Genomic DNA, 706,276 nt, shown 5'->3' with positions numbered 1-706,276 from the left:
ATGCGCGCGACGTCGGTCGCATCTTCCGCGTGGCCGGCGCGCTCGAATACGGCATCGTCGGGATCAACGAAGGCATCATCAGCACCGAAGTCGCCCCCTTCGGCGGTGTGAAATCCTCCGGCCTCGGCCGCGAGGGCAGCAAATACGGTATCGAGGACTATATCGAAATCAAATACATCGCCCTCGGCGGTCTCGGCAGCTAAGGCTGTCAAATTCCCTCAGAAGATTCGTCATCCGCGCACTTGTTGCGCGGACCTACCCGCCGCGGCGCCACATCGGCGTCTGGGCGCCGGAATGGGTAGACCCGCGGCACGAGGCCGCGGGCGACAGGATCGGGGTGAGTCGCGCCAGATGTAGCAGCACCCAATGATCGGATTTTTATGGGCAAAATCCGAGACCCGGAATACAAACGCTCGGCAGTGACAAGGACCCCGCCACAGAAGCGGGGCCGGGGAGGTAGACAATGCCGGACAACGCGCAAACGCGCTCTTCTATCAATCGTTTCACGGACAATCAGCGTTGGGCGCGTCTCATCCCCATCGCGATGATCGTCTACATCATCTCCTTCATGGACCGGACCAATATCTCCTATGCCTTTGCCGGCATCGGGCATGAATTCCAAGTCGGTAAGGCGCAGCAAGGGTTCGCCGGCGGCATCTTCTTCCTCGGCTATATGCTATTCCAGATTCCGGGCGGCTGGCTGGCGGAACATTGGTCGGCCCGCAAATTCGTCGCCATCATGATCGTCTGCTGGGGCGCGATGGCCTTTCTTTGCGGCTTCGTCCACAGCTTCGACCAGCTCGTCATCGTCCGCTTCTTTCTCGGCGTCGCCGAGGGCGGCATCTGGCCCGCCGTGCTGGTGTTGATCAGCCATTGGTTCCCGGTGCAGGAACGCGCCCGCGCCTATGCGTTCTGGATGGCCAATCTCGCCATCTCCTCGATCATCACGCAGCCGCTCTCGGGCTGGATCGTCTCCGTCTCCGACTGGCGGACCTTGTTCATGATCGAGGGCCTGCTGCCCTTCATCATCGCCCTGCCGCTCTGGCTGATCTTCATCCGGGACCGGCCGCGCGAGGCGCCTTGGTGCACACCCCGTGAGCGCGACTATATCGAAAGCTCCATCGCGCAGGACCGCCTGCACGAGCCATTGCCCGGCCCCTTCCGGGATATCTTCACCAATGGCACGATCTGGAAACTCGTCGGCGTCTATTTCCTCATCCAGGTCGGCTTCTACGGTCTCAATATGTGGCTGCCGACTTTGTTGAAGTCATTGACGAAGCAAGGCTTCGGCACGGTCGGGCTGATCGCGGCCCTGCCCTATCTGACCGCCATCGTCTTCCTGTTCCTGAACGGCTGGGCGGCCGACCGCAACCGCCGGTACAGCCGGCATGTCTTCTACGCGACCGCGACGGCCGCCATCGCCCTGGTCATTTCCGTCTTCGTCGCCAAAACCAGCGTCGTGCTGTCGATCGTCTTCATCTGCCTCGCGATCGGCGGCGCGCTTGCCTATGACGGCCCCTTCTGGGCGGCGGCATCCCGGGTTCTGCCGGTCGCCTTGGCGGGGGGTGCGCTCGGCTTCATCAACGCCCTCGGCAATCTCGGCGGCTATTTCGGCCCCTTCCTGGGCGGCTATCTGCAGGACCGCACCGGCAGCTTCACGGCCACCGCCATGCTCTTCGCGGGCGCGCTGCTGCTCTCGGGTCTGCTGGTGCTGACGATAAGGTTGCGGGAGAGGCCGGCGGCCAAGGTCGAACCCGGGCTAACCCCCGGACTGCCACCCGGAGGCCGCATTAGCTAGCCCGAGACTGCGAAAGGCCAATATCGCGGCGCCGAGCAAGGCGCCGCGACTGCCAAGCTCAGACCTGACGATCGGCGGCGCCGCGCGCCAGGCCAGCCGCTGCTGTAGCGCCACCCGCAGGGGGGCCAGCAAAACCTCATCCGCTTCGGCCAAGCCACCGCCGATGACGATCACCGCCGGGTCCAGCAGCAGCGTGACGGTGACGAGGCTGATGGCCAGCGCCTGCACCGCCTCATTCCAAATCTTCGCGGCCAACGGGTCACTGTCCAGCCGCATCGCGATATCGGCCGCCGTCAGCGCCTGCTTGCCACCGGCCGCGCGATACCGCCGCGCGATGGAGGCGGCCGAGGCATAGGCTTCCAGACAGCCGAACTGTCCGCAGGCGCAGGCCTCCCCACCCGGATAGACGGGAATATGACCAAGCTCGCAGGCCATCTGGGCCGCGCCGGAAATGGCCTGTCCGCCGGTGACGAGCGCGGCCGCGATCCCGGTCCCGATCATCACCATCGCGGAATCGGCAAAGCCCTTCGCCGCGCCCAATTGCGCTTCGGCCAGACCCGCCGTGCGCACATCATGGCCCGGCAGAACTGGCAGGCCGAGGCTGGCGGTCAGCCGCGGGCCGATGGGAAAATCCCGCCAGCTGAGGTTGGAGGAAAACATGACATGCCCGGTCCGCTCATCCATGCCGGGCGAAATCAACCCGCAGGCAGCGGGCTTCAGTCCCTGCGCCGCCGCTTGCGCCATCATGCCGATGACGAAACGCTCCAGAATCGCGAAAGCATCCTCGCCCTGCGCGCCTTCGGTGGCGATGCTGCCGGCGATCAGCGTGCGGCCGGTCTCATCGATGACAGCACCTTTGAAGCTGGTGCCGCCGACATCGATGCCGAGAACAACCTGATCGGTCATGCCGGGTTGCGGGCAGCCCGGATGAAAGCCGCAATCTCCTCGGTGGAGGTGACAAGCCGGCCGAACGCGTCCGGTCGCATGGCGCGCAGATGGACTTCCGGCACGCCCGTCCGCTCCAGCAGCGCGCGGACATTGCCGGCACGCACGCTGCCGCCGGCGATGACGGCGACGCGGCCAGCCGCCTGCGCCACCAGCGCGGCCAGAACCTCGGCGCCGGCTTCCGCCGTCGGCTTGCCGCCCGAGGTCAGAACCGAGCGGATGCCAAGGCCGAGCAGGGTTTCCAGCGCGGCCTTCAAATCCCGCGTCACGTCGAAAGCCTTGTGGAAGGTCATCGGCGTGCCGCCGCAGGCGGATTTCAGACGCGCCATGGCCCGCGCATCGACCACATTGGCGGCGGTCAGCGCACCGCAGACGAAGCCGATATTCACGCTCGGCGCCTTGGGCAGATCGCGGATCGCCGCGATATCGGCCAGCATCACCTCCACCTCCTCCGAGGAGAAGACGAAATTGCCGCTGCGCGGGCGGATCATGATGCGCACGCCGATGCGCCGAACGCGATTGAGCACCGCCTGAGCAAGCCCGAAACTCGGCGTCAGCCCGCCTTCCGACAGCGCGCTGCACAGCTCGATACGGTCTGCGCCCTCGGCCTCGGCCGCCAAGGCACCCGCCAGATCATCGACGCAGATTTCCACGACAGGCGGCCGCAATCCGCCTGCAAAGCCTGAGCCGCTCATTTTATGGAGCCTGCCGTTAATCCACCGACCACTTTACCCTCGATCAACGCAAACAGAATGATGACGGGGATAGTCGCAATGACCGAGCCTGCAAAGAGGTGGCTCCAATCGACCTGGTACTGGCCGATATAGTTGTTTAGCGCGACGGTCAGCGGCTGGGCGGCTTGCGAGGTCGTCAGCGTCAGGGCGACGATGAACTCGTTCCAGGCGCTGATGAAGGTGAAGATCAGCGCGGTGACGATGCCCGGCAGCGCCAGCGGCAAGGTGATGCGGAACAGCACGCCCAATCGGGTCGATCCGTCGATGGCGGCGGCCTCCTCCAACTCCACCGGAATGCCGGTCACATAGGCATTCAGGATCCAGACGGCGAAGGCCATGTTGAAACCGGCATTGACCAGAATCAGCGCATAGACGCTGTCCAGCATCTGGAAGTCGAGGAATTCGCGGTACAGGCCCACCAGCATGGCAGTCGGCTGGAACATCTGGGTGATCAGCACCAGCAGCATGAAGGCGTTGCGGCCCCGGAAGCGATGGCGCGCGGTGTAATAGGCCGCCGGAATCGCGACCAGCAGCACCAGGATCGTCGCACCGCCCGCGACCTCCAGGCTGACCCGCAGGTTATGGCCGAAGCCGGTGCCCCAGATATCGATGAAACTATGCCAGTTGAAATGCGTCGGCAGATAGTCGCGGTCCAGTAGCTGATTGGACGGCCGCAGCGCCGCGATGATCATTTCCACATAAGGCAGCAGGAAGATGATCGCCGCCAGATAGGCGAGACCCATGAAAATCAGGGTGCGAACGGGGAAGCCGCGCGAGGCGGCGCTTGTGGCGGCCATGTCAGATATCCTCCCGCCGTTTCGCCGTCGCCCGCAGATAGAGCAGCACCACGATCATCACGAGCCCGAAGTTCAGCACCGACATGGCTGCGGATTCGCCGATATAGCTCTGCTTGAGCTGATACATGAAGGTCGTCGTCGTGCTGGTCTGGTGGCCCGGCCCGCCCCGCGTCATTTCCCAGATGATGGGGAAGGAATTGAAGACGTTGATGACGTTGATCAGCAGCGCGACCACGAAGGCGGGGCGCAGCAGCGGCAAAGTGATGGTGCGATAGGTGCGCCAGGCGCCGGCCCCGTCCACGCGCGCCGCCTCGTAGATATCGGTCGGGATGCCTTGAAGCCCGGCCAGCAGCGCATAAGTCGCGAAAGGGATCGAGACGAAGACCGCGACCACCATCATCCAGGCGAAGGCGGTGCCGGGACTGCCCAGCCAATCCGACGCATCGCTGTTGAAGCGGTTGAGATAGCCGATATCGTGCAGGAAGACGTTGATGACGCCGTTATTCGGGTCAAGCGCCCAGCGGAAGACGATCGACGTCATCATCACGGATGCGGCCCAGGGCGCGATCAACGCCCAGCGGGCGACGCGCCGTCCGGGGAATTTCTGGTTGAACAGCTGCGCCATGGCCAGCGAGATCAGCATCGTGGCAGCGACCACGACGATGACCCAGATCACGGTCCGGATCAGGATGCCGCCAAGGTCGGGCTCCTGCCAAAGGTAATGGAAGTTCCGCCAGCCGGCCGAGCCCAGGATGAAGCCATCCGGGCTGATATGCTGGAAGGCCGTGCGGATCATGATGATGACAGGCCAGAGCACGACGACGGCAATCAATGCCATCGCCGGCCCGACCCAGAGCAAAGGCGCGAAGCTGGAAGCCCGCAAGCGGCTGGCCGACACGCTTCTTATTCGCCCTTCTCGGCGGTCGCCTGCAGGCTATCCAGCACACTCTTCGGGTCCGGCCCGATGGCCGTGCCGATCTGTTGCTGGATCTGCGTCTTCACCTGCGCCCAGACGGTATCGCTCGGATATTGAACGGCCTTGGGCAGGGCGGCCATGAAGGGTGCCAGCGCGGGATCGAGCTTTGAGAAGGCGGCCGCCCCCGAGACCGTGCCCGGCAGCAGGTTGTATTCTTCCGAGAAGGCGATCTGGTACTGATCGGCCAGCGCGAAATCGACGAACTTCTTGATCGCTTCCTGCTTGGACCCATCGGTCTTGAAGGCGGCCATGAAGTCGCAGACGCCCAGCGTGCTGTCCAGCGGGCCGGCCTTGCCGGTGATCGGCGCGGTGCCCCAATCGGCGTCCGTCAGCGCGCCGGCCGTCTTGATGATCGGCAGCAGCGTCGTGATGCCATTGACCATGCCGATCTGACCCTGGGCGAACTGCTCCAGAATGGCAGCGCGGTTCTTGGTGCCGGGATTGGGCTCGGTATCGCCGGCCTTGACCAGCTTGGTCATGAATTCCAGCGTCTCGACATTCTGCGGGCTATTGATGGCCCATTTGCCATCCGCCGTCTGATAGCCGCCGCCATTGCCCAGCAGCCAAAGCAAGGTCTCGGCCTGAGCTTCCTCTGGCCCCAGCGGCATGCCGTAGCCGATATGGCCCTTGGCCGTGATCTTGCCGGCATCCGTCATCAGCTCGTCCCAGGTCTTGGGCGCCGCCGCGATGCCGGCCTCGGCGAACAGCTTCTTGTTATAGAACAAGGTGCGCGAGCTGGTGGTGAAGGGCATGCCGTATTGCGCGCCTTCGTAGCTACCGAGCTTAGTGAAGGCCGGCATCAGGTTCGACGGATCGGTCATCACGTCGCTGACCTTGTACAGCAGGCCTTCCTGCGCGTAGTTGGAGAAGTAATCGCCCTCGGTAATGTCCGGATATTGGCGGTTCTGCACCATCGTCTGGATCTTGGTATCGAAATCATTCCAGTTGACGGTCTGCACCTTCACCGTGATCGACGGATTGGCGGCGTGGAAGTCATCGGCGATCTTCTGCCAATAGATCTGGCTGCTATCCTTGGGGCCGGTGCCGTAATCGGCGGCGACCAGGGTCAGCACCGTATCCGCATGGGCCGGCGCGGCCGCAAACAGGCCAAGGGTCAGGGCGAGTGCCGCGGAGATTCCGCCGGCAAGGAAGGTACGACCGGTGACGCGCATTGGGGGCCTTCTCCTGGTTTTTCTCTGGCGGGCCGAACTCTAAGCGCGGCTCCGCGCGGTTGTATAGCTTGGTCGGTTTTGATTTTACATTTGCCCTGACCTGGGCCTCCGTCCGAAGGCCTAGAGCAGTCCCGGCCAGATGGGTTAATCTGGCTGGGGGAAGATGCTCGCAAAACCAATAATCTAGTGTCTGTCAGCTTTTAATAGATAATTCGTCATCCGCGCACTCGTTGCGCGGACCTACCCGCCGCGGCGCCTGGACGGCCGCTTGCCTGCACGCGGGGGTAGATGCGCGGAACAAGTCCGCGCAGGACAGATTTTGGGGCATTTCCAACTAAACCTGACGGACTCCAGCGCGGAATCCGTGAGCCTAGGCAAAAAGGAAAAGCTCCAGGCCAAAACGATCCTTGGCTTGTTGATGCCTCAGCTTCCCTTGAGGGCGGTCTGCTGGATCGTCGTCAGGACGGGCTTAGGATCAGGGCCGATGGCCGTGCCGATGATTTGCTGGATCTGCGTCTTCACCTGCGCCCAGACCGGGTCATTCGGGTATTGCACCGCGTTCGGCAGTGCCTTCACGAAGGGCGCCAGCGTCGCGTCGGTCTTGGCGAGTGCGACGGCGGCCGAGGTCGTGCCCGGCAGTTCCAGATACATATGCACGAAATCGAGCTGGTATTTGTCCTGGAAGGCAAAATCGAGGAACTTCTTGATCGCTTCCTTCTTGGTGCCGTCGGTCTTGAAGGCCGCCACGAAGTCGCAGACGCCCAGCGTCTTGTCGATCGGACCGGTGCGGCCGGCGATGGCGGCGGTGCCGAGATCGCCGGGCTTGAGGACATTGGCGGCAGTGATCATCGGCAGCAGCGCCACTTCGCCGTTCAACATGCCGATCTGGCCTTGGGCGAATTCATTGAACAGGTCGGTGCGGTTCTTGGTGCCGGGATTGGGCTCGGTATCGCCCGCTTTCACCAGCTGGGTCATGAATTGCAGCGTCTGGACATTCTGGTCGCTGTCGATCACCCATTTGCCGTCCGCCGACTGATAGGCGCCGCCATTGCCCAGGAACCACAGCAGCGTCTCGGCCTGCGCTTCCTCGGGGCCCAGCGGCAAGCCGAAACCGATCTTGCCCTTGGCTTCGATCTTGGCCGCGTCCGTCTGGATCTCTTCCCAGGTCTTGGGCGGGTTGGTGATGCCGGCCTCGGCAAAGATCGCCTTGTTATAGAACAGCGCGCGGGCGCTGGTCGTGAAGGGCAGGCCGTATTGCACGCCGCTATAGCTGCCCAGTTCCTTGAAGACCGGCATCAGGTTCGACGGATCGGTGAAGACGTCGCTGACCTTGTACAGCAGGCCTTCCTGCGCGTAGTTCGAGAAATAATCGCCCTCGGTAATGTCCGGATATTGGCGGTTCTGCACCATCGTCTGGATCTTGGTATCGAAATCATTCCAGTTGACGGTCTGCACCTTCACCGTGATCGACGGATTGGCCGCATGGAAGTCGTCCGCAATCCTCTGCCAATAGATCTGGCTCGTATCCTTGGGACCGGTGCCGTAATCGGCAACGACAAGATTGAGCGTGGTGGCAGACGCCGCCGTCGTGAAAACGCCAAGGGCCGCAGCCGCGACGATGCCGGCAACTGCGAGTGAACGATAGGCGATGCGCATGAAAAACCCTTGTGTTGCAGATGGCTGGCGGAAACCGGGGCGGAGTGTAGGCGCGCTCCGCCACGCTTGTATAGCTGCCATGCAACGATTTTTTACGCGCGCCGTCTCCGGCTCCGCCGTCAATGTTGTTGCGTGATCGACTGATACAGTTTCGTAACGCCTGCGGTGATGCCGCCGTCGACCGGCAGAATGACGCCGGTGATGTGAGAGGCATCGTCGGACACCAGAAAAGCGACGGCCGCCGCGACGTCGGCGGGAACGGCAACCTTGCCCAGCGGGTACCAGGCTGTCAGCTCATCGAAGACCTGCGGATTGCCGGCCAGCCTGTCGTCCCAGGCCTTTGTCCTGACGGTACCAGGCGCCACCGCATTCACGCGGACACCACGATCACCGAATTCGACCGCCAGCACGCGCGTCAGATGCATCAAGCCGGCCTTGGCAGCGCTATAGGCCGGATGGCCGTACATGCCGAGACCGTTGACCGAGCCCATATTGACGATCGATCCACCTTGCCTGAGCAAATGATCCTGAAACGCACTAATGCACAGATAAGCGCTATCGAGATTGAGGGTGATATCCTGCCGCCAGGTCGCGTAATTCGTCAGCCGCATATTGGCGCCGAAAGCGCGCCCCGCATTATTGATCAGCGCGCGTACATCGCCGATCGCGAGCGCCTTTTGCGCCGCCGCATTCACCGCCGCCTCATCCGTCACGTCGAGCGCCATGGCATGGGCCGCACCACCGGCAGCGGTGATGGAAGCCGCCCGCGCCTCGGCCCGCGCCCCGTCGATATCGGCACAGATGACGCCCCAGCCGCGTTTGGCCAGAAGATCGGCCGTGGCACCGCCGATATCGCCCCCGGCACCGGTGATGAAGGCCCAGCGTTCAACGCCCATGCGCCGCTCCCAATCTTGAAGTCTATTACACTCGTCGGGCGCACCATGGCCGAGGCCGGCCTGTCCGTATAGGCTCGATGCCTGAGGAGATTTGCTATGGCTCAGGACCTTGTGATTAGGAGTGCGCGCATCATCGATGGCACCGGCGCGCCCTGGTTTCGCGCCGATCTGCGTGTCTCGGCCGGGCGGATCGCTGCCATCGGGCCTGGCCTGCCGACTGACGGCGCCACCGTGCTGGACGGCATCGACCGCTACCTCGCGCCCGGCTTCATCGACGCCCATTGCCATGACGACCTCGCTTTTCTGCGCGAACGCACGCGGCCGGAGAAGGCGCGCCAGGGCGTCACCTCCATCGTCGTCGGCAATTGCAGTTTTTCGCTTTATCCCGCCCCGCCGCATGCGGCGGACCTGCTTCGCGGCCATTTTTCCGGCCTTTTGGGGGAGACCGCGCGGGACGAAGTCTTCGCCGATTTCGAAGGCTACAAGGCGGCTCTGGAAGATCCCGGCATCGCGCTGAACCTCGTCTCCCTCGTCGGCCATGCGGCCCTGCGCCTGGCGGTGATGGGCTATGAGAAGCGCGCGGCAACGCCCGCCGAAATCCGCGCCATGCAGGCGCTGCTGGCGCCGCAGATCCGCGCCGGGGCGGCCGGCCTGTCCCTCGGCCTCGTCTATCCGCCCAGCGCCTTCGCCGAGCCGGCGGAACTGGTCGCGCTGGCCGAAACCGTGCGGGACGAAGGCGGCATCCTCGCCGCCCATGTGCGGAGTTACGAGGCGCATCTGCTCGGCTCGATCGAGGAATTCATCGCGGTGCTGACGGAAGCCCGCGTGCCCGGCCTGCTGTCCCATCTGCAATCCGCCGGGCGGCCGAACTGGGGGCAGATCCCGGCCGCACTCGCGCGGCTGGAACAGGCCCGGGCGGCGGGCGTCGATATCAGCTTCGACATGTATCCCTATCCCGCCGGCAGCAGCTACATGCTGCAGCTTCTGCCGCCCGCCGCCCAGGAAGGCGGCCTTCCGGCCCTGCTCGCCCGTTTGGCGGACCCGGCGCAAAGGGCCGCGCTGCAACACTGGGTCGAGACCGGCAGCGACGACGTGCATATCCAGTCCAAGATATCGCTGATCGGCTGGGGCAATGTGCTGATCTCGGGCGTCGGCAACCCCGCTTTGAAAAGCCTCGAAGGCAGCCGGATGGATGCGGCCGCCGCCAAGCTCGGGATCGCCCCTTTCGACCTTCTCGCCCGTTTCGTGGCGGAGGATGACGGCCAGACCGCCATCGTCATGTTTCAGCTGAGCGAGGATGATCTGCAGGCCGCCTGCTGTCACCGGCTGCATATGGTGGGCTCGGACGGTCTGCCCCGCCCCGGCACCAAGCCGCATCCCCGCGCCTTCGGCACCTTTCCGCGCGTCATCGGGCCGTTGCGGCGCGACCGCGGTTGGTTCACGCTGGAAGACGCGGTGCGCCGCATGACGGCGATCCCGGCACAGCGGTTCAGTCTCGGGCAGCGCGGTCTGCTGCGTCCCGGCATGATCGCCGATATGGTATTGTTCGAGGACGCCGTCACCGATCATGCGAGTTTCGAGGAGCCGGTGCAGGCGCCCTCCGGCATTTCCGATGTCTGGGTCGCGGGTCAGGCGGTGGTCGCGGCAGGCCAGATCACGGGTCGGCTTCCCGGCAAGGTTTTAGGACGAGGATAGGAACGGATAGATGCGTCAGGCTCTGATGATCGACGGTGCCGCCAAAGCAGGCGGCCATTATTCCCATGCTGTGGTCGCCAACGGCTTCGTCTTCGTCTCGGGCCAAGGCCCGGTCGATCCCAAGACGGGCGTGATGCCGGATGATTTCGCCGGTCAAGTGCGGCAGACGCTGACCAATCTGCAGACCATCCTGACGGGCGCGGGCAGCAGCCTGGACGATGTCGTGAAGATCAATTGCTATCTCAGCGACGTCACCCGCTTCAGTGAGTGGAACACGATCTACACCGAATTCTTCCCGGCCGCGCCCCCGGCCCGCACCACGGTCGGCTGTCAGCTCAACGGCATTCAGGTCGAGGTCGATTGCATCGCGGTGCAGTCGCATGAGTGATCTGGCATCGCTCGACACGCCGGTTCCCGTCATCGACCTCGATATCGTCGAGCGGAATCTGGTGCGGATGCAGAATTACGCCAATGCCCATGGCATCGCGCTGCGCCCGCATATCAAGACCCATAAGCTGCCGGCCTTCGCCAAGCGCGCTGTGGAACTTGGCGCCGTCGGCATCACCTGCCAGAAACTGGGTGAGGCTGAGGTCATGGCGGCGGCAGGGCTGGATGACATCCTTATCTCCTATCCGCTGGTCGGCGCGGCAAAGGCGCGGCGCCTGGTCGCATTGACGGCGCTTGCGACGATGCGCGTCGCCATCGACAATCCCGTCGCACTCGCCACGCTGGCCCAGGCCGCCCGCGATGCAAAGGCGCCGATCGGCGTGCTGGTGGAATTCGACAGCGGTCAGAAGCGCACCGGCGTCGTCTCGGTCGCCGAAGCCTTGACCCTTATCGCGCAGGTGAAGGAAACACCGGGCCTGCGCTTCGACGGGTTGATGACCTATCGCAGCACGCCGGCGACCGCCTCCTTCATCCAGGCGGTCAAGGATGCGGGCGTCGACCTGCCCATCGTCTCCGGCGGCGGCACACCGGGCTGGGATCATACACATGAAGTCGCGGGCCTGACCGAAATGCGGGTCGGCACCTATATCTATAACGACCGCATGATGGTCGAGGCCGGCGCGGCGACATTGGATGATTGCGCGCTCCACGTTTTCGCCACCGTCATCAGCAGGCCTGAGGAGAATCGCGCCGTCATCGATTGCGGTTCCAAAACGCTCTCCAGCGACCCCATGCCCGGCGGCAAGATCCCCGGTTTCGGATTGATCCTGGATTATCCGGATGCGATCATCGAGCGCTTGACCGAGGAACACGGCATGGTCGACCTCAGCCAATGCGAAGACAAGCCCAAGATCGGCGACCGCCTGCAGATCCTGCCCAATCATGTCTGTGTTGTAACAAATCTGCACAATGATGTGGTGGTCAGCAGGGGCGGTCTGGTAGAAGGGGTCTGGCCGGTAGCCGCCAGGGGTCTGACAAGATGAATTTGGCGCGATGAGCGAATTGGCAGACAAAACTGACAAGGACGTACCCCGCGCGCTTCACGACATGGGCGGGGTCTCCCGCTATATGTGCGAGGCGATCGATACCGAACCGCATGAGCTGACGGATTTCGACCGTGAGGTCGATGCCGTCCGCCAGCTTCTCGGCGCGAAATCCGTCATGTCTGTCGATGAGTTGCGGCGCGGCATCGAAGCCCTGCCGGAGGCCGATTACCTCCGCCTCGGCTATTATCAACGCTGGCTGCTGTCGATCACCGCGACCTTGCTGCAGAAGGGCGTCTTCACGCAGGCCGAACTGGCCCAGGCGATGAAGGATACCGCATGATGAAGGCGGGGCAGCGCGTGCTTGTGCGCAATGACTGGCCGGAGACGCGCGGCCCCTGCCATATCCGCACACCGCATTATCTGCGCGGGGCCACCGGTACCGTGCTGCGTCATCTGGGTGATTTCCCCAATCCCGAGGATCTCGCCTTCGGCCGCCACGCAAAACATCTCGCCCTCTATCATGTCAGTTTTGATGCCTCATCTCTGTGGGGCGACCGCAAGCCGCAGGCGGAGATTCTGGTGGAACTTTACGAATCCTGGCTGGAGCCGGTGTGATGGAGACCACGCTCGTCGATCATGACCGGCTGCTGTCGGCGCTGCGCGCCCTGCTGACCGCCAAGGGCATCACGACGCCGGCCGAAATCGCCGAGCGGATCAGGATCACCGATACCGCGACGCCGGCGCGCGGTGCGGCGATGGTCGCCAAAGCCTGGATCGATCCGGAATTTCGTACCCTCATGCTGACGGACGGCGCCCGTGCGGCCGAAAGCCTGGGCATCCCCATGCGCGGCATGCCGCCGCTCGGCGTGTTGGAGAATACGCCGAAGCAGCATCACCTCGTCGTCTGCACGCTGTGCAGTTGCTATCCGCGCGCCGTGCTCGGCTATCCGCCCTTCTGGTTCAAATCAAACAGCTATCGCAGCCGCGCCGTGCGCGACCCCCGTGGCTTGCTCGCCGAATGGGGCACGGTTCTGGGCGATGATGTGTCGCTCCGCGTCGTCGATAGCACGGCGGACTATCGCTGGATGGTGCTGCCCATGCGCCCGTCCGGCACCCGCGGCTGGTCGGAAAGCGCGCTCGCTGCTCTGGTGCGCGAAGGCGATATGATCGGCGTTACCACGCCCCAAATCCCGTCAGGTACTCCCGCCCGCACGGAGTGAAAAACCGACATCGACCGTCGCCGCGCCGCTCTGCTGGCCAAGAATGCGGGCGAGCAGCTTGGTCGCGGCAATCTGGCCGATCCGCTGGCGGGGGGAGACGATGGTCGTCAGCGCCGGCTGCATCAGCGCGCCAAGGTTGAGACCATTGAACCCCGCGATCGCGATCCGCTTCGGTACGGCAATGCCTTCACGCTGCGCGCGCAGAATGGCGCCGATGGCCAGATCGTCATTGGCGAAAAAGATCGCGTCCAGAGACTTGTCCAGATCCAGCGCGCGCATCAGCGCGTCCCCGCCCAATTCAGCGCTCGACATCTCATCATGGCTGAAAGGCGGCCGGCAGGGCAGATCATGTCGCTTCAGGCAGCGTTCCAGCCCCTTGAAGCGCTGCATGGCGCGGTAGTCGACCTTCATCCGGCAACCGATGAAGGCGATGTTGCGATAGCCGCGGGCGACAAGATGCTCCCCCATGCTGTCGCCGGCCTTGTAGTGCGACAGGCCGACATTCATGTCGATCGGCTTCGTGCCGTATTCCATCACCTCCACCACCGGCCGGTGCCAGGTTTTCAGCATGGCGCGCGTCCGATCGGTATGGCGCAGGCCGGCAATGATCATCCCGGCCGGGGACCAGCCCAGCAGCGTATTCGCCAGCGCCTGTTCCCGCTCCAGGTCGAATTGCGTATCGCCCAGCAGCAGCTGATAGCCGGCGGCGTTCAGCACATCCTGCGCGCCCTGGATGACCTCCAGAAAGACGATATTGGAGAGCGATGGGACAATGATCGGCACGACACGGCTTTTGGCCGAGGCCAAGGCCCCGGCAACGCGATTGGGCACATAGCCCAGCGCGTCGATCGCCTCCGTCACCTTGTCCCGCAACGTCTCGGACACCGCATCGGGCGTGTTGATGACACGAGAGACGGTGATGGGCGAAACGCCGGCGCGTTCCGCCACATGTTTCAGGGTGATCGTGCTCGGCGGCACCGATTTGGCGGCCATACGGGCGGGCGTCTTAGGCATGCGACGTCATCGTCAATAGGTTGCCCGTCCGCCGGAAACATCGAAGACAGCGCCGGTGCTGAAGGACGCCTCGCGGCTCGCCAGCCAGCAGATCAGCGAGACGGCCTCCTCGATCTCGCCAAAACGGCCCAGCGGTATCTTGGACAGCATGAAGTCGATATGGGTCTGCAACATCTGATCGAAAATCGCGGTGCGGATCGCGGCCGGGGTGACGCAATTGACCCGAATTTCGGTCTTCGCCAACTCCTTGCCGAGCGATTTCGTCAAGCCGATGACAGCCGCCTTCGACGCGCTATAGGCGGAGGCATTCGGGTTGCCTTCCTTGCCGGCGATGGAGGCGATGTTGACGATACGCCCGTAACCACCGGCCTGCATGAAAGGGATCACGGCCTTGTTGCAGTAGAACAGGCCATTGAGGTTGACGTCGATGACGCGTTTCCACTCATCCACCGGATAGTCGGCCAGGGGCGTATTGGGTCCGGTGATCCCGGCGCTGCAGACCAGCATATCGATCCGCCCCAAGGCAGCGGCGGTCGACTGGGCCGCCTGCGCGACCGCTTCGGGGTTCGCGATATCGAGGGCGACGACATGATCGGCGCCGATCTCGGCGGCCGCCGCCTCAAGCCGCGCCGCGTCACGATCCCACAGGCTGACCCGCCCGCCCTCGCGCTTGATACGCGCGGCGATAGCCAGACCGATGCCGGCAGCCCCGCCCGTCACCACACCCACCTGATCGTCGAACCGTCCCGGCACTGCGATTTCGCTCATCCGATCTCTCTCCCTGAACGGCCGATCGGTCGATTGCCGCGATCCGCGCTGTCATTTTGTTTTATTGAGACAAGAGCTTGTCTCATCCCTGTATAGATCAAGCGCCGCAAGGCGCAAACCTGGCGTCTAAGGCGGCAGGATATGGGCAACCCGCGCCAAAGGCGCATCGGTCTCCGCTGGCTCATCGCCGAGGGACCTGTCCAGAAAGGCGAGAGAGGCAGGCCAGGCGACGGCACGCGCCGCATTATTGGCAATAGCGGCGCCGCCCAGGCTGCCAAGATCCGCGAAATCAGGATTATGGGGGGAGGCCGGCATGACCGGCGGCCCGAAGACCGCATGTCCTGCTTTCGGAAAGGCAAACACCGCGACCGGATGGGGGAATTGCGCGGCCTTCAACTGCGCGGCCGCCATGGCAACCATCGGGCAGGACGGCCAGACGACATCCCGCCCGCCGCAAATCATCATGATCGGGCCGTTGATACGCGATAGTTTCATGATGGCGTCGCGGTGTCTTGGCAGGCTGTTCAGCCCCATCGCATAGCGATCGAAGGTGTCGCCGGTTTCGCCACGCTGATAAGGCAAATCCGGCAACGCGCGACCTTGCCATGAAAAACTGGATTCCGGCTTGACCATGCCCCAGGTGCCGAGGCCCTGCCAGACGATGCCGGACGGCACGGCCGCCACCACGGCACGAACCGCCGGGTCATGCGACGCGATCAGCAGCGCTGCCTCCCCGCCGACCGAGGTGCCGAGGATCGCGATCCGTGTCGGATCGATACCCGGCTGCGCCTGCAACCATCGGATCGCCTGCATGAAATATTCGACCGGAATCAGCTGCAGCGTCTCCGGCAGACGGCCGGTGCCGAAATAGGCCAGTTGCAGCGACGCCATGCCGTGCTGCGCGATCAACCTGGCTTCCTGCGTCACGGCTGGGTTCAGCCCGCCTTCGGACCCGCCGAGCACGAGGACGGCCGGCATCGGCGTCTCGCTTTCAGTCGGGCGGAAGAAATTGCCGACCATGCCATCCGCCGTGACGGGCGTTTCAGTGACAGGCCGCTCATCCGCGCAGGCCGAAACCGCCGGCAACATCAGGCCGATGACACAAAGGGCAAGCAGGCGTTTCATCATGACAGGCTCTTAACGGCCGTTTTTATGATGGCAACCTGCACCAACGGGTCGATCCACGCAATAAACCTATCGGACGGGCAAAGGCCATTTGCAGCAGCGCGGCGGAACCGCGGCCTGGACGAGGGACGCCTGGCTTTGTTGTATTGTCTCGCTCATGCGGATCCGCCGAAGGCAGGTGGTTCTTTTTTATAAAAAAGAACCAAAAAATTTTCGATCATTCACGCCTTGTCCCGGCACCGCTGTCAGGCTTCCGCCTTGCCCTGCGCGTCCAGCGCGGCGAAATCCTCGTCGCTGAGATGGATCGAAGCGCCGGCCACATTCTCGGCCAGATGCGCCGTGCTGCCGGTGCCCGGGATCGGCAGCATCACCGGTGAGCGTTTCAGCACCCAGGCCAGCGCCACCTGGCTTGGACCCGTGCCGAGTTTTTCCGCGATTTTGGTGAGAACCGAGCCTGGCTTGGCAAGGCTGCCGGAGGCCAGCGGCGCCCAGGGAATGAAGCCGATACCCTTGGCCTCGCAGTAATCCAGCACAGCCTCGCTTTTGCGGTTCACGAGGTTGTACTGATTTTGCACGGTGACGACCGGGAAATGCTTCTGCGCGGCCTCGATCTGCTCGACCGAAACCTCGCTCAGGCCGACATGACGGATCAGCCCCTCCTTCTGCATGGCCTCGATAACGCCGAACTGCTCCTCCGCCGGTACTTTCGGATCGACCCGATGCAACTGCCACAGATCGATCCGCTCCAGCTTCAGGCGGCGCAGGCTCATCAACACGCATTGGCGCAGGTATTCCGGCCGCCCGACCGGCATCCAGATATCGGGACCATGCCGGGTCAACCCACCCTTGGTGGCGATGGTCATGCCCTTATACGGCGCCAGCACCTCGGCGATCAGATCCTCGCTGACGTAAGGGCCGTAGCTATCGGCGGTATCGATGAAATCGATGCCGAGGTCGCTGAGCATCGCCAGCGTGCGTTTCGCCTCGGGGATATCGGCCGGCTGATCCCAGATGCCGCGGCCGGTGATGCGCATAGCTCCGAAACCGAGGCGGGTGACGGTCAGATCGCCGCCGATCGTGAAATCACCCGCGTCGCGGGCATTGGCCGCTGCCATTTTTTCTCTCCGTGTCTGACGTACCGCTGGAAGATGGGGATGATAGCAGCCGCCGTGAAGCCTATCTCAAGCGAAGCTTGTCCTGACCGGCGTCTGCCCCGCAAATGTCACGCTCACGCCGGCACCGGCCGGCGCGGGCAGGCAACCGGTCCAGGACCCGCAGGTGACGATCTGCCCGGCCTTCAGACCACCGGCCCAGACCGTCCCGACATCGGCCAGCCAAGCAATCAGGCGGATCATATCGCCGCCCGGATTGCCCTTACCCAGCTTCGGCGCCTCGCCCTCGACATCCTGCGTCACGGTGAGATTGGGAAAATCGATAGCCTGCCAGCCTTCGATCGCGTCACCCACGATCAGCGCGCCATTGCCGGTGCTGTCGGCGAGCTTCACCGGGTTTGTGGCCGTCGCGTAATCGCGGATGCGCCATTGCACGATTTCGATGACGGAGTGGCAGCTGCCGATCGCCGCGATCACCTCGGCACGGGAATAGGGCGCGTCACGCGGCGGCAGGTCGGCGGCCAGCATGAAAGCGATTTCGGCCTCGACCAGGCGATCCGAAAAGCGCGCGTCCAGCGCCGTGCCGGACGGCAGAATGCCCGCCGCTGGCAGCGGCGCGCAGGAGGGCGGCGCATCCGGGCCGGGCGCGCCGACCTTCCAACCGCCGATCTCACCCAGGACGGAGGTCACCTCGACCTGAACGGCATAGCCTTCCGCCTCGGTCATCGGCCTCTCCGCCGGACTTAGGTCTATGGCTTCGCTTTTTGCCCTTGCGGCCAGTAACCGCTCCGCCAGGGCCTTGCTCTCATCTGTCATACTGCACCGCAACAAAAGTTTATAAACATTAACTTAGCAGTTTCAAAGGCTTGAGGAAGCCTTCGCAAGTAGATCATCAATTCCGCAACTTTGGAATTGCAATTCATGGTTAGAATAAGGCACCAGGGCGCAATTGAGGCAAAATTGTGTTGGAGCTGCCATGTTCTGGCCCCGATTTGGACGAGCCTTCCGGCAAATAGCGATCCTAGGCGCCCTGGTGATCTTACCGAGTGTCGGCGCCGTCGCGCAGACCCTCGGCTATGGATCGCCGGCCCAAGTCACCATTGATGCCGTCAAGGTCTTCAAAGTGACGTCGGCAGATAACAGCAAGGCCCTGGCCATGCTGGCCGCCCTGTCGGCCGAGGCCGGCATTCCCTTCATAGCCAAGCCTGACGCGCAGCCGGTGATGGTCGCGGTCTCCCTCGCACATCCGCAGGACGTGACCGATCCGGCGCTTTGCATCCGCGCGGGTGTCAGCGTGAACCCGGCCGTCATGTCCGGCCCGCCGATGACCCTGGAACACGGCCTGGTCGGCTGTCCCACGGATACCGCCGGCATTCCCGTGGTTCTGGTACAGGACCCGGCGCTGGCGCCGCCGCCGACCAGCCGTGCAGGGCAATATGATGTCGATGTCACGCTGCACTACCGCCTGATGGAACGGGATCGCGTCAAACTGATCGCCAGCCTGACCGAGCAAGGTCTTGCCTACACCATGGACAGTGCGATCAGCGGCAATAATTTCCTTGCCGCTTTGACGATGGATTTTTGACCACACGATTTATGTTGCATCGACGCGAAAGCCGGTGACAAATTGCTTTTAGTCGAAACCAACTGAAAGGAGGTGATCCAGTGTCTCATTGTGTGATGCCGCAGGGTGTTATGACCTGGATGATCGCCGCCGGAGTTTCCGCGGCCGTCTAATTCCTCGTCCGGCCCCCTCAAGCGGCCGTCAACAATGCTGAAGACCCAGGATGCGCGCGCGTCCTGGGTCTTTTTCTTGAGCAATCATCCAGGTGCTTGTCGGGGCAGCGGTAATTCTCAAAGAGCCTGTTCGATAATGCGCTTCTCGCCGCCGTAGTAGCATTTCCGGACAGGCTCTAGAGTTTGTCTGATTTTAATAGATAATTTGTCATCCGCGCACTTGTTGCGCGGGCTACGCGCCCCGGACCTACCCGCCGCGGCGCCCAGCCGGCCGATTGCTTGCTGCGTCGGGTAGATGCGCGGGTCGGGGTGCGGCCGGCCAGGCCCGCGCACGACAGATTTTTTGGCGTTTCCACCTAAACCTGACGGACTCTAGGCCACCCATCCGAAATGCGGAAAAGCCCAGCCCAGTTCCTGCAGGATCAGCGCATTCATCGCGGGGCTAAGGGTCGACCGCCAATCGCCGACGACGCCTTTCCTGAGAAAGGAACCGTCGGCGCTGTCACCCGCCTGCCTGCCGCCGGTCATCTTGTCGAAACGCGTTGCCTCCAGACAGGCTGCAACGATTTCATCCGTCGCGTCCAATCCGAGAAAGCGAAAAATCGCCGCCATCGGTGGCACCGGATCCTGGTGCAACCGCTCATAAGTCACGATCCGGCAGGATGCCGGGTCGGTCTGGCCAAGGTGAAGCGTCACCTTCATCCCATGATTGATCGATGGCAAAGCCATCCGAATGAAATCGAATTTTGCTTCATCATCCGACTTTTTCTTCTTCTGAAAGAAATGCCAGGCGGAGGTCAACAGATCGCGCGGGTCGCGGATGATCGCAATCAACTTCGCCCGCGGGAAAAGCTGCTTGAGCTCGGGAAAGGCGAAGACGTTTTCGGGTGTCTTCTCGCCATAGGCGAGGCAATCCTTGCCCTCCGCCTGCTGATGCAGGGCGAGCAGCATCGCGGTCGCTGCCAGAAAGCGGCTGTCGCCCGCGCCCGGCAAGGGATAGCCCTTGGTGTGGCTGAAAACTTCCCTGTTCTTGTTCTCCAGGGATTGGCGCCGCTTCGCCATGCTGTCGTCGAAAAGCGGAAAAAAATCCTTGGCGAACAGCCCCTCGCCGCGACAGGAGGCCTGCGGATGCTGGTCGATGATCTGCTGTAGCCAGGTCGTGCCGGATCGCGGCGCACCGCCGACGAAAAAGATCTGCCGCTCGGCCAAGGCCCGCAATTGCGCGTTAAGCTGAAACCAGTCTGTCATGGAAATCCGCCCGGTCGTCACAAGAACGTGACTTTGCCCTAACAACGTCGCTCTGGCTACCGACCAGTCTGGGCAGGCCAGGGCCCAGCGCGTTGACCGGTATCGGCCGCAATCCTATCCTGACGGGGATGATGAATATCGGTGAAGCGGCAGCGGCATCGGGCGTGTCGGCCAAGATGATCCGCTATTATGAGAAAGTGACCCTCATCGCCCCGGCCGGCCGTTCGGCTGCCGGCTATCGGCGCTATGGGGAGATGGACGTGCAGACGCTGCGCTTCCTCAAACGCGCCCGCAACCTGGGTTTTTCCGTGCAACAGATGCGAGACCTGCTGGCGCTGTGGCGGGATGAAAGCCGGTCCAAGCCCGAAGTGCAGAGGCTGGCCTTGTCCCACGCCGCCGCGCTGGAGGCCAAAGCCCGCGAGATCGCGGAGATGAGCGCGGCACTCCGCTCCCTCGCCCATGCCTGCGAAACAAGCGACCGGCCGGGTTGCCCCATCATAGAGGAATTGGCGGACCCGTCAGCTTTTATACCCAGCGAAGCGCTGGCCTGATTTCGCCACAAACCCTGCATCGCCCAGCCTTACGCTTGCCATGCTGCATTGCGATACCACGTCCAGGCGGATGGTCTGACCGCGAAAGGATTGCCAGTGCTGGGTCGAGAATTGCTGCGTCGGGATTTGGGTCGGGTTGGCCTGGGCGTCACCGGTGTCGCCCTGCTGTCTGCCCTGGGCGTCAAGCCGGGGCGCGCCGCGTCTGCGCCACATACGGCGCCCGCGCCCGGTCCTTTCGACGGTTCCTCCGTCCGGCAGCTGGCGCAGAAGATGGCGACCGAACCCTATCAGGCGCCGAATACCTCATTGCCCAGCGCCATCGCGCATATGAATTACGATGATTTCCGCGCCGTCACCTATCGGCCGGATCAGGCGCTGTGGAAGGCCGACAATCTACCCTTCCAGGTCCAGTTCTTTCCGCGCGGCTTTCTGTACCCCGCCAAGGTCGACATGTTCGAGGTGGTGGACGGCAAGGCCGCGCCCGTCCCCTACAGCCCGGATATCTTCACCTATGACAATCCCAAGCTGAAGGTGCCGGATATGCTGGGCTATTCCGGCCTGCGCATCCTCACCCCCATCAATACGCCCAATGTCTTCGACGAATTCTGCGTCTTTCTGGGCGCCAGCTACTTCCGCGCCGTCGCCAAGGGTCAGGTCTACGGCCTGTCCGCGCGCGGGCTGGCCATCGGCACCGGCGACCCGAAGGGCGAGGAATTCGCCCGTTTCAGCGCCTTCTGGCTGGAAAAGCCGACGGCGGGTCAAAACTCCCTCGTCGTCCATGCCCTGCTCGACAGCCAAAGCGTCACGGGCGCGTTCAAATTCACCATCACGCCAGGTGCGGAAACCGTTTTCGATGTCGAAAGCAGTATTTTTCCCCGTGTGGATATCACCGAGCCCGGCATCGCGACGCTCACCGGCATGTTCTATTTCGATGCCAATAATCGTAACAAAGTGAATGACTGGCGGCCGGCGGCCCATGATTCCGAGGGGCTGTCTATGTGGACCGGTTCGGGCACGCAGATCTGGCGGCCCTTGAATGACCCGACAGCCCTGCAATTCAGCGCCTTTTCGGATGCCAATCCGCATGGTTTCGGCCTGATGCAGCGCAAGCGCAGCTTCTTCGATTACCAGGACGTCGCGTTGCAGTATGAGAAGCGGCCCAGCCTGTGGATCGAGCCGATCGGCGATTGGGGCCAAGGTGCCGTTGATTTGGTCGAAATCCCCAGCCCGAATGAGGTCAACGACAATATCGTCAGCTTCTGGCGGCCCAAGGACAAGCTGTCGGCCAAGGGCGAATACAGCTTCACCTACCGCATGCATTGGGGCTGGGATAATCCGCAACCGACGAAACTCGGCCGCATCGTCGATACGCGCATCGGCAATTCCGACGATCACCAGGGGCTGGAAATCGTTCTCGATATTGTCGGCGACGCGGTAAAAACCTTGGCCCCGGACGCGAAGCCGCATGCGCAGGTTTCGACCAGCGCCGGCAAGATCGACGCTGTGGTGGTCGAGCCCAACCTGGCAACGGGCGGCTATCGCATCATGTTCACGCTCAATGCCGGTGACGCCAAGCTGGCCGAACTCAGCTGCATCCTGATGAACGATCAAACGCCGCTCTCCGAAACCTGGCTCTATCGCTGGACACCGTGACGATGACCCAGCCCCGCTTCCTGCCCGCGGAAGCGCCGCTGGCGATGCCGGTGCAGTCCCTGCATCAGGCGCCGCCTCATAGCGGCCGCCCGACCACAGCGCCGCGCGGGCTCTTTCTCCGTCGCCTCTTCGTCATCGGCGGCGCCGTCATCATGACCGCCGGCGGTGGCGCCGAGATGTACAGGGTCTTCAACGGCAATGGGCCAAGCGTCCTCGGTATCCTCATCCTCGTTCTATTCGTCGTGCTGTTCGCCTGGATCGCGCTCTCCTTCATGAGCGCGGTCGGCGGATTTTGCGCGAGCCTCGCGGGCGGCGGTCTCGGGCTCGGCATCGCTAAAACCGGGCCGCTACCCGCACTCCGCGACCGCACGGCGCTGCTGATGCCGACCTATAACGAGGAACCGGCGCGGGTCATGGCCGGGCTGAAGGCGATCCACGGCTCGCTCACGGCCACCGGCCAAAGCGAGCATTTCGACATCTTCATCCTCAGCGACACCACGGACCCCGATGTCTGGATCGCGGAGGAAGCCGCCTTCCTCGCCTTTCGGGCGGAGATCGGGCCTGCCGCCCCGCGCCTGTTCTACCGGCGGCGGGCCAGGAATACCGATCGCAAGGCCGGCAATATCGCGGAATGGGTGCGGCGCTTCGGTGGCGCCTATCCGCAGATGCTGACGCTCGACGCCGATAGCCTGATGGAGGGTGAGACCGTCTTGCGCATGGCCGCCGCCATGGAAGCCCATCCCGGTGTCGGCCTCATCCAGACGCTGCCGGTCATCGCGGGCGGCACATCGCTCTTTGCCCGCATGCAGCAATTCGCCGGGCGCGTTTACGGTCCGGTCATCGCCCAGGGCATCGCCTGGTGGCATGGGTCGGAAGGCAATTACTGGGGCCATAACGCCGTCATCCGCACCCAGGCTTTCGCGGAGCAGGCCGGATTGCCGCACCTCAAGGGACGCAAACCCTTCGGCGGGGCTATTCTGAGCCATGACTTTGTCGAGGCCGCGCTGATGCGGCGCGGCGGCTGGGCCATCCATATGGTCCCGGCCTTGGGCGGCAGTTACGAGGAAAGCCCGCCGTCGCTGACCGATGTCGCCATCCGCGACCGCCGATGGGCGCAGGGCAATCTGCAACATGCGGGCGTGCTGCCGACGCGCGGCCTGCATTGGGTCAGCCGGCTGCATCTGCTGATGGGCATCGGCAGCTATATCACCTCGCCGCTCTGGCTCTGCTTCCTGCTCGTCGGCGTGCTGGTCTCGCTGCAATCCCGCTTCGTGCAGCCGCAATATTTCGGCGCCACCAAGTCGCTGTTTCCGCGCTGGCCGCAGGTCGATCCGGTGCTCGCGAAATGGGTCTTCATCGGCACCATGGCCGTGCTGCTGGCACCAAAGCTCTTTGCCTATATCCTGCTGCTGGTGAACGGGCCGATGCGCCGTGGCTCGGGCGGCGCTCTCCGCGCGCTTCTCAGCCTGCTGCTCGAAACGCTCATCGGCGGGTTGGTCGCCCCTGTCGCCATGCTGATCCAGACGGAAGGCGTGATGCAGATCCTGGCCGGGCGCGACAGCGGCTGGAACGCCCAGCGGCGGGACAGCGATGCCGCACCGCTGCGCCTGGTCTGGCGGCAATATTGGCGCTTCATGGCCTTCGGCATCGGGCTCGCCGTCATCGCCTATGCGGTTTCCCCGGCTTTGTTCCTCTGGATGACGCCGGTTCTGGTCGGCCTCGTGCTGGCCGTGCCGCTGGTCATGCTGACGGCCTCCAGCGGCGTGGGTTTGGCCCTCCAGCGCATGGGCCTTCTGAGCATCCCCGAGGAACGGCAGCCCAATGCCATATTGCGGAGCGCTGCCGGCCTGCGCGCGGCTGAGGCGCCGTCTGTTCCCGGCGCATCCATGCAGGGCGCCATCCGGCATCTATTGGGGGATGCGGCGCTGCTCGCTGCCCATCGCGCCATGCTGCCGCCGGCCCGCCGGCCGGGACAGGACCCGATCGACGTGCCGCTGCTGGTCGGCCTCACCAAAATCGCCGAGGCCGACACGCTGCAAAAGGCGATCGATCAATTGTCGAAACAGGAAACCGCCGCTGTCCTCGGCTCAGCCGATGGGCTGGACCGGTTGCAGGAACTGGCGACGGCTTTTGCGGTGCTCAGTCTAGGTGACGGCTAACGTCCATGGCTTTATGGAGAATGCGGACAACCTCGATGCCGGCGCCAACGAAGCGATAAAATAGAATGTGCGCCTCATAGGAGAAACGATAATACCCAACACGAATGTCCGGGCATGGATGTCCCATATGAGGATGCTCGCTAAGCAATTCCATGCGCTCACCAAGTCGGCGCAAGTAGATTTCAGCTTGGGTAAGTCCCCAGCGGTCGGAGGTGTGATTCCAGATGTCTTCGATATCGCTCTGAGCCTTTGGAGAAAGTCTCAGACGGCCTGTCATGCGGTCGAGGATCGACGATCCTGCTTCCGCGCAATGAATGCTTCAACGTCGAATTCCGTCGCTTGTCCGCTTTCCTCCCCCTCGGTCAAGGCTGCACGCAAAGCCGCCAATTTCGTTTCATGGTCTTCGAGAAGTCTTAGACCTGCGCGCATGACATCAGTCGCGCTTCCGTAACGCCCTTCAGTCACCTGACGTTCCACGAAACTGGTGAAGTGATCACCCAGGCTGACAGATGTAGTTCTGGCCATCGGCGGTTCTCCTCTAAGGCATTTGTACTAAAAATCAGTACATTTGCCAATTTATTTCCTCCGTCGATCAGGGCTTGCGCCGATACACCACCATCGTGTCATAGCGTTTCCACACCGTGTAATCCGCCCCAAGCGCAGCATTCATCGCCGCATAGACGTCGAGATTGCGCGCGGAAGAATTCTGATCGTCCGGGTTGGTGCGGCGGATGATGAACAGCGGCTTCTGCGCCAGAATATGGTTCAGCTCCGCCAACGGATCGATGCCGACCGTATGGGCCAGCAGCTTCGACAACAGAAAGGACGGAAAGACGAATTTCGTCGGCAATGGCTCGCGCAACAGCGCGTAGAGGATGGGCTCGCCGTCGAAGACATAGGCTTCAGACCCCGGCATGGCCGCCAGCGCAGGGTTGAGGTCGGCCGCGACCTCGGCCGGCGTATCGCGCAGCAGGCCGAAGCCCGCGACCGGCGGCCGTCCCATGTCTTCCACCATACGCCGCATATCGGCGGCACTGCGCGATAGCATGGGGATGAGGCTGAGGAGGAAAAGCACCGCCACCGCCCATCGCAGCGCGCGCGACGGACTCCGAAAAAGTGCTGCCAGCATCAGCGCCGTCGTGATGCACAGCACCGGCAGAAGCTGCAGGAAGTAATGGCTGAAATAAAGCCCGCCGGAGGCGACACCCAGAAGGCTGGTGACGAACCATAGGCCGAGGATCAACGGCCCGCGCGGCAGCGCACGATGCGACAGATGCCGCATTTCGCCCAACAGCCAGAGCAACGAAAGATAAAGCGCCGGGAAGATCAGCATCTGCGCGTGGAAGGCGCGGGTCGCGAGATGGCCTGAGACCGGCACCGCGACCCGCCGCATATTGGACAGGATACTGGCGGACAGCATCGCCGGAAGCTCACCGTGAACGGCATAAAGGCCAAGGGTCGCGAGGAAGGGTGCTAAGGCACCGACGCTGAACAGCAGGCCGAGGCGGAGCATATCCCACACACCAAGCGCGCCGCGCCGCAATCGTCCCGGCATGATCAGCATAGCGGCATAAACCGCAAACATATCGAAGACAGCGACGTACTTGACCATGAAGGCAAGGCCGAGCGCCAAGCCGATGGCGATAGACCGGCCTGCCCCGATGCGGCCCACAGGCGTCAGCGCCCATAGCATGCCGAGGAGGGTAAAACTCTCCATGAAGATTTCGGTATTGGCCGCGATCCCATCGTCCGGGATCGTCGTGCCGATCACCAGCAGCCCGGCGATACCGGCAAAAAGCTCCGCCCTGACCGCAGGTTGATCGCGCAAATAATGCCGCGCGATGCGCCAGGTCAGCAACGCCATGGCCACGATCGCACTCGTCCCGGCCAGGCGCATGGACAGGATGCCGCCGCCAAAGATGCGTTGGAAGACAGCGAAGATCGCATAGATGCCGATGGGCTTATTGTCCCAGACGGCGGTATAGGGCAGATGCCCCGCCCGCCATTGCTGGGCCATGATGAAATACAGGCTCTCGTCCCAATCCACCACGCTCATGACGAAAGCGGGCGCGCGGGACAGAAGCGTCACCAGAACCAGCGCAGCCCCGATCAGCCAAGGCAGAAGACGCGGTCCTTGTTCCAGGCGCGCAGAATCGGCAGCGCTCATCCTTTGGCGGCAGCGATGACGCGCGGCGTTATATGGCGGGACGGCCGGGTCATCGCCTCAATCCGCAGCAGCTCATCCAGCACGGGTTCCTCCAGCAAGCCTTCCTCCAGCACAATCTCGCGCACGCCCCGCCCCTCGGCCAGGGCGCGCTTGGCGATGCGCGACGTCACCTCGTAACCCAGCGTCGGCGCCAGGGCCGTCACCAGGCCGATACTGTGATTGACCAGATCCAGGCAATGCTCCCGATTGGCGGTAATGCCGGCAATGCAGCGCAGGGTCAGGCTGTCGATCGCGGCCGTCAGCATGCGCAGCGATGTCATGATGCTATAGGCGATGGTCGGTTCGAAGGCATTCAGCTGCAATTGACCGCCCTCGGCGCACATCGTCACCGTCAGGTCATGCCCGATGACGAGATAGGCGACCTGGCTGACCACTTCCGGGATCACCGGATTGACCTTGCCCGGCATGATGGAAGACCCCGCCTGCCGCGCCGGCAGGTTGATCTCCCCAAAACCCGTGCGCGGACCGCTGGAGAGCAGCCGCAGGTCATTGCAGATCTTGGAGAGTTTCACGGCGATGCGCTTCAGCAGGCCCGAGAACAGGACGAAGGCGCCCATATCCGACGTCGCTTCGATCAGATTGGGCGCGAGCGACAACGGATGGCCGCTGATCGCCGCCAATTCCTCCACCACCAAAGGCGCATAGCGCGGATCGGCATTGATGCCCGTGCCGATGGCGGTCGCGCCCAGATTGACCTCATGGAACAAGGCCGCCACCTCGCCCAGGCGCTGCACGTCTTCCTTCACCGTCACATGGAAGGCGTCGAATTCCTGGCCCAGCGTCATCGGCACCGCATCCTGCAACTGGGTGCGGCCCATCTTCAGGACATCGGCGAATTCCGCGCCCTTCTTCTTCAGCTCCAGCGACAGGTCGCGTAGCGCCCGCTGCAAAGGCTTCACCCCCTCCAGCGTCGCGACCCGCAGCGCGGTCGGATAGGCGTCGTTGGTCGACTGCGCCATGTTGACGTCGTCATTGGGGTGCAGCAGGTCGTAACGCCCGCGCGCATGGCCCGCCAATGTCAAAGCGAGGTTCGCGACAACCTCATTGGCGTTCATATTGGTGGAAGTCCCGGCGCCGCCCTGCACGGCATCGACCACGAATTGGCCGTGATATTCGGTCCCGGTCTTGAGCACCTCGCAGGCGCGCTCGATCATCGCGGCCTTCTCGGGCGGCAGCGCACCCAGCGTCCGGTTGGCCCGCGCCGCTGCCTGTTTGACCATGGCCAGCGCGCGGACCAGATCCGGAAAATGGCCGATCGGCACGCCGGTTATCGGGAAATTCTCGACAGCGCGGAGGGAATGGATGCCCCAATAGGCGGAGGCGGGAACGGCTGCCTCCCCAAGCAGATCATGCTCGGTGCGGGTCTCGACGTCGGAAAGATTGACCTTCCGCGTCGTCGCCAGATGCAGCGTATCGGCGGGGGTGGTGTCATCCAGGGGGGAAAGCTCAGCCGTCATGGTCTTGGCTCGTTATTATGGTTGCGGCCTCACGAAAATGCTTCTCCCCCACCGGTCGTTGAAGCCCTCGCGAAGCTTGGCTGCTCCCCCACTAGGTCTCTGCCGGGCCTATCCGTCAGGCCGTCTTGATTCTCAGCGCATTGACGACCTCGATCGCCACGGTCGCAACGTCCAGAATATAGTCGCGGTCAGCCCCCTCCTCAGGGGTTCCATAGCCGAGATGGATCCCCTTACCGTCCGCGAGGCTGATCGTGTTGATGAGATCCTTGATAAGCGTCTCGCGGGTGTAGCTGACTTCGGCCATCGTTCATCCTCTCTATCCGTTTTGGACCCCGGCACTTTGGACCCCGCAGGCGGCCAAGTCACGTCTCCGTGCGCTCAGGCATGCGCGTTCATCGGCACATGGAAGCCGGGCATCAGCAGGTTGAGGATCATGAGGATCAGCAGCACCGTGATCAGCAGGCCGAAGATACCGCCGAGCAGCCGCAAGGCCGCGACGATGACCAGGATGGCCGCCACCACCAGCACGGCCGACTGCGTCTGACCGTGAATGCCCGCCTGCTCCAACAGGTGCCGCAGGGCGTTCTCAACGATCGCGATCACCGCCATGACGACGCCGACCAGCCGCAGGATGAGGGTAAGCACGAAATTGATCGCGGAATCCATGGGAGGTCCTTATCCGACATGCCTATTAGCTGGCGCCGAGAACGCCCCTGCCAAGTGTCAGCCGGTCTGAGGATCGCTCGCCACGAAACGCGCCCAGCCGTCCGCCCGCAATTGGCAGGCCGGGCAATGGCCGCAGCCATAGCCCCAGGGGTGCAGCCTGCTGCGGTCACCCAGATAGCAGGTATGGGTCTCCCGGTTGATGAGGTTGACCAGCGCGTCACCGCCGAGGTCCGACGCCATATCCCAGGTCGCAGCCTTGTCGATCCACATCAAGGGCGTGTGCAGCACGAAGCGGCGGTCCATACCCAGGTTCAGCGCCAGTTGTAGCGCCTTGATGGTATCGTCCCGACAGTCCGGGTAGCCGGAATAATCGGTCTCGCAGACCCCGGTCACGATATGCTTGATGCCCCGGCGATAGGCGACGGTCGCCGCCATGGTCAGGAACAGCAGATTGCGGCCGGGCACGAAGGTATTGGGCAGCCCGTCCGCCTGCATGGCGATTTCGGTCTCCCGCGTCAGCGCGGTCTCGCTCAGCGTCCCGATGATCCCGGCATCGACCATGTGATCCTGCCCGAGCTTGCCGTCCCAGGCCGGGAAATCCGCGCGCAGCTTCGTCAGGAAGGGCGCGCGCACGTCCAACTCCACCCGATGGCGCTGGCCGTAGTCGAAGCCGATGGTCTCCACGGCCGGAAAGCGGTCAAGCGCCCAGGCAAGGCAGGTCGCGGAATCCTGCCCGCCCGAAAACAGCACCAGAGCCTTGTCGTCCGTCGACGTCACGCCTCACCCTTCTCCCGAATGACATAGGTATAGAAGCGCATAACCCCATCGCTTGTCTCACGATAGAGGCCCTGAACCTCGGACTCGAAGCCCGGAAACAGGTTCGCCGCGCGCTCGAAAACCTTCAGGTAATCGATCATCGGCTGGGCGCGGCCGCCGACGCGCTCGCCCGGCACCACGGTCGCGATGCCCGGCGGATAGACCAGCCAAAGGGTCGCCGCAATGCGCCCGGCGGCCTCGTCCAGCGGCACGTAATCAACATTGTTGCGCACCAGTTCCCGCGTCGCCTCATGCGGATGCAGGACCATTTCGGGCAGATGCTCCGCACGAAACTGCGCCGCCTGCAGGGCGCTGGTGCCGCTCTGCCGATAGAAGGCATGCATCTCGGCGCAAAGGTCGCGCAGGCCGATGCCCGTATAGCGCTGCGGACGGCGGGCGACGAAGCCGGGGAAAACCTCCTCCAGCGGCCGGTTCTCGTCATGCAGCTTCTTGAAGGTGACAAGGTGGGACAGAAGCGTGCCGGCCTTGCTGCTCTCCACGCCCGGCGTCAGCAGGAACAGCAGCGAATTGAGGTCGTTCTTCTCCGGCACGATGCGGTTTTCGCGCAGATATTCGGCGACGACCGGGGCCGGAATGCCGTGATCGGCATACCGATCCTCGGTGCCGTCGCTGAAGCCCGGCGTCAGCACCGTCAGCTTGTTCGGGTCGGTGATGGCCCAGCCTTTTTCCAGATTGGGGAAGCCGTGCCAGAACTCTTCCGGCACCAATTCCCATTGCGCCGGATCGCTGGCCAGCAGATCGGTCTCGGCGTCTTCCCAGCGCATGCCTTCCGACCCCCGCGCGGCCTCCGACGGCTGCACGAAACGCGGCACGAAGGGCTCGAAGAACCAGCGGCGGGTCGGGTCGGTCTCATGCTCGCCATATTCGCGGGCGGCGAGGCGGATCTTCTTGCGCAGTTCGATGCCCAGACGAACGGTATCGTCCCACAGCACTTCGCCCGAGCGGCCCTTCATCATCTGCGCGCCGACATCCAATGACGCGAACAGCGGATAGAAGGGGCTGGTGGAGGCATGCAGCAGAAAGAACTCGTTGAAGCGTTGCGAGGTCACCTGACGGCGCTGCCCGGCAAGGTGGGAATCCTTCACATGGATCTGGCTCGCCTGGGAGAAGCTCGCCAGCTGCTTATGCGAGCTTTGCGTCACGATAATACCGGGATCGTTCGGCCCGAGCTTATCCAGGCCCATGCCGAAGCGACCGCGGAACAGCGGATGGAATTTCATGAAGCCGGCCCAGGCTTCGTCGAACAAAATGTAATCGCACAGATGACCGATGCGGGCGATGATCTCCTCGGCCGAGATGATGGTGCCGTCATAGGTGCATTGTTCGACCACCGCCGCGCGGAAGGGGCGCGGCTTCTGCCAGGCGTCCTTGTCGGCCACCCCAGGGTTATTGCGGATCGCGTCGCGCAGCCGGTCCTCGTCGAGCGCGGCCAGTTGCATCGGCCCGATCATGCCATGCGGGTTGCGCGTGGTTTCGATATAGACCGGCGTGGCACCAGCCAGCAGCAACGCGCCGTGATGCGCGGCCTTATGGTTGTTCCGATCGAACAACACCAGATCGCCCTCGGCGAGCAGCGCGTTGAGCACGATCTTGTTGGAGGCCGAGGTCCCGTTGAGCACGAAATAGGTGCGCTCGGCCCCGAAGATTTTCGCGGCTTCCTGTTCCGCGCGAAGGGCGGGCCCCTCATGGGTCAGCAGGTCGCCGAGTTGCAGCACGGAATTGTCCAGGTCGTCGCGGAACACCGCCTCGCCCAGATGCTCCACGAAAATGCGGCCGATCGGGCTGCGGCGGTAGAAGGCGCCGCCATTATGGCCGGGACAGGTCCAGAGCATATTGCCTTGCTCGGCATAGTCGACCAGCGTCCCGAAAAACGGGGTTTTGAGGCTGTCGGCATATTGCCGCAGACGGGCGACGAGGTTCTTGGCGATGAAGTCCGGCGTCTCCTCGGCCAGGAAGACGAAACCGTCGACATTGTCCAGAACCTCGACCGGGATCTGCTCCAGCGTCTGGCGGCGGACCAGGATGATGATCGGCACGTCCAGACCGCGCTTGCGCACCAGATCGATCAGGCCCGTGGATTTGCCGCCGACGCCCTTCTTGCCCCAATCGACCACGATACAGCCGAGCGCGGAATCCGTGCGGATGACCAGCTCGGCATCCTCCTCCCGCCGCGCGCGCAGGACCGCGTAACCGTCCTGCTCGATCTCGCCCACGATCTGGGTCAGCCGCGCGCCCTCCAGATCGCCCTCGTTGAACGAGGGAACGCAGATGAGAAACTTGAAGCGGCGCGAATATTCCATCCGGATGTCCTCGGGGGGTGCAGGGAGCCGACGCGGCTCGATGGGACTGCCTCCGAGCGCATAGCGCTATCGACCTCAGCCGTGTGACAAATTTCTTTCATTATTAGCGATTTTAAATCGCTATACGATTTGACTGACGCGATGGCAGCGCATATTTCTCGCGCATAAAAGCGGGAAACCCGATTATATGGCGATCACACGACGTAGAATACTTCAGGCCTCGGCGGCCCTGCTGCCGGCCTTGGCGCTGGGGTCCGAAGCGCGGGCCGAGGACCGCGTGCTGAAAGTCGGCTACCAGAAGGCCTCGGTGGCGCTGTCCCTGCTCAAGGCGCAGGGGCTGCTGGAACAGCGGCTCAAGCCGCTCGGCTATGGCGTCAGTTGGGCGATCTTCACCTCCGGCCCGCCGATCCTGGAAGCGCTGAACGATGGCGCGGTGGACCTGGCTTTCACGGGGGAGCCGCCGCCGATCTTCGCCCAGGCCGCCGGCGTGCCGGTGGTCTATGCCGCCGCGACGCAGCCCTCGCCGCGCTCCGTCGCGATCCTGATCGAGCCCGGCAGCGCCGTGCATAAGGTCGCCGATCTGAAGGGAAAGAAGGTCGCGGTCGCCAAAGGCTCCAGCGCGCATTACCTGCTCGTCGCCGCCGTCCGGCATGCAGGTCTCTCGTGGTCCGATATCCAGCCTGTCTATCTCCAGCCGCCGGACGGGCGCATCGCCCTGCAATCGGGCTCGGTCGATGCCTGGGCCGTGTGGGACCCGTTTGAGGCGGCGGCCGAGGTGGCGGGCGCGACAGTTCTGACGGACGGCACCGGGCTGATGCCCAACCGCGCCTTCTATCTGTCCAGCCGGGACTTCGCGACGACCAACGCGCCGGCGCTGAAGGCAGCCATCGGCGCCATTCAGGAGATCGAAGCCTGGGAGCCTGCGCATGTCGACCAGATCGCGTCCGACCTGTCCAAGACCATCGGCGTGCCGCCGGAAATCCTGAAAGTCTGGTTCACCCGGCAGAAATACGGCGTCGAACCCTTGACCCCCGCCATCATCGCTGACCAGCAGGTGATTGCCGATACTTTCGCGAGCCTGCACCTCATTCCGCGCCGGATCGATGTCAGCCAGGCAGTGCTGGCCAGCACCTGATGGCACCAGTGACGAAGATGACAATGGTGAGAAAGACAAGACCGTTATAAGAGACGCCTTATTGGCTTCGGCCAGATAAGGAGAATGGTTATGGCTAAAGCACCCGGTGGAACCCCGAAGGGCAAGACAGCGGCACCCGCGCAGTTCGACATGAACGCCCGCGATCGGAAGCCCGGTGGCGGCGGCAAAGGCCGTCCGGGCGGTCCCGGCCGCGGCCGGGACGAGAAGCGCCCGCCCGTGCATATCATCACGCTGCCGGCCACCACGGTCGATCGTGGCACCGGCTGGGTCATCCAGAAGATCGGCAAGATCGATCAGAATTCCAAGGCCGCCATGGGCGCGGAATACCGCCTGGTCTTCGACGGGCATGATCCGCTGTCCTTCGATTACCTGAGCGCAGCCCGCGACCGCGCCAAGGAAGCCCCGCCCGAGAAGCCGGAGCCTGCGGCCGCACCGGCCGAGGAAGCCGAAGCCGCACCGGCGGAAGACGAAACCCCGGCGGCCGAGCATCCGGCCGGCGACGAGGGCTGATTACAGGCGCAGGCTTAAGCGCGGGTCGCGCTTAAGCCTGGGTGTACTGATTGGGATCGCCTGCCAATCTGGTCTGCCCGGGCTTGAGCCGGGCATTCGTATGTTGGGGCCTGCGATGGGCAGCCGACCGCGCTAGCTTTCTGACGACAAATGTTCATTTCAGAGATAGTTTACGCTGATCCTGCCAACTGACGCTGCAAAACCTGCAGACTGGTCCCGGCCCCCCGCCCATGCAGCAGATGAGCCAACTACATATAAATTCTGCTTAGCGCGCGAGACCGCAACATTGACTATGTTGGGTGGGCTCGCCGCCCATTGACGTGCCCGGTGCTGACTAGCATTCGGCGCACCCAGCAGCAGAATGACTGTATCAGCTTCACGACCCTGGAACGTGTGAACGGTGCCGATACGATCACGGCTCCATTCATGGGCTTTTACGCTGAAAGCTCGCAGCATGTCTGTTTCTTTTTCGATACGACGACGCATCTCTTGCTCGATGACCTTGAATGGCGTGATTATGAATAAGTCTGGATTTTTTACATCGGACGCAGTCAAAGTCTTTAGCATCTGCACGACAGCGTCACCTTCTTCAGGACACCATTTCGTCTCGGCGCTACCATTCACGTCGATCCAGCATGATCGCCCCAAGGCCAAACCGATAGGCCCAGGACGTTTCGGCCCAACCGCTTGGACCATCTGGCCGGCATAGGCGATGGTGTTAGAGACATCGAACATCGGGCTCTGACAACGTCTGTGAACGAGGAGTGGCAGCCCAACCTCTCGATCGCCAATGTCGGTATCAATGGGGGATTTGAAGTGCGACGCACGATCCGCAAGTGTCTGCGTAGAGGCGACGGGCGCAGACCATTCTGCCATGTCGATATTGAAGAACTTACAAATTTCGGTATTCAGCTTCTCGGGCAGTGAAACGACGGGGGGAATCTGCAATGGATCACCCACCATAATGGAGCGTTTAGCGCGCATGATTGCCCCGACGGCTGCCTGAGGAATCGCTTGGCCTGCTTCATCGACTAAGAGCCAGCCGATGCTTTCGGGAGGCAGGTCGCCAAACATTGCACTCACTGAGGCAAATGTTGTTGAAACGGTTGGCACGACCATGAAAAGACTGGACCAAAGTTCGGGGAGTAGCGCGCGGTGGGCGGGCGATTGGAAGGCGCCGGCCGTCATAGCCGACATCAGCAACCCGAGATTGTGCTGTAGGCGGCTAGCTGAGGCATCGATGAACGCCTTGTGCAACATCAATGCAGCAGCGAACAGATCTTCACGCATACGGTGAACGTCATCAGGAAGCCATGGTGCCGTGAGGTGGATGTCTTCATGCTTGCGCTCAAAGAATACCTCATCGATGACACGATCGCCCAACCGATTGCGCGCCGCGGCTGACCTCACGCGCAATTGCGTGACCGCATTCTGCTTCCCGGATATCGCATGGTCCAATCGCTGCAGTTGAGATTGAGCTTTGCCTAACTCTGTCTCGGCGAGTTCTGAAGCACTCTCCGCAACTCCCGCTTGCTTGGCCGATTGCTGCAGGTTTAGCGATAACTCCCCTTGATCAGAGTTCCATTTTTTCCAAACTGTCGTAGAAAATAATCGAGAGAAAAAACCTGGGCGACTCGCAAGATGGCCAACTAGTAAGATCTTATCTTGTTCAAGCTGAGATTTTGTCCGGACTTGGTCCTGACTGCGAGACTCGACAATCAGACGCGCCATTGCGACGGCATCCGTTACGCAAGAATGCCGTCCGTTTAGCTGCTCTAGTTCGACGATAGCGCCCTTAAGCGCTTGGATATCTCGGCGCATTCCCTCGATATTGGCAATTTCGGAGTCTATGGACTTTTTAAGCCTGAGGAATGAGGCCCTTGCCTTACGCCAGGCAGCAGCGGCGTCCACTTCATTGGTGCTGGGCTGTTCATTGGCCACGACGCTGGGCATTACGCGGTCAACGACTTCGCCAGTCCGTGGGTCCTTAATCTCACGCATGACATTCTTGCCGCGAGCGGCCTTCAAGTAGGTAAGAAAGCCGCCATCCTGGTTCCACCAGAACCCTTGCTGGAATGCTCCTCGATTGCGGCTATTACCAAGCGCAGCAGCGATCAATCCCCAGGTTTCGACCGGGTTCGTGGCGGCATTTTCATCCGCTTCAAAAATGTCGCCGCGTTTGGAGTTCGCTATCAGGTTACTGATGGACCTAAAATAAGACATCTGTTCGTGGCGGCCATTCGCTTCCTTCAAGGGCAGCTCTTTGCTGACGTTCTCAACGGCTTTGTTGTTTGAGGATGCGATGACGATTTCATGCCCCTTTAGCGACGAATCCAGTTTGTAGAAGTGAAGGAAAACATTTGAGCCGAACGCCAACCGCTCGCCAGTTGTAGAAAACGCATCCTGCGGTTTGTCGAATCTGGCCATGGCCGTTGCTCGATCAAGAACACACCCGGCGACAATATCCCTGAGAAGTGTGGTCTTTCCGGTTCCTGGTGGCCCATTGACGCCTATGATGCCTGGATTATCACGCAGTTCTGTCCGCGCGGCATTCACAGCGGCTTGTTGCAGCAAAACCAATGGATGACCGCCGGCCGAGGGCCAACGAGCCTGTGGCATAAGCGACGGCGCAACGAATTGCTCGACCGCAGAGGGTGGCGAGAGAACGTCGACTTTCTTGTCGGGTCGCTGAATTCCTATGTAGCGCTGTAAACCGACCCCCGCCTTTCCGGCACCGGTCAACTCCGATGCTTTAGCAAGATCCTCCAGATAGAAGGAATTTAATAGTGACGGCTCAGGTGGTGTCTTGACCTTGAAATAATGGAAGACTTTCACCGCAAATGTTGGAGGCTCGACTAAAGAGTTGGGCACGTCGAACTGTGCCACGAGCCACCGATGCGCCCTATCGACGATATTTATGTCGATAGGCACCGGTTCCCCATCTTTGTCATAACTGCGAACCATTCGATCCAAGGATTCCAAGATATGCTGCTCGACCTTTGGCCAAGCGCCCAGGCTCCCAAGTTTGAGGTCCAGCGCGGGCCTTAGCGCCCATGCAAAGCTAGAAACGGCTATGCCGTTGTCCTTGAGTAGGTATCCGTCCTTGTCGACCAAAAACGAGCCAATGGCTGCCTTTTTGCCATTTGGGCGTGAACGCTCCTCATCCTCGCCAAACACCTTGACCAACTCGTCTGTGGCCTTGTCCAGCGCGATGGCACCGAGAATGATCTCGAAATAAAGCTTGTGGTCTGGCTTACTGCGGGCCTGCGGCCCCCACGGAATGCCGCGCTCCAGCAGAACGATGCGAGATCGGTCACCCGAGGCCATTTCCTCGGGGCGCTTGTATGCTTGGGGGGATAGTGCTTCGAGGGCTGTCCAAGCTGCAAGTATTGCAAAAGCATCGTTCGTTTTGCCCGAAGGTGAAAAGAATGGAAGCGAGCCAAGCACCAAGGGAGGAGTTGGTGTATCCGGCGGCAACCCTGGCCCGCCTCTGTGGCTTGCAAGCTTGGTCAGAGCCTCACCAACTTTCGTCGCCAAAGAACGTGCTTTGATGGTATTGCGAAAAGCGAGCTCTTTGGACAGCTGGCCAAGTTCACTGGCATCGTTACGCGACCGCTCGAAGATAACTTCTAGGTCAAAGACTGATTTTTGTGCATACGGTCTTATCGCCATAGCTTTGCCACTCGATGTCTCAATTGCAAGAACTTTGTCGGGTCCACTTCAAAATGGCAAGCCGTTGCGCATCTCCGGCAATGACAAACAAACAAAGCGCAAAAATCCATTACCGTCGTGTGGACCGACACATCTCAACCAAACTCCCGAGAAGCACCTAGCATCTAAGTGGGGGGAAAGCCGTCCGCTCCCCCCCTCACCCCCTACCCGCAAACCGCGCCGCCGCGCCCAGGATATCGAACAGGTCCAGCAGCCGGGCCACGTAATGGTCATGCACCGCGAAGCCGGCGGCGGTGGGGTCAAAGAACTGCCGTTCCAGCGCATCCACCATCTTGGTCAATCGTTTCTGGTGCAGGCCCAGGCGGCGCTGAACCGGATCGGCAATGATTCCGGCGAAAGCGGCCAGCGACGCCGAGGCCAGCATCAGACCCCCCGTGGTCGTCATCACCAGCCCGGCCGCGGGCGGCGCGATGGGGAAGACCACATACCAGGCGGAGGCCGCCCAGGCGCCGAGCGGAAAGCTGCTGGCCGCCACATGTTGCGAAATCACCCCGGCGAGCGCGGGCCCCAGCGTCACCGCGCCCGGCGTCAGCTTCTGCACGGCCAGCGCCCCGGCGCCGAGATTGAGCAGCCCGGTGGTGATCTCGGCCGCCGCCCCGCGCGTGATGCCGTATTCCGTCATCGCCTCCCGCAGCCTGGCCGCAAAATGCGGGTCCGCCCGATGCCGCCCGATCTCCTGCAATACGCTCTCGATCGTCCCGTCCAGGACAGGGCTTTCCAGAATGGCATCGGTCAGCGCGTTGCGCGCGCTGGTGCGGTGCTTTTGGGACATCGGCAGTTCAAGAAGGACCGTCATGATCCGCCACTCGATCTCCTCCGCCACATCGGTGCGCAGCAGGATGGAGCGGTCCAGCAGCCTCTCCACCCGGCTTGCATGCAGGCGCCGGGCCGCGCGGGCGCCCAGCTGCATGGCGACCTGCGGCATGGCCAGCGTCAGGTTCAGCGGCGCGCGGGCAATATCCCAGCCCACCGCCGCGCGATGCAGCGCGAGCGATCCGGCGAAGGAAAAATTCCGGTCGACGAAGGGACCCACCATCGCGCGCCGGGCCGCGAAATAGCGCCGCGCGCCATCCTCTACGGCAGCGCGGGCGGCGGTCAGGTCCAGCGTCTCAGGTTCAGCCATCCCGGCAGGGTCCCATAAAAAAAGGGCGGCTTGCGCCACCCTTTTCCTAAGCCCGATTTCCCCGCTCGCCGAGGCAATATGGAGAAATTTTAATCCGTTAAGCCTTTGATCGCAAACAGTTGACAGCTGTCAACTTTCTGCAGATTGCCGGCAATCAGGCCTTGGTCGCCGCGTAAGCCGCCATCGCCTCGGTGATCGCCTTTTCCGCCGCCGCACGATCACCCCAGCCAATGACCTTCACCCATTTGCCGGGCTCCAGATCCTTATAGCGGGTGAAGAAATGCTCGATCACCTTGCGGGTGATCTCAGGCAAGGTCGAAAGCTCGGTATGGTCCTTGAACTGCGGATGCACCTTGTCATGCGGCACGCAGACGATCTTCTCGTCCTTGCCGGATTCGTCTTCCATGAACAGCACGCCGATGGGCCGCGCGCGGATCACCGCGCCAGGCACGACCTGCGCCGGGACCAGAACGAGCGCGTCGGCCGGGTCGCCGTCCTCGGACAAGGTACCGGGGATGAAGCCATAGGCCGCCGGATAGGCCATGGGCGTGAACAGGAAGCGATCGACGAAAATGGCGCCGCTGTCCTTGTCGACCTCGTATTTCACGGCCGAACCCTGCGGGATTTCGATCACCACATTGACGTCGCCCGGCGGGGCCTTACCCGTGGGAATCTTGGTCACATCCATGACGGTCTCCGGACTTGTCTCAAGTTTAATAAAGTGCGGCGCACCCTCGTCTATTCGCGCCGGCTTGCCAAGCCGAAACCCCTCAGCTTCCCGACAGATCCCGCTTGGATGTCTCGGCCATGGTCAGGACGGCGATCAGGCTGATGACGGCCGCCGCCGTAATGTAATGGCCGACCCAGGCCAGACCACCCAGCACCACCAGTTTTTGCGCGATATAGGGGGCGAGCGACCCGCCCAGGATGCCGCCCAGACTATAGGCGGCGGAGGCGCCCGAGTAGCGCAGATTGGTCGGGAACAGTTCCGGCAGCAGCGCGCCCATCGGCGCGAAGGTGAAGCCCATCAGCGCGAGCTCGATCACCAAAAAGACCAGCACCAGCGCCGGGTCTCCGCTGCCCAGCAGGGGCGCCACGAGAAAGCCCGAGAATGCGGCGGCGACCGCCGCGGCGATCAGCACAGGGCGGCGGCCGAACCGATCCGCCAGGATAGCCGCGATCGGCGTGGCGATCGCCATGCCCAGGATCGCGATGCACAGCAGGCCCAGGAAGGTCTGGCGCGGGATATGGCCGACCTTGGTGCCGTAGCCCAGCGCGAAGACGGTCGAGATATAGAAAAGCGCGTAGCAGACGACCATGGCGAAGGCGCCCTGCAGCAGCGGCCGCCATTGCCGGGCGATGACGTCGCGCACCGGCAGGCGCACCCGGCCTTGTCGCGCCAGCGTCTTCTGGAAGGCGATCGTCTCCGGCAGGCGGCCACGCACATAAAGGCCGATCGCGACCAGCACCGCACTCGCCAGGAAGGGAATCCGCCAGCCCCAGGCCAGGAACTGCGCGTTCGTCAGCACGCTGAACAACAGGAGAAACAGGCCATTGGAGAGCAGAAACCCGATCGAGGGGCCAAGCTGCGGGAACATGCCGTACCATGCGCGCTTTCCGGCCGGCGCGCTTTCGGTCGCGAGCAAAGCGGCCCCGCCCCATTCGCCGCCGAGGCCAATGCCTTGGCCCAGACGCAGCAGGCAAAGCAGAAGCGGGGCCAGGAAGCCGGCCGTGGCATAGCCCGGCAGCAGCCCGATCAAGGTCGTGGAAATCCCCATCACCAGCATCGACGCGACCAGGGTGGATTTGCGCCCGACGCGGTCGCCGAAATGCCCGAACAGGAAGGCGCCCACGGGCCGCGCCAGGAAAGCGATGCCGAAGGTCAGGAAGGCCGCCAGCTGTTCGGCCTCCGGCACATGGGCCGGAAAGAAGACCGACCCAAGCACCAGGGCCGCCGCCGTGCCGTAGATATAGAAGTCATAGAACTCGACCGTGGTGCCGATCAGGCTGGCGATGACGATGCGCCCGGTCCTGGGTGCGGCCGCCTGATCGCGGCCTGCCCCTGTGATGGCAGACATGAATTCGTTTCTCTCCCTGTATTGCGGACGGTTTTAGCGCGTCGCGCGTCCGGGGAAAGGGGGCATTGGTCAGAGGACGGCTTGCCAAAGCCCCCTGGGGTGAGAGATATCCAGTCTTCTGCGCCTGTAGCTCAACGGTTAGAGCGGGCCGCTCATAACGGCTTGGTTGCGGGTTCGATTCCTGCCAGGCGCAGTGAAGCCGCCATTGCTTGGCGGTTGCCCCTAACCCCGACATTGCCTAGAGCAGCAAGCACGTCCCCGCCCGCATTCGGAGCATCGCCATGGCCGCCTACCAGTATGTCTACGTGATGAAGGATGTGACCAAGGCCTATCCGGGCGGTCGCGAAGTCTTCAAGGGCATCACCCTCTCCTTCCTGCCGGGCGTGAAGATCGGCGTGCTGGGCGTGAACGGCGCCGGTAAGTCGACCCTGCTCAAGATCATGGCGGGGAAAGAAACGGAATTCGGCGGCGAGGCCTGGGCGGCCGAGGGCGTGCGCATCGGCTATCTGGAGCAGGAACCGCAGCTCGACCCGACCAAGACGGTCGGCGAGAACGTGGCCGAAGCCTTCGCCGTGGTGAAGGCGGCGCTGGCCCGCTTCAACGCCATCTCCGAAAAATTCATGGAGCCGATGGAGGAGGAGGAGATGAACGACCTCCTCTCCGAACAGGCGGCTCTGCAGGAAAAGATCGACGCCGGCGACGGCTGGGAGATGGACCGCAAGATCGAGATCGCGCTCGACGCGCTGCGTTGCCCGCCCGCCGATTCCGAGGTGACGAAGCTGTCGGGCGGTGAGCGCCGCCGCGTGGCGCTGTGCCGCCTGCTGCTGGAAAAGCCCGACCTGCTGCTGCTCGACGAACCGACCAACCATCTGGACGCAGAGAGCGTCGCCTGGCTGGAGCATACGCTGCGGGAATTCGCCGGCACCGTGATGATCATCACCCATGATCGCTACTTCCTGGACAATGTGACCAATTGGATCCTGGAAATCGAGCGTGGCCGCGGCTATCCCTTCGAGGGCAACTACTCCTCCTGGCTGGACCAGAAGCGCAAGCGCCTAGCCCAGGAAGAGAAGGAGGAGAGCTCGCGCCAGCGGGCGCTTGCCGCGGAAGCCGAGTGGATCTCCTCCTCGCCCCGTGCCCGCCAGGCCAAAAGCCAGGCGCGTATCAAGCGCTATGAGGAGATGCAGCAGGCAAGCCAGGAGCGCGCCGGCGGTGTCGCCGAAATCGTCATCCCGCCCGGCCCCCGCCTTGGCGGTCTGGTGATCGAGGCGACCGACCTCAAGAAGGGGTTCGGCGAGCGCATGCTGGTCGACGGCCTCAACTTCAAACTGCCGCCGGGCGGCATCGTCGGCGTGATCGGGCCGAACGGCGCCGGCAAGTCCACCTTGTTCCGCATGATCCTGGGGCAGGAAGTGCCGGACGGCGGGACCTTGCGCATCGGCGAGACGGTGAAGCTTGGTTATGTCGACCAGTCGCGCGACAGCCTGGACCCGAACAAGAACGTCTGGGAGGAAATCTCCGGCGGCACCGACGTCATCCATCTCGGCAAGCGCACCATCGCGTCGCGCGCCTATGTCGGTGCCTTCAACTTCAAGGGCTCGGACCAGCAGAAGAAGGTCGGCATCCTGTCGGGCGGCGAGCGCAACCGCGTGCATCTGGCCAAGATGCTGCAGACCGAAGCCAACGTCATCCTGCTCGATGAGCCGACCAACGATCTCGACGTCGATACGCTGCGCGCGCTGGAAGAGGCTTTGGCCGACTATCCCGGCTGCGCCGTTATCATCAGCCATGATCGCTGGTTCCTGGATCGCCTCGCGACCCATATCCTGGCCTTCGAGGGCGACAGCCATGTCGAGTGGTTCGAGGGCAACTTCCAGGACTACGAAGAGGACAAGCGACGTCGACTGGGCGCCCAGGCGACCGAGCCGCATCGCATCAAGTATCGTCCTCTCGCGCGCTAAGCGGCAGGCGGGTCTCGCCGCATCAGGCTGGCCCGTCCTTCCGCTGGAAGGCCTGCAATCTTGACCGAGCCATCGACGCTTCCCCCTCCGGCCGCCGAGGGGTGGAATCCTGCCTGGGTCCTGCGCACCGGGCGTTTGATCATGCGTCCCGTCTCCGGCCGGGACGCGGCCGAGATCGCCGCGCTGAAGGCGGACCCGCGCGAATACGCCATGATGCTGGGCGGCGTGCGCAACCATGAACAGGCGACCGAGGAATTGGCGGCCGATGTCCGCGCCTGGGGCGCGCATGGCATCGGCATGTGGTCGGCGCGGGACCGGGAGAGTGACGAATTCCACGGCATCGCCGGCATCATGCGGCGGCCTGACGGCCGTGGCATGGCGCTGCGCTTCGCCTTCGAGACGGAGGCGCGCGGTAAAGGTCTGGCGCGGGAGGCCGCCATCGCCGCCCTGCATTTCGCCCACGAACGCGCCGGGATCGCCCGCGTCATCGCCGTCGCGCGCGAAACGAATGCGGCCTCCGGCATGCTGCTGGCCAGCATCGGCATGCGCGAGGCGCCGGACCTCGCCTTCACACGCGATGGCTACCGGATGCTGGTCTTCGTCAGCGAACCCAAACTATACAAGGTGGAAAACTGGTATTCGGACAAGGCAGCCTGCGGCAGTGGCTAGACCTGCGGAATAAATCCGACCGAGGAACGAGCCGGGCAAATCCGGTTTTGTGGCCTCTGCCCCTCTATCATAACAGAGTTTCGCGACTTGACCGGCGAAGGGGCGGACGTCCATATCGGCGCTGATCCGGACATGAACCGCTTACCTCACATCCGCCCTGCGGGTGATTCTAGGTGTTTCGACAATGACCCTTCCTTTGATGCCTAAAGCCACTGCCGTCTGGCTGATCGACAAGACCGCTCTGACCTTCGAGCAGGTCGCGGATTTCTGCGGCATGCATCCGCTGGAAGTGCAGGCTATTGCCGATGGTGAAGTCGCCCAGGGCATCATGGGCTATGATCCGGTTGCCAATAGCCAGGTGACGGCGGCCGACATCACCCGGTGCGAGGCCGACCCGAATGCACGTCTGCGCATCCTGGCCTCTGCCGTGCCGGCCACCAAGAAGACACGCGGCGGCCGCTATACGCCGGTCGCCAAGCGCAATGACCGGCCGGACGCCATCGCCTTCCTGCTGCGCAACTATCCGCAATTGTCGGAACTGCAGCTGTCGAAGCTCCTCGGCACGACCAAGGAGACGATCCAGAAGGTGCGGGAGCGCAGCCATTGGAACAGCCCCAATATCAAGCCGCGTGACCCTGTCATCCTGGGCCTGTGCAAGCAGAGCGATCTGAACGAGGCCATCTCTCAGGCGAATGACCGGCTGCTGAAGGAAGGCCGCCAGGTGCCGCCGCCTCCGCCGCCGATGACCGAACACGACGCAGCCTGATCGCCGCGTCGAGGGCCTGACACGAAAAAGGGGCAGGCGATGCGCCTACCCCTGTCTCATGTCTGTGTGGGGATTGTGCCGATCCCGGAACTAGTGGCCTTTATTGGCGGAAAGCCTGGCCATTTCTTCCTTCAGTCGAAGTTTTTCGCGTTTGAGCGTACCGATGGTTTCGCTATCCGGAGCCGGTCGTCTGTCTTCGGATGCCAAGCGCGCTTCCAGGCTGGCATGACGATCTTTGAGGGTATCAATTCGGGCCTGTAGAGACATGGGATCTCCCTTCTAACAAGCACTTAGGGTCATAAGCCCGCCCATCCAGGATGGAACCAGGCGGACCCCCAAACGCTACTGCCATCGCACTGTCATATTCCAGCGGAAACGCACACAATATCGCGATTGCGTCGCTGCAACCGCGAAGGGTATGAGCGACCGAGACCCCATGCTAAGCAGGTTCCATGCTCTCTGATCGTGACACCGTGCTGCGCCGCCTGCATGAGCTTCGGAGCGAGCACCGCGACCTGGATACCGTCATCATTCGGATGACCGATATCGGGGCGCAGGATCTGCTCAACGTCCAGCGCCTCAAGAAGCGCAAGCTTTCCCTGAAGGATGAGATCGCGCGGCTGGAAAGCCGCCTCATCCCCGATAATATCGCGTGACGGATCATCATGACGCTCCACACCCCCGCTTTTCCCAGCCACGAGGCTGAGAAGCTGCCGCCTTTGGTCGGCGTGATCATGGGTAGCCAGTCCGACTGGGTGACCATGCGCAACACGACCGAGACCCTGGCGGCGCTGCACATTCCCTACGAGACGCGGATCGTCTCGGCCCATCGCACCCCGGACCGGCTGGCGGACTACGCCAAGACCGCGCGCGGACGCGGGTTGAAGGTCATTATCGCCGGTGCCGGCGGTGCGGCCCATCTGCCGGGCATGTGCGCCGCCTGGACCATTCTGCCCGTACTCGGCGTGCCGGTGGAAAGCCATGCGCTGAAGGGCATGGATAGCCTGCTCTCCATCGTCCAGATGCCGGGCGGCGTGCCGGTCAGCACCTTCGCCATCGGTCGCGCCGGTGCCATCAACGCGGCCCTGACCGCCGCCGCCATCCTCTCTCTGTCCGATCCGCATCTGGCGGACGCATTGGAATCCTGGCGTGCCGCGCAAAGTGCGGCCGTGGCCCTGGAACCGGTCGAGGAGCCGGCGGCGTGACTTTGACTTTGCGGCCCGGAAGCACCATCGGCATCGTCGGTGGCGGCCAGCTCGGCCGCATGCTGGCCATGGCGGCTGCCCGCCTCGGCTATCGCGCGCATATCCTGACGCAGGAGGCCGACGGCCCGGCGGCGCAGGTCTCCGCCGGGATCACCCTTGGCGGCTATGACGATCCGGCCGCCCTGCGCGCCTTCGCGGCTGCCGTCGATGTCGTGACCTTCGAGTTCGAGAATGTCAGCGCCGAAGGGCTTTCTCTTCTCGCCGACCTCAAGCCTGTCCATCCGTCTCCGAAGATCCTCGGCATCAGCCAGGACCGGGTGCAGGAGAAGACCTTCCTGAACGGGGCCGGCATCGCGACCGCCCCTTGGGCTGAAGTGACGGACGCGGCGAGCCTTGAGGCTGCCATCGCGGCCATCGGCCTGCCGGCGATCCTCAAGACCAGCCGCCTCGGCTATGACGGGCGCGGCCAAGCCCGCGTCTCGACGCCTGAGGAAGCGTTGGCAGCGTTCCATCACCTGGAGCCGAAGCCGCTGGTGCTGGAAGGCCTGGTCAATTTCGCCTGCGAGGTCAGCGTCATCGTGGCACGCGGCGCCGATGGGCAAATGGCGAGTTTCGACACGGTCGAGAACCAGCACAAGAACGGCATCCTCGATCTTACCTTCGCCCCGGCCCGCATCACCGAAGATGCGGCCGCCGGCGCCCAGGCATTGGCTCGGCGCGTCGCGGAAGCGCTCGACCTCGTCGGATTGCTGGCGGTCGAGATGTTCGTCGACCGTGACGGCAGCCTGCGGGTGAATGAGATAGCACCACGGCCGCATAATTCCGGCCATTGGACGATGGACGCCTGCCCGGCCAGCCAGTTCGCGCTGCATATCCGCGCCGTCGCGGGCCTGCCTCTGCCGGAAGCGAGGCGTCATTCGGACGCCGTGATGAAAAACCTCATCGGGCCGGACGACATGGCGCTTTGGCCCCGGATCGTCGCGGCCGACGGCCTCATCCCGCATCATTACGGCAAGGCGGAAGCCCGCGCCGGCCGCAAGATGGGCCATGTGAACCGGCTGTTCCCGAAGGGCAGCCTGCCCGGTCCCTTTGGCATCGACGCGGCCCTGGGCCCCCTGGCCGAGGTCAGCACGCAGCAGGACTGAGCGTCTGAGGGTTGCCGGCCGCTTGGCTCGCACCCTAGATAAGCGCCCCTATCACTCGCGGCCTTTAACCGGAAGATTTGCCATGCCCGCCATCACCCTGCCTGACGGCTCCGTGCGACACTTCGCGGGTCCCGTCACCGGCACTACGGTGGCGGCTGATATCGGACCCGGTCTGGCCCGCGCGGCGCTTGCCATGCGCGTCGACGGCAAGATCCTGGATCTGGCGCGCGAAATCGATTCCGATGTGAACCTCGCCTTCATCACCCGCCGCGACCCCGAAGCGCTGGAGATGATCCGCCACGATACGGCGCATGTCCTGGCCGAGGCCGTGCAGGCGCTTTATCCCGGCACGCAGGTGACGATCGGCCCGTCCATCGAAAACGGCTTCTATTACGATTTCGCCCGCAACGAGCCCTTCACGCTGGAAGATCTGCCCAAGATCGAAGCGAAGATGAAGGAAATCATTGCCGCCAACGCGCCCTTTACCCGCGAAGTTTGGGACCGGGACGACGCCATCGCCTTCTTCCGGGAGAAGGGCGAGCGCTACAAGGCCGAGCTGATCCAGGACCTGCCGGTGACGGAGACCATCACCTTCTACAAGCAGGGCGACTGGATCGACCTTTGCCGAGGCCCGCATATGCGCGGCACCGGCGATGTCGGCACCGCCTTCAAGCTGACCAAGGTGGCCGGTGCCTATTGGCGCGGCGATCATCGCAACGCCATGCTCAGCCGTATCTACGGCACCGCCTGGCGCGACCAGAAAGAGCTCGACGCCTATCTGAAGATGCTGGAAGAGGCGGAGCGTCGGGACCATCGCCGCATCGGCCGCGCCATGGACCTTTTCCATATGCAATCCGAGGCCCAGGGCTCCGTCTTCTGGCATTCCAAGGGCTGGCGCCTGTATCGGACGCTGGAAGACTATATGCGCCGCCGCCTGGACGCGAACGGCTATGCCGAGGTGAAGACGCCGCAGTTGGTCGATCGTGTCCTGTGGGAGCGGTCGGGCCATTGGGAGAAGTATCGCCAGAACATGTTCGTGGCGACGGTGGATGAAGAGCCCGACGTCACGCTGGCGCTGAAGCCGATGAATTGCCCCTGCCATGTGCAGATCTTCAACCAGGGCCTGCGGTCTTACCGCGAGCTGCCGATGCGCATGGCGGAGTTCGGCGCCTGCCACCGCTACGAGCCCTCGGGCGCGCTGCACGGCATCATGCGCGTGCGCGCCTTCACTCAGGACGATGCGCATATTTTCTGCACGGAAGACCAGATCGGGTCGGAGACAGTGCGCTTCGTGACGCTGCTGTCCTCGATCTACCGCGACCTCGGCTTCGAGGAATTCCGCGTGAAATTCTCGGACCGGCCGGACTCGCGCGCCGGCAGCGACGACCAGTGGGACCGGGCCGAGAAGGCGCTGCACGAAGCCTGCCGCGAGGCTGGCATCGCCTATGAGGACAATCCCGGCGAAGGCGCCTTCTATGGCCCCAAGCTGGAATTCGTGCTGCGCGACGCCATCGGCCGGGACTGGCAATGCGGCACCCTGCAGGTGGACTATATCCTGCCGGAACGTCTGGACGCCGAATTCATCGGCGAAGACGGCGCGAAACACCGCCCTGTCATGCTGCACCGGGCCATCCTGGGCAGTTTCGAACGCTTCCTGGGTATCCTGATCGAGCAATATGCCGGCCGCTTCCCGCTTTGGCTGGCGCCGGTGCAGGTTGTGGTCGCGCCGATCGTCTCGGACGCCAATGACTATGCCGAGGAAGTCGCCGCCCTGCTGCGGGCGCGCGGATTGTCGGTGCAGACCGACCTGCGCAATGAGAAGATCAACGCCAAGGTGCGCGAGCATAGCCTGGCGCATGTGCCGGTGATCGCCGTCGTCGGCCGCCGCGAGGCGGAGCTGGAACAGGTCAGCCTGCGCCGCCTGGGTGACGACAAACAGGCGGTAATGGGCCTGATGGAGGCGGTCGACCTGCTGGGTACCGAGGCTCTGCCGCCGGACCTGCGCACCGTCGCGCCTAAGGCCGCATAACCCCCGACCCAGATCTGGACAAAGCTGGCTTGATCACGGCGCCTCTTGCGAAGAGGCGCCGTGATCATTGATATATGCCGCGTCTGGGTGGATGTGATTGCATCCCGCCGTGCGGAGCGCTATCCGTTCCACCCTATCAACATTGCCGACACGTCCTACACATCGACAGGAGAGCTCCATCCCTAGGCCACCCCAAGCGCCCACACCGCCGCGCAACGACGGCCCGCGTGTGAACGAAGAAATCCGCTCGGCTCAGGTCCGCCTTATCGACCAGGACGGCGAGATGATCGGCGTGATGAGCGCCCGCGATGCCATGCAGCGCGCGTTTCAGGTTGGTCTCGACCTGCTGGAAATCAGCCCGAACGCTGAACCGCCGGTCGTGAAGATCCTGGATTTCGGCAAGTTCAAATACGAACAACAAAAGAAGAAGAACGAAGCCAAGAAGCGCCAGAAGGTCGTCGAGATCAAAGAGGTCAAGGTTCGGCCGAATATCGACGAGAACGACTACCAGGTGAAGCTTCGCGCCATGAAGTCCTTCATCGGGGAGGGCGACAAGGTGAAGGTCACCCTTCGGTTCCGTGGTCGTGAAATGGCGCATCAGGATATCGGCGTGCGCGTACTCGAACGTATCCGCGGGGATATGGACGAGGAAAGCAAGGTCGAGCAGATGCCAAAGATGGAAAACCGTCAGATGGTCATGGTGCTGACCCCGCGCTGAGCGCGGCCAGCATCCGACTGATTTCAGGCCCGGCCAGATCTTGATGGTGATCTTGATCTTGACGTCTGGCCCTGATCTTGAATGGATCGACCCCGATTATCCGATCGGGGTCGACTATGTCTGAATTTTCCTTCGATATCGCCAGCCTGCGTGCCGCTTATCTGAGCGGCAGCCTGACGCCTGCGCAGGTTATGGCCGAAGTTCTGCGGCGCATCGCTGCCATCGACGATCCCGCGATTTGGATTTCCCGGCCCGCCGACAAGGTGCTGATGGCCGAGGCCGAGGCGCTGACCGCGCGCGCGGACGAGATCGCAAAGCTGCCGCTTTACGGCATCCCCTTCTCGGTCAAGGACAATATCGACGTCGCGGGCCAGCCCACGACCGCCGCCTGCCCGGCCTTCGAATATCATCCCTCGGCCTCGGCGACGGTCGTCGCCAAGCTGGTTGCGGCCGGCGCCATCGTCATCGGCAAGACCAATCTGGACCAGTTCGCGACCGGGCTGGTCGGTGTCCGCTCGCCCTACGGCATTCCCCGCAATAGCTTCGACCCCAAAATGGTGCCGGGCGGATCAAGCTCGGGCTCCGCCGTTTCCGTCGCCGGCGGGCTGGTGAGCTTCGCGCTCGGCACCGATACGGCCGGGTCCGGCCGGGTGCCGGCGGCCTTCAACAATCTCGTCGGGGTAAAACCCACGCGAGGACTGATCAGCAATAGCGGCATGGTGCCGGCCTGCCGGTCGATCGACTGCGTCTCCATCTTCGCGCTGACGGTGCCGGACGCGCTGGCGGTGCTGGATGTGGCGGGCGGGTTCGACGCGACTGACGCCTATTCGGTGGCGGCGCCAGCCGGCTTCTCCGCGACGCTGCGGGCCGCCCCCGGCACCTTCACCTTCGCCGTGCCGCATCAGGCCGAGCTGGAATTTTTCGGTGACGAAGCGGCCCGAGCGCTCTTCGCCGAAGCCGTCGCCCGTGCGGAAGCCCTTGGCGGGACGCGCATGGAGATCGATTTCGCGCCTTGGGTGGAGACGGCTAACCTTCTCTACGGTCCCTGGACGGCCGAGCGCACGGCCGCCGTCGGCCCGCTGCTGGCAGTGGAACCCGATGTGCTGCACCCGGTCACACGGCAGATCGTCGAAGTCGGGCTGAAGCCCACGGCGGTCGAGATTTTCCAGGCGCAATACCGGTTGCAGGAGTTGCGGCAGGTCATCGCACCGCTGTGGCAGACGGCGGACTTTCTTCTCGTGCCGACCACCGGCACGGCTTTCAGCCTCGCCGATCTGGAGGCAGCCCCCGTCGCCCGCAATACCGACCTCGGCTATTACACCAACTTCACCAACCTGCTCGACCTCTCGGCGATCGCGGTGCCCAGCGGCTTCAAGCCGAACGGGTTTCCGGCCGGCGTGACGCTGATCGGCCCAGCCTGGCATGACGCGAAGCTCGCTGCCGTGGCGCACAGCCTGCACCGGGCCATGTGCGGGACCATGGGTGCCACCGGCTTTCCGCAGCCGGAGACGACCGCTGTTCCGGCCGTCATCAGCCAGCCGGAGATCGAGATCGCGGTCTTCGGCGCGCATCTGACCGGCCAGCCGCTCAACCCCCAGCTACGCGGGTTCGGGGGCAAGTTTCAGCGGACCTGCCGCACCGCCGATCGCTACCGCATGGTGGCGATCCCGGGCCGGATTCTGCGCCCCGGTCTGATCGATATCGGCGACGCGGGGCAGGTGATCGAGGGTGAAATCTGGTCCTTGCCCAGCGCGTCGCTCGCTGCCTTCCTGGCGACCATCACGCCGCCCCTCGGACTCGGCACGGTGCGTCTGGCGGAAGGGCAGTCGTCGCTCGGCTTCATCTGCGAAGGCGGCGTTCTGACCGACGGCGCCGCCGATGTCAGTGCCTTCGGCCACTGGCCCGCCTATCTGCAATCGCTCGCGACATAGCAGCCCTGACCGGGCGTCCCTGACCGGGCGTCCTGCAAAGGCCGAGTGACAGCCCTGCCAGCGCCAAGTCCTGTCAAACTGACTGAAAGCTTGACCGGGACGAGGCAGCGCGCCATTTACGGCAGTACCGACGACAATAAGAGGAATATTACCGATCTATGTCAAAAGAGGACATGATCGAGTTCAGCGGTATGGTTGCGGAGCTTCTGCCCAACGCCATGTTCCGCGTGAAACTCGACAATGACCACGTGATTCTGGCTCATACCAGCGGCAAGATGCGTAAGAACCGTATCCGCGTGCTCGCCGGCGATCGCGTCAATGTTGAAATGACGCCTTACGACCTCACCAAGGGTCGCATCACCTTCCGGTTCAAGTAATAAGAACCTCGGCTAATCGCGGCCTGGTTCTGGCCTCTGCCAGTCCCCGCCGCCTTGAACTCCTTGCCCAGCTTGGTCTGACGCCTGATCTTATTCGCACCCCCGATGTCGATGAGACACCGGTTCGGGGCGAGTTGCCGCGCGTCTATGCCAAGCGCATCGCGCAGGCCAAGGCCCTCGCCGTTGCCGGATCTCTGCCCGACAATCTGATCCTGGCTGCCGATACCGTGGTTTCGGTCGGTCGCCGCATCCTGCCCAAAGCGGAAACGGAAGAGCAGGCAAGGCAATGCCTGGGTTTTCTCTCCGGCCGGCGGCATCGGGTTCTGACGGCGGTCGTTCTCGCCGAGGACGGGAAGCTGCGGGAGAAGCTGGTCGAGACGGTGGTGATCTTCGCTCGCCTCTCCAAGCCTGACATCGACGCCTATATCGCAAGCGGGGAATGGCGCGGCAAAGCCGGCGGCTATGCCATTCAAGGCAAGGCCGCGCGGTTCATCCGCTATATCGCGGGCAGCTATTCCGGCGTGGTCGGCCTGCCGCTGCATGAGACGGCCCAGCTGCTGGGGCTTTGAACTTTTCTGTCTGATTATCTTTCGTCATCCGCGTGACAAGCACGGGGACGGCTGTTGCCAGCGAAATACCATAAAAAGTATGGCATTTTGCCATCGATCGGTATTCAGATAGCGCTGCTGATCAGCAGGAGCCGTCCATGCCCAAAGTGACCATGTCGCTCACCGATCGCGATGTCGCCAATACCGACAATCTGCGGCAGGCTTTGGACGCCCGCAGCAACGCACATGCCGTGAGCATTGCCCTCTCGCTGACAAGCTTTCTCGTCGGTCAGCTCCAGCAGGGACATGAACTCTGCCTTCGTTTGCCCAACGGTGAACTCCAAAGAGTGGTGATGACCGAACTGGCGGCTGTGGGAAGCGTTAACGTTTAACGTTTGCGCGGCCTCGGTATTCTCGGTCATACTGAATACGAAATGACGAGGCTGTCCCGTTATGTCCGGCGCGGAAAGCGACTGGGGCCAATCCCCAGGCTCGACGGAGCCGACCGTCGATAACGACAGTCCTCTCGATTGGGGAATTTCGCCCGGCGCGTCTCAACCAAGTGTTGTCACGCCATCAAGGCCAGAAACTGGACCGCGATTCAGCCGACGCGGCCAGAGTTTTGATTTGTGACCGGGATGCCAGACGATGACGACAACAGTCCCGGTGCCTCGACCCCCCATGTTGAACCATTGCTGGTCATTTATGGCGGCCCGCAGAATTTCTGGGGCGATGCGGTATCCGTCGCCAAAATCAATCACACAAATCGGCTTTTCGATTTTCTCGGCATGCTGACTATCGCGGTGCTGATCGGCGCGACCTGCGCCCTGACAACGGTGCTTGCGATTTTGGCGCCGAACGACCGAGGATTTTTGGTCTGGGCCATCGCCATCGTCAGCTGGATTCTAGCAATCGGCCTCGGCGGCTTCGCTGCTTTCCAGATCCGCGTCACATCGGGTGGAATTCATGTTTCCGGTGGGGCAGTCCGGCAACCTACCCGCCCAGGCGCCCAGGCGGCTTCGCCCGCGCAACAGGTGCGCGGGCGAGGTCGAGAGTAAGTCGTCAGTCGGTCTTAGTAGCGATAGAGGTCGTGCTTGAAGGGGCCGTTGACGCTGCCGGCACCGATGTAGTCGGCCTGCTTCTGGCTCAGCTTGGTCAGCGCGGCGCCGACCTTGGCCAGATGCAGGGCAGCAACCTTCTCGTCCAGCACCTTCGGCAGGGTATAGACCTGCTTCTCATACTGGCCCGGCTTCGCCATCCACAGTTCCAGCTGCGCCAGGACCTGGTTGGTGAAGGACGCGGACATCACGAAGCTCGGGTGACCCGTGGCATTGCCGAGGTTCACGAGACGGCCTTCGCTGAGCAGGATCAGGCGCTTGCCGTCCGGGAAGATGACCTCATCGACCTGCGGCTTCACATTGTCCCATTGCAGATTGCGCAGCGCGTCGATCTGAATCTCAGAGTCGAAATGGCCGATATTGCAGACGATGGCGCGGTGCTTCATCGCCCGCATATGCTCGATCGTGATGACGTCGACATTGCCGGTCGCGGTCACGAAAATATCACCGCGCGGGGCGGCGTCTTCCATGGTCACGACCTCATAGCCTTCCATCGCCGCCTGCAGGGCGCAGATGGGATCGGCTTCCGTCACCAGCACGCGGCAACCGCCGTTGCGGAGCGACGCGGAAGAACCCTTGCCGACATCGCCGAAGCCGGCGACGACCGCGACCTTGCCGGCCATCATCACGTCCGTGCCCCGGCGGATGGCGTCGACCAGGCTTTCACGGCAGCCATAGAGGTTGTCGAATTTCGACTTGGTGACGCTGTCGTTCACGTTGATGGCGGGGACCAGCAGCTTGCCGGCCTTGGCCATTTCCCAGAGGCGATGCACGCCCGTCGTCGTTTCCTCGGAAATGCCACGCACATCGGCCAGCATTTCAGGGTATTTGTCGTGCATCAGCACCGTGAGATCGCCGCCATCATCCAGGATCATGTTCGGCGTCCAGCCGTCCGGGCCGCGCACCGTCTGCTCGATGCACCACCAGAACTCTTCCTCGTTCATGCCCTTCCAGGCGAAGACCGGAATGCCGGCGGCGGCGACGCCGGCGGCGGCATGGTCCTGGGTCGAGAAGATGTTGCAGGAGGACCAGCGCACGGTCGCACCCAGAACCACCAGCGTCTCGATGAGAACGGCGGTCTGAATGGTCATGTGCAGACAGCCGGCGATGCGGGCACCGGCGAGCGGCTTGCTCGCCCCATATTCCGCGCGCAGGGCCATCAGGCCGGGCATTTCATCCTCGGCCATCGAGATTTCCTTGCGGCCCCAATCGGCGAGGCTGAAATCACGGACCTTGTAATCGGCGGCCGGGGAGGTGATGGCAGTATCTGGCATAGGTGTTCGTTCCGTTCGATCTCTGAAAGCGGAATAGCCGAGTGCCCGCCTGAGGGAAAGTTTTTCCAAGCAGGGCCGGCAGGCGCGGGCGTCACATCCGATGCCTGATCCGGCCCGTACTAAGCCAAGCTTGCCGCGGCAGGATCGCGGGAAGCCTGAGGAGACCGCTAGGTTATGATCCGATCGCTGCTGACCGGGCGCCGCTTCGCGCCGCTGTTCTGGTGCCAGTTCTTCGCCGCCTTCAATGACAATTTCCTGAAGAACGCGCTGCTGTTCCTCATTCTATGGGGTGCGATCGGCGCGGGCATCCATGGCGGGGAACCGCCGCATGCAGCCAATGTGCTGATCACTTTGGCGGGGGCGATCTTCATTTTGCCCTTCTTCCTGCTCTCGGCCATCGGCGGCGAAATGGCCGACCGCTACGACAAGGCGCTGCTGTGCCAGCGGATCAAGCTGGTCGAAATCGCCGTCGCCGTCCTCGCGGTCCTGGGCTTCCTGGTGCAGAGCGTGCCGATTTTGTTCATCGCCCTTTTCGCCTTCGGCACCTTGAGCGCGCTGTTCGGCCCGGTGAAATACGGCATCCTGCCGGACCATCTGCCATCCGAAGCCCTGCCGACCGCCAATGCCCTGGTCGAAGGGGCGACCTTCCTCGCCATTATCGGCGGCACGGCGGCCGGTGGCTTCGCCTCTGCCTTGCCCCATGGCCGGCTGATCCTGGCCGGCACCGTTCTAATCTTCGCGGTGCTGAGCTGGCTGGCCGCACGGCAAATTCCGCCGACCGGCGAGTCCGCACCGAGCCTCAGCATCCAGCGCAATATCTTCGCCTCGACCTTCTCCCTCGTCAGGGATCTGAAAGGCGACCGGCGCATCTGGTGGGTGGCGCTGGCGAATTCCTGGTTCTGGCTGGTCGGCGCCATCGCCCTCGGCCTGCTGCCTGGCCTGATCAAGCAATCGCTCGGCGGCGACCGGGAGACGGCGACGCTCGCCCTGCTGCTGTTCTGCTTCGGCATCGCCGCCGGGTCGCTGCTGGCCGCGCGCCTGACGGGCGGCCGCGTGAAGCTGATGCCCTCGGTCATTGGGACGGCACTGGTCGGCATCTTCATGCTCGACCTATGGCGCGTCACCCATAGCGCGGCAGGCCAGCGTGACTTGACCACCCATGTCTTCATCGATCTGCTTCTGATCTCGATCTCCGGCGGGTTGCTGGCCGTGCCGACCTTCGCGGCCCTTCAGGCCTGGGCCAAGCCCGACCATCGCGCGCGCATCGTGGCCGGCGCGAATGTCGTGGGCGCGGGCGCCATGGCGATCGGCGCTATATTGACGGCGGCCCTGCTCGGGGCGGGGCTTGGCGTATCGCTTATCTACGGCCTGCTCGGCATTGCCTGTCTGACGGTCGCGGCCTGGATGATGGCGACCCAACCGAAACAACAAAATCATGGGGAAGCCACGATGGACATGACCATTTTCGAGGCGACGGCCCAGGCCGCGCGCAAACATGGCCGCAACAGCCTGGCGGCGGAAGACGCGACCTCGGGCAGCATCACCTATAAGCGTCTGCTGCTCGGTGCCGCCATTCTGGGCCGCAAGCTGGCGCCGCTCTCCGCCGCGCGGGAGGCGGTGGGCGTGCTGATGCCCAATGCCAATGCGACCATGGCGCTGGTGCTGGGCCTGGTCTCCTCCGGCCGGGTGCCGACCATGCTGAACTTCACGGCGGGGGCGGCCAATCTGCTGCATGCCTGCCGCGCCGCGAAGGTCCGCACCATCATCACCTCGCGCGTCTTCATCCAGAAGGGCGAGCTGGAAAAGCTGATCGAAGGACTGGAGGCGTCACCGGACGGCGAGCGCTTGCGCATCGTCTATCTGGAAGACATCCGCAAGCAGATCACGACCGTCGACAAGCTGCGCGGCATCCTGCAGGCCAGCCGGCCGATGGCGAAGGGTCGCGCCGACGATACGGCCGCGATCGTCTTCACCTCGGGCTCGGAAGGCGTGCCGAAGGGGGTCGCCATCAGCCACCGCAATATGCTGGCCAATATCGCCCAGGTCGCCGCGCGGATCGATTTCGATACCTCGGACAGGATCTTCAACGTCCTGCCGATGTTCCATTCCTTCGGCCTGACGGCCGGGCTGGTACTGCCGCTGTTCTACGGCCTGCGGGTGTTCCAATACCCCTCGCCGCTGCATTACAAGACGATCCCGGAGCTGATCCGCAAAAGCGGGGCGACGGCACTGATCGGCACCGATACCTTCCTGGCAGGCTACGGCCGCCAGGCGAAACCGGATGATTTCCGCACGCTGCGCTATGTCGTGGCCGGGGCCGAGCCGGTGAAGGCCGCGACCCGTGCGCTGTATCAGGAGAAATTCGGCATCGCGCTGCTGGAAGGCTATGGCGTGACCGAGACCGGTCCCGTTCTGGCGCTGAACACCCCGGCCTTCAGCCGCATCGGCACGGTGGGTCAGATGCTGCCGGGGATCGAGCTGCGGCTGGACCCTGTGCCCGGCATCGCCGAAGGCGGGCGGCTGGTGGTGCGCGGCCCCAATATCATGCTCGGCTATCTGCGGGTGGACGCGCCGGGGATGATCGAACCGCTGGTCGAGGGCTGGCACGATACCGGCGATATCGTAACGATCGACGCGGAGGGGTTCATCACCATCAAGGGCCGTGCGAAGCGCTTCGCAAAACTGGGCGGCGAGATGATCTCTCTACAGGCGATCGATTTGCTGGCGGCCGAGCTTTGGCCGGATGCGGTATCGGTCGCCGCCGCCATTCCCGACGCGCGCAAGGGCGAGAAGGTCATTCTGTTCACGGAACAGACGGATGCCGAGCGCGGCCGCTTCCTGGCTTTCGCACGCGCCCAAGGCGCGACGGAACTGATGGTGCCGGCGGAAATCCGCGTGATCCCCGCCGTGCCGATCCTCGGGTCCGGCAAGGTCGATTTTGCCGGGGTTCAGCGCCTGGCGCTGAGCAGTGTCGCCAGCGGCCAGGCGGCTTGAGGCGTTTTGCCCTTTACCGGTCGCCTGCCCCCGTTGAGGCGCCGCGCTGGGTAGGTCCGCGCAACAAGTGCGCGGATGACGTTTTTAATTGACGGCGGTTGAGCCTAAAGGCTCTCGATCGCCGCCGCGATGGACAGGACATCGCCGTCCTCGCCGCGCGGTCCGATGATCTGCAAGCCGACCGGCAGGCCGGACGGCAGGATTTCGGAGCGGATGATGGCGGCCGGCGCCTGCGCGAGATTGACCGGGTAGCTGAAGCCCGCCCATTCCGTCCAACGCGCCAGGCCGGACCCCAGCGGCACTTCCTCGCCCGCCGTGAAGGGCAGGACCGAGCAAGCGGGGGAAATGATGGCGTCAAACCCGTCCAACAGCATATCGAAACCGGCGCCGAAAGCCGCCCGGCGGCCATGCGCCTTGATGAGATCGACGGCGCTATAGGTCGCCCCCTGCGCCGCGATCTGACGCAGGCCGGGATCGACATTGGCCATATCGGCCTCGGACAGCGCCGAGAGACGCGCCGCCGCACCCGCGAACCAATGGCGATGGAAGAGGTCGAGCAGATTCTCCTCCGCCGGCAGGTCGACGGGGACAAGCTCCACGCCTGCCGCTTCCAGGCGTGCCAGCGCACGGTCGAAAGCCTCGGCGATCTCAGGATCGACAGTGCCGGAGGGCGGCGTGCGCCAGACACCGAAGACGAGGCCGTTCAGGTCCGTGGGCGTAGCGCCATCGGCCGGCGAGAAAGACAGCGGATTCTGGAACCAGTCGCGCAGATCCCGACCGGACATGGCCTGCAGCATAAGCTGCGCGTCGGCGACGGTCCGGGTCATCGGTCCGATATGGGCGACGGTGCCGAAGGCGCTGGCCGGATAGGCCGGCACGCGGCTGAAGGTCGGCTTATGGCCGACGATACCGGTGAAGGCGGCAGGCACACGGATGGAGCCGCCGCCGTCGGTGCCGATATGCAGCGCGCCGGCGCCGGTTGCGGCCGCAACGGCCGCGCCACCCGAGGAGCCGCCCGGTGTCAGATCAGGGTTCCAGGGATTGCGGGTAATGCCGGTCAGCGGACCATCGGTCAGCGCCTTCCAGCCGAATTCCGGGGTCGTCGTCAGGCCCAGGAAAACCGCGCCGGCCTGGCGCAGCAGGGCTACCGACGGCGCATCGACCGTCGAGGTCACGCCCGGCGAGCGCGACCCATACTGGGCCAAGCTGTCCTTAACGTAGACGATGTCTTTGATGGTGGTGGGAACGCCGTCCAGCGGACCGATGGGATTGCCGTTGCGCCAGCGCGTCTCGGACAAGGTCGCAGCCGCAAGCGCCGCGTCATGGTCGATACGCACGAAGGCATTGAAGCGGTCCTGCACCACCTCGGCCCGTGCCAGGGTCGCGCGCGTGACCTCGACCGGGGAAAGCTCGCCTTTTCCGTAAAGATCAACGAGTTCAGTGGCGCTCAGACGACAAAGCGCGTCGGCATCATCCAGAGGGGTCGCCGGCAGAGGAGGCTGGGCCATACGGTGCTATCTTTCTTTCGGTCCAAGCACCTGACCCCGCCTCGCTGCCAGACGAGCGTCAGGTATTCATCGCGTCGAAGAAGTCCTGGTTCGTCTTGCTGTATTTCAGCTTGTCGAGCAGGAATTCCATACCGTCCGTCGAACCCATCGGGTTGAGGATACGGCGCAGCACCCACATCTTGGACAAGGTCGCGCGCTCCACCAAGAGCTCTTCTTTGCGAGTGCCCGATTTAGTGATGTCGATGGCCGGGAAAGTGCGCTTGTCGGAGATCTTGCGGTCGAGGATGATTTCCGAATTGCCAGTGCCCTTGAACTCTTCAAAGATCACTTCGTCCATGCGGCTGCCGGTATCGATCAGCGCGGTCGCGATGATGGTCAGGCTGCCGCCTTCCTCGATATTGCGGGCCGCACCGAAGAAGCGCTTCGGGCGTTGCAAGGCGTTGCTGTCGACACCGCCGGTCAGCACCTTGCCCGAGCTGGGCACGACCGCGTTATAGGCGCGGGCCAGACGGGTGATGCTGTCGAGCAGGATGACCACGTCCCGCTTGTGCTCAACCAGGCGCTTGGCCTTTTCGATCACCATTTCCGTCACCTGAACATGGCGGGTCGCCGGCTCGTCGAAGGTTGAGCTGATAACCTCACCCTTCACGCTGCGGGCCATGTCGGTCACTTCCTCGGGCCGCTCATCGATCAACAGAACGATTAGGAAGACTTCCGGGTGATTATGCGAAATCGCGGTCGCGATGCTTTGCAGCATCACGGTCTTGCCGGTGCGGGGCGGGGCGACGATCAGCGCGCGCTGGCCCTTGCCGATGGGGGAGATGAGGTCGATGACGCGCGGCGTATAATCCTTCGCCGCCCCTTTGACGGGAGAGGGCGGTAGCTCCATCTCCATCTTCAGGCGGTCGTTCGGATAAAGCGGCGTCAGATTGTCGAAATTGGTGCGATGGCGCACCGCTTCGGGCGCCTCGTAATTGATCGTATTAATTTTATACATGGCGAAATAGCGTTCGCCGTCCTTGGGCGCCCGGATCTGACCTTCGACCGAATCGCCGGTGCGCAGGCCGAAGCGGCGCACCTGATGCGGGCTGACATAGATGTCATCGGGACCGGGCAGATAGTTCGACTGCGGGCTGCGCAGGAAGCCGAACCCGTCGGGCAGGATTTCCAGCGTCCCCTCGCCATGAATAGCCTGATCATTCTCTGCCAGGCTTTTGAGAATGGCGAACATCATCTCCTGCTTGCGCAAGGACGATGCGTTCTCGATCTGAAGAGACTCAGCAAGGCTGAGCAGATCGGTGGGGCTTTTGGCTTTAAGCTCGGCGAGATGCATAGGAACGCCTTCGGGGGATCAAATCGGCCGGGATTTTATGGCCTACAAGCGACGGGACGTGCTTGATGGGTTGATTGGACGGATATGATCAGGGAGGCGGCTGAAGCCGGTGATGGACACCGCCGCTCTGAGGCTGGAAGGACTCCAACCACTCATATAGGTTTCAACTGGCCCGTCACGCGTCACAAGTCAAGACCCAGAATGCGCGGGAATAAGGGGCTCGCGCGAAAAAGAGCAGCCCTGCCCTAGACGCCAATTGCGGTCGCCCTGCTCGGCCTGATATTCTGTCAGTCGCTCGGCAAGATTAAAAAATCGCAAACAACTGCCGAACCTAAGCCCGTCAGCGGGCAAATCTGTCAAAGGATTATCCTGTCACAAGACAGGGCAAGTAAAACGAGCGGAAACAACAAACGCTCAAGGGAGAGACAAAAGATGGACCAGATGGCTCCGAACAGCCTGCTACAGGCTCCGCCTTTCGCAAAGCGTTATGAAAACTTCATCGGCGGCAAATGGGTGGCACCCGTCGGCGGCCGCTATTTCGAAAACACATCCTCCATCAACGGCCGCGTCATCTGCGAGGTTCCCCGCTCGGACAAGGACGATATCGAACTCGCCCTCGATGCCGCCCATGCGGCGAAGGATGCCTGGGGCCGCACCCCGGCCGCCGACCGCGCGCTGGTCCTGCTGCGCATCGCGCAAGTGATGGAAGACAATCTGGAAAAGCTGGCTTTGGCGGAAGCCTGGGACAATGGCAAACCCATCCGCGAAACGACCGCCGCCGATATTCCGCTCGCCATCGACCATTTCCGTTATTTCGCGAGCTGCGTGCGCGCCCAGGAAGGCTCGCTCAGCGAAATCGACCATCACACCATCGCCTATCATTTCCATGAGCCGCTCGGCGTCGTCGGCCAGATCATTCCCTGGAACTTCCCGATCCTGATGGCCTGCTGGAAGCTGGCGCCGGCGATCGCCGCCGGGAACTGCGTGGTTCTGAAGCCGGCCGAACAGACGCCCGCCAGCATTCTGGTCCTGGCTGACCTGATCGCCGACCTGCTGCCGCCCGGGGTGCTGAACATCGTCAACGGTTTCGGCCTGGAAGCCGGCAAGCCGCTGGCATCCAGCACCCGCATCGCCAAGATCGCCTTCACCGGCGAGACGACGACCGGTCGCCTGATCATGCAATATGCCAGTCAGAACCTGATCCCGGTGACGCTGGAACTGGGCGGCAAATCGCCCAACATCTTCTTCGCCGATGTGGCGGCCGAGGATGACGACTTCCTCGACAAGGCGCTTGAGGGCTTCACCATGTTCGCCCTGAACCAGGGTGAGGTCTGCACCTGCCCCAGCCGGGCGCTGATCCAGGAATCGGTCTATGACCGCTTCATGGAACGCGCGATCAAGCGGGTGGAGGCAATCCGCCAGGGCAATCCGCTGGACCCTTCCACCATGATCGGCGCCCAGGCCTCGTCCGAACAGCTGGAGAAGATCCTCAGCTATTTCGATATCGGCCGTCAGGAAGGGGCGAAGGTGCTGACCGGTGGTGAGCGCAACGTGCTGGAGGGCGATCTGAAGGACGGCTTCTACATCAAGCCGACGATCCTGCAGGGCCATAACAAAATGCGCGTCTTCCAGGAGGAAATCTTCGGGCCGGTCGTTTCCGTCACGACCTTCAAGACCGAGGCGGAAGCGATGGAAATGGCCAATGACACGCTCTACGGCCTTGGTGCCGGTGTCTGGACCCGCGACGGCAGCCGCGCCTATCGCTTCGGCCGTGGCATACAGGCCGGCCGCGTCTGGACCAATTGCTATCATGCCTATCCGGCCCATGCCGCCTTCGGCGGCTATAAGCAGTCCGGCATCGGTCGCGAGACGCATAAGATGATGCTGGATCACTACCAGCAGACCAAGAACCTTCTGGTCAGCTATAGCCCGAAGGCGCTTGGGTTCTTCTGAGCCAGCCTAGCATTGTCATCCGCGCACTCGTTGCGCGGACCTACCCGCTGCGGTGGCAAGACAGCCTTCGACGCCGTAGCGGGACCTACCCCAGCGGGTAGACCCGCGGAACAAGTCCGCGGGCGACATTCTGAATTTGTCGTCCCCGGACCTGCCTCAGAACGGTTTCACGATCACCATGATGACGACGATGACCATCAGAACGGTCGGCACTTCATTGGCAATCCGATAGAATTTCTCCGAGCGCCGATTGCGGTCGTTGAGAAAATCCTTGCGCCATTTTGATGTCGCACCGTGAAAACCGGTGAGCCCGAGAACGCAGATCAGCTTCACATACCACCAGCCCGTGCTCCAGACGACAACGCCGGGCGTCATCAGCAGGATGATGCCGAAGACCCAGGTCGCGATCATCGCCGGCGTCATGATCTGCTTCAGCAGGCGCCGTTCCATGATCTTGAAACGCTCGCTTTCCGCCGATCCGATAGGCACCTGGCAGTGATAGACATAGAGGCGCGGCAGATAGAAGGTCGCTGCCATCCAGGCGATGAGGCTGATAACGTGAAAGGCCTTGATCCAGGGATAGAGGCTGATCAACAGCATTACGCGAGCCCTAGTTTCAGCCCGAGCAGCGCCGGCAATTGCGCCATGTCCTTGAAAATGCCGGCGCCTTCCACGACGAGTTCTGTCCCCGACCCATGCGGCGAAAAGCCGAGGCAGGTCATGCCGGCGGCCTTAGCGGCGCGCGAGCCAGGCACCGAATCCTCGATCACGACGCAGCGTTCGGGCGGCACACCGGCGGCGGCAGCGGCGGCCAGGAACAGATGCGGATCCGGCTTGCCGTTGAGGCCGATCTTGATCATGTCCTCGGCACTATGCTGACGGTCGCCGACCAGATGCTTCATGCCGTTGCGGCCGAACTTGACCGCCATTTCGGCATGGCTGGAATTGGAGGCGACGCGCCAGGCCATGCCGGCTTCGGTCAACTGCTCCAGCGCCTGGGCGGCGCCGGGAATGGCACCGACCTCCTCGCTCAGCGCCTTGACCATGGCAGCCGAGAAACGGGGCGCGAAATCGACCGGCACCGGGCGACCGATCGCCTCCTCCGTCCGGCGGATGATGTCGCGGAGCGAGGTGCCCAGAAAGGCCGTCTCACATTCTTCCGGCGTGATCATCCAGCCGAGCCCGTTCAGCTCCCGCGAGAGGACGATGCTGGCCAGACCCTCGCTGTCGATCAGCACGCCGTCACAGTCGAAAATCACCAGGTCGATCGGCTGATCGCGTAAGGCCAGAACTTCAGAAGCCGTCATCATGCGCGTGTCGCCGTCCTTGTCAGGTCATAGCCGGAAGCGGGTTTGCCGGCCTGGGCATAGGGGCAGTTGCCATGGGTCGTCGGGCATAGTCGGCCGGCAGCGCTGCTGCAGAGTCCAGGCCCCACGGCCAGCGCCCGGCGCGCCACCCCGGCCAGCGCCGCGATGAAGCCCGGATCGTCATTCTGCACCGGCGCCCGGAAATAGCCGGGGACGCCGTGCTTGGCCGCGAGGTCACGGTATTCGATATCGAGCTCGACCAGGGTTTCCGAATGGTCGGAGACGAAAGCGACCGGCACCACGACCAGCGCCACACCGTCACGCCCGGCTTCGATCACCGCGTCATCCGTGCTCGGCGTCAGCCATTGCTGCGGCGTCGCGCGGGACTGGTAGCAGACGAGGCTGTCGATCCCCGGGTCAGAGAGGCGGCGCTGGATGCCGGCCGCATAGGCCTCGATCTGGAACTGATAGGGGTCGCCGCGATCGACGATGACCTGCGGCAGGCCATGGGCCGAAAACAACACCCTGAGCGGCGTGCCAGGGGGCAGGACGGCCCTGGCGGCATCAATCGTCCCTTGGACGAGCTGCGCCGCATTGGCCAGCACAGCCTCGTCCTCGAACCAGCAGCAAAGCGTCGTGGTTTTGACCGCGAGACCGCCCTTGGCCGCTTCTTCCCGCCAGGCGGTCAGAGAACTACCTGTGGTTGTGCTGGAATATTGCGCATAAAGCGGCAGGAGAAGAATTTCCTCCGGTTGCCAGGCCTTGACGGCCGCCACGGCGGCATCGCTGAACGGATGCCAGTAGCGCATGGCGATGAAGCATTTCATGTCCCAATCCTGGGAGAGATCCGCTTCCAGCGCGTCTGCCTGACGCTCGGTCAAAGGCAGTAGCGGCGAACCGCCCCCCATCAGCCGATAATTCTCCTGCGCCACCGGCACCCGCTTATGGGCGATATAGCGGGCCAGAAACGGGCGGATGAAGGGCGGCACGCGCAGGATGGCCGGGTCCTTGAACAGGTTCATCAGGAAAGGCCTGACTGCCTCCTGATTATCCGGCCCGCCGAGATTGAAGAGCACGACCGCAACCCGCGGCCGAGCCGGCTGTACCGACGCATCGGTCTGACGGGTTGCAATCTGATCCACTCACTGACCTCGAATAAAATCGACCAAGGCTGCCACATGATCGGGGGGCGTCGGCGGCATGACGCCATGGCCAAGATTGAAAACGAAGGGGCGACCCTTCATGGCGTCTAGGATAGCACGCGCCTCCTGTTCCATCACCTGACCCCCGCTTAGAAGAGCAAAGGGATCAAGGTTGCCCTGCAGCCCGACCGTCTGCGGCACCAACTGCCTGACAAGATTGAGGTCCGCCGCCGTATCGACCCCCACGGTATTGACCCCTGTCTTTTCCGCATAGGCTGCGACCATGGTGCCGGCGAGACGCGGAAAGCCGATGATCGGAATGGTAGGGTGATGCTGCCTGATGCCAGCCACGATCCGCGCTGTCGGCTGGATGACATGTTTCTCGAAACCTGACGGCGACAGCAGGCCGGCCCAGCTGTCGAACAGCATGACGGCTTCGGCGCCGGCCGCGATCTGGGCCAGCAGATAGGCGATGCTGGCCTCGGTGATCCGCTCGATGAGTGCGTCGAACAGGTCCGGATCGGTGGCGGCCATCTTCCGCGTCTCTGCGAAATCCTTCGAGCCGCCGCCCTCGACCATATAGCAGGCGACCGTAAAGGGTGCCCCAACGAAGCCGATCAGGGCTGTCTCAGGGTGGTCGGCTGCCAGCCGAGAACGGGTGAGGCGGATGGTTTCCAGCACCGGCTCCACCTTCTCCAGGAATCCCTGAACCTGCAGGTTTCGCATTTCATCCACAGTCCGGAGCGGCGGCAGGCGCGGGCCATGGCCTTCATCGAAACGCAGGTCCCGGCCCATAGCCCAGGGCAGGATCAGGATGTCGCTGAAGAGAATTGCGCCGTCCATGCCGAAACGGCGGATCGGCTGGAGCGTGGCTGTCGAGGCGCGTGTCGGGTCCAGACAAAAACTAACGAAATCAGTAGTTTGTGACCGGAGTTCGCGATACTCCGGGAGGTATCTTCCGGCCTGTCGCATGAGCCAAATAGGTGGGGGCCAGGTGGTTTTCCCCAGAAATGCGTCCAAAAGTCTTTTCACGGTTATCCCCAAAGAAGCCCTGACACCCTACTACGTCAGTATAGAATTTTAAGAAGGATGGGGTGGTAGATGGGGGGTGGAAAAGCGGGGTACCCGGTTCGCCCAGATTTTCTCCCCAGAGTTTTCCACAGGCTTGGGGGTGATTAGACTGCTGATTCTTCTCAAGACTCTGTGACGACTCAGTTACAGATCGGTTAGGGTCGTACACATCTTCACATGTACGCTGGAAACGGCATCTATCCCCGCTCGGCACCGGCCCAAGCCGGATGGCTCTCCCTTATCCCCACTTATCCCGTTATGATCACGAGATGTCCACGCATCGATTGAACCTCCATCTTGTCTCGGACGCGACCGGCGAAACGCTGAACGCCATCGCCCGCGCGACGACCGTACAGTTCGAGCATCTGACGATCGTCCCGCATCGCTGGAGCCTGATCCGGACGCGGTTTCAGTTGCATCGGGTGCTGGACGGATTGCAGGCGGAGCCGGGTCCGGTTCTGTCCAGCCTGGTCGATCGCGCCTTGCGCAGCGAATTGGATATGGCCTGCGACCGGTTAGGCGTGCCGATCGTGCATGTGCTGGATCAGGTCATGACCATGCTGCAGGACCATTTGGGCGAGCAGGCCTCCGCCCGGCCGGGGCGGCAATATATTCTGGACGCCGACTATTTCCGGCGCATCGACGCCATCCATTATGTCCTGGCGCATGATGATGGGCAGGCCCAGGCGGGGATCGCCGAGGCCGACGTCATTCTGGTCGGCGTCTCGCGCTCCTCCAAAACGCCGACCTCCTTCTATCTCGCCAATCGCGGCATCAAGGCCGGCAATATTCCGCTGGTGCCGGGCATTGCTGTGCCGGAATCGCTGGACAAGCCGAATTGCCCCGTGGTTGGCCTGACGCTCGACCCGCAATCGCTGATCGATATCCGCCGCCATCGGCTGCGCATGCTGGGCACCCATAACGCGGTCGGCCAGGCGCCGGACCGGGGCGATTACACCGATCTGGAAGCCGTGACGGCCGAGCTGTTATGGGCCAAGCGCCTTTGCACCAGCCGTGGCTGGCCGGTGATCGACGTCAGCCGCCGGTCGATCGAGGAGACGGCCGCGACGATCATCCAGCTGATGGATGCCTGGACCGAGCGCCGCCTTAAGGCGGAAGCCGAGCGGAAGGCGAATAACGCTGGGGTGACCCCATCCGCCGGCCCTTGAGTTGATGGCCCCTTCCCCACCAGATGGACTAAGGCCAAAACCGAAATTCCATTGTATGAGCCAATCCCTGGCCTTTGTACGGACCGACCATGCTTTCCAGTCGCGCTAAATACGCTCTCCGCGCCATCCTGATCCTTGTGGAGGAAGCGGAGGCTGATCGTTGGACCAGTGCGCAGACCATCGCGGAGCGCAGCAATACCCCCCGCAAGTTTCTGGAGGCGATCCTGGTGCAGCTACGCGACCAGGGTTTCATTCAAAGCCGCCGCGGTCCCGTGGGCGGTCACAAGCTGTTGCTGCCCCCCGAGCAGATCTCGGTCGCCGACGTCATGCGCATCATCGACGGGCCGATTGCGCTGACACCCTGCGCCAGCCGGACGAGATTCGCCGTCTGCAAGGACTGCAAGGACATCGAGACCTGTCAGCTGACGGATCTGATGAGACGGGTGCGCGACGCGGCGGCAGCGGTGCTGGAGGGTTGCACCCTCGCCGATCTGGCCCGCATGCCGGAGGCCGGAGCCGTGTTTTCTCTCTGAAACTTGCGTTGTGATGTTATTTTCTACTTGACCAATAGGAAATAGATCATGGCATAGTGGGGGCATGGAAACGCATGTCAGCCCCCAGCCTGTGAGCCATCCGGCGGAAAAGTCTCTGCCGCAGAACGCGCATCACCTTGCCGTGATGACACATGCGGAGTTTGCCGGCTCGGGAACGGTGTTTTCAAAAGGACTGATCTCGAAATCATACGGGTTCCGTGTCCCCGCGACCGGAAAAACCCTGCGACGAGGGCCGAAAAGAAACCCCCTTTCATTCAGGAAATCAGGATGACCCAACAAACCATCGCCATTGTCGGCGCCGGCTTCAGCGGTACCCTGCTCGCCCTTCATTTGATGCGGCAATGTTCCCCCGATACCCGCATCGTTCTTATCGAGCGCAACGAGCATTTCGGCCGCGGTGCGGCTTATTCCACTGGCAATTCCTCCCATCTTCTCAATGTTCCGGCGGCGAAGATGAGCGCCTTTCAGGCGCGGCCCTCCGATTTCCTCGATTGGCTGAAGACCCGCTCGTCAGAGGAATTGGGCGGATTGCAGCCGCTGGCCACGACCTTCGTGCCGCGTGCCATTTTCGGCCGCTATATCAGCGATCTTCTTGAAACCGAGATGAAGTCGACCCTCCATTGCGGGCAGCTTGAACTGCTGCGCGCGAGCGTGCGGGATATTGCGCCGCGTGGTGGCGGTCTGGTCCTGACGCTGGGCGACGGTGAGGCTTTGCAGGTGGACCGCGCGGTGCTGGCGGTGGGCAATTTCCCGCCTTCCCCGCCGCCGGTCGCCGATTCCAGCTTCTATGATACCGACAGCTATCGGTCTGACCCCTGGGCGCCGGATCTGCTGGCCAATCTGGACCCGCAAGCGCCGCTTCTGCTGATCGGCACCGGGCTGACGACGGTCGATACCGTGGTCTCGCTGCTCGATCAGGAGCATCGCGGGCCGATCATCGCCCTCTCCCGCCGGGGCCTGCTGCCGCAGAACCATCTTTTGGGGCCGGTCAAAACCGCTTTGCCGGAAACAGAGGAATTCCCGACGCGCCTGACCAGTCTGGCGCGGTTCCTGCGCGACCGCAGCCGCCGCGCGCGTGAGGCTGGCGGGTCCTGGCAGGCGGTGATCGACGAATTGCGGCCGCTGACGACCGAAATCTGGCAGGCCATGCCGCGTGAGGATCGCCTGCGCTTCCTGCGCCATCTGCGGCCCTGGTGGGATACGCATCGCCATCGCATTTCCGGGCCCGTCGCCGCGCGGATCGCCGAAGCCCAGCGCACCGGCCAGTTGCGCATCCAGGCCGGCCGTATCCGCACCTATGCCGTGACACCGACCGGTGACGTGGATGTTACCTATCGGCCGCGCTTCAAGGATCATCTGGAAACCTTGTCGGTCGGCCGTGTCATCAATTGTTCCGGACCTGAAAGCGATTTCGGCCGTATCCGCGATCCGCTGGTCCGCCGGTTGCTGGATCAGGGCATGGTGCGTCCCGATTCTCTGTCGCTCGGCCTCGATATCACCCGCACCTGCGCTCTTCTGGGCCGCGACGGCGGTATTTCCCGCCGGCTTTTCGCGGTCGGCCCGGTGACGAAGGGGGCATTCTGGGAGATGACGGCGGTGCCCGATATCCGCCAGCAGGCGGAATATCTGGCCGGCCAATTGGCTGCCCTGGTCAAGCCGGCGGCGGTCGCGGCCCAGGCGTCCGACGCCACCTGGTCCATCTGACCGCTGGTGGGTTGCGCATGGGCGCGGATCACGGCTTCCTAAGCGCGCGATACAGCTTAAGGCAGGGATCAGGGTCATGGCGCATCTGGGATTTGTGGGCACGGGGACTTTGGCGGATGCGGTGATCCGCGGGCTGCAGACGACGGCGGCAGCCGAGCATCGCTATCACCTCTCGCCAAGGTCGGAGAGCCGGTCAAAGGCGCTGGTCGAAGCCTTTCCGCAGAATACGGTGCGGGAGGAGAGCAATGCGGCGGTGGTCGAAAAAAGCGATATCGTCCTCATCGGCGTGCTGCCCAAGCAGATCGCCGATCTCGGCGCCTTGCCCTTCCGTGCCGATCAGATCGTGGTGAGCTTCCTGGCCGGCGTGCCGGTGGCGGTTCTGCGCCAGCATGTCGCGCCCGCAACCCGCGTTGTGCGCATGATCCCGCTTCCGGGCGTCGAATTCTGCAAGGGGCCGATTCTGATGACGCCCGCCGATGCCGCGGTCGAAGACCTGTTCGGTGCGGTCGGCGAACTTGTGATCCCGGCGCAGGAATCCGATCTCGATACGATCAGCATGGCGACGGGGCTGATGTCAGCGCATTTCCAGCTACAGAATACGGTGATCGACTGGCTGAAGAGCCGCGATATCGCCGACGGCGTGGCGACACCCTTCGTGCGCGCGCTCTATTCGGGTCTGGCTGAATTGGCGCTGGCGGCCGAGCGCAAGGGCGAAGGCCTGCCGCCGCAGAATTACGAGACGCCGGGCGGGTTGAATGAAACGGTCCGCGCCTATTTCAATCGTGTCGGCTGGTTCGATGAGATGACAAAGGCGATGGATGTGGTCGAGGCCCATCGCAAAACCTTGATGAAGAAAAGCTGAGTTCGGGTGGCGTGTTTTACACCGGCGTGTTTTACACTGGCGGGTAGATCCCCGGGACAAGCCCGGGGACGACGCTGTTATTGATGGCTCATCCTATTCCTCGTCATCCGCGCACTTGTTGCGCGGACCTACCCGATGAGGCGCCCAGACGGCCGCTTGCCTATACAAACGGGTAGATGCGCGGCATGAAGCCGCGCACGACGGATTTGGGGGCGTTTCAACTAAACCTGACGGCCCTAAACTTCCAGCAACGCCTTGATGACCCCGGTCTCGGGCCGCGCCCAGACCGGAATGGCGTCTGCGCCCTCGGCCATCGTCGCGCGATGGCTGGCGAGCACGGATGTCGGCACCAGCCCCGCCGCGATGGCCCGCATGACTTCGGCGAAATCATCCGGCAGCGCATTGCGGCTGGCGATGAGCGTCGTCTCCCGCTTGTGGAATTCCGGGTCCGGGAAGGCGATATCGGCTGCCACGATGCTCAGCAGCACATAGCGGCCGCCATGGCCGAGATAGAAAAGCCCGGCATTCATGGACGGCGGATGGCCGGTGGCGTCGATCACCACGTCGAAGAATTCGCCTTCGGTGATCGCTTCGAACTTCGCCTTCGCCTCTGGCCCGGCCTTGACGGTATGGGCAGCGCCCAATTCCCGCTGCGCGAAATCCAGTCGGTCCTGCCGCAGGTCCATGACCGTGACCTCGGCCCCGCGCGCACAGGCAAAGATCGTCGCGGCAATGCCGATGGGTCCCGCGCCCACGACCAGCACGCGATCGTCTGACCGTACGGCGCCACGGCGAATGCCATGCGCGCCGATCGCCAGAAACTCCACCATCGCCGCCTGATCGAGCGTCAGTTCAGGGGCCGCGATGACGTTCTGCGCCGGGACCGCGATATACTCGGTCATGCCGCCGTCCTGATGTACGCCGAGCACGCTGACGCGGCGGCAGCAATTGGTCAGCCCGCGCTGGCAGGCGCGGCATTGGCCGCAGCTGAGATAAGGGATGACCACGGCCGTGGTGCCGGCGGTCAGGCCCGACCCCGCCGGTGCCGCCACGATCTCGGCGCCCAGTTCGTGGCCCATGATACGCGGATAGCTGAGATAAGGCTGGGTGCCGCCGAGGATATGATAGTCCGTGCCGCAGATGCCGACACGGCGGACACGCAGCAGCACATCCCCCGCGCCCACCTTGGGCGCCTCGCGCTCAATCAGGCGAAGCTTGCCGGGTTCGGGGCAGAGGAGTGCTTTCATGACTTGCTTCCAGGCGGCAAGGCCGGAACCGAAAACGCTGTCCGCCCCGACCTTGTTATTTGATCCGGCAACGAAGGCCGTCGAGGCCGGCGATCAGATCGACCAGCCGCCGTCGATGATCTGCGTCGTGCCGGTGGTGTAGCTGCTCTCGTCGGAAGCCAGATAGAGCGCGAGATATGCGATTTCCGCGGTCGATCCCAGGCGGCCCATCGGCTGGCGCCGCACGAAGCCGGCGCGGGCATCGTCCTCGGAGATCTGTCCGGCATCGGCCTGCGCCTTGATCCGATCATTGAGCGAGGGCGACTGCACGGTGCCGGGGCAGATCGCGTTGCAGCGGATGCCCTTCGTCACGTAATCGGCGGCGACGGATTTCGTGAGACCGATGACGGCGGCTTTGGACGCGCCATAGGCGGCACGATTGGGCGCACCTTTCTCGGACGACGCGATGGAGGCCATGTTGACGATCGAGCCACGGCCGGCGTCGAGCATCGCCGGCAGGAAGGCGCGGATCATCCGATACATGGCGGTGACATTGAGGTCGAAGGAGAACTGCCAGGCTTTTTCGTCGCAATCGAGAATGGAGCCCTGATGCACATAGCCCGCGCAATTGAACAGGATATCGACGGTGCCGGCCTCTGCCGCCGCCTTCTGCACGGCCTCGGGTGACAGCACGTCGAGCACCATGGTGCGGGCGCCCTGCAGCGTCTCAAGCGCGGCGGCATTGATATCGCTGGCGATAACCTCGGCACCTTCGCGTAGGAACAGCTCTGCCGTGGTGCGGCCGATGCCCTGTCCGGCCGCCGTGATGAAGGCGCGCTTTCCCTGAAGTCTCATACTGCATCTCTCCAGAATCCGGCTTGGATGTCTGTGATTGTCTATCGTTCTTGAGTCCTGAAGGACCAATGGCCGGACCACTCAAACTGTTGTAGTAGTTCGTCAAAGACCTGCCAAGCGGAACCAAATAGGAAAAAGAATGGCGCTCGAAGCCATCCAGAAGGGCCGGCTCTACAGCCAGATTGCCGACAGGCTATGCGAACTGATCCGTGCGGGCGATTACCCACCGGGCAGTTTCCTGCCCTCCGAACGCGAATTGGCGGCGGCCCTTGAGGTCAGCCGTTCCTCCGTTCGCGAGGCTTTGATCGCATTGGAGGTATTGGGCGTCGTCGATGTGCGTGTCGGCGCCGGCATGGAGGTGCTGCGCGTGCCTGACGCCGCGGCGACGCGCGATCTCATGGCGCAGCTCGTGCGCATCAATTTCTCGGAGCCCGATCCGGAACTGCCGGTGGTGCTGGATCTTTCGGCAGAGATTCCGCCCTTCGCTTTGCTGCAGGCGCGAAGACTGGTTGAGCCGGAAACGGCGGCGCTGGCCGCCCGCCATGCGACGCCCGCACAGATCGACAATCTGCGCACCGCTTTCGCACGCAACCAGCGCGACAATCGCGAAGGATCGCGTACCAATCCCGGTGATCGCCAATTCCATATCGCGATCGCCCAGGCGAGCGGCAATCCGGCCTACGAGATGCTGATTACGCTTCTGCTCGGCCACCGCTACAGCCCGCTGTTTCAGCATTTGCAGCGTCTCTATACGCCCGAAAATATGGCGTTGCGGTCCGAGCGCGAGCATGAGGCGGTTTTACAGGCGATCATCGGCCGCGATGCGGATCAGGCACGGGCGCGTATGGCAGCACATCTCGAGTCCGTTATCGCAATATTCGCGCGTGAATAGGCCTGTGCTTAATCCCTTGCCAGCCGGCGCCGCGCGGTCTCTTTCTACCGCGCCCGTTGCCAAGGAGCCTGCCTGATGTCCGCTTCCGCTCTCGATCGCGCCCTTGCTGGTTTGCCGCAACGCTATGCAGGGCCGGGCGGTGCGGTCGCCGTGTTGAAGGATGGCGCGGTTCTGGCCCGTCATGCCTGGGGCTGGGCGGATGCCGAGCGGCGTATCCCCTTCACGCCGCAGACCATCAGCCTGATCTGTTCCATCTCCAAACAGTTCACCTGCGCTGTCCTGCTCGACCAGTTCCCTGATCCGACCGTGATGGACAGCGATCTGCATCGCCGCCTGCCGCTGCTGGAGGGCGAACGCCCTGGCATCCTCGACCTCGCCCATAACCAGTCGGGCCTGCGCGATTATTGGGCGGTCGCGATGCTGTATGGCGCGCCGGTCGAAGGCCTGTTCACGGGGCAGGATGCCGAGCGCATCATCAGCCGCACGCGGTCACTGCATTTCAGCCCGGGCACGCGCTATTCCTACGTCAATCAGAATTTCCGCCTGCTGTCGGATATCATCGAAGCCCGTACCGGTGAGGATTTCGCCAGCCTGCTGCGTCGGCGCATCTTCGATCGCGCCGGCATGCCTTATGCGCTGCTCAATGCCGATACGTCCTGGGTCGCGGGCGGCACGGTCGGGTATGAGGGCAGCGTCGCCGAAGGCTTTCGCCCGGCAGTGAACCGCATCCAATGGACCGGTGACGCCGGTATCGGCGCGTCACTGGACGATATGATCGCCTGGGAGACGCATATCGACGCGACGCGGGATGACCCGGCGGCGCTGTATAGCCGTCTGGCCGCACCCGTCACCTTCCGCGACGGCGCCCCGGCGTCCTATGGGTTCGGCCTGGCCCGTACGCAATTCCTCGGCCGGGACGCGACCTGCCACGGCGGCGCCCTACGCGGGTTCCGCAGCTTCCGCGCCCATGTCCCGAGCGAGCGGATCTCCGTCGTCACGCTCTTTAACCATATGGGCGATCCGCGCGGTCCGGTGGTCGATATCCTGGCGGCGCTGCTGGGCGAGACGGCAGATGCGCCCGCGATCAGCGCCGATACGCAGCGCTTTGTCGGGACCTATCTGGAACCGGAGACCGGAATAGCGACGCGGATCGCGGCGGCCGGTGACGGCCGGCTGCGTCTCGATTTCGGCCATGGCGCCGAGATGCTGTCGCCGGTCAGCGCGGATGAATTCGCCTCCGCCTCCGTTCGTCTGACGCGGGCCGATGGCGCGCTGAGGATGGCGCGGACGGGCGAAAACCTGTTCACGACCCTGACGCCCCATGATGGCGCGCCTGCGACCGATATCGAAGGCGTTTTCCGGTCGGATGAATTGGGCGCGGAGATCACCTGCATCGCCGCCGGCGGCACGCTGTACGGCGCCTTCTCGGGCTTCCTGGGCCAAGGTGCCATGCAGCTTCTGGAACCTTTCGGGCCGGATTGCTGGCTGCTGCCTTGCCCGCGCGCGCTGGACTATAGCCCGCCGGGCGACTGGACCCTGCGCTTCACGCGCGACGCCGCCGGCCGGGTGGACGGCGTCACCCTCGGCTGCTGGCTGGCGCGGCGCATCCCCTATCGCCGCGTCGCCTGAGCGATGCGCCATCAGCTCAGCCTGGAACAGCTTCGCATCTTCGTCGCGGCCGCCGAGCGTCAGCATATGACGCGGGCGGCGGAGGCGCTGAATCTGGCGCAATCGGCGGTCAGCGGTGCGATCGCCAATCTGGAGCAGCGCTATGGCACGAAACTGTTCCATCGCGTCGGGCGCGGCATCGCGCTGACGGAAGCGGGCGGGCTGTTCCTGCCCGAGGCGCAGGCGGTACTGGCCCGCGCGGAACGGGCGGAGCTGGTCCTGTCGGAACTGGGCGATCTGAAGCGCGGCACGCTGACGGTGCAGGCGAGCCAGACCATCGCGAGCTATTGGCTGCCGCGCTTCCTGGTTCAATTCCGGCAGGCGCATCCTGGCGTGGAGATCAAACTCTCCATCGGCAATACCGCGCAGGTGGCTGCGGCCGTGCATGAGGGCACGGCGGAATTGGGCTTCATCGAAGGGGCGATCAACGATCCGGCGCTGATTGCGGAGGAGGTGGCGCGCGACCAGCTGGTGACCCTCGTCTCGCCCAATCACCCCTGGCTGAGTGCCGAGAGCCTGACGCTGGATCAGCTGGCGGATGGCCCCTGGGTCTTGCGGGAGCAGGGGTCCGGCACGCGCTCGGCTTTCGAGGCTGCCATGAGCAGTTTCGGCATCTTTTCAGGATCGTTGAAGGTGTTGCTGGAACTGCCGTCGAACGAAGCGGTGCGCGCGGCGGTGGAGGCCGGGCTGGGGGCAACCGCGCTGTCCGCCTCCGTGGCCGCGCCGAGCCTTGAGGCCGGGTTGCTGCAGACGGTCGACCTGAAATTGCCGGACCGGCCCTTCTATGTATTGCGCCGGACGGAACGTTATTTGAGCCGCGCGGCGGAAGCGCTGATCACGATCATCGACGGCACGGCAAGGCGCAGTCTGCCGTAAGGTGCCATCCCTTTGCATTGACGGCATCGAGGCATCGGCTCAAATTGAGTGCATGATCGTAATGGAATCACAAAGACATCAGGTCGAAAGCGCCGATAATGCTACTCAGCGCTTGTTCAACCTTGCAATTTTCCCAGTGTCAGCAGGGGCCGTTGGCGCCGAGCTTGTGACTGTCGCCACGATGGTCCTGCGTTTCGACCATGCGAATACAGCTGGGCTTTGGGCGGGTATCGCTTGCGCAGCCGCAGCTCTCGTTTTTCAGATTGCCACGCGAAAGAGCTAGTGACCTCCCGAATGCTGGTCCCACAGGGTCTTGGTGACGCCGACTGGGGGATCGTGGATCTTTTATCCATCGGGATCGGCGTCCTCGTCCTTATGGTTTTTCTGGCCACACGAAAAAAATGCCGAACCATGCAGGGCGTCACGGCTCTGCTCGCGTCCGGCATTTCTCTTGGCCCCTTACTGCTTATCCTGGCCGACCCTTTTGCCCAGTTGTTGGGTTTTCGCGGCCTGCTTGAGGCTGCACTGGCGCAAGGCCGCGTCACCCTCTGGTGGGCGGCCGCCGTTGCTACGCTTTATGTCGTTCGGGGCCTGTTCTAGCTCTCTCCCCGGTTGCCGCCCAAAGACTGATGGTTAGGGCCGAATCAGCGGCACATGCGGCGCGGCGTCTTCGGACAGATCGCCGGTCAAGCGCGGATCGGGCGATAGTTCGACCTGGAAAGCGAAAGGCGTGAAGCCTGAGCTTTTGTAAAAGGCGACGGCTGCCGGATGGTCGAAGGTGCAAGTATGCACCCAGAAACGCGCGATCTGCTGCGACCAGGCGCGCTCGATCGCCACATTCATCATTGTCCGGCCCAGTTTTTGTCCCGTGAGCCCTGGTGCGAGGCCGAAGAACGCCAGTTCGCAGACGCCCGCCTCCCGGAAATCGAGTTCAAGAATACCGACATCGCGATTTGCCTGCCTGAGCACCAGGATATCGACACGCGGATCGTTCAGGATCTCTGCCAGCTCAGTGTCCGGCATGACCAGCCTGGAACACCAAAGCCAGGCCTCGCCGACCGTGCGGAACAAAGCGCGATAGGCCGCGAGGTCCGAGCGGTCGAGTGCCACCAGATGCAGATCGGGCGGGAATGGCGGCGCTGCCTGCAGTGCAGGGCGCGCCAGCATTTCCAGACAGGTCACGACATTGGCGATCTGGCCCGGCGGGACAGAGGAATAGCCCAGCGGCAGGGCGGTATTGCTATCCATGAGATCGGTCAGGTCCTGAAAGGTGATTGGCCAGGTTGGGTTTTGGCCTATTTTCCCTGGAAAGCGGGTTTCCGCTTCTCGGTAAAGGCGGCCATGCCTTCCTTCTGATCTTCCGTCGCGAAGGCTGCATGGAAGATGCGGCGCTCCTGCCTTATGCCTTGCGCCAGCGGCGTCTCATAAGCCGCATTGACCAGTTCCTTCGCCAGCTGAACGGCGACCGGCGGCAGCGTCGCGATTTTGGCGGCGACCGCACGCGCTTCGTCCAAAAGCTTGTCGGCCGGCACGACGCGGCTGACGAGACCGGCGCGCTCAGCCTCTTCAGCGCCGATCATGCGGGCGGTGAGGATCATTTCCATGGCCTTCGCCTTGCCGACCGCGCGCGGCAGGCGCTGCGTGCCACCCGCGCCGGGCGGAATGCCCAGCGTGATTTCCGGCTGGGAGAAGCGCGCGGTATCAGCGGCCAGGATGATGTCGCACATCATCGCAAGCTCGCACCCGCCGCCGAGCGCATAGCCGGCGACGGCGGCGATGACCGGCTTGCGGCATCGCGTGACCACCTCCCAGTTGCGGGTGATGAAATCCTCCGCGACCGCTTCGGCGAAGGTTTTGGTCGCCATGTCCTTGATATCGGCGCCGGCGGCGAAAGCCTTGTCCGATCCGGTCAGGATGATGGCATGGATGCTGCGATCGGCGTCCAGCGCCGGGATGACGGCCGATAGCTCGTCCATCATCTGACCGTTCAGCGCATTGAGCGCGGCCGGGCGATTGAGGCGAATGGTCGCGTAACCATCCTCCCGCTCCAGGATAAGGCAGGTCAGCTCCATTGCGAGGTCCATGCGTCCGGTCCTTTCCATCTTTATCGCCGACAGCGCGCCGTTTTTACCCTTTTTCCCACATGGCGCTTGGTTGACACGCCGATGGTCGAGGGGCAGCCTGCCGGTTCTATGTTCGGACTTTAAGCCATCTGGTAAAAATGGCGAAGCCGGGCGAGACGAGACGAAGGGATAGAGTGATGGCCAACAACGATAATGAGAATGGGCCGAAGCGCCTGCGCAGCCGCCGTTGGTTCGACAATCCTCATGATCCCGGCATGACCGCGCTCTATCTGGAGCGCTATATGAATTTCGGCCTGACGCGGGCCGAGCTGCAATCCGACAAGCCGATCATCGGTATCGCGCAGACGGGGTCCGATCTGTCCCCCTGCAACCGTCACCATCTCGACCTCGCCCATCGCGTGCGCGACGGCATCCGCGAAGCGGGCGGTGTGCCGCTGGAATTTCCCTGCCACCCCATTCAGGAAACCGGCAAGCGGCCGACCGCCGCGCTGGACCGCAACCTCGCCTATCTCAGCCTGGTCGAAGTGCTGCACGGCTATCCGCTGGACGGCGTGGTGCTGACGGCCGGCTGCGACAAGACGACCCCCGCTTTGCTGATGGGCGCGGCGACGGTGAATATCCCCTCGATCGTGCTCTCCGGCGGGCCGATGCTGGACGGCTGGTTCAAGGGCAAGCTCGCCGGTTCCGGCACCGTCGTCTGGCATGCACGAAAACTCTATGCCGAAGGCGAGATCGGCTACGAGGAATATATGGAGATGGTCTCGGCCTCCGCGCCCTCCATCGGCCATTGCAATACGATGGGTACGGCGAGTTCGATGAACGCGCTGGCCGAAGCGCTCGGCATGTCCCTGCCGGGCTGTGCCGCCATTCCCGCCCCTTATCGGGAGCGCGGGCAGATTTCCTACGAGACCGGGCGGCGGATCGTGCAGATGGTGCATGAAAACCTGCGCCCGTCCGACATCATGACCAAGACGGCCTTCGACAATGCGGTGGTGGCGGCGGCGGCGCTGGGCGCCTCGTCCAATTGCCCGATCAGCATGATCGCCATCGCCCGCCATATGGGCGTCGATCACAGTCTGGAAGACTGGCAGCGCCTGGGGCCGGAGATTCCGCTGCTGGTCGATATGCAGCCGGCGGGCCGTTTCCTGGGCGAATCCTTCCATCGCGCCGGCGGCGTGCCGGCGGTGATGAAGGAACTGCTGGCCAAGGGGAAGATCGACGGTTCGGCGCTGACCGTCACCGGCAAGTCGATCGCCGAAAATCTGGCCGGGACCGAGGACGGCGACCGTGAGGTGATCCGCGCCTATGACGCGCCGCTGAAGGATCATGCCGGCTATGTCGTGCTGTCCGGCAATATCTTCGAGACCGCCGTCATGAAGACCAGCGTTATCGACGCGGAATTCCGCAGCCGTTTCCTGAGCAACCCCGACCATCCCAATGTCTTCCTCGGCAAGGCCGTGATCTTCGAAGGGCCGGAAGATTATCATGAGCGGATCGAGGACCCGGATCTGGGCGTCGATGAGGATACCGTCCTCATCATCCGCAATGTCGGCCCGGTCGGCTATCCGGGCAGCGCCGAGGTCGTGAACATGCAGCCGCCGGCCGTGCTGCTGAAGCGCGGCGTCAATGCCCTGCCGACGATGGGTGACGGCCGCCAGTCCGGGACGTCCGGCAGTCCGTCGATCCTCAATATTTCCCCGGAAGCGGCCGTCGGCGGCAACCTGGCGCTGTTGAAGAACGGCGACCGCATCAGCATCGACCTCAATGCCCGTCGCGTCGATGTGCTGATTTCGGACGAGGAAATGGCGACGCGCCGCGCGGCCTATACGCCGCCGGTGCTCGACAACAAGACGCCCTGGGAAGAGATCTATCGCAGCATGGTCGGCCAGATGGGGACCGGCGCCTGTCTGGAGCCGGCGACGCAATATCTGAACGTCCTGGAAACCCGCGGCGAGTCGCGCAACAATCATTAGGCGCGGCCGAGGCTATCGTTGAATTCGGCCATGCATTGGCCTAAATTGATCGTCTATCCGGCACGCCCGTAGGCGGGTTTCTATATTCAAGCCCCTGGACCCACCGGTTCAGGGGCTTTATCGTTTCGAATATGATCCGTTCTGTAGTGATGATCGATGGCGGCCATCTGCGTGTGCTCGCCCGGAAAAACAAGCGGATCTACGATCCCGTCTTCATCGAAAAATTGGCCCATGCCTGCGCCGATCCGACGCAGGAAGCGCTTCTCAGAATCCTGTACTATGATTGTGCGCCCTATGTCGGGCAGGCCCGTTTGCCCGTCTCCGGTGCCATGGTGCAGTTTACGGGCTCAGGCGACTGGCTGAGGGATCTCGCCCGCCGCGACCTGTTTGCGGTTCGCGAGGGCGTGCTGAAATTCAGAGGGTTCAAGCCCAAGCGTGTTCCAATCTCTCCCGCCGCGCTGTCGGATGATGACTTCAGGCCCGACTTCGAGCAAAAGGGCGTCGATATGCGCATCGGTCTCGACATCGCGACCTATTCCGATGAGCGTCTGACGGACCGGATCATTCTGATCACCGGGGACACGGATTGTATCCCTGCCATGAAGCACGGACGAAAGTCAGGGATACAGATGGTTTTGATCAGCCTTCCCGGCCAGCGGCTGGCCCCGGAACTCTTTGAGCATGCCGATTTCAAGCGGACGATAGCCTGGCCGGTGTGATCTGATCGTGTCTCCGCTTTTTTTGCTGATCCTCGTCACCAGCCTGCTGCGCCTTCTGCTCGGGTCGCTCATGGGTCTCGGGATTGACGAGACCTATATGGTGGCGGCCAGCCACCATCTTGAACTCTCCTATTTCGATCATCCGCCGATCGCCTGGTGGCTGACCCATGCCGCGATGTGGGTCACAGGGTCGGATGCGCCGGTCGTCGCGCGGCTGCCCTTCATCCTGCTGTTCGCGCTCTCGACCTGGCTGATGGCCCGGATCACGACGGCATTGTTTCACGATAAACAGGCCGGGTTCTGGGCTGCGCTGCTGATGAACTTGTCGCCGGTCTATGGGCTGACGGCAGGCGGCTGGGTGCTGCCGGACGGGCCGCTGGACTGCGCGTTGCTCGGCTTTCTGTGGTTCTCGCTTCGTGCCACTGCCGTGATTCCCGGCGGCGGGCGCTGGGGGAACTGGCTGGGCGCCGGTCTTTGCGCCGGTCTTGCGATGCTGTCGAAATACAATGGCGCGCTGGTTTTGATTGGCCTGCCGCTATTCCTGGTGACCGCGCCCAAGGCGCGCGTCTGGCTGATGCGCCCGCAGCCCTGGATCGCCGGTCTGCTCGCCGTGCTGTTTTTCCTGCCGGTGGTGATCTGGAACCAGCAGCACCACTGGGCGTCTTTCGCATTCCAAGGCGACCGGGCCGGCGGCTTGCGCTTTCAGCCCTTCGCGCCTTTCGGGGTCTGGGCGGGCGAGGCCTTGTTCGTGTTGCCCTGGATCTGGGTGCCGCTGATCCTGCTGTGGCTGCGCGCCTTGCGGCGCGGGCCGTCCGAACCGCGCGGCTGGCTGCTGGCTCTTTTCGCCGCGACGCCGGTTCTGCTGTTCGCCGTCGTCTCCATCTGGTCCTCCCGCCATATTCTGTACCACTGGTCGGCGCCCGGCACGTTGATGCTGTTTCCGCTGCTGGGTGCCGAGGTCGCGCGCAGATTGCAGGCGGGTGCGCCGAGATTGCGCCGCGTCATTCTGGGCACGGTTGCGCTCGTCCTCGTCGCGCTTGCGCTGGTCGGGACCGAGATGCGCTTCAACTGGCTGACGGCCGCCTTCGGTCCCGGCATTCTGGGCAAAGGTACCGATGTCGCGGGCGGCGTGGATTGGAACGACCTTGCCCCCCAACTCGCCGCGCGCGGGCTGCTGAGCACGCCCAATCTCGTTGTTGCCGTCACCCGCTGGAACGATGCCGGGAAGGTTGACTACGCATTGGGCGGCCGCTTTCCGGTGACGGTGCTGGCGGACGATACGCGCGAATACGGCATCGTGGCACCGGCCGACCATTTCCTTGGCCGACCGATGCTGCTGCTGACGCCGGACAATCACCAGTCCTATATCCTCGCGCGCTTCGCGCCGCTTTTTGACAAGTTGATGGTTCTACCGCCCGTGACATTGCGTTTCGGCGGTTATCCTTTCATGACCCTGTCCGTGTTGGCCGGAACGGGCTTTCGCGGCCTGTCGCCGGCGGATGTAAAATAAGGCAACACGATATCGTTGACGTGCAGTTGGTCGTTGCTGGTATGGGCAATGACGCCTAATCCTTCGCCTGAGACGGAGCATGACGTGGATACCGATATGGCAGAGCTGCCGAACAAGACGAACAAACCTTCCCGCGCCGAAGCCGAAGAGGCTGTCCGCGTCTTGCTGCGCTGGGCCGGCGATGATCCGACGCGCGAAGGATTGCTGGATACGCCGGGCCGCGTCACCCGCGCCTATGAGCAGTATTTCGGCGGTTACGACATCGACCCTTACGCCGTTCTGAACCGCACTTTCTCGGAAACGGAAGGCTATGACGAGATCGTGCTGCTGCGCGACATCCGTTTCGAGAGCTGCTGCGAGCATCACATGGCGCCGATCATCGGCCGTGCCCATGTCGCCTATCTGCCGCGCAACCGCGTCGTCGGCATCAGCAAGCTGGCCCGTGTTGTCGACGCCTATGCGCGCCGGCTGCAGATTCAGGAAAAGATGACGTCGCAGATCGCCAATACGCTGGACGAAGTCTTGCAGCCGCATGGTGTTGCCGTCGTGATCGAAGCGACGCATCAATGCATGACGACGCGCGGTGTTCATCGCCCCGGCACCAGCCTGGTGACGAGCCGCATGCTAGGCGCTTTCCGCGACAATCCGACGACGCGACGCGAGCTTCTGGCGATCCTGCAGCGTCCGGGTATCGGCGCTGCCGCCGAAGGTTAGTCCGACGTCAGCAGGCGCGCCCGGCTATGGCGCGCCTCAGCCCTCGTTCCGCGCCGCCGCGGCGCGCTGAAGCTTTTCGAAAATTGATGGGTCACTCTGACCGGCGGTGAGGTCGAGGGCGCTTTTACCCTCGGCATCGGTCAGTGTCGGGTCGGCCCCCGCTTCCAGCAATAGATCGATCATCGCCAGCCGGCCGAACATGGTGGCGAACATCAGCGGCGTGCGGCCCATATTGTTCGGCGCATCGACATCGGCCCCGGCGGCAATCAACTGCCGCGCAATCTCGGCCTCATCCTTGAAGGCGACCCCGGCCAGAGCGGTCGCACCCTTACCGTCCCTGGCATCGACGGCGGCGCCGGATTTGAGCAGAAGGGCGACGGCCTCGGCCTGGCCGTTATAGGAGGCGAGGATGATCGGCGGAAAACCACGCGCATCCGGCCGGTTGGGGTCGGCGCCCTGACGCAGAAACTCGGCCAGCAATTCCAGTTGGCCGTCCCGCGCCGCACCGTAATACAGCAGCTCCACCTGATCAGGCGTGAGGGTGGTGGGGCCCTTGGGCGTCTGTCCAGACGGGTCGCTCATGGATCTGCTGCTCCTGCAGTCGGGACGGGGTGGAGATTGCTTTCCCCGATTTCCAGAATTTCGACGCGATCCCCGACCGCGATCTGACCGACGCCGTCCGGGATCAGGTTCTGTCCGAACATGACACCGCCTGGCGCCCGCCGCATACGGCCGAGCGTCTTCAACGGCTCTGTCTTGTCCGGTCGTTCCCCGGTTTCCTGATCGACCGTCGTCACGATACAGCGCGAGCAGGGTTTGACGATGCGGAAGGTGACGCTGCCGATGCGAATGCGGCGCCAGCGGTCCTCCTCCCAGGCGGTGCTGCCGCTGATCACGATATTCGGACGAAACCGCGCCATAGGAATGCTGTGCGCCATGGCGGCATTCAAAGCATCGAGCGAGGCGGTATTGGCGAGAAGGACCGGAAAGCCGTCATTGAAGGCCGTGCGATCGTCCGGTCGGCTGTAATCGGGATCGACCGAGCGCACGGACGTATCCGCGAGATAGACCAGCCCGCAGGGAATGCCGAGCGCCGCACTCAGCCAATCGGCCGCCGTCTCCCCGGCGTCGAGCGCCGGTACCTCATCCCGCCAGACGGTCACGTGCCGGTGCTGCGCCCCGGCAGCGGGGACGGTGATCGCCAGATCGTCGCGCGCGCCGGTACTGAGGCGAAGCCCGTCATCGGTCGCCTTCGCCCGGATGCGCGCCATGGCCGGGATCTCCCGCTGGGTCAGAAAGCGCCCATCGGGCTTCACGACCATCCAGCGACGATCGCGCAGCAACCCCCAGGGCTCGACCTCGGTCGCGCGAACGGAGCCGCCCTGCAGGGCTTTGACCGGATAGACGCAGATATCCGCGACGACCACGTCGCTCGTCATGGTTTCACCTGACGTCAGGGGGCGAGTTCGGGCACGCGGTCATAGATCGCCTGTGTCAGCGCCTCCCGCCGGGCGAGAAGGCTGCGGTACCAGGCAATGCGCGCGGCCACGCCATAGGCGTCCATGCGCGTCTGAGCGACGGATTTGCGTGCGGCGTTGCCGATAGTGGCGCCAAGGCCCGGGGCGGTCACCAGCCGGATGATCTTCTCGTACAGATCGGACTCGCTGCGGAAGATCAGACCGGTCACCCCATCCTCGATGGAATTCTCATAGACCGTGGGACTGGCGAGCGGCACCACGCGCGCCGAGGCAGCTTCGATGAATTTGAGGTCCGACTTGGCGCGGTTGAAGGCGCTGTCCAGCAGCGGGATGAAACTGATCTCGGACTGGGCCAGCAGGCCCATATAGGTGCGATGATCGCAGATCGGGGTGAAGGTCTTGTACGGCGTCTCCAGCGCATCGAAGAAGGCCTGATCGTGGACGACCTGGAAACGAAGCTCCGGTCCCAGCACCGATGCCGCCGCATTGAGCGTCGCCATGTAAGGCTGCCAGTCTACGGTGCGATTGATGGCGCCGAAGAACAGGGTCACGGCTTCCGGGGTCGCAAAATTCGCGATCGGCGGCAATTCGGAGATGCCGTTGAGGAAGACGGCGACTTCGGGATTCTGCTGGCGCAGCGCTTCGGCCAGGATTTCGGTACTGGTCTGCACGGCATGGGCGGCACGGAAATTCATCAAACTGGGGTCGCGCAGCTCGGGCATGAAATCCGGCAGGTCGTCGAATTCCGTGACCACCAGAAAACCCTTCTGCATCAGGTGGCGGAAGACCTTGGCGCCCTCCTCGCCCAGTAGAAGCGGGCGATGCAGGATGCAGACGGCCGGCTGATGCTCGTTCGGGGCAGGGAAGCTGTCGATGTCACCGATCTGCACGGAGATGGAGGGGTCTGTCTTCAAAGCCCGCAGCGGATAGACGACGCGGATATCGCTGACGGCGCCGAAGGGCTTCAGCATGGTCGACCGAACGGCGATGGGCTGCGTCGGGGATTTGCGGGCCCGCCAGACGAATTGGACCGGCGCGCTGCGCGACAGGAACGTGTCCCGCGACAGGCCCATGGCGGGCAGCACGTCTTTCAACAGATCCGCCGCCGCTTCCGCGCCCTTATTGTCGAAGATGCGCGGTGTCACGTCGCAGGCTTGCAACCCGGTGGCGACGAGCGCCTTCTCCATCGTGGCGAGCGTGAACCAGCGCAGATGCGTGCGGTCCAATACGCCCTGGTCCTCGTAATCGAACGAACCGTTGATCAGTCGCAGCGGCACGCTCCAATGCGCGGCATTGGGCACGCAGATGACCATGACGCCGCGCGGGCTGAGAAGGGCTGCATGTTCGCGCATGACCCGCCAGGGGTCGCGCAGATGTTCCAGCACATCGCCATAGACAATGCAGTCGTAGCCGCCCGGCACTTCGAACGGCAGGGGATCGCGTTCGATATCGATACAGGCGACTTCGTTGAGGCGGCCGGCCGCCACCTTGACGGCCTCGGGCATGAAATCGATGCCAAGCACGCGGGCGCGCGGATTGCGCAGCCGATAGGCAGCCCCCAAAGCGCCCTTGTGGCAACCGATATCCAGCACGACGTCAGCGTCGAGAGGGATGCGGTCAAGCAGGTCTGGATTATAGACGTCCGGGTAATCGGGAGCGGACGTCAGATTGCGCGATAGGCCCAAGTCTATCCTCCCGTGGTTGAGGCAAATTGCTCAACCCTTTTTCCGTCAAGATCATGAACCGCTTATGTTGCAGTGCATGATAAACCTGCATAGGTGCTTCGCCGCGAGCCACATTTGCAGCATCCGATACGGCGCGCAAATTTTGGCACCGTCACAATGCCAGGAGGCGTCATGAGCGCCCACCCCCCATACTCTGCCAGTTCATCAGGTTTCCATAAAACAAAAGTGACAGCTATTCCCGGGGACGGTATCGGCCCCGAGGTCATGGGGGCCGTTCAGCGCATCCTGGCCAAGGCCGGCGCCGAGATTGAATGGGAAGAGGCGGAAGCGGGTGCGGAAGTCTTCAAGCGCGGTATTGCCACCGGCGCCCCGCAGGAGACGCTTGATTCCATCGCCCGCACCGGCATCGTGCTGAAAGGCCCGCTGGAAACCCCGGTCGGCTACGGCGAGAAATCCGCCAACGTGACCTTGCGCAAGTTCTTCGAGCTTTACGGCAATATTCGCCCGGTGCGCGAATTGCCCGGCATCAGGACCCCCTTCTCCGGCCGGGGGATCGACATGGTCATCGTGCGCGAGAATGTCGAGGATCTCTATACCGGCATCGAGCATATGCAGACGGCGGGTGCCGCGCAGTGCCTGAAACTCATTACGGAACCGGGGTCGGAGCGTATCCTGCGGCTGGCGGCGGCGCTGACGCTGGCGGAGGGGCGGAAAAAGCTCACCTGCGCCACCAAGGCCAATATCATGAAATTCACTGAAGGCATGATGAAGCGCGTCTTCGAGCGCATCATGCCGGAATACCCCGAGCTTGAACCCGCCCATATGATCATCGACAATTGCGCGCATCAGATGGTCATCGCGCCTGAACAGTTCGATGTCGTCGTTGCGACCAATATGAATGGCGACATCATTTCCGACCTGGCGGCCGGTCTGGTCGGCGGCCTGGGCGTGGCGCCTTCCTCCAATATCGGCGATCACGCGGCGATGTTCGAGGCAGTGCATGGATCGGCGCCGCAGATCGCGGGCCGCGACCTTGCCAATCCCAATGCCCTGCTGCTCTCCGCCATCATGATGCTGCGCCATATCGGCGATTTCACAGCGGCCGAAAAGGTCGAGCAGGCTTTGCTCGTCACCCTTGAGGAGGGCCGGAATCTGACCGGCGATATCGCGCCCAAGGGGACTGGCGTCGGGACCAAGGCCTATACCGATCAGCTGATCGCCAATCTGGGCCGCAGCAGCGGTTATGCGTCTCGGGCCTATCGGCCGCTGACCTTGCCAGTCTGGCCGGAGGGCGTCTGGCATCACCCGCCGCAGGACCGGCAGGTGATGGGCGTCGATATCTTTATCGAGACCGGGGCGGAGCCGCCGGCTTTGGCGGCGTCCCTGCAATCGGCCGCCGAGGGCAGCGGGTTGACGCTGAAGATGATCGAGAACCGGGGCGTGCAGGTCTGGCCGGCGCATTCCGGCAAGCCCTTCCTGGTCGATCTGTTCCGCTGCCGCTTCATGCTGGATGCGCCGCGCGAGACTGCGGATGGTGCCATCGCCCAGTTGCTGGCAGCTGTCGGCGCGCGCCATCACTGGATGCATGTCGAGAAGCTGCAGCGTTTCGACGGCAAGGACGGCTATACGAAGGCCCAGGGCGAGACCTGACGCTCGCGTCGCCTGCGCTGTCCCTTCACTGTCGCCCGCGGGCTCGTCCCGCGGGTCTACCCGCCAGGGCGCTATGACAGCGTTTGGGCGCCAGGCCGGGTAGGTGCGCGCAACGCGTGCGCGCATGACGATTGCTTAGAGTTTGTCTGATTTTAACTGAAGCTTGTCCCTAATATCGTCATGCCCGGCCCCAGAGCCGGGCATCCATTCGTTGGGGCGCCCAAGGACTGGATGACCGGGTCAAGCCCGGCCATGACGGGGCAAGGGGTCGTTTCCACCTAAACCTGACAGACTCTAAGGGCGCGTGCGCGCATGACAGCGTTTGGGGCGATTCAAGCGTGGCGCGTGGACGATCGTTCCATGCGCACGCGGCGGAGGTCAGTCGGTTCCGTCCAGACCCGGCGGGTTACGGCGCGGGCCATCCAGATCCCGACCATGCGATACTGTCCGTCGATCAGGGCGCGGACCCGGCGCATTTCATAGGATGAGCCTTCATAGGCGGTGAGCCGCGGCTGGGCCGGCGCCGTCAGCCTGGCGACGAAGCCTTCGACCGCCGCGCCGGGCTGACGCACGACGGAGGCGTAGCGCGCGTTCCAACCGCCGATATGGACGCGCGCATAGCCGCCCAGGCGGGCCGGGCGCAGACTCAGCCCGAGGCGCGGGTCACCCGCGATCTGGCTGAGAAGGACCGGATCGCGCAGCGAGCCATAGAGGAAGATCAGCATAGTGCCGACGCCTCTGATCTAGACAGATATCGAGACGGTCAGTGACCGGAGGCGGCTTGCTCGAAATCCGGGGCTTCGATGCCCGAGGCTTCCAGCTGCGTCACCAGATCCGCCTTCAGGCGTGCCAGCCCGTCCTCGGTCTTCGCTTCCGCGCGCGCGACGAGAACCGATTGCGTATTGGAGGCCCGCAGCAGCCACCAGCCGTCAGCGGTCTTCACGCGCACGCCGTCAGTGTCGGACACCGAGGCGCCGGCGTCCTTCAGCCGTGCCGCCACTTCGCTGATGACCGTGAATTTGCGGACGTCATCGCAATCGAAGCGCAGTTCCGGCGTGTTGATGACCTTGGGCAGAGCCGCATGCATCTCGGCGAGGCTGAGCGGCGACCGCGCGACGATGCCCAGAAGGCGGACAGCCGCGTAGAGCGCATCGTCGAAGCCGAACCACTTGTCAGCGAAGAAGACATGGCCGGACATTTCGGCGGCCAGCGGCGAGCCGGTCTCGGCCATTTTCGCCTTGATGAGGCTATGGCCCGTCTTCCACATCAGCGGCTGGCCACCGGCTGCCGCGATCTCGTCGAACAGAACCTGGCTTGCCTTGACGTCGGAGATGATGATCGCGCCCGGACGGTCGCGCAGCACGTCACGCGCGAAGACGGCCAGCATCTGGTCGCCGAAAAAGACATTGCCGTCGCCGTCGACGGCGCCGATGCGATCGGCGTCGCCGTCAAACGCGATGCCGATATCGGCCTTGCTGCCCTTCACCGCCGCGATAAGCGCTTCAAGGTTCTTCGGCACGGTCGGGTCAGGGTGATGGTTCGGGAAATGGCCGTCGATATCGCCGAACAGGATCTGATGCTCACCCGGCAGATGGCGGACCAGCTTCTGCAGCACCTCGCCGGCGGCGCCATTGCCATTGTCCCAGACGATCTTGAGCTTCTGGTCGCCGCCGTCCCAGTCTTTGACGATGCGCGCGACATAGTCGTCGGACAGATCTACGGTCTCAGCATGGCCCTGGCCCTCGGCGACGACGTCGCCGGCCGCGGCCAGACGGCCGAGTTCCAGAATATCCTGACCGAAGAAGGGCTTCTTGCCGATCATCATCTTGAAGCCGTTATATTCGGGCGGATTGTGGCTGCCCGTGACCATGATCGCGCCGTCAGTGCCGCGGGTGAAGGCGGCGAAATAGAGCAGCGGCGTCGGACCAAGCCCGACGCGCAGCACATGGACGCCCGAAGCCTTGATCCCGTCGACCAGCGCTTTCTCAAGCTGCGGCGAATGGGTGCGGCCGTCATAGCCCACCGCGACCGTCGACCCACCCTTGCGCGCGATCATGCTGCCGAAGGTGCGGCCGATGGCGAAGCCATCCGCCTCGGTCAAGGTCTTACCGACGACCCCGCGAATATCGTATTCGCGGAGCGACGTCGGGTTGAAGGCGTGGGAGAATGACATCGAGCGTCCTTGAGCCAGTTAGCCAGTATATTTCTTGAGGAAGGCCCGCACTTCGGGCGCGAGATCCGGCCGCGCGAGGCTGAAGGCGATCTGCGCTTCCAGGAAGCCGACCTTGTCGCCGCAATCAAAGCGTTCGCCCTCGAAGCGAAGACCATGGAAGGGAGAATGACCGATCATTTTAGCCATGGCGTCGGTCAGCTGCACTTCATTGCCGGCGCCGCGCTCCATCTTCGTCAGATGGCCGATGACTTCGGGCAGGAGCACATAGCGGCCGATGATGGAGAGATTGGAGGGCGCCACTTCCGGCTTGGGCTTCTCGACAAGACCCGTCACTTCGACAAGTTTGCCGTCATCCTGGCCGGTTTTGAGAATACCGTAACGGTTGGTCTGGTCGCGCGGCACTTCGACCACGGCGACGACACTGCCTTCGGTCTCCTTATAGGCCTGGGCGAGCTGCGTCATGCAGGGCGTCTGCGACAAGACCAGATCATCCGGCAGCAGGATGGCGAAGGGATCGTCGCCGATGAAGGTGCGGGCGCACCAGATGGCGTGGCCCAGACCCATCGGCTCCTGCTGGCGGACGGTGCTGATCGAGCCCGGCTGCAGACGGTCACGATGAAGCTGCTCCAGCGCTTCCAGCTTGCCGCGCTCGCGCAGCGTCGCTTCGAGTTCGTAGGAAACATCGAAATGATCGATGAGCGCTGTCTTGCCGCGGCCGGACACCATGCAGAACTGTTCGATGCCCGCGGCGCGGGCTTCGTCGACCGCGTATTGGATGAGCGGACGGTCGACGACGGTCAGCATTTCCTTGGGCATGGACTTGGTCGCTGGCAGGAAGCGCGTGCCAAGACCGGCAACGGGAAGTACCGCTTTTTTCAACGGTTTGGCAGACATCGGATACCCCTAAGCGAGAGAGTTTAGGACCAAAGTAGGACGCGATACCAAACGAGAAAGCAACCGCTCAGCCCGTGCAAAACGATGACTTTTCTCGCAATAACGGCTGATCGACTGAAATTTAGGACGTGTTTACTAAATCCCAAGTCTTGGGTCTGACGATTTCGGGCTGATCCAGCGCAAAATCGTCACACCAAGGCTCTTAATTCCGAGACCGATTCAGACCTTGGCTCGGACTGGCCCAAGGTCATCCGGCTTTAGCGGCGCGAATTCGCGTCGGCCGCGGCCACGGCGCTGATATTGATAATAGCGCGTGCGGTCGCTGTCGGCACGAGAATGTGTATCGGTTTGGCCATGCCGAGCAGCAGCGGGCCGACCTGCAGGCCGTCGCCTGACGCCTTGATCAGATTGAAGGCGATGTTGGCGGCGTCGAGCGTCGGGAAGACCAGAAGATTGGCCGTGCCCGTGAGGGTACTGCCGCTGATGGCGCTGGCGCGGGTGGCTTCCGCGAGCGCTGCATCGGCCTGCATTTCGCCGTCGACTTCCAGATCCGGCAGCCGTTCCCGGATCAGGGCCAGAGCGCGACGCATCTTGCGGGCCGATTCCGAATTGCTCGACCCGAAGGAGGAGTGGGAGAGCAGCGCGACCTTGGGCGTGATGCCGAAGGCGGAGACGGCCTCGGCCGCAAGCTCCGTCATCTCGGCGATCTGCTCGGTCGTCGGATCCACATTCATATGCGTGTCGCAGAAGAACAGCGCGCCTTCCTGCAGAATGACGGCCGTCATGGCGTAGATGCGCGACGCACTGGCGCGGCGGGGAATGATGGGCAGCGCATATTGCAGATGCCGCCACCAATCGCCGTAGCCGCCGCAAATGGCGCCGTCGGCCACACCTTCCGAGACCATGAGCGATGCGCAGACGGTGGAATGGCTGCGGACGAGGATTTCGGCCGCGTCGGGCCGCACGCCGCGCCGTCCGGCGACCGCCTTGTATTTCGCCAGGAGCGGGGCGAAGACCTCAGTATCGATCGCGGGATCGTAGATGGTGACGGCGCTGTTGAGATCGAGGCGCAGGCCCATCTCACGCACCTTGCGTTCGATGGCGGGGCGCGACCCGAGCAGGATCGGCCTGGCAATGCCGTCATCGACCACGGTCTGCACCGCGCGCAGCACGCGCTCATCCTCACCCGCGCCATAGACGATGCTGCGCAGGTTTTGCTGGGCGGCGGCGAAGACCGGGCGCATGAGCTGGCCGGAGCGATAGGTGAAGCGCTCCAACTCGCGCTTATATTGACCGAAATCCGTGATCGGGAAGCGCGCCACGCCGCTGGCATGGGCCGCGCGGGCGACGGCCGGGGCAATTTCCAGGATCAGCCGGGGATCGAAGGGTTTGGGGATGATATAGTCCGGCCCGAAAATCGGCGCGGACCCGCCATAGGCCGCGACCACCGTCTCGCTCGCTTCGATGCGGGCAAGGCCGGCGAGCGCTTCCACCGCCGCCTGCTTCATCTCCTCATTGATGGTCGTCGCCCCGCAATCGAGCGCGCCGCGGAAGATGAAGGGAAAGCAGAGGACATTATTGACCTGGTTCGCATAATCGCTGCGTCCGGTTCCCATGATCGCGTCCGGCCGCACTTCCCGCACGATTTCGGGTAGGATTTCGGGCTCGGGATTGGCGAGCGCCATGATCACCGGGCGCGGGGCGAGCTTGCTCAGCCATTCGCGCTTGAGCACGCGCGGAGCGGAGAGGCCGAGGAAAAGATCCGCGCCCTCCAGCACATCTTCCAGCGTGCGGGCTGCGATGTCCTTGGCGTAGCGCGCGAGATTGGGGCCCATGTTATTGCGGCCGCGATGCACGACGCCTTCGATATCGGTGAGGAAGACGTTTTCTTCGCGAAGCCCCATGGTGACGAGCAGATCGATACAGGCGAGTGCCGCCGCACCCGCGCCCGAGGTCACGACCTTGATCTCGGAAAGCTGCTTGCCCTGCAGCACGAGGCCGTTGGTGACGGCGGCGGCGACCGTGATGGCGGTGCCGTGCTGATCGTCATGGAAAACCGGGATATTCATCCGCGCGCGGAGATCGGCTTCGATCTTGAAGCATTCCGGCGCCTTGATGTCTTCGAGATTTATGGCGCCGAAGGTCGGCTCCAGCGCGGCGACGATGTCGCAGAAGCGGTCGGGGTCGGCGGCATCGACCTCGATATCGAAGACGTCGATGCCGGCGAATTTCTTGAAAAGGACCGCCTTGCCTTCCATCACCGGCTTGGAGGCGAGCGCGCCGATATTGCCCAGGCCCAGCACGGCGCTGCCGTTGGAGATGACGCCGACCAGATTGCCGCGCGCGGTATAGAGTTTGGCGTCATCCGGGTCGGCGGCGATGGCCTGACAGGCGGCGGCGACGCCGGGGGAATAGGCGAGTGCCAGATCGCGCTGGGTTGCCATGCGCTTGGTCGGCTCGATGGCGAGCTTACCTGGACGCGGATAGCGGTGGTAGTCGAGCGCGGCTTTGCGGAGATTATCGTCCATTGCTTCCCCCTGATGCGCCTTTTTAGCGCCGGTCTTGGGAGGCTATAAGACCAAGATGAGAGGGCCGATGCAACGGCAGTTCCCGGACAAATGTCCGGGAATCAAAGGCTTAAATTTTAGAGAGAAAAAGTATGGTGCGGTCGAGAAGACTCGAACTTCCACGGGGTTGCCCCCACAAGCACCTCAAGCTTGCGCGTCTACCATTCCGCCACGACCGCATCGTGGGTGCCGGGATATAGCCAATGATTGAGACGGCAGCAATCGACGATTTGCCATCTGATGCACGCATAGATGTGGCATCAGATGCGCGTGTGCTGTGGGAGATCGCGGAAGGGCTGACCGCCTATCCGGATGCTTTGGCCCGCATGGAGGCTTCGGTACGGGCCATTCGTGCGGGTGAGCAGTCTGAGCAGGTCTGGTTTGTGGAGCATCCGCCGCTTTACACGGCCGGCAGCTCGGCCCGGCCCGAGGATCTGCAGCAACCGGATCGTTTTCCGACTTTCCCGGCCGGGCGCGGTGGCCAATGGACCTATCACGGTCCCGGCCAGCGGGTGGCCTATGTCATGCTCGACCTGGACCGCCCGCACGGCATCGTCCCGGCCCGCGATCTGCGCGCCTATGTTCAGGGGCTGGAGGAATGGCTGATCCGGACGCTGGATCGCTTCAATATCCGCGGCGAGCGACGGCCGGGCCGTGTCGGCATCTGGATCGCGGACAAGGCCGCCGGCACCGAGGCCAAGATCGGGGCCATCGGCGTGCGCGTGACGCGCTGGGTGACCTGGCATGGCATATCCCTCAATCTGGAACCGCAGCTTGACCACTTCGAAGGCATTGTTCCTTGCGGCATCCGCGAGTATGGGGTGACAAGCCTTCATGCGCTCGGGATAATCGTCAGCATGGCCGAACTTGATGCGGCCCTGGCGGCGAGTTGGATGGAAGTCTTCGGCAGTCCGCTGAAAAGGGGCTGACGAGGGTGCCTCGGCTGTTTTAAGCGGGGCGGAACTTTGAGCGTCTTCGGAAGAAGACGGGTGCTGAGGTTACGGCGAGGGCCGGCCTGTGCCCGTCGCATTGATGGGAACCTGGGATGGCCTCGGCGGCCGAGCAACTTGCGGCAAATTTGAATTTCGGAACCTTTTCGAAGGCAACCGAACTCAAGAAGCGGATTTGGTTCACCCTCGGGGCGTTGATCGTCTTCCGCCTGGGCACCTATATCCCGGTTCCTGGTGTCGATCCGGCGGTCATGAGCCAGCTCATGACCCAGAACGGCGGCGGCATCCTGGGCATGTTCGACATGTTCTCGGGTGGCGCGCTCGGTCGTATGACCGTCTTCGCGCTGAACATCATGCCTTATATCTCTGCCAGCATCATCATTCAGCTGATGTCTTCCGCCATTCCGACGCTGGAAGCGATGAAGAAGGAAGGCGAGAGCGGCCGGCGCCGCCTGAACCAATATACCCGCTACCTCACCGCCATCATCGCGATCTTCCAAAGCTACGGCATCGCGGTCGGGCTGGAGAGCATGCGCGGCAGCATCGGTGCGGCCGTGGTCGACCCCGGCATGTTCTTCCGCTTCACCTGCGTCGTCACGCTGGTCGGCGGTACCATGTTCCTGATGTGGATCGGCGAGCAGATCACCGCGCGGGGCATCGGCAACGGCTCCTCGCTCATCATCTTCGCGGGTATCGTCGCGAACCTGCCGAGCGCGCTGGTTCACCTGCTTGAACTCGGCAAAACCGGCGCGCTGTCGCCGATCTTCGTGCTGGCCTTCATCATCGGCGCCATCGTCATCATCGGCTTCGTGGTGTTCATGGAGCGCGCGCAGCGCCGCATCATCATCCAATATCCGAAACGCCAGGTCGGCCAACGAGTCTATGGTGGCGAATCGAGCCATATGCCGCTGAAGATCAATACGGCCGGCGTCATTCCGCCGATTTTCGCGAGCTCCATCCTGCTGATCCCGGCGACCGTCATCGGCTTCGCCCATGCCGGCGGAAAAGGCCCGGCCTGGCTGCAATGGCTGGCGGGTTCCCTCGCCCACGGTCAGCCGGTCTATATGATCCTCTATGCCGCGATGATCATCTTCTTCTCCTATTTCTATACGGCGGTGGTGTTTAACCCCGAGGAGACGGCGACCAATCTGAAGAAGCAGGGCGGTTTCATCCCGGGCATCCGTCCGGGCAGCAACACGGCATCCTATTTCGACCGTATCCTGACCCGCCTGACGACCGTCGGTGCGCTGTACCTCGTCGTCGTCTGCCTGGTGCCGGAATGGCTCATCGGCCATTTCAGCCTGCCCTTCTATTTTGGCGGGACAAGCCTGCTGATTATTGTCTCCGTCACTATGGACACGGTGACCCAAATCCAGTCCCATCTGATCGCGCATCAATATGAAGGCCTGATCAAAAGGGGCCGTGGGCGCGGGAGGGGCCGATGAATATCATTCTTCTGGGGCCGCCGGGGGCCGGCAAAGGCACCCAGGCCAAGGGGTTGCAGAGCCGTCACGGCATTGCCCAGATTTCGACCGGCGACATGCTGCGGTCCGAAGTCGCGGCCGGCACCGATATCGGCCTGCGCGCCAAGGAGATCATGGATCAAGGTGGCCTCGTCTCCGACGATATCATCGTCGCCATGCTGGCCACTCGCATCGAAAAGCCCGACTGCGCCCATGGCTTCATTCTGGACGGCTTTCCGCGCACCGTGCCCCAGGCCGAGGCGCTGGACGTGATGCTGGCGAAGCGCGGCACGCCGATCACAGCCGTGATCGAGCTGCGCGTGAATGACGAGGTGCTGATCGAGCGCATCGCCGGTCGCTTCTCCTGCGCGAATTGCGGGGCGAGCTACCATGACGAGTTCAAGCACCCGAAGCTTGAAGGCACCTGTGATATCTGTGGCGCGCATGACTTCATCCGCCGCCCGGACGACAAGCGGGAAGTCGTAACAGCCCGGCTTGAGGCGTACAACCGCCAGACCGCGCCGCTGCTGCCCTATTACACGGCGCAGGACCGTCTGGTCGTCGTCGACGGTCTCGCTGAGATTGACGAGGTTGCTGGCAAGATCGAGACCGCTTTGGAGACCCTGTCCCAGCACAGAGTCTCCCATGTGCTCACGCAAAGTTGATCTACAGCGGTTGACTCGCAGTTAGGGGCGGCGCTATTCCGCTCCTCCACCGATCGAGGGCAGGGGTCCTGGTCGGTACTTTTTCTCGGCCATATCCGGGACGACCAGCTGAACGCCCGAGCGTTCGGCGCTTGAGGAGTGTGAAGCGTGGCGCGTATTGCCGGGGTGAACATCCCGACCAACAAGCGGGTGGTCATCAGTCTGCGTTATATTTACGGCATTGGTCCGACCAACGCCGTGCAAATTTGCGAGCGGTTGGGCATTGCCGCCGACCGTCGTGTGAACCAGCTGTCTGACGACGAAGTTCTCCGCATCCGTGAGCTGATCGACCGGGAATTCCGGGTCGAGGGCGATCTGCGGCGTGAAGTGTCGATGAACATCAAGCGTCTGATGGATCTCGGTTGCTATCGCGGTCTGCGTCATCGTCGTGGCCTCCCGGTTCGTGGCCAGCGCACCCACACCAATGCCCGCACCCGCAAGGGCAAGGCCGTGGCGATCGCCGGTAAGAAGAAGGTGACCCGCTAAGGGGTTTACCCCCAGCGTTTCACCTTGCGTTGGAAATTTTTGCGACGCTTTGGCCGCCCGGTTATGCCGCGGCGGCCACGTCATCAGTGACAGGATTGATCTATGGCGAAGCCCGCCGCTTCTTCTCGCCCGCGTAAAAAAGAGCGCAAGAACATCAGCTCCGGCGTGGCGCATGTTGCCGCGACCTTCAACAACACCGTGGTGACCATCACCGACGCGCAGGGCAATACCATTGCCTGGTCTTCGGCTGGCGCCCAGGGTTTCAAGGGTAGCCGCAAGTCCACCCCGTACGCGGCGCAGATGGCGGCGGAAGACGCGGGCCGCAAGGCGCGTGACCACGGCATGGAAACCCTCGAGATCGAGGTGAGCGGCCCCGGTTCCGGCCGCGAGAGCGCGCTGCGTGCCCTGCAGACCGTTGGCTTCTCGGTCAGCTCCATCCGGGACACCACGGCTGTTCCGCATAATGGTTGCCGCCCGCGCAAGCGCCGCCGCGTCTGACGGATCGTAAGCCGTCCTGTTGCCGGACAATACCGGCCCTCTCCGTCTGATGTGGTGAGGGCCCGGCGCCCGGCTTGTTCTTTTATGAGGCGAACGTGGTATTGCAGAGAAATTGGGAATCGCTGATCAAACCCGAGAAGCTCGAAGTCGAGCCGGGTAACGATCCCTCCTGCGTGGCCACCGTTGTGGCGGAGCCGCTGGAGCGTGGCTTTGGCATGACGCTCGGCAACGCTATCCGCCGCGTCCTGCTGTCTTCCTTGCAGGGTGCCGCTGTAACGGCCGTGCAGATCGACGGCGTGCTGCATGAATTCAGCACGGTCCCCGGCGTCCGCGAGGACGTGACCGACATCGTGCTGAACGTGAAGCAGCTTGCGCTGCGTATGCATGGCGAAGGCCCGAAGCGTATGATGCTGTCGGCCACCGGCCCCGGCGAAGTGCGCGCCGAGCAGATTCAGGCCGGCCATGACATCGAGATCATGAACCCCGACCTCGTCATCTGCACGCTGGACGAAGGCGTGAAGCTTGGCATGGAGTTCACGGTCAATATCGGCAAGGGCTATGTCGCGGCCTCCGCGAACCGTCCGGAAGATGCGCCGATCGGTCTGATCCCGGTCGATTCCATCTACTCGCCGGTGCGGCGCGTGTCCTACAAGGTGGAGCCGACCCGCGTGGGTCAGGTCACCGACTATGACAAGCTGCTGCTGACGGTCGAGACCAACGGCGCCGTGACCCCGGAAGATTCCGTGGCGCTCGCCGCCCGCATCCTGCAGGACCAGCTTCAGCTGTTCATCAACTTCGATGAGCCGCAGCAGCTTCGCCTGGAAGAGCAGCAGGACGACCTGCCGTTCAACCGCAACCTGCTCCGTAAGGTCGATGAGCTCGAACTCTCCGTCCGTAGCGCCAACTGCCTGAAGAACGACAATATCGTCTATATCGGCGATCTCGTTCAGAAGAGTGAGCAGGAGATGCTGCGTACGCCGAACTTCGGCCGCAAGTCGCTGAACGAAATTAAAGAAGTGCTGACCGCTATGGGTCTCGCGCTGGGCATGAACGTCCAGGGCTGGCCGCCTGAGAATATCGAAGACCTCGCCCGCCGGCTCGAAGAGCCGTTCTGACGCACGGCTTCCCCCTAACCGCGTTTTGACAATCAGCACGCACAGGTCAAAGGACTGAAACCATGCGTCACGGCGTTTCTGGGCGAAAGCTCAGCGTTACCTCTACCCATCGCGCAGCCATGTTCCGCAACATGGCGGTTGCACTGATCAAGCACGAGCAGATCACCACGACCCTGCCCAAGGCGAAGGAGCTGCGGCCGGTCGCCGAGAAGCTCGTGACCCTCGGCAAGCGCGGCGATCTGCATGCGCGCCGTCAGGCCTATGCCCAGCTGCGCGACGACACCATCGTCACGAAGCTGTTCGAGGCGCTGGCCGATCGTTACAAGGCCCGCGCCGGTGGTTACACCCGCGTGCTGAAGGCCGGCATCCGCTACGGCGATGCCGCTCCGATGGCGATCATCGAATTCGTTGATCGTGACCCTTCCGCCAAGGGCCAGGACAGCGGCCCGAAGCCGGACGTCGCGACCGACGGCGAAGGTTTCGGCGGCGAGGAATAATCCTCACCCGACCAGATCAGGTTGTGAAAAGGGGGTAGGCCGAGAGGCCTGCCCCCTTTGTCTTTGCCGCCCTAGATTATTGTTTTTGCGAGCATCTTCACCCGACCAGATGATTCCTTCTGTCCGGGATCTGCTTTAGCGTTTGTCTGATTTTAACTGAAGCTTGTCCCTAATATCGTCATGCCCGGCCCCAGAGCCGGGCATCCATTCGTTGGGGCGCCCAAGGACTGGATGACCGGGTCAAGCCCGGCCATGACGGGGCAAGGGGTCGTTTCCACCTAAACCTGACGGACTCTAGCCCTATGGGCAGCGAACAATCGGATCTTGCCATGTCCCTCGACAGACGTCGCTTCGTTCAAACTGCGGGATTGGCAGGCTTGGCGGCGCTGACGCCCGGTCTGGCATCGGCCGAGACCGATACCGCTTTCCCGGCGGGGTTCATCTGGGGCGCGGCAACGGCCGCCTATCAGGTAGAAGGCGCCTGGAATCTGGACGGCAAGGGCGAGTCGATCTGGGATCGCTTTACGCACAAGCCCGGCCATATCAAGAACGGCGATACCGGTGACGTCGCATGCGACAGCTATCATCGCTACCCGGAAGATATTGCGCTTGCGCGCCGGATGAACATGAAGAGCTATCGCCTGTCCCTGTCTTGGCCGCGCATCCAGCCGGACGGACAGGGCGCTGTAAACCAGAAGGGGCTCGATTTTTACAGCCGGCTGATCGACGCATTGCTGGAAGCGGGCATTCGCCCCTTTCCCACGCTCTATCACTGGGATCTGCCGCAGGCTTTGCAGGATAAGGGTGGCTGGCCCAACCGGGATATGGCCGACCGGCTTGCGGATTATGCGACGATCGTCGTGCGCGCGCTTGGGGACCGGGTTCAGGAATGGACCGTGCTGAACGAGCCCAAGACGTTCACGCAATGCGGCTATTGGTATGGTATCCACGCGCCGGGCCTTCGGGATCCGAAGGCATTCTTGCGGGCGACCCACACGGCCAATCTCGCGGTCGGTCAGGCCTATCGCGCCATCAAGGCCGCCCGACCGAATCTTCTGGTCGGCAATGCGATCGATGTCGGGCCTGTCTATGCAGCCAGCCAAGCCCAAGCCGATATCGCGGCGGCCGAGCGGTGGCACAAATTCGCCAATCTCTGGTTCATTCTGCCGGCCCTGACGGGCCATTATCCGGCGGGCGTCCTGCCTGAGGCAGAACAGCTTGCCTTGCTCAACTGGCAGAACGGCGATGAGACGCGTTTGCTGGCCGATCTCGATGTGATCGGCTTGAACTACTATTCGCCTTGGACCGTCGCGGACGCGCCGGGCGGTAACGGCATACCCGGCCTGAATACCAATGCCGAATGGGCGACCGTGCGCGGTGGTGGGGACGGGAAGACGGCCAATGGTTGGGACATCTATCCGCCCGGCTTCTACGATATCCTGACCCAGATGGCCGGTGTGACGGGACAGCGGCCGATCGAGATTACCGAGAACGGTGCGGCCTATAACATGGCGCCGGACGCGCAAGGCGAGGTGAAGGATGCGCCGCGCATCGCCTATATCCGCGCGCATCTGCTGGAACTCCGTCGCGCCATGCAAGCCGGCGTGCCGGTGCGTGGCTATCACTGCTGGAGCCTTCTGGACAATTTCGAATGGGCCGAGGGCTATTCTCAGCGCTTCGGACTGATCTATGTCGATTTCGCGGGCGACCGCCGGCGGACGCTCAAAGACTCGGGCGCTTGGTACGCGAAAGTTGCGGCCCAGAACCGGGTCATATGAGGTAGAGAAGGCGTAACGGTGGGGTGCCGCTGTGGCGCCGTGCCAACACAGCCAGTCTCAGCCAGTCTTAGCATCAAGGATAGTCTGTGGCCCGATCCCCGGTTCCGTCCGGCGACCTATTCGGCGCCGATCCGCCTTCATCCAGCGCCTCGTTCCGCCAGGGCCGTGCGGCGCGCGCCAAGCTGCGACCGCTCGCGGATCGGCTGCGCCCGACCACATTGGGCGAGGTCACCGGCCAGGATCACCTGTTGGGGTCCTCCGGCACGCTGATGCGCATGCTGGAGCTTGGGTCCCTCACCTCTCTCATTCTCTGGGGACCGCCGGGCGTCGGCAAGACGACGATTGCCCGTCTCATCGCCGAACAGGCTGGGCTTTTCTTTTCCCAGATATCCGCCGTCTTCTCAGGTGTGGCGGATCTCAAACGCGTCTTCGAGGAAGCGGCGCGGCGCAATCGCACCGGCGAGGGCACGCTGCTTTTCGTGGATGAAATCCACCGCTTCAACCGCGCCCAGCAGGATGCGTTTCTGCCCGTGGTCGAGGAAGGGATCGTGACGCTGATCGGCGCGACGACCGAGAATCCGTCCTTCGCGCTGAACGGCGCCCTGCTGTCCCGCTGCCAGGTTCTGGTCCTGAAGCGATTGGACGAGGCCGCCCTTGGCCAATTGCTGGAGCGTGCGGAGGCCGAAATCGGCCGCAGGCTGCCGCTGACCGCCGAGGCGCGGGCGACGCTGGCCGCCATGTCGGACGGCGACGGACGCTATCTGCTCAATATGGCCGAGCAGCTTTTTTCGCTGCCCGACGAGACCGAGGCGCTGGATGCGACGGCGCTCGCGGACCTGCTGTCGAAGCGCGCGGCGCTGTACGACAAGGACCGCGAGGAGCATTACAACCTCATCTCGGCCCTGCATAAGTCGCTGCGCGGTTCGGACCCCGATGCCGCGCTGTATTGGTTCGCGCGCATGTTGGAAGGCGGCGAGGACCCGCGCTACATCGCCCGCCGCCTGCTGCGTTTCGCGGCCGAGGATATCGGCATGGCCGATCCGCAGGCGCTGCTGGTGACGGAGACGGCCTGGACGACCTATGAGCGGCTGGGCAGTCCGGAAGGTGAGTTGGCCTTGGCGCAGGCGGTGGTCTATCTCGGCACCGCGCCGAAATCGAATGCGGTCTATGCGGCTTTCGGCGCGGCCAAGCGCGCGGCGAAGGCGACAGGCAGCCTGATGCCGCCGGCCCATATCCTGAATGCGCCGACCAAGCTGATGCAGGAGCTGGGCTATGGCGACGGCTATGCCTATGACCATGGGCAGGATGAGGCCTTTTCGGGCCAGAACTACTTTCCGGATGGAATGGCGCGTGAGGAATTCTATCAGCCGGTCGAGCGCGGCTTCGAGCGTGAGATCGGCAAGCGTCTGGATTATTGGGCCAAGCTGCGCCTGCAGCGTCAGCGGGAGCGTGGCGAATGAGTGGTGTTGAAGATCGTGTCGTTTCGGATGACGAGGCCGATATCCGGCTGGACCGCTGGTTCCGCCGGCATTTCCCCGGCCTGACCCAGGGGGCCATCGAAAAGCTCTGCCGCACCGGCCAGATCCGGGTCGCGGGCAAGCGGGTCGAGGCATCGACGCGGCTGCAGCCGGGCCAGGGCGTGCGCATTCCGCCGCCCGTGCAGGCCGCCGCCGACCAGGACGCGCCGCGGCCCATGCCGGTCGCCGACGCGCGCCAGGTCAAGGAGATGGAGCGCATGGTGCTCTATCGCGACGATGAGGTGATTTTGGTGAACAAGCCGCCAGGCCTCGCGACCCAGGGCGGCCCCGGCATCACCAAGCATCTGGACGGCATGCTGGACGGGTTGCGCTACGGCGGCACCCATCGGCCGCGCCTGGTGCATCGGCTGGACCGTGACACATCGGGCATTCTTCTTCTCGCCCGCTCGCCGGGGATCGCGGCGAAACTGGCGGCTGCCTTCCGCACGCGGAAAGTGGAGAAGACCTATTGGGCCGTCGTGCTGGGCCTGCCGGTGCCGATGGAGGGCCGGATCGATCAGGCTTTGACGCGCGTGCAGGGAATAGGCGGCGCGCGCAGCGCCATCGCCCATCCGAAAGACCCCGACGCCCAGAAGGCGGTCACGGAATACGAGACGCTGGACCATGCCGGCCGCAAGTTCAGCTGGCTCGGCCTTTATCCGCATACGGGCCGCACCCATCAGCTACGCGTCCATTGCGCCGCCATCGGCCATTCGATCCTGGGTGACATCCCCTATGGCGGGGAATCGGATATGGAGACGATGCTGGGGCGGCTGCATCTGCATGCCCGCAAGCTGCATTTCCCCCATCCGGCGGGCGGCACCTTGACCGTGTCGGCGCCCCTGACCGCGCATATGGAAGAGACGTTCAAGCAGCTCGGCTTCGTCAATCCGGCGCCCGAGCCGCCCCGCCGCGTCAAGGGCTAAGAGCCGTCAGATTTTAGAGTCCGTCAGGTTTAGTTGGAAACGCCACTAAATCTGTCGTGCGCGGGCCCCGACCCGCGCATCTACCCGGCGGAGCAAGCAAGCAATCGGCCGGCTGGGCGCCGCGGTGGGTAGGTCCGCGCAACAAGTGCGCGGATGACAAATTATCTATTAAAACCTGACAGAATCTAGCCGCCGGGAACGACGATCCGGTCGGCGGGCAAGGGGCCGCCGGTCAGCGCGGCGACGATGCATTCGGCGGCATCCACCGCCATCTGCGTCATCGAACCCGCCGAGACCCCACCGATATGCGGCGTCAGCAGCACGCGCGGGTGGGTGCGGAAGGGATGATCGGGGCGCGGCGGCTCAGGCTCCGTCACGTCAAGCGCCGCACCGGCGATATGGCCGGACTCGATCGCCGCCAGCAAAGCCGTCTCATCGATCAGACCGCCACGGGCGGTATTGATGATGAGCGCGCCCTTTGGCATGCGGGCGAGTGCGGCGGCGTCGATCATGCCACGCGTCTCGGGCGTCAGCGCGGTGTGCAGGGAGATGATGTCGCTGGTTGCCAGCAGTCGCTCCAGGCTTTCCTCGCGCCTTGCGTGTTCGTAGACCTCCGGCGCCGTCTGGCGGGATGTGGCGGCGATCTTCATGCCGAAGGCCGAAGCCAGGCGGGCGGTGTGCTGGCCGATCGCGCCCATGCCGACGAGGCCGAGACGCGCCCCATAGGCGTCACCAACCCACATATCGCCGGCGCGCCATTTCCCGGCGGCGAGCTGGGTCTGAATGCTGGGCAGTTGTTTGAGGAGTGCCAGGATGACGGCGATCGTATGCTCGGCGACCGCGCGGGCATTGGCGCCGGGGGTGCGGGTCACGAGGAGGCGGCGCGCGCGGGCGGCATCGAGATCGATTTCATCCGTTCCGGCGCCATGGCGGGCAATGATGCGGAGATAGGGCGAGGCCTCCATCACGAGAGCCGTGATAGCGCCCTGGCGGGCGATGATGCCGGCGGCCCCGATGGCCTTGGCCTTTGCCGCGACATCCTCAGGCTTGGGAAAGGCCTGCATGAAATGAACGTCCAGTCCCGCGCTTTCCAGAAGAGCCAGACCCTCCTTTGCCAAAAGCGGAGAGGTCACCAGCACGGTCAAGGCGCCCATTCGCTATCGCCTGTCCTTCTGCTCGCGTTCGCGTTCGAAATGCCGATAGTATTTGCCGGTGACGAGGTCGGTCTGCACGACGACCGCGACATCGGTCGTGTTGAACTGCGGATCGACGACGGCACCGTCACCCACGAAACCGCCGAGGCGCAGATAGCCCTTGATCAGCGGCGGCAGGCTGACGAGGACCTGTCGCCCGTCGATCTCGGCCGGGTCCATGCGCCGCATATCGATATAGCGTTCCGGCAGCGCCTTCATGCGGATATCGGCCGGCGCCAGATGATTGGCATGGAGATAGGTGAGCTCCGCCGCGAGCGCATCGACGTCATTGCCCGGCAGGCTGGCGCAGCCGAACATCAGATCGATATTATGCGTGAAGACATAGGCCGCGATGCCGCGCCACAGCAGCTGCATGGCGGCCCGTCCCCGATAGGCAGCGTCGACGCAGGACCGGCCCAGTTCCAGCACGCGGCCGGGGAAGCGTTCGATAAGGGAGATGTCGTATTCATCCGCCGAATAGAAACGGCCGATGGTTTCCGCCGCTTCCCGGCGGATAAGGCGATAGGTGCCGACGACGGCGTCCGGCCCGTCACCCAGATCATGATCGACGACGAGGAGATGATCGGCGACGGCATCGTAGCGGTCACTGTCGCGACCGGTGCGGGCTGCGGTCTCGTCCGGATGGGCGCCGAGTTCTTCGTAGAAGACGCGATAGCGCAGCGCCTGGGCGGCATCCAGCTCATCGGCCGTGCGGGCAATACGGAGGCCGAGATTGCCGGCCCGCAACTCACCGATACCTTCCTCGCGGTCGAGGCTGGGCAATGGTGGCTCGATCACGCTCACTTAGTGCCCACGATCGGCCCCAGGGCCGTTTGCGAGACGCGGCGGCGACTCGGTGTCGGTCGTAGGTCGGCCTTGCCGACGTTTCGCGGGCGTCGGTGTTTCGGCGGCCGTCGCCTGCTCGGGCAAGCGGCGTCCGAACAATTCAAGCCGGTGCGAGACGAGGTCGAAACCGAGGCGCTTGGCGATGCCGCGAATGGCATCTTCCAGCTCGGCATCGATGAATTCGATGACGCGGCCGGTATCGACATCGACCAGATGGTGATGGGGGCCGGGCGTCGTCGGCTCATAGCGCGCTCGCCCGCCGCCGAAATCATGGCGTTCGAGAATGCCATTCTCCTCGAACAGCCGCACCGTCCGATAGACGGTCGCGATCGACATGCGATCGTCGAGGGCGACAGCCCGCCGATACACTTCTTCTACGTCCGGGTGGTCCTCCGCCTCGGAAAGAACACTGGCGATGACGCGGCGCTGCCCCGTCATTTTCAGGCCTTTTTCGATGCACAGGCGCTCGATGCGCGACATCATCGTTGGTTTCCGGTTCTATCCCCGCCGTTCCGGGCGTTACGGTCCTAGGCGTTCAGCCTGGCATCCTGCCAAGCCTACCGCCTTCGGGGACCGTTATAGGAGGAGCCGCCAGAGGAGGCAAAGCTCAGCTGTAACGAAAGTGCAGTTAGCCGCCCCGGGCGCTGCGTCCCGCAGCCTTCACGGGCGCCCCGCGCGGCTTGGTGCCAAGACCGATTTTCTTGGCGAGCGACGAACGCTGCCGGGCATAATTCGGGGCGACCATCGGGTAGTCGGGCGGCAGGCCCCAGCGCTCGCGATACTGTTCCGGCTCCAGATTGTAAGCCGTCTTCAGATGGCGCTTCAGCATCTTCAGCTTTTTGCCGTCTTCCAGGCAGATGATGTAGTCGCCGAACACGCTCTTTTTGATCGGAACGGCCGGCTGCGGCTTTTCGACCACTTCGGGCTGCGCGCCGACATTGGACAGGGTGCGGAAAACTTCCTGGATCAGCGCGGGCAGAGCCTCGGGCGCGACCGTATTATGGGACACATGGGCGGACACGATTTGAGCGGTCCAGCCAAGGACGCTTAGATTGGCGGCATCGTCAGACATTCATCTCTCTCCTGGCCGGATTATAAGGCAAGCACGCAACCTGTGCTAAATATTTCCAATATATGCGACCGTATAGGTAGAATTCGAACAATCCAGCGATGTCATGCCGCTTGGCTTTTATATCGTGCATCGCCGATTCCTCTCCTCTCTACATCTAAAAGCCTAATCCGGGCAACAAGGTTAACAGGTCCTCAAGTAAAGCGGCATCATGACATCAAATACATGTGGGGCGGCATTTCTTGACGTGACCGCCGAAACCTGTCCGATGACCTTTGTCAGAACAAGATTGATGCTCGAACGGCTTGCCGAGGGCGCGCTTCTTCGTGTGCGTCTGCGGGGGCCGGAGCCTCGGGACAGTGTGCCACGCATGGCCGAAACCCAAGGTCATGTCATCGTCGAACGCATCCTGGATGAAGACCCGGATATTCTCGAAATCATCATCCGGCGCGGGCCGAAAGCCTGATCTTGGCGGATTTTCCGGAAAAGCGCGTCGCTGTCATTCTGCCGCCACGCGAAGGCTTCGGTCCGCAATCGGCCGGCGCCGTGGCATTGCTGCAGGCGCGGTTGGCGAAGCCCGACGCGGCGCATGCGTCCGGCTTCGCGGTGACGATTGTGGGCGCGCCGCAAAAGGGGGAGATCTTTCCCTTGCCCTTTCTGCCGGCTGATGAAAGTTGGTCGCTCTGGGGTTCGGATGCGCGCTATGCGGCGGCCGTCACCCGCGTGCTGCGCCGCCTGAAACCCGACCTTATCGAAGTCCATAACCGGCCCGATCTGGCCCGCCGCCTTGCCGCGAGCTTTGCGCCGCGCCGCATCGCTTTATTTCTGCATAACGATCCGCGTTCCATGCGCGGCGCCAAACACGCGGCGGCGCGGGCGGCGCTGTCGCGCAAACTTGGTGCTGTCGTCTGCGTCTCTCGCTTTCTGGCCGATGCCTGGATGGAGGGTATCGCCATAAAAACCGTGTTGGCGCCCCGCGTGCTGCCGAATTCCCTCGACCTCAGCGCTTTGCCGTCGCCGCTACCGCCCGCCGAGCGGGACAAGGTCATCGTCTTCGCCGGCCGCGTCGTCGCCGATAAGGGGGCGGATAGTTTCGTGCGAGCCTGCGCGCAGGCTTTGCCCCAGCTTCCGGGCTGGCAAGCGATCATGATCGGCGCCGATCGCTTTCGCGCCGACAGTCCGGAAACGCCTTTCACCGAGCGGTTGCGACCGGAAGCGGAGGCAGCCGGGATCGCGCTTCTGGGCTATCGCGATCACGCAACGGTGATGGCCGCGTTGAGCCGCGCCGCGATCGCCGTCTTGCCCAGTCGCTGGCCGGAACCCTTCGGCCTGGCAGCGCTGGAGGCCCTGGCCAATGGCGCTGCCTTGCTGGCATCACATCGGGGGGGATTGGCCGAATTGGCGGCTGGCGCCTCTGTGGCGATCGACCCCGATGATGTATCGGGTGTCGCGGCGGCGCTGGTCTCTGTGGCACGCGACCCGGAACGGCGCGCTGCTTTATCGCAGGCAGGTCTGGACAGAGCGCTTCGCTACGATCTGCCGGAGGCCCGCCGCCGGCTCGACGCATTGAGAATGGAATTGCTGACCTCGTGATGCCGCTCAGTCTTCTTTTGCAACGCGCGGCCCTGGTCGCGGTGCTGCTCGTCACGCCTTCGCTGCTCAACGCGCGGGCGCTGGCCGATATCTTCTTCTCCGTCACAGCCATCCTGTTCTTGATCCAATCCGGGCGCACGCGGCAATGGGCCTGGCTGCGTCAGGGCTGGGTGCCCTTCGCCGGCGCCTGGTGGGTTTGGGAGATGATCTGTTCCTTGCCCTTGTCAGGGCCCTTCCATGGCACTTGGCCGAATTTCGTCCAGGCGCTGGTCATGGTGCGATACGGGGTTTTCGCGGCGGCGCTGGAGAATTGGGTGCTGCGCGACCCGCGACCGCGCGTCTGGCTGCGCTGGGTGGTACAAGCCGTCACCGCCTATATCTGCGCCGGTGTCCTCTACCAATATGTCATGGGCAAGAATTTCTACGGCTATGGCCGTTGGGCCGATGGCGAGCTGACCGGGCCTTTCTACAAGCCGCGCGCCGCCCCCGAACTGGTGCGCATCCTGTTCCCCGCGCTGCTGCCGCCGGTCATGACCCTGATTTCCCGGAAATCCTTCTGGTATCGCGCGGCCGGCGTTCTGCTGGCCGCCCTCGGCATCGCCTGCATGGTGCTGATCAGCCAGCGCATGCCCGTGCTGCTGACCATTCTGGGCCTCGCCGTTTCGGCGCTGTTCCTGCCCAAGCTGCGGCCGGTCGCGATCGGGCTTGTCATCGTCGGCGGCCTGGTCATCGCCGCCTCGCCCGTCATCTCACCCCAGACCTATTACCGGCTGGTCGAGAAATTCTCGATGCAGATGGATCATTTCCGGTCCAGCCCCTACGGGCTGCTGCTGCGCCGCGCGGATGAGATGACCGAGCAGGCGCCGATCTTCGGGCGCGGCTTCAATGGGTTCCGCGACGGTTGCCCGGATATGCGCTACTGGGTCGGCTGGACGCATCAGCCTGGCGATATCGGCGGCGGCCTGCCGACCTGCAAACAGCATCCGCATAATTTCTACCTGCAGGCGAGCACGGATGGCGGCTATCCCGGGCTGATCCTGTTCTCGCTGATGGTCATCGCCTGGCTGCGGGCGATGGCGCGCGGGTTGTGGCGAAAGCCGGACGCCGTGCGGGTCGGGCTATTCGCGGCGGCTTTCATTCATCTCTGGCCGATCGCGTCGACCAGTGCCTTCCTCAGCCTGCCGGTCAGCGGCTATTTCTTTGTCGTCCTCGGCTGGGGCCTCGCGGAAGCGCGATGGCGCGAGTCCTAGTGTGCAGCCAAAGCAGAGCCGGACCCTCGCCCTCAGGAAAGACCGGACCTATATAGTCCTGTATAGATTTTCGTTCTTGCCTTCGTGACCCGGAGTATTCCCATGCCCGATACCGTCGTCGAAACAATCGCCACGGCCGTCCCGACCCTGGTTCCCGTGACCGTCCTCACCGGCTATCTGGGCGCGGGCAAGACCACGCTGCTGAACCGCATCCTGACCGAGAATCACGGCAAGAAATACGCCGTGATCGTCAATGAATTTGGTGAGCTTGGCGTGGATAACGACCTTGTCGTCGATGCCGACGAGGAAGTCTTCGAGATGAATAACGGCTGCATCTGCTGCACCGTGCGCGGCGATCTGATCCGCATTCTGGCCGGGCTGATGAAGCGCCGCACCAAGTTCGACGGCATCATCATCGAGACGACCGGCCTCGCGAACCCCGCCCCCGTGGCGCAGACCTTCTTCGTCGATGAAGGCGTGAAGGCGAAGGCGCGGCTGGACGCGATCGTGACCGTGGTCGACGCCCTGAACCTGCCCGCGCGCCTGGCCGACAGCGCTGAAGCCGCCGCCCAGATCGCCTTCGCCGATGTCATCCTGCTGAACAAGATCGACCTGGTCAGCACCGCCGAGCTGGTCGCGGTTGAGGGGCGTATTCGCGCCATCAACGCAATTGCCCCGATCATCCGCTCGGAAAAGTCCGGCGTCGCGATCGAGGCCGTGATGGGCCGCAATGCCTTCGACCTCAACCGTATCCTGGCGCTCGACCCCGACTTCCTCGACAGCGACGAGCATGAGCATAACGAGGAGATCAGCAGCATGAGCTTTACGGTCTCCCGCCCCATCGACCCGCAGAAGTTCAACGGCTGGATCGGCGCGCTGCTCAATGCCAAGGGCGCGGATCTGCTGCGGACCAAGGGCATTCTGGACTATACCGGTGAAGATCGCCGCTTCGCCTTCCAGGCCGTGCATATGATCGCCGACGGCGATTTCATCGGTCCCTGGAAAGAAGGCGAAAAGCGCCAGAGCCGCATCGTCTTTATCGGCCGTGACCTTAACCGTCCGCAGCTGCGCCGCGGCTTCGAATCCTGCCAGGTGGATTGATCAGCCTTATGTCATCTGCTCAATCCCCGACCCGCGAAAACCTGGTCGAGACGCGCGGCTTCCATCGTGCCCTTGATGCCTATGTCGTGCAGATCGCCTTCGATCGCGGCGGCGCTTTCGTCTCCTTCGGGCTGGGAGACGGGTCCGTCCATTTCGCGCCGGTCACCGACGCGGAAGCCGCATGGACCAGCGCCCTGGTGCATGAGGGTGCCGTGCTGGGCCTGGCCGCGGACGTCCTGCCCGGTGCCGTCATCACCGGCGGGGACGACGGCGATTTCCGCCGCGTGAAGCCGGACGGCGAGGCGGTGACGCTCGCTGACCTCGGCTCCAAATGGGTGGACCATGTGGCGACCTTCGCCCCCGGCCGTGGCCGCGACAAGGATGTGCCGATCCTGGCCTGCACGGCGGGTAAGCAGGTTCACCTGTTCGACGCGCGGGGCCAGAAGCTGAAGGTGCTGGAGCATCCCTCCACCGTCACCGGCATCAGCTTCGACAATCGCGGCAAGCGGATCGCGGCTTCGCATTACAGCGGCGCCAGCCTGTGGTTCGTCGCCGCCAAGACCGATGCGCCGCGCCGGCTGGAATGGAAGGGCAGCCATATCGGCGTCGCCCTTCACCCGGACGGCGAATCCGTCGTCACCAGCATGCAGGAGAATGCGCTGCACGGCTGGCGGCTGACCGATAGCCAGCACATGCGCATGAGCGGCTATCCGACCAAGCCGGAATCGATCTCCTTCTCGCGCTCCGGCCGCTGGCTGGCCTCGTCCGGCGCCGATACGATTGTGGTCTGGCCCTTCTTCGGCGGTGGCCCGATGGGCAAGCCGCCGGTGGAACTGGGGGGTGGTGCGAATGTTATCGTCAGCCGCGTGCTGTTCAATCCGCGCTCGGACATGGTGGCGGCCGGTTTCGCCGATGGCCGCGTGGTGCTGGCCGATATCGAATCCCAGCGCATCCTGCCCGTCGCGGCGCCAGGCAATGGCGCGGTGACGGCGCTGGCCTGGAATGACAGCGGCAGCCATCTCGCCTTCGGCACCGAGCATGGCTATGCCGGCGTGGTCGATCTCTCGAAGCGCTGATTGAGCGTCGTGCGCGGACTTGTTCCGCGCATCTACCCGTCTGTGCAGGCAAGCGGCTGTTTGGGCGCCGGAACGGGTAGACCCGCGGCATGCAGCCGCGGGCGACACAAAAAGGTAGCTCCTAAACGGCCCCCTTCTCCCGCCGGAATTCCGGCTTCAGGGTGCGGTAGAGGCTGCGGTAGGCCTCCAGCCTTGGCTGATAGGCGTCGCGCAGATCGGCGTCCGGCGCGATGGTTTCGACGATCGCGGGTTGGGTCGAAACCAGCCCATCACCCGCCGCCATGCGGCCGAGCCGCGCGGCCCCGAAAGCCGCACCATGGGCGCCGTCGGCAAAGCGGTTGAGCGTGAGGCCCGTGGCCGAGGCGATGATGCGGGCCCAGAACCGGCTGCGGGCGCCGCCGCCGATGAACCCGGCCTCGCCCACCGAAATGCCGGCCGAATTCAGCGCCGCGACACCATCGGCGAGGCTGAAGGCGACACCCTCCAACACCGCCTGGATCATCGCCGCGCGATTGCTGTCCGGCGTCAGGCCGAAAAGCACGCCGCGTGCCCAGGGATCGTTATGCGGGCTGCGCTCCCCGGTCAGGTAAGGCAGGAACAGGATCGGACTGGGACCGGTGAACCCCGCCTCGACCTCTTCCAAAAGGGCCGCGATATCCGAGGCCGCGCCAAGCCGGGCCATGGTCGCGAGCGCGCTGGCGCCATTGAGCACGGCGGCCATGGCACTCCACCGGCCGGGCAGGCAGTGGCAGAAGCTATGGACCACCTGCGCCGGGGCCGGCCGGTAGTCATCGGTCGCGACGAAGACCTGGCCGGAGGTGCCGAGCGCCACGAAGCTGCTGCCATTCTCGACCACGCCGATGCCGAGGCCGCCCGCGAGCGTATCCCCTGCCCCGCCCGCGACCACGGTGCCAGGCGACATGCGGAAGCGATGTGCGATCTCCGGTCGCAGCGTGCCGGTATCGGCCGGGCTTTCGACGACCGGCGGCAGCAGGGCCGCGTCCAGCCCGATGCGACGGATGGCAGCGTCGCTCCACCCACGTTGCGCCTCGTCCAGCAGCCAGGTGCCGGCGGCGTCCGTGACGTCGGTCACGTAATTGCCGGTCAGATGCAGGCGAACGTAATCCTTGGGCAGCAGCAGGCGGCGCGCGCGCCCGAGCACTTCAGGCTCATGCTTCTGCAGCCAGAGAATTTTGGGCGCGGTGAGACCCGCCATGGCCGGGACGCCGAGCATGCGGGCAAGGTCCTCGCCCTCGGCCTGCAACGCCTCCGCCTCCGCCTCAGCGCGACCGTCATTCCACAGCATGGCGGGACGAACCGGCCTGTCTTCGGCATCCAGCAGGCAAAGCCCATGCATCTGGCCGCTGAGGCCGATACCGCGCACGCGGCCCATGAGGTCCGGATGACCGGCAGCGAGCTGATCCAGCACGGCTTCCACGGCTTGCCACCAACTGTCCGGCTCCTGTTCGGAAGCATGGGGCATGGGATGCTTGGGCGCCGGCACGGGGATGGAGACAGAGGCGAGAACGGCCTCCCGCTCGTCAACGATAATGGCTTTGACGGCAGAGGTGCCGAGATCGATGCCCAGGTAGCAAGTCATGGGGTGAAGCCTCGTCCGCGTCCGATGATGCCCGTACCGAACTTGTCTCGTAGCCGGTTCAGCGCCTGCTGGCGAGCGACCCGCCGCTCGGAATCGGGGTCGGCGAGATCGACCGGGTCCGCGTCCTGCACGGCGCGCAGCGGCTGCGCGCCGAGGCCGAGCAGGCGAAAGGCCGTGCCGTCGATTTCCCGCGCGAGAAGAGAGCGGCCGGCCGCGTAGAGCAGATCCGGCAAGGCGGTCGGCACCGCGAGGCGCAGGCTGCGGGTGCGCAGCTTATGCTCGCTGGTCTTGAGCTTCAGCGTGATGCCGCCGGCCGCGAATTCTTCCCGGCGCAGCCGCCGGGCCAGCTTTTCGGCGATCTGCCACAGGATCCTCTCCAGCTCCGGCAGGGTCCGGATATCCGTGTCGAAGGTCGTCTCGGCGCTGATCGATTTCGTTTCCCGCACCGGCTCGACGCGGCGGTCATCCTCGCCCCGCGCACGGCGGCAGAGCGCCGGGCCGTCCGGCCCGAGCAGGCGATAGGCGGTCGCGACGTCGAGCGCCTGAAGCTGGGCCAGGCGCGTGAAACCGATACCCGTCAGCCGGGTCGTCGCGGCGGGGCCGATGCCGGGCAGAAGACTGACCGGCTCGTTCGCGAGAAGCTGTGCGGCCTCCGCGCCGATGACCGAGAAGCCGCGCGGCTTGTCGCGCTCGGCGGCGAGTTTCGCCAGCAGCCGGTTATGAGAAAGCCCGATCGAGATGGTGACGCCGATCTCGGCCTCCACCCGGCGGGCGAGGCGGGCCAGCATGACGGCCGGCGGCGCGCGATGCAGGGCTTCGGTGCCGGCGAGGTCGAGTGCCGCTTCGTCGATCGACAGCGGCTGCACCAGCGGGGTCATATCCGCCATCAGCGCGCGGATGCGGCGGGATTCATGAACGTATTTCGCCATTTCCGGCCTCATGACGACGGCGTCCGGGCAGAGTTTCAGCGCCTTGAACATGGGCATGGCCGAGCGCACGCCCGAAAGCCGCGCGATATAGCAGGCCGTGCTGACGACGCCGCGATGGGCGCCACCGATGATCAGCGGGCGGCTGGCAAGGTCCGGATGATCGCGCTTCTCGACGCTCGCATAGAAAGCGTCGCAATCGATATGGGCGATGGTGAGGGTGAAAAGTTCGGGATGGCTGATCAGGCGCCGCGATCCGCAGGCCTTGCAGATGCGGTGCGGTTCTTCGCTGATGGCGTCGCAGGATCGGCACAGGGTGGGCATGGCGCGGTCGGCTCCGTATGCGCCAATCTAGCCGGCCTGGCCCCGCGATGCCAGAAAGTCAGACGCCAGACAGTCAGACCGCGGCGAGCGCGGGGATTGTGGCCAATGCGCGGGCATCCAGCAGGCTGTCCGGCAGCAGGCTGCGGAAGGCGGCGGCCAGTTCCTGCAACAGCGGTTCGACGGCAGAGGTTTTCCGCCAGACCAGCGCGATGCGGCGGCTGGGATTGGCACCCTCGAAAGCCAGAAGATGCACCGGCCGCGCATGCGGCGCGGCCATGCCGTGGGCGGCCAGCGCCGGGATCAGCGTCATGCCGATGCCGGCCATGACCATCTGGCGCAAAGTCTCAAGGCTGGTCGCGCGGAAGCCCGTGGTTTCGCGCGAGCCCGAGGTATCGCAGACGGCCAGCGCCTGATCGCGCAGGCAATGGCCGTCTTCCAGAAGGAGCAGATTATAGTTGGCGAGTTCGGCGATGCGGATGGTCTGCCGCGCCGCCAGATCATGATTGTTCGGCACGGCGAGCAGAAAGGGCTCTTCGAACAAAAGCTCGCTCTGCAACTGCGCGTCATGCACCGGCAAGGCGAGGATGACAGCGTCGAGCTTGCCGCTTTGCAGGCGTTCCAGCAGCGGGTCGCTTTTCTCCTCCGTCAGGAACAGTTCCAGATGCGGGAAGCGCTGTTTGATGCCGGACATGACATGCGGCAGCAGATAGGGGCCGAGCGTCGGGAAAATGCCGAGGCGCAGCACGCCGGATTCCGGCGCGCTCATGCGCTTGGCCGCATCCTTGATAGCGGCGGCCTCATTCAGAATACGTCGCGCGCGGGCCGTGATATCCTGCCCCGCAGGTGTCAGCATGACATTGCGGGGTGACCGCTCAATCAAGGTGACGCCGAGTTCGTCTTCCAGCTTGCGGATCTGGGTCGAGAGCGTGGGCTGGCTGACCAGGCAAAGCTCCGCCGCCCGGCGGAAATTCCGCTGGTCGGCGAGCGCGACCAGATATTGCAGGTCGCGGAGGTTCATCGATCTCTCAAACCGTCATCCGCGCACGTGTTGCGCGGACCGACCCATCGCGGCGCCCGGACGGTTAGACCCGCGGGACGAGCCCGCGGGCGACGATTTAGGATAGCCGCTCAAGCGGCCTTCGCTTCTTCCGTCTCGGGAACCGAGGAGCGGATCAGGTAATCGAAGGCCGAGAGCGAGGCCTTGGCGCCCTCCCCGGCTGCGATGATGATCTGCTTGTACGGAATCGTTGTGCAATCACCAGCCGCGAAGACGCCGGGCAGAGAGGTCTGGCCGTGCCCGTCGATGACGATTTCACCGCGCGGCGACAGGTCAAGCGTACCCTTCAGCCAGTCCGTATTCGGCAGCAGGCCGATCTGGACGAAGATGCCTTCCAACTCGATCGTGTGATGCTCACCGGTCACGCGATTTTCATAGACGAGGCCTGAAACCTTCTGGCCGTCGCCCTTCACTTCCGTGCTGCGGGCGGAGACGAGAACGGTGACGTTCGGCAGGCTGTGCAGCTTGCGCTGCAGCACGGCATCCGCGCGCAGCTTGGTGTCGAATTCGATCAGCGTGACATGCTTCACGATGCCGGCGAGGTCGATGGCGGCCTCGACACCGGAATTGCCGCCACCGATGACCGCGACGCGCTTGCCCTTGAACAGCGGGCCGTCGCAATGCGGGCAATAGGCGACGCCCTTGTTGCGATAGATGTCCTCGCCGGGCACGCCCATCTGGCGCCAGCGCGCACCGGTCGACAGAATGACGGTCCTGGCTTTCAGCACCGCGCCGCTTTCCATATGGACGGCGAAGTGATCGCCCTCGCGGTTCAGCTCGGCCGCCTTCTGAAGGTTCATGATCTTGACGTCATTCTCACGCACATGCGTCTCAAGCGCCTGGGCGAGTTTCGGACCTTCGGTATGCGGGACGGAGATGAAATTCTCGATCCCCATCGTGTCCATGACCTGACCGCCGAAACGCTCGGCCGCGACACCGGTGCGGATGCCCTTGCGCGCGGCATAGACGGCGGCCGCCGCCCCGGCGGGACCGCCACCGACGATCAGCACCTCGAACGGCGCTTCGGCGGAGAGCTTCTTCGCTTCACGGCCGGCGGCACCGGTGTCGAGCTTGGCGACGATCTCTTCCACGCCCATGCGGCCCTGGCCGAAAACCTGGCCGTTCAGGAAGATGGTCGGCACGGACATGACCTGACGCGCATCGACTTCCTGCTGGAACAGCGCGCCGTCGATCGCCGTATGGCGGATCTTCGGGTTTAGCACCGCCATCAGGTTCAGCGCCTGCACCACATCCGGGCAGTTCTGGCAGGAGAGGGAGAAATAGGTCTCGAAGGTGAAATCGCCGTCGAGGTCTTTGACCTGCGCGATCATCGCCGTCTCAAGCTTGGACGGATGGCCGCCGACCTGGAGGAGGGCGAGGACGAGGGAGGTGAATTCATGCCCCATGGGCAGGCCCGCGAAGCGCAGGCCGATATCCTGTCCCGGTGTCGTCAGCGCGAAAGACGGAGCGCGCTCGCCATCATCATGGGATTCGGACAAGGAAATTTTGGAGGAGGCTTCCTGCAATTCATGCAGAAGCTCCATCATGTCGCGGGATTTGGGGCTGTCGTTGACGGAAGCCTTGATCTGGATGGGACGGACAACCCGCTCCAGATAGGCCTTGAGCTGTGTCTTCAGATTGGCATCCAGCACGGGATGAACTCCGACGGCTAAAGGAGAGGGCAAGGCAAATCAGGGAAGGCGCCGCCCGCTCTCGAAGGAACAGGCGGCGATCGTCAGATGAGGCTAGCCTCAGATCTTGCCGACGAGGTCGAGCGAGGGGGCGAGCGTCAGTTCGCCCTCTTCCCACTTCGCGGGGCAGACTTCGCCCGGATGGGCTGCGACATACTGGGCGGCCTTGATCTTGCGGAGGAGTTCCTTCGCATTGCGGCCAATGCCCTCGGCGGTGATTTCCACGGACTGCACGATACCGTCCGGATCGACGATGAAGGTCGCGCGGTCGGCAAGGCCCATGCCTTCACGCATCACGCCGAAGTTGTTGGTGACGGCGCCGGAGGGGTCGCCCAGCATGGTGTACTGGATCTTGCCGATGGTGTCGGACGTGTCGTGCCAAGCCTTGTGAACGAAATGCGTGTCGGTGGAAACGGAGTAGACCTCGACGTCCATCTTACGCAGTTCTTCGTAATGATCGGCGACATCGCCGAGTTCGGTCGGGCAGACGAAGGTGAAGTCGGCCGGGTAGAAGAAAAACACGGCCCAGCTGCCGAGGACGTCCTGCTCGGAGACCTCGATGAACTTGCCCTGCTTATAGGCCTGGGTCGTGAAGGGCTTAATTTTGGAATTAACGTTGATCGACATGCGCTTTCCTTCTGGCTCAGTGCGAGTACCGCCGTGAAGGAGCATACTGCGATGCACCATATCTACCAAATAGATAAATACGTGTGGATTGATAGATTTTATCTATCATTCGCTGCGATGCAGCACAGATGATTTGCTAAATTATTGATAGAATTCAGAAATCCCTGAAGGATGCGAAAGCGATTCTGGACGGCTTCGCGTCTTCAGGTCATTGTGACAGGACGAAGACAAGGGCCAGAGCAGCACCCGACGCCTGCCTGGCACGTCATAATTCACGCAAAACCGATCATAAAAAACGGGGGGAGCCGATGAGCAAGCAATCCAAGCACCAGGACGAGCGTGCGGCACCTGAGACGGAGAAGGCGAGTAAGCTTCCCGGCAAGGTCTATGCGCGAGAGCTGGAACGGCTTCACGTCGAACTCGTCAAACTCCAGCAATGGGTCGTGCATCATAAGCTGAAAGTCTGCATCGTCTTTGAAGGCCGGGATGCCGCCGGCAAGGGCGGCACCATCAAGGCGCTGACGGAACGGGTCAGCCCCCGCGTGTTTCGGGTCGTCGCCCTTCCCGCGCCGACCGAGCGCGAGAAGACACAGATGTATGTGCAGCGCTATTTGCCTCACCTGCCGGCCGGTGGTGAGGTCGTGATCTTCGATCGCAGCTGGTACAATCGGGCCGGTGTCGAGCGCGTCATGGGGTTCTGCAGCGAAGACGTCTCCAAGCGCTTTCTGGAGACCCTGCCCGGCATGGAAAAATCCATGATCGAATCCGGCATCATCCTGATCAAATACTGGCTGGAGGTCGGTGAGGCGGAGCAGGAGCGGCGGCTTAAGGCCCGGATCAGCGACGGTCGCAAAACCTGGAAACTGTCACCGATGGACCTGAAGTCCTATGCGCATTGGTACGATTACTCGCGCGCCAGGGACGATATGTTTGCCGCGACCGATACGCCCTGGGCGCCTTGGTTCGTTGTCCGGTCCGATGACAAGAAACGCGGGCGGCTGAACACCATCTCGCATCTCCTGCGGCATATCCCTTACGAGGAATTGCCGCAATCGAAGGTCGAATTGCCGGACCGGCAGAAGCCGCACGGCTATGTCGACCCGGACTATCCGTTCAAGTTTATCGCGGAGCAGACCTATCCGGTCGAATAGGCCCGCTCCGCGAAATCTTGGTTAGCGCCGCTCGACCTGGGAGACGTCGCGGATGGCGCCGCGCGACGCGCTGGTCGTCATGGCCGCATAGGCCCGCAGCGCGGGGGAAACCACGCGCTGCCGGTTTTCCGGCTTCCAGCCGGCAGCGCCTTTGGCCTCCATCGCGATGCGGCGCAGGCCCAGTTCCTCATCCGTCAGCGCCACGCGCAGGATGCGGTTGGGGATATCGATCTCGATGATATCGCCGTTCTGCACCAGACCGACGGCACCGCCCTCGGCCGCTTCCGGAGACATATGGCCGATGGAAAGCCCCGCCGTGCCGCCGGAGAAGCGACCGTCGGTGATGAGCGCGCAAGCCTTGCCGAGGCCCTTCGACTTCAGATAGCTGGTGGGGTACAGCATCTCCTGCATGCCCGGCCCGCCCTTGGGGCCTTCGTAGCGGATCAGCACGACCTCGCCGGCCTTGACCTCGTCACCCAGAATGCCGGCGACCGCGTCATCCTGGCTTTCGAAGATATGGGCGGGACCCGAGAAGACGAGGTTTGAAGCGTCAACCCCGGCGGTCTTCACGATCGCCCCTTCTATGGCGATATTGCCGAAGAGCACGGCCAGACCGCCATCCTTGCTGAAGGCGTTCTCGATATTGCGGATCACGCCCTTCTCACGGTCGGTGTCCAGTTCCGCGAAGCGGCGTTCCTGGCTGAAGGCTTCCACCGTGCGCACGCCGCCGGGGGCCGCGCGATAAAGCACGCCGGCCGTGCTGTCCGGGTCCGCACCCACAACATCCCACTGCGCCAGCGCGGCACCCATGGTCGCGCTATGGACTGTCGGCAGGTCCGTATGGATGAGGCCCGCGCGGCTCAGCTCGGACAGCAGCGCCATGATGCCGCCAGCGCGATGCACATCCTCCATATGGACGCTCATCACCGAAGGCGAGACCTTGCAGAGGTTGGGCACGCGGCGCGACAACCGGTCGATATCGGCCATGGTGAAGGGGATTTCGGCTTCCTGCGCTGCGGCGAGCAGATGCAAGACCGTATTGGTCGAGCCGCCCATGGCGATATCGAGCGACATCGCATTCTCGAAAGCCTGGAAGCTCGCGATATTGCGCGGCAGGGCCGAAGCGTCATCCTGCTCGTACCAGCGGCGGGCGAGATCGACGATGGTCCAGCCGGCTTCCACAAACAGCTTGCGGCGATCGGCATGGGTCGCGAGCAGGCTGCCATTGCCGGGCAGCGACAGGCCCAGCGCTTCCGTCAGGCAGTTCATGGAATTGGCCGTGAACATGCCGGAGCAGGAGCCGCAGGTGGGGCAAGCCGAGCGTTCCTGCACTTCGGCATCGGCGTCCGACACATGCGGATCGGCGGCGGCGACCATGGCGGTGATGAGGTCGGCGCGCTTCTCGACCGCCGCACCGCCGGTGCCGTCAGCCTTGATCTTGCCGGCTTCCATGGGGCCGCCGGAGACGAAGATCGCCGGGATATTCAGCCGCATCGCGGCCATCAGCATGCCGGGCGTGATCTTGTCGCAGTTGGAGATGCAGACCAGCGCATCGGCGCAATGGGCCTGAACCATGTATTCCACCGCGTCGGCGATCAACTCCCGCGAGGGCAAGCTGTAGAGCATGCCGGCATGGCCCATGGCGATGCCGTCATCGACCGCGATGGTGTTGAATTCCTTGGCGACACCACCGGCCTTCTGCACTTCCCCGGCGACGAGCTGGCCGAGATCCTTGAGATGGACATGGCCGGGTACGAACTGCGTGAAGGAATTGGCAATGGCGATAATCGGCTTGCCGAAATCGCCGTCGCCCATACCCGTCGCGCGCCACAGCGCACGGGCGCCGGCCATGTTGCGGCCATGGGTGGAGGTGCGAGAGCGATAGGCGGGCATAGCGCAATCCTTAACTGCTGCGGCGTCACATTGCCATTCGTGACTAAAATACGCCCTTCGGCATTATTTTGCGACCCATCTGGCCTGCCGTCTTGGAATTTCTGGTCTCTGCTCAGAGCTTGAGACGCTGCCGCGCGTTCAAGGCCGCAGGCTCACCTCTTCGTCCTCAAGTGAAAAGCCGACCTTCAGCGTCACCTGATAATAGGCGACCTTGCCGTCCTCCACCTGTCCGCGCGTCTCGATGACTTCGAACCAGCGGATATGGCGGATGGTCTTGGATGCCTTGGCGATGGCGGATTGAATGGCGTCTTCGACGCTGGCGGGCGAGGAGCCGACGACTTCGATCAGCCTGTACACATGGTCGGTCATGGGATTTCTCCGGTTGTTGTCTCGCAGCGTCATGTTGGTGGCGCCGGCGAAAGCTCAAGCACCGGATGGCCGGCTTTACCGCCCCTGCCCTCTCGTTCCATCATCGGCAAAAGCAGAAAGGGAGGCGGGCCTTGCATCAGGAAGAACTGGTTTTCGTTGGTATTTGCGATCTGGCCGGGCTGGTGCGCGGCAAGGCCTTCCCGGCGGTCGAGCTGGAGCAGCGCCTGGCGCAGGGCATGGGCATGACCGGCTCCAACATCATGATTTCAGCCTTCGGCAGCATCCTTTCCTCCCCCTTCGGCACGGTCGGCGATCTGGTGATGAAGCCTGACCCTTCGACCGGCGTGTTGGTGCCTTTCGACGGCGCGGCGGCGGAGCGCTTCTATATCGCCGATCTGCAGGCGCTGGACGGCGCGCCCTGGTCCTGCTGCCCGCGTGATTTCCTGCGCCGTGGCCTCGCGGCCCTGGAGGCGGAGACCGGCTTGCAGCTGAAAGGCGCCTTCGAGCAGGAATTCGTGCATCTCGGGATCGAGGACCGGCCGGGCGATGCCTATTCGCTCAGTTCCTTCCGCCGTCAGGGCATATTCGGTGAGAGCGTGGTCGGCGCATTGCGCGCGGCGGGCATAACCCCGGACAGTTTCCTGCCGGAATATGCGCCCCGCCAGTTCGAGGTGACGGTGAAGCCGACCTTCGGCATGCGGATCGCCGATGAGGCCGTCATTACCCGCGAAATCCTGCGCGCGGTCGCCGAGCGCAGCGGCCATCGCGTGACCTTGGCCCCTGTGATGGCGCCGGACGGCGTCGGCAGCGGCACGCATATCCATTTCAGTCTGTGGAACCAGGACGGCAGGCCCGTCTCCCGCGATCCGTCCGCCCCCTACGGCATCTCCCCGCGCATGGCGCCGTTCCTGGCCGGCGTGCTGCATCATCTGCCGGCGCTGACGGCGGTGACTACGCCCTCCGTCGCGTCGTACTATCGGTTGCAGCCCAATCGCTGGGCGCCGGTCTGGGCTTTCCTGGGCGTTCAGGATCGCGGCGCCGCGTTGCGGGTGGCGCCCATTTTCCCGGGTGCCGAGGATAAGGCCGACAGCCAGTTCAATATCGAGTTCCGGGTCGGCGACGCCAGCGCCTGCCCCTATATGGCGCTCGGCGCCATTGTTCATGCCGGTCTCGACGGTATCAGGCAGAATATGACACTGCCGGCCGAGCGCTCAGACTTCTGGCAGATGTCGGAAGCCGCGCGGGCGGAAGCGGGTATCCGCACCCTGCCCCGCTCGCTGGACGAAGCCTTGGATCTGCTGGAAGCGACCACGGCAGCGAAGGACTGGTTCGGCGAAACGCTGCTTTCCGCCTATCTCGAATTCAAACGATCCGAGATCCATGCGCTGGATGAGCTGGAACCGTCCGATATCTGCGACCGCTATGCAGCGATTTATTGAGGATAAAGCGTGATGAAAGACTTCCAGCTGAGCCGCAATGTGCCGGTGGTGGCGGATGAGACCGCGCTGCTGCTCATCGATGCGCAGAATTACACCATGCCGGGCGGCGGCGAGTATATCGGTCTCGACCCCGCCGAGATCGAGCGCAAATACGGCTATTTCTTCCGGGAGATGGAAAGCCGGGGCATCCCGAATATGCAGCGCCTGCAAAGGGCCTGCCGGACGGCGGGTATCGAGGTCCTGTACACGGTCATCGAAAGCCTGACGCAGGATGGCCGCGATATGGGGCTGGACTACAAGATCAGCGGGTTGTTTTGCCCCAAAGGCTCCCGCGACGCGCAGGTGCTGGATGCGCTGAAGCCGGGGCCGGATGAGATCATCATTCCGAAAACCTCATCCTCGGTCTTCATCTCGACCAATATCGATTATGTGCTGCGCAATCTGGGTATTCGTTACCTGATCATCGTCGGTGCCTTGACCGATCAATGCGTCGATTCCGCCGTGCGCGACGCCTGCGACCTCGGCTATCTGGTGACTTTGCCGACGGATGCCTGCGTCACGCAAAGCCCGCTGCGGCATGAGACGTCGCTCGCGAATAACAAAGGCTATTGCCGTCAGGTGACGACGGCTGCCCTGGTCGCGGAGATCGCGGCTTTGGCCGGCGCCTGAATGATGGGCGATCCGGACGGTTTGAGAGGTTAGAGGCCATTGGGTTTAGTTGGAAACGCCACTAAATCTGTCGTGCGCGGGCCTAGCCGGCCGCACCCCGACCCGCGCATCTACCCGGCGGAGCAAGCAATCGGCCGGCTGGGCGCCGCGGCGGGTAGGTCCGCGCAACAAGTGCGCGGATGACAAATTATCTATTAAAACCTGACAGACTCTAGAGTCCGCGGGGTTTAGCTGGCCCCCAATCCGTCGCCCGCGGCCCTGTGCCGCGGGTCTACCCGTTTTGGCGCCCAGACGGCCGCTTGCCTGCACGCAAGGGTGGGTCCCCGGAACAAGTCCGGGGATGACCAATTATCTATCGAAGCCTGACGGAGGTTAGCCGACGCCGAGAAGCTCGACGTCAAAGATCAGCGAGGCGTTCGGCGGGATGACGCCGCCGGCGCCGCGTGCGCCATAGCCGTGCTGGGGCGCCAGGAACAAAGTGCGCCGGCCGCCGATGCGCATCGATGCGACACCGAGATCCCAGCCTGAAATCACCTGCTGCACGCCGAGCGTGAACTGGAAGGGCTGGCCGCGATCGCGCGAGCTGTCGAACTTCTTGCCCGGCGCACCGTCATTATCCAGCCAGCCCGTGTAATGGACCGTGACTTTCTGGCCCTGGGTCGGTTGCGCGCCATCCCCCACGACATCGTCGCGGTAGCGCAGGCCCGGATGCAGGGTCATGAATTCGTCTGCCATAGTCGAAACTCCATGCTGGCGGCGGCGGCAGCAGTTGCCGCAGCGCCTGGTTAGGGTAGTGCGCCAGCCGTGCCAGACAATCGGCTTCGGTGGAAGGGAGACTTGCGCAGACGGACCGCGCGGGGGACGAGTAGCGCTCCGGCATCGTTTCCGCCATGCTCACCCCGACCGCACCAGGGCAGTCCGAGGCCAGATCGCCAAAGCGCGCTGTCTTGTAGAGCAGGCAGGTCAGTCTACCTCCACACAATCCCGCTTGGCCCCTGGCTCTGCGCGGGATCGTCATAACGAGAAGGATGGATGGCATGAAAACGACTGGTTCGGCTGTTTGGGAAGGCGGCATCAAGGACGGCAAAGGCGCGATCTCAACCAAAAGCGGTGCCCTCACCGCCTATCCTTACGGCTTCGCAAGCCGCTTCGAAGGCAAGCCCGGCACCAATCCGGAAGAGCTGATCGGGGCGGCCCATTCCGGCTGCTTCACCATGGCGCTGTCGCTTATTCTGGGCGACGCGCAGCTGAAGGCGACCCATATGGAAACCACAGCCGAGGTCACGCTCGACAAGGACGGCGACGGATTTTCCATCACCGCCGTGCATCTGACCCTGCGTGCGACGGTTCCCGGTGCGACAGCGGAGAAGTTCACGGAACTGACCAATATGGCAAAGGCCGGCTGCCCGGTTTCGAAACTGCTGAAGGCTGAGATTACGCTGGACGCCCAGCTGGTCGACTGAGTTTTCAAGATAAAACGAGACGGGGACGAACCGGCCCCGTCTCGTTTTATGCTTGGCGCGAAAGACTAGAGCGTTTCCTGTTCGCTTACGCTCACAGATGCCGCTTTAGATTATTGTTTTTGCGAGCATCTTCACCCGGCCAGATGAGTCCATCTGACCGGGATCTGCTCTAGAGTCTGTCAGGTTTTAATAGATAATTTGTCATCCGCGCACTTGTTGCGCGGACTGCGCGCCCCGGACCTACCCGCCGCGGCGCCCAGCCGGCCGATTGCTTGCTTCGTCGGGTAGATGCGCGGGTCGGGGTGCGGCCGGCCAGGCCCGCGCACGACAGATTTTTTGGCGTTTCCAACTAAACCTGACGGACTCTAATTGCCAGCGGCGGTGCCGCTGGTCTTGCCCATGCCGGTACCCGTGCCGGGCTGAGCACCCGGCGGATTGGCCGTCTGTGCCGACATGGAATCGGGGCTCACTTTCCGGACATTGTCGTTCTGCCCCGAGGGCGGCGTCATGGTGCTGGACGGCCCGCTCATCATCATCGTCCCGCTTGGCTTCGCCGACTGGCTACCGGCGGGAACGCCAACAGTTGCCGGCGCATTGGACCCTGGCGTGGCACTTTGTGCCAATGCGCCGGTGGCGGCTAGCGGCGACAGCAGAAGCGCCGAGGAAAGAGCGATATAAGCGATATTGCGCATGGTTTATCCCAATCTGGATTTGCCCGGCCGCGTCGGTGCGGTTGGGCTCTATCAAGACTTGGGACAAGCCCAGGCGATTACTGCTCAATTATCGTTGACGTCAAAACAGGACGCCTCAACTTCCCTTGACCATCTAACGTGATCCAAGGGCAATTCTGCTTTGCAATTTCATTGAACGGGCAGGTTGACGAAGCTCAGGCAGACCGGTGTGCCGATCGCATATTGTGCCGATCTCAGCGAGAGGTCGCCGGTTTCGATGTCTATGTCATAGACCGCAAGATTATCGCTGTTCTGGGTGGCGACGATCAGGAAACGGCCTGTGGGGTCGATCGCGAAATCGCGCGGCGCTTCGCCGCAAGCGCTGACCCAGCCGAGCACGCTCAACCGGCCGAGCCCGTCGCGCAGATCAATGCAGCAGATCGAATCATGGCCGCGATTGGAGGCGAAGGCGAACCGGCCGCTGGGGTGAATATGGAGTGCAGCCGCGCTACTGTCGCCGTCCCAATCCGTGGGCAGGATCGAGAGACCGCCCATCGGCTCGATCCGGTCGCCGGCCATGCGGTAGGAGGCGACGGTATTCGACAGTTCATGGATGACGAGAAACCCCGCACCATCGGGCGTGAAGGCGAGATGGCGCGGAAAGCTGCCGGGATCGGCCGCGATGGACAGATTGGCGGTCTTTTCGATCCCGTCATCCGTCAGCCGATAGCGCATGAGACGATCGAGCCCGGCATCGCAGACGATGACATGCTGTCCGTCCGGCGTCGGCAAGGCCTGATGCAGATGCGGCCCCTCCTGCCGCTCAGGGTTCACGCTGCCACCCTCATGCTGGATCAGCGTGACATCCGATGTCGGCAGACGGTCAGCATCCAGCCGAATAGTGGCAAACCGGCCCGTGAAGTAATTGGAGACGAAAAGCCGCCGCTCCGCTTCGTCCAGACTGACATGGCAAGGCCAGCTGCCATAGCTCGGCGCCGAGGCGAGCCTGGTCAGGCTGCGCTTTTCGATGTCGAGGGCGAAACAGTCGATCGCGGAATCATCCTCCTCAGCGACTTCCCGCACGCTGTAGAGCCGCTGGCCGTCTTTTGAAATGGTCAGCCAGGTGGGGTTGTCGACGCCGCGGAAAACCGGACCATCGCTGATGCTGCCTGTCCGGCTGTCGAAGCCGAGCAGATGGATGCCCAGCCCTTTGCCCACCACATGCGGCAAGGTGGAGGTATAGGTCCCGACCACCAGAAGCATGTCGGCGTCATCCTGGCTCATCATTTTCTCCCAGCAACAGTTTTGCGTCTTGGACGGGGACAGGCTTCTAGCTTTTCTCAAGCTCGGCGTAGAGATCATCCTTTGGGTCGAAGCCGAGCCAGCGCTCCGCTTCCTCTACGCTCCAACCCTTGTTCTGGTTGCGCGAATTGCCGTTCACAAGAATGGCGGGACCCGGCCAGGCGGCAGGATCCGCCGTCAGGCTTTTTTCGATGAGCTGCGTGAAATCCCGGTTGGATAGCCACATGGCGCGGAACCAGCGCAGCGCGGTGGTGCTCGCCGCATCCATCTCTCCCTCGGCCGCCACACCGCCGGGCGTGCCGGAGAAGTTGACGTCCCGCGCCTTGTTGTCACCACGCAGCACCCAGCCGATCCGGATGGTGACGGTGGTGAGCCGGCCAGCGGAGTCCGCGGCCAGGAGCGCCATACAGCGCTCCCCCATCAATTTGGAGGCCGCATAGCCGGTGGAATCGACCATCTCATGCCCATTGCTCCAATGCGTGCCCGGTGCGGGCGGCAAGGTGGTGGTGAGCAGGCCGGGACCAATCCGGTCAGCAAGCGGAGGGTCCTTATATCCGCCCATGACATGGTTGGAGGATAGAAAAACCATCCGTTTTACGCCGTGGCGCAGCGCTGCGAGGCCCAGCGCCTGGATCATGTCGAAGGAGATGGCGGCTTCTTCCCAGGTCGCTTCCGGCACGGGATTGGCGGCGGCGCAATGCAGCAGACCCTCGACCCCCGCCATGGCATCATCCCAGGCCGGGTCGAACCGGCTGAGATCAGCGCGGATCAAGGTCAGTTTCGCCTGGGCGGCGGGGGAGAATTGCGGCGCCTCGTCACCGAAGACGGTGCCGATAATGCGCTTGCACCAGGGCGCAGCGCCCAGAGCTTCGACGGCCTTGCCACCCAGATTGCCGCCGGCCCCTGTCACCATGACCGAGCCTGGCTTGGCGAATTGGCTTTGACCGTTCATGCGCATTCCTCCGCCTCCGATCCGGCTGGCGCCGTTGGAGGGTCCTCGACTGTTTCCCGTCGGACTGGTCTGCGGGTCTTCTGCCCGACTTCGGTCCAAGCCCGTATTGAGTTTAGGGGCAGACCCCCACTTGGCAAGGGGTAAGGCTGCCACCCGCTCAAGGAAACGTAAGATGCCATATCAACTAAATAGGGGAGGTCGGCGCTTCTCGCGATGCCGTGCGGCGTGACGCGACGCAATTGCCTTGCTAGGATGGGCGATCATTCTTTGCTTGAGACCCTCATGACCCCAATCAAGCGGCCAAGCTCGCTGGCAGATGTCGTGCTCGATCATCTGCGCTATGACATCGTCTCCGGTCAGTTTCGTCTGGGTGAGCTGCTGTCTGAGCGGGTCCTGGCGGAGCGCTTTGGCGTTTCCAAATCGCCGGTCCGGGAAGCTTTGGCGCAGCTACGCCTGGAAGGCCTGGTACGGATCGTGCCGCAGCGCGGCGCCTTCGTATTCACCTTGTCCTCAGCGGGCGTTCGGCAGCTTTGCGAATTCCGGCGCACTTTGGAGAGTACGTCCTTCTGCCTCGCTTTCGCGCGCGACCCTGTTCTGCTGGCCAGCACTTTGCGGGACTGCGTGGCGGAGATGGAACAGGCGCGCGCTGCGGGCGAGGAACGCCGTTACCTCGATCTCGATTCCGCCTATCACAAGGCGATCTTTGATCTCTGTGGCAATAGCTATATCGCCGAGGCCTATGCGCTGAATGCGGGCAAGATTGCGGCCCTTCGCACGCATCTGTCCGCGAAGCCGTGCCATACCGACAAGTCCTTTGCCGAGCACGGGCAGATGGCGGCCGCCGTCGCGGCGGGGGACCTTGCTGCGGCGCTCGCGATTTTGGATCTGCATATCGGGCGCAGCGAAACGACCTATGAAGCCGGTGTCGCCGATATTGGGCGGGCCGATGGAGTGAGGCCGGTGAGGGCTGGGCCGGTGGCCGCCTTGCCCAAGCCTGCGCGACGTCGGCGGCCAGAGAGCGTCATCTAGCTTGATCAGCGAGCTTGGTCAGCCGGGCGGCATGGCCGCCAAAGCAAGGGCAATCCTCGCCACGCAGTCTTTGAGCGCTTCCAGAATCGTATGGTCCTGTCCGGCCTCGAAGCGATAACGCGGCATGCTGACGCTGATACAGCCCGCCGCCTTTCCATCGGCGCCGGTAATCGCCGCGCCGAAGCAGCATATATCCAGCTCATTCTCCTGAAGGTCGAGCGCATAGCCGCGCGATCTTGTCGCCGAAATCTCGGCGCCGATATCCGGCCAGGCGGTTTTTGTATGCGGGGTATAGGCAAGAGGCTGTGGGCCTTGCAGCAGCTTTTCCAACGCCGCCACCGGCAGGCTTGCCAGAAACGCCTTGCCGACGGAACTGGAATGCAGCGAAACGCGCGTGCCGATGCGGGAGGCCATGCGCACGACGTGCCGGCTTTCGAGCTTGTCGATATAGACCATCTCCGCGCCGCTCGGCACCGCGAGATGAACCGTCTCATCCGTGCTGTCGCGCAACGCGACCAGGAAGGGTTGCGCGATACGGCGCAGGTCCGATCCGTCCCAGGCCAGGAAGGCGAGGCTGATGAGCCGCGGGCCAAGGGTGAAGGCGCCGGACGCATTGTCCGCGACGATCATGCCCTCGGCCGCCAGAACCGCGAGGAGCCGATGAACGGTCGGGCGGGGAAAGCCGGTCAGCCGGCAAAGATCTCCGAGTTTTGCCGGACCTTTGGCGTCGGCCACCGCTTGCAGCAGCCGCATCGTTTTGGCGATGACGGCTGTGCCGGGCACGTCCGGGGATAGTTTTGCGGGGTCAGGGATGGCGGTCATGGCTTTGCCGCTAAGCGACGAGATAGCCGCCGTCAACGGGCAGGATGACACCGGTGATGAAGGCGGCCGCCGGGCTGCACAGGAAGGTGACGGCCTCTGCCACATCCTGCGGTCTTCCCCAGCGGCCGAGCGGCGTGCGATCCAGAATGGGTTTCGCGCGTGCCGGGTCATCCTGCAGCGCCTGGGTCAAGGGTGTTGCGATCCAGCCCGGTGCGACGGCATTGACGCGAATGCCTTCCGGCGCATAGGCGATGGCGAGCGACTTGGTCAGCTGCGCGACGCCGCCCTTGCTGGCGGCATAGCCCGGCACCAGGCCGCCGCCGAAGAAGCTGAGCATGGAAGCCGTGTTGACGATACACCCTTGCCGCTGGCCGAGTTTGGGCCGCGCGGCAGCGCAAAGCCGCATGGTGCCGAACAGATTGACGTTCAGAACCTGTTCGAAGACTTCCGGCCGATGCTCATCGCCGCGTTTGATGATGCCAGCGCAATTGATGAGGATGTCGATATCCGGTACTTTATCGACAAAAGCCTCGACAGCGGCGGCATCCGTCACATCCAGCGCATAGGCCGTGACATGCGGCGCGATATCGGCCTGCATCTCACCCAATCCAGCCGCGTAGACTGTCGCGCCGAGAGAAGCGAGATGGCCGGCGATGCCGGCACCGATGCCCGAGGTGGCACCCGTGACGATGGCGGTCTTGCCCTTGAGCAGGTCAGGAAGAAAAGTCATCGCAGCCCCGTCCTTGTTCAATGCGCTCAAGCCAAGGTCAGCGAATGAACTGATCGACGTAATCGGCGCCGAGGCCGACCTTGTCGAAATGCGCGCGGCACATGTCTATCTTGGTGAAGACGTCTTCATAGCCGACATTCTTGCCCCAGGGATCGACGTAATACATGCAGCCATTGACCTGGAAATAGGTGATCATCTCGGTGACGCCTTCATCGACGACCAGCGTATGCGTCTCGCCCGGCGGCTCGAAGGCGTAGGAGCCTTCGCTCGCGATCCAATCATGTTCCAGATAGCGCCAGCTGCCCTTGAGCACGAAGGCATGGACCGGGCCGGGGTGGCGATGGCGGCTCAAGACGCCGGATTTGCGCACGCGCAGCAGGTTCATCCAATAGCCGGCCGAGCGGTTGAGGCAGAGCGGGCGGAACCAGACGTTTTCGGCCTGCGGCACCCAAAGCCGCTCATCGGTCGGGATGGCGGGGGCGACGACAAGATCCGGAATCATCTCCATGGGCTGCGGCTTTTGATAGGGCATGCGCCGCAAGGTCTCGGCGTCGAGCGTTTCCGCGCGGGGGTCGGTCGCAGCGTCCATGACGGGGTCTCCCAGGTCGTCTCGTAAATCGATTGTCCATATTATGGACTTTTTGTCCGCATTATGGATTGTCGATGGACGACCCTTTTTTGTCAATCTGACAGGACGCAAGCCCTTGGGAGGATCTGGCGGTCAAGGTCGGTGGCGGCCTAGCCTGGATGGTTCAGCGGTCCAGAGATGGCGTCTGCTCGTCCCGACCCGTGGTGAAGCCCATTTCTGCGCGAAGGGTCTTTATCTCGTCTTCGTTTTGCATGCCGGATCGAAATGACATGTCCCTTAACAGGTCATGGCAAAGTGTCTGGTTATACCGGATGATGTCGGGATCGTTGAAACTTGCTGTGGGGGCATGCGTCATCCTCGTCTTCAAGAGATAGTACAGGGTCCGAAGTTCCCCCTCGACATAATCATGACGTCCGCCATATCCGAGCCGGATAAGGCGGATCGTGTGCTCCACATGTTCGAAACCGAAGCCTTTGAACCTTGTGTCCAGAAGACCGCCGAACAGGATCGCTTCGCGCGAGAAGGCGCTGCACTGGCCGGAGACATCAAGGCTGAGGATAGGGTCTTCTGCGCTGCCCGATCCGCTGATGAAACTATGCTCGAACCAATGGCCGGCAAGGTTCACATGGCCGTATCGACGCGCGCCGTCGATCCAAAGCTTTTCCCAGCCATCGTCCTGCGGTCCGGTATTGTCTTCGAGAATGATGATGTGATCGCATTTCTTGACATGGGCCAGCCAGAAAAGCGCACGGTTCTTGTTCCAGGCCATGCCGCGAGTTTCACCGGTGACGAAGGGAATCCGGTGGTGCTGCAAAGCGTCGCGGGTGTCGTCCATTGATCCATCATCTGCGACGATGAGATGCGCCAGGGTCCCGGTATGCTGCGCGATGGCCTTCAGCGTATCGAACAGAACCGCCTGGCGATTATAGGTGACGACACCAATACCAATTGTCTGAGACATGGCGAAAAGATTCCGGGGCGCTTGTACAAGGCCGCAGCAGGCCAGGGAGAGTCGAGTGGAAATCAGTAACCGTCATCTCGTCAATTGGTCTTAACGAGTTTGGCATAATATGCGGCCGGACCGTGAATACAATCGTTCCGCAAGGACCAAGGTCAGACCTCGCCTGAGACAGTGGCAGGCTTTTCAATTTCGTCCAGCCTTCCGTCCCGGATCAATAGAAAGCGATTGGCGACCTGCGCGATGAAGTGCCGATCGTGAGAGACCATGAGGCAGGCGGCCTCGGCCTTGGTCAGCTCCGCTTCCAGCGCCTCCTGACCTGCGATGTCGAGATGATTGGTCGGTTCGTCGAGCAGGAAAAGGTTCGGCTGTTCCAGGCGCAGGATGAGCATGGCAAGCCGGGCGCGCTGTCCGCCCGATAGTTGAGCCAAGGTCTGTCCCTGCTTGTCCAAGGGAAAGCCGGCCCCGGCGAGCAGCGCGCGGATGGGTTGATCGCCCATCAGGAAACGGTCGCGGATGGCATGATGCAGCACCTCATCCGCGCGGAGATGACTGAGCGTCTGGTCGCAGATGCCGGGAATGACAGAGGCGGCACAGGTGATGCCCGGCACGGCCTCTCCCCTGATCGCCGCCGTTATCCGCGTCAGGAGGCAGGATTTGCCGGCGCCGTTCGGCCCCAGCAGCACGATGCGGTCACCGGGCGCGATCCATAACTTCCCTGTCCGGAACAGGCGCCGTCCGTCCGGCGCGCTGATGACGGCATTGTCGAAAGCGAGCAGGAATTTCACCCGTGCTTCGCTGTCGCTGAGGCGGATCAGCCCGGATCGCGCTGCCTGATGCGCAGGACGCGCGGCCGCTTCGATCCGCTCCGCACGGTCCTTCAATTGTTTTGTTTTGACCGTCAGCAGGTCGGAGCCGGAATTGATGCCGATATTGCGCAGCTTGGCGGCCTGTCGGCGGAGTTGCGCCGCCTGCCGGAGATCCGTCTCGAAACGCCGGGCTGTCGCCTCGTCCCTATTGTCCAAACTGGCGCGCGCGGCGGTATAGTTTTGCGCGAAATCCAGGGACGCATCGGCGCGCAAGAAGAGCGTACGGTTGCTGACGCTATCCAGAAAAGCGCGGTCATGGCTGGCGATGATCAGGGCCTTGTCTTTCGGCAGGCGCAGGATCCAAGCCTGCAACTGGCTGATCCGCTCGAAATCGAGATGATTGGTCGGCTCATCCAGCAATAGGATGTCGGGGTCACCCACCCAGGTGCGGGCGAGCAAAACCATGCGCTGCCAGCCCCCGCTGAGCTGACCCAAAGGCAGCTGCCAGAAGGCGGGCGGCACGCCGATATCCTCCAACGCCACCGCAGCGCGCCAGGAGTCCCATTCCCGCGTTTCCGCCGGCAGGTTTCCGATCACGACATCTTCGACGCTTCGCGCCAGCCAATCGCTGTCGGGCGTCTGCGGCATGAGGGCGAGGCCCAGACTGCGCGCGTAATGGCAGGTGCCGCTGGAAGGCTGCCGCTTGTCGGCCAGCAATTGCAGAAGCGTCGATTTGCCCTGGCCGTTGCCGGCGACAAGGCCCAGGCGGTCGCCTTTGTGCAGCGTCAGGCTGAGATTGGAGAAGATCGGCAAGCCGAGCGTGATGCCGATGGCATCGAGGGTGATCAGGGACATTCTATCGTCTTTCTCGGTCCCCGGCGGATGCGCGATCCGCGCGAAGGGACGAAGGCTCAAGGGAATGAGCTGACAGACGATGAGGACGCGGAAGTATAGGCCTACTTCGGAGCGGCTCGCCTGATCAGCCCTGCAAACGCATCTGCAGGGCGAAAACGGGACCGCGCTTATGGTAATGATAGAACTGCATCACGCGACCCTCCCTTTGGCTGGAATTCATAACGTCGTTTTTATAGCGGACGGATCGCAGCGGGCGCAAGATTAACTGCCCGCGAGCATATCCTCCCGCGCGCGGGTTGCCAGCACATCGGCGCGTTCGTTCATGACATCCCCGGCGTGGCCGCGCACCCAACGCCAGTCGATCTCATGCCGCTTGGCGGCATCCAGAATGCGGCGCCAGAGGTCCATATTGGCGACCGGGTCGCCCGCCGCGTTGCGCCAGTTCTTGCGCACCCAGCCGGCATGCCAGCGGGTGATGCCATTGCGCAGATATTCGCTGTCGGTGTTGAGGACGATCGTGCAGGGCCGGGTCAAAGCTTCCAGCGCTTCGGCCGCCGCCGTCAATTCCATCCGGTTATTGGTGGTGGTGCGGTCCCCGCCCGATAATTCTTTCTCGGCCCCGCCGAAGCGCAGGATGGCGGCCCAGCCGCCCGGGCCGGGATTGGGCTTGCAGCCGCCATCGGTCCAGATCTCGACGACCTGGCGCGGCTTCGGGGCTTCCGTCTCCGTCTCGTCCGACCCCCTGTTATCCGACATAGGCGGAGATCCCTTTGGCATGGCTATGGAAGCGCAGCTTGCGCAGATATTCGACCGGGTCCTTCGGTGTCACCAGGGCGCCTTCCGGGACATGGAGCCAGTCATACAGGCGGGTGAGCAGGAAGCGCAGCGCCGAGCCCTGCGCCAGAACCGGCAGGGCCTCGATCTCAGCCTCCGTGAGTGGGCGAACCGCTTGATAGGCGGCGATCAGCGCCCTGCCCTTCGTCACGTTGAAGGCGCCGTCGATCTCGAAACACCAGGCGTTGAGGCAGATGGCGAGGTCATAGGCGAGGATATCGGTCGCGGCGAAATAGAAATCGATGAGGCCCGAAATCTGCCCGTCGAGAAAAAAGACGTTGTCGGGGAACAGATCGGCATGGATCTGCCCGCGCGGCAGGTCGCGCGGCCAGGCCGCGAGCAGATGGTCCAAGGTCGCCGTCAGTTCCGCGCCGAGACCGGGTGTGACGTCATCGGCGCGGCTGAGGCTACGCTCCAGCAGCGGGCGCCAACCGGCGGGGCCGAGCGCATTGATCCGCTCGGGCGCGTAGCTGGCGCCGGCGGCATGGAGTTGGGCGAGCGCCTGGCCGAGCGGCGCGCAATGCGCCTGCTGGACGCGGCGCGGCCAGACGCCGGGCAGGAAGGTGGTGACGGCAGCGTGGCGGTCAGCGAGCAGCCGCAGGGCCGAGCCGTCCCGCGCCACTACGGGAAGCGGGCAATTCACGCCCTGGGTCGACAGATGCTGCATCAGGCCGAGGAACCAGGGCAGATCGTCCGGGTTCACGCGCTTCTCATAAAGGGTCAGGATGAAGTCGCCGGTCGTGGTGCGCAGCATGTAATTGCTGTTCTCCACGCCTTCGGCGATGCCGCGAAAGGCCACGACCTCCCCGATATCATAGGCGGCGAGGAAGGCGCGCAGCGCGTCATCGGTGACTTCGGTATAGACGGCCATGCACACTCACCCAGGAAAGACGCCTTTTCCTAGGGATCTCCGCCGTCCAAGGCCAGAGGCAAACGTTCCGGAATGCTCAGACGGCATTGGGGCGCCGGCCAAACGGGCGCTTTGCCTGCGGAGGCGGTAGACCCGCGGCATGAAGCCGCGGGCGACGCGTTTAGTTTAGGCTAGGTTTTTAGATCAGGCAGCCTTGTTCTGGCGCGGACGACGGCCGGAGCCGGACCGCTTGCCACGGCGCTTCGGACGATCCTGTGCCGCACCCGGATTGGCCGGGTTGTGGCCGGGATTGTAAGCGCGGGGCGCACGCGGCGCGCGCGGCACCTCGACCTCGATCACATCCGGCACGCCGGACTGGTCGTTCGCCGCCATGGGCGCTGCGACCTTCATGATGACGCCGGTCAGGCGCTGAATGTCCTTCAGGAAACCGCGCTCGCTGGGATCGCAGAAGGCGAAGGCAATGCCCGAGGCGCCGGCACGCGCGGTGCGGCCGATGCGGTGGACATAGCTTTCCGGCTCGTTCGGCAGTTCGAAGTTCACGACATGGGTGATGCCGGTGACATGGATGCCGCGGGCGGCCAGATCGGTCGCGACCAGCACGCGGGACTCGCCGCCCTTGAAGCGGTCCAGAATGCGCGTGCGGGCGTTCTGGCTTTTGTTGCCGTGGATGGCATCGGCGTTGATGCCGGAGGCCGCGAGGTGCTCGGCGACCTTATCCGCACCGCGCTTGGTGCGCGTGAAGACGATGACGCGGGCGAGCTCGGGGTCACGCAGCAGCGTCACCAGCAGGCGCTTCTTGGCCGGGGCATCGGTGAAATAGACATGCTGATCGATCTTGTCGGGCGTCGCCGTCTCGGCCTTTACCTGGACCGTCACCGGATCGCGCAGCAGGCTGCTTGCCAGCTGGCCGATTTCCTTCGGCATGGTGGCGGAGAAGAGCATGGACTGGCGCTTCTGCGGCAGGCGCGACAGGATCGTGCGGATGTCCTTGATGAAGCCGAGGTCGAGCATCTGATCGCCTTCGTCGAGGACGAAATGGCTGACCTGTTCGAGCAGCAGTTCCTGCGTGTTCATCAGGTCGAGCAGGCGGCCCGGCGTGCCGATGACGATATCGGTGCCCCGGCGCATGCGCTCCACCTGCGGCGAACGGCCGACGCCGCCGAGAATGACCACGGTGCGGATGCCGGTGCCGTGGGAGAACTTCTTGATGCTCTCATTGATCTGCAACGCCAGTTCACGCGTCGGCGCCAGGATCAGCGCGCGGGTGCAGAAGGGGCGGACGCGGCGCGGATCGGCCAGCAGATGCTGGATGACGGGGAGCGCGAAGGCGCCCGTCTTGCCGGTGCCGGTCTGGGCGAGGCCGAGCAGATCGCGGCCGGCCAGCAGCTGGGGAATGGCGCGGGCCTGAATAGGCGTCGGCGCCGAGAAATTCTGGCTCGCGAGCGCGGCCAGGATCTGTTCGTTAAGGCCGAGGCCCACGAAAGTGTCGTTCGTCGTCTTAGGAGTGTCGGTCACAATAGTCTCCACGCCGCCCTGGAGGTCTTGTCCAGGCGGTTCGTGTTCAAGCTCCCCGCGCGACGCGGAGTGGAACAGGTTTGAAGAGGATTGCTCAGAAAAGGATGACCCGGATGCGCCCAGTGTAAGAGGGCTGCAGAAACAGCTGGATCACCGTTCGCGCATCTCACGAACAATCATGGCTGGCTGCTACCGCAGCGCAGCACAAATATCAACGACAAACTGCCGTAGCAGGGAAGGGATGCCGTCAGAGCTTAGCTTCTCATCGGCTATGCGCGGCCGATTAGACGATGCCGGCAACGCCGATGAGGAGAAGAATAAGGCCGAGCAGAGAGCCAAGCCAGATGAGCGAGCGGATCATCGGCACGCCGGTGACATAAAGCGGCCAGTAGATGACGCGGCTCCAGAAATACAGATTGGCGCCGATGACGGTTAGCGCCGAATGGCGATGCAGAACCGCACCGGCCAGCACCAGGGCCGCAAAAAAGGGAAATGTTTCCCTGAAATTGTTGAAAGCGCGGATGACGCGCCCGCCGATGCCCTGGATGGGTTTCTGGTCGTCGCGCGCACTGCCGCCGAATGCGACACCGCGCGTCAGCGTCACGGCAAAGCCGGTTGCCAGACATTGCAACAGGCCGATGACGACGGACCAAAGCAGCAGGGACATCTCAATCGTCATGCCTGGATTCCTATGCTCGGGCGTGAGAGCGGCGTAAAACGGTCGGCGCTCCCGGAAGATGGGGAGCGGGTGGCGGCACCGCCACGCGGCAAGGGATCACGCATGCGCTTTTCCGACAAATGGCCTCTGAAATCGGGTTTCGCGTCGCGGGCCTTGCTGGTGATGGCGGCGGCGGCGATCGCTTTTCTGCCGATCGTCATCGTGCGTGCGGCGGAAGACCCCAATATTCTGTGGAAGATCGTCAACGGCAAATGCGTCGTCGATCAGAAAAGCTTCGGCCATCCGGCCCCCTGCGCGCGCGTCGACTTAGGCGGCGGCTATGCGATCCTGAAGGATATCGTGGGGGAGACGCAGTATCTTCTGATCCCGACGACGCGGATCACGGGGATAGAAAGTCCGGCGCTGCTGCAGCCCGGCACGCCCAATTATTTCGCCCAGGCCTGGTCGCAGACCCCGCTGATCGCCGCGCGTCTGGGGCATTTCCTGCCGCGGGTCGATCTCAGCCTCGCTATCAATTCGGTGCATGGACGGACGCAGCTGCAGCTCCATATCCATATGGATTGCATCAGTGAAGCGACCCAGGCGGCGCTGATGCGGCATATGAATGAGATCACCCCAGCCTGGACAAGCTTCCCCGAACCGCTGCACGGCCATCCCTATCAGGTCATGCGCATCATGGGAGAAAGCCTGGGCGCGACCAGCCCCTTCCAATTGCTGGCGGATGGCCTGCCCGGGGCATCCGGCCAGATGGGCGCCTATACCTTGGTACTGGTGGGGGCAGAGTTTCCTGCGGCCGGACCCGGCTTCATCCTGCTGGCGGGCAAGGCCGATCTGGCCAGGGCCGATTTCGGCAGCGGCGAGGATCTGCAGGACCATCAATGCGCGCTCGGTCATTTGCCTTAAGCATTTTGCATTCGCTTCGAGCGCATTATAACCTTCCAGCTTGATTTGGTTTCGGGCTGCCGTCCTGGGGAAAGAGCCGCTTTTGGATTCGATACCCGCCTTGTCCTTGCCTGACCGGCCGGAGCTTTCCGAAGCGGCGCGCGCAGCGGTCGACGGGCTGTGGTATCGCGCGGTTTATCCCGATATCGCCTCGGCCGGCGTCGATCCCGTGGACCATTATCTGACGACCGGCTGGCGTGAGGGGCGTTGGCCCAATCTTGCCTTCGATCCGGAGTTCTATCGGTCCCATTGCCCGGCGGTACCGGACGGCGATCCGCTTTTGCACTATGTGGAGCAAGGGGAGAGCGCCGGGCACCGGCCGATCGCCTGGTTCGATCCGGTCTGGTATCGCGCGGCGCAAGAGGTGCCGGATGGGCAGGCCTGTCTCGCCCATTATCTGGCCGGCCGTCGCAGCGGGCAATTGAGCCCAAACCGCAATTTCGACCCGCTATTCTATGCGGCGCAGAATCAGGATGTGGCGGCGACCGGGCTCGATCTTTTCGAGCATTACCTGGGCTGCGGCCGTCAGGAAGGCCGCCTGCCGCGGGATGAGCGGGCGATCGTGCGGGACAGCGGGCTGGTCGACCCCAATTACTATTATATCAATGGCCCCGACGTGCATCAGGCCGGGCTTGATGCCGTGGATCATTACGCGGTCTCGGGCTGGCGGGAACACCGCCGCCCTAACCCCTATTTCGACGGTGTCTGGTACCGCCAGCGCTACAATCCGCCGGATGATATCAGCCCCCTTTGTCATTACGTGCTGGAGGGCGAGGCCAAGGGCCATCGACCCAGCCTCTATTTCGATCCGGGCTGGTATCGCCGCGCCTATGGTCTGGGGGCCGAGCAGATCGCGCTTACCCACTACCTCGAACATCGCGCGACGCGGCGCTTCAGCCCGCTGCCGATTTTCGACATCGATTTTTATGTCGCGACCTATGCCGATCAACTGGGCCGGGCGCGGGATATTTTCGCCCATTACCTGGCGATCGGGGCGATGCGCGACCTGAACCCCGCCCCCTGGTTCAAGGCAGCGGAGTATCGCGAGCACCATATGAACGGCCGGCCGCCGCCGCCTGCCGCGACCGGGGAAGTGGCCCGCAACCCGCTGCTGCATTTCCTCTGCAGCTTTATCCTGGCCGCTGATCACTGAGCGCGCTTTGCCGCAGGGGCGAGCGATGCTAGAGCCCGCCCGTCATGACCCAATCCGCCGCACTCTCTCGCCCTGATCCGGAAACGGCGCCCGACGCCGAAAGCCCCATCGTGATGGCCCTGCCGAAGGGCCGCATTCTGGGCGAGTGTGTGCCGATCTTCTCCCATATGGGCATCACCCTGCCGCAAGACCTGGTGGATGAAAGCGGGCGGCGCCTGCGCTTTCCGACCAGCCATCCCGGGCTTGATATCGCGCGCGTGCGGTCCTTCGACGTCGCGACCTTCGTCGCCTTCGGCGCGGCCGAGATCGGTATCTGCGGCGCCGATGTGCTGATGGAATTCGACTATGCGGAAATCTATGCGCCGCTCGATCTTGGCATCGGGCGCTGCCGGGTCTCGGTCGCGGAGCCTGCCGAGACGGCGGGCAAGGATGACCCTTCCCGCTGGTCGCGCGTTCGCGTGGCGTCGAAATATCCCAATATCGCCCGCAAGCATTATGCGGCGCGCGGCATCCATGCCGAGGTCGTGCATCTGAGCGGGGCGATGGAACTGGCGCCTAAGCTCGGCCTGTCCCGGCTCATCGTCGATCTGGTCCAGACCGGATCGACGCTGAAGGCAAACGGATTGGTGGAGACGGAGGTCATCGCTTCGGTCTCCAGCCGGTTGATCGTCAATCGCACGGCGCTGAAAACAAGGCCCGAGGTGATCGGCGCCTGGATCGCGCGGTTCCGCCAGGCAGTTGAACGGCAGGCGGTCGAGCGTCAGGCGGCGGAAAAGGGGCAGGCGTGATGCGGCGGCTTTCGACGCAGGACGAAGGTTTTGCCGCGTCTTTCGCTGGCCTGCTGGACCAGGCGCGGGAAACGACGGAGACCGTCGGCCCGCAGGTGACGGCGATCATCGACGCGGTGCGTGCGCGGGGTGACGCGGCTGTATGCGACTACACGTCCCGGTTCGACCGCGTGACCATGACGGCGGACCGGCTGGCGGTGACGCCGGCCGAGATTGCGGCGGCCAAGGCTGAGATTGCGCCGGCGTTGATGGCGGCGCTGGATCTGGCGGCGACGCGGATCGAGGCCTTTCATCGCGCGCAGCGGCCGCAGGATCTGGTGATGACGGATGCGGCCGGCTACCGGCTCGGCATGCGCTGGTCGGCGCTGGATGCGGTCGGGCTTTACGTGCCGGGCGGCAAGGCGGCCTATCCGTCCTCCGTCCTGATGAATGCGATCCCGGCCAAGGTCGCGGGCGTCGGGCGGATTGCGATCTGCGTGCCAGCGCCGGACGGCGTGCTGAACCCGCTGGTGCTGGCAGCGGCCGAGCGCGCGGGGGTGACCGAAATCTATCGTGTCGGTGGGGCGCAGGCGATTGCCGCGCTCGCCTATGGCACAGCGACGATCCCGCCGGTGGACCGGATCGTCGGTCCCGGCAATGCCTATGTGGCGGAAGCGAAGCGGCAGGTTTTCGGGCGGGTCGGCATCGACGGTATTGCCGGTCCTTCGGAAGTCGTGGTCGTGGCGGATGCCGAGAACGACCCGACGCATGTGGCGCTGGACCTGCTGGCCCAGGCCGAGCATGACGAATCCTCGCAGAGCATCCTGATCACCGATGACGCGGCTTTCGCGGATGCCGTGGCGCAGGCCGTGGCGGATGCGCTGAAAACCCTGCCGCGCGCCGCGATCGCCCAGGCGAGCTGGGACAAGCATGGCGCCATTCTGCTGGTCGCCGACTGGTCGGAGGCAGCGGATTTGGTGAACCGTCTTGCGCCGGAACATCTGCAGGTGATGATGGCGGAGCCGCAGGGTTTCTTCGCCCAGGTGCGTCATGCCGGCGCTGTCTTCCTTGGCCGTTTCGTGCCGGAAGCGGTGGGGGATTACGTGGCGGGCCCGAACCATGTTCTGCCGACCGGGCGCACGGCGCGTTTCGCCTCCGGCCTCTCGGTCTTCGACTTCATCAAGCGCACGACCTGGGTCGAGGGTGACGCGGCCGCGCTGGCGCAGGTCGGTCCGGCGGCGGTGCGTCTGGCTGAGACGGAAGGGTTGACAGCGCATGCGCAATCCATCGCTATCCGTCTGGACACAAAAAACATATTGTAACGAAAAGCTAATCTTAATCGGAATCACTGTCCGACTTAAGATTGGCTTCAGTAGTCCCGTTTAAAGATCTTCCATCAGCGCGTGGAGGGATCATGTCGGGGACGATTTCAACGGCGATTACGCGAAGCGTAACGCTGACCACCAGTCCAACGACGGTCACCGCCGCCGGCTCGGTCGTGACGACATCGGGTGATGCGATCATCGGGCCGGCCGGCACTGTACCGGTGTCAGGTTGGTCAATCGTTAACGCAGGTACGATCACCGCATCGGGCCCCGGTGCGAACGGGATTGATCTTGCGGCGGCGGGGAGCATCGCCAATAGCGGCGTGATTGCCGGGTACAATAACGGCATCACTGTCACCGGGGGTAAGGCCTCCGTCACCAATAGCGGGACGATCGATTCAAGCCCGACCAAGATCGTCCCAGGCTCGCCCAACAATCTTTATGACGGCATCTATTTCGGCGCCGGCGGCAGCGTTACCAATCTGAACGCCGGCACGATCTATGGCGGTATCGGCGGCATCGATATCGCGGGCGGCCTCGGCACCGTCAATAATTCCGGCCTGATCGAAACGACGACGCTGCAGGGCAATGGCGTCGCGCTGGAAAGCGGCGGCACCGTCATCAATACCGGCACGACCGGCATCTATGGCGATTTCTCGGGCGTTTCCGTCTACGGCGCGGCGGGTATCGTCACCAATAGCGCTGTCATCGATGCTCTCGGCTTGAACGGTTACGGCATCTATCTCGCCGCCGGCGGCACGGTGACGAATACGGCCAGCGGATCGGTCATCGGGTCCTATGACGGTATCGTCGCGGCGGGGGCGACCGCGACCGTCAGCAATGCCGGCTATGTCTATGGCAGCGATGTCGGCGTCTATCTTCTGGCGGGTGGCCGCATCACCAATCTCAGCGGCGCGGCCATCGTCTCGACCGAGCTCGGCGTCATGGTCAATGGCGGCGGCACGGTGATCAATGCCGGAACCATCGACGCCGGCGCGGCGGGCACGGCCGTCAGCTTCGCGGACGGGCGCGCGAATAATCTGACGGTCCAAAGCGGTGGCGTTTTCATCGGCGACGTCATCGGCGGCGGCGGCGGCAGCGTGCTGGAACTCGGGGCCGAAGCGTCCGGCACGACCGGAACCTTGAGCGGGATCGGCGGCCAGATCACCGCTTTCGGCACCATCGCCTTCGATGCCGGCGATGCCTGGCAGCTGGCCGGAAGCTTTGCCGGTTTCGGTGGTGAAACCATCACCGGGTTTGCGGCCGCCGACAGTATTCTGCTCAGCGGTGTGACCGGTGTCACCGCCAGCGTCAGCGGATCGAACCTGACCTTGACCAGCGGCGGGGTCTCGGAAGTGCTGACCTTCACCGCCCATGGTGCGGGCACGCTGCATGTGCAGACCGTGGGAGCCAATACCACCGTGACGCTGCTGCCCTGTTTCGTTGCCGGCACGGGGATCGCGACCCCGTATGGTGAAGTCGCGGTCGAGGCATTGCGGGTCGGCGATGCGGTGCTGACCGTCTCGGGGGAGGTTCTGCCCGTCACCTGGACCGGCGCGGCGCTGGTCGATTGCGACCGGCATGGCAACCCGGCGGCCGTTTTGCCGGTCAGGATCGACGCACATGCCTTCGGCCCCGGGATGCCGGATAAGGATCTTTTTCTGTCGCCCGATCATGCCGTGCTGGCGGAAGGCGTGTTGATTCCGATCAAATATCTGCTCAACGGGCTGACCGTGACGCAGCCTGGGCGGGCGGAGGTGCGCTATCATCATATCGAGCTGGCGCATCACGATGTGGTTCTGGCGCATGGCCTGCCTGCGGAAACCTATCTCGATATCGGCGACCGTGCGGCGCTGGGCCTTGGCCGCACCGAATGGTCCGACGTGGATGCGGTGCCGCGCGATGTGCAGTTCCTGCGCGACGCCCTGGCCTTTGCCCCCATCCGCGTGACAGGGACCAAGGTCGATCGGGTGCGCGGGATTTTGACCGACCGGGCGAGGGCGCAGCAGCTGACACGCGCGGCGTAAGGATTGCCTCACAGGCGATAGGACGTTCAAGCTCCCTCCCACGATCTTTGGCGAGGGGGCGGGGATGGCGAGCGAAGGCATAGCAGCCGAAGCGGTGGGTTTGGAGGCAAGGCGCGTCGGCCGGGCAGGGCGGCTGATGCTTCGGCGTCCGCAGGCCTTGAATGCCCTCGACCTCGCCATGATCCGGGCGCTGCATGCGCAGCTGCGGCTATGGCAGGATGATCCGGAGATCGAGATCGTTATTCTGGAAGGCGAGGGCCGCGCGTTTTGTGCCGGGGGCGATGTCCGCCGCGTGCGCGCCGAGGTTCTGGCCGGTGATTTTGAGGCGGCAGAGACATTCTTCGCCGAGGAATATGCGTTGAACGCTGCCATCGCGCATTTTCCGAAACCCTATCTCAGCCTGATGCACGGCGCCTGCATGGGGGGCGGTTTGGGGATTTCCGTCCATGGGTCCGATCGCATCGTGACGGAGACGGCGGTTTTCGCCATGCCTGAGACGGCGATCGGTTTCGCCCCTGACGTCGGCGCGAGCTATTTTCTGCCGCGCCTGGCGGGCGCGCTCGGCTTCTATCTCGGCCTGACCGGGGCAAGGCTGACCGGTGCCGATGCGGTGCATGCGGGGCTAGGCACCGCCTTCGTGCCGTCCGAGCGTCTGGCTGAACTCGGCGATGCGCTGGTCCGTGACGGTCGGGCGGCGATCGCGCATTTCAGCGCGCCGTTGCCGGCCTATTCCCTGGCACCCGTCCTGTCCGCCATCGACCAGAGTTTTTCGGCCGAGAGCTTGCCCGACATCCTGGCGCGATTGGAGGCGATGGACAGCGATTGGGCGCGGGCGACGCTTGCTGAGTTGCGTCGTCATTCGCCGTCGGCTTTGTGCTGGAGCCTGACGTCACTGAAAGCGGGCGCGCGGATGGATCTGGACAGCGCGCTTGCCGCCGAACTGCGTCTGGCGCAGCGCCTGATGCGCCTGCCGGAATTCGCGGAAGGCGTGCGCGCCATGCTGGTCGATAAGGACCGCAAGCCCCGATGGCAGCCGGCGAGGCTGGAGGATGTCGATCCACGCATGATCCGGGATCTGTTTCGTCCTTAACGGCAATGACCGGTATGAAGCAGCATGCGTGAGGACAACCGCCCGGACCCGGATGCTTTGGCGGCCGCCCTGACGACCGAGGGCCGGGCGAGCTTGCGCATTTTCCTCGGCGCCGCGCCCGGCGTCGGCAAGACCTGGGAAATGCTCGCGGCCGGACGGCAGCGGGCGCGCGAAGGCGTCGATGTACTGATCGGCGTGGTCGAGACCCATGGCAGGGCCGAGACCGAGGCGCAGATCGGCGATCTTCCCATCCTGCCGCCCAAGCTGATGCCCTATCGCGATCAGGCGCTGGCGGAATTTGATCTGGAAGGGGCCATCGCCCGGCGCCCGGCGCTGATCCTGATTGACGAACTGGCCCATACCAATGCGCCGGGCAGCCGGCACGCCAAACGGTGGGAGGATGTGGCCGAGCTGCTGGAAGCGGGCATCCCGGTCTGGGCGACGCTGAACGTGCAGCATCTGGAAAGCCTGAACGATGACGTGGCCCGCATCACCGGCGTGCGCGTGACGGAGACGCTGCCCGATCAGGTGTTGGAACTGGCGGGCGAGATCGAGCTGATCGACATCACGCCCGCGGAGCTGCGCAAACGCCTGACCGAGGGCAGGATCTACCGGCCGGAGACGGCGCGGCGGGCGCTGAATGCCTTTTTCCGGGAAGGCAATCTGACGGCTTTGCGCGAGATTGCCTTGCGGCGGGTGGCGCAGCATGTCGATGCCGATGTGCGCGGCTATATGCGGCTCAATGCCATCAAGGGGCCTTGGCCGGCGAGCGAGCGCATTCTGGCGCTGATCGGGGCCGATGCCTCGGCCGAGGCGGTGGTCAGGCGCGCGAAGCAATTGGCCGATGCGCTGCACGCGCCCTGGATTGCCCTGCATGTCGAGCGGCCGAAAGACGGGCTGTCGGGGCTTCTGAAATCCCAGGGCCCGAAGGCGCTGGCCGCAACGCTCGGCGCGGAGGTCGAGACCCAGGCCGGGCGCGATGTCGTATCCATTGCGCTGGAGATTGCAGCCCGGCGCAATGTGACGCAGATCGTGATCGGTGCAGCGCGGCCGCGGCGCTTTCGCCATCTGGCAAGACGGTTTTGGGCGCGCGCGACGCTCGCGGAACAGCTTCTGCGGCAAGGCAGCGACGTCAACCTGCTGGTTGTGCCGTCGACGGCCGAACGCTCGCCGCGCCGGTTTTGGCCCAGGCTGCCGCGCGCGCCGCTGCCTTGGATCGCCGGTATCGGGGTGATCGCCCTGGTGGTCGGGATCGGCGAATTGTCGCAGCCTTGGCTGAACCATGAAGCGCTGGGCATGGTGTTTCTGGCGGCCGTCATGGCGGTGGCGGCCTTCTACGGTCTGGCCATCGGCCTTTTCGCGGCGGCACTTGGCTTCCTGAGCTGGAATTTCTTTTTCCTGCCGCCGCTCTATCAACTCACCATCAACGACCCGCGCGATGTGGTGGCGCTGGTCGTCTTCGGCATCGTGGCCAGCTCCACCGGTCTGCTCGCCGGTCGCGTGCGGGCCGAAGCGCTGGCGGCGCAGGGGCGGATCGAGGGTCTGCGCCGCATCGGTCTGTTCAGCCGCCGGCTGGGCGAGCCCGCGACCGAGGACGAGCTGATGGTCGAGATCGCGCAGCAGGCGGCGGCCCTGGCCCCGGAAGCGGCGGTGCTGACCGATACGCCGGCTGGCCTTACCGTGCGGGCCTTGCGGCCCGAGGGCAGCCCAGCCCTGGACGAGAGCAGCCTGGCCGCCGCGCGCTGGACCTTGGCCCGGCAGGAGGAAGCCGGTTCAGGGACCGCGACCTTGCCCTCCGCCCCCTGGCGCTTTCTGCCCATCCGCACCAGCCGTGGCACCGTCGGTGTGCTCGGCTTCCGCCCGCCCGCCGCTGGGCTGCTCTCGACACCCAGCCTGCAGGCTGTCCTGGCTTTGGCGGATCAGGCGGCGGTGGCATTGGAGCGCGTGCGTCTGGCGGCGGAGGCCGCGCGGGGCGAGGCCTTGTCCGAAACCCAGGCGCTGCGCACGGCTTTGCTCAATTCCCTGTCGCATGATCTGCGCACGCCGCTGACCGGCATCCGTGGTTCCGCCGAAACCCTGCGGGCCAGTTGGGAGAGGCTGTCCGAGCCGACGCGGCAGGATCTGCTGGCCAGCATCGAGGAGGATGTCGGCCGGATGACGCGCTTCCTCAGCAATATCATGGACCTGACAAGGCTGGAGGGCGGGGATATCACGCCGCGTCTGACGGGCTTGGACCTCGCGCCGCTGATCGATGCCGTGTGCAGCCGGGTGCCCGGCGCCTTGCATATGGCGGTGAGCGTGTCAGAGGGTCTTGCCTGCCGGGCCGATCGCAGCCTGTTGGAACAGGCGCTGACCAATATTCTGGAAAACGCGGTCAAGTATTCGCCCGAGGGCGCGGGCATCCGTCTGCTGGCGCTGGAAGAGAAGGGGCGGGTGATCATCACCCTGGCGGATGAGGGCATCGGCATTCCGCCCGAGGATCTCGCTCAGGTCTTCGACAGTTTCTATCGTGCGAAACATGGCGACCGGGTCGCCCCCGGCACCGGCCTTGGCCTGGCCATCGCGCGGGGTTTTGTCCAGGCCATGGGCGGCACGATCTCCGCCCTCAGCCCGCGTCCCGACCTGCCGCGGGATGGGTTGCCGGGCACGGTCATCACCATCAGCCTGCCGCTTGCGGAAGAGATAGACCGATGACCGGCGCCCGCATTCTTGTCATCGACGATGAAAAGCAGATCCATCGCTTTCTGGTGCCCGCGCTGGAAGCATCCGGCTATGAGGTTGAGCAGGCAATGACGGGCGGCGAGGGGCTGCGTCTGGCCGCCAGCCGCGCGCCCGATCTGATCCTGCTCGACCTCGGTCTGCCCGACGAGGACGGGCAGAAGCTGCTGCAACGTCTGCGTGCTTTCAGTGCCATACCCGTCATCATCCTATCCGCGCGCGATCAGGAAGCGCAGAAGATCATGGCGCTGGACAATGGCGCCGATGATTACGTCGAAAAACCTTTCGGCATCGGCGAGTTGCTGGCGCGGATCCGCGCCGGGTTGCGACATCGCCGGATGCAGGACGGGCTTGATCCGGTTCTGCGGGCGGGCGCGCTGACGCTCGACCTGGACAAGCGCGAGCTGCGCGAGAATGGGGCTTTGCTGTCGCTGTCAAAGCGCGAATTCGCGCTGCTGGAAATCCTCATGCGCAATCTGGGTCGTGTCGTCACCCACCGGCAATTGCTGACGGCGGTCTGGGGACCGGCCCATGCCGAGGATCTGCAATATCTGCGCGTCTATATCTGGCATCTGCGCCAGAAGCTGGCGCCCGAGACGATGGCGCTGCTGATCAATGAGCCGGGTGTGGGCTACCGGCTGCTGGCAGAGGCGCCGCCGGTTGCCGCGACCGCGTCGCATCATCCAGGCTGAGCACGGTATGGGCATTGCTGAGGCTGGTCGCGAGCGTATTGATCGCCCCGGTGCGCAGCGCACCCAGAATACCGGCGGCCTTGGTGCTTTCGCTGGCGATGGCCACGACATTGGGGATGCGCCGCAATTCCGAGGTCGTCAGGCCCATGATGCGTCCATGCAGCGGCCGGCCCGAGGGCTGGCCCTGAATATCGAAGAAATCATAGCCCATCATATCACCGATGGTGCCGGCGAGGCGGGCTTCCGTCACCTCCTGCGGCGTGAACCAGCCCATGCGGACCATATTGCTGTCCTCGCTGAGGTCGCCCACACCGATGATGGCGATATCGGCCCGGCGGGCGCGATCCAGCGTTTGCCGTACGGTATCGTTCTGCAGCAGAACGTCCCGGATGGCCGGCGTCTCAACCAAAGCCGGCGCATAGAGCGTTTCGCTTTCGCCCCCGAAACGGGCAGCGAGACGGCGGCAGATATGGTCTGAATTCATGATCTCCCCCGCCCGCAGCGATCCGCCGATGGCCGAGACGAAGGTGACGGAGCGCTGGTTGGGGGGCGTGACGACACCATCCGCGACCGCCCCGACATTGCGGCCCATGCCGACGGCGACGATCATGCCGTCGCGGAGCACGCGGGTGAGATGGGCGGCGACGAGGCTGGCGACCGCCTGACGCTGCGTCTCCTGATCGCGATGGTCGACCGCGACGATCAGCCGGTCGATGCCGAAGCGGCGGATGAATTCCTTCTCGATCTCCCCGGCGACGCCGGGATGGGGCCGCACACGGATTTCGACGATGCCTTCCTCCCGCGCGCGTTTCAGCAGGCGCCCGATCTTGGCGCGTGACATGCCGAAGCGCTGCGACAGCTCCTCCTGCGTCACCTGGTCAGCGTAATAGAGCGCCGCAATCTCGGTCATGACGTCGAGCTCGGCATCCTTTTCGTCGGGACGCTGCAGCATGGGCCAGGATCGCCTTTGTGGATCGGACATCTGATTTTCGTTTTCGTTATTATTGTTGGGGCAAGTTGCGTGAAAGCGCAATCGCCCTCGCTTAGGAGGGTCGTTCCCCGGATGCGGGTCTTATCGCCGGCGGGCGGTATCGCAGGTGGGAGCGGGTAGATCGCCGGACCAAGTCCGGGGATCTACCCGTGCAGGTTAGGTCGCGATTCTTACGGAATAAGGATGGTCTTGATGGAGTTGTCACCCTTCTTCATCAGGTCGAAGCCGGTCTTGAAATCCTTCAGCGGCAGCTTGTGGGTGACGACGCCCTCGAAGGGCAGGCGGCCGTCGGTGAGCGCGGCGATGGTGAAGGGATAGCAATAGGGGCCGAGATGGGCGCCGTAGATATCCAGATGCTTGCGGTCGCCGATGATGCTCCAATCCGCCGTCACTTCCTCGCCGAAGACGCTGAATTCGACGAAGCGGCCGAGCTTGCGGATCATATTGAGGCCCTGGCGGACGCTGGCCGGATGACCGGTCGCCTCGATATAGACATCGCAACCGTAACCGCCGGTCATTTTCTTGACCTCGGCGACGACATCGACCTCAAGCGGGTTCATCACGATATCGGCGCCGAACTTCTTGGCGAGCGCCAGACGATCGGCCTTGGTGTCGAGGACGATGAGCTTGGTCGGGTTCTTGAGACGCGCGGTGCCGACCATGCCGAGGCCGAGCGTGCCGGCGCCGGCCAGCACGACGATATCGTCCAACTCGATCTTGGCGCGGTTCACGGCATGGACCGAGCAGGCGAAGGGTTCGATCAGGGCGGCCGCTTCGAGAGAGAGTTCTTCCGGCACGTGATAGGTGCGGCTGGTCTTCGGGAAGCGCATATAGCGGGCCATGGCGCCGTTGACGTTGTTCTGGAAACCGTAAAGGTCATGAACCTCGCACATCCAGTATTCGCCGCGCTGGCAATAGCGGCATTTGTCGCAAGGCACGATCTGTTCCGAGATCAGGCGGTCGCCGAGCTTGAAGCGGCCTTCGCGCTCGATATTGGCGCCGATTTCAACCGCGCGGCCGATGAATTCATGGCCCGGGATCATCGGCTGCTTGACGTATTTCGGCTGGCCCTTGTCGTCACCCCAGAAGGAGGGCGCGCCCTGGAAGCATTTGATGTCGCCGGCACAGATGCCGACGGCCTCGACCTCGATGATGATGTCATCGGGTCCGGCGCGGGGAACCTCGACCTGTTCGAAACGATAGTCGCCGGGCGCGTAGGCGACGACGGCGTCCATCATGGCGGGGAGATCGTTAGGCAGAGTGATGCTGCTCATATCTTGCTGTCCCTCAAATTCGCGGCGCCCTTCCATCGGGCGTGCGACGTTCTTTTTACTTAGCGGCCGAGTACCGTCAGACCGAGCGAATGCGCGGGCTTCCCGAGCAGGCGGTCCAATTCGCCATCCAGCCGGGTGAGGGTGATCGAAGCGCCCATCATTTCCAGCGAGGTGAAGTAATTGCCGACGAACCGATGGCGCGGCGTGATGCCCCGGCTGCGCAGCATCTCGTCGACATGATTATAGAGCAGGTAAAGCTCCATGATCGGCGTGGCGCCGAGACCGGAGATGAGGACGGCGACATCCTCGCCCTTGCCGAAGGCCTTGTCTTCCAGAATACGGTCGAGCATGAGACCGGCCATCTCGCTGGCCGGCTTGATGGGCATGACGGCGACGCCCGGCTCACCATGATGGCCGATGCCGACTTCCATCATGCCCGGCGCGATGGTGAAATTGGGCTTGCCGGCGGCGGGAATGGTGCAGGCGGAGAGGCCGATGCCGACGCTGCCCGTGGCATCGATCGTCTTCTGCGCGACGGCGATGACGTCGTCCAGGCTGCCACTTTCGTCGGCCAATGCGCCGGCCGTCTTCCACATCATGATTTCGCCGGCGACGCCGCGACGCTTGCTGGCATCTTCCTTGGACGCGGAGGCGACATCGTCATTGGCGACGACCGTGCGGACCGTAACACCGTCCTTGGCAGCGAGCTTGATCGCCATCTTCACGTTCATATTGTCGCCGGCATAATTGCCGTAAAGGCAGGCGACGCCGGCGCCGGTATCGGCAACCTTGAAGGCCTCGTGAAAGCTTTTGGCGGTGGGCGAGGCGAAGATTTCGCCGCAGGCGACGGTATCGCACAGGCCGGGGCCGACGAAGCCGAGGAAGGCGGGCTCATGGCCGGAGCCGCCGCCGGTGACGATGCCGACCTTGCCGGGGCCACGCTGTTGCGTCGCGCGCAGCACGCGCGGATGCGCGGTCGGCGACAGCAGCTCAGGAAATGCTTTGAGAACGCCGGCGATCGTTTCGTCGGCGACCATCTCGGGATCATTGATGATGCGGTTCACGCCCGATCACCTGCGCATTGTACCATGGCGGTCATATGTCGATAACCTCCCCCTTAGATTTATGCATTTATTGCGCGGGAGTTTCTTCCGAGCCTGCGCAATTGTCAATGCTTGAACACAATCGCTCGGTCATCGCGCCGGTGATGTGAGCGATGTCCGGCGGCATTTTCGCTTCAGGGCGGCGATTTTTCACCGCCGCGCCGGTTGCTTGGGCAAGAAACCGGTGAAAGAGGGCTTTTGAGCGTCTTTGCAGGCTGAGCGATTGAGCGGTGCATGAGAAATTCTGCACCGCAACAATCCGCGCGAGGGCGGGCTTGTCAGTCTTTGCAGAAGGCCAGGATATAGTTGATCGACAGATCGCGACTTTCCACCCAGCGCTGTCGCCAAGGATTGAAGCTCATACCGGCGCTGGCAACCGTCCTGAGCCCGGCTTGCCCAGCCATGCTGCTCAGGGCTTTGGGTGCGATGAATTGCTGCCAGCTATGCGTGCCGGCAGGGAGGAGGCGCGCGATATACTCGGCCCCGATCTTCGCGGTGAGCAGAGACCTGATCGTGCGGTTGAGCGTGGAGACGAAGAGCATCCCACCCGGGGCCAAGGCTTGCGCCAGAAGGTGCATGAAAGCCTGGGGTTCGGGGATATGTTCGATGACTTCCAGAGCTGTGACGACGGGGAAGCGATGCCCTTCGCCGAGCACATCCTCCAATCGCCCGAGACGGTAGCGGAGAGGAAGATTTTGCCCCTCGGCATGCGTTTCCGCCGCACGAATGGCGGCAGGTGCCGCATCGAGCCCCAGAACGGAAAATCCTTTCTTGGCCAGCGCTTCCGACAGAAGCCCGGCGCCGCAGCCGATATCGAGCATGTCCGCCGATGGTATGCCGGCGAAATGCCGCTTTGTCTGCGCCTCCACCCAATCCGCGCGCAGCGGGTTCATTTGATGCAGCGGCGCCATCGGACCCTTCGGCGCCCACCATTCTTCGGCCAGCGCGTCGAAGCGGGCGATTTCGGCGTCTGAAAGAGTTCCGTCCTGCATCATTGCCCCTGAGCTATAGCGCGGCTATGTGTTCCGGCCGCACGGAGGCCTGCTTGTCGGCCTCGGCGCAGTCATAAAGCCTCGGCCGCCGCGCGCCTATTCCCCGTGACGACCAGAGAGGCGAAGCTTGGAATGCGATCCCGCATGGGATTGCTTTGGAAAGGTATCATGGCCCGGATTGTCATGAAGTTCGGCGGCACCTCCGTCGCCGATCTCGATCGTATTCGTAATGTCGCTGAGCGCGTCCGCCGTGAGGTCGAGGCCGGGAATGAGGTAGCGGTCGTGGTCTCGGCCATGTCCGGCACCACCAATCAGTTGGTTGGCTGGTGCCAGAGCCTCTCGCCCCTGCATGACGCGCGGGAATATGACGCCGTGGTTTCGACCGGCGAGCAGATTACCGCCGGCCTGGTCGCGATTGCGTTGCAGAATCTCGGCATCGAGGCGCGGTCCTGGGCCGGCTGGCAGGTGCCGTTTCATACCGATGGCGCCCATGGCAAGGCCCGGATCGAGCGGATCGAGGGCAGCGAATTGGTGCGGCGTATGGGTCTGGGTCAGGTCGCGGTCGTCACCGGCTTCCAGGGCATCGGCCCGGATAACCGCATCACCACGCTCGGCCGGGGTGGGTCGGACACCTCGGCGGTGGCGCTGGCGGCAGCCCTGAAGGCCGATCGTTGCGACATCTATACGGATGTCGATGGCATCTATACGACCGACCCGCGTATGGTGCCCAAAGCACGGAAGCTTGAACGCATTTCCTTCGAAGAAATGCTGGAGCTGGCTTCGGTCGGTGCGAAAGTATTGCAGACGCGTAGCGTCGAATTGGCGATGAAGGAACGCGTGCGCGTTCAGGTCCTGTCCAGCTTCCAGGACCTGCCCGGCACGCTTGTCGTGGATGAGGATGAGATCGTGGAAAAGGAAATCGTGTCCGGAATCGCCTATTCGCGCGATGAGGCAAAGCTCACCGTGCGGCGGGTGCCGGACCGGCCGGGTGTGGCGGCGGCGGTCTTCACCACGCTCGCGGACGAGAATGTGAATGTCGATATGATCGTCCAGAATATTTCCGAGGAGGGCATGACCGACATGACCTTCACCGTCGGCAAGACCGATCTGGCGCGCGCCCAGGCGGCACTGGCGCAGAAGCGGGTCGATATCGGCTACGCGGATTTGCTGGCCGATACCAATGTCGCCAAGATCAGCGTCGTGGGTGTCGGCATGCGCAGCCATGCCGGTATCGCCAGCACGATGTTCAAGGCGCTGGCCGAGAAGGGGATCAATATCCAGGTGATTTCGACCAGCGAAATCAAGGTGAGCATCCTGATCGCCTCGGACTATACCGAGCTTGCGGTGCGGTCCCTTCACACGGCCTATGGCCTCGATGCAGCTTGATCTGGAGCGTAATGCCGTGACGGCGACCGAGAGCCTGGACCGCGCGGTTTCGCCGCAATTGGACGCCTTGTGGAGCCGGGGAACGGCCTTCCTCGGCAGCCGCTACGCCATCATGGGCGGGGCGATGAGCTGGGTGAGCGAACGCCATCTGGTGGCGGCGATTTCGAATGCCGGCGGTTTCGGCGTGATCGCCTGCGGCTCGATGTCGCCGGCTTTGCTGGAGGCCGAGATCGCGGGCACCCAGGCGCTGACGAAACAGCCCTTCGGCGTCAATCTGATCACCATGCATCCGGCATTGGATGAGCTGATCGCGGTCTGCCTGCGGGCCGGCGTCGGCCATATCGTGCTGGCCGGCGGTGTGCCCTCGGGCGCGGCTGTCCGAGCCGTGAAGGATGGCGGCGCCAAGCTTGTCTGCTTCGCGCCGGCCTTGGTTCTGGCCAAGCGCCTGGTGCGCTCGGGCGCGGATGCGCTGGTCATCGAAGGCTCGGAAGCCGGCGGGCATATCGGCCCCGTCTCGCTGATGGTGCTGGCGCAGGAAATTCTGCCCGTGATGCGCGACGTGCCGGTTTTCGTGGCCGGCGGTCTGGGGCGCGGCGACGCGATCCTGGGCCTGCTGGAAATGGGCGCGGCCGGCGCGCAGCTGGGCACGCTTTTCGCGGCGACCAGCGAGAGCATTGCCCATGCCAATTTCAAAAAGGCGTTTTTCCGCGCCAATGCGCGGGATGCGCTGCCCTCCGTCCAGCTGGACGAGCGCTTTCCGGTCATTCCCGTGCGCGGGCTGACCAATGCCGGCACGAAGCGCTTTTTGCAGGTGCAGGCTGAAACCCTGCAGCGCTTCCAGGCGAATGAAGTGAGCCGGGAGGAAGGTCAGCTTTCGATCGAGCATTTCTGGGCCGGCGCGCTGCGGCGTGCGGTGATCGAGGGGGATGTGGACGAGGGGTCTGTCATGGCCGGCCAGTCGGTGGGTATGGTGCGCGAGGAACGGCCCGTGGCGGCCGTCATCGCCCAGCTGCTCGACGAGGCCGAAGCGATGCTGGTAAGTCGTGGACCAGCCCGCCCCGCGCTCTGATACTGCGCCCTGGACGCCCAGGCGGCTCTTCGCAAGTCTGCGGGAGCGCCTGGCCCTTGGGAATACGCCGCTTCCCAAGCTGATCGAACTCGTCGCCGGTGAATTGGCGACGGAGGTCTGCTCGCTTTACGTGATGCGGACCGGCGAGGTTCTTGAACTCATCGCGACCTGCGGACTGGAACTGGAAGCCGTCGGCCGCACGCGCCTGCGGCTGGGCGAAGGCATCGTCGGGCTGGTGGCGGCCATGGGCAGTGCGCTGAACCTGGCCGATGCCCGTGAACACCCGGCCTTCGCCCAGCGGCCCGAGACCGGGGAGGCGGCCTTCGCGTCCCTGCTTGCCATTCCCGTCCGCCGCTCGGGCCATATCATCGGCGTGCTGACGGTGCAGAATCGTGCGCCGCGCCGCTTCTCCGATATCGAACAGGAATCGCTGGAAACGGTTGCCATGCTGTTGGCGGAGATGCTGACGGCGGCCGGTGCCGTGGAAGTGCGGGACGAAGGCTTCGGCGCGACCTTGCCCAGGCGGTTCGATGGGCTGGCGCTGGCCTCCGGCATCGTCATGGGACCGATCGTGCGGGCCGAGCAGCGCTTCGCGCATCGCCAGGTTCTGGCGGCCGATCCTGCGGTGGAACAGCAGCGCCTGGTGACGGCCAGCGAGCAGATGCGCCACGGGTTGGAGGAGCTTATTCGCGGTACCTCGGCCTCCATGACCGACGATGCGTCGAGCGATATCATCGCGGCCTATCGTATGATCGCGGCCGATGCCGGCTGGCTGAAGCGTGTCTCCTCCATGATCGAGGGCGGGTTTTCGGCCGAGGCTGCAGTGATCCGCGTGCTGGGGGAGCTGCGCGAGAAGATGCGGCGGATCCCCGACCCTTATCTGCGCGAGCGGTTGGTCGATATCGAGGATCTGGGCAATCGCCTGGTCGCCCAGCTGCATCGCCTGGACCCGTGTGGGCAGCCGCGCCCTATCGTGGATGTGCAGGAGATGGCAGGGGCGATTCTGGTCGCCCGGCGTCTGGGCCCGGCCGAGCTGCTGGATTGGCATGCGCGCGGTATCGCCGGAATCGTCATCGAAGAAGGCAGTGCGGCCGGGCATGCGGCCATTCTGGCGCGGTCTCTCGGGCTGCCGGCGCTGTCGGACGCCCGCGGTGTCGTCGATGCCTGCCAGGACGGCGACGAAGGTATTCTGGATACCGAGGACGGGATTTTCATCCTCCGCCCCGGCGATGAGGTGCGCCAGGCCTATGCCAGCGCGATCACGCTGGAACGGGCGCAGGCGGCGCAATCCCTCGCGCTTCGTGATCAGCCGGCGGTGACGGCGGACGGTGTCAGCCTATCGCTAATGATCAATCTCGGCCTGCCGTTGGAATTGCCGCAGCTTGAAGCGACCGGTGCTGCCGGTATCGGCCTGTATCGCACCGAAATTGCGCTCCTGGCACAGCACAGGCCGGAATCGCCGCTGGCCGACCACGCCGCCGAGGAAGGTTTTCTGGCGAGCGAAAAGCTCATGGGCCGGCAGATCGCGGAATATACGCGGGTGCTAGATCGTGCGGCCGGGCGCCCGGTTCTGTTCCGCACCCTCGATCTGGGCGGCGATAAGCTGCTGCCGACCGCCAATCTGCCGGAGAGCGAAAATCCGGCCATGGGATGGCGCTCGCTGCGCATCGGGCTTGACCGGCCGATGATCCTGCGGCGCCAGCTGCGCGCCATGCTGTCGGCGGCGCAGGGCCGGGATCTGTCGATCATGTTTCCGATGGTCGCGACGATCGGGGAATTTCGCGCGGCGCGCGGCCTGCTGGAGGCCGAGGTGGCGCGGCTTGAGCACAGGCCGGCGCGTCTGCAGGTCGGCACCATGCTGGAAGTGCCGGCGCTGCTGTGGCAGCTGCCGCAGCTGATGAAAGAGGTCGATTTCGTCTCGGTCGGATCGAACGATCTGATGCAGTTTCTGTTCGCGGCCGATCGCGGCACGCCTAATCTGGCCGGTCGCTACGACCTGATTTCACCGCCGGTGCTGGATTTGCTGGATTCCGTCGTGCGCCACGCGGAGGCGGAGGGCGTCTGGCTGTCCTTCTGCGGCGAGGCGGCCGGGCGGCCGTTGGAGGCGCTGATCCTGGTCGCCCTTGGGTTCCATTCGCTGTCGATGTCGCCGGCTTCGCTGCTGCGCGTGAAGACGCTGCTGCGCAAGGTCGATCTGGCCGGCTTCCGCAAGGTGCTGAGCGCCATCCGCAGCCATAACCCGCTGGCGGCGAGCCTGCGCGACCCGCTCAGCAGCTGGGCGCGGGAACACGGATTGCCGGTTTGATCCGGCCGTCGCGACCTTAACCTTACCGAAGGATCAGCTGTCGGAGCGGGGCAGCCAGGGCAGGACGCCGATATCGATCCCTTCCTCGGCCAGCGCTTCCGCCTCGGTCGCCGTGGCCTCCCCGTAAATGCCGTGGGGGTCGGTCTCACCGTAATGGATGCGGCGGGCTTCCTCGGCGAATTCGGCGCCCACATAGTCACAGCTGCGTTCGACTTCCGACCTGAGCCGTTGCAGCAGCGCGCGGACATTGTCCGGCAGGCCGTTTTCGGCAATGGCGGCGGCGGTGGGACCTGTGGCGGCCACCGGCAGGCTGTCCCGATTATCGGCGCGAGGCGGCTCGATCTTGGGCGCGGTCGTTTCGAATTTCTTCGTGCCGCGACCGAGCGATGGCGCCATCAGCGCCCTTGTGACCTCGGTGCTGTTGCAGCCGGGGCAGTTGACGAAACCGGCTTTGGCCTGATCGTCGAAGGACGCGCTGTCTTTGAACCAGCCGTCGAAGGCATGGCCCTGATGGCATTGAAGCTGATAGTGGATCATTGAAACCGCGACTATTTCTGCATGAGAAGGGTGATAAGACCTTCCAACTGCTCGAAGGTTTTATACTGAAGCTGCAGGCTGCCGCCGCGACCGCGGGCGGTGATGGAGACGGCAAGGCCGAGCCGTTCCTCCAATTCCCGCTCGATCAACCTTGTATCCGGGTCCTTGGGTGGCGCCTCGCGACGCTTGGGCGCGCCGTCTTCGCCTTGGCCCTGGCGGCTGGTCAGCGCCTCGGTCTGACGCACATTCAGACCCTGGGCGATGACGGCGAGCGCTGCCTTCGCCGGATCAGGGTGTGTCAGCAGCGCGCGCGCATGGCCGGCGCTGATGGTGCCGCGACGAAGTTCGACCTGAACGGCCGAGGGCAGTTTGAGCAGGCGGACCGTATTGGCGATATGGCTGCGCGACTTGCCGACGCTATCGGCGACCCGTTCCTGCGTCAGCGAAAACTCCTCCATCAAGCGGCGATAGCCTTCGCCTTCGTCGATGGGGTTGAGGTCTTCGCGCTGCAGGTTTTCGACCAGGGCAGCCGCCATGGCGGCCGTGTCTTCCAATTCGCGGACCAGAGCCGGGATTTCATGCAAGCCGGCCTGCTGCGACGCGCGCCACCGCCGCTCCCCCGCGATGATCTGGAAATGACCACGATTTTTGGGATCGGGCCGGGCCAAAATCGGCTGCAGGACGCCCTGTTCCCGAATGGAGGCGGCCAGTGCCGCCAATTCCGACGGGTCCAACTGCGTGCGCGGCTGAAAGGGGCCGGGGGTTAGCAGATCGAGCGCGATATGCTGGATGACGGCAGAGCGCGGACCGGTATTGCTATCCTCACCCAGCAGGGCCGCGAGGCCACGGCCCAGTCTGGGGCCAGCGTCACGCGCGCTCACGCCGCGCGATCCGTGGGCAGCCCGAGGCGATCCACAAGCTCGGCCGCGAGGCGGATATAGGCCTGGGCGCCGGGGGAGCGGAAGTCATAGAGCATGACCGGCTTGCCGTGGCTGGGCGCTTCGGAAATGCGGATATTTCGGGGAATCACAGTCTCATACACTTTCTTACCGAAGAAGCTGCGGACGTCATCCGCCACCAGATCCGAGAGATTGTTCCGGCGGTCATACATCGTCAGCACAATGCCATGGAGCGAGAGGCCAGGGTTCAGCCTGCGCCGCACGGCCTCGATAGTCTGGGTGATCTGAGTGATGCCCTCAAGCGCAAAAAATTCACACTGCAAAGGCACGATCACGTCATTGGCGGCCAGCAAGCCGTTGAGGGTGAGCAGACCGAGGCTGGGCGGGCAGTCGATGATGACGAAATGATGCCGCGCCCGATCCGGCCAGGCTTCCAAAGCGTCGCGCAGCCGGGTCTCCCGCCGTTCGACGGAGACCAATTCCAGCTCGGCGGCCGACAGATCGGGGTCGGCCGGCAGGATGGACAGGCCCGGCACGATGGTCTCGCGGACCGCATCGGCAACCGGCGTGCCTTCCACCAGAACGGAATAGGTGCCGGTGCCGCGGGCATTGCGCGGCAGGCCGAAGCCGGTCGAGGCATTGCCTTGCGGGTCGAGGTCGATCAGCAGCACGGCATAGCCGGTTGCGGCCAGGGCCGTCGCCAGATTGATCGCTGTCGTGGTCTTGCCGACACCGCCCTTTTGATTGGCGATAGCGAGAACGCGGGTCGATGACGGGGGCGGCGCTAGCTTGCGGTCAGCGAGATCGGCCGAGACCAGTTTGCGGTCTGAATCGATCATCGCGCGCAGGCGGGAGGAGGCGCTCATGCAATCTGCCTCTTGGGATGAAGGTCGCGGATCAGGAGAAGCCGCGCCTGGGGGGCGGTGCGGCTGGGGATGCTGTCGATATGCATGGACCAGGCCTCCTCGGCCTCCTGCAATTCGGCCTCCGCGCGCTCGCCTTTCGGGAAAAGGCAAATTCCGCCGGGGGCGAGCAGCGGGTAGGCGAGAGCGAGAAGCTTCGGCAAAGGGGCGAGGGCGCGGGCCGTGATCAGCGCGCTTGGCGGGATGGTCAGGGCCTCGATACGCGCGGCATGAATGGTGACGGGTGCGCCGGTCAGGCCAGCCGCCTCACGCAGGAAGGCGGCTTTCCGCAGGTCCGATTCCACAAGGTCGAAATGAATGCCGGAGGCCAAGGCCAGGACGATGCCGGGCAGCCCACCGCCGGAACCCAGATCGATAGCGCCATCGATACCCTCGGGTATCAGGGGCAGAAGCTGCAGTGAATCCTCGATATGACGCTCCCGAATGGCGGAGACGTCCTGCGCGCTGATGAGCCGGATGGTCGGATTCCATTTGGCGAGCAAGGCGGCATAGAGGTCCAGGCGCTGCCGGATATCGCTCGACAGCGCGGGGCCAAGGGCAGTCGTCACGATGTCATGCCCCTATTGTTTCACGTGAAACGCCCGCATCGAGCTTGCGCAGCCCGGCCAGGATAATGGCGAGGCCGGCCGGCGTCATGCCCGGAATGCGAGCGGCAGCCCCGAGCGAGCGGGGGCGATGCTGGGTGAGCTTGTCACGGAGTTCGGCCGAGAGACCACCGAGACCGGCGATGTCCAGCCGTTCCGGCAGCGTGATGTCTTCCTGGCGTTTGAAGCTGCGAATCTCGGCCTCCTGCCGGTCCAGATAGGCGGCGTAGCGGGCTTCAGTTTCCAGCGTATCATAGACCCTTGGCGCCAATCCGGCGAGGACCGGAAAGGCGGCTTTCAGTTGCTCGGCCGCGAGATCGCGCAAGGATAGCACCTCATAGACGCTGCGCGGACGCCCATCGGCGCGCACATTCAGCCCAAGCCCGGCGAGATGGGCCGGCGTGTGGATTTCCGCCCTTGCCGTGTTGCGGGCATCGCCCAGCGCATCACGGAAGGCCGCGAAGGCCGTCGCGCGGGCCGTGCCGACGCAGCCCCAGGCAATGCCCTTATCCGTCAGCCGCAGATCGGCATTATCGGCGCGCAGCGAGAGGCGATATTCCGAGCGCGAGGTGAACATCCGATAAGGTTCGGTGACGCCATGGGTGATGAGGTCGTCGATGAGGACGCCGATATAGCCCTCTGACCGATCGACCTGAACCGGCGTGCCGTCACCCGCGCGGCGCGCCGCATTGATGCCGGCGATGATGCCCTGGGCACCCGCTTCCTCATACCCCGTCGTGCCGTTGATCTGCCCGGCCAGGAAAAGCCCGCGCACGAGCTTCAACTCCAGATCAGGTCCCAAGGCGCGGGGGTCGACGAAATCATATTCGATCGCATAGCCGTGGCGGATGACGCGGGCGTTTTCCAGACCGGGAATGGTCTTGAGGATCGCATCCTGTACGGCGGCCGGCAGGCTGGTCGAAATGCCGTTGGGATAGACCAGGTCGCCGCCCGGATGCTCCGGCAGGCCTTCGGGCTCCAGAAAGATCTGGTGGCGGTCGCGGTCGGGGAAGCGATGGATCTTGTCCTCGATCGACGGGCAATAGCGCGGCCCACGGCCGGAGAGGTGACCGCCATAGACGGCCGATTCGTGGATATGCGCGCGGATCAGATCATGGGTCGCTCCTGTCGTGCCGGTGATGCGGCAACTGATCAGCCGATTGCCGATGCTGTGCGTCAGGGTGCTGAAGGGCTCCGGCACCCGCTCGCTCTCATCCTCGGCGAGGCTCTCCCAATCGATGCTGGCGCGATCGAGGCGCGGCGGCGTGCCGGTCTTGAGGCGCGAGACCGGCAGGCCGAGCCCGCGCAGCTTCTGCGCCAGGGGCAATGCCGGCGCTTCGCCGATACGCCCGCCGGAGGATTTCTGGGCGCCGATATGAATGGTGCCGTTGAGGAAGGTGCCGGTGGTGATGACGACGGCACCGCAGGCATAGCGATGCCCGGCAGCGTCGATCACGGCTGAGACCGCGCCCTGGGCGTCCTGTTCGATATCGGCGGCCTCGCCGGCGATGATCGTGAGGCCAGGCTGCGCCGCCAGAATTTCCTGCATGGCGATGCGATAGAGATGCCGGTCCATCTGCGCGCGGGGCCCACGCACGGCCGGACCCTTGCTGCGGTTGAGCAGCTTGAAATGAATGCCGGCCAGATCGGCTGCCCTGCCCATGACACCGTCGAGCGCGTCGATTTCACGCACCAGATGGCCCTTGCCGATGCCGCCGATGGCCGGATTGCAGGACAGCGCGCCGATGGTCTCGATACGATGGGTCAGCAGCAGCGTCCGCGCGCCCATGCGGGCTGAGGCCGCCGCCGCTTCGCAGCCGGCATGACCGCCACCGACGACCACGACGTCAAATCGGCCGGTCGCGTCGGAAGGTTGGCGCGGCGGCGCGGCCGCTGCGATGGCTGACAAGGGGACAGAAAATTCGTTCATGGCGCGGTCATACAGCCGCGCTCGTCCGCCCGCTACTTTCCGATACAGAAATCAGCAAAGATCCGGTCGAGCAGCGCTTCGACGCCGATCTTGCCGGTGATGCCGCCGAGGGCCGAGAGCGCGAGGCGCATCTCCTCCGCCCGCAATTCGGGCTCCGGCTCAGCAATCGCAAGACAAAGATGCCGGTGTGCCTGCTGCAGATGCGCGCGGTGCCGCTGGCGGGTCAGCGGCGGCGGACCGGATTGTGCGGTGGCCGTGCGCGCGAAAGCGTGGAGCCGCTCGTGCAGCGCGGGCATGCCGGTGCCGTCGATCACGCTGACGGCGAGGTCGGTGCCAGGCGGGATCGGGCCCAGATCGGCCTTGGTCGCGATGACCAGGGTGGGGACTTGCCCGGCCGCGTCACGGACCGTTGGTGCGGTGTCGCTGGCCTCGACGCTGACGAGCGACAGAACGAGATCGGCCTGGCTAGCGCGCGCCCGCGCCCGGCGCACGCCCTCGGCCTCGACAGGGTCCTCGGTCTCGCGCAGCCCGGCAGTGTCGATGAGCGTGACCGGCGCGTCGCCGAGCACAAGATGGACTTCCAGGGCATCGCGGGTGGTGCCGGCGATGGGCGAGACGATGGCGACATCGCGCCCAGCGAGCGCATTCATGAGCGTCGATTTGCCGGCATTCGGTGCGCCCTGGATCACGAAGACCAGACCGTCCCGCATCTTCTCGCCGCGCTGGCCGTCGTTCAGATGCGCCCCGATCTCCTGCGTCAGGCGCGTGATTTCGCCGGTCAATATGGCCTCGACCTCAGGCGGCAGGGCCTCATCCGGGAAGTCGATCAGCGCTTCCTGATGGGCGAGCGTTCCGGCCACACGGTCGGACCAGTCTTCATAGACGCGGCCGAGCGCGCCCTCCATCTGGCGCAGCGCCTGACGCCGCTGGCCGGCGGTCTCGGCCGCGACCAGATCGCCGATCGCTTCCGCCTGGACCAGATCCATCCGCCCGTTGAGGAAGGCGCGGCGGCTGAATTCCCCCGGCTCGGCCATGCGCAGGCCGAGCGCCATCAGCGCCTCGACCACGCCGTCCAGGACGGCCCGCCCGCCATGCAGATGCAGTTCAGCGACGTCCTCGCCGGTATAGGAATGGGGGGCGGGCGACCAGATGACGACCGCCTCATCCAATACGTCACCCGCCGCGTCTCTGAGCCGGCGAAGGCTCGCTTTACGCGGTTGCGGGCAGCGGCCAGCCAAGGCCAGGACGGCAGGCCCGGTCGCTGGCCCGCTCAACCGCAACGTGGAAATGGCAGCCCGGCCGAGGGCCGTCATCGGCGCGAAGATCGTATCCTCATCCATCGCGGGGACCGGCTCTGCTGTTTTGCCGGATCAGGCCGAGCGGCCGTCAGGCAGACGCAGATCCTCCGCGCGGCCGCCTTTCAGAAGATGCTCCGCGATGATGCGGTCAACATCCTCGCGCGTCTCGATTTTGTACCAGGTGCCGGCGGGATAGATGACGAGGCAAGGCCCGTCCTCGCAACGGTCCAGACAGCCGGCCATATTGACGCGGGCATGCGGCACGCCGGCCTCCTTGACGCGCGCCTTCATATAGTCGCGCAAAGCTTCCGATCCACGCGCCGCGCAGGAGCCGCGCTTATGGCCGTCGGGGCGGCGGTTGCAGCAGACAAAGATATGCGCGTCGAAATAAAGGGCAGGATCGATCGCACTATGCTGTTCCGGCTCATTCGTCACAAGATCGATCCTTTTTAAGTTGACTGAGCAACTCATTGGTGCCGGAACTCAGCGTGTAGCACCTTGCCGGCTTGGCCAGGACGCGCAGATCCGACTGCCCTTGACCAGTCGGTCAGTTTTGCAGCACGGCGCGACAGGCGTCCAGCATTCAGCGGGGCAGGTCAACCACGATGCTTGACAATTGCCGGCCCCGGGGCTTGCCATGCGGCACCACCTTGTTCAGGCGCCGCTTTGCCGCAACTTTCTTTGCATACCCCTATCGGGCCTGTCACCGTCTCCGCCGAGCAGGAGATGATTGTCGCGGTCGATTGGGGTTGGGGCCGCGATCAGGAGCCGACGCCGGTTCTGACCGAGGCCCGAGCCTGGCTGCAAGATTATTTCGACCACCAGATCCGGCCCATGACCCTGCCGCTTGACCCATACGGCACGCCCTACCGCCGCGCCGTATGGACGGCGATCGCGGGCATCCCGCCCGGCGAGACCTGGACCTATGCCAAGGTTGCCGCGACCGCGGGCGGTTCGCCGCGGTCCATCGGCACGGCCATGGCTCATAACCCGATCCCGCTCCTCATTCCCTGCCATCGCGTTGTCGGCAGCGGCGCCAATGGTCGCTTCACAATCGGCGGCTATAGTGGCGGCGAGGGGCCGGAGACAAAGCGTTTTCTGCTCGACCTGGAGGCGCAAGCCGCCCCACGACCCGGCCTGCAACAAAGGATCACGCTATGAGCCATGCTATCCGGGTGCAGGCGACGGGCGGCCCCGAGGTCCTCGGCTGGGAACAGGTGCCGACGCCCGAACCCGGTCCGGGCCAGGTGCTGATCCATCACGCGGCGATCGGTGTGAATTTCATCGATCTCTATTTCCGCAGCGGCCTTTATAAGACGCCGCTGCCCATGACCCCGGGCATGGAAGCCTCCGGCACTGTCCTGCGGCTGGGCGCCGGCGTCACCGATTTCGCCGAGGGCGACCGCGTCGCCTATGTCTCCATGCCCCTCGGCGCCTATGCCGAAAAGCGCGTCATGCCGGCCGACCGGCTGGTGAAACTGCCGGAAACGATCAGCTTCGAGACCGCCGCCGGGATGATGATGCGCGGGCTGACCGCCCAGTTTCTCCTGCACCGGACCTATAAGGTCAGCCCGGGGGAGACCATTTTGGTCTATGCCGCCGCCGGCGGCGTCGGTCTGGTCATGTGCCAATGGGCCAAGCATATCGGCGCCATCGTCATCGGCGTCGTCTCCAGCGCCGAAAAGGCAGCGATCGCGCGCGCCCATGGCGCGGATCACGTCTTGCTGGCCGATGAGGATATTCCCGCACGGGTCAGGGACATCACCCAAGGTGCGATGGTACCGGTCGTCTATGACAGCGTCGGCCGCGACAGTTTTGCCGCCAGCCTGGATTGTCTGGCGCCGCTTGGCATGATGGTGAGCTTCGGCAATGCCTCCGGCGCCGTGCCGCCGGTCGATATCAGCCAATTGGCCGCCAAAGGCAGCCTGTTCCTGACGCGGCCGAGCCTGGTCACTTATACGGCCAAGCGCGCCGCCCTGCTGGCCGGAACGGAAGACCTGTTCGATGTCGTGCAAAAAGGTCTGGTCAAGATCGAAGTCGACCAGACCTTCGCGCTCAAGGACGCGGCCGAGGCCCATCGCGCCTTGGAATCGCGTAAGACCACCGGCAGCACGATTCTGAAGCCCTGATCCGGGCGGCAGACCGGTGCCGGCGCTTAGCCTGAACCATCAGGCCGTGAGCAGCGGATCAAGACCGCCCTGGCGATCCAGCGCCACCAGATCGTCGCAGCCGCCGATATGCTTCCCGTCGATGAAGATCTGCGGCACCGAGGTACGACCGGTGCGGGTGCGGGATTCCGCGCGCTGGGGCGTGCCGTTCGGTGCGTCGATCTCCTTATAGGCGACGCCCTTGCTGTCGAGCAGCGCCTTGGCGCGCGTGCAATAGGGGCAGTAGGGCTGGGTGTAGATTTCAATCTGAGCCATGCTCATCTCCATGCGTTCGGGGGTGAGATTTGCCGCGACGGTCAGCCTCTGCAAGGGCATGGCCGGTCTGCCGATCCTCCCTCTGGCGCGGATCAGGCACGCGCGCGGCCACCAGCACATCCACGGAACCGGCACCGGCGGCCTGCAGGATGGCAGCGCAGGCATTGAGCGTGGCGCCCGAGGTCATGACGTCATCGACCAGCAGGATTTTTCTATCCCGCAGGCGGTCGATCATGGCCGGGCGCAGGGCGAAGGCGCCGGCCAATGTCCGCTGCCGGGCCGCCGCCGATAGCGTGCCGAGCGGCGCCGTCACCCGGTGGCGGATCAAGGCGTCGACGGCGCAGGGCTTGCCGGCCCGCTTCGCCACATCGCGGGCGAGGAGGGCCGCCTGATTGTAGCGGCGCGCGGCAAGCCGCCGGCGATGCAGCGGCACCGGCAGAATGATATCGGCGTCCGTCAGCATCGGGCCGGCGGCGCGTGCCATCAGACGCCCGAGCAGAGGCGCGAGTTCGGTCCGGTCGGCGTGCTTGAAAGGCAGGATCAGGCGCTGGGCGGCCTCGTCATACAGGAAGGCAGCGCGCCCATGACGGAAGGTCGGTGGCCGCGCGATACAGCTTGGGCAGATGTTTGCCGCACCCGCTGCGTTCGACAAAGCGAAGGGCAGACCGCAGCGCAGGCAATAGGGGGCCGTGATGAAGGTGAGCCCGGCGAAACAGCCGGCGCAGAGCCCCGTCTGACCTTGGACCAGACTGCCGCAGGCAGGACAGCGCGGCGGCATCAACCCGTCCAGGACCAGGCTTGTCGCTCGCCGCAAGCTTTTGCCCAGTTCGCGTCGCAGATCCCGCATTTTGTCCCTCATCGGGCGAGATTACGATTCGATTATGTATCAAATCTACCGCAAACGAAAACGCCCCGCAGAGGATCCCGCGGGGCGTTTCGGTGAAAGCCGGGATTCTCAGCTTTAGGAATGAAGATCCTCGGTCCCGGGCGCCGTCTTCGGCGGCGGCACCAGATAGAGCAGCGCCGGCTCGAAGACGAAGGTCGCGATCAGCGTGCAGGCGAGGCTCAGCAGCAGCAGCAGGCCCATGCTGGCCGTTCCCGGATGGTGGGAGAAGGCGAGGGAGCCGAAGGCCGTGCTGGTGGTCAGCGCCGAGAACAGGATCGCGCGCGCGGTGGGGGAGGCGAGGAAGCTGCGCTCCCCCGCGCGCCAGTTCATGACGAAGTAGAGGTTGAAGGACACGCCCACGCCCTGCAGCAGCGGCAGCGCGATGATATTCGCGAAGTTCAGCGGCAGCGGCAGCAGCACGATGACCAGCACCGTGATCAGGGAGGAGAGGACCAGCGGCGCCATGATCAGAGCGACGTGCAGCGGGCGGCGCAGGAACAGGAACAGGATGACGGCAATGGCGATCAGCGCCAGGACGGCCGCTTCCCGGAAGGCGTCGATGATGGTCGTGGCGCTGGCGATGACGGTCACGGCCGAGCCACCCGCATTGGGGGCGACCGCCGTCACCTGATGCACGAAGGCGCGCAGGCCCGCGCTGTTCATGGCCGTGGTCTTGGGCAGAACCTGGATACGCACCTGACCGTCCGGCGTCAGCCAATCGACCGTCAGATCATGCGGCAGGCTGGCGAGCGTCACCGGCTGCGCGGAAAGCGACTTCTGCAGATTGCCGAGCTGCATCGGCAGGAATTCCGTCAGCGCGGCATTGGCCGCCATCAGCTGGGCATCCGTCTGGGTGCTGAGCTTGGTAAGGTCGGCATCGATCGCCAGCAGCGGGCTGTCGGCCGCCAGCTTGGGCTTGGCGGCGGTGATGGCGCGCTGCGTCGCCCCGATCGCGATGCGGATATCGCCGGGCGTGACGGGGGAGGCCGGGCCGGGCGACAGGGTTGGCGCCAGCAGTTCCTCGGTATCCGCGATCGCATCCAGCTTGGGCTGCTGGTCATCCGGCACGAAGCTCGACAGCGAGATCGCATGATCGACCAGCGGCAGCTTGGAGAGCTTGTCGGCGAGCGCAGCGGCGGCGGTCGGCGAGGGTGCCAGGACGTCGATGCTGTAGGGGTCGGTGACCGGGTTATCGAGCAGGCTGCGCAGCGTCTGCATCGCTTCCGAATGCGGGTCCTGCGTATCCAGCGGGTCGCTGTCGAAATTGATGAACGGGATCAGAACAAGGCCGGCGATGCCGATGGCCGTGAAGATGCCGACGACCATGCGCCGCTTCTGCCACAGGATCATATCGGCTCGGGCCAGGCTGCTGAAACCGATCTCGCCTTGCTCCGCCGGCAGGCGGAAGAGCGTGATCAGCGCCGGCAGGAAGGTGATGGTGCAGGCGAAGGCGATGAGCATGCCGACGCCCGCGATCAGCCCCAGTTCGGCGACGCCCGCGAAGCTGGTCGGCACGAAGGCGAAGAAGCCGGCGGCGATGGCGACGGCTGCCAGCAGCACCGAATTGCCGGCCTTGCGCAGCGTCTGTTCCATCGCATGCTCGGTGCTCGGCGACAGCCGCCGCTCATCGCGGTAGCGCACGGCGATCTGGATCGCGAAATCGACGGCCAGGCCCACGAACAGCACGGCGAAGGCGACCGAGATCAGGTTCAGCGTGCCGATGGCGATGGCCGCGAACAGCGTCGTCATCAGCAGGCCCAGGACGAGGGTCAGCAGGATGGCGAAAATATAGCGGATGCGACGGACGGCGAGCACCAGCCAGAGGATGATGAGGACGACGGAGATCACCGTATCGGTGACGATGCCTTGGGTGAGGGAGGCGAATTGCTGGTCGGCGAGCGCGATCTGGCCGGTGATGCGGAAGGTCGCACGGCCGCTGGCGATGGTCGGCAGCTTCGTGGCGATCGCGCGCAGCGCGTCGGTCGCAACCGCGCCCGGCTCGATGGCACCGTAATCCTGCACGGGCTGGAGCAGCACGAAGCGATTGGCACCGGCCCGGTCGCTGAGCGAGCCGCCGAGCAGCTTCTGCCAGGAGACGGGTTCGGGATGGCCGTCGGCCGAGGCTTTCAGCCCCTTATCGAATCCGTCGAGCGCGGTCTTATAGCCGGTGAGATCGACCTGGCCCTGGGCAGCGCCCTGGCCGATGAGGCCGATCGCCGTCAGCAATCCGCGCATCGACGGGTCGGCCGCCAGCTGGCCGATAAAGGGCTGCGCCTGCACCAGACTGTTGAGCAGTTTCTGCAGCTCACCCTGGTCGAGGAACAGCAGGCCTTCTGTCTTAAAGAATTCAAGATTGTCGGGCCGGCGGACGGTGCGAAAATGGGCCTTGTCGGCGCCAGCGGCGGCCGCGATGGCATTCGCCGTCTGATCGGCTTCCTCGGGCGTCTTGGCGGTGATGACGCCGACCAGCAGATCGTCGAATTGTGGGAAGGCCTTATTCAGCAAAGCCTGGGATTGCCGCCAGGGCAGGTTGGGCGAGAAGAGATCATCCGTATTGGTATCGACGCCGAGATGGCGCGGCGTATAGAGAATACTGCCGATTGCCAGGATGATACCCGCCAAAACCACCCAAAGGGCGTGGCGGCTGCTTAGGCGAGCAATAGCCGCCAGCTTTGTCTGAACCCACATCGACCTTTGTCTGTCCTTATTCCAAATCTGGGCGTCCAGGACGCCTTATTCGCTTACCGGATAGTCCGGGCGCGGTGAAGCGCGGCAGATTGGCGAAGCCTAACCCGCCGTCTGAAAACCTAGTCCCTCGGTAAGGGCAAGGCATCACAAAGGTGGGAGTGTTGCGCCGGCCCGATCGCGGTTGGCAGGGGCGCCAAAGCCGCTGATAATCCCGCTCAAAGCTTTCGATTGGTTACAGGAGATGGGGCGATGACGGCGAGCGGCAGCAAGGAAGCGATCAGGATCGTCGGGGTCGTCGGCGCGGGCCAGATGGGCAATGGCATTGCCCATGTCGCGGCCTTGAGCGGTTTGGAGGTCGTGCTGACCGACCTGCGGGCCGAAGCGCTGACCCAGGCCCTGGCGACCATCGGCAAGAATCTTGACCGTCAGGTCCAGAAGGGCGCGGTGACGGAGGCCGACCGCATGGCGGCGCTGGGCCGGATCAGGACGACGGCGGAGACCAGCGCGCTCGGCCCATGCGACATCGTCATCGAGGCGGCGACGGAGCGGGAGGAGATCAAGACCACGATCCTCAAGGGCCTGATCCCGCATCTGAAGCCGGACGCGATCATCGCGACCAATACCTCCTCCATCTCCATCACCCGGCTGGCCGCGGTGACGGATCGGCCGCACCAGGTCATCGGCATGCATTTCATGAATCCGGTGCCGGTGATGAAACTGGTCGAGGTCATTCGCGGCATCGCGACGGATGACGCGACCTTCGGCGCCGTGCAGCAGCTTGCCGAGCGCATGGGCAAGATAGTGGCCCTGGCCGAGGATTACCCCGCCTTCATCGTCAACCGCATCCTGGTCCCCATGATCAATGAGGCTGCCTTCGCGCTGATGGAGGGCGTGGGTTCCGTCGCGGCCATCGATACCGCCATGAAGCTCGGCACCAATCAGCCGATGGGACCGCTGGAACTGGGCGATTTCATCGGCCTCGATACCTGTCTCGCCATCATGCGCGTGCTGCAGGGGGGTATGGGCGACAGCAAATACCGGCCTTGCCCGCTGCTGGTAAAATATGTCGAAGCCGGTTGGCTGGGCCGCAAAACGAAGCGCGGCTTTTACGACTATCGCGGCGAGACGCCGCTCGCGACGCGCTGAACGGCCGCTGTCGCCCGCGCAGATCCCGGTAAGATGGACTCATCTGTCCGGGTGAAGATGCTCGCAAAAACAATAACCTAGAGCGGCAGCTGTGAGCGTAAGCGAACAGGAAACGCTCTGGGCGTCGGCCGTCAGATCAGAGCCCGACCGCGGCATAGAGACCGTCCAGCGCCGGGATGGCGTTGACCAGCTGCGGCTTGAACAGGATGGCCGCGATGATGATCACGATGACGATCAGCAGAATAAGCCAGATGCGCCCGCGGGTGCTGCGGTGCTTGCGGGCGGCGGGGTAATATTCGGTCTCCCCGAAGGAGAGTTCATGCGACAGCCGCCGCTCTTCCGAATCCGGACGGTCCGTCTCGTCGAAGGCCGGTTCGAGATCGGCCAGAAGCGCGCGGGTGGAGCCAATCGGTTCGGCAGCCTGTGCGGCGGCGGGGGCAGGCGGTGATGCCGGTGGCGGCGCCAGCGTATCGGCCAGGCGTGCCGTATCCGGCGGCAGCATCACCGCGGCAGTCGGTGCGACCGCAGGCGCTGGCATCGCAGGCATCGCAGGCGGCGTTGCCGGCGGATTGGCCGCGACGTCGGGTTGCGCCAAGGTCGTGGGAATCGGGACCGGCATGGGCATGGGGGCCGGTGCGGCGGACGTGTCGCTTGGCGAGGCCGGCCTCACGACCGTCCACTGATAGCCGCAGCGGTTGCATCGCACCTCGCGCGGCTGTGGTCCGAACAGGCTTTCCGGTGCCTCATAGGCAGCGGAACACTCACGACATACCAGTCGCATCTGCGGCTTTACCCTTGTGTTGGATCGAACCAACCCATTGTTTAAGCCTCGGATTGTGGCCAAGAGCGGCGCCGCGTGCAATCCTCTGTCTGACGTCGCGTGATCCACACCCGAAACTATTCTGCATGTTTGGAAGAGAATCGCCGTTTTGCCTGAACCCCACTGCCTCGGCGGGCGGTCCGTTTGCCTCGGTCAGCCGACCGCATGGCTTGTGATGGCGCATGCGCGTCGAATTCAGGTTAGATTGTCGCCATGCCCTCGACCGATGAGCATCCATGATCCGTCTTGAAGCGGTGAGCCTGCGCTATGGGGCCGGACGCGCGGCCCAGGCAGAGGTGCTGCACGACCTCAGCTTTCATGTGCCGGAGGGCGGGTTTCGCTGGCTGACCGGCCCTTCGGGCGCCGGCAAGACCAGCCTGATGCGCATGATCTATCTGGCGGTGCGCCCGTCGCGCGGGCGGATGATCATTCAGGGCAAGGATATCGGCCGCGCCGAGCGGCGCCAATTGCCGCGCCTGCGCCGGCGGATCGGCGTCGTGTTTCAGGATTTCCGTCTGCTGCCGCATCTGACGGCCTTTGACAATGTGGCGCTGCCGCTGCGCATCGCCGGCCGGCCGGAGGGCCAGATCCGGGCAGATGTCATGGAAATGTTGCGATGGGTGGGTCTGGCCGCGAAGATCGATTCCCATCCCTACGAGCTTTCGGGCGGCGAGCAGCAGCGCGTCGCCATTGCGCGCGCCGTCATCAATCGCCCCGCCATGCTGCTGGCGGACGAGCCGACGGGCAATCTGGACGATGCCCAGGCCGAACGGCTGATGCAGCTGTTCCAGGAACTCAACCGTCTGGGCACGACGGCGATCGTCGCGACGCATAACCAATCCCTGATGGCGCGCTATCCGGCGCGGACCTTGAGCCTCGATTCCGGACATCTGGTTCAGGATGAGTGACAGTCCACGCCCGCCGATGAGCGGACCGCGCGCGCCGACATCGCCGCCGCCTGTAGCGCCGCGCAACCCGCCGCCGTCGCGACGGCGCGGCAAGGCGGCCGGCCGGCTGCGTCCCGTCGGCTTCGACGATCTCGGGCTGAAACGCGCGCTGTCCGATCGTCTGCTGCCGTTCCTGGTCGCCGCGATGGCTTTCCTGGCGGCGCTGGCCTTAGCCGGCGCCCTGGCGACCGCCATGCTGGCCCAGCACTGGCAGCAGGGGGCGGAGGCCGAGCTGACCATTCAGGTGCCGACGCCGGATGACCCGGCAGCCAGCGGCCATGGCGCGCGGTTGGCGGCGGTCATGGCGATCCTGCGGGCGGAACCCGGCGTCCTGGCCGCCAAACCGATGAGCAGCGACGATCTGGCCAAGCTCCTCAAGCCCTGGCTGGGCGACGCCGGCACCACCCTCGCACTGCCGCTGCCGGCGGTGATCGCTGTGACACTCACGCCCGGCAGCGTCTTGCCGGACGACCTGTCGGCCAAGCTCGCGGCCGCCGCACCCGATACCGCGACGGAAAGCGCGGATGTCTGGGCCGCCCGCCTCTCGGCGCTGGCGCGCAGCCTGCAGGCCTGTGCCGCCGTCATGCTGCTTCTGGTTGTGGGCGTGGCCATTGCGGTCGTCACCGTCGCGACCCGTGCGGGCCTGTCCGCGCGGCGCGATGCGATCGAGATCGTGCATGGGCTGGGCGCGACCGACGCCTATATTGCCGGCCGCTTCGCGCGCCGCGCCATGCGGCTGGCGGCGGCCGGCGGGGTCGGCGGTGCGCTGGCCGCACTGCCTGTTCTGCTTTGGCTCGCCTATCTCGCGGCACCTTTCGCACAGGGGAATGCCGCCGTCACCGATCAGACACCGCTGATCGCTCTGCCGCTGCCGCTTTGGATTGCTTTGCCGGCTTTGCCGCTGGCGGCGGCGGCCATCGGCTATGTCACCGCCGAAGGCACCGTCCGCCGATGGCTCAGACGCCTGCCGTAACGCCGCGCCGACGCCGGCGCACGCCGCGGCAAAAATCGGACGCGGCCCGCCAGAGGTCCGGACGCCTGCCGCCGAGCCGGATCGGCGCGCGCATCGCGGCGCTGACCGCGATGCTGGCGTTGACCGCCTGGTGCGGCGGTTTTCTGTGGTTTCTGCTCAATACCTATATGCCCTCCGTACCGCCGCCGCGGGCGGACGGCATCGTCGTGCTGACGGGCGGCGAGGATCGCCTGGCGACGGCCTTTCAGATGCTGAACGAAGGACGAGCGGACCAGTTGCTGATCTCGGGCGTGCCGGCCAGCGTGTCGCTGCGCGATATGGAGCGGTCGGCGCATCTCGCCCGGCCGCCGGCGGCGTCGCATATCACGCTCGGCCATCAGGCGCAGACCACGGTCGGCAATGCCGACGAGACATCGGGCTGGGTGCAGGCCCACCATATCCAGACATTGATCGTGGTCACGGCGGGCTATCACATGCCGCGCGCCATGCTGGAATTGTCACGCTCCATGCCGGATGTGGTGCTTTACCCCATGCGGGTGCAGCCGACCGCGATTTACGACGGCTCTCGGCCGCATGTATGGCGGCTGCTGGTCTCTGAATACACGAAATGGCTGCTGGCCGAGCTGCGCTTCGCGCGGCTCGCCAGCTTTCTCCGAGGGATACACGACGCATGAAGCGCCTGTGGCTGACGGTCACGTCCTTGTCGTTCAATATCGGCTTCGTCGCCGTCACCACCTTCTACAGCCTCTGGGGCTATCTCTATCTCGTCACCGGGCGGGAAAAGCAGATCACCCGGTTGGGCCGTGCCTGGGCGCTGGTGCTGATCCGCCTTCTACGCCTGTGCTGCGGTATCCGCGTGCGGGTCTCCGGGCTTGAACACCTGCCTTTAGAAGGGCCGGCGCTGATCGCCTCCATCCATCAATCGGCCTTCGATACGGCCGTCTGGATGCTGCTGCCGAAGCCCGCCTATGTCCTCAAGCAGGAATTGCTGAAGGTGCCGGTCTTCGGCCGCCTGATGAAACCCTCGGGCATGATCGCGGTCGACCGCCGCGCCGGTTCGCGCGCCATCCGCGATCTCATCCGCGACGGTCAGGCCGCGCGCGACGACGGGCGCCAGGTGGTGATCTTTCCGCAAGGCACGCGCGCCGGACCCGGCGAGCCGCGCGTCATTCAGCCGGGTGTCGCGGCGCTGGCCGGGGCTATGGGCGTGCCGGTGATCCCGGTCGCCACCAATTCAGGCGCGCATTGGGGCCGCAATGCCTTCACCAAGCGGCCGGGGGTGATCGACATCGTCATCGGGGCGCCGCTGCCGGCCGGTTTGAACCGGGCCGGTCTGGTTTCCGCCCTGGATGAGGCCTGGACGCAGCTTGAGGCAAGAATCCACAACCCTGTGGATAAGACTGTGGGCGAGCCGGTCTCGGTCTTCGCCTCACGGTCGAAGGAGTTTCCGTAACTCTACAATATATCTGGATTCTTATTGTCCCCACTCTCCTGCGGACCCTGTCTTGGAGTCCTGGGGATTATCTTGGGATAACCTTTGTGCGGTGGCGTGTTTTACGATTGCCGCTTTCCCCCGCCTCGGTCTTGCCGCATTGTCCGCCCGATGCTGATGCATGCGAGTTGTGCCGCGCGAGACGGGTTGGGGATTGTGCTGACCGGCGAGCCCGGTTCCGGCAAATCCGACCTGCTTTTGCGTTTGCTCGACCGGGGGTTCGATCTGGTGGCGGATGATCAGGTGGCGATCGGGGAGGACGGCATGGCAAGGCCGCCCGAAACTCTGGCGGGGTTGATCGAGGTCAGAGGCCTCGGCATCATGCGGTTTCCTTTTGTCGAAAGCGCCCGTCCGGTCCTGGTTGCGCAGCTGGCGCATCGCACGCCGCCGCGCTTGCCTGAACCGCGACGCGACCCTGTGCTGGACCTGCCGGCGATCGCGATCGACCCGCGCCCGGCCAATGCCGCCCAGCTGCTGACCCTGGCCTTCGACACCGTCACCGGGCGCGCCAGGCAACAGACCGGCGCCTTTACCGGTGCCTTCGCGTGACGACGCCGGCTCCGCAGCGACGCATCGTTTTGGTGACAGGCCTGTCCGGCGCCGGCAAATCCTCCATCCTCCATACGCTGGAAGACCTGGGTTACGAGACGGTCGATAATCCGCCTTTCTCGCTGCTCGATGAACTGCTTTCGCGAACCGACAGAGCGCTCGCCATCGGTCTCGACGCCCGCACGCGCGGTTTTGAGGCCAGTGCCGTGCTGGCCGCGATCGAGCGCTTCAAGGCCGAAACCGAGATCACGCCGGAAATGGTTTTCGCGACCGCGGATGATGCGGTGCTCCTCCGCCGTTATACCGAGACGCGGCGCCGCCATCCTCTGGCGCCGCAGGGCCAGGTGCGGGACGGGATCGCCGCCGAGCGTGCGCTGATCGACGCCTTGCAGGCCGCAGCCGACCTTGTCCTCGATACCTCGACTTTACCGCTGCCAGTATTGCGGCAGAGGATTGGCCAGCGTTTCGGCCTGTCCCAGGACGAGGGCCTGTCTCTGACCTTGATTTCGTTCGCTTATCGGGCCGGTTTACCGGCCGAGGCCGATCTTGTCTTCGACGCCCGCTTCCTGCGCAATCCACACTACGATCAGACGCTGAGGCCGCGCACTGGATTGGATGCGGAAGTTTGCGCATATGTGGCGCAAGATCCGGACTATGCTGCGTTCCAGGACCTCATCCGATCGATGGTCTTGCTTTTGCTGCCGCGTTTCGTGCAGGAAGGTAAGAAATATGTCACCGTCGCGATCGGATGTTCTGGTGGACGTCATCGCTCCGTTTTTCTGATCGAAACATTGGCTAAGTTGTTACGGGAAGCGGGTTGGCAAGCGATGGTTGTGCATCGAGAGCTTGATCGGTCTGACCGTGAAAAAGGTATGACGGGTTCGGTCGCTGCATGAACCCTCGTCTGGCCATGGGAGGCCACTGAACTCATTATGATCGGTCTTGTGCTCGTTACTCACGGCCATCTCGCCGAAGAGTTGCGGTCGGCAATGGAGCATGTCGTTGGACCCCAATGCGGGGTGGAGACGGTGTGCATCGGTCCCGATGACAACATGGAGGATCGGCGGCGCGACATTCAGCGCTCGATCGACCGTGTCGATTCCGGGGACGGTGTGGTTTTGCTCACCGACATGTTCGGCGGCACGCCCAGCAATCTGGCGATCTCGCTCATGGATTCGCGAGAGGTCGAGGTGATCGCCGGCGTCAATCTGCCGATGCTGGTCAAGCTCGCGAAGGTGCGCGGTCAGCAGACGCTGCAGAGCGCCGTCACCTGTGCCCAGGAAGCCGGACGCAAATACATCGCCTGCGCCTCCCAGGTCTTGCAGGGCGTGCGCGGAAGCTGCGGGTGATCAATCGGCGTCCGTGTTTCAGCCCGGATGACGCGATGGGGGGCGGTTCGGCCCTGTCCCGCCACATTCTCATCGTCAATAAGCGCGGGCTGCATGCGCGTGCGGCGGCCAAGCTGGTGACGCTGGCCGAGCAGTTCGGGGCGGAAATCAACCTCGCCAAGGATGGCCAGACGGTTTCCGCGCGGTCGATCATGGGTTTGATGATGCTCGGCGCCGGCATCGGGTCGAAGGTGACCGTGACGGTCGAAGGCTGGGACGCCAAGGAAGCGCTCGACGCGGTTGCCGCTCTGATCGAAGCCGGCTTCCATGAGGAAGACTGAGCAAAAGGCGGCACCCAGGCCGCGCGCGGCCAGAGACCTCGGGACCGACACGGAAGTCTTGCCCGAGCGGCTGTTCACGGGCCTGCCCATCGTCTCCGGCATTGCCGTCGGCCCCGCCTATCTTTTTGAAGATCAGAGCCCGGTTCTGACCTCGGTCGCGATCGAGGCGGACGCCGTCGACGGTGAACTCGACCGGTTCGATGGCGCGATCAAAAAATCCCGCCGCCAGCTGACGAAGCTCCGCAGCCAGCTCGCGATGCTGCCGGCCGAGGGCGCGGCCGAGCTGGAACCGCTGCTTGACGCTTATATGCAGATGATCGGGCCGTCGCGCCTGCTGCGGGGCGTGCGGAAGCGCATCGAAAGCCTGTCAGCGGCCGAGACCGCGGTGCATGACGAGGTCGAGGATCTGGCGGCGACCATTCTGGCCATGCCCGACCGCGACCGCGCCGGCCTGAAGCGGCGGGCCGAGGAAATCCGCGAAATCGGGCGGCGGCTGATCCGCAACCTGACCGAGACGCCGTTTCAGAGCTTCGCCAAGCTCGCGCAAGGCACCATCCTCGTCATCGATACGCTGCGCCCGGCTGACGCGGCATTGCTCAGCCCCGCCCGATTGGCGGGTGTCGTGACCGAGGAGGGCGGCACGGACGGCCATACTGCCGTCATGTTGCGCGCCTTGGGCATTCCGTCGATCCTGGGCGCCGAGGGTGTCACCGACGTCATCCGCAGCGGCGCGCTGCTGGTGCTGGACGGTGGTGCCGGCACCGTCACGCTCAATCCTGGCCCTGCTACCATGGCCGCCGCCAAGCGGTCTTCGGCCAATTTCGCGCGCGAACGGCAGAAGCTGGCCCAGCTGCGCCGTCTGGCTGCCGAAACCACGGACGGGCAGGCTGTGGAATTGCTCGCCAATCTGGAAGTGCCGCTGGAACTGCCGCTGATCGCCCAGGCCGGCGTCGAGGGTATCGGGCTTTTCCGCAGCGAATTCATGTTCATGAACCGGGCAGAGCTGCCCGACGAGGATGAGCAGACGGAGGTTTACGGTCAGGCCGTCGAGGCCATGGAGGGCGATCCCGTCACCATCCGCGTGCTCGACTGGGGTGGCGAGAAAGAGATCGAGGCGCTGCAGAATAGCGGCTTCACGACCGAGATTTCCGGCATCAACCCGGCCCTTGGCCTACGCGGCATCCGCATGCTGCTGCGCAATCCGGAGCTTCTGGAGACGCAGCTGGCGGCGATTCTGCGCGCGGGCGCGCGGGGGCCGGTGAATATCCTGCTGCCGATGGTGACGTCGATCGATGAGGTTCGCGCCACGCGGGACATTCTGCACAAGGTCGTCCGCCGTCTGAAACGCCGGGGGGAGGAATTGCCGGCGCGGATGCCGCCGCTCGGCATTATGATCGAGACGCCGGCGGCAGCCCTTTCGGCCGATGCCTTGGCCCTGGAAGCCGATTTCTTCGCCATCGGCACCAATGACCTGACGATGTATGCGATGGCGGCCGATCGTGGCGATATCGAAGTCGCGAAGCTCTATGACCCCTTGCATCCGGGGCTGTTGCGGCTGGTTCAATTCACGGTCGAGGCCAGCCTGCGCCTGCGCAAGCCGGTTTCGGTCTGCGGCGAGATGGCGGCCAATCCGAAGCTGACACCGCTGTTGCTGGGCCTTGGTCTGCGCGCGCTCAGCATGAACGCGAGTGCCGTGCCGAAGGTGAAGCTTGTGGTCCGCAGCGTCTCGATCGCCGATTGCGCCAGGCTTGCGCGGCGAGTGATGGAACAGACCGAACCCGCTGAGATCCGCGCGCTGGTCGAGGAATTCGCGGAGAAGTCGCTCTGACTTCCGTCTGACCCTCTGGCCGCCGCATCGCGGGTCTGATCTGCACCTGGGTCAGCATACCAGATCGGCAATCGCTATTCTGTCACATCGCTGGACTCTGACCGGTCCTTCCTTTATGTCGCCCCCCTCTATCGGAACGCGGGAGAGGACGGGAAACCGCCCTCGGATGAACCGCGGTCCTTGTTCGCGTTTAAACAGGAACGAGGGTTATGGCGAAAAAAATCGTCGGCTACGTTAAGCTGCAGATCCCGGCCGGTAAGGCCAATCCGTCTCCGCCGGTGGGCCCCGCCCTCGGTCAGCGCGGCTTGAACATCATGCAGTTCTGCAAGGAATTCAATGCGTTGACGCAAGGTATGGAGCCGGGCATGCCGGTTCCGGTGGTCATCACCGCCTTCGCAGACCGTACCTTTACGTTCATCACCAAGACCCCGCCGAACACCTACTTCCTGATGAAGGCTGCGAACATCAAGAAGGGTTCGCCGACCGTGGGCAAGGGCGCGACCGTCGGCCGGGTAACGATGACCCAGCTGCGCGAAATCGCCGCTCAGAAGATGATCCACATGAACGCCAACGATGTTGATGGCGCCGTGCGCATGCTGGCAGGCTCTGCCCGCTCCATGGGCCTCTCGGTTGTGGAGGGCTGATCCAATGGCCAAGAACAAGCGCCTTGCGGCTGGCTACGCCACCTTCGACCGCAACAAGGTCTATTCGCTCGCCGAAGCCATCAAGCTGGTGAAGGGCAATGCCCGCGCCAAGTTTGACGAGACGGTTGAGTTCTCGATGAACCTCGGCATCGATCCGCGTCACGCCGACCAGATGGTCCGTGGCCTGATCAGCCTGCCGAACGGCACCGGCAAGGTGCTGCGCGTCGGCGTCTTCGCCCGTGGCGCGAAGGCCGAGGAAGCGCTGGCCGCTGGTGCCGACGTGGTCGGCGCCGAAGACCTGGCCGAAAAGGTTCAGGCCGGCGAGATCGCGTTCGACCGCTGCATCGCGACCCCGGACATGATGGCCCTGGTCGGTCGTCTCGGTAAGATCCTTGGTCCGCGTGGCCTGATGCCGAACCCCAAGCTCGGCACCGTCACCATGGACGTGAAGGGCGCCGTTTCCGCCGCCAAGGCTGGCCAGGTTGAGTTCCGCGCCGAAAAGGCCGGTATCATCCATGCCGGTATCGGCAAGGCGAGCTTCGACGAGGACAAGCTGGTGGAGAATATCCGCGCGCTGACCGACGCGGTGACCAAGGCCAAGCCGACGGGTGCCAAGGGCACCTATCTGCAGAAGGCCGCGCTGAGCTCGTCTCAGGGCCCGGGCATCCGCGTCGATGTCTCGACCCTGCTGGCCTCGGCCGCGCAGTAAGCATTTCGAATTCGCCCTGCGGTTTCGACCGTGGGGCGCTAGGAGAGGGGGACCTCTCCGAACCTGTCCGAGACCAGACGTGAGCCGACAAGGGTCGGTGCTTAAACGGCCAGCAGGCCGGCGGTTGGAAGACGGGGAAGCCAGCGATTACGAGGCGCCACTCTGCGGAGTGCGCTGACTGAACTTTGGCGGTTCCGGCTTTAAAAGGACAGGCGAACCGGGCGTTTGGGGTGTGTGAACGCCTCTCTCGCCCATGGGAAACCCGGCGGCGATAGAATTGTCGTCGCCAAGGTGGCGGAGTTGAACTTGGACCGTACGGAGAAGCAAGAGTTCGTTGCTTCGCTCGCGTCTGTGTTCGCAGAGACGTCCATGGTGGTCGTGACCCGTAATAACGGGTTGACGGTTGCCGATGTGACCGATCTGCGTCGCAAGATGCGGGCCGAAGGGGTGAGCTTCAAGGTTGCTAAGAACCGTCTGGCCAGCCTCGCCCTGGAAGGTACCCAATTCGACGGCATTAAGCCGATGCTGAAGGGTCCGACCGCGCTTGCGTGGTCGAAGGATCCTGTGGCAGCGGCGAAGGTGGCTGTTGAGTTCGCCAAGACCAACGAGAAGTTCGTCGTTATCGGCGGGTCCCTTGGCGCTCAGACGCTTGATGCGTCTGGCGTTAAGGCCCTGGCCGAACTTCCGTCGCTCGACACACTGCGTGCGCGTTTCCTGGGGATGCTCAATACCCCGGCGACACGGATCGCAGCCGTTGTTCAGGCGCCGGCCGGCAACCTCGCGCGGGTCTTTGGTGCCTATTCCAGGAAGGACGAGGCGGCCTGATTTCTGGCTGTGCCTGACTTTCATGGATGTGATGCCGGGAAGGTCCCGGCTTGCATTGAACCGATCAAAGTTATTATAATAGGATTTTGACAATGGCTGACCTTTCCCGTCTGGTGGAAGAGCTTTCGAGCCTTACCGTTATGGAAGCCGCTGAGCTTTCGAAGCTTCTCGAAGAGAAGTGGGGCGTTTCCGCCGCTGCCCCCGTTGCCGCCGCCGCTGCCGCTCCGGCCGCCGCCGCTGCCCCGGTCGAAGAGCAGACCGAATTCACCGTCATCCTCGCCAAGGTTGGCGAGAAGAAGATCAACGTTATTAAGGAAGTCCGCACGATCACCGGGCTCGGCCTGAAGGAAGCGAAGGACCTCGTTGAGGGCGCTCCGAAGCCGGTCAAGGAAGGCGTGAACAAGGACGAAGCCGAGAAGATCAAGAAGGTCCTCGAGGAGAATGGCGCTTCTGTCGAGATCAAGTGATCTTGACCATCCTGGGCTTCCGGGCCCGGGATGGGATTGACGAGCCGCGAACGGGGTGGGGATCAGCTTGATCTCCACCCTTTCCGTGGTTGCGGGGTAGAGTTGTCGTGCCTGTGACGCTGGGTGCGCGTCAAAACCTGTAGAACAGGTCCGGGCGATCTTCGGATGGCCGGTTTGGACTTGGGACTGAGCTTCACCGCCCGATGGGGGGAAGCGGGATGGACGGGTCGGCCTCGCCTGGGCGGCGGCTGACCATACTGAGACCGGCCGGCATGGTTTCGGCGCGGTGGTACAATCGAGGGCTAAGGGCAAGCGATGAACGCTATTTCAGGTGGCTCGAACCAATCCTTCACTGGGCGGAAGCGCATTCGCAAGAGCTTCGGACGCATCCCGGAAGTGGCGCCGATGCCAAACCTGATCGATGTGCAGCGGGCCAGCTACGAGGCTTTCCTTCAGATGAACGTCGTGCCGGACAGCCGGACGCAGACGGGTCTGCAGGAAGTCTTCAAGTCCGTCTTCCCGATCGATGATTTCGCCGGCCGCGGTCGGCTTGAATTCGTCTACTACGAGCTTGAAGAGCCGAAGTATGACGTTGAGGAATGCATTCAGCGCGGCATGACCTTTGCCGCGCCGCTTAAGGTTGTTCTCCGTCTCATCGTCTGGGACGTGGATGAGGACACCGGCGCCCGCTCGATCCGCGACATCAAGGAACAGCCGGTCTATATGGGCGATCTGCCGCTCATGACCGATAACGGTACCTTCGTGATCAACGGCACCGAGCGCGTCATCGTCAGCCAGATGCACCGGTCCCCGGGCGTGTTCTTCGATCACGACAAGGGCAAGACGCATTCCAGCGGCAAGTTCCTGTTCACCGCGCGCGTCATCCCCTATCGCGGTTCCTGGCTCGATTTCGAATTCGACAGCAAGGACCTCGTCTACGTCCGCATCGACCGCAAGCGTAAGCTGCCGGTGACGACGTTGCTGTACGCGCTCGACAGCCTGGAGACGGGCAAGCTGCGCGAAGCCCGCGCGGCCAAGGGCGAGTCCGTCGATATCGGCGAGATCCGCGGCATGGGTCCCGAGGAGATCCTGTCCTCCTTCTACGGTCAGGTCATCTACAGCCAGACGTCGAAGGGCTGGGCCCGTCCGTTCGAGCCCGAAGCCTTCCGCGGCATGAAGCTGTTCGAGAATCTGGTCGATGCCGAGACCGGCGAGATCGTCGCCAAGCCCGACGAGAAGATGACGACGCGCCTGACGCGCCGCATCGCCGAGAAGACCAAGACCGTCCTCTCGACCCGTCTCGACATGATCGGCCGCTTCATGGCGATCGATCTCGTCAATGAGAATACCGGTGAAATCTTCGTCGAAGCCGGCGAGGAACTGACCGAAGCCCGTCTGACGGCGTTGGAAGAGGCCGGCATCACCGAGTTGCCGACGCTCGCCATCGACCAGGCGAAGGGTCCGTGGATTCGCAATACGCTGGCCGTCGACAAGAACACCAATCGCGACGACGCGCTGATCGACATCTATCGCGTCATGCGCCCCGGCGAGCCGCCGACCAGCGAGACGGCGGAAGCGCTGTTCCGTGGCCTGTTCTTCGACATGGATCGCTACGATCTCTCGGCCGTCGGCCGCGTGAAGATGAATATGCGCCTGAACGTTCAGGCCGAGGACACGGTCCGTGTGCTGCGCAAGGCGGATATCCTGCGCACCGTGCAGATCCTGTGCGAACTCAAGGACGGCCGTGGCTCGATCGACGACATCGACAATCTCGGCAATCGCCGCGTGCGTTCGGTCGGCGAGTTGATGGAGAACCAGTATCGCGTCGGTCTGCTCCGCATGGAGCGGGCCATCCGCGAGCGCATGGGCTCGGTCGATATCGACACCGTCATGCCGCATGACCTGATCAATGCGAAGCCGGCCGCCGCCGCCGTGCGTGAATTCTTCGGCTCCTCGCAGCTCAGCCAGTTCATGGATCAGACCAACCCGCTGTCGGAAGTGACGCATAAGCGTCGTCTCTCGGCGCTTGGGCCGGGCGGTCTGACCCGTGAGCGCGCCGGCTTCGAAGTCCGCGACGTGCATCCGACCCATTACGGCCGTATCTGCCCGATTGAGACGCCGGAAGGCCCGAACATCGGTCTGATCAACAGCCTCGCCACCTACGCCAAGGTGAATAAATACGGCTTCATCGAGACGCCGTATCGCCTGGTCGAGGACGGCGAAGTGAAGGAAGGCTGGAAGTATCTTTCCGCCATGGAAGAAGAGAAGCTGATCGTCGCCCAGGCCGATGTGCCCTTGGAGGGCAACCGCTTCTCGGAAGAGCTGGTCTCCGTCCGTCATCAGGGCGATTTCCGCCTGGTGCCGCCGGATCAGGTGACGGCCGTCGACGTGTCGCCGCGTCAGCTGGTCTCGGTCGCCGCCGCGCTCATCCCCTTCCTTGAGAACGATGACGCGAACCGCGCGCTCATGGGTTCCAACATGCAGCGTCAGGCCGTGCCGCTGATCCGCGCCGATGCGCCGCTGGTCGGCACCGGCATGGAAGCCGCCGTCGCTCGCGACTCGGGTGCGACCATCGTCGCGCGCCGCGCCGGCGTCATCGACCAGATCGACGGTGCCCGTATCGTTGTCCGTGCCTCCTCCAGCGAAGCCGGCTCGGGCGGCGTGGATATCTACCGTCTGCGCAAGTTCATGCGTTCCAACCAGTCGACCTGCATCAACCAGCGCCCGCTGGTTCGCGTGGGCGACCGCGTGCAGGCCGGCGACATCATCGCCGACGGCCCGTCGACGGAACTGGGCGAATTGGCGCTCGGCCGCAACGTCCTTTGCGCCTTCATGCCGTGGAACGGCTATAACTTCGAAGATAGCATCCTGATTTCCGAGCGTATCGCGCGGGATGACGTCTTTACCTCGATCCATCTCGAGGAATTCGAAGTCATGGCCCGCGACACCAAGCTGGGCCAGGAAGAAATCACCCGCGACATTCCGAATGTGGGTGAAGAAGCGCTGCGCAACCTCGACGAAGCCGGCATCGTCTATGTCGGCGCCGAAGTGCATCCGGGCGATATCCTCGTCGGCAAGGTGACGCCGAAGGGCGAAAGCCCGATGACGCCGGAAGAGAAGCTGCTGCGCGCCATCTTCGGCGAAAAGGCGTCCGACGTTCGCGATACCTCGCTGCGTCTGCCGCCCGGCGTTTCCGGCACCATCGTCGATGTCCGCGTCTTCAGCCGTCGTGGCGTCGACAAGGATGAGCGTTCGATGGCGATCGAGCGCGCCGAGATCGAGCGTCTGGCGAAGGATCGCGATGACGAGAAGGCCATTCAGGAGCGGTCCTTCCTGAACCGCCTGAAGGAGCAGATTCTGGGCCAGAAGGCTTCGGGCGGTTTCAAGGCCATCAAGGCCGGCACCGAGATCACCGAGGAAGTCCTGGCCGAGCATCCGCGTGGCACGATGCGCCACATGGGCGTGCAGGACGATGCGGTGATGGCCGAGATCGAGCTCATCAAGCGTGAGTTCGATGCCTCCGTCGTTCGTCTGCAGCAGCGTTTCGAGAACAAGGTCGACAAGCTGCAGCGCGGTGACGAGCTGCTGCCCGGCGTCATGAAGATGGTCAAGGTCTTCGTCGCGGTGAAGCGCAAGCTGCAGCCGGGCGATAAGATGGCCGGTCGCCATGGCAATAAGGGTGTGGTGTCGCGCGTGACGCCGATCGAGGACATGCCGTTCCTGGAAGACGGCACGCATGTCGATCTCGTGCTCAACCCGCTCGGCGTGCCGTCGCGTATGAATGTCGGTCAGATTCTGGAAACCCATCTGGGCTGGGCCTGTGCCGCGCTCGGTAAGCAGGTCGGCGAGCTGGTCGAGGAATATCGTCGCACCGGCGCCGGTCAGCTGGAACTGCATGATTATCTGAAGGACATCTACGGCGAGAAGGTCCATCGCGACATCATCGCCAACATGACTTCGGCGGAGCTGATCGAACTCGGCACCAACCTCAAAAAGGGCATCCCCATCGCGACCCCGGTCTTCGATGGCGCTCGTATGGCCGATATCGAAGGCATGCTGACCAAGGCCGGTCTTAACACCTCCGGCCAGGTGACGCTGACGGATGGCCGCACCGGCGAGCCCTTCGAGCGTAAGGTGACGGTCGGCTATATCTACATGCTGAAGCTGCATCACTTGGTCGATGACAAGATCCATGCGCGTTCGATCGGGCCGTACAGCCTTGTGACCCAGCAGCCGCTGGGCGGTAAGGCGCAGTTCGGTGGTCAGCGCTTCGGTGAAATGGAAGTCTGGGCGCTTGAGGCTTACGGCGCCGCCTATACGCTGCAGGAAATGCTGACGGTGAAGTCCGATGACGTGTCGGGCCGCACCAAGGTCTATGAAGCCATCGTGCGCGAGCAGGACAACTTCGAGGCCGGCATTCCGGAAAGCTTCAACGTGCTGGTGAAGGAGCTGAAGTCCCTGGGTCTGAACGTGGACCTGGACAATCAGCCGGCGTGACCGTTTGAATCGGAAGCGGGGCAACCCGCTTCCGGCCTGACGGTTTGAGACGAATACAACGCGTTCGATAAATCCCTGACCCCGCCGCGGCCTTGGCCAGAGCGGGGAAGGGTTTGAAGGTGAAGCCCGCATGAACGAGCTTATGAAAATCCTGGGTCAAACCGGTCAGCCGATGACCTTTGACCAGATCCAGATCAAGATTGCCTCCCCCGAGCAGGTGCGCAGCTGGTCCTACGGCGAGATCAAGAAGCCGGAGACCATCAACTACCGCACCTTCAAGCCGGAGCGGGACGGGCTGTTCTGTGCCCGTATCTTCGGGCCGATCAAGGACTATGAGTGCCTCTGCGGCAAGTACAAGCGCATGAAGTTCCGCGGCATCATCTGCGAGAAGTGTGGCGTTGAAGTCACCCTCGCGAAGGTGCGGCGTGAGCGCATGGGCCATATCGAACTGGCCTCGCCCGTCGCCCATATCTGGTTCCTGAAGTCCTTGCCGTCGCGCATCGGCCTGATGGTCGATACGACGCTGAAGGACCTCGAAAAGGTTCTCTATTTCGAGAACTATATCGTGCTGGAACCGGGCCTGACGGACCTCAAGCTGCATCAGCTGCTGACCGAGGACCAGCTGTTCTCGAAGCAGGATGAATTCGGCGAGGACGGTTTCCGCGCCGGCATCGGCGCCGAGGCGATCAAGCACATCCTGGCGAATATCGATCTCGACGCCGAGAAGACGCGCATGCGTCTGGAGCTGAAGGCGACGACGAGCGAGGCCAAGCGCAAGAAGCTGGTGAAGCGTCTGAAGCTGGTCGAGGCTTTTGCCGAATCCGGTTCGCAGCCGAGCTGGATGATCCTGGACGTGGTGCCGGTCATTCCGCCGGAACTGCGCCCGCTGGTGCCGCTGGACGGTGGCCGCTTCGCGACCTCCGACCTGAACGACCTGTATCGTCGCGTCATCAACCGTAACAACCGCCTCAAGCGTCTGATCGAGCTGCGTGCGCCGGACATCATCGTCCGCAACGAAAAGCGCATGCTGCAGGAATCGGTCGATGCGCTGTTCGACAACGGCCGTCGCGGTCGCGCCATCACCGGCGCCAACAAGCGTCCGCTGAAGTCGCTCTCCGATATGCTCAAGGGCAAGCAGGGTCGGTTCCGTCAGAACCTGCTCGGCAAGCGCGTCGATTATTCCGGTCGTTCGGTCATCGTCGTGGGTCCCGAGTTGAAGCTGCACCAGTGCGGCCTGCCGAAGAAGATGGCGCTGGAGCTGTTCAAACCCTTCATCTACGCCAAGCTTGAGAAATATGGCCACGCGACCACCATCAAGGCCGCGAAGCGGATGGTGGAAAAAGAGCGTCCGGAAGTTTGGGATATCCTGGAAGAGGTTATCCGCGAGCATCCCGTCATGCTTAACCGCGCGCCGACGCTGCATCGTCTGGGCATTCAGGCTTTCGAGCCCGTGCTTATCGAAGGCAAGGCCATCCAGCTGCATCCGCTCGTCTGCACCGCCTTCAACGCGGATTTCGACGGCGATCAGATGGCGGTCCATGTGCCGCTCAGCATCGAGGCTCAGCTTGAGGCCCGCGTGCTCATGATGTCGACCAACAACATCCTGAGCCCCGCGAACGGCAAGCCGATCATCGTGCCGAGCCAGGACATCGTCCTCGGCCTGTACTATCTCTCGCTGGAAACGCCGGAATACCGCGCGACCGACGAGAAGGACACGCCGGCTTTCGGCACCATCGGCGAGCTGGAACACGCGCTGGCCGCCAAGCGCATCAAGATGCACGACAAGATCCGTGCGCGCATGCAGGTGATGGAAGCCGACGGCCAGGTCGTCCGCAAGGTGATCGTCACCTCGCCGGGCCGCATGCTGCTCGGCCAGATCCTGCCGCTGCATCCGAACGTGCCCTTCGCGCTGCTCAACAAGCAGCTGACGAAGAAGAACGTCTCGGACGTCATCGATGCCGTCTACCGTCATTGCGGCCAGAAGGAATGCGTGATCTTCGCAGATCGCATGATGGGCCTTGGCTTCTCCAACGCGGCGAAGGCCGGTCTGTCCTTCGGCAAGGATGACCTGATCATCCCAGCCTCGAAGGGCGAGCTGATCGGCAAGACCCAGGGCGAAGTGAAGGAGTTCGAGCAGCAGTATCAGGACGGTCTGATCACCGCCGGCGAACGCTACAACAAGGTGGTTGACGCCTGGTCGCGCTGCACGGACGCCGTTGCGGCTGCGATGATGAAGGAGATCTCTAAGCAGGAGATCGGGACGCCCACGAACTCGGTCTGGATGATGAGCCATTCCGGCGCGCGTGGGTCGCCGGCCCAGATGCGTCAGCTCGCCGGTATGCGCGGCCTCATGGCGAAGCCCTCGGGCGAGATCATCGAGCAGCCGATCATCGCGAACTTCAAGGAGGGCCTGTCGGTTCTCGAATACTTCAACTCCACCCACGGCGCCCGTAAGGGTCTCGCGGATACGGCGCTGAAGACCGCGAACTCGGGCTATCTCACCCGTCGTCTGGTGGACGTGGCGCAGGACAGCATCATCTTCCAGGAAGATTGCGGTACCGAGAAGGGCCTGACGGTCCGCGCCGTGATGGATGGCGGTGAGGTTGTCTCCTCGCTGTCCGAGCGCACCCTGGGCCGCACCACGGCCGAGGACATCATCGACCCGGCCTCGGGCAAGATTCTCCTCAAGAACAATGTTCTGATCGAGGAAGTCGAGGCCGAGATGATCGAGAAGGCCGGTGTCGAGGCGGTGAAGATCCGCTCGGTGCTGACCTGCGAGGCGCCGATCGGCTGCTGCGGCCATTGCTATGGCCGTGACCTTGCCCGTGGCACGCCGGTCAATGCCGGTGAGGCTGTCGGCGTTATCGCCGCCCAGTCCATCGGTGAGCCTGGCACGCAGCTGACGATGCGCACCTTCCATATCGGTGGCGCGGCGCAGCGTGGTGCCGAGCAGTCGAGCGTTGAAGCGAGCCATGACGGCACCGTCGTGATCCGCAACCGCAACGTGGTTGTGAACTCCTCCGGCGTTCCCGTCGTCATGAGCCGTAACTGCGAAATCGTGCTGACCGACGGCAATGGCCGCGAGCGTGCGCGTTTCCGCGTGCCTTACGGTGCGCGCCTGCTGACCGACGACAACCAGACGGTCGCACGCACGCAGAAGCTGGCCGAATGGGACCCCTACACCCTGCCGATCATCACCGAACGTGCGGGTATCATCGAGTTCGCCGATGTGATGGAGGGTGTCACCCTCGTCGAGCGGATGGACGAAGTGACGGGCCTCACCTCCAAGGTCATCGTCGATTACAAGCAGGCCACGAAGGCCGTCGATCTGCGTCCCCGCCTTCTGCTGAAGGACACCAAGGGCGATGTGGTGAAGCTGCCGAACGGTGCGGAAGCGCGCTACTTCCTCTCGCCGGACTCGATCCTGTCGATCGAGAATGGCGCGACGGTCGCGGCCGGTGACGTGGTGGCGCGTATCCCGCGCGAAGGCAGCAAGACGCGTGACATCACCGGCGGTCTGCCGCGCGTGGCCGAGCTGTTCGAGGCGCGTCGTCCGAAGGATCACGCGATCATCGCGGAGATCGACGGTCGCGTGGAATTCGGCAAGGATTACAAGGCGAAGCGCCGCATCATCGTGAAGAACGACGAGACCGGCGAAGAGACCGAGTATCTGGTGCCGAAGGGCAAGCACGTCTCGGTGCAGGAAGGTGACTTCGTGCGTCTGGGCGATCCGCTGGTCGACGGTCCGCGCGTGCCGCATGACATCCTGCGCGTGCTGGGTGTCGAGGCGCTGTCGGATTACCTCGTCAACGAAATCCAGGACGTCTATCGACTGCAGGGCGTGAAGATCAACGACAAGCACATCGAGGTGATCGTTCGCCAGATGCTGCAGAAGGTCGAGATCACCGATCCGGGTGACACCACCTTCCTGATCGGCGAGCAGATCGATCGCACCGAGTTCGATATCGAGAACGACAAGCGCATGAATGCCGGTGAGCGTGTGGCTGTTGGCATGCCTGTGCTTCAGGGCATCACCAAGGCCAGCTTGCAGACGCATAGCTTCATCAGCGCCGCCTCCTTCCAGGAGACCACGCGCGTGCTGACCGAAGCGGCGACCGCAGGCAAGATGGATCAGCTGCAGGGCCTGAAGGAGAACGTCATCGTTGGACGTCTTATCCCGGCGGGCACCGGCAGCGTCATGAACCGTCTGCGCCAGGTGGCGTCCGGCGAGACCAAGGGTCGCACACTGCGTCGTGAAGTGACGCAGCTGGAAAGCCCTGACGTCGCGGCCGAATAACCAACGCTATCGTGATCGGCCGAGGCTGGGCGGATATTATCCGCGCCCAGCCTCGGCTACCTCATAGAGGTTATTCTAGATTTAACCCGCAGCGAGTCGACGGGCCGTGTGAAACGAGGCATTGTCCCCTTTCCCGAAACCGGCGGGGTGGTGGATCTTTCACGCAAGCCCGTGTGACTGCGCCACTACGACACCGAGCCGCACGGAACGTTAGAAGAGTGGCATCCCTTCACACGCGCACAGATACCGAGAATATGAATCGGAGCTACCCGGAGGGTGACAGACCGGAGAGTGCTTCCCGTATCGGGAGTGACCTCCGCGCGGCCCGTGAACGTCTTGGATGGGAGATCGACGCGGTCGCCGAGGCCTTGCGCCTTAAGCCCGCGTTTATCCGCGCCATCGAACAAGGCGATATTCGTAATCTGCCCGGCACCGCTTACGCGGTCGGCTTTGTCCGTACCTATGCGACGGCGCTGGGGCTTGATCCCAATGAGGCGATCCGCCGCTTCCGCGCCGAGCGTGAGGATGTGAACCGCAAGACCGAGCTGGATTTCCCGGCGCCTGTCCCCTCCCGCGGGATGCCGGCCGGCGCCCTCGTTCTGGTCGGCGCGATCATCGCCATCGGCGGTTATGTCGCCTGGTATCATTATTCCGGGCGTAGCAGCAGCACGACGGAAACGGTCGATGCGGTGCCCGCGCATCTGGAGCCGCTGGCCCCGCCGCCGGCGCCCAAGATCGCGAGCGTGACACCGCCCCCGGCAGCGACGGCGCCCGTGCCATTGCCGGCCGCCGCTGGTCCGCTGGTCGCGTCCACCTTGCCGCAGGAGCCGGATGTCTCGCCGTCATCGGCCGCCGCCGCCGTGCCGCCGCCCTTGCCGACTCTGCCGGCGCCGAGCACGAATATGACGGTCGCCGCCGTGACGCCGCCCACCGTGCAGGCAACGGATGGTGCGGCTTCCGGCACCGCGACGGCGGCGCCGGGCTTGATCGATGCCGGCATGGTCATCCAGGCGACGGCCGATGCCTGGATCGAGATCAAGAACAGCCAAGGCAAGGTCGTCTATCAGGCTGTTATGCACCCGGGTGACAGCTACAAGGTGCCTGACCAGCCGCAGCTGACGCTGACGACCGGCAATGCCGCCGGCACGCAGGTGATGCTGGCCGGCAATGTCATCGGGCCGCTGAAGGGCCATGTGTTGCATAATATTCCGCTTGATGCCGATGGTTTGAAGGCGGCAAGCGGGCAGTCATCCGGCGTTGTCCCGCCGGCCGTCCCGGCAGCGGCGCCCGCACCCACGGCACAATGACGGCGTTCGAGTCCTGGCCGAACCGTGCCAGGAACAGGAGCAAGTGATGAACTATCGCGCGTATCAGCAGATTATCCGGCGGAAGTCGCGTCAGATCAGCGTCGGCTCCGTGAAAGTCGGCGGTGACGCCCCGATCAGCACCCAGACCATGACCAATACGCTGACGACCGATGTGGACGGCACCGTCGCGCAGATCCGCTTGGCCGAGAAGGCCGGCGTCGATATCGTCCGGGTCTCCTGCCCCGATCAGGAGAGCACCAAGGCGCTGAAGGAGATCGTGCGCCAGGCCAATGTGCCGATCGTCGCCGATATCCATTTCCATTACCGCCGCGCGATCGAAGCGGCCGAGGCAGGGGCTGCCTGTCTGCGCATCAATCCGGGCAATATCGGCAGCGCCGAACGCGTGCGTGAAGTGGTCAAGGCCGCGCGCGACCATGGCTGCTCCATCCGCATCGGCGTCAATGCCGGCAGCCTGGAGAAGCACCTGCTTGAGAAATACGGCGAGCCCAACCCGGACGCGCTGGTGGAAAGCGCGCTGGAACACGCCAAGATCCTGCAGGACCATGATTTTCACGAGTTCAAGATCAGCGTGAAGGCGTCGGACGTCTTTCTGGCGGTTGCGGCCTATCAGCAGCTGGCGGAGGTCTGCGACCATCCGCTGCATATCGGCGTCACCGAAGCGGGCGGATTGCGCACCGGCACGGTGAAATCCTCGATCGGCCTCGGTTCCCTGCTTTGGGCCGGTATCGGCGACACCATGCGCGTCTCGCTCTCGGCCGAGCCTGAGGAAGAGGTGCGGGTCGCCTGGGAGATTCTGAAATCCCTCGGCCTGCGTCATCGCGGGGTGCGCATCATTTCCTGCCCGTCCTGTGCGCGGCAGGGCTTTGATGTCATCCGCACGGTGCAGGCGCTGGAAGAGCGGCTGGAACATATCGAGACGCCGCTGACGCTGTCGATCATCGGCTGCGTGGTCAACGGGCCGGGCGAGGCGTTGATGACCGATCTGGGTATCACCGGCGGCGGCGCCGGCCGTCACATGGTCTATAGCGCCGGCCGCCAGGACCATACGATCGAGAAGGAATCCATGATCGACCATGTCGTCGATCTGGTGGAACAGCGCGCCGAGGCTATCCGCCACGCCGAAGCCAAGGCCCTGGCCGAGGCCGCGCCGGCGGGCGCTGCGCCGGCCGAAGCGGCGGAATAGACGCGGCATAAGCGGCTCGCGCCTGCTACCCGCTTCCCGCATAGGGGAGCGGGTTTTCGTTTGCTACAAAGAAACAAGAATAGTCAGCCAAGGCACCATCATTCGTGTCCAGCCTTCAGCCTGTCCGCGGTACCCGTGATCTCATCGGCGACGATCAGCGCCGCTATCGCCATGTGACCGATACGGCGCGCCATGTATCGGGCCTTTACGGGTTCGAGGAATGGCAGACGCCGATCTTCGAGGATACCGGCGTCTTCTCTCGCACGCTGGGGGAGACCTCGGACGTCGTGACCAAGGAGATGTACACCTTCACCGATCGCGGTGGTGACAGCGTGACGTTGCGCCCGGAGGGCACGGCCGCCGTCTGCCGCGCGCTGGTCAGCAACGGTCTGACGCAGTCGCTGCCGCTGAAGGTCTTCTATGCGGGACCGATGTTCCGCTACGAGCGGCCGCAAAAGGGCCGCTACCGGCAGTTCCACCAGATCGGCATCGAGCTGATCGGCCCGGCCGAGCCTTTGGCGGATGCGGAAGTCATTGCCTGCGGCTGGCAGATTTTGACCGCCCTCGGCATCGCCGAGAGCGTGACGCTTGAGATCAATACGCTGGGCGATACCGACAGCCGGACGGCCTATCGCGCGGCTTTGGTCGCTTATTTCACCCGCTATGCGACATCGCTGTCCGAGGACAGCAAGGCGCGGTTGGAGCGTAACCCGCTGCGCATCCTGGACAGCAAGGACGAGGGCGACCGCAAAATCGTCGCCGATGCGCCGACGATCGCCGCGCATCTGACGCCGCTCGCGGCCGGCTTCTACGATTCCGTGCGCAATTCCCTGACCGCGCTGGGTATCCCCTTCGTCGAGAATCCGCGCATCGTGCGGGGTTTGGACTACTACAACCACACCGCCTTTGAATTCGTGACGACGCAACTGGGTGCGCAGGGCACGGTGATGGGCGGCGGCCGCTATGACGGTCTTGTCCGCCAGATGGGCGGGCCGGAAACCCCGGCTGTCGGCTGGGCCGCCGGTATCGAGCGTCTGGCCATGCTTATTGCGGAACCGCAGGGCGAGGCAGCCCCGATTGCCGTGATCCCGGCGGGCGATGACGCCGAGGCGGCGGCCTTCGGCATCGTTCAGCAGCTGCGCCAGGGCGGTATCCGCGCCGATATCGGCTATAAGGGCAATCTGCGCCGCCGCATGGAACGCGCGAACAAGGCCGGCGCCCGTGCGGCCATCATTCTGGGGTCCGAGGAAGCGGCGCGCGGCGTGGCGCAGCTCAAGGATCTTGTCTCCGGCACGCAAAGCGAAGTCTCCCTCGACGCGCTGTTGGAGGCCGTTCGCGCCTTGCCGGCAGGAACACCCGCGTGAGTCTTGAGTCCAAGTTCGACGATATTCTGGCAAGATCGGAGGAGTTGCGGGATCTTCTGGCCTCCGGCGTGACGGGGACGGCATTCGTCCGCGCCTCCCGCGAATTGTCCGAGCTTGATCAGGTCGTCGGCCTGATCTCCGAACTCCGCGCGACCGAGCAGAATCTCAGCGAAGCGACCGCGCTTCTGGCCGATCCGGAAATGAAGGAACTGGCCGAGGCTGAGGCCTATGCGCTGAAGACGCGCATTCCGGCGCTGGAACACGAGATTCAGCTCGCACTGCTGCCGAAGGATGAGGCGGACGAGCGTTCGGCGATCCTGGAAGTGCGGCCGGCGGCCGGCGGCGATGAGGCCGGGCTTTTCGCCTCCCAGCTTTTCGGCATGTATCAGCGCTATGCCGAAGCCCAGGGCTGGCGCTTCGAGGTGATGGAATATGGCGAGACCGAGCTTGGCGGCCTTAAGGAAGGCATTGCCAGCATCACCGGCCGCAATGTCTTCGCGCGATTGAAGTTCGAATCGGGCGTGCATCGCGTGCAGCGCGTGCCGGAAACCGAAAACCAGGGCCGCATCCATACCTCCACCGTCACCGTCGCGGTGCTGCCGGAAGCGGAGGAGGTCGATGTCGAGATCAACGAGACGGATCTGCGCATCGACGTCTATCGCGCCTCGGGCGCGGGCGGTCAGCATGTGAATAAGACGGAAAGTGCGGTCCGCATCACGCATATCCCGACCGGTATCGTCGTCGCGATGCAGGAAGAGAAAAGCCAGCACAAGAACCGCGCCAAGGCGATGAAGATCCTGCGCGCGCGCATGTATGAGCGTGAGCGCGCAAGCCTGCACGCGACGCGCGCGGCCGATCGCAAGTCCCAGGTCGGCACCGGCGACCGTAGCGAGCGCATTCGCACCTATAACTTCCCGCAAGGGCGGGTGACGGATCATCGCATCAATCTCACCCTGTACAAGATCGACCGGGTGATGATGGGTGAGATGGATGAGGTGATTTCCGCCCTCGCGGCCGAGGATCAGGCGGCGCGTCTGGCGAGCTTCGCCTCCGCCGCATAATGATCGATCTCGACGCCAGCTTGCGCGCAGCGACGGGCCGGCTGGCGGAGGCCGGGATCGAGGGGCCGAACCGTGAGGCCCGCATCCTGCTGATGCATGCGATCAGCGCCGACCAGACAGGGTTGCTGCGCCGTCGCGGCGGCGAGCTGACCTCTGAGGAAGGTGCAGCCTTCCAGTCCATGATCGACCGCCGCGCAGGGCGCGAACCGGCGGCCACGATCATCGGGCATCGGGAATTCTGGAGCCTCGATTTTCTCGTGACCGCCGATACGCTGATCCCGCGCCCGGATTCGGAAACTGTGATCGAGACGGCGCTGGACTACCGGCGGGACCGGCCGCCGGCGCGCATTCTCGATCTCGGCACCGGCACGGGTTGCCTGCTGCTGGCGGCGCTGTCGGAATTCCCGGACGCCTGGGGGTTGGGGGTCGACCTGTCGCCGCGGGCCGCGGACGTGGCACAGACGAATGCCGCGCGGCTGGGTCTGGCCGGGCGTGCCACCATCATGGTCGGCCGCTGGACGGATGCGCTGAACGGCCGTTTTGACCTTATCCTGTCCAATCCGCCCTATATCCCGCATGGCGATATCCCCGGATTGATGCCGGAGGTCGAAAAATTCGAGCCGCATCTGGCACTGGACGGCGGCGCGGACGGGCTGGACCCTTATCGCCTGCTGTTCCGCGACCTGCCGCAGCGTCTGATGCCGGGAGGTCTGGCGCTGTTCGAATTCGGGATCGGCCAGGGGCCAGCGCTGACGGCGCTGGCCGAGAGTGTTTCTCTCAAGGTTCTCGACCTGCGGCGCGATCTTGCCGGGCAGGAGCGAGTCTTGGCTGTATCCCATCTATAAAAAAACGGTTGGCTTCCCGTTTCGCGCGGGCTAGCGTGCCGCCTGCAAGGTGAGGGTGTCTTGGACGCCTGACCTGCACCGTTCTCCGGTGCTGTCGCTCGGGGCTTATCCCGAAGCCAAGCCGTGGAACCCCAAAGTCCGAAGCGTGCGACTGGCTGCCGATAGACCCTCGTGAGTTTCACGAGCTTGGCCAGCCTGCTAACAGGAAAGCGACTTGTCCTAGTAATGAACATCAAACGTATGCGTGGTCGCGGCCATCGTGGGAACGGTCCCAATGGTGGCGGAGGTGGTGGTAATGGCGGTGGCGGGACACGTCACCCTAGCTCCGGCGGCTCCAACAGCATTCCGCTGAATCGTAACCATGTCTTCGACAGCAACGGCCCCGATCTTCGCATTCGTGGCACGGCGCAGCAGCTGTTCGAGAAGTATCTCCAGCTCGGCCGGGATGCGACCAGCGCGGGTGACCGGGTGATGGGCGAGGGCTATTTCCAGCACGCCGAGCATTACTTCCGCATCGTCAGCGCCATGAACCAGGCGGCAGCGCAGCATCAGCAGCAGCCGGCGCACCAGAACAATCAGAACCGCCGCAACAGCAATGATGACGGTTCGGTGGGCGAAGAATTCGAGGGCGGCCAAGGCCGGGACGAATCCGATGACGGCCGTCCGGCCATGGAAGCGCGGGAAATCCCGATCGCTGTCGCCGCACCGGAAGCCTGAGGCGAGCGTTAGCCTCTCAGGCTGGGAAGGATAAGAAATCCGGGTTCGTCCGGTGGGGGCGCGATCTCTTCCTCGATCGCTTCCACCTGGGCGAAGCGCGGCCCGCGCCGGCAGGCCCGTGCCAATTCCTCGACCGCATCCGCCGTTCCGCTGATCAGCGCCTCGACAGATCCGTCCGCCCGATTGCGGACCCATCCGTCGATGCCGAGCGTATTCGCCTGCTCGGCCATCCAGGCGCGATAGCCAACCCCATGCACTCTGCCGGAAATCATCAGTCGCTTGCTGCTCACGCATCCCTCCGCGAGAGTTGGAAGTAGCGGCCGGCGGCTATGACGTCCCGTGCGGCGAACGCCCGGCGGTCGGCAGCTTCGTCATCCTGCCCCCAGCGCTCCTCCTGAAACAACTCGTCCAATGTGGAGAGGCGATAGGCTTCCGCGGCGGCGAGCTTGCCGTCGACCATGGCCAGGCCAAGAACCAGGCTGCCCAGGACCGGCACGATGACGCCCAGCACCGCCAGGCCATGCGCATCATGGCGCGAGACGGCCTGGGCCAAGGCCGCCAGGCTTTGCGGATTCTGCGCCACGAAGCCGAGGCTTGTGGTGGTGGTGAGAGGGGCGTCGTAACGTTGCGCCGCCCAGTCCAGCCAAGGCTGCCATTCGGCCTTTTGGCGCTGGGCGAGCATCTCAGGCTCCGCCACGCGGTAGCAGAGCAGATCGCTCTGACCATAGGCGGCGATGGCGGTCGCGGTATCGGCGGGGTTCGTGGCTATTCGCAAGGTGGCGGTCGCCGCCAGCTGCGTCAGCGGCAGGTCCTGCGGTTGCACCTCCAGACCGACCACGGTTGCCTGCCATTCCGCCGCGATGGCCTCGGCCAAGGCGCGGCGGTCGATCAACAGCATCTCCCCGCCCGGCAGGCGCATGGGTTTGCCGTCCAGCAGCAGGGTGAAGCCGGCGGGTTCCGCCGCGATAGAGGTCTCAGTCCAGAAGCGTTTCATGGTGCAGGCCAGCTGTTCAGGTTCAGGAATGCGCCTTCTACTGGCCGTGGAGCAATTGTTGGAAGAGATTCATCGGCTTTTGGAGGATCCCGGAATCCGAGCTGCCGCTGGGCGCCGGACCAGGCTGGCCGTTGCGGGCCAGGGTCAGCGCGGGCGTGCAGGCGGGGGAGACGGCAGGGGCCGCGTGCTTGCCGCCGCCAATGAGCGATTGCACCAGGCCGTTGAGCCCGCTGCCGCCGCTTTGTCCCGGTTGCTGGCTGATGACGACCTTGCCGACCTTGCCCGCATGCGGATCAGCGAAGGTTCCGCCCATATCCAGCGGCACCGTGACCGCCATCTCGCCCAGATAAAGCTCCGGCGTCAGGGCGAGGTTCAGCGTTTCCAGTCCGAAATTGAGCGAGCCTGTGCCTTGCACCAGGAGCCGGGGCGTATCGAGCAGCAGGGCTGCGACCGCCGCATTGCCGTTCGTCGCATTCAGGCGGATCGCCAGGCAGCGCATCGGCACCTGGCCGGCGGCGTTCAGCAGTTCGGCCGGCACGACACCGCCGGCGCGAATCGCGGGTGCGATCAGACTGCCGAGCGCATGCGCGTCGATCACGCCGTCCACCGAAGCGAGGCCGAAATTGCCGTTCACGCTGGCGGCGATCTGCCGGGTGGTGGCGCCGCTGGCGGTAAGGTTCGCAAAGACCTGGACGAGGCCGTTGGCTGCCACAGGGATCTGCAGGGCCTTCAGCAGCGGCGCGATGGCGAGGTTCTGCGCCTGCATGGCGAAGCTCTCTGTCGGCACCGCGCCGCGCGTGTCGATGGTGCCGGCTGCCAGCAGCTGGCCGCCGGGCACGACGACGGAGGAGGGCGCTAGGGAGAGGACGCCGCCCGACAGCGAGGCTTTGGCGACGAGCGCGCGATAGTCGGCGCCGCCGAAATGCAGATCGGCGAAGGCGAGATCGGCCGAGCCGTCGAAGCTCTTCAGTGCCGCGATCGGCAAAGCGATATCCGGGATCAGTTTCCGTGGGCCCGCGGCTGTGGCGGGAGCCGGCGCGGCCGGTTGTGGTGCGGGCGCCGCCGCCGGGGCCGCAGGCGTCGTGGCGGTCGCGGTCAGCACCTGATCCAGATCGAGCTTGGCGGAGCGCAGATTGGCGCCGATTGCGAGGCGGGGCGCGAAGGCGATGCTGAGGGCGCCTTCCAGATCGCCCTGCGGCGCGGTCAGGTTCAGGGCGGATAGCGCCAGACCCTGGGCAAGGCCGCTGGCCGCCGCATCCGTCAGCGTCGCGGTGCCGTTCAGCGTCGTGAAGGCGGGGAGCGGCGCGCCGGCCAGCGGCGACAGAAAGGCGAGATTGGCGATCTGGGCGGAGAGGGCGAGATTGAGCCCCCGCAGGCTCCAGGGGTCCTGAATGCTGCCCTGGGCGTGCAGATTGCTCTGCGCGGCATTCAGCGTCAGATCGACCGGCAGCGGGGCGGCTGGCGCGCCCGGCAAGGGCAGCGGCCCGATTGAGCCCGACAGGGTGAAAGCCAGGCCCTGGCGGTCGCCCAGAATATTGACCGAGACCGGTTGATCCGGCGCCGCTGTCACCAGGGACAGGCTATCGAGTTTCAGGCCCGGCGCGATGCCGGACAGATCGGAGGCCTGTGCCTGCAGGCTGAGATTGCTGAGTTGCGGCTTGCCCTGGCTGGCATCCGTCAGATGCGCCCCGAAGGCGACGCCGTGCAGCGGCGGCAGGCTTTGCCCCGCCGGCAGAATGCCCTGCGGCAGCAGCGGGGTGATCGCATCCAGCGCCGGGATCTGCGCCTGTAGCGTGAGATCGTAACCGCGTGCCTGGCGCGGGTCGGTGATGCCGCCCTGGGCCGAGAGCGTCGCGCCGGCAGCGGTCAGCGTGAGTTGCACCGGCCAGCTGGACTGATCGGCTGTATTGGTCAGATGCGCAATCGGGCCGGTTTTGGCAGTGAGATGGATCGGCTGTTTCTGCCAGAGCAGATCGGCGTCGATCGCCAGCGGCTGGTCTTCCGGCTGGGTCGTCGCGTCGCCCTGGGCCGAGAGACTGGCTTTGGGCAGCTGCACCGTCGCGGTGCGGCCAGCCTGTTCATCCCGCCAATCGACCGTGCCGTCCGTGATGTCGAGCGAATGAACCGCCACCTGCCAGGGGCCATGGCCGGTATCGACCGTGACCGGCGGGGCCGGAACGGCCGCCGGTGCGGCAGCGTTGCTGGTTGGTTGGAACAGCCAGTTCACCCGGCCGTCCGCCGTCTTTTCCAGCAGGATGGTCGGGTGGCGCAGCACCAGTGCTTCGATGTCGATCTGGTGGTGCAGCAGCGGCAGCAGCGCGATGCGCGTCTCGATACTGCTGATGCGCGCCATCAGCGGGGCCGCGCCGCCCGCAATATTGGCGATACGAACGTCTTGCGCCGTCAGTGTCGGGATCAACGAAAGCTTGACCGCGATCGGCCCGGCGATCGTGACCTGCCGTCCGGTCGCCTGAGAGGCGGCGGCGGTGATCTGATCCTTGTAGGCATTCGGGTTGAAGGTCAGGACCGCTGCCACGACAGCGACGACGGGAACCACGATGATGACGGCGATCCCGCCCAGCAGGATTCGCCGCCATGGGCGGCGGCGCGGAATGGGGCGGGAGGTGCGGTAGGGCTTATCTTCGGGCGTGTCGACCATGCTGCCCTTTACCATGAGTGGTGGGGAACCGCGCCCCTACCGACCCGTCTCGGCGGCCTTCACGGCAAGCCACAGGTTTTCCATTTCCTCAAGCCCCGCCTCGTTCGGCGTGCGGCCCGCGGCTGCCAGGCGCGCTTCGACGCCCTGGAAACGACGTGTAAATTTTGCGTTAGCCGCTCTCAACACCGTCTCGCTGTCGAGATGCAGCTTGCGGCAAAGATTGGCCATGACGAACATCAGGTCGCCCATCTCATCCGCAATCCGGTCGGTCTGCCCGGTCGGGATCTCGGCCTTCAGTTCCGCGACCTCCTCCTCCAGCTTATCGAAGAGATCATCGAGTTTCGGCCAGTCGAAGCCGACGCGGGCGGCGCGGGCCGAAAGTTTTTGCGCGCGGGTCAGGGCGGGCAGGGTGGTCGCGACCCCGTCCAACGCGCTGACGGCGGCTGTCTGCTTCGCTTTCGCCGCACGCTCCTCGGCCTTCTGCGCTTCCCAGGCGACGGTCTGGGCGCGCGCATCTCGCTCGGCTGCGTCGCCAAAAATATGCGGATGGCGGCGGATCAGCTTCTCGTTGATGCCCGCTGCCACCTCGGCGAAGGAGAAAATGCCCTGTTCGCGCGCGAGCTGGGCATGAAAGACGACCTGCAGCAGCAGATCGCCCAATTCTTCACGCAATCCGGTCATATCGCCGGCCTCGGCCGCTTCCGCGACCTCGTAAGCCTCTTCCACCGCGTACGGCGCCAGAGAGGCGAAACTCTGTTTCAGGTCCCAGGCGCAGCCGCCCACGGGATCGCGCAGGCGCGCCATGGTCTCGATCAGCGCATGCAGCGCCTGTTCGGCGCCAGACTTTTCGTCAAAGGCATTCCGGTTATCGGGGGCGTCGTTCATGCCGTGAATTGTTCCGTCAGAATACGCTCGGACAGGCCCTGGTCAGGGTCGAAAAGGACCGTCACGGACATCGAGCGTTCCTCGGTGACGGCGACGGAGATGACGTGGCGGACTTCGAAGGAATCGGCGACGGCGGCGACCGGACGCTTGTCGACTTCCAGGACCTCGAACAGGACATCGGCCGAGCTGGGCAGCAGCGCCCCATGCCAGCGGCGCGGGCGGAAGGCGCTGATCGGCGTCAGCGGCAGAAGATTGGCCGAGAGCGGGATGATCGGGCCATGCGCCGAAAGATTATAGGCCGTGGAGCCGGCGGGCGTCGAAATCAGGATGCCGTCGCAGACCAGCTCGGGCATGCGCACGCGGCCATCGACGGAGATGCGCAGCTTTGCCGTCTGCCGCAATTGGCGCAGCAGGCTGACTTCATTGAGGGCGAGCGCTTCCTCGACCGCGCCGGTCTGTGTCACGGTATGCATGCGCAACGGGTGCAGAACGGCGCCCTGCGCCATGCCCAGGCGCTCGGGCAAAGCTTCGTCGACATAGCCGTTCATGAGGAAGCCGACCGAGCCGCAATTCATGCCGTAGACCGGGATGGAGCGGCCGAGCACGCTATGCAGCGTCTCCAGCATGAAACCGTCGCCGCCGAGTGCGACCACGACCTGCGATTCCAGAACCGGCACATTGCCGTAAAGGAATGTCAGCTTCTCCAGCCGCTCCTGCGCTTGCGACGCGGAGGAGGCGACGAAGGCGATACGGGTCAGGCTGGCGGTCCGCAGTAATGGCTCGGGCGTCAGGGGCGCGCCCGACCGGTTGAGCGTATGGCTCACGCTCATACAAATTTCCGATGCGCGAGCACGGGCATATCGCGGCGGATGCGTTCGGTGACGGTCGCGTCCGCGCGGCTGGTGATCCAGCCGGTGCCGTCCGGCACGCGGGCGGTGACAAGCCCCCAGGGGTCGGCGATCAGCGTGCGGCCGAAGGTCATGCGCGGCTCGCCGCTGCCGTCCAGATGACGGCCCCAGCAGGCGGGGGCGACGATCCAGCTTTGCGTCTCGATGGCGCGAGCCTGCAGAAGAACCTCCCAATGATCGCGGCCGGTCGGGACCGTGAAGGCGGCCGGCAGGAAAATGATTTCGGCGCCGGCCTGGCGCAGCTTCAGGAAAAGCTCAGGGAAGCGGATATCGTAACAGATCGCCAGACCGCAGGTCGTGCCATGGGCCTTGAAGGTGACGACGCGGTCGCCGCCCTTGAAGGTGGCGCTTTCGCGGTAGCCCATGCCGTCCGGCGTCACGATGTCAAAGAGGTGAATCTTGCGGTAGCGGGCGATTTCGACCCCGTTGGGATCGAAGACGACGGTCGTATTATAAAGCAGATCGCCCGCCAGCTCGGCGATGGACCCGCCATGGACATGGATCTTATTGGCGCGCGCGACTTCGCGCAGACATTCGTAAGCCTCCCCGCCGGCCGCGTTCGATCCTTCGGGGGGCAAGGTCTCGGCGGCGGCGAATTTCTTGGCCCGGTCGCCGCCGAGGCAGGTCCACATTTCAGGCAAGGCGACGATGCGCGGACGACCGTCAGCCAATGCGCCCTGGATCAATTCCCGCGCCTGCGCGAGGTTCTGCGCCTTATCCGCACCCGGGTTCATCTGGATCGCACTGATGCGCATTTACGACCGTACTCCTGGCTGGCTTGCGATGAGGCGGGGCGGTTTGGGCGGGGCGATCAATGTCAGCGGTCGAAACGCGGCTCTGACCGTGTGGCCGGCCGGGGTTCATACCGCTCGGCCCGCACGGGGCGCTGACGCTGGTCCGCGCGTGGCTCGGGCTCGTCATCATAGCGATAGGGGTCATGGGCAGGCGGCACCGGCGGACGGCTGCGCGGCGTCTGTGCGGGCGGGGCCGGCAAAGGACTGGTGTCATAGGCGTCTTCGTCCGGACGGTAGTGGCGGGCGGGCTCACCCAGGCGCAGCGACAAGGTGCGGATCTCATGCTGCACCTCGTCCAGCCTTGCCTCGATCACGTCCAACCGGCCCTTCAGGCCGAGCACGCTGAAGGGCATCAGCAGAAAGACCAGGCCGTACAGGATCGCCGGAACCAGGACCAGGATCGGCACCCACCAAGGCAGCCAGGGAGGAAGCGTAAAGGGCATCGTCATGCCAATCTCCTTAACAGCAATTCTGCGCGCCTGCGATGGCATCCGTGGGGTGGATTTGGGCCGCGCATCATGCCAAGCCCAGAGGCAGAGCGCCTGAGAGAGTTTGCCTGATGTTGCTGCTAATTCCCGGTCCTGTCATGACCCACCCCGATGTCCGTGCTGCGGCCGATCGCGATATTGCCCCCTGGGACCAGGCGGTGCGAGAGGAGATCGGCGATCTGTTGACCCGGCTGCGCATTATGGCCGGCGGGGTGGTGGATGTGCATGTCGCCATGCCCTTGCCTGGTTCGGGCCATTTCATCATCGAAGCGGCGGTGCGGACCTTCGTGCCGCCAGAGAAAGACCAGGGTCAGGGCGCCGGTGGCGGCATTCTGATCCCGGCTTCCGGCCAATACGCCCAGCGCATGATGCGGCTGGCCCGTGCCGCCGCTCGTCGTGTCGTCGAACTGCCGGTCGCACTCGACCAGCCGCTGGACCCGGCTGCGGTCGATGCGGCTTTGGCGGCCGATCCGACGATCACCCATCTGGGCATGATCTATAGCGAGACCAGCACCGGCATCATCCATGACCCAAGGGCGGTCGGCGCGGTCGTGCATCGTCACGGCCGCCGCATGATCCTGGACGCGGTCTCGGCCTTCGGCGCACTGCCGATCGATGTCGCGGCGCATCCCGAAATCGACGCCATGGTCTTCACCGCCAATAAATGCCTGGAAAGCCTGCCGGGTTTCAGCCTGTGCGTCTCGCCCATCGCGCGCCTGCTGGAACGCCGGGGTCATGCCGATAGCTGGTCCTTCGATCTTGCCGATCTTTACCAGAATGGGCTGGAAAACGGCCCGGGGGCGGCAAGGTTCACGCCACCGATCCAGCCGATGGCGGCGCTGCACACCGCGCTGGACCGGCTGGATGCGGAAGGCGGCCCGACCGTTCGGCTGCGCCGGTATCAGGATAATATGGCAGCCCTTTATGACGGGATGGTGGCGCTTGGGCTGCAACCTTGCCTGCCGCGCGCCTTGCAGGGGCCGATCATCATGAATGTGCTGGCGCCACAGAGCGACGCCTGGGACCTCAAACTTTTCGTCGAGGCGCTGAAGCGCCGCGGCGTGCTGATCAGCAATTTCAGGAATACCGAAGCGCCGAGCATGCGGATCGGCGCTATCGGCGCGATCGGCCGCACCGATATAGAACAGGCCGTGACGGCCATCGGCCAGACATTGGACGAGCTTGGTTTTCGGTCCTGACGGCGTGCCGAGGCTAAAGAGGATGAGAAAGAAATAGCATGAGCATGGGTCACGACGAAGCCATTGCCCGGGCCGCGGTTCTTCGCCCCATTGCCGAGATCGCGGCGAAGGCGGGCATTCCCGATACCGCGCTGGAACCCTATGGCCGGTTGAAGGCCAAGGTTTCGCTCGACTTCGCGGCCGAAGCCTCTCGGCGGCCCGAAGGCGCGCTGGTGCTGGTCAGCGGCATCAGCCCGACGCCGGCCGGCGAAGGCAAGACCACGACGACGATCGGGCTGGGCGATGCGCTGAACCAGCTTGGCACCAAGACCATGATCTGCCTGCGTGAGCCCAGCCTTGGGCCCTGTTTCGGCATCAAGGGTGGGGCGACCGGCGGCGGCCGCGCCCAGGTCGGGCCGATGGATCAGATCAACCTTCATTTCACGGGCGATTTCCACGCCATCACCTCGGCCCACAACCTGCTGGCGGCGATGCTCGATAATTCGCTGTTCTGGGACAATCCGCTGGAGATCGACCCGCGCCGCATCCGTTGGCGCCGTGTGATGGACATGAACGACCGCGCGCTGCGCGCCATCGTCAATGGTCTGGGCGGCGTGTCCAACGGCGCCCCGCGTGAGGACGGGTTCGATATCACCGTCGCCTCCGAAGTCATGGCGATCTTCTGCTTAGCGCGCGATCTGGATGATCTGCAGGCGCGGCTGGGTCGCATCGTCGTGGCCGAACGCCGTGACGGTTCAGCCGTGACGGCGCGGGACCTGAAGGCGGACGGCGCCATGGCCGCCCTGCTGCGTGATGCGCTGGCGCCCAATCTGGTGCAGACGCTGGAAGGCTCCCCGGCCCTGGTCCATGGCGGGCCTTTCGCCAATATCGCCCATGGCTGCAATTCGGTGATCGCGACCCGGCTTGGCCTGACCCTCGCCGATGTCGTGGTGACGGAGGCCGGTTTCGGTGCCGATCTCGGCGGCGAGAAATTCCTCGACATCAAATGCCGGCAGGCCGGGCTGAAACCGGCCTGTAGCGTCATTGTGGCGACGATCCGCGCGCTGAAGATGCATGGCGGTGTGGCGAAGGATGCGCTGGGCGCGCCCGATGTCGCGGCCGTCTTGAAGGGTGCGGCCAATCTGCTGCGCCATATCGAGAATATGCGGAAATTCGGCCTGCCGGTCGTGGTGGCGCTGAACGCCTTCACAAGCGATACGCCGGAGGAGCAGCAGGCGCTGACCGACCTGCTGGCGCCGATGGGGGTGACGCTGGTGCCCTGCACGCATTGGGCCGATGGCGCTGCCGGTGCTTTGGAACTGGCCCGCGCCGTCAATGCGCGCATCGCTGAAGGTCAGGCGGATTTCGCGCCGATCTATGCCGATGACCTCAGCCTGACGGATAAGATCGAGACCATCGCGCGCGAGATCTACGGCGCGGCCGGGATTGATGTGGCACCGGCAGCCGCGAAGCGCCTGGCGGCCATCACCGCGGCGGGTTTCGGCCATCTGCCGATCTGCATCGCCAAGACGCAATATAGTTTCAGCGCCGATCCGACGCTGCTGGGCGCGCCGACGGGGCACCGCTTGCCGGTGCGGGAGGTGCGGCTTGCGGCCGGTGCCGGTTTCGTCGTCGTGCTGGCCGGAACCATCATGACCATGCCCGGCCTGCCGCGCGTTCCTGCCGCCGAGCGGATCGGGCTGGACGCCGAGGGCCAAATCATCGGACTATTCTAAACCGGCCTGAAGGCAGACCGGTTTAGAATTTTGTTCAAGAACGCAAATCTTCCGATCAGGTGAAACGACCTGATCGGATATTGCTCTAGGCGCGAAGGCGTCGCGCCAACCGCGCCGCCGCTCAGGGAGACGTCACAGATGAAAACCCGTATTGCCATCATCGGTCTGGGCAAGATTGCGATCGATCAGCATGTGCCCTCGATCACGGGGAACGAGAATTTCGAGCTCGCGGCCATCGTCAGCGGCCGGCTGGCCACCGTGAACGGCCTGCCCAGCTTCCGCACCCAGGAAGAGCTGTATGCGGCGATGCCGGATGTGACGGCGGTCGCCCTCTGCACCCCGCCCGCCGGGCGTTTCGAGACGACGCGCGCGGCCCTGCTTGCCGGGCGCGACGTGCTGATCGAAAAGCCGCCGGCCGCGACCTTGGGTGAGATCGCGGAACTCACGACCATCGCCGAGGATCAGGAAAAGGTCTTCTTCACGACCTGGCATTCCCGCTTCAATCCGGCCGTGACCGAGGCAAAGCGTCAGCTGACCGGCAAGCGCTTGGCGCGCCTTCGCGTCGATTGGCGCGAGGATGTCCGCCGCTGGCATCCCGGCCAGGCCTGGATCTGGCAGCCGGGCGGCTTCGGCGTGTTTGATCCTGGCATCAACGCGCTGTCGATCGTCACCGAAATCGCGCCCGAGCCGCTGTTTGTCTCGCACGCGCGACTGGAAGTGCCGTCCAACCGGCAGACGCCGATCGGTGCCGAGATGACTTTCGCGACCCCCGACCCGGTCGCGGGTGCCGATCTCACCGCCATTTTCGACTGGCGTCAGGAAGGCCCGCAGAGCTGGAACATCACGGCCGAGACGACCGAAGGTACGGTGTTGGAGCTGACGGATGGCGGCGCCAAGCTGGCTGTCGACGGCAAGCCGGCCCTGGCCGAGGAGTCGCAGGAATATCAGCGTATTTACGCGATGTTCGCGGATCTGCTCGCTTCCCGGACATCGCATGTCGATGTCCGGCCGCTGCGCCTGGTGGCGGACGCCTATCTGGTCGGTGACCGCGTCGCGGTGGAGGCTTTCGAGGACTGAGGTTAACCAAATATAAACGTCATCCGCGCACGACTGATTTTGATTTTGGGGCCGGTCCAGACTGGTCGGACAGAGCGCTAACGATTTTTCAGTCGCGCGGCGCGGCGGGCGATGGCGAGAACGGCGGCATGGGCAATCGCCTCCGCCGGCAGGCCCGTGCGTTTGCACTGCATCTCGGCATCCCTGAGCGCGAGCTGAATGACCGAGATGGCGGCGGCGCGCCAAAGCTCGGCCGCGTCCAGCATGGCGCGCTCGCGGCGGAAGAAGATCGGCGGCCTGAGCGCCTTGACCGCATCCTGTGCGCTGAGGCCGGTCTCTCGCGCGGCGGCGATACGGGCTAGTTTGTCCATATGACCATGGGCGGCGCGGATCAGTCCGACCGCTGACGCACCCTCGGCGAGGGCGGCGGCCGTCGCGCGGTCGGCCTCCGCCACCGCCCCGCGGGTTGCGGCAAACAGCGCGTCCTCGATGGACAGATCAGCCTGGTCGCCCGCGACCAGTTGCACGGCATCGAGATCGACCGTGCCGCCTTCACCCACGAGGAGCGAGAGTTTCTCGACCTCGGCGCGGACCATGCCGCGATCGGCACCCGCATGCTGCACCAGCCAGTCCAGCGCATCGTTGGCGACCGCCACTTTCTCGGATTCGAATAGCGACCGCAGCGTGGTTTTCAGCGCCGCACCTTCTTCCGCGTAGCAAGCGAGTGCACCGGCACGGGCATCTTTCTCAGCCCAACTGCGCAATTTCGATCGCGGGGTCAATTCGCCCGCTTCGAGGATGATCAGCGACCCTTCGGCGTCCTTGCAGGTGGCGGTGAGCGTGGCGGTAAGCGTGTCGCCGGCCTCACGCACGCGGACGACGCGCCGGCCGCCGGTGAAGGACAAGGCGGTCGCTTCCAGCGCCAGGGTGCCGGCATCGGGTTTGGTGAGTTCGGTGAAGCGGAAGGGATCATCCAGCGCACCGGCGACGGCGCGGGCGAGTGTTTCGCCACGTTCCCGCACCAGCCCGGCATCGGGACCGTAGATGAGGATGGCCCTGAGCCGGCCAGCATCCTTGCAAAGACCAGTGAAGTCACGGGCGTCGAGTTTCATGATCGGCGCACCTTACAAGCCAGAACCGACAGGGTCAGCCCGGCTGCTTTTCCTGCTCGCGCTTGCGTTCGGTGACCGTGAAATAATGCGCGAGGCGGATGACGATCTGGTCAGCGAGCGCATCGGCCAGACGCTGATTGACCGTATTGGTCTCCAACTCCTGCCCGAAGGGTTGGTTGTCGAAAGAGTTCAGACTATCGGCCGCCTGGGCGTTGCCGCTGATCAGAATCTTATGGCCGGGATCATCCTGAGAGGTCAGCGACCAGGGCGCGGACGCGATGAAGCGCACATAGGTGGTTGTGCTGTCGCTTTGAACGCCCAAGCCAACCTGCGAGACATTCAAGGAGACCGATAGATTGTAGCGCGTCAGGCTGGGCATCTCGCCCGCTTCCAGTCGCGATTCCAGGGCTTCCTGGAACTGCTGTCCGCTACGGCCGCCCAGCACCGGCACCGCGATCTGCCGTAGTTGAGACTGAACGGACGAACCACCGGTGGGGCCATTGCCGAAGGCATCCGGTGCGTAAAGCGGATGCAGGGAACAGCCGGTCAGTCCGCCCATCACGCCCAGACCGAATAAGGCTCCCCCAAGATGGAGAAGGCGGCGACGGAAGAGCGCGCTCATGACCGGTCAGCCTGCAATGACGAAGTTGACGATACGGTCCGGCACATGGACCTTCTTCACGATACGCTTGCCTTCCAGCAGGCGGGCGACATTGGGCTCGGCTTCGGCCGCGGCGATGACCGCCTCGGCCGGGCTGCCGGGCGGAAACTCCACCGTGCCGCGCAGCTTGCCCATGACCTGAACCGCGATCGTCACCGTTTCCGCCGCCGTCAGGCTGTCGTCGAAACCGGGCCAGGCCTCGTTCGCGACCAGTCCGCCCTCGGGGTGCAGCAGCGCGTTCATCGATTCGGCCAGATGCGGCATCATCGGGGCAGCAAGGCGCGTCACCATTTCCAAAGCCTCGATCCGGGCAGCCGACAATGCGCTGTCATCGGGCGCGTTGGCCGCTTCCTTTTCCGCGTCCGTCATGGCGCCCGCGATTTCATAGAGACGGGCAACAGCGACATTGAAGCTGAAGCTTTCCAGCGCTTCGGTGACGGCGGCGATCGTGCGATGCGTGGCGCGGCGCAGTTTCCGCGCGGGCGCCGTCCACTCATCCGGCGTCGCGACCACGCCGAGGGACGCGATGCTCTCCGCCAGACGGAACAGGCGCTGGGTGAAGCGATAGGCCCCGGCGACGCCGCTTTCCGTCCATTCCATATCCCGGTCAGGCGGGTTGTCGGAGAGGATGAACCAGCGCGCGGTATCCGCGCCGTAGCGCTCGATGATCGCGCCCGGGTCGATGGTATTGCGCTTGGATTTCGACATCGCCTCGATACGGCCGACCGTCACCGGCTCATCGCTGCCGGCGACGACGGAGTTGCCATCAGCGCGACGCTCGACCTCGGTCGGGTAAAGCCAGCGACCGTCGGCGCCGCGATAGCTTTCATGCGTGACCATGCCCTGGGTGAACAGGCCGGCGAAGGGTTCGGCCACCCCGATCTGACCGCTCGCCTGCATGGCGCGGGTGAAGAAGCGTGAATAGAGAAGATGCAGAATCGCGTGTTCGATGCCGCCGATATACTGGTCGACGGGCATCCAGTAGTCGGTCGCTTCACGTGAAACAGGCGCGGCACTGTGCGGCGAGCAGAAGCGCGAGAAATACCAGGAACTGTCGACGAAGGTGTCGCAGGTATCGGTCTCGCGGACGGCCGCGGCATTGCACTGCGGGCAGGTCACATGTTTCCAGGTCGGATGATGATCGAGCGGATTGCCCGGACGATCGAAGGTGACATCCTCGGGCAGCACGACCGGAAGCTGTTCGAGCGGAACCGGGACCATGCCGCAATTGTCGCAATGGATGACCGGGATAGGACAGCCCCAATAGCGCTGGCGGCTGACGCCCCAGTCCCGCAACCGCCAATTGGTTTCGCCCTGGCCCCAACCCATCTCGGACAGGCGCGCGATGGCCTGGCGTTTCGCCTCCTCGACCTCAAGCCCATCGAGGAAGCCGGAATTCATCAATGTGCCGGGGCCGGTATAGGCCTCGCCGCCCGGCAATTCGCCCTGGGCAGGCTTGACCACGGGCGGGATCGGCAGGCCGTAGAGGGAGGCAAAATCATAGTCGCGCTGGTCATGCGCCGGGCAGCCGAAAATGGCGCCGGTGCCGTAATCCATCAGCACGAAATTCGCGATCCAGACCGGGATCTCACGATCCGGCAGGAAAGGATGGCGCACGGACAGGCCCGTGGCGAAACCGCGCTTCTCGGTGGTCTCGATCGCAGCGGCGGTGGTGCCCACTCGGCGACATTCGGCGATGAAGGCGTCGGCCTCGGCATTCTGTGCGCCGATCGCGAGCGCGAGGGGATGTTCCGGGGCAAGCGCCAGGAAGGACATGCCGAACAGCGTGTCTGGCCGCGTGGTATAGACTTCGACGTCGGCGATATCGCCTTCGGGCGCCGTCAAGGGGAAACGGACGCGCGCGCCTTCGCTGCGGCCGATCCAATTCGCCTGCATCAGCCGCACGCGCTCCGGCCAGCGGTCCAGACCGTCAAGCGCCGAGAGCAGTTCCGGCGCGAATTTGGTGATCGCGAAGAACCACTGCGACAGCTTCTTTTTCTCGATCAGCGCGCCGGAACGCCAGCCACGCCCGTCGATGACCTGTTCATTGGCGAGCACGGTGCCGTCCACCGGGTCCCAATTGACCCAGCTTTCCTTACGCTCGACCAGGCCGGTTTCGAAGAAACGGAGGAACAGCTCCTGCTGCTTGCCGTAATATTCGGGCTGGCAGGTCGCGAATTCGCGGGACCAGTCGATGGACAGGCCCATGCGCTGCAACTCGCCGCGCATATTACGGATATTCTCCCAGGTCCAGGCCGAGGGATGGGTCTTCCGCTCACGCGCTGCATTTTCCGCCGGCAGGCCGAAGGCGTCCCAGCCCATGGGATGCAAAACATTGAAGCCGCGCGCGCGACGATAGCGGGCGACGACATCGCCCAGCGTATAGTTGCGGACATGGCCCATATGGATCTTCCCCGACGGGTAGGGGAACATCTCCAGCACATAGTATTTCGGACGCCCGTCCGTCGGCACATCCTCGACCGAGAAACAGCCGTGCGCATTCCAGGCCTCTTGCCAAAGCGGCTCCTGGGTCCGGAAATCGTAGCGCGGGGTCTGCGGTTCGGTCGAAATGGCGTCAGTCATCGGGGTGTCTATCCGGCACGTCCTGCGGCCAGGGGCGACACGCAGGCGATCCTCAGGCGGAAGAAGTCAAAAGAACAATCCGGCCCAAGGCGATAGCGGTCGCGCCTGGCCGGACGCCTTCGGCGTTAGTTGGTGGCGGACTGCACGCGCAGCTGACGGGCGCGGGCAAGCACCTTATCCTCAACCTGCTCGTTGGTGCCGGGGGAAACCTCGGCATCCGTCCATTGGCCGCTCTGCATGACCTGCTTGAAAACCGTCACGCGGACACCGTCGGCGCGCAGATCCTGGCCCAGGATATAGGCGGTCGCCTTGTAGCGTTCGCCTGCGTCACCCGGCGGCTGATACCAGTCGGTGATGATGACGCCGCCGAAGGGGTCGGCCGAGGAGAGCGGCATGAAGGAGAGCGTATCGAGCGCGCCGCGCCACAGATAGGCGTTGACGCCGATACCCGTATTGGCGGAGCCGCCGCCATTGGCATGCGGATTTTTATTGATGCCGAAGGCCAGACCATCCGCACCGAGCAGACCGCCGCCCGAATTCTTGAAACCGGCGCCGCTGACTTCGTCACCGTTCAGCACCTGGGGATCCACTGGCGTCGACGGCGCATTTCCGCAGGCAGTCAAGGCGAGCACGCCGGCGACGGCGACGGCCGCGAAGCCCCTGCTGAGGAAAGTGGAAGTCCTTATCGTCAATTCCATTGAGCCTGCCCGGAGAAATTGCCCGCAGGGATGCGGGGGCTTTGTCTCTACTGCCCATGGCCAATCCTGCCAAGCTTCAAGCGGCCAGGGAGCAAAAAGAAAGGCGGCGGGACTGGGTCCCGCCGCCTCATTCACACCAGTTTAAGTGGTCAGATTACCACTGGATCTGGGTGCCGACGCCGAACAGCTGAGCCTGGACGCGGTTGTTGTCCGAGCCGGCAGCGCCGGTCGCGAAGTCGTAACCGCCCTGCGAACGCCAGCCGTAGTCGTAGTCGACGAACAGATTGACGCCCGGAACCAGGGTATAGGTGCCGCCGAGGGCGAGACCGTTATTGACCTGCTGGCCGGTCGTCAGGCCGTGCGAGGTGATGACGCCGTCGCCTTCAGTTCCACTCGGAAGCGCGCCCGTCGTGTTGAAGCGGAAGACGCTGCCGCCGACCACGAGCGGGCCAGCCGTGTATTCAAGGCCCATCAAGAAGGCGATAGCAGCGTCGCCGCCATCGGGTTCAAGCTGGAAGGAGCCGGCGCCGGCGCCACCGTTGAACGCACCGTAGACGACGTTGCCGCCGAAGGTGAAGCCCGCGACCGTCGCCGTGGCGCCGCCGGAGACGATGTTCAGGTTATGGTAGGACAGGTTATTCGCCGCATCGGCGGAGCCGGTGTAAGCGACCTGACCGGCATACTGATAGTCAGCGCCGATCTGGATGCCAACGGCACCGAAGGTCTTGGTGAACTGGCCACCGATATCAAGCAGGTTCTTCGGCAGGCCGCCCGACAGCTGTGAATAGGCCGGGTTGCTGGAAGACGTCGTCGCGGGAACGTAGTTTTCCGCGTTCTGGTTCGGCGTGAAGCCAACGGCGAACTGGAAGCCGGACAGCGTCGGCGACAAGTAGACGATCTTGCTGGACGTCTGGTTGAAGTTCGAGTCGACGAAGGGATAGGCGATTTCCGCGGCACCAGGAACGATAGCCGGAAGATCGCCCCACCATGCGCCGTCGTTGAAGCCTTCGAAGGTGCCGGTCTCAAACAGGACGGTCGGGCCGTTTTCCTGGCCGAAGCTGACCTGGCCAAGTTCGGGCAGGCCGAGATAGCCATAGGCCTGGAAGACATACAGCGTTTCGCTGCTGGCCGACTGCCCGCCGTTCATACGGATTTCAGAACCGGCACCGTAATGCAGGCCGTTGGCGGCGACGCCGTCGAAACCCGGATAGAGGCGCAGATAGCCGAGGAAGCTGGTGGTCGAGGTTTTTTCGCCGCCGATATTATCGAGCGTTGAGCCTTCGATGCCGGCGTACCAGTTGACGCGGCCGTTCAGACGGACCGTCACGGAGCCGGGAGCAGCAGTCTGAGCCTGGGCGACAGCCGCCAGACCCAATGAGGCGCCCATCGTGGCGACAGTCGCTAGTAGGAGCTTACGCATTAGTTCCTCCTCGTTAATGCCGGATGACCGGCCGTCAAAAAACTCGCCCCGCCTGGATCCACCAACTGCCCGTTAGGGCCGCTTCGGCTCGGAAGTAGCGCGGCGAATAATGGTCATCGGTGACTTGAATCCGCAACGGTGGGAGGAGCAAAGCATGACATTTACGAAACACTGTGACTGAAAAGACACAAATCTGCACATTTGATGTGGCCAGTAAGTTTCGTAAACAAAAGGGAAGGTCAGCGCCTTTGCCGACCGCCTTTCACCGGAAAATCTTGGGAGGGTAAATTTCAGCGGTGGCGCAAGCTGCCGGCCGCGCAGGTCGACGCCGTTAGGCAGATCGTCGTGCGATCCGCGCCAGAGCGTTTCCGGTTCGCCAACACTGACAGGCGCCGCGCTAGATCATTGTTTTTGCGAGTATCTTCACCCGGTCAGATGATTCCATCTGACCGGGTGAAGATGCTCTGGCCGTCCGGCCAATAAAAAAGGCGGCCGGCATTTCTGCCGGCCGCCTTTCAGGCAAAAGCGCCTGTCGCGTTAGGTATTACCAGTAGAGCCAGGTGCCGAGGGCGAAGACCTGAGCCTGCATCTTGTTGTTGGCGGAACCGGCGGCACCGGAGACGAAGTTGTAGCCGCCCTGCCAGCGGGTGCCATACAGGTAGGAAGCGAACAGCTTCACGCCCGGAACCAGCACATAGGTCGCACCGGCGGAAAGACCGGTTTCGTCGCGCTGGCCTTCGGTCGTCGGGCTGGAGTAGTCGCCCTGGCTTTTGTAGTTGAAGTAGCTGGCGCCGACCGTCAGCTGACCCGTGGTGTAGAGGCCGCCGGCGAGCCAGCCGACCGCGTTCGCGCCACCGGCGTAGTTCGGCTCGAACTGGCCGTTCATGTTGCCGAACTTGGTGTTGCCGCCAACGGTGAAGCCGGCATAGCTCAGGGTCGCACCGGCGCTGCCGACGCTCAGGCCCTGGTAGGGGAGGCCCGCCTTGGCGGTGCCGGTGTAGCCCACGGCGCCCGCGTTCATGTAGCCGCCATCGACGATGAGGCCGACGCCGTCAAACTTGGCCTTGTAGGTGGCGCCAACTTCGAAGGTGTTGCGGCGCAGGTCGGTCGCGGTCGTGGAGGAGGTCACGGCCGGGCTGAAGTTCTCACCGGTCTGGTTCGGTTCGAAGCTGAGGGCGAAGCTCAGACCGCTGAAGGACGGCGTGACGTAGTCGATCTTGTCCGTGGTGCGGGTGCTGTTGCTCCAGGTCCAGGCATAGATCGGGCGAGCCGAGGAATTGACGAAGAAGTTCTGGATATCACCGTTCCAGCCGCCGTCGTCGAAGGCTTCCTTGCCGCTCTCGAAGCGACCGGCGTCGTTCAGATACAGAGCGCCTTCCTGCTGGCCGAAGCGAACGAGGCCGAGCTGGGGCAGAGCAAGATAGCCGAAGTCGCGGAGGACATAGAGCGTTTCGGTGCTGGCGCCGGCGGCAGCGCTGGTTTCCGTGTTTTCACGGATTTCAGCCTGGGCGCCATATTGCAGGCCGTTGGCGGCAACGCCGTCGAAGCCGGGGTAAATGCGGAAGTAACCGCCCAGGCCGGAACCGGAATACTTGGTGCCACCGGTGCTTTGGCCCGTGAAGCCGTTCACGCCGTAGAACTGAGACACGCGGCCGTCCAGGCGGACGACGATAGAGCCCGGCGAGATCGTCTTGGTGAAGTCAGGGCTTGAAACCTGAGCCTGGGCAGCGCCCGCGAGACCGATTGCGGCCGTCAGCGTCGCAGCGCCGGCCAGAAGAAACTGTCGCATCGAAGAGGTATCCTCCGGTTGAAAAACCGCAACCGAAAGGGGGCTGCGGGGTGGCCGGTATGGAAACCGACCGAAAACCACGACCAACAAATTTGTCACAGTGGTGTGTGCGCTAAGTGCCACAGGGCATTGATAGCTTGGTGTTAAGGTTCCGAGACAACGGAAGGAGTTCGTTACGGGGCTGTGCTTGACCCTGGCCGTCGGTTGAGCGGATTCTGTGCCTATGGCCCAAGACTCCCCTGATTCTGATTTCGAACCGCTCCGGCATGCGATCACCGCATCCCTTACCCGCATGCGCGGGGAGCTTGATGCGGCGGCATTGGCGGCCGGGCGCGATCCGGCGGCCGTCAGCCTCGTGGCAGTGTCGAAATTCCACCCCGAAGCGGCCGTGCGCGCGGCCATACTGGCCGGGCAGCGCGTCTTTGGGGAGAACAGGGTCCAGGAAGCCGCAGGCAAATTCGCGGCTCTGCGCGCCGAGCGGACGGAATTCCGTCTCCATATCATCGGTGGATTGCAGACCAATAAGGCGCGCAACGCGGTGCGGATCGCCGATGTCATCGAGACCCTGGACCGGCCGAAGCTGGCGGACGCCATCGCCGAGGCTGCCGAGCGCGAGGGGCGTCTACCGGATCTGTTCGTTCAGGTGAATGTCGGCGACGAGGCGCAGAAAGGTGGGGTTGCGATGGCGGAGGCCGATTCCTTTATCGAGTCCGTGCAGCAGCGCTTCGGCGCCAGATTGCGCGGCCTGATGTGCATCCCGCCGGCGGAAAGCGATCCCAAGCCGCATTTCCTTTGGCTGCAAGGCTGCGCGAAGCGCCACGGCCTGGCCGAACTCTCGATGGGCATGTCCGGGGATTTCGCCGCGGCCATCGCCTGCGGGGCGACGCAGGTTCGCATCGGCACGGCCATTTTCGGCCATCGCCCCGCAGCCGGAACGGCCGATGTCTCCACGCCGTCTCTCTGACAAAGAGCGGAACGAGTGGCTGCACTTCGCCCATGTGATTGGGACGAAGCCCTTGCGGCCGGCTCAGGTGCGGGCGATGGAGGAAGCCCGCGCGGCGGCCGCCAAGCCTGACGCGCCGGCCGTGGTGCCGCCGCCGGCGTCACCGGTGATCATGCGGACGGCCGGACGGCCCGCCGCGACATGGAAAATTCCCGAAATCGAAGTCGGCAAGCTCGCCGGCGGGTTGGACGGGACGTCCTGGAATAAGCTAAGGCGCGGCCAGATGCGCCCCGAGCGGATACTCGACCTGCATGGCCGCACGGTGCAGCCCGCCTTCGCCGCCTTCGAGCGTTTCATCCTGTCGGCGCGGGCCGATGGTCTGCGCTGTGTGGAGATCGTCACCGGCCGAGGCGCGGGCGAAGGCGGCGTGTTGCGGCGCGAACTGCCGCATTGGCTCAATCTCCCGCATATCCGGAGCGTCATTCTGGCGGCCGCTCATCCGCATCGTGCCAATACCGGTGCGGTCGTGCTGCTGCTTAAACGCATCAGATGACACCGTTCGGGGCAAGGTTGCGCGCGCTCAGGGCTGATCGGCAGGTGACACTCGCGCAGCTGGCCGCTCAGCTTCAGGTCTCACCAGCCTATCTCTCGGCCTTGGAGCATGGCCGCCGTGGGCGGCCGAGCGCGGGCCTGGTTCATCAGGTCTGCGAGTTTTTCGGTCTTATCTGGGACGATGCGGAGGAACTGGCGCGGCTCGCGAAGCTGTCCCATCCGCGTGTGACGGTGAATACGGCGGGGCTGCTGCCGGAACAGACGGCCTTGGCGAATAGGCTTGCCCAGACGATCCATCGGCTGTCGCCGGAAACGATCGCGGCCATGCATGCCTTGCTGGATGCGACTGCCCCCTTGCCCAAGCCACGTCTGCGCCGGCGCGCGAATTCGCGCCTATAGGCTGCGGAGGTCGGCGCATACCGCGTCCATCAGCGGTCGGGTCGTCAGGTCAGGTTGCTGGCAGCGCGTGGCGATGTCCTGCAAAGCCGGAAAGCCATCGGTGCAGCGATCCGCGATCTCGGCCGCCAGAATGCCCCAGGCGCGCATTTCGACAAGCTGGAGATCGGCTGGTTTTGCGCCGCTCGGGCAGAAAGCGGCGGCGCCGAAATCACTCAGCACGGCCTCACCCCGCTCACCGTCCCACAGGATATTGTGGGCGTAGAGATCGCCATGGATCAGGCCGCGCGCATGGAGATGGGATGTGGCTTCGGCGACGCCCAATGCCAGCCGGAGGCCAGCAGCCCGGTCAAGCCGCAAGGCCGGGTCATAGACATCCCGCGAACAGGTCTCAAAACTCGGCGGACCGGCCAGCGGTCGCCAGCTTTCGGGCAGCAGCGGCATCACCAGGCCGTCCACGCCCTCGGGGTGGCCGGTGACCGCACCGAGCGGGGCGGTCAGATGCGGATGCTGGCCGATCGCCAGCATCGCCGCCATCTCGTCCAAGGCCGCGCCGTCGCTCGTCATGCGGCCCTTGAAGAGTTTCACGGCGACGGGCTGTGCTGCCGCAGGGTCGGCCGCTTTCCAGAGCATGCGATGCACGACGCCTGACGCGCCTTCGCCGAGCACCGATGATGCCGAGAGGCTGGACCAGGGGATCTGCCGATGCTCAGCCGGCGGCCGCGGCGGGTCATAGGGATTGCCGGCCATCGCCAGCCAGGCCAGGCGCGGCAGGGACGCGACCCAGCCTGGCCAAACGTCGAAAGCATTGGCCGAAATTCGGAGGAGTTCGAGATTGCCGGCCGCGCTCAGCGTTTCCGGCAAGGCCCGCAGCCGGTTGCCGGAGAGCAGTAGCTTTTGCAGCGCTGGCCGCTGCCCCAAAGCGGCGGGCAGCTCAGCGATCGCATTGTCCGTGACGGTTAGCCAGCGCAGCGCAGGCGGTAGCGATTCGCCAGGGATGTGCGTGAGGCCCGCGTCGCGGCAGCCGATCTGGCTGAGGCTGGGGCAGTCACCCAGCGCCGCCGGCAATATGTCGAAGCGGTTGCGCGATCCGAAAAAGATTTTCAGCCGATGCAGGCGGCCAAGATCGGCAGGCAGCGTCGTCAGCCGGTTACCGGAAAGATCAAGCATTTCGAGCGTATCGGCGAGGCCGAAGATCTCGTCCGGGAATTCCGTCAGATCTTCGTTGATCCGCAGGACCCGCGCGCCGGCCAGATCGCCGCGGCGAAGAGCGGCAAGGCTCATGGCTGCGTCATGCGGCGACAGCGACAAGCGGTCTTTGGATGATCCAGCATGGCTTTGGCCTTAGCGGAGCCAAAGCGGAGAAGGCAAGCCGTCACGCTCCTGCTTGGCTGGCCCAATCCGGACCAGCCAAGGCGCGAGGAGCGTCAGAATTAGCGGCGGTAGGAGCCGCTGGCGATCGCCGGGATGTCGAAGCGGCTGAAGCCGAGTTCGGCCAGCTCGTCGTCGGAATAGGTCATGAGCTCGCGGCTGATGCGGCGGCGCTCACCCACGACGGCCATCTGGGCGTCGAAGCGCGCGCGGAGAGACCGGACGCCATCAGCCAGGAAGCGTGCAACGGTACGGTTCTGGGATTGGGCGAGAGTGGTCACGGGTATGCTCCTCAGCATTTGTTCTGAGGAGAAACATATGCGCAAGCCAACCGCTTGCCTATTGCGCAATGCAGCAAACAGGCATGCAGTTCCGTCACATATTCGTTATAGCGACTAATGTCTTTTTAAATACTAGGATTTGAATTTTTATAAACCATTGAAAAGATTGGTCGACAGATAACGCTCAGCCGAGGATGCGGCGATCGCCACGATCCGGCGACCTTTATTGACGGGTTCGCGGGCAAGCTGAATCGCAGCGGCCAGCGTGGCGCCGGAGGAAATGCCGATGGGAATCCCTTCCAGCCGCGCACAGAGACGTGCCGTCTTCATCGCATCGCGCTCGGAAATCGGCATCACACGATCGACCAGGCTCATATCGAGGATGGAGGGGCAGAAGCCGGGGCCGATGCCCTGGATTTCATGCGGGCCGGGATCGTCGCCCGAGAGAACGGCGCTTTCCGCTGGTTCGACGGCCACGATCTGAAAGCCGGGGCGCCTTGGCTTCAGCGCGCGCGCGATGCCGGTAATGGTGCCGCCGGTGCCGGCGCCGGCGACCAGGATGTCGATCTCGCCGCCGCAATCGGTCCAGAGTTCCTCGGCCGTGGTCGCCTGGTGAATGTCGGGATTGGCCGGATTGTCGAACTGCCTTGCCATCCAGGCATCCTGCGAGCTGGCGACGATCGCGTCCGCCCGGCCGATGGCGCCGGCCATGCCCTCGCGCGCCGGTGTCAGCTCAACGGTCGCGCCCATCAGGCGCAGCATCTTCTGCCGCTCGATGGAAGCGGAATCGGGCATGACGACGGTCAGGCGATACCCCTTGGCGGCGGCGACGAAGGCCAGCGCGATGCCGGTATTGCCCGAGGTCGGTTCCACGATATGGCCCACGCCCGGGACCAGCAGCCCCTCGCGCTCGGCCTGTTCTACCATGGCAAGGCCGATGCGGTCTTTGATCGAGCCGAGCGGGTTGAGATATTCGATCTTGAGCAGAATTTCCGCATTCAGACGCTCATGCTCCGCGAAGCGGGCCAGGCGCACCAGCGGCGTGCCGCCGATCGCATCCAGAATACTGCCGAAAATGCGCCCACGCGCCTCGGCCATCGGGTGATGCGGCAGAACGCTGAGCTGAGATGCAGGTTTTTCGGCAGAATTTTTCACGCGCTTCGCTGAAGCCTCTACTTTGGTCGCCCTCATCAGCCTATATAACCCTTGGTAGAAGTGAAATTAATCTGGCCTGAGAGTCGGATGGGGACAAGCCCATGCTCATGCGTCGTGAACGTGCCTATACCGCCGTCGCGGTAATGCTGGATATAGGGTGGTATGCCGGTCGGCAGCGTCTGGAAAGTGCCGGCGACATCGCGGACCGACTTTCCATGGCAAGGCGCGGCATCGAACCGGTATTGCAGGGTCTGGCGCGGGCCGGTCTGTTGGACAGCACGCGCGGCCCCAAGGGCGGCTATCGCCTGGGCAAAAGCGCGCGACAGATCACCCTGGCCGAGATCGTCGATGCCGTCACTGGCGACGGTACCGATCAAGCCGAGACGGAAGCGGGCGGCGAGTTGCAGGTCAGCGTGGTCGAACCGCTCTGGACCGAGCTTGAGCAGCATGTGCAGACGCATCTGAAAAGCGTCACGCTGGAATCGCTGATCCAGCGCGGTCAGGCCCAGGGCCTGAAACGTCCGGCGCATGCGCCGATCGTTTTCGCGATTTAGTCTCCGTCAGGTTTGATCGGAAGCGTTCCCAAATCTGTCGTGCGCGGCTTCATGCCGCGCATCTACCCTGGCGTGCAGGCAAACGGCCGTCTGGGCGCCGCGGCGGGTCAGTCCGCGCAACAAGTGCGCGGATGACGGATTATCTATTAAAACCTGACAGACTCTAGTCTCCGTCAGGTTTGATCGGATGCCAGCCGGTCGCGATTGCTATCGCCGCTGGGCGAGGGCGGCGCTGACCGCCTGCCAGCCGAGCAGCGCACATTGGATGCGCGACGGCGTGTCATGCAGCGGCGCAAAGGGCGTCAATGCCGCAATAGAACTGTCTGCCGGAATCCGCTCTCCGGTCCGGAGCGCGGATTCGAAGGCCGAGGCAGCCTGGCCGATGCCGGTTTCATCCAGGCCGGGAAGGATCTCCGCCATCAGATCGGTCGCGGCCAAGCAGATGGCGCAGGCCCGCGCCCGATAGCCGAATGACGTGACCCGGCCATCCTCGGAAAAACAGAGCTGCACCATAACTCGGTCGCCGCAGAGCGGATTGCGCGCCTCGGCTTCAACGGCTGCAGCCACCAGCAGCCGCTGATGTCGCGGCCGCCTGGCCCGATCCATGATGACCGCCTGGTAGATGTCCTCGGCGGAGGCCCTGATCGTGGAGGCTGCCGTCACACGGTCGCCCCGAGCTGCCAGGGCGCGAATTCGTCATCCCCAAAACCGATCTCTTCGCTTTTGGTGCGCTCGCCGGACGCGATGCGCAGGATGGTTTCGAAAATGCGCTGGCCGCATTCCTCCACCGTTTCCACGCCGTCTGCGATGGTGCCACAATTGATGTCCATGTCGTCCGGCTGCCGATCATAGAGCGGCGTATTGGTCGCGAGTTTGAGCGACGGCGTCGGCTTGCAGCCGAAGACCGAGCCGCGACCGGTGGTGAAGCACAGCACGTTGCACCCGCCCGCAATCTGGCCGGTGGCCGAGACCGGATCGAAGCCTGGCCCGTCCATGACGACCAGACCTTTCTCCGTCACCGGATCGGCATAGCCGACCACGTCGACAAGATTGGTGGTGCCGGCCTTGGCGACAGCACCGAGCGACTTCTCGACGATATTCGTCAGGCCGCCGGCCTTGTTGCCGGGGGAGGGGTTGTTATCGATCTCCCCGCCATTGCGGCGGGTGTATTCTTCCCACCAGGTCAGCCGGTCGAGCAGCTTCTGGCCGACTTCGGGCGAGACGGCGCGGCGCGTCAGCAGATGCTCGGCGCCATAGATCTCGGTCGTCTCGGTCAGTACCACTGTCCCGCCGTGGCGGACGATGAGGTCCGAGGCATAGCCAAGGGCGGGGTTGGCTGTGAGGCCCGAAAAGCTGTCCGACCCGCCGCATTGCAGGGCGACATTGAGATGCGAGGCCGGGACCGTGACGCGGGTCACGGCATTGGCCTCGGGCAGCAATTCGCAGACCTTCGCGATGCCGGCCTCGACCGTCTTGCGGGCGCCACCGGTCTCCTGAATGATCATGGTCGCCATCTTGGCGCTGGGCTGGATGCCGCGGCTTTGCATGATCGGGCCGATCTGGTTCGTTTCGCAGCCCAGGCCGATGATCAGCACGGCGGCAAAATTCACGTGGCTTGCATAGCCCGCGATGGTGCGGCGGAGCGTATCCATGCCGTCACCCGCGATCGCCATGCCGCAGCCGGTCTTGTGGGTCAGCGCCACGACCCCGTCGATATTCGGATAGTCCGCGAGCAGCCCCTGGTCCCCGGTGAAGGGATTGCGGCGGAAGGCTTCGGCCACATAACGCGCGGTGCCGGCCGAGCAGTTCACCGAGGTCAGGATGCCGATGTAATTGCGGGTCGCGACCCGGCCGTCGGCGCGGATGATGCCCTGAAACGTCGCCTGCGGCTGGATATAGACGGTGGGCTTCGCATCGACGCCGAAGGCATGGTCGCGCGCGAATTCATGGATTTCGCAGTTATGGACATGGATATGGTCGCCGGGCGCGATATCCGCCTTGGCGAAGCCGATGACCTGGCCGTAGCGGAGGATCGGTTCGCCCTTGGGAATAGCCGTCAGCGCCATCTTGTGGCCGCGCGGAATGCGCTGCCCCGCCGTTACCCCGCGGTCCGGCAGCTTGGTGCCTTGCGGGATTTCCACACGGGCGATGACGACATTGTCGAGCAGGTTGAGATGCATGGTGGACGAAAGCGTGTTCAGCATGGTCGGGTCCCCCAGCCCCTGTTGCGGGACTGATCATTTGATTTTATCGGCCATTCTTGCGCCTTGATCCGCGCAGGCGCTACCCACAATTCGCTGTCCGAGATTGGCAAAATGCGAATGGTCGGACGATCAGGGGGCGGAATTGAGAGCCGTTCCTAACACCGCCCCGGTATAGCTTTCGACGACCTGCGATATGGGTTGCCCGCCGGGGGTTGTCAGCAGGCCGACATTGCGCAGCACATGCTCGGGGATAGCGAGCGAGCCGCCGGTCTGGCTGGTCAGCGGCGCCCATAGCCGCTCGCTGCTGATGGTCCGGCGCTGGAAATGCAGGCTGCGCACGGCGAGACCGAAGGGCGTGTCGGTATGATCCAGCAGCCCGTTCATGGCGGGCGTCAGGCGATCCGGCACGTACCAGTTATCGGCATCCGAGAGAATGTGATCGCCGCAGAAAAGCTGAACCCGCCGATAGCCCAGCGCCTCGCCCGGTGCGAGTTGCAGGTTATGCCGCACGCTGTCGGGGGCCGCTTTCGGCTGGCCTTCGACCCGCAGGGCGATGATTTTCGGGACAGGGGCGAGGTGATAGTCAGCGCACCAGCGTGTCAGCACCAGCGTGGCGCTGGGCTCCTGCGACAGCGCCTGCTGCAGACGGGCGAGGCGATTGCCAGCCTCGGTCCGATTGGCCTGGGTATTCGGCCAGGCCAGGGAAAAATCAGCGGCGGCCATGACGGGCAACAGGCAAAGACCGAAAGCGATCAAGCCTGTCCGCCATGGCCTTTGCCTCATGCCTCGCCGGCGACGAATTTCTCCAGCCAGTGGATCGTATACTCGCCCGACTGGAAGGTGGGATCGTCCAGAATGCGCCGATGCAGTGGCAGGGTGGTCTTCACGCCGATGACCGCGAATTCGTCGATCGCGCGGCGCATGCGCGCGATGGCCTGGGCGCGGTCAGGCGCATGGACGATCAGCTTGGCGATCATCGAATCGTAATAGGGCGGCACGCGATAGCCGCCGTAGAGCGCGCTGTCGACGCGCACGCCGAGGCCGCCCGGCGGGTGGAAGGTGGTGATCAGGCCCGGATTGGGGATGAAGGTATCCGGGTCTTCGGCCGTCACGCGCACTTCGATGGCATGGCCGGAGAATTTGACCGCCGACTGGTCATAGCCCAGCGGCTCGCCGGCCGCGATGCGGATCTGCTCGCGCACCAGATCGACATTGCAGACCATCTCCGTCACCGGATGCTCGACCTGCAGACGCGTGTTCATTTCGATGAAGGCGAACTGGTTGTCCTGATACAGGAATTCCAGCGTGCCGGCATTGCGGTAGCCGAGACCCTTGAGCGCCGTCGTCACCGTCTCCCCCAACGCATCGCGCTGGGCGGCCGTCAGGGCCGGGGAACCGGCTTCTTCCAGCAGCTTCTGGTGGCGCCGCTGGAGGGAGCAGTCACGCTCCCCGAAATGCACGACCGCGCCGTAGGAATCGGCCATGATCTGCATCTCGATATGCCGGGGCTTATCGAGGTATTTTTCCATATAAACGGCGTCATTGCCGAAGGCGGCCTTGGATTCCGTGCGCGCCACCTGCCAGGCTTCCGCCAGTTCACCGGCGGTCTGGGCGACCTTCATGCCGCGCCCGCCACCGCCGGCGGCGGCCTTGATGAGCACGGGGTAGCCGATGCGTTCGGCGACTTCGGCGGCTTCCGCGAGGGTCGCGAGCGCGCCGTCGGACCCCGGCACCAGCGGCACGCCCAGGCGCCTCATGGCGTCCTTGGCCGCGATCTTATCGCCCATCATGGTGATATGCTGCGCGGTCGGGCCGATGAAGGCGATGCCGTGGGCCTCGACGATTTCCGCGAAGCTCGCATTCTCGCTGAGGAAGCCGTAGCCGGGATGGATGGCGTCCGCGCCGGTAATGGCGGCGGCGGAGAGGATCGCCGGGATGTTCAGATAGCTGTCGCGCGCGGCCGGCGGTCCGATGCAGACGCTCTCATCCGCGAGACGGACATGCATGGCATCCGCATCCGCCGTGGAATGCACGGCGACGGAGGCGATGCCCATTTCGCGGCAGGCGCGCTGGACGCGCAGCGCGATTTCGCCGCGATTCGCGATGAGGATTTTCTTGAACATCTGGATCAGTCCAGAATCAACAGGACTTCGCCAAATTCCACCGGTGCCCCGCTGCCGATGATGATCTGGGAAACGGTGCCGCCGCGCGGCGCCTTGATCTGATTGAAGGTCTTCATGGCCTCGATCAGAAGCAGGGTCTGGCCGGCTTCGACGCGCTGGCCGACGGAGACGAAATTCGGGCTTTCCGGGTCGGGCGACAGATAGGCGACGCCGACCATGGGGCTGGTGACCGCACCGGGATGGCTGGCATCGAGCGCCTGCGCCGCGACGGGGGCCGCGACCGGCACGACAGCGGCGACCGGGGCTGCTGCTGCGGCGGCCGGCGCCAGACCGTAGGTCACGGGGGCTGCCGCGCGGACGATACGGATGCGGCGGTCCTTTTCCGAGATCTCGATCTCGCTGAGGCCGGTCTCGTCGAGAATGGCCGCGAGCTCGCGAATATCCTCAGGATCAAAAGACATCCGGTTCATTGCCCGCCCTCCAGAATCCGTGCCATCGCGATCAAACCCAGGGCGTAGCCATGTGTTCCGAAACCGCACAGCACACCCGTTGCTATCTTGGAAATATAAGAGAGATGCCGGAATTGCTCACGGCGATGGATATTAGAAATGTGAACTTCCACGACCGGGAGTTCGGCTGACAATAGCGCATCCATCAGGGAGATGGAGGTATGGCTCAACCCCGCCGGGTTGATGACGATGCCGCTGGCGCGGCCGCGGCATTCCTGCACCCAGGATATCAGCTCGCCTTCGCTGTTCGTCTGGCGAAAATCGATCGCAAAACCAAGGCCTTCGGCGGTTTCGGCGCAAAGCTGCTCGACATCGTCCAGCGTCGCCGAGCCATAGACTTCGGGCTGACGCAGGCCGAGCATATTCAGATTGGGGCCGTTCAGAACGGCGATGAGCGGTAGTGTCATGGAACGGGGGCTAGCATAGGCCAAGGGCGGGGCCAATGCCTAACCCCGATCCCATTGGCCGATGTCATAGCGCCCTGCCATGAAATCAGATGACCTCGCAGGTTTCTTCGAACATAAGACGCGTGTTCCGCGCCGTGGCCACGGTCTCGGCATAGCCGAGGCCGAGCAGGAAATTGGAGCGCCAGCCGCGCCCGTCCAGGAACAGCGCATCGACCCGCGCATTGTCGAAGCCCGACATCGGCCAGCAATCAAGACCCAGCAGGCGCGCGGCCATGATCAGATAGCCGCCTTGCAGGCTGCTATTGCGTATCGCGGTTTCCTGGGAGAATTCGTCATTCCAGGCGAACCAGGGCCGGGCATCGGCCTGCGGATAAAGGCGCGTCAGAAAATCATAAAAGGACGGGTCGAAGGCGACGATCACCGTGACGGGGGCTGTCATCACCGCTTCCACATTGGCGGGCGTCAGCGCGGTGCGGAGACGTTCCTTCGCCTCCGGGCTGCGGACGAAGACCAGCCGCATGGGGGAGGTATTGGCCGAGGTCGGGCCCAGCTTCACAAGGTCGTAAAGGTGCCGATAGGTCTCTTCGTCGATCTGCCGGTCGGTCCAGGCGCTGGGCGTGCGGGCATGAAGGAATGCGCGGGCGAGTTCGGCGCTTTCCAGATCATAGGGAAACACTTTCGGCGCAGGCGGTTCCGCAACCACCGTCTCGGCGGGTGTTTCGTCCTCGGGGATCGCGATATCGGCTGCGATGAGTTTTTCGCCGAGCGTCATGTCGTGGTCGGGCGCCGCCGCGGCCGCGGGCAAGTGAGCCGGCACCGCGTCTTCGGTCGTCAGCTTTTCGTTCGTCTCAGTCACGTCCGTCATTCGCCCGATCCCCAAGCCTTAAGCGCCGGGAACTGATAGCACGCGCCCCGATCCGATCAACGTCCCGGCGCGCGCAGATTATTCCGCCGCCATGCGCGATCCGACTATTCTGCCGCCATACGCGGCGGCGGTTGCTCCGTCATCGCGACCGCACGGTTGAGATCGACCGACAGCAGGCGGGAGACGCCGCGTTCCATCATGGTGACGCCATAGAGCCGGTCCATCCGCGCCATGGTGTGATGGTGATGGGTCACGACCATGAAGCGCGTGCCGGTTTCCTTCACGACTTCGTTCAGCAAGGTGCAAAGCCGCTCGACATTCGCGTCATCCAGCGGCGCATCGACCTCATCCAGCACCGCGAGCGGCGCCGGATTGCTGCGGAAGACCGCGAAGATGAGGGAAAGCGCGGTCAGCGCCTGCTCGCCGCCCGACAGCAGGGATAGCGTGGAGAGTTTCTTGCCCAGCGGCTGGGCGTAGATTTCGAGCCCGGCTTCCAGCGGATCATCGGACCCGACGAGGGCCAGATGGGCGCGACCGCCGCCGAACATGCGCGCATAGAAGGCCTGAAAGTTCTTGTCGATTTCCGCGAAGGCGGTCGACAGTCGTTCGCGGCCTTCGCGGTTCAGATGCCCGACCGAGCCGCGCAGCTTGGCGATGGCCGCGACAAGGTCACCCTTTTCGCGATCGATCAGCTCGATCTGGCGGGTGATCTCCTCGGATTCCAGCTCTGCCCGCAGGTTCACCGGACCCATCTCGTCCCGCTCCTTGGTCAGACGCTCAAACCGGCGGCGGGCCTTGTCCTCATTCTCCTGGCTCGGCTCGGCCGTGATTTCGGGGAAAGCAGGCTCCGCGCCCAGCCGTTCCAGAATGCGCTCGGCGACCGTGCCCCAGGCATGGTTCGCCTGTTCCACGGCACTTTCGGCGCGGACGAGGTTCTCGCGCGTCAGGGCCTGAGCGGTCTCGGCAGCGCGGGAAGCCTTTTCGGCGGCGCGGGCTTCGTCCTCGGCCGTCTTCAAGCGACTGGCCGCCTGCTGATGCACCGTTCCGGCTTCCGCGAGTTCGGATGTCTGCGCGGCGCGCGCCGTCGCCAGCCGCTCAGGCTCAGCGGCCAAGGCGGCGTGGTCCGTGGCCGCGTCCTGCCGCCGCTGATCGAGATCGGCGCTATGGGTTTTGGCGGCCTCGGCGCGTTCGGCCCAGCCCTCCCGTTCCTTTGCCAAAGCCTGCCGCCGCTGGGCGCGGGTCGCGCGGTCGCGCGTCAACCCGTCATGCCGGGTGCGGCTGTCGCCTTCCTCCCGCCGCGCCAGTTGCAGCGCGCTGCGGGCGGTCTCCACCTCAGCGCGCATGGCGGACAGATCGGGGAGGGCGGCGGCTTCCTCGCGAATGCCAGCCAGCGCCGCGTCAGCCTCGGTCTTTTCCGGCTGGGCGGCTTCCAATTGGGAGACGACACCGGCCAGCCGCTGTTCGGCGGCGGCGGCACGGGTGGCCAAGGCGGCGGCCGTATTGCGCAGCCGTTCGGCCGCCTGATCGGCTTCACGACGCGCGTTGCGGGCGGCCTGTTCCTCGGCGACCGTCGCGCGGTCCGCCGTCTGCGCGGCCTCCTGCTTGGCTTTCGCTTCACTGGTGGCCTGATCGGCGGTCGCACCATCTTCGCGCAGGCGGCGCAGGCGGTTGCGTTGGGTCAGGCGCACGGTCGCGGCTGTCGGCGTGCCGGCGCGGACGGTATAGCCGTCCCAACGCCAGACGCCACCTTCGGCGGAGACGATGATCTGGCCGGGTTTCAAATCGGCCTGAAGACCCGGGGCGGCGTCGGCCGGGGCAAGAAGAATATGAGCGAGCGCCCGGGCGAGCGCGGGCGGACCCTGTACCACCTCGCCCAGCGGCTGGCAGCCTGCGGGCATGACGGCGCTGCCGTCGATGGGCGGCAATTCCCGCCAATAGCGCGCGGCTTCGCGGCCGGCGGAGGCGCTGAGTTCCTCACCGAAAGCCGCACCAAGGGCCGCTTCCAGACCGGCCGGCACGGTCAGTTCATCGACCAGCTGCGGACCACCCTGGGTGCCGCCGACGCTCAACACTTCGTTCAGCGCGCGGATTTCGGCGCCGAGTTTGGTCGCTGCCGCTTCCGCCGTATTGGCCTGTTCGCGGGCCTTGGTCAGCGCCGCCTGTGCCGTCACGCGGCCGCGTTCGGCAGTTTCCAACCGGGCGGCCGCTTCCTTGCGCGCGGCCTCGGCCGTTTCGGCCGATTGTTTCGCTTCGGCGAGCTTGTCCGGCGCGATGAGGTCCTGCGCCAGGCGATCCCGCTCGATCGAAAGGCGGGCCACCTGCTCACCGACACGGCGGGCGCGCTGCTCGGCCTGGGACAGCCGGCCGGTCATGGCCTGGGCGGTCGCGGTCAGCGCCGCATTGCGTTCAGTCGCGGCCTGGGCGGTCGCTTCGGCGTCACGCGCGACCTCGGCCGCGCGGGTCATGGCAGCAACGGCTTCGGCCAGTTTCGCTTCGGCCTCGGCTTCCGCGGCGGCGAGGGTCGCGTCCTCGGCGCCCAGGCGCTGTTCGGCCTCGGCCGCGTCCCGCATCATGCCTTCGGCGCGGCCGAGATCGCGCAGCGCCTGCTCCAAACGTTGGGTCGCGGCGCCGATGGCGGCTTTCGCGCGCGCTTCCTCGGCGGCCAGTTGTTCGCTGGCGACGCGCTGGCGTTCCAGCGCCGTGCGGGCTTCGGCTTCCGCCGCGCGGAGCGCCGGGAGAATGTCATGGCCCTGGCCATGCGCCTGTTCGGCGACGCGATTGGCTTCCGCCGCTTCCGCGGCTTTGATCTTCGCCTCATCCAGCGCGAGGCGCGCGGCTTCGCGGGCGCGCTCGACCCGCAGATGCTGGATGGCCAGGAATTCGGCCTCGCTGGCGCGGATGAGGCCGGAAATATTGCGGTAGCGGGCGGCCTGACGGGCCTGACGCTGCAGGCCCTGCAGCTGAATTTCCACCTGCCCGCGCATATCCTCGGCGCGTTGCAGATTGCCTTCCGTCGCACGGAGCTTCAGCTCGGCCTCATGCCGGCGGGCGGAGAGGCCAGCGATGCCGGCGGCCTCCTCCAGAATCTGCCGCCGCTCTTCCGGCTTGGCATTGACGATGGCCGCGACCCGGCCCTGGCCGACCATGGCACAGCTGCGTGCGCCGCTCGCCATATCCGCGAACAGCGTCTGCACGTCGCGGGCGCGCATTTCGCGCCCGTTGATGCGATAGCCACTGCCCGCGCCGCGCTCGATCTTGCGGGTAATCTCCAGCTCCGACTGCTCATGCAGCGGCGGCGGAATGATGCCGAGCGCATCCTCCAGCGTGACGGTAACTTCCGCCATATTGCGGGAGGGGCGCGTCGTCGTGCCGGCGAAGATGATGTCATCCATCTCTCCGCCGCGCAGCGAGCGGGCATTGCCCTCACCCATCGCCCATCGCAGCGCATCGACGATATTGGATTTGCCGCAGCCGTTCGGACCGATGATGCCGGTCAGGCCCGGCAAAATCTCGACGCTGGTCGAATCGGCGAAGCTTTTGAACCCCGCGATGCGTAGACGGGCGACCCGGGCGGGCAAGGTCGCTTAGCCTGCCAGGCCGATGGCGGAGACGAAATCGCTATATGCCATGTCGCCGGCCTGGGTTTTGCCCTTGATGAAGAAGGAGGGCGTGGCTTCGATATTGTACATTTTTTCGTCCGCGACCTGCTGGGTTTGAATCCAGTTCTTGAGTGCGCTGTCGGCAACCGCCTTGTCGAAGGTATCACGGCTCATGCCGGCGAGGGCCGCCATTTTCCAAAGCTCATCCGTGTAGTTCACGCCCGGCGCAAAGGCCCAGGTATCCTGGCTCGCGAACAGGGCCGTGACGAAGGGGTAATATTCCGCGTCGGGAAGATAGCGCGCGATCATCGCGGCTTCCAGCGCCACGGCGTCGAGCGGGAAGTCATGATAGACCATGCGCAGCTTGCCCGGCTTCACGAGCTTGTCCATCACGTCCGGCATCGTCGTCATCGAGAAATGCGCGCAATGGGTGCAGGTGAGGGAGAAGAACTCCTCGACCGTCACTGGCGCGGTCGGTGAGCCGATGGAACGCGGGCCTTCCGTGGCCGGCACGCCGGTCGCGGGCAAGCTGTCGGCATGGCCGAGGCGCGGCAAGGCCAGCGCACCGACGGCGGCGGCGCCGGTTGTTACAAGAAAGCGACGTGTCAGCATGACGGAACCTTCAATATCTTGTGGTGGATAGCAGATCAGCCACTAACTGTCGATAATTCAGTCCTGGATAGTGGCAGGAACGGGTGTTCAGCCCCCGCCCCGATGGATGCGAATCGCCAGCCCCAGACGCTGCAAGGCATCATGCAGGGGGCCGGGTTCGATGCCGGAAATCTCGGGCGGCGGACCAGCGGGTCGCGGTTTGCGGACGGGCGCGACAGGCCGGGCGGAGGCGGGCAGGGTGGTCAGCTGCACGAAGCGCAGACGCTTGATGAGCGCATTCTCGCCGAAGGACCCGATGTGATTGTTCAGCCGCGCGATGAGCTGCGGCGTCAGGTGCTGCAGCTCCATCGCCGTCGGTCCCTGGCAGGCGATGGTCAGCGTGCCGGCGGAAAACTTCTGCGGCTGGGTGCGGGCGCCGAATTCCGGCCCCATGATCTGCACCCAATCCATCATGATCTGGGCGGTCGCCGGCGCACGGCGGCGGAAACCCGGCTGGGTGACGCGCGCGATAAGACCGCCGATCGGGCGCATGGTATAGGTGCGCGACGGCGCTTCGGGCGCGGCGCCGGGCGCTGACGTCTTGCGACCGGCCGCCGCTGGCGTCATCTTCTTCGATGTGCCGCCATCCCGCTCGTCCAAAGCCATCCAGCCTTCACCCTCTGTCGCGCGCCTGCTCGATTGGTATGCGCGGCATCGCAGGACGCTGCCCTGGCGGGCGCAGCCTGGCGAGACCGCCGATCCCTATCGGGTCTGGCTCTCCGAGATCATGCTACAACAGACGACGGTCACCGCCGTCATCCCCTATTATGAACGTTTCCTAAGCCTGTTCCCAACCGTAAGGACTCTGGCGGCAGCGCCGGATGACAAGGTGATGGCGGCCTGGGCGGGCCTTGGCTACTACGCCCGCGCCCGCAATCTGCTCGCCTGCGCCCGCCGGGTGGTGGAGCTGGGCGGCGAATTCCCGGCCGACCTGGACGGTCTCAGGGCGCTGCCCGGCATTGGCGACTATACGGCCGCCGCCGTGGGCGCCATCGCTTTCGGCCTGCCGGCGGTGCCGGTGGACGGCAATGTCGACCGCGTGATGAGCCGAGTCTGGGCGATCGAGACGCCGCTGCCCCAGTCCAAACCGCTGATCCGGGAGCGCGCGGCCGCGCTGATGGCGCAGACGGAAGCGCGGGACGCGCCGTCCGATACAGCGCAAGCGCTGTTCGATCTGGGTGCCACGCTGTGTTCGACCACCTCGCCTGCCTGCGGGCTTTGTCCTTGGGCGCCGGAATGCGAGGGGCATCGCAAGGGGATCGCGGCCAGCCTGCCGCGCAAGGCGCCGAAAGCGGTGCGCCCGCGCCGCCATGGCGCGCATTTTCATCTGTCGGACGCCGAAGGGCATGTGCTGCTGCGGCGCCGCCCGGCGAAAGGCCTGCTCGGCGGGATGGCGGAAATCCCCGGCACCGCATGGCGAGCGGAGGCATGGAGCCGGCAGGATGCCTTGGCCCAGGCCCCGGTGACCCAGGCCCATTGGGTCAAGCTCGGCAGCGTGCGTCATGTCTTCACGCATTTCGAATTGCTGCTCGATGTCTATGGCGCGTCGCTTGTGACAATCCCCGAAGGCGCGATCGGGCAAGGTTTTCTTTGTCCGGCTGGCGATCTTCACGCGCAAGCCTTGCCGAGTCTGATGGCCAAATGCCTGGCCTTGGGCCAAAAGACGCTCAAGCAGGGAAGCCCTGCTGCCGATCATCCTGCCGACCTTCTCGTTTAGGGAGCGAACCCATGAAGACCCGTGCCGCCGTCGCCCGCGCCAAGGCGCAGCCTTTGAGCATCGAGACCGTCGACCTGCAGGGCCCCCGCGCGGGCGAAGTGCTGGTTGAAATCAAGGCAACCGGCATCTGCCATACGGATGAGTTCACGCTCTCCGGCGCGGACCCGGAAGGCATTTTCCCTTCCATTCTGGGCCATGAGGGTGCGGGCGTGGTGGTCGATATCGGCCCCGGCGTCACCAGCCTGAAGAAGGGCGATCATGTGATTCCGCTCTACACGCCGGAATGCCGCCAGTGCGAATACTGCCTCAGCCGCAAGACGAATCTCTGCGTCGCCATCCGCTCGACCCAGGGCCAGGGGCTGATGCCGGACGGCTCCTCCCGCTTTTCCTGCGACGGTGAGCCGATCTACCATTACATGGGCACTTCGACCTTTTCGAACTTCACGGTCCTGCCCGAGATTGCGCTCGCGAAAATCCGCGAGGACGCGCCCTTCGAGAAGGTCTGCTACATCGGTTGCGGCGTGACGACCGGCATCGGCGCCGTCATTAACACCGCGAAGGTCGAGCCGGGTGCGAAGGTCGTGGTCTTCGGCCTCGGCGGCATCGGCCTGAACGTCGTCCAGGGCGCGCGGCTTGCGGGTGCTGAGATGATCGTGGGCGTGGACCTCAACCCCGGCCGCGTGCCGATGGCCGAGAAATTCGGCATGACGCATTACGTCAATCCGGCCGAGGTCGAGGGCGATCTGGTTCCTTACCTCGTCAGCCTGACCAAGGGCGGGGCCGATTACACTTTCGAATGCATCGGCAATGTGAAGGTGATGCGCCAGGCGCTGGAATGCGCCCATCGCGGCTGGGGCAAGTCCATCATTATCGGCGTGGCGCCGGCGGGTGCCGAGATCAGCACGCGGCCCTTCCAGCTGGTGACCGGCCGGCAATGGCTGGGCACGGCCTTCGGCGGCGCGCGCGGCCGGACGGATGTGCCGCGCATCGTCGACTGGTACATGGACGGCAAGATCAATATCGACGATCTCATCACCCATGTTCTGCCCTTCGAGCAGATCAACGAAGGCTTCGATCTCATGAAGCGCGGCGAGTCGATCCGCACCGTGGTGACGTACTGATTGCCACTTTAACTGTCGTGCGCGGCTTCATGCCGCGCATCTACCCGTTGTGGCGCCGCGACGGTGTTTGGGCGCCGTGAGGGGTAGGTCCGCGCAATAAATGCGCGGATGACGATTGATGGTGAGACGATTGATAGTGATGGACCTCGTCAACTGCCCCGGCTGCGGCGCAGCGCGGCGATGGTCTTGGCCGCTGCCTGCGCTTCCCGCCGGCTGGCGGCCTCGATATCGGTGGCGCTTGCGATCGGCGCCCCGCGCGAGAATTCCTCGGCGAGGATGAAGCCCACGCCCAGTAGCACCGGTCCCAGAAACACGCCCAGGATACCGAAGGCCAAGGCCCCGCCCAGCACACCGAGCAGCGTCAGGATGAAGGGCAGGTGGGCGCCGCGCGCGATGAACCAGGGGCGCACGAAACTATCGGCGATCGAGATGCCGATGCCGCAATAGGCGGCCAGAGCGAGGCCCGAGATGGTGTCGCCGGAACTCAGCAGCCAGATCGCCGCCGGCACCCAGATCAGCGCGCCGCCGCCGGGCACGAGCGAGAAGAAGGTACCGGCCAGCGCCAGAGGGGCGGCGTTCGGCACACCGCTGACCCAAAGGCCGAGGCTCAGCATCAGCCCTTGCACCAGCGCCGTGCTGAGAATGCCGTAGACCGCGCCCCGCACGGTAGCGCCGACGATGCCAAGCAGCCGGTCCGCCTGCGCGCCGATGATACGGAACAGGATATTGCCGATATGGCGGGCAAGGCCGTCGCCATAGAGGAAGAAAAAGAAGGCGATGAATAAAGCCAGGCCCATGCGGACCACGCCATCCGTCGCCAAAACCAGGATGTGCAGGCCCTCTTTCGCCGCCATGCCGAGATAGGGGTGAACGGCCGCCCGCAGGCTTTCCAAATCTGCCGACCAGTGGTTCCAGAGATCGCTCACCGTCGTGCCGAAAAGCGGCACATTGGCGACCCAGCCGGGCGCGGGCGGCAGGCCGAAGATCAGCACTTCATTGATCATGCGGCGGATATTCGCGGCGTTCTGCAACCCGCTCTGTGCGATCAGCCCCAGCGGCAGCAGGATCACGAGTGCCATCATGACGATCATGATGAGCGCCGCCAGACCGCGCGACAGGTGCAGGCGCGCGCGCAGCCAAAGGAAGATCGGCCAGGTCGTGAAGGTCAGGATCGCAGCCCAGGCGATGGCCGCGATGAAGGGTTGCAGCACGGCCAGACAGCCGGCGATCAGCGTGCCGAGCAGCACCCAGATGAGCAATCGTTCGGTCAAGGTGCGCGCAATCCTTTGGGCCAAGCGAGCGGGAGCCGTCTTGTTACAGCATATTGCAGCGATACGTCAGACCGTGGTTTTCCGTCCCGGACCTGTCACGCAGCCCTGGCCTTGTCGCAGGATGTCAGCGGGTAGAGACTGCCGGGCTCTAAGACGGAGACCGACATGACGCCGATCGTGACGACAGACTGGCTGGCCGACCATCTGGATGATCCGGATATCGTCGTCTGCGATTGCTCTTTCTATCTGCCGAACGACCCGCGCAATGCGGCTGGCCTGTTCGCGGAAGCAAGGATTCCCGGCGCACGTTTCTTCGATATCGATGCCATCAAGGACGCGACGTCTGACCTGCCGCATATGCTGCCCTCACCGGGGGTCATGGCCGAGCACATGGGGCGTCTGGGCATATCCAATGCCGCCAAGATCATCTTCTACGATCAGCTCGGGCTGTTTTCGGCCGCGCGCGGCTGGTGGATGATGCGCGTCTTCGGCCATGACCGGGCGGCGGTGCTGGACGGCGGATTGCCGAAATGGCGGGCCGAAGGCAGGCCGCTGGACACCTCCGCGCCCGTTGCGTCGATAGCGGCGGTCTTCACGCCGGCTGAGCGCGCTGACCTGGTCCGCGATCTTACCGCCATGAAGGCGATCGTGGAGGACGGTTCGGCGCTGATCCTCGACGCGCGTCCGGACGGGCGCTTTGCCGGGACAGCGCCCGAGCCGCGGGCCGGCGTGCGCGGCGGCCATATGCCCGGCGCCCATAATATTCCCTTCAATCAGCTGCTGGCGGCCGACGGCACCATGCTGCCGCCTGATCAGTTGCGCGCGCGCTTCGTGGCCGAGGGCGCGGATGGCAGCCGACCGGTGGTGACCAGCTGCGGCACCGGCGTCACGGCGGCCGTGCTGACGCTGGGTCTCGCCGTCGCGGGCTTGCCGGAAGGCGCGCTTTATGATGGCTCTTGGACGGAATGGGGCGGCCGCCCCGATACCCAAGTGGAAGCTGCAACCGATGCCGGATGATCGACTGGACGAGACTTCAGAGACCACGCGTTTCGCGACGCGGCTGACGCAGGTCGGGCGCCCAGGTGCGCGGGCCCATGGCTTCGTCAATACCGCCGTCGTTCGCGGATCGACCGTGCTGCATCCCGATCTCGCGCATCGCAAGAGCGTGGAAAGCCTGCGGAACGAACAGGCGATGGTCTACGGCACCCATGGCACGCCGACGCATTTCGCGCTGGAAAACGCCATCGCGGAGATCGAGGGCGGCACCCGCTGCCAGATCGTCTCCTCCGGTCTTTCGGCCATCACGACGCCGCTGCTCGCTTTCCTGAAGACGGGCGAGCATGTGCTGGTGCCGGATTGCGTCTATGGCCCGACCCGCCGTTTCTGCGACGGCATGCTGGCCGGTCTTGGCATCAAGACGACCTATTACGACCCGATGATCACGCCCGAGGCCCTGGAAGGGCTGATGCGCCCCGAGACCCGCGTTCTGTTTCTGGAAAGCCCCGGCAGCCATACGTTCGAGGTGCAGGACGTGCCGGCGCTCTCCGCCGTCGCCCATGCCCATGGCGCCCGCGTGCTGATGGACAATACCTGGGGCATCCACTTCTTTCAGCCCTTCCGCCATGGCGTCGATGTCTCGATCCAGGCGGCGACGAAATATATCGGCGGCCATTCTGATATCATCCTCGGCGCCGTGACGGTCGCGGATGAGAGCGATTGGCACCGCTTGCGCGACGCTTCCATGGCGCTGGGCCAATATGCCAGCCCCGATGATTGCTGGCTGGCGCTGCGCGGTATCCGCAGCCTGGGCGTGCGTCTGAAGCACCAGATGGCGGCGGGGCTTGAAGTGGCAAACTGGCTGGCCGAGCGGCCGGAAGTGCTGCGCGTCCTGCATCCGGCATTGCCGGACAGCCCGGGCCACGCGCTGTGGAAGCGTGATTTCACCGGCGCGTCCAGCCTGTTCGGCGTCGTGCTGAAGCCCAATCACGGCGTCGATGCGGTCGGGGCCATGATCGACGGCATGACGCTGTTCGGTATCGGCGCGTCCTGGGGTGGGTTCGAGAGCCTGATCCTGCCGACCTCCGGCACCATCCAGCGCACGGCCGGCACCGGTAAGTTCGGTGGCGAGATGATGCGGCTTCACATCGGCCTGGAAGACGTCGCCGATATCAAGGCCGATCTGGAACGCGGCTTTGCGAAGCTGAATGAGGTCACAGGTGGCTGACGACATCGACGCCGTGTTGAAGGAGGTTGCCTTCAACGCGGACGGGCTGGTGGCCGCGATCGCGCAACAGCACGATACCGGCGAAGTGCTGATGATGGCCTGGATGAACGCCGAGGCGCTGGCGGAGACGCTGGCCACCCGCCGCGTCTGCTATTTCAGCCGCAGCCGGGGCAAGCTTTGGCGCAAGGGCGAAAGCTCGGGCCAGACCCAGCGGCTGGTCGATCTGCGCCTGGATTGTGACGGTGACGCCTTGCTGCTGCTGGTCGATCAGACCGGCGTCGCCTGCCATACCGGTCGGCGGTCCTGCTTCTACCGCGCCGCCCGGCCCGAGGGGCTGGTGGAGATCGCCGCGCCGGAAGTGTCGCCGGACGCGCTGTATCGCAGCTGATTGCATTTTAGTCGCCCGCGGACTCGTTCCGCGGGTCTACCCGCTTTGGCGCGCGAACACCGTCAGGGCGCCGCGCTGGGTAGATCCCCGCGACAAGCGCGGGGACGACCATAGAAGGGGCCGCCGCCGAAACGCCACGATGAGTGGGTCCGCGTGACCAGCACGCGGATGACGATTCAGCCCTTCTTTTTCTTCTTCTTGCTATTGCCTTCGCGCGCGATCTGCGTTGGCGCCGCGCCACCCTTCGCCCGCTCAAGCACGAATTTCGCGTAATCGTCCATATCGCCGTCGAAGGGCGCGACCGTGCCGTCGGCCGCCAGCCAAAGCCGGTCGGCGACCAACTCCATCAGCGACCGGTCATGGGTGATGAGGATCACCGCGCCCTCATACTCGTTCAACGCATCCAGCAGCGCGCGGCGGCTGTCGATATCGAGATGGTTCGTCGGCTCATCGAGGATCAGCAGATGCGGCGCGGCCTGGGCCACGAGGTTGAGCAATAGCCGCGCCCGCTCTCCGCCCGACAGGTCGAAGACCGTCGTCTCCTGCTTCGAACGCGCCAGGCCCCATTGCGCCAAGCGGGACCGGCGGGCGGATTCGCTGATCTCCGGCAAAGTGCGGCTGATGATCTCAAGCGGGGTATCGTCCGGGTCCAGCGCCTCGATCTGATGCTGGTGGAACCAGCCGACCTTGATGCGGCCTTCGCGCTGCATATGGCCTGAGCGGATCGCGAGCGCGCCGGCCGCCATTTTGGCGAAGGTCGATTTGCCGGCGCCGTTCACGCCCAGCAGCCCGATACGATCGTCGATATCGAGCCGGAGGTTGAGACCTTTGAGGATCGGCGGGTCCTCGCCGTAGCCGACATCGACCCCTTCCAGCCGCATCAGCGGCGGCGCCAAGGGCCGCGCGGGCGAGGGCAGCATGAAGGGCGCGACCCGCTCCTCGATCGTCTCGCCGATGGGTTCCAGCTTGGCGAGGCGCTTCATGCGCGACTGCGCCTGCGCGGCCTTGCTGGCCTTGGCGCGGAAGCGGTCAACGAAGCTTTGCAGATGCGCGCGCTCGGCTTCCTGCTTGGCGCGGGACGAGGCTTGCAGGCGCAGCTTCTCGGCCCGCTGGCGCTCGAAATCATCATAGCCGCCGGTATAGAGGTCGAGCTTGCCCTCGTTCACATGCAGGATGTTCTGCACGGAATTGTTCAGCAATTCGCGGTCATGGCTGATGATGAGCGCGGAATAGGGGTATTTCTGCAGCCGCGCTTCCAGCCAAAGCGCGCCTTCAAGATCGAGATAATTGGTCGGCTCATCGAGCAGCAGCAGGTCGGGCTGGGCGAACAAGGCGGAGGCGAGGGCCACGCGCATTCGCCAGCCGCCCGAGAATTCGGCCATCGGCCGGTCCAGATCCTCGATCGAAAAGCCGAGACCGCCGAGAATTTCGCCGGCGCGGGCCGGCGCGCGGTCGGCGTCGATTTCGATCAGCCGGCCATAGATATCGCCCATTCGCTCGGGCTCTGCCGTTTCCAGCTCGGCATTGAGCGCGTCACGTTCGGTATCGGCGGCGAGGATCGTTTCCAGCAGGGAGATCGGGGTCGCCGCATGTTCCTGGTCCACCGCCGCGACGCGAGCCGCGCGGGGGATGACGATTTCGCCGCTATCGGCCTGCAATGAGCCGAGGATGAGCTTGAACAGCGTCGATTTGCCGACGCCGTTGCGGCCGACGAGGCCGACCTTGGCATTGACGGGCAGGGTGACGGACGCCCGGTCGAAAAAGCGTCGTCCCCAGGCGTTGAAGATAAGGCCGTCAATCTTGATCATGTCGAAATTTGCCGGGAAGGGGGAAGCCAAGCTTGGCCGAAGCTGGTTCCCCTACAGGCTTTTGCCGCAGCGCAATATCGGTTTCTGCGCGCGGCTGCTTAGTGCTCGAATTGCGGGCCCACAAAGGTGAACATGCTGTTCGGGTAATCGCCGCCATAGGTCACGTCATAGAGGCTGATCTGGGTCTGCCGACCTTGCGCGTCGCGGATGATCCAGCTGCGCAGCGTCATCGGGTCGGTCGCGAAAATCAGCGTGATCGACCCCGCCCCTTCCTTGCCGGTGCGGATGATCGTGAGCTGGATCTGCCCTTTGGCACGGGCGATGCCGGTGACGGTGACGTCGCCGGACAGTTTCAGATTGTCCTGCAGCAGCAGGCCGAGCGGGGTCGAGGAGAGGAAGATATTCGTCGTCTGCTTCACAGCCGGGTCATAATAGACAAGCAAGCCGTGACCCGCGACGAGCAACATTTTGTCCGGCGGATCATATTCGAACCGCATGCGGCCGGGCCGCATCATCCAGACATTGCCGCCGATGGAATTGCCACTGGCATCGACCTGCAGGAAGCGCGCCTTGAGCGATTTCACGCCGTTCAGATAGGTCTGAATGGCGGCGATATCGGTCTGATCCTGCGGGGTCGAGGGTGGGGCAGATACCAATTGCGCATGCGCCCCGCCAAACGGCAGGGCCGCCAGCGTCAGAGCGAGGGCCGGTAGAGCAGCGAGAAGAATACGACGGTTCATGGCACCGGATGTGGCATCGCCAGGGCCAATTGAGAAGTCGTTTCCGGTGTCAGCCGGATTAAGGAATTGTTGGGTAGCCGCTGCTCAGGCGGCGGAGGCCGCAATTCCCAGCGGCATCTGCATAGCACTGCCATAGCTGCGGCTGATCATGCCGCCGGCCGTGACACGGCGGAAAGCGGCGGGATCCGCGAACAGCGCGCGCAGCAGCAGGTTGTTGGTGCGATGGCCCGAACGGTCACCCGTGAAACGGCCGATGATCGCGGCGCCGGCCAGCGACAGATCGCCCACCGCGTCCAGCACCTTGTGGCGGACGAACTCGTGGCTCATGCGCAGGCCCGCCGGGTTCACGATATCTTCACCGTCGATCAGAACGGCATTGTCCAGGCTGCCACCCAGGGCAAGGCCGGCGGCGCGCAGCTGATCAATTTCATGCGCCTGGGCAAAGGTGCGCGCGCGGGCGAGTTCCTGACGGAAGCTTGTCTCGGTCAGGCGCAGGTCGAGGGACTGGCAGCCGATGGCGCCGGCCGCGAAATCGATCGAGACCGAAAGGTCTAGCCCGACCCAGCTACCGCCGGCGGGCAGCGGCTCGAACGTCGCGGTCGCGCCCTTGTCGGTGACGGTCACGGTGCGCAGGATTTCGATCATCTCGCGCGGGGCCGCGAGATCGACCAAGCCGGCGCAGTCGAGCAGGAACAGGAAGGGCGCGGCCGAGCCATCCAGAATAGGCACTTCCGGACCGTCAACCTCGACGATGATATTGTCGATCGCGAGGGCGGCGAGGGCCGCCATGATGTGTTCGATCGTGCCGACGGAGATGTCCGGCCGCTCAGCCGAGGTCAGCTTGGTGCAAAGCCGGGTGTCGAGCACGCGGTCGAAAAGGGCGGGGATTTCGATCCCGACATCGGTGCGGCGGAAGACGATGCCCGTGCCGATAGCGGCCGGCAGAAGAACCAGCCGGGTATTGCGCCCCGTGTGCAGGCCGACGCCGCAACAATCGATGGCGTTACGGATCGTGCGGGATGCAGCAGGGATTGCCGTCTCGGTATAATATCCCGGCAGTCCATCCATGCCTTCAGTCCCCAGTTCATCCAAGCGAAAGGCCAAAAACAGCCTCTGTTAATCTGGGGAGCAGAGAAGCATTCATTAATGGCAACAGCCAGTCAATGATTGTTGCCCAGTGTTACCGGATAAAGTGCTGAATTTAAAAGTTTTTATACGACACTTTCATGCCGGCTGATCCAATCCCTGTCGCAAAGCGTGAGCCGCTTCGGCGGGCGCGATAAGATCACGGCGCAGGAAAAGATCGATCAGCACAAGGTTCACATTGAACTTGAAATGATCGCTGGTGCGGACCGCCTCCACCGCCTGCTCTATGGGCCAAAGCTCGAAGGCTTCGACCTCGCCGTCACTCGGGACGGGCGTAAAATCCTGCGGCAAAACAAGGTCGTAGCAATAGAGCAGGTCGCGCCGCAGCCCTTCTGGACGTTCCATATCGTAGCGCAGGCGCCCGACGCGCTGGGCGCGGGCCGCCAGCGCCGGAGGAATGCCGGCTTCCTCGCCCGCTTCCTTGATCATCGTGTCATCGGCCCCCATGCCGGCGGAGATGCCGCCGGCGACGATATGGTCGAGCTTGCCGGGGTCCAGCAGTTTGCTGGCCGAACGCCGGGCGACCCATAGGTGCAGCCCATCCGCGCGCTCCACCAGACCGTTGCAGTGAACGCCGTGAGAGAGGATGCCGAAGGAGGGCACGGCGCCGCGATCCAGCATGGTGACGGCGGGGCCTTCGTCCCCCGCGCGGACGTCGAACATTTCCCCCCGCAGGCGGAACCAGCCGGCCTCCCCCATCGCTTGTGCCAGAGCCGGCAGCGCGGCCGCGCGGGCCTGGGGCAGGGTCACGCCACCATCCAGGTTGGGCGCGATGCCGGCCGTCTGGGCGAGGGCGCGGGCGAAATCGGGCTTAAGCCAGCCGACCGCGCGATCCCCGAGCCGAAACAAAACGCGGTCCCCCGGCAAGGTCGCGCTACGCGAAGATGTAATATGCCGCTGGAAGAAATCGGCAACGCTGTCAGCCATGCGCAAGAAGCCTTTGCAAGGGGAAGGGCGCATGCCACATGCGAGCCATGGCCGATGCCCCGACATCTAATCCCGTAGGTCAAGGTGCGGCAGCGGCCGGCGAGACCGCGACCACTGCCCATACGCTGCGGATGCTTCTTCCCTACCTCTGGCCGCCGGGCGATACCATGGCCCGTATGCGGGTGGTGGCGGCTGTCGCTCTCCTCATTTTGGCCAAGGTCGCGACCGTCTATATCCCGATCTTCTACGCCAAGGCCGTGGACCATCTGGCGCCCAAGGGCGCGCATGCGCTTGGCAATGGGGCAGCCGCTGCCGCCATTACTGTCCCCGTCGCGCTGATCATCGGCTATTGCCTGCTGCGCATCGCCTCCGGTGCTTTCGCCGAATTGCGGGACGCGGTCTTTGCCGCCGTCCAGCAGCGCGCCGTCCGCCGCATCGCGTCCCAGACCTTCGAGCATCTGCACAAGCTGTCATTGCGCTTCCACCTGGATCGGCATACCGGCGGCCTGTCCCGCGCCATCGACCGTGGCACGACGGGTATCGAACAGGTGCTGCGCTTCGCCGTCTTCAATATCGTGCCGACGCTGTTCGAGCTGGCCCTTGTCACGATCATCATGTGGCGCATTTTCGGCTGGCGCTATGCGCTGACGACGCTGGTCGCGGTCGCCCTTTATGTCGGCTTCACGCTGGTCTTCACCAATTACCGGGTGCGCTACCGGCGGCTGATGAATGATTCGGACGCCGATGCGCAGACCAAGGCCGTCGACAGCCTGCTGAACTACGAGACGGTGAAGTATTTCGGCAATGAGAGGCTGGAAATCAGCCGTTTCGACAAGGCGCTGGAAAAATACGAGCGGGCGGCCGTACGCTCCCAGGTAACGCTCAACCTGCTCAATGTCGGGCAATCCGTCATCATCGCGCTCGCGCTCGGCGCCATCATGCTGCTGTCAGCGCAGGGCGTGGCATCGGGCCATATGTCGGTCGGGCGCTTCGTGCTCGCCAATACCTATCTCATGCAGCTCTATACGCCGCTGAATTTCCTGGGTTTCGTCTATCGGGAGGTGAAGCAGGGGCTGGTCGATACCGAGCATCTGTTCCGCCTCATGCGCGTAGGCGCCGAGATCGCGGATCGTCCGGGCGCGCATGCGCTGGTGCCGCAGGGCCGCACCGCCGCTCTCGCCTTCGAGGATGTCCGTTTCGGCTACAATCCGGAGCGGGAAATCCTCAAGGGCGTCAGCTTCGCGATCCCGGCCGGCGGCAATCTGGCCGTGGTCGGCCCGACGGGTGCGGGCAAATCCACCCTGACGCGGCTGCTGTTCCGCTTCTATGACGCCAATTCAGGCGCCATCTGCATCGACGGGCAGGACCTGCGCGATCTGACCCAGGACAGCATCAGGGCCGTGATCGGGGTCGTGCCGCAGGATACGGTGCTGTTCAACGACACCATCCGCTACAACATCGCCTACGGCCGTCCTGGCGCGAGTGAGGCCGAGGTCGAGGAGGCCGCGCGCCTCGCCCAGCTTGACGCCTTCATCAAGACCTTGCCCCAGGGCTACGAGACCAAGGTCGGCGAGCGCGGGCTGAAGCTCTCGGGCGGGGAGAAGCAGCGCGTCGCCATTGCGCGCACGCTGCTGAAAAACCCGGCCATTCTCATCCTGGATGAGGCGACCAGCGCGCTCGACACCAAGACCGAGCAGGAAATCCAGACGGCGTTGCGGGCGATCGCACGGGACCGCACGACGCTGACGATCGCGCATCGGCTGTCCACGGTCGTCGATGCCGATGAAATCCTGGTGCTGGAACAAGGCCAGGTCGCAGAGCGCGGCAGCCACTGGAATTTGCTCGCCCGTGGCGGCATCTATGCCAAGATGTGGGCGGCGCAAGCCGAACAGGAGGAGGGGGCTGCCGCCGAGCAGGCGCTCTCTGACCTTGGCACCGATCGGGATCAAGGTCCGCGGGACCGGCCAGATTTGGCCTCGTCCTATTCGACAAAGGAAATAACCGAATGAGCGACCACAATCCTCCTGATTTCGAAGGTCTGGCGGAAGCCAATCCCAATCTGCGCCATGCCGGCGCGGTGGTGGATCAGGCGATCGAATATATGACGAAAGAGCATATCGACCCGATCTCCATCGCCTCCGCCCTGCTCGGCGGCGCGCTCGGCATGCTGTCCGGCAATCTGCCGCGCGGCGCTGTGCTGGCGGTGCTGGATCAGGCGCGGGCGAGCGTGGAATCGGGCGAAATGGCCGAACTTTCGCATCCGCCCGCGAAGGGGCATGCCTGACCCCCTCACGGTGGGCGATAAGAATCGGGCGCTGCTGCTTGACGCTCGGCGCTCCTTTCGTCATAAGCCCGCCTCCGTCGGGATGCCGCGTGACGGTTTTATGCGCGAGAATTCCTGTTTGATGTGTCGAGGTTCCTATGTCCCGTCGCTGCGAAATTACCGGTAAGGGCGTTATGTCTGGCAACAATGTCAGCCACGCCAATAACAAGACCCGCCGCCGCTTCCTGCCCAATGTTCAGGACGCGTCCGTGATGTCTGAGATCCTGGGTGCCCCGATCAGCCTGCGCGTCACGCCGCGCGGCCTGCGCACGATCGAGCACAATGGCGGGATCGACAACTTCCTGCTCAGCACGCCCACGAGCCGCCTGACGCTCGAAGCGAAGGTGATCAAGCGTCGCCTTGAGCGCGCCGCCGCCCGCAAGAGCGCTGCCGCCGCCCCGACCGCCTGAATTCTGACGGATTGACGCCTCTGCCTTCAGCAGAGGCGTTTGCCTGAACGAACCGCGCTATCAGCCGCCCGTCACACTCATGTGGCGGGTTAGCTGTTTCTGGGGCGCGTCAGGCGCGATCATGAAGTCATGCTTGTGCGGCTTGCGCGCAATGGCGTCCCGCACCAGCATTTCCATATCCTGATCGCTGGCCCCCGCCCGCAGCGGCGTGCGCAGATCGGCCTGGTCTTCCTGGCCGAGGCACATGAACAGCGTGCCCGTGCAGGTCAGCCGCACGCGGTTGCAACTATCGCAGAAATGCTCGGTCAGCGGCGTGATGAAGCCGATCCGCCCGCCGGTTTCGGCAATCCGCCAATAGCGCGCCGGCCCCGGCGCGATGCCGGTGACGGCCGTTTCCGGCTTAAGCTCGCGCGTCAGCGTCCAGCGTCGCTCCAGCTTCGGACGCAGAACCGACAGCGGCAGATACTGGTCGAGCCTGTTCTCCCCGGTCTCGCCCAGAGGCATGGTCTCGATCAGGCAGAGGTCGAAACCCTGCATGCCGCACCAGGCGATCAGATCGTCGATCTCATCCTCGTTCAGCCCGCGCAATGCCACCGTATTGATCTTGATGTGCAATCCGGCGGCCTTGGCGGCAAGAAGGCCGTCCAGCGTCTGCTCCAGCCGGCCGCCACGGGTAATCGTTCGGAAGCGGTCGGGGTTGAGCGTGTCGAGGCTGACATTGATGCGGCGCATGCCGGCATGCACCAGCGCCGCCGCATGGCGGGCGAGCTGGCTGCCATTGGTGGTGAGCGTCAGCTCCTGCAAACCGCCCATAGCCCCGTCCTGACCGATATCCTGACCGAGTGAGGCGATCAGCTGCATGACGTCGCGGCGAACCAGCGGCTCGCCGCCCGTGATGCGCAGCTTGGTGGTGCCGAGGCGGATGAACAGGCGCCCCAGCCGCTCCAATTCCTCGAAGGTCAGCAGCTCCTCGCGCGGCAGGAAGGTCATGTGTTCCTGCATGCAATAGACACAACGAAGGTCGCAGCGATCGGTGACCGAGATGCGGAGATAGGAAATCGCGCGGCCGAACGGGTCGATCAAAGGATGCGCTTGGCTTGCCATCAATCATCCACCAGTTCGAGGCTGACGACGCGGGCATTGATCAGCACCTTGCCGGCATCCTCGAAATTCACCGTAATGCGGTCGTCGATGACGGATTGCACCTGACCCGGTCCCCATTCCGGGCAGCCGGGATGGCGCACCCACGCTCCAGGCTCGACAAACAGAAATCGGCGGCTCGCCATCTAGGCGGTTATCCTTTGCGACTGTGGAAACTATACGCGCGGCGCGGCAAAAGGGTAACAGGCGCGCGACGGCATCGGCCAAGGGCCTGGGAAGCGCAATTCCTCCTTATCAGGGCAGGAATTATGACGTTTTGAGTGGTTCATCCAAGTGTCACTAGGGCGTGAGGTCTCAACCGACTAGTCGGATGCGTGTTCGGACAATCGATCGCGAGTCGCGCCATGAACGACATGCCTTACGATATCGCCGCCCGCGCCATGCGGGACCAGGCACAATCGCCGAAGGCTCCGCTTTACCGCGCAGTTTTCGTCTCAGACGTGCATCTTGGCACCAAGGGCAGTCAGCCCGAGATGCTGAACGCGTTTCTGGCCGATGCCAGTTGCGAGAAGCTGTATCTGGTCGGTGACATCATCGACGGCTGGCGGCTGCGCAAATCCTGGTTCTGGGACCGCCACCATGACGCGCTGCTGCGCACCATCCTGCGCCACGCGAAACATGGCACCGAGGTCATCTATATCCCCGGCAATCATGACGAGATGGTGCGCGCCTGGCTGCCGCTGGGCCTGGAAATCGCCGGCATCAAGCTGATGGAAGAGGCGGTCCATGTCACCGCCAAGGGCGAGAAGCTGCTCGTCATTCACGGCGATGCCTTCGACAGCGTTGTCCGCTACGCCAAGTTCCTCGCCCATCTCGGCGACCATGCCTATACCGTGGCGCTGGTCGCCAACCGCTGGTTCAATTGGGGCCGCCGCCATTTCGGCTACCCCTACTGGTCGCTCTCGGCCTGGCTGAAGCGCCAGGTGAAGGAGGCGGTGAAGTTCATCGACAGTTTCGAGGTCGCCCTGTCCCAGGAGGCGCGCAACCGCGAAATGGACGGCGTCATCTGCGGCCATATCCATCACGCCGAAATGCGCATGATCGGCGAGACCCGCTACTTCAACACCGGCGATTGGGTGGAAAGCTGCACCGCGCTGGTCGAGCATCATGACGGCCGCTTTGAGCTGATCGACTGGCCGAGCGTCATCCGCGCCAGCCGGCGCGAGGCCGCTCCGGCCCGCTTGCCGGCGACCGCTGCCGCACCGGTCGCCGATGCCTTGGCCGAGAACGCGCCGATACCCGCATGACGGGTTGGCCCCAGCGCGTTGCCATCATCTCGGATGCCTGGCATCCGCAGGTCAATGGCGTGGTCCGCAGCCTGGGCCAATTGGTGGCCGAGCTGCGCAGCCGTGGGATCGAGGTCGAGGTCTTCGGGCCCGACCGCTTCCGCACCCTGCCTTGCCCCTTTTATCCGGAAATCCGCCTGGCCCTGCTGCCGGGCCAGCGGCTGCATAAGATGCTGCGGGAGTTCAAGCCCGACGCGCTGCATATCGCGACCGAGGGGCCGCTGGGCCTGTCCGCGCGGCGCTGGGCGCGGGTTGAGCGCTATGCCTTCACGACGTCCTTCCATACGCGTTTTCCGGAATATGTGGCGGCCCGGCTGCCCTTTCCGCGCGCCTGGACCGAACGCATGGTCTATCGCTGGATCCGCTCCTTCCATGGCGCGGGATCTGCCGTCATGGCGGCGACGCCGAGCCTGATCAAGGAATTGTCCGGTCGCGGCTTCGCCAATGTCTGCCATTGGACGCGGGGCGTGGACACGGCCGGCTTCACGCCCGAGCTGCGGCAGGAGACGGAAGGGCTGGTGCGGCCGGTCTTCCTCTATGCCGGCCGTCTGGCGGTCGAGAAGAATATCGAAGCCTTCCTGTCCCTCGATCTGCCCGGATCGAAGCTTGTCGTCGGTGACGGGCCGGATCGCGCCGGGCTTCAGCGGCGTTACCCGGATGCGCGCTTCACCGGCATGCTGTCCGGCACGGCGCTGACCCGCGCCTATGCCTCGGCCGATGTCTTCGTCTTCCCCAGCCGGACGGATACGTTCGGGCTGGTGATGCTGGAGGCTTTGGCTTGCGGCACGCCCGTGGCGGCCTATCCCGTGCCCGGCCCGCGCGACATCCTGGGCGGTGTCGAGCCTGCCGTGGGCAAGCTTGACGAGGATCTGCGGATTGCCGCCATGGCGGCGCTGACGGCCGATCGCTCGGCCTGCCGCCGCTTCGCGGAGCGCTTCTCCTGGTCGGCGGCGAGCACCATGTTCCTGAACAATCTGGTGCCCATTGCGTCGCGCAAATCCGCTCAGAAACCGAAGGGTTTCACAACGGCTCGTCTGCCGCAGGGGCTCAGGGCTTAGAGCCTGTCAGGTTTTAATAGATAATTTGTCATCTGCGCACTTGTTGCGCGGACCTACCCACCGCGGCGCCCAGCCGGCCGATTGCTTGCTCCGCCGGGTAGATGCGCGGGTCGGGGCCCGCGCACGACAGATTTAGTGGCGTTTCTACCTAAACCTGACGGACTCTAGGGTTTTGGGTCGTCGCGCACGCGTTGCGCGGATCCACCCGTCATCGCGGGCGGCCATAAAAATCAAGTCAGATGCGCAAGCGCGAAATAGGCTTCCGTCCGCATTTCCATGAGACGCGAGGCTGTGCGTTCGAAGGCTTTCGCACCATCCCCGGTCGGATAAAGTTGATCCGGCATCGCGGCGGCGGAGGCGATAAGCTTCACGCGGTGATCGTAAAGATTGTCGATCAGGTTGATGAAGCGTCGCGCCTCGTTGTGATTGTCAGGCGTCAGCAACGGAATATCGTCCAGAATGACCGCCTGGAAATGGGTCGCGATGGCGAGGTAGTCCCCGGCACCAAGATTGCGCGCGCAAAGTTCAGGGAAGCTGAACCGCGCGACGCCGGCCGCCGCTTGCGGCACGGGCAGAACGCGGCCCATGACATGCAGCTGCTCCGGCTTCACGGTTGCGTTGCGGCTCAGCTCGGCGAAGGCGGCGTCCAGCTTGGCGCGCGATTGCGGGCCGGGCGGAACGTGCCAGGTATCATCGGTATTAGGCCGCAGGCGCCGATAATCCTGCTGTGCCTCCAGGACCAGCACATCCAGATGCCTTTTGAGCACCGCGATGAAGGGCAGGAAGGCGTCGCGCCCCGGCTGACCCCGGAACAGATCATCCGGCACGGTATTGGAGGTGGCGACGACGATGACGCCACGCTCGAACAGCGCCTCGAACAAGCGGCCGAGCAGGATGGCGTCGGCAATGTCATTGATCTGGAATTCGTCGAAGCAAAGCAGGATCGCCTCATCGGCGATGCGGTCGGCCAGCGGCGGGATGGGGTCATCGCCGCCCGGATTCGCCTGCTTCCAGGCGAAGACGCGGGCATGGGCTTCCTGCATGAAGGCATGGAAATGGATGCGCCGGCGACGCGGCACGTCCGAAGTCTCGAAAAACATGTCCATGAGCATGGACTTGCCGCGACCGACTTCGCCCACGAGGTAAAGCCCGTTGATCTCGGACCCCGGCGCTTCATCGACCGGCTTGCGGCGCAGAAAGCGCCCGATCAGGGATTTGCGCGCGAGACGCGCCGGCGGATCGTAATGACGCAGCTTGGTCCAAAGGGCCTGCAGCCGCTCGACCGCCGCCGCCTGGGCCGGGTCCGCCACGATGCGCTTTTCCGCGACCACGTAGCGATAGACGGGCAGCGGCCCGACCCCCGTGGGGGCGCCGCTCAAGACGGACTGTTCGGGTGCGGACACATCCATGCCGCACCGCACATAATCCGGCTTTTGCCTCCGCACAATGCAGCATTTCGGAGGGCCGATGCGCCATCCTTGGGCGTAAGTGATGACGCGCCCGCGTGACAGCGGCCGGCGGGCAGGCTATCCGGGCCTTGCTGCGTTTTGGACGGCCAAGCATTGGGACCTGAGAGAGCATGACGATCCGGATCGACCGGGTGGTGACCCGCGGCGGCGATGAAGGCATGACCTCTCTGGGCACGGGGGCGCGTGTCCGCAAAGACGCGCTGAGGGTCGAGGCTTTCGGCACCGTCGACGAAGCCAATGCCGCCATCGGCCTCATTCGCCTGCATACGGCGGACCATCCGACGGAAGACGCCATGCTCGGCCTGATCCAGAACGACCTGTTCGATCTTGGCGCCGATCTTTGCGCGCCTGAGGGAGACGAACCCTCCGCACGCAGCCGTCTGCGGATAGAGGAAAACGCCATTCTGCGGCTGGAGGCGGAGGTCGAGGCCATGAACGCGGACCTGCCGCCGCTGACCAGCTTCGTCCTGCCGGGCGGCACGCCGGCCGCCGCTTTTGCCCATCTCGCCCGCACCATCACCCGCCGGGCCGAGCGACTGGTCGTAGCACTGGCCGCCCAGGAACCCGTCAACCCGCTCGCGATCCGCTATCTCAACCGTCTGTCAGATCACCTTTTCGTCCTCAGCCGGGCGCTGAATGCCGGTTCGGGTCGCGAAGTGGCCTGGGTTCCCGGCGGTAGCCGGTAGCGGCCTCCGCCCCAAGGCGTTAAGGGTCTTCGCGCAAGCCATGGAATGGTATAAGTCGCCGACAATGTCACAGCACCGCCGGATTCTTCCGATCGTCCTGATCCTCGCCCCGGCTTTGTCCGGCTGCGGGATGTTCAATTCTGGCCCGACAGCGGCCCAGATTTCGACCCGCAATGCGCATCTGCCGCCTGAGGTCGTCTACAATAATGGCATCAACGCCATTCAGAAGCAGGACTATCAGGCGGCCGTTAACAACTTTAACGACATCGAGCAGAACACGCCCTATTCGCCCTGGGCGACGAATGCGCAGCTGATGCACGGCTATACCGAATATCTGCGCAGCCATTACACCGACGCGATCAGCGCGCTGAACCGCTATATCGATCTGCATCCGGCGGATCGTGACATCGCTTACGCCTATTACCTGCGCGCGCTCTGCTATTACGAGCAGATCTCGGACGTGCAGCGTGATCAGTCCACCACCACCGATGCCATTACGGCGCTGCAGGAAGTCGTCAACCGCTTCCCCAACAGCTCCTACGCCCGTGATGCCCAGCTGAAGATCGACCTGGGCGAGGATCAGCTGGCCGGGCATGAGATGGTCATCGGCAAGTTCTACGAAAAGCAGCATCTTTATGCCGCGGCCATCGGTCGCTACCAGGTCGTCATCAACAACTATCAGACGACGAACCATACGGCGGAAGCGCTGGAACGTCTGACCGAGGTCTATCTCAAGCTCGGCATGACGGATGAAGCGCGACGCACCACGGCGGTGCTGGCCTTCAATTATCCCGGCAGCACCTGGTACAAGTCCGCTTATTCGGCGCTGGCCTCGCAGGGCGTGATCAGCCGCCAGACGGGCGCCGAGAATAGCGCCGATTCGGACGCGGAAACCACGAACGCCACCGGCAGCGTGAGCGCCGCGCCGACCACCACGCCGCCGCCCAAATCCTCGGGCGGGTTCCTCGGCTGGCTGTTCTAATCCTCGATCCTGTGGCTGGATAGGCGCCATGCTGAGCGCGCTTTCCATCCGGGATGTGGTGCTGATCGACCGTCTCGATCTCAATTTCGGTCAGGGCCTGACGGTGCTGACCGGCGAGACGGGGGCCGGCAAATCCATCCTGCTCGACAGTCTCGGCCTCGCCCTTGGCGCGCGGGCCGATAGCGGTCTTGTGCGCGCCGGCCAGGATCAGGCGAGCGTCACGGCCTTCTTCACGCCCGAACCGACCCATCCGGCCTTCGGCCTGCTGATGGAGCAAGGTTTGGAGGCGGAGGAAGACATCGTCATCCGCCGCATCGTCAATCGGGACGGAAAGTCGCGTGCCTTCGTCAATGATCAGCCTGTCAGTGCCGGGCTGCTGCGCCGTCTGGCGGCTTTGCTGGTCGAGGTGCAGGGGCAGCACGATCAGATCGGCCTGGCTGACCCTGCCGCGCACGGACCGCTGCTCGACACTTTCGGCGTCGATCCTGCTGTGTCGGACGCCGTCGTCTCGGTCTGGCGCCGCTGGCGCGACCGGCTGACGGCGCTGGACCGCGCCCGGAAGGCCATGGCGGAAGCGCAGCGGGACGAGGAATGGCTGCGCCATGCCGTGAACGAACTTTCGGACCTCTCCGCCGAGACGGGCGAGGAGGAGGCGCTGGCCCAGGCCCGTCACGCCATGCAGATGGCCGCAAGGCGGGCGGAGGCGATTGCGGCGGCCTTGTCTGAAATCGCGCCGCGCGAGCGCAGGAACCCAGGACCGGGCGCGGCTTTGCGTGCCGCTGCCCGCAGCTTGCAGCGGCTTTTGCCGAGCAGTCTTTCGGCGGAAGCCGAGCCGGAGAATCCGCTGGCCCCAGCGCTGGCCGCGATCGACCGCGCGGAAGAAGCGATTGCCGAAGCTGAAACCCTGCTGTCGCGCCTGTCCCAGGAATCGGACGCCGATCCGCGTGAGCTGGAACGGGTGGAGGAGCGGCTGTTCGCGCTGCGGGCCGCTGCCCGCAAGCATAGCGTGACGGTCGCTGAACTGCCCGCGCTGCGCGACCGGCTGGCGGAGCGCTTAGCGGCGCTTGATACCGGGTCCGCCCATCTGACGGCGCTGGAGACGGCGGCAGCCGCCGACCGCCTCGCCTTCATCGCGGCCGCCAAGACGCTGTCCGCCGCTCGTCTGAAGGCCGCCAAAGAACTGCAGGCGGCGATCATGGCGGAATTGCCGCCGCTGCGGCTGGATAGGACCCGCTTCGTCGCGGAAATCTCGGAATTGGCGGAATCGGGCTGGTCCGCCCGTGGCGTGGAGCAGGTTCAGTTTCTGATCGCGACCAACCCGGGTCAGACACCGGGCGCGATCGACAAGATCGCCTCGGGCGGCGAACTGTCCCGCCTCATGCTGGCGCTGAAACTGGTGCTGAGCCGTGGCTCACCGGTCGGCACGCTGATTTTCGACGAGGTCGATTCCGGTATCGGCGGTGCGACGGCGGCGGCAGTGGGGGAGCGGCTTGCGCGCCTCTCCCAGGATATCCAATTGCTGACGGTGACACACAGCCCGCAGGTGGCGGCGCGGGGAAGCGCGCATCTGCGCGTCGCCAAGGCGGTTGACGGCGGGCGCAGTGCGACCCGCGTGGAGCCGCTGACGGGCGCGGCGCGGCGCGAGGAAGTGGCCCGCATGCTGGCGGGCGAGGAAGTGACGGAAGCCGCGCGGGCGGCGGCCGATAGCCTATTGGGGAATGCGGCATGAGCCGGAAACCGAAAGCGACAAGGGGCGAGCGTGCGGCACTGAAGGCCGAATTAGCTGACCTCGCGAGCAAAATTGCAGCAGCTGACATCGCCTATCACGAGCAAGACGCACCCGAGGTGACGGATGCGGAGTATGATTCCTGGCGCCGCAGATATGACGCGCTGCAAAAAGAACCGGAACTTCCCTTCAGTGGCTTAGGCCCGCATCCGGCGCCAAACTTCAAGAAATGGCGGCACGGCATACCAATGCTATCTCTTGAAAAGTCTTTTGTAGCAGGGGACTTCGTAGAATTTGAGGCTCGCATTAGCCGTTTTCTTCGCCTCAATTCCGATACTCCGCTAGCCTTTGTAGCCGAGCCCAAGCTCGACGGCCTGTCCCTATCCATCACCTACGAAAATGGCGAACTGGTCGCGGCCGCGACCCGTGGCGACGGGTTCGAGGGCGAGCTGGTGACGGAAAACACCCGCACCATCGCCGCCGTGCCGCAGACACTCCATGGCGCGGCCCCGGCACGGATGGAAATTCGGGGCGAAACGCTAATGACGAAGGCCGATTTCCTGGCGCTGAATGCGGCGCAAAAAAAGGCCGGCGACAAGATTTTCGCCAATCCGCGCAATGCCGCCGCCGGCAGCCTGCGGCAGCTGGATGCGCGCATCACGGCATCCCGTCCGCTCTCTTTCCTCGCCTATGCGGTGGGTGAGATAAGTGAAGAGATTTCAAACACTCATTGGTATTTTCTGCAGCGCCTGGAAGCCTGGGGCTTCCAGGTCAATCCGCTACGGCGCTTGATCCATGGCCGAATGGAGGCCGAAGCTTTTCAGAGTGAAATCGAGTTTACCCGCGCCGAACTGCCTTATGACATCGACGGTGTCGTCTACAAGCTGAACAATGTGGATTTGCAGCGCCGTCTGGGCTTTGCCGGGAGTGCGCCGCGTTGGGCCATCGCCTGGAAATTCCCGGCCGAACAGGCCGTCACCATCCTGCGCGCCATCAATATCCAGGTCGGCCGCACCGGGGCTTTGACCCCGGTCGCGGAGCTGGACCCGGTCAATGTCGGCGGCGTCCTCGTCAGCCGTGCCACGCTGCATAATGAGGATGAGATCGCGCGGAAGGATGTCCGCGTCGGCGATACGGTGACGCTGCAGCGGGCGGGTGACGTGATCCCGCAGATTTTGGGCAGCATTACTGAGAAGCGACCCGAGGGCGCGGAACCTTGGATGCCGCCCGAGACCTGCCCGGTTTGCGGGTCACTGGCCCTGCGCCCGCCGGGTGAGGTCGTGCGCCGCTGCACCGGCGGGCTTGTCTGCCCGGCGCAGCAGGCGGAGAGGCTGATCCATTTCGTCTCCCGCGGCGCCTTCGACATCGAGGGCCTGGGCGACAAGACGGTGTACGAGTTCTTTACGGATGGTCTGCTGAAAACGCCGGTCGATATCTTCATGCTTGCCGAGCATGAGGATGCGATCGCCAAGCGCGAAGGCTGGGGCCCGCTTTCCGCTGGCAATCTGATGCGCGCGATCGAAGCCCGCCGCACGATCCCGCTCGCCCGCTTCATCTACGGTCTCGGCATCCGCCGCATCGGCGAGACGAATGCCAAGCTGCTGGCCCGTCACTACGGTAGTTTCGACCATTGGCGGGCAGAGATGCTGTCTGCCCGAATCGTGGGGTCGGACGAGCGGCTGGCGCTGGGCAGCATCAACGGCATCGGCCCGATTGTGGCCGAGGAGTTGGTGGAATTCTTTGCCGAGGACCGCAATGTCGCGGTGCTGGACGCGTTGGCGGCGGTGCTGACGATCGAGGATGCGGCGCAGGCCGGGGCCGATACGCCGCTGGCCGGCAAGACCATCGTCTTTACTGGCGGGATGACGAGCATGACCCGCCCCGAGGCCAAGGCACGCGCCGAGCAGCTGGGTGCTCGGGTGACGGACAGCGTCTCCAAGAACACCGATTTCGTGGTCGCCGGGGCCGATGCCGGGTCGAAGGCAAAGAAGGCCGCCGCTTTGGGCCTGACCGTGCTGGACGAGGCTGGCTGGCGCGAGATGGCGGGTCTGCCGCCGATGGCGCCGCCCGCCGAAGGCTAAAGTTGGTCAGGTTTTAATAGATAAATTCGTCATCCGCGCACTTGTTGCGCGGACCTACCCCCCCGCGGCGCCACATCGGCGTATGGGCGCCGGAACCGGTAGACCCGCGGCACGAGGCCGCGGGCGACAGATTCTGGGGCGTTTCCAACTAAACCTGACTGACTCTAATGCGCCGGCGCTGATGCGCCGGGGCTGGACCAGGCCGTCATCATGCCGAGCTTCAGCGTCACCCGCAGGCGGCCTTCGGCATTGGTCGGCATGCGCATCAGCGCTGACGGAAACAAAGCCGCTGGTGCGGGCCTATGGCTCCGCTGCCGGATGGCATTGCGCTCACCGGCCGCCTGCAGGTCGCGCAGCAGCGCCAGCGGATTGCCGTAGAGCAATTCGATCTCCTCCTGATCCGCGACCGGCGAGGTGAAGCCCGCGCGCTGCAGAAGCCCGGCGCAGTCGCGGAGCTCGGGGAAGGGCGAGATGCGTGGGCTGACGCCGCCACGCAATTCGGCCTCGGCCTCGGTCAAGGCGCGCCGCAATTCATCCAGTGTCCCGAGCAGTGGCAGGCTGGCGAGCAGCAGCCCGTCCGGCCGCATCGCGCGGCGGATCTGGATCAGCGCGCCCGGCAGATCATTCACCCAATGCAGAGACAGACTGGCGACGACGAGATCGAAACTGCCCGGCCCGAAGGGCAGCAGCTCCTCGTCGGCCGCCAGATAGGGCGCGCCGCTGAGTGCGGCCATTTCGGCAGAGAGGTCCATGGCGACCGTCGGGATGCCCATGGCGCGCAGACGCGGCGCGATGATGCCGCGCCCGCCGATATCGAGTGCGGCGGTGAAATGCCGCGTCGTTTCCGTCACGCGGTCCAGCAGCCGGTCGGCGACGTCTTCAAGCACCGGCGCGACGTCGGAAACCGTCCTTGCCGCGCGTGCGCGGTGACGGCGGACCGCCGCGCGGTCGAAAATATCGGAACTGTCGGTCAGATCGCGGCTTCCGCGAAGATGGGCCGCACGTCGCCGCCCCAGGCGCCCTTAAATCGGGACAGCCAATGCTCGGCCTGGGTGGGGCCGCCTTCCGCGATGGCGCGCAGCGGGTCCAGATGGATCCGCTCGTCCGCGCCATCGGCATTGGTCAGCCCACGGGCCGCCAAGCCGCTATCCGCGATGGCGAGCAAGGGTTTGAGGAGGTCGCGCAGCTTGCCCTGCCGCCAGGGGGCGTCCAGCCCCTGGGTCGGCACGGCCGCGCGCGTGACCATGAGGTCGGCCGCCGTCAGCCCGCGCACCAGGTCCTCGGCCGCGGTCAGCGCCGCGTCATCATACAGAAGCCCGACCCAGAAGGCAGAGAAGGCGCCCATCATGGCGGGCGAGCCCGCATCCGCGCCGCGCATTTCCAGAAACCGCTTGAGGCGCACATCGGTGAAGATCGTCGTCAGGTGATCGGCGAAATCGCCCATGGTCGGGTATTGGCCTTCCAGACCCGGCAGCTTGCCGGCCATGAAATCCCGGAAGGCGGCGCCGGCCGTGTCGATGTAATGGCCGTCGCGGTAGACGAAATACATCGGCACATCGAGCGCGAAATCCGAAAAGCGCTCGAAGCCGAAACCCTCCTCAAAGACGACCGCCGGAATGCCGGACCGCGCTTTGTCGGTATCGGTCCAGACCAAAGCGCGGTTGGAGAGCGCGCCATTCGGCTTGCCCTCATAGAAGGGGGAATTGGCGAAAAGTGCGGTCGCGAAGGATTGCAGCGCCAGGCTGACGCGGAGCTTGCGCACCATGTCGGTCTCGCTGGCGAAATCGAGATTGACCTGCACGGTGCAGGTGCGGGTCATCATATCCAGCCCGCGCGTCCCGACCTTGGGCATATAGCGGCGCATGATGCCGTAGCGGCCTTTCGGCATCCAGGGCATCTCGGCCTGGGTCGCCAGGGGATGAAAGCCGAGCGGCGCGAAACCGAGGCCGAGCGGTTCGGCAACGGCGCGGACCTCGGCCAGATGGGCGTCAAGCTCGGCCTTGGTTTCATGCAAGGTCCGACAGAGACCGCCCGACAGTTCGAACTGCCCGGCGGGTTCCAGCGAGACCGAGGCGCCGTCGCGCGTCAGGCCGATGGGCTGGCCCTTATCCAGAATGGGCGACCAGCCGTCCGCGCCGATCCCTTCCAGCATCGCGCGGATGCCGCCGGGCTCATAGGGCGGGGGGGTCAGGTCATCGCGTCGGAAGCCGAACTTCTCGTGCTCCGTGCCGATGCGGAATTTCTCCGCCGGCTTGCAGCCGGCTTCGAAATAGCCGGCAAGCTGGCTGAGGCCGTCGATAGGGGTGAGGTCGCCCTCGCCGGGGTTAGACATCGGCTGTTCCGCTCAAGCGTCGTTGTTCAAGAATGGCTATGGGCGCTGCAGTAAGGCGAGACCCACGATAGCAGCGGTCTCTGCCCGCAGGATGCGGGGGCCGAGAGACGCAGGCACAAGAAAGGGAAGCTTACGCATGGCGTCAAGCTCCCGGGGATCGAAGCCGCCTTCCGGCCCAATCAGCAGGGCTGCTGGGGAGGAAGTTTGCGGCGGTGGCGGTGCCACATCGTCCCGTTCAACGGCGGCGATCAGCGGCCGCGCATTGGGCCATTGCCGCAGCAAGCCGTCAAGCGGCTGGACGCCGCGCACCATCGGCACCGTCAGGCGCTCGCATTGCTCGGCGGCTTCGGTCGCGATGGTCTGCAGGCGCTCCGCGTTCGGGCGGGCCGGCTGGCTGCGCTGGGTGATGACGGGCAGGATGACGGACACGCCCAGTTCGGTCGCCTTCTCCACCACCCATTCCAGCGCATCGCGTTTGATGATCGAGATCAGCAGCCAGAGATCGGGTTCGGGCGCCTGAGGGCGGATCAGCGTCTCGGCTTCCAGGCGCGCGCCGCGCTTGCCGATTTCGCCGATGACGGCGCGCCACTCGCCGTCACGGCCGTTGAACAGCCGCAAGGCATCCCCGGCCGTCTTGCGCATGACTGTGCCGAGGTAGCGCGATTGGCCTTCGTCCAATAGGACAGGGGCGCCGGCCGCAAGATCGGCTTGCACGTGAAGGCGAATGGACCCGGAATCGGGTGGGGCGGATGGATCTGTCATGACGGCGCATACAGATATCGAGCGTGACGGCTGGGTCGGCAAGCTCCCCGCCGGCCTCGTCCCCTATGTCATCCTGGCAAGGCTGGATCGCCCGATCGGCGCCTGGCTGCTGTTCCTGCCCGGGTTGTGGAGCATTCTGCTGCCGCGCGCGCCGCTGGAGCAGAGCCTGCGCCTGATTATCCTGTTCGGCATCGGCTCGGTCGTCATGCGCAGCGCCGGCTGCGTCGTGAACGATATGTGGGATCGCAAGATCGACCGCATGGTGGAACGCACGGCCGGGCGGCCGCTGGCCTCGGGCGCGCTGTCGATGCGACAGGCGGCGGCTTTCCTGGTGCTGCTGCTGGCGATCGGCCTGATCATCCTGCTTAGCCTCAACCATGCGGCGCAGCTGCTGGGCGTCTCCTCGCTGATTCTGGTGGCGCTTTATCCCGCCGCCAAGCGCGTCACCTGGTGGCCGCAGGCGATGCTGGGCATCACCTTCGGCTTCGGCGCGCCGCTGGGCTATGTCGCGGCCACCGGGCAATTCAGCCCAGCCGCCGCAGCCCTTTATGCCGCCGTCTTCTTCTGGATCCTGGGCTATGACACGATCTATGCGCATCAGGACCGAGAGGATGACGCGCTGGTCGGCGTCCGGTCCACCGCGCGGCTATTCGCCAATACCTCGGTGCCGTTCCTGGCCGTGTGTTACGGATTGACGCTGCTGCTGCTGCTTTTGGCCGGCAGCCTGGCGCATCTGTCGCTGTGGTTTCTGGTCGTCCTCATTCTGGCGGCCTGGCTGCTGGCCCGGCAGGTGACGCGGCTGGACGTCAACAACCCGCCGCTTTGCCTCGCGCTGTTCAAGAGCAATAAATGGGTCGGTCTGGTCGTGGCCTTGTCCTTCCTGGCGGGTCGGCTGTGATGGGCTTGGACGAGGCAGAGGCCTTTCTGCGCCAGCACACGGCGCTGTCCGCGGCGACGATCGTACCGGAAATCCCGCTCTATCTTGCGACCGAGATCACGCCGATCTGGCAGGCGACCGAAGCCTGGCTGCATGAGACCGGGATCGAGCCGCCCTTCTGGGCCTTCGCCTGGCCGGGCAGCCAGGCGTTGGCGCGTATCGTGCTGGACCGGCCCGAACTGGTCGCGGGCAAGCGCGTGCTGGACTTCGCGGCCGGCTGCGGTCTGGCGGCGATCGCCTGCGCCATGGCCGGTGCCGCGTCGGTGGAAGCGGCCGAGATCGATGCGCTGGCCATTGCCGCCACCCGCCTGAACGCGGCGGAGAATGGCGTCATTGTCACGGCCGAAACGCGGGATGTGGTGGGGGACGCCTGCCGCTGGGACCTGATCCTGTGCGGGGACGTCTGTTACGAGGCACCGATGACCGGGCATATTCTGCCCTGGCTGCGCGCCATGGTCAGGTCAGGGGCCGAGGTCTGGGTCGCCGATCCCGGTCGCGCCTATCTGCCGCGCGAGGGCATGACGGTCATCGAGCGGATGATGGTGCCGACGACGCTGGAGCTGGAGGATACCCGGGAACGGCCGGTGACGGTGTTTCGGCTGGGAGCCGAAGCTTAGTCGTCCGCGCATTCGTTGCGCGGATCTACCGCTTGCGGCGCCCAAACGGCGTCCGGGCGCCGCGAGAGGTAGGTCCGCGGCATGAAGCCGCGGATGACAAGATCAGGTGAGTGGGCGACCAAAAATAATGCTGCGCTGCCTCAGCGGCTCATCAGCACCGGCAGGTCGGAATTTTCCAGGATATGCCGGGTCACGCCGCCCAGGATGAGCTGGCGCAGGCGCGACTGGGAATAGGCACCCATCGTCAGCAGGTCGGCGCCGAATTCGCGGGCCGAGGCGATCAGCCCGGCGCCGACCGATTTGTCGATCGGGCGGAAGGTCGCGACTTCGGCGTGAATATCATGCAAGGCGAGATAGGCGGCCAGATCGGCGGCACCGGGACCACGACGCTGATAATCGTCCGAGGTCAGGATGCGCACGGTTTCGGCCTGCTTCATCCAGGGAATGCCGGCCTGCACGGCGGATGAGGATTCGGCGGTGCCGTTCCAGCCGACGCAGATGCGGCGGCCAATTGTTTTCGGCGCGGCCGCCGGGGCCAGCAGCACCGGGCGGCCGGAATCGAACAGCACGGCATGCAGCGCGTCGGAGGAGGAGACGTCCTGACCCGCCTCGGGGTGCGGGATGACGGTGAGGTCCGCGAGGCGCGCCTGCTGGGCGATGATCTCTTCCTCGCGCCCGGCGACGGAGACGAAATTCGCGGTGGCGACGCCCGCACCCGGTCGTGGTTCGCCGATCGTCACGCCATGGGCGTTGACCGCCTGCTCGAACAGCACGCGGACGTCATGGGCGCGGACGGCGCTTTCCTTTTCGGTCGCGACCATCATGTCTTCGATCATGGCGCCGGACAGGCCTTCGCCGGCCAGAGGGGCCACGTCCCGCGCATCGACGCGGACATGCAGGACCGTCAGATGGGCCTGCCACAGTCGCGCCGTGTCGAGCGCCGCGTCGAGCGCAGCCTTCCCCGCCGCGGTTTCGTTCAAAAGCAGGATAACCTTGCGCAGCGGCATGTGGATCAGTCCGTTTCTCGGTCTCGGTGTCTTATTGTCGCAACATTTGTCTTAACTTGAAGCTCAGGGAAAGAGGCGGCTCGATTCCCAGGCGCTGGCTTCGCTCGCACGGCTGAGGATCAGCCGGTCATGCAGACGGTAAGGCATTTCGCGCCAGAATTCGAATCGATTGGGTACCACCCGGAAACCGGACCAATGCGGCGGCCGCACGACGGTGTTATCCGGGAAGCGCGCCTCGGTCTCCGCCAGCCGCGCTTCGAGGACCGAGCGGTCCGCCAGCGGCCGGGATTGGTCGGAGGCCCAGGCCCCGAGTTTGGAGATGCGCGGGCGGGAGGCGAAATACTCATCCGCCTCGACCGGCGTCACTTTTTCCACCCGGCCCAGGACGCGCACCTGGCGCTGCAGGCTTTTCCAATGGAAATTGAGGCAGGCGCGGGGGTTTTCCGTCAGTTCCAGGCCCTTGCGGCTTTCGTAATTGGTGTAGAAGACAAGGCCGCGCTCATCCTGGCTTTTCAGCAGCACAATGCGCGCGTCGGGCTGGCCGTCCGCGCCGGCGGTGGCCAGGGTCATGGCATTGGCGTCGGCGATTTCGGTCCGTTTGGCCTCGGCCAGCCAGTCCGTCAGCAGGCGGAAGGGATCGGTATCCGGTAATGGCGCGGAAGACATGATGCTGCGCTGTCCTTATCTTTGGCCTGGCTTGTCGGACGCTATTCTGGCCTGCCCGGCCGTCCCAGCCAAGCGAGGTGCCGCGATGGCTCGGCAGCGTGCAGAGCAGCGTCCCCTTGTCGGTTCCCCCCAGCCTGTGCCAGGACGCGGTTTTCCGGCACGATCATTGCGCTCAGGCTTTGCTCGGGGCCTTATCGCTAAAGTCCGTCGCTGTCCTAGCCCTGAATGAGGTCTCGCATGTCTCAAGAAGCTTCGGCCCCCCAACCGCCCAAAGGCACGCTTATGGCCGGCAAGCGTGGCGTGGTCATGGGTGTGGCGAATGATCGCTCGATCGCCTGGGGCATTGCCGCTGCCTGCGCGGCCCAGGGGGCGGAGATCGCCTTCACCTATCAGGGCGAAGCGCTGGAGAAACGCGTGCGTCCGCTGGCGGAAAGCATCGGGGCCGATATCGTGCTGCCCTGTGACGTCGCCGATGAAGCGAGCATCGACGCGGCCTTTGCCGAGGTCGAAAAGCGTTGGGGCAAGATCGATTTTCTGGTCCATGCCATCGGCTGGGCGGACAAGGCCTATCTGCGTGGCCGCTATCTGGATACACCGCGCGCCGCCTTTCTGCAGGCGATGGATATTTCCTGTTACAGCTTCGTGGCGGTGTCCCAGCGGGCGGCTGCCATGATGAATGAGGGCGGTTCGCTGCTGACGCTCACCTATCTGGGCGCCGAGCGCGTGATGCCTCACTACAACGTGATGGGCGTCGCCAAGGCGGCGTTGGAGGCCTCCGTCCGTTATCTCGCGGCCGACCTCGGCGAGAAGAATATCCGCGTCAATGCCATCAGCGCCGGCCCGATCAAGACCCTGGCCGCCAGTGGTATCGGCGACTTCCGCTACATCCTGAAGTGGAACGAGCTGAACGCGCCGCTGACCCGCAATGTCACGACCGAGGAAGTCGGCGGGTCGGGCCTGTACCTTCTCTCCGATCTTTCGGCGGGCGTGACCGGCGAGGTGCATCACGTCGATTGCGGCTATCACATCGTCGGCATGAAGAACCCGGCCGCACCCGATATCGCCGCCGTCACTGGTTAACGTTTTCATAAAGAACGCAGATCTTCCCGCCGGGCTTACCCGCCTGACGGGATATTGCTTCTAAGGCCGGGCGGAATGTCGCGTGTCTCACAATAGTTTCGGCCATCTTTTCCGCGTCACGACCTGGGGCGAAAGCCATGGTCCGGCGATCGGCTGCGTCATCGATGGCTGCCCGCCGGGCATTGCGCTGTCGGAGGCCGATATCCAGCCCTATCTGGACAAGCGCCGCCCCGGCCAGTCCAGCTTCACGACCCAGCGGCAGGAGCCGGATCAGGTCCGGATTATGTCCGGCGTCTTCGAGGGCATGACCACCGGCACGCCGATCGGGCTGATGGTCGACAATGTCGATCAGCGGTCGAAGGATTACAGCAATATCGCGCGGAGCTTCCGCCCCGGTCATGCCGATCTGACCTATCACCTGAAATACGGCATCCGCGACTATCGCGGCGGCGGCCGGTCCTCGGCGCGGGAGACTGCGATGCGGGTGGCGGCGGGTGCCGTCGCGCGCAAGGTGCTGGGGTCTGAGGTCGTTATCCGCGGCGCCATGGTGCAGATGGGAGCCCATCGGATCGAGCCGTCCCGCTGGGACTGGCGGGCGGTCGACGAGAACGCCTTCTTCTGCCCGGACGCGCAGACGGCCGTCGCTTGGGAGCAGGAATTATTGCAAATTCGCAAAGATGGATCTTCCATCGGTGCGGTGTGCGAGATTGTCGCCGAGCATGTGCCGGCCGGTCTCGGCGCGCCGATCTACGGCAAGCTCGATGCCGATCTGGCAGCGGCGATGATGAGCATCAATGCCGTGAAGGGCGTCGAAATCGGTGACGGTTTTGCGGCGGCGATGCTGCGCGGCGAGGATAATGCCGATGAGATGCGGCTGGACGCGGACGGCGGCATTGAATTTCTCTCCAACCACGCGGGCGGCATCCTGGGCGGCATTTCCTCCGGCCAGCCTGTGGTCGTCCGCTTCGCCGTGAAACCGACAAGCTCGATCCTGATTGCGCGTCGCTCGGTCGATGAAGCGGGGGCGGAGACCGAGGTTTCCACCAAAGGCCGGCATGATCCCTGCGTCGGCATTCGCGCCGTTCCGGTGGGCGAGGCGATGATGGCTTGCGTGCTGGCCGATCACCTGCTGCGCGACCGCGCGCAAAACGGCCAGCGCGCCCGATAAGGTTTCGCTCTCACAACTCTGTGTTGCGACGATTGATTGAGGCGCGCGACGGCATCGCGTATCGCTGCCGCATGACACAAACTCTTTCGCACGAGACCCTTCAGCAAACGGCCCAGGAATTTCCGGTCTCGGCTTTGCCGGTAGCCGAGCAGTTCGTTCTGCTCGCCGGTGCCGATGTCTGGGCGGCGCGGATTGCGAATATTGCCGCGCGCGCCTGTGCGGCAAACCGCGTCGGCGGCCTGCTGAAGCAGCGCCATGCGCTGGAACTCGCGATCGATCGCATGCTGGGCCGCGAGAGCCTTGCCAATGCACCGGCGCCGTCGGTCGCGGAACAGCGCCTGCAGGCCATCCTGGCGGAGCTTGTGACCGCTGCCGGCGGGTTCGGCGCGCAAGGTCGCGCGCGTTTGCAGTCGCGCTTGCAGGCGGCCCTGCAGGATGACGGTCGTCTGGTCGATCTTCTGCACGTCTTCCGCACGGCTGCCTTGCAGCAGGCGCGTGGTTTCACCGTCGCCTATGACGGGCTGGAACAGGACGCGCGCTACGATCTTCTGCTGCGCCGTGACGGCGTGGAGGTTGAATGCATTTGCGAAACAATATCGGCCGAGGCCGGCCGTGACGTTCATCGCTTTGCCTGGGCGGAACTCTGCGACCGTGTGGAAGGCCAGATGAAACCCTGGCTGGACGCGCGCCCGGGTCGTTACCTGCTCAAGATGACGCTCGCCGCCGGGCTTCGCGACAAGGACGAGGGCATGCAGACGCAATTGCATGACCGCGTCGTGGCGATGCTGGAGTCGGGGGCAAGGCTGGATCAGGACCCGGACGCCGTGCTGCGGATCGAGCCGCTGGTACTGTCGGGCAATAACACCTCGGTCGAAAATTTGATGGGTCGGCTGCGGCGGGAATTCGGACCGGAAGCGCATTTCTCGGTCTCAGCCTGTGCCGAGGGCATCTGGGCCATGGCCGCCAGGGCCGGCCGCCGCAACGAGGTGGCAGCGCTGGTGCGCCGCGACCTCAGCCGCATCGCCTTGGCGCGCGTGTCCAGCGATCGCCCGGCCATCCTCGCGACCTTCGTCGAGGATATCGACCGGCCGGAATGGCGCGGCTTGATGGATAGTCTGGAGCTGGAGGGCGCGGCCCGCCACTTCATGACGGCCGATGAGGCGTCAAACGTGGTCGCCGTCACCTGCTACAGTCGCATGGAAATGTTCGGCCTGTCCGGTCCTGACGCGGCGGCCGAGGGCGAGCTGCGCTTCCGCAATCCGGCGCATCCGGCGGCCAAGATTTCCGCTCTCGCACCCGCGATCCTGTCCTCGCTCTGACAGACAATCAGCCCTCGGGCTGAAAGCATGCCCCGATCAGATATTCGTGGTTGCCTTCCGGCCCGGTGATGGGGCTTTCGACGATGCCCATCACTGTCCAGCCCGGCAGAGCGCGCCACCAGGTCTCGATCTCAGCGCAGTAATGCGCCCTGATGGCTGGATCGGTAATGACGCCACGGGGGCCGATTTCGGCCCGCGTCGCCTCGAACTGCGGTTTGATCAGCGCGATGGCCCAGGCGCCCGGCACGCAGAGTGCAAGAGGGGCGGGCAGCACGGAGCGCAATCCGATGAAGCTCGCGTCGCAGACCAGCGCTTCGATCGGGCCGGGGACCTGTGCCGCCGTGATCAGCCGCGCGTTGGTCTTTTCCAGCACCACGACGCGGCTGTCGCTGCGCAGCTTCCAGGCGAGCTGCCCATGGCCGACATCGACGGCATAGACCTGGGTCGCGCCCTTCGTCAGCAGCACGTCGGTGAAGCCGCCGGTGGAGGCGCCAACATCGATCGCCGTGCGCCCTTCGGCGGAAAAGCCGAAATGGGCGAGGCCGTGCGCCAGCTTCAAACCGCCGCGGGAGACCCAGGGGTGGTCCTGGCCCTTAAGGCTGATGGCGCCGTTCTCAGGGATCAGATCGCCGGCTTTGTCGATGCGGCGGGTATCGAGATAGGCTTGGCCGGCCATGATCACCGCCTGGGCGCGTGCCAGACTATCGACCAAGCCGCGATCGACGAGCAGCCGGTCCGCCCGCAGGCGCCGGATTTTGGCAGGCGCTGTCATGGTGCGGCAGTCAGTCGTTGGCGGGGTAGGAGGCCAGAAGGCGCTTCTGGGTCCGCCACATGCGCAGCAGGGTGAAGAACCCCGTCGGCTTATGCCCGGCCGCGCGATTGGCGGCCGCGATCTCGAAAGCCGAGCGGTAGTGGAAGAACTGCGCGGCATAGGCTTCGCGCAGCGTCGTCTGCGGGTCCCAGATATGGGTCGCTTCCGAGCCGACGCCGTTGATCTCGATGATGCTGAAGCCTTCGCCGGCAGTCAGGTTGGCGGCCTGATCGTAGCGGATGTCGAAACGGCCGAAATGGAAATTGGGGATCGAGCGGGCGATGGCGTCGATGCGCTCGGTCAGCTCGCGGGAGATCAGCTTGGCGCCGTTCTTGAAGGTCGAGCCTTTGCAGTGATTGCCGACAAAGACCAGCTTCACACGCTCGCCCGCTTCCGGGACTTCATGCAGGCGGGAGGCGAGGCGCGGCAGATAAAGATGCGGCACCTGGGCACAGCGCGGGTCCGCCATGATGAGGTCCCGCAGATTGGACTGCCCGTCGCCGACGACGACGGGCGAGGATTTCAGCGTCAGGGAGGTGATGGTGCCGGTCTTCTCGCCCGGTCGGCGGATATAGAAGACCCCGGCCTCCCCTTCATGGGGAATGAGCGCCTGCAGCATATAGCGCGTCAGGCGCGGGAAGGCGGAGAGGTAGCGGGCCAGATCGGCGCGATTATCGACCAGACAGACGCCGGTGCCGTTACAGCCGATATCCGGTTTCACGACGACAGGGTAGGCGAGGCCGGCGGCCCGCATCGCGCCTTCCGCGATGCCGAGATCGTCGGATTCGGCATAGGCACCGCTGGTGCAGACCGTATAGGACGCGACCCAGTCCCGCGATGGCCCGGCGATCTGATCCAGAATGGATTGCTTGGATTCGCCGCAGAGCCCGCCGGCATCGATGGTCGGGTTGGCGGCTGTCGCCAGGATCGGATTGCCGTAGCGGATGCCAAGCGCGATCCATTGCAGCACGATCGGCGTATAGGCGATCCAGCCCGGCCAGAATTCGAAGAACGAGGTGATGCGTTCGGTCGGCGCGTTCGACGTCTTGGCGGACGATCGGCGGAGACGGGACAGAGGCGTCGAAGCTAGCTGAATGTCGCTCACGTCGTCTCTTTTCCTCTCAACTGTCGGGCAACCAGACGGCTGGCGACCAGGAGCACGACACACAGGACAGCGACGCCGACCCAGTGCCAGGCGCCCAAATAGGCCAGGATGTAATGCCCGAGCTTCATTGAGACGCTGAAGAGCAGGCTTGTCCAAATCAGGGTCGCGACGATCGCCGTCAGGGTAAAGACGAGGAAGGATGCGCCGAGAAATCCACAAGTTGTATAAGTGGGAAGCCTTAGCCCAGGCAAGAAGCGGCTGATAAGGATCACTTTCGCAAGACGGCTATTCAACCAGTCGCGCCCGATGTCCCGCCGCCGCGGCGGGATGAACCGCTCCATCCAGGGAACGACGGAGGCGAGCTTGCCCATACCATACAGGCCCATATCGCCGAGGACGATGCCGACATAAAGCGCGCCCAGGCCGAGTTCGAGCGGGATTGTTCCAGCCTGGACCTGGATCGCCGTCACGACGGTCGCGGCATCTTCCAGGATAAAGGTCGCGCCAATGATCGAAAGCGCCTGGAGCAGAGGATGCCGCAGCGCTGCCGTCACGAAAACGAGGATAGCCGTCATGAATGCAGAGCTGTGGAATGGTTCATCATGAATTCCGGCAGCGTATCGCCTGAAAGCATCTCAAAACCAAGCGGATTATGAAAGTGTGGTGTCGCGGAGCGGGAGTTGGCAGTGCTGGCCGCGCGTTTCATAAGGCTGAGATGACAGTTTCCCAAGATCGCCTGACCGCTTGGATCATTCTGCTGCTGGGTGCGGCGGCGCTCGCAGTTGCCTATGGCTCGCAATACGGGCTCGGCATGGCACCCTGCGATCTGTGTTATTGGGAGCGCTGGCCCTATCGCGCGGCGATCCTGATCGGCCTTCTGGCGCTGATTCTGCCGCGGCCGGTTCGGCGTTTCCTGCTCTGGCTCGGGGTGCTGCCGTTTCTGGCCAATATCGGCATCGCTGGTCTTCATGTCGGGGTCGAGCGGGGCTTCTGGCCGAGTCCGCTGCCGGAATGCAGTGCCGCCAATATCTTCAAGGGCAGTCTCAGTACGCTGATGAGCGGTCTGCCGGCGACGCCGGCCAAGCCCTGCGATGCGCCGAATTTCCTGATCCCGGGCCTGCCCATCTCCTTCACGACGATGGATCTTATTTACGCGGCGATCTGCAGCGCCATTGTAGTCTTCTGCCTGACCCGGCGGCGCGCTTAAGCGTCAGCGGCCCTGGCGTAGCAGGTAAAGGCGCATGTCCTGCGCCGCTAAGGGCGGGCTGAAGACCGTGCCTTGACCCTCGTCCAGGCCGAGCTGCGCCAGCATCGCGCGCTGACTGTCGATATCGACGCCGTCCGCGCAGACGGAAAGGCCGATCGCATGCGCTGTCTCGACGACGGCGCGGGTCAAGGCCAGGGCCTCCCCCTCGACCGGCAATCCCCGCAGCATCAGCCGGTCGAATTTGAGAGCGGTCAGCGGCAGGTCGCGCAATGCGACCAGACTGGCGACGGCATGGCCGAATTCATCCAGAAGCAGGTTCACGCCGATATCGCGCAGACCGGCGAAAGCGGCCGCCGCGTCGTCATCGAACCCAAAGACCAGTTGTTCGGGGATCGCGAGTTCCAGCCGTTCCGGCGGTAGGCCGGTTTCCGCGAGCGCGGCACCGACCTGTAGACAGAGGTCTTCGCTGCCGAGCTGCGGTCCTATGAGCTTGACCGAAATCCGGACATCGGAATTTGCCCAGGACATGGCTTCGGCGCAGGCGGTTTGCAGCACCTGCCCGCTGAGGTTGCGGATCAGGGCGCGATCGCCCCCGGAGGGTGGGCCCGCCCCGCTGGCGCTGCCAAGCCGCCGGATCGGCCAGCGCAGAATCGCTTCCACAGCCAGAAGGTCGCCTGTGCTGATGCTATGGCGGGGTTGAAAATCGAGAATAAGGGCGTCGCGCGTCAAGGCTTTGCGCCATTTGGCTTGCAAGCGCCGATCTGGCGCCCTGCGGACACCGCTTGGCTTGCTGGAGATGAAGAATGCAGTCCGGTTGTCCTGATTGAGAGGGTCAAACCGGAGTGAGGCTAGGGGCCAAGATGTTACTACCCGGTGAATGACCGCGCTTTTCGATAAGCGACAAGGATCAGGGGAAGGGCTTCGGACGATGCCTGACGGCAATTCAGGGCCGTTCTCTAACGGAAAAGACATCTGCCGGACCGTGACTGTCCGCGGCGCGCGTGGTTAGGTCCCCCTCTGATATCAAACGGGGACCTTTTTACAGTCATGGACGAGTTGAACGGCCAGGTGGAGGCGACGGAAACCGCCGCAGACGCCGGCGCGGAGAAAAAGCTCAATAGTTATGAGGCAGCCATTTTGCTGATGGTGGCTAAGACCGAAGGCGGCAAATCCATCACGCCGGCCGATGTCGCGATGTCGCTGTCGGAAAACTGGCGACCGGTGCTTCATCATGTCCGCGCTGCCGCCCGCCGCCTGGCGGAGCAGGGCCTTATCGAGATCCTGCGCCACGGCAAGCCGGTCGAACCGGCCGCCATGAAGGGCGTCATCCGTCTCAGGCTCAAACAGAGTTCCTGACCGCCCCGCATCCTGACAGCCGATAGGATCAAGAATGCGCCAGACGATGCGCCGTGTGGGCCCCGTTCTGCGGGATGCCTGGTTTCTCTCCATTCCCTATTTCCGGTCCGAGGAGAAATGGAGCGCCCTTATCCTGCTCGTCTCGACCATCGCGCTGAACCTGTCGCTGGTCGGCATGACGGTGGTGCTGAACTTCTGGAACGGGGCGTTTTTCGATTCCATCCAGTCGAAGGACTGGAAATCCTTCACGGACCTGATCTTCCTCTACAAGAAGACGCCGCATGGGTTTCTGCCGGGATTCTGCGAAATCGCGGTCGTCTATATCTTGGTCGCGGTCTATGCGACCTATCTCAGCCAATGGCTGCAGATCCGCTGGCGGCGCTGGCTGACCTCCCGCTATCTGGATGACTGGATCGGCGACCGCACCTATTACCGGATGAGCCTGACCTCCAAGCTCGACGTCGAGGGAACGGACAACCCCGACCAGCGTATCAGCGAGGATATCGCGAATTTCGTCACGAGCACGCTGAGCCTCGGGCTGGACCTGATGAACAATGTCGTCACCTTGTTCAGCTTCCTGGGCATTCTTTGGACCATTTCGGGTTCCATCACGCTGCTGGGCGTCACGATCCCCGGCTATATGGTCTGGGTGGCGCTGATCTATGCACTCGTCGGCACCTGGCTGACCCATCTGGTCGGCCGGCCTCTGGTGCAGCTCACCTTCAATCAGCAGAAGGTGGAAGCCGATTTCCGTTTCGCCCTGATGCGCCTGCGGGAGAATACCGAGGGCGTCGCCCTCTATAGCGGCGAGCATGAAGAACGAGGCGAGCTGACCAATCGCTTCAGCTTCGTCATCGGCAATTGGTGGGCCATCATGCGGCGGACCAGGAGCCTCAATTTCCTGACGACGGGTTACGGTCAGATCGCGAATATTTTCCCGATCGTCGTGGCCGCACCGCGCTATTTCTCCGGCCTTATCGCACTCGGCGTGCTGACCCGGATCAGCGATGCCTTCGGGCAAGTGCAATCAGCGCTGTCCTGGCTGGTGTCCAATTACTCGAATATCGCGTCCTGGAGTGCGACGGTCGAACGTCTGGGCACCTTCCGCCGCTCGATCGAGGCGGCCCATGTGAAACTGCCGGACGGTGCCATTCGTCGTGAGGACGGCCAGGAACTGGTGCTCGACGATGTCGGCCTGTCGCTGCCGAACGGCCAGCGGCTGGTGGAACACGCGACCTTCCGCGTGGAGGCCGGCCAATCCATGGTCATTACCGGCGCCTCCGGCTCCGGCAAGTCGACGCTGTTCCGCGCGCTCGCTGGCATCTGGCCCTATGCGCAAGGCGGTATCACGCTGCCGGCGGGGCAAAGCCTGTTCCTGCCGCAGCGGCCTTATATGCCGCTCGGCACATTGCGCCGTGTGGCGACCTATCCGCTCGACCCGGCGTCCGTGCCGGATGACGTCCTGGCTGAGGTCATGACCGCCTGCGGTCTTGCGCATCTTTTGCCCGAACTCGGCGAAAAGCGTGGCTGGTCGCAGGTGCTGTCGGGCGGCGAGCAGCAGCGTCTGGCTGTGGTGCGGGCATTGCTCGCCAAGCCGGACTGGCTGTTTTTGGACGAGGCGACGGCCAATCTCGACCCCGAGGCGGAAGCGGCACTCTATGCTCTGCTGCGGGAGCGTCTGCCTGAGACAGCCCTGATTTCGATCGCGCATCGCGAATCGGTGGCAAAGCTGCACGAGCGCCACATCGTGCTGACGAAGGGGCGAATCGAATCCGATTCGGCCGCGATTCCGACCCCCGCCGAATAGGCGGGCGTTTGTCCTGATAAAGACCGAGGAGACGGCGCGTGATTGATCTGTATTACTGGACCACGCCCAACGGCCATAAGGTCTCTCTCTTTCTGGAAGAGGCCGGGCTGGAATACCGCATCCATCCGATCAATATCGGCAAGGATGAGCAATTCCAGCCGCATTTCCTGAAAATCGCGCCGAATAACCGCATCCCGGCCATTGTCGACCAGGCGCCGGCGGGCGGCGGCGCGCCGATTTCGATCTTCGAATCCGGCGCCATCCTTCTCTATCTCGCCGAAAAGACGGGGAAATTCATCGCATCCGACCTGCGGGACCGGGTCGCGACGCTGGAATGGCTGTTCTGGCAGATGGGCGGGCTTGGCCCGATGGCCGGGCAGAACCACCATTTCAACCATGCCGCGCCCGAGAAAATCCCCTATGCGATGAACCGCTATATCAAGGAGACCGGGCGGCTATACGGGGTGCTGGACCGTCGTCTGGCCGACTGGGATTTCCTGGCCGGCGATTACTCGATCGCCGATATGGCCTGCTATCCCTGGGTGGTGTCACATGCGCGGCAGAGCCTGTCGCTGGAAGACTTCCCCCATGTGAAGCGCTGGTATGAGACGATCAAGGCGCGTCCAGCGACGGAGCGGGCCTATGCGCTGGTGCAGAGCGTGAACCCGCCCAAGGCCGGCTAACGTTCAGACTTTGGCCTGACACGAAAAAGCCGGACCGCGCTGCTGCGCGATCCGGCTTTTTGCATTCTCAGCCAGAGGTGAAGGGCGGTGACGCCGCCCTTCGTACTCAGGTCATTACCACTGGATCTGGGTGCCGACGCCGAAGAGCTGGGACTGGACCTGGTTGTGTTCCGTACCGGCATCGCCGGTCGAGAAGTTGTAACCGCCCTGTTCGCGAATACCGTAGAGGTAGTCGGCGAACAGGTTCACGCCCGGCACCAGCGTGTAGGTGAGGCCGGCGGCCACACCGTCATTCTGCTGCTGACCGGTGGTGAGACCGGCGGAGGTGATGGTCGCGCCCGAACCGGCATCGATGCCGCCCGGCAGATCACCGGTCTGGGTGAAGCGGAAGAAGCTCGCACCCGCCACGACCGGGCCGATGGCATATTGCGCGCCGGCCAGGAAGCCGATCGCCTTGCTGCCGCCATCGGGCTCCAGCTGGAAGGTGAAGCCGTCAGCCATGTTGAAGGCGCCGGTCACGGCATTGCCGCCGACGGTGAGGCCGTCATAGGTGACCGTGGCACCGCCGGTGAAGATGCTCATGTCCTTGTAGCCGGTGACGCCCTGCGGATCGCCGGTATTCGCGACCTGGCCTGCGGTCGTGTAGTCAACGCCGACCTGCACGCCCAGCGGCCCGAAGGTGCCGGTGTATTGGCCGCCGATATCGAGCATGTTACGCGGCATGCCGCCCGAGATCGGGGTCGCGGAGGACGTGACCGCCGGGGAGTAGTTCGCAGCCGTCTGGTTCGGCGTGAAGCCGAGCGCGAGCTGGAAGCCCGAGATGGTCGGCGAGAGGTAGACGATCTTGTCGGATGCCTGGTCATAGGCGCTGCCGCTGTCCGGGAAAGGATAGACGGGGTTCGCGGCCACCGGCACCATGCCTTCGATGTCGCCGTTCCAGCCGCCGTCGTTGAAGCCTTCGAAGAAGCCGGTCTCGAAGAGGACGGAGGGGCCGTTCTGCTGGCCGAAGCTGACCTGGCCAAACTTCGGCAGGCCGAGATAGCCATAGGCCTGGAAGACATACAGGGTTTCGCTGCCGGCCGACTCGCCGCTGTTCATGCGGATTTCAGCGGCCGCACCGTAATGCAGGCCATTCGCGGCGACGCCGTCGAAGCCCGGATAGAGGCGCATATAGCCGAGGAAGTTGTCGGTCGAGGTCTTCTGGCCGCCCGAGCTATCAAGCGATGATGACTCAATGCCAGCGTACCAGTTGACGCGACCGTTCAGGCGAACCGAGATCTGGCCCGGTGCGAGATTGGTGGCCGCAGTTTGTGCGTGGGCCGCGTCAAGACCTGCATAACCGATCATGCCGGTGAGCGTTGCCGCGCAGCCTAACAGCAATTTCCGCATTTTTATCTCCTTGTTAGCTTACTTTCGTTTCCCCCCGCTGAAAGCCAGCGGCTCCCGAAACGCTCAACGAAGCTGACAATCGATTAATCCCGTCGCGACTTAACTGCAACACGAAGAACATAGATATAGCCAGGCATGTTGCGAAGTTGTCACACATTTCGATGTGTTGTTATGAATGATATAATGACAATAGCATGAAGATCACGCGGAGTTGGTTTGCTTTTCTTCGAGGGGTGTTTTATTGATTGCTCAATCAAAATAGATATGATTTTCGATATTTAACTGCAACGAAAATCACTGTTAATCGAAATCGCGGATTTGGCGCCGAAGGCAGGTCAGGTTTTGCGCGAGGGGGATCTGTCCGATGTGCGGCCGGCCAGGCCCGTGCATGACGAGTTGGGTAGGGCCGCGGGCGGCAGGACCCGCCTGCCAGCCTGGTCGCCGGACGCGATGCTAATCTAAAGGGTCGTCAGATAGGCGATATCATCGTCCGACAAGCTGAAGCCGGCTTCCCAGGGCCTGTCCTGGATTGATCCATCCGCCGCATCCTTGCCGCGCACTTCCTCATAGGGAAGCCCGGCATGCTGGGCGAGAAACCACAGAGCATTATCGGTCCAGCTACGCGCGCCCAGCGCCACTACCCGCGTGCCAGGCGCGCAGAAGGCGATATTGGTCAAGCCGGCCCCGATGGGCCCGACGACGCATGCCGACCCTTTGAATAGGGCGATCCGCTCGCGGAGCGTCATCTGGTCGAGTTCGACGATCGTGAAGCCTTGCGCACGCAGCGCGACCTCAACGGCATCCTGATTGAGCAGCGGGTGCTTCTGGTCTGCGTAGCTGATGAAGAGCTTCTGGGATGGCCCCGCCGGGACGGACGCCGCCATCTGCTGCAGAGGTGCGAGACAAAGCGGCGATTGATAAAGGCCCTGGTCCGTCAGTCCTTCGACCAGGATCAGCCTTTTGCAATGCAAGGGCCGGTCATCCAGAATCGCGAGCGCGGTGGGGATGATGCCGGCGCCCTGAAGCGCCTCCCGCATCAGATCGATCAGCGGCGAGTCCTGAAAGACGAAGGTCGTCAGCTGCGACCCGATCGCCGCCTGGGCCAGCCAGGCCGCGCTCAGGGCCTCGATCATCAGAGAGCCATAGTTTTGAGGTGTATGAGCCTGGCAAAGCAGGCTGAGGCCATCGATCTGCGGCGCCGCGCCTGTCCGGCTTGCCGCCGCCGCCGCGCGACCTTTCGTGACAGCCTCCGCCGTCGGCTTGTGATCCGAGACCGGCACAAGGTCGAGATTGCGGTCAAAGACGAGACCGGGGCTGACGATCGTCGCGTCCTCGACCTCACGCAGCACGACGGTGCGGCTCGGAAAGACGGTCCGTCGGAATGACCGATGCAGTGCGGACCAGACCTCGGCCGGGATCAACGCGCCGTTGCGAATGAGCGGTGCGGTCGCGTCGAAAGCCGGTGACAGCAGAGACAGGCGCAGGAAAGGGTCCTCGGGACCGCCAAGCTCCGGCCAAGGCAGCGGCTCGCTGACGTCAATATCGTTCAGGACAATGAGCGGAACGCCGGGGCGGCTGGTGATGCGCAGGCGAATCGCCGCCAGCTTGGCGCCTTCGGGCGCCAGCGCGATCTCGGTGCCGGGCAAATCCGCCAGCTGGCTGCCGTCCGTGAAGGCCAGGTCATAGCGGCAATCGAAAAAAGACGCGGTCTCGGCGCTGAGGCGAAACCGGATGCCGCGCACAGCCAGACTATAGCCGCGACTGCCGCAGGGCTGTCCGGCTGGCACCCAGGGCGTCCTGAGCCTGTCTGAATAGATGATCTGGTATTCGGGGGCGGGATTGACCTGGGGCGGCCCCTTGCCCGCCGGGGCTAGCATGATCGCCTCGATCGCATGCGGGCTGCCGGGTTCGCCCAGCCATTCGCCGTCGAACCCTGGTACGTCGCCCCTGACGCTGATATGCGCAAGCATATTGGCTGAGCGAGGTGCGGCGCTGGCGGCGGCCGGATTGATCTGTTCGTCCGCAGCAGGCTCTGAGGGGGCCATATGCTCCACTCCTTTATCTAGGGCATCGTCCAAGCGTCGCAACACCGTTTATTGCCAATAACCTAGCGTCTTGGCGATAGGGTCGCAGATGAAGGTGTCACGGCGCCGCCTCTTGGCGTTATCGGCGTGGTGCGGTACGGATGCATATCACCTCCTCGGCGGGCGGGGGCAATTGCGCCCCTGAACGGTCGCTGCGTGCTTGACTCTGCGGACCCCGGCCCGTAGGTATCGCGCCCTCGGCCGGACCCCAGACTGAGTGTTTGGGTTCAAGCCACCATTCGTTTTAGCCGCCGCTGCGGAGCCGTCCGAAACTTTGGTTTCAGACTAAGACCGCGGCTAGGACATAGACCGCTCGCAAGGATTTGCCCTTGTCTTGCGGCCTTTTGTGCGAATGGAGGTTGGCCCTGTGGGATGTGAAGATCGGAAACGAGGTCTATGCCGACGATCAACCAGTTGATTGCTAAGGGGCGCGAACCCAACAAGGCGCGCAATAAGGTACCGGCTCTGCAGGGATGCCCTCAGAAGCGCGGTGTCTGCACGCGTGTTTATACCACCACGCCGAAGAAGCCGAACTCGGCGCTTCGTAAGGTGGCAAAGGTGCGCCTCACCAACGGCTACGAAGTTGTGAGCTATATTCCTGGCGAAGGTCATAACCTTCAGGAACACAGCGTCGTGCTGATCCGCGGCGGCCGCGTTAAGGATCTTCCCGGTGTCCGCTACCACATCCTGCGTGGCGTGCTCGACACTCAGGGTATCGCCAAGCGTCGTCAGCGCCGTTCGCTGTATGGCGCGAAGCGTCCGAAGTAAGAGGGTCGGTTTATGTCTCGTCGTCACCGCGCGGTTAAGCGCGAAATTCTCCCGGACGCGAAGTTCGGCGACATCGTCATCACACGTTTCATGAACGTGCTGATGTATGATGGCAAAAAGTCCACTGCGGAAAGCATCGTCTATGGTGCTCTGGACACATTGAAGCGTCGCGGCGGCAACGGTGCCGACCCGGTGCGCATGTTCCATGAGGCCCTGGACAATGTGAAGCCCACCGTCGAGGTGCGCTCGCGTCGTGTCGGCGGTGCCACCTATCAGGTGCCCGTCGAAGTCCGCACCGAGCGTCGTCAGGCTCTGGCGATCCGTTGGATCATCGACTCGGCCCGCAAGCGCGGCGAGCACACATTGGAAGACCGGCTCTCCAACGAACTGTTGGATGCGGTCAACAATCGCGGCGCCGCCGTGAAGAAGCGTGAAGATACCCATCGTATGGCCGAAGCCAATAAGGCTTTCAGCCATTATCGCTGGTAACATTAGTTCAGCCTGACACGTCGGTAGCAAGTCGGCTCACGGAGAGAAGACGATGGCTAAGGCCAAATTTGAGCGTAACAAACCTCACTGCAACATTGGCACCATTGGTCACGTTGACCATGGGAAGACCTCGCTAACCGCGGCCATCACGAAAGTGCTGGCGAAGTCCGGTGGCGCGACCTTCACGGCCTACGATCAGATCGACAAGGCTCCGGAAGAGCGCGCTCGTGGCATCACGATCTCGACCGCCCATGTCGAGTATGAGACCAAGGCCCGTCACTACGCCCATGTCGATTGCCCGGGCCATGCTGACTATGTGAAGAACATGATCACCGGTGCCGCCCAGATGGACGGCGCTATCCTGGTCGTGTCCGCTGCCGACGGCCCGATGCCCCAGACCCGTGAGCATATCCTGCTCGCCCGTCAGGTCGGCGTCCCCGCGCTGGTGGTCTTCATGAACAAGGTCGACATGGTCGACGATCCGGAGCTGCTTGAGCTCGTGGAGATGGAAGTTCGTGAACTTCTGTCCTCCTACCAGTTCCCCGGCGACGATATCCCGATCACTGCCGGTTCCGCTCTGGCCGCCCTCGAGGACAAGACCCCCGAGATCGGTGAGCAGGCCGTCATGAAGCTGATGGACACCGTCGACAGCTACATCCCGCAGCCGGAGCGTCCGAAGGATCGTCCATTCCTGATGCCGATCGAAGACGTTTTCTCGATCTCGGGTCGTGGCACGGTCGTCACCGGTCGTATCGAGCGCGGCATTCTGAAGGTCGGCGACGAAGTTGAGATCGTCGGCATCAAGAACACCGTGAAGACGATCTGCACGGGCGTTGAAATGTTCCGCAAGCTGCTCGATCAGGGCGAGGCTGGCGACAACATCGGCGCGCTGCTGCGTGGCACGAAGCGTGAAGACGTCGAGCGCGGCCAGGTTCTGGCAGCTCCCGGCTCCATCACGCCGCACACGAAGTTCAAGGCCGAAGCGTATATTCTGACGAAGGAAGAGGGTGGCCGTCACACGCCGTTCTTCACCAACTATCGTCCCCAGTTCTACTTCCGTACCACGGACGTGACCGGCGTCGTCTCCCTGCCCGAAGGCACGGAAATGGTGATGCCCGGCGACAACGTGTCGATGGATGTCGAGCTGATCGCGCCGATCGCCATGGATGACGGTCTGCGTTTCGCGATCCGCGAAGGTGGCCGCACTGTCGGCGCCGGCGTGGTTGCGAGTGTGACCGCGTAATTACGCGCTAGGAAGATTTGGCCGCGAAACTGGAAGCCTGAGATGGACAATCAAAACATCCGCATTCGCCTGAAGGCGTATGATCACCGCGTGCTCGATGCGAGCACGAAGGAGATCGTGAACACGGCGAAGCGTACAGGTGCCCGGGTTCGCGGCCCGATCCCGTTGCCGACGCACATTGAACGGTTCACCGTGAACCGTTCCCCCCATGTTGATAAGAAGAGCCGCGAGCAGTTCGAAATCCGGACCCATCGCCGCCTTCTCGACATCGTCGAGCCGACACCGCAAACGGTGGACGCTTTGATGAAACTCGACCTCGCGTCGGGTGTCGATGTCGAGATCAAGATCTGAGCCTGGAAAGACCGCCTCTATGCGCACCGGAGTGATCGCCAAGAAGCTGGGCATGTCTCGGCTTTTCAAAGATGATGGGAGCCATGTTCCCGTCACTGTTCTGCACCTCGACCAGGTGCGGGTGGTGTCCACCCGTACGCAAGAGTTGGATGGTTATACCGCCGTCCAGCTGGGCTTCGGCCTGGCCAAGGTGAAGAACGTCAGCCAGCCGAACCGTGGCCACTTCGCCAAGACGAAGGTTGAGCCCGCGAAGAAGGTTTTCGAATTCCGCGTTGCCGAGGATGCTCTCCTCGAACCCGGTTCGGTGATCTCCGCGGCCCACTTCTCCGTCGGGCAGAAAGTGGATGCCGCTGGCATCTCTAAGGGTAAGGGCTTCGCCGGTGGCATGAAGCGCTGGAATTTCGCCGGCTTGGAAGCAAGCCATGGCGTGTCCGTCAGCCATCGTAGCCTTGGTTCTACCGGTAACCGTCAGGATCCCGGCAAGACCTTCAAGAATAAGAAGATGGCCGGTCATCTCGGTGGCGAGCGCATCACGACCCTCAATCTTGAGGTCGCGGGCATCGATGTCGAGCGCGGTCTGGTGATGGTGAAGGGCGCTATTCCGGGTGCCGTTGGTGGCTATGTGCTGCTGCGTGACGCGATCAAGCGCGCGCGGCCTGCAGACGCTGCCTATCCCGCCGCGCTGGTGGGCTGAGGATTGCGATATGCAGATCGATATTAAAACTCTTGATAATGGCTCGGCTGGCTCGGTTGAGCTGGCTGACGAGATTTTCGGCACCGCTCCGCGCGCCGATATCATGGCGCGTGTGGTGCATTGGCAGCAGGCGCGTCGCCGCTCCGGCAACCACAAGGTGAAGGGCATGTCCGAGGTTTCGGGCACGACCAAGAAGCCGTTCCGCCAGAAGGGCACGGGTAACGCCCGTCAGGGCAGCCTGCGGTCGCCGCAGTATCGCACCGGTGGCGTTGTCCACGGTCCGGTCGTGCGCGACCATGGCTATGACCTGCCGAAGAAGGTGCGTCGCCTGGGTCTGATTTCCGCCCTGTCCCAGAAGCAGGCGGACGGCAAGCTGGTCGTCATCGACGTTGCCGCCGGTGTTGAGAAGACCAAGGATCTGGCCGCGAAGTTGAAGGCCCTGGGTTGGACCTCCGCTCTGTTCGTCGATGCGGATGTGGACGCGGGTTTCCTGCGCGCCAGCCGCAACCTGATCGGTGTGGATGTTCTGCCGACGGTCGGTGCGAATGTCCTCGACATTCTGCGCCATGATCTGCTGGTCGTGACTTCGGCCGGCTTGGAAGGTCTGACGGCGCGCCTGGCTGACAAGGCCGTCGTCGCGGCGGAGATCGCAGCATGAGCACCCCCGGTTTCGCCGCGCGCAAGCGCGCTGAGAAATTGTCCCGCGAGGCCATCTACGAGGTCATCCGCAGCCCTGTGATCACCGAAAAGGCGACAGCCCTCGGTGAGCGCAATCAGGTTTCCTTTCGTGTCGCGCTCGGCGCCACGAAGCCGGAGATCAAGACCGCGGTGGAAACTCTGTTCGGCGTGAAGGTCCTGGGTGTGAACACCCTGGTCACGAAGGGCAAGACCAAGCGGTTCCGTGGCCGTCCTGGCCAGCGTGCGGATGTCAAGAAGGCGATCGTTCAGTTGGCCGACGGCCAGTCGATCGACTTCACGACGAGCCTTACTTAAGGCTCTTGGGGATAGATCATGGCGCTTAAGCAATTTAATCCCGTCACCCCAAGCCTCCGCGGCACCGTCATGGTGTCTCGTGAAGGCCTGTGGAAGGGCAAACCGGTTAAGGGACTGACGGTCGGCAAAAGCTCGTCCGGCGGCCGTAACAATCATGGCCACACCACGGTGCGTTTCCGTGGCGGCGGACATAAGCAGAGCTATCGCGTCGTCGACTTCAAGCGCCGTAAGTTTGATGTCCCCGGCACGGTCGAGCGTCTGGAATATGATCCGAACCGCACGGCCTTCATCGCGCTGATCAAGTATCAGGACGGTGAGCTTGCCTACATCATTGCACCGCAGCGTTTGACTGTGGGTGACCAGGTCGTGTCCGGTGTTCGCACCGACATCAAGCCGGGCAATGCGATGACGCTGGCGGCCATCCCGGTCGGCACGATTATCCATAATATCGAGATGAAGCCGGGTGCGGGTGCGAAGGTTGCGCGTTCCGCGGGGACTTTCGCTCAGCTCGTCGGCAAGGATGCCGGCTACGCCCAGGTCAAGTTGATGTCTGGTGAGCTGCGTGTTGTCCGCGCCGAGTGCATGGCCACCATCGGTGCCGTGTCCAACCCGGACAACTCGAACATCCACATCGGTAAGGCCGGTCGTTCCCGCTGGCTCGGACGTCGCCCGCATAACCGCGGCGTCGTCATGAACCCGGTCGATCACCCGCATGGCGGTGGTGAAGGCCGGACCTCCGGTGGTCGTCATCCCGTGACGCCGTGGGGCAAGCCGACCAAGGGTTACAAGACGCGCGTTAACAAGCGGACGGACAAGTTGATCATCCGCCGGCGCAACAAGAGCAAGGGCTGAGTCCATGTCACGCTCCGTTTGGAAAGGCCCGTTTGTAGACGGGTACCTCCTGAACAAGGCCGAGGCGGCACGCGCCTCCGGCCGCAACGAAATTATCAAGATCTGGTCTCGCCGGTCGACGATTCTGCCCCAGTTCATTGGGCTGACCTTCGGCGTCTACAACGGGCATAAGTTCCTGCCCGTCCAGGTCAACGAGAACATGGTCGGGCACAAGTTCGGTGAATTCTCGCCGACGCGTACCTTCACAGGCCATTCCGCCGATAAAAAGGCGAAGCGGGGCTGATCGATGAGCAAGCCGAAACATCCCCGGTCTCTTGGTGAGACCGAAGCGCAGGCGCTGGTGAGCAATCTCCGCGTCAGCCCGCGTAAGCTGGACCTGGTCGCTGGTCTGATCCGCAACAAGCCGGCGGCCGTCGCCGTGGCGCAGCTGACCTTCAGCAAGCGCCGCATCGCGAACGACGTGCGCAAGGCTCTGCAGAGCGCGATCGCCAATGCCGAGAACAATCACCAGCTCGACGTCGATCGTCTGGTGGTGACCAAGGTCGAGGTTGGCCGTTCCATCGTGATGCGCCGGTTCCATGCGCGTGGCCGTGGCCGCGCCGCCCGCGTCGAGAAGTGGTTCAGCCACCTGAAGATCGTCGTTGCCGAGCGCGCGCAAGAAGTCGCGCCCGCCGAGCCGGAGGCCGCATAACATGGGTCACAAAGTCAATCCGATCGGTCTTCGCCTCGGGATCAATCGTACCTGGGAAAGCCGCTGGTACGCCGGGAAAGACTACGCGAAGCTGCTTCATGACGACCTGAAGCTGCGCGCGCATCTGCGCAAGAAGCTCTCCGGCGCCGGTGTGTCCCGCGTTGTGATCGAGCGTCCGGCGAAGAAGCCGCGCGTGACCATCTATGCGGCTCGCCCGGGTGTGGTGATCGGCAAGAAGGGTCAGGATATCGAGGTTCTGCGCAAGGACCTGACGAACATGGCGAAGGCCGAAGTCTCCCTGAACATCATGGAGATCCGCAAGCCTGAGATCGACGCCACGCTGGTTGCCGAGAATATCGCGCAGCAGCTGGAGCGTCGCGTGGCTTTCCGCCGCGCCATGAAGCGTGCCGTTCAGTCCGCCATGCGTCTTGGCGCCCAGGGCATCCGCATCAATTGCGGCGGCCGTCTCGGCGGCGCCGAAATCGCGCGGATGGAATGGTATCGTGAAGGCCGCGTGCCGCTGCATACGCTGCGCGCTGACATTGATTACGGTGTTGCTACGGCGAAAACGACTTATGGGACCTGCGGTGTGAAGGTCTGGATCTTCAAAGGTGAGATCCTGACCCAAGATCCGATGGCACAGGACCGCAAGGCCGCCGAACAGGCGCCGCAGCGGTAAGGATTGGACACGGACAATGCTTTCTCCCAAGCGCACGAAATACCGTAAGGCGCATAAGGGTCGTATTCACGGCCTCGCCAAGGGTAACACGCAGCTGACTTTCGGTGCTTTTGGCCTTAAGGCCATGGAGCCCGAACGCATCACGGCGCGTCAGATCGAATCCGCTCGTCGGGCGATCACGCGTTACATGAAGCGCGCCGGCCGCGTGTGGATCCGTATTTTTCCGGATGTCCCGGTTTCGCAGAAGCCCGCCGAAGTCCGCATGGGCTCCGGTAAAGGCAATCCCGAGTTCTGGGTGGCTCGGGTCAAGCCTGGCCGCATCATGTTCGAGATCGACGGCGTCACCACCGAGATCGCGCAGCAGGCGCTGACGCTCGGTGCGGCGAAGCTGCCGATCAAGACCAAATTCGTCACCCGCATTGGGGAGGCGTAATCATGGCTAACAAGTCTGCGACTGACATTCGGGCCAAAAGCCCGGATGAGCTGGAAACTCAATTGGTAGACCTGCGTCGTGAGCAGTTCAACCTGCGGTTCCAGCGTGCTACGGGCCAGTCCGAGAGTGTCGGGCGCGTGCGTGTTGTGCGACGTGAGATCGCTCGTGTGAAAACCATTATTGCGGAGCGCTCACGCGCTTCCGCCAAAGCCTGAGGAGATAAGGGCGATGTCTAAGCGCGTCCTGTCAGGGCGGGTGGTGAGCGATAAAATGGACAAGACCGTAACGGTCCTGGTCGAACGTCGTGTCATGCATCCGCTCTACAAGAAGTTCATTCGCCGTTCGAAGCGTTACGCTGCGCACGACGAACTCAATACATGCAAGCCGGGCGATATGGTGCGGATCGAGGAATGCCCTCCGATCAGCAAGCGTAAGGCCTGGTTGGTGATCGAACGGAACGGCGCGAGCCTGTCCGTGCCGGTCGAAATCACTGAAGCGCCTGCCGCTTCGGCTCAGGCCTGAGAGGGGATAGAGTAAGTGATTCATCCCGAAACCAATCTCGATGTCGCCGATAATTCCGGCGCGCGTCGCGTTCAGTGCATCAAGGTCATCGGTGGCTCGAAGCGTAAGACCGCTTCCGTCGGCGACGTGATCGTGGTTGCCGTGAAGGACGCGATTCCTCGGGGTAAGGTCAAAAAGGGCGACGTCCACCAGGCGGTGATCGTTCGCACGTCCTATCCTGTGCGTCGCGCCGATGGCAGCGCCATCCGCTTCGACCGCAACGCCGCCGTTCTGATCAACAAGCAGAACGAGCCGATCGGCACGCGTATCTTCGGGCCCGTCGTGCGCGAGCTGCGCGCCCGCAAGTTCATGAAGATCATCAGCCTCGCGCCGGAGGTGATCTGATCATGGCCGCGCGTATTCGTAAGGGCGACCGCGTCCTCGTCATCTCGGGCTCCGACAAGGGCAAACGCGGTGAAGTCACGCAGGTCCTGCCGAAGCTGAACCGTGCCGTTGTTGAAGGCGTCGCTGTCGTCGTGAAGCACCAGAAGCCCTCCCGTGCGGGTGAGCAGGGTGGCCTCGTTCGGCGTGAGCGCGCGATCGACCTGTCCAATTTGAAGCTGATCGATCCGACGAGCGATCAGCCGACCCGGGTGGGGTTCCGGATTCTGGAAGACGGCCGCAAGGTCCGTGTTGCCAAGAAGACCGGCGCTCTCATCGAAAGCTGAGGAGGCTAAAGGGTGAGCGAGACCAGGACTGTGCCGCGTTTGCAGGCACATTATAACGATGTCGTCCGCGCGAAGCTGCAGGAGGAGTTCAGCTACAAGAACACCATGCAGCTGCCGCGTCTGGAAAAGATCGTGCTGAACATGGGCGTGGGCGAAGCGGCTGCCGACCAGAAGAAGCTGGAAGCGGCCTATTCCGAGATGACGTTGATCAGCGGCCAGAAGCCGGTGAAGACGGTCGCGAAGAAGGCGATCGCGGGCTTCAAGATCCGCAAGGGTCTGCCGATTGGTTGCAAGGTCACGCTGCGTTCCGCGCGGATGTATGAGTTCCTCGACCGCCTGGTCACGATCGCGCTGCCGCGCGTTCGCGACTTCCGCGGTATCACGGGCAAGGGTTTCGACGGTCGTGGCAACTTCGCCATGGGCGTGAAGGAGCAGATCATTTTCCCGGAAATCGTCTACGACAAAGTGGACGCGATCCGGGGGATGGACATCGTCTTCGTGACGACTGCGACGACCGATGCGGAAGCGAAGGCCCTGTTGAAGGCTTTCGAGCTTCCCTTCGCGAACTGAGCTTAACAAGTCGAGATTTGGAAAACCACGGCCACCGCAAGGCGGTCGGCCGATAGGTTCCGGAGGGTAAAACAGGATGGCCAAAACTTCCCAGGTCAACCGCAATGCCAAGCGTATGCGGATGGCTGCTCGCGACAAGGTCAAGCGTGAGGCGCTGAAGTCTGTTGTTGCGGATCGGAGCATTGCCGTTGAGGAGCGCTTCGAGGCTTCCGTGAAGCTTGCGCAGCTGCCGCGCAATGGTTCGGCCACGCGCGTTCGTCTGCGCTGCGAGCTGACCGGTCGCGCTCGCGCCAACTACCGCAAGTTCCGCCTGTGCCGTATCGCACTGCGCGACCTCGCCAGCGCCGGGCAGATCCCCGGTATGGTCAAGGCCAGCTGGTAAGGAAAGGGATCACTTATGTCGATGTCAGATCCCTTAGGGGATATGCTCACGCGCATCCGTAATGCGCAGCGAGCCAACCATACTGTTTGCGTCGCGCCGAGCTCTCGCCTGCGCGCCAATGTTCTCGATGTGCTGAAGCGCGAAGGCTATATCCGCGGCTTTTCTACGGAAGAGCTTCGTCCGGGTGTCGCGCAGCTGCGTATCGAGCTGAAGTATAACGAAGGCCAGCCGGTCATTAAGGAGATCACTCGTGTCTCCCGTCCGGGTCGCCGCGTTTATTCGAAGATCAAGGAGCTGCCGCGGGTCTATAGCGGTCTCGGCGTCTCCATTCTCTCCACGCCCCGTGGCGTGATGAGCGATCAAGAGGCCCGCGCTGCCAATGTTGGCGGCGAAGTCCTCTGCCGGGTCTTCTAAGGGGGTCTGGGGAATGTCGCGCGTAGGTAAATATCCGGTCACGATCCCCTCTGGGGTTGAAGTGGCTATCGCCAACAACATCCTGACGGCGAAGGGCAAGCTGGGCTCGCTCTCGCTGCCGCTCACCGATCTGGTCGAGACGAGCGTGGCCGACGGCCGCGTCTCCGTCGAACCGAAGACGAAGGCGGCGCCGGCCCGTATGATGTGGGGCACGACCCGTGCCCTCGTCGCCAATATGGTGAAAGGCGTTTCCGTCGGCTTCTCGAAGTCCATGGAAGTGACCGGCACCGGTTATCGTGCCGCTGTTCAGGGCCCGAACCTGGTGATCAATCTCGGCTATTCGCATGACGTGGTCTATCCGATCCCGGAAGGGATCAAGATCACCTGCGAGAAGCCGACCTTGATCAAGGTCGAAGGCGTCGACAAGCGGTTGGTTGGTCAGGTTGCTGCCGAAATTCGTTCGAAGCGTCCGCCGGAACCCTATAAGGGCAAGGGCGTGAAGTACACCGACGAAACCATCCGCCGTAAAGAAGGTAAGAAAAAGTAATGAGCGCGAACCAGGATCTCCGGGTGCGTCGCCGGGAGCGTCTTCGCTTCCAGCTGCGCCAGAAGTCCGGTGGCCGGGTCCGGCTGTCGGTGTTTCGTTCCAGCAAGCATATCTATGCGCAGGTGATCGACGATGTGGCGGGCCGTACGCTCGCCGCCGCGTCCTCCCTCGATCAGGATCTCCGCAAGGATCTGAAGACCGGGGCCGATACCGACGCTGCGACCGCTGTTGGCAAGCTGGTAGCCGAACGCGCTCTTGCCGCTGGCGTAAAGGAAGTTGTGTTCGACCGTGGGTCCTATCTCTACCACGGTCGCGTCAAGGCTCTGGCCGATGCCGCCCGTGAGGGCGGTCTGGCCTTCTAAGGGGAACGAAGCAATGGCACGGGAACCGAGAGAAGGTGGTGGCCGCGGCGGACGTGAGCGTGAACGCGAACGCGAGCATGGCGATGAGTTCATCGATAAGCTGGTAACGATCAACCGCGTTGCCAAGGTGGTGAAGGGTGGACGTCGTTTCGCTTTCGCTGCCCTGGTGGTGGTTGGTGATCAGAAGGGCCGCGTCGGCTTCGGTGCCGGTAAGGCGCGTGAAGTGCCTGAGGCGATCCGCAAGGCGACGGAACGGGCGAAGCGTAACCTGATCCGCGTGCCGATGAAGGAAGGTCGCACGCTGCATCACGATGCGCTGGGTCACTACGGTGCCGGTGCTGTGATCCTGCGCTCCGCTCCGGCGGGCACGGGCATCATTGCAGGCGGCCCGATGCGTGCGGTGCTGGAAACCTTGGGCATCGGCGACGTCGTCGCCAAGTCCATGGGCAGCCGTAACCCGCATAACATGATTAAGGCGACATTTGACGCCTTGCAGCATTGCGCGAGCCCGCGCTCCGTCGCCGCCCGTCGTGGCAAGAAGGTGTCGGATATCCTGGGCAAGCGCGAGACCGCGGAGGTCGCCGATGCCGTCTGATCGCACCGTTATTGTGAAGCAGATCACCTCTGGCAACGGGCAGAAGCCCGGCCAGCAGGCGACTCTCATCGGTCTCGGCCTTAACAAGATCGGTCGCGTGCGCGAGTTGGAAGATACTCCCTCGGTACGCGGTATGATCCGCAAGGTCGCCCATCTTGTGAAGGTTGAAGAAAAGGTCTGACCCCGGTCAGATCTTAAGGATTGAACCATGAAGCTCAATGAACTGCGCGATAATCCCGGCGCGCGTCCGAAGTCGAAGCGGCTTGGCCGTGGCATCGGCTCCGGCAAGGGCAAGACGTCGGGCAAGGGCGTGAAGGGCCAGAAGGCGCGTGAGGGTGTATCCCTCAACGGGTTCGAGGGCGGTCAGCTCCCGATCTATCGTCGTCTGCCGAAGCGTGGCTTTAAGAACATCTTCCGCAAAGTCTACGCTCCGCTGAACCTCGATCTTCTCGAGCATGCGGTCAGCGCGGGCGTTCTGGACGCGAGCCAGACGATCACGGAAGCCAATTTGTTCGACGCCGGTGTCGTCAGCCGCGCCAAGGTCTCGGGCGTTCGCCTGTTGGCCCGCGGCGCTGTGACCCGTGCGTTGACCGTCTCCGTTTCCGGCGCTTCCGCGACAGCGGTTGCGGCGATCGAAGCGGCCGGCGGCAAGGTCGAGATCATCGGCGAAGTCGCCGCTTCCGAGTAATCGGTGGCCGGTTGCTGGATTTGAGAGGGGCGTCGAACCTGGTTCGGCGCCCTTTCTTGTATGTGAAGACCGGTATCATCGGCGGCCCGCTCAATCTGCGCTAGAAGGGGTCAACCTTCGCCAGAATTAGGGACAGGACCATGACCCCAAAGACCTCCGCTTTCTCAACCGTGTTCCAGCCGGGCCGCGTGGCTGTCATTACCGGTGCCGCAGGTGGCATCGGGCGGGCGACGGCCGAATTTTGCGCGACGCGCGGGATGAAGCTGGTTCTGGCGGATTTCAATGAAAGCGCGCTGCTGGCAGCGGCTGACGCGATCACGGCGCAGCATGGGACGGAGATCGTCGCGGTCCCGACCGATGTCAGCCAGCGTGCGGCGGTCGAGCGGCTGTGCAACAGCGCTTATGAGCGTTTCGGCGAGGTCGATTTCCTGATGAACAATGCCGGCCGCAGCGGCGACGGCGGGCTGTTCGGCGATCCGGCCATGTGGGACGCGATCCTGGGCGTCAATCTCTGGGGCGTCATTCATGGCGTGCAGGCTTTTGCGCCGCGGATGATGGCGGCGGGCAAGCCCACGATCATCGTCAATACCGGTTCCAAACAAGGCATCACGCAACCGCCCGGCAATACGGCGTACAATCTGTCCAAGGCAGGGGTTAAGGCCGTGACGGAGGCGCTGGCGCATGAACTGCGCAGTTCGGCCGGCTGTCAGGTGCAGGCCCATCTGCTGGTGCCGGGCTTCACCTTCACCGGCATGACCCGCGCGCCGACGGACGCGAAGCCCGCCGGCGCCTGGACACCGGACGAGGTCGTGGCCTTCATGGCGGAGCGGATGGAGGCGGGCGACTTCTACATCATGTGCCCGGATAATGACGTGACGCGCGACCTCGACAATGCCCGCATGCTGTGGTCAGCGATGGATGTGACCGAGAACCGGCCGCCGCTGTCGCGCTGGCATCCCGACTATGCCGAGGCTTTCAAGGCCTTCCTCGCCGCGCGCGGCTTGTGATGCGGCTGCCTCTGCCCGATAGTTTTCTGACTCGTTGTTAAAGGCTGAACCTATGACCGACACGCCTCCCGATCGTCTTTCCGTCAATCCCAAGAGCCCGCATTTCGACGAGGCCGCGCTGCAGCGTGGCGTCGGCATTCGGTTCAAGGGTGTCGAGAAGACCAATGTCGAGGAATATTGCGTGAGCGAGGGCTGGGTGCGCCTGTCGGTCGGCAAGTCGGTCGATCGTCTCGGCAATCCGCTGACGATGAAAATGAACGGATTGGTGGAGCCCTATTTTCGGGATGATGCCGTCGCCGAAGGTTGAGGTTGGCGGCGGCGATAAGACGGTTAGGTTTCGTCTGCGCCATGGGGTAGGTCCCCGGGACAAGCCCAGGGATGACGCAGAGAGAGATGGCCAAGCCGAGACTGTCGTCCGCGGACTTGGTTCGCGGATCTACCCGATGCCGTTAAAAATCGCGTCCTGATCATCAGACTTCAAAAACCCCGGAGCATCCCTCCGGGTTTTTTTGTAAAAATTGAGTGATCACGCGGTCATGCAACGATTTATCCGCCCCAATCTCGCCGTATTTGGCGAAAGATAGTTCCCCAAAACTCATCGTCAAAAAAACTATGGGAAAGGTGTCAAAAAACTTCCTTTGGCAGTCAGCAAAAAATCAATGGTTGCGCAACCTTGCTATTGGCTCATGGCTTTCTTAAATTTGCGCCATGACAGTTCAAATCGCACCAGACAGAATCGACGCAGTTTCCACAACACGAAAACATAAGATCAATATTTCGCCGTCAGCGCAACGAACGCTGGGGCTGACCGCCGTCGTCGCCGCCGTCTGCGGCGGTCTTTACGGATACGATACGGGGATCATTTCCGGCGCGCTGCTGCTGATTACGCGTGATTTCCATCTATCCAGCACCCAGCAGGAAATGGTCGCTTCCGCCATTCTGCTCGGCGCGGTGATCGGCGCGCTGGCCACGGGCTGGGTGTCGGAGCGGATCGGCCGGCGCCCGACCATGACGATCGTCTCAGGCGTCTTCGTGATCGGTGCGCTGGCCTGTGCCTTCGCCCCGGATGTCACGGCGCTTATTGTCGCCCGTATCTTTCTGGGTCTCGCCGTGGGCGGATCGACGCAGGTTGTACCCATGTACATCTCGGAACTCGCGCCACAGGATAAGCGCGGCCGCATGGTGACTACCTTCAATATCGCCATCGGCTTCGGCATTCTTCTCGCCAATATCATCGGCCTCTTCGGGCGCGATGCCTGGGGCTGGCGGGTGATGGTGGGTCTTGCCGCCGCACCGGCCTTCTTCGTCTTCTGCGCCAGTTTTCTTCTGCCGCGCAGCCCGCGTTGGGCGGCTGAGAATCTCGGTATTCACCGCGCCATGGACGAACTCGCGCGCGTTCGCACCTCGGAAAAGGCTGTGCGGCGCGAGGCCAAGCATATTCAGGAAGCGGCCGAATGGGTGAAGCCGCAGAATCGGGGCTGGCGCGGCCTCGGCCAGCCCTGGGTGCGCCCGGCGCTGGTCGCGGCGCTCGGCGTCGCCTTCTTCACGCAATGCGGCGGGTTGGAGATGATGATCTATTACGCGCCGACCTTCCTGCGGCAGGCGAATTTCGGTGATTCGTCAGCGCTGCTGGCGAGCCTGGGCGTTGCCATCACCTATTGCATCGTCACCATCTTGGGCTCCCGGATCGTGGACCGCGTCGGCCGTCGTCGCCTGATGCTGATCCTGGAACCGGCTTCGGCCCTTAGCCTGATCGGTCTCGGCGTCACCTTTCTGATGCATCCGGCGGCAGGGTCCATCGGCGCCTATATGACCGTCGTCTTCTTGATCCTGTTCATGATCTTCAACTCGGGCGGCATTCAGATCTGTGGCTGGCTGCTGGGGTCGGAGATGTTCCCGCTGTCCATGCGCGGCCAGGCGACGGCTTTGCATGCGGCGACGCTGTGGGGTGCGGATTTGCTCGTCACCGGCACGGCCTTGTCCCTGGTGCAGTGGATCTCGCTGGGTGGCACCATGTGGGTCTATGCGGGCGTCAATATCGCGGCCGCGCTGTTCGTCATGGCCTTCGTGCCCGAGACGTCCGGCGCTTCGCTGGAGGATATCGAAGCGGCCCTGCATGACGGCACATTCAAGCCGACACGCGGGCGGACCGTCATCGCGACCGCCGCCGATTGACGGGACAATGGGGGAGAGGCCGCAGGGCCTCTCCCTCACCGTCTCCCGGCCAAAACCTCATCGTAAACGCCGAGCGTCGCGCGTTGCAGACCATCGATCGTATAATGGTCGAGGACGGAGGCGCGGGCGCGCTGGCCCATGGCCTGCCGGTCTTCGGCCGAGGCATCGAAGGTCGCGTTCAGCGCCTCCGTCAGTGCCTGGACATCGCCGGGCGGCACCAGAATCCCCGTCTCGCCATGCGTCACCGTTTCCGCCGCACCGCCATGATCGGCCGCGATGACGACACGCTCCATCGCCTGAGCCTCAATCACCGCGCGGCCGAAGGCCTCAGGCTGCGTCGACGCTGAGACCACGACATCGGCAAGCATGAGGGCGGCCGGCATATCCGCGCAGTGGCCGACGAGCTTGATCTGTGACGTGACGCCGCGTGCGGCCGCCTGATCGAGCAGACCGCGGACAATGGCGTGCCGGCCTTGATCCGACCCCACGAAGACAGCCAGGACATCCGGCCGCTTCAGCGCGGCGAGCGCTTCGATCAGTTTGTCCTGACCTTTCCAGCGGGAAATGCGGGCCGGCAGCAGGATGATTTTCGTTTGTTCCGACAGACCCCAGGCGGTCGCCAGCCGGGCGACGCGTAGCCCGAGCCCGGCATGCGGATCGAAGACCTGCGGATCGACGCCGCGGGGGATGAGGCGAATGCGCGCCGGTGGCACGCCATGCTGCTGCTGGATCAGCTGCGCAATAAAACCGCTGGCCGCGATCACCAGTGATCCGCGCACCATCACGCTATTATAGAGCCGCTTGGCTTTCGAGGTGTCGGCATAGGTGCCGTGATAGGTGGTGATGAACGGGACACCGGTCTGCTTGCTGGCGCGCAGCACTGACCAGGCCGGGGCGCGGGACCGCGCATGGATCAGGTCGACGCGTTCGGCCTGGATCAACTGCGCCAAAGCATCTGCGTTGCGCCAGATCTTCCACGGATTCTTAGTTTTCAACGGCAGGGTAAAATGCTGACCGCCGGCGCGCTCGATCGCTGCCACAAGCCGGCCGCCCTGGCTCGCGACCAGGGCCTTGTGCCCAGCCGCGACCAGAGCCTCGACGATTTCCACCGTGCCCCGCTCGACGCCACCGCTGTCGAGGGAGGGCAGGACCTGAAGAATGGTTGGCAAGGCCTGGCTGTTACAGCGGCGCGCAGGCTGTTTGCAGCCAGGCAGACGCCGCGCCCGTCAGATGCGGGCCGATCTTGGCCAGAACCTTCGCGTGGTACTCATCCAGCCAGTCGCGTTCGGCTTGGGTCAGCAGCGGCGTCGCGATCAAGGCGCGGTCGAAGGGGGCCCAGGTGATGGTCTCGAACTCCAGGAAAGGCTTCACGCTATCCGGCCGAGCGTCGGCGGGCTGGGCGATGAGCAGGTTTTCCAGGCGAATACCGTAGGCGCCGGGCAGGTAGTATCCGGGTTCGTTGGACAGCAGCATCCCCGCTTTGATGGGGATCGGCCGCGCATTGCGCGACAGCGCCACCGGCCCTTCATGCACGGACAGGAATGCGCCGACGCCATGCCCGGTGCCGTGGTCGAAGTCGAGCCCGACCTGCCACAGCGCGTGACGCGCGAAACCATCGACATGCGCGCCGGTCAACCCTTCGGGGAAGCGAAGCCGGGCGATGCCGATATGGCCCTGCAGCACGCGCGTGAATCGCTCCCGCAGCTGATCGGGCGCGGCATCGGGACCGGTCCAGATCGTGCGGGTCACATCCGTCGTGCCGTCCAGAAACTGCGCCCCGGAATCGATGAGATAGATCTCGTTCGGCCGAATGGCGCGGTCGCTTTCGGCCGAGACGCGGTAATGCATGATGGCGGCGTGTTCGCCGGCGCCGGAAATAGCCGGGAAGCTTTCCTCGCGGAATTCCGGCAGCGCCGCCCGGAAATCGACCAGGGCCTTCGCGGCCGACATTTCCGTCTCTCGTCCGGTCGGTGCCTGGAGGGAGAGCCAGTGCAGGAAGCGGCAAAGGGCGATGGCGTCGCGCGCCTGGGCCTGGCGTGCGCCCTCCTGCTCCACAGGATTTTTGCAGGCCTTGGGCAGCGTGCAAGGATCGGCGCCCGCGATGACGGTAGCGCCGGCCGCCCGCAGGCGCTGTGCGAACCAGACGGGGGAGGCGCCGGCATCAACCCGCACCTTTGCCCCTTTCAGCGCATCCAGCGCCGGGCCGAGCGCGCCGCGCCGTTCGACGGCGACGTGATTGCCGAGACGTTCGCGGACCGCGCCGTCCAGCTTCTCCGGATTCATGAACAGGGTCGCGGTCGCGTCCGACTTGATGATGAGGAAGCCCAGCGCGATCGGCGCGAAAGGCACGTCCGAGCCACGGATATTGAGCAGCCAGTTGATGGAGGGCGGGTCGGTGATCACCGCCGCATCCTCGCCCGCCGCCTTCAGGATGGCCGCGATCTCCGTCCGTTTCTCGGCCGCCGTTTTACCGGCCAATGCCTCGGGATAGGCCATGGCGGCGCCGACAGGCTCCGCCGGCCGATCCGTCCAGATCGCGTCGACCGGGTTTTGGTCGAGCGGGATAAAGGTGACGGAGGGTGCCGCCTTGGCGATGCGGTCCAGCGCGTCTTCCGCGACCAGCAGCGGATCGTAGCCGATGCGGGCGCCGGCTTTGGCCTTCTCCTTCAGCCAATCGCCCGGCGGCTCATCGGTGACATGGCGATAGTCCCACAGATTGCCGTCCACCTCGCCGCGCACCTGGGTCACATAGCGTCCATCGATGAAAATGGCGGCTGTGTCGGCGAGCGCGATGGCCAGGCCGGCGCTGCCCGTGAAACCCGTCAGCCAGGCCAGGCGCTCGGCGCAGGCTGGCACATATTCGCCCAGATGCTCGTCGGAGCGCGGGATCAGCACGCCGTCTATGCCTGCGGCGGCGAAAGTCCGGCGCAGGGATGAAAGGCGTTCAAAAGATGACGGCATCGCGAAATTTCCGTGAAAAGATATGTGCCATAGTCATAGCCGAAACGTAACCATGCTTCTGCCGCATGTCAGCTCGAGTTTCTTGCCGCACCATGCCGCACTGCGGTCTTGCTATATCGCCGTTCAACGAATGGCCCCCAGAAACCAGGAAGGCCTTCTAAGCAAGGACATACTCCGATGAACGCCTTCATCAACACCTCTTCCACTGGCCGTGCGACGCACGGTGCCAATGCTTCCCGTTTCGGTGGTTCGGTTGCCCGCGTCGGCCGCTGGCTGCGTGACGTGAGCCGCCGCAATGCCGTCATCAACGAGCTCGACCGCCTGAGCGATCGCGAACTCGCCGATATCGGCCTGAACCGCAACGAAATCCGTAGCGTTTTCGCGCTGGCTAACCGCGACGCCCGCTAATGCCGGCGCCGTTTCAGGCTTAAAAGGGCAGATCCGCAAGGGTCTGCCCTTTTTGTTTGGAAGGCGCGTGAGATGGGCGCGGGGTCACGCCGGCGGAAGAATGGCGGCGGCATGGGCTGCGATATCGCCCGCCCGGCAGAGAAAGATATCGTCGCGAACACCAGCGATATGCGCCAGTGCCCGGCGTAGCTGCCTGAGCCGGAAGGGCTGGCCGACGATATAGGGATGCAGCGCGATACCCATCACCAGGGGCTGCGCCACGGCCTGGTCCCGCATCTCATCGAACTGGTCGATGATCATATCCGCGAAAGCCTCCGCCTCGATTTTCCGGGCGACGATCGCCGGAATATCGTTCAGCTCCTGCGGATAAGGCACCGACAGCAGTTTGCCGTCGCCGCGTGTGCGCATCCAGCCCGGCTGATCGTCATGACACCAGTTGAGCGTATAGCTGTAGCCGGCTTCCGCCAGAAGATCGGGCGTGACGGCGCTTTCCGCGATCCAGGGGCTGAGCCAGCCTGCCGGCTGTTGACCCTCGTTATGCCGGATCGCGACGGTCGTTTCCGCAATCAGCAACCGCTCATCCGCCTCGCTCATGATGCTCTGGCGTTCGGCATTGCTGCGGCCATGCCCCGCGATCTCATCGCCGCGCGACCGGAAGGGCGCCACGATCTCGGGGCAATAGTCATAGATGCTGCTGTTGAGCAGGAGCGTAGCGGGCAGGGACAGCGCGTCGAACAGGTCCAGCAACCGCCAGACGCCGACGCGATTGCCGTAGTCCCGCCAGGCAAAGTTCAGCACGTCGGGCTGCGGACCGCCGGGGGCGAGTTCCGCGCCCAATCCTTCGCCGAAGGCGAAATGCTCAAGATTGAGGCCGATATAGACGGCAAGCCTGGTGCCGTTCGGCCAGACATAATCCGGCCGGCGCGTGATCGGCGCGTAGTCGTAGCGGCCGTGGCTTGGCAGTCGCATCAGGGTTTGCGCAGCAGGAGCGCGGTCCACTGTCCTTCGGGGAAGCGTGTGTCGAGGATCAGGCCCTGACGGCGATGGGCCGCCAGCACCATGCGTTCCTGCGTCGCGAGCAATCCGGCGAGGATGGCATAGCCGCCGGGCTTCAGATGCCGGGACAGCGCATAGGCCATGGAGCAGAGCGGGCGGGCCAGGATATTGGCGAAAACGAGATCATAGGGCGCGCCGGCGCTGGTCGCGCGCGACTTCCAGCCGTCAGCCAGCGCCGGGCGGATCAGCTTGGCCACACCGTTGAGCGCTGCGTTCTGCTGCGTCACCCGCACCGACCAGGGGTCGATATCGGTGGCGATAACAGGCCGGTGCAGCAGTTTGGCGGCCGCCATGGCGAGGATGCCGGACCCGGTGCCGAGATCGAGGATCTGCCGGGGCTTGCGATGGGCGATATGCTCCAGCGCGCGCAGACAACCGCGGGTGGACCCATGCTCACCGCTGCCGAAAGCCAGACCCGCATCGACGGTCAGCGTCAGGCGGCCAAAAACCGGGGGCGCGGTTTCATGCGTGCCGCGCACGGCGAAGCGGTCGCCGATGAGCTGTTCGGGAAACTGTTCCAGATTGCGGGCAAGCCAGCCGTCCGCTTCCGTGGGCTGGCGTTCCAGCGGAATATCATAGCCCGAGAGGCCGGACGCCAGCAGCAGGGCCATGGCCAGTTCATCGTCACGGTCGCCGATCGGCTTGACCGCTTCCAAGCGCCAGGGGCCTTCATCCTCATCGCGGAAGAAGCCGACGGTCGGGCAAATGCTGAGCAGCGCCTGCTCGTAGAAGGGCAGCGCCTCCTCAGGGACGAGGAGGGAGACGGTTTCGAGCGGGGTCGCGCGGCGGGCCATCGCAGGGTCTTTCCGGGTCAGATATCAGGCGCGTTCGACGAAGGTGTCGAGCACGCGCTTTTCGCCCGATTGCTCGAAGGCGATGTCGAGGCGGTTATCCTCCACCGCCAGCACGGTGCCGTAGCCGAATTTCTGGTGGAAGACGCGGGCGCCGACGGGAATGCTGTCCTGCCGCGCCGGTCGGGCTGTCTGTTCCCAGGTGCCAGGCGATTGGCGCGGGCGCGTGGCGTTGAGCGCGAAAGCGCCCGAAAAGACCGGCGGCGCATTCAGGCGCTGTAAGCGCTCGGCCCGCGCGGCGCCGCTCTGCTCCACGTGCTCCTTCGGCAATTCCTCGATGAAGCGGCTCGGCACGCTGCTCTGCCAATTGGCATAGATGCGGCGATTGGCGGCATGGCTGATGATGGCAAGCTTGCGGGCGCGGGTGATGCCGACATAGGCAAGCCGGCGCTCCTCCTCCAGCCCCTTCAACCCACTCTCGTCCATGGAGCGTTGGCTGGGGAAGAGCCCTTCCTCCCATCCGGGCAGAAAGACCGTGTCGAATTCCAGCCCCTTGGCGCCATGCAGCGTCATCAGGCTGACGCGATCGGTCACCGTGCTGTCTTCATTCTCCATCACCAGCGCGACGTGATCGAGGAAGCCGGCCAGGCTTTCGAAATCGGCCAGCGCGCGGATGAGTTCCTTGAGGTTTTCCAGCCGCCCCGGCGCTTCCGGCGACTTGTCGGTCTTCCACATCTCCGTATAGCCGCTTTCGTCCAGCATGGTCTGGGCGGTGACGACATGACCGTCACGGGACAGCAATTCCCGCCAATTATCGAAACCGTGCAGCAGGGCGTTCAGTGATTCGCGGACTTTCCCCTTGATCAGGCCGCCGGCGATCATCCGTCCGGCGGCGGCCATCAGCGGCACATCATGCGTGCGCGCATGCATGTGCAGGTTGCGCAGCGCGGCATCACCGACGCCGCGACGCGGCAGGTTGACGATGCGCTCGAAAGCCAGATCGTCGGAGGGCTGCGCGATGAGGCGCAGATAGGCGATGGCATCGCGAATTTCCGAGCGCTCGTAGAAACGCTGACCGCCGACGATGCGGTAGGGAATGCCGACGGTGATCAGCCGCTCCTCGAAGGCGCGGGTCTGAAAGCCGGCGCGGACCAGAACGGCGATTTCGGACAGTTTATGGCCGTCGCGCCGCAGTTCCTCCATGCGGTTGCCGATCGCGCGGGCTTCCTCGTCCGAATCCCACAGGCCCAGAACCTGCACCTTCTCGCCATCGGCCTCGGTGCGGCCGGACCGCAGCGTCTTGCCCAGGCGGCCTTCATTATGCGCGATCAAACCCGAAGCGGCGCCGAGGATCTGCTTGGTCGACCGGTAATTCGATTCCAGACGCACGATGCGCGCGCCGGGAAAGTCCTTCTCGAAGCGCAGGATATTTTCTATTTCCGCGCCGCGCCAGGAGTAAATTGACTGATCATCGTCACCGACGCAGCAGATGTTCTGATGCGATTGCGCGAGCAGACGCAGCCACAGATACTGAACGAGGTTGGTGTCCTGATACTCATCGACCAGGATATAGCGGAACATGCGATGATATTGCGCCAGCACGTCCGGGTGGCGGCGCAGGATTTCCGTCACATGCAGCAGCAGGTCGCCGAAATCGGCCGCATTGAGGCTGCGCAACCGCGCCTGATAGGCCTCGTACAGTTCTTCCGCGCGGTTATTGGCGAAGTCGCTGCTCTCGGCCGCCGTCACGCGGTCGGGCGTCAGCCCGCGATCCTTCCAGCGCTGGATGATCGCCATCAACCCCTGCGGCTGCCAGCGTTTGATATCGATGCCGGCGGCCTGCATCAGCTGCTTCAGCAGCCGCAATTGGTCGTCGGTATCGAGGATGGAGAAATTCGACTCCAGCCCGACCAGCGCCGCGTGTCGCCGCAGGATGCGGGCGCAGAGGGAATGGAAGGTGCCGAGCCAAAGCCCGGCCACCGGCTGGCCGAGGATGCCGCCGATGCGTTCCTGCATCTCGCGCGCGGCCTTGTTGGTGAAGGTGACGGAGAGCACCTGACCCGGTCCCGCCCGGCCCGACATGAGGATATGGGCGAAGCGGGTCGTCAGCACCCGCGTCTTGCCGGTGCCGGCGCCGGCCAGCACCAGAAGGGGGCCGTCGAGCGCTTCGACTGCGGCGCGTTGCTCGGAATTCAGCCGGTCGAGATAGTCACTCACGCGGCCGAATTCTCCTCCGACCTCATCGCAGGCGCTTCCGGCCGCACGCCCAGGATATGGGCGATGGCATAGGTCAGGTCCGGCCGGTTCAGGGTGTAGAAATGGAATTCATCGACGCCATTGGCCTGCAGCAGACGCACCTGCTCGGCCGCGACGACGAGGGAGACCATGCGCCGCGTTTCCGGGTCCGCGTCCAGGCCTTCGAACATGACGGCCATCCAGCCAGGGATGGCGGTGCCGCACATTTCGCTGAACTTCACCGCCTGGGCGAAATTCGTGACCGGCAGGATGCCGGGGACGATGGGGGCCGTGATTCCGGCGGCCAGGCATTTATCGAGGAAGCGCAGATAGGTCTCGCTGTCGAAGAAAGCCTGGGTGATGGCGCGCGTGGCCCCTGCGTCCAGCTTGCGCTTGAGATTGTCGAGATCGGCCTCGGGCGAGGCCGCCTGCGGATGGACTTCCGGATAGGCCGCAACGCTGATCTCAAAATCAGCGACGCGCTTCAGGCCTTCGACCAGTTCGAAGGCGCTCTGATAGCCTTCCGCGCCGACATCCGTCTGGCCCGGCGGCAGATCGCCCCGCAACGCCACGATATGGCGGACGCCGCTGTCCCAGTAGCGCGCCGCGATCTCATCGATCTCGCCACGGGTCGCACCCATGCAGGTGAGATGGGCGGCCGGGATCAGTGCGGTTTCCCGCACCAGCTTGATCACAGTTGCGTGTGTTCGCTCTCGCGTGCTGCCGCCCGCTCCATAAGTGACTGAGACGAAACGCGGGTTCAGCGTCTCCAGCCTACGGATGCAGGACCAGAGCTGGGTTTCCAGCGCCTCGGTCTTGGGCGGGAAGAATTCGAAGGACAAAGCCGGCGCAGGGCTGCCGCCTTCGGGCAGCGGCAAGGCGCCGAAGCGGGGGCCGCTCAGCCAGCGTTCCAGGGCCGGACGGGCCATGCCGCTATTGTCCAGCAGGGAAGTACGGGGGGTGAGAGGAAGGTTCATCAGTCAGGACTCGTCATGCGCGTCATCAGTCTCATACGGTAAATCTCCGTGGCAGTCTCGTGCGGTTCATGCAAGACGGCGGTGACGGGATGGGCCGCCCTGGCCCGGGTCGTCGGTCGCGGGGCAAGATCGGTTTTGCGCCGCGACGATTTTGCTCTAGGTCTGGTCCCAAAGCTGCTCGAAGGTATGTAAGTGCTATGACCGTTGTGAACGAGGGGGTTGCTGCGTGACATCCAGGATCTGGGCCGCTGGACTGATGGCGGCTGTTCTGCTGACGGGTCTCGCGGGATGTGCCACCAAGCCGCCGGCGTCTGACCCGGAGGCATTGGCAGCCTATAAGCAGAATGACGATCCGCTGGAGCCGATGAACCGCAAGCTATATGCGGTGAACAACGCGCTCGACACCTATGCCATGAAGCCGGTGGCGCAAGGCTATGCCTATGTCGTGCCCCGGACGGTGCGCAATCATATCGGCAATGTCCTGGAAAACCTGCATACGCCGGTCGTTTTCTTCAACGACATTCTGGAAGCCAAATCCCGCCGTGCGGGTGACAGCCTGATGCGCTTCGTCGTCAACTCCACGCTCGGTGTCGGCGGCATTTTCGATTTCGCGACCGGGATGGGCTGGCCCTCGCATGAGGCGGATTTCGGCATCACCCTCGCACTTTGGGGCGTGAGCAGCGGACCCTTCCTGTATCTGCCGGTCCTGGGCCCGTCCGGTCCGCGTGACGCGGCCGGCTTCGGCGTCGGCATCGTCTCCGATCCGTTCTTCTGGATCGGTCAGGGCGCGATCGTGACCGACCTGGGCTATGCTCGCACGACGCTGACCATCGTGAATACGCGTGCCGAGCTTCTGAAGCCGATCGACGAGGTCAAGCGCATGGCGCTCGATCCCTATGCGACCTTCCGCAGCCTCTATCGCCAGCATCGTGACGCCGCCATCCAGGCTGCCCGCGACGATAACCGCCATACGATTCCAGCTTGGTATCCGCAGCCGGCAGCGACGCCGGCGACGCAGAACTGAGCCTGAAACGAGCTTAAGGACCCGGAGACGAAGATGCGCATCCGCCGCCGTAGAGTGATGACTTTCCTTGCCACCGCGATGCTGTTGGCCGGCTCCTTGGCTGTGAGCGTGCAGGCGCGGGCCGACGATGTGTCCCAGGCCCGGGAGCTGATCCAATCCACATGCTCGCAGCTTCTGGGCGTGATCAACTCGTCCCAGGGTGATGCGCAGAAACAGGCCGCGATGCAGCAGCTGGTGCGCGGTGCGGTCGATGTCGACGGCGTCGCGCACTTCGTTCTCGGCCGTTACTGGCGTGTCGCGACCCCGGCCCAGCAGCAGGATTATATGCAGACCTTCCGGCAGCTGCTGGTCTATGCCGTGACCGGCCAGGCCAGTTCCTTCCAGGGCGCGAAATTCACCATGGGCCAGGCGGCGATGCGCGACGTCGGTATCGTGGTCGATACCGACGTGGTGGTTCCCGGCAAGCCGGAGGCCCAGGTGCAGTGGGTGGTGGCGACGGTCGGCGGCAAGCCGAAGATCATCGACATCCTTGCCGAAGGCACCAGCCTGCGGTTGACCGAGCGTAATGATTACGCCGGCGTCATTTCCCAGCATGGCGGGCAGGTCCAGCCGCTGCTGGACGCCATGCATCATCAGTTGGCGCGCTTCCAATCCAACGCGGCGGGTTGATCGCGCCTTTCCGCAAAACTGCGCCTGACGACTGATAAAAAGCCAGGTCGACCCGAGGTCGGCCTGGCTTTTCAGGTTGTGGGGACCTTGCGGTACGGCCGTGAAGCCCCGAGGCTGTAAGCCAATTGTTGCGAAATTGTATAATGGATTTAGCTTGATCGGGCGCGCGAAGCCGCCACAATAGGGCGAGCCGTATTGCGCGGTGTTAAAAGGATTTTTCGACAATGGCTTTTGGTCCCGACTTCCGAACCTATCGTGGCGCGCCTGCCGCCGCGTCGGCAGCGGTCATCGATGCCGGGCTGCGCGCCTATATGCTGCGCGTCTTCAACTGGATGGCGTCCGGCCTGCTGCTGACGGGCATCGTCGCCTACGGCATCGCCAATACCGACGCGATCAACATTCTTTATCCGCAGGTGCAGAGCGCCCAGGGGTTCCTGGTTCACCGCCCGTCCGGCCTCGCCTATCTGCTGATGTTCGCGCCCTTGGTCTTCGTCATGGTGCTGAGCTTCGGCGTCAATAAACTGTCCCGCCAGGCGGCACAGACGATCTTCTGGATCTTCGCGGCCGTGATGGGCGCCAGCCTGACGAATATCTTCCTGGTCTTTACCCAGACCTCGATCGTCTCGGTGTTTTTCATCTGCGCCGCGACCTTCGCCGCGACCAGCGCCTGGGGCTATGTCACCAAGCGTGACCTGACCGGCATGGGTAGTTTCATGATCATGGGCCTGTTCGGCATCGTGATCGCCAGCCTGGTGAATATGTTCCTGCACTCGGCGCCGCTGCAGCTGGGCATCAGCGTCATCGGCGTGCTGGTCTTCACGGGTCTGACCGCCTACGACACGCAGCGGATCAAGACCGACTATATCCAGAATGGCTATGCCTATGACGGTGAGATGGCGGCCAAACGCAGCGTCTATGACGCCCTGGCGCTGTATCTGAACTTCATCAATCTTTTCATGATGATGATGCAGATCATGGGCAACCGGAACAACAACTGATCTTTCTGTCTCGCCCCGGTCGCAAGATCGGGGTGAGGCATTAAAAAAGGCGGACGACCCTTGGGTCGTCCGCCTTTTTCTTTGGTCAGCCGGTCAGCGTCAGAGCGTCTTGAGGAAGTCGTTCAGCTTCTGGGCCGCCGTCAGCTTATCGGTCTTGTCCAGCGCCGCGAGCTCAGCGGCCAGGCGATCCATCGCCGCCTCATAGATCTGACGTTCGCTGAAGCTCTGGTCCGGCTGGCCGGAATTGCGATGCAGGTCGCGGACGACCTCGGCAATCGCCAGCGGATCGCCGGAATTGATCTTGGCCTCGTATTCCTGCGCCCGGCGCGACCACATGGTGCGCTTGACGCGGGCGCGGCCCTTCAGCACGGCCAGCGCATCGTCGAACAGCTTGCGGGTGGCGAGCTTGCGCAGGCCGGCGGTGCGGGCCTTGGCCACCGGCACGCGCAGCGTCATGCGGTTTTCTTCGAAGGTGATGTGGATCAGTTCCAGCTTATGGCCGGCGATCTCTTCCGTCGCGATCCGCTCGACCTTGCCGACGCCATGGGTCGGGTAGACCACGTAATCGCCCTCGGCGAAGGTTTCCGGCTTGCCCGTGGGCACCGGCACCGGCGGCTTGACGGGCTTTTCGGCAGTGGGCGCCGCAGCAGGCTCGGGCGCGGGAGATGCCTCGGGCGTGGATTCGGTCGGTGCGGCCTCAGTCACAGCAACTGGGGTCATCGTGTCGGTCGTAGCGACATCGTCTTCCGGCATCAGAGTATCGGATGCTTCGGGAGAAGAGGCATTCATGGGCGCAAGCCTTCCACGAAATAAAGTCGTCCGGAACCGATCATGTCACGGCCATGCCGAGGCAATGGCCGCAGCCTGAGACGGATTCAAGGGCGACGGATACAAACGGCACGGTTCAACACGGGCGACGCGGCCCGCGCGACAACGGCCTGATTTTTCATCATGGTTCATGCGTATATCACAGATCTCGCCAAAAGTCATGACCAATCGAGCGCGCGCGCCTAGAGCCTTCGGCCAGTCTGCTATGTCAGCGACCTTCGCGACGCCAGGCGACGAGCAGCACCAGAATGAGCAGCGGCAGAGCCGCCCAGCCCGGCAGCAGCGGCGTCAGGGCGATGCCGGTGGTGACATGCGCATGATTGCGGCGAAGGCCGATCCACTCCTGGCCACCCTCCGTATTCCCGGCTTCCACCAGACGCAGCCCAGGCGTGCCGCCGGCGCCCAGGAAATGCGCGCTGCCACGGGTCGCCGCGACGATCCCGCCGGCTTTAGTGGCGGTTGCGCGCAGATCGGCCCATTCCGGCGGATCGGCCATGTCGGAGGCGGCATAGGCGGTGCGGGTTCCGTCCGAAACCGTCCATAGGCCAGGCGCGTAGGCAGGCACGTCCAGCACGGCATGGCCGGGGCCGGCGGCGGTCATCGTCCGCTGCGATGTCTGACCGTCGGGATTGGTGATCGTCACCGCGGGCGGTGCGTTCGCCTGCAACTGGCGCTGATCGATATGCAGCCTATCGCCGTCGAAAACCGCACTCAGCCGGTTTTCATCCAGGGCTGGCTCCTTCATCAGCCAATGCGCGACCCGGCGCAGAAGCTCGGCCTGCGGTCCGCCGCCGTCATGATCCCGCGCCCAGAGCCAGATCTGGTCCGATAGCAGCAGGCCGACGCGGCCCTGCCCGACATGATCCAGGATCAGCAGCGGCTTGTTAGCGGGACCCGTCATCAGCACCTGGCCTTGGACATCGGTCGTATCGATCAGCCGATACCATTGGCCCCAGTCCGGCGTATGGGACCCGTCCACGCCCGGCAGATCGGCTGTCACCGGGTGGCGCAGCCCCATATCGGTCAGCGCCGGACGGAATTGGGCCGTGGTGATGCCGGCGCCACTGACCGCAGGCTGGCCGAAACCCGCGGGCAGGCCGAGGGACGCGTCATTCCCTTGCGCCGCGGCGACGGGCTGCGCCGGCAAGATGGAGCCAAGATCGCTATGGGCGATCGATCCCGCTCCCGCGAATTCGGGTCCGGCTTCCAGCAGCAGGGCGCCGCCCTGCCGCACATAGCGGGCGATATTGCTGAGATAGGCGGAGGGCAGAATCCCCTGATTCTGGAACCGATCCAGGATGATCAGGTCGAAATTCGCGATCTTCTGCTCGAACAGCTCCCGCTCCGGGAAGGCGATCAGCGCCAGCTGGTCAAGCGGGGTGAGGTCGTCCTTGTCCGGCGGACGCAGGATGGTGAAATGCACCAGATCGACCGCCGGATCGGACTTCAACAGCCGCCGCCAGGCGCGTTCGCCAGGATCAGGCTGGCCGGAGATCAGCAGCACGCGCAACCGGTCCCGCACGCCGTTGATGGTCACGATCTGCTGGTTGTTGATGGGGGAGGCTTCGCCGTCGAGGCCGGAGGCCTTCAGAACGATGACGGAGGGGCCTTCCTGCTTCACCGGCAGAATGAGGGTCTGCACCTGTCCGGCCGGCACGGTGCTGGTGGAAAGAACCGCACCGTCGCGCATCGCGGTGACCGTGGCCGTGCCGCCTGCGGGCGCGGGGCCAAGGTCTTCCACCTCATAGCGCAGCGTGATGGTACTGCCGATGACGCCGTAGCGCGGCGCGTCGATCAGCCGCAGGCGACGATCCGTCTCCTCGCCCTTTGCGGGCAGCAGCAGATGGAAGGGCGCGGTGAAGCCGGGTTTCACCGGAATATCGGATATCTCGCCGTCGCTGAGGGCGACAACCCCGGCCAGCTGATCGGGCGGGATATCGCCGAGCGCGGTATTGATGGCCGCAAATAGCTGCGTACCCTGGCTGCCTGTCTCTGGCACCGTGATCGTGCGGAGTTCCAATCCGGGGATCGCCGCCGCTTCACGTGAAACCTGGGCGCGCGCTGCGTCGATCTGCGCCATGCGACCCCGGATCGTCTCCGACCCGCTGTGATCGACGACGAGGAGCGCGATATCCGGGCGCGCCCGCCAATGCTGGCGCACGAGCTTTGGCCCGCTCAGCCAGCCCAGAAGCAAAGCCAGCAGCAGCAGGCGCCACCAACGGCCTGGGGTGCGGTTCAGGAAGGCCGGGATCAGCACGATCAGCCCAGCGACGCCAAGGACCAATAGCACCCAAAGCGGCAGCGCCGGCGTGACGTTCAGGCCGACGACGGTCGAGACGGTATTCATTGTCCCAGCCGCTCCAGAATGGCCGGGACATGGACCTGGTCGCCCTTATAGGTGCCGGTCAGGGCATACATCACGAGGTTCATGCCGAAGCGATAGGCGTAGAGTCGCTGTTGATCGCTGCCCGGCATGGTGCTGTAGGGGAAACTGCCGTCCTGGTTCATGTCCCAGGCGGCGGCCCAGTCATTGGCGCCGATGATGATGGGGCTGACCCCGTCATTGCTCGCCTCGGGCGTCTGCGTCACCCAGATCGGCGCGCCGTCATAGCGGCCGGGGAAGTCGCGCAGCAGATAGAAGCTATGGGCCAGGACATGGCGCGACGTGAGCGGCGTCAGCGGCGGGATATCGAGCCCGGCAACCGCCTGCCGCAAGGCTTGCGCCGCGCCCGGCTGCAAGCCCGAGCCTGACCCCGGCGCACCGACGTCGCTGCCCTCCGTATCGATGAGGATGATGCCGCCATTCTCCATGAACTGGTTCAGCGCGGCGGTGGAGGCGCCGGTGGGTGCCGCCCCACCCGGCAGGATCGGCCAATACAGCAGAGGGTAGAGGCTGAGATCATCGCGGCCCGGCACGACGCCCACGGGCGGCCCGAGCACGGCGGCCGAACGGCTGCTGACGAAATCCGACAGGCTGGCCAGGCCGTCACGCGACAGCCGATCGACGCTGCTATTGCCGGTGACGACATAGCCGAGCGAGGTTTGCAGCGCCGCCTGCGGCACCGTTTCCGCGCTATGGGCAGGATATGCCGCGACCAGGCTGAGGCCGAGCACGAGCGCGAGCGTGACATTGGCCTTGCGGTGCCAGCGCAATGCACCGCGCAGCAGCAGGCTGGCCAGCAGGTCGAGGATCAGCAGAGCGATGGCGAGTGCGGTAAGCATGGGGCCCAGATCACGCTCCGCCAGCCGGCCGGACAGGCCGCCGGGCGTTGAGCCGGGGACCGGACCGGCGCTGGTCGGTGCCGGCAGGCTGGGTCCGAGATTGAGCGCGTGCCGATCGCCGGCCGTGCCGTACAGGCCCGGCGGCGTGCGGGGCGAGGGCTGTGTCGTCGCCAGCTGGTCCGCCTCGATAGGGCTCGCGGCCGCGCTCGGCGCGTTCATCTCCCCAAAACCGTTCATGATGGAATAGGGCGCCAGCCGCGCCTTCGGGTCGCCGTCACCGGTGCCGGATGCCAGATGGATCAGCCGGTCGAGCATATCCGGAAAGAGGCCCGACAGCGGCAGGCTGGACCAGTCGGCATCCGCCGTCACGTGAAACAGCACGATGCGGCCTTGGCCCATAGGGGCTGACGAGACGAGCGGGGTGCCGTCCGCGAGCGTCGCCCAGACATTGACGCCGGTGAGGGAGGCCGGATCGGCCAGCAACTGGCGGCTGACCGAGACGTCCTTCGGTATCGGCAGGCCCGCGAAGGGGCTGGTCGCCGGGAAGGGTGCCAGAGGTTCCGGCTTGTTCCAGGACAAGGCGCCGCCCAGGCTGCGATCCTGCCGCAACAGATGCACCGGCAGCAGCGTGTCGGCGGTCTCTCCGGTCATGGGTCCGCCGAAACGGATCAGCAGGCCGCCCTGGCGCACGAAGCGGGTCACGGCTGCGACCTCATCCGGCGAGGTCAGCGGTCGGTCGCTGAGGATGAGGACGGATAGCGGCTGGCTCAGCAGGTCCATCAACCCGCCGCGGCGGATATCGACATCCGGTCCCAGCGCGCGGTTGAGATAAAAAAGCGGCCCGACCAGCGGCGCATCCGCATTGGTGCCGGCGGTCGAGGCCAGGCCAACGATACGATGGCGCCATTGCCGGTCCAGCAGCAGCGTGCCGCCGACGCTGGGCGCCCCGGCCATCAGCAGCTTCGTGACGCTATTGGCCAGCATCGTCGGCAGGCCGAGCGGCGCCGAAACCTCAGCCTGTCCGGCCGGGAGGTCGAGGGCGATGCGGTTGAGCGTGTTTCCGGTGCTGCCCTGGGCCAGAACCGCGAAATGCCGCGCGACCGGCTGCGGCACGGCAGCGAGCCGAATGAGCAATGCGCCGTCCCGCTCCTCAGGCGCCTGCAACAGAGCCGCCGTGCCGAGCGCCCTTGCGTCCGTCACGCTGCCGACGCGCGCAAGGGCCGCGCGAAAGGCTGCCTCATCGTGGGGTGCGGTGATGCCGTCATCGATGAACAGCACGGAGCTGGCTGCGTGGCGCCAGCCGTCCAGCGCGCGGGTATCCGCCGCGCGATCCGGCGCCCAGGCTTGCGGTTCGACCGCCGCCAGTCGCGCCAGCGCATCCCGCGCGGCCATGGGACCCAGGATGGCCGGCATCCGTCCATCGATCTCGGCCGCCGTCATCAGCAGCGCGACCGGCCGGTCGCTGCGGTCGGCTGCCTGGATGGCGGCGCGGGCGGTCGCCGCGCGGTCTGGCCAGTCACCGGCTGCGGCCCAGCCATTGTCGAGCACGATCAGCAGCGGCCCGGCACCGGCCATACCCCGCCTTGGATTGAGGATCGGATTGGCGAGACCAAGGATCAGGCAGGCAAGGGCCAGAATACGCAGCGCCATCAGCCAGGGCGGCGTGCGCTCTGGGCTTTCGGCCGTCGCCTCCAGATCGGCGAGCAGGCGCAGCGCCGGAAAGCTTTGCGTGCGCGGCGCAGGCGGGCTGGCCCGCAGCAGCCACCACAGCAAAGGCAGGACCAGAAAGGCGAGCAGCAGCCAGGGCTCGGCAAAGATCATCGATTGGCCAGAGCCTCATAGAGCGCGAGCAGCGCCGTATTCGGCGCGTGGTCGGTGCGGTGCAGAGAGGCCTTCCAGCCGGCGGCACCCGCGATGGCACCCAGTCCCGCGATCTGCGCCTGCAACCGCTTCTGATATTCGGCGCGGATGGTTTCGACTTTCGGCACGAGGATGCTGCCGCCAGCCTGCCGGTTGCCGAGGCCCTGAAAGCGCACGCGCCCCCGAAAGGGCAGGTCGGCCTCGGCCGGGTCCAGCACCTGAAGAATATGACCGGTGACGGGCAGCGCGGCGAAGCCGGTGACGGCAGCCTGCACGCTGTCCAGCGGCTCCAGAAAATCGCCGATCAGAATGACATGGGCATGGCGCGGAACGGCCAACCGGGGCGGCAAGGGCTGCTCGCGCATCTCCGTCTGGTCGAGCAGACCGGCAATCGCCGGCAGGGCCGCGCGACCGGAGGCCGGATGGGCGGCGGCCCCCAGCAGCCGGACATATTCGCCGCCGCGCAACAGCAGGGATGCGAGGGCGAGGGCGAGCAGCACGGCACGGTCCCGCTTCGGGGCAGCATCAGCGGAATGCCAGCGCATAGCGGCGCCATCGGCGACCCAGAGATAGGCGGTCTGTGCCGCCTCCCATTCCGTCTCGCGCACGAACAGCCGGTCGGAGCGGCCGCTTTGCCGCCAGTCGATACGGTCGGCGCCGTCGCCCTCGGCGAAGGGACGATATTGCCAGAAACTGTCGCCCCGGCCGGTGCGCCTGCGGCCATGAACGCCCTGCGCGACGGTCGTCGCCACCCGCTCGGCCGCCAGCAACAGCGGCGGCAGGGTCTGGCCGAGCGCCTCGGCCTTTAAAGCGGCGAGAGGCTTCGGGGAGCTAAGCGCCAATGCGGGCGACCATCGCGTCGATGACGGCTTCCAGCGTCACGCCCTCAGCCCGCGCGCCAAAGGACAGCGCCATGCGATGACGCAGCACGGAGGGGGCCAGCGCCGCGATATCGGCGAGGCTGGGTGACAGCCGTCCGTCGAGCAGCGCGCGGGCGCGCGTGGCGAGCATCAATGCCTGCGCGGCACGCGGACCCGGCCCCCAGGCGATATGGTCCCGGACCATCGCAAGGCCCGATCCATCCGGCCGGCCGTCGCGCACGAGATTGACGATGGCATCGACGACGGCATTGCCGATCGGCATGTGACGAACCAGGTTTTGTGCGCCCATCAACTCCTCGGCAGAGAGAACGGCGGTCACGTCCGGGGCATGCGCGCCGGTCGTCGCTAGCAGCATGGCACGCTCATCCTCCCGCGCCGGATAGCGCAGGTCGATCTGCAGCAGAAACCGGTCCAGCTGCGCTTCCGGCAGCGGATAAGTGCCTTCCTGCTCGATGGGGTTTTGCGTCGCCAGAACATGGAAGGGGCGGGGCAGCGGACGGTCGTGCCCCGCGACCGCCACATGCCCTTCCTGCATCGCCTGCAGCAGGGCCGACTGCGTGCGCGGGCTGGCACGGTTGATCTCATCCGCCATCAGCAGCTGGCAGAAGACCGGGCCGGGCAGGAAGCGGAAGGCGCGACGTCCGGTCTCCGACGCCTCGTCCAGCACTTCGCTGCCCAGGATATCGGCGGGCATGAGGTCGGGCGTGAACTGCACGCGCTTGGTGTCCAGCCCCAGCGTGCGGCCCAGCGTATCGACCAGCCTCGTCTTGCCCAGGCCCGGCACGCCGACCAGCAGCACATGGCCGCCGGAGAGAATGCCGGTCAAAGCGAGGTCCACGACCTCGGTCTGGCCAAAGATCACCCGACCGATTTCAGCGCGCAGCGCGGCAAGGCGCGCGCCCAGTTCGTCGGCACGGGCAAGAATCGCATCCGCCTCATTGCCTTGTCCGGTAGGGCGTCCCATTTCGAAAAGCATGGCATTCCTTGGCTGTCGTCGCTTTCCATGAGGCGAGGACCTCACGAACGGACAGACCCTATCTATATTTGTCCTTGAGGCGAAGTCGGCTCAGAAAGATGTGGTGGTAATGCCCGGAAACGCTTCCGTGAAACGGCGGGCCGGGGTGAGTGGGGTAAGGCTGTGTCTGGCGAGGGCAAAGGAATGAAAATGCGAGGCCATGCGGATGCCGAGCCTGAGATCGGCGGCCAGGGCATGGTCGGCACACCACATGTGACGGGGATCGAGGTCGTGCTGCCGGACCGCGCCGCCGTGGCCGCGATCATGAATGCGCCGCCAAAAAAAATGCGACGGCCACCCGCCGAATGCGGCGACCTGCCCTTCGTTATCAAGCGGGACGGCACCTGGCTGTACAAAGGCACGGCGATCGGCCGCAAGGAACTGGTCTGCCTCTTCGCGAGCGTGCTGCGGCGGGAAGCGGATGGCAGTTTCTGGCTGGAAACGCCGGCCGAGCGTGGCCGCATCGTCGTCGAGGATGCGCCCTTCGTCGTCGTCGAGATGGATTGGAACGGCGCCGATAGCGCGCAGATCGTGACCTTCCGCACCAATACGGATGAGATCGTGACCGTCGACCTGGATCACCCGCTGCGCTTCAATGACGAAGGCGGCGGCGACCCCAAACCCTATGTCCGTTTGCGGCCGGGCAATGGCGCGCATCCGATCGAGGCGCGGATCAGCCGGCCCGTCTTCTACGAGCTTGCGGCACTGGCCGAACCGCAGACCGTGCGCGGCAAGATGATGCTGGGCGTCTGGAGCTCGGGCGTGTTTTTCCCACTCGGGGAAATGCCGAACGACGAGATCTGACGTCGTGACGGAAGCCGAGTTGCGGGCGGCGCTGGCTCGCCCGGTGCCGGTGTCGGAACGGCGAGAGATTGCCGCCAGTGCGGAACAAGGGCTGGCGGCCGCCGTGCTGGTGCCGATCATCCTGGAACCCACGCCCCGCATTCTATTGACCAAGCGCGCCGATCATTTGCGCAAACATGGCGGGCAGGTGAGCTTTCCTGGCGGGCGCATCGACCCTGGCGATGCCAGCCCTGAGGCTGCCGCCTTGCGGGAGGCGTGGGAGGAGATCGCGCTACCGCCCGGCGCCGTCGATATCATCGGCCGGCTGTCGATCATCGAAACCGGCACCGGATTTCTGGTCACCCCGGTCATCGGCATCCTGGCGCCCGGCGTGCCGCTGCATCCGGCGGCGGACGAGGTTGCCGGCCTTCTGACCTTGCCTTTGGCCGTGCTGCTGGACCCTGATCAGCCGAAGCGCCAGCGGATGAAGCTGAAAAGCGGCGACTGGCGGGATATCTGGGTCTGGCCGCATGATGACCACTATATCTGGGGCGCGACCGCTGCCATTCTTCTCGACCTCGCGAAGAGGTTGAGGGATCACAGGTGAGCGATCAAGCAGGCGAGATCCGTCTGAGCGTGGAGATGCCGGAGGCGCCCGCCGATGTGCTGATCGTCGGCGCCGGCATCATCGCCCTCGCTGCCGCCCAGAAGCTGCTGGCTGCCGGGCGGCAGGTGACGCTGGTGGAACGCGGTGTCGTTGCCGGTGCAACCAGTTCCGGCAATGCCGGCGCGCTCGCTTTCTCCGATATTCTGCCGCTGGCGACATCAGGCAAGATCCGCCGCCTGCCGCAATGGCTGACAGACCCGCTGGGGCCTCTCACCATCCGGCCGGGTTACGCGTTGCAGATTGCACCCTGGCTGCTGCGCTTCTGGCGTGCCGGCTGGCCGGACCGCATCGCCGCCAGCATCGCGGCGCAGGTCGCGATGATGGGCCTGGCGGAGGTCGAGATGGATCGCATGATTGCGGAGAGCCAACTCGGCGATCTCATCCATCGCGACGGCTCGCTGGAACTGTATGAGAGCGAGGCGGAGTTCAAGGACTCGCTTCCCGGCTGGGCGCAGCGGACGAAGGTCGGTATCGCCTTCGCGCATGTAAGCGGCGCGGCGATGGCCGATCTTCAACCGGGCTTGGCGCCGCAATTCACGTCCGGGACCTTTGTGCCCGGTTGGCGGACGGTCAGCGATCCCTTCATTTTCGCGACCCGGCTGGCCGCCGATGTGCAAAGCCGTGGCGCTGTCTTTCTACAGGGCGAGGCGTCGCAGATTTTCCCCGAGGAGGCCGGCGCCCGCGTGGTGCTGACCGATGGCCGCGTCTTGCAGGCGCGTCAGATTGTCATCGCAGGTGGGGCCTGGTCGCGTCGCCTGACCGATCTATTGGGCGACCGCCTGCCGCTGGAGACCGAGCGCGGCTACAACACAACCCTGCCGCTGGGCTCCTTCGATCTGCGTCGCCAGCTCATTTTCGGCGGCCATGGATTTGTCATCACGCCGCTGACGACGGGTTTGCGGGTCGGCGGTGCGGTGGAATTCGGCGGCCTCGACCTGAAGCCTAATTTCAAGCGGTCGGCGGCGATGCTGACAAAGGCGATGCGCTTCCTGCCCGGCCTGTCGGCCGAGGGCGGCCGGCCTTGGATGGGGTTCCGCCCGTCCATGCCGGACAGTCTGCCGGTGATCGGCCCGTCCCGCGCGTCACCGCATATCCTCTACGCTTTCGGCCATGGCCATCTTGGCCTGACCCAATCGGCCGGCACCGGGCGGCTGGTCGCCGATCTTCTGAACGGCCAGACGCCCGCGATCGACCCTTCGCCCTTCCGGCCGGGCCGCTTCCGCCTCGGCTAATCCGGCCCGCAGGCTTCAGGCATTATTGCCGGCGGCCATCTGTGCCGATCCGCCAGCCCGCTGCGACACCCACCACATGAACCTGTCGAAAAGCCGGTCCGACAGCACGCGCCGCAAGAACAGGAAGAACCGGGCACCACCGCCGGTCGCGTAGCGTATGCGGGGGCGCGATGCCGCGACCGCCTTCGCAATGGTATTCGCGACGACCTCGGGCGGCGAGGGCAGCCGTGACTCCGTGGCACTGCCCAGCATCCAGGCATGCCGCCGCGCCCAGGGGCCATAGGCTGAATGTCCCGAAGCGTTGAGCAGGCTGTCGCGCGCGATGCCGCCCCATTCGGTTCGGATCGCACCGGGTTCGATGACGATGACGTCGATCCCGAGCGGTGCCAGTTCCATCCTGATGCAATCGCTCATGCCTTCGACGGCGAATTTCGTCGCATGGTACCAACTGCCGAAGGGCTCACCGCCCTTGCCGCCGATCGAGGTGACGTTGACCAGCTTGCCGCTGCCCTGCCGCCGCATCATCGGCAGGGCCAGTTGGCAGAGCCTTGCGAGGCCAAAGACATTGACCTCGAACTGCCTGCGGCCCTCAGCGAGGTCCACATCCTCAAGCGCGCCATAAGCGCCGTAGCCGGCATTATTGACCAGCACGTCCAGCCTTCCGGCCTCGGCGGCGATCCGATCGATGACGCCTACCATGGAGGCGTCATCGGTCAGATCCAGCGCAATGACCCTGGCCCCCGCGGCTTCCAATGGTGCCATCCGATCCAGGCGCCGGGCGGCGGCATAGACCCGAAATCCATCGCGCAGCAGTCGCCGGACCGTCGCCTCGCCGATGCCAGACGAGGCCCCTGTTACAAGCGCGGTCTTTGTCATTATCCACTCCTCAATCATCCGGCCCTGAGGCATAACCCTGGAGCTAAGTCCATGGTCAAGGAGCCAGTGATGCTGATTTCGGAATTTGCGCGGACCACGGGATTGAGCACCGACACCGTCAGGTTTTACGTGCGGCTTGGCCTACTGGTGCCGGAGACGAGCACCAAGGGTGGCCGCAATCCCTATCAGGTCTTCACGGCAGAGCTTGTCGATGTGGCGCGGATCATCCGCCTGGCGCAGTCCTTGGGATTTTCGCTCAAGGAGATCGCGGCCCTCGGCGAGGAGCATCGCGCGGGTCAGATGACCCGGCAGCGCAGTGCCGAGATCATGTCCCAGCAGCTTGCGCGACTTGAGGAGAAGGCCGCGCATTTGAATGCCATGACCGCCTATCTGCGCGCCAAGATCGATTGGCTGAGGCAGGAGGATGACCGGCCCGAGCCTCGGTTCTCCGATTATGGGACGCCGCCCGCCTTCGGTTGAGGCGCTTCATGCTCTCCGCGTGTGACGGCTTTCGCCGCGCGGGGCCACGTCCTTGGCCATGTCGCGGAAGGCGACGACGAGTTTCAGATGGGGGCTGAGCAGGTGTCGCGGCAGAGACGGTAGGTAAATGCGGATCGTCTCCAGCTTCTTGTCGTCCGGCAGGTCGGCGAAGGCCTGACGCGGGCCGCCATCGGCGCCCTTTTCATAGCTCTGTGCCACGGCGCGGCGGATCTCATCGGGGACGGATGCCAGCAGCCGGCGTTGGATGAGGTTGAGTGTCGGGCCATGAGGCTGCCCGGCGACGCTGACGGACGCCTTCGCGTCCGGCTCTTCATAGGGCTTGAGCTTAGCGAGCGGAAATTCGATCTCGACGCCATTGGCCTGCATGACATAGGCCGTCTCACCGTCGATATCGATGAGCCTGCCCTCATGCGCGCCACTGACATCCGATACGCGGTCACCGATCGAGAGACGAGCCATGAGAATCTACCATCCTGCATCAGGCAAAATGGGAAGACGCACGGATCAGCGCGTCGAGCAATCTATTCTTGGTGAAACTTTACGCTCAGGACCGGTGACTTTGGACTGAGACGGCTTGTTTTCTTGTTAGAACCTCATAAGGGCGCTAGTCTTCGACTTGGAAGGAGAGCCTGATATGCCTGCAGCACCCCGAACCATCTCGTTCACCGAGCACCATTTGTCGCTCATGGACAGTCTGGTCTCTGCCGGTCACCACGCCAGTTCCAGCGAAGTGATTCGCGAAGCGCTTCGCCGGTACGAGGCCGACCTAGACCGTGAGCAAGCCCATCTTGCCTATCTCCAGCGCCTGGGCGATCAGGGTGAGGCTGAGATCGCAAGGGGCGCGTATAAGCGTGTCGCCCCAGAAGACCTCGGCGCTTTTCTGGCCTCTCTTGGCCGCGACGAAGAGTGACCTTAGTCAACTACGACTTTTCTCCGTCAGCGCTTAGACAGCTCACCAGGATTTTTCGAGAGAGCGAAATCGAATTCGGTTTGGCCGCGAGGCGGCGCTACGAAGTGCTGGTCGGTCAGGCTATCCGCGACCTATTGGCCAATCCTTCGCGGCCTGGCGCTCAGATGGTTGGTGACCGGATCCATTATCATCTCCGCCATAGCCGAGCCCGGGTTCCTGTCGGCGAAGGCGGGGTTGGAAGGCCCAGGCATATCCTTATCGCGCGAGTGGTCGGCAGCGATCTGCGCATCCTGGCGATTGGTTACGATGCGATGGTCGCGGGCTTGCAGTCTCGGATTGAAGACGGCGAGCGTCCTTAGCCTTCTTGCCTTTGACAGCTAAGCCGCGCGGCGGAACCGGCGGGAGAGTTGCGCGACCGCGAAGAAGGCTGCGGCCAAAGCTCCCACGAAAAAGCCGATCGGCCAGTCGCTGACATAGGCGGCCGCGATCGAAGCCCAGACCGTCAGCAAAGCGAGCCCGACCGACAGCAGCAGCGCGGTCGCAGGCCGATCCGTCAGGCTGCGCGCGGCGGCGGCGGGCCCGACCATGAGGCTGAAGACGAGAAGAGCCCCCACCACCGGCAGCGCCATGGCGGTGGCCGCCCCCACCAGCAGCAGAAAGCCGAAATCGGTGCGCTTGGGTGAAACGCCGTGGGTGGCGGCCAGATCGGGCGACAGCGTGCTCAACAGCAGCGGCCGGAAACAGATCCCGATGGCGACGAGGATGACAAGGCCGAGCGCCAGCACCGGCCAGATCTGCGCCCGGCTGACGCTGACCAATTGGCCGAACAACAGCGCGTAGACGCCCTGGGCGTAATGGCCCGAGAGGCTGAGGAACAAGGTGCCGAGGCCGAGCAGCGCCATCAGCACCAAAGCGGTCGCGACATCGCGCCGCTGCCGCTGGGCCAGTTGCGTGATGCCGATGACGCCGAGGCCGGAAAAGCCGATCAGCCCCCACAACTCATTGATGCCGAGCAGATTGGCCGCCGCCGCGCCGGGAAAGGCGCCGAGCGGCAAGGCATGGGCCGCGAAGCTCATGCCGCGCAGCACGACGAACAGCCCGACCGCGCCGGCCAGGACCGCGATGATCGTCGCCATGATCCAGCCGTTGATCATATAGCTTGCGAACATCGGGATCAGGCCTCCGCCGTCCGGCGTGCGATCGGCAGGCGCTTCCAAAGCCGGGCGCCCAGATAGATCAGAAAGGCCAGGCTGGTGATGAAGAAGCTCACGGGCCAGGCCTGGCCCGGCGTCCAGGCGTAGCTGTCATAGGCCAGCAGCACGCCGCCCCAGGTCGCGATGAGGCCAAACAGCACGGCCAGGATCAGCGCGCGGCCGGGTCGGCGGGCGATCTGGACCGCCGCCGCTGCCGGGCCGATCAGCAAGGCCGTGGACAGGATCGCGCCGATCGTCATGGCCGAGAGCGTCACGGCCAGCGACAGGATCAGCAGATGCAGCAGCCCGACGGCATGCACCCGCACGCCTTGCGCCGATGCGAGATTGGGATCGAGCGAGGTCAGCAGCAGCGGGCGGTAGATCAGCCCGATCAGCAGCACGGCGACGGCACTGACGCCGAGCATGGATAGGACCATCGATGCCGGAATGGCGAAGATCGACCCGAACATGACGGAGATCGCGGCCCCGCCGGAACTGCGCGTGCCGATATCGAGATGCAGCAGCAAAGCCGTCAGCCCCAATCCGGCGCCGAGCACGATGCCGGTGACCAGATCGCGCTCTTTCGCGCGGCGTAGGCCAGCCAGTTCCAGCGCGCCCGCCGCCAGAACGGCGACGCCGAGAAATCCCCAAAGCGCGCTGATGCCGAGCAGGAAGGCGACCGAACCGCCGGCACTGCTGATATCGGACAGCGCGTGGCCGGCGAAGGACTGGCCGCGCAGCACGGTGAAGACGCCGATGAGCGCTGAGACGATGGCGGCCGCGCTGCCGATGATCAGCGCCGTCTGAACCGGGGCGCTCGCGAAAAATCCGGGCGCGAACAGAAGATCTAAGACAGACATGGCTGCGTCAGGGAATTTCGCAGACATGGACGGGATGCTTCTCAACCGCGATCGGGATCTCGTCGGCCGCGCCGGCCGCGATGACCAGCACGCGCCCATGCACGCGTATGACATCGATATGATGGCCGTACAGCCGGCTGAGCACTTCCGTGCGCACCACGGTCTCGGTTCTTCCCGTGGCAGCCCGGCCCTGCGCCAGATAGACGATGCGGTCCATGACCGAGAGCAGCGGGTTCATGTCATGCGCGGAGACCAGTACGGTGACGCCCTCTTCCCGCGCGAAGCGGTTGAGCAGTCCCACGATATCGGCGACCGCGCGGACGTCCAGATTGGCGAGCGGCTCGTCCAGCAGCAGCAGGCGCGGGCGGCGGATCATGGCGTGCGCAATCAGCACGCGCTGCTGCTGCCCGCCGGATAGATCGCCGATGCGCTGATCGGCGAAAGCCTCGGCGCCCACGGCCCGCAGCATGGCATCGACCTTGCGGCGTTTGGACAGCGAGGGCAGCGGCAGGCCGAGGCGGTTGCCGTCCAGCCCTAGCCCCACCACGTCCCGCGCACGCAGCGGCATATCCATATCGAAGGCGATCTTCTGCGGCACATAACCGACCGCACCATTGAGATGGACGGTGCCGCTGGTCGCCGCCTGCAGGCCCAGGATCGTCCGCAGCAAGGTTGTCTTGCCGGAACCGTTCGATCCGATCAGCCCGCAGACTTCGCCGGACGCGAGCGAAAAGCTCACGTCCTGCAGTACCTGGCGGCCAGGGAAGGAGACGCTCAGCTGAGAGACGGTCAGCGTTTCCGCCAGGGTATTCATTGCATCCATTTATTTTGAAGACGCCGATAGCAGGCTTTCGGTGGAAGTCTTGTCCGCGAGCGCCTTTGTCAGGGCCTTAACCTCGGCCAGCATCCAGCTTTGATAGCTGTAGCCTGGGGTCGGCATGGTTTCATAGACGCCGACGACCGGGATTCCCGCCTTATGGGCCAGTTCCAGGAAAGATTGCGTCAGCGGATCGGTTACCTGCTGGTTGTACAGGAAGACCTTGACGGCCCCGTTCTTCAGCAAGGCGTTCTGCTTGGTGACATCTTGGGGCGCCGGATCGGTATCGTTCATGATGGCCGCTTCCAGCGCCCAGGGCGTTTCGATTGTCGCGCCCGCCGCATGCAGCATGTAGTCGCCCACCGGCTCCGTCACCGCGACTGCGGTGTTCGGATAAGTTACTTTGAACGTGGCGAGGGCCGCGAACCAGGGTTTCAGGCTGGCCGCGAAGGCCGCTTCCTGAGATGCGAAATAGGCGGCATGGGCGGGGTCGAGCGCCGAAAGCTTCGCGGCAATCGCCTGCGCCACCAAGGGCATGGTCGCGGGATCGTACCAAAGATGCGGATTGGCCGTGTCATCCGGCAAAGCCCGCAGGTGCTGGACATTGATGACCTGGCGCCCGACTTTGGGGGCCGCCGCGATCATCTTATCGGCCCAGCTGTCATAGCCGATGCCGTTTTCGACGATCAGATCGGCGCCCGCGATGCTGGCAGCGATCCTGGGGCTGACTTCGAAGGAATGCGGATCGGTATTGGGGTCCGACATGATCGTGGTGACATGAACATAGGTGCCGCCGATCTGCCCGATGACATCGGCATATTCATTTTCGACGCCGACCGCCTGAATAGCCGCCGCCGCCCTTGCCTGGGCCACCAGGCCGAGTGTCGCTGTCAGGGCGATGGCCGTCAGGCCGCGCGCCAATGCTGTCTTCAGTCGCATAACCATCCTCGTGGTGGGTGATTTTGATATGTTATAACGTATCAAAATCACCTGTCCAGAGAGGTGTTACACTATATCGTTACACGGCTCCAGCCGGTCGATCGCGGTTCTATTATCCGGCGAGCGCCGCCGCGTAGCGGCGGATGGCTTCCGCCCAGCCGAGGACGAGCGCATCGGCCGTCAGCTCATGCCCGATCGATGCCTCAGCCAGACCCGGCATGGCGGCGACCAGCGGCGGCAGATTGTCGAGATTGAGGTCATGTCCGACATTGACCGCGAGCCCCGCCGCCCGCGCTTTGGCACAGGTTTCCCCACAGGCGGCGAGCAGTTCAGCCTGGCGGCCTTCGCGGACGGCCTGGGCATAGCCGCCGGTATAAAGCTCAATCCCCTCGGCGCCTGCGTCGATGACGCGGCTCACGATATCGGGGTTGGGATCGACGAAAAGAATGGCGCGGCTGCCCTGGGCCTTCAGTTGCTGAATGGCCGTGCGGGCCAGGCCCATCTGGTCGGGGCCAAGTTTCCAGCCCTCGTCGGAGGTGAAGGCACCCGGCGCGTCAGGCACCAGCGTGCATTGCTCGGGTCTTACCTCAGCGATCAGATCCATGAAGCGCGGATCCGGATAACCCTCGATATTGAACTCGAATTCCGGGCGCCAGGGGCGCATCAGCCGGTCGAGCATGAAGACATCCGTGCGGCGGATATGCCGCTCATCCGGCCGCGGGTGAACCGTCAGGCCATGGGCGCCGGCCTCATGCGCCAGACGCGCGAAATGCGCGACGTCCGGCACCCCGGTATGGCGGGAGTTTCTGAGCAAGGCGATCTTGTTCAGGTTCACACTGAGCTTGGCCATGAAGTCCCCGGGCGTTTTTGGTCAGACGAAGGGAGAGAAATTATTCGCGGCGGAAGGTGATGACCAGCACGTCGCGGAAGGCCGGCTGCGCCGGGTCCAGCGGATGCACGGCCGTCACGCCATGATAGACGCGGCTGTCATCGACCAGGGCCGCATCCATCGGCGCGGCGAGGGTGAAGCGGGACATAAGCTTCTTTTCAAGATTGGTGATGCTGGTCTCACCCTCCGCGACATTCTCCCGCCGGACGAGCAGAACCAGCACCCAGTCGACGCCGTCGCGATGCAGCCCTTCGGGCGTCGGTTTGCCGTCCGACCCGGCCTGCGCCTCGATGCGGAACTGGTGCATCTCCACATGCCAATGCTCCGGCCGCACGTCCGGCGGGGTCAGGCGCGTGAAAAGCCCGTTACAGAAGCGCAGCACGGCGGTCGTCGTCGGATGGTCGGCGATCGCTTCGGCCACGGGGTCGAACCAGCGGGCGATGCCGCCGTTCAAGGCGTTATAGTCGCGGCTTTGGTAATGCGGCTGATGCGGCTTGCGGCGGATGCCGTTGGCGCCTCCTGCCGCCTTAACCCCGAAGGCCGCGAAACGGCGACGGCGATAGCGCCCGCCATCGGCCATGAAACCGTCGATGCCGAGATCGTCCCAGCTGGAAGCGAAGCCGGCCCAATCCGTCAGCCCCTGGTCTTGCAGGATCATCTGCATCTGGGCTGCCTGCGCCTGGGCGAAACCTGTCGCGTCCATGGCTTGCGCCAGGGCGCTTACTGCATTCTGCTCCGTCGCCATGCGCGCGATCCTCTCATGCGTCGAAATCGGTCGTCCGAGACTTTGTACACGACCAGGGAAGGTCTAGGGGAAGCGCAGGCCGCAGGGGAATCATGTGCATGACGCAGCCGATGGGAATCACGATGGGCGACCCGGCCGGGGTCGGACCTGAGATCGTGGTCAAGCTCGCGGCCGAGGGGCTGCCGCATCCGACCGTCGTTTTCGGCGATTTTGCCATCCTTGCCCGCGCGGCGAAGCTGCTGGGCGTGCCGGTCGAGATTGTCGAGATCGCGCATGCGGGTCTCGCGCAGGGCGGTGTGGGCAGGATCGAGGTCGTGCCGGTCAGCCGGCTGCCCGCCGATCTGCCCTTCGGGCAGGTGGATGCGCGGGCCGGGGCGGCGGCCTATGCCTATATCGATCGCGCCATCACGGCCGTGCAGGCGGGGGAGATCAGCGCCATCGTGACCGCGCCGATCAACAAGATGGCGATGCATGAGGCCGGGATCGACTATCCGGGCCATACCGAAATTCTGGCTGAGCGCGCTGGCACCACGGACTACGCGATGATGCTCGCGAATAAGGAATTGCGGGTTCTGCTGGTCAGCATTCATGTGCCGCTGAGCGAGGCGGTGCGGATGGTCACCGTCGAGAATGAGCTGAGGGCCATTCGCCTGGCCCATCGCGCCGGGTTGCAATTCGGCATCCCCCGCCCGCGTATCGGCGTCGCCGGCCTCAACCCGCATGCGGGGGAGGGCGGAATGTTCGGCAGCGAGGATGACGCGATCATCGCGCCGGCTGTCGCCATCGCGCGGCAGGAAGGGATCGATGTCGCGGGGCCACTGTCAGGCGATACCGTCTTCATGCGCGCACGCATGGGTGAGTTCGATGTCGTGGTCGCGCAATATCATGACCAGGGGCTGATTCCGGTAAAATATCTGGGCCTCGACGAAGGCGTGAATATCACCGTCGGCCTGCCCTTCGTGCGTACCAGCGTCGATCACGGCACGGCCTTCGAGATCGCCGGCAAGGGTACCGCGAGCGCAGCCAGCCTGCGTGCGGCGATGGCGCAGGCGGCGGCGATGCTGCGTGGTGGTTAGAGGATGTTGTGCTCGCTCGAAAAGGTAGATCCGCGCAGGCGTTGCGCGGATCTACCCGCGGGGATCAGCGATAGGTATCGCCCTTAGTCAAATACGTGCGGACGAAATGCCCGACGGCGACTTCAAGTTCGGTGCCCGGCCTGTTGTAGCCGGCGGCCTGCAGCCGCGCGGGATCGGCTTCCGTGAAATACTGGTAGCGCGGCCGCATCGCCTCCGGCATTTCCACGAAGCGGATCTTTCGCTCCATCTCCAGCGCATCGAAGATTGACCCGACAAGGTCGATGAAGCTGCGGGCTTTCCCGCTGCCGAGATTGAAGAGCTGCGTTCCCGTATAGCCGTCGAGCAGCCAAAGGATTGTATCCGTGATGTCATGGACATAGACGAAATCGCGGAGCTGTTCGCCGTCCTTGTATTCGGGCTTGTAGCTGCGAAAGAGGTCGATCGTCTCGCCCCGCTGGATCGCCGGGAAGTATTTGGAGACCAAGCTCATCATCGGACCCTTGTGATATTCATTGGGTCCGAAAACGTTGAAGAATTTAAGGCCGGCGCAAACGGGGGGCAGCTTCTTGCCTTCCTCCAGACGGGTCGCGACGACCTGATCGAATAGATGCTTGCTCCAGCCGTAAAGATTCAACGGCCGCAGCGTCTGCAGATAGGGCAGGTCGATGCTGTCCTGAAACCCCTCCAGCCCGTCGCCATAGGTCGCGGCCGAGGAGGCGTAGATGAGTTTCACGTCATGCGCGGTACACCAGTCCAGCAGCTTGAGCGAGAAACGGAAATTCCGCGTCATGATCTCATCGCCGTCTGTCGCGAGCGTCGAGGAATTGGCGCCCATATGGATGACGGCCTCGATATCGTCGCGCCCGGCAAGCCAATCGAACAGTTCATCCGGCGGCACGATATCCTGCACGACGCGCTTGCGCAGATTGAGCCATTTGCCGTCCGAATGCAGAAGATCGCAGACGGCGACATTGCGCCTTCCGTTCTCGTTCAGTGCCGCGACGATATTGGAACCGATGAATCCGGCACCACCGGTCACAAGAATCACGTAACAAAACTCCTGAGCGTTCTGGCGGCGACGGTATAGGCCGAGGTCAAATGATAGAGGCTGCTGGCGGGCGCGGGGGTCGGGCTGAAGCTGCCGTCAGCCTCCCGCTGTTCCATCCAGAGCCCCCTGGGGGCTGGGGTGATATAGTCCCGCAAGACAGCGAAGGCTTTGAGGATGCGCGTCTCCGTGGCGTCGGGACGCAAAATCTCGGCCTTCAATCGCTCGGTCTGCGGCCATAGCCGCTGGCTGCCAGAGACGAGACTGCCGTCGCTTGACAGGACATCGACCAGCCCGCCGGTCGTCGGGTGAATGCCGAAGCGATCCACGAAGTCGTTGAGCTGGCGGATGGCAGTGGCGACGGCTGACCGCACCGGTCGGCCGATGACCGCGCATCGGTGGGCATACCAATCCAGCAGCCAGACCCATTCGCTGTGATGGCCGGGCTCGACCGCGAAACGTCCGTGCTCACGGTGCGCCACCAGCCCGTCATCGAAATATTCGGCCAGGGCGCCTTCCTCGGCATGGAACATCCGGGTCAGGAACAGAGTGACGATCCCGTCCGCGCGATCGAGAAAGGGTGAGTCCTCAAAGGCTTCGGAGGCGGCGAGACAGGCTTCCAGCAGATGCATATGCGGATTCTGCCGGCGCGGCAGGCTGGCCGGCAGGCTTTCGCCATAGCCGCCAGCCGGATGCGGAAATGCCCGGTGCAGATAATCATCCAGCGCGAGTGCTTCCGCCCGCAGAACCGGGTCTGGCCTGACCTTCATCGCAGTGGAAAGGGCCAGCAGCACGAAAGCATGGTCGTACAGGTCCCGCTTCGGGTCCATGACGCGGCCGTCCAGATCGAAACGCCAGTGATAGCCGCCGGCCGCGTCGAAGGCATGGGTGCGGAGGTAGTGCAGGCCGAGCGTGACGGCCTCCTCCGCTTCCGTCATGCCGGCGGCCAGTGCTTCGCTGAAGACGAAGGTCTGCCGCGTCACCACCCGCAGGCGCCGATAATCGGCGACGCAGCGCAGATCGTCGAGCGACAGGAATTCGTGAAAGCCGATCGCGCGGCCGTCATCCTCGCGGTCGATGCCGTGGGCGAGCCAGAACGGCCAGGCGGTCTCACGCAGCCAGGCAAGGCCGGCATCGGCCGCGCTGAGCAGCGCCGGGGATGGGGGAGCGCGCAGCACGGTTCAGCTTTCGGCGAGGCTTGGCACGGCAGCGCCCGGCACGACGCTGCCGGTGCCGATGCCACCCTTTTCGGCCTCGATGCCGCCCATGCGCTGGATCATCTCCGTCGTGCTCGTATTCGGCATATAGGGGATGATCTCGACCCGGCCGCCATAGGCTTCGACTTCATGCCGGCCGACGACGGTATCGAGATTATAGTCCCCGCCCTTCAGCAAGACATTGGGCTGCAAGGCCAGGATCAGATCCAGCGGCGTATCGCTGCCGAACAGAATGACCGCGTCGACCGCTTCCAGCGCGGCCGCGACCGTCATGCGCGCGGTCTCGTTCTGCACCGGGCGGTTGGGGCCTTTGAGCCGTTTGACGGAGGCATCCGCATTCAGCGCCAGCACCAGCCGGTCGACCCGGCTGCGGGCTTCGGTCAGCGACCAGATATGGCCCGGATGGAGCAGGTCGAAACAGCCGTTGGTGAAACCGACGGACAGGCCCTCATCCTGCCAGGCGGTCACCTGCTTCTGCAGCGCTTCCGTTGCGCTGTAGATTTTGGGCGATATGCGATGCTCATGCCGATGCAGCAGCATCTCGGCTAGTTCTTCGACCGTCGCGGCGGCCGTGCCTTTCTTGGCGACCGCGATGCCGGCAGCGGCATTGGCGATGCGGGTCGCGGCGTCCATGCCGGCGGTGGTTGCCAGCGCCATGGCGAGGGCCGCGACCAGCGTATCACCGGCGCCCGAAACATCTGTGACGCGGCGGGCGAGCGTCTGAAAACGCGCCGTGGTGCGGCCTTGCTCCACCAGTTGCACGCCGCCTTGGCTGCGCTTGACGACGATGGCGGGCGCGCCGGACAAAGCGATGATCTCGCCGGCGGCGGCCTCAACCGCAGCATCGTCCTGCGGCACGGTATGACCGACGGCGAGTGACAGTTCGTGCAGATTGGGGGCGATGACGGTCGCCCCGCGATAGCGCGTGAAATCCTGCCCTTTGGGATCGACGATGACCGGAATGCCGTGGCGTGCGGCTTCCGCGGCGACCGCGCTCATCAGCGACGGCTGCAGCACGCCCTTCAGATAGTCGGAGAAGATTACGACCTCGACCTTCGCCACGGCGGCGACGGCGCTTGCCGTAAGCTGGTCCAGCACCGCGCCTGCGGCGGGCGTCGTCACTTCCCAATCCAGGCGCAGCAGATGGGTATTGTGCTGCGGATTAACCAATCTGACCTTGAGTGTCGTGCTACGGGCAGGGTCTTTCACAAGATCGGCGGTCAGATCGGGAAAGCGTGCCAGTTCTTCGGCCAGTTCGGCTGCAATCGGGTCCGCGCCGCAGAGGCCGATGAGATGGCAATGACCGCCGAGGCTGGTGATATTGACCGCGACATTGGCTGCTCCGCCCAGCATCTGCTCCTGCCGGTCGGCGGCCAGGATCAGCGACGGCGCTTCCGGCGACACGCGCTCCGTGCGGCCATAGACGAAGCGGTCCAGCATCACGTCGCCCACGACGAGGACGCGCCGGCCGGCCATGGCAGTCAGAATATCGGCGATCGGCATAGACATAGGCGGACTCCGTGACGAAAGCCTGGTCATAGCGCGGGTGGCCTGGCCCGCCTGGCATAGCGCCTTTCCGGCGGGCTTGGGACGCTCTCCTTTCTCGCTCTACCTTGGTCAGTGAAATTGGCCAAATGACAGGATTTCGGATAACCGACCTCCCTGCCGATCTGGCACCTTAGACGATGGGATTTTCAACAGGGTATGGCCCGTCTGGACCCCGCTCCCTTGCTTGATCTGCCTGGCGTGCGCCCGGTTTTGGCGGCGCTGCCCGGTGCGCGCATCGTCGGCGGCGCCGTGCGTGATCTGCTGGCCGGACGTGCGGTCAGCGATGTCGATGTCGCGACGCCCTTGCTGCCCCAGACGGTGATGGAGCGGCTTCGTGCCGTCGGCTTGCGCGCCATCCCGACCGGCCTCGCCCATGGCACCGTGACGGCGCTCGCCGATGGCGGTCAGGTTGAGGTGACGACGCTGCGCCGGGATGTCGAAACCGACGGGCGCCACGCCGTCGTCGCCTTCACGGAGGATTTTGAAATCGACGCGGCGCGGCGGGATTTCACCATCAACGCGATGTCGCTGGGACCGGACGGGGCGCTTTACGATTATTTCGGCGGTGTGGCGGATCTGGCCGCCGGGCGGGTGCGCTTCGTCGGAGAACCATCGCTCCGGATCGCTGAGGATTATCTTCGCATCCTGCGCTTCTTTCGGTTTCATCTCCGTTACGGTCAGATACCACCCGACGCTGATACGGCAACGGCTCTCGCTGCCGCCGCGCCGAAACTGGCGACACTCTCGGCCGAGCGGCTGTGGTCCGAGACGTCCAAAATCCTGAGCGGTTCTGACCCGAGGTCAGGCCTCCGCCTGATGGACGAGCTCGGCGTGCTGGCCGTGCTGTTGCCCGAGGCGGCGGCGGACTGGACGATGCGCCTGGACCGGCTGGCGGAGGCGGATGCGCCGCCCGATCCGGTGCTGCGCCTGGCCGGTCTTATCGGCGATCCGCACGCCGCTGACCTTGCCGCCCGGCGGCTGAAACTGTCGAAGGCCGAGCGCGAGCGGCTGGTTTCCTATCTCGATGGGCCGCTACCGGCCCTAGGCGCGCCGGAAACCGAGCTGTTTCAGGCTGCCGCTGACACGACAATGCCGCTGCCCGTGCTACGCGGACGGTCCTTTTTACGCCACCCGCCCGGGAATGCTGCGCGCGCCTTCCGGGCGGAGCTCGAGAAGCTAGTCCCGCCGGTATTCCCGCTTCAGGGAAGGGATGTTGTCGCCCTCGGTCTCGAACCAGGGCCAGAACTCGGCAGAGCGCTCCGCGCCGTAAGACTCTGGTGGGTCCGTCGCGGGTGTCTCGATGACGCGGAATCCTGCCGGGCCGAATTGGCGAGGGTGGTCGGGCGGTTCTCTTCTTGATACATGCCGCGCTGACATGAAAACCCTGCCGACTGACGAATCGACCCGCGCCCTGGTCGCGCGCCTCTGGCGCGAGCATCTGCACGTCTACAAGGGGCGGCTGGTCATCGTCGCGATCCTGACGGCGCTGGTCGCAGGTGCCACGGCCCTTTACCCCGCCGTGATCGATCAGGCCTTCAGCATGTTCGTGCGCAAGGACCCGCGCATCCTCTACCAGATCCCGATCATCGTGCTCGTCGTCACCGGCTTCAAGGCGGCGGTGCAGTATGGGCAGGCGGTCGCGACGCAGAACCTTGTCCTGGTCGTCATCCGCGATCTGCAGACCCGCATGTTCGGTCATCTGATGTCGTCCGACCTTCAGCGCATGGAGCGCGAGGCGCCGGCCCAGCTGGCCGCCCGCTTCACGACGGACGCGGCAACGATCCGGGACGCCATGACGCGTGCGGTCAGCGGCGTGTCGGACGCCATGACCGTCGTCGGTCTGGTCGCATCGATGGTCTATATGGACTGGCTGCTGAGCTTGCTCGCGCTGGCCCTTTATCCGCTGGCGGCGGTCCCCGTGCAGCGCATCGGCAAGCGCGTGCGCCGCGCGTCCGGCAATATGCAGGAGCGGATGGGCGAGACGGCGATGATGCTGAACGAGAGTTTCGCCCAAAGCCGCACGGTGCGCGCCTATCGGCTGGAAGCGATCGAGCGGCAGCGCGCGGAGCATGTTTTGGGACAGCTCTACCGTGCGCTGCTCCGCATGGTGCGTACGCGCTCGGCGGTCGATCCGGTCTTGGAGGTTCTGGGCGGCGTGACCGTGGCGCTCGTCATCGGTTTTGTCGGCTGGCGCGCGGCGGCCGGCGCCGCGACGCTCGGCAATTTCTCCGGTTTTGTCGCCGCCCTGATGCTCGCCTCGCGCCCGTTGCGCTCGCTCGGCTCGCTCAACGCGGCCGTGCAGGAGGGGCTTGCCGGCCTTGCACGCTCGTTCCAGGTCATCGACGAGCCGCCGGGCATCACCGACAGCGTTGACGCCAAGCCGCTGCCGGTAGGTCCCGGCGCGCTGCGCTTCATCGATGTCTGCTACACCTATCCGGACGGCCGCGCCGGGCTTTCCGGTCTCAGTTTTGAGGCGAAACCGGGCCAGACGGTGGCCTTGGTCGGCGCATCCGGCGCCGGCAAGTCGACCGCGCTGGCCCTTATTCCCCGGCTTTACGATGTGCGGTCGGGCGCGATCGAGGTTGACGGCGCGGATATCCGCAGCGTGCAGATGGCCAGCCTGCGTGACGCCATCGCCTATGTCGGCCAGGATTCCTTGCTATTCGACGATACCGTTGCCGCCAATATCGGCATGGGACGGCCGAATGCGTCGGAGGCCGAGATTGAGGCGGCGGCCGAAGCCGCGGCGGCAACCGATTTCATTCAGGCTCTGCCGGAGGGCGATCAGACGGTCGTCGGCCATAACGGTAATCGCCTGTCAGGCGGCCAGCGCCAGCGCGTGTCGCTGGCCCGCGCCTTCCTGCGTAATCCGCGCATCCTGCTGCTGGATGAAGCGACAAGCGCGCTGGATGCCGACAGCGAAGCCGCCGTGCAATCGGCCCTCGCGCATTTGCGCACCGGGCGCACCACCATCATCGTCGCCCACCGCCTCTCGACCGTGCGCAGCGCCGATCTGGTTGTGGTGATGGCCGAGGGCTGCGCCCAGGAATGCGGCACGCATGCCGAGCTGATGGAACAGGACGGTATTTACGCGCGCTTGGTGCGCACGCAGGGATTGATGTCATGACCGAGTTGGACTCTGCCATCCGCGCGGCCGTCAGCCGTCGTTTCGAGGAGGAGGTCGGCTTCCTGGCCGCGCTCGTCCGCCATCCGTCCGATAACCCGCCCGGCGATTGTGCGGATCATGCGGCCATGACAGCGGCATTGCTGGAAGCTTTGGGTTTCGTGGTCGAACGCCATCCGGTGCCGGAGGCGGCGGTCCGCGCCTGCGGTATGCTGTCCGCCACCAACCTTATCATCCGTCACAGGTTTGGCGCGGGTCCGGTGGTGGCGCTGAACGCGCATGGCGATGTCGTGGCCCCCGGCGAGGGCTGGAGCAGCGATCCGTACGGCGCGGAGATCCGCGATGGCCGCATGTATGGCCGTGGCGCCGCCGTCTCCAAATCCGATTTCGCGACCTATGCCTTCGCGCTGCTCGCCTTGAAGGAAACGGCCGCGCCGCTGGCTGGCTCGGTGGAGCTGCATCTGACCTATGACGAGGAGACCGGCGGGCTGATCGGCCCCGGCCTGATCCTGGCGGAAGGTCTGTCCAAGCCCGACTACGCGCTCAGCGCCGGCTTCGCCTATAACGTGACGATCGCGCATAATGGCTGCCTGCATCTGGACGTGACGGTGCGCGGCAAGTCCGCCCATGCGGCGCGGCCCGAGACCGGGCATGACGCATTGGAAGCCGCGACCCAGATTCTGGCGGCGCTCTATGCGTTTCGTGGCGGGCTGGCGGACCGGGTTTCGGCGGTGCCCGGCATCGGTCATGCCAATCTGAATGTCGGGCTGATTTCCGGCGGCATCAATACCAATGTCGTTCCCGACAAGGTCAGCTTCCGCATCGACCGCCGCATGATCCCCGAGGAACGGCCGGAAGCGGTGGAGCAGGAATTGTGCGACCTCATCGCCAATGCGGCCGCATCCCTGCCTGGTATCACCGTCGATGTGACGCAGATCCTGGTGGTGCGGCCGATGGAAAGCCTGCCCGGCCAGGACCGGCTGGTGGCGGCTTTGACTGACGCGGCCGAGATCGTCCTGGGCGAGATCATCGGGGCTGAGGGCACGCCGATCTATTGCGATGCAAGGCTTTATACCGAGCGTGGCATCCCGACCGTGCTGTACGGCGCCGGTCCGCGGACCATGCTGGAAGCGAACGGCCATCGCGCGGATGAGAATCTGGCCATGGCCGATCTGAAGGCCGCGACCGAGACGGTGGCGATCGCGCTGACGCGGCTGCTGCAGGCATAAAAAAGCCCGGCAGCCGCTGGGCTGCCGGGCTTCTCTGGCGATGCCGCCGGATTACAGCTTCTGCTGAACGTCCGTCGCGGTGTTCGAGGTCGCGGCGCCCGCATTGGAAACGTCCTTGCCGGCACCATTGACGGTGTTGCAGGCCGAAAGGCTGAGCGCGGCGCCGGCCAGCAGCAGGCCGACCATGGCGGCACGCAGCAGGCTGGAATCGAAACGGATGGCTTTGGTCATATTCTGGCTCCCATCGAACTCTGATGGAGCTGATATGGGGTTCGTCACGGAATGTGACAGAACGCGGATGCCATCACGTTTCGTTTAGAGCGATGTCATCCCGCGTAGGTCGCGGCAATGATTTCCTTCGTGAAGGGACCGTTGCACCCTTCCAGAGAGGTATTGGTCAACGCGACCGCGCTGAGGCCGGCTTCCGGATCGACCCAGAAGCTGGTGCCGTAGACGCCGCCCCAGGCCCAACTGCCGGGATTCTGCGCCGTGCCGGATGCCGCCGGGTCACGCAGATGGGCGACGCCAAGACCGAAGCCCCAGCCGGGATCGCCGAGACCGGTATCGAGGCCCGGGATCGCGTCGCCCACGAAGGCGGCGGCCGAGGCGGGATTGAGGATGGGGGCGCCGCCGAGCCGGATCGCTTCCAGGAAACGGATATAATCCTCGGCCGTGCCCACCATGCCGGCGCCGCCGGAGGCATAGACATCGGGGTCTGTCGCGCGGCCCGGCGAGAAATAGAGCTGGCCGGCGTCGACCTGCGGCAGCGTGAAAGGGTCGGTCATGCGGCGTGGGGCTTCACCCGGCCCTGCCGCATCGGCATAGGGCGTCGCCAGCCTCTCAGGCGCCGTCGCCAGGAAGGCGCTGTCCGCCATGCCGAGCGGGCGCGTGATGTGGTCCCGCACGACCTCCGGCAAAGCTTGTCCGCTGGCCTTTTCCAGCACCGCGCCCAGCACATCGGTCGCGAGCGAATAGAGCCAGGCGCTGCCGGGCGTGAAGCTGACCGGCAAATTGCCGAGGCGGCGGAGGTTTTCCGCCAGGCTGATGCCCGGACGGTTGATCCCGTCCGACACGCCCGCCGCGTGATAGGGGCTCTCGCCCGGTTGCAGGAAGACGTAAGACAGACCCGCCGTATGGGTGAGGAGGTGACGGATGGTGATCCTTGCCGCCTCGCCCGACGGCGTCTTCGGCCGGAAATCAGGCAGGAACCGCGTAATCTCATCCTCGATCGACAGCAGCCCGGCTTCGGCGCAGGCGAGTGTGGCGGCCGAGACGACCGGCTTGGTCATGCTGGCCAGGCGAAAGACCGTGCCGGGCAGCATCGGCGTCCCTGCTTCCCGATCCGCGAAACCGACCGCTTTGCTGTAGAAGGGACGGCCGTGGCGTTGAACGCGCACGACCGCGCCGACCAGCCGTTTCTCGGCCAGCACGCGATCGAGCAGGGCGTCGATCGCCTGGCCGGCACGCTCGGTATGGGACAAGGGCAGAATCCTTGAAGCGATAGGCCGTCAGGCGCTTCACCGGACGGCAAGACTTTCGGTGTCGGTAGGGAGCCTAGAGCGTTTCCTGTTCGCTTACGCTCACAGGTGCCGCTCTAGTTTATTGTTTTTGCGAGCATCTTCACCCGGACAGATGATTCCATCTGACCGGGATCTGCTCTAGAAATCGGCGTTCTGGTCGTCCGCGAAATCGCCGAAATTATCGGTCAACGCGAGGATCTCGGGCTCCGCGCGGAAGGTTTCCTTCTGGTCTTCCGTCATCAGCCGCCAAGCGACGCGGGCCATGTCTTCCAGGGCCGCGATCCATTCGTCGGTATCCGTGGTCTCTCCCTGGATGCGCGCGAGGGCGAGATAGCTCTCGATATCCTCCTCATCGAAATCATCGGGGCTGAGCTTGGAATCTGGGGTCGCCATGCTGCTGCTCCTGTCTTCAAGCGCGCCGGGGATAGGGCGCTGAGGCGCAAGCTAAAGCCTTCGCTTTCGGACGCAAGGCCGATCTTTTGACACATTTGTCACGTTATAAGACAATTGTATGCGAATGGTGCAGTGCAGCCATAAACTTCGTTACAACGAATTACGCACGTTATTCTGTAGACATGCGATGCGCGGATGAGTATGGTGCACTGCAGCAACGGACGGGCTCAGGAGGCTCACATGAACACCATTTCCAATACCGAACAGAAGCTGGCTCCCGGCGGCATCAAGGACGCTTTCGATTTCCTTGGTCTGACCGCCTTCGTGCGCGGGGTTTTCTCGCTCCGCCAGGTGATCGCCGATCACCGCGCCGAACGCGCTGAGCGCATGCAGATGGCTCGCGAACTGGCCACCTATTCCGACGCCGAACTGGGCGAGCTGGGCTTCAGCCGCGCTGACCTGCCGGCGATCGTCAACGGCAGCTATCGCCGCTAAGTCCGGCTAAGACTGCGGCGACCCTTCCGGGGTTGCCTGCCTTGTCCGGATTGCGGGTTAAGAGCGGGCGGCGAAAGCCGCCTCGCTCGGTCCGCCGGGGATGAGATGAGGATGCCGCCCCGCTCGGGCGGCGACGGCGGATAATTCTATCATCCGCGCGTGACTGACAAAAAATTCCGACCAGATGACGCTGCGATCGATCCTGTTCTAGGCTGCGAAGCTAGAGAGACAGGAGACGTGACTTTGGCTAAGGCCCGCATGCATCTTGGTTTTGACTTCTCCTATTCGCATATGGGCGGCCGCTGGCGGATGCCCGGCGCCTGGCCCGGCCGCACCTTCCCCGATGTCGAGATGTTCGAGGAGATCGCCCGCATCGCGGAGCGCGGTTGCCTGGACATGGTCTTTTCCGGCGACGGCACCGGCATTCCCGATACTTGGCAGGGCTCGCCCGACGCTGCCATCGAATGGGGCATCAGCTGGCCGCGCCAGGACCTGAACCCGATCATGGTCGCGATGTCGCGCGTGACCAAGCATCTCGGCTTCGGCCTGACCTATTCCTCCACGTTCATGCATCCCTATTACATGGCGCGGCTGATGAATTCGCTGGACCATGTGACGAAGGGGCGCATCGCCATGAACCTCGTCACCTCCACCCGCAAATCGGATGCCGCCAATTTCGGCTTCGACGCGTTGATGGAGCATAACAGCCGTTATGAGCGGATGGAGGAATTCATCGATGTCTGTCGCAAGCTGTGGGACAGTGCCGAGCCCGACTGCATGCTGTGGGATTTCGAATCGGGCCGCGTGACGGACCCGGCCAAGGTCCATCACGTCAAGCATGAGGGAAAGTTTTTCAAGGTCGAGGGCGCGCTGAACACCCCGCCTTCGCCGCAGGGACGGCCCGTCGTCATTCAGGCCGGCGGGTCGCCGCGTGGCGTTCAAGCTTCCGCCTATGTCGCCGATTACATCTTCGGCCCCGATATGGCGCTCGCCCGGCAGGTAAAGCATCGCGCGGCGCTGGACAAAGCGCTGCTCGCGATCGGGCGTGACCCGACGAAGGTCGGCATTCTGTGGCAGACGCCGATTGTGGTGGGCGAGACTGAGGCCGAGGCCCATGCCCAGCGCGACCGGCTGCTGACCTCCATCCCGCAGGAGGCTGTCGGCGTCTTCCTCTCCTACAATAACGGTTATGATTTCTCGACGCTGCCGGCGCGTTTCACGCTGCAGGAAGTGCAGGAGAAGATCATCGCCGCCAATGCCTCGCCCATCGGCTTCGTCTATGAACTGGCCTTGGAACTTGGCGAGACGACCGAAATTTCCCGAGAGACGTTTTTTGAGCATGGCATCAAAAGCGCCACCTCCTACGACAAGACCATTGCCGGCTCGGCGTCCCAGGTCGCGGATATTCTGGAAGAAGCCTTTGAGGCGACGGGCAGCCGCGGCGGCTTCATGTTCGGCCATACGGTCTCAGTCCCGGCCGATCTGATCCGGCTTGTCGATCTTCTGGTGCCGGAATTGCAGCGCCGCGGGCGCTTCCGCACCGAATACAAAACCCGCACGTTGCGCGAACATCTGGGCGAGGAATGAGAGCATGAGCGCTGATCAGGTCTATACCTTCAGCTGTATCGACGGGCATACCTGCGGCAATCCCGTGCGCCTTGTCTCCGGCGGCGGCCCGCTGTTGCAGGGCAATAGCATGAGCGAGCGGCGGCAGGATTTCATGGCGCGGCACGACTGGGTGCGCCGCGCGCTGATGTTCGAACCGCGCGGCCATGACATGATGAGCGGCTCCATTCTTTATCCGCCGACGCGGGCCGATTGCGATGTCGGGATCCTGTTCATCGAAACATCGGGCTGCCTGCCGATGTGCGGTCATGGCACCATCGGCACGGTGACGATGGCGATCGAAAACGGTCTGGCCATGCCGCGCGTGGAAGGGACGCTCGCACTGGACGCGCCGGCCGGGCGCGTGGTCGCGGAATACAAGCGCAACGGGCGCTTTGTGGATAGCGTGCGCATCCATAATGTCCCTTCGTACCTCGCGGCCGAAGGCGTTGTCATCGATGTGCCGGGCCTGGGCGAGCTTGTCGTGGATATCGCCTATGGCGGCAATTTCTACGCCATCATCGATCCGCAGAAAAACTTTGGCGGCATCGAGACGATCTCGGCCGGGGAGATTCTCCGCCTCAGCCCCATCGTGCGTGTGCTGATCAACGAGGCGATCGATGTCGTGCATCCGGATGACGCGACCATTCGCGGCATCCGCCATGTGCAATGGACCGGCGCGCCGCGCGACAAGCGCGCCCATGGCCGCAACGCGGTCTTCTATGGGGAGAAGGCGATTGACCGATCACCTTGCGGTACCGGCACTTCCGCCCGCATGGCGCAGCTGGCGGCCAAGGGCAAATTGCGCGAGGGCGATGACTTCGTGCATGAAAGCATCATCGGCAGCCTGTTCGACGGGCGTGTGGAGAGTGCCGCGACGGTCGGCAATTTCGCGGCCATCCGCCCCAGCATCAGCGGTTGGGCGCGCATGCATGGGATCAACACGATCTTCGTCGATCCCCGTGACCCCTTCATGCACGGGTTTAGCGTGATGTGAGCGGGCAGGGGCGGCAACGCCCCTGCATGACCGGGGTGGCGCGCTTCTGACTATGCTCGGCAAGCTTTAGGGGAGAGTCGCGTCAGGCTTTCCGAAGACCTGCGGAAGGTAGGCGCTTGCCGCATCTCCGAGCAAATCGCGCTGCATGCGCAGCGGGTCGTTGAAGGTGATGATCGACAGGCTGCGGTCGGCCTCGATTGTGCCGACAAGTTTCAAGGCAGAAGCCCGGTCATAGACATTTTCGGCATAGACGAGGTGGGTCGGCGCGCGGTCACCAAGCGCATGGCGGAAGAAAGCCATCTTTAGATTGTCCTCGCGCGGCTGATGCGGGCCTTCCACAACGACCGTCACCTGCGACCAGACGTCCGCTCCCATTTCGGCACGCCAGTGGTTGATGACCTCACGCATCATGTCGATCTGCGCTTTGGCCGACAGATTGACGTCATCCAGCAGCAACGGCCCTAGGCTCACCCGACGCGGCCTCTGCCCACCCCCGAGCCAAAGCGTCCACCCGGTAAGACCCGATCAATTCTCACCCCCAGGCCAGTGCAGCGGTTGACGAAAGCCCTGCTGCCGCCTCTATACCCGCCCAGTCGTCATCCCGAACAACGGCGACTAGGAACGAAAATTTGTCCTGCCGATGAGCCCCTCTGACCTGTTCCTGCTCGCGAGCGGCGTCAGCTTTCTCGGCAGCCTGCTTCTCCTCGGCGCAGGATGGGCGCGGCGTTCGGCCGCCCTCGCCTGGTGGGGGGCAGGGTATTGCCTGGCCGGAAGCGGCATGGCCGTCGTCATCGCGGCCTATGTCATCGGTTCCACGCTGCTGTCCGATTTCGGCTCTGCCTTGGTGCTGTGCGCCTATAGCCTGTTGTGGCTCGGGGTTGGCGCCTTGGCGCAGGTGCGCAAGCCGCGCTACTGGGCCATTCCGCTGGGTCTGCTGTGGGTTCCGGTCGCGCGCATCCCGCCGCTGCCCGCCCACGAAACGCTGCGCATGATCGCGCTCGGGCCTTTCGCCGCCAGTTTTATGCTGGTGCTGGCCTGGCTCGCCTGGTGTCTTCCCGGTCAGCCGAGGGCGCGCCTGCCGCTGGTGGTGCTGGCCACGACCCATGCCGTTTTTTCTGCTTTGCGCTCGGCCGCGCTCATCGTGAATGACGGCCCGGCCGCGCATGCCTTCTGGCTGTATGGGACGCCGATCGAGGGGATCTTCTTTCTGTTCTGCGATGCCGTCCTGATCGTCAATCTTGTGCGCTCAATGCAGGAAAGCGCGCTGGCCGAGGAAGCCTATACGGATTTCCTCACCGGCGTGCTCAGCCGCCGGCGCTTTTCTCAGCTGGCGGAGAAGGCCATCGCCCGAGGGCCTTGCACGGCGCTCATTCTGGATATCGATCATTTCAAAACGGTCAATGACCGGTTCGGGCATGCGGCGGGGGATGCGCTGCTGCGCGAACTGGGTGCCATCTGCCGTCAGGACGTGGGGAAGACCGATCTGATCGGGCGTTTGGGCGGCGACGAATTCGCCCTGCTGCTGACCGGCGACGCGGATGTCGCGCGGTCAGTGGCCGCGCGGATCAGCGCGGATTTCGCGCGCACATGCGCGGAGATGGGCTGGCCCGCCAGCCTTAGCACCGGCCTGGCCCATAATACGGACGCGCAGGTCTCGCTCGACGTATTGATCGATCAGGCGGATCGGCAACTCTATGGCGCCAAGGCGAACCGGCGGCCGATGGCGCAGGCTGACAGCCGGGTCGCGGATTAACCCGCGTCTCGCAACGCTTCCACCAGCAAGGCCAGTGCCGCTTCGCCGAAGGCCCGCATATTCGCGACCCGGTCATCGGACCCCGTCTCGATCGTGACGACTTTCGACACGGGTCCGGTGACGGCGATGCAGCAATGGCCGGCGGCATCGCCGTAGCGATTGCCGGTGGGGCCGGTGGCCCCCGTCTCACCAATGCCCCAGACCGCGTCCAGCCGACCGCGCACGGTATCGGCCAGCAGCGTCGCGTAAAGCTCGGTCGAAGCGCGCTCGATAGGGGCGGGCAGCGGGTTCGGGATGTCGAGAAGACCCTGCCGGGCCTGCGCCGTGTAGATGACGCTGCCGCCGCGGAAATAGGCGCTGGCGCCGCCGATGGAGAGCAGGGCGGCCGAGATCAACCCGCCGGAAGAGGATTCGGCAATGCCGATCGTCTCGCCGCGGGCTTTGAGCAAGCGGCCGGCTTCTTCGGCGAGGGGCAACAAGGTCTGCATAGCGGCCTCCGTTCAACTATCAGGCCGATGTCGCATCGCCTGGGTTTTGCATCCTGAATGCCGAGAGCGCCGCACGGAGTGTCACCACTTCCCGCCGCAGCGCCTCGGTCTCCACATGATCATAGCCGAGCGCCGCCTGCTTCGCGAAATGCTTGAGCAGCTTGCGCTCATCCCGGCTGATATCGCTGCCGGTGACATGTGGCCCGCACAGGATGATGGCGGCACTTTCGGTCGCGCCGCCATGGACCGGCACCGCAAGGCAGGGGGCCAGGTCATCCGGCGGCAGGCCGGGGCGATGCCAGCGTCCGCGCGGCAGAGGCAGCGGTGCGTCCTCGGCCAGGCAGCGCAAAGCGAGCGCGTCTGCGGTCTCGTCCAGCGTGGTCAGCCCGTCCTCCGGCCAGCCGATGCTGGGGCCGACACGGCGGAAGGTGCCGTCCAGCGAGCGGAACACGGCGGCGGAGGCAAGGCGCAGGCCGGCGACCGGAACCTCGGTCAGCAGCCGATCCACCTCGGTGAAGGTCTTGGCACCGACGACCGTGTGGCTGGCGTGCTGCAGCATGTGCTGCGCCCGGTGATAGCTGCGGTTGAACGCGCGCTCCGTCAGAACGACAGCCCGCTCATGCAGCCGGGCCAGCAGGAGCAGCGCGAGCGGGCCGACGACGAAGGGCCAGAACCAGCCCGGCAGATCAAGCTCCCCGCCCAGATGCTCGTTTATGGTGGCGAGCTCGTCATGAAGATAAAGGATCGGCACGCCGAGCAGGAAGGCGAGGATGGTCAGCGTCACGCCACGGCTGAGCGGGATGGTGACGCTGACGACGCGGCGGCGGCGCACGGCGGTGCCGACGAAATAGGCAATGCCGCCGTGGAGAAGATAAAGCAGCTGCACGGCCAGCTGAGAGGGGATGGCGCCGAACAGGGCATAGGGAAGCCCGGTCGAGGTGAAGATCTCGGCCAGCAGGAAGGCCGGCAGGCCGATGGCGCAGCCGGCGATGGCCCAGCGCATGCGCGCTTCGTCCTGGGGCGCCAGTTCACGCTGGCGCAGCACCAGGATCAGCAGCGCCGCCGCGTCGAGCGGGATGATGGAAAAGAAGAAGGCGTCGCTGGCCAGGCCGGTCGGGATTCCGAACAGGTTGGCGCTGCAGAGCAAGGCGAAGAGCGCGACGACGGCGCCAAGCAAGGGCAAACCAGCGTCGAGGCGGCGCCAGCGGGGATCGACCATTTCATGCGGGAAGCGCAAAGCGAAAGCCAGCAGCCCGGCATAGGCTGCCCCCTGCGCCAGGGATTCGAGCAGGATTTCCGCCAGATTGCCGAAGGGCAAGGCCTGCAGGACCGCGAAGATCGCATAGTTCTGACCGCCATTGAACCAGATGGCGTAAAGGAAAAAGCCCCAGGTCATGCGGCTGGGCCTGGTCCAGGCGAGATAGAACGCGATCAGGATGAAGCCCACCCCCACGATGGTGTCGGCGACAAGCGCGATGCGGGACAGGAAGGCCAGCGGTGCCGGCCGGGCGATCAGGTGCAGGGTCCGCGCCGGTAACCCTTGGCCGGGACGCAGGATGAGCGTCACCTTGTCATCGGCCCGCACATAGCCGAAGCCGCCGAACCCGCCAAGAACAGCGATGATGCTGGCGCAGCTGGGGCTTTGCAGCCCCTTGCACCGCATCTGCGTCAGATCAAGCCTGTCGCCCGGCCGGATGCCGGCCTGCGCGGCGGGCGAGAGGGCAGCGGATTGGAACGGCGTGACGACGTCGACGACCCTGCCGCTATTGTCGATGGTGGTGCCGAGGGAGTGGAGCGGCGCCACCACACGATAGAGGTCGGGCAGAATGATCCCGAGCCCCCAGATCGTGATGATGATCAGCAGAGCGCGGCCGAAAAACCTTTGCAGTCGCGCTCTATGCATAACGCCTTAGCCTGGATTGCTGGACCATCCCCGCAGATTGCCGCTTCGTCCCGATGGCCACAATATCGCGTCTATCGGCGCGCGCTTAGGCATTAGGATCTAGGCTGGCCTTGTTCAGGCCGCCGCCGCGCCGCCCAGATAGGCCGCCTGCACGCGGCGGTCCTGCGCCAGCGTTGCGGCATCACCTTCCAGCATGATCGTCCCGTTTTCGAGAACATAGGCGCGGTCGGCGATCTTCAGCGTCTGGCGGGCATTCTGCTCGACCAGAAGAATGCCCATGCCCTGGTCGCGCAGCCGCTTGATGATGGCGAAGATGGAACGCACCACCAGCGGGGCCAGACCCATCGACGGCTCATCCAGCACCAGCAGCTTGGGCTGCAGGATCAGCGCGCGGGCGATGGCGACCATCTGCTGCTCCCCACCCGACAGCGTTCCGGCCAGTTGCAGCCGACGCTCCAACAGGCGCGGAAACAGCGCATACATGCTCTCGATGCGGCGCTTCAGCTCGGCCTGCTGGCTGCGGATGAGATAGCCGCCGAGCTTGAGGTTTTCCTCGACCGTAAGCGGCGCGAACAGCCGCCGCCGTTCCGGCACATGGGCGAGGCCGAGGGCCGCGATCTTATGGGCGGGCATCCCGCCGATGGCCGCACCGTCCAGCGTGATAAGCCCGCCGCGCAACGGCTCCAGCCCGGACAGCGCGCGGAGCGTCGTGGTTTTGCCGGCACCGTTGCTGCCCAGCAGCGCCACGATTTCCCCCGGTGCGACGGTCACATCGATACCGTGCAGCACTTCCACCTTGCCGTAGCCGACCCGCAGGCCTTCGACCGTCAGCAGCGTCATGCCAAAGCTCCCGCGGGCAGGGACGAAATCTCAGGCGCGTCCTCCTCATCCTCCTCGTCGGAGCCGAGATAGGCTTCGATGACGCGGGGATTGGACTGCACGTCCTGGGGCGAACCGGTCGCGATGACCTGTCCACGATCCATGACGATGACGCGGTCCGAGACGCCCATGACGAGCAGCATGTCATGCTCGATCAACAGAACCGTGGTGCCAAGGTCGCGGATACGGCGGATGAGGCCCATGAGGGACTGTTTTTCGGTCGGGTTCATGCCGGCCGCCGGTTCGTCGAGCAGAAGCAGCTGAGGCTGGCCGGCGAGGGCGCGGGCGATTTCCAGCCGGCGCTGGTCGCCGTAAGGCAGGTCGCCGGCGCGCAGACCGGCTTGAGACGCCAGGCCCACGAATTCCAGCCAGTTGCGCCCGGCGGCGTGATGCAAATGCGTCTCCCGCCGCGCATAGGGCAGGGCCGCCATTTCGGACGCGAGGGAGACATGGAAGCGATGATCCATGCCGACCAGGACATTCTCGAAGACGGTCAGATTGTCGAAGAGGCGGATGCCCTGGAAGGTGCGGGCCAGACCGCGCGCCACGACCTTGTGCGGCGCCAGCTTCGTCAGCGGGCGGCCGTTCCAGATGATGGCGCCGCTGGTCGGCGGAATGACGCCGGTCAGGCAATTGAAGACCGTCGTCTTGCCGGCGCCGTTCGGCCCGATGATGCTGAGGATCTCACCGCGATGGACGGTGAAATTGACGCCGGCGACGGCCTTCAGGCCGCCGAAGACGCGGCTGACGTCGCGCGCTTCCAGCAGCACGTCCGGCTCGCCTGCCGTCGTTTCGGCGATCTGCTCGGCTGGGTCTGCATGCGGGGTGGCATGGGCCTCATCCACCGAGGGGGCGGCGATATGGCGCAATCTTGCCGGCCAAAGCCCCTGCGGGCGCACCAGCATGAGAATGATCAGCGCGACGGCGAAGATGAATTCACGCCAGTTATGGAGGAAGCGCAGCGCCTCCGGCAGGCCCGCGACGACGATGGCGCCGACCAGAACGCCCGGAATGCTGCCGCGCCCACCGAGGACCACGATGATCAGGATGCTGACGGATTGCGCATAGGTGAAGGAGGTCGGGTCGATGGCGCCGAAGCGCGCGGCGAACAGGCTGCCGCCCAGGCCGCCGATCAGCGCGCCGATGACATAGGCCAGCATCTTGACGCGGAGCGTCGGCACGCCGACGGCCTCCGCCGCCGCCTCGTCTTCGCGCAGGCTTGTCCAGGCACGGCCGAGGCGCGACTGGCCGAGACGGATGACGAGGATGAGGACGCCTACCAGGAAGACGAGGGCGAGCGTGTAGACGGCTTTCGGCGCCGTCAGATCATGACCGAAGAAATTCGCCGGGTTGATGCCGTAGATGCCGTTGGGGCCGCCGGTGATATCGAGATTGGTCGCGATGATGCGGACGATCTCACCGAAGCCGAGCGTCACGATGGCAAGGTAATCGCTGCGTAGCCGCAGCGTCGGGTAGCCGATGACGATGCCGGCGATGCCCGCGAAAACGATGGAGAAGGGCAAGGTCTCCCAGAAATTGAGACCCGTCAGCGTTTCCAGAAGGGAGGTCGTATAGGCGCCGATCGCGAAAAAGGCCGCATAGCCGAGATCGAGCAACCCGGCATAACCGACGACGATGTTCAGGCCGAGGGCGAGGATGCCGTAGGTGACGATGGTGAGCGCCACATCGACGATATAGTTGTGGCAGAAGAACGGAATAAAGGCCGCGACGATGAGGGCGGCAATCCCCGCTGTGGCCAGCGGGCGGCGTGTCAGACCCTGCATCGTCACATCCGCTCCACGACACGCTCACCGAAGAGCCCGGTCGGCTTGATGACGAGTGTGCCGATCAGCACAAGGAAGACGATGACGTCCGTCCAGCGGGAGGAGATATAGCCGGCGCTGAAGGCTTCCAGCAGGCCGATGATAAGGCCGCCGGCCATGGCACCCGGAATATTGCCGATGCCGCCGAGCACGGCGGCGGTGAAGGCGCGCAGGCCGACGATGAAGCCCATGAAGAAATTGATCTGGGTGTAATAGAGACCTTCCATCACCCCGGCGGCGGCCGCGAGCGTAGAGCCGAGGAAGAAGGTGATCTGGATGATGCGCTCGACATTGATGCCCATCAGCCGTGCGGCGTCACGGTCGACCGCCAGCGCGCGCATCGCCGTGCCGATGAAGGTGTGATGCACGAAGACATAAAGTGCGGCCATGAGCAGGAAGCTGAGGACGATGATACCGACCTGAACGTCGCTGATCTGGGCGCCGGCCAGCGTGAAGCCGGCATTCGAAATCAGATGCGGATAGGTCAGAAAGCGGGGGCCGAAAATCAGCAGCACGCCATTCTCCAGCGCCAGCGATACGCCGAGGGCGGTGATGAGAATGGAGAGTTTCGGCGCTGAGAGCAGCGGCTGATAGGCGAAGCGCTCGACGATTACGCCAATGCCGCCCGTCAGCATCATGGCGACCAGAACCGCGATCAGCAGACCGATGCCCCAGGGCAGATGCATCGCGGCAACCGCGGAGAGAACCGTCCAGCCGATGAAGGCGCCGACCATGAAGATATCGCCATGGGCGAAATTGATCAGCCGGACGATGCCATAGACCATCGTATAGCCGAGCGCGATGAGCGCGTAGAAAGAGCCGGTCGTCAATCCGGCGACCAGGAGTTGTACGAATTCACTCATAGGCCCGTACTCCGACCGGCTGTTAGGGAAGCGTTACTGCTGCACGGGAACCCAAGCGCCGGATGCATCCAGCTTCATGCCGGGGGCAAAGGCACCGTCCTTGACGACGACGGTGATATAGGACGCGATTGTCCTGTCACCGACGCTGTTGAAGGTGATGCTGCCCGTCAAACCCTGATAATTCGCGATCTTGTGCAGGGCGGCGGTGATGGCTTTCGGGTCGGTTGATCCGGCATCGGCGATCGCCTTGGCGGCGACGCTCACCGCATCATATTCATAGGCCGAATAGGGGCCGGGCGCCGTGTTATAGGCCTTGGTGAAATCGGTCACGAAGTCTTTCGCGCCGGACAGAAATTGCGGCAGCGGCGCCGTGGTCGCGGTCCAGCCTTCTGCGGCGGGGCCAGCGGTTTTGATCAGCGTCGTGTCATTGGTCGCGTCGCCGCCCATCATCTTGGCGGTGACGTGCAGGGCCGCCGCTTCCTTGGCGAGAAGGCCGGCTTCCGAAAAATAGCCGGTGTAATAGATGACATCCGGGCTGAGCGAGGAGACATGGCTCAACACGGCCGAGTAATCCATCTGGCCGGGCGTGATGGCATCGTAATAGACGACGTCGACGCCGTCCTTCTTCAGGGCGGCGACCGTGTTATCGGCCAGACCTTTGGAATAGGTCGTATTGTCGTCGATCACCGCTGCCTTCTTGGCATGCAGATAGCCTGAGATATAGGCGCCGGCGAAGGGCCCTTGTTCGTCATCGCGACCGATGGTGCGGAAGACGTCATCGAAACCCATCGAGGTCAGCTTGGGGTTCGTCGCGGCGTCGAGGACGTAAGGAATGCCCGCGCGATGGAAGGCCACGAGTTCGGGCAGCGCCGCGCCCGAGCAATAGGAGCCGGTCGCGATGGCGATGCCACCGTCGATCAGTTTCTGGGCGGCCTGCACGCCGGTCTGCGCGTCGCAGGTATCATCTTCCGCGACGATTTCGATCTGCTTACCGAGGACACCGCCGGCCGCATTGATCTTGGCGGCAGCGAGTTTCGCCGCATTGGCGATATCGATGCCGGCCGAGGCATAGGGGCCGGAGAGCGGAACGGGCACACCGAATTTGATTGTATCCGCGAAAGCGGCGGAGCCGCCGATTGTCATCAGAAGCGGCAATCCGGCGTAAAGAAGCGGCTTGATCATGCAATTCTCCGGCAGCTTGGCTGGTGGGACGGAATGAGCAGACAGCACGTGCAAACGGCGCGGCGATCCCGCGCAGTTGAGCGAGACGATGCAAATCCTAGGCCAGATTGTCGGAGCTTATAGCATGAAACGCGGGGCGCGTCTTTCTGGCCGCACCGGGCGGCCAGGCTTTTTTAGCCGTTTTCGGCCAGCAGCCGCTGAATGCGCGTCAGGATGGCCTGCGGGTGATAGGGCTTGGCTTCCAGCGGGCCTTCCTCGCAGAGCTCGCCCGCCGTATGGGCAGCGCGTGCATTGCCGGAGGTCAGCAGCATCTTCAGCCAGGGCTGGTTGCGCCTGACCCATTGCGCGAGGCCGAAACCGTCCATCGGCCCCGTCATCTGGACGTCGCTGAAGACCACATCCACTTTTTCGGAGGATTGCAGGATGACCAGCGCTTCCTCAGCATTCCCCGCCTCGATGACCCGATAGCCGCATTCGCGCAGATAGTCCGAGATGACCATGCGGACCAGAACCTCATCCTCGACGACAAGCACGGTCTGAGGTTTCGTCTCGGGCATCAGCTCCGCTGCAGGCATGTCACTCACACAAACGCTGAACCAGCTATGTGGTATAATCTTTCGCTTTCGCAAGGCTCGCTGGCGGTAGCGAGCCTGGGCTCACTGTCGCCGCCAAGATAATTAATCTAAAAACAATATTAATTCGATAATTTAAATCTCTTGGACGGATGAGTGACGCGGGTCCAATTCTGAGCCGAACGATTAGAGAGTTGCAGGAGACTGATCTTGCCGGACATCAACCAACCGCGCCTTGTCGTCCCGACCGCCCTGCCGGTGCAGAGAGCGGGCCTTGTGGCGATCATTCGGGATTTCACCCCCAACTGGTTCACCGTGACCATGGGCACCGGCATCACGGCGCTCGCCCTGAACCAGCTTCCCTTCGCGGGCGCCGGTCTGCACGACGTGGGGACGGTCCTTTGGCTGCTTAATATCCTGCTGTTTGTGACATTCAGCGCCCTGTACGCGGCCCGCTGGGTTCTGTTCTACGACGAGGCGCGGCGGATTTTGGGCCATTCCGTCATGTCCATGTTTTTCGGCGCGATCCCGATGGGGTTGGCGACCATCATCAATGGTTTTCTGGCCTTCGGCATTCCCTGGCTCGGCGCGCCCGCAGCGGTCGGCATCGCGACCGCGCTCTGGTGGATCGATGCGGCCATGGCTGTGGTCTGTGGCATCGGCGTGCCCTTCCTTATGTTCACGCGCCATGATCACAGCATGGAGAAGATGACGGCGGTCTGGCTGCTGCCGATCGTGGCGGCGGAAGTGGCGGCCGCGAGTGCGGGGCAGCTGCTGCCGCATCTGGCCGGCGGCAGCATGGAACTGACGGTCCTGGCACTCGGTTACGCGCTTTGGGCCTTCTCAGTGCCGCTCGCGCTCAGCCTGCTGGTCATCCTGTTCCTGCGCCTGGTGCTGCATAAGCTGCCGCATCGCGACATGGCGGCCTCGGGCTGCCTGGCGCTCGGCCCCATCGGCACGGGCGCGCTGTCGCTGCTGCTGCTGGGGGCTGCCGCGCCGCATGCTTTCGCGACGGTCGGTCTGGCCGATATCGGTCAGATGGCGCGCGGCATCGGCATCATCGGCGGGCTGGCGCTGTGGGGCTATGGCGTCTGGTGGTTCCTGCTCGCCGTGTTGACGACGCTGCGCTACCTGCAGCGGGAAGGCATGCCCTTCAACCTCGGCTGGTGGGGTTTCACCTTCCCCCTCGGCGTCTACAGCGTCGCCACGCTGGCGCTGGCGCATCAGACCGGGCTTGCCTTGTTCTCCGTCATCGGCACGGGTCTGGTTCTGCTATTGGCGGTACTTTGGACCATGATTGCCGTCAGAACCGCCATCGGCGCCTTTCAGCGCAAGCTTTTCGTCTCGCCCTGTCGTGTGCGTGGATCGATCCCGTCCGACTTTACGGCGGACGAGGTCTGAACCGAGATGGCCGGGCTTACTGAAGCCCGGCCGCGATGCCGCTGAGCCAGGGACGGTCGAGGATGACCACCTCGGTATTGGACGGGATCGCGATCCGCTTTTCGGCCTTGAAGCGGCTGAAGGTGCGGCTGACGGTCTCGATCGTGAGCCCCAGATAATCCGCAATTTCGCCGCGCGTCATGGGCAGCGCGATGGCATCCGACGGATTGACGCAGGGAATGCCGGTTTCCAGCCGCGCGACCAGAAAGCTTGCCACCCGTTCGCGGGCGGTCTTGCGGCCGAGCAGAAGCATCTGTTCCTGGGCCGCAACAAGCTCATTGCAGGCCGTCTGCAGCAGACGTTCCTCTAGAGCCGGGAAGTCGTGCAGCAATTCCCTGAGCTTGGGGCGCGAAAAACGACAGACCCGCGACTGTTCGATGGCCTCGGCGCTGAAAGCATAGGTGTTGGACACGGCGAGGCCGAGAAAATGGCCGGCGCCGGCAAAGCCCGTCACCTGCTGGCGACCGTCCGGCAGCAGCTTGTAAAGTTTCACGGTGCCGCGCGTGACATTGAAAAAATCGCTCGCGGAATCGCCTTCCTCGATGAAGGTTTCGCCTTTGGCGAGGTCACGCACGACAGCGGTCGCGGCCAGGCGGCCAAGATCCTTGTCATCAATGGCGCTGCAGACGCTATAGCCGCGCGCGGCGCAAGACGAGCAGGGATCATGCTCATGCTGAGGCATCAGCAGGATAGATCGGGGACGAAGCATATTGTCCGCCTTACAGACTAGAGCGTTTCCTGTTCGCTTAAGCTCACAGGTGCCGCTCCAGTTTATTGTTTTGCGAGCATCTTCACCCGGACAGATGATTCCATCTGACCGGGATCTGCTCTAAGGCGCGAACTTACGCCCTTGTCGGGTGCCAAAGCAATTAGGTTGAGGGTTTAGCCTCGGCCAGCCAGCATCCGAAAATGTCATGGCTCATTGATCCAGGTCAAATGCTTTGCGCGGGCAACCGCTAACCTGTCCCGATGAATTCACGCACGCGAAACGACGTGGTGGTGGAAGCGCTGACGGCCGGTGATATCCGGCCGCTATACCCGCTTGTCCTCGCCGTGGAACCCGGACTGCTGTGGTCGCAATGGGATCGTTACGCAAGGCGTATGGTGCGGGCAAGGCCGCCTGTCCGCGAAGGTATCATCGTCGCGCGCCGGCGCGGGCATCCGATGCCCTGCGGCGCCGTCTGTTATCGGCGGGATCGCGATCTGCGCCATGGGCTGGTGCTGACGGCGGAGCATTTCGTCGCCATCGATTTGCTTTATCCGCAGGCGGTTCTGACCGCCCTGGCCCGGGCGCTGGACGAATTGGCTGATCGTTTCGATTGCGCGGCGATCCGCTCCGTCGTTCTTGATCGGGACAGAGCGGTTGCCGAAAATCTCGGTGTCGTCGGCCATAACCGCGATGGGCTGATGCTGACGAAATACCGTTTCTAGAGCAGATCCCGGCCAGATGATTTCATCTGGCCAGGTGAAGATGCTCGCAAAACCATAATCTAGAGCGGCGCCTGTGAGCGCGGGCCTGACCCACGGACCTAGCCTTGTCCGCAGGCGAGCGATTTACGGATATTTCCGCCGCACCAGCCGCCAGGCGATGCAATAAAGGCAAAGGTAGATCATCGGGATCACGAGGATGAATCCCGCGAGCGTATCGGCCATCATGGGCTGATCTCCGTCATTCAGAAGCTTGGGTCGCGGCCATCGGCGCGACCCGCTTCCTGGGTTTCGAATAAAACCGCGCCGGCGGCGGCGATCAGAATGATCATCACGGTGCCGACCATCCAGGCGAAATACCAGGGTGCGTAGTCACCCGCGACCACCGCGAACAGCAGCGCGAAAACGAGAACCACAGCGAGGGCAGCGATTTGAAGAAGGCGTGTCATGTCATGCATCCCTGACGAAGGTGGGAGAGCGCATCAATAGGAATGGTCGTCATGAACGACATCCTCAACCCGGACCTTGCCGCGCATCACGCTGAAGCACCAGGCGGTGTAGCAAAGGATGATGGGGACGAAGATTCCGGCCAGGATGACCATGCAGCCGAGCGTATAGGCGCTGCTGGTGGCATTCCACACGGTCAGGCTTTGCGCCGGATTGGTGGTGGACGGCATCAGGAAGGGAAACATCGCGACGCCGGCGGTGCCGATCGTGCCGATCCAGGACAGCGCGCCCAGCCACCAGCCGAGCGCCGGCCGATTGGCGCGGAGCGAGATCGAGGCCAGCACCATGCTGACGACACCCAGGATCGGCAGCACCCACAGGATCGGTATGGCGTGGAAATTATCCATCCAGGCGCCGGCTTGCCGCGCCACGGCCGGGCCGCCGAGCGGCGTCGACGGCATGCTGGGATCGACCTTGCCGGTAAAGACGAAGCCCTTGATGAACTGAATCCAGACGCCGCCGAGGACGAAGAGCACGGCAGCGACCAGGCCGGCCGCCGAGGCGTATGTGCGGGCGCGGCCATAGATCGGCTCCACGCCGCGGATCATCAGCATCGCCCCGCCCTGCTGGATCGACAGCGCCAGCGACAGCAGGCCGCACAGGATCGCGAAGGGGTTGAGCAGATACCAGATGAAGCTTTCATCCTGATGATACTGGGCCGTCCAGTCGAAATGGAAGCCGACGCCCTGCAGCACGTTCCCGAAAGCGGCGCCATAGATGATCATCGGCAGCGCGCCCGAGATCAGGAAGGCCCAGTCCCAGGTCTCCCGCCAGGCATTGCCGGGGACTTTGGACCGGTATTCGAAGGCGACGGGCCGCATGATCATGCTGAAGAGCAGCAGGATCATGACGACGTAGAAGGTGGAGAATGAGGTGGCATAGAGCGTCGGGAAGGCGGCGAAGATCGCGCCGCCGCCGAGGATGAACCAGACCTGATTGCCTTCCCAATGCGGCCCGATGATGTTGAGCGCGGTACGACGCTCCCCGTCATTGCGGCCGACGAAACGCAGCAGCGTGCCGACGCCCATATCCATGCCCATCATGACGCCGAGGCCGATCAGCAGCACGCCGAGCAAGCCGGCCCAGACCAGTTTCAGGATTGCGTAGAGTTCCATGATTTTTTCCTAACGCCTGCTGTACCGCTTACTGCCAGGACTTGTCGGCATAGCCGGGCCGGCTGAAGGTCAGCGGGCCGCCGCCTTCCAAGGGCTTGGGCGCGGCGTGATCGGTCGGACCCAGGCGGGCGAACTTGAACATCAGATAGAGTTCGGCGGCGATGAACAGGCTGTAGAGCAGCACGAAGCCGATCAGCGAGAAGATCATATAACCGACGGAATGCGAGGAGGCCGACATATAGGTCGGCAGCCAGCCATAGACCGTCCAGGGCTGACGGCCGTTTTCGGCAACGATCCAGCCGTATTCGCAGGCGATGATCGGCAGCGGAATGGCCCACATCGACGCGCGCAGCAGCCAGGGATGTTTCTCGATTTCGTTGCGCAGGCTGAAATAGGCACCGAAGGCGAAGACCAGGACGAAGGCGAAGCCGCAGGCGACCATCATGCGGAAGCCCCAGAATTCGACGAAGACATTCGGGATGGTGTCGCGCGCGGCGCGGTCCAGCACCGCCGGTGTGTTGTCGGCCGTCAGTTTCGACAGATCCTGGTCGGGCGCATAGCGCTGGGCCAGGAAGCCATAGCCCATATCCTGCTCATATTGCTTGAAGGTCGCGAGCGCGGCCGGGTCCTTGTCCTCGGAATACTGGTGCAGCGCCATCACGGCCTTGATGCCACGGACGGTATTGACCCTGGCCTTCTGCTCAAGATCGATGATGCCCGGAATCGCGGTCGAGAAGGAATGTGCCACCAACGGCCCCAGCACGAAGGGGATGTTGATTTCAGCGTAATTCTTCTGCGCCACGTCATCCGGGATGGCGAAGGCCGTCCAGGGGGCTGCCGGCGGTGTCGTGGTGTGCCAGATGCCTTCCATGGCCGCGAGCTTGGTCGGCTGCACCAGATAGTCGAGGCGGCCGAGCGCGTCACCCAGCGTCACCACGGCGAGCGAGGAGATGACGCCGAACAGCGCCGCCATGCGGAACGATCTTGCCGCGAATTCGCGGTGCTGGCGGCGCAGCATGTAGTAGGCGCTGATGCCCATGACGAACATCGCGCCCGTCACGAAACCGGCGATCGTCGTATGCACGAATTTCGCTTGCGCATCGTCGCTGAAGACCAGCGCCGCGAAATCGGTGAATTCCATGCGCATGGTGTCAGGGTTGAAGGTGGCGCCGACCGGGTCCTGCATGAAGCCGTTGGCGACGAGGATCCAGAGTGCGGAGAGGTTGGAGCCGAGCGCCACCAGATAGGTGACGGCCAGATGTCCGCCGCGGCTCAACCGATTCCAGCCGAAGAACATGAGGCCGACGAAGGTCGATTCCAGGAAGAAGGCCATCATGCCTTCGATGGCGAGCGGGGCGCCGAAGACATCGCCCATGAAATGCGAATACATCGACCAATTGGTGCCGAATTCGAATTCCATGGTCAGGCCGGTGGCGACGCCGATGGCGAAGTTGATGCCGAACAGCTTGCCCCAGAATTGAGTCATCTCCTTGTAGATCGGCTTGCCGGTGATGACGTAGACGGTCTCCATCGCGGCGAGCAGAAAGGTCATGCCGAGCGTGAGCGGCACGAATTGGAAGTGATAAAGGGCGGTCAGCGCGAATTGCAATCGCGATAGGTCTACGACGCCTTGGTCCATGTCTTGCTCCAAACACACTGCCCAGTCTTGGGCGCATCCCTGCGGCGGCTATCATTTGCTTGGCCGATCGTAACGAAAGCCTAACCGGCAGGGGCGAAAGGCGCCTTGATCTGAGTCAATGCGCTTGGAGGGCGGTGTGACAGTGTGAGGTCATGGCCCGATCAGATCCCCATTCCCGGCTTCTCAAGGCAAGGCGGGTCAGTTGGCTCGCCGAGCTTGGCAAATCCGGCGGCGGCATGACGCGCCTGGCCGGTACGGTGCTGACGCTGGACAGCGTGGCGGCGGTCGGTTTCGCCGCTGCCCTCGCTTATGGGCTGACCGCGCTGCCGCGCGGATTGCCGGCGGCAGCACCCTGGCTGGCGCTGGGCGTGGTGAGTGCCGCCGCGCGTGGCGCTTGCGGCTTCGTTTCGGTCTGTACGGGGGCGGAAGCCGCGCGCCGCGCCAAATCGATCCTGCGCGATCGCATGACCCGTCACAGCCTGGCTTTGCCGCTCGGCCAGCGACCGGAAACGGGCGCTTTGATGACGGCCGCGATCGATCGGGTGGAGACGTTGGACGGCTATATCGCCCGCTTTCTGCCGGCGAAGGCCGCGACGGCCGGGCTTTTCGTCGTGCTGGTCGCGACGGCGATCGCGAGCCCGATCGGGGCGGCTATCCTGGCCGCGACCCTGCTGCCGTTCATTTTCCTGATGATCCTGGCCGGAACGGCGGCTGCCGATCAGGCGGAGGCGCAGTTTCAGGCCATGATGCGTCTGGGCGCTGTCTTCGCGGACCTTATCCGCGCGCTGCCGCTGATCCTGGCTTTCCAGGCGGAGGCGGCTGAGACAACGCGCCTTGCCCATGCTGCCGGGGCGCTGAAACGTCGCACCATGGTGGTGCTGCGCATCGCCTTCGTCAGCTCGGCCGGGTTGGAGTTCTTTGCCGCCCTGGCGGTCGCGCTGGTCGCCATCTATTGCGGCTTCAACCTGCTTGGCCTTATCCCAGGCTTCATCCAGCCCTTCCATTTCGGGCATCTCGATCTCGCCCGCGCTGTCTTCGTCCTCGCCTTGGCGCCGGAATTCTATCTGCCGATGCGCCGGCTTGCCGCCACCTATCACGACCGGCAATCGGCCGAGACGGCGGCGGACGGGCTGATGGCGATCGCGGCCCAGGCACCACCTGCGGCGACAGCGCCGCTCACTTTGCTGACGGCTCCGCGCATTCGTTTCGACAATGTTTCTTTGCGTTATCCAGGGCATGACCGTTCCGTGCTGGACGGTTTCACGCTCGATATCGCGCCAGGGCAGATCGTCGCGGTACTTGGCCCCAGCGGCGCCGGCAAAACCTCGCTCCTCAACCTTGTTCTGGGACTGGTGGAGCCGACAGGGGGGCTTATGTCCGTCGACGGTCAGGTGCTGGGGTCGCTTGCCAGCGTTGCCGGTTCGGTCGGCTGGGTCGGGCAATCACCGCTGATCACGGCCGGCACGCTGGCGCGCAATATCGCCCTCGCCCGGCCGGGTGCAACCAGCGGCGAGATTTTGGCGGCAGCGCGGCAGGCTGGGCTCTGCGCCATGCTGGCAACCCGCGCCCATGGCTTGCAGACCGAGATCGATGAACGCGGCAGCGGCCTGTCGGGCGGGGAGCGGCAGCGCATCGCCCTCGCGCGGTTCTTTCTCAACCCCGCGCCTTTGCTGCTGCTGGATGAGCCGACGGCGCATGTCGATGCGGCGAGCGAGGCGGCGCTGGTCGCGTCCATCGCGAAAGCCGCGCGGGGGCGGACGGTGCTGATCGCGACCCATTCGCCGCGTCTCGCCGCCATCGCGGATCGTATCGTGCGGCTGGAGGCTGAATGATGACCGCGCTCTCCAACCTCATCGCGCAGGAACGGAAAACGCAGCGGGCGCGGCTGCTGATCGCCTGCGCGGCCGCCATGGCCGTCGCGGCAGGGTCAGTCGCGCTGCTCGGCGTTTCGGGCTGGTTCATCACGGCCTGCGCGCTCGCTGGCCTGGCCGGGCCGATTGCCGCCGGCGCCTTCAACTATGTGCTGCCGGCGGCGATCATTCGGCTTTGCGCCATCCTGCGCACCGGCGGCCGCTACGCCGAGCGCGTCATCGGGCATGACGCGGCGCTGGGCGCGCTGGCGCGGCTGCGACCGAAACTGTTCGCGGCCATTCTGGCCGCGCCGGTCGAGCGCGCCTTGAGCCTGTCGGTCGGCGATGCATCGAGCCGCATGGTGCAAGACGTCGATGTGCTGGAAGCGCGCTTCGTGCGCTTGCCCGTTCCCTGGGGCCTGGCTGCCGGTGTGCTGGCGGGACTGGCCATGCTGGTGCCGGCCGGTATCGCGCCCGCTGCCGCGACGCTCGGCATTCTGGTCATGACCCTCGGTCTCGGTTGGGTTCTGGCCTGGCTTTCGGCCGAAGTCGGGCGAGACGTGCAGCGGTCGATCGCGCGGCTGAAGGATCGCTATGCCGCGCTGGTCTCCTCCGCCTCGGAACTCCGCGCCTATGGGCTGGAGGACTGGGCGGCGCAGGAAATTGCCAGGGAAAGCGAAGCTTTGCTGAGGGCGCAGAAGCAGTTGACCGCCTGGGGCGGCTGGTTCGCGTTGCTGCAGGCCATGGGTGCCGGGATCGCGGCCATGCTGGCGATGGCGCTCAGCGCGCATCAATCCTTGCCTTTGGCCGCCATGGCGGCGCTGGGGGCGGCGATGACGGTCGATTGTGCCGGGCCTTTCCTGCGCGGACTGGAAGCGCGGGGCAGTTGGGACGAGGCCGCGCGCCGGCTGGACCGGGTGCTGGACAATCTGCCTTCGCCCATTCCTGCTGCCGTGTCGTTGAGCGACCGGCCCGACATACGCCTTCTTCGCCCGGGCGCCAGACTGGTGCCTGGCAGCGTCACTGGCCTTACCGGGCGGTCGGGCATCGGCAAGACCACCATCCTCGAACAGTTGGTCGGGCTGCGGGCGGATGAGGCGGTGACGATCCTGCTGGACGGCTTGCCTCTTCCGGCGATCGACCTGGCGCGTCTGCGTGCCACCTTCTCCTTCGCGCCGCAGGACGCTGCGATGCTGTCCGGTACGGTGCGGGATAATCTGCTGCTCGCGGCAACGCCCGCCACATCGGACGATGATCTGTGGCAGGTGCTGGAAGATGCGGTCCTGGCCGAGACCGTTCGTGGGCTGCCGCAGGGGCTGGACACCTGGATCGGCGAGAATGGCGCGGTGCTCTCGGGCGGGGAGCGGCGGCGCCTCAACCTCGCCCGCGCCTATCTGCGCGCGGCGCCTTGGCTATTGCTGGACGAGCCGACCGCCGGGCTGGATGCGGTGACGGAGCAGCGCGTGGTGGAGCGGCTGCGAGCAAGGCTGGCCGGGAGCGGGCAGGGCGCGATCATCGTCTCCCACCGGCCGGCGCCGCTGGCACTTTGCACGTCTCTGATCACCTTGACTGAAAGCGGAGCCGAGATCCTGGGGCTACCTGGCTGGGGTCCTTCCCGGCTGGGCGATCACTCCCTACATATCGTCCCAATCGTTTGACGTTCAATTGTCTGCTGTCCGGGACCCTTCATGCCCAAAACCGACCTCTATGCGACCCTTGGCGTCGCGCGCGACGCGAGCGCTGACGATATTCGGAAGGCCTACCGGGCCTTGGCGAAGAAGCATCACCCTGACCTCAATCCCGGCAATACCGAGGCCGAGGAGCGTTTCAAGGCGGTCGCCGCCGCCAATGATATTCTGGGCGATACCGATAAGCGCGGCCGCTACGACCGGGGTGAGATCGATGAGACGGGGGCGGAAGCCGCGCCGCAGCATCCGTCCTATCGCCGCTATGCCGACGGCGCCCAGGGCCAGCGCTATCGGCAATCGGCCGGGGACGGGATGTCCGAGGATGATTTCGGCGATATTTTCGAGAATCTTTTCCGTGACGGCGGCCCGCGCGCGGGGGGCGGCAATGCGCCGCGCCGGGGCCGCGACCAGCAATACACGCTGACGGTCGATTTTCTGGATGCCGTGACGGGCGCCACCAAGCGGCTGACATTGCCGGACGGCAAGGGGCTGGATGTGCGCATCCCGCCGGGGATCGAGGACGGGCAGACCATGCGGCTGAAGGGCCAGGGCGGTCCCGGCCGTAATGGCGGCCCCATGGGTGACGCGCTGATCGAGATCAGTATCGCGCCGCATCGTTTCTTCCGGCGCGAGGGGCGCGACATTCATGTTGAACTGCCGATCACGCTGTCGGAAGCCGTGCTGGGGGCCAAGATCGCCGTGCCGACGCCCACCGGCACTGTCGCCATGACCATCCCCAAACATGCCGATACCGGCACCGTTCTGCGCCTGCGCGGCCGTGGCATTCCCGCCCAGGGCAGCCAGCCGGCGGGTGATGAACTGGTCACGCTCAAGCTGGTCCTGGGGCCGGCGGATGAAGCGCTGGAGAGCTTTCTGCGTGACTGGCCGGGTGGCCAGGGCTTCGATCCGCGCCGCAGCATGACGGAGGCATCATGATCACGATCGAGATATTGTCGCGCATGGTTGTGGGTGTGGACAGCACCCAGGTGCAGCGCTGGATCGACAATGCCTGGATCCGCCCGGATGGCGAGCCCGGGCGCTATCATTTCCATGACATCGACGTCGCGCGCGTGCGGCTGATCGTGCAGCTGCGCGACGATATGGGTGTCGATGAAAACGCCCTTCCGGTTGTGCTGTCGCTGATGGATCAGCTGTACGAGACGCGGCGGCAGATGAGGCGGCTTTGTACTGTCATTGAAACTTCCGTGCCCGACGAGGTGCGATCGACGCTATTGGATCATTTGTCGCAACGCTAATGTGTATCGCCGAAAGCGGCGTCGCACTCGCTCGAAAGGGTAGGTCCCTGGGACAAGCCCGGGGATGACGCAGTAAAGCGGTCGTCCGCGCACTCGTTGCGCGGATCTACCCGTCGCCGTCAGCGAAACCTTAAACTGACCTTACCACGACCAGGAAGGACGAGACCATGAGCCGGACGGGTTCCATCCTCACGCTGAATGCGGGCTCATCCAGCGTCAAATTCGCGCTCTTTGATGCCGGTCGCGATCTGCACCAGTCGATGCGCGGGGAAATCGAAAGCCTCAGTTCGGTGCCGCATTTCCACGCCGTCGACGATCAGGGCCGCGTGTTGATCGAACGGCGATGGGAGAAGGCGGACAATGCCTCCTACCCCCATGTCATCGAAGAATTGCTGACCTTCATCGAAAGCCATCTGGGCAAGGGCGGTCTTGCTGCCGTCGGCCATCGCATCGTCCATGGCGGCGAGGCCTATAGCGCGCCGGTGAAGCTGACGCCGAAAACGATCGACGCCATCGAGGCTTTGACGCCGCTGGACCCGCTGCATCTGCCGCTGAATGTCGCACCCATCCGTGCGGTGGCGGAGGCCCGGCCGAAGCTGACGCAGGTCGCCTGTTTCGACACGGCTTTCCATCACACCATACCGAAGGTCGCCCATAGCTATGCCATCCCGCGCGAACTCTCGGATAAAGGGTTGCGCGCTTACGGCTTTCACGGCCTGTCCTACGAATATATCGCCGGACAGCTGAAAGAACTGGCGCCGGACCTTGCTGTGGGGCGTGTCATCATCGCCCATCTGGGTGCCGGTGCCAGCCTTTGCGCGCTGCGCAACGGGCAGAGTATTGCCACGACCATGGGATTCAGCGCGCTGGACGGGCTGATGATGGCGACGCGTAGCGGCATCATCGATCCCGGCGTGCTGCTCTATCTCGGCCGCCACGGCTACAACTTCAAACAGATCGAAGATCTGCTCTATCACAAATCCGGTCTGCTCGGCGTCTCCGGCATCAGCGGCGATGTCCGTGATTTACTCGCCAGCGACAAGCCTGAGGCAAGAGAGGCGCTGGATCTGTTCGCCTATCGCCTGGCTTGGGAAATCGGCGCGCTGATCAGCGCGCTGGGCGGTTTGGACGGGTTGGTTTTCACCGCCGGTATCGGTGAGCATTCCGCCGAGATCAGGGCGGATGTCTGCGCGCGGCTCGCCTGGCTTGGTCTGCGTTTGGACGCATGGGCCAATAAGGCTCATGCCGGCGTCATCAGCCTTGGCGAAAGCGCGGTCGCCGTGCGTGTCATTCCGACCAATGAGGAGGCGATGATCGCGCATCACACGCTGGGTCTTTTGCAGAAAGGCTGAACAAAAAAGGGCGGGCCCTTGCGGCACCCGCCCTTCATGCAAAAAGTCGCGTCTGAGACTTAGAGTTTGTAAGGTTCTAATAGATAATTCGTCATCCGCGGGCTCGTCCCGCGGACCTACCCGCCGCGGCGCCACATTGGCGTCTGGGCGCCGGAACGGGTAGACCCGCGGCACGAGGCCGCGGGCGACAGATTAGGTGGCGCTCCCCGTCAAATCTGACAGACCCAGAGGCTTAAGCGGCAGCCATTTCACTCAGCGCCGGATAATCCGTATAGCCCTTCGGGCCGCTGCCATACATCGTGGTACGGTCAAGCTCGTTCAACTCGGCACCGGCCTCGAGACGCGCGACCAGGTCCGGATTGGCGATGTATTTCACGCCGAAGGAAATGGCATCGGCCCAGCCTTCGTCCAAAGCCTGTTCCGACTGCTCGATCGTGAAACGCTCATTGGCGATATAGACGCCGCCGAATTCGCTTTTGATGGCGCGGCCGATGGAATCCTCTGCCTCATGCTCGCGGGCGAACAGAAAAGCGAGCTTCCGCTTCTTCGCTTCGCGCGCGACATGGCTGAAGGTGCCGAGCAGATCGCTGTCGCCCATGCTGTGGCTGTCGCCGCGCGGCGCCAGATGCAGGCCGACGCGATCCGCACCCCAGACGGAGATCGCGGCATCGACCGCTTCGAACATCAGGCGGGCGCGATTCTCGACCGAACCGCCATATTCGTCGTCGCGCGTATTGGTGCTGTCCTGCAGGAACTGGTCGAGCAGATAGCCGTTGGCGCCATGCAGTTCGACACCGTCGAAGCCGGCATCCTTCGCGTTCTGCGCGGCCTTACGATAGTCTTCGATGATGCCGGGGATTTCGTCCAGCGCCAGGGCGCGCGGCGTAGGATAAGGGCGCTCGGGGCGCAGCAGGCTGACATGGCCGACCGCCGCGATGGCGCTGGGCGCGACCGGCAGATCGCCACCGAGGAGAACCGGGTCTGAGATACGGCCGCAATGCCAAAGCTGGGCGACGATACGGCCGCCGGCTTCATGCACGGCATCCGTGATCATCTTCCAGCCAGTGACCTGCTCAGCCGACCAAAGGCCCGGCGTCCGCTCATAGCCGACGCTTTTCGGGTTGATATTGGTCGCTTCGGTGATGATGAGGCCGGCCGAGGCGCGCTGCACGTAATACGCGCGCATCAGATCGGTCGGCACGCGGTCTTCCGTCGCGCGGGCGCGGGTCAGCGGCGCCATGATGATACGGTTGGGCAGGTCCAGGCTGCCGACGCGGATGGGGTCGAAAAGAGTGGGCATGGATGGCTTTTCCTTCTACGGGCTGAACAGCCCCGGTACTTCCACGGGCCCGAAGGCCCCGGCAAGGCACGCCGCAAACCCAAAAAAAGCGGCGAAAGCGGTCGCGCAGATGTTTCGTGTTCGACGAACATCGAATATACAAGGTCGTATCATGGCGCAAGAGCCCTACTTCCACCCCGAGATTGACGCGATCACCCTAGCCGAAGTGCTGCATGCGCTGAGCGACCCGGTGCGTCTCGCCATTGTGCAGTCGATCGCCCCCGGGGAGGAGACGGCCTGGAACGCCTTCATGGTCAATGTTGCGCCCTCGACGCTCAGCCACCACATGAAAGTGCTGCGGAATGCGGGGGTTATCGCCAGCCGGCGAGACGGCACGCGCTGTAGCGTCTCACTGCGACCGGAACTCTCCGAACGGTTTCCCGGATTGCTGGAGGCCGTGCTGCGGCTGGTGCCACAGACGGCCTGATACCAATAAGCCGCAAGGCAGAGGGAGAAAACGATCATGACCAAGGTTGCAGTGCTCGATGATTGGCAGGGCATCGCGGAGGAGAGCGCGGATTGGTCGCCCCTCAAGGCGCGGGCCGAGATTTCCTTCTTTGCCGATGCGTTCAGCGGCGAGGACGAGGCTGCTGCCGCGCTCGCCGATTTCGAGATCGTGCTGACGATGCGGGAACGGACGCCCTTTCCGGCTTCCCTCATCGCTCGCCTGCCCAAGCTGCGCCTGATCGGCATGACCGGCAGCCGCAATGCTTCGCTCGATCTCGCGGCCTGCAAGGCGCGGGGCATCACTGTCAGCAATACAGAAACCCGTGGGAATAGCGGATCGGCGACCGCCGAACTCGCCCTTGGCCTTCTGATCGCCTGCGCCCGTGGCATCCCCGTGGGTGACGCCACAATCCGCGCCGGCGGTTTTCAGCACGGCGTGCCGGTGGGCGAGACGTTGGCCGGCAAGACGCTGGGCATCATCGGGCTCGGGCGTCTGGGCCGGATGATGGCAGGCTACGGTCAGGCACTCGGCATGAAGGTTCTGGCCTGGAGCCAGAACCTCACCCCCATTGCCGCCAGCCAGGCGGGCTTTGACTATGCGACGAAGGATGATTTGCTGGCGGAATCGGATGCCGTCAGCCTGCATCTGGTCTTGTCCGACCGCACGCGCGGAATCCTGGGCTCGGATGATCTGGCGCGCATGAAGCCCCGCGCGATCCTCATCAATACCTCCCGCGCTGGCCTGGTCGATCAGTCCGCGCTGCAAGCGGCTTTGCGCGAGGGCCGGATTCGTGCCGGTCTCGATGTCTTTACGGATGAGCCCTTGGGCAAAACCGACCCCTGGCGGACGATGCCCAATACGGTGCTGACGCCCCATATTGGCTATGGCGTGGCCGAGACATGGGCCGATTTTTATCCGCAGAGCGTCGAGAATGCGCTCGCCTTCCTCGACGGTAAGCCGATCCGCACCATTTCAGCCTGAGGACTCACGCCGCATCCCAAACCTCGCGATACAGATCCTCGATCGTTGCGGCTTCCGGCACGCGCGGGTTATTGCCCGGTGAGCCCGAGGCAAGGGCCTGTTCCGCCATCAGCGGCAAAAGCTGCGTCCAGCGATCCGCGTCGATGCCATAGCTTTTCGGCGTCGGCACGGCGAGGTCTCGGTTCAGCGCGCTGAGCGCCTCGGTCAGCTTAGCGACGGCTGTCTCCTCACTCTCGTTTTCGGCGGCGATCCCCATGACGCGCGCACAGGTCGTGTAGCGCGTCATGGCGCCGGACGCGGACCAGCGCGTGATGACCGGCAACAGCATGGCGTTGGAGAGGCCGTGGGCGACATGGAAATGCGCGCCGATCGGCCGGCTCATGCCATGGACCAGCGCGACGGAGGCGTTCGAGAAGGCGATGCCGGCCTGATGCGAGCCCAGCATCATCGCCTCGCGCGCTGCGCGGTTGTCCGGCTGATCATAGGCGGCGCGGATATTGGGCCAGATGGCGCGCATGGCGAGGAGCGCCATGCCGTCCGAAAACGGATTGGCACGGCGCGAGACAAAGGCCTCGATCGCATGGGTCAAAGCATCGATGCCGGTATCGGCCGTCAGCCGCTTCGGCTTGCTCATGGTCAGTTCGAAATCGACGATGGCGGCGATGGGCAGATAAGCGAGGCCAGCGCAGAGCATTTTCTCGCCCTGGACCTCATCCGTGATGATGGTGAAGCGCGTGCCTTCCGATCCCGTGCCGGCCGTGGTCGGGATGGCGATGATCGGCAGGCCGGGCCTGTCTTCCTGATGCGGCGTTTTCAGCGCCTGCATCGATCCGCCGCGCTGGCTGAGGACGGCGGCCGCCTTGGCGGTATCGATCGGGCTGCCGCCGCCGAAGCCGATGACGCAGTCGAACCCGCTTTTGCCGATCATATCGACGGCAGCGTTGACGGAGGCGACCGTCGGGTCCGGCACGACTTCGGTGAAGGCGCGGGCGTTAATGCCCTCGGCCGCCAGGATCGCGGTCAGCCTCTCCAGCCCGCCGCTTTGCGCGAGGAAAGGATCGGTCACGATCAGCGGACGGCTGAGGCCAAGCTGCGTCAGCAGCGCCCCCGCTTCCTTGATGGTGCCGCCGCCGATGCGGATCAGCCTGGGCAATGCGATGGCGGCCATGGTCTATCCCTCCCGAGATGCTTTTCCTCAGAGCGGTGATTTGAGCCGATAGGCGAGCTCCCCCACAATGCCGCGGCGGAATACCAGAACACAGATCACGAAAATGCCACCTTGGATGACGATCACCCAGGCACCAAAAGGGGCTAGATAGTACTGCATGGCGATGACGATGAGCGCGCCGACGATCGGCCCGAAAATGGTGCCAATTCCGCCCAGCAGCACCATGAGGACGACAAGGCCCGAGGTGGCGATACCGACATCGGAGAGTGTCTGGATGCCCATGACCATGGCCTTGAGCCCGCCGGCGATACCCGCCAACACCGCCGCCAGAATGAACATGATGCGCTTATAGCTCGCCGGCCGATAGCCGAGCGAGACCATGCGCGGCTCATTATCGCGCACGGCGCGCACCACCTGCCCGAAGGGGGAGTGAATGACGCGATGGACGAAAACGACGCCGATGAGGAAGACGACGGCGACCAGCGCATAGATTGCGTGGTCGTTGGCAAGGGGAAACAGACCGAACAAGGCCGAGCGCGGGATGCCCTGAATGCCGTTCTCACCCCCCGTAAAGCCCGTCAGCTGCACGGCGCCGAAATAGACGATCTGCGCCAGCGCCAGGGTGATCATCGCGAAATAGATGTCCTGCCGGCGAATGGCCAGCCAGCCGAAGACCGCGCCGAGCAACCCGCCCGCGAGGCCGCCGGCGACGATGCCGATTTCGGGCGTCAGGCCCAGGCTTTGCACCAGATAGCCGGCGGTATAGCCGCCGAGACCGAAATAGGCGGCCTGGCCGAGCGAGAGCAGCCCGACCGATCCCATCAGCAGATTGGTACCGAGCGCAAACAGCGCGTAGCACATCACCTGCATGGCCACGATCGGATAAACGAAAAACGGGGCCGCGATCACCACGGCGATGAGGATCACGAGGCTGATCAGTTGCGCGCGGGAGAAACCGAACATTCAGGCGGCCTTGCCGAAAAGGCCCGCGGGCCGCGCCAGAAGTACGATCGCCATGACGACGAAGACGACGACGGCCGAGCCGGGCGGGTAGAAGACATCGGTAAAGCCTTCGATGATGCCGAGGCCGAAGCCGGTCAGGATGGCGCCCCCGATGGACCCCATGCCGCCGATGACGACGACCGCGAAGACGGTATCGATCAGGTCCGATCCCATGCCGGGATTGACGGCATAAAGCGGGGCGGCGAGCACGCCGGCGAGCCCCGCCAGCGCTACCCCGCCGCCGAAGGTGAGTGCCAGCAGGCGCGGCACATTGACGCCGAAGGATTGGACGAGGGCCGGGTTTTCAGTCGCGGCCCGCAGTAGCGCGCCGAGCCTGGTCTTCTCGACCACAAACCAGGTCCCGCCGCAGACGATGATGGCCGCGAAGACGACGAAACCGCGATAGAGCGGCATATACATGAAGCCGAGATTGACGACGCGGGCGAAGGCGGCCGGCGGATCATAGCTGACGCCGGAGACGCCGAAGAAATTCGTGGCCAATCCCTGTAGCACCTGGGCCAGGCCGAAGGTCAGCAGCAGGCCGTAGAGAATATCCAGCTTGTAGATCGGCCGGATAAGGACCCGCTCCAGCACCAGACCCAGCAACCCGACCAGCAGTGGCGCGCAGATGATGGCCCCCCAGAAGCCGATGCCGAGATAGGTCAGCAGCCCCCAGGTGACGAAGGCGCCGACCATGAACATGGCGCCATGGGCGAAGTTGATGATGCGCAACAGGCCGAAGATGATGGCCAGCCCCATCGACAGGATCGCGTAGAAGGAACCGTTGATGAGGCCGAGCAGCAGCTGCCCGAACAGAAGCGGCAGCGGCTTGCCGAAGACCATCACCATCTCGGGTCAGGCCTTGACCAGCGGACAGCCCTCGGTCGCCAGCGGCGCGAAGGTGTCCTCGGCCGATGTCTTATGCAGAAGATCGTAATAATCCCAAGGAATGGCGCTTTCGCCGGGCTTCTTCACGCGGAACAGGTAGGAGGCGCACATAAAGCGCCCGTCCTCGCGGATGCTGCATTGGCCGAAGGCGTCATCATCCGTCGGCATCTTTTTCATCTGTGCGACCACGGCCGGGCCATTGCCGGCCTGATCGACACCCATGGCATCGACGGCCTTCAGGAAATGCGTGGTGCCGCTGTAGCAGCCGGCCTGCGCCATGGACGGGTAGTTGTTGGGTGTCTTGGGCAGCACCCGCTTGGTGAAGGCGCGCGTGCGGTCATTCATGTTCCAGTAGAAGCTTTCGGTCAGCACCAGGCCCTGCGCAATCTCCAGCCCGATGCCGTGGATGTCGTTCAGGTAGATCAGCAGGCCGGCGATCTTCATGCCGCTTTGCGTAATGCCGAACTGATGCGCCTGCTTGATGGAATTGACCGTATCCTTGCCGGCATTGGCGAGGCCCAGCACCTGCGCGCCGGAAGATTGCGCCTGTAACAGAAAGGACGAGAAATCCGTGGTCTGCGGAAAAGGATAGTCGACGTCGCCGACGACCTTGCCGCCGGCCGCTTTGATGACGGCCGAGGTCTGGTCGCGCAGCAACTGGCCGAAGGCGTAATTGGCCGTGATGAAGAACCAGCTTTTTCCGCCCTGCGCCACCATGGCGCCGCCCGTGGAGTGCGACAGCATATAAGTGTCGTAGCTCCAGTGGATTGTGCTGGCATTGCACTTTTTGCCGGTGAGCAGAGAGGTCGCGGAATTCGTATTGATATAGGTCTTGTTCTTCTCGCCGGCGACAGCGGCAATAGCGAGGCCGACAGCCGAGTTCGGCACGTCGATCAGCATATCGACGCCATTGTCGAACCATTGCCGGGCGAGGCCCGCGCCGATATCGGGCTTGTTCTGATGATCGCCCTGGATGACCTTGATGTCGTAGCCTTTGGCGGCGGCACCCCAATCCTCGATCGCCTGATGCACGCAGGCGACGGAGGTTTTGCCGCCGACATCGCTATAGGTGCCGGAAAAATCGCTGCAGACACCGATGGTGAGCTGCTTGTTGCCGGCCGCCCGCGCTCTGGCGTGGGGTAGAGCCGTCATCGCTCCCATTGTAAGGGCGCCGCCAATCACTGTACGCCGTGTCATGGTCATTGTGACCGTCTCCCCGTTTCTTTTTGTGGAGTCTTATTAGACCCCAAGCCGGTTGTGCAGATCGTCCATGCGCGATGCCAGTGCATGGGCAGGAATCATATCGATAATCTTACCTTGCTCGACGAGGTAATGGCGGTCGGCGAGCTTGGCGACGAAGCGGAAATTCTGCTCGACCAACAGAATGGTAAAGCCGCGTCGCTTGATTTCGGCGATCATATTGCCGATCTGCTGCACGATCACCGGCGCGAGGCCCTCGGTCGGCTCGTCCAGAAGCAGCAGCTTCGCGCCCGTGCGCAGAATGCGGGCGATGGCCAGCATCTGCTGCTCGCCGCCCGAGAGTTTGGTGCCGGGACTGCGCGCGCGTTCCTGCAGATTGGGAAACAGGGTATGGATTTCAGCGATCGTCAGCCCGCCGGGGGCGACGACCGGCGGCAGCAGCAGATTCTCATGCACGCTGAGGGAGGCGAAAATGCCGCGCTCCTCCGGGCAGAAGCCGATACCTTGGCGCCCGATGGTATCGGGCCTCGCCGCGATCAATTCCTGTCCGCGAAAGCGGACGCTGCCCTGGCGTTTGGGCACCAGCCCCATGATGGATTTGAGCGTCGTCGATTTGCCGGCGCCGTTGCGGCCCAGCAGGGTCACGACCTCGCCTTCGCGCACGGTAAAGTCCATGCCGTGCAGGACATGGCTTTCATCATACCAGGCGTTGAGGCCGGAGACTTCAAGCATGATCGCTACCGAGATAGGCGGTGATGACGGCAGGATCGCGTGAAACGGTTTCGTAATTGCCCTCCGCCAGCACGCGCCCCCTTGTCAGCACGGTGATGCGGTCCGACAGGCCGGCGACGACAGAGAGGTTATGCTCCACCATCAGGATCGTGCGACCTTGGCGCAGCCGCTTGATCAGATCGACGATGCGCGCGACGTCTTGCTCTGTCATCCCCGCCGTCGGTTCGTCCAGCAGCAGCAATGGCGGGTCAAGCGCTAACGTGGTCGCAATCTCCAGCGCGCGTTTGCGGCCGTAGGAGAGTTCGGCCGCCATGGTGTCTGCGAAGGGACCAAGGCCGACATCCTCCAGCAATGCCCGGGCGCGATCATTGAACCGTTGCAGCCGCCGGTCGGACCGCCAGAAATCAAAACTGGCGCCGCGTTCCCGCTGCAAGGCGATGCGGACGTTTTCCAGCGCCGTCATATGACCGAAAACGGCGGAGATCTGAAAGCTGCGCACCATGCCACGACGCGCGACATCCGCCGGTTTCAAATGTGTGATGTCATCACCGCGATACGTGATCTTGCCGGCGCTGGGCTGCAGGAACTTGGTCAGCAAGTTGAAGCAGGTGGTTTTGCCGGCACCGTTGGGGCCGATCAGGGCATGGATGGAGCCCGCCTTGACCGACAGGGAGACGTTATCAACAGCCGTAAAGCCGCTGAAACGCTTCGTCAGCCCCGAGGTTTCCAAGACGGCTTCTGTGACAGCCTCGTTCACTATTCTTATTCCAGTTTGCCCGGATTTTTATGGAGGCTTGCATAGATTGCAGGGCCGCGCAACAGCTATCGCGGCGGCGCCAGGGATGAGGCGTCAGCGCGGACCTGCCGGGATTACCGCTCAACGACAGGCGAAATAGACCGCAGCCCGGCCGCCCCGAAGATTGTTGCTGACCCTCGCCTGAACCGCCTGTTTGCCGAAGGACGCGCAGTGCGATCGCGCGACCTGCTGCACCTGGCTGAGGTTGCGCAGCGCCGGATCGGTCAGAATGGTGATGCCGCTGGCGCTCTGCGTCTGCACCCGGTAGGGCGGCCCGGACCCGATCGTGCATCCCGCCAAGCCGAGCAGGGCCGCGAGGCAAATGGCAGAAGGTTTCAGCGTCATGGGTCTCTCCCGGTGCTTATCATCCCTTATGCGCAAGCTTTGCGCCGATACCCGGCCTCCAGGCAAATGCTATCGCCTGTATGGATCGCATCCGTCGGCAAGCCTCCGCCAGAGCCGATGCGCTTCGGCAAAGGCATTGGCAAGCGGGGGAGGGGCAAGCATAATACCGTTACAATCGGTCTCATCGCCGGAACGGTTAGCCGCGCCGGATGGCAGCGCTGGTCGCTTGGCTGCTACCTTTCGTTCGGGTGGTGGGGATCGGTCAGGCCTTGGGTAGATTATACGGCGATCTCAAATTGTTTGGTTCGATCATCGGTTGCCGTTACGGAGCGTCATGTGTCTCTTGAAAATCCCGACGATGCAGAATCACCACTCGTCTCGATTGTCGTGCCTTGCCATAACGAGGAAGACAATCTCGCGCTTCTTTATGAGCGGATGCGCGACGTCCTGGACGGCCAAGGCCTGTCCTGGGAAATGGTCTGCGTGAATGATGGCAGCAAGGACAGCACCCTCGCCAAGCTGATCGCGATGCAGCAGATGGACCCGCGGGTGCGCGTCTTCGATCTGTCACGGAATTTCGGCAAGGAAGCGGCCATGACGGCGGGGCTGGACCAGGCGCGTGGTTCGGTGACGATTCCGATCGATGCCGATCTGCAGGATCCCCCGGAACTGATACCCGCGCTGATCGCGAAGTGGCGGGAAGGCTATGAGGTGGTCAATGCCGTGCGCGAGGCGCGGGACGGAGAGAGCTGGGTCAAGCGCAGCACCGCCCATCTTTTCTATCGTATCATCAATGGGTTGAGCGATATCGAAATTCCGCGCGATACGGGCGATTTTCGGCTGCTGTCCCGCCCGGCACTCGAAGCGCTGCGTCAGATGCCGGAACGGCGGCGCTTCATGAAGGGCATGTTCGTCTGGGTCGGCTTTCGCACGGCGACAGTCACCTATCGCCGTGCCGGCCGCCATGCCGGGCGCACGAGCTGGAATTATTGGCGGTTGTGGAATTTCGCGCTGGAGGGGATCACGTCCTTCAGTCAGGTGCCGCTGCGGCTGGCTTCCTATCTGGGGTTGATTACCGCTTTCCTCTCGATGCTCTACGGCAGCTTTTTGATCGTCCGCACGATCTTCTTCGGCAATCAGGTCAGCGGCTATCCTTCGATCATGGTGGCAGTCCTGTTTCTGGGCGGCATACAGCTGATGGCGCTTGGTGTGATCGGCGAATATGTCGGGCGTATCTACGAGGAAACGAAAAGTCGGCCGCTTTATTTGATAAGGCAAAGCTGGAGCGATCCGGCGGGCTAGATTTTTGATGTAAAGCCCGGAAGTTGTCCCGCCGCGTGGTGTTACCCGACAGGACAGCTTCCGGGCGAGGCATTACTCGGCCCGCGCCTTTGCGCGACGTTACTGAGGCGCCGGAGCGATTGTTAAATTTGTCTTACCAAAACGCGTCATTATACCCCAAGCGTACCAGGGTATGCTCCCCGGGCTGACGTTGGATCGGCTTTGAAATTGTCCTGTCGGAAGGGCATCGGAGGCGATGATCTGCCCCGGCGATCCCACTTGCAACGTCATGGTGGAGCCTTGGCCCAAGCCAGAGCGCCAGTTCGCATGGCGAACCGCAATGATGTCACTCCTGGCATGCCAATCGGAAACAAGCGGTCCCGCTCGGAAGGCCATCAACACGACGATGGCGATGATGAGAACAATCTTTCGCGGCAGCCAAAATGCGGCTCCAAACAAACAGGAGGCTGCTGCGATGGCGAGGAAAACCATGTCCGCGCGCAAGGTATCGTGACGTTCGCAGCACAGCGTGCCGAACTGATGATAGGCGAGAGCGATTGAGACGAAAGCCCCGAAGACCAGGGCGAACACCCAGATCAATCCCTCCCAGGTGTCATCGCTTTGCGCCCTATTGGGCCTGACAACGGGTGGGAGTGAAACGAGCAAGGCGAGCTTGACGGCCAGGGCAATCAGAGCAGGAATGCCTGCAATCGAGTATATCTGACTAAAAAAGCCGGGAAATGCAGCGATAACGCTCGGTGCCCAATGGCCAGCCAGGCCCGAGCTTGGATCCATGATCTCATGATCAGCCTGAACGCGATGGGTCAGCACAATCAAGCATACGCTGACCGCGCCGAGGGCTGGAAGAATGAGAGGGGCGGCCCCTTGGAAGAATTTTCCGCGCAGGATGCGAAAGGCCAGGAGGAGGCCGATATAGGCAAGAACCGTGACGGCGCCGACTTCGGAGCAGAAGGCTGCCACGAGCAGAGCAATCGACAGCGCAACCTGAGACAGACGATTTGTGCCACGCTGCAAAATCGTTGCCGCGGCAAGGGCAGCCCAGCAAGGAAGATAAGCCGCGGTGGCCATCGGCCAAAAGAACATTTCGCCAGGCTTTGCCACCAGTAGGGCCAGGGCAAACCAAAGCAATGCCAATCCCGCCGGCCGTCGGTCGCGGGCTATCCAGGCAGAAAGGGCAATGCCTGCGAGCGAGATCAACCAAAGGCAAGCAAGAAAGGGCGTGATTAAAGGGCGTTCGAATGTATTCGATACGCGAAAATAGACATAGGAAATCAATTCCGCGATCGGTCGCGGACTCCAGCTCATGATGCGGCCGACTAGGCCTGGGAAGCCGTCGCGTGCCGTTTGGACGCTTATCGCGTATTCATCGGCATGCCACCGACCGGCAGGCAGCAGATAGGCATGGGCAAGAATGACGATGCATGCCAAAGCAATGGAGAGCCCCGTTAGCAAGCTGTACCAGCGTGTCGCATGGCCTTGCCCGTCTGCATCTGGGGTCGCAAGGTCAAGGGGGTGGATAGGAGTGTCGGGGGCCGTATCGCGAGCCAAGATGGCGTTTCCTCCGCAAAGCTAGGTAAAATGATATCAAGAAGATAAATCTTGCTTCGTTACGTTTGACTGCAATTTCGGAATTTTGGATAGCGTCCTCGCAGGAACTGGCCAAGCGCATGGATCAGCAGCATCCCTTGCGCAGACCTTACTTGGCAAGGTTGCCGATCAAGGGCAAAATTCGGATGCGGGCCCGTTCAACAAGCCTCATCATTGCTAGCCAGCTGATTTTCTGAAAGAATATTAGGCGTCCCCATGCCGATACATAAATTTAGCTATGGCACTTGGCTGCCGGCCCACCACCGGTTGAACGACAATGACCGGATCGCGATCGCCCATCACATATCGCACTTGCCCGATGCGCCATCCTTCCTTCTGGTTCCGCTCGCGCGTGCCGATGACCCGCGCGACCTCTGGCAGCCGACCCTGGATGCCGCACGGCAGTCGGTCTATCCGAACTGGAAAATCGCCGTTCCGGAGATCTGGGCCCCGGTCGATCTTGAAGACGGTCAGTGCAACTGGCAGCCCGGTCCGGGTATCGAGCCAGCTGGGTGCAGAAGTGCCTTCTTCAATGCGGTTTGCGCCGGGCCGGACATTGGCGGTGATTTCGTCATTCCGCTGCCGCCTGGTGCCATTCTGGATGAGCGGGCGCTTTATGAATTTGCATGTTCAATCGTGAAGGAGCCGGAGGGGCAGGTCTTTTTTGGCGATCAGGATCAAATTAGCGGCCTGACGCGAGAATATCATAGTCCTCGTTTTAAGACGGCCTTCGATCCCGATTTGATGTTTGGACGCGATGCCTTGGGACTGCCCGTCGCCTATCGCCAAGATTTGCTGGGTCAATTTCCAGATCTTCTTACGGGTATCGCTTATTCCAGCGTTGCTTTGCATGACCTTGCGCTGAAGGCCATGACGGTGACGCCGTCCGGCCAGTTTGTGCATGTTCCAGGTATACTGTGCCATCTTCTCGACAAGGCTGGCGCCCAGCCGGATTGGGATCCGGCAACCGCCCGGGCGATTATCCAAGGCTATGCCGAGCGGGAGGCGGGTGCCGCGGTCAAGGTTGAGCCCGCGCCGCTGGCACCGGCCTGGTGTCGCGTGACACGGGAACTGCCAAGCGATCCGCCCCTGGTTTCCATCATTATTCCGACGCGGGATAGCCTGACATATCTCGATAATTGCGTCAGAGGGATTCTTGACAAGACAGGATATCAGAATGTCGAGATTCTGATCGTTGATAACGGAACGACCAATAAGGCGGCTGTGGTGCTGTTGAGGCGCCTGGCGGCCGATCCGCGCGTGCGGATTATCAGCCATCCGGGTCCCTTCAACTATCCGGCGCTTAACAATGAGGCAGCGCGGCAGGCGCGCGGAGAGATATTGCTGCTCCTGAACAATGATACCGAGGTCATGCACGCGGATTGGCTGGATGAGATGGTATCGCAGGCGCTGCGCATGGGTGTGGGCGCGGTCGGTGCCAAATTGCATTACGCCGACGGACGCATTCAGCATGCCGGCGTCCTTCTGGGCCGGGGCGATATGCTGACCCATCAGCTGCGCCTTTCGGCGGCCAGCGATCCTGGCCCCCAAGGGGAATTGGCTTTGACGCGCACGGTGCTTGCCGTCACGGGGGCTTGTTTGGCGACGCGCCGGTCCGTGTTTTTGGACGTCGGTGGCCTAGATGAAGGTCTGACCGTCGCTTTCAACGATATCGATTACTGTCTGCGGCTCAACGACCACGGATATCGTGTCGTCTGGACGCCGTTTGCGGCCTTGTACCACCTCGAATCAGTCTCACGTGGTGCGGAAGACACGCCGGAGAAAATCGCAAGGCTGGCGCGTGAATTGGCCGTCATGAACGGTCGATGGCACGAGGATTTGATGCGTGATCCCTTCCATAATCCCAATCTTGACTTTGGCTGGACCGAAACGCACCTCTCCCTGCGGCCGCCTCAAAAGAGCTGGGTCGTTTAAGGATGAGATATGGACGATGATCGCCGTCTATTTACCGCAGCAGAGCTAACCTGGTGGCCGATATTTTGACCGATAATTCTATGTTCTCCACCTCGATCAACGCCTTGGTCGACCCGTCGCTTGATCCGCTGTTCTGGCAGGCTGGTCGCCTTGGTGAAGTGAGTGCCTGGTGGCGTCATGTGCCGTTTGCGCATTGGATCGTGCAGGCGGTCCAGCCGGATATGCTTGTCGAGTTGGGAACGCATACCGGCGTTTCCTATGCGGCCTTCTGTCATGCCGTTGTGCAGGCCAGACTGCCGACGCGGTGCTGGGCGGTCGATACCTGGGTCGGAGACGAGCATGCCGGCCTGTATGATGAGGCGGTTTTTGCCAGCATTCGTGACTTCAACGAAAAAAACTATGTGTCATTCTCGTCGTTGCTGCGTTGTAAATTTGATGATGCAATAAATTCATTCGCTGATGGGTCTATCGATCTTCTGCATATCGATGGTCTGCACACCTATGATGCGGTGAAGCATGATTTCGAGTCCTGGCTGCCGAAGCTCTCTGACCGGGCTGTAGTTCTGTTCCATGACACCAATGTCCTGGAACGCGATTTCGGCGTCTGGCGTCTGATGAGCGAATTGCGCGAACGCTACCCGGTCTTTGAATTCACCCATGGCCACGGCCTTGGCGTGGTGGGGGTCGGCCGCCAATTGCCACCGGACGTGCAGGCCCTTCTGGCGATCAGGGAACCGAGCGCGATCAGCCGGATCCGGCAGCGCTTTGCCTGGCTGGGTGAGCGCTGGTTCGCCGAACACCGTGAAAACACCATCGCGCGCGACCTTGGGCAACGCGCCGCTACGGCCGAGCACAATGCCCATCTTGCCATCGCTGCGGCCGAGCAGAACGCCGAGACAGCAATCGCGTCAGCAGCACAGACAGCGCAGACCGCGATTGCGACGGCCGAACAAGCCGCTCGTGCGGCCAGTTTGGCCGCTGAAACGGCTGTGGTGGAGGCGGAACAGGGAAGGCAGGCCCTGGCCGAAGCCCTTAGCCAAGAGGCGCAGGCCCTGGAACGGGCGGCCTCGGCCGAAGACCTGGCGGCCAAGGCAGCGGAATGGTCGAAGCGAGCGACAGAGGCGGAACGGCGCCTGAAGGCAGCCGAAGCGATGCGCGCTCAGGCGGCCTATCGGGCAGATCGCGCGCGTCAGGAACTCGACCAGGCGAATAAGCGTAAAACGGCGGTAGTCAGCGTGACCGCTGACCATTCGGCGGAGAGCGTGGTCGCCGCGCAAGTCGAGATCGCGGCGCTCAGCGCGGAACTGGGCCGTGTGACGCATGACTATCATCAGATCGCCCATTCCACGACCTGGCGCGCGACCATGCCGATCCGGCGCATGGGGCAGGCGATGCCCTCCGGTCTGCGGCGCGGGCTGCGCGGCAGCGTGAAGCTTGTCTGGTGGACACTGACCCTTCGTCTCGGTCGCCGCCTGGCGCAAAGGCGGGCCATTATGGCCGAGATCCGTGCTCCGGCGGCGACGCTCCCCGCGCCGACGGCTGCCCTCGCTGCGCCAAGCCAGCCTGTCGCGGCCCTTCCGCGCCGTGACGGGGTGAACCAGGCCCTGGCCAAGCGCGTCGTCTATGTTTCGGGTGAGGCCGATACGCCCGGGCATCTTTATCGGGTCGAGCGACCGGCGACGGCTCTGCGTCAGATCGGTATGGAGGTTTCCGTGCTGGCGACGGCCGAGCTGGGTCAGTCCCTGGCCGTCATCGCGCGGGCGGATGTGCTGATCCTGTGGCGCACACCCTGGAGCGACGATATCGCGGCGGCATTCGATGCCATTCGCATGAATGGCGGCCGGGTGATCTTCGACGTCGATGATCTGATGATCGATCCAAGCCTGGCGTCGAACAAGATTATCGACGGAATTCGGTCTCAATACCTGACCGAGGAGCAAGTCGCTTCGCATTTCCAGCGCATCCGACAGACGATGCTGACCGCCGACTTGTGTACGGCGAGCAGCGACGAACTCGTCCATCACATGCGTTTGGCCTGGAAGCCCGCGCGATTGCTGTTGAACGGGTTTGACCATGAAACGCTTCTCGCCTCGCGTCTGGCGGCGCGCGCTTGGGAACAGGCGCGCGACGACCTTCTGCGCATCGGCTATGCTGGTGGTTCGCGGACCCATCAGCGTGATTTTTCTTTGTGCGTCGATGCCATCGCTCAGGCCATGCGCGCCAATCCTCGGGTCAGACTGGTCCTGTTCAGGAAGGGCGATGTGCCGCTGCTGGATATCGAGGAATTTCCGGCTTTGGACGGATTGGAGGCTCAGTTCGAGTGGCGCCAGCTTGTGCCATTGACCCGCCTGCCGGAGGAAGTCGCGCGTTTCGACGTCAATATGGCGCCACTCGAGATCGGCAATCCCTTCTGCGAGGCCAAGAGCGAACTGAAATTCTTCGAGGCTGCGCTTGTCGGCGTGCCGACGATCGCTTCAGCGACCGGACCGTTCCGGCGCGCGATGCGCGACGGTGAGACCGGGTTCCTCGCCAGCAAGCCTGAGCATTGGTCTAAATATCTTGATCTGCTCTTGAACGATGCGGACCGGCGCCGCGACATGGCGGCGGCAGCCTACCGGGATGTTCTTTGGACATTCGGGCCGGAGCGCCGCTTGCAGGAGGTGTCGCTGCTTCTGGAGATCGCGGGCGGCGGCCATAGCGGGGCCGCGGCATTCGAGCGTGACATCCTGCGCAAGGCGTCCCTGGCGGCGCAGCCGCGCACCCAGCCTTTCGTGCCTGCGCATAGGATCATCTTCACGTCGGACAGGCTTGGCGTGGCAAAGGTGACCGTCATCGTCCCGCTTTACAATTACGCGTCGGTTGTGACCGAAGCGCTTGAGAGTGCCGCGCGGCAGGATATCGGCTTGGTCGACTTGATCATTGTCGATGATTGTTCAACGGACGATTCTCTCGCCGTCGCGATCGATTGGGCGAAGACAAACAAGGACCGCTTCAGTCGCTTGATCGTCGCACAGAACGATGCGAATTCCGGCCTGGCCTTCACCCGCAACGCGGCTTTCTCATTGGCCGATACGCCATGGGTGTTTCCGCTGGATGCCGATAATCGTTTGATGCCGCATTGTGCCCGCGAATGCCTGGCCGTCGCTGAAAAGAGCGGCGCGATTTACGTTTATCCCGTCATCCAGCAGTTCGGGCAGCAGTCCGACCTGATGGGCGTGGATCAGTACGATCCCGTGCGATTGGCAAACGCCAATTATATCGATGCCATGGCCCTCATTTCGCGGGCCGCCTGGATGCAGGTTGGGGGCTATGATCATATCGTGGGCGGCTGGGAGGATTTCGATCTATGGTGCCGCTTCGCCGAGCATGGAATGCGGGGTGAACAGGCCCTGAGCCAGCCCTTGGCGGAATATCGCGTCCATGGCACGTCCATGATTCAGACGGCACGTAAATCGGTCGAGCAGATGAACGCCATGATGTTCAACATGCAGGAACGGCACCCTTGGCTTACCTTGATTTGGCCGCTGCCGGTCGAGCGGCCCTCCGCATAAGCCAAGTCTTCTGAACCTCCCTCGATGTGATCTGTGCAGACAGGCAAGGATGGGGAGGTTTCGCTGAACTGGCGCCGGATTTTCTTGCGATCCGTGCTTGCCGAAACACTGTCTCGGGTCGATCCATGGTGAGCCCGGTGGGACTCGAACCCACGACCCCATGATTAAAAGTCACGTGCTCTACCGGCTGAGCTACGGGCTCGACTTAGGATGGGTGGGTTGAACGGCAGATGGGCCGCCGCGTCAAGCGCCGGATACGAAAAAACGCCCCGCGCTGGACGCAGGGCGTTTTCCGAACCAAGCAAAAGCGCAAAAAATTACGGCGCGACCGTCATGTGGATGATGCGGTCGGGGTCGGTCACGCTGCCGCTTTGGCCGACGCCCTTCTTGATGTCGTTCACGAATTCCATGCCGCTCACGACCTGACCGACGATGGTGTACTGGCCGTCCAGCCAGGGCGTGGGCGCCAGGCAGATGAAGAACTGGCTGTTGCCGCTGTTCGGGTTCGCCGTGCGCGCCATGCCGACCGTACCGGTCAGGAACTTCGCGTCATTGGTGAATTCCGCGGGCAGGTCGGGCAGGCTGCTGCCGCCGGTGCCGGTGCCGGTCGGATCGCCGCCCTGGGCCATGAAGCCCGGGATAACGCGGTGGAAGGGGGTGTTGTCGTAGAACCCCTCGCTCGACAGCTTCAGCAGCCGTGCGGTCGCTGCCGGCGCGATATCCGGCCGCAGCTTGATGACCACGGTGCCGTATTTCAGCTGCATGTCGAGCGTGTCGGATGCTGCCTGTGCTTCACTCATACCAAATCCAATCATAGTGGTGCCGAGGGCGACCTGCATCGCCTCTCTTCGGTTGAAGATCATGGCTCTCTCTGCTTCTTGGCCCAAGCCAGGAGCTCTGCCTCCGTCAGCGGAGGCACAAAGCTCGACACATCTCCGCCCAGCAGGGCGATTTCCTTGACGAAACGGGAGGAGATGAATTGGTGCTTTTCACTCGCCATCAGGAAAACGGTCTCGATCTCACAGTCCAGACGGTAATTCATGCCGGCAAGTTGGAACTCGAAATCAAAATCCGAGACCGCGCGCAAGCCGCGGATGATCACGCTTGCGCCAACGTCGCGGGCGAATTGCACGAGAAGGTTGGAAAAGGGACGCACATCGATGATCGTCCCTCTATCCGGCAGGCTTGCGGCCAGGACGGCGCGGGTTAAAGCCACGCGCGCATCCAGCGCCATCAGCGGCCCTTTGCCGGAATTGACCGCGACGCCGATGACCAGCCGATCGACCAGCTTGGCGCCGCGGGTAATGATATCCAGATGGCCATTGGTGATCGGATCGAAGGTCCCAGGATAGACACCGATCTTTTCATGGCCCGCCATATCAGGCCGGCGTCCCGTCGGGCGTCGAATCGTCCTCTGGCGCGATGCTATCCAGCATGGCCTCCGAGGATATTTCGTCCGCCGCTTCCGGTTCGGTCGGCTCCTCCATCACCGGGAAGACGCTCGTCACCGTCTCACCCTCGCCCAGGCGCACCAGGGTGACGCCCATGGCCTGACGGCCGGTGACACGCACCTGATCGCCTGGCACGCGGATGAGGCGGGCCGCATTCGTCACCAGCATGAGGTCGTCGCCCGGCTGCACCGGGAAGGTCGCGACCACCGCGGTGCCGTTACGGGGGGCCAGGGTGATATTGGTGATGCCCTGACCGCCACGCCCGGTGACGCGGTATTCGTAGGCGGAAGACCGCTTGCCGAAGCCACCATCTGTCACCGTCAGCAGATTCTGCTCGGCGTCGCGCAATTCCTGGAAGCGATCGTCGGACAGCATCTCGGCACCCGCCGTGATCTCTTCAGCCTCGACCTCGGCTTCGATCTCAACAACCTCCTCATCCCCCGCGCGGCTGCGCTTGAGATAGGCGGTACGCTCCTCGACGCTGGCCGGCACATGGCGCAGCACGGAAAGGCTGATGACGCGGTCATCCTTGCCCAGGCGGATACCGCGCACGCCGGCGGAATCTCGGCCGGCGAAGACGCGCAGATTGTCCTCGTGGATCTGGAAACGGATGCAGCGGCCGCGCTCAGTCGCCAGCATCATGTCGTCGCCGTCACGGCAAGTCGCGACGCCGATCAGATGATCGCCCTCGTCGAGCTTCATGGCGATGAGGCCTGAAGCGCGCATATTGCGGAAATCCGACAGCTTGTTGCGGCGGACATTGCCGGCGGCGGTCGCGAAGACGAGGTGCAGATTCTCCCACAGGCTTTCATCCTGCGGCAGCGGCAGCACGGTCGTGATGGTATCGGTGCCGAGTTCCGGCAGCAGATTGATCAGCGCGCGGCCCTTGGCCTGGGGGCCTGCTTCCGGCAGACGCCAGACCTTCTCGCGATAGGCTTTGCCGCCGGAGGAGAAGAACAGCACCCATTGATGGGTATGGGCATTGAAGCTGCGGGTGACGACGTCGTCACCGCGCGTCGTCGCCGCGGTGCGGCCACGGCCGCCGCGATTCTGCTGGCGGAAGGTTTCCAGCGGCGTGCGCTTGATGAAATTGTCGCGGGTGATGGTCACGACCATCTGGCCGGGCTCGATCAGGCTTTCATCATCCTGGTCGGCGGCGGCATCCGTAATCTCGGTCATGCGCGGGCTGCCGATTTCCAGCCGCACGGCGGCCAGTTCGTCACGCATCACGTTCAAACGGCGCGGGCGGGATGCCAGGATGTCGAGAAGGTCCTTGATCTTCTCGGCGACTTCCGTGAGTTCGGCCAGGATCTTGTTGCGTTCCAGACCGGTCAGGCGCTGCAGGCGCAGGTCCAGAATGCCGCGGGCCTGGGCTTCCGTCAGCTTGATGCGGCTGCTGTCGGCAACGATGCTGCCGCGATCCTCGATCAGGTCCAGCAGCGGCAGGATGTCTTCCGCCGGCCATTCGCGTTCCATCAGCGCGGCGCGGGCGCTGGCGGCGTCCGCTGCCGCCCGGATGATGCGGATGACTTCGTCGATATTGGCGACGGCCACGGCCAGGCCGACGAGCAGATGACCGCGGTCGCGGGCGCGGGACAGGTCATGTCGCGCGCGGCGCAGGATGACGTCCTCGCGGAAGGTGATGAAGCACATCAGCGCTTCGCGGATGCCCATCTGGCGCGGGCGACCATTGTCCAGCGCCAGCATATTGACGCCGAAGGAGGTCTGCAACTGCGTGAAGCGGAACAGCTGGTTCAGCACCACTTCCGGCGTCGCGTCGCGCTTCAGCTCGACCACGATGCGCATGCCGTCACGGTCGCTCTCATCCCGCATGTCCGAGATGCCTTCGACCTGCTTGTTGCGGACCAGATCGGCGATCCGCTCCAGCAAGGTCGATTTGTTCACCTGATAGGGGATTTCGGTGACGATGATCGCGGTGCGATCCTTGCGGATTTCCTCGAATTCCGCGCGGGCGCGGAGGACGACGCTGCCACGTCCCGTCTCGAAAGCCTGGCGGATGCCGGCGCGGCCCAGGATGATGCCGCCTGTCGGAAAATCGGGGCCAGGAACGATCTGCATCAGCTCATCGAGACCGATATCCGGATTTTCGATCATGGCGAAGGTCGCGTCGATGATCTCACTCGGATTATGCGGCGGAATATTCGTCGCCATGCCGACCGCGATGCCGTTGGCGCCATTGACCAGAAGATTCGGGAAGGCGGCGGGCAGAACCTTCGGTTCTTCCGCGCTTTCGTCGTAGTTCGACTGGAAGTCGACGGTATCGCGATCGATATCATGCAGCAGGAACATCGCCGCGTTGGCGAGGCGCGATTCCGTGTAGCGCATCGCCGCCGGCGGATCGCCGTCGACCGAGCCGAAATTGCCCTGACCGTCGATCAGGCGCACGCGCATGGAAAAGGGCTGCGCCATACGCACCAAGGCGTCGTAAATCGAGGCGTCGCCATGCGGATGGTATTTACCCATCACGTCACCGGTGATGCGCGCCGACTTGCGGTAGGGCTTGTCTGGCGTGAAGCCGGATTCCTGCATCGAGAACAGAATGCGCCGGTGAACAGGCTTCAATCCATCCCGCGCGTCCGGCAAAGCACGGCTGACGATGACCGACATCGCATAGGCGAGATAGGACTGCCGCATCTCATCTTCGAGCATGACAGGCTGCGTCGACGGCGGCAGAGAAGCAGATTGGTCAGGAGGTGTGGTGTCGCTCAACGGGTCTCTCGGAGCTGCTCAACAGGCGAGCGGGGAAGGCGGGTCAAAAGGCGACCCGCGCGGGGATCTATCGCCGTTGCAGACGGGATGACATCAGGATTTTATGCCCTAAAAGCGGGATCGGAGCAAGGTCGGGGCGGTCAGCCGCCCCCGCGCCCGGCGCCCATCACGGCATCGGCAAAACGGCGGTTAAAGCCGGCGAGGGCGTCGATATCGGCGGGCGTCCAGCTGACCAGCACCCGCGCCAGAAGTCGCATGCGCGCGGCGGTGATGGCGGCGACGATAGCCCGTCCGGCCTCGGTCAAATCAGCCTCCCGCCGGCGTTTGTCGGTCGCGCCTTCAGGGCGCGTCACAAGGGTGAGGGTTTCGAGCTTCGCGAGTTGCCGGCTGACGGTGGTGTGGTCGCGGCCGACGAGATCGGCGAGGTCCGCGACACCCAATGCCCCACGCGCGCCGAGCGCGACGAGCAGGGGAAACAGCGCGCGATCCAGGGTGACGCCGGCCTCCCGCAGCAAGGCATCATCCCGCTGCGGGCTATTGAGGCAGCCGATCAGATCGATCAAGGCACTGCCGAGCAAGTCCAAGTTGCGTGTATTTTGCACCTTTACAAATCCATCCAAACCTTGCCATATGCGTGCATGATACACGCACATACCATTCAGGTCATCATCGGCAGCACCCGCGCGGCGCGGATCGGGCCACAGGTCGCGGCTTGGGTCGCCGAGATCGGGCGCAGGACGGTCCCCGCCAATTTCGACCTGGTCGATCTGCGCGACTGGCCTTTGCCGATGGATGACGAGCCGGGCATTCCGGCCACCGGCGCCTATACCCAGCCCCATACGCAAGCCTGGGGCCGCCAAGTCGCTCAGGCGAGCGGTTTCGTCTTCGTGACCCCGCAATATAACTGGGGCTATCCGGCGGCGCTGAAGAACGCGCTGGATCATCTCTATCGGGAATGGTCGGGCAAGCCCGCCGTCATCGTCACCTATGGCGGAAGGGGCGGTGACAAATGCGCAGGCCAACTGCGGCAGGTGCTGGACGGGCTGCATATGCGCGCCATGGACACAATGCCCGGCCTTCGGATCGCGCGGGAGCGGATCGAGGCCAATGACGGGCAGGTCGATCCGGCCCAGGATTTCGCGGCTGCTTTGCCGGAACTGGATCGGGCTTTCGCGGAGCTCGCCGCAGCAATGGCACCATAAAAAACGCCGCCCACGCGTCCCGATGAAGGGAGGCGGAGCGGCGTTTTGCTTCATCCCCGAGCCGGCAAGCCGGCTCGGGAGCGAAAATCAGTCTTCGCGGCGGCTGCCGCCCTTGGAACCGACCTTCTCGCCGATGTCTTCGCCGGTCGCCTGATCGACGACGCGCATCGACAGCTTCACCTTGCCGCGGTCATCGAAGCCGATGACCTTGACCTTCACGGCGTCGCCCTGGGTCACGATATCGGCGGTCTTGTTGACGCGGGTGGCGGCCAGTTCGCTGATATGAACCAGACCGTCCTTGGCGCCGAGGAAGTTCACGAAAGCGCCGAAATCGGCGACCTTCACGACCTTGCCATTGTAGATCTTGCCGATCTCGGCTTCCGCGACGATGCCCGTGATACGGTCGATCGCAGCCTGGGTCTTCTCTTCGCTGGTCGATGCGATCTTGATCGTGCCGTCATCCTCGATGTCGATCTTGCAGCCCGTCTGCTCGACAATGTCACGGATGACCTTGCCGCCCTGGCCGATGACTTCGCGGATCTTTTCCTTCGGCACATTGATGATCGTGATGCGCGGCGCGGTGGCAGCGACGCCGCCGCGGGCGCCGGTCAGGGCCTTGGCCATCTCGCCCAGGATATGGATGCGGCCTTCGCGGGCCTGTTCCAGGGCGATCTTCATGATCTCCGGCGTGATGGACGTGATCTTGATGTCCATCTGCAGGCTGGTGACGCCCTCTTCGGTGCCGGCCACCTTGAAGTCCATATCACCGAGATGATCTTCGTCGCCGAGAATGTCGGACAGAACGGCGAAGCCGCGATCTTCCTTGATCAGGCCCATGGCGATACCGGCCACGGGGCGCGTCAGCGGAACGCCCGCGTCCATCAGCGACAGGGAGGTGCCGCAGACCGTCGCCATGGAGGAGGAGCCGTTGCTCTCGGTGATCTCGGAGACCACGCGAAGGGTGTAGGGGAACTTGTCCTTACCCGGCAGCAGCGGGTGGATGGCGCGCCAGGCGAGCTTGCCATGGCCGATTTCGCGGCGACCCGGGGAGCCCATGCGGCCGGCTTCACCCACCGAGTAGGGAGGGAAGTTGTAATGCAGCATGAAATGCTCACGGTATTCGCCGTCCAGCGCGTCGATCACCTGCTCGTCCTGAGCGGTGCCGAGGGTCGCGACGCACAGCGCCTGCGTCTCGCCACGGGTAAAGAGCGCGGACCCATGGGCGCGCGGCAGGACGCCGACTTCGGCGACGATCGGGCGGACCGTGCGGGTGTCGCGGCCGTCGATGCGGATGCCGTTGTCGAGGATGCTGTTGCGGACGATATCGGCTTCCAGGTCCTTGAACAGGCCCTTGGCGGCATCGGCGTTCAGCCCTTCGGCCGTCAGCGCGGCGGCGGCGGCCTTCTTGGCGGCGCCGATCTTCTCATAGCGAGCGGCCTTGGCCTTCTCGCCGTAAGCGGCGGCGATTTCGGTGCGGGCCAGGGCATCGACGCGGGCGCGCAGCGTCTTCTCTTCCTCGGACCGCTCGGTCAGAGCCCAGGGCTCCTTGGCGGCGTGTTCGGCGAGTTCGATGATCGCGTTGATCACGGCCTGGAAGGCGGTGTGACCGAAGGTCACGGCCTCAAGCATGATCTCTTCCGAAAGCTCCTTGGCCTCGCTCTCGACCATCAGCACGCCTTCGGCGGTGCCGGCGACGACGAGGTCAAGATCGCTCTCTTCCGTCTGCTGCGTGGTCGGGTTGAGGATGAACTGGCCGTCGATGCGCGCGACGCGGGCGGCGCCGACCGGGCCGAAGAACGGAATGCCGGAGATCGTCAGCGCGGCCGAGCAGCCGATCAGGGAGACGATATCGGGATCGTTTTCAAGATCGTGGGACAGGACGGTCGCGACGATCTGAACCTCGTTGCGGAACCCTTCCGGGAACAGCGGACGGATCGGACGGTCGATCAGGCGGCTGACCAGCGTCTCGTTCTCGTTCGGGCGGCCTTCACGCTTGAAGAAGCCACCCGGGATCTTGCCGGCCGCGAAGGCCTTTTCCTGGTAGTTGACGGTGAGCGGGAAGAAATCCTGGCCCGGCTTCACGGTCTTGGCGCCGACCGCCGTGCAGAGCACGATGGTATCGCCATAGGTGATCATCACGGCGCCGTCGGCCTGGCGGGCGATCTTGCCCGTCTCCAGGATCAGGGGGCGGCCGCCCCATTCGATTTCCTTGCGGAAGTAGTTGAACATTCAATCATCCTTTCCGTACGAGCCGGAGGTGACGGCAGGACGGAGAGCGGACCGGGATGGGTTTGGATGCGGGACTTCGGCGTCTCGGGCGGCATGGGGAGCGGAATGCGTAGCGATGCATCCGCCGGCCATGTGGCCGGAAACGCCGGGCTGGTCCTGATTGCGTCCGTTGGTTGCCCCGGTCGACCTTTCCACCGTACCGCCGCGTCAGCGGCTATGTCTGTCTCACGCCGTTCTTGGCGTCCGGTATCGCCGCTTCTGCGGGTCTTGGTCTTGGCCCCGAGAAGCGGGGCGGGCACCTTCCGCCCGAAGGCGGAAGGTGATCGCAGAGAATGCGCTGTTAGCGGCGCAGGCCGAGGCGGCCGATCAGCGTCGTGTAACGCTCGTGATCGTTCCGCTTCAGATAGTCCAGCAGGCGGCGACGGCGGCCGACCAGCATCAGCAGACCGCGACGGCTGTGAAAGTCCTTCGCGTGAATCTTGAGATGTTCGGTGAGGCTGATGATCCGGTCGGTGATGAGCGCGACCTGCACTTCAGGACTGCCGGTGTCGTTGGTGCCACGGGCATAGTCAGAGATAAGCGACGAGCGCTTCTCGGCTGTAATCGACATCGTGTGTTCCTATAAAAAGGGGTTACAGCAGGCGCTCGGGCTTCATCCAGCCCTCTTCGAGCCGGCATAAACCGATCACGCGGCTCCCCACCATTGCGCGCACGGTCCCACCTGCGGGATCGGCGCCATCGGGTATCCGCCCCATGAGATCGACGAGGCTGATTGCCTGTCCATGCCCGAGGCCAACGGCTTCACTTTCGGTCAAGGCCAGCGCCGGGATGTCGGCCAGCGCGGTCGCGACCGGCAGCAGAAGCGCCGGAGAGATGGGGGCCGTATCCTCCCCCTGTTCCAATTTGTCCAGGGAAATCGCCATATCCTCGGTAAAGGGGCCGACCCGCAGACGGCGCAGGACGGTGATATGGCCGAGGCTGCCGCAGGCGATCGCGATGTCGCGGGCGAGGCTGCGCATATAGACGCCCTTGCCGGATTCGACCTCGAAGACCGCCGTATCCGCGTCCGGACGGTCGATCAGGTCGAAGCGGTCGATCTGCGCGGGGCGCGGTTCCAGCACCGGGGCGCGACCCTCGCGCGCCATGTCATAGGCGCGTTCGCCGGCCACCTTGATGGCGGAATAGATCGGCGGCACCTGCATGATGAGGCCGCGGAAGGCCGGCAGCGCCGCTTCGATCGCCGCATTGTCGGGGCGCACGTCGCTGGTGCCGGTCACAGCCCCTTCGGCGTCGTCGGTATCGCGGGATTCACCGAAGCGCAGCGTGAACTGGTAGCGCTTGGTGCCGTCCATGACATAGGGCACGGTCTTGGTGGCCGCCCCGAAGGCGATCGGCAGCAGCCCGGTGGCCAGCGGATCGAGCGTGCCGCCGTGGCCCGCCTTCTGCGCGTCGAACAGCCGTTTCAGCTTGTTCACCATATCGGTGCTCGTCGGGCCTTGCGGCTTATCGAGAATAAGCCACCCGTCCAAGGGGCGACCGCGCTGGCGGCGTTTCATCATGGCTTGAAATCAGTGCAAAAAAGGGGAGCGGAGAGGGTATCGGATGAGGGGCGCGGCTATGGCAGGAGAATAGCGCTTGGGCAAGTTGGAGCAGCTCTGTCCCTGACGGACATTTCAATCAGTTTAATTGTCCCCCAACCCCGTCTGGGGCTTGCCTGGGACAAGGTTAGGACTGACTCCGCCTTGAGACGAAAAAGGCTGCTGTCTATGTCCATCCGGCCCATCGGCTCCATCGAACGCCGCCTGACCATCAGTTACGTCCTCGCCCTGACGCTCGTGGCGCTGCTCACGATCATCTCGCATTTCGTCCTGATGCGCGTGCTTGCAACGCAGAACGGGTTCGCCACCGTCATCAGTATCAGCGAGCGGCAGCCGATGCTCTCCCAGCGTATCGCCAGCCTGGCAGCCCAATATGCCGCCGGCGATTTGGCGGCGCGCGGCCTGCTGGATCAGGCGATCGATCAATTCGACCAGCAGCATAGCGCGCTGCTGCACGGAGATGCGACGTTCGGGCTTATGGCGCCCCGCGCGACCGATCTGCGCGCCGTTTTTTTCTCCGGGCCCGATCCGGTGAATAGCATGGTCGGACGCTATGTCGCCGATGCGCGACGGGTGGCGGCATTGTCCCCGTCCGATCCGGCCTTGAAGCCCGTGCTGGCCCGGATATTCGCGGCGGCGGACGGCCCGCTGCTGCAAGGGCTGGGCGAGGTGGTGCAAGCCCATCAGCAGCGGAGCGATCGGGAATTGGCGGAGCTTGCCCGCATTCAGGATGCAACCCTGCTGGTGGTTTTGCTCACATTGCTGATCGAGGCGCTCGCGATCTTCCGACCGCTGGTGCGACAGGTCTCCCGCTATGCGCGGCAGTTGCTGGTTCTCGCGACGCGCGATCCGCTGACGGGGGCGCTGAACCGGCGGAGCTTCATGGACAAGGGCGCCCAGGCTGTGACGCAGGCCAGGAATGCCGGAGAGCCGCTCAGCGTGGTGATGATCGACGCCGACCATTTCAAGCGCATCAACGACACCTACCAGCATGCCGGTGGCGATGCCGTGCTTCAGGCGCTGGTCGCGACGTTGAAGCGCGAGGTCAGGGGCGGTGATCCGGTCGGCCGGCTGGGGGGCGAGGAATTCGCGATCCTGCTGCCGCGCACCGGGCTGGCCAGCGCGCAGCAGATGGCCGAGCGGGTGCGCGCGGCGATCGCCGCGATGCGGGTAGAAAGCGCAGGCGCGGCGATCCCCGTCACCGTCAGCATCGGGCTGGCCGTTCTGGCCCAGGGCGATGCCGGTATGGATGCGCTTCTGGCCCGCGCCGACCAGGCCCTGTACAGTGCCAAGCATCTTGGCCGGAACCGGGTTGAAGTGATGGTTTGACCGTCCGGCGGCCTGATCGGGCCGCCCGCATTCAGGACAAGGCGGAAACGCAACCATCCCCAGCGCAATCAGGCTGACATCTGCCCAGCATTCCCTTATGTGACGGGCATGACCGACACGCCGCTCTCCCTCATCCGTAACTTCTCCATCATCGCCCATATCGACCATGGCAAGTCCACGCTCGCCGACCGGTTGATTCAAGCCACGGGCGGCCTGACCGCGCGCGAGATGACCGAACAGGTCCTCGACACCATGGAGCTTGAGAAGGAGCGGGGCATTACCATCAAGGCGCAGACCGTGCGCCTGAACTACAAGGCCAATGACGGCCTGACCTATGTCTTGAACCTGATGGACACGCCCGGCCATGTCGACTTCGCCTATGAGGTGAGCCGCAGCCTGGCTGCCTGCGAGGGCTCCCTTCTCGTCGTCGATGCCAGCCAGGGCGTGGAAGCGCAGACGCTCGCCAATGTCTATCAGGCGATCGACGCCGGGCATGAGATCGTCCCCATCCTCAACAAGATCGACCTGCCGGCGGCCGAGCCCGACCGCGTGAAGGAGCAGATCGAGGACGTGATCGGCATCGATGCGTCCGACGCCGTCATGATCAGCGCCAAAAGCGGCCTGAACATCGAGGGCGTGCTGGAAGCGATCGTCACCCGCCTGCCTTCGCCGAAGGGTGACCCGGACGCGCCGCTGAAGGCCCTGCTGGTCGATAGCTGGTACGATGCCTATCTCGGCGTCATCATTTTGGTCCGTATCAAGGACGGTAAGCTGCGCCGTGGCCAGAAGATCCGCATGATGGCCAAGGGTGCGGTCCATACCGTCGATCAGGTCGGCGTCTTCCGCCCCAAGATGGAAGCGGTGGACGAGCTTGGGCCGGGCGAGATGGGCTATATCAATGCCGCCATCAAGACCGTCGCCGATTGCGACGTCGGTGACACCATCACCGATGACCGCCGCCCGGCGGCCGAGATCCTGGCGGGCTTCAAACCCTCGATCCCCGTCGTCTGGTGCGGTCTTTTCCCGGTCGATGCCGATGATTTCGAGAAGCTGCGCGAAAGCCTGGGCAAACTGCGGCTGAACGATGCGAGCTTCCACTATGAGGCCGAAAGCTCGGCCGCCCTCGGCTTCGGCTTCCGCTGCGGCTTCCTCGGCCTGCTGCATCTGGAAATTATCCAGGAGCGGCTGAGCCGTGAATTCGACCTCGATCTGATCGCGACCGCGCCCTCGGTCGTCTATCATATCTATGACAGCAAGGGCGTCATGACCGAGCTGCACAATCCGGCCGATATGCCGGAAGTGATGACGATCGATCATATCGAGGAGCCCTGGATCGTCGCGACCATCATGGTGCCGGACGATCACCTGGGCTCCGTGCTGACGCTCTGCAACGAGCGACGCGGCCAGCAGCAGGACCTGACCTATGTCGGCACCCGCGCCATGGCGGTCTACAAGCTGCCGCTGAACGAGGTGGTCTTCGATTTCTATGACCGCCTGAAGTCCAGCACCAAGGGCTATGCGAGCTTCGACTATCACATGGATAGCTATGCCGAGAGCGATCTCGTCCGCATCTCTATTCTCGTGAACCAGGACCCGGTGGATGCGCTGAGCTTCATCGCCCATCGCTCGGCAGCGGAAGCCCGCGGCCGCGCCATCTGCGCCAAGCTGAAGGACCTGATCCCGAAGCAGCTATTCAAGATCGCGATCCAGGCGGCGATCGGCGGCCGCATCATCGCGCGTGAGACGATCGGGGCCTTGTCCAAGGACGTGACCGCCAAGTGCTACGGCGGTGACATCAGCCGCAAGCGCAAGCTGTTGGAGAAGCAGAAGGAAGGCAAGAAGCGCATGCGGCAGTTCGGCAAGGTCGAAATCCCGCAAAGCGCCTTCCTGGCCGCGCTCAAGATCGACGCCTGAGCCTATCCGTTTCGCGCGGGTCTGATCCCGCACGAAATTCCAAGTCGCAATGCGGCAGGGGAGTTGCACTGCCTGCTGGTTGTGGCTAGGAAGCGGCTCCGCTGGAGAGATGGCCGAGCGGTTTAAGGCGCACGCTTGGAAAGCGTGTGTGCGTGAAAGCGTACCGTGGGTTCGAATCCCACTCTCTCCGCCACTTTGCCCAGATAGTCGGGCATCGCCCTAGCCGGGTCCCCTTATCATCCTCGATCCGTTCCGCCCGCTTGCGTGCGCTATCCGCCAGGCATCGTGCTGTCCTGTCCATGCTGCCAATCAAGTCGGCATCGATCGTACCATCACGTAAAGATGGAAATGATTGACGAAGGAAAACGGTCGATCGCATCCTGACGCGAAGCGATGACGCGAGGGGTGAATGCCGCAGTCCATTCTGTCTGAGATGCGCGCCAAAATCGGTTCCCTGATCGTCATTGCGGTGATTGTCGGCGCCAGTGCGGCAGCCTTCGCCTATACGGCCGGCTGGCTGACACCGGGGCGATTGACGCCCGTCAAGGTGGTGGATGCGCTGGCGCCGCCGGGAGGTCCGGCCTTGGGGCATCGTCGCAACCATGCCAAGGGCATCTGCTTCACCGGCGCGTTCCAATCCAATGGAGCGGGCGCCAGCCTGTCGACCGCGACGGCCTTCGCGGCCGGGCATTATCCGGTGATCGGACGTTTCAATCTGGCGATCGCGAGCCCGGACGCTGCGGACGTGACCGCGCGGGTGCGGGGGATGGGGCTGCAGATCGCGACCCCGAACGGTCAGGTCTGGCGCAGTGCCATGATCACGGCGCCGATATTCCCGGTCTCCACGCCGCAGGATTTCTACGACCTGCTGCGTGCGTCCGGGAGCAAGGACCCGAATGCGATGAAAACCTTCGTCGCCGCGAACCCGGAATTCGGCAATTTCGTGCAATGGGCGACGACGGCGCCCTGGACGAGCAGCTATGCCGAAGATCGCTTCAACAGCCTGGACAGTTTCATTTTCGTCGATGGTTCCGGCCAGCATCAGGTGGTGCGCTGGTCGTTGATCCCCATAGCATCGCTGGTACCGATCTCACCGGGCGATCTGGCCAAGCGTGGCCCGAATTATCTGGAGAGTGAGATTGCGGATCGGGTCGGCAAAGCACCGCAGAGCTGGACCTTGGCCGTGACGGTCGCGAATGCGGGTGATCAGACCGACGACCCCAGCAAAGCCTGGCCGGCTGACCGCCGCACGATCGCTGTCGGCACGCTTGTCGTTCAGCAGGTCGAGCCAGAAGCCAATGGGCCATGTCGCGACATCAATTTCGATCCGACCGTGCTGCCCGCAGGCATGATGACCTCGAACGATCCTTTTCCGGCGGCGCGTTCGGCCGCCTACGCTGTGTCGTATGACCGCCGCACAGCGGAGGCCGCAGACTATCCCCGCACCGCGACAGGAGGCACGCCATGACGGTCGCTCGTCAAAGGTTCACCGTGTTGCAGCGTGCCTTGCACTGGCTGATGGCGGTCTGCATTCTGGCCATGCTGTTCATCGGCGTCGGCATGGTCTCGACGCTGACGCCGAAGTATTTGACGCTGGTGCAGATCCATAAGCCGTTGGGGATCGCGATCCTGGTGCTGGCGCTCATCCGGCTGGGGGTGCGGTTGCGCGACGGTGCGCCCGCGCTGCCGTCTGATCTGCCTGAGCCGATGAAATTGGCAGCTCATCTCTCACATTATATTTTCTACGCCCTGATGATCGTCATGCCGCTTCTGGGCTGGGCGATGCTTTCGGCTGCTTCCTATCCGGTTGTGCTGTTCGGCAGCTGGCATCTGCCGTCCATTCTGCCCTTGAATGATGGGCTGCATACCCTGCTCTGGAACGCGCATCACTATTTGGCGTTTGTCTTCTTCGCTTTGATCCTGTTGCATCTGGCGGCCGCCTTGTTCCATGCCCTGGTCAGGCGGGACGGTGTTTTTGCCACCATGGCGCCCATTTCGATGCGCAAGGTCAAATAGACCAAGGCGCTATAGAGCGGGCGGGAACGCTGCTGCCCGCAGCCATCCAAGGGTCAGGTTTTGGAGCCGGACTGCAGCCAGCCGGCGACCAGGATCAGCGCTGAGATCAGAAGCGAATAGCCACCGGCGGCCCAGAGGCTGATCGACGTCTCCGGCTGACCCAAGCTCGAAATGCTGCTCGTGAAACGATCGCCCCAATAGATGACCAAGCTGGCCAAAGGCCAGGTCAACACCCCGGCGAGGATATAGATCTTGCCGGGGCCGCCGCGCATTTGGGCCCATATGCTTCTACTCACGGCGTCACTTCCTTGATCCGTCACTGACCCACGCCAGGCTCGTTCTCAGCGATGGATCTTCTAGAGCAGATCCCGGTCAGATGGAATCATCTGGCCGGGTTAAGATGCTCGCAAAAACAATAATCTAGAGCGGCGCCTGTGAGCGTGAGCGAACAGTAGACGCTCTAGGCCCAGCTATAATGCCGCGCAAACCGGCGCGTATGGAACGCTGGGTGGTGATGGAGAGAGGGCTCGTTCAGATGTGGGACGGGCCTGCAAAGACAGCCATCCGCTGCCCCGGATGGGCTCACGATTTTCTGTTCGATTTGTAACGGTTGATTGCTGCAAAGTCTCAAATGAGGCTCGCGCAGCGGGCGTCCAAATACTAGTTTTGGCGGGCTGCAACGACGCCACTGTCTAAGTAAGTCGTCGTCTCTTGAACCAGAGGGACGGGGAGGGCCGCAAAACCTCCCCGTCGCAGTACGTCTTCTCTTGAACCAGATCTAGACAGGCTCACTCCTATCCGGATTTGCCCGGAACATCTACCAAAGTCTTAGCGATTCTGGCCTTGATGGTGAATTTGTGATTGGTTTTCACAAATATCGGCTAGTCCCATGGATTAGTCTCAGCCTTTGGACCCAGAATGAGACAGACAGACAATTGAGGGCGATCGCGACGTGCCGATTCGCTTGGCGCGATGGGCCGGTGTCTCTGGAACGTCAACTGCGCGCTCGTCACCGCTTTGACAGCGCATCAGGGCGACGGCGTCATCTGCGCCAATCGCAATTTCGAAGTGAATGAGCTGAAGGACATAGGCAAGACGCCTGTTACCTTCTTCCCGCAGCAGGATGCGATCGAGCGGAAGCGGCCCTCATAAGCGCCAAAACCGAAAAAGGGCGGAAACCGCGTATGCGGTCTCCGCCCTTTTCATTTGGCTGTACTCGCGTCGGTCAGCGCGACGCGAGGGTCTCTTGCGGCATCGGCGAGATATTCGGGTGGCTCATCGTCGCCCAGACCACGTTATTCACCGCTGCCGGCTCGCGGATGATGCGGGCTGAGCCGGGGATGAGCTTACCGTCATGGTCGAAATGCAGCGCCACGACCCAGTCGAACGTATCGTTCGGCCAGTGGCCACCGGGCAGCATGGTTGCAGGATCGACACCCAAAGCCGCCATCAGCTTGGCGATCTTGGTGTGATGCCAGGAAATCAGCGTCGTCTGATGCGCGGGGCGCTGCTTCAGCCAGTCGACCAATGTGGTCACGGCGTGGGAGGCGCAAGGCTGCTCGATCGGCATATCCATCGCGGCGCTCAACGGTTCCAGCGTCAGGCGCGGACGGTCGCTTTTATGCGTGTCCTCGGCCGCGACCAGAGCGTCGATATGAACCGGCTCGCCGCTCATCGAGAAATGGGAGAAATAATCGGCATAGACCTGGGCGCGCATCGATCCTGCCGCGCTCAGACCCGTGCCGAAGCCGGTCTTCTCGCCATGGCGCACGATCAGAATGGTCGCGTCGCTCAAGCCATTGGTGGCCTGCAGCGACACTTCGCTTTTCAGAAGCCTGGGCGCAGAAGCCACAGCCGGTGTCACCAGCGTCGCCAGAGCCAATCCGCAAGCCGTCAAAGCAAAACGCATCGCCGCATACCTCCTACTGGAAGTGATCTTATACTGTTTCAAACATATGAAACATGGATTTCGTGCAATCAATCGTAACAGCCGAGGTGCAACAGTTGCATGTCAGATAATTTTTCGCGCCGCAGCTCAAATGTGCGCGAGAATTAGACGTGCTGTCCACCATTGATATGGACTTCGGCGCCATTCACGTAGGAGGAGGCGTCGGTGCAGAGGAAATAAATGGTCTTCGCGACCTCCTCCGGCCTGCCCAGGCGCTGCATCGGCACTTCCGCCGAAACCAGCGCATCGGTCCCGGCGGAGAGAATGGCGGTGTCGATTTCGCCCGGGGCGATGGCATTGGCACGCACGCCGCGGCCACCGAATTCATGCGCCATTTCCCGCGTCAGTGCCGCCAAGGCTGCCTTGGAGGCGGCATAGGCGACGCCCGCGAAGGGATGCACGCGGGAGCCGGCGATCGAGGTGACATTGACGATCGATCCGCCGGCGCGCTCCAACTCCGGCAGCAGGGCGCGCGCGAGCAGGGCGGTCGAGATCAGATTGACGTTCAGCACCTGGGTCCAAAGGGCGGCATCGCTGTCGATAACGCCCAGGCGCTTGCCTTCCGGCCCTTTGGGGGAGATGCCGGCATTATTGATCAGGGCATGCAGGCGGCCGTCGGCCAGCCGGCCGCGGACATCTTCGGCGAGGGCGGAGAGGCTGGACAGGTCGCCGAGATCAGCCTGGATATGGCTTTCTCGCGCATTGGGCCAACGACAGAGCGGCGAAAAGGCCTGGCGGGAGACGGTCAGCACCCGCCAGCCGCGTTCCTGGAACAGCTTGACGGTCGCGTGACCGATGCCGCGGCTGGCGCCGGTGAGGAGCAGGACAGGCTGGGACTCTGACATGGTGACCATTGCGGTGGGAGAACGCCAGCATAGAAGCCGGTCCGCTTCGCCGCCGCAATGACGCGTTGCCGGTCAGACCCGGCGCGGCGCCGGGCTCGTCTTCGAGAGCAGTCGCGCGATGGCCGGCCCGACGATCAGCACGCACAGGAAGCGTGCGATCTGCATCGTCATGACGAAGGGCATATTGACCTTGCTGGAGGCCGCGATGATGGCGACGGAATCGGCCCCGCCCGGGCTTGTCGCCAGATAGGCCGTCAGCGGATCGACCCCGGTGACGAGCATAAGGATGGCGCCGAAGCCGCAGCAGATCAGGATCAGCGCCAGGATCGAGGTGACGACGCGCAGAAAAACCTTCTTCGCATAGCGCAGCACGGAGGCGGAGAAGCGCATGCCAATCGCCCAGCCGACGACGGCATAGCTGGCCGCCAGGATCAGCGGCGGCAGGTCCAGATGCAGCGGCGTGAATAATTTCAACATCATGCCCAGGATCATGGGCGTCAGCATCGCGCCGCCGGGGATTTTCAGCCTTACCCCGGCATAGGCGCCGATCAGCGCGACAGCAATCGCCGTCGCGACCGGCAACCAGGCGGCCGGGAGCGCGACCCAATGTGGCGCTGCACTGCCGCCGCCATGGCCGATGAAACGGGAGACCAGCGTCGCGACCACGGCGCAGGCGACGACGCGCATATACTGCATGAAGGCGACCAGCCGCATATCGGCGCCGAACTGCTCGGACATCAGCGTCATCACCGTCGCCGCGCCCGGGGCCGAGCCCCAGATCGCCGTCGTTCCCGGCAGAGCGCCGGACCGGGAGAGAATCCAGCCGAGCAGGCTGGAGGCGAGGAGGGTGGACAGCGTGCCAAGCAGGAAAACCGGCCAGTCCGCGACCATGACCGGGAAGATCGAGACCGGTAGATTGACGGCGATCATCGCGCCGACGATGCCCTGGCAGGTGACAAAGACCGGCGGGGCGATCCGCACCGTGCCGTCCTGGCTTGCCAGGAGAATGGCGGCGGCCATCGGCCCCAGCAGCAGGGCCGCCGGTAGTCGCAGCATTTCCAGCAGCACCGCGAAGATCAGGGACAAGGGCACCAGAACCAGCCAGCGCCACTGGACCGGCCAGTTGCGCGGGCGGAGCGCGTCCAGGTTGCGGGTCGCCTCGATTGTTTCAACCAAAAACCGAGACCTGTTCGGTTGCGCCTGACGTGTCAGTCAATGTCAGGATAATTCGCCGAGGCTCAATAGAAGCGAGTGCCGCTTTGCGCGGATCAGGCATGAGCATGCTAAAGCTCCGAAAGAAGACCGGTGACGGACAAAAACATCGGTAGAATGGGATCGGGTCAGGATGGTCAGGCGCGTATATCGCGGAACGGATAGTTGAGGATGTCCTCTCAAAACACAAACGCTCTGGTCGCAGAGGCGCTCCTCCCGAAACGTCAACGCGGCCGGGACCGCGTGGACGCCATTCTGGCTGCGGCCATCGCGCTTTTCGCCGAGAAGGATTACGAGGCGGTGACGATGACGGAAATCGCCGCCCAGTCTTCGACGGCCATCGGTTCGCTCTATCGCTTTTTTCCGACCAAGGATGTGCTGGTCGCGGCCTTGCTGGAACGCTATGGCGCGACGCTGAGTGAATCCCTGGCGGAAATCGTCGCACGCGCCTCGCTGCTGTCCCCCGAGGCGATGGCAGATGCCCTGGTCGCGATGGGCGACAGCCTGCGTCCGCAGCGGACGGTGACGCTGAAACTGATCGATTTTCCCAATGACAGCATGATCCGGCGCCAGCAGATGCGCGACACCTTCAAGGATGCGCTGGCGCGCATCCTGTCGCGTTATCACGACAAGACCTATGCCACGGATGATGGGGCGGTCCTGCTCATGCTCGGCGTGATGAAATCCATCTGGTCTTTCGTGCCCGAGACCGACGGGCAGCCGCAGGGCTTCGGTCAGGAAGCGCGCCGTATGATCGCCCTTTACCTCGCCGATCTCGGTGACGGCGCCGCCCCGCGGCTTTAGAGCAGATCCCGGTCAGATGGAATCATCTGGCCGGGTGAAGATGCTCGCAAAAACAATAAACTAGAGCGGCACCTGTGAGCATAAGCGAACAGGAACGCTCTAGTTGTCCAGCCGCGGCCAAGGGCGCTGCGGAGCGCGCATGACCTCGAAAGCGGCCCCCATGCGCAGCACGCCGACATCGTCGAAACGGCGTCCGGAAATCTGCAGGCCGATCGGCATGCCGTTCTGCGCGTAGCCGCAGTTCACCGACAGCGCAGGCTGCTCACTCATATTAAAGCCGACACAATAGCCGATATGGTCGAAGGGCCGCGCCGGATCGTTGAGCGGGCTCGCGAATTCCGCCGGGAAGGAGACGGTTGGCCAAACCGGCAGCAACACATAGTCGAAAGCCTGTGTCGCTTTCTGTGTGGCTTGGCTCATCGCCGGGATCTGGGTGAAGCCGCGATAGACGTCACGACCCGAAAGCGCATCCCCGCCTTCGATCCAATCACGGATATAGGGCAGGATTTTTGCGCGTTGAGCGTCTGACAGGCTGGCTGTGTCCGACCCGAAGCGCGTCTGCCAGAAATGGTTGAGACCTTCGACCATCTCCAGGCGCAGGAAGGGGCCGAGCGGTTCGACGATGGCGCCGGCTTCCGCGAAAAGCCTGGCGGCATCGGTGATCGCTGCGACGATTTCAGGCTCCGGATCGCTGCCGATGCCGGTATGCAGGCAAAGCCCGATACGCAGGCCACGCAAGGGGAGCGGTTCGGCCGACCAGTCCAGATCCGCCGGCGGCAGGCTCATGTAATCGCGTGCATCCGGCAGGCTGAGCACTTGCATGGCGAGTGCGGCGTCGGCGACCGTGCGGGTGATGGGCCCGGCGGCGCGGCCGAGGAAGGGGGGTGAGACGGGAATGCGGCCGAAGCTCGGCTTCAGCGCGACAGCCCCGCACAGGGCGGCGGGCAGGCGCACCGAGCCGCCGATATCCGTGCCGATATTGATCGGCGCATAGCCGGCAGCGGCGGCGGCGGAAGCGCCGGCACTCGACCCGCCGGGATTCATGGCGAGGTTCCAGGGATTGCGGGCCAGGCGATGAAAGCTGGACAGGCCGGAGGAGAGCATGCCGAAATCCGGCATGGTGGTTTTGCCGAGGATGACAGCGCCGCTTTCGCGCAGGCGGGCGGCGGCGGGCGCGTCCTCAGTCGCGATTGCGGCATCAATGGCGGCGGTACCGGCCGGCATGATGACACCCTTGGTCGCGATATTCTCTTTCACCGTCACCGGCACGCCGTCGAGCGGGCCGGCGGGAGTTCCGGCCATCCAGCGCGCTTCGGACTGGCGTGCAGCGGTCATTGCGCCTTCGGGGTCCATCGCCCAGGTGGCGCAAATCGCCTCGTCCCAGGCGTCGATGCGGGCGAGTGCCGCGCGGGTGACATCGACAGGCGACAGCTGCCGCTCTCGATAGGCCGTGACAAGGGCGGTCGCCGGAAGGTCAGGAAGCTCGCTCATGCCGTCAGGCTAGACCGCGCTTTCCGTCATGTCTGCAATTTTTGTGCTGTCAGTGCCGGTTATTTTGATCGATCAATAAATCAGCCGATGTCGTATTTCCGGAGCCAGGCGATGGCCTGAGCCCAGGCGGCGGCGGCATCCGCAGCATTGTAGCTCGGCCGGTAATCGGCATGAAATCCGTGTCCGGCGTCGGGATAATAGATGATCTCGACCGTCTTGCCGGCGGCGGCCGCCTTGGCCTGGGCGGCATAGACGTCGCTCGCGTGGATGCTGGGGTCTTTTCCGCCGTAGAGGCCGAGCAACGGGCAATTGAGATCGGCCGCCCTGTCGATCGGATTGGTCGGCTGAATAGCGCTGGTGGTGCCGGCGACCGGGCCGTAGAAGGCGACCGCCGCCTTCAGCCGCTTGTCATGCTCCGCAAAAAGCCAGACATCGCGGCCGCCGCGGCAGAAGCCGAGCACGGCCAGGCGATCGGCGTCGCCCTTCTGCGCGATGGCCCAATCGACGGTATGGCTGAGGTCGGACAGCATGGTGGCGTCGGGCGCCTTGGAGATGACCTTGGCGATGATCTCATGCGGATCGGTCATTTTCGACAGATCGGCGAGCCGCGCATAGAGCTCGGGTGCGACGGCAAAATATCCCAGCTTCGCGAGCCGGCGGCAGACATCCTTGATATATTCATGGACGCCGAAAATCTCTTCGACGACGACGACGACAGGTGGGTTCGCGACACCGGCCGGTCGCGCGAAATAGGTGGGCAGCGTGCCGTCCGCCACGGGCATCTGCACCTCACCGACATCGAGGCCGGCGGCATCGGTATGGATGGGCGCTGCCTCCGCACGCGCGGTCGCGAGCGTGAAGCCGGTGATCAGGCTTGTCATGACAAAGCCACGCCGACCGAGCGCGGGACGATCATCCATCGACATCAGGCAGTCTCCCGAATGGGGGCAGCGGATTGCTGGACAGGATCACAGTTTACGCGCGGTTTCATCTCTCAGACATAGTGCGGAAACATGGCGCGGTTAGAGGATCGCGCCATGATCGATCGTATTATATCCGCCCTTCTCCTCGTCGGTGCCTGCGCGCTGGCGGTCTTTCTCTTTCAACGCCACTACGCGGCGCCATCCTGCAGAGATGACAGTGTCACCGCTCTGGCCACCAGCCAGATCAGCACCGACCTCGGCCGCACCGGCTTCAATATCACCAATATCAAGGAAACGAGCGGCGGCCTCTTCTCCCGCGTCCGGCATTGCCAGATGGATGTCGCGCCGATCGTCGATCTGCAAACGATGGGCTCGGCCCATTGGATGAGCGTGATCTATTCGGATGCGCGGGAGGGCAAGTCCAATGCCGTGACCGTCGATGCACGCGTCGTGGGACCGACGGAGGCGCATTTCGCGGCTAGCAACGGATGAATTTAAGGCCTTAGGGGAGAAATGGTGCCCAGGAGTGGAATCGAACCACCGACACTGCAATTTTCAGTCGCATGCTCTACCAACTGAGCTACCTGGGCCGCGACGCTCTTGGCGTGGGCGGCTGGGTAGCGCAGCCAGCCGCCGGGATCAAGGGGGTGCCGGGCAATCAAGCTGTCATATCGCTGGCCGGCAGCCATCCATTTTATGCGGTCAGATAGCGCGCCGTCAGATGAGCCGTGAAATCGGCTGATTCCAGGGGCTTGCCGGTGGCCGCCACCATCAGGTCATTGAAGCCGAGCGAATTGGCGCGGCCGTGAATTTCGCGCCTGACCCAGCCGAGCAGCGGCGACAGATCGCCCTTGGACATCGCCTCGTCCACATCCGGCACAGCGCGACGGATCGCCGCCATGATCTGCGCGGCCGCCATCGCGCCCAGCGTATAGCTCGGGAAATAGCCGAAGGCGCCGTCATACCAATGGATATCCTGCAGGCAGCCGCGACGGTCATCGGGCGGCGTGATGCCGAGCAGGGATTGCATGCCCTCGTTCCAGGCGCCGGGAAGGTCATCGACCGAGAGATCGCCGGCCATGAGCGCGCGTTCCAGCCGGAAGCGCAGAATGACATGGGCCGGATAAGTCACTTCATTGGCCTCGACCCGGATGAAGCCGCGATCCACCCGACGTAGCAAGCCGCCGAGATTGCCCGTCGCATAGAGCGAGGGATCGCCGCCGAAGGATGCGGCCAGTTGCGGGCCGAGCCAGGACAGATAAGCGTCGCTGCGGCAGACCTGCAGCTCGATCAGCAGTGACTGGCTTTCATGGGCCGCCATGCCGGCGGCCTCGCCCACCGGCTGGCGGGCATAGGCTCGGGGCAACCCGGCCTCATACATCGCATGCCCGGTTTCGTGCATCACGCCCATGAGGCTCTGGAAGCACTCGTCTTCCGTATAGCGGCTGGTGATGCGGTTATCGGTGGGCGTTCCGCCGCTGAAGGGATGGGCCGAGGTATCAAGACGGGCATGGCGGTAATCGAGCCCCGCCGATTCTGACAGGCGCCGGCAGAGGGCTTCCTGCGTCGGGATCGGGAAAGGACCCGGCAGAGGCGTGGGGATGCCTCGCCCGGCCTGGATCGCCTCCGCGAGCGGCAGGGCATCCGCCAGGAACCCTTCGTAGGCGGTGAAGATGGGTTCCACGTCCGCGGCCCCGATGCCACGCTGATAGAGATCCATCAGCGCATCGTAAGGCGTCAGGCCGAAAGCCTCACCGAGTGCCATGGAGGCTTCGCGGGTCAGGCGCACGACCTCCGCCAGATAAGGCCGGACGGCGGCAAAATCCGACGTTTGACGCGCGCCGCGCCAGACGGATTCGCAGGCTGAATTGGCGCGGCTCTGCGCTTCCACGAGATCGGCCGGGAGGGCAGCCGCCTGCTGCTGTCTGTGGCGCATCAAGGCGAGATTGCCGGCAGCCCAGGGGTCGGCCGGCGGGCTGAGTTCGGCCTCGGTCAGATCATCGGCCAGCGCCGATGCGGTCGCGAGTTCGTGGGAGAGGCCGGACAGCACGGCCAATTGCTCGCCCCGCGCGGCAGCGCCGCCCGGCGGCATCATGACGGAGGCATCCCAGTTCAGCATCGAGATCGCCTCGTTCACGGTCGCGATCCGGGCGAAGCGCGTCGCAAGGCGGTCATAGGCGGTCATGGGCTATCCTTCCGGTTAAGCGGCGCAAAGCAGCGCCTGCCCACTCAAACCGGAAAAGGAGGCGGCCGCTAGTCCTGCGCGGCCTTAGGCGCGATCAAGGGATCGCGTGGCAGACGGCGAGCGCCAGGAAGAGCAGGAAAAGATAGAGCAGCGAGAAGCGGAAGGCTTTGCGGGCCGGCGCATTGTCCGAAACCGTATCGCCACCCGGTCCGCGACCGTCCTGCATCACGCGCACAGCGTAGTAGATGAAGAACCCGCTGAGGATGAGGCTGATGACGAGATAAGGCAGGCCGACGAAGCCGACCATCCAGGGGCTGGCCGCCACCGGCAGCAGGATCAGCGTATAGACCAGGATATTGATGCGGGTGATGCGGGGGCCACGAACAACGGGCAGCATCGGCACCCCGGCGCGCTCGTAATCCCCGCTCGCGTATAGCGACAGCGACCAGAAATGCGGCGGCGTCCAGAAGAAGGTGATGGCGAACATCAGGATCGGCACGAGGTCGATACTGCCGGTGACGGCGGCCCAGCCGATGATCGGCGGGAAGGCGCCGGCGGCCCCGCCGATGACGATGTTCTGCGGCGTGCGGCGCTTCAACCACATCGTATAGATCAGCACATAAAAGGCGATGGAGACGGCCAGCATGCCGGCCGCGACCCAATTGGTCAGCACGAACATGGCGATGACCGAAATCACAGACAGCACGATCCCGTAGATCAGCGCGGGCAGCGGCGCCATGCGGCCCGCCGGAATCGGGCGATTGGCCGTGCGCCGCATGACGGCGTCGATATCGCGGTCGTACCACATATTGATGGCACCCGCCGCACCCGCGCCGATGGCGATGCACACGACGGCACCGACGGCGACCAGCGGATTGATATGGCCGGGGGCGAGCAACATGCCGATAGCGCCGGCGAACACCACCAAACTCATGACCCGCGGCTTGAGAAGAGCAATCCAATCCGCAAGCTCTGGGCTGAGGGGTAAGCTCCGCTCGGCGGCAATCGCGGTAGCAGGCTTCTCCATGATCAGGTTTCGTCTTTCCTGTATCTTCGGGAAGCGCATTCTTTACGGGAAAGACGCCGCACCGAGTATATATCGCGTGCCGCCACAGCCGATGGCTGCCATGCAGCCAGCTGGGCGGACCCTCGCTCGCTCTCCGGACAGGAGACAGAGCGAAGGTTCGCTACCACAGCCGATCTGTGCAGAGAACTCTTTGCTTGCGACAGGGCGCGCCCTGGACGGACCGCTGCTCTGCGCGAAAAGGTGGTTTATGCGGTTCTGCCGAAGGTTTCGCGCGGTCAGGCCGGTTCTTGCGGCAGATGGACGAGGGTGAAAATCCCAAAGGGCGCGCAGCCGCGAATGATGGCGCGTTTCTTTTCGGCGGGCGTGAACAACGCTTCCATCGCAAAATCGGGATGCCATCCAAGCGCGTGGGACGCGGGCGCCATGACCTCTTCCACCCAGCGGCGCGGGCCCGCATTGGCGATGAAATGGTTCACGAACAGAAGATGGCCGCCGGGACGAACCAGGCGGCGCATCTCGGCGATCAACTGCTTGGGGTTTGGCACGACGGAGGCGACGAACATGGCGGCCGCGATATCGAAGCTCTGATCCGGGAAGCCGGTCGCCTCGGCATCCATTTCGTGCAGGCCGGCGACATGGGTCAGATTCATCTTCGCGGTCCGCTGCCGGGCAAGGGCGAGCATTTCGGACGAGAGATCGATGCCGGTGACGCGTTTCTGGGTCGTATACAGCGGCAAGGCGAGACCGGTGCCGACACCCACCTCCAACACCTCGCGGCCGGGCAGGCTATTGACCAGGCTGACGGTCTGACGGCGCGCGCGGCTGGAAATGGCGCCGAACAGCCCATCGTAAACACCGGCCCAACGCTTGTACGCGGCCTGAACGGCCGCCTTATCCATCGCCGAATGCGGTTGATGCTTCCGTGTTTCAGAAACCTGCATTCGGAACGGCCCTGCCTATAAAGTGTCGCAACCCGGTCGCAGACGCGCCGAGAGACTTTTTGATGAGTATCAGCGTTACAAATCCGTGACCAGCCGCCAGGGCCGGTAACGATCTTGAAAAACGCTTTCCTTATATAGGGATGGTGTGCGTCCGGTGCGATCCCGGAACTGCTCTAACGCGATAGAATCTGTTTCGATGGCGCCAAGCACGCCGGGCGACACGGCAAGCCTGTCCCGCGCGGAGGGCCTTGCGTCCAGGACAAGCGCCAAAGCGGCGAGGGCTTCCAAGCCGGCCGCATGGTCGCCGGTCAGCAATTCGTGAAGGGGCGGGGCGCGTCGGCTGCGTTGAATTTCGCCCAAGCCCAGTGCCGTGAAGCCCAGAAATTTGGCGCCCACCGGATCGGCGGCGAGGCCTGTATGGAAGTCATCCGCCAGCATCGGGCGCTGACGCTGCGCCAGCCCGGCGGGATCGACCAGGATGGCGCCGGCCAGATGGCGCAGGCGGATATGGCGCAGGACCGCTGGGATGATCGCGCGGTTGAGCGCGAGCTGCGCGTCCTTCTTGGCGCGTTTCTCGGCCGTGGCGCTGCCGGTATCGACATCGATCGCGGTCAAGGCCGGTGTCGGCGTGATGGAAAAGCGGGCGCCGTTCGGCAGCGTGACGTCAGGTTCCGCCAAAGCGGCCCAGATTGCCTGCGCCAAGCCAGCCTCATCGCCGAGTCCGACCGAGACGCGCGGACGCAAGGTTTGCGGCAATGCGGCGGCAAGGCCCGGCCGGTCGACCAGGATGGCGGCATCAGGATGCAGGCTGGCAAGGCGTTCCACCGCGCCGGGTCCGCGTGCGAGCAGGCGTGGCGGCCCCTTGAACGACCCGTCGGCAGGGTCCGGCCAGGCCGCGAGCCGGCAGCCTTTGCCCCCCTGCGGCCCACGGGTAACGCGCAATGCCAGATAGGTCCCCTCGGCCAGGCCGGCGGCACCTGCCGTATTGGGTAGAAAACCGTCCGGCTCGCTGCCGGGCAAGGCGACGAAGGCGCCGGCCATGGCTGGCACGATCGCCGTGATCCGGCCGATGACGCGGTCGTCTAGTCCGAGCGGACCGCCGGGCCTTTCGATGGCGGTATCGAGCGCCATTTCTCCGCGCACCGCGAGAGCCCGGACTTCGCCCGGGCTTGATGTCGCCAGGATCAGCTTGGGCTGGTTATTTGGCAGGGAGTTTCTCGCCCGGCAGCACGCCCCAGAATTCGGACCGCTTGAGCCAGCCGCCGGTATGGCCGGCACGGACCCGGCACCAGTCGCTGGGCGGATCGCACCGTTCGATCAGGCCGACAACGCCGGGCATCAGCTGGGCCGCCGGGTCCGCGCCGTCGGACGAGTGACGGTAGAGCGTGACCGGCTGCTGACCGTTGACGACAAAATGCCTTGTGCCGACCAGCGTCGCTTCATGCATCCAGCCCTTGGTGCCGTCGGAATCGATTACCAGGCGCCAGACGTCATATTCGCGCAGGATTTCCACCGGCAGGCCGACGCGGTGATAGACCCACAGGATGGGATACTGATCGCCGGGGCCGACACGCATATTCACTTCATCGGCGCGAAGAGAGACGAAACGCGGCAAGGGCAGACCGCTGGATGAGCCGATATTGGGATTGAAGGCCGGCTTCGCCGGAGCGGTTGCGGCTGGCGTGGCCGGACTATCCGCATGCGCGGCAAAGCCGCACAGCGCTGGAAGAAGCAAAAGGCTGGCGATGACCGAGAGGGTGAGGATGCGGCGGGATCGGAAGATCATAAGTCCTGCCTGCCAAGCAAGTGACCCGGGGTCAAGGCGAGGGTAAATTTCCGGTCCTGCGCTCAAGCTTGTGTGTTCGCCGATCCCTCACAGCGTGACGATCTGGCTTTCGGCGCTATCCGCCAGAAAGGCAGCGATACCGGTGACCTGCACTGCGGGCAGCAAAGTCGCCGTTGAAAGATCCTCGGATTTCAGCCCGGCGTCGCAGGCGAGCAGACGGACGCCGAGTTCCAGACAGGCGTCCCGCAGGTCGTCAAAACCGGCGACCCCGCGGGCGCGGATGGTTCTGTCCCTGGTGGCATTGTCGAGGCCAGACCAGTCCGTCTCCAGCGCGAAGCAGCCGCGATTGGTCGCGAAGATCGATGTCCGGCGCCCGAGCGCAGCGGCGCCGGCGGCAAGCGCGAAGGCGTAATGCGCCCGCTCATGCGTGCCGGAGATCAACAGGATACTGAGACCTGGAATTGCGCTCATGCGGCGGAGCATACCGGGCAGGCGGGGTCCCGCGCCAGCCGGATCATGCGGAAGCGGGTGGCCAGCGCATCCCAGAGCAGCAGCCGGCCGGAGAGGCTTTCGCCGATGCCCGTAATTTCCTTGACGGTCTCGCTTGCCTGCATTGCCCCCATGACGCCGGTGACGGCACCCAGGACGCCTGCTTCGGCGCAGGAGGGGGCGAAACCCGGCGGCGGCGCTTCCGGATAAAGGCAGCGGTAACATGGCCCGCCAGAATGACTGTGCGGCTTGAAGACACTCAGCTGCCCCTCGAAACGCAGCACGGCGGCCGAGACCAAGGTGCGTCGTGCGGCGACACAGGCATCCGCCACCAGGTAGCGCGTTTTGAAATTGTCCGAGCCGTCGCAGACGATGTCGTAGCGGGGGATGAGGTCCGGCGCGGTCGCTTCGTCCAGGCGCAGCCGGTGTTGCTCGACATTGATCAGCGGATTGATGGCGCGCGCGGCTGTAGCAGCGGACGCGGTCTTGTCCTGTCCCAACCGATCGGTCGTATGGGCAATCTGCCGCTGCAGGTTTGAGAGATCGACCTGATCGTCATCGACGAGGCCGATGGTGCCGACGCCGGCTGCCGCCAGATAGAGCAGCAGCGGCGAGCCGAGCCCGCCCGCCCCGATGATCAGCACGCGCGCCCGACGCAGCGCCGCCTGGCCGCTGCCGCCCAGTTCAGGCAGCAGGATATGCCGGGAATAGCGCTGAATCTCCTCCTCGGTGAAATCGAGATCCGTGTCGGGCGTCATCGCCGTCACCTTTGGTGCCGAAACCTGCATGACCCATGCAAAGCACCGGGACGCCGTCCGGGCAAGCCGGGCAGCCCGGAAAGCCTGCGCTTGATCCGACAATTCTCTATAGAAGTCAGATCGCCTGATAGATTAGGAAAGCAGACTAACGCCTTCTGATAAATAGGATCCCTTGGGATGCGACCTGGACAAGGCTTGGCGGCTCGGGGCTGGGTTTGGCTCGCGCTATCAGCTTGCCTGACCTTGGCCGGCTGCGGTGGCGGCTATGGGGCCTATGGGCAGGCGACCGCGATGACCTGCGTGCCCTATGCCCGCCAGGTCTCCGGCATGCCGCTGCAGGGCGATGCCTGGCAGTGGTGGCGGGCCGCGCGCGGCCGCTATGCCGAAGCCAGCGCGCCGGCACCGGGCAGCGTCCTCGTATTCCGGCGCACCGGCCGGCTGCCGAGCGGGCATCTGGCGGTCGTGTCCGCCATCGTCTCACCGCGCCAGGTCATCGTCGATCAGGCGAATTGGGTTCCCTATCGCATCACCAAAAGCCAGCCGGTGATGGATGTCTCGGCTGGCAATGACTGGACGGCGGTACGCGTCTGGTGGCCGCCGTCCCATAATTGGGGTGTGACCGTCTATCCGACCTATGGCTTTATCCAGCCCAGGCCGGCGGGCGTTCAGCAGGGTGCGCCGATCGCGCAGATGACCCCGAGCGGCCTGCGCGTCGGAAGCTAGCTACTTGCAGTGGCTCGGCAGCAGCTGGAACTGGGCGAGCTGGCCGGCGAGCGTAAAATTGCCGAAATCCATGGTCAGCTGATCGGCGACGCCATTGTCCCAATAGCGCATGGCGAGCAGCGTATCCGGCAGCATCTGCGTCCGGTCCGTGCCGTAATAGGCCATATGGACCAGGACCGTCGGCATATGCGCCAAAGGCGCGAAGGCGGTTGGCACTACTTGCCCGTGCTGCGTGATGATGGAAAAGGTGTTCTCCACCGCGTCAGTCGCCGTGCCATCGAAGATCGGCACCGCCAGGAAGGGTTTTCCCGCTTTCGCGGCTGCCAGCACGGCGGCCGTCTGCGCCATGGGGAAGAGCGTGCCTGCGGGCAGCACCACCCGCCGCGCGCTGGGCTGGGTATAGACGGCGAAGCCGGGCCGGCCCGGCGGCAATTCCGCGTAGCCCGCGCGCACTTCGCGCTGATCATTGGTATTCTGAGTGATGCGGAAGCGGAACTGCCGTCCGTCCTTCGATTCCCAGGTCGAATAGTCGGAGACCGTATGGGTGTCGCCGCCTTCCCGGTCCAGCACGGTCATGTCCAGCCGCTGCTGCGTCGCCCAGCCGGTGCAGCCGTTGATGACCTCATACTCCATCGCCCCGGCGGCATTGGTGACCCCGCCATTCTCGGTCGAGTCGAGGGTCAGCTTATAGAAGGCGCGATGCGCGGCGAGGTCTGTCGCTGACGCCAATGCCGGATGGGCCAGTAGCGGCAGGCTCAAGGCTAGTCCGAGACAAAAACGGCGGGTAGCAGTCTTCATGAACAGGCTTTCAGTCCGATCACACTCTGGGCGAGGCGGGGAATTCCCTCTGCGGCAGAGGAAGTTTGACCACCATTGCGGAGGAGGCTCATGCGGCACAAGCTGCATGAAAGCACGATGACAAGGCGGAGCCCATGGCAATATCGACGGCTGTCCGCAATTCGCCCGCGCCTGTGTCCCGTCTGCTGACCATCGGTTACGAAAAGGCAGGTTTCGGCGCCTTTATCGCGACCTTGCGGGCGGCGGGCGTCAAAACGCTGATCGACGTGCGCGACCTGCCGCTGTCGCGTCGCGCCGGTTTTTCCAAACGCCAGTTGGCGGCGGGATTGGATGAGGCCGGCATTGCCTATGTCCATCTCCGCGCGCTCGGCACGCCGGCGCCGGGGCGGGAAGCAAACCGCAGGCGCCAGTGGCCGCTGTTCTGGGACATCGTGGAACAGAGCCTCGCCCGCCCGGAAGCGCAGGTGGCGCTTGCTGAGGCGGGGGAGATTGCCCGCGCCAGCCTGAGCTGCCTGCTCTGCTACGAGGCCGATGCCTGTACCTGCCACCGTCGCCGGGTCGGCGACATGCTGCAGCTTCGGCATGGCTTTGCGATCGACCACCTTCATGTCGCGATGCCGTTCGAGCGTTAAAGATTTGCGTCGATGCAGCCCGGCACGCCAAGACAATGTGAGCAAGGCAAGCTTGCTCTGCCAGCCTGGGGAATAAACGGGATATTGCCGAAGCGGGCCACTCCCCGTTATCTGTTGCATCGTGGAAAATCTTCTCAGCGGCTATCGGCGCTTTCGTCATACGGTCTGGCCCTCGCGCCGCGAGCGCTTCCAGGCCCTGGCTCAGCGCGGTCAGAAGCCGGAAACCCTGGTCATCGCCTGCTCGGATAGTCGCGTCGACCCGGCCATGGTCTTCGACGCCGGTCCCGGCGAGATTTTCATCGTCCGCAACGTCGCCAATCTTGTGCCGCCCTTCGAGGACGACACAGCGTTCCACGGCACCAGTGCCGCGATCGAATTTGCGGTCCGCGTATTGGAAGTGCGCGAAATCATTGTCATGGGCCATGCCATGTGCGGTGGCATCCATGCCTTGTTGCACCCGGCCTCGGCCGAGCGGCTGGACTTCATGTCCTCCTGGGTCGATATCGCGGCCGAGGCGCGCGATCGCGTGCTTGCCTGCGAGCCAGTGGAAGAAAAACAGCAGCAGATGTGCGAGTTTGAGGCCATCAAGCTCTCCCTGCGCAATCTGATGACCTTCCGTTGGGTCGAATCCCGTGTCACGGCCGGGCGCTTGACGCTGCATGGCGCGTCCTTCGACATCCGCTCGGGCGTGTTGTCGCGCCTGAACGAAGAAGGCGAATTCGTCCCGGCTGAATAAAAGACGGCAGGACAGGAAGCGAAAGAGGATAAGGCCGTGATCGAGACCATCGCTAAAGGGATCATTTATCTGGCGCTCGGCCTGATGGGCGTCGCGGCCGCCTGGGTTGTTTTCCAGGTTCTGTTTGCCTCGCCCGATTTATTGGTCTTCGCGGAGATCGCCATCATCTGCGCGGTGCTGGCGCCGATCCTTTGCCTGATCGGCTGGGGCCTTCGCTGGGTTGGCAGTCCGGCGCGGGCCTGAGGCCAGCCGTCTCCTTCAACGGACCCACACGGGAGACTGCCATGAATGACGAGAAGGCAGCGCTCGGTCAGAAGATTCTTCGGATCAAGCGCCAGTTGGGTTTGAGTTGGGATGATGTCGGCCGCGCGCTGGGCCATTCGCCGGTCTGGACCTGTGCGGCCTGCCTCGGCCAGATGTCGATGTCAGCTGAAACGGCCGAGAAGGCAGCCGCGCTCTTCGATCTCGATGCGACCGAGCAGGCGGTGCTGGAAACCATTCCCTATCGCGGATCGCTGCCGGGCGGCGTGCCGACCGATCCGCTGATCTATCGTTTCTATGAGCTGATCCAGGTTTACGGCACGACTTGGAAGGAACTCATTCACGAAGAATTCGGTGACGGCATCATGAGCGCCATCGATTTCGACATGGCGCTGGAGCGCCAGCCCGACCAGAAGGGCGATCGCGTGAAGATCACCATGAGCGGCAAGTTTTTGCCGTATAAGCGGTATTGAGACTGGCGTCCTATCCGTTCGTTGCTTTGTCAATACAACCGCACTCCAGGCTGACTTGCATGTCAACGGGTAGATCCCCGGGACAAGCCCGGGGACGACGAAAAAGCCTTAAACACGCGTCCGCGGATCTACTCAGTGCCATCAGCGACAAAAAATTGCTTCATCAATGCAGAAGCAGCCGGAACAGGACGCTGCCGAGATAGACGCCGGCCGCGCCGATGATGCCGGTGAGCGTGGGCGGCGCCGGAAGCGGCAGGCGCAGCCAGGAAAAAAGCACACCGACGGACAGGCCGGCGCCAAGCGCCAGGATGGATTGCAGGGTCATTGGACGCCTGCAATCTCTGCCAGAAAGCGATCGAGCGCCTGGGAAAAATGCGCGACGGTGACGGCATCCGTCAGTTTTCCATCGGTGATTTTTCCCCCCACGGTCCCGACGACGAGTTCCTTGTAAGGCGGCAGCCGACAGAGCATTGCGGACAGCGTGTCGCGCATCGCGGCTTGCGCGCGCACGCCACCCAAAGGGCCGGGCGAGACGGTGGCAAACAGCACCGGCTTGCCGATGAAGCCGCTTTTGAAGGCCGGGCGGGAGAGCCAGTCCAGCGCGTTCTTCAGCACACCCGGCAGGCTGTGATTGAATTCCGGCGTTACGATCAGCACGGCGTCGCTGGCAAAGATGCGGGCACGGGCACTGGCGACGCTTCCTGGCCCTCTCTCATCGTCCAGATCCTGATTGTAATGGGGCAGAGCGCCGATATCGATGGCCGCATAGTCGCTGCCGGACGGCAGCAGGCTTGCCATGCCTTCGAGCAAAATCCGTGCGGTGGAGGCTGCGCGAAGGCTGCCGGCGATGCCGGTGATGGTGAGCGTCATGATGATCTCCAGAAAAGACATCATGACATCTAGGCGTAGGTTGAGATAAAAACTTTCGAGAAGGCGCCAAAATACTCTGACCATCAGCCAAAGTGAGATCCGATCGAGGCCGTTCATGCTGCACGCGACCCTGAGACGCCATTTGGCCGGAACCAGTATCGAGGAGCATCGCCACGCCCAGGGCCAGCTTTCGGTCGTGACGCAGGGCACGATGATGGTGACGGCGGAGGAGGGGGCTTGGCTGGCCCCGCCGGGGCGCGGCGTCTGGGTGCCGCCATATCTGCAGCACGGTGCCCGTTACAGCGAGTCTTCCGTCCATATCAGGATCTTTGTCGATCCGACGCTGGCCCTTGACCTGCCCGACCATTGCCGCACGATTGATGTGACACCGCTGCTGCGGGAACTGGCTTTGGATGCGGTGCGGCTATCGGTCTTGCCAGCCGAGACAGAAGAACTGGCGCTGGTGGCGAGCCTTATCCTGCGGCATCTGCGACGACCGGCCGCAGCCCTGACCTTGTTTGTGCCCTATGGGAAGGACCCGCGTTTGCGGCGGGTGACGCAGCATCTGCTCGCTGATCCGGGCAGCCGTGCCGGGCTGGATGAATTGGCGAAACTAGCGGGTGCCAGTCCGCGCACGCTGTTGCGTCTGTTCCAGGCGGAGACTGGCATGACGCTCAGCCGTTGGCGCGAGCATCTGCGCGTGACGGTCGCGGTCGATCGTCTCACCCTGGGCCAATCCATCACCGAGACGGCGCTGGGCCTGGGTTATCAAAGCCCCAGCGCCTTCACCACCATGTTCACGCGGCTGATGGGGCAACCGCCCAGCAAATTGCTGAGGACTTTGGATTAGAGCGATTCAGGCCGCGGTATCGCGGGCCTGGAAAAGGTCGCGATGCGCGTCGCCCCAATGCTTCAGCGCCAGGATGACGGCTTCGAGGGAGCGACCGCGTTCGGTGAGGCTGTATTCCACTTTCGGCGGGACCTGCGGATAGACTTTCCGCCCGATCAGCCCGTCAACCTCCAGCTCCCGCAGCTGATTGGTCAGCATACGCTGTGTCACGTCCGGCGCCCGGCGGCGGATTTCATTGAAGCGCAATGTGCCGTCCAGCAGGTGAAACAAGATGACGCCCTTCCACTTACCGTCGATGAGGCTGAGCGTCGCCTCCACCGAACAGCCGGGGCTGCAATCAAGGCGGGAGTGGCGGGCCGGGGTGCTTACAGTATCCATTTTGACACTATGTGCTGAATTTGTGCGTACTTGGCGGAAGCGTCCATAATAGCGAAACTCAACTGCAGACGATAGTGAGGAGAGGTGCTTTGCGCGCAATCGGTTATCAGACCCCGGGTCCCATCGACCGGGCCGAATCCCTGGTCGATATTACGCTCCCGGATCCGGTCCCGACCGGCCGCGATCTGCTGGTCGACGTGAAGGCGGTATCCGTCAATCCGGTTGATACCAAGGTCCGCAAGTCAGCCACACCGGCCGGAGGCGATTGGAAAGTCTTGGGCTGGGACGCCGCCGGCATTGTGCGTGCTATCGGGCCGGAGGTGACCTGGTTCAAGCCGGGCGACAGCGTCTATCACGCCGGGGACATCACGCGGGCTGGCACCAATGCCGAGCTGCATCTGGTCGATGAACGGATCGTAGGCCAAAAGCCGGAATCGCTCGGCTGGGCGGAAAGTGCGGCTCTGCCGCTGACGGGGCTGACGGCTTGGGAAGCGCTGTTCGACCGGCTGGATGTCGCGAAGCCGGTACCTGGCGCGGCGAATGCCATCCTCATCATTGGCGGTGCCGGTGGGGTCGGCTCCATCGCCATTCAGCTGCTGCGCGCGCTGACCGACATGACCGTGATAGCCTCCGCCTCACGCGCGGAGACGCAGGATTGGGTCAGGTCACTCGGCGCGCATCATGTCATCGACCACAGCAAGCCGATTGCGGCACAGGTGGCGGACCTTGGCATCGGCGCGCCCGGTTTCGTCTTCTCGACGACGCATACGGATGTGCATCTGCCTGAGATCATCGCGGCGATCGCGCCGCAGGGCCGCTTTGCCTTGATCGACGATCCCGCTCAGCTGGACGTGAACCCCTTCAAGCGCAAGGCGGTCTCGGTCCATTGGGAGTTGATGTTTACGCGCTCGCTGTTTCAGACCGCGGATATGGCGGCACAGCGCGATATTCTGAACAGATTGGCCGGGTTGGTGGATGAAGGGAAAATCCGCACGACCCTGACGGAGACGCTCAGCCCGATTTCGGCGGAAAACCTGAAACGCGTGCATGGTCTGATCGAAAGCCATGCTGCCCAAGGTAAATTCGTGCTGGAAGGCTGGGCGTAACAAGCCAGACGTCCCGGCCTGCGGTCAGGCTCCGATGGCCTGATCGCATAGCGCTTGCTGCTTATCCGGGTGATAGGCGCCGTCGCGACAAAGCTCATCCTCATCGATCTCTTCGCCGCTGAAGAGAATGGCAAGGCCACCCATGGCTTCGATCTCCGGGCGGGACCGCTTGGCTGGCGCAATCTGGCCAAGACCTTCGCCCGGTATCCAAGTCCAGTAGCTATAGACTGTAATCCTGCTTCCCACGCGTCCCCCTCTCGGCCGCTTCTGAAGCCGGGCCGATCCCCGCAATTATGACGCGGTCCGCGGAAATTGTGACATCGCATTCGCGTGTGGCTGTTGGCCGCGCGGCGCTGGGCAGGGATGGGGATGGACGAGGCTCTGCTTTGACCCAGACCGGCGAGGGTTAACGACACATTTTTAGGGGGCCGCTGCAGAACCCGTCCATGCAGCGCGAAGGCGGGGGCAGAACAGGATCAATGGTTCCTTGCGTTTAGCAAGCACATGGTTCGGTCACTATTGAAATGAAGCATTGAACAGACTGGCCGTGGAATCATAGGTGATGGTCATCAAAGTGATGGTGCAGAGATCAACATTTCCCCAGGTTGAGTCTTCTTCAGAACCGTTCATGAGAAATGTTACTTTTACATCAAAGGCGGTGACGGACGTCGAACTAAAATTGAAAGATAGTTTGTAGCCTGAATCGATCACTTGGTTCGCCGCCAATTGCTGGGCACTCCACCCAGAATCCCCCACACCGCGCGTGACCATGCCGTCTATCGTAAACCCACTTTCATTATCGATCGCAAAGGAGGGGTTGCAGCTTTGGGCGGCAGCCGGTCCGATACCCAAGGCAACCCAAGCGATCATAGCAAAAAAGAAAGATCTCACGGGCTTCCCTAAGATGTTTATTGTTTTGAAGAAGAAACATCTATCAAATCGGGAAATTGCGCAACGGGAATCCAGCTTAGAAAATCTGAACCTTTGAGTGGAGGACTATAAGTCTTTCGATCTAAGGTTAACCTTCATTGCCGGCTTGGTTTATGCGGCGAGCGCTTGATCTTCTCAGATAGAAGCGTTGCCGCGCGCCAGTATGCAGGGCAGATCGCTCTGCGATCGGATCAGAATCGCGGCCCTGTTTGGATAGGGAGCCGGTTACCGGAACGGTGCGCGGGAGCGGCAGAGAAATCGAAACTGACAAACCAGGGAGACAAGGCGTGACAAACTCACCCCTGTCGCAACCCTTCGGTCATCGAGAAATCTGGTAGCGGTGGACGGATTTGAACCGCCGACCAAGGGATTATGATTCCCCTGCTCTACCGCTGAGCTACACCGCCAGACCAGTCCCCTGCGGCTAATCGCCGCGCGGTGGGAGCGGATAACCCCCACGCCCGCTGGCGTCAACCCGTTGTTACGCGCGGGCTGCCTTCTCGGGGTAACCCGGGTAATCATCGTCCACCACGAAAGGGTAGGGGCCGGGGAAGCGCTCGACATAAACGGTATGGGTGGCGATGCCGCAATCGGCTAGCTGCAGATGCAGGTTGAAGGCCGGCGGCTCCAGAACCAGTTGATCCTCGATGCCCGGCAGCAGGCAAAGCTCCGTCTGATGCACGACGGAGGGTGCCACGATGACGATGGCATGGCCCAGCCGCCCGACGATATTGCGGTGATGATGGCCGGTGAGGATACGCTCCACCTGCGGATGCTTTTGCAGCAGCGCACCAAGCTCAGCCGTATTGCGCAGCCAGATGCTGTCCATGCCGGCGGAGCCGGTCAGCATCGGCGGGTGATGGAAGACCAGCATGGTCGGCTTGGTGGGCGCATCCGATAGCGCGCGCTCCAGAAACGCCATCCGCTTCGGGCAAAGCAGGCCGTAACCCGCTTCCGGTACCAGGGTGTCGAGCATCACCAGGCGCACCGGATAATCGTCCACCACATATTGGACGAAGTCGGGGTCCTGGGTGACGCCATGCATATGGGCGAGGCCGGCCCGGAAATTGTCGCGCCGGTCGTGATTGCCCGGCACGACGAAGACCGGCATCGCCAGATGACGGCGGAAGAACTGGGCCGCCATCGCATACTCTTCCGGGCGGCCGCATTCGGTCACGTCACCGGAGATCACGACCGCATCGGGGCGCGGGTTGAGGGCCGCAACGGCAGCCAAGGCGCGCTCGACCAGCATATTGGTCTCGACGACACGGGCCGCCGGCACGCCGCGCGGGCGCACATGCAGGTCAGAGAGTTGGGCGATCAGCATCAGGGGGCGGTCTCCAGGCGAAGGAGACCGGAGCTTAGGTCCCGACGGCGCGGAGTTCTACGGGCCGCTCGATGAAACCACCGCCAAGCACGCGATCGCCCTGATAAAAGACGCAGCCCTGGCCGGGCGCCGGCAGCGCGGGCTCATCCAGCAGCACTTCGGCGGCGCCACCGGGCAGCGGGCGTACCAGGGCGCCCGCGAGTTCGGCGCGCGCGCGCATCTTCACGGACAGCCGCAGGCCTTCCACCGGCACATCGGCCAGCCAGTTCACTTCGCGCAACCGCACGGTGCTGACGCCCGCATGGCGGGGCCCGACGATGACGCGGCGCCGGCCCGGGTCCAGCTGGGTCACGACAGGCGCCATCTCGCCGTCACGCTTGGGCAGGCCCAGGCGCTTGGCCTGGCCGACCGTATAGCGGGCGATGCCCTCATGCTGGCCGAGCACGCGGCCCTTGGCGTCGACGATGTCGCCAGCCTCCATCGCCTCGGGGCGCAAGCGGGCGACGACATCGGCGTAGCTGCCCTGAGGCACGAAGCAGATATCCTGACTGTCCGGCTTCACGGCGACCTGCATGCCGAGGCGCGCGGCTTCGGCGCGGACGGCCGCCTTGTCCGGCATATCGCCGAGCGGAAAGCGGCTGAAAGCCAGTTGTTCGCGCGTCGTCGCGAACAGGAACCAGCTCTGGTCGCGGGCAGGGTCCACTGCGCGATGCAGTTCCGCGCCGTTCGGTCCTTCGATGCGGCGGACGTAATGGCCGGTCGCCATGGCTTCCGCACCAAGATCGCGCGCCATGGCGATGAGATCGCCGAATTTCACGCTCTGATTGCAGCGGACGCAGGGGACAGGCGTCTCACCGGCCGCGTAGCTCGCGGCGAAGTCTTCCATCACCGCCGCGCGGAACCGCGCTTCGGCATCGATGACATAATGCGCGATGCCGATGCGGTCGGCGACGCGCTTCGCGTCATGGATATCCTCGCCCGCGCAGCAGGCACCCTTCCGCTTCGCCGCCGCGCCGTGGTCGTACAGCTGCAACGTCACGCCGATGACCTCATGCCCTTGTTCGGCAAGAAGGCCGGCAACGACCGAGCTATCCACTCCACCCGACATGGCGACGACAATGCGCATTCAAAAACCTCTGAAACTAGCGGTCTTCTATCGCGATTGGCGTCATGCGGCCACGTAGTTTTGAAGATGGCGGCTTCTCGGCCGGCGGCGGGCTCTTGAGCTTCAGGCCGCACCAGGGGGCGGCGTTGCAGCGCCAGCATTCCGGCAGCCTTGCCTTGCAGATGTAACGGCCTTGCAGGATCAGCCAGTGATGGGCGTGCATCAGCATATCGGGCGGGATGCGTTTGAGGAGCTGATCCTCGACCGCGCGCGGCGTGCTGCCGGGTGCCAGGCCGGTGCGGTTGCCGAGCCGGAAAAGATGCGTGTCGACCGCGATGGTGGGCTCGCCGAAGGCCACGTTCAACACGACATTGGCGGTCTTGCGGCCGACGCCGGGCAGCGCTTCCAGTGCCGCCCGGTCATGCGGTACTGCGCCGCCGTGCTGGGCCACCAGGATTTCGGACAAGGCCACGACATTGCGCGCCTTGCCCTGCCAGAGCCCGATCGATTTGATGTAGCGGCCGACACCTTCGACACCGAGGTTGACGATCGCCTGCGGTGTCGCTGCGACCTTGAACAGCGGGCCGGTCGCCTTGTTGACCGAGATATCGGTCGCCTGGGCGGAAAGCACGACCGAGACGAGCAGCGTATAGACATCGGAATAGACGAGTTCGGTCTTCGCATCCGGCCAATGCGCTTCAAGCGCTTCCAGAAAAGGGCGCACATTCCTGGCCGGCATGCGCGCGCTTGCGGCTTTCGGCTTGGCGCGGGGAGCGTCTGCTACGTCTGTCATCGCGCAATCTCTAGCCCTGAAAAGCAATCGGCCCGCCTCCCTTATTCGGAAGACGGGCCGAAAGTCACAACCTCAATGGCTGAAAAGGCTCAAGCCTTCTCAGCGATATGGGCGAGCAGGAAGTCACGGAAGACGGCGACGCGCTTCGAATTCCGCAGCTCTTCCGGATAGACGAAGAAGACATCGACCTTCGGCGCCTTCACATCCTGCAGGATATGCACCAGACCTTCAGTATCGCGGCCGAGATAGTCGGGCAGCACGCCGATGCCGAGGCCCGAGCGGATGGCCAGCGCCATGCCGTGCAGGTTGTTGATCTCCAGCGCAGCGCGGCGCGGATTGCCGGGGCGGCGTCCCGCTTCGGCCAGCCAGTTGATGTCCTCGACCGGCGGCTGATAACCACCGAAGAGAATGATCTTGTGGTTGTCGAGATCTTCCGCCGTCTGCGGCGTACCGTGCTTCTTCAGATATTCGGGCGAAGCATAGACCGTCCAATGGATGTCCATCAGATGGCGCTGCACCAGATCGGGCTGTTTCGGCGGATGCATGCGGATCGCGACATCGGCCTCGCGCATCGCGAGATCAAGATCGCCGTCATCGAGCAGCATCGACATCGAGACTTCCGGATATTGCTCCAGGAAGGCCTGGACGCGGGACGCGAGCCAGATGGAGCCGAAGCCCACCGTCGTCGTGACCTTCAGGCGGCCGGCCGGCTTTTCCTTGCTTTCCGTCAGCAGCGCTTCCGTCATCGCGAGTTTCGCGAAGACTTCGCGGACGGTCTTGTTCAGCGCTTCGCCTTGTTCCGTCAGGATCAGGCCACGCGCATGGCGATGAAACAGCGGTACCTGAAGGGCCTCCTCAAGCGCCGAAATCTGACGGGAGACTGCGGATTGGCTGAGGTTCAAGGTATCACCCGCGTGGGTGAAGCTGCCCGCCTCCGCCACCGAGTGGAAAACCCTTAATTTATCCCAATCCATCGTGCCGATCCCAATCATCTAGCCATAAGGTTCATTCGAGCCGGTGATATGGCCCTCCACATCACCCGTCTGCGGTTTAGTAAGCCGCTACAGAAACTTTCGATATACTATGCGTCAGCCATTTTTCCGCATCGAGCGCGGCCATGCAGCCGGAAGCCGCGGCCGTCACTGCCTGACGGTAAATTCGATCCTGCACGTCGCCGGCCGCGAAGACGCCGGGCACCGAGGTCCGCGTCGTGCCGGTTTCCGTTGTGATATAGCCATCGGCATCGAGGTCGAGCGTATTTTTGAAGACGGCCGTATTCGGCGTATGGCCGATGGCGATGAAAACGCCGTCGACGTCCAGCATACGGGCCGCCCCTGTCTGCACATGCTTCAGCCGCAGACCGGTGACGACGGCGGGCGAGCCTTCGCCCAGCACTTCATCGACCGCGTGATCCCAGATCACCGAGACCTTCGGGTTGGAGAGCAGCCGGTCCTGCATGATGCGCTCGGCGCGGAGCGAATTGCGGCGATGGATGAGCGTCACATGGCTTGCATGATGGGTCAGATAAAGCGCTTCTTCCACGGCCGTATTGCCGCCGCCGATCACGGCGACCGTTTTGCCGCGATAAAAGAATCCGTCGCAGGTCGCGCAAGCCGAGACACCGGCACCGCGCAGCGCGCGTTCGGACGGCAGTTCCAGCCAGCGGGCCGAGGCGCCGGTCGCGATGATCACCGCATTCGCCTCGAAACGCTCATTCGAATCCGTGAGGCAGACGAAGGGGCGGCGTGTGAAATCCACATCCGTCACGATGTCATGAATGATTCGCGTGCCCATGCGTTCGGCCTGCGCCGCCATCTGCTCCATCAACCAGGGGCCCTGGATCGGGTCGGCAAAACCGGGGTAGTTTTCGACATCGGTCGTAATGGTCAATTGGCCGCCCGGCTGCAGACCGGCGATAAGAACAGGCGACAGGCCAGCACGCGCGGCGTAGATCGCTGCGGTATAGCCTGCGGGGCCGGCGCCAATGATGAGCACCGGAATGGGTTGCATTGAGGTCATGAGAAAAGACGATCCACCGATTCGAGCAAAAGTAAGATATCGGTCCCCCGGAAGCTAAGGCAAGGAAAACACTGCCGGGCCGACCTGGATACCATTGCCCGCATCGCAGGCCAATGAAATAATATTGCGCGCGGCCCGTGCTTTGGATCGCTTTGGAGTATGTGGATCTCTCGATGAAGACCGACCAGAATGAACTTGTCGATTTCGATGCGATTGATCGCAGAATTCTGACCGAACTGCAGATCGACGGCCGCATAACGAATGTCGAACTGGCGCGCCGCGCGGGAATTTCCGCGCCGCCTTGCCTGCGTCGCGTGCGACGGCTGGAGGAGGCCGGGCTTATCCGCGGCTATCACGCCGAAACGGACGGGTCGAAGCTCGGGTGGAGCATCACCTTTTTCGTCATCGTCGGGCTGGAAAGCCAAAAGGAAGTCATGCTCTCGGGCTTCGAAAAGCAAGTCGCGACCTGGGAAGAGGTGCGCGAATGCCACATGATCCGGGGCGGCGGCGATTTTCTGCTGCGACTCGTGGCGCGTGACGCGGCCCACGAGAATATCCTGACGCAGCGGCTGACGGGCCTGCCCGAGGTCAGCCGCGTGCAGACGCTGCAGACGATCAGGACCAGCAAGAACGTCGCCGGCGTCCCCATTTAGCGTTCAGCCGATCGTCGCGGTCAGCCGATCCGCCATGCTGTCCGGATTGGCCATCGCGGCCGCCAGCCCGTCGAAGTAGCGGGACGCTGCGCCCGAACGCCGGATGAAGGCAAGGAAGGCCGTGATGGAGCGGCTGCCTTCCGCCAGCGGCACGGGACCTGACGCCGTCTTCGGTTGGGATGCGAGTCGCAGGCCGAGGTCCTGCCCGAAACGGTAGTTGCGGGACTGGGCGGAGGTGCAGGTGAGGATAAGATCGCCGAGTCCGCCGGGTGACAGCACGGTTTCCGCCTTGCCGCCGAGCGCGGGCAAAAGGGCGGACAATTCCTGAATGCCGCGGGCGACATAGCTGGCGCGGGTATTCGCGCCGAGCCCGAGCCCTTCTGTCAGGCCGGCGCCGATGGCGATGATGTTTTTGGCGACGCCGATGATTTCCAGCCCGCGCAGGTCCGTGGTGGGGGTGAGCGACAGAAGCGGCCCGGCAAGCCGGTCTGCGACGCCCTGGGCCGATCCGCCGTCGACACAGCCGAGGGACATCCAGACCGCTTGGCCCGCCAGCATTTCGCTTGCGAAGGTGGGGCCGGACAGCATGCCGACGGTATGGCCGGGCAGGTGTTTGGCGATCAGGTCCGTAGGAAAGTCATGCGTTTCGGCGTCCATGCCTTTGACGCAGGAGAGAATGACGGCGCGTGGCCTGTGCGGCGGCAATTGGTCGAGGACCGAGGCAAGGGCGCCGCTCGGCAATGCCAGGATGACGACATCGAAAGCGCCGAGATCGATCGCGCGCAGATCGTGGATGAAGGTCGAGACGGACGCGCGCGGCGCGGCCTCCGTCGGCGGGTTGCGGCTGAAGACCGAGATCGCGATATCGCCGCGCCGATGCAATGCCCCGGCCAAGGCCTGGCCGAAGGCACCATAGCCCATGATGAGCAAGGAAAGCGTGCCAGTGGTCAGCACCATGATCCGATCCGTTCAAGGGAACGCGGGCGAGGTGCCGGTTTCCGCCCCACTTGTCCAGCGCCGGAGGGTCAGAAGCGGTAACCGATCCCCGCGCCGATGATCCAGGGGTTGACCTGTCCACTAGCGCTGAGGGCACCGTTATTCGCCGTGGCATGGGCGCTCAGGATCAGCTTCTTGACGTCGAAATTGGCGTACCAGGGACCGGCGACACGATAGTCGATGCCGAGTTGGAACACGGTGCCGACCTCGTTCGAGACCGAAAGCTGCCGTACCAGCCCACCCGCCGCTTCCGCATTGAAATAGGGCAGGATCGCGACACCGACGCCGAGATAAGGGTTGAAGCGGGAGTTGGGCAGAAAATGGTATTGCGGGACGAGAAAGATGGGGACGCTCGACACCTTGCCGATCGAGACATTGCCCAGCCGCGTATCCTTCGCCGTCAGCGTCGTATGCAGCAGGCCGGTCTCACCCTCGATGGCGATATGATCGGTAAAGAAGTAGGAAAGATCGATTTCCGGCGTCACGCTGTCGGAATTGTCGAGATAGCCGCCGATGCGGCTTATGGTGGTGCCATTGTGTTTGAGAAGGACGCCCTCGATTCGCCCGCGCACAAGCACACTGCCGGCGACCAGATCGTCGGTCGGCGCAGCGGTCTGGGCTCGCGCCGCAGCCAAGGGAAGAGTAAGCGCGAGGCCGATGGTTGCCAACGCGCGGATCAGGCTCGGAAAGGTCATGGTGATTGTTCTGGCATCAAGAAGCGTTTCGAGACTCAGGTATTAGAACGTGACGGTTTCCGCGCCTAGGCAGAAATGCGAATGAGCAACAGGATCCTTTCAGCCTGGCTGATAATCTCAGCGATGGGCCTGGCAAGTTTGCCGGTGCAGGCGGCGTCGCCCGGTCCGATCGATTTAGTTCTTCCGGTGGAGCCGGGTTGCGTGACCTCTCCCTTCGGGCCGAGGATTCTCCGTCAGGCACCCGTCGCCGGGCGCTATCACTGGGGCGTCGATCTTCGGGCGGCGGCCGGCGCGCGGGTGCTTGCGGTTGCACCGGGACATATCATCCGCATTGACCGTGAAGGCATGGGCGGGTTGGAGGTGCTGGTGCAGCATCCCGGCTTCCAGTCGCTTTACGCGCATCTCGGCATGGTCTCCCCCGCCATCGCGAATGGCGCGAAAACCCTCAAGGCCGGGCAATGGATCGGCCGCATCGGTCGCACGGGGCTGACGCTGGGCACGCATCTCTATTTCGAGATTCATATCGACGGGAAGCGCGTCGATCCGGCGCCTTATCTCGGCGTTCAGCCCTGCGGCGCGGGAAAGAGCGCGGAGGTACGGCCGAGCAGCCAATAGGCGGTAAGCCCGAGCCATTCATGGGCAGCGAGATCGACCAGTTCCAGCCGATCCGGAAAGCTGCCGCGAAAGGCCAGGACCAGGCCGGGCCCGGTCTTATAGCCGACCGGATAGGCTAACACCGGCCAGTCAGCCTGCTGGAACAGGCCCATGGCGCGCGGCATATGCCAGGCCGACGTGATGAGCAGCCAGGTTTCGCTGGGCTGCGGCTTGAGGAGAGCCTTGAGGTCCCGGACATTCTCATAGGTCGTGCGGGAGCGGTGCTCATAGATGACGTTGCGGTCGGCCAGACCAAGACCGTCGAATAGCTGCTTTGCCACATCGGCTTCGGTCAGATCCGCATGGACCAGTTCCCCATTGCCGCCGGTGAAGACGAGCTTCGCTTGCGGATAACGGCGCGCGAGGGTGACGAAGCTCGTCATCCGTTCGGCGGCGGCATTGAGGGCGGGCATGCCATGGGCGGCGGATAGCGCTGTCTCGACCGCGCCGCCGAGCACGATGATGCCGGTGACGGAAGGGGGCAGCGCCTGCGGCTGCGGGAAGCGGTTCTCGATCGGCGCGAGTAGCCAGGCGCCGAGAGGTAGAAAGGCGATGGCAGCGTAGGCGCCAAGGGCGACCGACAGGCAGGCGATGCCGGCCCGTCTGCGCTGGCCGATGACCAGCAGCAGACCAAGGCAAGCCAGCAGCAGAAGCAGCATGCTGGGGGCCAGAATCAGCCAGGCCAGCTTGGACAGGACGAAGATAAACAAGACCCTGACCCAACCGGGCTAAGCGGCCGGGCCGCTCAGCTGCATTTCCCGATCACCTTGCTGCCGCCATAGGGATAGGTTTCCGGCGTGCCGCCCGGCGGCAGAACCGCGATCGCGCGGATATGGCCGACCCAGGACTGGCCGCTCTGCCAGTGGAACTGGCTGAGATCGGGGTAATAGCAGCCGTTCTGGATCAGCAGCGTATGGTTGGCCTGGCTGGGATCGGGCGTGTCGGAGAGCGCGATCCACTGCCCAGTGCCGTTGGAAACGGAATAGGCCGGGAAATTGGCGACCTGGCTGCTGGTGGCGAAATCAGCCGACTGGCCCTGGCAGCCGATACCGGCCCAGAGCCGCACGAGGCCGGAAGGCGGAACGCCGCAGGCGCTCTGCGCCGAGGCGATACCGGTGAGGCCAAACAGCGCCGCCGCGGCCAGCGCCGCCGGCACGCCAAGGCGTTTTGTAAAACGGGTCAAGGACATCCAAAACTCCTGTGCAAGCTGCGCCGCAGGCTACGTCCTGGCTCGCCGCTAAACAACGCAACGCCATATTAAGGAAGGTTTATCTGGCCCTGTCGCGCCAGCCTTTAGGCCAGGGCGAGCAGGCCATTTTCTGCCCGGTCACGGCCGATGAGCGCGAGGCCCTCAGCGACCGAGACGAATTCGCCGCCGCCCGAAACCTTCTCCGCACCGAATCGCGTTTCGAACAAGCCGCGCACGGCCGGCACGAAGGAGGTGCCGCCGGTCAGGAAGACGCGGTCGATGTCATCGGCATGCAATCCGGCGGCAGCGATTGCCTGATCGACCGACGCCGACATGCGCGCCAGATCCTCAGCGATCCAGCGCTCGAATTCATGCCGCGCGATGGTCCGCTCGATCGCGAGATCGCCGTGCGCGAAGCGCAGCACGGCCTTGTCCGCGCGCGAGAGTTCGGCCTTCACGGCGCTGACGGTCTGATAGAGCTGATAGCCGAGTTCGTCCTCGATCAGCCGCACCAGCATGCGCAGCTTGTCCGGATTGCGGCTGGCGGCCGCGACTTCCCCGATGGCGCGCAAGGTGCGCGGTGCCTTCATCAAGGACAGCCGGTGCCAACGCGCGAAGCCGGAGAAATATTCGGGAGGCACCGGCAGCTCGGTCCCCATGACGGAATAGACATCGCCCTTGCCGAGCAGCGGCGAGACGACATTGTCGATGATGCGATAGTCGAAGGTATCGCCCGCGATGCCGACACCGGAATAGCCGAGCGGTTTGACGCCTCGGCGGCTTTTCGGGTCGAAGCGGATGACCGAAAAATCGCTGGTGCCGCCGCCGAAATCCCCGACCAGCACGGTCGCGGGCTCGGTCAGCGTGCGGGCAAAGCGATAGCCGGCGGCCTCGGGCTCCAACGCTACGTCGATCGTGGGATAGCCGGCCTGTTTGAAGGATGCGCGCAGCCGGGCCTCGCCGAATTCGTCATCGGCCAGTTCGCCCGCGAAGCGTACAGGGCGGCCGGCGACGATATGCGCCTGCGGCCGCTCGCCCTGCATCAACCCGTCGAGGAAGGAGGCGATCATGTCTTCGAGGGTAAAAATCTTGCCGAAGATATTAGTGCGCGAGAAACTGCGCTGCGCCAGATAGGTCTTCATCGACATGATGAGACGGCTGTCGGTCGGGTCGTTGAGGTAGCTTTCGACCGCATAGGGGCCGGCCGCGTGGCAAAGCTTGCTGCGGCCCTTGTTTTCCTCATTCCAGAAACACAGCACGGTGCGGAAGACATCGACCTCCCGCTGCCCCACGGCATAGCGGGTGGTGGTCACGCTGCCGTCGGCCTCAAGCCGTGCCAGCACACTGTTGGTGGTGCCGAAGTCGATGCCGATCAGCTGTGTCATCCGCCTCTAGTCCTGGCTCGTCGAAGGGCGGCGGTTCAACCCCGTGTGGCGGCCGATGGCAAGCCCTAACGGATCGGCATCGCCTATGCGCAATGGTAGCGGCAAGGCATCGGGCGGAGTAAAAGACCCTGAGATTGATAGAACGGCGGAGGTTTCGGCTTGGACCAGGTTCTGGCGCTGCGGCCCTTCGTGCCCGCGAAGGATTTCGCGCTCTCCAAACGGTTTTATCAGGCGATTGGCTTTCGGCTCACCTGGGAAGAGGCGCCGGTCGCCATGCTCAAGCTCGGCAGCTTCAGCTTCATTCTCCAGGATTTCTACGAGCCGGCGCTGGCCGAACATTTCATGCTCCAGCTGCTGGTACGCGATGTCGAGCGCTACTGGGAGGAGATCGACGTCGCGGCGCTGATGATCGATTTCGCCATCAAGCCGCCGCAGGCCCCTGCGATCCAGCCTTGGGGGCTGAAGGTCGGGTTTCTCTCCGACCCGTCCGGCGTGCTGTGGCATGTAGCGGAAGCGCCATTCTAGCAGGCTAGAGTCCGTCAGGTTTAGGTGGAAACGACCCCTTGCCCCGTCATGGCCGGGCTTGACCCGGTCATCCAGTTCTTGGGCGCCCCAACGAATGGATGCCCGGCTCTGGGGCCGGGCATGACGATATTAGGGACAAGCTTCAGTTAAAATCAGACAAACTCTAATGGATTGGGGTTGGCCTCCAGCCTCTGTGCAAATTGCTATCAATCCGATTCATCGTTTCGTAAGGTTACTTAAATTCATCACCGAAAGTGAATGATGGCAGGACTGCCGCGCGCCAAGCCCGTCGAAGGACCTGCCCCTGGCCTTGGGCGCTATAAGCAGGAGCTGAAGCGCACGCTGGGGCCTGCCCAGGTCTTTGCGATCTCTTTCGCTTTCATCTCCGTCGCAGTCGGCATCTTCGCCACATATGACGCTGTTCTGCGCACCGCGGGGCCTGTCGGGATCTGGTTGTGGGTCATCGCCGCAGTCGGCCAAACACTTGTGGCCCTCATTATCGCCCAATTCGCGGCGCGCATCGCGCTGACCGGGTCCTCCTATCAATGGGCATCGCGGCTCGCCAGTCCCAGGGTGGGTTGGGGGTTCGGTTGGCTGAGCTTCTGCTATCTCGGCATTTCCGTGGTCGCGATCGACAACGCGCTTGCAAGCCAGGCCTTGATGCCGTTGCTCGGGATGCAGGCCGACGAGGGCACCGCCCGCATTCTGACCATCGTCGTTCTGCTCATCCAGACCCTGCTTGCCATCGCGTCGACGCGCATTGTCGGCATCCTCAACGCCTGCGCGGTCGGTGTCGAAATCACGATCGTCGGGCTGCTGGTCATCGCTTTGGCGATCGCCTGCGCGACCACGGGACTGGGGTCCGTCAGCAACCTCACCTCACGCGGGATCACCGCAGGCGATGCCAATTATTTTGGGATCGGCGGCGGCCTGATGCTGGCGATGATCATGGGTCTTGCGACACTGACCGGCTTCGACGCTGCGGCGAACCTGTCTGAGGAAGCCAAAGACCCATACCGGACGGTCCCGCAAGCCATCGTGGGGTCGGTCGTGGCTGCCAGCGTGCTTGGCCTGTTATTTCTGATCGCGCTGACCGTCGCGATCCCCGATATCGGGCGCATCAGCCGTAGCGGATCACCCGTTGCCGCTATCCTCCACGATCAGCTTGGCCCCTTCGTGGAAACGACACTGCTGGTCGCCATTGCCTTTGCGTTTTTCGCCTGCGGGATGGTGGTGATGGCAACAGGCGCGCGCCTGATTTACGCGATGTCGCGTGATGGGCGCTTTCCCGGCCATCGGCTCATGCGGCAGGTCAATAAGCGCACACAGACACCGATTCCGGCGACGCTCCTGATATTGGCCGTTGGGGCGCTGCTGATGCTCGCCATGCCCGGTCAGGCGCTGCTGGCCTTGATCACGGCGTCAACAATCCTGCCCGTGCTGATCTATGCCGCGACGGTCATTCTATATCTCTCGGTGCGCCGGCGGCTGGATCGCAAGGAAGGCGCCTTTGATCTGGGGCGGTTTGAGTTGCCGGTGGCGATCACCGCGCTGGTTTGGCTGGGTGGAGCGACTTTCGTGCTTGTGACACCGGCGGCCGCGCTGGTCCCCGTGCTGATCGTTGTCGGATTGACGGTGATCGGCGGCCTGTTCTTCGTCGGCATGCTGCTGTTTGATCGCAAATCACTGGACGCGGAGCCGGAGGCGATAGCCGTCTCGATGCATTGACGCGCATCGCCGAGATGAGCCGCGTGCCCCGCCGGTCGGTCGGCGCGTGATGGCGCTCAGAACGTCTCGACCCAGGGCCGTACTTCGACTTCCAGTGACCAGGCGCTGCGCGGCTGGCGCAGGATATCGAGATAGGTTTGGGCGACGGCGTCCGGATCGAGTGTGCTGTCGGGCCGGTCGGTGGGGTCCGGCCGCGCGGCGCTGCGGACGCCGCCATCGATATTGAAATGCGCGACATGAATGCCCTGCGGACCCAACTCCCGCGCGGCACTTTGGGCGAGGCCGCGTAGCGCGAACTTGCCCATGGCGAAGGGCGCCGATTGCGCAAATCCCTTCAGGCCAGCGCTGGCACCCGTCAGCAGAATGGCACCTTGGCGTTGGGGCAGCATGCGTTTGGCGGCCTGCTGCACGGCAAGAAAGGCCCCAAAGGCCGAGACTTGCAGCACCTGCTGCACGCCCGCCGGATCAAGCTCCGCCAGCGGACCGCGCAGGCGGGCGCTCGCGTTGTAGATCACGACATCCGGCACGCCGATCGCGGCGTCCACCTGCGCGAAAAGTGCGGCGACGCCAGCCGGGTCAGTCGCATCGACGGCGAAGGTTTTCGCACCCGTCTCGGCCGCCAGATCGGCAAGCTTGTCGATATTGCGCGCGGCAAGGGCGACGGCCAGCCCGGCCGCCGACAATTGCCGGGCGACCGAGGCGCTGATGCCGGGTCCGGCGCCGATGATGAGCGCGCGCTGGTAGGGAATAGCTGTCATGGCGACCTCCGCTGGTTGCGGGATCAGATCATCCCTGACTGCCCGGCGCCAGCGTCCTATCCGCGATAACAGTCATCGGCCAGCCTAGGCGTGACGGCGGGAGAGGTCGAGCAGGACATTGGCCTCCAACTCCTTCTCGCGCAGCCGGTGCCGCGCCAGATCGCCGATGCTGATCAGGCCGAGGAGTTCGTCCTTCTGCATCACGGCAAGATGGCGGATCTTGGATCGCGTCATGCTGTCGAGCGCGGCATCGACGCGTTCGCTGGGCTCGCAGGAGATCAGCGGCGCGCTGCTGAGCGGGCCGATGGGTAAGGACAGCGCCGGGGCGCCGTATTTTGCGACGGCGCGCGCGAAATCACGCTCGGTGAAGATTGCATTGGGGCGCAGATGATCATCTTCGACGATGACGGCGCTGACGCCTTTTTCGTTCATCAGCCGAACCGTCGCCAGGACGGTTTCGGTCGGGCGCACCAGCACCGGACGTTCGTCCTTGTGCTGCAGAATATCCTGGACAGTCATGGGTCAATCTCCCGCTGTGGAAAGCACCGTCGCTGCGACGAGGGCCGCGACCCTGCATCCGATAAGCGCCGGGAGCCAGATGATTTTAGGGGCAAGCCCCCGGAAATCTCACCAGCGCTCTGCCGCGCCCGATCGATAACCCAGAGATGGTGCAGGTGCGAAAAGAGGTGAGGCGCGCTTCGCTCGCATCACCTCTGCCGCTGCCGCTTGGCTGGTCAGGTGCGGCCGGCCAGGTTCGGCAGACCTAGGCACGGCCGGCCTAGGCGCGCTTGCGGCGGCGGGCCGGCTTTTCCTCGACCGCCTTGGCTTGCACCAGTGGTGCCAGGAACCGGCCGGTATGGCTGGCAGGGTTGGCCGCGATCATTTCCGGCGTGCCTTCGGCCACGACCTGCCCGCCGCCGTCACCGCCCTCGGGCCCCAGGTCCAAAATCCAGTCGGCGGTCTTGATGACCTCCAGATTATGCTCAATCACGACGATGGTATTGCCCTGGTCGACCAGCCTGTGCAGCACTTCCAGCAGCTTGCGCACATCCTCGAAATGCAGGCCGGTGGTGGGCTCGTCGAGAATGTAGATGGTCCGCCCGGTAGCGCGGCGGGCGAGTTCCTTGGCGAGCTTGATGCGCTGGGCTTCGCCGCCCGACAGCGTCGTCGCCTGCTGGCCGAGTTTGACATAGCCGAGGCCGACCTGGGCCAGCAGTTGCAGACGGTCGAAAATGCGCGGCACGGCGGAGAAGAAGGGCAGCGCCTCATCCACGCTCATATCCAGCACATCGGCGATGGATTTTTCGCGGAACTTCACTTCCAGCGTCTCGCGGTTGTAGCGGCGGCCTTTGCAGACATCGCAGGTAACGAAGACGTCCGGCAGGAAGTGCATCTCGATCTTGATGAGACCGTCGCCGGAACAGGCCTCGCAGCGCCCGCCCTTGACGTTGAAGCTGAAGCGGCCGGGCTTGTAGCCACGGGCACGGCTGTCCGGCAGTTCCGAGAACCAGTCGCGGATCGGCGCGAAGACATCCGTATAGGTTGCGGGGTTGGAGCGCGGGGTGCGGCCAATGGGCGACTGGTCGATGTCGATGATCTTGTCGAGCTGTTCCAGCCCGTCGATACGGTCGAAGGCCGCGGGCACTTCGCCCGAACCCATCAACCGGCGCGACACGGCCTTATACAGCGTGTCGATGACGAGGGTGGATTTGCCGCCGCCTGAGACGCCGGTGATGCAGGTGAAGGTGCCGAGCGGGAAGCCGGCCGTCACGTTCTTCAGGTTGTTGCCCCGGGCGCCGACCAGCGTCAGCATCCGTTTCGGGTCCACGGGCCGGCGTTGCTCCGGGACCGCGATGCTTTTGCGGCCCGAGAGATAGTCGCCGGTGATGGATTTCGGATTGGCCGCGATTTCCGAGGGTGTGCCTTCCGCGATGACATGGCCGCCGTTGACGCCGGCGGCCGGTCCCATATCGATGACATGATCGGCGGCGCGGATGGCGTCTTCGTCATGCTCGACGACCAGCACGGTATTGCCGAGGGATTTCAGCCGTCGCAGCGTGCCGAGCAGACGCTCATTGTCGCGCTGATGCAGCCCGATCGAAGGCTCGTCGAGCACGTATAGCACGCCCGTCAGGCCCGAGCCGATCTGGCTGGCCAGCCGGATGCGCTGGCTTTCGCCGCCCGAGAGCGTGGTCGAGCCACGGGCGAGGGTGAGGTAGTCGAGACCGACATCCATGAGGAAGCGCAGCCGGTCGACGATCTCCCGCAGGATCCGCCGGGCGATTTCCTGTCGCTGCGGCGTCAGCTGGTCCAGCACGCCCTCGAACCAGGGCAGCGCGCGGCGGATAGGGAGTTCGGAGGCTTCGGCGATGGTCGAGGCCGCGATCTTGACGGCCAGGGCCTCGGGTTTCAGGCGCGCGCCATGGCAGACGGCGCATGGCTTCTCCGCCTGATAGCGGGAGAGTTCCTCCCGCGCCCAGGCGCTGTCGGTTTCCTTCCAGCGGCGGGCGAGGTTCTTCAGCACGCCTTCGAAGGGTTTGGTGACCGAATAGGCGCGCACACCATCCTTATAGACAAGCTCGACAGGTTCGTTGCCGGTGCCGTTCAGGATGCCGTCCTGTGCATGCTCGGGCAGATCGGCCCAGGGCGCCGTCATCTTGACCTTGAAATGCTTGGCGAGGCCCTGAAGCGTCTGATCGTAATAGGGCGTCTGGCTGCTGGCCCAGGGCGCGATGGCCCCGGCATTCAGCGGCCGACGCTCATCCGGCACCACCAGCGCGGCATCAAAGAAGGTCTCCAGCCCCAAGCCGTCACAGGCCGGGCAGGCGCCGTGCGGCGAGTTGAAGCTGAACAGCCGGGGCTCGATCTCCTCGATCGTGAAGCCGCTGACCGGACAGGCGAAGCGGGAGGAGAAGGTGGTCCGCGCGCTGCCGTCCTTGGGTGCGTCCGGCGGTTCGGTGTAAGCGATTCCATCGGCTAGACTGATGGCCGATTCAAAACTATCGGCCAGGCGCGTCTCGATCCCCGGTCGGACGACGATACGGTCCACCACCGCCTCGATATCGTGCTTCAGCTTGCGGTTGAGGCTGGGGACTTCGGCGATTTCATACAGCGTGCCGTCGACCTTCGCGCGCGTAAAACCCTTGCGCTGCAGTTCGGCCAGTTCCTTGCGGTATTCACCCTTCCGGTCGCGCACGACCGGGGCCAGCAGCAGCAGGCGCGTGCCTTCGGGCATCGCCATGACGCGATCGACCATCTGGCTGATGGTCTGCGCCTCGATCGGCAGCCCGGTCGCGGGGGAATAAGGGACGCCGACGCGCGCCCAAAGCAGGCGCATATAGTCATGGATTTCCGTCACCGTGCCGACGGTCGAGCGCGGATTGCGGCTGGTGGTTTTCTGTTCGATGGAAATCGCGGGCGACAGGCCCTCGATACTGTCCACGTCCGGCTTGCCCATCAGCTCCAGAAACTGACGGGCGTAGGAGGACAAGCTCTCGACATAGCGACGCTGGCCCTCGGCATAGATCGTGTCGAAGGCGAGGGAGGATTTGCCCGAGCCGGACAGGCCGGTGATGACGACCAGGCTGTCACGGGGAATTTGGACGTCGATGTTCTTGAGATTGTGCTCGCGCGCGCCGCGCACGGTAATCGAGGAGCCGGCTGGGACTTGTGCCACTCTGTTCTGAGCCACTATGGGGGGACCGTATTCTGAATTGATGTTCGCGACTTGTTCACGTACAAGCTTTGGCGAGCCGCGTCGAGCATCTGCGCCCGCATAGCCCACCATCGTGTACAAGCCGGAGTGCAGATTGGGGCAGAGGCCAAAAAAGTAAAGCTTTTCGGCCCGGATTGGTGTGAGACTAAGATTGCGTTGCGGTGTCGCAACGACATGGCTGTCTGGCTGGCGTCAGCGAGATCGGCTAGGCTCGGCGTTTTACGTTTTACGGCCGACTGGAGACTGAAAACATGGCGGGTAGTGTCAACAAAGTGACCCTGATCGGAAACCTGGGCAAAGACCCGGAGGTCCGCAACACCCAGACCGGCATGAAGATCGTGAACCTGCGTATCGCGACCTCGGAAAGCTGGAACGACAAGGCCAGCGGCGAGCGGCAGGAGCGGACCGAGTGGCATAGCGTCGTCATCATGAATGACCGGCTGGCGGATGTGGCAGAGCGTTTCCTGCGCAAGGGCAGCAAGGTCTATGTGGAAGGCAAGCTGCAGACCCGGAAATGGACCGACCAGTCCGGCGCCGACCGCTATACGACCGAAGTGCTGCTGGGCCGCATCGGTGCCGAGATGGTGCTGCTCGACCGGGCCGGTGAAGGTGGCGGCATGGGCGCGGGTGGCGGTGAACGTGCCAGCGGTGGCAGCAGCGCTGGCGGCCGTAGCGCCGAGCGGCCCGCAGGCGGCGCTAGCCGTGCTCCGGCCGGCGGCGGCGGCGGCTGGGACAGCGGCCCGGGCCGTGGCGGCGACCTGGATGACGAAATTCCCTTCTAATGGATTGATTGGGAACGAGATCGTCCCATTGGGTGATTCCGCCCAGTGGGATAACCTCGGCCCGTCGGGCAGGATCGACCATGCTGCCCTTCGTGGGCGGCGAAGGATAAACGCGCCGTTACAGCTGACACAGTAAGCATCGCGAAGATGCCGTCATTGACGTTTTTCATTCCGCAAAACTATTTTGATTCCTGTGGCGGATAAGGCGTTCGATGACCGAAGACGGTTCCCGATCAAACAAGACGCGAATCACACCTTTCACCGCGATGTGGCCGGGGTTGGAGCAGGCCTGGGACCTGTCCTGCACGGGCAGGGTCGAGGCGGCGCTTGCCCTCGCCCAGAAGGTCCATGAAGAGGCGGTGGCGGCGGATGATCAAGTCGTTCGCGCCAGTGCGGCCAGCCATCTCGGCTGGTACTGTTTCATGCAGGGCTATTACGAGGAAGGACTGCTGCATGTCCTCTCCGCCTGCGATTTCTACAATGCGCTGGGGGATCGACCGCGGGAATCCTGGTCCCGCGGCATCCATGCCTGGCTTCTGATCGAGGTCGGGTCCCCGAACGAAGCGCTGGACGAGGCGATGCGAGCCTTGGAACTGGCGGAGATTGCGCAGGAGGAGCGCGCGATCTGCTTCGCGCTCAATGTCGTCGGTGTCGTTTTCTGGATGCTGGGGTCGCTGGACCGCGCGCAGGAATTCGCCGGTCGCGCCGTCGTTTTGGCGCGCAGCATCGGGGACCCGGTCGATCTTGCCCGCTGGCTGATCAACCTCGCCGATATCGAAGCTTTGGTATGGAAGCAGAGTCGGGAGACCACCTCGCTCGACCGCATCATCGGCCTGGCCGAGGAGGCGCTGCAACTGACGCGGGAGACGGGGGACGCCTGGGCTTCGCGCCTGGTGATCTGCTCGCTGACGGAATACCGGCTTCTGGCGGGCGAACTGGTTGCCGCTGCCGATATTTTGGCCGAATGGGATGAGGTTGAGGGCGGCAGCGGCACGCGGTCCCGCATCTATTACCTCTATGCTCGCGGCAAGCTGGAGATGGCGGCCCGGACGCTGCCCGATGCGACGCGAACTCTGACGGAATGCGTGACCCTGACCGCAGAGGTCTCGGATTTTGAGATCGGCGTGCCGGCCTGCGAGCTTCTGTCGGAAGCCTGGGCCGCGACCGGGGACTTCGCTGAGGCCCTGACATGGCATCGCGAATTTCACGCGCGCTATGTGCGCAAGCATACGGAAACCGCGCTCATCCGGTCCCGCGTTGCGGCCATTCAATATGAAACCCGCCATCTGCAGGCGCGGGTCGAAGCCGAGCGGTCCCGCGCGGACGGGCTGGAGGAGATGAACAGCGCGCTGGCACAGGAGGCAGCCGTGCTGATGAGCGCGAGTATGGAAGATGTGCTGACCGGTCTGCCCAACCGCCGTGGTTTGGAACGCGCTTTGCTGGCGCTCGGCGGCCATACGGCCATCGCCTATGCGGTCGGGATGATCGATCTCGATCATTTCAAGCAGGTCAATGACAGCTTTTCCCATGCCGTCGGCGATGAGGTCTTGCGACAAGTCGCCAGCCTGCTGCGGGTCGGGACGCGCGGGCGCGACCGTCTTTTCCGCTACGGCGGCGAAGAATTCGTGCTGCTGGTGGAAGGGGCCGATACCGTCATGGCGGCGCGCACTTGCCATCGTATCTGTCAGCTCATGCGGAATTGGGATTGGTCGCGCATCCATCCCAGGCTTCAGGTCAGGCTCAGCATCGGCATTGCCCATGCGGAGGAATGTGCCAGTCCGGCGGAGGTCATGGCTTTGGCCGACGAGCGTCTGTACCAGGCCAAGAATGCGGGGCGCGACCGTGTCGTCATGCATGGCCCTGTCATGAGGGAGCCGTCCTTGACGCAGTCTCCCCGCTTCCATTAACCCGGAGGCTTCGTCGGGAATGGCTTGGCCGGACCGGCTTCGATAGCGCCATTCCTGGTTCCCGCTTCTCATTCTTCCCCAGAGACTGCCATGAAACTCAATCGGCGCGTTCTACGCGCGTGGCGGCAATTGCCGTTGACCTCGCCGCGGCTTTGGGCGCGCCGGCTGGCATTCTGGGTGGGCGCGATCATGGTGGCCTTGGTCGCCATCGCCTTCGCCAATCTGGCCGATTGGGCGCAGGACGGGTTTTCCTGGATGACCGCGCGGCACCACTGGTTTGCGCTCTTCATCGCGCCGGTTGGGCTGGCGCTGTCCGTTCTGCTGACGCAGCGCGTCTTTCCCGGCGCGCAGGGCAGCGGCATCCCGCAGGTGATCGCCGCCATGCAGATGAAGGACGAACAGCGCATTTCGCGCGTATTGTCGCTGCGTGTGGGGCTGGGGAAGGTGCTGCTGACGCTGCTGGGGTTGCTGTCAGGTGCTTCGATCGGCCGCGAGGGCCCGACCGTGCAGGTCGGCGCTTCCATCATGCAGGCGCTCGGACGGGCGCTTCGCCTGCCGCGACTGGAAACGCAGCGCGGTCTGGTGCTGGCGGGCGGCGCGGCGGGGGTCGCGGCCGCCTTCAACACGCCGCTGGCCGGGATCGTCTTCGCGATCGAGGAACTGAGCCATAGTTTCGAATCCCGCACCAGCGGCATGGTGCTGACGGCGGTGATTCTGGGCGGTATCGCGACGCTGGCGCTCAGCGGCAACTACACCTATTTCGGCGTCACCTCGGTCAGCCTGCCTCTCGGGGCAGGTTGGTTCGCGGTCCTGCTGTGCGGCGTCATCGGCGGTCTGCTCGGCGGTGCCTTCAGCCAGAGCCTGATCGTGATCACGCGCGGCGTGCCGGGGCGCCTCGGGCGTTGGATCAAGGCGCATCCGATCGCCTTCGCCGCTGTCTGCGGATTGCTGATCGCCATTATCGGGCTGTTGTCGGGTGGTGCGACCTACGGCACCGGCTATACCCAGGCGCGCATGCTGGTGGAGGGCGATGCCCGGCTGCCGGTCACCTTCTTCATTCTGAAATTCCTCGCCAGCGCCCTCTCCTACCTCAGCGGCATTCCCGGCGGCATCTTCGCGCCGTCACTCTCGGTCGGCGCATCCCTTGGTAGCTGGCTCGCGCATTTTCTGCCGCATAGCCCGGCCCGCGCCATCGTGCTGCTGGGCATGGCGGGCTATTTCGCCGGCGTCGTTCAGGCACCGATCACGGCTTTTGTCATCGTTCTGGAGATGACGGCGAACCAGCAGATGACGATTCCGATCATGGCGACCGCCATGCTGGGCTATGCGACCTCCCGCCTGGTCTGCCGCCGGCCGCTTTACGCCACGCTCGCGCGCCGCTTCCTGCGGGACAATGAACCGGCGAGCCTGCCCAAGCCGCAGCCGGACAAGACAACGGCCGGAGCGGGTTGAGCCCGCTCCGGCCGTTGGTTTGGCTATTGGTTTGATCGAGACCGAAGGTTGCTGAGGCGCCTTCGGCTGGCGTGACGTCAGCTGCGGCCGTAGGTGTCCTCGTAGCGGACGATATCATCCTCGCCGAGATAGGCACCGGACTGAACCTCGATCAGGCTCAGCGGAATACGGCCCGGATTGTAGAGGCGATGCTTGCAACCGAGCGGCAGGTAAATGCTCTCGTTCTCACGGACCAGAATCTCATCCTCATCGCGCGTCACGATGGCCGTGCCTTCGACCACGACCCAATGCTCGGCGCGGTGGAAATGGCTTTGCAGCGACAGTTTCTCGCCTGCCTTGACCACGATGCGCTTGACCTGGAAGCGGTCGCCCAGGATCAGCACCTCATAATGGCCCCAGGGGCGGTAGCTGAGATTATGGGTCGTCGCTTCCGGGCGCTTCGCGGCCTTCAGCCGTTCCACGATCTTCTTCACGTCCTGGGCGTGATCCTTATGCGCGGCGAGGACGGCATCCTCGGTCACGACAACGACCGCATCATCCAGGCCGAGCACGGCCGTCAGCATGCCGTCGCTGCGGACATAGCAATTCTGGGCATCTTCCAGCAGCACATCGCCCACGGCGACATTGCCGGCGCCGTCCTTCTCGCCAAGATCCCATAGCGCGCTCCAGCTGCCGACATCGGACCAGTGGAAGTTGACGGGAACCACGGCGGCGCGCGTCGTATGTTCGGCGACCGCATAGTCGAGGCTGATATTCGGGCAGGCGGCGAATGCCTCGCGGCCGAGGCGGATGAAGTCGAGATCGATCGTGCGTGCCTCGACCGCCTTGCGCACGGTCGCCAGAACATGCGGCGCATGGGCCTGCAATTCTTCCAGCAGCGTGCTGACGGTGAAGACGAAAATGCCGGAATTCCAAAGCACGCCGCCGGTGGCGATGAGCTTTTCGGCCAGGGCCAAGTCCGGCTTCTCGATGAAGCGGGTCAGCGCATGGGCCTGCGGCGTCTTTTCGAGCGGTTTGCCCATTTCAATGTAGCCGAAACCGGTCTCGGGCTTGGTCGGGTGGATGCCGAGGGTGACGACCATGCCGGTGCGGGCCACTTCGGCGGCAGTCAGCAGCGCCTGACGGAGAGCCGGACCGTCGGGGATCGCGGCATCCGCCGCCATCATGCAGATGACGGCCTGCGGATCGTCCTGCGCCAGCAGCAGGGCGGCGGCGGCAATGGCCGGCGCGCTGTTGCGGCCGACCGGTTCCAGCACGATGCGGGCGCCGGTGACACCGCTTTCCCGCATCTGTTCGGCCACCATGAAGCGATGGGCCTCGTTGCAGACAATCATCGGCGGTGCGAATTCGCCACCGAAGGTGCGCAGCGCGGTTTCGGCGATCAGCGGCATTTCGGAGGCGAGCGGCCAGAACTGCTTGGGGAAGCTCTCGCGGGAGACGGGCCAAAGGCGCGTGCCGGAGCCGCCGGAGAGAATGACCGGCACCACGGTCTGGGGCGCTGCGCTGCGCCGTGACAACTCGGTCTTAAGGTCCAACTTCATAGTCCCGAAATCCTTTTTGGCAGTTGCCACATGGGATATTTATGATCGCGGGGAAGGCGCAATTCAATCAGCGCGCCCTACGCAATTCAATTGCGGGAGGCTAAGCCCTTAGCAGTATGGCCACTGACATTCGCCCCGGCCTGAGCCGGTAAGGCCAGGAAATCCGCGACGCCCATAAGGCAAAGCAGGAAAGTGCAGACGAAAGCGAAGTGGAAATCGGCGACCGTGATCTGGTGGCCGCCGAGGACCCCTTGACCGATACGCAGTAAAATGGCGCCGACCGCGACGCCAAGCCCGAACGCCACCTGCTGGCCGAGATTGAACAGGATATTGGCCGAGCCCATGCGTTCGGGCGGAACATCCGCATAGGCCAGCGTGTTCATGGCGGTGAATTCCGTCGACCGCGCCATGCCGCTGACGAGCAGCAGCGGCATGAGCAGCCAGGCCGGCGTGGACGCGTCGATCAGCGCGAAGCCCAGGAAGGTCAGGGCGAGAATGACGCCGTTGATGATGAGGACGGTGCGGAAGCCGAAGCGGCGCATCATCGGCGTCGTCAGTGGCTTGATCGCCAGATTGCCGACGAACAGCACCAGCAGCAGCGATCCCGCGGCGACCGGGCTGCGGTGAAAGCCGAGCTGGAACATCAGCGGCAGTAGGAAGGGGGCGGCGTTAATACCCATGCGGACCAGCGAGCCGCCGCGCAGCGTGGCGCGGAAAGTCTGGATGGCGAAGGCCGAAAATTCGATGAGCGGCGTCTTGACCCGTTTAGCGTGCACCACTGTGGCCCAGCCGCCGATGATGCCCAGCAGCATGAGGCCGAGGCTCCATCGCAGACTGCCCGAATTGGTGCCGGCCAGGCTCGCTCCATAGACGAAGGCGACGGCGGCAAGCCCGCTGAGGATGGCGCCCGGAACATCGAGCCGTTTGGCGGATCGGTTTTGGCCGTTGCGGATGATCAGCAGGGTCGCGATCAGGCCGACCAGGCCGATCGGGACATTCAGAAAGAAGATCCAGCGCCAGGACGCATAGGTCGTCAGAAATCCGCCGACGACGGGACCGAGGATAGGGGCGACGAGCGCGGGCCAGGTGATCAGCGCGGTCGCCTGCATCAGTTGCGGCTTCGGGGTCACCCGCAGCACGACAAGCCGCCCGACCGGCACCATCATGGCGCCGCCCAGCCCTTGCAAAATGCGGGCGGCAAAGAATTCCCATAACCCGTTCGAGAGACCGCAGAGTGCGGAGGCGACTGTGAAGATCAGAATCGCGCTGGCGAAGACGGTGCGGGCGCCGAAGCGCTCGGCCGCCCAGCCGCTGAGGGGAATGCCTGCCGCCAGCATGATCATATAGGCGGTGACGCCGAGATTGAGATCGATCGGGTGAACGCCGAAGCTTTGTGCCATGCGCGGGATGGCGGTGGTGATCACCGTCGTATCCAGCAGCTCCATGAAACCGCTGCCGGCGACAAGCAGGGCGGTCAGCAGCGCGGTGTCAGGCTTTCGCATCGCTCTCCGCTTCCGGTTTAGCTGGCTGTTTTGCGCCAATGGCCGCGGTGGCCAAGGAGGAAGAAGACGAGAGCGGCGCAAGGCGGCAGAACGCCGAGCAAGGCCACCAGGGGCCAGCCGTCCGTGGCATAGGCGAGCGTTGCGAGTGCCGAACCGGCGGCAGCCGCCAGGAAGGCACCGGCGATGAACATGGCGTTCATGCGGCTGCGATGCTCAGGCGCCAGATCGAACAGCGCCTTCTGCGAGAAAGCGAGGTTCGCCTGCACGCCGCCATCGAGCAGGATAGTGCTGAGCGCGAAGATGCCGATGCCGAGCCAGCCGCGTTCGGCGGAGGCGGCCCAGGTGAGCGCCAGACCGACGCTGACCATGATGATGGCGGCGAGCGTGCCGATGACACTGCGCCCGGCATCCGCCAGACGCCCGGCGATGGGGGCGGAAAATGCACCTGCCGCACCGACCAGCGAGAAGACCGCAATCTCGCGTTGGCCGAAGCCGAAATGCCGGGTGAGTTCCAGCGGGATGGTGGTCCAGAAGACCGAGAAGGCGAAGAACAGGCCCATCTGATAGGCGATGCGCCGCTGCAAGACCGGTGTACGCCGCAGCATCGGCCAAAGCGAGCCGAGCACATGCAGATAATGCCCGCGTGAGGCCGGCCGCCGATCGGGCAGCAGAAACCAGAGTGCCAGGCCCATGCCGAGTGTGACCACCGTCGCGACCATGAAGACGACACGCCAGCCGGCGACGCTTTCGATAAGGCTCGCGATCGGCCGGCTCAACAGAATGCCCGTCAGAAGGCCGGAGACGACGGTGCCGACCTGCCTGCCGCGCCGCTCAGGCAAAGCCAGATGGGCGGCCATCGGCACGACGATCTGCGCATTGACGGCGGTGAGGCCGATGACGGAGCAGGCGATCAGGAAGACAGTGGCTGAATGCGCGAGCGAGGTCGCGATCAGCGTCAATGTCGCAAAGATCACGGTCGTGACCATCAGGCGGCGGTTTTCGAGAAAATCGCCGAGCGGCACCAGCAGCAGGAGGCCGGCAGCGTAGCCGAGCTGGGTCAGCGTCACCACCAGGCCGTAAGCGCCGGGCTTGAGGCCGACGGCGGGCCCGATCAGCCCGATCATGGGCTGCGCGAGATAGAGATTGGAAACGCTGATGCCGGCAGCGGCGGCCAGCAGAAGGGTCATCCCCGTCGATAGTCCGGCGGATGGGCGGTGCGCGCTATCTTGGAGCATAGGTTGAGCTAGGACTTGGCTTTGCCGCCTGTCAACGTGCGGAGACGATGCCCGCCTCTGCGTCCAGACGGTCGAGCAGCGCCTGGAAGTCGGCCGGCGGTTCAGTCCGGAAGGAGAGCGCCTCACCCGTGCGTGGATGGGCGAAGGCGAGGCTGGCGGCATGCAGCGCCTGGCGCGGAAAATCCAGCAGCGCAGTCCGAAGCTCGGGCGGCAGGTTCTTGGACACGGCCGGCACGCGCCGCAGATAGACGCCGTCACCGATGATGGGATGACCGTTATGGGACAGATGGACGCGGATCTGATGCGTGCGACCGGTGGACAGTTTCACGTCCAGCAGCGAGAGCGCGAGGCGCCAGATCTGCAGCGTGGAATAATGCGTCAACGCGGTGCGGCCGCCGGCTGCCCGAACCGCCATACGCTTACGCTCACGCGGATCGCGGCCGATATTGCCTTCGATATCGCCGGCCGATGGGCTCATCAGCCCCCAGGCCAAGGCCAGGTAATGCCGGTCGAGATCGCGATTGGCGAAGACCTCCGACAGTCTCGTATGGGCCAGCTCGGTCTTGGCCGCGACCATGACGCCGGACGTGTCCTTATCCAGGCGATGGACGATGCCGGGCCGCTTCTCCCCGCCGATGCCGGTCAGGCTTTCCCCGCAATGGGCGAGCAGCGCATTGACCAGCGTGCCTTCGTAATTGCCCGGCGCCGGGTGAACGACGAGGCCGGCCGGCTTGTCGATGACGATGAGATCGGAGTCTTCATACAGAACGGTCAGCGGGATGTTCTCGGGCTGCGGCGAAGCGGGCGCGGCTTCCGGCACATGCAGCGCGTAGATCGCGCCGGCCTGGACGATCTCTGACGGGTCACGCACCGTCACGCCGCCGCGACTTGCCATACCGTCCAGGATCAGGTTCTTGATCCGCGACCGGGAGAGGCCGTCGAAGCTTTGGGCCAGAAAACGGTCGAGCCGCTCGCCGGCATCTTCGGGCGCGACGGTGATCTCACCGGGCAGAATGATGGCGCCGTCTTCTTCATCGAGGTCGGCGTCAGGGTCGAAATAATCGGTCGGGGTCTTGGTCATGCGCGAGAGATACCCACAATCGGTAAAGCCGGGATAGGGCTTGAGGACGAGCTTATGGAAAAGAACCGGCCACTGCTGATGGTGGTCATCGGCCTCGGCATTGTCATCCTGCTGGCGACGACCGTCGTGATCGTGAAAGTCGTGAAGGATATCATCACCGGCCATCCCCAGACGACGCAGGCAGCGAGCAGCGGCCCGACACCGGATACGATTGCACTGACCACAAATATGCTGAGCCAGCCTGCGGGCTCGCATATCGTGACGATCAGCGGTGTGGGCGACCGCCTGAGTGTGTTGATCAATGGCGGCGGCCCGGACCGTATCCTGTTCGTCGATCCTGCGACGGGTCATGTCACCGGCCAGCTCATGCTGGGGAAATAGCGGCACAATGGACGCGGGCCCTTTGCCCCTGGTGACCGATGCCGACGCGACGGCCCGGCGGTCTTTGCGGCGACACCGGATGGTCGCGACCGGGCTGCTGATCGGCATGGGCGCGCTATGTGCCGCGAGCTTCGCGCTGCCGCATGGTCTGCCGCAGGAACTTCTGGAATCCGCGTCCAAGGCCGGCGTCGTCGGTGGGCTCGCGGATTGGTTCGCGGTGACGGCGCTGTTCCGCCGTCCGCTCGGCCTGCCCATTCCGCATACGGCGATCATCCCAGCGCAGAAGGAACGTCTGGGCCGGGCGCTGGGGCGGTTTATCGGTGCCCATGTCATCACCGGCGCGGAAGTCTCCCGCGTGCTGGCGCGGGCCGATCTGCCCAGTCTGGTGCATCGCTTTCTGTCCGACCCCGCAACCGCACGCCCTGCGGCGGCGGCCTTGGCGGCGGCCTTGCCGAAAATCCTCGGCTCGGTCGAAGACGGGCGCGCCCGAAAACTGATGGGCCGGCTGCTGCCGCGTCTGGTCGGTGGGCCGGATGCCGGCCGCGTCGTCGCCCGCGCGCTGTACGGTCTCGTCGAAGGGGGCCGGCATCAGGAGGTTTTCACCTTCGTCCTCGGACAGCTGCGGACCATGCTGACGAGCAAGGAGGATGACCTGCGCGGCGGCATCCGCGACCGTGTGCGCGAACAAGGCGGGTCCTTCCTCGGCTGGGCGATCGGCGGCAGCGTCGCGAAGCGGGTGATCGCCGGGGTGAATGCCGAGATCGACGCCATCGGGCCGGACGGATCGACCATGCGGCTCGCCTTCGACGATTGGGTGCGAGAGCAGATCCAGTTGATCGAAACCGACCCCGAGCGTGCGGCTGAAATTGGGGCGGCCGTGAAGCGCGTCGTGACCCACCAATCGGTCCAGGATTGGCTGAAGGATGTCTGGGGACGGTTGCGGCTCGCGATCGAGCGGGACGCCGAGAAACCGAACGGCCATACCGTCGCCGTGCTGGAAGCGACCTTGCAGAAATTCGGTGAGGCCATTGAACAGGACCCGGCCATTCGCGCTGGGTTGGAGCGCGGGGTGGCAACGATCGTCGCCAGCCTTCTGCCTCTGGCGCAGGAGCGGGCGGCGGATTTCGTGGCCGATGTCGTGGCGCAATGGGATGCGAAGACCGTGACGGAACGGTTGGAACTGCGTGTCGGCAGCGACCTGCAATATATCCGCATCAATGGAACGCTGGTCGGCTTCCTGGCCGGCGGCCTGCTGTTCCTGGCTCTGCGCGCCATATTCGGGGCCAGCACAGGCGCGCTTTGACAGGCGCGCCGAAGGCGGCTCTGATGATGACGCAAGACCGCGAAGCGGCAAGACGCCAGAGGAGATTAGGCAGATGCATGTGATGATTTTGGGCGGCGCCGGCATGGTGGGCCGCAAGCTCGCCGAGCGGATCGCGGCCGAGGGCGGCCTGGGCGGCAAGCCGGTTGAGCATCTCAGCCTGATCGATGTGATCGCGCCCGCGACCCCGCATGGCTTCATCGGCACGACCGATTGCACGGCGGCCGATCTTTCGGTGCCCGGCACGGCGGCCGAAGTTCTGACCACCCGTCCCGATATCATTTTCCATCTCGCGGCCATCGTCTCGGGCGAGGCAGAGATGGATCTGGAAAAGGGCTATCGCGTCAATCTGGACGGCATGCGCTTTCTGCTCGACGCCATCAGGGCCGAGCAGGCAGCCAATGGCCCATGGAAACCGCGCGTGGTCTTCTCCTCCTCCATCGCGGTTTTCGGCGGCGACATGCCGGACGTCATCGACGACGCGTATTTCCTGACGCCGGGGACCAGCTACGGCACGCAGAAGGCGATGTGCGAGCTGCTGCTGGCGGATTATGCGCGGCGCGGCTTCATCGACGGGATCGGGCTGCGCCTGCCCACCGTCTGCGTGCGCCCCGGGAAGCCCAATCTCGCAGCATCGGGCTTCTTCTCGAACATCATCCGCGAGCCGCTGGTCGGTCTGCCGGCCGTGCTGCCGGTGAGCGACAAGGTTCAGCATTGGATGGCGAGCCCGCGCGCCACCATCGGCTTCCTGGTCCATGCCGCTGGGCTGGATACCGCGCTGCTGCGCGGTCGCACCAGCCTGTCGATGCCGGGCCTGTCCGTGACCGTCGCCGAGCAGATCGCCGGGCTGGAGAAAGTGGCCGGTCCGAAGGCTGTCGCGCTGATCAAGCGCGAGCCGGATGACCGGATCATCCGCATCGTCGATACCTGGGCCCGCGGTTTCGATACCAGCCGTGCGGCTGCGCTCGGCTTCGTCGCCGAGACCGCGTTTGAGCAGATCGTCCGGGTGCATGTCGAGGACGAGCTGGGCGGCAAGATCCCCGTTCTGGGTTAGCGGCTGGCCACCTCGGCCGGAAAGGTTCGGGCGAGGTGGTCGATGAAGGCGCGGACGGCGGGCGGCAGTCCGCGCCTTGTCGTGAAAACGAGATGAACGGTGCCGGGCGGCCCGCGCCAGTCTGGCAAAACCTGCACCAATTGCCCAGACGCCAGCCAATCGGTGACGACATGATCCGGCAGCAGCGCGACGCCGATGCCGGCGAGGGCCGCTTGTCTGACGACCGTGAAATCGCCGCAGCTCATTCTGGGCGTGAGCGTCATGCGGCGGGTCTCTCCTGTCGTGCTCTCCATGAGCCATTCGACCGCCTCGAAATCGTCACCGGTGCCAAGGACGGGCAAGGTCGCGAGGGCCGCGATATCCTGGCCGATCCCGCGCGCTAGATTTGGGCTGGCGACAAGAATACGCCGGGAGATGCCGAGCGAGCGCATGGTCAAGGCCGCGTCGCTTTCGAGCGTCAGGCGCACGCGGAGGGCGACGTCGATCCGCTCCTCGATCAGATCGACGGGCCTGTCGACCGCCCAAATCTGCAGCCGCACTTTGGGGTAGCGGTTGAGGAAGGCCGGGAAATAGGGCGCCAGCACGCCGACCAGTCCGGTGGGGCAGGCGAAGCGCACAAGACCGTGCGGCTCGGCGAGCCCTTCCGCGACGATGGCCTCGGCCAATTCCATTTCCGACAGGATCGTGCGGCAGCGCGCGTAGAAGGCGTCACCGGTTTCGGTCACGCGGAAGCGGCGGGTCGACCGCTCGATTAGTCGCACGCCGAGACGCGTCTCCAGGCCAGCGATGCGGCGGCTGAGCTTGGATTTCGGCAGCCGCAGCGCACGGCCGGCTGGGGCGAAACCACCATGGCGGACGACCGCGGCGAAATAGGCATAGTCGTTGAGGTCGATCACCGATCATCGTCCTGTTGATAGAACGATGAGTGCCGATATTGCCGGCTAATCGCAAGGTCGTTCTCTGAGTAAGCCTTCTGGCAGGCGACAAACGCCACCAAAGGAGAGTTCAGATGGGCAATCGGTTTCAGGATAAGGTGGTGGTCGTCACCGGCGGCAATAGCGGCATCGGCCTCGCCACTGCCCAGGCTTTCGCGAGTGAAGGTGCTTTCGTCTTCATCACCGGACGCCGGCAGGCGGCGCTGGATGCGGCCGTGAAACAGATCGGCCCGCGCGCGACGGCGGTGCAGGCGGATATGTCCAAGCTTGCCGATATCGACCGGCTTTATGACGCCGTGCAGCGGCAGCACGCTCATATCGACGTGGTTTTCGCCAATGCCGGCGGTGGCGAATTCGCGCCGCTGGGTGCGATCACCGAGGCGCATTTCGACGGCACATTCGGTGGCAATGTGAAGGGCACGGTCTTCACCGTGCAGAAGGCGCTGCCGCTGCTGCGCGACGGTGGGTCTATCGTGCTCAACGCGTCCACGACCAGCGTAAAAGGGACGCCGGCTTTCAGCATCTACAGCGCCACCAAGGCAGCGGTGCGAAGCTTTGCGCGGAATTGGATTCTGGACCTCAAGGATCGTCACATCCGGGTGAATGCGATCAGCCCTGGCGTCACCGAAACCGCGGGGCTGAACGAGTTGTTCGGCGGCGGGGCTTCGGCCGAAGGCGTAAAGTCAGGTTTGGCGCAGATGATCCCGCTCGGGCGCGTTGGTCAGCCGGCGGAGATCGCCAAGGTGGTTCTGTTTCTGGCCTCAGACGATGCGAGCTATGTCAATGGCGTCGAGCTTTTCGTCGATGGTGGCATGGCGCAGATTTGACCATCATGCTTGGTATAGAAAGGAAGAATGACAAACGTCCTTGTTGAAATCCCGCCGGGGCTTAGCTATAGTAAGAGCCGGTAGGGCTAAGGGCGTATTGTTTCATCTTCATACTTGACTGACGACCGAAGGAGCCGTCTGTTCGTGCAGACGGCTCCCCAGGCGTTCAGGCTAGTGTAGTCCGACGATTGCCAGAATGACCAACGCCAAGGTCAAAACCAGCATCGCCACGCGGTAGAGCGTGTTGGGCAATTGTCTCACCTCCTTCGTCACCCGAATTTTGATGCCGCTGCCGGGGCAGTGCATCAGGGTGACGTCCTATGCATAGGACGAGGAAGATTGTTCGGGTAATTGTTTTGAATAAAAAACGATAATGTTTTGAATGAGGGGCGACCTATCGCCCCTGCCGCCGCGCCCGCATCATCGCCTCGGCCTGAGCCATGATCGGGCCGAGCGGTCCCTTCATGGTGCTGCCGTTCTGGCGCATGCGCCACATTTGAAAGCGTAGCGCGGCATAGCCGATCAAAGCCGCAGCGATGGCGATCGGCACCAGGATCAATGCCAGCGATAAAGCAAGGCCGACGACAACGACAGCGCCGGCCAATACGCCGGCAATCACGAGGCCCCGAGCTAACCCGCCGCGTGGTGTGCCTTGCGGCGGCCAACTGGCGGTGAAACGCGCGCCCGTGAAACCTGGGTCGCGCGCCGTTTCCACGAAGGTGCCGTCGGCGCGCATTTCGATATCATGAGGGTTTTTTTCCATCATGGTATGGAGAGTGAGCGCCCCCTGCTTACGATTCAACCATTACCTTGGTGACGAGTTTGTAATGCGGCGGGTTTTGTCCTGAGGACTGGTACAGACGGATCTCTAGATCGAGGGTTTTTCCCGCAGCGCGACCAAAGCCAGCATTTCGAACAGAACCTGGGCCGCGATATGGGCGGTATTGCTGGTCGCATCATATTGCGGTGCGACCTCCACCACGTCGCCGCCAACGATATCGAGACCCTTGAGACCGCGCAGAAGGGCCAGCACTTCGCGCGGCAGCAGACCGCCCACCTCCGGCGTGCCGGTGCCGGGGGCGAAGCCGGGATCGACCGAATCGATATCGAAGCTGACATAGAAAGGCCCGTCACCGATCAGACCGCGCGCCGTGTCGATATAGCGGCGGATGCCGTGCTCCTCGATCTCCTCGGCATGGACCACGGTCATGCCGCTATCGGTCGAGAATTCGTAGAGATATTCCGCCGTGCCGCGAATGCCGATCTGCAGCGTGCGGCGGGGGTCGATGACGCCGTCCAGCACGGCCTGGCGGAAGGGGCCGCCGTGATGGAAGCGGCTTCCCTCATACTCGCCCGCCGTATCGGAATGGGCGTCGATATGGATCAGGCCGACAGGGCGTTTCTCACCGACCGCCCTCAGGATCGCCTGGCTGATGGAATGGTCGCCGCCGACAGAGAGTGGAATGACGCCGGCCGCGACGACGGTCTTATAGGCGGCTTCGATGTCCTCATGGCAGCTTTCCAGGCTGTAGCGGGAGCGTAGCGGCACATCGCCGGTATCGGCTACGCGCAAGGACCCGAGTGGGGCGACCCGCAGCACATGCTCGTACGGTCCGATGCGTTCCACGGCGCGCACGGCGCGCGGGCCCAGGCGGCAGCCCGAGCGATTGGTGACGCCCAGATCCATCGGCACGCCGATCAGCGCGACATCAAGGTCCTTGAAGCCATCCGGCGTGCCGAAGGCATTCTGCCGGTAGGTCGCATCCAGGAAGGTGGCCGGGTCGGAATAGGGCAGGCGACGGCGGCCGTCCGGGCTGATGGTTTTGGCCGCGATCTCCTGAAAATGCGGGTCGAAAACCTGTCCGCCGCCGAGGCCCACATACTTGTCCCGAAGCCGGGAGAGGTTGGAATCGAACGTATCGTCCGCCATGGTACTTGCCTTCATCGAGCGCCTTTGACCTGGGTAGACATTTCTCAGGCCCTGTTCAACCGGCGGACGCGATGTGCGGCAGGGCTGCCTTTCAAAACAGGACTAGCTTGGTCCTGAATGAACGGGTAGAAGAGAGCCATGTTGAAACTGTCCAAATTGACGGACTACGCGGTCGTCGTGCTGGTGCGGCTGGGCGATGATTTTGCCCTGCAAACCTCGGGTGGAATCGCGGCCGCGACCGGCGTGCCGGAACCGACCGTCGCCAAAGTTCTGAAAATCATGACCACGGCCGGCCTTGTCTGCTCCCAACGTGGGGCGCGGGGCGGCTATCGGCTCGCCCGTTCGCTGTCAGCCATTCCGGTGGCCGATGTGATTACCGCGATCGACGGGCCGATTGCATTGACCGCCTGCGTCGAGCATTCGCCCGCGATCTGCGACAGTTCAGCCCTTTGCCCCGTCAAGGGGCGCTGGGACCGCGTCAATTCGGCGATTTTGGATGCATTGTCCGGGATCAGTCTTGCGGATATGCGTCCCCCCGCACGGGACGTGGTGCCTGTGCAACCCCTGTCTGAGGCGAGCGCTATGCAATCCTATCATCCAGCCGGCGCCTCCGTTTCCACCACAGCCTTTGTCGAGTAAGGCCAATGCCAGCAGTTGCAGAAACCCTAGAGACTGTCCGCTCCGTTACGGGCTCCACCTATAAGTGGGGGTTCGAGACCGATCTTGAGATGGACCTCGCGCCCAAGGGCTTGAACGAAGACACGATCCGCCTGATTTCGGACCGCAAGGGTGAGCCGGAATGGCTGCTCGCCTGGCGGCTGAAGGCTTTTGCCATGTGGCAGAAGATGGAAGAGCCGCATTGGGCGAAGCCCGGCTATCCGGTGATCGATTACCAGGACATCCACTATTACGCCGCGCCCAAAAAGAAGGGTAGCGGCCCGAAGAGCCTGGACGAGGTCGATCCCGAACTGCTTCGCACCTATGAGAAGCTCGGCATTCCGCTGAAGGAACAGGCGATCCTGGCCGGTGTCGAGCCGGGTGACGAGGAAAGGCTGCCGATGGCCGTCGATGCCGTTTTCGACAGCGTTTCGGTCGCGACCACCTTCCGCTCCACGCTCGCCAAAGCAGGCGTCATCTTCTGCTCGATCAGCGATGCGGTGCGCGAATATCCCGAACTGGTGCGCCAGTATCTGGGCAGCGTGGTGCCGGCGGGCGATAATTTCTTCGCGGCTCTGAACTCCGCCGTTTTCACCGATGGCAGCTTCGTCTTCATCCCGAAGGGCGTGAAATGCCCGATGGAACTCTCCACCTATTTCCGCATCAATGCGAAAAATACAGGGCAGTTCGAGCGAACGCTGATCATTGCCGAGGACGGTGCGTCGGTCAGCTATCTGGAAGGCTGCACCGCGCCGATGCGCGACGAGAACCAGCTGCATGCGGCGGTCGTCGAACTGGTGGCGATGGACGACGCCAAGATCAAATACTCGACCGTGCAGAACTGGTATCCGGGTGATTCGGAAGGCCGCGGCGGCATCTATAATTTCGTCACCAAGCGTGGCGCCTGCCGTGGCGCGCGCAGCCGCATCAGCTGGACGCAGGTCGAGACGGGATCGGCCATCACCTGGAAATACCCGTCCTGCATCCTGATCGGTGATGGCAGCGTCGGCGAGTTCTATTCGGTGGCGGTGACCAACAATCATCAGATGGCCGATACCGGCACCAAGATGATCCATATCGGCCGCAATACGAACAGCACGATCATCGCCAAGACGATCAGCGCCGGTCATTCCGACAGTACCTATCGTGGCCTCGTGCGGATGATGCCGAAGGCGCAGAACGCGCGGAACTTCACGCAATGCGACAGCCTGCTGATCGGCGATCAATGCGGCGCCCATACCGTGCCCTATATCGAAAGCCGCAATCCGTCGGCCAAGATCGAGCATGAGGCGACGACCTCCAAGATCGCCGAGGATCAGCTGTTCTATTGCCGCAGCCGGGGCCTTTCCCAGGAAGACGCGGTCGGTCTGATCGTGAACGGGTTCTGCAAGGATGTGTTGAAGGAGCTGCCGATGGAATTCGCCGTCGAAGCTCAGAAGTTGTTGGCCATAAGCCTCGAAGGCTCGGTGGGTTAAGGATCGCGTAGATGCTCGAAATCAAGGGACTGACCGCCGAGATCGACGGCAAGGAAATCCTCAAAGGGATTGATCTCACGATCCCGCAGGGTGAGGTTCATGCCGTCATGGGGCCGAACGGCGCCGGCAAATCCACGCTGTCCTACGTTCTCTCTGGCCGTGAGGGCTATGAGGTGACGGGCGGCACGGCGACCTTCAACGGCGTCGATATCCTGGCGATGGAACCGGAAGAGCGTGCGGCCGCCGGCATCTTCCTCGCTTTCCAATATCCGGTGGAACTGCCGGGCGTCGGCAATGCCAATTTCCTACGCACGGCGCTGAACTCCCTCCGCCGCGCGCGTGGCGAGGCCGAGCTCGACGCTGTCCAGTTTCTGAAACAGGCGCGGGCCGCCGTGAAGAAGCTCGCCATGTCCGAAGACATGCTGAAGCGGAACGTCAATGTCGGGTTTTCGGGCGGCGAGAAGAAGCGCAATGAAATTCTGCAGATGACGATGCTGGCACCTAAACTGGCGCTGCTCGACGAGACCGATAGCGGCCTCGACATCGACGCGCTGCGCATCGTGGCCGAAGGCGTGAACGCGTCGCGCGGCCCGGACTTCTCGGCCCTCGTCATCACCCATTATCAGCGTCTGCTGGACTATATCGTGCCCGATCATGTGCATGTGCTGGCCGATGGCCGCATCATCCGCTCCGGCGGTCCGGAACTCGCGAAAGAGCTGGAAGCCCAGGGCTATGCCGGCATCATCGGCGAGGCGGCGGAGGCGGCATAATGCAGGCCGTGACACAACAAGTAGCGGGCGAGGCCTTGAAAGGCTTCCTCGCACGGTATGACGGGCTGCGCGCCCGCCTGCCGGGCAATGCGGATGTGCGCGATGCGGCGGCGGCCGTGCTGCGCGAGCGCGGATTTCCGACGCCCAAGGATGAGCCCTGGCATTTCACCAATCTGCGTCCGATCACCGGTCTCGATTTTCAGGAGCCGATCGGCGATACGCAGGCGGGCGCCGATCTGCTGTCGCTGTTGCCCAAGGTTGAAGGCCCGCGGCTGATCTTCATCGATGGCCGCTACCGTGCCGATCTGTCGGTACTGCCCGAAGGGTTAGAGGTTCGGTCCTTCGCCGGAACGGGCCTTTTCGGTGCGCTGACAAAGCCGGAGCGTGACCGTGTGGTCGCACTCAACACCATGCTGACCGAAGACGGAATCATCATCGATGTGCCGGCCGGTTTCGATGCAGGCTTCCTGATGCTGGCGCAACTGACCAGCGGCAAGCATCGCCGGGTGGCCAGCCATCCGCGTCATCGCATCAGCCTGGGCGCCGATGCGCGTCTGGTGCTGCTGGAAGTCTCGGCCGGGATCGGCGAATATCTGAACAATCCAGTGATCGAGATCGCGATTGCCGAGGGCGCGCATCTGACGCACGGCCGCTTGCAGCAGGATGCCAAGGACGCCTTCCATCTCGGCACCATCTACGCCGATACGGCGGCGAATGCCGTCTATGATTGTTTCTCGCTCGCGCTGGGCGCCAAGCTGGGACGGACGGAAATTCATGCCCGTCTGGGTGGCGAGCAGGCGGCCGTGCATCTGAACGCGGCTCAGATCATGGGCGGCAATCAGGTCAGCGACTTCACGACCGCCATCTCTCATGACGCGCCGAATTGCCCGTCGCGCCAGACCGTGAAAAGCGTGCTGACCGGTAAGGCGCGTGCTGTGTTCCAGGGCCGCATCGAAGTGGCGCGGATCGCCCAGAAGACCGACGGCTACCAGATGAACCAGGCACTGCTTCTCTCGCCCGACGCCGAGATCAACAGCAAGCCTGAGCTGGAAATCTACGCCGATGACGTGAAGTGCAGCCATGGCGCGACGGTGGGTGCCCTGGACCCCGAGCAGCTGTTCTATCTGCGCAGCCGCGGCATACCGGCCGATCAGGCGCGGATGATTCTAGTGCGCGCCTTCCTGACGGACGCTTTCGAGGCTGTGGCGCATGAAGGCCTGCGCGACGTCTTCGAGCATGCGGTCGAGGAATGGTGGGCGACGACCGGTAAGGACGCGGAGGCGCCGAGCGCATGAACGCCATTCCGGGGCTGAGCAAGATGCCGTTTGATGTCGAGCGCATTCGCGCCGATTTCCCCATCCTGTCGCAGACGGTGCGCGGCCAGAAGCTCGTCTTCCTCGATAGCGGTGCCTCGGCACAGAAGCCCCGGGTCGTGATCGACGCGATGCGGGACGCGATGGAAACGCAATACGCGAATGTCCATCGCGGCGCGCATTGGATGAGCGAACGCACGACCGAGGCTTTCGAGGCGGTGCGGGATTCCACGGCACGCCTGATGAATGCCGGTTCCCGTGACGAGATCGTCATCACGCGCAATAGCACCGAGGCGATGAACCTCGTCGCTTACAGCTACGGGCGTGGCGTGATGAGACCCGGCCAGGCGGTGGTGATTTCCGAGATGGAGCACCATTCCAACATTGTGCCTTGGCAGTTGCTGCGGGATTCCCATGGAATCGAGCTGCGCGTCGCGCGGGTCACCGATAGCGGCGAGCTGGACATGGTGCATCTGGAAGACCTGCTGGCCGATGGAAAAGTCGGGCTCGTTTCCATCACCCATATGTCGAATGTGCTGGGCACCTACACCCCGGCAGAACGCATCGTGACACTGGCCCACGCGCATGGCGCGAAGGTCATGCTCGACGGCTCGCAGGCGATCGTTCACCGGAAAATCGATGTGCAGGCGCTGGACGTCGATTTCTATGCCTGGACCGGCCACAAGCTCTATGGCCCCACCGGTATCGGCGTGCTGTACGGCAAGCGCGAATTGCTGGAAGCCATGCCGCCCTTCATGGGCGGCGGCGACATGATTTCCTCCGTGACCTTTGAGCGCTCCACCTGGGCGCGGGTGCCGCATAAGTTCGAGGCGGGCACACCGGCCATTCTGGAGGGCATCGGTTTGAACGCTGCCATCCTTTATGTCGAGGCCATCGGCTATGACGCCATTTCCGCGCATGAGGCCGCATTGACCGAACATGCGCTGGCAAAGCTGTCTGCCGTCGAAGGCGTGACGATCTTCGGCCATGCGCAGGATCGGGGTGGCGTCATTTCCTTTGCGATGGCGGGTGCGCACGCGCATGATGTGGCGACGCTGCTTGACCGCTCGGGCATCGCCGTCCGTGCCGGGCATCACTGTGCCGAACCGCTGATGCAGCGGCTGGGCGTGGACAGCACCGCGCGTGCGACCTTCGGGGTCTATACGACGCTGGCCGAAATCGATTTCCTGGCCGAGACGCTCGGCCGCGTCAGAGCGTTTTTCGCCTGATGCCAGGGCAGGAGGGACAGATGGACGAGCTTAGCCAAAAGCCGGACGCGACCGAGGATCAGGCCGTGCATCACGCCTGGACGCCGGACGGCGAGGTTGCCCCGCCGGCCAAGGACGTGGTCAGCGAGGATTCCGTGATCGAGGCGATCGCGACCGTCTATGATCCTGAGATCCCGGTGAATATCTACGAACTCGGCCTTATCTATGCCGTCGATATCGCCGATGACGGCAAGATCAAGGTTGAGATGACGCTGACGGCGCCGGGTTGCCCTTCCGCGCAGGAATTGCCTGTCATGGTGCGCGAAGCCATCATGGTCGTGCCCGGCGTCACGGCTTGCGATGTCGAGACCGTCTGGGACCCGCCATGGGATATGAGCCGGATGAGCGATGAGGCTCGTCTTGCCATGAATATGTTCTGATCGAGGAGAAGGACGTTATGAGCCAAACCATCGAGACGGGTTCTGCCTCTCCGAAACCGGGCCGCCGGGCGTTGCCGCCGCTGATGAAACTGTCGGATGCCGCCGCCGCGCGCTTGGCCGCCCTTTACGCCGGTGGCCAGCAGGGCAAGCTGCTCAAGATTTCTGTCGGCACCAAGGGCTGCTCGGGCCTGTCCTACGACATGGACTTCGTCGATGCGGCCGGCCCGACCGATGAGGTCGTGACCGATAACGGCCAGACCGTGCTGGTCGATCGCAAGGCGAGCCTTTTCCTGATCGGGACGGAGATGGACTACAAGGTCGAGAAGCTTTCGGCCGGCTTCACCTTCGTCAATCCGAACGAAAAGGGCCGCTGCGGCTGCGGCGAAAGTTTTTACGTCTGACGATTAGGCCAAGGGCCGGGTCAGCTTCGATCAAACTGGATTTGCATTTCAGTTCGAACTAGTATCGTTTATCTGGCTGCCTGATCCGTTTGATGAGGCTGTATGAGCGAGACCGAAAGCCTGACGAATATGCTGCTGCGGGAAATTCGGGACGAGGTGAAATCCCTGCGTTACGAATTGGGCGATGTGCGGACGCTGTCACTCTCGACCTTCGACCGCGTGAAGCGGCTGGAACGGCGCTTGGAAGAGACCCGCGACGATCTGGAAACGACCATCAAGGCCGAAATTATGGCGCCGGCCTGAACTGGCGACGCGACCTGGAAAGCCGGCTGACTGCGATCGAGGCGAAGCAAGCAGGCGGGTGAAGGGCTTTAGGTGGCGGCCGGTTGGAGAAGATCCCAGCGGTTGCCGAGATAGTCCTGGAAGACGGCAACCGCGCCATAGACTTCCTGGCGCGGCTCTTCCTGAAAAATGACGCCCCTGGCCTTATAGGCCAGGACGTCCCGCCCCAGATCATCCGTATAAAGCACGCATAACACGCGACCGCCGGACTGGGCGCCCATCGCCTGCCGCTGCTTGTCGTTTTTCGCGACCGCCAAGCGGATCGCGACACCGCCGCCCGACGGCGTGATCTCCACCCAGCGATCCCCGCCGCCGCGATCGGTATCGACCGCAAGCCGGAAGCCCAGCGCGCCGACGTAATAGGCGATGGCCTTGTCATAGGCGTCGACGAGGAGGGTGATGGAGGCGATGCGCTGGGCCATGCGTCATGTACCGGCATAGGCAGGACAGAAGCAATCGCAGTTGAAAGTAATGCAAATATGCATTAATTATCATCAATGATGATGGAGGGAGTTGTGTATTGGCCATTCTCACGGTGACGGCACGCGGGCAGGTCACATTCCGCAAAGACGTACTCAATCACCTCGGAATCCGTCCTGGTGACAAGATCGAGGTAGATAAGCTCCCTGATGGTCGGGTTGGTCTGAGGGCAGCGCGCCCAGCCGCGAAGATTGAGGCTTTCTTCGGCCTGCTCGCCGGAAAATCTCATAAAGTGGCGACGATTGAAGAAATCAATGAAGCGGCTGCGGCGGGCTGGGCTGGCGAGCCGTGAAAGTTACGGCCGATACGAATATCCTTGTTCGCGCCTTGATGCAGGACGATGCGCGGCAGGCGGCAGCCGCGATGACAGTGCTAAGTGAGGCAGAGACAATCGCGATTTCGCTCTCGTCCTTATGCGAGTTGGTATGCGTGCTTCGGCGGATTTACAATCTCGGCAAGGAAGACATCCTAATCGCACTGACAACCTTGGTGAGTGCGGAGAATGTTGCGGTTGATCGCGCGGCGGTCGAGGCAGGTTTCGCTGTGCTGCAAGCAGGCGGCGATTTTGCAGATGGCGTGATCGCCTTTGAGGGGCGTTGGCTTGGCGGCGAAACTTTCGTCTCATTTGACAAGAAAGCTGTGTCCCTGCTCACGCAACAGGGACAAAGCGCCCAATTGCTGAGCTAACTACCGCACGACGCCCACGGGCTTTGTCGCCGCGTTGAGCTTGGATAGCGCCTCAAATGTCGGCGGAAAGCAGGGGCGGTCGATGTATCGGCCGGTGCCCTTCACCGTCCGCAAATCGCCCTTATGCCAGACGATCTTTCCCTGAGAGATCGTGGTCGCGGCAAGGCCAGTGACTTCCATCCCTTCGTAGATATTGAAATCGATATTCTGGTGATGGGTCTTGGCGGAAATCACACGGCTGGAGGACGGATCCCACAGAACCAGATCGGCATCGGCGCCGATTTCGACCGCGCCCTTGCGCGGGTGGATATTGAAGATCTTCGCGGTATTGGTGGAGGTGATGGCGACGAATTCCGACGGCGTCAGGCGCCCGCTGACGACACCATGATGCCAGAGCACGCTCATGCGATCTTCGATCCCGGCCGTGCCGTTGGGAATCAAAGTGAAATTGTCCTTACCGGCTGCCTTTTGCGGCGCGCAGAAGGCGCAATGATCGGTCGCCGTCGTCTGCAATTGACCTGACATCAATCCGGCCCAAAGCGCTTTCTGATGATGCTTGGGACGGAACGGCGGGCTCATGACATAGGCGGCGGCGCTTGCGAAATCCTTGTTCTGGTAGACGCTTTCGTCGATCACCAGTTGCTGCGGCAGAACCTCGCCATAGACGCGCTGACCGGCCGCGCGCGCGCGCGCGATGGCGCTAGCGGCTTCTTCCGTCGAGACATGGACGATATAGACCGGCGCGCCGATCAGCCCGGCAATGGTGATGGCACGCTGCGCGGCCTCCCCCTCAACGGCAGGCGGACGGGACAGCGCATGGCCTTCCGGTCCGGTGATGCCTTGCGCCAGCAAGGACTTCTGCATGAAGGCGACCGCTTCGCCATTCTCGGCATGGACGGTCGGGATCGCCCCCAACTCCAATGCGCGCGTAAAACTGCGCAGCAGGATATCGTCATCGACCATGATGGCGCCCTTATACGCCATGAAATGCTTGAAGCTGTTCACGCCATGGTCGCGCGCGAGGATACCCATCTCCTCATGCACCTGATCGGACCAATGGGTGACGGCGACATGGAAGCTGTAATCGGCCGCTGCCTTCTCGGCCCAGCCGCGCCAGGTCTTATAGCTTTCAAGTAACGACGCGCCGGGCGCGGGGATCACGAAGTCGATGATCATCGTGTTGCCGCCGGCCAGGCCGGCCGCCGTGCCGGTATAGAAATCCTCGCTGGCCACCGTGCCCATGAAGGGCAGTTCCATATGCGTATGCGGATCGATACCGCCCGGCATGACCAGCAATCCGCCGGCGTCCAGAATTTCCGCGCCCGCCGGCGCCTCCATATCCGGCCCGATCGCCTGGATCACGCCGCCTTCGCAGAGCACATCGGCCCGGTAACGCCGGTCGGCGGTCACAACCTCGCCGCCGCGAATGAGAAGGGACATGACTTCCTCCAAAGCGAAACGCTAGCCTATGGTGTACTGGCCAGACGGGCTTGGGAAGGCTCCGCCTTCGGTCCGTTGACACCTCGTGCTGCTTTCAGCAGCATCCATGGATCGTCAAAGCGGGGGACTGAATGTCGGAAGGGCTTGGCGAACAGATTTTAGGCAAGCACGCTTCGGTCGCGGAAGTGGCGATCAAGCTTGGGGAAATGGCGGCACCACTGTCGCGTGACGAGGCGCGGGTCGAGGCTGACCGCTGCTATTTCTGTTACGACGCGCCCTGCGTCGAAGCCTGCCCCACCGGCATCGATATTCCGGGCTTCATCGGCAAGATCCGCACCGGCAATGTGCGCGGCTCAGCTGTGACGATCCTGGAAAGCAATATCTTCGGCGGCGGCTGTGCCCGCGTCTGCCCCACGGAAATCCTCTGCGAGGAAGCTTGCGTGCGTGAAGCGCAGGAAGGCAAGCCGGTCACCATCGGCAGTCTGCAGCGCTATGCAACCGATGTTCTGATGGCAACCGGTGAGCAGCCTTTCACCCGCGCGCCGCTGACGGGCAAGCGCATCGCCGTGGTCGGCGCCGGCCCCGCCGGCCTCGCCTGCGCGCACCGGCTCGCTATGCTCGGCCATGACGTTGTGGTGTTCGAGGCGCGGCCCAAGCCCGGCGGCCTGAACGAATACGGCATCGCCGCCTATAAGGTGGTGGATGATTTCGCGCAGCGCGAAGTGGCTTTCATCCTGGGGATCGGCGGTATCACCATCGAATATGAGACGCCGCTCGGCCCGGATCTGACGCTCGATCATCTGCGGCAGGCCTTCGATGCGGTGTTTCTCGCGATCGGTCTGGCGGACCCCAATGCGCTCGGCGTGCCGGGCGAGGATCAGGCGGGCGTCATGGACGCGCTGGGCTTCATCGAGCTGCTGCGGCAGGACCCTGTGCAGGCGGCTGCGCTTGCGCGCGGGAATGTCATCGTCATCGGTGGTGGCAATACCGCGATCGATGCCGCGACGCAGGTGCGGTTGCTCGGTGCCGAGACCGTGACCTTGGCCTACCGCCGTGGGCCGGAGCAAATGGGAGCCACCAAGGTCGAACAGGAATGGGCGCAGACGCATGGCGTGACGATCCGCCATTGGCTGGCACCGGTCGCGATCGAGCACAGTGCGGTGGCATTCGGCCGAACCAGGCTGGACGCAGGAAAACTGGTCGTGACCGATGAGCGCGTGACCTTGCCCGCCGATCTGGTGCTGAAGGCCGTGGGGCAAAGTTTTCTGCCCGAACCGCTGACGCCGGCAAGCGCGCCAGCATCCTTCGCCAATCGTATCGGTGTGGATCAGACCTATCAGACCTCGCTGCCTGGCGTTTTCGCGGGCGGTGATTGCGTCAGCGCGGGCGAGGATCTGACCGTGCAGGCGGTCGCCCACGGGCGGGACGCCGCGATTGCCATCAACCGTTATCTGTCAACCTGACGAACGGAGACCGAAACCTTGGCCGACCTCTCCGTCAATTTCGCCGGCATCAAGTCACCCAATCCCTTCTGGCTGGCTTCCGCGCCGCCGACCGACAAGGAATATAATGTCGTCCGCGCGTTAAAGGCGGGCTGGGGCGGCGTGGTGTGGAAAACGCTGGGCGAGGACCCGCCGATCGTCAATGTTTCCAGCCGCTACGGGGCCGCCAGCTATGGCGGCAACCGTATCATGGGTTTCAACAATATCGAGCTGATCACGGATCGTCCGCTGGATGTGAACCTGCGCGAAATCAAATCCGTGAAACGGGATTTTCCGGATCGCGCGATCATCGTCAGTCTGATGGTGCCCTGCGAGGAAGATGCCTGGAAGAAGATTCTTCCTCTCGTCGAAGATACCGGCGCGGACGGGATCGAACTGAATTTCGGTTGCCCGCATGGCATGAGCGAGCGCGGCATGGGCGCGGCGGTCGGGCAGGTGCCCGACTATGTTGAAATGGTCACGCGCTGGTGCAAGCAGCACAGCCGCATGCCGACCATTGTGAAGCTGACGCCGAATGTGACGGATATTCTGGCGCCCGCGCGCGCCGCCTGGCGGGGTGGCGCGGATGCCGTGTCCCTGATCAATACGATCATGTCGATCATGTCGATCGATCTGGATGCCATGGCGCCGACGCCGGTGGTGGGCGGCATGGGCACGCATGGCGGCTATTGCGGCCCGGGCGTGAAGCCGATTGCACTGCGCATGGTGGGCGAAATCGCGCGTGACCGCGCAATGGCCGGTCTGCCGATCTCCGGCATCGGTGGCATATCAACCTGGAACGACGCGGCGGAGTATATCGCGCTCGGGTCAGGCACGGTGCAGATCTGTACCGCCGCGATGCATCATGGTTTCCGTATCATCGAGGATCTGACGGATGGTCTGTCCAATTGGATGGATCAGAAAGGCTATGCCCGCATCAAGGATTTTCAGGGCAAGGCGATTCCCAATTTCGTGCATTGGGAAGACCTCAATATCAATTTCAAGACGCTTGCCCATATCGACCAGGATCTTTGCGTCCAATGCGGCTTGTGTCACATCGCCTGCGAGGATACGGCGCATCAGGCGATCGGCGCCACGCGCGTGGATGGCAAGCGGCACTATGAGGTGATCGAGGCGGAATGCGTGGGCTGTAACCTATGTGCTCATGTCTGCCCGGTCGACAATTGCATCACCATGAACCCGGCCGAGACCGGCCTTGCCTTCTCGACCTGGAAAGAGCACCCGAACAATCCTTTGCGGGTGGATAATCCTCCGTTATCGACGAAAGCCTTGGTATGAGCCTCGCGACCAACCTTGCCATCGACCCCGTCCGTCTTTGGGACAGCATTCTGGACACCGCCAAAATCGGCGGCACGCCTAAGGGCGGCATCAAGCGGCTGACACTGACGGAGCTGGACGCCGACGTGCGGCGCTGGTTCATAGCCGCCTGCGAGGCTGCTGGTTGCGAGGTCAAGATCGACGATATGGGCAATATCTTCGCGCGCCGGCCGGGGAAGGATAACAGCCTGCCGCCGATCGCGATCGGCAGCCATCTCGATACCCAACCCACGGGCGGCAAGTTCGACGGTATCATCGGCGTGCTCTCGGGCCTGGAACTGCTGCGCACGCTGCAGGATGCGGGCTATGAGACGACCCACCCGATCGAGGTGATCGACTGGACGAATGAGGAAGGCAGCCGCTTCGCGCCGGCCATGCTCTCCTCCGGTGTTTTCGCGGGCAAGTTCACGAAGGACTGGGCCTATGCTCGCGAGGACCGCGACGGCGTGCGCTTCGGCGATGCGCTGCGCGATATCGGCTTCATCGGCGAGGAGCCCTGCGGCGACCATCCGCTGGCCGCGCATTTCGAGCTGCATATCGAACAGGGGCCGATCCTGGAGGCCGAGGACAAGGTCATCGGTGTCGTCACCGGCGTGCAGGGCATGCGCTGGTATGAGGTGACGGTGACGGGCGTCGACAGCCATGCGGGGTCCACGCCCATGTATCTGCGCCAGGACGCGCTGGTCGCGACCGCGCGGATGATCGAAGTCGTGCATCAGATCGCGCTGGAACACGGTCCCAATGCGGTCGGCACGGTCGGGCTGATCGAGGCGCGACCCAATAGCCGCAACGTTATTCCGGGCGAGACCTTCTTCACCGTCGATTTCCGGGACCCCGATGACACCGTGCTGGCCGTGATGGAGCAGAAGCTGACCGAGCGCTTAGCGACGGTCGCGGCTTCCAGCGGCGTTGCCGCCGACCTCACCTGTATCTGGAATTCGCCTTCCGTGCATTTCGACGCCGATTGCGTGGGCGCGGTGCGGGCGGCGGCGGTTCAGGCCGGCTTCGCGCATCGGAACATCATCTCTGGCGCGGGGCATGATTCGGCCTATGTCGCGGCGGTCGCACCCACGACGATGATCTTCGTGCCCTGCGCTGGCGGCATCAGCCATAATGAGATCGAAAGCGCCGAGCCTGGCCATGTCGCGGCCGGCGCCACCGTGCTGCTGCAGGCGGTGCTGGCGATGGATGCGAAGCTCTCGGGCCAAAGCTGAACGATGGACGCGCCCGAACGCCTGGCCGAGCTTTCGCATCGCTCCGCTTTGGCGGGGGCGGCAGTCGTCGCCGACAACCTCTCCATCCGGTTCGGGCAGGGCGAGACTGCGACGGCTGCCCTCTCTGACATCAGTCTGACCATCGGCCAGGGGGATTTCGTCTCCCTCATCGGCCCGTCCGGCTGCGGCAAGACGACGCTGCTGCGCGCCATTGCCGACCTCGTGCAGCCGACCTCCGGCCTGTTGCGGGTGAACGGTATGACGCCGGAGGCCGCCCGTCTGGCGCGGGCTTACGGCTATGTCTTTCAGGCGCCGGCTTTGCTGCCTTGGCGGTCGGTCGCGCGCAATGTCACCCTGCCGCTGGAGATCATCGGCATGGGTCGTGCCGAGCGGCAGGCGGAGGCCAAGCGCAATCTTGATCTCGTCGGCCTGGGTGATTTCGCGGGCAAATTTCCCTGGCAATTGTCAGGCGGCATGCAGCAGCGCGTCTCCATCGCCCGCGCGCTGAGTTTCAAGCCCAGCCTGCTGTTGATGGATGAGCCCTTTGGCGCGCTGGATGAGATTACCCGTGACGGGCTCAATCTGCATCTGCATGAGCTTTGGGCGCGCACCGGATTGACCGCTGTCTTTGTCACCCATTCGATCCCCGAAGCCGTCTTCCTCTCGACCCATATTGTGGTCATGTCGCGACGTCCGGGTCGGGTGGTGGAGGTGATCGAGAGCACCCTGCCGCGCGCGCGGCGGTTGGAAGACCGCGAGACGCCTGAGTTTCTGGCGTTGTCGAAGCGCGTCAGGACCGCGCTGCATGACGGCCATGGACATGCGTGAGATCACCGTCATGCCGGGCACCGACCCGTTACGGCGCCCAAACCTGGCCTGGGTGCCCGAACGGGTAGACCCGCGGAACAAGTCCGCGGGCGACGGGAAAAAATGTGCGCGGCGCATGACGAAATTGGTCTGGGCGCGCGAACGGGTAGACCCGCGGAACAAGTCCGCGGGCGACGGGAAAAAATGTGTCCGCGGGCGACGGTAGGGGCATATGACGCAGAAAATCCTGCCGATCGTGACCGTGCTGATCGCGGTGCTGATCCTTTGGTATGCGGCGGCGGTCTGGTTGAACGCGCCGCAGGCCGAAGCATTGATGGACCCCGATCAACCGCACGGGCTTTGGGCCTTGGCGCAAGCCTGCTGGTCGATGGATAGGCCGGTCTTGCCCGCGCCCGATCAGATCGCTTCGGCGCTGATCGACAGCGTCTTCGGTTTTCCCTTGTCCTCGCCGCGCAACCTGCTGCTGCAGGCGGGCTATACGGCCGCGACGACCGTTATCGGTCTTATCTTCGGGCTTATCTTCGGCATCCTGCTCGCCATCGGTATCGTGCATGTCCGCACGCTGGATCGTTCCGTGATGCCCTGGGTGATCGCGAGCCAGACCATTCCGATCCTGGCAATCGCGCCGATGCTGGTCGTGGCGCTGGGGTCCATGGGCGTCACCGGTTTGACGCCGAAGGCCGCGATCGTCGCCTATCTCACCTTCTTTCCGGTGACGGTCGGCATGGTGAAGGGCTTTCGCACGCCCGACCCCTTGCAGCTTGACCTGATGCATACCTATAGCGCCGGAGAGATGACGGTCTTTGCCAAGCTGCGCTGGCCCGCTGGCATGGCCTTTCTGTTTCCGAGCCTTAAAGTCGCCGTCGCCTTGGCCGTGACGGGCGCCATCGTCGCGGAAATGCCGACGGGCGCGCAGGTCGGCCTCGGCGCGCGCTTACTGGCGGGGAGCTATTACGGACAGACCATGATGATGTGGAGCGCGCTCGTCATGGCCAGTCTGCTTGCCTTGGCGGGGTTGCTGGCGGTGACGCTGCTGGAACGTGGCGTCGTTCTGATGCGGGGCGGACGGTTGTGAGCGGCCGCGCCGTTCGCGGCGTTCAGCGGGGCGGCGCGCAATGGATGATGGCGGCGGCCGGGCTGCTGTTTTGTACGCTGTCGTGGATTTCCCTGCGCAATTTCGGCGATCTTCCCTGGATCATGGCCGCGATTGCCCTGGTGCTCACGCTCACCGGCCTGTCGCTATTCGCGCGCGGTGATGACCGGGCCGACCGTATTGCCTCACCCTTGCTGTTCGGCCTGCTGGTGATCTGGCTGTGGGAGATGCTGGTGACGGGGCTGCATGTGCCCTTCGTCATTTTGCCCCCGCCGTCCAGGATCGCTCTCGCGATCGCCCATAATCTCCCGATCCTTTGGGCGGATTTCGTCCAGACCGTGCTGCATGCCGTGCTGGCGGGCTTTGCCCTGGGCTGCGGCATCGGCTTTCTGCTGGCGCTGGCCATCGACCGCTCGCCCTTCCTGCAGCGCGGGCTGACGCCGCTCGGCAATCTCATCAGCGCTTTGCCGATTATCGGCATCGCGCCGATCATGGTCATGTGGTTCGGCTTCGGCTGGCAGTCCAAGGCGGCGGTCGTGGTGCTGATGACCGTTTTTCCCATGCTGGTTAATACGCGGGCAGGGCTTGCCTCAACCGACGCCATGGAGCGGGATCTGATGCAGACCTATGCCGCCGGCTATTGGCGGACGCTGCTGAGCCTGCGCCTGCCGGTGGCCATGCCCATGATCTTCAATGCGTTGAAGTTGAATGCGACGCTCGCTTTGATCGGCGCCGTGGTGGCGGAGTTCTTCGGCACGCCGACCCGCGGCATGGGCTTCCGCATCTCGACCGAAGCCGCGCGCATGAACCTCGATATCGTCTGGGCGACGATCGTGGTGGCGGCCGTGACGGGCTGTGCGGCCTTCGTGCTGATCACCCTGATCGAGCGGGTCGTGACCTTCTGGCATCCGTCGATCCGTGGCGCCGACCGTCGCTAGCACGGCGTCCGGCCGATCCCGTAACGATCGAACCGTTTCTTGCCGCATTATTTCCCGCTGATCCTTGGCCTGCGGCATCAATCTTGCTGCGATGGCGCGTGATTGCTGCTTCACTATGCGCCTAAGCTCAATCTGGGGGGATTATGATGCGACAACCATGGCGGCGCTTCCTGCTCGGGGTCGGTGCTGCCTTTGCCCTGGGAGTTGGGGCATTGGCCACGACCGCACCGCTGACCGCGCGAGCGGCGCAGGCGGCCGATCCGCTCAGCCTGCAATTGAAGTGGGTCACGCAGGGCCAGTTCGTCGGCTATTACGTGGCTTTGGCGAAGGGCTTCTATAAAGCCGAGAATCTTGACCTGACGATCAAGCCGGGTGGCCCGGATATCAATCCCGATCAGGTCCTGGCCGGCGGTGGCGCGGACGTCGTGATCGACTGGATGCCTTCGGCGCTGGCAACGCGCGAGAAGGGCGTGCCCATCGTCAATATCGCTCAGGTCTTCCAGAATTCGGGTATGGAACTGACCTGCCGCCGCGATAGCGGCATCAAAACGCCGGCCGATTTCAAGGGCAAGACGCTCGGCGTCTGGTTCTCGGGCAATGAATATCCGTTTCTGTCCTGGATGGCGAAGCTGGGCTACAGTACCGATGGCGCCCATCCGGACGTGACGGTGCTGAAACAGGGGTTCAATGTCGATCCGCTGCTGCAGAAGGAGGCCGCCTGTATTTCGACCATGAGCTATAATGAATACTGGCAGTTGATCGAGGCCGGCATGAAGCCCGCTCAACTTCTGGTCTTCAAGTATCAGGCGGAACATGTCGCGACGCTGGAGGATGGCCTTTATGTTCTGCAATCCTCCCTGAATGACCCGGCAAAAGTGGATAGGCTCGCGCGATTCCTGAAAGCCTCGAAGGAGGGCTGGGATTATGCCGCGACGCATCAGGTCGAAGCGGTTCAAATACTGCTTGCGGCGGATACCGCTGGCGTCTTGACGAAGCAACATCAGACCCGCATGGTCGAAGGCATCGCGAAGCTGCTGGGGACCTCGCCCTGGGGCTATCTGCAGACTGCAGATTATCAGCGTACAGTCGAAGAACTTCTGTCGACGAAATCGACACCTGTGATCACAAAACAGCCCGATGGTGCCTATAGCCGGGTTGTTTGGGACAAAGCCTTCAAAAGCTAAGGCTTGACCACGCCCAAGGATTAACCCAAGCGTTATTTTCCATCTAGACTTCTCCTGTGGCGCGATGCTTGCTTGTGTCAGGCGGCGTCGTGCCTCAGCCCTCACACAGCGCGCAAGTTCTGATCTAGGAGATCTATTGATGATTACGAGACGTTCTGCGGCAACCCTTCTGGCAGGTACCGCATTGGGGGCAGCGCTCGGCCTGCCGCGCGGTGCGATGGCAGCGGATAGCAAGGTCATCATCATCGGCATCAACCTGCCCATCACGGGCTCGGATGCCGCCGGCGCCAAGCGCATGATGAACGGCGCGCTGCTGGGCATTCAGCAGGCCAATGACGCCAACGAACTGCCCGGCTACACGCTGAAGCCGCTCGTGCTGAACGATGCGACGGCAACGGCCGGCCAGTATGATCCGGCGCAGGCCGCGACCAATGCCCGCAAATTCGTCTCCAACGAGAAGGTTCTGGCCGCGATCGGGCCTGAGATGAGCGGCTCCGCCAAGGCGATGGCGCCGATCCTCAGCGAAGGCAATGTCGCGATGATCACGCCCTCCGCGACCAATCCGGACCTCACCAACCCGCAATTCGCCGCGCAGTATATGCCGAGCGGCAAGCCGACCTTCTTCCGCACCGTCACGACCGACGCCTTCCAGGGCCCGAACATGGCGAACTTCTATGCCGAGACGCTCGGCGTGAAGGATGTCTATGTGCTGGACGATAGCGGCGCTTACGGCGTGGGCCTGGCCGATGCCTTCCAGAAGCAGGCCGAAGCCAAGGGCCTGAAGATCCTCGGCCGTGACCGTCTCGACCCGACCGCGTCCGACTATTCGGCCGTTCTGACCAAGATCAAGTCGCTCAGCGCGACCTCGCTCTATTACGGTGGCGTCAGCGGCGCCGGCGTAAAGCTGGTGAAGCAGGCTTACGAAATCGTGCCGACCATCAAGAAGGGTGGCGGCGACGGCATGTATACGCCGGACATCACGACCGGTGCGGGCTTCCCGGCGGCCGAAGGTTGGTATGTGACCAACGCGTCGCCGCATATGACGGAAGATCCGAAGATCGCGAACTGGCTGAACGAATACACCTCCGCCTTCAACGGATCGCCGGATGACTACGCGATCACCGCCTATGACGGCGTGCTCGTTATTCTCGCCGCGCTGAAGAAGGTGATCGCGGAAGGCAAGCAGCCGACGCGTGAGAACGTGCGCGCGGCGATTGCGGGCTCCACCGTCGATACGCTGCAGGGCGCGGTCTCCTTCGACGCCAATGGCGACGTGAAGCAGCGCGTCGTCAGCGTGTTCCAGATCGTGCATAACCCGAGCTTCCCGCTCGATGACGCGATTCATCAGTTCAAATACATCGGCGTTGCGCCGCAGAGCTGATTGATTTTTGGTAAAAGGGGTGTCCCGTCAGGGGCGCCCCTTCTTCTTAAGATGCTGCACGGTCCGGCAAGATGACGCTTGGTCAATGCCCGTGTCGCGCATTCATTCCGTCAGATGGCCCGTCAGTATTCACGCTGACAAAGCTTGGGAATGAGATGGCGCTGCCTGCGGTTCACCTTAAAAATTTCTGTTGAGATCCGGGATCTTTTAAGAATGTCACCTTTCGATCTCCTCCTCCAGCAATTCGTCAACGGTCTCAGCCTGGGTGCGATGTATGCTTTGCTCGCGCTTGGCTTCACGATCGTTTACGGAATCATGGAGCTGATCAATTTCTCTCATTTCAATGTTTTCATGATCGGCTCTTTTGTCGCGATGGGCGTGCTCAGCCTGTTCGGCCTCAGTGGGCAGACGGTCCTGTTGCACGGCTTCCCGCTGGTCGGCGTGCTGGTGGTGGCGCTGGTCGTGACCATGGTCGCCTGCGGCATGCTGGGCGTTGGAATCGAAAGACTGGCCTTGAGACCGCTGCGCGGCGTGCAGGGTCCGATGGCGATGATCACCACCATCGGCGTGTCCTACGTTCTGTCGAATGCGGTCATGCTGACGATGGGGGCAAATACCAAGAACTTCCCGAACCCCATTCCGTCCGTCGCTTTGCACATCGGCACCGCGCAGATCACGGTGTTCCAGTTCATCATCTGGGCGCTGTCGGCCGTGTTGATGGGCGGGCTTTATTTATTCGTGCAGCGCAGCAAGCTGGGTAAGGCCATGCGTGCCACGGCGCAGGACCCCGATGCCGCGCTGATGATGGGTGTGGACGTCAACCGCGTCATCATGACCGCCTTCTTCCTGGGCTCGGCGCTGGCCGGCGCCGCCGGATTTATCTTCGGCCTTTACTACAACTTCACCAATTTCGGCATCGGCTTCACTGCCGGTCTGCGCGCCTTCACCGCCGCCGTGCTCGGCGGCATCGGCAATATTCCGGGCGCCATGATCGGCGGTCTCCTCATCGGTCTGATCGAAGCCATGGCCGGGCAGTATATCGGCGCCAAATGGGCCGATGTCATCATCTTCTCCCTGCTCGTCCTGGTTCTCGTCTGCCGTCCTGCCGGCCTGCTCGGGCGTCTTGCGCCCACCAAGTCCTGAAGGAGATCGGCACATGGATACGACAACCGCGCCCCCCGATGCCAAGCCGGGACATGAGAATACCAACGCCCTGCATACGGTTCAGGCGCCGCCCGCGAAGTGGCAATGGCTGACGGCGCCCTTCGACAAGCCCGCTGTCCGCACCGGGGCAATTGCCCTGCTCGCGGTCCTTGCCGTGCTGTTCCCCGTCATCACCGGCGATCAGGCGAATATCGACGCGGCCGGCAATGCGGCGGCCTATGCCGCACTCGCCCTCGGCCTCAATATCGTCGTCGGCTTCTGCGGTCTTCTCGATCTCGGCTATGCGGCCTTCTTCGCGATCGGCGCCTATGCCTATGGCATTTTGACCTCCTGGCAGATCACGCCGGACTGGAGCGGCTTCTGGGTACCTTTCGCGGCCCTCGGCCTGGTGCACAAGGTGGTGCAGAACGACCATGCGCTGGTCCACTTCACCGTCTCCTTCTGGCTGATGCTGCCGATTTCGGGCGTCATCTCCGCCTTTTTCGGCATCCTGTTCGGCGCGCCCACGCTGCGCCTGCGCGGTGATTACCTCGCCATCGTGACCCTCGGCTTCGGCGAGATCGTGCCGATCGTGGCGCGCAACTGGACGGGGCTGACCAATGGCGCCGCCGGGTTGAACGGCATCGCATCACCCACGGTGTTCAGCTACAAATTCGGCATCGATGCCACGCCCTATTACTATGTCGGCATCGGCGTGGTGGCCTTCCTGATCTTCGCCAGCACGCGCCTGCGCGAAAGCCGCATCGGTCGCGCCTGGATGGCAATCCGCGACGATGAGATCGCGGCCGGTGCCATGGGCATCAACCTGACGCGCTTCAAGCTTCTCGCCTTCGGCCTGGGCGCGGCCTTCGCCGGCATGGCCGGCACCTTCTATGTCGCCAAGCTGCAGACCGCGACGCCGGATATGTTCGGCTTTCCCGTCTCCATCATGATCCTGGTCATGGTCGTGCTGGGCGGTTTGGGCAGCGTCTGGGGCGTGGTTTTGGGTGCGGTGCTGCTGCAATTGCTGCAGTCCTGGTTCCTGGGCGACCTGACACAATGGGTGAACGCCTTCGGCGACGCCATCCACAACAATTACCTGAGTTCGATCGACCTGACCCAGGCGAGCGAGCTTATCTTCGGCATCATCCTCGTTCTCATGATGCTCTATCGCCGCGAGGGGCTGATCCCGGCCAACCGGCGCCAGCGCGCGCTGTCTTTCGAGCAGCAGCATGCGACCGTGCAGACCCATGTGCGGGCGGAAGACGTCACGCTCTCCCAGATCGGCGGCGAAGGCTATATTCACGCGCCTGGCGCGGTGCCGATGTTGGAGATCAACGACCTGACCGTGCGGTTCGGCGGTCTGGTCGCGCTCAACAAGGTCAATATCACGGTGCCGGCTGGCAGCGTGGTCGCCGTCATCGGGCCGAACGGGTCCGGCAAATCGACCCTCTTCAATACCATCACTGGTCTGGTGCGAGCGGGTGAGGGCAGCATCCTGTTCCAGGGCAACGAGATTCTGGGCCTGCGCTCGGACCAGATTTTGAAGACGGGCATTGCCCGCACCTTCCAGAATATCCGTCTGTTCACGACGATGACGGTGGCCGAGAACATCATGGTCGGCCTGCATGCGCGGTTGAGGGCCGGGCCGTTCTCGGCCGTCTTCCGCTCGCCCAAAAAACTGACGGAAGAGGCGGCGGGACGGGACTGGGTGCTGGAGATCGCGAAGATCTTCGGCAATCGCCTGATGCCGCGCCTGGGTCAGACGGTGGTCGGCCTGTCCTATGCCAATCGTCGCCGTGTCGAGATTTCTCGCGCGCTGGCCTCCAAGCCGAAGCTGCTTCTGCTCGATGAGCCGACGGCGGGCATGAATACCTCGGAAAGCCTGGAACTGGCCGAGCAGATCAAGGGCCTGCACGCGCTGGGGCTGACGGTGCTGATCATCGAGCATAAGCTCGACGTGGTCACGCGCATCGCCGACAAGGTCATCGTCCTCGACCACGGCGAGAAGCTGACCGAAGGCTTGCCGGAGGAAGTACGGCGCAACGAACAGGTTCTGGAAGCTTATCTTGGCCGGGGGGCTGCCGCCCATGCTTGAGTTCCGTAACGTCAATACGTACTACGGCGATCTGCACGTTCTGAAGGACGTCAATTACAATCTGGGCGCGGGCGAGATCATCTGCCTGCTGGGTGGCAATGCCTGCGGCAAGTCCACGACCATGAAGACAATCATGGGCATCGTGCGGCCGACCTCGGGGGAAGTGGTGTTCGAGGGCGAGCGGATCGACCGCCTGCCGACCGCCGAGCGGGTGAAGCGCGGCATCGCGCCGGTGCTGGAAGCGCGCCGGCTGTTCCCACGCATGACGGTTTTTGAGAATCTGGAAATGGGCGCCTTCACGCGCAAGCGCGGCGCCGATTTCGATCAGGATCTGGAGCGGGTCTATACGCTGTTTCCGCGCGTGAAGGAGCGGCGGGAGCAGCAGGCCGGCACGCTGTCGGGCGGCGAGCAGCAGATGGTCGCCATTGGCCGGGCGCTGATGGCGCGGCCCAAGCTGATCTGCATGGACGAGCCGTCCATGGGCCTGTCGCCGCTCTTCGTGGAACAGACCTTCGACATCATCCAGCAGATCAACCGGCAGGGTGTCACCATCTTCATGGTGGAGCAGAATGCGGCCATGGCGCTGTCCATTGCTCATCGCGCCTATGTCCTGCAGACCGGCCGGGTCGTGCTGTCGGGCCCTGCCGCCGAAATGCGCGAAAACGAGCATGTCCGCGACGCTTATCTGGGCGAGATGCAGGTCGTCGCAGCCTAGCCTGTTGCTCAGGCGACGCCCTTCAGGCGCCTCTCGCGCACCCCAGAGCTTGATCGATCAGGCTCTGGGTCTGAGATTGTTGGCTTGAGATTGCTCGTGCGGATGCGCTAACCAGCCGCATGACCATTCTTTACGTAGACGGTGACGCCTGTCCCGTTCGGGACGAAGTCTATCGCGTCGCCGACCGCCTCTCCCTCAAAGTCTTCGTCGTCGCAAACGGATCAAGGCCTCTGCGCCCGACCGGGCGGCCCAATGTCGAGATGATCACGGTCTCCGAAGGGCCGGATGTCGCGGACGATTGGATCGCCGATCAGATCGCGTCCGGCGATGTCTGTATCACCGCCGATATCCCGCTCGCGTCCCGCTGTCTGGAGAAGGGCGCCAAGGCGCTATCGCCGCGCGGGCATCACTGGACGGAAGACAATATCGGGACGGCGCTGGCAGGGCGGGCGGTCGCGGAGCATCTGCGCTCCTTCGGTGCCAATACGCGCGGGCCGGATGGGCTGACGCGGGAAGACAAGTCTCGCTTTCTGGCGGCGCTGGATGCGGCGATCAATGCCGCCCGCAAACCCACGGCGCGGCGCATGATGATCCCGCCGGGCGGGTTCTAGGGTCGAAGCTAGGGGCCGTTCCGCTGACGTGATCGGGTAGGTCCGCGCAACAAGTGCGCGGATGACGATTGGTAAGGAGGAGCTCCCTCTTTCTCCGTCGTCCGCGGATTCATTCCGCGGATCTACCCTTTCGAGCAGGCGACTAAACCAACCCTCAGCCGCCGTCGCCTTCCTTAATGGGGCGCGGCTTACGGTCCTCGTCGATCGCGACGAAGGTAAAGACGGCCTTGGTCACGGGCACGGTTTCTGCCTGGTAACGGGTGCGCCGCTCGGCCTCGACCGAGATCTTCATCGAGGTCCGGCCCATGGAGAGAAGGTCGGCATAGAAGCTGACCTCATCCCCCACATGAACCGGCGCCAGGAAGGCCATTCCGTCGAGGGCGACCGTGACGCAGCGGCCCTTGGCGATGCGGTGGGCAAGGTTGCCCGCCGCCAAGTCCATCTGCGCCAGCAGCCAGCCGCCGAAAATATCGCCGGCGGGGTTGGTATCCGCCGGCATGGCGATCACGCGGATCAGAGGCTCACGAATCGCCAAGGACGTCATTCCTTAAAGGCTACGCTCGATCCAGGCCTTGAGCACGCTTTTGGGAGCGGCGCCAACCTGGGTCGCGGCCGGTTTGCCGTCCTTGAACAGGATCAAGGTCGGGATGCCGCGCACCGCATAGTTGCTCGGCGTCATCGGATTTTCGTCGATATTGACCTTGGCAATCGTGAGCTTGCCTGCATATTCGGCCGAGATTTCTTCAAGCGCCGGGGAAATCGCGCGGCAGGGGCCGCACCACTCGGCCCAGAAATCGACGACGACGACGCCGGGTGCCTTCAAGACATCCGAATCGAAGCTTGCGTCAGTCACAGCCTTGGTATTGCCAGCCATGGGGAGCCTCATGCTGAAAGCCGCGCCACGAAGCGACGCGGTTAATGTTGCGTTGGTCTGAAGGTGGGACATTACCACCCGTCAGGCAAGCTTGCGACCGCGAGCATCAGTTGTGACGCGGGGGCAGGTAATCGAGGAATGCAGGATTTGGGCCTAACGACAGTTTTGAACGGTTTCGGCATCAGCCTGGGCGATGGCATCATCGGATTGCAGGCGCTGTCGATTGCCCGCGCGATGGGGGCTGTTCAAGGGCGGGTCGTGCTCGGCCGTCAGGAACCCCCGGCGAAGCCCCTGGTGCCGCAGCTGTATCAGCGGGCGGCCAATCTGGCAGAGATCATGCCGATGGAGATAGCACCCCGCGACGGCCGTGTGATCGACATCCGGGATTTCGCGCATGATCCGGGCTTCGCCTGCATCTCGATGATTGATTTCTTTCTGGGCAAACTCGGTATCGATCCGGCAACGGTCGCTTCAGATCAGAAGCGCAATAGCTGGTTGGCGCCAAGGCTGGGGGTTTTGCCGGTCCTCGATCTGCCGAAAGCCTATGTGCTGCTCTGCCCGCATGCATCCATCGCGCTCCGTGACATGCCGCCGGAGCCGCAGGCCGCTCTGCTGCGCGGCTTGGCCGCGCGCGGGTTCGGCCCCGTGGTGACGCAGGGGGCACCGATGACGGGCGGCATCGCGGCGCCCTTCTGCGAAACGATCGAAGCCTTGGCGGCTTTGGTCGCGGGCGCGCGGGCCGTGGTATCGACGGATACGGCGATTTTGCATCTGGCCGATGCCTATTCCGTTCCTTGTCTCGCCTTCATGACGACGCACCGGCCGGAATGGCGTGTGCGGGACTATCCGTTTTGCTTGCCCTATCGGCTGCCCGTGACGGGTGTGCCGGAAAGCGCGGAATTCGTGCGGAGCGAGGAGGACCTCAAAGCCGTGCACGATGCCTGGTTTCCGGATGGTCCGGGCCTCGGCTGGGTCGGGCCTTTGCTGGATCAGTTCAAGGATTTTGCCGCCGCCCGCGCCTGAGGGCTGTGGCCATCCAGCAGCGCATCGGGCAGCGGCATGATGGTGCCGCTCTCGGTCCAGACCAGCACGCAGCGGATCGGCCGATCCGGGAAAATCCTCTCCAGCAGCGCGCGATAGGCCGCCATCTGCCGCAGATAGAGGATCGGCGTTTTCTCGACCGCAGCCGGGGGTTGGCGGTTCGTCTTGAAGTCGAGCGCGGTGACGCTGTCTGTCGTCACCGCCAGCCGGTCGACGATGCCGGTGATGACCTCGCCGGCAACCTCGCCCGCTAGCGGCACTTCAGCACGGCTGCCGGGCGCGAAGGCCTTTGCCAGCATCGGGTCGCCGATCACGGCTTCACATTGCGCGAGGACGGTTTCGATCTCGGCCGGGTCGATACCGGCGCTGGCGCGACGCAGGAAATCGAAGGCTGCCTCCGCCCGCGTATCGGCCGGCAGTTCCGGCATATGTTGCAGCAGCTGATGGATGAGCGTGCCGCGCGTGAAACGCGCGCTGCGCGATGCCGTGACGATCAGGGGCGAATCGCTTGCCGGCACCGGACCGAAGGCGATGTCATCCGGTCGACTCGGGGCTAGAGGTGTGGGACGCGGCGGTTCGCGCGGGGCTGGCACCGCCTGCCAATGAGGGGCGCGGCCGATCCAAAGCGGCAGGTCGGTGGTCAGCGCGCTGGCCTTGGCTTTGACCGCCGGCGGCGGGCGCCGCTGCGGCGCCGCCAAAACCTTCCGGCTCGGTGGGAAGACATCAGGGTCTTCCACCGTCTCGGCTTGCAGCCTGTCGAAGCCGCGGGAAATCAGCTCATGCCAGCTTGGTGCGCTGCCGCGCGGGCCGCCACTTTCCCAGCCGCAGACGACCAGCCGGTCTTCCGCGCGGGTCATGGCGACATAAAGCAGGCGGTGATGCTCCTCCACCGCGCGGGCCTGAACCATGCCCTGGAAGGCGCGGCTCGCCTCGCAATGGCTGTCCTTGCGTGGGCAAAGGATGGGTAGGTCGAGCCCGTTATCCGCATCCTGCATCCAGAGCAGTTGCGAGCGATCGCCCGGCGGCCGGTTGGCGGCATCGGCCATGATGACGATCGGCGCCTGCAGACCTTTGGAGGCATGGACGGTCATGATGCGCACGGCATCGCCCGCAGCCCCCGGTTCGCGCTTCGCCTCCGCCGTCGATTGTCGCAGCCAATGCAGGAAGCTTTGCAGGGAGGGGGCATGGCTGGCCGTATAGGTCAGGGCAGCATTCAGGAGCTCATCCACCGGCTCCGCCGCTTCCGCGCCGAGGCGCCGGAACAGCCGCGCCCTTCCACCGAGCGCGCCGAGCGCGCGGGAGAGCACGGCATGCGGCGTGGCGTAGTCGACCTCGGCCTGCAGAACCTCATAGAAATGCCAGGCGGCCAGCCAGTCCGGCCGTTCCTCCGCACGGAGGCGCAGCGTTTCCGACAGGTATTGGCGGCGACGTCCGGCCGCCAGATCCATCAGGCTCTCATCCGAGAGATTGCCCAAGGGGCTGGTGAGCCAGCAGGCGAAGGAGAGGTCGTCTTCGGGCAGCAGCAGGCTATCGGCGAGCGCCATCAGATCCTGCACGGCGGCCTGGGCCGTGAGTTCCAGCCGGTCCAGACCCGCCACCGGCACGCCGGCAGCCTTGAGTTCACGGACCAGAATAGGGGCGATCGGCGCGCGCTTTTGCAGAAGAACCAGAATGTCGCCGGGCTGCACGGGCCGGCCTTGGCTCGCCAGCATCTGGCTGCCATCGGTCAGCCGGGCGATCCATAGGGCCAGGTCCCGCGCCAGTCGTCCGGGGGCCGAAGTCTGGCCGAGATTGCTGTCCGGAATGGTCCAGGCGTCAGGGCTCGGCACCGCTTCGCGTGGTGTCAGCGGCCAGATCTCAACCTGTCCGCCGTCTTCCGGCCGGGCCGAGACATGGAGCAGCGGCGAGCTGCCGGGCTCCACCACGCCGCGCGCGGCTTCGGGGTCCGCGAAGACCGCGTCGACCAAAGCCAGAACCGGCACGACGGAGCGGAAGGAGACGTCGAGCGCGCCGTCATGCCAGTCCCGCTGCGCCCGGCGCACGCGCTGGCGCAGCCTGTCGCGCCAATCGTCGAAGGAGCGGAGATCCGCGCCCTGGAACCCGTAGATGGACTGTTTGCGGTCGCCGACCGCGAAGACGGTGCGGCCGAGCGCATCTTTCTGCGATTGCGCCTGCGCCTCTCGCGCGCCGGTGCCGGCGAAGAATTCGGCCGTCAGGCTGCCGGCGATGGTCCATTGCGCGGGTGCCGTGTCCTGCACCTCATCCAGCAGAAGGTGATCCAGCCCGTGGTCGAGCTTGAACAATACCCAGGCGGCGCCGGGATCGCGCAGCAACTCATTGGACCGGATGATGAGGTCGCCGTAATCCATCAGCCCTTCCACCTGCCGCCGCCGCGCCTGCTGACGCAGCACCGGAAGTGCCAGACGCAGGAATGACGCGGAAAGATCGGCCAGCCGGTCGGCCGCGAAAGCGTCTTCGATGGCGGTTAGACGCGCCTGCTCGGCTTCGATGACCGGCCAGAGATCGGGGCGGTCCGCATCCAGCTTCTTGCCGATGAGCGTCGAACGGGCGAGGGGGCCACCGTCCGCCTTGAAGAAACTGCGGCTCCAGACGCTCCAATCCTGTCTGCGGCCGTCCTCGTCATCGGCCAGCCAGTCCAGAAGGGCCAAGGCCCGGATGCGCGTGGTGGGCGGCCCCTGTTCGGCAATGGTGGTGAGGACGCGGCGCAGCGCGGATGCGTTGTCACCGGCCAGCGCATCGCGCCAGATATCAGCCCGATCCCGCGCGGCGCCCAGCACCCGGCGCTGGCTGGCGATCAGGGCCTCGATATCGAGGGCGAGCAGCGCTTCCGTTCGTTCCCGCGCGCCGTCCAGTTTGCGGAGCAGACCATCCAGGTCATCGGCGCTGAGTTCGGCGGCCAACGCATCCACAGCCTCGCGCATGCCCGGCGCATCGTCATGGATGCGGGAGAGGACGATTTCCTGCTCCTCCCGCAGCGTGATCAGCGCGTCACGCTCCTCGATCAGCCGGAAATGGGGGGAGATGCCGGCTTCCAGCGGAAAGCGGCGCAGCAGCGACTGGCAGAAGGCGTGGATGGTATCGATCCGCATGCCGCCGGGCAGATCGAGCACGATGGCGAACAGGGATCGCGCACGTTTGCGCTGCGCCTCGCTGGGCAGAACCTCAAGCTCGGCCAGCGCCTGATTGAGGAGGTCATCGGGCAGGCTGACCCAGCGGCCGAGCCGGTCCTGCAGGCGCAGCGCCATTTCGGCAGCGGCATTGCGGGTGAAGGTGAGGCAAAGGATGCGGCCAGGGTCGACGCCGCCCAGCATCAGGCGCAGCAGCCGATCCGTCAGCAGCTTGGTTTTGCCGGACCCGGCGGAGGCCGCGACGAAGGTGGAGACGCGCGGGTTGGACGCCGCCATCTGATGCTGGCTGGCGCGAACCCGCGCATCATCGGCGCTGGGCGTCGGCGGCAGGGGCAGGCCAAGCTGGGAATTTGTCATCGGCTCAACCCTCATCCCCGCCGCCGGCCCATTCGGCGAGCCGCGCGAGGCGGCCGTAAGCCGAATCCCGCGCCGCTCGGCCGGGATGGGGCCGGGCGAGATAGGGTTTCGCGGCATCGTCGAAGGCCGCGATCAGGGCGCGGAGCGAGTCGGCGGACTGTTTTGCGAGGTCTTCGAGTTCAATGGCGCTCTCGATCGGCGTGATGACGGCGCCGGGCTCGGCCCCGCCGCGCAAGCGCCAATAGCTCATCTCGACCGTCGGGCCTGTATAATCCTCCCCGAAGGCGCCAGATGCCGCCATCGCGGCTTCCAGCGGCAGCTGCGGGGCATGGCCTTCGCGCACGCGCTTTTCGGTCGGCACCGTGCCGGTCTTATAGTCGATCAGCGTCAGTGACCCATCGGCGCGCCGCTCGATACGGTCGGCACGTCCTTTCAGCGTGAAGGGACCGGCCGGACCGGACAGCGCCCAGCGGCCGCTGACTTCGGTGCCGATTTTGGTCAGCGACAGGCCGGCGCGGCGGGCGGTTTCCACCTCCGCGATCCAATCGGCGATGCGCTGAAGACGCGGCCGCCACCAATTGGCGAGTGCGGGGCGAAGGCGCGCTTCGCTGAGCGCACGGTCCATGGCGATGCGCAGCCGATGCGGCGAATCGGCGCGCCATTCGGCGCCGGCCTCGGTCAAGAAATGCTGGACGCCGGCATGAACCAACCGCCCGTAATCGGCGGCATCCGTCGCCTGATCCAGCGGATCAAGCTCCTTCAACTGCAGCACATGGCGGGCATAGATGGCGTAAGGATCGGCGAGCCAGGTCTCGATTTCGGTGATCGAGAGGCTGCGCGGGCGCAGCGCTACGGCCGGTTTCGGCGCCGGGGGGCGCGCGGGTTGAGGCGCGGCACCGGGCTGATCCAGAGCCTGCGCCCAGGTGAGTGCGGGATGGGCGGGCAGGCGGATGGACTGGCCGGCCAGCATCGCTTCCAGCCGTTTCAGCCAGCGCGCCGGCACGGCAGGCGCGCCACCGACACGCAAGGGCGCGCTGAGAATGACGGTCGGCGCCGCGCAGGCGCCGGTAAGAAAGTCATGCGCGGCCTGGCCGATCTCTTCCTCGGGCGAAGGCAGCCCGGCTTCGGCGCGCATACGGCGGCTGAGCCAGGGGCCGGGATCGGGGGCGGGCGGCCAGACGCCTTCCACCAAGCCGCCGAGGACGATGACCTCGGCACTTTGCAGTCGCGCTTCCAAAAGCCCCCAGATGGAGACGCGGGGATGAATCTTGGCACCCTCCAACCCGCGAATGGCGCGGCGGCTGCGCACGACCTTGCCTTCCAGCAGCGCCTCCAGCAGGCCGGGCAGAACGGAGGGGCTGATATCGGGCAAGGTGTCGAGCGCGGGCAGGGCTTCCGCGATGGCCGAGGCCAAGGCCTCGCCTTCCTCCCCGGCCCAGAGACGTCCGGCACCGGCGTCTCCCGCGGTCGTCGCCAGCGCCTCGGCCACCGTGGTCAAGGCGCGGAGAAGATCGGAGGCAGACTGGGTCTTATAGCCGTCGGCCAGGCGCAGCAGCGGCAGCAAAGCGGCCTCGATCTGCGCCAAAAGATCGACCGAGCGCGGCGAGGGGCCGCCGCGCGACTGGCTCAGCGCATCCCGCAGACCGGTCAGACCGGCGGCCGGGCGCGGCCCGCGTAAGCAGTCCATTTCCAGGGCGCGGGCGCCGGCGCGGCAGGCAGAGAGCGATAGGCCGGCGGCGGTCAGCGGGTGTTTCAGCAGCGCCAGCAGCGGCACCGGCGCCAGACGGTCCGCGACCGCACGGGCGATGAGGCGCAGGAAGGTGCCGGCCGGCGTCTCCCCCAAAGCTTCGCCCGCGCTGTCATCGGCGATGACGCCGAAGCGGCGAAGCTCGACCGCGACGCGGGCGGCAAGCTGGCGATCCGGCGTGATCAGCACGGCGCGGGCGGAAGGCGTTTCCAACGTGTCGCGCAGCAGGGCCGCGATGGCGATCGCTTCCTGCTGCTGGTCGGCGGGAGACAAGCGATAAAGCCCGTCGAGGGCCAGGGGGGCTGCCTCTCGCCAGGCGCTGAGCGCTTCGGCCGGCAGCAAGGCGCGGGCGAGGAGATCCGAGCGGTCGGGCGCCTGCTGCGGTGACTCATCCCAAGGCTGCACGTCGTCCCGCCTTGCGCCCATGGCCGCGATCAAGCGCTGCAGCCCAGCCTGCGGATGGCTCGGCTGCAGCGATGTCCAGACCTCATCGGCCATGCCGTGGTCGAGGCCCTGCAGGATGACCGCGCCCTGGGGCAGTCCGGCCACGACGCGCGCGATATGGGCGATGGACGGGCGGGCAGCCGTGAGCCCGGCAATCCAGACCGGATAATCGGGCGGCTTATCTTCCCAGGCTTTCGCTTGGGCATGGAGCAGCCGGACCTGCCGCGCGACCGGGTCGATCAGCTGCAATTCATCCAGGATGCGCGGCCATTGGTCGGTCGCGATAGCGAGGAAGGTCAGCGTCTTTTGCCAATGCGCCGCCAATTCCTCCGGCACGCTGGCATGCAGCGCCTGGGCCAGCGGCACTTCGGCACGCTCCGCCTCATCCATCAGGGCAGCGAGTTCGCGGGCCAGGCGCCAGGTTGCGTCCAGGCTGGGGCTGACCGTGCCGCTCGCCTGTTCCAGCGCGATAATGAGACGAGAGAGGGTGGCCAGGCGCTGGGCTTCCGGCATGGCCGGCGGCAGGGCGAGCGCTGCGGGGCCGAGCGCCAGCGGCACTTCATCCGCCGCGCCGATCGCAGAGATTCGCGGCAGCAGCAGCGGCTTGCCGTCGGTCGCGCGCAGGAAAGCTTCCATCAGCGCGCGGGCGGCGCGCCGCGTCGGCAGCAGAATCAGACCCTGGGCGAGCGGGGCGTCGCCGTGGTCCCGCAGCCAGCGCTGCGCCAATGCATCGAGGAACGAAAGACCGCTGGGAATGGACCAGAGGCCAAGCGGCTTCACCGGCGGTTGCCTGCCGCATGCTCCCGCAATTCTACTTCGGCGCGGGCAAGGTCGGGCGGGGTGGAGAGGTGGAACCAGACGCCGTCATGCACGATGGCGCGGAGTTGTCCCGCTTCGATCGCGCGGTCCCAGATCAGGTTCATGCTGAAGGCTGCGGGCGGCAGATCCTGAAACAGGCGGGGAGAGAGGATCTGAATGCCGGCATAGGTATAGGGGACCTGTTCATGCTCGGTCGGGCGGCGCGGATGGCCCCAGACGTCGAGGGCGAAATCCCCGGCACCGGTATCGCTCGCGACCTGCGTGGTCCGATGCAGCAGCAATACGCCCTCGGTCTTTTCGATCTGCATGGCGCTGGCGAGGCGGAGCAGCACCGGGATCGGGCCGTCCAGCCAGAAAGCATCGCCATTGATGACGTAGAAGGGTTCCGTTCCCAGATGGCCCGCGGCCAGGGCGGCCGCGACCGCGCCGCCGGTGTCGCGAAGGCTGTCTTCGCGCTGCACGATGACGGTCGGGCCTGTCTCGCGACCGGCGAGATGGGCTTCCACAGAGTCCGCCTGCCAGTGGGTATTGACGACGACCGTTTCCACCCCCGCATCGGCCAGCCGATCCAGCGCATGATCGAGCAAGGCGCGGCCGCCCAGCGGCAGCAGAGGCTTCGCCGTCTTCGCCGTCAGTGGACGCATGCGGGTGCCTAATCCGGCCGCCAGAAGCATGGCTTTGCGCGGGGTCTGGGCAGGCGAGAAAGCAGCTTGGGTCATGGCTGGTCCATAAGGCGATGGAGGCGATCCGGCCAGCCGGAAAGATGGGCGCGCCGTTCGCCATCCGGCCTTGGATCGAGCGTGATTTCAAGGGCGTCGACCGGCGTATAGGCGTCCAGCCGATCCGGCCATTCGATCAATGTGATCTCACTGAGCGCATCGTCCAGCCCAAGCTCGCGCAGGTCAGGTCCCGGCTCCACCCGCCAGAGATCGTAGTGATGGATCATCCCCTTGGGCGTCTCATAGCTTTGCACCAGGGTGAAGCTGGGGCTCGGCACGTCGAGCGCAGGGTCGGCAGCGGCTGCCCGGATGATCGCGCGGGCAAGCGCGCTTTTGCCGGCACCGAGCGGGCCTGACAGCAGAATGGCGTCGCCGCGACGCAGCAGCGCGGCAATGCGTCCGGCCAGCGCTTCGGTCGCGTCAAGCGCGTGCAGTCGCAGATCGAGCGGGGGAGGGGGGCTGCCGGTCATAGCCCGGACCATGCCCCAAGGCTGGACGGATCGGAAGGCCGCAGCCTATCTACCGGGACTGGCTTGAATAGGGGATGGGCGCAGCATGGCTCAGGTCTTGGATACCGATGTGGCGATCGTGGGCGCAGGCCCGGCCGGGCTTTTCGCCGTTTTCGAATGCGGCATGCTGAAAATGCGCGCGGTGCTGATCGACGCGCTGGATGCCGTGGGCGGCCAGTGCACGGCGCTTTATCCCGAGAAGCCGATCTACGACATTCCGGCCCTTCCCGCGATCGAGGCCGCCGACCTGATCACCAATCTGGAAACGCAGACAGCACCCTTCGACGCGCCACGCCTGCTGGGCCGCCGCGTGACGGGTCTGACTGGCGAGGCCGGCGCCTTCCGGCTTTCCACCGACAAAGGCGACCAAGTCACCGCAAAGGCCGTGATCATCGCGGCCGGCGCGGGCGCCTTCGGCCCCAACCGCCCGCCGATGGATGGGCTGGAGGAGTACGAGGTAACGGGAGGCGTGCAATATTACGTCCGCCGGCGTGAGGATTTTCGCGGCAAGCGCGTGGTGATCGCGGGCGGCGGCGATTCGGCGGTCGATTGGGCGCTGGCGCTGAAGGATATCGCGGCTTCGATTGCAGTCGTGCATCGTCGTCCCAAATTCCGCGCGGCGCCCGAGATGGCGGCGCGGTTGGATGAGGCGGCGGCGGCGGGCGCGATCGACATGGTCATCCCCTATCAGCTGCAGGGGCTGGAAGGGGAGGGCGGGCGCCTGACCGGCGTTGTCGTGGCAACGCTGCAGGGCGAGCAGAAGGTGCTGCCGGCCGATGTGCTGCTGCCTTTCTTTGGCCTGTCGATGGATCTGGGGCCAATCGCGGATTGGGGGCTGGCACTGGAACGCCATCATCTGCCGGTAACGCCGGCAACCTGCGAGACGACGATGCCGGGCGTTTTCGCCATCGGCGACGTCGCGACCTATCCGGGAAAGCTCAAGCTTATTCTTCAGGGTTTTGCAGAAGGGGCGATGGCCGCCCATGCCATTCACCCGATCGTCTATCCGGGCAAGGCACTGCATTTCGAATATTCGACCAGCCAGGGCGTGCCGGGCTGACGCGATAGAATAAAGGCTGCAGCGCGCGCAGGCTCCACGCGCCGCAGCCTTGCTCAGCCGGGATCTGCTCTAACCAAGAACAAGCAGAACGATGATGATGATGACGATGAGGCCAAGCCCACCGCCGAGGCCATAGCCGTAGGATCCGCCGAAGCCGCCGCCAACGAAGCCGTAGCCGCCGCCAAAGAGCAACAGCAGGATCAGAATAATCAGAAGAAGCCGCATGGCCGTTTCCCCCAAGGTGACATTTCTGTAACCCAGTTGGGCGCGGTTTCTCGGCGCGCAAGATGTCTGGCCCGCGTCTGGCTAGGTTGTGACCGAACAGGGCGGGCGCACCTGCGGCAGCGGGTAGACCCGCGCAACGAGTACGCGGACGACAAACATGGGCCAGCTCAGGCGGGCGGGGGATTGGCCGTATGGGTCGAGAGGATGGCCTCGGTCGCCGTATCCACTTCCTGCAGGCGAACCTCATAACCCCACAGGAAGGCGATGTGACGCAGTGTTGCCTCGGCATCGCGCGTCGACAACAGCTCTCCCGGCTTGGTGCGGTGCTGCAGCAGCAGCTTGCGATCGCCGGCCAGATCGACATCGACCACCTGCACATCGGCGTCATGCAGGGCCGGGTCATAGCTTGCGGCCAGGCTGCGGCGGACGGCGCGATAGCCGGCATCGTCATGGATGGCATCGACGACCAGAGCCGAATCCGATGTGTCATCCAGCAGGCGGAACATGCGGAATTGCCGGATGACGGCAGGCGAGAGGTATTGCAGCACGAAACTCTCGTCCCGGAAATTGGCCCAGGCATAGCGTAGCGTGCCGATGGGATCGCCGTTGCCCGCGATGTCAGGGAACCAGCGCCGATCTTCTTCGGTCGGGTCGGCGCAGACACGCTCGATATCGCTCATCATGGCATAGCCGAGCGCATAGGGATTAAAGCCGGGCCCGCCGCCGGGACGATCGAAATCCGGTTGATAGATGACGTTGCTGGTCGAGTGCAGAACCTCCAGGAAGGCCGCGTCGTTGATCTGCCCGGTTTCATGCAGGCGCTGCATGATGCGTTGATGCACCCAGGTGGCGCAGCCCTCGTTCATCAACTTGGCCTGCGGCTGCGGATAGAAATACTGCGCGATGAGACGGACGATGCGGATGATCTCCCGCTGCCAGGATTGCAGGCGCGGCGCCACCTTTTCGATAAAATAGAGCAGGTTTTCCTCAGGCAGGCCGAGGCGCCGGCGGCGTTCCGTTGCGCTATCCGAGGTATGCTTGGGCTTGCTGCCGGGCACCGTGCGCCACAGATCGTCAAACATGCGCTCGTCATGCTCTCGCCGCTCGCGCTCCCGCTTCTGGTCCAATTTCAGATTGAGCGGCCTTGCGCCGCCATGGCGATGCACCCCGTGACGTGACAGCGCGTGGGCCGCGTCGATGACGCGTTCGACGGCCGCGGCGCCATGCTGGTCCTCGCAGGTGGCGATATAGCCGCGCGCGAATTCCAGATAATCGATGATGGCGGAGGCTTCCGTCCATTGCCGGAACAGGTGGTTGTTGCGGAAGAAATGATTATGGCCGAAGGCGGCATGCGCGATGACCAATGCCTGCATGGTCGCGGTATTCTCCTCCATCAGATAGCTGATGCAGGGATTGGAATTGATGACGACTTCATAGGCGAGGCTGGAATAGCCGCGCTTATAGCTCGATTCATGCTGCAGGAAGCGCTTGCCATAGGACCAGTGGCGATAGGTCAAGGGCATGCCATGCGCCGTATAGACATCGAGCATCTGCTCGGCGGTGATGATTTCGATACGGTTGGGATAGACTTCCAACCCCAACTCCTCGCAGGCGATCTTTTCGATCGCATCATAGCTGCGCTGAATGATGGAGAAGTCCCAGTCTGCGCCCTCATAGAGCAGGCGATTTTCAGTCACGCGGCCACCTTGCGAGCGAAGAGTTGGCGAAAGACGGAGAAGATATCGCGCCGGTCGGAGACGCGGCTCATCGCGAGCTTGCTGTCGCGCTGCGCGACAGGGCTATAGCCCCGCCAGAGGTCGGTATCGCCGCGAATGACGGCCATGGTGCCGACTTCGATATAGGCGAAATACTGCACGACCGGCAGGATGTCGTTTTCCAGCATTGCGGTCGATTTCTGGGTGTCGCTGCCGGAATTGTCGCCGTCCGACGCCTGGGCGACATAGATATTCCAGCTGTCCTGCGGATAGCGCTGTTTTTGGATTTTCAGAAACTCGGCGAGCGCGGATGATACGACCGTGCCACCCGTGCGCGGGTCGGTGAAGAAGGTATTCTCGTCCACTTCCTCGGCCGTTTCGGTATGGCGGATGAAGACGAGATCGACATGCTTGTAGCGCCGCTCAAGAAAGACATGGAGCAGCAGGAAGAAACGCTTGGCCAGATCCTTCATCGGTTCGGACATCGAGCCGGAGACGTCCATGAGGCAGAACATCACGGCCCTGGCGCTGGGCTTCGGCACTTGCGTGAAGCGGCGATAACGCAGATCGACCGGGTCGATCCAGGGAATACGCCGCTGGCGCATCAGCGCGGTCGCGAGCGAGTCCTTGAGCGCACGCAGCCGCTCGGGATTGTCCCGGCTTTTTTCGAGTAGGGCGATTTCCTCTTCCATCGCGACAATTTCGGGCGTCTTCGGGCGTTTCAGCCCGATACGCCGCGCCATGGACTGCCGCATGCTGCGGGCCATGTCGATCTGTGACGGAGATCCGTCAACGCTCAGCCCGGTGCGCTGCGGCGCCATGGTCTCGGTCGCGACGATCTGGCTTTTGACGAGATCGGGCAGTTCCAGATCCTCGAAGAAGAGATCCAGAAACTCATCGCGGGTCAGCACGAAGCGGAAGCCGTCCTGCCCATCGCCGTTGCCCTGCCCGCCCTCACCGGCGCCGCCATTGCCCTGGCCGCCGGGCGGCCTCGTCAGACGGTCACCGGTCGAAAACTCCTTATTGCCGGAGAAGACGATATGGCGCTGGCCTTTGGTAAAGACGGTATGGAAGCTCGGTTCGTTCAGGCTATCGGCCGGGATGGTGACGGTCTGATCATGCCCCACCTCCCGAAGCGTTCCCTGATCGATCGCGGCGCGCGCGGCGCGGGCCACGGCTGCCCGCGCCCTTGCCAGCACGCGCTGGCGATTTTCGAGATTCTTGCCGTGCGGATTGCGTCGGCGGTCGATGATCTCCAAGGGCTTTGGCTCACGCTGACTGTTTCACGCGCATATACCACTCCACCAGCCGGCGGACCTGGCGCTCGGTATAACCGCGCGAGGTCATACGGCTGACGAAATCATTATGCTTGCGCTCGGTCTCGTTATCTTTCTTGGAGCCGAAGCTGATGACGGGCAGCAGATCTTCGACCTGGCTGAACATGCGCTTTTCGATGACTTCGCGGATTTTCTCGTAACTGGTCCAGGACGGGTTACGACCACCATTATTCGCCCGCGTGCGCAACGCGAATTTCACGACCTCGTTGCGGAAATCCTTGGGGTTCGCGATGCCCGCCGGCTTTTCGATCTTGGTCAGTTCTCCATTCAAAGACTCACGGTTGAGCATTTGCCCGGTATCCGGATCCTTGAAGTCCTGATCTTCGATCCAGGCATCCGCATAGTCCAGATACCGGTCGAACAGGTTCTGACCATAGTCGCCATAGCTTTCGAGATAGGCCTTCTGTATCTCATTGCCGATGAATTCGGCGTAACGCGATGCCAGTTCATCCTTGATGGTCGCGATATAGGCGGCTTCCGTCTCGGGCGGGAATTGCTCGCGCCGGATCGACTGTTCCAGCACATACATCAGATGCACGGGGTCCGCCGCCACCTCGACCGAGGAATAGTTGAAGGTCTCGGACAGGACCTTATAGGCGAAGCGGGTGGAGATGCCGTCCATCCCTTCGTCGACGCCGGCAGCATCCTTGTATTCCTGCATCGTCTTCACTTTGGGGTCCGTCTCGCGGATATTTTCCCCGTCATAGACGCGCATCTTGGCGAAGGGCCGTGAATTCGCATGCGGCTTGAGACGCGACAGCACGGCGAACCGCGCCAGCATTTCCAGCGTATGCGGCGCGCAGGGTGCCTCGACGAGCGCGGAGCCTGCGATCAGCTTCTCGTAGATCCTGCTCTCCTCGGTCACGCGTAGGCAGTAGGGAACTTTCACGACACAGACACGATCAAGGAAGGCTTCGTTGGTCCGGTTGTTGCGGAAACTCTGCCACTCGGCTTCGTTCGAATGCGCGAGGATGACGCCCTGGAAGGGAATGGCGCCGATATTCTCCGTGCCGATGTAATTGCCTTCCTGCGTCGCCGTCAGCAAAGGGTGCAGCATCTTGATCGGCGCTTTGAACATTTCGACGAATTCGAGCATGCCCTGATTGGCGCGGCTCAACCCGCCGGAGAAGCCATAAGCATCCGGATCGTTCTGGCTATAGGTTTCGAGCTTGCGAATATCGACCTTGCCGACGAGGGCCGAGATATCCTGATTATTGTCGTCGCCCGGTTCCGTTTTGGCGATGGCAACCTGTTTGCGGCGCGACGGGTACAGCTTCACGACGCGGAAACGCTCCAGATCGCCGTCCCATTCCTCCAGCCGTTTCAGCGCCCAGGGGCTGGCAATGCCGGTCAGCACGCGGCGAGGGATATTATAGGTTTCAAGCAGGGTCTGCGCCATGCTGTCAGGATCGAAAAGACCGAGCGGGCTTTCAAACACAGGGCTGATGTCGTCCCCTGCTTTCAGCACATAGATCGGTTCTTTTTCCATCAGCGATTTCAGCCGCTCACCGAGGGAGGATTTGCCGCCGCCGACGGGGCCGAGCAGATACAAAACCTGTTTGCGTTCTTCCAACCCTTGGGCCGCGTGGCGGAAGAAGCCGACGATGCGTTCGATCGTCTCTTCCATGCCATGAAACTCGGCAAAAGCCGGGTACACGCGGATCGTGCGATTGAGGAAAATACGGCCTTGTCGCGATTCTCGCGACGTATCGATGATTTCAGGCTCGCCGATCGCCCGCAGCATGCGTTCCGCCGGGCTTGCATAGCAAAGCGGATCGTCTCGGCAGGCTTTGAGATAGTCCGCAAGGCTCATCTCGACCTCGCGCGTGCGGTCCCGAAGGGTCGCATGCAGCGAGAAGACGTCGTGCGGTTTATCCATAATGCGCTCTCTCCAGCCGTTTTGGGGGGCAGGTGCTGTCGTCAACTCTCCTTTGGCTACAGCCAGTTCAGGAAAGTTTGGCGGCAGCAATTGAGCCTAGCGCAATGGCTTCGGGATTTTCATCAACAACATTTTGTATCGGACAGAGATATTTACGTTTTTCGGTGAAACCGGGCCGATTTCAAAGCCTTGTGATGCGCGTTTTTGCTGCGGCGCGGCGAATGCAGGGGCGACAAATTTGTCGCAACCCGCATCCCCGCGCGCGAACTCGAGTCGTTAGCCTTCGCCGGGACGCAGAACGCCCTTCTTGAGAATGAGATTGCCGTATAGGCGACGCTCGGCTGTCTGAACGACCGCGAAGCAGCCGCGCACTTGCTCATAGAAGGCAAACCGTTCCACGGCGACGACGCCGAACCGGTCTTCGCTGTATTGCTTGACCAGTCCCTCGAACTCCACGCAAACCGGCGCAAGCTCGTCGGGGGCATGAACCTGACGCATGACAAAGGCAGTTTCCTCGACAAAATCGTCGAGCGGCATGAGTTTGAGGATCGCCTCCGACAGATGGGTGGCGGAGACGCCGTCGGCGCGCAGGACGCGCTCCCCCATCGTGGCGGCGGGGAAATTGCAGTCGACGATGGCGATTTCGTCGCCATGACCCATTTCGCGCAAAACGGCGAGAAGGTCAGGGGAGAGAACGGGATCGATGAAACGTAGCACGGCCTTATGGCTCCTTGGCTTGGAAGACTGAGGCTTTATTCTCTACAGGAGAGCCTGGGCGTGGGCTACGCGCCCCGACGCCGCCTGAGGCGTTCAACCAAGCGGTGCGTCGGTCGCCTGATCTTCGTGCGACCGTCGTTCCTGGTCACGCACCAGCCAATAGACCAGACCAAGGGCGAGGATCGCGGCGGCGACCGCGATCGTCTCACCGACATTGATCTCCTTCAGATCGATCACGATGAATTTTCTGAGCGTCGCCAGAAGCCCGATGAGGATGATCGAGCGGATGCGGACGATGCTGGCCTGGCTGGAGGTCACGATGAGGAAGGAGCGTTTGAACTCCAGCCCGATCAGGACGGTGAAGAACATGCCGAAGACCGCCGGATAGACGGACGGATTGGCCGGGTCGAGTTCGCCTGCCTGAATGAGGCCGATCGTCGCCAGAACCAGATGCCAGGTCGCGAAGCCGATGAGGATGACGATGACCAGCGTCAGCACCAGCATGACGATATGCTCGAAGGTCTCATACAGCGTATTGCCGATGAAGCGGCGCAGCGCTGTGTGAAAATCAGCCATAATTCGGAGAGTCCTCGGATGTTGAGGACTTGCCTTAGCCGACCGGACCGGCGGAAGGCACGTTAGGGTCTGTTAATGCTCTAGCCAGTCCCGTACCGCCGCACGCAGGAAAGCCTTCTCCTCCGGCAGGTTGGATGGCGCGCCGGCGACATGGCCCCAGATGCTTGGGATCGGCTTGAGAACGCCGTGTTTCAGGGAGCTTGCCTCGACCGCATTATCCTCGGGCGGGAAATAGAGGTCGGTCTCGCCGGGCATCAGCAGAACCCGCGCCTGGATCGCCGACAAAGCCGCCGTCAGATCCTGCCCGTAGAAATGATTGGCGCTGATATCGCCGGCATACCAGGTGCGAAGCTGGGCATAGAGATCGCTGGCGGCCAGCGAAAAACCCGGTCCCCAATGCTTGTCCAGGAACTCGTCCAGGCTGGCAGCCCCGGTCGAGGACAGATGCAGCCCGGCGCGATACCAGGCCTGGCTCATCGCCCAGCCGGCATAGATGCGGGTGAAGGCGCGACGGGCGGCCAGCGGTTCGGCCGAGAAGCGGCCTTGGCCCAGATGCTCGGGGGCGGCCTCCAGCGTCGCCATCAGGGATGCCAGGAAGACCTGATTATGGGGCGATGTCCGCGCGCTGCCGCAGACGATGATGGCGCGGGCGACGGCTTCGGGCGCGAGTGCTGCCCAGTGATAGGCCTGCTGCGCGCCCATGGAGAAGCCGTAGACCGCCGCCACCTGATCGACACCGAAAACCTCGGCCAGCAGCCGCCGCTGCGCCAGCACGTTATCGGCGGTCGTGACCAGATCCGGGTAGTTTTCCGTATTCGAAGGGCTGGAGGAAAGGCCGTTGCCGAACATATTGGGGATGACGACGAACCAGCGCGCCGGATCGAACAGGCTGTCCGCTCCGATCGCCCATTGCGTGCCGGTATGCTGCGCGCCGTAGCTGGTAGGGTAGACGATGACATTGTCGCGGGCAGGCGAGAGCTTGCCGTAACTGGCCCAGGTGATCTGCGCGTCAGGCAGAATTTTCCCCGACTCCAGCGTGAGATCGCCGAGGCGAAAGACGCCCGTTTCATGGCTCATGCGGCAAGTCCTTTGCGGTGATCCGCCGACCATCGCAAGTCACGCCGCGGATGGAAAGCGTCAGCGACAGAGGGCGGGCTGCAGGTCCTTCAACAACCGCACCAGGGCGCCGATGCCCTCGGCGATACTGCCGTCATTGACGATGCTGTGCAGGCGCTCGGCCTGCAGCGGCACTTCGCGCGACAGCCGCTCGGCGATATCGGCGGCCGTCTCGCGATGCCTGTCGGCGAGGCGCTGGCTGCGCAATGCGATCGGCGCGGTGATTTCCACAACCGCGACCGGGAAGCGCGCGGCGACCTCGGCAATGACAGCGCGGGAGACATTGATGACGACGGTTTGTCCATCGGCGAGCGCGCGCAGATTCTGGGCCGGGACGCCGTAATGCAACCCATGCGCTTCCCAGGTGATCGCGAAATCGCCGGCTGCCTGGCGCGCCAGGAATGCGGGCACGGACGCCGTGTCATGATCCTCATTCGCCGCTTCCCGCGTCACGGTGCGGCGGGCGAAGACGAAGCGCGGATCGTCCTGCAACGCGGCGGCGGCGCCCGCCAGCAGCGTATCCTTGCCGGAGCCTGAGGGGCCGACGACGAGGACCAGAAGCCCGCTCATGCGACGCGTTGGCCCTGGCGCCAGACCGCGACGGCGGCGGCAAGCGAGCCGACGCGGCGCACCTGGACCAGATCGGCGCGCAGACCCGGGGCGATGCGCCCCCGATCGTCAAGCCTCGCCATGCGAGCGGGGCCAGAGGTCACGAAGCCGATGGCCCGGTGCAGCGGCACGCCGCTATCGGCGATGGCGAAGGCCGCTTCCAGCAAAGCGGGGGGCACGTAGTCCGAGGCCAGAGCATCCACGGCATCTGCCGCGATCAGGTCGGCGGCCGAGACATTGCCCGAATGCGATCCGCCCCGGACGATATTGGGCGCGCCGGCGATGACGGTCATGCCCAGCGCCTTCGCGCGCTTGGCGGCCGCCAGCCTCACCGGGAATTCGCTGATGCCGATGCCGTCGGCGACATTGGCCTCGATCTCCTCGATCGTCTCATCATCATGGCTTGCGATGACGAGGTTGCGGGCGCGGACCAGTTCCAGCAGGGCCTGCCGATTGGGCGCGCGCAGACGGGTGCGCTGCGCCTGTAATTCCGCGATCTCCGCATCGACTTGGGCGAGCGAGGTGCCGTCCACCGCGCGGCGTTGCCGGAAACGCTCCAAATCCGCGTATTGGCCGACGCCGGGCGTATGGTCCATCAGGCTGACCATGCGTGTCAGCGGATGATCCAGCACCGGGGCCGCGAGGCGCAGCATATCCGTCGCCGGCATTTCGCAGCGCAGATGCAGCAGGTGATCGGCTTTGAACAATCCGGTTTCGGCGAGTGCCGTCAGATCCGTGACGCCGTCCTGGAAGGTGCGGATGCGATCTTCATTGTCGAAATTGAGATTGCCGACGCAAAGCGCATCGAACACGGTGGTGACACCGGCAACCGCGCATTGCGCGTCATGCGCCAGAAAGGCCGAGCGCGACGGCCAGCGCGCGCCGGGGCGCGGCAGCACCTGCCGCTCCAGATTATCCGTATGCAGGTCGATGATGCCGGGCATCAGAATATCGCCGTCAAGATCGACGGCGCCGGCGGCCACGACCTTGCCGTAGACGATGTCCCGGATCACGCCGTCCTGCACCACGACAGTGCCGCGAAGGCTGTCATCCTCCAGAATGATCGTGGCGTTTGTCAGAACAATCTGGGTCATGCGGCAGCCATCTGGGCGGGGTAAAGTTTAAAAAGACGATCAGCGATGGCGTCGCGCGTCGGCGTATCATGAACGATGCCGAGGATCGCGGTGCCGGCGGCTTTCGCCTCCGCCACCAATCCCACGACCGCGTCACGGTTGATAGCATCAAGTGAGGCGGTCGGCTCATCCAGCAGCAAAATCGGATGGCCGCCGATGAAGCCGCGGGCGAGGTTCACACGCTGCTGCTCGCCACCTGAAAAGGTGGCCGGGGGCAGGCCGTGCAACCGCTCCGGCAGGTTGAGGCGCAGCAGCAGGCTGCGCGCGCGGGTGATCGCCTCCGCGTGATCCGCGCCGCGGATGGTCAGCGCCTCGGCCACGATTTCGATGGTCGGCACGCGCGGCACGACGCGCAGGAACTGACTGACATAGCCGAGCGTATCGCGGCGCACGGCTAGGATGCGGCGGGGATCGGCTTGGGCCAGATCGACCCAATCATCCCGATGACGGATGAGAATGCTGCCCTGGCCGACGCGATAATTGCCGTAAAGGCTGCGCATGAGGGTGGATTTGCCGGCGCCGGACGGCCCTGACAGAACAACGCATTCGCCGGAATTGACGGTCAGCTCGACATTCTCCAGCACCGGCATGGTGGTGCCGCCCTGCAGATGCAGGGTGAAGGATTTGCTGAGGCCATGGGTTTTCAGCATGGGATGGCCGGCCGTGTTCATCATGCCTGAAGCACCGAACTGACGAGAAGCTGCGTATAGGGATGCTGCGGATCGTCCAGCACCTGATCCGTCAGGCCCGTCTCGACCACCTGACCGCGGCGCATCACCAGGATGCGTCCGGCGAGCAGGCGCGCGACCGCGATATCATGCGTCACCAGAATGACGGCGAGGCCGAGGCGGGAGACCAGGGAACGGATAAGGTCAAGCAATCTCGCCTGGACCGAGACATCCAACCCGCCGGTCGGCTCATCCATGAAGACAAGGCGCGGATGGGTCGCCAGCGTGCGGGCAATCTGCAGGCGCTGCAGCATGCCGCCTGAAAAGGTACGCGGCAGATCGTCGATCCGCTGCGGGTCGATTTCGACCTCGCGCAGCCAGTCGAGCGCGGACGAACGGATCGAGCCGTAATGGCGCGCGCCCTGGGCCATGAGACGCTCACCGACATTGCCGCCGGCGGAGACGCCCATGCGCAAGGCATCGCGCGGATTCTGTTGGACGAAACCCCAGTCCGAGCGATGCAAAGCGCGCAGTCGGGGGGCGGCCATGGCGTGGACGTCGTGCAGCGCCAATTCCGGATCGCGGTAGAGAACCTGGCCGTGATCCGGGCTTTCGCTGCCCGAGAGCACTTTCAGCAGCGTGGTTTTACCGGAGCCGCTTTCGCCGACGATGGCCAGAACCTCGCCCGGCCAAAGCGCCATGGAGACATGGTCGAGCGCGCGGATAGACCCGAAATTGAGCTGAAGGTCATGCGCTTCAAGCAGAGGAAGGGTCATGCCGCATCTCCTTCGCTCGCGGCATCGCCGCGTCTGTCCGCGCAGTAATCGGTGTCCGAACAGATGAACATGCGGCCGCCGCGATCATCGGTCACGACTTCATCCAGGTAGCTGTTGGTCGCACCGCAGAGCGTGCAGGCATGGGGTGCGCGGATCAGCGCGAAGGGATGATCGTCGAAATCCAGCGGCCGGACCGTCGTATAGGGCGGCACGGCATAGATGCGCTTCTCCCGCCCGGCGCCGAATAGCTGAAGCGCCGGCATGCGGTTCATCTTCAGCGTATCGAAGGCCGGAATGGGCGAAGGCGACATGAGATAGCGGTCATTCACCATCACCGGATAATCATAGGAGATGGTGACATGGCCGAAGCGCGCGATATCCTCGTACAGCTTCACATGCATGAGGCCGTAATCGGCCAGCGCATGCATCTGCTTGGTCTCCGCCCGGCTCGGTTCCAGCTTCGCCAGCGGTTCCGGCAACGGCACCTGATAGACGAGAATTTGATCATCCCGCAGCGGCGTTTCCGGAATGCGGTGGCGGGTCTGAATGACGCTGGCATCCCTTGTCCGCGTTGTGGTTTCAACCCCGGCGACGCGGGAGAAGAAGCGCCGGATGGAAACAGCGTTCGTCGTGTCATCCGCACCTTGGTCGATCACCTTCAGCACGTCGTCCGCGCCGAGGATAGCGGCCGTCACCTGAATGCCGCCGGTGCCCCAGCCATATGGCAGCGGCATTTCCCTTGCGCCGAAGGGCACCTGATGGCCGGGGATCGCGACCGCTTTCAGGATGGCGCGGCGGATCATGCGCTTGGTCGGCTCATCCAGATAGGCGAAGTTATAGCCGTTCATAGCGGCTCTCCCGCGGCATCCGTAGAATTTTGAGATGTGCGCCGGATCTCGCGGATCGTTTCGAGTTCACTTTGGAAATCCACGTAATGCGGCAGCTTCAGATGTTCGACGAAGCCGGTCGCCTCGATATTGTCGCTGTGGTACAGGACAAATTCAATGTCCTGCGCGGGCGCCGTTGCGTCCTCCCCCAATTCCTCGGCGCGCATGGCGCGGTCAACCAGCGCCATGCCCATGGCCTTGCGCTCGCCATGGCCGAAACACAGCCCATAGCCGCGGGTGAATTGCGGGGGTTCCGTCTTAGACCCGCCGAATTGATTGACCATCTCGCATTCGGTAAGCGTGATGCGACCGATATCGATGGCGAAGCCGAGCTCGGGCGGTTCGATTTCGACCGAGACATCGCCCATGCGCAACTCGCCGACGAAGGGATGGCTATTGCCGTAGCCGCGCTGGGTGGAATAGCCGAGGGCGAGCAGAAAGCCTTCGTCGCCACGGGCGAGCGCCTGCAGCCGGATATCGCGTTCGGCCGGAAAGGACATGGGCTCACGCGTGATGTCACCCGGCGTCGCGTCGCTCTGCGGTTCTGCGCCCATCAGCCCTTCGGCGTGGAGCATGTCGAGCACGCGCGGCGTCACGGCCGGCGGTGTCTGATCCGGCTCGGCAGGCGGCAGCGGTGCCGCCGGCGCCACGCCGCTATCGGCTTCGGCCGCGAGTGCGAAATCCAGCAGGCGATGCGTGTAGTCATAGGTCGGGCCTAGCACCTGGCCGCCCGGCAGATCCTTGTAGATCGCCGAGATCCGACGATGGATCAGCATCGCGCTCGTCTCCACCGGCAGGGAGGAGGCGAAGCGCGGCAGCGTGGTGCGGTAGGCGCGGAGCAGGAAGGCGGCCTCGATCAGATCGCCCTGCGCCTGTTTGACGGCGAGTGCGCCGAGATCGCGGTCATAGCAGGAGCCTTCGGCCATGACGCGATCGACGGCGCGGCCGAGCTGCTCGGCGATCTGGTCGGTCTTGATTTCAGGAACGGTCGGCGCTCCACGCCGGACGCGCGCGAGCCAGTCATGAGCGGCGTCGATCGCACGCTCACCCCCTTTGACGGCAACATAAGCCATTGTTTCAGCCTTCCCCGATCCTGACGCTACGCGGCAGGGCACAGAATGAAGAACCCGCACAAAGCAGCAGATCGATACCACGCGGGAAAATGCGGTGGTTCTGCTCCCATTGGGCAACGAAATCCGCGGGCAGGCCCTGCGGTGCAATGACGATCGGCGTCTCCAGCCCCGGCCCGTAGAGGGTCAGCTTCTTGCCGCCTTCAAGGGAAGGCACCTGGAGGATGATGGTCGCACCGGTTTCCGGCGCGGCGTCCGTGCCGGCAAAGACCTCGGCCAGCGGCGGCAGCCTCGTCGTGCATAGGAAAGCGGCCGAGCCGATATCCGTCGCACGCACCACGCCGGCATGAAAGGCCAGCCAGTCCCAGCTATCGGCCAGGGGCTCGTCCAGCCAGAGCGAGACTTCGGCATCGACCAGCGTCAGCAGCACGGCGGCCGTGGCGGGGGTCAATGGTGGCGCGGCGACGGGGTTGGCGAGCGTGACGATCTGGCCGGGGCTGGACATGGTGCGCAGCACCAGGCGGAAGCAGGCCTGCGCCTCGGCGACGGGATCGATAAAGCCGGGTTTTTCGAGCGTCATGACCGCATCGTCGCCAAAGTGAAGAAATCGACGCGCGTGGCCTCGGCCTCGGCGCGTATCGTATTGTCTGCCTGGACCAAGGCCTCGGCCAAGGGCGCGATGACGCGCGCCTCAAGCCCAGCGCCGTCTTCGGGGTCCTGCAAGGCCGCATCGAGTGCGGCCGCCAGTTCCGCCTTCTGGCCGTCGCGCCCGGCGATATAGGCATGGCCGATCTGGCCCCGCGCATTGCGGATGGTGCAGCGCGTAACCGTCATCTCTCCGAGATTGAAGGGCGCGCCGCTGCCGCCCATACGACCACGCACCATAACGAGACCGGCTTCCGGGCCGCGCAGACGGGTGTGGTCCGGCAAGGCGGGTTCTGCCGATAGTTGTGCCTCGATCGCCGAGCGGTCAGCCCGGGCAAGGGTCGCCATCCATGTGCGGCGGCGGTTCAAGAAGTCCTGTGTCAACATCGTCACCCAGAATTCATCTAGACGTCTAGACATTACGACCGGCCCGGCTAAAGTCAATGACAATCGATTGACATCGATCGGGCGACGAAAAAGGAAGGCTAAGTCATGGAACTTGCGATCACCGGCGGACGGGCATTGCTGTCCGACCAAGGTCTGGTTACCGCCGATATTGGTGTGCAGGACGGCGTCATTGCCGAGATTTCCGGCCCCGAACGACGCTTCGACGCCACGGGTCTGCTGGTTCTGCCCGGTATCATCGACCTGCACGGCGATGCCTTCGAACGGCAAGTGCAGCCGCGTCCCGGCGTCAGCTTCCCGATGGATCTGGCGGTGGCCGAGACCGAGGCGCAACTGCTCGCCAATGGCATCACCACGACCTTCCATGGCGTGACCTTGTCCTGGGAGAAGGGGCTGCGCAGCGCCGAAACCTGGACCAGCCTGCTGGCGGCGCTGGCCGCAAACCGCCCGCGTCAGAGTTGCGACATGCGCATCCATCTGCGCTGGGAGGCCTTCAATCTGCCGGCGCTCGACCTCGCGCTCGCAGCGATCGAACAGGGGGCGGTCCATCTGCTCGCCTTCAACGACCATACGCCCGGCATTCTGCGAAAGATGGCCGACGCGGCGACCGGGGCGAAATACAGCGAGCGTGCGGGCATGAAGCTTGACGCCTTCCGCGACCTTGCCAATGCCATCGGCACGCGCGCCGATGAGGTGCCGGCGGCCTTGGCCCGCATGGCCGAGGCAGCCCAGCGCGCCGGCATTCCGATGGCGAGCCATGATGACGCGCGTGTCGCGGATCGTGACGCCTTTCGCGCGATGGGCGCTCGCATCTCGGACTTCCCGATGAGCACCGAGGTCGCAAAGGCAGCGACCGAGGCCGGCGACAGCGTCATCATGGGCAGCCCCAATGTCGTGCGCGGCGGATCGCATATGGGCTGGTCGGGCGCGGCCGAGACGGTCGAGGCCGGTTTCTGCCAGATCCTGACGAGCGATTACTTCTACCCGGCGATGCTGCGGGCGGCTTTCATCCTGGCGGACCGTCACGGCCAGGATGGTCTGGCGGCGCGCTGGGCGCTGATTTCGGCCAATCCCGCTGCCGCCGCGGGCCTGACCGATCGTGGCCGGATCGCACAGGGTCTGCGCGCCGATATGGTGATCGTCAGCCGGGACCCGGCGCCGCATGTGGTCGCCACGATCGCGGGCGGCAAGCTGGCCTATCTCTCGGCCGAAGGCGCTGCCCGCCTGCATTGATGCGGGGCCGTTACGCAATCCGCTGCCGCAAGGCAGCGGAGATGCGCTCCACGCCCACCACGATGATGAAGGTCAGGATCAGCAGCATGGACACGGTGCGATACTGAAACAGGTTCATCGCCGTCAGTAGCTGGAAACCGATGCCGCCGGCGCCCACGAAGCCGAGGATAAGGGATGAGCGGATATTCTCGTCCAGGCGATAGAGCGTGATGCCGAGCAGCGAGGGCATGACCGTCGGCACGACGGCATGGCTGAAGACGGCCAAGCGGCCGGCGCCGGTCATGGTCAGTGCCTCCACCGGTCCCATGTCGATATCCTCGATGGTTTCGGCAAACAGCCGCCCCATCATGCCCAGGCTATGGATGACGATGGCGAGCGCGCCGGGAAACGGCCCGAGGCCGACGGCGGTCACGAAAATCAGTGCCCAGACCAGATCTGGCACCACGCGGGCGAGAGCGATGAGGCCGCGCGACAAAAAATAGAGCGGCTTGGCCGGCGTGGTATTGCGGGCCGCGAGCAGCGCGACCGGCAGTGCGAAGACGAGGGCGATGGCGGTGCCGAACAGGCCCATGTCGATCGTCTCAAGCGCCGGCCAAAGCGCATCCGGCAGGCCTGCGAAATCCGGCGGAAAGGACCGGCGCAGAATATCGGCGATACCGGCGGCCCCCGTGATCAGATCCTGCGGCCTTGCGTGGACAACGATCGCGGATTGCAAAAACAGCGCGATGCCGAGAAAAATGAACAGGAAGGTGAGCGGGTTCAGGCGCCGGCGGGGCATCGCAGAACCCTTCTCGGACGGGGCCGGCACCGTCTTCAGTGCGAAACCATTCATGCGGGCAATGCCTCCGGCGCGGGCTTGGTGTAGAGGGATGAAACATCAACCTCCTGCACATCCGCTGGCTTCTGGTCGAACTGGACGCGGCCGCCCTTCATGCCAAGGATACGGTCGGCGTGGCGGCGGGCGAGATCGGGCTGATGCAGCACGCACAGCACGCCGAGCCCGTCTTCATGGGCCAGACGCCGCAGCAGGCCCATCAATTCTTCGGAAGCTTCAGGGTCCAGACTTGCCACCGGCTCATCGGCCAGCAAAGCCAAAGGCCGTTGGGCCAGGGCGCGGGCCACGGAGACGCGTTGCGCCTGACCGCCCGAAAGCGTGCCGGCGCGTTGCTCGGCAAAGCTGCCGAGGCCGACTTCCTCCAGGCAACGCTGCGCGAAGGGGCGTTCGGCCTTCGGCAGAAGGCCCAAAGCGGTCTTCCAGTTGCGATGGCGGCCGAGCGTGCCGGTCAATACATTGGCGATGACGCTGCGGCGTTTCACGAGATTGGCGTTCTGAAACACCATGCCAAGCGCCATGCGCGCTTCGGCGAGCGGACGACCCGCAAGGGCCGTCATCGGCTCGCCCGCGACATGGACCTGCCCGGCGGTCGGCTGCAATATGCCGGCGACGCAGCGGAGCAGCGTCGATTTGCCACAGCCATTGGCGCCAAGAATGACGACCAACTCGCCGGCATTCAGCGTGAGGCTTGTATCCGTCAAAGCCATGCGCCCCGTGGGGTAGCGCATGGCCAGACCGGAAACCTCAATAAGCGGTTTGCTCACGAAGCCAGCTTGGCAAGGTCAAGATGCAGCACCGTCACAAGGCTACGGATGCCGTCAAAGGCGGAGTCGTTGATCGGGATATAGCCGTTCCCGGAAAGACCGACGACCTTGCGCTCGGCGGCAGGGATGCTGCTGAGGTCGAGATGCGCAAGCACATCGCTCAGCTTCGCCTTGAAGGCCGGCGGCAGGTTATCACGCACGGTGATCGGATCCTGCGGGATGGGCTGGCTGGTCCAGAGGACGACGAAGTCCTTCGGATCGTAGATGCCGGCATAGGTCGCGGACAGGATCTCGGGGCTGTTCATCTCACCGGCCTGCACCTTGTGATGCAGAAGGGCTTCGTAGCTGGCCGTATGGCTGCCGGCATAGATCGCGGTGACGCCGTGGTCCGGATCGATCCCGGCGGATTTCAGCGCAAAGGCCGGGAAGAGATGGCCGGAGGTCGAAGCCGGATCGGAATAGGCAAAGGTATGGCCGGCAACGCCCTTCAAGGTGGTGATGCCGGAATTCGGCCAGGTGACGACGCTGGCGGTATAGGTGTCGGGCTCGCCTTTGGCATTCGCATAGGTGGAAACGGCTTCGGCACCGGCGAGCTGGTGAGCGAGGACATAGCTCAGCGGGCCGAATTCAGCGGCATCGACCTTGCCGGCGCGCATGGCTTCGATGGTCGCATTGTAGCTGGTGCCGACTTCGAGATCGACCGGGCAACCCATCTGGACGCTGATCAGGTGGGCGATCTTGTGATACAGCGGCACGAAGGCGGCCGAGGCATCGGACGGGATGACGCCGTAACGGATGACGCCGTTCGGGCAGGGGCTGGCGGCTTGTGCCGCGGCGCCGGTCGCGATCAAGGACGCCAAGCCGAACAGCGCCGTGCAGGCGGCGCCCTGGAGCAGTTTGCGCATAGTGACGGATTCCTTCGCATCGGCGCCTTGTGACGGTGGGCGCGCGGTTGCTGGCTCTCTAGCCCGAAGATCCCTCAATCTTTTTGACATCTAGATGAATAAGGCGTGACGGCCGCCGGTTGCGGTCGGCGGTTCTACACGGGATAGTTTTTCGGTGGTCGTATAAGGGTGGGACGAATGACTGTTGAGGCTGTGCGTCGCTTTCTGGCGGAGAAGGCTCCGGATATCGCCGTCATCGAGCTTGAGAGCGTGACGGCGACGGTGGCGCAGGCGGCGGAGGCGCATGGCGTGGCGCCGGCGCAGATCGCCAAGACCTTGAGCTTGCGCGTCGGCGACCGGCCGCTGCTGATCGTGACGAGCGGGACAACGCGCCTGGATAACCGCAAGGCGAAGGCCATTCTGGGCGGCAAGCCGCGCATGCTGAACGCCGAGGAGGTGGTGGAGATGACCGGTCATCCGATCGGCGGCGTCTGCCCCTTTGGCCTGCCGCACCCGCTGCCGGTCTATTGTGATCTCTCCTTGCAGGCTTTCGCCGAAGTCGTGCCGGCGGCGGGTTCCATCAACGCGGCTCTGCGCATTTCGCCGCAGCGTCTGGCCGAGCTTGTCGGCGGGCAATGGGTCGATATCTGCGAAGCCCCGCCGGAGGGCTGACGCCAGGCTTGTTGACAGCCCTGCCGACGCGGGCTCATGCTTCCGATTACCAAGGGGGGCCCCCATCAAGGGGCTGAGATACCGCTGGCGCTTCCGGATGGAAGGCAGCGCGGTGACCCTGCCGGCAAGCCTTCGGGTGCGCCGGGGAACCTGATCCGGATTATGCCGGCGGAGGGACTGGTACGGTGAAGGCAGGCGCCCTTATTCTATCGATTGTGCCCTTGTTTTCGGCCGCTCCATCTTCTCGCTCGGTGAGGAGGTGTTATGCCCGACAATCATCTGGCGCCCCTTGCCCTGTCTGTCACAACAGGACCGATAACGGGGTCGCAAAAGCGCTATTCCGCGCCTGAGACTTTTCCAGATTTGCAAGTCCCGTTCAGGGAGATCGCGCTCGACCCGAGCGCAGGCGAAGATCCTGTGCGGGTCTATGACACATCGGGGCCTTATACCGATGTGAGTGTGGCGATCGATCTTGCCGCAGGCCTGCCGAAGCGGCGGGACGGCTGGTTCGCAAAGCGTGGCTTTGCGCCGGCCGTGCCGCGCGACGTGAAGCCGGAAGACAATGGCTTTGCGGAAGGGCGCTTTCTCGTCGCACCTTGTCCCGCAGAGCATGTCGTCAGGGATGGTGAGGCTGCGTCCTTCGTCACGCAGCTGGAATTCGCTCGTGCCGGCATCATCACCGAAGAAATGCGCTATGTGGCGCACCGGGAAAACCTCGGCCGTTCGCAGCCCTTGCATGACGCCGCACTGCGCCGGGCGGATGGCGAGGATTTCGGCGCGTCCATTCCGGATTTCATCACGCCCGAATTCGTGCGCGCTGAAATTGCCGCCGGCCGCGCCATTATCCCCGCCAATATCAATCACCCGGAACTGGAACCGGTGATCATCGGCCGCAATTTCCTGGTCAAGGTTAATGCCAATATCGGCAATTCGGCGGTGACATCCTCAGTGGCCGATGAGGTGGAAAAGTTGGTCTGGGCGACGCGCTGGGGCGCGGATACGGTCATGGACCTGTCAACCGGCCGCAATATCCACAATATCCGTGGCTGGATTATCAGAAACGCTGCCGTGCCCATCGGCACCGTGCCGCTGTATCAGGCGCTGGAAAAGGTGGATGGCGAGCCGGAGCGGCTGAGCTGGGCGGTGTTCCGCGATACGCTGATCGAACAGGCGGAGCAGGGGGTGGATTATTTCACCATCCATGCCGGCGTGCGCCTGCATCATGTGCCGCTGACAGCCAAGCGCGTGACGGGCATCGTCTCCCGCGGGGGATCGATCATGGCGCGCTGGTGTCTGGCGCATCACCGCGAGAGCTTTCTGTATGAGCATTTCGCCGAGATCTGCGACATCATGCGACGCTATGACGTCTCCTTCTCGCTCGGTGACGGTCTGCGTCCGGGCTCGATCGCGGACGCCAATGACGCGGCGCAATTTGCCGAGCTGGAAACCTTGGGCGAACTCACGAAAATCGCCTGGGCCAAGGGTTGCCAGGTCATGATCGAAGGCCCCGGCCATGTGCCGATGCACAAGATCAAGGTGAATGTGGAGAAGCAGCTGCGCGAATGTGGCGAAGCGCCCTTCTATACGCTGGGGCCGCTGACGACCGATATCGGCGCGGGTTACGACCATATCACCTCCGCCATCGGGGCCGCGATGATCGGTTGGTTCGGCACGGCGATGCTATGCTACGTGACGCCCAAGGAGCATCTGGGGCTGCCGAACCGCGACGATGTGAAGACCGGCGTCATTACCTATCGCATCGCGGCCCATGCGGCGGATCTCGCCAAGGGCCATCCGGCGGCCCAGATTCGCGATCATGCGGTCAGCCGCGCGCGCTTTCAGTTCCGCTGGCAGGATCAGTTCAACCTGTCTTTGGACCCGGACACCGCGCGGGCCTTCCATGACGAGACGCTGCCGAAGGAGGCGCATAAGACCGCGCATTTCTGCTCCATGTGCGGGCCGAAATTCTGCTCCATGCGGATTTCCCAGGATCTGCAGGCGGAGGCCGAGCGGCTTGCGGGGCTGGACCAGAAAAGCGAGGAGTTCCGGGATCGCGGCGGCAGCCTTTACCTCACGGAAAGCCAGAGCGTCTGAGGGCGTGCCAAACCGCCCATCTTGTCGTAAGGGGCGGGAATGAACTGGTCTGGTCAAAGGCGGGGCTATCACCACGGCAATCTGCGCGAAGCGCTGATCGAAGCGGCGCAAGTGTTGATTGCCGAAGGGGGGCCTGCGGCTTTCACCATAGCTGAGGCGGCGCGGCGGGCGGGCGTCAGTCCCGCCGCGCCCTATCGCCATTTTCGGGATGCCGAAACCCTGCTCGCCGAAGTGGCGCTGCGCGGTTACGAGCACCTGGCGGAGGCGCTGCTGCGCGCCTGGGCCGGCGGTCGGCCGACGCCTGTGCGCGGGCTGGAAGCCATCGGCCGCGCCTATCTCAATTTCGCGCGCAGCGAACCGGCCTTTTATGCCGCGATGTTCGAGGCAAGGCTCAACCCCGAAAACCATGCCGGCCTGCTCTCCGCCAGCGAGCGCGCTTTTGCGGTGATGCGCGAGGCGGCGGAGGCCGTCGCATCTGGTCTGCCGAAGGGCGAGCGACCGCCGCCGCTGATGGTGGCTTTGCATCTCTGGGCCATGGCGCATGGGGTCGCGGCGCTGTTCGGGCGACGGGACGGCAGCCGCCGCACATTGCCGATGTCGCCGGACGATCTGCTGGAAGCCGGTATCCTCGTCTACCTGCAAAGCCTCGGCCTGGCGGGCGGCAGCCTCGCCGGCGGCAGCCGATAGTCCCAGTGCCGATCAGCAACCTTCTTGACGCTGTCGCCATTCGATCCTAATGTAAATGTGCCTTACATTAACATGGAGCCTAAAACCTATGTCTGGCGCGGCGAACCAAGGCGTTTTCGGGCAAGGCCCGACCTGGCTGCAAGATGACCGAGCCTATGCGCTCTGGCACATTTCGCGGCCTCTTCTCGTAGCGGGTGCGATTGTCAGTTTCATGCTGTGGTGGCCTCTCGGCATCGCGCTGCTGTGTCTGGCGATCTGGAACAGGCGCCTGGGGCGCGTGCTATTCGGCATGGAACCCAATGGTGGCGCCGGCGGCGGCCAGCGTTTCCGCTGTGGCGGCTGGGGCGGCGGCCGGAACGGACCCTGGGGTCAGCGCGGGGGACCGGGCGGTTCTGCCCGCCGGTCAAGCGGTAACCAGGCTTTCGATGATTACCGGACGGCGACCCTACGCCGCCTGGAGGAAGAGCAGGCGGAATTCACCAGCTTTCTGGACCGCCTGCGCTTTGCCAAGGACAAGGCGGAATTCGACCAGTTCATGGATGAGCGCCGCACAAGGCCGGAGGCAGGAGACGAGAAGGCGCCGTCCGGCGAAGGCTGACATCCGGCCGATTTCAGCTGTCGGATTGAGAATGCAAATTCTCCCATCAGGCGGTTTCGCCTGATGGGATCTGGCTTTGGGGGCGCCGGCCCGCGCCGCAAGCCGGAATCCTCGTGATGCCGCCATGTGACAGTATCATGTCATTTTTCCTATGCCGCCGCCCGTCGCGATGCTAGCCAGAAGGGATCATGCAAGACCCCCACGGCAATATCGCAGCCTTCCCGACGCCAGACCGGCTTGGTGTTCGCGCCTTCCCTGGTTTTGTTCGGGCGAAGCGCGGCAATAAAGCCTGGGCGCAGGCGGCGCGGCCGCGGAAAATCGATGGCGCTTTCGCCATGGCCGACGGCGTGATGCTGCCGTTTCGGGAATGGCTGCCGCAGGATGCGCCGCATACCGTGGTCCTCGCTTTGCACGGCATCAATGACAGTGCCGATGCCTGGGAAGCGCCGTCCGCCCATTTCACCGCCTCGGGCATCGCGATCATAGCGCCCGATCAGCGCGGCTTTGGCGCCGCACCCGGCAACGGCCACTGGCATGGAACCGAGCCGCTGGTCGCCGATGCGGAGCAGATGGTGCGGGTGGTGCGCGCGCGTTTCCCGAGGGCGAAGCTGTTCCTGGCCGGGGAGAGCATGGGCGCTGCCGTTCTGATGGTGCTCGCGGCCCGCAACCCGGACCTCGCCGTTTCCGGCTATGTGCTGAGCGCGCCGGCCGTCTGGGGCCGGACGGAAATGGCCGCACTCCATCGCCTGTCGCTGTGGTGGGCGCATAAGACGATCCCTTGGCTTCGGTTGAGCGCGGATCGGCTGGGCATCAAGCCGAGCGACAATCACGAAGCCATCAAGGCGATGCGCCACCCGAGCCTGCGGCGGCCTTCGGCCAGCATCTATGCGCTGAAGGGCCTCGCCGACCTGATGGACGCGGCCCTCGGCTCTGCCAGCCATCACCGGCCGCCGACCTTGTTCCTGTATGGCGGCAAGGACCAACTGGTTCCGAAGCGCGCCATGGCGACTTGCTGGCGGCTGGAGCAGAAGAAGCGCCGCGGCCATCGCGTGTTTGCCTATTACCCTGACGGCTATCACCTGCTGCATCGCGATCTGGCGGGCAGCACCGTCACCCTCGATGTCGTGCATTGGCTGATGAATCCCAAACAGCCTCTGCCGTCAGGCGCCCATCATCGTGCGGCGGATTGGCTGGATCGTCGCGCAGCCTGAGCTGTCTTCCGCCGATCAGCGCAGACAGGCAAACGGTCTGGCTTCCATCAAAACCTGACGGAGTCTAGATCGCGGCGGTTTTGGCACCCTCGGCCAGCAGCCAGTCCCGGAACAGCCTTGCCTGGCGACGGAGCGGAAAAGCGCTGGGCGTGATGAGATAGAAAATCCCGATCGTCTCCAAAGGCGCTGGAAAGGGCCGGACAAGTCGTCCTTGCTTCAGGAGAGGTTCGACGAACGAGCCGTGGCTGAGCGCAACCCCGATCCCTTGTTCGGCAAAGGCCATGGCCGATTCCATGGAATCGATCTGCAGGACCGATGTTTCCGCGTGGGGCACAATCTTCGCCAGCGCCAACCACTCGGACCAGCCCCGCCTTTGCCCGGCGACATGCAGCAGATGCTCGGTCGCCAGGTCTTTCGGCGTGTTCAGGCAGCCAGCGATCTGTGGTCCGCAGACCGGGAAAATGGGATCATCCATCAGCGCGATTGCGTCCAGCCCGGGCATGCGGTCGCTGTCGAAGCTGACCTCGATATCGAACTCATCCCAATCGGTGTCGATACCCTGCACGAAGGGAGCGATTTGCAGGGATATTTCGGGATAGCTGGACAGGAAGGCTTTGATGCGCGGGGCCAGCCAGTAGGAGACGAAGCCGGGTTCGGCCCGCAGCCTGACGGCGCCTTCGCTGCCGGAGCCGAAAATATCGGAGGTGCCGAGCCGAAGCCGCTCAAGGCTTTCGCGCACGACGCGCAGATAGGCCTCTCCCGCATCCGTCAGCCGCACGGCGCGTGGCAGGCGCACGAACAAACGCTCGCCCAGCTGCTGTTCCAGCATGCGCATATGCTGGCTGACGCCGGCCTGAGTAAGCCCCAGTTCCAACGCTGCCTTGGTGAAGCTGAGCAGCCGGGCCGAGGCTTCAAAGCTCCGGACCCAGTTGAGGTTAAGCGCGCGCCTCAATTAAGACCTCGTAGTCAGGATTATCCTGGGGATTTCAGTGCCTAGATAGGCACGGCTGACCAGGGTCGCGCAAGGGCGCCGCGCGCAAAGGGAAAAGCGCCCAAGCCGGCAGGATAGAAGCGGCAGACTAACTCGTTAGACCAGGGCAGCCTCGACCGGCTTGCGGTCATTATAGCCCTTGGCATGAGAGTCCCGCCAACGGAAGGCGGTTTCCACCACGGCGTCGAGATCCGTATAGCGCGGTGACCAGCCGGTATCGGCACGCAGCGCTTCGGCACCCGCGATCAGCACGGCCGGATCCCCCAATCGTCTTGGCGCTTGATAGGCCGGAACCGGCCGGCCTGCGATGCGGCTGACGGATGAGATGATTTCCGTCACCGAATAGCCGCGCCCGGTGCCGACATTGTAGCGCACGCTGCGATGGGTCAGCTGGTCCAGAACGCGGATATGGGCATCGGCCAGATCCTCGACATGGATATAGTCGCGAATGCAGGTGCCGTCCGGTGTCGGATAGTCGTCACCGAAGATGGCGAGAGCCTGACGACGCTCAAGAACCGCGTCGATCGCCAGCGGGATCAGATGAGTTTCCGGGTCGTGGTCTTCACCGATCCGGCCGCGCGCGTCGGCGCCGGCCGCGTTGAAGTAGCGCAGGCAAGCGCTGCGCAAGCCGTAGATTTCATTGGCCCAATGCAAGGCGCGCTCGATCATGAACTTGCTTTCGCCGTAGGGCGAATGCGGCTCGATGCGCACGGCCTCATCGATCGGAATACGCTCCGGCGTGCCAAAGAGATTGGCCGTAGAGGACAGAACGAAGCGCGAGACCTTATGGCGCACGCAGGCCTCGATAAGCTTCATGCCGTTGACGCCATTGTCGAGCAGATACTTGAAGGGAAGCTTCATGCTCTCCCCGACCAGTGACAGTGACGCGAAGTGAAACACGGCATCCCAGGGGCCGTCGCCCAGAATGTCGTCAACCGCCCTGCTATCCGAGAGATCCGCCACGACAAGCTTGGCGCCGGGCAGCACCGCCGCCCGATGGCCCAGCGAGAGGTTGTCGAGCACGGTGACATCGGCGTCCCGCTCCAGAAGAGCGGCGACGAGATGGCTGCCGACGAAGCCGGCGCCCCCGGTCACCAGAAAGCGCTTACGGGGCATGGGCAAGAGACCTCGTTACAGAATTGGCTGATGCAGTGCAGCATAGCTCTAGCAACCGGTTCCTCGCGACGTCAATCAGCAGAAACGGTAGCAAGGCTTCGGTCTAAATAGGTAAGAAGATGCCAGACTAAGTTAGATCGGAAAACCTCTGTGGATTTTTTGATATTAAAACGATCTGAATGAAAATTAGAGCGCGTTGATGCGTCAGGCTTGCAAAACATTATCGATATGGACGCAAATGCCGCTTTTCTTGAAGAACACAAGCCATTCATATTGCGCTGCCGATAGTTGATCCGTCTTGGATTTTACTTCAACAAAACTGTAATCCTCGGCGGTCCAGAGAAACAGATCCGGGAAGCCACGCCCATGGTGGAGCACATCCTGCGCCATGCGTCGAAGCACCGAAACAAGGCCGGGACGTGGCAATCGGTCTATCAGGATCAGCACGTAGGTCAGAATATCGTCCTGCCAAGGAACGAACGGATTCGTCAAACCGCGTTTGAGATTAAAGGTCGATGTCGCAACGAATTGCGCCTCGCGATCTTGCTGCAAGTCTATCAAGCGCTTCTCGATCAGGCTTTCCCGGCGGGCGAAAAAATCGCGATCATAAAGATCGGATGGCGCCGTTTGCAGCGGAGAATGGAAAGTACCCAGGCCGGGATCGTAGATGATATCCCAGAACAGAAGGCCGAAAGTCGCGTTCCATAGCCAATTTTCGGCATGAACGCCGTCCCAGCCGAGAGCGCGGTAATGGGCGAGTGTTGCCGATTCAACCGAAACGAACGTGGTCTGCAATTGGACGACGCGGCCGAGTTTTTGCAGGCTGCGGGCATCGCTCGTCCGGCGGTCTTGGGTCAGCCGACGCAGCAGGTGTCGCGCCGCATAGGCTTCGTCCGAGTTGCGCGGCGCTTCCGCCATGGCTTCGGCAAGCTGGGTCGCCTCCGCGCGGCGGCCTTCCTTGATGAGAAGCCGGGCCTGCCGGTCTCGGGTCATGCCATGCTGGCTCGTGGCATAGAGGGCGAGGGCCAGGGCAGGCTCGCCTTCCCGCTCCAGCCTCCGTCCCAGCCGGTCGATCAGGCGGTCGAAGCTCTCCTGGCCGGCTGCCAGGGCGTCACGGGTGACGCCCTGGTGTTGCCACCAATACAGGGTGTCACGAGCGCTTTGCACGCCCCTGATGGTTCGGAATTCGGCATAGAGACCCGCCATATGGAAGGCGTCCCGGGCTTCGGCGCGGCTGCGGAAAAGGGGCGCGAGCTGATCAGGCGCGATGTCTTCGGGGGTCAGAAAGCCAAGCTCGCGGATCACGAAATCGGACAGGTTGTCCCGCAATTCGCCGAAAAACAGGAAACGCAGGAAATTCCAGGGGTCCGTCTCGCCCAGGCGGATCACCCGGTAGCGACCGAGAAGGGTGCGGAGAAGGTCCGTTTGACCGTCCGATGCGTGCAGCCAGTCCAGCAGCGCCGCGCGCCGGTTTGGCGGTGAAACACCTTGGCGCCGCAACTCGGTCGTCAGCTCAGGCAGGGTAAAGCAACGCAGGAGAGGGCGCTTGTCGCCTAAATCCTTATCCGGTGAGCATCCCCGCAACAGCCGCGCATTTTGCAACTCCGCCAATGCCGTCTCCAGCATCGGCAACTCAGGATAGCTTAGCTTGTCCACCCGAAAACAGGGACCGCGGCGATTGACAAGCCGGGCATAGAGCATCCGCGACGGTTGGCTCAACCCATGCAGGCAATCGATATGCTGGCGCTCTGCGTCCGACAGCAGAAAGCCGTAGCGGCTCGCCACGGAGCAGAGCACCTGCGTGAAATGCTCAAGATAATAGGGGCCGGTCTCGGCTTGCCTTGGGGCAGGATCCCGAGGATGACTAGTCGCCTGATCAAACTGCCCGGACTGGCCCGGCTCGGCACCGCCGCGCATCAGGTCACCCAATCACTCGTTAAAAGCAGATCCTGCCTATGATCGTCCGCCCTCATCCCCATCCCCTGAGCCTGCTCTTCATCCTGCGCGGGTCGATTATCCATGCGATCATCGGAGAGCTGGTTGTCGTGCTGGGGGCCGCCGCTCTCATCACCGGGTTCTACCATTTCAGGCCGATGCTGTTTTCCGGCATCAGCCTCGCGCCTTTCACCCTGCTGGGTCTGGCACTCTCGATCTTTCTCGGTTTCCGCAATAATGCCTGTTACCAGCGCTGGTGGGAAGCGCGGCAGCAATGGGGACGATTGATCGCCGAGACGCGGTCCTTCATGCGCGATCTTCGGGCTGTCCTGCCAGACCGGGACGACCGGACGCGGCGTCTCGGGCGCCGCATCGTGGGCTTCGCTCACGCTTTGCGCTGCCAGCTGAGAGGAGAGAGGGTCGAGGCTGCCCAGCCCTGGCTGCCGGCCGGCGAATGGCTGGGTCTCGCGGGGCTCAGAGGCAAGCCGAGCGAAATCCTCAATCTCCAGGCACAGGAATTGGCGGATGCGCTGCGCGCCGGTGAGATCACCGATATCCTGTATCGGGTCTTTTCCGAGCGTCTGGCGACGATGGGCAATATCCAGGCTGCCTGCGAAAGGCTGCAGTCCACGCCGACGCCTTTTGCCTATACCTTGCTTCTGCACCGCACCGCCTGGCTCTTTTGCCTGCTGACGCCGATCGGCATCGTCTCCACCCTGGGATGGCTGACACCCTTGGCAACGGTCGTTCTGGCCTATGCGTTTTTTGGACTTGATGCGCTGGGGCAGGAGCTTCAGGAACCCTTCGAGCGCACCGCCAATGCCGTGCCGCTGGATGCGCTTGTGCGCATCATCGAAATTTCTGTTCTGGAAGCATTGGGAGAGACAGAGATTCCGGAACCCTTGCTGCCGCAGGATTTCGTTCTGCTCTGACGATTGGTGACGTGCCAATGATCGGCGTTGCAATAGGCCGCTGATCGGGCCTGGATCGGCGACCCCTCGGACCTTTACAGGCTCCGGGGCCGCCGCATGGGGCGTTTGAAGCCCTCAGACGTCCTTCTTCAGGGACGGGCTCGCCTTGAAGCGGACGGTCTTGCCCGCCTTCACCTTCACGGGCTCGCCGGTGCGCGGGTTCAGAGCCTTGCGGGCCTTGGTCTTCTTCACCGTGAAGGTGCCGAACGACGGCAGGGTGAAGCCGCCGGTCGTCTTCAGCTGATGCACGATCGAATCAACAAGGGCGCTCGCGGCACGGTTCGCGGCCACACCGGTGCAATCAAGAGACTCCTGAAGAACGGAGGCGAGGAAGGCTTTGCTCATGTCTCAATATCCTGAGTTTGACGGGAGCCGCCCCTAAATTAGTTTCCGGCACCGTGCAAGCCCTACCGGGATTCAGAGAATGCTGGCTAGGCCTGCGTCTATCGCGTAGCGACCGAAACTTGGCAGTGGCATAGGGCAGCGGTCCGGTTTCATTCAGGATGATGCCTGGAACCGGACAAGAAAAAGGGGACCTGTCGGGTCGACAGGTCCCCTCGGAACGGCTCTCGATCAGATCAGCAATTGCTGGCATCGCCCGATTCGTAGGCGCTGATGGCTGCCACTTTGGCAGCCGAGGCCGAGCTTTCATCGAAGCGATGCGCGAGCCATTCGCGGACCAGGACGCGGGCGACCTCCAGGCCGATGACGCGTTCGCCGAGGCAAAGAACCTGAGCGTTATTGCTCAGGATGCCGCGTTGGACGGAATAGACGTCATGGGCGGTGACGGCGCGAATGCCGGGCACCTTGTTGGCGCTGATGGCGACACCGAGGCCGGTGCCGCAGATCAGCAGCGCGCGGTCGGCGCGGCCTTCGGCGACCATGCGCGCGCCCGCGACGGCGATGTGCGGATAGGCTGTCTTCTCATCGCCGGTGACACCGATATCGATGACTTCAGCGACACGTGGGTCTTTCCGCAAGTCTGCACCCAGCGCCTCGCGGAAGCGGATACCGGCGTCATCGCATCCAATGACGATGGTGAATTTCTGCTCAGACATCGGTTTCTCCCATGAATTCCAGAACCACGCGGCTGCAAAGCGCGAAAGACACGGCCCCGGCATCGGGGTGGCCGAGACTGCGCTCGGCCAGAGGACGTGCTCGCCCCAGGCGCGGGATCAGTTGCTTCGTCTGTTCGGCGCCCTGTGCCGCCGCGGCGACGCCTGCTGCCCAGGCACTGGTTGCAGACTGACCATCGGCCAGTGCGGCATTCAGGGCTTCCACGAAGGGCAGGAAGGCGTCGACAAGGGTCTTGTCGCCCGGACGCGCGCGACCGAGCGTGAGCACGCTGTTCAAGGCCTGCTCGGCCGCCCGCCCGACAGCGGCGCTGTCGACCGTCTGCTGGTCGCTCAACGCCTGGCTGGCGGCAAGCAGCCCAAGACCCCAGATGGCGCCTGACGTGCCGCCGGCACGGTCGGCCCAGGCATTGGCGGCGGAGGCAAGAACCGTCGCGGCCCCGGCCCCGGCATCGGCTGCCTGACGGGCCGCTGCCGCACCGGCGCCGGAGCCACGGGCCATGCCCTGGCCATGATCGCCGTCACCGGCTTGCGCATCGATACGGCCCAGTTCCGCTTCGGCCTCTTTCAAAGCGTCGGCGAGACGGGCGAATCCGATCGCGATTCGCTGACCGTCTGCCTGCGATTCGGGGGCGCCCGCGGTGATCGGCGCCGCGGCCTCTTCGGCTGTCTGCTCATCCGCGGCCGCCGGTTCAGAGCGGATTTGGCCGACCGTCAGCACGGCCGTGTCACAGGGGGCACGCCAGAAGGCTTCCAACTCGTCGTCCAGCCAGGTCAAGGTCAGCGAACAGCCTTCCATATCGAGGCTGGTGACATATTCGCCGACGAGCGGCGATACAGGCACCAGCCCATGGGCGTGGAGCTTGTCGGCGACGCTGGTCCAGAGAACGAAGAGTTCTTCCTGCTTGGTGCTGCCGAGTCCGTTCAGGATGACAGCGACACGCGCGTTGCTGTCCGAGGGCGCTTCCTGCACCAGCCGGTCCACCAGCAAAGCGGCCAAAGCGGCGGCGGGCAAAATGGGGCTTTCGGAAATACCCGGCTCGCCATGGATGCCGAGGCCGATCGCCATTGTTCCGTCAGGCACGGTGAAAAGCGGGCCATCCGCGCCCGGCAGCGTGCAGCCGCCGAAGGCGACACCGAAGGACCGCGTGCGGTCATTGGCGCGACGCGCGACGCGCTCAACCTCATCGATCGGAAGGCCAGCCTCGGCGGCGGCACCAGCGATCTTGAAGACAGCCACATCGCCCGCGACGCCGCGGCGCTTGGCCAATTCATCGGCTGATGCGCTGGCAATGTCATCGGTGATCGCCAGGGTGCGGGCGTCGATGCCGGCACTGCGCAGCCGCTCGGCGGCGGCACCGAAATTCAGAACGTCACCGGCGTAATTGCCGTAGCCCAGAATGACGCCGCCGCCGCGATGCGCTTTCGCCGCGACATCATGGACCAGACGGGTGGAGGGGGAGGCGAAGACATCGCCGGCGACGGCACCGTCCGCCAGGCCCGGCCCGACATAGCCGGCGAAGGCCGGGTAATGTCCGCTGCCGCCGCCGATGACGAGGGCGACTTTGCCGCGCTCGGTCGCCGTGGCGCGCAGCACGCCGCCGGGGGTCGGGCGCACCAGACGGGCGTGGATGTCACAGAAACCCTGAAGTGCCGCACTCGCGAAAACTTCAGGATCGTCGAAAAGATGGGTCATGGGAATAATCTGCCCAAAGCGAAGTATCAGCCAGTCCGGGAGCATCGCGGTGCGATGCCCCCGGCATGCGGCTTACTGCTTCAGCGTGAAGGGAGCGACGAAGTCGTTGACGTTATCCTTGGTGACGAGGATGCAGTCGAACAGCTGCTTTTCAGCCGCAGCACCGGTCTTGCCCGTCTTGAGGAAGCTGTCGGCTTCGTCCACGGCCTTCTTGGAGAAGATCGCGACGGGCTGCAGAACGGTATATTGCAGTTCACCGGCCTTGATGGCGGCAACCGCGTCCGGCGAGCCGTCGAAGCCGCCGACCTTGATCGTGCCGATCTTGCCGGCTTCCTTCAGGGCGGCGATGGCGCCGAGCGCCATTTCGTCATTGCCGCTGATGACGCCGATGATGTCCGGATGCGCCTGCAGCATGCTCTGCATCTTGTCATGGCCCTGGGTGCGATCCCAATTCGCGACCTGGGAAGCGGTCTTCACCAGACCCGGATATTGGCTCAGCACCGTCTCATAGCCATTGGAACGGGTGGCGGCATTGTTGTCGGACGGTGCGCCGAGCAACTCGGCATAATTGCCCTGCTGACCGACGTCCTTGACCCATTCCTGCGCACCGAGGGCCGCACCCTGGGCATTGTTGGAGACGAGCTGCGCCTTGGCGAGGCCCTGCTGGTTGATCTCGGCATTGACGAGGAAGACGGGAATGCCGGCGGCAACCGCCTTCTTCACCGCGCCGATCGAGCCGGAGGCATTGGCGGGGTCGAGGATGATCGCGACCGACTTATTGGTGATCGCGGTGTCGATCAGGTTGCTTTCGATATTCGTATCGCCCTTGTTGGCCGAGACGGTCGCCTTATAGCCCAGCGCCTGCGCTTCGGCGGCGGCGACCTTGCCTTCGGTCAGCCAGTAGTTATTGGCCGGGTCGTTGACGATGATCGAGATCAGACCGCCGGCGGCGTGCGCGGCGGTCGGCGCCATCAGGGCGCCGGCGACAAGCGGGGTGGCCAAGGTCATGGCCGTCAGCATCCAGGCTTTGGTCTTCTTGGACATGGTCGTTCCCTTTGTTGGTTGCAGGCTTTGCCGGTAGGCCGGCTATTCTCTCATCGTCTCGGTCTGGCCTGGGTCAGGCGGGCTTGCCGGTTTGCTGAGGAGAAGCTTTGGGCGCGGGTTTGGCGCGCTTCTTGTACTGAACGGCATTCAGCAGCACCGCGAGGACGATGACGCCGCCGGTGAAAACCGTCTGCCAGTAGGAGGAGATGCCGATGATGACGAGACCGTCGGACAGGAAGCCGATGACGAAGGCGCCGAGCAGCGTGCCACGGATATTGCCGCGACCGCCCGTTAGTGCCGCGCCGCCGATGACGACCGCCGCGATCGCCGTCAGTTCGTAGGAGGTGCCGGCGGTGGGACCGGCCGAGGTCAGCTGCGACGACAGGATCAGCCCGGCGACGGCGGCACAGATACCGGACAGCATATAGACCATGATCTGCACGCGCTTGGTCGGCACGCCCGACAGTTCGGCCGCACGCTCGTTCCCGCCGGAGGCATAGAGCCAGCGACCGAAGGCGGTGCGGTTCAGCACCAGGCTGCCGATAATGCCGATCAGGATCATCACCAGCACGCCGATAGGGATGTTGAACAGGCGGTTGAAGCCCAGCCAGTTGAAGCCGGTATTGCCGAGATCGGCCTGGCCGCTGAGATTATTGTAGGTGAGGCCGTTGGTGATCAGCAGGGCGATGCCGCGCACCACATACATGACGCCCAAGGTCGCGACGAAGGCCGGCACCCGAAAGCGGGCGATCAGCACGCCGTTGACGAGGCCGACCACCGCGCCGAGCGCGCAGGACAGCACAACCACCACCCATACGGATGGGTAGAGCGTCACGCCCAGCGCCTTCAGCGTCACGCCCTGCATCAGGAAGCCGGCGATGATGCCGGACAGGCCGAGGGTGGAGCCGACCGACAGATCGATGCCGCCGTTCAGGATCACCAGCAGCATGCCCATGGCGAGGATGGCGTAGATCGCGACATGCGACGCCATCGTCAGGAAGTTGCTCGCCGAAAAATAATAGGGCGAGAGGAAGGAAAAGACCGCGATGATCGCGATCAGCGCAAAGAAGGCACGGCCCTTCAGCAGCATCTGACCGATATCGAACCCGTCGCTGAAAAGACCCGATCGGCTGCGCTGGAGCGTCTGGCTGGAGTTGCTCATGATGTGTTCCGCTATTCTCTGCGATCTAATTGGGCGATCAGGCGACCACGGCTTCGCCGGAGGCGGCCATGATCTCTTCCTTGGTGGCGTCGGCGCTGAATTCGGCGGCGATCTTGCCGCGGCTCATGACGATGATGCGATGCGCGATGCTGAGGCATTCGCCCACTTCGGAGGTCGAGTAGACGACGGCGAGGCCGGTCTTCGCGCGCTCGGCCAGAAGTTTGAAGACTTCCGCTTTGGCGCCGACATCGATGCCGCGGCTGGGCTCGTCCAGTATGATGACGCGCGGATTGGTTGCCAGCATCTTGCCGATCACGACTTTCTGCTGATTGCCACCAGAGAGCGAGCCGATGGGGGCGTCGCCGCCCGAGGTCTTCACGGTCACCGCCTTGATCGATTGCTGGATGAGGTTGCGCTCAAGACCGGTCGACAGGAAAAGGCCGCGCACGAAATTGGTGATGCTGGCGAGCGAGAGGTTCTCACCCACCGACATGGTCTGCACCAGCCCGTCACGCTGCCGGTCTTCCGGCACCAGCGCCAAGCCCTCGGCGATGCGCTGCGCAATCGTCAGGCGTGAGACCTCGTGGCCTTCGAGCATGATCTGGCCGCCAATTTTCGGCACGCGGCCGGCGATGCATTCCAGCAATTCCGTGCGGCCGGCACCCATCAATCCGTAGATGCAGACGATCTCACCGGCGCGGACGTCGAGCGACAGGTGATCGACGACGAAGGTGCCGGCGAGCGCGCCGGCAACGCTGACGTCACGGATGGAGAGCGCCACTTCGCCGAAATCATAGCCTGTGGGCGGCGAGCCGAGGTCGAAATTCTCGCCCACCATATTGCGGACGATCCATTCCAGATCGATATCTTTCGCGTCCGCCGTGGCGGTGATGTTGCCGTCGCGCAGAACCACCGCGTAGTCGGTGATCTGCAAAGCCTCTTCCAGGTGATGCGAAATATAGACGATGGAGACACCGCGGCCGGTGAGATCACGGATGACCTTGAACAGCACTTCGACTTCGCTGGCGCTGAGCGCGGAGGTCGGTTCATCCATGATCAAGATGCGGCTATCGACCGAGAGGGCGCGGGCGATTTCCACGATCTGCTGCTGGCCGAGCCGCAGCTCCTCGACCGGGGTCAGCGGGTCGATCTCCTCCTCCAGCTCTTCCATCAGGCTCTGCGCCTGGCGCGCTTCCTCGGCGAAATTGACGCCGGTCGGCGTCATGATTTCGCGGCCCATGAAAATATTGTCGCGCACGCTGAGATTGGGGGCGAGGCTGAGTTCCTGGTGGATGATGGAAATGCCGTGATCGCGCGCATCGGTCGAATTCGCGAAATGGATCGGCTTCCCGTCGAGCGTGATCGCACCGCTGGTGGGGGAGATGACGCCGGACAGGATCTTCATCAGCGTCGACTTGCCGGCGCCGTTTTCGCCGAACAGCGTCGTCACCTTGCCCCGATGGATATCGAAATTCACACCCTTCAGCGCATGGGTATTGCCGTAGGATTTGACGACATTGCGGGCCGACAGAACGATATCGGGCGCGAGGTAGGATGCGGGCAGTTGATCCATCACTGCACCGCGACCTTGACCGGGGTGATGAGCCAGCTGTTCGGCACGACATACTGGAAGGCGCCGGTGATGCTGACTGTCTTGCCGGTCAGGTCCTTGGCATCGATATTGGCCAGAACATGCTTCTTGATCTCGTTATTCAGCGATGATCCGGCATTCTGATAATCGATCTGATTGGTGAACTGGCTGAAATCGATCTTGCCTGTCGCGTCGCGCACGGCGGTGCCGTTGACCGCCGGGCCCATCTGCACGCGGACGATCAGGTTATCCGGCACGCCCGCGATCTTCATGAAATAGACGCCGAAATTGCCCTTGCCGACGGTCGCCGTGAACTTGACCGAATATTCGGTTCCGATATCGGCTGGGATGCCATATTGCTTTCCGGCCGCCGTCGGGTCCTTGGCGATGGCGGCGGCAAGCGTTGCGGCATCCACCGCACGCGCCTCGATATCGGCCTGCACTTTGGGGAATTGCGCTTGGCCGTAGGTCGCGGGGTCGAAAGCGCCGGGCGTGGCGTCAGCCTGGCTGCCGATTTTCACGACCTTCGTGTTCAGCGCCATGGCGGCAAGAAGCACGACCACGACAGCGCCGGCGATGATGCGGCCGCGTGTGGGGGACGTGCGGGTGACGGTAGGGGAGGCTGTATTTGCGCTCATGACATCAAACCGTATGGGAAATGGGGCAGGTCACCGCTTGACCCGGCCCCGCGCGCAGCGCGGCCGGCAGGCGGCATGAAGAGGCGCGTCATGACTATACGCATCCCAGGACATCTCTATTCTTTTGGCGGGCAAACGAGACAAGGCCCGCAAGCAAAAAAGGACTGGGGACTTGCGCCCCTTCTTGTCGGATCGAAGACGGTAAAGGGCGGGAATAACCCGCCCTTTTTAGTCAGACGGCGAGCTGTTTGATCAGCCCTGCAGCCAGGGTTTCCAGAATCATGTCGCAGGAGGCCGCACCGGCATCCAGCGTGCCACGCGACCGCTCACCCAGGCGGCTGGCGCGACCGACTTTGGCCACCATGTCGCGTGTCGCTTCCAAACCGGCGGCGGCAGCGGTCTGCAAAGCCTGCAGCGCCTCGGAAAAGCTTTTGCCCTGGGCGATTGCGTCATCAAAAGCCGTGCGGGCGGGCGCCAGAACATCGACCAGCGTTTTGTCGCCCGGCTTCGCTTCGCCCAGGCTTTGAATGGCCGCAAGACCGGCGGCCAGCATGGCGGAAAAATCCGCAGCCGTCAGGATGTCCTTGCCGTCCAGCACTTCGCTCATGTCGGTGAAGAACGTGCCGTAAAGCGGCCCCATGGAGCCGCCGATATCGCTGAGCAGCGTATCGCCGAGAAGGGCGAGACCTTCCGGCAGCGTAAAGGATGGCAAAGCGCGCAGACGCTCACCGGCGATGCGGAAGCCCTTGCCCATATTGACGCCGTGGTCGCCGTCGCCGGTCTGCCCGTCGATTTCGCTCAGCTTGCCTTGCTCGCGGACGATGATGTCCACGAGGTCGTACATAACTGGGGCGGCCGTCGTCAGATTGACGGTAGAAGCGTCGCTCACGGCTGTTTATCCGCCGAAATTTTGTGCTGCCTCTGCATATGAGGACCGCCTCCCATTATCATCATTAGTTGCCGCCATTCTCTGTTGGCTGCGGGCAAATGTCAACTAGCCGGAGCACATGCGCAGTCGTGATCCTGGATGGAATCATCCTTCTATCCGGGGCGAGCGGCGGTTTTGGCCGGAACTCTGCCTTTCGATCCGGTTTTAGTGGTGTGATCGCCCTTCTGGCCGAGCGCTATTGCATCATAAAGGGTGAACGTGTGAGCGGGTTCTGAGATTTTGCTCTGCACAATATTGGTCCGGATGGCGGGCATTTCGCCCAAAAAACAAAACCGCGGCAGCCTGTTGGGCTGCCGCGGCGTCTTGCTCTGCCGATAAAAGGGTTAGGTGAAGACGAGCGACAGCGCCTCCGGCTGCCCTGTCCTATCCCGCTATCACCAGTATCAATGGATGGCGAGGGAAGAGGGGCTGACCGAGACGGCCTGCCAGCGCCGACCCGGCGATGCGGCGACGGTTGCACCATTGAACAAATGACCGCCGTCGGACAGGGCGATCGCGACGCGATTGGCATGGTCGCATCCGGCCATCGCCGCGAATTCGGTGGTGATCCGCGCAAGCTTCTCGAAAGCCTCCTCGTGCTGCTCGCGTTGCTGCAGCGCGAAGACATCGATCAAGGCCGCTTCGTCCTCGCTGAACATGGCATTGCAGACGCAGTTCACTTCCAGGCTGCGGTTGGCGCCGCGGCTGAGGGCCTGCATGAAATGATCGAGATGGAAACAGGCTTCCGATGCGCGGAGCTGGTCGAAAACACCCTGGATGCTGTCGCTGACGTCACGCCTGCGGCAATGCCCGAGCACCCAGGCCCGCATCGTCCATAGCAGGCTGTTTTCAAGCTGCGGCAGATTATCGCAGAGGCCAACATATCTGTTCATGAGCATGGCGAAAAATCCTTGTCAGACCGACACGGCGATGATCGAGGTTCGGAGAGGAGGGATAGCGGCCTTCAGGGCCACATGACGTCGGCGCGATCCCAGACAGCGCTGCGGCGGCGGGCGACCGACAGCGCCGGGCCAGGCAGCCGGCTGCATTCACTTTCGGGTTTCGGCAGCCAATAGCCGTGGGTCGCCAGCACGGCCCCCAGCATCGCTGCCGCATCGGCAATGGCAGGCACCAGCGCGGGATGGGGGGAAAGGGTCGCCGCAAGCTCCGCCAGGATTGCGTCATCCTCTGCCTGCGCGGCGGCGGCGGCCCGCAGCAGATGGCGTTCTTCGAGGGTCGTCCACACCTGGCCGGGCGGCGCGATATCGAGGCCGATGCCACGCTGTTCCGCGACAGTCCAATTGATGTCGCGGAACAGCGTGCTGATGGCGTGCAGGTCCCGCCAGTGGTCCTGGTGAGCGGTCATCCAGACGCTGAAGGGCGCGCCCGGTCCACGCTTGGCGCAACGGATCGTCCACAGCGCCAGCTGTTCGGCCTGACTGCCCTTCTCATAGATATCCGTCATGATTCGCCTCTATCGCAGAATGGTCAGCGGCATGTCGCAGGGCTGGATCACATAAATTTGCGAACGATTCGCAATTGCAGACTAACCGTCACGCAAGTCGCTCGTCAAGGAATGATAGTGATAATCATTATCAATGTTTTGGCGAGCGGGATGTAAGGTCAGCCAAGCCCTGCGCTCATGGCGGCAAGGGTAGGGCGCTTTAGGCCAAGCCTTCCCAGTGTCTCAGCCGGGAGAGCAAGATTGCAGGGCCAGGATGCCTATGCCAAAACCCTGAGACGCTTGGACGGGGCGTTCGATCGCAACGACGACCTGTTTGTCCCTCGTGACCGCTCTCAAGGATCGTGATCATGGCCGATGAAAAAATGCTGACGCAGATGACTCAGAAAGGCGGCTTCATTGCCGCGCTGGATCAAAGCGGCGGCTCCACCCCTGGGGCCCTGCGGGCATACGGCATTCCGGAAAGCGCCTATAGCGGCGATGCCGAAATGTTCCAGCTGATGCATGAGATGCGCGTCCGTATCATGACGGCGCCCGCTTTCACCGGCGACAAGGTGATCGGCGCCATCCTGTTTGAGAAGACAATGGATGGTGAGGCCGAAGGCAAGCCAGTACCGTCCTTCATGTGGGAAGACCGCGGCGTCGTTCCCTTCCTGAAAATGGACAAGGGCCTGGAAGCCGAGGCCGATGGCGTCAGCCTGATGAAGCCGATCCCCGGCCTGGACCCGCTGCTGGAACGCGCGGTGAAGCTTGGCGTCTTCGGCACCAAGATGCGCTCGACCGTCAACCTGGCCTCTCCCACCGGCATTGCCGCCATCGTGGCCCAGCAGTTCGAAATTGCGGCGCAGATTTCGGCCCATGGGCTGATGCCGATCATCGAGCCGGAAGTGTCGATCAAAAGCCCGCAAAAGGCCGAAGCCGAAGCGCTGCTGCAGGACGAAATTCTGAAGGCGCTGGACGCCTTGCCGTCCGGTAAGCAGGTCATGCTGAAGCTGACCATCCCGACTGTCGCGGATTTCTACAAGCCGCTGGTCGATCACGCCAAGGTCGTGCGGGTCGTGGCGCTGTCGGGTGGCTATTCGCGCACTGATGCCTGCGAGCATCTGGCCGCCAATCACGGCATGATCGCGAGCTTCTCCCGCGCGCTGACCGAAGGCCTGACCAAGCAGATGGACGACGCGACCTTCAACGCGGCCATCGGCGACGCGATCGCGGAAATCTATACGGCTTCGACCGTCAAGGTCTGATCCAAAGCCACCTGGTTTCACGTGAAAAAGCCCGGCGAGAGCAATCTCGCCGGGCTTTTTGTTTGCATGAGGCCGTCGCTTACAGGGCAGGGCGCTTGGTGGGCGGCGCCATGAATTCCGGCCCGATCGGCTGCGGCGTGGTGCGCAGCAGGATGGCGTCGATCTCCTGCTTCGTCTCGGCATCCAGCGTCCAGCCGCTGACGGAGGCGATGGCCTCCAGCTGACGCGGGTGGCGCGCACCCCAAAGCGCGATGGTCGGCCCCTGGTCCAGCACCCAGCGCACGGCGAGCGCCAACACGTCCTTTCCGAAACGCTCGCGCGCCAATGCATCCAGCGCTTGGATGGCGGCGGCGTAGCGCGGCAGCGTGTCGGGCTGGAATTTCGGGTCCCGGTTGCGCAGATCGTCGCCGTTGAACCGGGTCTCGGCAGTGATTTTGCCGCTCAGCAGGCCACGGCACAGCGCGCCATAGCTCAGCACCGTCACGTTATTGGCGGCGCCGTAAGGCAGCACGTCCGTCTCGATGTCGCGCTCGAACAGGTTATAGGGCGGCTGCACCGCATCGAGTCTTGCCGCCTGGGAGAAGGCGTCCATCTGCGCGGGGGAGTAGTTGCTGACGCCGATGGCGCGGATCTTTCCCTTGTCCAGCAGGCTCTGCAGAACCGCCGCCGTCTCCTCGAAGGGCGTTTCCAGATCCGGCCAATGGACCTGATAGAGGTCGATCACATCCGTCTGCAGACGACGCAGCGAGTCATCGATCTCCTGCTCGATGCGCGCGCGGCGGCTATCGCGGAAAACCTTGCTGTCCTTCCAGGCCAGCCCGACCTTGGTCGCGATCTGCGCCTTCGCGCGCAGGCCGCCTTCGGCAAGGGCCTTGCCGACGATCTCCTCCGAATTGCCAAAACCGTAGACTGGCGCGGTGTCGATGAGCGTGACGCCCATTTCGACGGCCGCGCGGATGGTCGCGATTGCTTCCTTCTCATCCGTGCCGCCCCACATCCAGCCGCCGATGGCCCAGGTGCCGAGACCGATGCGCGAGGTCTCAACCCCACTTTTGCCGATTACCATGGTTTCCATGATCTCTGTCTCCGATCGGTTCCGTCCGATGGCCTTCGATATAATGCGTTGCCGCGCGCGCACAGTCGCTGGATACTGAGGGCGCTTCAGTAAACGGATGAAGGTAGTTCATAATGCCGCTGCTCGACCGCTCGACGCTGGCCGATCTGAACGCCTTCTCCGCGATCGTGCGTCACCGCAGCCTGCGTGGTGCGGCGATTGAATTGGGGGTCACCGCCTCCGCGCTCAGCCATACCATCCGCCGGCTGGAAACCCGGCTGAACGCGAAACTGCTGAACAGGACCACGCGCTCGGTCGCGCCGACCGTCCTCGGCATCGATCTGGCGCGGGATCTGGAAACCGGCTTTGCGCTCATTGATGACGCTTTGCGGACGGCGGCCGGTACGCAGGCTGAGGCTTTGGGCGAAATCCGCCTCAATGTGCCCGCCGATGCGGCATTGTTGCTGTTGCAACCGGCTTTGCCGGCCTTCACGGCCAAGACGCCCGGCACAAGGCTGACGGTCAGCGTCGATAACCGGCCGGTCGATATCGTGGCCGAAGGCTTTGACGCCGGCATCCGCTACGGCGATGCCGTGGCCCAGGATATGATCGCTATCCCGCTGACCGGTGCCTTGCGCTGGGTGTTGGCGGCGAGCCCCGATTATCTGGCGCGGCGCGGGCGGCCGGAAAGCACGGAGGATTTGCAGCGCCACCAATGCATTCGCCTGATGCTGGGCAATAATGCCGTCTATCGCTGGGAATTGGGTGACGGCGCGGCGATGATCCGGCTCGACGTGCCGGGCATGCTGACGATCAACGATACCCAGACCTCGCTTGCCGCGATCCGCGGGGGCCTGGGCATCGGCTATGTGCTGGAGGCGCTGATCGAAGATGATCTTCGGCAGGGAGCGCTTGAGATTGTCTTGCCGGCCTGGTCTTCGCTCGGTGCCGGCTTCTGCCTGTACTACCCCAGCCGGCGGCAGAGCCATCCCGCTCTGGCTAGGCTGATCAGTATCATTCGCCGCCAGTGGAACGAGCGGACCTTGTCGAAGGATCAGGCGGCGTAAGACAGCCAGGCCAGGCGGTTGCACCACGGCTGGCCTTGATCCTCCCAGGCAACGAAACCTTCCGGCTGTTGTGCGATCGCCCTCAGCCGGCCGATTGAAAGGCATCCAGATCAGCCCATAGGCTGTCCGGCAGGTCCGTGTCGAACCATGCGATATTCTGGTGCAACTGGTCTTTAGTTTGGGCACCGATGACGACGGTCGCGACGGCCGGGTGACGCAGTGGAAACTGAATGGCGGCGGCGGGGAGGGGAACGCCGTGATCGGCGCAGACGGCGCGAAGCGCTTCCACCCGCGCGATGACATCGCTGGACGCATCGACATAGTTGAATTTCTGCAGGCCACCGGGCGGCGCTGCCAGAATGCCTGAATTGAACGCGCCGCCGACGGCGATGGCGACATCGCGTTTCTGCGCCAAGGGCAGAAAGACCTCTGCGGCAGAGCGGTCCAGCAAGGTATAGCGGCCGGCGAGAAGACAGGCGTCGAGATCGGTTTCCTCAAGCGCGTCGCGAATGACTTCCCATTCGTTGACGCCAAGACCAAAGCCCGCGATGTCGCGATGCGCCTTCAATTCCTGCAGTGCGCGGAAGCCGCCGCCTTTGGTCAAAGCCGACCAATGATGCGCCTGTCGCTCGCCATGGGTGACGGGACCGATGTCATGGACGAACAGGATATCGAGACGTCGCAGGCCCAGCCGCTGCTGGCTGTCGTCAAAGCTGCGCATGACGCCATCATAGCTGTAGTCGAAAATCTCACGGAACGGCAGCGCGTTCTGAAAGCCGGCGTCGAAAGGGTTTTTCGGTGGCGCGGGCGGCAGGGTTCGTCCGGCGCGTTCGGTCATCATCAAGCGGCCGACCTTGGTCGAGATCACGAAATCCTCGGTCCGTTCCTGCAATAGCCGGCCGAGAAGATGCTCCGCGCGTGTCAGCCCGTACATCGGCGCGCTGTCGAAATACCGAATGCCCGCGTCCCAGCCGGCTTCCAGAACCGCCATCGCATCGGGGGCGGAAACCGCGTTGTAAAGACCACCGAGGGGCGCGGTGCCGAGACCCAAAGCGGTCACGGTCAGGCCAGTTTTGCCTAAGGGGCGCGGCGTCTTGGCTTTCATCGTCATTCCTGTCTGTCCGGCCCGAAATGGACCGCCATGGTTCGTCGCGGCGGTCCTTGCGGCGGAGAGTGGGACCAAGCGCCGCACCCGGCAAGGGGCGTCAGCGGGATTCCCGCAGCAGGTCCAGATAGTTGTCCCGGCTGGCCAGCTGCGGATTGGTCGCATGGCAATGATCGAGCAGGGCAGCGTCAGCGACCGTTTCCATCATCGCTTCCGTGACGCCGAGCGTGGCAAGACCCGCCGGCAGCCCAAGCCGCCCGTTCAGCGCGGCGATGACAGCATCGGGCTCGCCGCCCATGATCCGCGCCAGCACGGACCATTTCGCGCCGATCGCCGGCCGGTTGAAGCGCAGCACCGCCGGCATCAGCAGCGCATTCAATGTGCCGTGGTGAAGATTGAGCGAATGGATCGCGCCGAGCGCATGGGTCAATGCATGCACGGCACCGAGCCCTTTCTGAAAGGCCATCGCCCCTTCCAGGGCTGCGACCATCATGTCGCGGCGGGCCGGCACATTCGTGCCGTCGCGTGTCGCGGTCTCGATCGCGCCGAGACCGGCGGCCAGACCGTGCAGGCCGATCGCTTCCGCTGGCGGATTGAAAGCCGGCGCCATGAAGGTTTCAAGACAATGGGAAATGGCGTCCATCCCGGTCGCGGCCGTCAGGAAGGGCGGCAGGCCGTAGGTGAGTTCCGGGTCGCAGAGCGCGATGCTGGGCAGGATGAAGGGCGACAGGATGCCGAGCTTGCGGCCCGAGAGCGTGTTGATGATGGCCGCACGGCCGACTTCCGACCCCGTGCCGGCCGTCGTCGGGATGGCGATCATCGGGCACATAGTATTTTGAATGCGCTTCACACCGCCATTGATGGCCGCATATTGTTCCAGCGGGCCAGGATGTCCCGTCAACAGGCGCACGGCTTTGGCAAGATCGATGGAGGAACCGCCGCCGATTGCAACGACCCCGTCGCAATGCGCCGATTTGTAGAGATCATAGGCTAAGACAGCGGCTTCTTCCGTCGGATTGGACGGTGTCTGGTCAAAGACAGTGGCATTCGCGACGGGTTCCAGAATGCGACCGACGAGGCCGGAGGCAACCAGGCCGCGATCGGTCGCGATGAGGGGGCGGCTGATGCCGAGGGCCGCCAGAAATTCCGGCAGCCGGCGCACTTCACCTTCGCCGAACTCGATCCGCGTCAGATAATTGATCGTGCTCATCCCGGCTCCCCTTTGTTCTTTGGCCGAAGCTTAGGGCAGTCCGGGATGGGCTGCACCCCTGGCAGATAGGGCGCGTGATCAGATCTGTGTCAGCCGCGCCGCGTGCCAGCGCAGATGGTCTTCGATGAAACTGGCGATGAAGTAATAGGAATGGTCATAGCCATCCTGGCGGCGCAGGGTCAGCGGAATGCCCGCCGCTTCGCAGGCGGCTTCCAGCAGTTCGGGCTTCAGCTGATCGGCCAGGAATTTATCGGCAAGGCCCTGATCGACCAGGATATCGGCGAGCTTCGCCCCATCCTCGATCAGCGCGACCGCGTCATGACCGCGCCAAGCGCTGCGGTCAGGCCCGAGATAGCCGCCGAGCGCCTTTTCGCCCCAGGCGCAAAGGCTCGGCGCCACAATCGGCGCGAAGGCGGAGGTTGCGCGGAACCGGCCCGGGTTGCGCAGCGACAAGGTCAGCGCACCATGCCCGCCCATGGAATGACCCATGATCGATTGCCGGGTCATATCCGCGGGTAAGGCGCTGGCGACGGCGCGCGGCAGATCCTGAAGGATATAGTCCTCCATCCTGTAATGGCGCGCCCAGGGGAGCGCGGTCGCGTTCAGATAGAACCCGGCGCCGAGGCCAAAATCATAGGCGCCGTCCGGATCATCCGGCACGCCTTCGCCGCGCGGTGATGTATCGGGCGCGATCAGGATCAGGCCAAGCTCGGTCGCCACGCGCTGCGCGCCGGCTTTGACGGTGAAATTCTCCTCCGTGCAGGTCAGTCCCGCCAGGAAATAGACGACCGGCAAGGTCTCCTCGGCCGCATGCGGTGGCACGAAGGCCGCGAACGTCATCGGCGTTCCGGTCGCCTCCGACGCGTGGCGGAAGACGTATTGCATGCCGCCGAAGAAGCGCGCGGCCGAGATCTGATCCATGAACAGTCACCATCAAGCGGATAGGCGCTGAGCATGCCGCAGATCGCGCCCGCATATAAGGGTCAGGCTTGCCGCTTGCGTCAGATTGACGGTAAGAAGAAGATGCGAATGCGTCGCATTTTTGATCGGCTGGCCGATGGCGCGACGGACTGAGTGGGGCGGGACACTGCCGGCCTGCGCAAGACGATGGCGATGACGGATCAGTCTATGAATATCTACCGCGAATCCCTCCGCCTATTACGGCCTTTCTGGCCGATCACATTGGCGGCCACCATTGTCGGCGCGATCGGCGGTATCGCCACGGCCTGGCTTCTCGCCGAAATCAACCGCGACCTGCACAGCGGGCAAGCGCTGACCTGGCAATCGATTCTGCGCTTCCTGACGCTTTGCCTGCTGAGCACGCTGGGTTCGGCTTTCGCCGGTATCGGCAATAGCATCCTCGGCCAAAGGCTGATCGGGGCGTTGCGCAAGGATATCTCGGCCCGCATTCTGGCCGCTCCGCTGGCCGAACTGGAGCAGCAGCGCAGTTATCGGTTGATGGCGGTGTTGACGAGCGACGTCGATACCGTCAGTGCGGCGACTTTCGCCTTGTCGGGCTATGGTGTCTCGCTCGCTATCGTCATCGCTAGCTTCGTCTATCTTCTTCACCTATCGGCGCTGATCTTCGCGCTGGCGGCGGTCGTGACAGGGCTTGGCGTCGTCATCAACATCCTCGCCCGCCGCGCCTGGCAGCGTGATTATGAGCATGTTCGGACAGCGACGGATGATTTGCAGAAGCAATTCCGTGCGCTGACGGAGGGTGCCAAGGAGTTGCGGTTGAGCCGAGCCCGCCGGTCGCGCGTGCATGACCTGCTGCTGTCAGGGGCCGCGGATCGCATCACCAAGCTGAAAACTCGCGCCATGGGCCTGTTCTGGATCGCCGATACGGCGAGTTCGGGCCTGTTTTTTGTGGCGGTCGGCATTCTGTTGCTGGCGCAGAACAGCCTGCATCTGGAACCTGCCGTCATTTCGGGCGCCGTGCTGGTGCTGCTTTATGCGCGTGGGCCGGTGGGGCAGATTGCCAATGGCCTGCCGACCATGAGCCAGGCGCAGGTATCGTTGCGTCGGATCGCGACCCTGTCAGCCGATTTCGCGGACCAGGACCGGGAGATCCACCGGCGTCTGCCATCGCTGGCCTTCGACCATGACATCACGCTGCGCGGCGTGCGGTATGATTTCACCAGCGATGGTGCGACAGGCTTCGTGCTCGGGCCGATCGATCTGACGATCCATCGTGGGGAGACGATGTTCCTGATCGGCGGCAACGGGTCCGGCAAGACGACGCTCATCAAACTGCTGCTGGGTCTGTACCGGCCCACGGCCGGCAGTATTCTGGTCGACGGCACGCCGCTGCCGGCGGGCGCGGAGGATGCCTATCGGCAACTCTTTTCTGCGGTCTTCTCAGATTATTTCCTGTTCGACGATCTGACCGTCGCGGACAAAGCGAGCGTCGCCCAGGCGAATGACTGGCTCGACCGGCTGGAAATTTCTCATAAGGTGACGATCAGGGACGGCCAATTCAGCACGACCGATCTTTCCACAGGACAGCGCAAGCGGCTTGCTCTGATCCATGCCTATCTGGAAGACCGCCCCATTATGATGTTCGACGAATGGGCGGCCGATCAGGACCCGACCTTCCGGCGCATCTTCTATACGGAAATTCTGGCCGAGCTGAAGGCGCAAGGAAAGACGCTCATCGTCATTTCCCATGACGACCGCTACTTCCATCTTGCCGACCGCGTTCTGAAACTGGACAGCGGCCTTATCGTCGATGAAACAACAATCGTGCCTGCACCCGCGACGGCACCGGAGATGCGCTAGATGTCGTCTGCTCTTTCCATGCGACCGTCAGTCGATGCCATTGATGCCGCATCTGTTCCACTATTTGCGTTGCAGGACGCGAGCTTCACGGTGGAAGGACGCCGGCTGCTGCAGCCGCTGACATTGACGTTGCCGGCGCGTCGGGTGATCGCGCTGATCGGCCATAACGGCTCCGGCAAATCCACGCTTCTCAAGCTGATGGCGCGCCAGGAAAAGCCGACCGGCGGACGCATCACTTTCGAAGGCCGCGACCTCGGCGATTGGAGGGACCGGCCTTTCGCCCGCAAGCTCGCCTATCTGCCGCAGCAGACGCCGCCGGCGCCGGGCATGCTGGTGCGGGAGTTGGTGGCCCTCGGCCGCTATCCCTGGCATGGCGCGCTGGGTCGTTTCGGCCAGACCGACCGCGACAAGGTGGCGGAAGCGATCGCGCTGACCGGCATCGGGCCGATGGCCGACCGTCTGGTCGATACGCTGTCGGGCGGCGAGCGACAGCGCGTCTGGCTTGCCATGCTGGTCGCTCAGGATGCTGAATGCCTGCTGCTGGACGAGCCGATCGCGGCGCTCGACATCGCGCATCAGGTCGAGGTGCTGGACCTTGTGCATCGCCTGGCGCAGGAGCGGGGCCTGGGCGTCGTCATCGTGCTGCATGACGTGAATATGGCGGCGCGCTTCTGCGATGAGGTGATCGCGCTCAAGGGCGGGCATATGATCGCGCGCGGCACGCCGGAGGAGATCATGCAGTCGGAACAGCTGCAGGCGATCTACGGTTTGCCGCTGGGCATTCTGCGCCACCCGGTCACGGGCCGTCCGATCAGCTATGTGCTCGATTGACGGAAGCATAGGCCGGAAAAACAAAAAGCACCCGAAGGTGCTTTTGATATGCCTGCCGTCTCACCATCTGACGATGAGGAGAAAGACTGGAGCGGGCGATGGGATTCGAACCCACGACCCCAACCTTGGCAAGGTTGTGCTCTACCCCTGAGCTACGCCCGCGCTCCGTTGAGCCGGGTTCTAAGCGGGTTACGATCTGATTGCAAGACCAGTCCGGCCATGCCGCCATGCGCCAGCCCCTCTAGCTCAAACCTCGATTTTCGGCTCCGCGGATGACGTAAGCCGCCCGATGGAGAGGAGGCAGGTCAAAGGTTTGGGCTTGCCGCGATCCGCATTATGATTGGGCCAACGACGACCGACGACCAAAGAGAGAAGCACAGACATGGACCTTATCGGCCAGCCCCCCGCCACGCCTGCCGCCGCTCCCACCATTATGGACGGCAGCCAGGCGACCTTCATGCAGGACGTGATCGAGGCCTCGCGCCAGATTCCCGTCCTCGTCGATTTCTGGGCGACCTGGTGCGGCCCGTGCAAAACGCTGACGCCGACCTTGGAAAAGGTGGTGAATGCGGCCGGTGGTCGTGTCCGCCTGGTCAAGATCGACGTCGATGCGAATCGCGCGCTCGTCTCCCAGCTGTCCCAGCTCGGCTTGCCGCTGCAATCCATCCCGACCGTCGCGGCTTTCTGGCAGGGCCAGATTGCCGATATGTTCCAGGGCGGTTTGCCCGAAAGCGAAGTGCGCCGCTTCGTCGAAGCGCTGCTCAAGATGGCTGGCGGCACCATGCCGGCGGCCGATCTGCTGGCGGCTGCGCGCGCCGCCCAGGACGAAGGCGATATCGAGAGTGCGGCCGAGCTGTATCAGGCTATGCTGCAGGAAGAGCCTGAGAAGCCGGAGGCCTGGGGCGGTCTGATTCGCTGCTTCCTGGCGGTGGGCCGGGAGGAGGAGGCCGAGGCGCTGCTCGCCGAAGTGCCTGCAAAGATCGTCGATCATGCCGAGATCGCCGGTGCGCGCAGCGCGTTGCATCTGGCCATCGAAGGCAAACAGGCGAGCGGCCAGTTGCGCGAGCTGGAAGCACGCCTCGCCGCCGATGCCGATGATCACGAAGCGCGTTACGAACTCGCGACCGCGCTCAATGCCACCGACCGGCGGGAAGAGGCGGCGGCAGCGCTGCTCGACATCATGAAGCGCCAGCGCGGCTGGAACGAAGACGCGGCGCGGTTGCAATTGCTGAAGTTCTTCGAAGCCTGGGGGCTGGATGACCCGGCCAGCATGACGGCGCGCCGCAAGCTGTCCGCTTTGCTGTTCAGCTGATCGCCATGGCGTCGGGCATAAGACCGTTTCATCCGGTCCTGGGCGAATTGCCGGCGGAGATTCCGGTCTTTCCGCTGTCGGGTGCGATGCTGCTGCCCGGCGGGCGATTGCCGTTGAATATTTTCGAACCGCGCTATCTGGCGATGGTGGAGGATGCGCTGGCCTCGGGGCGGATGTTCGGGATGATCCAGCCCGACAGCCGAAAGCCCGCGAATGCGAGCGGTCCCGGCCTGTTCGGTATCGGCTGCCTGGGCCGTGTCACCTCCTTCACCGAGACGGAGGATGGGCGCATGGCCATCTCCCTCCTCGGTGTCCTGCGCTTTGCGGGTGAGGCCGAGGTGGAAATGCGGCAAGGCTATCGGCGGTTGCGCGTATCCTATGAAGCCTATGCCCAGGACCTGATTGAGACGACCGAGAGCATCGGATTGCCGCGTCAGGGCCTGATCACCAGTCTGCGTATCTATTTCGATCGGCAGAAACTGACTGCCGATTGGGATGCGATCCGCGAGTTGGACGATCAGACCTTGCTCACCAGCCTTTGCATGATGTGCCCTTTCTCGCCGTCGGAGAAACAGGCGCTGCTGGAAGCGGATACGCTGACCACGCGGGCGATGGTTCTGGCGACGCTGCTGGAATTCGGCCAGCATGGCACCGATACCGAGGGTGGCGACCCTCGCCCGAGTTGAGGAAAGAAGAGCGAGCATGAACGATATCACGGGCGAGACGGCAGAAGAGACAGCTGTTCCGGCCCAGCCGGTCGACCCGCGGCTGCTGGAAATTCTCGTCTGCCCTTTGAGCAAGCAGCCGCTGGTCTATGACCGGGACCGGGGAGAGCTGATCAGCCGCGCGGCAGGCCTCGCCTATCCCATCCGTGGCGGCATTCCGATCATGCTGCCGGATGAGGCGCGCGCCCTGGAAGATTAACTGCGCAGCTTCGGCATCGCGCCCGCGATCAATTCGATCTGGCGCGCGATGCGGCGCAGACTATCGGAAACGGGTTCGTCGGCCGGCGCGTCGAGCGTGGGGCGCGGCGGCAAGTTGATCTCCGTCGCTCGCTGGGGGTTTTCGCTCAGCACGCGCGTGGCGCAGTCAGCGCACCATTGCCGCCACTGGCGGATGGTTTCGACGGGCACCGGAGGCTGCCTGCCCTCGGTCGTCGCTGCGGCCCAGGACACGCGCAAGACGGTTGACCGGCCCATGATGCGCCGCAGTGCGGCGTCGATCGTCAGCGCCGCGTTGACATGGGCCCCCGAAATCAGTCGCGGTTCCAATAGGCTGCGGCTGAGTGCCGATTCCAGCATATTGCTGGTCATGCCGCATTGGCGGCGGCAGCTGTCCCAGTCGGCCAGGTCGCTTTCACCGAGGATCAAGGCGAGCGTTGTGTCGACGACCTTGGCATGGGCGGCGATGGCAGCACGCACTTCGCTTAGCGCCCGCTGCGGTTGGCGACCGGGCCAAAGGGCCAGGCTGCAGACCAGCGCCAATACGCCGCCGATGATGGTGTAGAGCGCACGCATCAGCGCGATATTGATCTCCGATGCGCCCGGCGCCGAGGATTCCACGAGAAGAATAACCATCGGCGTCAGCGCGGAGAGAAAGAGCCCAAAACTCACCTTCCGCAGCGTGAAGGCGATGACAGCGAGGGGGAACATCGCCAGGCTGACGGTCAGCGGCGTGTGCAGGAACAGGCTGAGGGCGGAGGCGATCAACCCGCCCAATACCGTGCCGCCGATGCGTTCCAGCATCCGCTGCCAGGTCAGGCTGAAATGCGGCTGCATCGTCATCAGCAGCGTAATCGTCAGCCAGCGTTCGTATTCATGCTCGTTTTGCAGCGTGTAGGAGAGGCAGAGCAGCGCTGCCAAACCTGCCATGCCGGCATGGCGCAGATGGGAGGAGGTGCGGTTCAGATTGCTGTGGATGGGGCCCAGCACGCGCTGCGGCCAAGGCAAGGCAGAGCGGCCATCGGTGAAGGTGCCGGGGTTCAGGTTCTCGGGCGCTGTCAGGCTGGCGGCCACGAACAGACGCTCGGCAATGGTTTCCACCAGCTTGCGCAGCGGGTCATAGGGATCCAGCTCCGCGATATAGCCGCGCACACCGTTCAGGCTTTTGGTCAGGCGCGGCAGGTCGATGCCTTCGTCCGTATCGATATTATGAGCGATCGACAGCATGTCGTTCCGCAGATGCCGCAGGATGCGGCCGGCGCGGGCCGGATTGACGCGGCGCCCCGCCTCCAGCAGATCGGCCATGCCGCTGAGGGCGGAGAAAGCCTGATCGGCTGCTTCCAGCCTCAGCCAGGCGCGGGCAACGCGCGGGCCGCTACCATGAGTGCGGGCCAGCGTCATGACATTGGTGCGTGCGGTCTCGATCACCACACGGCCGCCACCGCGAAAGACGCGGGCATTCTGCTCCCAGCGGGCGGCGGCGGCGGCGCTGTCCAGCCGTCCGGCCAGGATTTCGCGCATGTCCTGCGTCATGCCAGCGAGCGAGCGGTAGCAATCGCCGATGACATGGCGGAAGGGCAGCGTGGTCTGAATGCGCCAGATGACGCTGGTCAAAAAAATGGCCCAGAGGCTGCCGAGGAAGAACATCCCGCCCGAGATCAGGGCCGTGTGCAGGCTCGGTTGCGGGACATCGATCGCGAGCACGATCCAGACCGAGAGGAGATTGCCGACCTGCATGCCGGCCGGGCCGTAGATGCGCGCGAAACTCGTCATGAAAATCGCGATGCCGGCGAGCGGGATGGCAAGATAAAGCCCCTGCGCGCGGGCGAGGCCGAAGATGACGCCGATCGCGGCACCCAGCACCGCGAAGGCAAACAGCGCCGGCAGACGTTCCCGCCCCGGCGTGCCGGCATCGGCGAGACAGGTTAGCAGGGCGCCAAGGGCGGTCAGCAGGATGAGCGGAAAATCGAACCAGGCGTGCAGCACGACGAGTGCGGCCACGGAAAGCCCGGCGCGCACGCCCTCCTGCACGCTGAAGGCAGCGAAATCGAGGGCGAAGGAGGAGCGCTTAAGGGCGGTCACGCGTCCGGGAGGCTTCCCATAAAAAAGGCCGCGCGGCGAACCGCGCGGCCTTGATCAGTCGAAGGCGATCAGGCGGCCTTCGCCATCTCGCGCAGCACGTAATGCAGGATGCCGCCATGCTGGTAATAGGCGACCTCATCCAGCGTATCGACGCGGCAGAGGAGCTTTACCTCGTCCGTCGAGCCGTCCGGACGATGAATGATCATCGTCACGTCCATGCGCGGGCTGAGCTGTTCCAGCCCCAGAAAGTCCAGCGTTTCCTGACCGGTGAGGCCGAGGCTTTTGCGGTCCATGCCGTCCTTGAAGGTCAAGGGCAGCACGCCCATGCCGACGAGGTTGGAGCGATGGATACGCTCGAAACTCTCGGTGATGACGGCCTTCACGCCCAGCAGCATGGTTCCCTTGGCCGCCCAGTCGCGGGAGGAGCCGGTGCCGTATTCCTTGCCGCCGAAGACGACCAGCGGGGTCGCTTCCGCCTTATAGAGCATGGCGGCGTCATAGATCGGCATGACCTTGCCCGACGGGTAATGCGTCGTCAGGCCGCCTTCGGTGCCCGGCGCCATTTCATTCTTGATGCGGATATTGGCGAAGGTGCCGCGCATCATCACTTCATGATTGCCGCGGCGGGCGCCGTAGCTGTTGAAGTCCTTCTGCTGCACCTGGTATTGCAGCAGGTATTCGCCGGCCGGCGAGCTTTTCTTGATGCTGCCGGCGGGGCTGATGTGGTCGGTCGTGATGCTGTCGCCGAGCAGCGCCATGATGCGTGCGCCCATGACATCCGTCACCGGCTTCGGCGTCATCGTCATACCGTCGAAATAGGGCGGGTTGCGGACATAGGTGGAGCTGTCGTTCCAGCTATAGGTCTTGCTGCCGGCCTCGACCTCGATCTCCTGCCACTGGCGGGGACCCTTGAAGACGTCGGAATAGCGGGACTGGAACATCTCGCGGCTCAGCGTGCTGCCGACGATGCCGTTGATCTCCTGGGCGGTCGGCCAGATGTCCTTGAGATAGACGGGCTGGCCGTCCTTGGACGTGCCGAGGGCCGCGGTGGTGATGTCCTCGTTCATCGTGCCGAGCAGCGAATAAGCGACGACCAGCGGCGGGCTGGCCAGGTAGTTGGCGCGCACGTTCGGATGCACGCGACCTTCGAAGTTGCGGTTGCCGGACAGGACAGAGACGGCGACGAGCTTGTTGGTCTCGATCGCATCGACGATGTCATCGTCCAGCGGGCCGGAATTGCCGATGCAGGTGGTGCAGCCGTAACCGACCGTCTGGAAGCCCAGCGCGTCGAGATCGGCGGAGAGGCCGGACTTGTCCAGATATTCGGTGACAACCTGGCTGCCGGGGGCGAGCGAGGTCTTCACCCAGGGGCGCGGCGTCAGGCCCAGCGCGCGGGCCTTGCGGGCGACAAGCCCAGCCGCGACCAGAACATAGGGGTTGGAGGTATTGGTGCAGCTGGTGATGGCCGCGATCACCACATCGCCATGCGTGATCGTATAGTTGCGGTCGCCGACCTTGGCGGTGATGTCCACATCATTCGCGGGCACGCCGAGGCTTTTGGTCAGCTCGGTCTTGAAGGCGGAGGAGGCGTTCTTCAGCGCGACGCGATCCTGCGGCCGCTTCGGGCCGGCGATGGAGGGCTCGACGGTCGAAAGGTCCAGCTCAAGCGTATCGGTGAAGATCGGGTCCGGCGTGCTGGTATCGCGCCAAAGGCCCTGGGCCTTGGTATAGGCTTCGGCCAGCGCGATCGCCTGTTCGGTGCGGCCGGTCAGGCGCATATAGTCGACAGCGAGCTTGTCGAGCGGGAAGAAGCCACAGGTGGCGCCATATTCCGGCGCCATATTGGCGATGGTCGCGCGATCGGCGAGCGGCATGTGGTCCAGGCCAGGGCCGAAGAATTCCACGAACTTCCCTACGACGCCCTTTTTGCGGAGCATCTGGGTGACCGTCAGCACGAGATCGGTGGCGGTCACGCCCTCGTTCAGCTTGCCGGTGATGCGGAAGCCGATGACGTCGGGGATGAGCATGGCAATAGCTTGGCCGAGCATGGCGGCCTCGGCCTCGATACCGCCGACGCCCCAGCCGAGCACGCCGAGACCATTGACCATGGTCGTGTGGCTATCGGTGCCGAACAGGGTGTCCGGGTAAGCGAAGGTCTCGCCGTCGGCTTCGGCCGTCCAGGTATTCTGCGAAATATATTCGAGATTGACCTGATGGCAGATGCCGGTGCCGGGCGGGACGACGCCGAAATTGTTGAAGGAGCCCTGGCCCCAGCGCAGGAAGGTATAGCGCTCGTTATTGCGCTCGAACTCGATATCGACGTTCTTTTCGAGGCTGTCGGCGGTGCCGCTGAGATCAACCTGCACGGAATGGTCGATGACGAGGTCGACGGGGATGAGCGGGTTCACCTTGTCCGGGTTGCCGCCCAGCTTGAGGATGCCGTCGCGCATGGCGGCCAGATCGACCACCGCCGGAACGCCGGTGAAGTCCTGCATCAGGATGCGCGCAGGGCGGAAGGGCACTTCGCGGGTGGAGCTTGCCTTCTCCAGCCACTCCGCCATCGCCTTGGCGTCTTCGACCTTATAGGTGCGGCCGTCCTCGAAACGCAGGATATTTTCGAGCAGAACTTTGAGGCTGACCGGCAGGCGGGAAACATCACCCAGCGTCTTCTCTGCCTCATGGATAGAGAAGTAGGTGTAGCTTTTGCCACCAACGTCTAGGGTCCGTTTGGTACCCAGACTGTCCTGCCCGCTCAATTTCATGCTGCTTTGTCCCTAAAGGAGGCATGCCCCCCGCCCGGGGAGGCGCCAAGAATCTTATAGCGGCTTAAACCATACCCACCCGCCTGGGTCCACGACACAGGCGCATGGATAGGGCCTGTTTGCTGCGGGGCATCATAGTGAAACTGCTGCTATCGAGGGTCAATCCGCGTCGTTGTCGCGCCAGGAGATATGGGGCGGCTTGCGCGGCCTTGCAGGAGCGTCAGGTTGCTCGAAATCCGAAGTATAGCTGCCATCCGCGGCGATCATCTGCTGTTCGAGGACCTGTCCTTCACGGTTGCTGAAGGGGAGGCGGTCGCCCTGACTGGCCGCAACGGCGCTGGGAAAACCACGTTGCTGCGCATGATCGCGGGGCTGACGCCGCTGGCCTCGGGCGCGGTGCTGTGGGCTGGTGCGGATGCGCTGGCCGATCCCAGTGCGCATCACGCGCGGCTCGCTTATCTCGGTCATCAGGATGCCGTGAAGCCGGGTCTGACCGTTTCTGAAAACCTCCGTCATTGGACCGGTGGGGTGCGCGCCAGCCGTGACGCGCGGATCCAGGCGGCGCTGGAGCAGGTCGACCTCCTCGACCTCGCGGATATTCCGGCGCGGATGCTGTCGGCGGGACAAAAGCGGCGCCTGGCGATCGGCCGGCTTTGCCTGCGACAGGCCGCGCTCTGGCTGTTGGATGAACCGGTCACGGGCCTGGATACCGCCTCCATCGCGCGCTTCGGGGCGATGATCGCGCGCCACCGCGCGGAGGGTGGCATGGTCATCGCGGCGACCCATCAGGATCTGCCGATGGCAGAAGGCCGTTCGGTGCGGCTGTCATGATGGTCATTGCCGCGCGGCTCCTGGGTCGGGAAATGCGGCTGTCCTTCCGCCATGGTGCGGATAGCCTGGCCGTTCTGCTGTTCTTCGTGCTCGCCGCCAGCCTGTTCCCGCTCGGCATCGGGCCCGAGCCCGCTCTTCTCGGCAAGATCGCGCCGGGGGCGATCTGGATCGCGGCCTTGCTGGCCGCTCTGCTGCCGCTCGACCGGCTGTTTGGTGCCGATTACGAGGACGGTTCGCTCGATCAGCTTCTGCTGCAGGGCCTGCCGCCGGCCCTGCTGGCTTTGATCAAAGCCTTGTCGCATTGGCTATTTGCCGGCCTGCCGCTGGTCGTTATGGCCATGCCGGTGGCGCTGATGCTGAACCTGCCGAGGTCAGCGCTGGCGCCGCTGGAACTCAGCCTCGTCCTCGGCAGCATGACGCTGTCGCTGCTCGGCACGACGGGCGCGGCTTTGGTGATCGGCGCGCGGCGCGGTGGGGTTTTGCTGCCCTTGCTGGTTCTGCCCTTGGCGACGCCGGTGCTGATTTTCGGCACGGCTGCGGCTGGTGCCGCACAGACCGGTGTCGCCACGCGTCCGGCGCTGCTGCTGCTGGGGGCCTTTCTGTGCCTGGCGGTCATTCTTTGCCCGCTCGCCGCTGGCGCTGCCGCCAAGGCTGCCGCCGAATAGCCGGCTATGCGGCCGCAGCTTCGAGATAGGCCAGGCAAAGGACGCGCAATTCACGGCGAAGGGTCGCAAGTTCAGACGGTTGCGCGCCAGGTTCCAGCACGGTGCGTGCGGCGCCCACCAATGTCTTCGGCCTGCTTGCGGTGACGCAGGCGCTGTCGCCCTTGCCACCTTGCCCGATGACGGGCCGACGGGCGGTTTTTTCGGCCCGGACGGCGCCGAGCCCTGGTAGGCAAAAGAAAACCCCCGCACGAGGCGGGGGTTTCCAAGGCAAGTCCTGCGTGATGGTTCGCAGATCAGACGATCTGTTCGCCGTGCAGGGTGATGTCCATGCCCTCGATTTCCTCGTCCCGCGTGATGCGCAGGCCGATGGTCATATCGATGATCTTGAGCAGGACGAAGGAGATGCCGCCCGACCAGATCAGCGTCGCGCCGACGCCGTAGCACTGGATCAGCAACTGCTTGGCGCTGCCGCCGGAACCGCCATAAAGCGGGCCGAAGGCGAAGACGCCTGTCAGCAAGGCACCGACGATACCGCCGATGCCATGCACGCCCCAGCAATCGAGGCTGTCGTCATAGCCGAAGAAGTTCTTCACCGTGGTGGAGAAGAAGTAGCAGACCACGCCGGCGGCGACGCCGATGATGATCGAGGCGCCCGGCAGAACGAAGCCGGAAGCCGGGGTAATGGCGACGAGGCCGGCAACGGCGCCGGACACAATGCCGAGCAGGCTCGGCTTACCCTTGGTGATCCATTCGGCGAACATCCAGGCGAGGGCGGCGGCCGCGGTCGCGATCTGGGTCGCGGCCATGGCCATGCCCGCACGGCCGTTGGCGGCGACCGCGGAACCCGCGTTGAAGCCGAACCAGCCCACCCACAGCAGGCTCGCGCCGATCATGGCGTAGCCGACATTGTAGGGATGCATGTTGTCGTTGCCGTAGCCGACGCGCTTGCCGAGGACGATGGCGCACATCAGGCCGGCAACGCCCGCGTTGATGTGAACGACGGTGCCGCCCGCGAAGTCGAGCACGCCCATGGCGCCGGCCCAACCGGTCGTCGACCAGACCCAATGCGCGATCGGGCTGTAGACGACGATCGACCAGATCACCATGAAGATGCACATGGCGCTGAACTTCATACGGTCCGCGAAAGCGCCGCAGATCAGGGCCGGGGTGATGATCGCGAAGGTCATCTGGAACATCATGTAGACGCTCTCGGGGATCGTCTGGTCGACGGTGCCACCGAGGAGGAAGTCATTGTTCCAGGTCTTGGCGAAGCCCTTCAGCATGAACTGGGACAGATCGCCGACATAGGCATTGCCGGTGGTGAAGGCCAGGCTGTAGCCGACGACACACCAGACGAGGGTAACAAGGCAGCAGATCGCGAAGGACTGCATCAGGGTGGCAAGGACGTTCTTCTTGCGCACCATGCCGGCATAGAACAGTGCCAGACCCGGGATGGTCATCATCAGCACCAGCGCAGTGGATGCGAGCATCCAGGCGGTGTTACCGGTGTCGATCTTCGGCGCATCGGCGGCGAATGCCGGAGCGGCAAAGCCGAGCAACGGCAGGGCGAGGGGAAGGGCCCGGAGGAAACTCCGGGAGCTTTTTAAGCGCTGCATGGATGGTCCAGTCATCCGGGTTTCCTTCAAAGAGCTTCTGAGTCGAGTTCGCCCGTGCGAATACGCACGACACGCTCGACGTCCATGATGAAGATCTTGCCGTCACCGATCTTGCCGGTGTGTGCGGCCTTCATGATTGCCTCGACAACCTGCTCGGCGAGATCGGAGGACACTGCGACCTCGATCTTCACCTTGGGCAGGAAATTCACGTGGTATTCGGCGCCACGGTAAATTTCCGTCTGCCCCTTCTGACGGCCAAATCCCTTGACCTCAGAAACCGTAAGCCCTTGCACGCCCAGCGGGGTCAGCGCTTCGCGAACGTCGTCAAGCTTGAATGGTTTGATAATGGCCATGACCAACTTCATGTCGGCGTCCTCCGTTCGTGGCATCGTCTTTGCCCGCCCCAGCGGCGAGGGCTCTAATGGCCAATTGCTTATTCAAGACCCATGCCAAGATCGTGATGATAGCACCGAAAGGGCTATTTCTAATTTTTTCTCCATGTCCACATGGGTGTGCCTATTTTTTGCGCATGGGAAATGAGGTTGAGCGCCTGCGGGCGAGGCAGATCCTGCTCTTTCGCGGTCAATGGCTTAGGGCCTATAGACGGCGGCAGAGGGACAGGCAGAGATGAGCGACACTGAATTTGACGTCTGTATCCTGGGGGCCGGTCCCGTCGGCGGCTCGCTCGCTTGCCGAATGGCCGAAGGCGGTGCGCGCGTCCTGGTCTTGGACCGCGCGTCCTTGCCGCCGATGGAAGATCCCGGCTTCGACGGCCGCGCCTATGCGATCGCGGCCGGCACCCAGCCTTTGCTTGAAAATGCGGCGCTGTGGCAGGCCTTGCCCTTTCAGCCTTGCCCGATCGAGCAGATCCATGTCTCCGACGGCAAGCCGGGCCGCCCGGCCTCGCCATTGTTCCTGCATTTCGACGCCCGCGAGCTAGGGGCGGCAAGCGGCCCTTTCGGCTGGATGGTGGAGGCGCGCAGCCTGCGCATCGCGCTGAACCGCCGCCTGCATGCCGGTCGCGGCATCACGCTCGTGGCGCCGTGCGAGGCGAAGGTCGAGCGCCAGGCAGAGGGCGCGACAGTTACGCTGTCGACGGGCGCGCGTTTCACGGCCCGTCTGGTGATTGCGGCTGAGGGGCGCCACAGCGCACAGCGCCGGGCGGCCAATATCCCTGTGATCCGTTACCCCTATCGGCAGAGCGGCGTCGTCTGCGCCATCGCCCATGAATTCCCGCATGAGAATACGGCGCTGGAACATTTTCTGCCGGGTGGCCCCTTCGCCCAGCTGCCACTGGGTCCGACACCCGGCGCGCCTCATGTCTCAGCCATCGTCTTCACCGAAAAGACGGCGGTCGCCGAGGCGCTGATGCGGCTTGAACCGGCCGCCTTCACCCATCAGGTGGCGCGTCGGCTGGGCGATCATCTGGGCGAGATCCGGCTGCTTGGCCGCCGGTGGAATTATCCGCTTTCTGCCCTGCTCGCGACGCGCTACGTCGATCAGCGGTTGGCGCTGGTGGGGGACGCCGCTCATGGCATCCACCCGATCGCCGGTCAGGGTTTCAATCTCGGCCTGCGCGACGCGATCGTGCTGTCCGAGCTGATCCTGGCCGCTTTGCAGCGTCGCGAGGATCCGGGGGCGACCGGATTGCTGGCGCAATATCAACGTCAGCGGCGGCCGGACAATCTCGCCATGCTGGCGGCGACCGATGCGCTGGACCGGCTGTTCAGCAATGACAATCCGCTGATCCGTCTGGCCCGCGATCTGGGCATCGCGGCCGTCCATCGCGTGCCGCCGGTCAAGCGGTTCTTCATGCGCCGCGCGATGGGGATCAGCGGTTCATGACCCCGCGCTAAGTGCCCCGACCCGGGGCGCGGGCGATGGGCGCCACGAATTGCGGTGCCGCATCCGTGTCCCAGGGGAACAGAATCCAGGTGTTCTGGCTGACCTCGGTCACGAAAGTATCGACGATGTCCTTACCGGCGGGCTTCGCATAGACGGTCGCGAAATGGGCCTTCGGCATGAGCTTGCGCACGACGCGTGCCGTTGTGCCGGTATCGACCAAATCATCGATGATCAGGAAGCCTGTGCCGTCGCCCGCGGCCGTCGGCGCTTTGGTGACGACGGGCTGGCCGATCGACTCTTCATTATATGTCTCGACGGAGACGCTTTCGATCAGACGGCATTCGAGTTCGCGCGCAATGATCGCGGCCGGTATGAGGCCGCCCCGGGTGACGGCGACGATCCCCGTCCAAGGACCGGCATCGATCAGCCGCCAGGCCAAGGCCCGCGCATCGCGGTGCAGCTGGTCCCAGGTGACAGTGTAATATTGTGGCGCCATCAGAAAAGCTTCCCTCCGTCAGACACCTTGAAGTCGGGCCTGATCAAAACGATTCCGCCTTGCGCGTCCGGCAGGCCCAAGGTCAAGACCTCACTGACGAAAGGCCCGATCCGCCGGGGTGGGAAATTCACCACGGCGCAGACCTGTCGGCCGATCAGCGTCTCCGGCTTATAATGCAGCGTGATCTGTGCGGAGGAGCACTTCACGCCGATATCACCGCCGAAATCGATCCAGAGCTTGATCGCGGGCTTGCGCGCCTCAGGAAAGGGTTGAGCATCGGTAACGGTGCCGACACGAATGTCGATTCGCTCGAAATCGTCGATGGTTACGGGTTCGGTCGTCACGACGGGCTTCCTTTGAGACTGTTTTGGCTTCCAGAGGGGCTTGTCGGCGGTTTCGGGGCGATGCCAGAGGGCCGTTTCGCCTGTGTTAGATGAAGCACGGCATGACGGAAGGTTAAAGCTCAGAAATCGCAACGGGTTTCGCGGGCGGCCTCTGGGCGAGGGAGGGATTTTCGTGACAAGTAGCTGCATGACAGTGATCACGCCGTATTCGCCTCGGCCCCGCCTGCCTCTATCAGGTGGCTGCCTGCGCTTGGGCGCGGGCTTAACCCTGGTGGCAGCGCTGGGATTGGCAGCCTTGCCGGCCCAGGCGCAGCAGCTGCCGAGCTTCCGCAACCTCGTGAAGAAAGTCGTGCCCGCGGTCGTCAGCATTGCGGTGACCGAAAGTGCGGCTGCCGCCGCGGCCGATGATGGTGGCGATCAAGGGGCCGAGCCCACGCCGGCCGACCGCCACCAGAAAGTCTTCGGTGCCGGTTCCGGATTCATCATCGATCCCTCGGGCATCATCGTCACCAATGATCATGTCGTCGGCGGCGCAAGCAAGATCACCGTCTCTCTCGCGGACGGGACCCAGCTTCCGGCGAAGATCCTGGGGGTCGATCAGCTGACGGATATCGCGGTCATCAAAGTCACAGCCGATAAGCCTTTGCCTTATGTCAGCTGGGGCGATTCGCGGCAGGTGGAGGTGGGCGACTGGATCATGGTCGCGGGCAATCCCTTCGGCCTCGGCAATACGGTGACAGCCGGAATCATTTCCGCCCGCGGCCGCGACATCATGAGCGGGCCTTTCGACGATTTCCTGCAACTGGATGCGCCCATCAATCCGGGCAATTCCGGCGGCCCCGCCTTTGATCTCAATGGCGGTGTCGTCGGTGTGGATACCGCCATCATCTCGCCGACCGGCGGTTCGGTCGGGATCGGTTTCGCCATCCCGAGCGAGATCGCCGAAGGCGTCGTCTCGGTTCTGGAGCAGCATGGCCACCTCGATCGTGGCTGGCTTGGCGTTGGGCTGGCCGATGACGATAGCGGCGATGGCGTGCGGGTGACGATGGTGGAGGCGACGGGGCCGGCTGGCCATAGCGGATTGCGCGCCGGTGACCGCATTCTGTCTGTCGATGCCCGGAAAGTGGACACCGCGCTGGGACTGATCCGCGCGGTCGCGGAGATCCATCCCGGACAGCGCGCGCATGTAAGCTTCAGCCGCCACGGCCGTGTATTCGCGGCCAATGTCACCATCGGCTTGCGTCCGGAGACGCAGTCGGAATGACAAGTCATGACGACCATCCCGGTGAGACGAATTATTTTTCCGACCGAGCGATCGGGTCGGTGAGTTGAGAGGGGACTGAGATGCGCATTCTTCTGGTCGAGGATGACCGCGACGTCGCCGGCTTCGTGGTCAAGGGGCTGAGGGAAGCCAATCACGTCGTCGAACATGCGGCGAATGGCCGGGACGGGCTTTTCATGGCGGCGAGCGAGCAGTTCGACGCGATCATTCTGGATCGCATGCTGCCCGGCGGCGTGGATGGGCTGCGGCTGCTGGAAACGCTTCGCGCACAAGAAAACACCGTGCCGGTGCTGTTCCTGTCGGCGCTGGGCCAGGTCGATGACCGTGTGAAAGGTTTGAAGGCTGGCGGTGACGATTATCTGACCAAGCCCTTCGCCTTCGCCGAGCTTCTGGCGCGCGTGGAGGCTTTGACGCGGCGGGGCAAGGCGGACAGCCCGGTGACCCGTCTGGTCGTCGGCGATCTGGAAATGGACCTGCTGTCGCGCAGTGTGAAACGCGCTGGACAGAAGATCGACCTGCAACCGCGCGAATACCGGCTGCTGGAATATCTGATGCGCCATGCCGGCCAGGTCGTGACGCGCACGATGCTGCTGGAGGGCGTCTGGGACTATCATTTCGATCCGCAGACCAATGTCATCGACGTGCATGTCTCGCGTCTGCGGCAGAAGGTGGACAAGCCTTTTCCGAAGCCGCTGCTGCATACGGTGCGCAATGCCGGCTATATCATGCGGGCGGATAATGAGGCCTGACGCCAAGACAGCGTCTTGGGCTTCAGGCTGAGCGCGATGCGATTTCCACGTCCGGGGCGGGCTCGTGCGACGACCCCTTTGCTAATGAGTACAGGGTCTCACCGGCAGGATTTCTTCGCGCGGCTGCGTGGCTCGCCTCTGTTGCGTTCGGCCGGTCTGCGTTTCGCGGCGCTCTATGCCATTATCTTCGGCCTCAGCGCCGTCGCTTTGGCGATCTTCCTGTGGTGGGCGACGGCCGGGCTGCTCAATCGCCAGGTTGAAGCCGCCATCAACGCCGATGCGCAAGGACTGGGCGAGCGCTACCAGGAAGGCGGCGTGCCGGCGCTGATCCTGACGATCCAGGATCGCCTGTCGCAGAATGTCGACGAGAATGCGATCTATCTTCTGGCCGATAACGACCTTCACGCCATCGCCGGCAATCTCGCGACCTGGCCTAAGGAAGTCTCCGGTTCCGACGCCTGGTTTGAGCTGAATGTGCAGCGCGGCGACCGTCAGGCGCTGGCGCGTCTGCGCCGTTACGATCTGCCCGGTGGATTTCACCTACTGATCGGGCGCGATGTCGGGTCACGCGCCAAGCTGCGCTCGCTGCTGACCGCGGGTCTGCTCTGGGCTGTGCTGGTGATGGTCGTGCTGGGATCGGCCGGCGCTATTGCTATTCAAAGCCTGTTCCGCCGCAGCCTGGCGGATGTCTCGGCGACGGCGAATGCGATTTCGCGCGGCGATCTCTCCAACCGCGTGCGCATTTCGGGTCGCGGCGACGAGTTTGATCGCCTGGCTGAAACCATCAACGACATGCTGGACCGCATCGCACGGCTGATGGATGGCGTGCGTCAGGTCTCCAACGCGATCGCGCATGATTTGCGCACGCCGATTACCCGCGCGCGGGCTCGGCTGGAAGACGCGGCGCTGCATGCGCGCGATGCCGGCGACCTGCATGCGGCGGTGGAACGTGCGACCTCGGATCTGGATGGGATTGTCTCGGTTTTTCAGGGCCTGCTGCGCATTGCCGAGATCGAAGCCGGCGCGCGGCGGTCAGCCTTCGCCTCGCTCGATCTTTATGCGTTGCTGGCCGATATGCATGAGCTTTACGGCGCGGCGGCGGAAGAGCAGGGCCAGCAGATCGATCTTCTGGCAAGGCCGCCTTTGCCGATGTTCGGGGATCGCGACCTGCTGCAGCAGGCGGTCGCCAATCTGCTTGAGAACGCGCTCAAATTCTCACCACCCGGCAAGCCCATTCTGCTCGGTGCGGGTCGGCTTGGCGATCGGATCGAAATTGTCGTGGCCGATTCCGGTCCCGGCATCCCGCCAGAGGACCGCGCGCGGGTGACGGAGCGGTTCTATCGCGGTGAATCGGCACGCAGCACGCCGGGCTCGGGCCTCGGCCTCTCGCTCGTGCAAGCGGTCGTCCAACTCCACAGCGGCGCCTTGCGGCTGGAAGACAATCATCCGGGCGTGCGGGCCGTGCTGTCGCTGCCGGCCGAATTCAGCGCCAGCCGCCGGCTGGTCAAGACCGAACGTGCCGCACCACCCCCACCGCCGCGGTAAATCCAAGCACCGCTCTGGCGTCGGATAGCGCGCCATGTCACATCCCCTGCGCCCGCAACTGACGGGCGGACGGGAGCAAACAACCATGAATTCTGCCGCCGACATTGGCGCTCGGCTTGATCGACTGCCCGGCACCCGCCGCATCTGGACGATGGTCATTCTGCTGTCGCTGGGCGGCTGCTTCGAATATTTCGATCTCTTCCTGACCGGCTATATCGCGCCCGGTCTGGTCCACGCCCATATTTTCACGGCGACCACGGCCGGATTCTTCGGCAATAACGGCATCGCGAGCTTCGTCGCGGCTTTCTTCATCGGCCTGTTCATAGGCACGCTCGCCTTCGGCTTCGTGGCCGACCGCTTCGGCCGGCGCCGGATCTTCACCATTTCCTTGATCTGGTACAGCCTCTGCACGCTGATCATGGCGTTTCAGAAGGATGCGGCCGGCATCAATCTGTGGCGCCTGCTGTCCGGTATCGGCATCGGCGTCGAGTTGGTGACGATCGATTCCTATATTTCCGAGCTGATGCCCAAGCATCTGCGCGGCCGGGCTTTCGTGATCAATGCCGCCATTCAGTTCAGCATTCTGCCGATCGCGGCCGCACTCGCCTGGTGGCTGGTGCCTCAAGCGCCGATGGGTATCGACGGCTGGCGCTGGCTAGTGATGATCGGTGCGGCCGGTGCGGTTGTAGTCTGGTTCATCCGCCGTCCCCTCCCGGAATCACCGCGGTGGCTCGCCGGGCGCGGCAAGATCGCTGAGGCTGATCGGATCGTGGCGCTGCTGGAAGCGGAAGTGCCGCGCGCTGAGCTGGCAGTGGTCGTGCCTGCGCCGGAGGAGACCGTTACGGCGAAAGGCCGTCTCCGCGAAATCTGGCATCGTCGCTATCTGGCGCGGACCGTGATGCTGATCCTGTTCAACGTCTTTCAGGCCGTGGGCTATTACGGCTTTGCCAATTGGGTGCCGACCTTCCTGATCCAGCACGGCATCACCATTACCCATAGCCTGGAATACACCTTCCTGATCGCGATTGCCGCGCCTTTCGCGCCGCTGCTGTTCTTCGGTCTGGCCGATAAGGTGGAGCGCAAGGTGCTGGTGATCGTCAGTGCGGCGGCTGTTGCCGTCTTCGGCCTCTGTTTCAGCGAGGCGCGCAGCCCGCTGGCCGTGGTGGGGTTCGGCGTGCTGGTGACGATGGCGAACAATGTCCTGTCCTTCGCCTTCCATAGCTATCAGGCCGAGCTTTATCCGACGCGTATCCGCGCGGTCGCGGTCGGCTTCGTCTATTCCTGGAGCCGCCTGTCGGTGATTTTCATGGCGTTCGTCATCGCCTTCACGCTGCGGGGCTTCGGCGTATCCGGCGTCTTCATGCTCATCGCCGGCAGCATGGTGGTGGTGATCGCCGCGACCGGGCTGCTGGGGCCGCGGACGCGTAACCGATCCTTGGAAGAGATTGCCGGCTGAGTGGCCGGATGTTTTGACTGACCGAGGCCGGCCCGCTGGGTCGGCTGAAGTCACTGGGCATAAAAAAGGGGCGGTGCCACAAGCACCGCCCCTTTTTTATCGTTCGCTAGATCGCAAACGAAAGGGGCGCTCCTTGCGGAGCGCCCCTCACCATGAACCAATTTTCCGGAAGGAAAATTACTTGATGATGATTTCGACGCGGCGGTTCTGCGGCTCGCGGACGCCCGGGCCGGTCGGAACCAGCAGGTGGGTGTCGCCATAGCCCGCGATGGAGATCGCGGAAGCCGGCACGCCGTCGGCGATCAGCTGAGCCTGGACGCTCTTCGCGCGGCGGATGGACAGACCCATGTTGTAGGAGGCCGTGCCCGACGTGTCGGTGTAGCCGTTAACAGCGATCTGCGTGTACTGCACGTGCGTCGAGTTCGAAGCGGCCTCGGCGATGATTTCCTTGGCGCGCGGCGTCAGGTTGTACTTATCCCAGTCGAAGAAGACGAGGTAGGTACGAGCCGGGGCCGGAGCCGGGGCAACCATCGGAGCAGGCGGCGGCGGCGGAGCGGACGGCGTGTTGAAGGCATAACGCAGACCAACGAGAACGGTCTGGTTCACAGCCGGGCCGAACTGAACGGAAGAAGCGCCACCCTCATAGGTCGAGTCGAAGCTCTCTTTCTTCGTCGTGCCAATGTAGTGGTATTCAGCCGTGATCGACAGGCCCGGAGCCGGGGGGATCGGAACCGAGAAGCCAGCGATACCCTGGTAAGCGAAGCTACCCTTGGTGTCGCTGATGTTGGACACACCCGCGGAAGTCACAGCACCGCTCGGGATAGCGGTCCACAGGTAGCCGACGCCGGCACCGATGTAGGGGTAGAAGTAGGGGCTGCCGACATCGATGTCATACAGGGCGTTCGCGAACGCGCCGTATTTCTGCGTGTAGCCGTGGTAAGCGTTGTTCGGACCATAAGCGCCCGGCTTGATGTTCTTGTTCGAAGCGCGAAGGTAGATGCCTTCGAGTTCGAGACGCAGACCATTGCCGAGGCCGTAGCCGATGCTGCCGCTACCGGAAACGCCGCCCTTGTAGAAGGCGCGACCGCCAGCGAGACCGCCCGGACCACCAGTAACCTTCTGGCTGCCCTGGTAATCATAGCCGGCGCCAGCGCCGACATAGAGACCGGTCACCGGCTGAGCCTTCGCCAAGGTGGGAAGGGCTAGAACCGGAACCGCTAACACAGTCGCCGCCATAAGCGTGCTGCGGAGCTTCATTGTATTTCTCCTCTTTGACCGACGCATACCTTCAGCCTGGCCGGTCGCTCGGAGGCGTTGCCTGCTGTTCGGTAAGGTAAATCTATCATCTTCTTCTAGCTTTCCCAGTCTTTCCGCTGCGTTTCCGACACACCGTGACAAAAAAGGCACATATGCCGAAACGAACGATCCAACTCGGTGAATCCAAAGGAATTCTTAGCCCTTTAAGCATTCATTCGCGGGGGGCGGAAGCCGGCTCAATATCACCAAGAGTTACCGTAGAAACACTAACGCGTGAAGATCGTGATATGCAGCTTTAACGGCATCCTTGGACGGAAACATCCGTCGCCGGATCGGACATGCCAGAGAGGGCCGGTTCGGCCTGAAAAATCCATCCGCGGAACTTGGGCGGTGTTCCAGCCGGGGCCTTGTTGTCCGTTACTTGCAAGAAAGCAGCCGCGTCCGGCGCCAGGCCGGGCGGGCGCACAAAGCAGGCAAGAACCGTGATTGTCAGGAAACGTTCGGTGAACGGTGTGCCGACGGATGCCGAGACCGCGCGCGCGCTGCCGTAAATCTTGTCGAGCACGATAAGGTTAGCCTGGGTTTTCTGCACCCAATCGGTCGAGGCCGGAATAGTGGCCGTCGCTTGTGGTGCGGCTTCCGGCGCGGGCGGGGTCGCCGGCGGCGCGATCTCACCATTGCTGCCGGAGCTTGCGCCGGTCCCAAGGACCTTGCTCTCATCGGTATTGGCCGGGGCAGCGAGCTGTTGGTCCTGGATCCCTGCAGCCGATGGATCCTGCGACTGTGCCCATGTCCTTGCCGGGATCAGGGCCGTCAGGATCACGAGCGCCGCCGCCGCGACGCGGTCGCGCCCGGCGGCCCGATAAGGGCGGCCGATCACGAACGGCTCGGTCGTGGATCGCGCAACTTATCGACCATGCCGTGCAGCAGACGTCGCAGCGCTTCCGCGTCGACATCCATCAGGATGGCGTCTTCGAAATAATCCTGCAGACACTGACTGAGGTCAGCCTGATTTTCCCGCAGCTGACGCAGTTTTTCGCGGCAGTCGACGACGCTGCCATCAGTGCGGGTCCAGCGATTGCCGTCCGGGTCGATCGCCGTCAGGCTGGTCGCTTGTGTCATGGCGCGCTGCCCGAACCAGTGCCGGATGGCTGGCCGTTCTTCTTCAGACCCGAGACGAGATCCGTCACGCTGAAAATGAACTTGCCGAGAAGATCCTCCAGGCTGACGGAGCCTTGCGTGATCGTCACGCGGCCGCCAGGCTTGAGCATCGCTTCCGATCCGCCAGGAACCAGCGCCAGATAATCGCCGCCGAGCAGGCTCTGGCTGGTGATGGCAGCGCTCGTGTCCGATGGCAGCGCGATATTCTTCTGGACGGTGAAATCGACGACTGCGAGGTAGGTCTTGGTGTCGATGGTCGTGCCCGTGACGGTGCCGACCTTGACGCCCGCCATGCGCACGTCGGAACCGACACTCAGCCCGTCAACGCGATCGAATTCAGCAGAAAAGGAATAGCCGGGAACGCCGGCGGAGCCTGAAGTCGCGAGCGCATAGGCAAGAAAGCCTGCAGCGACGACCAGAACGGCAAGACCCGCCAGAATCTCGGCGGCGTTACGCCGCGCCACGCTTATTCTCCCGGTGTCCAGGCATCATAATCGCCGGTCGCCCGGTGACGGCGCCCGCCGCGGTAATCATGTCCTGGCGGGCGATAGCTGTAGGCCGTGCCGGTGCGGTTGGGCAGATGCGGTTTCATCCAGGGCAGACGGCTGTTCTCGGCGATCGGCGCATCGACTGTATAATGCAGCCAGGCATGCCATTCCGGCGGCACGGTGGAGGCTTCCAGCGGCCCGGCATAGATCACCCAGCGTCGCACATTGCGCCCGGGGACCGCTGACTTCTCTTCGAAGTAGCGATTGCCAAACACATCCTTGCCGACGCCACGGCCGCGAAAGCGCGTGAAGAGGGACGTTCCGATATAGCCGATCTTCGCGAGGTTCATGCTGCTTCTATAGGCGAAGGCTGGTCGCTGGTCCATCCGCCAGGACAAGGCTTGCGGCTTCGTGTTCGGCATGGGCGCTTTGTCACAGGCGGAGGGGTTGGATCGCTAGAAGTTGTGGGTAACCCCGAATCGATACCCCAGATGTTCTTCCGCTTCCCGACTCGATGCGGTAACTTGGCGCCATGAAAGCAAGCAAGGCGTGGCAAGGCGTGCGGTTGCGTTGGGTGGAGGCGGCGGCCGATCCCGATTCCGCGCCGATTCCGGTCCTGCTGCCGACCTCCTGGGACGATGGTGCAGCGACGGCGCTCGCGGCGATGAGGCCGATGGCCCGTCGCGTCAGCCTGCCCGATCTGGCCGATGGTTGGATTGGCCTGGCTGCGGCCCGTGCCGAAGCTGCCGGATTGTTTGCCGCGACGGCTTTGGCGCAGAAGTTGCACGATCTGCTGCTGCGCCGGCGCGGCGCGGTCGGTGCGGAGCTTTGGACCGACACGGCTATCGCCGCCGACAGGATGCCGCGTTTCGTGCTCAACCTGCCGGCCTTTCTCGACCCGAGCACAGGGTTCGATCTCTCCGGTTTTCAGGATGCGGCTGCGCTTGCGACCATTACGCTCGCGCTGCTGCGCCCCGACGCGCGGCGCATCGCGGTCGGTTTCGCGGATCTGGACGGGCTGCTGGCAGGGCTCGGGCTGAGCTATGATAGTGTCGCTGGACGTGACGTTGCCGCCTGCGTCGCCGCTGTGATGCGCGGGCATGCTGAAATCGCGTCCGCCCGACTGTCGAGCCTGACCGGGTTGTACGCGCTGCCGGATATCTGGTCGGCGCCCCCGCTGCATTGCGTCGTTGCGGGTCTGGCTGATGCGGCGGCGCGCGCCTTTCATGACGCGGCTGCCTTGCCGAGTTGCGGCCATATCGCGGTGGCGGCACAGACGCCGGCCGATGCCGCCGAAATCCTTCTGGGCGTCGAAACAACGGGCTTGGCCCCCGCTTTCGCGCGCGTGTCTGTCGACGGCCGCCTGACGCGTGCGACGCGCCAAATGCTGGCGGCGCAAAACCTGTCGCCCGATCAGGCCTTGGCCGCGATGCTGCGCGGCGAACAGCCACTGCCCTCGGCTTCCGCCGAGGCGCATGCGGCGATGCATGCGGCCCTCGCCCCCATTCTGCCGCTGGTGCCGCTGGCTCAGCCGCGCCTCGGCCGTCTTGGCTTGGTGCAGCAGGGCCAGCCGTTGTCGCCGCGCCCGGTGCAGCCGGTGGAACTGCCGATGCGCCGCAGCGGCACGATGCAGAAAGCCGCCGTCGGGGGTCATCGCGTCTATCTGCGCACGGCGGAATATGAGGACGGCAAGCTGGGGGAGATCGGCATTTCCCTGCAGAAGGAAACACCGGCCTTCCGCGCATTGATGGATGCCTTCGCAGCCTCCGTCAGCCTCGGCCTGCAGCATGGCGTCCCGCTGGAGCAATTCGTCGAGACCTTCGTCGGCACCCGCTTCGGCGTCGCCGGCATGGTCGAGGGCGACCCTAGCGTCGGTGCCGCGACTTCGACGCTCGACTATGTCTTCCGTCATCTGGCCGCCGCGCATCTCGGACAGCGCCTGCCCGAGCCGGACGAGAGCGAGATCGCGCAATTGTCTTCGGTCGTCGATTTTGAGCCGACCTTGCCGCTGGAGTGGCCGCAGGAAACGCCCGAGACCCGCCGCCGTCGCCTCAGGCTGGTGTCCTAAACCTGTAGCAGCCTCGCAATCGCTGCGATCAGCCCATAGATCGGTCACAAATCGGGATCAGACAGAGGAAGCGGTCGGCGGGCGGATGTTTCTCTGCCCCGTCCCGATCGGTCTTTGAGATTGCTCCGAGCGCGAAGGAATAAAGATGCGCGTGACAATGATCGGCGGCGGCTATGTGGGGCTGGTCTCCGGCGCCTGCTTCGCCCAATTCGGGATGGAGGTCGTGGTCGTCGAGGTGGATGAGCGCAAGCTCACGGCCTTGCAGAACGGCAAGATCCCGATTTTCGAGCCGGGCCTGGACAATCTGGTGGCCGAGAATGTGGCGGCCGGCCGCCTGTCCTTTACCGGCAATATGGACGCCGCACTGGTCGGTGCCGAGGTTGTCTTCATCGCCGTCGGCACGCCCACGCGTCGCGGCGACGGCCATGCCGATCTGACCTATGTCTATCAGGCGGTGGAGCAGGTCGCTCGCAAGCTGTCCGGCTATGCGGTGATCGTGACGAAATCGACCGTGCCGGTCGGCACCGGCCGCAAGGTGGCCGAGATCATGCGCACGGCCCGGCCCGAGCTTGAGTTCGATGTCGCGTCCAACCCTGAATTCCTGCGCGAAGGCAGTGCCATCGGCGATTTCATGCGGCCTGACCGCGTCGTCATCGGCGTCGAGAGCGAACGCGCCGAGGCCGTGTTGCGTACCCTCTATCGGCCGCTGTTTCTGATCGAGACGCCGATCGTGGTGACCACGATCGAGACGGCCGAACTGATCAAATACGCGGCCAACTCCTTCCTCGCCATGAAGGTCACCTTCATCAATGAGGTGGCGGACCTGTGCGAGCGCGTCGGCGCGGATGTGCATGACGTCGCGCGTGGCATGGGGCTGGACGGGCGTATCGGCCGCAAGTTTCTGCATGCCGGGCCGGGTTTCGGCGGGTCCTGCTTCCCGAAGGATACGCTGGCCATGGCACGCATCGGCCAGGATGCCGGTGCGCCGCAGCGGCTGGTGGAAACGGTGGTGCAGGTCAATGACGCGCGCAAATCGACCATGGCAAAACGCGTGACGACGGCCTGCGGCGGCTCCGTGCGCGGCATGAAGATCGCTGTCTGGGGGCTGACCTTCAAGCCTGAAACCGATGACATGCGCGATGCGCCATCGATACCGGTCGTCAGCCGGCTGGTGGAGGAGGGTGCCGATATCCACGCCTTCGACCCAGAAGGGATGGAGGCCGCAAAGCCGCAGCTGCCGACGGCGGTGGTCTATGAAAGCGATGCGATTGCGGCCGTGACGGGCGCCGATGTCCTGGTCGTGCTGACCGAATGGAATGTCTTCCGGGCCGTCAGCCCGGCGCGTCTCAAATCCCTCATGAAGGGCCGCGTCATCGTCGATCTGCGGAATATCTTCGATCCCGTCGCCATGCGGGCGGAAGGGTTCGCCTATAGCTCGATCGGCCGTGCCGTGCCGGACCGGGATTGACGGTCGGGGCAAGGGTCGAAAGCCTCTGCCGGCGGGACAAAAGCCCCGCCGGCAGACCGATACCGGTCAGGCCTGGATATCGTATTCCGGATGGCGGCCCTTTTGCTCGGACCAAAGGCGCGCACCGCCGTCGATGCCGGCTTCGTTCGAGACAAGCCGAACCGAGGTCGGCAGGCTGAGCGTCACATGCTTGGAATTGCCACCGCCGATATAAAGGCGGTCGAAATGCGTGAGAGCGCGGAGGGCGGCGATGACCCGCTCCACGCGCTTGTTCCAGCGCTTCTTCCCGATCTTCTCGAAAGCCTCGTTACCCACATAGAGATCGTAGGTGTATTTCTTGTGGATCGGGTGCGTCGACAGCTCAAGATGCGGTGCCAGCTCACCATTATAGAAAATGCCGGTGCCGCAACCGGTGCCGAGGGTGAGGATGAATTCCAGACCCTCGCCCTTGATCACGGCCAGACCCTGCATCTCTGCGTCGTTGACGATCTTCGTCGGAATCCCGCCAAAACGGTGGGAGACGAGGGCCGCCAGATCGACGCCATGCCAGACGTCCTCACCCAGATGCGGCGCGGTGAGGATGACATTGGCGCGCACCGCACCGGGAAACCCGATGGCGATGCGGTCGAAATGCGGCAGCGGCTTCACCAGATTGGCGATCGCCTCCACCAATACGCCGGGCGGGCTGGGATGCGGGGTTGCGACCCGCACCTTGTCCGCGATCATTGCCCCGGTGTGATCGATGACGGAGGCCTTGAGCCCGGTGCCGCCGATATCGATCGCAAGGATATTCAGAGCCTGCGAGGTCTCCGGCTGGGTCTTCGTATCGGTCTCGGACCCAGCGTCGTTTGGCGTCAGATCGGCAGCCAAAATTTCCCCTCCCTTTCCAAAAGCTGATTCGCTTCTTCAGGCCCTGCTGAGCCTGCTGCGTAATTCGGAAAGGATGCGTCGTGGCTGGCCCAATTGTCCACAACCGGTTGCACCACACGCCAGGCGGCTTCGAGCTGATCGGCACGCTGGAAAAGCGTCGCATCACCGATGAAGCAGTCGAAGATCAGCGTTTCGTAGCCGGTCGAGGGCGCCTGCTTGAACCAGTCATCATAGTTGAAGTTCATCGAGACGCGCTCGAAGGTCAGCATCGGCCCAGGCTTCTTGGCATTGAACTGAAGCTTGATGCCTTCTTCGGGCTGGATGGACATGATGAGCCAGTTGTCGCCCAGCACGTCCACGCGCGTGTTGCGGAACATCGCGAAAGGGGCCTGCTTGAAGCGGATCGCGATTTCCGTCTTGCGCTTGGACATGCGCTTGCCGGTGCGGAGGTAGAAGGGCACGCCGGCCCAGCGCCAGTTGTCGATCATCACCCGCATGGCGACGAAGGTTTCGGTCACGCTGGTGGGCGAGACATGCGCCTCGTCCCGATAGGCCGGAACCTGCTCGCCGCCGACATCGCCGGCCGCATATTGCCCACGCACCGCACAATCGGGCGTCAGCACATGCATGGAGGTGAAGACCTCCGCCTTCTTGGCGCGGATCGCTTCCGCGTCGAAAGCCGAGGGCGGCTCCATCGCCGTCATCGCCAGCAGCTGGAAGACATGGTTCGGCACCATGTCGCGCAGCGCGCCGGTATGTTCGTAGAACTGGCCGCGCTGTTCCACGCCGACCGTTTCCGCGACGGTAATCTGCACGTGGTCGATGCGGTCGCGGTTCCAGATCGGCTCGAAAAGACCGTTCGCGAACCGCAGCGCCATGATGTTCTGGACGGTCTCTTTGCCCAGGAAATGGTCGATACGATAGACCTGATCTTCCGAGAGAACCGACAGAACCTGCTTGTCGAGGGCGATAGCCGAGGCGAGATCATGGCCGAAGGGCTTTTCGATCACGACGCGCCGCCAGCTGTCACCTTCCTGAACGGTCAGACCGGCACGGCCGAGACGTTCCACGGTCGGGCCGAAGAAACGTTCCGCGACCGCGAGATAGAACAGGACGTTCTTGCCGAGACCCTTTTCCTCATCAAGCTTCTCAAGATGATCGCTCAGATTTTCGAAGGTGTCTTCGCTGCCGAAATCGCCGGAAAGATAGGACATGGAGTCGGCAAGCCGACCCCATACCTTTTCGTCCACGGCGTGATCTTCATCATTACCCTCTCCACTCTTCTTGCGGGTGGAGACAAGGAAGTCATGAAGGCTCTGCGCCCAGGCGTCCTTGTCCTGATGCACCAGATCGACGCCGACCAGGGCGAATTTCTCCGGCAACAGGCCCGAACAGCAGAGATTGTACAGCGCAGGCATGACGAGGCGTTTCGTCAGATCGCCCGCCGCGCCGAAAATCACCATCGCGCATGGCGGCGCGACGGGCGGCGTGCGGTGGTTTGCGCTGTCGTCGCTCATCCCTGGATGCTCGGCGCGTGGCTCTTGCCTTCGACATGGCCGCCGAACTTGTTGCGCATCGCGGAAAGCAGCTTCTCGCCGAAGCTGTTGTCGATGCGGCTGCGGAAGCGGGCGAACAGGGCGGCGGTGAGGACTTCGGCCGAGACCGCTTCTTCGATCGCCGCATTGATGGTCCAACGGCCTTCGCCGCTGTCATCGACCTTGCCGGTGAATTCCTCAAGGTTAGGGCTCTCGTTCAGCGCCATCGCCGTCAGATCGAGCAGCCAGGAGGAGACGACGCTGCCGCGGCGCCAGACTTCGGAAATGTCGGTTAGGTTGAGCGTGTAGCGCTCGTCCTCCGGCAGCTTCTCGGAGCTCTTGCCGCGCATGATGTCGAAGCCTTCGGCATAGGCCTGCATGAGGCCGTATTCGATGCCGTTATGGACCATCTTCACGAAATGGCCGGACCCGGCGGGGCCGGCATGGATGTAGCCTTCCTCGGAGCGGGAATCGCCCTGAAAGTTGGGGGTGCGGTCGATGGTGCCGAGACCGGGGGCGAGGGTCTTGAAGATCGGGTCGAGGTGATCGACGATCGCCTTTTCACCGCCGATCATCATGCAATAGCCGCGTTCCACACCCCAGACGCCGCCGGACGTGCCGACGTCGACATAGTGCAGGTCTTTCGCGACCAGAGCTTTCGCGCGGCGAATGTCTTCCTTGTAGAAGGTATTGCCGCCGTCGATGATGATGTCGCCGGGTTCCAGGATGCCGGTCAGCGTCTCGATCGCCTTCTCGGTAATCTCACCGGCGGGCAGCATGACCCAGACCGCGCGCGGCTTGGCAAGCGACTTCACCAGTTCTTCGAGCGAATGGGTCGGGGTCGCGTCTTCCTTAGCCAGCGCGTCGACGCTGGCCGGATTGACGTCGAAGACCGACACGTCATGGCCGTGCTGCATAAGCCGGCGGGCGATATTGCCGCCCATCCGTCCTAAACCGATCATACCGAGCTGCATGCGAGCCTCCTCATGGATTTTCCTGCGGCGGACGATATCGTGATGATGCGCCGGAGACCAGCGGCCGGATTCCTACAGTTTCGTGTTCAAGCGGCCGACGCGGTCTGAGAGTGACAATTCACGCCGGCACCTTTGACACACTGCTTCGCATTAGTGCTGCGGAGGTCTCGGCTCGTTTCCATGCTGGGCGGGATGGGCGGCTGCCGCATGCGGCGCCGGTCGCGGGGCTTCCATGCGCGGCGCGGGAGCCCGCTGCGGTTCTGGACGAGGAGCGGCCGGCCTCGGCGCCTCGGCGCGCGGTGCCTGGGCCCGCGGTGCTTCAGCACGCGGCGCTTCGGCTCTTGGTGCTTGAGCACGTGGCGCTTCCGGCCGAGGGGCTTCTGGCCGGGGCGCCTGCTGTCGAGGGGCCTCTGGCCGTGGCGCTTCAACGCGCGGGGCCTGCTGGGGAGCCGCCGCCCGAGGGGCTTCGGCACGGGGCGCCTGCTGTGGCTCCGGTCGTGCTGCCTCCGGGCGCGGTTGCTGAGCCGCTGGACGCTGGTCCTGTGCGGGGGCGCCCTGCGGATGAGGCGTTTCATTATGCCCGGCTGCTGGTGCCAAAGCCGGCAGGCCATGGGCCGCGACACCGGCCGGACCGGCATGAGGCGCCTGACCGGGCGCTTGGCCGGGGGCTTGTCCTGGCGTCTGATGGCCTTGCTCAGGCGCGCCACCCGCTGCCGGTCTTGCGCCCGGCTGCCCGCCTTGGATCGGTCTGGCCTGGACCGGCTGACCGCCGCCATGGAAGTTGGGCGCGACGGCGCCGTGGGCGACAAGGGCCGGTGGCGCGCGACGGCCGGCGGCCTCACCACCTTGCATCGGGCGGAAGGCCGGGCCAGGGGCGGCTGCATGCGGCTGGCCGCGCTCGGGGGCGGGTGGCAATTCATGCCCGCCCTCGCCCGGACGGAAGGCCTGCACCTGCGCGCCCTGCGGCAGCGGCCGTCCCACCCCGGCGATGGGCCGGCCGCCCATCATGGCATCGCGCGGCGCGAAGGTCGCCCCCTGACGATTATAGAAACCACCCGGCGCCCCGCCCGGAGCGTGATTGTCGATGGTGACGTTGCGGTAGTTGATGCGGTTGTTCACCACCGTCACGTTGCGCTGATAGAACTGGTTGTAGTTCTGCACATAGGGACGGTTATAGGCGCCGAAATAGCGCGGCGAGACGGGATAAGGCGGGTAATAGGCCTCCCGCGGGCCGAGCGGCGCCCAGCCGATGGCGCCCGAGGCGAAGGCCGCCGCTGTCAGCACGCCGGCCGCCGCACCCAAAAAGGTCACCAGCGCCGGGGCATAGACCGGCTGATAGGTTGCATAATTATAGCCGGGGTCGGCTGCCGGCGCCGGGACCCAACCCCAGCGTCCGCCGTACTGAGCCCAACGGCCGTAATGGAAAGGTGCGAAACCCCAGGGCGCATTGTCGACCCAGGTCCAGCCCCAGGGCTGGACATAGGCCCAATGCCCGTCGCGATAGGGAACCCAGGAGGAGGCGACCTGGGGGAACCAGACAGCGCCGACCTGAGGCTGTGGCGACCAGCTGCCATATTGGGTGAGGACGCTGGCACCCGTCATCTGTGCGGTGACGGGCGGGGCAGCCGTTGCGGTCGGCGGCGGCGGTGGCGCCGCCTGCTGCAGCATGCTCGTCAGAAACTGATCCTGCTGCATGCTGCCCAACTGGCCTTGCACCGGATTGGTGCCGGAAACGACCAAGGTCTGCTGGGCCGCGATGGCCTGCGGGCCGGACTGGCCGAGGCCGGTGAACTGCACCGCACCCGTCACCGCCGTCACATAGGTGGAGGTGCTGCTATCCCCGGCATAGATATCGTATTGACCGGCGGCTGTGATCTGCGCCGTGCCGCGCGGCGTCTGGATCACCACGCTCTGCCCGTTTTCCAGGGCAACGATGTTGAGGAAGATCTCCCCCTGCGACAGCGCGGCCGTAATGGTCGTCTGGTCAATCTCCTGCGCCGTCAACTCGGTCCCGCCGGCAAGCGCGATGCGGCTGGAATCGATCATGACCGAGGCCTGGGCATTGGGCTGGGTCCAGACCGCGTCACCGGTCGCGAAGGGGTAGTTCTGGGTCGCCGTCGTCCAAGCGTTCTGGCTGGCGCTGTGGAAGGAGACCGCGCCTGAGAGGTTCGACAGCCAGCCGACGCGCGCCGGCGGATCGCCCGCATCGGTCGTCTGGCCGGCTGTGGCACCGGGTGGGGCTGGTGGTGCCGTCACCTGCGCGACAGCGGGCAGGCTGGTCGCCAGATTGGCGCTGACAAGGCCGACACTGGCAATGACGGTCGGCAAAAGCGACCATCGGGCGCGATAGGACATGGGTGGCTGCCTCAGGTTGGGGACCGCAACGGACAAGCTTCTGTGAACGCATCTATGACGCTCAGATGAGGCCGAAACGGTGTTTCGCCTGTGGCGGAGATAAGGCTCTCCGGAATGTGATGGCAATGCTTTGGACTGTCGTCCCTCTCCATCCGTCATGCGCGGACGACACAAGGCGTCAAGACGCGATCTTAAAAGCGCACCTCGGTGCCGACATAGAGGGTGCGGCCGGGGCCGTTTCCGGTGGTGCTGAGGAAGGGGACGTAATTGGCGTTGAACAGGTTGGTCACCTCGCCATGGACATTGATATTGTCCGTCACCTGATAACTGGCGAAGAGGCCGACGAGATTGTAGGGGTCGCCGCTATTGGGAACGGTCGTGGCGGCGGTCAGAGTGGAATTATAGCCTGTCGTCCAGCCGCCCGAGGTAAACTGATAATTCGCCCCGAGGGTCAGTTTGCGTTGGAGCAGGCGCCCGGCGACGGTCGTTGCCACCACATTGTCAGGCAGATATTGCGACGCGCCGAGGCCGCTGAAGGTCGCGGGCAGATCCGAATGGGAATGCGTATAGTCGAAGGTCGCGAAGGCGAATCCGGCATCATATTTCGCCTGCAGTTCGACGCCATCAACCTTGCTGGTGCCGGCGATATTCTGGAACTGATAGGCCCCCTGGCTCGCGACATAGGCGCCGGTGATATAGTTGCTGACATTCATCAAATAGAAGTCGCCGCGAGCGGTGAAGGCGTCGTCCGCCGTGAAGATGCCGTGGGCGCTGCTATTGGTGCCGAATTCCCAGCCGGTATCCGTCTCAGGCTTCAGATAGGGGTTGGGGATGAAGCTGGCGGACACGGTGCCGGGGTGTTCGCCACCTAGCATGGTTTCCTGCACGGTCGGCGCGCGCATGGATTCCGACCAGCTCACATAAGGCTGCAGCCAGGGCGTTGCCTGGACGGCGAGCGTCAGCTTCGGCTCGACCTTCCCCTTCGACTGGCCGACAGTGTAATTGCCAAAGCCGGTCGACAAGTAGCCGTTGCCGTTCTCGGAGAAATACTGGTAGCGCAGGCTGGGTGAGAAGCTGAAGATACCGTAGTTCAAGGTATTGTCGGTGAAAACCCCGACCTGAGCCTGCTGGCCGGTGCCGGGATTGACGCCACCGTCACGCGAGCCGGCATTGTCATGGAAAATCTCGAAGCCGTTGGCGCTGGTGATCTGAACGCCATGAACATTGAAATGCGACTTATTCTGCGCGTCGCCGCCAATGCCCTGATCATAGATCTTGCGGCCGATATAGGAGCCCGTGCCTCCCGTGTATTTCATGTTGAGCTCGTTGTAATAAACGTGGGAGACGAAATCGATGAGATCGCCGCCCGGCGTATAGGCGTAATTGGCGCTCACCGTATTGTTGTGGATCGTCTGATAATAGGAGTCAGCGTAGAAGTTGTTGTTGTAGATGACGGCGCCTAAGCCGAAGGTCTGATCGGTGCCGATATGGACCTGGGTCTTGGCGAGGCCCGATGTCAGATTCTGACCGCTATGGGCGACGGAGTTGTAGTCGCCGTCGCGATAATCGCCGGAAACGTTTCTATCGATGGCCGCGACGACGCCCACACCGTCCTTCTGCGCGCCGACGCCGATCATGGATTGCAGGCCGGCGGAATTGCTGCCGAGCGACACGCGGCTTAAGGCGCCGAAGGTCTGGCCATCCTTCACGATGTCATCGACGCCGAGCGTGTGGAAATCGACCGTGCCGGCCAGCGCGCCCCCGCCGATCCCCGTGACCTGGCCGCGGCTGATATCGATGCCCGACAGCAGATTGGGATCGACATAGGTGAAGCCGGCCGCTTCATGATCGGTAAAGCCAAAGCTTTGCCGGACGCCGTCGATCGACATATTCACGCGCCCGCTACCCTCGAAACCGCGAATGTTCACCGCGACGCCGGCCTGCTGCGCGCTTTGCCGCGTGTAGACGCCGGCCGTGGACCGCAGCACATCATCCAATTTGCGCGAGCCTTGCTGTTGCATGGTTTTGTGGCTGATGGCGGTCGTATTGTCGCCGGGCTGCGCCTGCGTCGCCCTGACCACCAGCGGTTTCAGGCTTTGATCCTGGGCATTATCGCTTTGGGCGGAAGCCAGTGTGGGGATCAGCAGACAGGCCGGGCCAAGGGCGGAACCGGCCAGCAGCCAACGCGACAGCGATTTCATAACGGGGATCTCCGAGATACTTGATAGCGCAACCAAATCGGCGCAATGCATTCGCAAGCTCTGCCCTTGCCGGGGATATGCGCGCGGGACGAGATGAGGAATGCCTGCCGCCAAGCTCACGAAGAGTTAATGCAATTAAGAGTCAATTGCAATGCGAATTATTCGCAATTGAGTGCCGATTGCGGCTCATTCCACCGGAACGATATGCGGCACGTCGAAGGCGGGATGGCGCTGCACGATGACGCGCACGCCGAGCGCTTCTTCGATGATCTCAGCCCGCAAAACCGCATGCGTCGGTCCCTGGGTCAGCACGTGCCCCTTGGTCATGATGATGACGGTATCGGCAAACATGGCGGCCAGATTGGGATCATGCAGAACCGCAAAGACACCGACGCCGCGGCGTGACAATGCGCGTGCGACCCGGAGAATTTTCAACTGATGCGACAGGTCAAGATGATTGGTCGGTTCATCGAGCAGGAGAAATCTTGGCTCATCTTGGTCTGCCCCGGAAATCTGCGCGATCACGCGCGCCAGCTGGACACGTTGTTGCTCACCGCCCGACAGGCTGGTGAAGGGTCGGTCGGCCAGCGCCTCTGCCCCCGTCATCCGCAAAGCTTCTTGCGCGATCGCCATATCCTCGGTGCGCGTCGTAACGCCGGCATGGGCGCCGCGACCCATCAGCACGACCTGAAGCGCCGTGAAGGGAAAACTGATGGTGGAGGATTGCGGCAGCACGGCACGCTGCCGTGCGAGTGCCTTGCGCGGCAGGGCAGCGAGCCGCAAGCCGTTCAGCAGAACGGTGCCGTGATCCGGTTGGATGGCGCCCGAGAGGATATGCAGAAGTGTGGATTTGCCGGCGCCGTTCGGGCCGATCAGCGCTGTCACCGCACCGGGTTTCACCTCGGTCGTTACATCGGTCAGGATCGGCGTTCCGCGACGCGCGAAACTGATATTGTGAGCCGTCAACATGACGGTCAGCTCTGGGCTGCTGCGCGATGGCGAAGCAGTTGGATCAGAAAGAAGGGGGCGCCGACCGCGCTGGTCAGAATACCGATCGGTATTTCCTGCGGCAGTGCCAAGGTGCGCGCCAACAGATCGGCCAGTGTCAGCAAGCTGGCGCCCAGCAGCAGGGCCGCCGGCATCATGACGCGATGATCGGGCCCTACCAGTTGGCGCGCGATATGCGGCACGACGAGGCTGACGAAACCGATGACGCCGGTGAGCGCCACCGCCGTGCCGACCGTCAACGCTGTCAGCACCGTCACGGCGCGCTTCGTATTCTCGACGGCGAAGCCGAGATGGAAGGCTTCGGTCTCACCCAGCAGCAATCCGTTCAGCGGTCCGGCCAGTCGCAGCAGAAGCAAGGCAGGCAAGATCAGCAACGGCGCCGCGACGAGCAGGTTCGGCCAGGTGACACCGCTGAGGCTGCCGAGCAGCCAGAAGTTGAGATCGCGCAGGCTTTGATCATTGCTGAGGAAAATCAACAGGCCGAGTGCGGCGCCGATGCCGGCATTCAGCGCGACACCGGCCAGCAGCATGGTCGTGACATGGGTGCGGCCGTCGCGGCTCGCCAGGCGGTAGACGATGCCGGTGGTGACGATGCCGCCCAGGAAGGCCGCGACAGGCAGCATGGCCGCACGATAGTCCGAGGGTAAATGGGCCAGAAAGCGATCGCCCAGCACGATCAGCAGACCGGCGGCGAGCGCCGCACCGCTGGAAATGCCGATCAGCCCGGGATCGGCGAGGGGGTTGCGGAACATGCCCTGGGTCGCGGCACCGGCGGCGGACAGACTGGCGCCCACCATCAGCCCCAGCAGGATGCGGGGCAGGCGGATCGAGATCAGCACGGTCGCTTGCAAAGCCGTGTGCTGGCCGAGGGGTGGCAAGCCGAGCGCCCCGCAGAGCACGGAGAGAATGGCGCTGGGCGGGATCTGCACGGCACCCAGCCCGGCCGAGAATATGAAGCTGGCGACGAGAAGAAATCCTAGCATCAGCATGACAACGCGCGACCTGGTCAATTGCGCGCGCATGCGCATCGGGGCTGGTATCGCGGTGTGGCTCATTGCCCGGTCACGGGGTCAGATGAAGCTCAGGATGCAAAGCGGCCGCGAGGTCCGTCGCAGCAAGCGGCGTGCGCGGGCCGAAGCCGAGCAGCAGCATGCCCTCCATGACCACGACGCGCTTGTTCTGGGCGGCGGGGCTGCCGGCGAGATCGGGCAGGTCCAGAACCGCTTTTTCGCCACCGAGTCCGGCGAGCGCGAAGTCGGGGATGAGGATGACGTCGGGCGCGCTGGCGGCGACGATTTCAGGGGTCAGCGGCTTATAGCCGGAGAAGCCGGCGACGGCGTTCTGCCCGCCCGCGAGGTCGATGATGGCCTGCGCGGCCGTGCCGTCGCCGGCCGCCAGAACATTGCCTTTGCCACCGGACATGAGAACGAGGACCTTCGGGCGGTTCTGCACATGGGCGAGCCGCGCGGCGAGGATTTGGCCCGCGCTTTCCACCTGAGCGGCGAGCGCATCGCCGGCCGCGGTTTGGCCCAGTGCCGCGGAAACTTTGTGGATTTTATCGACAACGCCGGGCAGGCCGGGCGTGTCGGGGATCATGATCATCGTCACGCCGGTCGCGTGCAACTGTGTCAGCACAGCCGGCGGTCCTGACCCTTCCTCAATCAACAGCAGATCGGGATTCAGCGCCAGAATGGGTTCGGCGGCCAGCCGGCGCATATAGCCGATATCGGGAAGCCTTTTCACGGCATCGGGATAGTTGCTTGTGCTATCAATGCCGACGAGCCGGTCTTCCTGATGCAGGTCATAGATGATTTCGGTCAAGGCGCCGCCGACCGATACGATATGCGTCTGCGCTTGCGCGGCGCTGAGCGGTGCCGTCAGAACAAAACCGGCCAGCATTGAGCCGGAGAGCAAGGCGGGGGAAAGCAGGGGCAGCGCGCGCAAGGTTCATCTCTATTTCGAACGAGGGGAGCGGGAGATATCGCGAGCCGAAAGATCAGGCGGCTTGCGTGGCAGCGGCTGAGGTTAGAAAGCCCGGAGCGCCGCCCATCACCAATTCCTGCACAACCGAGAAGCCTTCGAACTCAGGGCGGGCGAGTGCCATGGATTGGCCGGCGGCCGCCTGGGCATGAGCGGCCCGAAACTGCTCGGATCTCGTCCAGGCTTCGAAATCTTCGCGCGCTTGCCAGATGGTATGCGAGACGAACAGGACGTGATCGTCCTTGCTCGGGCCTTCCAGAAGATGAAAGGCGACGAAACCCGGAACGGTTTCCAGATGGGTCTCGCGCGTCAGCCAACGCTCACGGAAGGCATTCTGCTGCTCGGGGTTGATTTTGAATCGGTTGGTGGCGATGAACAAGATATTATTCTTTCGGTTGATCGAGCAAAATTATTTTGGCCGCGCTCAATTCAAATAATGAAGTTCGGACGGAAGGCGAACCGTTTGGGGTTTCGCGCATGCCAAGGACCCTAAATTGCCCATCGATCAATTGCAAGTGATTCGCAATTGCATAATGAATGCTGATCGAATCGCCCGCCTCATTTCCTGTCGCGTCACTCGCCCAAAGGTGAAGGCGATCAGCCCGACTTGAACGGCGAATGCCATGGTTCGGCCTCGCTTCCCGCAAGGTGCTGCCCAAGTTGAGGGTCAGTCTGGATAATCGGGTGAGAGCCCGCAGGCTCAACGGAGGGGCCGCACCATGACGAGCAGATTATCATCCTTGTTGCGCGCGGGACTGGCGGGCGCTGCTCTGCTGGCCCTGGGTGGCTGCTACTATCCGGACGGCTATTACGGTTCCCCGGGCTATGGATCGGCGGCTTATGCGCCAGCCTATGCCGCGCCCTATGCCCCCGGCTATGCCGCACCCTATGCCGTGGCGCCCGTTGTTGTCGGTGGCGGCTACTATGGTGGTGGCGGAGGCTATTGGGCCGGCCAAGGCGGTTATTGGGGTGGCGGCCATCCGCCGCCGCCTCCGGGCGGTTGGCATGGCGGTGGTGGCGGCGGTTGGCATGGTGGCGGTGGCCCGCCTCCGGGTGGCGGAGGTTGGCATGGCGGCGGCGGCGGTCCGCCCCCAGGTGGTGGCGGCTGGAATGGCGGCGGCGGCGGCGGTGGATATCATCCCCCACCGGGCGGCGGTGGCGGTCAACCCGGCGGTGGCTGGCACGGTGGCGGCGGCGGTCAGCCCCAGGGCGGTGGCCAGCCCGGCGGCGGTTGGCATGGTGGGGGTGGTGGCGGTGGCGGTCAGCCCTATAACGCGCCGTCCAATCAGCACGGATACAACCACTAACTTCGGCATTAACACGCTGTGTGCCGCTTGCGGTGTCGGTCATTCTGCTATGGATTGCCCCTCTATCGTCTGACAGAGGGGGAAGCCGTGGGTAGTTTTGATCGCGTCGTTCGCGGCGGTGTTGTGGTGACGGGCAGCGACACGGTGCGCGCCGATGTCGGCATTACCGGCGAAACCATCACTGCGATCGGCCTTGATCTGGCGACCGACGGCGCCGAGGTCATCGACGCGGGCGGATTGCTTGTGCTGCCGGGCGGTGTCGATCCGCATTGCCATATCGAGCAGTTGGACCCCGACGGCTCATCCTACGAGGATAGTTTCGCGCAGGCATCCGCTGCCTGTTTCGCGGGTGGCACGACAAGCGTCATCACCTTCGCGGCCCAGTTCAAAGGTCAACGTCTTGGGCCCGTGCTCGCGGAATACCATCGTCGCGCGGCGCAGGGCATGGTGGATTACAGCTTCCATCAGATCATCAACGATCCGTTCTATGCTGTCGTGCAGGAGGATATTCCCGAGGTCGTGGCCTCGGGCGTGCGCAGTCTGAAGGTCTTTCTGACCTATGACGATGTCCGCATCGACGACCGGCAATATCTGCGGGTCCTGGCGGCCGCCCGTCGCGCGGGCGCCATCGTCACCGTCCATGCCGAGAATTACGACGCGATCGGCTGGCTGACGGAAGCCTTGCTCAAGGCAGGCATGACGGCGCCGAAATATCACGCCTGGGCGCGGCCCACGGTGATCGAGCGGGAGGCGACGCATCGCGCGATCGCGCTCGCGGAACTGGTCGATCAGCCGATCCAGATTTTCCATGTCTCAGGCCCCGAGCCTGCCCATGAAATCGCCGCCGCACAGGATCGCGGTTTGAAGGTCTGGGGAGAGACCTGCCCGCAATATCTGGTGCTGGATGCGGCCGATATGGATCGCCCCGGTTTCGAGGGCGCGAAATTCGTCTGCAGCCCGGCGCCGCGCGGTCAGGCCGAAAGCGATGGCCTGTGGCAGGCGATCCGCGCCGGGACGATCGATATCATCTCCTCCGACCATAGCGGCCACAGCTTCTACAAGGAGGGCATCGGCAAGCAGCGCAACGGCACCGACGCGCCTTTCACGCGCATCCCGAACGGGGTGCCGGGCCTGGCCGCCCGCATGCCGATCATCTTCAGCGAAGGCGTGTCCAAGGGCCGGATCGACCTGCAGACCTTCGTGCGCCTGACATCGCTCAATGCCGCGAAACTCTTCGGCCTCTATCCGCGCAAGGGCACGATCGCGCCGGGGGCGGATGCCGACCTCGTGCTCTGGGACCCGACCAGGAAGGTCACCATCACCAATAACCTGATGCAGCACGCTATCGACTACACGCCCTATGAGGGGCTGGAGGTGACAGGCTGGCCGCAGATCACGATCGCGCGGGGGCGGGTGGTGATGCAGGACGGTGTGGTGACGGCCGAACCCGGCTCGGCCAAGTTTCTGGCGCGTGGGCCTTACGACCTCATCCGCCCGCGCGGCGTGCTGCCGAACGGTTTTGACGCCAGCGCGATCATGATCTGAGGATCACCGCGTAGGGAGACTGGGTGGCTATACTGGATTAGTTGCCGGATTCCGCATTCAGCGGGCTGGATTGGAGGTCAAATCCATGGTGCTAGCGCTGCAAACTCGGTTGAGATGGGCTCCGCTAGCTGCTGCGGCCATCTTATGTGGGTGTACCAGTAATGCAGATGTTTTCCCTCTAAACGACTCCGCAAAAGCCATTGGCGATCCGCAAATTGAATTTGTCCGAGAGGGAATTGACCAAGGACCCGTCAAGATCATTATGCCCAGTGGCGAAGTACTGCACGGCCACTACCATGTGGCTCGAGATGCAGCCATGGCGATGGCTTTCAGCGGGGGGCAAACTGCGACTGCAATAGGATATGGCGCTGGCGGTGTCCAATTCGTGGCAAGGGGAATCCATACCGAGATGCTTTGCCGAGGTTCAGTAAGCCTAGGTGGACATGGGAATGGGGAGTGCCAGACCGTCGACGGGTCCCTTTGGGCAGTCAGTTACTAGTTTTGTAATTGTTCTGGCAGCCCGAAGGCCTCGGCCAGCAGCGCATAGGACCGCAGCCGCGCGTCATGCTCGTACATAATGTTCACGACCATGACCTCCTCCGCGCCGTATTCGGCGGCAATGGCTTCCAGCCCTGCCCGAACGAGGTCGGGCGTGCCGAGCACCAGCCGGCGCCTGCGGGTGTTGGGCGCGGTATCGCTTTCCAGAAAGCGCCGCGCCTCTTCCGGTGACGGCACGGCGATCAGCTCGCCCCGATGCAGCAGCTTGAACAGCATGCGGGAACTCAGCGCCAGGCGCTCGGCCTCCGCCACTGTATCGGCGGTGATCGACCAGGAGGCGACCATCACCTGCGGCGCGGTGATGCCGCGGTCCGGGTTGGGCCGGAAGGCCTGGCGATATTGCTCGGCCAGTTCCGCGCCATGGGGGTTGATGAAATCGGCAATGCAATAGGGCAGGCCGAGTTCCGCCGCCCAGGCGGCGCTGTCGGGCGAGGTGCCGAGCATCCAGGGGGCCGGCTTGTCCGTTCCGCCCGGCAAGGTCTTCGACAGGTAGGCGAAGGGGTGGCTTTCGGGAATCCGGTCATCCAGATAACCGAGCAGCTCGGCCAGCACCTGCGGGAAGTCGTCCGGCGCGCGTTCCCGCCGGTCACGCTGCAGGGCATAGGCGGTGCGCCCGTCTGACCCGGGCGCGCGGCCGAGGCCGAGATCGACGCGGTCCGGAAACAGCCCGGCCAGCATGCTGAAGGTCTCGGCCACTTTGAAAGGACTGTAATGCGGCAGCATGACGCCACCGGTGCCGATGCGGATACGCGCGGTCGCCATGCCCACCGCGCCGAGGAGCACTTCGGGGCTGGCCGAGGCGAGGCCCGGGGTCGCGTGATGCTCGGCAATCCAATAGCGGTGAAAGCCGGAGCGCTCGGCGAGCCTGGCGAGGTCAATGACCTGGCGCAGCGCCTGTCCGCCGGTCCTGTTGGCGGCGATAGGAGCCTGATCCAGGACGCTGATGCGAAGGGTTTTGTGCGCGCTCATGGGATAACAACCTGGGCGGGGAGCAGCGAAAACTCAATCGTCGCGAACCGGCTGTATACGGGAATGGCTGCCCGGCACCGCGAGACGGCCCGTTTTGCTTGCAAAGACAGAGCCGATGCGCAATAGCAGCGCCGCTTCGGTCCCGATGGTCGGGACGGGAGCAAATTCGCACGCAGGGCGCCTTTCTCGGTCGAAAACGACTGGGTCCGGTGCTTCAGAGCTACGCCCTGCGGAGGGTTAACCGGACGAATAGGAAAGGAGCACGCTCATGGCGATGCCCGAATACACGCTGCGTCAGCTGCTGGAAGCTGGCGTTCACTTTGGTCACCACACGCGTCGCTGGAATCCTGCGATGGCGCCCTACCTCTTTGGCGTCCGCAACCAGGTCCATATCATCGACCTGCAGCAGACCGTGCCGATGCTGGACCGCGCGCTGCGCGCGCTGCGCGACACGACCGCCAATGGCGGCCGCGTTCTGTTCGTCGGCACCAAGCGCGCCGCGGCTGAGCCCGTCGCCGACGCCGCTCGCCGTTGCGGCCAGTATTACGTGAACCACCGCTGGCTCGGCGGCATGCTGACCAACTGGAAGACGATCACGGCCAGCATCAAGCGCCTGCGCCAGATCGAAGAGCTGGTGGCCGGTGACACGCAGGGCCTGACGAAGAAGGAAGTCCTTGAGATCACGCGCGACCAGGAGAAGCTGGAACGTGCGCTTGGTGGCATCAAGGAAATGGGCGGCCTGCCCGATATCCTGTTCATCATCGATACCAACAAGGAAAAGCTCGCCGTTCAGGAAGCCAACAAGCTTGGCATCCCGGTCGTTGCCGTCCTCGACAGCAATTCCGACCCGACCGGCGTGACCTACCCGATCCCGGGCAATGACGACGCGATCCGCGCCATCATGATGTATTGCGATCTGGTGTCGAACTCCGTGCTCGACGGTATCAGCGCCGAGATGGCGGCTTCCGGCCGTGACATCGGTGCCTCCGAAGAACTGCCCACGGGCGTTGTGCCGGAAGACGACGAAGACGATATCGAAGTTCCGGTCGCCGCCGCGGTCGCCGAAGCGCCTGTCGAAACGCCCGTCGAAGCCTAAGTCTTTCCCGGCATATCGGGTGGCGCAAGCCGCCCGATATGCCGGTCTGATGACGTAAGGCTCCCAATTCATGATTGAGAGCGCGATGAGGATTGCCGGTCGATTGACCTGAAATCATCTCGCTTTTGGGGCCTTCTCTGGATGTTCGGGGCCGATATAAAGGCTCGCCTAGAGGAACCGATGGCGACGCCGCCAAGGCGCTGCGCCGTTTAACCATACGGAGATCGAAATGGCCGAGATCACAGCCGCGCTGGTCAAGGACCTGCGCGAAAAGAGCGGCGCCGGCATGATGGACTGCAAGAAGGCGCTGACCGAGACGGCAGGCGACCTGGATGCGGCCATCGACTGGCTGCGCAAGAAGGGCCTGTCGGCCGCCGCCAAGAAGTCCGGTCGCGTCGCGGCCGAAGGGCTGATCGGCGTCGCCAGCACCACCAACGCCGCCTCCATGGTCGAGGTCAATGCCGAGACCGACTTCGTGGCCCGCAACGAAACCTTCCAGGATTTCGTCGAGACGGTCGCGAAGATCGCGCTCGAAGTTGGCGAAGACGTCGAAGCGATCAAGGCTGCCGCCTTCCCCGGCACCAGCCACACGGTCGCGGAGCAGCTCACCCAGATGGTCGCCACCATCGGTGAGAACATGACGATCCGCCGCGCCCGCGTTCTGCGCGTGCCGAGCGGCGTCGTCGCGACCTATATCCACAGCGCCCTTAAGCCCGGCATCGGCAAGATCGGCGTGCTCGTGGCGCTGGAAGCCGCGAGTGAGCTGGACGGTCTGGAAATCCTCGGCCGTCAGGTCGGCATGCATGTTGCGGCGACCCGTCCGGAAGCGCTGGACGTCGATGCAGTCGATCCCGCAGCCTTGCTGCGTGAGCGCGACGTGCTGAGCGAGCAGGCGCGGGCCTCCGGCAAGCCGGAAGCGATCATCGAGAAAATGGTCGAGGGCCGCATCCGTAAGTATTACGAAGAGGTCGTTCTGCTGGAGCAGGTTTGGGTGCATGACGGCGAAAGCCGCGTCCGCGCTGTGGTGCAGAAGGCCGGCGCCAAGCTGGCTGGCTTCGATCGCTTCCAGCTCGGCGAAGGCATCGAGAAGCAAACCTCTGATTTCGCAGCGGAAGTTGCGGCGACCGCTGGCATCGCTCCCGCCAGCGTCTAAGACTGAACCGCCGGGGGTGGCGCCGCGCGCCACCCCTGCGCCGGGCACCGCAGACAAATTTTCGTGGTCGCGGGCATGGCTGGCGCGTTTGCGCTTGGATTGAGACTCTGACACTTGTGGCGCTAACACCCTATCTCTAGGGTGCGGCCGCCCGGGTTCTTTGAGCCGGATCGGCCGCCGACTTATGGCTAAAGGAATTCAAGGACAGCATGGACGGTCAGCCCCTTTATAAGCGCGTGCTCCTCAAGCTTTCGGGTGAGGCGCTGATGGGGCCTGGCGAATACGGGCTCGATTCGCCGACGGTTAAGCAGATCGCGGCTGATATTGGCTCCGTTGTCGGGATGGGCGTCGAAGTCTGCGTCGTCATTGGTGGCGGCAATATTTTTCGGGGCATGAAGGGTGCGGCCGCCGGCATGGATCGTGCCCAGGCCGACTACATGGGCATGCTGGCGACGGTGATGAATGCGCTTGCCATGCAGAGCGCGCTCGAAATCTCCGGCCTGCCGACCCGCGTGCAATCCGCCATCCCGATGGCAAGCCTTTGCGAACCCTATATCCGCCGCCGTGCCCAGCGGCACATGGAGAAAGGGCGGATCGTCATCTTCGCTGCCGGCACCGGCAACCCGTTTTTCACGACGGATACGGCGGCAGCGCTGCGTGCGGCCGAGATGAGCTGCGACGCCATTCTGAAGGGCACGCAGGTCGATGGCGTCTATTCCGCCGACCCGCATAAAGTTACAGATGCAAAACGATTTGACACGCTGACCTATCTTGAAGTGCTCTCTCAGGACTTGGCCGTGATGGACGCCGCGGCGATCAGCCTGGCGCGGGAGAGCAAGCTGCCGATCGTGGTTTTCAATCTCCACCGCCAAGGCGCGTTTGCGGCTGCCATGCGCGGTGAGGGACCTTATACGATCATACGCGACGTCTGACGAAGGAGGGGCCTTTGCCCGCTGACCTGAATGCTTTGAAGCAAGACCTGACCCGTCGCATGGATGGCGCGGTCGAGACCCTGCGCAAGGACCAGAGCGGCCTGCGCACCGGCCGCGCGAGCCCGGCTCTGCTTGAGCCTATTCGTGTCGAATCCTATGGCGCGATGATGCCGCTGACGCAGGTCGGCACCATCGCCGTGCCGGAAGCCCGCATGATCACGGTTCAGGTCTGGGACCGCAGCCTGGTGAATTCCGTCGTCGCCGCGATCCGTGACTCGGGTCTCGGTCTCAATCCCGGTGCGGACGGCCAGACCGTGCGCGTGCCCATTCCCCAGCTGACCGCCGAACGCCGCGTCGAGCTTGCCAAGGCAGCGAACAAATATGCCGAAAGCGCGCGTATCGCGGTCCGCGCCGTGCGCCGCGACGGCATGGAGCAGATCAAGGGTTTCGAGAAGAAGAGCGAGATCGGCAAGGACGAGGCCGAGGATTGGTCGGGCGTCGTGCAGAAGCTGACCGACAGCTATATCAAGAAGCTCGACGAGATGGCGGCCGATAAAGACCGTGAAATCCGCCAGGTGTGAGATAGTCGATCCATGAACCGCGCCGTGCCCTCTGAGAGGGCCGCCGTTGCCAGTGACGCCGACGGCAAGCGTTCGAAAACCAGGGGCGGTGGTACCCCTTGCCATGTCGCGATCATCATGGATGGCAATGGCCGCTGGGCTAAGTCCCGCGGCATGCCGCGCGTGGCCGGGCATCATAGCGGCGCCAAGGCCGTGCGCCGCTGTGTTGAGGCAGCCATCGACCAGGGCGTCGAATGGCTGACGCTTTTCGCCTTCAGCAGCGAAAATTGGCGTCGCCCTGAAGGCGAGGTCATGGAACTGACCAGCCTGCTGAAACAATATCTGCGCAGCGAGGTCGCTGAACTTGCGAAGCAGGGCGTCTGCTTCCGGGTCATTGGTGATCGCGCGCGTTTCTCGCCCGAATTACGCGCCGAATTCGATCGCGCCGAACGGGAAACCGCGGGCAATCACCGCCTTAATCTCACCGTCGCACTGTCCTATGGCGGGCGGGATGAGATCGTGAAGGCAGCGCGCAACATGGCGCATGCCGTGCAGGCCGGCACGCTCGACGTCGAAGCGGTCGACGAACAGGCCTTCGGCCGGTTCCTGTGGACGGCCGCGATGCCGGACCCCGACCTGCTGATCCGCACCAGCGGCGAGCGCCGTCTGTCGAATTTTCTTCTATGGCAATGCGCCTATGCCGAGCTTGTCTTCATGGATGTGCTCTGGCCGGATTTCGATGCCGCTCATCTGGCATTGGCCCTGGCGGATTTCGCCCGGCGCGATCGGCGCTACGGTGCCAGTGTCGGCTGATCCATCGCGGCCTTTGGCTGAGACGGGCGCGATCGTACCGACCCCGCCGCCGACAAGAAATGGTGGGCGTTGGGGCGATCTGGGCAAACGGGTCGGGTCCGCGGTCGTTCTGGCGCCGCTGGCCTTAACCTGCCTGTGGTTCGGCAAGGACGCCTGGACCATTCTGATCGCCGTTGGCGCGCTCGGCTGTGCGGCCGAATGGGTGGGCATGAATAAGGCGAAGCCTTGGGCTTGGCCGACCGTGCTGCTGCCGGTCGGCATGGCCGTCCTTCCCCTGATCGACCATAGTTTCGGCAGTCCCGTGGCGCTTGCCTTGGCGGCCTTGCTCGCGGTCATCGCCTGGGTGATCTTCGGCCGCGACACCCGCGCGCTTTGGCTTGCCGGAGGCTTCGTCTATCTGGCGCCGGCCGTGATCGCCTTGGTCAGGCTGCGGCATCTGCCGACCGTCGGCCGCTGGGATATGGTCTATCTCGTGCTGGTCATCTGGGCGAGCGACATCGGTGCCTATCTCGTCGGGCGGCTGGTCGGCGGTCCCAAGCTCGCGCCCGCGATTTCGCCCGGCAAGACCTGGTCCGGCGCTATCGGCGGAACCTTGGCCGCGGCTTTGGTCGGCCTCGGCGTCGCGGGCCTGGTCAGTAACCGCCTGCCGCTGCTCCATTGCGTGGTGATTTCGATTATCATCGGCATCGCCTCGCAGATCGGCGATTTGCTGGAAAGCGGTTTCAAGCGGCATTTTGGCGTGAAGGATTCGGGGCGATCGATTCCCGGACACGGCGGGCTGTTGGATCGGCTCGACGGAATGCTGACGGCGGCCCCGACCGCCATCGTGATAGCGCTATTGATCGGTGAGGGAGTTTGGCTGTGGCAGTGAAGACAATCAGCATCTTGGGGAGCACGGGCAGCGTCGGCACGCAGACCCTGGATCTGATCCTGGCCGAGCCCGATCGCTACCGCGTACGCGCCCTGGTCGCGGGCCGCAATGCGACACTGCTGGCCGAGCAGGCGAAACTCTGCCGCCCCGAAATCGCTGTCATTCACGATCCCGCCGGCTTGGATAAGCTGGCCCAGGCGCTGGCCGGGACCGGCATCGCGGTTGCCGCCGGCCCAGACGCGGTGAACCAGGCCGCCGCCTTGCCGGCGGATTGGACCATGGCCGCGATCATCGGCATGGCCGGGCTTCACCCGACGCTGACGGCCATTCGCCGTGGTGGCGCCATCGCTTTTGCCAATAAGGAAGTCCTGGTTTCGGCCGGCGATATCATGATGGACGCCGTGACGGATGCGGGCGCCTGCCTGCTGCCGGTCGATTCCGAGCATAATGCGATTTTCCAGTGCTGGGAGCCCAAGAACGCCGGGGCGATCGAGCGTATCGTGCTGACCGCGTCCGGCGGGCCTTTTCGTCAGACGAGCCGGGACGCGATGGTCGCCATCACCCCGGAAGCAGCACTGAAACATCCCGTCTGGTCGATGGGTACCAAAATCACGATCGATTCGGCGACCATGATGAACAAGGGTCTCGAAGTCATCGAGGCGGCACGCCTGTTCCGCCTGCCGAGTGCGGCGGTCGAGGTTCTGGTTCACCCCCAATCGGTCGTCCACGGCATCGTCTGCTACGCCGACGGCAGCATGCTGGCGCAGCTTGGCGCGCCGGATATGCATATTCCGATCGCGCATGCTTTGGGTTGGCCGGACCGGTTGGTGACGAATGCGAAGCGGCTCGACCTCACCACGCTTGCCCAGCTTGAATTCACGGCGCCTGATCTGGACCGCTTTCCTGCGCTGCGCGTCGCGCGTGCGGTGCTGGAAGCCGGCGGCGGCGCGCCTGCGATCATGAATGCCGCGAATGAAGTGGCGGTGGCCGCCTTCCTGGCCCGGCGCATCGGTTTTCTGGATATCGTCGGCACGGTCGAAGCCGTGCTCGACAGGCTGGGAGTACCGCCGGCGCCGGACCTCGATGCGATCATCGCACTCGACGTCGCGGCCCGGAATGCGGCCGATACGCTTATCCTGTCGCGCGCCGCGTGACGGCGACCCGGCCAATCCGCTAAAGACGGAATGTCATGCACGATCTTATCAGCCTGCTCCGCACTGTCGTTTCTTTTGCCATCGTCCTGGGCGTGCTCGTCTTCGTCCATGAGATGGGCCACTACCTCGCCGCGCGTTGGCGCGGCGTGCATGTGGAGACCTTCTCGATCGGCTTCGGCCAGTCGCTGGCGCGCTGGACGGATAGGCGCGGCACGGTCTGGAAACTGGCCTGGATTCCCCTCGGCGGCTACGTAAAGCTGCACGGGCAGGAGCGGCCGGAGGATATCTCGGCCGAGGATCGCGCCGCCTGGCAGCAGGGCCGCACCTTCCACGAAAAGTCGGTCTGGTCGCGTATGATCGTCATCGCAGCAGGCCCGATCGCGAATTTCATTCTGGCGGCTGTGCTGTTCATTGGCCTGTTCATGGCGGTCGGCAAGCCGATCGACGCGCCGGTCATCGGTCAGATCATGCCGAATTCGGCCGCCTCTCACGCCAAGCTGGAGACGGGCGACCTGATCCAAAGCGTGAACGGCGTCGCGGTGCAGAGTTTCACCGACATCCAGCATCAGGTCTCGCCCAATCCGGGCAAGGATATGGGGCTGATCGTGAAGCGGGGCGATGCTTCGATCATGTTCCGCCTGACGGTCGGCACCGCGCCTGACGGTCATGGCGGCCAGCACGGCGTGCTGGGCATTATCGAAGGCCCGCCGACCTTCCAGCGTCTTGGCCCTGGTGAAGCCGTGGTGCAGGGGCTCAATCAGACCTGGACGGTTGGCAAGGAAACACTGAACGGCCTGTGGCAGATCGCCGCCCACCGCACTGGCTTGAACCAGCTTGGCGGACCGCTGCGAATCGCGTCCCTGTCGGGCCAGGTCGCGGCGATGGGCATCGCGAGCCTGATCTCCTTCATCGCCGTGCTGTCGGTTAATCTGGGCTTGATCAATCTCTTCCCCATCCCGGTGCTGGATGGCGGCCACCTGCTATTCTACATCGCAGAGGCCATTCGTGGCCGGCCGATCCCGGTCAAGGCGCAGGAATATGGCTTCCGGGCTGGCTTCGCCCTGCTCCTCTGCCTTTTCGTTTTCGCGACCTGGAACGACGTCAATCAGTTGGGTTTCGTTCGCTGGGTGACGCATCTCGTCGGATGACGTAGGAAGGACCCCGGTATGGCGGCGAGAAAGACCTTGCCGCGATACGGGGGGCTGAGATAGGGCAAAGCCGCCGGTCCGTGTCTTGCGGTCGGGGTTGTTTGCCGGACTATCCAGCGACTGCCGCGCGTTGCCTCGCCCTCTCATGGGGCGGGCCTCTCGATGGCGGAAGGTCCGATGGTCGGGGCCCACTGACGTTTTTGCCTGCCTGCCGATCGGGCTGGTTCTGCTACCGGCATTTGCCGGAACTGAGGGAGACGCGTTCTTTGCTTCGCACTCGTGCTGCGCTGCTCGCAACAGCCTGCCTTCTGCCCGCGTTTGTCCCCGGTGCAGCCATTTCGCAAACCTTGCGTCCCCATGCGACGAAGCACGCGCGGCCGACTGCCGCGCCGGCGGCGTCAGGCAATACCATTGCGGCCATCGAGGTGGAGGGTAATCACCGCATCGAGGCCGGGACCATCGAGTCCTATATGCTGTTGACCCCGGGGGAGCCCTTCGACGCGAAGGCGATCGATCAGAGCCTGAAGACGCTTTATGCGACGGGTCTGTTCAAGAACGTGTCCATCACGCGGGTTGGCAACAACCTCGTGGTCGATGTCAGCGAAAACCCGCTGATTGCGCAGGTTGCCTTCGAAGGGAACCATCAGCTGGTCAATAAGGATTTGACCGCTGTCGTCTCGCTGCGCGGAAATTCGGTCTATACGCCCCAGGCTGCCGAGCAGGACCGCCAGGCGATCCTGGATGCCTATGCCCATAAGGGCTATTATTCGACGACGGTGGTGCCGCAGATCATTCTGCTGCCCGAAAACCGCGTCAACCTCGTCTATAAGATCCATGACGGCAAGGCGACCTTCATCAGTCGCATCGCTTTCGTTGGGAACAAGCATTTCAGCGAGGGCGCGCTGCGCGACGTCGTCAGCAGCCGCGAAAGCGCCTGGTGGCGTTTCCTGTCGACCTCGGATTCCTACGATCCGGGCCGCGTCGGCCTCGATCAGGATTTGCTTGGCCGCTTCTACCATCGCAGCGGCTATCCGGATTATCAGCTGCTGAATACGGAAGCCGAACTCGCGCCCGATCGGTCGTCCTTCTACATCACCTTCGTGCTGAACGAAGGGCCGCGCTATCGCATCGGCAAGGTCAATATCGTCTCGCATCTGCCGCATCTGGACGGTGCCACGACCAAGGGCGACCTCCAGCTTTCCTCAGGCGATTGGTATAATGGCGATGCCATTACCCAGAGCGTCCAGGCCATCACCACCGATGTGCAGGGCCGGGGCTTCGCTTTCGTGCAGGTCAAGCCGATCGAGACCAAGCGCGTCACGGCCAGCGGCCAGCATGTCGTTGATCTGAGCTTCGAGATCAACGAGGGACCGCGCGTCTTCCTGGAGCGGATCGATATCACCGGCAATAGCCGGACCGAGGACAAGGTCATCCGCCGCGAATTCCAGATCGCGGAGGGTGACGCCTTCAATGCCGACAAGATCAAGCAGTCCCGTGAGCGTCTGAACGAGCTGCAATACTTCAAGACTGTCGACATGAGCACGCAGCCGGGCTCCGCGCCTGACAAGATCGTGCTGACGACCGCGGTCCAGGAACAGGCGACCGGCTCTTTCACCATCGGCGGCGGTTATTCGACCGATGACGGCGCGCTGGTCGATCTTGGCCTGAACGAAAAGAACCTGATCGGCACGGGTATCGATGCCGGCATTACCGGCGTCTTGGCGCAGCGTGCCAGCCAGATCGATCTGTCGGTCACCGACCCCTATTTCCTTGACCGCAACCTGATGCTTGGCGGCGAGATTTTCGACACCACGAACAACAACCTCGACATTTCGCAGTACGAGGAGCAGCGGCTCGGCTTCACGGTCCGCACCGGGTATAATTTCAACAATTTCCTGTCTCAGACCTGGAGCTACTCGCTCGTCGATCGCGACGTCTACAACGTCGAATCCGATGCTAGTATCTATGTGAAGAACGAGGCCGGCTGGTCGCTTTTGTCCCAGGTCGGTCAGTCGATCACCTGGGATCATCGCGACAGCTCGCTCGATCCGCATAAGGGCTATATCGTCCGCCTCGGCACTGACTTTGCCGGTCTCGGCGGTGATTCCGACTATGTCCGCGTGAAGCTGGATGCGGGCTACTACATCCCGCTCGACTATTTCACCGGCAATAGCGATTGGACCCTGGCGCTGCGTGGCGGCGCCGGAAAGCTTTATCGCTACGGCGGCAACTACTACATCATCGATAACTTCTTCCTCGGCGGCGACAATATGCGCGGCTTCGAGGAAGGTGGCGCCGGTCCGCATGATACGGCGACCGGTGACAGCCTTGGCGGCGATACCATCATGACCGGCACGGCGGAGCTGCACTTCCCGCTGCCGATTTCGAAGGATATCGGCCTTTCGGGTCGCATCTTCACCGATATCGGCACGCTGTATGGCGTAACCGATGCCTATGGTGGCGTCTATCAGAACAAGTCGCCGCGCGTGTCTGTCGGTTTCGGTTTCTCGTGGAATACGCCTTTCGGCCTTATCAACATCGATATTGCCGATCCGGTCGTGAAGTATAAATACGACCAGACCCAGGTCTTCCGCTTCGGCTTCGGCACGAACTTCTAAAGCAGGGTGGATTGCGGTAGAGACGGCTATCCTGCTCTAGATTTTTGATAAAGAACGCAAATCTTCCCATCAGGTAATGTCGCCTGATGGGATATTGCTCTCGCTTTCATCCCGCTTCGGTAAGGTTGTAGATCTTTGCGATACCTTTCTCGTTCTATGGTCGCCGTGGCGGCGGCGCTGATCCTCTCGCCTGGTGCGGTCTATGCCCAGACGTCCCAGGGCTGGTTCGTTCCCAACCAGGGTGGCCAGAGCAGCGCCAAACATGGCACGGCCGCGCCGTCGCACACCGCCCGTCGTGCGGTTGCCATGCCCGATATGGGGCCGGCCATTCCGGTCGCACCCGCATCGGATCCCAAGGCTGAGGCAGCGGCTCAGGCTCAGGCCAGTGCGCCGATCCCGACTTTGCCGACCTTGATGAAGGAAAGCCCGCCGCCGGCGCCGATCATTGGTGTCATCGGTGTGCCTGACGTTCTGCAGGCCTCCACCGCGGCCCAGGCCGTGCAGAAGGAGATCGAGGCAAGGCGTGCGGCGCTGACGGCTGAGGTCAAAAAGGAACAGGATATGTGGCGCCGCGTTCAGGCGGCCCTCGCGGATCCGAACGCGCATTACACCCAGGACGATCTGCGGAAACGCGAACTCGCTTTGCAGCAGCGTATCGGCAATTCGCAATTGGCCTTCCGTAATAACGAGGCACGCATCCAGGCCGCGGCCCAGGTGTCGCTTGGCCAGATCGAGCGCACGCTGATTGCCGTCATCCGTCAGGTTTCGACCAGCCGCGGCATGAATCTGGTGCTGCATCGGGCGCAGGTCGCGCTCAATATGAATGAGTTCGACATCACGACCGAGGTCACGAAACAGCTGAATCAGGTGCTGCCGTCCGTCACCGTGCCGCCGGATTCAGCTTTCTCGAAGGTTACGGCGGCCGCCATGCAAGCCCAGCAGCAAGCTGACCAAGGCCAGGGCCCGATCGGGCAGTAAGGATCGACGGTTTGGTTCAATCCATTGCCGGGGACTCGCGCTTTTTTCTACGCGCGGGTCCCTTTCCACTTTCGGTCATCGCTGAGACGATCGGGTTGGAGACGACCGGCCTGCCGGTAGATCGCGTTTTTACCGGTGTCGCCCCTTTGCAGACGGCTGGGCCGGGTGAAATCAGCTTTCTGACCAATAGAAAATATCTCGACATATTGCACGGAACCCAGGCGGGCGCCGTCATTCTGGAGCCCGCCTTGGCGGCCCATGTCCCGGCCGGCACCTTGCCGCTGGTTTCGGCTCGTTCCACGACGGCTTGGGCTGGGGTGGCGGCGCTGTTCCATCCGCTTGAACCGATCCTGCCCGGCATTCATCCATCAGCGGTCATCGATCCCAGCGCGCAGATTTCGGCCGAGGCCGAAATCGGGCCTTTTTGCGTGATCGGTGCCCGGGTCCAGATCGGGCCGCGCTGCCGGATCGGTCCGCTGGTCTCGATCGGTGACGGTGTGGTGATCGGCTGCGATACCCGTATCGGTTCCCATGCGTCCCTGAGCCATAGTCTGATCGGCGATCGCGTCTTTATCTTTCCGGGTGTGCGGATCGGGCAGGAAGGCTTCGGTTTCGACCCGATGCCGACGGCAAGGGGCTTCACCACTGTGCCGCAACTCGGCCGGGTTGTGATCGAGGACGATGTCGAGATCGGCGCCAATTCGATGGTCGATCGCGGATCGGCGCAAGACACCGTTATCGGTGCGGGCTCGCGTCTCGACAATGCAGTGCAGATCGCCCATAACGTGCGCCTTGGTCGATGCTGTGTCATTGTGGCCCAGGCTGGTATCTCCGGCTCCACTGTACTGGGCGATTATGTGACGCTTGCCGGCCAGGCGGGGGTTGCGGGCCATCTTCATATTGGTCAAGGGGCAAGGGTCGGGGCGCAGGCGGGCGTCATGGCGGATCTTGCGCCTCGTGCCGTGGTTGTTGGCAGTCCGGCTGAGCCCGTGAAAGAGTTTTTTAGGCAGGTTGCTTTCCTGCGCCGGATGATGCGGCGCGAGGAAGCGGCTAAAAATTAGGGCGGATGCGAGCCTGGTTTGATGGATGCAGAGACTGACAACGGCGCGACCTTGACCGGCGCGGGCCCGGAAAAGCATGTCGTCGATATCGCCGGTATCATGCAGGCGATCCCGCATCGATACCCCTTCCTGCTTATCGACCGCGTCGTCGATCTGATCAAGAACGTCTCGGCGATCGGCATCAAGAACGTGACGATCAACGAAGGGCTGTTTCAGGGGCATTTCCCTGGCCACCCGGTGATGCCGGGCGTGCTGATCATCGAAAGCATGGCGCAGACGGCGGCCGTGCTGGTGGTGGAAACGCTGGGTCCCGACGCGCGCGGCAGGGTCGTCTATTTCATGTCGGTGGAAAGTGCCAAGTTCCGGCGTCCGGTCGTCCCCGGCGACCAGATGCATGTGCATGTCACCAAGCAGCGCAACCGCGGCAATGTCTGGAAGTTCGAGGCTGTCGTGCGCGTGGATGGCACCGCCGTCGCCGAGGCTGTCTTCGCCGCCATGATTATGGATCGTGTCGAGCAGTGACATTCGTTCATCCGGCGGCGATCGTCGAAGACGGCGCTGTCATCGGCCAGGGCGTCGAGATCGGGCCTTTCTGCCATGTCGGCCCGAATGCCGTGCTTGAGGATGGGGTGCGCCTCATCTCTCACGTGGTGGTCGATGGTCATACGCGGATCGGCGCAGGCGCTGTCCTGTTTCCCTATGCCAGTGCCGGCCTGCCGCCCCAGGATTTGAAATACAAGGGCGAGCCGACGCGGTGCGATATCGGCGCCGGTACGCAGATCCGTGAGCATTGCACCATTCATCGCGGCACCGCGACGGGCACCGGCATCACCAAGGTCGGTGCCAAATGTCTGCTGATGGCGGTCGTTCACGTCGCGCATGATTGCGTGCTGGGCGACGGCGTCATCATCGCGAACAATGTCGTCATGGGTGGCCATGTCAGCATCGCGGATGGTGCCGTCATCGGCGGCAGCGCGGCGATCCATCAATTCGTGCGCATCGGCCACGGTGCCATGGTGGGCGGCGTCTCGGGCGTCGAGGCCGATGTCATCCCCTTCGGTCTCGTCATGGGCAATCGCGCGCGGCTGGCCGGTTTGAACATCGTCGGTCTGCGCCGTCGCGGGCAGGAGCCGGCCGATATCCGCCGCCTGCGCGCGGCCTTCCGGTTGCTCTTCCGGCATGAGGGCGTTTTCGCGGCGCGCCTCGCGGAGGCCCATCAGCGCTATGGGTCCGATCCGCTGATCGCCGAAATCCTCGCCTTCATCGACGCACCGAGCAAGCGCGGTCTTATTCGCCGCGATACGCGCACGGTCGAGACCGACGACGCGGCCTGATCGCGCGTCATGGAACCAGCGCTTGGCATCATAGCCGGAAGCGGGCCGCTTCCGGCTCAGGTGGCAAGGGCCGCGCAGGCCGCCGGCCAGCGGGTTTTCATCATCGGCCTTGAGGGCCATGCCGAGCCTGATCTGATCGCGCCCTTTCCCCACGCCTTCCTGCGCTTCGGCGCTGCCGTGCGCATCCTGTCCCTTCTCAAGGAGCAGGGCTGCAAGGATCTTGTTCTCGTCGGGCCGGTCAAGCGGCCGTCCTTTCGGGATATGCGCCCCGATGGTGAGGGGCTGAAGCTTCTCGCCCGTATCGGCAAGGCCGCCTTCATGGGGGATGACGGATTGCTCAAGGCCGTCATCCGCGTGTTCAGCGAAGAAGGGTTTCGGGTGCGCGGCGCGCATGAGATTCTGGGCGGGCTGATCGGGCGCACTGGGTTGATGACGCGAGCGGCACCCGACGATCAGGCGCAAGCCGATATTCAACGCGGGGTCGCGGTCTGCCGGGCGCTTGGCCAGGCCGATGTCGGCCAGGGTTGTGTCGTGCAGCAAGGCATCGTCCTGGCGGTCGAAGCGACGGAGGGCACGGATGCCATGCTTGGCCGCTGCGGTGCGCTGGCTTGGTCCGGTCCCGGTGGTGTGCTGGTCAAGCTTGTGAAGCCGGGGCAGGAACGGCGGGCCGATCTGCCGACGATCGGCGAGCAGACGGTGCGCGGCGCATTGGCCGCTGGTCTCCGCGGCATCGCTTTCGAGGCCGGCGGCACGCTGATCATCGAGCGCGATCAGATGGTGGCGGCGGCTGACGCGGCTGGCTTTTTTGTTATCGGCCTGGGGCCGGAAGCGCTCAACGCCCGCCCCCTGTCCGCCCGAAACTGATATCCGACTGTCACGGCCGCCGGCTTGGAATCGCTGCCAGCTGAGCGCAATCTGTCGCCGCGATCCGGCGGGCCAGCCCTGCCGGATCGCGGCGACAGATTGAGGGAAAAAAGATCATGAGCGGAACGTTCTCCTATCTCCACACCATGCTGCGGGTCGGCGACCTGGAGCGGAGCATCGGCTTCTACACGACGCATCTCGGCATGACGGAATTGCGCCGGGCGGATGTGCCGGACGGCAAATATACCTTGGCTTTCCTCGGCTATGGTGACGAAAGCACGCATACCGTGTTGGAACTTACCTATAACTACGGCGTCGAGACCTACGAGCAGGGCACGGCCTTCGGCCATCTCGCTCTTGGCGTGCCCGATATCTACGCGACCTGCGACGGTCTGCGCGCGGCCGGCGTGAAGATCACGCGCGAACCCGGTCCGGTGAAATTCGGCACCACCGTCATCGCGTTCATCGAGGACCCGGACGGCTACAAAATCGAACTGATCGAGCGTCACTGATCATGGGGCAACCGGGCCGCGGACCAGAAGCCGCTGCCCGGGCGACCGCGACCGCAGGGTTGCATGGCAGCGCCTCGACCTGGGTCTTCAATATCGTCCGCGAATTGCTGACGGCCTCGCTGGGGCCAGACAAGGTGCTCAGCTTTTACGCCGATGATCCGGCCGTGTTTCCGTCTGAGGTGGCGCAGGCGGGTCGGCATCTTGTGGTCAAGTTTCATTTCGGCGGGCCAGCCCTGGACGACTGGTTAACGGCGCAGTCTGTACCGGTCGTGCTCAGTCTGCGTGATCCACGTGACGCCGTCATCTCCATGGCGCTTCGATTCCGTGCGCCGCTGGCGGCAGCGACCCAATGGGTCGCCAATGATTGCAACGCCTTCGCGCGGCTCGCCGCGCGGGGCCATCCGGTGCTGCGCTACGAAAACCGATTCTTTGACCAGCCTCGCACCATCGCGCTTTTGGCTGCCCAGCTTGGCCTGCCCTGCGACCTTGATCTGCGGGACCGGCTGTTCGCGCGTTACGAGGCCGAGGCCGTGAAAGAATTCGCGGCGGGGCTTGAAAATCTGCCGCCGGAGCGTCAAACACTCGTCGCCGGACATCGGATGGATCGGCTGACGCAGATCCTCGCCCCCCATATCGGCGATGGACGAAGCGGCAAATGGCGGGATCTGCCGGAGGCGGTGGGTGCCGAACTCACCCAGGTCTTCGAACCCTTCCTGAAGCGCTTCGGTTACACGGCCTGACGGCAAGGCCGTCTGAGCTTCGTCGCGCAAGCCTCGGCTCTTAAAAGAAACCTGCCAGCCCACGAGTCGCAGCTCAGGGACAGTCTTCACGATTTTTATCGTCGAAGTTTTTTTATCCAAATCACTCCCGCTTTGACGTAGCATTTCCTTGGGATTCGGAGGCGCCGCTGCCTGCCGCGCAACGCTCACGGACCAGGCAAGCACAAGATGTAGTTGCTCTCCCCCGGGAACCCCTACTAGATTTGGTTAACGGCGCGACCAAGACCTTGGTCGACCTTCCCCATAGTCTAGCCTTCCTGACAGAGGATCATCGCATGCGCTTCGAACGCGAACTGACGGCCGATTTAGACGGACGCTATGGCGACATCGAGTTTGTTCGCGCGACGAGTGAGATACGCAATCCCGATGGTTCGGTGATTTTCCGCCTGGCCGATATCGAAGTGCCGAAGGCCTGGTCGCAGGTCGCCTCCGACGTTCTGGCGCAGAAGTATTTCCGCAAGGCCGGGATTCCGGCCGCTCTGAAGCCGGTTGAGGAGGCAGGCGTTCCTGCCTGGCTGCGCCGCCATGTGCCGGACACCGATGCGCTGGCCAAGCTGCCCGAGGGCGAACGCCTTGTGGGCGAAAAGCGGGCCCAGCAGGTTTTCGATCGTCTGGCCGGAACCTGGACCTATTGGGGCTGGAAGGGCGGCTATTTCGATACCGAGGAAGACGCCCGCGCCTTCCGTGACGAGCTTTGCTACATGCTGGCCCGCCAGATGGCGGCGCCGAATTCCCCGCAATGGTTCAATACCGGCCTGCATTGGGCTTACGGCATCGATGGTCCGGCCCAGGGCCATTTCTATGTCGACCCGGCCAGCGGTCAGGTGGTCGAATCGAAAAGCGCTTACGAGCATCCGCAGCCGCATGCCTGCTTCATCCAGTCCGTCGCCGACGATCTGGTGAACGAAGGTGGCATCATGGACCTGTGGGTCCGCGAGGCACGCCTGTTCAAATACGGGTCCGGCACCGGCTCCAACTTCTCCAAGCTGCGTGGTGACGGTGAGCGTCTGTCGGGCGGCGGCCGGTCCTCCGGCCTGATGAGCTTCCTCAAGATCGGTGACCGCGCTGCCGGCGCCATCAAGTCCGGCGGCACCACGCGTCGCGCCGCCAAGATGGTGACGGTCGATGTCGACCATCCCGATATCGAAGCCTTCATCGACTGGAAGGTGATCGAGGAGCAGAAGGTCGCGGCCCTCGTCTCCGGTTCCAAGATGACGAAGCGTCAGCTGGACGGCGTGGTCCGCGCCTGCCGCGAAGCTGCGCCCGATCTGGGGGACGCTGCCTATGACGTCGCGAAGAACAGCGCGCTGAAGGCCGCCGTGCGCAAGGCCAAGGATTGCGCGATCCCGGAAAACTACATCCGCCGCGCGATCGATGCTGCCCGCAACGGCGCCGAGGATTTCAGCTTCAAGACCTATGACACGGATTGGGACAGCGATGCCTATCTCACCGTTGCCGGTCAGAACTCCAACAACTCAGTCCGCCTGACCAACGACTTCCTGCAGCGCGTGCTGGATGACGGCGAATGGAACCTGATCCGCCGCACGGACGGCAAGCTGCACAAGACGCTGCGCGCGCGCGCGCTGTGGGACAAGATCGGCTATGCCGCCTGGGCCTCCGCCGATCCGGGATTGCAGTTCGATACCACGATCAACGAATGGCATACCTGCCCGGCCGGTGGACGTATCAACGCGTCCAACCCCTGCTCGGAATATATGTTCCTGGATGACACGGCCTGCAACCTGGCGTCCCTCAACCTGCTGACCTTCCGCCGCGAGGATGGCAGCTTCGATACCGCGCTCTACACGCATTGCGTCCGCATCTGGACGGTCGTGCTCGAAATTTCCGTTCTCATGGCGCAGTTCCCGTCCAAGGAAATCGCGCGTCTTTCCTACGACTACCGCACGCTGGGCCTGGGCTATGCCAATCTCGGCGGGTTGCTGATGGCTGACGGCATTCCCTATGACAGCGACGAAGGCCGCGCCATCTGCGCCGCCGCCAGCGCGGTGATGACGGGTGTCGCTTATCGCACCTCCGCCGAAATGGCGGGTGAGCTTGGGCCTTTCCCCGAACATGAGGCGAACCGCGACAGCATGCTGCGCGTTATCCGCAATCATCGCCGCGCGGCGATGGGCGAGACCAAGGGTTATGAAGGTCTCTCGGTGTTCCCGGTGCCCTTCATGCGCGAAGATTGCCCGGACAACGGCCTGGCCGGCGCGGTCGCCGATGTCTGGCATGAGGCTTTGGCCTTGGGCGAAAAGAACGGCTACCGCAATGCTCAGGTCAGTGTGGTCGCCCCCACCGGCACCATCGGTCTTGTCATGGATTGCGACACCACGGGCATCGAGCCGGACTTCGCTTTGGTGAAGTTCAAGAAGCTGGCCGGCGGCGGCTATTTCAAGATCATCAACCGCGTCGTGCCCGACGCGCTGAAGACACTCGGCTATGACGCGGCACAGAGCGACCGCATCATCCGTTACGCCGTGGGACATGCGACGCTGGTCGGTGCGCCGGCGATCAATGCCGAAAGCCTCACCGCCCTTGGCTTCGGCAAGGATGACATCGCCAAGGTCGAGCCCGCGCTGCTCAGCGCCTTCGACATCAAATTCGTCTTCAATAAATGGACGCTGGGCGAGGAACTGCTGACCGGCAAGCTCGGCTTCACTACGGCGCAAATCGAAGCGCCGGGCTTCGACCTTCTGGCCGCGCTCGGTTTCACCCGCGCGCAGGTCGAGGCCGCCAACACCTATGTCTGCGGTGCGATGACGCTGGAAGGCGCGCCGGAACTGAACCCGGCCCATCTGCCGGTCTTCGACTGCGCCAATCCCTGCGGCCGGATCGGCGTGCGCTTCCTCTCCGCCGAGAGCCATATCCGCATGATGGCGGCGTCCCAGCCCTTCATCTCGGGCGCCATTTCCAAGACCATCAATATGCCGAACTCGGCCTCGGTCGAGGATTGCGAGCAAGCCTATATGCTGTCCTGGCGCCTGGGTCTGAAGGCCAATGCGCTGTATCGGGACGGGTCCAAGCTCAGCCAGCCGCTGTCCTCGCAGCTGATCGAGGATGAGGACGAGGCGGAGGAGCTGATCGCAGCACCGCCGACTGTGCAGGCCGTGGCCATGGCCGAGCGGATCGTCGAGCGCGTGATCCAGCGTGCCGAACGTCGTCGTCTGCCGGATCGCCGCAAGGGCTATACGCAGAAGGCGACCGTCGGTGGACACAAGGTCTATCTCCGCACCGGCGAATACGAAGACGGCAGCCTGGCCGAGGTCTTCATCGACATGCACAAGGAAGGCTCCGCCTTCCGGTCGCTGATGAACAACTTCGCCATCGCGATCTCCATCGGCCTGCAATACGGCGTGCCGCTGGAGGAATTCGTGGAGGCCTTCACCTTCACCCGTTTCGAGCCGGCGGGCATGGTGCAGGGCAACGAGGCCATCCGCATGGCGACCTCGATCATCGATTACATCTTCCGCGAATTGGCGATTTCCTACATCGCGCGGAACGACCTCGCGCATGTCGATCCGTCCGATCTGATGCCGGACACCATCGGCAATGGCGCGGCGGAAGGAAATCTGCCGCGTAACGGCGATGCGACGGCCGAGCAGGCGCGCTCCATGCTGGCCGATATTCAGCGTGGCGTCAGCAAGGGCTTCGTGCGCGGCACCATCGGCGTGCCGCCCGCGGCCTCCGCCGGTGTTGCGGCATCCACCAGCTTGCGTCCGGCGATGATGGCGGAAGCGGTGACACCGGGCGATGACCGTGCCGCCAGGATGCGGGAAGCCAAGGTGAAGGGCTATGAGGGCGACAGCTGCCCCGAATGCGGCAATTTCACCATGGTGCGGAACGGCACCTGCCTGAAATGCGTGACTTGCGGCTCCACCAGCGGCTGCTCTTAGAGCCCGTCAGATTTAGTTGGAAACGTCCCCCAAATCTGTCATGCGCGGGTATCGGCCCGCGCATCTACCCTGGCGTGCAGGCAAGCGGCCCTCTGGGCGCCGTGGCGGGTAGGTCCGCGCAACAAGTGCGCGGATGACCAAATATATATTAAGACCTGACAGACTCTAGCACCGAAGGTATGGTCAGCTTACGGTGATTGGCTAGATCGGATCCCGGTCAGATGGAATCATCTGTCCGGGCTAAGATGCTCGCAAAAACAATAATCTAGAGCGGCCTCTGTGAGCGTAAGCGACGAGGAAACACTCTAGCGTGGCGTAAGACTGATTGGTTTCGCGACATGATGAGGGCTGCTGTCTTGGACGCATCAACCAGCATTCTACCGGCACCGCACCAGCTCGATCAGCGCCATGTTGAAGGTGCGAAATTATTTGCCAATCGCCAGGCCATGATCAAAGGACTCGGCATCCCGGTTGATGGGGTCATTGCCGAAGTCGGCGTCGCTTTGGGTGATTTTTCAGAGTTTCTAATCGACACACTCAAGCCGAGAACCTTCGTCGCCATGGATCTTTGGCAACTCCACGAACATCAGACGGTGTGGGGACGACCTGCGGCCGAGGTATTTGGCGGCCTGACCCAGGCGCAATTTTTTGAGGAGCGCTTCCGGGATCGCGGCGATCTGATTCGTCTTGAATCCGGTGAAAGCGCCGAATCCCTTTGGCGGCAGGCGGACGAAAGCTTCGACATGATCTATGTCGATGCCGGGCATGATTACGAAAATGCTCGAAAGGACGCTGAGGCGGCCTTAGCGAAAATCAAGCGGGACGGCACGATCATATTCAACGACTATATCATGTACGACCATTTGGCTCATAGCAGCTACGGGGTCGTGCATGTCGTGAACCAACTCGTGGTTGAACAAGGCTGGAGCGTCGTGGGCTTTGCTCTCGCTCCGCAAATGTTCTGCGACATCGCGCTCAGACGGAAGATTTAACTGGCTTTTGAATAGCGGCCCGTCACAGGCGTTGCCGCTTTTGTCGGGAGGCCGGACCGATTGCACGCATTCGTGAATGGTCTTTAACCGCCGATCTTCGAAAATCTGGTCTCCCTTGGCGTCTGTCACCACGGGTCGCATAGGGGTTCGGCGAGGCAAAGCCTCGCCAAACCCATTGTCACTGTCGTATCACACAGCACGGCGGATGGGATTGGCTGCCTAGCCTGCGGAGATCAGCGATGAATACAATCACAAACAACCAGCATGGCGCTGTCGCGCCGGCTGATGCGCAGGAAGCGCAGCAGAACTTCGGAACGGTCGGCATCAAACCGATGGGTCGGCCGAGCCTGACCACACGGGTCGTGATGAAGGTGGTCTCCTGGGTCGAAAAGCTCAATCTCAGCTGCGCCAAGCTTGGCAATCCGCCGGTCTATGACAATGAGACCTTCCCTTGGGCGGCCGAGATCGAAAAAGACTGGCACCTGATCCGGGTCGAGCTTGACCGGCTTCTGCTCCGCAAGGAAGAATTGCCCAGCTTCCACGATATCTCGACCGACGTTTCCACCATCAGCACCGATAACGGCTGGAAGACCTTCTTCCTCACCGGCTATGGCCTGACCTCGGCGAATAATACCGCACTTTGCCCGGATACCTGGCGCATCGTGCAGAAGATCCCCGGTCTGCAGACGGCCATGTTCTCCATCTTCGAGCCGGGAAAGCATCTGCCGGCCCATCGCGGCCCCTATAATGGCGTGCTGCGCTTCCATCTCGGCCTCAAGGTTCCGAACCACCCCGACAAGATCGCGATCCGCGTCGATCAACAGATCTGCAATTGGCAGGAAGGCCGGGCGCTGATTTTCGACGATGCCTTTGAGCATGAGGCGTGGAACCATTCGGATGAGACGCGCGTCGTGCTGTTTGTCGATTTCAACAAGCCGCTGCGCTTTCCGGCCAATCTGATCAGCGCGGCCCTGCTGCGCATCGCAATCTTCACGCCCTTCATCAAGGAAGGGGCGGATAATCATAATGAATGGGAGAAGAAGTTTTACGCTGAGGCTGAAGCCTTGCGTAACGCACCCGCGAAGCATTGAGCGCCGCTCGCACCAAAAGGACCAAGCATGACGAAAAACGCCAATTTCCGTGACGCCGATCATGAGATCGAGCCGATTTTCCTGGAGCGCTGGTCGCCGCGCGCCTTCACCGAGGAAGAAATTTCCGAAGCGGATCTGTTTTCGATGTTCGAAGCCGCCCGCTGGGCGCCGTCTTCCTACAATTCTCAGCCCTGGGTGTTCATCTATGCCCGCCGCAGCTCCCCCAACTGGGAGAAGCTCCTTGGCCTGTTGAACGAGTTCAATCAGTCCTGGGCGAAGCGTGCCGGCGCCATCGTCATCATCGCGTCGCACACCACCATGCTGCCGCCGGGCGCCGAGAAGGCCATTCCGTCGCACAGCCATTCCTTCGATGCCGGTGCGGCCTGGAATGCGCTGGCGCTGCAGGGCTCCAAGCTCGGCTGGCACGCCCATGCCATGGTCGGTTTCGACATCCCGCGCGCTTTCGCCGAACTCAACTTCCCCGAAGGCGTTCGTGTTGAGGCGGCAGTCGCCATCGGCCGTCAGGGCGACAAGTCGATCCTGCCCGAGGGCCTGGCGAAGCGCGAAGCGCCGAGCCCGCGCAAGCCGATCACCGATTTCGCCTTCGAGGGTTCCTTCTCGAAGTGATGACCGTCTCCGCCCCGGGGTTCGCCCCAGGGCGGAGATCCCGGTTGACCTGAGGCGATATCGCCTCAGACAGACTGCCCGGCCGCGAAACCGCTGGCCCAGGCCCATTGAAAATTATAGCCGCCCAGCCAGCCGGTGACGTCCACGGCCTCCCCGATGAAATGGAGGCCAGGCACGTCCTTCGCTTCCATGGTCTGGGATGAGAGTGCTGCGGTATCGATGCCGCCGCGCGTCACCTCGGCCTTGGCGAAGCCCTCCGTGCCCTCAGGCGTCAGCCGCCATTGTTGGACCCGTTCGGCCAGTGCCGACAGAACCTTGTCGCTTGTCTCCCCGATCGGCGGCGCCTGCTCCTCGGGGGCCAGTGCATGCGCCAGGCGCTGTGGCAGATGCTCGGCGAGAGCCGTGCGCAGAGCGATTCGAGGCCGCGTGCGCTTCGTCGCCAGCAGCGCCTCCCGCGCATTGGCCCCGGGCAGCAGATCGACCGTGAAACTGTCACCGGGTCGCAGATAGCTGGAGATCTGCAGGATGGCAGGGCCGGACAGGCCACGATGGGTGAACAGCATCGCTTCCCGGAAGCGCGCTTTGCCTGCCGTCGCCACCACCTCGCATGGCGTGCCGGACAGGCCACGCATGAGCGGCAGATCAGGCGCATCGAAGGTCAGCGGCACCAGCGCCGGTTCCGGCTTGACCATGGGCAGGTCGAATTGCTCGGCGATGCGATAAGCGAAACCTGTGGCGCCGAGTTTCGGGATGGACAATCCGCCGGTCGCGATGACGAGGTTGGGTGCCTTGAAAAGCTCTCCACTCTCGGTCTTCACGTGAAACAGGCTCTGGCGCGTCACTGCCGCGATGCCGGTGCCGAAGCGAAAGGTCACGCCACCGTCCCGGCATCCCTTCATCAGCATGGTGACGATCTGCTGCGCTGACCCGTCACAGAACAACTGACCAAGCGTCTTTTCGTGCCAGGCGATACCGTGGCGATCGACGAGGGCGATGAAGTCAGCCGGCTTGTAGCGGCTGAGCGCCGATTTCGCGAAATGCGGATTGCCGGAGATGAAGCGGTTGGCCGGCGCCTCCCGGTTCGTGAAGTTGCTGCGCCCGCCGCCGGAGATGAGGATCTTGGCGCCGGGCTCGGCATTATGGTCGAGCAGGAGCACGCGCTTGCCGCTTTGGCCGGCGGTCATGGCGGCCATCAGTCCGGCGGCACCGGCACCGATGATGATGGCGTCGAACTTCGTCTCGGTTGTCATGCTTGGTTCAGCCTTCGAGGAGATGGCCGAAGGCACGGAAAGGGCGCAGCCGGTCACAGATGATTTTCAGAATGGCGAGCATCGGCACCGCCAGGATGGCGCCAGCTACACCCCACATCCAATACCAGAAGATAAGGGACAGCATGACGGCAACCGGATTGATGGTGAAACGGCTGGCGAGCAGCATCGGCGTGATGATCTCGCCTTCCGCGACATGGATGCTGAAATAGAGGCAGGCGGGCAGGATCGCGATCCAGGCCAGTCCCGCCGTGACGATGCCGACCGCGAGAAAGACGAGGATACCGACGAAGGGGCCAAGGATCGGCACGAAGTTGAGGCAGAAGGCGACGACGCCCCAAAGGACGGGACCGGGCACGCCGCAGATCCACATCACCAAGCCGGTGGCGCAACCGACGACTGCGTTGATGATGGTGATGGTCAGCAGATAGGCGGAAAGGTCGCGCTCCATATGCATGGAGATCTCAACCGCTTCGCGTTTGTCATCGAAGCGCGGCAGAACTTCCACAAGGCGGCGCAAAAATGTTTCACCGAAGACAAGAAGATAAAAAAGAACAAGAAGCGTTTCGAGCAGGTTGGAGGCGATGGTGCCGGTGCCGCTGAAGACCGCCGTCACCATGCCGACAGGATGGGAGAGCAAGGAATCCGCGTTGCCGAAATGCACACCCATGCCCGACAGCAGATGATCCAGCTTTGCCACGGTCGGCCGCAGAACAGCGAAACGTTCTTGCAATATCGGCCAGGCCTGCGGCAGTTGCGCGGCCCAGCGCGAGGCCGGGCTGGAGAGCAGCGCGCCGAGACCGACGAAGACGCCGAGCAACAGAATGATGCAGACGAGCGCGCCGATCGCCTTCGGAATGCGGATGCGTTCCAACAATTTGACGAGCGGTTGAAACAGCAGTTTCAGCACCATCGCCAAGACCACCGGCAGCACGATGTCGCGTGCCACATAAAGACAGCCGAGCACGGCGATGACGGTCAGGATGCCGAGGAACACGGTATTCCAATGCCGCGGCAAAGGCATTTCCCGCGTCTTCGGATCGTGCAGATGCGGATCGCTGACCACGATGCCGAGCGCGCGACCAAGCTCGCCACGCTGCTTGCGCGCGGAGGCTTCGGTTGATCCGGCCGCAGGCTTCGCCTCGTTCACAGGTGTCGCGTCAGGCATTCAGTTTATCCGGCTGTCGGGAGCAGGTTTCGGCGCCAGATCAATCATCCAGGCGAGGCGAGGTGCCAAGCCAGGGAGGCGTCGGCAGGCCCTTGCTCTTGAGGAAGGTGGGATTGAAGAGCTTCGATTGATAGCGGCTGCCGCCGTCGCACAGGATCGTGACGATGGTATGCCCGGGGCCGAGGTCAAGCGCAACGCGGATGGCGGCAGCGACATTGATGCCGGCCGAGCCGCCGACCGAAAGTCCCTCATGCTGCAGAAGGTCGAAGACCTGTTCGAGCGCTTCCACGTCCGGGATGCGCAGGGCATCGTCGATGGCGGCGCCCTGCAGATTGCCCGGTACGCGGGATTGGCCGATGCCCTCCGTCACCGAACTGCCGCTGATTGAAAGGTCATTCGACTTTACCCAGCCATAGAGACCGCTTCCTTCGGGGTCTGCGAGCAGGATGCGAATGGCGGGGTTCTTGGCCTTCAGCGCGTCAGAGACACCGGCCAAAGTGCCGCCGGTGCCGCAGGCGCAGGTGAAGGCATCGACGCGGCCTGCGGTCTGCGCCCAAATCTCGGCCCCTGTCGTCGCGGCATGGCCGGCCCGGTTGGCGAGATTGTCAAATTGATTGGCATAGACAGCACCGAGCTCTTCCGCGAGGCGGCGGGAGACATGGACGTAATTTCCAGGATCACGGAAAGGTGCTGCCGGCACCAGGCGCAGATCGGCGCCGATCATGCGCAGGAAATCGATCTTCTCCTGGCTCTGCGTCTCCGGCATGACGATGACGGCGCGATAGCCGCGCGCATTGGCGACCAGCGTGATGCCGATGCCGGTATTGCCCGCCGTGCCCTCCACGACGGTGCCACCCGGCTGTAGCAGCCCACGATTTTCGGCGTCGGTGATGATGGCAAGCCCGGCGCGATCCTTGACCGAGCCGCCCGGATTCATGAACTCGGCCTTGCCCAGGATCGTACAGCCGGTGGCTTCAGACGCGCGACGCAGCCGGATCAGCGGCGTATGGCCGATAGCGCCGATAAGCCCATCCGCAATGCCTGCCATCATTCGCTGGTCTCCGACCCTTGCCAATCGATGGCACAAGCGGCCTTCTGAAGGCCGTTCAACCGATCGAGGACACACATGATCGAAGATATCGAACCCGGCAAGGTATGGGAGGCTTTGCAGGCCGATCCCCAGGCCCAGCTTTGCGACGTGCGCACCGACGCCGAGTGGAATTTCGTCGGTATCCCCGATCTGCAGAGCCTCGGGCGCGAGGTGGTGCTGATCCCCTGGCAGGTCTATCCGACCATGCAGCGCAATGGCGGCTTCGTGGAGCATCTGCGCGAGGCTGGGATGGTGTCAGAGACGCCGATCTACTTCCTGTGCCGCAGCGGGGCTCGTAGCTTGGCGGCTGCCCAGGCGGCTCAGGCGGCCGGCTTCACCCGCGTCTATAACGTGGCCGACGGTTTCGAGGGGCCGCCTGACGGGCAGGGCCATCGTGGCCAGGTCAGCGGCTGGAAGGCCGAGGGCCTGCCCTGGCATCAACGCTAAGAAGCGAGCCGAGGGAGGAAGCGGATGACCAAGCCCGATCTGGTCGCCTTATGGGAAGAGCATTGCCGTCACGAATTCGCGACGCGCGATGTCGACGCCACCATGGCGACGATGGTCGCCGAACCCTATGTCAATCACATCCCGACCATGACTGGCGGCGTCGGCCATGATCAGCTCAAGCGTTTCTATAAATATCACTTCATCAGCGGCAATCCGCCCGACTTTCGTCTGACATCGATCAGCCGGACGGTCGGGGAGGATCGCATCGTCGACGAATTCATCATGCATTTTACCCATACGACGGAGATCGACTGGCTGCTGCCGGGTGTCGCGCCGACGGGCAAGCAGATCGATATTCCGGCGGTCGCCATCGTGCAGTTCCAGGGCGACAAGCTGGTGCATGAGCATATCTACTGGGATCAGGCGACCGTGCTGGTACAGACGGGCCTGCTTGACCCGGCTGGTTTGCCGGTGGCGGGTGTTGAGACGGCGCGCAAGGTTGCCGACAAAACACGGCCCAGCAATGCGATGATGGCGCGCTGGGCGAGCAGCGAAGGCAAGCCCATCTGAGAGAGACGACAAGGCGGCAGGCTCGGGCTGCCTTGTCTTCTATTGATTATAGGCGATGCGGATGACGAGCAGCCAGGGATAGCGCGTGTCGAGCACGGTGCCGTCCGGCTCGGCCAGCAGCCCCTGGTCGGTGACGGGGACATGCGTGAGTGCGACGGCATCTTCGACATTGCCGCCGATGATGCTGATCTGGTCAGGGGCTTTCGCGACGACGATGCCGCAATGGCTAGTGTAGCGGCCGGCCGGCAATTGCGCATAGGTCAAGGCTGCGGCGCCATTGCGGCCGAAGCAAATAAGATCCCCCACGACAGGCGCATAGGCATTCGGGGCTTCCGCCTGGATTGCATACTGGCCCGATTGATTGAGGCTCTCTTCGACCGCCGCATTGATATAGACGCTGTGTGATTCCGCGTAAGGGAATGACGGACCGGCGCCTGCCATGCGCATCACGAAAGAGATGAAAGCGGCGGACCAGGCGAAGCTGCCATCGACATCGGGCGAGAAGACGACGCCGGACGCATCATGCTGACCGGTCCAGGCGCTGGTCGGGTTGCTTTCATTCATGCCGAGCCACCAATAGAGCCCGACGCGTTGCCAGAAGCCGGGCTGGCGCTCTGCTTTGGTATTGGGATCGACCGGACCTTCATCCTTCGGGTCGGCGTCGTAGACGACCTGGCCCCAGGCCCGCCATTCGGCATAGGCGATGGCGATGGCCGAGGCGCGGTCGAAATTGCCGAAGCAATTGCGGATGAAGGGCGGTTCCTGCCCGTCATCCGCCTGAGCGACGCAGGTGGAGGCTGAAGGCGGTGAGACCCAGCCGCCCTTCAGGGCCACCGTTGTCGGCGTGTGACCGCAGGCCGTCAGAGCGACGGCAGAGAGGATAAGACCGAAAGCCGCGTTCTTCATGCCTGCGCAAGCCTTATGCCCGTTCGGGAAAGAGCGAGAGCAACCCTTCCGGGCTGGCCGCGCAGCGTCCGCGTTCGGTGATCATGCCGGTCACCAGCCGGGCCGGGGTGACGTCGAAAGCGGGATTGGCGGCGCCGCTGCCCGGTGGCGTCACCTGAATAGTGGCTAGGCTGCCATCGGCTGTTTGACCCGTCATCAAGGTGACCTCGGCGGACGAGCGCTCCTCGATGGGGATATCCTTCACGCCATCGGTGATGGTCCAGTCGATGGTGGTCGACGGCAATGCCACCCAGAAGGGAACGGCATTGTCATGCGCCGCCAGAGCCTTGAGATAGGTGCCGATCTTGTTGGCGACGTCGCCGCCGCGGGTTACGCGGTCGGTGCCGACGATCACGAGATCGACCTCGCCATGCTGCATTAGATGGCCGCCGGCATTGTCGGCGATCACCGTATGCGGCACGCCGTGGCTGCCGAGTTCCCAGGCGGTCAGCGATGCGCCCTGGTTGCGCGGGCGGGTTTCATCGACCCATACATGCACGTCGATACCGTCATTATGCGCCATGTAGATTGGCGCCAGCGCAGTGCCCCAATCGACCGTCGCGATCCAGCCGGCATTGCAATGCGTCAAAACATTGACGCGCTTGCCGGGTTTTTGCGCGGCACGAATAAGCTCCAGGCCATAACGACCGATGGCTTCGTTCTGTGCGACGTCCTCATCCGCGATCGCCGCCGCTTCCTGATAGGCGACGGCAACGCGTTCTTCCGCGCGGGTGTTGCGCAGCCGTTCCAGCATGCGGTCGATCGCCCATTTCAGATTGACGGCGGTCGGTCGTGTGGCGGCGAGCATGGCGGCGTCACGCTCCATCGCATCGCTCGATGCATCGACGCGGAGCGCGAGGCAGAGGCCGTATGCGGCGGAAGCACCGATCAGCGGCGCACCGCGCACGCGCATGGTACGGATGGCCTCCGCCATCTCGTCCACCGTTGCGATGCGCAGGACGTCGAGCGACCAGGGAAGTTTCGTCTGGTCGATGATGCGGACAGCCCAGCCGTCTTCATCCAACCAGATGCTGCGATAGGAAATGCCGTCGATCTTCATGGGGTATGACTTTGCGTTGGTGGACCGGTAACGCGGTGATGCAACACTGCGACGAGCGTGAAAAGACGTCGCGCCGTGTCATGGTCGATTGCGACCTTGCTGGCCAGGCGAGCGGCGACCAGGCTGGCACCCTCGTTATGCAGGCCTCGCCGTCCCATATCGATCGCCTGAATGCTTGCCTCCCGCCCGTCCTGAACGGCTGTCGCGTAGCTGTCGAGCAAAAGCCCATAGTCCTTGATAAGGCGCCGGAACGGACCAAGTGCAAGTCCGATCAAGGTCACAGGGTTGCCGGCCTCGTCACGAATGTCGAAAAGAAGGCGACCGTCACGGAGCGAAAGCGCAAGAACAAAAGGTCCGGGCCCTGCTCCGCGTGGCGCAAAGTAATTCGATGCTTCAAGGTCCATGATCGCCTGTGCACGATCGGCTTCGACCAGCGGCGGAAGATGGCCGGGAAATTTGTCCTCAAGCGCGATGCGCGAAACATGCGGAGGAGAGGCAGAGGGATTCGTCATGCTGCTGACTCATTCTCCGTCTTATTGGCCCGACATGGGCCGTCCGGCATGATCGCATGCGAAGCCGGAAGCGCGTGGAAGAACAGATCGGCCATGGCAAGAACACTTAAGGTATGAATAATTCAATTGGCGAAATCGGCTGCGGCGCATACGCAGCTCCGGCCGACAGCATAGCATCTCAAGATGATCGGCGCCGCATCCGAATCGGTTTAAGACCGTATGACAGATTGAACGCGCGTTCTTGGCGCGCTTGCGGACCTGCATGGGCAGCGAATGGCAGACCTGCGGGGTGGCGGCGCTGCGAGATGGGGCGCGGCGCATCTTTTGATTGGTTTCACGAAGCATGGGGCGCGAAATCTTCTTATAATATCTAGAGAAATTGGTAGGGCCGCCTGTTTGGTTGACCCGTCTTGCTTGGCGTTCCTTTGCCGTCGGCCACTGCCGTTACGAAATAAATTGTAAATTTGCAGATAGTTTGGTCGGCTTTTTCTTGACAGTTAGATTCAAGACTTGAGATAGCGAAAATGCCGTACTGAATCGCGAGTCGCAAATGGGGCGTGCTAGTCGGCAGGTTGAGGGGGACTGAGCTATCAGGTGGTAACGCATCGGCGGGATATTCATGGTGCGCGAAGCGCTTCATCAGTCCTGGCCAGTGTCGATGTATTCCAGGCTGTCATCTTCGCCGCGGTGGGACGTGGAACAACAAGCCATGGCTAGTGCCAGAGCAGCGCGCGCCATTTCTGAAGAAACGAGTGACGGATGGAGCCTTTGCTCTCTCCGACGAATCCGAACCAACATGAGACACAAGGAGAATGACATTGAGTAATGACAAACAGGGCGAGACGGGTTCTGCCCCGCGTAGCCAGGCGCTCGCCGTTCGCGCACCGGCTCGCCGGGCGCCCGTGAAGCGCGCTGTCGCTGCCAAGGCGACGGTTGCTCGCAAGACCGCAGCCGCCAAGCCGGTTGCCGCCAAGACGACGCGTGCGGTCAAAGCCGCGAAGACGGTGAAGGCGCCGGTTCGTGCGACGAAGGCTGCCGCGAAGACGGTGAAGGCGCCGGTTCGTGCGACGAAGGCTGCCGCGAAGACGGTGAAGACGCCGGTTCGTGCGACGAAGGTTGCTGCGAAGACGGTGAAGACGCCGGTTCGTGCGACGAAGGTTGCCGCGAAGACGGTGAAGACGCCAGTTCGCGCGACGAAGGTTGCTGCCAAGACGGCGAAGACGCCGGTTCGCGCGACGAAGGTTGCCGCGAAGACGGCAAAGACGCCCGTCCGCGCGACGAAGGCTGCCGCCAAGACGGTGAAGACGCCCGCCCGCGCGACGAAGGCTGTGACTGCACGCAAGACCGCCGCTCCGGCGAAGCGTGTGCCGGCTGCGAAGGCAACGCCGGCTCGCAAGACCGCGACAACTGCCCGCAAAACTGTCGCAACCCGCAAGGTCGCGACGACCGGTCGCAAGGCTGCGGCCGCGACCCGCACGCCGGTGGCTGCCCGCAAGGCGACGACCACCACGCGCAAGCCCATCGTGCGTAAGCCGGCGACCACCCGCAAGGTCAAGACGCCGGTTGTGAAGGCTACCCGTGGCCGTCGTCCGGCCGCGGTCGCGACACCGGTTGTCGAAACGCCGGTGCTGCCGCCGGTTGTCGAGAAGAAGATCCGCCGGCCGCGCAAGCCGAAGGACGTGATGCCGATGGCCGCCGTCGAAACCCCGATGGATGAAGCCGCTGAGACCGCGATGCCGGAAACCGATAGCGAATAATCGGTCTTCCTGAGACGACAGATTGGCCGGCCGGTCTTGTTACCGGTCGGCCAATCTTGTTTCAGCGGTCTGTGATTGCGCAATCATCCAGATGCCGCAGACGGTGCTGTTGGGGATAGATCAGCGATCCAGAAGTTTGGCGAAAAGCCCGGCCTGATCGGCCCAGCTCGGCAATTCGCGCCCGGCAGCCCAGGCGGCATCGCTCAAGTGCTGTCGCGCTGCGCGATCAAAGATCAGTCGGCGTAGACCCTTGGATAGCTGTACGGTATCGCCGGGCTCGGCGATAATGCTGCCGCCATCCGGAATGACGTCGGGCGTGGCAGCCCCTTTCGTGATCGCCAGCGGAAGGCCGCGACGGACGGCTTCCGCGACGGCCATGCCATAACCTTCGTAGCTGCTGCCGGAGACGAAGATATCCGCGCTTTGCCAAAGCGCTTCAAAGGCTGCGGGCGCGCAGGGGCCGGTGAAGGTCACGCGGCCCGCAAGGCCCGGAGCTTGGGCCAAGGCTTGGAGCGCGGCGGTATGGGCTGGATCAATCGTCTGATCGCCGCAAATGGTCAGGTGCCAGTCGAGATCCTGCAGCGGCTGTAAGGCCTTCAGCACGGTCTCGTAGCCTTTGCGGGGTATCAGGGTGGCAATGGCCAGTAGATGGCAGCCAGCGCCCTCTGAACCACGGCTGCGCTCCGCCAAAGGCAGTCCCGGGGTGATGACGGTCACTTGTGCCGCAGGCAGCCCGGGCAGTGTCGCCAGCTGTCCCGCGACCGCGTCGCTCGGCACCGCAATACGCGCCAGGAGAGGCAGCAGGCTTGCCTCCGTCGCGGCATAGAATGCGCGCTGCTCGGGGCTAAGATGCGGCTCGAAGGACATCGGGTGATGGATCATGCCGATGGCCTCGGCGGCCTGCAGTTCCGCTGCCAGATCCGCGAAGGCGTAGAGGCAGAAACCGTCGATGACGAGACGGTCGCCGGTGGCGCTGGCGGCTTTCAGGCAGTCCGCGGCACTCTGCCGCGCTGGATCGTCCGGCCAGGTATGCTGACCTTCGATCGGGACGAATGACACCGCATGGCCTTGGGCTGAAAGCTCTGCCCCGATTTTGGTGTCGTAGACAATCGCTCCGGTCGTCGGCGGATAATTGCCAGGCACGAACCAAGTGACGGCCATGGGCAGATTCAGACCTTGAGGTGATCGGGAATGGTGAAGCCGAGGCGATCGGGGATCGACCAGACTTCCTTGATGGCGCGGCTGCGGACGAAACCGGCGCGCTCATAGGCCGGCAGCGCACGCGGATGATCGGCCGTGCAGGTATTGACCGTCATGCCGCGGATGGGACCGGACCAGGCATTGTCGATGGCATGACGCAGAAAGGCACTGCCGAGGCCATGCCCCACGGCATGCGGCATGAGGCCGAAATAGTTGAGATTGATGAAGGGCCAATGCCCTGCATCCAGCTCGTAGAAACCGGCCGGTTCGTCATCGATATAGAGCACGTTGATCGCGAGCTGCGGGTTGCGCAGGATGCTGGCGAGTTCCGCATCCGACATCATCCGGCGCAGCCACCAAAGATAAGGATGGCCGACCTTGGTCTGCAGATCGCGGTAAGCCTCGTTGCTGGGCGCACGAAGCTGCCGAACGGTGGCATTGTCCGGCAGCTTGGGCGCAGGTGATGTCGGGCGTTCCGTCATTCTGAGGAAGGTCACCGTCACGCCCACGCGCGTTACGGCATCACTCTCCCTCGGTCCGTTTCCACGCACCTTGCCTAACATCCCGCCCAGTACCATCAGTCGTCCAAGAAGCTACGAAGCTTACGGCTACGGCTCGGATGCTTCAACTTGCGCAGCGCCTTCGCCTCGATCTGCCGAATACGCTCGCGCGTCACGTTGAACTGCTGGCCGACTTCCTCCAGCGTGTGATCGGTGTTCATGCCGATGCCGAAACGCATGCGCAGCACGCGTTCTTCACGCGGGGTGAGGCTGGACAGAACCCTTGTCGTAGCTTCGCGCAGATTGGCCTGGATCGCGGCATCCAACGGGATGACCGCGTTCTTGTCCTCGATGAAGTCGCCGAGATGGCTGTCTTCCTCGTCGCCGATCGGCGTCTCAAGACTGATCGGTTCCTTCGCGATCTTGAGAACCTTGCGCACCTTCTCCAGCGGCATGCCGAGCTTCTCGGCCAGCTCCTCGGGGGCCGGCTCACGCCCGATCTCATGTAGCATCTGGCGCGAGGTGCGGACGAGCTTGTTGATCGTCTCGATCATATGCACCGGAATACGAATGGTGCGGGCCTGATCGGCGATCGAGCGCGTGATCGCCTGACGGATCCACCAGGTCGCATAGGTGCTGAACTTGTAGCCACGGCGGTATTCGAACTTATCGACCGCCTTCATGAGGCCGATATTGCCTTCCTGGATAAGGTCCAGGAACTGCAGGCCGCGATTGGTGTATTTCTTCGCGATCGAAATCACCAGGCGCAGGTTCGCCTCGATCATTTCCTTCTTGGCGCGCGCGCTGTCACGCTCGCCACGGCTGACCGTCATGTAGACGCGGCGGAATTCCTCGATCGGCAGGCTCGCGTCATTCGCGATGCCACCGATCTGGGCGCGCAAATCGATAATGCCCTCGGTATGCTTCAGGATGAAAAGCTGCCAGCCCTTGCCCTTCAGCGTGCCGATGCGCTCCAGCCAGTTCGGGTCGAGTTCGTTGCCGCGATATTCTTTCAAAAAATCATCGCGCGGCACTTTGCAGGATTCAGCCAGACGCAGCAGTTGGCCCTCAAGCGCCGTCAGGCGCTGGTTGAGCTGCTTGAACTGCAGCACCAGTTCCTCGATGCGATTGTTGTGCAGGCGCACCTGCCGCACCTTGGCGACCAGCTCTTCGCGCTGCTTGGAATAGCTTTTCTCCGAGCGGAGATTGACTTCCTCGCCGCTGGTGATCGATTCCAGCCGCTTGTGCTGAACCTTCTGCAACTTCTTATAGAGATTCTCGATCTCATCGAAGGTCGCGAGCGTCTCGGGCTTCAGCTTCTCTTCAAGCGCGGAGAGCGACAGGCTGCTGCCTTCACCCTCTTCGTCGTCGGTTTCCTCGACCGCGTCGAAGGCCGGCGGCGGCGCGGGTTCCGCATCCTCGGCCTCACCCTCGGTCTCGCCCTCGGCAGGCGGATTGCCCATACCCTGGGTCGCTTCGAGGTCGATGACGTCACGCAGCAGAATCTTGCCGTCCTTCAGCGCCTCATGCCAGGCGACGATGGCGCGGAAGGTCAGCGGGCTTTCGCACAGGCCCCCGATCATCATGTCGCGGCCGGCTTCGATACGCTTGGCGATGGCGATTTCGCCCTCGCGCGACAGCAGTTCGACGCTGCCCATCTCACGCAGATACATGCGCACCGGGTCGTCGGTACGGCCGGCGCTCTCGGCATTGATATTGCCGCTCTGCTCGGTCGCTTCCTCGTCCTCGGCGTCGACCGGCTTGGCGGCGACGGCCTCGCCTTCCTCGCTCTCCTCACCCTCGATGACCTGGATGCCCATCTCGCTGAGCATGGACATCACGTCCTCGATCTGCTCGGAGCTGTTCTGCTCCGGCGGAAGGACGGCGTTCAGCTCATCGAAGGTGATGTATCCGCGCTCTTTACCCTTGGATATAAGGCGCTTTACGGCGCCCGACTGGGTATCGAGGGTCGTTTCGGTATCGGAGTCCGGCGCGGGTGCCTCAGCCGTTGTCGTAGGCTTCGTTGCCATCATTCACACCTCTTCGCCGTGGGTCCGCATCTTAGCCATGCCCCGATATCGAGGCAAAATTCCGTCTAGTCTCATTGAATGCTGTCCATGTCGCCGGACCTCAGCCGCTGCAAGGCCTCAGTCAAAGCGACGAGCTGACGGGCTGTTTCGGCATCCTGGGTCTGGCTGAACTGGCGCTGCTTGGCAGCGACCTCTTCTTCTAACTGCGCTTGTCGCATAAAGCCGTATATCTGCCACCAACTCGAAGCCGCTTCCGTCAGGGATGCGTTCGGCATCGCGCTCGCCGGAAGATGCTTCGCCTCCAGCACGACAGACACATCCCCATCATACCCGAGCCGGCGGAGATGGGCGTTCAGAGCCTCTCTGTCAAGCTCGGGGTGGCCGTCCAACCATGCGGCCAGAGCATCACGCAGCCGCGTGAGGTGAGGGGGGAGGTCGAGCATGCCGAGAGGCTCCTCCAGATCCGGCAGCAGAGCCGGATGGGTGAGGAGAATGGCTAAAAGCACGCGGGCGCGCTCTGCGGTCTGCACGTCCGTCTGAATGACCGGCCGGGGCGGGATCGCAACGGGCGGGGGCGTGTTCTTCCAATCGCCGCGCCGGCCGCCGGGCGTGAAATTGCGGTTCGGTGCCCAGGGTTGCTGGCTTCGCTTGCGATCGCCGGAGCGAAAAGTGAACCAGTCATCCTTCCAGCGGTCTCTCAAGACACCCCAATAGGTGCCGGAGATCGTCTTCTGGGCGATGGCATTGGCGGCCTCGTCCAGCTTGTCGCGGAACTTGGCCCAGCTATCCGCATTGCTGGGCTGAATCTCGTCCTTGATCAGCTCGTAGATGGCGATCGTCAGATCATCCCTGGCCAAAGCATCGGCCATGCCCTGGCGCCCGCGCTTGGTCACGATGCTGTCCGGGTCCTCGCCCTGTGGCAGAATGGCAATGCCCAGCCCATGGTCCGGGGTCAGCAGCGGCAGCGTGAGGTCGATGGCTTTTCGGCCGGCGCGTCTGCCGGCGGCGTCACCGTCGAAGCAGAAGACCGGCCGATCATGATACTGCCAGATCGCTTCGACCTGCTCGGGCGTGATGGCGGTGCCCAGGGGGGCGACGGCCGGAAAGCCGCCCTGGGACAAGGCGATGACATCCATATAGCCTTCCACGACGAGAAGGCTTTGCCGCTGACCCTGGCGCCGCGTGTTGGCGAGGTCGGCGCGCGCGAGATCGAGCCCGTACAGCGTCCGGCGCTTGGAAAAGAGCGCGGTTTCCGGCCCGTTCAGATATTTCGGCTGGCCGTCGCCCATGATGCGGCCGCCGAAGCTGATGGGCCGTCCGCGTGCATCGCGGATGGGAAACATCACGCGGTTGAAGAAGAAATCGACCATGCGGCCGTCTTCCGTCTGCTTCATCAGCCCGGCTTCCACCAGCCGGTTCATCTCGATGCCGGCGCGGGCGAATTCAGCCGCCAGCGCGCCACGGCCGGGGCCGGAAAAGCCGAGGCCGAAGCGGCGGATGGTCTCGGCACTCAGTCCACGACGATCGAGATAGTCCCGCGCTTCGCGGCCGTTGGGGCCGGCGAGCTGGTCTTCGAAGAAGCGGCCGGCGGCGGCCAGAATCTCATTCAGATCGGCGCGTTGCTTTTCGGCGGCCGCCGCTTCCGGCGACGGACGCGGCACATCCATGCCGGCTTCCGCCGCCAGTTGCTCGACCGCTTCCATGAAGCCGGCATTCTGCGTCTGCATGACGAAGCTGATGGCATCGCCATGCACGCCGCAGCCGAAGCAGTGATAGTGGTCGGTATAGACGTAGAAGGATGGCGACTTCTCGCCATGGAAAGGGCAGCAGCCCTTCCAGTCCCGACTGGAGCGGGTGAGCTTGACCCGCCGACCGATGAGCGGCGCGAGCGGCGTGCGCGCCCTTAGCTCATCGAGGAAGGAGGGGGGAAGCGCCATATCCTGTGGTTAGCCTGCGAGGGCCGTTTTCACAATCGCGCCGATGCGCGCCATGTCGAGCGCGGCACCGTGCTTGGTCTTGAGTGCTGCCATGACGCGGCCCATGTCCTTGACGCCGGTCGCACCCGTCTCGGTCACGGCTTCCGCCACCGCCGCCTGCATTTCATCTTCGTTCAAGGCTTGGGGTAGGAAGCTTTCGATGACCAGGATCTCGGACTGTTCCTTGGCGGCGAGTTCCGGGCGATTGCCCTTCTCATACAAGTCGATGGCTTCCCGGCGCGGCTTGATCATGCCGCGCAGCATGGCAAGCACCTCGTCATCAGAAATACGCTCGACGCCTTTGGGGCGGGCGGCAATATCGGCATCCTTCAGCTTCGCCATGATCAGGCGCACGGCCGAGAGCCGCGCGGTGTCACCGGCCTTCATGGCGGTTTTCATGGAAGCGGTGATATCGTCTCGAATGCTCATGCTCGGCTCTCCAACCAAATTCTTAGCGCGCTGACGTCACATGCGCTGGGAAGATTTTTCCCATGCGGTGTTTCAACGTTGAACTGGGAAATAACTTCCCGTATGTGAACGCCATGCCCCTAGCAGTCAATGATATCGTACAGCGTCTTGGCGGTCCCGAAGCGGCGGCGCGGCTGACCAATGTCAGTTCGGAAGCGCTGCGGAAGTGGAAACAATCCGGGGTGATCCCCTCGAAACACTGGCGCACCATTCTGGCCGCCACGGGCCTGACGCTCAACGACATGCCGGGCGCCGCCGCGCCGGGCAGCCCTATCGAACCAGCCGCGAAGGATAATCCGATCATGCCGGATGCCAATCACTCTGCGACAGCGCCCGCCGCGCCCGAAGGGGCGACCGCCGTTCTTGTGCTGGCCGATGGCAGCCTGTGGTGGGGCCGCGGTTTCGGCGCGCATACGCCGGATGGTGGCGCCCGCGTCGGTGAAGTCTGCTTCAACACCGCGCTGACCGGCTATCAGGAGACGATGACCGACCCGTCCTTCGCCGGGCAGATCGTCACCTTTACCTTTCCCCATATCGGCAATGTCGGCGCCAATGCCCAGGATGACGAGGCAGCGACGCCCGCCGCTCTTGGTCTGGTGACCGCGCTCGACGTGACCGAGCCCAGCAACTGGCGCGCGACCCGCAGCTTCACCGCCTGGCTGATCGCTCAGGACCTGCCGGGCATCGGCGGTATCGATACCCGCGCGCTGACCATGCGCATCCGCGACGGCGGCGCGCCGACCGGCGTGCTCTGCTACCCCGCGAACGGCGTTTTCGATGTCGCGGCCCTGCAGGCTCAGGCGGCTGCCTGGCCGGGGCTGGAAGGCATGGATCTCGCGAAAGTCGTTTCCTGCACCCAGACCTACGAATGGGATGAGACGGTTTGGACATGGGGTGAGGCGCCGGGTCGTCAGACAGCGCCGCGCCATCATGTCGTCGCCGTCGATTACGGCGCGAAACGCAATATCCTGCGCAGCCTGGCCTCGGCCGGATGCCGCGTGACGGTGGTGCCGGCGACCGCGACAGCGGAAGATATTCTGCGCCATCAGCCGGACGGCCTCTTTCTCTCCAACGGTCCCGGGGACCCGGCGGCGACGGCGGCATACGCGGTGCCGGCGATCCAGGGCGTGCTGGCGGCCGAAATCCCGATCTTCGGCATCTGCCTCGGCCATCAGCTGCTGGCGACGGCGCTGGGCGCGAAAACCTATAAGCTTGATCGCGGCCATCGCGGCGCCAATCAGCCGGTGAAAGATCTCGCGACGGGCAAGGTTGAAATCACCAGCCAGAACCACGGCTTCGCGGTTGACGAGGCATCTTTGCCGGCCGGCGTCGAGGTCTCGCATATCAGCCTCTTCGATGGCAGCAACGAAGGGATCCGCGCGCCGGGAAAAAAGGCTTTCTCCGTGCAGTATCACCCCGAGGCGAGCCCCGGGCCGAGCGACAGCCACCACTTGTTCCATCGCTTCGTCGCGATGATGGATGCCGAGAAGGCGAAGGGTTAAGTCCATGCCGAAACGTACAGACATCCGTTCGATCCTGATCATCGGCGCCGGCCCCATCGTCATCGGTCAGGCCTGCGAATTCGACTATTCCGGCGCCCAGGCCTGCAAGGCGCTGCGCGAGGAAGGCTATCGCGTCATCCTTATCAATTCGAACCCGGCGACGATCATGACCGATCCGTCGCTGGCTGACGCCACCTATATCGAGCCTATTACGCCCGAAATGGTCGAGCGGATCATCATCCGTGAAAAGCCGGATGCGCTGCTGCCGACCATGGGCGGCCAGACGGCGCTGAATACGGCGCTGACCTTGGACCGCGCCGGCATCCTTGCCAAGCACGGTGTCGAGCTGATCGGCGCCAAGGCCGATGTCATCGACCGCGCCGAGGATCGGCTGAAGTTCCGCGATGCGATGACCGAAATCGGCATCGAAAGTCCGATAAGCGCCATCGCCCATACGATGGACGAGGCGCGCGAGGCGCTGGCGCTGGTCGGCCTTCCTGCCGTCATTCGCCCCAGCTTCACGCTGGGCGGCACCGGCGGCGGCATCGCCTATAACAAAGCGGAGTTCGAGCGGATCGTGGCCGGCGGTCTGGATGCCAGCCCGACGACCGAGGTTCTGATCGAGGAAAGCGTCCTCGGCTGGAAGGAATATGAGATGGAGGTCGTGCGCGACAGCGCCGACAACTGCATCATCATCTGCTCGATCGAAAACGTCGATCCGATGGGCGTCCATACCGGCGACAGTGTGACGGTCGCCCCGGCGCTGACGCTGACCGACAAAGAATACCAGCGCATGCGCGATGCCTCTATCGCCTGCCTGCGCAAGATCGGCGTCGATACCGGCGGGTCCAACGTTCAGTTCGGCCTCAATCCCGCTGACGGCCGCATGGTCGTGATCGAAATGAATCCGCGCGTCTCGCGCTCCTCCGCACTCGCCTCCAAGGCGACCGGCTTCCCGATCGCCAAGATCGCGGCGAAGTTGGCTGTGGGCTATACGCTGGATGAGCTGAAGAACGACATCACCCGCACGACGCCGGCGAGTTTTGAGCCGACGATCGACTATGTCGTCGTCAAGATTCCCCGTTTCACCTTCGAGAAGTTTCCCGGCACGCCGGCGCTGCTCTCCACCAGCATGAAGTCGGTGGGCGAGGCCATGGCGATCGGCCGTTCCTTCGCGGAAGCGATGCAGAAGGGTCTGCGCAGCATGGAGACCGGCTTCTCCGGTCTCGATGAGATCGAGGCACCGGGCGACGGCACGCCGGACGCTTTCCGCGCGGCTTTGTCCCAGCCTAAGCCCGATCGTCTGATCATGGCGGCGCAGGCGATCCGCGCCGGGCTGAGCCTGGAAGAGATCCATGACTGCTGCAAGTTCGACCCCTGGATCCTGGGCGAGCTGAAGCGCATCGTTGATGCCGAAGCCGAACTGCGCGCCCATGGCCTGCCGCAGACCGCGCTCGGTCTGCGCCGGATCAAGGCGCTGGGCTTCTCCGACACGCAGCTTGCAAAACTCTGCGGTCAGAGCGCGCCCGAGATCGCGGCCGCTCGTGAAAAACTTGGCGTCCGGCCGGTCTATAAGCGCATCGATACCTGCGCCGCCGAATTCGCCTCCGCCACACCTTATATGTACTCGACCTATGAGACGGGTTTTGGTGAGCCGGTTTGCGAAAGCGATCCGACCGAGCGGAAGAAGATCATTATCCTTGGCGGCGGTCCCAACCGCATCGGCCAGGGCATCGAATTCGACTATTGCTGTGTCCACGCGGCCTATGCGCTGAAGGATGCCGGGTTCGAGACCATCATGGTCAATTGCAACCCGGAAACCGTCAGCACCGACTACGATACTTCCGACCGACTCTATTTCGAGCCGCTGACGGCGGAAGACGTCATCGCCATCATTCGCCGCGAACAGCAGAACGGCGAGGTACTTGGCTGCATCGTGCAGTATGGCGGCCAGACCCCGTTGAAGCTGTCCCAGGCCCTGTCCGCCGCCGGCATTCCCGTGCTCGGCACCAGCGCGGATGCGATCGACATCGCCGAGGATCGCGAGCGCTTTCAGGAACTGCTGCATAAGCTCGGCCTGCGTCAGCCGGAAAACGGTATTGCGCGGTCCACCGCCGAGGCCGAGGCGATCACCGAGCGCATCGGCTATCCCGTCGTGATCCGGCCGAGCTATGTGCTTGGCGGCCGCGCGATGGAGATCGTGCATGATCGCACGCAGCTTGCCCGCTACATGCGGGAAGCGGTGCGCGTGTCCGGCGACAACCCCGTTCTCATCGACCGCTATCTGAACGATGCCATTGAAGTCGATGTCGATTGCATCGCAGACGGCGAACAGGTCTTCGTTGCCGGCGTTATGGAGCATATCGAGGAAGCCGGTATCCATTCCGGTGACAGCGCTTGTTCGTTGCCGCCCTATTCGCTGTCGCCCGCGATTGTCGAGGAATTGAAGGCCGAGACGGTCGCCATGGCTCGTGCGCTGAACGTCATCGGTCTGATGAACGTCCAGTATGCGATCAAGGACGAGACGATCTACGTGCTGGAGGTCAATCCCCGTGCAGCCCGCACGGTGCCCTTCGTCGCGAAGGCCACGGGCGTGCCGATCGCCAAGATCGGTGCCCAGGTCATGGCGGGCGCCAAGCTTTCGAGCTTCAACCTGGACGGCCATGCCGAGCGGCCGCATGTCGCGGTGAAGGAATCGGTCTTCCCCTTCGCGCGCTTCCCCGAGGTCGATACCATTCTGGGGCCGGAGATGAAGTCGACCGGCGAGGTTATGGGTCTCGACACTAATTTCGCTCGCGCCTTCGCCAAGGCGCAGTTGGGGGCGGGGGTCCGTCTGCCGATGGAAGGTGCCGTCTTCCTCTCGGTCAAGGAATCGGACAAGGCTGCCTTGGTGCCGCTGGCCCGGCGTCTGGCCGAAATGGGTTTCCGGATCATCGCCACAAAAGGTACGGCCGCCCGTATCCGGGAGGCAGGGATTGAGGTGAAGACGGTTGCCAAAGTGCTGGAAGGCCGCCCACATTGCGTGGACGCTATTCAATCCGGCGACATTCAGATGGTGATCAACACAGCCTCCACCCCGCAATCGGTCAGGGACAGCTTCGATATCCGCCGCAGTGCGCTGACCCTGGGGGTGCCGCATTTCACGACGATCGCCGGAGCCAGGGCCGCCGTTCACGCGGTAGCGGCTATGAAAACAGGGCCGCTTGAAGTTGCGCCGCTACAGTCGTACTTTCGATCCCCGTTTTGACTGCCAGCTCTAGCTTCGCTGGCAAACTCCCGGATTATCCGGGAGACCGGGGCTGGGTCACGCCGTGATCCGGCCTCTTTGCTTTGTTAACCAGTCCTAGTTGACTGATGACTGCGAGGACGTTGCGTGCAGAAATTTCCGATGACCGGGCCTGGCCTGGTCCGCCTGGAGACCGAGTTACGGCAGCTGCGCAGCGAGGAGCGGCCTGCCGTTATTCGCGCTATCGCCGAGGCGCGCAGCCATGGCGATCTCAGCGAGAACGCTGAATATCATGCGGCGCGCGAGCGCCAGTCCTTCATCGAGGGGCGTATTCAGGAGCTTGAGGAGATCGTCTCGGCCGCCGAGGTGATCGATCCGGCGTCGCTCTCCGGCGAGAACGTCAAGTTCGGCGCCCATGTACAGCTGGTGGATGAGGAGACCGACAAGGAAGCGACCTATCAGATCGTCGGCGTGCACGAGGCGGATATCAAACTCGGCCTGCTCTCGGTCTCGTCGCCGCTCGCGAAGTCGCTGATCGGTAAGAAGAAGGGCGACACCGTCTCAGTCCCGGCACCGGGCGGGGATCGATCCTACGAGATTATTACGGTCCGCTTCGGCTGAGCGGAGGGTAGCATGACCCTCGTCAGTTTCGCGGATATCGAGGCCGCGTGCGGCCGTATTGCTGGCCGTGTGCTGCGCACGCCCGCCGTGCGGAGCGATACGCTGAGCCGGGCGACCGGCGCGGAGATCGTGCTCAAGCTCGACAATCTGCAGGTGACCGGCGCTTTCAAGGAGCGTGGGGCCGCGAACCGTCTGGCGCTGCTGACGGCGGATGAGGCCGCCCGCGGCGTGATCGCCATGTCCGCCGGCAATCATGCGCAGGCGGTGGCGCGCCATGCCCATCTGCTGGGCGTGGCCGCGACGATCGTGATGCCGAAATTCACGCCCACCACCAAGGTGACGCGCACGGCATCCTGGGGCGCGCGCGTCGTGCTGCATGGCGAAAGCCTGGCGGAAGCGGCGGCGCATGCGCATCACCTAGCCGAAACCGAAGGGTTGGTTTTCATCCATCCCTATGACGATCCGGGCATTATCGCGGGCCAAGGCACCCTGGCGCTGGAATTGCTGCAGGATTTTCCTGATCTCGATGTCCTGGTGATCCCGATCGGTGGCGGCGGTTTGATGGCCGGTTGTGCGACTGCTGCACGCGCGATGAAGCCCGGTATCGAAATCCTCGGTGTCGAAGTCGAAGCCTATAGCGCCATGGCGCAGCGGCTGGCGGGTATGCCGGTATCGGTCGGCGGCCAAACGGTCGCCGAAGGTATGGCGGTGCGCGACGTCGGTGAATTGCCCTTCGACATTCTGAAGACGTTCGGTATCGAAGTGCTCATCGTGCCGGAAGCGACGGTCGAGCAGGCCATTGGTCTGCTCGCCGAAGGCGCCAAACTGGTGGCCGAAGGGGCCGGGGCGGCGGCCTTGGCAGCTGTGCTGCAATACCCGGATCGCTTCGCCGGCAAGCGTGTCGGTCTGCCCGTCTGCGGTGGCAATATCGATGCGCGCATTCTGGCCAACACCCTGCAGCGCAATCTGCTGCGGGACGGGCGCATGCTGCGTCTGGTGCTGGAAATGCCGGATCGGCCCGGCATGCTGGGCGATATCGCGACGCGCATCGGCAATGAGGGCGGCAATATTCTGGAAGTAGCGCATCACCGCCTGTTCAGCTCGCCGACCGTCCAGGCGGCACAGCTTGAGGTGATGATCGAAGCGCGTGACGCGGCCCATGGCTCGTTCATCGAGTCGAAGCTGCGCGAAGCCTATATCGTTCGCAGGCTGTAGAACCTCTTCCCGGTCGTGCGCGGCAAGGCTGTGGGCGACGGCCTCGCTATCTTGGCGAATTACAGCAGCCGCAGCCGGCCATCCGCGAAGCGATAGACTTCTTCGTATTTGAAGGCGAGTGGGCTGCCAGCCTTCGCGATATGCGGCTCGAAGGTGAACATCGGCACGCTATCCAGCCGAACCGAGCAATGCGCATCCATATAGGCGCGGCCATGCAGGTCATCGCCGATATTATGGCCAAAATTGCCGAGGAAATCCAAATTCGCGAAGCCGAGTCCGGCGAGGCGTTCGGCCATGGCCGCGTGCAGCTGCTGGAAGGTCATCTCCGGTCGTGCTGTGGCAAGAAGATGGGCATGCAGCGCCGCTTCCGCCGCCATGCCCTCGGCTTGCGCGGGTCCCGCGTCCTCCGGGGAGACGATCTGCCCGTCTTTCAGAAAGAAACTGCGGGCAGCGTCACCCCATATACCGTCGATTTCCGGCGCGACGTCGATCGTCACCATGTCGTCGGGTCCGATTGGAATGGTCGCTGCCTGATAGACATCGCCTTCCTCGGAAACACGCAGGCGCGGCCCGGCCAGGATGACGGCCGGGACACCGTACCACCAGTAGCCGGTGGCGCCGCGCGCATCCATGATGCGCCGGCAATCCTCCATCAGGCTCGCTTCCGTCGCACCCGGTTGGATGTATTGAGCGATCTCCGCCAGACTGTCCCGCGCCAGAGCCTGGGCGGTTTCGTAGCGGGCAAGATCGGCGGCACTTAGATATATGATAGATGAAATCACGGCAGATAATCGTTCGTATAGTATAGCGACGGTGCTTTGACCTCGGAGATCTGACCGATATCCTTGAGTGCCTGGGCCAGAACGGTCCATTGCTGGTCGGTCTGCTTGAAATAGCCGTCAGGTCCCTTCATCAACCCGGCCGTATAGGTCCAGCCGATCAAGTTGTAATTCTCGCTGCCGGCCGGCGGATAGGCTTTGGTGAAAATCTTGGCCGCGTCGGTTGGGTGGGCAATGCTCCAGTCGATCGCCTCGGAGGTCGCGGCAAGCCAGGCCTTGACCGTCGCCGCATTGGCTTTCAGCCAATCCGGGGAACCGGTGAAGACCCAGACAGGGATATTGGGCACGCCGATTGCGTCATTGCAGTCCAGGACCGGCATTTCATGCGCACCGTCTTCCACTTCGGCGAGGCCGTAAGCGGCCGCGTTTGTCGCAATATCAATCTTTTTAGAAAGTAGCATGGGCATATCATCATCTGTCGCGATGATCTGCTTCACGTCGGACTCCTGAAGCCCGGCCTTCTTGAGGACGAAGCCCATCATCGCCTTGGTCCAGGAATCGGTGAAGATACCGATCGACTTGCCTTTCAGCTTGGTGACATCGACAGGTTCACCGGGGCGGCCGATGAGGCACCAACTATTGGTCTGGGTGAAGTTTGCGATCGAGATGACGGGGATGCCCTGATTCGCGGCGAAGACCAGATCGGTCGTCGCTTCGAATCCGATATCGGCGCGCTTGGTCGCCAGCATGCGTGCTGTTGTCTGCGCATCGGGTGGGAAGAGCACGGACACATTCAAGCCGTGTTTCGCGTAGAAGCCCTTTTCCTGGCCCACCACAATGGGTACCATATCGAAATCAGCGACCGGCCAGTCATAGACAAAGTTGACCGGCGTCAGACTAGCCGCTTGGACAGGGCCGCCCGAAAATCTAGGCGAAAGAACTAATCCCATGGCGAGGATTGTAACAAGCTTGAGCGAAAAGCTGGGTCGCATGGATTGGGGCTCTCAAAGGTAAGAGGAAATCGCCTGGGCTATACGATAATACGATGTCGATCTGTTTCGCGGAAATGTGAAACGGTTCGTGTTGAAAGTTCAAGCAAAAAATTGGCGATATAGAAAAAACCTATGGGCCAGGGGTGTAGGTCGGTTTAACTACTGAATACACTCTGCCTTGAAATATGGGCCGTTGAATCGATGCTGGCTGGCGTTCGACCCTGTCGTCTTGCTGGTACTGCAAACGGGAGCTTAGTATGAAACGCAGGCTGTCAACTGCCGTGTCACTTCCGGATCCGGCAAACCGGGATGATCCGGGACGGCGGCCGACGATCCGCGACGTGGCGCGCGTCGCCGGCGTCGCCGTGAGTACTGTCAGTTACGTGATCAATCGCAGCGGCCAAGTGTCGGCCGAGACAAGGCTGCGCGTGAACAGCGCGATCAACGCTTTGCGCTATGAGCCCAATCTTTTAGCGCGCAACCTGAAAGCCGGTCGCGCGGGCTCCATCGGCCTGATCGCCCCTGATCTCCGTAATCCCTATTTCGCCGCCGTGGCCTCGGGCGTGCAGGAAATTGCCCAGGCCCGCGACATGCTGCTTGTGCTCTGCACCACGCAATCCGCGCAGCATTGGGAAAACTATTATAGTCAGGTTCTGCGGGCGCGGCGGTTGGATGGTCTCATCTTTCTCAGCGGCAGTGGCATGCTGACGCCGTCGCTGATGGAATTGGTGCAAAGCAATAGCCTGGTTCTGGTGGATGAGCGGCTGCCGGGTCTGGATGTCCCGTCGGTCGTGTCCACGAACCGGCGGGGGGCGCGGGCGGTCGCCGACCATGTGCTGAGCCAAGGTCATCACCGCGTCGGCATCATTTCCGGGGCACCCAATCTTTGGACCGCCGGTCAGCGCATGGCCGGCTACCGGGAGGCTTTGGCGGCGGCCGGCATTGATCCGGACAGCGTGCCGGTCGTGGCCGGCGATTATCAGCAGGAATCCGGCTATGCCGCCGCGCGCATTCTATTGAGCGGGCCGCCGGCGGAGCGTCCCACCGCGCTGATTTGCGCCAATGATCTGATGGCGATCGGCGCCATGCTCTATTGCCGTGAGATCGGTCTCGATGTCCCGGGCGATATCAGCCTCTGCGGCTTCGACGACATACCGCTCGCCAGTCTCGTGCAACCGGGGCTGACCTCGGTTGACCAATGTGGCGAGACGCTGGGTCGCTCGGCCTGTCGGCTGCTGCTGAGCCTGATCGCACCGCCCAGCCCGGACGATCAGGGTCCGATCGAGACCGACCACCCGACCAAGCTGGTCATTCGCGGATCGGTCGCGGCGCCCAAGGCAGCGTGACAGCGGTACTGACCAGAAAGTGCGGGCGGACCGCGGGCAGCGCATAGGCATCCGCGGCAATCATTGTTAGACCCGAGGGAGCTTCGAAGGGTCTGCCTATGCCGCACGACAATCCGCTGATCGCCTTATTGGTCGTCGGGCTGGGCCTCGCCTTCATTCTGGGGACCATCGCCAATCGCCTGAGAACATCGCTGCTCGTCGGCTATCTGATGGCGGGCGTCGTGGTCGGCCCCTTCACGCCGGGTTTCGCCGCCGATCAGGCGCTGGCGCTGCAGTTGGCGGAAGTCGGCGTCATCCTGCTGATGTTCGGCGTCGGGCTGCATTTCTCGGTCAAGGATCTGATGGCCGTTCGCGCCATCGCCATTCCGGGTGCCATTCTACAGATGGCGGCGTCCATCCTGCTGGGGGAGGGGCTGGGCTGGCTGATGGGCCTTTCCGCTGGTGGCGGCCTTGTTCTGGGCTGCGCGCTCAGCATCGCCAGTACCGTCGTCCTCATGCGCGGGTTACAGGAACGTCGGCTGGTGGATAGCGATGCCGGGCGCATCGCGATCGGTTGGCTTGTCATCCAGGACCTCGTCACGGTGCTGATCCTGGTGCTGCTGCCGATCATCGGCCCTATTCTGGGGCATTCCGGCGCCGCGCATATGGGGCTGCGCGCCATCCTGCTGATGGTGGGCGAGACCTTGGCCAAGGTCGCCGCCTTCGTTCTCGTCATGCTGCTGATCGGCCGGCGCCTGATTCCGGCCCTGCTGCATTTCATCGCACATACCGGTTCGCGTGAACTGTTTCGCCTGGCCGTGCTGGCGGTCGCCCTCGGCGTTGCCTTCTTCGCGGCCGAGCTGTTCGGCGTCTCCTTCGCGCTTGGCGCCTTCGTGGCCGGCATGGTTCTGAGCGAATCCCAGCTCAGCCTGCGAGCGGCCGAGGAAACCCTGCCGCTGCGCGATGCCTTCGCCGTGCTGTTTTTCATCTCGGTCGGCATGCTGTTCGACCCGCGGGTGATCGTGCATGAGCCGCTGAAACTGCTGGGCGTATTGCTCGTTGTGCTCATCGGCACGCCGGGTGTGGCCTTCCTGCTGCTGCGGCTGTTCAAACGGTCCTGGGCGACCTCGCTCACCATCGCTTTCGGCCTCGCCCAGATCGGGGAATTCTCCTTCATTCTCGCGGGTCTCGGCATCGGCCTCGGCCTTGTCGATCACGATGTCCGCGATCTCATTCTTGGCGCCGCGATCCTGTCGATCATCATCAACCCGCTGCTGTTCTACCTACTGAAGCGCTATCGGCCTTGGATCGAGCGCAGAGACGGGATCTTGCCGGCCGCGGCCGTCGAACCTGACGCGCCGGTCGTGATGTCGCGGACCGAACTCACCCAGCATGCCGTGCTCATCGGCTATGGCCGCGTCGGCCGGCGCGTTGCCGATGGGCTGCGCGCGGACGGCTGGCCGCTGCTGGTGATCGAGGCCGGGGAAGGGACGGCGCGTGGCCTGGAGGATTCGGATGTCGCGGTGATGACCGGCAATGCTGCTAATCCGGCGGTGCTGGCTGCCGCCAATATCGCCGGGGCGAAGCTTGTGGTCGTGGCCATTCCGGACATTTTCGAGGCCGGTCAGATCGTCGATCAGGCGCGGACCGCCAACCCGGACGTCAGGATCATCGCGCGGGCGCATTTCGACGCCGAGGTTCCGCATCTGACCCGGCTTGGTGCCAACCTCGTCGTCATGGGCGAAGAAGAAATCGCGCGCAGCATGCTCGCGCAGACCGAAGCGCTGACGGTCAGGGCCTGACCACACTGAAACGCTGAAAGGGGCGGCAGGCTTAGACCGCAACCGCCCGCCTGGAGTGATCGATGGCAATTGAAAGCCTTTGGACCGCAATCCGGCGGGACAGTTCCTGGCAGGCGGCGTCCAGTGGAAGCCTGGCGGCTTTCGTGGGTTTCGGATCTTCCTTCGCGGTCATTCTGCACGGTGTCGCGGCGGCAGGGGCCAGCCCGGTGCAGGCGGCCTCGGGCCTGTTCGCGCTTCTGGTCGTCACCGGCCTGTTCAGCATTCTCGTCAGCGTCAAGCTGCGCATGCCGATCATTGTCGCCTGGACGACACCCGGGGCAGCGCTGCTGGTCAGCACGCCTGCCCCCCATGGCGGCTTCGCCTATACGGTCGGCGCCTTCTTCGTCTGCGGTCTGCTGATCATGATGACCGGCTTCTGGCCGGTTATGAGCCGCATCGTCGGCGCTATTCCGCGATCGCTTGCGAGTGCCATGCTCGGCGGCATCGTCTTCGAACTCTGCCTCGCTCCCATTCTGGGTCTGCGCGACAAGCCGCTGTTTATTGTCCTGATTTTGCTCGTCTGGGTGGTCGTCGGCCGTATCCGGCGGACGTTGGCGGTGCCGGCGGCCGTGGTTGTGGCCGTCGGACTGGCCGCCCTCGACCTGCATGATGCGTCCGCGATTTCGCTCCATCTGCCGCTGGCCTGGGTGACGCCGCGCTTTTCGCTGTCGGTCGCGATCAGCGTGGCGGTGCCGCTGTTTGTCGTGACCATGGCCGGGCAGAATATTCCGGGCTTCGCCGTGCTCAACATCAACGGCTACCGGCCGCGCCATGGGTTTCTGCTTGGGGCGACGGGTCTCGCCAGCATGCTGGTGGCCCCGTTCGGCGGCATCCCGATCAATCTCGCAGCCATTACGGCTGCCATGTGCGCAAGCCCCGAAGCCCATACGGACGCGGACCGGCGCTGGTGGGCCAGCGCCGTCGCGGGATTCGTCTATATGGCGATCGGCCTATTTTCCGGCCTCATCACCACCTTCATCGCGCTCTCCTCCCCCGTTCTCATCACGGCGGTCGCCGGCATCGCCTTGTTCGGCGCGCTGGCGAGCAGTCTGGCCGGGGCGGTGGCCGAGCCGGCGGAGCGTGACGCGGCCATGGTCACCTTCCTCATGGCGGCGTCGGGCCTGCAGATTTTCGGCATCGGCGGGGCTTTCTGGGGGCTTTTGGCGGGGGGCGCGGTCCTCACACTTCAGCGGGTTCGATCTAAAATGAGCTGACTAAGATATATCTTGACTCAGACGTAGTTCGATATATCTTGAGCATGTCGATAACAAGGAGACGACATGTTTAAGCATTTCAAAATGGGTCATGAGGATCGCTGCGGACGCCGCTTTGCGCGCGACGAATCCTGGGGGCCGGAACGCGGCGGCCGGGGCCGGTTCGGCCGTCATGGTGGCGGCCCGCATGAGGGCGGTATGCGCGAGGGCGGCGGCCGCGGTGGCCGTTTTTTCGAGCAAGGCCAGCTCCGGCTCGTCCTGCTCGGGATGATCGCGGAAGCCCCGCGCCACGGCTACGAACTCATCAAGGAGATCGAGGATCGTCTTGGGGGCGGCTATAGCCCGAGCCCGGGCGTGATCTATCCGACGCTGACCCTGCTCAGCGAGCTGGGTTACACGACGGTCAGCGAGACCGAAGGTGGGCGCAAGCTTTACACGATCACCGATCTTGGCCGCGCGCATCTCAGCGAAAACCAGGCAATCGTGGATATGATCTTCGCACGGATCAATCGCGCTTCGGCGTCCGGCCCGAATATGCGGCCGCCGCAACTGGTGCGGGCGATCGAGAATATGAAGACAGCGCTGCGCCTGCGGCTGGAACGCGGTCCGCTGAGCGATGCCGAGGTTCAGACCCTGGCCGAAGCGCTCGACGCCGCCGCGCGCGCCATCGAAAACGCCTGAGAATCACAACAGGAGACAGCAGATGACCGAGACTGTTCTCACCATCGCGGCTGGCGCCGAAGCGCGCTGGCCGACGGCCATGCCGGCCCGCTACATGGGCCAGCTTTGCAAGCATTTCGCCCACCGGCTTCGCGTCACGCTCAATGAAAAGGACGGGTCAATCGATTTCGACACCGGTCGCTGCGTCTTGCAGGCCGAGAGCGACGTGCTTGTCATGCGCGTCGAAGCGGTGAGCGAGGCGGAATTGCCGCGCCTTCAACGGGTGGTGCTGAGCCATCTGCAGCGCTTCGCGTTTCGCGAAATGACGGAGGCCGATCTGGCCGCGATCGCTTGGGTCAAGGCCTGACTTTTACGCTGAGACAGCAGCCTTATCGCCCCAGGCCAGATCGATCACGACCGGCACATGGTCCGAAGGCTGGGTCAAGCCGCGCTCATCCTTGTCAGGCGCCGCCGCGATGAGCGTCTCGGCAAGGCGCGGGGAGAGCAGCGCGAAATCGATCCGCAAGCCGCGGTCGCGTTCCCAGCATCCGGCCTGATAGTCCCAGAACGTATAGGCCGGTGCGGAGGGGTGCAGCGTGCGCACGGCATCCGTCAGACCAGCATAGATCAGCCGGCGGTAACGCGCGATGCTCTCGGGGCGCAGCAAAGCGTCCGTCGGTGACAAAGCGCCCGGTGCATAATCGAACGGGGTGGGGCAGACGTTGAAATCCCCGGTGATGAGGAAGTCGCGATCCTCACGCAGCAGCGTCTCCGCCCGCTCGCAAAGCCTGTCCATCCAGTCGATCTTGTATTGAAAGCCAGCCTCGCCGCCGGAATTGCCGTTGGGCAGATAGATGCCGATGACGGTCAGCCCCTCGGTCTCGACCTCGATATAGCGTGCCTGGCTGTCATCCGCCGGCAGGCCGGGCAAGGTGCGGTGACGGATGGTAATGTCACGATGCGACAGGGCGGCGACGCCATTATAGGCTTTCTGCCCGACGACTTCGGATTTGTAGCCCAGTTCCTCGAAAACTGCGCGAGGGAAGGCCGGCGCCTCGCATTTGATTTCCTGCAGCACGACCACGTCGGGCCGCACACGCGCCAGCCAATCCTTCACATGCGTCTGTCGTACGCGGACGGAATTGACGTTCCAGGTGGCGATGCGCACGGGGCGGCGGTCCGCTAGCCGAAAATCAATCGACCGAGAAGCTGGAGCCGCAGCCGCAGGCGGAAGTCGCGTTCGGGTTCTTGATCGCGAAATGCGCGCCCATCAGCGCGTCCGAATAATCGAGCTGCGCGCCGCCCAGCAGATCGAGGCTGCCCTGATCGACCAGCACGCGGGCGCCAGCCTGTTCGATGACGAGGTCGTCCTCGGCGGGCGCTGTCTCGTCCAGGTCGAATTTATATTGGAAGCCGCTGCAGCCACCGGCCAGGACCGCGACCCGAAGGGCCGACGGACTGCCTTGGCTGCCAAGGATTTCGGCAATCCGCGCTGCGGCGCGATCGGTCAGGCCAAAATTCGACGTGTGCGTGCTCATGCGGCTAATATAGCTCGTACCAGCATCGGGTTGAAGGGCTAGGTTACGTCCATGGAGCTTGCCCCTTATGCCGTCCGGGCAGAGACATCGCGCGGCCGCTTGGTGCCGGAGCCGTCCAGCGGCACGCGCGGTCCTTTTCAACGCGACCGCGACCGCGTCATCCATTCCACAGCCTTCCGAAAACTGCAGTACAAGACACAGGTTTTCGTCAATCACGAGGGCGATTTCTATCGCACGCGGCTGACCCATAGTCTGGAAGTGGCGCAGATTGCGCGGGCCATCGCGCGCGCATTGCGGCTGGACGATGACCTGACGGAAGCCTTGGCCTTGGCCCATGATCTGGGTCATCCGCCCTTCGGCCATGCGGGGGAGACAGGGCTGAACACCGCCTTGGCAAATTTCGGCGGCTTTGACCATAACGCGCAGAGCCTGCGCGTCGTGACCTTGCTGGAGGCGCGCTACGCCGGTTTCGACGGCCTCAACCTGACTTGGGAAACCCTGGAAGGGCTGGTCAAGCATAACGGTCCGATCGCGGCACCGTCAGGCTATGTCGCGGCCTATGACGCGATCCATCCGCTCGACCTCCATACCTTTGCTTCGGCCGAGGCTCAGGTCGCGGCGTTGGCGGATGACATCGCCTATCACAGCCATGACCTGGATGACGGGTTACGCGCGAACCTGTTTTCGCTGGGCGATATCGAGGCTTTGCCGGTGGTCGGCGCTTGCCTGACAGAGGTGCGTGCGGTCTACGGGCCGCTGCCGGAACCGCGCATGCGGCATGAGACGATCCGTCGCGTGCTGGACCGGCTGATCCGGGACGTCGTCGATGAAAGTGGCCGCCTGCTGGCTTGCATGGAGCCTGGGTCGGTGGAGGAGGTGCGCCATGCCTCTCAGCCTGTCATCGCCTTCAGCCCCGCGATGGCGGAAGCCAATCGGGAGATCAAGGCCTTCCTGTTCACCCATATGTATCGGCATTGGCGGGTAAACCGCACGAGCGCCAAGGCGCGTAAGGTGACGGCCGCGCTCGTGACGCTCTTTTTGGAGGAGACGAACCTGCTGCCGGATGAGTGGGGACCGCGGGCGGGCGCGCCGAACTCCGCCGCCGCCGCCGAGACGGTGCGCGACTACATAGCGGGCATGACCGATCGCTATGCGCGGGATGAGTTTCGCCGGTTGACCGACCTCGGCGTTCAAGGCTGATACAGGCCCATGAGCCAGAATCTATTTTCCGAGATGCGCGACCATGTGGTGGCGGCCCTCACCGCCATCGTTCCTGACCTGTCGCCCGAGGTGCTGGCGCGCGTGGAGGTGTCGCCGACGCGCGACCCGGCGCACGGCGATATGGCGACCAATGCGGCGATGGTCGCGGCCAAACCGGCCGGGCAGAATCCGCGCGCACTGGCCCAGGCCTTGGCCGAGACGCTCGCCGGTCTGCCGCTGCTGGCGCAGGCCGAGCCCGCCGGGCCGGGCTTCGTCAATCTGCGTCTCAGCACCGACGCGCTGCTGGGCCAGGTGCCGGTTATTCTGCAAGCCGGCGAAAGTTACGGCGACAGCCGCTTCGGTGGCGGTACGCGGGTCAATGTCGAATATGTTTCCGCCAACCCCACAGGACCGATGCATATCGGCCATTGCCGTGGGGCGGTGGTGGGTGACGCGCTGGCGGCGGTGATGGCCAAGGCCGGTTTCGCCGTCACGACCGAATATTACATCAACGACGCCGGCGGGCAGGTTCAGGCGCTCGGCTGGGCATCCTACTGGCGCTACCTGCAGGCGGCCGGCAGCACCATTACGCCCGAAGAATTCGAGGCCCAGACCCCGACCGGTCTGCAATATCGCGGCGACTATCTGATTCCTGTGGGCGAGGCTCTGTTCCGGGAATTCGGCACATCGCTCGCTGGGCCTGATTTGGGCTTGGCCGAGCCGAGCCTGTGGTTCGAGACGGTGCGCGACCGCGCGCTGACCATGATGCTGGTCGAGATCCGGGAGGATCTGGCTTTGCTCGGCGTGCAGCAGAAGGTCTTCTCCTCGGAAGCAGCCCTTCTCGCCAGCGGTGCGGCCGACCGTGTCATCGGTGAATTGGAGGCCAAGGGCCTGATCTATGAGGGCGTGCTGGAGCCGCCCAAGGGCAAGACCCCGGATGATTGGGAACCGCGCCCGCAGACCTTGTTCCGCGCGACCGATTTCGGCGACGACTTCGATCGCCCGCTCCGCAAGTCAGACGGCTCCAACACCTATTTCGCGAATGACATCGCCTATCACGCGGACAAGATCGCGCGCGGCGCGGATATCCTGATCGACGTGCTCGGCGCCGATCACGGCGGTTATGTCTCCCGCATGAAGGCTGTGGTGAAGGCGGTCTCCGACGGGCGCGTGCCGCTGGAAGTGGTGCTGTGCCAGATCGTCCATGTCATGCGCGGCGGCCAGCCGGTGCGCATGTCCAAGCGCGCCGGCACCTTCGTGACCTTGCGCGATCTGCTGGACGAGGTCGGGCGTGACGCGGTGCGCTTCACCATGCTGATGCGCAAATCCGACGCGCAGATGGAATTCGACCTCGATCAGGCGGTGGCGCAGACGCGGGAAAACCCGGTCTTCTACGTCCAATACGCGCATGCCCGCTGCCGCAGCGTGCTGCGTGCGGCCGTGGAGCAGTTGGGGGCGGATGCGATGACGCCGGACGCGCTGGCCGGCGCCGATCTGTCGGCGCTGGACGACGCGCAGGAAATCGCGCTGATCCGGGCGCTGATGAACTGGCCGCGTCTGATCGAAGGTGCGGCTGCCGCGCGGGAGCCGCATCGCGTCGCCTTCTATCTGTACGATTTGGCCAGCGAGTTTCACATGCTGTGGAACAAGGGGCGGGACGACACCACCCTGCGCTTCCTGCAAGCGGATGATGCCGCCGGCACGCGGGCGCGTCTGGCTCTCGTCACTGCCACGGCGACCGTCATTCGCTCAGGACTTCAGGTCCTGGGGGTGACGCCCGCCGAGGAGATGCGCTGATGCGGGACGACGATCTGCGCATTCCGCCGCCCGGCTATCGTTCGGCCCCGCAGCGTCGTGCCGAAGAGATGCGGCGGATGCTCTATATCGGCGGCGGGGCGGCTTTTGTCGTGCTCTTCGCGGTCATCGCCTATTTCGTCGCGACCGGCAGCGGTGGATCGGGAAGTGTTGCGGTTATCCAGCCGCCGGCGACGCCGGTGAAGGTCAAGCCGGCCGATCCGGGTGGTCTGGCCGTGACATCGCAGGGCAGCGGCCTGCTGACGAATGGCAGCAGCAGTGCGGTCGCACCCGCACCGGAAACGCCGGACCCGGCGGCGCTCGCGGCTGCGGCGAACCAGGAACAGCAGGCCTCTGCCCCGCCGCCGGCCGCGAAGCCGGTGCCGGCTCCGACGGCCATGCTTCCGCCGGTGCCCCCGCCGGCTCCGGCGCCAGTCCAAGCCCCTGCCGTCTCGGTCCCCTCCGTGCCGGAAACGCCGGCCAAGCATGGATCAAAGGAGAAGGAGACGGCGATGAACGTGCCGCCGCCCTCTCATGCGGCCGCCAAGACGCATAACCTGGCCCAGGAATATCAACCGGCCGCGCCGGAGCATCACGGGCCCGTCCGGGTACAGCTGGCGGCCGTCGACAGCCGGGACGCGGCGATGCGCGAGTGGGATCATCTGTCCCACCGCATGCCCGCTCTGTTCTCGGGTCGCAGTCCGATTTTCGCGAGCGCGCAGGTGAATGGCCACACCTGGTGGCGCGTGCGCACGGCGGGTTTCAGCTCAGTCGCCGAAGCCACGAAATTCTGCCAGGACGTCCGCGCCCATGGCGGCGCCTGCACCGTGGCATCGTTCTGAGCCAGTCCTTGAAACCGGCGATCCTGGGTGTTTCCGGTCCTGACCTGACGGGGGCGGAGGCTGATCTGTTCCGCCAGCATCCGCCGGCGGGGATCATTCTGTTCGGCCGCAATGTGCAGGACCCGGTGCAGCTCGCCCGATTGACCGGCGATCTGCGTGCGGTGCTCTCTGCCGACGCGGTCATCATGGTCGATCAGGAAGGCGGTCGCGTCGCCCGTCTGCGTCCGCCGCATTGGGCGGGCCATCCGGCTTGCGGTGTCATCGCTGACCTGTGGTCGCGTGTGCCGGCGCAGGCCGAGCGCGCCGCCTGGCTGCAGGGGGCGGCGATCGGCGCCGAATGCCGCGCCAATGGCTTCGATATGGTGGCCGCACCGGTGCTGGATCTGGCGGTTCCCGGGCAGAATCAGGCGGTGGTGGGCGACCGCAGTTTCGGTGCCGATCCGCAGGCGGTCGCCGTGCTGGGCCGCGCCATGGCGCAAGGGCTGCTGGCAGCCGGCGTCATTCCGGTCGCCAAGCATGTGCCCGGCCATGGCCGGGCCAAGGTCGACAGCCATCATCATCTGCCGGTGGTCGAAGCCAGTGGCCTGGCCTGGGAACAGGACCGTGAACCGTTTCGCATTCTGGCCGCGGAATTCGCCTGCATGATGACAGCGCATATTCTGTTCGCGGGTATCGACGACGACAGGCCCGCGACCTTGTCGCAGACCGTGATTGGCTCGGTTATCAGGCAGGATATCGGGTTTCGCGGTCTGCTGCTGTCGGATGATCTGGCCATGCATGCGCTGTCCGGCACGCCGCTGGAGCGCGCGCAGGCCTCGCTCGCAGCAGGCTGCGACATCGCGCTGTTTTGTCCAGGTGATGCGGACGGCAATCGCGCCATCCTGGAAGCCTTGCCTTCTATCCTTGATCTCGGTCGGCGCTTGGGCCAAATGCGGCCCGTTGTTGCGCCGCTTGATCTTGCTTCGCTTCTGACCGAACGGCAGAACCTTCTCGAAGGCGCTTTATGATGAACGGCGTCATTCTCGAAATCGCACTCGCCGCTATCGCTGCCATTCTCGCGATCACCTTGCATGAGGCCGCCCACGGTTTCGCGGCCTGGGGGCTGGGCGATGATACCGCAAAGCTGCAGGGCCGGCTGTCGCTCAATCCGCTGCGTCATGTCGATCGGGTCGGGACCATCATCCTGCCGGGCGTGCTGCTCATCGGGCAGCTGATCACGCTGGGTCATATCGGCTTTATGTTCGGCTGGGCGAAGCCCGTGCCGGTCGCGGCCTGGCGGTTTCGCCATCCGCGTCAGGGCATGGCGCTGGTGGCGGCTGCCGGCCCCGCGATGAATTTCTTCCTGGCCTGGATCGGCGCGCTGTGCGGCTGGCTGCTGCCGCATGTCTCGCCGCAGATGATGGCGCCAGCCGCGACATTCATTCAGGATTTCATTCTCGCCAATATCGTGCTCGGGCTTTTCAATCTTCTGCCGATTCCGCCGCTGGACGGCGGTCGCATCATGGTGGGGATTTTGCCGCTGCCGCTGGCGGCCGCCTGGGCAAGGATGGAGCGCGCCGGCATCGCGGTCGTGCTGTTGGTGATTTTCATCCTGCCGTTGGCCGCGCGCCAGGCCGGCTATAATTTCGATCCGATCCGGGAAATTCTGAACCGGATCGTTCCCTGGGCCATGCGCCTGGTCTTTAATCTGGCCGGCCAAAGTGTCTGAGAGCGGCAAACAGACGGGCTCCGATCTGTTCGGAGAGGATGCCAATCACAGCACGCATAGTCTGATGCTGCGGCTGGAAGGATTTGAAGGTCCGCTTGACCTGTTGCTTGACCTCGCGCGCGCGCAGAAGGTCGATCTCGGCAATATCTCCATTCTCGCGCTGGTCGATCAGTATCTTGTCATCATCGAAGGCGCGCGACGCATAAGGCTGGAACTGGCAGCCGATTGGCTTGTCATGGCCGCCTGGCTTGCCTGGCTGAAATCGCGCCTGCTGGTGCCGCAGGGCGTGGATGAGGCCGAAGATACCGAACTGCTCGCGGGAACCCTGGCCGAGCGGCTGGTGGAGCTGCAGGCCGTGCGCCGCGCCGCGCAATGGCTGGGCAATCGTCCGCAGCTCGGTTTCGACGTCTTTGCGCGGGGCGTCCCGGAAGACCTCACGGAGACCGATCGGTCCGGTTTGAAGCTCGATCTGCCGGGACTGTTGCGTGGCTATATCAGCGCCTTGCGGCGCGGCGTGTCCCAACGCCATTACACGCCGCGCCCGATGCTGTTCTGGAGCGTGCAGGACGCGCTCAAGCGTCTCGGCAAGCTGATGGGCCAGATGCCGGATTGGACGGAGCTGTCCAGCTTTCTGCCCGATGAGCCGTGGGCCGAGCCGCTGGGCCGCCGTGCCGCATTGGCCAGTACCTTGCTGGCGGGTTTGGAAATGGCGCGCGGCGGCGCCATTTCGCTGCGTCAGGACGAGCTGTTCGGGCCGATCATGGTGAAGCGAGGGACGGAGACGCCTGAGCCTGAACCGTCGCCGCCGGAAGAAGAGCCGCCAGTGCCGTAACGGTGGCTGAGGCAGCTGTTGCGGTGTGCAGCGTGGTGGTGAGCCTGGACGCCGCCTTCTGCGCGATCGCATCATCGGTCAGGCCGAAATGGCTGACGGCGTCGGGCACCGTTTGCTTCACGTAGCCGACCATGGCGGCAAGCGCCGCGCTTTTCACATTGACGTTCGCAAGATGGGCGTCGCCTGCTTCCTTCGCCAGCTGCAGGCCGAGACCGAGGGCGGTTTCCAGCGCTGAAGCGACGGCGCTGCGATGGGTCTGATCCAGATTGAGTTTAAGAAAGCCGCTGAGCTTCACGGCAAGAACCGGGCTGAGGGCCGCGATGCCGGCCGAGGCCAAGGTTACGGCGCCGTCCGTGAGGGGTGAGAGGTCCATCGTTCTTCTCCAAATCGAATGTTAATTGAAGAGGCAACTAAACGCGCAGGCTGAGACTGACGCCGATCTTCTCGATCATGCTGCTGACGGCAGCGAGATGCGCTTCGATCGCCGGAAGGCGGTCGACCTTCTGGCTGATTTTCGCGAAATCCGTGCGGGTCTCAGCCTTGAATTCATTGAGGGTTGCCGCCAGTCTCTGCTCGACGGCGGCGAGTTCCGGCTTGGTCGCGCTGCCGTCGCGCAACTGGTTCACCTGCTGCTGCAGGGATTGCACGCCCGTCTGCAGGGTTGCCGTCATCTCTCCGCGCGACTTCGATTCCTGCGTCTGAATCCTGTCCAATCCGCGCTCGATCAACGCTTCCAGCGATTCAAGCTCGCGTTGGGTCTCGCTGCGCAATCGCGTATTCTGGCCGATCAGCCAGGCGAGGCCCGAGGAATAGAGCGCGAAAAGCGTCAGCGTGACCGTCGCCACGCCGATCCAGTCATTGGTCGTCATGCGGCTCTCGATTTGGGTTTTTTAGGTGGCGCTGAGCGGAATGCCGTAACTGGTCGCCTGAAGCGGAAAATTCATGGCCCAGGCACTGCCGAGTTGCGCGGTCATTTCCCAACCTGCCGGCCAGCCGACGGTCGCAAAATTATCCGTCACGGCATCGCCACGACCGATCTGGGTCGAGCCGTAGGGGTAGAACAGCAGACAATTGGCGGCCGCATGCGTGGGCGCACTCGCCAGCGTGATTTGCAGATGCGTGGCATCGATACGCGACGCGGCTATGGCCGTGATGATCGGGCCGGGGCTCGCGACCGTGCCGCCATCCATCACCGCCCAGCCGGCGCCAAGCGCCGCCTGCAAGGGCAGAAGGATATCATTGCCCTGGTCGTGCTGAATGGTGATGATCACGGTTGAAGCATTGAGCTGGGCCGTCAGAATTTTCGGTCCCAAAAACGGCATCGTTCCCGGGATTGTCGTGATCGCATCGGCGAAGCCTGCGGCAGAAATGGCACGCGCCGCCCCATGCGCGCCGCGCAGGCCGAACGTAATCTCATCGGTTTCATCACGATGCGTTGCGTCCCCGCCGCTCCAAAGACCGGAGGTCGGGTCATAGGTCGCGTTCAGCGGAATGCTGTCCGCCGTCTGCGTCAGAAAGAGGTTGAGATTGTCGGTGCCGTCGGCCGCGATATCGGCGATCGCCTCGCGCACCATCTGCAGGCCGGTATCGGACTCATAAGGAATGGCATTCCACATCAGCAGCGGCAGGTTATCCGCATTGCGCCCCAGCATGGCGCGCGTCAGCGTGGCCAGACGCTTGATCGTGCCGGTATAAAGCGCCTTCTGCGCATAAGGCGCGGTGCTGTCCTGCTCGGTCCAAGGCCAGAGGATCGCACCGATATCATTGAGATCTTCGGCGGTCGGAATGGCTGATGCACCGGTCAGGTAGGCCTGGGTTGCCAAGCCATCCGGACCCAGCGCCCAGGTGGCGGGGTCAGACCCGTCACCCGGATTGGTCAGAAAGGTGCCGCTGCCCGCACCGGGCGGAAATAGCGGTGCTGTGGAGTTGGAGATTGGATGGCCATTGACCTGCGTATAGCGGTCCGGATCGAAATAGCTGCCGGACGGCTGAAAGATGATGTTGCCGGCAAGCGCGCCCAGATACCAGGCGAGACCGTTCGCCATCAGCTGCGCGCCGCCGGATGCCACGAAATAGCTGGAATTCGACTGGCCCATGATGAGCAGGCTGACACCCTTGCGCGTGCCGAGCGACCAGCGTGCCGTATAGGTGATGAGCATTGTCACCTCGGCCGCGGTCAAAGCGCGTGGCCAGGTCGCCAACTCATGGAACCAAAGCTGGGCCGCGCCCTGCAGCGTCATGTCATGCAGCAGCGTGACAGGTCCGGTGACGCCCGCAGGCAGCGGATTGGCGACGCCGCTGACGACCAGCACGCCGTCAAGCCAGGCATCGACGCCCGCGCCCGGCGTATTGCGCAGAATGATCGCCTGACTATGCCGCCTGGCCAGGCTGGCGGATAGCGTGACATTGGCGCCGGTCGGAAACAGGCTGAGCGTATTGCCGATGGAGGAGAGGGACAGCACAACCGTGCCGTTCACCGTGATCAGCGCGACGGGATTGGTATTGAAGTAATAGGTGCCTTGCCGGCGGTTCGGCCGGCTCCAGACCAGCACAAGGGTCCAGGCGATATCGGGTGAAAGGCTCAGCGCGCTTACAGTCAGGCCGGTATCGGCGTCGAGCGTCGGCGTATAGCTTGCCTGCGCGGTTGGCGCGCCGATGCCGCCCAGCAGCCCGTTCAGCCTTGGCGTCGTCATCAAGACGGCCGGGGTCACGCCAGTGCCGGTATAGTAGTGATAGGGCGTGATTGTCGTGCTGCCGCCGGAGAGATCGGCGAGCGTGGCGACCGGTGTGTTCCAGCTCGTGGCCGTGCCCGCATCCCACCAGCCGGATAGGCCGCTGATATCGGCGGGGGTCGGGCCTGGCGATGAACCGTCATCGCCCCCACCATCGCCGTTGCCCGAACCCGGTGATGTTTCGCCTGGACTGGTGAGAAGGGACAAGCCTGCCGTAACCAGCAATGGCATATTCGGTGCCGCGAACAGCATCAGCTGACCGTCACGGCTGATGAGACGGCATGGACGCTGCCGTCCACGGTCGAAACCCAGCCGTAATAGGTGCCGGCGGTCGCGGGCGCCGTCAGATAGGCGCCATAGAGTGCGTCGCCGTTGCTCTGGCTATTGACATAAGCCCCTGCCGTCCAGCTTGCCGGTGCCGCGGTGGCGGAGGTTGACCAGCCAAATTCGATGCTTGCCGTCGCGCTGCCGGGGGCGAGCATGGCATTGACGCCGATATTTGTCTCGCTGGCCGTGTAAGGCCCGATCGGCGGGGTCTGGAAGCTCAGCGTCGTCGTGCCGCTTCCACCACTGCCGCCAGAGCCGCCATCGCCCCCGGAGCCACCACCACCGCTACTACCGCCGCCGGAGGTGCCGCTGGTCGAGACCAGGACGCCGGCGCCACCGTCTAGATTGACGATGAACTTCTCGTTGATGCCCTGGTAGCGGATCTGCACATCCGCCTGCACATAGCCCAGTGCCGTGCGGCTGGCAGGGTTGTTGACGCTGTCGCACAGGACGGCGAATGGGGCAGATCCATCAGTGCTGCCCAGCAGGCCCTGGCTTTGCAGACTGGCCAGAAAGCTCAGAAGGGTGCTGCGGATGCTGCGCAGCAAAGCCAGGTTGATGACTTGCCCGACATAGAGGCCCATGCCGGCGGATAGGGTCGCGGCGATGTAATTCGTCAGTCTTGTATAGGCGTCGCCATTAATGGCGGGGTTGCCGGCGCTGTTATGGCCCAGCCGCAGGCTCCAGATCATCTGCCCGCCGGCGCTCGGCGTTGTTATGACATCGATACCTGCGGAAAACAGCAGTTCCAGCTCCGCGGCGCTATAGGCGCGCGTCAGCCCGCTGCCGGGCAGGCCCACGCCTTGGCTGCCGGCAATGGCATAAAGCGGTTTGTTGAGGCCGGATTGTTCGGGTGAAAGATTGGCAAGACGTCCGGCCGCGAAGGCTTGGGGGCTGACCAGCCGCTGGGTCTGATTGGCCGCGTCCCACCAGGACAGACAATCGCCGAACAGAAGCTTGACCGCCGAACTGTCGATGCCGGCGCTGGTCTTGACGGAGATTGCATGCGCGATCGTATCGCCTGCCGGCCCGGCAAGCATCGCATAGATGCCTTCGGACGCCGCGAAAACCTCGACATCCGGCCAATGGCTGGCATCCGTGCAGTCGCAAAGGTCAAGGATCGCGCAGCCTTGACCGGTCAGCGCATACATGCCGCTGAGCGGCGCCATGGTTCCGATCAGTGTCGCGCTCGTCACGCCGTCGGCGCCATCCGTGCCGCCGGCCAGCGTGAACTGGCCCGCCGCAGGCGCGGTGACGCCGCCCAGCGTGATTGCCGTGATGAGCCTTGATGCTCTGGCCGTTATCTGGCCGTTGCCGGTATTGATGGCAGAGGCAAGCGCCGTCCAGAAAGCGGCGCCTGTACCCTCGATATTGTCGAAACGTTCGGGCGCCTGGCCGGCCAGGCCGATGATAGCGGCCCAACTTCCCGCCTTGCTGCCGGCCGCCAAGGTCAGGCTGATCAGATTGCCGACCGAGCCCGGATAAAGGGCCGTGAAGCCTATGCAACCGGCAGGACCCGGACCGGTGGCGGCGGTTTCCGAGCCATCCGTCACGCGCACACAGCGAAAGGCGGTGGCACCCTGCTGGATCGCGACCGCGACATGCGTGCCCATATCGCAGCTTCGGGCCATCACTGGGCCAAAGATCCGCGCGTAATCGGCCATGGCGCCGATCACGACGGGCTGGCCGATCGGCCCCCAACTCGCCGAGCCGACCGTGCCGATGACATTGCTCGGCACGCCGTTCAACAGCGTCACAGCTGGCGACACAAGCTGGACATAGAGATCCGGCACGACCAGCGCGGTCGTGTTCAAGGCAGCTTGCTGGGTGATCATGCTTGCTCGATTTGCGTATGGTGGCCGCAGCGCTGCTATGGTCCTCTGCCAGGCATGAGGATGGAGGCAGGCAGCCAGTGTTGATTGCGCAGATTTCAGACCCGCATCTGCGGCCGAGCGGAGTTTTGTATCAGGAAACGGCGGATTCGAACGGTGATCTCATCCGCGCCATCGACCAGCTCAATCGGCTCGCGCCGCAACCTGATCTGGTGGTGCTGACGGGTGACGTTGTCGACCACGGGTCACCGGCGGAATATGCTGTCGCCCGCGATATCTTGAGCCGACTGAAGGCGCCGCTACTGGTCATCCCCGGCAATCATGATGAGCGTGGGGCGTTCCGGCACGCTTTTCAGGATCATGCCTATCTGCCGTCAGAGGGGCCTTTGCATTATGTTGTGACCGTCGGTGAGCGGCGGGTCATTGCGCTCGACGTCACGATCCCCGGTGAGCATCACGGTCTTTTCGACGCGGCGGCCGAAGCCTGGCTGGAAGCGGCACTGGCGGCGCAGCCTGACTGGCCCACCATCATCATGATGCACCAGCCGCCGATTATGACCGGTGTTCCCTATCTTGATGAATACCGCTGCCTTGGCGCCGATCGGCTGGCTGCCTGCATCGCGCGCGTGCCGGCGGTCGAGCGTTTGCTCTGCGGTCATGTGCATCGTCTGATGCAGATGCGGTTCGGCGGCACGCTTCTGATGACGGCGCCGAGCACGACGACCGCCATCGCCTTGCAGATCGACCCGGCGGCCGAACCCGCATCCTTTATCGAGCCGCCGGGGTTTTTGCTGCATGATTGGCGGGACGCCCACAGCCTGTTGACGCATTACCTGCCCATCGGCACTTTTCCGGGACCTTTCCCCTTCGCCTGATCAGGCAACGGTGAAACTGGGGCTGACGGCGGAGGTCGTGCCGTCCGGCGTCGCCACCCAACAGTAATAGGTACCTGCCGTCGCCGGCATGGTCAGATAGGCGCCCCAGAAGGTATCGCCGTTGCTTTGGGTATTCACAAGCGCGCCGGCCGTCCAACTGGTCGGCGCGGCGGTCGCGGAGGCCGAGATGCCGAACTGCACGGCAGATGCCGCCGTGCCGGGGTCAAGCGTTGCGTTGACACCGATGCTCGTCTGTCCCACGGCATAGCTGCCCGAGGGCGCGGTCGCGAAGGTCAATGTCGCTGACGGCGTCGAACCACCATCGCCGTCACCACCTCCGCCGCTGCCATCACCCGTCGATGCCGTCGCGCTGGGGCCAGGCCAGAAAACGATATTACCGCCGGAATAGGCGATGGCGCTGATATGCGCCGCCATCTGCACGGGCAGGGCAGTATCGCCGGAGCCCACGGTGATCCCGGTTCCCATCGTCACCGAATTGGTCGAGAGATTCAGCACGTCGCAGGTAAAACCCGATCCCATATTTGCGAAATTCGCCGTCAGGGTAATCGGCTGGGTGCAGACCAGAATGGCGCCGTTATGGGCTGTCGCGTCCAGGACCGTGTTCGTCGTCAATTCGACCATGCGTTTGGTGGCGATCGGCAGCTTGCCGGCAATATAGGTCCAGACCGCTGCCATGCTCTGCCGCAACAGCGCGGTGCCTCCTTGATCGAGCGGAAAGCTGTCGGTGTCATGGATGATGCCGGCTGCTTGCAGCTCATCGACCGTCTGACCGTCCAGAAGACCCGTCAATGGCCCCCCAACCGCGATCGTGCCGCTGGTCATGATGAGGCCGGATCCGAGCGTTATCGTCTCCGGTCCGCCGGCGCCGATGGACATTCGGCCCAGCAGCGTGCCTGTTGGCGCCACGATGGCCGATTGCTGGCCGGCCAAAAGCGTTGCCAGCGTAATGCCGTTGGTGCCGCTGCCCTGATCGATCGGCATCGTGTCGGTCGGTGACGGCGTTTGCGCTGCGGGCAGTTTGGCGATGGTGGGCATGTCCTGTTCCTTCACGACACTGGCTTAGGCGATGGCGACCCAACCCGTATTGCTGGTGCCGGACTGCTTGACCCAGAAGGTGGAACCAGCCCCGCCGGCGAGATTGCGATAGTCCGAACCAGGTGGCGCCGTGACGACACCATTCGGCGTGCCGCTGCCGATGCTCGTCGTGCATCCGACGGACTGAGCGTCATTGACCCAGCGGACCAAGCCCGCGCCGGACGGATGCAGACGCATATCACCGGTCTGGGACCGCAGCGTCACGCTGCCGTCGGTCGCGGGCAGCACGTAGTCGATCTGTTGATAGCGGGCAGCGAACCACCCGCCATTCAGGCCAACCCATTCGATTTCGGAATTGGCAGGGGTTGTAATGGCAATACCGGTACCCGTCGTCATTGGCGGGTTGGTGCCGGAGACTGCCCAGGCGGTGGCCGCGCCGCAATAGACTTTGATCCGTCTCCCGGTTGAGACCGGAATGCCGATCACGGCCGTGGCGGTGGCACCTGTTCCGCCTCCACCGCTCAATGTCACGGTGGGAGCGGAGGTATAGCCGGAGCCGAGCGTATTCATGCGGAAGCCGATGACGGCGCCGTTCATGACAAAGGCCGTGGCCGTCGCGCCCGAGCCGCCATCGCCGCTGAAGGTCACCGTCGGTGCAGTGGTATAACCGCTGCCGCCGGCCGTCAGCTTCATGAAAGTAACGTAGCTGCCGTAGTTCCCGGCATTGAGCGACCGCAATGACTGCACCGCTTGCGAGACGTTGAGGATGCCGACGCCATCGATGATGTCTGGATAAAGCATGGAGTTGAGACCGGCATAGCGTCCGCTCGCCGTGACACTCGGATCGTAGAGATAGACGGACGGCGAGCCGTTCAGCAGATTATCGGCGATCGTCACCGTATCGGTCAGCGGCAAAAGGCAAAGGCTGAGGTCCGCACCGCTCGTCGTGATGAAATTGTTGCGCGCGACATGAACGTTCTGTGGTCCATCGATCAGCAAAATGCCACCGCCGCCGGCTGGCATGTCGATCAGGTTTTCCGTGATGGAGACGCCGACGGAGGCGACGCCGATCGGCGCCCCGGCCGCCGTGGTCTCGTTATTGTAGATGATGATGCCGTAGTAGCTGGCGGCGGCGATGAAATTTCCGGTGACCCGCGGCTCCTGCGCGCCACCTGCATTGATGGCGACGCGCGACGTCGATACGATATTATCGGCGATCAGCGTGAAATTGGCGGCCCCGGCATCGATGCCAAAGCCGCTATGGTTCGAGACGACATTGCCGGTGATCGCGGACACCCAGCAATTGGCAAGAATGCCGCCGCCATTCACATTGGCGCCGCCGTTTTTATAGACGATATTACCTTGGATGCTCAGATTATAGCCCTGGGCCACGATGCCGTATTCCGTGTTGTCGTGGGTAACATTGGCCGAAACGACGCAAAGCAGGGCATCGGACGTGGTATTGGCGATGCTGGCCGGACTGGCATAGGCATTGGCGTAATCACCGACCAGAATGCCGATTTGATTGCTGTAGCATTGGTTGCCGACGATATTGGCCAGGCGCGACTTCAATGTATGGGCAGAATTGACAAGATCAATCGCAATGCCGGCGACGGAATTATTGTGCAGATGACAGGCGGTGACGGTCAGACCATCGACCGCCTGCGCGCTGATGCCGTTGATATTTCCGAAAGCCTCACACGCCGTGACGGTATGGCGTGCGAAGGTCGGGTCCGATTGGCTGAACAACAGGCCCGCTCCGGCGACGGCATTGGAAAATGCGCAGCGGAGAAAGGTCGAACGCAGGCAGGATGCTGGGACGGCGACCGCGCTCACGCTGGCGGTCAGGCTGGCATTCGCGTCGAATATCACCCCTTCGATATGCACGGCAGGGGCTGTCAGCGTTATCCAGGCAGTGCTGCTGCCTTGCGTCAATCGGCGTATCACCGTCTGGCCAGGGACACCCAACAGGGTCAAGGCGGCGGCATTGCTCAGCGCCATGCTGCCGTTGATGATATAGGTCTTGGGGCCGAGCCGGACGGGGCGCATCGTCGCGACGGCTGCGGTAAGCGCGGCACTATCGTCGGTCGCACCGTCGCCGGCGGCGCCGAAATCCTCCAGCGCGATCGCGTCGGCCGCATGCGCGCCCAGGCTGCGCGCGGTCCGACCGCCGATGGCGGTCGTTGATAGCGGTGACGCATCAAAGCCCGGCAGCGTCGCCAGGCTGGAGAGAAAGGTGCTGTAGCCGATGGCACTCGTCGTGCCGCTTTGCGAGATCGCGACGAGGTCGGTCGCCGCCGGCGCTTTGCCGGTCGGCAGGTTGGGGATAACGAAGGGGGCGGGTGCCGAAAGCGTGCCACTGGCGAGCGTCAGATTGCTGCCGATGGAGATGGCAAGCGGGCTGCTTGCCGTTGCACCGCTATTGCCGAGGACCGCACCGGGTGGCACCGAGATCGCCGGCTGAAGACCGGCCAGCAGTTGCGCGCGCGTGACCTTGCGTGCATCGCCGCTTTGCGTCGTCATTAACTCGTCAGTGTCGGAACTCGCGACCGCAGCCTGCAACTGATCGATCGTGGGCATTCGCTAACTTTCGATGAAGATGGGATTGCCGGAAGCGTCCAATATCGGCGCCCCGGTTTCAGTCGTCAGTTCCAGACCCAGCGGCGGTTCCGTCGAAAGGGAGAGGCAGGGCAGATAGACGGTGCGCTGAAAGCCCCGACCCGCCAGCGTCTCGATCGCCAGTGTCACGGCATAGGTCGTGCCGCTTTGTCCCCCGCCGAGCCAAAGGATCGCGCAACGGCCGTCGGCGGAGGAACTATTGAGCGTCACGTCCCCGGCCGCACCCGGCGTAATCGTCACATCCAGAAAAGCGATGGTGTCGCCTTCGTCGCCCCAAAGGGCAGGGGAGATGTCGTAGGAATAGTCCAGCACATCGGCCGGGTCCTTCGGTGGCCAGGCATTGGCCCTGCCGGTCGGTATCGTGCCGCGCGGTCTGGGCTCGAATCCGGCAATCGTCAGCAACCGCGCTGCACTGGGCTTCCAGGAATAATTCGCTTGAGTTGCCATATCAATACTCCAAGATCACGACGCCCCCGGCGCCTTGGCCGCCATTGCCCGCGCCATTGTAGATGCCGCCGGCACCCGAGCCCGGTGCCTGTCCGTTGATCGCGGGATTGCTTGGGGTGGACGCACGGCCGCCGCCGCCGTACAGGCTCGCGCCGCCTTGGCCGCCGATCACGGTCGTGCTGTTCTGACCGTCCGAGCCGCAGCCGCCATAGCCGACAAAGTCACCACCGCTGCCTTGGCCCCCGCTGCCGCCGGGGGTCGAGCCCGTATCCTGGAACTGGCCGCCCTGACCACCGGTGGCGCTCAGGAAGGTGCCAAAGCTGGATGCGCCGCCATTGCCGCCCGAGACGCCGGCGGCACCGCCAATGCCGCCGCTTCCGACCGTGACGGCAATGGCCACACCGGGCGTGACGCTGAAGGTACCGCTCGCGAAGCCACCCGCACCGCCACCGGCGGCGGCGTAGGTGCCGTCGGTTCCACCCCCGGCGCCGCCCCCGCCGACGACCGTCGCGCGGATCAGCCGCACGCCGAGCGGCACCGTAAAGCTTGTGGACGCCGCAAAGGTCGCCCGGCGCGAAAACCCCGGCGTCAGAACAGGAAGTTTGAAGGCGACAAAGGGGGCGGCGGGATGCGTCGCGATATTCGCAGCCGTAATCGTGCTCTGGCCATTATTGACCGTAATCAGATAAAGGCCCGACCAGCCGCTATCGACAGCCGGGGCCAGTTGCGTGCCTGTATTTGCCGCTGCGCCAGCCTTCAGTTGCAACTGCACCCGTTGAATGCGTTGCGTATTCTGCGCCGTGCCGGAATTGGCGGGTCCGGAATAAGGCTGCGACGGGTCGGCGGCGTTCACATAAGGCAGCACGACAGGGGTCGTATCGCTTTCCGAAAAGCTCGCCTCGATCAGATAGATGATGCTTTGGCCGGACGTCGCGGGTGGTGTCACGGCAAAGCTGGTGCCGGCCAGATTGATCCCCATCTTGACGATCTGGTCGGAGGCATCAGCGGGCAGTGACCCGTAGCTCAGCGTGTCCAGCGCACCGAATTGCGTAATCGACCCGGCGCCTACGGTGACGGTGAGAGAGGCGGGCGTCGTCGGCTGACAGATCAGCCCGTCCGCGACGGTGCTGGTGCCGAGCGCAGCCTGCAAGGCATTGCCGATCGCCGCCATCGTATTGCGATTGAGCGACAGAAAATCGGTGTCCAGCGGAATCGAGGCGGGATAGACGATTTGCCGGTCCATATTGGATCCTCAATTGGAAAGTGCGGTCCAGGCGATGGTCGCGGCCGGCATGGAATCGGCGACGGTTGCCAGGATCTGTGCGTCTGTGACGGCACCACGGATGAGGCTTGCATCGCCCCAGGCGAGGGCGGCCGTGTTCCATCCGCCAAGCGCAAACCCGGTCACGGTCGTGCCCCAGCCGCCGACATCGGCGATGCCGCCGCCCTTGGGCCGATAGGCGACAACGAAGCATTGATAGGGAAGGTTGAGCGATCCCCAACCGCCGGTCAGGCTCCAGCCGATACCGGCGGTATTGTAGCCGCCGGTATCGGCGGTGTTCGCGGGTTCGAACACCAGCGGCGTCCGGCCCGTGAGCATGGTCACATTGGCGACCAATGCGCCGCGCGTGCCGCGTAACCGGCGAAGATTGAAGGCGATGCGCGCTTTGAAGGCCTGGTCGGATTCACCGCTTTCCCGCGCCCATCCGGCGCCGCCATAGTCCTGCGCGATCAGATCAAGCCAGCCGCCGGATGCGGTGGCAAGCCGCGTCTGCTGCTGGGCAAAGGCCAGCAGCGCATAGAGCCAGGCCCAGACATTGCCGAGGCCATTGAGCAGGGCTGTCAGAATGGGTGCGTCATCCGCGAACCATCCTTGGGGCAAGGCTGCGCGCAGCCTGGCAGCCATATCGGCCTGATCGCCGGTCATCGCGCTTGCTTTCAGCTGATGGCAAGTGTGCCGAGTTTAATGACTGCGCTGGCGCTCGCGGGCAGGTCCGCGCTCCCGCCTTGCAGGGTCAAACCATTCACATTCTGCACGCTCGGGCTTGCGTCATAGGCAAGCTGCGCGATGCGCGTATAGGGAAGGGCCATCCCGACGCCGAGCGCATTGACGTAGCTTGCGATCGCGGCGTTGACGGTTGCGATAACCAGGGCGCTGTCGGCTCCATTGGCCAAGGTCAGGGTGAGGGAGATATCGGCGGCAATGCGGTTCGGCGCCTGGATGGCGAAACTCGACCCGATCGGACGGACCGCATCCACGGCAATTTGTACCGCGCTCAACAGACTTGGCGGTGGGTTGCCCGACCCGTCATCGACAGTCACCACGAAATGACCGGGCAGATAATTGCCGCTGCCATCGGAATTTTCCTGAACCGTGCAGGAAATGCCCTGCTGCACGCTATAGGCGGCGTAGGTCACGGCCTGGATGGTTGCGCGGGTTCGGCTGTCGATGAAACTTTGGAAGCGCTGGCGGAAGGCATTATCCGTCTCCGCATCCAGGCCCCCGGTCAGCGCATCGGCGTTGCTGACCGTGTCGATGCCTGGCATTGCGCTGGCAATCAGGGTGATGCTGCCCGAGAGGACATTGCCGGCGGCACCGGCGACCACGGCCGTCACCGGCAAGGTGACCGACGCCACGCCCGCACCGATCACATAGCCTGACTGGCTGGCGGACCAGGCGCTGTTGCCGTCATCGGTCGCGACGGTGAATTGGCTGGCATTGTCTGCCGTCGTCACCGTCGCGCCGGCGGGGACGAAAGCGGCCATGGTCGCGGTATAGCGGCTGAAGGTCACGCTGCCCGTCGCGGCCAAGGCCGCCAGTCTGGCGAAACCGAAATCGGCGCCGAAACTGTCGGCGTCAAGGCCGCTGCTGCTGGCCAGGCGTGTCGTCTGCAGAACGAGCAGGATCAGCCATTGCAGCCAAAGGGCGATGGACGCATTAGCTTCCAGGATGGCCCGCAAGACGGAGCCCAGGCTGAAATCCAGAAGCTGGGCGGCGCTGGCCTGCACGGCTGCCGCCGCCTGCTGGACAAGCGTCGTGAAATTCTGAAGCGATAGCTGCATTGTCGGGTCTTTCGCGCGATGGCGAGCGGAGGCTCGCGTCAGGTCGAGAGCGTGATGCCGACCGCCTGGGCGCTGGCGTCAGCCGCGTCGCTGTAGCTGATTGTGAGCGATACGATGCTGCCGCTGGTCTCGACCGTGACGGCGGGGGCCGGGCTGCGCGCGACGGCGCCTTCGAGAAAGATCTGGCTTTTGACGAGGCCAGCAATGCTGGCAGCCTGCGCCGGCGTGCCGATCATCGTCGGCAGCCCGGCGCCATAGTTCAATTGCCAGATATAATCGCCCGCATTGGTCAGCAGCCGCCGCAGCACGCGTTGCTGACCCAACGCACTGCCGGAGAGCGCGGCCAGATCGCCATGGGCGGCGACCGCCAGATCGCCACCGAAGACAAGACTGAGGTCTGACATGATCTATGCCTGAGGGATTGGCAGGCCCGTATCACCGGCGCCGGTTTGCACACCCGGATGGATGTGTTCGTCATAGATCTGCCGGAGCTGCTGCAGAGAGCCGCGCGTGCCGTTCTGATCGGTGATATCGCCGCTCACCAGCAGATCGCCTTGCAGCCTGACGGTACCGGTTAAATTCCAGACCGGCGCCTGGCCCTCGATGCTGCCGTCATTATGCAGTTTCAGGAAGGAACCGGAAGCATGGACCAGCCAAAGCTCGCCCACCGGCGCATTGGGCGGCAAGGCCTGCAGAGAAAACAGGCTGCCGAGCACGATGCCATGCTCCGCGCGGCCTTCCTGGGCCAGAACCACGACCTGCTGCCCGGGTGAGGGCAGCGCGACCATCCCCCAGCCGCTGCCCGTCCATTGGCTTGCGACCGGCAGCCAGCCGCTGAGAACGCCTTCCGGTTGCAACGTCACCCTAACGCAATAGCTGGCGGGATCGACCGATTGGATGAGACCGCAACGCAGTTGGCCGGCCGTGCCGCTGATGGCGCTTGCCTGAGCGCGCATGGCATTCGTCCAGGCTTCCATCATGGGTTTTGCACCAGGGGTGTATTGACGGCGCGTACGGTCTGCACGAACCCATCCCGCAGAGAGATGCGGCGGAGGATTTCATCGACCACATAGGTCTGATCGAAATCGCTCTGCGTGCCTTGCAGGGAGACAAGGTTGCGCGGGCTGAGCGAAAGCTCGCCGGGCATGGTGGCGATGATCACGCGCTCATGCCGGCTGAGATCGGCCAGGGTCTGCGTCGCGAGAGCGAGCGCCTGATCGCTGGTCAAGTTCGGTCGCAATAGCACGTAGTTCGAGGCGGCCGCGTGCGTCGCTGTCTTCGTGCTGCGCAAGGTGCCCGCGACAGAGGAACGCACGCTTTGTGTGATCATCGTCTGTTGGCGGCTGTTCCAGCTTTGCACCGTCACGGTGATATCGCGGGCCAGCGCCAGGCTTCGCTCCATGCGCAAATCCGTCATGGTCGTGCTGCCGGTCCCGCCTGGCATCCATTGCCAGACGGCGGGCAGCGTGAGGGATAGCGGCGGCGCGAAGAGCAGGCTTTGGTTGCGCACGAAAAGGTCATAACCCTCCGTCTCCGCCAGGGCGCAAAGCAGATCCCACTCCGTGACCGTGCTGCTGGATTGATAGAGGGAGAAAATACTGTGACCGTCCTGGTAATAGCGGCCGATGGGGGTCGCGGTTGCGGTGATGACGGGGGTAAGGCCGTGGCGAAGCGCCAGCGTCTGCGCGATTTCGCTGGCGGTCTGGTTGGGGAAGCTTTCCGCCGATAGCGTGTCGATCAGACGAGCGCTGAAGTCGCGTCCCGTCAGTTGCACGGTGCCGGCGACCATATCGATGGCAATGTCGTCGATCGGTCCTGCGATCAGGCTTTGCCAATCGGCCGTGGCGGCCGCCAGGCCAGCCGCCGCGATCCCGACAAGAATTTCGGCCGTGGCATCGGTCATCGCGCTGAACCTCGCGACGGAGACCGATGCATCCTGCCCCAGTACCAGCAGCAGGCGGAACCAGCCCGAAATCTGATGATTGCTGGTGCAAACCTCAACCTCCTGCGTGCCGGCGATCGCCTGTCCATCGATCAGAAGTTGCAGATGGATGGCGCGGGTCTGTGCGATATTACTGGGCGGCAATGCCGCCTCCGGCAGACAGATCGACTGGCGGAAGCATAAGCAAGGTGACGCCGTCCAGCACCGGGTCCTTCAGATTGTTCAACTGAGCGATGCGCACCCATTGCGTCGCATCGCCCAGCCGTGCGGCGGCGATATGGAACAAGTCGCCACCTGCAACCGTGATCGTCGTCATGATCTGTCAGCTTCCGATATTGGCGAGCGTGCTCAGGCCGCGGCCGAGATAGGCTTGGGCGGCGGTCAGTGACGCCAACTGGCTGGCATTGGCGGCCAGCGTGGTGAGAGAGCCTGGCGATACCGCCGGTTCTGTGCTTTGCAGGCTGAGGTCGAAGCCGGGAAGGCCCGCGCCGGCAGAGGTAATCTGTCCAGCGAGATCGGCCTGTGCGGTTGTCAAAGCAGTGACACTCTGGCCAAAGGTGCTGCTGCCGAGTGCGGTGCCCTGGCCTGAGGATATCGCGGATTGGGCCGAGGTCAGGCCAGCCGGCGCCGTCGTCAGAAAGCTGCTTGCGCTGGCAAGATCGGCCGCGATGCTGGCGGCCGCAGTCAGGGAGCTTGCAGCGGCGCCATAGAGCAGATTGCTCTGAACGGAGCAGCGTAGTTGATAGGGAATCCACCAGGGCTTGCGATAGTCGAAGCTCACCTCTGCCAGGATGACGATAAAATACTGTTCCGACCAGAATAGCGGCACAGTTAGGCCGGACATACGCAGCGCATCGAGAAGCTGCGCTTTCGTATCGGCGTCCTTGCCGGAGATGATGCCGCTGAAGGCGATGTCACTGTCGGTGCCCCCCAACACGTCCGTCACGCGTCCGCCGCCCGGAAGATCATGCACCACCAGGCGCTGACGGCCGCCGTAGCGGATCGCGGTTGGAACCTCGAACGCGTCGAGCGTATAGGGGCCAAGGGTCACAGTCGTTGTCATGGCAAGGATCTCGGCGTGTTAGTTTGTGTAACCAGGCCAGCTCGGCGCCATACGGGTGTTGAAGCGTCGGGCGGCGGTCGGCGGCCGCGCTGCCTGCCTCGCCATGCTCTCGGCCAGCCAACGGCCCATCTGAATGCCGTCGATCATGATGTCGCCTCGCAGCGTCGCGGCCTCGGCCGATTGCGGGTCTGGCGGCAGTGCGGCCGTCGGCGGTGCCTTGTCCGGTTCGGTTGGGCTGGGCGTTGGCACCGCCAGTTGCCGGCCGACGCTCGCTATCGGGACAGGTGATTTGCCCAGCGGCGGCGAGGGCAGCACCGCGGCCCTCGGTGCTGGCCAGGATGTCGCAATCCGTGCGGCGAGGATCGGCGGCGGCGTTAGCCTCGGGCGCTCGGGCGATGGTTCTGGCTGATCCGGTCTCTGAACGGGCGCAGCAGCAATGGGCGGCAAGATCTGCGGTCTGGGCGATGCCGCCAGCGGGCTGGATTTTGGCGCGGTCGCTGTGACGGCAATAACGGGCGTGGGTCGCGGCGCCGGTATGGGCAGCCGTGCGGGCGGCACCACCCCGTCTGTCTGACGCAAGACCGGTGGCGTGAGCGTCGGCGTCGGCGGTATCGACGCCACGACGGTCGGGCGGGCGGCCAGCCTAGCCTTTTCGACCGGCGCAGCCGGTGCTGCCGCTGGCTGGGCGGCGGGTATTGGCTTCATGGTTGAATCTGCAACGGATTGCGGGCTCGGTCTTGCTCGCGGCGGAGGAGACGCGATGGGCGGAACGACCGGCGAAACCTTGGATTGAGCGACCGGTGCCGATGACAGGGTGACGGCGATCTGCGGCCTTTGGCGCGGTGCTACGACCTTGGGCGAGGCGGGTGACGCTGTAGCGGCAACGGCTGGCGGGGCAGCCTTGGCCTTCGCGGGCGCAAGGCCAGGGTTCGGTTGTGGCCGAGCGACGGCTGGGCGTGCCGCAACCGGCACGCTTTGCAGCGGCGGTGTCGCGCGGTCGGCGATTGGCCGCTGCGGGGGCTGTGATGCAGCCGGCTTGGCGGGCCAAGGCGTGACCGGCGGCCGAACAGGCCGGATCGGCGGCGGCAGCCATGCGCGCCTGTCCGTGTCACGCGCAGGGGCCACCGGTCGTGCTGTCACCTGGCGCGGCGCGGCCGTCACCTGGATTCGTCTTTCGGCAATCGGAGCGAGGTTGAGGCCTGGCAGATGGACGGCCGCCAGCTTTTGCATCCTTGCCGCGCGCTCGGCTGTCGCACGGTCGAACAGGGTGAGGTCCTGCTGTAGGCGACGCAGACCCTCGCCGACACCATTCTCCAGCACCAGAGAGATGCCGATGCTCTCGATATCGCTCACGCGATTGTCTTTCTGATATGGTCGATCAAGGCAGCGCGAAGGTTTGCGCGGTCATGCGCGGTCGGCGCCAGAAACGGCGCCGGTGGCTTGCCGCTGTCCCCTTGTTCGCGCCGGATCAGATCCGCTGTGGTGATGAACAGGCGCAAGCGGTCAGGCGCCGTCTGTGCGACGGTAATCGCACTATGCGGCGCGTCAGCGCGCGATCGTGCGGCCTCCGCCAATTGCCGTGCTGCGATCTGCAGAAGCGCCTGTCCGATCTCATCCCAGTCGCGCTGGAGAAGACGCCGTAACGCGCGCATGGATCAGGCCTCCCAGCTCAATTGGTTCCAGTCGTAGCGGGCGCCCTTCATTTCCCCGATTGCGACGGCGAAGGCACGCCGCTCGATCAGCGCGAGAGAAAAGGCGATGTCGAACGGCACTCCGTTCTTCACGAGGAAAAGACACTCGATCAGATCGGGGTGCCGGCTGAGTTTCCCGCTTGGTCTCGCACCTCGTCATCGCTCGGGCGTGGTTCCAGAACGGCGCTCGCCGCCTGCAGGCCGGCATCGCCCAGGCGCAGGATCAAGCTTTCGATCTGATGCTCATTGCCCGGCATCGGCACAGGCACATGATCGATCGCAATGATGGCGCAAGCCACCATCGCCATGCCGAGATAGGGCTGGTTCTGTGCCAGCACCGGCCCCACGGCCTTGAACAGCCGCAACTGATCCAGCGCATGCGGCGGACGCACCGTCAGCACGCGGCCCATTTCATCGACCGTGTCGATGGCCTCGGACCCCTGCAGCACTGTGGCGGAGGGCGCGCTCACGAGACGCGGCTCCGGCTTGTCGCGTAGAATTCCAGGCGCTGCTTCACGCTGGCATCGCCCTTGTAGAGGCCAGAGGAGGCAAGCTTGAACACAACCGTGTTGAACTGATAGGTCGAGGTCGAACCATCAACCTCATCGATATATTGATACAAAGTGCCGGCGGCCGGAGTGTTGCCTGCCAGATAGCTTTGTTCGATCTGCGCCAGCATGTCATCGGCCGCCGAGGAGCCGCGTTCAAGCTCGAACGCGCCTTCCCAGCCCTTGGGCAATTCCGCGCCCAGCATGGTGCCGTCCATCCTGTCGACGCGAACGGATGCCGTCATCTGCCGGCTTTCGAAACCGGTGACATGTTCCAGGTCGACACGACCGAAAGGCCCGAGCACGACGACCTGGCAATCCTTGCCGGTGGAAAAACTGTTGAGAGCCATGTTGCCTATGCTCCGTTACGAATTGGGGCCGCTGGCCAGGGTCTGGCTCGTAATCTGTACGGTCTGACCGCCCTCGACATTGACGATGAATTTCTCGTTGATGCCCTGGTACTGGACCTGAACATCGGCCTGCACATAGCCAAGGGCGGTGCGGCTCGCGGGATTGTTCGAGTTATCGCAGGCAACCGAGAAAGGCTGGCTGCCGTCGGTGCTGGCCAGCAAGCCTTCCGTCAGCATGGCCTGGAGGAAAGACAGTAAAGTCGCACGGATATTCTGGAACAGCGTGCTGTTGATGACCTGGCCGACATAAAGTCCCATGCCGGCCGAGAGCGTGGCCGCAATGTAATTCGTCATCCGCGTATAATTGTCGCCGTTCACGGCGGCATTCGATGACGAATTATGGCCGCAGCGCACGCCCCAGTAACTACCGCCCGGCTGCGGGTTGCAGATGACGTCGATCCCGTTCTGAAACAGCAGTTGCAGCTCTGCGCTGGAATAGGTGCTGGTCTGACCGGAACTGACGGTGCCGCTGCGCTGGCTGCCGGCGATACTATACAGCTGTTTGTTGAGGCTGGACTGGTCAGGCGATAGGTTGATCAGTCTTCCCGCCGCGAAACCTTGGGGGGAGACCAGGCGCAGCTGCGCATTCACCTGATCGTTCCAATAGATCCAGTCGCCGAACATCAGTTTCGCGGCATAGCTGTCCAGACCCGCGGCGGCTTTGGTGCTGACGGCATTTTCGGTGGTATCGCCGGATGGCCCGGTCAGGATCATATAGATCCCTTCGGAGAGGCCGAATTCCGCCTGCACCGTATATTGCGTGCTGTCGCTGGCATCCGCCAGCAAAGCCACGGAACAACCCTGGCCGCGCAGCGCATACATGCCGGTCCGTGGCATGGTATCGCTGCCGATCAGATTGGCAGCGGCCACATTGGTGGCGCCATCGGCGCCCGGTGTCCCGGTCAGAAAGCTGAAGGTGCCGGCGACCGGGGCCGCCGTGCCGCCGGCATAGATTGCCGTCACAACCTGCGACGCTCCGCGCAAAGGGCCGTTGCCGGTATTGATCGCCAGCACCATGGCTTGCCACAGGGCGGCGCCCGAACCCGTGATATTGTCGAAAACCTCGGGCGTATTGCCGGGCAGCGCGACCGTGATGCGCGTGCTGCCGGATTGCGATCCGGCGGAGAGCGAGACGCTGATGCCATTGCCGTAACTGCCGGTATGAATGGCCGTCAGCGTGATCGCGGTTTGCACGGTCAGCGCGGCCGCCGCATCGGTGCCGTCCGTCACCCGCACGCAGCGGAAATTCTGCGCGCCCTGCTGCACCGCTGTCGCCAGCGGCGTGCCCATGTCATAAAGCCGCGGCATCACCGGGCCGAAGGCCGAGGCATATTGTGCCATACTGCCGATGATGACGGGTTGCCCGACCGGGCCCCAGCTGGCGCTGCCGACAATGCCGAGAATATCGGTCGGCACGCCGTTCAACAGCAGCGTCTGCGGTGGCACGATCTGCACGTAAAGATCAGGCACCACCAGAGCCGTCGTGTTGATGGCGCCCTGTTGCACGATGGGCATGGGACTTCCTTGAAACTAGCCGAGAAGCGGCGCGAGGCTGCCGGCGGGCGAAGACAAGCTGCCTTGGCCGAAAACCATCGCCGGCTGTGCGGCGGTGAGGATGGTGGGGTATTCCGCGCCATACAGCAGGTCGCGGCGGTAGAGATGGGCTGATTCCATCTGGTCGATGGTCGTCCCGCCTTCGAGGGTGATGCGGGCGGCAGTGCCGTCGGCCAGGGTCAGAAAACTGGTATTGGCGATGGCCGTGTCGATCGCACGGGCGGTCGCGTCGCGCAGCAGCGGATCCGGGCACCAGCAACTGACGCGAAAGCTTTGCGCCTGTCTGCGTGTTTCGCGAAAGGCGCTTTGCGCCTGTTCTACCCGGGCGAGCAGGGAGGCAGCATTTGGCACCACCAGGATAGCATTGGCGTTCTGCACGAAATACCCGGCCGCCCTGATCTGTGCGGCGAGCACGGCCACGATCAAGGCGGCCGTATCGCCACTTTGAACGGGATAGATGAAGGTGGTGCCGTCAACGGCAATGCCCGCCATCTGCCCTGCGGCCGGTAGGCCGGTAAAGGTCACGATATTTTGCCGCAGGATGACGCTCAGCGTCGGTGCCGTGGCGGTCGTCACGTTCCAGCGTGTCGGGTAGCGCGTGGTATTGCGCGGCGGTCCGGCCGGAAAGACGCTGACATTGACGATGCCATTGGCCAGATCGGCGTTCAGGGCGGTCGCGACCGGCCAGCCGCGATAGATGCGGCAGGTGGCGGCACTTTCGCCGATGATGGAAGGGGCGTCGCTGCCCTTCGGGTAGATCGCGCGCGCGATCGCAGCGACGAACGCGGATTCGACATCGGATTGATCGGCCATGTCATGTCACTGCCTGTACGGCGGTCAGGCGCCAGCCGAGGGGGCTGCGTTCGACGGCGGTGATGACGGCGGTCAATCCCGTCGCATCCCGAACAAGGTCGTCGGCGCGAAGGTCCGTCATCTCGGCGGCCGGCAAGGCGGGCAGCAGAATGGTCCAACTCGCGGGTCCCGGTTCTCCGGGCAAGGCGCCGGCATTCCGGCTACCGCTCGCTTCCACCAGCATGCTGGCCGGCCAATCGACCAGAACAGGACCTTGATTCGGCATTTCGACACCGCCATAGGCGTTGACGCCGATTGTATTGGCACCTTCGGCGCGGCTGAGGGTGATGGTGCTATTGGTCTGCACGCAGACGGTCGGCAAAAGCGCGGGCTGGCTTGCTATGAAGAAAATGCCGTCCGGTCCGGTCAGGTAGTCGCCAGGCTGCGTGTAACCTGTATCCAGAACGGCGAACCATAGCGGTTGTCCGTAGCGCGCACCGCGATGCCAATCCTTGTCCTCGCCATGGATCGCGACGGGCAGACGCAAAATGCGATTGTCGGGCGAAAGCGGGCTAAAGGCAGATTTGGGGCGGAAGACATCGTAAGGATCGCCGATGCGCTGTGCGGCCTGTCCCAGCCCGCGCGCGACACGGTCTTGCAGATGCGTCCTGTTCATCACACCACCAGGGTCATGCCGGGATCGGTCAAGGCCGGTCCGGGCGGCAGGCCGAGGAAGCTGCACAAGCGCCGCCGCCATTCGTCCAGCAGCGCCAGGCGATCACGCAACTCATCCTTGTTGCGGGTCCAGACGGCGGCCTGGTCTGTGTCCAGGCTCTGGCCCGATTGCGGCACCGCCGCTTCCAGACCACGCAACGTGCCGAGATAGGTGCGGCTGACGGTTTCTTCGGCACTCGACAGATTATTCAACCGGAACTCCATCAGCCCATAGGCCTGGAAGAAGCGCCAGCCCTGAAAGCCGCTGGCGCCAGCCCCATAGGCGGGATAGCCGCAGAACCGTCTGAGATCGGTCTTCTCTGCGTCGGTAAAGGCCATGACCTTGAGCCCTCAATATGCCGAGCCGGACCCACGGGTGAGATAGACCGTGCCGCTGCCGGCGCTGAGCAGAACGGCTGCCGCCGTCACGGTCGCTGCGACCGTCAGCAGAAGCTGCGCACCAGCAGGGATGGGCAGATCACTCGTCGTCGCCGACAGGCTGGTGCTGGCGCCCAGGCGCAGGAAGGCGATGCTCGCCGTGCTGTTGAAGACCAGCAGCGACGGTCCGCTACCGCCCAGCGCGACAGCATTGCTGCTGGTGCCTGCCGCGATGCTGACGGTCGCTTCCGGACTGAAGGCGGCGATGCTGCCGCTGGCCATGGCCCTTACCCCACATGCTCGACCATGACCGCGCGCTTGAACGCGGCATTGGTCGCGGTCGGCACTGTCAGCGGTGTCGTCGTGGTGTCGGACGGCGCGCAGAAGCCGCCGATCCAATACCAGCTCTGCGCGATGATCTGCTGCAACCGGTCGATCGGCTCGCGCGTCACCATGGCGACCCCATCGACAATCGTCACGATCGAGTCCTTCGGTGCTACGTCATCCGCGCCGATGCCGGCGAAATCGCCTTCGATCAAGGCGCCTTGTCCGCAGATGATCGGCCGGCGGATATGCAGATTGGCGAGTGTCGGATGCAGCTGCACGAAGGCTTCCGTCGTCGGGATGAAGCGCAGCCCGAGGAAGTCGTTCACCATGCCGTCCTGGAAGACGGCATTGCTGGATGTCGCCCCCGTGAACAGCGTCTTGAAATCGGGGTCGGCAAACAGCTGCCGGGCGGAGACAGGGTCCAGGTAGCAGTTATAGACGCCGTCGATTTCAGGCACGGCATTCTTGCGCAAAGTGGCGACGGCATCGAGCAGGTTGCCCATGGCGAGCGTATCGGTCGCCTGCAGCAGCGTCGTATTCGTCCGGCCGCCGGGCCGTAGAATGGCACTCGCCGTCGCCGCCTGCACGCTATTGCCGATCGTGCCGTCAGCGACCGTGACATTGCTGCCGAAGGTGAGCGTGCCTGACATGCCATAAGGCGTGGTCGATGTGCTCGTCGTATCCGCGGTCGTGCCGATCAGCGTATAGCTGTCGCTGCCGATCATGACGGTCAACGGATTGCCGGCGGAGACCGCCGCCTGCACGCCATTCACGAAACCGTATTGGAAGCCGCGGACATCATCGACCGAGACGGTGGGACCGGCGCTGCCGAGCGTCGCCGATACCCGCGTATTGCCGCCGAAATAGGCGTTGAACAGCGCATTGCGCGCCAGCTCGTCCAGGCTGCGGGCGGCCTGCTCGCCATTGGTATAGGCGTTCTGCAGGAACTGGCTGGCAATGCCGACGCGACTGGTGACCATATTAAGGTCGGCCGTCGCGGCATAGAAATTCAGCGTCAGCGTATATTGCTCAACGCCCCAGCTACCGGGCGTCAGGCCGTTGTCGAGATTGGTGTTGAGTGCGGGGGAAAGCGGCGTTGTCACGCTCGGTTTCAGCCCGGCACGGGTTTTGGTGAGCGTCTCACCGATGCCGACGGCGATCTCGTCCCGATCCGCGACCGCGCGATAGCCGAGGCGCGACCGCAGGGCCTGCTGGAATTCGCGTTCCAGGAAGCCCTGCTGGATGATCGGCTGCAAGGCCGCGGGAAAATTCTGGATGCCCATGGCGATCCTCTCGATGCTGATTGACGAAGATGAAGGTCAGATGCGGCGCAGGATCGCGGCGCGGGCCGCGCGGTATTCGTCGCGGGTCATGTCCGTCGCCTGTTTCATGCGCGGGGGCTGCGGCGCGGGCGGTACGGCGGTCGTGGTGGTGGAAACCTGGCCGAACAGCCAGGGCTTCTGGCGCCGGAAGCGGTCCATCAGGGCGGCGGCACCGGCAACCTCGCCCTGCTCGCCGATGGCGAGCGAAGACGCGTCGAGCAGTTTCAGCCCGTCGAGATCGACCATCCCGGCGCGCATGGCTTCTGCCTTCAATTCGGACAATACCAGATTGGACCTGGCTTGTTCCGACAGGGTTCGAATTTGCTCTTCCAACGCGGCCGCACGCGCCTTCAGCGCCTCGACGCTGTCCGGCTGGGTTTCGGGTGGAGGCGTGTCAGCTGTCGTCATGCGTTTTGTCCTTGGCAATGCGGTCCAGTTCGGCCGCGACATCGGTGACGCCATAGGCGTCGGCGATGCTGCGCACGGCGGTTTCGCGGCTGATCTGTCCGGATGCGGCGAGGGTCGAAAGGGTTTGCGCTTCGGCCAGTTGATCCGCGGCCGAGGGCGGATACCAGCGCGGCCAGTCAAGCATGAGGCGTGCGTCGGCGGAGGCTTTGGGCGCTTGACGACCGAGGACGCTGATCGGATAGCGGTCGGCGGCGCGCAAAATCATTCGTAGAAGCGGCAGAATGCCATTTGTGCCATAGGAAATGCGCAGATTGTCGGCCAGCCAGATGAGCCCTTGGTTCATCAACTCCAGGGCACGGCCGGATTGCGCGGCGGCAATCCGATCGGCGGAGGAGCGATTGCCGTGCACGCTTTCCAAAGCCAGTTCGCGCAGCACGCGAACATAGTCGATCACGGCATTGGCGGCGGTGCCGCCAATTTCCAGCAGTTTGGCATCGCCGTCCTTGCTGACGACCAGGGCATTGCCCGCGCCTTTGATGATTTCTCGATCGGCGGTCGCGGGTTCCTTGATCAGCAGCGTCGGGTCCGAACTATAGGTCAGGCCGCGCCCGGCTTGGGACAGCTGATAGTCGATTTCGATACTGGTCTCGATTGCGGCGCGGAAGGTGCATCCGCCATCGGTGCTGTCACCGCCGGGAAGGTTGCGGATCCAGACCAGCGGCACGAAGCCGAGGCGATGATGGATTGAGCGGCTTTCGTCGATGGCCGGGCCGCCCGGCGGTGCCAGACTGACGGGCCAGGGTTGATACCAGGTCTCGCTCTCACCGTCCCAAACGCGCCGAAACCAGTAGTCGATACCGGGATCAGCGACGTCATACCCTTGCGCCTGCAACAGGCGGCCGGGGACCTTGTATTGCTCGGTCACGCATTGCAGCGCGTCCGGTGCATCCGGCTGCCAGATTGGCGTCAGAAAGATGCTGTCGATGGCCGAGACATAGACGCGGCCTTTCAGAATGCGCAGCAGGAGTACGATGGAGCCGACGGAGCCGCGCAGGGCCGCGTCCGTCATCACCGCATTCAGTCCGCAATCCTGGATCAGGTCGGAGAGGAAGCGGCGCAGTTCCTGATCGTCACACAGGATGCGCGGAAAATGCCCCTCGCTGAACAGCAGCGCGACGCTGTCCTCCACCACCGTGCGGCAAAGGGCGTAGCGGATGGAGGGGCGCCGCTGACGGATCGGTATATAGTCGCCGCCGGCACCACGTTCCTCGTGGAACTGATAGGGCAGGACATCATACAGTGTGCCGTTGAGCACGCGCTGCAACAGGTCAAGTTCGCCGACGCGCGGCGGATAATCCGCATCGCGTGGCAGCAAGGCACGCAATGTATCGAACATGGCGATCCCTGGCGGGTTAAGGTGTTCAGCGCGCCAGCAACGACACCTGAAGACGGCGTGCCGGTTTGGCCGGGGCGACCAATGTCATGAAGGCGCGGGACAAAGCGTCGACCTGATCGTCCTTGGCGCCATGGGGAAAGTCCCGCAGTTCTTCAAGAAAGGGTCGGTTCCAGGGCGCCTGTATCAGACGGACGTTGCCGGCCTCGACCTGTGCGGCGACGGGGCTGGCGCGGGTCAGTTTGGAGCCGGTCTCAGGCGATGATTTGACAATATATCCGGCCAGTTTGCTTGTCAGATAGGCGATCTGTGCGAGGCCCGCCTGGCCCGGATCCTGCGGTAAAGCGATCAGGACGGCGGCACCGTCCTGCTGGGCGGCCGATAGGATGGCAGCCTCGACCTCGCCCGGCGTGCCGCGCAGGCGGCGAATATCCTGGACGATGAAGCCGTCCTGCTGGTCGCGTTCCAGTCTCAACCCGATCGTCCAGTCAGGGTCGCGGCCCGGCGCGGGAACGGCAGCGGCCAGGTCCCAGGCGCGGACGGCTGCCAGACTTTGAAACTGGCCGATATCGGTCAACCCTACCCGTTCGGTCAGGAACAGACCGCCGGCAGGCGGCCGCGGGTCTTGCTGGAATAACGCGGCAAAGGCGCGCTCGCCCATGGCGGTCTTTTTCCGCAGAAGTGCGGCGGCATCTTCCCAGTCCGGCCAAAGCGCGGCGCCGGGTTCCCGGCCGAGCGGGTCGGGCGGCACGGCCAGCGCGGGCAGTTTCACAACGGTCCAGCCGGCTTCCATCTCCTGGATGCGGCCACCAAGGTCATCCTGATGCCAGCGCGTCATAACGAGGATAATCCGGCCGCGCGGCTTCAGGCGCGGCAGCAGGTCGGACCGATACCAGTTCCAGGCATGTTCGCGGGCGAGCGGCGAATCCGCTTCCGCCCAGGATTTGACAGGATCGTCGATAATGACGAGGTCGGCGCGGCGACCGGCGATCGGGCCGCGCAGGCCGGTCGCGAAATACTCGCCGCCGCGACTGGTCCGCCAGCGATGCGCCGCGCGCTCGTCGCCGGCTATTCCATAGCCCAGGATTTCAGTTTGTTCCTGCACCAGGGCCCTTGTCCGCCGCCCGAAATGGCTGGCCAGGCTGTCCGTGTGGCAGCAGGTCATCAGCGCCGCGCGCGGATGGCGGGCCAGATACCAAGCCGGGAACAGGATCGAGACATAGGTTGATTTGGCAGATCCCGGCGGCATCAGCACCATCAGGCGATCCATCTCGCCGGTGCCGACAGCCTCCAGCCGTTCCATCAGATAGCGGTGATGCTGTGCCGGGCTTTGCTCCGCCGATGCGAGAACATCCTCGGCAAAAGCAGCAAGCCCCAAATCCATGCGGAAATCGGGGCCTTTCAGGTCGAGGCTAATTTGGGGGAGGGGAGATTTGCCGCCGAAGCGAGAGGTTCACGTCAACGACGCAAACAACCATCATGGGTATTTATGTAGAAAATTCTGGGGCGTTTGTCCAGAAAAATTTACGAAACCGGAATAAATTATTAAACGAGGATTTCTTCGACGATCCCAAACCGCTTCATATAATCCTTGAAGAAAGTTCTTTCCCGCTTCGCGTCCAGACCATGCTCGGCGAAATGATAGACATTCTGACCATAGCCGCCGCGCTTTCTGCGGTTCATTTCCACGTCCATCGCTTTGCGCGCGTCCGCACGCAATTCCTTGCCGAAATGGTTGTAGAGACGGTCGATGGTGCCGATCGGGTCGGCGGTCAGTTCACGATATTGGATGTGGCAGATGCCCGGCTCGTTGCTGTGGGCCGCGTCATTGCTGTCGGCGGCCTGCATCATCGCCGCCACGCCCTGATGCCAGCGTCCTGTCACCTGGTCGCCGATATCCGTCTTATTCTGCGTGCCGGTAAAGGGCTGGCGCAGAATCTCCGTCAGCTTCGCGACGGAGGGCAGAACCTTCAACGGGTCGCGATGCACGAAGACGATACGCGCATCCGGATAGACGCTGCGCACGGCATCCAGGGCAAAGACGTGGTCGGGGCATTTCAACACCCATTGCACGGCCTCGGGCGCGTCACCGCTTTGGTGCTGCAGATGCTGCAGGAAGCGTTTGTGGAAGCGATAGGCCAGATTATGCCCCTGCGCGTCCTGCCAGGCGAGATAGCTCGGGATGCGGAAGGTGGTGTCGAAGCGGAGCGACTGGAAGATCTGGGCCGTGATCTCCGTGCATTCCTGCGGCATGCTGGCAGTCAGCGGATGCACATCCCGGAACCCTGGCGCGATCTGGCCGAAATACCGAAGGTCGCGATCCGTCTGCGCAATCCGCTTGTCTGCGCCCTTCCGGGGTGGGTAGGGCGCCATGGTCTGCCAAACGCTCGGGCTGCGGGTCATAGGATCGCAATCCAGCAGCCGATGCAGGAAGGTCGTGCCGCTGCGCGGCAGGCCGGTAATGATCAGCGGACGGTGAATGGGCGTGTCGGCGATGGCGGCGTGCGCCTGCTCCTCCTGCCACATCCGCATCAGGTTTCGCAGGCAACGAATGCTATCCCAGCGCACGGCAAACCGTCCGAACAGCGACAGATCGGCCTCGCGCTCCAGCGCGTTGAACAGGACGGTCAGCCCTTCGGCAAATTGCCTTATGCCGAATTCAGGGCCGAAGGCGCTCTCGGGCGCGCCATTCAGGGCGGTCTTGATCACCGCTTCCGCATTCAGCGGGCGGCGCCCAAGCCCAGTCACTCGTGACATACGATCAGCGATGGAAAGGGCTGAGGAGGCGAGTGTCACGGGCGAGGCGTTTCCTTGAGCGATCTCTGGCGGCGTAACGGTCGGATCATAGACGGTCAAGCGACGGCGCTCTCCGTCCGGGCATGGCGGTCATAACCGGGGGCGTGGCGGGTGACGAAGGGCGGCCAGTTTCGGCCGCTTGCTGGCGTAAGGCGTCCAGAATGATGCGGATTCCGTCCGCGTGCCAGCGCTGGATGGCCTTGTGGTCGGCGCCCATCAACTCGCCCAGGCGCCGCCAGGAAAAAAGGTGGCGTCCATTGACGGGGTGGACGAGGGCGCGGCAGCCCACAATCCGCCGCAGCAGATATCGGTCCTGTGGGATGAGCGAGAGATAGCCCATGGCCCTATCCATGCGGCTGATCCGGCTGGCGGAAGGCATCGGGGCGCGCAGTTCGGTCAAGGACCAGCCATAAGCTTCGGCGGCTTCCCGCAGGACCGGCAGGGTCGAGGTGCGTAGCCTTGGGGAAAAGCCGCTGGGTGGCAGGGAGAGTAGCGTCGCCCCGGCCTCCTCCAGGCAGGCGATGAGGCTCTGAGCTTCGGGTGAGGCCTCAGGCCGGCGCCGGCCGATTCTGGATATCGTCTCGCCGTGCTGGGAGGTGGACTGGCGCATCGTCATGCTCTGCTCCTGGAGGGGAAAGCCTTCCGCTGTCCGGCCTGGCCCCCTGATGGGACCAGGATTGGCGGAAGGCCTGGGCGATCGGCGTTGAGACGGAGGGGCGGGCTCAGCTAGGGTCATCGCAACGCAGGGCTGAGTCATCGCTTCGTTCCCTATAAGCAACGTTAGTTTAACTAACATTTTTGGACAAGAGGAAATTGGCACGAAAATCAGAAGGTTCTGTGCGGGCCGGGCAAGCGGTCTCTGGCCAGGCCGAGAATGCGGGGGACCAATCCGGCGTTGCTCTCCGTATTCGGCAGAGCCGGCAGGCTCTGCGGCTGACGCAGGATGATCTGGCGCGCCGCGTCGGCGTCTCCCGCAGTGCGGTCGCCCAGTGGGAGACGGATCGCACGGGCCAGGTCCGCGCCAATCTCACGCGTGTCGCGGCCGTTCTCGGCGTCTCAGTGGGCTATCTCTTGGCGGGGGAGCACTATCCCGTTTCCGCGACCGCCGAAGGGGCGGACGAGCGGGCGCTTCTCAATCTGTATCGGTCCTTGCAGGAGGACGGACGGACAGAACTCCTGCGGATAGCGCGTGGCCTGGCTAAGGTGACCTGATCGGTCGATGCGATCCGATCAATCGTAGCTCGGACGCGGATTGGTGACGGACAGCCGATCGAAATGTCGCAGGATGAGGGCGATCTTGCGGAAAAGCACCGTCACATCGGCCAATTCACGCTCCAACCGCTCTTCCGGTGCGAGATGGGCCAGCGACGGCTCACCGGAAACCAAACGTGCGCCGGCGGATACGCGAAGGGCGGCCGCCGCTTCGCCGTCAAGCGTCACGGCGACAGGCTGACCGATATGGCAGCGGCGTCGCAGGACCTGCTGATCGGAATCCGATACATGCTCGGCTAAAGCGTCGGTCAGATCGGCATTGAGCCAGATATAGACTTTCCGTGCCGCCGCCAGATCGAGAAACCGCGTCTGGTCGGCGCCCGCTTTCGCCGCCGGCTTTGCCGGCAGGCGGAGGGCGAAGCAGCGAATGGTCTCAGTCAGATCCCAATCGCCTGGGCTGTCGCCGGCCGGATGCTCATTGACCGAGGTCAAACCGGGCTTGGCCGCGATGCACCGCTCCACATGGCCGACGAAGCGGTGAAGAATGGCGCGTCGTCGGTCGCCAGGCACTTCCGCGAAGGCCTGCATCTCGGCAAGAGCCGCCTGCCAACGCATGACAAGCCCATAATTGCCGCCGAGCGTGCTTGGCCCGTTGTCGAGACAGTCGAGGCCGGCTTGGTCGCGCCGCCATTCCGCCCGGCCGCTGTAAAGGGCCAGACCGGTCGGGAGCGGGCTTGTTGCAAGCCGATCGGTCAAAGCGGCCGGGGCGAGCAGGGCGCCCGAGAAGGGCGGGCCGGTGAAGAATTTGGAGCCGGTGATCAGAACCATCCAGCCGCGCGCCAGATAGTCGCGGATCGTGCCAGGGTGCAGCCTCGTCTGGCAGGCGTCGACGATGACATCCATGGACGTCCCGAAACGCTGCCATAGCGCCATGACGCTGTCCAAGCGCGGCGCGCGCAGTCCGGTCTTGGAGACATCGAGGATATGCAGGATCGGACGCCGGCCCAAGGCGATCGCCGCTTCCACGGCGGTGGTGCAGTCGGCCTCGACGGCGGCCGGCGGCCGTACCGCGCCATCCGCATCGCGCAACGCCACCGAGACGAGTGCCGTGTCAGGCCGGAACCCCTCGACGAGGCCGGCTTTCGGCACCGCGACGCCAAGCGCCGTATCGAGGGCGAAGTGCTGACCGCGCGCCGCGAGCGGCACGCCGCTTCCGGTCTCTTCCGGGGCCAGAAGGATATTCGTAATGGGGCGATCCTCGGCAGCACTCGCCAAGGCCAGGGAAATCAGCTCGGCATCGGTGCCGGACGGCGCCAGAATGACGCCGGTCCCGCGTGCCAGATCGAAATGATAGGCCAGCGCTTCTCGCACGCGGTCGGCTTCCGCGAAAATGGCTTCCGCGGCAGAGGAGCCGAAACTCGCCGTGATCATCCGGCGGCGCGCAGCTTCCGCGCCCAGATAGCCACGTTCCGAGACCGATGAGGCGGTCGAGGAGGCGAAGGTCACCGCCCAGGGGCGCGGGCGATGGCTACAGCCATAGCCATTGAGACCGGTAAACGGGTCGATGCCCAGGCGGGCATCGCCGCCCTGTTCCATCAGCCATTCGCTGGGACCCAAAATCGACCAGGCATCGATCAGCTTCGCATGGGAGGCGGCGGTCAGGTCGTGGTCGCTGCCATTGTGCTGGTAGACGGCAAGCTTCGCCCAAAGGCGCCGGGCGGTGGTCAGGTCGGGGGCCGCATAGCCGGTCAGGGGCGCAATCCATCCCGGCAGCGTCGCGCCGGCCGAACCATAGGTCTCAAGCGCTACTGCCAGCGCGGCGCAACGGGCGGCGGCAAGACCCGCGAGCGCCGGATCCGCAATGCCGCTCAGCCAGGCGAGTTCCATGGCATGCCGCATATGAAAAAGGCTCTCGGCGGAGGCTGAGAGCAGCGGCTTGCCAATCAGGATCTGTGTTTTGCCCAAAAGCAGGAAGGGCTCAGCCAGGCGCTCGTCGATGCTGATATCGAGGTCGGAGAGCAGCAATCGCAACTCGGGGTGATGCAGAAGGTTGGTGATCGCAAGCGGCATAACCTCGGGCTGCATGAAGCTCCCCTTATCCTCTGGCCTTTGTCCGAACGCGGCGCCGTCTCATGGCCCAGGGCGCTTTTGCGCTGCTTGCCGATGAAGGGCATCCCGGGCGGCAGGGCCTGTTGCTCATGGTCATAAGGACGGCCGCTCACCCCAGAGGGGACAGAGACGCCGTCCGCATGGCGCAAGGCAAAATATTATCGCGCCATTGACAGTAAGGCCATGCGTTTCTTCTCCCGACCTCTGAGGCGAAGCCTGGACCAATTTTTACGAAAGGTAAGGATGTCATCAAACTGCAACGCGACTGTCATCCCAGTCCCGGTTATCCCCTCGTAAACGCCTCGCACCGCGGTCACCTGGATCGCAGTTAATCAGGCTTTGGAGATTGTCATGTCGGACGGCACTTTTGCCCCGCGCCTCACGCGCGCTCAATTCCTTAAATCCGTCAGCCTCGCGGCTGTTGGTCTCGCGCTTCCCGGCGTTGTTGGCGCCGCGCAGGCCGCTGGCCTGACGATCCTGGAAACCGGCTCCAGCCTGCTCTACCCGCTCTTCAACCTCTGGGTTCAGGGCTACAGCAAGATTGACCCGAGCCTGCGCATCACGACGCAGAGCACGGGCAGCGGCACCGGTATCGCCCAGGCGATCGCGGGCATCGCGCAGATCGGTGCGTCCGACGCCTATATGGCCGGTCCGCAGGTCAAGAAGAACCCGACCATGCTGAACATCCCGCTCGCGATCTCCGCGCAGAATATCGTCTACAACCTGCCCGGCCTGAACGGCAGCGCGCTGCAGATGAGCGGCCCGGTTCTCGCTGGCATCTACAGCGGCAAGATCACCAACTGGAACGACAAGGCGATCGCGGCCCTTAACCCGGGCGTCGCTCTGCCGAACCACACCATCCTGCCGATCCACCGCACGGATGGCAGCGGCGATACCTTCATCTTCACGCAGTATCTGTCCAAGTCGACCCCGGAATGGGCGAGCAGCGTTGCCTACGGCACCACGGTCAGCTGGCCGGCGGTTCAGGGTGGCATCGGCGCCATCGGCAATCCGGGCATGGTGCAGACCACGGCGCAGAACCCCTACTCGATCGCTTATGTCGGCGTGAGCTTCCTGGCGCAGGTCCAGGCCGCTGGCCTCGGCGTTTCCCCGCTGCAGAACAAGGCCGGCAAGTTCGTCCTGCCCAACCCGCAGACGATCGTGGCCGCCGCTTCCGGCCTCATCGACTCGACCCCGGCCGATCAGCGCATCAGCCTGATCTTCGCGGACGGCGAGATGGCCTACCCGATCATCAACTACGAGTATGCGATCGTGAACGCGAAGCAGCCCAACGCTGCTCTTGCTAAGGCGATCAAGGGCCTGCTGACCTGGGCGATCGACCCGATGGGCGGCAGCACCGGCGATTATCTCTCGAAGGTGCATTTCGTCGCCCTGCCGGACAAGATCCGCATGCAGAGCCACGCCCGCATCGCGACGATCGCCTCCTGATCTAATGAGCCAGGCGCAGATGGATAGCGCACCGACCGGGCTTGCCCGGTCGGTCGCGAAGGGAAAAGGGCGCAAGGGGTCAATCAGCCCCTTTCGCATGACATTGATCGGTCTGGCCGGGGTCATCCCGGTCGTCATCGGTGCGGTGCTTCTTTTCCTTGTCGTCTATGCCTGGCCGGCGATCCGGTTTAACGGCATCGACTTTTTGCTGACCAAGACCTGGGACCTCGGCAATCTTTATGCTGATCCGGTCCCGCGTCACGGTGTTCTGGCGCCGATCGGGGCAACCTATGGTTGCCTCGTTTTCGTAGCCGGAACGCTCGCCAGCTCGTTCCTTGCCCTTCTGGTCGCGGTGCCCATCAGTCTCGGCATCGCGGTCTTCCTGGCCGAAGGCGTGAAGCGCGTGCTGCGCACGCCCTTCGCCATCGTCGTGGAACTGCTGGCCGTGGTGCCCAGCGTCGTCTACGGGCTCTGGGGCATTATCGTCCTGGTGCCGATCGCAGCCCATATCATCGCGCCTGTCCTGGCCGCGGTCTTCCCCTTCATTCCCTTTCTGGCGCAGGCCGGCGGCAGCGGCTTCGGCTTGCTCTCCTCCTCGCTCGTGCTGGCGCTGATGGTCATCCCCGTCATCACCATCACGGTCTTCGAAGCGCTCAACCGCATCCCCAAGGAAGCGAAAGAGGCCGCCTACGCGCTTGGCACGACCAAGTTCGAGATGGTCTTCTTCACCATGCTGCCCATGATCCGACCGGCTATCATCGGTGCCATCATCCTCGGTCTCGGCCGTGCACTCGGGGAGACGATGGCGGTCCTCATGGTCTCCGGCGGTGCGCTGAACTACATGCCGACGACGCTCATGAGCCCGATCAGCACCATGGCCTCCTTCATTCTGTCGCAGTTGGATAGTGCCGAGCAGGATCAGTCCGGTCTTGCGGTGCAGTCGCTCGCCGAAATTGCCATCGTGCTTTTCGTGATCACGGTCATCGTCAATATCGTCGCGCGTCTGATGGTGCGCAAAGGCGCGGGCGTCAGCCGCTAGTTTTTTGACCAGGAGCAGGCGACACGCCGTCGCCTTTTCCCTCGCTTCTCGAGTTTTGGGACAGAGACAATGACTGAGGTGGCAATCGCCCCCAGCTTCAATCGCGCAGCGACGAAGCACCGCGCCGTCGCCGGCCGCAAGCTGCGTAGCAGCCTGGGCTGGGCTTTCTGCGGCATCTGCTTTCTGCTCGTCGCGGCACCGCTGATCGACATCATCCTGCTGGTTCTGGTGCGCGGCTTCTCGGCCCTGTCCGTGGATCTGTTGACCCAGGTCACCCAGGGTGTCAGCGGCGGTCTGCTCAACGCCATCGAAGGCACGATCGTGCTGTCGATCGGCGCGCTGATCATCGGCGTGCCCATCGGGGTCGGCGCCGGCGTCTATCTGTCTGAGTTCGGCGATGGCCGTTTCGGCCAGACTGTCCGCTTTCTCGCGGATGTGCTGACCGGCGTGCCCTCCATCGTGCTCGGCTATTTCTCCTATGTGACTATGGTCATCTGGCTGGGCTGGCAATTCTCGGTTTTGGCCGCCTCCATCACCCTCGCCATCATGATCCTGCCCTATATGGCCAAGATGACGGAGCTGGTTCTGCGCCAGATCCCCATCCCCATGCGCGAAGCGGCCTATGCGCTTGGTGCCGGGGATCGCAAGGTCGTGCTCCGCGTGCTGCTGCCCGTCGCCCTGCCGGGCATCCTGACCGCCGTGCTGCTCTCGCTCGCGATTTCCGTGGGTGAGACGGCGCCGCTGATCTACACGGCCGGCTGGTCGAACTATCTGTGGGACGGAAAGCTCGTGCGCTCCCCGATCGGCTATCTGACCTATGTGATCTGGAGCTTTATCAACCAGCCCTTCGCTTCCGCCCATGCGCTGGCTTTCGCGGCCGCCCTGCTGGTGATGATGACGGTCTTGGCGATCAATCTGGCCGCCCGCGCCATCCTGCGCGTCCGTGGTGGCTGACGTTTTTTGAGAGAGCCAAAAATAAAAAGGGCGACCCACATGGGTCGCCCTTTTTTAGTTTCGGAAATCTAGGACCAGCGCAGCAGGCGTTCGGCGGCTTCCGCCACCTCGGCCTCGCCGCCGCAATAGCTGAAGCGGACGAAACGCTCGCCGTGCCGGGCATCGAAATCGACGCCTGGTGTGGCTGCAATACTCAACTCCTGCAGCATGCGATTGCAAAAGGCCGGGCTCGCCTCGCCACGGTCGCTGATATCTGCATAGAGGTAGAAGGCGCCTTCGGCGGCACTCAGCCGCGTGAAGCCAGCGCGGGGCAGCGCTTCCATCAGCAGATCGCGGGAGCGTTGATAGCCGTCCCGCCGCGCGTCCAATTCTGGTCCGCAATCGAAGGCAGCCTCGGCCGTCAGCTGCGCGATATGCGGCGCGCTGATGAACATGTTTTGGGCCAGTCGCTCCACCGGACGGCAGAGATCCTCGGGCAATACCATCCAGCCGACGCGCCAGCCGGTCATGGAGAAGTATTTCGAGAAGCTGTTGATGACGATGGCCGAGGGGCTGAAGGCCGTCGCCGTCGCGATCGGGCTGTCATAATGCAGCCCGTGATAAATCTCGTCGCTGACCAGCCGCACGCCATTCGCGTCGCACCACTGGGCGATGGCGGACAGCTCATCCCGATGCAACATGGTCCCGGCCGGATTGCAGGGGCTGGCCAGGATCAGCCCGGCCGGCCTGGGATCGAGCGTCTCCAGCATCGCGACCGTCGGCTGAAATCGCGTCTCGGGCCCGGTCTCCAGAATGACCGGCTTCATGCCGAGTGCCGTCAGGATATTCACGTAAGGCGGGTAATAGGGTGCGGCCAGCGCCACGCTGTCACCCGGATCGAAGGCGGAGAGGAAAGCCAGCGGAAAAGCGCCCGATGCGCCCGTCGTCACCGCGATCCGCGCGGGGTCGACCTGCGTCCCGTACCAATCCTGGTAATGCCGGCTGATGCGATGCCGCAGGCTGATCAGACCGAAGGCTTCCGTATAGCCCAAGGCATGGCCGCGATGGAGCGCGGCCATCGCGGCCTCCACCGCCTGAAATGGCGCGCCGAGCGCGGGCTGGCCGACTTCCATGCGGATGACGCGTGGGTCATGCGGCCCGCGTTTCGCCGCATGGGCATTGGCGGCGGCAATCACATCCATCACACGGAAGGGCGGGATATCGCTCCCCCGCCCGATTTTCAGCACCATGCCGCGCGGTCCCGTGGGTTAGAGCAGAACAACAATCCAGAGCGGTATCTGTCAGCGTATGCGCGCCGGAAACGCTTTAATTGGACTTCTTGCCGATGTGACCGATCGCCAGCCCCTCGCCACGCGGATCGGTGACCCAGACGCAGCTCTTGAAGTCACCCGGCACGCGGTCGGGACAGTTGACGCCATTGATGCGACCCGGCTCCGGCACGGTCGTGCCGAAGGCGCGGCCGCGATCGGCCAATGCGTCAAAGGCAGCGGTGCCGGCGGCCAAGGGCGCGCCTTCCTGGCCTGTTGCGCCGATGACAGCGCGGGTGGAATTCGTGGGCCGGTTCCAGATCAATAAGGGCGAGAGCAGTGGCGCGCGGCCATGGTCGGGCGCTGCGGCCAGCAGAATGCCGGTGCCCGGCGCGATACGGCCGGTGCCGAACAGATTGTTCATGGTCAGGCTGCAGGCGACGGCGGCGCCGGATCCGTCCAGCGTCACGAAGCTGGTCGAGGCGGCGAGCGGCGGCAGATTGCCGGCCGGAAGATTGGCATCCTTCAGCAAAGCCTTCGGATCGGCCTGATCGACGCCGTTGCGATAGGCGCTGGCGACGGCCAGCGCCGCGTTATTGGCACCGGCGCTATTCGCGGGGTCCTTGCGCAGTTGCTGGTAAGCGGCCGCAGCGGCGACGCCACCATCATCCGGCAGGAAATTCAGGACATTGCCGCCGTCATGCAAGGTCAACGGGGTTTCTTCCAGCGGCACGGCTTGGGCCAGATCGGCCAAGCTGATCGGGCCGCCGGCCTGGGCGGACGCCTGGGAGAAGCTCTGGGCCAGATCGCCTTGGTAAAGGCCGGCGACGCCCTGGGTGCGAAGCGTATCCAGCGTATTGGCCAGATCCGGCTGCCCCATGGTCTGGCCGGCTTGCAGTGGTTGCCCGGCGGCATCGGCGAAGACGGCGCGGGCGGAGGGGTCGGCCAGAAGCGGGCCGGCTACGACCGAAAGGTCGTTGGCGAGTGCCTTGGAGACCGGCACGCCGAGGGCGGCCATGCGCTGGGCCGGTCCGATCAGCTGCTGGATCGGCGTATAGCCGTAGACTGCCTGCATCAGCAGCAGACCGCGCGCCGTCATTGGCACCGCGGCCGGACGGCTGCCGGCGGTCGAAGCGGAGGGCGACGTGAAGACGAATGTCTCCGGTGAGGCGACACCGTTCGTTTTCACGAAGGGCGAAAAGGCGACGCAGCCGCCGCCGCCGCCGAGCGAGGCGCGGGAGGGCAAGGTCACCATCAATGCGAAGGCAACCGCTGTCGCGGCATCGGCGGCCGTGCCGCCATTGGCCAGGACCTCGCGCCCGGCTTCGGCTGCCAAGGGCTCGTCGGCGATAACGACGCCGGACCAATCGGCCTTCGCGACACCCGGCACCGGCGCGTCATTCGGGTTCGGGCCGGCACCCGGCAGCCGGTTGTGGAACATGCCGCACCCGCTCAGGCTGACAGCGAGGGATGCCATTGCCGCCGTAGACCGGAAGAGAGATTTCTTCTTCGAGAACCGAATGGGCGAGGCCGGGAAAGTTGCCATCATCATCTTCGCGCGAAAGGCGCGCCACTCCAGTTGGGGTCGGGGGCCGGATTGGCCCAAGCTATGGAAGGGTGCCATAAACGGCTTCATATGCGGCGGCAACCGCATGGGCGCGCTTCCGGCGTGCTTATCGAGTGTTCCTGTGGAAAGTGACCGGCATGTCCTATCGCTCTGTTTTCGCGGCCGCTGGGCTGGTTCTCGCATCGGCGTCCTGGGCTGGCCCTGTCTTTGCCCAGCAAAGCACCTCGGCGGCGGACGGTTCGGCCCTGTCACCCGCGCAGCGCGCGGCCGTCATCGGCCTTATCCGCCAGGAACTGGTTGAAGATCCCTCCATTCTCCGAGCGGCGATCGGCGCGCTGCAGGCGCAGGACCAGCAATCCCAGGCCGCCGTTCAGGGCAAGGCGATTGCGGCGGCCCAGGCGGACCTCGTGCATAATGCGGCCGATCCTTCGATAGGCAGCCCCCGGGCACCGATTACTGTTGTGGAATTCTATGACACGCGCTGCCCCTATTGCCGCGTCATGCGGCCGGAATTCTCGGCCCTTGTGAAGCAGGATCCTAATGTCCGCGTGGTGTTTAAGGACATCCCGATCCTCGGCCAGAACAGCGTCACGGAGGCGCGGGCGCTGCTCGCGGCCCAGCGCCAGGGCGGGTATGAGAAGATGCAGGCGGCGCTGATGACGCAGCAGGCGGCGCCCACCGAAGCCCATCTGCGCAGCCTTGCCACCCAGCTTGGCCTGAACGGCGACCAGCTGATCCGTGACATGGATGACCCGGCCATCGGGCAGCGTCTGGCGGCCAATACCACTTTGGCACAGCAGCTCGGCATCACCGGCACGCCTGGCATCATCGTCGGCACCCAGCTTGTGCCGGGTGCCATCAGCCTGGACGATCTGCAGAAGCTCGTCGCCGCGCAGGCTGGTTGAGCCGTTTCAGCGGACAAGCATCCAATCAATCCGAGAGATTTTACCCCTCAAACGGGATGCGCGCCGATAGGGTGAAGGGCGCGCCGCTTTCGGGCTGGATATAGACAGCCAGGCTATTGCAGACCCGCTTATGCGCCAGGGCCGGGGCAAAAAACGCTTCGGCGGCGGGCAGCAGTCGCGTCATCTCGGTCTCATCCAGCCGGCGGCTGAGGGTGAGGTGAAACTGCCAGAGCTGAAACACGTAAGGATAGCCCCAGCGCGTCAGCATCGCCTCTTGCGCGGCCGACAAACCGGCTTTCCGGCGCTTGGCCAGTTCCGCCTCGCTCGGCATCGCGCGCCAATCGTCGAGCTGAGCGACCACGATATCAGCCAATGCCTGCAAGTCGGGGCTCGGTTCCGCGTCCCGCACGGCGATAAAGCCGTGCAGATTCTGGACGGACAGGCGCGGCATGGCGAAGGGTTTCAGACCCCTCGCCAGGGTTTGTACCGAGTCGACAAAAGCCGCATAGGTCAAACCCTCCGCCAAGCGCATCGGCGGTTTCAGGGTGCCATGAAAGCCATAGCCTGACGGGTCTTTGATGAGGTCAGGTGCGGTCACCGCCTCGGGCGGCTGAAACGCCGCGCCGCTTTCAGGGTCGCGCCCCAGCCATTGGCAGCCGGCAGTCCAAAGCGGGTCGATGCGGTCAGGCGCGTAATACACCGCCACGCGAAACCCCGGGGCCAGGTTCATGCCACGCGCTCCCCATGCCGCCAGACGCCCCGCACGATGGGCATCCCGTTATAGATCCGCACGCGGACCAGATCGGCGCGCAGTCCTGTGGCGATCCGTCCCCGATCCGACAGGCCGGCCATGCGGGCGGGATGATCTGTCACCAACGCAATCGCCTGAGGCAGCGACAGATCCGCGATCGTCGTCGCCATGATGGCGGCTTCCAGCATCGCCGCCGGCACATAGTCCGACGCGAAGGCATCGACCGCGCCAGCCCGCAGCAGATCGGCGGCCGAGACATTGCCGGAATGAGACCCTCCGCGCACAACATTCGGCGCGCCGGCAATGGTCTGCATGCCTTGGCTCCGGGCGGCCTGGGCCGCCGCCATGGTGACGGGAAATTCCGCGATACGGATACCGTCGGCCGCATTCTCGGCGATGTCGTCCAGCGTGCGGTCGTCATGGCTGGCCAGCACCGTGGCGCGACCCTGCATCTTACTCAGCACGACCTGCCGGTTATGGCTGCGCCAGCGGACACGGGTGGCGCGCTGCTGGGCCAGCTTGGTCTCGACCTCCTCCTCCGTCAGGCCGTCGCGCCGCAGAAGATCCCGGTATTTCTCCACATCGCCCCATTGGCCGACGCCGGGCGAATGGTCCATCAGGCTGACCAGCGCCAGGCGGGCATGATCGGCATAGGGCAGGAACAGCGCCTCCATGTCGGGCGCCGGTAATTCGCAGCGCAGATGCAGAAGGTGCTCCGACTTAAGCAACCCGGCGGCACTCAGCTCATCCATGTCCGCCACGCCTTCGACGAAGGTGCGGGTGCGCGCCTCCTGAAAGCCGAGGTCGCCGACGCAGAAGGAATCGAAAACGGTCGTCACCCCGGCGACGGCGCATTGCGCGTCATGGGCGATCATGGCGGAGCGCGAGGGCCAGCGCGCGGTCGCGCGCGGCAGCACCTGGCGTTCCAGATTGTCGGTATGCAGGTCGATAAGGCCGGGGATCAGCAGATCGCCATCAAGATCGATCGCGCGGCTCAGACGGCTTGGCCCGGTATCGATGGCCGCGATCTGCGGTCCTGTGACGGCCAGACTGCCCTCCACCAGGCGATCGTCCAGGACGATGCTCCCGCCGGTAAAGACGAGTTCAGCGCCCATGGGACAGGCCGGCGGGAAAGGGCAGATCTGAAGACAAGGGCATGATCGCTTCACGGATAACACGAAGGTCAGAGGTTAACCCGTCTGGAGGGAGAGGGTAACCCCGGGCGTCCTGGTCGAAATCGTTGGAAGATCGTTTTAAATTTCGATATAGAAATGAAAATCTTATCGGAATGGGACTGTCATGCTGAGCATCGCGATCCTGACTACGCTTTGGCCTTTGGGCGACAGGAAAATCCCCGGCCTGCGGGCGGCCATCGTTGCTGTGGCCCCTCGCGTTTTCGCGACCTACGGCCTCACCAGCGATCTGCTGATCGCCCATGCCATGGCGCAGTTCAGCCATGAATGCGGTGCGGGTATCGAGGTTGAGGAGAATTTGAACTATTCGGCGCAAGGTTTGATGGCGACCTGGCCCAATCGTTTTGATGCCGCGAAGGCGGCGCTCTTCGCCCATCAGCCGGAGAAGATCGCGAACGACGTCTATGACGGGCGGCTGGGCAATCAGCCCGGCAGCGACGACGGATGGAATTTTCGTGGCCGTGGCGGGTCCCAGGTCACCGGACGCGCAAGCTATCAAAAGCTTGGCGCCAAGACCGGGATCGATCTCGTGAACCATCCCGAACAGGTCAATAGCGCAGAGCATTTTCTGGACTGTGCCGTCGCTGACTTCGTCCTATGTGGCTGTTTGCCCTTTGCCGCGGAGGACAATATCCAGCAGGAAACCCTGCATCTTAATGGCGGGCTGATCGGCCTGGCCCAGCGCACGGCTTGGCTGGCGCATTGGAAGGCGGCTCTGGCGGTCGATCCGAATGCGCAGGGCGGGATCACTTGGGTCCAGACCCTGCTGAACCGCCTCGGTCAGCAACCGCTTTTGACGGTAGACGGCAATACCGGCCCCGCGACCGTCAGCGCCATCAAGGCCTTCCAGATGAAGCATGGCCTGCCGCCCGACGGCGTGGTGGCACTGGCTACCCTCGCTGCTTTGCGGGCGGCCGAGACCGGGCTTGCCGCGGCCGCCGCGGCTTAGAGCAGATCACAGTCAGATGGAATCATCTGACTGTCTGAAGATGCTCGCAAAAACAATAACCTAGGGCGATATCTGCGAGCTTAAGCGAGCAGGAAGCGCTCTAGGTTGGATTTGACCGATCAAAGCCTGTCGATGGCATGCACCAGAGGTTCCGCACGGTAATTGCGGCCGATGCGGTCGATGACGATATCATGGCTCGTCAGCGGGCGGCCGTAATAGGCGGTATTGGCGTCGCTCTGCGGTTGCACCAAGGTCCCGTCGAGGCTGATGCCGGCATAGACGCCGGAGGATGAGGCCCAGACGACGATATCGGGGCCGCCATTGCTGGTCGTCGCCCCCGCGACCGTCGACCCCAGAGTTGCGACCGCAATACCGGCATTGGCGCCGAACTCGAACTTGTTCCGCATCAGGGCATTCAGCGCCCGATTGCTCATCACGAACATGATCATCTCGGATTCCTGCGCGCCGATCTGAAGACCGAAACTCGCGGAGGCGATCGTATAGAAGGCAGGATTGCTCCAACTGCCATTGGCGCCACGCGCCATCAGAACCGCGCGTCCGCCCTCGCCGCCGACAAAGAAACCGGCCTTGAAGATACGCGGCGCGATCAACACGGCGCGCGCGCGTCGCATCAACTGCAGCGCATTGCCGAATTCCTTGTCGCCGCGCAGATCCTGCAAAGTCCCGAGGGCATGATTGACGGTGTCCTGCGGCCCGCTATCGGCATGCGCCGGCAGGCTGATGCCTGCCGTGGCGATCAGACCGGCGGCAGCCGTCGCGGGAAAAAGCATTCTGCGTGTCAGCATGGAAAATCGGCTCCTCGTCGTCCTGCGTTGTCGGGCAGATGTGGCCGCTCCATGCCAATGCAAGCGAAAGGGCCCTATGCGTTGAGCTGATGTGCGGGAAGGCTTGACCTTCCGTCGCCTTGTCCCATCCGGCTTCAATGCACGGATTTCCGACCGGTCAAACGAAGATCAGGTCTGGGAGGAGACGCCTTAATGGGATCAGTGGCTGGCGCCGACACCGGCGTAAAAGCCCGCGGTGCCATCGATATGGGCGGTCGCGGTGCCGGGCGTGCCGGGGCTGCCCTCGGCACAGCCCGCGAGGAGCAGAACGGCCACAAGCCAGACGGGTATCAGGATCGAAAACTTCATGGCTCTAAAATAAGTGGGTAAATTTCCCACGTCAATCGACCCATCCCGGCAGCAGTCATCACGAAAAGGGGGCTGGCTTGGCTAAGACCAAGCCAGCCCGTGATTTCAATGCGTGGCAGTGGCTTTCGTCGCGGCCAGCGCCGCGGCCTCACCGCCGGCGGCATAGAGGTTAAGGCGCGAATAGACGCCGAAGGCGGAACCGTTATCCAGGAACCCGCCACCCGGACCTTCGGTCAGCGTCAGGATCTGATCGGCTTCCTGCAGGCTGAGGCTGGGGAAAGCGGTCGTCAGCAGATAGCCTGCTTCCGGCGCCAGTTTGGCGACATCTTCGATCTTGTCGGCGTTTTTAGGAAAGACGCCCGGCAGGCCGTAGGTCTGTGTCGAGGCATAGAAGGCAGCGTTATTGCCGGCATCGCTGAAGCGGCCGGTATCCGCATCCGCGCAAACAGCCATCGTATTGCCGCAGCCAGCTTCCAGCGCCTTGACCATATCGGCGCGCGCAGCCTTAACCGCGGCCTGGTAGTCTGTCACCGGTGCCGCGTGCTTGACGGTCTGGCCGAGATAGCCCGCGTCATTCGCCAGAAGATGGGCCATGTCATAGGTCGCCAGCGTACGGCCGCCGAGCACGTCCATCGCATAATGCGCACCGACGATGATGCGGTCGTTACCATATTCCGCGCCGCGCGCGATCATCTGCTGAAAGCGCTCCGGCACCAGCTCTGCCAGCAGGATGGCGCCCGTATAGCCGTAGGTCGTATGGCCGCTGGGGAAAGACGGGCTGTTGATGAGGTTCATCATCGGCCCGAAATTATAGACGGTATTGTCGGCCGGGGCGTTGAAATAGTCCGGCCCCACGATCGGACGGATGAATTTGATGGTCTGGAAGGGCCGCGAATCGCCGTATTTGTCGCCGTTCGGGCTTCCGGCCGGGAGGTTATAGGCCTTGCCGAAAATATCGACCTGGCCGTCGATATCCTTGAAAATGGCTTCCGCGTCGGCCGAAACCGCGGTCTTCCCGTCGGTCGTGCCATTGGCGAAGAAGAACTTGCCCGAGCCGGCGTCGGACGCGGTCAGGCTGATGCTATAGGCGATCAGTTCCGCCACGGCCGGCGACAGGCTGGTGAAGGTCTTGCGGTCGAGATAATGCGCGCGCGCCAGATAGGCCGAGCCGAGCGTCGTGCCCAGACCATCGGACAGTTCCGCCAGATTGCCCTCGGTGATGAAGACGTCGCGCAGCGCCTGTTGCTCCTGCGCTTCGAAGGGCAGCAAGGTCGGCTGTCGGATGACGCCGTGCTGGATGCCGGCCGTCACGGTATAGTCGGAGGCGAGGGCGGCCTGGCCGGCGGGCTTGTCCATCAGGGCGGAGACGGGGGCGAGCCCTTTCAGCACCGCGAGATTATTTGCCGTCTGCGCTTCCGCGGTCAGCGGAGCCAGCAGGCCGAAGGCGACGGCGCCCAGAAGCATTCTGCGTTTCACGGTCTCTTCCTTCAGTGCGACTTGACTGTCAGGGCTTAACACCATGGCGAAGCCACTTGGAGACCGGACGCCTGCCCAGGCGCGATTGCAACAAAAAGGTCGCAAATGCCTCGAAGGGCGACCGCGATAACGGCATCCTCATCACCCAGAAGCGGGATAATGCGATTTTCTATGAAGGAATGGGGAAAGGTGCCCTGGCTCCCGGAGTAGGACTCGAACCTACGACCGAGCGATTAACAGTCGCTTGCTCTACCAACTGAGCTATCCGGGAACAGCGGGCGGGGCACCCTATAGCGGAGGTGTCACGGCAGTGCAACGCCAGCGGAGGCAGGTTTTTCTGTGCAAAAAGCAGACCTCCCACCCGCATCTGTGCTGCCTTCACCTCTGCACCACACCGTGCTAGAGGGCTTTCGTCGCGAGAGTGGCGGAACGGTAGACGCAGTCGACTCAAAATCGACCGACGAAAGTCATGGGGGTTCGAATCCCCCCTCTCGCACCAACCCGCTAGCGGGTTATTCTGGTGAATTGCTGCGAAATTGTCTTCGGCCTGGGCTTTTATGCGCCGGGGGCCGACCCAAATCTTGGTCGTTTCGATCGATGCAGGATGTGGGGATAGACGCGGTGCAGCTTTTTCAATGCCAGGTTTGCAGCCAGCTGCTTTTTTTCGAGAATACGCTTTGCGAAAGCTGCGGGTCTCGGCTGGGCTATGATGCCGTCACGTCCCAGCTTGAGGCGGTGACTCAGACTGGTGACGTCTGGCTGCCGGCAGCGGGCGGACAGACGCAATATCGCTTTTGCGACAATGCCGAATATGGCGCCTGCAATTGGCTGATTTCTGCCGATTCGCCTGAGGGCTATTGTGCGGCCTGCCGCCATAATCGCACGATTCCGGCGCTGGGCGAGGGGGAAAACCTTCCGCAATGGCAGAAGCTGGAAATGGCGAAGCACCGCCTTTTCTACCAGCTCATCAAGCTGAAACTGCCCTTGCCAACCCAGGCCGAGAACCCGGAACACGGTCTGGCTTTCGATTTTCTGGCCGATCCGCTGGTCGCGGGGGCTCCGCGGGTTCTGACCGGTCATGACGATGGCCTGATCACCCTTAATCTTGCGGAAGCGGATGACGCCGCGCGGGAAAAGCTGCGCACCCAGATGGGCGAGCCCTATCGAACCCTGCTCGGTCATTTTCGGCATGAGATCGGGCATTTCTACTGGGATTTGCTCGTGCGTGACGGCCATCGGCTGGCGCAATGCCGCGCGGTCTTCGGCGATGACAGTCAGGATTACGGGCAGGCGCTACAGCGGCATTACCAGGACGGGGCGCCGGTCGGCTGGCAAAACGATTTCATTTCCCATTACGCGACCTCCCACCCTTGGGAGGATTTCGCCGAAACCTGGGCGCATTACCTGCACATCGCCGATACGCTTGAGACGGCGAAAGCCTTTGGCGTCGGCATCCATCCGATGAAGGCGAAGGATCCGGACCTTCACGCCGATATCACGCTGAACCCCTATGGGGTCGGCCCGGTCGAGGGGCTGATCGACGCCTGGCTGCCGCTCACCTTTGCGGTCAACAGCCTCAACCGCAGCATGGGAGTGGGCGACCTTTACCCCTTCATTCTCAGCCCCGCCGTCATTCAGAAGATGGATTTCATCCACCGCCTCGTCCAGGGGACGCTGCCCGAGGATCAGCCGGTCACGGCCTGACGCGATGGGCAGCCAGACACAAAAAGGCCGGCCGGGTTATCCCGGCCGGCCCATAAAGGCTTGGTCGCTTTTGTGAGCTTATTTCACGGCGTCGCGGACACTGTCCTTGGCACCGCCGTAAGCGTTCTGCACCTTGCCGCCGGCCTTCTCGACCTTGCCTTCGGCTTCCAGCTTGCGATCCCCGGTCACTTTGCCGGCCGCTTCCTTGACGGTGCCCTTGACCTGATGGCCGATGCCGGCCGCACGATCCTTGTCCATCTTTCTATCCTTTTTCACTGTGAGGAGGCTTGTGCTGAAACATCCTCCTGAACAGGAAATGGTGCCTGGATCGTCGAGATGAAGCCCCGATCCCGGCGTTCGGCGTCACGTCCGCGTGTGGCTTGGACATAAAAAAAACCGCCCATCCCTCTCGGGATAGACGGTTTTTTGTGAGGCTTAACCTCAGTAGCGGCGGCGTCCGAAAAACGCGTGATAGAGTACCAGCAGCACGATGGAGCCGATAACGGCGACGATCAGGCTATACAGATTGAAGCCGGTCACGCCATGGGCGCCGAAGGCATTGAAGATAAAGCCACCCACCAGCGCGCCGACGATCCCCAGCACGATATCCATGAAGAAGCCTTCGCCGGAGCGATTCACGATCTTGCTCGCGATAAAGCCGGCGATAAGGCCGAGTATGATCCAACCGATGATTGACATTGTGGTCCCCTGTTTTGGGCCAGGACACTCTTGCTCAAGGCCTGGCCGCCTGTGCGTGAACAAGGGCTTGACCGGCTCATCGTCAAGGGAGCGAGCCGGTCAAGCGCGCGAACGGAACAAAGCTGACGCGCCTAGTGGCGCCAATGTCACAGTGCGGGACGCTGCGCCTGTTTGATGGCGGGGTAAAGCGCACGATAGAGCGGCAGGCGCTTCTCATAGGCCGCTTGCAGAGCCGGATCCGGTGCAATCGCCGCCAGACGGCGCGGGGGCGTGCAAATCAGCAAGGGATCCTCACCCGTCGCCGCCAGACGGCCAAGTCGCGCGGCCCCGAACGCGGCGCCATGCTCGCCGTCGGCCAAGCTGTGCAGCGTGATACCCAAAACGGAGGCAAGGATCTTGATCCAGGTTGCGCTGCGCGACCCGCCGCCGATGACATCGGCCTCCGTCACCACCGTGCCGGCGGCCCGCAGAGCGTCCAGGCAATCCCGGAAGGAGAAGGCGACGCCTTCCAGCACGGCCTGTGTCAGCGACGCGCGGCTGGTCTCCTGCGACAATCCCATGAAGGCGCCGCGGATGCTGCCATCATTATGCGGTGTCCGCTCGCCGGACAGATAGGGCAGGAAGGTGACTTCGGACGGCGCTGCCGGCGTTTCGGGCAATGCCTGCAGAAGGGCAGCCTCCTTTTCGCCGGCGACGCCGCTCCACCAGGCCAGGCAGGCCGCAGCTGAAAGGGTCACGCCCATCTGGTGCCACAGGCCGGGTAGCGCATGACAAAAGGCATGGACGGTCGCTTCAGGATTGGGGCGGAACCGATCGGTCGTGGCCCATAGCACGCCCGAGGTGCCGAGAGAGAGAAACGCGCTTCCGGGGCGAATGGCGCCAAGCCCGACAGCGCCGGCGGCATTGTCGCCCGCGCCTCCGGCCAGCACTGGTGCGGTCGTCATGCCCCAGCGTGCGCAAAGCGATGCCGTCAGCTGGCCGGCCGCGTCGCTCCCTTCGACCAGGCGCGGCATGGCAGCGCGCGACAATCCGGTCGCGGCCAGGGCGGCGTCCGACCAGGCGCGGGCGCCGACATCCAGCCAAAGCGTTCCGGCCGCGTCCGACATCTCCTCGATCATCTCGCCCGTCAGACGATAGCGGAGATAGGCTTTCGGCAGCAGCACGGTACGCAGCCGGCCGAAAATCTCGGTCTCGTGCTTGCGCACCCAGAGAAGTTTTGGGGCCGTGAAGCCCGGCATGGCCGGGTTGCCGGCGACCTGCCTCAATGCGGGAAAGGATTCTTCCAGTTCGGCACATTCCGCCTCGCAGCGCGTGTCGTTCCACAGAATGGCGGGGCGCAAAGGCTCGCCCGCCTCATCCAGAAGGACGGCGCCGTGCATCTGTCCGGAAAGCCCAATGCCGCGGACGGAGGCCATTTCCGACTTATGAGTCTGTGCCAGGGCATCCAGGCCCCGCAGGGTTGCCTGCCACCAATCCTCGGGATTCTGCTCGCTCCAACCCGGTTGTGGTCGTGAGACGGACAGAGACTCGGTGTGGCTTGCGCGGACGGTCTCGGTCTCATCGACGAGAACCACTTTGATTCCGGACGTGCCAAGGTCGATCCCAAGATACATGCCGTTCCCCTATTGAGCTTTGTTTGTCTGCTCAGCCGATAACAGAACGGCGCGCAGCAGGGGAGGCGGATTCATGGCGCGGATCAGTTTCGCGCAACGGTGGGCCGAGTGGCTAAAATTTGTGCAATGCAGCAAAATGATAATTTTGCGTCAGGGCGGAAGCGCGGATGGAGTGTGTTGTCTTGATCACAGAGTTGAGAGTATGCCGCGTTGCGGGAGAAATTTTGCAATCCCTTGTTGCTGTGCAGCAAGCGGACCACTAAAGATTTCAGCTGGTTAATGTCCAGTTCAGAGATTTCAGGCATTTTGTGTGCAACCCGGTTCAGGTCGGGTCATTTATTGCGGAGATGACGGCTATGAGCGGCATGACGACAGTCAACGGCGCAACGGTACCGAACAACTATTCTACCTCTACCGCTGCGTTTGAGACCTATTTTAACTCACAGACCACGGCTGTGGTGTTCAGCGCGGCCGGGGCGGTTACGGCCCCTGGTCCGGCTGTTGTGGCGACCACAAATGCTGCGCTGACCATTTCCGGCGCGACCGCTGTGGCCGATACGTCTGGCGGCGGCAACACGATCACCACCACCACCAACACCGCCGTCTTCGCGGCGCCGAACGACACCATCACGGCTGCCACAGGTTCGACCACGCTGTTCGGTGCGGATTCCGGTCAGACGACCTTCTCCTTCGGCGGCACCGGCACGTCCATCATGGGCGGCGCTGGCCCCATCGTCGGCAGCGTCTCCGGCGCCAACAGCACCCTCATCGGTGGCACGGGCGTCAGCATCTTCTCGGTGACCGGTTCCAACGCCGTTGTCGTGGCCGGTATTTCCGGTAGCACGACCGCCGATCTGTCCGGCTCGACCGGTCCGGAAACGATTTCGACGAATCCGTTCGGTGGCGATGCGACGATGATGGTCACCCTCGGCAGCGGCGCCGACACCATGATCGGTGGCGCTGGCGCCTCCACCGTCACGGCCGGTTCCGGCAATGACGTCTTCGCCTTCGTTAAGGGCAGCGTTCCTTCGACTGAAGTCATCATCGGCTTCAATTCCAAGGACAACGTTGCCTTCAGCGGCTATGGCTATGCGGCCGGCGCCACCCCGACGGAAACCCTTACCAGCGCTGGTGACGTGCTGACGCTCACCGACGGCACGACGATTACGCTGGCTGGTCTGGACCACAAGCTCTGGTCTTAACTGACCTAGGCTTCCGCCGGCCCAAGATATCGGGCCGGTTCTTCTGTAAAATGCCCGCGACGGTGTCGCGGGCATTTTGCTGTCTGGCCTCTGCTTGGCCGATGGCGCGGTCATCGGCGGGCCGCGTGATGCAACGCCCCTCTATCGCAGAGGCTGAGGCGGGCGTTAGGGTGGCGCCTCAATCGCGCATACGATAGGCCTTATGTCTGCACATACCGAAAAGCCCCTGCCGCCCAGCCTCTACGCGGAAACGGCGATTCCGCCGCTTAATCTGCCGCCGCTGGAGGGGGAAACCCACGCGTCGGTCGTCGTCATTGGCGGCGGCATTACAGGTCTTTCATCGGCTCTCCATCTCGCCGAGCGTGGCGTCAATATTCTCCTTCTTGAGGCGCAGCAGCCGGGTTTCGGTGCCTCTGGTCGCAATGGCGGGCAGGTCAATCCGGGGCTGAAGCCCGACCCCAAGGATGTCGAAGGCGATTTCGGAGACCTTGGCCAGCGCATGGTGAGGTTTTCCTATGCCGCGCCGGAAGCTCTGTTTCGGCTGGTCGAGCGTCACCAGATTCGCTGTGAGGCGCAGCAGGGCGGGACCTTGCGGGCGGCAACCACCGCGAAGACGCTGGTAGGGCTGGAGGCGCTGGCCGCCCAGTATCAGGCGCGCGGTTTGACAGCGGCACTCCTGGACCGGGACGCATCCGCCGTCGCCACGGGCACCAATCGCTATCAAGGCATTCTGCGGGATCCGACCGGCGGTTCGGTCAATCCGCTCGGTTATTCCCGTGGCCTTGCCCGTGCCGCCATTGCGGCCGGCGCGCGCATTTATGCCAATAGCCCGGCGACCAAGCTCGCGCGTCAGCCCGGCGGCGGCTGGCTGGTGTCGACACCGGCCGGGCAGGTCAAGGCCGATCGCATCGTCATCGGCACCAATGGCTATACCGGTGACCTTTGGCCCGGTTTGCGTCAGTCCATCGTGCCGGTGTGGTCCGGCATCACGGCGACGGAGCCGCTGTCCGACGCCCAGTTGAAGCAGGTCATGCCCGGCGGTGGCGTATTGTATGAACTCGGCTCTATCACCGTCTATTACCGAGTCGATGCGACGAACCGTCTTCTCATGGGTGGCCGCAGCAAACTGAGCGAGATGCGCGGCCCGGCCGTTTTCGGCTTTCTGCAAACCTATGCGGAGAAGCTTTGGCCTAGCTTGCGCGGCATTCGTTGGAGCCATGGCTGGAACGGCCAGTTGGGGATGACATCCGACCATTATCCGCATCTGCATGAGCCTGAGCCCGATGTGCTGATCGCACTCGGCTATAATGGTCGCGGCGTTGCCATGGCGACCGCCATGGGCGGCATCATCGCGCGTCGCATCGGCGGTGAGCCGGTGGACGGGCTGGATATGCCGATGACCGATCTCAAGCCGATTCCCTTCCACGCCTTCTGGCCGCTGGCGGTGCAGGGTCGTCTGGCCTGGGGCCGCATGAAGGATAGTTTGGGCCTATGAGCGCGCGGGAATTTCTGACCGGCGGCCGGGTCCTCACGGAAGACGGGCTTTCGTCCGGCCTGGGTCTGCTGATCGAGGGCGGCGTGATTCTCGATCTTTTGCCGGAGAGCAGCGATACTGCTGCCGCCACCAGACGGCTGCCGGAGGGCAGCATTCTGGCCCCTGGCTTCATCGACATTCAGGTGAATGGCGGCGGTGGCGTTCTGTTCAATGAAACGCCGACTGTGGACGGTGCGCTCGCCATCGCGGCCGCGCATCGCCGCTTCGGCACGACCTCGCTGCTGCCGACCATCATCACCGACCGTGCCGAGGTCATGCAGGCCGGCGCGGCGGCGGCCCGTGCGGCGATGCTTCGCCCCAAAAGCGGCATCGCCGGTGTTCATCTCGAAGGCCCTTTCATCAGCCCTCGTCGGCCGGGCGTGCATGATCCGGCGCGGATTCGCGCCATGGATCAGGCAGACGCCGATTGGCTGGCGGCACAGGCCGATGGCCTGCCGATGCTTCTCACCATCGCGCCGGAGGAGGTCGCGGACGATCACCTGCGGCAATTGGCCAAGGCGGGCGTGGTGCTGAGCGCCGGTCATACCGCGGCTTCCGCCGAACGAATCGGCCAGGCGATCGGTTTCGGGTTGCGTGCTTTCACGCATCTCTTCAACGCGATGCCGCCCTTGGCTGGGCGTGAGCCTGGGCCGGTCGGTGCCGCTTTGCTTGACCGGACCGCCTGGTGCGGATTGATCGTCGATGGCGTGCATGTTCATCCCGTCTCGCTGGGCGCGGCGCTGGCCGCGCGTCCGCTTGATCGGATGGTCTTGGTGACGGATGCAATGAGCGTCCTTGGCACGGATGCCGATGGCTTCGATCTCTATGGACAGCGCATTCTTCGCCGCCATGGGCGGCTGGAGCGTGAGGACGGCACGCTTGCCGGTGCCGATCTTGATATGGCAACGGCGGTCAGGAATTCGGTCGAGATGCTAGGCTGCCCGGTGGAGCAGGCGCTGCGCATGGCCGCGACCTATCCGGCTGCGCTCATGCGTCTTGCGGATCGCGGAATGATCGCGCCGGGGCTGCGTGCGGATTTGGTCTTGCTGACGGACGGCTTGCAGCCGATCGGTACCTGGCTGGAAGGCGATTGGTCTGCCGCCTGACTGACGGGCAGGCGGGACGGGCAAGCTTAGCCCGACCCGCCTGATCCAGATCAGGCTCCGACGGCCGACAGGATCAGCACCATCGCCAGCGCGCCGACCGAGAGGATGGTCTCCAGAACCGACCAGCTTTTGAGCGTCTGCTCCACGGTCATATTCAAATACTGCTTCACCAGCCAAAAGCCGCCGTCATTGACATGGCTGAAGATCAGGGATCCGGCGCCGGTTGCCAGAACCAGCAGCGCCGTATTCGCGTCCGGCGCATGGGCCGCGATCGGTGCCACGATGCCGGCCGAGGTGATCATGGCGACCGTGGAAGATCCGACCGCGAGGCGGACAACGGCCGCAAGCAGCCAGGCCAGAAGCAATAGCGATACATGCGCGCTGAGCGCCACGGTGACGATGGCGTGCGACACGCCGCTGTCGATCAGCACGCGGCCGAAGCCGCCGCCGGCACCGATCAGCAGGGTGATCATGGCGGTCGGCGCCAGGCAGTCATTGGTGAATTTCAGGATCGTTTCCCGCGTCATGCCGCGCATCAGGCCCAGCGTATAGAAGCTGAGAATAACGGCGAGCAGCAGCGAGATATCGGCATTGCCGATGAAATTGAGCAGGATAAACAGGCCCGAGCCCGGTGACGTGAAGACATCGGCGAAACTGCCCAGCAGCATCAGAATGACGGGCAGGAGCACCGTCAGCAGGGTGATGCCGAAGCCCGGCAATTGAGCGTCCGGGATATGGTTGAGGAACTGCTCCGCCAGCGGGTTTTCGGCCGGCAGCGGCGTACGCGGGCCGATGAACATGGCATAGACCGGGCCAGCGAGGATCGCGGCCGGAATGCCGACGATGAGCGCGAGCAGGATCGTTTTGCCGATATCGGCGTGGAAGGCTTGCAGCGCCAGCATCGCCGCCGGATGCGGCGGCATCAGCCCATGCACGGCGGAAAGGCCGGCGACGAGAGGAAGTGCGACCAGCAGAAGCGGACGGCCGGTGTTCTTCGCGACGTTGAAAGCGATCGGGATCAGCAGCACGAAGCCGACCTCGAAGAAGACCGGCAGGCCGACGAGGATGCCGATGAACAGCATGGCCCAATGCACGTTATTGGGTCCGAACCAGCGGATCAGCGTGTTTGCGATCTGTGCCGCGCCGCCTGATTCGGCCAGCATTTTGCCCAGCATGGTGCCGAGCGCGATGATGATCGCGATATGGCCCAGCGAATTGCCGACGCCCGTCTCGAAGGACTTGACCACCTTGTCCGCCGGCATGCCGGCGGCGAGTGCCATGGCCAGCGAGACGACGAAGATCACGATGAAAGGGTTGAGCTTGAAACGCGCGATCAGAATGATCAGCGCCAGAACGGCAATGACGGCTAAGCCGACGGCATAGGCGGGGGGCATCTACGTTTCTCCGGGTCGTTATCCTTGCCCGGACATTCCACGCCTGCGCTATCTAAAGCAATGGCGTGCCCGTCTCAGCCGTCCAGCGGTTTGCCACGCATCCGTTTGACACCGCTACGCAGCGCCTTGCCGTCCAGGCGTCGCTTCTGGCTGCCGAGCGTCGGTCTGGTCGGACGGCGCTTGCGCTGAACTTCAGCGGCTTTGGCGAGTAAAGCGACCAGCCGCGCCAGCGCCTCTTCCTTGTTGCGGATCTGGCTGCGATGGGTCTGCGCAAAAATCACGATGACGCCGTCTTGGGTCATGCGCTGCCCGGCCTCGGTCTGCAGTCGGCGCAGGAAGCCGGACGACGGTTCTTCCAGCTTTGTGCTGTCGAAGCGCAGTTCCACCGCGGTCGAAACCTTGTTCACATTCTGCCCGCCCGGCCCCGAGGCAAGGACGAAGCGGAAGGTCAGGTCGTCTTCGTCGATCGACAGGGACGCGGTGATGGGGATGCGGGCCATGAACGGTCTTACGGGAGTGGACTCAAACGAAAAGGGACGCCGGTTTGACCCGGCGCCCCTGTCTTCTAGAGCGTTTCCTGCTCGTTTACACTCACAGATACCGCTCTAGATTATTGCTTTTCGAGCATCTTCACACAGTCAGATAATTCCATCTGACTGTGATCTGCTCTACCGCTAAGGCAGCGAAAGCGCTGCCCCGAATCTGGTCTCAGCGGAATTCCGTCTTAGCTGACGACGCGCAGTTGGGCGCGGGGCCGGGCAGCCATTTCCTCGTAAACCGAGACGTAGTCCTCTGCCATCCGGCGGGCGCTGAAGCGCTCTTCGAAACGTGCCCGCACCGCATTGCGGTCCAGTTCACCCAGCCGGTTGACGGCGCGCACGGCGTCGGTCTCGTCGCGGGTGATGAAACCGGTCAGCCCGTCTTCGATCACTTCGGGCACGGACCCGCGTTCATAAGTGATGACCGGCGTGCCGCAAGCCATGGCTTCGATCATCACCAGACCGAAGGGCTCCGGCCAGTCGATCGGGAAGATCAGCGCGTGGGCTGCCGACAAAAAGTCGGGCTTCTGCATTTCGTTGATCTCACCGATGAATTCGACATGCGGCTGCTTCAGGAGCGGTTTGATGATCTCATCGAAATATTCCTGATCGGCGGTATCGACCTTGGCGGCGATCTTCACGCGCATCCCGGCCTTGCCCGCGATGTGGATTGCCTTGTCCACACCCTTCTCCGGCGAAACGCGGCCAAGAACGGCCAAGTAGTCCTGCTTCACATTGCGTGGCGTCAGGATATTCGTCGGCAGACCATGATGCACGGTCCGCACCCAGTTCAGGTTTGGCACCGGTGCGCGCTGGCTGTCGGAAATCGAGACCAGCGGGACCTTCGGGAAAGCGCCGTAGATATCGACAAATTCCGGAAGATCGAGGCGACCATGGATCGTCGTCACGAAGGGCGTCGGCTGGCGGGAGAACAGCGAGAAGGGCAGATAGTCATTGTGGAAGTGGATGACATCGAACTCGTCCACCCGGTCACGAATGGCTTCCATCATCTTCATATGCGGCGCCATGCGGTCGCGGATATTCGGGTCCAGACGCAGCGCTTCCTCGCACATCGGCTCCAATTTGGCCGCGGTGCGGCTGTCGCCACTGGCAAAGAGCGTCACCTCATGACCTTGGGCGACCAGTTCTTCGGTCAGGAAGGAGACCACGCGCTCCGTTCCACCGTATAGACGCGGCGGCACGGCTTCATAGAGAGGGGAGACCTGGGCAATACGCATCGTCAAACTCTCCTGAAGGCCGGCACCAATCCTCTGGTTCAAAGGAGGACGCGGCGACATTCGTTAGCTTCTAATGAGATAGCGGCAACACTTAATAATTTAGTTCAGATCCCTGAACTTCAGCCTAAAGCATCGTCACCGAATGTGGCGAAATCTCGGCGCTAAAGCTTTGAAATATAGGCAATCACGCGAAACACGCCCTATTTCCGCTACGATCTGTGTCTAGCTTCACCCTCAACCCGATGTGATGGGCATCGCGCTTCGATGCACACCACTTGGGAAAGCTAAGGGCTCCTGACGAGATCACGCGGACGGATCAACGACTTTTTCTGGAAAGTTGATCAGTCTGCTGAAATGAGGGTGACGGCTATGCAGGGTTTCACGCGGTCTTCGGATCATACCACACAGGGCGACGCTGATTTCGGCACCACGACCGCACGCCAGACGGCGACGCTTTTGGGGCTGCGCGCGAAGCCGATCCGCTTTCTGATGCATTTTGCCGCGCGCCACCCGGTGGCGCATGCCGGCGTGCTCTTATCAGTGCTGGTCGCGGTTCTCTGCTCGGTTTTGACCCAGTATGGGCTGAAGAATGTGGTCGACGCCGTCTCCCACGGGCATGGCCCGGCGGCGCTGCGTGGCGTCTGGATCGCCTTCGGCATGCTGGCCGTGCTGATCGCGGCCGATAATCTCATGTGGCGCGTCGGCGGCTGGATCGCAGCCAAGCTCTTCGTGCAGGTGACGGGCGATGTACGCCGCGACCTCTTCAATCATCTGGCCGGCCACTCGCCCAGCTATTTCGCGGACCGTCTGCCCGGCACCTTGGCTGGCCGCGTGACGGCGACCTCCAACGCGGTCTTCACCACCGAAAACACCTTGGCCTGGAACATCCTGCCGCCGGTCGTGGCCGTGATCTTCTCCATCGCTTTGGTCACCTCGGTGAACCCGTTGATGGCCTTCGTGATGGCTGCCATCAGCGCTGGCCTGGCCCTGATCATTTTCTTCCTGGCGCGCAAAGGCGGCCCGCTCCATCGCTCCTATGCCGGTTCGGCCGCGCGGGTGGATGGCGAGCTTGTCGACGTCATCGGCAATATCGCCGTGGTCCGTGCCTTCGGTGCGACCTTCCGGGAGAGCAAGCGTATCGCCGAGACGGTCGGCGAGGAAATGTCGGCGCGCCATAACAGCCTGAAATACCTGGAAAAGCTGCGCCTTCTGCATGCCGTGATCACGGCCATGTTCTCGGCCGGCGTGATGGCCTGGGTGGTCATCCTCTGGAGCCAAGGCAAGGCGACGCCCGGCGATATCGTGCTGGTCGGCTCGCTCTGCTTCACCATCCTGCACGGCACGCGTGACCTTGCCGTCGCCCTGGTCGACCTCACCCAGCATGTCGCTCGCCTGGAAGAAGCGACCGCCACCCTGCTTCTGCCGCATGCTCTGCCGGATGCGCCCCAGGCTCGTCCCTTGCTGCTGACCGCCGGCGGCGTTGCCTTTGACGATGTCCGCTTCGCCTATCCGGGCCGTCCGGAAGTGCTGAAGGGCGTGTCGCTGGCGATCCAGCCTGGGCAACGCGTCGGCCTGGTCGGCTCCTCCGGGGCTGGCAAGTCCACCATCCTCAGCCTCATGCAGCGCTTCTATGACCCGAGCGAGGGCCGCATCCTGATCGACGGGCAGGATATCAGCCGCGTGACCCAGGAAAGCCTGCGCCAGGGCATGGCCGTGGTGCCGCAGGACATCTCGCTCTTCCATCGCACGGTGCTGGAAAATATCCGCTACGCGCGTCCCAATGCGACGACGGCGGAAGTGCTCCACGCGGCCGAACTCGCCCGTTGCCGCGACTTTATCGAGGCGCTGCCGGAAGGGTTCGAGACCGTCGTCGGCGACCGCGGCACCAAGCTGTCGGGTGGCCAGCGCCAGCGGATCGCGATCGCTCGCGCCATTCTCAAGAATGCCCCCTTGCTGCTGCTGGATGAGGCGACATCCGCGCTCGACACCGAATCCGAGCAGGCGATCCAGAGCGCGCTCGACACGCTTATGGAAGGCCGCACGGTGGTTGCCATCGCTCACCGCCTTTCCACGCTGCGTAACTTCGACCGCATCATCGTCATGGCCAATGGCGACGTGGTGGATGACGGTTCGCCGACCGAACTCGCCAACCGCGCCGGTCCCTATCGCGATCTGCTGGCAAGGCAGAACGTGATCCCGATGCCGCGCGCCGCGTGAGCCTGCCCGCCTTCCCTCCGATCCGACCGCTTGATCCAAGGAATCGATAGCGATGGATGAGACCATTTTCGGCCGGGCATTGACGGAGCTGCGCGATGTCGCAGCCGGCTCGCTCGCCCAGGCCGAAACCGGCAGGCTGATCGTCGTCTCCAACCGTGTCGCCCCGATCGAGGAAGGCCAGCCCACGGCCGGCGGTCTCGCTGCCGGGGTGCTCGACGCGCTGCAGACTATGGGCGGCCTTTGGATCGGGTGGAGCGGTGAGATTTCGGCTGAAGGTAGCCGCATCCTGCCGGAGAAGCAGAAGGGAAAAATTCGCCTCCAGACGCTCGATTTCGCCGAGGCCGACTATCAGCAATATTATCGCGGTTTCGCGAACTCCGCACTTTGGCCGGTCCTGCATTACCGCTCGGCGCTCGCGCGCTTTTCACGCAGCGATTACGCCGGCTACCGCCGGGTGAATGAGCTGTTTGCCAATGCCGTCGCCGATGCGCTGGCGCCGCAGGATGTGGTCTGGGCGCATGATTACCATCTCCTCGGCCTGGCAGCCGCGCTGCGCGAGAAGGGTATCACCAACAGGCTTGGCATCTTCCTGCACACGCCTTTCCCGGCGGCAGCCGTGTTCATGACGATTCCGGTCCATGCCGATCTTGCCCGCGCGCTCTGCCAATATGATCTCATCGGTTTCCAGACCGAATCCGACCGTCGTGCCTTCGAGGATTACGTGCTGCGGGAGGCCGACGGACATCTTCTGCCCGGCCGTGCGCTCATGGCCTTCGGTCGCGTGGTCCGCACCGGCGTCTATCCCATTGGCGTGCAGACCGAGGAAATCCGCGAACAGGCAGAGCCGCCGGCGGATTGCCCGCAAATGGCGCGTCTTCATCGCTCCATCGGTGAGAGCAAGCTCATCATCAGTGTGGACCGGCTGGATTACTCCAAGGGTCTCAACGAGCGGTTCCTCGCCTATGAGCGCTTCCTGGAACAAAATGAGAGCCGCCGCGGTAGTGTGACTTTCCTGCAGATCGCGCCGCCCTCGCGCAGCGATGTCGAAACCTACCGGGAAATCCGGCTGGAACTGGAACGCGAGGCCGGGCGCATCAACGGCCGCTTTGCGGAGCTTGACTGGACACCGCTGCGCTACCTGAACAAAGGCTTCGCGCGGCAGATGCTGATGCCCATGTATGCGCGGGCCGATATTGGTCTTGTCACGCCGATGCGGGACGGCATGAACCTCGTCGCCAAGGAATTCGTGGCGGCGCAGAACCCGATCGACCCGGGCGTGTTGGTGCTGTCGCAATTCGCCGGCGCAGCCTGCGAGTTGAAGGCGGCCCTTCTCGTCAATCCGCATGATCCGGACGAGATCGCGGCGGCGCTGGAGCGGGCGCTCTCGATGCCCCTGTCCGAAAGGCGGGAGCGTCATGCAGAGATGATGGCCGTGCTCCGCCGCAACAGCCTCACCGTCTGGCGGGACCGCTTCCTGGGCGATCTCAAGGGACGCGCCTGACGGGGATGGCCTTGGCCGCGTGGTACCGCCCAAGGCCGTTGCCTTTCTTATACAAAGCTTACATGGGCGCCCCAAAACTGCCGTGATCGGCGCGCCATATGACAGTTCCACTACTCTTGTTGCGGAGAGACCATGTCTGCCGTATCGCCCCGCTCTGATGAGCCAGACTTAACCTTCCGGGGACGGGCGACGGCTTGGCTGGCGGCCCAACCGCAAGCGCGTATCGCCACGGCCTTATTCCTTGCCGTCAGCCTGGTTGGCTTTTTTGCGCGCTTCTACCGCATCGATTTCATGCCCTTCTGGCTGGATGAGGTCACGACCGTGAACCGGTCGAGCCTGCCCTTCTGGCCCATGGTGATCGATTCCCTATCCAATCATCATCTGCCGTCCTATTTCGCCTTGGCCTCGCTCTTCGGCCATTACGGCATGACGGAATTCGTGCTCCGTCTGCCTTCTGCCGTTTTCGGCGCGGCGACCTGCGGCGTGCTTTTTCTCATTGTCCGGACGATCGGCGGTTGGCGCGCGGGCCTTGTCGCGGGGCTTCTATTGGCTTTGTCACCCCTGCAGGTGCAATACGGTCAGGAAGCGCGGTCCTATACCTTCGTCATCCTGATGATGGCGATCGGGCTGCTGGGCTTTGTGCAATTGGCGCGTGATCCGCGCGGTGCCAGCCGTGCCTTCGGCCTGCCTGGCGCCAAACTTGCCCCCTGGGTGATCTATACGCTCGGCACGCTCGGTGGTCTGAACGTGTTGAGCACGGCCTTTTTCTGGCTGATCTCAGCCAATATCGGCGCGATCGTTATCCTTCTGCGGGATAAGCAGATCGAACGCCGCCGCTTTCTGTTGCGCTGGCTGGGGGCACAGGCCGTCGTATTGGCGGGCACGCTGCCCTGGTTCGGCGCCATGGATGTCTATACGCGCGGCAAGATGATGAATGCGACCAATTGGGTGCCGGATATGACGATGCATAGCTTCGTCTCGGTCCTGAGCACGCTCTATCTCATGCGCGTCTCCCGGTTGATCAATTTCCACCTGTTTCCTGCGGCCGCACCCGGTTTCGGCATTGTCCTGGTGGTGCTGGCGCTTCTTGGCCTGCTGTATCTGCGGCGCCGTCAGCGCGGCCAGGCTCGCCTGGACGTCGCCCCGTCGCGCAGCCTAATGCCGGCGCTGGTGCTGGTCGCGGCTCTGCCGCCGCTGCTGATCCTCGTGATTTCGATCTTCAAACCGCTGTGGATGCCGCGCTATTTGCTGTGGAGTTCGGTGCCCTTCCTCGTTTTCGTCGGCCTGGGCATCAACCAATTGCCAAGGCGCTGGCAGAATGGCGCGGTCGCGGCCATCGTCCTGCTCGCGGCGGTCAATCTCGCGCCCTATTACCATGCTGAGACCAAGCCGCGCTGGGACCTGGCGGCCGCCGAGCTGCGCAAGGACATGAAGCCCGGGGACATCATTCTCGCCTCGGACGAGTTGCCGGTCTATATGATGAACTTCTTCCTTAGCCGGAAAGGGGATGTCATCCCTGAGACCGACTGGACGAATGACGTCTTCCGGGCCGCGAACCATCTGCAAACTGGCGGTCGTGTCTGGGTCATGATCGGCCGGGTGGGTCAGGCAGACCGGACGCCGATCCCGAACTTCAAGCGCATCATCGGGCCGCTCGGCATGCCGGTCGCCTCGGTTCATGTCGGTGAGCTGATTACCATGACGCTCTATGCCAAGCCGCCGGTTCCGGCGCCGAAGGTCGCGACCCGCGCCGATGATTGCCGGATTATCGTCAGCAATAAGGGAAGCAGCCGGGTCGAACCGCTGACACCGTCAGGCTGCTTGTCTCTGGCGTTGCAATAGGGCTCTCACGGCCGGTCGCAGACAAACGGCCACAAAAAAGGGCGCCCAAACAGGGCGCCCTTTTTTGTGGCCGGACGGAAGGCGGTCTCAGAATTCGACCTGCTCGACCGCCACGACTTCTGGCACATAGTGGCGCAGCATATTCTCGATGCCGTGCTTCAGCGTGGCGCGGGAGGAGGGGCAACCGCTGCAGGCGCCCTGCATATGCAGCTTCACGATGCCGTCGCGATAGCCGTGGAACACGATGTCGCCGCCGTCGCTGGCAACCGCCGGGCGCACCCGCGTATCCAGCAGCTCCTTGATCTGATCGACGATTTCCTGGTCTTCGGGGGAGACCTCTTCTTCCGCGATCGCTTCGCCGGCCGTCTCGATAATCGGCCGCCCGGCGACGAAATGCTCCATCAGCGTGCCCAGCACCTGCGGCTTCAGACCCTGCCAGACTTCATCCTCGGTCTTGGTCACGGTGATGAAGTCATTGCCGAGGAAAACGCGGGAGACGCCGGGAAGCGCGAAAAGCGCAGTCGCCAACGGGCTGCGGCCGGCCGCTTCGACGGAGGCGAAATCGGCGGTCGCGCTGCCCATAACCTCACGGCCGGGCAGGAATTTCAGCGTCGCGGGGTTCGGGGTGCCTTCGGTCTCGATGAACATGCGCCTGAGCCTGCTTCTGTCTATGTCGCAGCCTTTATACAGGACGGACGCGGTCCTGTAACTTGCCAGCCATCCGGGCCAGGGTTGCGTCCAGGGAAAAGGCGATCACGGGACAATCGCGGCCGTCCGCGCAAAAAAAAGCCGTGCCGACACCCCGAAGGTGCCAGACACGGCGCAGGGCCTGATTGGTAGCGAGCGGCCGGCTAGGCGCGGCCGGCTTACGCGCCGCCGCGGACCACCTTGTAGTTCTGTCGCACGACATCGAGCAGCTCGGGCACCGAGGTCTCGGCGGAAGCACGTTCAAAGGTGACCTCGCCGTGCTGGAACATCATGATGCGGTCGGCGACCTCCAGCGTCTGCGCGTAGTTATGGGCGATCATGATCAGCGACAGATCGGCCCGCTTCTTCAGGCGGTCGATCAGATCCAGGATAAGGCCGGATTCGCGGGCGCCCATGGCGGCCAGCGGTTCGTCCAGCAGCAGGATCTTGGCCTTGGAATAGACCGCGCGGGCGATCGCCACCGCCTGACGCTGGCCGCCTGAAAGCCGCGCCACTTCCTCGTTCACGTCGGGAATATTGACGCCGATATCCTCAAGCGCTTCGGCCGCCCGATTCCGCATCTGGCGATTGTCGAGCAGGCGGAAAGGGCCGGCCCGCAGCGGTTCCCGGTTCAGGAACATATTGTGGTAGATCGACAGGCCAGGCACCAATGCCAGGTCCTGATACACGCATTCGATGCCGAGTTCGCGGGCATGGTCGACCGATTTCAGCGCCACGTCCTGCCCGTTGATGGCAAGCTTGCCGCTCGTCGGCGCCTGGAAGCCCGTCAGGATCTTGATCAGCGTCGATTTGCCGGCGCCGTTATCGCCCAGAATGCCCAGCATCTCGCCTTTGTTGAGATGGAGGGAGACGCCATTCAGCGCGGTCACCGCGCCGAAGCGCTTGACGATGTCGGTCGCGCGCAAGGCTTCTTGGCTGCCGGCCGCCTGCGGCGGCATCGGGGTGCTATGCACCTGCTGGGAGTGGCTCATTTCAGCTTCCCCATATTGCGCAGGCGCGCGAAGTGGATGTTGAAGACCATCGCGATAAGGATCGCGGCGCCGATGATCATGTCGAAGGTGAAGGCGTTGATGCCGTTGATGGTGAACCCATCCTGCAGCACGCCCAGCATCAGGCCGCCGAACAGACCGCCGATGATCGTGCCGGACCCGCCCATGAGGGAGGTGCCACCTATAACCGCCGCCGCGACCGCCATGAACATCATATTGGACCCGCCCGCGAGCGGGTCGGTGGAGCCGATGCGCGAGGCTTCAAGGATGCCGGCCAGGCCGGCCAGCGCACCGGTGATCACGAAATTGCCGATCTTGATCTTGGTGACATTGATGCCGGATTCGGCGGAGCCGAGCAGATTGCCGCCGACCGCGATCGTATGCAGGCCCCAGCGCGTATTGCGCAGCATGCCATGCATGAACAGCACGAGGATGACCGCCCAGGTGATTTCGGCGTAGCCGCCGCCCATCAGGAAGGAGAAGATCGCGTCGTTCGGCGTATCGACCGGAAACCCGCGGGAGATCGTCAGCGTGAAACCGTTGATCAGGAACATGGTCCCGAGCGTCACGACAAAAGACGGCACGCGCAGCTTGACCGAGATGAAACCGTTGAAGAAGCCGATGGCGCCGCAACCGATGATGGCCAGGATGAAGGCGATGATCAGCGGCAGGCCGGCATCATGGGCGAAATACATGATGAAAGGCGCGAGCGCGAAGACCATGCCTGCCGAAAGGTCGATTTCACCACAGATCAGCAGCATGATCTCGCCGCAGGCGATAACCACCCAAGGCGAAATGAATTGCGACAGCGTCTGCAGATTGGCGTCCGACAGAAAGTTGGCGTTCGTACTCTCGAAATAGATAATAAGCAGGATCGCGACGACCAGAATGCTGGCTTCGCGGATCCGAAGAAAGCCGTGCAGTCCGCGCCTGCCGATATGCGGTCGCGGTTTGGCGCCGAGATTGGCTTGCACAGGCTTCTGAGTATTTGCGCTCACTGAAGTTCCAGTCACTATCAGGGGGCGTGCGGAATGCCGGCGGACGCCTTGTGGGGCGCCCGCCAGCCGTTACGCAGCCGCGTTAACCGATCGGGCCGTGGGACGGGACGATTTGAGGCGCGCCGGAATTGCCTTCGTAGCGGGTCTTGGTCGCGAGATACGGACCCACCGTTTCCTTCGTCACGAACTTAAGGCCGGTGTTGATGTCGGCCGGGCCGACGAGACCGCCGGAGGCCTTGAACAGGAACATTTCCAGCACCGTGTAGAAGCCCTGCAGGTAGGGCTGCTGGTCGATTGTGAAATCACAGAAGCCTTCGCTGATGATTTCAAGCGTCTTGGGCAGAAGATCGAAGCCGCCGCCATGCACACCCTTCTTCGGAAGGTTGTACATCTTCATGGCCATGGCAACGCCCTGGGTGGAGCCGCCATCGACCGCGAACATGCCCTTCACGTCCTGGTGGCCCAGGTAATAGGCCTGCACCTTGCCGATTTCTTCGTTCAGGGTCGGGCCGGTCGCGATCTCATCGACCGTGATCGACTTGCCGGACTTGGCGATCGCGTCTTTTGCGCCATCGAAACGAGGCTGGATGTTCAGCTGGCCCGGAGTCGCGATGAACAGCGCCACTTTGCCGCTATCGACCAGATTGACGATATGCTCGCCCATTCCATAGCCGGCCTTGTAAAGGTCCTGACCGATATAGGCGAGGCGGCCGTTATTGCTGCCCGCCGGCACGTCGGCATTATAGGCAAAAACCGGAATGCCGGCGGCCAGCGCGCGCTCGGTCGGGGAATTGAAGGCCTTGGGATCGACAAGGCAGGTCGCGATCGCATCGACCTTGGCCGCAATCGCGGCATTGAAGGAATTGACCATCTGGCCGGCGTCGCTCGTTTCGGAACCCGTCCACTGATAGCTGCAGCCGAGCAGCTTGCAGGCGTCGGCGATGCCGTACTGGGTCGGGACGAAGAAGGGGTTCGTCGTCACGTGATTGACGAAGACGAACTTCCAGCGCGGGTGGTCAGGGAAAGCCGATTCCGCGGCACGGGCCTGCGTCGCGAGGCCGGCCAGCATCGTGGCGGCTGCACCGGCCGTGGCGCCGGTCAGCAAGCCGCGGCGCCGAAGGGCGGCCGTCGAAGGCGCTGCGGTTTCGGTGGACGCGACCGCGGGGCGGTCCTGTTCTTCACTCATGGAAGGCTCCCCAAACATGATCGCCTGAAGAAGACCCCCAGGCGTCCGTTCATCGTTATTGTGGTGTCGTGGCTTGGTCCGCGGCACACTCGCACCGTGCAGGTGCTCGCCCGCCTATGTGGAACATGGGCTTTTGTAGTGTCAATGGTCTGACCTATGGCGGACCGGCTATTGCATCGGTTCGAGCCGAAAATTAAAAACTGACGGTCTTTTCGACAAAAGTATTGAGAGAACACAAATGACGCAGACGGCTCCGGAGGCAAGAATTGCGATAGCCGAGGTCAATCGGATGACAAATGCTGCGTTCTGCGATTATTTTGCGGGCGTCTTCGAGAAGACGCCCTGGATCCCGGCGGCGGTCGTTGGATTGCGCCCCTTCGCGTCGAAGGCGGCCCTGTTATCTGCCATGTCAGATGCCCTGGCGCGGGCCGAGCCGGTGCGCAAGCTTGCGCTGCTGCAGGCTCACCCGGTGCTAGGCGGTCAGGAAGCGAAGCGGGGCGCGGTGACCGAGCACTCCAAATCCGAGCAGGCAGGACTTGGCCTCGACAGGATGGAGGGCGGTGAGGACGCGGCATTTGGACGTCTCAATGAAGCTTACCTGGAACGTTTCGGCTTCCCGTTCATCATCGCGGTGCGCGGCCAGCGCGATCGGCAGGCCATCCTGACCGCGCTCCGGCAACGGTTCGAGCAGTCCTTGGAAACCGAGCGGGAGACGGCGCTGGCCGAGGTGGTCAAGATCGCGGGCTTCCGTCTTGACGGGCTGGTCGAACAGGATGCGGCCGCAGCGCTGCCGCTGACCCTCAGCCTGCATGTGCTGGATACGGCGTCCGGCACCCCGGGTGTGGGGCTGGCTTTCACCCTGACACGAATCGAGGTGGACGAGGCCCGCGTGCCGCTTGCCGGTGCCGCGACGGATGCCGGCGGCCGCTGGGCGCTGGATCGGGCGACGGCACTGCCGGCGGGTCTATATGAATTGGTATTCGAGGCCGGGGCCTATCAGGCCATCCAGGGGCGGGACAGTTTCTATGACCGGATCGCGCTTCGCTTCCGGATGCAGCCGGACGGCGGTCACTACCATATCCCGCTCATCCTTTCGCCCTTCGGCTATTCCACCTATCGCGGCGGCTGATCGGGTTCCGTCATTGACAGATTTATATTTTTTGCGGGCCGTTTCGGTTCATCCTCGAACGGCGCGTGAACAGCGGATCCCTCGATCATTTGCGCAGCGGTTTCTGAGCGCTGTCGCAAAAGAATAAAAAGAACACGCGTTAATGGGCCGTTGCTTTCTTGACACCAAAGGGGGGGGTCGGTAGCAGACGGTTGCCCTGGGTCGGCAAGTGTTTGCACGGGCCCATCGACGGTTTTGGGGGCAAGGAATGAGCGGCGACCACGGAAGAGATTCTTTCGAGGAGCGTCTGGCGAAAGCGCGTGGCAGCGCGGGGCTTGATCGGCCGGTCCGCAAGGGACCATCCGATAAGGTGGCCGACAGCAACGCGATCAGGATCGCCATGCGTCTCGGGGTTGAAATGGTTTCGGCGCTCGTTATCGCTGTGGTGATCGGTTGGGGTCTCGACCGGCTTTTCCACACGCGGCCTTGGATTATGATCGCCTTCGTGCCGGTCGGCGCGGCGGCGGGGTTACGTAACGTTTTTCGGGCCATGGGTCCGGGAAGCAACAGCTAGTCTGGCTACTGGGAAACGTTCATGGCTGGTCCTTCGATTGACGCGCTTGGCCAATTCAGGCTGACGACCGGCCTCGGGCCGATCGGGCATGCGGTCAATTTCACCAATTCGAACGAGATGATGCTGCTCTCTGTCGGCCTCATCATCGTCGCCTTCGGCCTGACGCTGCGCACGCGCGCGCTGGTCCCCGGTCGCATGCAGTCCCTGGTTGAGACGCTCTACGAGTTCGTCCACGGGATGTGTGTCGATACCATCGGCGAGGAGGGGCGGAAATTCTTCCCGCTCGTCTTCACGCTCTTCATTTTCATCCTGCTCGGCAATCTGCTCGGGCTGTTTCCGTATTTCTTTGCCTATACGAGCGGCATCGTCGTCACGCTCGCCATGGCGATGTTCGTGTTCCTGTTCTCGACGGCGGTCGGCTTCTACATCCATGGCTTCAAGTTTCTGAAGTTCTTCGTGCCGGCCGGCGTGCCGGGCTGGATGCTGCCCATGCTGGTGCCGATCGAGATCATCTCCTACCTCTCTCGTCCCGTGTCCCTGTCGGTTCGACTTTTCGCGAATATGACGGCCGGCCACGTGATGCTGGAAGTGTTCGCGGGCTTCATGATCCTGCTAACGGCAAGCCTTGGCGTGTTCGGCGTCGTCGCCTCCATCATTCCGCTCGGGCTGAATATCGCACTCATGGGTCTCGAACTTCTGGTGGCCTGCCTCCAGGCCTATGTGTTCGCGATCCTCACCTGTTTGTATCTGCACGACGCCGTGCATATGCACTGAACTAAATCCTGAAAGGACATAGGATTATGGATATCTCTGCTCCGCTTCTCGCCAAGGACATCGGTGCGGGTCTCGCCACCATCGGCGTTGCGGGCGCTGGCGTCGGTATCGGCAATCTGTTCGGTAGCTTCGTCTCTGCCGTCGGCCGTAACCCGGCCGCGCGTGACCGTATGTTCCGTGACGTGCTCCTCGGCTTCGCGCTGACGGAAGCGGTGGCGCTCTATGCGCTGGTTATCGCTCTCGTCATCCTCTTCACCTGATACGACGGACGCCGAAACCGACCATGAGCCGCCTTTTCACCACGGCTTCGCTGACCAGCGGAGTAGCGCTTGGGCTTCTGGCCCAGGCCGGCGCCGCGCATGCGTCGTCGAACATGCCCCAGATGGATTTCAGCAATCCGCTGAACGGCAGTCAGGTGGTGTGGCTGGTTATCATCCTGGTCGTCCTCTACCTGATCCTGTCGCGCTGGGCGCTTCCTGGTGTGGGCGCGGTCCTCGCGACCCGCAGCCAGCGCATCCAGCGCGATCTGGACGCGGCGCATGCTGCGAAGGTGGAGGCGGATGCCGCCGTGGCCGAATTGCACGCGGCGATCAAATCCGCCCGTGACGAGGCCAATGCCGAAGTCGCCCGCGCGACCGAAGCGGCGAAAGCCGCAGCGGCCGAACAGGCGGCGGCGCTGTCCGCCAGGCTCGACGTTCAGCTTGAGAAGGCTGAGGCCGAGATTGCGGCGGCTCGTCATCAGGCCCTGACGGCTATCCGCCCGATCGCCCGCGAGACGGCAGCGCTGCTGATGACGCGGCTGACGGGTCAGGCTTTGGATGAGGCTCAGCTCAACCAGGGTATTCACGATGCGCTCGCCGCACGCGGCCTCGCCTAATCAGGAACCCGCAGGATGCAATACGAATCCCTGATATCGCCGCTGGGCCACGGGACCTTCTGGGTCTTCGTGGCGGTGGTCATCTTCGCCGTTCTGTTCGGCCGCAAGATTATGGGGCCCATCCTCGGCGCGCTCGATCAGCGGGCGGTGACGGTTCGTCAGTCGCTTGACGAGGCCTCGCGCCTGAAGGTCGAAGCGGAAGCGATGCTGGCCGATGCCCGCAAGAAGCGGGCGGAAGCCATCGCGGAAGCCAAGGATATCCTGGAACGCGCCAAGGCTGAGGCAGCCCGCACGGTCGCCGAACTGGCGGCCGAAGCCGAACAGCGTGCGAAAGCGCGTGAGCGTATGGTGCAGGAGCGGATCGACGCCGCCCAGGCCTCTGCCGTCACCGAAGTCCGCAACACGGCGATTGATGTGGCGATTGCGGCCACCACCGCGGCGCTGCGCACGGGGCTTTCGTCCGAGCAGGATGCGAAGCTCGTCGATCATGCGATTGCACAAGTGCCGACGGCCTTCACCCGCCGCGCGGCCTGATCGTCTCGACGCCTACCACCAAAAAAGGCCGGTCCGCAGGGACCGGCCTTTTTTGTGTCGGCGGGCCGTTGCACTTACAGATAGGGCAGCAGCAACCGTGCGGCGGCGTCGCGCATCCTGAGCAGGAAGGAGCGCGTATGGAGTTCTTCCAGCGTCAGCGGCAGGCTGTGGTTTTCCTGCACGATCTGCCCAAGGCTGGTCGCGAGCGCCTTGTCATAGGCCTCAATGCTCAGCTCGAAATTCAGACGGAAGCTGCGCATATCCCAGTTGCTGCTGCCGATCAGCGACCATTCGCCCTCGATCACCATGATCTTGGAATGGCGGAAGGGCGGTGGGCAGCGCCAGATGCGCACGCCGGCTTCCAGCAGTGGCCCCACATTCGCCCGCGTCGCCCAGTCCATCATGCGATGCACGTTCTTCGACGGAATGACGACGTCGACCGCGACACCGCGTAGCGCGGCCAGGCTCAGCGCCGTGATCACCCGCTGATCGGGTAGAAAATACGGCGTCATCACCTGAATGCTGGTGCGGGAGCAGGAGATCGCCTGCAGCACCGTCTGCTCGATCTTCTCCAGATCCTCATCCGGGCCCGCAGTCACCACACGGGCGACAGACGGGCCATCGGGACGCAACTCAGGATACCAAGCCTCTCCCTGCAACTCCTCATGCGCGACGAAAGCCCAGTCTCGGATGAAGGCATAGGTCAGCTGGGCCGTGATGGGACCTTCGACGCGGAAATGCGTGTCCTGGATCGGCTCCGGAGGATTTTTGGCCAGCAGGTTCTGGTCGGCGATATTGACGCCGCCGGTGAAGCCTATTCGCCCATCCACCACCAGAATCTTCTTGTGGGAGCGAAGATTGAGGAAGGACATCCGCCACGGCATCGATGAATGCATGAAGCGTCCAGCCGGAAGGCCGGCGCGGCGCAGCGCGCGATAGGCGGGCGAGAGCAGCCAGCCACTGCCGATGCCGTCGACAATGACGCGCACGGCGACGCCGCGCTTCTGCGCTTCTGCCAGCGCCGTGATGAAACGATGACCGATCGCGTCGGCGCGGAAGATGTAGGAGGAAAGGCCGATGCTGTGCTCGGCGCGGGCGATGGCCTCCAGCATGGCCGGATAGGCCTCGTCGCCGTTGTTCAGGATGTCTATGCGGTTACCGGTCTCGATCGGCCGGCCGGTAATGCGCGCGATGCCAAGCTGCAGCGGCGCCAGGGCATGATCCTCGTTCGCCGCATCGCCGGTCCTGCGGTGGCGGCGCGTCCGTGCGGCGGAAGGCGCACGTAGCCGTATCGCCCGGCGCCGCACGCGGTTGATGCCAAGCACGAAATAGGTCGTACCGCCGAAAAAAGGTGCGAACCAGGCGAGGCCGATCCAGGCGGCGGCCGAGGCGGTATCCTTCTTCGTCAGCAACACATGGATGGTGACCGAGACCGCGATCACGAATCCCAGCGAGAGTTCCAGGCCGGGTTTGACCCGCGTCAGAAACTCCATCCACTCATCCATCGGCGTTCACATTCAAAATTCCGTCACCTTGCGCAGATGGCGTCATTGCGGCGCAATCCATCCTTCGGAGGCGAAAAACTGACGAATCTGTCCGGCAACCTTATTGCCGAGATTGGCAGCCTCCGGTTCCAGCCCGGTGCGCGACCGCGCCACCGTGCCGGCGGTCATCCCGGCGACAGCCAGGCCCAGATGGCTCGCGGCGCCGGCCGCACCAAGGGCCAGGCCCGGCGTGCGGCCGCTGGTGGCATCCGCATGGTAGCTTTCCAGAGGACGCACCAATCCGCCCGGCAGCGCGCGCAGAACGCCGACATCGGCTTCAACCTGGCTTTCGCCGGCACCGAAGCCGATCACCGCCCGGCGAGCCGCGTTCCCGGCCGCGATCTTGGTGATCTGGCCTTGCAGCAGGACGGCGCCCGGCGGGCCAGCTTCGCCCGGATAGGCCGCGCGGGCGGGCAGGCCCATTTTCGTGACGTCCTCCACCAAAGTCTGGGTGATCGTGGCTTTGACCGATTCTGCGATCTCCGCGCGTTTGGCGTTCGGGTCTTCGCCGCTGGAATTCAGCTTAGCCAGAACGCCTGACGCAAGCTGCACCTCCGCCGGATCGACCGTGAACGGATAAACCAGCACGATCTCGGGCCGCCGTTCGATCACCGAGGGATAGCCGGTGGGTGCCGCGTAATTGGCGGTGTTCTGCACATGGGTCGCGCATCCGGCGAGGGCGAGAAGCCCGATCGCGGCAGCGGGCCAAAGCCTGATTCGAGCAAGATTGTCCGAGCACTTCATCGCTAAGCCCTTCTGCGCACTACTTTGTCGGGCAAAGACCACGCTTAGACGGGCGCGTCGATGCGCTTTTCTGGTTCTATCTCTACGGGGGCGCTGGCTGCCGTCGCCGGGCCGGGGTGGCAAGCCGCCGCGAGACCCGCTAACGCGTGGTGATGAGATCCGTTCGGGGGAGGGGTGCGTGATGGATGATTTTACCTCGATGCAGGAACTGACGCCCGAACAGGCGGTGGCGCGGCTGGAATTCGCCTATGACCACGCCTGTTCCGCCCTGCGGGACGCGCTGACGCGCTACGTCAAAACCGGTGTCGCCCCCACGGCGGCGGAGCGGCGGCATTTCCGCTACCCCCGTCTCGACGTTACCTGGCGGCCGACCGGCGCCATCCACTACACCAGCCGCGCCTGGGCCAAACTGCAGAATCCCGGCGTCTATTCGACGACAGTGACCCAGCCGAATTTCTTCCGCCCCTATCTGCTGGAGCAGTTGGAGCCGCTGGTCTCGGAATTCGGCGCCAGCCTTACGGTCAGCATCAGCGACCTGGAAATTCCCTATCCTTACGTGACCGAGGGCGGGGATGAATTCGCCCATGGCGCGGTCCAGGTGGCGGAGCTTGCCCGCATTTTCCCGACGCCGCGCCTCTCGACGGTGGGTGACGAGGTCGCCGACGGCCTATGGATCTTCGATCCCGACAAGCCGCGCCCGCTGGCGCTGTTCGACGCCGTCCGCACGGATTTCTCGCTCAAACGCCTGCAGCATTATACGGGCAGCCATTGGCAGAATATTCAGCCCTGGATCCTGCTCACCAACTATCAGCGCTATGTCGATGGTTTCGTCCGCTACGGCTTGGCGGAACTGGCCCGGCCCGGCTCACCCTACGCGGCGCTGTATCTGCCGGGTGGCGCGGTGGTGACAAGGGAAACCCCAGCCGATGAGGCCGCGGCCATTGTCGCCCGCGCGCCCTGGCAAAGTTTCCAGATGCCGGCCTATAGCCTGACGCGCCTGGACGGGCAGGGCGGCACGACCATCGTCAATATCGGCGTCGGTCCGTCCAACGCCAAGAACATCACCGACCATCTGGCCGTGCTGCGGCCCAATTGCTGGCTGATGATCGGTCATTGCGGCGGGTTGCGGCAAAGCCAGGTGATCGGCGATTACGTGCTGGCGCATGGTTATTTGCGGCGGGACCGGATTCTGGACGATCTGCTGCCGCCCGAAGTGCCGGTGCCGGCCTTGGCGGAAGTGCAGCTCGCGCTGCAGGAAGCCGCCGCCCGCGTGACGGGCGATCGCGGCGAAGCCCTGAAACGCCGCCTGCGGACCGGCACCGTCGTCACCTATGACGACCGCAATTGGGAATTGCGTTGGAGCCAGGAGCGTCGGCGCATCAATCTCAGCCGCGCCATCGCGGTCGATATGGAGAGCGGTACGCTCGCGGCCCAGGGCTACCGGCTACGTGTGCCCTACGGCACGCTGCTTTGCGTCTCGGACAAGCCGCTGCACGGCGAGATCAAACTACCCGGCGCCGCGACTGCCTTTTATCAGCGGGCGGTCGGCGAGCATCTGGCGATCGGGCTGGAAACGATCGACCTGCTGCGCGGTCAGCTCCATTCGCTGCATTCCCGCAAGCTGCGGGCCTTCGACGAGCCGGTTTTCCGGTGAGGTTGATACAAAATCGTCGCCTGCGGACTCGTTTGGCGGGCGACGATTTTGTCTCAGGCGAGGCTCAGCGGTAATAGCCGTAATGCGGCCCACCGTAACCGCCGCCATAGCCACCGTGGTAATAGCCGCCTGGACCATAGGGGTAGTAGCAACCGCCCAGCGCCAGCGCGATCAAGGCGCCGGCGCCAAGCCGGATCAATGTAGACTTAGACATGACGAACCCTCCTTGTATCTGAAGGGAAGTTTCGCCCTCGGGTGTAGTTTTATCTTGTTCGGTTCCTGGCCGAACTAAGGAGGATTGTTACAGATTAAGTCTGCCGAGCAACGCGGCTGCCTGTGCGGCATCGGTCAGAATCTGCTGGCGCAGCGCGTCGAAGCTCGGGAACTTCTGCTCGGCGCGCAGGAAGCTGTGCAGCGATACGCCGATCTCCTGCCCGTAAAGATCGCCGTCGAAATCGAAGATATTGACCTCGAGCCGGCTCTCCACGGCGTCAGTGACGGTCGGGCGCAAACCGATATTGGCCACACCCCGGCGTGTCTCGCCATTCGGCAGACCGACGGTCACGGCATAGACGCCGCGCGCCGGCTCCAGATGCTGACCCAAGGGTAGGTTGGCGGTCGGAAATCCGATCGTCCGGCCGCGCTTGTCGCCATGGGCGACTTCGGCCCGGACCGTCCAGGCACGGCCGAGCAGGGCATTGGCCCGCTCGGGATAGCCGTCCTGCAGCAGGCGGCGAATGCGGGTGGAGGATATCGGCCCCTCCGCATCGCTCAGGATCTGCGCGGGGGAAAGGCCGATGCCCAGCACCTCCGCCCGACCCGCCAGGAAGGGCACATTGCCGCCACGGCGATGGCCGAAGGCGAAATCGGGCCCGCAGACCAGATGGCTGGCGCCGATCCGCTCATGCAGGATGTGGTTCACGAAATGCTCGGCCGGCTGCTGGCTGAATTCGTGGTCGAAGCGCTGCACGAACAGGAATTGCACATGCAGCGCCTCCAAAGCGGCCGCCTTCTCCGTCAGCAGCGTCAGCCGGAACGGCGGATCGCCGGGGCGAAAAAATTCGCGCGGATGCGGCTCGAAGGTGACGACGCCCAAAGGCGCGCCGGGCCGCGCGGCATGGGCCGTCTGCACCACGGCGGTATGGCCCAGATGGACCCCGTCGAAATTGCCGAGTGCCACGGTCGCACCGCGGGCTTCGGCTGGGACAGGATGATCGGCGTCGATGATCTGGATGGTCATGAGATGGTCTGAGATGCCAGGCAGGGGGATGCTGTCAAGTCACGGACCCGGTTTTCAGGCCCGCGGATGGGCGCGGCGCCAGGTCGCCATCAGCTGGGCCGTATCGACTTCCGTATAGCGCTGCGTGGTGGAAAGGCTGGCATGGCCCAGCAATTCCTGAATGGCGCGCAGATCGGCGCCTTGGGCCAAAAGATGCGTCGCGAAGGAATGCCGCAAGGCGTGCGGCGTCGCATGTTCGGGCAATCCGTTCAGGCGTCGGAAATCCCTCAGCGACTTCTGGGCGATGGCGGGGTCCAGCCGTTTGCCACGGGCACCGAGGAATAACGGCGCGTCCGGCTCCGTCTGCCAATGCAGGCGCAGCCAGCGCTGTGTCATATCGCGCGCGATGGCGAGGACGGGGACGATGCGCGTCTTGCCGCCCTTACCGGTGACGCGCAGCGGCGCGTCCGATCCCGGCAGCGGCGCGTCGGTGCGGTTGAGGTTGAGCGCCTCCGAAATACGCAGGCCACAGCCATAAAGAAGCGTGAACAGAGCCGTATCGCGCGCCTGGATCGCCGCGATATCCGAGACTTCCCCGATTTCCTTCGCGACGCTTTGTGCGTCGGCCACGGTCAGCGCGCGGGGCAGCGGCTTTTTGGCGCGCGGCGTCGCGACAAGACCGATCGCCGCATTGGCGACACCCTTCTCACGCTCGACATAACGCAGGAAGGATCGCACGGCCGATAGCTTCTTGGCGCGCGTGGCATTGCCCCGCGCATTGGCGGCTTCCTCGGCCAGCCATGCACGGAAATCGGCGCCCGTCAGCTGGCCCAGCGCGGTGACGTCCGGCTCGCCGGCCAGATGCCGGGTGAGGAAACCAAGGAATCCGGCCAGGTCGCGGCCATAGGTTTCCAGCGTCAGCTTGGCCGAGCGCCGTTCGGACCCGAGCCAGACCAGCCATTCCTGTCGCAAATTTTCTGCCAGCATCGCCTGTCCGATCGTCTGCTGCATCCCACCCTACCTCTAGCGGCCAGGCCCCAGCTGTGCGAGGGGCGAAGCATGGATGGCAATGAGCTGGATCTATGGGGTGAAGACGCCGGAAGGCCAGCGCCCGCGCGCCGCGTCTCCGTGCTTTTGCCCCTGCCGCTCGGCCGCCCGCTCGATTACCGGCTGCCGGACGGCGAAAGCGCGGAACCCGGCACCATCGTGCTGGCCCCGGTTCACGGCCGCATGCTGCATGGCGTCGTGTGGGACAGCGAGCCTGACCCTGGCTTCCCGCTCTCTCGCCTGAAGACGGCTTCCGTCGTTCCGGGCCTGCCACGCCTGGCGCCTGACCTCCGCCGGCTGATCGATTGGGTGGCGGGTTATACGCTGTCCGCACCCGGTGAGGTTCTGGCCATGGCGATCCGTTCGCCCCTGCTCGCCCCCTTGCCGGACAGGACGGTGACGCTGTGGGGCGCTGGGCCGTCCATGCCGGAGGGCGCGCAGCTTACCCCGGCACGGAAACGCGTTCTGGAGATTTTGGCGGAGCATGAAACCCTAAGCCTGCCCGATCTGGTGCGGGAAGCCGGTATCGGTGCCGGCGTCATTCGCAGCATGGCAGAGCGCGGCTGGTTGACAGCGACCGAAGGCGCCAAGGCGCCAGCCTTCGCCCAGCCCGATCCGGCGTATCAGGGTGCAGCCGTCCTCTCGGGCGACCAGCGTGCGGCCGCCGATGCGCTGGCCGCCAGCGTCACCGAACGCGCCTTTTCCGTGACCTTGCTCGATGGCGTTACCGGTTCGGGTAAGACAGAGACCTATCTGGAGGCCGTGGCGGAGGCGATCCGGCTCGGGCGCCAGAGCTTGATCCTGCTGCCGGAAATCGCCCTCTCGGCGCAGTGGCTGGAGCGCTTCGCTCGTCGCTTCGGCGTGCCGCCGGCGGTCTGGCATTCCGACCTGTCGCCGGCCACGCGGCGCCGCACCTGGCGGGCGGTCGCGGACGGCACGGCAATGGTCGTCGTCGGCGCGCGGTCGGCTTTGTTCCTGCCCTTCGCCGATCTCGGCCTCATCATCGTCGATGAGGAGCACGAATCGGCCTTCAAGCAGGAGGAAGGCGTCATCTACCACGCCCGTGACATGGCCGTGGTGCGGGCGCGGATCGAAGCCTTGCCGATCGCGCTCGTGTCCGCCACGCCGAGCCTGGAGACTTTGGCCAATGTCGAAGCCGGGCGTTACCGGCGCCTGTCGCTCGCCTCCCGGCACGGCGGGGCCAGCCTGCCCGAGGTCACGGCGATCGACCTGCGATCGACCCCGCCCGAGCGCGGGCGCTTCATCGCGCCGCCGATGATCCAGGCGATTACGGACACGTTGGAGCGGGGGGAGCAGGCGATGCTGTTCCTCAATCGCCGGGGCTATGCGCCGCTGACCCTCTGCCGCCATTGCGGCCATCGCTTCGCCTGCCCGCATTGCACGGCCTGGCTTGTCGAGCATCGCCAGCGCCGCATTCTGCAATGCCACCATTGCGGTCATTCTGAAGGGATGCCCGAGGCCTGCCCGGCCTGTGACGCGACGGACAGCCTGACACCGGTCGGGCCGGGGGTCGAGCGGGTGACGGAGGAAATCGAGCTTCTGTTCCCCGACGCGCGCCGGCTGGTCATGGCCAGCGACACGATCGGCGGCCCGGAAGGGGCGGCCCGCGCCGCCCGGCAGATTACGGATCGGGCGGTCGACCTCATCATCGGCACGCAAATCGTCGCCAAGGGCTGGCATTTTCCGCATCTGACGCTGGTTGGCGTCATCGATGCCGATCTCGGCCTCGCCGGCGGGGATCTGCGGGCGGGCGAGCGGACTTTGCAGCTTCTGCATCAGGTCGCGGGCCGCGCCGGGCGCGCGGAAGCGCCGGGCCGGGTGCTGCTGCAAAGCTACGCGCCCGAACATCCCGTCATCCAGGCGCTGATCAGCGGCGATATCGCGGCTTTCATGGAGGCCGAGGCCGAGGGCCGGCGCCCCGGCCATTGGCCGCCCTTCGGACGGCTGGCCGCCCTGATCGTCTCGGGCGAGGATATGGTGGAGACAGATCGCGTTTCGGCCGAGCTCGGACGGCGCGCACCGCACGCGCCGGGGGTCGAGGTACTGGGGCCGGCACCGGCGCCGCTCGCGATGCTGCGCGGCCGACACCGGCGGCGCCTGCTGCTCCGCACGCGAAAGGATATCGCGGTCCAGCCCATTCTGAAAAATTGGTTGTCGGAAGTTTCTATTTCTCGAAATGTTCGTGTTGATATCGATGTCGATCCAGTCAGCTTCCTTTGAAACTGTGCTCTGGCCGGACGAAAAATAAAGGCGCTCCGATGCAATCCCTGTCGGAAAGGCGCCTTACCTCCGTTGCTTCGCTGAAACCCCTATGATAGTTCCGCCCCATCGACGACATTATGCGTAGGCGTCTCGGGAACCGTTTCTCGGACAAACGTCGCGAGAGCGTCTCGACAACAGATGACGGGTAGGACAAGTGGCCTCGGGCGCCGGCACTCAATCTTCGAACCAGATCCTCGCGGGACGCTATGCGACCGCGCTGTACGATTATGCAGGGGAGATGGGTTGGCTTGATCGCGTCATCGAAGAGATGGACGCGCTGGGCCGGCTGATCGACGAAAGCGCTGATTTTCGCGCGTTTCTCTCCAATCCGCTGATCGACGTGCATGAGGGCACGAAAGCCGTTCGCGCTGTGCTGCAAGCCCAGGGCTTCGGCAGCATCGTTCAGGATTTCGTGGGCGTGGTTTCCAGCAACCGCCGCCTGTTCTTCCTGCGCCCGATCGTCACAGCCTTCGCGGCTTTGGTCGACAAGAAGCGCGGCCTGGTTCGCGCCGAAGTCGTGTCCGCCCATCCGCTGACCGACCTGCAATCCACCCAGCTGCGTGCGCGCCTGACCGAACTCGGCTACGGCCGCGTTAATATCGAGCAGACAGTGGACCCGTCGATCCTCGGCGGCCTTGTCGTGAAACTCGGCGCTCGCCTCTATGACACCAGCCTCAAGTCGCGCCTCCAGCGACTGCAATACGCCATGAAGGGAGCAGCCTGATATGGAGATCCGCCCGGCAGAGATCTCGGAGATCCTGAAGAAGCAGATCGCCAGCTTCGACTCCGATGCCAACGTGACCGAGACGGGTCAGGTTCTGAGCGTCGGTGACGGCATCGCCCAGGTTTTTGGGCTGCAGAACGTCATGGCTGGTGAACTGGTCGAATTTCCTGGCGCCGGCCTTAAGGGCATGGCGCTGAACCTCGCCGCCGACAGCGTCGGTGTGGTGATCTTCGGTGACGACAGCGGCATTCGCGAAGGCGATACCGTTGTCCGCACCGGCGACATCGTGAATGTGCCCGTCGGCAAGGGCCTTCTCGGCCGCGTGGTCGATGGCCTCGGCAATCCGATCGATGGCAAGGGTCCGCTCAGCACCACCGAGCGTCGTCTCGCCGAAGTGAAGGCCCCCGGCATCATTCCGCGCAAGTCCGTGCATGAGCCGATGCAGACCGGCATCAAGGCGATCGACGCACTGATCCCGATCGGCCGTGGCCAGCGCGAGCTGATCATCGGTGATCGTCAGACCGGCAAGACCGCGGTCATCGTCGACACCTTCCTGAACCAGAAGACGGTCAACGCCGGTGATGACGAGAGCCGCAAGCTCTACTGCATCTACGTGGCCGTCGGTCAGAAGCGCTCCACCGTCGCCCAGCTCGTGCGCACGCTCGAAGAATACGGCGCGATGGAATATTCCATCGTCGTGGTGGCTTCCGCGTCCGATCCGGCGCCGATGCAGTTCCTGGCGCCCTATACCGCTTGCGCGATGGGCGAGTATTTCCGCGACAACGGCATGCATGCGCTGATCGCCTATGACGATCTGTCCAAGCAGGCGGTTGCCTATCGCCAGATGTCCCTGCTGCTGCGCCGCCCGCCGGGCCGCGAAGCTTTCCCGGGCGACGTCTTCTATCTGCATTCCCGCCTGCTCGAACGTGCCGCCAAAATGTCCGACGCCATGGGCGCGGGTAGCCTGACGGCGCTGCCGGTCATTGAAACCCAGGCGGGTGACGTTTCGGCCTATATCCCGACGAACGTCATCTCCATTACTGACGGTCAGATCTTCCTGGAGACGGAGCTTTTCTTCAAAGGCATCCGTCCGGCCGTGAACGTCGGCATCAGCGTCTCCCGCGTCGGTTCCGCCGCGCAGATCAAGGCGATGAAGCAGGTTGCGGGCAAGATTAAGCTGGATCTCGCGCAGTATCGCGAAATGCAGGCTTTCAGCCAGTTCGCTTCCGACCTCGACCCCACGACCCAGCAGCTGCTCGCCCGTGGCGCGCGTCTGACCGAGCTTCTGAAGCAGCCGCAGTTCCACCCGCTTGCGGTGGAAGAGCAGGCGGTCGTGATCTTCGCCGGCGTGCGCGGCCTTCTGGACCGCGTTCCGGTCAATAAGATCGTCGAATTCGAGCGCCACTACGTGACCGATCTGAAAACCCGTGAGCCTGGCATCCTCGACTCGATCCGCGAAAACCGCGAGATCAAGAAGGACGTCGACGATAAGCTGACGGCTTTCATCAAGAAGCTCGTTGACGAATTCGTGGCCTAAGGTCGGCGGAAAACAGAAACCATGCCGAGTCTGAAGCCACTTCGTAACCGGATCAACAGCGTCAAATCGACGCAGAAGATCACCAGCGCCATGAAAATGGTCGCGGCGTCCAAGCTGCGCCGCGCCCAGGCGCAGGCCGAAGCGGCGCAGCCCTATGCCGAACGGATGGAGCGTATGCTCCGTGCGCTGGCCACCGCCATGGCGGACCAGCCGGCAGGTGCCGCGCCTGCGCTTCTGGCCGGCACGGGCCGCGACCAGAAGCATCTCGTCGTCTCCGTGACGGGTGATCGCGGTCTCGCGGGCGGGTTCAACGTCAATTCCGGCCGCGCCGCCCGCAATCTCGTCCGCAAGCTGATGGGCGAAGGCAAGCAGGTGAAGGTCCTCGCCATCGGCCGCAAGGGGCGTGACTATCTGCGCCGCGAGTTCGCCGGCCAGATGGTCGATAACCCGATGCCCGGCAGCCGCAAGCGTCCGGAGTTCGGCGACGCCGAACTCATCTCCGGGATCGTTCAGGATATGGTGGCGAAGGGGGAGGTCGATGTCGTGACCCTCGTCTACAACCACTTCCGTGGCGTGATGTCGCAGGTTCCGACCGAGCTGCGGCTGGTGCCGATGACGCCGGAAAAGCTTGACGACGCTCCGAAAGATGCGGACCAGGCTTCCTACGAATTTGAGCCGGAAGAGGATGAGATTCTGGCCCGCCTGCTACCGCGGGCGCTCAGCATCCAGATCTTCCGAGCGATGCTCGATAACGAGGCTGGCTTCTTCGCGGCGCAGATGACCGCGATGGATGGCGCGACCCGTAACGCGGGCGATATGATTAAGCGCTTGACCTTGACCTATAACCGCGCCCGCCAGGCGAATATCACGTCTGAGCTGGTCGAAATCATCTCCGGCGCGGAAGCCGTTTAAGAAGCGCACAGAGCAGGATACGAAAATGGCAAATAATTCTGTCGGTCGCGTCACGCAGGTTCTGGGCGCTGTGGTTGACGTGCAGTTCGAAGGCGAGCTGCCCTTTATTTACAGCGCGCTGACCACGAAGATCGGCGAGCGTGAACTCGTCCTCGAAGTGGCGCAGGAACTGGGCGAGCACACCGTGCGCGCCATCGCCATGGACACCACGGACGGTCTCGTTCGCGGTCAGGAAGTGAGCGACACGGGCTCCCCGATTTCGGTCCCCGTCGGCCCTGGCGCGCTCGGGCGCATCCTCAACGTCATCGGTCAGCCGATCGATGACCGCGGCGATGTTCCGGCCGTGCGCTATATGCCGATCCACCGCGAAGCCCCGGGCTTCGACGAGCAGGCGGCGAATGCCGAAATCCTCGTCACCGGCATCAAGGTCGTCGATCTCCTCGCGCCCTACCTGAAGGGCGGCAAGATCGGCCTCTTCGGCGGCGCCGGCGTCGGCAAGACCGTGCTGATCCAGGAGCTCATCAACAATATTGCGAAAGAGCACGGCGGCGTGTCGGTCTTCGCGGGCGTCGGTGAGCGGACCCGTGAAGGTAACGACCTTTACTATGAAATGATCGATGCCGGCGTCATCAAGACCGACGGCGAAGGTTCCAAGGTCGCGCTGGTCTATGGCCAGATGAACGAGCCGCCGGGCGCGCGCATGCGCGTCGCCTTGTCCGGCCTCACCATCGCCGAATATTTCCGCGATGACGAAGGCCAGGACGTGCTCTTCTTCGTCGACAATATCTTCCGCTTCACGCAGGCGGGCGCCGAGGTTTCGGCGCTGCTCGGCCGTATTCCTTCGGCCGTGGGCTATCAGCCGACGCTCGCGACGGACATGGGCGCGCTGCAGGAACGCATCACCTCCACCAAGAAGGGGTCCATCACCTCGGTGCAGGCGATCTACGTGCCGGCGGATGACTTGACCGATCCGGCACCCGCGACCTCCTTCGCGCATCTTGACGCGACGACCGTGCTGTCCCGCTCCATCGCCGAGCAGGGCATCTACCCGGCGGTCGATCCGCTGGACTCCACCTCGCGTTCGCTCGATCCCCGGATCGTCGGTGACGAGCATTACACCGTCGCCCGCGACGTCCAGAAGATCCTGCAGACCTACAAGTCGCTGCAGGACATCATCGCCATTCTGGGCATGGATGAGCTTTCGGAAGACGATAAGCTGGTCGTGGCGCGCGCGCGCAAGATCCAGCGCTTCCTCAGCCAGCCCTTCCACGTCGCTGAAGTCTTCACGGGCTCCCCGGGCGTCTTCGTGCAGGTCGCCGATACCATCAAGGGCTTCAAGGATCTCGTCGCCGGCAAGTATGACGATCTGCCGGAAGCCGCCTTCTACATGGTCGGCACCATCGAAGAGGTTATCAAGAAGGCCGAAGCGCTGCGCGCCAAGGCCTGAGCGGCAATCAGGTAAGGATAAGCTGGTGCCTATCTCTATTGAGATCGTGAGCCCCGAAAAGCTGCTCGTCTCCCAGTCCGTGGATATGGTTGTGATCCCGGGCTCGGAAGGCGACCTCGGCGTTCTGCCCGAACATAGCCCGATGATCACCCTGCTGCGTGGCGGTGAGGTCATCCTCTATGAAGGTGAGCGCGCGACGGCCCGTTACTTCGTGACCGGCGGTTTCGCTGAGATCACTGGCGAGCGGGTGACCGTTCTGGCCGATACGGCCGAGCCCTCTTCCGCGCTGAACCATGCGGCCGGCGAACGCCAGTTGCAGGAAGCGACGAAGGAATTGTCGGACGCCGAGAAGGCAGGCCAGACCGACCGTCTGGTGGCGCTGATGGAAAAGGTTCAGGTCGCGCAGGCGATCGTCGACGTGACCGCCACGGCGCACTGAATTCGGCCTATTGCTTTAAAAAGGCCGTCCGGGCAACCGGGCGGCCTTTTTCATGTCGGAGATTAGAGTCTGTCAGGTTTTAATAGATAATTTGTCATCCGCGCACTTGTTGCGCGGACCTACCCGCCGCAGCGCCCAGCCGGCCGATCGCTTGCTCCGCCGGGTAGATGCGCGGGTCGGGGCCCGCGCACGACAGATTTAGTGGCGTTTCCAACTAAACCTGACGGACTCTAGCTTGTCAGCGACAGAAGCAGGGATTCCAGCCTTTGGGATTGCCGGCGGGCATTGAACTCGCCCTGCACCAGACCGCGCCCGGCCGTGCCCATGCCCATGCGCATCTCCGGTGAAGCGATCAGGCTGGCGATGCCGCGCGCCAGGGCTTCGGGATCGCGGGCCGGGACGATCAAGCCGGTGCGTCCAGGCAGGACCACACCCTCCAAGCCGGCCTGATCGGTGCCGATGACGGGCAGCGACAGCGCCATGGCCTCGGTCGCGACGCTCGGCAGCCCCTCGGCATCGCCGTCCTGCGCGCGTTCGCTCGGCACGATAAGCATGGAGGCCTGACGCATCGCGAGCGCGACCTCATCCGGTCTCTGCCAGCCGAGGAAATCCACCCTGGCCAGTCCCTCAGCCTGAAGCCGCACGCCGGACGCAAGCGGCCCGTCACCGATGATCCTGACCGCCGGCTCCTGGCCTTGGCGGCGCAGGATCTGCAAAGCCTCGATCAGCACGGGCAGGCCTTTCTTGGGCACGAAGCGGCCCACGAACAGGATCGGACCCTCAGCGCGCGGGGCCGGCGAATCGGCCGGAATATCCGTGCCGATGGGATGCACGATCAATTTGCCTGCCGGGAAGCCGCGCTGCAGCAGTTTCTGGCGGACGCTTTCCGAGACGCAGATGAACAGCTTCGCCTCTCTCAGCAAGGCCGGCAGACGGCGCGCATAAAGGCTTTTGGTGATGCCGCCGCGATAATGCTTGTCCTTATGCGCGTCGCCGCCATGGAAGGTGACGGCTAGCGGCAGGCCGAGCCGGCGCGCGATGGGCAAGGCCAGAGCGCCGCCGCGTCCGAACTGGGCGTGAATGACAGCCGGGTTCATGGCCTGAAGCTTGGACAGATCGGGGACCAGGCCGAAATCCTTGAACACCTCACGCTGGATATCGCCCAACCAGCCGTCGCCGCCCAGGCGGCGGACGGCCAATGCGCTTTCGGCCGCCACGGGCGTGATGCGCCGGCCGATCCAAAGCGGATCCAGCTGCGAGAATCCGGAATATTGCCGCCGCATGAAGGATGCTTCGGACGGCGGGAGGATGACGTCCCGGTAGATCAAAGCGGTGCGAGCCATGACGTCAGACCGGCAGCGTCAGGGTAATGCGCGCGCCACCTTCGGGCCTGTTCGCAAGGGTAAGGTCACCGCCATGGGCGCGGGTGATA

Annotated in this window: 679 protein-coding genes and 9 tRNA genes (1 of these 688 cut by a window edge); 327 read left to right on the top strand and 361 right to left on the bottom strand. The window is 63.8% G+C overall.

Translation table 11 applies throughout. The features are described from left to right. On the top strand, positions 1–203 hold a 203-nt coding region (locus tag ACELLULO517_RS12360), incomplete at its 5' end, for an aldehyde dehydrogenase family protein (protein ID WP_227307665.1). Positions 204–463: 260 nt separating this feature from the next. Beyond that, complete coding sequence (locus tag ACELLULO517_RS12355) at positions 464–1,798, top strand: MFS transporter (protein WP_227307664.1); 1,335 nt, start codon at positions 464–466, stop codon at positions 1,796–1,798. On the opposite strand, the gene ACELLULO517_RS12350 is transcribed toward ACELLULO517_RS12355, so the two are convergent. The 7 genes from ACELLULO517_RS12350 to ACELLULO517_RS12320 all read right to left on the bottom strand — a co-directional run bounded on the left by ACELLULO517_RS12350 (position 1,760) and on the right by ACELLULO517_RS12320 (position 8,974). Beyond that, on the bottom strand, positions 1,760–2,704 hold the full coding sequence (locus tag ACELLULO517_RS12350; protein WP_227307663.1) for an ROK family protein: 945 nt from the start codon (positions 2,702–2,704) through the stop codon (positions 1,760–1,762). The two genes, ACELLULO517_RS12355 and ACELLULO517_RS12350, sit on opposite strands and share 39 nt — an antisense overlap. After that, positions 2,701–3,438 carry a copper homeostasis protein CutC gene (locus ACELLULO517_RS12345; protein ID WP_227307662.1) on the bottom strand — a complete coding sequence of 246 codons (738 nt, stop codon included), beginning with the start codon at positions 3,436–3,438 and terminating at the stop codon, positions 2,701–2,703. Before ACELLULO517_RS12345 ends, ACELLULO517_RS12350 begins: the two co-directional genes overlap by 4 nt. Continuing rightward, positions 3,435–4,274 carry a carbohydrate ABC transporter permease gene (locus tag ACELLULO517_RS12340; RefSeq protein ID WP_227307661.1) on the bottom strand — a complete coding sequence of 280 codons (840 nt, stop codon included), beginning with the start codon at positions 4,272–4,274 and terminating at the stop codon, positions 3,435–3,437. The genes ACELLULO517_RS12345 and ACELLULO517_RS12340 overlap by 4 nt, the downstream gene beginning before the upstream one ends. A gap of 1 nt (position 4,275) precedes the next feature. Further along, positions 4,276–5,172 (bottom strand): carbohydrate ABC transporter permease, encoded by an 897-nt coding sequence (locus ACELLULO517_RS12335; protein ID WP_227307660.1) that lies wholly within the window; start codon positions 5,170–5,172, stop codon positions 4,276–4,278. A 5-nt stretch (positions 5,173–5,177) separates the two neighbouring features. Then, the gene (locus ACELLULO517_RS12330; RefSeq protein WP_227307659.1) at positions 5,178–6,422 is read right to left on the bottom strand and encodes an extracellular solute-binding protein; all 1,245 of its coding nucleotides are present in this window, start codon (positions 6,420–6,422) and stop codon (positions 5,178–5,180) included. A gap of 423 nt (positions 6,423–6,845) precedes the next feature. Further along, positions 6,846–8,078 (bottom strand): extracellular solute-binding protein, encoded by a 1,233-nt coding sequence (locus ACELLULO517_RS12325; protein WP_227307658.1) that lies wholly within the window; start codon positions 8,076–8,078, stop codon positions 6,846–6,848. A gap of 119 nt (positions 8,079–8,197) precedes the next feature. Then, complete coding sequence (locus ACELLULO517_RS12320) at positions 8,198–8,974, bottom strand: SDR family oxidoreductase (protein WP_227307657.1); 777 nt, start codon at positions 8,972–8,974, stop codon at positions 8,198–8,200. Between the two features lie 96 nt (positions 8,975–9,070). Between ACELLULO517_RS12320 and ACELLULO517_RS12315 the strand changes: the two genes are divergently transcribed. From ACELLULO517_RS12315 to ACELLULO517_RS12295, 6 genes are read left to right on the top strand one after another with little or no spacing between them, the layout of a single operon-like run. Further along, positions 9,071–10,669 (top strand): N-acyl-D-amino-acid deacylase family protein, encoded by a 1,599-nt coding sequence (locus ACELLULO517_RS12315; RefSeq protein WP_227307656.1) that lies wholly within the window; start codon positions 9,071–9,073, stop codon positions 10,667–10,669. A gap of 10 nt (positions 10,670–10,679) precedes the next feature. Beyond that, positions 10,680–11,057, top strand: a complete 378-nt coding sequence (locus tag ACELLULO517_RS12310; protein WP_227307655.1) for a RidA family protein — start codon at positions 10,680–10,682, stop codon at positions 11,055–11,057. Further along, positions 11,050–12,099, top strand: coding sequence for a D-TA family PLP-dependent enzyme (locus ACELLULO517_RS12305; RefSeq protein WP_227307654.1), 1,050 nt, complete (start codon positions 11,050–11,052; stop codon positions 12,097–12,099). The genes ACELLULO517_RS12310 and ACELLULO517_RS12305 overlap by 8 nt, the downstream gene beginning before the upstream one ends. Positions 12,100–12,109: 10 nt before the next feature. After that, entirely contained in the window at positions 12,110–12,442 is a 333-nt protein-coding gene (locus ACELLULO517_RS28635; protein ID WP_264481437.1) for a nitrile hydratase subunit beta, read from the top strand. Continuing rightward, positions 12,439–12,717: a nitrile hydratase subunit beta gene (locus ACELLULO517_RS28630; RefSeq protein WP_264481436.1), complete on the top strand. Its 279-nt coding sequence runs from the start codon at positions 12,439–12,441 to the stop codon at positions 12,715–12,717. The genes ACELLULO517_RS28635 and ACELLULO517_RS28630 overlap by 4 nt, the downstream gene beginning before the upstream one ends. Continuing rightward, positions 12,717–13,322: a nitrile hydratase subunit alpha gene (locus ACELLULO517_RS12295; RefSeq protein WP_227307653.1), complete on the top strand. Its 606-nt coding sequence runs from the start codon at positions 12,717–12,719 to the stop codon at positions 13,320–13,322. Before ACELLULO517_RS28630 ends, ACELLULO517_RS12295 begins: the two co-directional genes overlap by 1 nt. On the opposite strand, the gene ACELLULO517_RS12290 is transcribed toward ACELLULO517_RS12295, so the two are convergent. From ACELLULO517_RS12290 to ACELLULO517_RS12270, 5 genes are all read right to left on the bottom strand, one after another. Further along, positions 13,296–14,336, bottom strand: a complete 1,041-nt coding sequence (locus ACELLULO517_RS12290) for a LacI family DNA-binding transcriptional regulator (protein WP_227307652.1) — start codon at positions 14,334–14,336, stop codon at positions 13,296–13,298. The two genes, ACELLULO517_RS12295 and ACELLULO517_RS12290, sit on opposite strands and share 27 nt — an antisense overlap. Before the next feature lie 12 nt (positions 14,337–14,348). After that, on the bottom strand, positions 14,349–15,104 hold the full coding sequence (locus ACELLULO517_RS12285) for an SDR family NAD(P)-dependent oxidoreductase (protein WP_227307651.1): 756 nt from the start codon (positions 15,102–15,104) through the stop codon (positions 14,349–14,351). A gap of 126 nt (positions 15,105–15,230) precedes the next feature. Then, positions 15,231–16,232: an alpha/beta hydrolase family protein gene (locus tag ACELLULO517_RS12280; RefSeq protein ID WP_227307650.1), complete on the bottom strand. Its 1,002-nt coding sequence runs from the start codon at positions 16,230–16,232 to the stop codon at positions 15,231–15,233. A 242-nt stretch (positions 16,233–16,474) separates the two neighbouring features. Beyond that, positions 16,475–17,344: an aldo/keto reductase gene (locus ACELLULO517_RS12275; protein WP_227307649.1), complete on the bottom strand. Its 870-nt coding sequence runs from the start codon at positions 17,342–17,344 to the stop codon at positions 16,475–16,477. A 66-nt stretch (positions 17,345–17,410) separates the two neighbouring features. Then, the gene (locus ACELLULO517_RS12270; RefSeq protein WP_227307648.1) at positions 17,411–18,067 is read right to left on the bottom strand and encodes a 2-keto-4-pentenoate hydratase; all 657 of its coding nucleotides are present in this window, start codon (positions 18,065–18,067) and stop codon (positions 17,411–17,413) included. Positions 18,068–18,374: 307 nt separating this feature from the next. On the opposite strand from ACELLULO517_RS12270, the gene ACELLULO517_RS12265 reads away from it, so the two are divergent. Further along, the gene (locus ACELLULO517_RS12265; RefSeq protein ID WP_227307647.1) at positions 18,375–18,926 is read left to right on the top strand and encodes a hypothetical protein; all 552 of its coding nucleotides are present in this window, start codon (positions 18,375–18,377) and stop codon (positions 18,924–18,926) included. Positions 18,927–19,450: 524 nt separating this feature from the next. Here ACELLULO517_RS12265 and ACELLULO517_RS12260 read toward each other — a convergent pair. Next, a complete protein-coding gene (locus ACELLULO517_RS12260; RefSeq protein ID WP_227307646.1) occupies positions 19,451–20,326 on the bottom strand; it encodes a sulfotransferase in 876 nt (291 codons plus the stop codon). Positions 20,327–20,418: 92 nt separating this feature from the next. Between ACELLULO517_RS12260 and ACELLULO517_RS12255 the strand changes: the two genes are divergently transcribed. The 3 genes from ACELLULO517_RS12255 to mdoH all read left to right on the top strand — a co-directional run bounded on the left by ACELLULO517_RS12255 (position 20,419) and on the right by mdoH (position 24,689). Then, on the top strand, positions 20,419–20,877 hold the full coding sequence (locus tag ACELLULO517_RS12255) for a MerR family DNA-binding protein (RefSeq protein WP_319796425.1): 459 nt from the start codon (positions 20,419–20,421) through the stop codon (positions 20,875–20,877). 99 nt (positions 20,878–20,976) lie between these two features. After that, complete coding sequence (locus ACELLULO517_RS12250) at positions 20,977–22,530, top strand: glucan biosynthesis protein (protein ID WP_227307699.1); 1,554 nt, start codon at positions 20,977–20,979, stop codon at positions 22,528–22,530. 2 nt (positions 22,531–22,532) lie between these two features. After that, positions 22,533–24,689: a glucans biosynthesis glucosyltransferase MdoH gene (mdoH, locus tag ACELLULO517_RS12245; RefSeq protein ID WP_227307645.1), complete on the top strand. Its 2,157-nt coding sequence runs from the start codon at positions 22,533–22,535 to the stop codon at positions 24,687–24,689. On the opposite strand, the gene ACELLULO517_RS12240 is transcribed toward mdoH, so the two are convergent. The 8 genes from ACELLULO517_RS12240 to ACELLULO517_RS12205 all read right to left on the bottom strand — a co-directional run bounded on the left by ACELLULO517_RS12240 (position 24,670) and on the right by ACELLULO517_RS12205 (position 32,176). Then, positions 24,670–24,966, bottom strand: coding sequence for a type II toxin-antitoxin system RelE/ParE family toxin (locus tag ACELLULO517_RS12240; RefSeq protein ID WP_227307644.1), 297 nt, complete (start codon positions 24,964–24,966; stop codon positions 24,670–24,672). The two genes, mdoH and ACELLULO517_RS12240, sit on opposite strands and share 20 nt — an antisense overlap. Continuing rightward, positions 24,963–25,214, bottom strand: a complete 252-nt coding sequence (locus tag ACELLULO517_RS12235; RefSeq protein ID WP_227307643.1) for a type II toxin-antitoxin system ParD family antitoxin — start codon at positions 25,212–25,214, stop codon at positions 24,963–24,965. The genes ACELLULO517_RS12240 and ACELLULO517_RS12235 overlap by 4 nt, the downstream gene beginning before the upstream one ends. A 67-nt stretch (positions 25,215–25,281) precedes the next feature. After that, positions 25,282–26,856 (bottom strand): ArnT family glycosyltransferase, encoded by a 1,575-nt coding sequence (locus ACELLULO517_RS12230; RefSeq protein WP_227307642.1) that lies wholly within the window; start codon positions 26,854–26,856, stop codon positions 25,282–25,284. Next, entirely contained in the window at positions 26,853–28,373 is a 1,521-nt protein-coding gene (locus ACELLULO517_RS12225; RefSeq protein ID WP_227307641.1) for an aspartate ammonia-lyase, read from the bottom strand. Before ACELLULO517_RS12225 ends, ACELLULO517_RS12230 begins: the two co-directional genes overlap by 4 nt. A gap of 115 nt (positions 28,374–28,488) precedes the next feature. Further along, entirely contained in the window at positions 28,489–28,677 is a 189-nt protein-coding gene (locus tag ACELLULO517_RS12220; RefSeq protein WP_227307640.1) for a hypothetical protein, read from the bottom strand. Positions 28,678–28,751: 74 nt separating this feature from the next. Next, the gene (locus ACELLULO517_RS12215; RefSeq protein WP_227307639.1) at positions 28,752–29,039 is read right to left on the bottom strand and encodes a hypothetical protein; all 288 of its coding nucleotides are present in this window, start codon (positions 29,037–29,039) and stop codon (positions 28,752–28,754) included. A 57-nt stretch (positions 29,040–29,096) separates the two neighbouring features. Continuing rightward, on the bottom strand, positions 29,097–29,816 hold the full coding sequence (gene queC, locus ACELLULO517_RS12210) for a 7-cyano-7-deazaguanine synthase QueC (RefSeq protein ID WP_227307638.1): 720 nt from the start codon (positions 29,814–29,816) through the stop codon (positions 29,097–29,099). Further along, positions 29,813–32,176, bottom strand: a complete 2,364-nt coding sequence (locus tag ACELLULO517_RS12205) for an Orn/Lys/Arg family decarboxylase (RefSeq protein ID WP_227307637.1) — start codon at positions 32,174–32,176, stop codon at positions 29,813–29,815. The genes queC and ACELLULO517_RS12205 overlap by 4 nt, the downstream gene beginning before the upstream one ends. Positions 32,177–32,363: 187 nt before the next feature. Between ACELLULO517_RS12205 and ACELLULO517_RS12200 the strand changes: the two genes are divergently transcribed. Together ACELLULO517_RS12200 and ACELLULO517_RS12195 are read left to right on the top strand one after the other, a co-directional pair. Continuing rightward, complete coding sequence (locus ACELLULO517_RS12200; RefSeq protein WP_227307636.1) at positions 32,364–33,311, top strand: aliphatic sulfonate ABC transporter substrate-binding protein; 948 nt, start codon at positions 32,364–32,366, stop codon at positions 33,309–33,311. Positions 33,312–33,401: 90 nt separating this feature from the next. Then, on the top strand, positions 33,402–33,842 hold the full coding sequence (locus ACELLULO517_RS12195) for a hypothetical protein (RefSeq protein ID WP_227307635.1): 441 nt from the start codon (positions 33,402–33,404) through the stop codon (positions 33,840–33,842). A 159-nt stretch (positions 33,843–34,001) separates the two neighbouring features. Here ACELLULO517_RS12195 and ACELLULO517_RS12190 read toward each other — a convergent pair whose 3' ends face one another. The 4 genes from ACELLULO517_RS12190 to ACELLULO517_RS12175 form a co-directional block, all read right to left on the bottom strand. Next, on the bottom strand, positions 34,002–37,514 hold the full coding sequence (locus tag ACELLULO517_RS12190; protein ID WP_227307634.1) for a DEAD/DEAH box helicase: 3,513 nt from the start codon (positions 37,512–37,514) through the stop codon (positions 34,002–34,004). Positions 37,515–37,710: 196 nt separating this feature from the next. Next, the gene (locus tag ACELLULO517_RS12185) at positions 37,711–38,697 is read right to left on the bottom strand and encodes a DUF6635 family protein (RefSeq protein WP_227307633.1); all 987 of its coding nucleotides are present in this window, start codon (positions 38,695–38,697) and stop codon (positions 37,711–37,713) included. Between the two features lie 154 nt (positions 38,698–38,851). Further along, the gene (gene ppa / locus ACELLULO517_RS12180) at positions 38,852–39,385 is read right to left on the bottom strand and encodes an inorganic diphosphatase (protein WP_227307632.1); all 534 of its coding nucleotides are present in this window, start codon (positions 39,383–39,385) and stop codon (positions 38,852–38,854) included. An 82-nt stretch (positions 39,386–39,467) separates the two neighbouring features. Then, positions 39,468–40,775 (bottom strand): MFS transporter, encoded by a 1,308-nt coding sequence (locus tag ACELLULO517_RS12175; RefSeq protein ID WP_227307631.1) that lies wholly within the window; start codon positions 40,773–40,775, stop codon positions 39,468–39,470. A 120-nt stretch (positions 40,776–40,895) separates the two neighbouring features. On the opposite strand from ACELLULO517_RS12175, the gene ACELLULO517_RS12170 reads away from it, so the two are divergent. The 4 genes from ACELLULO517_RS12170 to ACELLULO517_RS12155 all read left to right on the top strand — a co-directional run bounded on the left by ACELLULO517_RS12170 (position 40,896) and on the right by ACELLULO517_RS12155 (position 44,171). Beyond that, positions 40,896–40,968 (top strand) — tRNA-Ile (locus tag ACELLULO517_RS12170). Between the two features lie 88 nt (positions 40,969–41,056). Next, a complete protein-coding gene (ettA, locus tag ACELLULO517_RS12165) occupies positions 41,057–42,736 on the top strand; it encodes an energy-dependent translational throttle protein EttA (RefSeq protein WP_227307630.1) in 1,680 nt (559 codons plus the stop codon). A 141-nt stretch (positions 42,737–42,877) separates the two neighbouring features. Continuing rightward, positions 42,878–43,405 carry a GNAT family N-acetyltransferase gene (locus ACELLULO517_RS12160; RefSeq protein WP_227307698.1) on the top strand — a complete coding sequence of 176 codons (528 nt, stop codon included), beginning with the start codon at positions 42,878–42,880 and terminating at the stop codon, positions 43,403–43,405. Positions 43,406–43,589: 184 nt separating this feature from the next. After that, positions 43,590–44,171 (top strand): DUF1013 domain-containing protein, encoded by a 582-nt coding sequence (locus ACELLULO517_RS12155; protein ID WP_227307629.1) that lies wholly within the window; start codon positions 43,590–43,592, stop codon positions 44,169–44,171. 90 nt (positions 44,172–44,261) lie between these two features. Here ACELLULO517_RS12155 and ACELLULO517_RS12150 read toward each other — a convergent pair whose 3' ends face one another. Next, positions 44,262–44,438, bottom strand: a complete 177-nt coding sequence (locus ACELLULO517_RS12150; RefSeq protein WP_227307628.1) for a YdcH family protein — start codon at positions 44,436–44,438, stop codon at positions 44,262–44,264. Positions 44,439–44,623: 185 nt separating this feature from the next. Here ACELLULO517_RS12150 and ACELLULO517_RS12145 point away from each other — a divergent pair, with 185 nt between their 5' ends. From ACELLULO517_RS12145 to ACELLULO517_RS12100, 10 genes are all read left to right on the top strand, one after another. Further along, entirely contained in the window at positions 44,624–44,827 is a 204-nt protein-coding gene (locus tag ACELLULO517_RS12145; RefSeq protein WP_227307627.1) for a YdcH family protein, read from the top strand. 9 nt (positions 44,828–44,836) lie between these two features. Further along, entirely contained in the window at positions 44,837–45,376 is a 540-nt protein-coding gene (gene purE / locus ACELLULO517_RS12140) for a 5-(carboxyamino)imidazole ribonucleotide mutase (protein WP_227307626.1), read from the top strand. Then, complete coding sequence (locus ACELLULO517_RS12135; RefSeq protein ID WP_227307625.1) at positions 45,373–46,521, top strand: 5-(carboxyamino)imidazole ribonucleotide synthase; 1,149 nt, start codon at positions 45,373–45,375, stop codon at positions 46,519–46,521. The genes purE and ACELLULO517_RS12135 overlap by 4 nt, the downstream gene beginning before the upstream one ends. Before the next feature lie 82 nt (positions 46,522–46,603). Beyond that, positions 46,604–48,550 (top strand): threonine--tRNA ligase, encoded by a 1,947-nt coding sequence (gene thrS, locus ACELLULO517_RS12130; RefSeq protein ID WP_227307624.1) that lies wholly within the window; start codon positions 46,604–46,606, stop codon positions 48,548–48,550. Between the two features lie 178 nt (positions 48,551–48,728). Next, a complete protein-coding gene (gene infC / locus ACELLULO517_RS12125; protein WP_227307697.1) occupies positions 48,729–49,268 on the top strand; it encodes a translation initiation factor IF-3 in 540 nt (179 codons plus the stop codon). A gap of 116 nt (positions 49,269–49,384) precedes the next feature. Continuing rightward, the gene (atzF, locus tag ACELLULO517_RS12120) at positions 49,385–51,199 is read left to right on the top strand and encodes an allophanate hydrolase (RefSeq protein WP_227307623.1); all 1,815 of its coding nucleotides are present in this window, start codon (positions 49,385–49,387) and stop codon (positions 51,197–51,199) included. Positions 51,200–51,357: 158 nt separating this feature from the next. Continuing rightward, entirely contained in the window at positions 51,358–51,576 is a 219-nt protein-coding gene (gene infA / locus ACELLULO517_RS12115; RefSeq protein WP_227307622.1) for a translation initiation factor IF-1, read from the top strand. Continuing rightward, positions 51,576–52,145: a Maf family protein gene (locus ACELLULO517_RS12110; RefSeq protein ID WP_227307696.1), complete on the top strand. Its 570-nt coding sequence runs from the start codon at positions 51,576–51,578 to the stop codon at positions 52,143–52,145. The genes infA and ACELLULO517_RS12110 overlap by 1 nt, the downstream gene beginning before the upstream one ends. Before the next feature lie 137 nt (positions 52,146–52,282). Next, the gene (locus ACELLULO517_RS12105) at positions 52,283–52,516 is read left to right on the top strand and encodes a hypothetical protein (protein ID WP_227307621.1); all 234 of its coding nucleotides are present in this window, start codon (positions 52,283–52,285) and stop codon (positions 52,514–52,516) included. Between the two features lie 246 nt (positions 52,517–52,762). Beyond that, entirely contained in the window at positions 52,763–53,182 is a 420-nt protein-coding gene (locus ACELLULO517_RS12100; protein ID WP_227307620.1) for a hypothetical protein, read from the top strand. Positions 53,183–53,196: 14 nt separating this feature from the next. Here ACELLULO517_RS12100 and ahcY read toward each other — a convergent pair whose 3' ends face one another. Further along, positions 53,197–54,516, bottom strand: coding sequence for an adenosylhomocysteinase (gene ahcY, locus ACELLULO517_RS12095; protein WP_227307619.1), 1,320 nt, complete (start codon positions 54,514–54,516; stop codon positions 53,197–53,199). Between the two features lie 174 nt (positions 54,517–54,690). Between ahcY and ACELLULO517_RS12090 the strand changes: the two genes are divergently transcribed. Continuing rightward, positions 54,691–57,510 (top strand): MFS transporter, encoded by a 2,820-nt coding sequence (locus ACELLULO517_RS12090; protein ID WP_227307618.1) that lies wholly within the window; start codon positions 54,691–54,693, stop codon positions 57,508–57,510. A 104-nt stretch (positions 57,511–57,614) separates the two neighbouring features. Here the strand turns inward: ACELLULO517_RS12090 and ACELLULO517_RS12085 are convergent, their stop codons facing one another. Next, entirely contained in the window at positions 57,615–59,018 is a 1,404-nt protein-coding gene (locus ACELLULO517_RS12085) for an amidase (RefSeq protein ID WP_227307617.1), read from the bottom strand. A gap of 58 nt (positions 59,019–59,076) precedes the next feature. Next, positions 59,077–60,351, bottom strand: coding sequence for a transcription termination factor Rho (rho, locus tag ACELLULO517_RS12080; protein ID WP_227307616.1), 1,275 nt, complete (start codon positions 60,349–60,351; stop codon positions 59,077–59,079). 441 nt (positions 60,352–60,792) lie between these two features. Between rho and adh the strand changes: the two genes are divergently transcribed. Further along, entirely contained in the window at positions 60,793–62,304 is a 1,512-nt protein-coding gene (adh, locus tag ACELLULO517_RS12075; protein ID WP_456304390.1) for an aldehyde dehydrogenase, read from the top strand. 156 nt (positions 62,305–62,460) lie between these two features. Here adh and hemJ read toward each other — a convergent pair whose 3' ends face one another. Genes hemJ through hemE form a run of 4 tightly spaced genes read right to left on the bottom strand, consistent with a single transcriptional unit; the run spans position 62,461 to position 65,797 of the window. Further along, on the bottom strand, positions 62,461–62,904 hold the full coding sequence (gene hemJ / locus ACELLULO517_RS12070; RefSeq protein ID WP_227307614.1) for a protoporphyrinogen oxidase HemJ: 444 nt from the start codon (positions 62,902–62,904) through the stop codon (positions 62,461–62,463). Next, positions 62,904–63,614: an HAD family hydrolase gene (locus tag ACELLULO517_RS12065; RefSeq protein WP_227307613.1), complete on the bottom strand. Its 711-nt coding sequence runs from the start codon at positions 63,612–63,614 to the stop codon at positions 62,904–62,906. Before ACELLULO517_RS12065 ends, hemJ begins: the two co-directional genes overlap by 1 nt. Beyond that, positions 63,611–64,753 carry a ferrochelatase gene (gene hemH, locus ACELLULO517_RS12060; RefSeq protein WP_227307612.1) on the bottom strand — a complete coding sequence of 381 codons (1,143 nt, stop codon included), beginning with the start codon at positions 64,751–64,753 and terminating at the stop codon, positions 63,611–63,613. The genes ACELLULO517_RS12065 and hemH overlap by 4 nt, the downstream gene beginning before the upstream one ends. Continuing rightward, a complete protein-coding gene (hemE, locus tag ACELLULO517_RS12055) occupies positions 64,754–65,797 on the bottom strand; it encodes a uroporphyrinogen decarboxylase (protein WP_227307611.1) in 1,044 nt (347 codons plus the stop codon). Positions 65,798–66,093: 296 nt separating this feature from the next. Here hemE and ACELLULO517_RS12050 point away from each other — a divergent pair, with 296 nt between their 5' ends. From ACELLULO517_RS12050 to ACELLULO517_RS12035, 4 genes are all read left to right on the top strand, one after another. Further along, positions 66,094–66,993 (top strand): pyruvate, water dikinase regulatory protein, encoded by a 900-nt coding sequence (locus ACELLULO517_RS12050; protein WP_227307610.1) that lies wholly within the window; start codon positions 66,094–66,096, stop codon positions 66,991–66,993. Between the two features lie 89 nt (positions 66,994–67,082). After that, on the top strand, positions 67,083–67,526 hold the full coding sequence (locus ACELLULO517_RS12045) for an RrF2 family transcriptional regulator (protein ID WP_227307609.1): 444 nt from the start codon (positions 67,083–67,085) through the stop codon (positions 67,524–67,526). A 288-nt stretch (positions 67,527–67,814) separates the two neighbouring features. Further along, positions 67,815–69,251, top strand: coding sequence for an FAD/NAD(P)-binding protein (locus ACELLULO517_RS12040; protein ID WP_227307608.1), 1,437 nt, complete (start codon positions 67,815–67,817; stop codon positions 69,249–69,251). Between the two features lie 76 nt (positions 69,252–69,327). After that, complete coding sequence (locus tag ACELLULO517_RS12035; RefSeq protein WP_227307607.1) at positions 69,328–70,113, top strand: NAD(P)-binding domain-containing protein; 786 nt, start codon at positions 69,328–69,330, stop codon at positions 70,111–70,113. Positions 70,114–70,349: 236 nt separating this feature from the next. Here the strand turns inward: ACELLULO517_RS12035 and ACELLULO517_RS12030 are convergent, their stop codons facing one another. Next, positions 70,350–71,360 carry a zinc-binding alcohol dehydrogenase family protein gene (locus ACELLULO517_RS12030; RefSeq protein WP_227307606.1) on the bottom strand — a complete coding sequence of 337 codons (1,011 nt, stop codon included), beginning with the start codon at positions 71,358–71,360 and terminating at the stop codon, positions 70,350–70,352. A 93-nt stretch (positions 71,361–71,453) separates the two neighbouring features. Continuing rightward, positions 71,454–72,194: an SDR family oxidoreductase gene (locus tag ACELLULO517_RS12025; RefSeq protein ID WP_227307605.1), complete on the bottom strand. Its 741-nt coding sequence runs from the start codon at positions 72,192–72,194 to the stop codon at positions 71,454–71,456. Positions 72,195–72,333: 139 nt separating this feature from the next. Between ACELLULO517_RS12025 and ACELLULO517_RS12020 the strand changes: the two genes are divergently transcribed. From ACELLULO517_RS12020 to ACELLULO517_RS12005, 4 genes are all read left to right on the top strand, one after another. After that, complete coding sequence (locus ACELLULO517_RS12020; RefSeq protein ID WP_227307604.1) at positions 72,334–73,086, top strand: FadR/GntR family transcriptional regulator; 753 nt, start codon at positions 72,334–72,336, stop codon at positions 73,084–73,086. A 75-nt stretch (positions 73,087–73,161) separates the two neighbouring features. Next, positions 73,162–74,715, top strand: a complete 1,554-nt coding sequence (locus ACELLULO517_RS12015; protein ID WP_227307603.1) for a D-aminopeptidase — start codon at positions 73,162–73,164, stop codon at positions 74,713–74,715. 3 nt (positions 74,716–74,718) lie between these two features. Beyond that, positions 74,719–75,630, top strand: a complete 912-nt coding sequence (locus ACELLULO517_RS12010; protein ID WP_227307602.1) for a LysR family transcriptional regulator — start codon at positions 74,719–74,721, stop codon at positions 75,628–75,630. A gap of 234 nt (positions 75,631–75,864) precedes the next feature. Continuing rightward, positions 75,865–76,230 (top strand): hypothetical protein, encoded by a 366-nt coding sequence (locus tag ACELLULO517_RS12005; protein ID WP_227307601.1) that lies wholly within the window; start codon positions 75,865–75,867, stop codon positions 76,228–76,230. Positions 76,231–76,263: 33 nt separating this feature from the next. Here ACELLULO517_RS12005 and ACELLULO517_RS12000 read toward each other — a convergent pair whose 3' ends face one another. Together ACELLULO517_RS12000 and ACELLULO517_RS11995 are read right to left on the bottom strand one after the other, a co-directional pair. Then, the gene (locus tag ACELLULO517_RS12000; protein WP_227307600.1) at positions 76,264–76,878 is read right to left on the bottom strand and encodes a GNAT family N-acetyltransferase; all 615 of its coding nucleotides are present in this window, start codon (positions 76,876–76,878) and stop codon (positions 76,264–76,266) included. A 47-nt stretch (positions 76,879–76,925) separates the two neighbouring features. Then, on the bottom strand, positions 76,926–77,714 hold the full coding sequence (locus tag ACELLULO517_RS11995) for an enoyl-CoA hydratase (RefSeq protein ID WP_227307599.1): 789 nt from the start codon (positions 77,712–77,714) through the stop codon (positions 76,926–76,928). Positions 77,715–77,890: 176 nt separating this feature from the next. Here ACELLULO517_RS11995 and ACELLULO517_RS11990 point away from each other — a divergent pair, with 176 nt between their 5' ends. The 4 genes from ACELLULO517_RS11990 (at position 77,891) to folE (ending at position 82,630) form a co-directional block, all read left to right on the top strand. Beyond that, positions 77,891–79,687: an IlvD/Edd family dehydratase gene (locus ACELLULO517_RS11990; RefSeq protein ID WP_227307598.1), complete on the top strand. Its 1,797-nt coding sequence runs from the start codon at positions 77,891–77,893 to the stop codon at positions 79,685–79,687. A 131-nt stretch (positions 79,688–79,818) separates the two neighbouring features. After that, positions 79,819–80,406 carry an NYN domain-containing protein gene (locus tag ACELLULO517_RS11985; RefSeq protein ID WP_227307597.1) on the top strand — a complete coding sequence of 196 codons (588 nt, stop codon included), beginning with the start codon at positions 79,819–79,821 and terminating at the stop codon, positions 80,404–80,406. 7 nt (positions 80,407–80,413) lie between these two features. Then, positions 80,414–81,916, top strand: coding sequence for an ArnT family glycosyltransferase (locus ACELLULO517_RS11980; RefSeq protein ID WP_227307596.1), 1,503 nt, complete (start codon positions 80,414–80,416; stop codon positions 81,914–81,916). Between the two features lie 96 nt (positions 81,917–82,012). Then, on the top strand, positions 82,013–82,630 hold the full coding sequence (folE, locus tag ACELLULO517_RS11975) for a GTP cyclohydrolase I FolE (RefSeq protein WP_227307695.1): 618 nt from the start codon (positions 82,013–82,015) through the stop codon (positions 82,628–82,630). A gap of 36 nt (positions 82,631–82,666) precedes the next feature. On the opposite strand, the gene ACELLULO517_RS11970 is transcribed toward folE, so the two are convergent. The 3 genes from ACELLULO517_RS11970 to ACELLULO517_RS11960 are packed head-to-tail and all read right to left on the bottom strand — an operon-like array spanning position 82,667 to position 85,793. Beyond that, positions 82,667–83,212 (bottom strand): ankyrin repeat domain-containing protein, encoded by a 546-nt coding sequence (locus tag ACELLULO517_RS11970; RefSeq protein WP_227307595.1) that lies wholly within the window; start codon positions 83,210–83,212, stop codon positions 82,667–82,669. Continuing rightward, positions 83,209–84,069 carry an MOSC domain-containing protein gene (locus ACELLULO517_RS11965; protein WP_227307594.1) on the bottom strand — a complete coding sequence of 287 codons (861 nt, stop codon included), beginning with the start codon at positions 84,067–84,069 and terminating at the stop codon, positions 83,209–83,211. The genes ACELLULO517_RS11970 and ACELLULO517_RS11965 overlap by 4 nt, the downstream gene beginning before the upstream one ends. Positions 84,070–84,083: 14 nt before the next feature. Then, on the bottom strand, positions 84,084–85,793 hold the full coding sequence (locus ACELLULO517_RS11960; protein ID WP_227307593.1) for a methyltransferase: 1,710 nt from the start codon (positions 85,791–85,793) through the stop codon (positions 84,084–84,086). Between the two features lie 225 nt (positions 85,794–86,018). On the opposite strand from ACELLULO517_RS11960, the gene ACELLULO517_RS11955 reads away from it, so the two are divergent. Further along, complete coding sequence (locus ACELLULO517_RS11955; RefSeq protein ID WP_319796423.1) at positions 86,019–87,443, top strand: NADP-dependent isocitrate dehydrogenase; 1,425 nt, start codon at positions 86,019–86,021, stop codon at positions 87,441–87,443. Positions 87,444–87,775: 332 nt separating this feature from the next. On the opposite strand, the gene ACELLULO517_RS11950 is transcribed toward ACELLULO517_RS11955, so the two are convergent. The 5 genes from ACELLULO517_RS11950 to ACELLULO517_RS11930 form a co-directional block, all read right to left on the bottom strand. Continuing rightward, entirely contained in the window at positions 87,776–88,168 is a 393-nt protein-coding gene (locus ACELLULO517_RS11950; RefSeq protein WP_227307591.1) for a gamma-glutamylcyclotransferase family protein, read from the bottom strand. Positions 88,169–88,206: 38 nt separating this feature from the next. Continuing rightward, positions 88,207–89,616 (bottom strand): phosphoglucomutase/phosphomannomutase PgmG, encoded by a 1,410-nt coding sequence (gene pgmG, locus ACELLULO517_RS11945; protein WP_227307590.1) that lies wholly within the window; start codon positions 89,614–89,616, stop codon positions 88,207–88,209. 18 nt (positions 89,617–89,634) lie between these two features. Continuing rightward, complete coding sequence (galU, locus tag ACELLULO517_RS11940) at positions 89,635–90,510, bottom strand: UTP--glucose-1-phosphate uridylyltransferase GalU (RefSeq protein WP_227307589.1); 876 nt, start codon at positions 90,508–90,510, stop codon at positions 89,635–89,637. A 257-nt stretch (positions 90,511–90,767) separates the two neighbouring features. Then, positions 90,768–93,038, bottom strand: coding sequence for an NADP-dependent malic enzyme (locus tag ACELLULO517_RS11935; RefSeq protein ID WP_227307588.1), 2,271 nt, complete (start codon positions 93,036–93,038; stop codon positions 90,768–90,770). A gap of 132 nt (positions 93,039–93,170) precedes the next feature. Beyond that, positions 93,171–93,256: transfer RNA gene (locus ACELLULO517_RS11930), tRNA-Leu, on the bottom strand. 24 nt (positions 93,257–93,280) lie between these two features. On the opposite strand from ACELLULO517_RS11930, the gene lipB reads away from it, so the two are divergent. The 10 genes from lipB to ACELLULO517_RS11880 all read left to right on the top strand — a co-directional run bounded on the left by lipB (position 93,281) and on the right by ACELLULO517_RS11880 (position 103,011). Beyond that, positions 93,281–94,006 (top strand): lipoyl(octanoyl) transferase LipB, encoded by a 726-nt coding sequence (gene lipB / locus ACELLULO517_RS11925; RefSeq protein WP_406566260.1) that lies wholly within the window; start codon positions 93,281–93,283, stop codon positions 94,004–94,006. Between the two features lie 116 nt (positions 94,007–94,122). Further along, positions 94,123–95,472, top strand: a complete 1,350-nt coding sequence (gene secY, locus ACELLULO517_RS11920; protein ID WP_227307586.1) for a preprotein translocase subunit SecY — start codon at positions 94,123–94,125, stop codon at positions 95,470–95,472. Further along, positions 95,469–96,155, top strand: coding sequence for an adenylate kinase (locus tag ACELLULO517_RS11915; protein ID WP_227307585.1), 687 nt, complete (start codon positions 95,469–95,471; stop codon positions 96,153–96,155). Before secY ends, ACELLULO517_RS11915 begins: the two co-directional genes overlap by 4 nt. A 147-nt stretch (positions 96,156–96,302) precedes the next feature. Continuing rightward, on the top strand, positions 96,303–96,680 hold the full coding sequence (gene rpsM / locus ACELLULO517_RS11910; protein ID WP_227307584.1) for a 30S ribosomal protein S13: 378 nt from the start codon (positions 96,303–96,305) through the stop codon (positions 96,678–96,680). 102 nt (positions 96,681–96,782) lie between these two features. Continuing rightward, positions 96,783–97,178: a 30S ribosomal protein S11 gene (gene rpsK, locus ACELLULO517_RS11905; protein WP_227307583.1), complete on the top strand. Its 396-nt coding sequence runs from the start codon at positions 96,783–96,785 to the stop codon at positions 97,176–97,178. Positions 97,179–97,273: 95 nt separating this feature from the next. Next, positions 97,274–98,293 (top strand): DNA-directed RNA polymerase subunit alpha, encoded by a 1,020-nt coding sequence (locus ACELLULO517_RS11900; RefSeq protein ID WP_227307582.1) that lies wholly within the window; start codon positions 97,274–97,276, stop codon positions 98,291–98,293. Positions 98,294–98,355: 62 nt separating this feature from the next. Continuing rightward, complete coding sequence (gene rplQ / locus ACELLULO517_RS11895; protein ID WP_227307581.1) at positions 98,356–98,790, top strand: 50S ribosomal protein L17; 435 nt, start codon at positions 98,356–98,358, stop codon at positions 98,788–98,790. 329 nt (positions 98,791–99,119) lie between these two features. Continuing rightward, positions 99,120–100,568, top strand: coding sequence for a GH1 family beta-glucosidase (locus ACELLULO517_RS11890; protein WP_227307580.1), 1,449 nt, complete (start codon positions 99,120–99,122; stop codon positions 100,566–100,568). Between the two features lie 86 nt (positions 100,569–100,654). Next, positions 100,655–102,028: a replication-associated recombination protein A gene (locus ACELLULO517_RS11885; protein ID WP_227307579.1), complete on the top strand. Its 1,374-nt coding sequence runs from the start codon at positions 100,655–100,657 to the stop codon at positions 102,026–102,028. Next, positions 102,025–103,011 (top strand): RluA family pseudouridine synthase, encoded by a 987-nt coding sequence (locus tag ACELLULO517_RS11880; protein WP_227307578.1) that lies wholly within the window; start codon positions 102,025–102,027, stop codon positions 103,009–103,011. Before ACELLULO517_RS11885 ends, ACELLULO517_RS11880 begins: the two co-directional genes overlap by 4 nt. Before the next feature lie 185 nt (positions 103,012–103,196). Here the strand turns inward: ACELLULO517_RS11880 and ACELLULO517_RS11875 are convergent, their stop codons facing one another. From ACELLULO517_RS11875 to ACELLULO517_RS11860, 4 genes are all read right to left on the bottom strand, one after another. Further along, entirely contained in the window at positions 103,197–104,165 is a 969-nt protein-coding gene (locus ACELLULO517_RS11875) for an NAD(P)-dependent oxidoreductase (RefSeq protein ID WP_227307577.1), read from the bottom strand. Between the two features lie 3 nt (positions 104,166–104,168). After that, a complete protein-coding gene (locus tag ACELLULO517_RS11870) occupies positions 104,169–105,008 on the bottom strand; it encodes a GNAT family N-acetyltransferase (protein WP_227307576.1) in 840 nt (279 codons plus the stop codon). Continuing rightward, positions 105,009–105,533, bottom strand: coding sequence for a Fur family transcriptional regulator (locus tag ACELLULO517_RS11865; RefSeq protein ID WP_227307575.1), 525 nt, complete (start codon positions 105,531–105,533; stop codon positions 105,009–105,011). A 145-nt stretch (positions 105,534–105,678) separates the two neighbouring features. Then, positions 105,679–106,122 (bottom strand): MucR family transcriptional regulator, encoded by a 444-nt coding sequence (locus tag ACELLULO517_RS11860; RefSeq protein WP_227307574.1) that lies wholly within the window; start codon positions 106,120–106,122, stop codon positions 105,679–105,681. A gap of 208 nt (positions 106,123–106,330) precedes the next feature. Here ACELLULO517_RS11860 and ACELLULO517_RS11855 point away from each other — a divergent pair, with 208 nt between their 5' ends. From ACELLULO517_RS11855 to ACELLULO517_RS11835, 5 genes are all read left to right on the top strand, one after another. Further along, a complete protein-coding gene (locus ACELLULO517_RS11855) occupies positions 106,331–106,585 on the top strand; it encodes a sulfurtransferase TusA family protein (RefSeq protein WP_227307573.1) in 255 nt (84 codons plus the stop codon). A 2-nt stretch (positions 106,586–106,587) separates the two neighbouring features. Continuing rightward, a complete protein-coding gene (locus tag ACELLULO517_RS11850; protein WP_227307572.1) occupies positions 106,588–107,712 on the top strand; it encodes a glycosyltransferase family 4 protein in 1,125 nt (374 codons plus the stop codon). Next, positions 107,712–108,962 carry an O-antigen ligase family protein gene (locus ACELLULO517_RS11845; RefSeq protein ID WP_227307571.1) on the top strand — a complete coding sequence of 417 codons (1,251 nt, stop codon included), beginning with the start codon at positions 107,712–107,714 and terminating at the stop codon, positions 108,960–108,962. Before ACELLULO517_RS11850 ends, ACELLULO517_RS11845 begins: the two co-directional genes overlap by 1 nt. A 102-nt stretch (positions 108,963–109,064) precedes the next feature. Further along, positions 109,065–110,063 (top strand): CobW family GTP-binding protein, encoded by a 999-nt coding sequence (locus ACELLULO517_RS11840; RefSeq protein WP_227307570.1) that lies wholly within the window; start codon positions 109,065–109,067, stop codon positions 110,061–110,063. A gap of 8 nt (positions 110,064–110,071) precedes the next feature. After that, entirely contained in the window at positions 110,072–111,139 is a 1,068-nt protein-coding gene (locus ACELLULO517_RS11835; protein ID WP_227307569.1) for a WD40 repeat domain-containing protein, read from the top strand. Between the two features lie 121 nt (positions 111,140–111,260). Here the strand turns inward: ACELLULO517_RS11835 and xylB (ACELLULO517_RS11830) are convergent, their stop codons facing one another. The 5 genes from xylB (ACELLULO517_RS11830) to ahpC all read right to left on the bottom strand — a co-directional run bounded on the left by xylB (ACELLULO517_RS11830) (position 111,261) and on the right by ahpC (position 117,364). Further along, entirely contained in the window at positions 111,261–112,739 is a 1,479-nt protein-coding gene (xylB, locus tag ACELLULO517_RS11830) for a xylulokinase (protein WP_227307568.1), read from the bottom strand. After that, the gene (locus tag ACELLULO517_RS11825; protein WP_227307567.1) at positions 112,736–113,989 is read right to left on the bottom strand and encodes a DNA polymerase IV; all 1,254 of its coding nucleotides are present in this window, start codon (positions 113,987–113,989) and stop codon (positions 112,736–112,738) included. Before ACELLULO517_RS11825 ends, xylB (ACELLULO517_RS11830) begins: the two co-directional genes overlap by 4 nt. A 73-nt stretch (positions 113,990–114,062) precedes the next feature. Further along, positions 114,063–115,007, bottom strand: a complete 945-nt coding sequence (locus ACELLULO517_RS11820) for a LysR substrate-binding domain-containing protein (RefSeq protein WP_227307566.1) — start codon at positions 115,005–115,007, stop codon at positions 114,063–114,065. A gap of 110 nt (positions 115,008–115,117) precedes the next feature. Beyond that, positions 115,118–116,698 carry an alkyl hydroperoxide reductase subunit F gene (gene ahpF, locus ACELLULO517_RS11815; protein WP_227307565.1) on the bottom strand — a complete coding sequence of 527 codons (1,581 nt, stop codon included), beginning with the start codon at positions 116,696–116,698 and terminating at the stop codon, positions 115,118–115,120. Positions 116,699–116,797: 99 nt separating this feature from the next. Beyond that, positions 116,798–117,364: an alkyl hydroperoxide reductase subunit C gene (gene ahpC / locus ACELLULO517_RS11810; protein ID WP_227307564.1), complete on the bottom strand. Its 567-nt coding sequence runs from the start codon at positions 117,362–117,364 to the stop codon at positions 116,798–116,800. A 308-nt stretch (positions 117,365–117,672) separates the two neighbouring features. On the opposite strand from ahpC, the gene ppk2 reads away from it, so the two are divergent. After that, positions 117,673–118,515: a polyphosphate kinase 2 gene (ppk2, locus tag ACELLULO517_RS11805; RefSeq protein WP_227307563.1), complete on the top strand. Its 843-nt coding sequence runs from the start codon at positions 117,673–117,675 to the stop codon at positions 118,513–118,515. Positions 118,516–118,536: 21 nt separating this feature from the next. Here the strand turns inward: ppk2 and ilvD are convergent, their stop codons facing one another. Together ilvD and ACELLULO517_RS11795 are read right to left on the bottom strand one after the other, a co-directional pair. Next, positions 118,537–120,408, bottom strand: coding sequence for a dihydroxy-acid dehydratase (gene ilvD / locus ACELLULO517_RS11800; protein ID WP_227307562.1), 1,872 nt, complete (start codon positions 120,406–120,408; stop codon positions 118,537–118,539). Between the two features lie 138 nt (positions 120,409–120,546). After that, positions 120,547–120,777, bottom strand: coding sequence for a dodecin (locus ACELLULO517_RS11795; RefSeq protein ID WP_227307561.1), 231 nt, complete (start codon positions 120,775–120,777; stop codon positions 120,547–120,549). 131 nt (positions 120,778–120,908) lie between these two features. Between ACELLULO517_RS11795 and ACELLULO517_RS11790 the strand changes: the two genes are divergently transcribed. Both ACELLULO517_RS11790 and ACELLULO517_RS11785 read left to right on the top strand, forming a co-directional pair. Continuing rightward, positions 120,909–122,216 carry a glutamine synthetase family protein gene (locus tag ACELLULO517_RS11790; RefSeq protein WP_227307560.1) on the top strand — a complete coding sequence of 436 codons (1,308 nt, stop codon included), beginning with the start codon at positions 120,909–120,911 and terminating at the stop codon, positions 122,214–122,216. Positions 122,217–122,228: 12 nt separating this feature from the next. Further along, positions 122,229–122,885, top strand: coding sequence for an isochorismatase family cysteine hydrolase (locus tag ACELLULO517_RS11785; protein WP_227307559.1), 657 nt, complete (start codon positions 122,229–122,231; stop codon positions 122,883–122,885). Between the two features lie 372 nt (positions 122,886–123,257). Here ACELLULO517_RS11785 and ACELLULO517_RS11780 read toward each other — a convergent pair whose 3' ends face one another. Beyond that, a complete protein-coding gene (locus tag ACELLULO517_RS11780; RefSeq protein WP_227307558.1) occupies positions 123,258–123,620 on the bottom strand; it encodes an FKBP-type peptidyl-prolyl cis-trans isomerase in 363 nt (120 codons plus the stop codon). Positions 123,621–123,922: 302 nt separating this feature from the next. On the opposite strand from ACELLULO517_RS11780, the gene ACELLULO517_RS11775 reads away from it, so the two are divergent. Continuing rightward, the gene (locus tag ACELLULO517_RS11775; RefSeq protein ID WP_406566259.1) at positions 123,923–124,348 is read left to right on the top strand and encodes an OsmC family protein; all 426 of its coding nucleotides are present in this window, start codon (positions 123,923–123,925) and stop codon (positions 124,346–124,348) included. Positions 124,349–124,713: 365 nt separating this feature from the next. On the opposite strand, the gene ACELLULO517_RS11770 is transcribed toward ACELLULO517_RS11775, so the two are convergent. From ACELLULO517_RS11770 to ACELLULO517_RS11760, 3 genes are all read right to left on the bottom strand, one after another. Beyond that, positions 124,714–125,040, bottom strand: a complete 327-nt coding sequence (locus ACELLULO517_RS11770; protein WP_227307556.1) for a hypothetical protein — start codon at positions 125,038–125,040, stop codon at positions 124,714–124,716. Between the two features lie 168 nt (positions 125,041–125,208). Continuing rightward, positions 125,209–126,303 carry a lactonase family protein gene (locus tag ACELLULO517_RS11765; protein WP_227307555.1) on the bottom strand — a complete coding sequence of 365 codons (1,095 nt, stop codon included), beginning with the start codon at positions 126,301–126,303 and terminating at the stop codon, positions 125,209–125,211. A gap of 46 nt (positions 126,304–126,349) precedes the next feature. After that, positions 126,350–127,273, bottom strand: coding sequence for an NAD-dependent epimerase/dehydratase family protein (locus tag ACELLULO517_RS11760; RefSeq protein WP_227307554.1), 924 nt, complete (start codon positions 127,271–127,273; stop codon positions 126,350–126,352). Between the two features lie 282 nt (positions 127,274–127,555). Here ACELLULO517_RS11760 and ACELLULO517_RS11755 point away from each other — a divergent pair, with 282 nt between their 5' ends. Then, positions 127,556–128,302, top strand: a complete 747-nt coding sequence (locus ACELLULO517_RS11755) for a GntR family transcriptional regulator (RefSeq protein ID WP_227307553.1) — start codon at positions 127,556–127,558, stop codon at positions 128,300–128,302. A gap of 18 nt (positions 128,303–128,320) precedes the next feature. Here the strand turns inward: ACELLULO517_RS11755 and ACELLULO517_RS11750 are convergent, their stop codons facing one another. The 9 genes from ACELLULO517_RS11750 to ACELLULO517_RS11710 form a co-directional block, all read right to left on the bottom strand. After that, positions 128,321–129,124 (bottom strand): IclR family transcriptional regulator, encoded by an 804-nt coding sequence (locus ACELLULO517_RS11750; protein ID WP_227307552.1) that lies wholly within the window; start codon positions 129,122–129,124, stop codon positions 128,321–128,323. Between the two features lie 10 nt (positions 129,125–129,134). After that, on the bottom strand, positions 129,135–129,854 hold the full coding sequence (locus ACELLULO517_RS11745) for an SDR family NAD(P)-dependent oxidoreductase (protein WP_227307551.1): 720 nt from the start codon (positions 129,852–129,854) through the stop codon (positions 129,135–129,137). Positions 129,855–129,891: 37 nt separating this feature from the next. Next, positions 129,892–130,443: a 2,4'-dihydroxyacetophenone dioxygenase family protein gene (locus ACELLULO517_RS11740; RefSeq protein ID WP_227307550.1), complete on the bottom strand. Its 552-nt coding sequence runs from the start codon at positions 130,441–130,443 to the stop codon at positions 129,892–129,894. Between the two features lie 163 nt (positions 130,444–130,606). Further along, the gene (locus ACELLULO517_RS11735) at positions 130,607–131,404 is read right to left on the bottom strand and encodes a glycosyltransferase family 2 protein (RefSeq protein ID WP_227307549.1); all 798 of its coding nucleotides are present in this window, start codon (positions 131,402–131,404) and stop codon (positions 130,607–130,609) included. A 152-nt stretch (positions 131,405–131,556) separates the two neighbouring features. Next, on the bottom strand, positions 131,557–133,065 hold the full coding sequence (locus tag ACELLULO517_RS11730; RefSeq protein ID WP_227307548.1) for an ABC-F family ATP-binding cassette domain-containing protein: 1,509 nt from the start codon (positions 133,063–133,065) through the stop codon (positions 131,557–131,559). A 261-nt stretch (positions 133,066–133,326) separates the two neighbouring features. Continuing rightward, a complete protein-coding gene (rnhA, locus tag ACELLULO517_RS11725) occupies positions 133,327–133,821 on the bottom strand; it encodes a ribonuclease HI (RefSeq protein ID WP_227307547.1) in 495 nt (164 codons plus the stop codon). Beyond that, positions 133,811–134,770 carry a homoserine kinase gene (locus ACELLULO517_RS11720; protein ID WP_227307546.1) on the bottom strand — a complete coding sequence of 320 codons (960 nt, stop codon included), beginning with the start codon at positions 134,768–134,770 and terminating at the stop codon, positions 133,811–133,813. The genes rnhA and ACELLULO517_RS11720 overlap by 11 nt, the downstream gene beginning before the upstream one ends. A 183-nt stretch (positions 134,771–134,953) precedes the next feature. Further along, a complete protein-coding gene (locus ACELLULO517_RS11715) occupies positions 134,954–136,285 on the bottom strand; it encodes a DEAD/DEAH box helicase (protein WP_227307545.1) in 1,332 nt (443 codons plus the stop codon). 283 nt (positions 136,286–136,568) lie between these two features. Next, the gene (locus tag ACELLULO517_RS11710; protein WP_227307544.1) at positions 136,569–136,964 is read right to left on the bottom strand and encodes an MAPEG family protein; all 396 of its coding nucleotides are present in this window, start codon (positions 136,962–136,964) and stop codon (positions 136,569–136,571) included. A 102-nt stretch (positions 136,965–137,066) separates the two neighbouring features. Between ACELLULO517_RS11710 and ACELLULO517_RS11705 the strand changes: the two genes are divergently transcribed. The 8 genes from ACELLULO517_RS11705 to ACELLULO517_RS11670 all read left to right on the top strand — a co-directional run bounded on the left by ACELLULO517_RS11705 (position 137,067) and on the right by ACELLULO517_RS11670 (position 147,678). Further along, on the top strand, positions 137,067–137,867 hold the full coding sequence (locus ACELLULO517_RS11705) for a CDP-diacylglycerol diphosphatase (protein ID WP_227307543.1): 801 nt from the start codon (positions 137,067–137,069) through the stop codon (positions 137,865–137,867). Positions 137,868–137,949: 82 nt separating this feature from the next. Next, positions 137,950–139,059 (top strand): hypothetical protein, encoded by a 1,110-nt coding sequence (locus ACELLULO517_RS11700; RefSeq protein WP_227307542.1) that lies wholly within the window; start codon positions 137,950–137,952, stop codon positions 139,057–139,059. 44 nt (positions 139,060–139,103) lie between these two features. Further along, on the top strand, positions 139,104–139,847 hold the full coding sequence (hisG, locus tag ACELLULO517_RS11695) for an ATP phosphoribosyltransferase (RefSeq protein WP_227307541.1): 744 nt from the start codon (positions 139,104–139,106) through the stop codon (positions 139,845–139,847). After that, complete coding sequence (gene hisD, locus ACELLULO517_RS11690) at positions 139,847–141,148, top strand: histidinol dehydrogenase (RefSeq protein WP_227307540.1); 1,302 nt, start codon at positions 139,847–139,849, stop codon at positions 141,146–141,148. The genes hisG and hisD overlap by 1 nt, the downstream gene beginning before the upstream one ends. 92 nt (positions 141,149–141,240) lie before the next feature. Beyond that, entirely contained in the window at positions 141,241–143,178 is a 1,938-nt protein-coding gene (locus ACELLULO517_RS11685) for a Hint domain-containing protein (RefSeq protein WP_227307539.1), read from the top strand. 64 nt (positions 143,179–143,242) lie between these two features. Beyond that, complete coding sequence (locus ACELLULO517_RS11680) at positions 143,243–144,268, top strand: enoyl-CoA hydratase/isomerase family protein (protein ID WP_227307538.1); 1,026 nt, start codon at positions 143,243–143,245, stop codon at positions 144,266–144,268. A 24-nt stretch (positions 144,269–144,292) separates the two neighbouring features. Further along, complete coding sequence (locus tag ACELLULO517_RS11675) at positions 144,293–146,962, top strand: sensor histidine kinase (protein ID WP_227307537.1); 2,670 nt, start codon at positions 144,293–144,295, stop codon at positions 146,960–146,962. After that, the gene (locus tag ACELLULO517_RS11670; RefSeq protein WP_227307536.1) at positions 146,959–147,678 is read left to right on the top strand and encodes a response regulator; all 720 of its coding nucleotides are present in this window, start codon (positions 146,959–146,961) and stop codon (positions 147,676–147,678) included. The genes ACELLULO517_RS11675 and ACELLULO517_RS11670 overlap by 4 nt, the downstream gene beginning before the upstream one ends. Here ACELLULO517_RS11670 and ACELLULO517_RS11665 read toward each other — a convergent pair. From ACELLULO517_RS11665 to ubiG, 5 genes are all read right to left on the bottom strand, one after another. After that, a complete protein-coding gene (locus ACELLULO517_RS11665; protein ID WP_227307535.1) occupies positions 147,599–148,630 on the bottom strand; it encodes a sugar-binding transcriptional regulator in 1,032 nt (343 codons plus the stop codon). The genes ACELLULO517_RS11670 and ACELLULO517_RS11665 overlap by 80 nt on opposite strands. 209 nt (positions 148,631–148,839) lie before the next feature. Next, the gene (locus tag ACELLULO517_RS11660) at positions 148,840–149,943 is read right to left on the bottom strand and encodes an alcohol dehydrogenase catalytic domain-containing protein (protein ID WP_227307534.1); all 1,104 of its coding nucleotides are present in this window, start codon (positions 149,941–149,943) and stop codon (positions 148,840–148,842) included. A gap of 59 nt (positions 149,944–150,002) precedes the next feature. Then, a complete protein-coding gene (locus ACELLULO517_RS11655) occupies positions 150,003–151,007 on the bottom strand; it encodes a dihydroxyacetone kinase subunit DhaK (protein WP_227307533.1) in 1,005 nt (334 codons plus the stop codon). 67 nt (positions 151,008–151,074) lie between these two features. Further along, positions 151,075–151,296 carry a hypothetical protein gene (locus tag ACELLULO517_RS11650; RefSeq protein ID WP_227307532.1) on the bottom strand — a complete coding sequence of 74 codons (222 nt, stop codon included), beginning with the start codon at positions 151,294–151,296 and terminating at the stop codon, positions 151,075–151,077. Positions 151,297–151,324: 28 nt separating this feature from the next. Further along, on the bottom strand, positions 151,325–152,038 hold the full coding sequence (gene ubiG / locus ACELLULO517_RS11645; RefSeq protein ID WP_227307531.1) for a bifunctional 2-polyprenyl-6-hydroxyphenol methylase/3-demethylubiquinol 3-O-methyltransferase UbiG: 714 nt from the start codon (positions 152,036–152,038) through the stop codon (positions 151,325–151,327). A 168-nt stretch (positions 152,039–152,206) separates the two neighbouring features. On the opposite strand from ubiG, the gene ACELLULO517_RS11640 reads away from it, so the two are divergent. The 3 genes from ACELLULO517_RS11640 to ptsP (ACELLULO517_RS11630) are packed head-to-tail and all read left to right on the top strand — an operon-like array spanning position 152,207 to position 156,798. Beyond that, on the top strand, positions 152,207–153,424 hold the full coding sequence (locus ACELLULO517_RS11640; protein ID WP_227307530.1) for an aspartate kinase: 1,218 nt from the start codon (positions 152,207–152,209) through the stop codon (positions 153,422–153,424). Next, positions 153,414–154,493: an NAD(P)H-dependent flavin oxidoreductase gene (locus ACELLULO517_RS11635; RefSeq protein ID WP_227307529.1), complete on the top strand. Its 1,080-nt coding sequence runs from the start codon at positions 153,414–153,416 to the stop codon at positions 154,491–154,493. Before ACELLULO517_RS11640 ends, ACELLULO517_RS11635 begins: the two co-directional genes overlap by 11 nt. Then, positions 154,468–156,798, top strand: coding sequence for a phosphoenolpyruvate--protein phosphotransferase (gene ptsP / locus ACELLULO517_RS11630; protein ID WP_227307528.1), 2,331 nt, complete (start codon positions 154,468–154,470; stop codon positions 156,796–156,798). Before ACELLULO517_RS11635 ends, ptsP (ACELLULO517_RS11630) begins: the two co-directional genes overlap by 26 nt. 33 nt (positions 156,799–156,831) lie before the next feature. Here ptsP (ACELLULO517_RS11630) and ACELLULO517_RS11625 read toward each other — a convergent pair whose 3' ends face one another. The 7 genes from ACELLULO517_RS11625 to ACELLULO517_RS11595 are packed head-to-tail and all read right to left on the bottom strand — an operon-like array spanning position 156,832 to position 163,404. Then, on the bottom strand, positions 156,832–157,335 hold the full coding sequence (locus tag ACELLULO517_RS11625) for a DUF1178 family protein (RefSeq protein ID WP_227307527.1): 504 nt from the start codon (positions 157,333–157,335) through the stop codon (positions 156,832–156,834). Positions 157,336–157,346: 11 nt separating this feature from the next. Continuing rightward, positions 157,347–158,216 carry a ParB/RepB/Spo0J family partition protein gene (locus ACELLULO517_RS11620; protein ID WP_227307526.1) on the bottom strand — a complete coding sequence of 290 codons (870 nt, stop codon included), beginning with the start codon at positions 158,214–158,216 and terminating at the stop codon, positions 157,347–157,349. After that, a complete protein-coding gene (locus ACELLULO517_RS11615) occupies positions 158,213–159,073 on the bottom strand; it encodes a ParA family protein (RefSeq protein ID WP_456304389.1) in 861 nt (286 codons plus the stop codon). Before ACELLULO517_RS11615 ends, ACELLULO517_RS11620 begins: the two co-directional genes overlap by 4 nt. Positions 159,074–159,096: 23 nt before the next feature. Beyond that, positions 159,097–159,705, bottom strand: a complete 609-nt coding sequence (rsmG, locus tag ACELLULO517_RS11610; protein WP_227307524.1) for a 16S rRNA (guanine(527)-N(7))-methyltransferase RsmG — start codon at positions 159,703–159,705, stop codon at positions 159,097–159,099. Positions 159,706–159,709: 4 nt separating this feature from the next. Then, positions 159,710–161,671, bottom strand: coding sequence for a tRNA uridine-5-carboxymethylaminomethyl(34) synthesis enzyme MnmG (gene mnmG, locus ACELLULO517_RS11605; RefSeq protein ID WP_227307523.1), 1,962 nt, complete (start codon positions 161,669–161,671; stop codon positions 159,710–159,712). A 32-nt stretch (positions 161,672–161,703) separates the two neighbouring features. Next, the gene (gene mnmE / locus ACELLULO517_RS11600; protein WP_227307522.1) at positions 161,704–163,011 is read right to left on the bottom strand and encodes a tRNA uridine-5-carboxymethylaminomethyl(34) synthesis GTPase MnmE; all 1,308 of its coding nucleotides are present in this window, start codon (positions 163,009–163,011) and stop codon (positions 161,704–161,706) included. 30 nt (positions 163,012–163,041) lie between these two features. Next, positions 163,042–163,404 carry a (2Fe-2S) ferredoxin domain-containing protein gene (locus ACELLULO517_RS11595; protein WP_227307521.1) on the bottom strand — a complete coding sequence of 121 codons (363 nt, stop codon included), beginning with the start codon at positions 163,402–163,404 and terminating at the stop codon, positions 163,042–163,044. A gap of 231 nt (positions 163,405–163,635) precedes the next feature. Between ACELLULO517_RS11595 and ACELLULO517_RS11590 the strand changes: the two genes are divergently transcribed. Together ACELLULO517_RS11590 and ACELLULO517_RS11585 are read left to right on the top strand one after the other, a co-directional pair. After that, a complete protein-coding gene (locus tag ACELLULO517_RS11590) occupies positions 163,636–164,130 on the top strand; it encodes a methylated-DNA--[protein]-cysteine S-methyltransferase (RefSeq protein ID WP_227307520.1) in 495 nt (164 codons plus the stop codon). Continuing rightward, positions 164,127–165,098 carry a quinone oxidoreductase family protein gene (locus tag ACELLULO517_RS11585; protein ID WP_227307519.1) on the top strand — a complete coding sequence of 324 codons (972 nt, stop codon included), beginning with the start codon at positions 164,127–164,129 and terminating at the stop codon, positions 165,096–165,098. The genes ACELLULO517_RS11590 and ACELLULO517_RS11585 overlap by 4 nt, the downstream gene beginning before the upstream one ends. Before the next feature lie 39 nt (positions 165,099–165,137). On the opposite strand, the gene grxC is transcribed toward ACELLULO517_RS11585, so the two are convergent. The 3 genes from grxC to ACELLULO517_RS11570 all read right to left on the bottom strand — a co-directional run bounded on the left by grxC (position 165,138) and on the right by ACELLULO517_RS11570 (position 168,966). Next, a complete protein-coding gene (gene grxC / locus ACELLULO517_RS11580; RefSeq protein ID WP_227307518.1) occupies positions 165,138–165,392 on the bottom strand; it encodes a glutaredoxin 3 in 255 nt (84 codons plus the stop codon). Beyond that, complete coding sequence (locus tag ACELLULO517_RS11575) at positions 165,379–166,239, bottom strand: ComF family protein (protein ID WP_227307517.1); 861 nt, start codon at positions 166,237–166,239, stop codon at positions 165,379–165,381. Before ACELLULO517_RS11575 ends, grxC begins: the two co-directional genes overlap by 14 nt. A gap of 114 nt (positions 166,240–166,353) precedes the next feature. Beyond that, the gene (locus ACELLULO517_RS11570) at positions 166,354–168,966 is read right to left on the bottom strand and encodes an MMPL family transporter (RefSeq protein WP_227307516.1); all 2,613 of its coding nucleotides are present in this window, start codon (positions 168,964–168,966) and stop codon (positions 166,354–166,356) included. A 249-nt stretch (positions 168,967–169,215) separates the two neighbouring features. On the opposite strand from ACELLULO517_RS11570, the gene ACELLULO517_RS11565 reads away from it, so the two are divergent. Further along, complete coding sequence (locus ACELLULO517_RS11565; RefSeq protein ID WP_227307515.1) at positions 169,216–170,112, top strand: 3-hydroxybutyryl-CoA dehydrogenase; 897 nt, start codon at positions 169,216–169,218, stop codon at positions 170,110–170,112. 136 nt (positions 170,113–170,248) lie between these two features. Here ACELLULO517_RS11565 and ACELLULO517_RS11560 read toward each other — a convergent pair whose 3' ends face one another. After that, on the bottom strand, positions 170,249–170,893 hold the full coding sequence (locus tag ACELLULO517_RS11560; protein WP_227307514.1) for a zinc-ribbon domain-containing protein: 645 nt from the start codon (positions 170,891–170,893) through the stop codon (positions 170,249–170,251). 275 nt (positions 170,894–171,168) lie between these two features. Between ACELLULO517_RS11560 and ftsE the strand changes: the two genes are divergently transcribed. The 21 genes from ftsE (at position 171,169) to ACELLULO517_RS11455 (ending at position 196,327) form a co-directional block, all read left to right on the top strand. After that, a complete protein-coding gene (gene ftsE / locus ACELLULO517_RS11555; RefSeq protein WP_227307513.1) occupies positions 171,169–171,840 on the top strand; it encodes a cell division ATP-binding protein FtsE in 672 nt (223 codons plus the stop codon). Continuing rightward, entirely contained in the window at positions 171,833–172,852 is a 1,020-nt protein-coding gene (locus tag ACELLULO517_RS11550; RefSeq protein ID WP_227307512.1) for a cell division protein FtsX, read from the top strand. The genes ftsE and ACELLULO517_RS11550 overlap by 8 nt, the downstream gene beginning before the upstream one ends. Beyond that, complete coding sequence (locus ACELLULO517_RS11545) at positions 172,831–173,526, top strand: YdcF family protein (RefSeq protein ID WP_227307511.1); 696 nt, start codon at positions 172,831–172,833, stop codon at positions 173,524–173,526. Before ACELLULO517_RS11550 ends, ACELLULO517_RS11545 begins: the two co-directional genes overlap by 22 nt. Then, positions 173,523–174,305 (top strand): lysophospholipid acyltransferase family protein, encoded by a 783-nt coding sequence (locus ACELLULO517_RS11540; protein WP_227307510.1) that lies wholly within the window; start codon positions 173,523–173,525, stop codon positions 174,303–174,305. The genes ACELLULO517_RS11545 and ACELLULO517_RS11540 overlap by 4 nt, the downstream gene beginning before the upstream one ends. 150 nt (positions 174,306–174,455) lie before the next feature. Then, entirely contained in the window at positions 174,456–174,893 is a 438-nt protein-coding gene (locus ACELLULO517_RS11535) for an HPr kinase/phosphorylase (RefSeq protein WP_227307509.1), read from the top strand. Then, on the top strand, positions 174,890–175,789 hold the full coding sequence (gene rapZ / locus ACELLULO517_RS11530; RefSeq protein ID WP_227307508.1) for an RNase adapter RapZ: 900 nt from the start codon (positions 174,890–174,892) through the stop codon (positions 175,787–175,789). Before ACELLULO517_RS11535 ends, rapZ begins: the two co-directional genes overlap by 4 nt. A 36-nt stretch (positions 175,790–175,825) precedes the next feature. Beyond that, a complete protein-coding gene (locus tag ACELLULO517_RS11525) occupies positions 175,826–176,242 on the top strand; it encodes a PTS sugar transporter subunit IIA (protein WP_227307507.1) in 417 nt (138 codons plus the stop codon). A 35-nt stretch (positions 176,243–176,277) separates the two neighbouring features. Then, a complete protein-coding gene (locus ACELLULO517_RS11520; RefSeq protein WP_227307694.1) occupies positions 176,278–176,562 on the top strand; it encodes an HPr family phosphocarrier protein in 285 nt (94 codons plus the stop codon). Then, positions 176,549–178,390: a phosphoenolpyruvate--protein phosphotransferase gene (gene ptsP / locus ACELLULO517_RS11515; RefSeq protein ID WP_227307506.1), complete on the top strand. Its 1,842-nt coding sequence runs from the start codon at positions 176,549–176,551 to the stop codon at positions 178,388–178,390. Before ACELLULO517_RS11520 ends, ptsP (ACELLULO517_RS11515) begins: the two co-directional genes overlap by 14 nt. A gap of 209 nt (positions 178,391–178,599) precedes the next feature. Further along, positions 178,600–179,034: a 50S ribosomal protein L11 gene (gene rplK, locus ACELLULO517_RS11510; RefSeq protein ID WP_227307505.1), complete on the top strand. Its 435-nt coding sequence runs from the start codon at positions 178,600–178,602 to the stop codon at positions 179,032–179,034. Positions 179,035–179,038: 4 nt separating this feature from the next. Further along, positions 179,039–179,743 (top strand): 50S ribosomal protein L1, encoded by a 705-nt coding sequence (gene rplA, locus ACELLULO517_RS11505; protein ID WP_227307504.1) that lies wholly within the window; start codon positions 179,039–179,041, stop codon positions 179,741–179,743. Positions 179,744–180,049: 306 nt separating this feature from the next. Continuing rightward, the gene (gene rplJ / locus ACELLULO517_RS11500; RefSeq protein WP_227307503.1) at positions 180,050–180,568 is read left to right on the top strand and encodes a 50S ribosomal protein L10; all 519 of its coding nucleotides are present in this window, start codon (positions 180,050–180,052) and stop codon (positions 180,566–180,568) included. Between the two features lie 92 nt (positions 180,569–180,660). Beyond that, positions 180,661–181,035, top strand: coding sequence for a 50S ribosomal protein L7/L12 (rplL, locus tag ACELLULO517_RS11495; RefSeq protein ID WP_227307502.1), 375 nt, complete (start codon positions 180,661–180,663; stop codon positions 181,033–181,035). Positions 181,036–181,350: 315 nt separating this feature from the next. Further along, positions 181,351–185,532 (top strand): DNA-directed RNA polymerase subunit beta, encoded by a 4,182-nt coding sequence (rpoB, locus tag ACELLULO517_RS11490; protein WP_227307501.1) that lies wholly within the window; start codon positions 181,351–181,353, stop codon positions 185,530–185,532. Positions 185,533–185,662: 130 nt separating this feature from the next. Continuing rightward, positions 185,663–189,829 carry a DNA-directed RNA polymerase subunit beta' gene (gene rpoC / locus ACELLULO517_RS11485; RefSeq protein ID WP_227307500.1) on the top strand — a complete coding sequence of 1,389 codons (4,167 nt, stop codon included), beginning with the start codon at positions 185,663–185,665 and terminating at the stop codon, positions 189,827–189,829. A 254-nt stretch (positions 189,830–190,083) separates the two neighbouring features. Further along, positions 190,084–191,136 carry a helix-turn-helix domain-containing protein gene (locus tag ACELLULO517_RS11480; protein WP_227307499.1) on the top strand — a complete coding sequence of 351 codons (1,053 nt, stop codon included), beginning with the start codon at positions 190,084–190,086 and terminating at the stop codon, positions 191,134–191,136. A gap of 43 nt (positions 191,137–191,179) precedes the next feature. Beyond that, positions 191,180–192,340, top strand: coding sequence for a flavodoxin-dependent (E)-4-hydroxy-3-methylbut-2-enyl-diphosphate synthase (ispG, locus tag ACELLULO517_RS11475; protein WP_227307498.1), 1,161 nt, complete (start codon positions 191,180–191,182; stop codon positions 192,338–192,340). A 104-nt stretch (positions 192,341–192,444) separates the two neighbouring features. Next, the gene (gene hisS, locus ACELLULO517_RS11470) at positions 192,445–193,704 is read left to right on the top strand and encodes a histidine--tRNA ligase (RefSeq protein ID WP_227307497.1); all 1,260 of its coding nucleotides are present in this window, start codon (positions 192,445–192,447) and stop codon (positions 193,702–193,704) included. Beyond that, the gene (prfA, locus tag ACELLULO517_RS11465) at positions 193,701–194,765 is read left to right on the top strand and encodes a peptide chain release factor 1 (protein ID WP_227307496.1); all 1,065 of its coding nucleotides are present in this window, start codon (positions 193,701–193,703) and stop codon (positions 194,763–194,765) included. The genes hisS and prfA overlap by 4 nt, the downstream gene beginning before the upstream one ends. Then, positions 194,765–195,610 carry a peptide chain release factor N(5)-glutamine methyltransferase gene (prmC, locus tag ACELLULO517_RS11460; protein ID WP_227307495.1) on the top strand — a complete coding sequence of 282 codons (846 nt, stop codon included), beginning with the start codon at positions 194,765–194,767 and terminating at the stop codon, positions 195,608–195,610. Before prfA ends, prmC begins: the two co-directional genes overlap by 1 nt. A 225-nt stretch (positions 195,611–195,835) precedes the next feature. Beyond that, on the top strand, positions 195,836–196,327 hold the full coding sequence (locus ACELLULO517_RS11455) for a DUF4167 domain-containing protein (RefSeq protein WP_227307494.1): 492 nt from the start codon (positions 195,836–195,838) through the stop codon (positions 196,325–196,327). A gap of 8 nt (positions 196,328–196,335) precedes the next feature. Here the strand turns inward: ACELLULO517_RS11455 and ACELLULO517_RS11450 are convergent, their stop codons facing one another. The 7 genes from ACELLULO517_RS11450 to ACELLULO517_RS11420 form a co-directional block, all read right to left on the bottom strand. Beyond that, complete coding sequence (locus ACELLULO517_RS11450) at positions 196,336–196,617, bottom strand: acylphosphatase (RefSeq protein WP_227307493.1); 282 nt, start codon at positions 196,615–196,617, stop codon at positions 196,336–196,338. Next, the gene (locus ACELLULO517_RS11445; protein ID WP_227307492.1) at positions 196,614–197,321 is read right to left on the bottom strand and encodes an ATP12 family chaperone protein; all 708 of its coding nucleotides are present in this window, start codon (positions 197,319–197,321) and stop codon (positions 196,614–196,616) included. Before ACELLULO517_RS11445 ends, ACELLULO517_RS11450 begins: the two co-directional genes overlap by 4 nt. Before the next feature lie 37 nt (positions 197,322–197,358). Next, on the bottom strand, positions 197,359–199,980 hold the full coding sequence (locus tag ACELLULO517_RS11440) for an AsmA family protein (RefSeq protein ID WP_227307491.1): 2,622 nt from the start codon (positions 199,978–199,980) through the stop codon (positions 197,359–197,361). A gap of 36 nt (positions 199,981–200,016) precedes the next feature. Beyond that, on the bottom strand, positions 200,017–200,865 hold the full coding sequence (gene mazG / locus ACELLULO517_RS11435) for a nucleoside triphosphate pyrophosphohydrolase (protein ID WP_227307490.1): 849 nt from the start codon (positions 200,863–200,865) through the stop codon (positions 200,017–200,019). Next, on the bottom strand, positions 200,862–201,695 hold the full coding sequence (locus tag ACELLULO517_RS11430; protein WP_406566258.1) for an NAD kinase: 834 nt from the start codon (positions 201,693–201,695) through the stop codon (positions 200,862–200,864). Before ACELLULO517_RS11430 ends, mazG begins: the two co-directional genes overlap by 4 nt. Continuing rightward, on the bottom strand, positions 201,692–202,528 hold the full coding sequence (locus ACELLULO517_RS11425) for a carbon-nitrogen hydrolase family protein (protein ID WP_227307489.1): 837 nt from the start codon (positions 202,526–202,528) through the stop codon (positions 201,692–201,694). The genes ACELLULO517_RS11430 and ACELLULO517_RS11425 overlap by 4 nt, the downstream gene beginning before the upstream one ends. Before the next feature lie 62 nt (positions 202,529–202,590). Next, on the bottom strand, positions 202,591–203,016 hold the full coding sequence (locus ACELLULO517_RS11420; protein WP_227307488.1) for a hypothetical protein: 426 nt from the start codon (positions 203,014–203,016) through the stop codon (positions 202,591–202,593). A gap of 110 nt (positions 203,017–203,126) precedes the next feature. On the opposite strand from ACELLULO517_RS11420, the gene ACELLULO517_RS11415 reads away from it, so the two are divergent. From ACELLULO517_RS11415 to ACELLULO517_RS11405, 3 genes are all read left to right on the top strand, one after another. Next, positions 203,127–204,254 carry an aminotransferase class V-fold PLP-dependent enzyme gene (locus ACELLULO517_RS11415; protein WP_227307487.1) on the top strand — a complete coding sequence of 376 codons (1,128 nt, stop codon included), beginning with the start codon at positions 203,127–203,129 and terminating at the stop codon, positions 204,252–204,254. A 44-nt stretch (positions 204,255–204,298) separates the two neighbouring features. Further along, positions 204,299–205,969, top strand: a complete 1,671-nt coding sequence (locus ACELLULO517_RS11410) for a formate--tetrahydrofolate ligase (protein ID WP_227307692.1) — start codon at positions 204,299–204,301, stop codon at positions 205,967–205,969. 138 nt (positions 205,970–206,107) lie between these two features. Next, on the top strand, positions 206,108–207,046 hold the full coding sequence (locus ACELLULO517_RS11405) for a Gfo/Idh/MocA family protein (RefSeq protein ID WP_227307486.1): 939 nt from the start codon (positions 206,108–206,110) through the stop codon (positions 207,044–207,046). A gap of 77 nt (positions 207,047–207,123) precedes the next feature. Here the strand turns inward: ACELLULO517_RS11405 and holA are convergent, their stop codons facing one another. The 6 genes from holA to ACELLULO517_RS11375 form a co-directional block, all read right to left on the bottom strand. Beyond that, entirely contained in the window at positions 207,124–208,137 is a 1,014-nt protein-coding gene (gene holA, locus ACELLULO517_RS11400; protein WP_227307485.1) for a DNA polymerase III subunit delta, read from the bottom strand. A gap of 34 nt (positions 208,138–208,171) precedes the next feature. Further along, a complete protein-coding gene (gene lptE, locus ACELLULO517_RS11395; RefSeq protein ID WP_227307484.1) occupies positions 208,172–208,759 on the bottom strand; it encodes an LPS assembly lipoprotein LptE in 588 nt (195 codons plus the stop codon). A 6-nt stretch (positions 208,760–208,765) separates the two neighbouring features. Beyond that, entirely contained in the window at positions 208,766–211,381 is a 2,616-nt protein-coding gene (leuS, locus tag ACELLULO517_RS11390; RefSeq protein ID WP_227307483.1) for a leucine--tRNA ligase, read from the bottom strand. A 125-nt stretch (positions 211,382–211,506) separates the two neighbouring features. Next, positions 211,507–212,079 carry a DUF3576 domain-containing protein gene (locus tag ACELLULO517_RS11385; protein WP_227307482.1) on the bottom strand — a complete coding sequence of 191 codons (573 nt, stop codon included), beginning with the start codon at positions 212,077–212,079 and terminating at the stop codon, positions 211,507–211,509. A 154-nt stretch (positions 212,080–212,233) separates the two neighbouring features. Continuing rightward, positions 212,234–213,499 (bottom strand): porin family protein, encoded by a 1,266-nt coding sequence (locus ACELLULO517_RS11380; RefSeq protein WP_227307481.1) that lies wholly within the window; start codon positions 213,497–213,499, stop codon positions 212,234–212,236. Between the two features lie 544 nt (positions 213,500–214,043). Further along, positions 214,044–215,288 (bottom strand): porin, encoded by a 1,245-nt coding sequence (locus ACELLULO517_RS11375; RefSeq protein WP_227307480.1) that lies wholly within the window; start codon positions 215,286–215,288, stop codon positions 214,044–214,046. 223 nt (positions 215,289–215,511) lie between these two features. Between ACELLULO517_RS11375 and ACELLULO517_RS11370 the strand changes: the two genes are divergently transcribed. Genes ACELLULO517_RS11370 through ACELLULO517_RS11360 form a run of 3 tightly spaced genes read left to right on the top strand, consistent with a single transcriptional unit; the run spans position 215,512 to position 217,182 of the window. Beyond that, positions 215,512–216,252, top strand: coding sequence for a YggS family pyridoxal phosphate-dependent enzyme (locus ACELLULO517_RS11370; protein ID WP_227307479.1), 741 nt, complete (start codon positions 215,512–215,514; stop codon positions 216,250–216,252). Then, a complete protein-coding gene (locus ACELLULO517_RS11365) occupies positions 216,230–216,784 on the top strand; it encodes a Smr/MutS family protein (protein ID WP_227307478.1) in 555 nt (184 codons plus the stop codon). Before ACELLULO517_RS11370 ends, ACELLULO517_RS11365 begins: the two co-directional genes overlap by 23 nt. After that, positions 216,781–217,182 (top strand): helix-turn-helix domain-containing protein, encoded by a 402-nt coding sequence (locus tag ACELLULO517_RS11360; RefSeq protein WP_227307477.1) that lies wholly within the window; start codon positions 216,781–216,783, stop codon positions 217,180–217,182. The genes ACELLULO517_RS11365 and ACELLULO517_RS11360 overlap by 4 nt, the downstream gene beginning before the upstream one ends. Here ACELLULO517_RS11360 and ACELLULO517_RS11355 read toward each other — a convergent pair. The 3 genes from ACELLULO517_RS11355 to cysK all read right to left on the bottom strand — a co-directional run bounded on the left by ACELLULO517_RS11355 (position 217,177) and on the right by cysK (position 219,929). Further along, positions 217,177–218,463: a leucine-rich repeat-containing protein kinase family protein gene (locus ACELLULO517_RS11355; protein ID WP_227307476.1), complete on the bottom strand. Its 1,287-nt coding sequence runs from the start codon at positions 218,461–218,463 to the stop codon at positions 217,177–217,179. The genes ACELLULO517_RS11360 and ACELLULO517_RS11355 overlap by 6 nt on opposite strands. A gap of 149 nt (positions 218,464–218,612) precedes the next feature. After that, positions 218,613–218,831: a hypothetical protein gene (locus ACELLULO517_RS11350; RefSeq protein WP_227307475.1), complete on the bottom strand. Its 219-nt coding sequence runs from the start codon at positions 218,829–218,831 to the stop codon at positions 218,613–218,615. 147 nt (positions 218,832–218,978) lie between these two features. Then, on the bottom strand, positions 218,979–219,929 hold the full coding sequence (gene cysK / locus ACELLULO517_RS11345; protein ID WP_227307691.1) for a cysteine synthase A: 951 nt from the start codon (positions 219,927–219,929) through the stop codon (positions 218,979–218,981). Positions 219,930–220,087: 158 nt separating this feature from the next. On the opposite strand from cysK, the gene ACELLULO517_RS11340 reads away from it, so the two are divergent. Continuing rightward, complete coding sequence (locus ACELLULO517_RS11340) at positions 220,088–220,540, top strand: RrF2 family transcriptional regulator (protein WP_227307474.1); 453 nt, start codon at positions 220,088–220,090, stop codon at positions 220,538–220,540. 207 nt (positions 220,541–220,747) lie between these two features. Here the strand turns inward: ACELLULO517_RS11340 and ACELLULO517_RS11335 are convergent, their stop codons facing one another. The 10 genes from ACELLULO517_RS11335 to ACELLULO517_RS11290 form a co-directional block, all read right to left on the bottom strand. Next, the gene (locus ACELLULO517_RS11335) at positions 220,748–221,203 is read right to left on the bottom strand and encodes an iron-sulfur cluster assembly scaffold protein (RefSeq protein WP_227307473.1); all 456 of its coding nucleotides are present in this window, start codon (positions 221,201–221,203) and stop codon (positions 220,748–220,750) included. Beyond that, the gene (locus tag ACELLULO517_RS11330) at positions 221,200–222,744 is read right to left on the bottom strand and encodes a UxaA family hydrolase (protein WP_227307472.1); all 1,545 of its coding nucleotides are present in this window, start codon (positions 222,742–222,744) and stop codon (positions 221,200–221,202) included. The genes ACELLULO517_RS11335 and ACELLULO517_RS11330 overlap by 4 nt, the downstream gene beginning before the upstream one ends. A gap of 129 nt (positions 222,745–222,873) precedes the next feature. Next, positions 222,874–223,500 (bottom strand): hypothetical protein, encoded by a 627-nt coding sequence (locus ACELLULO517_RS11325; protein WP_227307471.1) that lies wholly within the window; start codon positions 223,498–223,500, stop codon positions 222,874–222,876. Between the two features lie 23 nt (positions 223,501–223,523). Further along, complete coding sequence (gene accC, locus ACELLULO517_RS11320) at positions 223,524–224,867, bottom strand: acetyl-CoA carboxylase biotin carboxylase subunit (protein WP_227307470.1); 1,344 nt, start codon at positions 224,865–224,867, stop codon at positions 223,524–223,526. Between the two features lie 5 nt (positions 224,868–224,872). Continuing rightward, the gene (accB, locus tag ACELLULO517_RS11315; protein ID WP_227307469.1) at positions 224,873–225,337 is read right to left on the bottom strand and encodes an acetyl-CoA carboxylase biotin carboxyl carrier protein; all 465 of its coding nucleotides are present in this window, start codon (positions 225,335–225,337) and stop codon (positions 224,873–224,875) included. After that, positions 225,334–225,783, bottom strand: a complete 450-nt coding sequence (aroQ, locus tag ACELLULO517_RS11310; RefSeq protein WP_227307468.1) for a type II 3-dehydroquinate dehydratase — start codon at positions 225,781–225,783, stop codon at positions 225,334–225,336. Before aroQ ends, accB begins: the two co-directional genes overlap by 4 nt. 85 nt (positions 225,784–225,868) lie before the next feature. Further along, positions 225,869–226,648, bottom strand: coding sequence for a malonic semialdehyde reductase (locus ACELLULO517_RS11305; protein ID WP_227307467.1), 780 nt, complete (start codon positions 226,646–226,648; stop codon positions 225,869–225,871). 104 nt (positions 226,649–226,752) lie between these two features. Next, positions 226,753–230,226, bottom strand: a complete 3,474-nt coding sequence (locus ACELLULO517_RS11300; protein WP_227307466.1) for a chromosome segregation SMC family protein — start codon at positions 230,224–230,226, stop codon at positions 226,753–226,755. Positions 230,227–230,232: 6 nt separating this feature from the next. Further along, entirely contained in the window at positions 230,233–230,859 is a 627-nt protein-coding gene (locus ACELLULO517_RS11295; RefSeq protein WP_227307465.1) for a thioredoxin domain-containing protein, read from the bottom strand. Positions 230,860–230,946: 87 nt separating this feature from the next. After that, a complete protein-coding gene (locus tag ACELLULO517_RS11290) occupies positions 230,947–231,465 on the bottom strand; it encodes a DciA family protein (RefSeq protein WP_227307464.1) in 519 nt (172 codons plus the stop codon). A 37-nt stretch (positions 231,466–231,502) separates the two neighbouring features. Here ACELLULO517_RS11290 and ACELLULO517_RS11285 point away from each other — a divergent pair, with 37 nt between their 5' ends. Beyond that, a complete protein-coding gene (locus ACELLULO517_RS11285; RefSeq protein ID WP_319796426.1) occupies positions 231,503–232,615 on the top strand; it encodes an A/G-specific adenine glycosylase in 1,113 nt (370 codons plus the stop codon). A gap of 11 nt (positions 232,616–232,626) precedes the next feature. Beyond that, the gene (locus tag ACELLULO517_RS11280; protein ID WP_227307462.1) at positions 232,627–233,736 is read left to right on the top strand and encodes an S-(hydroxymethyl)glutathione dehydrogenase/class III alcohol dehydrogenase; all 1,110 of its coding nucleotides are present in this window, start codon (positions 232,627–232,629) and stop codon (positions 233,734–233,736) included. Between the two features lie 149 nt (positions 233,737–233,885). Here the strand turns inward: ACELLULO517_RS11280 and ACELLULO517_RS11275 are convergent, their stop codons facing one another. Further along, a complete protein-coding gene (locus tag ACELLULO517_RS11275) occupies positions 233,886–235,007 on the bottom strand; it encodes an AI-2E family transporter (RefSeq protein ID WP_227307461.1) in 1,122 nt (373 codons plus the stop codon). A 165-nt stretch (positions 235,008–235,172) separates the two neighbouring features. On the opposite strand from ACELLULO517_RS11275, the gene sseA reads away from it, so the two are divergent. From sseA to hisI, 3 genes are read left to right on the top strand one after another with little or no spacing between them, the layout of a single operon-like run. Continuing rightward, on the top strand, positions 235,173–236,024 hold the full coding sequence (gene sseA / locus ACELLULO517_RS11270) for a 3-mercaptopyruvate sulfurtransferase (RefSeq protein ID WP_227307460.1): 852 nt from the start codon (positions 235,173–235,175) through the stop codon (positions 236,022–236,024). Beyond that, complete coding sequence (gene metC / locus ACELLULO517_RS11265; RefSeq protein ID WP_227307459.1) at positions 236,014–237,231, top strand: cystathionine beta-lyase; 1,218 nt, start codon at positions 236,014–236,016, stop codon at positions 237,229–237,231. Before sseA ends, metC begins: the two co-directional genes overlap by 11 nt. Further along, positions 237,224–237,619 (top strand): phosphoribosyl-AMP cyclohydrolase, encoded by a 396-nt coding sequence (gene hisI, locus ACELLULO517_RS11260; RefSeq protein WP_227307458.1) that lies wholly within the window; start codon positions 237,224–237,226, stop codon positions 237,617–237,619. Before metC ends, hisI begins: the two co-directional genes overlap by 8 nt. A gap of 176 nt (positions 237,620–237,795) precedes the next feature. Here hisI and ACELLULO517_RS11255 read toward each other — a convergent pair whose 3' ends face one another. The 4 genes from ACELLULO517_RS11255 to ACELLULO517_RS11240 form a co-directional block, all read right to left on the bottom strand. Further along, positions 237,796–239,427, bottom strand: coding sequence for an ABC-F family ATP-binding cassette domain-containing protein (locus tag ACELLULO517_RS11255; RefSeq protein WP_227307457.1), 1,632 nt, complete (start codon positions 239,425–239,427; stop codon positions 237,796–237,798). A gap of 98 nt (positions 239,428–239,525) precedes the next feature. Next, positions 239,526–240,167, bottom strand: coding sequence for a LolA family protein (locus ACELLULO517_RS11250; protein ID WP_227307456.1), 642 nt, complete (start codon positions 240,165–240,167; stop codon positions 239,526–239,528). Between the two features lie 84 nt (positions 240,168–240,251). Next, on the bottom strand, positions 240,252–241,235 hold the full coding sequence (lpxC, locus tag ACELLULO517_RS11245) for a UDP-3-O-acyl-N-acetylglucosamine deacetylase (RefSeq protein ID WP_227307455.1): 984 nt from the start codon (positions 241,233–241,235) through the stop codon (positions 240,252–240,254). A 156-nt stretch (positions 241,236–241,391) separates the two neighbouring features. Then, positions 241,392–242,240, bottom strand: coding sequence for an NUDIX hydrolase (locus tag ACELLULO517_RS11240; protein ID WP_227307454.1), 849 nt, complete (start codon positions 242,238–242,240; stop codon positions 241,392–241,394). Between the two features lie 131 nt (positions 242,241–242,371). On the opposite strand from ACELLULO517_RS11240, the gene ACELLULO517_RS11235 reads away from it, so the two are divergent. From ACELLULO517_RS11235 to rpmB, 3 genes are all read left to right on the top strand, one after another. Further along, positions 242,372–244,249, top strand: a complete 1,878-nt coding sequence (locus ACELLULO517_RS11235) for an ABCB family ABC transporter ATP-binding protein/permease (RefSeq protein ID WP_227307690.1) — start codon at positions 242,372–242,374, stop codon at positions 244,247–244,249. Beyond that, positions 244,246–244,524 carry a hypothetical protein gene (locus tag ACELLULO517_RS11230; protein ID WP_227307453.1) on the top strand — a complete coding sequence of 93 codons (279 nt, stop codon included), beginning with the start codon at positions 244,246–244,248 and terminating at the stop codon, positions 244,522–244,524. Before ACELLULO517_RS11235 ends, ACELLULO517_RS11230 begins: the two co-directional genes overlap by 4 nt. 137 nt (positions 244,525–244,661) lie before the next feature. Continuing rightward, on the top strand, positions 244,662–244,973 hold the full coding sequence (gene rpmB / locus ACELLULO517_RS11225; RefSeq protein WP_227307452.1) for a 50S ribosomal protein L28: 312 nt from the start codon (positions 244,662–244,664) through the stop codon (positions 244,971–244,973). 60 nt (positions 244,974–245,033) lie between these two features. Here the strand turns inward: rpmB and moaA are convergent, their stop codons facing one another. Both moaA and ACELLULO517_RS11215 read right to left on the bottom strand, forming a co-directional pair. Continuing rightward, positions 245,034–246,077, bottom strand: a complete 1,044-nt coding sequence (gene moaA / locus ACELLULO517_RS11220) for a GTP 3',8-cyclase MoaA (RefSeq protein WP_227307451.1) — start codon at positions 246,075–246,077, stop codon at positions 245,034–245,036. Further along, positions 246,077–246,259: a DUF3553 domain-containing protein gene (locus tag ACELLULO517_RS11215; RefSeq protein WP_227307450.1), complete on the bottom strand. Its 183-nt coding sequence runs from the start codon at positions 246,257–246,259 to the stop codon at positions 246,077–246,079. Before ACELLULO517_RS11215 ends, moaA begins: the two co-directional genes overlap by 1 nt. Positions 246,260–246,514: 255 nt before the next feature. On the opposite strand from ACELLULO517_RS11215, the gene ACELLULO517_RS11210 reads away from it, so the two are divergent. Together ACELLULO517_RS11210 and ACELLULO517_RS11205 are read left to right on the top strand one after the other, a co-directional pair. Further along, complete coding sequence (locus tag ACELLULO517_RS11210; RefSeq protein ID WP_227307689.1) at positions 246,515–247,381, top strand: UDP-2,3-diacylglucosamine diphosphatase; 867 nt, start codon at positions 246,515–246,517, stop codon at positions 247,379–247,381. Next, positions 247,378–248,478, top strand: coding sequence for a glycosyltransferase family 4 protein (locus ACELLULO517_RS11205; RefSeq protein WP_227307449.1), 1,101 nt, complete (start codon positions 247,378–247,380; stop codon positions 248,476–248,478). Before ACELLULO517_RS11210 ends, ACELLULO517_RS11205 begins: the two co-directional genes overlap by 4 nt. A 230-nt stretch (positions 248,479–248,708) precedes the next feature. On the opposite strand, the gene zapE is transcribed toward ACELLULO517_RS11205, so the two are convergent. Then, positions 248,709–249,887, bottom strand: coding sequence for a cell division protein ZapE (gene zapE / locus ACELLULO517_RS11200; protein WP_227307448.1), 1,179 nt, complete (start codon positions 249,885–249,887; stop codon positions 248,709–248,711). 170 nt (positions 249,888–250,057) lie between these two features. Here zapE and ACELLULO517_RS11195 point away from each other — a divergent pair, with 170 nt between their 5' ends. The 4 genes from ACELLULO517_RS11195 to ligA all read left to right on the top strand — a co-directional run bounded on the left by ACELLULO517_RS11195 (position 250,058) and on the right by ligA (position 255,422). Next, positions 250,058–250,633 carry a cob(I)yrinic acid a,c-diamide adenosyltransferase gene (locus ACELLULO517_RS11195; protein WP_227307447.1) on the top strand — a complete coding sequence of 192 codons (576 nt, stop codon included), beginning with the start codon at positions 250,058–250,060 and terminating at the stop codon, positions 250,631–250,633. Between the two features lie 64 nt (positions 250,634–250,697). Continuing rightward, positions 250,698–251,615, top strand: coding sequence for an outer membrane protein assembly factor BamD (locus ACELLULO517_RS11190; RefSeq protein WP_227307446.1), 918 nt, complete (start codon positions 250,698–250,700; stop codon positions 251,613–251,615). A 28-nt stretch (positions 251,616–251,643) separates the two neighbouring features. Further along, on the top strand, positions 251,644–253,344 hold the full coding sequence (gene recN, locus ACELLULO517_RS11185) for a DNA repair protein RecN (protein ID WP_227307445.1): 1,701 nt from the start codon (positions 251,644–251,646) through the stop codon (positions 253,342–253,344). Continuing rightward, on the top strand, positions 253,341–255,422 hold the full coding sequence (gene ligA / locus ACELLULO517_RS11180; RefSeq protein ID WP_227307444.1) for an NAD-dependent DNA ligase LigA: 2,082 nt from the start codon (positions 253,341–253,343) through the stop codon (positions 255,420–255,422). Before recN ends, ligA begins: the two co-directional genes overlap by 4 nt. Before the next feature lie 164 nt (positions 255,423–255,586). Here the strand turns inward: ligA and ACELLULO517_RS11175 are convergent, their stop codons facing one another. From ACELLULO517_RS11175 to ACELLULO517_RS11165, 3 genes are all read right to left on the bottom strand, one after another. Further along, positions 255,587–256,309 carry a methyltransferase domain-containing protein gene (locus ACELLULO517_RS11175; RefSeq protein ID WP_227307443.1) on the bottom strand — a complete coding sequence of 241 codons (723 nt, stop codon included), beginning with the start codon at positions 256,307–256,309 and terminating at the stop codon, positions 255,587–255,589. Between the two features lie 83 nt (positions 256,310–256,392). After that, positions 256,393–257,754 (bottom strand): glutamate--cysteine ligase, encoded by a 1,362-nt coding sequence (locus ACELLULO517_RS11170; protein ID WP_227307442.1) that lies wholly within the window; start codon positions 257,752–257,754, stop codon positions 256,393–256,395. A 36-nt stretch (positions 257,755–257,790) separates the two neighbouring features. Further along, a complete protein-coding gene (locus ACELLULO517_RS11165; RefSeq protein WP_227307441.1) occupies positions 257,791–258,516 on the bottom strand; it encodes a 16S rRNA (uracil(1498)-N(3))-methyltransferase in 726 nt (241 codons plus the stop codon). Here ACELLULO517_RS11165 and ubiA point away from each other — a divergent pair. Together ubiA and ACELLULO517_RS11155 are read left to right on the top strand one after the other, a co-directional pair. Continuing rightward, on the top strand, positions 258,515–259,414 hold the full coding sequence (ubiA, locus tag ACELLULO517_RS11160; RefSeq protein ID WP_227307440.1) for a 4-hydroxybenzoate octaprenyltransferase: 900 nt from the start codon (positions 258,515–258,517) through the stop codon (positions 259,412–259,414). The genes ACELLULO517_RS11165 and ubiA overlap by 2 nt on opposite strands. Continuing rightward, positions 259,414–260,070, top strand: coding sequence for a class I SAM-dependent methyltransferase (locus ACELLULO517_RS11155; protein WP_227307688.1), 657 nt, complete (start codon positions 259,414–259,416; stop codon positions 260,068–260,070). The genes ubiA and ACELLULO517_RS11155 overlap by 1 nt, the downstream gene beginning before the upstream one ends. 140 nt (positions 260,071–260,210) lie before the next feature. Here the strand turns inward: ACELLULO517_RS11155 and ACELLULO517_RS11150 are convergent, their stop codons facing one another. Together ACELLULO517_RS11150 and pdxH are read right to left on the bottom strand one after the other, a co-directional pair. Beyond that, positions 260,211–261,077, bottom strand: coding sequence for a universal stress protein (locus ACELLULO517_RS11150; protein WP_227307439.1), 867 nt, complete (start codon positions 261,075–261,077; stop codon positions 260,211–260,213). 63 nt (positions 261,078–261,140) lie between these two features. Beyond that, on the bottom strand, positions 261,141–261,743 hold the full coding sequence (pdxH, locus tag ACELLULO517_RS11145) for a pyridoxamine 5'-phosphate oxidase (protein WP_227307438.1): 603 nt from the start codon (positions 261,741–261,743) through the stop codon (positions 261,141–261,143). A gap of 237 nt (positions 261,744–261,980) precedes the next feature. On the opposite strand from pdxH, the gene fabI reads away from it, so the two are divergent. From fabI to ACELLULO517_RS11130, 3 genes are all read left to right on the top strand, one after another. After that, entirely contained in the window at positions 261,981–262,823 is an 843-nt protein-coding gene (fabI, locus tag ACELLULO517_RS11140; RefSeq protein WP_227307437.1) for an enoyl-ACP reductase FabI, read from the top strand. 82 nt (positions 262,824–262,905) lie between these two features. After that, positions 262,906–263,991, top strand: coding sequence for a chorismate synthase (aroC, locus tag ACELLULO517_RS11135; protein ID WP_227307436.1), 1,086 nt, complete (start codon positions 262,906–262,908; stop codon positions 263,989–263,991). A gap of 71 nt (positions 263,992–264,062) precedes the next feature. Then, on the top strand, positions 264,063–265,310 hold the full coding sequence (locus ACELLULO517_RS11130) for a hypothetical protein (protein ID WP_227307435.1): 1,248 nt from the start codon (positions 264,063–264,065) through the stop codon (positions 265,308–265,310). A gap of 7 nt (positions 265,311–265,317) precedes the next feature. Here ACELLULO517_RS11130 and ACELLULO517_RS11125 read toward each other — a convergent pair whose 3' ends face one another. Genes ACELLULO517_RS11125 through ACELLULO517_RS11115 form a run of 3 tightly spaced genes read right to left on the bottom strand, consistent with a single transcriptional unit; the run spans position 265,318 to position 267,801 of the window. Further along, on the bottom strand, positions 265,318–266,064 hold the full coding sequence (locus ACELLULO517_RS11125; protein WP_227307687.1) for a TlyA family RNA methyltransferase: 747 nt from the start codon (positions 266,062–266,064) through the stop codon (positions 265,318–265,320). A gap of 28 nt (positions 266,065–266,092) precedes the next feature. Beyond that, on the bottom strand, positions 266,093–267,226 hold the full coding sequence (locus ACELLULO517_RS11120) for a D-alanine--D-alanine ligase (protein WP_227307434.1): 1,134 nt from the start codon (positions 267,224–267,226) through the stop codon (positions 266,093–266,095). Further along, positions 267,223–267,801: a DedA family protein gene (locus tag ACELLULO517_RS11115; protein WP_227307433.1), complete on the bottom strand. Its 579-nt coding sequence runs from the start codon at positions 267,799–267,801 to the stop codon at positions 267,223–267,225. Before ACELLULO517_RS11115 ends, ACELLULO517_RS11120 begins: the two co-directional genes overlap by 4 nt. Before the next feature lie 140 nt (positions 267,802–267,941). Between ACELLULO517_RS11115 and ACELLULO517_RS11110 the strand changes: the two genes are divergently transcribed. Next, complete coding sequence (locus ACELLULO517_RS11110; protein ID WP_227307432.1) at positions 267,942–268,433, top strand: disulfide bond formation protein B; 492 nt, start codon at positions 267,942–267,944, stop codon at positions 268,431–268,433. Positions 268,434–268,436: 3 nt separating this feature from the next. Here ACELLULO517_RS11110 and ACELLULO517_RS11105 read toward each other — a convergent pair whose 3' ends face one another. After that, positions 268,437–269,405 carry an EAL domain-containing protein gene (locus ACELLULO517_RS11105; RefSeq protein WP_227307431.1) on the bottom strand — a complete coding sequence of 323 codons (969 nt, stop codon included), beginning with the start codon at positions 269,403–269,405 and terminating at the stop codon, positions 268,437–268,439. A 75-nt stretch (positions 269,406–269,480) separates the two neighbouring features. Here ACELLULO517_RS11105 and ACELLULO517_RS11100 point away from each other — a divergent pair, with 75 nt between their 5' ends. From ACELLULO517_RS11100 to ACELLULO517_RS11090, 3 genes are read left to right on the top strand one after another with little or no spacing between them, the layout of a single operon-like run. Beyond that, on the top strand, positions 269,481–269,789 hold the full coding sequence (locus ACELLULO517_RS11100; RefSeq protein WP_227307430.1) for a DUF3253 domain-containing protein: 309 nt from the start codon (positions 269,481–269,483) through the stop codon (positions 269,787–269,789). Positions 269,790–269,823: 34 nt separating this feature from the next. After that, entirely contained in the window at positions 269,824–271,596 is a 1,773-nt protein-coding gene (locus ACELLULO517_RS11095; protein WP_227307429.1) for an ABC transporter ATP-binding protein/permease, read from the top strand. A 38-nt stretch (positions 271,597–271,634) separates the two neighbouring features. Continuing rightward, positions 271,635–272,279 carry a glutathione binding-like protein gene (locus tag ACELLULO517_RS11090; RefSeq protein ID WP_227307428.1) on the top strand — a complete coding sequence of 215 codons (645 nt, stop codon included), beginning with the start codon at positions 271,635–271,637 and terminating at the stop codon, positions 272,277–272,279. A 114-nt stretch (positions 272,280–272,393) separates the two neighbouring features. Here ACELLULO517_RS11090 and ACELLULO517_RS11085 read toward each other — a convergent pair whose 3' ends face one another. Both ACELLULO517_RS11085 and ACELLULO517_RS11080 read right to left on the bottom strand, forming a co-directional pair. Further along, entirely contained in the window at positions 272,394–273,668 is a 1,275-nt protein-coding gene (locus ACELLULO517_RS11085; protein ID WP_227307427.1) for a porin, read from the bottom strand. Positions 273,669–274,126: 458 nt separating this feature from the next. After that, positions 274,127–275,713 (bottom strand): glycosyltransferase family 61 protein, encoded by a 1,587-nt coding sequence (locus tag ACELLULO517_RS11080; RefSeq protein WP_227307426.1) that lies wholly within the window; start codon positions 275,711–275,713, stop codon positions 274,127–274,129. Positions 275,714–276,148: 435 nt separating this feature from the next. Here ACELLULO517_RS11080 and rpsL point away from each other — a divergent pair, with 435 nt between their 5' ends. From rpsL to ACELLULO517_RS10945, 27 genes are all read left to right on the top strand, one after another. Beyond that, positions 276,149–276,520, top strand: a complete 372-nt coding sequence (gene rpsL, locus ACELLULO517_RS11075; RefSeq protein WP_011631258.1) for a 30S ribosomal protein S12 — start codon at positions 276,149–276,151, stop codon at positions 276,518–276,520. 12 nt (positions 276,521–276,532) lie between these two features. After that, positions 276,533–277,009: a 30S ribosomal protein S7 gene (gene rpsG / locus ACELLULO517_RS11070; RefSeq protein WP_227307425.1), complete on the top strand. Its 477-nt coding sequence runs from the start codon at positions 276,533–276,535 to the stop codon at positions 277,007–277,009. A 52-nt stretch (positions 277,010–277,061) separates the two neighbouring features. Then, positions 277,062–278,252 carry an elongation factor Tu gene (gene tuf / locus ACELLULO517_RS11065; protein ID WP_227307424.1) on the top strand — a complete coding sequence of 397 codons (1,191 nt, stop codon included), beginning with the start codon at positions 277,062–277,064 and terminating at the stop codon, positions 278,250–278,252. 42 nt (positions 278,253–278,294) lie between these two features. Beyond that, on the top strand, positions 278,295–278,603 hold the full coding sequence (rpsJ, locus tag ACELLULO517_RS11060; protein ID WP_227307423.1) for a 30S ribosomal protein S10: 309 nt from the start codon (positions 278,295–278,297) through the stop codon (positions 278,601–278,603). Positions 278,604–278,622: 19 nt separating this feature from the next. Continuing rightward, positions 278,623–279,297 carry a 50S ribosomal protein L3 gene (gene rplC / locus ACELLULO517_RS11055; RefSeq protein WP_227307422.1) on the top strand — a complete coding sequence of 225 codons (675 nt, stop codon included), beginning with the start codon at positions 278,623–278,625 and terminating at the stop codon, positions 279,295–279,297. A 10-nt stretch (positions 279,298–279,307) separates the two neighbouring features. Further along, positions 279,308–279,955 carry a 50S ribosomal protein L4 gene (rplD, locus tag ACELLULO517_RS11050; RefSeq protein WP_227307421.1) on the top strand — a complete coding sequence of 216 codons (648 nt, stop codon included), beginning with the start codon at positions 279,308–279,310 and terminating at the stop codon, positions 279,953–279,955. 38 nt (positions 279,956–279,993) lie between these two features. Beyond that, a complete protein-coding gene (locus ACELLULO517_RS11045; protein WP_227307686.1) occupies positions 279,994–280,290 on the top strand; it encodes a 50S ribosomal protein L23 in 297 nt (98 codons plus the stop codon). Between the two features lie 18 nt (positions 280,291–280,308). Continuing rightward, positions 280,309–281,142 carry a 50S ribosomal protein L2 gene (rplB, locus tag ACELLULO517_RS11040; protein WP_227307420.1) on the top strand — a complete coding sequence of 278 codons (834 nt, stop codon included), beginning with the start codon at positions 280,309–280,311 and terminating at the stop codon, positions 281,140–281,142. A 4-nt stretch (positions 281,143–281,146) separates the two neighbouring features. Beyond that, on the top strand, positions 281,147–281,425 hold the full coding sequence (gene rpsS, locus ACELLULO517_RS11035; RefSeq protein ID WP_227307419.1) for a 30S ribosomal protein S19: 279 nt from the start codon (positions 281,147–281,149) through the stop codon (positions 281,423–281,425). A gap of 3 nt (positions 281,426–281,428) precedes the next feature. Further along, the gene (rplV, locus tag ACELLULO517_RS11030) at positions 281,429–281,833 is read left to right on the top strand and encodes a 50S ribosomal protein L22 (protein ID WP_227307418.1); all 405 of its coding nucleotides are present in this window, start codon (positions 281,429–281,431) and stop codon (positions 281,831–281,833) included. A gap of 1 nt (position 281,834) precedes the next feature. Further along, positions 281,835–282,512 (top strand): 30S ribosomal protein S3, encoded by a 678-nt coding sequence (gene rpsC / locus ACELLULO517_RS11025; protein ID WP_227307417.1) that lies wholly within the window; start codon positions 281,835–281,837, stop codon positions 282,510–282,512. 16 nt (positions 282,513–282,528) lie between these two features. Further along, on the top strand, positions 282,529–282,945 hold the full coding sequence (rplP, locus tag ACELLULO517_RS11020) for a 50S ribosomal protein L16 (protein WP_227307416.1): 417 nt from the start codon (positions 282,529–282,531) through the stop codon (positions 282,943–282,945). A gap of 2 nt (positions 282,946–282,947) precedes the next feature. Further along, the gene (gene rpmC / locus ACELLULO517_RS11015) at positions 282,948–283,160 is read left to right on the top strand and encodes a 50S ribosomal protein L29 (protein ID WP_227307415.1); all 213 of its coding nucleotides are present in this window, start codon (positions 282,948–282,950) and stop codon (positions 283,158–283,160) included. 13 nt (positions 283,161–283,173) lie between these two features. After that, positions 283,174–283,467, top strand: coding sequence for a 30S ribosomal protein S17 (rpsQ, locus tag ACELLULO517_RS11010; RefSeq protein ID WP_227307414.1), 294 nt, complete (start codon positions 283,174–283,176; stop codon positions 283,465–283,467). Positions 283,468–283,482: 15 nt separating this feature from the next. Continuing rightward, positions 283,483–283,851: a 50S ribosomal protein L14 gene (rplN, locus tag ACELLULO517_RS11005; RefSeq protein WP_227307413.1), complete on the top strand. Its 369-nt coding sequence runs from the start codon at positions 283,483–283,485 to the stop codon at positions 283,849–283,851. 2 nt (positions 283,852–283,853) lie between these two features. Next, a complete protein-coding gene (gene rplX, locus ACELLULO517_RS11000; RefSeq protein WP_227307412.1) occupies positions 283,854–284,174 on the top strand; it encodes a 50S ribosomal protein L24 in 321 nt (106 codons plus the stop codon). 12 nt (positions 284,175–284,186) lie between these two features. Further along, a complete protein-coding gene (gene rplE, locus ACELLULO517_RS10995; protein WP_319796422.1) occupies positions 284,187–284,744 on the top strand; it encodes a 50S ribosomal protein L5 in 558 nt (185 codons plus the stop codon). A gap of 76 nt (positions 284,745–284,820) precedes the next feature. After that, positions 284,821–285,126 (top strand): 30S ribosomal protein S14, encoded by a 306-nt coding sequence (gene rpsN / locus ACELLULO517_RS10990; protein ID WP_227307411.1) that lies wholly within the window; start codon positions 284,821–284,823, stop codon positions 285,124–285,126. Between the two features lie 15 nt (positions 285,127–285,141). After that, positions 285,142–285,540, top strand: coding sequence for a 30S ribosomal protein S8 (rpsH, locus tag ACELLULO517_RS10985; RefSeq protein WP_227307410.1), 399 nt, complete (start codon positions 285,142–285,144; stop codon positions 285,538–285,540). Positions 285,541–285,553: 13 nt separating this feature from the next. Beyond that, positions 285,554–286,087 carry a 50S ribosomal protein L6 gene (gene rplF, locus ACELLULO517_RS10980; protein ID WP_227307409.1) on the top strand — a complete coding sequence of 178 codons (534 nt, stop codon included), beginning with the start codon at positions 285,554–285,556 and terminating at the stop codon, positions 286,085–286,087. Next, positions 286,087–286,449, top strand: coding sequence for a 50S ribosomal protein L18 (rplR, locus tag ACELLULO517_RS10975; RefSeq protein ID WP_227307408.1), 363 nt, complete (start codon positions 286,087–286,089; stop codon positions 286,447–286,449). Before rplF ends, rplR begins: the two co-directional genes overlap by 1 nt. A gap of 13 nt (positions 286,450–286,462) precedes the next feature. Continuing rightward, the gene (gene rpsE, locus ACELLULO517_RS10970) at positions 286,463–287,044 is read left to right on the top strand and encodes a 30S ribosomal protein S5 (RefSeq protein WP_227307407.1); all 582 of its coding nucleotides are present in this window, start codon (positions 286,463–286,465) and stop codon (positions 287,042–287,044) included. After that, the gene (gene rpmD, locus ACELLULO517_RS10965) at positions 287,034–287,225 is read left to right on the top strand and encodes a 50S ribosomal protein L30 (protein ID WP_227307406.1); all 192 of its coding nucleotides are present in this window, start codon (positions 287,034–287,036) and stop codon (positions 287,223–287,225) included. Before rpsE ends, rpmD begins: the two co-directional genes overlap by 11 nt. Positions 287,226–287,252: 27 nt before the next feature. Further along, positions 287,253–287,732, top strand: coding sequence for a 50S ribosomal protein L15 (gene rplO, locus ACELLULO517_RS10960; protein WP_227307405.1), 480 nt, complete (start codon positions 287,253–287,255; stop codon positions 287,730–287,732). A gap of 140 nt (positions 287,733–287,872) precedes the next feature. Beyond that, a complete protein-coding gene (locus ACELLULO517_RS10955; RefSeq protein ID WP_227307404.1) occupies positions 287,873–288,739 on the top strand; it encodes an SDR family NAD(P)-dependent oxidoreductase in 867 nt (288 codons plus the stop codon). A 52-nt stretch (positions 288,740–288,791) separates the two neighbouring features. Further along, positions 288,792–289,046, top strand: a complete 255-nt coding sequence (locus ACELLULO517_RS10950; RefSeq protein ID WP_227307403.1) for a DUF3297 family protein — start codon at positions 288,792–288,794, stop codon at positions 289,044–289,046. A 401-nt stretch (positions 289,047–289,447) separates the two neighbouring features. Further along, a complete protein-coding gene (locus ACELLULO517_RS10945) occupies positions 289,448–290,914 on the top strand; it encodes a sugar porter family MFS transporter (protein ID WP_227307402.1) in 1,467 nt (488 codons plus the stop codon). Positions 290,915–290,949: 35 nt separating this feature from the next. Here ACELLULO517_RS10945 and ACELLULO517_RS10940 read toward each other — a convergent pair whose 3' ends face one another. Together ACELLULO517_RS10940 and ACELLULO517_RS10935 are read right to left on the bottom strand one after the other, a co-directional pair. Beyond that, positions 290,950–292,083, bottom strand: a complete 1,134-nt coding sequence (locus ACELLULO517_RS10940) for a glycosyltransferase family 4 protein (protein ID WP_227307401.1) — start codon at positions 292,081–292,083, stop codon at positions 290,950–290,952. A 10-nt stretch (positions 292,084–292,093) separates the two neighbouring features. Beyond that, entirely contained in the window at positions 292,094–293,875 is a 1,782-nt protein-coding gene (locus ACELLULO517_RS10935) for an aminopeptidase P family protein (protein ID WP_227307400.1), read from the bottom strand. Positions 293,876–294,052: 177 nt separating this feature from the next. Between ACELLULO517_RS10935 and ACELLULO517_RS10930 the strand changes: the two genes are divergently transcribed. Further along, complete coding sequence (locus ACELLULO517_RS10930; RefSeq protein ID WP_227307399.1) at positions 294,053–294,283, top strand: DUF1127 domain-containing protein; 231 nt, start codon at positions 294,053–294,055, stop codon at positions 294,281–294,283. A gap of 84 nt (positions 294,284–294,367) precedes the next feature. Here the strand turns inward: ACELLULO517_RS10930 and ACELLULO517_RS10925 are convergent, their stop codons facing one another. From ACELLULO517_RS10925 to metF, 4 genes are read right to left on the bottom strand one after another with little or no spacing between them, the layout of a single operon-like run. Beyond that, positions 294,368–295,252: a polysaccharide deacetylase family protein gene (locus tag ACELLULO517_RS10925; protein WP_227307398.1), complete on the bottom strand. Its 885-nt coding sequence runs from the start codon at positions 295,250–295,252 to the stop codon at positions 294,368–294,370. Further along, positions 295,252–296,133, bottom strand: coding sequence for a 50S ribosomal protein L11 methyltransferase (locus ACELLULO517_RS10920; RefSeq protein ID WP_227307397.1), 882 nt, complete (start codon positions 296,131–296,133; stop codon positions 295,252–295,254). The genes ACELLULO517_RS10925 and ACELLULO517_RS10920 overlap by 1 nt, the downstream gene beginning before the upstream one ends. A gap of 24 nt (positions 296,134–296,157) precedes the next feature. Beyond that, entirely contained in the window at positions 296,158–298,347 is a 2,190-nt protein-coding gene (locus tag ACELLULO517_RS10915; protein ID WP_227307396.1) for an ATP-dependent helicase, read from the bottom strand. Further along, a complete protein-coding gene (gene metF / locus ACELLULO517_RS10910) occupies positions 298,344–299,294 on the bottom strand; it encodes a methylenetetrahydrofolate reductase (protein ID WP_227307684.1) in 951 nt (316 codons plus the stop codon). Before metF ends, ACELLULO517_RS10915 begins: the two co-directional genes overlap by 4 nt. Before the next feature lie 274 nt (positions 299,295–299,568). On the opposite strand from metF, the gene ACELLULO517_RS10905 reads away from it, so the two are divergent. From ACELLULO517_RS10905 to ACELLULO517_RS10895, 3 genes are all read left to right on the top strand, one after another. Next, a complete protein-coding gene (locus ACELLULO517_RS10905; RefSeq protein ID WP_227307395.1) occupies positions 299,569–300,366 on the top strand; it encodes an MlaA family lipoprotein in 798 nt (265 codons plus the stop codon). A 33-nt stretch (positions 300,367–300,399) separates the two neighbouring features. Beyond that, on the top strand, positions 300,400–301,035 hold the full coding sequence (locus tag ACELLULO517_RS10900; protein WP_227307394.1) for an MlaC/ttg2D family ABC transporter substrate-binding protein: 636 nt from the start codon (positions 300,400–300,402) through the stop codon (positions 301,033–301,035). 224 nt (positions 301,036–301,259) lie between these two features. Then, positions 301,260–302,033 (top strand): Bax inhibitor-1/YccA family protein, encoded by a 774-nt coding sequence (locus ACELLULO517_RS10895; protein WP_227307393.1) that lies wholly within the window; start codon positions 301,260–301,262, stop codon positions 302,031–302,033. A gap of 99 nt (positions 302,034–302,132) precedes the next feature. Here ACELLULO517_RS10895 and ACELLULO517_RS10890 read toward each other — a convergent pair whose 3' ends face one another. From ACELLULO517_RS10890 to ACELLULO517_RS10870, 5 genes are all read right to left on the bottom strand, one after another. Then, complete coding sequence (locus tag ACELLULO517_RS10890) at positions 302,133–302,822, bottom strand: CarD family transcriptional regulator (RefSeq protein ID WP_227307392.1); 690 nt, start codon at positions 302,820–302,822, stop codon at positions 302,133–302,135. Between the two features lie 247 nt (positions 302,823–303,069). Beyond that, positions 303,070–305,208, bottom strand: a complete 2,139-nt coding sequence (locus tag ACELLULO517_RS10885; protein WP_227307391.1) for a hypothetical protein — start codon at positions 305,206–305,208, stop codon at positions 303,070–303,072. Continuing rightward, a complete protein-coding gene (locus ACELLULO517_RS10880; protein WP_227307390.1) occupies positions 305,205–307,904 on the bottom strand; it encodes a DUF4159 domain-containing protein in 2,700 nt (899 codons plus the stop codon). Before ACELLULO517_RS10880 ends, ACELLULO517_RS10885 begins: the two co-directional genes overlap by 4 nt. Then, positions 307,901–308,785 (bottom strand): DUF58 domain-containing protein, encoded by an 885-nt coding sequence (locus ACELLULO517_RS10875; protein ID WP_227307389.1) that lies wholly within the window; start codon positions 308,783–308,785, stop codon positions 307,901–307,903. Before ACELLULO517_RS10875 ends, ACELLULO517_RS10880 begins: the two co-directional genes overlap by 4 nt. Continuing rightward, positions 308,775–309,800, bottom strand: coding sequence for an AAA family ATPase (locus ACELLULO517_RS10870; RefSeq protein WP_227307388.1), 1,026 nt, complete (start codon positions 309,798–309,800; stop codon positions 308,775–308,777). The genes ACELLULO517_RS10875 and ACELLULO517_RS10870 overlap by 11 nt, the downstream gene beginning before the upstream one ends. A gap of 189 nt (positions 309,801–309,989) precedes the next feature. Between ACELLULO517_RS10870 and ACELLULO517_RS10865 the strand changes: the two genes are divergently transcribed. From ACELLULO517_RS10865 to ACELLULO517_RS10855, 3 genes are read left to right on the top strand one after another with little or no spacing between them, the layout of a single operon-like run. Beyond that, positions 309,990–310,643 (top strand): DUF1285 domain-containing protein, encoded by a 654-nt coding sequence (locus ACELLULO517_RS10865; protein WP_227307387.1) that lies wholly within the window; start codon positions 309,990–309,992, stop codon positions 310,641–310,643. A gap of 4 nt (positions 310,644–310,647) precedes the next feature. Beyond that, positions 310,648–311,229, top strand: coding sequence for a CoA pyrophosphatase (locus tag ACELLULO517_RS10860; protein WP_227307386.1), 582 nt, complete (start codon positions 310,648–310,650; stop codon positions 311,227–311,229). Beyond that, complete coding sequence (locus tag ACELLULO517_RS10855; protein WP_227307385.1) at positions 311,226–312,521, top strand: NAD(P)/FAD-dependent oxidoreductase; 1,296 nt, start codon at positions 311,226–311,228, stop codon at positions 312,519–312,521. Before ACELLULO517_RS10860 ends, ACELLULO517_RS10855 begins: the two co-directional genes overlap by 4 nt. A 15-nt stretch (positions 312,522–312,536) precedes the next feature. On the opposite strand, the gene ACELLULO517_RS10850 is transcribed toward ACELLULO517_RS10855, so the two are convergent. Next, complete coding sequence (locus ACELLULO517_RS10850; RefSeq protein ID WP_227307384.1) at positions 312,537–313,397, bottom strand: oxidoreductase; 861 nt, start codon at positions 313,395–313,397, stop codon at positions 312,537–312,539. A 51-nt stretch (positions 313,398–313,448) separates the two neighbouring features. On the opposite strand from ACELLULO517_RS10850, the gene ACELLULO517_RS10845 reads away from it, so the two are divergent. After that, positions 313,449–313,877, top strand: coding sequence for a MerR family transcriptional regulator (locus ACELLULO517_RS10845; RefSeq protein ID WP_227307383.1), 429 nt, complete (start codon positions 313,449–313,451; stop codon positions 313,875–313,877). Between the two features lie 6 nt (positions 313,878–313,883). Here ACELLULO517_RS10845 and ACELLULO517_RS10840 read toward each other — a convergent pair whose 3' ends face one another. Then, positions 313,884–314,357, bottom strand: coding sequence for a hypothetical protein (locus ACELLULO517_RS10840; protein ID WP_227307382.1), 474 nt, complete (start codon positions 314,355–314,357; stop codon positions 313,884–313,886). 175 nt (positions 314,358–314,532) lie between these two features. Between ACELLULO517_RS10840 and ACELLULO517_RS10835 the strand changes: the two genes are divergently transcribed. Continuing rightward, entirely contained in the window at positions 314,533–314,808 is a 276-nt protein-coding gene (locus ACELLULO517_RS10835) for a ribbon-helix-helix domain-containing protein (RefSeq protein WP_227307381.1), read from the top strand. After that, positions 314,805–315,167, top strand: coding sequence for a type II toxin-antitoxin system RelE/ParE family toxin (locus ACELLULO517_RS29045; RefSeq protein ID WP_227307380.1), 363 nt, complete (start codon positions 314,805–314,807; stop codon positions 315,165–315,167). Before ACELLULO517_RS10835 ends, ACELLULO517_RS29045 begins: the two co-directional genes overlap by 4 nt. 18 nt (positions 315,168–315,185) lie before the next feature. Here ACELLULO517_RS29045 and ACELLULO517_RS10825 read toward each other — a convergent pair whose 3' ends face one another. The 6 genes from ACELLULO517_RS10825 to ACELLULO517_RS10800 form a co-directional block, all read right to left on the bottom strand. After that, a complete protein-coding gene (locus tag ACELLULO517_RS10825; RefSeq protein ID WP_227307379.1) occupies positions 315,186–315,977 on the bottom strand; it encodes a metal ABC transporter permease in 792 nt (263 codons plus the stop codon). A gap of 5 nt (positions 315,978–315,982) precedes the next feature. Next, on the bottom strand, positions 315,983–316,861 hold the full coding sequence (locus tag ACELLULO517_RS10820; protein WP_227307378.1) for a metal ABC transporter permease: 879 nt from the start codon (positions 316,859–316,861) through the stop codon (positions 315,983–315,985). 7 nt (positions 316,862–316,868) lie between these two features. Continuing rightward, positions 316,869–317,684 carry a metal ABC transporter ATP-binding protein gene (locus ACELLULO517_RS10815; protein WP_227307377.1) on the bottom strand — a complete coding sequence of 272 codons (816 nt, stop codon included), beginning with the start codon at positions 317,682–317,684 and terminating at the stop codon, positions 316,869–316,871. Continuing rightward, positions 317,685–318,617: a metal ABC transporter solute-binding protein, Zn/Mn family gene (locus tag ACELLULO517_RS10810; RefSeq protein WP_227307376.1), complete on the bottom strand. Its 933-nt coding sequence runs from the start codon at positions 318,615–318,617 to the stop codon at positions 317,685–317,687. A gap of 112 nt (positions 318,618–318,729) precedes the next feature. Then, on the bottom strand, positions 318,730–319,467 hold the full coding sequence (locus ACELLULO517_RS10805; protein WP_227307375.1) for a pyridoxine 5'-phosphate synthase: 738 nt from the start codon (positions 319,465–319,467) through the stop codon (positions 318,730–318,732). A 40-nt stretch (positions 319,468–319,507) separates the two neighbouring features. Continuing rightward, positions 319,508–320,251: a 2OG-Fe dioxygenase family protein gene (locus tag ACELLULO517_RS10800; protein WP_406566256.1), complete on the bottom strand. Its 744-nt coding sequence runs from the start codon at positions 320,249–320,251 to the stop codon at positions 319,508–319,510. Positions 320,252–320,349: 98 nt separating this feature from the next. Between ACELLULO517_RS10800 and pdxA the strand changes: the two genes are divergently transcribed. Next, entirely contained in the window at positions 320,350–321,327 is a 978-nt protein-coding gene (pdxA, locus tag ACELLULO517_RS10795; protein WP_227307374.1) for a 4-hydroxythreonine-4-phosphate dehydrogenase PdxA, read from the top strand. A 64-nt stretch (positions 321,328–321,391) separates the two neighbouring features. On the opposite strand, the gene rfaD is transcribed toward pdxA, so the two are convergent. Genes rfaD through ACELLULO517_RS10780 form a run of 3 tightly spaced genes read right to left on the bottom strand, consistent with a single transcriptional unit; the run spans position 321,392 to position 325,098 of the window. Then, the gene (rfaD, locus tag ACELLULO517_RS10790) at positions 321,392–322,375 is read right to left on the bottom strand and encodes an ADP-glyceromanno-heptose 6-epimerase (RefSeq protein ID WP_227307373.1); all 984 of its coding nucleotides are present in this window, start codon (positions 322,373–322,375) and stop codon (positions 321,392–321,394) included. Next, complete coding sequence (locus ACELLULO517_RS10785; protein ID WP_227307372.1) at positions 322,372–323,550, bottom strand: AGE family epimerase/isomerase; 1,179 nt, start codon at positions 323,548–323,550, stop codon at positions 322,372–322,374. Before ACELLULO517_RS10785 ends, rfaD begins: the two co-directional genes overlap by 4 nt. A gap of 3 nt (positions 323,551–323,553) precedes the next feature. Continuing rightward, entirely contained in the window at positions 323,554–325,098 is a 1,545-nt protein-coding gene (locus tag ACELLULO517_RS10780) for a PfkB family carbohydrate kinase (protein WP_227307371.1), read from the bottom strand. Positions 325,099–325,293: 195 nt separating this feature from the next. Between ACELLULO517_RS10780 and ACELLULO517_RS10775 the strand changes: the two genes are divergently transcribed. The 3 genes from ACELLULO517_RS10775 to ACELLULO517_RS10765 are packed head-to-tail and all read left to right on the top strand — an operon-like array spanning position 325,294 to position 329,490. After that, a complete protein-coding gene (locus ACELLULO517_RS10775; protein WP_227307370.1) occupies positions 325,294–326,496 on the top strand; it encodes a CCA tRNA nucleotidyltransferase in 1,203 nt (400 codons plus the stop codon). Between the two features lie 16 nt (positions 326,497–326,512). After that, the gene (locus ACELLULO517_RS10770) at positions 326,513–328,264 is read left to right on the top strand and encodes an ABC transporter ATP-binding protein (protein ID WP_227307369.1); all 1,752 of its coding nucleotides are present in this window, start codon (positions 326,513–326,515) and stop codon (positions 328,262–328,264) included. After that, a complete protein-coding gene (locus ACELLULO517_RS10765; protein ID WP_227307368.1) occupies positions 328,261–329,490 on the top strand; it encodes a M20/M25/M40 family metallo-hydrolase in 1,230 nt (409 codons plus the stop codon). Before ACELLULO517_RS10770 ends, ACELLULO517_RS10765 begins: the two co-directional genes overlap by 4 nt. A gap of 51 nt (positions 329,491–329,541) precedes the next feature. Here ACELLULO517_RS10765 and ACELLULO517_RS10760 read toward each other — a convergent pair whose 3' ends face one another. The 3 genes from ACELLULO517_RS10760 to ACELLULO517_RS10750 form a co-directional block, all read right to left on the bottom strand. Beyond that, positions 329,542–329,721 carry an entericidin A/B family lipoprotein gene (locus tag ACELLULO517_RS10760; protein ID WP_319796421.1) on the bottom strand — a complete coding sequence of 60 codons (180 nt, stop codon included), beginning with the start codon at positions 329,719–329,721 and terminating at the stop codon, positions 329,542–329,544. A gap of 95 nt (positions 329,722–329,816) precedes the next feature. After that, positions 329,817–330,971 (bottom strand): serine hydrolase domain-containing protein, encoded by a 1,155-nt coding sequence (locus tag ACELLULO517_RS10755; protein WP_227307367.1) that lies wholly within the window; start codon positions 330,969–330,971, stop codon positions 329,817–329,819. 177 nt (positions 330,972–331,148) lie between these two features. After that, positions 331,149–331,403, bottom strand: coding sequence for a hypothetical protein (locus ACELLULO517_RS10750; protein WP_227307366.1), 255 nt, complete (start codon positions 331,401–331,403; stop codon positions 331,149–331,151). Between the two features lie 240 nt (positions 331,404–331,643). Here ACELLULO517_RS10750 and ACELLULO517_RS10745 point away from each other — a divergent pair, with 240 nt between their 5' ends. From ACELLULO517_RS10745 to ACELLULO517_RS10735, 3 genes are all read left to right on the top strand, one after another. Next, positions 331,644–331,898, top strand: coding sequence for a hypothetical protein (locus tag ACELLULO517_RS10745; RefSeq protein ID WP_227307365.1), 255 nt, complete (start codon positions 331,644–331,646; stop codon positions 331,896–331,898). 243 nt (positions 331,899–332,141) lie between these two features. Beyond that, positions 332,142–333,485, top strand: a complete 1,344-nt coding sequence (locus tag ACELLULO517_RS10740; RefSeq protein WP_227307364.1) for an NtaA/DmoA family FMN-dependent monooxygenase — start codon at positions 332,142–332,144, stop codon at positions 333,483–333,485. Between the two features lie 4 nt (positions 333,486–333,489). Beyond that, a complete protein-coding gene (locus ACELLULO517_RS10735) occupies positions 333,490–334,500 on the top strand; it encodes a 4-hydroxyproline epimerase (protein WP_227307363.1) in 1,011 nt (336 codons plus the stop codon). A 66-nt stretch (positions 334,501–334,566) separates the two neighbouring features. Here ACELLULO517_RS10735 and ACELLULO517_RS10730 read toward each other — a convergent pair whose 3' ends face one another. After that, positions 334,567–334,971, bottom strand: coding sequence for a hypothetical protein (locus ACELLULO517_RS10730; RefSeq protein WP_227307362.1), 405 nt, complete (start codon positions 334,969–334,971; stop codon positions 334,567–334,569). A gap of 169 nt (positions 334,972–335,140) precedes the next feature. On the opposite strand from ACELLULO517_RS10730, the gene ACELLULO517_RS10725 reads away from it, so the two are divergent. Further along, positions 335,141–336,253 (top strand): GGDEF domain-containing protein, encoded by a 1,113-nt coding sequence (locus tag ACELLULO517_RS10725; RefSeq protein ID WP_227307361.1) that lies wholly within the window; start codon positions 335,141–335,143, stop codon positions 336,251–336,253. Here the strand turns inward: ACELLULO517_RS10725 and ACELLULO517_RS10720 are convergent. The 7 genes from ACELLULO517_RS10720 to ACELLULO517_RS10690 form a co-directional block, all read right to left on the bottom strand. After that, the gene (locus ACELLULO517_RS10720) at positions 336,250–336,741 is read right to left on the bottom strand and encodes a CinA family protein (RefSeq protein WP_227307360.1); all 492 of its coding nucleotides are present in this window, start codon (positions 336,739–336,741) and stop codon (positions 336,250–336,252) included. The two genes, ACELLULO517_RS10725 and ACELLULO517_RS10720, sit on opposite strands and share 4 nt — an antisense overlap. Before the next feature lie 19 nt (positions 336,742–336,760). Then, complete coding sequence (locus ACELLULO517_RS10715; protein ID WP_227307359.1) at positions 336,761–338,644, bottom strand: hypothetical protein; 1,884 nt, start codon at positions 338,642–338,644, stop codon at positions 336,761–336,763. A gap of 114 nt (positions 338,645–338,758) precedes the next feature. Further along, positions 338,759–339,484 (bottom strand): ABC transporter ATP-binding protein, encoded by a 726-nt coding sequence (locus ACELLULO517_RS10710; protein WP_227307358.1) that lies wholly within the window; start codon positions 339,482–339,484, stop codon positions 338,759–338,761. Beyond that, positions 339,481–341,307: a branched-chain amino acid ABC transporter ATP-binding protein/permease gene (locus tag ACELLULO517_RS10705; RefSeq protein WP_227307357.1), complete on the bottom strand. Its 1,827-nt coding sequence runs from the start codon at positions 341,305–341,307 to the stop codon at positions 339,481–339,483. The genes ACELLULO517_RS10710 and ACELLULO517_RS10705 overlap by 4 nt, the downstream gene beginning before the upstream one ends. 2 nt (positions 341,308–341,309) lie before the next feature. Further along, entirely contained in the window at positions 341,310–342,209 is a 900-nt protein-coding gene (locus ACELLULO517_RS10700) for a branched-chain amino acid ABC transporter permease (protein WP_227307356.1), read from the bottom strand. Between the two features lie 33 nt (positions 342,210–342,242). Beyond that, entirely contained in the window at positions 342,243–343,391 is a 1,149-nt protein-coding gene (locus ACELLULO517_RS10695) for a branched-chain amino acid ABC transporter substrate-binding protein (RefSeq protein ID WP_227307355.1), read from the bottom strand. A 173-nt stretch (positions 343,392–343,564) separates the two neighbouring features. Further along, the gene (locus tag ACELLULO517_RS10690) at positions 343,565–343,966 is read right to left on the bottom strand and encodes a response regulator (RefSeq protein ID WP_227307354.1); all 402 of its coding nucleotides are present in this window, start codon (positions 343,964–343,966) and stop codon (positions 343,565–343,567) included. 207 nt (positions 343,967–344,173) lie between these two features. Here ACELLULO517_RS10690 and ACELLULO517_RS10685 point away from each other — a divergent pair, with 207 nt between their 5' ends. Next, positions 344,174–345,364 (top strand): TDT family transporter, encoded by a 1,191-nt coding sequence (locus tag ACELLULO517_RS10685; RefSeq protein ID WP_227307353.1) that lies wholly within the window; start codon positions 344,174–344,176, stop codon positions 345,362–345,364. A gap of 16 nt (positions 345,365–345,380) precedes the next feature. Here ACELLULO517_RS10685 and ACELLULO517_RS10680 read toward each other — a convergent pair whose 3' ends face one another. Next, positions 345,381–346,112, bottom strand: a complete 732-nt coding sequence (locus tag ACELLULO517_RS10680; protein ID WP_227307352.1) for a Crp/Fnr family transcriptional regulator — start codon at positions 346,110–346,112, stop codon at positions 345,381–345,383. Positions 346,113–346,372: 260 nt separating this feature from the next. Between ACELLULO517_RS10680 and ACELLULO517_RS10675 the strand changes: the two genes are divergently transcribed. Beyond that, positions 346,373–346,834, top strand: coding sequence for a hypothetical protein (locus tag ACELLULO517_RS10675; RefSeq protein ID WP_227307351.1), 462 nt, complete (start codon positions 346,373–346,375; stop codon positions 346,832–346,834). Between the two features lie 242 nt (positions 346,835–347,076). Here ACELLULO517_RS10675 and ACELLULO517_RS10670 read toward each other — a convergent pair whose 3' ends face one another. The 3 genes from ACELLULO517_RS10670 to ACELLULO517_RS10660 are packed head-to-tail and all read right to left on the bottom strand — an operon-like array spanning position 347,077 to position 350,092. Beyond that, positions 347,077–347,280: a hypothetical protein gene (locus ACELLULO517_RS10670; RefSeq protein WP_227307350.1), complete on the bottom strand. Its 204-nt coding sequence runs from the start codon at positions 347,278–347,280 to the stop codon at positions 347,077–347,079. Positions 347,281–347,313: 33 nt separating this feature from the next. After that, complete coding sequence (cydB, locus tag ACELLULO517_RS10665) at positions 347,314–348,453, bottom strand: cytochrome d ubiquinol oxidase subunit II (protein WP_227307349.1); 1,140 nt, start codon at positions 348,451–348,453, stop codon at positions 347,314–347,316. A gap of 28 nt (positions 348,454–348,481) precedes the next feature. Further along, positions 348,482–350,092 carry a cytochrome ubiquinol oxidase subunit I gene (locus ACELLULO517_RS10660; RefSeq protein ID WP_227307348.1) on the bottom strand — a complete coding sequence of 537 codons (1,611 nt, stop codon included), beginning with the start codon at positions 350,090–350,092 and terminating at the stop codon, positions 348,482–348,484. Positions 350,093–350,244: 152 nt separating this feature from the next. Between ACELLULO517_RS10660 and cydD the strand changes: the two genes are divergently transcribed. From cydD to ACELLULO517_RS10635, 5 genes are all read left to right on the top strand, one after another. Beyond that, complete coding sequence (gene cydD, locus ACELLULO517_RS10655; protein WP_227307347.1) at positions 350,245–351,924, top strand: thiol reductant ABC exporter subunit CydD; 1,680 nt, start codon at positions 350,245–350,247, stop codon at positions 351,922–351,924. Beyond that, positions 351,921–353,600, top strand: coding sequence for an amino acid ABC transporter ATP-binding/permease protein (locus tag ACELLULO517_RS10650; protein WP_227307346.1), 1,680 nt, complete (start codon positions 351,921–351,923; stop codon positions 353,598–353,600). Before cydD ends, ACELLULO517_RS10650 begins: the two co-directional genes overlap by 4 nt. 30 nt (positions 353,601–353,630) lie before the next feature. Then, positions 353,631–354,566, top strand: coding sequence for a DnaJ C-terminal domain-containing protein (locus tag ACELLULO517_RS10645; RefSeq protein ID WP_227307345.1), 936 nt, complete (start codon positions 353,631–353,633; stop codon positions 354,564–354,566). Next, entirely contained in the window at positions 354,563–354,886 is a 324-nt protein-coding gene (locus ACELLULO517_RS10640; RefSeq protein ID WP_227307344.1) for a chaperone modulator CbpM, read from the top strand. Before ACELLULO517_RS10645 ends, ACELLULO517_RS10640 begins: the two co-directional genes overlap by 4 nt. A gap of 167 nt (positions 354,887–355,053) precedes the next feature. Beyond that, a complete protein-coding gene (locus ACELLULO517_RS10635) occupies positions 355,054–356,238 on the top strand; it encodes an acetate/propionate family kinase (RefSeq protein WP_227307343.1) in 1,185 nt (394 codons plus the stop codon). A gap of 232 nt (positions 356,239–356,470) precedes the next feature. Here the strand turns inward: ACELLULO517_RS10635 and ACELLULO517_RS10630 are convergent, their stop codons facing one another. Next, on the bottom strand, positions 356,471–357,538 hold the full coding sequence (locus tag ACELLULO517_RS10630) for an alkene reductase (protein WP_227307342.1): 1,068 nt from the start codon (positions 357,536–357,538) through the stop codon (positions 356,471–356,473). Positions 357,539–357,689: 151 nt separating this feature from the next. On the opposite strand from ACELLULO517_RS10630, the gene ACELLULO517_RS10625 reads away from it, so the two are divergent. Next, the gene (locus ACELLULO517_RS10625) at positions 357,690–358,004 is read left to right on the top strand and encodes an ArsR/SmtB family transcription factor (protein WP_227307341.1); all 315 of its coding nucleotides are present in this window, start codon (positions 357,690–357,692) and stop codon (positions 358,002–358,004) included. Positions 358,005–358,040: 36 nt separating this feature from the next. Beyond that, positions 358,041–359,006, top strand: coding sequence for a D-2-hydroxyacid dehydrogenase family protein (locus ACELLULO517_RS10620; RefSeq protein WP_227307340.1), 966 nt, complete (start codon positions 358,041–358,043; stop codon positions 359,004–359,006). A gap of 4 nt (positions 359,007–359,010) precedes the next feature. Here the strand turns inward: ACELLULO517_RS10620 and ACELLULO517_RS10615 are convergent, their stop codons facing one another. The 7 genes from ACELLULO517_RS10615 to ACELLULO517_RS10585 all read right to left on the bottom strand — a co-directional run bounded on the left by ACELLULO517_RS10615 (position 359,011) and on the right by ACELLULO517_RS10585 (position 365,137). Further along, complete coding sequence (locus ACELLULO517_RS10615) at positions 359,011–360,174, bottom strand: iron-containing alcohol dehydrogenase (protein WP_227307339.1); 1,164 nt, start codon at positions 360,172–360,174, stop codon at positions 359,011–359,013. A 27-nt stretch (positions 360,175–360,201) separates the two neighbouring features. Then, entirely contained in the window at positions 360,202–361,137 is a 936-nt protein-coding gene (locus ACELLULO517_RS10610; RefSeq protein ID WP_227307338.1) for a branched-chain amino acid ABC transporter permease, read from the bottom strand. Continuing rightward, on the bottom strand, positions 361,138–362,025 hold the full coding sequence (locus ACELLULO517_RS10605) for a branched-chain amino acid ABC transporter permease (protein ID WP_227307337.1): 888 nt from the start codon (positions 362,023–362,025) through the stop codon (positions 361,138–361,140). Between the two features lie 6 nt (positions 362,026–362,031). Then, entirely contained in the window at positions 362,032–363,267 is a 1,236-nt protein-coding gene (locus tag ACELLULO517_RS10600) for an ABC transporter substrate-binding protein (RefSeq protein ID WP_227307336.1), read from the bottom strand. Between the two features lie 36 nt (positions 363,268–363,303). Then, a complete protein-coding gene (locus ACELLULO517_RS10595; RefSeq protein ID WP_227307335.1) occupies positions 363,304–363,996 on the bottom strand; it encodes an ABC transporter ATP-binding protein in 693 nt (230 codons plus the stop codon). Further along, a complete protein-coding gene (locus tag ACELLULO517_RS10590; RefSeq protein WP_227307334.1) occupies positions 363,989–364,753 on the bottom strand; it encodes an ABC transporter ATP-binding protein in 765 nt (254 codons plus the stop codon). The genes ACELLULO517_RS10595 and ACELLULO517_RS10590 overlap by 8 nt, the downstream gene beginning before the upstream one ends. Before the next feature lie 120 nt (positions 364,754–364,873). Further along, positions 364,874–365,137, bottom strand: coding sequence for a hypothetical protein (locus ACELLULO517_RS10585; RefSeq protein WP_227307333.1), 264 nt, complete (start codon positions 365,135–365,137; stop codon positions 364,874–364,876). 336 nt (positions 365,138–365,473) lie between these two features. Here ACELLULO517_RS10585 and ACELLULO517_RS10580 point away from each other — a divergent pair, with 336 nt between their 5' ends. Further along, positions 365,474–366,439 (top strand): glycosyltransferase family 2 protein, encoded by a 966-nt coding sequence (locus ACELLULO517_RS10580; RefSeq protein ID WP_227307332.1) that lies wholly within the window; start codon positions 365,474–365,476, stop codon positions 366,437–366,439. 99 nt (positions 366,440–366,538) lie between these two features. Here ACELLULO517_RS10580 and ACELLULO517_RS10575 read toward each other — a convergent pair whose 3' ends face one another. After that, positions 366,539–367,987 carry a hypothetical protein gene (locus ACELLULO517_RS10575; protein WP_227307331.1) on the bottom strand — a complete coding sequence of 483 codons (1,449 nt, stop codon included), beginning with the start codon at positions 367,985–367,987 and terminating at the stop codon, positions 366,539–366,541. 255 nt (positions 367,988–368,242) lie between these two features. Here ACELLULO517_RS10575 and ACELLULO517_RS10570 point away from each other — a divergent pair, with 255 nt between their 5' ends. After that, positions 368,243–369,961 (top strand): glycosyltransferase family 2 protein, encoded by a 1,719-nt coding sequence (locus ACELLULO517_RS10570; protein WP_227307330.1) that lies wholly within the window; start codon positions 368,243–368,245, stop codon positions 369,959–369,961. Positions 369,962–370,026: 65 nt separating this feature from the next. Beyond that, complete coding sequence (locus tag ACELLULO517_RS10565) at positions 370,027–373,512, top strand: glycosyltransferase (RefSeq protein WP_227307329.1); 3,486 nt, start codon at positions 370,027–370,029, stop codon at positions 373,510–373,512. Positions 373,513–373,638: 126 nt separating this feature from the next. Here ACELLULO517_RS10565 and ACELLULO517_RS10560 read toward each other — a convergent pair. From ACELLULO517_RS10560 to ACELLULO517_RS10540, 5 genes are all read right to left on the bottom strand, one after another. Then, positions 373,639–373,714 (bottom strand) — tRNA-Lys (locus tag ACELLULO517_RS10560). A gap of 115 nt (positions 373,715–373,829) precedes the next feature. Further along, on the bottom strand, positions 373,830–374,312 hold the full coding sequence (locus ACELLULO517_RS10555; protein WP_227307328.1) for a peptidylprolyl isomerase: 483 nt from the start codon (positions 374,310–374,312) through the stop codon (positions 373,830–373,832). A gap of 59 nt (positions 374,313–374,371) precedes the next feature. Further along, positions 374,372–374,890 carry a pantetheine-phosphate adenylyltransferase gene (gene coaD / locus ACELLULO517_RS10550; RefSeq protein WP_227307327.1) on the bottom strand — a complete coding sequence of 173 codons (519 nt, stop codon included), beginning with the start codon at positions 374,888–374,890 and terminating at the stop codon, positions 374,372–374,374. Position 374,891: 1 nt separating this feature from the next. Further along, positions 374,892–377,633: a DNA gyrase subunit A gene (gyrA, locus tag ACELLULO517_RS10545; RefSeq protein WP_227307326.1), complete on the bottom strand. Its 2,742-nt coding sequence runs from the start codon at positions 377,631–377,633 to the stop codon at positions 374,892–374,894. A gap of 200 nt (positions 377,634–377,833) precedes the next feature. Next, positions 377,834–378,295, bottom strand: a complete 462-nt coding sequence (locus ACELLULO517_RS10540; RefSeq protein WP_227307325.1) for a MarR family winged helix-turn-helix transcriptional regulator — start codon at positions 378,293–378,295, stop codon at positions 377,834–377,836. A 36-nt stretch (positions 378,296–378,331) separates the two neighbouring features. On the opposite strand from ACELLULO517_RS10540, the gene ACELLULO517_RS10535 reads away from it, so the two are divergent. Continuing rightward, positions 378,332–378,895: an NADPH-dependent FMN reductase gene (locus ACELLULO517_RS10535; protein WP_227307324.1), complete on the top strand. Its 564-nt coding sequence runs from the start codon at positions 378,332–378,334 to the stop codon at positions 378,893–378,895. A gap of 87 nt (positions 378,896–378,982) precedes the next feature. Here the strand turns inward: ACELLULO517_RS10535 and pnp are convergent, their stop codons facing one another. The 3 genes from pnp to truB form a co-directional block, all read right to left on the bottom strand. Further along, a complete protein-coding gene (pnp, locus tag ACELLULO517_RS10530; protein ID WP_227307323.1) occupies positions 378,983–381,124 on the bottom strand; it encodes a polyribonucleotide nucleotidyltransferase in 2,142 nt (713 codons plus the stop codon). A 340-nt stretch (positions 381,125–381,464) separates the two neighbouring features. Next, positions 381,465–381,734 carry a 30S ribosomal protein S15 gene (gene rpsO / locus ACELLULO517_RS10525; RefSeq protein WP_227307322.1) on the bottom strand — a complete coding sequence of 90 codons (270 nt, stop codon included), beginning with the start codon at positions 381,732–381,734 and terminating at the stop codon, positions 381,465–381,467. A gap of 22 nt (positions 381,735–381,756) precedes the next feature. After that, entirely contained in the window at positions 381,757–382,680 is a 924-nt protein-coding gene (gene truB / locus ACELLULO517_RS10520) for a tRNA pseudouridine(55) synthase TruB (protein ID WP_406566262.1), read from the bottom strand. A gap of 210 nt (positions 382,681–382,890) precedes the next feature. Here truB and ACELLULO517_RS10515 point away from each other — a divergent pair, with 210 nt between their 5' ends. The 5 genes from ACELLULO517_RS10515 to ACELLULO517_RS10495 all read left to right on the top strand — a co-directional run bounded on the left by ACELLULO517_RS10515 (position 382,891) and on the right by ACELLULO517_RS10495 (position 387,981). Continuing rightward, complete coding sequence (locus ACELLULO517_RS10515; protein WP_227307320.1) at positions 382,891–384,051, top strand: diguanylate cyclase; 1,161 nt, start codon at positions 382,891–382,893, stop codon at positions 384,049–384,051. A gap of 108 nt (positions 384,052–384,159) precedes the next feature. Then, on the top strand, positions 384,160–385,965 hold the full coding sequence (gene lepA, locus ACELLULO517_RS10510; RefSeq protein WP_227307319.1) for a translation elongation factor 4: 1,806 nt from the start codon (positions 384,160–384,162) through the stop codon (positions 385,963–385,965). Positions 385,966–386,068: 103 nt separating this feature from the next. After that, positions 386,069–386,158: transfer RNA gene (locus ACELLULO517_RS10505), tRNA-Ser, on the top strand. 216 nt (positions 386,159–386,374) lie between these two features. Next, the gene (locus ACELLULO517_RS10500; protein WP_227307318.1) at positions 386,375–387,433 is read left to right on the top strand and encodes a catalase family peroxidase; all 1,059 of its coding nucleotides are present in this window, start codon (positions 386,375–386,377) and stop codon (positions 387,431–387,433) included. Then, complete coding sequence (locus ACELLULO517_RS10495; protein ID WP_227307317.1) at positions 387,430–387,981, top strand: cytochrome b; 552 nt, start codon at positions 387,430–387,432, stop codon at positions 387,979–387,981. Before ACELLULO517_RS10500 ends, ACELLULO517_RS10495 begins: the two co-directional genes overlap by 4 nt. A gap of 53 nt (positions 387,982–388,034) precedes the next feature. Here the strand turns inward: ACELLULO517_RS10495 and ACELLULO517_RS10490 are convergent, their stop codons facing one another. After that, positions 388,035–388,277, bottom strand: coding sequence for a hypothetical protein (locus ACELLULO517_RS10490; protein WP_227307316.1), 243 nt, complete (start codon positions 388,275–388,277; stop codon positions 388,035–388,037). Between the two features lie 676 nt (positions 388,278–388,953). Here ACELLULO517_RS10490 and ACELLULO517_RS10485 point away from each other — a divergent pair. Next, on the top strand, positions 388,954–389,133 hold the full coding sequence (locus tag ACELLULO517_RS10485; RefSeq protein ID WP_227307315.1) for a type 2 periplasmic-binding domain-containing protein: 180 nt from the start codon (positions 388,954–388,956) through the stop codon (positions 389,131–389,133). Positions 389,134–389,206: 73 nt separating this feature from the next. On the opposite strand, the gene ACELLULO517_RS10480 is transcribed toward ACELLULO517_RS10485, so the two are convergent. The 3 genes from ACELLULO517_RS10480 to ACELLULO517_RS10470 form a co-directional block, all read right to left on the bottom strand. Beyond that, positions 389,207–389,890 carry a hypothetical protein gene (locus ACELLULO517_RS10480; protein WP_227307314.1) on the bottom strand — a complete coding sequence of 228 codons (684 nt, stop codon included), beginning with the start codon at positions 389,888–389,890 and terminating at the stop codon, positions 389,207–389,209. Positions 389,891–390,033: 143 nt separating this feature from the next. Continuing rightward, a complete protein-coding gene (locus ACELLULO517_RS10475; protein ID WP_227307313.1) occupies positions 390,034–390,774 on the bottom strand; it encodes an SDR family NAD(P)-dependent oxidoreductase in 741 nt (246 codons plus the stop codon). Between the two features lie 72 nt (positions 390,775–390,846). Further along, entirely contained in the window at positions 390,847–391,950 is a 1,104-nt protein-coding gene (locus ACELLULO517_RS10470; RefSeq protein WP_227307312.1) for an AbrB family transcriptional regulator, read from the bottom strand. Between the two features lie 207 nt (positions 391,951–392,157). Between ACELLULO517_RS10470 and ACELLULO517_RS10465 the strand changes: the two genes are divergently transcribed. Next, positions 392,158–392,790, top strand: coding sequence for a TetR/AcrR family transcriptional regulator (locus ACELLULO517_RS10465; protein WP_227307311.1), 633 nt, complete (start codon positions 392,158–392,160; stop codon positions 392,788–392,790). A gap of 99 nt (positions 392,791–392,889) precedes the next feature. Here the strand turns inward: ACELLULO517_RS10465 and ACELLULO517_RS10460 are convergent, their stop codons facing one another. Both ACELLULO517_RS10460 and ACELLULO517_RS10455 read right to left on the bottom strand, forming a co-directional pair. Next, entirely contained in the window at positions 392,890–394,281 is a 1,392-nt protein-coding gene (locus ACELLULO517_RS10460) for an amidase (RefSeq protein WP_227307310.1), read from the bottom strand. 80 nt (positions 394,282–394,361) lie between these two features. Continuing rightward, the gene (locus tag ACELLULO517_RS10455; protein WP_227307309.1) at positions 394,362–395,207 is read right to left on the bottom strand and encodes a dienelactone hydrolase family protein; all 846 of its coding nucleotides are present in this window, start codon (positions 395,205–395,207) and stop codon (positions 394,362–394,364) included. A 111-nt stretch (positions 395,208–395,318) separates the two neighbouring features. Between ACELLULO517_RS10455 and ACELLULO517_RS10450 the strand changes: the two genes are divergently transcribed. Next, positions 395,319–395,696: a hypothetical protein gene (locus tag ACELLULO517_RS10450; RefSeq protein WP_227307308.1), complete on the top strand. Its 378-nt coding sequence runs from the start codon at positions 395,319–395,321 to the stop codon at positions 395,694–395,696. A gap of 22 nt (positions 395,697–395,718) precedes the next feature. On the opposite strand, the gene ACELLULO517_RS10445 is transcribed toward ACELLULO517_RS10450, so the two are convergent. From ACELLULO517_RS10445 to ACELLULO517_RS10410, 8 genes are all read right to left on the bottom strand, one after another. After that, positions 395,719–395,794: transfer RNA gene (locus ACELLULO517_RS10445), tRNA-Phe, on the bottom strand. A 104-nt stretch (positions 395,795–395,898) separates the two neighbouring features. Continuing rightward, a complete protein-coding gene (locus tag ACELLULO517_RS10440) occupies positions 395,899–397,389 on the bottom strand; it encodes a carboxypeptidase M32 (RefSeq protein WP_227307307.1) in 1,491 nt (496 codons plus the stop codon). Positions 397,390–397,483: 94 nt separating this feature from the next. Next, positions 397,484–398,416: a heme o synthase gene (locus ACELLULO517_RS10435; RefSeq protein WP_227307306.1), complete on the bottom strand. Its 933-nt coding sequence runs from the start codon at positions 398,414–398,416 to the stop codon at positions 397,484–397,486. Between the two features lie 275 nt (positions 398,417–398,691). Then, complete coding sequence (locus ACELLULO517_RS10430; protein ID WP_227307305.1) at positions 398,692–399,357, bottom strand: class I SAM-dependent methyltransferase; 666 nt, start codon at positions 399,355–399,357, stop codon at positions 398,692–398,694. 75 nt (positions 399,358–399,432) lie between these two features. Continuing rightward, positions 399,433–400,488, bottom strand: a complete 1,056-nt coding sequence (locus ACELLULO517_RS10425) for a ribonuclease E/G (RefSeq protein WP_227307304.1) — start codon at positions 400,486–400,488, stop codon at positions 399,433–399,435. A gap of 67 nt (positions 400,489–400,555) precedes the next feature. Next, positions 400,556–401,143: an SH3 domain-containing protein gene (locus tag ACELLULO517_RS10420; RefSeq protein ID WP_227307303.1), complete on the bottom strand. Its 588-nt coding sequence runs from the start codon at positions 401,141–401,143 to the stop codon at positions 400,556–400,558. Positions 401,144–401,230: 87 nt separating this feature from the next. Beyond that, the gene (locus ACELLULO517_RS10415) at positions 401,231–401,614 is read right to left on the bottom strand and encodes a DsrE/DsrF/DrsH-like family protein (RefSeq protein WP_227307302.1); all 384 of its coding nucleotides are present in this window, start codon (positions 401,612–401,614) and stop codon (positions 401,231–401,233) included. Continuing rightward, positions 401,611–402,390 carry a HesA/MoeB/ThiF family protein gene (locus tag ACELLULO517_RS10410; RefSeq protein ID WP_227307301.1) on the bottom strand — a complete coding sequence of 260 codons (780 nt, stop codon included), beginning with the start codon at positions 402,388–402,390 and terminating at the stop codon, positions 401,611–401,613. The genes ACELLULO517_RS10415 and ACELLULO517_RS10410 overlap by 4 nt, the downstream gene beginning before the upstream one ends. Before the next feature lie 177 nt (positions 402,391–402,567). Between ACELLULO517_RS10410 and ACELLULO517_RS10405 the strand changes: the two genes are divergently transcribed. Further along, positions 402,568–403,113 carry a CHAP domain-containing protein gene (locus ACELLULO517_RS10405; RefSeq protein ID WP_227307300.1) on the top strand — a complete coding sequence of 182 codons (546 nt, stop codon included), beginning with the start codon at positions 402,568–402,570 and terminating at the stop codon, positions 403,111–403,113. Here ACELLULO517_RS10405 and ACELLULO517_RS10400 read toward each other — a convergent pair whose 3' ends face one another. Further along, positions 403,114–403,911, bottom strand: a complete 798-nt coding sequence (locus ACELLULO517_RS10400) for an EipB family protein (RefSeq protein WP_227307299.1) — start codon at positions 403,909–403,911, stop codon at positions 403,114–403,116. A gap of 134 nt (positions 403,912–404,045) precedes the next feature. Here ACELLULO517_RS10400 and ACELLULO517_RS10395 point away from each other — a divergent pair, with 134 nt between their 5' ends. The 4 genes from ACELLULO517_RS10395 to cynS all read left to right on the top strand — a co-directional run bounded on the left by ACELLULO517_RS10395 (position 404,046) and on the right by cynS (position 406,013). Beyond that, complete coding sequence (locus ACELLULO517_RS10395) at positions 404,046–404,543, top strand: DUF488 domain-containing protein (RefSeq protein WP_227307298.1); 498 nt, start codon at positions 404,046–404,048, stop codon at positions 404,541–404,543. Between the two features lie 121 nt (positions 404,544–404,664). After that, positions 404,665–405,279 carry a carbonic anhydrase gene (locus ACELLULO517_RS10390; protein ID WP_227307297.1) on the top strand — a complete coding sequence of 205 codons (615 nt, stop codon included), beginning with the start codon at positions 404,665–404,667 and terminating at the stop codon, positions 405,277–405,279. A gap of 36 nt (positions 405,280–405,315) precedes the next feature. After that, a complete protein-coding gene (locus ACELLULO517_RS10385; protein ID WP_227307296.1) occupies positions 405,316–405,522 on the top strand; it encodes a hypothetical protein in 207 nt (68 codons plus the stop codon). 41 nt (positions 405,523–405,563) lie between these two features. Further along, positions 405,564–406,013, top strand: a complete 450-nt coding sequence (gene cynS / locus ACELLULO517_RS10380; RefSeq protein WP_227307295.1) for a cyanase — start codon at positions 405,564–405,566, stop codon at positions 406,011–406,013. Positions 406,014–406,176: 163 nt separating this feature from the next. Here the strand turns inward: cynS and ACELLULO517_RS10375 are convergent, their stop codons facing one another. Together ACELLULO517_RS10375 and ACELLULO517_RS10370 are read right to left on the bottom strand one after the other, a co-directional pair. Continuing rightward, complete coding sequence (locus ACELLULO517_RS10375; RefSeq protein ID WP_227307294.1) at positions 406,177–406,338, bottom strand: XapX domain-containing protein; 162 nt, start codon at positions 406,336–406,338, stop codon at positions 406,177–406,179. After that, entirely contained in the window at positions 406,335–406,883 is a 549-nt protein-coding gene (locus ACELLULO517_RS10370; RefSeq protein WP_227307293.1) for an NADPH-dependent FMN reductase, read from the bottom strand. The genes ACELLULO517_RS10375 and ACELLULO517_RS10370 overlap by 4 nt, the downstream gene beginning before the upstream one ends. 142 nt (positions 406,884–407,025) lie before the next feature. On the opposite strand from ACELLULO517_RS10370, the gene ACELLULO517_RS10365 reads away from it, so the two are divergent. Next, positions 407,026–407,733, top strand: coding sequence for an AraC family transcriptional regulator (locus tag ACELLULO517_RS10365; protein ID WP_264481432.1), 708 nt, complete (start codon positions 407,026–407,028; stop codon positions 407,731–407,733). 6 nt (positions 407,734–407,739) lie between these two features. Here ACELLULO517_RS10365 and ACELLULO517_RS10360 read toward each other — a convergent pair whose 3' ends face one another. After that, positions 407,740–408,111, bottom strand: coding sequence for a winged helix-turn-helix transcriptional regulator (locus tag ACELLULO517_RS10360; RefSeq protein WP_227307291.1), 372 nt, complete (start codon positions 408,109–408,111; stop codon positions 407,740–407,742). Between the two features lie 89 nt (positions 408,112–408,200). On the opposite strand from ACELLULO517_RS10360, the gene ACELLULO517_RS10355 reads away from it, so the two are divergent. Then, positions 408,201–409,217, top strand: coding sequence for a zinc-binding alcohol dehydrogenase family protein (locus tag ACELLULO517_RS10355; protein WP_227307290.1), 1,017 nt, complete (start codon positions 408,201–408,203; stop codon positions 409,215–409,217). 24 nt (positions 409,218–409,241) lie between these two features. Here the strand turns inward: ACELLULO517_RS10355 and ACELLULO517_RS10350 are convergent, their stop codons facing one another. From ACELLULO517_RS10350 to trxB, 8 genes are all read right to left on the bottom strand, one after another. Further along, positions 409,242–409,463 (bottom strand): hypothetical protein, encoded by a 222-nt coding sequence (locus ACELLULO517_RS10350; protein WP_227307289.1) that lies wholly within the window; start codon positions 409,461–409,463, stop codon positions 409,242–409,244. A 270-nt stretch (positions 409,464–409,733) separates the two neighbouring features. After that, positions 409,734–410,108, bottom strand: a complete 375-nt coding sequence (locus ACELLULO517_RS10345) for a hypothetical protein (protein ID WP_227307288.1) — start codon at positions 410,106–410,108, stop codon at positions 409,734–409,736. A gap of 371 nt (positions 410,109–410,479) precedes the next feature. Beyond that, positions 410,480–410,554: transfer RNA gene (locus ACELLULO517_RS10340), tRNA-Met, on the bottom strand. Between the two features lie 74 nt (positions 410,555–410,628). Continuing rightward, the gene (locus ACELLULO517_RS10335) at positions 410,629–411,474 is read right to left on the bottom strand and encodes a phosphodiesterase (RefSeq protein WP_227307287.1); all 846 of its coding nucleotides are present in this window, start codon (positions 411,472–411,474) and stop codon (positions 410,629–410,631) included. Positions 411,475–411,508: 34 nt separating this feature from the next. Then, a complete protein-coding gene (gene mnmA / locus ACELLULO517_RS10330; RefSeq protein ID WP_227307286.1) occupies positions 411,509–412,600 on the bottom strand; it encodes a tRNA 2-thiouridine(34) synthase MnmA in 1,092 nt (363 codons plus the stop codon). A gap of 16 nt (positions 412,601–412,616) precedes the next feature. After that, entirely contained in the window at positions 412,617–413,372 is a 756-nt protein-coding gene (gene nth / locus ACELLULO517_RS10325) for an endonuclease III (RefSeq protein ID WP_406566255.1), read from the bottom strand. Between the two features lie 89 nt (positions 413,373–413,461). Then, the gene (locus ACELLULO517_RS10320) at positions 413,462–414,346 is read right to left on the bottom strand and encodes a LysR family transcriptional regulator (protein ID WP_227307285.1); all 885 of its coding nucleotides are present in this window, start codon (positions 414,344–414,346) and stop codon (positions 413,462–413,464) included. A gap of 76 nt (positions 414,347–414,422) precedes the next feature. Continuing rightward, positions 414,423–415,391, bottom strand: a complete 969-nt coding sequence (trxB, locus tag ACELLULO517_RS10315) for a thioredoxin-disulfide reductase (protein ID WP_227307284.1) — start codon at positions 415,389–415,391, stop codon at positions 414,423–414,425. A 173-nt stretch (positions 415,392–415,564) separates the two neighbouring features. Between trxB and ACELLULO517_RS10310 the strand changes: the two genes are divergently transcribed. Further along, positions 415,565–416,044, top strand: coding sequence for an Lrp/AsnC family transcriptional regulator (locus ACELLULO517_RS10310; protein WP_227307283.1), 480 nt, complete (start codon positions 415,565–415,567; stop codon positions 416,042–416,044). 3 nt (positions 416,045–416,047) lie between these two features. Here ACELLULO517_RS10310 and ACELLULO517_RS10305 read toward each other — a convergent pair whose 3' ends face one another. Continuing rightward, positions 416,048–417,001, bottom strand: a complete 954-nt coding sequence (locus ACELLULO517_RS10305) for an NAD(P)H-dependent glycerol-3-phosphate dehydrogenase (RefSeq protein WP_227307282.1) — start codon at positions 416,999–417,001, stop codon at positions 416,048–416,050. 68 nt (positions 417,002–417,069) lie between these two features. Further along, positions 417,070–417,735, bottom strand: coding sequence for an OmpW/AlkL family protein (locus ACELLULO517_RS10300; protein ID WP_227307281.1), 666 nt, complete (start codon positions 417,733–417,735; stop codon positions 417,070–417,072). Between the two features lie 81 nt (positions 417,736–417,816). Here ACELLULO517_RS10300 and ACELLULO517_RS10295 point away from each other — a divergent pair, with 81 nt between their 5' ends. Further along, positions 417,817–418,350 (top strand): M23 family metallopeptidase, encoded by a 534-nt coding sequence (locus ACELLULO517_RS10295; protein ID WP_227307280.1) that lies wholly within the window; start codon positions 417,817–417,819, stop codon positions 418,348–418,350. On the opposite strand, the gene ACELLULO517_RS10290 is transcribed toward ACELLULO517_RS10295, so the two are convergent. The 3 genes from ACELLULO517_RS10290 to ACELLULO517_RS10280 form a co-directional block, all read right to left on the bottom strand. Continuing rightward, positions 418,299–419,099 carry a YdcF family protein gene (locus tag ACELLULO517_RS10290; protein ID WP_227307279.1) on the bottom strand — a complete coding sequence of 267 codons (801 nt, stop codon included), beginning with the start codon at positions 419,097–419,099 and terminating at the stop codon, positions 418,299–418,301. The two genes, ACELLULO517_RS10295 and ACELLULO517_RS10290, sit on opposite strands and share 52 nt — an antisense overlap. Before the next feature lie 35 nt (positions 419,100–419,134). Further along, positions 419,135–419,578 (bottom strand): hypothetical protein, encoded by a 444-nt coding sequence (locus tag ACELLULO517_RS10285; RefSeq protein WP_227307278.1) that lies wholly within the window; start codon positions 419,576–419,578, stop codon positions 419,135–419,137. Positions 419,579–419,682: 104 nt separating this feature from the next. Beyond that, entirely contained in the window at positions 419,683–420,963 is a 1,281-nt protein-coding gene (locus tag ACELLULO517_RS10280; protein WP_227307277.1) for an Hsp70 family protein, read from the bottom strand. A 159-nt stretch (positions 420,964–421,122) separates the two neighbouring features. Between ACELLULO517_RS10280 and ACELLULO517_RS10275 the strand changes: the two genes are divergently transcribed. Further along, positions 421,123–421,488, top strand: a complete 366-nt coding sequence (locus ACELLULO517_RS10275; protein WP_227307276.1) for a VOC family protein — start codon at positions 421,123–421,125, stop codon at positions 421,486–421,488. A 258-nt stretch (positions 421,489–421,746) separates the two neighbouring features. After that, positions 421,747–423,216 carry an APC family permease gene (locus ACELLULO517_RS10270; protein ID WP_227307275.1) on the top strand — a complete coding sequence of 490 codons (1,470 nt, stop codon included), beginning with the start codon at positions 421,747–421,749 and terminating at the stop codon, positions 423,214–423,216. A 56-nt stretch (positions 423,217–423,272) separates the two neighbouring features. On the opposite strand, the gene ACELLULO517_RS10265 is transcribed toward ACELLULO517_RS10270, so the two are convergent. The 3 genes from ACELLULO517_RS10265 to uvrA form a co-directional block, all read right to left on the bottom strand. Next, positions 423,273–423,974 carry an SDR family NAD(P)-dependent oxidoreductase gene (locus ACELLULO517_RS10265; protein ID WP_227307274.1) on the bottom strand — a complete coding sequence of 234 codons (702 nt, stop codon included), beginning with the start codon at positions 423,972–423,974 and terminating at the stop codon, positions 423,273–423,275. An 84-nt stretch (positions 423,975–424,058) separates the two neighbouring features. Further along, positions 424,059–424,493 carry a CBS domain-containing protein gene (locus tag ACELLULO517_RS10260; protein WP_227307273.1) on the bottom strand — a complete coding sequence of 145 codons (435 nt, stop codon included), beginning with the start codon at positions 424,491–424,493 and terminating at the stop codon, positions 424,059–424,061. A gap of 259 nt (positions 424,494–424,752) precedes the next feature. Then, positions 424,753–427,650: an excinuclease ABC subunit UvrA gene (uvrA, locus tag ACELLULO517_RS10255; protein WP_227307272.1), complete on the bottom strand. Its 2,898-nt coding sequence runs from the start codon at positions 427,648–427,650 to the stop codon at positions 424,753–424,755. A 290-nt stretch (positions 427,651–427,940) separates the two neighbouring features. Between uvrA and ssb the strand changes: the two genes are divergently transcribed. The 3 genes from ssb to ACELLULO517_RS10240 all read left to right on the top strand — a co-directional run bounded on the left by ssb (position 427,941) and on the right by ACELLULO517_RS10240 (position 431,830). Then, entirely contained in the window at positions 427,941–428,471 is a 531-nt protein-coding gene (gene ssb, locus ACELLULO517_RS10250; protein WP_227307271.1) for a single-stranded DNA-binding protein, read from the top strand. A gap of 212 nt (positions 428,472–428,683) precedes the next feature. Next, the gene (locus ACELLULO517_RS10245) at positions 428,684–430,378 is read left to right on the top strand and encodes a GGDEF domain-containing protein (protein WP_227307270.1); all 1,695 of its coding nucleotides are present in this window, start codon (positions 428,684–428,686) and stop codon (positions 430,376–430,378) included. A gap of 90 nt (positions 430,379–430,468) precedes the next feature. Continuing rightward, complete coding sequence (locus tag ACELLULO517_RS10240; protein ID WP_227307269.1) at positions 430,469–431,830, top strand: chloride channel protein; 1,362 nt, start codon at positions 430,469–430,471, stop codon at positions 431,828–431,830. Positions 431,831–431,907: 77 nt separating this feature from the next. Here ACELLULO517_RS10240 and ACELLULO517_RS10235 read toward each other — a convergent pair whose 3' ends face one another. The 4 genes from ACELLULO517_RS10235 to ACELLULO517_RS10220 all read right to left on the bottom strand — a co-directional run bounded on the left by ACELLULO517_RS10235 (position 431,908) and on the right by ACELLULO517_RS10220 (position 437,189). Then, positions 431,908–433,371, bottom strand: a complete 1,464-nt coding sequence (locus tag ACELLULO517_RS10235) for a mannose-1-phosphate guanylyltransferase/mannose-6-phosphate isomerase (protein ID WP_227307268.1) — start codon at positions 433,369–433,371, stop codon at positions 431,908–431,910. 86 nt (positions 433,372–433,457) lie between these two features. After that, positions 433,458–434,873, bottom strand: coding sequence for a DHA2 family efflux MFS transporter permease subunit (locus ACELLULO517_RS10230; protein WP_227307267.1), 1,416 nt, complete (start codon positions 434,871–434,873; stop codon positions 433,458–433,460). A gap of 17 nt (positions 434,874–434,890) precedes the next feature. Further along, positions 434,891–436,060, bottom strand: coding sequence for an MFS transporter (locus ACELLULO517_RS10225; RefSeq protein ID WP_227307266.1), 1,170 nt, complete (start codon positions 436,058–436,060; stop codon positions 434,891–434,893). A 79-nt stretch (positions 436,061–436,139) separates the two neighbouring features. Beyond that, a complete protein-coding gene (locus tag ACELLULO517_RS10220) occupies positions 436,140–437,189 on the bottom strand; it encodes an RluA family pseudouridine synthase (protein WP_227307265.1) in 1,050 nt (349 codons plus the stop codon). A gap of 54 nt (positions 437,190–437,243) precedes the next feature. On the opposite strand from ACELLULO517_RS10220, the gene ACELLULO517_RS10215 reads away from it, so the two are divergent. The 3 genes from ACELLULO517_RS10215 (at position 437,244) to denD (ending at position 439,945) form a co-directional block, all read left to right on the top strand. Next, positions 437,244–437,570 (top strand): hypothetical protein, encoded by a 327-nt coding sequence (locus ACELLULO517_RS10215; RefSeq protein WP_227307264.1) that lies wholly within the window; start codon positions 437,244–437,246, stop codon positions 437,568–437,570. A 7-nt stretch (positions 437,571–437,577) separates the two neighbouring features. Then, the gene (locus tag ACELLULO517_RS10210; protein ID WP_227307263.1) at positions 437,578–438,873 is read left to right on the top strand and encodes a DUF445 domain-containing protein; all 1,296 of its coding nucleotides are present in this window, start codon (positions 437,578–437,580) and stop codon (positions 438,871–438,873) included. A gap of 73 nt (positions 438,874–438,946) precedes the next feature. After that, the gene (denD, locus tag ACELLULO517_RS10205; protein ID WP_227307262.1) at positions 438,947–439,945 is read left to right on the top strand and encodes a D-erythronate dehydrogenase; all 999 of its coding nucleotides are present in this window, start codon (positions 438,947–438,949) and stop codon (positions 439,943–439,945) included. Here the strand turns inward: denD and ACELLULO517_RS10200 are convergent. Next, positions 439,942–440,841 (bottom strand): LysR family transcriptional regulator, encoded by a 900-nt coding sequence (locus ACELLULO517_RS10200; RefSeq protein ID WP_227307261.1) that lies wholly within the window; start codon positions 440,839–440,841, stop codon positions 439,942–439,944. The two genes, denD and ACELLULO517_RS10200, sit on opposite strands and share 4 nt — an antisense overlap. A 113-nt stretch (positions 440,842–440,954) precedes the next feature. On the opposite strand from ACELLULO517_RS10200, the gene ACELLULO517_RS10195 reads away from it, so the two are divergent. After that, positions 440,955–441,707: an SDR family NAD(P)-dependent oxidoreductase gene (locus ACELLULO517_RS10195; RefSeq protein ID WP_227307260.1), complete on the top strand. Its 753-nt coding sequence runs from the start codon at positions 440,955–440,957 to the stop codon at positions 441,705–441,707. A gap of 394 nt (positions 441,708–442,101) precedes the next feature. Here ACELLULO517_RS10195 and ACELLULO517_RS10190 read toward each other — a convergent pair whose 3' ends face one another. Continuing rightward, positions 442,102–442,443 (bottom strand): hypothetical protein, encoded by a 342-nt coding sequence (locus tag ACELLULO517_RS10190; protein ID WP_227307259.1) that lies wholly within the window; start codon positions 442,441–442,443, stop codon positions 442,102–442,104. Positions 442,444–442,575: 132 nt separating this feature from the next. Continuing rightward, entirely contained in the window at positions 442,576–443,637 is a 1,062-nt protein-coding gene (gene speB / locus ACELLULO517_RS10185; RefSeq protein ID WP_227307258.1) for an agmatinase, read from the bottom strand. 138 nt (positions 443,638–443,775) lie between these two features. Between speB and ACELLULO517_RS10180 the strand changes: the two genes are divergently transcribed. The 8 genes from ACELLULO517_RS10180 (at position 443,776) to ACELLULO517_RS10145 (ending at position 450,204) form a co-directional block, all read left to right on the top strand. Beyond that, on the top strand, positions 443,776–444,276 hold the full coding sequence (locus ACELLULO517_RS10180) for an SUF system Fe-S cluster assembly regulator (RefSeq protein ID WP_227307257.1): 501 nt from the start codon (positions 443,776–443,778) through the stop codon (positions 444,274–444,276). A gap of 5 nt (positions 444,277–444,281) precedes the next feature. Further along, the gene (gene sufB, locus ACELLULO517_RS10175; RefSeq protein WP_227307256.1) at positions 444,282–445,769 is read left to right on the top strand and encodes a Fe-S cluster assembly protein SufB; all 1,488 of its coding nucleotides are present in this window, start codon (positions 444,282–444,284) and stop codon (positions 445,767–445,769) included. A gap of 11 nt (positions 445,770–445,780) precedes the next feature. Further along, positions 445,781–446,539, top strand: coding sequence for a Fe-S cluster assembly ATPase SufC (sufC, locus tag ACELLULO517_RS10170; protein ID WP_227307255.1), 759 nt, complete (start codon positions 445,781–445,783; stop codon positions 446,537–446,539). Beyond that, complete coding sequence (gene sufD / locus ACELLULO517_RS10165) at positions 446,539–447,834, top strand: Fe-S cluster assembly protein SufD (protein WP_227307254.1); 1,296 nt, start codon at positions 446,539–446,541, stop codon at positions 447,832–447,834. The genes sufC and sufD overlap by 1 nt, the downstream gene beginning before the upstream one ends. Beyond that, complete coding sequence (locus ACELLULO517_RS10160) at positions 447,831–449,081, top strand: aminotransferase class V-fold PLP-dependent enzyme (RefSeq protein WP_227307253.1); 1,251 nt, start codon at positions 447,831–447,833, stop codon at positions 449,079–449,081. The genes sufD and ACELLULO517_RS10160 overlap by 4 nt, the downstream gene beginning before the upstream one ends. 20 nt (positions 449,082–449,101) lie before the next feature. Then, entirely contained in the window at positions 449,102–449,500 is a 399-nt protein-coding gene (locus tag ACELLULO517_RS10155) for an SUF system Fe-S cluster assembly protein (protein ID WP_227307252.1), read from the top strand. Positions 449,501–449,517: 17 nt separating this feature from the next. After that, complete coding sequence (locus tag ACELLULO517_RS10150; protein WP_227307251.1) at positions 449,518–449,901, top strand: HesB/IscA family protein; 384 nt, start codon at positions 449,518–449,520, stop codon at positions 449,899–449,901. Between the two features lie 102 nt (positions 449,902–450,003). Continuing rightward, on the top strand, positions 450,004–450,204 hold the full coding sequence (locus tag ACELLULO517_RS10145) for a hypothetical protein (protein ID WP_227307250.1): 201 nt from the start codon (positions 450,004–450,006) through the stop codon (positions 450,202–450,204). 68 nt (positions 450,205–450,272) lie between these two features. On the opposite strand, the gene ACELLULO517_RS10140 is transcribed toward ACELLULO517_RS10145, so the two are convergent. Continuing rightward, positions 450,273–450,665, bottom strand: coding sequence for a VOC family protein (locus tag ACELLULO517_RS10140; RefSeq protein WP_227307249.1), 393 nt, complete (start codon positions 450,663–450,665; stop codon positions 450,273–450,275). A gap of 98 nt (positions 450,666–450,763) precedes the next feature. Between ACELLULO517_RS10140 and ACELLULO517_RS10135 the strand changes: the two genes are divergently transcribed. Together ACELLULO517_RS10135 and ACELLULO517_RS10130 are read left to right on the top strand one after the other, a co-directional pair. After that, complete coding sequence (locus ACELLULO517_RS10135) at positions 450,764–451,015, top strand: AbrB/MazE/SpoVT family DNA-binding domain-containing protein (RefSeq protein ID WP_227307248.1); 252 nt, start codon at positions 450,764–450,766, stop codon at positions 451,013–451,015. Further along, on the top strand, positions 451,012–451,410 hold the full coding sequence (locus ACELLULO517_RS10130) for a type II toxin-antitoxin system VapC family toxin (RefSeq protein ID WP_227307247.1): 399 nt from the start codon (positions 451,012–451,014) through the stop codon (positions 451,408–451,410). The genes ACELLULO517_RS10135 and ACELLULO517_RS10130 overlap by 4 nt, the downstream gene beginning before the upstream one ends. Here the strand turns inward: ACELLULO517_RS10130 and hydA (ACELLULO517_RS10125) are convergent, their stop codons facing one another. After that, positions 451,411–452,850 (bottom strand): dihydropyrimidinase, encoded by a 1,440-nt coding sequence (hydA, locus tag ACELLULO517_RS10125; RefSeq protein ID WP_227307246.1) that lies wholly within the window; start codon positions 452,848–452,850, stop codon positions 451,411–451,413. It abuts the gene before it with no gap. A 131-nt stretch (positions 452,851–452,981) separates the two neighbouring features. Here hydA (ACELLULO517_RS10125) and ACELLULO517_RS10120 point away from each other — a divergent pair, with 131 nt between their 5' ends. The 12 genes from ACELLULO517_RS10120 (at position 452,982) to ACELLULO517_RS10065 (ending at position 466,874) form a co-directional block, all read left to right on the top strand. Then, complete coding sequence (locus ACELLULO517_RS10120; RefSeq protein ID WP_264481431.1) at positions 452,982–454,313, top strand: NAD(P)-dependent oxidoreductase; 1,332 nt, start codon at positions 452,982–452,984, stop codon at positions 454,311–454,313. Positions 454,314–454,331: 18 nt separating this feature from the next. Further along, the gene (gene preA, locus ACELLULO517_RS10115; RefSeq protein ID WP_227307245.1) at positions 454,332–455,630 is read left to right on the top strand and encodes an NAD-dependent dihydropyrimidine dehydrogenase subunit PreA; all 1,299 of its coding nucleotides are present in this window, start codon (positions 454,332–454,334) and stop codon (positions 455,628–455,630) included. Next, the gene (locus tag ACELLULO517_RS10110; RefSeq protein ID WP_227307244.1) at positions 455,627–456,883 is read left to right on the top strand and encodes a Zn-dependent hydrolase; all 1,257 of its coding nucleotides are present in this window, start codon (positions 455,627–455,629) and stop codon (positions 456,881–456,883) included. The genes preA and ACELLULO517_RS10110 overlap by 4 nt, the downstream gene beginning before the upstream one ends. A gap of 3 nt (positions 456,884–456,886) precedes the next feature. After that, complete coding sequence (locus ACELLULO517_RS10105; RefSeq protein WP_227307243.1) at positions 456,887–457,711, top strand: ABC transporter ATP-binding protein; 825 nt, start codon at positions 456,887–456,889, stop codon at positions 457,709–457,711. Positions 457,712–457,922: 211 nt separating this feature from the next. After that, a complete protein-coding gene (locus tag ACELLULO517_RS10100) occupies positions 457,923–458,786 on the top strand; it encodes an ABC transporter permease (protein WP_227307242.1) in 864 nt (287 codons plus the stop codon). Then, entirely contained in the window at positions 458,783–459,742 is a 960-nt protein-coding gene (locus tag ACELLULO517_RS10095) for an ABC transporter permease (RefSeq protein ID WP_227307241.1), read from the top strand. Before ACELLULO517_RS10100 ends, ACELLULO517_RS10095 begins: the two co-directional genes overlap by 4 nt. Positions 459,743–459,885: 143 nt before the next feature. Next, positions 459,886–460,926 carry an ABC transporter substrate-binding protein gene (locus tag ACELLULO517_RS10090; RefSeq protein WP_227307240.1) on the top strand — a complete coding sequence of 347 codons (1,041 nt, stop codon included), beginning with the start codon at positions 459,886–459,888 and terminating at the stop codon, positions 460,924–460,926. 139 nt (positions 460,927–461,065) lie between these two features. Then, positions 461,066–462,307, top strand: coding sequence for a branched-chain amino acid ABC transporter substrate-binding protein (locus ACELLULO517_RS10085; RefSeq protein ID WP_227307239.1), 1,242 nt, complete (start codon positions 461,066–461,068; stop codon positions 462,305–462,307). 213 nt (positions 462,308–462,520) lie between these two features. Further along, on the top strand, positions 462,521–463,450 hold the full coding sequence (locus ACELLULO517_RS10080) for a branched-chain amino acid ABC transporter permease (RefSeq protein ID WP_227307238.1): 930 nt from the start codon (positions 462,521–462,523) through the stop codon (positions 463,448–463,450). A gap of 13 nt (positions 463,451–463,463) precedes the next feature. Next, positions 463,464–465,548 (top strand): branched-chain amino acid ABC transporter ATP-binding protein/permease, encoded by a 2,085-nt coding sequence (locus tag ACELLULO517_RS10075; RefSeq protein ID WP_227307237.1) that lies wholly within the window; start codon positions 463,464–463,466, stop codon positions 465,546–465,548. Next, positions 465,541–466,263 (top strand): ABC transporter ATP-binding protein, encoded by a 723-nt coding sequence (locus tag ACELLULO517_RS10070; RefSeq protein ID WP_227307236.1) that lies wholly within the window; start codon positions 465,541–465,543, stop codon positions 466,261–466,263. The genes ACELLULO517_RS10075 and ACELLULO517_RS10070 overlap by 8 nt, the downstream gene beginning before the upstream one ends. Positions 466,264–466,382: 119 nt before the next feature. Next, positions 466,383–466,874, top strand: coding sequence for a YaiI/YqxD family protein (locus ACELLULO517_RS10065; protein WP_227307235.1), 492 nt, complete (start codon positions 466,383–466,385; stop codon positions 466,872–466,874). Between the two features lie 154 nt (positions 466,875–467,028). Here ACELLULO517_RS10065 and ACELLULO517_RS10060 read toward each other — a convergent pair whose 3' ends face one another. Both ACELLULO517_RS10060 and trxA read right to left on the bottom strand, forming a co-directional pair. After that, positions 467,029–467,373, bottom strand: coding sequence for an acyl-CoA thioesterase (locus ACELLULO517_RS10060; protein WP_456304388.1), 345 nt, complete (start codon positions 467,371–467,373; stop codon positions 467,029–467,031). A 48-nt stretch (positions 467,374–467,421) separates the two neighbouring features. Then, entirely contained in the window at positions 467,422–467,748 is a 327-nt protein-coding gene (trxA, locus tag ACELLULO517_RS10055; protein WP_227307233.1) for a thioredoxin TrxA, read from the bottom strand. Positions 467,749–467,895: 147 nt separating this feature from the next. Here trxA and ACELLULO517_RS10050 point away from each other — a divergent pair, with 147 nt between their 5' ends. Further along, a complete protein-coding gene (locus ACELLULO517_RS10050) occupies positions 467,896–468,771 on the top strand; it encodes a glycosyltransferase family 9 protein (RefSeq protein ID WP_227307232.1) in 876 nt (291 codons plus the stop codon). Here ACELLULO517_RS10050 and addA read toward each other — a convergent pair. The 4 genes from addA to tsaE are packed head-to-tail and all read right to left on the bottom strand — an operon-like array spanning position 468,738 to position 476,494. Further along, positions 468,738–472,295, bottom strand: a complete 3,558-nt coding sequence (addA, locus tag ACELLULO517_RS10045; protein ID WP_227307231.1) for a double-strand break repair helicase AddA — start codon at positions 472,293–472,295, stop codon at positions 468,738–468,740. The two genes, ACELLULO517_RS10050 and addA, sit on opposite strands and share 34 nt — an antisense overlap. Before the next feature lie 4 nt (positions 472,296–472,299). Next, complete coding sequence (gene addB / locus ACELLULO517_RS10040) at positions 472,300–475,266, bottom strand: double-strand break repair protein AddB (protein WP_227307230.1); 2,967 nt, start codon at positions 475,264–475,266, stop codon at positions 472,300–472,302. Continuing rightward, positions 475,263–476,024, bottom strand: a complete 762-nt coding sequence (locus tag ACELLULO517_RS10035) for a nucleotidyltransferase family protein (RefSeq protein ID WP_227307229.1) — start codon at positions 476,022–476,024, stop codon at positions 475,263–475,265. Before ACELLULO517_RS10035 ends, addB begins: the two co-directional genes overlap by 4 nt. After that, positions 476,021–476,494, bottom strand: coding sequence for a tRNA (adenosine(37)-N6)-threonylcarbamoyltransferase complex ATPase subunit type 1 TsaE (gene tsaE / locus ACELLULO517_RS10030; RefSeq protein WP_227307228.1), 474 nt, complete (start codon positions 476,492–476,494; stop codon positions 476,021–476,023). Before tsaE ends, ACELLULO517_RS10035 begins: the two co-directional genes overlap by 4 nt. A gap of 85 nt (positions 476,495–476,579) precedes the next feature. On the opposite strand from tsaE, the gene ACELLULO517_RS10025 reads away from it, so the two are divergent. Beyond that, positions 476,580–477,593, top strand: a complete 1,014-nt coding sequence (locus ACELLULO517_RS10025) for an NAD(P)/FAD-dependent oxidoreductase (protein ID WP_227307227.1) — start codon at positions 476,580–476,582, stop codon at positions 477,591–477,593. Between the two features lie 69 nt (positions 477,594–477,662). On the opposite strand, the gene ACELLULO517_RS10020 is transcribed toward ACELLULO517_RS10025, so the two are convergent. From ACELLULO517_RS10020 to phnG, 15 genes are all read right to left on the bottom strand, one after another. Further along, positions 477,663–477,818, bottom strand: a complete 156-nt coding sequence (locus ACELLULO517_RS10020; protein ID WP_227307226.1) for a hypothetical protein — start codon at positions 477,816–477,818, stop codon at positions 477,663–477,665. A 167-nt stretch (positions 477,819–477,985) separates the two neighbouring features. Beyond that, positions 477,986–479,515, bottom strand: a complete 1,530-nt coding sequence (locus ACELLULO517_RS10015) for a SpoVR family protein (RefSeq protein ID WP_227307225.1) — start codon at positions 479,513–479,515, stop codon at positions 477,986–477,988. Beyond that, on the bottom strand, positions 479,512–480,792 hold the full coding sequence (locus ACELLULO517_RS10010; RefSeq protein ID WP_227307224.1) for a YeaH/YhbH family protein: 1,281 nt from the start codon (positions 480,790–480,792) through the stop codon (positions 479,512–479,514). The genes ACELLULO517_RS10015 and ACELLULO517_RS10010 overlap by 4 nt, the downstream gene beginning before the upstream one ends. A gap of 10 nt (positions 480,793–480,802) precedes the next feature. Then, positions 480,803–482,749, bottom strand: coding sequence for a PrkA family serine protein kinase (locus ACELLULO517_RS10005; RefSeq protein ID WP_227307223.1), 1,947 nt, complete (start codon positions 482,747–482,749; stop codon positions 480,803–480,805). 276 nt (positions 482,750–483,025) lie between these two features. After that, the gene (locus ACELLULO517_RS10000) at positions 483,026–483,466 is read right to left on the bottom strand and encodes an RbsD/FucU family protein (protein WP_227307222.1); all 441 of its coding nucleotides are present in this window, start codon (positions 483,464–483,466) and stop codon (positions 483,026–483,028) included. 93 nt (positions 483,467–483,559) lie between these two features. Further along, positions 483,560–484,042: a phosphate-starvation-inducible PsiE family protein gene (locus tag ACELLULO517_RS09995; protein WP_227307221.1), complete on the bottom strand. Its 483-nt coding sequence runs from the start codon at positions 484,040–484,042 to the stop codon at positions 483,560–483,562. Positions 484,043–484,114: 72 nt separating this feature from the next. Then, positions 484,115–485,119, bottom strand: coding sequence for an alpha/beta fold hydrolase (locus ACELLULO517_RS09990; RefSeq protein WP_227307220.1), 1,005 nt, complete (start codon positions 485,117–485,119; stop codon positions 484,115–484,117). A gap of 60 nt (positions 485,120–485,179) precedes the next feature. Next, positions 485,180–485,728 carry a phosphonate metabolism protein/1,5-bisphosphokinase (PRPP-forming) PhnN gene (gene phnN / locus ACELLULO517_RS09985; protein ID WP_227307219.1) on the bottom strand — a complete coding sequence of 183 codons (549 nt, stop codon included), beginning with the start codon at positions 485,726–485,728 and terminating at the stop codon, positions 485,180–485,182. Next, positions 485,725–486,861: an alpha-D-ribose 1-methylphosphonate 5-triphosphate diphosphatase gene (locus ACELLULO517_RS09980; protein ID WP_227307218.1), complete on the bottom strand. Its 1,137-nt coding sequence runs from the start codon at positions 486,859–486,861 to the stop codon at positions 485,725–485,727. The genes phnN and ACELLULO517_RS09980 overlap by 4 nt, the downstream gene beginning before the upstream one ends. Continuing rightward, positions 486,858–487,574: a phosphonate C-P lyase system protein PhnL gene (gene phnL, locus ACELLULO517_RS09975; protein ID WP_406566254.1), complete on the bottom strand. Its 717-nt coding sequence runs from the start codon at positions 487,572–487,574 to the stop codon at positions 486,858–486,860. Before phnL ends, ACELLULO517_RS09980 begins: the two co-directional genes overlap by 4 nt. Beyond that, positions 487,571–488,344, bottom strand: coding sequence for a phosphonate C-P lyase system protein PhnK (gene phnK, locus ACELLULO517_RS09970; RefSeq protein ID WP_227307217.1), 774 nt, complete (start codon positions 488,342–488,344; stop codon positions 487,571–487,573). Before phnK ends, phnL begins: the two co-directional genes overlap by 4 nt. After that, positions 488,341–489,192 carry an alpha-D-ribose 1-methylphosphonate 5-phosphate C-P-lyase PhnJ gene (locus ACELLULO517_RS09965; RefSeq protein WP_227307216.1) on the bottom strand — a complete coding sequence of 284 codons (852 nt, stop codon included), beginning with the start codon at positions 489,190–489,192 and terminating at the stop codon, positions 488,341–488,343. The genes phnK and ACELLULO517_RS09965 overlap by 4 nt, the downstream gene beginning before the upstream one ends. After that, positions 489,189–490,304, bottom strand: coding sequence for a carbon-phosphorus lyase complex subunit PhnI (locus ACELLULO517_RS09960; protein ID WP_227307215.1), 1,116 nt, complete (start codon positions 490,302–490,304; stop codon positions 489,189–489,191). Before ACELLULO517_RS09960 ends, ACELLULO517_RS09965 begins: the two co-directional genes overlap by 4 nt. A 4-nt stretch (positions 490,305–490,308) precedes the next feature. Further along, complete coding sequence (gene phnH / locus ACELLULO517_RS09955; protein ID WP_227307214.1) at positions 490,309–490,881, bottom strand: phosphonate C-P lyase system protein PhnH; 573 nt, start codon at positions 490,879–490,881, stop codon at positions 490,309–490,311. Beyond that, on the bottom strand, positions 490,878–491,333 hold the full coding sequence (gene phnG / locus ACELLULO517_RS09950) for a phosphonate C-P lyase system protein PhnG (RefSeq protein WP_227307678.1): 456 nt from the start codon (positions 491,331–491,333) through the stop codon (positions 490,878–490,880). Before phnG ends, phnH begins: the two co-directional genes overlap by 4 nt. A 105-nt stretch (positions 491,334–491,438) precedes the next feature. On the opposite strand from phnG, the gene ACELLULO517_RS09945 reads away from it, so the two are divergent. Beyond that, positions 491,439–492,584 carry an alpha-D-ribose 1-methylphosphonate 5-triphosphate diphosphatase gene (locus ACELLULO517_RS09945; RefSeq protein ID WP_227307213.1) on the top strand — a complete coding sequence of 382 codons (1,146 nt, stop codon included), beginning with the start codon at positions 491,439–491,441 and terminating at the stop codon, positions 492,582–492,584. A gap of 10 nt (positions 492,585–492,594) precedes the next feature. Here the strand turns inward: ACELLULO517_RS09945 and phnE are convergent, their stop codons facing one another. The 3 genes from phnE to ACELLULO517_RS09930 are packed head-to-tail and all read right to left on the bottom strand — an operon-like array spanning position 492,595 to position 495,088. Further along, positions 492,595–493,416: a phosphonate ABC transporter, permease protein PhnE gene (gene phnE, locus ACELLULO517_RS09940; RefSeq protein WP_227307212.1), complete on the bottom strand. Its 822-nt coding sequence runs from the start codon at positions 493,414–493,416 to the stop codon at positions 492,595–492,597. Further along, positions 493,413–494,183, bottom strand: a complete 771-nt coding sequence (locus ACELLULO517_RS09935) for a phosphonate ABC transporter ATP-binding protein (RefSeq protein ID WP_227307211.1) — start codon at positions 494,181–494,183, stop codon at positions 493,413–493,415. The genes phnE and ACELLULO517_RS09935 overlap by 4 nt, the downstream gene beginning before the upstream one ends. Then, the gene (locus ACELLULO517_RS09930; RefSeq protein ID WP_227307210.1) at positions 494,180–495,088 is read right to left on the bottom strand and encodes a phosphate/phosphite/phosphonate ABC transporter substrate-binding protein; all 909 of its coding nucleotides are present in this window, start codon (positions 495,086–495,088) and stop codon (positions 494,180–494,182) included. The genes ACELLULO517_RS09935 and ACELLULO517_RS09930 overlap by 4 nt, the downstream gene beginning before the upstream one ends. Positions 495,089–495,265: 177 nt before the next feature. Here ACELLULO517_RS09930 and ACELLULO517_RS09925 point away from each other — a divergent pair, with 177 nt between their 5' ends. The 5 genes from ACELLULO517_RS09925 to ACELLULO517_RS09905 all read left to right on the top strand — a co-directional run bounded on the left by ACELLULO517_RS09925 (position 495,266) and on the right by ACELLULO517_RS09905 (position 500,329). Next, positions 495,266–495,739, top strand: coding sequence for a YbaK/EbsC family protein (locus tag ACELLULO517_RS09925; RefSeq protein ID WP_227307209.1), 474 nt, complete (start codon positions 495,266–495,268; stop codon positions 495,737–495,739). A gap of 264 nt (positions 495,740–496,003) precedes the next feature. Further along, positions 496,004–497,833, top strand: coding sequence for a phosphomethylpyrimidine synthase ThiC (gene thiC / locus ACELLULO517_RS09920; protein WP_227307208.1), 1,830 nt, complete (start codon positions 496,004–496,006; stop codon positions 497,831–497,833). A 39-nt stretch (positions 497,834–497,872) separates the two neighbouring features. Then, positions 497,873–498,520 carry a TetR/AcrR family transcriptional regulator gene (locus tag ACELLULO517_RS09915; RefSeq protein ID WP_227307207.1) on the top strand — a complete coding sequence of 216 codons (648 nt, stop codon included), beginning with the start codon at positions 497,873–497,875 and terminating at the stop codon, positions 498,518–498,520. A gap of 88 nt (positions 498,521–498,608) precedes the next feature. Beyond that, on the top strand, positions 498,609–499,118 hold the full coding sequence (locus ACELLULO517_RS09910) for a DUF2852 domain-containing protein (RefSeq protein ID WP_227307206.1): 510 nt from the start codon (positions 498,609–498,611) through the stop codon (positions 499,116–499,118). 188 nt (positions 499,119–499,306) lie between these two features. Beyond that, a complete protein-coding gene (locus tag ACELLULO517_RS09905) occupies positions 499,307–500,329 on the top strand; it encodes an alpha/beta fold hydrolase (RefSeq protein ID WP_227307205.1) in 1,023 nt (340 codons plus the stop codon). Between the two features lie 64 nt (positions 500,330–500,393). Here ACELLULO517_RS09905 and ACELLULO517_RS09900 read toward each other — a convergent pair whose 3' ends face one another. From ACELLULO517_RS09900 to ACELLULO517_RS09890, 3 genes are all read right to left on the bottom strand, one after another. Then, positions 500,394–501,281 (bottom strand): LysR substrate-binding domain-containing protein, encoded by an 888-nt coding sequence (locus tag ACELLULO517_RS09900; RefSeq protein WP_227307204.1) that lies wholly within the window; start codon positions 501,279–501,281, stop codon positions 500,394–500,396. Positions 501,282–501,416: 135 nt separating this feature from the next. Beyond that, complete coding sequence (galE, locus tag ACELLULO517_RS09895; RefSeq protein WP_227307203.1) at positions 501,417–502,436, bottom strand: UDP-glucose 4-epimerase GalE; 1,020 nt, start codon at positions 502,434–502,436, stop codon at positions 501,417–501,419. A 204-nt stretch (positions 502,437–502,640) separates the two neighbouring features. Then, positions 502,641–504,353 carry a VRR-NUC domain-containing protein gene (locus tag ACELLULO517_RS09890; protein ID WP_227307202.1) on the bottom strand — a complete coding sequence of 571 codons (1,713 nt, stop codon included), beginning with the start codon at positions 504,351–504,353 and terminating at the stop codon, positions 502,641–502,643. 38 nt (positions 504,354–504,391) lie between these two features. Between ACELLULO517_RS09890 and ACELLULO517_RS09885 the strand changes: the two genes are divergently transcribed. After that, a complete protein-coding gene (locus ACELLULO517_RS09885; RefSeq protein WP_227307201.1) occupies positions 504,392–505,303 on the top strand; it encodes a bestrophin family protein in 912 nt (303 codons plus the stop codon). Between the two features lie 114 nt (positions 505,304–505,417). Here ACELLULO517_RS09885 and ACELLULO517_RS09880 read toward each other — a convergent pair whose 3' ends face one another. From ACELLULO517_RS09880 to ACELLULO517_RS09835, 10 genes are all read right to left on the bottom strand, one after another. Further along, on the bottom strand, positions 505,418–505,687 hold the full coding sequence (locus tag ACELLULO517_RS09880; RefSeq protein ID WP_227307200.1) for an HU family DNA-binding protein: 270 nt from the start codon (positions 505,685–505,687) through the stop codon (positions 505,418–505,420). A gap of 233 nt (positions 505,688–505,920) precedes the next feature. Next, positions 505,921–506,400, bottom strand: coding sequence for a ribose-5-phosphate isomerase (locus tag ACELLULO517_RS09875; protein ID WP_227307199.1), 480 nt, complete (start codon positions 506,398–506,400; stop codon positions 505,921–505,923). Beyond that, a complete protein-coding gene (locus ACELLULO517_RS09870) occupies positions 506,393–508,111 on the bottom strand; it encodes a dihydroxyacetone kinase family protein (protein ID WP_227307198.1) in 1,719 nt (572 codons plus the stop codon). The genes ACELLULO517_RS09875 and ACELLULO517_RS09870 overlap by 8 nt, the downstream gene beginning before the upstream one ends. Positions 508,112–508,183: 72 nt before the next feature. Beyond that, positions 508,184–509,155, bottom strand: a complete 972-nt coding sequence (locus ACELLULO517_RS09865; protein WP_227307197.1) for a D-ribose ABC transporter substrate-binding protein — start codon at positions 509,153–509,155, stop codon at positions 508,184–508,186. 73 nt (positions 509,156–509,228) lie between these two features. Continuing rightward, the gene (locus ACELLULO517_RS09860) at positions 509,229–510,317 is read right to left on the bottom strand and encodes an ABC transporter permease (protein WP_227307196.1); all 1,089 of its coding nucleotides are present in this window, start codon (positions 510,315–510,317) and stop codon (positions 509,229–509,231) included. Between the two features lie 37 nt (positions 510,318–510,354). Next, complete coding sequence (locus ACELLULO517_RS09855; RefSeq protein WP_227307195.1) at positions 510,355–511,890, bottom strand: sugar ABC transporter ATP-binding protein; 1,536 nt, start codon at positions 511,888–511,890, stop codon at positions 510,355–510,357. After that, positions 511,890–512,546 carry a DUF2291 family protein gene (locus ACELLULO517_RS09850; RefSeq protein ID WP_227307194.1) on the bottom strand — a complete coding sequence of 219 codons (657 nt, stop codon included), beginning with the start codon at positions 512,544–512,546 and terminating at the stop codon, positions 511,890–511,892. The genes ACELLULO517_RS09855 and ACELLULO517_RS09850 overlap by 1 nt, the downstream gene beginning before the upstream one ends. A gap of 232 nt (positions 512,547–512,778) precedes the next feature. Further along, positions 512,779–513,435, bottom strand: coding sequence for a dihydroxyacetone kinase subunit DhaL (gene dhaL / locus ACELLULO517_RS09845; RefSeq protein WP_227307193.1), 657 nt, complete (start codon positions 513,433–513,435; stop codon positions 512,779–512,781). A 443-nt stretch (positions 513,436–513,878) separates the two neighbouring features. Further along, positions 513,879–514,373: a hypothetical protein gene (locus ACELLULO517_RS09840; protein WP_227307192.1), complete on the bottom strand. Its 495-nt coding sequence runs from the start codon at positions 514,371–514,373 to the stop codon at positions 513,879–513,881. 65 nt (positions 514,374–514,438) lie between these two features. Then, positions 514,439–514,939, bottom strand: a complete 501-nt coding sequence (locus ACELLULO517_RS09835) for a hypothetical protein (protein ID WP_227307191.1) — start codon at positions 514,937–514,939, stop codon at positions 514,439–514,441. A 347-nt stretch (positions 514,940–515,286) separates the two neighbouring features. Between ACELLULO517_RS09835 and ACELLULO517_RS09830 the strand changes: the two genes are divergently transcribed. After that, positions 515,287–516,183, top strand: coding sequence for a fructose bisphosphate aldolase (locus ACELLULO517_RS09830; protein WP_227307190.1), 897 nt, complete (start codon positions 515,287–515,289; stop codon positions 516,181–516,183). Between the two features lie 79 nt (positions 516,184–516,262). Here the strand turns inward: ACELLULO517_RS09830 and ACELLULO517_RS09825 are convergent, their stop codons facing one another. Then, positions 516,263–517,258: an aldo/keto reductase gene (locus tag ACELLULO517_RS09825; RefSeq protein ID WP_227307189.1), complete on the bottom strand. Its 996-nt coding sequence runs from the start codon at positions 517,256–517,258 to the stop codon at positions 516,263–516,265. Positions 517,259–517,371: 113 nt separating this feature from the next. On the opposite strand from ACELLULO517_RS09825, the gene ACELLULO517_RS09820 reads away from it, so the two are divergent. Continuing rightward, on the top strand, positions 517,372–518,304 hold the full coding sequence (locus ACELLULO517_RS09820) for a LysR family transcriptional regulator (protein WP_227307188.1): 933 nt from the start codon (positions 517,372–517,374) through the stop codon (positions 518,302–518,304). An 82-nt stretch (positions 518,305–518,386) separates the two neighbouring features. Here the strand turns inward: ACELLULO517_RS09820 and ACELLULO517_RS09815 are convergent, their stop codons facing one another. The 3 genes from ACELLULO517_RS09815 to fghA all read right to left on the bottom strand — a co-directional run bounded on the left by ACELLULO517_RS09815 (position 518,387) and on the right by fghA (position 521,540). Next, positions 518,387–519,415, bottom strand: a complete 1,029-nt coding sequence (locus ACELLULO517_RS09815; RefSeq protein WP_227307187.1) for an aldo/keto reductase — start codon at positions 519,413–519,415, stop codon at positions 518,387–518,389. Between the two features lie 94 nt (positions 519,416–519,509). After that, positions 519,510–520,619, bottom strand: coding sequence for an iron-containing alcohol dehydrogenase (locus tag ACELLULO517_RS09810; RefSeq protein WP_227307186.1), 1,110 nt, complete (start codon positions 520,617–520,619; stop codon positions 519,510–519,512). 78 nt (positions 520,620–520,697) lie between these two features. Continuing rightward, entirely contained in the window at positions 520,698–521,540 is an 843-nt protein-coding gene (gene fghA, locus ACELLULO517_RS09805; protein WP_227307185.1) for an S-formylglutathione hydrolase, read from the bottom strand. Positions 521,541–521,732: 192 nt separating this feature from the next. On the opposite strand from fghA, the gene ACELLULO517_RS09800 reads away from it, so the two are divergent. Both ACELLULO517_RS09800 and ACELLULO517_RS09795 read left to right on the top strand, forming a co-directional pair. Beyond that, a complete protein-coding gene (locus ACELLULO517_RS09800; RefSeq protein ID WP_227307184.1) occupies positions 521,733–523,400 on the top strand; it encodes a cyclic peptide export ABC transporter in 1,668 nt (555 codons plus the stop codon). Further along, positions 523,401–524,231 carry an ATP-binding cassette domain-containing protein gene (locus tag ACELLULO517_RS09795; RefSeq protein WP_264481430.1) on the top strand — a complete coding sequence of 277 codons (831 nt, stop codon included), beginning with the start codon at positions 523,401–523,403 and terminating at the stop codon, positions 524,229–524,231. An 87-nt stretch (positions 524,232–524,318) separates the two neighbouring features. Here the strand turns inward: ACELLULO517_RS09795 and ACELLULO517_RS09790 are convergent. Then, a tRNA-Gly gene (locus ACELLULO517_RS09790) sits at positions 524,319–524,393 on the bottom strand. A 220-nt stretch (positions 524,394–524,613) separates the two neighbouring features. On the opposite strand from ACELLULO517_RS09790, the gene ACELLULO517_RS09785 reads away from it, so the two are divergent. From ACELLULO517_RS09785 to ACELLULO517_RS09775, 3 genes are read left to right on the top strand one after another with little or no spacing between them, the layout of a single operon-like run. Next, the gene (locus tag ACELLULO517_RS09785; protein WP_227307183.1) at positions 524,614–525,543 is read left to right on the top strand and encodes a tetratricopeptide repeat protein; all 930 of its coding nucleotides are present in this window, start codon (positions 524,614–524,616) and stop codon (positions 525,541–525,543) included. A 5-nt stretch (positions 525,544–525,548) separates the two neighbouring features. Next, on the top strand, positions 525,549–526,229 hold the full coding sequence (locus tag ACELLULO517_RS09780; protein ID WP_227307182.1) for an LON peptidase substrate-binding domain-containing protein: 681 nt from the start codon (positions 525,549–525,551) through the stop codon (positions 526,227–526,229). Positions 526,230–526,245: 16 nt separating this feature from the next. Next, on the top strand, positions 526,246–526,467 hold the full coding sequence (locus ACELLULO517_RS09775) for a Trm112 family protein (RefSeq protein WP_227307181.1): 222 nt from the start codon (positions 526,246–526,248) through the stop codon (positions 526,465–526,467). Here the strand turns inward: ACELLULO517_RS09775 and ACELLULO517_RS28900 are convergent. Next, positions 526,464–528,566: an FUSC family protein gene (locus ACELLULO517_RS28900; protein WP_227307180.1), complete on the bottom strand. Its 2,103-nt coding sequence runs from the start codon at positions 528,564–528,566 to the stop codon at positions 526,464–526,466. The genes ACELLULO517_RS09775 and ACELLULO517_RS28900 overlap by 4 nt on opposite strands. A gap of 68 nt (positions 528,567–528,634) precedes the next feature. Then, positions 528,635–531,328 carry an aconitate hydratase AcnA gene (gene acnA, locus ACELLULO517_RS09765; RefSeq protein WP_227307179.1) on the bottom strand — a complete coding sequence of 898 codons (2,694 nt, stop codon included), beginning with the start codon at positions 531,326–531,328 and terminating at the stop codon, positions 528,635–528,637. A gap of 225 nt (positions 531,329–531,553) precedes the next feature. Between acnA and ccmA the strand changes: the two genes are divergently transcribed. Both ccmA and ccmB read left to right on the top strand, forming a co-directional pair. Further along, on the top strand, positions 531,554–532,159 hold the full coding sequence (gene ccmA / locus ACELLULO517_RS09760) for a heme ABC exporter ATP-binding protein CcmA (protein WP_264481429.1): 606 nt from the start codon (positions 531,554–531,556) through the stop codon (positions 532,157–532,159). Further along, positions 532,156–532,824 (top strand): heme exporter protein CcmB, encoded by a 669-nt coding sequence (gene ccmB / locus ACELLULO517_RS09755; RefSeq protein WP_227307177.1) that lies wholly within the window; start codon positions 532,156–532,158, stop codon positions 532,822–532,824. Before ccmA ends, ccmB begins: the two co-directional genes overlap by 4 nt. 293 nt (positions 532,825–533,117) lie before the next feature. On the opposite strand, the gene ACELLULO517_RS09750 is transcribed toward ccmB, so the two are convergent. Together ACELLULO517_RS09750 and ACELLULO517_RS09745 are read right to left on the bottom strand one after the other, a co-directional pair. Continuing rightward, positions 533,118–534,455 (bottom strand): ammonium transporter, encoded by a 1,338-nt coding sequence (locus ACELLULO517_RS09750; RefSeq protein ID WP_264481428.1) that lies wholly within the window; start codon positions 534,453–534,455, stop codon positions 533,118–533,120. Between the two features lie 11 nt (positions 534,456–534,466). Then, entirely contained in the window at positions 534,467–534,805 is a 339-nt protein-coding gene (locus tag ACELLULO517_RS09745) for a P-II family nitrogen regulator (protein WP_227307176.1), read from the bottom strand. Positions 534,806–535,067: 262 nt separating this feature from the next. On the opposite strand from ACELLULO517_RS09745, the gene ACELLULO517_RS09740 reads away from it, so the two are divergent. Next, positions 535,068–536,285: a UbiH/UbiF/VisC/COQ6 family ubiquinone biosynthesis hydroxylase gene (locus ACELLULO517_RS09740; RefSeq protein WP_227307175.1), complete on the top strand. Its 1,218-nt coding sequence runs from the start codon at positions 535,068–535,070 to the stop codon at positions 536,283–536,285. A 7-nt stretch (positions 536,286–536,292) separates the two neighbouring features. Here the strand turns inward: ACELLULO517_RS09740 and gpt are convergent, their stop codons facing one another. Continuing rightward, entirely contained in the window at positions 536,293–536,781 is a 489-nt protein-coding gene (gene gpt / locus ACELLULO517_RS09735) for a xanthine phosphoribosyltransferase (RefSeq protein WP_227307174.1), read from the bottom strand. Then, positions 536,781–537,125, bottom strand: coding sequence for a tRNA-binding protein (locus ACELLULO517_RS09730; RefSeq protein ID WP_227307173.1), 345 nt, complete (start codon positions 537,123–537,125; stop codon positions 536,781–536,783). The genes gpt and ACELLULO517_RS09730 overlap by 1 nt, the downstream gene beginning before the upstream one ends. Positions 537,126–537,375: 250 nt before the next feature. Here ACELLULO517_RS09730 and ACELLULO517_RS09725 point away from each other — a divergent pair, with 250 nt between their 5' ends. The 4 genes from ACELLULO517_RS09725 (at position 537,376) to ACELLULO517_RS09710 (ending at position 542,157) form a co-directional block, all read left to right on the top strand. Then, on the top strand, positions 537,376–538,389 hold the full coding sequence (locus ACELLULO517_RS09725) for a S1C family serine protease (protein WP_406566253.1): 1,014 nt from the start codon (positions 537,376–537,378) through the stop codon (positions 538,387–538,389). Between the two features lie 80 nt (positions 538,390–538,469). Further along, positions 538,470–539,156: a response regulator transcription factor gene (locus ACELLULO517_RS09720; protein ID WP_227307172.1), complete on the top strand. Its 687-nt coding sequence runs from the start codon at positions 538,470–538,472 to the stop codon at positions 539,154–539,156. Positions 539,157–539,240: 84 nt separating this feature from the next. Beyond that, positions 539,241–540,701: a sensor histidine kinase gene (locus ACELLULO517_RS09715; protein ID WP_227307171.1), complete on the top strand. Its 1,461-nt coding sequence runs from the start codon at positions 539,241–539,243 to the stop codon at positions 540,699–540,701. 85 nt (positions 540,702–540,786) lie between these two features. Beyond that, positions 540,787–542,157, top strand: a complete 1,371-nt coding sequence (locus ACELLULO517_RS09710) for an MFS transporter (protein WP_227307170.1) — start codon at positions 540,787–540,789, stop codon at positions 542,155–542,157. Positions 542,158–542,334: 177 nt separating this feature from the next. Here ACELLULO517_RS09710 and ACELLULO517_RS09705 read toward each other — a convergent pair whose 3' ends face one another. The 5 genes from ACELLULO517_RS09705 to ACELLULO517_RS09685 all read right to left on the bottom strand — a co-directional run bounded on the left by ACELLULO517_RS09705 (position 542,335) and on the right by ACELLULO517_RS09685 (position 545,485). After that, on the bottom strand, positions 542,335–543,414 hold the full coding sequence (locus ACELLULO517_RS09705) for an OmpA family protein (protein WP_227307169.1): 1,080 nt from the start codon (positions 543,412–543,414) through the stop codon (positions 542,335–542,337). 295 nt (positions 543,415–543,709) lie between these two features. Next, positions 543,710–544,294, bottom strand: a complete 585-nt coding sequence (locus ACELLULO517_RS09700) for a DUF2155 domain-containing protein (RefSeq protein ID WP_227307168.1) — start codon at positions 544,292–544,294, stop codon at positions 543,710–543,712. Continuing rightward, complete coding sequence (locus ACELLULO517_RS09695) at positions 544,291–544,536, bottom strand: hypothetical protein (protein ID WP_227307167.1); 246 nt, start codon at positions 544,534–544,536, stop codon at positions 544,291–544,293. The genes ACELLULO517_RS09700 and ACELLULO517_RS09695 overlap by 4 nt, the downstream gene beginning before the upstream one ends. Then, positions 544,533–545,039, bottom strand: coding sequence for an outer membrane lipid asymmetry maintenance protein MlaD (gene mlaD / locus ACELLULO517_RS09690; protein WP_227307166.1), 507 nt, complete (start codon positions 545,037–545,039; stop codon positions 544,533–544,535). The genes ACELLULO517_RS09695 and mlaD overlap by 4 nt, the downstream gene beginning before the upstream one ends. Positions 545,040–545,041: 2 nt before the next feature. Next, positions 545,042–545,485, bottom strand: coding sequence for an NADH:ubiquinone oxidoreductase subunit NDUFA12 (locus tag ACELLULO517_RS09685; RefSeq protein WP_406566252.1), 444 nt, complete (start codon positions 545,483–545,485; stop codon positions 545,042–545,044). Positions 545,486–545,595: 110 nt separating this feature from the next. On the opposite strand from ACELLULO517_RS09685, the gene ACELLULO517_RS09680 reads away from it, so the two are divergent. Beyond that, complete coding sequence (locus ACELLULO517_RS09680; protein WP_227307165.1) at positions 545,596–547,131, top strand: TSCPD domain-containing protein; 1,536 nt, start codon at positions 545,596–545,598, stop codon at positions 547,129–547,131. Positions 547,132–547,276: 145 nt separating this feature from the next. Then, positions 547,277–548,599 (top strand): UDP-glucose dehydrogenase family protein, encoded by a 1,323-nt coding sequence (locus ACELLULO517_RS09675; protein ID WP_227307164.1) that lies wholly within the window; start codon positions 547,277–547,279, stop codon positions 548,597–548,599. Positions 548,600–548,665: 66 nt separating this feature from the next. Here ACELLULO517_RS09675 and ACELLULO517_RS09670 read toward each other — a convergent pair whose 3' ends face one another. The 9 genes from ACELLULO517_RS09670 to ACELLULO517_RS09630 form a co-directional block, all read right to left on the bottom strand. Next, a complete protein-coding gene (locus ACELLULO517_RS09670) occupies positions 548,666–549,469 on the bottom strand; it encodes an ROK family protein (protein ID WP_227307163.1) in 804 nt (267 codons plus the stop codon). Further along, the gene (zwf, locus tag ACELLULO517_RS09665; protein ID WP_227307161.1) at positions 549,454–550,986 is read right to left on the bottom strand and encodes a glucose-6-phosphate dehydrogenase; all 1,533 of its coding nucleotides are present in this window, start codon (positions 550,984–550,986) and stop codon (positions 549,454–549,456) included. The genes ACELLULO517_RS09670 and zwf overlap by 16 nt, the downstream gene beginning before the upstream one ends. Continuing rightward, positions 550,983–551,996, bottom strand: coding sequence for a phosphogluconate dehydrogenase (NAD(+)-dependent, decarboxylating) (gene gnd, locus ACELLULO517_RS09660; RefSeq protein ID WP_227307673.1), 1,014 nt, complete (start codon positions 551,994–551,996; stop codon positions 550,983–550,985). The genes zwf and gnd overlap by 4 nt, the downstream gene beginning before the upstream one ends. 132 nt (positions 551,997–552,128) lie before the next feature. After that, complete coding sequence (locus ACELLULO517_RS09655; protein ID WP_227307159.1) at positions 552,129–554,333, bottom strand: DUF6600 domain-containing protein; 2,205 nt, start codon at positions 554,331–554,333, stop codon at positions 552,129–552,131. Between the two features lie 191 nt (positions 554,334–554,524). Beyond that, positions 554,525–556,534, bottom strand: a complete 2,010-nt coding sequence (locus ACELLULO517_RS09650) for a TonB-dependent receptor domain-containing protein (RefSeq protein WP_227307158.1) — start codon at positions 556,532–556,534, stop codon at positions 554,525–554,527. 186 nt (positions 556,535–556,720) lie between these two features. Beyond that, the gene (locus ACELLULO517_RS09645; RefSeq protein WP_227307156.1) at positions 556,721–557,503 is read right to left on the bottom strand and encodes a heme ABC transporter ATP-binding protein; all 783 of its coding nucleotides are present in this window, start codon (positions 557,501–557,503) and stop codon (positions 556,721–556,723) included. A gap of 5 nt (positions 557,504–557,508) precedes the next feature. Further along, positions 557,509–558,597 (bottom strand): FecCD family ABC transporter permease, encoded by a 1,089-nt coding sequence (locus ACELLULO517_RS09640; RefSeq protein ID WP_227307155.1) that lies wholly within the window; start codon positions 558,595–558,597, stop codon positions 557,509–557,511. Between the two features lie 7 nt (positions 558,598–558,604). Beyond that, positions 558,605–559,486 carry a heme/hemin ABC transporter substrate-binding protein gene (locus ACELLULO517_RS09635; RefSeq protein WP_227307154.1) on the bottom strand — a complete coding sequence of 294 codons (882 nt, stop codon included), beginning with the start codon at positions 559,484–559,486 and terminating at the stop codon, positions 558,605–558,607. Between the two features lie 52 nt (positions 559,487–559,538). After that, entirely contained in the window at positions 559,539–559,901 is a 363-nt protein-coding gene (locus ACELLULO517_RS09630) for an antibiotic biosynthesis monooxygenase family protein (protein WP_227307153.1), read from the bottom strand. A gap of 340 nt (positions 559,902–560,241) precedes the next feature. Between ACELLULO517_RS09630 and ACELLULO517_RS09625 the strand changes: the two genes are divergently transcribed. Both ACELLULO517_RS09625 and hydA (ACELLULO517_RS09620) read left to right on the top strand, forming a co-directional pair. After that, complete coding sequence (locus ACELLULO517_RS09625; RefSeq protein ID WP_227307701.1) at positions 560,242–560,829, top strand: hypothetical protein; 588 nt, start codon at positions 560,242–560,244, stop codon at positions 560,827–560,829. Positions 560,830–560,916: 87 nt separating this feature from the next. After that, positions 560,917–562,374 carry a dihydropyrimidinase gene (gene hydA, locus ACELLULO517_RS09620; protein ID WP_227307152.1) on the top strand — a complete coding sequence of 486 codons (1,458 nt, stop codon included), beginning with the start codon at positions 560,917–560,919 and terminating at the stop codon, positions 562,372–562,374. Between the two features lie 495 nt (positions 562,375–562,869). Here hydA (ACELLULO517_RS09620) and ACELLULO517_RS09615 read toward each other — a convergent pair whose 3' ends face one another. Then, the gene (locus ACELLULO517_RS09615) at positions 562,870–563,901 is read right to left on the bottom strand and encodes an LLM class flavin-dependent oxidoreductase (protein ID WP_227307151.1); all 1,032 of its coding nucleotides are present in this window, start codon (positions 563,899–563,901) and stop codon (positions 562,870–562,872) included. A gap of 268 nt (positions 563,902–564,169) precedes the next feature. On the opposite strand from ACELLULO517_RS09615, the gene rpsB reads away from it, so the two are divergent. The 20 genes from rpsB to ACELLULO517_RS09515 all read left to right on the top strand — a co-directional run bounded on the left by rpsB (position 564,170) and on the right by ACELLULO517_RS09515 (position 586,383). Continuing rightward, positions 564,170–564,997, top strand: coding sequence for a 30S ribosomal protein S2 (gene rpsB, locus ACELLULO517_RS09610; protein ID WP_227307150.1), 828 nt, complete (start codon positions 564,170–564,172; stop codon positions 564,995–564,997). Between the two features lie 229 nt (positions 564,998–565,226). Continuing rightward, entirely contained in the window at positions 565,227–566,150 is a 924-nt protein-coding gene (gene tsf, locus ACELLULO517_RS09605) for a translation elongation factor Ts (RefSeq protein ID WP_227307149.1), read from the top strand. 209 nt (positions 566,151–566,359) lie between these two features. Continuing rightward, positions 566,360–567,082 (top strand): UMP kinase, encoded by a 723-nt coding sequence (gene pyrH, locus ACELLULO517_RS09600; protein ID WP_227307148.1) that lies wholly within the window; start codon positions 566,360–566,362, stop codon positions 567,080–567,082. A 14-nt stretch (positions 567,083–567,096) separates the two neighbouring features. Further along, positions 567,097–567,663 carry a ribosome recycling factor gene (frr, locus tag ACELLULO517_RS09595; protein WP_227307147.1) on the top strand — a complete coding sequence of 189 codons (567 nt, stop codon included), beginning with the start codon at positions 567,097–567,099 and terminating at the stop codon, positions 567,661–567,663. Positions 567,664–567,780: 117 nt separating this feature from the next. Beyond that, entirely contained in the window at positions 567,781–568,455 is a 675-nt protein-coding gene (gene uppS, locus ACELLULO517_RS09590) for a polyprenyl diphosphate synthase (RefSeq protein WP_264481448.1), read from the top strand. Continuing rightward, positions 568,382–569,326 carry a phosphatidate cytidylyltransferase gene (locus ACELLULO517_RS09585; RefSeq protein WP_227307143.1) on the top strand — a complete coding sequence of 315 codons (945 nt, stop codon included), beginning with the start codon at positions 568,382–568,384 and terminating at the stop codon, positions 569,324–569,326. Before uppS ends, ACELLULO517_RS09585 begins: the two co-directional genes overlap by 74 nt. Beyond that, entirely contained in the window at positions 569,317–570,480 is a 1,164-nt protein-coding gene (locus ACELLULO517_RS09580; RefSeq protein ID WP_227307141.1) for a 1-deoxy-D-xylulose-5-phosphate reductoisomerase, read from the top strand. Before ACELLULO517_RS09585 ends, ACELLULO517_RS09580 begins: the two co-directional genes overlap by 10 nt. 35 nt (positions 570,481–570,515) lie before the next feature. Then, positions 570,516–571,628: an RIP metalloprotease RseP gene (gene rseP / locus ACELLULO517_RS09575; RefSeq protein WP_227307140.1), complete on the top strand. Its 1,113-nt coding sequence runs from the start codon at positions 570,516–570,518 to the stop codon at positions 571,626–571,628. 266 nt (positions 571,629–571,894) lie between these two features. Further along, positions 571,895–574,246 (top strand): outer membrane protein assembly factor BamA, encoded by a 2,352-nt coding sequence (bamA, locus tag ACELLULO517_RS09570; protein WP_227307138.1) that lies wholly within the window; start codon positions 571,895–571,897, stop codon positions 574,244–574,246. Positions 574,247–574,381: 135 nt separating this feature from the next. After that, positions 574,382–575,224: an OmpH family outer membrane protein gene (locus ACELLULO517_RS09565; protein ID WP_227307136.1), complete on the top strand. Its 843-nt coding sequence runs from the start codon at positions 574,382–574,384 to the stop codon at positions 575,222–575,224. Between the two features lie 2 nt (positions 575,225–575,226). Next, entirely contained in the window at positions 575,227–576,285 is a 1,059-nt protein-coding gene (lpxD, locus tag ACELLULO517_RS09560) for a UDP-3-O-(3-hydroxymyristoyl)glucosamine N-acyltransferase (protein ID WP_406566261.1), read from the top strand. A gap of 21 nt (positions 576,286–576,306) precedes the next feature. Beyond that, positions 576,307–576,807, top strand: coding sequence for a 3-hydroxyacyl-ACP dehydratase FabZ (gene fabZ, locus ACELLULO517_RS09555; RefSeq protein ID WP_227307133.1), 501 nt, complete (start codon positions 576,307–576,309; stop codon positions 576,805–576,807). Further along, the gene (gene lpxA / locus ACELLULO517_RS09550; protein WP_227307131.1) at positions 576,804–577,619 is read left to right on the top strand and encodes an acyl-ACP--UDP-N-acetylglucosamine O-acyltransferase; all 816 of its coding nucleotides are present in this window, start codon (positions 576,804–576,806) and stop codon (positions 577,617–577,619) included. The genes fabZ and lpxA overlap by 4 nt, the downstream gene beginning before the upstream one ends. 9 nt (positions 577,620–577,628) lie before the next feature. Beyond that, on the top strand, positions 577,629–578,483 hold the full coding sequence (locus tag ACELLULO517_RS09545) for an LpxI family protein (RefSeq protein ID WP_227307130.1): 855 nt from the start codon (positions 577,629–577,631) through the stop codon (positions 578,481–578,483). A 116-nt stretch (positions 578,484–578,599) separates the two neighbouring features. Next, the gene (gene gloA, locus ACELLULO517_RS09540) at positions 578,600–578,995 is read left to right on the top strand and encodes a lactoylglutathione lyase (RefSeq protein WP_227307129.1); all 396 of its coding nucleotides are present in this window, start codon (positions 578,600–578,602) and stop codon (positions 578,993–578,995) included. Positions 578,996–578,997: 2 nt separating this feature from the next. Continuing rightward, positions 578,998–579,735 carry a hypothetical protein gene (locus tag ACELLULO517_RS09535; RefSeq protein ID WP_227307127.1) on the top strand — a complete coding sequence of 246 codons (738 nt, stop codon included), beginning with the start codon at positions 578,998–579,000 and terminating at the stop codon, positions 579,733–579,735. 314 nt (positions 579,736–580,049) lie between these two features. Next, the gene (locus tag ACELLULO517_RS09530; RefSeq protein WP_227307126.1) at positions 580,050–583,673 is read left to right on the top strand and encodes a vitamin B12-dependent ribonucleotide reductase; all 3,624 of its coding nucleotides are present in this window, start codon (positions 580,050–580,052) and stop codon (positions 583,671–583,673) included. A 356-nt stretch (positions 583,674–584,029) separates the two neighbouring features. After that, a complete protein-coding gene (locus ACELLULO517_RS09525; protein ID WP_227307125.1) occupies positions 584,030–584,665 on the top strand; it encodes a class I SAM-dependent methyltransferase in 636 nt (211 codons plus the stop codon). Positions 584,666–584,904: 239 nt separating this feature from the next. After that, positions 584,905–585,756, top strand: a complete 852-nt coding sequence (locus ACELLULO517_RS09520) for an ornithine lipid ester-linked acyl 2-hydroxylase OlsC (RefSeq protein WP_227307123.1) — start codon at positions 584,905–584,907, stop codon at positions 585,754–585,756. 27 nt (positions 585,757–585,783) lie between these two features. After that, the gene (locus tag ACELLULO517_RS09515; RefSeq protein ID WP_227307122.1) at positions 585,784–586,383 is read left to right on the top strand and encodes a nitroreductase family protein; all 600 of its coding nucleotides are present in this window, start codon (positions 585,784–585,786) and stop codon (positions 586,381–586,383) included. Between the two features lie 65 nt (positions 586,384–586,448). Here ACELLULO517_RS09515 and ACELLULO517_RS09510 read toward each other — a convergent pair whose 3' ends face one another. From ACELLULO517_RS09510 to ACELLULO517_RS09500, 3 genes are read right to left on the bottom strand one after another with little or no spacing between them, the layout of a single operon-like run. Then, entirely contained in the window at positions 586,449–587,633 is a 1,185-nt protein-coding gene (locus ACELLULO517_RS09510; protein ID WP_227307121.1) for a BaiN/RdsA family NAD(P)/FAD-dependent oxidoreductase, read from the bottom strand. A 7-nt stretch (positions 587,634–587,640) separates the two neighbouring features. Further along, a complete protein-coding gene (locus ACELLULO517_RS09505) occupies positions 587,641–588,819 on the bottom strand; it encodes an AI-2E family transporter (protein ID WP_227307120.1) in 1,179 nt (392 codons plus the stop codon). Positions 588,820–588,859: 40 nt separating this feature from the next. Continuing rightward, on the bottom strand, positions 588,860–589,867 hold the full coding sequence (locus ACELLULO517_RS09500) for a cysteine synthase A (RefSeq protein WP_227307672.1): 1,008 nt from the start codon (positions 589,865–589,867) through the stop codon (positions 588,860–588,862). A 78-nt stretch (positions 589,868–589,945) separates the two neighbouring features. Here ACELLULO517_RS09500 and ACELLULO517_RS09495 point away from each other — a divergent pair, with 78 nt between their 5' ends. Both ACELLULO517_RS09495 and ACELLULO517_RS09490 read left to right on the top strand, forming a co-directional pair. Further along, complete coding sequence (locus ACELLULO517_RS09495) at positions 589,946–590,356, top strand: rhodanese-like domain-containing protein (RefSeq protein ID WP_227307119.1); 411 nt, start codon at positions 589,946–589,948, stop codon at positions 590,354–590,356. A 24-nt stretch (positions 590,357–590,380) separates the two neighbouring features. Next, complete coding sequence (locus tag ACELLULO517_RS09490) at positions 590,381–590,926, top strand: ester cyclase (protein ID WP_227307117.1); 546 nt, start codon at positions 590,381–590,383, stop codon at positions 590,924–590,926. 39 nt (positions 590,927–590,965) lie between these two features. Here the strand turns inward: ACELLULO517_RS09490 and ACELLULO517_RS09485 are convergent, their stop codons facing one another. The 3 genes from ACELLULO517_RS09485 to ACELLULO517_RS09475 are packed head-to-tail and all read right to left on the bottom strand — an operon-like array spanning position 590,966 to position 593,443. Beyond that, positions 590,966–591,832, bottom strand: a complete 867-nt coding sequence (locus ACELLULO517_RS09485; protein WP_227307115.1) for a DUF2272 domain-containing protein — start codon at positions 591,830–591,832, stop codon at positions 590,966–590,968. A 13-nt stretch (positions 591,833–591,845) separates the two neighbouring features. Further along, entirely contained in the window at positions 591,846–592,931 is a 1,086-nt protein-coding gene (gene mtnA / locus ACELLULO517_RS09480) for an S-methyl-5-thioribose-1-phosphate isomerase (protein ID WP_227307114.1), read from the bottom strand. Then, positions 592,928–593,443: a UPF0262 family protein gene (locus tag ACELLULO517_RS09475; protein ID WP_227307112.1), complete on the bottom strand. Its 516-nt coding sequence runs from the start codon at positions 593,441–593,443 to the stop codon at positions 592,928–592,930. Before ACELLULO517_RS09475 ends, mtnA begins: the two co-directional genes overlap by 4 nt. 818 nt (positions 593,444–594,261) lie before the next feature. Here ACELLULO517_RS09475 and ACELLULO517_RS09470 point away from each other — a divergent pair. Further along, positions 594,262–595,200, top strand: a complete 939-nt coding sequence (locus ACELLULO517_RS09470; protein ID WP_227307111.1) for a hypothetical protein — start codon at positions 594,262–594,264, stop codon at positions 595,198–595,200. Positions 595,201–595,320: 120 nt separating this feature from the next. On the opposite strand, the gene ACELLULO517_RS09465 is transcribed toward ACELLULO517_RS09470, so the two are convergent. From ACELLULO517_RS09465 to ACELLULO517_RS09445, 5 genes are all read right to left on the bottom strand, one after another. Then, on the bottom strand, positions 595,321–596,361 hold the full coding sequence (locus tag ACELLULO517_RS09465; protein ID WP_227307110.1) for a glycosyltransferase family 4 protein: 1,041 nt from the start codon (positions 596,359–596,361) through the stop codon (positions 595,321–595,323). A gap of 8 nt (positions 596,362–596,369) precedes the next feature. After that, the gene (locus tag ACELLULO517_RS09460) at positions 596,370–596,951 is read right to left on the bottom strand and encodes a GNAT family N-acetyltransferase (protein WP_227307108.1); all 582 of its coding nucleotides are present in this window, start codon (positions 596,949–596,951) and stop codon (positions 596,370–596,372) included. 26 nt (positions 596,952–596,977) lie between these two features. Then, on the bottom strand, positions 596,978–598,930 hold the full coding sequence (gene rpoD, locus ACELLULO517_RS09455; protein ID WP_227307671.1) for an RNA polymerase sigma factor RpoD: 1,953 nt from the start codon (positions 598,928–598,930) through the stop codon (positions 596,978–596,980). A gap of 71 nt (positions 598,931–599,001) precedes the next feature. Beyond that, on the bottom strand, positions 599,002–600,867 hold the full coding sequence (dnaG, locus tag ACELLULO517_RS09450) for a DNA primase (protein WP_227307107.1): 1,866 nt from the start codon (positions 600,865–600,867) through the stop codon (positions 599,002–599,004). Positions 600,868–600,876: 9 nt separating this feature from the next. Beyond that, positions 600,877–601,335, bottom strand: coding sequence for a GatB/YqeY domain-containing protein (locus ACELLULO517_RS09445; protein WP_227307106.1), 459 nt, complete (start codon positions 601,333–601,335; stop codon positions 600,877–600,879). A gap of 113 nt (positions 601,336–601,448) precedes the next feature. On the opposite strand from ACELLULO517_RS09445, the gene carA reads away from it, so the two are divergent. From carA to ACELLULO517_RS09425, 4 genes are all read left to right on the top strand, one after another. After that, a complete protein-coding gene (gene carA, locus ACELLULO517_RS09440; RefSeq protein ID WP_227307104.1) occupies positions 601,449–602,876 on the top strand; it encodes a glutamine-hydrolyzing carbamoyl-phosphate synthase small subunit in 1,428 nt (475 codons plus the stop codon). A 4-nt stretch (positions 602,877–602,880) separates the two neighbouring features. Further along, positions 602,881–606,123 (top strand): carbamoyl-phosphate synthase large subunit, encoded by a 3,243-nt coding sequence (carB, locus tag ACELLULO517_RS09435; protein WP_227307103.1) that lies wholly within the window; start codon positions 602,881–602,883, stop codon positions 606,121–606,123. Between the two features lie 126 nt (positions 606,124–606,249). Next, on the top strand, positions 606,250–606,723 hold the full coding sequence (gene greA / locus ACELLULO517_RS09430; RefSeq protein ID WP_227307102.1) for a transcription elongation factor GreA: 474 nt from the start codon (positions 606,250–606,252) through the stop codon (positions 606,721–606,723). Between the two features lie 12 nt (positions 606,724–606,735). Then, entirely contained in the window at positions 606,736–607,938 is a 1,203-nt protein-coding gene (locus ACELLULO517_RS09425; RefSeq protein WP_227307100.1) for a threonine ammonia-lyase, read from the top strand. A gap of 59 nt (positions 607,939–607,997) precedes the next feature. Here the strand turns inward: ACELLULO517_RS09425 and ACELLULO517_RS09420 are convergent, their stop codons facing one another. Beyond that, positions 607,998–608,720 (bottom strand): M24 family metallopeptidase, encoded by a 723-nt coding sequence (locus tag ACELLULO517_RS09420; RefSeq protein ID WP_227307099.1) that lies wholly within the window; start codon positions 608,718–608,720, stop codon positions 607,998–608,000. After that, positions 608,717–609,709, bottom strand: coding sequence for an ABC transporter substrate-binding protein (locus ACELLULO517_RS09415; RefSeq protein WP_227307098.1), 993 nt, complete (start codon positions 609,707–609,709; stop codon positions 608,717–608,719). Before ACELLULO517_RS09415 ends, ACELLULO517_RS09420 begins: the two co-directional genes overlap by 4 nt. Before the next feature lie 281 nt (positions 609,710–609,990). Here ACELLULO517_RS09415 and ACELLULO517_RS09410 point away from each other — a divergent pair, with 281 nt between their 5' ends. From ACELLULO517_RS09410 to ACELLULO517_RS09390, 5 genes are all read left to right on the top strand, one after another. Continuing rightward, positions 609,991–611,055 (top strand): LacI family DNA-binding transcriptional regulator, encoded by a 1,065-nt coding sequence (locus ACELLULO517_RS09410; RefSeq protein WP_227307096.1) that lies wholly within the window; start codon positions 609,991–609,993, stop codon positions 611,053–611,055. Between the two features lie 98 nt (positions 611,056–611,153). Further along, entirely contained in the window at positions 611,154–612,836 is a 1,683-nt protein-coding gene (ybaL, locus tag ACELLULO517_RS09405) for a YbaL family putative K(+) efflux transporter (RefSeq protein ID WP_227307095.1), read from the top strand. Between the two features lie 62 nt (positions 612,837–612,898). Further along, entirely contained in the window at positions 612,899–614,089 is a 1,191-nt protein-coding gene (locus tag ACELLULO517_RS09400) for a benzoate/H(+) symporter BenE family transporter (protein ID WP_227307093.1), read from the top strand. 66 nt (positions 614,090–614,155) lie between these two features. Next, positions 614,156–614,770, top strand: coding sequence for a PadR family transcriptional regulator (locus ACELLULO517_RS09395; RefSeq protein ID WP_227307092.1), 615 nt, complete (start codon positions 614,156–614,158; stop codon positions 614,768–614,770). A gap of 22 nt (positions 614,771–614,792) precedes the next feature. Next, the gene (locus ACELLULO517_RS09390; RefSeq protein WP_227307091.1) at positions 614,793–615,116 is read left to right on the top strand and encodes a DUF2218 domain-containing protein; all 324 of its coding nucleotides are present in this window, start codon (positions 614,793–614,795) and stop codon (positions 615,114–615,116) included. Positions 615,117–615,119: 3 nt separating this feature from the next. On the opposite strand, the gene ACELLULO517_RS09385 is transcribed toward ACELLULO517_RS09390, so the two are convergent. Both ACELLULO517_RS09385 and erpA read right to left on the bottom strand, forming a co-directional pair. Continuing rightward, positions 615,120–615,917, bottom strand: a complete 798-nt coding sequence (locus ACELLULO517_RS09385; RefSeq protein ID WP_227307090.1) for an exodeoxyribonuclease III — start codon at positions 615,915–615,917, stop codon at positions 615,120–615,122. Positions 615,918–615,942: 25 nt separating this feature from the next. Continuing rightward, positions 615,943–616,287 carry an iron-sulfur cluster insertion protein ErpA gene (gene erpA, locus ACELLULO517_RS09380; protein ID WP_227307089.1) on the bottom strand — a complete coding sequence of 115 codons (345 nt, stop codon included), beginning with the start codon at positions 616,285–616,287 and terminating at the stop codon, positions 615,943–615,945. Positions 616,288–616,338: 51 nt separating this feature from the next. Between erpA and ACELLULO517_RS09375 the strand changes: the two genes are divergently transcribed. The 6 genes from ACELLULO517_RS09375 (at position 616,339) to ACELLULO517_RS09350 (ending at position 622,663) form a co-directional block, all read left to right on the top strand. Further along, positions 616,339–617,487, top strand: coding sequence for a deoxyguanosinetriphosphate triphosphohydrolase (locus ACELLULO517_RS09375; protein WP_227307088.1), 1,149 nt, complete (start codon positions 616,339–616,341; stop codon positions 617,485–617,487). A 9-nt stretch (positions 617,488–617,496) separates the two neighbouring features. Then, complete coding sequence (argS, locus tag ACELLULO517_RS09370; RefSeq protein ID WP_227307087.1) at positions 617,497–619,284, top strand: arginine--tRNA ligase; 1,788 nt, start codon at positions 617,497–617,499, stop codon at positions 619,282–619,284. Next, on the top strand, positions 619,284–620,123 hold the full coding sequence (locus tag ACELLULO517_RS09365; protein WP_227307086.1) for an SPOR domain-containing protein: 840 nt from the start codon (positions 619,284–619,286) through the stop codon (positions 620,121–620,123). The genes argS and ACELLULO517_RS09365 overlap by 1 nt, the downstream gene beginning before the upstream one ends. An 8-nt stretch (positions 620,124–620,131) precedes the next feature. Further along, complete coding sequence (gene nagZ / locus ACELLULO517_RS09360) at positions 620,132–621,130, top strand: beta-N-acetylhexosaminidase (protein WP_227307085.1); 999 nt, start codon at positions 620,132–620,134, stop codon at positions 621,128–621,130. Continuing rightward, positions 621,130–621,831 carry a site-2 protease family protein gene (locus ACELLULO517_RS09355; RefSeq protein ID WP_227307084.1) on the top strand — a complete coding sequence of 234 codons (702 nt, stop codon included), beginning with the start codon at positions 621,130–621,132 and terminating at the stop codon, positions 621,829–621,831. Before nagZ ends, ACELLULO517_RS09355 begins: the two co-directional genes overlap by 1 nt. Before the next feature lie 64 nt (positions 621,832–621,895). Beyond that, positions 621,896–622,663, top strand: coding sequence for a segregation and condensation protein A (locus ACELLULO517_RS09350; RefSeq protein ID WP_227307670.1), 768 nt, complete (start codon positions 621,896–621,898; stop codon positions 622,661–622,663). On the opposite strand, the gene ACELLULO517_RS09345 is transcribed toward ACELLULO517_RS09350, so the two are convergent. Genes ACELLULO517_RS09345 through ACELLULO517_RS09330 form a run of 4 tightly spaced genes read right to left on the bottom strand, consistent with a single transcriptional unit; the run spans position 622,590 to position 627,557 of the window. Then, entirely contained in the window at positions 622,590–623,036 is a 447-nt protein-coding gene (locus ACELLULO517_RS09345) for a hypothetical protein (protein WP_227307083.1), read from the bottom strand. The two genes, ACELLULO517_RS09350 and ACELLULO517_RS09345, sit on opposite strands and share 74 nt — an antisense overlap. 37 nt (positions 623,037–623,073) lie before the next feature. After that, entirely contained in the window at positions 623,074–623,532 is a 459-nt protein-coding gene (locus ACELLULO517_RS09340; protein ID WP_227307082.1) for a hypothetical protein, read from the bottom strand. A gap of 21 nt (positions 623,533–623,553) precedes the next feature. After that, complete coding sequence (locus ACELLULO517_RS09335) at positions 623,554–625,626, bottom strand: hypothetical protein (protein ID WP_227307081.1); 2,073 nt, start codon at positions 625,624–625,626, stop codon at positions 623,554–623,556. Positions 625,627–625,646: 20 nt separating this feature from the next. Continuing rightward, a complete protein-coding gene (locus tag ACELLULO517_RS09330) occupies positions 625,647–627,557 on the bottom strand; it encodes a phage tail sheath protein (protein WP_227307080.1) in 1,911 nt (636 codons plus the stop codon). Positions 627,558–627,634: 77 nt separating this feature from the next. Between ACELLULO517_RS09330 and ACELLULO517_RS09325 the strand changes: the two genes are divergently transcribed. Beyond that, a complete protein-coding gene (locus ACELLULO517_RS09325) occupies positions 627,635–628,429 on the top strand; it encodes a phosphodiesterase (RefSeq protein ID WP_227307078.1) in 795 nt (264 codons plus the stop codon). Here ACELLULO517_RS09325 and ACELLULO517_RS09320 read toward each other — a convergent pair whose 3' ends face one another. From ACELLULO517_RS09320 to ACELLULO517_RS09195, 26 genes are all read right to left on the bottom strand, one after another. Next, positions 628,430–629,485, bottom strand: coding sequence for a hypothetical protein (locus tag ACELLULO517_RS09320; protein ID WP_227307077.1), 1,056 nt, complete (start codon positions 629,483–629,485; stop codon positions 628,430–628,432). A gap of 24 nt (positions 629,486–629,509) precedes the next feature. Then, entirely contained in the window at positions 629,510–632,065 is a 2,556-nt protein-coding gene (locus ACELLULO517_RS09315; protein WP_227307073.1) for a NosD domain-containing protein, read from the bottom strand. A 3-nt stretch (positions 632,066–632,068) separates the two neighbouring features. Beyond that, on the bottom strand, positions 632,069–632,551 hold the full coding sequence (locus ACELLULO517_RS09310) for a phage fiber-tail adaptor protein (protein WP_227307072.1): 483 nt from the start codon (positions 632,549–632,551) through the stop codon (positions 632,069–632,071). A 1-nt stretch (position 632,552) separates the two neighbouring features. Then, entirely contained in the window at positions 632,553–633,794 is a 1,242-nt protein-coding gene (locus tag ACELLULO517_RS28615) for a glycine-rich domain-containing protein (protein WP_264481424.1), read from the bottom strand. Between the two features lie 9 nt (positions 633,795–633,803). Further along, complete coding sequence (locus ACELLULO517_RS09300) at positions 633,804–634,478, bottom strand: acetylxylan esterase (protein WP_227307070.1); 675 nt, start codon at positions 634,476–634,478, stop codon at positions 633,804–633,806. Positions 634,479–634,489: 11 nt separating this feature from the next. Then, positions 634,490–635,614: a baseplate J/gp47 family protein gene (locus ACELLULO517_RS09295; protein WP_227307069.1), complete on the bottom strand. Its 1,125-nt coding sequence runs from the start codon at positions 635,612–635,614 to the stop codon at positions 634,490–634,492. Between the two features lie 38 nt (positions 635,615–635,652). After that, positions 635,653–636,018 carry a hypothetical protein gene (locus ACELLULO517_RS09290; RefSeq protein WP_227307067.1) on the bottom strand — a complete coding sequence of 122 codons (366 nt, stop codon included), beginning with the start codon at positions 636,016–636,018 and terminating at the stop codon, positions 635,653–635,655. A gap of 3 nt (positions 636,019–636,021) precedes the next feature. Next, positions 636,022–636,594: a phage baseplate assembly protein V gene (locus ACELLULO517_RS09285; protein WP_227307066.1), complete on the bottom strand. Its 573-nt coding sequence runs from the start codon at positions 636,592–636,594 to the stop codon at positions 636,022–636,024. Then, a complete protein-coding gene (locus tag ACELLULO517_RS09280; RefSeq protein ID WP_227307065.1) occupies positions 636,591–637,700 on the bottom strand; it encodes a hypothetical protein in 1,110 nt (369 codons plus the stop codon). The genes ACELLULO517_RS09285 and ACELLULO517_RS09280 overlap by 4 nt, the downstream gene beginning before the upstream one ends. After that, complete coding sequence (locus tag ACELLULO517_RS09275; RefSeq protein WP_227307064.1) at positions 637,687–637,872, bottom strand: hypothetical protein; 186 nt, start codon at positions 637,870–637,872, stop codon at positions 637,687–637,689. The genes ACELLULO517_RS09280 and ACELLULO517_RS09275 overlap by 14 nt, the downstream gene beginning before the upstream one ends. A 6-nt stretch (positions 637,873–637,878) precedes the next feature. Continuing rightward, a complete protein-coding gene (locus ACELLULO517_RS09270) occupies positions 637,879–638,619 on the bottom strand; it encodes a hypothetical protein (RefSeq protein ID WP_227307062.1) in 741 nt (246 codons plus the stop codon). Positions 638,620–638,637: 18 nt separating this feature from the next. Next, positions 638,638–639,972 carry a hypothetical protein gene (locus ACELLULO517_RS09265; protein WP_227307061.1) on the bottom strand — a complete coding sequence of 445 codons (1,335 nt, stop codon included), beginning with the start codon at positions 639,970–639,972 and terminating at the stop codon, positions 638,638–638,640. Further along, positions 639,969–640,271, bottom strand: coding sequence for a hypothetical protein (locus tag ACELLULO517_RS09260; protein ID WP_227307060.1), 303 nt, complete (start codon positions 640,269–640,271; stop codon positions 639,969–639,971). The genes ACELLULO517_RS09265 and ACELLULO517_RS09260 overlap by 4 nt, the downstream gene beginning before the upstream one ends. A 149-nt stretch (positions 640,272–640,420) precedes the next feature. Next, positions 640,421–640,780 carry a hypothetical protein gene (locus ACELLULO517_RS09255; RefSeq protein WP_227307059.1) on the bottom strand — a complete coding sequence of 120 codons (360 nt, stop codon included), beginning with the start codon at positions 640,778–640,780 and terminating at the stop codon, positions 640,421–640,423. Continuing rightward, positions 640,777–641,208 carry a hypothetical protein gene (locus tag ACELLULO517_RS09250; RefSeq protein WP_227307058.1) on the bottom strand — a complete coding sequence of 144 codons (432 nt, stop codon included), beginning with the start codon at positions 641,206–641,208 and terminating at the stop codon, positions 640,777–640,779. Before ACELLULO517_RS09250 ends, ACELLULO517_RS09255 begins: the two co-directional genes overlap by 4 nt. A gap of 15 nt (positions 641,209–641,223) precedes the next feature. Further along, positions 641,224–642,783 carry a phage tail protein gene (locus ACELLULO517_RS09245; RefSeq protein WP_227307057.1) on the bottom strand — a complete coding sequence of 520 codons (1,560 nt, stop codon included), beginning with the start codon at positions 642,781–642,783 and terminating at the stop codon, positions 641,224–641,226. A 15-nt stretch (positions 642,784–642,798) separates the two neighbouring features. Then, positions 642,799–643,635, bottom strand: coding sequence for a hypothetical protein (locus tag ACELLULO517_RS09240; RefSeq protein WP_227307056.1), 837 nt, complete (start codon positions 643,633–643,635; stop codon positions 642,799–642,801). A 1-nt stretch (position 643,636) separates the two neighbouring features. Continuing rightward, positions 643,637–644,290 carry a hypothetical protein gene (locus ACELLULO517_RS09235; protein WP_227307055.1) on the bottom strand — a complete coding sequence of 218 codons (654 nt, stop codon included), beginning with the start codon at positions 644,288–644,290 and terminating at the stop codon, positions 643,637–643,639. Then, positions 644,290–644,667: a hypothetical protein gene (locus ACELLULO517_RS09230; protein WP_227307054.1), complete on the bottom strand. Its 378-nt coding sequence runs from the start codon at positions 644,665–644,667 to the stop codon at positions 644,290–644,292. Before ACELLULO517_RS09230 ends, ACELLULO517_RS09235 begins: the two co-directional genes overlap by 1 nt. 12 nt (positions 644,668–644,679) lie before the next feature. Continuing rightward, entirely contained in the window at positions 644,680–644,988 is a 309-nt protein-coding gene (locus ACELLULO517_RS09225; RefSeq protein WP_227307053.1) for a hypothetical protein, read from the bottom strand. Between the two features lie 5 nt (positions 644,989–644,993). After that, complete coding sequence (locus ACELLULO517_RS09220; RefSeq protein WP_227307052.1) at positions 644,994–646,316, bottom strand: DUF4043 domain-containing protein; 1,323 nt, start codon at positions 646,314–646,316, stop codon at positions 644,994–644,996. A gap of 36 nt (positions 646,317–646,352) precedes the next feature. Next, the gene (locus tag ACELLULO517_RS09215; protein ID WP_227307051.1) at positions 646,353–646,763 is read right to left on the bottom strand and encodes a phage scaffolding protein; all 411 of its coding nucleotides are present in this window, start codon (positions 646,761–646,763) and stop codon (positions 646,353–646,355) included. Continuing rightward, on the bottom strand, positions 646,750–648,159 hold the full coding sequence (locus ACELLULO517_RS09210) for a phage portal protein (protein ID WP_227307050.1): 1,410 nt from the start codon (positions 648,157–648,159) through the stop codon (positions 646,750–646,752). The genes ACELLULO517_RS09215 and ACELLULO517_RS09210 overlap by 14 nt, the downstream gene beginning before the upstream one ends. A gap of 25 nt (positions 648,160–648,184) precedes the next feature. Further along, on the bottom strand, positions 648,185–649,540 hold the full coding sequence (gene terL, locus ACELLULO517_RS09205; RefSeq protein WP_227307049.1) for a phage terminase large subunit: 1,356 nt from the start codon (positions 649,538–649,540) through the stop codon (positions 648,185–648,187). Between the two features lie 161 nt (positions 649,541–649,701). Further along, positions 649,702–651,012 carry a sulfotransferase family protein gene (locus ACELLULO517_RS09200; RefSeq protein WP_227307048.1) on the bottom strand — a complete coding sequence of 437 codons (1,311 nt, stop codon included), beginning with the start codon at positions 651,010–651,012 and terminating at the stop codon, positions 649,702–649,704. Then, the gene (locus tag ACELLULO517_RS09195) at positions 650,999–651,568 is read right to left on the bottom strand and encodes a DUF6362 family protein (RefSeq protein ID WP_227307047.1); all 570 of its coding nucleotides are present in this window, start codon (positions 651,566–651,568) and stop codon (positions 650,999–651,001) included. The genes ACELLULO517_RS09200 and ACELLULO517_RS09195 overlap by 14 nt, the downstream gene beginning before the upstream one ends. Before the next feature lie 197 nt (positions 651,569–651,765). On the opposite strand from ACELLULO517_RS09195, the gene ACELLULO517_RS09190 reads away from it, so the two are divergent. Then, the gene (locus ACELLULO517_RS09190) at positions 651,766–652,164 is read left to right on the top strand and encodes a helix-turn-helix domain-containing protein (RefSeq protein WP_227307046.1); all 399 of its coding nucleotides are present in this window, start codon (positions 651,766–651,768) and stop codon (positions 652,162–652,164) included. Between the two features lie 18 nt (positions 652,165–652,182). Here ACELLULO517_RS09190 and ACELLULO517_RS09185 read toward each other — a convergent pair whose 3' ends face one another. Continuing rightward, positions 652,183–654,249: a hypothetical protein gene (locus ACELLULO517_RS09185; protein ID WP_227307045.1), complete on the bottom strand. Its 2,067-nt coding sequence runs from the start codon at positions 654,247–654,249 to the stop codon at positions 652,183–652,185. A gap of 375 nt (positions 654,250–654,624) precedes the next feature. Between ACELLULO517_RS09185 and pstS the strand changes: the two genes are divergently transcribed. The 3 genes from pstS (at position 654,625) to pstA (ending at position 657,715) form a co-directional block, all read left to right on the top strand. After that, complete coding sequence (pstS, locus tag ACELLULO517_RS09180; RefSeq protein WP_227307044.1) at positions 654,625–655,722, top strand: phosphate ABC transporter substrate-binding protein PstS; 1,098 nt, start codon at positions 654,625–654,627, stop codon at positions 655,720–655,722. A 19-nt stretch (positions 655,723–655,741) separates the two neighbouring features. Further along, complete coding sequence (gene pstC / locus ACELLULO517_RS09175; protein ID WP_227307043.1) at positions 655,742–656,761, top strand: phosphate ABC transporter permease subunit PstC; 1,020 nt, start codon at positions 655,742–655,744, stop codon at positions 656,759–656,761. 69 nt (positions 656,762–656,830) lie between these two features. Then, positions 656,831–657,715, top strand: coding sequence for a phosphate ABC transporter permease PstA (pstA, locus tag ACELLULO517_RS09170; RefSeq protein WP_227307042.1), 885 nt, complete (start codon positions 656,831–656,833; stop codon positions 657,713–657,715). Between the two features lie 68 nt (positions 657,716–657,783). Here pstA and ACELLULO517_RS09165 read toward each other — a convergent pair whose 3' ends face one another. Both ACELLULO517_RS09165 and ACELLULO517_RS09160 read right to left on the bottom strand, forming a co-directional pair. Then, complete coding sequence (locus tag ACELLULO517_RS09165) at positions 657,784–658,944, bottom strand: pyridoxal phosphate-dependent aminotransferase (protein ID WP_227307041.1); 1,161 nt, start codon at positions 658,942–658,944, stop codon at positions 657,784–657,786. Between the two features lie 76 nt (positions 658,945–659,020). Then, the gene (locus tag ACELLULO517_RS09160; RefSeq protein WP_227307040.1) at positions 659,021–660,439 is read right to left on the bottom strand and encodes a gamma-glutamyltransferase; all 1,419 of its coding nucleotides are present in this window, start codon (positions 660,437–660,439) and stop codon (positions 659,021–659,023) included. 227 nt (positions 660,440–660,666) lie between these two features. On the opposite strand from ACELLULO517_RS09160, the gene ACELLULO517_RS09155 reads away from it, so the two are divergent. Further along, positions 660,667–661,434 carry a DsbA family protein gene (locus tag ACELLULO517_RS09155; protein WP_227307039.1) on the top strand — a complete coding sequence of 256 codons (768 nt, stop codon included), beginning with the start codon at positions 660,667–660,669 and terminating at the stop codon, positions 661,432–661,434. 40 nt (positions 661,435–661,474) lie between these two features. Here ACELLULO517_RS09155 and ACELLULO517_RS09150 read toward each other — a convergent pair whose 3' ends face one another. Further along, on the bottom strand, positions 661,475–662,164 hold the full coding sequence (locus tag ACELLULO517_RS09150; protein WP_227307038.1) for a DUF1045 domain-containing protein: 690 nt from the start codon (positions 662,162–662,164) through the stop codon (positions 661,475–661,477). Further along, the gene (locus ACELLULO517_RS09145; RefSeq protein ID WP_227307037.1) at positions 662,161–663,300 is read right to left on the bottom strand and encodes an alpha-D-ribose 1-methylphosphonate 5-triphosphate diphosphatase; all 1,140 of its coding nucleotides are present in this window, start codon (positions 663,298–663,300) and stop codon (positions 662,161–662,163) included. Before ACELLULO517_RS09145 ends, ACELLULO517_RS09150 begins: the two co-directional genes overlap by 4 nt. 184 nt (positions 663,301–663,484) lie before the next feature. On the opposite strand from ACELLULO517_RS09145, the gene ACELLULO517_RS09140 reads away from it, so the two are divergent. Then, entirely contained in the window at positions 663,485–664,327 is an 843-nt protein-coding gene (locus tag ACELLULO517_RS09140; RefSeq protein WP_227307035.1) for a peptidoglycan-binding protein, read from the top strand. A 119-nt stretch (positions 664,328–664,446) separates the two neighbouring features. Here the strand turns inward: ACELLULO517_RS09140 and ACELLULO517_RS09135 are convergent, their stop codons facing one another. The 4 genes from ACELLULO517_RS09135 to ACELLULO517_RS09120 form a co-directional block, all read right to left on the bottom strand. Then, complete coding sequence (locus ACELLULO517_RS09135) at positions 664,447–665,133, bottom strand: lipid-binding SYLF domain-containing protein (RefSeq protein WP_227307034.1); 687 nt, start codon at positions 665,131–665,133, stop codon at positions 664,447–664,449. A 198-nt stretch (positions 665,134–665,331) separates the two neighbouring features. After that, positions 665,332–665,481 carry a hypothetical protein gene (locus ACELLULO517_RS09130; protein ID WP_227307033.1) on the bottom strand — a complete coding sequence of 50 codons (150 nt, stop codon included), beginning with the start codon at positions 665,479–665,481 and terminating at the stop codon, positions 665,332–665,334. A 105-nt stretch (positions 665,482–665,586) separates the two neighbouring features. Continuing rightward, a complete protein-coding gene (locus ACELLULO517_RS09125; RefSeq protein ID WP_227307032.1) occupies positions 665,587–666,957 on the bottom strand; it encodes a phosphatase PAP2 family protein in 1,371 nt (456 codons plus the stop codon). A 195-nt stretch (positions 666,958–667,152) separates the two neighbouring features. Then, a tRNA-Asn gene (locus ACELLULO517_RS09120) sits at positions 667,153–667,228 on the bottom strand. 144 nt (positions 667,229–667,372) lie between these two features. Between ACELLULO517_RS09120 and ACELLULO517_RS09115 the strand changes: the two genes are divergently transcribed. Together ACELLULO517_RS09115 and ACELLULO517_RS09110 are read left to right on the top strand one after the other, a co-directional pair. Continuing rightward, positions 667,373–667,456, top strand: a tRNA-Leu gene (locus tag ACELLULO517_RS09115). Between the two features lie 122 nt (positions 667,457–667,578). Beyond that, the gene (locus ACELLULO517_RS09110; RefSeq protein WP_227307031.1) at positions 667,579–668,661 is read left to right on the top strand and encodes a zinc-binding metallopeptidase family protein; all 1,083 of its coding nucleotides are present in this window, start codon (positions 667,579–667,581) and stop codon (positions 668,659–668,661) included. Positions 668,662–668,739: 78 nt separating this feature from the next. Here the strand turns inward: ACELLULO517_RS09110 and ACELLULO517_RS09105 are convergent, their stop codons facing one another. From ACELLULO517_RS09105 to xylB (ACELLULO517_RS09095), 3 genes are all read right to left on the bottom strand, one after another. Next, the gene (locus ACELLULO517_RS09105; RefSeq protein WP_227307030.1) at positions 668,740–668,919 is read right to left on the bottom strand and encodes a CsbD family protein; all 180 of its coding nucleotides are present in this window, start codon (positions 668,917–668,919) and stop codon (positions 668,740–668,742) included. Between the two features lie 183 nt (positions 668,920–669,102). After that, positions 669,103–669,360 (bottom strand): GlsB/YeaQ/YmgE family stress response membrane protein, encoded by a 258-nt coding sequence (locus tag ACELLULO517_RS09100; protein WP_227307029.1) that lies wholly within the window; start codon positions 669,358–669,360, stop codon positions 669,103–669,105. A gap of 146 nt (positions 669,361–669,506) precedes the next feature. Continuing rightward, positions 669,507–670,973: a xylulokinase gene (gene xylB / locus ACELLULO517_RS09095; protein WP_227307028.1), complete on the bottom strand. Its 1,467-nt coding sequence runs from the start codon at positions 670,971–670,973 to the stop codon at positions 669,507–669,509. Positions 670,974–671,476: 503 nt separating this feature from the next. Here xylB (ACELLULO517_RS09095) and ACELLULO517_RS28895 point away from each other — a divergent pair. The 3 genes from ACELLULO517_RS28895 (at position 671,477) to nagA (ending at position 674,815) form a co-directional block, all read left to right on the top strand. Next, positions 671,477–672,175: a hypothetical protein gene (locus ACELLULO517_RS28895; protein WP_227307026.1), complete on the top strand. Its 699-nt coding sequence runs from the start codon at positions 671,477–671,479 to the stop codon at positions 672,173–672,175. Between the two features lie 202 nt (positions 672,176–672,377). Further along, on the top strand, positions 672,378–673,670 hold the full coding sequence (locus tag ACELLULO517_RS09085) for an NAD(P)/FAD-dependent oxidoreductase (RefSeq protein WP_227307025.1): 1,293 nt from the start codon (positions 672,378–672,380) through the stop codon (positions 673,668–673,670). Then, positions 673,667–674,815, top strand: coding sequence for an N-acetylglucosamine-6-phosphate deacetylase (nagA, locus tag ACELLULO517_RS09080; RefSeq protein ID WP_227307024.1), 1,149 nt, complete (start codon positions 673,667–673,669; stop codon positions 674,813–674,815). Before ACELLULO517_RS09085 ends, nagA begins: the two co-directional genes overlap by 4 nt. A gap of 50 nt (positions 674,816–674,865) precedes the next feature. Here nagA and ACELLULO517_RS09075 read toward each other — a convergent pair whose 3' ends face one another. The 3 genes from ACELLULO517_RS09075 to ACELLULO517_RS09065 form a co-directional block, all read right to left on the bottom strand. Continuing rightward, positions 674,866–676,209: a GntT/GntP/DsdX family permease gene (locus ACELLULO517_RS09075; RefSeq protein ID WP_227307023.1), complete on the bottom strand. Its 1,344-nt coding sequence runs from the start codon at positions 676,207–676,209 to the stop codon at positions 674,866–674,868. 74 nt (positions 676,210–676,283) lie between these two features. Next, positions 676,284–676,709 carry an alternative ribosome rescue aminoacyl-tRNA hydrolase ArfB gene (gene arfB, locus ACELLULO517_RS09070; protein WP_227307022.1) on the bottom strand — a complete coding sequence of 142 codons (426 nt, stop codon included), beginning with the start codon at positions 676,707–676,709 and terminating at the stop codon, positions 676,284–676,286. Positions 676,710–676,933: 224 nt separating this feature from the next. After that, positions 676,934–677,986, bottom strand: a complete 1,053-nt coding sequence (locus ACELLULO517_RS09065; protein ID WP_227307021.1) for a glycosyltransferase family 4 protein — start codon at positions 677,984–677,986, stop codon at positions 676,934–676,936. 369 nt (positions 677,987–678,355) lie between these two features. On the opposite strand from ACELLULO517_RS09065, the gene ACELLULO517_RS09060 reads away from it, so the two are divergent. From ACELLULO517_RS09060 to ACELLULO517_RS09050, 3 genes are all read left to right on the top strand, one after another. Next, positions 678,356–680,203, top strand: coding sequence for an ABC transporter ATP-binding protein (locus tag ACELLULO517_RS09060; protein WP_227307019.1), 1,848 nt, complete (start codon positions 678,356–678,358; stop codon positions 680,201–680,203). A 52-nt stretch (positions 680,204–680,255) separates the two neighbouring features. Beyond that, entirely contained in the window at positions 680,256–681,704 is a 1,449-nt protein-coding gene (gene otsA / locus ACELLULO517_RS09055) for an alpha,alpha-trehalose-phosphate synthase (UDP-forming) (protein ID WP_227307018.1), read from the top strand. A gap of 132 nt (positions 681,705–681,836) precedes the next feature. Beyond that, a complete protein-coding gene (locus tag ACELLULO517_RS09050) occupies positions 681,837–683,546 on the top strand; it encodes a glycosyltransferase family 39 protein (protein WP_227307017.1) in 1,710 nt (569 codons plus the stop codon). A gap of 87 nt (positions 683,547–683,633) precedes the next feature. Here the strand turns inward: ACELLULO517_RS09050 and ACELLULO517_RS09045 are convergent, their stop codons facing one another. The 4 genes from ACELLULO517_RS09045 to ACELLULO517_RS09030 all read right to left on the bottom strand — a co-directional run bounded on the left by ACELLULO517_RS09045 (position 683,634) and on the right by ACELLULO517_RS09030 (position 687,427). Then, positions 683,634–684,194, bottom strand: coding sequence for a NifU family protein (locus ACELLULO517_RS09045; protein WP_227307016.1), 561 nt, complete (start codon positions 684,192–684,194; stop codon positions 683,634–683,636). Between the two features lie 218 nt (positions 684,195–684,412). After that, on the bottom strand, positions 684,413–685,225 hold the full coding sequence (locus ACELLULO517_RS09040; RefSeq protein WP_227307015.1) for an ATP-binding cassette domain-containing protein: 813 nt from the start codon (positions 685,223–685,225) through the stop codon (positions 684,413–684,415). Further along, on the bottom strand, positions 685,222–686,241 hold the full coding sequence (locus tag ACELLULO517_RS09035; RefSeq protein ID WP_227307014.1) for an ABC transporter permease: 1,020 nt from the start codon (positions 686,239–686,241) through the stop codon (positions 685,222–685,224). The genes ACELLULO517_RS09040 and ACELLULO517_RS09035 overlap by 4 nt, the downstream gene beginning before the upstream one ends. An 82-nt stretch (positions 686,242–686,323) precedes the next feature. Continuing rightward, the gene (locus ACELLULO517_RS09030) at positions 686,324–687,427 is read right to left on the bottom strand and encodes a sugar ABC transporter substrate-binding protein (RefSeq protein ID WP_227307013.1); all 1,104 of its coding nucleotides are present in this window, start codon (positions 687,425–687,427) and stop codon (positions 686,324–686,326) included. A gap of 289 nt (positions 687,428–687,716) precedes the next feature. Between ACELLULO517_RS09030 and uraD the strand changes: the two genes are divergently transcribed. From uraD to ACELLULO517_RS09000, 6 genes are all read left to right on the top strand, one after another. Further along, positions 687,717–688,556, top strand: coding sequence for a 2-oxo-4-hydroxy-4-carboxy-5-ureidoimidazoline decarboxylase (gene uraD / locus ACELLULO517_RS09025; protein ID WP_264481423.1), 840 nt, complete (start codon positions 687,717–687,719; stop codon positions 688,554–688,556). Positions 688,557–688,803: 247 nt separating this feature from the next. Then, positions 688,804–689,109 carry an AtpZ/AtpI family protein gene (locus tag ACELLULO517_RS09020; protein WP_227307011.1) on the top strand — a complete coding sequence of 102 codons (306 nt, stop codon included), beginning with the start codon at positions 688,804–688,806 and terminating at the stop codon, positions 689,107–689,109. Positions 689,110–689,130: 21 nt separating this feature from the next. Beyond that, positions 689,131–689,883, top strand: a complete 753-nt coding sequence (locus ACELLULO517_RS09015; protein WP_227307009.1) for a F0F1 ATP synthase subunit A — start codon at positions 689,131–689,133, stop codon at positions 689,881–689,883. A 26-nt stretch (positions 689,884–689,909) separates the two neighbouring features. Next, positions 689,910–690,143 carry an ATP synthase subunit C family protein gene (locus ACELLULO517_RS09010; protein WP_227307008.1) on the top strand — a complete coding sequence of 78 codons (234 nt, stop codon included), beginning with the start codon at positions 689,910–689,912 and terminating at the stop codon, positions 690,141–690,143. 23 nt (positions 690,144–690,166) lie between these two features. Continuing rightward, positions 690,167–690,760, top strand: coding sequence for a F0F1 ATP synthase subunit B family protein (locus tag ACELLULO517_RS09005; RefSeq protein WP_227307007.1), 594 nt, complete (start codon positions 690,167–690,169; stop codon positions 690,758–690,760). Between the two features lie 15 nt (positions 690,761–690,775). Then, complete coding sequence (locus tag ACELLULO517_RS09000; RefSeq protein WP_227307006.1) at positions 690,776–691,294, top strand: F0F1 ATP synthase subunit B family protein; 519 nt, start codon at positions 690,776–690,778, stop codon at positions 691,292–691,294. A gap of 74 nt (positions 691,295–691,368) precedes the next feature. On the opposite strand, the gene cls is transcribed toward ACELLULO517_RS09000, so the two are convergent. Next, positions 691,369–692,799 (bottom strand): cardiolipin synthase, encoded by a 1,431-nt coding sequence (cls, locus tag ACELLULO517_RS08995; protein WP_227307005.1) that lies wholly within the window; start codon positions 692,797–692,799, stop codon positions 691,369–691,371. Positions 692,800–692,841: 42 nt separating this feature from the next. Next, positions 692,842–693,582 carry a DUF4410 domain-containing protein gene (locus ACELLULO517_RS08990; protein WP_227307004.1) on the bottom strand — a complete coding sequence of 247 codons (741 nt, stop codon included), beginning with the start codon at positions 693,580–693,582 and terminating at the stop codon, positions 692,842–692,844. Positions 693,583–693,763: 181 nt separating this feature from the next. Here ACELLULO517_RS08990 and ACELLULO517_RS08985 point away from each other — a divergent pair, with 181 nt between their 5' ends. Continuing rightward, complete coding sequence (locus tag ACELLULO517_RS08985; RefSeq protein ID WP_227307003.1) at positions 693,764–695,236, top strand: AMP nucleosidase; 1,473 nt, start codon at positions 693,764–693,766, stop codon at positions 695,234–695,236. Positions 695,237–695,300: 64 nt separating this feature from the next. On the opposite strand, the gene ACELLULO517_RS08980 is transcribed toward ACELLULO517_RS08985, so the two are convergent. From ACELLULO517_RS08980 to ACELLULO517_RS08970, 3 genes are all read right to left on the bottom strand, one after another. After that, positions 695,301–695,450 (bottom strand): hypothetical protein, encoded by a 150-nt coding sequence (locus ACELLULO517_RS08980; RefSeq protein ID WP_227307002.1) that lies wholly within the window; start codon positions 695,448–695,450, stop codon positions 695,301–695,303. Positions 695,451–695,537: 87 nt separating this feature from the next. After that, the gene (locus ACELLULO517_RS08975; protein ID WP_227307001.1) at positions 695,538–696,476 is read right to left on the bottom strand and encodes a bifunctional riboflavin kinase/FAD synthetase; all 939 of its coding nucleotides are present in this window, start codon (positions 696,474–696,476) and stop codon (positions 695,538–695,540) included. Between the two features lie 54 nt (positions 696,477–696,530). Next, entirely contained in the window at positions 696,531–697,442 is a 912-nt protein-coding gene (locus ACELLULO517_RS08970; RefSeq protein WP_227307669.1) for a tyrosine recombinase XerC, read from the bottom strand. Between the two features lie 72 nt (positions 697,443–697,514). Between ACELLULO517_RS08970 and ACELLULO517_RS08965 the strand changes: the two genes are divergently transcribed. From ACELLULO517_RS08965 to atpC, 6 genes are all read left to right on the top strand, one after another. Next, complete coding sequence (locus ACELLULO517_RS08965) at positions 697,515–699,743, top strand: primosomal protein N' (protein ID WP_227307000.1); 2,229 nt, start codon at positions 697,515–697,517, stop codon at positions 699,741–699,743. Between the two features lie 196 nt (positions 699,744–699,939). Beyond that, the gene (locus tag ACELLULO517_RS08960) at positions 699,940–700,509 is read left to right on the top strand and encodes a F0F1 ATP synthase subunit delta (protein ID WP_227306999.1); all 570 of its coding nucleotides are present in this window, start codon (positions 699,940–699,942) and stop codon (positions 700,507–700,509) included. A gap of 1 nt (position 700,510) precedes the next feature. Next, positions 700,511–702,046, top strand: a complete 1,536-nt coding sequence (atpA, locus tag ACELLULO517_RS08955) for a F0F1 ATP synthase subunit alpha (RefSeq protein ID WP_227306997.1) — start codon at positions 700,511–700,513, stop codon at positions 702,044–702,046. 21 nt (positions 702,047–702,067) lie between these two features. Then, the gene (locus tag ACELLULO517_RS08950) at positions 702,068–702,958 is read left to right on the top strand and encodes a F0F1 ATP synthase subunit gamma (RefSeq protein ID WP_227306996.1); all 891 of its coding nucleotides are present in this window, start codon (positions 702,068–702,070) and stop codon (positions 702,956–702,958) included. A 25-nt stretch (positions 702,959–702,983) separates the two neighbouring features. After that, positions 702,984–704,405 carry a F0F1 ATP synthase subunit beta gene (gene atpD / locus ACELLULO517_RS08945; protein ID WP_227306995.1) on the top strand — a complete coding sequence of 474 codons (1,422 nt, stop codon included), beginning with the start codon at positions 702,984–702,986 and terminating at the stop codon, positions 704,403–704,405. A 25-nt stretch (positions 704,406–704,430) separates the two neighbouring features. Beyond that, positions 704,431–704,844: an ATP synthase F1 subunit epsilon gene (gene atpC / locus ACELLULO517_RS08940; RefSeq protein WP_227306994.1), complete on the top strand. Its 414-nt coding sequence runs from the start codon at positions 704,431–704,433 to the stop codon at positions 704,842–704,844. Positions 704,845–705,074: 230 nt separating this feature from the next. Here atpC and ACELLULO517_RS08935 read toward each other — a convergent pair whose 3' ends face one another. After that, on the bottom strand, positions 705,075–706,187 hold the full coding sequence (locus ACELLULO517_RS08935; RefSeq protein ID WP_227306993.1) for a glycosyltransferase: 1,113 nt from the start codon (positions 706,185–706,187) through the stop codon (positions 705,075–705,077). A 4-nt stretch (positions 706,188–706,191) separates the two neighbouring features. After that, positions 706,192–706,276, bottom strand: partial view of an ATP-binding protein gene (locus ACELLULO517_RS08930; RefSeq protein WP_227306992.1) — the 3' end only. 1,319 nt of this gene lie beyond the right edge of the window; the window shows 85 of its 1,404 coding nt (coding positions 1,320–1,404); the start codon falls outside the window, past its right edge; its stop codon occupies positions 706,192–706,194.

This window comes from Acidisoma cellulosilyticum (genome assembly GCF_020621385.1).
GTDB lineage: Bacteria > Pseudomonadota > Alphaproteobacteria > Acetobacterales > Acetobacteraceae > Acidisoma > Acidisoma cellulosilyticum.
The sequence above is the reverse complement of the archived record's forward strand: the minus strand, read 5'-3'. Positions and strand labels throughout refer to the sequence as shown.

Coding starts and splice junctions, on each gene's coding strand:
- ACELLULO517_RS10430 (WP_227307305.1), bottom strand. CDS start 399,357: ATGCAGGTTTCTGAAACACGGAAGCATCAACCGCATTCGGCGATGGAT.
- ACELLULO517_RS11190 (WP_227307446.1), top strand. CDS start 250,698: ATGTCACAGCACCGCCGGATTCTTCCGATCGTCCTGATCCTCGCCCCG.
- accC (WP_227307470.1), bottom strand. CDS start 224,867: ATGTTCAAGAAAATCCTCATCGCGAATCGCGGCGAAATCGCGCTGCGC.
- ACELLULO517_RS10210 (WP_227307263.1), top strand. CDS start 437,578: ATGGACGCGGGCCCTTTGCCCCTGGTGACCGATGCCGACGCGACGGCC.
- ACELLULO517_RS09050 (WP_227307017.1), top strand. CDS start 681,837: ATGTCTGCCGTATCGCCCCGCTCTGATGAGCCAGACTTAACCTTCCGG.
- ACELLULO517_RS12030 (WP_227307606.1), bottom strand. CDS start 71,360: ATGAAAGCACTCCTCTGCCCCGAACCCGGCAAGCTTCGCCTGATTGAG.
- ACELLULO517_RS10835 (WP_227307381.1), top strand. CDS start 314,533: ATGCCTGCAGCACCCCGAACCATCTCGTTCACCGAGCACCATTTGTCG.
- rplF (WP_227307409.1), top strand. CDS start 285,554: ATGTCGCGCGTAGGTAAATATCCGGTCACGATCCCCTCTGGGGTTGAA.
- ACELLULO517_RS10695 (WP_227307355.1), bottom strand. CDS start 343,391: ATGATCAAGCCGCTTCTTTACGCCGGATTGCCGCTTCTGATGACAATC.
- ACELLULO517_RS10930 (WP_227307399.1), top strand. CDS start 294,053: ATGAACGCCTTCATCAACACCTCTTCCACTGGCCGTGCGACGCACGGT.
- ACELLULO517_RS09500 (WP_227307672.1), bottom strand. CDS start 589,867: ATGGCAGGCATTGCGGATGGGCTTATCGGCGCTATCGGCCATACGCCG.
- gpt (WP_227307174.1), bottom strand. CDS start 536,781: ATGGCGCCACAATATTACACTGTCACCTGGGACCAGCTGCACCGCGAT.
- ACELLULO517_RS11100 (WP_227307430.1), top strand. CDS start 269,481: ATGGACGAGTTGAACGGCCAGGTGGAGGCGACGGAAACCGCCGCAGAC.
- ACELLULO517_RS09130 (WP_227307033.1), bottom strand. CDS start 665,481: ATGAAGTTTTCGATCCTGATACCCGTCTGGCTTGTGGCCGTTCTGCTC.
- arfB (WP_227307022.1), bottom strand. CDS start 676,709: ATGGCCCGCATCCCCATCACCGCGTCCCTGTCGATCGACGAAGACGAC.
- secY (WP_227307586.1), top strand. CDS start 94,123: ATGGCCTCGGCGGCCGAGCAACTTGCGGCAAATTTGAATTTCGGAACC.
- ACELLULO517_RS09995 (WP_227307221.1), bottom strand. CDS start 484,042: ATGGCTGATTTTCACACAGCGCTGCGCCGCTTCATCGGCAATACGCTG.
- ACELLULO517_RS11565 (WP_227307515.1), top strand. CDS start 169,216: ATGACGGCGAGCGGCAGCAAGGAAGCGATCAGGATCGTCGGGGTCGTC.
- pnp (WP_227307323.1), bottom strand. CDS start 381,124: ATGTTCAACTACTTCCGCAAGGAAATCGAATGGGGCGGCCGCCCCCTG.
- hisG (WP_227307541.1), top strand. CDS start 139,104: ATGACCCAATCCGCCGCACTCTCTCGCCCTGATCCGGAAACGGCGCCC.
- rpsJ (WP_227307423.1), top strand. CDS start 278,295: ATGGACAATCAAAACATCCGCATTCGCCTGAAGGCGTATGATCACCGC.
- ACELLULO517_RS12015 (WP_227307603.1), top strand. CDS start 73,162: ATGTCCGCTTCCGCTCTCGATCGCGCCCTTGCTGGTTTGCCGCAACGC.
- rpsH (WP_227307410.1), top strand. CDS start 285,142: ATGTCGATGTCAGATCCCTTAGGGGATATGCTCACGCGCATCCGTAAT.
- ACELLULO517_RS09005 (WP_227307007.1), top strand. CDS start 690,167: ATGAGCCGCCTTTTCACCACGGCTTCGCTGACCAGCGGAGTAGCGCTT.
- ACELLULO517_RS09945 (WP_227307213.1), top strand. CDS start 491,439: ATGGAACTTGCGATCACCGGCGGACGGGCATTGCTGTCCGACCAAGGT.
- ACELLULO517_RS11950 (WP_227307591.1), bottom strand. CDS start 88,168: ATGCTGATCTTCCTCTATGGCTCGCTGCGCGATCCGGTCCTTCTCAGC.
- ACELLULO517_RS11730 (WP_227307548.1), bottom strand. CDS start 133,065: ATGTCCCTGATCACCCTCGATGCCATCGGCATCACGCTCGGCTTGCCG.
- tsaE (WP_227307228.1), bottom strand. CDS start 476,494: ATGACCGGCAGCCCCCCTCCCCCGCTCGATCTGCGACTGCACGCGCTT.
- ACELLULO517_RS09830 (WP_227307190.1), top strand. CDS start 515,287: ATGGCCGATGAAAAAATGCTGACGCAGATGACTCAGAAAGGCGGCTTC.
- ACELLULO517_RS10420 (WP_227307303.1), bottom strand. CDS start 401,143: ATGATCTTCCGATCCCGCCGCATCCTCACCCTCTCGGTCATCGCCAGC.
- ACELLULO517_RS10230 (WP_227307267.1), bottom strand. CDS start 434,873: ATGCGAAAGCCTGACACCGCGCTGCTGACCGCCCTGCTTGTCGCCGGC.
- pyrH (WP_227307148.1), top strand. CDS start 566,360: ATGGACGGTCAGCCCCTTTATAAGCGCGTGCTCCTCAAGCTTTCGGGT.
- ACELLULO517_RS11820 (WP_227307566.1), bottom strand. CDS start 115,007: ATGAACCTCCGCGACCTGCAATATCTGGTCGCGCTCGCCGACCAGCGG.
- ACELLULO517_RS11745 (WP_227307551.1), bottom strand. CDS start 129,854: ATGACTTTTCTTCCTGACCTGCTCAAGGGCAAGACCGCCATCGTCACG.
- ACELLULO517_RS09925 (WP_227307209.1), top strand. CDS start 495,266: ATGACTGTTGAGGCTGTGCGTCGCTTTCTGGCGGAGAAGGCTCCGGAT.
- ACELLULO517_RS09220 (WP_227307052.1), bottom strand. CDS start 646,316: ATGGGCATCCAGAATTTTCCCGCGGCCTTGCAGCCGATCATCCAGCAG.
- carA (WP_227307104.1), top strand. CDS start 601,449: ATGCCCCTAGCAGTCAATGATATCGTACAGCGTCTTGGCGGTCCCGAA.
- nagA (WP_227307024.1), top strand. CDS start 673,667: ATGAGCGCGCGGGAATTTCTGACCGGCGGCCGGGTCCTCACGGAAGAC.
- ACELLULO517_RS10245 (WP_227307270.1), top strand. CDS start 428,684: ATGACCGAAGACGGTTCCCGATCAAACAAGACGCGAATCACACCTTTC.
- ACELLULO517_RS09235 (WP_227307055.1), bottom strand. CDS start 644,290: ATGAACAGGACGCATCTGCAAGACCGTGTCGCGCGCGGGCTGGGACAG.
- ACELLULO517_RS11585 (WP_227307519.1), top strand. CDS start 164,127: ATGAGCCATGCTATCCGGGTGCAGGCGACGGGCGGCCCCGAGGTCCTC.
- ACELLULO517_RS12285 (WP_227307651.1), bottom strand. CDS start 15,104: ATGAGCGAAATCGCAGTGCCGGGACGGTTCGACGATCAGGTGGGTGTG.
- mazG (WP_227307490.1), bottom strand. CDS start 200,865: ATGAACGACGCCCCCGATAACCGGAATGCCTTTGACGAAAAGTCTGGC.
- ACELLULO517_RS09800 (WP_227307184.1), top strand. CDS start 521,733: ATGACGGATCAGTCTATGAATATCTACCGCGAATCCCTCCGCCTATTA.
- rplQ (WP_227307581.1), top strand. CDS start 98,356: ATGCGTCACGGCGTTTCTGGGCGAAAGCTCAGCGTTACCTCTACCCAT.
- ACELLULO517_RS09515 (WP_227307122.1), top strand. CDS start 585,784: ATGACGAAAAACGCCAATTTCCGTGACGCCGATCATGAGATCGAGCCG.
- ACELLULO517_RS11835 (WP_227307569.1), top strand. CDS start 110,072: ATGTCATCTGCTCAATCCCCGACCCGCGAAAACCTGGTCGAGACGCGC.
- ACELLULO517_RS11290 (WP_227307464.1), bottom strand. CDS start 231,465: ATGACGCCAGCGGCGGCCGGTCGCAAGACGTCAGCGCCCGGCGCCGCG.
- trxA (WP_227307233.1), bottom strand. CDS start 467,748: ATGGCTGGCAATACCAAGGCTGTGACTGACGCAAGCTTCGATTCGGAT.
- ACELLULO517_RS11380 (WP_227307481.1), bottom strand. CDS start 213,499: ATGCGTAAGCTCCTACTAGCGACTGTCGCCACGATGGGCGCCTCATTG.
- ACELLULO517_RS09395 (WP_227307092.1), top strand. CDS start 614,156: ATGTTTAAGCATTTCAAAATGGGTCATGAGGATCGCTGCGGACGCCGC.
- ACELLULO517_RS11170 (WP_227307442.1), bottom strand. CDS start 257,754: ATGTCTAACCCCGGCGAGGGCGACCTCACCCCTATCGACGGCCTCAGC.
- ftsE (WP_227307513.1), top strand. CDS start 171,169: ATGATCCGTCTTGAAGCGGTGAGCCTGCGCTATGGGGCCGGACGCGCG.
- ACELLULO517_RS09835 (WP_227307191.1), bottom strand. CDS start 514,939: ATGACGGATATCTATGAGAAGGGCAGTCAGGCCGAACAGCTGGCGCTG.
- ppa (WP_227307632.1), bottom strand. CDS start 39,385: ATGGATGTGACCAAGATTCCCACGGGTAAGGCCCCGCCGGGCGACGTC.
- ACELLULO517_RS10765 (WP_227307368.1), top strand. CDS start 328,261: ATGACCGAGTTGGACTCTGCCATCCGCGCGGCCGTCAGCCGTCGTTTC.
- ACELLULO517_RS10925 (WP_227307398.1), bottom strand. CDS start 295,252: ATGCGACTGCCAAGCCACGGCCGCTACGACTACGCGCCGATCACGCGC.
- ACELLULO517_RS09855 (WP_227307195.1), bottom strand. CDS start 511,890: ATGGATCAACTGCCCGCATCCTACCTCGCGCCCGATATCGTTCTGTCG.
- ACELLULO517_RS10225 (WP_227307266.1), bottom strand. CDS start 436,060: ATGACCCTTCTGCTGGCCGCCGCTGCCGGCATCAGCGTTTCCAATCTC.
- rplC (WP_227307422.1), top strand. CDS start 278,623: ATGCGCACCGGAGTGATCGCCAAGAAGCTGGGCATGTCTCGGCTTTTC.
- ACELLULO517_RS12020 (WP_227307604.1), top strand. CDS start 72,334: ATGGCGCTCGAAGCCATCCAGAAGGGCCGGCTCTACAGCCAGATTGCC.
- ACELLULO517_RS09245 (WP_227307057.1), bottom strand. CDS start 642,783: ATGCCCATCGTGCAACAGGGCGCCATCAACACGACGGCTCTGGTGGTG.
- ACELLULO517_RS12340 (WP_227307661.1), bottom strand. CDS start 4,274: ATGGCCGCCACAAGCGCCGCCTCGCGCGGCTTCCCCGTTCGCACCCTG.
- ACELLULO517_RS10850 (WP_227307384.1), bottom strand. CDS start 313,397: ATGACAAAGACCGCGCTTGTAACAGGGGCCTCGTCTGGCATCGGCGAG.
- rpsL (WP_011631258.1), top strand. CDS start 276,149: ATGCCGACGATCAACCAGTTGATTGCTAAGGGGCGCGAACCCAACAAG.
- ACELLULO517_RS11305 (WP_227307467.1), bottom strand. CDS start 226,648: ATGACGGACGTGACTGAGACGAACGAAAAGCTGACGACCGAAGACGCG.
- mtnA (WP_227307114.1), bottom strand. CDS start 592,931: ATGAAGATCGACGGCATTTCCTATCGCAGCATCTGGTTGGATGAAGAC.
- ybaL (WP_227307095.1), top strand. CDS start 611,154: ATGCCGCACGACAATCCGCTGATCGCCTTATTGGTCGTCGGGCTGGGC.
- ACELLULO517_RS12160 (WP_227307698.1), top strand. CDS start 42,878: ATGCGTCCCGTCTCCGGCCGGGACGCGGCCGAGATCGCCGCGCTGAAG.
- ACELLULO517_RS11330 (WP_227307472.1), bottom strand. CDS start 222,744: ATGCTGAACACGCTTTCGTCCACCATGCATCTCAACCTGCTCGACAAT.
- gloA (WP_227307129.1), top strand. CDS start 578,600: ATGAGCGGAACGTTCTCCTATCTCCACACCATGCTGCGGGTCGGCGAC.
- rplL (WP_227307502.1), top strand. CDS start 180,661: ATGGCTGACCTTTCCCGTCTGGTGGAAGAGCTTTCGAGCCTTACCGTT.
- ACELLULO517_RS11710 (WP_227307544.1), bottom strand. CDS start 136,964: ATGACGATTGAGATGTCCCTGCTGCTTTGGTCCGTCGTCATCGGCCTG.
- ACELLULO517_RS10815 (WP_227307377.1), bottom strand. CDS start 317,684: ATGGATGCAATGAATACCCTGGCGGAAACGCTGACCGTCTCTCAGCTG.
- metF (WP_227307684.1), bottom strand. CDS start 299,294: ATGGCCCGTCCGGCCCTGGAACGCTGGCTGAGCGGCCCCCGCTTCGGC.
- pdxH (WP_227307438.1), bottom strand. CDS start 261,743: ATGTCTTCCGCGCCATTACCGGATACCGATCCCTTCCGCCTGCTGACG.
- ACELLULO517_RS28635 (WP_264481437.1), top strand. CDS start 12,110: ATGAGCGAATTGGCAGACAAAACTGACAAGGACGTACCCCGCGCGCTT.
- ACELLULO517_RS11935 (WP_227307588.1), bottom strand. CDS start 93,038: ATGGACGATAATCTCCGCAAAGCCGCGCTCGACTACCACCGCTATCCG.
- ACELLULO517_RS11755 (WP_227307553.1), top strand. CDS start 127,556: ATGACCCCAATCAAGCGGCCAAGCTCGCTGGCAGATGTCGTGCTCGAT.
- ACELLULO517_RS12295 (WP_227307653.1), top strand. CDS start 12,717: ATGGAGACCACGCTCGTCGATCATGACCGGCTGCTGTCGGCGCTGCGC.
- ACELLULO517_RS11355 (WP_227307476.1), bottom strand. CDS start 218,463: ATGAGCCTTGCCGCTCTTCGCCGCGGCGATCTGGCCGGCGCGCGGGTC.
- uppS (WP_264481448.1), top strand. CDS start 567,781: ATGGATGGCAATGGCCGCTGGGCTAAGTCCCGCGGCATGCCGCGCGTG.
- ACELLULO517_RS11105 (WP_227307431.1), bottom strand. CDS start 269,405: ATGTCTTTTCCGTTAGAGAACGGCCCTGAATTGCCGTCAGGCATCGTC.
- ptsP (WP_227307506.1), top strand. CDS start 176,549: ATGAGGAAGACTGAGCAAAAGGCGGCACCCAGGCCGCGCGCGGCCAGA.
- ACELLULO517_RS09485 (WP_227307115.1), bottom strand. CDS start 591,832: ATGAAGAACGCGGCTTTCGGTCTTATCCTCTCTGCCGTCGCTCTGACG.
- ACELLULO517_RS10895 (WP_227307393.1), top strand. CDS start 301,260: ATGGCTTTTGGTCCCGACTTCCGAACCTATCGTGGCGCGCCTGCCGCC.
- ACELLULO517_RS09505 (WP_227307120.1), bottom strand. CDS start 588,819: ATGCCTGACGCGACACCTGTGAACGAGGCGAAGCCTGCGGCCGGATCA.
- phnG (WP_227307678.1), bottom strand. CDS start 491,333: ATGTTGACACAGGACTTCTTGAACCGCCGCCGCACATGGATGGCGACC.
- ACELLULO517_RS12310 (WP_227307655.1), top strand. CDS start 10,680: ATGCGTCAGGCTCTGATGATCGACGGTGCCGCCAAAGCAGGCGGCCAT.
- xylB (WP_227307028.1), bottom strand. CDS start 670,973: ATGTATCTTGGGATCGACCTTGGCACGTCCGGAATCAAAGTGGTTCTC.
- ACELLULO517_RS09655 (WP_227307159.1), bottom strand. CDS start 554,333: ATGTCCTATCGCGCCCGATGGTCGCTTTTGCCGACCGTCATTGCCAGT.
- ACELLULO517_RS10775 (WP_227307370.1), top strand. CDS start 325,294: ATGGCCCGTCTGGACCCCGCTCCCTTGCTTGATCTGCCTGGCGTGCGC.
- gyrA (WP_227307326.1), bottom strand. CDS start 377,633: ATGCTCGAAGATGAGATGCGGCAGTCCTATCTCGCCTATGCGATGTCG.
- ACELLULO517_RS11875 (WP_227307577.1), bottom strand. CDS start 104,165: ATGGGCGCCTTGACCGTGCTGGTGACCTCTCCGCTTTTGGCAAAGGAG.
- mnmE (WP_227307522.1), bottom strand. CDS start 163,011: ATGGATGAGGATACGATCTTCGCGCCGATGACGGCCCTCGGCCGGGCT.
- ACELLULO517_RS10090 (WP_227307240.1), top strand. CDS start 459,886: ATGATGCGACAACCATGGCGGCGCTTCCTGCTCGGGGTCGGTGCTGCC.
- ACELLULO517_RS08965 (WP_227307000.1), top strand. CDS start 697,515: ATGGATGGCAATGAGCTGGATCTATGGGGTGAAGACGCCGGAAGGCCA.
- fghA (WP_227307185.1), bottom strand. CDS start 521,540: ATGGATCAGATCTCGGCCGCGCGCTTCTTCGGCGGCATGCAATACGTC.
- ACELLULO517_RS09340 (WP_227307082.1), bottom strand. CDS start 623,532: ATGACGACCAATGACTGGATCGGCGTGGCGACGGTCACGCTGACGCTT.
- ACELLULO517_RS10395 (WP_227307298.1), top strand. CDS start 404,046: ATGGCAATATCGACGGCTGTCCGCAATTCGCCCGCGCCTGTGTCCCGT.
- ACELLULO517_RS09475 (WP_227307112.1), bottom strand. CDS start 593,443: ATGACGAATCCCTCTGCCTCTCCTCCGCATGTTTCGCGCATCGCGCTT.
- ACELLULO517_RS11680 (WP_227307538.1), top strand. CDS start 143,243: ATGGCGAGCGAAGGCATAGCAGCCGAAGCGGTGGGTTTGGAGGCAAGG.
- ACELLULO517_RS11155 (WP_227307688.1), top strand. CDS start 259,414: ATGGGCTTGGACGAGGCAGAGGCCTTTCTGCGCCAGCACACGGCGCTG.
- ACELLULO517_RS11625 (WP_227307527.1), bottom strand. CDS start 157,335: ATGATCCACTATCAGCTTCAATGCCATCAGGGCCATGCCTTCGACGGC.
- ACELLULO517_RS11750 (WP_227307552.1), bottom strand. CDS start 129,124: ATGACCGCCATCCCTGACCCCGCAAAACTATCCCCGGACGTGCCCGGC.
- ACELLULO517_RS09695 (WP_227307167.1), bottom strand. CDS start 544,536: ATGACACAAGCGACCAGCCTGACGGCGATCGACCCGGACGGCAATCGC.
- phnE (WP_227307212.1), bottom strand. CDS start 493,416: ATGAATGGTTTCGCACTGAAGACGGTGCCGGCCCCGTCCGAGAAGGGT.
- ACELLULO517_RS10670 (WP_227307350.1), bottom strand. CDS start 347,280: ATGACACGCCTTCTTCAAATCGCTGCCCTCGCTGTGGTTCTCGTTTTC.
- ACELLULO517_RS10155 (WP_227307252.1), top strand. CDS start 449,102: ATGGACGAGCTTAGCCAAAAGCCGGACGCGACCGAGGATCAGGCCGTG.
- ACELLULO517_RS10635 (WP_227307343.1), top strand. CDS start 355,054: ATGAGCCGGACGGGTTCCATCCTCACGCTGAATGCGGGCTCATCCAGC.
- ACELLULO517_RS08950 (WP_227306996.1), top strand. CDS start 702,068: ATGCCGAGTCTGAAGCCACTTCGTAACCGGATCAACAGCGTCAAATCG.
- argS (WP_227307087.1), top strand. CDS start 617,497: ATGAGCCAGAATCTATTTTCCGAGATGCGCGACCATGTGGTGGCGGCC.
- ACELLULO517_RS11845 (WP_227307571.1), top strand. CDS start 107,712: ATGCCGCTCAGTCTTCTTTTGCAACGCGCGGCCCTGGTCGCGGTGCTG.
- ACELLULO517_RS11250 (WP_227307456.1), bottom strand. CDS start 240,167: ATGAACCGTCGTATTCTTCTCGCTGCTCTACCGGCCCTCGCTCTGACG.
- ACELLULO517_RS10025 (WP_227307227.1), top strand. CDS start 476,580: ATGGCTCAGGTCTTGGATACCGATGTGGCGATCGTGGGCGCAGGCCCG.
- rpsS (WP_227307419.1), top strand. CDS start 281,147: ATGTCACGCTCCGTTTGGAAAGGCCCGTTTGTAGACGGGTACCTCCTG.
- ACELLULO517_RS11675 (WP_227307537.1), top strand. CDS start 144,293: ATGCGTGAGGACAACCGCCCGGACCCGGATGCTTTGGCGGCCGCCCTG.
- ACELLULO517_RS10630 (WP_227307342.1), bottom strand. CDS start 357,538: ATGCCCACTCTTTTCGACCCCATCCGCGTCGGCAGCCTGGACCTGCCC.
- ACELLULO517_RS09495 (WP_227307119.1), top strand. CDS start 589,946: ATGATCGAAGATATCGAACCCGGCAAGGTATGGGAGGCTTTGCAGGCC.
- ACELLULO517_RS12330 (WP_227307659.1), bottom strand. CDS start 6,422: ATGCGCGTCACCGGTCGTACCTTCCTTGCCGGCGGAATCTCCGCGGCA.
- ACELLULO517_RS09400 (WP_227307093.1), top strand. CDS start 612,899: ATGGCAATTGAAAGCCTTTGGACCGCAATCCGGCGGGACAGTTCCTGG.
- ACELLULO517_RS09105 (WP_227307030.1), bottom strand. CDS start 668,919: ATGGACAAGGATCGTGCGGCCGGCATCGGCCATCAGGTCAAGGGCACC.
- ACELLULO517_RS10840 (WP_227307382.1), bottom strand. CDS start 314,357: ATGGCTCGTCTCTCGATCGGTGACCGCGTATCGGATGTCAGTGGCGCG.
- ACELLULO517_RS09290 (WP_227307067.1), bottom strand. CDS start 636,018: ATGTCAGACCTCAGTCTTGTCTTCGGTGGCGATCTGGCGGTCGCCGCC.
- ACELLULO517_RS28630 (WP_264481436.1), top strand. CDS start 12,439: ATGATGAAGGCGGGGCAGCGCGTGCTTGTGCGCAATGACTGGCCGGAG.
- ACELLULO517_RS09795 (WP_264481430.1), top strand. CDS start 523,401: ATGTCGTCTGCTCTTTCCATGCGACCGTCAGTCGATGCCATTGATGCC.
- lipB (WP_406566260.1), top strand. CDS start 93,281: ATGATTGAGACGGCAGCAATCGACGATTTGCCATCTGATGCACGCATA.
- pstC (WP_227307043.1), top strand. CDS start 655,742: ATGGATAGCGCACCGACCGGGCTTGCCCGGTCGGTCGCGAAGGGAAAA.
- ACELLULO517_RS12345 (WP_227307662.1), bottom strand. CDS start 3,438: ATGAGCGGCTCAGGCTTTGCAGGCGGATTGCGGCCGCCTGTCGTGGAA.
- ACELLULO517_RS11540 (WP_227307510.1), top strand. CDS start 173,523: ATGAAGCGCCTGTGGCTGACGGTCACGTCCTTGTCGTTCAATATCGGC.
- ACELLULO517_RS10825 (WP_227307379.1), bottom strand. CDS start 315,977: ATGTTCGCAAGCTATATGATCAACGGCTGGATCATGGCGACGATCATC.
- ACELLULO517_RS11995 (WP_227307599.1), bottom strand. CDS start 77,714: ATGGACCTCGCAATGGAGCTGACCTGCCTTATCCTGGAGCGGGAGGAT.
- rplD (WP_227307421.1), top strand. CDS start 279,308: ATGCAGATCGATATTAAAACTCTTGATAATGGCTCGGCTGGCTCGGTT.
- ACELLULO517_RS12155 (WP_227307629.1), top strand. CDS start 43,590: ATGACCCTTCCTTTGATGCCTAAAGCCACTGCCGTCTGGCTGATCGAC.
- cls (WP_227307005.1), bottom strand. CDS start 692,799: ATGGATGAGTGGATGGAGTTTCTGACGCGGGTCAAACCCGGCCTGGAA.
- ACELLULO517_RS09285 (WP_227307066.1), bottom strand. CDS start 636,594: ATGATGGAAGCCTGGACGAATGCCATGCGCGCTCAGGCAAGCGCCATC.
- pstA (WP_227307042.1), top strand. CDS start 656,831: ATGACTGAGGTGGCAATCGCCCCCAGCTTCAATCGCGCAGCGACGAAG.
- ACELLULO517_RS11560 (WP_227307514.1), bottom strand. CDS start 170,893: ATGCGACTGGTATGTCGTGAGTGTTCCGCTGCCTATGAGGCACCGGAA.
- ACELLULO517_RS11365 (WP_227307478.1), top strand. CDS start 216,230: ATGTCTCCACGCCGTCTCTCTGACAAAGAGCGGAACGAGTGGCTGCAC.
- ACELLULO517_RS09000 (WP_227307006.1), top strand. CDS start 690,776: ATGCAATACGAATCCCTGATATCGCCGCTGGGCCACGGGACCTTCTGG.
- hisD (WP_227307540.1), top strand. CDS start 139,847: ATGCGGCGGCTTTCGACGCAGGACGAAGGTTTTGCCGCGTCTTTCGCT.
- tuf (WP_227307424.1), top strand. CDS start 277,062: ATGGCTAAGGCCAAATTTGAGCGTAACAAACCTCACTGCAACATTGGC.
- cynS (WP_227307295.1), top strand. CDS start 405,564: ATGAATGACGAGAAGGCAGCGCTCGGTCAGAAGATTCTTCGGATCAAG.
- ACELLULO517_RS10110 (WP_227307244.1), top strand. CDS start 455,627: ATGAGCCTCGCGACCAACCTTGCCATCGACCCCGTCCGTCTTTGGGAC.
- ACELLULO517_RS11440 (WP_227307491.1), bottom strand. CDS start 199,980: ATGGTCGACACGCCCGAAGATAAGCCCTACCGCACCTCCCGCCCCATT.
- mnmG (WP_227307523.1), bottom strand. CDS start 161,671: ATGAACGAATTTTCTGTCCCCTTGTCAGCCATCGCAGCGGCCGCGCCG.
- ACELLULO517_RS10615 (WP_227307339.1), bottom strand. CDS start 360,174: ATGGCCGCCATCGCATTGCCCAGGCTGATCCGCATCGGCGGCGGCACC.
- trxB (WP_227307284.1), bottom strand. CDS start 415,391: ATGACCTCAATGCAACCCATTCCGGTGCTCATCATTGGCGCCGGCCCC.
- ACELLULO517_RS12150 (WP_227307628.1), bottom strand. CDS start 44,438: ATGTCTCTACAGGCCCGAATTGATACCCTCAAAGATCGTCATGCCAGC.
- ACELLULO517_RS09745 (WP_227307176.1), bottom strand. CDS start 534,805: ATGAAGTTGGTCATGGCCATTATCAAACCATTCAAGCTTGACGACGTT.
- ACELLULO517_RS09685 (WP_406566252.1), bottom strand. CDS start 545,485: ATGCCGAACACGAAGCCGCAAGCCTTGTCCTGGCGGATGGACCAGCGA.
- ACELLULO517_RS11430 (WP_406566258.1), bottom strand. CDS start 201,695: ATGAGCGTGAGCCATACGCTCAACCGGTCGGGCGCGCCCCTGACGCCC.
- purE (WP_227307626.1), top strand. CDS start 44,837: ATGACGCTCCACACCCCCGCTTTTCCCAGCCACGAGGCTGAGAAGCTG.
- rpsB (WP_227307150.1), top strand. CDS start 564,170: ATGGCGATGCCCGAATACACGCTGCGTCAGCTGCTGGAAGCTGGCGTT.
- rpsC (WP_227307417.1), top strand. CDS start 281,835: ATGGGTCACAAAGTCAATCCGATCGGTCTTCGCCTCGGGATCAATCGT.
- ACELLULO517_RS10300 (WP_227307281.1), bottom strand. CDS start 417,735: ATGACCTTTCCGAGCCTGATCCGCGCGTTGGCAACCATCGGCCTCGCG.
- ACELLULO517_RS11535 (WP_227307509.1), top strand. CDS start 174,456: ATGCTGATGCATGCGAGTTGTGCCGCGCGAGACGGGTTGGGGATTGTG.
- ACELLULO517_RS11795 (WP_227307561.1), bottom strand. CDS start 120,777: ATGACCGACCATGTGTACAGGCTGATCGAAGTCGTCGGCTCCTCGCCC.
- ACELLULO517_RS11665 (WP_227307535.1), bottom strand. CDS start 148,630: ATGCTGCAGCGTCCCGACGAAAAGGATGCCGAGCTCGACGTCATGACC.
- terL (WP_227307049.1), bottom strand. CDS start 649,540: ATGGATTTGGGGCTTGCTGCTTTTGCCGAGGATGTTCTCGCATCGGCG.
- ACELLULO517_RS09030 (WP_227307013.1), bottom strand. CDS start 687,427: ATGAGTGAAGAACAGGACCGCCCCGCGGTCGCGTCCACCGAAACCGCA.
- ACELLULO517_RS11235 (WP_227307690.1), top strand. CDS start 242,372: ATGCTTCTTCCCTACCTCTGGCCGCCGGGCGATACCATGGCCCGTATG.
- ACELLULO517_RS12145 (WP_227307627.1), top strand. CDS start 44,624: ATGCTCTCTGATCGTGACACCGTGCTGCGCCGCCTGCATGAGCTTCGG.
- cydB (WP_227307349.1), bottom strand. CDS start 348,453: ATGGAACTCTACGCAATCCTGAAACTGGTCTGGGCCGGCTTGCTCGGC.
- atzF (WP_227307623.1), top strand. CDS start 49,385: ATGTCTGAATTTTCCTTCGATATCGCCAGCCTGCGTGCCGCTTATCTG.
- ACELLULO517_RS11215 (WP_227307450.1), bottom strand. CDS start 246,259: ATGGCGAGCCGCCGATTTCTGTTTGTCGAGCCTGGAGCGTGGGTGCGC.
- ACELLULO517_RS10085 (WP_227307239.1), top strand. CDS start 461,066: ATGATTACGAGACGTTCTGCGGCAACCCTTCTGGCAGGTACCGCATTG.
- ACELLULO517_RS11775 (WP_406566259.1), top strand. CDS start 123,923: ATGAAAACGACTGGTTCGGCTGTTTGGGAAGGCGGCATCAAGGACGGC.
- ACELLULO517_RS10075 (WP_227307237.1), top strand. CDS start 463,464: ATGGATACGACAACCGCGCCCCCCGATGCCAAGCCGGGACATGAGAAT.
- rplO (WP_227307405.1), top strand. CDS start 287,253: ATGAAGCTCAATGAACTGCGCGATAATCCCGGCGCGCGTCCGAAGTCG.
- rplX (WP_227307412.1), top strand. CDS start 283,854: ATGGCCGCGCGTATTCGTAAGGGCGACCGCGTCCTCGTCATCTCGGGC.
- ACELLULO517_RS09775 (WP_227307181.1), top strand. CDS start 526,246: ATGAACGATATCACGGGCGAGACGGCAGAAGAGACAGCTGTTCCGGCC.
- ACELLULO517_RS12195 (WP_227307635.1), top strand. CDS start 33,402: ATGGCTAAAGCACCCGGTGGAACCCCGAAGGGCAAGACAGCGGCACCC.
- ACELLULO517_RS08935 (WP_227306993.1), bottom strand. CDS start 706,187: ATGGCTCGCACCGCTTTGATCTACCGGGACGTCATCCTCCCGCCGTCC.
- ACELLULO517_RS09865 (WP_227307197.1), bottom strand. CDS start 509,155: ATGTCCAAGAAGACCAAAGCCTGGATGCTGACGGCCATGACCTTGGCC.
- lptE (WP_227307484.1), bottom strand. CDS start 208,759: ATGAGCGCGCTCTTCCGTCGCCGCCTTCTCCATCTTGGGGGAGCCTTA.
- ACELLULO517_RS10455 (WP_227307309.1), bottom strand. CDS start 395,207: ATGTCGATGGATGATCGTCCCGCGCTCGGTCGGCGTGGCTTTGTCATG.
- ACELLULO517_RS09615 (WP_227307151.1), bottom strand. CDS start 563,901: ATGAGCGCGCACAAAACCCTTCGCATCAGCGTCCTGGATCAGGCTCCT.
- rpsK (WP_227307583.1), top strand. CDS start 96,783: ATGGCGAAGCCCGCCGCTTCTTCTCGCCCGCGTAAAAAAGAGCGCAAG.
- ACELLULO517_RS10195 (WP_227307260.1), top strand. CDS start 440,955: ATGGGCAATCGGTTTCAGGATAAGGTGGTGGTCGTCACCGGCGGCAAT.
- ACELLULO517_RS09040 (WP_227307015.1), bottom strand. CDS start 685,225: ATGAGCCACTCCCAGCAGGTGCATAGCACCCCGATGCCGCCGCAGGCG.
- ACELLULO517_RS09860 (WP_227307196.1), bottom strand. CDS start 510,317: ATGAGCAACTCCAGCCAGACGCTCCAGCGCAGCCGATCGGGTCTTTTC.
- ACELLULO517_RS10705 (WP_227307357.1), bottom strand. CDS start 341,307: ATGCAGGGTCTGACACGCCGCCCGCTGGCCACAGCGGGGATTGCCGCC.
- ACELLULO517_RS11915 (WP_227307585.1), top strand. CDS start 95,469: ATGAATATCATTCTTCTGGGGCCGCCGGGGGCCGGCAAAGGCACCCAG.
- galU (WP_227307589.1), bottom strand. CDS start 90,510: ATGTCTGCCAAACCGTTGAAAAAAGCGGTACTTCCCGTTGCCGGTCTT.
- ACELLULO517_RS11425 (WP_227307489.1), bottom strand. CDS start 202,528: ATGCGCATCAGTGCGATCCAGATGAACCCGGGTGCGGATAAGGCGCAG.
- phnK (WP_227307217.1), bottom strand. CDS start 488,344: ATGACCCTTCCTCTGCTTGAAGCGCATGACCTTCAGCTCAATTTCGGG.
- ACELLULO517_RS10425 (WP_227307304.1), bottom strand. CDS start 400,488: ATGGCGCTCGATACCGCCATCGAAAGGCCCGGCGGTCCGCTCGGACTA.
- ACELLULO517_RS10280 (WP_227307277.1), bottom strand. CDS start 420,963: ATGACACAGCTGATCGGCATCGACTTCGGCACCACCAACAGTGTGCTG.
- lpxC (WP_227307455.1), bottom strand. CDS start 241,235: ATGGATGGACTGCCGGGATATTATACCGAGACGGCAATCCCTGCTGCA.
- hydA (WP_227307246.1), bottom strand. CDS start 452,850: ATGTCCCTTCTCATTCGCGGCGGCGAGGTTGTGACCGCCGACCGGCGT.
- ilvD (WP_227307562.1), bottom strand. CDS start 120,408: ATGCCCGCCTATCGCTCTCGCACCTCCACCCATGGCCGCAACATGGCC.
- ACELLULO517_RS11230 (WP_227307453.1), top strand. CDS start 244,246: ATGAGCGACCACAATCCTCCTGATTTCGAAGGTCTGGCGGAAGCCAAT.
- rpmB (WP_227307452.1), top strand. CDS start 244,662: ATGTCCCGTCGCTGCGAAATTACCGGTAAGGGCGTTATGTCTGGCAAC.
- ACELLULO517_RS10955 (WP_227307404.1), top strand. CDS start 287,873: ATGACCCCAAAGACCTCCGCTTTCTCAACCGTGTTCCAGCCGGGCCGC.
- ACELLULO517_RS11705 (WP_227307543.1), top strand. CDS start 137,067: ATGCGCTTTTCCGACAAATGGCCTCTGAAATCGGGTTTCGCGTCGCGG.
- accB (WP_227307469.1), bottom strand. CDS start 225,337: ATGAACCGGATGTCTTTTGATCCTGAGGATATTCGCGAGCTCGCGGCC.
- speB (WP_227307258.1), bottom strand. CDS start 443,637: ATGGCGGACGATACGTTCGATTCCAACCTCTCCCGGCTTCGGGACAAG.
- ACELLULO517_RS12240 (WP_227307644.1), bottom strand. CDS start 24,966: ATGACAGGCCGTCTGAGACTTTCTCCAAAGGCTCAGAGCGATATCGAA.
- ACELLULO517_RS10360 (WP_227307291.1), bottom strand. CDS start 408,111: ATGGATACTGTAAGCACCCCGGCCCGCCACTCCCGCCTTGATTGCAGC.
- ACELLULO517_RS11480 (WP_227307499.1), top strand. CDS start 190,084: ATGAATCGGAGCTACCCGGAGGGTGACAGACCGGAGAGTGCTTCCCGT.
- ACELLULO517_RS09520 (WP_227307123.1), top strand. CDS start 584,905: ATGAATACAATCACAAACAACCAGCATGGCGCTGTCGCGCCGGCTGAT.
- ACELLULO517_RS11740 (WP_227307550.1), bottom strand. CDS start 130,443: ATGGACGCTGCGACCGACCCCCGCGCGGAAACGCTCGACGCCGAGACC.
- ACELLULO517_RS12185 (WP_227307633.1), bottom strand. CDS start 38,697: ATGGCTGAACCTGAGACGCTGGACCTGACCGCCGCCCGCGCTGCCGTA.
- ACELLULO517_RS11080 (WP_227307426.1), bottom strand. CDS start 275,713: ATGGCCCCCTCAGAGCCTGCTGCGGACGAACAGATCAATCCGGCCGCC.
- mnmA (WP_227307286.1), bottom strand. CDS start 412,600: ATGCGCATTGTCGTCGCCATGTCGGGTGGAGTGGATAGCTCGGTCGTT.
- rpsN (WP_227307411.1), top strand. CDS start 284,821: ATGGCCAAAACTTCCCAGGTCAACCGCAATGCCAAGCGTATGCGGATG.
- ACELLULO517_RS09425 (WP_227307100.1), top strand. CDS start 606,736: ATGACCCTCGTCAGTTTCGCGGATATCGAGGCCGCGTGCGGCCGTATT.
- rpsE (WP_227307407.1), top strand. CDS start 286,463: ATGGCACGGGAACCGAGAGAAGGTGGTGGCCGCGGCGGACGTGAGCGT.
- ACELLULO517_RS10320 (WP_227307285.1), bottom strand. CDS start 414,346: ATGGATTGGGATAAATTAAGGGTTTTCCACTCGGTGGCGGAGGCGGGC.
- ACELLULO517_RS09365 (WP_227307086.1), top strand. CDS start 619,284: ATGCGGGACGACGATCTGCGCATTCCGCCGCCCGGCTATCGTTCGGCC.
- ACELLULO517_RS11370 (WP_227307479.1), top strand. CDS start 215,512: ATGGCCCAAGACTCCCCTGATTCTGATTTCGAACCGCTCCGGCATGCG.
- ACELLULO517_RS11525 (WP_227307507.1), top strand. CDS start 175,826: ATGATCGGTCTTGTGCTCGTTACTCACGGCCATCTCGCCGAAGAGTTG.
- ACELLULO517_RS11970 (WP_227307595.1), bottom strand. CDS start 83,212: ATGAGCGACCCGTCTGGACAGACGCCCAAGGGCCCCACCACCCTCACG.
- ACELLULO517_RS09075 (WP_227307023.1), bottom strand. CDS start 676,209: ATGCCCCCCGCCTATGCCGTCGGCTTAGCCGTCATTGCCGTTCTGGCG.
- ACELLULO517_RS09930 (WP_227307210.1), bottom strand. CDS start 495,088: ATGCGCAAACTGCTCCAGGGCGCCGCCTGCACGGCGCTGTTCGGCTTG.
- ACELLULO517_RS11640 (WP_227307530.1), top strand. CDS start 152,207: ATGGCCCGGATTGTCATGAAGTTCGGCGGCACCTCCGTCGCCGATCTC.
- ACELLULO517_RS11840 (WP_227307570.1), top strand. CDS start 109,065: ATGCCCGATACCGTCGTCGAAACAATCGCCACGGCCGTCCCGACCCTG.
- ACELLULO517_RS10845 (WP_227307383.1), top strand. CDS start 313,449: ATGGTCAAGGAGCCAGTGATGCTGATTTCGGAATTTGCGCGGACCACG.
- ACELLULO517_RS11195 (WP_227307447.1), top strand. CDS start 250,058: ATGACGATCCGGATCGACCGGGTGGTGACCCGCGGCGGCGATGAAGGC.
- ACELLULO517_RS10690 (WP_227307354.1), bottom strand. CDS start 343,966: ATGCCTGCAGCGGAGCTGATGCCCGAGACGAAACCTCAGACCGTGCTT.
- ACELLULO517_RS10780 (WP_227307371.1), bottom strand. CDS start 325,098: ATGTCTATGCCGATCGCCGATATTCTGACTGCCATGGCCGGCCGGCGC.
- fabZ (WP_227307133.1), top strand. CDS start 576,307: ATGGATGCAGAGACTGACAACGGCGCGACCTTGACCGGCGCGGGCCCG.
- ACELLULO517_RS11210 (WP_227307689.1), top strand. CDS start 246,515: ATGCGGGACCAGGCACAATCGCCGAAGGCTCCGCTTTACCGCGCAGTT.
- ACELLULO517_RS09445 (WP_227307106.1), bottom strand. CDS start 601,335: ATGAGCATTCGAGACGATATCACCGCTTCCATGAAAACCGCCATGAAG.
- ACELLULO517_RS12045 (WP_227307609.1), top strand. CDS start 67,083: ATGCTTTCCAGTCGCGCTAAATACGCTCTCCGCGCCATCCTGATCCTT.
- ACELLULO517_RS11165 (WP_227307441.1), bottom strand. CDS start 258,516: ATGACAGATCCATCCGCCCCACCCGATTCCGGGTCCATTCGCCTTCAC.
- ACELLULO517_RS11575 (WP_227307517.1), bottom strand. CDS start 166,239: ATGCGGGATCTGCGACGCGAACTGGGCAAAAGCTTGCGGCGAGCGACA.
- ACELLULO517_RS10945 (WP_227307402.1), top strand. CDS start 289,448: ATGACAGTTCAAATCGCACCAGACAGAATCGACGCAGTTTCCACAACA.
- ACELLULO517_RS10465 (WP_227307311.1), top strand. CDS start 392,158: ATGTCCTCTCAAAACACAAACGCTCTGGTCGCAGAGGCGCTCCTCCCG.
- sseA (WP_227307460.1), top strand. CDS start 235,173: ATGACGCCGATCGTGACGACAGACTGGCTGGCCGACCATCTGGATGAT.
- ACELLULO517_RS09645 (WP_227307156.1), bottom strand. CDS start 557,503: ATGTTGACGGCTCACAATATCAGTTTCGCGCGTCGCGGAACGCCGATC.
- ACELLULO517_RS09850 (WP_227307194.1), bottom strand. CDS start 512,546: ATGAGCGCAAATACAGCCTCCCCTACCGTCACCCGCACGTCCCCCACA.
- truB (WP_406566262.1), bottom strand. CDS start 382,680: ATGAAACGCCGCCAGCGCGGTCGCCCCTTGGACGGGTGGCTTATTCTC.
- ACELLULO517_RS11825 (WP_227307567.1), bottom strand. CDS start 113,989: ATGCCCACCCTGTGCCGATCCTGCGACGCCATCAGCGAAGAACCGCAC.
- ACELLULO517_RS10720 (WP_227307360.1), bottom strand. CDS start 336,741: ATGCAGACCTTGTTGCCCCTCGCCGAAGAAGCCGGCCGCTTGCTCAAA.
- ACELLULO517_RS12275 (WP_227307649.1), bottom strand. CDS start 17,344: ATGGCAGCGGCCAATGCCCGCGACGCGGGTGATTTCACGATCGGCGGC.
- ACELLULO517_RS12235 (WP_227307643.1), bottom strand. CDS start 25,214: ATGGCCAGAACTACATCTGTCAGCCTGGGTGATCACTTCACCAGTTTC.
- ACELLULO517_RS11295 (WP_227307465.1), bottom strand. CDS start 230,859: ATGCTGACACGTCGCTTTCTTGTAACAACCGGCGCCGCCGCCGTCGGT.
- ACELLULO517_RS10800 (WP_406566256.1), bottom strand. CDS start 320,251: ATGGCGACGGAGCAGAATGCAGTAAGCGCCCTGGCGCAAGCCATGGAC.
- ACELLULO517_RS11670 (WP_227307536.1), top strand. CDS start 146,959: ATGACCGGCGCCCGCATTCTTGTCATCGACGATGAAAAGCAGATCCAT.
- ACELLULO517_RS09650 (WP_227307158.1), bottom strand. CDS start 556,534: ATGAAATCGCTGTCGCGTTGGCTGCTGGCCGGTTCCGCCCTTGGCCCG.
- ACELLULO517_RS11420 (WP_227307488.1), bottom strand. CDS start 203,016: ATGACGATGCCCTTTACGCTTCCTCCCTGGCTGCCTTGGTGGGTGCCG.
- phnH (WP_227307214.1), bottom strand. CDS start 490,881: ATGACGCTCGAAAAACCCGGCTTTATCGATCCCGTCGCCGAGGCGCAG.
- ACELLULO517_RS11765 (WP_227307555.1), bottom strand. CDS start 126,303: ATGAGCCAGGATGACGCCGACATGCTTCTGGTGGTCGGGACCTATACC.
- ACELLULO517_RS09275 (WP_227307064.1), bottom strand. CDS start 637,872: ATGACGACGATCACGGTTGCAGGTGGCGACTTGTTCCATATCGCCGCC.
- galE (WP_227307203.1), bottom strand. CDS start 502,436: ATGCCCCGTAAGCGCTTTCTGGTGACCGGGGGCGCCGGCTTCGTCGGC.
- uraD (WP_264481423.1), top strand. CDS start 687,717: ATGACAAATGCTGCGTTCTGCGATTATTTTGCGGGCGTCTTCGAGAAG.
- ACELLULO517_RS09085 (WP_227307025.1), top strand. CDS start 672,378: ATGTCTGCACATACCGAAAAGCCCCTGCCGCCCAGCCTCTACGCGGAA.
- ACELLULO517_RS10145 (WP_227307250.1), top strand. CDS start 450,004: ATGAGCGAGACCGAAAGCCTGACGAATATGCTGCTGCGGGAAATTCGG.
- nth (WP_406566255.1), bottom strand. CDS start 413,372: ATGACAGACGTAGCAGACGCTCCCCGCGCCAAGCCGAAAGCCGCAAGC.
- ACELLULO517_RS09195 (WP_227307047.1), bottom strand. CDS start 651,568: ATGACGATGCGCCAGTCCACCTCCCAGCACGGCGAGACGATATCCAGA.
- rpoD (WP_227307671.1), bottom strand. CDS start 598,930: ATGGCAACGAAGCCTACGACAACGGCTGAGGCACCCGCGCCGGACTCC.
- ACELLULO517_RS10270 (WP_227307275.1), top strand. CDS start 421,747: ATGATGGCAGGACTGCCGCGCGCCAAGCCCGTCGAAGGACCTGCCCCT.
- ACELLULO517_RS10065 (WP_227307235.1), top strand. CDS start 466,383: ATGACCATTCTTTACGTAGACGGTGACGCCTGTCCCGTTCGGGACGAA.
- ACELLULO517_RS09150 (WP_227307038.1), bottom strand. CDS start 662,164: ATGAACCTGGCCCCGGGGTTTCGCGTGGCGGTGTATTACGCGCCTGAC.
- ACELLULO517_RS11405 (WP_227307486.1), top strand. CDS start 206,108: ATGAAAACCCGTATTGCCATCATCGGTCTGGGCAAGATTGCGATCGAT.
- ACELLULO517_RS10555 (WP_227307328.1), bottom strand. CDS start 374,312: ATGAGTGAAGCACAGGCAGCATCCGACACGCTCGACATGCAGCTGAAA.
- ACELLULO517_RS10440 (WP_227307307.1), bottom strand. CDS start 397,389: ATGACCGCCTATGACCGCCTTGCGACGCGCTTCGCCCGGATCGCGACC.
- ACELLULO517_RS11890 (WP_227307580.1), top strand. CDS start 99,120: ATGTCCCTCGACAGACGTCGCTTCGTTCAAACTGCGGGATTGGCAGGC.
- ACELLULO517_RS10150 (WP_227307251.1), top strand. CDS start 449,518: ATGAGCCAAACCATCGAGACGGGTTCTGCCTCTCCGAAACCGGGCCGC.
- ACELLULO517_RS12050 (WP_227307610.1), top strand. CDS start 66,094: ATGTCCACGCATCGATTGAACCTCCATCTTGTCTCGGACGCGACCGGC.
- ACELLULO517_RS09345 (WP_227307083.1), bottom strand. CDS start 623,036: ATGGACCTCTCACCCCTCACGGACGGCGCCGTAACCTTGGCCTCGGCC.
- phnN (WP_227307219.1), bottom strand. CDS start 485,728: ATGAGCGGGCTTCTGGTCCTCGTCGTCGGCCCCTCAGGCTCCGGCAAG.
- ACELLULO517_RS12280 (WP_227307650.1), bottom strand. CDS start 16,232: ATGATGAAACGCCTGCTTGCCCTTTGTGTCATCGGCCTGATGTTGCCG.
- ubiA (WP_227307440.1), top strand. CDS start 258,515: ATGACGGCGCATACAGATATCGAGCGTGACGGCTGGGTCGGCAAGCTC.
- ACELLULO517_RS28615 (WP_264481424.1), bottom strand. CDS start 633,794: ATGGACCGGCAAATCGTCTATCCCGCCTCGATTCCGCTGGACACCGAT.
- zapE (WP_227307448.1), bottom strand. CDS start 249,887: ATGGATGTGTCCGCACCCGAACAGTCCGTCTTGAGCGGCGCCCCCACG.
- ACELLULO517_RS12065 (WP_227307613.1), bottom strand. CDS start 63,614: ATGATGACGGCTTCTGAAGTTCTGGCCTTACGCGATCAGCCGATCGAC.
- lepA (WP_227307319.1), top strand. CDS start 384,160: ATGACCGACACGCCGCTCTCCCTCATCCGTAACTTCTCCATCATCGCC.
- rpsG (WP_227307425.1), top strand. CDS start 276,533: ATGTCTCGTCGTCACCGCGCGGTTAAGCGCGAAATTCTCCCGGACGCG.
- denD (WP_227307262.1), top strand. CDS start 438,947: ATGCATGTGATGATTTTGGGCGGCGCCGGCATGGTGGGCCGCAAGCTC.
- ACELLULO517_RS09880 (WP_227307200.1), bottom strand. CDS start 505,687: ATGAGCAAAGCCTTCCTCGCCTCCGTTCTTCAGGAGTCTCTTGATTGC.
- ACELLULO517_RS09825 (WP_227307189.1), bottom strand. CDS start 517,258: ATGGAAACCATGGTAATCGGCAAAAGTGGGGTTGAGACCTCGCGCATC.
- ACELLULO517_RS11770 (WP_227307556.1), bottom strand. CDS start 125,040: ATGCGCAATATCGCTTATATCGCTCTTTCCTCGGCGCTTCTGCTGTCG.
- ACELLULO517_RS11240 (WP_227307454.1), bottom strand. CDS start 242,240: ATGGCTGACAGCGTTGCCGATTTCTTCCAGCGGCATATTACATCTTCG.
- rpsO (WP_227307322.1), bottom strand. CDS start 381,734: ATGTCGATTACAGCCGAGAAGCGCTCGTCGCTTATCTCTGACTATGCC.
- sufD (WP_227307254.1), top strand. CDS start 446,539: ATGCAGGCCGTGACACAACAAGTAGCGGGCGAGGCCTTGAAAGGCTTC.
- ACELLULO517_RS10935 (WP_227307400.1), bottom strand. CDS start 293,875: ATGCCGTCATCTTTTGAACGCCTTTCATCCCTGCGCCGGACTTTCGCC.
- rpsQ (WP_227307414.1), top strand. CDS start 283,174: ATGTCTAAGCGCGTCCTGTCAGGGCGGGTGGTGAGCGATAAAATGGAC.
- ACELLULO517_RS11785 (WP_227307559.1), top strand. CDS start 122,229: ATGAAAGACTTCCAGCTGAGCCGCAATGTGCCGGTGGTGGCGGATGAG.
- ACELLULO517_RS09810 (WP_227307186.1), bottom strand. CDS start 520,619: ATGAGCACGATCAATTATCTGACGCGGATCGAGTTCGGCGAAGGTGAA.
- ACELLULO517_RS11865 (WP_227307575.1), bottom strand. CDS start 105,533: ATGATGTCGCGCATCGAGCGCCTGTGCATCGAAAAAGGCCTGAAAATG.
- ACELLULO517_RS11880 (WP_227307578.1), top strand. CDS start 102,025: ATGAGTGGTGTTGAAGATCGTGTCGTTTCGGATGACGAGGCCGATATC.
- ACELLULO517_RS09315 (WP_227307073.1), bottom strand. CDS start 632,065: ATGCCCACGATCGATCAGTTGCAGGCTGCGGTCGCGAGTTCCGACACT.
- ACELLULO517_RS10725 (WP_227307361.1), top strand. CDS start 335,141: ATGAGCCCCTCTGACCTGTTCCTGCTCGCGAGCGGCGTCAGCTTTCTC.
- ACELLULO517_RS11760 (WP_227307554.1), bottom strand. CDS start 127,273: ATGAACGGTCAAAGCCAATTCGCCAAGCCAGGCTCGGTCATGGTGACA.
- moaA (WP_227307451.1), bottom strand. CDS start 246,077: ATGGCAAGCCAAGCGCATCCTTTGATCGACCCGTTCGGCCGCGCGATT.
- infA (WP_227307622.1), top strand. CDS start 51,358: ATGTCAAAAGAGGACATGATCGAGTTCAGCGGTATGGTTGCGGAGCTT.
- ACELLULO517_RS09640 (WP_227307155.1), bottom strand. CDS start 558,597: ATGAGCCACACCGCGATACCAGCCCCGATGCGCATGCGCGCGCAATTG.
- ACELLULO517_RS10515 (WP_227307320.1), top strand. CDS start 382,891: ATGTCCATCCGGCCCATCGGCTCCATCGAACGCCGCCTGACCATCAGT.
- ACELLULO517_RS08970 (WP_227307669.1), bottom strand. CDS start 697,442: ATGCTGGCAGAAAATTTGCGACAGGAATGGCTGGTCTGGCTCGGGTCC.
- ACELLULO517_RS09135 (WP_227307034.1), bottom strand. CDS start 665,133: ATGCTGACACGCAGAATGCTTTTTCCCGCGACGGCTGCCGCCGGTCTG.
- ACELLULO517_RS11615 (WP_456304389.1), bottom strand. CDS start 159,073: ATGATCGATTCAGACCGCAAACTGGTCTCGGCCGATCTCGCTGACCGC.
- ccmB (WP_227307177.1), top strand. CDS start 532,156: ATGATGGTCATTGCCGCGCGGCTCCTGGGTCGGGAAATGCGGCTGTCC.
- ACELLULO517_RS12315 (WP_227307656.1), top strand. CDS start 9,071: ATGGCTCAGGACCTTGTGATTAGGAGTGCGCGCATCATCGATGGCACC.
- ACELLULO517_RS09535 (WP_227307127.1), top strand. CDS start 578,998: ATGGGGCAACCGGGCCGCGGACCAGAAGCCGCTGCCCGGGCGACCGCG.
- ACELLULO517_RS11095 (WP_227307429.1), top strand. CDS start 269,824: ATGCGCCAGACGATGCGCCGTGTGGGCCCCGTTCTGCGGGATGCCTGG.
- ACELLULO517_RS12260 (WP_227307646.1), bottom strand. CDS start 20,326: ATGACAGACTGGTTTCAGCTTAACGCGCAATTGCGGGCCTTGGCCGAG.
- ACELLULO517_RS09225 (WP_227307053.1), bottom strand. CDS start 644,988: ATGGCCAGCGGCAGCATCGCCGCCTTCAGTCCGGAAGCGACCGTCAGC.
- ACELLULO517_RS09060 (WP_227307019.1), top strand. CDS start 678,356: ATGCAGGGTTTCACGCGGTCTTCGGATCATACCACACAGGGCGACGCT.
- ACELLULO517_RS10435 (WP_227307306.1), bottom strand. CDS start 398,416: ATGGAGAAGCCTGCTACCGCGATTGCCGCCGAGCGGAGCTTACCCCTC.
- ACELLULO517_RS11635 (WP_227307529.1), top strand. CDS start 153,414: ATGCAGCTTGATCTGGAGCGTAATGCCGTGACGGCGACCGAGAGCCTG.
- ACELLULO517_RS09885 (WP_227307201.1), top strand. CDS start 504,392: ATGATCGTCCGCCCTCATCCCCATCCCCTGAGCCTGCTCTTCATCCTG.
- cydD (WP_227307347.1), top strand. CDS start 350,245: ATGGCCCGATCAGATCCCCATTCCCGGCTTCTCAAGGCAAGGCGGGTC.
- ACELLULO517_RS10265 (WP_227307274.1), bottom strand. CDS start 423,974: ATGACAGCTATTCCCTACCAGCGCGCGCTCATCATCGGCGCCGGACCC.
- ACELLULO517_RS10400 (WP_227307299.1), bottom strand. CDS start 403,911: ATGAAGACTGCTACCCGCCGTTTTTGTCTCGGACTAGCCTTGAGCCTG.
- thiC (WP_227307208.1), top strand. CDS start 496,004: ATGCCCGACAATCATCTGGCGCCCCTTGCCCTGTCTGTCACAACAGGA.
- ACELLULO517_RS10450 (WP_227307308.1), top strand. CDS start 395,319: ATGATCGATCGTATTATATCCGCCCTTCTCCTCGTCGGTGCCTGCGCG.
- ACELLULO517_RS09230 (WP_227307054.1), bottom strand. CDS start 644,667: ATGGCCTTTACCGACGCAGAGAAGACCGATCTCAGACGGTTCTGCGGC.
- ACELLULO517_RS12085 (WP_227307617.1), bottom strand. CDS start 59,018: ATGGCCCAGCCTCCTCTGCCGGCGACCCCTCTGGATGATGCCGACGCG.
- ACELLULO517_RS10710 (WP_227307358.1), bottom strand. CDS start 339,484: ATGACGCTGCTGACGGTCGAAGGCCTGCGGGTCGGCTACGGCAAGGTG.
- ACELLULO517_RS10535 (WP_227307324.1), top strand. CDS start 378,332: ATGATACACGCACATACCATTCAGGTCATCATCGGCAGCACCCGCGCG.
- adh (WP_456304390.1), top strand. CDS start 60,793: ATGGCTCCGAACAGCCTGCTACAGGCTCCGCCTTTCGCAAAGCGTTAT.
- ACELLULO517_RS12175 (WP_227307631.1), bottom strand. CDS start 40,775: ATGTCTGCCATCACAGGGGCAGGCCGCGATCAGGCGGCCGCACCCAGG.
- rplA (WP_227307504.1), top strand. CDS start 179,039: ATGGCCAAGAACAAGCGCCTTGCGGCTGGCTACGCCACCTTCGACCGC.
- ACELLULO517_RS11660 (WP_227307534.1), bottom strand. CDS start 149,943: ATGAGCAGCATCACTCTGCCTAACGATCTCCCCGCCATGATGGACGCC.
- ACELLULO517_RS11255 (WP_227307457.1), bottom strand. CDS start 239,427: ATGATCAAGATTGACGGCCTTATCTTCAACGCCTGGGGACGACGCTTT.
- phnL (WP_406566254.1), bottom strand. CDS start 487,574: ATGATGAACACGGCCGGCCATCCCATGCTGAAAACCCATGGCCTCAGC.
- ACELLULO517_RS12040 (WP_227307608.1), top strand. CDS start 67,815: ATGACCCAACAAACCATCGCCATTGTCGGCGCCGGCTTCAGCGGTACC.
- folE (WP_227307695.1), top strand. CDS start 82,013: ATGGCAGAGCTGCCGAACAAGACGAACAAACCTTCCCGCGCCGAAGCC.
- ACELLULO517_RS10885 (WP_227307391.1), bottom strand. CDS start 305,208: ATGAATACCGTCTCGACCGTCGTCGGCCTGAACGTCACGCCGGCGCTG.
- ACELLULO517_RS09625 (WP_227307701.1), top strand. CDS start 560,242: ATGACGAGCAGATTATCATCCTTGTTGCGCGCGGGACTGGCGGGCGCT.
- pdxA (WP_227307374.1), top strand. CDS start 320,350: ATGACGCAGCCGATGGGAATCACGATGGGCGACCCGGCCGGGGTCGGA.
- ACELLULO517_RS10645 (WP_227307345.1), top strand. CDS start 353,631: ATGCCCAAAACCGACCTCTATGCGACCCTTGGCGTCGCGCGCGACGCG.
- ACELLULO517_RS10660 (WP_227307348.1), bottom strand. CDS start 350,092: ATGGACCAAGGCGTCGTAGACCTATCGCGATTGCAATTCGCGCTGACC.
- ACELLULO517_RS09510 (WP_227307121.1), bottom strand. CDS start 587,633: ATGACAACCGAGACGAAGTTCGACGCCATCATCATCGGTGCCGGTGCC.
- ACELLULO517_RS10605 (WP_227307337.1), bottom strand. CDS start 362,025: ATGGTGATGGTCTTCGGCAAGCCGCTGCCGCTTCTGTTCGGGCAGCTG.
- ACELLULO517_RS10600 (WP_227307336.1), bottom strand. CDS start 363,267: ATGACCATGACACGGCGTACAGTGATTGGCGGCGCCCTTACAATGGGA.
- acnA (WP_227307179.1), bottom strand. CDS start 531,328: ATGAAATTGAGCGGGCAGGACAGTCTGGGTACCAAACGGACCCTAGAC.
- ACELLULO517_RS09840 (WP_227307192.1), bottom strand. CDS start 514,373: ATGCTCATGAACAGATATGTTGGCCTCTGCGATAATCTGCCGCAGCTT.
- ACELLULO517_RS10585 (WP_227307333.1), bottom strand. CDS start 365,137: ATGACGCTGAAACCTTCTGCCATTTGCCTCGCGGCCCTGCTCGGCTTG.
- fabI (WP_227307437.1), top strand. CDS start 261,981: ATGTCTCAAGAAGCTTCGGCCCCCCAACCGCCCAAAGGCACGCTTATG.
- sufC (WP_227307255.1), top strand. CDS start 445,781: ATGCTCGAAATCAAGGGACTGACCGCCGAGATCGACGGCAAGGAAATC.
- ACELLULO517_RS12355 (WP_227307664.1), top strand. CDS start 464: ATGCCGGACAACGCGCAAACGCGCTCTTCTATCAATCGTTTCACGGAC.
- ACELLULO517_RS09780 (WP_227307182.1), top strand. CDS start 525,549: ATGGCGTCGGGCATAAGACCGTTTCATCCGGTCCTGGGCGAATTGCCG.
- ACELLULO517_RS09375 (WP_227307088.1), top strand. CDS start 616,339: ATGGAGCTTGCCCCTTATGCCGTCCGGGCAGAGACATCGCGCGGCCGC.
- ACELLULO517_RS09350 (WP_227307670.1), top strand. CDS start 621,896: ATGCTGCGGCTGGAAGGATTTGAAGGTCCGCTTGACCTGTTGCTTGAC.
- holA (WP_227307485.1), bottom strand. CDS start 208,137: ATGAAACTCGACGCCCGTGACTTCACTGGTCTTTGCAAGGATGCTGGC.
- ACELLULO517_RS09355 (WP_227307084.1), top strand. CDS start 621,130: ATGAACGGCGTCATTCTCGAAATCGCACTCGCCGCTATCGCTGCCATT.
- ACELLULO517_RS12000 (WP_227307600.1), bottom strand. CDS start 76,878: ATGGATAGCAATACCGCCCTGCCGCTGGGCTATTCCTCTGTCCCGCCG.
- ACELLULO517_RS09320 (WP_227307077.1), bottom strand. CDS start 629,485: ATGCCCACCATCGCCAAACTGCCCGCAGCGCAAACGCCGTCACCGACC.
- ACELLULO517_RS09785 (WP_227307183.1), top strand. CDS start 524,614: ATGGACCTTATCGGCCAGCCCCCCGCCACGCCTGCCGCCGCTCCCACC.
- ACELLULO517_RS11860 (WP_227307574.1), bottom strand. CDS start 106,122: ATGTCTGACGATGCCGCCAATCTAAGCGTCCTTGGCTGGACCGCTCAA.
- ACELLULO517_RS10305 (WP_227307282.1), bottom strand. CDS start 417,001: ATGGTGCTGACCACTGGCACGCTTTCCTTGCTCATCATGGGCTATGGT.
- ACELLULO517_RS09045 (WP_227307016.1), bottom strand. CDS start 684,194: ATGTTCATCGAGACCGAAGGCACCCCGAACCCCGCGACGCTGAAATTC.
- ACELLULO517_RS12025 (WP_227307605.1), bottom strand. CDS start 72,194: ATGAGACTTCAGGGAAAGCGCGCCTTCATCACGGCGGCCGGACAGGGC.
- ACELLULO517_RS09720 (WP_227307172.1), top strand. CDS start 538,470: ATGCGCATTCTTCTGGTCGAGGATGACCGCGACGTCGCCGGCTTCGTG.
- ACELLULO517_RS10595 (WP_227307335.1), bottom strand. CDS start 363,996: ATGCTTGAAGTCTCCGGCCTCAACGCCTGGTATGATGAAAGCCATGTC.
- tsf (WP_227307149.1), top strand. CDS start 565,227: ATGGCCGAGATCACAGCCGCGCTGGTCAAGGACCTGCGCGAAAAGAGC.
- ACELLULO517_RS09335 (WP_227307081.1), bottom strand. CDS start 625,626: ATGCCATTGCTGGTTACGGCAGGCTTGTCCCTTCTCACCAGTCCAGGC.
- ACELLULO517_RS12200 (WP_227307636.1), top strand. CDS start 32,364: ATGGCGATCACACGACGTAGAATACTTCAGGCCTCGGCGGCCCTGCTG.
- ACELLULO517_RS10680 (WP_227307352.1), bottom strand. CDS start 346,112: ATGCTTCGTCCCCGATCTATCCTGCTGATGCCTCAGCATGAGCATGAT.
- rplB (WP_227307420.1), top strand. CDS start 280,309: ATGGCGCTTAAGCAATTTAATCCCGTCACCCCAAGCCTCCGCGGCACC.
- ACELLULO517_RS09295 (WP_227307069.1), bottom strand. CDS start 635,614: ATGCAGCTATCGCTTCAGAATTTCACGACGCTTGTCCAGCAGGCGGCG.
- ACELLULO517_RS10900 (WP_227307394.1), top strand. CDS start 300,400: ATGCGCATCCGCCGCCGTAGAGTGATGACTTTCCTTGCCACCGCGATG.
- ettA (WP_227307630.1), top strand. CDS start 41,057: ATGGCCGCCTACCAGTATGTCTACGTGATGAAGGATGTGACCAAGGCC.
- ACELLULO517_RS10625 (WP_227307341.1), top strand. CDS start 357,690: ATGGCGCAAGAGCCCTACTTCCACCCCGAGATTGACGCGATCACCCTA.
- rplP (WP_227307416.1), top strand. CDS start 282,529: ATGCTTTCTCCCAAGCGCACGAAATACCGTAAGGCGCATAAGGGTCGT.
- ACELLULO517_RS11360 (WP_227307477.1), top strand. CDS start 216,781: ATGACACCGTTCGGGGCAAGGTTGCGCGCGCTCAGGGCTGATCGGCAG.
- ACELLULO517_RS09715 (WP_227307171.1), top strand. CDS start 539,241: ATGAGTACAGGGTCTCACCGGCAGGATTTCTTCGCGCGGCTGCGTGGC.
- hemJ (WP_227307614.1), bottom strand. CDS start 62,904: ATGCTGTTGATCAGCCTCTATCCCTGGATCAAGGCCTTTCACGTTATC.
- ACELLULO517_RS09490 (WP_227307117.1), top strand. CDS start 590,381: ATGACCAAGCCCGATCTGGTCGCCTTATGGGAAGAGCATTGCCGTCAC.
- ACELLULO517_RS09465 (WP_227307110.1), bottom strand. CDS start 596,361: ATGGCCGTCACTTGGTTCGTGCCTGGCAATTATCCGCCGACGACCGGA.
- ahcY (WP_227307619.1), bottom strand. CDS start 54,516: ATGCCAGATACTGCCATCACCTCCCCGGCCGCCGATTACAAGGTCCGT.
- mdoH (WP_227307645.1), top strand. CDS start 22,533: ATGACCCAGCCCCGCTTCCTGCCCGCGGAAGCGCCGCTGGCGATGCCG.
- ACELLULO517_RS08990 (WP_227307004.1), bottom strand. CDS start 693,582: ATGAAGTGCTCGGACAATCTTGCTCGAATCAGGCTTTGGCCCGCTGCC.
- ACELLULO517_RS11985 (WP_227307597.1), top strand. CDS start 79,819: ATGATCCGTTCTGTAGTGATGATCGATGGCGGCCATCTGCGTGTGCTC.
- ACELLULO517_RS09545 (WP_227307130.1), top strand. CDS start 577,629: ATGGAACCAGCGCTTGGCATCATAGCCGGAAGCGGGCCGCTTCCGGCT.
- ACELLULO517_RS09870 (WP_227307198.1), bottom strand. CDS start 508,111: ATGACCCATCTTTTCGACGATCCTGAAGTTTTCGCGAGTGCGGCACTT.
- ACELLULO517_RS10880 (WP_227307390.1), bottom strand. CDS start 307,904: ATGATCTTTGCCGAGCCCTGGCTGCTGCTCGCCTTTCTGGTCCTGCCT.
- ACELLULO517_RS11110 (WP_227307432.1), top strand. CDS start 267,942: ATGACAGTTTCCCAAGATCGCCTGACCGCTTGGATCATTCTGCTGCTG.
- atpA (WP_227306997.1), top strand. CDS start 700,511: ATGGAGATCCGCCCGGCAGAGATCTCGGAGATCCTGAAGAAGCAGATC.
- ACELLULO517_RS10495 (WP_227307317.1), top strand. CDS start 387,430: ATGACGGTCGCTCGTCAAAGGTTCACCGTGTTGCAGCGTGCCTTGCAC.
- ACELLULO517_RS12325 (WP_227307658.1), bottom strand. CDS start 8,078: ATGCGCATCGCCTATCGTTCACTCGCAGTTGCCGGCATCGTCGCGGCT.
- ACELLULO517_RS09140 (WP_227307035.1), top strand. CDS start 663,485: ATGCTGAGCATCGCGATCCTGACTACGCTTTGGCCTTTGGGCGACAGG.
- rpoB (WP_227307501.1), top strand. CDS start 181,351: ATGAACGCTATTTCAGGTGGCTCGAACCAATCCTTCACTGGGCGGAAG.
- rho (WP_227307616.1), bottom strand. CDS start 60,351: ATGCATCTCGCCGAGCTTAAAGCCAAAAGCCCCACCGATCTGCTCAGC.
- ACELLULO517_RS12190 (WP_227307634.1), bottom strand. CDS start 37,514: ATGGCGATAAGACCGTATGCACAAAAATCAGTCTTTGACCTAGAAGTT.
- ACELLULO517_RS10570 (WP_227307330.1), top strand. CDS start 368,243: ATGCCGATACATAAATTTAGCTATGGCACTTGGCTGCCGGCCCACCAC.
- ACELLULO517_RS10610 (WP_227307338.1), bottom strand. CDS start 361,137: ATGTTCGGTTTCTCCCGCGCGCAACTGATCAGCCTCGTGATCCTCATC.
- ACELLULO517_RS12220 (WP_227307640.1), bottom strand. CDS start 28,677: ATGGCCGAAGTCAGCTACACCCGCGAGACGCTTATCAAGGATCTCATC.
- ACELLULO517_RS09065 (WP_227307021.1), bottom strand. CDS start 677,986: ATGCGTATTGCCCAGGTCTCCCCTCTCTATGAAGCCGTGCCGCCGCGT.
- ACELLULO517_RS10295 (WP_227307280.1), top strand. CDS start 417,817: ATGAGCAACAGGATCCTTTCAGCCTGGCTGATAATCTCAGCGATGGGC.
- ACELLULO517_RS10760 (WP_319796421.1), bottom strand. CDS start 329,721: ATGACCAAAGCCATCCGTTTCGATTCCAGCCTGCTGCGTGCCGCCATG.
- ACELLULO517_RS09740 (WP_227307175.1), top strand. CDS start 535,068: ATGAGCGACACTGAATTTGACGTCTGTATCCTGGGGGCCGGTCCCGTC.
- ACELLULO517_RS12290 (WP_227307652.1), bottom strand. CDS start 14,336: ATGCCTAAGACGCCCGCCCGTATGGCCGCCAAATCGGTGCCGCCGAGC.
- ACELLULO517_RS09015 (WP_227307009.1), top strand. CDS start 689,131: ATGGCTGGTCCTTCGATTGACGCGCTTGGCCAATTCAGGCTGACGACC.
- ACELLULO517_RS10715 (WP_227307359.1), bottom strand. CDS start 338,644: ATGCATAGAGCGCGACTGCAAAGGTTTTTCGGCCGCGCTCTGCTGATC.
- ACELLULO517_RS10460 (WP_227307310.1), bottom strand. CDS start 394,281: ATGAGCGAGCTTCCTGACCTTCCGGCGACCGCCCTTGTCACGGCCTAT.
- ACELLULO517_RS10005 (WP_227307223.1), bottom strand. CDS start 482,749: ATGGATAAACCGCACGACGTCTTCTCGCTGCATGCGACCCTTCGGGAC.
- ACELLULO517_RS12035 (WP_227307607.1), top strand. CDS start 69,328: ATGGCGCATCTGGGATTTGTGGGCACGGGGACTTTGGCGGATGCGGTG.
- ahpC (WP_227307564.1), bottom strand. CDS start 117,364: ATGTCGATCAACGTTAATTCCAAAATTAAGCCCTTCACGACCCAGGCC.
- ACELLULO517_RS10410 (WP_227307301.1), bottom strand. CDS start 402,390: ATGACGCCCGACACGGATCTCGATTTCACCGAGGAGGAGATTCAGCGC.
- ACELLULO517_RS10650 (WP_227307346.1), top strand. CDS start 351,921: ATGATGACCGCGCTCTCCAACCTCATCGCGCAGGAACGGAAAACGCAG.
- ACELLULO517_RS10370 (WP_227307293.1), bottom strand. CDS start 406,883: ATGACGCTCACCATCACCGGCATCGCCGGCAGCCTTCGCGCAGCCTCC.
- ACELLULO517_RS09815 (WP_227307187.1), bottom strand. CDS start 519,415: ATGACGATGAAAGCCAAGACGCCGCGCCCCTTAGGCAAAACTGGCCTG.
- addA (WP_227307231.1), bottom strand. CDS start 472,295: ATGACAAATTCCCAGCTTGGCCTGCCCCTGCCGCCGACGCCCAGCGCC.
- ACELLULO517_RS11780 (WP_227307558.1), bottom strand. CDS start 123,620: ATGGCAGACGAATTCATGACCCTGCATCCGGGCCTGCGCTACCGCGAC.
- ACELLULO517_RS10405 (WP_227307300.1), top strand. CDS start 402,568: ATGCGACCTGGACAAGGCTTGGCGGCTCGGGGCTGGGTTTGGCTCGCG.
- ACELLULO517_RS11720 (WP_227307546.1), bottom strand. CDS start 134,770: ATGGCCGTCTATACCGAAGTCACCGATGACGCGCTGCGCGCCTTCCTC.
- ACELLULO517_RS11150 (WP_227307439.1), bottom strand. CDS start 261,077: ATGCCGCTGCGCAAGGTTATCCTGCTTTTGAACGAAACCGCGGCGGGG.
- ACELLULO517_RS11130 (WP_227307435.1), top strand. CDS start 264,063: ATGACACAAACTCTTTCGCACGAGACCCTTCAGCAAACGGCCCAGGAA.
- rplR (WP_227307408.1), top strand. CDS start 286,087: ATGAGCGCGAACCAGGATCTCCGGGTGCGTCGCCGGGAGCGTCTTCGC.
- ACELLULO517_RS11415 (WP_227307487.1), top strand. CDS start 203,127: ATGTTGCTGCTAATTCCCGGTCCTGTCATGACCCACCCCGATGTCCGT.
- ACELLULO517_RS09010 (WP_227307008.1), top strand. CDS start 689,910: ATGGATATCTCTGCTCCGCTTCTCGCCAAGGACATCGGTGCGGGTCTC.
- ssb (WP_227307271.1), top strand. CDS start 427,941: ATGGCGGGTAGTGTCAACAAAGTGACCCTGATCGGAAACCTGGGCAAA.
- ACELLULO517_RS11115 (WP_227307433.1), bottom strand. CDS start 267,801: ATGACGGCTATCCTCGTTTTCGTGACGGCAGCGCTGCGGCATCCTCTG.
- ACELLULO517_RS10805 (WP_227307375.1), bottom strand. CDS start 319,467: ATGGCCAAGCTCAGTGTGAACCTGAACAAGATCGCCTTGCTCAGAAAC.
- ACELLULO517_RS10500 (WP_227307318.1), top strand. CDS start 386,375: ATGCCGCAGTCCATTCTGTCTGAGATGCGCGCCAAAATCGGTTCCCTG.
- rpoC (WP_227307500.1), top strand. CDS start 185,663: ATGAACGAGCTTATGAAAATCCTGGGTCAAACCGGTCAGCCGATGACC.
- ACELLULO517_RS12270 (WP_227307648.1), bottom strand. CDS start 18,067: ATGACCGAGGCGGAAGGCTATGCCGTTCAGGTCGAGGTGACCTCCGTC.
- ACELLULO517_RS09960 (WP_227307215.1), bottom strand. CDS start 490,304: ATGGCTTATGTTGCCGTCAAAGGGGGTGAGCGTGCGATCGACGCCGCT.
- ACELLULO517_RS10620 (WP_227307340.1), top strand. CDS start 358,041: ATGACCAAGGTTGCAGTGCTCGATGATTGGCAGGGCATCGCGGAGGAG.
- ACELLULO517_RS10285 (WP_227307278.1), bottom strand. CDS start 419,578: ATGTCCTTGACCCGTTTTACAAAACGCCTTGGCGTGCCGGCGGCGCTG.
- ACELLULO517_RS10160 (WP_227307253.1), top strand. CDS start 447,831: ATGAACGCCATTCCGGGGCTGAGCAAGATGCCGTTTGATGTCGAGCGC.
- ACELLULO517_RS09965 (WP_227307216.1), bottom strand. CDS start 489,192: ATGAACGGCTATAACTTCGCCTATCTGGATGAGCCGACCAAGCGCATG.
- ACELLULO517_RS10675 (WP_227307351.1), top strand. CDS start 346,373: ATGAATTCACGCACGCGAAACGACGTGGTGGTGGAAGCGCTGACGGCC.
- ACELLULO517_RS10375 (WP_227307294.1), bottom strand. CDS start 406,338: ATGACCCTGCAATCCATCCTGGCGCTTGGCGCCGGCCTGTCCGTCGGT.
- aroQ (WP_227307468.1), bottom strand. CDS start 225,783: ATGACACTACCGCTCATCGCCGTTCTGAACGGCCCCAATCTGAATATG.
- ACELLULO517_RS10035 (WP_227307229.1), bottom strand. CDS start 476,024: ATGACCCAAGCTGCTTTCTCGCCTGCCCAGACCCCGCGCAAAGCCATG.
- ACELLULO517_RS10105 (WP_227307243.1), top strand. CDS start 456,887: ATGGACGCGCCCGAACGCCTGGCCGAGCTTTCGCATCGCTCCGCTTTG.
- ACELLULO517_RS10735 (WP_227307363.1), top strand. CDS start 333,490: ATGAGCGCTGATCAGGTCTATACCTTCAGCTGTATCGACGGGCATACC.
- leuS (WP_227307483.1), bottom strand. CDS start 211,381: ATGACTGACGCCATTTCGACCGAACCGCAGACCCCGCGCTACGATTTC.
- ACELLULO517_RS08975 (WP_227307001.1), bottom strand. CDS start 696,476: ATGACCATCCAGATCATCGACGCCGATCATCCTGTCCCAGCCGAAGCC.
- pgmG (WP_227307590.1), bottom strand. CDS start 89,616: ATGTCATTCTCCCACGCCTTCAACCCGACGTCGCTCCGCGAATACGAT.
- ACELLULO517_RS12215 (WP_227307639.1), bottom strand. CDS start 29,039: ATGGATTCCGCGATCAATTTCGTGCTTACCCTCATCCTGCGGCTGGTC.
- ACELLULO517_RS12225 (WP_227307641.1), bottom strand. CDS start 28,373: ATGACGGCTGAGCTTTCCCCCCTGGATGACACCACCCCCGCCGATACG.
- prmC (WP_227307495.1), top strand. CDS start 194,765: ATGATCGATCTCGACGCCAGCTTGCGCGCAGCGACGGGCCGGCTGGCG.
- ACELLULO517_RS10480 (WP_227307314.1), bottom strand. CDS start 389,890: ATGCGTTTTGCTTTGACGGCTTGCGGATTGGCTCTGGCGACGCTGGTG.
- ACELLULO517_RS11385 (WP_227307482.1), bottom strand. CDS start 212,079: ATGGAATTGACGATAAGGACTTCCACTTTCCTCAGCAGGGGCTTCGCG.
- atpD (WP_227306995.1), top strand. CDS start 702,984: ATGGCAAATAATTCTGTCGGTCGCGTCACGCAGGTTCTGGGCGCTGTG.
- ACELLULO517_RS09020 (WP_227307011.1), top strand. CDS start 688,804: ATGAGCGGCGACCACGGAAGAGATTCTTTCGAGGAGCGTCTGGCGAAA.
- erpA (WP_227307089.1), bottom strand. CDS start 616,287: ATGAGCACGCACACGTCGAATTTTGGCCTGACCGATCGCGCCGCAGCG.
- ACELLULO517_RS10100 (WP_227307242.1), top strand. CDS start 457,923: ATGACGCAGAAAATCCTGCCGATCGTGACCGTGCTGATCGCGGTGCTG.
- ACELLULO517_RS09330 (WP_227307080.1), bottom strand. CDS start 627,557: ATGATCACCCAGCAAGCTGCCTTGAACACGACCGCGCTGGTCGTGCCG.
- ACELLULO517_RS10220 (WP_227307265.1), bottom strand. CDS start 437,189: ATGACCAAGACCCCGACCGATTATTTCGACCCTGACGCCGACCTCGAT.
- grxC (WP_227307518.1), bottom strand. CDS start 165,392: ATGGCTCAGATTGAAATCTACACCCAGCCCTACTGCCCCTATTGCACG.
- ACELLULO517_RS09910 (WP_227307206.1), top strand. CDS start 498,609: ATGTCTGGCGCGGCGAACCAAGGCGTTTTCGGGCAAGGCCCGACCTGG.
- ACELLULO517_RS10335 (WP_227307287.1), bottom strand. CDS start 411,474: ATGCTGATCGCCCAACTCTCTGACCTGCATGTGCGCCCGCGCGGCGTG.
- ACELLULO517_RS09165 (WP_227307041.1), bottom strand. CDS start 658,944: ATGGTGCTGAAAATCGGGCGGGGGAGCGATATCCCGCCCTTCCGTGTG.
- ACELLULO517_RS09680 (WP_227307165.1), top strand. CDS start 545,596: ATGAAAGCAAGCAAGGCGTGGCAAGGCGTGCGGTTGCGTTGGGTGGAG.
- pstS (WP_227307044.1), top strand. CDS start 654,625: ATGTCGGACGGCACTTTTGCCCCGCGCCTCACGCGCGCTCAATTCCTT.
- ACELLULO517_RS12105 (WP_227307621.1), top strand. CDS start 52,283: ATGCCCAAAGTGACCATGTCGCTCACCGATCGCGATGTCGCCAATACC.
- ACELLULO517_RS09300 (WP_227307070.1), bottom strand. CDS start 634,478: ATGACCGGCGATCAGGCCGATATGGCTGCCAGGCTGCGCGCAGCCTTG.
- ACELLULO517_RS09875 (WP_227307199.1), bottom strand. CDS start 506,400: ATGTCTGAGCAGAAATTCACCATCGTCATTGGATGCGATGACGCCGGT.
- ACELLULO517_RS11455 (WP_227307494.1), top strand. CDS start 195,836: ATGAACATCAAACGTATGCGTGGTCGCGGCCATCGTGGGAACGGTCCC.
- ACELLULO517_RS10020 (WP_227307226.1), bottom strand. CDS start 477,818: ATGCGGCTTCTTCTGATTATTCTGATCCTGCTGTTGCTCTTTGGCGGC.
- zwf (WP_227307161.1), bottom strand. CDS start 550,986: ATGAGCGACGACAGCGCAAACCACCGCACGCCGCCCGTCGCGCCGCCA.
- sufB (WP_227307256.1), top strand. CDS start 444,282: ATGCCAGCAGTTGCAGAAACCCTAGAGACTGTCCGCTCCGTTACGGGC.
- ACELLULO517_RS10820 (WP_227307378.1), bottom strand. CDS start 316,861: ATGTCTGTCTTAGATCTTCTGTTCGCGCCCGGATTTTTCGCGAGCGCC.
- ACELLULO517_RS12230 (WP_227307642.1), bottom strand. CDS start 26,856: ATGAGCGCTGCCGATTCTGCGCGCCTGGAACAAGGACCGCGTCTTCTG.
- ACELLULO517_RS09675 (WP_227307164.1), top strand. CDS start 547,277: ATGCGCGTGACAATGATCGGCGGCGGCTATGTGGGGCTGGTCTCCGGC.
- ACELLULO517_RS11410 (WP_227307692.1), top strand. CDS start 204,299: ATGGGTCACGACGAAGCCATTGCCCGGGCCGCGGTTCTTCGCCCCATT.
- ACELLULO517_RS09710 (WP_227307170.1), top strand. CDS start 540,787: ATGAATTCTGCCGCCGACATTGGCGCTCGGCTTGATCGACTGCCCGGC.
- ACELLULO517_RS10070 (WP_227307236.1), top strand. CDS start 465,541: ATGCTTGAGTTCCGTAACGTCAATACGTACTACGGCGATCTGCACGTT.
- ACELLULO517_RS10180 (WP_227307257.1), top strand. CDS start 443,776: ATGTTGAAACTGTCCAAATTGACGGACTACGCGGTCGTCGTGCTGGTG.
- ACELLULO517_RS09390 (WP_227307091.1), top strand. CDS start 614,793: ATGACCGAGACTGTTCTCACCATCGCGGCTGGCGCCGAAGCGCGCTGG.
- ACELLULO517_RS10890 (WP_227307392.1), bottom strand. CDS start 302,822: ATGAATGCCTCTTCTCCCGAAGCATCCGATACTCTGATGCCGGAAGAC.
- otsA (WP_227307018.1), top strand. CDS start 680,256: ATGGATGAGACCATTTTCGGCCGGGCATTGACGGAGCTGCGCGATGTC.
- ACELLULO517_RS11545 (WP_227307511.1), top strand. CDS start 172,831: ATGGCTCAGACGCCTGCCGTAACGCCGCGCCGACGCCGGCGCACGCCG.
- metC (WP_227307459.1), top strand. CDS start 236,014: ATGCCGGATGATCGACTGGACGAGACTTCAGAGACCACGCGTTTCGCG.
- ACELLULO517_RS10865 (WP_227307387.1), top strand. CDS start 309,990: ATGCGAGGCCATGCGGATGCCGAGCCTGAGATCGGCGGCCAGGGCATG.
- recN (WP_227307445.1), top strand. CDS start 251,644: ATGCTGAGCGCGCTTTCCATCCGGGATGTGGTGCTGATCGACCGTCTC.
- rpmD (WP_227307406.1), top strand. CDS start 287,034: ATGCCGTCTGATCGCACCGTTATTGTGAAGCAGATCACCTCTGGCAAC.
- ACELLULO517_RS11990 (WP_227307598.1), top strand. CDS start 77,891: ATGGCCAACAACGATAATGAGAATGGGCCGAAGCGCCTGCGCAGCCGC.
- ACELLULO517_RS09820 (WP_227307188.1), top strand. CDS start 517,372: ATGCCGCTGCTCGACCGCTCGACGCTGGCCGATCTGAACGCCTTCTCC.
- rplV (WP_227307418.1), top strand. CDS start 281,429: ATGAGCAAGCCGAAACATCCCCGGTCTCTTGGTGAGACCGAAGCGCAG.
- ACELLULO517_RS08985 (WP_227307003.1), top strand. CDS start 693,764: ATGGATGATTTTACCTCGATGCAGGAACTGACGCCCGAACAGGCGGTG.
- ACELLULO517_RS11340 (WP_227307474.1), top strand. CDS start 220,088: ATGCTCATGCGTCGTGAACGTGCCTATACCGCCGTCGCGGTAATGCTG.
- ACELLULO517_RS10750 (WP_227307366.1), bottom strand. CDS start 331,403: ATGGCGACCCCAGATTCCAAGCTCAGCCCCGATGATTTCGATGAGGAG.
- ACELLULO517_RS11965 (WP_227307594.1), bottom strand. CDS start 84,069: ATGACGAGCGACGTGGTCGTCGCGGATATCTGCGTCTATCCGGTCAAA.
- ACELLULO517_RS12320 (WP_227307657.1), bottom strand. CDS start 8,974: ATGGGCGTTGAACGCTGGGCCTTCATCACCGGTGCCGGGGGCGATATC.
- ACELLULO517_RS10060 (WP_456304388.1), bottom strand. CDS start 467,373: ATGCCGGCGGATACCAACCCCGCCGGCGATATTTTCGGCGGCTGGCTG.
- ACELLULO517_RS09980 (WP_227307218.1), bottom strand. CDS start 486,861: ATGACCCAGATTGTTCTGACAAACGCCACGATCATTCTGGAGGATGAC.
- ACELLULO517_RS10475 (WP_227307313.1), bottom strand. CDS start 390,774: ATGTCAGAGTCCCAGCCTGTCCTGCTCCTCACCGGCGCCAGCCGCGGC.
- cysK (WP_227307691.1), bottom strand. CDS start 219,929: ATGGCCGAGGCGCGTGGGCGCATTTTCGGCAGTATTCTGGATGCGATC.
- ACELLULO517_RS11375 (WP_227307480.1), bottom strand. CDS start 215,288: ATGCGACAGTTTCTTCTGGCCGGCGCTGCGACGCTGACGGCCGCAATC.
- ACELLULO517_RS09890 (WP_227307202.1), bottom strand. CDS start 504,353: ATGCGCGGCGGTGCCGAGCCGGGCCAGTCCGGGCAGTTTGATCAGGCG.
- ACELLULO517_RS11520 (WP_227307694.1), top strand. CDS start 176,278: ATGGGGGGCGGTTCGGCCCTGTCCCGCCACATTCTCATCGTCAATAAG.
- ACELLULO517_RS10700 (WP_227307356.1), bottom strand. CDS start 342,209: ATGAGTGAATTCGTACAACTCCTGGTCGCCGGATTGACGACCGGCTCT.
- ACELLULO517_RS10485 (WP_227307315.1), top strand. CDS start 388,954: ATGGGCCGGTGTCTCTGGAACGTCAACTGCGCGCTCGTCACCGCTTTG.
- ACELLULO517_RS09185 (WP_227307045.1), bottom strand. CDS start 654,249: ATGCAGCCCGAGGTTATGCCGCTTGCGATCACCAACCTTCTGCATCAC.
- ACELLULO517_RS09915 (WP_227307207.1), top strand. CDS start 497,873: ATGAACTGGTCTGGTCAAAGGCGGGGCTATCACCACGGCAATCTGCGC.
- ACELLULO517_RS10240 (WP_227307269.1), top strand. CDS start 430,469: ATGAAACTCAATCGGCGCGTTCTACGCGCGTGGCGGCAATTGCCGTTG.
- ACELLULO517_RS10415 (WP_227307302.1), bottom strand. CDS start 401,614: ATGAGCGCAATTCCAGGTCTCAGTATCCTGTTGATCTCCGGCACGCAT.
- xylB (WP_227307568.1), bottom strand. CDS start 112,739: ATGACTTGCTACCTGGGCATCGATCTCGGCACCTCTGCCGTCAAAGCC.
- ACELLULO517_RS09240 (WP_227307056.1), bottom strand. CDS start 643,635: ATGGCCGATCAATCCGATGTCGAATCCGCGTTCGTCGCTGCGATCGCG.
- ACELLULO517_RS09530 (WP_227307126.1), top strand. CDS start 580,050: ATGCGCTTCGAACGCGAACTGACGGCCGATTTAGACGGACGCTATGGC.
- ACELLULO517_RS12100 (WP_227307620.1), top strand. CDS start 52,763: ATGCCAGACGATGACGACAACAGTCCCGGTGCCTCGACCCCCCATGTT.
- rseP (WP_227307140.1), top strand. CDS start 570,516: ATGCACGATCTTATCAGCCTGCTCCGCACTGTCGTTTCTTTTGCCATC.
- ACELLULO517_RS10950 (WP_227307403.1), top strand. CDS start 288,792: ATGACCGACACGCCTCCCGATCGTCTTTCCGTCAATCCCAAGAGCCCG.
- ACELLULO517_RS10770 (WP_227307369.1), top strand. CDS start 326,513: ATGAAAACCCTGCCGACTGACGAATCGACCCGCGCCCTGGTCGCGCGC.
- ACELLULO517_RS10120 (WP_264481431.1), top strand. CDS start 452,982: ATGTCGGAAGGGCTTGGCGAACAGATTTTAGGCAAGCACGCTTCGGTC.
- ACELLULO517_RS09310 (WP_227307072.1), bottom strand. CDS start 632,551: ATGGCAACTCAAGCGAATTATTCCTGGAAGCCCAGTGCAGCGCGGTTG.
- ligA (WP_227307444.1), top strand. CDS start 253,341: ATGAGCCGGAAACCGAAAGCGACAAGGGGCGAGCGTGCGGCACTGAAG.
- ACELLULO517_RS09100 (WP_227307029.1), bottom strand. CDS start 669,360: ATGTCAATCATCGGTTGGATCATACTCGGCCTTATCGCCGGCTTTATC.
- ACELLULO517_RS10190 (WP_227307259.1), bottom strand. CDS start 442,443: ATGCGCGCCGACGGCACCTTCGTGGAAACGGCGCGCGACCCAGGTTTC.
- carB (WP_227307103.1), top strand. CDS start 602,881: ATGCCGAAACGTACAGACATCCGTTCGATCCTGATCATCGGCGCCGGC.
- ACELLULO517_RS10810 (WP_227307376.1), bottom strand. CDS start 318,617: ATGCGACTGAAGACAGCATTGGCGCGCGGCCTGACGGCCATCGCCCTG.
- ACELLULO517_RS10310 (WP_227307283.1), top strand. CDS start 415,565: ATGAAGACCGACCAGAATGAACTTGTCGATTTCGATGCGATTGATCGC.
- thrS (WP_227307624.1), top strand. CDS start 46,604: ATGCCCGCCATCACCCTGCCTGACGGCTCCGTGCGACACTTCGCGGGT.
- ACELLULO517_RS10870 (WP_227307388.1), bottom strand. CDS start 309,800: ATGCTTTTCGAAATGGGACGCCCTACCGGACAAGGCAATGAGGCGGAT.
- dnaG (WP_227307107.1), bottom strand. CDS start 600,867: ATGGCGCTTCCCCCCTCCTTCCTCGATGAGCTAAGGGCGCGCACGCCG.
- ACELLULO517_RS11280 (WP_227307462.1), top strand. CDS start 232,627: ATGAAGACCCGTGCCGCCGTCGCCCGCGCCAAGGCGCAGCCTTTGAGC.
- ACELLULO517_RS11855 (WP_227307573.1), top strand. CDS start 106,331: ATGACATCAAATACATGTGGGGCGGCATTTCTTGACGTGACCGCCGAA.
- ACELLULO517_RS11445 (WP_227307492.1), bottom strand. CDS start 197,321: ATGAAACGCTTCTGGACTGAGACCTCTATCGCGGCGGAACCCGCCGGC.
- ACELLULO517_RS12350 (WP_227307663.1), bottom strand. CDS start 2,704: ATGACCGATCAGGTTGTTCTCGGCATCGATGTCGGCGGCACCAGCTTC.
- ACELLULO517_RS10140 (WP_227307249.1), bottom strand. CDS start 450,665: ATGGCCCAGCGCATCGCCTCCATCACCCTCCTCGTCGACGCCTATGAC.
- ACELLULO517_RS11205 (WP_227307449.1), top strand. CDS start 247,378: ATGACGGGTTGGCCCCAGCGCGTTGCCATCATCTCGGATGCCTGGCAT.
- ACELLULO517_RS12090 (WP_227307618.1), top strand. CDS start 54,691: ATGATCCGATCGCTGCTGACCGGGCGCCGCTTCGCGCCGCTGTTCTGG.
- ACELLULO517_RS10920 (WP_227307397.1), bottom strand. CDS start 296,133: ATGGCCCGCCGCGCGACCCCGCTCGAAACCGTCTCCCTCCTCGTCCCT.
- ACELLULO517_RS08980 (WP_227307002.1), bottom strand. CDS start 695,450: ATGTCTAAGTCTACATTGATCCGGCTTGGCGCCGGCGCCTTGATCGCG.
- ACELLULO517_RS10640 (WP_227307344.1), top strand. CDS start 354,563: ATGATCACGATCGAGATATTGTCGCGCATGGTTGTGGGTGTGGACAGC.
- ACELLULO517_RS10235 (WP_227307268.1), bottom strand. CDS start 433,371: ATGAAGTTGGACCTTAAGACCGAGTTGTCACGGCGCAGCGCAGCGCCC.
- ACELLULO517_RS09905 (WP_227307205.1), top strand. CDS start 499,307: ATGCAAGACCCCCACGGCAATATCGCAGCCTTCCCGACGCCAGACCGG.
- ACELLULO517_RS12305 (WP_227307654.1), top strand. CDS start 11,050: ATGAGTGATCTGGCATCGCTCGACACGCCGGTTCCCGTCATCGACCTC.
- ACELLULO517_RS09215 (WP_227307051.1), bottom strand. CDS start 646,763: ATGACGACAGCTGACACGCCTCCACCCGAAACCCAGCCGGACAGCGTC.
- ACELLULO517_RS11685 (WP_227307539.1), top strand. CDS start 141,241: ATGTCGGGGACGATTTCAACGGCGATTACGCGAAGCGTAACGCTGACC.
- ACELLULO517_RS09160 (WP_227307040.1), bottom strand. CDS start 660,439: ATGGCATCCCTCGCTGTCAGCCTGAGCGGGTGCGGCATGTTCCACAAC.
- ACELLULO517_RS10215 (WP_227307264.1), top strand. CDS start 437,244: ATGGAAAAGAACCGGCCACTGCTGATGGTGGTCATCGGCCTCGGCATT.
- rplK (WP_227307505.1), top strand. CDS start 178,600: ATGGCGAAAAAAATCGTCGGCTACGTTAAGCTGCAGATCCCGGCCGGT.
- ACELLULO517_RS09145 (WP_227307037.1), bottom strand. CDS start 663,300: ATGGGCGCTGAACTCGTCTTTACCGGCGGGAGCATCGTCCTGGACGAT.
- ACELLULO517_RS11735 (WP_227307549.1), bottom strand. CDS start 131,404: ATGTCTCAGACAATTGGTATTGGTGTCGTCACCTATAATCGCCAGGCG.
- ACELLULO517_RS09210 (WP_227307050.1), bottom strand. CDS start 648,159: ATGTTCGATACATTGCGTGCCTTGCTGCCACGCGATGCGGATTATCCG.
- ACELLULO517_RS12205 (WP_227307637.1), bottom strand. CDS start 32,176: ATGGAATATTCGCGCCGCTTCAAGTTTCTCATCTGCGTTCCCTCGTTC.
- ACELLULO517_RS09705 (WP_227307169.1), bottom strand. CDS start 543,414: ATGAAGCTCCGCAGCACGCTTATGGCGGCGACTGTGTTAGCGGTTCCG.
- ACELLULO517_RS11550 (WP_227307512.1), top strand. CDS start 171,833: ATGAGTGACAGTCCACGCCCGCCGATGAGCGGACCGCGCGCGCCGACA.
- ACELLULO517_RS09250 (WP_227307058.1), bottom strand. CDS start 641,208: ATGGCTCTCAACAGTTTTTCCACCGGCAAGGATTGCCAGGTCGTCGTG.
- ACELLULO517_RS09415 (WP_227307098.1), bottom strand. CDS start 609,709: ATGCGACCCAGCTTTTCGCTCAAGCTTGTTACAATCCTCGCCATGGGA.
- coaD (WP_227307327.1), bottom strand. CDS start 374,890: ATGGCGGGCCATGAAAAGATCGGTGTCTATCCTGGGACCTTCGATCCG.
- ACELLULO517_RS10260 (WP_227307273.1), bottom strand. CDS start 424,493: ATGACTGTCCAGGATATTCTGCAGCACAAGGACGAACGTCCGGTGCTG.
- ACELLULO517_RS09585 (WP_227307143.1), top strand. CDS start 568,382: ATGCCGCTCATCTGGCATTGGCCCTGGCGGATTTCGCCCGGCGCGATC.
- ACELLULO517_RS11085 (WP_227307427.1), bottom strand. CDS start 273,668: ATGCGGAAATTGCTGTTAGGCTGCGCGGCAACGCTCACCGGCATGATC.
- ACELLULO517_RS11570 (WP_227307516.1), bottom strand. CDS start 168,966: ATGTGGGTTCAGACAAAGCTGGCGGCTATTGCTCGCCTAAGCAGCCGC.
- ACELLULO517_RS10745 (WP_227307365.1), top strand. CDS start 331,644: ATGAACACCATTTCCAATACCGAACAGAAGCTGGCTCCCGGCGGCATC.
- ACELLULO517_RS09990 (WP_227307220.1), bottom strand. CDS start 485,119: ATGAGCCATGAAACGGGCGTCTTTCGCCTCGGCGATCTCACGCTGGAG.
- ACELLULO517_RS09155 (WP_227307039.1), top strand. CDS start 660,667: ATGTCCTATCGCTCTGTTTTCGCGGCCGCTGGGCTGGTTCTCGCATCG.
- ppk2 (WP_227307563.1), top strand. CDS start 117,673: ATGAGCAAGCAATCCAAGCACCAGGACGAGCGTGCGGCACCTGAGACG.
- ACELLULO517_RS09750 (WP_264481428.1), bottom strand. CDS start 534,455: ATGACTGGACCATCCATGCAGCGCTTAAAAAGCTCCCGGAGTTTCCTC.
- ubiG (WP_227307531.1), bottom strand. CDS start 152,038: ATGCAGGACGGAACTCTTTCAGACGCCGAAATCGCCCGCTTCGACGCG.
- ACELLULO517_RS09270 (WP_227307062.1), bottom strand. CDS start 638,619: ATGACAACGACTGTGACCCTTGGCCCCTATACGCTCGACGCGTTCGAG.
- ACELLULO517_RS09260 (WP_227307060.1), bottom strand. CDS start 640,271: ATGCGCGCGTTACGGCGTCTTCTCCAGCGCGACTGGGATGAGATCGGA.
- ACELLULO517_RS10080 (WP_227307238.1), top strand. CDS start 462,521: ATGTCACCTTTCGATCTCCTCCTCCAGCAATTCGTCAACGGTCTCAGC.
- rpmC (WP_227307415.1), top strand. CDS start 282,948: ATGGCTAACAAGTCTGCGACTGACATTCGGGCCAAAAGCCCGGATGAG.
- ACELLULO517_RS12010 (WP_227307602.1), top strand. CDS start 74,719: ATGCGCCATCAGCTCAGCCTGGAACAGCTTCGCATCTTCGTCGCGGCC.
- rnhA (WP_227307547.1), bottom strand. CDS start 133,821: ATGTCGGATAACAGGGGGTCGGACGAGACGGAGACGGAAGCCCCGAAG.